We start from the raw sequence: 922746 nt of genomic DNA, 5'->3' as shown, positions 1-922746 counted from the left end.
CTTCGGCAACTTCCAGCCCTCCCCTGGTACGTCGATGGGCTTCGACGACCTGAAGGTCGTCGAGGCGTCCCAGTTCATCGGGTCGGTGCTCACCGGCCAGCAGCTGGCCCCGTCGGTCTATGACGGGCTGGCGGCCGCCGAGATCGACGAAGCCGCCATGGCGTCGGCCGCCGACGGCCGGTGGCACGACGTGCCCTCGGTCGACGGCGTGACGTACAACCGTTAACGCAGTAGGTACAGCGACGAGATGATCGTCAGCCCGATGACCAGTCGGGTGAAGAGGCGCTGATCCAGGCGCCGGATCCAGCGGCGGCCCGCGAAGGCGCCGAGGAGGACCACCGGCGCCAGGATCGCGAGCATGGGGAGTGTCTCCACCCGGAACAGGCCGAGGCCGATGGAGAACGGCAGCTTCGCCACGTTGATGGCGAAGAAGAACCAGGCCTGCGTGGCGATGAAGCGCATGACGTCGAAGCGCGCCGCCACGAAGTAGAGCGTCATCACCGGGCCGCCCGCATTGGCGGCCATGCTGGTGAACCCGCCCAGTGCGCCGTAGAGGCCGCGGACATGGGGATTGGCCAGCGTGTCATCGCTGCTCAGGACGCCGCGGCGCATCAGGTACAGGGTCAACGCGGTGAGGGTCAGCAGGATGACTCCGATGGAGCGGCGCATCACGGTGTCGTCGCTGAAGGCGAGCAGTGCTGCGCCCAGCACGAGGCCCACCACGACCGACGGCGCCAGGCGCCGCAGCGCCCGGAAGTCGACGTTGTGGCGGTAGACGTACACGGCCAGCAGGTCCCCGACGAGCAGGAGCGCCAGGAGCGCTGCCGTCGATTCCCTGGCCGGGAGGACCGCTGCGAAGACGGCCACCGAGATGATGGCTGCTCCTGGAACGGCCGTCTTCGCGACGCCGATCAACAGCGCTGCGGCCACGAGGGCGGCCCAACTCAACGGGGCCAGATCAACCATATGGGAGAGCCTACTGGCACGCAGAGCATGTGTGTACATGGTGACCACGCCCGAGGGGTGGGACGTCGCCGAAGCCGCGAATCAGTTGAATCGTACGCCACAAGGGTGAATGGGAACGTTAGCATTTACCCTTGACGTACGTTAACATTGCTCATACAATTGCTCCAGAGGGCATGCCAAGACTACCGCTGGCCTGGGCTGAACCCTCGAAACCCATTCAAAGAAGAAGGGCTTACCCAATGAACATTCGTCGAGTCACGGCAATTGCGGCCTGTGCAACTCTAGCTCTGGGCCTCGCGGCCTGTGGCGGCGATTCCGGCACCGGCACCGATGGAGCCAATGGTGAGGCGGACCCCCGCGCCAACCAGATGTACACGTGGGTCTCGAACGAGTCCGACCGTGAACAGTGGGAGACGTTCATCACCGGCGTGCAGGAGGGCGGTGACAGCGAGTTCGACATCACGCTGGACGGACCGTCGTTCCAGGAATACTGGACCCTCGTCAAGACCCGCATGGCCGCCTCTGACGCCCCGTGCATCATCACGACGCAGGCCGCGCGCGCCCAGGAGCTCGGCAGCCTCCTCTCTCCGCTGGACGACCTCGCCAAGGATGCAGGCCTCGACCTCAGCCAGTACAACGAGGCCATGATGCAGGGCCTCACAGTGGACGGCACCATCCGGGCCATCCCCTACGACGCAGAGCCCATGCTGCTGTTCTTCAACAAGGAGATGTTCGAGGCCGCCGGCCTTGAACTGCCGGGGGCGGACTACTCGCGCGAGCAGTTCCTCTCCGACGCGAAGGCCCTCACCAAGGACGACAAGTACGGCTTCGCCGTGTCCGCCGACATCGGTTACCCGCCCCTCGCCCTCAGCTTCGCCAACGGTGTCGGCCCCACCAAGGACGGCGAACTGAACCTCACGGACCCGGCGCTGATCGAGGACGTGCAGTGGACCATGGACCTGGTCAACAAGGAGCAGGTCGCGGCTGCGCCGAACCCCGGCGACACCGATGAGATCGGTCGCCAGGCGTTCATGGCAGGCAACGTCGGCATGTTCATCGACGGCCCCTGGTTCTACTCCACCTACCAGGAGGGTTCAGACTTCGAGGTCGGCATCGCCGCACCCCCGTCGGACGACGGCACCCCCGGCGGCATGATCCAGGGATCCGGCTTCGGCGTCGCTGACTCCTGCCCGGACAAGGCCGCCGCCTTTGAGAACATCGTCAAGATGACCACGCCGGACGTGGTTGGCTACGTCGGGGCCAACCGCGGCACCGTGCCGTCCATCGAGTCCGCCATCGACGGTTGGGCCGAGGGCAAGCCGGAGGCCGATGTCGAGGTCGTCAAGGCGCTCCTCGCCAGCGGCCAGCCGCTGGTGACCACCCCCACCTGGAACCAGGTCGTGACCCAGTTCGCGCAGTACTCGTCCGACGGCTACCGGGGCAACAAGACCGCTGAGGACATCCTCACCCAGATCGCCCAGGGCGTTGGCTGATCATGGCTTCCTCGGTAGCTCCGACTGAAGCTCGGCCGAGGGTGAAGGTGGAACGGACCGGCAAGCCTGGCTTCAACCAGCGCTTGCTGGCCTTCCTCCATCTCACCCCCGGGATGGCCGGCTTCTTCATCTTCATCGTGGTGCCGTTGATCGCCTCCCTGGTGATCAGCCTGTACAACTGGCCCCTGTACGGCGAACGTGAGTTCGTGGGGGTGGAGAACTACGTGCAGCTGCTATCGGGCGCCGATCCGGTGTTCTTCACGGTGCTGCGCAACACCGCGGTCTTCGCGATCGGCTACACCATCGCGAACCTCATCGTGTGCACCGGGATCGCGGTGTGGCTGCATTCGCTGCCCGAATGGGGAGGCTTCTTCCGGATCCTCTTCTTCATCCCCGTGGTCACCCCCATGGTGGCCAACGCCCTCGTGTGGCGGCTCATGCTGCAGGACAACGGCCTGGTCAACACGCTGCTGGGCAACGTCGGTATCACGGGCCCCTCGTGGCTGGGTGACGGCAACTGGGCGCTGGTGTCGCTGATCATGATGTCGCTGTGGCAGGGCATCGGCTACAACATCGTGGTGCTGGCCGCAGGCCTCAACAACATCAACCCCTCGGTGATGGAGGCCGCCAGGATTGACGGCACCACCGCGTGGAGCCGTTTCTGGCGGGTCACGTTCCCGATGCTGTCCCCGTCGCTGTTCTTCGCCTCGGTGATGACGGTCATCGGCGGCTTCAAGGTGTTCACGCAGCCCTACATGCTGACCAAGGGCGGCCCCGGCGACACCACCAACACCATCGTCCTGTACCTCTACCGTGCCGGTTTCTCCTACGACCGCCTCGGGTTCGCGTCGGCCATGGCGTGGGTGCTGTTCGTCATCATCATGCTGTTTACCGCCCTGCAGTTCCTAGGGCAGAAGAAGTGGGTGAGCTACGATGCCTGACGCCTTGACAAGGGAAGAAACCCTCCGGGTCGCCGAAGCGAGCAACAGGGCGCGCCGTGTGCGCCCCACGAAGATCATCAGCAAGGTGCTACTCGCGATGTTCGGCTTCGTGTTCTTCGTGCCGTTTCTCTGGATGTTCATCAGCTCCATCAAACCCAGCCAGGAAGTGCTGTTGGGCGGGGCCGACCTGGTGGGCTCCGAGGTGCGGTGGAGCAACTATGGGGAGGTCTTCACGGCCATCCCGTTCGCTCGAATCCTGCTCAACACGTTCTTCATCGCCGGCATGGGCGCGCTGATCGCAGTGACCGTCTCGGTGCTCAGCGCGTTCGCGTTCGCCCGCCTGCAGTTCAAGGGCCGCAACCAGTTGTTCGCCGTGTTCATCGCCACGCTGATGCTGCCCATCGAGGTGCTCGTCATCCCGCTGTTCATCGGGGCCAACGAGTTCGGTGCTGTCAACACCTATTCGATGATCATCCTGCCCTTCGCGTTCGGCGCGTTCGGCACCTTCCTGCTGCGCCAGTTCCTGCTGTCGCTGCCCCCGGATTACGAAGAGGCCGCGCGGATCGACGGCGCCAGCCAGATCCAACTGTTGTGGCACGTGATCGTGCCGCTGCTGCGCGGACCCATCGCCATCGTCGCGGCGTTCGCCTTCATCGACTACTGGAACGCCTTCCTGTGGCCGCTGATCATCATCACTGATCCGGCCAAGGCCCCGCTGCAGTTGGGTCTGTCCATGTTCTCGGGCGAGCGCGGCACCGACTGGGGTCCGCTGATGGCGGCCTGCTCCGTCGCCGTGGCGTTTTCTCTCATCATTGTTTTCCTCATGCAGCGCCAGCTGTCCCGAGGCATGAATATCGGAGGTTTCGGTGGTCGATGACCAAGAGCGCTGGGAGGCGCTGAATGACAGGGCAACGCCGGAGTGGTTCCGGCGCGCCAAGCTGGGCTTCTTCATCCACTGGGGGCCGTACTCGGTGCCAGCGTGGGCGGAACCGACGGGCGAGCTGGGCACCATCGAATCCGCCACCGAGTGGTACACGCACAACCCGTATTCGGAGTGGTACTACAACACCATCCGGCTCGAGGGCAGTGCGGCCTGGAGGCACCAGCAGGAAGTCCACGGAGGCCGCCCCTACGACGACTTCATCGACGAGTGGAAGGCTGAGAACTTCGACGCCTCCGCTCTGGTGGGGGAGCTCGCGGCGGCCGGCGCTGACTACCTGGTGCTGACGACCAAGCACCACGACGGCGTCTGCCTGTGGGATGCCCCGGGCACGGACCGAAACACGGTCGCCCGCGGTCCGAAGAAGGACCTCGTCGGGGCGTACTCCGACGCGTGCCGTGAGCACGGCGTCCGGTTCGGCGCCTATTACTCCGGTGGCCTGGACTGGCACGAGCGGCCGTTCGCGCCCATCGGCGAGGCGGACACCTGGTCCTGGGACGGGCTGCGCCCGCTGGACGAGGAGTACGCCGCCTACGCGGCCAACCACGTCCGTGATCTGGTGCAGCGTTACCAGCCGGACGTGTTGTGGGACGACATCGAGTGGCCGGATGCCGGCAAGAACTTCGGGCCGCACGGCATCGGCTCGGTCTTCGAGGAGTTCTACGCCGCCAATCCCGACGGTGTGGTCAATGACCGCTGGAACGTGCCGCACGCGGACTATGTGACCAGCGAGTACCAGCACATGCTGGACAACGAGGACGCCCGCATGTGGGAGAACTGTCGCGGCGTCGGACTGTCGTTCGCCTACAACCAGGAGGAGGACTTGTCGCACGCGCTGGCCGGCCCACTGGCGATCCGCCACCTCGTCGACGTCGTCACCCGCGGCGGCCGGCTCCTGTTCGGCGTCGGTCCGATGGCCGACGGTCGCCTGCCCGAGTGGCAGTCCGAGGTTGTCGCCTCCGTCGGCCGGTGGGTCCGCCCCGCGGGCCAGCTCCTGCAGGTCGCCCCCACCGATCGCACACTCGACCTGGGTGAAGACGTGTGGGTGCGCCTCGGCGCGGCCGAGGACGGGTCCACGTTGGCGTTCATCGACGCCGACACCCCCGTCGAGGTCGCCGGCGAGCTGCTCACGCCTGAGTGGGGGCTCCTGGTCGACGGCGTGCTCACCCTGGCCCCGGACCGCCCGGGCGCCGCAGTGGTGCGCCTCGCCTGACAGTGGGAAGCGGCCCAGCCTTCGGGCTGGGCCGCTTTTCTAGTGGCAACCAACTCAGCGGTGGGTGAGGGGCGGCGACCTGCGGTTCAGGACCCTGAACCGACGGCCTTCTTCGAGGAGTCCAACACCCGCAGCAGCGGGGCGTAATGCTGGTCGACGGCCTCACGGTAGGCGTCAAGGTCTCCGGCCAGGGCTGCGTGGAGCATGCTGTGGTGGGCGTCGACTGTGTCATCCATGTCCCGGGGCGTTGGGACGCCGAGTCGCGGCGCGATGAGCGTGTGCACATCCCAGAAGGCGCCCACGAGCTGCGCGTACAACTCGTTGCTGAGCACCTCGGCGAGTTTGAGGTGGAAGGAGCGGTCCTCGGCAGCGAAGCTCTCACCGGCCGCCTTCTTCTCCGTCATGGCATTGCACAGGTCGGCCAGTTCGGGGGCGTCGTGCCCGCTCATGCGCTCGACGATGCCGGGCGCCAGGGCGTAGTCGAGCGCCGTGCGGATCTCGACGATCTGGCGCAGGGTCTCGAAATCCTCGCCCGGCAACACCACGCCCTTGAAGGCCAGAGCCTCCACCAGGGGACGCATCGACATCCGGCCGACGAACATCCCCGTGCCGTGGCGCACTTCGAGAATGTCCAGCGTGACAAGGCTACGGATCGCCTCGCGTAGGTTTGAGCGCGAGACGCCCAGCGCTTCGACGAGCTGGATCTCCGTCGGCATGGGGTCGCCGGTCTTGAGCTTTTCGCGCAAGATATGTTCCTTCACCGCTTGTGCGGTCTGCCGGAGACGCTGCGGCTCGTGGCTGTTGGTCACAATTCAGGCTCTTTCAATCAGGCTGCGCACTTTCGGTGAGTGTGACGAGTGTATCGCCATGTATCATGCAATACTGGCAGCAGGTCAGACATCGGATGTCCGATAACTAGGAGAGTTTCAATGACGAATCCCATGGGCGCGCACCCCTCGCGCCGTTCCATCTTCAAGCTCGCTGGTTCCTTCGGCGCGGCCGCGGCACTCGCCGGGTCGCTCGCAGCGTGCAGCCCGTCGGCGTCGCAGCCCACCCCGGGCGCCAGCACGTCAGCGGGTTCGGAGAGCGCTAGCCCCTCCGCCGCGGCGGTCACCGACGGCAAGATCACCGCCGCCATCTCGTACGAGCTGGGCACCAACGGGTATGACCCGATGACCACCACCGCCGCGCTCACCGTGGCTGCCAACTGGCACACCATGGAAGGCCTGACGGAACTCCACCCCGCCACGCGTGAGGTGTTCGCCGCCCTGGGTTCCGACATGCCGTCGCAGGTCGACGACACCACGTGGGAAGTCACCCTCCGTGACGGCGCAGTGTTCCACGACGGCAGCCCGGTCACCCCCGAAGACGTGGTGTTCTCCTTCGAGCGCGTCCTGAACCCGGACAACGCCTCGCTCTACGCCGCATTCATCCCCTTCATCGAGTCGGTCACGGCCAAGGACGACAAGACGGTCACGATCAAGACGTCGTACCCCTTCTCCCTCGTCCCCGAGCGCCTGGCGGTCGTCAAGATCGTCCCCAAGGCCCTCGTCGAGGCGGACCAGAAGGCCTTCGACCTGGCCCCCATCGGCACCGGCCCCTACAAGCTCACCGACAACGGTGCGGCCTCGCAGGTGCTCAAGTTCGAGCGCTTCGACCAGTACACCGGCCCGCAGGCGGCCCGCGCGGCCGAAATGGAGTGGCAGATCATCCCCGATGACTCCACCCGTACCAACGCGCTGAGCTCCGACACGGTCCAGGCCATCGACTCCGTGCCCGCCGCCAACCTGGCCCAGCTGGCCGAGACCAAGTCGGTCGCCGCTGAGCAGGGCTTCGGTCTGCTGTTCATGATGTTCAACTGTGGCGCCGCTCCGATGAACGAGGTCAAGAACCGTCAGGCCATCCTGTACGCCCTCGACTACGACCGCATCTGCAAGGTCGGCATGTCGGACCTGGCCAGCCCGGCCAAGTCCTTCGTGCACGAGGCGCACCCCGCGTTCAAGGAAGCGTCCGTCCAGTACGCCGGCAACGTGGCGAAGGCCAAGGAACTGCTGGCCGAAACCGGTCTCACCAGCGTGCGCCTGCTGTCCTCGGACCACGGCTGGTTCGCCGCTGTGCGCCCCATCGTCAAGGAGTCGCTGGAGGCCGCCGGCCTCACGGTCGCCTACGAAGAGAAGAAGTCCTCGGACGTCTACGCCACCATCGACGGTGCCGTCGACGCCTACGACGTCGTCATGGCCCCCGGTGACCCGTCGGTGTTCGGTGACGACGCTGACCTCCTGCTGCGCTGGTGGTACGCCGGTGACACGTGGACCGACGCCCGCATGCACTGGAAGGGCCAGGACTCCTACAACCAGGTCCAGGACCTTCTGGGCAAGGCCTCCGAGTCCACCGGCGACGACCAGGTCGGGGTCTGGCACCAGGTCTTCGACGTCGTGTCCGAGAACGTCCCGCTGTACCCGATCTTCCACCGCAAGTCCCCGACCGCGTTCGACGCCGAGACCCTGCAGGACTTCAAGCCGATCCCCGTGACCGGCCTGTCCTTCGTCGGCGTCGGCTCCACCAAGTAGCACCGGTAGCGTGCCCGCCGGGCCCTGGCAATGCCGGGGCCCGGCCCCCCGCCGCAGTCTCCGCGTAAGCGGTACCCCCAGGCCTCTGCGGGGCCCCTTAACCAGAGGCCCCGTGCGAGCCGTCCCCTCTGACGCACCCCTATGGGCGGACAACCCGCCCGCAAGGAGCGACACACGTGTCCAATCTCATCCGGCTACTGGGTCGGCGCCTCATCGCGCTGCCGATCATGGTGCTGGGCGTCACGCTGCTGGTCTTCATCGTGATGTCTTTTTCCAGCGCAGACCCCGCCCGGCTGGCCCTCGGCGAGAGCGCCTCACAGCAGGCCCTCGACAACTACCGCGAAACCCTCGGCCTGAACGACCCCATGCTGGTGCGTTTCTTCAGGTACCTCGGCGGCCTGGTCCAGGGCGACCTCGGCGAGTCCTTCACCGGAGTGCCCATCTCGCAGATGGTCGCCGAGAACTTCCCCAAGACTCTGCAGCTCACCTTCATCGGTCTGGCGATCGCCGTCCTGCTCGCCCTGATCCTCGGTGTCCTTGCCGCCCTCTACCGCGACCGGTGGCCGGACCAGGCCATCCGCCTGTTCTCCATCGCGAGCCTCGCCACGCCGTCGTTCTGGCTGGCGCTGCTGCTCATCCAGGGCTTCGGCAACATCCCAGGCGGCCTGGGATGGTTCCCCGCCGTCGTCAACTGGGTCCCGTTCAGCCAGGATCCCGCGGGTTACGCGAACATGGTCTTCCTGCCCGCCTTCGCGCTGGCCGTGCCCGTCGCCGGCTCCCTGACGCGCGTCGTGCGCACCGCCATGGTCGAGGAACTCGATCGTGACTACGTGCGCACCGCCATCGGGGCCGGCATCCCGAAGAGTGTCGTCGTCAGCCGCAACGTGCTGCGCAACGCGCTCATCACCCCGCTCACCGTGCTCGGCCTCCGGGTCGGCTACCTCATGGGCGGCGCCGTCGTCATCGAGATGATCTTCAACATCCAGGGCATGGGCCAGCTCATCTTCCAGGGCATCACCCGCAACGACGTCAACATCGTCCAGGGCGTGACCATCACGGTTGCGATCGCCTTCATCGTCATCAACCTGATCGTGGATCTCCTCTACGTCATGGTCAACCCGCGGATCAGGAGCATCTGATGCTGTCACTGTCTGCCGAAGCCAAGAAGAAGCTCGCGCAGCCCGGCCTGCGGTTCCAGAGCTTGAAGGCGCTGCCCATCAGCTCGAAGATCGCGATCGCCGTGCTCGTCTTCATGGGGCTGCTCGCCCTCTTCGCGCCGCTGATCGCCCCCTACTCACCCAACGCCTCCGGCCTCGTCCCTGAGGACATGGTCGTGTTGCAGGAGATCACCATCGAGGGTGTCGGCACCCAGGTGATCCCCGACAACTCGGTGCCCCCCAACTCCACGTTCCTGTTCGGCACCGACGACGCCGGCCGTGACATCCTCTCGCGTGTCATCCACGGGACGAGGGTCTCCCTGCTCGTGGGCCTGGCCGCCACCGGCATGGCGCTGGCGGTCGCTGCGGTCCTCGGCTCGATCGCCGCCACCGCAGGCAAGGTCGTCGCGGAGGTGCTGATGCGCATCCTCGACATCATCATGAGCTTCCCCGGCATCGCGCTGGCAGCCGTGATGGTGACGGCTCTGGCGTCGCGACTCCCGATCCTGCCGGTCGTGATCATCTCCATCGCGTTCCTCTATGTGCCACAGCTCACCCGCGTCGTGCGCGCCAACGTGCTGTCCCAGTTCGGCGAGGACTACGTGTCCGCGTCCAAGGTGATGGGTGCGCGTACCTGGTGGATCCTCATCAAGCACGTCGCCCGCAACTGCCTGGCTCCGATCATGGTGTTCGCCACCGTGCTCGTCGCCGACGCCATCGTCTTCGAGGCCTCGCTGTCCTTCATTGGCACCGGTATCACGTCGGTCAACGCCGCCACCTGGGGCAACATCCTCTCCGAGGGCAAGGCGCTGCTGCTGTCGGGCCACTGGTGGGTCACGTTCTTCCCGGGCCTGTTCATCCTGGTCACCACGCTGAGCCTCAACATCCTCTCCGAGGGCCTGACCGACGCGTTGGCCTCGCCGAAGATCAAGGTCCGCGTCAACGTGCAGGCCGAAGAGGACGCGATGGCCGGCGCTTCCGTCGCCGACGGTATCGCCCACTCCAACGCCACCCAGCGTGAGTCGCTCGACGCCCGCCTGGCAGCGCTGATGCAGGCCGAGTCGGCCCGCACGGACCGCCTCGTCCTGGACAACCCGGATTCCGAGCCGCTGCTGGTCGTCGACAACCTGTCGATCTCGTTCCCCGGCGCCCACGGCGACGTCAAGATCGTCGACGGCGTGTCGTTCACCGTGCGCCCCAACGAGACCATGGGCCTCGTCGGCGAATCCGGCTGTGGCAAGTCGATCACCTCGATGGCGATCATGGGCCTGCTGCCCGAGACCGCCAAGATCGAGGGCTCCATCAAGTTCGCCGGCCAGGAACTGCTCACCATGTCGCCGAAGGAGCGCAACGCGCTGCGTGGCCACGAGATGAGCATGGTCTACCAGGACGCGCTCAGTTCCCTGAACCCGTCGATGCTGATCCGCAGCCAAATGGCGCAGCTCACCAAGCGCGGCGGTCAGCGCACTGCGGAGGAACTCCTCGAGCTGGTCGGACTCGACCCGGTCCGCACGCTGAAGTCCTACCCGCACGAACTGTCGGGAGGTCAGCGGCAGCGCGTCCTCATCGCCATGGCGCTCACCCGCAACCCGCGACTGGTGATCGCCGATGAGCCCACCACGGCGCTCGACGTCACGGTGCAGGCCCAGGTGGTGGACCTGCTCAACGACCTGCGCGAGAAGCTCGGCTTCGCCATGGTCTTCGTCTCGCACGACCTCGCACTGGTGGCCCAGGTCGCGCACCGGATCACTGTCATGTACGCCGGCCAGGTCGTCGAACAGGCCGACACCCGCGAGCTGCTCAGCAACCCCATCCACGAGTACACCCGTGGCCTGCTCGGCGCTGTGCTCTCCATCGAACAGGGCGGCGGACGGCTCCATCAGGTGCCCGGCGTCGTGCCCTCGCCGAGGGAGTTCGTCAAGGGCGACCGGTTCGCGCCGCGCTCGTCCTACCCGACGGTGGGCCTCGAACAGAAGCCCACGCTGCGTCCGGTGCCCGGCAAGGACCACCTCTACGCCCGCACCGATGAACTGGCAGATCTGCTGGAGAAGGAGGCAGTCCGATGAGCACCCCGGTCGTCGAACTGAAGGACGTGCACGTCGTCCACAAGGCCCGCACGGGCAAGCTCTTCCGCCCGGACCGCGTCCACGCGGTCAACGGGGTCAACCTCCAGGTCAGCAAGGGCGAGACCCTCGGCCTGGTCGGCGAGTCCGGCTGCGGCAAGTCCACCCTTGCCCGCGTGATGGTGGGTCTCCAGCCCATCACCGAGGGCACGGTCCGGTACTTCGGCGAAGAGATGAAGCTCAACGCAGACGGCCGCAAGAAGCTCGGCCGGGCAGTGTCGGTGGTCTTCCAGGATCCCGCCACAGCCCTCAACCCGCGCATGCTGGTGCGCGACGCGCTGCTTGACCCGTTCAAGGTCCACGGCGTGGGCAGCCCCAAGGAGCGCGAGCAGCGCGTCAAGCACCTGCTCGACGTCGTCGGCCTGCCCCAGTCGGCCCTCGACGTCCTGCCCCGGCAGATCTCGGGCGGTCAGCGGCAGCGTGTCGCCATCGCCCGGGCGCTCGCGCTCGAGCCGGACGTGATCATCGCGGACGAACCCACCTCTGCCCTGGACGTGTCGGTGCGCGCCCAGGTGCTCAACCTGCTCACCGACCTCAAGGACCAGCTCGGCCTCGGCCTCGTCTTCATCAGCCATGACATCAACACCGTGCGGTTCATCTCGGACCGCATGGCGGTGATGCTCGCCGGCCGGATCGTGGAGACCGGCCCCGCTGACGAACTGTTCCGCAACCCCCAGCACGAATACACGCGCACCCTCCTGGGTGCTGTGCCCTCGCTCCTGTAATCCCTCGCACCACCGGAAAGAAGATCCCATCATCATGCAGAAACTGCGTGGCATCGTTCCCCCCGTCATCACCCCCATGCACGACGACGGTTCCGTCGACTACGAAGGCTTGGACAAGGTCGTCGACCACCTCATCGAGGGTGGCATGCACGGCCTGTTCGTGCTCGGCTCCTCCGGCCAGGTGGCCTACCTGACCGACGCCGAGCGCGACGAGGTCATCAAGCGCACCGTCGAGCGTGCGGCCGGCCGCGTGCCGGTGCTCGTCGGCACGCCCGACCTCACCGCCCGTCGTATGGTCGAGTGCGGTCGCCGCGCCGCTGCCCTGGGTGCCGACGCCATCGTCGTCACCTCGCCGCTCTACGCGCTCAACGACATGGCCGAGATCGAGGAGCACTTCCGCATCGTGGCCGCCGGCGTCGACCTCCCCGTCTACGCCTACAACGTGCCGGTGCGCGTGCACAACTACCTCGCCGTCGACATGCTCGTGCGCCTCGGCCTCGAGGGTGTCATCGCCGGTGTGAAGGACTCCTCCGGCGACGACGTCGGCTTCCGCCGTCTGGTGCAGGCCAACAAGGCGGCCGGTTCGCCGCTGGAACTGCTCACCGGCCACGAGGTCATGGTCGACGGCATGCTGCTGCTCGGCGCCGACGGCGCGGTCCCCGGACTCGCCAACGTCGACCCCGAGGGTTACGCCCGCATGTGGGAGGCCGCCGAAGCCGGCGACTGGACCGCAGTGCGCGACGAGCAGGACCGCATCACCAAGCTGTTCGAGATCGCCTTCGTGCCCAGGGGCATGTCCGGCGACGCCGGCGGCATCGGTGCCTTCAAGCAGGCCATGGCCAGCCTCGGCGTCATCGACTCGCCCGCCATGCCCGCCCCGCTCCGCGCCCTCGACGGCGAGTGCAAGCCCGCCATCGAAGGCATCCTGCGTGAGGTCGGCCTGCTCGCATGAGCTACGCGGTAGGGGTCGATCTCGGCGGAACGAAGACCGCCGTCGCACTGGTGTCCTCTGACGGGGTCCTGGGCGATGTCGTGACCGCGCCGACCCCTGCCGCGGAAGGCGGCGAAGCGGTGCTCGACACGGTCGCCGCCCTCATCCGCCAGATCGCCACCGAGGACGTCGTGGGTCTCGGGGTCGGCACCGCCGGCGTCGTGGACTCGCGCGCCGGACGGATCATCTCGTCCACGGACACGTTCCGTCACTGGGTGGGCACAGACGTGACGGCCGGCCTCCGCGCCCGCCTCGGCTGGGCGCCGGGCCGCCGCATCCAGGTCATCAACGACGTCGACGCCCACGCCATGGGCGAATACCGCTTCGGCGCCGCGCGCGGCCTCGAGTCGCTGTTCATGGTGGCCGTGGGCACCGGCGTCGGGGGCGCACTCGTCCTCGACGGGCGGCTGCGGACCGGGGCGCACCATGTCGCGGGGGAGATGGGGCACATCCCCACCCCCGGTGCTGAATCGCTTCGGTGCCCCTGCGGCCGCCTCGGTCACCTCGAGGCCATCGCCGCAGGGCCGTCCATCGAGCGGCGCTACGCGTCGCGGGGCGGTGACCGGGCGTCGGGCCGAGAGATCATGGAGCGCGCCGCGGGCTTCGACGACGATGCGCTCACCGTCGTGCGGGAAGCAGCCGTCGCGCTGGGCAAAGCCATCGCAGGTGTCGTCACCGTGGTGGACCCGGCCGCCGTCGTGATCGGCGGGGGAGTCGCCGATGCGGGCCCCGTCTGGTGGCAGCCGTTGCGCGACACCATCCGCGGCGAGGTCGTTTCCGTCCTCGCAAAACTACCTGTACTGAAGGCCGAACTCGGATCGTCGGCCGCCCTGGTCGGCGCCGCCGCCCAGGTCTTCGCCAGCGAGGAGAAGTAAATGGACGCCATCGCCCAACTCAAGGGCAAACTGATCGTCTCGTGCCAGGCCTACCCGGGCGAGCCGATGCTGGACCCCAACACCATGGCCCAGGTCGCCGAATCCGCCGTTCGCGGCGGCGCCGCGGCCATCCGTGCCAAGGGGCTCGACGACCTGCGCGCCATCCGGCAGCGCGTCGACGTGCCGCTTATCGGCCTGGTGAAGGTGGGCACCAGCGGCGTGTACATCACCCCGACGCTGAAGGACTGCATCGAGGTCGCCGAGACGGGCTGCGAGATCATCGCGATCGACGGCACCCGTCGCGAACGCCCCGACGGCCGGACCCTGGCCGAGACGATCACCGAGTTCAAGGCCCAGTTCCCCGACGTGCTGGTCATGGCCGACTGTGGGTCCGAGGGTGACGCCATGGCCGCTGAGGCGGCGGGCGCCGACCTGATCGGCACCACTCTGGTGGGCTACAGCGGCGAACGCCCGAAGACCAAGGGTGTCGACTGGGACGCCGTGGACCAGATCGTGGCCGCAGTCGACCGCCCCGTGCTCGTCGAAGGCCGGGTGCACTCGCCGGAGGCGGCGGTGGAGGCGATCAGGCGCGGCGCCTGGAGTGTCGTCGTGGGCACCGCCATCACGCATCCCGCCACCATCACCGGCTGGTTCGCCGAGGCCGTCGACAACGCTGGCTGACCTTGCCGGCCCATTGCTCAGTCTGAGCTTGGGACGTGAAGACGCGCGGGTATCCGCGAAGGGCGGGGAAAGAAGGGTGCGAGTGTTCTCCCTACGCTGTTCGGGCGACGTTGGCTCTGCGTGTGTTGGGGTGGACTCGAAACTCGCACCCTTCAATCCCCGACCTTCGCTGTAGGTTTCGCGGTCGTTGTGCCACCGCCGATACCGTTCGTAGCCCGGGTTGCCGGAGCGTCCGAGGACGGGGTACGCCGCTTCTGATCGTCCTTGCCGGGCAACATCGACCTGAGTGGTGTCCGGTGCCGCGATCACACTTGCAACCCCCCGTCCTCGGACACTCCTTGAGCCTGGGGCGGCGGCCAGAAAGGCTAGATCCATGTTCACACTCGCGAAGACAGGCGAACCGCTCGAGGGCTCGGCTTTCGACGCGCCCTGCTACCGGATCCCCGCCCTCGCGGTGACGCCCACCGGGCGGGTCATCGCCGCCTGGGACGTTCGGGCGGACTGGCGCGATCTCCCCGGCCCCTTCGACCTCGTCTACCGCGTCTCCGACGACAACGGCGACAGCTGGTCCGACGTCCGCGTCCTCCGGGCCCGGACCACCGAGGGCGGCTTCGGTGATGCCAGCTTCGTCGTGGACCCCTCCGGCACCATCTACTGCTGGTACGTCGGGTCGACCGGGCGGTCGTTCTTCACCGCGGACGCCGGGCCGGACGGCGAGGGGCTCAGGCTCTGGCTCGCCACGTCCATCGACGACGGCGACACCTGGACGCACCGTGACCTCACCGACGAACTCAAGCCCGACGACGTCACCGGCATGTTCGCCTCCTCCGGCCACGGGGCCACCCTCAGCACCGGGCGACTCCTGCAGCCGTTCGTGCTGCGCACCCTGGACGGGCAGCACTACGTCGCGATGGCCCACTCGGACGACAGCGGCGACACCTGGCAGCTGGGCGAGCGCATCGGCCCGGACTGCGACGAGAACAAGGTGGTCGAACTGCCCGACGGCAGCGTCCTGCTCCATGCCCGCACCCGGCCCCGTCGGCGGTGGGCGACCTCCCACGACGGGGGCCACACGTTCTCGGCACCGGTGCCGCACGAACAACTCGTGGACCCGGCCTGCAACGGCGGGCTGGCCCGTTGGGGCGACGACCTCGTCTGCACCCTCCTCGACGACCCCCGCGAGCGACGACGACTCGCGCTACGCGTCAGCTCCGACGGCGGCGCCACCTGGGGCGACTCCGTGCTCCTCGACGCGGGAGCCGCGGCCTATTCCGTTGCGGCTGAACTGCCCGACGGGCGCCTCGGCGTGATCTGGGAGGCGGGCGACTACGCCGCGCTGCAATTCATGGCCCTCAGCCGCACCGAGGTGGGGCTCGACGGGGGAGCGGTCAGCGTCGTCCCCGTGGAGAGCCCCGGCGGCAGCGCGGCACCGCCAGAGGTCGCCCCCGACGGCTCCTGACCCCTGGCGGTCACCCATCAGCGCACCGAGAGGTGCACGTGGTCGTAGTGGTTCGCGGACACGGAACCGCGGTCCGACATCGGCCGCCAGCCGTCGCCGGCGCGCTGCGCCGTCCAGATCTGCTGCTCGTAGATGACCTCGATGATGCCCAACTCGCCGGCGTTGGCGCGGGCCCAGCGGGCGATGTCCCAGCCGTACTCACCGCTGACCATGACGTCGATCGCCTGACCGCTGCCGTGGTAGCTGTCGGTGTCGCCGGGGCGGTAGCCGCCGTAGGAGGTGACTCGCGGGAACTCGGCACACACCACCCGCAGCACGTTGGCGGTGCGGTTGGTGAGGTTGCGCTCCAGGCCGGAGGCCTGCTCGCACACCGCGGCGGGTGCCGCGGCCGCAGAGCTGGAACCCGAACCCGAGGCGGCCTCCTGCACGGCCTCGACGGTGGGCTTGCTGTCGGTGAGGAACGTGCCCTTGATCCAGCCGGCCTCCCCGTCGAGCGACACCTGCCGCCAGCCGTCCACCTCCCAGGCCGTCGTCGCGACCTCGGCGGCTTCAGCCAGCGAGGACCGCACATCGAACTCCGTGCCGGGGCCGGTGCGTACGTTCACGGCCGCGGTGACGAACAGCGTGCTGGACGCCTCGCCCAGGGCGGTGTAGTCGACGGCGGGCTCCTCGACGACCTCCGCCACCGGCTCTGCCGACTCGGCCGCGGCAGGGGCGGACTCGGCGACACCGGCCACCTCGCCGGAGGCCGCCTCGTCGGAGATCGCTTTGGCCGGCGCCGGGGCGGGGGCGGGGGTGCTGGGCGTCACCACGGCAGTGGGCGTCGGCAACGCGGGATTCGCGGCAGCGGCGGCAGCAGTGTCGAGCGGCTCCCGGGAGGGCGACGGCGAGGCCGACGGCGACAACTCCGGCCTGGCCTGACTCCGGGACACCCCGAGGTTGGCCACCGGGCGCGCAGACTGCACCGTCTCCGTGCTGTCAGCCGGCTGTCCCAACCAGAACACACCCGCGGCCAGCCCGCCGACCGTCAGCATGGCGAGCGGCGCCATGGCGAAGCGCACCGCCCTGCCCCGTCCCCGGGTGAGGCCGGCCGCCCTCCGGGCGTCAGTGACTGTCTGGAGCTCGCCTGCATCGTCCTGCACTGCTGCGTCGTCGGCTGCGGCCCTTCGTGGTGTTCCCATACCTTCGTCTTTCCTGAGAATGCCTTAAGATTTTCTCAGAATAGGTCGTGCTTGAGTGGAATCCAAGCTGAGAGACATCGACTCCAGTCAATGCCGGAAGGTCAGTTCTCCGGGTCCGTCACGAGGCGGCGCTCCAGCGCTACGAAGGAGCTGCAGCGGTCCCGCAGCTGCGACAACGAGCCGCCGTCGAATGCGTCGCCCAGCAACGTCTGGTCCACCCCGACGGCGGGGGAGCCGGCCTTGAACCATTCGCCCGCCGCGTACGCCCCGATCCCGCCCATGGGGATGACCCGGTCGACGACGCCCAGCTCCTTCAGCCGGGCGGCCATGGCGTGACCCACCACGTCCGCGGGGTAGAGGAGGGCGCCGTTGGACAGCTGCAGCGCAGCCCGCACCTCGCGCGGGGTCATCGCGGAGCACCAGCATTCGAGCCCGCGCTCGTCGGCCGCGTCGGCGACATCGCTGTCAGCCACGTCCGAGAACACGAAGGCGGCGCCCGCGTCGGCCGAGCGGTGCACGTCAGCGCTCGACGACACCCTCAGCGCGCCGAAGACGGCCCGCGCGCCGAAGATCGTCGTCACGTCCGTGAAGGCCGCCGCGCCGGCCGGCAGGGCGAACCGCGAGAACCCCTCCTGGATGAGCACCTCGATGACGCCGACGAAGTCGTCAAGCGACGCATCAGGCAGGCACACCACAATTCCACGCAGATTCATGGCGACCATCTTGCCGTACGCCCGTCGTCGCCCGAACCGGCGACCCTATCGCGGCGCCCCGGCTTGGGCCTAGGCTTCCGCGCATGAGCCTCAACCTCAGCCGCGCGCAGCGTCTCGACGAACTGCCCTACACCCGCAAGCACAGCAAGCTGCTCTTCGGCTCCGGCATCGGCTGGGCCCTGGACGCGATGGACATCGGGCTCATCTCCTTCATCATGGCCGCGCTGGCGTCGGAGTGGGGGCTGGGTTCCGGGCAGCTGTCCATGCTTGCCTCCATCGGCTTCGTCGGGATGGCGGTGGGCGCCTCGCTGGGCGGGCTGCTGGCAGACAGGATCGGCCGCCGCCAGGTCTTCGCGCTCACGTTGCTGATCTACGGCATCGCGACGGGGATCTCGGCCCTGTCCACCGGCCTGGTGATGCTGATCGTCCTGCGCTTCATCGTCGGAGTCGGCCTCGGCGCAGAACTTCCGGTGGCGTCCACCCTCGTCAGCGAGTTCGCGCCGCGCAGGATCCGCGGCCGCGTCGTGGTGGCGCTCGAGTCGTTCTGGGCCATCGGGTGGCTGGGCGCCGCCACCATCGGCTATTTCGTCGTGCCGTCCGAGAACGGTTGGCGGTGGGCGCTCGCGTTGGGCGCGGTGCCGGCCGCCTACGCGCTGTTCGTCCGCTTCGGGCTGCCCGAATCCGTCCGTTTCCTGGAGGCGAAGGGCCGGCACGCGGAGGCGGAGCAGGCGGTGCGCGAGTTCGAGGACGCCGCGGGCGTCACCGTCGACGAGCGTGACAAGGCCCCCGATGCCCCGGTGACCGCAGGGGCGAAGGTGACGAAGAAGGAGCTCTTCGGCGATCGCTTCCGCCGGCGCACCGTCGCGCTGTGGCTGGTGTGGTTCGGGATCAACTTCTCCTATTACGGCGCCTTCATCTGGCTGCCGACGCTGCTCTTCGAGGGCGGCATGACGCTGGTCCGCTCGTTCGAGTTCACGCTGTACATGACGCTGGCGCAGCTTCCCGGTTACCTCGTCGCGGCCATCCTGATCGAGGTGTGGGGTCGCCGCCCCACGCTGGTCACGTTCCTCGGTGGCTCCGTCGTCGGCGCCCTCGCCTTCGGCATGGCGCCCGCCATCGCAGAGTCGCTGGCGCCGGGCAACACTTCTGCCGCCTATGCCATCACGCTGGCCGCCGGCTGCACCTTGAGCTTCTTCAACCTCGGTGCCTGGGGCGCCCTCTACGCCATCACGCCGGAGGTGTATCCGACGGCGGTGCGGGCCAGCGGTGCGGGTGCGGCCACGGCGTTCGGCAGGATCGCGGCCATGGCCGCGCCGTTGCTGGTGCCCGTGATCGTGGGCGCCGCGGGCCGGCCCACCCTGTTCATGGTGCTGGGCGCCATGTTCGCCATGGCCATGGTGGCCGCGTGGTTCCTCCCGGAATACACCGACAAGGCGCTCGAAGAGGCCTGACCACGCGGACTCCGCGCCCCCACGGGGCGCCGCCACTCATTCGTCCGGGTCGACCTGTGGCAGCTTGGCGTAGGAGTCTGCTCCGTAGCTGTTGAAGTAGTGCTCCATGGTGTCGGTGGACAGCGCCTTGGCCAGCATCTCCAGGCGACTCTGGTCCACCACGTCGACCGACTGCCCGTCGATCGTCGCGAACCCGCGGATGGGTGCCTGCAGCATCCGCACCCCGTCGGCGCCGAAGATCCGCAGCTGCGTGCCCAGGTTCGTGACGTACCCGTTGGTCATCTGGTCGTCCACCGTGAGCGTGTCCGCCACCTGCCCCACCACGTCGTTGAACCGCGCCGGGTTGGTGATCGTGTCCGGCGTCGCCAGCTTGCGGATGATGGCCTTGACCACGGTGCGCTGCCGGTAGGCGCGGTCGAGGTCGCCGTTGGGCAGCGACTTGCGCTCCCGGACGTAGGTCAGTGCGCGCTCGCCCTCCAGGCTGATCTCGCCCTCCTCGAAGCGGTTCGCGCCCTGCCCCGAGGGCCACGGGTTGTGGACGGTCACGCCGCCGACGGCCTCGGTGAGGTTGACGAACCCCTCGAAGTCGATGACCACGGTGTGGTCCATCCGCACGTCCAGCAGGCTCTCGAGCGTGCGCACCGTCAGCGGCGCGCCGCCCCACGCGTAGGCGGCGTTGATCTTGGCCTCGCCCCGCTCGGGCACCTCCACCCACATGTCGCGGGGGAAGGAGATGAGGTAGACGTGCTCGCGGTCGCCCGAGACGTGGGCCACCATGAGCGAATCGGAACGGCCGGTCTCGCCCTCCCTGGAATCCGAGCCCATGAGCACGAAGTTGACCGGCGCGGTGGCCTCCGGCTTGTCCGGATTGGGGGCGGCGGGGGAGGGGCGGCCCACATACTCCGACGGCGTGAGCCCCGGGTCGCGCTCGATGCTGTCCAGTGCCACCCAGCCCCGGCCGACGTAGAACGCCACGACCAGGGCGGGGATGAGCAGCACGAGGATGCACACCATGAACAACACGAACAGCGGGCCGCGCCGCTTCTTCGCGCGGCCCGCGTCGTCGTCGGTGCCCTGGTCGGGGGTCTCGTCGCCGTACTGGTCATCCTCGAAGAGCGCTCGCTTCATGCCCCTCATTGTGGCCGGTGTCCGGCAGGGGACCAACTGCACCCCCGCGTCTGTGTGACGCCCCGGCGGGACGCCGACCGGGGGAGCGTTCTAGGCTGGGCCCATGAACACTCCGGTAGACGCCACTGCCACAGAGGCCTGGGCAGACCTTCGCATCCTCAAGGACGCTCTCGTCCCCGACCTGCGCCACTGGTTCGAAGCTGATCCGCATCGCGCCGAGGAACTCACCTTCGACCTGGCAGACCTCCGGGTGGACCTCTCCAAGAACCTCATCACCGAAGACGTCGTGGGCGCGCTGGTGCGCCTCGCTGAGCAGGTCAACCTGCCCGAGCGTCGTGACGCGATGTTCAACGGCGAGCGCATCAACGTCACCGAGAACCGCGCCGTGCTCCACACCGCCCTGCGCCTGCCGGCAGATGCCGAGCTCACCGTCGACGGGCAGGACGTCGTGGCAGACGTGCACGAGGTCCTCGGGCGCATGTACGCGTTCGCGGACCAGGTCCGCTCGGGCGAGTGGAAGGGCGTCACCGGCAAGCGGATCGAGACGGTGGTCAACATCGGCATCGGCGGCTCAGACCTGGGCCCCGTGATGGTCTATGAGGCCCTGTTGCCGTACAAGCAGGACGGCCTGGAGTGCCGCTTCATCTCCAACATCGACCCCAACGACTGCTACGAGCAGGTCAAGGACCTCGATCCCGCCACGACGCTGTTCATCGTGGCGTCGAAGACCTTCACCACCCTGGAGACCCTCACCAACGCCCGCATGGCCCGCGACTGGCTCCTGCACGCGCTCGTCGCCGACGGGGCCATCGACGATTCCGATGAGGCCCGGGCCGGCGCGATCGCCAGGCACTTCGTCGCGGTCTCGACGGCGCTGGACAAGGTGGCCGACTTCGGCATCGACCCTGCCAACGCGTTCGGCTTCTGGGACTGGGTGGGCGGCCGGTACTCGGTGGACTCCGCCGTCGGCCTGCCGGTGGCGATCGCGATCGGGCCGGACGGGTTCCGTGATTTCCTGGCCGGCTTCCACTCCGTCGACACGCACTTCCGCACCGCGCCTGCCGAGCGCAACGTGCCGCTGCTGATGGGCCTGATCAACGTCTGGTACGTCAACTTCTTCGACGCGCACAGCCACGCGGTGCTGCCCTACGCCCAGTACCTGCACAGGTTCGCGGCCTACCTGCAGCAGCTCACCATGGAATCCAACGGAAAGTCCGTGCGTTGGGACGGCAGCCCCGTCACCACGGAGACCGGGGAGATCTTCTGGGGCGAGCCGGGCACCAACGGCCAGCACGCGTTCTACCAGCTGATCCACCAGGGCACCCGCATCATCCCGGCAGATTTCATCGCGGTGGCCAACCCGGCGCACCCCGTCAAGGACGGCGAAACCGACGTCCACGGGCTCTTCCTGGCCAACTTCTTCGCGCAGACGGCCGCGCTGGCGTTCGGCAAGACCGCCGAGGAGGTCCGTGCGGAGGGCACGGCGGAGGAGATCGTGCCCGCCCGCGTGTTCGAGGGCAACAAGCCCACCACCTCGATCATGGCGCCGGCGCTCACCCCGTCGGTGGTCGGCCAGCTCATCGCCCTCTACGAGCACATCACGTTCGTCCAGGGCGTCGTGTGGGGCATCGACTCGTTCGACCAGTGGGGCGTCGAGCTCGGCAAGAAGCTCGCCCTGGAGATCGCCCCGGCGGTCTTCGGCGACGCCGAGGCGCTGGCCCAGCAGGATCCGTCAACGCAGTCCCTCGTCAGCTGGTACCTACAGAACCGTGACTGAACCGCAGCCCTCCACCCGGCCTCGACGGTGGCGCACCGCGCTGATCGCTGTCGGGGTGGTCGCCCTGCTGGGGGCGCTTCCGGTGGTGCTGAGCGCGGGGAGGGTGGCGTTCATCGCGTCCGGTCACGTGCACACGGTGCAGGACGTGCCGGAGCGGCCCGTGGGCATGGTGCTCGGCGCCAAGGCTGACCCCTCCGGGCCGTCGGCGTTCCTCGCCGCTCGGCTCGACGTGGCGCTGCGCTTGTTCCAGGAGGGCAAGATCCGCGCCGTGCTGGTCACCGGCGACGGCGGGCCGGGGTCGAACAACGAGCCGCTCATCATGCGCCGGTACCTGGAGGAGCGGGGCGTGCCGGCGGACCGGATCGTCGAGGACCCGGCAGGCTTCGATACCTACGACTCGTGCGTGCGGGCCCGCGACGTGTTCGGCGTGGCGGAGATGACCGTCATCACGCAGGACTACCACCTGGGCCGCACCATCGCGATCTGCCGCGAGGTGGGCGTCGACACCGTGGGTGTCGGCGACACCACCATGCTCGGCCGCTTCCCGTACAACTGGGTCAAGGGCTGGGTCCGCGAGTTCCCGGCGAACCTCAAGATGGAGTGGGACCTCTTCACCGGGCGGCGCCCACAGGCGGACGCGCCGGACCCGTCGCTGCTGGCCGCCGCCCAGTCCTGAATCTGGCGCCGGGCCGCGTGCCGCTGTCCGTCGGTGGCAGGGGCGGTGTTACCGTCTTAACCGCAAGCCCCCACTTCCCCGGAAGGTGCTCACCGTGAAGAGACTGTTCGCCCTGATGTTCGTCGTCGCCGTTGCGCTCGCAGGGCTGGTCGCCCCGCGTGCGGAGGCAGACGAGGCGTCGCAGAAGGCCAACGTCGCCGACATCGCCGCCATGGTCGATGCGCACAACGCCATCCGGGTGTCCAAGGGACACACACCGTTGAGGTTCGTGCCGAAGGTGGCCGCGGCCATCGCGCAGGACTGGGCCATCTCCATGCGGAAGGCCGGCAAGATCTCCCACAACGACGACTTCCGCTGGGACGGGGCCGAGGCCTGGGGCGAGAACGTCGGCTGGAACGTCGGCTATACCAATCCTGTCCAGACGATGATGGACGACTGGATGGCCTCGGACAGCCATCGCGCCAACATCCTGGAGGCGTCCTACACCCACATTGCCGTGGGCCTGGTGCGCTCCGAATCCGAGATCTTCGCCGCGGTGAACTTCTACAAGGAGCCGCTGATCGACGCCGGCACCGCCTATGACTCGGGAACGCAGTGGCTGACCGCCGTGCAGCAGAACATCACCGCGGTCAACCCGGCGAAGGCCGACGATGTCTACTCCAAGACCGGCACCTACGCCTACAACAACCGCCTGTGGAAGGTGGCCTGCGAGCCGTATTCCCAGACGCAGCGCTGCCGCACGGACATCTGGGCCACCGTCATCTCCTACAAGAGCGGCAACTACCAGCGCAGCACCGGCTGGGCCTTCAACAACCTGACCTACCAGCCGTCGGCGCGCAGCCTGTGGGCGGGCAACCCGTTGGCCACCAAGGGCGACCACGTCATCAGCGGCCGCAAGTGGCGCACCGACTGCGACTCTGCAGCCACCGGCCGCAACGGTTGCCGCTCCTACATCCAGACTCCTGTCGTCACCGCCACGGCCAAGGCCGGCGGCGGCTACACCTTCACGTCGAAGGTCGACTACGTCTTCAACAACATCGTCCGCTTCAAGTAACACTCCGCAGTGGTGCGCGGCCCCGCGGGGGTCTAGTGTGACGCCGTGCTCAACGCGCTACGTCGGCTGTCCCCGGTGCGGGCGATCTTCGTCGCCTTCACGACGGCGGCCTGGGTGGGGATCGGCCTCCTCATGCTCCCGATCTCCAAGCGGGGCGCCGGCGGCGCCTCGCTGATAGAGGCCATCTTCACCGCCACCTCCGCCATCTGCGTCACGGGCCTCACCATCGTGGACACGGCGTCCTACTGGACGCCGTTCGGGCAGGTGGTCATCCTCGCCCTGATCCAGATCGGTGGCTTCGGCGTCATGACGCTGGCCACCCTGATCGGCCTGACGGTGCTGGGCAAGCTGTCGCTGCGCTCACGCCTCACCGCCGCCGTCGAGAGCCACATGGAGGGCCCGGGTGGGGTGCCCCATGTGCTGGGCGGCATCATGAAGACCACCTTCGCGATCGAGGCGGTGACGGCCCTGCTGCTGACGCTGCGGTTCTGGCTGGGGTACGGGCACAGCCTGCCCGAGGCGGCGTGGCGCGGGCTCTTCCACTCGGTGTCGGCGTTCAACAACGCGGGCTTCGCGCTGTTCGCGGACAACCTGATGGGCTTCGTGGCCGACCCCTGGCTCCTGCTGCCGATGGCGGGCGCCACCATCCTGGGCGGCCTCGGCTTCCCCGTGCTGCAGCAGCTGTGGCGCCACCACGCGGACCTCCTCGCGTGGACGATGAACACCCGCATCGTGGTGATCATGACGCCCCTGCTGCTGGTGGGCGGCACCGTCTTCATCACAGGGCTGGAGTGGACCAACCCCGGCACGCTCGGCCCCCTGGCGTGGGACGACAAGCTGCTGGCCGGCTTCTTCCAGTCGGTGCAGACCCGCACCGCCGGCTTCAACTCGCTCGACATCGGCGCCATGCACGCCGTCACGCTGTTCGGGATGGACGTACTGATGTTCATCGGGACCGGCCCGGCCGGCACGGGCGGCGGCATCAAGGTGACCACGTTCGCCGTCCTCTTCTTCATCATCTGGACGGAGGTGCGCGGCGACACCGCCGTCCACATCTTCGGCAAACGCCTCTCGCGCGCCGTGCACCGGCAGGCCATCTCCGTCGCGCTGTTGGCGGTGGCGCTGGTGGTGCTCGCCACCATGATCGTCCTGCTGCTGAGCCCCTTCCGCCTGGACGACGTCCTCTTCGAGGTCATCTCGGCTTTCGGCACGGTGGGGCTGTCCACCGGCATCACCGCGCAGTTGGATGTCGGTTCGCAGTTGGTGCTGTGCTTCCTCATGTACGTCGGCCGCCTCGGCCCGATCACGTTCGCCTCTGCGCTCGCCCTGAGCCCCCGCAAGCGGCTCTACGAACTCCCCAAGGAAAGGCCGATCATTGGTTAATCTGCGCCCCCTCAAGAGGCCGGGCAACGTGCCCCTGGCCGACAGCATCGTCATCATCGGGCTGGGCCGGTTCGGCCAGTCGCTCGCGCTCGAACTCATGAACGACGGGGCCGACGTCCTGGCCATCGACCGCGACGAAGACCTGGTCCAGCAGTTCAACGGGAGGATCACCCACGCGGTGCTGGCGGACGCCACCCGCGAGGACGTGCTGCGGCAGCTGGGGATCCACGAGGCCACGCATGCCGTCGTCGCCATCGGCGACTCCGTCGAGGCCAGCCTGCTCACCAGCTCGCTGCTCATCGGCTTCGGCATCCCGCATGTCTGGGCCAAGGCCGTCTCGGACGCCCACGGCCGCATCCTGGAACAGATCGGCGTGCACCACGTCGTCCATCCGGAGCGGGAGAGCGGCGTGCGCGTGGCCCACCAGGTGCGCGCCCAGCTGAAGGACTACATCGATCTGGGTGGCGGCTACGCGCTGGTGCGCACCACCGCGCCCGCAGCCGTGCTGGGCAAGCCGCTGCGCGAGGTGCACGTCCGCTCCGAGTTCGGGGTGACCGTCATCGCCTCGAAGCGCGCGGACGGGCGGTGGGTGGACGTCTCAGGCGACTCCGTGTTGTCGGCCGAGGACGAGATCCTCGTCACCGGCCCCATCGAGAAGGCCGAGCGCTTCCACCTGACCTGAGCCGGTCGTCGGCTCACCAGGTGGAGACGCTGCGCCCCATGCCGTAGTAGGTCCAGCCCGCGTCGGCCCAGTCGTGTGGGTTCAGCACGTTGCGGCCGTCGATGATGTTGGGCGTCTTGACCAGGTCGATGAGCGACGCGGGGTCCAGATCCACGTACTCGCGCCACGGGGTCAGCAGCATGACGACGTCGGCTCCTGTGACGGCCTCCTCGACCGTTTCGGGGACGTTGAGCTCCGGCTGGCGCTGCCGCAGCGTGTGGGCGGCTGCGGGGTCGACGACGGCCAGTTCCGCGCCGCGGGCCCAGAGCCGGCCGGCGATGTCGAGGGCGGGGGAGTCGCGCAGGTCGTCGGTGTCCGGCTTGAAGGTGATGCCCAGCACGGCGATCTTCTTGCCGACGAGGCGGCCCCCGACGGCCTCCTCGGCCAGGTTGACGGCGTGGTCGCGGCGGCGCAGGTTGATGGTGTCCACCTCGCGCAGGAACGTGAGCGCCTCGTCGACGCCCAGCTCACCGGCGCGGGCCATGAAGGCGCGGATGTCCTTGGGCAGGCAGCCGCCGCCGAAGCCGATGCCCGCCTGGAGGAACTTCTTGCCGATGCGGTCGTCGTGCCCGATGGCCTCGGCCAGCCGCGTGACGTCGCCGCCGGTGGCGTCGCACAACTCAGCCATGGAGTTGATGAACGAGATCTTGGTGGCGAGGAAGCTGTTGGCCGCCACCTTCACCAGCTCCGCTGTGGGGTAGTTGGACAGGATGAGAGGGGTGCCCGCGGCCAGCGGGATGGCGTAGCACTCGTCGAGGAGGGCCTTGGCGCGGTGGCCGCTCTCCTTGTCCTCGGACAGGCCGTAGACGATGCGGTCCGGCGTCAGGGTGTCGCCCACCGCGTAGCCCTCGCGGAGGAACTCCGGGTTCCAGGCCAGGAGGATGTCCTTGCCTGACGCGGTGAGCTTCGCGGCGATGCCCTCGGAGGTGCCCACGGGCACCGTCGACTTGCCCGCCACCAGCACGGGTTGTCCGTCCTCGGGCACGACGGAGTGCTCGAGGATGGTGTCGACGGCCTGGTTGACGTAGGTGAGGTCCGCCCCGAGCCTGCCCTGGAGCTGCGGCGTGCCCACGCCGATGAAGTGGATCTGGGCGTCGGCGATCGCCGAGGCGTCCGTGGTGAAGCGCAGCCGGCCGGTGGACACGTGCTTGAGGAGCAGTTCCGGGAGCCCTGGCTCATGGAACGGCGCGATCCCCTGGGAGAGTTTCGCGATCCTCGCCTCGTCCACGTCCAGGCCCACCACATCGTGGCCCAACTCGGCCATGCAGGCCGCGTGGACAGCTCCCAGGTAACCGCACCCAATGACAGAAATCCGCATGCCCACAGATTAGCCATCTCCGCAGCCGCGGCCCCGCGCCGCATTCAACTTTCGAATGGTTTTGAACACGCCTTCGATTTGAACGTTTCAAAAGACGTGTTATCGAATCGTTATGACGGCATTTTGGCCCGCACTAAGCGTCAAATCTCATCTCCGAGCGAGAATCCGAAAGCAGCCCACTTTCGTCTTGTTTCGACCCCTTTCGCTTGCCCGCCCGCATGCCTACTCTGTCGTGTAGTAGAGAGGGTCCAACGGCGGGTCCTCAGCATCGATGGAGATTGCCATGGCACGACTGGACGAGGCGGAACGGCGAGAAGCCATCCACCGCGCCCTCGAGCGCCAGGGTCGCGCCTCCGTCGCAGAGCTGGCCAGGGAGTTCGGGGTCTCCACCGTCACCGTCCGCAAGGACCTTGACGCCCTCGAACTTCGGGGTCTCCTCACCCGAGTCCATGGCGGGGCCACCCGCACCGCGCTCAAGGACGAGGGCTCCTTTCCGTTCCGCCTCAGGGCAGCCGCCGACCAGAAGCGCGACATCGCCCGTCGGGCTGCGCGACTCGTCCACAGCGGTGACACGATCGCACTGGACTCATCGTCGTCGTGCCACTACCTTGCCCAGGAACTGCTGGAGCTGCGCGACCTGCGAGTGGTGACGTACTCGCTGGCCACCGCGAGTCTCCTGCTGGACCGTTCCTCGGCGGCGGTGTTTCTGCTCGGCGGCCAGTTGCGCCGCTTGTCACGGGCAACCACCGTGGCCAGTCTGGATGGGTTCCCAGGCCCCGTGGACATGGGCTTCTTCGGGACACACGGATTGAGCACAAACGAGGGGCTGGCCGAGATATCCCTCGAGGAAGCGCAGGCGAAGCGAGCCTTGGCATCCATCTGTAGCCGCACCTATGCGTTGGTGGACTCGTCGAAGTTCGACGCCACCTCGTACCACGTCTGGAGACCCGCAGCGCGGGTGACCGGTCTGATCACCGACGGTGCGGCCCCGGCCACACACGTCCAACGGTGGCGGGACCTGGGCGTCGACGTCGACGTTCCGGGCCAACCACCCCTGTCCACGTCCCACTTCTAGCCACGTATCACCCACCCACCACACCAAGGAGAAAAATGTCTAAGGTCATGCAGAGCCTGGTCGCGGTAGCCGCCGCCTCCACGCTCCTGTTCGCCAGTGCGTGCACAACCCGCACCGCCGACACCCCGGAAGACTCGGCGGCGCCCGCCGCCACCGCCACCGAAGCAACCACTGCCGCCGGGGGCGAAGAGGGCGCTGAGTTCACCGTCGCCTTCGTGCCGAAGATCCAGGGCATCCCTTACTTCGAGGCCATGAACACCGGCGGCGCGGCCGCAGAGGCAGATATCCCAGGTCTGACCTGGGAGTACCAGGGCCCCACGACGGCCGACCCTGCCGCCCAGGTCGACATCGTCCGCTCGATGATCCAGAAGAAGGTCGACGTGCTCATCGTCGCCCCGAACGATCCCGACTCCCTCGCACCCATCCTCCAGGAAGCCAAGGACGCCGGCATCAAGGTCGGCACCTCGGACACCGACGCGCCCAACTCGGTGCGTGAGGTCTTCGTGGAGCAGGCCACCGGCCAGGGCATCGGCGAATACACCGCCGACACGCTCGCAAAAGCCATGGGCGAATCCGGCAAGGCCGTCATCGTCTCCTGTGGTGAGACGGCAGAGAACCTCAACTCCTGGATCAAGGTCGAGGAAGAGACTTTCGCGTCGAAGTACCCGGACATCGAACTGCTGCCCACCGTCTTCGCAGGCGAGGATCAGAACCGTGCCGCCCAGATGGCCACGGACCTCATGAACGCCAACCCCGACCTCAAGGGCATCATCGGCCAGTGCACCACCTCTGCTCCGGGCGTTGCCCAGGCCGTGCGTGACGCAGGCAAGATCGGCGAGGTCTTCACCGTCGGTGTGGGCACGCCTCAGGCCATGCTCCCGTACCTCGAGGACGGTTCATCCTCCGGCTCCATCCTCTGGGACGTCGAGAACCTCGGCTACCTGACCGCTTGGGCCGGCGCCCAGCTGTTCAAGGGCGTGCCCTTCGAGGAGACCAACCAGGTCAGCGACGACATCACGGACGTCGAGTTCCGTGACGACACCAAGGAGCTCATCCTCGGGCCTCCGCTGGTGCTGACCAAGGACAACGCGGGTCAGTTCGACTACTGATCCGATGATCGTCGGGGGTTGGGGCGCAGTGATGTGCCCCAACCCCCGGCACAGCCAAGAGGAGGAAAAGTGGCAGTCGAGTTACCACCGCAGCGGGCGGTGGAAGGTACCCCGCGCTTCTCGTTGTCCGGAGTCTCGAAGCGGTACGGGGGCGTGCGGGCCATCCGGAATGCCGATTTCGTCCTTATGCCGGGCGAGGTCCACGCAGTCGTCGGGGAGAACGGCGCCGGCAAGTCGACGATGATCAAGATCATCGCCGGGGCAGAATTCTCGGACACCGGCACGTTCACCATGGACGGCGAACCGGTACATATCCGTTCCGCGGCCGAGGCCCTCGACAAGGGCATCGCCACCGTCTACCAGGAAGCGCAACTGTTCGGTCAGCTCACCGTCGGGGAGAACATCTTCCTCGGCCGCGAGAAGACGCAGGGATCGCGCATCGACTGGGCGGCGCAGAAGGAGGAGGTCGTCGAACTCCTTGCAGCCTTCGGCCTGCCGGAGAGCTTCGTCACCCGCAAGGTGGAGGAGTTGTCCGCTGCGGAACAGCAACAGGTCTCCATCGCCAAGGCCCTGGCCGAAGAAGCCAAGATCCTCATCCTCGACGAGCCGTCGGCCATCCTCACGGATGCCGAGATCGTCAATCTCTTCACCGCCGTGCGCCGCCTCGCGGCGCAGGGTGTCTCCATCATCTACATCACCCACCGCCTCGACGAACTGTTCGAGATCTGCGACGTCGTCACCGTCATGCGCGACGGGGAGACGCTCGGCACGTTCGACATCGAGCACCTCAGCGTCGGCGCGCTGGCAGACCTGATGGTCGGCGGCGAATTCGCCGGCTCCGAGACGACGCGCGATCCGGCGTCGATCGGCGAGGTCAAGCTCGCGCTCCGCGGCCTCGGCTCCGGCAGGCGCTTCCACGACGTGTCGTTGGAGGTGCGTGGCGGGGAGGTCGTGGTCCTTTACGGACTGGTCGGTTCCGGCGTCGCCGACATCGCCGCCGCCACCTACGGCATGCAACCCATCACCTCCGGGGAGATGGAACTGCTGGGGAAGCGCTATCACCCCCGCTCGGCGTCCGATGCCCAATCATCCGGCCTGGCGATGCTGCCCGCCAACCGCAAGAAGGAGGGAATGTTCTCCTTCCAACCCATCAACTTCAACATCTCCGTCGGATCGCTGAACCTGTTCCGCAGGATGCTCGTGATGATGAACCGGGCCAAGGAGAAGACCACCGCGGACTCCATGATCAAAGCGCTGTCGATCAAGACCCCCAGCCAGGATCAGAAGATCTCCGCCCTGTCGGGCGGCAACGCGCAGAAGGTGGTCATCGCCAGGCAACTGGTGAACCGGCCCCAGGTCCTGGTGCTCGCCGAACCCAGCCAGGGCGTCGACATCGGTGCGAAGGACGAGATCCACAAGCTGATCGACGAGGTGTGCGAGGAGGGCGCGGCCGTGCTGGTCGCCAGCTCCGACCTGATGGAGGCCCTCCGGATCGCCGACCGGCTCATCGTGATCCGTAACGGCACCACTTTCACCGAGTTCACCCGCGGGGTGAGCCAAGCGACAGTCCTCGCCGCAGCCTCGGGCGAACTCAGCGCTGAGGACGAAGCAGAACTAGCTGAGGGGACACACTCATGACAGCCACGGCTACCGCCGCTCCGGCACGGAGCCGCGAGCGGGTCCTCCCACCGGCCATCACCGGCCAGGAATTCATCCTCATGGGCGTCATCGCGCTGCTCTGGATCATCTTGGCCTTCGCGACGCCGGGCTTCCTCGAGCCGTACAGCATCCAGTCGTTGCTGTGGCGCCTCGCACCCGTCGGCATCATGGCCATCGGCATGACGATCATCATGGTCACGGCCGGTATCGACATCTCCATCGCCGCCATCCTGATGGTGTGCAGCGTCACGCTCGGCAAACTCATCACCGAGGCCGGCGTGAACTTCTGGTTGGCCCTGCTCATCTCCATGGTGCTCGGTGCCGTCCTGGGCGCGATCAACGGCCTGCTCATCAGCTACGGCAGGGTGCCGGCCATCATCATCACGTTCGGTACCGCCAACCTCTTCCAGTTTCTCGGCCTGAAGATCTTCGATTCGAAGACCGTCAACGGGCTCCCCGCCAGCCGCGCCATCCTCGGCCCCGGTGCCGACGGGCGCGTGCTGGGGGTGCCCATCGCGTTCATCATCATGCTTGTGCTGGTCGCACTCGCGTGGGTGTACCTGCGGCACTGGCCAGGTGGCCGCCACTTCTACGCCATCGGCGACGACCCCCACGCTGCGTCGCTGGCCGGCGTCAGCGTCCGATGGCGGACGTTCATGGCCTACGTCATCATGGGCGTCCTCGTCGGCCTCGCGGCCGGAATCACCATCGCCGGCGGCACCTCGACCCTCGACCAGAGCGTCGGGCGCGGCCAGGAACTCATGACGATCGCCGCCACGGTCATCGGCGGCACCTCCGTCATGGGTGGTCGAGGCTCCGTTTTCGGTGCAGTCCTCGGCGCGCTTCTGGTGCAGACGGTGGCCACCGGCGTGACGCAGCTGGGTTGGCCCTCGCAATTGTCCAACCTCTTCGTCGGCATCTTCATCATCATCGCGGTGGGCGCTGACCTGATCCGCGAACGGCGCAGGAAGGCACGGCTATGAGTACCGCCACGGCTGAAACCCCGACGAAGCCCAGAACCGACTTCGTCCGCCTACTGTTGACCAACCGCACGGTGCTCCTACTGGTGCTGCTCGTGTTGGTGGTCGGTATCTTCTCCGTGCTGAGCGCCGCAGGCGTCATCACGGAGGGGTACAACTCCGACTACCTGGCATCGTCCTTGATTAACCTGGTGCCGCTCACGATGCTCGCGCTCGCGCAGCTGCTCGTCATCGTCTCGGGCAACGGCGGCATCGACCTCAGCGTCGGCGCCATCGTCTCGCTGGCCGGGATGCTGTTCGGCTTCATGTACGGCGTCTGGGGTTGGTCCCTGCTGGTGTCGATCGTGTGCACCGTGTTGTGCGGCGCCCTGTTCGGCTTGATCAACGGCTTCTTGGTGGCGTACCTCGGCTACCCGCCGTTGATCGTCACTCTCGCCACCTACTACGCGATGTGGTCGCTCTCGCTGGTGATCAACAACCAGCAGCCCATCAACACCCCACCTCTCCAGGACCTCTACGGGCTCTCGCGCGCTGTGGAACTGCCGGTCATCGGCCAGTATCTGCCGCTCGTGCCGCTCGGAGTGTTCCTCTTCATGATCCCCACGTTGCTGATCGTGTGGTTCATCACAGCGAAGACCACCTATGGGCGCGAGCTGTACGCGATCGGTACCAACGACACAGCCGCCGGATGGGCGGGCATCAACACCCAGCTCGTGCGCATGCTGGCCTACGTCGGGGCCGGTGCCATCTCCGGCCTGGTCGCAGTGGTGACCGCATCGCAGTTCGCCTCGGCGCGCCCGGATCAGGGCGTGTCCGGCAACGGCATGGCACTGCCGGCCATCACCATGGCGGTGCTCGGCGGGGTGGCCATCACCGGCGGCATCGGAACCGTCCTGGGGGTCTTCCTCGCGGCGCTGCTGATCACTTGGCTCAACGCCGGAATCCTGATGGCCTTCAGCGGCAACGCCGGCTCCCAGCTGCAGCTGTTCGCCCTGGGCGCGGTCCTCGTCGGTGCCGCGCTGCTCAATGGCATCACCAACCGAAGATACAGCGGATCAAACAACTAGCCGGAAGGGCTACAACATGAAGATTGGCATCCATTCCATGGTGTGGGTAGGCGACTGGAACGCCGACGCCGCCCGCGAAGCGATCTCGAAGTCGGCCGAGACCGGCTACGACCTGATCGAACTGTCCGCCATCGCGCCCGAGACCTTCGACACGGACCTCACCGCCAAGCTCCTCGGGGAGTACGGCCTCGAGTGCTCTGCGTCCCTGGGGCTCGGCCCCGACACGGACATCTCGTCCGAAGACCCCGACGCGGTGGCTCGAGGACGCGAGAGGCTGCACCTGGCCCTCAACCTCGTGCGTGACTGCGGCGGCTCCATGCTGTGCGGAGTCATCTACGGCGCCCTCATGAAGTACTCCCACCCGGCCACCGAACGTGGCCTGGAGAACTCCCGCACCGTGCTGGCGGAGCTGGCCGACAAGGCCAAGGAATCCAACATCCGGCTGGGGCTCGAGTTCTGCAACCGGTACGAGACCAACGTGATCAACACCACGGCCCAGACCCTGGAGTTCATCGACTCCATCGGCCGCGACAACATCACGGCCCACCTCGACACCTATCACATGAACATCGAGGAGAACTCGATGGCCGGGGCGATCAAGCAGGCTGCGGCAGCGGGGAAGCTCGGCTACGTCCACGTCGGCGAATCGCACCGCGGCCAGCTCGGCACCGGTTCGATCAACTGGCCAGAGTTCCTGGGCGCGCTCAAGGAGGTCGATTACGACGGCATCGTGACCTTCGAATCGTTCTCCAGCAAGGTGGTGCACTCCACCTTCAGCAACGATCTGGCGATCTGGCGCAACCTGTGGGACGACAACGTGGAACTCGCCAAGGGTGCACGCCAGTTCATCCGGGAGCACCTCGGCGTCTGACAAGCCCCAAAGCCTCGCGCCTCCGGCCCCTACCGGAGGCGCGAGGTTCGCTACTTTTTTCGCGCGGTCAGCGCCGCGCACGGCATCATGGGACCCACCAACAGGAGGACATTGTGGACCAGAACATTGCATCGGCATCATTGGGCATCGAACTCGGCTCGACCAGGATCAAGGCCGTCCTGATCGGAGACGATCTTCAGCCCATCGCGACGGGCGGCCACGAGTGGCGCTCCTCGTTGGTCGATGGCATCTGGACCTACAGCCTTGACGACGTGTGGTCCGGCATCCAGGCGGCGTTCGCGGACCTGGCCACAGCCGTCCGGACCACGTTCGGCGCCGAACTGTCGGCCGTGCGCTCCCTGGGCGTCTCCGCGATGATGCACGGTTACCTGGCCTTCGACGCCGGCGGTGAGCAACTCGTCGGGTTCCGCACCTGGCAGAACACCATGACGCAGGAAGCCGCCGGACAGCTGACGCAGCTCTTCCAGCAGAACATCCCGCAACGCTGGAGCGTCGCGCACCTCTACCAGGCGATCCTCAAGGGCGAGGAGCACGTCGGACGCCTCGACTTCCTCACCACGCTCGCGGGCTACGTCCACTGGAAGCTGACGGGCGAGCGCTCACTCGGCATCGGTGACGCTGTGGGCATGTTCCCGATCGACGTGACCACGGGCACCTACCACCCCCGGATGCTGGGCCAGTTCGACGACCTCGTCGCCGACCGCGGCTATGGCTGGCGTCTCGGGGACGTCCTGCCCCGCGTATTGCGCGCCGGCGAGATAGCGGGCACCCTGACCGATGAGGGCGCGCGCCTGCTGGATCCCACCGGCACGCTGCAGCCCGGGGCGCCCATGGCGCCGCCGGAGGGCGACGCGGGCACCGGCATGGTGGCCACCAACGCCGTCGCTCAGCGCACGGGCAACGTCTCAGCGGGCACGTCGATCTTCGCGATGGTCGTGCTCGAGGGCGAACTGAAGGCCCTGCACGAGGAGATCGACCTGGTCACGACGCCTGCGGGGGACCTGGTGGCCATGGCGCACTGCAACAACGGAGCGGTGGACCTTGCGGCCTGGGTGTCGCTGTTCGGGGAGGCGCTGGCCGCCTGTGGCGCCGAGGTGGACACCAACACCCTGTTCGAGTCGCTGTACCGCGCGGCCCTCAACGGCAGCCCCGACGGCGGGGGGATGCTCGCCTACAACTACCTGGCCGGAGAGCACGTCGTCGGCATGGAGGAGGGTCGTCCGCTGTTCGTGCGGCACCCCTCCAGCGCGTTCAATCTGGCCAACTTTATGCGCACCCACCTGTTCTCCACGTTCGGCGCGCTGCGCGTCGGGATGGACGTGCTGCTGAAGGACGAGGGCGTGCGGCTCGATTCGCTGTTCGCCCACGGCGGGCTCTTCAAGACGGAGGGCGTCGCGCAGGGCTTCCTGGCCGCCGCGATGAACACTCCGGTGTCGGTGGGCGAGGTCGCCGGTGAGGGCGGCGCCTGGGGCATGGCCCTGCTTGCGGCGTTCCTCGACGCGGGCGACGTGAGCCTGGGTGACTGGCTGGCCACGAAGGTCTTCGCCGGGGCCGAGATCTCGACGATGGACCCGGACCCCCGCGACGTCGAGGGCTTCAACCAGTTCATGGAGCGCTACCGTCGGGGCCTCGCGATCGAACGAGCCGCGGTCGACGCCAGCTGACGCCAAGGGCAGATCTCCGGGGTGGGGCCCGGTTCCGCAGGGTCTGATGGGGGCCCGCCCCGCCCATGCCGAAGACCGGTCCCTGGCCGGGCGCCGCGTGCCCGGTCGAGGCGCTCTGGGCCGTCGCCGGTTGCTGTTGCGGCGCCGGTCTTCGACAACGCCCACCCAACCCGGTCGGGCCCCCATCAGCCCCCGCTCATCGCTGCGAGCCGTCCTGGGAGCAGGCCGAAGCTGTGGTCTCTGGCGCCGTGAGGCTCGGCATCGAAGCGGGCGTCTCGCGGTCTGGGCCGCAACCGAACGGCCGTCGGTTGGGACTGCTTCACGTCAGGTGAAACAATGGCCCTCATGCAGTCTCTCCCCGCGCTCCTGGACGCGCGTCTCCGTGAGGTCACCGGCGTCGACCCCGAGATGCGTCCCGCCACCAAGCCGCAGTTCGGTCACTTCCAGTCCAACGTCGCGTTGCGGCTGGCCAAGCAGCAGGGTCGGCCGCCGCGCGAGGTCGCGGCGGAGATCGTGGCCAAGCTCGACGTCGACGACCTGTGCGAGCCCCTGGAGATCGCGGGCCCCGGCTTCATCAACTTCCGGATGCGCTCCGACGTCCTCGCGGCGGCTGTGTCGTCGCTGCTGGAGGACCCCCACGGCGGCATCAACCCCGCCAACCACCCGCAGCGCGTGGTCATCGACTACTCGGCGCCCAACGTGGCCAAGACGATGCACGTGGGCCATCTGCGCACCACCATCATCGGCGACTGCTTCAACCGCGTCCTCTCCGCGCTCGGTCACACAGTGATCCCGCAGAACCACATCGGCGACTGGGGCACCCAGTTCGGCATGCTCATCGAGCAGGTCCTCGACGAGGGGCTCGACGTCTCCGCGCTGAGCCTCGACGAGGCGGATGCGCTCTACAAGCGCGCCGCCGCCCGCTTCAAGGAGGACGCGGAGTTCGCTACGCGTGCCCGCGCCCGCGTCGCCGTGTTCCAGGGGGGCGACGAGCAGTCGCTGAGCATCTGGCAGCAGCTCGTGGACATCTCCAAGCCCGCCTTCAACGAGGCCTACCGCCGTCTGGGTGTGAAGCTCACCGACGACGACCTCGCCGGCGAATCCACCTACAACGCCGACCTCCCCGTCCTCGTCAAGGAGCTCGAGGAGAGCGGGGTCGCCGTGGTCGACGACGGCGCCCTCTGCGTGTTCGTCGACGGCTTCGAAGCCCCCCTCATCGTGCGCAAGTCCGACGGCGGCTACGGCTACGCCACCACGGATCTGGCCGCCATCCGTCGCCGCGTGAATGAACTGCACGCCGACCGGATCATCTACGTCACGGACCTGCGCCAGGCGGGTCACTTCGCGCAGGTCTTCGCGGCCGCGCGCAAGGCGGGCTTCCTACCCGGCGATGTCACCGCGCAGCACGTCGGCTACGGCATGGTGCTCGGCACCGACGGGCGCCCCTTCAAGACCCGCGACGGCTCCGCCGCCACCCTGGGCTCGCTGCTCGACGCGGCCGAGGAGGTGGCGGCGCCCAACATCGCGTTGGCCGCGATCAAGTACGCCGATCTCTCCAACGGCCTGCAGAAGGACTACACCTTCGACGCCGAGCGCATGGTGCAGACCACCGGCGACACCGGCCCCTACCTGCAGTATGCCCACGCGCGGGTCAACCAGATCCTACGCAAGGCGGAGGCCGAGGACATCCACTGGGGTTCGGTCACCGTGCTCGAGGAGCCGGCCGAACAGCAGCTCGCGCTGCTGCTCAGCGGCTTCGGCGAGACGGTCGACGAGGTGGCCCACCACCTGCAGCCGCACAAGCTCTGCGCCTACCTGTACGACCTGGCCGGCGCGCTCGCGTCGTTCTACGAGGCGTGCCCGGTGCTGAAGTCCGAGGGTGACGTGCGAGCGTCGCGCCTCGCCCTGTGCGCGGCGACGAAGCAGGTGCTGGCCAAGGGCCTCGACCTGATCGGCATCGACGCGCCGGACCGGATGTGACCCACCGGGAGGTCGCGCCCCTCCCGCATACCTGACGCGGATCGCGGGTTCCGGGGGGCGTCGCTGCGTGTTAGGTTGCCTCGTGGGTTCACGAGAGGCAGCAAGACCCGGCACCTTCGGCCGCGTCCTGGGCAACACGGCGGCGGCCATGCTGGGCACCGCCTTCATCTGGTTCGGCATCACCTTCTGGGCCTACCTCGAGACCAGGTCCGTGCTCGCGACATCGTTCCTTGGCGGCGCCTACATGCTGGGCATGGCGGTCATGGGCGTTCCGTTCGGCACCCTGGTGGACCGGCACCACAAGCATAAGGTGATGGTGGCCTCCGCCGTCGGCACGGCTCTGGTGTTTCTGCTGGCCGTGGCCGTCTATCTCCTCACGCCGCCCGAGGTCCTCGTCGACCTGGGGCGGCCGTGGTTCTGGGTGTTCTGCCTCCTGGTGCTCTCCGGGGCCATGCTCGCCAGCATCCGCTCCATCGCGCTGGCCACCTGCGTGACCATCCTCGTGGAGTCTGACAGGCGCGCCAACGCCAACGGCCTGGTGGGCACCGTCAACGGCATGACCATGATGGTGACGGGGATCTTCTCCGGCCTGGCCATCGGACAACTGGGGCTGTTCTGGACGCTGATGATCTCCCTGGCCATCGTGCTGGTCTCCCTGGTGCATCTCCTGACCATCCGGATCCCGGAGCCGGAGATCGTGCACGCCGAAGGGGCGCCGAAGGCTGTGGATTTCAAGGGCGCCTGGCTCGCCGTCGTCGCCGTCCCGGGGCTGATCGGGCTGATCCTGTTCTCCACCTTCAACAACTTCCTGGGCGGCGTCTTCATGGGTCTGCTCGACCCGTACGGCCTGGAACTGGTGTCCGTGGAATGGTGGGGCATCCTGTTCGGCCTGTCGGGCGTCGGCTTCCTGATCGGCGGCGGCATCATCGCCAGGAAGGGCCTGGGCCGGCTCCCGCTGCGCACGCTGCTGTTCGCCAGCCTCGCCATGTGGGTCATCGCCGGGGCGTTCACCATCCGCGACTCCGTCGTGCTTCTGGTGGCGGGCCTGGTGGCCTACATGGCGCTCATGCCGTTCATCGAGGGTGCGGAGCAGACCCTGCTGCAGCAGGTGGTGCCGTTGGCCAAGCAGGGCCGGGTGTTCGGGTTCGCGCAGGCCGTGGAGGTGTCCGCGGCCCCGATCAGCGCCTTCGTCATCGGTCCGATGGCCCAGTTCTGGCTGATTCCCTATGCGGAGTCGCCGGCCGGGCGGCGACAGTGGGGCTGGTTGCTGGGGCACGGCGACGCGCGGGGCATCGCGTTGGTGTTCGTGATCGTCAGCATCGGCGGCCTGATCCTGACGACGCTGGTCTTCTTCACGCGCACCTACCGACGGCTCAATGCCACGTACGAGGCGGGCGACGTCAACCTCGGCGTCGCCACCCCAGGAGCATCACACCCCGTCCCCGGTCCGGACCCGCTGGGCAAGGGGCACAGCGAGTCCTGACGGCGTCAGTGCGGCTTGGCGAGGAGGTCCGGGTTCTCCACGGCGTCCTGCGCGGCGATGGCCGCACCGATGATGCCGGCGCGGTTGCGGAGCTTGGCCGGGATGATCTCCGTGGTGAGCTTGAGTTGCGGGCCGAACTTGTCCCAGTCGCGGCTCACGCCGCCGCCGACGACGAACAGATCCGGCGACAGCAACATCTCCAGGCGCGAGTAGTAGGGCTGCAGGCGCTCCTCGGTCCAGACCTGGTAGGACAGGCCCTCCTTGTCCTTGACCGACGAGGCGGCCAGCGTCTCCGCGTCCTTGCCCATCATCTCGATGTGGCCCAGCTCTGCGTTGGGGATCAGCACGCCGCGGTAGATGATCGCGGTGCCGATGCCGGTGCCGAGCGTGGTCAGGATGACGAGACCGGGGTGACCCTTGGCGGCGCCGAAGTGCACCTCGGCCAGACCGGCGGCGTCGGCGTCGTTGACCAACGTGATCTTGCGGCCGAGCTTGTCCTCGAGGAACTGGTCGGCCTGCAGGCCGGCCCACTTCTGATCGAGGTTCGCGATGAACGGGATGCGGCCGTGCACCACGGGCGCCGGGATGGTGATGCCGACTGGGCCGTCACCGATCTGCTCCTTGAACTCCTCGATGATGTCGACCATGACGGCTGCGACGTTCTTCGGGGTGGACTTCTCCGGCGTGGGGATGCGCTTGCGGTCCGTCAGGAAGTCGCCCGCTGCCAGGTCGACGGGTGCGCCTTTGATGCCGGAGCCGCCAACATCGATGCCAAGGATGATGCTCATGACGCACAAGCGTAGCGGAGCTTGGCACGATCAAATGGGGCGCACCCGGATTGCTGGGACTCAGGCGGTGGCGCGGGCCATGCGGGCGCGGGCGACCTGTTCGTCGAAGACCCGCCGGGCGTCGGCCTCGTCGAGGTGGTAGAGCTTCTGGGTGACCGGGCCGTCGGTGGTGTGGACGTGCACGTGCGCCAGTCTCAGGCGGCGCTGCAGGGGGCCCTGGTGGATACTCGCCGACTGCATCCGCCGGTGCGGCACGATGCTGATGACCCGCTCGAGCAACCCGTGCTGAGTCACGACGACGTGCTCGCCGATGCCCCAGGTGTGGCTGCTGAAGTTGAACGGCGTGAGCCAGCGGGCCCGTTCCGGCTGGGGGTGCGCCTGCACCTGGGTGAGGTCGACCTCGGGCCACAGGGCGCGCAGCACCGTGAGCACGTCGTCCCAGGTCCCGTAGGGGAGGACGACCGCGTTGGTCTGCCGGTTCTCATCGCCGGACGGGTCGCCGTAGCCCAGTACCGTGACCGTCATCTGGTAGAGCCCGGTGGCGCGCTGCAGGAGGTCCTGCTTGATCGCCACGCCCTGGATGCGGTTGGGGCGCAGGCCCTGGCTGGTGGTGCTCAGTGCACCGCGCGTGAGCCGCAGCGCGCCGTCGCTGCGCGTCATGCGGAAGTTCCAGTTGCGGCCGGTCTGGTTCCAGATCCAGCCGCCGATGCCCAGTGCGGCCGCGAGCATGGTGACCGGCGTCTGGGCGAGGAGCGCGAAGACCACCAGGATGCCGCCGCCCACCACTGCAGCCCCGGTGCCCAGCGACACGAGTGCGCCCAGCAGCAGGTTGCCCGCCGGCACCGCCACCACCAGGTCCTCCCCGGCCTGGGGGAGTTGCGCCGGGGGCCGGCCGCCCAGAGTGGGCGCGACGTCGGCCGGATACCTCGGGGCGGCGACGGGTGTGTGGGCCCGCCGCATCCGCGCGACGAGGTGCTCGCGCATCGACTCCGCGCGGCCGCGGGAGAGGAACGCCAGGTCCACACCGCCGGCGCCGCCGACGTCGATGTGCACCTTGGCGAGCCCCATGAGCCGCGCTATGAGCGGTTGGGAGACCTCGACTGACTGCACCTTGGTGTAGTCCACCTTCGTGGACGTCTCGGAGAGGAAACGTCGCTCCACGCGGAACTCGTCGTCGTCGGCGATGAAGGTGGTGGTGCGCCAGGTGAAGATCCCCGAGACGCCCGCGATCAGCGCCACGAGGAGCAGACCGCCGCCGATGAACAGGGCACTGCTGCCGAAGCCCGAGGAGCCTTCGAGGATCTCGCGCGTGAGGAAGTAGCCGCCCGCCACCAGCGCGATCCCGCCGCGGGCGAGGCCCGTGAGGGGATGGGGACGCTCGATGATCTTGGCGCGGGGGGCCTGCGGCTCGAACGGGTGGGGCGGCGGGAAGGCCGTCGGACCGGGCTGCGGGACCGGGGCGACGTCGTGGGGGACGAGCGACGGCGGATCGAGGGACGGTACCCCCACCGGCCCGGCCGCCTCGACGCGGTCCGCCGGATCCGGCGGAGGCAGAGGCGGAAGGAAATCAGGCCCGTGGGTCATCAGATCCCGGCCTGCTGCTGCTCGCCGCGGGCGATCAGCCGGTCGCGCAGAGCGGCCGCGTCAGCGGCGGGGAGACCCGGGATGGTGACGGTGCCGCTGGTGGACGACGTGATCATCTGGACGGTGGCAAGGCCGAACAGCCGGTCCAGCGGCCCGGACTGGACCTGGACGAGCTGCATCCGGCCGTAGGGCACGCACTGCAGGCTCCGGCTCCAGAGGCCCCGGGTGAGGTAGACGTCCTCGTCGCGTTCGGCGTAACCCCACCGTCGAAAGACCCGCGGTGCGCGGATCATCCGCCACGCGATCACCACGACCGCCAGGGCGAAGAAGGACCAGCGCATCCAACTGGTGCCCCACAGGAGCACGGGCACCGCGAGGAACGCGAAGAAGAACCCCCATCCCAGCGGGATGAGGATCAGTTTCTGGGTCAGGTAGTTGCGGGAGAGACGCTGCCAGGGGGTGCCGGGCGGGTCGAACAGGTCATTCATCAACGGGTGAACCTCTGGTATTTGCGGACGCGGGTCGTGTCGGGGCCCAACACGGTCACTTCGCCCATGATGAAGGTGCCGACGAGCCGCAGCCGGATACCGTCCGGGTGGGGCACGGCACCGTCCACCTTCGATTCGCCCATGATCATGTTCAACCGGGACAGGTCCACGGAAACGCCCTCAGGCACGCGGATGCTGATCTCGCCCATCAGCCCGCCGACGTTGATGGTGGTGTCGCGGCTCTCGAAGGCCGCGCCCACCAGGTCGATCCTGGCATCACCCAGCCACGAGTTGATCGTCACGTTGGACGCGATCGTGTGGAGTTGGCCGGGTTTGAACGTCGACATCACGGCGTTGCCGCCGGTGAACGCGTCGATCCCCGGCACCGCGGGCGGCCCGGCGAACTGGGCGGGCACCGGCCTGCGGTCCGGCGACCCCGCCGGGGTAGGGGCCGAATACGGTTCGACGACGGGCTGGGGCTGCGGGGCCACCAGATCGGTCGTCAGGGGGGTGAGGTCGCCGAAGGTCTTGGCGTCGTAGGCCTTGGCGATGCGGTCCGCGTGTTCGTCGAACGTCAACCGGCCGTCGGCGTAGGCGTTGTTCAGCAACTGCGCCACCAACTCACGGTCCTGGTCCGCGCACCGCAGTTCCTGCAGCCGGTTCTGTTCGATCGACATGGATCCACTGTAGGTCGTCTACCCGTCCCTCCGACAGCCGGGCGGGCCGCGTCCCGGGTCAGTTCAGGGATGCCACGGATGGCCGTTGCCCGCGGGCGCGGAACGGCACACGGGCGGGGCCCCGCCGCTCTAGGGTGGGCACATGGCAAAGCGCATCGGGATTCTGACGGCAGGCGGCGACTCGCCCGGCTTGAACGCGGCCATCCGCGGCTTCGGCAAGGCGGCGATCGGGCAGCACGGCATGGAGCTGCTCGGCTTCCGTTCCGGACTGAAGGGCCTCGTCGAGAACAACTTCCAGGTGCTCGACTCGGACGCGCTGTCGGGCATCCTCACCATCGGCGGCACCATCCTCGGCACCTCGCGGGACAAGCCGCACAAGATGGTGATCGACGGCGAGGTCCGCGACATGACGTCCACGATCGTCGAGAACTACGAGAAGAACGACCTCGACGGCCTCGTGTGCATCGGGGGCGGCGGCACGGCCAAGAACGCAAAGCGCCTCGCCGCGGCGGGGCTCAACGTCATCCACCTGCCGAAGACCATCGACAACGACATCGCGCACACCGAGACCAGCTTCGGCTTCTCCACGGCGCTGGGCATCGCGACGGAGGCCGTGGACAGGCTGCACTCCACAGCCCACTCGCACCACCGCATCATCGTCGTGGAGATCATGGGCCACAAGGCCGGCTGGCTCGCGCTGGGCGCAGGCATCGCCGGCGGGGCCGACGTCATCCTGATCCCGGAGATCCCGTACTCGGTGGAGGCCGTGGCGGAATCGGTCCACCGGCGGGCCGCCTCGGGCCGCAACTTCTCCGTCATCGCGCTGGCCGAGGGCGCCCGCGACGAGAAGGACTCGGCGGACCTGGCCGCTGCGGAGGTGCTGCGCAAGCACGCCTCCACCGCGGAGGCGAAGGCGGCCGCAGACAAGCACCGCGACGCCGTGGTGGCGAGCCACCGCAACAACGCCTTCAAGCTGGCCGAATCGCTCGAGCAGATCACCGGGCTGGAATCGCGCGTGACCATCCTGGGGTACGTGCAGCGCGGTGGCATCCCGGACGCCAACGACAGGGTGCTGGGCACCCTGCTGGGATCCGCCGGGGCGGATCTCGTGGCGGAAGGCACCTTCGGTATCACGGTCGCTTCGCAGTGCGGCGCGGCGGTGCCCGTCCCGCTGGAGGACGTCGCCGGCAACCTGAAGACCGTGCCCGTGGACCACGAGTGGGTCCGCGCCGCGCGCGGGGTCGGCACCAACCTGGGAGACTGAGTGGCCACGAGGGTGGGACGCCGCCGGCCCCGGTGGGTCGTGGTGGGCGTGGTGCTCGCCATCGTGGTGACGATGGTGCTGGCGGGCTATCTCTACGTGCGGCCGCTGCTGCGGACGGGCACGGGCTACGCGGCGCACAGCCTGTGCGCGGTCACCGAGGTCGCGGGGCGCACCGACGCGTCGGAGGACCTGCCGCCCAACCCGCTGGTGCCCTTCCTGACGCAGTTCAAGAACGGCGGCTACGCCTACGTCAACGTCCTCGGACTGTTCGCGGGCCAGACCGCCTACTACACGGAGGGCCTGGGCTGCACGCTGTCGCCGCGGCGCCCCGTCTTCCCGACCCCCGAGGCGCTGCCGCCCACCTCCCTGCTGACGGACGAGCCCTCCCTCGACGCCTCCCTGGACGAGGCGATCGGCCGCGCGTTCGGCGACGGGCTCTCCGACGATGAGGCGCGGGCGCTGGGTACCCGCGCCATCGTGGTGGTCAAGGACGGGGTGATCGTGGGTGAGCGCTACGCCGACGGTTTCACGGCCAACACGCCCCAGCTCGGTTGGTCGATGACCAAGTCCGTGACGAACCTCCTGACGGGTCGTGCGGTGATGCAGGGAGCGGTCGCCCTCGACGACGCCAACCTCCGCCCGGAGTGGACGGATGAGCGCGCTGAGATCACCGTCGACCAGTTGCTGCGGATGACCAGCGGGCTGGAATGGGACGAGGAGTACGACCTGGGCACGCCCATCACCGAGATGCTGTTCAATTCCGACGACATGGCGGCCTACGTCGCCGGTCAGCCTGCCGCGCACGAGCCGGGGACGTTCCAGCAGTACTCGTCGGGGTCGACGACCCTGGTGTGTTCGGTCTTGAACGATCGTCTGGGGGCGGGCCCGACCATGCCGCGCGAACAGTTGTTCGCCCCACTCGGGCTGGCCTCAGCGGTGCTGGAACCGGACGCGGCCGGCACGCCGGTATGCGGGTCCTACCTGTGGGCCACGCCCCGCGACTGGGCCCGGATCGGCCAGTTCGTGCTGGACGACGGCGTGGTCGACGATGTCCGGCTGCTGCCGGAGGGCTGGGTGGAGGAGTCCACCACCGTCGTGCCGCTGACCGGGGCCGACACCGGGGAGTACGCCACGGAGGAGGCGGGCTACGCGTCGTCGTGGTGGACGAACCTGCGCGGCGACGGGACCCTGGCCCACCCGGAGCTCCCCGAGGACCTGTTCTGGGCGCAGGGCCACGACGGCCAGCGGATGTATGTCGCGCCCAGCCTGGACCTGGTGGTGGTGCGGATGGGGTTCACGCCCGAGTCGCGCGACCTGGGGCTCGCCGAGCTGATCCGGGCCGCCGCCGACACCTCCTGAGGGACGCCCGGGCGAGACCGGGCGGTCAGCTCAGGGGCGGGTCGCCTGCGCGAGCAGCTCGATGATGTGGCGGTAGGTCTGCCCCGTGGCGCGGGTCATGGCGAGTTCGCAGGTGCGGTTGGTGGACGCGTACGCGGCGAACTGCCGCCCTCCGAGTTCTTCGGCCATCTCCCGCGTCGCCGACTCCGTCAGCTCGGGGTGCAACACCCCCCGGTCGCCGGCCCAGCCGCAGCAGGCCCAGCTGCCCGGCACCACCACGTCGTCGCTGATGGCGTTGGCGATGGTCAGCAGGTGCTCGTTGATCCCCATCCGGGTGGACGCGCACGTGGGGTGCAGCGCGATGGAGTCGATGGGGTGGGTGACTTTGAGGTGGGGGAGGAGGTGCTCCGCGGTGAACTGGACGAGGTCGAGGACCTCGATGTCGTGTCCCTCGGCCATCTCCTGGAGCGCGAGGGCGCAGCTGGAGGCGTCTATCACGATGGGCAGGCTGGCGCCGTCGGGGCCGTGCACGTCGATGCCCTTGAGGGTCTTCGCCGTCATGATCTCGTAGCCCTCGACAAGACCCTTGGCCTTCCAGGGGGCGCCGCAGCACAGGTCTGTGGCGTCGATCAGCGAGACGGAGACGTCCGCCCGGTTGGAGACGTCGCGGAACGCCTGGAACGTGCCCTGCCCGGCGGGGGCGAGGACAGTCTGGAGGCAGCTGGGGAAGTACGCGGCCACCCCGTAGATCCGGCCGCGGTCCTTCCTGCTCGGCCTGCGCTTCAGGCCGGCTCCGCGTGGCAGGTCCTCGTCGTAGCCGGGGACGGCCTCCTCGCCGAGCCGGCGTCGGCCGGCGCTGGTGACGGCCAGGGCGAGCGGGGTGGTGGTTTTGGCCATGGTGAGGGCCGCGGAGCCCATCCGGGTGGCCAGCCCCCAGTGTTTCGCCGCCGACGTCCAGGCGGTCTTCTCCACGCCCTGCGCGAGTTCCTGGCGCTGGTGACGCACGAGGTCGCCGACGTTGATGCCGAGGGGGCACGCCACCGAGCACATTCCGTCGACGGCGCAGGTCTCGATGGCGGCGTAGAGGTAGTCGTCGGTGATCTGGTCGAGCAGTTCGTGGTCCGACTGGCGAGCGGCCAGTTCGCGGCGCAGCACGATGCGCTGGCGGGGGGTGATCGTCAGGTCGCGCGAGGGGCACACCGATTCGCAGTAGCCGCACTCGATGCAGGAGTCCACCTCAGGCTCGATGGTGGGCATGAGCTTGAGGTTGCGCAGGTGCTCGTCCGGGTCGTCGGAGATGATGACGCCGGGGTTCATGATGCCCGCCGGGTCGAAGAGGTGCTTGATCTCGCGCATCACCTCGTACAACTCGTCGCCGTACTGGGCGTTGACGAACGGCGCCATGGCGCGCCCCGTGCCGTGCTCCGCCTTGAGGACGCCGCCGCGGCGCAACACCTCGCGCACCAGGCTGCGGGTGAACTTGCGGTAGCGCAGCAGACCGGCGGGCTGGTCGAAGCGTTCGCTGAGCAGGAAGTGGATGTTGCCGTCGCGGGCGTGGGCGAACAGGGGCACGTTGTCGATGCCGTAACCGTGCTTGTCGAACAGCACGTCGAGGGCCTTGCACATGTCTGCGAACTTCTCGAGCGGCAGGCTCAGGTCCTCCAGCATGGTGGTGGTGCCCGAGGCACGCGCGCCGGCCACCAGGGCGTAGAGGCCCCGTCGCAGTTCGATGAGCGCGTTGCGCTGGGTGGGATCTGTGGTGAGTTCGACGACGTCCACAGCGTTGAGTTCGCTGAGGGCCGTCTCGGCCAGGGCCACGCGCTCTGCGAGGTTCTCGGCGGAGGTGTCGTGGAGCTCGACGAGCAGCACCGCCTGCGTGGTGAGGTCCGCGTCGCGGATGATCGACGGCGCGGTGGGCTGCTCGCGCACGACGCGCAGCGCCGCCACGTCCATCAGCTCGATCGCTTCGAACCCGTGTTCGACGAGTCCCTGGGCGGCGGTGGCCGCCGCGTCGAGGTCTGGGAACACCGCGAGCGCCGCCGCCGAGTGGCTGTAGCGCGGCACGGTGCGGAACGTGGCCTCCGCGACGAACCCCAGAGTGCCCTCGGAGCCGACCAGCAGGTGGGGGATGATGTCGACGGGGCGGTGGAACTCCAGCAGGGCGTTGATGCCGTAACCCATGGTGTTCTTGATGCTGAAGAGGCGGTTGATCTCGGCGATGGACGTGGGGTTGGTGCGCAACCGGTTGCGCAGCATGTGGAGCCCGCCGATCAGCTTGGTCTCCTCCAGACGCAGCGTGATGTCGGCCGTGGGATCAGCCGTGTCGACGATGCGTCCGCTCGGCAGGACGAACACCATCGACTCGAGCGTGTGGTAGGCCGTCTCGTCGTTGCCGGCCAGCATCCCGCTGGAGTTGTTGGCGATGATGCCGCCGATGGTGCACGCCACCTCGCTGGTGGGGTCCGGCCCCATCCGCCGGCCGTACGGCGCGAGCCGTGCGTTGACCGCCGCGAGCGTGGCTCCCGCTCCGGCGCGGACCCGTTCCCCGCCGTCGAGGACCTCCACGTCACGGAAGTGTTTGCGAACGTCGACCAGCACTCCGTCGGTCACCGACTGCCCGCAGAGGCTGGTGCCGCCCGAGCGGAACGTGATGGGCTGACGGATGAAGGAGGCCTCCGCCATCAGGTCTGAGACGTCCTCCACGCTGGTGGGGGTGACGACGGCGGCCGGCGTCAACAGGAAATGTGACGCGTCGTGGGCCATGGCCAGGCGCGTGATGGCGCGCTCATCCCGCTTGAGGTGGGGCTGTGCGTCAGTCACGGCTCCAAGCGTACTCATGTCCTGCCAATTTCGGGGTGCTGCGGACAGGCGCTGGATGCCTGCTAGTCTTGGGTTCGCAAACGCGGGCGTAGCTCAATGGTAGAGCGTCAGCTTCCCAAGCTGAACACGCGGGTTCGATTCCCGTCGCCCGCTCCATTGCTGCCCGGAGCTACTCGTCGGCAGCTTCCACCAGGGCCTCGCGCTGATCCGTCACCCGGTCCTCCACCTTGCTGAACAGCCAGGACGCGATGCCGCCCACCACCAGGAGCACGACGGCGAAGAGCACCGCGTTGGTGAAGCTCAGGTCTGCGGCGCGCAGCCCCTCGGCGGAGAAGGCGGGGAAGACCACAGTCGGGAAGATGGCCAGCGAGGAACCGACCACCATGCCCAGGATGAAGTGGTACATGCCCGCGTAGTGGCGGTCGAAGGCCCACGCTGCGGCCTTGGCGAAGATCAGCACGCAGACGATGAGGCCCAGCGCGAGCGGGATGACCGTGCCCAGGTCCAGCGCCTTGATGCCGCTGGCCATCTTGTCGTAGAGGCCGAAGTAGATGAGGAAGTTCGAGGGGCTCATGCCGGGGACGATGAGGCCCAGGCCGATCAGGGCGCCGGAGCCGAACCAGGCGGGGATGCTGGGCTCCACGTGCAGGAGTTCGCCGGACTGGCCGCCCACCAGCATCAGCGCGAAGATCGCGGCGGCGGAGACCGCCATGATGACGAGGTGTTTGGTGCTGCGCCCGCGCTTGCCGGCCTGGTAGTAGAGCGACGGGAACGTGCCGATGACGAAGCCGATGAACAGGCACACGAACTGCGCGGCGTACTTGCCGAAGGCCGCCTCGACCACGACGGCGAAGCCGAGGATGCCCAGCCCGACGCCGATGCCGACGGGGATGAAGAACAGCACGTTGCGCAGGAAGTTGCGGCGCGGATTGGCGAGGAAGCGGATTAGCGGGTCGTAGAGCTTGAAGATCACCGCGAGCACGCCACCGGACAGGCCGGGCAGGATCGCGCCGACGCCGACGGCGATGCCTTTGAGGAGCCGGGCCATCCAGCGACCGAAGGAATCCGGCTGGAGAACGGGGGACGCGTCAGTGTCGCGGTGCTCCGACTCCACGGGGGTCTCGCTCATGCAGATCGTGCTTTCTCTCGAGGGCGCCTCCACTGTAGACCGGGCCGCACGCTGGGGTTAATTTCCGCACGGGGTCTTGCGCAGCCGTCGTCCCAGTGCCAAGGTGTTTTCCATGATGATGAGGCTCTGAGCGCGCGGGTCATCCCAGGCGTTGTCGCTGTGTGTGCCGATGTGTTTTCGCGGCCCCGGGCAACGCCGCTGCAGCCTTTCCCGACGACCTCTTCGCACCTCTTTAGGACTCATCATGAACATCTTTGAAATCCCTCTGCCCGAACTGGCCTCCGACCCCGACTGGGCGGACCACAAGCGGCTCGAAACCGAATGCAACCGCGAGATCATCGGCGGGCCCGAGTGGGACGTCGATCCGGAGGCGGATCTCGTCTCCGCCAGGGCCGAGAAGGAATGGGCCACCCGGTGGTTCCTGGCCCGCGACGCCGAAGTCGCCGTGGGGTGGGCGCGCACGGCCCGCAACATGGTGGACCAGCCGGAGCTGGCCTACGTCACGCTGTACGTCACCCCGTCCCACCGCGGGACGGGGTTGGGGCAGGCGCTGGCCGACACGGTGCGCGAGGCGCTCGTGGCGGAGGGCGTCGCCATGTTCCAGGTGTGGGTCACCACCTCCATCGTCGACCAGCCGCTGAGGCCGTCGTCGGGCTTCGGCGGAGTGGACCCCGGCCACGGGGGAGTGAAGCTGGCGCTGGCGAACGGGCTGAAGCTCAAGCAGGCGGAGCGCGTCAGCCGGTACGACTTCGCCCGGCCTCTCGTCGATCCCGCCGAGGCGCTGGCCGAGGCGCAGGGGGTGGCGGGTGCCGAGTACGAGGTGGTCACCGTCGAAGGGCAGCTGCCCGAGGGAATGTTGGCGGGCTACGCGGTTCTGATGGAGCGGATGGCGGTGGATCCCCCGCAGGGTGAGCTCACCGTCGTGGAACGCAGATGGGACGCCGAGCGAGTCCGGCAGGCCGAGGCGGTACGGCTGTTGACGGACCGGATCTACCGGGCCGTGGTGCGGCACCTGCCCACCGGCGACCTCGTGGCGTTGAGCGAGATGCACGTGGACCGGGCCAATCCGCTGGCCTTCGTGGACCAGTGGGACACGATCGTGCTGCCGGACCACCGGGGCCACCGGTTGGGCATGCTCGTGAAGGCCGCCAACCTCATCCAGGTGCGCGACAAGGAGCCCAACGCCCGGGCGATCCTGACGTGGAACGCCGAGGAGAACCGCCACATGCTGCAGGTCAACGAGGCGCTGGGCTTCTACCCGGTCTACGCCGAGGGCGGCTTCGAAGCCAGCGTGGCGGAAGCTGTGGACAACGGTGAATCGGTGGCCTGACCGGCCACAGTGCTGCCATGGAACATGGCACTGAAATTCGCAGGGAGATTCCTGCCACATCGCCCGTAAACAGCCCGATGTGGCAGAAATCTCCCTCCAGATTCCGATGACCCAACTCGTCATTTCCCGTGCCGACCTCCTGGCCAAGGAATGGACGGGCAAGAACATCGAAGCGGCCGTGTCGGCGGGCACCCTGACCAGGGTGGCCCACGGCTGGTACGCCCACCCCACTGCGGAATCCTGGCTGATCGCGGCTGTGCGGGTGGGCGGTCGGCTGGGCTGCCTGTCTGGCTGCAAGCATCACGGGCTTTGGACCCCTTCTCATTCGAAGCCGCACATCGTCGTGGGGAAGGGGGTCACGGTGGGGCGGGCAGGTTGGCACCGCCACACCGCGGCGCTTCCGGGACAGGCGGTCTTCCCCGTCAAGGACTGTCTGGCTCAGGTCATCCGGCACCACAGCCCGGAAGAGGCGCTGATGGTGCTGGAATCTGCAGCCCACAAGGAACTGATCACCCGCACCGAAGCGGAGCTGCTGATCGCCGATGCCCCGGCGCGGAAGCAGCGGGTGCTGAAGTTCTTCAGCCCGCTGGCGGAATCCGGCTCCGAGACCCGGGTGCGGCTCTGGCTGCAGCAGCAACGGATCCCGGTGCAGGCCCAGGTATGGATCGCGGGGGTGGGGAGAGTCGATCTCCTTGTGGGCAGGTCCCTCGTCCTGGAGTGCGACAGCGCGGAGTTCCACGAGTACCGCGACGAGGACTACGAGCGCTACCTCGGCCTGCGTGACCTCGGCTACACGCCCGTCGGGTTGGCCTTCAACCAGGTGCACCACTCCTGGGAGGCCACGAAGCTCTCCTTGCAGGCGGAACTGCGTTCCGGCCTGCATCTGCGACCGCCCAGCCCGAGGTGACCGGGAAACGGAGGGAGATTCCTGCCACATCGTCCGCTTATGGCCCGATGTGGCAGAAACCTCCCTCTGAATTTCAGCGGTCGGTGGTCAGCAGTGCCGTGACCTCAGCGGCGGAGTCCACAACGACCTCGGCCCCGCCGGCGAGCAGTTCTTCGCGGGTCGCGGCGCCGGTGGTGATGCCCAGCGGCCGCATCCCGGCCGCGATGGCCATGGTCATGTCGCTCACGGCGTCGCCCACGTACCAAGTGCCCTCAGCCTGGACCTCGAGGCGCTCGAGGCCCAGCAGCGCCGAATCCGGCGCGGGCTTGCCGTGCTCGACGTCCTCGGTGGTGACCAGGGCGTCGATGAGGTGGCTCAACTCCGTGATGTCGAGCAGGTGGATGGCCGAGCCGGTGCCCTTCGCCGTCACCACGCCGATGCGGTAGCCCGCCAGACGCAGGTCCTCCAACATCTCCCGCACGCCGGGGAGGACCAGCTTCGAACCGGCTGCGTTGACCGCGAGGTGGAGGGCGTCGCGGTACTCCACGATGATGCGGTTCATGCGCTCCGGGTCGTCGGCGAACGTGTGCAACTCGCCCATCGCGAACTCGATGGGGCGGCCGATCAGCGGGTAGACGTCGCGCGGGACGCACTCGATGCCGTGGGCATTGAGCGCCCCGGCGATGTACTCGGCGATGAGCGGCACGGTGTCGGCGAGCGTGCCGTCGAGGTCGAAGAGAACAGCGCGGGTCATGAGGACAACCCTAGCCACCGCAGCCGCCGGACTGGCGCACGCCCAATCTCACGGGTACCGGATGCCGCTGTGGCCACGACCCGTGGCCATGACACAGCCACCGCATCGGTTGGGCACCTGCGCGCTGGTCGAGCTTGTGGCCCGGCGGGGATCGCGTGACGAGGTGACCTTGCCGGTCAGGAGGAGTGGTGGTGCTCCATGCCGGAGAATCCCTGGTGCATGCCGGGGTTGTGGGTGCCGTCGAGGCCCATGTCTGACTGGGCCATCATGCGGACGTGGTCGGCGAACTCGCGGCCGGTGGGTTCGACTGCTCCGGCGGAGGTGGTGGTCATAGCGACGACTGCCGCGGCTGCGGTGGCGATGGCGGCGATCCTGCGCTTGGAGATCATGGTGGTCTCCCTCATTCAGCCCTCATTCAGGGTGCCGGTCCTTCCGGTTGATATGACCACTGCTCCTCGACAACGTATGGATCTGTTCAGCTTTCTCCTCGGCTTCGATCAAGAAGCGCGGCCGGCCGCTGGACACCTCGTGTGGCTCAGCAGGCGAGGCCGGCGGGCTTCGCCACGACAGGGCCGCGGTTGACGCACACTCCGATGCCGCGGGCCTTCAGCCCGTCGCGCATCGCCCTCAGCGTGGGCCCGTTGAACGCGTGCCACTTCATGTGCATCAGCACGCTGTCGCCGGGGCGGGCCGAGGTGACGACCGTGTTGATCAGCTGCTGGCTGGTGCGGCCCCGGTAGTCCAAGGTGTCGAGGTTCCACAGCCAGATCTTCATCCCGACGGCGGCGTAGGCCCGCTTCACGGTGTCGGTGTTGTAGGCGCCACCGGGCGGCCGGCCGTAGGTGGTCACCACGCCCGGCGCCCCCAGCTCGTGGACGACCTGCGAATAGGTCAGCGTCGTCAGGTCCGGGTGGGTGATGGAGTGGTTGAACACGTAGTGGCCCTTGGAGCGGGCGTAGGCGGCGTCGAACCTTCCGGCGCTGATGCAGTTCCCCGTCGGGAACAGCACCAGGGCGATCCCCAGGTCCGTGGCCGCGTTGACGGTGGTCTTGAAGGCCGAGAGCGAGGTGGGACAGTCGTCGAACGTGAGCGTCACCCGGTTCGTCGCGTTGGGGCCCTTGTTGATGTTGTAGGTGCTGGGTGCCGGCACGGACGGCGCCTGCGTGGCGGGCGGCCGGTACCAGTAGAGCGACGCGAGATCCGGGCGGATCGTGCCGAACTGCACGATGTTGTTGAACACGAACTGCCGCCCGTTCCACAGGTAGGAGCGGCAGCCGTTGCGGCCGGTGGTCGCCGTTTCACATTCGGTCCACCACGTGCGTCCGTTGATGTGGTGCTCGCCCGGGGTAGCCAGGGGATTGCCGGTCCACAGGCTCCTCGGCGACGGCAGGTACGTGAGGTTGTTGAACGTCCACACGCCCCCCACCTTGAGTTGCGACGTGCAGCGCGCGGTCTGCGAGTAGGGCTCGCACCAGGTGCGCCATTCGCGTCCGGCGCTGATGTGTTCCCCCGGCGTCGTGTAGACGTCGAAGGCCTGGGCCGGGGGTGCCGCCACCCAGCCCGCCGCGACCAACGCAAGCGTCAGCGCAGTCATGATCCACCTCGTGATGTGCCGCATCAGAATCCCCCTGTTTCCAACCGGCTCGGGCGGTGTCGCCCGGGTCTTGAAAACAATGTACGCCCGGGTGCGCCCGGGGAGAAGAGTCCGAGAAACCGAATGTCACAAGGGGAAAGACGGCGACGGGGCCACGCGGATCAACCGCGTGGCCCCGTCGCCAAAGGGATGTGATCAGCCGGGGAACACGTCACCTGCGGGCCACTCCTGCTTGATGAACTGGGCCACTTCGTCCGAGTGCAGCAGCTCGTCGAGCTTGGCGACACCCGGGTTGGTGTTGTCCGTGCGCCACGCGAGGATGTTGGCGTACGGGTTGCCCTCGACCGCTTCGATGGCGATCGCGTCATCGGCGTTCAGGCCCGCGTTGAGGATGAAGTTGCCGTTGATCAGCGCCGCGTCGACCTTCGGGTCTTCAAGCTGTTGCACGACGACCTCGGGCTGCGCCTCCTCGAACTTCAGTCCCTTCGGGTTCTGCTCGTCGGAAATGGTGAGCGCGGTGGTGTCCTCGGCGATGTCCTGCAGCAGACCGGCCTCTTCGAGGAGCTTCAGGCCGCGGTACTGGTTCGACGGGTCGTTGGTCAGTGCGATGACGCCGCCGTCGGGCACCTGGTCCGCCGATTCGTGCTTGTCCGAGAACAGGGCGAAGGGCTCGATGTGGACGCCCTCGCCGTGCTCGAACTCGAAGCCCTTCTCCGCCACCTGGTTGTCGAAGTACGGCACGTGCTGGAAGTAGTTGGCGTCGAGTTCACCCGAGGCGAGCGCCTCGTTGGGCAGCACGTAGTCGTCGAACTCCCGGATCTCCAGTTCGATGCCTGCCTCGGCAGCCAGGTTCTCCTTGACGAATTCGAGGATCTTGGCGTGCGGCACGGGGCTGGCGCCGACGACGACCTTGGTGGGGTTCGCCGAGTCGAGCGAGGCGTCGGCTCCGGGCGTGGCGGCGTCAGAGCCACAGGCCGTCATGGCCATGACGGTTGCCAACGAGGCAGCGACGGCGGTGAGAATCTTGCGCATAGGTCTTTCTCCTTAGCTACTGGGCCGACAACAAGTCGGCCATCTTCCTTACTGTGGCCCCGAAGGGCCGCCCGCCTCGACGGCGGGAGTCTGTGGAGTGGGTCAGCGGTGGTCGATCTTCTTGGTGACGGCCTCGCCGGCCATCTGGATCACCTGTACGAGTACCACCAGGATGACGACGGTGACGATCATCACGTCGGCCTGGTAGCGCTGGAACCCGTAGTTGTAGGCCAACCTGCCCAGGCCGCCGCCCCCGATGAGGCCGGCCATGGCCGAGTAGCCGACAATGGTGACCACCGTGGTGGTGACCGACGCGACGAGCGCCGGCATGGCCTCAGGGATCAGCACCTTGGCCACCGACTGCAGCTTCGTGGAGCCCATGGCGTGGGCGGCGTCGAGTTTGCCGACGTGCACGTCGCGCAGCGACGTTTCAACCAGCCGCGCGAAGAACGGGATGGCGGCGATGGCCAGCGACACGGATGCGGCGATGGGGCCCAGCGAGGTGCCCACGAGCCAGCGCGTGAACGGGATGAGCGCCACCATCAGGATGGCGTAGGGCAGCGACCGGGTGATGTTGACCAGGATGGGCGACAGTGCGAAGTTGAGCGCCCGGTTCTCCGCGAGCCCGCCGCGCTGGGTGACGAACAGCACCACGCCCAGGGGGAGGCCGATGAGGACGGTGGCGATGCTGGAGATGCCCACCATCTGGATGGTCTCGACGAACGCGGGGAGCAGCGCCTTCTGCAGCGCGGGGTTGTTGAACCAGGTGTCGAGGAGGATCATGCGATGGGTTCCTCCTGACGGATCTCGGTGGTGAGGCGGGCGTCGGCACCCAGCAGTTTCAGCTCGTCGACGACGCGGTTGGCGTCGGCGCCGTGGGGCACCGCGAGCCGGAGATGGGAGAACGTGGTGCCGGCGAGCTGCTCCACCGAGCCGGCGACGATCGCGAGGTCCGCGCCGACGGCGCCGGAGGTGTGGGCGATCATCGGCAGGGCGGCGCGGTCACCGCTGGCCAGCACGTCGACGAGAGTCGCGTCGCTGGCCTCGACGGGGGAGTGCGGCGGGATGCCGAGCAGCGCCTGGCTGAGCCTGCCGCTGAGGCGCTGGACGACGTGCGTGAGCGGCCCGGATTCGACGATCCGGCCGGCTTCGAGGAGCGAGACGGAGTCACAGATCTTCTTGACGACGTGCATCTCGTGCGTGATCACGAGGACGGCCAGGTCCTGGGGGCTGCGGTCGCGCAGCGACACGATGAGGTCGAGGATCTCGTCCGTCGTGCGCGGATCCAGCGCCGAGGTGGGCTCGTCGAAGAGCAGCACGTCGGGATCTGTGGCCAGGGCCCGGGCGATGCCGACCCGCTGCCGCATGCCGCCGGAGAGTTGTGCCGGGTAGGCGTTGCCCGCGTCGGAGAGGCCGACGAGCCGCAGCAGCTCCTGGGCCTTCTCGCGACGCTGCTCGCGGCCCACGCCGATGAGCTCGAGCGGGTAGGCGACGTTGGCCAGGATGGTGCGCGAATCGAAGAGGTTGGCCTGCTGGAAGACGAGCCCGATGCGACGACGGGCGGTGCGCAGCGCGTCGGAGCGGGCAGCGGTGAGGTCCACGCCGTTGATCTCCACGGTGCCGGACGACGGCCGGTCCAGCAGGGTGAGGCAACGCACCAGGGTGGACTTGCCTGCGCCCGAGTGCCCGATCACGCCGTGGATGGACCCGGCGGGGACGGTGAGCGACACTCCGTCGAGGGCGCGCACTTCACGCTTGCCCTGGTGGTAGACCTTCCGCAGGTCTGTGACGGTGATCATGGACTCTCCTGTGCTTCAGCACAGTCATTCAACCACTCGCCGGCCCGGCGCTCCGAATCGGCCGGCCCCTTGTTCACCACCGGCGTACCGGCTGCCTAAGCTGGACAGATGAGCCGCACGGTGGTCCTAGTCCATGGCCTTCGCACCTCGTCGACCATGTGGGACCCCCAGGTGGAGCGGCTCCGCGAACGCGGCTGGACCTGCATCAGCCCGGATCTGCCGGGGCACGGAAGCCGTCGCGACGAGACCTTCACCTCTCAGAGCGCCCTCGACACCATCAGGGCCGCCCTGCTCGAAGCGTCGACGGCGGGGCCGGCGCACCTGGTGGGCTGTTCGCTGGGCGGCATGCTGGCCATCCACGCCGCCGCCCGCTTCCCTGAAGTGGTCCGCTCGCTCGTGGCTTCCGGGTGCTCCACCCAGCCGGGACGGCGCAGCGCCGCGTTTTACGGCCGGCTGATCGGCTGGACGGACCGGGCTGGCGAGGCGCCACTGCGCCGCGTGCTGGGCCCGGCGGGCGCGGAGGCGTATCTGCGGCGGGGCCGTGCCGATCTGGCTACGGTGGCGGCCGGGGTGCGGGCGGTGGCGCAGTTCGACCTGCTCGCCGACCTGGCCTCCATCGACGCCCCCGTGACCATCCTCAACGGCCGGTTCGACCAGTTCCGGGGGCAGGAGCGGCGTTTCGCGCGCGCGGCCCGGCGTGGTCGGCTGGTGGTGTTGGGCTACGGCACCCACATGGTGAACCTGACGCACCCCGGCCCGTACACGGACAGGCTTGAGCGCCTGCTGCTGGAGGCTGAGGCGGCGTCCTGATGGCCGCTCAGTAGTGGTTGCCCACCTCGCGCCCGACGGTGCGGAAGGTGGACTCGTCGAGGATGGCGCCCACACGGCGCACGGTATCCGGATCGATGCGGATGATCCGGTTGACCCGCACCTCGCTGGGACGGCGCTGCGAATCCCAGGCGCCGGCGCCGATGTCGACCCAGTACCGGCCGGCGCGCGCCTCCTGCTCCTCATCGCGGTCGTGGTCCTGGCTGGTGATCTGCAACCCCAGGAGCCAGGGGCCGTCGTGCCCGATCAGCAGCACGGGGCGGTCCTTGCCGCGGCTGTGGTCCTCCTCGTAGGGCACCCAGGTCCAGACGATCTCGCCCGGGTCCGGACGTCCGTCCAGATGGGGGGCGTAGCTGATCTTCGGCATCTGCGTGAAGTCCCCCGGGTAGTCGCCCGAGGGTTCCTCCCTGCGCCGCTCCTGCAGCGATACGTTCTGCTTGAAGCGCGCGCGGGTGCGGGGTCCACCGCCGGGGGCGTCCTGCGGGCGTCGGAGCGAGCGGGTGGCCGCGTCGCGGAGCACGCGGAAGAGACCGTTGAGGAGCGAGTTGGCCATGGTGGGGAGTCTATAAGTCAGCGGAACCGGGCGAGCCGGCCGTAGTGGATCTCACCGGGCCGGCGGTACGGGGCTGGCCGGGTGGCGCGCACCTGGGTCCAGTGCCGGAAGTAGCGGGTGACGGGCGGCAGGAACAGCAGACCCGCGCCGAGCGCCGTCAGGCCGACGGGCACCGCGGCGTACCAGTGGGTGATGGCCATGAAGCCGCCCATCAGCGCAGCCGCGACGAGGCCGGCCCAGCGCGCCCAGCGCCACCCGTTCCAGGCCTGAAAACCGGCGATGCCAGCGGCCCCCGCGGCCAGGGCGAGAGCGGCGGCCAGCGCGACCTCCAGCGTCAGCGACAACCACGTGCCCGGTGCCGGATCCGTCCACGAGATGAGCCACGCGGAGTTGGCGTAGCTGGCCGGGTGCGCCGCCATCCACCAGTGCCAGGCGTAGGCGCCCACGGCCGAGGCGACGGCGAGGTACAGCAGCACCGACGCCAGCGCGAGCACGACGGGGCGCCGGGGCTCGCCCGTGCGCCTGCTGAGTGGCACGCCGCCCTGCAGTTCCTCCAGCGGCGGGAGGGTCGCGATCTGCTTGGTGGTGTCCATCGCCGCCAAGACTACAAGCCATTCAGCCCCAGCGGCAGAGGCATACTTGAGCCATGCACGACCACGACTGGGACGAGACGTACAGCGAATCCGAGGCCATGTGGTCCGGTAACCCGAATGCGGCACTCGTGGCGGAGGCCTCGAAGCTCTCTCCCGGGCTCGCCCTCGACGTCGGCTCGGGCGAGGGCGCGGACGCCATCTGGCTCGAGCAGCAGGGGTGGGAGGTCGTCGGGCTGGAGCCGTCGTCGGTGGCCATCGAGCGTGCCACCAGGGCCATGAAGGCCGCAGGCGTCGAGGTGGAGTGGGTGCACGGTGAACTCGGGTCCGCCTTCCTGCCGCACGCCGAGTACGACCTTGTCACCGCCAGCTATGTCCCGCTGTTCACTGATGCGCACACGGCCGGTCTCCTCACGAGCCTGGTGGCGCCCGGCGGGCACCTCCTGGTCGTGCACCACGCAGATTTCGACACCCATGTGCACGCGGACCATCCGGCCTACGGACGCGAACTCCTCAGCCCGGAGCTGATCTCGGAACAGCTGCCCGACGGGTGGAGCGTCATCACCCTCGACAACCGCGAGCGTTCGGTCACCCATGGGGCCGGTGCGCAGCACCGCGACGACGTGGTGCTGGTGGCGCAGCGGCTCAACTGAGCGGCGCCCGGCTCAACGGATCTCGGCGACGGCCGCCTCGGCCGGCGACACGTCCGGGCGCAGCCGCATCATCACCGGCTGCCGCAGCACCCCGCCGGGCGTGACGTTGAGGTAGCGCACCTGGACGCACAGCATGGGTTCCACCCAGTGCGTGCGACGGACTGCCGGGTCTGAGGGGACGGGATCGAAGGGCGGGGTGGGGCGTTCGGTCGTGCGGAGGACCTCGAGCAACATGTCCTTTTCCGCGTGGCTCAGCCCCGAGCCCACGCGGCCGAGCGAGTACAGCACCGCTTGGGTCTCGAACGTCGCCTCGTCAGCCGGGTGGCCGATCCACACCGCGCCCAGCCGTGCCGGGTTGGTGGTCTCCGGTAGCCAACCGCCGATCACGCCCACCAGTTCGGTGCGGTGCGGAGTCTTCACCCAGTCCGTGGTCCGTGCCCCGGGAAGGTAGACGGAATCGGCCCGTTTGCTGATCACGCCCTCGAGCCCGGCGTCGCGGGTGGCCCGGGCGAGCGCCTCGCCGTCGTCGTGCTGGTCCGACAACTGCCAGTGCGGCCGGGCGAAGTCGAGCGCCTCCAGCCGTGCGCGCCGTTCTGCCAGGGGCAGCCGGGTCAGGTCCTCGTCGGCGAGCTTCAGTAGGTCGAACGCGACGAACGTGACGGGCCGCTCGGCGGACCACCTGGCCGCCCGCGCCGCGTTGCGCACGTGCATCCGCGGTTGGATGGCGTGGAACGACGGCACGCCGTCGCTGTTCAGCGCGATGAGTTCGCCGTCGAGGATGAGTCCGTCCGGCAGGCCGCGGGCGCCCGCTACCACCTCGGGGTAGGCGACGCTGATCTGCCCCTCGGTGCGGTTGTACAGGATCAGTTCCCCGCCACGGGTCTCGGCGATCGAGCGCACGCCGTCCCACTTGATCTCATGGACCCAGCCCGGCCCGACGGGTGGGACCCCGGGCGTGGCGGTGGGGGTGGCGAGCATGGGACGCATCGGCCCATTGTCCCCTCTTGTCAGGCGCGGGCGCCCCACTGGACGCGATTCTGATCGAGCGCGCGGCGGTCCTCGTCCGTGGGTGGCTTGACGAGCAGCCGGGGCGGGAAGGTGCCCTCGTGCAGGGAGAAGAGATGCGGGCACAGCACCAGTGCGTCGCCGAGGCTCACGCCGAGCGGCTCCTGGTCTCCTTCGCGGAAGAAGACCACCAGGTCCGTGCGCGGGATGCTGGTCACGTCGTCGGCGGTCACCGCGAGGGTCTCCCAGCGGCCGGAGCGCTCGATCTGCAGCATCGACGACGGGAACGGCCCGCCGGCCTGGAGCCGCTCGCGTTGCTCGGCGTGCTGCTGGGCGTGGATGTCGGCGCGCAGCCGGGTCAGTCTCTGCTCCGCTGGGTGCCCCGCTGGTGGCAGCCACTCGCGCCACGCGTGGTCCGCCTGCACGTGGGGCAGTGGGCACACCTCCTTGTGGCTGCCGTGCACCGACTCCAGCACGTCCAGGAACTCCGGCCAGTGCAGGGTGTCGGTGTCCAGCAGGAAGAGGTCCTCGCGGGACGCGGGCACCGCTGCCCATTCGGAGCCGGTGACGCTCTCCATCTGGGTGAGCGCCGCCTCCATGGTCTGGAGGTCCGCGAACCAGGCGGAGTCGTTGCCCTCGGTGGCGTGCACGACGAGGATGGAATTGTCCTCGACGACGGGGGCGAGACCGAACTGCTCAGCCATGTCGCGCAGGTTCAGCACCGCGCGGGCCGCGCGGTTCACGGCCTCCTCCGCGGTGTCGCCGGCGAGTTGGTCCTCGCTGATGGGCATGACGGCCGTGGGTAGGTCGAAGGCGAGCCCGACGCCGATGTAGTCGGTGAGGGGGAAGGTCAGGGCCGGGCTGGCCTCCGGCCTGGTGAAGTAGTCGGCGCTGCGCACCAGGGGGATGGCGTCGTCGAGGCTGTGTTCCTCGTCGAGCGTGGTCTGGACGGTGACGAGGAGCTTGTCCAGTGACGCATGGAAGCGCATGAGGGCGTCCTCGTCCGATTCGCCGGGATCAGGCTCGGCGAGTTGCGGGTTGCAGATGATGTCTTCACCAGTGAGCAGCGTGAGCGTGATCATTCCCGGATGCTCGCTGCTGGGCGCGGCGGCGACCACCAGTGGGTGGGCCAGTGCCGCCGCAACGGCGTCGTCGAGTTCCATCCTTCGACAGTACCCGTGACCCGCCCCCTCACCGCCACACCCGTATGGTGGCGATGCGCCTTCTCAGGCGATTTTGCGCAGGGTCAGTTCGGCGAAGAGCCGGGCGCCGTCCGCCAGCACGGCGTCGTCGAAGAGGGCGTAGGCGGAGTGGTTGAACGGTGCGGTGGCGGGGTCCAGTTCCGGCGGGCAGGCCGACAGGCCGATGAAGCAGCCGGGCGCCTCCTCCAGCAGGCGCGAGAAGTCCTCCGCGCCGGCGAGCGGCTTCTCCCAGCGCGCGTGGCGCTCCGAGCCGAAGAGGTCTGTCACCGCTGCGGCCACGACGTCGGCCTCCGCGTCGTCGTTGACCGTGACGGGGTACTGCTCGAGCAGGGAGAACTCGCCCGTGACGCCGTGCGCAGCGGCGATGCCCTCCACCACCTGGGGGATGATCTCGATGAGCTTGGCCCGCACTCCGGTGTCGAAGGTGCGCAGCGTCGCTTCGAGGCGGCCGTCCTCCGGGATGACGTTGGCGATGGTGCCGGCCTGCAGCAACCCGACGGTGACCACGACGGGGTTCTGCACGTCGAAGCGGCGGGTGACCATGGTGTTCAGCGCGGTGGTGATCTCCGCCAGCGCGGGCACCGGGTCTGCCGCGAGCTGCGGGGTGGACCCGTGACCCCCGCGGCCCACCACCCGAACGCGGGCGACGTCCGAGCTGGCCATGACGGTGCCGGGCTTGGTGCTGAAGGTGCCATGGGGGTCCAGGGCGGACCACACGTGGATGGCGTAGACCCAGTCCGGCCGCGACCCTGCCACGTCGAGGAGGCCCTCCTCCAGCATGTAGCGGCAGCCGTCGACGCCCTCCTCGCCCGGCTGGAACATGAAGACCACGTCGCCGGCGAGGTCCGCCCGGCGGGCGGAGAGTTCGTGGGCGGCGCCGACTAGCATCGCCATGTGCAGGTCGTGCCCGCAGGCGTGCATGTTGCCGTTGGCCGACGCGTACTCCAGGCCGGTCAGCTCCTCGACGGGCAGCGCGTCCATGTCCGCCCGCAGCAGCACGACGGGGCGCTTGCCCTCCGTCGGTTTCCCGCCGCGCAGCACGCCCACGACGCTGGTCACGGACTCGCCCAGGGTGATCTCCAGCGGCAGCCCCTCCAACGCGCTGAGGACGCGGGCCTGGGTCTGGGGGAGCTGCAGGCCCACCTCGGGGATCTGATGGAATTCGCGGCGTAGGGCAACCAGGTCGATCATGGCCCTATTCATACCAGTCGCGGCGGACGGCCGCCCCGCGTCAGCCCGTGAAGAAGGCCTTGATGCCGCCCAGCATCATCTGGACCGCGAGGATCACCAGGATCATTCCCATCAACCGCTCGATGGCGATGAGGGTCTTGTCGCCGACGACCCGACGCAGGAAGCCCGAGAGGTAGAGGATCCCGGCGGTCACCGACCACGCCAGGATCAGCGCGCCCAGGAAGATCGGCCAGTCTGCCGGGTTCTGCGAGATGAGCACGACCTCGACGGCCAGCAGCGACGGCCCGGCGACATAGGGCACGGCCAGCGGGACGATGAACGGCTCGTCGTCGGTGTGGGGCTCTCGCAGGTTGCGCTCGGCGGTGGGGAACACCATCCGGATGGCGATGAGCAATAGGATCACTCCACCGGCTGTTTCGAGCGCGGCGTTGCCGATGTTGAGCAGGTCCAGCAGGCCCCGCCCCGCGAACAGGAAGGCCACCATGACGGCCAGGGCGATGAGGAGTTCGCGCAGGATCACCCACTGTCGCCGTTCCTCCGGGGTGTTGCGCAGTGCGGTCAGGAAGAGGGGCACGTTGCCCAACGGGTCCATGACCAGGAAGAACGTCAAGGCGGCGGAAAGCACGGGGTGTGGGCTCCTTTCAGGGCGCGGCGGTGCTCAGCCTGCCAGAGTCCGGCCGCCCGCGTGGGGGCGGGGTGGCGACGCAGGCTCAAAGCCCGGCAACAGAGCCCAGCCACAGATCCCCGTCGCAGGCCCACAGAAAAGGGCACCGGGGGTGGAAACCCACCCCCGGTGCCCGTGTGGCTGTCAGCTCACTGAGCCATGGTGCCCGTCTCGAGGAAGCGCACGTGCCAGCCCAGCGCGGTGGCCAGGTCGTGCGGCGTGTGCATGCCGTTGGCCTTCTTCTCCGCGAGCTTCACGTATTCACGCAGCGGCTCCTTGAAATCCGGGTGCGCGCAGTTGTCGATGATCGCCTTGGCGCGCAGCCGCGGGGCGAGCCCACGCAGATCCGCCAGGCCCTGCTCGGTGATGATCACCTGGACGTCGTGCTCGGTGTGGTCCACGTGGTTGACCATCGGCACGATGCACGAGATGGCGCCGCCCTTGGCTGTCGAGGGGGTGACGAACGACGAGATCCAACCGTTGCGGGTGAAGTCGCCGGAGCCGCCGATGCCGTTCTGCATGCGCGAGCCCATCACGTGGGTGGAGTTCACGTTGCCGTAGATGTCGGCCTCGATCATGCCGTTGCAGGCGATGACGCCCATGCGACGGATGGCTTCGGGGTGGTTCGACACGTCCTGCGGGCGCAGCACGATCTTCTTGGCGTAGTGCGCGGCGTTGTCGTTCATCTTCTCCGCGGCCTTCGGCGACAGCGAGAAGGCCGTCGCGGAGGCGACGCTGAGCTTGCCTGAATCCAGCAGATCCACCATGCCGTCCTGGATCACCTCGGTGTACGAGGTGAGGTTCTCGAACGGGCCTTCGAGCAGGCCCTGGAGCACGGCGTTGGCGATGTTGCCGACGCCGGACTGCAGCGGGAGCAGGTTCTCCGGCAGACGGCCGACCTTGACCTCGTGGCCGAGGAAATCCAAGAAGTTGCCGGCGATGGCGCGGGAGTCGTCGTCGAGGTGCTTGAACGGCGTGTTGCGGTCCGGCGAGTTCGTCACGATGATCGCGATGACCTTCTCCGGGTCCACCGTGAGGTACTTGCCGCCGATGCGGTCGCCCGGGTTTTGGATGGGCAGCGGGACGCGGTTCGGGGGAAGGGCGCCGATGGGGTAATAGATGTCGTGCATGCCGAAGAGGCCCTCGGACTGCCACTCGTTGACCTCGATGATGACCTTGTCGGCGTGCTCGAGGTAGGTGCGGTTCATGCCCACCGAGGACGACGGGATGAGGTCGCCGCTCTCCGTGATGGCGGTCACCTCGATGACTGCCGCGTTGAGCTTGCCCAGGAAGCCCTGGGAGACCTGGGGGCCCATGTGGGACAGGTGGATGTCCTGGTAGTAGGACACGCCGGAGTTGATGGTGTTACGCATGTCGGGATCCGACTGGTACGGGGCGCGGTAGGAAATGCCGCCTGTGCGGGCGAGGGCGCCGTCGAGCTCAGGGGCCGTGGACGCACCGGTCCAGACGCCGATCTTGAACTCTTCGCCGCGGTTGTGCGCGGCGTCGATGATGGCGGCGAGCGCCTCGGGGAACGCCTTCGGGTAACCGGAACCGGTGAACCCTGAGAAGCCTATGTTCCATCCGTTTTCGACGAGGGCGGCGGCGTCGTGGGCCGACATCACCTTGTTCTTGAACGCCTCGTATCGGATGCGACCTGACATCTGTCCTCCTTGAAGAATTTCGGTGGCGTGGCCCACCATACCGGCTGGCGTTTTGCCGGGGCTGTCGGGGCGAAATTGGACGGTGCAGCGGTGGCCGTTCCGGCTGTGCATGGCGTGCTACTACGACGTGTCCGAATCGTTATCGCATCAGCTTGACTCTGCGGCCCGATCCTCTTTAGTCTCAGCACAAAACAAAAGTGGCGGCGCCTCGATGATGAAAAGTCGCCCCGGAGACCCCGGCCCAAGAGAGTGAAGAGCATGAACCGCACACCAACCCCTGAAGACAAGTTCTCCTTCGGCCTCTGGACCGTCGGTTGGACCGGCACGGACCCCTTCGGCGGCAACACCCGCCCCGCCTTCGACTCGTGGGAATACGCCGAGAAGCTCGCCGAACTCGGCGCGTGGGGCATCACGTTCCACGACGACGACGTCTTCCCGTTCGGCTCCACCGACGAGGAGCGCGCCTCCCGCGTCGGCCGCCTCAAGGACGCCGCCGACAAGGCCGGGCTGGTCATCGAAATGGTCACCACCAACACCTTCTCGCACCCCGTCTTCAAGGACGGAGGGCTGACCGCCAACGACCGGTCCGTGCGTCGCTTCGGCCTGCGCAAGGTGCTGAAGAACGTGGACCTGGCCGCCGAGCTCGGCGCCAGCACGTTCGTCATGTGGGGCGGCCGTGAGGGCACCGAGTACGAGTCCTCGAAGGACCTCTACGCGGCCCATGCCCGCTACGCCGAGGGCCTCGATACCGTCGCCGGCTACATCAAGCAGCAGGGTTACGACCTGCGCATTGCGCTCGAGCCCAAGCCGAACGAGCCCCGCGGCGACATCTTCCTACCCACCATCGGGCACGCGCTGGCGCTCATCGCGACGCTCGACAACGGCGACATCGTGGGCCTCAACCCGGAGGTCGGCCACGAGCAGATGGCCAACCTCAACTACACCCACGGGCTGGCCCAGGCACTGCACTCGAACAAGCTGTTCCACATCGACCTCAACGGCCAGCGCGGCCTCAAGTACGACCAGGACCTCGTGTTCGGCCACGGAGACCTCATCAGCGCGTTCTTCACCGTCGACCTCCTGGTCAACGGCTTCCCGTTCTCGCCGGAGGCGCCCCGCTACGAAGGGCCTGTCCACTTCGACTACAAGCCGTCGCGTACCGAGGGTGTCCAGGGCATCTGGGATTCCGCCAAGGCGAACATGGAGATGTACCTCATGCTGGCCGAGAAGGCCAAGGCCTTCCGCGCCGATCCCGCCGTGCAGGCCCTCATGAAGGAAGCCAGCATCGACGAGCTGGGCCAGCCCACGTTGGCCGAGGGGGAGTCGATCGCCGACTTCCTGGCGGCCGAGGAGAAGTTCGACGCCGACGAGAAGGGCGCCCGCGAGTACCGTTTCGTGGAGCTCTACCAGGCGGCGCTGCGCCACCTCGTGAGCTGAACCTGACGGGAACCGTCAATGGCAGCGCCTGAGCCGTGGAGGCTCAGGCGCTGTTCTGTGTCCAGGGGCGCGCCTGTGGCCGTCTCTGCGACGGTGCCGCTCAGCGGTTGAATGCGAAGGCGGCCACCGCGTCGAGCCTGGCGAACGGGATGGCGACATCCGCGGCCGCGGCCGTGATGGGCTTGGCGCAGTAAGCGACGGAGAGGCCGGCCGCGTCGAACATGTCGATGTCGTTGGCGCCGTCGCCCACGGCCACCGTCATCTCGGGGTCGATGGAGTGGGCGTGGGCGAAGCGCAGGAGGTCGCGGGCCTTCTGTTCGCGGTTGACGACGGTGCCGATCACGCGGCCGGTGAGCCGCTCCACGCCGTCGACGGTCTCGGTCTCGAGTTCGTTGGCGTGGAAGAAGTCCAACCGGAGCCGCTCAGCGAGGGGGCCGACGAGCTGCGTGAACCCGCCGGAGGTGACGCCCACCTTCGCCCCGACGGCGCGCGCGGCGCGGATGAGGTCCTCGGCGCCCGGCGACAGCGTCATGGCCGGCGCCACGTCTTCGAACACCGAGACGGGCAATCCCCCCAGGGTGGCGACGCGCTCGCGGAGGGACGCGGTGAAGTCGAGTTCGCCGCGCATGGCCCGCTCGGTGATCTCCGCCACCTTCTCGCCCGCGCCCGCATGGTGGGCCAGCAGGTCCACGGCCTCCGTCGTCGTGAGCGTGGAATCCACGTCCATCAGCAGCAGCTGTGCCGGCTGCGCGGCAAGCGGCCTGGTGAGTACCCCGACGGCGACCTTGCCCGCGACGGCGCGGAGCGCCTGGCGCAACTGCTCCGGCTCGTCATGGCGGGCGTAGACGTTGATCCGCTGCCCGTAAGCCGTGCGGTCCACGGTCCTGGAGATCGGGTCGGGGATGCAGGCGAGGAGCGACTCAGGGATGGGGCCCACGGCCGCCAGCGTCACGCGGATGTCCATGGACCCCAACTTTAGAGGGGGTTTGCACCGCCGTCGTCCGGCGCCCAGCGGCCAGCCGGCCCCCCAAGCAGAATGAAGTTATGCAGCGGAGTAGCTGCACAACTTCACTCGGCCTCGGCTGGGATGCCCGAGCGGGCCGGGGCGTCAGTTGGGTGCGGCGATGGGGGTCACCGCCACCTTTGTCTCCTTGCCGCCACGCAGCAAGGTGATCTCCATCTCCTCACCCACGCGTCCGGCCCGCACCAGGGCGACGAGCGACTCGGTCGAGCTGACGGGCTGGCCGTCCACCTGGGTGATCTGGTCGCCCACGGCGATGCCGGCCTGCTCAGCGGGGGAGCCCGGCACGACCTGGACGATCTCGGCGCCCATCGGGCCGTAGCTCTGCACGTCGCTCGCGCTCACGCCGAGCTGCGGGTGCTCCGCCCGGCCGGTGGCGATCAGTTGCTCGGCCACGTACTGCACCTGGTCCGAGCCGATGGCGAACCCGATGCCGATGTTGCCGGCCTGGTTCTGCCCGGGCGACGGGATGGAGGCGATCGACGACGTGATCCCCACCAGTTCGCCGGCGCTGTTGACCAGCGCGCCACCCGAGTTTCCCGGATTGATGGCGGCGTTGGTCTGGATGGCGGCGGTCACCACCACGCTGTCGGAGGTCTGCTGCGACACGGTCTCGTTCGACACGGCGCGCGTGGTCACCGGGCGGTTCAGCGCGGAGACGATACCGGTGGTCACGGTGTCTGCCAGCCCCAGCGGGTTGCCGATGGCCATCACGGGGTCGCCCACGACGAGTTCCCGGGAGTCGCCGTAGCCCATCACGGCGAGATCTGCGGGCGGGTCGATCATCTTGATCACGGCGAGGTCCGTCGACGGGTCGAAGCCCACGGCCTCAGCCTGGTAGGCGGTGTTGCCGAGCAGCACGGTGATCTGCGCGCCGGATCCTGCGCTGGCGACCACGTGGTTGTTCGTAGCGATGTGGCCGTCGCCGTCGATCACGACGCCCGAGCCCTGGCTGCCCCCGTCGCCACCGGCCACCTGGATAGCCACGACCGATTTCGACGCCACCTCCGCCACGGCGCTCCAGTCGGGGTTCGTGGGGTCGCCCTGTACCACCGTGGTCTGCTGGCCGCCCGACGCGTCCTCGGTGGTCTCCGTCGAGGGGCCGGCGCTCGGCGTCGTCGACGTGATGCCGGGGGCCGCGGCGTCCTCAGCGGCGTAGCGCGAGGCGACGAATCCCGTGCCGCCGCCGACGCCGGCCGCGAGCATCGCGATGGCGAGCACGCCCGCCACCTGGGCGCCGCCGCGCTTCTGCGGGGGCCGCGTCGAGGTGCTGGTGGCCCCCGACTGCTGGTAGCTGGGGTACGCGGGCCTGGGCGGGTAGGCCGACTGCTGGAAGGAGGGACCCGACTGCTGGTAGGTGGGCCGCGGCGGGTACTGCTGCTGGGGCTGGACGGGCTGCTGCTGAGAAGGCTGCGGGTGCGCCGGGGGCTGCCACTGCTGAGGAGGGCGGTTTATCGGATCCGGCTGCTGGTTCTGCTCGTTGCTCATCTGGGCTCCTTGGTGGGTACGCGCCTAGATAACCCGTCCAGTCTATGTGATTCCTGTGAGGTTTCTTTGTGTCAGCTTCGGACCTATGCGGGTCACCGACCCGACGAGGTGACCGTGACGGTGTAGTGCCTGTCCTGCGCGACGACCCGGGTGCGCCCGAGCGTCTCGTTGAGGGCCCGGCGGTACGGCAGGTGCGAGTTGTACACGCACCACAGCTGGCCGCCGGGCTTCAGCACCCGTCGGGCGTCCACGAACATGTCGAGCGTGTCGCTGGAGTCCTTCGCCACGCCCTGGTGGAACGGCGGATTGGTGACCAGCGCGTCGACGCTCTGGTCGGCGTAGCCGTCGAGCCCGTCGCCCCAGGTGGCGTCCACCTGGAAGCCGTTGACCTCCGCGGCGACGGAGGTGCCGGCCACGGCGGACCAGCTCACGTCGCGGGCCAGCACCGTGTCGACGCCCTCCTTGGCCAGCCACATGGCCACGGACCCGTTGCCGCAGCCCCAGTCCAGGACGGTGTCGGCCTCGAGGGGGGCGTGGTCGCCGCCGCCGGCCAGCGCCATGAGCAACAGGCGGGTGCCGGGGTCCACCTTCGTGCCGCCGAACGTCGCCCCGTAGGCGGCGACTGCGTAGCCCAGGTCTTCATGCTGGCGCACCTTCGGCCAGTCGGATTCCAGGCCCTGCGGCCCCCAGGCGCGCAGCACCCGCGACTTCGAGCGGCCCAGCGAGGCCGCCACGGCCACGAAGTGCTTGGCGAGCACCTCGTTCATCGTGTGGTTCATGTGCCGGATGCGCGCACCGCCCAGGTACGTCACGTCCGGGGCGCCCTGCACCACGGCCGCGTGGTGGTCCAGCGCCGAGAGGCTCTTGGGGAGGCGGGCGAGCGCCAGGTCGACGCCGCCGAGGTCGTCGGGGTTGGCCACCAGATACTCCGGGGCCACCGACGCGGCGTCGCGCCAGTCGTCGCAGAAGACCCGCACGTCATCGGCGATGGTGAGCGCGTCCTCCACGAGCGCGGGCGCGTCCAGGATGGCTATCGCTCCGGCCTCCTTGGGGGCCTCGTCCCAGATCAGGTCGTCCACGGCGTCTCTCATGCGTTCACCCTAGACTCACCGGCGTGATTCTTCATCTGGTGCGGCACGGGCAGTCCGCCTGGAACCTGGAGCGCCGGCTCCAGGGCCAGACCCCCGACGTGCCGCTGACCGAGCAGGGCCATGCCGAGGCCGCGTCGGTCGCCGAGCTGCTCGCCGGCAGGCCGGTCTCCGCCATCTGGTCCTCGGACCAGGTGCGCGCGCTGCAGACCGCCGACGCCGTGTCCCGCGCGCTGGGCGTGCCCGTCCAGGCGACACCGGCGCTCCGCGAGCAGGGCCTCGGCCGACTCGAGGGGCTCAGCTACGACGACCTCATCGAGGAGCCGGTGCCCGACGGCGTCCACATCTCGGAGGTGCGCTGGGGCGGCGGCGAATCGGTGCGCGACGTGCATGAGCGCCTCACGCTGTTCGTGGCGGGGCTGCCGGAGGTCGACGGCGAGGTGGTGCTCGTCTCGCACGGTGACACCCTCCGCATCCTGCTGGCAGTGCTCGACGGCCGGGACCACCGCAGCGTCGAATGGCTGGAGTTCGGCAACGGCGAGGTCCGCACCCACAACCCGGCCCGATAGCCTTCCCCCGTGATCTCCAGAGCTCTCGGCCTCGCACTCGGCGTGCTCGCCGACCAGATCGTCGGCGACCCCCGGCGTCACCACCCGGTGGCCTGGTTCGGCTCGTTCGCCGCCCGGGCCGAAGCCCCCCTCTACGGCGACAACGTCGCCGCCGGGGCGGTTTACACGACGGCGACGGTGGCGCCCGTCGCGGCGCTGGGGGTCGCTGCCGAGCGGCTCACCCGTCGGCACCCGGTGCTCCACACCGCCGCCACGGCGCTCGCCACCTGGGCCGTGCTCGGCGCCCGCAGCCTCGCCCGGGAGGGCGACACGATGGCCGACAGCCTGGAGATCGGCGACCTCGCCCGCGCCCGCGCGCAGCTGCCCAACCTCTGCGGCCGCGACGCCGCCCAGCTCGACGAGCCGGAACTGGCCCGTGCCACCGTCGAATCCATGGCGGAGAACACCGCGGATTCGGCCGTGGCCTCGCTGTTCTGGGGTGCGCTGCTGGGCATCCCCGGCCTGCTGGGGCACCGGGCCGTCAACACGCTCGACGCCATGGTGGGCCGCCGCGATGAGCGCTACGGCCGCTTCGGCACGGCGTCGGCGAAGCTGGACGACGCCTTGGACCTCCTGCCGGCACGCCTCACCGGGGTGCTGGGTGCGGCGCTCGCTCCCGCGGTCGGCGGCTCGGCCCGGCGCGCCTGGGCCATCACGCTGCGCGACGCGGGCAACCACCCCTCGCCCAACGGCGGTTGGTGCGAGGCCGCCTGGGCCGGCGCCATCGGCGTGCAGTTGGGCGGGCGCAACGTGTACGCCAATCGCGTGGAGGAGCGGGGGCGGCTCGGCGACGGGCCCCGACCGGGCGCGTGTGAGGTGCGCAAGGCGGCGCAGCTGGTCACGCTCGTGACCGGCGCGGCGACGGCTCTGGCGGCGGGGTTCGCCCTGCTGAGGAGGGGGCGGCGATGAGTTTCCTGGTGGCGGGCACGTCGTCGGATGCGGGGAAGTCGCTGATCACCGCCGGGCTGTGCCGAGCGGCGCGGCGGCGGGGCATCGACGTGGTGCCGTTCAAGGCCCAGAACATGAGCAACAACTCCATGGTGGTGGCCGACGGCGAGATCGGCCGCGCGCAATACCTGCAGGCCATCGCGGCCGGGGTCACGCCGTCGACCGCGATGAATCCAGTGCTGCTGAAGCCGGGCAGCGACCGGCGCGCGCACGTCATCCTCCGCGGCCAACCAGCGGGCGAACTGCGGGCGGGGGAGTACGCCACCGGACGGCGGCTCTTGGCGCAAGCCGCGCATGACGCGTACCGCGAGCTCGCGGCCCGGCACGACCTGGTGATCTGCGAGGGCGCCGGTTCCCCGGCCGAGATCAACCTCCGCGCGGGCGACTACACCAACATGGGCCTGGCCAGGGCCTTCACCCTGCCCGTGCTGCTCGTCGGCGACATCGACCGCGGCGGCGTCCTCGCCTCCATCTACGGCACCTGGGCCCTGCTCGACACCGAGGACCGGGCGCTCCTGGCCGGCTACCTCATCAACAAGTTCCGCGGCGACCAGGCCGTCCTGGACCCGGGGCTGGACGAACTCACCCGCCGGTGCGGCCTGCCCAACTTCGGCGTGGTGCCGTGGCTGCCTGGCATGTGGGTCGACGGCGAGGACGCCTTGGAGGTGGCCCGGTGGCGCGGCGAGGAGAAGGCCGACGGCGGGCTCACCGTCGCCGTGATCCGGATGCCGCGCATCTCCAACGCGACGGACGTGGACGCCCTGGCTGCGGAACCGGGGGTGCACGTGAGCGTGACGACGAATCCCGCAGAGGTGGCCGCGGCGGACCTGGCGGTGCTGCCGGGGTCGCGGGCCACGCTGCACGACCTGGCGTGGCTGCGCGAGACCGGCCTGGCCGAGGCGGTGACCGCGAGGGCGGCGGCCGGGCGGCCGGTGCTGGGGATCTGCGGCGGGTTCCAGATGCTGGCCCGCGCCATCGTCGACCCGGTGGAGAGCGGCGACGACACCCCCGTGCCGGGTCTGGGGCTCCTCCCGGTGGACGTGCGGTTCGAGGCGGAGAAGGTGTTGGGCCGGCCGAAGGGTCAGTGGCGCGGGATTCCAGTGGAGGGCTACGAGATCCACCACGGCCGCATGCGCCCCTCGCCCGGGGGCGAGGAGTTCCTCGGCGGCGTCCGCGTCGGGCAGACGTGGGGCACCATGTGGCACGGCGCGCTGGAGTCAGACGACTTCCGCCGGGCCTGGCTCGCCGTCGTGGCCCAGGCCGCGGGGCGTGACTGGACGCCGTCGGCCGCGCCCGGGTTCGCGCAGCGGCGCGAAATGATGCTCGAAGCGGTGGCCGACGCGCTGGAGGAACACGCGGACGTGGAGCGCATCCTGTCGCTCGGCTGACCCCGCCGTCGGCGCCGGAAGGGGGTCTGCGAGGATGACTGCCAACGCGCAGAGCGTCAGAGGAACCCGGTGTGAATCCGGGGCGGTCCCGCCACTGTGAGCCCTAACGGGTGAGTCAGGAACTCTGTCTGCGCGGCCACTTTGTCCGGGCGAGCGAACCCACAGGAGGCCACGGTGTCCACCGTCCCCGCCCCTGCCCCACGACGTCTGATCGGCGTCGGTGTCGGCCCAGGAGATCCCACTCTCACCACCATCAAAGCTGCGCTGGCGCTGAGGGCGGCCGACGTCGTCCTCGTCCCCGCGACGGAGGCCTCCGGCGACGGTCCGGGCCGCGCTGAGCTGATCGTCGCGGACGTCGCGCCCGACGCGCGGATCCGGCGCATCCCGTTCTCCATGGCGGACCGAAGCGGCGTCTCGGACAGGCGGAAGGAGGCGTGGCTCACCTCCGCGTCGGCCGCGCTGGAGGAATTCGACGGCGGGGCCCAGCGCGTGGCCTTCGCCACCGTCGGCGATCCGTCGGTGTACTCGACGTTCTCGTACCTGGCGGCGCACGTCGTGGAGTCGCGGCAGGGCGTCGAGGTGGAGGTGATTCCCGGGATCACAGCGATGCAGGCGCTGGCCGCGGAGTCGAAGACGCCGCTCGTGGAGGGGCAGGAGATCCTGGCGCTGGTTCCGGTCACCGTCGGCCTCGACCGGGTGCGGGAGTTGTTGGGAGCCGCCGACACCGTGGTCGCCTACAAGGGTGGCCGGAAGCTACCCGAACTGGTGCGCGTGCTCCGGGAGGAGGGGCGCGACGCCGTGCTGGGCGTCAACGTGTCCCTCGAGGGGCAGCGGCTCGTGGCGCTGGACGACCTGACCGACGACGAACGGGCGCCCTACTTCTCCACCGTGCTGAGCGCCCCGCGCCGCACGGGGACGGGCGGTGCGCTGTGAGCGGCAAGGTGGTGTTCGTCGGTGCCGGTCCGGGCGCCGCTGATCTCATCACGCTGCGCGGGGCGCGCGTGATCGGGGAGGCCGACATCGTCATCTGGGCGTCCTCGCTGGTGCATCCCGACATCGTCGCAGGCGTGAAACCGGGGGCCGAGGTCATCGATTCCGCGTCCGCCTCGCTGGAGGACATCGCGCCCCTCTACGAGCGGGCCCGCGACGAGGGGCTCACCGTCGCCAGGGTGCACACCGGCGACCCCTCCATCTACGGCGCCACCGCGGAGCAGCGCGACCTTATCCGCGAACTGGGGCTCGACTTCGAATCGGTGCCCGGCATCTCCGCCTTCTCGGCCGCGGCGGCGCGCATGGAGGTGGAGATCACGGTGCCGGAGGTGTCGCAGTCGCTGATCCTCACCAGGCTGGAGGGCGGCCGCACGCCGATGCCCCCGAAGGAGACCGTGCGCTCGTTCGCCGCGCACGGCGCCACCATGGCGCTGTACCTGTCCGCGGCGCGCAACAAGGTGCTGCAGGACGAGCTCCTGGCGGGCGGCTACCCGCCGGAGACCCCGTGCATCGTCGGGTACCGCGTGACCTGGCCCGACGAGATGATGCTGCGCTGCGCACTCGACGAACTCTCGGCGACGATGCGCGAGCACAAGCTGTGGAAGCACACCGTCGTCCTGGTGGGTCCGGCGCTGGCTGAAGGACCGCTCAGTACCCGCTCGCATCTCTACCATCCCGGGTTCCGGCACGAGTACCGCGCGGCCGAACCCCAGGCGCAGGCAGACCTGCGCGCCCACGGCACGCGGGGCGTCACGGAGGAACTGTCATGATCCACGTCCACGGTTACCTGGGGCAGCTCGCCCCGGAGACGGTTGCGCTGGCCGAGCGGGCGGCGCTGGTGGTCGGCGGCCGGCGGCACCTGGAGGCTTTGGGGGTGGAGGAGCCGCGCCGGGTGGTGCTCGGCGCGCTGACCCCGGCGCTGGAGCGGCTGCGCTCCCTGCCGGACGGCGCCGACGCGCTGGTGATCGCCAGCGGCGACCCCGGCTTCCACGGCATCGTGCGCCGGCTCCGTGCCGACGGCTTCGAGCTGTCGGTGCGGCCGGCGGTGAGTTCCGTGGCGGCCGCCTTCGCTGCCGTCGCGCTGCCCTGGGATGACGCCGTCGTGGTCTCCGCCCACGGGCGCCCCATCGACGACGCCGTGGCCGCGGCGCGCAGGCACCCGAAGGTCGCGGTGCTCACCGGGCCGGGTACCGGCCTGCGCGAGATCGCGGCTGCGCTCGCCCCTGCCGAGGGGTTGCGCTTCGTCGTCGCCGAACGGCTGGGGGAAGCCGACGAACAGGTGCGCTGGTTCTCGCCCGAGGAGGCGCTGACGGCAGACGTGGCGGAGCCCAACGTCGTGATCATCCTCGACGGCCTGGGCGTCCGCCGTTCGACCGGTCCGGGGCTCAGCGCTGGGGCTGGCTCAGGGCGCGTCGAGGGCTCAGGGAACGTGATCGGTCAGGTCACCAACTCGGCGGCGGCTCGGCGGCACGCCGACGCCATCGACGGCGTCGTCGGAGCCACGCTCCGCTTCGACGGCCCGGCCTGCGAAGGGCTGGCGGCCGCCTGGCAGCGGTGCGATCTCATCGTCAGCCACCTCGCCCTGGGAGCGACCTCGCGCATCATCGCGCCGTTGCTGCGGGACAAGAAGACCGACCCCGCCGTGGTCGTCGTCGACGAGGCCGGCCGGTTCGCCGTCCCGCTGGTGGGCGGGCATGCGGGCGGCGCCAACGACCTCGCCCGGCGGATCGCCGAGGCCACAGGCGCCACGCCGGTGCTGACCACCGCCACCGACGCGCTGAACATCCCCGCCCTGGACACCCTGGGCTGGGCCTACTCCGGCGACGTCGCGGCCGTCACCCGGGCCATCATCGACGGCGGGCCGGTGCTCGTGCAGAAGTGGCAGCCGTGGCCGCTGCCGCCGCTGCCGGCCAACGTGTCAGAGAACGCCGAGCGCCCCGTCGCCCGGATCCTCGTCACTGACCACACGCTGGTTGAGACTGAAAGAGTCCCCACCGTCGTGTTGCATCCCCCCAGCCTCGTGGTGGGCATGGGCTGCAACAAGGGCACCTCCGCCGAGCACCTCCGCGGACTCCTCGAGGCGACCCTCGCTGAGCACAACCTGGCCCTCGAGTCGGTGACCGCGCTCACCACCATAGACGCCAAGGCCGGCGAGCTCGGGCTGATCCAGCTAGCCCATCAGTTGGGGGTCAAACTCCTCGACTACCCGGCCGCGGAACTGGCCGTCTTCGACGTGCCGACGCCCAGCCAGTACGCGCTGGAGCACGTCGGCACGCCGTCGGTCTCGGAGGCCTCTGTGATGGCGCGCGGCGCCCGCCTCATCGTGCCCAAGCAGAAGACCCAGGACGCCACGTGCGCCGTCGGCCGTATCCCCGCGCGGGGGCGGCTCAGCGTCGTGGGGCTCGGCCCCGGGGTCCGCGACCTCCTCACGCCCCGCGCGAAGCAGCGTCTCCAGCAGGCCACCTACGTCGTCGGGTACGCCCCGTACGTCAAGCAGATCCGCGACCTCATCCGCCCCGGCGCCCGCATCATGGCCACGAAGATGGGCACCGAGGAGGAGCGCACGGCCTCGGCGATCGACGCGGCCCGGGCCGGCGAGAACGTCGCCCTGGTCTGCGGCGGCGACCCGGCGATCTACGCGATGGCCAGCCCCGTGCTGGAGCAGGGCACCGACGGCGTGGACGTCGACGTCGTGCCCGGCGTGACCGCCTCGCTCGCGGTTTCCGCCATCCTTGGCGCGCCGCTGGGCCACGACCATGCCACCATCTCGTTGTCCGACCTGCACACCCCCTGGGAGTCCATTGAGCGGCGCCTCCACGGCGCCTCCGTCGGCGACTTCGTCACGGTCCTCTACAACCCGCGCTCCCGCAAGCGGGTGGCGCATCTCCCGCGGGCCCTGGAGATCCTCGGCGAGCACCGCCCACCCGACACCCCTGTGGCGGTGGTCCAGCAGGCGGAGCGCCCTCGACAGAAGGTCATCCTGAGTACGCTGGCGGAGTTCCGGCCCGAGTGGGTGGACATGAATTCCCTTGTCGTGGTGGGCTCGTCGTCGACGAAGTACGTCACGTCCGGCGGGGGGCGCCAGCTGATGGTCACCCCGCGGGATTACACCTGGATGGATCCGGCGGTTCCAGAGGGGCAGGGAATACACCGGACAGGGTCGGTGGTTCTGGAAGAGCAGGGCGCCGCGAACGAGCTGCAGGCTCACCAAGGACCGGCGCCCGAACTACACCCCAAGGACAACGCATGAGGACCCCCCTGTTGATCGCGGCCCACGGCACGCGGCTCGAAGCGGGAGTGGAGGCGTGCCTGGAACTCGCCCAGTTGGTGCGCGAGAGGGTGCCTGGCGTGCCGGTCAACGTGGGGTTCGTCGAACTCACTGAGCCGTCCATCACCGCAGCCCTCACCCAGGCACTGGAGCAGCATGGGCCGCGCGCGGTCGTCGTCCCGCTGATGCTGGGCACCGGCGGGCACGTGCGCTCCGATATCCCGGAGTTCATTGCGGAGGCTCGCTCGGCGGTGCCCGGGGCGCACGTGGACTACGCGGCGCATCTGGGCCCGCATCCGCGCCTGATGGAGGCCGTCGAGGGCCGGCTCCACGCGGCCCGCGGCGATTGGGCACCTGCCGAGACCAGCGTGGTGTTCGTGGGCCGTGGCGCCCTGGTGCCGGACGCGAACGCCGATCACGTGCGCCTGGCCCGCATGCTGCTGGAGCGGGGGGAGTGGGCCGACGTCGAACCGGCGTTCATCCAGGTCACCCGCCCGTCGCTGCCCACCGCCCTGGATCGTTCGTACGCGGCGGGGGCACGCCGCATCGTGGTGATGGGGCACTGGCTGTTCCCCGGCATGCTCAGCACCTGGACGCAGCGGCAGACCGACGAATGGGCCGCCGCCCACCCAGATGCCGAGGTGCGGGTGGCCGATGTGATCGGGGCGTGCGCGGAACTGGCCGACGTGGTGGTGGAGCGCTACCTGGAGATGCTGCCGGAGGCGCCGCCGCATGGGTCGCCCACCTATCTGGCGGGGCTGTTGCTGCGCAACCGAGACGTGCTGGTGCTGGGCGGCGGCAAGGTCGCGGAGCGCCGCGTGCCACGGCTGCTGGAGGCCGGGGCGCGGCTGAGGGTGGTGGCGCCCCATCTGACGCCCGCGCTGCGGATGCTCGCTGAGGAGGGCCGGTTTGAATGGATCCGGCGGGCGTTCCTCGATTCCGACCTGGGTGACGCCTGGTACATCCTCGCCGCCACCGATGACCCGACGGCGAACCGCGCCGCCTCCCAGATGGCCGAGGCGCACCACCGGTTCTGCGTGCGGGCCGACGACGCACGGGCCGGCACCGCGTGGACGCCGGCAACGGCGGACGCACACGGGCTGACGGTCGCGGTGATCGGCAACCGGGACCCGCGCCTGTCCCGCGCGGTCCGCGACGCGGTGGTGGCGGTGGTCGCGGACCCCGACTCCTGAGCGTCGTGTCCTGAGCCAGCCCTAGCTCAGCTGGCGGGTTGCCAGACTACGGCGGTGCGGGCGATGAGTTCCTCGAGCCGGCTGAAGTCAGGGGGCTCGGATTCGTCCGGGCGGGGTGGTGCCTTGGCTGACGGGGTGAGTTCGCGCATCAGGTGTCGTGGGTGTTGCCTGGGTCTGCGCGCCGGATCGACATGTCGGGGTGGGGTGAACCACGGCATCCCGGTGACCTGGTCCAGGTGGACCTGCCATTGTGATTCGGGTGACTGTTGTGGGTCTGGCTCGACCAGCCGGTGATGGTGCGGGCAGAGGAGAACGCCGTTGGCGAGTGAGGATCCTCCGCCTGCCCACCAGGGGACGATGTGGTGCGCGTCACACGAGGCCGGTGTGGCGGTGCAGTGGGGGAACGCGCAGCCCCCGTCCCGCAGCATCAGGGCAGCGCGGATGGCGGGGGTGAACAACCGATGCTCGCGGCCGACGTCGAGGGGCTGGGAGTCGCTGCCGAGCACCATGGGGATCACGCCCGCGTCGCACGCCATTCTGCGGGCCGCTCCTGGGGCGAGGCCGTCGACGTCGAGGCCCGGCAACCCGACCGCTCCCAGCCCGGTGGTGAGGGTGTCGAGGTGCATGGTGATGTGGACCCGGGGCCGGTCCCCGCCATGAGCAGGCAGGTCACCGGCAGCGGCCGCGGCCTGAGCCAGCAGCACCAGGGCGTCGGCGCGTCGTACGTCCGGCCCCGGAGTTTCGCCCGCGTCCGCGTAGGAGGAGGCCGACGGCAGCAACGCCTCCAGTTGCGCGGCCAACAACGCGGCATCTGCCACCGGTAGCAGGCCGGTGATCCGGATCGAGCCGTGATGGTCCGGTGACAGACGCAGGAACCTTCCCCTGCGCGCGGCCCGCTCTTCGGCTGCCAGACGCTTCGCGTCGTCAGCCTCCGCCAGGTCAGGATCGATCACCTCGGCCAGCCGCGACGCCAACTCCCGCAACTCCGAAGGCCCCAGGGTGTCCACGTGTTCAAGGACCGACTTCTGGCACTCCACCAGATCTGCGCGGGTCAACCGGCCGGGCAGCTTCCGCAGCCCGGAGATGATCGCCTCGGCCTGCGCCAGCGAGATCTCCCCGTCGTTCAACGCCGCGGCGATCAGCGGGAAGCGTTCCCCGAGATCCAGCGCCAGTTTCAACGACGCGGTGGCCTGGGCTGTGGTGGTGCGCACGGACTGACGGACCTCGTCGACGACACTGTCTGCGGCGGAGAGGCGGGCCTCGTGCAGGAGGTGGAGACGCAGGCCGGCCAGTTGGGCCTCGGCCTCGGTGACGGTGTGCACCATGGTGGCCAACCGTTCTGCGGCCGGTGAATCAGTGCGGAGTGAGCCTACGGCGTCCCAGAGCGCAGCGATACCCTGCTGCATCAGTTCCCGCGCTTCGCTCATGTGAACTATTCTAAAGGAACGCACGGTCTAAAACAAGGGAAAAGGCCCTTGTCAAAGGCAACTTGCGCTAGCACTGACCTCTGACAATTTCCGTCGCTACGTGGCCGATCACGGGCGGTGGGCATCGCGGTCGGCGTCGGGATCCTTCGACCAGTTGCAGGCGGCAGGCTCAGGATCACGTTCCCTCAAAGTTCGGTAGCCCGAAATTGACGAAACCGGGATAGTCAGGAAACAGAACGCGCGCGCTGCGGTTGTACGAATTCTCCAGATAAGCAAGGAGACGTTTCTTCAAACCCGCATTGATAATCACAGCCACCAGAGGGAGGTGCATCGGATTGCCACGGCTGCGTTCTGCGGTGAGTCGACTCTGCAATCTCTCGCTATCCCCGGGTGGAACCTCGATGTCGAGGCTGGCGAAAGGACCGGAAAGATCCCGCGCCAAGTCCTGTTTAGGCAATGCGCCAGCGACGAAGAAGCCCTCTTGTGCACGGAGTCGAGGATTCGGGTTTGACTGCTCGACCAAGAATGGCCCAGTCGTTTCGAGCGCCTGCTCAAGGGTCCAACCGACGGGGTTGCCAATGGAGCCATACGTAGGCGGCTCGTAGGCATCGCCGACCGTCATGTGCTTCGGCCATCTCGTCACGTTAAGAGCCAAGAGGAGCCCCGTCTTAGAAGGTCTGCTGCCCTGTCCATTTGTTTCAGGTTGCTGGCTGACATGCGAACCATAGGGCAGTCATCGGATTACTAGTAAAATCCAGAAGTCTGGTGGGCGCCCCGAAGTGTTGAAGGTCAGCCAATAGTTGGAGGTCATCAACGTGACCGTTTTCCGTGATCCCGAAGCCCCAATTTCGCGCCTCAGCCAGTGACGCGAGTTCCGCCCGGCGCATCTGGTCTTCGGTCACTTTGTGCCCCAAGCGCCGATGAAGCGATGAACGCAGATCGAAGTCGATGCTGCTCATCCCGCGCCACGCGAACTTCTGACCCCGGCTGTACACGCCAATAGACCCTAAGACCTGCATCACGTCTCTGGCGCTTTTGGGCTCAACGTACCAGCCGGTCATCTTCCACATAAAGCCGTTACTCAAGTCTCTGCCCCGCCATACGCGCGACCCTACCGGAACGGTAGTAAACGGTTGGTGGCGCAAAGGCCCGCCATCTTCGATGCCCGACTCGTGGAACCCGTGCGCCGGGGCAAACCTGTGACAGGTGGGACCAGATTGGTAACTAGCCAGGTTGTTGATCGACGATTCTCCGCCTGCCCACCAGGGGATGATGTGGTGCGCCTCACACGAGGCCGGTGTGGCGGCGCAGTGGGGGAACGCGCAGCCCGCGTCACGGAAGATCAGGGCGGCGCGGATGGCGGGGGTGAACAGCCGATGCTCTCTGCCGACGTTGAGGGGCTGGGAGTCGCTGCCGAGCACCATGGGGATCACGCCCGCGTCGCACGCCATTCTGCGGGCCGCTCCTGGGGTGAGGCCGTCGACGTCGAGGCCCGGCAACCCCACCGCTCCCAGCCCGGTGGTGAGGGTGTCGAGGTGCATGGTGATGTGGACCCGTGGCCGGTCTCCGCCATGGGCCGGAAGCTCGCCGGACGCGGCCGCGGCCTGGACCAGCAGCACCAGCGCGTCGGCGCGGCGAACGTCCGGCCCCGGCGTCTCGCCCGCATTCGCGTACGAGGAGGCCGACGGCAGCAACGCCTCCAGCTGCGCCGCCAGCAAGGCGGCATCCGCCACGGGCAGTTGCCCGGTGATCCGGATCGAGTCGTGACGGTCCGGCGAAAGGCGCCAGGAACCTGCCTCGCCGCGCGGCCCGCTCTTCGGCCGCCAGGCGTTTCGCCTCGTCGGCGTCCGCCAGGTCAGGATCAATCACCTCGACCAGCCGCGACGCCAACTCCCGCAACTCCGAAGGCCCCAGCGTGTCCACATGCTCAAGCGCCGACCTCTGGCACTCCACCAGATCGGCGCGGGTCAACCGGCCGGGCAGCTTCCGCAACCCCGAGACGATCGCCTCGGCCTGCGCCAGGGAGATCTCCCCGTTGTTCAACGCCGCAGCGATGAGCGGGAACCGCTCCCCGAGATCCAGCGCCAGTTTCAGGCAGGCGGTGGCCTGACCGGTGGTGGTGCGCACGGATTGGCGGTCCACGTCGACGACACTGTCTGCGGCGGAGAGGCGGGCCTCATGGAGGAGGTGGAGGCGCAGGCCGGGCGGGTGGGCATCGCGGTCGGCGTCGGGATCCTTCGACCAGTTGCAGGCGGCAGGCTCAGGCGTCGAGCCCCACCCGCCGCAACAGGTAGGTGTCGAACATCCATCCCTTACGGGCCGCGGCGTCGGCCCGCACCCGGGTGATCTCCTCCCGGACGTCGGACAGTCGGCCGCTGAGGAGGATCTCATCCGGCGTGCCCAGGTACGCGCCCCAGTAGATCTCGATGCCGGCGGGATCGATCGTCGCGAAGGTCTGCTTACCGTCGAGCATCACGACGACGTCGTCCACGCCGTCGGGCAGCCCGTCGGCCAGGAGCCGCGCTGGGCTGATCTGCACGGCCCTGCCCTGCCGGTTGAGCGGGATGCGGTGCCGCGCCGCCAGCGCCAGCACGCAACTGATCCCTGGGAGCACGCGGACCGAGAACGGTTCGACGGCGGCCTCCGCGATGCGCTCGACGATGGCCAGCGTCGACTCGTACAGGCTGGGGTCGCCCCACACCAGGAAGCCGCCGGTCTCGCCGGCGCCGAGCGCCCCGTCGATGGCGGCGCCCCACTGCTCGAAGCGCTGCTGCCGCCACCGGGTCACAGCGGCGGGATAGTCGGGCGTGCTGCGCCAGGGCCGGGGCGGGTCTGTCAACTCCACCACGCGCACACCGGGAAGATCAGATCCCCGGTGCCGGGCCACCAGATCACGCCGGAACGCGACGGGCTCCTCGTACTCGTCCTCCTTGACCACCACGAACAGGACGTCGAGCTCGCGGATCGCCGCGACCGCTTCGAGCGTGAGCCAGTTCGGGTCGCCCGCGCCGATGCCGATCAGCGCTACCTCGCGGCCCATCAGCCCTCCTGCCGGGACGTGTTGGTCAGCTCGTCCACGCTGGCGATCGCGTTGACCGCGGCCACCGTCAACGCCGAGCCGCCGCGTCGGCCGTGCACCACCAGGTACTCCAGGCCGAGGCTGTTGGCGGCCAACGCCGCCTTCGATTCCGCGGCGCCGACGAAGCCCACCGGGATGCCCACCACGGCGGCGGGCCGGAGCCCGGTTTCTGCCACCACTTCGAGCAGCCGGAAGAGCGCGGTGGGGGCGTTTCCGATGGCGACGACTGCGCCGTCGAGGCGGGGCAGCCACAGGTCGATGGCGGCCATCGTCTTGGTCATGCCCTTGTCAGCAGCCAATTGGGCCAGCGCCGGGTCCTTGATGTGGCAGATCACCTCGTTGTCGCGCGGGAGACGCGAGCGGATGATGCCGGTTGCGACCATCGACGAGTCGCAGAAGATGGGCGCCCCGGCCCGCAGCGCGGCGTTGGCCGCTGCGACGACCCCCGGCGTGAAGTCCACGTCGTCGGCGAGGTTGGTGGCCGCGCTGGCGTGCACCATGCGCACCACGACGCGGCTGATGTCCTCTGGGAAGCGCTCCAGGTTGGTCTCCTCCCGGATGATGCGGAAGCTCTCGCGGTAGATCTCGGAGCCGTCGGTGAGGTAGTCGTAGGTCACGCCGACACCGTAGTGCACCCCCCGGCGGTCCTCGCGAGGGGTGTCTGGTTGGATGGGGACACAACACAAAACCCCCCGTGAGGAGACCAGGAAGCCGGAACGAGCCGGCACGGTCGCGCCACTGTGAACCGCCCAGCCGGGCGGAGAGTCAGGAACTGGATCCCCACCACCCGATCGCCGGGACGCGACATCCCGGCCGAAAGGAATCCCCATGCACATCGCAGAGGGGATGCTGCCACCGCTGCATTGCGCAGCCTGGTTCGCAGCGTCCGCACCGTTCGTGATCCACGGCGCCGTCGCCGTGGTGCGGAGCTCACGCGAGCGCCCAGAGAACAAACTGCTCATCGCCGCCGTCGGTGCCTTCACGTTGGTGCTGAGCGCGCTTAAGCTGCCATCGGTGACCGGTTCGTCGTCGCATCCCACCGGTACCGGGTTGGGGGCCGCGGTGTTCGGCCCGCCCGTGATGGCGCTCATCGGCACGCTGGTGCTGCTCTTCCAGGCGCTGCTGTTGGCGCACGGGGGCCTCACGACACTCGGCGCCAACGTCTTCTCCTTCGCGGTGGCCGGCCCGTGGGCCGCCTACGGCGCCTTCCGCCTCGTCCGGGCCCTGCGCCCGCCGGCATGGCTGCCGGTGTGCTGCGCCATGTTCGTGGCCAACCTCACCACGTACCTGGTCACCTCCGCGCAGTTGGCGCTGGCGTACCCCGACGCTGCGGGCGGCTTCGCTGCAGCCTTCGCCAAGTTCGCCACGGTGTTCGCGCTCACGCAGATCCCCCTCGCCGCGGCAGAGGGAGTGCTGGGCGTCCTGGTTTTCGGGTTTCTGGCGCGCGCCGCGCGCCCCGAACTGGTGCGCCTGGGCCTGCTCAGCGAGGGCGCCCATGTCTAGGGGTAGGTTCCGCACCTGGGAGCTGGTCACCGTCATCGCCATCATCGCCGCGCTGGTGGTGGGCTACCTCCTCGCGGTGGTCCTCGCTCCCGACGGCGCCACTTTCGAGGGAACGGATGCGACGGTGGGGGCGATGCTCCCCGCCGAGCCCTGGGCAGAGCCCCTCTTCTCGCCCGCCAGCTACGGGCCGGAGGTGGAGGCCGGCCTCTTCGCCATCCAGGCGGCTGTCGGGGGAGTCGTTCTCGGCTTCCTGCTGGGCCGCCTGACCCGTCGCGTCTCTCCCGACGCTACGGAGGAGTAGGGCCATGGCGCACTTGGCGACGGTCGACGACGCGGCCTGGGGGTCGCCGTGGCGCGCGCGTCCCGTCGGCATCAGGGTGGCGTTGTCGCTCGCCCTGGTCCTCACGGCACTGGTGACCCCGGCGTGGCCAGGGTCCGCGCTGGTGGCTGCGGTCGCCGTCGCGCTGATGCTGGGTTCCGCACGGATCCGGGCCTCCCTCGTGGCGCTCGTCACGGTGCCGCCGGTGGTCTTCATCGCCGTGGGGGTCCTTCCGCTCGCCGTGCAGGTGGGCGGCGCTGCCGTGCTCTCGTGGGCGCCCGACGGCGGGGCCAGGGCGCTGGATGTGCTGGCACACGGCGTCGCGGGCACGCTCGCCCTGCTGCTGCTGGTCACCACCACGACCATGGTGGACCTGCTCGCCTGGTGTCGCGGGTTGCGCATCCCGGCACCGCTGCTGGAGATCGCCGAGCTGATGTACCGGCTGGTGTTCGTGCTGCTGAGCACCGCCGTCGCTCTTCAGCAGGCGCAGCAGGCCAGACTGTCCGCCGACGCCCCGTTCACCCGCCGGCTGCGCTACGCCGCCGACGCCACCGGCACCGTCCTGCTGCGCACCTGGGACCGCGCCACGCGCCTGCAGCACGGCCTGGCGCTGCGCGGCTACGAGGAGGACCTGCCGACCCTGCGGCCCGCCCCGGGTGCTGCCGGGCTGAGCGTGCTGCGCGACGCCGCGCTCGTCGTCGGCATCTGGCTCGCCGTCTGGGCGGTGGCGTGATGCTGGTTGCCGAGGAGATCACGGTCGCCTACCCGGACCGGCCCGTGCTGTCCGGCGCGTCCATCCAGGTGGGGCGCGGGAAGGTGGCGCTGCTCGGCGCCAACGGGTCCGGGAAGACCACGCTCTTGCACGCGTTGGCCGGGGCCCTGGAACTGCGCTCCGGCAGGGTGCTCCTCGACGATCAGCAGCTGCAGCGGTCGCGCGCCGGGTTGCGCGCCCACCGTCGCCGCGTGCAGCTCGTGCTGCAGGACCCCGACGACCAGTTGTTCTCCGCCGACGTGCGCCAGGACGTGTCGTTCGGGCCGCTGAACCTGGGGCTGTCCGAGACCGACGCCGCAGTGCGGGTGGACGAGACGCTGCGGCAACTGGGCATCGCGCACCTCGCGGCGCGGCCGACGCATCGCCTCAGCTACGGCGAGCGGAAGCGGGTGGCGCTCGCGGGCGCCGTCGCGATGCGTCCCGACTACCTGTTGCTGGACGAACCCACCGCGGGCCTCGACCCCGAGGGTGTCCACGAACTGCTGGCCGCCCTGGACGGCCTGGACGCCGGGATCCTGCTGGCCACGCACCATGTGGCGTTCGCGCTGGCCTGGGCCGACGAGGTCGCCGTGGTGGTGGACGGTAACGTGCGGCAGGGGCCGGTGTCGCTGCTGAACGACGCGGCGCTGCTGACCGCCGCCCGGCTCCACCGTCCGTGGCCGCTCGAGCTCGCGGGTCGCCTCGGGTTGGCGGGCACCCCGAGACACCTCGACGACGTCACCGCACTGCTGGAGGCACGATGATCAACGACCCGCACTGCACCGTCCTCGGCCGCACCCCCGGCCTGCCGGAGGAGGTCTTCGAGCACGATGGGTTGATCACGAAGCGGACGCTGCGCGCAGGCGCCCTGGCGCACCTGCGGCCGATGCCGGGTGAGTTGCTGTGGGATCTGGGGGCCGGCGCTGGTTCGGTGGGCATCGAGTGGTGCCGCGCGGCGGAAGGTTGTCGCTGCGTCGGTGTGGAGCGGGTCGATCAGCGGGCTGACCGGGCGGAGGCCAACGCCAGGCGGTTGGCGCCGGCCGGAAGCTACACACTGGTCCGGGGCGCCGTCGAGGACGCGCTCGCCGAGCTGCCGGACCCCGACGCCGTGTTCATCGGCGGCGGCGCGACACCCGCCCTGGTGGAGCTGGCCATCGGCCGGCTGCCGGAGGGCGGCCGGATCGTCGTGCACGGCGTGACGGTCGAGGCCGAAGAGGTGTGTGTCGCGGCCCATCGACGGTGGGGTGGCGCGCTGGCGAGGGTCGGCGTCGAGCACGCCGAGCCGATCGGTCGCCTGCTGGGCTGGACCCCGGCGCGCACCGTCGTGACGTGGGCGCTGCAGCGATGAGCACGAAGGAACTGCGCAACCGGCCCGTCCTGGCCGTCCACACGGGCGACGGGAAGGGCAAGACCACCGCCGCCGTCGGCATGGCACTGCGCGCCTGGGCCCAGGGCTGGAGCGTGGGCGTCTACCAGTTCGTGAAGTCGGCCAAGTGGCGTACCGGGGAGCAGGCGGCGTTCGCGGCGCTGGCCGGCGACGTCACATGGGAGAAGATGGGCACCGGCTGGAGCTGGTCGCGGGCCCACACCGCCTCTGACCCGGAGACCGGGGCGCGCGAAGGATGGGCACGGATCCGCGAGGGCCTCGCCGAGGAGCGGCACCGCTTCTGGTTGCTGGACGAGTTCACCTACCCCATCGCCTGGGGCTGGGTGGATCTCGACGAGGTGCTCACCGTGCTCCACGAGCGCCCAGGCACGCAGCACGTGGTCATCACCGGTCGACGGTGCCCACAGCCGCTCATCGAGGCTGCGGATCTCGTCACCGAGATGGTGCCCGTGAAGCATCCCTTCACGCAGGGCCAGCGCGGGCAGGCGGGCATCGAATGGTGAGCCGGATCGTGGTGGCCGCACCGTCGTCGGGCAGCGGGAAGACCACCGTCGCGACGGGCCTGATGGCGGCCCTCCGGGCGCGCGGGCTGACGGTGTCGCCGTTCAAGGTGGGCCCGGACTACATCGACCCCGGCTACCATGGCCTCGCCACCGGGCGGCCCGGGCGCAACCTGGATCCGGTGCTGTGCGGCGAGGAGTTGATCGCGCCGCTGTTCAGGCACGGGGCCGAGGGGGCCGATGTCGCCGTGGTGGAGGGCGTGATGGGCCTCTTCGACGGTCGCCTGGGCACGAGGGGGGAGGGGTCGACGGCCCATGTCGCGAGGCTGCTCGACGCCCCCGTCGTGCTGGTGGTCGACGCCCGGCACACCTCGCGCACCGTCGGCGCGGTGGCGTTGGGGATGGCGCGCTTCGACCCCGCAATCCGCGTGGCGGGGGTGATCCTCAACCAGGTGGGCAGTGACCGCCACGCGACGGAGGCCCGGGCCGCCGTCGAGGAGGTGGGCCTGCCGGTGCTCGGCGTGCTGCCGCGCAACCTCGAGATCGAGGCGCCGTCGCGGCACCTCGGCCTGGTGCCGGCGGCGGAGCGCGACGACGCGAAGATCGCCGCCATGGGCGAGGCCGTGGCCGCGCACGTCGACCTCGACGCGGTGCTGGCGGTGGCCAGGACCGCAGCACCCCTGGGCGTGGTGCCGTGGCGCCCGGATCCGGGCTGCGTAGTGGAGGGCACGCCCACCATCGCCGTGGCGGGGGGCCGGGCCTTCACCTTCCGCTATCCCGAGACCGACGAGCTGCTCGCCGCCGCGGGTTGCCGCGTCGTCGAGTTCGACCCCCTCCTCGACGACTCCCTCCCTGCAGGGACCCGCGGGCTCTGGCTGGGCGGCGGTTTTCCCGAGATGTATGCCGCCGAGTTGGCGGCCAATGCCACCCTGATGGGGGAGATCCGCGACTCCGTCCGCTCAGGCCTCCCCACGGTCGCCGAATGTGCCGGGTTGCTGTACCTCTGCCGAAGCCTCGACGGCGTCCCCATGGCAGGTGCGATCGGCGCCGACGCCGCGATGGCGCCCCGGCTCACCCTCGGGTACCGCACCGCCACCACGGAGCGGGCCTCGCTGCTGGGCCGCCCGGGGGAGGAGATCACCGGCCACGAGTTCCACCGCACGCGGCTCCTCAACCGTCCAGCCGCCGGCCCCGCCTGGCTGCTCCCGGACCCCGACGGCGTTGCCACCGCCACGCTGCACGCGTCCTACCTCCACGTCCACTGGGCCGGCCACCCGCAACTCGCGGCCCGCTTCGCCGAGGCAGTGGGCGCATGACGGACCTGTGGCACCACGGCGACAAGGATCTCGCGCCGGGGCTCATCGACTTCGCCGTCAACGTCCGTCAGCCCCGCACCCCGGCGTGGCTGGTGGAGGCCATCATGCGCGACGCCGACTGGGCCGCCTACCCGGACCCGGAACCCGCCAGGCTGGCCATCGCGGAGCACCACGGCGTCGACCCCGCGATGGTGCTCCCGACGGCAGGCTCCGCCGAGGCCTTCACCCTCATCGCCCGCGCCGTCACCGGCTCGTCCCTGATCGTGCATCCGCAGTTCACCGAACCCGAGGCCGCTCTGCTGGCCGCCGGCCGCACACCCCAGCGCCACGTACTGACCCCCGAGAGCGACTTTCAACTCGACCCCGGCGTCGTGCCGCCGGCCGACCTGATCGTGGTGGGCAACCCCACCAACCCGACGGCGGTGCTGCACTCCGCGGCTGACCTGGCCGCGCTGCGCGCCGGGGTGCTGGTGGTGGACGAGGCCTTCCTCGACGCCGTGCCCGGCGAACCCGAGACGCTCATCGCGCCCAGCATGCCCGGGCGGCTGGTGCTGCGGTCGCTCACCAAGACCTGGGCGCTGGCCGGTCTCCGCGCGGGCTACGTCGTCGGAGACCCCGCCCTCATCGAGGCGCTCGAGCGCCAGCAGCCGCCGTGGTCCGTCTCCACCCCGGCCATCCGGGCCACCCTCGCGTGCCTGACGGCGCGCGCCCGGGCGGAGGCGGCCGGGCTCGCGCGGGACGCCGCTGCCCATCGTCGCGACCTCGTCATGCGCCTCACGGACCTCGGCCTGCGTACAGTCCCGGGTGCCGCCCCGTTCGTGCTGGTCGACACCGTGAGCAATTGGATGGGGTCACGGTGCGACACGCCGAGGAAAACACCCCAAACCACCGACGACCCCACCCAATTGCTCACGGAAGGACCACGTCGAGCGCTGGCTCAGCGAGGCTTCGCCGTGCGGCGCGGGGAGACCTTCCCCGGGCTCGGCCCCACCTGGCTGCGGCTCGCGGTGCGCACGCCGGACGTCCACGAACACCTGGTCGAGGCGCTGCGTCAGCTGGGGGTGGGCCGGTGACTCACCCACGCCAGGGCGTCCTCGACGCTCGCCACCTCGTCGGCCGCCGGCAGCTCGGGGCGCCGCAGCATGATCACCTCGGCCCCGTACTCCTCGGCGACGGTCAGCTTGGCCTCAGTGGCCGCGCCTCCCGAGTCCTTGGTCACCACCACACCGACCCCGTACCGGCGGAACAACTCCCGCTCGCCGTCGACCGTGAGCGGCCCGCGGACAGTCAGCACCTCCCAGCCCGCAGGAAGGATCTGGGAGGGAGCCTCCGCCACCCGCGCGACCACGCGATGCCCCGCCAGCGCCGGCACATAGTCGACGGTGTGCTGCCGCCCCACGGTGAGCAGCACCGTCCGCTCGCCCTCGGCAGCCGCAGCCGCGGCCTCGGGGTGCGAATCCACCCAGCGCCACGTCGCTGCGAGGGGGTGCCCGCCCCAGCCGGGCCGCACCACGCGCAGCAGCGGCACCCCTGCCCGGGCGCAGGCGGCCACGGCGTTGGCCGACATGGTGGCGGCGAACGGATGCGTCGCATCCAGCACCGCCTCGACGCGGTGCTCCCGCAGGTACGACACCAAGCCCTCGGCGCCGCCGAAGCCGCCGCGCCGGGTGTCGCCCACTGTCAAGGGGTCCTCCGTCCGCCCGGCCAGGGAGAGCACGGCCCCGCTCCCTAGCGCGGCCGCCAACCGGCGCCCCTCCGCGGTGCCGCCCAGAATCAAGATCACCCCACCATCCAACCCGAAGGAAACCCATGTCGCTGCTCGACACCACGCTCGCCGCCATCCAGCCCGTCTCCGCGGAGGCGTTGGCCGCCGCTGAGGAACGCCAGAACCAGCTGACCAAGCCGCCCGGCAGCCTCGGCCACCTGGAGACGGTGGGCAACCGGCTGGCGGCCATCGCCGGTGTCTGCCCGCCCCCCATCCCGGAGCCCGCCGTGATCGGCCTCTTCGCCGGCGACCACGGTGTCTGCGCGCAGGGTGTCAGCCCCTGGCCGCAGGAGGTCACGGTGCAGATGATGCTCAACATAGGAGCCGGCGGCGCGGCCATCAACGCCCTCGCCCGCCAGGCCGGGGCCACCGTCTGGGTCACCAACGTCGGCGTCGCCAACGACGCGCCCGAGCACCCCGCCATCCGGAACCGCCGCGTGCGCTCCGGCACCGCCGACTTCACGGAGGGGCCCGCCATGACGCTCGACGAGGCCCGCGCCGCCGTCGAGGTGGGCATCGAGACAGCCCTCGAGGCCATCGACGGCGGGGCGAAGTGCCTGCTCACCGGCGAGATGGGCATCGGCAACACCACGCCCTCGAGCGCCCTGATCTCCGTGTTCACCGGCACCGGCGCCGCCACTGTCACCGGCCGCGGTGCAGGCGCCGACGACGAGATGCTGAACCGCAAGGTGGACGTCATCGAGCGCGGCATCGCGCTCCACCGGCCCGACTCCACAGACGCGCTGGGCACCGTCGCCGCCATCGGCGGGCTCGAGCAGGCCGCCATCGCAGGGTTCATCCTGGGCGCCGCCTCGCGCCGGGTGCCGGTCATCCTCGACGGCGTCATCGCGTGCTCCGCGGCGTGCGTCGCGGTCGCCTTCAACGACGACGTGCGCGGCTACCTCGTCTCCGGCCACGCCGGTGCCGAGCCGGGCATCCAGGCCGCCGTCACGCACCTCGGCCTGCGCCCGCTCGTCGACCTAGGCCTCCGCCTCGGCGAAGGCTCCGGCGCAGCCGTCGCCCTGCCCATGGTCCAGGCGGCCGCCCGTATCCTGAGCGAGATGGCGACCTTCGCCAGCGCAGGCGTCTCGGAGGGCTGATGCAGTTCACAGGTGGTGGCACCGCGTTGGTGCTGGGTGGGGCCCGGTCGGGCAAGTCGACGTGGGCCGAGGCCCAGTTCGCGGGAGTCGCCGACGTGGAGTACGTGGCCACCTCCGAACTGCGCGACGGCGACACCGAGTGGGCGCACCGCGTGACCCTCCACCGTGAGCGGAGGCCCGGTACCTGGCGCACCACGGAGACGCTCGACATCCCCTCGGTCCTCGGGGCCGACGACGACGCGCCGGTCCTGGTGGACTGCGTCGCCGTCTGGTTCGACCGCGTCCTCTTCGAGGCCGGAGCCTGGGACGACGCGCCCGGCTGGCGCGACGCCGTCGCGGCCCGGACGCTGTCGCTGGTCGAGGCGGTGCGCGCCACCCGCCGCACCGTGATCCTCGTCAGCAACGAGGTGGGCCTGGGAGTGGTGCCCGCAACCGCCTCCGGGCGCCTCTACCGCGACGAGCTGGGCCGCCTGAACGCCAGCCTCGCCGCAGCCGTTGACGAGGTCTGGTTCTGCGTGGCCGGCATCGCGAAGCGGTGGGCATGAATCCGCTCGGCGCGGCCACCGGGCTGTTCACCATCATCCCCGTGCGCGCGTTCGAGGTGGACCGCAGGCTCGCTGCCCGCGCCATGGCCGCCTTCCCCTGGCTGGGGCTGCTGATCGGCGCCGCCGGGGGAGCGGTCGTGTTCGGCGCCTGGCACCTCGCCGGCCCGTTCCTGGGGGCCATGCTCGGCCTTGCGCTCCTCGCCGGGGTCACCGGCGCGATGCACCTCGACGGGGTGGCTGACACCGCCGACGGCCTCGGCTCCCGCCGCCCACCGGCGGAGGCGCTGGTGATCATGCGCCGCTCCGACATCGGCCCCATGGGGGTGGCCACCCTCGTCCTCGTGCTGCTCATCGACGCCGCCGCCCTCGCCTCCATGCCCACCCCCTTGTTGGGCGGGGTCGCGCTGGCGGCCGCGGCCGCCTCGGGTCGGCTGGGCATCACCGTGGCGAGCGTCTCGAAACTCACGGCCCGGCAGCAGGGTTTCGGGGCGCTCTTCGTCGGTGTCACCCGGTTCAGCACCGCGGCGATCACCCTGGTCGGCGTCGCCGGCGTCGTCCTCGGTGGCGCCTGGTGGGCCGGCGGCTACCAGACGCTGCTCGCCGCAGCCATTGGCCTGACGGCCGCCGCGCTCGTCGGGGCGCTGTGGAGCCGGCACCTCCTGACCCGGCTCGGGGGCTGGACCGGCGACACCTTCGGCTCGCTGATCGAGGTCATCCAGACGGTGTTCCTCGTGGCGTTCGCACTGGCCGCGTGAGGTCGATCGCGTCCACCTCCGTCAGCGGTCCGGCCACGTCCGCCGCGTCGTAGCGCAGCAGGCTGAGCCTGGTCACGGGCAGCGTGATCGACGGCGACTCCCACCCGGCGGCCCGCCCCGCCAACCCGCTCAGCGGCGCAGACACCGCGTACATCCCGATGGTCACGTGCGGCACGTACGGCCGCCGCCGGTCTTCCCGGAGCGCCCGGGCCACGGCCTGCAACTCGGGGGCCTCCGCACGCAGGTACGGCACCATCTGAAACGTGTCCCAGCCGCCGATCCGCACGTCGAACGGCGACAGGCCCAACGCCTCGACGGCGGCCCGGTCCGCGGCGATCCGCTCGGGCGTGTACGGCTCATCCTCCGGGGTGGCGCCCGGTTTCGGGACCGGCCCGCCGTAGCCGACGGTGATGTGCGGCTGGCGGTCATAGCGCGGCAGCAGCACATCGGCCCAGTGGGCGCGGGCGGAGTCGACGGCGGCGCGCACGTCGTCGACATCGGCCAGCACGGCCCAGATCAGGGCGTGGTCCGCGCCGCCGCGCCACTGGGTGAAGTCGCGGTCGTGGCACGCGATGGAATGCAGGGTCACTTCGGCGGTTCGCCGCCCTGCGGCCAGTTGCCCTTGAGGATCTCGGCGCCCTGCACCAGGTCCTCTAGGCCCCTGGCGAGATCCAGGGCCGGGGTGCCCTGCAGGGCCCCGTCGAGGTCGCGGCCCAGTTGGGAGGTGGCCCGGTGCACCTGCGCGATGGCCCGGCGCGTGCGGGCGAACAGGTGCCCCGCATCCCCGGCGACCAGCACGTCGACCTGGGCGGCGGCGGCCTTCAGGGACTCCGCGCAGAGGAAGAAGGTGGCGCGGTGCAGGAGCGCGGCCTGCCCGAGGTACTCCGCCGACGCGCGTGTGACCGCCGCGTACTCCTGCAGCGCGCCTGTCTGCGTGTCCGCCGACGTGCGGTACGCCTGGGCGGCCTCGCCCTGCCAGGTGCCGCAATCCTGCAGCTCCCGGGCGGTGCGGAGGGCCCCGTCGAGGTGGTCCGCCTGCGCCAGCACCTCACCCTGCTGCGTCTCCAGCCGGGTGGGGACGGGGGAATGGGGGTTCAGCCGGCTGTTCACTGCGCTGCGCAGCTCGCCCACCGCCTCCTCGAGATCCGCCCTGGCGGCTCGTTCGCCGTCTGCCACGAGGTAGCCGATGATCGTCTGCATCTCAGGGTGCTGACGGGCGATCTCCGCGACGGCCTCGCGGCTCTGCCTCAGATCCGCGTCCAGCACCCGTTGAGCCGAGCGTTGCAGCCCCCAGGTGGCGTCGCGCACGGCGTCGAAGTCCGCCTTCGGGGCGGTGGCGTTGGCTTCCTGCTGGCGCAGCAGGCTTGCCTGCACCTGCGCCAGCCTCATCACGAGCGTCCGGGTGGTCATGCGTCCAGCCCTCCAGTGCGGCGCAGTTCGGCGACTCCCTCGTCGTCGACGCGGCCGTACTGGGCCGCCGTCACGTGCAGCCGCTCCGCCATCGCCTCGAACTCGTCCACGGCGCCGGTGCGCCATGAATCCAGCTGTTGGCTGAGGGAGTGCTGCGCCTGCTGGGCGTCCTCGAACAGCCCCATCCCGGCCTCAGGGTGCCGCGACAATCCGGCGACCTGCTCGGCGAGCCCTGACCACCGCTCTCCCAGGCCGTGCAACTCCGTGGGGTCTGCCTCGAACCCGTCGAGCGGCTCCGACGCCGGCGCCACCGCCCGCCCGAGAGCTGCGGTCTCGCCGGCCACCATCGCCAACCCCGCCACCTCGCTGGCCTGCTCGACGGGGGGCGCAACCTCCGCGGCCGCCGCGGGTTCGACACCGGGGCCGCCGCCGCTTGCGAGGGGAGCAGGCTCTGCGCCGCCGCTGATGCCGCTGGCGCCGGTGCCGCCGCCCGCTCCGCCGCTCTGACGGGGCAGGGCCGTGGCGTCGCCGGGGACGCCCGCTGCCGCCGGTGCTGAGGCGGGGACCGACAGCGGGCCGGCAGCCGGGTCCGCCAGCCGCCCGCCGGCGCCGAGGCCGCCTGCGGGGGCGGTGGCACCACCGGCCGTGCCGCCGGCGCCGCCCATCATCATGGGAGGCATCATCCCGGGGGAGCCGCCGCCGGCCATGCCGGCCTGGGCCCCGCGGTGGGGGTTGATGCTGGCCTCGAGGAGGTCTGCGGCGGCGAGGAGGTCGTCGTCCTCAGCACGAACGCCGCCCACCTGGGAGCGGGTCACGCGGAACGCGAGCTGATCCCAGAGTTCTTCGTCGCTGCTCATGCTGGGTCCCTTCCCGTCAGCATCCGGCGCAGGCCGGCCATCAGAATCTCGTGCTCGCGCGTGATGGCGGCCAGTTCGCCGGCGGTATCGGCGGGGGGAGCGTAGCGGGCGTAGGCCTGCTGCGCGAGCCTCAGCACACCGTCGTTGATCTCGCGGACGTCCGCCTCGTCCAGCCAGTCCTCGTCGAACTCGACGGTCACCAGGTGGCCCTGTTCGTCAAGCCGCACCCCCAGGGCGCCCTCCTGGACCACGCTCACCGGTTCCGACGCAGCGGGCGGGTGCTCGAGGTGCCGCTGGGCCGCCGCCTGCCAACGCCGGTTGACGTTCTCCAACGCCAACTGGAACGTGGTGAAAGGATCCGGGCCGAAGCGCCAGAGGCCGGAGAAGTCCACGCCGTCGAGATCCGGCTCCGGCAGCTCCTCCGGCTCCGCGATGCGGATCCGCGCGGCGGCCAGCACCGCCGCGAACGCGCTGCCGAGGGTGCGGTGTTCGCCCAGTTTGCGGTGCCAGATGGGGGAGACCGAAACCCTGGTCAGGCGGCCGTCCTCGAACCACAGCCGCACGATCCGCTGGGGGTCTGCGATGGAGTTGGCGGCGTCCTCCTCCGCCACCTCGTCTGAAGGGTCGGCGACGTGGACCGGCGCGAGCGGGTCGAAGTCGTCATCCAGGAGGCCGTCCATGGGCCCAGCTTGCCAAACTTCGAGGTCACTCGGTGATCTGCTCGTGGGCGGGAACTCAAGACCCCCGCCCGGGAAGCCCGGACGGGGGTGTGACGGCGGAGGATACGAGATTCGAACTCGTGAGGGCGTTAACCCAACCCGCTTTCCAAGCGAGCGCCATAGGCCTCTAGGCGAATCCTCCAGGGAGAAACTTACCGGAGTTGCGCGCCCTGCCTCAAATCCGGCCGAAAAGCAGCGACGGCGCGCCCTGGGGGCGCGCCGTCGAAGTGCCTGGGGAAGGGTGGATCAGTTGTAGACGATCACCTTGTCGCCCACGCGGGCGATGTCGAAGAAGCGCTCCATCTGAGCGTAGTCACGCACGTTGACGCACCCACCGGAGCCGCCGCTGTAGCCCACGCGGGCGAAGTTGGCGGAGTAGTGGATGGCGATGCCGCCGTCGAAGAAGAGCGCGAACGGCATGTCCACCTTGTAGATGCTGGAGAAGTGGTCACGCGACTTCCAGCCGATCTTGAAGGCGCCGTTGCGGGTGGGCGTGGCGGTCCTGCCGAAGCGCACGTCGACGATGGTCTGCACCTTGCCGTTGATCACCCAGGCCATCTTGTCCTGGCCCTTCGAGACGCAGAACGCACGGCCGGTCATGCAGCGCTGATCCAGCCGGAATCCGGACTGCACGAGCGGGTGCGTGACGACGGGCACCGGGGCGGTGGGGTACGGCACACCTGCCGGGCGGGGGTTGGTGGCCGGGATGCTCTTCACCCACGGGCTGTACTGGCTGTCGAACTTGACGATGCCGTTGAACACCCAGTCTGTCTTCTGCGTCACCTGGCCGGTGGCCACCGACGCGGTGGTGGCGACGGCGTAGCTGCGGCAGGCGCCGCGGCCGGTGGCTGCGGTGTCGCACTCGGAGCGCCACTTGCGGCCGTCCGTGGCGGTCCACTCGCCGGTGCTACCCAACGGGTTGTTGGCCCACACGGAGCGCGGGGACGGCAGGTAGGTCAGGTTGTTGAACACCCACGCGTTCTGCGTGAACCACTGGCCGTCCTTCTGGAAGACCGTGGAAGCGTAGATGCTGGTGCGGCACCGCACGGTCGTCGAGGAGTACATCTCGCACGAGGTGTACCAGTAGCGCCCGGCCACCAGGTGGTAGCCCGGGGTGACGTAGACGGCCTGCTCGGGTGTCAGCTTCGGCTGTACCGCGGGCGTGGGCGTCGGGGTGGGTGTGGGGGAGGCCGCCAGCGGTGGCAGTTCCCCCGGCGGGGTGGGGTTGATTTCTTCGGCAGTCGCGAACGGCGCGACCAGTGTCATCGCCAAGGCAGCGACTGCGACCCCCAACAGCTTCTTACGCATTTCGAGCTTCCTCCCAGGCAAACATCGTTGCCAATCGTAAACGGCGCCGCGGTCATTTCCTAACCCCGGGCAGCCAGGGCTTTCATCGACTGATACGCAGTGGCGGGCCGGAAGGTTGCAGAGGGACGGGAGTTTTTCCGTCGGGAGCGTCAGAGCACCATCGCCGCGACCCAGCCGGCGGCCAGGAGGGGGAGGTTGAAGTGCAGGAAGGTGGGGATGACGGTGTCGCGGATGTGGTCGTGCTGGCCGTCGGCGTTGAGGCCGGCCGTGGGGCCAAGCGTCGAGTCCGACGCTGGGGAGCCGGCGTCGCCGAGGGCACCCGCGGTGCCGATGATCGAGACGGTCGCCAGCGGGGAGAAGCCCAACGCGAGGCAGAGCGGCACGTAGATGGCGGTGATGATCGGCAGCGTCGAGAACGAGCTGCCGATGCCCATGGTCACGAGCAGGCCGACGAGCAGCATGGCGAACGCGGCCATGCCGCGGTTGTCGCCGAAGAGCTCCGAAGTGCCCTCGACGAGCGGGCCGATCTCGCCCGTGGCCTGCATGACGGCCGCGAATCCCTGCGCCGAGATCATGATGAAGCCGATGAGTGCCATCATCTTCATGCCGCCGGTGAAGACGTGCTCGGCGTCGGTGAACTTCACGGCGCCGGTGACCACGAAGATGCAGAGGCCCACCAGTGCGCCCACGAGTAGTGAGTCCGCGGCGGAGTCGATGATGGTCAGCCAGGTCTGGATGGCGAAGCAGGCGACGATCGCCACCAGCGCGATGAAGACCTTCTTCCTGTCGATCACCTTCGGCGCCTCCACGTCCACGACGGCGGTCGTGTCGTAGCCGCGGGGCCTGCGGTAGGTGACCCCGACGGCCAGGGCCAGGCCGATGACCATGCCCAACGCCGGGATCCACATGGCCTGCATGACCGGCACGTCGCTCACGTCGAGGCCGGACTTGATGATGTTGCCGTAGAGGATGTCGTACAGGAAGATCTTGCCGAAGCCGATGGGCAGGAACATGTAGGTGGTGACCAGGCCGAACGTCAGGACACACGCCAGGGCGCGGCGGTCGAGCCGCAGCCGGTTCATGACCACCAGGAGCGGCGGGATCAGCAGCGGGATGAACGCGATGTGCACGGGGATCAGGTTCTGGCTCATGATCGCCATCGCAAGCACGCCGCCGAGCATGCCCCACTTGGCCCAGGCCACCACCTTCTGTGAGGTGGACATGTCGGCGCTGTCGAGCTTGGCGATGAACCAGTTCGCGAGCAGCTGCGGCAGGCCGGAGTGCGCCACGGCCATGGCGAAGGCGCCCAGCAGTGCGTAGCTCAGCGCGATCTTCGCGCCCCCGGCGAGGCCGTCCTGGAAGGCCACCATCGTCGCTTCGAGGCCCAACCCGGCGGTCAGGCCGCCGACGAGGGCGCCGAGGAACAGCGCCAAGACCACATGGACGCGCAGTACCGACAGGATCAGCATCACGAGGACGGACAGCACGACGGCGTTCATGGGCAGCCTTCGGGGGCTAGGTGACAGGGGCCGGGGAGCATCCTAAGTGCCAGGTGCCTCCGGCGCCGCACCGGGTCAGGCGTCGAGTTCCGCCAGCGCTGTCAGCAGTTGCTGCGACGACGCGAGGTGGCCCACCTTCGTGCCGTGGCCCAGCACCGGCTCGGGATCGAGCGCTTCGAGGGCCGCCGACGTGTGGCCGAGCGCCTTCAGGACCGCCACCGCCACGGGCACGGTGCCGCGGTGGCGACCGTCGGTGATCTTGATGGCGATTCCCGTGCCGTCGGGCAGGCCGAGCGCCAGGGTTCCCTCGGCACCGGCCTTGCAGATGAGGCCGGGGACCTCGCGGTGGTAGACGACCTCGTCGCGCCGGGTGCCCGACGCGAACTCGGGGTGGGCGCGGAACGCGTCTGCCAGCCGCCGCTCGGGGCCGTCCGTCGCGCCGGCGATCTTTCCGAAGGCGCGCGCGAGCCCGGTGAGGCTGGTGGGGAAGGCGGGGGCGCCGCAACCGTCGACGACGGGGTCGCCCACGGGCTCACCGGTCTGGGCGGCCAACTCCTCGCGGATGGCCACCTGCAGGGGGTGGTCCGGGCTCAGGTACGTGTCGGTGGGCCAGCCGGCGCGCACGCAGGTGCGCAGCATCGCCGAGTGTTTCCCAGAGCAGTTGTGCGCGATCGCCTCCGCGCCCCGGCCCTGCGCCAGCCAGGCGTCGAGGGGGACGCGGGAGGGGAAGGCGAGCGTGGTCTGCAGGTGCGCGGGGGAGAGGCCGGCGCCCTCGAGGACGCGGTGGGCGCCGTCGACATGGATCGGCTCGCCGTCGTGGGAGGCTCCGGCGAGCGCGAGCTCGGTGCCCTCGACGTCGAGCCCGTGGCGCAGCATGGCCACCGCCTGGATGGGTTTGACGGCTGAGCGGGCGAGGAACGGGGTGGAGGCGTCCCCCAGCGCGAGGCGCACGCCGTCGGGGCCGGTGACGGCCACCGCGCCGTGGTGGATCGCTTCGAGGTACGGGCCGCGCCACACCTCGGCGAGCGCGGGATCGAGACTGCTGACCATTCCGCCACCCTGCCACCGCCGCCGGAAAGACCCCAAATCCAGATTCGGGGTGCCGGACGGGACCGAATCCAGATCCGGGGCGTCGGGCCGCCGCGCGGGGAAGGCCCCAAATCTAGATCCGGGGTGCCGGACCGGACCGAATCCAGATCCGGGGCGAAATCCGCCGAAGTGAAGCGCCGATCAGGATGGGGTAGAGTGATCCAAGGTTCCTCGCGCGGCGGTAACTCGCCCAACTCCCCCAGGGTCGGAAGGCAGCAAGGGTAAGTGAGCTCTTCCGGGTGCGCGAGGGGCCCTTTTTCTTTGCCCGGTGAATGTCCGGAGGCTGCAATAGGGTGGGAATCGTGGACGACGAGTACATCGAAGAAGACGAGTACGCCCCCATCGCTGATGAGGGTCCCGGCTTCGAGCCCATGGACGGGCCCAGCCTGTTCGACGATGAGCCGGCGCCCGGTGCCATCCCTGAGCAGACGGGCCCCAGCCTCTTCGCGGAGGTGGAGCCGGACGAGGAGCCTGAGCTGCCGGCCGTGACGCACGTGCCGCCGTCGAAGCTCGACCACAGCCCGCGCATCGAGGCCCCCGCGGCACCGCTGGCGCTCTACCGCCGCTACCGTCCGGATTCGTTCGCTGACGTGATCGGCCAGGAGCACGTCACCGTCCCCCTGCAACGCGCCCTGAAGAACAACCGTGTCAACCACGCCTACCTGTTCTCCGGCCCGCGCGGGTGCGGCAAGACCACCTCGGCGCGCATCTTGGCGCGCTGCCTCAACTGTGTGGAAGGCCCTACGGACACCCCGTGCGGGATCTGCCGGTCCTGCGTGGACCTCGCCCGCGGCGGCCCCGGGTCCATCGACGTGATCGAGATCGATGCGGCCTCGCACGGTGGCGTCGACGACGCACGTGACCTGCGCGAGCGCGCCTACTTCGCGCCTGTGGCCAGCCGCTACAAGATCTACATCGTCGACGAGGCCCACATGGTCACGACGGCGGGCTTCAACGCGCTGCTCAAGCTCGTGGAGGAGCCGCCGCCGCACGCCAAGTTCATCTTCGCCACGACGGAGCCGGAGAAGGTCATCGGCACCATCCGCTCCCGCACGCACCACTACCCGTTCCGGCTGGTGCCGCCGAAGGTGCTGAGTGACTACCTGGCCAGCATCTGTGACGCCGAGGGCGTGGCGGTGGACCGCACCGCGCTCCCGCTCGTGGTGCGCGCCGGGGCCGGCTCGGTGCGCGATTCGCTGTCGGTGCTGGACCAGCTGCTCGGCGGGGCCAACGAGGAGGGCGTCAGCTACTCGCAGGCCGCCGCGCTCCTGGGCTACACGCCGGATGCGCTGCTCGACGACATCATGGACGCCTTCGCCGCCGGCGATTCCGCAGGTGTCTTCCACACCATCGACAAGGTCATCGAGGTGGGCCAGGACCCCCGGCGCTTCGCCGAAGACCTGCTGCGCCGGCTCCGTGACCTGGTGATCCTGGCCGCCGTGCCGGAAGCCGCCACCAACGGCCTGCTCGAAGTTGCGGCAGATCAGGCGCAGCGCCTCGCCACGCAGGTGGCGGGGATGGGCTCGGGCGAGCTGACGCGCGCCGCAGAGGTGATCGCCACCGGCCTCACGGAGATGCGCGGCACGACGGCGCCCCGGCTCCACCTGGAGTTGATGTGCGCCCGCGTCCTCCTGCCGGGTTCGGACGCCGACGAGCGCGGCCTGCACGCCCGGATGGACAGGCTCGAGCGCCGCGTCGGCATGATGGGCAGCGGCGAGGCCGCCCCCGTCGAAGACTGGCAGGACACCGGTGCGGCCCGCCCGCGCCAGCCCGAGCGGCCGCGCGCGGCGGAGCACGAGCGCCAGCGTCCGGCGCCCGCAGCCGCCGAGACGGCAGCGGTCGCAGAACAGCAGCGGCCCACGCCCGAGCAGCCCGCCCAGCGTCCCGCTGCAGCCCAACGTCCCGCGGCCGAGCAGCCCGCCGCGGCCGAGCAGCGCCCGGCCCCCGAGCAGCGTCCCGCCGGTGAACAGCGCCCCGCGCCGGCGCAGCGCCCGGCTCCTGAGCAGCGGCCCGCCCCGCAGCCGGAGGCCGCCCCGGAGCCTGCCGTGCAGCAGCGGCGCCCCGCTTCCCAGGGCCAGCTCACCGCCGCCGAGCTGCGGCGGGTCTGGCCCAACGTGCTCGACGAGGTCAAACGCCGCCGTCGGTTCACGTTCATGCTGCTCAGCAACCACGCCCAGGTGGTCGACATCACCGACGGCGCCCTCGTGCTCGGCTTCGATGCGCCCGGCCCCCGGGAGAACTTCGGTTCCGGCGGCAGCTCCGATGTGCTGGCGGACGCCCTCATCGAGGTGATCGGCGTCGAGTTGCGCATCCAGTCGGTGCTGGCCAGCGGCGAGCATGACGCACGTCCGGCGCAGCGGCCCCAGGGCGCACCCGTCGCCCCGGACGAGCCTGATCCCCATCCCGAGCAGCAGCAGCGCGACCGCATGGAGCCGCCCCCGCCGTCGGAGCAGGTGTCAGCGGACGACGCGGTGCTCGATGCGGGCCACAACGCCGAGGAACTGCTCAGCACTGCGTTCGGCGCCGAGGTCATCTCGGTGCGGGATGCCGACGACGACTGATGCCGGCCATCCGGCAGGGCTTCTATGCTTGTAACCGACCCCCACTCAGGAGTGAGAAATGTTTGGCGACTTTGACATCAACGCGCTGATGCAGCAGGCGCAGAAGCTGCAGACAGACCTGCAGGCGGCGCAGGAGGAACTGGGCAACCAGTCGTTCACCGGCACCGCCGGCGGCGGGCTCGTCAGTGTCACCCTGAGCGGCAAGGGCGACATGCAGGAGGTCGAGATCCAGCCCGCCGCGGTGGATCCCGACGACATCGAGACGCTGCAGGCCCTCGTCGTGGCCGCGTTCCGTTCCGCCAGGGCAGAGGTGGACGCCGCCACGGCCGCCACGCTCCCCGAGCTCCCCACCATGCCCGGCATGCCGGGCTTCGGGGGCTGAGTGTACGAAGGCGCAATCCAGGAACTGATCGATGAGCTGAGCCGCCTGCCGGGCATCGGTCCGCGCAGCGCGCAGCGCATCGCGTTCCACCTCCTCGATGCACCTGAGGAGGACGTCTACGCGCTTGCCGACACGCTCCGGAGGGTCAAGCAGCTCGCCCGCTTCTGCGAGGTGTGTTTCAACGTTTCGCAGGAGGAGCGCTGCCGCATCTGCCGCGATCCCCGGCGCGACCGCTCGCAGTTGTGCGTCGTGGAGGAATCCAAGGACGTGGTGGCCATCGAGCGCACCAACGAGTTCCGCGGGCTCTACCACGTGCTGGGCGGATCCATCTCGCCCATCGAGGGCCGCGGCCCGGCAGACCTGCACACCCGCGAACTGTTCCAGCGTCTTGCCGACGGGGAGGTGCAGGAGGTGATCCTGGCCACGGATCCCGACACGCAGGGCGAGGCCACTGCGTCGTACCTGAGCCGCATGCTCAATGATTTCGGTGTCCGCGTGACCAGGCCGGCGTCGGGCCTGCCCGTCGGCGGAGACCTGGAATACGCGGACCAGGCAACGCTGAGCAGGGCGTTCGAGGGTCGCCGCATCCTCATCGAACGGCACGCCCCAGCCGGGTGACGAAGGCTATGGACCTGCCCCACCCGTCGGCTTAGGCTGCTCAGTGAGCCACCGTGCTCACGATGGGAAGGGGCAACGATGACCGGCACCACTCTCAAGGGCGCGCCCATCTGGGTTGAGCTCTACGCGCAGGACCTCCCCAGGGCGCAGGCCTTCTACGGCAGCCTGTTCGGCTGGCGGTTCGACAACTCCGGCGAGGAGTACGGCAACTACCACATGATCGTGCGCGGTGACGAGGTCGTCGGCGGCGCCATGGTGCAGCAGCCCGAGATGGGCATCCCCACCTGGTGCGTCTACCTCAGCTCAGACGACATCCGCGCCATGACGGAGCGGGCCAGGCAGGCGGGCGGCGAGATCCACGTCGAGCCCATGGAGATCCCCGGGCAGGGCACGATGGCGTTCCTCAGCGACTCCACCGGGGCCGCCCTCGGTGCCTGGCAGAGCGACACCGTCGCCATCCAGGCGAAGGACAAGCCGGGCGCCCCCGTCTGGTTCGAACTCATGACCGGCAACTACGACGAGGCGCTGACGTTCTACCGCGACGTCTTCCAGTGGGACGTGCAGCCCGTGGGCGACCAGGGGATGGAGTGGCGGTACGCCACCAACGGCAAGGGCGACGACGCGGTGGCCGGCCTGTGCGACGCCTCGGAGTTCGTCCCCTCCAAGGTGCCCGTGTCCTACTGGCGCGTCTACTTCTCGGTGGCGGACACCGACGAGGCGATCGGCAGGATCCAGGAACTGGGTGGCCGGCTCGTCGACGGGCCGATGGATTCTCCCAACGGGCGGGTGGCCACCGTGGAGGACGACCAGGGCGTCCAGTTCCAGATCGTCGACTGAGCGCGGCCTTCAGCGGAACGTGAGTTCGCGGTTCGTGGAGGAGGCGCGACGGCGGGCCCGTGCCAGGCGCCGGCGCAGGCCGCCGTCGGCCAGGTAGGAGGCGACGGCGCGTTGCAGCAACAGTGGGGGAGCGGCGCCCGTCGCGTCGGCCGCGCCGACGATCTCGGCATGCCACGACGCCGGCGCCACCAGGTAACCGGTGCCCACGCCCCGTCCGATCACCGCCGCGAACGTGCCCAGGTGGGCCACGACGGTGGGGTCCAGGCTCCACAGCGTGGGCAGCGGCGGGCCCAGGTGGCGGCGTTCGGAGTCGAAGTCGTCCTCCACCAGCACCACGCCCTCGTCGCGCGCCCAGGCGATCATGGCCTGCCGGTGGCGGGCGGACAGCGCCCCGCCGTCGGGGTACTGGTGATTGGGTGTGACGATGGCCAGGTCGATGGGGGAGCGGCGGTGGGCGCGGTTCAGTGCCTCCAGGTGCGGACCCGCCGCGCCGACGGGCAGCGCCGCGGTGTCCACGGCCGAATGTTCCAGCAGTCGCCGCAGGCCCGGGAAGCCGGGCGACTCGACGGCGACCCGCGGGCGCCTGCCCGCCCTCCTCGCCGCCACCGCGAGCAGCAACGACAGCCCGGAGCGCGCACCGGACGTCACAGTGATGCGGTCCGCCTCCACCACCACGCCGCGCATGTGGCGCAGGTGTTCGGCCACCGCTTCCGCCAATGCGGGGACCGGCTCGTCCGTCACGGCTCGCCGCCAGGCACTGCGCCAGGCGGCGTCGTCGGGCCAGGCCCCGCCGTCGGAGCCCGTGAGCAATTGGATGGGGTCACGGTTGGTTTCGGGCCGTTTTCCGGCGTGTCGGGGCGATGACCCCATCCACTTGCTCACGGTGGGGGCCGAAACCGAGCGCAGGTCAGGGTTGACGACGGTGCCGGAGCGGTCGCGGGCCACGAGATATTCCTCGGCGACGAGTTGGTCGTAGGCAGCCGCGACGGTGCCGCGCGAGACGCCCAGGGCGACGGCGGCCGCGCGCGTCGACGGCACCGCCTCGCCCGGGAGCAGGGAGCCAAGGGCGACGAAGTCGCGGATGCCGGCCGCCACCTGCACGGGCAGCGGTGCGGCCCCGGGGGAGCGATCCAGCAGGAGCTCCCGGAACGCGTCGATGTGCATGGCCGCAGCCTACCCACTGGCCCATCGTTTCGTTCGCCGCAACGAGCTCCGTCGGTCCAGACCGCTGGGCCGCCGACGCAGGCTCGGCGCGCCCGGACGGTTGGCCCAGTCGTCCACAACTGTTCACTCACCGGTCACCTTGGACGACCGGATTCTGCCCACCTGGTCCGATGGGATTGCTGTGCCCGATCGCCTACCACCCAAGGGGTTTCGAATGAAGCGTTTGCTTCCCATGCTCGGCCACACCCGCGGCAACCGCTCGCCCATCACCTGCGAACTGAAGTGCGGCAACGCCTGTTCGCACCCCGAGCCGAACACCACTGGGAACGAGTCGTTCCGCGACATCGTTTCGGCCGTGTTCTCCCGCCGTGCCGCACTGGGCAGCGCCGCAGGCATCACCGGCGCCCTCGTCGTGTCGCACGTCACCGGCGGTACCGCCGCCGCGGACAACGGCGTCCTTCCGCAGGGTGGCGGGAAGCTCCCCTTCGAGGCCATCGCCCCGGTGCCGCGCTCCGTCGACACCGTCACCGTCCCCCGCGGCTACCGCTGGGACCCTATCATCCGGTGGGGCGACCCGATCTTCGCCGACGCCCCGGATTTCGACATCGAGAACCAGACCGGCGTCGCGCAGGCCCAGCAGTTCGGCTACAACTGCGACTATCTCAACGTCATCTCTGACGGCGGCAACGACCGCTCGGGCTACCTCGTGTGCAACCACGAATACACCAACGAAGGCATCATGTTCTCCGACGCCTTCCGCACCGGAAACGCCAAGGAGGTCGTCGATATCGCCCTGGCCGCCCACGGATTCTCGGTGGTCGACCTGCGGCGCGACAAGCAGGGTCAGCCCTGGACGTACGTGCGAGCCGGCCGTCGCAACCGGCGCATCACCGGCTTCACGACGTTCTCGGTCTCCGGCCCCGCCGCCGGCTCAGACTTGCTGAAGACCGCCGACGACCCCACCGGCACCCTCGTCGAGGGCACCCTCAACAACTGCGCCGGCGGCACGACCCCGTGGGGCACCGTCCTCTCCGGCGAGGAGAACTTCAACCAGTACTTCCGCGGCAACGGCTCGGCCGAGCACGCGCGCTACGGCATCGGCTCGGGCGCCACCAGCCGCGGCTGGGAGACGGTCTACCCCCGCTTCGACCTCCGCAACGAGGAGTACGCGAACGAGGGCAACCGCTTCGGCTGGATCGTCGAGATCGACCCGGAGGATCCCTCCTCCACCCCGGTCAAGCACACCGCTCTGGGCCGCTTCAAGCACGAGGCCGGCACCTGCGTCATCGCGCCGTCGGGCCAGGCCGTCGTCTACTCCGGCGACGACGAGCGCCACGACTACGTCTACAAGTTCGTGTCGTCGCGCACCTTCATCGAGGGCGACAAGCAGCACAACATGCGCCTGCTCGAGGACGGCACGCTCTACGTGGCGCGCTACCACGGCAACTCGCTCGAGGCGGAGATCACCGGCGACGGCGACCTCCCGGCCGACGGCGCCTTCGACGGCTACGGCGAGTGGGTCCCGCTGGTACGCGGCACCGAGTCGCTGGTGCCCGGTATGACCACGGAGCAGGTGCTCGTCTTCACCCGCCTCGCCGCGGACCGCGTCGGCGCCACCAAGATGGACCGGCCCGAGGACCTCGAGACCAACCCGGTTTCCGGCACGGTCTACCTGGCGCTCACCAACAACTCGCGCCGCACCGCCGTCGACGAGGCCAACCCGCTGACCGCGAACCGCGACGGCCACATCGTCGAGATGGTCGAGGACGGCAACGACCACGCTGCCGAGAAGTTCAGCTGGAACATCCTGATGCTCTGCGGGGACCCCCGCACCTCGACCCGCACCTACTTCTCGGGCTACCCGGCCGACAAGGTGTCGCCGATCTCGTGCCCCGACAACATCGCCTTCGACTCCCTGGGTAACCTCTGGATCTCCACTGACGGTCAGCCCGGCACGTTGGGCCTCTGCGATGCCCTGCACAAGGTCACCGTCGACGGCCCGAACCGCGGCCGCGTCGAGCAGTTCCTCGCCGTGCCATCGGCCTCCGAGACCTGCGGCCCCGTCATCCATGACCGCGACGATTCGGTCTTCGTCGCCGTGCAGCATCCGGGTGAGGACGGCAGGTGGGGCGCCCACACCTCGCTGTGGCCGGACCAGCTCTCGGCCGGCGGCCCCGTCCAGGTGGGCGACAAGGTGGCGGCACCCCGCCCCTCCGTCGTCCAGGTGACCCGCACCTCGGGCAACCGTTCCGCCAAGATCAAGTGACACCCACCTGAGGGGGCGGGCCGCTCCGGCGGCCCGCCCCTTTCGCATCCCCACTAGCGTGGGGTCCGTGATCCCAGCTCCGTTCCGCGCACTGGTCGCCGGTCGCCCGGCCGACGTGCTCGGTGCGCGCCCCGTCGACGGCGACACCTGGCTGGCCCGGCTCCCCAAGCTGATCGACGAGCACCTGGCCCGCTGGGACCTCACGCCCGACGGCGACCCGTGGCACGGCGAGAACGCGCTGGTGCTGCCGGTGCTCCACGACGGGCAGCCCGCCGTCGTGAAGGTGGGCTGGCCGCACCACGAGGCCGATCTCGAGCACCTGGCCCTGCGGCTCTGGGCCGGCCACGGCGCCGTCCGGCTCATCGCCGCCAACCCGGCGGCCGACGCGCTGCTGCTGGAACGCCTCGACGCCTCCCGTCCGCTCACCTCAGCCTCCGTCCTGGATTCCTGCGAGACCATCGGAGGACTCTTCCGCAGCCTCGACCGCGAGGGTTCGCCGCAGTTCCCGAGGGTCGCCGACAAGGCCAGACGGTGGCGCGGCCAGCTGGCCGAGGCCGACCGCGCCCTTCCCCGACGCCTCGCGGAGCAGGCACTCAGCACGCTCGACGACCTCCTCGCCGCCCCCCTCCCCGGCCGGCTGGTGCACGAGGACCTCCACGACGCCAACGTGCTCGCGCCCCTGGACCCGGCACGCGGCGACTGGCTCGCGATCGACCCCAAGCCCGTCGTCGGGGAGTGGGCCTATGCCGTGGCCCCGGTGGTGTGGAACCGCGCCGACGTGGCGGCCCGCGCGCACAACCTGCGGGCCCATGTGCGGCTGCGCGCCGACGTCGTGGCCGATGCCACGGGGCTCGACCTCGACCGCGCCTACGCCTGGACCTTCGTCCGGCTCGTGCTCAACGCCGTCTGGGCGGCCGGGTACGCGCCGGCCTCCGACGACTTCCGCGGCCGGATGATCACCCTGGCCAAAGCCTTCGCCGATCCGCCCGACTGACCCCCCGGTTTGTCCGGGGCAGGTTGTAGGTTTCTGGGGTGCCTACTCCAGTGATCTCCGCCCGCGGGCTGACGAAGCGCTACGGCAGTTTCACGGCCGTGGACGGTATCGACTTCGACATCGCGCCCGGTGAGTCGTTCGGGTTCCTCGGGCCCAACGGCGCCGGCAAGTCCACCACCATGCGCATGATCGCGGCCACATCCACCCGCTCCGACGGCGAACTCAGCGTGCTGGGCCTGGACACCAACCGGCACGGCCCGGAGATCCGCGCGCAGTTGGGCATCGTGCCCCAAGGTGACCTCCTCGATGAGGAACTGCGCGTCATCGACAACCTCTACGTCTACGGCCGCTATTTCGGGCTGCCTCGCGCCTACGTCAGGGCACGGGCCGAGGAGCTCCTCGACTTCGCGCAGCTCCGCGAGAAGCGCACCGCAAGGGTCGACGGGCTCTCCGGCGGCATGAAGCGCCGCCTCACCATCGCCCGCGGCCTGATCAACAACCCCAAGGTGATGCTGCTCGACGAGCCCACCACCGGCCTGGACCCGCAGGCCCGCCACGTGCTCTGGGACCGTCTCTTCCGGCTGAAGGAGGAGGGCGTCACGCTGGTGGTGACCACACACTTCATGGACGAGGCGGAGCAGTTGTGTGACCGGCTCGTCGTGATCGACAAGGGCAGGATCGTCGCCGAGGGTTCGCCGCAGCAGCTCATCAGGCAGTACTCCACCCGCGAGGTGCTGGAGGTCCGCTTCGGTTCGGCGCGCAACCAGGCGGCCGCGGGACAGCTCGACGGGATCGGCGAGCGGCAGGAACTCCTCCCGGACAGGGTGCTGATCTACGCCGACAACGGAGAACACGCGCTGCAGTCCGTCGTCGAGCGGGGGCTGGAGCCCGTCACCTCGCTGGTGCGCAGGTCGTCGCTGGAGGACGTGTTCCTCCGCCTCACAGGCAGGAGCCTGATCGAATGAGCCTCACCACGGACAAGCCTGTGATCGACACCCGGCTCACGGCAGACCACCGCGTCGTCGCCCGCATGGGTTGGTGGGCGGTGGTGGAGCAGTGGGTGATGCACATGCGCGCCTACCTGGCCACGCTGCTGCTGACCGGGATCGGGTCACCGTTCATCTACCTCCTGGGCCTCGGCGCCGGGCTGGGGGTCCTCGTCGACGACGGCAAGGGCATCGAGGGCGTGCCGTACCTGACGTTCGTCGCGCCGGCGCTGGTGCTGGCCAGCGCGATGCAGGTGGCCTCGCAGGAGAACACCTTCGGCGTGTTCGGCGGCTTCAAGTGGACCAACCTGTTCAACGCCATGCGGTTGACCCCCATCACGCCTGGCCAGATGGCGGGCGGCTTCCAGGCTGCGGTCATGGTGCGCGTCCTCCCCATGATCGGGTTCTACCTGGTGGCGCTGCTCGTGTTCGGCATCGGCCGGTGGTGGGGCGTGCTGCTGCTGTTGCCCATCGGGCTGCTGCTCGCCGTGGCGGTGGGCTTCAGCGTGATGGCGTGGGTCTCGACGCAGAAGGATGAACGCGGCCAGTTGAGCTTCATCGAGCGGTTCATCATCGTGCCGCTCACCCTGTTCTCCGGCACCTACTTCCCACTGGAGACGCTGCCCGGCTACCTGCAACCCATCGGCTGGGTGTCGCCGCTGTGGCACGCCGCGGAACTGGGCCGAACCGCCCTCTACGGCGCGCCCCTGACGGTGGGCATGGGCCTGATCCACGTCGGCTTCCTGGCCGTCATGGCCGTCGTCGGCGGGCTGCTGTCCGTGCGCCACTTCCGCAGGAGGTTGGATCAGTGAGCACAGATTCCCTCGCCCGGCAGGCGCGGGTGCCGAGGGCGCTGCGCGGCATCTACCGCGGCAACACCCGCTCGGTGGTCGCCCGCGGCATGAAGGTGATCGCCCGCAACAACTACCTTGTCGTGCTGTCGGGGTTCTTCGAGCCGGTGTTCTACCTGCTGTCCATGGGCCTCGGCCTCGGAGCACTGATCGGTGGCGTCGAGTTCTACGGCCGCGAGGTGCCCTACGCGGCCTACATCGCACCGTCGCTGATGGCGGTCTCGGCCATGAACGGCGCGCTGTACGACTCCACCACCAACGTGTTCTTCCGGATGCGCTACGGCAAGTTGTACGAGCAGATGCTCTCGACGTCGCTGGGCCCCATGGACGTGGCGCTCGGCGAGATATTCATGGCGCTGTTCCGCGGGCTGCTCTACGCCAGCGGGTTCATGGTAGTCACCACGCTGCTCGGCCTCAACCTCTCGTGGACGGCGCTGCTGGCCATCCCCGCGGCGCTGGTCGTGGCCTGCGGTTTCGCCTCCGTGGGCCTCGCGGCGACCAGCTACATGACGTCGTTTCAGCACCTGGATCTGGTGTTCTTCGTGATGCTGCCGATGTTCCTGCTCTCGGCCACGTTCTTCCCCATCACGGTCTACCCGGAGGCGGTGCAGTGGGTGATCATGGCCCTGCCGCTGTGGCACGGGGTGGACATGATCCGCCAGTTGACGACGGGCCTGATCCAGCCGTCGATGTGGGCGCACCTCGGCTACTTCGCGGTGATGATCCTCATCGGGGTCATCGTCGCCACCAAGAGGCTCAGGGCCCTTTTCCTCCGCTGACCTCAGGGCCTCCCGGGCAGCAACTGATCGATGCGTTCGACGATGTAGGTGGGGCGGTTGTGTTCCGGCTGCTTCAGCACGTCGTCGACGGTCGACTCACCGGTGAGCACCAGGGCCGAGGGCATGCCGCAGTCGATCGCCATCTGGATGTCCGTCATCAACCGGTCGCCGATCATCAGGCACCGGCTCAGGTCCACGTCGTCGGCCCCCAGCGCCGCCTCCACCATCAACGCCGACGGCTTGCCCAGCGTTACCTGGCACTGCACCCCGGTGCACGCCTCGATGGCGGCGGTGATGGCCGCGCAGTCCGGCTCGCCGCGCCCCCCGGGGAACGGGCAGAACCGGTCCGGGTTGGTCTGGATCAGGAACGCCCGCTTGTGGAACCAGATGGCGTCGAAGGCGATCTGCAGCTTGCGGTAGTCGAAGCCCCGGTCGTAGGACGCCACCACGATGTCGACCTCCGCCGGGTCCTCCGTCAGGCGGAATCCGGCTTCCCGCAGCGCGCGCTGCAGCGGCTCCTCGCCGATCACGAACAGCGCCGCGTCGGGATGGTGGTCGAGCAGCCACCGGGTGGTGGTGACGACGGTGTTGGCGATGTCCTCCAGCGGGGTGGGGAGGCCCAGCCGTTCCAGCTTCGCCTGGTACTGCTGGGGGTCCTTCGTCGGGTTGTTGGACAGGAACTTCACCACCCGTCCCGCCGCCCTCAGCTCCTCGATGAGCCGTTTCGCGCCGGGCAGCAGGTCGTCGCCCAGGTAGATGGTGCCGTCGAGGTCGAAGACGTAGGCGTCGTACCACCCGGTGGGGGAGCTGAGCGTCATGGCGGGGTCCTTCTGATCGGTGTGCCTCCACAGTGCCAGCCCGGCGCTGTCCCACGCACCGGAATCACCCGGCCGTCTGCACGACGATGGGAGAAGCCCGTCCTCACCTCGCAATGACGACCCGGCCACGCTAGCGTCAGGGGCATCGACAAGGTCACGCATCCGAGGCGTGCCAGCATCGCCTGTGTGCACGGCCACCTCGTAGAACCAGAGAAGGAACGAACATGGCATACACCTCCCGAGTACCCGAGGCCGGTGTTCGGCCATGACGAGTGAGACCCTCCGCGCGGCGCTCAGCCGGGCCACCGACACGGTGGGCGCGGCCGTCGAGCGCGGGGCGCTCGCCGAGAGTGGTCGGCTCGTCGCCGCCCACCTCGGGGCCGGGCCGTTCCTCATCGTGGCCGACGAGAACACGTGGGCCGTGGCGGGGGAAGGGCTGACCGCCTCCCTGCGTGGGGCCGGGTGCGAGGTGGCTGAGCCGCTGGTCTTCCCCGGCCAACCGGCGCTGTACGCGTCCTACGACAACTGCCGGGAGATCCAGCGTGCGTTGACGTCCCGGGATGCGGCCACCGGTTCCCCGGGAACGCCGGGGACGCACCTGCCCATCGCGCTCGGCTCGGGCACGATCAACGACCTGGTCAAGCTGGCGGCGTTCGAACTCGGCCGCGACTACGCCGTCGTCGGCACCGCCGCCTCCATGGACGGCTACACCGGCGCAGGAGCCCCCATGACGGAGAACGGCGTCAAAGCCACCCGAAACTGCAAGGCCCCAGTCGTGGTCATCATGGACCTCGACGTGGTGGCCGCCGCGCCGCCCGCCATGACCGCCTCGGGCTACGGCGACCTCGTCGCCAAGATCCCCGGGGGCGCCGACTGGATCCTGGCGCACCACACCGGGGTGGAGCCCATCGACCGGGCCGTGTGGGACATGGTCCAGTCGGGCGTGGCGACGGCGTTGTCGCGCCCGGCGGAGTTGGCGGCCGGCAACGTCGAGGCCTTCTCCGGCCTGGTCGAGGGGCTCTGCCTCTCCGGCCTGGCCATGCAGGCCTACGACGGCACCCGCCCCGCCTCCGGCGCCGAGCACTACTTCGCCCACCTGTGGGAGATCGAGGGGCTGGGCGCCCACCTCAATCCGCCACTGTCGCACGGCTTCAAGGTGGCCGTCGGCTCCCTGGCCATGTGCGCCTTCTACGAGGCCCTGCTGGCCCGCGACCTCACCGCGATCGACCTGCCCGCAGCGGCCGCCGGCCGCGCCCCGTGGAGCGAGATCGAGGCTGACATCCGCAGCCGCTTCAGCGGTGCGCTGGCGGACCACGCCGCCCGCGAGACCCGTGCCAAGTACGCGGCCGGCGACGAACTCGTCGCACGCCTACAGCCCCTGCTCGACCGATGGCCCGCCGTCGTGGACGAGTTGCGCGCCCAACTGGTCACCACCGCGGAACTCAGCACCATGCTGCGTGAGGCGGGTGCCCCGTTCCGGCCTGAGGACATCGGCGTGACGCGCGACGACGTGCGCACCATGTTCCCCAAGGCCATGTTCTACCGCTCCCGCTACACCGCCCTGGACGTGGCCTGGGAACTCGGCATCTTCGACGACCTGGTCGCCGACGTCTTCGATTCCATCTGGAGTAAGTGAGCGCTGGCGGTCCTCTCCGCCTCCTCCCCGGAGGCCCCGCCGCCGTATTCGCGCTGGCCGACGAGGAGACCCGCAGCCTGGTCGCCTGAGCTTTCGACGATAGGGGACGCGCGTATGGTGGAAGAAAGGCACCTGTGAAAGCGAGTTTGCGCCCATGACCGCACCGGCATACACGAAATCCGCAGACGACGTGGCCGCAGAGATCACGGTCGATCCACGCAACGGCCTCACCTCGCAGGAGGCCGCCGAACGCCTCGAACAGTTCGGGCCCAACGAGCTGCGCGGTGCCGAAGCCGAACCCGCCTGGCGCCGCTTCCTGCGCCAGTTCGCAGACCCGCTCATCTACCTGTTGCTGGTGGCGATCGTCATCTCCCTCTTCGCCTGGTTCGCCGAGGGAGCCTCGGGGTTGCCCGTCGACGCGCTCGTCATCGCGATCATCGTGGTGGCCAACGCGGTGCTCGGCTTCGTTCAGGAGAACAAGGCCGAGAACGCCGTCGCGGCACTGTCGGACATGACGGCCACGCACTCCACCGTGCTGCGCGACGGCAAACTCACCGATGTCCCGTCGTCGGTCATCGTCCCCGGGGACATCCTGGTGCTCTCGGAGGGAGACGCGGTGGGCGCCGACGGCAGGCTGCTCACGTCGTCGTCACTGAAGGTGCAGGAGGCCTCGCTCACCGGCGAGTCCGAACCCGTGGAGAAGGACCCCGGCACGTTGTCGGGCGAGGCGGCGCTGGGGGACCGGGTCAACATGGTCTTCAAGGGCACCGCTGTTTCGCGGGGCGTCGGCCGCGCCGTCGTCACCGGCACCGGCATGGACACCGAGATGGGCCGCATCGCCACGCTGCTCGACGAGACGCAGCGCGACCCGTCGCCGCTGCAGCAGGAGATCGCGAAGATCTCGAAGATGTTGGGGCTGCTGGTCGTCGTGATCGCCATCGTCGTGATGGGGGCCGTCGCGCTCGTCAACGGCGTGCGCAGCCTCGACGAGGCCGTCGACATCCTGCTGATGGGGGTGTCCCTCGCCGTCGCCGCCGTGCCGGAGGGCCTGCCCGCCATCCTGTCCCTGGTGCTGGCCATCGGCGTCCAGGTGATGGCGCGGCGCAACGCGGTGATGAAGGACCTCCACTCCGTCGAGACGCTCGGTTCCGTGTCGGTCATCTGTTCCGACAAGACCGGCACCCTCACGCGCAACGAGATGACGCTGCGCGAGATCGTCACCGCCTCGGGCAGGGTCAGGCTCGGCGGCACCGGCTACGCCCCGGAGGGAGGGGTCGAGATCGACGGTGGGGACGAGGCCGCCGCTGAGGCCCGCCGGCTCCTGGCCTCCGGCGTGCTGGCCAACAACGCCCAACTGACCCAGGACGACGACGGCACCTGGAGCATCCAGGGAGATCCCACAGAGGCTGCGTTCGTCGTGGCCCAGCACAAACTCGAGGGTGTCACCGAGCGCGTCGGCTGGTACGAGCGCGACGCGGAGGCCCCGTTCGATTCCGAGCGCAAACTCATGTCCGTGCTCGGGCACCGCGAGGACCAACAACGGCTGTTCGCAAAGGGCGCGCCCGACGTGCTGTTGGAGCGCTGCGTCGAGGAACAGGTGGGCCGCACCCAGCGGCCGCTCACGGACGAGCGTCGCGAGGAACTCGGCCAGGCCGTCGTCGGTCTGTCCGAGCAGGGCTACCGGACGCTCGGTGTCGCCTGGCGGGAGGCGGGCGAGGCGGACCCCGAGGGCTTCGACGAGACCGCCGAGCACGACCTGGTGTGGGTGGGCGTCGTCGGCATCATCGACCCTCCGCGCGACGAGGCCGCCCAGGCCATCGCCGAGGCGCACCGCGCCGGCATCAAGACCGTCATGATCACCGGCGACCATCCCGTCACCGCCTCCCGGATCGCCCAGGACCTGGGCATCACCGACAACGGTTCAGGCGCGCCCAGGGCCGTCACCGGCCGCGACCTCGAGGGCCTCTCCGACGACGAACTCACTGAGTTGGTGCGCCGCACGTCGGTCTATGCCCGGGTGTCGCCGGAGCACAAGCTACGCATCGTGGACGCGTTGCAGGCGGACCGCCAGATCGTGTCGATGACCGGCGACGGCGTCAACGACGCCCCGGCGCTGAAATCTGCCGACATCGGCATTGCGATGGGGATCACCGGCACCGAGGTGACCAAGGAGGCCGGGGAGATGATCCTCGGCGACGACAACTACGCCACGATCGTGGCCGCGGTCCGTCAGGGCCGGGTCATCTTCGACAACATCAAGAAGTTCATCCGCTACCTGCTCAGCTCCAACATGGGCGAGGTCGCCACGGTGTTCCTCGGCGTGGTGCTGGGCTCGTTCATCGGCCTGGCGGATCCCGCCAACCCCGGGGCCACCGTCGTGCCCCTGCTGGCCACCCAGATCCTCTGGATCAACCTGGTCACCGATTCCGGGCCGGCGCTGGCCATGGGCGTGGACCCGGAGATCGACGACGTGATGAGCCGCAAACCGCGCGCCTACGACGACCGGATCATCGACGGCCACATGTGGGCGCGCATCATCGGCACCGGCCTGGTGATGGGCCTCATCAGCCTGGTCATCTACGACCTGAGCCTGCCCGGTGGCTTCCTCGGCGGGCTCGAGCACCTCGTCGGGACTGAGCAGCAGTTGGATGTCGCGCGCACCACGGTGTTCACCGCACTGGTGATGATGCAGCTGTTCAACGCGCTGAACTCCCGCTCCGACATGGGCAGCGCCTTCAGCCACCTGTTCACCAACACGTGGCTGTGGGTGTCGCTGCTCGGGGCCGCGCTGGCGCAGGTCGCCGTCGTGCAGGTGCCGTTCCTGCAGCACGCGTTCGGCACCACGTCGCTCGACCTGGCCCACTGGGCGGTGGCCGTGGGCGCAGGCGTCGCTGTCCTGGTCTACGAGGAGATCGTCAAGGTCATCAGGCGCGCGGCAGCGAGGTGATCAGCGCCTCCATCGTGTCCATCACCGCGAGGGTCTCGTCCCACGACATCCACTCGGATTCGACGCGGCCCTCGGCCACCATGGTGGCGAAATGGGCGGCCTCGTAGGCCAGCCCCTCGTGCTCGAGCAGCGTGGGCTGCTCGCTCAGCTGGGTCTCGCCGTCGACGGTGCGCAGGGTGAACTGCTGCGGGCCGTAGAAGAAGGTGGGCACGTCGACGGTGGCCTTCGTGCCCGCAATGAAGGCGCGGGTGGGCGTGAGCGCCTTGCATGTGGTGTTGATGAGCGCGTTCGCGTTCGGGCTAGCCTCGAAGCCGTCGAAGACGGCGGAGATCTGCCGGTCGACGCCGGTGAAGGCCCGCGTGCCGAGTGACAGCGCACGGCCCGGGGAGCCGAGCGCGAAGTGCATGAAGGAGACGGGGTAGACGCCGAGATCGAGCATCGCGCCGCCGGCTTTGGAAGGGTCGAACAGCCGCGACTCCGGGTCGTCGGCGAACCACTGGCCGTGGTCGGCGAAGACGGTCTCGATCTCGCCGAGCGCGCCGTCGGCCAACAGCTGGCGGATGACATCCATGTGGGGGATGAACCGCGTCCACATGGCTTCCATCACGGCGACGCCGGCGTCGCGGGCTGCGTCGATGAGCTCGCGGGCCTGGGCTGCGGTCTCGGTGAAGGCCTTCTCCACCAGCACGTGCTTGCCTGCCTCGATGGCCAGCTTCGCGTTGGCCAGGTGCTCGCTGTGGGGCGTGGCGACGTAGACGATGTCGACATCAGGGTCTGCTACCAGGGCCTCGTAGGTGTCGTGCGCGCAGGGCGCCTGGAACCGGGCCGCGAACTCGTCGGCCCTGCTCTGGGTTCTGGAGCCGACGGCGGTCAGCCGCTGCTGCGTGTGCGTGTGCGCGGCGTCGAAGAACCGTTCGGCGATCCAGCCGGTGCCCAGCACCCCCCAGCGCAGCGGGGGAGCGGTCATTGGGTCCGGGACACGGGAAGTGGGCAGCGTGATCATGGGCCCCATTATGGCTGGGAGGTGAGGGCCCCGTCGCAGATGGTGGCGACGACCTCCATGGCACGCAGGGCAGCGGCAGTGGCAACAGGCGACCCATGGTCCGCCAGCGGATCCGTGCGGAGGAGCACCACGTCGCCCGGACCGCCGACGCTGATGCGCCGGCCGTCGACGGACGCGGCAAGGGCCTCGCGCGCGGTCAGCGACTCCTCCGGCTGCACCGCCGGCCGGTCGTCGCCGCTTCGGTGCACCGCCGAGGCGATGCCGAGCCACGGATCCGGCGGCGACACCGGCGCGTCGGAACCCAAGGCGAGAGTGGCGCCCGCATCGAGCAGCGACTTCACCAGGAACGTCCGGTCCGCGCGGTCGCCCCACCAGCGCTCGGTCATGGCGCGGTCGTCGACGAGGTGGTGCGGCTGCATGCTGGCCGTCAACCCCAGTCGCGAGAACCGCGGCACGTCCTCACGGCGCAGCAACTGCGCGTGCTCGATGGAGCCGGCCGCGCCGGTGGCCTCGAAGGCGTCGAGGGCCGCCTGGTTCGCGCGGTCGCCGATGGCGTGCACGGCCAGGGCCAGGCCGGCGGCGCGGGCCCGTCCGAGGAGCCCCTCCAACTCGTCGCCCGCCACGTTGACCACCCCGCAGGCGTGGGGGTCGTCGGCGGCCAGGCCCAGGTACGGCTCGCAGCACCACGCAGTACGCGTGCCCAGCGACCCGTCGGTGATGATCTTCAACGGCCCCATCGTGATCAATCCGTCGCCACCAGGCAGCGTGTCGCCGGTCCGCCAGCCGGCTGCGAGGACCTCGTCCAGTTGCGGAGGATAGACGCCGGCGCGCACGCGCAGCCGGCGGATCCCGGCGGCCACGCGGCGGGGCCAGTGGCGGAAGGCGTCGGCGAACTCCAGGTCCACGATGCCCACCAGCCCGCGCGACGCCAGGTACCCGACGGCGGCGCCCTCCTCCTCAACGGTTGCGGCCTGCTCCGGCATCGCCGTCAGCCGGGCCAGCGTGGCGAACCATTCGTTCTCCTTCATGGGGTCCGGGCGGGCTGCGACCCCCAGGCGCTCCAGTGCAGCCGAGTTCAGCCAGCCGTTGTGCGCGTCGCCGGAGATCAGGACCACGGGCTGGGATCCGGACACCGCGTCCAGTTCCGCGACGGTGCCCACGCGTTCCCACGCCGCGGACCGGTAGCCGAACCCAACCGCGATGCGGCCGTCGTCGCGACGCATCTCCAGGGCCTGCGCCACCCTGGCGCAGACCTCCTCCGGGCCCGCGGTGCCGGCGAGGCCGATCCACGTGGTGGAGCGGGCCCACTGGCCGAAGTGCACGTGCTTGTCCCACAGCCCGGGGATCAGCCAGCAGCCCGAGGCGTCGACGACCTCCTCGCCCCGGACGGGCAGATCCGGCCCCACCTCGATGACCACGCCGTCGCGGATCCGCACGTCGACGGCCCGCTCGCCCTCCCCGTCGAGACCGACTACCAGGCCACCACTCACCAGCACAGAACCGCTCACCCATGCACCGTCTCACTCAAGATAATGCGTTGTCAACGGCGGTTCAGAGGGCCTCGCGAACCGTCCTCGGATCAGGGTTGACCAGCACCTCGCCGTCGACCACGACGGTGGGGACGGTCTCATCACCGTTGTTGACGCTGCGGACGAATGCCGCCGCGTCCGGGTCCTGCCAGATGTTGATCCACGTCACCTTCTTCGCATCGCTCCCGAGGCCGCCCCGGAGTCTCTGGCAGAAGATGCAGCCTGGCCGCCAGTAGGCCACGACGCGGCGCTGCTCGGCGGGCAGCGCCATGACGTCGGCGTGCCGCTTGGTGCGGCCGCCGGAGAACGGGCTCATCCACCAGGCGAGGAGAATCACGCACACCGCCAGCAGCGCGCTGACGGCGGTCACCTTCCAGCCCTCGATGGAGAAGGCGAACGCCAGACCGGCGATGAGGACGATGAGCCACGTGAACCGCTGCATGGCCCCAGGTTAGGCGAGGTCGCGCCCGGCCGAGGCGGCGGCTCTGTTAGGGTCGCCCTCAGCGCCGATGACGGCACGGTGATGGGGGCAATGATGAGTTCTTGGTTCAAGCTCCTTCTCGCGGCAGTGCTGGTGGTCGTGCCGGCACTCCTCGGGCCAGCCGGGCCTGCGCATGCAGAGGTCGATGTTTACACCACCGAGGGCATCCACGTGGTCAACGGGCGGGAATGGCGCACCGCTTGCGAACCGTATTCCCGGACCACCCGGTGCCGCACGGAGATCAAGGCCACCGTGATCACCTACGCGCACCTCGACGACGGTGCGAAGCGCACGTTCACGCGCACTACAGGCTGGGCCTTCAACAACCTCACCTACCTCCCCGCATCACGGAAGCTCTGGGGCTCCAACCCGCTCGCCAACCCGGGCAACTGGACGGCCCCGGACGGCCGCGAGTGGTGGACCGAGTGCGACAACGAGCGAACCGGGCGCCGTGGGTGCCGCTCCTACGCCATGGCAACCGTCGTCACCCAGACCGCGGGGGAGCGTGCCGCCGGCGTCTACGGCTGGCAGGACCAGTGGGTCTTCAACAACATCGTCCGCTTCACCGACGACCGCACGGTGGCTGAGGTGCCGATCGGGATCCCCACCGTCACCGCGTCGCCCGAGCCGACCCAGCCCGTGGACGAGGTCACCTTCGCTGACCGCTCCCTGACCAACTGCGTCCGGGCGCAGACGGGGCACGACCGGATCCTGCGCTCGGAGGTGGAGGGGCTGATCACCCTGAAATGCGCCACGGCCAACGGATATACCGTCCAGGACCTCGGAGGCATCGAGGTGGCCAGGGATCTCGCGGAACTCGACATCCAGGGACGGCGCTACACCGCCGGGGCCCTCTCGTTGGATCCCCTGACCTCGCTGTCGAAGTTGACGAGCCTCAATCTGTACCAGGTCCCGCTGGCCGACCTGTCCGACCTGAACGCGCTCCGCGGGCTCGAGCATCTACTCATCGGCGGCCCCGACGCCCCGGTGACCGGCTTGAAGGCCTCCGACGTGACCGACCTCGATCGCCTTGAGACGTTCATGGCCATGAACGCGGGCCTGACCGGCGCCTCGTTCGTCACGGAGCTGCCGCTGCTGGTGGCAATCAACCTGGACGACAACGAGATCACCGACGTCTCCCCGTTCGCGGCTCTGGAGAACCTGACGTTCCTGTCCCTGAAGAACAACCCGGTCACCGACTGGTCGCCGCTGGACCAGAAGGTGGCAGACGGGCTCGAGATCGTCCGCTGATCCCCCGCACGACGATCGCCGGCACCGCCCGAACGGGGCGATGCCGGCGATCGTTGCTCAGCGGGCAGGTCGGTGCAGGTTCATCACCACATCGAGCTGGGCGCGCGCCCGACGGCGACCTCCAGGTGACGCAGTTCGTCGACCAGTTCGCGCGGGAGACGCCAGCCGAAGCTGTCGAACCAGCGTCCGATGCGCGGGACCTCGTCGTGCCATTCCTGCGGGCGGTAGCTGATCACGGCCTCCAGGTCCTCGTCGGAGATGTCGAGTCCGTCGACGTCGAGCGACTCCTTCGTGGGGACGAAGCCGGTGGGGGTCTCCACGGCGTCGGCCTTGCCGTCGACGCGCTCGGCGATCCACTTCAGCACGCGGGAGTTCTCGCCGAACCCGGGCCACATGAAGCGGCCGTCCCCGTCGCGGCGGAACCAGTTGACGTAGAACACCTTCGGCAGCTTGGCCTCGTCGGCCTTCTTGCCGATGTTGATCCAGTGCTGCACGTAATCGGCCACGTGGTAGCCGATGAACGGCAGCATCGCCATGGGGTCGCGGCGCAGCACGCCGACCGCACCCTTCGCCGCAGCGGTGGTCTCCGAGGAACAGGTGGCGCCCATGAAGACGCCGTGCTTCCAGTTGCGCGACTGCGTCACCAGCGGGATGGTGTTCTCCCGACGGCCGCCGAAGACGATCGCGTCGATCGGCACACCCTGCGGGTTGTGGTAGTCGTCCGCCAGGATGGGGCACTGCTCAATAGGCGTGCAGAAGCGGCTGTTGGGGTGCGCCGCCTTCTCGTCCTTGCGGCCACCCTCCGGACCGGTCGAGCCGCTCCAGGGGCGACCCTTCCAGTCAGTGATGTTCTCGGGCTTGTCCTTGGTCATGCCCTCCCACCACACGTCGCCGTCGGCGGTGAGGCCGACGTTGGTGAAGATCGAGTTGCCCTTGGCGATGGTGCGCATCGCGTTGGGGTTGGTCTCGTAGCTGGTGCCGGGAGCCACGCCGAAGAAGCCGGTCTCCGGGTTGGTGGCGTACAGCCGGCCGTCCTCACCGAAGCGGAGCCAGGCGATGTCGTCGCCCAGGGTCTCGACCTTCCAGCCGGGGACCGTCGGTTCGAGCATGGCCAGGTTGGTCTTGCCACAGGCCGACGGGAACGCGGCCGCGATGTGGTACTTGCGTCCCTCGGGGGAGATGAGCCGCAGGATCAGCATGTGCTCGGCCATCCAGCCCTCGTCGCGCGCCATGACGGAGGCGATGCGCAGCGAGTAGCACTTCTTGCCCAGCAGCGAGTTGCCGCCGTAGCCGGAGCCGTAGGACCAGATCATCCGCTCGTCGGGGAAGTGGATGATGTACTTGGTCTCCGAGCAGGGCCATGGCACGTCCTGCTCGCCCTCCTCGAGGGGCAGGCCAACCGAGTGAAGGCAGGGGACGAAGTCGGCCTGGGTGTCCGTCATCGCCTTGAGCGGCTCGGCGCCCATCCGGGTCATGATCCGCATCGACAACGCCACGTAGGCGGAGTCGGAGACCTCAACGCCGAACTTCGGGTCATCGGCCTCGATGTGGCCCATGCAGAACGGGATGACGTACAGGGTGCGCCCGCGCATGCAGCCGTCGTAGAGGCCCTTCATCACGCGCTTCATCTCGGCCGGGGCCATCCAGTTGTTGGTGGGACCGGCGTTGCGCTCGTCCTCGGAGCAGATGAACGTCTGGTCCTCAACGCGGGCCACGTCGTCCGGGTCCGTGCGAGCGTAGATCGAGTTGGGTAGCTTCTCGTCGTTGAGGCGGATGACAGTGCCCGCCTCTTCGAGGACGCGGACCAGATGGTCGTACTCCGCGTCGGAACCATCGCAGTAATGGATGGCGTCGGGCTGGCACAGCTCGACAACTTCATCGAGCCATGCCACCAGCTTCGGGTGGGTGGGTGCCTCGCCCGTGGCGGGGAGGTCGGCTCGTGTTTTCCGGTGAACTTGGGTGGCGGTTGTCATGGGACCCCTTCGTTGCGGTGGAATCACGCATCTCCGTTGAGCGCTTCCATTTCCACCATAGCCAGACATTTTCATTCATTGCTACTTGATGGGACTTTGTCTCACGCTGCTACAGTGCTGGGGTGCGAACGGCAGTTATCCTGACGGGCGTGCTCGCGTGTGCAGCTGCACTGGGCGGGTGTTCCCCCGAACCGGCCGCGCCGTCCCCCACGGCGCCGGCGGTTGACATGACCACGCCCGGCGCCACTGAACCACCGCCCACGGCGGAGACGGAGATCGTGGCGTCGGAGTCAGCTTCGCCCAGTGAATCCGCGTCGGCCAGCGAGTCCGCCCCGCCTCCCACCGCAGAGTCGACGACCAGCCTGTCCCCGGTCGAACAGCCCCCGCAGGAGGGCGGCCCCTGGACGAAGCTGGACCTGACGCTGCGCTCGGGCGCCGACATCATCAAGGCCACCGAACTGCCGGAGTCGCTGCGCGCGTTCCTCACCAGCCGCGTCGGCGTCGAGGACGAGACCGGTTGCGTCACCGAGGAGGTCATCCTCCACGGCATTCACTCCGACGGCTTCGCCTATGGCACTGAGGAGTCGAACTGCGCGGGCGGCGAAGTGGTGTGGGGCATCACCGACAACCAGTGGCACTACATCGTTCAGTTCGGCGACCCCGTGCCCTGCGCGGACCTCGCCTACAACGGCATCCCCGCAGGCGCCCCGGGCCTGCGTTGTCTGGGCGACGACGGTTCGGCCCGGGACTTCTGATGAGGGCCACCTGGTTCGCGGCCCCGGCCGCGGCGCTGCTGCTGTTGCCCGCGTGCGCCCCGGATTCCATGGTGTCGTCGGCCGTGTCGGCCAGGCAGTTGGCTCCGTCGTTCGGTGTCCCCAAGGACGCCGCCGATGAAGAGCTCCCGGAGGAGGTCGTTGCCGCGGAGAAGCAGGCCGAGGCCGCCGCCGAGGTGGACGAGGTCATGTCGAGGGCGGCTGCGCGCTCCAGCGAGCTCACCTCGATGCAGTCGGCTGGGGCGGGTCCGGACTTCCAACCCACCAACGGGTGGGAGGACCGCCACATCCACAATGTCGCCTACTCGCAGCTCCACCTGCTTGAGGAGGCGTCACCGGCGTTCCGCGACTACGCGGAGAACGCGATGACGTCCGCCGGTACGGACGGCTGCACCGTGCTGGGCCTCAGCGTGATGAGCAAGCACCAGGACGGCTTCATCCTCGGCACGATCAGCACGGACTGTGGTGGTGGCCAGGCGATCTGGGGAGAGGACGGCGAGACGCGCCAGTGGCATCTCCTGACGGTGCTCCAGGCGACGCCGGACTGCGCGGAGCTCACCGGGTTGGAACTGCCCACCGGAGTGGGCCTCGTCTGCAACGACGATCAGGGCAAGCTCGCAGTCTACTGAGCCGCTCCGCGGGCCGCGGCGGACCACCAGCCCCGGGAACCATAAAAGCCTGAACCCAGAGGGTTCAGGCTAGTCCGATGTCCTGAGACATCACATGGTCGGGGTGACAGGATTTGAACCTGCGGCCTCGTCGTCCCGAACGACGCGCGCTACCAAGCTGCGCCACACCCCGATGGCTTTTTGAGCCAAGGGAAAGATTAGCGCACGGCGGCCTCAGGTGCGAATTCACGGTTCCGGATGGGGCCGTGGGCGATGGTCCGCTCCGGCCCGGGAACCAGGGTGAGCAGCGTCACCTCAGGGCGGCATGCGAACCGGTACGGCGCGAACGGGGAGGTGCCCAAACCCGCAGACACGTGGAGGTGCGCGGTGCGTCCCCCGGAGGTGTGGGTGGACAGGCCCTTGACGCGTGCCGTGTCGAGGTCGCAGTTGGTGATCAGCGCCCCATGGCCCGGCACACAGACCTGACCGCCGTGGGTATGGCCCCCGAAGATCAGATCCACGCCGTCCGCAGTCATGGCGTTCAGCAACCGCAGGTACGGCGCGTGGGTCACGCCGATGTTGAGCGCTGCGCCCGGCTCCGGCGGCCCGCCGACGGCGGCGTAGTCGTCGCGGCCGAGGTGGGCGTCGTCGGTGCCCCGGAAGGCCAGCCGATGCCCGGCCACCTCGAGCACGGTGCGGCCCTGGGTGAGGTTCGCCCAACCCAGTCCCTCGAGATGCGCGGCGAGCTCCGCCGTGGGGAGTTGGCGCGGCTCCGGCTGCTTGTGACCGTTGGACGACCCGCGTGTGAGGTACCTCAGCGGGTTGCGGAACTGCGGCGCGAAGTAGTCGTTGGACCCGAACACGAACACTCCGGGTATGCCACGCAGGGGCTCCAGCGACGCCATCAGGGCCGGGATGGCCTTGGCCTGAGAGATGTGGTCGCCGGTGCTGACCACGAGGTCCGGCTCCAGCCCTGCCAGGGCGGCGATGAATTCCTGCTTCCCGCGCTGGGATTCCATGAGATGGAAGTCTGACACGTGTAGCACGCGGAGCTCTGCGGAACTCTGCGGCAGCACGTCGAGTTGCACCCGGCGCACGGTGTACAGGCTGCGTTCGACGAGGCCCCAGCCGAAGCAGGCGGCGCCCAGGGCGGCCAGGCCGCCGAGGGTCTTGGTGGCGGCGCGCATCAGTCGCCGTCGTCCCCGCCCTGGCCCGGAGGGCCACCCGGCTGCTGGCCGGGAGGTGCTGCCGGAGGAGCGGCGGGCGGCGCGGGGGCAGCGGGGGCCGTCGCTGGGGGCTCAGGGACCACTGGCTTCGGCGCAGGCTTCGGCGCGGGCTCCGGACCGGCTGAGACCCGCAGCGTGATGCTGGAGAACTTCACGGCCTGGTCCGAGGGGGTGATGCCGAGGAAGGCGCCCTTGCGGCGGCTCGAGTACTCCCGCTGTGTGCGGGTTGTGAACCCGGCCGCCTCGATGGTCTCCTTGGCCTCGTTGTACCCCATCCCCTTGACGTCCGGCACCGGCACCAGTTCGCCCTCGAGGATGGTCTTGCTGGGCTCGGTGAACTTCGTCTTGGGCTTGTCGGCGAGCGCCGAGGTCATGGCAGCCTTCCAGATCTGGCCCGCGTCGCCGCCGCCGGATCCCTCCAGATACGTGCCGCTGGCGGGCATGGTGCCCTTGACGGTCTGGGTGTGGGTCTTCCACCAGGTGTTGGCGGTATCGACGCCGATCATGGCGACGCCCGCCATCTCGGGGGTGTAACCGGCGTACCAGACGGCTTTGTTCTCGTTGGTGGTACCGGTCTTGCCGGCCTCGTCGCGGCCGTCGCGCAGCGCCGCCCGCCGACCGGTGCCGTTCATGGCCACGCCCTGGAGCAGGTAGTTGACGCCGTCGGCCACCTCAGGCCGGATGACCTGCTCACAGTTGGCCGGCGGCACCTCGAGCTTCTTGCCGTCCTTCGTCGTGACGGACTGCAGGATGATCGGGGTGCAGTGGATGCCGCGGTTGGCGAACGTGGCGTAGGCCTCGGCCATGGACAGCGGCGTGATGTAGGCGGTGCCCAGCGTGAACGACGGGTACGAGGCCTGGGAGTTCATGGGATCGCCGTTGGCGAGCTTCACGCCCACCTTCTCGGCCATCGTGGTGGTGTTACAGATCCCCACCGCCTGGATGAGCTGCATGAAGTACGTGTTGACCGACGACTCGGCTGCCTTGCGCATGTCGATGGTGCCGTAGCCCCTGTCGTAGTTGCTGACCGGACGGTCCGCACGGGTCTTGAACGGACCCTCACAGTTGGTGAAGGTCTCGCCGTCGATCTCGAGTTCCTTGGGGGCGTCGTACTTCTGGTCCGGAGTCATGCCCAGGTCCAGCGCGGCCGCCATGGTGAAGGCCTTGAATGTGGAGCCCGCCTGGAAGCCTTCGATGCCGCCCATGGAGCCTTCGACGTTGATGTTCTTGAACGTCTCGCCCACGGCCTCGTCCGGTCCCATCTTGGGGCGCGACTGGGCCATCGCCACGATCAGGCCGGTGCTGGGCTGCACTAGCACGGAGGAGCCCCACACTGGGTCGAGCGGCGCGATCAGGGAGGCGACAGCCGCCTCAGCGGCGAGCTGGGCCTCGGCGTCGATCAGCGTGTGGATGGTGAGCCCACCGCGGTTGAGCATGTTGCGGCGCTCTTCCTCCGTCTCGCCCATGCTCGGCATCGTCATCAGCGTGCGCTGCACGTAGTCACACAGGAAAGGGAACTGGGAGGCGACGCAGCCGTTGGGGAGGCGCTTGATCTTCGACGGATCGAACGTCGTCTCCTTGGCGGCGGCGGCCTCCGCCTTGGTGACGAGCTTGAGCTCGGCCATGCGGTTCAGCACGGTGTCGCGCCGGTTGATGGCGCGCTGCGTGTACTTGGTGGGGTTGGTCTGCACGGGGTTCTGGACCAGGCCGGCCAACATCGCCGACTGCGCCAGGTCCAGGTCCTTGGCTGAGACCTGGAAGTAGTGCTGGGCCGCGGCCTCCACGCCGTAGGCGCCGTCGCCGTAGTAGGCGATGTTGAGGTAGCGCTCGAGGATCTCGTCCTTGGTGAGCTTCTCCTCGACGGCCATGGCGTAGCGCATCTCGACGATCTTGCGCTCGAGGGACACCTCGGTGGCCTTGCGGACACCTTCCTGGTCGTTGTTCATCGACGCGGTCTCGACGCGCACGAGCTTCACGTACTGCTGGGTCAGCGTCGACGCGCCCTGGGTGTCGCCGGTCAGCGTCTTCACGGCCGCACGGCCGAAGCCCTGGAAGTCGATAGCGCCGTGCTCGTAGAAGCGGTGGTCCTCGATGGCGATCTGCGCCTGCTGCATGAACAGCGAGATGTCCTCGAGCGGCACGTAGATGCGGTTCTCGTCGAAGAACGTGGCCAACACCTTGCCGTCGCCCATCAGGACGCGCGATCGCTCGGACTGCGGCGGGGTCTCGAACTCGGCCGGCAACTGCTCCAGCGATTCGGCAGCCATCTTCACGCCGTTGCCGGCGAGAGCGGTCATCGGCACGGCCAGCCCTGCGAGCAGGAGGCCCGACAGGAGTGATACCGCGAAGAACATCAGGAGGGAATAGCCCTTCTGGCCCAGGGAGGCAGACTTCATACGGCGCATTCTACGTGAGAGGGTCCAAAACCCCTTTGTCAGACGTTTCAATGGCCGCTGGCATGGGCGGTAACCCGAACCCCCCTGTTGCAAACGCCATGACATGCGCTACGGTCGATGCATAGGACGAAACTGCGCAAGGGAGGGCAGCTGATGTCGCTCGCCGAGGTTAGTGAATGGACGCTCCAGGCCAAATGCCGGGACATGGCGGACGCACTCTTTCCAGAAGGTAAAGATCAGAAACGGGCTCGTTCAGTCTGCGTCGGATGCCCGGTCCGATCTGAGTGTCTCGCGGAGGCGCTCGACAACCGGATTGAATGGGGTGTCTGGGGGGGAATGACCGAACGTGAGCGTCGAGCACTGCTGAGACAGCGACCCGACATCGACTCGTGGTTCGACGTGCTCGTCAACTACACCAACGGCACGGGCTTCACGGTCGTGCCGGTGGACCACCTCTGAAGCACTAGAGAGAGGCGGCGGGTGGATCACTCCACCCGCCGCTTCCACACCCATCAGTCAGTCCCGCAGGAAACGCGCGGGCACGTCTGCCACCCGGCCCCGGTCCCACGGAAGTGCCCATCCGGCCAGGTCCAGAACCCAGTCAACGAGGTGCCCGGTGAGGCCCCAGATGAACTGGTCGCCCACCACGAACGACGGGCCCATGAACCCGCTGGGGTGGCGTCCCATCACGCGTGTCTCCGGGGCCGCCAGTTCCGAAACCCGGTAGTGGTGCACCTCAGCCACCTCGCGTGGGTCCACGACGCTGAGCTCGTCCCCACCCGGCCACGCGCCCACCACGGTGGTGACGTCGTAGCGCGATGCCGGCACCCACAGCGCCGGCAATTGTCCTAACACCGTGACCTGCGTGGGGTCGAGTCCGATCTCCTCGCGCGCCTCCCTGAGCGCGGTGTCCGCACGGTCGACGTCCGTGTCGTCGACGGCGCCCCCCGGCAGCGCGATCTGCCCGGCGTGCCGGCGCATGGTGGTGGCCCGGGTGATGAAGGTCAGCGACGGGTCGCCGTCGTCCGTGAACAGGGCCAGAACGGCTGCTGAGCGTTCGCCGCGCGGCGTGCGGTCGATCCCGATGTGGCGGGCCTCCTGGGGTTGCGCCAGCGCGCCGCGGAGGCGGCCGAAGACGCGCTCGATGCTCATGAGACCCCCAGGTACCGGGCGGCCAGGTCCTGCAACTGTTGGGTGGATTCGATGGGCCCGGCGTGGACCCCGGCGATCTTCCCGTCGGCGTCGATGAAGTATGTCGACGGGATGCCAGGGATCTTGAGAGGCACCTGCAGCGTCTTGTCCTGGTCCGTCACGTGGGGGTAGAACCAGCCGACGAGGCCGGCGAACTCGATGGCCCAATCGGGGAGGGGGTCGTTGTAGTCGACTCCGAGGAAGGCGACGCCGTCGAGTTCGGCAAGGCCCTCACGAAGGAAGGGCGCCTCCTCGCGGCAGGGGCCGCACCACTGGGCCCACACGTTGATGATGGTGGGCGTGCGCTCCAGGCCGGCCAGGTTGACGGTCTTGTCGCTGCCCAGGCAGGTCAGTTGGGTGTGGGGGAGCCCGCCGTCGACCTGCCCGGCGGCCGGATCCGTGTCCGGGCAGTCAGGCAGCCCGTACTCGACGCGCAGCGCCGCGAGATCCGGCGGCGGCGTGGCGGGCGCGGTGGGGGTGGTGCTCTGGCCGGGCGTGCACGCGGCGAGCAACAGAGCCGCGCCGAGCGCGGCGATGGCAGACCTGATCCTCATCGTGCTGCGAGATTACCCCACGGCGGCAGGGCCTCAGCCCGTCGCCGCCAACGGTGCGACGTCAGTTCCTCGGCTCGCGGATGAGCTTGGCGGCCTTGGCCGGATCCTGTTCGCCGATGTCGCGGCTGGGGCACCATTCGGCGACGGGGCAGGCTCCGCAGGCCGGGCGCCGGGCGTGGCAACACCGTCGACCGTGCCAGATGACGCGGTGACAGAGCATCACCCATTCCTCCGGAGGGAACAGGGCCCCGACCGAGCGCTCCACAACGTCCGGCTTGGTGTTGTCCACCCAGCCGAAGCGGTTGGCCAGGCGGATGAGGTGGGTGTCGGGGGTGACACCGGGCACGGCGAACGCGTTGCCCAGCACCACATTGGCGGTCTTGCGCCCCACTCCCGGCAGCGAGACGAGTTCCTCGAGTGTGCCCGGCACCTCGCCGTCGAATTCATCGACGATGCGCCGGCTCAGCCCGATGATGGCGGTGGTCTTGTTCCGGTAGAACCCGACAGGTCCGATGATGACCTCAACCTCTTCCCTGTCCGCCTCCGCGAGCGCCGTGGCGTCGGGGAAGCGTCGGAAGAGGTCTGCGGTCACCGCGTTGACCCGGCGGTCCGTCGACTGCGCCGACAACACCGTGGCGACGAGCAGCTCGAACGGGGTGCGGAAATCCAGCTCGCACCGAGCGTCGGGGTAGGCCTCGGCGAGCGTCTCGTTGATGATCGCCGGCTGGTCCACCTCAGACCTCGACGACGAGTTCGACCTCCACGGCCGAATCCAGCGGGAGCACCGCCACGCCCACCGCGCTGCGCACGTGGACGCCGGACTCGCCGAAGATGTCACCGAGCAGGTTCGAGGCGCCGTTGGCGACGGCGGGCTGCGCCGTGAAGCCGGGCTCGCTGGCCACGAAGACCACCACCTTCAGCACGCGGCGGATGTTGTCGACACCACCGGCGAGATCTGCGGCGGCCGCCACGGCGTTGAGCGCCGCGGTGCGGGCTGCCGCCGCGGCGTCGTCGGGCGACACCGCGCCCCCCGCCTTGCCTACGGCGACGAGTTCACCGGCGACGAACGGCAGTTGGCCGGAGGTCCAGATCTGGTTGCCCACCAGGGTGGCCGGTACGTAGGCAGCGACGGGAGCGGCTACCGGCGGCAGTTCGATGCCGAGTGCGGTCAGGCGCTCGGAGGCGGGCATCAGGCCTCCTGGATGGGCCGCTTGAAGTAACCGACCAGCGTGTCCGGGTTGGGGCCGGGGGCGAGCTGGATCAGTTCCCAGCCATCCGAGCCGAAGTTGTTGAGCAGCTGCTGAGCGACGTGCGACAGGACGGGCGCGACGAAGTATTCCCACTTGATCATGGGAGACAAGGTACTACGGACGGCCGAACGACTTCTCGAGGTCTGCGTCGCGGAATTGGGGGAGGTCCTCGGAGCGGATCACGACGTCGGTGTCCTTCGTGCGGGAGGCGACGGCGTCGACCACCGCGTCGAGCGTCATCCGGGCCTCGGAGATGGTGGCCTCCGGCATTTTCACGTCCCGGAACTTGCCGCGGCCCAGCGTGAACAGGACGGCGGCCACGAGCAGTGAGAACAGGACGCTGACCAGGAAACCCAGCGTGATCGCGGGGAACGGCCCCATGGAGGTGAGTGCGTTGAGAAGCAGGCCGACACCCAGGGCGATCAGGATGACCAGCATCCAGATGGCGTGCAGGGCGAAGACGGCGGCACCGGCGAAGAACCCGGCGCCCACGCCTGCGGCTTTGGCGGCGGGCTTGATCTCGGCGGAGGCGAGCTCGGACGTCTTCGAGACGAACTCGGAGAGCGAGTCCTTGATGTCGACCAACGGGTGGCGGGGCTCAGCGGGCATTGGATGCTCCTTTCGCAGCTCACAGCCTAGTACCGCATAGATCACAGTGGGATGGCCAGGCCGCTATCGGGTAATTCGACGGGGCTGGTCAGTTCCTCGTGGCTGACCCAGGCGCGCCAGCACAGCAGTTGGTAGGGCAGCCGCAGGTTCTCGCCGGGGCGTACCGCCCCGTCGAACAGGTCGACGACCTGGCCGATGAGGGTGTCGAGCTGGCTCTGGTCGAGGTTGCCGGCCAGCGGCTGCCTGCGCACCATGGCGATGAGGTCGTCGCGGCTGACGGCCTGCCAGATCCGGAACGCGCGGCGCTCCACCTCTGGGAAGTACTTGGAGCGGCCCAGGACGTCGAGGCTCTGGTGGCCGTAGTCGCCCTTCATGGCCATGGGGTCGTAGCGGCGCAGCAGCGCCGCGAGGCGCCGCACCCAGGGCACCGAGTCGTCGCGCACGAGGTAGGAGGCGCTGACGCACCCGCCACTGCGCAGCACGCGGGCCAGTTGGGGGAGGGCTTGGTCAAGGTTGTAGCGGTGCAGGCTCTGGTGCGCGAAGACCACTTCGAACTGCAGCGGATCCGTTGGCACCGCCTCCGGCCGCGCCAGCAGCGGCGTGACCCGCGTGAGCTCGGCAAGCCGCACGTGGACGGCGGGGCTGTCGGTCAGCGCGAACAGGGTGTGCCCGGCGGCCGAGAGCCGGCGCGTGAGATGCGTGTCGCCGGCCAGGACCAGCCCGCGCACGTCCTGCCACACGGAGAGCCAGGTGAGGGCCTCGTCGGGCAGGGTGATGCTCATGCCGTCCTTCCGCGTAGCTGATGTGGTGGGGCCAGCCTAGCTGGCGGGTTGTGCGTCACGACGGAGGACGCCGCGCCGGGGAAGGTTATCCACAACGGGGCACATCCGTCGAAATTCGGGCCGCCCGTTGACCACAGTGGTGGGCATGGAACCCTACGTTCTGCTCTGCTCCCGGGACCCGGCCGTCATCGAGGCGGTGGAGGTCTCGGCGGCCGCTTTCGAGGTCCCGCTGCGCGTGGCCCACCACCCTGACGAGGTGCGGTTGGCCTGGCCGGAGGCGGCCCTGCGGCTGGTGTCCACAGAGGTCGCCACGCGCTGGACGGGCGTCGCGCCCGGGCAGGCCCACCTCGTCGGCGACTCGCCGCGGGAGTTGGCGCGCTGCTCCGCCGCGCTCGCGTTGCCGGTGCTGCCGCTGCCTGACCACGGTGGTCACCTGGCGGAGGCCATCTCGACGGCGGTGCGCGCGGACGCGGTGCGGGCCACGGTCGTGGCGCTGGTGGGCGCCTCCGGCGGTCTGGGCGTGAGCACGCTGGCGGCCTCGCTGGCGCTGGTGGCGGCGGCACAGCGGATGCGCGCGGCGTGCGTGGACCTGGCGCAGGCGGGCGGCGGGCTGGACCTCATCGTCGGAGCGGAGACCGTCGACGGCGTGCGGTGGCCAGACCTGAGTCACGCGCGGGGCGAATTGGGAGATCTCATCGGCGGGTTGCCCATGGCCGAGGGGGCAGCGTTCCTGGCGCAGGGCCGGGAGTCGCCCTCCGCGCCACCGGCGGCGGCGGTGGCGGCCGCCGTCGGCTCGCTGGCCCGCTCCGCAGACCTCGTGGTCATCGATGCCGGCCGTGAGGCGCCGCAGGTGGAGCCGGACCGGACGCTGCTCGTCGTCGGCGCGGACGTGAGGTCCGTCGCCTCAGCGCGGATGCTGGTCGAGGGCCGGTCCGTGCAGCCCGCTGCGGTGGTGGTCCGGCGTGGGCCCGGCCGGTCCATCCCCGCGGAGGTCGTCTCGCGCGCGCTGGGCCTTCCGTGCCTGGCGGCCATCCCACACGACAAGGCGGTGGTCCGGTTGGTTGAGCTGGGGGTGTCGCCTGTCAGCACGGCTGCGCGCCGGTACCGCAGAGCGGTTGCGGCCCTGCTGGCGGAGGTGCGCGGTGGCTGAGGTGCAACTCGATGTGCTCCAGACCCGCCTGGCCGGGCTGGGCCGCACCCACACCCCGGTGGACGTGGCGACCGCGCTGCGCGGGATGGGCGTCATCGTGACCGATGCGGTGGTGCACGACGTGCTCGCCCAGCTGCGGCGCAACAGCGTCGGGGCCGGCCCGCTCGACGACCTGCTGGCCGAGCCCGGGGTCTCTGATGTGGTGGTCAACGGCCCCCGCGAGGTGTTCGTGGACCGCGGCCGGGGGTTGGAGCGCGCTGAGGTGCGCTTCGTGGACGACGAACAGGTGCGCAGGCTCGCCATCCGGTTGGCGGCCGCCGCCGGGCGACGACTCGATGACTCGTCGCCCTTCGTCGACGGGCGGCTGCCGGGCGGGGTGCGGCTGCATGCGGTGCTCGCGCCGGTGGCGGCTCCGGGCACCTGCCTGTCGCTGCGGGTGCCGGCCCGCCGGAGCTTCTCGGTGGCAGACCTCGTGGCCGCCGGTTCGTTGCCGCCGGAGGGCGAGCGCCTGCTGCAGGCCGTGGTGGCGGCACGGTTGCCCTTCCTGATCTCCGGTGGCACCGGCACAGGGAAAACCACGCTGCTCTCCGCCCTGCTGGCGTTGGTGCCCGGTGAGGAGCGCCTGGTCGTGGTGGAGGATGCGCGGGAACTGGTGCCGGATCATCCGCACTGTGTGCGACTCGAGGGCAGGCCGGCGAACGCCGAGGGGACAGGTGCCCTCACGCTCACCACGCTTGTGCGGCAGGCGCTGCGGATGCGCCCGGACCGCGTCGTGCTGGGCGAGGTGCGCGGTGCCGAACTGACGGACCTGCTGACCGCGTTGAACACCGGGCATGAAGGGGGCTGCGGCACGGTGCACGCCAACTCGGTGCAGGACGTGCCCGCCCGGTTGGAAGCCCTCGCGGCACTGGGTGGGCTGGGGCGCGAGGCGTGTCACGCCCAGGTGGCCGCGGCGCTACGGCTGGTGATCCATCTCCGGCGGAGCCGCTCAGGTGCCCGGGCGGTGGATCAGATCGGGCTGTTCAGGCGGGGCGCCGACGGCCGGGTCGAGATCGCGCCGGCGGCGTCCTTCGCCGGGGGACGGGTGCGCTACGAGGGGGAGGCCGGCGCCGAACTGACCAGGCTGGTGGGATGGTGACCGGCGCTGCGCTGGTGGCCGCCCTCTCCGCGGCGGCGCTGATCGGGCCGGCCCCCGGGTTGCGTCGCCTGGCGCCGCGCCGCCGTCGCCTAACCACGCGGGTGTCGCCGTGGGTGGTGCTCGGGGTGCTCGCCGTGGTCGGGGCGGCGGGGGCGCTGGGGTTCCGGGCGGTCGGCTGGATGGCGGTGGGCGCCATCGCGTTCGGCACCAGCGGCTGGCTGGTGGCGAGCGCGCGGCGTCGACGCAGCGCCTCCCGGCGGGCCGGCGAGTGCGCCGCGGCCGCCCGCGTGTTGAGTTCCCTGCTGCGCTCCGGCCAGATCCCCACCGTGGCGCTTGCCGAGGCGGCTCGGGACTCGCCTGTCCTCGCCCCTGCTGCCGCGGCCGCCGCGTTGGGCTCGGATGTCGGGGCGGAGTTGGAGCGGGTTGCCTCCGTCCCCGGTCAGGGCGGGATGCGGTCCGTCGCCTCCGCGTGGCGGGTGAGCGAGAGGAGTGGGGCCCCGGTGGCGGACGTCCTGTCGTCGGTGTCAGAGAATCTGCGGCGCCAACGGCAACTGCAGGCCGTGATCGAGGCCGAGCTGGCTGCAGCGCGCGCGAGTGGCCACATCATGGCCGCGCTGCCCTTCCTGGCCGTCGGCCTGGGCTTCGCAGCCGGCGCAGACCCACTGGAATTCCTGTTCGGCGGCGTCATCGGTCAGGTGCTGGTGCTCACGGCGGTGACCTTGACGGCCGCCGGGGTGTTGTGGATCGACAAGCTCGCGCAGGGAAGGAGGGAGGTCAGATGAACCAGTTACTCATGGCCGCCCTGGCTGCGTTCCTGGCGGTGCTGGTGGCGATGCCCGCGCCGGCTGCGGCGCTGGAGCGGCTCCGGGCACGGCCCGAACGGAGGGTCCCTGCGTGGCTGGAGGGCAGGGAGGGGGCCCTGCCGCTGCGTCAACGGGCGCTCCTGGGCCTGCCCATGGGCGCTCTCCTGATGCTGGCCCTCGACGGGATGCTCGCAATGGCGGGTGGCTTGGTGGTCGGTCTGGGGTCGGTGGTGTTGCTGGGGTACCGCGCGCCACGGCCGGACACGGGGGAACTGGCGGCGGAGCTCCCGGACGCCCTGGGGTTCCTCCGCGTCTGCCTGGAAGCGGGCCAACCCATGTCGGCCGCAGTGGAGGCGGTCGCGGACGTGTCACCACCCGCCACGCAGAAGCTGTTGCGGGAGGTGGCGGCGCAGCTGGCGCTCGGCCGGGCAGGGCCTGAGGCGTGGGCACGGCTGCGGCAGCACCCGGTCTGGGGGCAGCCGGCGGCGGACATCGCCCGGGCCGAGCGATCCGGGGCGTCCCTCTCCGGCGTGCTCAGGGTGCACGCCGAGGACGCCCGGCAGGACTTCCGTGATCGGTCGCTCAAGGCTGCCCGGACGGTGGGGGTCCGGTCGGTCGTGCCCCTGATGGCGTGCTTCCTGCCCGCCTTCATGCTGGTCGGAGTGGTTCCCATCATCGCCGGGCTGATCCAGAACTTCTTCTCGGGTTGAATCGACACGGCGGTCGATTCAGAAATTGTGGGTGGCGGCTGGCACAGTTGAGGGGTGACGTTTTCCTGGGTGCTGGGCCGCGACGAGGTGACCGCTGTTTCGCAGCGCGACGCCTCCTCTGGCGTGCCCACGGCGTGGCCCAGTTGGCTGCCGGTCAAGGCCGCAGAACAGATCGCCGCAGCGGGCATCGACGCACCCTGGCGGCACCAGGTGGAATTCGCGGACGCCCTGTTCCACGGCGAGCACAGCATCGTGTGCACGCCCACCGGCTCCGGCAAGTCGCTCGGCTACCTCATGCCCATCATCACCGGCGCCGTGCACGGCAAGGTGGGCGCCAGCGTGGATTCGATGCGTGCCCGGCTCACCGGCCCTCGGCACACCGCGCTGTACATCTCGCCCACCAAAGCGCTGGCGCACGACCAGGCCCGGGCGGCGGCGGCACTCGGGCCCCAGACCTGGCGCATCACCCCGCTCGACGGTGACTCGGACGAGGCCGAGCGGCGCTTCGCCAGAGACCACGCCAGCTTCATCCTGACCAATCCGGACATGCTGCACTTCTCCATGCTGCCCAACCACCAGCGGTGGTCGAGGTTCCTGGGCTCGCTGCGCTACATCGTCGTCGACGAGGCCCATCGCTATCAGGGCATCTTCGGGGCGCACGTGGCGCAAGTGCTGCGCAGGTTGCGGCGGATCGCGGCGCAGTACGGGGCAGACCCCGTCGTCGCGCTGTCGTCGGCCACGGCGCCCAACGCCGGGGAGTTCGCGGAGACCCTCATCGGGTCCGGCCCGGTGAAGGTGGTCGACGAGGACTCGTCGCCGTCGGGCCGGCGCACGGTGGCGCTGTGGCGGCCGGAGAAGTCGCTGCGCGACGACACCGCCCGCCTGTTGGCGGGGCTGACGGACGAGGGCAGGCAGGTGATCGCGTTCGTGCCCTCCCGCCAGGGTGCCGAACTGGTCTCCCTGGCTGCGCAGGAGGTGGCGCGCGAGCCCACCAGGGTCGCCTCCTACCGCGGCGGCTACCTTGCCTACGACCGGCGCGAACTCGAGGCAGCCCTGCACAGCGGCGAGCTGCGGGGGTTGGCCTCCACCAATGCGCTGGAACTCGGCGTCGACGTCGCCGGGATGGATGCGGTGCTGGTGTCCGGCTATCCGGGCAAACTCGCGTCTTTCTGGCAGCAGGCGGGCCGCGCGGGGCGCCGCGGCCAGGACGCCCTCGTGGTGCTCCTCGCCCGGGAGAACCCGCTGGACGTCTACCTCCTCGAGCATCCGGAACTGATCTTCGACGCGCCCGTCGAGCGGGCGGTGCTGCACCCCGAGAACCCCCGGGTGCTCGGGCCCCACCTCGCCGCAGCCGCCCAGGAACTGCCGCTGTCAGCAGACGACGAGCGGTGGTTCGGCCCCACCACCTCCATGGTGGCTGACGCGCTGGCGCAGCAGGGGGTGCTGCGCAACCGCGCCGGCCGCTACTTCTGGACGAGGCCGGACCGGGCTGTGGACTTCATCGACCTGCGCGCCATCGGGGAGCGCCCCGTCGACATCATCGAGCGCGACACGGGCCGGGTGGTCGGCGTGGTGGACATGGCGGCCGCAGACCGCACCGTCCACCCCGGGGCGGTGTACCTCCACCAAGGCGAAACGTTCCTCGTCGATGAACTGGACCGCGAGGAGCACCAGGCGTTCGTCGTCCAGGGCAGGCCGAGGTACTACACGCAACCGCAGTCGTCGTTCGACATCGAGATCCTCCGCGAGATGGACCGCAAGCGGCTGGGCGTCACTGAGGTCTGCCGCGGTGACGTGCTGCTGGATTCCCAGGTGCTCGCCTACCTCCGGCGCGACGAGGTGACCCATGAGGTGTGGGACACCACCGCCCTGGAGATGCCGCGGCACCGGATGACCACGCAGGCGGTGTGGTGGACGGTCCCGGCGCACCTCGCCGGCCGCCTGGGCTGGGCTGAACTCCAGATGGGCGCAGCCGCCCACGCCATGGAGCACACCGCCATCGGGCTCCTGCCGGCGTTCGCACCGTGCGACCGGTGGGACATCGGTGGCGTCAGCACCGCCCTGCACCCGGACACCGGCCTCTGCACGATCTTCGTGCACGACGGAATGACGGGTGGCTCCGGCTTCGCGTACCGGGGCTACGAGGTCATCGGGGAGTGGCTGGCAGCCACCTTCGAGCGCCTCACCCGGTGCGGCTGCGCCGAGGGCTGCCCTGCCTGCGTGGTGTCGCCCAAGTGTGGCAACGCCAACCAGGTGCTGAACAAGCCGGATGCGGCCGAGCTGCTCGGGCTGCTGCTCGACGCGGAGTCTAGGGCGATCACCCGTTGTCCACAGCCCGCGGTGTTGTCCGCCTGACTAATCCACACACGCGGGTTCACGCGGTGATTCAGGGTGCCCTTTTCCGATCAATGGGGGTGAGACCGGCCGAAAGGCGGCCGACCTCGGGAAAGGAACCTCCATGTCCAACCTCGTGCTCCACCCCCAGCGCAGGGCACAGCTGCGCCGCCTCACTGAGCGGGGCCTCACCACCGTCGAGTACGCCATCGGCCTGCTCGCCGCCGCCACCGTCGCCATCCTCTTGGTCCGGGTCTTCTCCGACAACGCGTTCTTCCAGGTGCTCTTCGACTGGGTCACCGGCGTCTTCGGCAAGGTGCTGCAGGGCGACTTCAACATCTCCGATCTGCTCAAGGTCGGAGGGTGATCCGAGGAGGGAGGACCCGGCGGGGTGAACAGGGGATGGTCGCCGTCGAGCTCTGCGTCGGGTTGCTGCTCGCCGTGGTCCTCACCGTTGGCCTGGTCGGGGCCTCCCTCCTCGGAGTGGCCCAGGCAACGGCCGCCGAGGCCAGCGCCCAGCTGGCCCGGCAGGCCGCCCGGGGTGACGACGAAGCCTTCGCCGAAGCCAGGGCCCGGGCGCCGAAAGGCGCACGCATAGAGGTGGTCAGGGAGCACCTCGGGGTCCAGGCCAGCGTGACGCTGCCGGTGCCCGTTCTGAGGCTGGGCGTCGTCGACGTCTCGGCCCGGGCCTGGGCCGCCTACGAACCGGGGATCGGGCCGTGAGCCGCCACACCGAGCGCGGTTCGGCAGGGGTGCTGCTGACGATGGGGATGAGCCTGGCGCTCCTGGCGTCGTTCACCGTGGCTGGGGTCCTGATCGCGTGGTTCTCGGCGGCCAGGCACGCCGAACAGGCGGCCGAGCTCGCCGCCCTCGCAGCGGTGTCGGCGTCGGTCCAGGGCGCTGACCCCTGCTCCGCGGCGGGCGAGGCCGCGGTCCGCAACGGGGTCTCGGTCGCGGAGTGCGCCGTGCGGGGCGGCGGCCGGCACGTCGTCGTCGAGATCGCGGTCCGTGCCCCCTTGGAGCCGGCCCTGCCCGGTGCGCCACGGACCTTTCTGCGCAGCGCCACCGCGGGAACGTGACCGCCTCCAGCACCGCCTCCGGCGTGCCAATAGGCTGACGGCATGACTTATGTTGCAGCGGAAGACCGTTATGACTCCATGCCGTACCGGCGGCTCGGCACCTCCGGCCTGAAACTGCCCGCGATCTCGCTGGGCCTGTGGCACAACTTCGGAGACGACAAGCCGCTCCAGACGCAGCGCGACATCCTGAGGCGCGCCTTCGACCGCGGCGTGACGCACTTCGACCTCGCGAACAACTACGGCCCGCCCTACGGCTCCTCGGAGACGAACTTCGGCCGCCACTTCGCCGAGGACTTCAAGCGGTACCGCGGTGAACTGGTCATCTCCTCGAAGGCCGGCTGGGACATGTGGCCCGGCCCCTACGGCTTCGGCGGCTCGCGCAAGTACCTCGTCGCGTCCTGCGACGACTCGCTGGTGCGCATGGGTCTCGATTACGTCGACATCTTCTACCACCACCGCCCTGACCCGGACACCCCCGTCGAGGAGACGATGCAGGCCCTGGACTTCATCGTCCGCTCCGGCCGCGCCCTGTACGCCGGGATCTCTTCCTACTCGGCGGAGTTGACGGCCAAGGCCCAGCAGATCGCGCGCGAGCTCGGCACGCCGCTGGTCATCCATCAGCCGTCGTACTCCATCCTCAACCGCTGGGTTGAGGACGGCGAGCCCAGCCTCCTGCAGTCCGCGGCCGCCAACGGCATGGGCGTCATCGCCTTCTCGCCGCTGGCGCAGGGGATGCTCACCGACCGTTACCTCGACGGCATCCCGGCTGATTCCCGCGCGGCCGCGGGGAAGTCGCTCGACGAGGGGCTGCTGAACGAGAAGAACCTCGAACACCTCCGCGCGCTGAATGGGATCGCCGAGGGCCGCGGGCAGTCGTTGGCCCAGATGGCCATCGCCTGGGTGCTCCGCGACCAGGGCGAAGCGTCCGTCACCTCCGCGCTGCTGGGCGCTTCGTCGGTGCGCCAGCTCGACGCGAATCTCGACGCCCTCACCAACCTGGCCTTCACCGAGGACGAGCTCTCGGCGATCGACGAGCACTCCGGAGTGGGAGGCATCAACCTCTGGCAGGGAGCCACCGACTCCGTGTGACGGAACAAGGCAGCGCTCGTCTTCGCCCAGTGCAGAAGCGCCCGCGGCAGGGATCCGTCCCCGTCGCGGGCGCTCCAGTTCAGGCCTACGGCACCTGCGGGATGTCCACCGGCTGGTTGAACTCGGAGTACTCCGTGATGACCGTCGCCTCCATGATCGTCATTTCCTGCTTCACCAGGCGCAGTTGGTCATCGAGCCACCAGGTGGTGGGGATCCCTTCCGTCCCGGGCGCCGCGGAGGGCACCAGCGCCCCCAGATCCAGCACCACTGTGAACTTCCGCTCGCCCTTGTCCACGAGTTCGATGGATTCGACGAGGCCACGGAGGGTCTCGGCATCGAGGGTGGGCTTGGTCCCCTCAGCCGTGTCGGGGATCTGCTGCTCCTGCCAGGCCCCGCCGTCGGTCCGCGTATAGGCGGTGGTGCCCTCGGTGACCGACTCCACCTTCTTCCCGGCGGCCTCGAGCACCGTGTAGGTGCGGGGATTGGTCGGGTCCGTGCTGTCGACGTACGTGACGGTTTCGGAGCCTGGGACCGACGTCGAGGTGGTCATCTTCATCGTCGTGATCGACTCCTGCACCGGGCGGTACAGGTCGAGGAAGGCCTCCGTGTCCACGGGGCCTTCGTCCCAGGGGAGCTCGCCGGACGCCTCTTCGGGGGGCGACTCCTCCTCGCTCGGCTCGGCAGCGGGCGAATCCTCCTGCGTCGGCGTCGCCTCGGCGGAGGTCTCGACCGCAGCGCTCTTCGAGCCGCCTGCTCCGGTCTCCTGGGCCGTTGCGGTGGAGCTGGCCGGGGCCTGCGTCTGGGGGGTCTCCGCGGTTCCGCTGCAGGCGCTGACCCCCAATGCTGCCGCCGCGATGGCGGCGATCACTACGTTCCTTTTCAGTGCCATGCGCCCATGGTCGCAACCGGGAGGGTCAGGCCGACAGGCCTCGTCGATGGCGATTCGTCCGACGCCGCCCTGCCTAAGATGTCGCCATGGCCATCGACACCGCCGCGCTCCGCGACCAGCTCACCGCCGCCCGCTACACCTCAGATGCGGTGGTCGACCGGATCGGTGAGGATGGCCAGGCGGGGCTGGGGCGCAACTGCACCGTGCCGGCCGACGTGGCGCTCCGCGCCGCCGCAGACCCGCAGGCCGCGCTGATCAGGCTCTTCATCCTCCAACAGGCGGTGCCGCGCGAGGCGGTGGCCGTTGCGGTCGATGTGGACGCCCTGCTGGAGGAGGGTTTCGTGCGGGCGGACGGGGATTCGGTCCGCGCCGTCGTGGACATCCGCCCCTACGGCTCGCCCGACGACGGAGCGTCCGGATGGGTGGTGGCGGACCCCACCCCGGGCCTCGACCACGGGATGTCGCCCATCCGCCCTGACTACGTGCTGGGAGTGTCGCCCGCGTCCACCACGCTCGCACAGCTGACCATGCGCACGCCTGTGGACACCGCGTTGGACCTCGGCACCGGCTGTGGGGTGCAGTCGCTGCATCTCAGCCGGCACGCCGGCCGGGTGGTCGCCACGGACGTCAACGAGCGCGCCCTTGAACTGGCGAGGGTGACCGCCGGGCTGGGCGGTGTCGAGGTGGACTACCGCAACGGATCCCTCTACGAGCCGGTGGCGGGGGAGCGGTTCGACCTCATCGTGTCGAACCCGCCCTTCGTCATGAGTCCGCCCACCGACGAGGCCGACACCCTCACCTACCGGGAGGCGAACTTCGAGGGCGACTCCCTCGTCGAGACCCTGATCCGCGGTGCCGCGGACCACCTCACCCCCGGGGGGTCGCTGCAACTGCTGACCAACTGGGCCGTGACGGACCAGCCGTGGGAGGAGCGGCTCGGCGCCTGGATCCCGGACTCCTGTGACGCCTGGATCATCGAGCGGGAGCGCCTGGACGTGTTCTCCTACATCGAGATGTGGCTCACCGACGCCGGGCTGGCGGGTACGGACCGGTGGAGGGCGGCCTACGACGAGTGGCTGGCCTACTTCGAGCGCCTGGGCGTGCGCAGCATCGGGATGGGATGGGTGCTCGTCACCAGGGCGGAGCGGGCCGAGCCCCACTGCCGTTTTGAGAGCTGGCCGCACGCTGTCGCCCAGCCGGTGGGAGACGTCTTCGCCCGGCATCTTGCCGCCGTGGATGCGTTCCAGCTACCGACCGCGGAGCTGTTGGGCGCCCGGCCCCGGCTCGTCGACGTCGAGCAGGAGACCATCGGCCGGCCCGGCGCGGAGGATCCGGAGCACGTGGTGTTCCGCCAGCGGGTGGGGCTCCTGCGTGCCATCAAGGCCGACACCGCCCTGGCCGCCGCCCTCGGCGCGCTCGACGGCGAGTTGACCGTTGGCCAGGTGGTGGCCGCCGTCGCGCAGGTCCTCGACCTCGACGCTGCGGAGCTGGCCGCCGCGCTGCTTCCAGAGATCCGTCAGGCCCTCCTCGACCAGATGCTGATCCTCGCCGGCGACGGTTCCCACGCGATATAGGTTGCATCGCTGACTAGATAGATATACGATCTAGTCATGGTACCTGCAACTCCCTGGCCGTCGAGTTGGCTCAAGGGCTTCCTCGAAGTGGCCGTTCTTGCGATCATCGCCGAGGGCGAGACCTATGGCTACGAGATCACCAGCCGCCTGAACGACGCCGGCTTCGGCACCGTCAAGGGCGGCACCCTCTATCCCATCCTCGGCCGCCTCGAAGAGGCCGGGTTCGTCGACACCGACTGGCGCGCCGGTGATTCCGGCCCCGGCCGCAAGTACTACCGGCTCACCGCCGACGGCGCGGCGGACCTCCGCAACCGCGCGGACACCTGGCGTGCCTTCTCCCATAACCTCTCCGCCCTCCTGAAGGAGCACTCATGAACGCCACCGACTACATCGACGACCTCGCTCTCGAACTGCGCCTCCTCGACGTGCCCGGCGACCGGATCGGGGAGGTCCTGGCCGAAGTGGAGTCCCACGTCGCCGAGACGGGGGAGGATCCCGTCGAGGCCTTCGGCCCCGTCAAGGCGTATGCGGCCGAACGGGCGAGCGCCACCGGGGTCGCCGTCGCGGATCAATCCGCTCCCTTCCTGATGCGCCTCTTCCGGGGACAGGTCCTGTTCGCCCTCGCCGGTTTCGGGTACACCGCGGTGGCCGGCTGGTTCCTCGTCAGCGGCGTCCTGGCGCTCTTCTCCGACGGGACGGAGCTGCCGTTCGGCATGCCCGTCTGGGCGTCGCTGACGCTGGGCGTGGTCCTGCTGGCGGCCTGGGGTGGCTGGTTCCTGCGACTCTCCAAAAAGGAGCGCATCATCGACCCGCGCACCGGTGCCGAAGTGCAGTGGGACGCCAAGGGCCGACGTCGCCGCGGCTAGGGGTTCGAGTGCCCGAAGCGGGCAAGCTTGACAGCTCAGGCTATTGTTCCTCACGAGTTTCCCCGTTGTTAAAGGACAGATCTGCATGTCAAGCAAGCGTCTCGTGATTGTCGAGTCGCCGACCAAGGCGACCAAGATCGCCGGTTACCTCGGCGGCGACTACATCGTGGAGTCGAGCCGTGGTCACGTGCGCGATCTCCCCACGAAGGCCGCCGAGGTGCCCGCCAAGTACAAGGGCGAGGCCTGGGCGCGCACCGGGGTCAACGTCGACGACGACTTCCACGCCATCTACGTCGTCTCGCCGGACAAGAAGGCGACCATCCGGGACCTGAAGGCCAAGCTCAAGGACGTCGACGAACTCTTCCTGGCAACGGATGGTGATCGCGAGGGCGAGGCCATCGCGTGGCACCTCATGGAGGAGCTCAAGCCCAAGGTGCCGGTCAAGCGGATGGTGTTCCACGAGATCACCAAGTCCGCCATCGAGGAGGCCGTCCGCAACCCCCGCGAGATCGATGTCGACCTCGTGGACGCGCAGGAAACCCGCCGCATCCTCGACCGCCTGTACGGCTACGAGGTGTCGCCGGTGCTGTGGAAGAAGGTCATGCCGAAGCTGTCGGCCGGACGCGTGCAGTCGGTCGCCACCCGCCTCATCGTCAACCGCGAACGCGAGCGCATCGCGTTCGTCCCCGCGTCCTACTGGGACCTCGACCTCACGCTCGACGGCGGCCCGGACACGGACCCCCGCAACTTCCCCGCCCGCCTCGTCGAGGTGGGTGGCGCGAAGGTGGCGCAGGGCCGCGACTTCAACGCCGACGGCGAACTCACCGCCGGCAACGCGCTGGTGCTCGACGAGGCCTCGGCCAAGGCGCTGGCTGGGGCGCTGTCCGACGGTGACCTCCGCGTCGCCTCCGTCGAGGCCAAGCCCTACACCCGCCGCCCCTACGAGCCCTTCCGCACCACCACGCTGCAGCAGGAGGCCGGCCGCAAGCTGGGCTTCTCGTCGCAGCGCGCTATGTCGGTGGCGCAGGAACTCTACGAAAAGGGCTTCATCACCTACATGCGAACCGATTCGGTGTCGCTCTCGGGTGAGGCCATCACCGCCGCCCGCAAGGCGGTGCGCGCGCTGTTCGGCGAGCGGTTCCTCCCCGACAAGCCCCGCGTCTACGCCTCGAAGGTCAAGAATGCGCAGGAGGCGCACGAGGCGATCCGTCCCGCCGGTGATTCGTTCCGCCACCCGGACGACACCGGTCTCTCGGGCGACGCCTACCGCCTCTACCAGTTGGTCTGGCGGCGCACCCTGGCCTCGCAGATGGCCGACGCACGCGGCGAGTCCGTCTCGATCAGGATCGACGCCACCATCGGCGCCACCACGGTCGCCGACGCCGAGACCACCTCGGCCGGCATCGTCGCCTCGGGCCGCACCATCACCTTCCCCGGCTTCCTCAAGGCCTACGTGCAGGGCGTCGACGATGAGTCGACTTCCGACGACGCGCAGTCGCGCCTCCCGGTGCTCACCGAGGGGCAGGAGCTGGCCGTCGCCAAGGCCGAGCCCGCGGGCCACGAGACCCGCCCCCCGTCGCGCTACACCGAGCCGTCGCTGGTGGCCAAGCTGGAGGAACTGGAGATCGGCCGCCCGTCGACCTACGCCTCCATCATCCGCACCATCACCGCGCGTGACTACGTCTTCAAGAAGGGCTCGGCCCTGGTGCCGACGTGGTTGGCGTTCGCCGTCACCCGGCTGCTCGAGGAACACTTCACCGAACTGGTGGACTACGCCTTCACCGCCGAGCTGGAGGACCAGCTCGACGAGATCGCCTCCGGCAAGGCGCAGCGACTCCAGGTGCTCACGGATTTCTACCGCGGCGCCGAAGGCGACACCCATCACGGCCTCGAATCCCTCGTGAGCGAGCTCGGCGACATCGACGCCCGCGCCCTGTCCACCTTCCCGCTGAAGGATTCCGGCATCGACGTACGGGTCGGCCGCTACGGCACCTACGTGGAGGCCTCTGACGGCCGCCGCGCCAACGTGCCGGAGGAGCTGGCGCCGGACGAGCTCACCGTCGCCGTCGCCGAGGAGCTGCTCACCCAGCCACTCGACGAGGAGCGCGAGCTCGGCGTCGACGAGGCGTCCGGCCTCATGATCGTGGCGAAGAACGGCCGCTTCGGCCCGTACGTCACCGAGGTGCTGCCCGAGGACGCCCCGAAGTCCAAGAAGCCGCGCACCGGCTCGCTGTTCAAGTCGATGTCGCTGGACTCGCTCGACCTGCCCACCGCCCTCAAGCTCCTCAGCCTGCCCCGCACCGTCGGCAAGGACGAGGAGGGCAACGAGATCACCGCCCAGAACGGACGCTACGGCCCGTACCTGAAGCGCGGCACGGATTCGCGGTCGCTGACCACCGAGGACCAGATCTTCGAGATCACGCTCGAGGAGGCGCTGGCCATCTATGCCCAGCCGAAGACGCGCGGACGCGCCGCCGCGGCCGCCCCGCTGGCGGAGCTCGGCGCAGACCCGGTCTCCGGCAAGCCTGTGGTGCTGAAGTCCGGCCGGTTCGGGCCCTACGTCACCGACGGCGAGACCAACGCCACCCTGCGCCGTGACGACGCGCCCGAGGCCATCACCCCGGAACGCGCCTTCGAACTGATCGCTGAGAAGCGGGCCAAGGGCCCGTCGACCCGTCCTGCGCGCAAGACGACCACGCGCAAGACGACCACCCGCAAGGCAGCCCCCAAGAAGTAGTTAGGCTGACAGCCATGGCGAAGAAGGGCACGCCCAAGGGCGCGATCCGGTTCGAGGTCCCGTTCACCTCGGAACCACCACAATTCACCTCCACCGCGGTCGGGTTGGAGCGCCTCGTGCGCAGGCCCTCGGCGAGTTTCGTTATGGACAGCACCATCATCGACGCGCCGGACGGTCGCCTGCTGAGGGCCGGCGTCGTCGTCGCCCACCGCGTGGTGGCCGGGGCCGGCCAGTGGTACCTCGCCGCCCCCGCGTGGGAACCGCACCTGCCCAGCGAGCAGGCGGAGCCCGTGTCCGGCAGCGGCGACCTCCCGGAACGGTTCGCCCGCCTCGTGAAGCCGTTCGTGCGCGGCGCGACGCTCGGGCCCATCGCGGCCATGACGTGCGAGCGCGACGAGTGGTTCCTCCGCGACGCGGACAACGCGACCGCCGCCATCGTCCGCGACGACAAGGTCCAGGTGCGCCGCGACGGTGTGCTCAGCTCCGAATACCGCGAGGTCACGTTCACGCCCAGCGAGGCCCTGACCGGTCAGCAGCGCGAGTTCCTGCTCAGCGCCGCCCAGGCCGGGGGGTCCACGCTGGTGACGGACTTCCCCCACCTCCAGCAGCGGCTGGGCGCCCCCGCCACCGGCCTCACCGGGTTCCCCAAGCCCCGCGAACTGTGGCGCGACGCGTCCCTCGAGGAGTTCGTCGCCGCGCTCTTCGCCGGGCACCTGGGCCACATCGTGCGGGCAGACCTCGACAGACGCACCGGCGACCCCGACGAGGTGGGCGCGCTGAACCACCGGTTGTGGGAGTTCGGACGTGACCTCCGGGGCCTCGCGACCGTGCTCGAACCCGCTTGGCGGGAGAGCGTCGAGAGCGGGCTCACCGGCCTGCCCTTCGCCTCGGCCAGGGACATCGAGCAGCCCACGTTGCACGCGATCGACGCGCTGGTCACCGGGGCCCGGGCGCCCAGGCTGGGCGACCTGTCGCATCAGCCGGCCGCGAAACTGCTGTTCGAGCGTGCCGAGCAGGCCACGTTCATCCTGGCCGACCGTTGCCGCAGCCTCACGCCCGCGTCGCCGGACGAGGCCTGGCAGGCGGCCCTGCGGGCGGCCGAGCAGCTGGAGGTGGCCGCCAACGTGCTGGCCCCGATGATGCCCAAGATGATGGGCAAGATGCTGCGTTCGCTCGACGAGGTGCTTGACGAACTGCGGAGGGCGTCCAAGGGCCTCCGCAGCGGAACCCCCGAACTCGACGGGCTGTCGCCGTCTCAGGCCTACCAGTTGGGCCTCGACTACGAGCGGACCCGGGGCGGGGCGGCGCTGCGTCGACGCGACTTCATCCAGCGCTGGCCCGAGCGGGTGGCCGAGGCGCGGAAGCTGCTGGCGAAGGCCAAGAAGAAGCAGGCGAAGCAGTTGAAGAAGCCCACCTCATGAGCGGACTGTTCATCGTGTTCGAGGGCGGCGACCGGGTGGGCAAGTCCACGCAGGTTCGGCGCCTGCAGTCGTGGTTGATGACCCGGGGCCTGCCGCACGTCGTGACGCGCGAACCGGGGGGCACCGAACTCGGCGCCACCCTGCGCCGACTGGTGCTGGACCCCGCATCCGGCGACGTCGACCACCGCGCTGAGGCGCTGATCTACGCGGCCGACAAGGCCCAGCACGTGCACGAGGTGATCCGCCCGGCGCTGGAGCGCGGCGAGGTGGTGGTCTGCGACCGCTACGTGGACTCGATGATCGCGTACCAGGGTGCGGGCCGGGACCTCGCGCTGGGCGAGGTCGCCGATATCGCCTGGTGGGCCGTGGGCGGTCTACGGCCGGACCTCACGATCCTCCTCGACGCCGATCCCGACGACGCGGTGTCGATCAAGCAGGACAAGGACCGCCTCGAGAGCGCGGGCCTGGAGTTCCATCGCAGGGTGCGCCGGCACCTCCTCGCGCTGGCCGCCGAGCGGCCCGAGGAGTACTTCGTGATGAAGGCGTTGGAGGGCAGGGACCTCATGGCCGCCAAGATCGCGGGCCGCGTCGAGTCGCTCCTCGCCGGCTGAGACCTTTCCCGGCCGCGCATGCGGCTGACAGCGAGATATTCCGCGTTCCGCGTGCAGCGAAACCGGGGGATTCGATGTTAACAAGCGCCGATGTAGCTGCTTGACTCTCCGCATGTTCGACTCCGCCGCCGAGAGCGCACCGACGTCTCCCACGCCTGTCGTCCTGATGCGCATCACCAGCGCCATGTGTCTGGGCTAGCCGCTCCCGCACGCCCACACCACCCCAGACACAACAAAGGCACCTCATGCTCAACTTCGTCCTGCTCGCCCTCGTCGGCCTGGCCGCCCAACTCGTCGACGGCTCCCTCGGTATGGCCTACGGGGTCACGTCGACCACGCTCCTGCTGGCCATCGGCACCAACCCGGCCATGGCCTCGGCCACCGTCCACCTCGCCGAGATCGGCACCACCCTCGCCTCAGGCATCTCGCACCACCGCTTCGGCAACGTCGACTGGCAGGTGGTGCTGCGCATCGGTGTCCCGGGCGCCATCGGCGCGTTCGCGGGTGCGACGTTCCTCTCCCGGCTCTCGACGGAGGCCGCAGCGCCGCTGATGGCCATCATCCTGCTGGTGCTCGGCGCCTACGTCCTGGTGCGCTTCACGTTCTTCGGGATCTCCACCCGCAAGCTCGGCCAGCGGCTGCCGACGAAGTTCCTCGCGCCGCTGGGCCTGTTCGCAGGGTTCGTCGACGCGACCGGCGGCGGTGGCTGGGGTCCCGTCGGGACCCCGGCGCTGCTGGCGTCGGGGCACATGGAGCCGCGCAAGGTGATCGGCACCATCGACGCCTCGGAGTTCCTGATCGCGATCGCCGCCTCGGTCGGATTCTTCCTCGGCCTGGGCGGCGGCGCGATCGTGCCGTGGATGGCGGGGGCGCTGCTCCTCGGAGGGCTGATCGCCGCGCCGATCGCCGCCTGGCTCGTCCGGCACCTGCCGCCCCGCGTGCTGGGCGCGGCGGCCGGCGCGACCATCGTGCTGGTCAACGCCCGCTCGCTCGTCCGAAGCTTCGGTGTGCCGGAGGGCCTACATTTGCCGGCCTACCTCCTGGTGTTCGCGTTGGGTGCGGCCGCCGTCGGCTGGTCGTTGCGGGCGCACCTGCGGGCCCGGCGCGTCGAGCAGTCCCGCGTGGCCGATGAGGTCGCTGAGGGTGATGCTGTCACCGCCTGATGGCAGGATGAACCCCATGGGTGATGTGTTCTCTGAGCTGATCGGGCAGGAGCGGGCGGTGGCCACGCTGCGCCGCGCCGTCGACGGGCACCGGCACGCCATGACGCACGCCTGGCTGTTCGTCGGTCCTCCCGGGTCCGGTCGGTCCAACGCGGCAAAGGCCTTCGCCGCCGCCCTGCAGTGCCCGCGGGGTGGCTGCGGTGAGTGTCAGGAGTGCCGCACCACGCTCTCGGGCGCCCACCCGGATGTCACGCTGTTGCGCACGGAGCAGTTGTCCATCGGTGTCGACGAGGTGCGGGCGCTCGTGGGCCGCGCCAACATGGCTCCGGTCAAGCGGCGCCACCAGATCGTCGTGGTGGAGGACGCAGACAGGGTCACCGAGCGCGGCGCGGATGCGTTGCTCAAGGGCCTGGAGGAACCGGCTCCCCGCACGGTGTTCCTGCTGTGCGCGCCCAACCCGGACGACGTGATCGTGACCATCCGCTCCCGCTGCCGCACCATCAAGCTGGCCACCCCCAGCGACGAGGCGGTCACCCGGCTCCTGGTGGAGCGCGACGGCATTTCGCCGGCGCTCGCCGCCCACGCCGCCCGCGCGGCCCAGGGCCACGTCGGCCGGGCGCGCATGCTGGCGCGCTCAGAGACCGCCCGCATCCGTCGTCATGAGATCCTCACGCTGCCCGGCAAGCTCACCTCCGTCTCGGCCTGCCTGACGGCCGCGGAGAACCTCGTGGCCGCCGCGAAGGAGGAGGCTGAGCAGACCACCACGGAACTCGACGCCAAGGAGATGGCGGCGCTGCAGGAGGCCCTCGGCATCGGGGGGCGGGGGAGCGCCAAGCCGCGCAACGCCCAGGCCGCCATCCGGGAACTGGAGGACCAGCAGAAGATGCGGGGCAAGCGTCTGCAGCGCGACTCGTTCGACCGGGTGTTGACGGAACTGACCGGCTACTACCGCGACGTGCTGGCCGCCCAGACCGCGCCGGGGGTGCCGCTGGTCAACGCGGACCTGGCAGACGAGATCGAGCCCGTCGCACGTCGCTCCACGCCCGAACAGACGGTGCATGCCTTGGACGCCATCCTGCAGGCGCGCACCGCGCTGGAGGGCAACGTCGCCCCGCTGCTCGCGCTGGAGTCGCTCCTGATCAGCTTGTCGCTCGCGCGCCGGAGTTGAGCCGGACGGGCGTGTCACCCCGGGCAGGGGCTCCAGTCGGTGCCAAGATGAAAAGCAAGACTGCCCAGGGATAGGAACAGCCGATGTCCAACAATGATTGGGTCCAGGAAGGCACGCCGCACGACAGTGCGGAGTGGACGGAAGAGGCCGACGACTACGGTGTGCCCGTCGAGCCCACCGAGTGGGACGACTATTCGTCGGAGCAGGCCATGCCGGCGCCCAATCCTCCCGCGCAGCCGGAGACACCAGAGCAGCCGGTGCTTCCGGAAACGCCGCAGGACGGGGCGAGCGACGAGTCGGTCGCGGAGCGCTCCAGCCTGCCCACCGCCCCGGATCCGGACGACGCGGTAGCCGGTGAGGACCAGCCTGTGTCCACCGTCGAACTGGGGGAGACGCCCGAGGAGATCACCGGCGCCGCCGCCCAGGACGACGACGTGCCGGGCACCGCCACGGTGTTCGAGGACGACCGCCCGGTCGACACCGCCGACGAAGACCTCACGCGTGAGGTGTCGGAGTGGATCGACGATGAGCGCCTCGGCGACACCGGCGCCACCATCGTCGACGACAACGAACTGCCCGAGGCGCAGACCGGCACCGAGACCCACGACGACGAGTACCTGGACGACGAGCGCCCCGGCGACACCGGCGCCACCAGGGTCGACGACGACGAGCCCACCACCGTCCGTGGCCCGGAGGAGTCGAGCTTCGGCCGCCCCTCGGGCGACGCTGACGCCACGACGTCGCTGGCCGCCGTCGCGGCTGCCACGGGCGGCGCCGCGGGTGCGAGCGCCGGTGGCCTCGCCGCGCCCGGGATGGCGGGCCTGTACCGCACGGACGCCGACGAGACCCAGGTGCTCGACACGACAGCGGAGCGCCGCAGCCTCGCGGACGAGGCCGCGGAGGAAGAAGCCCGCGCCGCAGCACTGCGCGCCGAGAAGGAGGAGCGCGACCGCCGCCTCGGCATGGTGCAGACCTCCCAGGCGAACGCGGAGCGCGAAATGCGTCCCCGCCGCAGGGGCGTCGGCGGCTTCGGCAGCTTCGGCCTGTTCGTGCTGCGCCTCATCACGGCCGGCGTCCTCGGCATCCTGGCGTACCAGGTGCTGTACAGCATCGACGACACCGCGGACTTTCTCGCCGGCCAGCCCCTGATTCCCGAGCCCCGTCTGGTGGCCTGGATCGTCGGGTTCACCCTCGCGGCGATGGCCGTGATGCTCGTGATCGGGCTGGGCGTGCGGGTCGTGGGCGTCCTCCTGACGGCGCTCGCCGTCGCCACCCTCGTACTGGTCCGGTGGGGCAGCTTCAGCCCGTTCGTCGAGGGCATGGAAGGGTTCCTCGGCGACAAGGACCTGCTGCTAGCGGGCATCGGCGTGCTGTTCCTGTCGCTCGGCGGCGGCCGGTTCGGCATCGACGGCGCCATCCACCGCAGCCGTGAGGATGCACGCGAGGCGCGCAGGAGCTGACGCACTGACCGCCTGACACTGTCAGCGTCCCCGCGAGGTCCTCCTCGCGGGGACGCCCCCGTTCCGGCGGATTGAGCCGTTGGTTAGGCTATGCGCATGACACGGGTGATGGCGGTGGCGTTCGAGCGCCACGGCCAACTGCATTACCTGGACCCAGGAGAGCGCGACTACACGGTCGGCGACTGGGTCCGGTACCCCACTGCCGACGGTGTGGAGGTGGCCCAGTGCGTGTGGGCACCTGAAGACGTGGAGTTCGCCGACGGTGACCTCCCGCGCTGCGCAGGCCCGGCGTCGAAAGCGGACATGGAGCGCGACGAGCGCAACCGACTGCTCCGCGCCAACGCGAACACGGTGGCCCGTGAGTTGATCGCCAAGCGGCGGCTGCCGATGAAGGTGGTCGGCATCGACTTCCTCGACCGTTCGGCCGAGTATGACCGCGTCGTCGCGATCTACTACACCGCCCCGCACCGGGTGGATTTCCGCCAACTGCTGGGCGACCTCGCCCGGGCGCTGGACGCCCGGATAGATCTGCGGCAGATCGGCTCACGCGACGCCGCCAGGGTGTTGGGCGGCATCGGCCAGTGCGGCCGCGACCTCTGCTGCGCCACCTTCCTGGAGGACTTCGAGCCGGTCTCGATGCGGCTGGCGAAGCTGCAGGGGCTGCCGGCGAACCCGCTGCAGATCTCCGGCGCGTGCGGGCGGCTGCTGTGCTGTTTGAAGTATGAGCATCCGCTGTACGTGGATTTCCTGCGGAAGGCCCCGTCGATCGGCGACCAGGTGACCACGGACGACGGAGCAGGCGGCGTCGTGGTGGGACACGACGTGCCGTCCAACGCCGTGACGGTGCGTCGGCCCACGGGCGAGGTCGTGCGCTGTCCGCTGGAGTCGGTATGTTCGACGGCGCGGGCGCGTAGGGAACGCGTGGCGGGAAAGGTTGTTGATGAGTAGGTCGGTCAAGGTCGCCCAGATGATCCTGGCGATGATCGCGCTGGCCCTCGTCGGTGCCCTGTTCCTCGGCGGCATGGTCGGCGGCCGCAGCCGCGACACGCCCGCCTCACCCACCAGGCCAGGCACCGTGACGCCGTCGCCGGTGCCCTCCGGTTCCCGGATGCCGGGAGTTCCGGAGAAGGCCATCTCCGAGCAGCCCACGATGCCCCCGGTGGACAACGCGAACGCGGATCGGCAACTCGACTACCAGGCCGAGGGCCAGCCCAGCGTCGACTTCCTGGACGGGCTGGGCGGCTACGGCGAGTACGCCACCCAGACGGTCGAGTGGGAGGAATGCGGCGAGGGCGGCCGCGCCCAGTGCGCCACCGTGCTGGCCCCCCTCGACTGGGAGGACCCCGAAGGCGACGCGATCGAACTCGCGATGACGAGGGTGCCCGGCGGGGACTCCTCGCGTGGCCCGCTGTTCGTCAACCCGGGCGGGCCGGGGTTCGGTGGCCAGGACATGGCGATCGGGCTGGCCGGCCGCTGGCAGAACTTCGACACCTACGGCTGGGATCCGCGCGGCACCGGCGGGTCGACGCACGTGGTGTGCGGCACGTTCAAGGAGACCGAGCAGATGGTGCTGCTCGACGGCAGCCCCGATGACACCGCGGAGGACAAGGCGCTGCGCCAGGGCTCCATCGACTTCGCGCAGCAGTGCCGCGACGGTTCCGGGAAGTTGCTCGACCACCTCACCACCATCGACGTGGTGCGCGACCTCGACCTGCTCCGCCACCTCTCCGGCGCGCCCAAGCTGAACTACCTGGGCGTGTCCTACGGCACCTACGTGGGAGCCATGTACGCCCAGTTGTTCCCGGACACCACCGGTCGGCTGGTGCTCGACGCCGCCGTCGAGATCACGGATCGCGAACCCACGCCCCAGGTGGCCGGGTTCGAACTTGCCCTGAACAACTTCATCGACTGGTGCGCCGGCTCAGACCTCTGTGATCTGGGCGACGACGCCGGCGCCATCCGGGCCGACATCGAGAGCATGTTGACCCGTCTGGACCAGAGGCCCCTGGAGGTCAACGGGAGGCAGTTGACGCAGACGCTGGCGGCGCTGGGCATCGCGGTGCTGCTGTACGAGGACGACCAGGCCTACCGCTCCCTGGCGCAGTACATCGGAGAGGCCATCGCCGGCGATGGCGAGTCGCTGCTCATGTTGGCGGACCTGTACAACGGCCGCGCGCCGGACAGCTACGGCACCCCGCTGTACGCCTTCCCCGCGATGGGCTGCGTCGACGGGGTGGATGAGGGCGCCGCCGCAGTGCTCCCCGCGTGGAAGGAGACCTTCTCCGTCGCGCCGGTGATGGCGCCGAACATGGGCACGTCGTACGCCTGCGAGTTCTGGACGGCGGGCTCGGCTCCGCAACTGGAGATCACCGGCCCGGGCGCGCCCCCCATTCTCGTGGTGGGCACGACGGGCGACTCGGCCACGCCGTATGAACAGGCCGTGTCCATGGCCGAGCAACTGGAGTCGGGCGCGCTGCTCACGCTCGAGGGTGCCGGTCACGGTGCGGTCACCGGCGACAACACCTGCATCCGCGATGCGGTCAACGAGTTCCTGTACGACGGGGTGGTCCCGGACGAGGGGACGCGCTGCTCCTAGCCGGTTGGCACAAGGTGCCCGTGGTTCTGTATAGTTCCGTCTTGCTGCCGCCCTAGCTCAGTCGGTAGAGCGACGCTCTCGTAAAGCGTAGGTCACGGGTTCGATTCCCGTGGGCGGCTCCAACCAGGCCCCCGGTCCCCGACCGGGGGCCTGAGCCTTTGTGGCGCGACGCGTCGGTGGGGGTGAGCGAAGTCCCATGGCCGACCCAGGAGGATCGGGCCACCGGTCGCCTTGTAGTCTGGTGTCTGCGTTTCGGGAACGAGCCCGAGACGTCCGGTAGAGGAGGAAACTCGTGTTCGACTGCGCCATCATCGGGGCTGGCCTTGCAGGGCTGGTGGCCGCACAGCATCTTGTGGATCGAGGGCTGAGTGTCACCGTGCTCGAGGCTCGCAACCGCGTCGGCGGGCGCGTGGAGAACAAGACCCTCCCCGATGGGAGCTACGTCGAACTGGGTGGCCAGTGGATCGGCCCCGGATTCGACTCGCTCCTCGAGATCATCGACGACCTCGGCCTCGAGGTCATCGGGCTGCCCGCCGAGGGCAATCTCATCATCCGTCTCCGCGGGCAGGCGCTGGCCGTGCCGTCGTCGGAGGACGAACCGGCCCTCACTCCGTTCGAGGTCTCAGACCTGGGGCAGGGCCTGCTGCGCCTGCGCCGCCTCGCCGAGCGTTTCCGTTCCGACAACGCCTGGCGCAAGGCCAACGACGCCTGGCTGAACCAGGCCCTCCGTCGCTGGATCACCACCAACCTGCGCACGCAGGGAGCGCAGCGTCGCTTCTCGGAGGTCTACTCCGCCGCGTTCGGCCCCATGCCGAAGGACTGCACGCTGCTGGAGGGCCTCATCCAGGTCAACTCCGGCCCGGACCTCGAAACCATGCTCGCCAGCAACGGTGGCCTCCACCAGCGTCGCGTCCAGGGCGGCATGGCGACGGTGGCTGAGGCCCTCGCCGCCAGGCTCGGTGACGTCGTCCGGCTGGGCGCCGAAGTGGTGAAGGTGGAGCACGGCCCCCTCTCCGCCACCCTCCACCTCGCCGACGGTGAGGTCATCGAGGCCAAGCAGGTCATCTCCACCCTGCCTCCCCGTCTCGCGATGTCGCTCGAGCATGAGCCGCCGCTGCCGGCGTGGCGCGGCGAAGCGGCCGACAAGGTCGCTCCGGGCAACGTGATCAAGGCCTTCCTGATCTACGACACCCCCTTCTGGCGCGAACGCGGCCTCAGCGGGCAGTCCTCCGCCGATGAGGGCGCCGTCCGCGTCACCTTCGACACGACGGCCGTGGGCGCCTCCAAGGGGCATCTCATGGGCTTCTTCGAGGGCGCAGACGCGGATTCGCTGTCGCGTCGTTCCATCACCCTGCGTGAGCGCGCCTTCACGGAGTCCGTGGTGCGCAGCTTTGGGCAGGAGGCGGCAGAGCCGCTCACCTACATCGAGCGCGACTGGGCCACAGAGAAGTTCACCGGCGGTTGCCACGGTGCCCACTTCTCGCCCGGCGTCTGGACCACCAACGGGCCGGTGCTGGCAGAACCCGACGGCGTGCTGCACTGGGCGGGCGCGGAGTACTCCACCCGCTTCAACGGCTACATGGAGGGTGCGGTGCGCAGCGGCCGCGAGGTCGCCGCTGTGGTGGCACGCAACCTGGCCTGACTGTCCCCGCCACCGGGAATACTGGTGCGCATGGCATCCACGCTCGGCAGAAGCCGCCTTGTCGCCCAGGGGCTGATCACCCGTCCCTACCCGTCCCCGGTTGATGCCCTCACCGCGTTCGGCGCCATGCAGGGCCAGGACCTGCCGGGCGTGCTGGCGTCGGCGGCGCTGCGCACCCCGTCGAACTCGGTCGACGACGTGCTAACAGCCCTCAACGAGGCCCGGATCGTGCGGGGTTACCCCATGCGCGGCACGGTGTTCCTGATGCCCGCGGCGGACGCGGCCTGGATCACTCAACTGTGCTCGTGGCCCTCCATCCGGGCGGCGGACAGGCGCAAGCAGCAGCTCGAACTGGACCAGCAGCAGCTGGGCCGTGCGCGCGACCTCGCCGTCGGGTTGCTGGGGGAGCCCTTCTCCCGGGCGGAGTTGTTCGAGCTCTGGGATGAGCACGGCCTGCGCACCAAAGGGGGGCGCGGGTACCACCTGTTGTTCCACCTCATCGCCGAGGGGACAGTCGTCTACGGGCCGTGGAACGGCACGGAGCAGGACGTGGTGTTGGCCGACGCCTGGCTGCCGCGGGGCACAGATCTGGAGGGCCGCTTCAACGGCGACCACGACGCGGCCACCGCAGAATTCCTGCGCCGCTACCTCACCACCCACGGGCCGGCCACGGTGCGCGACTTCGCGTGGTGGACCAAGTTGACGCTGGCCCAGATCCGGCGGGGCCTGGCGCTCATCGTCGGCGAGTTCGAGACCGACGGGGCGGAGGAGCCCAGCTACTGGCGTCCTGGGCTCCTGGAGGAGTCGCGGGAACTGGGCCGGGCCACGTCAGCGCCGCTGCTGCTGCCCGGTTTCGATGAGTTCGTCCTCGGCTACCAGGACCGCCTGTTCGCCATGACCGCCGACCACCACCAGCGGCTGGTCCCCGGCAACAACGGGGTGTTCAGGCGTTCGGTGGTGATCGGCGGCACGGTGGTGGGCGTGTGGACGAGGAGCGGTCGTCCGGGGAAGCGGCAGTTCGAGATCGATGCGTTCACCGACATCACGCCGGCGACGGCCTCCAGGCTCGAGAAGCAGTTCGCCGCGTTCCCCTTCGTGACCGGCTAGACGGCGGCCGCGCCGCTCTCGCCGGTGCGGATGCGGACCACCTCGTCGACCATGGTGGACCACACCTTTCCGTCGCCGACGGAGCCGGTGCGGGCGGATTCGGTGATCACCCCGATCACCGCCTCGGCCTCGGCGTCCTCGACGAGCACCTCGATCTTCACCTTGGTGATGAAGTCGATCGTGTACTCCGCGCCGCGGTAGAACTCTTTGTGCCCACGCTGCCGGGCGTAGCCCGAGCATTCGGTGACGGTCATCCCGGCGACGCCGTGGTGCGCCAGGGCGATCTGGACGGCGGTGAGCATGGTGGGCTGGACGATGGCGGTGACGAGCCTCATGAACGGGCATCCTCTCGGACAGGAACGATCAGCGTCTGCTTGACGCCGTAGGTGGAGTAGCCGACGTGGCTGAGGTCGTAGCCGGTCTCCGCGTGCACGGCGGTGTCGATGCCGTGGGTCTCGGCGGACTCCGGGACGCGCAGCCCCATCACCCGGTCCAGGACCTTGGCGATGGCGTACGTCACGGCGAAGGAGTAGACCAGCACCACGGTGGCGCCCAGCGTCTGCCGCCACAGTTGGTCGACCCCTCCGCCGTAGAGCAGGCCGGCCGTTTCGGCCGGGGAGGCCGGGTCTGCCAGCAGACCGATGGCCAGGGTGCCCACGAGGCCGCCGACGAGGTGGACGCCCACCACATCGAGCGAGTCGTCGTAGCCCAGGCGGTTCTTCAGGCTGATGGCGTAGGCGCAGGCCACGCCGGCCAGCAGGCCGATGATGAGCGCGCCCAGCGGGCTGACCGAATCCGCGGCCGGCGTGATGCCGACCAGCCCGGCCACGATGCCCGACGCGGCGCCGAGCGAGGTGGCGTGGCCGTCGCGGAGCCGCTCCACCAGGAGCCAGCCCAGCATCGCCGCCGCAGCGCCCGCCAGGGTGTTGACCCAGGCGACGCCGGCCAGCGTGCCGGCGCTCAGCGCCGAGCCTGCGTTGAACCCGAACCAGCCGAACCACAGCAGCCCCGCGCCCAGCATCACCAGGGTGAGGTTGTGTGGGCGCATCGGCACGCTGCCGAAGCCCAGTCGCGGCCCCAGCACGAGGGCCAGCGCCAGCGCGGCCGCGCCGGCGTTGATGTGGATGGCGGTGCCGCCGGCGAAGTCCATGGCCTGGATGGAGTTGGCGATGAACCCACCCTCGGCGCTGACGCTCTCGTCGAAGCTGAAGACCCAGTGCGCTGCGGGGAAGTAGACCAGCAGCGCCCACACAGCCGAGAACACGAGCCAGGCGGAGAACTTCATCCGGTCGGCCACCGCGCCCGAGATCAGTGCCACCGCGATGATCGCGAACGCGCCCTGGAAGCCGGCGAAGACGGCCGTCGGGATGGTGCCGACGACAGCATCAGGCGACATCAGCCCGTTCAGGAAGGCGTACTCGAACGGGTTGCCGAGCAGGCCGCCGCCGATGTCGTTGCCGAACGACATCGAGAAGCCGACGACGATCCACAGGACCCCGACGACCCCCATGGTGGCGATCGACATCATGAGCATGTTGAGGACGGACTTGGCTCTGACCATGCCGCCGTAGAAGAACGCCAGGGCAGGCGTCATGAGGAGCACCAGCGCTGCGCTGATGAGGACCCAGGCTGTGTCGCCGGTATCAATTTCGAGGAGTTCCATGTCAACGAATCCTCGTGGCGGCACATTTCGGCTGTGGGCACCGCAGGGTAACGAACGCGTTAGCGATCCGGGCCCAGGGTTTCAACCTGGGGTCGCGGCTATTGCGACCGCGTTAACGCCGTCGCAACAGGGCGCACCTGAGGTGCCCGCGCCCTCCGATCGTTCGCGGATTCATCCGTGCCAGTGGGGTGCCAACGAAAGCTAGATGCGGAGTATCCATCCCTCTGTCAAGACGTCCGATGCTACGCTCGAGCCGACCGCTCGATCGGGTGGTCCTGAGTCCGCGGCCGTGGGGGGCGCAACATGAAGAGACTTGTCCTACTGGCAGTTGCACTGGCTACAGGCATGAGTGCTACGGCGCCACTTTCAGCGCAGGCGCTCACCGAATGCCGTGGATCTATCCGTGAGAACATCGCGGGCGACGTCGTTGTTCCGCGAGGCGCTGAATGCGCCATTGCGGGCAGGGTTGATGGGAATATCCACGTCATGGACAGCGGATCGCTCCTGTTAGATGGAGGGTTTGTCACAGGTGACGTGACTTCCGAGCGTGCCAAAAGGATGGAATTTCGCAGCGTTCGTATCGGCGGGGACGTCGTAGATACCGAGAACCGAATGATGTTCACTCTTTATGACTCCACCGTCGAGGGTGGGGTGAGCGTCACTGGCAGCCGTGGACAGTTTCTGATCGTCGGGGCTTCGCTGATAACGGGGTCCGTCGCTGTTGCAGACAGTGTGGCCCAAGAAACTGGCGTCCCAGGGAATGTAATTGGCGGCAACTTAGTTTGTGAACGTAACGCGCCGGCGCCGGAAGCGGCTGAGATGAATATCGTATCGGGAAAGGCGATAGGACAATGCGCCTCCCTCGCAACGCCTCCATCTGTCGGCGACGGGCCCACTGACGTCTATGTGATCGAGGGGTTCCACGCGATCAACGGTCGGATGTGGCGAACCGCGTGTCAGCCGTACTCGAACACGCAGCGATGCCGAACTGAAATCCAGGCAACGGTCGTGGAGTATGAGAATGGTCAGTTCCGACAAGTGAACGGTTGGGCCTTCAACAACCTCACCTACAGGGCCACCGACCGGGCGATCTGGACCAGCAATCCGCTTGGTGGCTATGGAGTATTCCAAGGCGCCGCCACCTGGTACGGCACCGATGGGCGTAAGTGGCGTACTGAGTGCGATACCCCCGCTACAGGTCGCGGGGGATGCAGGACGTATGTCACTGCGTCAGTTGTTGAACGGCGTGACGGTGGCTACGTGTGGGTCAGCAAAGAGCTCCTGAATAACATGGTCCGTTTCAAGTAGCTGGCTCAAACTGCTCACCCAGGGCCAGCATCTGAGATCCTGCTGCGTCCGGTGCGGGGAGCTCAGCGCGGCCAGTTGGGACCAATTCTTCGCGCTCTCGTCATTCCATCAGCGGCGCTCGAGGTGATCGAGCCGCACGTGGCCGAAGTCGCCGTCGGCGAGCTCCGCCCAGCTCCCGTCGAAGGAGAACGCGGAGTAGGAGGAGGTGGGGAAGTGGCACTGGGCGTCGTCGGCGGCCGCCCGGTTGCTGGCATAGGCCAGCTCGGCCACGAGGCTGGGGATGGTGGGGGCGTGGCCGACCACCAGGAGCGCCTGCACGTCGTCGTCGGTCTCGGAGATCCGTTGGATGATCGTCTCGGTGCCCTGGTGGTAGAGGGCGTCCTGGAACTCGGCCGGGACGTCCAGGCCGAGTGCCGCGAAGGTCTGACGGGTGCGCTCCGCGGCCGAGACCAGCGCGTGGTCGACGCCGAGGGCACGCAGTTCGACGCCCGCCTCCTGCGCCTGTTGGATGCCGCGCGGGGTCAGGCGCCTGGCCTTGTCGCCGTGGACGTTGGTGGGCTCGGTGTGGGCGTGCCGCATCAGGACCAGTCGTCTCATCCGGCCACTCTACGCCCGGAAGAACGAGGGAGATTCCTGCCACATCGGCCCTGAACGGCGCGATGTGGCAGAAACCTCCCGGCGGAGGTCAGCGCTTGACGGCGACGATCAGGTCGCGCTTGATGGCGGAGTCGACGCGGTGCGCGAAGCGCTCCCAGGCGCCACCGGCCTGCACCGTGAGGCCGTTGGAGGTGAGCAGGTGCGCGAGGTCCTCCCGGGAGAGGCCGAAGGTGTTCCAGGACAGCCCCAGCGCGCCGCCGTGCATCAACTGCCCGGCCCACACCGGGATGGCCTCCTTCAGGAGCCCGGCGGGGGAGCGGTCGCGCTTGCCGGACACGCCGCGGACGTCTGTGGTCGAGCCGTGCGCGATGCCGTAGGGGGCGTCGGCCACGATCGCGTCGAAGCGCTTCTTGCCGAACAGGGCGGCCGAATCCCTGGTGTCGCCGGTGAAGGCCGTGAGAATACTCTTGCCCTCGGGGGTGGTGATCTCCGCGTCGAAGCGCTTGCCCACGTTCTTGCCCTCGCGCCGCACCGGGGTGGTGTCGGCGACGTGCTTGATCCGGCTGCGGCGAAGATACGTCTTGTAGAAGGACGCCATCATCTCGAAGGCCTTGGCGTCGCCCTCCACGCCGAACGCGTCGTGACCCAGCAGCAGGGCCATGGAGAGGGTGGTGCCGCGCCCCGCCAGGGGGTCGAGGACCTGCCGGGGCCCCGTCGGTTCGCGGGTGATCGCGGCCAGCGTCACGCTCAGCAGCAGCTGGGTGAACTGCTCGTTGGTCTTGCCCTGGTACTTCGGGATGGTGACGAGGTCGTCGTCGAACAGGAACGGCCGGGGCATCGCCACGGGACGGAGGAGACCCTCGGGCGTGGCGTCCTCGAAGAGGGCGAACGCCGCCGACTGCCGTGCGACGGTGGCCAACTGCCCCTCGTTCAGCTCAGGCGCCTGGAACGCCAGGTAGCCGACGCCCGCGATGTCCTGCTCTTCGATCTCCGTGGCGAACGGCGCGGTGATCTCGAGCTCCGCGGCGGTCAGCGGCCCGGATTCGCCGGCGTAGACACGGTTGGCAGACGGGGTGCGCAGCATCAGATAACGGGGCATCTGGTCAGTTTCCCACAAACCCCAGGCGTTATCCTTGCCAGCTATGGCTGCAGGAATGGTGGACACATGGTGGGCGAGGGCTGCGGCGGTCTTCGCGGGCGGCGCGCTCGGCACGGGGCTGCGTCTGGGCCTCCCCAACCTCATCGGGCATGAGGTGATCGCCCTGGCCGCCATCAACCTGCTCGGTTGTTTCGCGCTGGGCCTCATCTCGGGCCTCTACCGCCGCAAGGTCACCCTGGTGCGGCTGTTCCTCGCCGTCGGCGGGGTGGCGTCGTTCACGTCCTGGTCCACGCTGGCCGTGCAGTCGCTGTCCGTGGGTGGCGTGCTCACCGCGGTGCTGGAGACGGCCTTCGGCGTGTTCGCGGCGGGGACGGGCCACCTCGCCGGGTGGCGGAGCACGGTGCGGGAGCACAGGTGATCTGGTTCATCTGCCTGGCCGGAGGCTTCGGTGCTGTGGCCCGGGGCGGCGTCGACGTCATCGTGGCCCGGCGCTGGGCAGCCTGGAAGGCGACGCTGGGGGTAAACCTCGTCGGGTCCTTCATCCTGGGCGCCGCGTCCGTGCACCTCTCGGGAAGTTGGCTGGCGGTGGTGGGCACCGGGTTCTGCGGTGCCTTCACGACGTTCTCGTCAGCCTGCTGGCAGGCCGCCCGCGAGTTCGGCCGCAGGCGGCCCGAGATCGCCGTCGGTTACTCGCTGGTCACCATCGCAGGCTGTCTCTTGGCCGCCTGGACGGGGACGCTGACCGGCTGACTAGGCCAGGTTGACGTGGTGGTGCTCGTAGGGCGTGCCCTTGGCGCGCTCGAACGACGCGTGCACCTCGGCTTCGGCCTCTGCGCGGCTGGTCCAGGTGGCGCCTTCGACCGACTTGCCGGGCTCCAGGTCCTTGTACACCGAGAAGAAGTGCTCGATCTCGAGCAGCATGTGCTCCGGCACTGAAGCGAGGTCCGTGATGTTGGCGCGGCGGGTGTCCGCCGTGGCCACGCACAGCACCTTGTCGTCGCCGCCCATCTCATCCGTCATGCGGAACATCGCCACGGCGTAGCACTCGATGAGGCAACCGGGGAAGGTGGGATCAGCACCGATGACCATGGCGTCGAGCGGGTCCCCGTCGAGGCCCAGCGTGCCCTCCACGAAACCGTAGTCATAGGGGTACTGCGTCGAGGTGAACAGCACGCGGTCCAGACGCAGCCGGCCGGTGTTGTGGTCCATCTCGTACTTGTTCTTGGTGCCCTTGGGGATCTCCACCGTGACGTCGAACAGGACCCGACGGCCGGGATCGATCGGCCTCAGACCAACAGGCGCGTCTTCGCTCACTTGGGCACTCCTATGATTGGTGTCGACGACCCGCGCATCGTTGCGGGTCCCCTGCAGGATACCCCTTTGGAGGTCGGTGTGCGGAGCCGTGGACGCGTCGCGGAGTGGGTGATCACCTGGCTCGTGGTTGGTGTACTGCTCGCCGGCGGCTTCCTGGTCTCCGTGTTCCACAGGGAAGCGTTGGCCGTCACCGGCCTCACCCGCGACGGGGCCCCGGCCACGGTCAGCCCCACCCTCTTCGCCCCATCCAGCACCCCGGAGGCGACGCCTGCTGAGTCCCCGACGCCTCCCCCGGCCGGCACCGGGTTGGTGGCGGCGGTCGAACTGCCCGCGCCCGGCGTGCTGCCGGACCGCGCTGCGCTCGAGGCGAAGATCGCCGCGCTGGACACCTCGAAGCTGGTCCCGGCCGAGGGCGGTGAGCCCGTGGTCATCGGCTACGAGGTGATCGACGTCGCCAGCGGTGAAGTGGTGGCGGCGGCGCAGGAGAAGACCCCGCTGATCCCCGCGTCGAACACCAAGACGCTCACCGCGCTGGCCGTGATGAACGCGTTCGAGGGGTCTGAGACCTTCGCGACGCGGGTCGTCCAGCCGGCCCCCGGTCAGCTGGTGCTGGTCGGCGGGGGCGACCCCATGCTGCGCAGCATCGCCAACGCGGAGGGCGCCTACCCCCAGCTGCCCACCACCGAGGAACTGGCCAAGCGCACCGTCGCGGCCCTGCGCGCCGCCGGGGTGACGTCGGTCACGCTCGGCTACGACGAATCGCACTTCGCCGGCCCGGGCTGGAACGAGACCTGGCCCGAGAGCTACCGCGACCAGGTGACGGGCATCTCGGCGCTGTGGATCGACGAGGGGCGCGGCCCCAGGGGCGGCCCGCGCAGCCTCACCCCGGCCCTGACAGCGGCCACCACGTTCGCCGCTCAGCTGAGCGCCCTCGGGGTCGCCGTGACCGGCGCCCCGGCCGCAGCGCCCGGCTCGGGCGACGCGGAGGAGATCGCCCGCATCGAATCCCTGCCGGTGCACATCCTCGTGGAGCAGTTCATGCAGCGCTCCAACAACTCCTTCACCGAGGTGATGGGTCACCAGTTGGCGGTCCGGACCGGGCACCCGGCCACGTTCGCCGGCTCGGTGGCAGCCATCCAGGAGCAACTCTCCCAACTGGGGATCTGGGACGAGGGCACCGTCCTCCACGACGCCTCAGGGCTCTCGCGGGGCAACCGCTTCACCCCGAACATGCTCGCGGCGGCCCTCGCCACGCTCGCGTCGGAGCCCCAGCTCTCCGTCACCCTCGACGGGCTGCCCACCGCCGGGGTCACCGGCACCCTCGCCGAGAGGTTCGCCGACCCCGTCTCGCGCCCGGCCCGCGGTATCGCCCGGGCCAAGACCGGCTCCCTGTCGCTGGTGGCCACTCTCGGCGGCACCACTCTCACCGCGGACGACCGGCTCCTGGCCTTCGCCTTCTTCATCAACGGCACGCCGGACGGGTTCGCCGCGCGGGTCTGGACGGACCAGGCCACCGGCACCCTGGCGTCGTGCGGCTGCTGATGGAACACGCCCCCAGCATCAACTGGCGCCTGGCCCACAGGGTCGCGGCGCTGCGTCCCGACGACCTGCCGGACCTGACCTCCCGGGAACTCACCCGCCTCGTGGCGGACCTCCGCGTGACCGCTCGTCGCGCGGGGGAGATCGCGGCGAAGCACCTGGGTCTCCAAGCGGTGGGCGCCACCCGCGTCCGCGTCGTCGACTGGGACGGTTGGGGGAGGGCGGTGCGTGGCATGGCGGACGGTGCCGTCGCCGAACTGGGCCTGGGTCCGGCAGACACCGGGACCGCCGCACTGGGCTCCGCCGCGCGCAACGGCCTGCTGATCGGCGTGGGGATGCGGGCGGTCAGCCGCCGGCTGCTGGGGCAGTACGACGCCTTCACCGGCTCGGACACCCTCTACCTGGTGGCCCCCACGATCGTCGCCCACGAACGCTCGCACCGCTTCACCCCCGCCCACTTCCGGATGTGGGTGGCGCTCCATGAGCAGACCCACGCACTGCAGTTCCGGCTGGCGCCGTGGCTACGCGACCACGTGGCCGAGCGGATGCGACTGGTGGTCCACGACGAGGTGCCGCTCGGGGAGGGCCTGCTCCGATGGGCCAGAACTCGGGACGTTTCCGCCCTCCTGACCTCGGCAGACGCGGCCACCGCGATGGCGGAGCTCACCGCGACGATGACGTTCCTCGAGGGTCACGCGGACTACACCTCGGACTACGCCGGGCGCCGCCATGCGCCCACGATCCCCGGCATGCGCCGGGCCTTCGCGCGGCCGGAGCGGGCGGGGCTGCTCGCACGGCTGTCGAAGTCCCTGGACAAGAACGCCCAGTACCGCGACGGGCTGGAGTTCTGTCTGCGCGTGCAGCGGCTGAAGAACCGCGCCGCCCTGAAGCGGGCCTTCGAGCGGCCCGACAACCTGCCCACCGCGGAGGAAATCTCCGATCCGGCGCTCTGGCTGAAGCGGGTCCATGGCTAGGCGCGAGCTCGGCCAGGCCGCGCTGCGCGTCGCGCGCGCCGTCCACGCCGTGCTGCCGGAGGCTGCGGTCGTCGGGTGCTCCGGTGGGGCGGACTCGCTGGCCTTGGCGCTCGGTGCCCATTGGGCGGCGCGGCAGCGGGGCAGCAGCGTCAGGGCAGTGGTCGTGGACCACGGTCTCCAGGCGGGGTCCTCCGAGGTCGCGGCCAGGGTGGCTTCGCTGCTCGACGATCGGGGGATCGCGGCAGAGGCGGTGCGCGTCAACGTGGACGGTTCCGCCGGTGGGCTGGAGGCCGCAGCACGGGAGGCCCGGCTCGCGGCGCTCACCGCCCCCGGCCTGCCGGTGCTGCTGGGCCACACGCTCGACGACCAGGCCGAGACGGTGCTGCTGGGCCTCCTGCGCGGCTCGGGTACGCGGTCGCTCTCGGGGATGGCGGCCTCCGCCTCTTTCGCCGCAGTCCCGTCCGCCCTGGGGGGCGACGCCCGGGTCGTGACCCTCCTGCGGCCGCTGCTCGGGCTCCGGCGCGCGGACACGGAAGCCGCCTGTCGCGACTGGGGAGTGACGCCCTGGGAGGACCCCATGAACGACGACCCGAGGTTCGCCAGGGTCGCCTTCCGGCAGCACCTCACGGAGTTGGGACGGGCCGTCGGCCGCGACCTCGCGCCGTCCTTGGCGCGCACTGCGCAGCTCGCCCGCGCGGATGCCGACCTGCTCGACGAACTTGCGGCCCGGGCGGTGCCGGTCGACGGCGACCTCACCGTCGACGACCTCGACCCCTTGCCAAACGCGCTGCGCTGGCGGGTACTGCACCGCTGGCTGGCCCGGGTGTCGCCCACGGTGGAATTCCAGCACGTGCTAGCCGTCGACGCGCTCGTCACGGACTGGCGCGGTCAGGGGGCCCTCGCCGTCCCGGGTGGCCAGGTGCTGAGGGTCGGCCACCTGCTCACCGTGCGATAGGCTCGTCCTCGTGGATGCTGCAGACGTTTCAGGCGACCTCGAGAAGGTCCTCTTCACCAACGACGAGATCCAGGCCCGCGTGGCTGAGATCGCCGCCCAGATCGACGCCGACTACGTGGGTCGCAACCTGCTGTTGGTGGGGGTGCTGAACGGCGCGGTGATGGTCATGAGTGATCTGCAGCGCGCGATGCGCAGCCACGTGGAGATGGACTGGATGGCCGTGTCCAGCTACGGCGCAGGCACACAGTCCTCCGGTGTGGTGCGCATCCTGAAGGACCTCAACGCCGACCTCGAGGGCCGCGACGTCATCGTGGTGGAGGACATCATCGACACCGGCCTGACCCTCAGCTACCTGATGAGCAACCTGGCCACCCGTAACCCCGCGAGCCTCGAGATCATGACGATGTTCCGCAAGCCCGACGCCGCCCAGATGGACGTCGACGTCAAGTACGTGGGCTTCGAGATCCCCAATGAATTCGTCGTCGGCTACGGCCTCGACTACGCCGGCCGCTACCGCAACCTGCGTGACGTCGGCACGCTCGCGCCCCACATCTACGCCTGAGCCGGCACCCCGTCCGCTCTCAGCGGAGCCGGAGGTCTTGCGGCCGCTGGTAATGTGACCGTGCGCCCGCGTCAACTCAGGGCGCGTCCTTAACGCCGCCAGAGAGCTGACCCTAAGTTGCAGAGATTTTTCAAGAGCCCGTTCGCCTGGATTCTCATCAGCATCGTGTTCCTCATGCTGGGGATGCAGATGATCAGTTCAGTCACCGGCTACCAGACGGTCCCCACCTCGGAGACCCTGGAACTGCTCGCCGGCGACAGGAAGCTGACCGAAGTCATCCTGGTGGACGGCGAACAGCAGATCCAGGTCACAGACCACACCGGTAAGAAGACGCAGTCCCAGTGGGTGGGCAACCAGGTCGACGACGTGGTGCCGCTGCTCGAGAAGCGTGCCGAGGACGGCACCATCGACAAGTGGACCGGCCGCAACCCCACGCCCGGCCTGCTGCAGATGTTCCTCTACACGGGCCTGCCGTTCCTCATCATCATCCTGGTCTTCTTCTGGCTGATGCGCTCCATGTCCGGCGGCGGCGCAGGCGGACCGCTGTCCTTCGGCAAGTCGAAGGCGAAGCTGGTGTCCAAGGACACGCCCAAGACCACGTTCGGCGATGTCGCCGGCGCTGACGAGGCCGTCGAGGAACTGGAAGAGATCAAGGAGTTCCTGGCGGAGCCCGCGAAGTTCCAGAAGCTGGGCGCCAAGATCCCCAAGGGCGTGCTGCTCTACGGCCCGCCCGGCACCGGCAAGACCCTCCTCGCGCGAGCGGTCGCGGGGGAGGCGAACGTGCCCTTCTTCTCCATCTCCGGCTCTGATTTCGTCGAGATGTTCGTCGGCGTGGGCGCCTCCCGCGTGCGTGACCTGTTCAACCAGGCCAAGGAGAACGCCCCTGCCATCATCTTCATCGACGAGATCGACGCCGTCGGCCGGCACCGCGGTGCCGGCATGGGCGGCGGCCACGACGAGCGCGAGCAGACGCTCAACCAGCTGCTGGTCGAGATGGACGGCTTCGACGTGCGCGGCGGCGTGATCCTCATCGCCGCCACCAACCGCCCTGACGTCCTCGACCCGGCGCTCCTGCGCCCCGGCCGTTTCGACCGCCAGATCGGCGTCGATGCCCCGGACGCGGACGGACGCGCCAAGATCCTCCAGGTGCACGCCAAGGGCAAGCCGCTGGCCAGCGACGTGGACCTCGTGTCCATCGCCCGCCGCACCCCCGGCTTCTCCGGCGCGGACCTGGCCAACGTGCTCAACGAGGCGGCGCTGCTGGCTGCCCGCATGAATGAGGAGATGATCCGCCAGCCCATGCTGGACGAGGCCATCGACCGCGTGATCGCAGGCCCCCAGAAGCGCACCCGCCTCATGGACGACCGCGAACGCCTCATCACGGCCTACCACGAGGGCGGCCACGCCCTGGTCGCCGCGGCCATGCCGGGCAACGACCCGGTGCAGAAGGTCACCATCCTTCCCCGCGGCCGCGCGCTGGGCTACACGATGGTCATGCCGGACGAGGACAAGTACTCCCGCACCCGCGGCGAACTGCTCGACCAGATGGCCTACATGATGGGTGGCCGCGCCGCGGAGGAACTCATCTTCCACGACCCGACGACGGGCGCCGCCAACGACATCGAGAAGGCCACCAAGGTGGCCCGCGCGATGGTGATGCAGTACGGCATGAGCGAGCGCGTCGGCTCCGTCAAGCTGGGCGGCGGCGACTCGGAGCCGTTCATGGGCATGCGCGGCACGGATTCCAGCCAGGAGTTCTCGCAGCACATGGCCGCGATCGTCGACGAGGAGGTGGCCAAGCTGATCCACACCGCGCACCAGGAGGCGTTCGACGTGCTCGTGGAGAACCGAGCGGTCCTCGACGAACTCGTGCGTCAACTGTTCGCCAAGGAGACGCTGAACCGCAAGGAGGTCGACGAGGTGTTCAAGGGCCTCGCCAGGCGCGACAAGCGTCCCGCCTGGACTGGCTCCGATCTCCGCGTCCCGTCCACCGAACCCCCGGTCGAGGTGCCCCCCGCACCGGAACCGCTCCCCGAACAGCCCACGAAGCTGCCGCTGCCCGAGACAGGTCCCTCCCCGTGGGGGCCCCCCACCGCACCCCCGAGCCACTGATGGCCGTGGACCAGCCGCGCGCCGCGGCCGCCATCCGGGAACTGCTCATCGCCCTCGGCGAGGATCCCGACAGGGAGGGGCTGCTGGAGACCCCTGACCGGGTCGCCCGCGCCTGGGGGGAGCTGAGCGCCGGATACCGCGCTGACGTGACCGAGATCCTCGGCACCACGTTCGACATCTCCCACGACGAGATGATCCTGGTGAAGGACATCGAGCTCGTGAGCCTCTGTGAACACCACCTCCTGCCGTTCACCGGCGTGGCGCACGTGGGCTACATCCCGTCGACCGACGGCCGGGTGACGGGCCTGTCCAAGATCGCCCGCCTCGTCGAGATGTACGGCCGTCGCCTCCAGGTGCAGGAACGCCTCACGTCGCAGATCGCCGAGGCCCTCGTCGAGCACCTCGGTGTGCGGGGCGTCATCGTCGTGATCGAGGCCGAGCACACCTGTATGACCATGCGGGGCGTGCGCAAGCCGGGCTCGCGCACGGTGACTTCGGCGGTGCGCGGCCTGTTGCGCGACCCTGCCACCAGGGCGGAGGCCATGAGCCTGATCATCGGGCGGTGACCTGATGACACTCGTGATGGGCATCCTCAACGTGACGCCCGATTCGTTCTCCGACGGCGGCGCCTACCTGGACGCGGATGTCGCCATCACCCACGCCCGGGCCATGCTGGCCGCCGGGGCGTCCATGATCGACGTCGGCGGCGAGTCCACGCGCCCGGGCTCGGCCCGGGTGGGTCTGCGGGAAGAACTGGGCAGGGTGGTGCCGATCGTGGCCGCGCTCGCAGCGGACGGCATCACCGTCTCCGTCGACACCATGCGCGCCAAGGTGGCCTCGGCCGCCATCGACGCCGGTGCCCGCATCATCAACGACGTCTCCGGTGGCTTGGCGGACCCGGACATGCTCGGGGTGGTGGCCCAGTCGTCGGCGGATTTCGTGCTCATGCACTGGCGCGACCATTCCGCCCGGTTCCAGTCCACCGCGCAGTACGGCGACGTGGTCGCCGATGTGCTGGGCGAACTGCTCGGGCAGCGCGACAAGGCCCTCGAGGCGGGCATCCCCGAAGGCCGGATCATCCTGGATCCTGGCCTGGGATTCTCGAAGACGTGGGACCACAACTGGACGCTGCTGCGCCACCTCGACCGGTTCCAGGGACTGGGGCACCGGGTGCTGGTAGGCGCCTCCCGCAAAGCCTTCCTCGGTGAACTGCTCGGCGGCCGCGAACCGTTGGGCCGCGACGGCGCGACGGCGGCCGTGTCGTTCTGGTCCGCGCTCCACGGGGTGTGGGCGGTGCGCACCCATGACGTCGGTGGGCAGGCCGACGCCATCGCCGTCGCCCGTCGACTGGACCGCGAAGCTCCCCTCGGGAAAGAGGTCCGGTAAGGTGCCAGTGGAAGCTAAGGGGGACCCCGTCATCGACCGAATCACGCTCACCGGGCTCACGGCCACCGGCTTTCACGGTGTCTTCCCGCAGGAACGCCGCGAGGGTCAACCCTTCGTCGTCGACGTCGAACTGGAGTTGACCGTTGACACCGTCAGCGACCAACTGGCCAACACCGTGAACTACGCCGAGATCGCCGCAGATATCGAAGCCGTCGTCACCGGCGAACCGCGAAATCTCATTGAGACCGTCGCAGGCGAGATTGCGGACAGGTGCCTCAGCCATGGGAGAGTGGACCGGGTCACGGTTACGGTGCACAAGCCCAAGGCCCCCATCAACCAGACCTTCACGGACGTATCCGTCACGATCAGCAGGAGCAGACATGTCTAACGGCCCCTTCGAAATCGATGTCGACACCCTCGGCAACCTGCGCCCCATCTCCAAGGTGGTGCTCAGCCTGGGTTCGAACCTCGGTGACTCGGCCGCAATCCTCCAGGAAGCAGTTGATTTCCTCGCGGAGACGCCTGACCTGATCCTCGTCGATGTGTCACCCGTCTACCAGAGCGAACTGGTGGGGGAAGGCCCGGACCAGAGCGATTTCCTCAACATGGTGGTGGTGGCCGAGTCCACCCTCGAGCCGCTCACCATCCTGGACCGCTGCCTGGCGATCGAGGAGAACTTCGGCCGCAGCCGCGAGGTCCGCAACGGCCCCCGCACGCTCGACATCGACATCATCATGGTGGGCAAGCGCATCTCCGAGGGAGACATCGAGCTGCCCCACCCCCGCGCCCACGAGCGCGCCTTCGTCCTCGTTCCGTGGCACGACGTGGACCCGAACGGCGAGATCGCAGGTCACGGCCCCATCGCTGAGCTGCTGGACGACATCGATGTCAGCGTGCTCACGCCACGCCGCGACATCACGATCCAAGCCAACACTGGCTTTTGAGCAGCAGGGAACCCAGGCCGAAGCTGGGGTTGACCACACCTCGCCAGGCCGTCGTGTCTGTCCTGTCCGGGGCGGTGATCTTCGCCCTGGTCATCCTCGGGTTCGAGGCCGCCGGCCATTTCCCACCTGTGGTGCCCTGGTCCGTGCCCATCATGCTGGTCGGCCTGGCCCTGGCCGTGGCCATCTACAGCGGGGCCCTGCCCAAGCGGATCGAGGAGAAGCGCCTCGCGCCGCAGGAGGGCCTGGCCGCCCTCGCCGTCGGCAAGTCGATGATCATGACCGGTGCGTTGTTCGCCGGTGGGCACATCGTCTACGTGATGCGCTACCTCTCCCAGCTGGACGCGGCATTGCCGTCGGCCCGCGTGATCCAGGGCAGCGCCACCATCGCCGCCGCCCTCCTCCTGGCCGGCGCCGGCGCGCTGTTGGAGCGGGCGTGCGTCATCCACGACGACGACGATGACGAGGACAAGCCCGACGGCTCCTCGCCCTCGCCGGCCTGAAATAGCAGCCCGCGGCGCGACGCACTGGGAACACCGCAACATGCCCGTTTCAATACACGGGTGTTTGTTCGAGCGTACCTACAATGGGCGCCATGGTTGGTCGTCGCGCAGCTCACAAGTCCTCAGAGCGCACTATTGCACTCACAATTCTCGCCGTCGGCACCGCTGTCTCGCTCGCCTCGATGGCGGGCAACGTCTGGCTCGTGCGTGCGGGGGTCATCGTCGCTGTCCTCATGGCGGTCGCTGCGGTCTACGTGGTGTGGCGTCAGCTCAGCTTCGAGCGGGTGCTGCACTCAGAGGAACTCAAGCATGAGGTGGATCTGCGCTCGCAACAGGCGGACCGGCACCACGCCGAATCCGTCGCGATGATCGAGCGGTACAACGCCCGTGCAGACAACCTCAAGGCGGTCATCGCGAAGCTGCGTGGCCAGCTGGGAGCCGCCAAGTCGGAGCTCAGCTCCATGCGCGGCAACAGCGTCTGGCTGCGTGCCGAGGTGGCGGAGCGGCAGGCCCGCATCGTCGCCCTGGAGAAGCGCATCGCGGATCTGGAGGCGGAGCGCGCCGAGCGTCAGGCCGAGAACACCGCCAACATCGTCGAACTCCCCAGCCGCGCGCTGCACCCCAGCATCGACGACATCTGGGGCGAGGACGAGCACCCCACCATGGTGGACATCGCCAAGCTCAACCTCGACGTACTGCCGGACCTGCGCAGGCACGCCTGAGAGGCGCAGCCCCGCCCTACTTGTCCAGATCCCCGATGGAGTAGCCCAATGAGGCTATGACGTCGGGGATCTGTGCTGTGGTGGCGCCCTCGAGGGCCTTTCCCAGCGCCGAGACGTTGGCGAACGACGGTGTGCGCAGCGCCACCCGCCAGGGCGTCTGCCCGCCCCGCGAGTTCATCAGGCACGAGGCGATTCCCCACGGTGCCTCGATGTCAGTGCTGTGCTGACCCTCCGGCACCCGGAGGCGACGAGAGAGTTTGATGTTGACCTCTCCAGGCGTCTGGGCGGCCAGGGCGAGGGCCACGCGGATCATGTCGACGGAGGTCCCCACCTCGTCGATCAGCACCCCGAGGCGGGCCTCGGCGTCGCCGGCGGTGCGGGTGTGGACGGGGCGGAAGACGCTCCCGTAAGCGAGGTAGCCGTCGGCTCGCCGATCCGGGTCGAATCCGGCGGCCCGTGCCACCGGGCCGGTCAACCCGAATCCGAGGCACGCGGACTGGTCGAGAATGCCCAGGCCGGAGAACCGGCTGGTCCGGTCGAGGATCGCGCGGAGGTCTGCAGAGAGCCGCGCCACGTCGTCCAACAGTTCGTCCAGGGTGGCGAGCCATCCGTCGGGGGCATCTGTGGCGAGGCCGCCCACCCGGTTCAGCATGGGGTGGACCCGGTTGCCGGTCCAGGCGAGGAAGCGGCTGCGGATCTCCTCGACCACCCGCCACAGACGCTCATTCGGCTCCGTGCCGGATGACAAATAGCTGAGAAATGAAAGGTGGGAGTGAATGCGGGCCAATTCCGCGAGGAGGGTGCGGAGAATGATTGCCCGCGGCGGCGCGCTGAGGCGCATCGCATTCTCCAGCGTGAGGGTCAGCGACAATTCACCGCTGAATGCCGCGAGCCAATCGTGCCTGTCCCCGAGCATGATCATGGCCCGGTAATCCCGTACCTCGAAGAGCTTCTCCGCGCCCCGGTGGCCGTAACCGCTGGTCACATCTGCGGCGACGATACGATCGGCCTCCGTATCCACGGCGAGCGTGATCAGGCCGGCACTCGTGGGGTGGCGTGGACCCAGGGTGATCGGTTGGTGGTCAGGGAATGCGAGCCCGCCAACGCTGTATCTCGTGGAATTCACGGTGGCACCCTCTATTCATAGACCCGACCGAAGCGCTAATCTGCTGGCTATCCTAGCTTTCACCGGATACATCTAATAAGGAGATTTCAATGGCCCGACTGGTCCGCGTGGTTCACATCGACGACTTCGACGGCGCCGAGGGGGCTAAGCCGGTGGAATTCTCCATCGGTGGAGACGCTTACACGATCGATCTCACGCCTGAAAACGAAGAGGCGCTGCGGGAACTGCTCGCCCCCTACATCGCCAAGGCGGACAAGGTCGGCCGTCGGCGTGCCTCCTCCGGTCGCGGTGGTGCCAAGAAGGTGACCAACTCGGACGTGCGCGACTGGGCTCGCGCCAACGGGTACAAGGTCTCCGACCGTGGCCGGATCGCAGCCGACATCGTCGCCGCGTACGAAGCCGCCAACTGATCTCCCGGCGGTGTACCACCGCCGGGCACCCTGGTCCATCCGCGGCTCTGTTCGCCGCGGGAGAAGCGTAGGACCTTTGTTCCTCTCCAAGCGTTAGTAAGCTTGAGACTCAAGTTGCCTCCGTGCGCGTCGCGCGGCAACGGGAAGGGAAGAAGTTCTTATGTTCGAACGGTTCACGGACCGAGCCCGCCGCGTGATAGTGCTGGCGCAGGACGAGGCTAAGCTGCTCAACCACAACTTCATCGGCACGGAGCACATTCTGCTCGGCCTCATCCACGAGGGCGAGGGCGTGGCTGCCAAGGCTCTGGAATCGCTGGGCATCGCCCTCGAGGCCGTGCGTGACCAGGTCGAGGAGATCATCGGCCAGGGTCAGCAGGTGCCGACGGGGCACATCCCGTTCACGCCGCGCGCCAAGAAGGTGCTCGAGCTCTCGCTTCGCGAGGCTCTGCAGATGAACCACAACTACATCGGTACCGAGCACATCCTGCTCGGCCTCATCCGCGAAGGCGAAGGTGTGGCCGCCCAGGTGCTGATCAAGCTCGGTGCTGATCTCAGCCGCGTGCGCAACACCGTGCTGCAGCTCATCACCGGCTACCAGGGACGCGAGTCCTCCATGTCCGGTGCGCCCGAGACCGGCGCGGAGAAGTCCAGCTCGCAGGTGCTGGACCAGTTCGGCCGCAACCTCACGCAGGCTGCGCGCGAGAACCAGCTGGACCCGGTGATCGGCCGCGTGCACGAGATCGAGCGCGTCATGACGGTGCTCAGCCGCCGCACCAAGAACAACCCGGTGCTGATCGGTGAGCCCGGCGTCGGCAAGACTGCCGTCGTCGAGGGCCTGGCCCAGGCAATCGTCCGTGGTGACGTGCCCGAGACGCTGCGCGACAAGCAGATCTACACGCTGGATCTGGGTGCGCTGGTCGCCGGCTCCCGCTACCGCGGTGACTTCGAGGAACGCCTGAAGAAGGTGCTCAAGGAGATCAAGACCCGCGGCGACATCATGCTGTTCATCGACGAGATCCACACGCTCGTCGGCGCCGGCGCGGCCGAGGGTGCCATCGACGCAGCGTCGATCCTGAAGCCCATGCTGGCGCGCGGTGAGCTGCAGACCATCGGTGCCACCACACTCGACGAGTACCGCAAGCACATCGAGAAGGACGCCGCGCTGGAGCGCCGGTTCCAGCCCATCCAGGTTGCCGAGCCCTCCGTCGCGCTGACCATCGACATCCTCAAGGGTCTGCGCGACCGCTACGAGGCCCACCACCGCATCACGATCACCGACGAGGCCCTGGCGGCCGCGGCCACCATGGCGGACCGCTACATCCAGGACAGGTTCCTGCCGGACAAGGCCATCGACCTGATCGACGAGGCCGGCGCGCGCCTGCGCATCCAGCGGATGACCGCCCCACCGGACCTGCGTGAGTTCGACGAGATGATAGCTGCCAACAAGAGGGAGAAGGACTCCGCGATCGACGCGCAGGACTTCGAGAAGGCAGCCCGTCTCCGCGACGAGGAGCAGAAGCTCCGGGCGCAGCGTGCGGAGAAGGAGGAGGCCTGGAAGCAGGGCGATTCGGACATCCCCGCCGTCGTCGGTGAGGAGGAGATCGCGGTGGTGCTCTCCGGCTCCACCGGCATCCCGGTGTTCAAGCTGACGGAGGAGGAGTCCCAGCGGCTGCTTCGCATGGAGGACGAGATCGGCAAGCGGATCATCGGCCAGAGCGACGCGGTGCACGCACTGTCGCGCTCCATCCGACGCACCCGCGCAGGCCTCAAGGACCCGAAGCGTCCCAGCGGCTCGTTCATCTTCGCCGGCCCCTCGGGCGTCGGCAAGACCGAGCTGACCAAGGCGCTCACGGAGTTCCTGTTCGGCGACGAGGACGCGCTCATCACGCTCGACATGTCTGAATACTCCGAGAAGCACACCGCCTCCCGGATGTTCGGCTCGCCCCCCGGCTACGTCGGCTACGAGGAGGGCGGCCAGCTCACGGAGAAGGTGCGCCGCAAGCCGTTCTCCGTCGTGCTGTTCGACGAGATCGAGAAGGCCCACCCGGACATCTTCAACTCGCTCCTGCAGATCCTCGACGAGGGTCGCCTCACGGACGCGCAGGGCAGGGTCGTGGACTTCAAGAACACGGTCATCGTGATGACGACGAACCTCGGTTCGCGCGACATCTCGAAGTCGGTCAACCTGGGATTCTCCCGGGCCGACGACCATGGCTCGAGCTACGAGAAGATGAAGAACAAGGTGTCGGACGAGCTCAAGCAGCACTTCCGCCCCGAGTTCCTCAACCGCGTGGACGAGATCGTCGTGTTCCACCAGCTTCCGCAGGAGGACATCGAGCGGATCGTCGACCTGATGGTCGCCCAGATCGAGGGCCGCCTGAAGGACAAGGACATGGGCATCGAGCTCACGTCCGCGGCCAAGACGCTGATCGCCAAGCGGGGCTTCGACCCCGTGCTGGGTGCCCGCCCGCTGCGTCGTGCCCTGCAGCGCGACATGGAGGACATCCTCGCCGAGAAGATTCTCTTCGGTGACCTGACCGCCGGTCAGATCGTCCTGGTGGATGTCGCGGAAGAGGGATCGGAACTGCCGTTCTCGTTCACCGGCGTCGCCAAGTCCGCCGTCGAGGAACTGGAACCGGCGAAGACCGCGGAGTAAGCGTCCGCACAGACGACGTGGGGTGGGTCCGAAAGGGCCCACCCCACGCTGCGTTCCGGCCCGCCTCACGGGGGCGGGATGATGCCCACCCGCACGGCGGCGACGGCGGCCTCGGCCCGCCCGCGTACCCCGAGCTTGCGGTAGATGGCACTGGTGTGGTGCATCACGGTCTTCGGCGAGAGGACCAGCCGCTCGGCGATCTCCTTGTTGCGGTGACCGCTCACCAGGAGGCGTAGCACGTCGCGCTCGCGGGCGGTCAGCTCGCTCGGCGGTGAGAAGGCGGGTGCCTCCGCGGCACCGGGGTTCGCGATCCGCAGCACGTAATCGACCGCCTCCGCCGCGGCGCTCTCCAGTGAGAGGTACGTGCCCTCCTCGGCGCATCGGTCGAACTCGTTCTCGCCCAACGAGGCACTGGCCATCGCCACGGCCTCGTAGTACTGGGTCTGCAGCACCGAGGGGAGCGCGCCGAGGATGAGTTCGTTCCACTGGAGCAGCGAGCCGTGCAACCGGGCCGCAACCCTGGGGTGCCCCATCCGGGCGGCCAGCCGCAGCGTCAGCAGCACGTGGGGTACCAGGGCGTTGCCGTTGCGGTTACGGGCGACGAGCCGGTAGCGCGCGATGAGCCAGGGCGCGGAGCTGGCCGGGTCTGCCGTAGAGAGCGCCTGAACCGCCAGGAGGACCAGAGTGAAGGACTCCAGGCGCCGGTCTCCCAGGTCGCGGGCGAGCGCCAGGGCCCGTCGCAGCGCCGGCAGGCCGCCGGGAGAATCAGGTGTGGTCGAGGGCAGCCGCCCGAGCAGCAGGGCGCTGTAGATCATCGCCTTCTGGTCCCCGGCCTGTTCGGCCCGCTGCCAGGCGGACATGGCGATGTCGGTGGCACCCTTGTGGTCGCCGAGCACGTGGCGGATGGTGGCGACACCGAACTCGAAGCGGGCCCGCCAGCCGTCCAGTCCGAGGCGCGTCGCGATCTCGAGACCGTCAGCGGCGGCCTTGCCGGCGCGGTCGTAGTCGCGCAGCACCCCCAGGGTCAGGACTTCGGCCAGGCGCGGGAACAGCAGGTCCTCAGGACGCCCCAGGGCCTCCGCTATCGCCACTCCCGTGTTGAGGTTCTTCTGGATGCGTGGCACCCGTTGGACCGCGTCGGAGGTGAACGACTCGATGAGGGCCAGCCACGTAAAACCGTCGAGCTTCACCTCCAGGGGAGTGTCGGCCCTCTTCAGGAGGCGGTACAGGACGTCGCCGATGATGTCCTCGTCGCCCCGGCGGTCCGCCTCCGGCAGGAGGTCGACGGCGAGCCGCGCCGCCATCGGCGGGTTGACCGCCTCCAGCTCGTGGACGGCCCCCCTGGCGGCATCGTAGGTGGAGGCCAGCAGAGCGATGGCCGACAGGTCGTCGCCGCCTGAACGGTGGAGGGCCGCCTGCCGGGCGATGGCTGCGTACTGCTCGGGGCCCACCGGCGCGCCGTCCTCCGACGACGCCCGGGGCGGTTGTCGGTGGTCCACGGGGCCGAGGGAGAGGGACGCGAGAAGGGCGCCGCCGAGGCGGTGCTGGGACACAGCGAGCACGGTCACGCCTTCGCGTTCCGCGGCGGCCGCGGTCTGGGCCTCGCGGCCCGCGAGGTTCTCGGCGTGGTGTGCGACGAGGAGTTCCGGCTCCCACATGGAGGACCGCCCTGGTGCCGAGGTTCGGCGGGCCGGGAGCCTGCGCATCGCGGTGAGGACCCGAGCCAGTGCCTGATCGGCGTCGAGCGTGGTCAGGTCGACGTGGGAGGGCTCGCGGTACTGGCTGGTCAACCGCTGCAGGGCCCCCAGGATGAGGGTGGAACGGTCAGCTGCTGCGCCTCCGCTGACGCACACCACCCCCGGCGACAGCCGCGCGAGGACGGCGACCAGCCGATCTGCCATCTGTGGTGACATGCCCCCGCACCTTCCGCGCCCATCCGGCACCGTTCGGGCCAATCTTATCCCCGGGTACCGCTGCGGGGGCAGGGGCCCGAAACTAATTTACGCGTGCGGCGGTGCCGGTTGCGGCGTCCACCATCGCCCGAGCGGCGTCCACCACGGAGGGAATCAGCTTCTCAGGCGGAAATCCCTGATCAATCTGCACGAACGCCGCCTGGAGGATGCCTCGGGTCAGCGCGACGTTGAGCCGGACCAGGTCAGGGTCTTTCAGCAGCGCGCGCCAGGCGCTGATGAGCGAGGCGCGCAGCACGGTGTGGGCCTGGTCCGCGATGGCGGAGGTGACCTTGGAGGCGCCCGGCTGCTGGGCCATCTGCATGAGCCACCCGTGACCGCTGCTGGCGGCCTCCTCGAGGTTGGCCCGCACCCAGGCGACAACCTGGTCCCCGGGGTCCGTCACTTCGGCGACGGCATCACCGACCGTCTTGGACCACAGGGGGAGGTAGCGGGCCACGACCATGCCGCGCAGGTCGTCGATGCTGTCCACGTAGCGGTAGATGCTGTTGCGCGCGATGCCCGCGTCCTGCGTCACCTTCCCAGCGGTGAGGGGTAGCCCGGCGCGGAGCAGCGCCTCGGCTGCGTCGAGGAGTTTGACCTCAACCTGCGCGCGGTGCTCCGCGACGGAGGCAGCGGCGATCTTCGGCATGGCGACATTGTGTCACGCCGGAACGATGGCGCCCCCGACCAGGGTCACCCGAACTGAGAGCGTGTCGAGTTTCGACGGCGAGGCCACCGTCGCGGTCTGGCCGTCGGGCAACAGCACCTTCACCTCGACGTCGTCGATGGTGAGCGTCTGGTCGACGACCGCCAGCTCGAGACCGTGCGGATCCAACTGGAGCGAGGCGGGGCCGATGCCCAGCAGCTCGCCCGTGGCCAGGCTGCCCGTCCAGCCCAGGCGGCGCGCCTCGGCCTCGACGACGAACGCGCGGTAGCCCAGGAAGGCGGCGACCTGCCTGCTGTGCGGCCGCTCCCGCAGGATCTCGGGGGAGGCCAGCTGGAGCAGCCGCCCCTCGTCGAGCACGGCCACGAAGTCCGCGATGGTGTACGCCTCCTGGTGGTCGTGGGTGACGTAGACGGCGGTGGTGTGGGTCTCGCGCAGGATCCTGGCGAGGTCGTCGGCCAGCCGGCGGCGCAGACCGGTGTCGAGCGCGGAGAGGGGCTCGTCGAGGAGTAGGGCCCGTGGCGACGGGGCCAACGAGCGGGCCAGCGCCACCCGCTGGGCCTGGCCTCCGGACAGTTCGGTGGTCCGGCGGCTGCCGTAGCCTGCCAGGCCGACGAGTTCGAGCATCTCCTCCACGCGCTCGTACTGCTCCGGCTTGGGGAGTCTGCCCAGGCCGTAGGCGATGTTGCGGGCCACGTTCATCGTCGGGAACAGTTGGCCGTCCTGGAACACCAGGCCGAAGTTGCGCTTGTGCACCTTCACGGGGGCGAGGTCCTCGCCGTCCCAGAGGATGGCCCCCGACGAGAGGGGTTGCAGGCCGGCGATGGCCCGCAGCAGCGTCGACTTGCCGGATCCGGACGCGCCCAGCAGCGCCACGATCGTGCCCGGCTCCACCCGGAGCGACACGTCGTCGACGGCGACCGTGCGGCCGTAACGGACCGACACATCGCGTACTTCCAGACCGGTCACCACGCGGCCACCTCCTTCGGCCGCAGGCGTTCGGCGGCGGCCATCGTGATCCCTGCCAATCCTGCCAGCACCACGGAGGCGGCCAGCGCCACGCCGTAGTTCTCTGCGCCCGGGCGGCCGAACAGCCGGAAGATCAACACAGGCAGCGTCGGGTTGTCCGGCCGGGCCAGGAAACTCGTGGCACCGAACTCACCCAGCGAGGTGGCGAAGGCGAACCCCACCGCCAGGCCCACCGCCCGGCCGAGATGGGGCAGCTCGATGCGGCGCACCACCTGCCAGGGCGTGGAGCCCAGCGTGGCCGCGGCCTCGAGTTGGCGGGGGTCGATGGCGCGCAGGGTGGGCAGCAGTGTGCGGACCACGAGCGGCAGGGCGACGACGGCCTGGGCCACGGGGATGAGCACGATGCTGGAGCGGAGGTCCAGCGGCGGCCGGTTCAGCGTGATCAGATAGCCGAAGCCCACGGTGACGGCGGACACGCCCAGCGGCAGCAGGAACAGCGACTCCACCACGGCCAGTGCGGATCTGCCCGCCGCGCGTCGGGGTCGCCTGGAGGCGACGAGCGCCACGAGCAGCCCGAGGGTCACGGCGATGGCCGTCGCTGCGATGGCTGTGACCAGTGAGGTGCGGAGTGCTGCCCACACGCTCACTCCGGCGCCGCCCTCGGCGGCGAGTTGCAGGTAGTTGACGACGGTGAACCCACCGTCGCGGTGCAGTGAGCGCCACGCGAGGTTGGCGAGGGGGAGGCCGAGCAGCGCCACGGCCACGGCCAGCGTCAGGCCGAGCGCCGGACCGTCGCGGCGCAGGGAGAGGCCGCGCTCCGAGTCGACGTCGGGTTGCAGCCTCAGGGCGCGGGTCATGCGGGCCTGGGCGCGGCCGCTCAGCCAGAGAGCGGCGGACACGATGACGAGCTGGGTGATCGACAGGGCGGCGGCCGACGGCAGGTCGAGGAGTTGCGTGGTGAGGAACCAGATCTCGGTCTCGATGGTGCGGTAGCGGGTCTGGCCCAGCACCATCACAATGCCGTAGCTGGAGGCGCTGAACAGGAACACCAGGGATGCGCCGGAGACGATCGCCGGCGTCAGCGCCGGCAGCGTCACGGTGCGCAGTGTGCGGAGGGGAGAGGCGCCCAGCGTGCCGGCGGCCTGGGCCAGGCGCGGGTCGAGGCGCGCCCAGAGGGTGCCCACCGTGCGCACGATCACGGAGTAGTTGAAGAACACCATCGCGGCGAGGATGGCGGCCGGGGTGCCGGCCAGGCCGAGCCAGCCGAGCAGCCCGTCGGGGCGCAGCAATGAGCCGAATGCGACGCCCACCACCACCGTGGGCAGCACGAAGGGGATGGTGATGAGGGCGCGCAAGGTGTCGCGGCCGCGGAACCGGCAGCGGTAGAGGAGGTAGGCGCCCGGCAACCCGAGCACCAGACACAGCAGCGTGGAGGCGGTGGCCGTGCCGAGGGTGAACCAGATGGCCCCCCAGGTGCGGCGGGAGCCGAAGACTGAGCTGAAACCCTCGAGCGTCCATGAGGTGTCGTCGTGGAAGCCCCGCAGCACGAGCGCGGCGGCGGGCCACGCGAAGAAGAGCGTCAGGAAGGCGGCCGGAACGAGCGCCGTCAGCGCCCATCCCAGCCGCCAACCCAGGGTCGATCTCACCCCATGGCCTCGGTCCAGTCACGGATCCACTGGTCGCGGTTCGCGTCGATCTCTTCGGGGGAGACCTCCACCGGCGACGGTGCCAGCGGCGCGAAGCGGGCCCACTCCTCGGGCAGTTCGGTGTCGGTCACCGCGGGGTACATGTACATCTCGGTGGGGAACACGCTCTGCACCTCGGGGCTGAGCAGGAAGTCGACGAAGGCGCGGGCGCCTTCCTCGTTCTGGGCGCCCGCGAGGACGCCGGCGTACTCGACCTGGCGGAAGCACGTGTCCAGCAGCGCTTCGGTGGTGGATTCGTCCCCGTCCACTGTGTACGCGGGGGAGGTGGCGTAGCTCAGCACCAGCGGGCGGGGCCCTGCGCCGTCGGCGCCCGAGAAGTCCGTGTAGTAGGCCTCGGTCCAACCCGAGGCGACCTTCAGGCCGTTGTCCGCCAGGGCGGACCAGTAGTCGAGCCAGCCGTCGCCCTTCTCGCCGATGGTGGCGAGCAGGAAGGCCAGGCCCGGCGAGGAGGACGCCGGGTGGGTCACGACGAGGAGGTCCTTGTATTCGGGTTTGAGGAGGTCGTCGAGGGTGGCCGGGATGGTCAGGTCGTGCTCGGCGAACCAGCGCTTGTCGGCGTTGATGCACACGTCGCCGAAGTCGATGGGCGTGAGGCCCTCGGTGGCCATGGCCCTGGCCTCCTCCGGGAGGGCCTCTGACTCGTAACCGGAGAGGACACCCTCCTCCGCGGCGCGCGAGGCGTAGGTGTTGTCGATGCCGAACACCACGTCGCCGAGCGGCGAGTCCTTCGTGAGGATGAGCTGGTTGACCAGGGTGCCGCTGTCGCCGGGCTGGACGTAGGTCACGTCCAGGCCGGATTCCTCGGCGAACCGGGCCTTGAGGTCGTCCGGCAGGCTGAACGAATCGTGGGTCACCACCGTCAAGGTCGACGACGAGGTGAGCGCCTCGGACGTCTCGCGCGCGGGGCCTTCCGTGCCCCCCGGGGTGGCCGCTCCGCCGCAGGCCGCCAGCGCCAGCACGGCGGCGGCCGCGATGGCAGAGTGTACGAAGAACTTCATGTCCGCTCCTTCAAGAGGAGGGCTCGGCGGATGCCGAGGAGAATTCCCAACTCCCTACGCCGGTGCTAACCGGATCAGGTTTGAGGGTCTGCGGCCTCCCGCACTCTCAGCGCCCCGGTGGCGCTCCCCTGTGTTCGGCGTCCACCTTAGCGCAGTCCGGGAAGTGCTCTCCAGGGGGTTCGCGGCTGACGGGCGTCTGTCAGGAACCGCTGGATTCCGTGATCCGCAGCAGGGCGTCGCGGATCTGGCGCGCACGGCGCGGGCCGATCCCGTCGATCTCCATCAACTGCGACACGGAGGCGCCGAACATCTCCTGCAGGGTGTACCTGCCCACCAGCTTCGACACCATCGGCGCCGGTAACCGGCCCACCCGGGAGAGGAGTCGCACGCCGCGCGTCTCCAGGCTCTGTTCCAGGTTGGCGTTCGCCCCGAACCCCAGCCGCTCCGCCACCAGGCCGCCGCTGAAGAGTTCCTCGGGAGAGAAGTTGTGCAGGGCCAGCAGGTCGAATTCCGAGGGGTCCGACAGGTTGTGCGCGTAGTCCTCCGTCAGCAGATCCGCGACCCCCTCGAAGTGGCTGGCCAGTTCCGTGTGCTGCAGCGCGACCATCCTCCCCTCGACCCCGAGGATGTCCACATGGAACTGCATCTCCGTGGACAACCTGCGGGTGAGTTCCAGGCGGTGCGCGACGTGGGTGAGGTCGCGCAGGGTGACCTGCTCGCCGATCTCGAGCAGCGTGAACTGCTCCATCTGGTCTGTGAGCCGCGTGACGACGCGCGACAGAGTGGCCAGCGTCTGGTTCGCCCGGCTGATCACCTGGGGCACGGTCTCGACGGGATGGCGCCGGCCCCCCAGGAAGAGGGAGACGGTGCTCATAGAGGCCGATACGGTGACCACCGGCACGCCGGCAGACTGGGCCGTGCGGTCCGCCGACCGGTGCCTGGTGCCCGTCTCGGCCGTGGGAAGATCGCCCTCCGGCACGAGGTGCACGCCGGCGGCCACGATGCGGCTGAGGTCGTTGGAGAGGATGATCGCCCCGTCGAGCTTCGCGAGTTCGCGGAGATTCTGCTCGGTGCAGTCGACGCCGAGTTGGAAGCCGCCCGAGCACACCTGCTGGACCCTCGTGTTGTTGCCGAGCACGATGAGGGCGCCGGTGCGGCCGAGCAGGATGCGATCCAGGCCCCCGCGCAGCTGGGTGCCCGGCGCGAGCAACCGCAGATAGCGGCGGATGGCGGACCTTGGCACCTGGACTCCTTACGTCGGGGTCAGTCTACGGGGCGTCGTCGTACAGCTTGCGGCGCCTGTCACGGCGCTTGACGCGTCGGACCGGGGGCCGGTCCTCGAAGAGGATCCCGACCACCATGACGAGGCCCCCGATGGCGGCGATGAGGAAGAAGATCGCGCCCAGCGCGGGGTAGCCCAGTAGGGGGGGCCCGACGTCGGCGACCATCAGCAGGGCGGCCGCCACCGTGATCGCGGCCAGGATCAGCGCGACCGACAGCCGGTTCGCCACCTGGTGCAGCACCATGTGGAGCCGATCCTCGTCGACGGCGTTGATGTTGAAGCTCAACTCGCCCTCGGCGAGGGAGTCGAGGATGCGGTTCGCGCGGCGGGGGAGCCGTTCGATGAACTCCTTGCCCTCCAGCCCGCTCAGCAGCGTCTGGCCGGCGCTCGGGCTGAAGCCGGCGCGGAGGATGGTGGAGACGTTGGCCCGGATGGCCTCGATGGGCGTGAAGCCGGGATCCAGGTGCTGCGTCGCCTGATCCAGGTTCAGCAGCGATTTGGCCACCATCGTCATCTCGGCAGGAGGACGGAGGCCGTGTTCCCCGGAGAGCCGGGCCAGTTCCATCAGCACGGTGCCCGCCTGGAGATCCGGACCCATGGCGAGCGTGGTGGACACGAGGTGGGTGACGGAGTCACGGAAGGCCGCCGCGTCGTAGTCCTCCAGCGGGTGGCCCATCCCGGCCAGCACCATGGCCGCGGCCTCGCCGTCGGCGTCGCCGATGGCCACGAGCAGCTTCACCAGCGACGCCCGGACCCGCGCGGGCAGGCGCACCACCATGCCCACGTCGAGGATGGCGATGCGGTGGTCCGGCGTGAGGAACAGGTTGCCGGGGTGGGGGTCCGCGTGGAGGATGCCGTCCACCAGCATGGCCTTCAGCATGAAGTGGAACAGCGAACCCGCCAGAGCCGGGCCGTCGACGTCGAGCAGTTCGATCTTGCCGACGTCGGTGATCTTCTTCCCGGGCATCAACTCGAGCGTGAGCACCTCGTCTGTGGAGTAGTCGTCGATGGGGGTGGGCACCACGAGGTCGCGCTCGTCCTCGGCGAGGTCCGCGAACAGGCGCAGGTTCGCCGCCTCCTTGCGGTAGTCCAGTTCGTCGGCCATGGAGCGCCGGAACTGCGCCAGCATCCGCGCGGCACCGAGGCGGGGGCCGACGGGTGTGTTGTGGTCCGCGAAATCTGCCAGGCCTGCGAGCGAATCGAGGTCGTTGCGCACCCGGTCGCGCACGCCGGGGCGCAACACCTTCACGACGACGTCGCGGCCGGACTTCGTCACCGCGCGGTGCACCTGCGCGAGGGAGGCCGCGGCGATCGGCACGTCGTCGAACTCCGAGAACATCGCGTTCAGGGAGGCGCCCAGCGACTCTTCGATGCGCGCGCGGATCTGTTCGACGGGCACGACTTCGACGTCGTCCTGCAGCCGGCTGAGCTCGTCGGTGTAGACGGCGGGCAGCAGGTCGCGCCGCGTGGAGAGGAGTTGCCCGAACTTGATGAAGGTGGGGCCCATCTCCTCGAGTGACCGCGTGAAGTTGCGCGCGTCCTCTGCCGTCTTGTTGCCGTCCGGCGAGTCACCCGGGATCTCTGAGCTCTGCGTGCTGAAGGCGCCCATGTGGCGCACCAGCAGCGTGCCCAACCTGGTGATCATGGCCATGTCCGGCATCGTTGCTCCCTGTCCCTGGTTCTGCCCACAGCGTAGTCGACCTCGGTTTCGCCGGTTGACCTTCACGCGACGTGAGGCTTTACGTTCTGAGGCATGACACGAAATGCCCAGACCCTCATCAACCAGCTCGATTCCCCCGTTGGCACCGACCGTCGCATGGCCGCGCTGGCTCTCGGGTCCATCAAGGACCCGGCCGTCGTCCCGGCGCTGCTGGCGCACCTGAAGACGGAGACCGACGGACGCGTGCGGGAGGACCTCACGTGGGCCGTGGTGCAGCACGCCGATGAGGCTAACGACGAGATCCTCGCCATGCTGCAGAGCGACTCCGAGCACGTCCGTTTCACCGGGGCCCACGTGGTGAGCAAGGTGGGCAACCCGGAGCACTTCGAGCACGTCCGTGGGCTGGTGGCGGACCCGCACAAGGACGTCGCGCTCAAGGCGTACCGGGCCGCTGCCAACACGGGCGGCCATTTGGCCGCCGGTGACCTGGCCGCCCGCTTGGGCGACGGCGACGACTGGCAACGCGACGCGCTGAGTGACGCCTTCCGCAAGCTCGGCCAGGGCGGTGTGGCCGCACTGGTGGCACGGCTGACCGACGAGTCGACGGCCGTTCGGGAGCACGCCGCCGAGGCGCTCGGCTACGTCGGCGGACCCGAGGCGGACGGTGCGGCTGAGGCGCTGGAGCAGGCCACGGCCGACGAGGACGCCGATGTGCGGCTCGCCGCCGTCTCCGCGCTCGGGCAACTGGGCTACGCCTCTGACGAAGCCTTGGCCCGCGTGGCTGAGGGTGACGACCGCTCGCTCGCGGCCGTCGCGGGTCGGTTCCTCGAGGAGCGGGTGCACAACCCCTCCTGAGCTCTCGCCGCTCGCCGGGGCCCGTTGGCCAACCAACGGGCCCCGGTCAGCCGCCGAAATGCTTGGGCTGGACGGGTGTGAACGGCACCGCGCCGAGGTCGTCGGTGCCGTCCTCGTCGATGTCGCCGTCAAGGTCGTCGTCGTCCCCGTCAAAGATGGTGCCGGTGTCGGAATCGATCCCAGGATCGTCTTCGAGTTCGTCGGCGATCTCCTCGTCCGAACGGCGGGGATCCTCCGCTCCCGTGTCCGGGTCCTGCGCCTTCACGCCGGGGAGGGGAGTGATGTCCTCTGGGAGCTGGCCGCTGCTGGGGTACTGGTCGCTGTTCATTGCCGTCCTCCTGTTTCGGGTGATCGACGCTACCAGCCGGGGCGCTCAATCCGCAGTCAGTGGGGACGCGACGTGGTACAGCGGACTAGGACGACCGGAGCAACCGCCGCGCCACCAACCGGGTGCGATCGTCTGTCGACGAGGCCTCCGCGCGGATGGCGGCGGCCGCCTCCGGTTCGGGTCGTTCGCCCAGCGCCAGTAGGGCGGCCAGGCGCACCTCGGGGTCCGCGTCGTGCAGCGCGGCGATGAGCACCGGCACGTCGGCCGGATCCGAGTGACCTGCGAGGGCCTCCATGGCGTGCAACCGCGCGACGGCCGACGCGTCCGCGGCTGCGTCCCTGAGCAACCAGCCTGCTTCGGGGATGCGCCCGAGGCTCCGGGACGCCTCCTCACGCACCGCGCCGCGCTCGTCGCAGAGCAGCGGCACCAACAGCTTCGCTGCGGCCTCGCCACCGACCTGCCCCAGCCCGAACGCAGCCTTGGCGGCGACCTCCTCGGAGTCGTCGTGCGCGAGCTCTCCCAGCGTGGCGATCCCCATCGGGTCGCGGAGTTTGCCCAGGACGTGTGCCAGTGACCGGCGTGCCCGCTCGTCGCCGTCCCCGAGCGACGCGATGGCGTTCATCACGACGGCGCCGCGGTGCACCAACGCCCAGGTGGCCGCTTCCCGGACGCCCGGCTCCGGATCTGAGCGCAGCCTCTCCACGAGGTCTTCGACGGCGGCCGCCCCCTGCTCGGTGAGCGCGGCCCGGAACCGCACACTGGGGTCCTCGTGCTGGAGTTGTTCGCCCAGCGACAGCACGTCGAGCACGTCGTCCCACCCGGTCTGCGCGGCTGCCCGCAGCCGTTGGAGCCGGGCCAGCCGTTCCTGCTCCTCGCCGATGCGCGCCTCGACGGCCACGATGTGCCGGCCGATCAGTTCAGCCGCGTCCGTTCCCGGGTCGTCCAGCACCTGCCGCACCTCGTCCAGGCTGAGGCCCAGTGACTTGAGGTGTTGGACTGCCAGCAGCCGCTCCATGTCTTCCGGCGAGTAGAGCCGGTAATCAGCGTACGAACGGCCGCTTGGCACCAGCAGGCCGAGTTCGTCGTAGTGCCGCAACGTGCGGTGCGTGAGGCCGGTGAGGCGGGACACCTCGCCGATGCGGAGCCACTCAGTCACGGCCGGCCAGCTCCGTAAGAGCCCCGAGGATGATGTCGAGGTGGGCGTCGATGCTGTCGGCTGCCGACCTGGCGGCTGCGTCGCCGCGGCCGTACGGGTCCGGCACGTCGTCAGAGGTGTCCGAGGTGCGGTGCCTCCAGAGATGCTCCGTGACGCCCGCGAGCGTGGCCGACTCCGGCAGGGACGCGAGTTCGCGGGCGATGTGCCCGATGACGAACACCTTGCGGCCGAGCGCCGGCCAGCTGTCGAGGATGTAGCGGCGGTGGTCTGCGGCCATGGCGACCACCAGGTCCGCCTCTTCGAGCATGGCCCGGGTCAGTTGCCGGGCCCGGTGGGTGGAGGAGTCGCCGTCCACGACACGTGCCGCCATGGGTGGGTCGATCTCGTGACCGACGAGGGCCTGGATCCCTGCCGAGAGGAAGCGGAGACCCGGCACCCTGCGCGCCCGGGCGACGACATCTGCATAGGCCGAGCGGCAGATGTTGGCCGTGCAGACGAACATGACCGTGTAGGGCCTGCCAGGCATTCTTGTCGCTGCGGTACCGGCCGCCGGGGTGGCCGGCAGCGGTGCGGGCTTGGCCCCGGGCACCTTGTCGATGAGGCCCAGCCACGCGTTGTCCGGTCTGAAGCCGGTGGCCTTGATCTTGTCGAGCCGCAGCAGGGCGGGGGATGGGGCATCGGCAACAGCCGAACTGTGCACCAGAGCCGGATCTGCGCCGACGATCTGGAACACCCGCTGCGCCGCCTGCGCCCAGCTCACCGACCGGCCGTCACCGGTCAGGTTGTAGACGCCGGGAGCGGCCCCCGTCCGGACGAGGTGGATGATTCCCGCCGCGAGGCTGTCCGTGAAGGTCAACCGGCCGAAGTAATCTCCCAGCACGGTGACGGGCTGGTGGTGCCGGGCCCGGGCGGTCATGTCGCGGAGGAACCCCTCATCCGGGTCCATCACCCAGCCGGTCCGGATGATCAGGTGGCGGGGGACCGTCGCGGCGATCAGTTCGCCGGCCGCCAGCGCCTGCCCGTGCGGATGACCGAGGTCCAGCGCGTCGGTTTCACCGTGCTCGGGACCCGGGCCTTGCAGTGCCCCGTCGGCCGAGAGGTGTACGTAGCGCAGCCGGTGCGTGCGGGCGATCTCCGCGAGCCGGTGTGCCCGGACGGCGGCGGACGACCACGTCTCTTCGCGCTCGAACTGGTCCGGGAGCCCGGTGGGGAGTCTGCCGGCTGCCCCGATGATGGTGTCGAACGCCCAGAGGTCGATGGGGGCAGCTCCAGCATCGAAGGCGGAGGAGGGCAGGCCCACGGCTTGAGGGAGTTGGCGGGCCAGGGCCCTGCCCAACGAGGTGTCGGTGCCGACGACCAGCGTGCGTCGTGGGGGCATCGGCGGGGCGTCCTGCAGTAGCGGCAGCGACGCGTCGCGCTGGGCGACGAGCGCGCGGTCCCGTGAGATCGGCCACGGGATGTTCAGCGCCGGGTCGAAGAGGTTCGCGGTGGCGGACTGCTTGCGCGCATCGGGGGTCCAGTGGTGCTCCAACAGGTAGGAGAACGTGGTGCCGTCCTCCAGGACCTGGTGGGCGTTGGCCACCCCGCGCGGCACGAACACGGCCACCGAGGTGTCCAGGTCACAGTAGAAGGTGCGGCCGAAGGACTCGCCGGGCCGGAGATCCACCCAGGCGCCCATGGCGCGTCCGCTGGTGAGCGTGATGAGCCTGTCCCATGGCTCGGCGTGGAAGCCGCGCGTGACGCCGCGGTCCACGGTGTGCGTGACGTTCTGCTGCACCGGCCCGAAATCCGGCAACCCGGCCGCACCGAAGGACGCCCGGTGCCAGTTCTCCTTGAACCACCCGTCGTCGTTGTACTGCACGTTCAGGTGCAGTACCAACAGCCCCGGGATGGAGGTGGTGGTCTTCACGTGTTGCTGCCCTCCGTCTGCTGTCTGCGCCCTCGTATCCTAAGCCGCGCCGCGCGGTGGCGGCGTGCGCATCCTGTCACCGCGGCAAAATCGCCCAACGGGGCCGGGCGAGGTCAGGGCCGCCGGAGATCCAGTACCCCCAGGGCGTCTGCCAGAGTGGGAACCTCGACCACGCGCAGGTTCCCGAGCTTGGGGACCCGGGCCGTGACGTCGCGCGAGCCGGTGGGGATGATGGCCAATTCGAAGCCGAGCCGGCCCGCCTCTGCCAGGCGACGCTCGGCACCCGGCACCCTGCGGAGGTCTCCGGCCAGGCCCACCTCGCCCAGGGCCAGGAGCCGTTTGGGGTAGTGCCTGTCCAGGGCGGCTGATGCGATGGCCACTGCCGCGGCGAGGTCTGCCGAAGGGTCTGTGACCCGGGCTCCGCCCACCGTCGAGGCGTAGACGTCGAGCGCCGACAGCGGCAGCTTGACCTTGCGCTCGAGGACGGCCAGCACCATGGCGATGCGGGAGCCGTCGAGCCCGTGCGTGGTGCGGCGCGCCGACGACTGCGGCGAGGGGGCGATGAGCGCCTGGATCTCCGCCAGCAACGGACGCCGGCCTTCGAGCGTGACGGTGACGCAGGTGCCCGGCACCGGCTCGTTGTGGGCGGTGGTGAACAGCCCGGACGGGTCCGGCACCTCGACGATGCCGTTCTCGCTCATCTCGAAGCAGCCCACCTCATCTGCGGGGCCGTAGCGGTTCTTCGTGGCCCGCACCATGCGGAAACCTGAATGGCGGTCCCCCTCGAAGGTGAGCACCACGTCCACCAGGTGCTCCAGCGTGCGGGGACCGGCGATGCCGCCGTCCTTCGTGACGTGCCCGACGATGATCGCCGCCATGTTCTCGCGCTTGGCGACGCGGGCGATGGCGGCGGTGATCTCGCGGACCTGGCTGGGGCCGCCCGGCGCGCCGTCCGCGTCCGCGGCAGAGATGGTCTGCACCGAGTCCAGCACCAGCAGGGAGGGGCGCACCTGTTCCATGTGGCCCAGCACCGTGCCGAGGTCTGTCTCCGAGGCGAGGTACAGCTCGTCGTCGACGGCGCCTGTGCGCTCAGCGCGCAGCCGCACCTGGGACGCGGACTCCTCGCCGGAGATGTACAGCGTCTTCTCCCCGGAGCGGGCCCACTTGGCGGCGACGTCGAGCAGGAGCGTGGATTTGCCGACACCGGGCTCGCCGGCCAACAGGACGACCGCACCGGGAACGAGGCCGTCACCCAGCACGCGGTCCAGTTCGGCGATGGTGGTCAGCTTGCGCTGGGCCGAATCCGTGGGCACCTGCGAGATGGGCACCGCCTGCTGCATGGGCACGGAGGAGGCCACCGCGCGCAGCCGTGGCGCCCCCCGCTCGACCACCGTGCCCCAGGCCTGGCATTCGCCGCAGCGGCCGACCCAGCGCACGGACGTCCAGCCGCACTCGGTGCAGTTGTAGGTGTCCTGTTTCTTCGCCACGCGCTTGAGCCTAGGTCACGGCGCAGACAAAGTCGGACGAGCCGTCGTCGATGGCGCCACGAATTAGATGGTGACGGTGCCCTTGGAGGGGGTGTCGAACGTGACGGAGTTGAGGCCGGGGGTGCCGTTGGGCGACACCAGGTCCAGCTTGATGCCGTCGATCTGGTCCGCGACGTCCACGCCCAGCCATTCGGAGAGGCGGTCCGCCGAGCCGGAGATCTGCAGTTCCTTCAACGCGCAGTCGCCGTGGAGGGCGGCGGGGCGGAGCGAATCGTCCGACTTCCATTCGAGGAAGTAGGGGAGCTGCGGATCGGCGATGAGCCCGCGGATGCCGATCTGGACCCACTCGAGCCGGCGGCCGTCGGGGAACAGGCGTGAGCCGGGCACTGCGGAGCGGTCGAGGCGCTTCTCGTAGGGGGAGATGTCGTTGACGCTCAGTACCCAGCCGAGCCAGCCGCCGCCCATTTCGGAGCGGGCGCGGACGGCTTGGCCGAAGGCGGCCTTGTCCGCTGCGGGGTGGTCGAGTACCTCGACCACCTCGATGTAGCGGGCGTCCGCCAAGGGGATGATGTGGTTGCGCGTACCGAAGCGGGGGTGGAAACCGCCGTCCTTGTATTCGGTGCCCAGTGCGTCAGCCAGTCGTTCAGCCTCACCCTTGAGACCTGCGGGACCGGTTGCGAAGATCAAATGGTCGACGTGCATACCGACATTCTTCCCCTCGTGGGGGCGAAACGACTAATCGGGGCTTGCCGGGCGGCTATCAGCGTGGTGTCGGCGATCGCGATCCCACGGGTCAACCGGCGGGATCTGTGTGCGCGGTAGGGTGGCGATGTGACCCAGTCGAAGGTTCTTTTGTCGACCACTTCCGTGTATCCGGAAGCCTCCGCCAGCGCATTCGAGTTGGCGGCTGCGCTCGGGTACGACGGCATCGAACTGATGGTCGGCGTCGACGCCCTGTCCACAGACATCGCGGCTGTGGAGAAACTGGCGAACTACCACGGCGTGCCGGTGCTGTCGGTGCACGCGCCCACCCTGCTGATCACCCAGGGCACCTGGGGCTCCGACGCGTGGGGCAAACTCAAGCGATCCGGCGAGGCCGTGCAGCACCTGGGCGGCGACGTCGTCGTGGTGCACCCCCCCTTCCGCTGGCAGCGTGAGTACGGTGCCGGCTTCGTGGAGGGCATCAAGCGGCTCAACGCCGAGGGGGACGTGAAGTTCTGCGTGGAGAACATGTTCCCCTGGCGTACGCCTGCAGGTCCGATGCAGACCTACCTGCCCGGCTGGGATCCCACGCCCTATGACTATGACCACCTGACCTTGGACCTGTCCCATGCCTCCACCTCGCAGCGTCAGTCGATGGACTTCGTGCACGCCTGGGGAGACAGGCTGGCCAACGTGCACTTCACGGACGGTCGCGGGTCCTTCAAGGACGAACACCTGCTTCCCGGCGAGGGGGACCAGAACGCCTGGGGCGTCCTGGCTGAGATCGTGCGTACCGGGTACACGGGGCACATCGTGCTCGAGGTGTCGACGCGCCGGGCCCGCTCGCGCCACGAACGCGAGGACCTCTTGGGCGGGGCCCTGCAGACCGTGCGCGACACGCTCGCCAAGGCGCAGGCCGGGGCCCACTGATATGTCGCGGCTCCACAGCGCAGTGCGCTCCGTCATCCGGTCGCGGTGGGTTCAGGGCGCCGCCCTCAGTAGCGGCGTGGCCGAGGAATTCGCCAGCGCGTACGTGGTGCCCGCCGAGGCCGACGCCATCGCGGTGGCCCGTAAGCTGAAGAAGCAGGGCCTCGAGATCTCGTTGGCCTACCTGCCCACCAGCGACGACGAGTCGGAGTCGCCGGGCCGGATCCTCGAGACACTCGAGCATCTGGGGGACCTCGCCCGGGGCGCTGAACTGTCGGTCAAGCCCTCGTCCCTCGGCCTCCGCGACGACCGCGTGGCAGCAGCAGCGGTGCTGGACGGGTTGTGCCGGGCCGCAGATGACGCCGGGGCCCTGATCACGCTGGAGATGCAGGGGGCAGACGAGTACCAGCCCACGCTGGACCTCTGGCAGCGGGCCCGGTTGGACCACCCCCTCCTCGGCATCACGTTGCCGGCCGACATCCGACGCGCCGAGCGTGACCTGGCCACAGCTGCCGGTGCCGGTGCCCGCGTGCGGCTGTGCGTCGGCTCCTACCCCGTGCCGCCGTCGATGGGCTACCGCAGGGAGCGCGACAAGCAGCTTGCCCTGGTGCGCTGCCTCCGCGTCGCCATGGAATCGGGTGCCTACGCCATGCTGGCCTCGCATGACCCCACGCTGATCGCCATCGCCCAGGACCTTGCGCGCCGCAACGCCATCCCCCGCGACGGGTTCGAGTTCCAGATGTTCTACGGCGTGCGGCCGCTGGAGCAGCGTCGCCTGACGGACATCGGCTTCACGTCGCGCACCTATGTCCCCTTCGGGCCGGGCTGGTTCGAGTACCTGACCACCCGCATCGCCGCCCGCCCCCGCACAGCGTTCAGCTACCTGCGCGCGGTGGCCGACAAGAGTTGAGGCCATGACAGTCACGTCCGTTCCCCGCCCGGGGCTCCAGCGCCTGCGCACCGAGATCGTGGTGGTGCTGCTCATCTCGCTCGGCCAGTCCGCGGTCTACGCACTGCTGTCGATCATCAACAAGCTCACCCGCCCGGAGCCGCTGGCGCAGCAGGTGACGCGGATGAACACGTCCACCACACCGGACCGGCCCTGGCTCGACCTCGCGTACCAGTTGGCCGGCCTCATCTTCCCGCTGATGCCCGTGGTGCTCGTCCTGTTCCTGCTGGCCGTGCACCACCGTCCGGCCGAGGGGCCCTGGCGCGTGATGGGTTTCGACCTCCGCAGACCCGGCTTCGACCTGGCGTGGGGTCTCGGCGTGTTCGCCGTCATCGGCGTGGCCGGCCTGGCCTTCTTCATCTTCGCCTTCCAGATCGGCATCAACACCCAGGTCCAACCGGCGAACCTGGCGGACAACTGGTGGACGGTGCCCATGCTGCTGGCCAGGGCGGTGATGAACGGCGTGCTCGAAGAGGTCGTGATGGTGGGCTACCTGTTCACCCGATGGGCCCAGCGAGGCGGCCAGATGTGGGTCATCCTCGTGGTGAGCGCCGTGATCAGGGGCGGGTACCACCTCTACCAGGGCTTCGGCGGCTTCATCGGCAACCTGGTCATGGGCCTGGTCTTCGGCTGGCTCTACCTGAAGATCAAGCGGGTCATGCCGCTGGTGGTCGTGCACACGTTGCTGGACATCGTCGCCTTCCTCGGTGCACCGCTGCTGCCCGTGGTGATGGGGTGGGTCGGCCTCTGAGGTCAGCCTTCCGGTTTGACGGTGCCCATCGTCAAGGGCGCCACATCCAGCAGCGAAATCGGGTTGGCTGTTCACTGCTGGCTTTGATGCCAAGGACGGCGCCAAACCCAGCACTGAGTCTGGAACCTGAAGGCCGCCATTTCCAGCTTGTGCCCGTGCGGACGAGCGCGTTCTGCCCGGCCGTCCACAGCCACTCGCCGACCATGGCGACCTCGGCATCGGCGGTTACAATGCGCCCATGCGTGTTGGAATTTTTGGTGCCACGGGGCAGGTCGGCGGAGTTCTTCGTACCCTGCTCGAGGAGCGCAACTATCCCGTCGATGAGATCCGTTACTTCGCCTCCGAGCGGTCCGCGGGCCGGACGCTGCCCTGGAAGGGCGAGGAGATCATCGTGGAGGACATGGCGAAGGCAGACTTCGCCGGTCTCGATGTTGCCCTGTTCTCCGCGGGAGGCTCCACCTCCAAGGCGTACGCCGAGAAGGTCGCCGCAGCAGGCGCCACCGTCGTCGACAACTCGAGCGCCTGGCGCCTCGACGAGCGCGTGCCGCTGATCGTCTCCGAGGTCAACCCGGAGGACGTCGACAAGGCAGAACTCGGCATCATCGCCAACCCCAACTGCACCACCATGGCGGCCATGCCGGTGCTCAAGGCCCTCCACGACGCGGCGGGCCTCGTCGCGCTGCAGGTGACCACGTTCCAGGCCGTGTCCGGCTCCGGCGTCGCCGGGGTGGAGGCCCTCGCGGGCCAACTCGGCCAGATCGAGGACCCCACCGTGCTCGCGCACGACGGCTCCCAGTTCCAGCCCACCAGCACCGGCCCGTACGTCGCCCCCATCGCGTTCAACGTGGTGGCGTTGGCCGGCAACCTCGTCGACGACGGTGAGGGCGAGACGGATGAGGAGAAGAAGCTGCGCAACGAGTCGCGCAAGATCCTCCATCTTCCTGACCTGCTCGTCGCCGGCACCTGCGTGCGGGTGCCTGTGTTCACCGGTCACTCGCTCAGCGTCCACGCCCGTTTCGACCGCGACATCACCCCGGACGAGGCGCGCGCCGTGCTGGCGGAAGCCGCCGGCGTCGAACTCTCCGACGTGCCCACGCCGCTGGCCGCCGCGGGCGGCGACACCTCGCTGGTGGGCCGCATCCGTCAGGACCGCAGCATCGAGGGCGGCAAGGGGCTCGTGTTGTTCATCAGCAACGACAACCTGCGCAAGGGCGCCGCACTGAACACCATCCAGATCGCAGAACTGCTCGTCAAATGATCGGGGTCATCGGCGCCGGGGCGATGGGGGAGGCCCTCATCGCCGGCTGGCTGGCTTCCGGCATCCCCAGCACCGACGTCGTGATCGTCGACGCCTACGAGCCCCGCGTGCAGGAACTCGAGGAGCGCCACGGCGTCACCGGGGTGTCACTCGCGGAGGCGGCCCAGGCAGACACCGTCATCCTGGCGGTCAAGCCGCACCAGATCGACGGCATCCTGAAGGTGCTGAAGGACGACCTGGCGGGGGAGACCCTGGTGGTCTCCATCGCCGCCGGCGTGACCCTCGCAGCGCTCGAGAGCGCCGTGCCGGGGCGCGCGGTCATCCGCGTCATGCCGAACACGCCGGCCCTGGTCGGCAAGGGTATGGCCGGTGTCGTCCGCGGCACCCACGCCACGGCGGAGCATGTTCAGCGGGTCCGCGGGCTCCTCGACGCCGTGGGCCGCGCGGTCGTGATCGATGAGAAGCAGTTGGACGCGTTGACCGCGCTCTCCGGCTCCGGCCCGGCTTACCTCTTCTACGTCGCCGAGGCCATGATCGAAGGCGGCGTGCATCAGGGGCTCACCCGGGCGGAGGCCACGGAGCTGGTGACGCAGACGTTCGTCGGATCGGCCGCGATGCTGGCTGAGACCGGGAAGTCGGCCACCCAACTGCGCGAGATGGTCACGTCGCCGGCAGGCACCACAGCAGCCGCCCTGCGCTCGCTCGACGACCACGGTGTGCGCGCCGCGTTCCTCGACGCCATCGAGGCGTGCCGCAACCGTGGCATCGAGATGGGCAAGAGCTAGTCGCCGACCATGTCCGCGGCGGAGCGGGATTGGTTGAACCTGCCCGGTGCAGGTTAAGATTGAGAGTCTGACCGTCCGCAGGACAGTCGATACGTCCGTAGTACAACCCCGGCTAGAAAGGCACACAGTGGGTTCTGTCATCAAGAAGCGCCGTAAGCGCATGTCGAAGAAGAAGCACCGCAAACTGCTGAAGCGCACTCGTATTCAGCGTCGCCGCGCCGGTAAGTAGTGACTCCACCCTCCCGGGTACTGCTGTTGACCCGCGACGGTTGCCACCTCTGTGTGGAAGCCGAAGCTGTCATCCGCAGAACCTGTGAGGATATGGGAGTGGGCTGGCGCGTCATTGATGTCGACACCCACGAACATCTTCGGGCGCGGTTCACAGACCACGTCCCGGTGACCTTCGTGGATCAGGAGCTGCATGGCTACTGGTTCGTCGACGAGACGACGTTGCGTGCGGCGCTGGCTACCAGCGCGCCCCAGTTCATCTCCGCAGACTGGACCCCCTGAAGGCCTAAGAACGGAAAATCCTCGACGTGACCAGCTCCATGGAACCAACTTCCCCGGCCTCCCCGCCGGAGTTTGAACCAACTGGAGGTTCTGTGACCTTCGTCGGCTCCGGCCCTGGAGACCTGGGCCTGTTGACGATGAGCGGGTCCCGCGCTCTCCGGATGGCGGATCTGGTCATCATCGACGAGGACGACGACGAGGAAACGGTCAGCCATCTCGTCCCGGCGCACGCCGAACTCAGGTTCGCCGGCGGAGACGACGAGGTCACGGCCATTCTCAGCGCGGTCGCCAAGGGGCGAAAGGTCGTCCGTCTCCACGGAGGAGACTTCTTCACAGATGCCGACGCCGGTGGTGTACTTCCGGAGGTGCTCCAGGCCGCCGGCCTACGGGTCAACGTCGTGCCCGGCATCAACCGGTGGAGCGCGGCCCTGTCGTTCGGTGCCGTTGCGGCGACGTCGTCGTTCGCGGCCCTCGACGCAACGCTCGAGGTGCCGGACATCGACAGATGGCCCGCCGCCGAGACGCTGATCTTGCGTGCCACCGGCGAATCCGCCGGCCGGCTGGCAGGGCAGGCCATCCAGCGTTACGGCGCCGACGGCGCCTGCCTCTCGCTCACGGGCGTGGGCAGCACCGGCCAGGTCAGCGAACTGCTCACGTGGGCCGAGGTGGAAAGCTCGGACGCAGACGAGTGTTTCTTCATCGTCGGCCCCGGCATCGAGGAATCCCGCCGCCAGCGCTACGCCTGGTTCGAGGGCAAACCCCTGTTCGACTGGCGGGTGGTGGCTCCCAGCACCAAGGACCCGCTGGACCCCCTCGTCGAGGAACTCGCGCACTACGGCGCCTCCACGGAGATCGTGGCCACCATGACGATTGAGCCGCCCCGCACCGAGCAGGCCATGGAACGCGCCGTGCGCGGCCTCGTCGACGGCCGCTACCTGTGGGTCGTGTTCACCTCGCCCCACGCCGTGGGCGCCATCGCTGAGCGGCTCGACGAGTACGGCCTGGACTCCCGCGCGCTCTCCGGAATCAACCTCGCCGCCGTGGGCCGCGGCACCGTCGAGGCGCTCGCCCGGCTGGGCATCAAGGCGGACCTTGTCCCCGTGGTGGAGAACACCACCGGCGCCCTCGCACACGAGTTCCCCGCCTACGACGACCTCATCGACCCACTGGACCGGGTACTCGTGCCCAGTGCCGATGTCGCCGTGGAGCCCCTCCTCGTGGGGCTGAGCAAGCTCGGCTGGGAAGTGGAAGAGGTGACCGCCTACCGCACCGTCCGTGCAGCGCCCCCCGCGCCGGAGGTGCGCGAGGACATCAAGACCGGCAACTTCGACGCCGTCGTCTTCACCTCCGCCACCGCGGTGCGCAACATGATCGGCATCGCGGGCAAGCCCCACGCCGCCACCGTCGTGGCCGCCATCGGGCCGGCAACGGCAGCCGCCTGCGAGATCCACGGGCTCCGCGTCGACGTGACCGCCGACGCCCCCACTTTCGAGTCGCTGGCTGAGTCCCTCGCCCGTTTCGCAGACCGCCGCAGGCAGGACCAGCTCGACGCCGGGCTTCCGCTCACCAAGCCCTCGCAGCGGAAGCGTCGTCGCCGGCGCAAGCCCGTTGAAGCCACTGCGTAGGCTCTCACCATGACCACAGCTACGGTGCACGTCATGCGGCACGGCCAGGTACACAACCCGGACGGGTTGCTCTACGGCCGGCTCCCGGGCTTCGGGCTCTCGGAACTCGGCCACCAGATGGCCGCTCGCATGGCCGAGCACTGGCGCGACGTGCCGCTGACGCACCTGCGCACCTCGCCGTTGCAGCGAGCCAAGGAAACCCTGGCCCCCACGGCGGCGCTCTTCCCGCAGCTCGAGGTGGTCGAGGACGAGCGGGTCATCGAGGCGGACAACAAGTTCGAGGGCAAGTCGTTCGGCCGCGACAACCGCGCCCTGCGCGACCCCAGGATGTTCTGGCACATGCGCAACCCTCTCCTCCCCAGCTGGGGTGAGCCGTACACCGAGATCGCCAAGCGGATGGCCGCCGCCATCCAGGACGCCGCCGTCGCCGCCGGTGACGGCGGCCAGGCCCTCGTCGTGAGCCACCAGCTGTCGATCTGGATCGCCCGCATGGCCGCTGAGGGCCGCCGCTTCGCCCACGACCCGCGGAAGCGGCAGTGCACCCTCTGCTCGGTCACCAGCTTCACCCTCCGCGACGGTCGGGTGACCGCCGTCGACTACGCGGAGCCCGCCGCAGACCTCCTGCCGGTCAAGGCCGGCCGCAGGTGGAGGGTGGGCACGTGACCCGACTGGTCGCCGGGCTCGCCGCTGCGGCCCTCCTGCTGACCGCCTGCTCCACTGCAGAAGACGAGGGCGCCGGCGGCACGGCCGGCTTCGTCGGCGGCGACGGCAGCGTGACGATCATCGCGCCGGAGGAACGCTCCGCGGCCCCGGTGCTGGAAGGAGAGACGCTCGACGGCGAGACGCTCTCGACGGCAGACCTGGCCGGGCAGCCGCTCATCATCAACGTGTGGGGATCCTGGTGCGCGCCGTGCCGAGCGGAGGCCCCCGAACTGGTGAAGAGTGCCGCGGAACTCGAGGGCTCGGCCAACTTCCTCGGCATCAACACCCGCGACACGCTTGCGGCTGCCCAGGCGTTCGAGCGCTCGTTCGGCATCGAGTACCCGTCGCTCCATGATCCCGACGGCGTCCTGCTGCTGGAATTCGCCCAGCTCCCGCCCAAGGCCATCCCCAGCACGGTCGTCATCGATGCAGAGGGCCGCGTCGCCGCACGCGTCCTCGGCGAGGTCAGCGCATCGACTTTGAAGGGCATCGTGGAGGACGTGAACGCGTCGTGATCCTGCTGGAGAGTTGGGTGCAGACGGCCCTCGGGTCGTCGATGCTGCTCGCCATCCCCGTCGCGGTGCTCGCCGGCCTGGTGTCCTTCGCCTCCCCGTGCGTGCTCCCGTTGCTGCCCGGCTACCTCAGTTACGCGTCGGGGTTGGGGGCCAGCGAAATCGCCGACGGCACGGCGAAGAAGCGGTTGCTGCTGTTGGGCACCCTCGGCTTCATCCTCGGTTTCTCGGTGGTCTTCGTGCTGACGGGGGCGTTGATCGGCGGCATCGGCGGCGCGCTCCTGAGCAACTCCTCGCTCATCACGATCGTGCTCGGCTTCATCATCCTGGTGCTGGGCGCCGCGTTCGCCGGCTTCCTCCCCATGCCGCGCATGTGGACACCCAGCGTGACGCCGAAGATGGGGGTGTGGGCCTCGCCGCTCCTCGGCATGGTGTTCGGCCTGGGCTGGACGCCCTGCATCGGGCCTGCGCTGTCGGTGGTGCTCACCATGGCGCTCAATGAGGGCTCCGCCACGCGCGGCGGTCTTCTGGCCTTCTTCTACGCCCTGGGCCTCGGCCTGCCGTTCGTCGCCTTCGCGCTGGCCTTCACGGCCCTGGCGCCGCGGCTGAACTGGATGAAGCGCAACCAGCGCCTGATGCAGCGCATCGGCGGCATCGTCATGATGCTGGTGGGCGTCGCAATGATCACGGGTCTGTGGGACATGCTCATGGTGGTGCTCCGACAGTGGGCCGCCAACTTCGGGACGATTCTGTGAACCGGCGGCGCACCCCCGTCACGGAGACACTGAGGTGGGCCTGGGGCCAGCTCACCAGCATGCGCACGGCGCTGCTGCTGTTGTTCCTCCTTGCCGTGGCCGCGATCCCGGGCTCGATCATCCCGCAGCGCAACACCGAACCCATCGAGGTCATCGACTTCAAGGCCGCCAACCCAGGCTGGGACCGCATCTTCGAGCCGCTGGGCTTCTACGACATCTACACCTCGGCGGTGTTCTCGGCGGTCTACCTGCTGCTGTTCGCCTCTCTCATCGGCTGCATCATCCCGCGCGTGACGAAATACTGGCGCGCGGTGCGCAAGCCCCCGCCGAACGTGCCGGCTCGCATCGAGCGGCTGCCGGTGACGGCCCGCGCCGCCCTTGCCCCGGCGGCGTTCCCAGGCCATGCGCCCGAGGCTCGCGCGGAGGCGTGGCTGAAGTCCAAGCGGTACCGCACCAAGGTGACCGACGCCGGGGTCAGCGCCGAGCGCGGCTACCTGCGCGAGTTCGGGAACCTCACCTTCCACCTCTCCCTCCTGGCCGTGCTCGTGGGGCTGGCCTGGTCCAGCCTGTGGGGCTTCTCCGGCAGCGCGATCGTCGTCGAGGGCCGGGGCTTCTCCAACGTCATCACGCAGTACGACGACTTCACCTCCGGTGGTTTCCTCGACACAGACCACCTGGAGCGCTTCAGCGTCACCATCGACGAGTTCCGTGCCGAGTTCGAGACGGGCGACGTGCAGCGCGGCGCCGCACGGGTCTTCGACGCCGACGTCACCCTCTCGGATTCCCAGGGCACGCGCCCCGTGCAGATGACGGTCAACGAACCGCTCATCACGGCCGACGGCACGCAGGTCAACCTGCAGGCCCACGGCTACGCCCCCATCTTCACCGTCACGGACGGCAACGGCGACGTGGCCTTCAGCGGCCCCGTCGTGTTCCTGCCCCAGGATGGCAACTTCTCCTCCGCCGGCGTCATCAAGGTGCCGGACGCGCGTCCCCAGCGACTGGCGTTCGAGGCCTGGTTCCTCCCCACTGCGGTGCTGGACGAGACCGGTCCCCATTCGGTGTTCCCGGATGCGCTCAACCCGGAGGTCTTCCTCAACGCCTGGTTCGGTGAGCCCGCAGTCGAGACCGGCGCGCCGGAGAACGTGTACGTCCTCAACAGCGAGGGCATGGAGCAGGTGCCGGGTGATGACGGACAGGTGCTCAGCGCCCGGATGTTGCCCGGCGCGCACATGTCGTTGCCGGACGACCTCGGCTCCGTGAGCTTCGACGGCTACAAGCGGTGGGTGCGCCTCCAGGTCAGTGAGACCCCAGGCAACCTGCTCACCCTCCTCGCCATCTCCGTCGGTGTCATCGGGCTCACCCTGAGCTTGTACATCCGGCCCCGGCGGCTGTTCGTGCGCATCGCCGACGGTGAGGTCGTCGTCGGCGGCCTCGACCGTACAGACACGGCAACAGGCCTCGACGACGAGGTGGCCGCCCTGCTGGGGGCGGTGACCGGAGAACCGGGGCACAATGGTGGGGCCGCGCCCCACCCCGACAACGAGGAGCCCGTTGCATGACGACCCTGTCCGAGTGGTCCTACACCCTGATGGTCTATGCCGCGGTGGTGTACCTCATCGCGTTCGCCGCGCACACCGTCGAATGGTCCTCCGCGCGCGGACAGTCCCCGGTGCGTCCACTCGACGGTTCTGAGGATGGTGCCCGCACCCGCGTGGACCTGTTCGGCCGGCTCGGTCTGATCTTCACCGTGGTGGCCGCACTGATGCAGGTGTCGGCCGTGGTACTGCGGGGCGTGGCGGCCGGGCGTCCGCCGTGGGGCAACATGTACGAGTTCATCACCTCGACGATGGCCTTCGCCGCGGTCCTGTACCTCGTGGTGGCCCTCAGGTTGGGGATGCGCTGGCTCGGGTTGGGCATGACGCTGCTGTTCACCGTCGGGGTCGGCCTGGCCGTCACGCAGTGGTACGTCGAGGTCGCGCCGCTCGTGCCGGCGCTGCACAGCGTCTGGTTCGTCATCCACATCGTGGCCGCGGCCATCGCCGGCGCAGCCTTCAACGTGGGCGCGCTCGCCTCGATCCTCTACCTGCTCCGGGAACGCGCCGAGCGCCGGGCCCAGGCGGGGCAGGGTGAGATCCGGGGCTACCTGGCGAAGGTGCCGTCGTCCGCGAAGCTCGACCTGTTCTCCTACCGGCTGCACGCGTTCGCCGTGCCCCTCTGGACGTTCACCATCGTGGCCGGCTCCATCTGGGCGCAGTACGCCTGGGGACGGTTCTGGAACTGGGATCCCAAGGAGACTTGGTCGTTCATCACCTGGGTGGTCTACGTTGCCTACCTGCACGCCCGCGCGACGGCGGGTTGGCGTGGCCGCCCGGTCGCGATCATCGCGGTCATCGGCGTGTTCGCCTTCTGGTTCAACTTCGTGGGCGTCAACCTGCTGTTCAGTGGGTTGCACTCGTACGCCGGTATCTGACCCGTGGCGGGCGACGAGGCGGAAGACTGGCTCCCCAGGCTGTACGAGGAGGAAGGGCCGACCCTGCACCGGCTCTGCGTCCTCCTCGGTGCCGAGGACCGGTCCGCCACCATCGTGCGCAGCGCGCTGCTGGCGCTGCAGCGCCGGTCCAACCGGCTCATCGACCCCGTCGAGCGGGTCTACTTCGTGCAGGAATACGTCGTGCATCTGGCGCGCGCCACGCGGCCTGCGCTGCAGCCCCTGCACCTGCCGCAGGTGGATGAGCCCCGGCAGGACGAGATCCTCCGCGCCGTGTCGGCCATGGCTCCGCGCACCGCGGAGCTCCTCATCGTCAGCCATTACCTCTCGGTGTTCGGCCCGGACCTGGCCGGCATCATGCGGCTCTCGGTGCGCGGCGCGAACGTCAAGCTCGAGGGGGCGCTCGAACAACTGCGTGCCAGGGTCGGTGCGCCGACGCTCGGCAGCCAGCCCGGTGTGATCGAGTCACTCTCCCAGGAGTTGACGGCCGCGCTGCGCTCCGCGGCCCGCGTCACCGCGGTGCCGGAGACGGACATGCTCGAGGGCGAACTGGAGCACATCTCCGAAGACCGCGGCACCAGGTTCCGGCCGCGTGCCGTGGTGGTGTTGACAGTGCTCGCCGTCCTCGTCGGGATCGTGCTGGCCGCGTTGATGCGCGACGACATCGGCACCACCGTCGAACCCGCCCCTGAACCGGTGGTCACACCGACGGCGGTGGAGTCGCGGTCGATCAACGCCACGGTGCGCAACACGCCGCTGTACTACGTGGCCAGCGACTGGCGGCTCTACCGGGAGCTGCGCGATCTGCCCTCCACCGGGAACCTGGTGCGGGCGGCGCTCAACTCGCTGCTGGGCCTCGTGCCGATGGACCCGGACTACCGCACCGTCTGGAGTGCCGGGAACCTGCTCAGCGCCGAGATCGATGGCGACGAGCTGATCGTGGACCTGTCGGCGGAGGCCTATGAGGGCCTGACCTCACCCGTGGCCATCGCCCGCGCGCGTGACCAGGTGATCTACACGGCCTCCGAACTGGTGGGCAACCCGCGGCTGAAGGTGGTCTTCCGCTCCGACGGGGGCACCCCGCCCGAGGGATTCAACGATCCCGAGGGGTACGGGCGCACCGGTCTGGACCCGATGCCGGCGGTGTGGATCAGCTCACCGCGCAACCAGGCGACGCTGAGCGCCGGGCAGGCCTCGATCATCGGCACCGTGAAGGAGGGCGTTGGCGTTCCCGTCGTCCGGATCACGGATCAGGACTCTGGCGAGGTCATCCTCGAGACCACTGCCCAGACCACGGCCGGCGTCAACGTCGAGGGCTGGCGGGTGTGGACGGTGACCACCTCGCTGCCGAAGGGCAGCCTCGACATCACCGTGACCGTCCTCGACGGTGATCCGCCGGTCGAGGTCAAGGAGAACAAGGCCGTCACGGTCTCCTAACGCGAGGCCGTGATGACGCCGGCGATCTGCGTCTGCAGGTCCATCGGGACCAGGCGGGTGGCGAAGGCCATCACGCGGTTCATGGTGCCGTCCACCACGAACGGGCGGTGCTTCCGCAGCGCGTCGAAGGTCACCGTAGCGACCTGTTCGGGGGCGCGGCGGGTGCGCATCATGTTGTCGTCGCCGCCCCTGACCCAGAACTCGGTCTTCGTCGCTCCGGGGCAGCTGGCGATGACCCGCACGCCGGTGGGCTTGAGCTCGCGCCACAGTGCGACGCTGAACTGCAGGACGTAAGCCTTGCTCGCTGCATAGGCGGCCATGTTCGGCGTCGGCTGGAACGCCGCGGTGGAGGCGACGTTGACGATGGCGCCCCGGCCCCGCTCCAGCATCCCGGGCAGGACGGCGTGCGTGAGGTCCGTGAGCGCGACGATGTTGAGTTCCACCATGTCGGTGGTGCCCTCGGGATCCGAGGCGGCGAACTGGCCGAGTTGGGCGAAGCCGGCGTTGTTCACCAGATGACCGACCTTGGCCGCCCGGACCTCCTCGATGAACGCGCGGCGGGCCTCGCGGTGGGTCAGATCCACCGTCGAGATGCGGGTCGCGACGCCGTACTCGGACTCCAGCCGGCGGGCGACTGCCTGCATCTGGTCCCCGCTGCGGGCAGCGAGCCAGACGTCGCTGCCCTCGGCGGCGAGCCGTTCGGCGAAGGCCACGCCCAGCCCTGTCGATCCTCCGGTAACCACAGACCACGTGTTGCTCATGGCCTTTACCTTACGCATGGAACAATGGGCGCCATGCAGCATTTCGATCTCGTGGTCATCGGTTCCGGCTCTGGAAACTCCCTCATCGATGAACGGTTCGACAAGTGGAACATCGCACTCATCGACCGGGACGAGACGTTCGGCGGCACCTGCCTCAACCGCGGCTGCATCCCCACCAAGATGTTCGTGCTGCCGGCAGACCTGGCGGCGTCGCCCCCTGAGGCGGCCCGCCTCGGGGTGGACCTCGAGTACAAGGGTTCAGATTGGGCGGCCATCCGCGACCGCATCTTCGGCCGCATCGACCCCATCTCGGCCGGTGGGCTCGACTGGCGGATGCGGTCCCCGAACGTGACCGTCTTCCGCGACGAGGCGCGCTTCATCGGCGAGCGCACCCTCCAGGTGGGCGATGTCCAGATCAGCGCGGACCGCATCGTGCTGGCCACGGGTTCCCGGCCGCGCATGGTGGATGTGCCGGGCATCGCCGACATCCGCAGCAGCCTCTACACCTCAGACACCATCATGCGCGTCGACGAGCGCCCCAGGCGTCTCGTGATCCTCGGCGGTGGCTTCATCGCGGCGGAGTTCGCGCACGTGTTCGCCTCGCTCGGCACGAAGGTCACCTTGATCAACCGCTCAGAGGTCCTGTTGCGCGGGGCCGACCGTGAGATCTCGGAGCAGTTCGCCCACAAGCTGGGCCGGCGCGTGCAGCTGCGCCTCAACCAGGCGCTGTCGTCCTTCGAGCGGAGCGCCGACGGCGGGGTCACCGTCGTCACGACGGACCGCAACGGCATCGAGTACGAGTACTACGCCGACGCGGTACTGATGGCCGTCGGACGGGAGCGCAACTCCGATGTCCTGGACCCGGCCGCAGGGGGAGTCGAGACGCGCGCCTTCGGTCAGATCCGGGTGGACGCGCAGCAGCGCACCAGCGCCGATGGCGTGTGGGCGCTGGGCGATGTCTCCTCGGACTACCTGCTCAAGCACGTGGCCAACGCTGAGATGCGTACCGTGCAGCACAACCTCCTGCACCCGGAGCGCCCCATCGAGACGGACCACCGCTACGTCCCCTATGCCGTCTTCAGCGACCCGCAGGTAGCGGCCGTCGGCGCCACCGAGGAGCAGCTCAAGAACTGGGGGACCCCGTATGTCGCCGCCCGTCAGCGCTACGGCGACGTGGCCTACGGCTGGGCGCTCGAGGATGAGGGGCACTTCGTCAAGTTGCTCGCAGATCCGGGGAGCCTGCGGCTGCTCGGCGCCCACATCATCGGCCCTCAGGCGCCCACGCTGATCCAGCCCCTCATCCAGGCGATGAGCTTCGGGCTGCGCGTCGACGAGATGGCCCGCGGCCAGTACTGGATCCACCCCGCGCTGCCGGAGGTGGTCGAGAACGCGCTGCTGGGCCTGCTCTCCGCCCAGCGGCACGCGGAGCAGCACAAGTGAGGCGCATCCTGGCAGCGGCGGGGGTGGCGGCGCTCGGACTGACCGGTTGCGCCACCGAACCGCTGATCCCGCCGCAGTACCGCACGGCTGAGCCTGCCCTCAGAGCGTCCCAACCGACCTCTGCTGCGGACGCTGAAACGACACCCAAGGAACTGATCTCACCTGAGGCCGCGCCGGTCGACGAGTGCCGTGCACTGGCGGAGGAGCTGTCGCTGGAGCAGCAGGTGGGCCAGCTCTTCATGGTCGGCGTCGACACCGGCGGGCTGGACCCGACGACGCGCTCGGCCATCTCGGATTCCCGGATCGGTTCGGTGGTCCTGCTGGGTAACACCACGGCGGGCACCAGCCAACTGCGGAAGCTGACGGCTGAGCTCGGCAGCCTCGGCACCGCGCAGCTGCCCCTCCTCGTCGCGGTCGACCAGGAGGGCGGCGCCGTCCAGCGGCTCAAGGGAGCGGGCTTCGACGCCATCCCGCCGGCGCGCGACCAGGGAGCCCTGCCCCCGTCCGAACTGCGGGAAGCCGCGGCCGGCTGGGCCGAGGAACTCCATGCGGCAGGGATCCGCTACGACCTGGCCCCCGTCGCCGATGTGGTGCCCGAAGACAAACGCTTGTCGAACGAGCCGATCGGCAAGTTGAAGCGCGATTTCGGTGCCGAGCCTGAAGCTGTCTCGGATTCCGTGGTGGGGTTCATCGAGGGAATGCGGTCGGCCGGGATCGCCACCTCCGTCAAGCACTTCCCGGGGCTGGGTGAGGTCACCACCAACACGGATTACGGCGCCGCGCAGGACACCGACACGACGCGGGATTCCCGGAACCTCGAGCCGTTCCGCGCCGCCGTCGAGGCCGGGGTGGATTCGGTCATGGTGTCGTCGGCCGTGTTCGAGGAGATCGACCCGGACAACGAGGGTGTGTTCTCGCAGACGGTCATCACGGACCTCCTGCGCGGGGAACTGGGCTTCGACGGCGTGGTGATCGCCGACGACCTCGGCGCCGCCGCCGCGGTGAAGGCCATCAAGCCGGGGGAGCGCGCCGTCCGGTTCTTCGACGCCGGTGGGGACCTCGTGATCAACGCCAACCCCTCGATCATGCGCGCCATGGTGACCGCCACCCTGGAGGCGGCGGGCGACGACGAGTCGTTCGCGGCTCAGGTGCTGGATTCCACCAGCCGCGTGCTGCGGCTCAAGGCGGCCGTCGGGCTGGTGGACTGCGCCTGAGTGTCGGGCTTTCCTCCCGTCAACGCGCGCAGTGCGTAGAGGATGGCCGCGAGGTCGACCACCTCCTGCGTGAGCGCCCCCGCCACGGGCGGGATGTACCCGAACGCGGCCACGAGCATCAGGCCCAGCGACAGGACGATGCCGATCCAGATCGCGGTCAGCGCCACGCGGTAGGTGTGCCGGCCGATCTCAACGGCCCGCACCACCCGGTGCACGTCGTCACGCACGATGACGGCGTCCGCGGATTCGCTGGCGGCCGTGGAACCCCGGGCACCCATGGCGATGCCGACGTCCGCCATCGCGAGCACGGGGGCGTCGTTGACGCCGTCGCCCACCATGATCACAGGGCCGGGCATTGCGCGGATCCGCTCCACCTTCTCCGCAGGCAGGAGTTCGGCGTGCACATGCCCGATCCCGGCCTGATCGGCGAGGGTCCCGGCGGTGTCCTGGTTGTCGCCGGTGAGCATCGCGATGTTCTCGAAGCCGAGACCCCGCAGCTGCTCGACGGTCTGAGCCGCGTTCTCCCGGAGCCTGTCGGCCAGCAGGAGGGTGCCGACGAAGCGGCCGTCGACGGCGACCGCGACGGAGGTCTGGCCGGCACCCAGCTGCACCGGGTGCGCGGCCTGGTCCTCGGCGCGCACGAACGCGAGCTTGCCGATGACGACGCGCCGGCCGTCGATGCGCGCCCGCACGCCGTTGGTGGCGATCTCCTCGGCGTCGTGGGTGCTGCTGAGGGCCAGGCCACGCTCCAGTGCGGCGCGGATGACTCCCTTGGCCAGAACGTGCGATGAGTACTGCTCTGCGGACGCAGCCAGCCTCAGCAGTTCGTCGGGGGAGATGCCGTTGGCGGTGATCACGTCGACGAGTTCAGGTTCGCCGTGCGAGAGGGTGCCGGTCTTGTCGAAGGCGATCGACTTCGCCCTTGCGAGGGCCTCGAGCGTGGCGCCGCCCTTGACGATGATGCCGGAGCGCGCGGAGGCGCTCATGCCGCCCATGAAGGCGACGGGAGCGGCGATGAGCAGCGGGCACGGGGTGGCGAGGACGAGGACGGAGGCGAAGCGGACGGGGTCGCCGGAGAGCCACCAGGCGAGGCCGGCTATCACCAGCGAGATGAGCGTGAACGGGATGGCGTAGCGGTCGGCCAGACGCACGGTGGGGGCCTTGGCGTCCTCCGCCTGTTGCACGAGCGCGATGATCTGCTGGTACTGCGACGACGCCGCGTCGGCGGTGGCCCGGATGCGGACCGCGCGCTGGGTGTTGACCGAGCCGGAGAGGACGGGGTCGCCGAGGGTCTTCGCGACGGGCAGCGATTCGCCGGTGAGCGATGACTCGTCGAAGGTCGCCTCGTCGGTCAGGAGGTTGCCGTCGACGGGCACCACCTGGGAGGGCTTGACGAGCAGCAGGTCGCCGGGGCGGACGTCGTCGACCGGGATATCGGTGACCGCGGCCGTCGGCTCCTCGGAAGCCATGCGGTGGGCGGTCACGGGGGCGCGCTTGAGCAGCGCGTCGAGGTCGCGGGTGGCCCGCGCCGCGGCGAAGTCCTCCAGCGCCTCGCCGCCGGTCAGCATCAGCACCACGATCATCGCCGCGATGTACTCCCCCACGCCGATGGCCGCGGCCATGGCCACGACGGCGAGGATGTCGAGGCCGTAATGCCCCCGCGCGATGTCCCTGGCCATGCCCACGGCGGTGAGGGCGACGATGAAGACGACGTAGCCGGTGCCGATCCACTGGGCGGCGATGGACTGCCCGGCGAAGTGGAGCGCGAGCACCGTAACCAGGGCGGTCAGGGTGGCCGCCACGAGTGGGTACCGCCTGATGAAGCCAGCCATGACGCCAGTCTTCGCCATTCGAACGGCTTCTTCAATCAAGGTGAGGCTTACCTACCGGGGGTACCGGCCCGTGGCGTCACCCGGTGTCCAGGTGCCGAACGAGTAGTCTCGACCCCATGCTGCGTTGCTCGATGGAGTGGTCGCGCGCCGACCTCCCCGCCTGGGGCACCGCCGCGCGCGCCACCTTCTATGTCTGCCTGGAGATCCCCGGCCCCTGGGGCCCGCTCGCCGCGACGGGCGCCCGCCTGCTGGATCCCGCGGTGGGCGCGGAACTGGAGGACACCATCACAGGGCTGGGCGGCCGCTTCATCTTGATCCGGCACCCGGAGCGCCGCACGATCGGGACGGATCCCCTCGCCGTGCTCCTGTCCGGAGGATTCGACGACGGTGGCTGGCTTCGTCGCATGGAGGTCTCGGATCCCACCGAGCTGCTCGAAATGATCCGAGCCTGGGGTGGCGCCGGTGTGCCGGAAGGCCGCGACGGCGGTGCCGCCATGCTGGTGTGCAGCCACGCCCGGCGCGACCAGTGCTGCGCCCTGGCCGGCCGCCCCATCCTGGCGGCGCTCACCAGGGAGGTGGGTCCGGAATCGATCTGGGAAGCCTCCCACCTCGGTGGGCACCGCTTCGCCCCCACCATGCTGCTGCTGCCCACCGGTCAGGTCCTCGGACGGCTCAACGCGGTGGCGGCGCTGAGTGCCTACCGCGCGGCCGAGGAGCATGCCCTGTGGCCGGGCGGCGCCCGCAAGGACCGGGGTCGCTCGCACCTCCCGCCTGAGCAGCAGGCCGCTGAGGCCTGGGCGCTGGCCGAGTTCGGACGCCGCGATGAGACCGCCCACCCGGACACGGCGGGCATCTCGCTCACGCCCGTCCCCGCCGTCGACCTCTCCAGCGAACTGCTGGACGGGGGTCCCGGCGTGCGCGTGCGGCTGAGGGGCTGGGAGATCACGGTGGATGTGCAGCGCGTCACGACGGACGGCGCCGCTCCTGCCAGTTGCGGCAAACCTGCCGAGCCGCTCTACTACTGGCGCGTCGAGCCCCGCCTCCCGGCATGAGTTCCCGCCGGTCGATCACCGCTCTGCTGCTGAGCAACACCTTCGGGGGGATCGGGGTGGCGTCAGGCATCGCCGTCGGGGCCCTGCTGGTCGCCTCCATGGGCGGCGATCACCTGGCCGGCACCGGTCAGGCGGTCAGCATCTTCGGCGCGGCGGTGCTGGCGGTGCCGTTGGCCAATCTGGCGGTGCGACGGGGCCGTCGGCTCGCGCTGGTCCTGGGCTACGTGATCGCGGCGGCGGGTGCTGTGGTCGTCCTGATCGGCGCCTGGCTGGGTTCGCTGTTGCTCGTCCTCGCGGGGCTCGTGGCGTTCGGCGCTGCGCAGGCGACAAACCTGCAGTCGCGCTACGCGGCGGCAGACCTGGCAAGCCCGGACCGTCGGGCCACCCTGATGTCCATCGTGCTGTGGGCGACGACGATCGGCTCAGTGGTGGGGCCGAATTTGAGCGGCGCCGGTGCGGCGCTCGGGTCGGGCATCCGGCTACCGGAACTCGCGGGGCCTTACCTGTTCAGCGTCGCCGGCTTCGCCCTGGCGGGGGTGGCCATCGTGGCGCTCTACCGTAGCAACCGGCCCTCCGTCGCGCCGGCGGTGACGACGGTGACGGCGGCAGTGGCGGTTCCGGCCTCCAAGACTGGCGCCGTGGCGGCACTGAGGTGGGCCGCCACGCACCCCGTGGCGCGGTTCGCGGTGCTGCTCATCGTCGTGGGGCACGCCGTGATGGTGGGCGTCATGTCGATGACCCCCGTGCATCTCGGGCACGAGGGGCACGGGCTGTCCGCCATCGGCCTGGTGATCAGCCTCCACATCATGGGGATGTACGCGCTGAGCCCCGGCGTCGGCTGGCTCGCCGACCGCTTCGGCGCCATGAGCACCGCTGCCGTCGGCCTGCTGCTCCTGGCGTCGACGGCCGGGATCATCCTCGTCGCCCCGAAGTCCTTCCCGCTGGTCACGGTGGCGCTGGTCCTGTTGGGCGTCGGCTGGTCGTTCACGATGATCTCCGGTTCCGCGCTGCTGGCGCGCACGAACTCCGGCGACATGCGCGTGCCCCTCCAGGGCGCCACCGATGCCTTGATGAACTACGCGGGCGCGGCTGCCGCGCTCATCGGCGGCCCCCTTCTGGCCTGGCTGGGGTATGGGGGCCTCGCGCTGGTCGCTGCGGCGCTGATCCTGCCGGCCGGCGGCATGGGCTGGGTGGCGCGTCGCTCCCGGACCCGGGTCGCGCCGTCCGCTGCCGCGGCGAAGCGCTGACGCACGGGGGAGACGCCAAATCTTGATTCGGGGTCGCGGACGGACCCACATCAAGATTCGGTCCAATCTGGCTCCGGTGGGCGATGGACCCCGAATCAAGATTCGAGGTCGCGGACCGCACCAGATCCAGATTCGGGGACTCCCCGACGGCGGGTTCAGGCTGCGCGAAGCGTATGCAGGTCGCACACCGCCCTGCAGGGGCGGGCTCGCCCCGGCCAGCCCAGCTTCCGCAGACCGTCCTCGAGCTGCGCTGCCGTGCGGCACGCCTGCTTCGTGGACGAGTTCCAGCCATAGTGAAGGGTGTCTTCGTCGTTGTGGATCTTGTGAGCGTTGTCCCTGTACCAGTCTCTACTAGCGTCTGTATGGTCGCGGCGACCATCCAGTTCGAACCGAAGCCTGAACTCTGGCCAATGGCCATCTGAGCGACCGTGCTCGCTCTTCGGCTGGAGTATCGGTTCCGGCAGCCCGTGCGCCGCGATCACCGAGCGACTGAAGTGCCATTCGAGGGCCGATTCGATGCCTCGGGCGGCATGCTGGCAAAGATCGTGCAGGTGCCGACGATGCGCGTTGCGACCCCGCGCCGTCAGGGCTTCGAGAAGACGACTGGCCGTGGTTCTCCCATTGGTGAAACTCCGTACGACGGCGTCAGTCAGGTCATCCTGGGCAGCGTGGTCCGCCATATCCAGCAGGCTTTCCTCCACACGCGTCCGGGGGACGGTTCCGGTCGTGGTGCGTTCTCCGCGCCTGAGCAGGATCGACCACTCGCCCAAGGCGAGGTTGGCCCGGCTTTCGGCGCTCCACACGGTAACCAGCTCTGGGGGATCACGGAGGATCTCGTCCAGGTAGAGCGCCGCTGCGCCGCCCACGGAGGCGGAGTCTCCACCAGCCAGGAGGCCGGCCCAGACGGCCGACTTCCAGGTGGGTCGCTCCGTGCAGTACAAGCCGTACATGAGACGGGTCCATGGTCCGGTCAAGCGACGAATGACAGTACGGCTGAGGCCACCGTCGAGCATTTGCCTCGTGCTGAGCATGCCGGCCTGTTGCCTGGCGAGGGAGACCAGGTTGATGGGCAGAGACTGACGCGGGTACATGTGCCGACGCTCGCATGCAGGGTGGCTCGTTGTCTGTGCCTGGGCTGCAACGGACAACACCAGGAGGTGGAGGGACAACACCTGGCGCCCGTTGGACAACACCGTGGCCCACTCGGACAACACTGCAGCACACTGCCGCGCACCTACGTGGCGTCCGTCGTCGGCTCCCCGGGGGTGATGGCGTAACCATCGCGAGCGACCGGCGGGTGGTCCCGGAGGACCTGGATCTGGATCTGGGGTGCCGGACGACCCCGAATCTAGATTTGGGGTGTGCGGCGTCGCTCCCGGCCGAAGGCAGGAAGCAACTGCATCTGGATCTGGGGTGCCGGACGACCCCGAATCTAGATTTGGCGGCACCGACGCCGACCCCAGACGGGAAACGGCGCCGCCAGAGGCGACGCCGTCACTCGGTGGTTCCCAGGCTCAGCCGAAGCGGCCGGTGATGTAGTCCTCCGTGGCCTTCTGCTCCGGGTTGTGGAAGATCTTCTCCGTCGGGCCCATCTCGATGAGCTCGCCCGGCTGGCCGTGGGCCTTCAGGTTGAAGAAGGCCGTCCGGTCGGACACCCGAGCAGCCTGCTGCATGTTGTGCGTGACGATGACGACGGTGTAGTCCTCCTTGAGGTCCTTGATCAGGTCCTCGATGGCCAGGGTCGAGATGGGGTCGAGCGCGGAGCAGGGTTCGTCCATCAGCAGCACGTCAGGCTCGACGGCGATGGCGCGGGCGATGCACAGACGCTGCTGCTGGCCACCGGAGAGGCTCGAGCCGGGACGCTCAAGGCGGTCCTTGACCTCGTTCCACAGGTTGGCGCCGCGCAGCGACTTCTCGACGAGTTCGTCGGCGTCCTTGCGGGAGATGCGCGCGTTGTTCAGGCGGACGCCGGCCAGGATGTTCTCCTTGATCGACATCGTGGGGAACGGGTTGGGGCGCTGGAACACCATGCCCACCTGGCGACGCACGCGCACCGGGTCCACATTGGCGGCGTACAGGTCCACGCCGTCGAGGAGTACCTGGCCGTCGACGTAGGCGCCGGGGATGACCTCGTGCATGCGGTTCAGCGAGCGCAGCACGGTGGACTTGCCGCAGCCGGACGACCCGATGAACGCCGTGACCGCGCGGGGCTCGATGGTCATGTTGACCGACTTCACGGCATGGAACTTGCCGTAATAGATGTCAAGGTCTTTGATCTCAATACGCTTGGACATTTCCAGGTTCCTTAACTCAGCGTCCGGCCTTGGGGGCGAACTTCCAGGCGATGAATCGCCCGATGGCGTTCAGTCCCATAACGATCAGAATGAGGGTGAGCGCGCCGGCCCATGCACGTGCATGGTACGCCGCCGTATCGATGCCGGGCGCGTACATGTACTGGTTGTACACGAACACCGGCAGGGTGGCCATGGGGTTGTCGAAGGGGTCGAGGTTCATCGACGACGTGATGGAGGCCGTGACCAGCAGCGGCGCGGTCTCGCCGATGACGCGGGCGATGGCCAGCACGACACCGGTGACGATGCCCGCGATCGAGGTGGGCAGGACCACCTTCAGGATGGTGCGCCACTTCGGCACACCCAAGGCGTAGGAGGCTTCGCGCAGCTCATTGGGCACGATCCGCAGCATCTCCTCGGTGGAACGAACCACCGTCGGGATCATGAGGACCGACAATGCGACGGCACCCGACATGCCGGACTTATGGCCGGCGCCGAAGACCATGGAGAACAACGTGTAGGCGAACAGGCCCGCGACGATGGAAGGAATGCCCGTCATCACGTCGACGAAGAATCGGATCGCCGCTCCGAGCTTGCCGTTGCCGGCATATTCGACGAGGAAGATCGCCGTCATCAGGCCCACGGGCACCGAGATCAGCGTCGCGATGCCGGTGACGATCAGCGTTCCCCAGATGGCGTGGACGGCGCCGCCGCCCTCACCGAGGACGTTGCGCATCGACCAGGAGAAGAAGACGCCGTCGAAACGGGCGAGACCGTTGGCCACCGTGCCCCAGACCAGGGAGACGAGGGGGGTCAGCGCGATCAGGAAGAACCCCGTGACGACGTACTTCGCGAGGCGGTCCTTCGCACGGCGGCCGCCCTCGACGGCGCTGGAGAGGATGAACATCGCCAGGAGGAACAGCACGGTGGCCGCCGCGACGACGCTGGCGATGTTGGCCGACTTCAGGAGCGCCAACAGGCCCGCCGCGACGGCCACGGAGACCACGAAGGCCGCGACGCTCGTGTACGGGGGGAGGTTGCCGTGCGTCAGTGTGGTGGGTTTCGGGGTCAGGCTCGTCTTCGGGGACGGTGCGGTCTGCGTCGTGCTCATCAGTTGGCTCCCGAGAAGTCCTTGCGGCGGTTGATGATCCACCGCGCGGTCATGTTGACGATCAGCGTGATGATGAACAGCACCAGGCCGGTTGCGATGAGCTCGTTGCGGCCGATGTCATGCGCCTCGGGGAAGGACTGCGCGATATTGGCCGCGATGGTGTTGGGGTTCTGGCTGGTGAGGAGCTTGAAGCTGATGATGCCCGAGCCGGACAGCACCATGGCCACGGCCATCGTCTCGCCGAGCGCACGGCCGAGGCCGAGCATGCAGGCCGACACGATGCCCGGCATGCCGAACGGGATCACGGCCTGCTTGATCATCTCCCAGCGCGTGGCGCCGAGCGCCAACGAAGCCTCTTCATGGAGCTTCGGCGTCTGGAGGAACACCTCACGGGAGATGGCGGTGATGATCGGCAGGATCATGACGGCCAGCACGACGGAGGCGGTGAAGATGGTGCGGCCGGTGCCGGACACCTGGCCGCTGAACAGCGGGATCCAGCCGGCGTTCTCGTTGAGCCAGAGGAACAGCGGGCGCATGGCCGGCGCCAGCACGGCGATGCCCCACAGGCCGAAGACGACGGACGGCACGGCGGCCAGCAGGTCGATGATGTAGCCGAACGACGAGGCCACCCGCCTGGGTGCGTAGTGCGTGAGGAACAGCGCGATACCGACGGCGACAGGGACGGCCATCACCATGGCCAGCAGGGCGGACCACATCGTGCCGAAGGCGTACGGGGCGACGTAGGACCAGAAGCTCTGACCGCGCCCGAACTGGAACGTCTCAGGGTCTGCCAGGAGTGCCGGCAGCGCCAGGCCCACGAGGAAGGCGGCCACCGCGGCCAGGATGACGAGGATCAGGACGCCCGACCCGGTGGACAGACCCCGGAAGAAGGAATCGCCGAAACGCTTCTTGCTGCGGGTGAGCGAATGGGACTCGGACTCGGGTCCGGTGTCTGTCTGCGGGGCTTCGGGGGCTTCCGTTGCCGACATGGGCGCTCCTGAATCGAAACGAGAGTAGCGGTTTGCAGATTACACGCCCCTCATCGTGCAAAGTCGCGTCACCCGTTTCGGGCGACGCGACTCTGCATCGATCAGAGGCTGATGATCACTGGATGGAGTCGATCGCGGCGGTGACCTGCTCGGACAGCGCGGCGGAGAGCGCCGCGGAACCGGCGCGCTCGGCGGAGGCCGACTGGCCCTCTTCCGAAGCGATGTAGCTGGCGTAGGCCTTCACGAGCTCAGCCTTGGCGTCGTCCTGGTAATCCTGGCAGGCGATCAGGTACGACACGAGCACGATCGGGTAGCCCTCGGCCTCGCGGTCGACCTTGATGGCCATGTCGTTCTCGGCGCGGCCATCTTCCACCGGCGAGTTCTCGACGATGGCTGCGGCTGCCTCAGTGGTGGGGCCGTGGAACGAGCCTTCCTTGCCGAGCTTGGCGGTGGAGAAGTCGCCGGCCTGCGAAGCATCGACGTAACCGATGGTGCCGACACCGCCGGAGACGGCGGAGACAACGCCCTGGGTCTGAGCGGCGGCCTCGCCACCCTCGTACGGCCAGTCACCGGACTTCTCGGCGTCCCACACGCTGGGAGCAGCGGCGGCGAGGTAGTCCGTGAAGTTCTCGGTGGTGCCCGAGGTGTCGGAGCGGTGCACGGCTGTGATGTCGAGGTCGGGGAGTTCGACGCCCTCGTTCAGCGCGGCGATCTTCTCGTCGTTCCACTTGGTGATGTCGCCCTTGAAGATGGCAGCCAGCGTGTCGGCGTCCAGGTTCAGGTCCGTGACACCCTCGACGTTGAAGACAACGGCGATGGGGGAGATGTAGACGGGCAGGTTGATCGGCTTGTCAACGCACTGCGAGAAGGTGTTCTCGTCGATCTCTTCCTGCTTGAAGGCCCGGTCGGAGCCAGCGAAGTCCGCGCCGCCGCCGATGAAGGCTTCGCGCCCGGCGCCGGAGCCCTCGGGGGAGTAGTTGATGGTGACGCCTTCGTTAGCGGTCTGGAAGCCGGCGATCCAGGTCTGCTGGGCGACTTCCTGCGCCGAGGCGCCGATGCCGGAGAGGGTGCCCTCGAGGTTCGAGGCGGGGGCGGCCGCTTCCGTGCTGGCGGTTTCTTCGGTGCCAGCCGATTCCCCGGCGCTGGAGGCGGGGGTGTTCTCCGCGGGAGCGTTGGTGGCGCTCTCGTTGGCGGCGCAGGCCGACAGGAGGAGGGCGGCCGAGAGGCCGGCAGCGGCGGTCAGGCGGATCTTCATTTCGGGATACCTTCCGAGACGGGAATGGGCCGCGAGTTGGCCCTGGAACTGAACGAACTGTGTGTTCCTGCTGTGAACGTAGGACGACCAGGTAACCGAATGGTCCGGGTTTGGTTAACAGATGATGAACGGGGGGCGAGTTCTGGCCCGGCCGGGGGTTTCTCGGGTGTTTGTGACGGGACCGGTACCCCCTGGGAACTCCCAGAGCCCGAGATCCGGCTCAGGCCGTCGGCTTGTGCACCTCGACGGCGACGAGGTCACCGTCGTCGTCCCGGTGCACGACGACCACTTCGCCCACCACCATGGGCTTGGCCTTGATCCCCAGGCCCTCGAACATCGCCGGCAGCACGGGGCGGTGCCCACAGAGCGCGGTGGGGGCCGTGGTGCGCTTGAACAGGCGGGCGACGAAGCGGCGGACCTCCCTCGGATGCACCGTGCCCTCCTCTTCGGTGAGCACGTCCTCCGTGACGATCTCCAGCCCGCGCTGTTCCGCGTACGGGCGCAACGTCTCCACGCACCTGGTGGAGGAGGAACTCACCAGGTGTTCGACGCCGTAGGCGCCGAACAACTGGGCCAGTTCCCGGGCCTGGCGCCGGCCGCGCCCCGTGAGGCGACGCTCCTGGTCCGGCCCGCTCCAGTCCTTGCGGAGCATGGCCTTGCCGTGGCGCACGAGCAGCAGGGGGGTGGTGCGCGGCTTCAGCAGTGCCGTCGACAGCAGGCGCCGCTCGTCGGCGTAGGTGAGGGTCCTCATGGCCCGGTCGATCCGGGCCCAGCGGATCTTGTCGACCTCGCGGTTGGGCTCGAAGGGATGCTCCGCCAACACCTCGGCGCGCCAGTACTGGACGGCCTTGAGCCCCTTGGAGAGCTTGTACTCGATGGGGGGCAGCCGCAGCCCCAACCGGACGGCGACCCCGGCCTCTTCGAACACCTCCCGCACCGCGGTCTGGGGTGGCAGTTCGTCGACGGTGCCCTTGCCCTTCGGCAGCGACCAGTCGTCGTAGGCCGGGCGGTGGATCATCAGCACCTCGACGTCGTCTCCGGTGCCCCGCAGCACGACGGCCCCCGCCGCGCGGATGGCGACGCGGCGGCTCATCGGGTCGAGCGCCGGGCCGCGGTCTGCTGGATGAGCCATTCCTGGATGTCTCTCAACGGGGAGCCGTCCGGCCCGGTGGTGTGCGCCGTCCACGTCGAATCGTTGAGTTCCCAGTGCACGGTGCCGGGGTCGAACGCCATCGCGAAGAGTTCGTCGATGTGGCGCAGATGCGCCGGGTTGCTGAGCCCCACGATGGCCTCCACACGGCGGTCCAGGTTGCGGTGCATGAGGTCTGCCGAGCCGATGCCCACGATGGGCTGGCCGCCCCCCACGAACGAATAGATGCGGGAGTGCTCGAGGAACCTGCCCAGGATGGACCGGACCCTGATGTTCTCGCTCAGGCCGGGGACTCCCGGCCTGATGGTGCAGATGCCGCGCACCCACATGTCCACCGGCACGCCTGCCTGCGACGCGCGGTAGAGGCCGTCGATGATGGCCTCGTCGACGATGGAGTTGACTTTGATCTTGATGCCCGACGGCAGGCCGCGTCGCTGATTGGCGATCTCGCCGTCGATGTAGTCCAGCAACCCGCGCCGAATGCCGTCCGGGGCCACCAGCAGGCGGCGGTAGTGCGTCTCCTGCGTCATGCCCGAGAGGTGGTTGAAGAGCCGCGCCAGGTCGTCGGTGATGATGGGGTGCGCCGTCAGCAGACCCATGTCCTCATAGAGGCGGGCGGTCTTCGGGTTGTAGTTGCCGGTGCCGATGTGGGCGTAGCGGCGCAGGCCGTCTGCCTCCTCCCGCACCACCAGCGACAGCTTGCAGTGGGTCTTCAGCCCGAGCATGCCGTAGACCACATGGACACCGGCCTTCTCCAGCTTCCGCGCCCAGCCGATGTTGTTCTGCTCGTCGAAGCGGGCCTTGATCTCGACGATGGCCAGGACCTGCTTGCCCATCTCGGCCGCCTCGATGAGGGCGTCGACGATGGGGGAGTCGCCGGAGGTGCGGTACAGCGTCTGCTTGATGGCGAGCACCGCGGGATCAGCCGCCGCCTGCTCGATGAAGCGCTGCACCGAGGTGGCGAACGAGTCGTACGGATGCTGCACCAGCACGTCGCGCAGCTTCAGCGCCTTGAACATGTCCGCGGGGCTTGCGCTCTCCACCTCCGCCAGGTCCGGGTGCGTGATGGGCAGGAAGTTGGGGTACTTGAGGTCTTCCCGGTTGGAGTCGTCCAGCGAGAAAAGGCCCGTGAGGTCCAGCGGCGCCTGCAGCCGGTAGACCTCGTTGGCGTTGATGTCGAGCTCGCTGATGAGCATGTCGAGCATCTTCTCGTCGATGTCGTCCTCGACCTCGAGGCGGACCGGAGGGCGACCGACCTTGCGTCGCAGCAGTTCCTTCTCCAGGGCGAACAGGAGGTTCTCGGCGTCGTCCTCCTCCACCTCGATGTCCTCGTTCCGGGTGACCCGGAAGGTGGTGTGGGACAGCACCTGCATGCCGCTGAACAACTGCCCGAGATGGCGGGAGATGATCTCCTCCAGCGGCAGGTAGCGGCCCTCCGCGAGGCGGACGAAGCGCGACAGCACCGGCGGCACCTTCACGCGGGCGAACTGCCTGGTGCCCGTGACGGGGTTGCGCAGCAGCACCGCCAGGTTCAGCGAGAGGCCCGAGATGTAGGGGAAGGGGTGCGACGGGTCCACGGCGAGGGGGGTGAGCACGGGGAAGATCCGCTCGGCGAACAGCGCCCGCATCGCGTCCTTCTCGTTGGCCGTGAGTTCCTCCCACTTGAGGATCTCCACGCCCTCGGCGCGCAGCGCGGGGCGGACGTCCTTCTGGAACACCAACGACTGCTCGTTCACCAGGCGACCCACCTTGGCGAGCAGTTCGGCGTGCAGTTCGCCGGGCATCTTGCCAAGCACTGTGGGGACGGCCACGCCGGCCGCGATGCGGCGCTTCAGGCCCGCGACGCGCACCATGAAGAACTCGTCCAGGTTCGACGAGAAGATCGCCAGGAACTTGGCGCGCTCGATCAGCGGGACGCGGAGCGCGTCCTTGGCCTGGTCCAGGACGCGGTTGTTGAAAGCCAGCCAGCTCAGTTCACGGTCGAGGTAGCGGTCTGCCGGCAACCGTGCGTCGTCGGTGGCGTCGATGGCGGGATCGCTCATGCAGGGGTCCTCTCGGCGTGGAAGCTCGTGTCGGTCTGGACGATCTCGAAGCCCGCCTTGCGGTACATGTCCACCACGCGCTCCTGGCTGCCCTCGACATAGAGCTGGATGCGGTCGTCGCCCTGCTGTGAGAGGTGGTGGAGACCGGCGGCCAGCAGGACGCGACCCAGGCCCCTGCCCTCGTGCTCCGGCGCGACGGCCATCACGTAGACCTCCCCGAGGCCGCCGCCATGGCGCTTGGTCCAGTGGAAGCCCACCACGTCGCCGTCCTGACGGGCGACGAACAGGCCGTGGGGATCGAACCACGGCTGGCGGGTGAGGTCGTCGAACTCCGCGACGGTGAGCCGGCCCTGCTCGGGATGGTGGGCGAACGCGGCGGCGTTGACGGCGACCAGTTGTTCCCGGTCTGCGGGGGTGAAGGTGTCGAGGGTGTAGCCCTCAGGTAGGGAGCCGGTGACCGGCTGCGAGTAGTCGGCGCGGGATTCCATGCGGAGCAGGGACCGGACCGGCTGCATGCCGACGCGGGTGGCGAGTTGGGGCGCGCCGGGCAGCGTCCCGAAGGCCCATGCCGACGACTCGGGGTGGGCCCGCAGCGCCTCCGTCAGGAGCTCGGTGCCGATGCCCTCACGACGGTGGTCCGGATGGACGCCCACGAGCAGCGTGCCGTCGCGCTCGTCGCAGACGACGAAGCCGTACGGGTCCTTGCGCTTGCCCATGAAGAAGAAGTCGGCCTCGCGCACGCCGTCGATGCCGAGCGAGCCCGACTCGTTGACCGGGGAGATGCCGTCATGCTCAGTGATCGCGTCGACGAGGCCGCGCAGGGCGTCGCGCATCGTCGGTGTCAGCGTCGTCAAGCTAACCAGCACGGTGAGCCTCCCTCGCACTGGCGAAGCGGTAACCAACGTTGCGCACAGTGCCGATGTAGTAGTCGAATTGGCCGAGCTTAGCCCGAAGCCGGCGCACGTGGACATCCACGGTGCGGGTGCCGCCGTAGTAGTCGTACCCCCACACCTGGCTGACCAGGGTCTCCCTCGACAGCACGCGGCCGGGGTGCTGCATCAGGTAGCGCAACAGTTCGAACTCCGTGTAGGTGAGGTCGAGCGGTGCCCCGTCGAGAGTGGCGGTGTAGGCGGCACCGTCCACGCGGATGGGCCCGGCCACCAGCAGATCGGGGTCTGCGCTGGAGCGGGTGAGCACCCGGATGCGCGCGTCGATCTCGGCCGGCTCGCTGCCCGCGGCCACGAAGTCGTTGAAGCCCCAGTCCGGCGACAGCACGGCAAGGCCGGACAGCGCCACGATCAGCAGCACCGGGGCGTTGCCGCCGCGCGACAGCGCCTGGCAGGTGGAGCGGGCGCCCGCGAGGTCCACGGTGCCGTCCACCACGACGACATCAGCGCCCTCCGCGTCGATCAACGCCTGGGCGGCCGACGTTACGGTGGTGATCTGGTGGCTCAGCAGTGCCAGTTCCGGAGGCGTTTCCTTGGAGGAGACGAACACGATGTTGCTCATGGCTGCCCTCCTTCCGCGCTCCGCGGGACGACCTCATCCTAGTGGTACGTCGCCCCCCGCGATACGCACGTTCCGGGGGCAGCCTGAGCTCCACCGCTACCATGTTGCCCATGACGCAGGACCTTCCGGACGATCTGTTCCGGCAAGGGGCCGAGGAAGGGCCCGAGGAGGCGCGCGGGGAACCGGAGCCTTCCCACGCGCCCGAGCGGTCGTCGGTCAAGACGGTGCCGCTGGGGCAGGACGGGATTTCGCTGCGCATGCTGGCCGGCATCCTGGTGCTCGCAGTGCTGCTGGCCTTCGCCGTCGGGCGACTGTTCTTCTTCCGCGGCAACCAGGATCCGATGGTGACCGTGAGCCCTGCGCCGCTGCCCACCGCGACGGCCTCCGCCCCACCCAGCACCGCGGGGGTGCCGTATTCGGACGCCGTCGTGGTCGCCAACGTGTTGGCGGCCGAGGGGCAGTGCCTGGAGGGAGGCACGCGGGACACGCCGGCGATGCTGATCGACGACGACTCGGGCACCCTGTGGCGCTGCCACGGCGAGGGTGTGGGGGAGCAGGTGACGTTCACGTTCAGCGGGCGCCGGCCCCTCGTCGGCGTGCGCGTGGTCAACGGCAACACCGCCTGGTCCGACCGCTACCTGACGGAGCGGCGCATCCTCAGCATCAGGTGGGAGTTCGACGACGGATCCTTCTTCGTGCAGGGCCTGGCGGCGAACAACCGCAACCCGCAGGAGGTGCGCTTCCCGCCGTTGGCCGCCACGGGCGTGACCATGACGGTGCTGGACGCCACGGCTCCCGGAGACGGCGAGGCCAACGCCGACGCCGTGTCGCTCAGCTCGGTGGAGTTCCTCACCCCGGCCTGAACCGGCTCACTCCCAGTTCTTCGTGTCCATCGTGATGGTCACCGGGCCGTCGTTGACGGAGCTGACGAGCATGTGGGCGCCGAAGCGGCCCCGCGCCACCGTCGCGCCCAACGACTCCAACTGCCGGCAGAGCTCCTCGACGAGCGGCTCGCTCACGCCGCCGCCTGCCGCGCGGCTCCAGGACGGCCGGCGCCCCTTCCGCGTCGAGGCGTAGAGGGTGAACTGGCTGACGACCAACAGGGGTGCGTCGATGTCGCTGGCCGACTGTTCGTCGGCGAGGATCCGCAGCGACCAGATCTTGCGGGCAAGCGCTGCCGCGTCGTCGGAGGTGTCGTCGTGGCCGACGCCAGCCAGGACGAGCAGACCGGGGCGCTCGAGCGCGCCGACCAACTCGCCGTCGACCTTCACGGAGGCCTCGAGCACCCTGGTCACCACAACACGCATGGTGCCCATTGTGGCTGCTTCGTATACTGGCCCGCATGTCGACCGAACCGCAGATGAATATTGACATCGAGGTCCCTGAGGGGCTCAATCCCGCACTGACGGCGCTGGGCTGGATGGTCGGTCGCTGGGAAGGCACCGGCCACGGCACGGACCATGAGGGCAACGGCTTCCAGTTCGAACAGCGCATGGAGTTCCAGCACAACGGGGACGACTACCTCTACTACATCTCACAGACTTTCCTGCTCGACGCAGACCCCGCCGAGCAGCAGGAGGCCGTGGAGGGTATCGGCCGGGCCACCAAGGTGCTCGGCATGGAGACCGGGTTCTGGCGCCCGAAGCCCGACGCCTCCGTCGAGGTGGAACTGGCCAACTCCGAGGGCTGGACCGAGATCCTGATCGGCAAGATCCAGGTGACCCGCATCGACATGACCACAGACGCGGTGGTGCGCGGCGAGTCCGCCGCCGTCGAGCACATGTCCGGGCAGCGGCTGTATGGCAAGGTTGAGGGCGACCTCATGTACGCGCTCGACCGCTCCACCACCGCCCACGACCTGCGTCCGCACATGTGGGCCCGCCTGAAGAGGGTCTGATGGCCGCCGTCGCCATGGACAAGGGCCTCGACGCGGGGCTCATCTGGCACTTCGGGAACCCCGTCGCCGAGGCCCGCTCGCTCGCCTCGGGCGAGGGTGTAGTGGACCTGCCCAACCGCGAGATCGTCGAGATTTCCGGCCCGGACCGCCTCACCTGGCTGCATTCGATCACCACGCAACACCTGTCCGGCCTGGGGGCGGGGCAGTCCACGACGGCGCTGATCCTGTCACCCACGGGGCACATCGAGCACGTGCTCCACGGCACCGACGACGGCACCAGCTTTCTCGCCTGGACCGAACCGGGCAGGGCTGAGGCGCTGGTGGAGTTCCTCGACTCCATGCGGTTCGTGATGCGCGTGGAGGTCACCCCACGGACCGACCTGCGCCTCGCGTGGGTCGGGCACAAGGTGCCCCTGGATCCCCAGTGGCGCGTCCGCGACTCCGATGTCGGCGGGCTGGACGTCTTCGTTCCGGTGGACGCCGAGCTGGAGTCCACCGTGGGCACCTGGGCGTTCGACGCCCTGCGCGTGGCCGCCGGTGTGCCGCGCTTCTTCGTCGACACGGACCACAAGACCATCCCGAACGAGATCGGCCTGGTCGGCACGCACCTCAACAAGGGCTGTTACCGCGGGCAGGAGACGGTCGCCCGCGTGCACACGCTGGGCCGGCCGCCCCGGCGGCTGGTGCAGCTGCACCTGGACGGTTCACTGTCGCAGCTGCCGGAACAGGGCTCCCCTGTTGAACACGGCGGCCGCACCGTCGGCTTCGTGGGCTCGTCGGCCCGCCACCACGAACTGGGCCCCATCGCCCTTGCGCTGGTGAAGCGCAACGTTCCTGTCGACGCGGAACTGCTGGCCGACGGAATCGCCGCGGCCCAGGAGGTGCTGGTGGACCCGGAGGTCGGCCTGCACATCCGGCCCGTGCTCGGCTGACGCCGCCGCCAACGACACACCCCCATGCTCAGCATCAGCCGAGCGTGGGGGTGTCGCGTTCGGGTCAGTTCAGCGCGGCCAGCGCGGCCTGGTAATCCGGCTCCTGGCCGATCTCCGGCACCTGCTCGGTGTAGACGACCTTCCCGTGCTCGTCGATCACGATGACGGAGCGCGAGAGCAGGCCCTTGAGCGCGCCGGTCTCCAGCGTGACGCCGTAGTTCTCGCCGAAGTCGGTGCGGAAATCGGAGGCGACCACGACGTTGTCGATGCCCTCAGACTCGCAGAACCGGGCGTGCGCGAACGGTAGGTCGCGCGAGACGTTCAGGACGGTGGCGCCCTCGAGGCCGGCTGCGCTCTCGTTGAAGGTGCGAAGCGAGGTGGCGCACACTCCGGTGTCGAGCGACGGGAAGATGCTGATGAGCAGCTTCCTGCCGGCGAAGTCGGACAGCCGGACCTCGGCGAGGTCCGTGCCGGTGACCACGAAATCCGGGGCGGTGGAGCCGACTGCGGGCAGTTCGCCTACGGTACGGACGGGGTTTCCTTTGTGGGTGATATCAGCCATGCCCCGATCCTTGCCCATGGACCCAAACGGCGACCGGCGCGTCTCGTCCCCTGTCGGCGAACAGGGGTGGTCGCGCGTGTGTTCGCCCTCTGTTCACCCGGACGTGGTTGGATCCTGATATGAGTCAATCGAGCCTGCGCGAATACATCGACCAACTCCTCGCGGAGGGCTTCGCCGTCACCGATGTGCACGGTGAGGACCCGTATCTCGTCGACCCGCTCGGACAGGCTGTGGAGACCTGGCGCGACCGCTACCCGTATGACGTCCTCATGGGGCGCAACGAGTACGAGATCGAGAAGCGGCAGCTGCAGATCGAACTCTTGAAGTTCCAGTATTCGGCGCAGGACCGCGGCACCAAGCACGTCATCCTGTTCGAAGGCCGCGACGCGGCGGGCAAGGGTGGTGCCATCAAGCGCTTCACCGAGCACCTCAATCCCCGCTACGCCCGCACCGTGGCACTGGGCGTGCCCACGGAACGGGAGAGGGGCCAGTGGTACTTCCAGCGCTACATCCAGCATCTCCCGACGGCGGGCGAGATCGTGATGTTCGACCGCTCCTGGTACAACCGGGCGGGCGTGGAGCGCGTGATGGGGTTCTGCTCGGACCAGGAGTACGACACCTTCGTGCGGCAGGCGCCGTTGTTCGAGGAGATGCTCATCGAGGCCGGCACCACGGTGACGAAACTGTGGTTCTCCGTCACGCAGCGCGAGCAGCGCACGCGCTTCGCCATCCGTCAGATCGATCCCGTGCGGCAGTGGAAGTTGTCGCCGATGGACCTGGAGTCGCTGGGCCGGTGGGACGACTACACGGCCGCGAAGAACGCGATGCTGAAGCACACCGACACGGCGATCGCCCCCTGGTACCGCATCAAGTCCAACGACAAGAAGCGCGCCCGGCTCAACGCCATGCGCCTGTTCCTCGGCCTGCACGACTATGACGGCAAGGACCCCTCGGTCATCAAGCCGGTCGACCCGCTGATCGTGACCATGGGCCGCAAGAACCGGATGGCCGAGGACCCAGCGGAGCACGAGGACTGAGCCTCGGGCTAGCAGCCCGTGACCGCCCGGATGGCGTCGGCGAGTGGCCGGAGGTCGTTGTTGATCACCCGCTGGGAGTTCGCGGACTCCGAGATGGCCTCCCGCTCCGCGATCTCCGCGTTGCTCAGCCCGTCGAGCAGGCCCAGCAGGGACCCGACGGTGGCCCCCCGGAGCCGGGCGAGGTGCGCGTCGATGAGCCCCACCGTCGAGGGCAGGACCGACGGGGGCTCAAGGCCCACGATGGCCGTCCGGGTTCCCCGGTAGCCGGCGTCAGAAGCCTGGGCGCGCACGGCGTCGACCGCCTCCCGGGCGCGCCACCAGGCGCTGCCGTCCTGGATGCCCCGCTCCTCGTCGATCACCTTCACCTCTCCCACGCCGATGCCCACGCGCAGGTCCACCTCCGGCGCCAGTGTCAGGCGCAGGAAGTAGGCCGCCCGTAGCGCCTCCTCCACCGAGGCGTAGATGCCCTGCAGTTCGTCACCGACGGTGAACCGCAGGGCGTCCAGCGGCGGCACCCGGCGGTTGGTGTCGTCGACGGCGGCCAGCAGGGCGCGGTGGCGTTGCGCGCGGGACTCACCGCGGGAGCCGACCACGTCGAAGAGAGCGCCGGCGACGTTAGGACAATCCTTCATTCGTGCCATATGAAGACATTAGCTTAAGAACCGCGCAGTGAAGGTTCGGACCCGTCACCGCAACGCGCCCGGTTCAACCACAGCGGTGACCGCGGCTGCGTACGCCCGCTGACCCTGGGATGTCGGGTGCAGGGGGGCCGCGGCGGAGGCCCCCGTGATCCAAGCGGACGGAGCATTCACGCCGTGGCCGATGAAGCGCTGAGTGACATCGACGTAGCGCGTGCCCGGCACGGCGAGCGCGGCTTGGGCGATCGAGGTGTTGAGGGCATCGATCACGCTGTTGAGACCTGTCTGGTCTTCTGCCGGCAAGGTGAAGGGCATCCCCATGTAGACGCCGCTGTAGTCGCCGTATTCCGGGGAGAAGAGCCTCGGGTAGCCGGTCACGACCAACTGCGCGTTGGGCGCCATCGCCCGCGCTGCCGCATAGATGGGCACCAGAGCCGTCGGCAGCAGGGCGGCGGTCTGCCGGCCCTGCTCGGCGATGAGGGCGCAGGAGCCCGGGAACGTGGCGCAGGTCTGGATGGCGGTGATCCAGTCGAGTTCGTTGCCCCCGAGCGAGAGCGTGACCAGCCGCGTCTCCGCATCGAGCGCGGTCTGGATCTGCATGGCCACGTGGTCCAGCCCGGCGCCGGCGCAGGCGGCGAAGTCGTCGAGTTGCAGCTGCATGCGACCACTCAGGATCTGGGGGTGGGGGGCTGCTGTCCTGGCGCAGGGGTCCAGCGGGTCGCCGGCGCCGGTGCCGGCGGCGAAGGAGTCGCCCAGGGCGTCGTAGCGGATGCGGGTGGGGGCGGCCTGTGCCGGGATGGCGGTCGCGAGTGCGAGGATCGCGGCGAATACGGCTGCCGCTGCGGGTCTTACCCGGGTCGAGATACTCATGGCCAGAAGCTAGGGACCTTCTTCGCCCCGGCGCATCGGGCGAATGCCCCATCTTTACCGCCCCGGCTGTCGGTGTCGCCGTGTAGCGTCTGAGGCGTGCTGGATCTGCTGACGAGAGGTGCCGTCCTGGTGGCGGGCGGAGCGTTCGCGCTGCTCGGCAACGGAGTGATCCGGTGGCTGCTGCGCCGCATCGATCGGGTTGCCGCCCAGGCGGAAGACGAACTGCAACAAACCCGGAGGAATCTGGGCCTGGGCCTGGTCGCGGCCCAGCAGGAACTGCCCGGCGGGCGGTGGGTGGGCATCCTTGAGCGCATCGCCGTCTACTGCTGCCTCGTGGCGGGGTTCCCGGAGGGCATCGCCATCGTGCTCGCCGTCAAGGGGCTCGGGCGTTACGCGGACCTGAAGACCACGTCGGCGTCCGGCGCCTCCCGCAAAGGCGAGCTGTTCATCATCGGCACCTTCGCCAGCGTGCTGTGGGCCGCATTGTGGGCGGGCATCGCCCACGGGGTGGTGCGCCTGTGGTGACGGACCCGCTCCCGGAGGAGGTGGCGGCGGAACTGCTGGCCCGGTGGCGCGAACCCCACCGTCGCTACCACGGCGTCTCGCACCTGACCGACGGGCTGGAGGCCCTCGACCTTCTGGGTGCCGGTGACCTCGAGCGCCTGGCCTACTGGTGCCACGACGCGGTGCACACCAACACCTCTCCGCAGGATGAACTGGCCTCGGCGGAGGAGGCCCGCGCTCTCCTCGCGCCGCACCTGCCCCCCACCGAGGTGGACGAGGTGTGCCGGCTGGTGTTGATCACGATCTCGCACGCGCCCATGGACGGCGACCAGCGGGCCGCGCGCGTCGCGGATGCAGATCTGCACGGTCTGGGGCTGACCTGGGAACGGTACCTGGCCAACGTGCAGGCGATCAGGGCGGAGCTCCCGGGGCTGACCCCCGAGGAGTGGTGGGCCCGCCGTCGGGCGTTCGCTGAGCGCATGCTGGCACGGCCCCGCATCTTCGCCACAGAGCTCGGACGGGAGCGGTGGGAGCGCTCGGCGCGGGCCAACCTCGAGCGCGAATTGGCTGAAGGATCCTTGTAATGACCCTCCTCCCGTCGTACGGTAGGCGTACACGGTTTTCCACCGTCGGCGGAATGTTTGCCCAGCGGCAACGTGGCCGCAACATGGACGCCGGGCGTGCAGATCCCCCCAAGGCACGCCCGGCGTTCTACATGTCCGGCTAGTTCTTCTTCTGGCGGTTGCGCTCCCGCTGACGCTCGTTGCCGTTGAGGATCACCTTGCGGATGCGCACGACGGCCGGGGTGACCTCGAGGCACTCGTCGGCCGCGCAGAACTCCAGTTGCTGTTCCATCGACATCTGCCTGGCCGGGATCAGCCGCTCAAGCTCGTCACCGGTGGAAGAGCGCACGTTGGTGAGCTTCTTCTCCTTGGTGGGGTTGACGTCCATGTCTTCGGGACGCGGGTTCTCGCCCACGATCATGCCCTCGTAGACCTCGGCGCCGGGGGAGACGAACAACGTGCCGCGCTCCTGCAGGTTGAACAGCGCGTACGACGTGACCGAGCCGGTGCGGTCCGCAACCAGCGAGCCGGTGGGACGGGTGCGGAAGTCGCCGGCCCAGGGCTCGTAGCCCTCCGCGACATGGTTCATGATGCCGGTGCCGCGCGTCTCTGTGAGGAACTCGGTACGGAAGCCGATCAGGCCGCGTGCCGGAACGATGAACTCGAGGCGGACCCAGCCGGTGCCGTGGTTGACCAGCTGTTCCATGCGGCCGCGGCGCAGCCCCATGAGCTGGGACACGGTGCCGACGAACTCTTCGGGGATGTCGACTGTGAGGCGCTCGATCGGCTCGTGGACCTTGCCGTTGATGACCTGGGTGACCACCTGCGGCTTGCCCACGGTGAGCTCGAAGTTCTCGCGGCGCATCATCTCGACCAGGATGGCGAGCTGCAGTTCACCTCGGCCCTGGACCTCCCAGGTGTCTGGACGCTCGGTGGGCGAGACGCGGATGGAGACGTTGCCGATGAGTTCCTGGTCCAGGCGGGCCTTGAGGAGGCGGGCCGTCAGGTTCTTGCCGGACTTGCCGGCGAGCGGCGACGTGTTGATGCCGATGGTCATGGAGATCGACGGCTGGTCGACCGCGATGAGCGGCAGCGGCTTGGGGTTCTCCGGATCCGAGAGGGTCTCGCCGATCATGATGTCGGGGATGCCGGCGATCGCGACGATGTCGCCGGGGCCGGCGCTCTCCGCGGGCACCCGGTCGAGGGCCTCGGTGCGCAGCAGTTCGGTGAGCTTGACGTTCTGGATGGTGCCGTCGGTCTTGCACCAGGCCACCTGCTGGCCGCGCTTCAGTTCACCGGCGACGACGCGCAGCAGCGCGAGGCGACCCAGGTACGGAGAGGCGTCGAGGTTGGTGACGTGCGCCTGCAGCGTGGCGCCCTCTTCGTATTCGGGGGCGGGGATGGTGTCGAACAGGGTGTCGAACAGCGGTTCCAGGTTGGGGCTGTCGGGCATGGTGCCGTCCGCCGGCTGGGTCGTCGACGCGCGGCCCGCTTTGGCGGAGGCGAAGACGATGGGGAAGTCGAGGCCATCGGCCGCGTCGTCGTCGAGCAGGTCGATGAAGAGGTCGTAGGTCTCCTCGACGACGGCGGAGATGCGGGCGTCCGCGCGGTCGACCTTGTTGACCACCACGATGATCGGGAGCTTCTTCGCGAGCGCCTTGCGCAGGACGAAGCGGGTCTGGGGGAGCGGTCCCTCAGAGGCATCCACCAGGAGGATCACACCGTCGACCATCTCGAGGCCGCGCTCGACCTCACCGCCGAAGTCGGCGTGGCCGGGCGTGTCGATGATGTTGATGATGGTGTCTTCGCCGTTGGGGCGGCGGTGGTGCACGGCGGTGTTCTTCGCGAGGATGGTGATGCCCTTCTCGCGTTCGAGGTCCATCGAGTCCATCACCCGGTTGTTGACGTCCGAGCCTTCCCGGAAAGCACCCGACTGCCACAGCATGGCATCGACGAGGGTGGTCTTTCCGTGGTCGACGTGGGCGATGATCGCCACGTTACGCAGATCGGAACGTTGGGGCATGGGGGTCTCCCAGAGATAGAAGGCGGAGGGCCGCGGGAAAGTGTACGGCCCGCAAGCGGCCACGGAGAAAAAGGCCCACACTGGTGGCATGCCGCGACGCTTCGACTTTCAGGTTACCTTCGACTGTGCGGACCCCCTGGCGCTCGGCCAATTCTGGTGCGAGGTGCTGGGCTACGTTCGTGAGGCGCCGCCGGAGTTCGACACCTGGGAGGAACAGCTCGTCGCCTGGGGTGTGCCCAGCGACCAGTGGAACTCGATCAACGCGATCATCGATCCCGACGGTGTCCGCCCGAGGGTCTTCTTCCAGCGGGTGCCGGAGGGCAAGGTGGTCAAGAACCGGCTCCATCTCGACGTTCGGGCGGCGCCCGGGCAGGTGGGGGCCGACCGGATGGAGGTGCTCGAAGCGGAGTGCGGGCGGCTCGTCGGCCTCGGCGCCAAGCGGGTGCGGCGCGAGGAGCCGGCGCCCGACAACGGCGACGCGGGCTGGATCGTGATGCAGGACCCGGAGGGCAACGAGTTCTGCCTCGACTGACGTGTCCGCCCGCTTACGCGTCGTAGCTCCATGGTGTCGCCGGTCGGTGGGGAGCACGCTGGAGGTACCAGTGAGATGCATGAGCACCGCTGAGCACCGGTGCTGGACGCCGGGGATCGCCGCGGAGCGCCTTCAGGTTGCTGTGACGCGCGCTGTGTAGGCTGTCGCCATGAGCGAGACGCACCCCAATCTCATGGCATCCGACGTCGTGGTCCACCTGCCCGAGGACCCCGCTCTCGAAGCGATCGTCGAGCGGGGCAGCGGGGGGTTCCTCGACGTCGTAGCGTCGCATCCTGAGAGCTCGCTCTGCTGGGCACTGCTCGCCGAGACCTGTCTGGCCGAAAGCGACCTCGGCAACGACATCGCCGCCTATGCCTACGCCCGCACCGGCTACCACCGCGGGCTTGACCTGCTGCGCCGCAACGGCTGGAAGGGCAGCGGCCAGATCCCCTGGGCACACGAGCCCAACCGGGGCTTCCTCCGGGCGTTGTACGCGCTGAGCGTCGCCGCGGGTCGGATCGGTGAGGCCGAGGAGCAGGACCGTTGCGCGCAGTTCCTGCGCGATTCGTCCGAAGAGGCGTACCAGGCGCTCGCCGCCGACGCCGACTGAAGGCTCAGCCGGCGAAGTCGGACTCGATGAGACGCACCAGCGCGTCGACGGCTTCCTGCGCCTCAGCGCCCGTGGCCTCGATGAAGAGGGAGTCGCCCATCCGGGCGTCCAGCGTGGCGAGCCCGATGCTGCTCGTGGCGGGAACCGGGCCGATGACGCCCTTGCTGACCAGGACCTGGGCGTCGAACTGGCGGGCCTTGGCGACGAACATCGCAGCCGGCCGGGCGTGGAGCCCAGCCTCGTTGACCAACCGCGCCTCACCGCGCGCCTGCGCCGAGCGGTTCGATTCGGGGGCCGCGCGCACCTGTTCCGGGGTGCCGAGATGGGCCTGCTTCGGGCCCATCGCTGCCACGCACTCGGCCTCGACCTCGTCGATGCCGGCGCCACTGGCGACCTTGATCACCCCGGCCATGATGCCCTCGACGAAAGGGGCGGCCAGCACGCGGATGTCGTGGCCCCTGGAGCCGTAGAGTTCGATCCCCAACTCCGCGCTCATCACGGCGGAGCCGATGTCGACGAAGATCACCACGCCGTCGCCCCGGTCCACCTCTGAGATCGCCGACGTCACCGCCGTCGCGTCCGTGCCGATGCCACCGTCGATGGTGCCGGCGGCCAGCGCGATGGGCGGCGGGTCGTCGTGGACCATCTGCAGCGCGAGGTCGACGGCCGCCTCCGCGAGCCGTCGTGAGTGGGAGACGACGACGATGCCGACCGCCATCAGGCCTGCACCACGTGCGACAACGCATCCCACAGGTAGGTGGCCGAGGCTGCTCCCGGGTCCATGTGGCCCGCCGAGCGTTCTCCGAGGTAGCTGGCCCTGCCCTTGCGGGCGATCAGCGGGACGGTCGCGTCACGACCGGCGGCCGAGGCCTCCTGTGCCGATTCGATGGCGTCCTTCAGGGTGGCGCCCTCGTCCAGCGCGGCGTCGAGGGCGTCGATGGCCGGCAGCAGCGCGTCCACCATCGTCTTGTCCTCGAGCTCCGTCTTCCCGCGGGCGATCAGGCCGTCGATACCGGAGCGCAGGGCACCCGCGAAGTCTGCCGCGCTCAGCGTGACGACCTGGCCCGTGGCCATGCCCATCTTCATGAACAGGGTGCCGTAGAGCGGGCCCGCGGTGCCGCCGACCGTGCTGACCAGCGTCATCCCCGCCTTCTTCAACAGCGCATCGATGCTGTTGGCCTGGTCCAGCGTGGTCACGACGGCCGCGGTGCCGCGGGCCATGTTGGCACCGTGGTCTGCGTCACCGATGGCCGAATCCAGATCGGTCAGGTAGATCTTGTTCTCGTCGACGATCTGCGCGAACCGGCGCAGCCACTCCGCGAGGTCGTCGAGGGTCAGTTCGTTCTCGCTCACAGGCCCCACCGTAGCCCGGCGGTGCGCACCGGCGCGTCCCACAGGCCGATGATGTCGTCATCTGCACGCAGCAGAGTGAGCGAACAGCCGGCCATGTCCAGGCTGGTGATGTAGTTGCCCACCAGGTTGCGCTCGACGCGGACGCCGGCCTCGCCCAGCAGCTCGATGACTTCGCCGTACATCAGGTACAGCTCGATGAGAGGGGTGCCGCCCATGCCGTTGAGCATGGCGATGACCGGGGCGCCGGTGAAGTCGAGGTCGTGCAGGATGGGCTCCACCAGTTGCCTGGCCACGGACTTCGCGTCGCCGATGGGCTCGCGGTGCCGTCCGGGCTCACCGTGGATGCCGATGCCGATCTCCATCTGGTCTTCTGGGAGGTCGAACGTGGGCCGGCCAGCGGCGGGGACGGTGCAGGACGTGAGCGCCATGCCCATGGAGCGGCCGTTGTCGGCGACCTTCTGCGCCAGGTCCTTCACTGCCGCCAGGTCGCGGCCCTCCTCGGCTGCGGCGCCGACGATCTTCTCGAGCAGCACCGTCGTGCCGACACCGCGGCGACCCGCCGTGTAGAGGGAGTCCTGCACGGCCACGTCGTCGGCCACGATGACTGTCTCGACGGTGATCCCCGCGTCGGCGGCGAGTTCTGCCGCCATCTCGAAGTTCATGATGTCGCCGGTGTAGTTCTTCACGATGTGCAGCACGCCCGCCCCGCCGTCGACAGTGGTGGTCGCCTCGAGCATCTGGTCCGGGGTGGGGGAGGTGAAGATCTCACCGGCGCACGCGGCGTCGAGCATGCCGAGCCCGACGAAGCCGCCGTGCATGGGCTCGTGGCCGGAACCGCCGCCGGAAATGAGGGCGACCTTGCCCTGGTCCTTCTGCTGGGCGCGGTAGACGATGCGGTTGTCGTGATCCACGCGGACTTCGGGATCTGAGGCCTCGACGCCCTTCAGAGCATTCCGGACGACGTCGTCAGGGGAATTGATCAATTTCTTCATCACGCTACTCCTGCGTCTTTGCGCGGCGCGCGTGCGCGCGTCAGAACCCATTCTTCCATCCGTGCGCAATCGGTGGGCGCTCTGTGCCCAACCTTTCGCCGCCCTTTGAGGAGCGCCGCGTGGGGTCCACCCCGGCGGGGTAGACTGCGGTGGCACGGCCCCAAGCGACGCGCGGGGCCATCTCTATGTACGAATGGGAGTAGCCAGATGCCGAGTGTGGTGGTTGTCGGAGCGCAATGGGGCGACGAGGGCAAGGGCAAGGCGACGGACCAGTTGGGCGACAGGGTGGATCTCTGTGTGCGCTACTCCGGCGGTAACAACGCAGGTCACACGCTGGTGGTGGGCGGCGAGAAGTTCGTCCTGCACCTGCTGCCGTCCGGCATCCTGAACCCCGGCACCACGACGGTGATCGGCAACGGTGTAGTCGTCGACCTCGACGTTCTGGCAGGTGAACTGCGCGTGCTGAAGGACCGCGGTGTCGACGTGCCCCACCCCTATGTGTCGGCCAACGCGCACATCATCACCGAGTACCACAAGGTCATCGACAAGGTGACCGAGCGCTTCCTCGGCAAGCGCCGCATCGGCACCACCGGCCGCGGCGTCGGCCCCTGCTACTCCGACAAGGTCAACCGCCTCGGCATCCGCATCCAGGACATCCTGGACGAGTCCATCCTGCGGCAGAAGATCGAAGCCTCGCTCGACCAGAAGAACCAGTTGCTGGTCAAGGTGTACAACCGCCGCCCGATCATGCCGGAGGAGATCGTCGAGTCGCTGCTCGCGCACGCCGACACCATCCGGCCCTACATCATCGACTCCGGCCGCTTCGTCAACGATGCGCTCGACGAGGGCAAGGTGGTGCTGTTCGAGGGCGCCCAGGCGCACCACCTCGACGTCGACCAGGGCACCTACCCGTACGTGACGTCGTCGAACCCCACGGCGGCCGGTGCCACCACGGGCGGCGGCGTCGGCCCCACGCGGATCGATCGGACCATCGGCATCGCGAAGGCCTACACCACCCGTGTCGGCGAGGGCCCGTTCCCCACCGAACTGTTCGACGAGGACGGGGAGAAGCTGCGCGAGGTCGGCGGCGAGTTCGGCGCCACCACCGGGCGCCCCCGTCGCTGTGGCTGGTTCGACGCGCTGCTGGTGGAGCAGGCCTGCAAGATCAACGGCTTCACCGACGTGTTCCTCACCAAGCTCGACATCCTCAGCGGCTGGGACAAGATCCCCGTGTGTGTCGCCTACGAGGTCGACGGCGTGCGCCACGACGTCATGCCGATGACGCAGTCCGAGTTCCACCATGCCAAGCCCGTCTACGAATACCTCGACGGCTGGCACGAGGACATCTCAGGCGCCCGCACCTTCGAGGACCTGCCCGTCAAGGCACAGGACTACGTCAAGCGGCTCGAGCACCTCATCGGCGTGCGCATCAGCGGCATCGGGGTGGGCCCCGGCCGCGAGCAGTCGGTCGCCATCCACAACCTGATCTGACGTGCGGGTCCGTCCCATCGTCGTGGCGCTCGTCGCGATGATCACCGTGTTCATGATCGGCACGGTGGTCATCGCCGTGACCCAGGAGAGCATCGGCTGGGGCTGGTGGTGGGCCGTGCCCCTCGGCGGCGCGTTCATCGCGGTGATCGTCGGGTTCCGCCTGATGATCCAGCGCTCCCAGGAAGCTGCCGACCGTGCGGACGCCGAGTACGACGCCCAGCACCCTGGAGACGCCCCCTAGCCGTCGCCAGAAATTGTCCGAGTGTCCTAATAGCGTCGTTCCCAACCGGATGAGGGGGAACGCATGCATCAGCGGATCAGCGCCGAGCGGGGCACGTGGAAGGCCATCGAGGCAGGGCTCTACGCCACCCATCTGCTGGAGCAGGGGGATCGACGGTGGCCCCAGACGGAACTGGAATGGGTTGCCGAGGCGGGGGCCGAGGCCAGGAGGCGGGCGGTCGAGGATCACCTGCCCTTGGTGCTGCGGGTGGCTGGCGCGTCGGGGAGCGGCCGGCTGCCGTCGGAGGACCGGGCCCAGGAAGCCGCCGCAGCGCTGGTCCGCGCCGTCGAGAAGTTCGACCACACACTGGGCACCACGTTCGCCTCGTATGCCCTCTGGTGGCTGGCGCAGACGGTGAGGCGCGCCGAAGCCGACCAGGGGGGCCTCATCCGCATCCCCGTCCACACGGATGCGGTGTACCGACGCGCGGCGGGCCTCTTCACTGCCCAGGGCAGCGGCTCCTGGCGCCGGTTCACCGACGACAACCGGGAGGTCCTGCAATCGGAGGGGATCAACCCGGACATGATCCGGTGGCTGGCGGAGCTGCGCACCCCCGTCGGCCTGGAGTTCTGCGAGGACGGGCTGGGCGCAGACTGGCTCGGCGGGGTACTCGTAGACGAGGCGGCCGGGGTCGGCGAGGCGCTCGAGGGGGAGTGGCTGTGTCGCGTGCTGCTGGACCCGCTCGTCTTCAGCGATGCGCGCGCCGTGGACGTGCTGGGCCGCCGGTTCGGGTTCTGCGGGGAGCCGCAGACCCTGGACGAGATCGGCCGGGCGTATGGCGTGGGCCGCGAGCGGATCCGGCAGATCGAGAAGGTCGCCATCGGCGAGCTGCGGGCCTGCGTGAGCCTGCGGGACGGGTGCGTCCATGTCGCCTGGCCGGTGGTGGACTCCGCCGGTGGCACCTCTCGGGGTGGTGATCGTGACCCGTCAGATGCGTAGGGTCGGACAATCAACCATCCGAGGAGGGGCCGTGCAGCCGAGAATGAAATGGATCGTGATCGCACTGGCGGTCGGGGCCGCCCTGTTCGGCCTCGGGTTCATCATCGCCGCCACCAGCGAGGGCGGCTTCCCGTGGAGCTGGTGGTGGGTCATCCCGGTGGGAGCCACGGCTCTGGTGGCCTGGTTCGGCATGCGGATCGGCACCCAGAAGCACATCGAAGAGGACGTCGAGCACGAGCCCATCGCCGACGACGAACATCCGCCTGCGCTCTGATCTCACGGTGGCCCACTAGGCTGTCGCGGGTGAAGATCCTCCTGCTGGGCTCGGGCGGCCGCGAACATGCGCTCGGCCGCGCCCTCGTCGCTGATCCCTCCGTCACCGAGCTGCACGCCGTGCCAGGCAACCCCGGGCTCGCCGCCATCGCCACGCTCCACTCCGCGGACCCCGCGGATCCCGAAGCGGTGCTGGACCTCGCGCGACGGCTCGCCATCGACCTCGTCGTGATCGGCCCAGAGGCGCCGCTGGTGGCCGGAGTCGCGGATGCGTTGCGCGCCGAAGGCATCGACGCGTTCGGCCCCGGGAGAGAGGCGGCGGTCCTCGAAGGCTCCAAGGCGTTCGCGAAGGAGGTCATGCGCGCAGCAGGCGTGCCGACGGCCGATGCGCGCGTCTGCACCACCCGCGAGGAGTATGAAGCGGCGCTTGATGAGTTCGGCGCCCCCTACGTCGTGAAGAACGACGGGCTCGCGGCCGGGAAGGGCGTCGTCGTCACCAGCAACCGCGACGAGGCGCTCGCCCACGCGGAGAGCTGCGGCCGTGTCGTGATCGAGGACTTCCTCGACGGCCCGGAGGCCTCCCTGTTCGCCATCTGCGACGGTGAACGGGCGCTGCCCTTGCTGCCCGCCCAGGACTACAAGCGGGTGGGCGACAACGACGCCGGCCCCAACACCGGCGGAATGGGCGCATACTGTCCGCTGCCGTGGGCCCAGCCGGGCCTCACCCAGCAGGTGATGGACGAGGTCATCAACCCCACCCTCGCCGAGATGCGTCGACGCGGTACGCCCTTCGTCGGGCTGCTCTACGCGGGCCTGGCCCTCACGTCGAAGGGGCTGCGCATCGTCGAATTCAACGTCCGCTTCGGTGACCCGGAGACCCAGGCGGTTCTGGCCCTGCTGAAGACCCCGCTGGCCGGGGTGCTCCGGGCCGCGGCCCGCGGTGAGCTCGACACCGTGGGAGAGCTCGAGTGGCGCGACGGTGCCGCGTTGGTCGTCGTGCAGGCCGCGGCCGGGTATCCGGGTGTCCCGGCTCCCGGCGGTGCGATCAACCTGCCTTACGACGAGACGGATGCCTACGTGCTGCACGCCGGAACCCGCCTCGACGGCGACCAGTTGGTCGCGGCCGGCGGGCGCGTGCTGGGCGTGGTGGGCAGGGGTGCCGACGTGGACGAGGCCCGCGCCAACGCCTACGGGCTCCTGGGTCGCATCGACTACGCCGACGGGTTCAACCGCACAGACATCGGCATCCCGCACTGATCACTTCTGGCGCTGATCCTCTCCCGCGCTGATCGGCCGCGTCCGCCTCCGCTAGCATGAGGCGATTTTGTAAGCGACCAAGGGGGACGTCAGTGACGACGCGTCGGCACCTACTTCTCGGCATGCTCGGCGGCACCGCTGCACTGGCGGGCTGCGCCACGGATCAACAGCCCACCGTCGAGTCGCCGACCCCCAGCCCCTCGCCGTCGAAGAAGGCGTCGCCGAAGCCGTCGCCCTCGCCCAGCCCGTCGCCTGCCCCGGTGACACGCGCGCCCCTCACCTGGCTGCCGGTGGAGGACGCCGCGACGCTGCTCGGCCCCGCCGTCGCGGTCAAGGTGCCCAACCTCAAGCAGGAGAACCCCCAGACCGCCGGCTTCGCCGACGCGGACATGTGGTTCTGCCAGCCCAACGGCGATTCCTACACGCGCCTGGTGCCGGTGTTCCACAGCAGGTACCCCGCGGCCGTCGGCCCCATCCGCTCCATGCGCCCGGTCGACGTCCCGCTGCTGAGCCCCATGGGCCCGGTGCTGGGCAACACCGGGGCGGCGGAATGGGTGATGAACTACGTCAAGGCCCACGACGAGCACCTCGAGCGGATGACCTACCTCGAGTGGCGCGACAAGGGCGCCTACAGCGTGGACCGGTCACGGATCTACAAGGCCAACGGCAAGAGCCAGTTCGACCGGGCGATCATGGCCCACCCCGCGGAGATGGCCCGGCTCGCCGAACGCATGACGGCGCCGCCCCCGGCCGACTACCTCCCCTTCGTGGCAGACCCCGCGCAGTCGTCAGCGACCGCGGGCAGCGCCGGTCACAGGGTGGAGGTGCCCTACGGCCGCGACTTCGCCATGAGCTACGAGTACGACCCCGGCAGCCGGCAGTACGCCCGCACGCAGCCCTGGGGACCGCACATCGTCGAGGGTGACATCCAATTGGTCTGCGACAACGTGCTCATCATCCAGGCCGCCTGGCGGATGGACAAGATCTGGAAGGGCGGCGGCGCGGCCGACCCCGTCGTCGACATCGTCGACAACAGCGGTCCGTTCTTCTATCTCCAAGGCGGCAAGGCCGTCACGGGAACCTGGGCGAAGGGCGCCATCGCGGAGAAGTTCACCTTCACGGTCGCCGGCGGCAGACCACTGGCGATGGCGCCCGGACGCACCTGGGTGGAGTTGCCCCACACTCGGTCCGAGATCGCGATCAGCTGACTTTGCGCAACTCCTCCGCTTCGGCGACGGGAGCCTCAGCCTGCATCATCGGCGGCACGGCCCTGCGCGGATGGACGAGCCATTCCTCCGGCACGCCCAGACCCTCCGCCAGCGCCAGCGACTGCGGGCGCAACTCACCGCACAACGCATCGACGGTGGACGTGATCGTCTTGCTGCGCCTGGCGTCGAACACCTCGTGCTCGAGGAACCAGGCCCGGTTCGTCTCGATGGTGGCGAGCGCATACAGGTCACACACCTTGATCAGCAACGCCTTGACGTAGTCGTCGCCGCACTCCTCGATGCCCGCGATGAAGGCCTCCAGGACCACGCGGTCGACGTGGGCCTTGGCCGCCTCGATCATGTGCGGCTGGCAGGCGTTGATCGCGTCGAACGACTTGGCCCTGCCCGCCGCGCGCATGCGCTGGGCGAGGCCCTCGACCATGTGGCGCTCGCGGTACTCGAACATCTCGACGTGCCAACCTCGGGCCCGCAGTTGCTCTGCCTCCGGCTTGCGCTTCGCCGTCGCCACCAGCCTGTCGATGGCCGAACGGGCTGTGGTCCGCTCCAGGAAGCGGCCGCCCAGGAGCTTGGCCGTCTTTTGCGCGGTGCCGGCCAGGTCCATGTCGCCCCAGGTGGACTTGTAGTCCAGCAGCAGCGCCTTGGCCACCAGTTGCAGGAGCACGGTGTTGTCACCCTCGAACGTGGCGAAGATGTCGGCGTCCTGGCGGGCGAGCGTGATGCCGTTGTCCGACATGTAACCGGCGCCGCCGCTGGCCTCGCGGCACTCCTGCAGCGTGTCGTTGGCCCAGCGGGTCAGCACGGCCTTCATGCCGGCTGCGCGCGTCTCGAGTTCGCGCGCGGACTGCGGATCCGAGCCGTCGGCCTCCATGATCCGCTGAAGCTGCAGCGACACCTCGTTCTGGGCGAAGCCGTAGGCGTAGGCGCGTGCCACGTCAGGCAGCAGCCTGCGCTGGTGCTGTAGGTAGTCCATCAGCAGGATCTCCTCGCCCAGCCCCGGCTGGCGGAACTGGCGGCGGCCGTTGGCGTAGCGCACGGCTATGCTCAGCGCCTTGCGGGTGGCCGACGCAGCACCGCCCCCCACGCAGATCCGGCCGCGCACCAGGGTGCCCAGCATCGTGAAGAAGCGCGCGTTCTGCGACGCGATGGGCGAGTAGTACTCGCCGTTCTCGTCCACGCCGCCGTAGCGGTCCAGCAGCATCCGGCGCGGCACGCGCACGTGCTCGAACGCGATGGTGCCGTTGTCGACGCCCAAGAGGCCGCCCTTGTGGCCGTGGTCGCCGATGGTGACGCCCGGCATGGGGTCGCCCTGCTCGTCGCGGATGGGCACGAGCGCGACGTGGACGCCATGGTGCACGTCGTTGACCCACAACTGGCCGAACACTGCGGCCATGCGGCCGTCCCGGGCGGCATTGCCGATGTAGGCCTTCGCCGCCGTCGGGCTGGGGGAGTGGACGACCAGCTCGCCGGTCTCCGCGTCCCAGGTGATGGAGGTCTCGATGGACTGCACGTCCGAGCCATGGCCCAGCTCCGTCATGGCGAAGCAACCGGGAAGGGACGCGTCGATCGCGCCCGGCAGGAACGTCTCGTGGTGCCACTGGGTGCCGAGGTTGGTGATGGCGCCGCCGAACAGGCCGTGCTGGACGCCGGACTTGATGGTGAGGGAGAGGTCTCCCATGGCCATCATCTCGAAGTTGGCCACTGATTCGGCCGAGGTGCCGGTGCCGCCCTGCGCGGCGGGGAATCCGGCGGTCACGAACTCGCGCTGGGTCAGCCGCTTGAGCCTGTCCAACGTCCACTCGCGGGCCTCTTCGATGCTGAGGTCAGTGTCGCGGACCACGTCGTCTGCGCTCACCTCGTTACGCCAACGCTGCTTCAGCGCATGGAACGGACCGTCCAGGGCACGTCGCAGGCCTTCGCCGGTGGGGGTGATGGTCATGGGGTGTCACTCCTTTGTGTCTTTTGTGCTTCGAAAGCCGGGGTGAAGAACTGGTTGATGTAGGCCACGACGTCGGCTCTGGGGCGGCGCAGATTGGTGACGATCCACCGGTCTGCCACGGCCCAGATGTAACCGACGGCGCCGTGGGCCCAGATGTTGGCGGGGTCCTCGTCGAGCTCCTCGCGCCGTAACCAGGCACGCATCGCCTCCGCGACCTGGTCGCCGATCCGGGCGGTGATGGAGCCCACCGGGTCTGACGTGGGCGTGTCGCCCGTGGGTCGCGAGGTCACGAACAGGTACAGGTTGCGGTCGCGTTCCACCACGGCGAGGTAGGCGTCGGCCACCTGCGAGACGAGCTCTGCCGGGTGCATATGCTCGCCCTTCTCGAGCGGCAACTTCCGCAGGATGAACGTGTGCACCGACGCGACGACGGCCTGGTACAGCCCGGCCTTGTCGCCGAAGTGCCGGTACAACACCGTCTTGGAGGTCTGCGCCATGGCGGCGATCTCATCCATGCCGACGCCCGGGCCGTGCTTGCGGATCGCCTTTACGGTGCCCTCCACCAGCGTCTGCCGACGCTCGGTGTTGTGCTGCTCCCAGCGGGCGGCGCGACCGTCGACGATCTGCTCAACCTTGTTCATGTAACTCACGGTACCCGAAACTCCGCGTACCTGCTACCCTCGGTCACAGATAATGTTTCCGCGCTCCGGAGGATCCCTCATGAACTCACGCACTGCGGTGGTGGTCGGCGGTAACCGCACCCCGTTCGTCAAGGCCGGCGGCAAGTACGCCGCGGCGTCCGCTCAGGACCTGCTCACGGCCGCCCTCGACGGCCTGGTCGCCCGCTTCGGGCTGGCCGGGCAGAAGGTCGACGAGGTGGTGGCCGGGGCCGTCCTGAAGCACACCCGCGACTTCAACCTCACCCGCGAGGCGGTGCTCGGCTCGGCACTGTCGCCGTTGACGCCGGCGTGCGACCTCCAGCAGGCCTGCGCAACGGGCCTGGAGGCCGTCGTCTACGCCTCGAACAAGATCCGGCTCGGCCAGGCCGACGTGGCGATCGCCGGCGGTGTCGACTCCGCCTCGGATGCGCCCATCGTCGTCACTGAACCGCTGCGTCGGGCTCTGCTCGCCCTGAACCGGGCGAGGAACGTGCCCGAGAAACTGGCCGCGCTGAGTAAGCTGCGCCCGGGGGACCTGATGCCGGTGCCGCCCGCCGTCGTGGAGCCCCGCACCGGGCTCAGCATGGGCGAGTCCCAGGCGATGACCACCACCAAGTGGGGCGTCAGTCGCGAAGAGCAGGACGAACTGGCCTACCAGTCGCACCAGCGGCTCGCCGGGGCCTGGGACGAGGGCTTCTTCGACGACCTCGTCACCCCCTATCTGAAGGTCGCGAAGGACGGCATCCTGCGACCCGAGACCACCGTCGAGGCGCTGGGCAAACTGCGCACCGTGTTCGGCAGGGACAACGCCACCATGACGGCCGGCAACTCCACGGCACTCACCGATGGCGCCGCACTGGTGCTGCTCGCGGAGGAGGAACACGCCCGGGCCCAGGGGTGGCCGGTGCTGGCCAAGGTCGTCGATGCGCAGGTCGCCGCGTCGGATTACGTGACCGGCTCCGAGGACCTCCTGATGGCTCCCGCTCGGGCCATCCCGGAACTGCTGAAGCGCAACGGGCTCACGCTGCAGGACTTCGATCTCTACGAGTTCCACGAGGCGTTCGCCTCCACCGTGGTGGCCACCCTGAAGTCACTCGAGGAGCAGGGGCTGGGTGAAGTGGACCGCGCCAAGCTGAACGTGAAGGGGTCGTCGTTGGCCACGGGACATCCGTTCGCCGCCACCGGCGGCCGGATCGCCGCCTCGCTTGCCAAGATGCTGGCCGCCAAGGGACCCGGCTCGCGCGGGCTGATCTCGATCTGCGCGGCCGGTGGCCAGGGCATCGTCGCCATTTTGGAGGCCTGACATGGACGTTCTCGAAATGATCTACGGGACGCCCGCCGGAAAGTTCGTCGCCGGCAAGCTGGGCGTGTCAGAACCACCCACCCTGCGTCGTGGCCGCACCATGCCCACGGGCGAGGTGCTGCTGGGTGAACTCGACGGGGGCGGCATCGCCCGCGAAACGCTCGCCCGGCTGGGCGTGACTCCCGGGGAGCCGCTCCTGGACGTGGCCGACAAGCGGACCAAGGACGAGAAGGGGCGCGCGCAGGCGCCGCGTTACCCCCAGCGCCCGGGAGCGCTCGTCGTCGACGCGACGGGACTGCGGGAGATCGCCCAACTGGAAGGGCTACGCCAACTGCTGCGCCCGGTCATGCGCGGGCTGGAACCCTCCGGGCGCGTCATCCTGCTCGCCACCGACGCCTCGGAGGTCGAGGGCCTCGAGGCGAAGACGGTGGCGCAGGCCATCGACGGCATCAACCGCACCGTCGGCAAGGAACTGCGGGGCGGCGCCACGTCGAACCTGGTCTTCCTGCGCGGTGGGGCGTCTGCGTCGGACCTCGCGTCGACGATGTCATTCCTGCTGGAGGGCCGCTCTGCGTTCGTCTCCGGTCAGGCGTGGCGCGTCGGGCCGGCGGAGATCGCTCATGACGTGACCGACCAGCCGTTCGCGGACCGCCTCGTCGTGGTGACCGGCGCCGCCCGCGGTATCGGCGCGGCCATCGCCCGCACGTTCGCGCGCGACGGGGCCCTGGTGGTCGCCGTCGACATCCCCGGCGCCGGGGACGCGCTGGCCAAGGTCGCCAACGAGGTGCAGGGCTCCGCGCTGCAGCTCGACATCACGGTCCCCGACGCGGGTGCACGCATTGCTGCGCATGTCGCCTCCCGGTACCCCGGCCGTCACATCTGGGCCGTCGTCCACAACGCGGGCATCACCCGCGACAGGATGCTCGCCAACCTCGACGAGAAACTGTGGGGCTCCGTCCTCGACGTGAACCTCGCCGCCGAGATGCGTATCAACGAGTACCTCCTGAACAACGACGTCCCTGGCGGGCTCGGCGAGGAGGCCCGCATCGTCGGGATCGCCTCGACCTCCGGTGTCGCCGGTAACAAGGGCCAGACCAACTACGCGGCGTCGAAGGCGGGGGTCATGGGCCTGGTCTGGGCGATGCGCGACGAACTCCGGGACCGGCCCATCACGACCAACGCTGTGGCCCCCGGCTTCATCGAAACGGAGATGACCGCGGCCATCCCGTTCCTGCAGCGCGAGATCTTCCGCCGCACGAACTCGCTGAGCCAGGGTGGTCAGCCAGTCGATGTCGCCGAGACCCTCGCCTACCTCTGCGGCCCCGCCTCCGGCGGAGTCGACGGTCAGGTCATCCGGGTGTGTGGCCAGAACCTCGTGGGGGCCTGAGCCATGGGACGCGATGTGATCGAGTTGCGGGAACTGCCCGACGTCAACAAGTTGCTGCTCAAGGCCCTGACCGGTGCGGTGACCAAGAAGGGCCGACGCGCCCAACTGCCGGAGCGTTCCTTCCTGGTGATGGACCAGGGGCAGGACGTGGCGCGCCTCGCAGAGTACTGCCGCGTCACCGGGTTCTCCCTCCGCGACGAGGTGCCCGCCACGTGGCTGCACGTGCAGACGTTCCCGCTCCAGGCGGCGCTGATGGCGCAGGACGACTTCCCGTTCTCGCTGGCCGGGCTCGTGCACGTGACCAACACGATGCGGCTCCACCGGGCGGTCCGGGTGGGCGAACGCCTGAGGATGTCGGTGCGGACGGAGAACTTGGCACCGCATGCGAAGGGCGCGGCGTTCGACATGGTCGGCGAGATCCATGCGGGCGACGAACTGGTGTGGAGCGGCACCTCCAACTATCTGGCCACCGGCGCGAAGGTCGACGGCGAACCAGGGAAGTCGGTGCGCCTGGCTGCGCCCACGACGGCGCCGTCGCAACTGTGGCGGCTGCCTGCGGATCTCGGCCGGCAGTACGCCAAGGTCTCCGGCGACTCGAACCCCATCCACCTGTACCCGCTCACGGCGAGGCTCTTCGGCTTCCCGCGCCCGATCATCCACGGCATGTGGACGCACGCGCGGGCGGTGGCCGCACTGGGTGGTCGGCTGCCGGAGGCGTACGAGGTGCAGGTGCAGTTCGCCAAACCCATTCTGCTGCCCGGCAAGGTGGGCTTCACCGCCATCGAGCAGGACGGGAGCCGGCGTTTCGCCGTCGTGAGCAAGGAGGGCAAGCCGCACCTGGTCGGCGAGTTGAGCCCCGCGAGAAGCTGACCGCCGCCCGTCCGCGCGTCCCCCTGGGACATATCATGATCACAGGGCGTGACGGGAGGGCGGTGATGAGTATCCAGACTGGTGTTGTGGGTCGGCCGAGCATCTACGACGTGGCTGCGCAGGCCGGGGTCTCCCACACGACGGTGTCGCGGGTCCTGAACGGGCACCCCAACATCCGCGAGGCTACGCGCCTCCGCGTGCTGGCGGCCATCGACGAACTCGGCTTCACGCGTAGCTCGATCGCCAGGGCGCTGAAGACCAACCGGACGATGCGCATCGGCGCTTTCGTCGATTCGCCCTCCGAATACGGACCCAACACGACGCTGCGTGCAGTCGAGAGCGCCGCCCGTCGGCACGGGTATGCGGTCACCGCGTATGCGGCCACCGGTGACGACGACGGACACGTCGACGCAGGCCTGGCGGACTTCCGTAAGCAGGGGGTGGACGCCCTATGCGTCATCGCGCCCAGGGCCTCCTCTCTGGACAGGCTCCGCGAGGGCCCAATCGCGGTGCCCATGCTGGTGATCAAGGAGGAGCCGGACGCCGACCTTCACACCGCCTCCGTGGACCAGCGGGCCGGGGCGTCGATGGCCATGGCCCACCTCCTGGAGCTCGGCCACCGCAACATCCTCCATCTGGCCGGCCCCCTGGATTGGTTCGACGCCCGCGCCCGGGCCGATGCGTGGCGCGCGGCGTTGGGGGAGGCAGGGCTGCCGATCGTCGAGCCGGCCAAGGGCGACTGGTCGTCGGATTCGGGATACGCCTTCGCGAGCGCAGTCGAGCTTCGTGGGGCCACCGCCATCTTCGCGGCCAACGACCAGATGGCGCTGGGCATGATCCATGGCTTCATGGACCGGGGCATCAGAGTCCCTGAGGACGTCAGCGTCGTCGGGTTCGACGACATACCGGATGCGCGCCACTTCCTCCCACCCTTGACCACCGTGCGGCAGGACTTCGCGGCGCTGGGGCGCCTCGTCCTCCTCGAACTGATCGCGGCGATCGAGGGGCGCACAGTGGAGGACAGGGAGCTGATCGAGCCCGAGCTCCTGGTCAGATCCTCGACCGCCCTCCCGCGCATAGTAACGAAGGGGTAACACCCAGTGGTTCCCATGGCGCGATTGTTGCCGCTAGTGCAAGAATGTTCTCGGTAACAACGCCAATTTGGCGACCAGCCGGCTCGAGGAGGAGACCATGGCATTTACCAAAGGGGCACGCGCTCTCATCACTTTCTTCGCTGCGGGGGCGTTAGCCCTCACGATGGCCGGGTGTGCGGGTGACGCAGATCCCGAGCCCACAACCGATGCCACCGCCGGAGCCACCTCCGGCACTACCACAGATCCCGCTACCGATGCCGGCAGCGACGCCATTACCGTCGGCTACGTGGCCGTAGGTCCCGAAGGCGGATGGCGCGATGCACACGAGAAGGCCGTCCGCGACGCATTCGGAGCAGACGCCAGCTTCGACCTCAAGTACGCGCCGGCGTCGAGCCCGACAGACCAGAACTCGCAGATCAACGCGTTCAACACCTTCGTCAACGACGAGGTCGACGTGATCCTGCTCACCGCCACCGAAGCGTCCGGCTGGGGCGATTCGCTCGCGCTGGCCCAGGAGGCGGAGATCCCGGTCATCCTGCTGGACCGCGGCGTCGAAGGCAACGAAGACCTTTACGTCACCCGCATCGCCCCCGACAACGTCGCAGTAGCGGCGCAGGTGGGGGAGTGGGCACTGACGGCCTTCCCCGACGGAGCCAACTACTACGTGCTCGAAGGCGTGCCCGGCCTGTCCGTGGTCAACGAGCGCAACGAGGGCTTCGAAGGCGCCATCGCCGGCGCTGAGGGCTGGAACAAGGTGGGCTCCCAGACGGCGAACTGGAGTGCCGATGAAGGCAAGTCGGTCACCGAGACCGTGCTACGCGCCAACAACAACGACATCCAGTTCATCTTCGCGCAGAACGACGAGATGGGCATCGGCGCGGCGCAGGCCGTGAAGGATGCGGGCCTGACCCCTGGCACCGACGTCAAGATCGCCACCATCGACGGCACCTCCGGCGCGCTTGAGGCGTTGGCGGCAGGCGATCTGAGCTTCGTGGCTCAGTACAACCCGTTCTTCGGCGATCTGGCCATCGACGCGGTGAACAAGGCGCTGGCGGGCGAGTCGGTCGAGAAGACCATCATCGTCCCGGGCGAGGCCTTCGACTCCGCCGAGGCGGGCCAGAAGGCGCTGGACGACGGCATGGGCTTCTAGCCTGAGGCTAGGCAGTTCCGAAACCGCGCGGGGCCGCCGGTGATCCGGCGGCCCCACGCTCACACGAGAGGTGCGTGCACGATGACCGAGCCCGTCGTCGAGGTCCAGCGGGTGTCCATCACGTTTCCCGGCGTCAAGGCGCTAGATGACGTGAGCTTCCGCCTGCTTCCGGGCGAGGTGCACTCCCTGATGGGGGAGAACGGGGCCGGCAAGTCCACGCTCATCAAGGCGCTCACGGGCGTCTACCAGATTGACTCCGGCAAGATCCTCGTCGGCGGGGTTGAGCGGCACCTCACCGGCACGGCCTCGGCCCAGGCGGCTGGCATCTCCACCGTCTACCAAGAGGTCAACCTCTGCGCCAACCTGAGCATCGGCGAGAACGTCATGCTCGGCCATGAGGTCAGCGGACCGGTTGGCATCAACTGGCGCAAGACGCACGAGGAGGCCCGCAGGGCGCTGTCGCGGTTGGGTCTGGGACACCTCGACCCGCGGGCGCCCCTGTCGTCGATCTCGATCGCCCTGCAGCAGTTGGTGGCGATCTCGCGGGCGATGGCCACGGATTCCACCGTGCTGATCCTCGACGAGCCGACGTCGAGCCTCGACGCCAACGAGGTCGAGGTGCTTTTCACCGTGATCCGCCACCTGCGCGATCAGGGCGTCGCCATCCTGTTCGTCTCCCACTTCCTCGATCAGGTGTATGAGATCAGCGACCGGATCACCGTGTTGCGGAACGGGCAGTTCGTGGGCGAGTACCTCGTCGACGAACTCAACCGCACCGAGTTGATCTCGAAGATGATCGGCAAGGACTTCGAGTCGCTCAAGGCGCTGGGCTCGAACCGCCAGAGGGAGGCGCGGGACCGCACCGGAACGCCGCTGCTCTCCGCGAAGGCCCTGGGGCGCAAGGGCGCCATCAACCCCACGGACGTGGAGATCCACCCCGGTGAAGTGGTGGGCTTCGCCGGCCTGCTCGGTTCCGGACGAACCGAGTTCGCGAGGCTGATCGCGGGCGCGGACAAGGCGGATTCCGGCACGATCGAGGTCAAGGGCCGCAAGGTGACCATCGGGTCGCCGGTGGCGGGCCTCGCGCACGGAATCGCCTACTCCACCGAGAACCGGCGCGAGGACGGCGTCGTCGGCGACCTCAGCGTGCGCGAGAACATCATGCTGGCCGTCCAGGCCCGCCGCGGCTGGATGCGCAGGGTCCGAGCCAGGGAGGTCGACAAGCTCGTCGACACCTACATGGAGCGATTCGACGTGCGGCCACGGGACCCTGACCGCCCCATCCGGCTGCTGTCCGGCGGCAACCAGCAGAAGGTGCTGCTCGGCCGCTGGCTCGCCACCAACCCCGAGCTGCTTCTGCTCGACGAGCCCACCCGAGGTATCGACGTCGGGGCCAAGGCGGACATCCAGGAGACTGTCGCCGAACTTGCGCACGGCGGCATGAGCGTCGTGTTCATCTCCTCCGAGCTGGAGGAGGTGGTGCGTCTGTCCGAGCGCATCGTCATCCTGAAGGACCGCGAGAAGGTGGGCGAAGTGGTCAACGGCCCGGGCGTGAGCGCCGAGTCCATCGTCTCGATCATCGCGGCGGAATCCGAGCCCGGGGCCGAGGAGCGCGCCAGCGCCGGGACGGGGGCCGGGGCATGAGCCGGGTCAAGACGGTCCTTCGGGCCTCGTGGTTCTGGGCCATCGTCGGCATCGCGGTGCTGCTGCTGGTCAACACGTTCAAGGATCCGCGCTACCTGTCCGTCGGCCTGAACCCGACGACTGGGATGATGACGGGCAACGTCCTCGACATCCTGCGCGTCTCCGCGCCGATCATCATGATCTCCCTGGGGATGACGTTCGTGATCGCCACCGAGGGCATCGACCTGTCGGTGGGTTCGATGATGGCGGTCGGCGGCGCCGTCGCGATGCAGACGCTCAGCAACCTGAGCGACCCGACGTCGGTCGCCGCGATGCTGCAGGCGATCGGCCTTGCGGTGCTCCTGGCCGTCGTGCTCGGCGCCGTCAACGGCGTATTGGTCGCCGTCGTGGGGCTGCAGCCGTTCATCACCACGTTGGTGATGATGATGGCCGCCCGCGGGATCGCCCGGGTGGTCACGGGCGGGCAGAACACCAACGCGCGCAACGAGCCCTTCCGGCTGCTGGCCAACGGCCAGATTCTGGGCATCCCCACCAGCTTCGTGCTTGCGCTCGTCATCGTCGTGCTCGTCGCGCTGTTGATGCGGCGCACTGCGCTGGGGTTGATGATCGAATCCATCGGGATCAACCCGCACGCCAGCCGCCTGGCGGGCATCCGGCCGCGGCCCATCCTCATCGCCGTCTATGCGCTGGCGGCCGTCCTGGCCGCGGTCGCCGGGATGTTCAACGTCTCCGAGGTGATGACGGTCAACCCGTCGAGCACCGGCAACCTGATGGAGATGGACGCGATCTTGGCGGTCGTGATCGGTGGCACCTCCCTGGCGGGGGGCAAGTTCTCCGTCCTAGGCTCGACGATGGGCGCACTGCTGATCGCGACCCTCAACAAGACCGTGGTGTTCCTGGGAGTGCCGTCAGCCGCCACGCCCGCGTTCAAGGCATTGGTGATCATCGTCCTCGTGCTGCTGCAGTCCGAGCGGATCCGTAATCTGCTGTTCCGCCGGAAGACGCCCGGGGCGCCCGCGGCGCCGTCGGGCAGAAGATCCGGGTCTGAACCGAAGGAGGTCGTGTCGTGAACGCGCCGAACACGCTCGTCGACGAGGTGCGGCCTGCACCCGATCTGCCTCGCGCCCAGGAATCCCGCGCGAGTGGCGTGGCCGGGTGGTGGCATCGCGCCCAGCGCCTGCTGCCCACCCTGATCGCGTTGGCGCTGCTGCTGGGCATGCTCATCTACGCGCAGGTCGCCTACGGTCGGGTGTTCCACCCCGGCACGATGTCGGACCTGCTGGGAGGAGCGGCACCCATGCTCATCCTCGCGGTGGGCATGACGCTGGTGATCATCTCGGCCGGCATCGACCTGTCCGTCGGGGCCGTGGTCGCCTTCAGCTCCGTGGCCGGGGTGATGCTGATGGGCCAGGGCCTCAACGGGTGGCTGGGCGTGTTGGCGATGATCGTCCTCGCGTCGCTGTTCGGGCTGTTCGCCGGGGTCATGGTGCAGTTCTTCAACGTTCAGCCCTTCATCGCGACCTTGGCGATGATGTTCCTGGCGCGCGGGCTCGCGTCGATGCTCACCACTGACGTGGTCCGGGCGCCCGAGGGCTCTCCGTTCGAGTGGCTGTCGACGAGGTGGAAGCTGTACGACGGGCCCAAGGTCAACGACTTCACGGTCACTCCTGGGGTGATGATCGCGCTCCTCGTCGTGCTCGGCGCCGTGTTCTTCATGCACCGCACTCGGATGGGGCGCACGGTGTACGGCATTGGGGGGTCGGAGAACTCGGCCGAGTTGATGGGGCTGCCCGTGGCGCGGACGCGGCTGCTGATCTACGTGATCTCGGGCGCATGCTCGGGCTTGGCGGCGGTGGTGTACACCGCCAGCGTGCAGGGCTCGGCGCGCAACGTGACGGGCTTGGGCTGGGAGCTCGACGCGATCGCGGCCGTCGTCATCGGGGGCTCCCTGCTGACGGGAGGGGCGGGCTACGTGCTGGGGTCGGTCATCGGGGTTCTGGTGTTGCAGGTGTTGCGGTTGATCATCACGAAGGACGGCTCGATCGACCCGCAGTACCTGACGATCATCACGGGCGCAGTGCTGTTGGTGTTCGTCCTGCTCCAGCGGTTGTTGGCCAAGAGGCGAAGCGGGCGTTGACAGGACGCCCAGCGAGCGCAGGGCCAGAAGGGGGAGGCTAGGATTTGGCCATGAGCGTCCCCAATGTGCTGGCCAACCGTTACGCGTCGACGCAGATGCGCCAGATATGGGCCCCCAAGGCCAAGATCATCTCCGAGCGGAAGCTGTGGCTCGCAGTGCTCCGGGCCCAACGCGACCTCGGCGTCGACTTCGGGGGCGCTGACGCCGACGAGGTGATCGCGGCCTACGAGAGCGTCGTCGACCAGGTGGATCTGGCTTCCATCGATGAGCGCGAGCGCGTCACCCGCCACGATGTGAAGGCTCGCATCGAGGAATTCAACGCGCTCGCCGGGTTCGAGCACATCCACAAGGGCATGACCTCGCGCGACCTCACCGAGAACATCGAGCAACTGCAGGTGCTCGAATCGCTGCGGGTGGTACGCGTCCGCGTCGTCGCCACGCTCTCCGAGCTCGCCCGCCTGGCCACGCAGTACGCCGACCAGCCGCTCACAGGCCGCTCGCACAACGTCGCCGCGCAACTCACCACGCTCGGCAAGCGGTTCGCCACCGCCGCCGACGAACTGCTCGTCTCGCTCGACCGGCTCGACAACCTGATCACCCGCTACCCTGCCCGCGGTATCAAGGGCCCCGTCGGGACGGCGCAGGACATGCTGGACCTTCTCGGGGGCGACGCTGACAAGCTGGCCGAGCTGGAACGCCGCATCGCTGAGGAACTCGGCTTCGGCGCGGTGTTCACCTCCACCGGTCAGGTCTACCCGCGCTCCCTGGACTACGACGCGGTGACCGCCCTCGCGCAGATCGCCGCCGCTCCCTCGAATGTAGCCACGACCATCCGCCTGATGGCAGGCATCGAACTGGTCACCGAGGGGTTCAAGGAGGGCCAGGTCGGCTCGTCGGCCATGCCCCACAAGATGAACACCCGCTCCTGCGAGCGCGTCAACGGCCTCGCGGTCATCCTGCGCGGCTACGTCTCGATGCTGGGTGAGCTCGCCGGCGACCAGTGGAACGAGGGCGACGTGTCCTGCTCCGTGGTGCGCCGCGTCGCGCTGCCCGACGCGTTCTTCGCCCTCGACGGGCTGTTCGAGACCTTCCTCACAGTGCTGGCAGACTTCGGCGCCTTCCCGGCTGTCATCGAGGCCGAACTCGAGCGCTACCTGCCCTTCCTCACCACCACCAAGGTGCTGATGGCGGCGGTGCGCAAGGGCGTCGGCCGCGAGGTGGCGCACGAGGCGATCAAGGAGCACGCCGTCGCCGTGGCGCTGGATCTGCGCGAGGGCGCGCGCACCAACGACCTGCTCGACAGGCTGGCCTCCGACGACAGGCTCGGCCTCACGCGCGACGAACTGGGCGGGCTCGTGGGCAGCCCCCTCGAGTTGGCCGGCACGGCCCAGGCGCAGGTGGCGCGCGTCGTCGCCCGGGTGGCGGAGATCGTCGAGGCTGATCCCGAGGCCGCGGCCTACCGCCCGGGATCCGTGCTCTGAGTTGTCCACAGCCTGACCGCAGCACCGGACACGGTGACCCGGGAGACCTGTTCAATGGCGGCATGCGTCGCAGAAACGAGAGAGGGTTGTCGCTGTCCGTCTGGACAGCGGTGGCCCTCCCCGCGTTCATCGTCACCGTCGGCCTCGGGGTGGACTTCGCCGGACACGCCGCGGCCGAGCAGGAGGCCCGGGAGATCGCGGCCCAGGCAGCCCGCGCCGCCACGCACCAGGTGTCGCTGACGGACGCCGGCGTCGGGCTGGACATCGCGGCAGGCAAGCGGGCGGCCCTCGGTTTCGCACAGGGAGCCGGCTACACCGCCGACGTGCGGCTCACGCAGGCCTCGGGTGCGCACGTCACGGTGCGGGGCACCTATGACACCGTGTTCCTCGGTCTCATCGGCATCCACGGCATCGCGGTCGAGGGTGAGGGTGCCGCACGCGGCGTACCCGTGACGCGTAGTTGAAGAATTGACATGTTCGCTGCAGGAGATGAGGGGAATGAGGTGGGCCATCTGGCTGGTTGTGGGCGGGTGACAAGGCCCTAGAGAAGGACCCCCCATGACTGATGTGGCAGCGCGGCCCAAGCGCGTACAGGTGACCGGCGCGTGGGCGGACGGCGACAAGACCCCGCTCAACCCGAACGAGGAACTCAAGCAGGCCGACGACGGCCTGAACGTCCGCCAGCGGATCATCGACGTGTACTCGAAGCAGGGTTTCGCGTCGATCCCCGGCGACGACCTCCGGGGCCGCATGCGGTGGTGGGGCCTCTACACGCAGCGCAAGGAGGGCATCGACGGTGGCCAGACGGCCACGCTGGCGCCCGAGGAGCTCGACGCTGAATTCTTCATGATGCGCGTGCGCTCCGACGGCGGCGCCCTGTCCAACGAACAGCTGCGGGTGATCGCCGGCATCTCCTCCGAGTTCGCGCGCGACACCGCGGACATCTCGGACCGCCAGAACATCCAGCTCCACTGGATCCGCATCGAGGACGTCCCTGAAATCTGGGAGCGTCTCGAAGCGGTGGGGCTCTCCACCACCGAGGCCTGCGGCGACGTGCCCCGGGTGATTCTCGGCTCCCCGGTGGCGGGGATCGCGGCGAACGAACTGGTCGACGGCACCCCCGCCGTGCGGGAGATCCTGGAGCGCTACATCGGCAACCCGGAGTTCTCCAACCTGCCGCGCAAGTTCAAGACCGCCATCTCCGGCAACACCACGCTCGACATCGTGCATGAGGCCAACGACATCTCGTTCGTCGGCGTGGTGCACCCGCAGCACGGGCCGGGCTTCGACCTGTGGGTGGGCGGCGGACTGTCCGTCAACCCGATCTTCGCGCAGCGGCTGGGCGCATGGGTGCCGCTGCACGAGATCCCCGACGTGTGGGCCGGCGTCACGTCGATCTTCCGCGACTACGGCTATCGCCGCCTCCGCAACAAGGCACGCCTCAAGTTCCTCATGGCGGACTGGGGCCCGGAGAAGTTCCGGCAGGTGCTGGAGGACGAGTACCTCCACCGCCGCCTCGTGGACGGTCCGGCCCCGGACGTGTCGCAGGCACGCCGTGACCACATCGGCATCCACCCGCAGAACGACGGGCTGTTCTGGGTGGGCGTGGCCCCCATCGCCGGCCGCGTCTCCGGCACGCGCCTCAAGCGCATCGCCGACCTGGCGTCGCAGTACGGGTCCGGGCGCGTCCGCCTCACCCCGCACCAGAAGTTGCTGGTGCTCGACGTCCCCCTGGAGAACACGGAGGCCCTCGTCGCGGCGCTCAACCCACTCGACCTGCAGGCGCGCCCCTCTGAGTTCCGCCGGGGTGTGATGGCCTGCACCGGGATCGAGTTCTGCAAGCTGGCGCTCGTCGAGACCAAGGCCCGGGCACGCACCGTCGTCGAGGAACTCGAGGCTCGGCTGCCGGACTTCGACGTGCCGTTCACCATCCACGTCAACGGGTGCCCGAACGCCTGCGCCCGCACTCAGGTGGCGGACGTCGGCCTCAAGGGCATGGTGCAGCAGGACGCCGACGGCAACCTGACGGAGATCTTCCAGGTGCACCTGGGCGGCGGCCTGGGCTTCGAACCCCAGCTCGCGCGCAAGACGCGGGCGCTGAAGGTCGCCGCCGAAGACCTGCCGGAGTACATCGAGCGGCTCGCTCGCACCTTCCTCGCGCAGCGGATCGACGGGGAATCCTTCCGTCAGTGGGCGCACCGCGCGGAGGAGGACGACCTCCGATGACCCTCCGCGAGACCGCGGCAGAGGCGCAGGCGCGTTTCACGGGGCTGGAGGCCGACGAGCGCTATCAGGGGCACCTCGGGCGGGTGGCGCTCACCCGCGAGGTGCTCACCTGGGCGGCCGACACGTTCGGCTCCGACGTGACGGCCGCCTCGTCCATGGGTGACGAGGTGCTCGTCGAGCTCATCGCCCAGAGCGCCCCATTTCTCGACGTGTTCTTCCTCGACACCGGCTTCCACTTCCCGGAAACCCTCGAGACGCGCGACCACTACGCCGGCCGGGTCCGGCTGCGCACGGTCCTGCCGCTGCTCACCGTCGACGAGCAGGCTGCGCAGCACGGGCCACGGCTCTTCGAGTCCAACCCCGATCGCTGCTGCGCGATCCGCAAGGTCGAGCCCCTGGAGCGCGCCATCAGCGGGCACAGTGCCTGGGTGACGGGCATGCGCCGCGTCGACGCGCCCACCCGTACCGACATCACGCTCGTCGGTTGGGATGCCAAGCGCGCCATGATCAAGATCAACCCCATCGCGGCGTGGACGGACGACGACGTCGACCGGTTCGCCTTCGAGGAGGACGTCCACCTCAACCCGCTGCGCCAGAAGGGCTACCCGTCCATCGGTTGTCAGCCCTGCACCCGGCCGGTCGCGGCCGGCGAGGATCCCAGGGCCGGCCGATGGTCGGGCAAGAACAAGACGGAATGCGGACTACACACATGAGCTACATCCTGAGCCACCTGGAACACCTCGAATCAGAGGCCATCCACATCTTCCGCGAGGTCGCGGGCGAGTTCGAACGCCCCGTGATCCTCTTCAGCGGCGGCAAAGATTCCGTCGTCATGCTGCACCTGGCGCTCAAGGCGTTCGCGCCCGCCCCGCTGCCGTTCTCGCTGCTGCACGTCGACACCGGGCACAACTTCCCGGAGGTGCTTGACTACCGTGACCGCACCGTCGAGCGCGTCGGCGCCAGGCTCCACGTGGCCAGCGTGCAGGACTACATCGACGACGGCAGGCTCCGTGAGCGCGCCGACGGTACCCGCAACCCGCTGCAGACAGTGCCGCTGCTCGACGCCATTGAGAAGGGCCGGTTCGACGCCGTCTTCGGGGGCGGCCGCCGCGACGAGGAGAAGGCCCGGGCCAAGGAGCGCGTCTTCTCGCTGCGCGACTCGTTCGGCGCCTGGGACCCGCGTCGGCAGCGGCCCGAACTCTGGGACCTGTACAACGGCCGGCATGCGCCGGGCGAACACGTGCGGGTGTTCCCGCTGTCCAACTGGACGGAGCTGGACGTCTGGCGCTACATCGAGCGGGAGCAGATCGAGCTGCCCAGCCTGTACTACGCCCACCGACGAGAACTGTTCCAGCGTGACGGCATGTGGCTCGCGCCAGGCGATTGGGGCGGCCCGACCAACGGGGAGACGCTCGAGACCCGCACGGTGCGCTACCGCACCGTCGGCGACATGAGTTGCACCGGCGCCGTCGAATCCGATGCCCGCGAGGTGTCGGACGTCATCCTCGAGGTGGCTGCCTCGCGGATCACGGAACGCGGCGCCACGCGTGCCGACGACCGCCTCTCCGAGGCTGCGATGGAAGACCGTAAGAAGCAGGGGTATTTCTGATGAGCACGCACGACCTTCTCCGTCTGGCCACCGCGGGCTCCGTCGACGACGGTAAGTCCACGCTCGTGGGCCGGCTGTTGTACGACACCAAATCCGTGCTGGCGGACCAGCTCGACGCCGTGGACCGGGTGTCCCGCGAGCGCGGGCTCGAGGGCCCGGACCTGGCGCTGCTGACCGACGGTCTGCGCGCCGAGCGCGAACAGGGCATCACCATAGACGTGGCGTACCGCTATTTCTCGACGGCCAATCGCTCCTACGTACTCGCCGACACCCCCGGCCACGTGCAGTACACGCGCAACATGGTCACCGGCGCCTCGACGGCAGAGCTGGCGCTGATCCTGGTGGACGCGCGGCACGGCGTCGTCGAACAGACGCGTCGGCACCTCGCAGTGACGGGGCTGCTGGGAGTGCGGCACGTCGCGATCGCGGTGAACAAAATGGACCTCGTCGACTGGGATGAATCCCGCTTCACCGAGATCGTCGCTGATGCCCGCACGGTGGCCGCGCGCTTCGACATCCAGAACGTGCTCGCGGTGCCGCTCTCGGCGCTGCGGGGCGACAACGTGGTGGAGCGCTCCGCCAACACACCCTGGTACTCGGGCCCGACGTTGCTCGAGCACCTCGAAGCGGTGCCCGTGGGCACAAACCCGGCCACCCAGCCGCTGCGGCTGCCCGTGCAGGCCGTGCTACGCCCGCAATCGGACGGGCATCGCGATTACCGCGGCTACGCGGGACGCATCTCCGCAGGCATCGTCCGGGTGGGCGAAGAGATCGCTGTGCTGCCCTCTGGCCGCCGCTCGCGCGTCGTCGGCATCGACCAGGGTCAGGCCGACGGCACGGTGCGCGAGCTCACTGAGGCCTTCGCGCCGCAGTCGGTGACGGTCAGGTTGGCAGATGACATCGACATCTCCCGCGGCGACCTGCTCGCCTCTGCGGAAGAGCCCGGGCACGTCACCCGCACCGTCAGCGGCATGGTGTGCGTGCTCTCGGAGCGCCCGGTGCGCCCCCGCGACCGCGTGCTGCTGCGGGCCGGCACCCGCACCGTCCGGGCGTTGGTGGAGGAGATCCTGGACCAGCTCGACATCGAGGCCGTCGAATACATCCGCGCCCCTCAGCAGTTGGAGCTCAACGACATCGGCCGCGTCCGCATCCGGCTGGCCGACGACCTGCCCATCGACGACTACCACGAGCTGCGGCGCACCGGGGCGTTCCTGTTGATCGACGAAGCCGACGGTGCCACCATGGCCGCGGGCATGGCCGACGCTCCGGACCGCTACGCGGGGGCGGAGATCTGATGGACATCGTGCTGATCGCGCACGGCTCGGCGGACCCGCGCCACGCGGCCGCCATCGAGCGGATCGCCGACGCCGTGCGGCTGCGCCAGCCGGGCCGCGAGGTGCACACGTCGTACCTGGACCACCACGGCCCGACGATCGACGACGTGGCCCACGCACTGCAGGGCCGGCCCGCCGTCGCGGCCCCCGTGCTGCTGACCAAGGCCTACCACGCGAGGGTCGACATCCCGGCCGCCGTGGCGGCGCTCGAGGCGCACGGTTCCGCGGTGACGCCGACGCCGCCCCTCGGCCCGGATTCTCGCCTGCTCGCGGCCTGCGAGGAGGCGCTCACCGCGGCCGGTGTGCCGCCGGAACCGGACACCGCGGTGCTGGTGTTCGTGGCAGGATCCTCCGACCGCCCCGCCGTGACGGCAGTGGCCGACACGATCACCGCCTCTCCACGGCTGGGGTGGGGCCGATGGGCCGTTGCCGCGCTCGACGGCGGGGACGCCGTCGAAGAGGTCGTCCCGCGCCTGCGCGGCGAGGCGTCGCGGGTGGTCGCGGTGAGCTTCATGGTGGCGGAGGGCATCCTGCGCGACCGCATGGTCGACCGGTGCGCAGCGCTCGGCATCGACATGGTGCCCGGTGCCCTCGGCGACACCGGGGCCTTCGCGGATCTCCTGGTGGCGCGCGTGAACGGCGATCACACCGCCACTGTGCTGCGGCACGCGGATCCGGCGGCGCCAGCGCTGGTCGCCTGAGGGTTTCGGTGCCGCGGCCCCCGGCGGATTCTGCAGAATGCCTTGCAGATCCGGCGCCGGGACAGTGCACTAGAGCAATGAACGAATACGACGTGATCGTGGTGGGCGGCGGCGTTGCGGGTCTCCAGGCGGCGCTGATGCTGGGCCGAGCCTGTCGTCGGGTGCTCGTGGTGGACAGCGGCAGCCCCCGCAACCGCTATTCGGAGCACATGCACGGCGTATTGGGCAACGAGGGTGTTGACCCCGCCGAGTTGCTTGCCAGAGGCAGGGAGGAAGTGGGCCGCTACGGGGTGGAGATCCGCCGCGGTGCGGTGGACCGCGTGGACCTGACCGATGCGGGGGTCCGCGTCAGCCTTCCCAACGGTGAAGCGGTCGCCGCGCGCGCCCTCGTCGTCGCCTCGGGCATGACGGACGAACTTCCCGAGGTGCCGGGGCTGGCCGCGCGCTGGGGCCGGAGCGTCCTGCACTGCCCCTACTGCCACGGATGGGAGGTGCGGGGTCAGCGGCTGGGTGTCCTGGCCACGTCCGCCACGGACGGGCACCGGGCGCAGCTGATCAGGCAGTGGAGTGACCACGTGGTGTTCTTCGCCGCGGCCACGCACCCCGTCGAGGAAGATGAGGAGGCGCGGCTGCGGGCACGTGGGGTCGAGTTCGTCACCAGCGCCGTGGCGGAGGTGCTGGGCGAGGGGGACGAAATCAGCGGTGTTCGGACCGACGACGGTCGCGTTGTGGAGATCGATGCGCTGTTCACCGGCGGCGAGTCCTTACCCCACGACACGTTCCTGCGCCACCTCGACCTGGCGCGCACGAACGGACCGATGGGCAGTCTCCTGGAGGTCGACGAGGTGGGCGCCACCAGTTCAGGGCGTATCTGGGCCGTCGGGAACGTGGTCAACCCGGCCGCCACCGTCCCCATGGCCATGGGTGCCGGGGCGCTGACGGGCGGTGCGGTGAACATGGCGCTGATCCAGGAGGACTTCGACCGGGCGCAGGGCGACGGCGCCGGGATTGGTACGCTCACCCGGTGAGTCAGTACGGGCACCTCCTCAACCTCCCCCTCCTGCACGCGGGCAAGGTCCGCGAGTTGTACGCAGCGGACGGGCGCATCCTGATGGTCGCCACCGACAACATCTCGGCCTACGACCACGTGCTGAGCACGCTCATCCCCGACAAGGGTGCGATCCTGACCCAGCTGTCGTTGTGGTGGTTCGACCAGCTCACGGACATCATCGAGAACCACGTCGTTTCCACGGAGGTGCCGGAGGCGGTCGCTGGCCGCGCCACGCTGGTGGAGTCGCTGGATATGGTGGAGGTGGAGTGCGTCGCGCGCGGCTACCTGACCGGGTCCGGTTGGACGGAGTACCAGGAGTCGCGCACCGTGTGCGGGGTGCCGCTGCCCGAGGGCCTGCGCGACGGTGACAAGCTGCCCGAGCCCATCTTCACGCCGGCCATCAAGGCGCCGATGGGGGAGCACGACATGAACGTCGACTACGCCACCATCGCCGGCATCCACGGCGAAGCGCTCGCTGCACAGTTGCGGGACCTCACGCTGCAGATCTACTCGCGGGCCGCCGAGCTCGCCGCGGACCGCGGCATCATCCTGGCCGATACGAAGTTCGAGTTCGGCCGCCGCCCGGACGGCACGCTCGTGCTGGCCGACGAGGTGCTCACCCCCGACTCCTCGCGTTTCTGGGACGCAGCCCTCTGGACGCCGGGCGAGTCGTTGCCCAGCTTCGACAAGCAGTATGTGCGTGACTGGCTGGCGAAGGAGTCCGGCTGGGACAGGGCCTCCGACACCCCGCCGCCGGCCCTTCCGGACGACGTGGTCGCCGCCACCCGCAGCCGTTACCTCGAGGCTTACCGCCGGTTGACGGGCGAGGACTTCACGGCAGCCTGACATGACACCTGGCCAGGACATCGACCGCTCGGACGCCGTGGACCGCGCCTGGGTTCACGAGGCCATCCGCAAGGTGGAGGCCGACGCAAACCGCTCCGCCGATACGCACCTGCTCCGGCTCCCGCAGCGGGCTTACCCCGGAGTCGACATCTACCTCAAGGACGAGTCGACGCACCCGACCGGTTCCCTCAAGCACCGGTTGGCACGCTCGCTGTTCCTCTTCGCGCTGTGCAACGGGCAGATCCATGAGCACACCACCGTCATCGAGTCCTCCAGTGGCTCCACGGCCGTCAGCGAGGCCTACTTCGCGCGGTTGCTGGGGTTGAAGTTCATCGCCGTCATCCCGCGCTCCACCAGCGAGGAGAAGATCGGCCTCATCGAACGCGCCGGCGGCACCTGCCACCTCGTGAACGACCCGACGGCGATCTCCGACGAGGCCGCCCGCCTCGCCAGCGAGACAGGGGGGCACTACCTCGACCAGTTCACGCACGCCGAGCGGGTCACGGACTGGCGGGGCAACAACAACATCGCGGAATCGATCTTCTGCCAGTTGGAACTCGAGCGTCACCCCATCCCGACGTGGGTCGTCGTGAGCGCCGGCACGGGCGGCACGGCCGCCACCATCGGGCGGTACGTGCGCTATCGACGTCACGCCACGCGCCTCGCGGTGGCAGACCCGGACTTCTCCGCGTTCCTGCCCGGTTGGCGCGACGGCGACCCGGGCGTGCACACGGACCGCGGCTCGCGCATCGAGGGCATCGGCCGCAGCCGGGTGGAACCGAGCTTCGTGCCAGGGGTCGTCGACCGCATGATCGCCGTGCCGGACGGAGCCTCCGTGGCGATGGCCCAGGCCGTCGCCGGTGTGCTGGGCCGCACCGTCGGGCCCTCCACCGGCACCAACCTGTGGGCCGCGCTGCAGATCGCGCGCCAGATGCACGAGGCGGGGGAGAACGGCAGCATCGTGTCGCTGATCTGTGACTCCGGCGAGCGCTACGCGGCCACCTACGGTCACGATTCATGGCTGGCCGAGCACGGAATCGACCCGGCGCCCCACCGGCAGCAGGCCGAGGATCTCCTCGGTCAGTCAGGCCCCGCCTGAGCGCCGGCCGCGTAGAGTCCAGCCATGGCTATCCGCATGGTTGCACTCCTCGACGGCACGATCATCGACCCCTCCCAACCCATTGTCCGCGCCGACGACCAGGGCGTCGTCCGGGGCGACGGGGTGTTTGACGCCCTGCTTGCGGTCGACGGGGCCGCGCTCCATGTCGAGGAGCACCTCGCGCGGCTGGCGAGGTCCGCCGAGATCCTGCACCTGCCTGCGCCGGATGCCGCCGGTTACCGGCGGGCGATCGAGACGGTCGTGCGGGCCTGGGACTGGCAGGCCGACCGGGAAGCGGTGCTGCGCCTCATCATGACCCGCGGGGCCGAGGGCATCGAGGAGCCCAACGGCTGGGTGATGGCAGCACCCATGGACGAGCGCACGTTGCGCGAGCGCCGCGACGGCGTGCGCGTCCTGATGCTCGACCGGGGCTTCGAGGGCTCCGGCATCGTCGACCTGCCATGGCTGCTGCCCGGCGCCAAGTCCCTGAGTTACGGCATCAACATGGCCGCGCGCCGCTACGCCATCGCCAACGGCGCCGACGACGTCATCTTCATCACCCCGTCGGGCACCATCCTCGAGGGCCCAACCTCCAGCGTCGTGCTGGACCTCGACGGGGTGCTGACCACTCCGCCGCTCGAGGGCATCCTGCGCTCCATCACAATCGCCGAACTCCTCGACGAGGCACCCGCCGCAGGGCTCGGTGTGGAAGTGAAGCCCATCACCGTCGACGACCTGTTCCGCGCCCGCGGCGCCTGGCTGTTGTCCAGCGGCCGGCTGGTCGCGCGCGTGACGCGGGCCGACGATCGTGAGCTGCCCGTCTCGCCGCTCCACGACGACGTGTGCCGCCTGCTGAAGATGCCCGGCTACTCCTCGTAGCAGCCCGACGACCGGCGGACCACCAGCGCGGGTTCCAGCACCACCCTTTGGTGCTCGTGCCCGGGATGGGTCACGTGGTCGATCAGCAGTCGCGCGGCGGTCTCGCCCATGTCGCGGGTGGGCTGACGCACCGAGGTGAGCGGCACGATCCAGTTCGCGGCGAAGGGCGGCAGCAGCCGGGTGTTGGCGCCGACGTCGGAGAGGATCACCACGTCGTAGGCGTCGAGTTCCTCCAAGGTGAGGGGGAAATCCGTGGCGACGTCGTGGGAGCGCAGGTGGGTCACCTCGTGCCCCGCCTGCGCCAGCGCCACGAGCAGTTCAGCGCAGCCCGATGTGGACCTGCGTATGGGGGAAGCGTCGTAGCGCTTGTGGTCGTCCACGGCGCTGACCCAGGACTCGCCCGCCAGTAACACCCTGCTCTTGTTGCCTCCGCTCGTCATTGAACTGGCTCTCAGGCTAGCGGAGACACGTAGAGTCGGAGGGGTGCTGGTTCCCCGCGACATCCTCTTCACCCACCTCGGTGCCGACGCCCTGGCGGCCCTCGACCTCGTGGCCCGGGAGGCCCGGGGGCTGCTGGGCGCCCACCTCACGGTCGACCGCGAACCGGGGCCGGTGACCCTGCGGATCACGGAGGTGGAGGCGTACGCGGGGCCGCACGACCCGGCCTCGCACGCCTACCGCGGCCCCAACCCGCGCAACGCGGCGATGTTCGGTCCGCCCTGGCACGCCTACGTCTACCGGCACATGGGGCTCCACACCTGCTTCAACATCAAGGTGGGACCGGAGGGCACGGCCACCGGTGTGCTGGTGCGCGCCGGGGAGGTCGTCGAGGGAGTGGACATAGCGCGTGCCCGCCGCTCCGCGAAGGGGCGGACCCGCACCGATCACGACCTCGCCGCGGGCCCGGCCAGGCTCACCGTGGCCATGGGCATCACCCTCGCAGATACCGGGGCGCCGCTCGACGGCTCCACCGGCCTGCTCCTCAGCCCTCGCACCGGCCCTGCGCCCGTGACAGTGTCCGGTCCGCGCGTGGGCATCAGCGTGGCCACGGATTACCCGCTGCGGTTCTCCATCGCCGATGACCCCACCGTCTCCCGCGGGCGCGCCTAGTCCGGCCCCCTGGCCGATCCTGATCCCCTACGGGTGAACACCGAATGCCTGTCGGGTGGGACGACTCTGGGTCTTTGGATGAGGGGGTCCATGATGACCTTCCACTGATCGGATCGCCGGTACCTGTCCGGTTCGACCTGGGAGTGGTGGAAGGGACACAACAACGCCAGGTTTCGGAGCGAGGTGGCACCGCCGGCCCACCAGGGGATCACGTGGTGGGCCTCGCATGAGGCGTCGGGTTTGCAGCAACCGGGGAAGATGCAGCCCTTGTCGCGGATTGTCAACGCCCGTCGCATCGCGGGGGTCACCAGCCGCTGCGCCTGGCCCACGTCCAGCACCTCGGAGCGGCCGCCCAGGACGGCGGGCATCACGTCGGCGTCACACAGCAGCCGCCGCAGGTCCCCTGCCGTGACCTGCTTCCCCTCAGGCAGGAGCCGGGCTTCCTCCGCGTGCCCCCGCAGTTCCTGGAGCGTCATCTCAACGACAACTCGTGGCCGGTCTCCGGAGGTGACCGGCCCCTCTCTGTGGTCGGCGATCAGGGCGAGGAGTGCGTCGGCGCGACGCTGCCCGGGGGTCCGGTTCAGGTCCAGCACCCGCTGGGACCGGATTGCCGAGGCGCTGGCCCTGGCCCCTGCCAGCCCGGCCAACCGGCGGCGCTGGGCGCGGCGATCACGCTCGACGTAGCCCTCCACCAGTTTCAACAGTGGCACGGCCTCGAGTTCTGGTAGGCAGCCGTGGAACTTCACCGCACCCGCACCGTCGTCCGCATAGTCGAAATACCGCCTGGCCCTGGCACGCTCCGCCTGGGCGGCCAAGTGCTCCTGCGCCGACTCCCGTGAGGGGAGCAGTTCCGGTGCCACCTCCGCCAGCACCAAGGGCGCGATGTCCCTCAATTTGCGTGGTGTGGCGCCGATCTCCAGAGCCCTGCCGACGTAGGCCTCTTCGACCTTGCGCTGAATCTCCACCGGCAACTCGGGGAGTGTGGCCATGCCCTTGGCCACCGCGGCGGCCTGCTTCGGTGAGATATCGCCGGCCAGGGCGGCGTCGCGCACGGGTTCGTGTCTGCTGATCTCCGCCGCCTGAAACACCTGACCCGCTGCATCCCGCGAATCCAGGCCCTCCGTCGTGGAGATCAACGCGGTCAGTTCCGTGCCGGTTGCCTCCCGCGCAGACCTGCGGCGGTCCACCTCGCTGGTCACGGTCGATGCCAAGGCGGAGAACCGGTCCGCCAGGTTCCGGGCCAATTGCATCAGCCCCACCAACTCCGCCGCGGTCAGCCCCTCGCGCTCGCTGTGATCGATCGACGACAACGCCTCCCGGGCGACCTCCAGGGCCCCCTGAGTGCTGCGTCGATTAACATGCATGTTCTAAAAGATAGAGCCCCGGGGGATCTTCACAAGGGCTACCGATGCAGCTGTGGATAACTCCAGGAGCGGCTAGGACTGGAAGGCCACGATCCGTTCGATCGCCTCAGCGATGGCCGGGGCCCCGGCCGCGAACGACAGCCGGACGGTGCGGTCTCCGAGCACGGTGTCGAAATCCCGGCCGGGCGTCACTGCGACCCCGGCCGCCTCGAGCAGCGCCGAGGCGTACGCCCCAGAGTCGGCCCAATGCTCCAATTGGGAACCCAGGTCCGCGTAGTAGTAGAAGGCGCCGTCCGCCGGCGCGGCCACCCCCCAGTTCAGCCGGCTCTCCGCGGCCAGCAACAGGCCGCGGGCCTCTGCGAAACCGGCAACGGCGACGTCGCACTGCGCATAGGACTCGTCGGTGAACGCCTCGAGCGCCGCGTACTGCGCCGGCGCCGGCGGGCACAGGGCGAGGTTGCCGGCCAGCGCGTCAACCGCGTCGGCCAGGTCGGCAGGCAGCAACAACCATCCGATGCGCCAGCCCGTCATGCCCCAGTACTTCGAGAATGAACTCACCACGACGGCGTCCTCGCTCAGTTCCCAGGCGGAGGTGCCGCGGTGGCCGCCGACGGGGTACGTCACGCCGTGGTAGATCTCATCGCTGATCAACCGCACATCTTCCGACCGGCACCAGTCCACCAGGGCCCCCAGTTCGTCGCGGTTGACCATGGTCCCGGTGGGGTTGGCCGGGGAGGCGAGGATCAGTCCCTGCAGCCGCCGCTCAGCGTGCGTGGCGGCGAGTTGCTCGACAGTCGGCTGGAACCGGACGTCGGCGCCGCACTCGATGTCGACCACCTCGCATCCGAGCGACGTGAGGATGTTGCGGTAAGCCGGATAGCCCGGGCGCGCCAGCGCCACCCGGTCGCCGGCCTCGAACGCGGCGAGGAAGGTCAGGAGGAAGCCTCCCGACGAACCCGTGGTGACTGCCACCTGGGCAGGGTCGATATCCAGCCCGTACCAGCGTCGGTAGTGCTCCGCGAGGGCAACGCGCAGCGGCCAGATGCCCAGCGCCGAGGTGTACCCGAACACCCGCCCAGAAGCATGGAGCGATGCCGCGGCGCGGGTGACGCCCGCCGGCGCCCCGCCCGCAGGTTCGCCGGCGCAGAGGGAGATCACATCGCGGCCGCCGGCGCGCATCGTGGCGACCCGGTCCAGGACGGTCATCACCTCGAAGGGCGGCACTGCGGAGCGACGGGACGGCATGCAGAAGAGCGTATCGCGCGGGCATCTTAGGCTGTTATCGTTGATACTCGGTGGATTTCCACGCGTGTCGATTCTTGGGGGGCAAGATGACCACATCCGAAGGTGCAGTTGTATTGGCGTTGCCGCAGTTCCTGGAACTGCTGGCCTCGGGGGAAGAGGGCCGGCTCGCGCTCAGCCTGCTGGGCATGACGCCGGAGGAACTCCCGCTATCACCGGCCCTCTCCACGAACAGCGCCCGAGGCCTGGAACGCCAGTTGGCCTCAACGGTGGCTGCCGCCACCGAGCACCTACAGGTCATCGCGCCGCTGGGCGAGACCCAGTCGATCTTCGCCTTCCGGTACGAGGACTCCTGCGCCGTGTTCCTCATGGGTCAGGACGAGACGCTCGGGCTGAACTGTTCGGTGACCGAGGCGGGAGACCTGGTGGACCGTACCATCGAGAAGCTCCTGACGGCCCGTGTGGACTGGAGCGTCTGTTGGCACTCGGACGACGCGCTGCACCAGGTCGACGTCAACCCGGACGGCACCGTCGCGGGCGAGCCCTCGGTGAGCCTCGAAGAGCTGGTGGCGGCCTTCGCCGCCTGACCGCCGGCGCCGGACACGGCACCGAAGAGGACACCTAGTTCTCCGACTGGTGGAATCAGCCGGTGGCTCCGAGAGACACATCGGGCCGCCCAGCCCCTTTCCGGTACGATTACCCCCATGCCACGCGTCGTTGTCAACGTCATGCCCAAGCCGGAGATCCTGGATCCTCAGGGAAAGGCCGTCACGGGTGCCCTCCAGCGTCTGGGCTTCCACGGGATGTCCGTGCGCCAGGGTAAGCGCTTCGAGATCGAGGTCGAAGGCGACGTCACGCCCGACATGCTTGACCAGATCGGCAAGGCCGCAGAGACCCTGCTGGCCAACACCGTCATCGAATCGTTCGATGTGGTGACCGACTGATGACCCGCATCGGCGTCGTCACCTTCCCGGGGTCGCTCGACGACCACGACGCGCTGCGCGCTGTGCAACTCACCGGCGCCGAGGCCGTCCCGCTGTGGCACGGCTCGGATTCGATCGACGGCGTGGACGCGATCATCCTGCCCGGCGGCTTCTCCTACGGCGACTACCTGCGCTGTGGCGCCATCGCCCGCTTCAGCCCGATCATGGACACCATCATCGACGCCGCGAACAAGGGCATGCCCGTTCTCGGCATCTGCAACGGTTTCCAGCTCCTCTGCGAGGCGCACCTGCTCGAGGGCGCCATGATCCGCAACGCCGGCCAGCAGTTCATCTGCCGCGACGAGCGTCTGCGCGTCGAGACCATCGACACCGTCTGGACCGCCGCCTTCACCAAGGGCGACGAGATCACCATCGTGCTGAAGAACGGCGAGGGCAACTACCAGGCCACGCCCGAAACGCTGCGCAAGCTCGAGGACAACGACCAGGTCGTCTTCCGGTACCTGGACAACCCCAACTGCTCCGCCAATGACATCGCCGGCATCACCAACGAGCGCGGCAACGTCGTCGGTCTCATGCCGCACCCGGAGCACAACGTCGAGCCGCTCACGTCGCCCACCACGGACGGCGCGAGGTTCTTCGAGTCGGTCATCGGGTTCCTCGGCGCCCGCGTCTGACGCTTTCGGCTGCATAGCCCCACCCCGGGGATGGCGCCCAGTTCCGGCTGTGTCAGACTGCTCGGAACCGGGCGGGGGTCCCGGTGATTGGGGAAATGACATGTCCATGCGCAAAATTCTCGCGGGGATCGCCGCAGCCGTCATAGCGACGGCGGGGCTACTGGTCCCGACGCCCGCACAGGCCACCACGGGCGACGTGTACTCAACGCCCGGTGTGCAACTCATCAACGACCGCTACTGGCAGACGTCGTGCTCCAACTACTCGGCGACCATCATCCGGTGCACCACGGACATCTTCGCCACCAAGGTCTTCATGGAGAACGGCCAGTGGTACAAGCAGAACACCTGGGCCTTCAACAACCTCGCCTACCTCCCCTCGGCACGCCAGGCGTGGGCATCGAACCCGCTGGGCAACACCGGCTCCTGGACCTCGACGGACGGCCGCACGTGGCGCACCGAGTGTGACACCGCGGCCACCGGCCGGGGCGCGTGCCGCAACTACATCGTCGCCACCGTCGCCTCGGAGGCCGGGGGAGTCGTGAAGCAGGAGACCAAGGAGGTCTTCAACTCGATGGTGCGCTTCTCCACCTCCACGGTACCCGCCGTGACGACGATCCCGGCCCCGGCACCGTACCTGGCGCCGCCGGCTCCGGGCCCCAAGCAACTCCTCAGCGCAGCTGCCGCGCCCAGGCCAGCGGCGATCGCGGCTCCCGTCACGGTGGCCCCGGCGCCGACGTCGGGGTCCGCCTCGCCGAATGGCTGGAACTGCCCGTCGGCATATCCCATCAAGGGCAACGCGAACTCGATGATCTACCACATGCCCGATCAGCGCTACTACAGCCGCACGCAGCCCGAGGAGTGCTTCGCAACGCGTAGCGCGGCAGAGGCGGCCGGGTACCGGGCAGCCAAGGTGTGAGCGGCACCCTGTCGGATAGCTCTGACTGACCCTACTCGCCGCGGGTCAACAACCGCCCGGCCGGGCGCCGCGCGGCATACGGCGCTGACGCAGCGCCTCTTCCGCGTCGGCACGTTGCAGGTGCCGACGGCGCCCTGGGGCTGGTAGTTCGTCAGGCGTGGCCTTTTCGCTGGGGGAGCGGCGTCAACATCGACATCGCGATCTCTCGTCCGACCTCGCGCAGGAGCCTCGCCGCCTCGCGCATGCTCTCCTCCGGGCTGGTGGCCCGATCGGTGAGCGCGTAGAGAGCGGTGAATCCTGCTTGCTGCCATTGGTCGTCGTCGAGCAGGGACCTGCCGCACACGATCACGGCGGGCACCCCGACCTTCCTGGCGGCGGCGAGCACGCCCATCGGGGCCTTGCCTCCCAGGGACTGCTCGTCCAGGCTGCCCTCGCCGGTGATGGCGAGATCCGCCCCGACCAATGCCTGAGGCACGCCCACGAGCTCGGCCACGAGTTCGGCCCCCGGCCGGGATTCAGCCCCGAGCCCAGCGAGGGCCGCGAAGCCGACCCCGCCGGCCGCGCCAGCGCCCGGGAGCAGATCCGCTCCTGGCGGGAGCCCGATGGCCTCGCCGAGGAGGTTCGCCCAGCGCCCCAAGGCGTCGTCGATGACGGGGATGGCGTCCGGGGTCAGGCCCTTCTGGGGCCCGAAGACGGCAGCGGCGCCTCTGGGTCCGCAGAGCGGGTTGTCCACGTCGTTGGCCAGCACGAAACGCGTGGCGGCCAGCCGCGGGTCGAGCCCTGAGGCGTCGACCAGCGCGAGGTCGGCCAACGGGCCGCCACCGGGACCCACGGGGGAGCCATCGGCGGCAAGGAGCCGGACCCCGAGGGCTTCCAGCATGCCCGCGCCACCGTCGGTGGAGGCGGAGCCGCCCACGCCGAGGACGATGGTGCTGGCCCCGGCATCCAGTGCTGCGCGCACCAGTTCTCCGGTGCCGAACGACGACGCCCGGAGACCGTCGCGTTCAGCTGCGGGGATGAGTTCGAGGCCGGAGGCCGCCGCCATTTCGATGACAGCCTCCGAGTCGCGAAGTGCCCAGTGGGCGTTGACTCCGTGGCCGAGTGGGCCGCGCACCGTGGCGGTGCGCCGCTCGTACCCGGCCGAGATGGCCGCCTCGACCGTGCCCTCCCCGCCGTCAGCGACGGGGAGGGACACGATCTCTGCGCCTTCACCCATCACGTCGCGGATACCCGCGGCGATGGCCTCGACGACCTCATGCGCAGCCAGGGAACCCTTGAATTTGTCGGGGGCGATGACGACCAACACGAAGGCCTCCTCAGTCGCCGGCGGGCGACGGTCCGCGGGTCTCGATGTCGAACTCGATCTCCGTCATCTGGACGTCGATACGCAGGTGGATGAGGACCGGGTCATGAGCGGTCTCCTTAGTGGGTGCGACTGTCGTCGTCGGGGATGGTCCGGTTGGGGGGGAGTGGCTCAGCTCTTGCCGGCCAGGTCCTGCGCGAGCTTCAGCAGAGCCGAGTGGTCCAGCGATCCGTACCCGCGCTGGCGGGCGGAGTTCATGAGCTGGGCGACGATCGTGCCGACGGGGAGGATGACCCCCGCCTCACGGGCCGCAGAGGTGACGATTCCGAGGTCCTTGTGGTGCAGGTCGATGCGGAACCCGGGAGCGAACTCGCCCTTGATCATCGAGGCGGCCTTGCGGTCGAGGATGCGGTTCCCGGCGAGGCCGCCGGCGAGTACCTGGACGGCGGCTTCGAGGTCGACGCCGTGGGCCTCGAGGAACACGAGCGACTCGGCCACGAGCTGGATGGTGCCGGCCACGATGAGCTGGTTGGCAGCCTTCACCGTCTGGCCGCTACCGGCCGGGCCGACGTGCACGATGGTGGTACCGACGTCCTCGAGCACGGGGCGGGCCTCCTCCACCACGCCCGCGTCGCCGCCAACCATGATCGACAGGTTGCCCTCGACCGCGCCGGCCTCGCCGCCCGACACGGGGGCGTCGATCGCGCGGATGCCGGCTTCGGTGGCCTGTTGCGCGAGGCGCTGGGCGACGTCTGGGCGGATGGTGGATGTGTCGATCCAGATGGCGCCCCGCTTCGCGTTGGCGAACACTCCCTCGTCACCGGTCACCACGGCCTCGACGTCGGGGGAATCCGGCACCATCGTGATGATGACGTCGGCGTCCTTCACTGCCTCGGCGACGGACGTGGCGCCCCGGCCGCCTTCGGCGGCGAACTGCTGCACCTTCCCGGGGCTGCGGTTGAAGGCGACGACGGTGTGGCCCGCCTTGACGAGGTTCCTCGCCATGGGGAGCCCCATGATGCCCAGGCCGATGAATGCGATGTTGGTCATGAGAACGCCTTTCGACGAATGGGTAGGAGCGGGTCAGATGCCGGGGAGGACGCCCTGGCCGACGAAGGCGAAGGGCGCGTCGGGCTGCTTGTACTCCAGGCCGATGTGGCCGTCGTAGCCGAGTTCCTGCGAGCGTTCGAGCCAGGTGGCCAGCGGGAGGATGCCCGTGCCGGGGGCGCCCCGGCCGGGGAAGTCGGCGATCTGGATGTGGCCGAAGTCGGCTGCGTGGTCCTCGATCACGGCGGCGACGTCGTCATCGTTGGCGGCGAGGTGGAAGAAGTCGGCGAGCAGCTTGACGTTGTCACGACCCACTTCGGCGATGACGGCGAGCACATCGGCGGCGGTCTTCAGGCGGTAGCCCTCGGCACCCGACACGGGCTCAACGAGCACGGTGCCACCGATCCGGTCGACGGCGTCCGCAGCTTTGCGGAGCATCGCTACGGCGTGCGCGTCCTGTTCGTCCGGGGTGTAGGCGTCGTCGCGCAGGCCGTAGAGCGCATTGAAGGCGCGGCAGCCGGTGCGCTCCCCGATGCCGGCGACCACGTCCAGGTTGGCGACGAACTCATCCTCTCGGCCCAGGAGCGACACGAGGCCACGCTCACCCCCCGCCATGTCCCCGGCGTTGAAGTTGAGGCCGGTGAGCTGCACGCCCGCGTTGCGCAGCGAGGCCTCGAAGGCCGCGATCTCGGCTGCATGCGGGATGGAGGTGGCGAATGGCCACCAGAACTCGACCGCATCGAATCCCGCGTCCCGTGCTGCCTGCGCGCGCTCGAGCAGCGGCAGCCCGGTCAGGAGGATGGAGCAGTTCACGGTGTAGGACATGAGACATCCTCGTCTTTCGCCATGGAAGTATCCCTTCTTCTAGGGAAACCCTAACCGCACCCCCCGAACCCGAAGTACGGAGGCGCACGCCGAGGTGTGCGATGCTCACGTCTAGACTCAGGCTCCATGTCGTCTGCGAACCTCAGCCAGCAGGAAACCGCCCACCGTGCCGCCACCGTCGAGGTGCACGCCTACCATGTCGAGGTCGACGTGCGGGACGCGGTCGATCCGGCGCACCATGACTTCCCCGTCGTGGCGCGCCTCACCCTCACCGCGGCCGAGGGCGAGACGTGGCTCGATTTCCTCGGCGAAGTGGACAGTCTGCTCATCGACGGCGAGCCGCAACCCGTGCAGTATGACGGCGCCCGGCTCCGTCTCACCGACCTGCCGGTGGGTCGTCGCTGCGAGGTGCTGGTCGGGGCGCGCGCCCGTTATTCCCGCACGGGGGAGGGCCTGCACCGCTTCGTGGACCCGGTGGACGGCGAGACCTACCTGTACACGCAGTACGAACCCGCCGACGCACGGCGCGTCTTCCCCACCATGGAGCAGCCCGATGTGCGGGCGCCCTTCACCTTCTCGGTCACCGGTCCGGCTGGCTGGTGGTTCGGCTCCAACCAGCCCGAGGCGAACCGGACGCCGGTCTCCGACGGCGTGGTGCGGGTCGATTTCGAGCCCACGGCCACGCTGTCGACGTACATCACCTGCCTCTGCGCGGGTCCGTACCACCGGGTGACCGCGGCGTGGACCGACGCTCCGCTGGGCGCTCGCCAACCGACGGGCCCATCAGAAACCCGGGAACTCGAACTCGGGCTGCTCTGCCGCAGGAGCCTCGTGCAGCACCTGGATGCCGACGAACTGTTCCGCGTCACCAGGGCCGGCCTCGACTGGTTCACCGAGAACTTCAGCCCTTACCCGTGGGGCGCCAAGTACGACCAGATCTTCGTGCCCGAGTACAACCTCGGGGCCATGGAGAACCCGGGGCTGGTCACGTTCACCGAGCAGTACCTCTTCCGCTCCACTCCCACGCCGGCGCAGTTGCAGGGGCGCGCCAACACCGTTCTCCACGAGATGAGCCACATGTGGTTCGGCGACCTCGTCACCCCGCGCTGGTGGGGAGACCTGTGGCTGAAGGAATCCTTCGCCGAGTTCATGGGCACCCACGTCTCCGTCGAAGCCGCGGGCTTCGACGAGGGCTGGGTCAACTTCGCCACCCAGCGCAAGGTGGGCGCCTACCTCGCTGATTCCATGCCGACCACCCATCCCGTGGTCGCCGACATCCCGGACCTCGAGGCGGCCAAGACCAACTTCGACCGCATCACCTATTCCAAGGGCGCCTCCGCTCTCACGCAGCTGGTGCACTTCGTCGGCCTCCCCGCGTTCCTCGCGGGCTCGCGTCGCTACTTCACGGCGCATGCCTTCTCCTCCGCCACGCTGGCGGACTTCATCGACGCGTTGGCCGCAGAGACCGACCGGAACCTGAGCACCTGGAGCGCGGCCTGGTTGCAGACCGCCGGCCACGACACGCTGAGCGCCACGGTCCTCGCCGAGCCGGGCGATGGCACCGTGCGCGAATTGGTTGTGCACCGCGACTTCTTCGGCGCGGGCGACGCAGACGCAGGCCGGCCGCACGCCACGACGGTGGGTCTCTACCGTCTGGTGGGGGACCGGCTGGAACTCGACAGCCGCCACGACGTGGTGCTCGCCGCGGGCGAAACCCCCGTCGTCGCCGCCGCAGGCCGGCCGCTGCCGGACGCCGTCCTCCTCAACGACCTCGATCACACGTTCGCCAAGGTCGCGCTCGACGAGACGTCGCGCGGTTTCCTCCTGGGACACGTCGGCGACCTGGACCCACTGCCCCGTGCCGTCGCCTGGACGGCCCTGTGGCACGACGTCCGCGCCGGCTACCTCCAGCCGGGTGCCTTCGTCGCGTCCGTGGTGGGGTCGGGCGAGCGGCAGACCGGCGTACTCGCCTCACTGATCGAGCGCGCCTTCATCGCGGTGTCGCGCTACAGCACCGACCACCTCCTGGCCGTGCAGTGGCGCGACGGTGCCCGCGCGGCCACGGGGGCCGCCGAGGCCGGCTCCCCGGAGCAGTTGCTGTGGGCCCGCGCGTACCTCCGCGCGGCCGCGCTGGCCGCGCAGGACGTGCGGTGGGTGCTCGACGGTGGGGTCGACGGGCTCGAACTCTCGCCGGATCTCACCTGGCTGGCGTGGCAGAGCCTCTCGACTCAGGGGGCCGCCACCGACGCCGAACTGGATGCCGCGTTGGCGGCCGACGACACCGCGGCGGGGCGCACGGCGCGCCTGCGGGCCTGGGCTTCGCGCCCGGAGGCGGCGGTGAAGGAGGAGGCGTGGCGCCGGGCGCACACCGTCGACGGTGAGACCAACGACGCCGTCGATGCGCTGCTGGCGGGCTTCACCGCACCCGGCCAGCGGGAACTGAGGGAACCGTACGCTGGACGGTACTTCGCCTCTCTCGAGCAGGTGTGGCGCGACCACCCGATTGAGATCGCCATGCGGCTCGTGCGGGGCGGGTTCCCGGAGGGCGGGCACGCGGCGGGCCGTGACTGGCTCGCCGCGCACCCCGCCGCCCCGGCGACCTTGGTGCGACTCGTGCGCGAGGAGATCCACGAGGACGAGATCGCCACCTCGGTCAGGGGTCAGCGCTTACCGCGGCCCTTGCTGGGACCGTTGTAGTCGCGGGGATCGTCGATGCCTTGCGCACGATCGATCGTGAGCGGGGCGGAATCCCACGTCTCCCAGTGGTCCGGGTTCGAGGGATCGCCCAGCGCCTTGAGCACGCGGACCTGGAGGACGTAGCTGCCGTCGGCGACGGTGCGCAGCTTGCCGTTGCCGCTCTGGTTGCCCTGATAGGTGCCGTCCCACGCGATGGTGGCGAGGTCGCCGAAGCGGCCGAGGTCCACCTCAGTGGCGTAGTTGAGGTAGTTCGCGTGCACCTTCTCACCGCGGGTGCCGTCCGGGTTCGCCCGGTAGACGTCGACGTACAGCCCCGATACGGGGTACGCGAGGTACAGCGCGATGCGCGGGATGTCGCCGTCGGCGAGCGTGAACGTCTGCCACGGCTCGGCCACGGAGAGAACGCCCTCGTCGTCGATGTAGGTGAGCGCCGCGAACTCCAGTGAGGTGAGCGACTGGTAGTCACCGGCCAGACCCGCGAACGGGATCACGAGGTCTTCGCTCCCGGACGTGAGCGTGATCCAGCCGCCGTAGATAGCGCCGTCGAGCTCCGCCTCGAAGCTCTCGTCGATGGTCACTGTGGCGGTGGCGCTCTGACCGGCCGGCACCATGAGGCTGTCGGCGGAGAATGTGACGTCGGCCTCGAGGATGTAGAACCCGAGAGAGTCGGTCGACTCGCCCCAGGTGCCCACGCCGTGTTCCACACCGAGGTCGTAGGTCAGGTCACGGTCGGAGGTGTTGGTCACCTTGATCGTGGTCGTGACCGGTCCGGCCGCGCTCTCGCCCAGCGAGATCTTTTGCGGCTCCACGAATGTCGCCGTGGTGATGGCGTGCGGGATGTCCACGAGGCCGCCGCCCTGGCGGTGCACCGGTTCGGCCAACCCGTATTGGGGCAAGAGGCCCCAGATGAAGGGGTCAGCAGTGGTGGTGAGCAGCGTCCGGACCTCGTACGGATCCACCTGGGGGCGGGCCTCCAGCACGAGCGCCGCGGCGCCGGCGACGTGCGGGGCCGCCATCGACGTGCCACCCAGCGTGGCGTAGCCGCCCTCTTCCAACGGGTAGGTGGAGTAGATGCTGCCGCCGGGGGCCGACACATCGGGCTTCAGGGTCAGGTCCGCGGCCAGGCCGTAGGAACTGAAGTCCGACTGGGAGCCGCCCGTGGGGTTGTCGAAGCGCTTCTGGTCCTTGGAGAACGTGATACTGGTGGCGCCGGCAGCGGCTTCGGCTGCCAGGACCGTGCCGTCGGCCTGGAGGAGGCTGATGGCGGGGATCGTGATGGGTGTGGTGCCCTCCACCGTCATGTTGATGATGCCCGAGGCGTTGTTGTAGATCAGCACGGCGTCGTAGCCGGCGTTCTGGGCGTTGAGCGCCTTCTCGTGGAAGGTGCAGCCGCCGCGCTGGATGAGCAGCGCCTGGCCGTCCGCGCCGGCCGCCTCGATCTCGGCGGGCACGCAGGCGGTGACCGGGTCGGCGTTGACCAGCGCGAACGTGGTGCCGGGCTCCGGGGCGGGAGAGCCTGTCGCCGTCATGTAGGCGAGCTCGGTGCCTGCGGTGGAGGTCAGGTAGTTCGCCATGTACTGCTCGTTGTCTACCGAGCCGACGGAGATCACGTTGTGCGCGACGGAGGGCGCGCCGCCGGAGAAGGTGCCGCTGGCGCCGGAGTTGCCCTGGGAGATGACCATGACCACGCCGGCGTCGACGAGGCGGTCCGCAGCCTGCGCAGTGGGGTAGCTGGGCCAGGTCTGCAGCGACGCGCCGAGGCTCATGTTGATGACGTCCATGCCGTCTGCGTACGCGCGGTCCATGGCCTCGATGATGATTTCGGAGCTGGAGGAACCGTCGCAGCCGAAGACGCGGTAGGAGCCGAAGTCGACGTCAGGGGCGACGCCGGTGACCTCACCGTCGGCGCCCACGATGCCCGCCACGTGCGTGCCGTGCCCGCCGCAGTCGTCGGGCCAGCGGTCACCGACGGGGGTGTTGATGGCCGGGTCGTCGCTATTCGCGTCGTAGGCGTCGCCGACGAAGTCCCAGCCCCACTTGACGCGCTCACCGGGGAAGTCCCTGGTCTCGGCGTTGGTGCCGGACCCCCCGAAGTCCGGGTGGTTGTAGTCGATGCCGGAGTCGATGATGCCGACCTTGATCCCGGCGCCGGTGTAACCCAACTCCTGGTTGGCGACGTCTGCGCCGGTCATGGTGCGCGCGTAATTGATGTCGGGGCTGGCGGCCGCGTCTTGGACGGGCTGGTCCACCTGGACGACGGCGTAGACCCCGCGTACCCCGGCCAGCGCGTCGAGCTTGCTGGCGTCGGCGGCGCTCGCGGTGACGGCGACGCCGTTCCACGTGGCCGTGAAGCGCTTCGGCTGCTTCAGCGCGATGCCCTCGGCCTTGGCTGCCGCCATGACCTTGTCCTGGGCCTGTTTGGCGGCGCCGGCGGTGCCGCCGGCGATCTCGGGGGCCCCGTCGACCTCGACGAACCAGCGGCCGCTGACGACCTCGTCGCCGAGAGCTGCCAGCTGTTCCTCGATGGGGGGTGCGGGAGTGGTGGGGGTGGTGGCGATGGGTGCCTGCCCGGGTGCGGCCATGGCAGTCCCGGCGCTGAGCGCGACGGTGGCTGACAGGAGACCCACACCGAAGGCCCGCGCGCAGCGGGCGGCGAATGGATGCGACATCCAGTTCTCCTCCTGGTAAGGCTCCACGACTACTTCGTCGTGGAGAAGGGAATGGGTCATCATGCAGGACGAGGGGGTCAGTCTCTCCCCTTGCCGATCGGCGCAGGCGGGTATTCCACCCCTGGGGGTTAGGGGCGTCGCCGCTGAGCACGCGCGACGGTTCCGAGCGCGGCGCGGTAGATTGTCCCCGTGGTAGACACCGTTGAGCATGCCTTCCAGAGCCCCGACGTCGAGCAGCCGTACGCTGCGCTCGGCGTCAAGGACGACGAATACCAGATGATCCGCGACATCCTCGGACGCCGCCCCACGTCGGCGGAACTGGCGATGTATTCGGTCATGTGGTCCGAGCACTGCTCGTACAAGTCGTCGAAGGTGCACCTGAAAAAGTTCGGCACCCTGTCCCAGGAGACCCCGCGGGGACCGCTCCTGGCGGGCATCGGGGAGAATGCCGGGGTCGTCGACATCGGTCAGGGCTACGCCGTCACGTTCAAGGCGGAGTCCCACAACCACCCGTCCTTCGTCGAGCCGTACCAGGGCGCCGCCACCGGCGTCGGCGGCATCGTCCGCGACATCCTGGCCATGGGCGCGCGTCCCATCGGCGTGATGGATTCGCTGCGCTTCGGCCCCCTCGACGCCGACGACACCCGCCGGGTGCTGCCCGGCGTCGTCTCGGGCGTCGGCGGCTACGGCAACTGCCTCGGCCTGCCCAACATCGGCGGCGAGGTCCAGTTCGACACCTCCTACCTCGGCAACCCCCTGGTCAACGCCCTCTGCGTAGGCGTCCTGCGCCACGAGGACCTCCATCTGGCGCACGCCTCCGGTGTCGGCAACCAGGTGATCCTGTTCGGTGCGGCCACGGGCGGCGACGGCATCGGCGGCGCGTCCATCCTCGCCTCGGAGACGTTCGACGAGGACGGCCCGGCGAAGCGCCCCAGCGTCCAGGTGGGCGACCCGTTCATGGAGAAGCTGCTGATCGAGTGCACGCTGGAGCTGTTCCAGGCGGGCATCATCAACGGCATCCAGGACTTCGGCGCCGCAGGCATCTCCTGCGCCACCTCGGAACTGGCCTCGGCCGGCGACGGCGGCATGTTCGTCAACCTCAACCTGGTGCCGCTGCGTGACCCCAATCTCGCTCCTGAGGAGATCCTCATGAGCGAGTCGCAGGAGCGCATGATGGCCGTGGTCGAGCCCCGCAACGTCGAGCGGTTCATGGAGATCTGCCGCAAGTGGGACGTCCAGGCCACCGTCGTGGGCGAGGTCATCGAGGGCGACCGCCTGGTGATCGAATGGAACGGCGAGACCATCGTCGACGTCGATCCCAAGACCGTCGCGCACGAGGGCCCGGTCTACGAGCGTCCGTACCACCGCCCCGAGTGGCTGGACGACGTGCAGGCGGACCGCGCCGAGGACCTCCCGCGCGACAACACCGCCGAGGGCCTGCGCGCCGCACTGCTCCGGGTGCTGGCGCACGGCAACGTGGCCGACAAGACGTGGGTCACGCAGCAGTACGACCGCTACGTGCGCGGCAACACCGTCCTGGCGCAGCCGGAGAACTCGGGAATGCTGCGCATCGACGAGGAAACCGGTCTGGGCATCGCGCTCGCGCTGGACGCCAACTCGCGTTTCACCTACCTCAACCCGTACCTGGGCGCCCAGCATTCGCTGGCCGAGGCCTACCGCAACGTGGCGGTCACCGGCGCGGAGCCGGTGGCCATCACGGACTGCCTGAACTTCGGCTCCCCGGAGGATCCGGAGGTCATGTGGACCTTCGCGGAGGCCATCCTGGGTCTGGTCGACGCCTGTCGCGAGCTGGGCATCCCGGTCACCGGCGGCAACGTGTCGCTGTACAACCAGACGGCGGAGGAGCCCATCCTCCCCACGCCCACCGTCGGCGTGCTCGGTGTGATCGACGACGTGGCCACCCGCATCCGCGCCTCGTTCACGCATCCCGGTGACTCCATCCTGCTGCTGGGCGAGACCGGCGAGGAACTCTCCGGTTCCATCTGGGAGGCGGCCGTGCACGACGGCCACCTCGGCGGGCTCCCACCGGTGGTCAAGCTGGACGCCGAGATGGCTCTGGCCAGGGTCATGGGAGAGGCCGCCAGGCGCAGCCTGCTGTCGTCGGCGCATGACCTGAGCGAGGGTGGCCTGGGGGTGGCGCTCGCTGAGTCGGCGTTCAAGGGTGGCACCGGTTTCGCGGTGACGCTGCCCGAGGGCGACCCCACCGTCGAGTTGTTCGCGGAGTCCGCGGCGCGCGTGATCGTGTCGCTGGCCGGCGGCGACGTCGCCGACTTCGAGGCCCTCTGCGCCGAGCATGGTGTGCCGGTGCAGCGTCTGGGAGAGGTCACGGAGGGCGACGAGTTCGAGTTCGTCGGTCAGTTCACGGTGTCGGCGGAGGAGGCGAGGAGCGTCTGGCTCTCGCCGATTCCCGCTGCGATGGCCTAAGTCTCAGCTCGCCGAGTTCGCGCGCGAACTCCCACGCCTCTTCCACGTCCTCCATGGTGGCGCCGGGGCGCTTCGTCGATCCGTACTCGGTTGCGTTGCGCACTAGGCGCAACCACTCGAAACCGAAGGTGTCGAACCCCTCGAGGAGGATGCCCGCGGCCTGACCGGTGGCCGCGTGCGAGCCGGCGGATTTCGCGCGGAGCCCGTGTTCGAGCAGCAGCGCCGTGAGTTCCTTGCGGATGGCGTCATAGGCCAGCGAGAAGGCGCCGGCCACGTCCGTGTGCCCGATCATCCGGGAACTGGCCAGGTGAGCTCGCGCCTGCTCGCGCAGGGTGGCCACCTGTTGGGGGTCCCGCGCGACGGACTCGACGCGGCGCTCCTTGATGAGGTCTGCCAGGGCCGAGCGCGACATGCTGCCAGCTTAGGACAGCGTCAGTGGCACGAGTGGGCCGGAGCGGACGGTCTTGGCGAAGCCCGTGGTGGGCTGGCGCCATTCCTCCGCGGGGAGCACCGTCAGGTTGACGTCGCGGCGCAGGAGCCCAGTCGCCTCGGCCTGCACTCGGCTCGCCGAGCGGCGGGACACGGCGCCGATCAAGAGCACATCGACGTCCTCGGGGTACGGCCCGGGGTCGCCCAGCCGGCGCGCGGCCCAGGACCCGTAGAGGTAGGCCTCCTCCACGCCCTTCAGCCGCGACAACAGGGACGGCAGCACCGCGGGGGGTCCGTAGGTGAGCGTCAGCATTTCGGTGAGCGACGGCGTGAGCGGATGGGAGGGATCCGCCCGGACCATCCGGGCCCGTCCGATGCGGCGCTCGCGGATGATGCCGGCCTCGGCCAGCCGCTCCACCTCCGTGTGGACCGTGCTGAGTCCCGCGTCGAGGAGGCGCGAGAGGTCCGTGAGGGTGTACTCCTCGTCCGGGTGCAGGAACAGCGCGGCCAGCAGTTCCCCTTGGAGGTCCGTGCGCAGGAGCGGCGCGATCGTCGGAGGCCGTTGTTTCATATAGGCAGAATACATCTTCGGTTCACGCGAAAGTAGTAGTCTAGGTCCATGAGCCTGCATGACCGCGTCAACGTCGTACTGCCGTCCGTCCTCACCGACCTCGAGCGTCTCATCGCCATCCCTTCAATCTCGTCGGTGCCCCAGCACGATGACGACGTGCTGACAGCCGCGGAGGCGGTGGCCGAACTGCTGCGCGAGGCGGGGTGCCCCCAGGTGGAGTTCCTCGAGGCCGGCGGCAAGCCGGCCGTTTACGGTCATTTCCCGGCGCCCGAGGGGCAGCCCACGGTGCTGCTGTACGCCCATTACGACGTCCAGCCCATCGGGGATCCCGAGGCGTGGACCACGCCCGCGTTCAGCGCGTCCGAGCGCAACGGCCGCCTGTACGCGCGCGGCTCCGCGGACGACAAGGCGGGCGTCGCGCTCCATCTGGCCGCGCTGCGCGCCTTCGAGGGCAAGCCTCCGGTGGGCGTGAAGGTCTTCATCGAGGGCGAGGAGGAGATCGGCTCCCCGTCGATGCAGCAACTCCTGGACACCTTCGGCGCGCAACTGGCCGCCGACGTCTTCATCATCGCGGACTCCATGAACTGGACGGTGGGCCGGCCCGCGCTCACCACCACGCTGCGCGGCCTCATCGACGCGGTGGTCACCGTCTCCACGCTCGAATCCGGCGTGCACTCCGGCCAATGGGGCGGCCTGGCGCCAGACGCGCTGACCACCCTGTGCCGTGTGCTGGCCACCCTGCACGACGACAAGGGCAACGTCGCGATCGAGGGGCTGGCCGTCGATCCCGAGCCCACCATCGACTACGAGGACGACGCCCAGCTCCGCGCGGAGGCGGGCATCCTCGACGGCGTGCAGTGGATCGGCGAGGGCAAGGCCTCGGCGCGCATGTGGACGAAGCCGGCCTGCTCCGTGCTGGCCATCGACGCCACGTCCGTCAAGGACGCGTCGAACACCCTCATCGCGTCGGCCCGCGCCAAGGTGAGCGTCCGCCTCGCCCCGGGCGACGACCCCGTCGCCGCGGACCGGGCGCTGCGCGAGCACCTGATCAGGCACACCCCCTGGGGGGCCCAGATCGACATCCAGTCGGAGCGCGGGGGAGCGGGCAGCCGCACCTCGCTCGACGACGAGCGAGCCCGCTCCGCCGTTGCCGCCATCCGCGAGGCGTTCGGCGTCGAGCCCGTGGAGATGGGCATCGGCGGCTCCATCCCGATCGTCGGTGAGTTCGCCAGCCGCAACGAGGGCGCGCTGGTGCTGGTCACCGCCGTGGTGGATCCCACCTCGCGGATGCACGGCATCGACGAGTCCCTGGACCTGGGCGACTTCGCCAAAGCTGCGCTGGCGGAAACCCTCCTCCTGCAGAAGCTCTCAACCGGCGATCTTGGCTAGTTCCTCGTCCATCTGGGCGCGGTTCAGGGTGCCGGCGCGGACAGACCGCACGCTGCCGTCCGCGTCGATGAAGAAGTGCATGGGCACGCCGCGCACCTGGTACTGGGCCGAGACCTGCGTGGTGGGGTCCACGAGGTGCGTGTACGACAGCCCGAGTTTCTCGGCGTAGGGCGCGACGTCGCGCGTGGTCTCGCCCAGGTACACGGCCAGCACCTCGACGTCGTCGTGGGCCAGATGGGCTGCCTGGACGTCGGGGTTCTCCGCCCGGCAGGAGGCGCACCACGTCGCGTTGAACATCAGCCACACCGGCCTGCCCTCGTAATCGGAGAGCCGCACGGCAGCTTCGTCGATGGTGAGGGCGGCGAAGTCGGCGGCGCTCTCGCCGACCCTCGGGGCGCGGCCGCCACCTTCGGCGACTGTCACCTCGCTCACGGCACCCTCGGGGGTGCCGCCGCGAAGCAGCCAGACCCCGCCCAGGATCAGAGCGGTGGTGAGCACGAGCACCACGACGGAGACGATGCGGTTGTTACCCATACGAGTGCAGCCCCCCGAAGAAGTGGTTGCCGAAGTAGGCGAACAGCACCATGGCGAAGCCGATGACCAGCAACCACGCGGCCTTCTTCCCGCGCCAGTTCCGCACCACACGGGCGTGCAGGTAGCCGCCGTAGATCAGCCACGTCACGAACGCTGCGGTCTCCTTCGGGTCCCAGCCCCAGTAACGACCCCAGGCGGTGTCGGCCCAGATCGCGCCCAGCACGATCATGATCGTGATGAGCGGGAACGTGAGCGCCGCGGCGCGGTAGCCGATGTCGTCCAGGGTGTCCTGGCCGGGCAGCCAGCGCGCCTTGACCTTCGGGCGCACCAGCCAGAGGACGGCGGCGGCGAACGACACGCAGGCGGTGCCGTAGGAAATCACCGCGAACCCGACGTGCAGCGTCAGCATCACCGAGTTCTGCAGTGCCGGCACCAGCGGATTGACGGTCGCGTCGAGGTTCATCGCGTAGACCATCATCCCGAGCGACACCGGCAGCACCGCCAGCGACAGGGCGCGGAGCCGGTACAGCCACTCGAACACCAGATAGGCCAGCAGGATGCCCCAGGCGAAGGCCACGGCGAACTCGTGCTGGTTGGAGAACGGGCCGTGGCCCGTCACCGACATGCGGATGCCGATGTAGGCCGTCAGCAGCAGCAGCGACATGACCGTGAACGCGGTGCCGTACCACGCCAGGCCGTGGCTGCCCGTGCGGGCGGTGTCGGCCTGCGGCGTGACCCCGTAGTCCGCGTAATCGGGCGCTGGCAGGCCACCGACGGTGGGCCCGGCGCTACCCACGAGTTCCCGCGCCGTGGCAGCCTCGGCCCGCTCGAGGGCACGTTTCTTCGAGGTGACGGCGCCGATGTTCAGCAGGAGCGCCAACCCGGCCACGATGACCGCGCCCGTCAGGCAGTACTCAGCGAGTTCCATCATGGCTTCGGTGCCCTTCCGGTGGTGATCTCAGAGACGACGCGCGTGAATTCGCGCTCGAACAGGACGTCGACCTTCTCCGACGACGCGACGCGCACGCGGCTGCCGTCGCCGTCGGGGGTGATGCGCACCCAGATGCGCCGGTGCCGCAGCATGAAGGTCAGGAACATGCCGAACACCATCAGCGCCGATCCTGCCCAGACCCACGCGGTGCCCGGGTCGGAGCGCACCGTGATACCGGTGAACTGGATCTCGCGCTCGAACGTGAATGTGAGCCCACCAGCCTCCACCGGCGCACCTTGCGCGGCGGGCAGGACGGCCAGCGGCTCGTCGGCGCCCTCGGGGTAGACCTCGAAGACGGCCTCGCCGGCGGGGATCGTCGACCCCGAGCGGCCCGACGCGGGGGTGACGACGATGACTTCGAGGCCCTTGTCGGGGATCTCGAAGCGGCCGAGCGCCTTGCTGCCGTCGCGGCTGGTCCACTGCAGCGGCACGCCGCCGATGAACAGGGTGGTGTCGCCTTCGGCCACGAGGACCATCGTCGCGATGCCGAAGCTGGCCTGGTGGTACTTGACGCCGTCGAAGCGCAGCGGCTCGTTGACCCGCACCTCGCGCTGCTCTGCGACCGGGACGCCGTCCTCGTGCACCACGAGGTGCGAGACGTAGTCGACGGGGCGGCCGTCCTCGCTGTAGGCGTCATGGAAGGAGACGGCCTCCACCTCGTAGCCGGTGCCGTTGCCGACGGCGACCTTCGTCCCGACGGGGACGTTGAGGTGGGTGTCGAGTCCCCAGAACGCGCTCACGACGAAACCCATCAGGATGATGACGAAGCTCGCATGGGCGATCGCGGTGCCGAAGGGCCCCCAGCGGAACCGGTCGGCGTAGAGGTTCAGGCCGGGGCCGCGGTCGTCGTCGAGCACCCGGAAGCGCCGGCCCCGTAGTGCCCTGCGGGCCACCGCCTCCACCCGCTCCGGCGCGACGGGGATGGTGCGCCCGGCGCGGTAGCGGGCGTGGCTGAAGAAGCCCTCGGTCACGTGCAGGTGGGGACGCGTGGCGCGCTTCCACAGCATGGGGACCCGGTGGGTGGTGCAGGCGATGATCGACAGGGCCAGCAGGGCCACGACGGCGAGGAAGGGCACCGACCGGTACATGTTGAAGAAGCCGAGGAAGTGGAGGACATCGGTCCAGCCCCCGAAGCGTGGGCGGACGGAGTCGAGCCACTGCTGCGCCGAGGCAGGGTCATCCAGCACGCTGCCTGGCGCCTGCGCGACCAGGGTGCCGAGGAGGGTGAGGAAGGCCATGGCCAGGATGATGGCGAGGCCGACGACCTTGTTGTGCAGGAACCGGTAGACGGAGCGGAACGGCCCTTCGCGGCGCCCCCTCGGCGCGTCCTCGGGCTCATCACCGAGCACGAGCGGGTCCTCGGGGGCGCTCAGGGGTCGGTCGTCGAGCTGGCTCATGGGCTATCCCTGCGGCAGGTGGTTTCGGATGACGTCGGCCTGCGGGAAATCTGGTTCGATCTCGAGCACCCGCTCCCAGGCGTCGCGGGCCTTCTGTTCGTCGGCCGGCTCCTTCGACATGTAGAGGAAGCCGAGGTTGTAGAGCGCCTCGACCCGCTCGGCGTCGAGGTCGGCGGCCGCCAGCCACTGTTCCTCGGCGCCCACCGGGTCGCCGGATTCCAGCAGGAGGACGCCCAGCTCGAGCCGGGCGTCGATGTCCGACGGGGTGGCCCGCACCTGGGCAGTCAACTCCGCCACCCGCTGCACATCGACCGAACGCGAGGCCGCCTCGCCCAGCTGCGTCTGTTGCGGGGCGGTTGCGGGCTCTGCGGGGGGCCGACCGAGGAACCAGACGCCGAAGATGATGGCGAAGACGGTCGCCGCCATCAGTAGCGGCTTGGCCCACGTGTCGATCAGGCGTCGAAAGCGGGAGCGCGGCACCCCCTTCGCTGCAGCGGCCGGTTCCCCGCCGGCCCGCAGGACCCTTTGTTGTTCCTCCGCCCACGGGCGGATCTCGTCCGGGGCGGTGTCGAGGAACTCGAGGATGTCAGTTGTCTTCACCGGCGATCAGCTCCTCGTACTGCCTGGTGACGTCGCTCGGACCCAAGTCGGCCACCGGCACGCCGGTCAGGACGATCTGGCCCTTGCGGGACGCGTCGAGCGAGTCGCCCAGGATGCGGTGGATGTAGGCGGGGGCGTGGAACCCGTTGGAGTTCTCCGAGTAGACGTAGTCGAGGTAGAAGCTGGCCTTCTTCTGCAGTTCCTGGGCCTCGGCTATCCGCGCGGCGTCCACGCCGTCGCTCTGCGCCCGCTTGATCCCGTCGATGAGGTCGACGAGCGCGTCGAAGGCTTGGTTGCGGGAATGGAGGTAGCGGTCCTGGATGTTCTCCACCCGCGTCGTCATCTCCTCGCCGCTCTCGTTGTGGCAGGTGCCGCAGGAGGCGTTGGCGTCGAACAGGGGGCTCTGCAGGTGGTGGTCCGACACCTTTTGCGCACCGTTGCGCACGTAGGGCATGTGGCAGTCAGCGCAGCTGACGCCGGACGCGGCGTGGATGCCGTTGGACCAGATGTCGAACTCGGGGTGCTGGGCCTTCAGCATTTCGGCGTCGGTCTCCTTGTGCACCCAGTCGACGTGGCCGTCCTCCTCGTAGTACTCCCAGATGTCGTCGATGTCAATGCCCTTGGTCCAGGGGAAGACGAGCTCCTTGGTGTCCTTCTCGAAGTAGTACTCGACGTGGCACTGGGCGCAGGTGTAGCTGCGCATCTCCTGTGCCGTGGCGTCCCTGTTGACGTCGTAGTCCTCGATGCCCTCGGAGGCCTTGAGTGCCTTGATGCCCTCCTCGAAGGCGGGGCGGGTGATGCGCAGCTGCATGGTGTCGGGGTCGTGGCAGTCGAGGCAGGCGACCGGGTGGTCCACCATGTCGCTCGCCTCGGCGTAGGACATGGAGTTCATCTTCGCGAAGCCGGCGTTTCGGTCGCCGTCGCCCAGCTCGTCCATGAGCGCGACGGTGGATGCGTGGCAGTTGAGGCAGGTCCCCGGCTGGTCGAAGTCCTGGACGCGCAGCGTGTGGCGCTGGTCCTCGAGCATGTAGGCGTGGCCCCGCGCGTGGCGGTAGTCGGTCGCGAACGCGTAGCCGGCCCACATGGTGACCAGACGGGGGTCCTCTTCGAGGCGGCTCGAGGAGATCTCCGTGCGCGGGTCGCCGTCGACGTCCTGGGCGACGGGGTGGCTGCCGCCCCACTTCGTCGGGCCCATCTCCGCCGTCTTCAGGTAATCCTGGTACTGCACCGGGAAGTTCTGGCCCCAGACCGCAGGATCGACGGTGGTCTCCTCCAGTTCCACCACCTTGGTGAACGGCGCCTGGGCTTCGGTCTGGCGCTCCATGATGGTGATCAGCAGTGCGGTCAGCCCGAACGTGGCCACCGCCACCACGGCGATGGCGACGATCCACTTGCCGGAGTCCGCCCACAGTCTCTTCTGGCGAGGTTGGTGTGCACTGGTGCTCATGATCCCTACTTGTGTCCGACGTCGGAATGGCACTGGGTGCAGGTGACCTGCTGTCCCTCGGCCCTGGTGAGGTGGATCTCGTCCACGTAATCGGCGTGGCAGTACAGGCACGCGTTGTTCGTGACCTTCAGGTTCGACTCACGGATCTCGATGTTCTCCGGATACCACCCAGTGGTGAACTTCAGCGCGTGCCAGAAGCCGTTCTCGCCCTTGACCAGCCACTTGTGCACCTGGTTGTCGTGGGGGGCGTGGCAGTCGTTGCAGCCCGCCACAGCGCTGTGGCTACTGGCTTTCCACCCGTCCCACTGACTCTCCATCGCGTGGCAGTTGATGCAGGTCTCGGGGTTGTTGCTCAGGTAGGAGGCGCCCTTCGCGTAGCCGAAGGTGAAGAGGCCCACTCCGAACAGGGATCCGATGACGAAGATGATGAGGGCGCGCAGGATGTTGGGGGCGGTCAACCAGGTGCTGATGCCGGGCCGGGCCACGCTGCTCGCCTCCTCGACGACGGTGGGTGGAGTTACGGGGACTCTACTACGTTATGTAGTGCAAGGGTCCGGCGGGCAAAAATACCTGTCAGCCGACATCCTCGACGTAGAAGCGGCCCTCGACCAGATGCGTGTGGAGGGCCGCGGGAAGCCACGGAAGCGAGTCCTTCGGCAGGTCGTCGACGGCGAACCATCCCACCTCGGACGTCGCCTCGCCGGGTGCCAGCTCGCCGTGCCACACGTTTGACTCGAAGAAGAAGTTGAAGCCCTGCGCCCGGGTGGTGCCGTAGGGCACGTCGAAGCGTTGCAGGCCGACGTGGGACAGGTCCCCGGCGTCGACGGTGGCCCCGATCTCCTCGCCAGCCTCGCGTGCCGCGGCGACGACGGCGGGCTCACCGTCCTCGATGTGACCGCCGGGCAGGTTCCACAGCCCGTCGGCCAGCACGGTGCCGCTGCGCCGTGCCAGCAGCACGCGGCCCACGTCGTCCCTCAGAATCACCCAGGCGATCAGATCCATGGTGGTAACTCAACCATGTCGGGTAGCGTGACGGTGTTGTTCTTCAGCGAGGAGGAATCGTGGTCCGCATCGAGCGTGATTCATTGGGGGAGCGTGAGATCCCGGATGACGTCTACTGGGGCATCAACACGCTGCGGGCAGTGGAGAACTTCTACATCAGCCGCCGCCAGATCATGGTGTACCCGGACCTGATCGTTGCCTACGCCCAGGTGAAGCAGGCCGCGGCGCGAGCCAACCGCGACATCGGGGTGCTCGACGCGGAGCGCGCCGACCTCATCGACAGGGCGGCCCAGGACATCGTCGACGGCGAACTCCACGACCAGTTCGTCGTCGGCGTCATCCAGGGCGGGGCCGGCACCTCGACCAACATGAACTTCAACGAGGTGATCGCCAACCGCGCGCTGGAACTGGCTGGGAGGCCGTTCGGCGACTACGACTACATCTCGCCCAACGACCACGTGAACCGCTCGCAGTCAACCAACGACACCTACCCGACGGCGGTGAAGCTCAGCCTCGTCTACGCCATGGAGCGGCTCAGCCAGGAGATGAGGCTGCTGCGCAACTCTTTCGCCTCCAAGGGCCGCGAGTTCAAGGACGTGCTGAAGGTGGGGCGCACCCAGCTGCAGGACGCGGTGCCCATGACGGTGGGTCAGGAGTTCCGGGGGTTCTCAACCACCCTGGGCGAGGACGTCGACCGCATCCAGGACGTCCTGCCGCTGCTGGAGGAGATGAACCTGGGCGCCACGGCCATCGGCACTGGCATCACCGCACCCGACGGCTACGCCAAAGCGGTCATCGGGCACCTGCGCGTGATTACGGGACATCCCGAACTCCACAACGGCCCGGACCTGATCGAGGCCACCAGTGACACCGGCGTGTTCATCTCCGCGTCCTCGGTGATGAAGCGCGCCGCGATGAAGCTCAGCAAGATCTGCAGCGATCTCCGCCTGCTCAGCTCTGGGCCGCAGGCGGGCTTCGGGGAGATCAACCTCCCCCCCGTGCAGGCCGGCAGCTCGATCATGCCCGGCAAGGTGAACCCGGTGATCCCGGAGGCGGTCAACCAGGTGGCGTTCGTGATCGCGGGCGCCGACATCACCGTGTCCTTCGCGGCCGAGGCCGGGCAGCTCCAGCTCAACGCGTTCGAGCCCGTCATGGCGCACGTTCTGTTGCAGAACTGCACCTGGCTGCGCCGGGCGGTGCGCACGCTGCGGATCAACTGCGTCGACGGCATCACCGTCAACCGCGAGAGCCTGGACAAGCAGGTGTCGACCTCCGTCGGCGTGGTCACTGCGTTGATGCCGAAGCTGGGCTACCTGCATGCCAGCAAGATCGCCAAGGAGGCCCTCGCGAGCGGCCGTTCGATCCGGGAACTGGTGCTGGAGGAGGGCAACCTCACCGCGGAGGAGATCGACGACGCCTTGGACCCGGCGGACCTCTCCGGCGGGCTCTTCGACACGGGCCGCCTGCCGGCGATGACGCCGGAGCTCATCGCGCAGATGGAGGAGAAGCTCGACGCGGCGGACCGCCGCGACCAGTCCTAACCCACCCGCGCCCGGGCCTCGTCGTACTCGACCGCCAGGCGGCGGACCAGTTCGTCGACCGTCGGGATGTCGTGGATGCCTGCCACCCCGTGGCCGGCGGACCAGATGTCGCGCCACGCCGTGTACTCGTCACGGGTCTGGTCGCCGGCCGCAGCCAGGCTCGCGGCGAGGAAGTTCGCCGGAATGGAGCTGACCTCGGGCGTGTACACGATGTCTGCGGCTCCAGCTTCGACGATCTGCCTGCGGTAGTCGTCTGAGGCGCGCGACTCCGCCGTGGCGACGAAACGGGTGCCCATGTAAGCGAGGTCCGCCCCGAGCGCCTGCGCGGCGAGCACGTCGGCCCCGCTGGTGATGCCCCCGGCCAGGGCGACGATGCCGTCGAACCACGGCCGCACGGATGCCATGAGCGCGAACGGATTGGTGGTGCCCGCGTGGCCGCCGGCCCCGGCCGAGACGAGGATCAGGCCATCCACCCGGGCGTCGGCCGCCTTCTGTGCGTGCCGGAGTGTGGTCACGTCGTGCAGCACGAGCCCGCCGTAGGAGTGCACCGCCTCCACGACGTCGGGCACGGCGCCCAGCGAAGTGATGACGACCGGCACCTTGCGGGCGACGACAGCCTCGAGGTCAGCGGCCAGCCGGGTGTTGGTGGCATGGACGATGAGGTTCACGGCGTATGGCGCGTCCGAGGCGCTGAGAGCGCCGTCGATCTGTTCGAGCCAGCTGATGAGCCCCTCCGTGGTGCGCTGGTTGAGGGCCGGGAAGGCGCCGAGCACGCCCGCGCGGCAGGCCGCGATGACCAGTTCCGGGCCGGAGACCAGGAACAGCGGAGCGGCCACCACGGGCAGGCGGAGTCTGCTGGCGAGGGGTTCGGGGAGCGGCATGGGGCCTCCTAGCGACGTTGCCGGGGTGCCCCACCCTAGCCGTCTCCCGTGTCGTCCGTACGGACGACTGTACGGACGTCGCGGACAGTGGTGAAGTATGAGAAGAGTCGGGCGCATATGGGGGGTCCTTCTCGTGAAGGGTGATGTCCCTGGCCATTTGGGGGAGACCAGGGGCATCATCCTCCTTTTGACGTTATTGTGAACCCGTGGCGCTGGAGACGACAGAGCCGCCGGACGTTCACCGCCGGCAGGGTCGGCCGCAGGAGGTACTGCGGCCTTGGCCGCGCGGGGGCGGGGCGTCACGTGAGAGGCCGGTCGAAGTCGCCGTCGCGGTCATCGCGATCCTCGGGATGCCCAAGCTCGTCGGAGGCATCTCCCAGGACGACCCCACGTACCTCCTCACCGGCCTCGGCGTCCTCTTCGTCGCCCATGTCCTCGTCGCCATCGACTGCCTCTGGATCCGCAGGCTGGGCTGGCTGATCGTCGGCCTGACCGTTGTCGCCACCGGCATCATCGTTGTGGGTCAACTGCTCGAGGGGCCCGCCGTGCCGGGTCACTGGCGGACCGACGCGTGGTTCGGCACGTTGCTCACCTACGGCATCCTGTTGCGCGGCCGCAAGCCCCAACTCCTGGTGCTCTCCGGGTCCTTCGTGATCGGCCTGGCCGTCGTCGTGACCACCCAGCAGCTCGAGTGGGTGCCGCAGATCCGCAGCCTCGCCTACACGCTCAGCGGACTGGGCGTCCTGGTGGTGGCCCGCCTGATCACGATCGCCATCACCGAGGAATACCTCGCCAGCCGGCAGTTGCGCGCCGAACAGGAGCAGGATGCTGGGGAGTCGGCCGCCCGCGCTGAGGCCCTCGCCGGGCTGCGGCGCGAGATGCACGACTCGCTGTTGCACGCCCTGCAGCGGATGGGCGCCAGCTGGAGTGCGGCAAACGCCGACGAGGTGCGAGCGTCCTGCGAGGAGGCTCGTCAACGGCTCGCCCAGATGCCGGAGCCGCTCACCGACGACAAGCCCGTCGACGTATGTGCAATGCTCCACCGCTCGCTGAAGCCCCGCCGCCAGGTCATCACGTGCGAACCGGAGACCCTCCTCGTCCCGCTCTCCGTGGCACAGGCGCTCGTGGGCGCCGCGAGGGAGGCCGTACGCAACGCCTTGGAGCATACCTCCGGCATCCCGGAGGTGCACTTGGTCCAGCGCGGCGGCACGGTGCGTGTAACCGTGAGCGACGAGGGGCCGGGCTTCGACGTGACGGCACCGCGCGGGCAGTCCCTGGGGCTCGAAGGCTCTGTCGTGCAGCGCATGGCGGCCATCGGGGGCGAAGCGCACGTGCAGTCCGCCGCCGGCGGCACCACGGTGGAGATGCAGTGGCCGGCATCGCCCCCCGAGCCGGGCGGCCTGGGTGAGCGCGCCCGCCGCCTGATCTCCTGGTGCCCCATTCCGCTGGTCGCGGCAAGCGCCCTGCACATCCTGACCCTGGAGTGGCCAGGGGCGGCCTTTCCGATGGCGATCACGCTCATCGTCGCCGCACTGATCGCGGTGGGCGCCGTCGCGGTGCGCGGCGGCGGCCTGGCGCCGTGGCAGTCGGCGGTGCTGTGCGGCGTCGGGATGATCACGTTCATCGTCAATTACGCCGCTGTCCAGGGCGCGCCCAGTATCGACTGGGACCTGTGGGCACCGTCGCTGGTGTCGGCGCTGCTGATCATCGGCCTGCCCGGCCAGCCCGTCAGAGTGGCGGTGCCGCTGGCGGGCGTCGTGGTGGTCGGCGCGGTCACCACCAGTTGGCTCACCCTCGGTTGGCAGGCCACGATCGGATCGCACTTCGGTGGCCTCCTGGCGGTGCTGCTCTACACGATCGTGACGCTGGTGTTGGTGTTCGGAGCGCAGACGGTGTCGCGACACCTCCACGTCACCCGGCGTCTCGCCGCCGCCGCGGAACTCCGGGCCCACGCTGCGCAGGTGCGCGACGGGGTGTGGCACGCCTGGCTCGCGCGAGCCGAGAGACTCACCGGGGCCTTCCTCGGCGAGGTCGCCGACGGCAGCCGCGACCCCTTCGCGCCGGAGACGCGGGCGCAGGCGGCCCGCCTCGGAGCCCGGATGCGCGACGAACTGCGCCTGTGGCCCGGTCCGCTCCGCCTCGCCTCCGAACTCGACCGGCTCCGCGGCGCCGGCTGGGACGCCCGCCTGCTGACCGGCGACGTCGGGTCGACGTCGGACGATCTCGCCGAGTTGCTCGGGCACCTGGGGCGACCGGGCGAGGAACACGCCCAGTTGCTCGTTTCCGCCGAGGACGGAACCGCGACCGTGACCGCGACCCCCGCCGTCGCCATGGCAGAGCATTCCCCACTGCGACGCTGGGTCAGCATTGCTGACCCGGATTTCACCCAGTTCAGAACCGGCAAGGAGAGTTGACGTGACGCAGGCTGTACCCATCCGGGTTGTCGCCCTCGATGACCACGAGTTCATCCTGCGTTCGCTGGGCGACCTGCCTCAGCTCGCAGGGGGCGACCTCGAGATGGTGGGCTCCTACACGGAGCCATCGGCCATGCTCGCCGACCTGGACAGCATCAGCCCTGATGTCGCCGTCGTGGATCTCTTCCTCGACGGCCGCATCTCCGGGCACGAAACCATCGGGGCACTCACCGCGCGCAAGGTGTGGAGCATCGCCTTCACCGCGGAGCACCGCAGGGTGCCGGTCATGCTGGCCATGCAGGCGGGTGCCCGGGGGCTGGTGCTGAAGTCGGACCCCGCCCAGGTGCTGGTGCAGGCGATCCGCGATGTCGCCGACGGAGGGTGGTCGCAGAGCAGCGTCATGGCCGCCACGCTCCTCCAGGAGGCCGAGAGCGTCCCCAGCCTCTCGCCGCAGGAACTGCAGTGCCTCCGGCTGGCGGGGGAGGGCGTGCCGGTGAAGGCCATCGGCCGGCAGTTCGACCCGCCGATCTCCCTCAGTTCGGTGAAGACCTACCTGGCGCGGGCCTACGAGAAATACGCCGCCGTCGGTCGTGAGGTGGTCAACACCACGCAGGCGGCGCTGGAGACGGCCGGCGACGGTTGGTTCGATGTGTGAGGCGCTACGCGTCCAGGTCCTGCTCGATCATCGTCGCGATCTGCTCGACCGCAGCGACGTTGTCTGAGGTGACCGTCACCTGGTGGCCCTTCTCGGCGCCCAACGTCATGATCAGCAATGAGGATGCGGCATCGACCGATTCGCCCCCCGTGGAGAGGGTGATGTCGTCGTCGAACTCCCCGGCGGCGGCGGCGATGAGGGCTGCGGGGCGGGCATGCAGGCCCACCGTCGACCCCACGGTCACAGTCTTGCTCGGCACGAGCGGCTCCTTTCACGGCCCAGGCGCGACTTTGCGCGGACTCCGGCCCCAGCATAGCCATGTCGCCGAAGGCGAAGTACATTGACAACGTCGACCCTGGAGGTGGGAGGACCATGACCGACGTCGTGCGCGGCACTGGAGTCGTTGCCGGAGTGGTGAAGGCGCCCGTGGTGTGGAAGCGGCCGAACCTGACGCCTCCCGCGCCGCTCTACGCGCTTGCCGCGGACCACCGCGAGGCGGCCGCCGAGGAACTCATGCAGGCTGTGCAGAGCGTCTCTGCCGGATACGAGGAGCGGGCTCGTCGGGCCGATGGAGCCGCGGCGAAGGTGCTCACGGCCACCGCTCAGTTGGCCAGCGACCGCGGCTGGGTGCGGCCCGCGCTGAAGGCCATCGCCGCCGGGGTGCCGGCCTCCACCGCGGCCATCAACGCCATCGAATCCATCGCCGCGACGTTCCGGCGCCTGGGCGGGGTGATGGCGGAGCGGGTCTCTGATCTCGGCGACATCCGCGACCGGGTGGTGTCGAGGCTGTCCGGCCAGCCGGAGCCCGGTGTGCCGATGCCGGAGCGGCCCTCCATCCTGCTCGCCGACGACCTGTCACCGGCCGACACCGCAGATCTCGACCTCGATCTCATCATCGCCATCGCCACCCGTCTCGGCGGGCCCACGAGCCACACCGCCATCATCGCCAGGCAGCGGGGCCTGCCCTGTGTCGTGGGCGTGACGGACTTGGAGTCCATCGCCGACGGTGACGTGGTGCTGCTCGACGGTGCCGCCGGCACCCTCTCCAGGAGGCTCTCGGAGCTCGACGCCGACGCGCTCGTCGCGGCCGACCTGCGCCGGCGCGCCGTCATCGACGGGTGGACGGGCCCGGCGGCCACTGCCGACGGCACCGCCGTCCAGTTGCTGGCCAACGTCGCTGACGGGGCCGCCGCCCGCGCCGCGGCGACCGGCCCGGTGAGCGGAGTCGGCCTCTACCGGACGGAACTGGGGTTCCTCAACTCCGTCACCGAGCCACCGGTTGAGCAGCAGGCAGACACGTACGCCCAGGTGCTCGACGCGTTCCCGGGGCGCAAGGTCGTCGTGCGCACCCTCGACGCCGGCACGGACAAACCCGTGCCCTTCGCCTCGTTGCCCCACGAGCCGAACCCCGCCCTCGGCATCCGCGGGCACCGGCTCGCGATGTCGCAACCGGGCCTGGTCCGACGGCAGCTGGACGCCATCGCACTCGCCGCCCGGGGCCGCGAGCCGAGGCCCTGGGTGATGGCACCGATGATCGCCACCGTCGACGAGGCGCGCGGATTCGCCCGCGAATGCCGGCAGCGGGACCTCGTCGCCGGGATCATGGTCGAAGTGCCCGCCGTCGCGCTGCTGGCTGAGGAGATCCTGCGCGAAGTGGATTTCGTGTCGATCGGCACCAACGACCTCGCCCAGTACGTGATGGCGGCGGACCGCCTCGCACCGGAGTTGGCCCATCTGACCAACCCCTGGCAGCCGGGTGTCCTGCGGTTGGTGAAGATGACCGCCGATGCCGGCCAGCGGGTGGGGAAGCCGGTGGGGGTGTGTGGCGAGGCGGCGGCGGATCCCGCCCTGGCCTGTGTGCTGGTGGGGATGGGCATCACCAGCCTGTCGATGGCGGCGGCAGCCGTGCCAGGAGTGGGTGTGCAGTTGGCGAAGGTCTCCGTCGAGAAGTGCCGCCGCGCAGCCCAAGCGGCACTCACAGCACCGACCGCCACTGACGCGAGGTCAGCGGCGGTCGGGGAGCTTCAACTGGTCTGACGGGTTGACGTCACTCGGCGGTGAACCAGGCGGACGCGTCCGTCGGCAGCACGCCGTCGTCGAGGGGAGTGCTGGAGAGCAGCACGCGATATCCCTCGGGCAGCGGCACCGCCTCGCCCAGTACGTTGGTCATGACCCTGACGCGCCCGTTGTCGAAGGCGACGATGTGCTCGCCCGCGTGCACCCAGTCGAGCGAACCGGAACCGAGGCCCAGCTCCTTCCGCAGTGCCAGGGCGGAGTGGTAGAGCTCCCAGGTCGACCCCTCCACCCCCACCTGCTGGTCGACCGCGAGGCTGCGGTACTCCGGCGGCTGGGGCAGCCAGCGCGCGCCGTTGGGCGAGAAGCCCAGCGCCGCCCTGTCCGCTTCCCAGGCCATGGGGATGCGGCAGCCGTCGCGGCCCACCCGGGTGAACTCCGAGCGGAACCACGTGGGGTCCTGACGCAGTTCGTCGGGGAGCGTGGTGTGCTCGGGCAGGCCGAGCTCCTCGCCCTGGTAGAGGTAGGCGGAGCCCGGCAGGCCCAACATCAGCAGCGCGGCGGCCCGGGCTCGCCGGAGGCCCACCTCGTTGTCGGGCTGTTCGTCCTCAGAGCCGAGGCCCTCATGACTGGAGCCGGGGTCCGCCAGGCCGAACCGGCTGACGCTGCGCACCACGTCGTGGTTGTTCAGCACCCAGGTGGTGGGTGCACCCACCTCCGCGTCGGCCGCGCGGGTCCGCGGGATCTTGGTGCGGTACTCCTCGGCATCCCAGCGGCTGTCAAGGAACTGGAAGTTGAAGGCCGTATGCATCTCGTCGGGGCGCAGGTACAGCGCGAGCCTGTCCGGGTCTGAGACCCAGGCCTCGGCGACCAGGCTGCGGTCGCCGTCGTACTCGTCGAGGATCCGGCGCCAGCGCCGGTAGATGTCGTGCACGCCGTCCTGGTCCCACATGGGGCCGCTGAGGCCGTCGAGCATGGCCTGATCCTCGTCCCAGTCCGGCAGGCCGTGCGCCTTGACGAGGGCATGGGCGACGTCGACGCGGAAACCGTCGGCGCCCTTGTCCAGCCAGAACCGCAGGATCTCGTCGAAGCCCTTGCGGACCTCCTCGTTGCTCCAGTTGAGGTCCGGCTGCTTCACGTCGAAGAGGTGGAGGTACCACTGGGTGCGTTCGCCATTGCCTGCCGCGTCGTCCACCCGGGTCCAGGCGGGGCCGCCGAAGACGGACTTCCAGTTGTTCGGGGGAAGTTCGCCGTTCTCGCCGAGCCCGTCGACGAAGTGGTAGCGGCCGCGTTCCAGCGAGCCGGGCTCGCTGGAACGCGCCTGGCGGAACCACTTGTGTTCATCCGAGGTGTGGTTCGGGACGAGGTCGACGAGCACCCGGATGTCGAGCTCGTGTGAACGCTCGATCAGCCGTTCGGCGTCCGTGATATCGCCGAAGAGCGGATCGACGCTGAAGTAGTCGGCCACGTCGTAGCCGGCATCCGACATGGGCGAGGTGTAGAACGGCGACAACCACACGGCGTCGACGCCCAGTTGGCGCAGGTACGGCAACCGGTCGATGATGCCGGGTAGGTCTCCGTAACCGTCGCCGGTGGAGTCTGCGAACGAGCGGGGATAGATCTGGTAAATGACGGCGTCGCGCCACCACTCAGTTGCCATGGTGAGGTCCTGTTGATTGTCGGATGATGAGATCGGGATGGAAGAACATCTCGGTTGAATCTGTGGGGAGACCCCGGATCGCGCTCATCAATGCGCCGACGGCGGCCTGGCAGAGAGCGGCCACCGGCTGGCGCACCGTGGTGAGCCCGGGAGACGTGAAAGCCATCACGGGCGAGTCATCGTAGCCGACCACCGAAACGTGGCCGGGGACGTCAAGGCCCCGGGCGTGCGCCTCGCGGATGGCGCCCAGCGCCATGAGGTCCGAGCCGCAGATGATGGCGGTGTGGCCGGCCTCCAGGAGGCGCGCGGCGGCGGACTGCCCGCCCTCGACGCTGAAGATGGTGGACACGATGCTGCCGCGCGACAGACCGTGGGCGAGGAACGCGTCGATCTTGCGCTGGGCCGGAAGGTACCGCTGTTGACCGACGGCCAGCCCGATCTTCTCGTGCCCGAACTGGCGCAGGTGGGCCAGGGACATGGCCACGGCCTCCGCGTCGGAGGTGGAGAAGAACGATCCGTCGATGTTCGGGTCATGGGCGTTGATGAAGACCGCGGGCACTCCCGCGGAGATGAGCCGCTGGTAATGGTCGTGCCCGACGAGCTTGTCGGCGAGCGTTCCGGACACCGAGATGATGCCGGAGATCTCCACGCCCAGCAGGGCGTCGAGGTAGGCGACCTCCGTGGTGGCTCCGGGGCCGGCGGTGCAGAGGATCATGTGGCGGCCGGCCGCCGATAGTTGCAGGGAGAGTTCGGCGGCGAAGGCAGCGAACCCGGGGTTGCCGAGCTCGGGGACCATCACCGCGATGAACCCGTCGTCCGCACCGGCGCGCTGGTCGTCGACGAAGTAGCCGAGCGCCTCGATGGACGAGAGCACCGTCCGGCGGGTGGTCTCTGCCACCCCTGGTTTCCCGTTCAGGACCCGGGACACCGTGGCGGTCGACACTCCGGCGGCCCGCGCGAGGTCCGCGAGTTTTGCGCCCTGGGGGATCACGTTGCCTCCTCTCCATTGAAAAGACGTGCTCGTTGCAACTGATCAGTTGCAGCCTATCCTGCAACACTTTGCAACCCGTTGCAAGCCCTTTGCAGGAACTCGTCCGGCGCGCGCAATTACCGCCACGAGCGTCGAAGACAGCGTCCGGCGTTTGGGACGTCGGTAACGTGGCCGTCTTCGCGCCGTTCGTTATCGACTTGTTACGCAAGGGGGTTGCAAGCTTTGCAAAAACCGTTACTATCGTATTAACGGGTCAGCACCGAGGCGACCCGACCCAAACCAAGGAGAACCCACATGCGCAAGAGCCTCCTCGCCGTTGCCGCGGCCGGGCTTTCGCTGACGCTCGTCGCCTGTGGCGGCGGCAACGGCGCCACGACGACCACTGAGCCCACTGCCGAAGAGACCGCCGGCAGCGCCAGCCCCTCGACCGAGGCTTCGGCCTCGGCGGACGCGAGCACCGAATCCACTCCCGCCGAAGCAACCGGCACGCTGACCGTCTGGGTCGACGAGACCCGCATCGAAGGCTTCAAGGCCCTCGGCGAGACGTTCCAGACCTCGACCGGCGTCACCCTGGACGTCGTCCAGAAGCCGTCGCAGGACATCAAGACCGACTTCATCGCCCAGGCCCCCACGGGCCAGGGTCCCGACCTCATCGTCGGCGCACACGACTGGACCGGCGACCTCGTCAAGAACGGCGTCATCTCTCCCGTCGAACTCGGTGACAAGGCCGACGCCTTCTCCGACGTCTCGCTCCGCGCGTTCACCAACGCCGGCCAGACCTACGGCGTCCCCTACGCGGTCGAGAACATCGCGCTCGTGCGCAACAACGCCATGGTGCAGGACACCCCCGCCACGTTCGACGAGCTGATCGCCCAGGGCAAGACCGCCGAAGGCGCCGAGTTCCCCGTCGTGATCCAGCAGGGCCCGGACGGCGACGCGTACCACCTGTACCCGATCCAGACCTCGTTCGGCGCACCGGTCTTCAAGACCGACGAGAACGGTGACTACACCGCTGAGCTCGGCATGGAAGGCCCCGAGGGCCTCGCCTTCGCCGAGTACCTGAAGAAGCTGGCGGACGAGGGCGTCGTCTCCGTCTCCATGGGCGGCGACCAGGCCAAGCAGGCCTTCCTCGACAGCAAGACCCCGTACATGATCACCGGCCCCTGGTGGACCACGGAGTTCGCAGCCGCTGACATGGACATCTCCGTCCTCCCCGTCCCCTCGGCCGGCGGCCAGCCCGCCGCTCCGTTCGTGGGCGTGCAGGGCGTGTTCCTCTCCTCGCAGTCTGAGAACGCCATCCTCGCCGGTCAGTTCATCGACTACATGGCCACCAAGGAAGCCCAGGACGTGCTCTTCGAGAAGGGCGGTCGTCTGCCGGCACTGACCGAGTCCGCCGACGCCGTCTCCGACGAACTGCTCGCCGGCTTCGGTGAGGCGGGCAAGGACGGCCAGCCCATGCCGGCCATCCCGGAGATGGGCGCCGTGTGGCAGTTCTGGGGCGGTGCTGAGGTCAGCATCATCAACGGCCAGGCCGCTCCGGCCGAAGCCTGGAACGCCATGAACGCCAACATCAAGGAAGCTTTCGGCGCCGTCGAAGGCTGATAACACCTGATCGGGGGGGCCGCACCGTACGCCGGTGCGGCCCCTTTCCACGTCCGGGGCAACCCGTTCCCCTAGAGTCAATATCAATCCCGCAACGAAGCGAAGGTGGATCAACTGTGAGCAGCTCGACAGACCCGTCGCCGCGGCTCTCCCACGCGCGCGACATCTCGCGCCCGGGCTTCTATGTGAAGCTCGTCCTGATGATGCTGGTCAACGCCCTTGGCCTGTACGGCATCCTGGCCAGTTACGGCCAGCAGGAATGGGGAGTCCTCATTTTCCTGGCACTGGCCCTCATCGTCGTCGACTACGTGTACTTCACGAAGCGGGCAGTCCCCGCGAAGTACCTCGTGCCGGGCCTGTTGTTCCTGATCGTGTTCCAGATCTATGTGATGGCCAACACGGCCTACGTGGCCTTCACCAACTACGGCGATGGCCACAACGACGCCAAGGCCCCCGCGATCACGCAGATCATGAAGACGGCCGACCGCCGCGTCGAGGGCACCCAGACCTATCCCGTCACCGTGCTGGAGCGCGAAGGCGAGGTGGCGTTCGCCGTCGTGCAGGACGGCGTGGCCAAGGTGGGCGACACCGATACCCCGCTCGAGGAGATTGCCGACGCGGTGGTGGACGGTGACAGGGTCACCGAGGTGCCGGGCGCCGACGTGCTCACGCTCGCCGAGATCCAGCAACGCCAACGCGACGTGCTCGACCTGCGCGTGTCGATGACGGACAACCCCGACGACGGGTGGTTGCGCACCGACAACGCCGCCATGGCCTATGTAGCGAAGTCGTTGCTGACCTATGACGAGGCGGCCGACACGTTCACGGATCCCGACGGCAAGGTCTACACGGCTGACGAGAGCCAAGGCCTGTTCGTCGCCGAGGACGGCTCGACGCTGACGCCCGGCTGGCGGGTCACCGTCGGCTTCGACAACTTCACCACGATGTTCACCGACGGCCGCCTGGCCGGCCCGTTCTTCGCAGCGCTGGGCTGGACGTTCGCCTTCGCCATGCTGTCGGTGCTCACCACCTTCGCCTTCGGCCTGATGCTGGCAGTGGTCTTCAACGATCCCCGGATCAAGGGCCGCACCCTCTACCGGGCCCTGTTCATCCTTCCCTACGCCTTCCCCGGCTTCCTCGCGGCGCTGGTCTGGCGCGGCATGTTGAACCGCGACTTCGGCTTCATCAACGAGGTGCTGCTGGGAGGGGCGGCCATCCCGTGGTTGACGGACGGCACCATGGCGAAGCTGGCCATCCTGGGCGTGAACCTCTGGTTGGGCTTCCCGTACATGTTCCTGGTGGCCACCGGAGCGCTGCAGTCCATTCCCGGTGAGCTCACCGAGGCCGCGGTGGTGGACGGCGCGGGTCCGCTGCGGCGGTTCTGGTCGATCACCCTGCCCCTGCTGCTGGTGTCGGTCGCTCCGCTGCTGATCGCGAGCTTCGCGTTCAACTTCAACAACTTCTCGCTGATCTTCATGTTGACCGGCGGTGGGCCCAACTATGCGGGCGCACCGTGGCCGATCGGTGAGACCGACATCCTCATCTCGATGGTCTACGCCATCGCGTTCGAGGGCGGCAACCGGATGTTCGGCCTGGCCAGCGCGATGTCGATCCTCATCTTCGTGGTGGTCGGCTTCATCTCGTGGCTGGGCTTCCGCCAGACCCGCAAGCTTGAGGAGATCATGTGATGGCCAGGAAGCTAGCCAACGGTGACAACGACACCCGCCTGCGCGGCGGCCGCTGGTGGGGCCAAGTGGGGTGGAAGCACATCCTCGCCCTGGTGGTGATCGCCTACTGCCTGTTCCCGATCCTCTACGTACTGTCGGCCTCGCTCAACCCGGGCGGCACCCTGACGGGCTCCAACCGGCTGTTCCGAGCGTTCAGCAGCGTGCACTACGAGCGCCTGTTCACCACGGACTTCACGAAGTGGATGATCAACTCGTTCTTCGTCAGTTCGGTGACCGCCATCGGCACCGTGCTGATGGGCGCGGCCGCGGCCTACGCCTTCAGTCGCTTCCGGTTCAGAGGTCGCCGTGGCGGGCTGACGGCGCTGCTGATCATCCAGATGTTCCCGCAGATGCTGGCCTTCATCGCCATCTTTCTGCTGGCGCTGACCCTCGGCGAGATCTTCCCGATCCTCGGCATCGGCTCGCACCTGCAGCTCATCGCCATCTACCTGGGCGGCGCGCTGGGCGCCAACACCTTCCTGATGTACGGCTTCTTCAACACCATCCCGATGGACATCGACGAGGCCGCCAAGATCGACGGAGCCACGCATGCCCAGGTGTTCTGGGGCATCATCATGCGGCTGGTGACGCCCATCCTCGCGGTGGTGGGCCTGCTCAGCTTCGTCGGCTCCTACGGTGAGTTCATCCTGGCCAAGGTCATCCTGGCCCGCCCGGAGAACTACACGCTGGCGGTGGGCCTGTACGTCTGGGGTTCCGATGAGCGAAACGCCCCGTGGGGGTTGTTCGCGGCGGGCGCGGTCATCGCCGCCATCCCGATCATCCTGCTGTTCATGTACCTCCAGAAGTACATCGTCTCCGGCCTGACGGCTGGTGGCGTGAAGGGCTGACGCCACAGGTCCCCGTCGGCCTCTCGCCCAGAAGGGCGAGGCGCAGAAGGCCTAGGCGTCGACGCTGAGCGCTGCCCGGCAGACCCGTGGGCCCACCTCGAGGTGGCCCACGGTGAACCGGGAGCCCTCGGTGATGCCGTCCAGCAGGCCCTGGTGTACGGAGCAGACCAGCGGCAGCTGGTCGACATCGATGACCTCGCGGAACGGGCAGCGGGTGAACGTCAGCGAGTCCTCCGTGGTCAGCACGCCGAAGCCTCGCTGGCTGAGGTGGGCTTTGAGGCCCTCGACATCCAGCGCCTCGGGGTCGCGGGACCGTGCGCCCCAACTCTTGCCGGCGTGCCGGGCCCTTTCGGGGCCGTCGCTCTCCGGGGCGACGAACTCGCCCAGCAGAGCGTTGGCCAGTTCCAGGAGGTGCGTGTTGCCGATGGTGGGGGACTCGCTGGTGGCGGAGTAGAGCAGCGGCGGGCGGCCGGTGCGGCCGCTGGGCTGCGTGGAGCGCTCCGCGAAACCGGAGTCGACCAGGGCGTCGAGGTGGAACCTGGCCGAGTTCTTGTGCAGGTCCAGTTGCTGGGCCACGGCGCCCACGGTCAATGGCCCGCTGGCCGACTGCAGGAGTGACAGAACGCGGGTACGAGTGGGACCTAGGCCGTGCATCAATCCATTTAAACACAGCGTTGCAGGGCATTTGCACGAGGGGTGTGGTGAAAGTCCGGGTAGCATGCGGACATGCTGGTTGACGGATATGGACGCACGGCGCGTGATCTGCGCGTCTCGCTCACTGACCGTTGCAACCTGCGCTGTACCTACTGCATGCCCGCAGAGGGCCTGCTCTGGCAGCCCGTCGAGGAGACCCTCACCGACGACGAGGTGTCGCGGGTCATCAAGGTCGCCGTCGAGCGGCTCGGAGTGACCCGCATCCGGTTCACGGGAGGTGAGCCCCTGTTGCGTGCCGGCCTCGAGCGCATCGTCGCGGTGGCCGCCACGCTGACACCCAGACCGGAACTGGCGCTGACCACCAACGGCCTCGGCCTCGACAAGCGCGTCGACGGGCTCGTCTCTGCAGGGCTGGACCGGGTCAACATCTCCCTGGACTCACTGGATCGGGAACGCTACGCGCAGCTCGCGCGGCGCGACCGGCTCCCAGACGTGCTCGCCGGCATCGAAGCCGCGCAACGCGCCGGTCTGGAGCCGGTGAAGATCAACGCCGTCATCATGCGCGGGGCGAACGAGCCCGACATCGTGCCGCTCGCCCAGTTCTGCCTGGAGCGCGGCTACCAGTTGCGCTTCATCGAGCAGATGCCGCTCGGCCCCAAGGGGGAGTGGGACCGCGACGCCATGGTCACCGCCGCCCAGATCCTCGGTGCCTTGGAGGAGCAGTTCGACCTCAGCCCCGCGGAAGAGCCGCGCGGTGCGGCGCCGGCGCAGCTGTGGCGGGTCGCGGCCGACGACGCGCAGCCCGGTGGGCTCGTCGGCGTGATCGCCTCGGTCACGCACCCCTTCTGCGGCGACTGCGACCGCACCCGCATCACCTCGGACGGCCACGTACGCACCTGTCTGTTCTCCCGCACGGAGACGGACCTGCGCGCCATCCTGCGCGATGGCGGCTCCGACGACGACCTCGTCGCCGCCTGGACCGGCGCCCACCGCACCAAGCCGAAGGCCCACGGGATCGACGAGGTGGATTTTGTCCAGCCAGACCGCACGATGAGCGCCATCGGCGGTTGACAGTAGGGAGATGAATCTGTGGAGGTCCGGTTCTTCGCCGGCGCTGCCGAAGCGGCAGGCGCCGACAGCCGAATCATCGAGGCCCGCGGCCTGACCGCGGACCAGGTGGTGAGCCAACTCGCCGAGGGCAATGAACGCCTGGCCAAGGTGCTCAACGTGAGCGCCCTGCTGGCAGACGGCACCCGCATCACGGACCGCAGCACGGACCTCTCAGAGGTCCAGTCGCTGGACGTGCTGCCGCCCTTCGCCGGGGGATGAGCCGGTGATCGCCGCCATCGTGCTGGGCGGTGGCCGATCGGCCCGCATGGGCACGGACAAACTGGCCCTGGAGCTCGACGGCGCCACCTTGCTGGCGCGCACCTGCTCGGCCGCAGCCGGCGTCGCCGCGCGCGTGGTGGTGGCGGGTCACGAGCAGCCCGGGCTCGACGTCGAGTTCGCGCTGGAGGACCCGCCCTACGGGGGTCCGGTGGCGGGCATCGTGGCCGGGCTGCTGGCCCTGGACACGCCACCCGGGAACGACCCGGTGGACTCGGTGGTCATCTTGGCGGGGGACCTGGCCAACCCCGACGCGGTCGTCGACCTCCTGGCCGTGGCACAGCTGGGAAAGGACGGTGTGGTGCTGGTCGATGCCGAGGGGTGGCGCCAGTACCTCGCGGGCCGCTACCGCCTCGACGCGCTGCGTCGGGCGGTCGACGACGTGGGAGAGGTGCGTGACCTCTCCGTGCGGCGTTTCCTGGGCGGCCTGGACGTCGCCGAGTTGCCCGCGCCGCCGTCGGTCACGGCAGACCTGGACACCCCGGATCAGTTCGCTCAAGCAGGCCGGTTGCTCTACGACACGCCGTAAGACATAATTTCGAAAATGTCGAACAAACGGGCCCCGATGCAGGCAGACTGTGGCGCATGAGTACAGATTCCGCGCGCCTTGACGGCCCCGCCTCTGACGCCCTCCTCAAACTCGGGCGGTACTTCACTCAATGGGAGACCACAGACGATGATCGGGCCGTGTTCCGCGAGGGCGGACGCCAAGGCGACGTGTTCTACCGCGACAGGTGGAGCCATGACAAGGTGGTGCGCTCGACGCACGGCGTGAACTGCACCGGATCCTGCTCGTGGAAGGTCTACGTCAAGGACGGCATCATCACGTGGGAGGCCCAGCAGACCGACTATCCCACCACGGGTCCTGACCGCCCCGAGTACGAGCCGCGCGGCTGCCCCCGCGGCGCCGCGTTCTCCTGGTACACCTACTCCCCGACGCGGGTGCGCTACCCGTACGGCCGCGGCGTCCTCATCGAGATGTACCGCGAGGCCAAGAAGCGGCTCGGCGACCCGGTGGAGGCGTTCCGCGAGATCTCGACGGACCCCGCCAAGCGCCGCCGCTACCAGCAGGCCCGCGGCAAGGGTGGCCTCGTGCGGATCAGCTGGGACGAGGCGCTCGAGATCGCCGCCGCCAGCTACGTCAACACCATCAAGAACTACGGCCCTGACCGGGTGGTGTCGTTCTCACCCATCCCGGCGATGAGCCAGGTCAGCCACGCCATCGGCACGCGCTTCACGCACCTCATCGGCGGCGCCATGACGAGCTTCTACGACTGGTACGCCGACCTCCCCGTCGCGTCGCCCCAGGTCTTTGGCGACCAGACGGACGTGCCGGAATCCGGCGACTGGTGGGACGCCACCTACCTCATGATGTGGGGCTCCAACGTGCCGGTCACCCGCACGCCGGACGCGCACTGGATGGCCGAGGTCCGCTACCGCGGCACGAAGGTGGTCACCGTCGCCCCGGACTACGCGGACAACGTGAAGTTCGCCGACGAGTGGCTCCCCGCCCAGGCGGGCACCGACGCCGCCCTGGCGATGGCGATGGGCCACGTGATGCTCAAGGAGAACTTCGTCGACCGCCAGGTGCCCTACTTCCAGGACTACGTGAAGCAGTACACGGACCTGGGCATGCTGATCACGCTGGTGGAGCACCCGAACGGCCACGGCCTGACCGCCGGTAAGTTCCTCACCGCGGCAGACCTGCCCGAGCACGCCGACAAGCCGGACGCGGCCTTCAAAACCGTCATGTGGGACCAGGCCGCCGCCGGGCCGGCCGTGCCGAACGGCTCGATGGGCTTCCGCTACAACGAGGACGGCGCCGGCCAGTGGAACCTGGAACTGGGCAGCATCGACCCCGCCCTGTCGCTTCTCGGCCAGGCCGACACGCAGGGCGTCGAGGTGGCCCTGCCCGTCTTCGAGGACCCGAAGGGTGTGGGCTCCATCATCCGCCGGGGCGTCCCCGCGCGGAAGGTCGGTGACCACCTGGTCACCACCGTCTTCGACCTGATGCTCGCCCAGTACGGCGTCGGCCGCGACGGCCTGCCCGGCACCTGGGCGAAGGGTTACGACGACGTCGACTCGCCCTACACCCCGGCGTGGCAGGCCGAGATCACCAGCGTGCCCGCCGAGGCCTGCATCCGCACGGCCCGCGAGTTCGCGCAAAACTCCGAGGAATCCAAGGGCCGCACGATGATCATCATCGGCGCCGGCATCTGTCATTGGTTCCACGCCGACACCACCTACCGCTCGATCATGGCGCTGCTCATGCTCACCGGGTGTATCGGCAAGAACGGCGGCGGCTGGGCCCACTACGTCGGCCAGGAGAAGTGCCGCCCCATGACGGGCTGGTTCAACATGGCCAACGCCATGGACTGGTCGCGCCCGCCGCGCACCATGATCGGCACCGCCTACTGGTACATGCACACCGACCAGTGGCGCACCGACGGCTTCTCCGCAGACCGGATCAAGTCGCCGCTGTCCACCGGCAGCCTCGACGGCGTGCACACCGCTGATGCGGTGGCGCTGTCGCACCGGCTGGGCTGGATGCCGTTCTACCCGCAGTTCGACGCGAACCCGCTGGACCTGGCGGACGAGGCGCAGGCCGCCGTCGACCGGGGTGAGGCCGCCAGCGTGCAGGACTACGTGGCCGCGAAACTGAAGTCCGGTGAGATCAAGAGCTCCGTGGAGGACATCGACGCGCCCCAGAACTGGCCGCGCACCATGATCCTGTGGCGCTCGAACCTGTTCGGCTCCTCCGCCAAGGGCAACGAGTACTTCCTCAAGCACCTGCTCGGCACCCACAACAACGTGATGGAGAACCAGCACGGGGCAGACCTCCGTCCCGAGGTGGTGAAGTGGCACGACGAGGCCCCGGAGGGCAAGCTCGACCTGCTCATCACCGCTGACTTCCGCATGACCAGCTCCACCCTGTTGAGCGACATCGTGTTCCCGGCCGCCACCTGGTACGAGAAGTACGACCTGTCCAGCACCGACATGCATCCCTACGTGCACGCGTTCACCCCGGCGATCGACCCGCCGTGGGAGACGAAATCGGACTTCGACGTGTTCGCTGAGCTCGCCATCAAGTTCTCCGAGATGGCCAAGGGGCGCCTCGACACACGCAGGGACCTGGTCGCGGTGGCGATGCAGCACGACACCCCCGGCCAGCTGGCCCAGCCGGGCGGCACGGTGCCGGACTGGCGGGGCACGGATCTTCCGGCCGTGCCCGGCAGGAACCTGCCCATCCTGCAGGTGGTGGAGCGCGACTACACGGCGATCGCCGACAAGCTGCTCACAGTCGGCCCCTTGGCCGAGGAGCTGGGCTTCACGGTCAAGAACATCACCTACGACGTCTCGCACCAGGTGGGCGAGCTCGGCAAGCTGCACGGTGTCTACCCCTCGGGCCCGGCCGCCGGTCGCCCGGCGATCAACACCGACAAGCGCCTGGCAGAAGCCATCCTGATGTTCTCCGGCACCACCAACGGCGAACTGGCGACGCAGGGCTTCCGCACCTTGGAGAAGAAGACCGGCCGCCGCCTGGCAGACCTGTCGGAGGGCCTCGAAGAGCGCCGGATCACCTTCGCCCAGACCCAGCAGGCCCCGCAGCCCGTCATCACCTCCCCGGAGTGGTCCGGCTCGGAGACCGGTGGCCGCCGCTACGCCGCGTTCACCATCAACGTGGAGCGGCTCAAGCCGTGGCACACCCTCTCGGGCCGCATGCACTTCTTCCTCGACCACGACTGGATGACGGACGCGGGCGAGAACCTGCCGACCTTCCGGCCCCCGCTCGACATGACGGCCGCCTATGGCGAGCCTGAACTTGGCCCCACCGGGGAGAAGCAGATCACTCTGCGCTACCTCACGGTGCACAACAAGTGGTCCATCCACTCCGAGTACCAGGACAACCTCCTGATGCTGAGCCTGGGCAGAGGCGGTCCACAGGCCTGGTTGAGCGTGGCCGACGCGGCGTCGATCGGCGTCCGGGACAACGACTGGATCGAGCTCACCAACGCCAACGGCGTGTTCGTGGCCCGCGCCGTCGTCACCCCGAAACTGCCCGACGGCGTGGCCTATGTGCAGCACGCGCAGGAACGCACCATCGACGTGCCGAAGTCGGAGGCCACCGGCCGCCGCGGCGGCATCCACAACTCGGTGACCCGCATCCTGCTCAAGGCGACGCACCTCATCGGCGGATACGCGCACCAGGCGTACGCCTTCAACTACATCGGCCCCACCGGCGTCCAGCGCGACATCGTGTCGACGGTGCGCCGCCGCTCGCAGGAGGTTCAGTACTGATGGCAAAGCAGCGACGTGTCATGGCCCAGGTGGCCATGGTGATGAACCTGGACAAGTGCATCGGGTGCCACACGTGTTCCGTGACGTGCAAGCAGGCGTGGACCAACCGCGCCGGCACCGAGTACGTCTGGTTCAACAACGTGGAGACCCGCCCGGGCCTCGGCTACCCCAGGCAGTACGAGGACCAGGAGAAGTGGCAGGGCGGCTGGGTCCGCACCAAGTCGGGCCGGCTGAAGCTGCGCTCGGGGGGCAGGTTCAAGAAGCTCCTGAGCATCTTCGCCTCGCCCGTACAGCCTGAACTGGGCGACTACTACGAGCCGTGGACCTACGACTACGAGAACCTCATCCAGGCCCCGCTCGGCGACGACTTCCCGGTTGCGCGCCCCAAGTCGCTGATCACCGGCGACAACATGGCGATCTCGGCCTCGGCCAACTGGGACGACTCGCTGGGCGGCATCAGCGAGACGATCGACCAGGACCCCATCGTGCGCAAACTGCGCGAAGAGGCGAACCAGGAGATCAAGGCGGAGTACGAGAAGACCTTCATGTTCTTCGTGCCCCGCATCTGCGAGCACTGCCTCAACCCGTCCTGCATGGCCGCTTGCCCGTCTGGCGCCATCTACAAGCGTGCGGAAGACGGCATCGTGCTGGTGGACCAGGACAAGTGCCGCGGCTGGCGCCAGTGCATCACCGGTTGCCCGTACAAGAAGATCTACTTCAACCACCGCTCCGGCAAGGCCGAGAAGTGCACCATGTGCTATCCCCGCCTGGAAGTGGGGCTGCCGACGGTGTGCTCCGAGACCTGCGTGGGGCGCCTGCGCTACATCGGCATCATCCTCTACGACCCGGACATGGTCACCAAGGCCGCGCTCGCCGATGACAAGGACCTCTACGAGGCCCAGCTCGACCTGATGCTGGACCCGAAGGACCCCGAGGTCATCCGCGACGCCAAGGCCAACGGCATCCCGTCGGACTGGCTGGAGGCCGCCCAGCGTTCCCCTGTCTACGCGCTGATCAAGCACTTCAAGGTCGCGCTGCCGCTGCACCCGGAGTACCGGACCATGCCGATGGTCTGGTACGTGCCGCCGCTGTCGCCGGTGGTGGACCTGCTGAAGGCGCAGGGCCACGACTCCGAGGCGGGCGGCAACCTGTTCGGTGCCATCGACACGCTGCGCATCCCCGTGGAGTACCTGGCGGAGCTGTTCACCGCGGGCGACGCCGACGTGGTCACCCTGGTGCTGCAGAAGCTGGCGGCCATGCGCTCGTACATGCGTGACGTGACGCTCGGCCGCGAGCGGCAGCCGGAGTTGGCGCACGCCGTCGGCATGGAGCCCAAGGCGCTGGAGCAGATGTACCGGTTGCTGGCCATCGCGAAGTACGACGAGCGCTACGTCATCCCCAAGGCGCACCGGGAGGACGCCCACAACCTGGAGGAGATGGGCTGCTCGCTCGACTTCGACGGCGGACCGGGCGCGGGTGGCGAGGGGCCGTTCGGCTCGTCGTCCGGGCGCCCCATACCTGTGGCCATCGAGAGCTTCGCCTCGGCGAAGGCCCGCCAGACGGACCCGGGGGCGGTGTGATGAGCGCCGTCATCTTCCAGGCCGCCGGCCTGCTGCTGACGTACCCCGATGAGGAGCTCCTGGGCCGCCTCGACCTCGTGGAGGAGGCGGTGGGGCAGAGCCGCGCCGCCGCAGACTTCGCGCCGACGATCGCCCACCTGCGCTCCAAGCCGCTGATGGAATTGCAGTCCTGGCACGTTCAGGAGTTCGACCTGTCCCGCCGCCACGCGCTCCACCTGACGTACTGGACCGACGGCGACACCCGCCGTCGCGGGGAGGTGCTGGCCGCGATCAAGCAGACCTACCGCGACTCCGGCCTGCTCGTCGACCTCGACGGCGAACTGCCGGATTTCCTGCCGATGGTGCTCGAATTCGCCGCGGTCGGGAATCCCGAGCTGGGCGTCGCACTGCTCAACAAGTTCCGGGCTTCGCTCGAACTGCTGCGCATCGGCCTGGCTGAGGACAAGCTGCCCCAGACAGGGCTGCTGGCCGCCATCTGCGCCGAGTTGGGCGGCGCCTCGCCGCAGTCGCGCGCCGAGGTGCGCGACCTCATGGCCGGACCGCCTGCTGAAACCGTCGGCCTGGAGCAGACCCTCCTGCCATATCCCACGATGCAAGGAGCCGCACGATGAAATTCCTGCTCTGGGGCGTGCTGCCCTACGTCGTTCTCTTCGTCCTGGTGGGCGGCCTGATCTGGCGCTACAAGTTCGACCAGTTCGGCTGGACCACCCGATCGTCGCAGATGTACGAGTCCAAGCTCCTCAAGGTCGCCTCCCCGCTGTTCCACTTCGCGCTGATCGCCGTGCTCATGGGCCACCTCGTGGGCCTGTTGATCCCCAAGGTGTTCACGGACTGGGTCGGCCTCGACCAGCACTCGTACCACCTGGGTGCCTACTACGGCGGCGGTCTCGCCGGCCTGGCGCTCGTCGTCGGCCTGGCCCTGCTGATCTGGCGTCGTCGGCGCACCGGCTCGGTGTTCGCGGCCACCACCTGGAACGACAAGATCATGTATCTGGTCCTCGCCACGGTCATCGGCCTGGGCATGGTCGCCACCCTCACCGGCGACCGGTTCGCCGACGGCACCGAACACAACTACCGCGAGACCGTCTCCATCTGGTTCCGCTCACTGTTCGTCCTCCAGCCCGACGTGGACGCGATGGCCGCTTCCACCTGGCAGTTCCAGACGCACGTGGTCATCGGCCTGCTGCTGTTCGCCATCACGCCGTTCACCCGGTTGGTGCACGCCTTCTCAGCACCGTTCCACTACCTGTTCCGTCCCTACATCGTGTACCGCACCCGCGACACCTCGCCGCGCCACTCCGCCACCCGCACGGGTCGCGGATGGGATCCGGTGGGGACCCGTGACAACGAGAAAACCCGCCGCTAGGACCCCCGTTGACCAAACACCTCATCGAGGTCGCGCCCATCCACGACACCGGCAAGGGCGCAGGCCGGGTACTCACGATGTCCACCATCGCATTCACCCTGATGTTCGCCGTGTGGCTCATGTTCGGCATCCTCGGCATCCCCATCCAGAAGGAACTGGGGATCTCGGACGAAGAACTCAGCTGGATCGCCGCCTTGGCCGTCCTCAACGGGTCGATGTGGCGGCTGCCCGCAGGCATCATCGCCGACCGCATCGGCGGCCGTAAGGTCACGCTCTTCCTGCTGTTCGCCTGTGCCGTCCCCGCCTATCTGGTCTCGCTCGCGGACAACTACACGATGCTCCTGGTCCTGGCGTTCCTCGTGGGCTTCGCGGGCAACCTCTTCTCCGTGGGCACCACCTGGAACTCCGCGTGGCACTCGAAGAGCCGCCAGGGTCTCGCGCTGGGCGTGTTCGGGGCCGGCAACGTCGGCGCGTCGGTCACCAAATTCATCGGCCCCGTCCTGATCACCACCACAGCCGGCTCCACCTTCTTCCTGGGCATCCAGGGTGGGTGGCGGCTCATCCCCGTGATCTACGCGGTGCTGCTTGTCATCACGGGCGTCGCCACGTGGCTGATCGTGCCGCGCGTGGATCGCGCCCCCGGCACCGCGAAGCCCGTCTCCGAGATGCTCAAGCCGCTCAGTAACGTGCGCGTGTGGCGCTTCAGCGTCTACTACGTGGCCGTGTTCGGCGCCTACGTGGCGTTGTCGGCGTGGCTGCCGAAGTACTACGTGGACAACTTCGACGTCGACCTCGCCGTCGCGGGCCTGCTGACGGCCACCTTCATCTTCCCGGCGTCGCTGCTGCGGCCCGTCGGCGGCTGGATGAGCGACCGGTGGGGCGCCCGCAAGGTCATGTACTGGACGTTCGCCCTGATGCTGGTCACCAGCGGCATCCTCATGATGCCCAACGGCCACATCACCATCGTGCATCCCGACGGTGCCCAGACCCAGCACCTGCACTACTCCATGCAACTGCCCTGGTTCGTCCTCGTGGTGTTCCTGCTGGGCTGTGCCATGGGCTTCGGCAAGGCGGCGGTGTTCAAGCACATCCCCGAGTACTTCCCGGAGAACGTCGGCTCGGTCGGCGGGCTCGTCGGCACGCTCGGCGGCCTGGGCGGCTTCATCCTGCCGCCCCTGTTCGCCTACTCGAAGACATGGTCCGGGTTCCCGAGCAGCACGTTCTTCGTCATCTTCGTCCTCACGGTGATCTGCGCCGCGTGGATGCACATCACCATCGTCCGGATGCTCCATGAGGAGACCCCGCAACTCGCCGGCACGATCGAACGCCCCATGGAGGAGGCCACGCAATGAGTACAAAGCTGGAGACGAAGGGCGACTGGCTCGTCTCGTGGGACCCCGAGGACGAGTCCAAGTGGGACAAGAAGCTCGCCTGGAACACGTTGACGGTGTCGACGTTCACGCTCACCCTGTGTTTCGTGGCGTGGTTCCTGCCGAGCGCCATCATCCCCAAGCTGAACGCGCTGGGCTTCACCTTCACCAAGGCGCAGCTGTACTGGATGGCCTCGATGCCGGGCCTCTCCGGTGGCCTCCTGCGTCTGGTCTGGATGGTGCTCCCGCCCAAGATCGGCACCCGCAAGATGGTGGTGCTCACCACCCTGCTGCTGATCCTGCCGGTCCTCGGCTGGGGCTTCGAAGTGACCAACCCCGACGTGCCCTATTGGCGCCTCATGGGGCTGGCGTTCCTGGCCGGTATCGGCGGCGGCGCCTTCTCCGGCTTCATGCCGTCAACCTCCTACTTCTTCCCCAAGCGCATGCAGGGCACCGCGCTGGGCCTGCAGGCCGGGATCGGCAACTTCGGTGTCTCGCTCGTGCAGCTGCTGACGCCCTGGCTCATTTCGTTCGGCATGTTCACGTTCCTGGGTTCGCAGCAGATGGCGGTCTCCGGTGAGCAGCCGGTCACCATCTGGTACCAGAACTCGGCGCTGGTCTACCTCCCCTTCATCATCGCGGGCGCCATCTGGGCCTACATCGTCCTGAAGTCCGTGCCGGTCAAGGCCAACATCAAGCAGCAGTTCGACATCTTCAACAACCCGGACACCTGGCTGATGACGCTGCTCTACATCATGACCTTCGGCACGTTCTCGGGCCTGTCGGCGCAGTTCGGCCTGCTGATGGCCAACCTCTACGGTGCCGCGAACCCGCAGATCGTGGAGGGCGCCGGTGCCGCTGCGCAGGTGCTCATCGAGGGCTATTCGGTGCCGGATCCGGTGAAGTTCGTCTTCCTCGGCCCGCTGGTGGGGGCCGGTGCGCGCATCCTGTTCTCACCGCTCACGGACCGCATGGGCGGTGCGGTCTGGACCCTCGTGTCCGGCATCGGCATCTTCGTGTCCATCCTCATCACCATCCCGTCGTTGACGCCGGACTACTCCAGCGCGGAGGCCCTTCAGGGCTCGTTCAACCTGTTCCTCTGGGGCATGCTGGCGATCTTCCTGTTCTCCGGGATCGGCAACGCGTCCACGTTCAAGCAGATGCCGATGATCTTCGAGCGACGCCAGGCGGGCGGTGTGATCGGCTGGACGGGCGCCATCGCCGCGTTCGGGCCGTTCCTGTTCGGCGTGGGCCTCACCATCATGTCGCCCACGACGTTCTACATCATCGGCGCCGTCTTCGCGGTGATGTGCATCGGCATCGCCTGGGTTCGTTACGCGCGGCCCGGTGCCCCGAAGCCCAGCTGAGCCGGCACGGTGACCCTGCGAGGGGAGCGAGGGAAACGATCGAAGGACATACCATGGCAGCCATGATCCGAACCGCTGGCGTGACCTCCACAGACGTCGACACCGGCGCGCTCCTCTCGGCCGTGAACGACGACCGGGCCGGCGCCGTGGTCTCGTTCGCCGGGGTGGTCCGCGACCACGATCACGGCAAGGCCGTCACGGGCATCGAGTACGTCGGGCACCCGTCGGCGGACCAGGTGATGCGTCAGGTGGTGGAGGAGTTCGTGGGTCGCGACGGCGTGCACGCCATCGCCGCCCAGCACCGCGTCGGTCACCTCGACATCGGGGGAGTGGCGCTGTTCGTCGCCGTCGCGGCCTCGCACCGCAAGCAGGCGTTCGAGTGCGCGTCGGACCTCGTGGACCGGGTCAAGGAGAGCCTCCCCATCTGGAAGAAGCAGTTCCTCGCGGACGGCACGCACGAGTGGTCCGAATGCCCGTGACGCCGGCACCGCTCACGGAGGAACAACTCGAGCGCTACGTCCGCAACATCGACGTGGTGGGCATGGGCGTTCAAGGGCAGCAGAGGCTCCTGTCGTCGTCGGTGCTGGTGATCGGCGCCGGGGGCCTGGGGTCCGCGGCGCTGCCGTACCTGGCCGCCGCCGGCGTCGGCCGGATCGGAGTCGTCGACGGCGACCACGTGGAACTCAAGAACATGCAGCGCCAGGTGCTGCACACCGAACTGGGCCGCAACAAGGCCGCCTCGGGCGCCGAGCGGCTGCGGGCGCTGAACCCGGACGTCACCGTCGAGGAGTTCCCCGAGTACATCGATCTCGAGCGGGCCAAGGAACTGTTCACCGGGTTCGACCTGGTGATGGACTGCTGTGACACCTTCGGCGCCAAGTTCCTCATCTCCGACGCCGCGGAGGCCGTGGGCGCACGCCTCGTGTGGGCCACCGCGGTGGGCATGCAGGGCCAGTGTTCCGTCTTCGGCGTCCCTGATGCGCACGGCGACAGGCTGTACCTGCGCGACCTCATCCCCGTCGAGCCGGCCGAGGGCGACTATCCCAAGGCCACCGACATCGGCGTGCTCGGGGCCATGGTGGGCCAGATCGGCGCCCTACAGGCCACCGAGGCCGTGAAGCTGTTGGCCGGCTACGGCGAACCGCTGGTCGGGCGGGTGATGGTGCTCGACGCGGCCCGCGGCCGTTGGGCTGTGCTCCCGCTGAGAAGGGCCGCCTGATGTTGAGCGTTGAGGACTACCTCGCGCGCGTCGTCAGCCTGGCCACCGTGGTGCCTGCGGAGGACGTGGCGGTGTCCGACGGCGTCGGCCGCGTGCTGGCCGAGGGACTCTCCGCGCGGTTCGCCGTGCCGCCCTTCGACAACTCGGCGATGGACGGTTTCGCTGTCCGGGCCGCAGACCTCTCGGCCGGCGTGCGGCTGAGGGTGATCGGCGACGTGCCCGCCGGCGCCTCGTGGGCCCCCACCGTCGGCGCGGCGGAGTGCGCGCGGACCATGACGGGGGCGCCACTGCCGCCCGGGGCCGATTCCGTGGTGCCGGTGGAACTGACGGACCAGCCCATGGGCGACGCGCCCCTGCCGGAGTGGGTCGTCGTGCACGAGACCGTCGACGCGGGGAGGCACGTGCGCCACAGGGGCGAGGACGTGCCGGTCGGCCAGTTGGTGCTGCCCGCGGGAACTGTGTGGAGTGCGGAGGCCACGGCGGCCGCCGCGTCGATCGGTTACGGGAGCGTGCCGCTGCGTCGTCGCCCCCGGGTGGCGGTGCTGGCCACGGGAGACGAACTCGTCGCGCCGGGTGAAGAACTGGGCTTCGGCCAGATCCCGGATTCCAATTCCTATCTGCTCGAGGCGCTGGTGTCGCGCTTCGGCGGCGACGTCGTCCTGAGGCGCGCCGTCGGCGACGACGCCGCCCAGTTCCGCGCGGTGCTCGACGAGGCGCTCGCCGCGGATGTCGTGGTCACGACAGGCGGCGTCTCCGTGGGGGCCTTCGAGGTGGTGCGCCAGGTGGTGGAAGGCGACATCGAGTTCGTCCGGGTGAACATGCAGCCGGGGAAACCGCAGGCCAGCGGGCTGTTGCGAGCCGCGGACGGCAGGGGCGTGCCCTTCCTGGGGCTCCCAGGCAACCCCGTCAGTACCTGGGTCTCCGCCTGGCTGTTCCTCCGTCCGCTCCTGGCCGAGCTCACCGGAGCGGCGAAGAAGCCCCTCACCCTCCAGTTGCCGGTGCGCGAGACCTGGCGCAAATCCTCCAGCCGCCGCCAGTACATCCCGGTGCGGCTCGTCGACGGGGGAGTCGCCCCCTCCCACGGGCTGGGCTCCGGCTCGCACCTGATCGCGTCACTGCACCGTGCCGACGGCATGGCGATGGTGCCTGAGGACCGGGAGTCGCCTGGGGAGACCGTTGAGGTGCTGATCACCCGCTGAAGTCATCTCCGGACGGGGGGTCCTCGGCAGGGTAGGTGACGGTCGCGCCGTCGGTTTGAGCCCCGGGGGTCAGGGTGGCGGGGTCTGCCTTGGTGGGCGACATGATGTGCCGCACGTCGTCGCCGAGCGCCAGGAGGTGGTCCGCGATGATCCGGCGGTGGCACCGCCACCAGACCGCCTCGGAACACATCACGGTGGGTCGGCGGGGCCCGAGCGCCCGGAACTGCTGCAACGCCCGCCCGAAATCCTCGCCCATGGCCCAGTCCGCGTAGTTGTGGAAGCTCTGGTTGCGCCACATCCCGTTGGCCGAGGGGTCCACCGTCTTCGACTTGTTCCGGCGCCCACCCAGGTCCTCGATCCGCAGGTACTCGATGCCGCGCTCCGGGAGGGAGGTGGCGAGCGCCTCGCTGTTGAAGTGCGGGAACTTGCGCGACCCGGGCAGGCTGCGCACATCGGCCAGCACGCCCACCTCGTGGGCGGCGAGCAGGTCGATGAACTCCTCGATACTGCGGTCTGAATGTCCGACGGTGAACAACGGCATCCACCAAGGCTAGGCGCTCGGGCCCCCATCCGGTCCGCAGCCCGCACGGTAGGTTTGCCGCATGGAGTTCACGCACCTCGATGCCCAGGGCCAGGCCCGCATGGTCGACGTCACCGCCAAGCAGCCGACGGTCCGCTCGGCCACCGCGGTCGCCACCGTGCGCACCTCGCCCGAGGTCGTGGAGGCGCTGCGGTCCGGTACGGTGCCGAAGGGCGACGTGCTCGCCGTCGCCCGCGTCGCCGGCATCGCCGCGGCGAAGAAGACGCCCGACCTGCTGCCGCTGGCGCACGTCATCGGGGTGCACGGCTGCACGGTGGAGCTCGAGATCACCGACGGCGGCGTGGACATCACCGCCACCGTGCGCACGGCTGACCGCACCGGCGTCGAGATGGAGGCCCTCACCTCGGTCACCGTCGCGGCCCTGGCGATCGTCGACATGGTGAAGGGCGTGGACCGCAGCGCGGAGATCGTCTCGGCGAAGATCACAGCCAAGAGCGGTGGCCGCTCAGGCGACTGGGTGCGCCCCTAGGGCTGCGACGGGGGCGCGCTCATGTCGTGGTCCGCGCCGTCGAGCTGGTCGACGATATGACCCAACAGGGGGCCCACCACGGCCATGGTGTCGCGAACGCCGCCGCGTGACCCCGGCGCGTTGATGATCAACGCCCGCTTCGCGTCGGGGAGGGCCAGCACGCCCGCCACGCCGCGGCTCAAGAGCGCCAGGGGCTGCCTCTCGGCGCCCCGGCGGCGGACCTCCTCCATCAGCCCGGGCACCTCGTAGGCGATGAGGTCGCGGGTGATCTCGACGGTGATGTCCGTGGGGCTGACCCCGGTACCCCCGCTGGTGACGACCACGCGGGCACCCGCGTCCACCGCACTGGCGACGGCGAGCCGGATCTGCTCAGGATCGTCAGGCACGATCACCGGATCCGGCGTGTCGAACCCCGCTTCCCTCAGGGCGAGGACGGCCACGGGGCCGGAGCGGTCCTCGTAGACATCGGCGAAGGCGCGGTCCGAGCAGGTGATCACGGCGGCGGGATGGCTCATGGATTCCAGCCTAGGCGATAGGTTGTGGAGGACGGCGTTGGCGACGAGGCGAGGAGGGGTGCCATGCGTTGGGTGCTCGGCCTCGCACTGGCCGCCTCGGCCCTGACCGGGTGCGCGCCCACCTCCGGGGGCCCGCTGCGGGTCTTCGCCGCAGCCTCGCTCCATCAGGTGCTCCCGCAACTCGAGCCGGATGCCGACTACTCATTCGACGGGTCCTCCGGCCTCGTCGACCAGATCGCCGGTGGCGCACGGGCCGATGTGTTCGCCTCTGCGGACAGGAACACCATGGACCGCGCGGTCAGGGAGGGACTCATCGACGGCGAGCCCGTGATGTTCGCGACGAACCACCTCGTCCTGGTGGTGCCAACCGGCAACCCTGGCGGCGTGACGGGGTTCGACGCCTCGCTCGACGGTGTGAAGCTGGTGGTCTGTGCCGAGGAGGTGCCCTGCGGCGCCGCCAGCCGGCGGTTGGCCGATTCGAATGGCGTGGCGCTGAGCCCCGTGTCGGAAGAGACCAAGGTCACCGACGTGCTCGGCAAGGTGGCTTCGGGCGAAGCCGACGCAGGGCTGGTCTACGCCACCGATGCGGCCACCTCCGAGGCCGTCGAGATCCTCCCGGTGCCCGGGGCGGAGCAGGATCCCACCACGTACTGGGTGGCCGTGCTGAAGGGCGCCGCCCGCCCCGAAGCTGCGCGTGCCTACGCGGAAAGGCTCGCGGGTCAGTGGGGCGCACAACTGCAGGGCTTCGGGTTCGGTTCGCCGTCATGAACGTCCCACGGTGGGCCTGGCTGCCGTTCGGCGTCGCGGTGGCCCTCCTGGCCGTCCCGCTCCTGGCGCTCGTCATCCGCGCTCCCTGGGGGCGCCTCCCCGAACTCCTGGCCTCGGAACGCGCGATGGACGCGCTCACGCTGAGCCTCGCCACGTGCGTCGTCTCGACCCTGATCGTGCTGGTCATCGGCACCCCCACGGCGCTGGTGCTCGCCCGCTCCAGGGCCGCCTGGGCGCGGTGGGTGCGCACCCTGGTGACGGTGCCCATGGTGCTGCCGCCCGTGGTGGCCGGCCTGGCGCTGCTGATCACGCTCGGGCGCCGGGGGCTGATCGGTCAGCACCTGTCGGTGCTCGGGATCGAGATCGGCTTCACCACGGCGGCCGTGATCGTGGCGCAGACCTTCGTGGCGCTGCCGTTCCTGGTGGTCTCCCTGGAGGGCGCCTTCCGCGCCGCTGGCGGCGACTACGAACGGGCCGCGTTCTACCTCGGCGCCAGCCCCTCCCGCTCCTTCTTCACCGTGACGCTGCCCATGCTGGCGCCGGCCGTCGGCTCCGGCACCGCGCTCGCCTTCGCCAGGGCGCTGGGGGAGTTCGGCGCCACGCTGACCTTCGCAGGCTCCCTGCAGGGCGTCACCCGCACGCTGCCGCTCGAGATCTACCTCCTCCGCGAGGGCGACACTGACCTGGCGCTCGCGCTCGCCGTCGTGCTGCTGGCCGTCGCCGCGCTGGTGGTGGGCCTCTCGCACGGGCTGAGGAGCATGCATGACTGACGCGGTGCGCATCGAGGCGACGGTGGCCGCACGCGGCCTGGACCTCGCCGTCGGCATCCCTGAGGGCGGGACCGTCGCAGTGGTCGGGCCCAACGGCGCCGGCAAATCGAGCCTCATCCACCTCATCGCCGGGAGCCTGGCCCCGGATACCGGCTCCGTGACGATGCTCGGCCGCACGGTGTCGGCACCCGGCCGAATGCTGCCCGCGCACCGTCGCAGGCTGGGGTACCTGGAGCAGCGCGCCCTGCTGTTCCCGCACCTGACGGTGCTCGAGAACGTCGCCTATGGGCCGCGCTCCCGTGGCGCGTCGAAGGTTGAGGCGCAGGAGCGCGCGGCGCGGGAACTGGCGGAGATCGGGCTGGGGGAACTCGGGCAGCGGCGGCCGGCGCAACTGTCCGGGGGCCAGGCGCAGCGCGTGGCGCTGGCCCGGGCCCTGGCCATCGATCCCGACGTGATGCTGCTCGACGAACCCTTCGCGGCGCTCGACGCCACGGTCACTCCCGAACTCCGGCGACTGTTGCGCGCCCGGCTGCGCGGGCTGACCACCGTGCTGGTGACCCACGACTTCCTCGACGTGGTGTCGCTGGCGGACCACGTCATCGAGCTGGGAAAGGGTTCCGTCGTGGGGGGCGGCGCCGTCGAGGACGTGGCGCAGGGGCCGTCGTCGGAGTTTCTGGCCCACTTCGTGGGGCTCAACCTGCTGCGCGGGGTCATCGACGACGACGGGGCCCTGGCGCTGGGCGAGGGGGTCGCCGTGGCTGGGCTCGCGGAGCACGGGTTGACCCGCGGCGAGGCGCGGGCCGTCTTCCCTCCCACGGCGGTGTCCGTCTTCCGTACCGCTCCGCACGGGAGCCCGCGCAACGTGCTGCCAGCGGTGGTGGAACTGGTGGAGGACCGGTGGCCGGTGCAGCGCGTGATCCTGCGCGTGGCGGGGCACCGCCTGGCCGCTGACCTCACCCCGGAAGCCGTCCGGGAGATGGCGCTGGCGCCGGGGGACCGGGTGTTGGCGGTCCTCAAGGCGACCCAGGTTGCGTTGTATCAGGGCTGATCGCGATGACAGCGCCCAGGCGCTCGGGCGGTAGTCTTGGCGGGTGATCAGCAATGACGATCCCCGCGACTACGAGGGTCCAAAGGAAGAGTGCGGCGTCTTCGGCGTCTTCGCGCCAGAGGAAGATGTCGCCCAGCTGACCTTCTACGGGCTGTTCGCCCTGCAGCACCGCGGACAGGAATCGGCGGGCATCGCGGCCAGCACCGGCAACCGCATCATGGTGTTCAAGGACATGGGGCTGGTGTCCCAGGTGTTCGACGAATCCACCCTGAAATCGCTGCCGGGCCGCCTCGCCATCGGCCACACCCGTTACTCGACGCACGGCGCCAGCGAGTGGAACAACGCCCAGCCCACGTTTCGCGCCACGCCCCACGGCGGCCTCGCTCTGGCCCACAACGGCAACCTCACCAACACCGAGGAACTCGAGGAGTGGCTGCACGAGATCGCGCCCGCGGAATCCGTGCCGCACAAGAACCGCGTCATGGACTCCACCAGCGACACCGCGCTGATCTCGGCACTGATCGCCAGTTTCGACGAGGGCGGCCTGGAAGCGGCCGCGCTCAAGGTGCTGCCGCGCCTCCGAGGCGCCTACTGCCTGTCGTTCATGAACGAGACCACCCTGTACGCGGCGCGTGACCCGCACGGCATGCGGCCGCTGGTCATCGGTCGGCTGCAGGGCGGCTGGGTGATCGCCTCGGAGACCGCGGCGCTGGACATCGTCGGCGCCACCTTCGTACGCGAGGTGGATCCTGGCGAGTTCATCTCCATCGACGAGCGTGGCCTGCGGTCGCAGCGGTTCGCCGCGCCGGATCCGAAGGGCTGCATCTTCGAGTACGTCTACCTGGCCCGCCCGGACACGACCATCGCCGGCCGCAACGTGCACTCGGTGCGCGTCAACATCGGCCGCAAGCTGGCCGAGGAACACCCCGTGGACGCTGACCTCGTGATCCCGGTGCCGGATTCGGGTACCCCGTCGGCCATCGGCTATGCGCAGGGCTCAGGCATCCCCTACGGGCAGGGCCTGGTCAAGAACGCCTACGTGGGCCGCACGTTCATCCAGCCGACGCAGACCATCCGGCAACTGGGCATCCGCCTCAAGCTCAACCCGTTGCGCGACGTCATCGCCGGCAAGCGCCTCGTCGTGGTGGACGATTCCATCGTGCGCGGTAACACGCAGCGCGCCCTGGTGCGGATGCTCCGCGAAGCCGGCGCCGCAGAGGTGCACGTGCGCATCTCGTCGCCGCCGGTGGAGTGGCCGTGCTTCTTCGGCATCGACTTCGCCACCCGTGCAGAACTGCTGGCCCCCGGCCTTTCGCTGGAAGAGATCCGCCGCTCCATCGGCGCCGATACGCTCGGCTACATCTCGCTCGAGGGGCTCACGGACGCCACCACCGTGCCGGCGGACAACCTGTGTCGCGCCTGCTTCGACGGCAAGTACCCCGTGGCCATCCCACGCGCACAGGCCAAGCTGCTGAACCTGGAGGAAATGTGAACCAGAGTGCCTACGCCGCCGCCGGCGTCGACATCGAGGCCGGAGACCGCGCCGTCGAACTCATGAAGGCCCACGTGGCCCGCACCAACCGGCACGAGGTGCTGGGTGGCCTCGGCGGGTTCGCCGGCTTCTTCGACGCCGCCGCGTTCAAGAAGTACGACCACCCGGTGCTGGCCACGTCCACGGACGGTGTGGGCACCAAGGTCGCCATCGCGCAGGCCATGGACAAGCACGACACCATCGGGTTCGACCTGATCGGCATGCTCGTCGACGACCTGGTGGTCGCCGGCGCCGAGCCGCTGTTCGTGACCGACTACATCGCCTGCGGTCAGGTGGTGCCGGAGCGCATCGCCGCCATCGTGCAGGGCATCGCCGACGCGTGCGTCGCCGCCGGCTGCGCCCTCATCGGCGGCGAGACCGCCGAACACCCCGGCCTGCTCAGCGCCCACGAGTACGACATCGCGGGTGCCACCACCGGCGTCGTGGAGAAGTCCAAGATCCTCGGCGCGCACCGCGTGCGCGTGGGCGACGCGGTCATTGCCATGGCCTCCTCCGGTCTCCACTCCAACGGCTACTCGCTGGTGCGCCACGTCCTGCTGGAGCAGGCGGGCTGGAACCTGGACCGCCACGTCGACGACCTCGGCCGCACGCTCGGCGAGGAACTGCTCGAGCCCACCAAGGTGTACGCGCTCGACGTGCTGGACCTCATCCGCAACGTCGAGGTGCACGCCATGAGCCACGTCACCGGCGGCGGCCTGGCCAACAATCTGGCCCGCGTGATGCCCACGGACATGACGGCCGTGCTGCAGCGCTCCAGCTGGACCCCGCCGTCGATCTTCCGCCTCGTGCAGGAGGTGGGGGAGATCTCGCAGCCGGACATCGACGCCACGCTGAACATGGGCGTGGGCATGGTCGCGATGCTGCCGCAGAGTGAGGTCGACGCCGCGCTGAGGCTGCTGAACGGCCGTGGGGTCCCGTCCTGGGTGCTGGGCGAGGTCGAAGCCGTGGAAGGCCCCGGCGCCGCCGTCCTCGTCTGACCCCCGCGGCGTATCTGACCGACGCGCGACGAGGTGGGCCCCCTCCCGCGGGGGCATAAGCCCCACCGGGGTCAGGGGCCGGTAGCCGCCCTGCGATCATCGGAGCATGAGCTCAGCCCTCGGCCCCACTCTGGCCAGCATCGTGCCCATCCTCCTGCTGATCGCGCTGGGCGTCCTGCTGCGCCGGCTCAACGTCCTCGACGCCACCACCGTCGAGGGTCTCAAGCGGTTCGTGCTGAACGTCGTTCTGCCGGCCGTGCTGTTCCTCGCCTTCCTGGGCCTGGAGTTCCAGCGCGAGTACGTCGCCCTGATCATCCTGGTGCCGCTGTTGTGCATGCTGCTGCTCGGGGCCGGGAAGCTTGTCACCGGCTGGCTGAAGGTGCCGCCGGTCGGCACCTTCCTGTTCACCGGGTTCGAGTTCGGCATGGTGGGCCTCGCGCTGTTCACCGCCGCCTACGGCCTGGAGCGGGCGCCGGTGGCCGCCATCGTCGGCCTTGGGCACGAGTTCTTCATCTGGTTCGTCTTCGTCACGCTGCTGAAGCGGCAGAGCGACGGGGCCTCGTCGCTGGCGGAGACCGTGCGTTCCTTCGCCACGTCGCCCGTCATCCTCGCGATCGCGCTCGGCCTGGCGCTCAACGCGCTCGGACTCAGGCCCACCCTGGAGGCGAACCCGTTCTCCGGCGCGCTGCTGGCGGCGGCCGGCTACCTGGCCGCCATGATCGTGCCGTTGATCCTGGTCATCGTCGGCTTCGGGGCCCGGCTCACCCTCGGCGGAGTGCGGGAGGCGGCGGGGTTCGTGGCCGTCCGCTTCCTGGTCTGCCTGGTCCTGGCCGTCGTGGTCTCGCTGTTCGTGGTGGGGCGGTGGCTCGGGCTGGGGGTGCCGGTGCAGGCCGCGGTGTTCATGCTGCTGATCCTGCCGCCGCCGTTCATCGTGCCCCTGTACCTGCCGCCGCGGCGGTCGGCGGAGATCACGTTCGCCAACAACGTGTTGAGCCTGTACACGCTGGTCAGCGTGGCGGCCTTCGTGGCCTACGTGGTGGTCGTCGGCTGACCGGCGAGCACCCCGTCGAGCAGTTCGACGACCCTGTCGGCCCGCTGCCGCAGCAACGGGTCATGGGTGGACACCACCGTCGCGATGCCCAACTCGTGGGTGAGTTCCACGATGAGGTCCATGATGGTGGCTGCGGTGTCTGAATCGAGCTGACCGGTGGGTTCGTCGGCGATCAGGATGTGAGGGCCGGCGACGAGGGCGCGGGCGACGCCCACGCGCTGCTGCTGACCGCCACTGAGCTCGTGGGGCCGCTGCTTGGCGTGCCGGGCGAGGCCCACCCGCTCCAACATCGCCGCGACCCGCTCGGTGCGCTGCGCCGCCGGGACGTTGGCCAGCCGCAGCGGCACCTCGACGTTCTCCGCCGCAGACAACACGGGGATCAGCCCGAAGGTCTGGAAGACGTACCCGATCCGCTCCCGGCGGGTGGCCAGCACCTCGCTCTCCGGCAGCTCCGACAGGACCCGCCCGTCGTCGAGCACCACGCGGCCGCCGGTAGGCTGGTCCAGGCCGCCCAGCAGGTTCAACAGCGTGGTCTTGCCGGAGCCGGACGGGCCGGTGACGACGGTGAGTTCGCCGGCGTGCACCTCGATGCTGACGCCGTCGAGGGCGTGCACCTCCGTGTCGCCCGCGCCGAAGGTGCGGCGCAGGTCAACGCCAGCGATCCTTGCTGTGGTGGTCATGCGTCCTCCTCAGGGGCCGAACGGCGGGCGCGCGAGCCATTGGGCCAGACCCCGACGTGGCCGGTCTCGCGGGTAATGCGCACCCTGTCGTGCAGCCCGAGTTCCTCGACGTGTGCCGGCGGCAGCTGCAGCCGGCCGGAACGGTCGATCACGGTGTACTCCTCGGCGACCTCGCGGGCCACCCCGTCGGGGCCGATCTCCGTGCGGCGCAGCACCTCGGTGGAGGTGCGGCCGTCGCGGATCTGGACGGTGCGCGCCACGTGGTCGCTGACCATCGGGTCGTGGGTCACGATCAGCACCGTGGTGCCCAGCTCCGTGGCCGCCGCGCGCATCAGGTCGAGGACCTCGGCTGAATTCACCTCGTCCAGCTCGCCGGTGGGCTCGTCCGCCAGCAGCACGTCGGGGGAGTTGGCCAGTGCGGTGGCGATGGCCACGCGCTGCTGTTGGCCGCCCGACAGCTGCCGGGGGACGCGGTTGGCGCAGTCGGCCACGCCCAGCAGCTCGAGCAGTTGCAGCGCCCGCCCCCGCCGCTGGGAGCGCCCGGCGATCACCATGGGCATCGTCACGTTCTCCGCGCCAGTGAGGAACGGCAGCAGGTTGCGGGAGGTCTGCTGGAAGACGAAGCCCACGCTGTGCCGACGGAAGTCGATGCGTTGCCGCCTGCCCATCGCGGTGAGGTCATGCCCGGCGACCCGGGCCCGGCCGCCGGTGGGCCGGTCGAGACCGGAGAGGATGTTGAGCAGCGTGGACTTGCCGGAGCCGGAGGCGCCGACCACCGCGACCACCTCGCCGGGGTCCACGGTGAGGCTGAGCCCCTGCAGGGCCTGGACCTCGACGCCCTCCGTCGTGTGGATGCGAACGAGGTCCTCGCACCAGATGTCTGGGCCGTGGTGACTGCGGGTGATGGTGTCGTTCATCGTTCCTCTCCGATGCGGAGTTCCTGTGCGAGATTGGTTCGGCCCACGAGCCAGGCGGTGGCGGCGATGGTCACGGCCACGGTGAGGGTCAACAGGGCGCCGACGCCGCCGAGCAGCGCCGGGTCGAGGTGCAGCGGGGGCGGCTGGGAGCCGCCGGTGAGGCTGCGGAAGTCCAGGGTGGCGAGCAGCAGCGCCGCCAGGGCGATGCCGACCCCCACACCCAGGAGGAGGCCGAGCAGAGCGCTGGGCGCGATCTCCCAGGCCGTCAGCGCCCGGAGTTCCCGTCGCCCCATGCCGAGCGTCCGCAGGACGGCGCCGAGCCGGGTGCGCGCCCGGGTGGCCATCAGCTGCGAACCCAGCAGGGTGAGCGTCAGCAGGGTGGCGGTGGCTGCCGTGAGGGCGGCGAAGGTGGTGGTGAGCCCGGACACGGTGGGCGTCTCACGGATGGCGCGGAGTTCCTCGTCGGCGACGGTGATGCGCGCGTTGCCCACCACCTCGCCGATCCGTGCGCGGGCGGCCCGGGAATCGGTGCCGGGCGCCAAGGACACCAACGCCAGGGTGGCGGGCGGCAGGGGTTGGCCCTCGGCCCAGCGCTCTGCACTCATCATCGCCCAGGCGGCTCCGGTCCGGACGCCCGGCGGCGCCGGCAACGTGTCGAGCACCGTCACGTCCCCGATGCCCTCCAGCCGAGCGACGCCGGCCTTCACCGGCACGGAGTCGCCGAGCACGATCCCCGGCGCACCCTCCCAGGCGAACATCCCCGCAGGGAGGGCAGACCCGAACGGTGACGCCGCGTAGGCGTCCTCGATGGCCGGCACCGCCAGCCACAGCCGCACCCGGGTCTCGCCGCCCTGGCTGAGGCGGTGGTTGGAGCCGGCGTCGTGGATGCGGGCGACGGCGAGCACACCGTCGACGCGCTGCAGTTCCGCGAGCATCTCGTCGGTGATCCGGGGGCCGCTGATGTGCACCGACGAGCCGTTGGCCTCCCACGTGGCGCGCTCGGTGCCGGCGATGACGGAGCCGAGCAGGGTGGCGCTGAGAACCGCGATGGTGGTGCCCATGACAACCGTGAACACCGGCGTCAGGCCGCCCGCCGGATCCCGGTGGGCGCGCACCGAGCCGAGGAACCCGGCGACCCCCCGCCCCGGCCGGAGCCATCGGGCCGCCACCCGCAGAGGGAGGGGATAGAGCCGGAGCGCGAGCAGGCAGGCTGCCACGGTGAGGAGGACCGGTGTGGCGGTGGCGAGGAGGTCCAGGCCCCCGGTGGGGGTGTCGCCGCGGCTGAGCAGGGCCCAGAGGCCGGCGGCGCCGGAGATGACGGTCAGGACCTCCGCGACGACGCGCCACCGGCCGGGCCGCAGGGCGAGGTCGGCACGGATGCTGGCGGGACCGATGTGCCTGGCAGCCCAGGACAGGGTGAGGGCGGCTGCCGCCCCGATGAGCAGCGTGGCGGCCCACCCCCAGGGTGAGTTGCCACCCGGCGTCACGGCCTCCCCCAGCAGGTGACCGAGCACCGCCGCGGGCACGCCCAGCAGCAGCCCTTCGAGGCTGAGCAACGAGCGCAACTGGTGCCAGGACAGGCCGCGTGCCGTGACGAGTTCGACGGTGCCCCGCCGTCGTTCGATGACCAGTTGGGCGGCCAGCACCAGGAGGGCGAGCCCCACTGCGAGCGGCCCGACCGCGGCCACGGCTACGGCCGCACGGGTGACGTCCTGCTGGGCGGCGACCGAGGTCAGCGCCCCACCCAGTTCGGACTCCAGCCGGAACTGGGTGGGGGACGGGCCGTCGGACTCCGGGTCCGCGGGCAGCACCGGGTGGCGCTGCGCCAGCAGGCCGGTCAGTTGCGCTCGCAGCTCGCGGACGTCCACGTCGGCCAGGCCGGCGGTATCGACGCCGAACCAGGCGTGCATCGTGAGCGTCTCCGTGACGCCGGGGCCCAGCTTCTCGACCGGGATGCCGCTGGAGAGGTAGGACGGCGGGAGGAAGAGGCCGGTGACCAGGCGGGTACCGAGATTCGCGTCCTGCTGCTCGACGATGGTGCGGGCGTAGGGGATGTGCTCCCAGCGGGTGTCCCCCTCATCGAGTGGGCGGAACGTGCCGCTCAGGGTCACCGACTCGTTGATCTGCTCACCGATCTCCCAGCCCAGGCGCTCAGCCACTTCCGCCAGCGCCGCGACCTTCTGGGGGCCCGTGGGTGTGGCACCCTCCGGGCCCTCGGTGGTTGGCCGCGGGGAGGGCCAGGAACCGGCCACCAGTTGTGCGTGCTCGGCCAGGTCAGGGTCGACGAAGAACAGGAAGCGCGCCTCGAAGTAGCCCGTGGCCGTGGGCGGCGCCACGGTCAGGTCGGACGGCACCTCCGCCATGAACTGGGGCGCCGCCAGGAGCGAGCGCAGGGGCTCCGGCTGGGCACCCCTGAGGGTCTCGAGCGACTCCCGATGCGGTTCCCATGGGTCCTGGAGGCCCGCAACCGGGGAGTTCATGGTGTCCTGTGCCCAAGTGCCGGCGACATCGCCTTGGAGGGCAGAGAGGCCGGAGAGCGTCTGGGCGAGTTGACGGTCGTCGAGGTTCGCCATCAGGCGTGGGGTGGCGGTGGTGAGTGCCGCGATGATCAGCACGCTCAGCGCGAGCAGCAGAGCGGGCCAGCGCTCCGAGGAGAACTGCCGCCACAGGAGTTTCAGCGCGGTCACCGGACCTCCTCCCGGTACTCCGGGTCCAGCGCCTGACGCTGCACAGTGCGTCCCACTAGCCAGAGGATGAGCAGCAACGCCACGGCGCCCGCGCCGAGCAGGGCGGCCCAGGGGAGGACCTCTGCGGTCAGGGGGCTGCGGTAGCCGGGGCCGGCCGGCTGGGCGGCCTGCACGAGGGGGTCGACGACGAGCCACGCCACCGCGACGCCCGAGGCGATGCCGGCCAGCGTGGCGATGACGAGCAGCCCGCCGGACTCAAGCGTGCGGCTGCGCCGCTGCGCGCGGGGCGTCATGCCGAGCGCCCGGAGCACCGCCACCTCGGAGCGCCTGGCCGCCAGCTGGGTGGCGGCCGCGGCCGCGAGGCCGGTGAGGGACAGGAGGAGCGCGCACCCGGCGGCGATCCAGAGCGAGCGGGCCGCCGTCGCCGTGCGGCTGGGCGTCTCGTCCGGCGTGCGGAGGGCCGAGATGCCGGGGAACTGCGCCGCGGCGGCCCGGACCGCGCTGGGGTCACCATCGAGAGTGGCCCAGAGCTCCGAGGGCCAGCGAAACGCGTTGGCGGTGGTGGCGAGGTGGGCCGACACCGCGCCGGAATCTGCAAGGACACCGAGCTCGGTGGTGAGGCCCGGCAGGGCCGGTGTCACGGCCGCGACGATGGCGGGAATGCGACGGCCGAACGCGGCGAGGTCGAGGGCGTCTCCGGGGCCGAGCGTGGTGGCGTCGCCGAGTTCCGTGGTGATGGCGACAGGCACGGGTGCGGGCTGGGCGGGAGCCGCCCCCGCCATCACGCCCTGGGGGTCGTGCCCCTCGAAGGAGACGTTGGCCCCGAAGGTGATCAGTGGCAGCGCCGGACTGGTCTCGACGCGCCAGACCTCGCCACGGGCGTCGACGGTGGCCTGGGGCACGGGTGGCTTGTTGCTGACGGGGTTGTGGAAGGTCTGCGTCGTGCCGTCCTCGAAGGTCACGGTGTCGGTGCGCGGTTCCCAGGCGGGTGCCACGGCCGCCAGGGCCTCCCGGTAGGGCCCGGCCAACTCCTCGGTGACGGCCAGGTCCGAGGTCCAGTCCCCCACCCCGCCGAGGGGCACGCCGTCGGCACTGAGCGTGATCTCCAGCCGCGTGCTGCGGTCCGCGTGGTCATCGGGCGGGCCGACGAGTTGGACGCTGTCCACCACGACCGCACCGTCCTGCGGGAGGGCGATGTCGGCGGCGGCGGTGCCCACGAGGTCGTTCCAGAAGGGCCGGTCCCCCGGAGGGGTGGCGCCTTCGGGGTCCGACTGGTTGATCGAGACGGACGGCCCGTTGACGGTGCGGCTCACCCCGGTGGTCACGTCCCGCAGCGTGAGGCGCAGGGAGTAGGACGAGGTCCCGGAGACGCGGTCCAGGTAGTCCTCCGTCCACACCTGGGCGAGGAACTCGGCCTCCTGGGGCGGGAGGTCCGCGGCGCTGGCGCGGTTGAACTCGTCCACCCGGTCGAAGTACTCCTGCTGCCACTCGTCGAGGTACACCCGGCCGTCCAACTGAACGTGGAGGGTGGTGGCGCCGTCGGGGACGGTGAGGGGGGCGACGCCCTCGACGCGCTCCGGGAGCCGGGGGAACGCCAGGCCGGCCGGTAGCGTGGCCGCCTCCGCCAGGCGGTCCAGGGGCCCGGCGAGGACAGTGACGGGGGTGTCGCCGACCCTGCCGGAGTCGTCGAGCCAGACGGGTACCGAGGCCGACACCCCGTCGACGGCCGCGAGGTCCGGCAGCTGCAGGCCCTGGGTGCCGGTGTCGAGGCTGGAGAGCGTGGCGCGCAGGGGGGCGCCCGTGACGAGCATGGTCAGGTCGCGGTGGGTGGTGGCGGCGGTGCCGGCGTAGAGCGACGCGAAGGTCGCCGTGCCGGTGGCCAGGATGGTGAGTGTCACCGGCACCGCGTGCACCAGCAGGCCGCGGGCCAGTTGCGCGGCGGCGAGCCAGGCAGAGGTCTCGGCCAACCTGCCCGCCGCCTCGACGAGCCTCGTGATGGGGCCGAGGGCTGCGAGGCCCAGGACGGCCGCCGCAGCCAGGAGGAAGGCGGGGGCCAGTGCCGCTACGAACTGCAGGCTGTCCGCTCCGCGGAGTTGCCACGTGGTGAGGGCGGCGGCCGCGAACACCACCACCAGCGCCGCTGCGCCCGCCACGGCCCGCACCCTGTCTGCCTGCGGCCGTCCGGAGGACGTGGCGCGGATGGTCACGGTCCAGAGCGCCACGACGGTGAGCAGGAGACTGCCCGCTCCGCCCAGCAACACGATGTCGAACTGCGCCGTGCTGCGCGATGTCAGCCACAGCAGCCCCAGCGCGATGGCGGAGCCGAGTGCTACCCCCACCACGGCCACCAGGGTGGACTCGGCCAGCCCTGTGAGGAGGAGTTGGCGGCGGGCAGCGCCGCGGGCGGCGAGCAGTTCATGCTCCCGCTGCCGGGTGGCGGCGAGCAGCCCCGAGACCTGCACCAGGCCAACGGCGGCCACCAGCAGCAGCACGCTCACCGGAACGATGCCGAAGGCGCGGCCCACCTCCCAGTCGCGGGAGGCCCGCTCGGCCGTCGACGCGAGGTCGCCGTCGACGACGATGCCCCGCCCCGTGACGTCGGCCTCGGCCACCAGCGCCTTGGCGCGGTCGGCCCCGGCGGCCAACACGTCGAGTGCCTCGGGCGTCATGCGCTGCGCATCCGGGACCACGGACCACCGGATGAACGGGTTGCCGCCCGTCAGAACCGAGCGGTCCACGATGAGCGGACCCACCGAAGCTGGGTCTGCGCCGTCCATGACGAGGGGGTCGCCGAACCAGAGCGGCGAGGACGGTTCCGAGGCCTCCCAGAGGGCGGTGATCCTGAGGGTGTGGCCGTCGACTGTCAGCGTGTCTCCACTGGAGAGCCCCAGCTCGGCGGCCGCCCCGGAATGGAGCGCGGCCTCGTCCGCAGCAGAGGGCCAGGCGCCCCTGTTGACACTCAGCAGGCCGGGGGAGAGGTGTTCTCCGGCCCACAGCGTCACCCGCTGGGTGGCCTCGCCGCCGTTCACGGTGGGGCGACGCGGTTCGGACACGTAGGTGGTGTGGACAGTGACGGGCGCGGGGGAGAAGCCTTCGGTGAGCGCGCTGCGCGCCACCCCGTCCTGGGCCGTGGGATCCGGGCCGAGGCGGGTCTGGGCCTGGACGGCCCCGGCGCCCGGTGCGGCGGTGGAGAGGGCGGCGCGCGCCGCGTCGGTGGCCAGCGTGCCGGCCTGCCCGACGACGAAGGCGAGGATCGCCGTGGTGACGGTGACCAGGGCCAATAGCGTCACCAACAGGAGCGAGGAGGCGCGGGCACGGCGTGCAGCCCAGCCCCACCACGTCGTCATTCGGTGAGCCTAGTCCCGAGCGCTCGGGCGTGAATCAGTGACCGTCAATTCGCCAGTAGTTGACGTTTCAAGTAAGTGTCGCTAGAGTAGTAGCATCTTCAACAACCGGTGAGTGACGAGCTCGCCCCAATCCCGGGAGAACCCCATGACTGCACTCACCCTCCTGTCCGGCAACTACGTCATCGACCCCAGCCACACCGAGATCGGTTGGACCGCCCGTCACGCCATGGTCACCAAGGTGCGCGGCTCGTTCACCGACTTCGAGGGCACGGCCGCCACCGGTGCCAACCTGGAAGACGCCAAGATCAACGTGGTCATCCAGGCCTCGTCCATCGACACCGGCAACGCGGACCGCGACGGTCACCTCCGCTCCGGCGACTTCTTCGACGTCGAGACCTACCCCACCATCCGCTTCACCTCCACCAAGGTGACCGCGGCCGGCGAGGGCCTGGACGTGGAGGGCAACCTCACCATCAAGGACGTCACCCGCGAGGTGAGCATCCCCTTCGAGTACGACGGTGTCGCCGTGGACCCCTTCGGCAACGAGCGCGTGGGCCTCAGCGGCTCCGTCCAGGTCAACCGCAAGGACTTCGGCCTCGTCTGGAATGCGGCCCTCGAGACCGGCGGCGTGCTGGTCTCCGAGAACGTGAACCTTGTCTTCGAGGTCTCCGCCATCAAGCAGGCCGACGAGACCGTTGAGGCCGAGGCCGTGGCCGAGCCCGTCGTCGTGGCCGAGCCCGTTGTCGAGGCCAAGCCGCTCGTCGAGACCCCCGCGCCGGCCCGCGCCGCCCAGCCGCAGGCCACCGCCTCCGCGACCGCCCAGCAGGGTGGGTTCATGGGCTGGCTGAAGCGCGTCTTCGGCTGAATCACTTCACCACTGGGGTGGTGAACACAGGGGCGGGTCCGTGAGGGCCCGCCCCTTTCAGCAATCCTGTGCCGACGGAGTACCGCCGCCGCTGACCCCACACTTTCAGGTATTGGATGGGCCAGCATTGGCGACTAGCGTGGAGGACCCCGAACATAGGAGATGAACATGTCCGAACTGTCCGGCAAGAAGGTCGCCTTCCTCCTCACCGATGGGTACGAGGATTCGGAGCTGACCAGCCCCTGGGAGGCCCTCGCCAGCGCGGGCGCCGAACTGACCCTCGTCGCCCCGGAAAGCGGCGAAGTCAAGGGCAAGAAGGGGCACACCCAGAAGGTGGACGCCACTGTCGCCGAGGTCAACGCCTCAGACTTCCACGCCTTGGTGCTGCCCGGTGGCGTCGTGAATGCGGACCACCTGAGGATGGAGGAGGCGGCCGTGAAGTTCACGCGCGACTTCTTCGACCAGCACAAGCCGGTGGGCGTCATCTGCCACGGCGGCTGGATCCTGACCGACGCAGACGTGGTCAAGGGCCGCAGGCTCACCTCCTACGGCAGCTTGAAGACGGACCTGCGCAATGCGGGCGCCGACTGGGTCGACGAGGAGGTGGTGGTGGACGAGGGTCTGGTCTCCAGCCGGACGCCCGACGACCTACCGGCGTTCAACGCCAAGTTGGTCGAGGAATTCGCCGAGGGCCGCCATCAGGGTCAGACGACCTGACGCCGCGTCGCCGCGCACGCGAAGCGCCCCGCAGCACGAGGCTGCGGGGCGCTTGTCGTCGTCGGCTACTTCGGTTGGAGGGCGGTGATGGCGGCGACCAGTGCCTCGGTGGCGGCATTCACCTCACCCTGGGTCCGGTTGCTGCGGAGCACCGCGTTGGCCTTGCCGCGGGTGCTGTTGACGGCCCCGAGCGTGGCGCCCTTGTAGTTCTTGCCGCGCAGGTCCAGGCTGTCGGCCCAGACGATGGCGTCGGTCAGCCTCGACTCGTCGATGATGGGCTTCTTGACGCTCAGCCAGCCTTCCGGATCCGCAACCGCGTCAGCGGAGAGCTTCTCGGACCAGTCCCTGTTGAACAACTGCGGGTTGTGGGTGGCGCGCCAGTTCAGGTGGTCGGTCAGACCCCAGAACGTCACGCGGTCCATGTCCTGCGAGTACTTCTTGTAGACGGCGAAGTACTCCGCGTAGCGCTGCGCCTGGATGGCTTCCAGTTCCATCCGGTTCTCGATCTTGCCCACCCAGTAGGTGAAGCCGTCCTTGTAGAAGCGGTCTGCCACGCTCGGGTCGTTCAGGTCTGCGTAGTTGGCCGGGTCGGAGCCCTCGGGCTCGGCGTTCCACGCCTCCCAGACCTGGAGGTCCAGTTCGCTCACGTTGGCCGTGAAGCCGGCCTCGATGATCATTTGCAGGGAGCGTTCCACGGAGGCGTGGTTCGAGCAGGCGCCCGGCTGCCATTCCTCGGCTGCCTCGTCCACCAGCTCAGGGAGCCGGGTCAGGTCGGAGCAGGCGAACGCCGGGGTCTGGCTGATGTAGTTGTGCGACTGCAGGCCGATGGTCTCGATCAGCTGGCGCGGGTCGTCGGGGTACTCGGCCGCGTAGCGCTGGTTGAGTTCCGTGGCCATGGCGATGATGGCCTTGCCCTTGCCCTCGGACTGGAAGACGTTGAAGTCGTTGTACTCCAGCTTGGTCTCGGGGCCGTACTTGCGGGCGAACACGAAGGCGTCGTAGATGAAGTCGCCGGGTGACTCACCTGCCGCCGCGTCCATGTCTTTGGTGTAGGCGGTGTACCAGCCGGAGGAGGCGTAGTCACCCGGGCCGCCGCGGAGGAAGTCCTCCCAGTTCTGCGTCTTCGGGTCGAAGGTGTCGAGTCCATCCCTGAAGGCCTCGTTGACGACGTCCCACGACACCACGCGGCCCTTGAAGTGGGTCAGGACGGTCTCGATGTAGCGCTCCATGTTGGCGCGGGCCTGGTCTCGGGTGCCCTGGAAGAGCTTGCTGGGGGACTGGCTGTGCCACACCAGCACGTGGCCGTGCACCTTGATGTCCCTCGCGAGGGACTCGTTCACGAAGTAGTCGGCCTCGTCGAACGTGAAGTCCCATGTGCCCTCATCCAGGTTGATGTTCGCGTCGGGGAGCAGTTGGTCCGGCTTCATGATGTTCTCGGCCGTCATGACGTTGTAGTGCCGATCCACCTGGGCCCAGTTCGGGGTGCCCTCCTGGTAGGTCTGGCGGCCGGAGTAGATGTTGCCCACGTTGAAGTAGTCCGCGTAGGTCTCCTTCAGCGATGGGATGGGGGTATCAGCGACGTCGGCGGGGGCCCCTTGGGCGGGCACGGCGTAGCTGACGGTGGCGAGTGCTGCTGCGAGACCCGCGCCGATCCAGCGGGCCGCGACTCGGCGGCGATGACGAGACAACATTGCTTCCTCTCGTGGGTGGCGGGGCGACATCGTGGGGGCATCATCCGTGATGCCCGGTCGCCCCGCCTATTTTGGTGCGTCACCAAACTTAATAAGACCCTAAGTTGGTCCTCGGATCAGCGTCAAGGGCGCCGGGAGTTTTCGATAACGTTTTTTCCAGGGGCTTTGCCCTCCGGTAGCAGCAACAGTGCCCCGCAGCCTGGGGCTGCGGGGCACTGTGTGCCCGATGCGTGGGCGGGCATCAGAGCGAGTCGATGACCTCGTTCATGGTGGCGCTGGGGCGCATCACCGCCGTTGTCTTCGCCGGATCGGGACGGTAGTAGCCGCCGATGTCGGCCGGCTTGCCCTGCACCCCGAGCAGGTCGGAGATGATCTGCTCCTCCTTCGACGCCAGCGCCTCGGCGACCGGCTTGAAGGTCTGCGCCAGCTCCGCGTCGTCGGTCTGGGTGGCGAGTTCCTCGGCCCAGTAGCGGGCCAGCCAGTAGTGCGAGCCGCGGTTGTCGATCCCGCCGATGCGACGCGTGGGGGACTTGTCGTTGTCCAGGAACGTGCCGGTGGCCCTGTCGAGCGTGGCGGCCAGGACGGCCGCGCGGGCATTGTCCTCGGTCTGGGCCAGGTGCTCGAACGAGGCGGCCAGCGCCAGGAACTCACCCAGCGAATCCCAGCGGAGGTAGTCCTCAGCCACGAGCTGCTGCACGTGCTTGGGGGCAGAACCGCCGGCGCCCGTTTCGAACAGGCCGCCGCCCGCCATCAGCGGCACGACCGAGAGCATCTTGGCCGAGGTGCCCAGCTCCAGGATGGGGAACAGGTCCGTCAGGTAGTCGCGCAGCACATTGCCGGTGACCGAGATGGTGTTCTCGCCACGGCGGATCCGCTCGATGGTGTACTTCGTCGCCTCGACGGGGCTCATGATCTCGATGGTCAGCCCGTCCGTGTCGTGGTCTGCCAGGTAGGTGCGGACCTTCTCGATGAGGTTGCGGTCGTGGGCCCGCTCCGGGTCGAGCCAGAACACGGCCGGCCAGCCGGTGATCCGCGCGCGGTTCACGGCCAGCTTCACCCAGTCCTGGATGGGGGCGTCCTTGGCCTGGCAGGCGCGCCAGATGTCGCCCGCGGCCACGTCGTGGCTCATCAGGACGTCGCCGGCCGAGTTCACCACCTCGACGACGCCGTCGGACTCGATCTCGAAGGTCTTGTCGTGCGAGCCGTACTCCTCTGCCTTCTGCGCCATCAGCCCCACGTTGGGCACGGTCCCCATGGTGGAGGGGTCGAAGGCGCCGTTCTCGCGGCAGTCCTCGATCACGGCCTGGTAGACGCCGGCGTAGGACGAATCAGGCAGGACGGCGAGCGTGTCGCCCTCGCCGCCGTCGGGGCCCCACATGTGGCCGGAGGTGCGGATCATCGCGGGCATCGAGGCGTCGACGATGACGTCCGAGGGGACGTGCAGGTTGGTGATGCCCTTGTCGGAGTTCACCATCGCCAGCGTCGGGCCGTCCGCGATGCCCTGCTCGAAGGCCGCCTTGATCTCGGCGCCGTTGGGCAGGTTGTCCAGGCCGGCGTAGATCGCGCCCAGCCCGTCGTTGGCCGAGAGGCCCGCGGCCGCGAGGTCTGCGCCGTACTTCTCGAAGACCTCGGGGAAGAACGCCTTGATGACGTGGCCGAAGATGATCGGGTCCGACACCTTCATCATGGTGGCCTTCAGGTGGACGGAGAAGAGCACGTCCTGCTCCTTGGCGCGGGCGACCTGCTCCGTGAGGAACGCGTCGAGGGCGGCGGCGCGCAGCACCGTGGCGTCGACCACTTCACCCTCCAGCACCTTCAGGCCGTCCTTCAGGACGGTCTCGGTGCCGTCGGCGGCGCGGTGACGGATGGTCAGGGTGTCTGCGGAGGGCAGCACGACGGACTGCTCGTTGTGGCGGAAGTCGTCGGCGTCCATGGTGGCCACGGAGGTCTTGGAGTCGCGGCTCCACGCGCCCATGCGGTGCGGGTTCTTCTTGGCGTAGTTCTTCACGGACTCCGGGGCGCGGCGGTCCGAGTTGCCCTCGCGGAGCACGGGGTTGACGGCCGAGCCCATGACCTTGCCGTAGCGGGCGCGGATGTCGCGCTCCTCGTCGGTCTGGGGGTCCTCCGGGAAGTCCGGGATGGCGTAGCCCAGGCCCTGCAGTTCGGCGATGGCCGCCTTCAACTGGGGGAGCGAGGCGGAGACGTTGGGCAGCTTGATGATGTTGGCATCCGGGGTCTTCGCGAGCTCTCCGAGCTCTGCCAGCGAATCATCCACCTTCTCCTCGAGGCGATCCGGGAACTGTGCCAGGATCCGGCCCGCCAACGAGATGTCCCGGGTCTCGATGTCGACGCCGGCCTGGCCGGCGAAAGCGTTGACGATCGGGAGGAACGAGTACGTGGCGAGGAGGGGGGCCTCATCAGTGAGGGTGTAAATGATCTTGCCCATGCGAAGGAACTCCTTGAGTCGGGATGCGCCTCCTCAGCTTAGCCATCGGGCGAGTTGTTCGTCGGCCGCGAACAGGGGATGAGCGAGACGACGCCTTCTTTGGAGTAAATCGAACGATTAGGTAGCCTGTACCCACGAGTTAGTGACCAGATCCGCGGCAAGCACGCGATGAACAAAGCAAGGGGGTCGACCCGATATGGGGCGCGGCCGTGCAAAGGCGAAGCAGACCAAGGTCGCCCGTGAGCTGAAGTACCGTTCAATCCAGACGGATTTCTCGTCTCTGGAACGGGAGCTGCGCGGGGATGTTGTCGACGAAGTTTACGAGGACGATGACACCAGCGAGACCGAGGACCCTGACCCCTACGCCGAGTTGGCAGCCGAATATGAGGCTTTCAACGACGATGAGGATTACGACGGCCTCGACGAGCGTCGTTCTTCCTGACAGACACTGACGTGTTCGACTGGGTGCCCGACACCGAGTTGCCGGGCTACGAGCAGCGCTCGATAGCCCTCAGTGATGAACCAACGTACGCCCTGGAACCGAAAGGTTCCCTGGTGGCAACAATTGTGCGCCGCGGCGCGCCCGTCTCCGGGCGCGCCGTGTTGTACGTCCACGGCTGGAACGACTACTTCTTCCAGACCCATCTCGCGGACGCGATGCACGACCTGGGCCATGACTTCTATGCCCTCGACCTGCGTCGGTACGGGCGATCGCTGCGTCCGGGCCTGCTGGCCGGCTACATCGCGGACCTCGCCGACTACTTCGTGGATCTCGACGCCGCCGTCGACATCGTGCGGGCCGAGGGGCACGACGAGATCGTATTGATGGGGCACTCCACCGGGGGCCTGACCTCCGCCCTGTTCGCCCATGAGCGGCCCGGCACATTCACTGGCCTGATCCTGAACGCCCCCTGGCTGGAGACCTACGGCAACACGCTGCTGAGGCCCGCAGTGACGGCGGCGCGCGCCGTCGCCCCCACGACGGTGCTGCCGCTGGGGGACTCGGGCTTCTACCGCCGCTCGGTGGCCGCCTCCGAGGACGGCGAGTGGACCTACAACCTCAACCTCAAGGGCGATCCGGCGTTCCGGGCCCGCTTCGGGTGGCTGGCCGCCATCACCAACGGCCACGCCCGCGTCGCGGAGGGCCTGCACGTCGACTGTCCGGTGCTGGTGGCCATCTCGGAGCGGTCGTTCTTCAGCAGGGTGTGGGGCGAGGAGCAGCAGCTGGCCGACATCGTGCTCGACGTCGAACTCATCGCGGCGCGCGCTCCGAAATTGGGCAACAGCGTGACCATCATCCGCGTGCCCGACGCCATGCACGACCTGACGCTGTCGTCTGAGCGGGTCCGTGCCGTCGTCTTCGAGGAATTCGGCCGCTTCATCCGCTGCTACGCGCAGCGCTGAGGAACCAGGGAAAGCAGAAACCCCCACGCTGGGCGAGGGGGTTTGTGGCCAGGGCCGGGATCGAACCGGCGACCTTCCACTTTTCAGGCGGACGCTCGTACCAACTGAGCTACCTGGCCGGCTTGGCCTGGCGTTTCCGCCATACCAGCGACCCCGACGGGACTCGAACCCGCGACCTCCGCCGTGACAGGGCGGCGCGCTAACCAACTGCGCTACGGGGCCAATTTCTTGACCTTGGACCGGTTTCCCGGCCCTGCTGGCTTGCACCAGCCCGGTAACTATAGCGTGACATCCTCGCGGTTGTCACATCGGGCGAACCCGTTGTCATTACCTGTTTGCAGCCGAACCGAAGCTCAACTGCATCGCATCCCCAACGGGATTCGAACCCGTGCTACCGCCGTGAAAGGGCGGGGTCCTAGGCCGCTAGACGATGGGGACCTAGCTCGAAGAAGTTTAGAGACTCCGAGCCGTTCAGGCAAACCGCGGGCGAACGCCGGCGGTTCCCACTCACCCGTACGTGTTGATGTGCACGTGGTCGTAGTGGTTGGCCGTGTCGCTGCCGCGGGAGGCCATGGCGCGCCAGCCCTCGCTGTTGCGGGCCACGGACCAGATCTTCTGGCCGAAGATGATGTAGTTGATGTTGAACTTCTTCGCGTTGGCGCGGTAGTAGTTCGCGATCTCCCAGCCGAGGGCCTGGTTGCTCTTGTAGCTCGGGATCATCACGTCCACGGCGCGGCCGGCCGGGTGGTCCGGCGTCACGTCGCGACGCCAGCCGTACTGCGTCTTGATCTGCGGGAAGCGTGCCCAGACGTCCCAGGCGATGGCCTGGACGTTGGCGTTGGTCTTGTCGAGGCCGGAGGAGTAGCCCTTGTTGATGTCGCCGCTGTTGCCGCCCGAGGCGCCGCCTGTGGCCGGAGGGGTGTTGGCGACGTAGCGGGCCGTGACCCAGCGCAGCTCGCCGTTGTGCACGATCTGCGCGCGGCCGTTCTCGACGATGCCGGTGACCTGCAGTTCCGCGCCGCGCTGGATCTCGCCGTTGTACTTGGCGCCCGTGCTCGCCGCCCAGATGTTCAGCAGGGTGGTGGCGTACCGGGTCGACGTCTTCGGCAGGTCTGGCGCTGAAGGCGACGCTGCCTTCAGCGGGATCTGGGTGAGGTACTGGGCGTTGACCCAGCGCACTGCGCCGTTGTGGATGACCTGGGCCATGCCGTTGGAAATCTTGCCGGTGGTGTCGAAGATCGTGCCGACGGGCGCGTCGCCGTAGTTGATGTACTCGGTCTTGGGGGAGGAGCGCACCATCAGCGCCGCGGTGCCGCGGGCCTTGCCGGTGGCCATGGGGAGGGAGGAGAGGGCTGAGGCGGCGGTGTCGCTCAGGTAACGCGCGGCCGCCCAGTAGGTGGTGCCCTTGTAGGTGACCTGGGCGAACTCGCCGCTGACGGTGCCGGTCAGCTCCAGGCGCACGGCGCGTTCGACGCGGGCGCCGATGGGGTCGTCGGTGGAGGGACCCTTGCGCAGGTTGAGGGCGGTGGTCGAGTAGACCGTGCCCTTGCTGCCCTGGCTGGTGCCGTTCGCGATGGCGGAGGTGGGAGCGCCGGCGAGGACGCTGCTGCCCTGGATGTAGGCGGTGGCGATGTAGGCCGTCGTGCCGTTGAAGGAGACCTCGGTCCAGCCGTCCTTCGATCCCTGCGCGGGCAGGCTGTCGCCCTTGTTCAGCACTGCGAGGCTCGCGCTGGAGGCGCTGGGCTCCGTGCGCACGTGGACGCGTGTCTTCGCGGTCACCTCGCCATTGGCGGTGGCTGCGGGGCCGAGCGCCAATCCGCCGAGTCCCTGCGCCAGGACGGCGATTCCGACCGCGGCCGCGCTGAGCCTCAGGCTCTTCAGTGCCTTGTTCACGTCTCTCCTCGTCGTCGCTGGGGGCGGGAGGACGTGCCGCTTCCCCGGACCGGAAATTGGTCCCGGCACGTCCGCCGGTGCGATGGACATTAGGAAGGAAACGCGTTGTCAGACAACGGAACTTGAGAGTTTCCTTAGAGGCGGCAAGGCGACACGCCGGGTGCATGATGAGAAACACACCGACGTAGTTTTCATGGGCTTTCATGTCCCGACTCAGGGTTGGCTACGGGTTCCGCCGGAGACGGTGCCAGATCTGGTAACTGAGGGTTTGGTGAGAAGTGTCAGAAGCTTCAGGAAGAACCTGACTCAAGTGCAGCTTGAGGTTCGACCATGAGGTTGAGGCTTGAGGTTGAGGTTCGGATCAGGGCCGCGCCGAGCCGGGCTCCACCCACGCCCTGCTCGCGGTGCTCGACCAGTGCCGGGCAGCGCCCAGGGCGGACTCTGGCACGTAGCCGGCCTGGAGATCCGCCCTGCCGAGTTCCTCAGCGCCGGTGAGTTCGGCCAGCCGCCGACGGTCCCGCCTGTCGGCCACCGCGGCCACCACCGGCATGCTGAGGGCGCGGCGGTTCGCGGCGAGCGTGGCCAGGACCTCCGGATGGAAGCCGGCGGCCACCACGACGAGGGGGTCGCCCTCGCGCGCCCACTTCAGCGGCGCCAGGAGTTCCCGCATGGAGCTGAGTTCACCGTCGACGATCAGCAGCCGGGGGTCATCGTAGGAGGCGCCCTCGGGGTTGGTGGCGAAATCCGGATGGGCGTGGCCGAAACCGAAGCCCTCGCCCTGCCGGGGGAGGTCGCGGGTGTGCCCGGCGGCGGGCGACGGGAGGTCGTCGATCTCGTCCTGCGTGATGTAGCGCGGCACGTGGGTGTCCACCTGGGGATGTCCGCGTCGGGGTGCGGGTTCGCCGGCGCCGGTGAGGCGTCGACTCTGCCTGCGGTCGAGCAGCACGGCTCCGGCGAGGATGAGGACACCCACGCCGACGACAACGACGAACCAGAGCCAGGAAGGCATGTCCCCAAGCGTGCCATGCCGAAGTGGCGCTATTCTGTCTAGGCCCCTATAGCTCAGTTGGCAGAGCAGTGGACTTTTAATCCATGGGTCGCGGGTTCGAGCCCCGCTGGGGGCACCATCACGTGGGAACACCAGCGCGGCTCCCGGCCGGTTGTCGCGTAGCTTAGGTGGCATGGCTGGACACCTTGAAACTGAGATCAAGTTCGAGCTTGAGAAGCACGGTTCGGTCCCCCCGCTGGAGGGGCTCGTTCCCCTCGGCGCCGTCCACGACTTCCGGCAGCGGTCCGTCTACTACGACACGGTCGACCTCCTCCTGACCAGGCACTCCATCACCCTGCGCCGGAGAACCGGCGGCAGCGACGACGGTTGGCACCTCAAGCTTCCCGTCGGCCCCCGGTCGCGCAAAGAGGTCCACGCGGATCTCGAGGATGCGCCCGGCCACCTGCGGGTGCCCACCGTACTGCGCGCCGCGGTCGCGGCGGCCCTCGGCGCCGGCCGGCCCGCTGACCCCGACGACGCGCTGGTCCCGCTGTCCTTCCTCGCCACCCATCGCACCGAGACAGAGCTGCTCGGCCCGGAAGGCGCCGTCCTCGCCGGCCTGTCCGACGACCGCGTCAGCGCCCTGCCCTCTGGGCTGTCGATGCGGGAGGTCGAGGTCGAGCTCCTCGACGGCGACGAGGAACTGCTCGCCGCGGTGGAGGAGCGGTTCGCCGAGCACGGCGTCCAGCGCTCCAGCTCCCCGTCCAAGGTGGTGTGGTCCCTCGGCAGCCTGCCCCGCCGCGTCGAAAAGGGCCGGGGGCCTCGTCGTTCGGGGCCAGCGGCGGTGCTGGTGCACTCCTACCTGCGCCGGGAGGTGGCCGCCGTCGTCGGGCGCGAGGAGGCGATGCGGGCCGATGAGGAGGACGCTGTGCACCAGGGCAGGCTCGCGGTGCGGCGCCTGCGGGGCGCGCTGCGCACGTTCCGGCGGCTGTTCCGGCGCGAGCTTTCGGACCCCCTGCGCGACGAGCTGTCCTGGCTCGGCGACATCCTCGGCGCACCCCGCGACGCGGAGGTCATGCTCGAGCGCCTCGGCGGTGAGTTGGACGAGCTGCCCGCCGATCTGGTCAGGGGCCCGGTGCACGAACGGCTGCGGCACGAGGTGGGCACCCGGCACGACTCCGGTCACGACGCGCTGGTGGCGGCGCTGAACTCGGAGCGTTATCTGGCGCTGGTGGACTCGCTCCTGGATTTCCTGGGCGACACTCCGTGGCGGGGGCGGGCCGCGAAGCCGGCGCGCAGGGTCTTGCCGCCGCTCATCCGCACGGCGGTGCGCCGGGCCGGGCGTGGTAGGGACGCGGCGGCGCACGCCGAGGGCGACGCCCAGCTGCACCTGCTGCACGAGGCACGCAAGCGCGCCAAGGCAGTGCGCTATGCCTATGAGGCCGTGGCTCCCTCGTTCGGCGACCGCGCAGGCGAGTCAGCCGCGGAGTGGGAGGCCGCCACGGATGCGCTGGGCCTGCTGCAGGACTCCTCCGTGGCCACCCGGTGGCTGACGGAAGTAGCTGCGGCGGCGGAGGCCGCGGGCGAGCCGAGCTTCACCTACGGCGTGCTCGCCGGCATCGAGTACGCCCGCCAGAGCGGCGACCTCGGGGAGGAAGGCGAACGGGCCCTCGACCGGGCGCTCCGCCGTTAGGGTGTGCCCATGCCGGATCCCCTGGGTGCCTACCGACGAAGCGGCGCGGACCTCCCCTTCGGGTTCCCGGAGCGGGCCCATGGCGTCGCCATGGAGGGCCACTTCTGGCGGTTCACGCACGCCGAGTCCGGCCGCGTGCTCATCGCGCTGATCGGCGTCCAGCAGACTGCGGCCGGGCCATGGGCCCTGTGCGGGATCGGCACCTCCGGCGGCTTCTGGCGCCAGGCAGTGGTCGAGGGTGCCGAATGCCGACGGCTCGGGCCGGGCGCCCGCACCCTGGACGGCCGCTTCTTCGGCGACGACACCAGGGTCGCCGTCGATCTCGGCCCGGATGCCCGGCTCGACGTCACGATCAGCGGGCAGCGGCGCTGGCCGCACCGCCTCTTCGGGGGCTCCAGCTACTTCCAGAGCGTGCCCGCGCTCAACCAGTACTGGCACCCCTGGCTCCTGGGCGGGACGGCCGACGGAGGGGCCGTCGTGGATGGCGAACGCTGGGACCTCTCGGGCGCCGCCGTGTACGGGGAGAAGAACTGGGGACGGGCGGGCTTCCCCGGTTCGTGGTGGTGGGGGCAGGCGCACGGTTTCGCCGAAGAGGAGGTCTGCGTGGCCTTCGCCGGAGGCGAGGTGCGCGCCGGCCCGCTGCGCACGGAGGTCACGGGACTGGTGGTCCGCCTGCCCGACGGCGCGGTGCTGCGGCTCGGCAACCCGGTGACGTCCCCCGTCCGGGCCACCACCAGCGACTCCCGCTGGCGACTCCGGGCCCGTTCGGCCCGCTGGCAGGTGAACCTTGAGGCCGAGGCCGAACCCGCCCAGGCGTTGGTGCTTCCCGTCCCCCTCGTCGAGGAGCGCCGCGGCACCCCGGGGGCCCTCGAACAGCTGGCCAGGCGGATGGCCGTCACGGTCCGACGCGACGGCCGCGTCGTGTGGGCCGGCGAGTCAGGCGTGGCCGGCCTCGAGCACGGCGGGCTGGCGCGGGCAGAGGCGGAGGCCGCGCGCAGGCGAGGCTAGAGGCTGAGCCAGGGTGGATCGATCGACGGCGGTACGACCCGCCGCTCCCACTCAAGCCACCAGCTGTCCGCGCCCGCCGGCATGGGGGTGGAGTGGGCTGAGCGGACCAGGTCGCGCAGCTCCACCTTGGCGCTGCGCAGCCGCTGGACGTCGCGCTTCAAGGGCAGTTCAAGGCTGAGGAAGTGGTCCTCCAACTGCACGATCCGCATCCGCAGCTCGATGATGCGCCGGTGCCGGGCCTCTTCGTCCGGGCCGAGCCTCAGGTGCATCTCTGCGGCCCGCAACCAGCCGTAGGCCTCGTTGATCGCGATCAGCCCCGGATGCACGGTCATGGCGTCGTGCACGCTCAGCTCCGGATGGACCACCTCGGCGCCGGTGGAGTGGGCGTAGGCGAGCTCGTCGCGGCCGGCCTCGTCGATGAGGATCTCGGTGGAGCGCATCACCACGGCGAACAGGTCCACGTCGGTCATCGCGGGGCGCCGTTGGACGCCCTGGCTCTGGGAACTCAGCACGTAGTTGCGCGCCCCGCCCAGGTGGCCGATGGCGAGCTCGGCGGGCAGGTTCTCCCGGGCCCCGCCGTCGACGTAGGTCTCGCCGCCGATCGGCACCGGCCGGAAGACCGCCGGGATGGAGCAGGAGGCCAGCACGCCCACACCCAGGTCGTGGTGCGTGTCGTCGTACGGCTCGTTCCAGCGGCTCACCAACTGGCCGTCCTCCGTCATGAACCGGAGCTCACCGGATTCCAGCCCCACCATCGCGATGCGCAGCGTCATGCCGGACCCGGCCACCCGGTCGGGGACGAACATCTCGTCGTGCAGGAGCTGGGCGAGCACCGGGCCGGGCCGGTACATCGAACGGGTGCGCTCCAGCCCGGACGCGACGGCATTGAGGTCGCTGAGCCTCAGCCGGCTCAGGGCGCCGGCCATGGCGCCGAGCGTGGCCAACGACCAGTCGGAACGGAGTTCCTCGTCGGGCTGGAGCGCCAGCTCGAGCGGGTCAGGTCCCTCGATCGGCGACGGGGGAGTCACCGGGGTCTGGTGCTGGGGGCGCAGGAAGGGGAACTGCAGCAGCGGTTGGCGCGGCTTCGGGGGTTCAGGCCGCGGCGGCTTCATCAGGTCCAACAGGGTGGGCGCCTGGCGCTCCGCCGTCGACAACCACGGACGGGGCGTGAACATGTCGCTCTGCTCCCGCATCCCGTTCCAGATGGACCGCAGCCGGGTGAGGTAGCCGTACTGCTCGTCCCTGTCGCGGCCCTGTGCCAGCGAGCTGGCGATGATCGACCCGGCGGAGGTGCCGACGAAGATCGTCGGCGTGAACCGTTCGTCGTGCTGGTACAGGTAGTCGAGCGCGCCCAATTGGAAGCTGGCCCTGGAGCCGCCCCCCGAGAGCGTGCACGTCACGACCTCCGGTTGCGGATCCTTCGCGAAGAACGGAAGCCCGAACCAGCCTTTAACTGCCATGGCCCCAGGTTACTGGCCTCAGTTCAGCGCGATGTCGAGGGCCTTCCAATCGATGCCCTCCGGCGACAACGCCAGCACCGACGCCAGGAGACCCTGGCGGGCGGCGCGGACTGCGAGGTCCTCCGCGTTGACGAGGATGTCGTCGAAGAACGTCCCCGCGGCCCGCACCACCGGGGCGGTGTGCGTCACCACCTCGGCGATGGGCTGCTCGGCGATGCCCGCCCCGACCGCCTCGACGGCCTCCTTGAGGGCCACCTCAGCGGGTTCGGTCAGGCGCGCCGCGTCGTAGCCGGCCGCAACACCGTCGGGCAGGATGCGGGTGATGCGCACGTTGGTGGACACGAGGTCACGCAGCGCCTGGTCCGACTGCGCCCCGGCGAGTTCGCCCAGCAGGCGGGCGGCGCGCCCGGGCGCGTCCGCCGCGGGCAGGATCGCCGTCACGAGGTCTGCGGAGGTGCCCTCGTCGCGCAGCAGCTGCGCGAAGCGGCCGATGGTGAACTCCAGGGCGGATTCGACGGCGTCCGGGGCCACGTCGACGCCCTGCTCAGCCAGCCGTGCGACGGCGTCCTCGAGCCCGGCCCGCACGGTGAGGCGTTCCAGCGGGGTGCCGGCCGATTCGCGCAGGATGCGCACGACGCCGAGGGCGGCGCGACGCAGGCCGAACGGGTCTGAGGAGCCGGTGGGCTTGGCGCCGAGCGCGAACATGGCGGCGAGTAGGTCGAAGCGGTCGCCCAGCGCCAGCAGCGCACCGGGGACGGAGGCGGGCACGGCGTCGGCGGAGGTGTGCGGCTGCTCCATCTCGAACAGCGCGTCCGCCACCGCCTGGGTCTCGCCCTTGCGGACGGCGTACTCGCGGGCGATGAAGCCGGCCAGCGAGCTCATCTCGACCACCATCTGGGTGGCCAGGTCGAACTTGGCGAGCTGCCCGGCGCGCGTCAGGGTCTCGCGGTCCGTGCCGTCGATGCCGAGCCGGTCTGCCAGCCTGCCGGCGACATCGGCGATGCGGCGCGCGCGCATGCCCACCGAGCCGAGGCGATCTTCGAACGTGAGCTTGTCCAAGCCGGGCACGAAGCCGTCCACGCCCTCTGCGGCGAGGTCGGCGTTCCAGAAGAACAGCGCATCCTCGTAGCGGGCGCGGATGACGGATTCGTTGCCGGCGCGCACCACGTCGTCGTCGCACAGGCCGTTGGCCATGGTGACGAAGTGCGCAGCGAGCCTGCCATCGCGGTAGATGGGGAGGTACCGCTGATGCTTGCGCATGACGGCGGTCAGGATCTGCTCGGGCAGGTCGAGGTAGCGCTCGTCGAAGTTGCCCAGCACACCCCGGGGGTCCTCCACGAGGTTGGTGATCTCGTCGATGACGGAGGACTCGGCGTCGACGTCGATGGTGCCGCCCACGCCCCGGGCGAGGGCCTCGGCCTGGCTGACGACGGAGGCGCGGCGGTCCTCGGAGCTGAGCAGGATGGAGCCCTGCTGGATGGTGGGCAGCAGGTCTGCGGCGGTGGCCACCTCGACGAACCCGACGAGGGCACCGTCGGAACGCCTGCCGCTGTCCTGGCCCTGGACCGCGCGCTGGAGGTAGGTGGTGCGGCCCGCCGTCAGCCCCGAGACGTTGACCGGGACGACGGTGTCGCCCCAGAGCACGACGAGCCAGCGGATGGCGCGGGAGAACGACAGGTTGGCGTCGTTCCAGCGCATGTTCTTCTCGGCGCGAAGACCACCGATGATGGAGGAGATGGCCTCGGCGGCCACATCCACGACGTGGCGGCCGTCGACCTTCACCGACACCGCGGCGTGCTCGTTGCCGCCGATCTCGGCGCGCACGATCTGATCCGCCGTGACGCCCTGGCCGCGCATGAAGCCCTCGAGCGGCTGGGTGGGGTTGCCGTCGGCGTCGAACGCGGCGCTCCACTTGGGGCCCTTGCGCAACTGCTCGGCGTCGGGTTCGCGGGCGGCCACGCCGTCGACCACTGCGACGATGCGGCGGGGGGTGCCCTCCACCGTGATGTCGCCGTAGCTGAGGCGCGTGGCGGCGAGCTTCTCGGTGAGTGCGGTGCGCACGGCCTCGATGGTCTGCGGCACGACGTGCGGAGGGAGTTCCTCGACACCGATCTCCAAGGCGAGCGTCTGCGGGTCGTCGCTCAGCGTGCCGGCGTCGACGGCGGGCGCAGCCTGCTCCCCGACGGCAGCCTCGTGCAGCAGCGGGAAGCCGAGCTCCTCACGGCGCTCGATCCAGAGGGCGGCGGTGTCGCGCATGAGTCTGCGCATGGTCGCGAAGGCCTTGGCGCGCTCGGTGGTGGAGATCGCGCCGCGGGCGTCCATGACGTTGAACGCGTGGCTCGACTTCAGGATGTAGCCGTGCGCCGGCACGGGGAGGCGGGCCTCCACCATCCGGGTGGCCTCGGCCACGTAGGTCTCGTACAGGCGACGGTTGGCATCGACGTCAGCGTCGTCCAGGTAGTAGCGGCTCATCTCGTACTCCTGCTGGCCGAAGGCCTCGCCGTACGTGACGGGGCGGCCGTCCGCGGCGATCGAGTAGACGATGTCCTTGAAGTGCGTCACGCCCTGCTGTGCCATCAGGATGCGTTCGACGCCGTAGGTGAGCTCCACCGGGATGGGGTCGAGGTTCTGCCCGCCCACCTGCTGGAAGTACGTGAACTGCGTGATCTCCATCCCGTCGAGCCAGACCTCCCAGCCGAGTCCCCACGCGCCGATGGCGGGCTGCTGCCAGTTGTCCTCGACGAAGCGCACGTCGTGGGCGGACAGGTCGATGCCGAGCGCCTCGAGCGAGCCGAGGTACAGCTCCTGCGGGTTGCCGGGCTCCGGCTTCAGGATCACCTGGAACTGGGTGTGCATCTGCAGGCGGTTGGGGTTCTCGCCGTAGCGGGAATCATCCGGGCGCACCGAAGGCTCCACGTACGCCACGTCCCACGGCTCAGGCCCGAGCACGCGCAGCACGGTGGCGGGGTTCATCGTTCCGGCACCGACCTCACTGTTGAACGGTTGCCAGGTCAGGCACCCCTTCGAGGTCCAGTAGTCGGAAAGACGGCGGAGGGCATCTTGCATGGTCAGCACCCCGTCATGCTATCGACTTCGCGCCTGGGAATCCCATCCGGGTTTCGCCCGGTGGTCGTGCTCCGCACCCTGGGCCGTGAGCAATGGGATGGGGTCAGCGCCGCGACACGCCGAGAAACGTCGTTACCGAAGCCGTGACCACATCCAATTGCTCATGGGGAATCAGCGCAACCACGGCTAGCCTGCAGGCATGAAGGTTGTGATTCCCAGCACTTTTCCCGGCGGAGCGCCGCAGTTCGAGGGCGCGGAGGTCGTCGTCGTGCCGCCCGACCAGGCGGTGCCCGAAGCGCACCTCGACGCCGACGTGCTCGTCGTGTGGGGGCAGCCCCAGACGGTGATCGACGACGCCGCCCGGCGGATGATCGGCCTCCGGCTGGTGCAGGGCCTGGCGGCCGGTGCGGACAGCGTGCTGGCGGCGGGGTTCGACGATGACGTGGTGCTCGCCAACGGCGTCGGGCTGCACGACGACAATGTCGCTGAACACATCCTGGCCCTGACGCTGGCGCTGGTGCGTTTCCTGCCGTTGGCGCTGGTCAGGAAGAGTGAGCGCCACTGGGACCACCACCTGGGCGGTGCGGTGTCTGCCCGCGGGGACGACGGCCGCGTCGTGAGCCTGCGCGGGGCGAAGGTGACGGTCTGGGGCTTCGGGTCGATCGGGGCCACCGTCGCGCCGTTGCTGAAGTCGTTGGGCGCGGAGGTGACCGGTGTCGCCAGGAGCGCGGGTGAGCGGCACGGGTTCCCGGTGGTCGCCGATGAGGGACTCGACGAGGTGCTCGCGGACACCGACGTGCTGGTCATGATCCTGCCCAGCCTGGAATCGACGGCGAAGGCGCTGGGCGCAGAGCGATTGGCGGCCCTCAAGGACGGCGCGCTGCTGGTCAACGTGGGGCGTGGCACCACCGTCGACGAGGAGGCGCTCGTGGCGGCGCTGCGCTCGGGTCGCCTGGCCGCTGCAGCGCTCGATGTGACGGCGGTGGAGCCGTTGCCCGCGGAGTCGCCGTTGTGGGACGAGCCGAACGTGCTGATCACCCCCCACATCGCCAGCGACCGGCCCACCGGTGCCTCGGAGTTCGTGGCGCGGCAGGTGAGCGCGCTGGCGACGGGCGGTCAGCTGCGCAACGTCCTGCGTTGAGTGCGGGGCTTTTTGGGTTTGACCCGCCAGAAGGGCCACCATTGACTCGTGCTTTCCTCTCCCACGCAGCGCGTTGACCTGACCAGGTTCGCGTGGCTGTCCATCGCCGCCGCCCTGCTCACCATCGTGTTGAAGATGGGGGCGTGGTGGGTCACCGGCTCGGTGGGCCTGCTGTCCGACGCGGCCGAATCCGTGGTGAACCTGGTGGCGGCGTTCGTCGCGTTGTACGTGCTGAAGCTCGCGGCCCGGCCCGCGGACAAGAACCACCACTTCGGCCACACGAAGGCGGAGTACTTCTCGTCGGGCGTCGAGGGCGTCCTGATCTTCATCGCCGCCGCGGCGATCCTGGTGTTCGGCATCCAGCGGCTGATGGACCCGCGGCCCATCGAGGAGGTGGGCCTCGGCCTGGGTATCTCCGCGGTGGCGGCCCTCGTCAACGGGGGCGTCGCGTTCGTCCTGATGCGCGCCGGGAAGAAGCACAACTCGATCACCTTGCGCGCCGACGCCAAGCACCTGTACACCGACCTCATCACCACGGCCGGCGTCATCGTCGGCATCCTGCTTGTGGGCCTCACCGGCTGGGACTGGCTCGACCCGGTGATCGCCATCCTCGTGGGCCTCAACATCCTGTGGACCGGTTGGCGGCTGGTCATGGAGTCGTCCTCCGGGCTCATGGACGAGTCGCTGCCCAAGGAGACCAACACCAGGCTGCGCGCCATCCTGGACGAGCACACCAACGAGCACGTGCAGTTCCACGCCTTCCGCACCCGCGTGTCGGGGGCCCGTGCCTTCATGGAGATGCACATGCTCGTCCCTGGGAGTTGGACGGTGCAGGAGGGCCACGACGCCATGGAGGACCTGGTCGACCTCCTCCAGGACGAGTTCCCGGACCTCCGCGTGCTGGGCCACCTTGAGCCCATCGAGGACCCGCGCAGCTACCAGGACGAATTCCTCATCTGATCCGAGGGGCGGCCGAGCTGCCGCCGCGAGGTGCCGTCGGCGGTCGGTGAAAAAAGCTCCCTGCGAAGGGGGCCCTGCGGGCGGCCCCGCCGGGAGCCCCCCGCGAGGGAGCCTTTTTCTCTTGCCGTCGGCTAGAGGCGACGGGCCGGGCCGCCGGGGCGCGTGACGATCGTCGAGGCGGTCTCGGCGACCTCGGGGTACTCGGCCACATAGGCAGCCAGCCACCTGTCGGCGAAGGCCTCAGCCTCGTCGGTCTTGACCAGGGCCCAGACGGAGCCGCCGAAGCCGGCGCCGAAGCCTGCCGAGGCGGCCGCGCCCAGCTCGCGGGCGAGCCGCTGGAGGCGGTTGGTCTCGGGGATCTGGTTGCCCAACTGCTCGTCAGCGTTGCGCTGCGAGAGGTCGGCGGCGCGGCCGAAGGCCTCCAGGTCGCCGGCCTGCAGGGCCTTCAGCGCCTGGGGGATGGCGACCTCGGATTCGGTGACGAAGGCCGTCAGGCGCCTGGTGAGGCCCTCGTCCGAGGCCGCGATCGCGCGCAGCCCCTCGAGGGCGTCGTCGTCGGACGCCAGCGCGTCTGCGAGGACGGCGTCCTCGCGGCCGGTGGCGTCGTTCCACGCCTCAGCCAGTTCGCGCGCCCGCAACGAGGCGTTGTTGTACGACTCCAGCGCCGCCCCGGTCTTCTCGGCCAGCACGCCCGAGACCGCCACGACGAACGACCACTCCTCGGGAAGCGCGACCGAGGCGCCCTCCTCGATGGGGCAGAACGTGAACTCGGTCAGGCTGCCCTCGTGGCAGCAGAGCATCGCCGTGTGGTCTTCCGAACCGCCGAAGGTGCCCACGCCGCGCGTGCCGGCGAGGGTGCCGAAGGTCAGCCCGTTCTCCATCGTGGCCATGTAGCCGGCCAGGTCGATGTCGGAGTGGATGTTGGCCTTCCACTCCTCGCGCTCCCGGATGTCGTTGTGGTCCACCACGGCCAGCGCCACCGCCACTACGAGCGCCGACGACGAACTCATGCCCGAGGCCAGCGGCAGGTTGGAGTCGATCACGACGCGGGCGGGCTTCAGCTCGCCGAAGTTCAGGAACAGCCTGTCGAGCGTCGCCTGGACGTAGTTGCCCCAGTGGCCCTTCGGCAGGCCCGACGGCGACCCGGGCGTGAGCGTCAGTTCACCGGGGACGGCCGTCGTCGAGGCGTAGAAGCCTTCGTCCGCGTCCTCCAGTGTGATGGTGATGCCGCGGTCCACGGCAGCCAGCAGCGACCGGCCGCCGGCGTAGTCGGTGTGCTTGCCGAGGACCTCGAGGCGGCCGGGGACGAACCACTTCACAGACGGGCCTCGCGGTCACCCAGGGCTTCGACGACGGAGGCGATGTCGCCGCGGTTGCTCATGTCGAGCACGCCGGCGTCGGCCTTCACGACGGCGTACGGGTCGCCGTCCTCGATGGCGCGGCGCACCGCGTCGGTGATCTCGTACTCGCCGCGCGCCGACAGCGGGATGGCCTTGGCCGCCGCAAAGATGGCCGGAGTGCACAGCCAGCAGTTCATGGAGATGACCGCATCGTCGCCGAGGCGCTCGATGGTCTCCTGGTCCGGCTTCTCCACCAACTCGGCCAGGTTCCCCTCGTCATCGGCGGTGGCCAGCGCGAAGGCGGCGATGCGCTCCGGTGCGATGTTGGACTTGGTGAGCATCCCGTTGCGGGTGAAGCCCACGAGGGCGGAGCCGGGGACGTCCTTCAGCAGGGTGAGGGCCTCTGCGGGGTAGTAGTTGTCCGAATTGATCACCAGCACGCGGTCGTCGCCGGCGAACTCCTCCGCGGCGAGCACGGCGTTGGCGGTGCCGAGCGGCTCCTCCTGGACGGCGTAGGAGACGGTGATGCGCTCCTTGGCCACGTTGTCGTAGTACTCGCGGATCATGTCGTGCTCCGGGCCGATCACCAGACAGATGTCGGTGAAGTCGGCGTCGGCCAGCGCGGAGATCACATGGTCGAGGAACGGACGCCCGACGGAGATCATCGCCTTGACGCCCGCGTCGGCCGCCTTGGACTGCTCTTCGCTGAGGTCGACACCCTCAGCTTCCTTGCGCATGCGCGAACCCAGCCCGCGGGCCAGAATGACTGCCTTGTGAGGTGCCTCATAGCTCATGGCACCACCCTATTGCCCGCCGCGGGTGGGACGCGAAGTGGTCAGCCGATGTGGTGAACCGCCGTGCGCAGAATCAGGGCCATCGACACGGCTCCCGGGTCGATGATGCCCACCGACCGGTCTGCGTTCAGCGCGGCCCTGCCGCGGCGGGCCACCATGTCGACGGTGGCGTCGCGCCCGGCCTCGGCGGCCGCGGCCGCCTTCTCCAGGGCATCCGCGACATTCTCGCCTTCGGCGGCCGACGCGTCGAGGGAGGCGGACGCGGGGGCCAGCGCGTCGATCATCGTCTTGTCGCCCGGTTCTGCCTTGCCGCGCGCCTGCACTCCGCGGAGCGCCTCCCGCAGCGCGAGGGCGAGGCCGGGGGTGGTCAGCGACGGGTCCCAGTGGGCGCCGGCACGGAGGAAGAACGTGCCGAACAACGGCCCGGAGGCGCCGCCCACGTTCTGCACCAGCGCCATGCCGACCTGGCGCAGCGCCTCGGCGGCATGGAGTTGGGCGCTGAGGTCGAGGTTCTCGGCCGCCGCGAAACCGCGCACCATGTTCGTGCCGTGATCGCCATCGCCCAGGGCGCGGTCGAGTTCATCCAGCTCATCGATGCGGGCAACGAATTCGCGCGAGCATTCCAGCAGCCACTCGGCCACCACCATCACTCCGGCTCCCACGTGCGTCCTCCTCAGACGAGACAACGGGCGAGATTGTACGCCCACAAGGTGAACGCGCGATGTCAGCGCAGGCCGCGCAGGAAATCTTCGTCGTCATCGGGGGCCCGATGATCGCGGACCTGCGGGTGATTCTTCAGCGGCCTGCCCAGGACGAGCCACGACACCGGCCCCACGATGGGCAGCGCTATGACGGCGAAGGCCCAGAGCCAGCGGGGCATGGCCCGGACCTGGTAACCGCGGGATTGCGCGACCTCGACCACGCAGTAGATGGTGAGCATCACCACCGCGATGATGAGGAGGATCCTGGGCATGCGCCTAAGTCTACGTCGTCCAGGCCGGAGCGCGGTTTAGGGTGACGGGATGCACACCATCAGCGCCCGGGTCCGCGACCTCCTTGACGGCGGCCCCGGCCTGTGGCTCGCCCCCGGCAGCGGCACCGCGCCGGACGGGTGCGCCGTCGTGGCGACCTCCGGCTCGACCGGCGACGCGAAACTCGTGGTGCTGCACCGCGCCGCGCTCCTGGCAGCGGCGCGCGCCGCCGAGGAGCGCCTCGGATTCCCCGCCACCTGGCACCTGACGCTCGCGCCGCACTACGTGGCCGGGCTCATGGTGCTCGTGCGCGGCCACCTGGGCGACGGGGTGCGCACCGCGTCCGCCGACCTCACGGACCTCGATCCGGCGCCCGGACGCAACTGCCTCTCGATCGTGGCCACCCAGCTGTACCGCGCCCTCGAGTCGCCCGCGCTGAGCGCGATGCTGGGCCGGTTCGACGCCGTCCTCGTCGGGGGCGCCGCGCTGCGTCCCGAACTGCGCGCCAGGGCCGAGGCGGCCGGCATCCGGGTGATCGAGACCTACGGGATGAGCGAGACCTGCGGCGGAGTGGTGTGGGACGGCGTCCCGCTGCCCGGCGTCAGGGTCACTGTGGGGGAGCGCGGCCGGATCGAGATCGGCGGACCCACCGTGTTTGAGGGCTACCTCGGCCACCCCGCCGGACGGGGGACCGTGCTGACCAACGACCGTGGCCACTGGGCCGACGGGAAACTGGTCGTCGACGGCCGCTTCGACGATGTCGTCATCAGCGGCGGCGTCAACGTCGACCTCGCAGCGGTGCGCCGCGCCGTCGCGGCCCTGGACCCGGAGACCGACGTGCTCGCCGTCGACGACCCCGAATGGGGCGCGCGCATCGTGCTGTTCGCCACCCGGGGCACGCTGGAAACCTGGCGGGACACCCTGCGCGGCTCGCTCCCGCCCGCGGCGCTGCCCCGGCAACTGGTCACCGTCGAGACGTTGCCGCGCACCGGCGGCGGTAAACCGGACCGGCGAATCCTCCTAGGATTGGTCAAATCATGAACGACTCCCTCTCCGTCTGGGTGGCCGGTGCGCGCCCCCGCACCCTCCCCGCCGCCGTCGCCCCCATCCTGGCGGGATCCGCCTCCGCCGCCGCCCTCGGCAGGTACCACTGGGGCATCGCGGCCCTCTGCCTCGTGGTGGCCCTGGCGCTGCAGGTGGGCGTCAACTACGCCAACGACTACTCCGACGGCGTGCGTGGCACCGACGACGACCGGGTGGGCCCCACGCGCATCACCGCCTCCGGCCTGGCGGCGCCCGCCGCAGTGAAGCGGGCCGCGTTCCTCTCGTTCGGAGTGGCTGCCCTGGCCGGGTTGGGCGTCGTGGCGTGGAGCGGTCACTGGTGGCTGCTGGTCGTGGGGGCTCTCGCCATCGTCGCCGCCTGGTTCTACACCGGCGGCCAGCGGCCCTACGGCTACCTGGGGCTGGGCGAGCTCATGGTGTTCGTGTTCTTCGGCCTGGTGGCCACCGTGGGTACCGCCTACGTGATCTCCGACGCCGCGCCGTGGCACGCGTGGCTGGCAGGCGCAGCGGTGGGCGCGCTCGCCGCCGGCATCCTGGTGGCCAACAACCTGCGCGACATCCCCACGGACCGGATCGCCGGCAAGATGACGCTGCCCGCGCGGTTGGGCGACCGCAACAGCCGCCTCTTCTACGCCGCCCTTGTCGGGCTCACCGTCGCCGCCGTCGTCGGCTTCGCTGCGCTGACCACGTGGTGGGCCCTGGTGGCGCTCCTGGCCGTGGGCCTGCTCGTCGAGCCCCTGCGCCGCATCCTCGGGGGAGCCAACGGCCGGGGACTCATCCCCGTGATCCAGTCCACCGGCTTCGCCGAGATCGGCATCGGCCTGGGGCTGCTCGTCGGGACCTACCTGGCATGAGGCTCTTCGTCTACGACATCCCCCTCACCGTCCGGTTCCGCGGCATCAGCCACCGCAGCGGGGTCCTGTTCGAGGGTCCGGCGGGCTGGGCCGAGTGGAGTCCCTTCCCGGAGTACGACGACGCGGAGGCCGCCGCCTGGCTCCGCGCGGCCATGGAGATGGCCGAGGAGGGGTACCCGGCGCCGGTGCGCGACACCGTGCCCGTCAACGGCATCGTCCCGGGCCTCCCGCCGGAGCAGGCCGCGGCCCGCGCGGTGGCGTCCGGCTGCAGCACGATCAAGATCAAGGTGGCGGCCTCGGGGGAGCGGATCGACGACGACATCGCCCGGGTCGCCGCGGTGCACGCCGCACTGCCGGGGGCCAAGCTCCGCGTGGACGCCAACGGCGGCTGGAGCCTCGAGGAGGCGGCCGCCGCCCTCAGGGAACTGGACCCGTTCGGGCTCGAGTACGCGGAACAGCCCTGCGCCACCGTCGAGGAACTGGCCGCGCTGCGGCGGCTCGACCTGGGCACGCCCATCGCCGCCGACGAATCCATCCGCCGCGCAGGCGACCCGCTCAGGGTGAAGCGGGCCGGGGCGGCCGACATCGCCATGCTCAAGGTGCAGCCGCTGGGCGGCGTGCGCGCCTGCCTGCGGCTCGCCGAGGAACTGGCCATGCCCGTGGTGGTGTCCAGCGCCGTGGAGACCTCCGTCGGCCTCCGGGCGGGGCTGGCCCTGGCTGCCGCGCTGCCCGAGCTGCCCCACGCCTGCGGTTTGGAGACCGCCCGCCTCCTCGACGGCGACGTCACGGCGAGCCCGCTCCACCCGGTCGACGGCGTGCTCCCGGTGCGGCCGGTGGTCGTGGACCCCGCGTTGCTCGAGCGGTACGCGGCCGGCCCGGAACTCACCCGCTTCTGGTTGGATCGGTGGAGGAGGGTCTCATGAGCAGCATCCGGTTGGGCAGCACGATCGTCGACGCCCTCCTCAGCATGGGGGTGCGCGACGTCGTGCTCGCGCCCGGCTCCCGCAGCGCGGCCCTGGCGCTCGCCGTCGAGCGCGCCGACCGCGCCGGGGTGCTCCGGCTGCACGTCCGCATCGACGAGCGGGTGGCCTCGTTCACCGCGTTGGGCCTGGCCAAGGCCGGTCAGCGCCCCGTCGTTGTCATGACCACGTCCGGCACCGCCGTCGCGAACCTGGCCCCCGCGGCCATGGAGGCGCGGGCCGCCGGCATCCCGCTGGTCTTCATCACGGCAGACCGACCCGCGCATTTCGTGGGCACCGGCGCGAGCCAGACGGCAGACCAGGCGGGGGCCCTCGGGCCGGCCGCGCTGGGCGTCGTCCGGTTGTCGTCCGAATCCGGTGACGAGGCGGCCTGGGCCGCCGGCGTGCACCGCGCCGTCGTGCTCGCGGCCGGCTACCGCACCCGCCGGCCGGGGCCCGTGCAGCTGAACGTCGAGTTCGCCGCCCCGGTGGTGGGCCCGTTGCCGGCACCAGGGCAGTGGCCGCTGTTGGTGAGCCCCAGCCTGCCCGGGCAGGTCTACCGGGTTGAGGCCGGTCTGCGCACCGTCGTGCTGGCCGGCGACGCCCCGCCCGACGTCGGTGCCGAGGCCAGGAGGGTGGCCGAAGCGGCTGGGGCGCCGCTCTTCGCCGAACCCAGCTCCAACGCCCGGGGAGGTGGCTGCGCCATCGCCGGCTACCGCGACCTCCTGGGCACGCTGGGCGCCGAGATCGAACGGGTGGTGGTGTTCGGTCACCCCACCCTGTCGCGGCCGGTGGTCGCCCTGATGGCCCGCGCCGACGTCGAACTCATCGTGGTGACCTCCGCCGCCGACTGGACGGATCCCGGGCATCGCGCGGTCGTCATCGCGGACTCGGTCGAGATCCCGGAACAGGAGGAGTCCTGGCTGGCTCGCTGGCGCGCGGCCGACGCGGCGGGCGTCGGCGAGGGCTTCACCCAGCGCCACGTCGCCAGCGCCGTGCTCGCGGCGCTGGACGGTGGGCACGACCTCATGCTCGGTTCCAGCTCGATCATCCGCGCCGCAGACGTGCTCCCGGTGGGTGACGACGCCCCGCGGGTCTACGCCAACCGCGGCGTGGCGGGCATCGACGGGACCATCGCCACCGCCACGGGCATCGCGCTGGCGGACCACCGCCCCACCACTGTGCTGGTCGGTGACCTCACGGTGCAGCACGACCTGGGGGCCCTCGTCCGACCCACCCTCGAACCGTGGCCGGGCCTTCGCGTCGTGGTCGCCGATGACGACGGCGGCTCGATCTTCCACACGCTCGAGCAGGGCGCGCCGGACTACGCCGACAGCTTCGAACGGGTGTTCGGCACGCCCCAGGGGGTGGATCTGGTGGCCGTGGCCACTGCCATGGGGTGGCGGGCGGTGCGCGTGGCCGATCAGCCCTCGCTGGAGGAGGCGCTCGCCTCGGACGCCGAGTTCATCGTGGCGGGGGTCCCGAGGCCCTGACCGCCGTCGTGGGCGGTGAGCCAGTTGCGCACGGCCAACGTGGCGCGCACGTCGTCCTCGTTGTAGTCGAGCACCCGCCGCCGCGCAGAGCTGCGGGCCTCCACGGTGCCGCCCTTGACCGCCTGCGCGAACCACGTCTGCGACGCGAGGCCGCCGGGCTCATCGTCGCGCCAGTGGAAGCCGACGCCGCGGCTGGCGACGACCTTCAACCCGAGCCCGTCGACGCCCACGAAGTTGTCGCGGACGAAGCCGAACAGGTCTGTGAAGTGGTCCTTGATGAGTTCCACGGCCGCGAGCAGCGCGGGGTTTGCGCTGCGTTCCGCGAGCCGTCGCAGGTGCACGGTCTCGTAGTCGCTGTAATGGAACACCCTGAGCCCCGGATGACGCGCCACCATGTCCAGCAGCCACTGGGCGAACTCCGCCGCCACGGCCGTCTCCGCGTCCTGGGTGAGTTGCTCGAAGCGGCTGAAGTGCTGGAACCGCGAGCCCTCAGCGTCGGTCACCAGGACACCCCAGAGGTACACGGTGCCGTCGTCGGCGGTCTCGATGTCGAGGTCCACCTCGACGGGGGCGCGCGGCACCCCGATGGCCTCGGTGCTCACGCGCTCCAGCTCCACGCCGCTGGCCAGCATCCTGGCACGGCGGGCCGCCTGGCGCAGGCGGTGTTCGGAGCGGTCGCGGTGACCTGTGAGCGGCAGGTACCGGGGGAGGATGGCGTCGATGTCCGCCTCCGCCAGTTCCGCGACGGTCTTGATGCCCAGCCCCAGCAGCGTCTGGAGTTCGCGCACGTCGAGCGGCGCCTTGGAGATGCGCAGCGAGAGGTCGTCGTCGTCGATCAGCGGGCGGCACACCTGCCACCAGGCGCACCACTCGCACTCCTTGATGCGGATGGGCCGCACCACCGGCGCGGGGTCATCCACGCCCGTACGCTCACGCGCATGCTCGGCCACGTAGACGCGGAAGCCGTGCTCGTGGTCGTAGCGCTCGAGCGCCGAGCGCAGCTTGTGGCCCGCGGTCTTCGAATAGGTCCGGATGAACTTGGTGGTGAGGTCCACCCAGGTGGCCGACGGCTCCGAACCGGCGGCCCGGTCGTCGCCCACGACGGCTGCCAGCGGGGAGGAGGATGCGAAGCCGCAGGATTCCAGCAGCCGCCAGTGGTGTGCCAGTTCCAGCAGCACACCTTCTCGGTAGCCGCGATAGCGCAGGTCAGGGAGGGCCTGCAGGGTGCCGATGGCGTCGATGGTGGAGACCTGCAGCTGCGTGGCGCCCACCTGCTTTTCGCGCACCCGGTACGGCTTGACCTTCAGCGGCCAGTAGCCGGGCGTCCCCGCCTCGGTGTCCCTGCCGCGCACCAGCGCGTCCGGCCGGCCGCTGCGGTGGCCGTCGAGATCCATGGGTAGCACGCCGCCGAGGATCAGCGGCGCCCCTGCGCCCATCGCCTCGAGCGCGGCCTTGAGCCGCTCCTCCCACGAGGCGCCCTCCGCGTGGAGCCTGCGGAGGTCCACGACGCCCTGGGTGCGGGCGGCCAGCCGATTGAGCACCCCGTCGCGGAAATCCGAGCCGCCCTGGAACGATTCGCGCAGCGACTCGTCATGCGGCTGTGCCGGCTGGGGGACCGTGGGGTCGAACGTGTGGAACGTCTTCACCGGGCAACTGCGGGCGGCGTAGGCGTCCAGCACGAAACTGTTCATCAACGCTTCCAGCCCCGGTGCAGCGCCACGATGCCGGCGGCATGGTCCTGCCATTCCACGCTCTGCCAGCCGGCCTCGCGCATGAGGTCTGCCAGCCCCTGCTGATCCGGCCAGGCGAGGATGGACTCCGCCAGGTAGCCGTAGGCCACCGGATTGCTGGACAGCTTGGCGATGCGGGGCAGCGCGGCCACGAGGTAGTTGGTGTAGACGTGCCGGAAGGCCCGGTTGGTGGGGGTGGAGAACTCCGCGATGACCACGCGGCCGCCGGGCTTGGTAACCCGGTACATCTCCTTCAGCGCGTCCAGCGTGCGTTCGACGTTGCGCAGCCCGTAGGAGATGGTGACGGCGTCGAACGTGTCGTCCGGGAACGGCAGGGCCACCGCGTCGCCCGCCACGAAGTCGAGGCCGGGCTGCTGCCGTCTGCCCTGGGCCAGCATGCCCAGAGAGATGTCGCTGGGCACCACGTAGGCGCCGTGCGCCGCGAGGACGGCCGACGACGTGCCGGTGCCCGCCGCGAGGTCCAGGATGCGCTGCCCGGGCTGCGGGTCCACCGCCTCCACCGTGGCGCGGCGCCACCTCCTCACCTGACCCATGCTCAGCACGTCGTTGAACAGGTCATAGCGTTTGGCGACACCGTCGAACATGGCGGCGACGTCACCGCGCCGCTTGTCAAGGGTTGCTCGGCTGCCGGGCTCACTCTGCATTGGTTCACCTTATCGCTGCCCACCGACGGATGCAGGGACGCCGGTTCGCCCCGGTTGCGGCGATGGTGGACAATGGCGGACGTGGCTAAGAATGACGTCGTACTCCAGGTGGACAACCTCAAGAAGGGCTACGGCCCGGTAACCATCGTGGAGGGCTTCTCCATGAAGGTGCGGGCCGGTGAAGCCGTCGCGCTCACGGGGCGCAACGGCGCCGGCAAGTCGACGGTGCTGCGCTGCCTCGTCGGCGCGGACAGGCCGGATGAGGGCACCGTCATGGTCAACGGGATCAAGGTGTCGGAGACCAACCCGATCATCCGCCGCGATGTGGCCACCGTCATCGACGACCTCGACTTCTTCCCGGACCTCTCCGTCGTGGAACACCTCGACCTGCTCGCCCGTGCGCACGGGCTCGAGCACCCTGACGACCTCGTCGACGAGGTGCTCGAGGAGGTGCAGCTCGTGCCGCAGGCCGGCCAGCTCCCCTCCACCCTGTCGTCGGGCCAGCGGCGTCGCCTGGCGCTGGCCACCGCCTTCGTCCGCCCGAGGCAGCTGCTGGTGCTCGACGAGCCAGAGCAGCGCCTCGACGTGGAAGGTGTCGCCTGGCTGGGCCAGCGGCTGAAGGCCGACATCGCCGGCGGCCTGGCGATCGTGCTGGCGAGCCATGAGCCCTCGCTCCTCGAGGCCATCGGCGCGCGCACCATCCGGCTGGGGGTCTGAGCCTTGAGCACCGCGCACGACCACTTCGACGGCCTGGGGGTCGTCGACGAGAAGCAGCTCAAGCTGCTGATGAAGGACTGGCGACGCGGGCGCGCCGACCGCAGCCTCTGGCAGGCGCTGTCCGACGGCTACGTCATGGTGTTCTCCATCGTGCTGATCGGCGCCATGGTGATCTCCTCGATCGTCCGCGCCCAGCAGGTGGTGGCGATCTGTGACACCGCCGGCTGTCTCGCCGCCCGCGGCCTGCTGCCCTGGGCCTCGGTCGCCGGCATCCTGGCGTCGACGCTGGTGTTGTCGCGCATGTTCGGCCCCGTCGTCGCCTCCGCCGCTGAAGGTTTCTGGCTCATGGACGGCCCCACGGACCGACGGCGGCTGCTGGCCGGCCGCCTGGTCGCGGCCATCGTCCTGGCGCTCGTCGTCGGCGGGCTGCTGGGGGCGTTGATCGCCGCGCTGACGGGATCACCGCTGCCGGAAGTGGGCATCTGGGCGCTGGCCGGGGGCTTCGGCTCCGCAGGCCTGCTCGCGTTCGCCGCGGCCGAGCAGGGGCTCGACCGTCGCTGGGTCGTGACCGTGCTGCAGTGGATGATCGGCGCCATCGCCATCGGCACCCTCGTCCTGCTGGTCTTCGGCGCCGCCGGCTGGATCGACCTGGGCGGGGCCCATCTCATCGCCGTCGAACTCGCCTACATCGTGGCGGGCGTCGGCCTCCTCCTGGTCCTCGTGGCCGGCTTCGTGGCCTACCGCAGGCTCCGCGGGGTCCGTCGTAACCGCCTCACCGCCGGCGGGTCGCTGCTGAGCGGGCTGCAGGGTGCGGCGTTCGCGCTCGAATTCGCCCTGATCCGAGACATCCTCATCGAGGCCAAGGCCCGCGAAAAGGGTCACGTGAAGCCCACCCGCGGCGCCGGCTCCGGCATGACCGCCCTGGTCATGCGCGACGTGCAGCGCCTCTGGCGCCAGCCCATGCGGCTGGTCACGCTGGCGGCCACCGTCGTGGTGCCCTATGCGGTGCAGGCGTTGGGCCTGGCCACCCTGAACCCGCCGTTGTCGGCGCTGGTGCTGGTGGCGGCGCTGATCCCGTTCATGAACTCGCTGCGCGTGCTGACCCGCACCAGGGGCCTGCAGCGCTGCTTCCCGTTCGACCCGGGCAAGGTCAAGCAGGCCGCGATGGTCGTCCCTGGAGTCCTCGCCCTGCTGTGGGCCGTCGCCACGCTGCCTGCGTTCATGGGCGTGGGCGGCGGCGTCACCGTCGAGCCCGTCGCCGCGGCCTCCGCCGCCGTGGTCACCGGCATCGCCGGCTTCCTCGGCGCGGTGCGGTGGGTCTCGGCCCGCCCGCCGGACTACTCCGGCCCCATCATGTCCACCGGTTTCGGCGCCATGCCGCCCGGCCTGATGTTCTCGCTGCTGCGCGGCCTCGACATGGTGGCGCTCGTCACCCTGCCCATCGTGCTGGGCTGGCCCGTGTGGATCTCGCTGGTCGTCGGCCTCATCGCGTTCATGATCCTGCGCAGCGGTCTTGACCGCGAGCAGCTCATGGAGCAGCAGGAGGAGCAGAAGCGCGAACTCGCCGAGGAGCGCCGTCGCCGCGAGGGAACGGCCGCACCGAAGGCGAAGATCAAGGTCCAGCGCAACCGCTGACCGCGCCAGGGGGAGTGCGCGCGCCGTGGCTCAGGCCGCGGCGCGCTTCGCCGTTCAGGAGCCGTTGAGACCGAGGGCCTGCAACATCGGCACGAACTTCGCGCCGGTCTCGGCCAGTTCGGATTCGGGCGAGGAATCTGCCACGATGCCCGCCCCGGCGAACAACTGGATCTCGTTGGGGGTCTCGGGCCGCACCTGGCCGCCGCGCAACGCGATGGCCCATTCCCCGTCGCCGTGGGTGTCCACCCACCCGACGGGCCCGGCGTACCGGCCGCGGTCCAGGGATTCGAGCTCTGAGATCACGTCGAGCGCCAGGTGCGTCGGGGTCCCGCACACTGCGGCACTCGGGTGCAGCGCGGCGGCCAGTGTCATGGCGCTGGCCGCCCCGTCGACCACCCCGGTGATGTCGGTGGCCAAGTGCATCACGTTGGGGAGCTTCAGCACTGAGGGGGCTTCGGGCACGTTCATCGCGTTGCAGTAGGGCGCCAGCGCCCTCGCCACGGATTCGACGGCGAACTCGTGCTCGGAGATGTCCTTGCTGGATTTCGCGAGGCGTGCGGCGAGCCTGATCGGGTCCGCATCCTCGTCGTCGCCCCAGACGGTGCCGGCCAGCACGCGCGACGTGACGAGTCCACCTTCACGGCGGACGAGCAGTTCCGGGGTGGCGCCGATCATGCCGTCCACCAGGTACGCCCAGGTCATGGGGTAGGTGGCCATCAGTTCGCGCAGCACGAACCGCAGGTCGAGCGGGTTGTCGGCACGGGCGATGAGGTCGCGGGCGAGCACCACCTTGTGAACCTCGCCCTTGCGGATCAGCGACACCACCGCTGCCACGATGTCGGTCCACTCGTGGTCGGCCATGGAACCGCCCAACGAGGTCACGCCTGCCGGGGGCCGGACGGGCTCACCGGGGGAGGGGAGGGTGGCGTTGCCGCGGGCTGGGCCGAGCTTGGTGATCCAGCTGAGCCCGCCGCGCCTGCCGATGATCACCTCGGGGACGGTGAGGACCGAGCGCTCCTCGGACCTGTCGGGGTCGAAGGAGAAGGTGCCCACCGCGACGGGACCGGTGCCGAATTCGCCGAGCACCTCGGAGTCGTGGTCGATCTGGCCGGAGATCTCCTCCCACCAGACGTCGGCGGCGTCCAGCCGGTCGGTTTCGAACCGGGCCACTTCGCCCAGTGCAACAAAGCCGTCGCCGCGGCGCAGGAACGCCGTCGACGGCCCGGTCTCCGGGAGGAATCTCTCCAGGGCCCCGGGGTCGTCGATCGCGACAGTGGTCGCACGCATCCGAGCGCTCCCGAAGTCCAGAATCACCCTCGCGAGCATAGCCGCGACGCTCGCCTGAGGCCATTCAGGCGCCGATATTGGGACCGCCGTCCACAGGCCGGGGAAGGGTGTCTGCGACGCACGGCCGGTTCCGTAATTTAGCAAGCCCGTCGTGACCAAATACCCAAGTCAGCAGGCGGTTCGCAGTGTAGGCCGCAGTCGGGGCCTTGGTTGGCCGAAATGTCCCGGCACCCCTAGACTGACTCGGTAATCACCGTCGTAGTCGACAGGAGTGTGTATGTCGTTCGCCAACTCTGGCACGGCCCGCCCCACCCACGAATCGGACGTCATCGTCGTCGGAGCCGGACCGGGCGGATCAGCGACAGCCACCTACCTCGCACGGCACGGGCTCTCCGTCACGCTGCTCGAGAAGTCTCATTTCCCCCGGGAGAAGGTGTGTGGCGACGGCCTCACGCCCCGCGCCACCCGCGCGCTCACCCGGCTGGGGATCGACACCTCTGAAGAGGCCGGCTGGATCCACAACAAGGGTCTTCGGGTGCACGGCGGCCATGTCAAGCCGTTCGAGTTGCTGTGGCCTGAACTGACCGACTTCCCGCCCTACGGCGTGCAGCGTCCCCGCTCGGATTTCGACGACCTCCTGGCCCGCCACGCCGTGGCCGCGGGGGCCGAACTCATCGAGGGCGCCAACGTGACCAACGCCGTGCTGGACGACCGCACCGGTCGCATCACCGGCGTCGAGACCAAGGACGGCCGCGTCTTCAAGGCCCCCTACGTCGTCGCCGCTGACGGCAACTCCGCGCGGCTGGCCATCTCGATGGGCATCAACAAGATCGACAGCCGCCCCATGGGTGTCGCTGTGCGCACGTACTACACGAGCCCGCAGAGCAACGACGAGTTCCTCGAGTCGCACCTGCAGCTCTGGGACGGCGAGCCCGGTAAGTCCACGCTGCTCCCCGGCTACGGCTGGATCTTCCCGATGGGCGACGGCACCTGCAACGTCGGCCTCGGGGTGCTCAGCACGTCGAAGGGCTTCGGGCAGACCAACTACCGCGACCTGCTGAAGCGGTGGCTGGCCGGCACCCCGGAGGAGTGGGGCTACCGCGACGAGAACATGGTGGGCAAGGTGAGCAGCGCTGCGCTGCCGATGGCGTTCAACCGTCAGCCGCACTACGGCCGCGGGCTCGTGCTCGTCGGCGACGCCGGCGGCATGGTCAGCCCCTTCAACGGTGAAGGCATCGCCTACGCCATGGAGGCCGGCGAACTGGCGGCCCAGGCCTTGGCCGAAGCGAAGTCGCGCGGTGTCGGCACCGCCTCCGCGGAGCGGGCCATGCAGGCCTACCCCGCCGCGCTGAAGGACAGCCTGGGTGGTTACTATCGCCTGGGAATGATCTTCACCAAGCTCATCGGTGACCCGCGGATCATGTACATCTGCACCCGATACGGTCTACCCCGGCCCATGCTCATGCGCTTCGTGATGAAGCTCCTGGCCAACCTGACCGATTCCCGTGACGGGGACGCGATGGACCGGATCATTAACACCTTGTGCAAGGTCGCTCCGTCGGCCTGATCGGAAGGAAACAACGATGAACCCCTATATCCCCATCGTCGGCATGGTGCTGCTCGCCACCGTGTTCGTCGTGGTATCCATGGGGCTGAGCCTGGTCGTCGGACCGGCTCGGTACAACCGTGCAAAGTACGACAGCTACGAGTGCGGCATCCAGCCCACCCCGCAGCCGATCGGCGGCGGCCGGTTCCCGGTCAAGTACTACATCACGGCGATGATGTTCATCGTGTTCGACATCGAAGTGGTGTTCCTGCTCCCGTGGGCGGTCGCCTACAACCAGCTCAGCATGTTCGCGATCATCGCCATGATCGTGTTCATCGTGCTGTTCTTCATCCCTTACATCTACGTCCTGCGCCGCAACGGCCTCGACTGGGAATGATCGGAGATAAACATGGGTATCGAAGACAAGATTCCTAGCGGCATCCTGCTGACCACGTTCGAGGGCGTCTTCGGCTGGGTCCGGAAGGCCTCGTTCTGGCCCGCGACGATGGGCCTCGCCTGCTGCGCGATCGAGATGATGGCCTTCGGCACGCCGCGCTACGACTCCGGTCGGTGGGGTCAGGAAGTCTTCCGCGCCTCGCCGCGCCAGGCTGACCTGATGATCGTCTCCGGCCGCGTGTCGCAGAAGATGGCCCCGGTCATCCGCCAGGTGTACGACCAGATGCCCAACCCCAAGTGGGTCATCTCCATGGGCGCCTGCGCCTCCTCCGGCGGCATGTTCAACAACTACTCGATCGTCCAGGGCTGTGACCACTTCCTGCCCGTCGACATGTACGTGCCCGGCTGCCCGCCGCGCCCAGACATGCTGATCGAGGCGATGTTCAAGCTGCGCGAGAAGGTGCAGAAGCACCCGATCGGCGCCAACATGGACCGTTGGGTCGAGGACACCGAGCAGGCCGCGCTGGCCGCGCCCGCGAAGGTCGAGATGAAGGGTCTCATGCGATGAGCGACGACCAGACTCCTGAGGAGAACCTTCCCGCCACCTCGGGCCTCCCCGCCCAGCAGCCCATCTTCACCAGCAAGGCGGGCATGTGGTCCCGCGGTGCCGGCGACACCTCCGGCTACGGCGGCCTCACCCGCGGCCTCAGCATGCCGGGCCGCACCGAGCCGCCGTTCGACGACCCGTCGGACGCCGTCTACGGCCGGGCCCTGGAACTGCTGCCCGAGGAACTCGGCGGCGCCCGTGTGCTGTTCGACCGCGGTGAGCTCACGATCTACGTTCCGCGCGAGCACCTCGCCGCCGTCGCCCGGACCTTCCGCGACGACGCGTTCCTGCGCTTCGAGGTCTGCGTGTCCGTCTCGGGCGTGCACTACCCGAACGAAAAGGGCGCGGAACTGCATTCCGTGTACCACCTGCTGAGCTACACCCACAACCGTCGGGTCCGGCTCGAGGTCACCTGTCCGGACGAAGATCCCCACATCCCGTCGGTCGTGGCCACCTACCCCATGGTGGATTACCACGAGCGTGAGACCTGGGACATGTTCGGCATCATCTTCGACGGCCACCCGTCGCTCACCCGCATCCTCATGCCGGACGACTGGAAGGGCCACCCGCAGCGCAAGGATTACCCGCTGGGTGGCGTCGACGTCGAGTACAAGGGCGCCAAGGTGCCCGCTCCCGACAACAGGAGGACCTACTCGTGACCCACACCCACGCAACCACCGAAGACGTCTTCGCCGGCACCAGCGAGGAGAAGGTCGATCGCGTCTACCTGGCTCAGGGCGGCGACTGGACCGACATCGCGGCCGAGCAGGCCGAACGTGGTGACGAGACCATCGTCGTCAACATGGGCCCGCAGCACCCGTCGACGCACGGCGTGCTGCGCCTGATCCTCGAGATGGACGGCGAGACCGTCAAGTCCATCCGCCCCGGCATCGGCTTCCTACACACGGGCATCGAGAAGAACGCGGAGTACAAGACGTGGGTCCAGGGCGTGACCTACGTGACGCGCATGGACTATGTCGCGCCGCTGTTCAACGAGGCCGTCTACTGCCTGGCCGTCGAGAAGCTGCTCGGTATCACCGACGACATCCCGGAGCGCGCCAGCGTCATCCGCGTGCTCATGATGGAGCTCAACCGCATCGCCTCGCACCTGGTCGCCATGGGCACCGGCGGCATGGAGATCGGCGCGCTGACGGTCATGACCATCGCGTTCCGTGAGCGCGAGATGATCCTGGACTTCTTCGAGGCCATTTCGGGCCTGCGCATGAACCACGCGTTCATCCGCCCCGGAGGCGTGGCCAACGACCTGCCCGAGGATGGCATCAGCCAGCTGCGCACCATCGTGGACTGGCTCAAGAAGCACCTGCCGGAGTACGCCGCCTTCTGCAACGAGAACCCCATCTTCATCGGCCGCCAGTCCGGCGTCGGCGTGATGGACCTCACCGCGGCCACGATGATGGGCATGTCCGGCCCGCCGCTGCGCGCCACCGGCTACGCCTGGGACCTGCGCAAGACGCAGCCCTACTGCGGCTACGAGACCTACGACTTCGACGTCGTGACCTGGGATTCGGACGACGCCTACGGCCGTTTCCGGATCCGGCTGCAGGAGTGCTGGGAGTCCCTCAAGATCGTCGAGCAGTGCATCGACCGCCTCGAGCGCACGCACGGCCAGCCGGTCATGGTGGCAGACCCGAAGATCGCCTGGCCCGCTCAGCTGTCGCTGGGCGCCGACGGTCAGGGCAACAGCAACGAGCACATCAAGCACATCATGGGCGAGTCCATGGAAGCGCTCATCCACCACTTCAAGATCGTCACCGAGGGCTTCCGGGTCCCGGTGGGGCAGGTCTACCAGGCCATCGAATCCCCCAAGGGCGAACTCGCGTGCCACGTCGTCTCCGACGGCGGCACACGCCCCTACCGGGTGCACTTCCGCGATCCCGGTTTCAACCATCTGCAGTCGATCCCGATGATGTGCGAGGGCGGAATGATGTCCGACGTCGTCGTCTCGCTCGCCAGCCTTGACCCTGTACTTGGAGGTGTGGACCGATGAGCGGCCACTTTGCCAGCCACTTCCCAGATTCCGGTTCGGTGGACTACACCGACCAGTCGTCCCAGATCGACGACGGCACCATCGCCGAACTGCGCGAACTGGCGGCCCGCTACCCGCAGCCTCGTTCCGCACTCCTGCCGATGCTCCACCTCGTCCAGTCGGTCGACGGCCGGATCAGCCCCCGGGGCATCGAAGTGTGCGCCGACGTGCTGGGCATCAGCACGGCCCAGGTCTCCGGCGTCGCGACGTTCTACACCATGTACAAGCGCCGCCCCGCCGGCAAGCAGCACGTCGGCGTCTGCACCACCGCTCTCTGCGCGGTGATGGGCGGCGACATCCTGCTCGACCGGGCCAAGAAGCGCCTCGGCATCGACGAGGGTGAGACCACCCCGGACGGCCAGATCTCGCTGGAGCGCCTCGAGTGCAACGCGGCGTGCGACTTCGCCCCCGTGATGATGGTCAACTGGGAGTTCTTCGACAACATGACCCCGGAGAAGGCCGACGACCTGCTGGAGAAGCTGCAGAAGGACGAGGAGGTCGTCTCCTCCCGTGGCGCGACCATCACGTCCTGGCGCGAAGCCGAGCGCGTCCTCGCCGGGTTCCCCGACGGCCGGGCCGACGAAGGGCCCTCCGCAGGTCACGCCTCGCTGGCCGGTGTCGACATCGCCCGTGAGAACGACTGGAAGGCCCCGGCCGCTGACGCGAAGCCGGCCGCCGCCGAGCAGGAGGCCGCACAGTGACCGACCTGCTCACCCCCGTCCTCAGCGAACAGTGGGGCGCACCCAACTCCTGGAAGCTCGCCCGCTACGAGGCCACAGGTGGCTACCGCGCGATGCGCAAGGCCCTGGCCATGCAGCCCGCAGACCTCATCTCGCTCGTCAAGGACGCCAACCTCCGCGGTCGCGGCGGCGCAGGCTTCCCGACGGGCATGAAGTGGTCCTTCGTCCCGCAGGACAACCCCAACCCGAAGTACCTCGTGGTCAACGCCGACGAGTCGGAGCCGGGCACCTGCAAGGACATCCCGCTCATGATGGCCACGCCGCACACGCTGGTCGAAGGCGTCATCATCTCGTCGTACGCGATCAACTGCCACACCGCGTTCATCTACTGCCGCGGTGAGGTCCTGCACGTCATCCGCCGCCTTCAGCAGGCCGTCCGCGAGGCCTACGCGGCCGGCTACCTGGGCAAGAACATCATGGGCACCGGCTACGACCTCGACGTGATCGTGCACGCCGGCGCCGGTGCCTACATCTGCGGCGAGGAGACGGCGCTGCTGGACTCCCTCGAGGGTCGACGCGGCCAGCCCCGCCTCCGCCCGCCGTTCCCCGCCGTCGCGGGTCTGTACGCCTCCCCGACGGTGGTCAACAACGTGGAGTCCATCGCCTCGGTGCCGGCCATCGTCAACAACGGCGCAGACTGGTTCCAGTCCATGGGCACGGAGAAGTCCAAGGGCTTCACGCTGTACTCGCTGTCGGGCCACATCAAGACTCCCGGCCAGTTCGAGGCCCCGATGGGCATCACGCTGCGCGAGCTCATCGAGCTCGGCGGCGGCATGCGCGACGGCCACGAACTGAAGTTCTTCACCCCCGGCGGCTCCTCGACGCCCATCCTCACGCCGGAGCACCTCGACCTCCCCATGGACTACGAATCCATGGCGGCGGCCGGTTCGATGCTCGGCACCAAGGCACTGCAGATCTTCGACGACACCACCTCCGTGGTGCGCACCACGCTGCGCTTCGTCGAGTTCTACAAGCACGAGAGCTGCGGCAAGTGCACCCCGTGTCGTGAAGGCACCTGGTGGCTCGTGCAGCTCCTGATGAAGTTCGAAGCCGGCACCGCCCGCGAGGGCGACGTCGACAAGCTCCTCGACATCTGCGACAACATCGGTGGCCGCTCGTTCTGCGCGCTGGCCGACGGTGCGGTCGCCGCGGTGACCAGTGCCGTGCGGCACTTCCGCTCCGAGTTCGAGCAGGGCTACCACACTCCCGCCTGGGAAGTGTTCCCGTACGAGAAGAGCGCACTGTTCGCCGCGGAAGGAGACGTGCGATGACCGTCGACGCCAAGACGACCTCGGGTGAGGTGGCTCCGAAGCCCGACCTGGTCACCCTGACCATCGACGGCACGGAGGTGAGCGTCCCCAAGGGCACGCTGATCATCCGGGCCGCCGAGATGATCGGCACCGCCATCCCGCGCTTCTGCGACCACCCGCTGCTGGACCCGGTGGGCGCCTGCCGCCAGTGCATGGTCGACATCCCCGACGCCGGCAACGGCCGCGGTTTCCCCAAGCCCCAGGCCTCCTGCACCATGCCGGTGGCGGAGGGCATGAAGGTCAACACCCAGCGCACCTCGCCCGTCGCCGAGAAGGCGCAGCGCGGCATGCTGGAGTTCCTGCTGATCAACCACCCGCTCGACTGCCCCGTCTGCGACAAGGGCGGCGAATGCCCCCTGCAGAACCAGGCGCTGGCCAACGGCCCCGGTGAGAGCCGCTTCGAAGGCTTGAAGCGCACCTTCCCCAAGCCCGTGGCCATCTCCGCGCAGATCCTGCTGGACCGCGAACGCTGCGTGCTGTGCGCGCGCTGCACGCGCTTCTCCGAACAGATCTCCGGTGACCCCTTCATCGCCCTGGTGGAGCGCGGTGCGCTGCAGCAGGTCGGTACCTACGAGCAGGACCCGTACGACTCGTACTTCTCCGGCAACGTGGTGCAGATCTGCCCCGTGGGCGCCCTCACCTCCGCCGCCTACCGCTTCCAGGCGCGTCCCTTCGACCTCGTGTCGCGGGTCACCACCTGTGAGCACTGCGCGTCCGGCTGTGAACTGCGCACGGACCAGCGGCACCACCAGGTCAAGCGTCGCCTCGCCGGCGACAAGCCTGAGGTCAACGAGGAGTGGAGCTGCGACAAGGGCCGCTTCGGCTTCATGTACGGCCGGGGCGACGACCGCATCACCCGCCCGCTGGTGCGCCGCGGTGGAGTGCTGGAGCCCGCGTCGTGGCCCGAGGCCATCGACGCCGCGGTCCAGGGTCTCCGCGCCGCCGGCTCCGCCGTCGGTGTCCAGACCGGTGGTCGCCTGAGCGTCGAGGCGTCCTACGCCTACGGCAAGTTCGCCCGTGCGGTGCTGGGCACCAACAACGTCGACTTCCGCTCGCGTCCCGCCTCTGCCGAAGAGGCAGACTTCCTCGCCGCCCGCGTGGCCGGCAGGGGGGTCGACGAAGCCGTCACGTATGCGGATCTGGAGGCAGCCAAGCACGTGGTGCTGGTGAGCTTCGAGCCTGAGGACGAGTCGCCGATCGTGTTCCTCCGCCTCCGCAAGGCGGTCCGCAAGGGGCACCTGAAGGTCACCACCCTCGCGCCGTTCCTCTCCCGCGGCTCCGACAAGCTGTCCGCCACCCTCGTGCCCACGGCCCCCGGCCGCGAAGCCGAGGCGCTGGACGCCCTGACGGACCTCGACGCCGGCTCGGTCATCCTCGTCGGCGAGCGCGCCGCAGTCCTCCCCGGCGTGCTGAGCGCCGCTGCCGCGAAGGCGGACGCCACGGGCGCCCGCCTGGCCTGGATCCCGCGTCGCGCAGGTGACGTCGGGGCCATCGAGGCCGGCTGCCTGCCGGGGCTGCTGCCCGGCGGTCGCCCGGTGGCGGACCCCGCCGCCCGCGTCGATGTCGCCTCCCACTGGGGCGTCGGCTCGCTGCCCGCTGAGGCCGGTCTGTCGGCCGAGGAGCAGTTCGCCGCGCTGGCAGACGGCACGCTCAAGGCGCTGGTCGTCGCCGGTGTGGACCCGCACGACCTCGGTGACCCGGCCACCGCGCTGGCCGGCCTCGAGGCCGCCCAGTTCGTGGTCAGCATCGAGCAGCGCGCCAGCGCCGTCACCGCCCGCGCGGACGTGGTCTTCCCGGCCGCACTCCTCGAGGAGCAGTCGGGTCACTTCGTCAACTGGGAGCACCGCCACGGCCGCGTCAACGTGATCGTCAAGCAGCCCGTGTCGCCGATGACCGACATCCGCATCCTGGCCGCGCTGGCAGATGCCCTCGGGTCGACGCTCGGCTTCCGCGCGCCGAAGCAGGCCTACACGGACCTCACGGAACTCGGTGCCTGGGACGGCGACCGGCCGGCGGCCCCCGCCGTCGCGGCTGCTCCCGCCCAGGCCGGCCCGGTCGTCGCCGGATGGCGCGAACTGCTCGACGCCTCCCAGGGCAACGACTACGAACTGGCGCTGCGGGCCACCGCACGTCCGCCGGTCGCCCGGGTCTCCGCCGCCACTGCGGAGCGGCTCGGTCTGTCCGAGGTCGCCACCGTGGAGGCAGCGGGCAGCAGCCTGGTGCTGCCGGTCGACATCGTCCCCGGCATGGTCGACGACGTCGTCTGGGTGCCCGTCAACCCCGGCCAGGGGGAGCGCCTCGTCGCCGCCCCCGGTTCGCCGGTCCGCGTCACGGCCGTCACCGTCGTCGAAGGAGCAACGGCATGAACATCTTCATGAACGATCCCTGGTGGTTGATCCTGATCAAGGTGGTGGCGCTCTTCGTCGTCCTCCTCGTCTGGACGATCTTCAACGTGTGGTACGAGCGTCGCCTCGTCGGCAAGATGCAGCACCGCCTCGGCCCCATCATGAACGGCCCCTTCGGCCTCGGCCAGGCGCTCGCAGACGGTATGAAGGCCCTCATCAAGGAGGACTTCCGCCCGAAGAACGCCGACAAGTGGCTGTTCAACATCGCCCCCGTGCTCACCGCGGTGGCCGCCTTCACCTGCTGGACGGTCATCCCGTTCGGCGGGCAGGTCACGATGTTCGGCGTCGAGACCCGCCTCCAGCTCACCGACCTGCCGGTCGCCGCGGTGTTCATCCTGGCCTCGGCCTCGATCGGCATCTACGGCATCGTGCTCGCGGGCTGGGCCGGCAACTCCACCTACTCCTTCCTCGGCTCCATCCGTTCGACGGCGCAGATGATCTCCTACGAGATCTCCATGGGGCTGTCCATGGTCGCCGTGTTCCTGATGGCCGGCTCGATGTCCACCTCGGAGATCGTCGAGTCGCAGCGCATCCCGCTGCAACTCGTCGTGCCCTTCACCGACATCGCGCTGCCGCTCGGGCTGCAGACCTGGTACTTCCTGCTGCTGATCCCGTCGTTCATCATCTACGCCATCGCCATGGTGGGCGAGACCAACCGTGCACCGTTCGACCTGCCCGAGTGCGAGTCGGAGCTGGTCTCCGGTTACCTGACGGAGTACTCCGGCTTCCGCTACGCGCTGTACTTCCTCGCGGAGTACATCAACATGGCGACCGTGTCGGCCGTCTGCACGACGCTGTTCCTCGGCGGCTACCTGCCGATCTGGCCGCTGAACAACATCGAGTTCTTCAACAACCCGTGGTTCGGCCCGATCTTCTTCATGCTGAAGGTCCAGTTCCTGATCTCGGTGTTCGTGTGGCTGCGTGGCACGCTGCCGCGCCTGCGCTACGACCAGTTCATGGGTCTCGGTTGGAAGGTGCTGATCGAGATCTCGCTGATCTGGATCATCGTGGTCGCGCTGGTCGCCAACACGCAGTTCCGCAACGCCACTCTCGGCCTCGGCCTCGCGCTGCTCATCGTCCTGTGGTGGCTGTTCGGCGGCAAGGACCCCGTGGCCGAACTGCCGGAGGAGCGCCCGGTCGTCGAGGAGGTCTACGACCCGTTCGCCGGCGGCTACCCGGTGCCCCCGATGCCCGGGCAGATGCTGCCCGAGCTCGCAGGCGTCGTGCGCGGACCCGCGCAGGACCAGACCATGGCCGAGGTCACCGCAGAAGGGAAGGAAGCCTGATGGGCATCTTCGATCCGTGGGCCGGCTTCGGCATCACGCTCAACACCATCTTCCGCAAGACGTTCACGCAGTCGTACCCGCACAAGAAGGGCGCGGAGAAGGTCACCATGCCGCGCTTCCACGGCCGGCACCAGCTCAACCGCTGGCCTGACGGCCTGGAGAAGTGCGTCGGTTGTGAACTGTGCGCCTGGGCCTGCCCGGCGGACGCCATCTACGTGGAGGGCGCCGACAACACAGACGACGCCCGCTACTCGCCGGGCGAACGCTACGGCCACGTCTACCAGATCAACTACCTGCGCTGCATCTTCTGCGGCCTCTGCATCGAAGCCTGCCCCACCCGGGCGCTGACGATGACCAACGAGTTCAAGATCTCCGACGACACGCGGCTGAGCCTGATCTACGAAAAGGAAGACCTGCTCGCGCCGCTGCTGACCGGCATGGAACAACCGCCGCACCCCCGTCGCCTCGGCGCGGACGAGCGCGACTACTTCCTGGGGCTGCCCGCGACGGGCACCCCCGACACCCGCACCGGCTCGACGACCACAGGAGCGGCCAAATGATCCCCATGATCCCGCTGGTGACAGCCGGTGAGGTCGCCTTCTGGGTGTGCGCGCCCATCGCGGTGATCTGCGCCCTGATCTTCCTGCTGTCGCGCAAGCCCATCCACTCGGCCATCGCGATGGCCGGCGTGATGGTGGCCATCGCGGTCCTCTACGCAGCCCAGGACGCGCCCTTCCTGTTCGTCATCCAGATCGTCGTGTACACCGGCGCCATCCTGATGATGTTCCTGTTCGTCGTCATGCTGATCGGCGTGGATTCGCTCGACTCGGTCGTCGAGACGCTGAAGGGCCATCGCATCGCCGCCTCGCTGGTGGCGCTGGGCATCGGCATCCTGATGATCTCCGCCGTCGGCCAGTTCACCGTCGGCGGGCAGCCCGCCGGCCTGGCGGAGGCCAACGCCGAGTACGGCGGCAACATCCCGTCGCTGGCCAACAAGCTGTTCGGCGAGTACGTGTTCCTCTTCGAGGCGAGCGCGGCCCTCCTGATCACGGCCGCGGTCGGCGCGATGGTGCTGGCCCACGGCGAGCTCCTCAGCAAGAAGGTCAACCAGGTGGAGTCCGCTGAACTCCGCAAGCGCGCCTACGCCGAGCTCGGCGAGCACCCCGGCCCGCTGCCCAACTCGGGTGTGTTCGCCCGGCACAACGCCATCTCCATCCCGGCGCTGCTCCCGGACGGGTCCATCGCCGAGAAGTCCGTCTCGCGCACCCTCACCATGCGTGGCGTGGTGGTCGACGTGGACGAACTGCGCGCACCCACCTCCTCCGCCTACCAGGCGCTCGAGGGTCGCACGCTTGAGATCGAAGGAGACGACGAATGAGCCCCGAGGGTTACCTGATCCTCTCGGCGATCCTGTTCGCCATCGGCATCGCAGGGTTCCTGCTGCGCCGCAACGCGATCATCGCCTTTCTGAGCATCGAACTGATGCTCAATGCCACGAACCTCGCATTCGTCGCATTCGCCCGATTCCACGGGAACCTCGACGGACTCGTCGCGGCGTTCTTCGTGATGGTCGTGGCAGCCGCTGAAGTTGTGGTCGGCCTGGCGATCATCGTCGCCGTGTACCGGTCCCGTCGCTCGGCCTCCGTCGACAACGCCAACCTGATGAAGCTGTAAGGGGACTACGAGCGTGCAACTTCTTGAATCCGTCTCCGCCCTGTCGAGCACCGGCCTGATGGTCTGGCTGCTGGTGGCCATCCCGCTGGCTTCGGCCGCCTTCCTGCTGCTGGCAGGCCGGGCGACCAACGCCTGGGGCCACTGGCTCGGAACCCTGGCACCCATCGCGTCGTTCGCCATCGGCCTGGTGCTGTTCCTGCAACTCCTCGGGGCGTCCCCCGACGACCGCGCCGTCAACGTCCAGCTGTACGAGTGGATCGCCACCGGCAACTGGTCGGTCGGCGTCGGCTTCCTGGCAGACCAGCTGTCGATCCTGTTCGTCCTGCTGGTCACCGGCGTCGGCTCGCTGATCCACATCTACTCGATCGGGTACATGGAGCACGACGAGCGTCGCCGTCGCTTCTTCGCCTACCTGAACCTGTTCATCGCCGCCATGTTGCTCCTGGTGCTCGCGGACAACTACCTGGTGCTGTTCGTCGGTTGGGAAGGCGTGGGCCTCGCGTCCTACCTCCTGATCAGCTTCTGGGCCCACCGCCCCTCGGCGTCGGCCGCCGGCAACAAGGCCTTCATCGTCAACCGCGTCGGCGACCTCGGGTTGTCGATGGCGATCTTCACGATGCTGGCAATGTTCGGCTCGGTGCGCTTCGAGGACGTCAACGCGGGGGTCGCGAACCTGACGCCCGTCTGGGTCACGCTCATCGGTTTCTTCCTGCTGCTCGGCGCGTGCGGTAAATCCGCCCAGGTGCCACTGCAGTCCTGGCTGCTGGACGCGATGGAGGGCCCCACTCCGGTGTCGGCCCTCATCCATGCTGCGACCATGGTCACCGCCGGCGTCTACCTGGTCGTGCGCTCGCACGTCATCTACGAGGCGGCGCCGATCGCCACGACGGCGGTCGCCATCGTCGGCACGGTCACGCTGCTCTTCGGTGCCTGGATCGGTACGTCGAAGGACGACATCAAGAAGGTCCTCGCGGGCTCGACGATGTCGCAGATCGGCTACATGATGCTCGCCGCGGGCCTCGGCCCCATCGGCGCCTCGTTCGCGATCTTCCACCTGATCACGCACGGCTTCTTCAAGGCCAACATGTTCCTGGGCGCCGGCTCCGTCATGCACGGCATGCACGACGACGTGAACATGCGTCACTTCGGTGCCCTGGCCCGCCCCATGCGGATCACCTTCCTGACCTTCGGGATCGGCTACCTCGCCATCATCGGCTTCCCGTTCCTCTCGGGCTTCTACTCGAAGGACCACATCATCGAGGCCGCCTTCGAGCAGAACGTGATCTACGGCGTGCTGGCCCTGCTCGGCGCCGGCATCACGGCGTACTACATGACACGCCTGATGATGATGACGTTCTTCGGCAAGAAGCGCTGGGAGGACGGCGTCGAGCCGCATGAGTCGCCGCTCGTCATGACGGTGCCCCTCATCGTGCTGGCGCTGCTGTCCATCGTGGCCGGCGTCCTCATGAACGGCTGGATCCAGGACTGGCTGGCCCCGGCCACCGGCCAGGAGCCGCACAACACCCCGCTGATCCACTTCACCACCATCGGCGTCCTGACGCTGGCGGTGGTCGTCGTCGGTGTCGCGATCGGTTGGTTCCTGCACAAGGGGGACATCCCGCGCGAAGCGCCGGAGACGAAGAACCCGCTCGTGCACGCGGGCCGCCACGACCTGTACGGCGACGCCTTCAACGAGCACGCCATCATCCGCCCCACCAAGGGTCTGGCAGCCGGCATCGGCGCCTTCGACCACGGTGTCGCGGACGGCGCGGTCATGGGTTCCGCCGCGGTCGCGACCGGAGCGGGTGAATGGTTCCGCAAACTGCAGAACGGCTACGTCCGCAGCTACGGGCTGACCGCAGGGGTGGGCCTCCTGGCCCTCGCCGTCGTCGTTGTCATCGGGCAGCTGGGCTAAGGAGTAACTGAGAAATGACAATGGCATTCCCTCTTCTGACGGTCCTCGGCCTGGTGCCCATCGTCGGCGCGATCGTGCTGTTCTTCGTGAAGGGTCACGTCGGCAAGCTCGTCGGCTACGGCTTCGCGGTCACCACTCTGGTGCTCGGTGTCCTGGCGTTCATCCTGCACACGCAGGACGCCGTGTTGGCCGAGGACGTCTCCTGGATCTCCTCGATCGGCGCGCGCTACGCGCTGGACCTGGACGGGATGGGCGCCATCCTGGTGCTGATGACCGTCCTCATCGTGCCGGTGGTGCTGCTCGCCGAATGGCACACGGGCGATGAGCCCACCTCCCGCTGGGGCGGCTCCACGTTCTTCGCCCTCGCGCTGCTGCTGCAGGGCTTCGCGCTGTTCGTGTTCATGGCCTCGGACATCCTGCTGTTCTACGTGGCCTTCGAGGCGACGCTGATCCCGACGTACTTCCTCATCGGTGGCTACGGCGGCCCCCGTCGCAGCGCCGCCGCGGTCAAGTTCCTGATCTACTCCCTGGCCGGTGGCCTGGTCATGCTGGTCGCGGTGGCGGGCGTCTACGCCGTCACGGCGGCGGCCGGCTCGCCGAGCTTCCTGATCGGCGACCTCGTCGGGCTCGACATCGACACGTCCATGGGGCGCTGGCTCTTCGCGGGCTTCTTCTTCGCCTTCGCGGTGAAGGCGCCGCTGGCCGGGCTGCACACGTGGTTGCCTGATTCGGCCGAGCAGGCCACGCCGGGCACCTCGACGCTGCTCGTGGGCATCCTGGACAAGATCGGCACCTTCGGGATGATCAAGATCTGCCTCCAGGCGTTCCCCGAGGCCAGCCAGTGGGCCACCCCGGTGATCCTGGTCTGGGCGATCGTGTCCATGTTCTACGGCGCTCTCATGGCGTTCGGCGCCAAGGACCTGCTGCGACTGGTGTCCTACACCTCGATCAGCCACTTCGGCCTGATGGTGTTCGGCATCTTCGCGCTGACCAGCCAGTCCATGAGCGGCTCGATCTACTACATGCTCAACCACGGTCTGTCGACCGCCGCGTTGTTCCTCGTCGTCGGGTTCATGATCCGACGCCGCGGTTCCGCAGACATCGACGCCTACGGCGGCGTGCAGAAGGTGGCACCGGTGCTCTCCGGAGTCCTGCTGCTCGCGGGTCTCTCCGCCCTGTCGCTGCCGGGCTTCGGCAACTTCGTCGCCGAGTTCCTGGTGCTCGCCGGTTCCTGGCAGCGTTACCCCATCCACATCGCGTTCCTGGTGCTGGCCATGGTGCTGGCCGCCGTGTACGTGCTGCGGATGTACAAGACCACGATGACCGGCCCGGTGACCGAGCAGGTCGCCAGCCATGTCACCACCGATCTCACGCTCCGCGAGAAGGCCGTCGTTGCGCCGCTCATCGCCCTGCTGCTGCTGTTCGGCTTCTTCCCGAAGCCCGTGCTGTCAGTGGCGGACGACGCTGCTCAGGGCACGATGGCGACCGTCGGCGTGACCGATCCCGCCCCGCAGGCTGAGGAAGGCAACTGATGATCAACCTCTTGGAGACGCCGATCCCCGCTCCCACGCTGGAGTGGATGCTGCTGACGCCGCTGTTCATCCTGCTCGGTGTGGGTGCCCTGGGCGTCCTGCTCGAGGGCTTCGTGCCCCGGCACCTCCGCCAGCCGGTGCAGGCGGGTCTGGCCGCGATCGGCATCCTCGCGTCGCTCGGGGTGACCATCCTCAACTGGGTCCAGGAAACACCTTCGCTGGCCGCCATGGGGCTGCTCGCGATCGACGGCCCGACCTACGTCTTCTGGACGCTGCTGCTGCTCGTCGGGCTGGCCGGGGTGGCGCTCTTCGCCGAGCGCCGCGTCGGTGGGGGAGTGTCGGCGTTCGCGTCGTCGGCCGCCACCGTGCCCGGCTCGCCGCTCGAGCGGGAGGCGGACCGCCTCCGTCGTGAGCACACCGAGGTCTTCCCGCTGCTGGTGTTCGCGCTGTTCGGCATGCTGCTGTTCTCGTCCACCAACAACCTGCTGGTGCTGTTCGTGGCCGTGGAGATCCTGTCGCTGCCGCTGTACCTGCTCACCGGCATGGCCCGCCGCCGTCGCCTGCTGAGCCAGGAAGCTGCCCTCAAGTACTTCCTCCTCGGCTCCATCGCCTCGGCGATCATGCTCTACGGCATCTCGTTGCTGTACGGCTACTCCGGCGCCCTGACGCTGGCCGGGATCGCAGATGCGGTCACCGCCGGGACCGGCTCGAAGTGGCTGCTGCTCGGCGGCATGCTGCTGGCATCGGTGGGCCTGCTGTTCAAGATGGGCGCAGTGCCGTTCCACTCGTGGACCCCGGACGCCTACATGGGCGCGCCCACCCCGGTGACGGGCTTCATGGCGGTGGCCACCAAGACCGCAGCCGTGGCCGCTCTGCTGCGCGTGTACTACGTCGCACTCGGCGGACTCGCCTGGGACTGGCAGCTGCTGTTCTCCGTCGTCGCGGTCGTCACGATGCTGGTGGGTGCCACCGCGGCACTCGCGCAGACCGACATCAAGCGCCTGCTTGCCTACTCCTCGATCGCACACGCCGGCTTCATCCTGGTGGGCGTCGTCGGGGCGGTGCAGGCCGGCGACAACGTGTCGGTGGCGTCCGTGGCCGCCGTCGCGTTCTACCTGCTGACCTACGGCGTGGCCACGCTGGGTGCCTTCGCCATCGTCATGATGGTGCGCCGCGCGGGCGGTGAGGCCAACGGCCTCGAGTCCTGGAAGGGCCTCGGGAGGCGCAGCCCGCTCATCGCAGCCCTCATGACCCTGTTCATGCTGAGCTTCGCCGGCATCCCGCTGACCGCGGGCTTCGTCGGCAAGCTGACCGTGTTCGCGTCTGCGTGGGAGGGCGGCTACGGCTGGCTCGTCCTGGTCGCCGTGGTGATGAGCGTCATCGCCGCGTTCTTCTACCTCAAGGTCGTTGTGGCCATGTGGTTCCAGGACGCCGACGAGGCGACCGTGGGCGTGGTCGAGTCCCCGTCTGCCGGGACGTGGGTTGTGCTCGTGGTCACAGGTCTGGCTACGCTGGTCCTCGGCCTCGTGCCGGGCGGCGTGCTCAGCCTGGTTGCCGGTGCCGCACAGTTCATTCGCTGACCCTAGGAGACCCACAGTGGGCAACGACCTGCTCGACGCACGCTTGACCGTGCTCCTCGACGAGTTCGAGGGCAACCTGGTCGAGAGCGCCGTGGCCAGTTCGCCGTTCGTGACCGAGGCTGCCCGCCACATCATCGCGGCGGGCGGCAAGCGGTTCCGTCCGCTGTTGGTCTTCCTCTCCTCCCACTTCGGTGGGGAGTCCGACCATGACGACCTCATGCGGGCCGCCATGGTCATGGAGCTCACCCACGTGGCGAGCCTCTACCACGACGACGTCATGGACGTCGCGGACCTGCGCCGCGGCGCCCCGTCGGCCAACCGGCTGTGGGGCAACTCCGTGGCCATCCTCGTGGGCGACTTCCTGTTCGCCCGCGCCTCCACCACGGTTGCCGAGCTCGGTGTCGACTACGTCATGCTGCAGGCAGAGACGTTCTCGCGACTGGTGCAGGGCCAGATCGCCGAGACCAAGGGCCCTGGCGAGGGCGAGGACCCGCTGGCCCACTACATCCAGGTCATCGCGGACAAGACCGGCTCGCTGATCGCCGCGTCGGCCCGCTTCGGCGGCATGGTGTCCGGCGCCTCCGACGAGGTGCTCACCGCGCTGACGAACTTCGGCGAGGAGATCGGGCTGGTGTTCCAGCTCTCGGACGACCTCATCGACATCACCTCGACCAGCACCGGCAAGACGCCCGGTACGGACCTGCGCGAGGGTGTCCCCACGCTGCCGGTCCTCATGCTGCGGGCGGAGAAGGATGCGGCCGACGCGGACCTGCTCGCCCTGATCGACGGCGACCTCAGCTCCGACGAGGACCTGGAGGCCGCGCTCGAGGGGCTCAAGGCCCACCCCGTCATGGCCCGCGCGAAGGCCGAGGTCGAGCGTCACGCCGCCATCGCCCGCGCCCATCTCGCGCCACTGCCCGAGGGCGAGGCGAAGGACGCGCTGCTGCAGGTGTGCACGGACCTCGTCGAGCGCACCTCCTAGGCCACCCGGCCGGGCGTCCGACGAGGCGGCGCCCACCGTTCGTGCGGGTAGAGTGAGGCGGTTGATTCCCCCTAGCTCTTGGAGTGATGCCTCGTGGTGCTGCGCGCGCCGGGTATGCCGCTGATCCTGCTGACCGCCTCCGTGGCGTTCGCCGGGTTCGCGCTGTTGCTGCCCATCTCCCCGCTGTGGGCCGCCCGGGGCGGCGCGGCGGAGTTCGGCTCCGGCATGGCCACCACGGTGCTCATGGCCACCACCGTCCTCACCCAGCTACAGGTCAACCGGTGGCTGGCGAAATGGGGCTGGACCCGCACGCTCTCGCTCGGTCTCCTGGCGCTGGGGATCCCCGCCGCGCTGCAGGCCATCAGCCCGGACCTCTGGGTGGTACTCGGCACCAACGCCATGCGGGGCGTCGGCTTCGGCATCATCACGGTCTGCGGTGCCACCGCGGTGGCGCTCCTGACCCCGCCAGAAGCACGCGGTCGAGGCGTCGGTCTCTACGGCCTCGCCGTCTCCATTCCGCAGCTGGTGCTGATGTCGGTGGCGCCCTTGCTGGCTGACCTCATCGGCGTGCGCTGGACGCTCGTCCTCGGTCTGCTTCCGCTGGTCGCGCTCCTCTGGGTGGCGGAACTCGGGCGGCAGATCTCCCGGCAGACGGCCGGCGACCCCGGGGCGTCCTCGGCCGGCGCGCCGCTGCTGCGCGTCCTCCCGTTGATCTGGATGCCCGTGGCCGCCCTGCTGTTGGTGACGGCCTCCGGGGGTGCGGTGCTGACGTTCGCGCCGCAGCTGGTCAGCGACCCCCTCGTGGCAATGACGGTCCTGCTCGCCGTGACCGGGTTGGCCGCCGTGGGGCGCTACCTGGTCGGGGGGCTGAGCGACCGCTACGGCACCAGGCCGTTCATCTGGTCGCTGCTCGGGGTGGCCGCGCTGGGCGTGGCGGGCATCGCGGCTTCGCTCCGGTGGGGGCAGCCCGCGTGGATGATCGTCGGCGCCGCCCTGCTGGGCTTGGCCTACGGTGCGCTGCAGACGGTGACGCTGGTGCGCTCGTTCGTGGAGGCGGGGGAGGAGAACCGTGCCTCCACCTCGGTGATCTGGAACGTGGGCTTCGACGTCGGCACCGGCGTCGGCGCCATGGCGATCGGTGCGCTGGCCGGCGGGTTCGGCTTCGCCCAGGCCTTCGTCGTCACCGCTGCCGCAGTGGCGCTGGCGGCGGTCGCCATCGCATTGCGCGAGCGCCTCCCCTGACTGCCCGGATCAGATGAGCGCTCAGGCCGATTCGCGGACGATGAGATCGGGATGCAGGATCCTGGGTTCCGGGATCACCCCGGTCTGGAGCTGCTGGATCAGCAGCTCGGCGGCGGCGGCGGCAAGCGCGAAACCGGAGTTCGTGACAGTCGTGAGGGAGGGCCTCGCATAGGCGGCCAGGCTGATGTCGTCAAAGCCCACCACGCGCAGGTCGTCCGGAACCCGTACGCCGTGCTCCGCGAGCGATTCCAGCACCCCCAGCGCCATGAGGTCTGAGGAGACGAAGAGCCCGTCGAGCTTCACCGCACCGGTGGCGATCTCGTGCCCTGCGGAGAGGCCGGAGTCACGGTCGAAGTCGCCATGCCAGATGCCGCCGGCCGCCTTGCCGTGCTCGGCGAGCTCGGTGCGCCAACCCTGGAACCTGTCGCGGGCGCCCACCATGTCCAGCGGGCCGGTGACGATGCCGATGGTCGAGCAGCCCTGCTCGATCAGGTGCCGGGTGGCGAGCCGGCCGCCCAGCACGTTGTCCAGGTCGCTGTAGGCGACATTGACGGCGCCGCTGAACGGACGCCCCACCAGCACGGTGGGCACGCCCGCAGCCACGGCGGTCTCCACCACGCCGTCGGACCCGTGGTGGGACACCACGACGATGCCGTCGGCCAGGCGGGAGCGCAGGTAATGGCGCACCCGCTGCGTCTGCCCCTGCGGGTCTCCCATCAGGAGGACCAGCTGGTAGTCGGCGCCGGTGAGCACGGAGTTGATGCCGCCGATGGCGGCCTGGAAGAAGGGGTCCTCGAACACCGTGCGCGTGGGTTCGGGCACGACGACGGCGATCGACATGGTTCGGCGCGTCACCAGGCTGCGGGCCGCGGCGTTGGGGACGTAGCCCAGGCGGGCCATCGCCTCCTCGACGGCGGAGCGGCGCTCCTCCGACACCTTGGCGGGTTCGATGATGGCGCGGGAAGCGGTCGCCCGCGACACACCGGCGAGGCGTGCCACGTCTTCGAGTGTCGGCGGGCGACCGTTGAGAGTCATCTCATCCTTCTTACGGCTTGGCCAGTTCGCGTGAACGGATCACATCAGCGTACCAACGGGCAGAAGCCTTGGGCGTGCGCACCTGGGTGTCATAATCCACGTGGACGATGCCGAAGCGCTTCTCGTAGCCCCAGGCCCATTCGAAGTTGTCCAGCAACGACCAGGCGAGGTAGCCCCTGACGTCGGCGCCGGCCTCGATGGCGTCGTGGACGGCACCGATGTGCTGGTAGAGGTAGTCGCTGCGGTCGGCGTCGGCCACGAAGCCCTCGGCGTCCGGCACGTCGTTGAAGGCGGCCCCGTTCTCGGTCACGACGAGGTAGGCCCCGTGCGGGGCGGCCCAGTCGCGGCTCAGGCGCACCAGCACGTCGGTGAAGTCCGGCGCGTAGACCTCCCAGCCCATGGCGGTCAGGGGGACGTCGCGGCCGACGCCCGTGGTGTCGCCGGTGCGCGGGTGCGGCGAGCCGGGGGAGTCGACGTCGGCGCCCGGGACAGCGGCGGTGGTCTCACCGTTGTAGAAGTTGATGCCGAGCACGTCGATGGGCTGGGAGATGATCTCCAGGTCCCCGTCGAGGATCAGTTCCGCGGGCCAGAGGTCGCCCATGTCGGCGATGAGGTCTGCCGGGTACTCCGCCGTGAAGAGGGGGTCCAGCCAGATGCGGTTGCGCAGGGCGTCGTGCCGCCGGGCGGCGTCGCGGTCGGCGGCGCTGTCCGGGTCTGCCGGGTGGTGGATGCTGGGGTTGATGGTGATCCCCACCTGCTTCGGCTGTGCGAGACCGAGCTCACGCAGCCGCGTCACGGCCAGCCCGTGCCCCAGGAGGAGGTGGTGGGCCGCGGCCAGTGCCTCGCGTCCGTCCTGGTGGCCCGGGGCGTGCTCGCCGTTCGCGTAGCCCAGGAACGCGGAGCACCAGGGCTCGTTGAGCGTGGTCCAGATGTCGACCCGGTCGCCCAAGGCGCGGTACATCACCTCGGCGTAGTCGGCGAACCGGTGGGCGGTGTCGCGGTTGGTCCAGCCGCCCCTGTCCTGCTCGTACTGGGGCAGGTCCCAGTGGTACAGGGTCAGCCACGGCTTGATGCCATCGGCCAGGAGCTCGTCCACGAGCCGCGAGTAGAAGTCGAGACCCTTCTGGTTGACCTCACCGGGGGCGGGCACCACGCGGGGCCAGGCCGTCGAGAACCGGTAGGCCTGGAGCCCCAGTTCCTTCATGAGGGCGACGTCCTGCGGCATGCGGTGGTAGTGGTCGCACGCCACCTCACCGGTGTCGCCGCCGACGACCTTGCCCGGGGTGGCACAGAACGTGTCCCAGATGGACGGCACGCGGCCGTCCTCGGTGCTGGCGCCCTCGATCTGGAAGGCGGCCGTGGCTGCGCCGAAGATGAAGTCGGGGGTAAAGGTGACGGGGGTCATCCCTTCACTGCTCCTTCCATGACGCCGGCGACGAGCCGACGTCCTGTGATGATGAAAACGATGATGAGCGGCACGGTGGAGATGATTACGCCGGCCATGATGAGGGAGTAGTCCTTGAAGTAGCTGGACTGCAGCAGCTGCAACGCCACGGGGAGCGTGGGGTTGCTGGCATCGAGGACGATGAACGGCCAGAAGAAGTTGGTCCATTGGGCCACGAAGGTGAACAGGGCGAGCATCGCGGCCGCCGGCATCGCGGCAGGGAGCGCGACGTGGCGGAACGTGCTGATCATGGAGCAGCCGTCGACGCGGGCCGCTTCGATCAGCTCGTAGGGCAGCGCCTGGCTCAGGTACTGGGTCATCCAGAACACGCCGAAAGCGGTGACGATGTTGGGGATGATGACGGCGGCGAGGCTGCCCGTGAGCCCCAGTTCACTCATGACGATGAACAGCGGGACGATGCCCAGCTGCATCGGCACGGCCATGGTGGCGATGACGAAGATCAGCAGCGGCCCCCTGCCGCGGAAGCGCAGTTTGGCGAACGCGTAGCCCGCCAGCGTCGAGAAGATCACGAGGAACACCGACGTGACCGTCGAGACGATGACGCTGTTGGTGAAGGCCCGCCAGAAGTTGATGTCGGAGTTGAGTACCCGGTTGAGGTTCTCGATGAGGTTGCCCTGCGGCAGCAGGGGCGGGATGGGGTTGCGGGCGATGGTGGCCGCGTCGGAACTCGCCAGCTGGATGGCGTAGTACAGGGGGTAGATGGAGATGAGCAGCACCAGCGTCAGGGTCGCGTACGTGCCCCACCCGGCCCGGCGCCTGCCGGAGACCAGCCCCAGCTTGCGGCGTGCGTAGCGGGCCGCGCCCTTGCCCGCGGTCTGTTCGATCATGGGTGTCGAATGCATCACACGGCCTCCTTGGTGCGCTGCCTGGCCTTGCGGCCCTCGGAACTGGAGATGCGGCTGGTCAGCCAGAAGTTGATCACGCCGATGACGATGATGATGAGGAACAGCAGCCACGCCACCGCGGAGGCCCGGCCGAAGCTGCGTTGCGGCCCCCAGCCCAGTTCGTAGAGGTACATGGTCAGCGTCTGCCACTGCCGGTCCGCGCCGCCCTGACCCAGCTGGTCGAACATGCGCGGCTCGTCGAAGATCTGCAGGCCACCGATGGTGGAGGTGATGATGACGAAGATCATCGTGGGACGCAGCGACGGCAGCGTCACGGAGAAGAACTGCTGGACCCGGTTGGCCCCGTCGACGACGGCGGCCTCATAGAGCTCGCGCGGCACGGCCTGCATGGCGGCCAGGAAGATCAGCGTGTTGTAGCCGGTCCACCGGAAGTTCACCATCGTCGCGATCGCCACGTGGGCGGCGAAGCTGTCGGAGTGCCAGCCCACGGGGTTCATCCCGATCTGGCCGAGCAGGGTGTTGATCAGGCCGGAGCTGTCCGCGAAGAGCTTGGAGAAGATCAGGGAGACCGCCACCGGCGCCACCACGTAGGGCAGGAGGACGCCCATGCGCCACAGGGTCTTGGACCGCAGGTTGGCGTCGAGCATCCACGCGATGAAGATCGCCGCGATGAGCTGGGGCACGGACGACAGCAGGAAGATCGAGAACGTGTTGCGCAGCGCGTTGTAGAAGCGCGGTTGCTGCAGGACGTCGATGAAGTTCTGCAGCCCGACGAAGTCTCCCTGGCCGCCGATCAGGTGCCAGTCGTGCACGGAGACCCAGGCGGTGTAGATGAGGGGGTAGAGCCCCACGATCGCGAAGAGGATGAAGAAGGGGCTGATGTACAGGTAGGGCGAGTACTTGACGTCCCAGCGGTTCGCCCGCTGCCGCCAGGTGGTCATGGATGGCATTCGCAGTTCCTTGGGTGTGTGGTGGGCCCGGCGGAGCGCCGGGCCCACCCAGTCGGGGATCAGTTGAGGCCGAGGGCCTCGTAGGCTTCGATGGCCTTGTCCCACGACGACGCCGCGTCGTCGGTGCCGGACTCGACGCGGTTCAGCGCATCGGTGACGGTGGCGCGGATCGAGAAGTAGTTCGGTCCCTTGAAGGGGGTGACGTCGACGGCGGCCGCACGGTTGGCGAGGATCTCGCCGGTGGGGGCGCCGTTGAAGAACTCGTTGGTCTGGCCGAGGAGCTCTTCACTGTCCAGGGCGTCGACCTGCGAGGGGAAGGTGCCCTTCGACATGAAAGCCTTGATCTGCTGCTCGGGGGCCGTCAGCCACGCCGCGAGCTCGCGGGCGGCCTCGGGGTTGGCCGACTGCTCGGGAACGGTCAGGAACGAGCCGCCCCAGTTGCCGCCGCCGCCGGGGAACACGTCAGCCACGTCCCAGCCGGTCACGCCGGCCGCGTTGCCCTCGATGACGCCCATCATCCAGCCGGGGCACAGCATCGTGGCGAAGCCGTCGTTCTGGAAGGCCGCGGTCCAGTCCTCACTCCACTGGGCGTACCCGGCGGAGAGGTCGTCGGCCTTGGCCTGCATGATCTGGTCGTAGATGGCCTTGATCTCGGTGTTCTCGCCCAGCGGGATGGGCGTGCCGTCCTCGTTCTCGAAGGGGGTGGCGACCTGGTTGACCATGCCCTGGAAGGTGGCGTCGGAGGAGTCGTACCAGGCGGCGTCGGACTTGGCGACGAAGTCCTTGCCGACGTTGAAGTAGGTGTCCCAGTCGCCCTCGAGGAGGTCGGCGACCGCTTCCCGGTCCGACGGCAGGCCGGCGGCCTCGAAGAGGTCCGAGCGGTAGCACACGGCCTCGGGGCCGATGTCGGTGCCGTAGCCGATCAGCTGGCCGTCGGCGGTGGTGGCGGAGGCTTCCTTCCAGTCGAGCCAGCGGCCCTCGACGTCGTCGTTCTTGAGATCGACGAACTTATCGGCGTACTGCATCAGTTCGGGCAGCCAGTCGACCTCGACGGCTTCGATGTCGGAGAGGCCGGAGCCGGCGGCCAGGCGGGTGTTGAGGTTGTCGCGGGCCTCATCGGTGGTGGCGGCCTTCTTGTGCTCGATCTTCACGTTGGGGTGCTCATCCATGTAGTCCTGGAAGAGATCCTCGTAGCCGAATTCATTGAACGTGGCCACGCGCAGGGTGATCTGCTCGTCGCTGCTGGCTCCGGTCTCGTTGTCGGCAGGCTCCGCGCTGGCGGAACAGGCGGTGAGCCCGATGGCCAGCGCACTGACCAGGGCGATGGAACGCTTCTTCACTATGACTCCTTCGTCAATGTCCGTGCGCTCCGTGGGAGCGCTCTCATGGAGCAACTGTCATCGTTCGCGCGCCGTACGTCAAGCTGAAGCGGGGTTCTGTTATCAAATCGAGACATGAGAGCGATCTCAAACTGCGCGAAATGGCATTGACAAGGGTAAACGCAAAAAGGGCTGGAGCGCCATGATCAGCGCTCCAGCCCTCTCCTCCGAGATCACCAGATGGTGACGCGGTCCTCAGGGGCGAGCCAGAGAGCGTCGTCGTCGCTGACCTCGAAGGCGCCGTAGAAAGCGTCGAGGTTGCGCACGATCTGATTGCAGCGGAACTCGTTGGGGGAGTGCGGGTCTGTCGCCAACAGGACCTTCATGGCTTCGGGGCGCCGCTTGCCGCGCCAGGCCTGCGCCCAGCCGGTGAAGAAGCGCTGGGCCGGGGTCAGGCCGTCGACCGCCTCGCCATGGGGGTCGCCGCCGGCCAGCAGCCAGGCGTCGTAGGCGATACCCAGGCCGCCGAGGTCGCCGATGTTCTCCCCGACGGTGAGCCTGCCGTTGACGCCGGCGCCCTCGATGCCTTCCGGGATGAGGCCCTCATACTGACCGATCAGCCGCTCGGCGAGCGCCTCGAAGGCCTCCCGGTCTGCGGGCTGCCACCAGTCACGCAGGCGGCCGTCGCCGTCGCAGGTGCTGCCCTTGTCGTCGAAGCCGTGCCCGATCTCGTGGCCGATGACCGCGCCGATGGCGCCGTAGTTGACCGCGTCGTCCGCGTCGGCGTTGAAGAAGGGCGGCTGCAGGATTGCGGCCGGGAACACGATCTCGTTGCGGAGCGGGTGGTAGTAGGCGTTGACCGTCTGCGGGAACATCTGCCACTCGTCGCGGTCCACCGGCCCACCGATGCGCTCCAGGGTGTAGTCCAGCTCGAAGGAGTTGGCGGCGAGCACGTTGGCGACCAGGTCGTCGGCGGTGACCGGCAGCGCCGAGTAGTCGCGCCACTTCACCGGGTAACCGATCTTGGGAGTGAACTTGCTGAGTTTGCGCAGCGCCTCGGCCCGCGTCTCCTCGGTCATCCAGGTCAGCTTCGTGATGGAGTTCTCGTAGGCCCTCATCAGGTTGCCCACGAGCTCGTCCATGGCGGCTTTCGCCTCGGGCTTGAAGTGGCGCTCCACGTAGAGGCGGCCGACGGCTTCACCGAGCACGCCCTCCACCAGGGCGAGGCCGCGCTTCCAGCGGGGGCGCTGCTCCTCGTTGCCCGCCAGCGTCTTCTCGTAGAAGTCGAAGCGGGCCTCGACGAGGTCCTCGGACAGGTAGGCCGACAGCCCCGAAAGCGCCTTCCACCGTGCCCACGACCGCCACGTGTCGAGGGGCGCCGACACCAGCACCGGGGCCACCCCCTCGAGGAACGACGGCTGACTGACGATCAGTTCAGCCAGCTTCCCGCGAGGGATCTCGGCGCCTTCGAGGAACGCGTCCCAGTCGAACCCCGGCGTGGCGGAGATGACGTCCTCCAGCGACGTGGGGTTGTACATCGCCCGCAGGTCGCGGCACCGGACCCTGTCCCAGTGGTGTGACGCGATCTCGGTCTCGACGGCGAGGACGGCCTGGGCCTGCTGCTCGGGCAGCTCGAAGCCGGCCAGTTCGAAGACCCGCGTCAGGTGCGCCAGGTACTTCTCCCGGATTTCGCCGTGCTCCTCCAGGCGGTAGTAGGCCTCGTCGGGCAGCCCCAGGCCACCCTGGGAGGCGAACACGGCGTAGCGGCTGGGGTCTCCCGGGTCTGATTCCTCGTAGAGGTGCACCAAGGGGCTCAACCCATGGCGCAGCGACCAGCCGAGGTGCCGGGCCAGGGCGACGGGCGAGTCGATCGCGTCGATCGTGTCCAGGATGGGGCGCACCGGCTCGATGCCGAGCGCCTCGATGCGGTCCGTGTCCATGAAGGAGGCGTAGAGCGCGGCGATGCGGCCCTCGTCGCTGGTGGGGTCGCTCTGCTGCTGCTCCTCCACGATCGCGCGCACGTCCAGTTCTGCGGCGTTGCGCAGGTCCACGAAACCGCCGGCTGAGGATTGGTCAGGCTCGATGGTGGCCGTCCGCAGCCAGGTTCCGTTGACATGGCGGAAGAGATCGTCCTGTGGACGCACGGCGGGGTCGGAATGTTCGAAGTCGATCGCAGGGGTCATGGCGGCCACCCTACCGTCGCTATCCGGTGCTCCAGGTCACCTCGATGGCCGACGGATCGCGGCCCAGCATGGAGGCGCGCACGTCGGCGGAGATCGTCGGTGTGGGGTGCGAGGCGGACCCGTTGCTGTAGGTGATGTCGAGCGCGGTGGCCAGCCGCAGCCGGATCAGGGCCACGCTCTGGTCGTCTGCCACCAGGGTGGGGGAAACATCGGACCAGGGGTTGTTGGTCAGGCGCCATCTCGCAGAGGAGACCGTCGCGCCACCGGCTGCTTCCGCCTGGTTGGGACACCCGGCCGGAGCGATGCTCGGAGTGCTGAAGCAGGCGTTGAGGGAGGCCCTGGCGGCCCCGATCAGCGCGTCCCGGCCCGCCTCTGTGAGCTCGGGCGTGATGTTGACCTTCACGGCGTCGGCCCGGGACGGGGAGGCCACCTGCAGCACGCTGGTCTCGGTGAAATCGAGGAAGGGCAGCCCAGTGGAGACCTCGTAGGTGCCGGGCACCACCTCGTAGGTGAGCGACGGGTCGATCCGCTGATCGTTGACCAGCACCGGGAGGTTCTGGCCGCCGGCGAGCACGAACTCTGCAGTGACGGTGGTCTGCGCCAAGCGGTACCTGCCGTTGTCCAGCAGGTTGAGCGAGATGGTGGTCTCGAACGGCTGGCCCGCGATGAGGTAGCGCACCGGGACGTCGGTGGCCGTCAGGCTGTCCGACAGGATCTCGACATCGGTGATGGGGCTCAGTTCGCGGGAGCGGGCGTAGACGTCCGCGTTCAGCAGCGCCTGCGAGCCGTTGCCGCCGGTGTCGCCCATCGCCAGCGCGCGGCCGAGGTCGCCGGTGGAGAGTGCCTCGAAATACTCCGAGACGATCTCCTGCGGCGTCTGTGCCGTGACCTCCGAGATGCTCGCCGTCGGGCTGGGCAGGGAGACGATCGTGTCAGGATCATCGGCGACCGGCCTGAAGTGGTTCACGTAGAGGAAACCGGTGAGTACACCGACGGCGAGGATCAGCGCCATCCCCCACACGAACGCCCGCACGGGGAAGGGTCGCCGGACGGCGGCGTCCCCAGGGGGAGGCGCGACGAAGCGGCTGTGGTTCCGGGCGCGGGTGAGCACGGACTGCATGCCGACGGCGTCGAACGTGTCCGGAGCGGGGGGCGGCGCCTCGTCGCCGGTCATGGGGCGGGTGGGCGTCGTGGGTGACGTGGGGCCGTCGGGAGGCATCGGCTGATGCCAACCCGGCTGCCGGTCTGTCATCGCGTCTCTGCCTCCCAGGTATCTGGCCCGGCGAGTACCGCGGCCAGCGCTGCCTCGGTGTCTTCGGCCTTGGCGGTACCGATCTGGTCCCGGACGAGGTCATCATAACTGGGGCGCTCAACGCGCCTGAAGATGCCGATGGGGGCCTGCCGGAGCACGCCCGGTTCCGTGAGGCGCGACAGTGCGAACGCCAGCGTGGGGTCCTGGCGCGTCTCGTCGTGCACGACGATGCTGGCCTGGTCCACCTCCGCGGTGCGGACCACCTTGAGGTCGCCGTCGACTCCCCGGGCAACCGCCAGTTCCCCGTTGCCGAACGTGATGGGCTCGCCGTGCACCAGCTTGATCAGCAGACCGTCCGGGCCCTTCAACGTGGAGAAGGCGTCGTCGTTGAAGATGGGGCAGTTCTGGTAGATCTCCACCAGCGACGTGCCGCGGTGGTTGGCCGCCGCCGTCAGCACCTCGGACAGGTGCGCGCGGTCCGAATCGATGGTGCGGGCCACGAAGGTCGCCTCGGCGCCGAGCGCGAGCGTGACGGGGTTGAACGGCGTGTCCACCGAGCCGTACGGTGTCGACTTGGTGAGCTTGCCGATCTCCGAGGTGGGGGAGTACTGGCCCTTGGTGAGGCCGTAGATCCGGTTGTTGAACAGCAGGATGGTGAGGTTCACGTTGCGGCGCAGCGTGTGGATCAGGTGGTTGCCGCCGATGGAGAGGGCGTCACCGTCTCCCGTCACGACCCAGACGTTGAGATCCGGCCGCGTCATGGCGACGCCCGTGGCGATGGCCGGTGCGCGCCCGTGGATGGAGTGCATGCCGTAGGAGTCCACGTAGTACGGGAACCGCGACGAACAGCCGATGCCCGAGATGATGACGGTGTTCTCCCGCTTGATGCCGAGCGTGGCCATCATGGACTGGAAGGTCGACAGCACGGCGTAGTCGCCACAGCCGGGGCACCAGCGCACCTCCTGATCGGAGGTGAAGTCCTTCTTGCTGAGCGGTTCGACGCTCAGCGGAACTCCGACGAGACCCGACATCAGTTGTCCTCCTTGGTGGTGGCGTCGATCTCCGCGCACAGGTCGACTTCGAGCTCGGTGAGCGAGATCGGGAGCCCGCGGACGCGCGAGTAACGGGTGATGGCCTTGGCATACCGGGCCTGCAACACGACGGCGAGTTGACCGAGGTTCATCTCGGGCACCACGACCTTGTCGTAGCGGTGCAGGATGTCGCCCAGGTTGTCCGGCATGGGGTTGAGGTGGCGCAGGTGGGCGAGCGCGACCTTGCGGCCGGAGAGGCGGACGCGCCGCGCGGCCGCGGTGATGGGGCCGTAGGTCGAACCCCAGCCCAGCACGAGCACGCGGGCGTCGCCGGTGGGGTCGTCGACGACGAGGTCCGGGATGTCGCGGGCGATGCCCCGCAACTTCGCCCGGCGCGTCAGCGTCATGGCCTCGTGGTTGTCCGGGTCGTAGGAGATGTTGCCCGTGCCCTCGGACTTCTCGAGGCCACCGATGCGGTGCTCCAGGCCGGGGGTGCCTGGCACGGCCCACGCGCGGGCGAGGGTTTCGGGATCACGCGCGTAGGGCAGGAACGCATCCTTGCCCGAGGCGTCGGTGCCGTTGAGTTCGGTGGCGAAGCCCGGTTCGATGGGCTCGATCTCGCTGAGGTCCGGCAGCCTCCAGGGTTCCGCGCCGTTGGCGAGGTATCCGTCGGACAGCATGATGACCGGTGTGCGGTACTTCACCGCGATGCGGCAGGCCTCCAGCGCCGTGTCGAAGCAGTCCGTCGAGGACTTTGCGGCCAGCACGGGCAGCGGCGACTCGCCGTTGCGGCCGTACATCGCCTGCAGCAGGTCCGCCTGCTCGGTCTTGGTGGGCATGCCCGTGGACGGGCCGGAGCGCTGCACGTTGACGACGACGAGCGGGAGCTCGGTCATCACCGCCAGACCGATGGTTTCAGCCTTCAGCGCCATGCCGGGGCCCGACGTCGTGGTGACGCCCAGGGAGCCGGCGAACGACGCGCCCAGCGCGGCGCCGACGGCGGCGATCTCGTCCTCCGCCTGGAAGGTCATGACGCCCAGGTCCTTGCGGCGCGACAGTTCGTGCAGGATGTCCGACGCGGGGGTGATGGGGTAGGACCCCAGGAAGAGCTGCAGGCCCGCCTTGTGGGCGCCCGTGATGAGGCCGTAGGCCGTGGCCATGTTGCCCGACACCTGGCGGTAGCGACCGGCGGCGACCGGTGCCGGCGCGATGGTGTAGTTGACCTCGAACGCCTCCGTGGTCTCGCCGTAGGCGTGACCGGCCTTGAAGGCCGCGATGTTGGCGTCGCGGATGTCCGGTTTGGAGGCGAACTTCTCGCTGAGGAACCGGAGGGTGCCGTCGACGGGGCGCGAGTAGAGCCAGCTCAGCAGGCCCAGGGCGAACATGTTCTTGGTGCGCGAGGCGTCCTTGCGGGTCAGCCCGAATCCCTCAACGGCGCCGGTGGCCAGGCCGGTGAGGTCCAGCGAGTGCACGGAATAATTGGTGAGGCTGCCGTCCTCGAGCGGGTTGGTCTGCCACCCGATTTTCTTGAGGTTGCGGGCCGTGAAGTCTGCCGTGTCGACGATGATGACGCCGCCCGTGGGCAGGTCCTTCAGGTTCGCCTTCAAGGCCGCAGGGTTCATCGCGACGAGCACGTCCGGCCGGTCACCCGGGGTGACGATGTCGAAGTTGGCGAAGTGCAGCTGGAAGCTGGACACCCCGTGCAGCGTGCCCTGCGGCGCGCGGATCTCCGCCGGGAAGTTGGGCAGCGTCGCGATGTCGTTGCCGAACGCGGCCGTTTCGGCCGTGAAGCGGTCTCCGGTGAGCTGCATGCCGTCGCCGGAGTCACCGGCGAAACGGATGACCACCCGGTCGAGCGAGAGCTGGTCTGCCACTGTCTGTTCCCTCTTGTCGTGTCGCAGGAGACGAATCGTCTCCGGTCAGAGTTTAGACCCGGTATTTCGCGGGTCCCTCAGCGCATAACACCGGGCGGCACCCGATTAGTCCCGATCGCTCGGGAGAATCCCCGTTCAGCTGTCAGGGGACACGGCGGCGAACAGTGCCATGGCCGACTGCGAACTGGCCTTGTGGTTGTACATGCTCGTCTCCAGGCCGACGATCGCGGCCAGCTCGTTGTCGTCGTCGATCAGCTGCAGCCCGGCGTAGACGTGGCCGCCGGCCCGTGCGGGGAGCCCGTACCGGACGGTCTGAGGGCTGGCGGCGGCGCACTTGCTCCAGTCTCCGATCCCGCAGAGGCCGTGACCTTCCGCCACGAGCGACGCGGCCATGTGGTGCCAGACCAGCTTGCCGTTGTCGGCCAGGGGGCAGAAGTAGGAGTGCCAGCCCGACGGCGAGACCCGCCCCCGGAACTCCGGCTTCGTCACGATGCAGCCGCGTCCGGCGTCCTGGTAATCGCGGAACTGGAAGGACTGCCGCACCGGGAGAAGGGCGGGGGTGGCCAGGTTCTGCACCCAGAGGGTCTTGTCGGCGCCCCCGGCCGGGCTCGGGAAGAGCGACTGTGACACGACGGCCGGATTGACCGAGCGCGGCGGCAGCCACGGCGGCTGCTTCTGGGTCTCGGGGACCATCGAGCGGCCGGCCGCCGGGGCCTTCGTCGAACCGAACATGAACCCGAGCGCGTTGACGCTGCCCTGGTGCGTGTGGGCGGCGAGGCGCAGTTCGCTGTGGGCGGCGCCGGGGGCGCTGGTGTCGAGGTAGGTCTCCGTGGTGAACGAGTTGTTCCAGAACAACCGGAGGCGGTTGCCGCCCGAGTGGTCGTAGGTGCCGTAGCGCACGGTGGGCTTCGCCGTGAAGGACCGGGCCGCCCGCACGTCGCAGGTGCCGGCGGGCAACGCGGGCAGCCCCATGCGGGTGCGGTCCGCGTTGTCCGGGGCGCTGACAGTGCAGCCGGTGGGGCGGTTGCCGATGGAGGTGCGGAAGGCGCCGTAATCGGACTCGCGCGCCATGTCCCAGGTGAACGACCAGTGGCTCTCTCTGAACGTGCCCACTTGGCCGCCCGGGTCGAGCTCGACCTGGCTGAGCCGGCCGGTGCCGCGTGCCTGGCCGCCCTCGTTCGGGTCGGTGATGATCGTGCCGAGCGTGAAGAACCGCCGGCCGTGCAGGAAGGCCGGCGCCTGCCGGATCTGGTCCGCCTCCAGGCCCACCTTCATCGACCCCGGCGTGACGCGGACGATGTTGTTGAACATCCACTGGTTGACGGCCTCGACCCGGCCGCCCACGGAGGTGTAGGCGGTGCCGTGGATGTAGCTGCGGCAGCCGTCCTTGCCGGTGGCCGCGGTGCCGCACTCGGTGCGCCACCTGCGGCCGCCCTCCGTCCACTCGCCGGGGTTGGCCAGGGGGTTGGCGCCCCACAGCTTGTGCGCAACGGGCTTGTAGGTGAGGTTGTTGAAGGCCCAGCCGTTGGCCTGGCTGAAGCGCCCCGCCGCGTCGCGGGTGATCTGCGTGGCGAAGATCTCCGTACGGCAGCGGTCGATCGTCGGTGAGTACGCGGCACACGTCGTCTTCCACTGGCGACCGTTGAGCGTGTGGGTGCCGGGAGTGGTGTACACATCGAGCGCGGCCGCTTCGGGGGCTTGCGTGACGGTGGGGAGCAGCACGCCGCCCACTGCCATGAGCGTGACCAGCACGGCGGTCTTCAGGCGGTTCATCAGGTTCTTCTCCCCAGGGGCTCTCGCGACGCTTTCCCCGATCACGGAGCCTAACCCAAGGCCCTTGTCAGTCTTGAATCAGCCCCAGGATGTCTGCCGCGCTCATGGGGGCCGCCGTGTCTGAACCGGAGCCCACCACGTCGTCGAACAGGGCGCGCTTGCGTTCCTGCAGCGCCACCACCTTCTCCTCGATGGTGCCCTCCGCGACGAGCCGGTAGACGTTGACGGGCTTGTCCTGCCCGATGCGGTGCGTCCGGTCGATGGCCTGCGCCTCCGCGGCGGGGTTCCACCACGGGTCCAGGATGAAGACGTAGTCCGCCTCCGTCAGCGTGAGGCCGAAGCCGCCGGCCTTCAGGCTGATCAGGAACAGGGAGGCTTCACCGCCGCGGAAGGCGGAGATCCGCTCCGCCCGGTTTCGGGTGCTGCCGTCGAGGTACTCGTAGCTGATCTTCTCGGCGTCGAGTCTCTCCCGCACCAACCCCAGGAACCCGGTGAACTGCGAGAAAACCAAGGCCCGGTGACCCTCGGAGAGGGCCTCGTCGAGCAGGTCGAGCAGGGCGTCGATCTTGGCGGAGACGGCCGGGTAGTCGCCGTCGACCAGGACGGGCGAGAGGCTCAGCTGGCGCAGCATGGTGAGCGAGCGCAGGATGGTGATGCGGTTGCGCTGCAGGTCTCCCACCAGGCCGAGGATCTTCTGTCGTTCGCGGGCCAGGTGCTTGTCGTAGATCCGTCGGTGCGCCGGGGCGAGTTGCACCGGCACCAACTGCTCCTGCTTGTCCGGCAGTTCCTCCGCGACGGCGGCCTTGGTGCGCCGCAGGATCAGCGGGCGCGTCCGGCGGTGGAGCCGGGCCAGGGTGTCGCGGTTCCCGTTCTCGATGGGCTTGCGGTAGGCGATGGTGAACGCCTTCGGATCCGGGAACAGCCCGGGGGCGGCGATCGACAGCAGCGACCACAGGTCCATCAGGTTGTTCTCCAGCGGCGTGCCGGTGAGGGCGACCTTCAGGCGTGCCCGTAGCCGGCGGACGGCCTTGTACGCCTTCGACGTGTGGTTCTTCACGAACTGCGCCTCGTCGAGCAGCACCGCAGACCACTCCAGGTCCCGGTAGGCCTCCTCCTCGAGCCGCAACAGTGTGTAGGACGTCACGACGAGGTCTGCCCCCTCGATGGCCTCCGACAGCTGGGTGCCACGTCGGGCGTGGGTCTCCGTGATGGGCACCACTGTGAGGCCGGGGGCGAACCGCTCCGCCTCCGCCACCCAGGTGCCGATGACGGAGGTGGGGGCCACGACGAGCGCGGGGTGCGTCAGCTCTCCCCGCTCGTGCACCGACTGCAGGAAGGCGAGCGACTGGAGGGTCTTGCCCAGGCCCATCTCGTCGGCGAGGATGCCGCCCAGCCGCGTCTGCCACAGGAACGTGAGCCAGCGGAAACCGGTGTCCTGGTAGGGGCGCAGCTCCGCGTCGAGGCCCCTCGGGAGATCCACGGGGGGAAGCGATTCGGGGTCCAGCAGACCCTGCACCGACTGCCGCCACGCGGCGGACTGCTCTGCGACGACGCCGAGTGAGACCAGCTCGTCCCAGAGGCCGGCGTGTTCGGGCCGCAGGCGGATGGTGTCGCCGTCGTGCTCGACGAGCAGCCTCGCCTCGTCGAGGAGTTCGCGGAGCTGGACCAGCTCCGGCACGTCCAACGAGAACCAGACGCCCGAATCGAGGACGAGGTGGTCGTCGCCGGCCGTGAGGGCCGCCAGCAGTTCGGCCAGCGGCACGGGCTCGCCGCCGACGGTGACGTTGACACCCAGGTCGAACCAGTCGCCCTTCTCCGACTCGGTGACGTTGAGCTCGATGTCCGGTTGGTCGTCGGCCTCGCGGTAGGTGCGGGCGCTGCCCGTGGACTCAACTTCGACGTCCGGGTGCGCCTGCAGGTCCGGGAGGGTGTCGCTGGCGAACCCGATGAGCGGCCGCCCGGTGAGGGTGGTGGGTTCAGGGCGCCGCTGGGAGAGCGGCTGCAACCAGGGACTCGCCGCCAGCGGGAGCAGCTTCGCCTCGGCCGCGTAGTCGCGGGGGTGCGCCTCCGACGCGCGGGCCTGCAGCGGCACGTCGACGACGGTGGTGCCGATGCGGTATCGGAAGCCCCACTGCAGGGTGGCAGCGTCCGGGGAGAACTCGGCACGGAGGAGCAGCTTCGGCGGTTCAGGCTCAGGGAGTTGCACGTCCTCGGCGAGCTTCACCCGGAGCCGGCGGCGCAACTGCGGCAGGAAGCCGGCGGAGAACGCCGCCTCCTCTGCTTCGGGGACGGTGATGGAGCCGTGCGCGAACACCCGCTGCTCCGACTGGTCCAGCGGGCGCGACAGCGCGCCCAGGACCAATTCGCCCTCACGCGGGAACGACACGCCGTGCGCCGGGCGACCCAGCAGCGCCCGGCCGGTCACCTCGACGGTGTCCTCGCCGTCGTGCACGGCCGGGACCAGCCTCAGGCCGCCGTCGTCGCGGCGCAGCAGCAGCGTTGGCTCGAAGGGCTGGGCCGAGACCACCGGCGGCGCCATCGTGCGGCCCGAGGCCGCCGTACCCGGGATGAACTCGATGCCGGCGGCGGAGGCGCGGCGCAGGGCCTCCCAGACGCCCGGGTTGAGGTCGTTGAACGCGAGCACCTGCGGCACCCAGTTGCCGCCGCCCCTGGACAGGTCGCGTGATTCGAGGACGGCCCGGACGGCCTCGAGGTGGGACGGTTCCAGGTTCCCCGGGTCCCTGATGATCTCGGCCCAGCCGACACCGGAGCGGACCCAGTTGCCGCGGGCGCCCAACCGGGCGGGGGCGATGCCGAGCTCCGCGCCGTCCTCGCTGAAGACCAACGCCATCGGCGAGCCGTCCGCCACGGTTGGCTGATCCATCAGCGGCTGTAGCAGCGCCCGCCAGGACACCTGGGGGCGGGTGAGCGCCGGGGTGCGCATGCTGAGGATGAGAGCCACCGCGTGTTTGCAGTTGGCGCGCATGGGGCAGCTGCACGTGGCGGTGAGCACGCCGCGGTTGAGCGCGACGCTCGTCTGGTACTGCCGGAAGTTGCTACCGCGCACCTGCGCAGTGGCCAGCACACCGGCCGTCTGGATGTTGGAGACCCGCCCCAGGTTGGCATAGTGCGCCCCGCGCGCCACCGTCGGTGCGCCGAAGTGAAGAGTGAGGTCCGCGTCGGTCAGTCGCGGGACCCAGTCCGGGTAGGTCGTCGTCATTGCTCGGGCGAGTCTAGCTGCCCGAGCCGACAGTGCCGTATCGCACTAGACTCTCGGCATGCTCATGGCGCGCGACTGGTTCGGGGACGGCGACATCTTCGTCGTCGACGTCCCGCTGGCCTGCTGCGCGCTCGAATCGCAGTCAGCGGCCGGTTCGCGCCCCGTCGTCGACACCGCGTCCATCCCCGACGGGGCCAGGATCGTGGTCACGCTCTCCGGCACGATCACCGCGCCGATGGTCCCGGCCATCCGGCACGCGCTCGACCAGGTGCCGGGCGCCACGGTGGTCGCCTTCGGCGCCTGCGCCTGCGTCGGGGGGCCCTACTGGGATTCGTACGCCGTCGTGAAGGGCGGTGAGGAGCTGGTGCCCGTGGACCACTTCATCGCCGGCTGCCCACCGCCGCCGTCCGCGCTCGACGAGTACCTGGCGGGCCTGCGTGGCTGAGTACCAGATCCCGGTGGAGGAGTGGGCCGACGAGGCGGCGGCCGCCCGCCGCGCCGGGTTCAGCCTGCTGATCAACCTCACCGCCGTCGATGAACTGGGCCGCTCGGACGAGATCCGGGTCATCCTCACGCTCGAGAACCCGGTCACCCGCGCCCGCGCGGACCTGGTGACGCGCACCCCCCGCACGGATGCGCACCTCCCGGACGTGGCGACGGTCTTCCCCGGCGCCGCCTGGCTGCAGCGCCAGGTGCACGACTTCTTCGGCGTCACCTTCGACGGCGGCGACAACCGCCCCCTGATCCACCACGCGGGCGGCGCCCCCCTGCGCAAGGACGTCCTGCTGGCGCCGCGCCAGGCAAAGCCCTGGCCCGGTGCCGTCGAGCCGGGCTCCTCCGAGCCGGGCCGCCGCAAACTGCTGCCACCCGGAGTGGAGGGCGCCCGATGATCCACGGCTCCATCGACCTCATCGAGGACCGCTGCACCTCCTGCATGATCTGCGCCCGGGAGTGCCCCACGTGGTGCATCACGCTCACCTCGCACCAGGAGCAGACGCTGCCCGCGCCCGGCGCCCGCCCACGCACCCACAACGTTCTCGACACCTTCGCCATCGACTGGTCCCTGTGCATGTACTGCGGCGTGTGCATAGAGCAGTGCCCCACCGACGCGCTCGTGTGGGGCGGGGCGCACGTGCCTTCGGCAGACCGCCTGGTGGACCTGCTGCACCACCGCGAGCAACTGGCCCCCGGTGCGACGCACGGGTGAGATTGCCCGGGGCGCGTGGTCAGATCTGAGGCAGGCCGCCGCCACGCGTGGCGTCTGGTTCGGTTTCCTCGGCAGCCTCGGCATCCTCATCGGCTCGCTGAGCCCCGCGTACCTCCCGCAGGCCTCGCCCATCTGGGACGTGCTGCGGGCCTGGCGCATCGACGGGCCCACCACCCGCTGGTTCGGCACCATCGCCACGCTGCTGGGCCTCATGCTGATGCTCGAGGCGTGGTTCAGGCTCCGGCCGGCCCGCCGTCGGGCCATGGGGCAGCCGCAACTGCGGCACTGGGCGGTGCTGGCCATCGTGTCGCTGCCGCTGCTGTTCGGCCCACCGGTCTTCTCGCACGACGCCTACTCCTACGCCGCCCACGGCTGGCTGCTCCACAACCAGCTGAACCCCTACGCCGTCGGCCCCGGCATCCTGCCCGGCTACTACGCAGACCAGGTGGCGTGGGTGTGGCGCGGCACGACGGCGCCGTACGGCCCGCTGTCGCTGTGGATGAGCCAGGGGCTCGTCAACCTGGCGGCGTTCGACCCGTACCTCTCGGCCGTGCTGATGCGGATCCCCGCGCTGGTGGGCGTGGTGCTGATCGGCCTGATGGTGCCGCGGATCGCGGAGCGGGTGGGCGTCGATCCCGCCATGGCCAGCTGGTTCGCCGTGCTCAACCCGATCCTGGTCATCGACTTCATCGGCGGGGCGCACAACGACTCCCACATGACAGGCCTGATGCTGCTGGGCATTTGGGTCACCCTGAAATGGCGACACTGGTGGCTCGGCGCCCTCATCATGGGCCTGGCCGCGGCCATCAAGCAGCCCGCGTTCCTCGTCTCGGTCGCGCTGCCCTTCCTGGTGCACCCCTGGGCGTCGTGGCGGTGGCGGCCGACGGTGTGGGCGGCCCTGAAGGCGACGGCCTCGCTCGCCATCTCAGTGGCGGTCTTCGCGGGAATCTCGCTGGTGTCGGGGCTCGGCTTCGGCTGGGTCAACGCCATCAACGTGCCCGGCATGGTGGACACGGTGTCTCCCTTCACCGTCGCCGGTTTCATCGTGCAGTACCCGGTGACCTGGGCGGGCCTGGACCCCACCGGCCGCGCCGTCATCACGGTGTTCCGCGGCATCGGCGCCGTGGCGGCCGTGGCGGGCATCGGCTGGTTCGCGTGGCGGCACCTGGGCAAGCGGCCGCTGCACTTCATCAGCTATTCGTTCCTGTGGTTCGCCTTCTGCGCCCCGGCCATCCACTCCTGGTACCTGCTGTGGGGAGCCGTGCTCCTGCCGGTGACCCGCCCGTCCTCACGGGCGCTGCGCTGGGCGATCGTCGCCACCGTGATCCTGCTGGGGTTCAACGCGATGAACTTCGGCATCCGCAACGGGCTGTGGATGATGGTGCTGATCCTGTTCGGGGCATCCTACTGGGCGGTGCACACCCACGAGCTGCGCCAACCCATCACAAAGAGTAGTCAGCCAGCACCGGAGAGTGGTCGCTGATCCGCTCCTCGTAGGTGGCCTCCCGGCCCACCCAGGCCCGGGTCGCCCGCGCGGCCAGGCCGGGGGAGGCCAGGTGGTAGTCGATGCGCCAGCCGGCGTCGGTGGTCCAGGACTGGCCGCGCCACGACCACCAGCTGTAGGGGCCGTCGGTGTCCGGGTGCAGGCGTCGCACGACGTCGACGAGGCTGCGCGGGCTCAGCAGGGCGTCGAGCCACTCGCGCTCCTCTGGGAGGAAGCCCTCGGACTTCTGATTGGTGCGCCAGGTCTTCAGGTCGTGGCGCGTGTGGGCGATGTTGAAGTCACCCATCACCAGGAACTCGCGGCCCTGCCCCGCCGCTTCCCGCCGCGACGTGGTCAGCACCCGGGCGAGCCCGCGCATGAAGCGCATCTTGCGCTGGTACTTCTCCTCGCCGTCCTCCTCGTAGGGCCACGCCGAGCCCTTCGGGAGGTACAGCGACGCCACCCGCAGCGGGGCGTCGGACAGGTCGACCTCGACGTAGCGGCCCTCGCCGGCGAACGACGCCAGATCGCGGCTGATGATCCGCTCCACGTCGATCTCCTCCGGCTCGCCGTCCGGGGCCACCGTCGTGGCCGACTCCGAGAGGGCCCGCACGTGGGCAGGCTTCTCCCGGGTGAGCACCGCCACGCCGTTGCGCCCGGCGAGTTGCCCCGCGTCGAGCGTCACGTGGTAGCCGGCGAACGCCTCCAAGGGGAGGTCGCCGACGCGGCAGCGCACCTCCTGCAGGGCGATGACGTCGGCCCCGGCACCGTCCCAGTAGGTTCGGAAGCCGCGGCGCAGCGCCGCACGGATGCCGTTGACGTTGTGGGTGCCGATGCGCATGGTGCCGAAGCTTAGCCTCAGCGGTAGTTGACGAACTGCACGGCGAAGTCGAAGTCCGCTTCCTTGATCAGCTGCTGCACGGCCTGCAGGTCGTCGCGACTCTTGGACGAGACGCGCAGTTCCTCGCCCTGGATCTGGGTCTTGACGCCGCGCGGCCCTTCGTCCCGGATGAGCTTGGAGACCTTCTTGGCGTCCTCCTGTTTGATGCCCTCGCGGGTGGTGGCGGTGATCTTCCACAGCTTGCCGGAGACGCGCGGGTCGCCGGTCTCCAGCGCCTTGAGGCTGACGCCGCGCCGCAACAGCTTGGTCTGGAACACGTCGAGGATGGCCTTGACCCGTTCCTCGGAGTTCGCCTCCATCTCGATGGCCTCGCCGGACCAGGCGATCTTCGCCTCGACGTTCTTGAAGTCGAAGCGCTGGCCAACCTCCTTGGCCGCCTGGTTGAGGGCGTTGTCCACCTCCTGGCGGTCCACCTTGCTGACGACGTCGAATGAGCTGTCCGCAGCCATGTCTCTCCTGGGTTCGGTCGGTGATCGGTCCTCACATTGTGCCAGCACGGACTCCCCCGGAGGCGCTTTGTACCTGCCGGATTCCTCCTGCTAGAGTTGTGCGTCGCCGGGTCAAACCGGTGAATGGCAAGTTGCCCGAGCGGCCAAAGGGAGCGGTCTGTAAAACCGTCGGCGTAGCCTACGTTGGTTCGAATCCAACACTTGCCACCAGGCCCCGAATCGGATTGATTCGGGGCCTTATTCGTGTTTTCGCACCTAGTGTGTGATGCGCAAGCCCCACTGAGAAAGGTGCCCACGATGGCCACTCCCCACATCGCCTGCGAACCCGGCGACATCGCCCCCCTGGTGATCATGCCCGGTGACCCGAAGCGCGCCGAGCGGATCGCCCGCGACCACATGGAGGACGTCCGGCTGGTCTCCGACGTGCGCGGCATCGGGGCCTGGACCGGAACGTTCGACGGCGTGCCCGTCACCGCCATGGCCTCCGGCATGGGTGTGCCCTCGCTCTCGATCTACGCCAACGAGCTGTACTCGCAGTTCGGGGTGGAGCGCATCTGCCGGGTGGGCACCTGCGGCGGTATCTCGTCGAAGGTGAAGGTGAAGGACGTCATCGTGGCGGTCTCCGCCCACACCAACTCGAGCGTTGCCACCATCGACGTGCCAGGCGTGAGCCTGTCGCTGGCCGCCAGCTACGACATGCTGCGCGGTGCCGTGGACCAGGCCCGGGGCGCCGGCCGGACGGTGCACGTCGGATCGGTCTACACCAGCGACTTCTTCTACTCCTCGCGGATGGACATCATCCCCACGCTCGACAAGCTGGGAACTCTCGGCGTCGAGATGGAGGCGGCCGGCCTGTACGCCTGCGCCGCGGCGCACGGCAAGGAGGCGCTCGCCGTGCTCACAGTGTCGGACCATCTCAAGGACGGCTCGGGGGACCTCACGGCCGAAGAGCGCGAGACCATGTTCACGGACTCGCTGCAGGCCGCCGTCGCGGCGCTGCGCGCCTGAGTCAGGCCTTCGACGCTGCGACGGCCTCCTCGACCACTCGGAAGCCGGGGGCGATCTCGTAGCGCGTGCCGCTGAGTGTTTCCGTCCGGCCCAGACGAGGGCGACGAGCACCCTCAGGCAGGGGGAACCCCCGATTTGTGCTCTCCGAATTGGGTGATGTACTGTTGGTCGTCGGCTGGCCCCTATAGCTCAGTAGGCAGAGCGTCTCCATGGTAAGGAGAAGGTCTGCGGTTCGATTCCGCATGGGGGCTCTGTTCTTTCCCTGCTCCACCAGGGAAAGAACTCCTGACGGGGTAGCTCAGTCGGTAGAGCAAGCGGCTCATAATCGCTGTGTCGCGGGTTCGATTCCCGCCCTCGTCACCACATTGTCAGCAGAGAACACGCGCTACGCGCCGCAAGCTAAGGAAGATCATGGCTAAGAAGTCCGGGGATGTCCGCCCGATCATCACGCTCGCCTGCACCGAATGCAAGGAGCGCAACTACGTGACGAAGAAGAACCGTCGTAACACGCCGGACCGTCTCGAACTCAAGAAGTTCTGCCCGCGCTGCCGCACCCACCAGGCACACCGCGAAACCCGCTGAACCCCACCGCTCACCACAACGGCCGCTCCCGTCCAGGGAGCGGCCGTTGTCGTTGGTGGGCGGTAACCTTACGCGCATGCCGATTTCCGCCGAACACGTGGGCCGCCGTTACCCGGCCGCTCCGCCGTACGTGGTCAGCCGCGCCAAGATCGCCGAATTCGCTTCAGCCGTGCGCGATGACAACCCCGCCTACGCGGGCGAGGAACCCATCGCCCCACCCACCTTCGCCGCGGTCATCGCGGCCCAGGCCTGGGGCGCGTTGTTCGGCGACGAGGAGCTCGGCCTGGCGCTCAACCGCACCATGCACACGGACCAGAGTTTCGCCTTCCACCGCCCGCTGCGCCCCGGTGACGCCGTGGTGGCCGAACTGAGCATCGAGAAGGTGCGTAACCGGGGCAACCTGGAGATGATCACCGTGCTGGTGGACCTCACCGTCGACGGTGAAGCTGTCTGCGAGGCGCGCTCCACCCTGATGCACACGCGCCCCCGGGAGGACAGCGATGAGTGAGGTCACCGTCGGCACCGAGCTGCCCGAACTCAGGGTCGGGGTCTCCCGCTCCACCGTGGTGCGCTACTCAGGCGCCTCCACGGATTTCAACGAGATCCACTTCTCCGACCGCCATGCGCGGGCCATCGGGCTGCCGGGCGTCGTCGCCCACGGCATGTGGACCATGGGCGCCGGCCTGAAGATCGTCACGGACTGGGTGGGGGACCCGGCAAGAGTCCTCAGCTACTTCGTCCGCTTCACCCGTCCGGTCGTCGTCCCGGACACCGACGAGGGCACCGAGGTGGTCTACGCGGCCAAGGTCACCGAGGTGGCAGACGGGGTGGCGAAGCTCGCCATCACCGCCACCTGTGCCGACGACGCGGTGCTGGGCGCCGCGCGCGCCGAGGTGCGTCTTGACTGAGCCCGGGGGAGAGGCCGCGTCCTGCAGCCTGGACCGCGTCGCGATCGACACCCACGCCCCGCCCATCCCGGATTCCCCGCTGCTGGCCCGCCACACGACGCTGCGCGTCGGTGGCCCGGCCCAGCGGTTCCTCGTGGCCCGCACCGAACGCGAACTCATTGACATCGTGACGGACTGCGACCACCGTGATGAGCCGGTCCTTGTCCTCGGCGGCGGCTCCAACCTGCTCGTCAGCGACGCCGGCTTCCCCGGCACCGTCGTGCGGGTGGGCACCACCGGCATCACCGCCGACGTCTCAGACTGCGGGGGAGCGGCGGTCCGCGTCGCGGCGGGCGAGAACTGGGACACCTTCGTGGCCCACGCCGTCGCCAACGACTGGAGCGGCATCGAGATGCTGTCCGGCATCCCCGGCAGCGTGGGCGCCACCCCCATCCAGAACGTCGGCGCCTACGGCTCCGACGTCGCGGAGACCATCACCTCCGTGCGCACCTGGGACAGGAAGGAACGCGCGCAGCGCACCTTCCCCCTCACGGACTGCGGCTTCGGCTACCGCACCTCCCGCTTCAAGCGTGAGCCCGGCCGCTACCTTGTCCTGGAGGTGGGGTTCCAGTTCCGGTTGGGCTCGCTCGGGGCACCCATCCGCTACGCGGAGCTCGCGGGCCGCCTCGACACCGCGCCGGGCGGTCGCGTCGACGCCACCCGCGTCCGCGAGACCGTACTGGCAATCCGCCGCTCCAAGGGCATGGTGCTCGACGAGGCGGATCACGATTCCTGGAGCGCGGGCTCCTTCTTCACCAACCCCGTCCTCGGCGAGGACGAAGCGGCGGCGCTGCCTCCTGAGGCCCCGCGGTTCCCGGACGCGGACGGCCGGGTCAAGACCAGCGCTGCGTGGCTGATCCAGCACGCCGGCTTCGCGAAGGGCCATGGCGACGGCCAGGCCAGGCTCTCAGGCAAACACGTGCTGGCGCTGACGAACCGTGGCTCGGCCACCGCCGCAGACCTGGTGGCGCTCGCGGCCGAGGTCCGCGACGGCGTGGCGGAGCGTTTCGGGATCCGTCTGGTGCCGGAGGTCAACCTCGTGGGAACGGCGTTGCCCGACCTCAAGTGACGCTTGAGATATTTCCGGGCGACGTGTCCCTGCCATTAGCCTCCTCCCCGGAGGGTGATTGCAGATGAAACGATGGCTCAAGCTGGCGGCGGTGGCAGTGGTGCTCGCCGTCGTGGCCGTCCCGATGCTCCAGCGGCAGCAGGAAGCGGCGGGCAGCACGGCCAGCGACTTCATCGCGAAGCTGGTCAAGGACGCCCAGCAGACCGAACGTGAATTCGGTATCCCCACCTCCGTGACGATCGGCATGGCAGCCCTGGAGACGGGCTGGGGCCGCTCGTCGATGACCGGGCAGGTCACCGCCGACGGCCTGGTGTACAGCGTCAACACCCTGTTCAACATCAAGTGCACGTCTACGGTGTCGCCGTACCAGACCGGTTGCGTGCCCATCCGCACCGCGGAATACCGCTCCGACGGCACCAAGTACTACATCGTCGACGAGTTCCGCACCTATGCGAGCTGGCTCGACTCGACGCGTGACTTCGCCCGCCTGCTGACGACGCTGACGCGCTACGCGCCGGCCTTCCAGTACGTCGACTACCCGGACCAGTTCGTCACCGAGGTCCGCAAGGGCGGCTACGCCACAGACCCGAAGTACTCGGAACTGGTCATCGGCATCATGCGCTCGAACAACCTGTACCAGTACAACCTGCGTGGCCAGGGCCCCGGCTACCCGGAGGGCATGGACCCCGACGGCCCCACGCCGCCGGTCACCGCCGTGGACCCGTACACGATGTTCCCCCAACTTCTCGTCGGCAGCCGCGGCGACGCCGTGCGCTCGCTGCAGCGGCTGCTCAACACGCTCGAGGCCGGCATCGGTGTCGATGGCATCTACGGCTCGCAGACGACGGCCGCCGTCAGCGCGTTCCAGCGGGCCCAGAAGCTCACCGTGACCGGCAAGATGGACGACGCCACGTGGCAGGCGCTGCTGCCCGAGCTCGCATCCGGGGCGAAGGGGGAGGGCGTCCGCGTCCTCCAGACCCAGCTGCAGCTCAAGGGCGGCAGCGTCGCCGTCACGGGCACCTTCGACGCCGCCACGGACAAGGCGCTGCGCTCCTTCCAGCAGCTGCACCGCATCGAGGGCAGCGGCCACTCGGGCTACGCCACGTGGGCCCGCCTCCTCGGCTGAGCGCCCCGCGTCACGCCGCGATCAGGGCGGCGGCCGCGACGTAGCCGGCCGCGAACGCGTGCGCGGCCAACTGCAGTGCCTCGCGCCCCGGCAGGAACGCCCCGTGGTGGAGGCCGACGCCGTCCACGTGGCCGGTGCCGATGAAGCACATGACGGAGGCGGCCTCGCGGCCGTACTCCGCGAAGTCGTCCGAGCCGCAGGATCTGAACGGCGTCTCCGCGACCGTCAGCCCCAGGCCGCGCAGCAGCGGATCGATGCGTTTCACCAGCCCGGGGTCGTTGAGCAGCGCCGGGCCGCCCCGCACGAAGCGCGTCGTCGCCTGCCCACCGCGCGATTCCGCGATCGCCGACGCCAGCCGTGCCACGGCCTCGTGCAGCAGCGCGCGGTCCGCCTCCGAATAGGTGCGGATGGAGCCCTGGCAGCTGGCCTGGTCCGCGATGACGTTGTGCGCGGTGCCGCCCGCGATCTGGCCCACCGAGATCACGGTGGGGTGCGTGGGATTGATGATGCGTCCGGGTAGGCTCTGGAGTTCGCCGATGATGGTGGCCAGCGCGCTGATGGGGTCCACGGCGACATGGGGGTACGCGCCGTGCCCGGGGCGGCCCCGCACCACGATCTCGAAGGAGTCGTAGGCGGCGTTGACGGCGCCGGCCCCCGTCGAGACCACGCCCCGGTCCACCTGCGGCTGAAGATGCACACCGATCATCGCCTCGATCTCCTGCTCGTCCAGCAGGCCGGAGCGCACGACGTCCCCGGCGCCGGGCGGGGTCACCTCCTCGCGCGGCTGCAGCACGGGCACGAGGCCGACAGGCAGGTCGAGGCTGCGGGCGGCGGTCGTCACTGCCCAGAGCGCCGCCATGTGCACGTCGTGGCCGCAGGCGTGCGCCACGCCGGGGCGCCGCGATTCCCACTCCACGCCGGTGGCCTCCATGACCGGGAGGGCGTCCAACTCGGCGCGCAGCCCGACGGCGGGGCCGGCCGGGCCCAGCCGGGCCCAGGCTCCTGTCCCAGCGACCGGCGTCCAGTCGAGCCAGCCCATGGCCCGAACCAGCCGGTCACGGGTGGGTCCCTCCTCGCCGCTGACGTAGGGCTCGGCGTGGATGGCGCGCCTGAGGGCGGCCGCATCGGGCAGTATGCCGTCGACGGCGGCAGTCAGCTCCTCGAGCAGGCTCATAGCTGCCTAGGCTACCGAAGAAGACATTGTGCTGGGAGTGCCAGCGAACCCGTGCGGGCGCCCGGCGCGGTCAGCCCGTGACGTCGGACGCGGGGCGGCCTGAGGCTACGGCGCGGGCCATCAGTTCGATGGTGGGGGCGGCGTGGGAGAAGAAGCCGTAGTACCCCTCGCACAGATAGTTCTGGCCGGGCTCGCCGTCGGCCGAGGTGGCGAAGCGGTCCTTGGGGCAGCCTCCGTGGCAGGCCCAGCGCACCGGGCAACGGCGACACTGCTCAGTCAGCGAGGTCCTCTTCGACCGCCCGAATTCGCGCTGCTCCGGGAGCTGGAGGTACTGCTGGAACCCGCAGTCGGCGACGTTGCCCAGCTTGTAACCCGGCTCGACGTAGTGGTCGCAGCTGTAGACGTCGCCGTTGTGTTCGACGGCCAGCGCGGTGCCGCACTCAGGGGAGTGGACGCACAGCGAATACTGCCCGAAGCGGGCGGCGAGCATCACGTCGAAGTGCTGGACGAAGACCCTGCCGACGTCGGCCTTGAGCCACTCGTCAAAGACCTCGCTCAGGAACCGGCCCCACTGGCCGGGGCCGACCGAGCGGTCCGTGACGTCGTCGCCCTGCTGGAGGTACAGCAACCTCTTGCCGTCGGGGGCCTCGTAGCCGGCCCGCTCGACGATGGGGATGAACTGCAGGAAGGTCGCGCCCAGCACGTCGCGGAAGTAGCGGTAGACCTCGGCCCCGTGGTCGCCGTTGGCGGAGTTCACCGTGCACAGGATGTTGGTCTCGACGCCGTGCTTGCGGAGGAACTCCCATCCGCGGATGACCTGGGCGTGGGTGCCGCGACCGGCCTTGTTGACGCGGTGCGCGTCGTGGAGGTGCTGCGGGCCGTCGACGGACAGACCTACCAGGAAGTTCTCCTCGGCCAGGAAACTGCACCATTCGTCGTCCAGCAGCGTGCCGTTGGTCTGGATGGACTGCTGTACCCGCTGGCCCGGGCGCTGGTAGCGCCGGGTGAGGTCGACGGCCGTCCGGTAGAAGTCGAGGCCCCGCAGAGTGGGTTCGCCGCCCTGCCAGGCCAGCGTGACCTCGCCGTCAGGCTGGCCCCCCAGGAATTCCCGGATGAAGGTGTCCAGTTGCTCCGGCGACATCCACTGCCGTTTGTCCTCGTCGTACAGCAGGTCCTTGGACAGGAAGAAGCAGTACGTGCAGTCGAGGTTGCAGGCAGCCCCCGTCGGTTTGCTGACGACGGAGAACGGGATCGGGATCACCCGGCCACCCTACAAGGGGGAGCATGTCAACGGGCGCCGAGACCGTTGCCCGCAACCGGGTAGTGTGGCCCGGTGCTTCCTGCTGAGTCCCCCCGCCGATATGCGCTGGCAGCGGCACACCCGAAGCGCGCAGACGTGTTGCGCTTCCTCCCGTACATCCGCCCGTTCGCGCCGCAGTTCATCACATCCTTCGCGCTGGCCCCGCTCCAGGTGCTGGCCAGCGTCGCCATCCCGTTGCTGCTCGGCGCCGTCGTCGACGGGCCCATCCGCCGCGGCGACGTCGTCGGGGTGCTCTGGTACTCGTTGGCGCTGCTGGGAGTGGGGGCCTTCGAGGCGCTCATGAGCTTCGTGCGCCGGTGGATCATGTCGCGCGCCACCTCGCACATCGAGGCCAACATCCGCCTCGACCTCTTCGACCAGTTGCAGCGCCTCCCACTGGGCTTCCACAAGGCGTGGGAATCCGGCCAACTGCTCAGCCGCATCATGAGCGACCTCGGCCTGCTGCGCCGCTTCATGTCGTTCGGCCTGGTGATGCTGGCGATGAGCTCGCTGCACATCGTCGTGGTGGTCGGGATCATGGTGGTCACGCTCTGGCAGGTGGGTGTGGCGGTGCTGATCTCGGTCATCCCCGTCGTCATCGCCGTGTTCGCGCTCATGGGCCGCTTCGGCCGCATCTCGCGGCGGGTGCAGGACCAGACGGGCGACGTGGCCTCGGCAGCCGAGGAGTCGCTTCACGGGGTGCGCGTCATCCGTTCGTTCGGCCGCACCCATCATTCGTTCGAGGCCTTCGACAAGCGCGCCGCCGCGCTCGCCGAGAGCGGGGTGCAGCGCATGAACCTGGCCTCCGTGCTCTGGACGCTGCTGGAGATCTTCCCCTCGGTCCTGTTGTTGATCGTCCTGTTCGGCGTGAGCTACGGGGTGTCCGAGGGCGGGCTCAGCCTCGGCGCGGCCGTCACGTTCGTGACGCTGCTGCTGTCCCTGGCGTGGCCGGTGGGCAGCCTCGGCTTCCTGCTCTCGTTCGCCCGTGAGGCGGCGACGGCGGCCAACCGCGTCGCGGAGGTGTTCGACGCGCCGGTCACGATCGTCAGCGGCGACAAGACGATCGCGGAGCCGCGCGGGCACCTGCAGTTGCGCGGAGTCACCTTCCAGTTCCCCGACGCCGAGGAACCCACCCTGCGTGACCTGGACCTGGACATCGCGCCGGGGGAGACCGTGGCGCTGGTGGGCGGCACCGGCTCCGGCAAGTCCACCCTCGTCTCGCTGATCCCGCGCCTCGTCGACGTCACCGGCGGCCAGATCCTGCTCGACGGCGTGGACCTGCGCGACCTGGACCTGCGGCAGTTGCGCAGCCTCATCGGCACCGCCTTCGAGGACCCCATCCTGTTCTCCATGTCTGCCCGCGAGAACCTCACGCTCGGCCGTCCCGACGCCACTGAGGAGGAGATCACCGAAGCAGTGCGCGTGGCCCGCGCGGAGTTCGTCCAGGACCTTCCCTGGGGCCTCGACACGCGTCTGGGCGAGCAGGGGCTCAGCCTCTCCGGGGGCCAGCGACAACGGCTGGCGCTGGCCCGTGCCATCCTCGTCCAGCCCCGCGTGCTCGTGCTCGACGACACCCTCAGCGCCCTCGATATCCACACCGAGGCAGAGGTGGAGGAGGCCCTCAGGTCCACCCTGGTCGGGGTCACCGGTGTCGTCGTGGCGCACCGCGCGTCCACCGTCCTCCTGGCGGACCGGGTGGCGATGCTGGTCGAGGGGCGCATCGCCCACACCGGCACGCACAGCGAACTGCTGGCCACCGTGCCGGAGTACCGCGAACTGCTCTCGGCCGATTACGCCATCTCGATGGAAGGCGACAACGGTGAGCACTGAGCCGCAGCACCCCGATGACCCGAACGTCGCGTGGCGCGGGGTCAAGCAGGAGATCGACGAGGAACGTGACTCGTCCGCCGGCCTGCGCGCCCCGTCGCGTCGGCTGCTCGCCACCCTCGTGCGCCCATGGCGCACCTGGCTGCTGCTCCTCGTCGGCGTCGTGGTCGTCGAGGCGGCCGCCCGTCTGGTCGTGCCGGTGCTCGTGCGCGACGTGCTCGACGACGGGCTCACCGACGACAGCGTCCTGCTCCCCACCCTGGGCCTGATGGCGGTCGCCATAGTCGTCCAGGTGGCAGCGCGCGTCACCTTCCTGCGCAGCTCCGGCCGGATCGGCAACGCCATCCTGCTGGACCTGCGCCGCCGCCTCTACAAGAAGTTCCAGCGGCTCAGCATCCGCTTCCATGACCGCTACACCTCCGGACGCGCCGTGTCGCGCATGACCAGCGACGTCGAGGCCGTGCAGGAACTCGTGCTGCAGGGCCTCGACGTGGTGATCATCGCCGCGCTGACCATCCTCGGTTCCAGCGTCATCATGCTGAGCCTCGACTGGCGCCTGGCCCTCGTCGCCTTCCTCAGCTACCCGCCGCTCCTACTCCTCATGCGGTGGTTCGCCGGCGCCTCCACCCGCGCGTTCCGCGCCGTACGCACGCAGTCGGCCATCGTCATCGTGCAGTTCATCGAGACCATGACCGGCATCAAGGCCGTCCAGGCGTTCCGCCGCGAGCCCCGCGCCGGCGAGATCTTCGAGGACGTCGCGCTGACCTACCGCGACTCCAACGTGCGCGCCATGCGTATCTTCGCCCGCGCCATGCCTGGGATCCAGTTCATCGGCAACCTCGGCATCGTGCTCGTGGTGCTCGCCGGCGGCTACCTCGCGGTCGGGGGAAGCGTCTCCATCGGCACCATGGCCGCCTTCGTGCTGTACCTGCGCATGTTCTTCGACCCCATGCAGGACCTCAGCCAGTTCATCTCCACCCTGCAGTCGGCGCTCACCGCGCTGGAGAAGATCTCCAGCGTGATGGACGAGGATGACGACGTGGCAGACCCCGAGCACCCGGTCGCGCTGCCGGACGTCAGGGGAGCGGTGAGCCTCCACGGCGTGGACTTCTCCTACGTGGAGGACGCCCCGGTGCTGCCGGGCCTCGACCTGGACATCCCGGCCGGGCAGACCGTCGCCCTCGTGGGCACCACCGGCGCGGGCAAGACCACCATCGCCAAGCTCATCGCCAGGTTCTACGACCCGCAGGAGGGGGCCGTGCGGCTCGACGGCGTCGACGTGCGTGACCTCGACGACGCCACCCTGCGCCGGCACGTCACGCTGCTGACCCAGGAGAACTTCATCTTCGCCGGCACCATCGCCGACAACATCGCCTTCGGCCGCCCCGGAACCACGCGCGACGAGGTGGTCGCGGCGGCCCGCGCAGTCGGTGCCCACACGTTCATCGAGGCCATGCCGAACGGGTTCGCCACCGACACCGGCAAGCGCGGCTCGCGGTTGTCCGCCGGCCAGCGCCAGCTCGTCGCCTTCGCCCGCGTCGTCCTGGCAGACCCGCGGGTGCTGATCCTCGACGAGGCCACCAGCTCGCTGGACATCCCCACCGAACGCCTCGTCCAGGCGGCGCTGTCCACGATCCTGGCCGACCGGACCGCCATCATCATCGCCCACCGGCTGTCGACGGTGGAGATCGCCGACAGGGTGCTGGTGCTCAGCCACGGCCGCATCGTCGAGGACGGCACGCCGGTGGAACTGATCGCCGGCGGGGGCCGCTACGCCGACCTCCACGCCGCCTGGTTGGCGTCGCTGGCCTAGCCGCCGGGTCGCCGATGCGGGGGTTTGGGGCTGAGCGCGCTACTGTGGACACAGCACCCGGATGTTCTGCTCCGGGTAAACTCTGATCTTTTTCTTTGATGCCATCGCGCTGCGGATGAGATTTCCGCGCCGGGCAGAACCGCTGCATCGCCCTATCGGGAGAACCCCTTTGACTTCTCAGTCCTTCGGCGCGCTTGGCGTGCCCGCACAGCTTGCTGCCGTCCTCGAGGATCGCGGCATCACCGTCCCCACCCCCATCCAGGCCGCCACGCTGCCGGACTCGCTCCTGGGCCGCGACGTCCTCGGCCGCGGCCGCACCGGCTCCGGCAAGACGTACGCGTTCCTGCTCCCCATGGTCGCCCGGCTGATGGCGAGCGGCACCCGCCCCACGCCCAAGCGCCCCCGCGCCCTCATCCTGGCGCCCACCCGCGAACTGGCCAACCAGATCGACGAGGCCCTCGCCCCGCTGGCAGCCGTCGCCGGGCTCACCTCGCGCACGGTCTTCGGCGGCGTGAAGGAGCGGCCCCAGGTCGTCGCGCTGACGAAGGGCGTCGACGTGGTCGTCGCCTGCCCCGGACGCCTGGAGAGCCTCATCGAGATGGGCCACGTGAGCCTCGGCTCCGTCGAGGTCACCATCCTCGACGAGGCAGATCACATGGCGGACCTCGGTTTCCTGCCGTCGGTGCGCCGTCTGCTGTCGGCCACCCCGTCGAACGGCCAGCGGATGCTGTTCTCCGCGACCCTCGACAAGGCCGTGGACACGCTCGTGAAGCAGTTCCTGCACCAGCCCAAGACCCACGAGGCCGATTCCGCGGATTCGCCCGTCCCGACCCTGCACCACCACGTGCTGCACGTCAGCGACCAGCAGCACCTCCCGGTCCTGGTGAACCTCACCGCGGCGCCCGGCCGCACGGTGGTGTTCACCCGCACCAAGCGCCGCGCGACGAAGCTCGCCCGCCAACTCAATGCCGCCGGCGTACCCGCCGTCGAGATGCAGGGCAACATGAGCCAGAACGACCGTGAGCGCTCCATGCACGCGTTCCAGTCCGGGACCGCCCAGACCCTGGTCGCCACCGACGTGGCCGCCCGCGGCATCCACGTCGACGACGTTGCCCTGGTCATCCACGCCGACCCCCCGGTCGAGCACAAGGCCTACACCCACCGCTCCGGCCGCACGGCGCGCGCCGGGGCCGAGGGCACCGTCGTGACCCTCATGCTGGACGCACAGCGCGGCGACGTGCGTGACCTGACCCGCAAGGCAGGGGTCAAGCCCACTCTCACGCGCGCCGACGAGCGGCACCCCGTGCTGCTGGAGATCGCGCCCGGGGAGCGCGAGTACCCCGGCGGCATCATCAAGGCCAAGCCCCAGCAACAACAGCAGCGCGGCGGCAACGGCGGCGGGCGTCGCCGTGCCGCGAGCGGCGACCAGCAGCCGTCCGGCCAGAGTTCCCGCAGCGGGGAGCAGCCTCGTTCCCAGCGCGAGCGCAGCGGGGAACAGCCCCGTGCGCAGCGCAGGCGCAGCGGGGAACAGCCGCGCTCGCAGCGTGACGGGGATGGCCGTCGCACCGAGGGCCAGCCGCGCGCGGGTGGCGCCGCAGCATTCTCCGCCGCCGGCGGCGGGCGTCGTCGCGGCCGCTGATCCGGCCCACCCCGCCGGGAAGTACCAGAGCCTCTGACCTCGAGTCGGATGTCGTCGGCGGGCGTGGCACCGTATGTTGGCCTCATGCCAGCAGCCCACGCCCGTCCCGACAGTGTCGCGTGGGGACTCCTCGCAGACCGGATCGCGCTCGGCGTCGCGGTGGTCCTCGGGGCGCCCACCGTCCTCCTGTACGCGTTCGCCAGCCCCGCCCCTGACCGGGCCATCGGGGCGCTGTTCATGGTCGCTGTGCTCGTCATCGCCCGTCGCCAGCCGGGCACCTCGCTCGGCATCTTCTGGGCGGGCAGCCTCTTCCTGCTGATGGTGGGTAACGAACCCCTGCCGCTGCTCGTCCAGATGGTCGCCGGCGCATGGCTGGCCTACACCGCCACGCGGTTCGGGTCCCGCGCCACCGTCATCGTCGCCGGCGTCTCGTTGGCGCTCGGGGCGCTCATCGCGGGCACCCTCCTCGGGCAGGAGTTCTTCTGGGGCCACCAGTACTTCGGGCTGGGTGGCACCGCGTTCGCCTTCGGGCTCGTGGCGTCCTTCCTCGGTGCGCCGTGGTTGCTGGGTCTGCGGCAACGCTCCACGGCGCAGGTCCGGGCGCAACAGACCCGGGCAGAGGACGCCGAGTGGCAGCGCACCCGGGCCATCGAGGCGCAACAGCACGCCGTCCTGGAAGAGCGGCGCCTCACCAGGGTCGCCGCGGCCGAGGCAGCCAACGCCAGGCTCGCTCGCGACGTCCACGACGTCGTCGGCCATTCCCTGGCCGTGATCCTGATGCAGGCCGAATCAGCGCAATACCTGACCAACACCCAGGACCTGCACGAATCCATGAACAACATCGCCGTGTGCGCCCGCCGCTCCCTCGGGGAGATCCGCGAGGTGCTGCACGCGGCCCGCGGCGACCACCCGTCGGTGCCCGCCCCTCCCGGTGGCCTGGGCGCCCTGCTGGACAGCGTGCGGGCCTCGGGCGTAGACCTCGAGGTCACCCAACTGGGGCAGAGCCGGGCGTTGCCGCCCGACGCCGAGACAGTCGCCTACCGGGTGCTGCAGGAGATGCTCACCAACGCCATCAAGCACGGCGAACACGGCAGGCCCATCGCCGTCGCGTTGACGTGGGCGGACCGGCTCACCATGGAGGTGCGCAACCTCGACGGCGGGCACACCCTCTCCAGGGCGCTCCACGGCGGGGGGATCGCCGGGATGAGCGCGCGGCTCGGCGCCGTGGGCGGTAGTTTCGAACTCAACCGGCACCAGAGCGCCGACGGTGAGGTCATCACCGCCACCGCCTGGCTGCCACTGCGAACCAACTAGGAGTACCGCGTGCCCATCCGCGTCATGCTGGTCGACGACCAGGAACTGTTCCGCTCGGCCATTCGGGTCATCGTCAACGCGCAGGATGACCTCGAGGTGGTTGGGGAGGCCACCGACGGTGAGGAGGCCGTGGCGCTGGCGGCACAGCTCGATCCCGATGTGATCCTGATGGACATCCGCATGCCCGGGGTCGACGGCGTGGAGGCCACCCGCCGCATCCTGGGCGACGCCGTCGCCTCCGGCTCCGGCGTCAAGGTGCTGGTGCTCACCACGTTCAACCTCGACGACCGCGCGGCCACCGCCATCAGGTACGGCGCCAGCGGGTTCCTGCTCAAGGACATCACCCCGCAGATGCTCACGGACTCCATCCGCACGGTGCACAGCGGCAACGGCGTCATCGCGCCGGAGGACCTCGCCGCGCTGCTCGACTCGTCCTTCCAGGAGAAGCCGGCCCCGCCGGCCGGCTTCACACAGCTGTCTGAGAAGGAACACGAGGTCTTCGCCCTGGTGGCCCAGGGTCTCAGCAACGTTGAGATCGGTCAGACGATCTTCGCCTCCGAGTCCACGATCAAGTCCCACGTCGGCGCGATCCTGCGCAAGATGGGGTTGCGTGACCGGGTGCAGGTGGTCGTGTCGGCGTATCAGCACGGACTGGTCGATCACTGAGACTGCGCGGGTCGAGGTTGGTTCGACTCAGGCACGGAAAACCCCTATAGTGGACGAGCACCGGTTCAATTTGCCAAGGTCGGAGCGTGTCCACTCGACACGGTCCATCCGGTAATCCAACCGCCAAAGGGTAGTAGCTCAATTGGCAGAGCAGCGGTCTCCAAAACCGCAGGTTGGGGGTTCGAGTCCCTCCTGCCCTGCTAGATGGTCAGCAATGGCTGTCTCGCCCCGCCTACGGCTTCCGAGCCGGAGGCATTTTGTTTGTCAAGCGAAGGGATCACGGCGTGAGCGACAAGTCGCACGACGCAGTACCGGAGAACGAAGATTTCGTCCCCGGGGAGCCCGACGCGCCCGAAGACGACGCCGTCGAGATCGAGGATCCCGAAGCGCTGGCTGCCGCCGAAGAGGAAGTCGCCGAAGCCGACGAGGACATCACCCTCGGCGAGCTGGAGAAGGACTTCACCCCGGAGGAGCAGGAAGCCGCCGCTGCGCTGGCACCGGTCCGTCGTACCGTCAAGGCCCCTGTCCGCAAGAAGGACACCGTCACCCGCAAGCGCTCCGAAGCGCTCGCTGAGCACGATGACCCCTACCGGGCTTCCAACCCGGTCGAATTCGCCAAGCAGTCTGGCTCCGAGCTGAAGAAGGTCGTGTGGCCCACCTGGCCGCAGACGATCTCGATGTTCAGCGCCGTCCTGGTGTTCGTGTTGATCATGATCGCCATCGTCGGCTCGCTGGATCTCTTCTTCGGCTGGTCGCTGCTGCAGTTGTTTGGGAGCTGAATCCATGACTGACAACTCTGATTTTGAGGTCGACCTCGGCCCGATCGAAGAGACCTCCACCGACGACCTGGAGATCGACCTCGGCTCGCTGGGCGTCGCCGAGGACGACGACACCACCATCGAACTCGCCGAACTGGCTGAGGAAGAGCCGGACGAGGCCGCCGACAAGGCCTCCCAGGACCGCGACGAGGCCCTCGAGGCAGCCATCAACGAGCTGCGCGAGGAACTCGAATCCAAGTTCGGTGACTGGTACGTCATCCACACCTACTCCGGCATGGAGAACCGCGTCAAGCAGAACGTCGACGCTCGTGTCACCACGCTGAACATGGAGGACTACATCTTCGAGACGGTCGTCCCCACCGAGGACGTCGTCGAGGTACGCAACAACGGCCGCAAGACCGTCACGCGTTGCGTCCTCCCCGGATACGTTCTCATCCGGATGGAACTGACCGACGACTCCTGGAGCGCCGTCCGCCAGACCCCCTCCGTCACCGGCTTCGTCGGCCAGGGGCAGCAGCCCGTGCCGCTGTCGATCGACGAGGTCCTCCACATGCTGACTCCTTCCGTCGTCGCCAAGGTCAACGCCGCTCACGCGGGTTCCGAGGCCGCACGGAAGAAGAAGGTCGAAGTCGTCGACTTGGCGGTCGGCGATTCCGTCATGGTGACGGACGGCCCCTTTGCCGGGGTGCACGCCACGATCACCGAACTCAACGCCAACAATCAGCGGCTCATCGCTCTCGTCGAGATCCTCGGCCGCGAGACCCCTGTCGACCTGGATTTCAAGCAGGTCGAGAAGGTCGTCTAAGATTGTGCGTCGCGCCTGTTCCGGGCGCGCCATCCATCCGTATAGGTAAAGGACCCACCCATGCCTCCCAAGAAGAAGGTTGCGGCGCTCGTCAAGGTCGCCCTGCAGGCCGGCGCAGCCACGCCTGCCCCGCCGGTCGGTACCGCTCTCGGCCCCCACGGCGTCAACATCATGGAATTCGTGAAGGCGTACAACGCCCAGACCGAATCCCAGCGCGGCAACATCATCCCCGTCGAGATCACGATCTACGAGGACCGCACGTTCACCTTCATCACGAAGACGCCCCCGGCGTCCGAGCTGATCAAGAAGGCGGCGGGTCTCAAGTCCGGTTCGGCCAACCCGTTGGCTGACAAGGTCGGCAAGATCACCAAGGACCAGATCCGCGAGATCGCCACCACCAAGCTGCCGGACCTCAACGCCAATGACGTCGAGGCCGCCATGAAGATCGTCGAAGGCACCGCCCGCTCCATGGGCGTCACCGTCTCCAAGTGATCTGAACCCCGAACACACACATCCCTGGTAGGGGAGTGCTCCCCACACCAGAACTGGTGGACCGGGTCATGAGCCCGGCACAAACACAAGGAACCAGCATGAAGCACAGCAAGGCATACAAGGCGGCCGCCGAGAAGCGCGCCGAAGGCCAGGCCTACAGCCCTGAAGAGGCCATCCGCCTCGTCAAGGAGATGGCAACGGCCAAGTTCGACGAGTCGATCGACGTGGCCATGCGCCTCGGCGTCGACCCCCGCAAGGCGGACCAGTTGGTCCGCGGCACCATCAACCTTCCGCACGGCACTGGCAAGACGGCACGGGTCCTCGTCTTCGCCGCCGGTGACAAGGCTGACGCCGCACGCGCGGCGGGTGCTGACGAGGTCGGCACCGACGAACTGATCGAGAAGGTGGCCGGCGGCTACCTCGACTTCGACGCAGTCGTCGCCACCCCTGACCTCATGGGCAAGGTCGGCCGTCTGGGCCGCGTCCTCGGTCCCCGTGGCCTGATGCCGAACCCCAAGACCGGCACCGTCACCATGGACACCGGCAAGGCCGTCGCCGACATCAAGGGCGGCAAGATCGAGTTCCGCGTGGACCGTCACGCGAACCTCCAGTTCATCATCGGCCGCGCCTCCTTCACGGAGCAGCAGCTCGCTGAGAACTACTTCGCCGTCCTCGACGAGGTCCTGCGCCTGAAGCCGGCCGCGGCCAAGGGTCGCTACCTCCGCAAGGTCGCCGTCTCGGCCACCATGAGCCCGTCCGTCAGCATCGACGGCTCGGCCCTCAAGCCCGCCGAGGCCTGATCGGTCCCCCCAACCAGCCGCTCGCGGCCGGTTGACAGACCTCCGACTCACGAAGAATGCGCATGGGTGTCACACTGACACCCATGCGCATTCTTGTCTCCGGGTTCGAACCGTTCGGCGGAGACACGGGCAACGCGAGCGGCGACGCCGTCCGGGAACTCGGGGCCACCTGGTCGGATCCCTCGGTCGAGTTGCACACGGCGATCCTTCCGGTGTCCTTCGACCGGGCTCCCGAGGCGCTGGCAGCCTCGATCGAGGCGGTGCGGCCGGATGCCGTGATCTGCGTCGGCGAGGCCGGCGGCCGCCCCCTCGTCACGCCGGAGCGCTGGGCCGTCAACGAGCGGCGGGCCCGCATCCCTGACAACGACGGAGCACAGCCCTCCGGGCCCATCGATGACCTCGCGCCGCGTCTGCCGTCACGGCTGGACGTGGACGGGATCGTCCGGGCCGTGCGCGCCGCAGGCGTGGCGGCCGAGGTCAGCGACGACGCCGGCCGCTATGTCTGCAACGCCACGTTCCGGGCTGCGCTGACCTGCTTCGACGGTCCTGCGGGCTTCATCCACGTGCCCGCGGTCCGGGCAGCGGGGACGGCACTGGTGGGATCCGAGACGGACGGGCCGGTGCTGGGCCGTGCAGTCGAGGAACCTCTCTCCCTCCAGGAAGTCATTGCGGCATTGCGCGCCGCCGTTGCGGTCGTCAGCCTCTCCGCGACCCCCGGGTAGCCTGCAGCGCTCCAGCCGACCCGCCTGCGCATTTCACCGTCGGGCTTGACAGTGCTGCTGCGCACGGTGAATCGTCTAGCCAGCAGCATCGAGTGCACAGGAGCACAGCGCATGACCCCTCTTCTCGTCACCGGTCCGCCTTCACAGCCTCGTTCCGGGGCGGTGGGGGGATGACCGAGCGGACCAACATCATCCTGGTCTGCGTCGACCAGATGCGCGGTGACGCGATGTCCGGCGCCGGTCACCCCGTTGTCCAGACGCCCTACCTGGACACCCTGGCGGCCGAAGGAACGACGTTCCCGCACGCCTACTCGGCGGTGCCGACCTGCGTGCCGGCTCGGGTGGGGCTCATGACCGGCCTGAACCAGGAGTCGCACGGCCGGTACGGGTACCGCGAGGGGGTGGCCTTCAGCGACCTGTATGAGACCACGCTGCCCCGTGAACTCGGTCGGGCGGGATACCAGACGCAGGCCATCGGCAAGATGCACGTCTACCCCGAACGCGACCGCATCGGCTTCGACGATGTCAGGCTGCATGATGGCTTCCTGCACTTCGCCCGCCAGATGGCCGGGCGCAACCTGCAACTCATCGACGACTACAGCACCTGGTTGCGCAGGCAGCCGGGCATGGCGGCGGCCGCGGAAACCGATCACGGGGTGGGGTGCAACTCGATGATGGCCAGGCCGTGGGACAAGGATGAGGCCTACCACCCCACGTCGTGGATCATGTCTGAAGCCGTTGACTGGCTCCACCGCCGAGATCCTACGATGCCCTTCTTCCTGTATCTGTCCTTCCACCGCCCCCACGCACCCTACGACCCGCCTGCCTGGGCATTGGATCAGTACCTGGACGCTGACCTGGGGGAAGCGCCGGTAGGGGACTGGGTCGACCGGTTCGCCGACTACCGGCGTGACCATCTGGCAGACGCCTCCTTGGGGAAACAGCGACCTGAGGTGCGCCGTCGGGCCCTCGCCGGTTATTTCGGGCTCATCACCCAGATTGACCACCAACTCAACCGGATGGTCGAGGCGCTGAGCGACTTCGACCTCCTTCGCAACACCGCGATCATGTTCGTCTCCGATCACGGCGACATGCTGGGTGATCACCACTTCCACCGGAAGTCGGTCGGGTATGAGGGCAGCGCGCGCATCCCGTTCATCCTGCGCCTCCCCGGTGGCGAGAAGGTGGTGCCGAGCGTCGACGAGGTGGTGGAACTGCGCGACGTCATGCCGACGATCCTCGACATCGCCGGTGCCGAGATCCCCGAGTCGCTCGACGGCGCCAGTGTCCTGCCCCTGATCCGGGGCGAAGAGGTGTCATGGCGCGAGGAGATCCACGGCGAGCACACCTACAGCATGCAGGGGTGGGAGTCGATGCACTGGGTGACGGATGGCCACCGCAAGTTCGTATGGTGGTCCGGATCAGGCATCCAACAGTTCTTCGACCTCGACGCCGATCCCACCGAGCTGCAGGACCTCTCCCATGACGCAGCACGAGCGGACGAGTTGGGGCACTGGCGGCAGCGTCTGATCCGCTATCTCTCCGAGCGCGAGGAGGGGTTTGTCGTCGACGGTGAACTGGTCGTCGGGCGAGAGGTCCGCAGCGAGGCATCGTGGGTGGAGGAACGTGTGAGGCTCTGAGAGCCCACGTCGGGTACCGCAAATTACACCGGGGCAACTCACCCATTTGGATGTGTTGCCCCGCTCTGCAACACCGGAAAGCTAGTTGGGAAGAGCGGTACCCCGCTTGGAAAGACCATCAACCGAAGGGGTTGGCCATCATGGTAGTACTCGGAATCATCCTCCTCATCATTGGCCTGATCGCGAACATCTCGATCCTCACCTGGATCGGAATCATCCTGATCGTGGTTGGCCTGATCCTCAACTTCGTCCCCATGCGCGGCGGTAAGGGCACCAGGGTCTGGTAACCACCCCTGGTCCTACTCCGAGGCCCCGGCGATCTACGGATCGACCGGGGCCTTGTTGCGTGACGGCGGGTGAAGAATTCTCGCCGTGAGCGTCCGCAGTGACCAGGGGAGGGGGCCTCAGAGGACCTTGGCGAAGAACTCCGCGGTGCGCTGCTGTTGTGGGTTGTCGATGACATCGCGGGGGGTGCCGCGTTCGACGATCACGCCGTCGTCCATGAACACCACCTGGTCCGCGACCTCACGGGCGAAGCCGACCTCGTGCGTCACCACGACCATCGTCATGCCGCTGGCGGCAAGTTCTTTCATCACGCTGAGCACTTCGCCCACCAGCTCCGGGTCGAGCGCGGAGGTGGGCTCGTCGAACAGCATCAGGTCCGGCTGCATCGCGAGGGCGCGGGCTATGGCCACGCGCTGCTGCTGGCCACCGGAGAGCTGGGCGGGGTAGTGGTCGGCTCGGTCCGAGAGCCCGACGCGGGCCAGTTGCTCGTCGGCCAGCGTGGCGGCTTCGGCCTTCCCGAGGCCGCGGACCTGGCGCGGCGCTTCCATCACGTTCTCGCGCGCGGTCATGTGGGGGAAGAGGTTGAACCGCTGGAACACCATGCCGACGCGCTCGCGCTGCTTGGCGATCTGCTTGTCGCTGAGCCTGTGCAGCACCCCGTCGACCTCGCGGAGACCCATGAGGTCGCCGTCGACGTAGAGGCGGCCGGCGCTGATCTGTTCCAGTTCGTTGATGCAGCGGATGAGGGTGGATTTGCCGGAGCCTGAGGGCCCCAGCACGACGCACACCTCGCCCCTCTGCACCTGGAGGTCGATGCCCTTGAGGACGTGCAGTTCACCGAAGAACTTGTGCACGCCCTGGATGTCGACCATGGGGGTCGTGGTGGTCACGGGGTCACCTCCAGATTGGGGTCTTCATGGACGGTACCGGAGGCGAGGATGGCCTGCTGCTTCTTCGAGACGCCCTTGGCCTTGCCTCCGCCGGCGGTCTCCGAGTTGTCGAAGCCCCGGCCGTAGTAGCGCTCCAGGCGTGCCTGCCCCACCATCAGCACCGAGGTGATGCTCAGGTACCAGATGGCGGCGACGATCAGCAGCGGCACGGGCAGGAAGCTCTTGTTACCGATGGCGTTGGTGACGAACGTCAGCTCCAGCGAGAACGGCACTGCCAGCACGAGCGAGGTGGTCTTCAGCATGGAGATGGTCTCGTTGCCCGTGGGCGGCACGATCACCCGCATGGCCTGCGGGATGACGATGCGACGAAGCGTCGTCGAGCGCTTCATGCCCAGCGCTGTCGACGCCTCCCACTGACCCTTGTCGACGGAGCTGAGCCCGCCGCGCACGATCTCAGAGAGGTAGGCGCCCTCGTTGAGGCCCAGACCGAGCACGGCTGCGACGGTGGCGTTGATCACGTCCTGCGTGTCGAACTGCAACCATTCGGGGCCGAACGGCACCCCCATCCGGGGGTACAGCACCGCGATGAGGCCCCAGAACACCAGCTGGGTGTAGATGGGGGTCCCGCGGAAGAACCAGATGTAGACGTAGGCCACGGCGCGCAGGATGGGATTGGTGCCCATCCGCATGATGGCGGTGGTGACCGCCAGCAGGATGCCGAGCGCCATGGCCAGCACCGTCAGGATGAGGGTCCAGCCCACACCGGAGATGACCCGCGCGTCGAACAGGTACTGGCCGACCACGTCCCAGCGGTAGTTGGGGTTCGTGAACAGGCTGTAGACCAGAAGGGCGAACAGCACCAGGACGATGGCCGCCCAGATCCAGACGCTGGGTCTGGGCACAGGGCGCGCGCGGATCAACTCCGGTCGGGTGGGCACGGGGATCAGCCCTCCGGGTTCAGTTCAGCAGTGTCCAGCGCGGCCTCGTCGACACCCCAGGAGTCGAGGATGGCCTGCCAGGTGCCGTCGTCCATGAGGTGCTGCATGGCCTTCTGCACGGCTTCGGTGAGGGCCGCATCGTCCTGCGGCACGACGATGCCCTGCGGGGCCGCGTCGCGGACGTCACCGACGACCTCGAGCTGGTCACCGGTGATGGCCACGGAGTAGCTGGCCACGGTGGAGTCGGCGTAGAAAGCGTCGGCCTTGCCGCCCACCACATTGGTGGTCACGTCGCTCTGCCGGGGGTAGGAGAGGACCTCGATGGCGTCCTTGCCGGCGGCGGCGCACTCCTCGTTGAACATGCCGAGCTCCTCCTCCTGCCATGTGCCGGTCTGGACCCCGATGGCCTTGCCGCACACGTCGTCGGGGTTGAGGCCGTCGGGGTTTCCCTTCTTGACGGCGAAGCTGGACCCGACCGTGATGTAGCTGATCATGTTGTAGCTGGCGGTGCGCTCGGGGGTGATGGTGAACGACGAGATGCCGATGTCGTACTTCGAGCCCATGCCGGCCAGCAGCGAGGCGAACTCGCCGTCGACGACCTCGGCCTTGAGGCCCAGCACGTTGCCGAGCGCCTTGCTGAGGTCGACGTCGTAGCCGATGGCGGTCTGCAGGTCATCGGCGCGGAACTCGGCCGGGGCGTAGTCCACGGCGGCACCGACGACCAGGGTGCCCTTGTCGGCGACGGCGGCGGGCAGCAGGGCCGCGATCTCGTCCACCTTCTGGACGCCGGACACGTCGTGGCTGCGGTCCGTGGAGTCGGCGGCGTCGGCCGGCCCGGAGGCGTCCTGCCCGCCACAGGCGGTCAGCGTGAGTGCGGCCAGCAGGCTGGCGGCGAGGATTCGGCGCATGTCAGTTCTTCTCTCAAGGCGGAGACGGGATGATTCAACTGCCAAATCTTAATGGACGAGGCCTCTGGGACTGCATTGGGTGCGGCCCCAGGGGTGGCCGGCGCCGACGATTTGGCGCCCGGGTGGGCATCCGGTATCGTTTCGGGAGCCGAAGACCGCAGGTGGCTCAACAGCCATAAAGCCACATGGCACCCGCGCAGGTGAACGTGAGAAGAATAGGTTATACCTGTCCGCCCCGCGCCGCCTGAGCGCCGGGGCGTTTTTGTGTCTTGCGTCACTTCGGCCCTCGGGCCGCCCGTCACGGCGGGCAGAGGTGTTAGACCGGAAGGAGACTCATATGGCGAGGCCGGATAAGGCTGCCAAGGTTTCGGAACTGGCTGAGGCTTTCAGCAAGTCCGAAGCGGCAGTGCTGACCGAGTACCGCGGTCTCACCGTGGCGCAGCTCAAGCAGCTGCGCCGTTCGCTCGGTGAGAACGCCACCTACGCCGTTGCGAAGAACACCCTGACGGCGATCGCTGCCAAGGAAGCCGGAATCGAAGGGCTCGACGAGACCCTCACCGGCCCCACGGCTATCGCTTTCGTCACGGGTGACATCGCAGCCGCCACCAAGGGGCTGCGTGACTTCGCGAAGGCAAATCCGTCTCTGGCAATCAAGGGTGGTGTCCTGGAAGGCAAGTTCCTCGACGCCCAGGCTGTTCTGAAGCTGGCCGACCTCGAATCCCGCGAGGTTCTGCTGGCCAAGATGGCAGGCGCGCTCCAGGCCAACCTGGCCAAGGCCGCCTACATGCTGGCTGCCCCGCTGTCGCAGGGCGCTCGCGTGCTCGGCGCGCTGCGCGACGCCGCACAGGCTGACCCCTCCTTGATCGGTGGTGCTGGCTCCGCGCCGGCCACCGAAGCCACGGACGAGACCCCCGCCGCGGAAGCGGCACCTGAAGCAGCGGAAGCTGCGGAATAACAACACTGTTCCGCACGCTGCGGACCAATCTGAAAGGAAAGCCTCATGGCTAAGCTCAACAACGAAGAGCTCCTTGACGCCTTCAAGGAGATGACCCTCATCGAGCTCTCCGAGTTCGTGAAGCTGTTCGAAGACACCTTCGGCGTGACCGCCGCTGCTCCGGTGGCCGTTGCGGCCGCTCCGGCTGCCGCTGCCGGCGACGCCGCTGGCGACGGCGACGAGGAAGCTGCCTCCGACAAGGTCGACGTCATCCTGACCTCGGGCGGCGAGAAGAAGATCGCCGTCATCAAGGAGGTGCGCGCTCTGACCTCCCTCGGCCTGAAGGAGGCCAAGGACCTCGTCGAGGGTGCTCCGAAGCCGGTGCTCGAGGGCGTCGACAAGGACACCGCTGCCAAGGCCAAGGAGGCCCTCGAGGCCGCCGGCGGTACCGTCGAGTTCAAGTGATCTAGAGTCACCAACTCTTCCGACGGCCCGTCCCCGCGAGGGGGCGGGCCGTTTTCACTTGCCACCGCCAGCCGGAGCGGTATCATCGGTCCCGCGAGGTCGACGTCGACCCTTCCACCGCAGGCCGAAATCCGGGGGCCGGCGGTTGTTGCCGTCCGCGGCTATTTGATCTATAGTGGTTCTTTGCCCCGCTATGCGTTGCGCCCGTGATTTGACACGGGCAGTTCGCCATGCACGGATATTTGCTTCAAGCGTTCTTGGAAGGACCCAATCTTGGCCGCCTCGCGCTCTGCGTTGAAGAACACCAATGTCGTCTCGTCCACCGGTCGTATCTCGTTCGCGAAGATTCACGAGCCTCTGGAGGTTCCCAACCTCCTGGACCTGCAGATCGACGCATACAACTGGCTGATCGGGAATGAGACCTGGCGGGCGAAGGTCGAAGAGCAGCTCGCTGCCGGCCGCACCGACGTCAACACCCGCTCCGGCCTGGAAGAGATCTTCGCCGAGATCTCACCCATCTCCGATTTCCAGGACTCGATGCAGCTGTCGTTCCGCGACCACCGCTTCGAGGAGCCCAAGTGGACGATCGAGGAGTGCAAGGACCGCGACACCACCTACGCGGCACCGCTCTTCGTCACCGCTGAGTTCACCAACAATGAGACCGGTGAAATCAAGTCCCAGACCGTCTTCATCGGCGATTTCCCCCTGATGACGGACCGTGGCACCTTCATCATCAACGGCACCGAGCGTGTCGTCGTCTCGCAGCTCGTGCGCTCGCCCGGCGTCTACTTCGAGCAGACCCCCGACAAGACCTCGGACAAGGACATCTTCTCCTGCAAGGTCATCCCGTCGCGTGGCGCGTGGCTCGAGTTCGAGATCGACAAGCGCGACATGGTCTTCGTGCGCCTGGACCGCAAGCGCAAGCAGAACGTCACCGTCCTGCTCAAGGCGCTCGGCTGGACAGAAGACCGCATCCTCTCTGAGTTCGGCGACGCGGAGTCCATGCGGCTGACGCTCGAGAAAGACACCGTCAAGACGCAGGACGAGGCACTCCTCGACATCTACCGCAAGCTCCGTCCGGGCGAACCCCCGGCACGTGACGCTGCGCAGCAGCTGCTCGAGAACTACTACTTCAACGACAAGCGCTACGACCTGGCGAAGGTCGGCCGCTACAAGATCAACAAGAAGCTCGGCCTCGAGCTCCCGTTCGATCAGCAGGTGCTCACCGAGGACGACATCTCCGCAGCCATCGGCTACATCGTCGCCCTGCACGAGCACAAGGAATTCCTGGGTGACCTCCCCGTCGAGGCCGACGACATCGACCACTTCGGCAACCGTCGTCTCCGCACCGTGGGCGAGCTGATCCAGAACCAGCTCCGCACCGGCCTGGGCCGCATGGAGCGCGTCGTGCGCGACCGGATGACCACGCAGGACATCGAGGCCATCACGCCGCAGACGCTGATCAACATCCGCCCGGTGACCGCGGCGCTGAAGGAGTTCTTCGGAACCTCGCAGCTGTCGCAGTTCATGGACCAGAACAACCCGCTCGCCGGCCTGACGCACAAGCGTCGTCTGTCCGCGCTGGGCCCCGGTGGTCTCTCCCGTGACCGCGCAGGCATGGAAGTCCGAGACGTCCACCCGTCGCACTACGGCCGCATGTGCCCCATCGAGACCCCTGAAGGCCCGAACATCGGCCTCATCGGCTCGCTGGCCTCGTTCGCCCGAGTCAACGCGTTCGGCTTCATCGAGACCCCGTACCGCAAGGTCGTCGACGGTCACGTGACGGATCAGATCGACTACCTCACCGCTGATGAGGAGGACCGCTACTCGATCGCGCAGGCCAACGCCGCAGTGAACGAGGACGGCCGCCTGACGGAGGAGCGCGTGCTCGTCCGCCTGAAGCACGGCGACGCCGACGAGGTCCCCGTCGCCGAGGTCGAGTACATGGACGTGTCCCCGCGCCAGATGGTCTCCATCGCCACGGCGCTGATCCCGTTCCTCGAGCACGACGACGCCTCGCGTGCCCTCATGGGCGCCAACATGCAGCGCCAGGCGGTGCCCCTGCTCCGCAACGAGTCACCCGTGGTGGGTACCGGTATGGAATACCGCGCCGCCGTCGACGTCGGTGACGTCACCCTGGCCCGCAAGCCCGGCGTCGTGAGCTCCGTCTCGGCAGATCTCCTGGAGATCGCCAACGACGACGGTACGTACTCCAGCTTCAAGCTGGACAAGTTCGTCCGCTCCAACGCGGGCACCTGCATCAACCAGCGTCCGCTGGTCGGCCCGGGCGACCGGGTCGAGATCGGCACCCCGCTGGCAGACGGCCCCTGCACGGACCAGGGTGAACTGGCACTCGGCAAGAACCTCCTCGTGGCCTTCATGCCGTGGGAGGGCCTCAACTACGAGGACGCCATCATCCTGTCGCAGCGCATCGTGCAGGACGACGTCCTCACCTCGATCCACATCGAGGAGCATGAGGTCGACGCCCGCGACACCAAGCTGGGCGCCGAGGAGATCACCCGCGAGATCCCCAACGTTTCCGACGAGATGCTGGCTGATCTCGACGAGCGTGGCATCGTGCGCATCGGCGCCGAGGTCTCCGCCGGCGACATCCTGGTGGGCAAGGTCACGCCCAAGGGCGAGACCGAGCTCACGCCGGAGGAGCGCCTGCTGCGCGCCATCTTCGGCGAGAAGGCCCGCGAGGTGCGCGACACGTCGCTCAAGGTTCCCCACGGCGAATCCGGCACCGTCATCGGCGTGCGCGTGTTCAACCGCGAGGACGACGACGAACTGCCCCCCGGCGTGAACCAGCTGGTTCGCGTGCACGTGGCCCAGAAGCGCAAGATCTCCGACGGCGACAAGCTCGCCGGCCGCCACGGCAACAAGGGCGTCATCTCGAAGATCCTTCCGGTGGAGGACATGCCGTTCCTCGAGGACGGCACCCCCGTCGACATCGTGCTGAACCCGCTGGGTGTGCCCTCGCGAATGAACGTGGGCCAGGTCCTCGAGAACCACCTCGGCTGGATCGCCAAGACCGGGTGGGACATCACCGGGGTCCAGGAGGAATGGGCCCAGCGCCTCCGTGACGTCGGCCTCGGCCACGTCGACGGCGACGCCAAGGTCGCCAGCCCCGTGTTCGACGGTGCCAACGAGGAGGAGATCGCTGGTCTCCTCGCCAACTCGCTGACCACCCGCGACGGAGACCGCCTGGTGGACTCCACTGGCAAGGCCCGCCTCTTCGACGGCCGCTCCGGCGAGCCGTACCCGGAGAAGATCGGCGTGGGCTACATGTACATGCTGAAGCTCCACCACCTGGTCGACGACAAGATCCACGCGCGTTCGACCGGCCCGTACTCGATGATCACCCAGCAGCCGCTCGGCGGTAAGGCCCAGTTCGGCGGCCAGCGCTTCGGTGAGATGGAAGTGTGGGCCCTCGAGGCCTATGGTGCCGCCTGGGCGCTGCAGGAACTGCTCACCATCAAGTCCGATGACGTGCCTGGCCGCGTCAAGGTCTACGAGGCGATCGTCAAGGGGGAGAACATCCCCGAGCCGGGCATCCCTGAGTCCTTCAAGGTGCTCGTCAAGGAAATGAAGTCCCTCTGCCTGAACGTAGAGGTGCTCTCCGACGACGGAACCGTCATCGACCTGACCGATTCGGAGGACGACATGCGTTCGGCCGAAGACTTCGGTATCGATCTCGGTCGCCGTCCCGGTAGCGACAACTTCATGGACGTCGGCGAAGTCTGATCCGCGGGGGGCTGCGCCCCACGTGAGCCCACCAGCGGAGCTTGCTTCGCTCGCACACACTTGAAATCCGAGACTGGCGAGATCGCCGTTGTCTCACAGGCGCCTACTGCCGAAGTAGGGGAAAGAGAAGCCAAACGTGCTGGACGTGAACTTCTACGATGAACTCCGGATCGGTCTCGCGAGCACCGAGCAGATCCAGAAGTGGTCCGAGGGCGAGGTCAAGAAGCCCGAGACCATCAACTACCGAACCCTCAAGCCGGAGCGTGACGGCCTCTTCTGCGAGAAGATCTTCGGCCCCACCCGTGACTGGGAGTGCTACTGCGGCAAGTACAAGCGCGTCCGCTTCAAGGGCATCGTCTGCGAGCGCTGTGGCGTCCAGGTGAGCCGGAGCAACGTGCGTCGCGAGCGCATGGGGCACATCGAGCTGGCCGCGCCCGTGACCCACATCTGGTACTTCAAGGGTGTCCCCAGCCGTCTCGGCTACCTGCTGGACATCGCTCCGAAGGACCTCGAGAAGGTCATCTACTTCGCCGCGCACATGATCACCTCCGTCGACGAGGAGGGCCGCCACCGCGACCTCTCCTCGCTGCAGGCGAAGGTCGAGGCTGAGTCCAAGCAGGTCGCCGGCAAGCGTGACGCGGACATCGAAACCCGCATGCGCAAGCTGGAAGAGGACCTGGCCGCTCTTGAGGAAGAGGGCGCCAAGGCCGACGTCAAGCGCAAGGTGCGCGAGGCCGGCGAGAAGGAAGCCAACCTCATCCGCACCCGTGCGCAGCGTCAGCTGGACCGCATCGACGAGGTGTGGCAGCGGTTCAAGGGCCTGAAGGTCCAGGACCTCGAGGGCGACGAGATCCTCTACCGCGAGATGAAGAAGCGCTTCGGCAAGTACTTCGAGGGTTCCATGGGCGCCGAGGCGATCCAGCGGCGCCTGCAGGACTTCGACCTGAAGGCCGAGTCCATCTCGCTGCGCGAGACCATCGCCACGGGCAAGGGCCAGCGCAAGACGCGTGCCCTGAAGCGCCTCAAGGTGGTCAGCGCCTTCCTCAACGGCCAGAACGCGCCGTCGTCGATGGTGCTGGACGTCGTCCCGGTCATCCCCCCGGACCTGCGCCCCATGGTGCAGCTCGACGGTGGCCGCTTCGCCACCTCGGACCTCAACGACCTGTACCGCCGCGTCATCAACCGCAACAACCGTCTCAAGAGGCTGATCGACCTCGGTGCACCCGAGATCATCGTCAACAACGAGAAGCGGATGCTGCAGGAGGCCGTCGACTCGCTGTTCGACAACGGCCGTCGTGGCCGTCCCGTCACCGGGCCGGGCAACCGCCCGCTGAAGTCGATCTCCGACATGCTCAAGGGCAAGCAGGGTCGCTTCCGTCAGAACCTCCTGGGCAAGCGCGTCGACTACTCGGGCCGCTCGGTCATCGTGGTCGGTCCTCAGCTGAAGCTGCACCAGTGCGGTCTGCCGAAGGCCATGGCGTTGGAGCTGTTCAAGCCGTTCGTGATGAAGCGTCTCGACGACCTGAACCACGCCCAGAACATCAAGGCCGCCAAGCGCATGGTGGAGCGTCAGCGCCCCGTCGTGTGGGACGTCCTCGAAGAGGTCATCACCGAACACCCCGTGCTGCTGAACCGTGCACCAACCCTGCACCGCCTCGGCATCCAGGCGTTCGAGCCCCAGCTCATCGAGGGCAAGGCCATCCAGATCCACCCGCTCGTCTGCACGGCGTTCAACGCCGACTTCGACGGTGACCAGATGGCCGTGCACCTCCCGCTGTCGGCCGAGGCCCAGGCTGAGGCACGCGTGCTGATGCTCTCGACCAACAACATCCTGAAGCCGGCAGACGGCCGCCCCGTGACCATGCCCACGCAGGACATGATCATCGGTCACTACTTCCTCACCTCCGAACGTGAGGGCAAGGGACAGGGCCGGCTCTTCTCGTCGCTGGCCGAGGCCATCATGGCCTTCGACCGCGGCGACCTGTCGATCGGCGCCAGGTGCCGCATCGTGCTGCGTGACGTCGTCGTGGACGGCGTCGAGCCCCGCCCCGACGGTTCGGTGCTGGTGGAAACCACGCTCGGTCGCGCCCTCTTCAACGAGGCGCTGCCGGAGGACTTCCACTACGTCAACACCGTCGTCGGCAAGCGTGTCTTGGGCCCGATCATCAACGAGTTGGCGGAGACGTACCCGAAGGTCAAGGTCGCGGCTGCGCTCGACAACCTGAAGGACGTGGGCTTCAAGTGGGCGTCGCGCTCCGGCGTGACGGTGTCCATCTCGGATGTCCAGACCCCGCCGCAGAAGGCCGAGATCCTTGACGTCTACGAGCGTCGCGCGACCAAGATCGACACGCTCTACGACCGCGGTCAGCTGACCGAGGACGAGCGTCGGTCCGAGCTGATCGGCATCTGGGGTGACGCCACCACGGAACTCACGGAGGCCATGAAGGCGAACTTCACGACCGAGAACCCCATCTTCATGATGGTGGACTCGGGCGCTCGAGGAAACATGACGCAGATGCGCCAGATCGCCGCCATGCGAGGACTCGTGGCCAACCCGAAGGGCGAGATCATCGCCCGCCCGATCAAGTCCAACTTCCGCGAAGGCCTGTCGGTGCTCGAGTACTTCATCTCGACGCACGGTGGCCGAAAGGGCCAGGCCGACACCGCTCTGCGCACCGCAGACTCCGGTTACCTCACCCGTCGTCTGGTCGACGTCTCGCAGGACGTGATCATCCGCGAGGAAGACTGCGGCACCGAGCGTGGCCTCTCCAAGGTCATCGCCAAGTGGACCACCGCAGGTGCGGACGAGACGGGCCGCCCGATCGAGATCCCCGCCGAGCCGTTCGCCAAGGGCGCCTCCGTGGAGACCCCGGTCGACGTGGAGACCGCCGTCTACGCACGCTCGCTGGCCGTCGACGCCGTCGACGCCAAGGGCAACGTGCTGGTCCAGGCCGGAACCGACCTGGGCGACGCCGAGATCCTCAAGCTGGTCGAGGCCGGGGTCACCACGGTCAAGGTCCGCTCCGTGCTCACCTGTGAGTCGGCTGCCGGCACCTGTGCCATGTGTTACGGCCGTTCGCTGGCCTCCGGCAAGCTCGTGGATGTCGGCGAGGCCGTCGGTATCGTCGCTGCCCAGTCCATCGGCGAGCCCGGTACCCAGCTGACGATGCGTACCTTCCACACCGGTGGTGTGGCTGGCGACGACATCACGCAGGGTCTGCCGCGTGTCACGGAGCTCTTCGAGGCCCGCCAGCCCAAGGGCAAGGCACCGATCGCAGAGGCCGACGGCGTCGTGCGGATCGAGGACGGTGACCGTTCGCGCAAGATCGTCATCGTGCGTGACGACGGTGGTGAGGACCTGGAGTACCCGGTCGGCCGCCGCACCCGCCTCGAGTTCGAGGACAACACGGGTCAGCGCATCCACATCCAGGACGGCGTCCGCGTGTCGATCGGTCAGCAGTTGACCGCCGGCCAGGTGGACCCGCAGGACGTGCTTCGCGTGCGTGGTCTCCGCAAGGTGCAGGAGCACCTCGTGGAGGAGGTCCAGCGTGTGTACCGCACGCAGGGCGCCCCCATCCACGACAAGCACATCGAGATCATCATCCGGCAGATGCTGCGTCGCGTGACCGTCATCGACTCGGGTGAGACCGACATGATGCCGGGCGAGCTCGTGGACCGTCCCAGCTACGAGGCCTCGAACCGTCGGGCGCTCTCCGAGGGTGGCAAGCCCGCCGAGGGTCGTCCGGTGCTGATGGGTATCACCAAGGCGTCGCTCGCGACGGAGTCGTGGCTGTCGGCCGCGTCCTTCCAGGAGACGACCAAGGTCCTCACGGATGCCGCCATCCAGGGCAAGAGCGACAAGCTCCTGGGCCTGAAGGAGAACGTCATCCTCGGCAAGCTGATCCCGGCCGGCACCGGTCTCGAGCGTTACCGCAACATCCGGGTTGAGCCCACCGAAGAGGCCCGCGCCACCGCCTACACGATGAGCTACGACCCGTATGACTACGCGTTCGGCTCTGACGTGGTCGGCCCGGCCGTGCCTCTCGACGAGATGGACTTCGGCGAGATTCGCTGAACCTGATCCGAGGCGGTAGGCAACCAACCGCGGTTCTCACGGTCCTCGCAACACCCAACGTTTTGGGAGTTGCGGGGACCGTGTTCTTTTGTGGAGTTGCACGGCCGAGTCCTTCGGTTGCGCAGCGCCGCGTGTCGCGGCTGAGGCTGCTCGCCGGAACGGTTCGAGCGCTGACCACGCACAACGCCCGGCTGGGACGAGCCAGCCGGGCGTGTGCATGATGTGCATCGGATCACCTACAGCAGGTGTTGTGAGGGCCACGAGGATCCGCTTACCGGTCTCCCGCCCTGCTGCAGTGTCCGGGCAGTTACCCCTTGGACACTGCGCGCCGCTTGTTCACGAGGTCGAACGCAACGGCGAGGAGGAGCACGAGGCCCTTGACGACCTGCTGAGTGGGTGCCTCCACGCCGAGCAGCTGCATGCCATTGGTCATGACTGCCATGATCGTGCCACCGATGATGGCGCCGACGACCCGGCCGACGCCGCCGGTGACGGCTGCGCCACCGATGAAGCAGGCGGCGATCGCATCGAGTTCGATGCCGTTGCCGGCGGCGGGCTGCGCACCGTTCGCGCGCGAGGAGTAGATGATGCCCGCAATGGCCGACAACAGACCCATGTGCACGTACACGAGCATGATGGTGCGCTTCACGTTGACGCCCGAAAGGCGGGCCGCATGGATGTTGCCGCCGATGGCGTAGGTGTGGCGACCGTAGACCGTGTTCTGCGACAGGTAGGCGTAGAGCAGGATCAGGGCGGCCAGGATGAACAACACGATCGGGAAGCCCCGGCTCACCGAGAGCTGGAAGGCGAAGAAGAGCACCGCTACGGCGATCGCGGCGAACTTCGCGACCATCAGGCCTGCTTTCTCCACGGGCTGCTCATACTGGATGCGGGCCGCGCGGGTACGCAGCGCGCTGAAGATGAACCCGGCCACCGCCAAGATGCCGACAAGCAGCGTGAAGACGTCCACGTTCTTGCCGAAGATGGGGACTGTACCGAAGAGTCCTTGGAGGAACCCCGTGGCGATCTGCTTGTACTCGTTGCTCATGGGGGACAGCGAAATGGACCCCAGCACCATGAACGTCGCGCCACGGAACAGCAGCATGGAGGCCAGCGTCACAATGAAGCCGGGGATGCCGACGTAAGCCACCCAGAAGCCGTGCCAGAGGCCGATCAGCAGGCCGACGGCGAGCCCGGCGATCACCGCGACCCACCACGCCTGCCCCATCTTGATCACGAGGGTTGCCGCGATGGCACCCACGAGCGCGATCACGGATCCCACGGACAGGTCGATGTGACCCACGACGATGACGAACAGCATGCCGATCGCCAACACCAGGATGTAGGAGTACTGCAGCACCAAGTTGGTCACGTTGGGAGGGCTGAGCAGGAGGCCCTTCGTCCAGACTTGGAAGAGGATGACTATGGCCACCAGGGCCAGGAAGATGCCGCTCTGGCGGAGGTTCACCGCCCCCAGCATGTTCTTGACGCTTGCCATGTCAGACAGCCTCCCTTTCCTTGGTCATGAGTGTCATGAGGTTCTCCTGGTTTGCTTCGCCGCGATCCAGGACGCCGGTGATGCGCCCGAAGGCCAGCGTGTAGATGCGGTCGCAGATGCCTAGCAGTTCGGGCAACTCGGACGAGATCACGATGACAGCCTTGCCTGCGTCGGCGAGTGAGTTGATGATGGTGTAAATCTCATATTTCGCGCCGACGTCGATTCCTCGGGTCGGCTCGTCGAGGATGAGCACCTCGGGTTCGGTCATCATCCACTTGGAGAGGACGACCTTCTGCTGGTTACCGCCGGACAGTTGCCCTGCGATCGTCATCACCGACGGCGCCTTGATGCGCATGCTGCCCCGGAATTGCTCGGCGCGCTTGATCTCCTCGTTGGCATTGACCGACCCGAGAGGAGTCTTGAGCCGGTCGAGGGAGGCGGCGGAGATGTTGCGGCGGATGTCGTCGATCAGGTTGAGGCCGAACCGTTTGCGGTCCTCTGTGGCGTATGCCAAGCCGGCGTTGATCGCCTGGTGTACGGAGGAGAGGTCAACCTCCTTGCCCTGCAGGTACGCCTTTCCGCTGACCTTGTGGCCCCACGCCTCGCCGAAGACGCTCATGGCGAGTTCGGTGCGGCCCGCGCCCATGAGGCCGGCGATGCCGACGATCTCGCCGGCGCGGACGTTGAGGCTGGCGTCGTCGATGGTCTTGCGCCCCGGGATGGTGGGGTGCATGACGGACCAGTCCTCGATGCGGAAAAGTTCCTCGCCGATCTTTGGCTCGTGGGCGGGGTAGAGATGCTCGAGGTCGCGACCGACCATGCCCTTGATGATGCGGCTCTGCTGCATCTCCGGGCCCTTCTGGATGGTCTCGATCGTCATTCCGTCACGGATGATCGTGTTGGCGTCGGCAATGGAGATGATCTCGTTGAGCTTGTGCGAGATCATGATCGACGTGATGCCCTCATCGCGCAGTTGCCGCAGCAGGCCGAGGAGGTGCGCCGAGTCCGTGTCGTTGAGGGCGGCGGTGGGCTCGTCGAGGATCAGTAGCTTGACCTTCTTGGAGAGCGCCTTCGAGATCTCCACCAACTGCTGCTTGCCCACTCCGATGTCCTGGATGAGGGTGGTGGGGTTCTCGTCGAGGCCCACCTGGCGCAGCAGTTGGGCGGCGCGCTGGTTGGTCTTGTGCCAGTTGATGCGGCCGCTCTCCGCCTGCTCGTTGCCGAGGAAGATGTTTTCCGCAATGGACAGTTGGGGGACCAGCGCCAACTCCTGGTGGATGATGACGATGCCCTTGGCTTCGGACTGGTTGATCGAGTTGAACTTGACCTCTTCGTCATCGAAGAAGATCTGGCCATCGTAGGTACCGTGCGGGTAGACGCCGGACAGCACCTTCATGAGGGTGGACTTGCCGGCTCCGTTCTCACCGCAGATGGCGTGGATGTCGCCCCGCCGCACGCTGAGATTCACGTCTGACAGCGCCTTCACACCGGGGAATTCCTTGGTGATGTTGCGCATCTCGAGAATGATGTCGCTCAAGGTATGCCTGCTTTCAATTGGGATGGGGCCGGCGGTTGTATTCAACCACCGGCCCCATCGCGTCAGTTACCGGGGATCAGGCAACGCCGGAGTCGACCTGCTCCTGGGTCCAGTAGCCGGTGTCCACAAGGGCCTCGGTGACGTTGTCCTTGGTGACGGTGGTGACGTCGAGGAGGTACGAGGGCACGACCTTCACGCCGTTGTCGTAGGTCTCGGTGTCGTTGGCCTCGGGCTCGTTGCCCTGGAGCAGCGCGACGGCGGCCTTGACGGCCTGCTCGGCCAGGAGACGGGTGTCCTTAAAGATCGTCGAGTACTGGATGCCGTCGTTGATGAGCTTGACCGAGGCGATCTCGGCGTCCTGACCGGTGACGATCGGGAAGGTGTCACCGCTGTAGCCGTTGTTCTCCAGGGCGGTGATGATGCCGCGCGAGAGACCGTCGTAGGCGGACAGCGCGCCGTGGAGCTTCTTGTCGCTGTAGTTGGCGGTGAGGAGGTCCTCCATGCGCTTCTGCGCGGTCTCCTGCTGCCAACGGAGGATGGCGGCCTGCTCGATGGAGGTCTGGCCCGACGGGACGACGTACTCGCCCGCATCGATCTTCGGCTGCAGGACCGACATGGCGCCGTCGAAGAAGAAGTGGGCGTTGTTGTCGTCCAGCGATCCGGCGAACAGCTCGATGTTGGCGGGCTTCTCGGCGCTGAAGCGCTCAGCGAGGCCGTCGATGAGGGACTGGCCCTGAGCGACGCCCACCTTGAAGTTGTCGAAGGAGACGTAGAAGTCGACGTTCTCCGAGTCGCGGATCAGACGGTCGTACGAGATCACCTTGATCCCGGCTGCGGCCGCCGCATCCAGCTGCGGTGCGAGCGCGGTGCCGTCAATGGCGGCGATGATGAGGACCTTGACGCCCTGGGTGATCATCTGGTCGACCTGCTGCGACTGGGTCGGGATGTCATCGTTGGCGAACTGCAGGTCGACCTCGAAGCCGGCCTCCTCGAGCTGCGACTTGACGGCGTCGCCGTCGGCGATCCAGCGCTCCGAGGTCTGGGTGGGCATCGAGACGCCGACCTTGCCGCCGGCTGCCGCTTCCCCTCCGCCGGCGCTGGCGGAGGTAGTCGGATCGGTACCGGTTTCGGCGGTGTCATTTCCGCAGGCGGCCAGACCGAGGACGGCAACGCTGGCAGCGCCCAGCCCGATGAACCCGCGACGATTGAGCTTCATTATCGTTTCCTCCTAGAAACGGTTCAGTGGAGGCCAACTCTGGCCATCCCTGGGTGGGGCTCTGATGCCCTCTCCGACGAATCGGCATGGTGTGACACGGGGCGGCATACGAGGACCCGTGAAACGGTTTTCTTTGTCACATGGTGCTCAACTCAGAGGCCCCCGTCAACGTGAATCGCGCAATCGATCAGTCTCGGTTTCATAACGAATCCCTGGCCCACCCCGACTGCTGATCGAGGTGGCGCTGCGGTACCATCCGCGCCCTGCGCAGACGCGTTCGAGCCGATCGGTCCCGCCCCGAACCCGGTGCTGAAGGCCGAGCTGCCGTTGGCTGTGTTGCTCAAGGTGGGTGAGCACATCGCCCCGACCTGCAGACACGAGGAACCCCGGGATGGTGTCTTGGGGCGTCGAAAGGATTCATGGTGAAATCACTGGCTCGGTGTTTTGTGAGACGCGCGCCGGGCAGAGGCCGAGGAGTACCGGGACTCCTTCAATGAGACGGCTGAGTACATCCGCAGCCACGGTGAGTGGCCGGCCGCGTGGGGCTCCATGACGGTGATGCACGGTTCAGCTGATGGCTATGACAGGGACGTGCTGATCGGCGCCTGGAACAACGGTTGGTACGGGACGGACAGTGCAGAGGCAGACGGCTACCAACACATCAACATGAACGGCTCCACCCTCTATGTGGTTGCCGTTCACGAACTACCACGGCGAAGGCCTCAACAACCAGCGTCTCTATGACGTGTGCCTGCCCAACCGGCTCGACGCCACCGACATCGTGCCGGCGGGTGGCCCAACGGCGCCTGGTTCGCGGTGTGGAACGACCTGGTGGACGCCGACTCCACCGAACTCGACGTCGACGGTCTGATCGAGGATTCCTTCCCTGTCATCTCCCAGAAGACGTGGAATGCACAGACCCCGACGCGCACCTACGCCGACGTTCACCGCGGGGATCCGCGGGATCGGGCGGGGCCCCGGTCTGACCAGCATCGGTGCGGTGTCGCAGCCCGGTACCGTAGAGCGGAGCCGCAATGCCAGTGTCACCGCTTCGTCCAGCACTCCAGAGGGTCCCGCTGCGGCGCTCACCGACGGCAGCCGCACGGTCGTCAGGGATGACCACGTGCGAGCTGTATTCGCAGACGGAGCGGTGCGGCACCGAGGTCTGGGCGACGGTGGTCACGGTTGAGAACGGCGAGTTCGTCCCGGAGTCGGGGTGGGCGTTCAACAACGTGAGTATCTGCGGTGAGCAGGCCTTCCCTACGGGAGGGTGGCCGGCCTGTGTGACGGGGAGCTGGCGGCACCTCACTGGGGGGTGCCATGGTGGTACGCGGGATTTTTGACCCTCAGGCACCGGTGGAGTAATCTTGGCAAGCGTGCCCGGACTAGGGCGCGATTGTGCGTGCCCTGGCATGACGGTCAGTTCCTAAACGTTGCGAGGAACCCTGACGCGTGCGGAGTTCGCACGGCAGCCAACTGTGTTTCTGCCCGGAACGGTGACCCGGAAAGATGACACGGAGACCTGCGCCAGGGAAACCCCCGCCAATATCCAGACAACGAAAGTGAAACCAAACAGGTGCCAACTATTCAGCAGCTGGTCCGGAAGGGCCGCAGGGACAAACCGTCCAAGAGCAATACGCCCGCGCTGAAGGGCTCGCCCCAGCGTCGCGGCGTGTGCACTCGCGTGTACACCACCACGCCGAAGAAGCCGAACTCCGCGCTCCGTAAGGTCGCGCGTGTGCGTTTGAGCTCCGGCATCGAAGTCACCGCCTACATCCCGGGCGTCGGCCATAACCTCCAGGAGCACTCGATGGTGCTCGTCCGCGGTGGTCGTGTGAAGGACCTCCCCGGTGTGCGCTACAAGATCGTCCGCGGCTCGCTCGACACCCAGGGTGTCAAGGGCCGCAAGCAGGCCCGCAGCCGCTACGGCGCCAAGAAGGAGAAGTAATGCCTCGCAAGGGTCCCGCCCCGAAGCGTCCCGTGGTCATCGACCCCGTCTACGGTTCGCCGCTCGTTTCGCAGCTCGTCTCCAAGATCCTGCTCGACGGCAAGAAGTCCGTCGCCCAGGGCATCGTCTACGACGCCCTCGAGGGCACCCGCGCCAAGACCGGTACCGATCCGGTCCAGACGCTGAAGAAGGCTCTCGACAACGTCAAGCCTTCGATCGAAGTCAAGTCCCGTCGCGTCGGCGGCGCCACCTACCAGGTGCCGATCGAGGTCAAGCCCGGCCGTCAGAACACTCTGGCGATGCGTTGGCTCGTCAGCTTCTCCCGCGCTCGTCGCGAGAAGACGATGACCGAGCGTCTCATGAACGAGATTCTCGACGCCTCGAACGGTCTGGGTGCTTCCGTGAAGCGCCGCGAGGACACGCACAAGATGGCCGAGGCCAACCGCGCCTTCGCCCACTACCGCTGGTGATTCAACTGCCCCCGTACCGCAGGGTACGGGGGCTCTCACCGTCTAACGACCTGACTCTTCGATACTCGAGAAGGACCGAACTGTGACCGACCTGAACAAGGTTCGCAACATCGGCATCATGGCGCACATTGATGCCGGCAAGACCACCACGACCGAGCGCATCCTGTTCTACACCGGCAAGAACCACAAGATCGGTGAGACCCATGACGGCGCGGCCACCATGGACTGGATGGAGCAGGAGCAGGAGCGCGGCATCACGATCACGTCCGCCGCGACGACCTGTTTCTGGCACGACCACCTGATCAACATCATCGACACCCCCGGCCACGTGGACTTCACGGTCGAGGTCGAGCGTTCGCTCCGCGTCCTCGACGGCGCCGTTGCGGTGTTCGACGGCGTGGCCGGCGTCGAGCCGCAGTCGATGACCGTGTGGCGCCAGGCCACCAAGTACGGCGTGCCGCGCATCTGCTACATCAACAAGCTCGACCGCACCGGCGCCTCGTTCAGCCACGTCGTCAAGACGATCCGCGAGCGCCTCAACACCGATCCGGTGCTGCTGCAGCTGCCCATCGGCTCCGAGGGTGACTTCCTGGGCGTCGTCGACCTCGTGGAGATGCGCGCGCTGACGTGGCGCGGCGAGACCGCCATGGGCGAGGACTACGACGTCGAGGAGATCCCCGCCCAGCTCCGGGCCGAGGCCGAGGCTGCCCACGCCACGCTCATCGAGCGGGTGGCGGACGTGGACGACGACATCATGGAGTTGTACCTGGAAGGCGAGGAGCCCTCGGTCGCGCAGGTCAAGGCGGCCATCCGTAAGGGCGTCATCACCAACGCGTTCACCGCCGTGGTCTGTGGCACCTCGTTCAAGAACAAGGGCGTGCAGCCCCTGCTCGACGCGGTCGTCGCCTACCTGCCGTCGCCGCTCGACGTGCCCGCCATCGACGGCTTCAAGCCCGGCCACGAGGACGTCAAGCTCGAGCGTCACCCCTCCGACGACGAGCCGCTGTCGACCCTCGCCTTCAAGGTCGCCGCCGATCCGCACCTGGGTCGCCTGACCTTCGTGCGCGTCTACTCCGGCGTCCTGCAGTCTGGTTCGCAGGTCCTCAACTCGACCAAGGGCCGCAAGGAGCGCATCGGCAAGATCTACCAGATGCACGCCAACAAGCGTGAGGAGATCCCCTCCATCGGTGCCGGCATGATCTGCGCGGTCATGGGGCTCAAGGACACCACCACCGGCGAGACCCTGTGCGACCCGGTCAACCCCATCGTGCTGGAGTCGATGACCTTCCCGAACCCCGTCATCGAGCAGGCGATCGAGCCGAAGACGAAGTCGGACCAGGAGAAGCTGTCGCACGCCATCCAGCGTCTCGCGGAGGAGGACCCCACCTTCCGGGTCCACACCGACGAGGAGACCGGGCAGACCATCATCGCCGGTATGGGTGAGCTGCACCTCGACGTCCTGATCGACCGCATGAAGCGGGAGTTCAAGGTCGAGGCGAACATCGGCAAGCCGCAGGTCGCGTACCGCGAGACCCTGCGCCGCAAGGTGCAGAAGGTCGAGTACACGCACAAGAAGCAGACCGGTGGCTCCGGCCAGTTCGCGCGCGTCATCATCGACCTCGAGCCCACCGAGCCCGGCTCCGGCTACGAGTTCGTCAACGCCGTCACCGGCGGCCGCATCCCCCGCGAGTACATTCCCGCGGTGGACGCCGGCGTCAAGGAGGCCCTGCAGTTCGGCGTGCTCGCCGGCTACCCGGTCGACAACATCAAGGTGACGCTGACCGACGGCGCCTACCACGACGTCGACTCCTCGGAACTGGCGTTCAAGCTCGCCGGCTCCATGGCGTTCAAGGAAGCCGCCCGCAAGGCGGACCCGGCGATCCTGGAGCCCATCATGGCCGTCGAGGTCACCACGCCCGAGGATTACCTGGGCACCGTCATCGGTGACCTGAACTCGCGTCGTGGCTCGATCCAGTCCATGGATGAACTGCACGGCAACCGCGTCGTCAAGGCACTCGTGCCGCTGTCGGAGATGTTCGGCTACGTGGGTGACCTGCGCTCGAAGACCTCGGGCCAGGCCAACTACTCGATGGAATTCGATTCCTACGCTGAGACCCCGAAGAACATCATGGAAGAGATCGTCGCCAAGGCGAAGGGCGAGTAACACTCGGCCCCACGATGTGTGAGACCGGCCGGGAGCGAGAGCTCCCGGCCGGTTTTCTATACAGTGACGCTGTGGACATGCGGATCAGGACCTGGAGCGAACTGGGCAAGGACGAGTTTTTCGACATCGCCGTGCTGCGCTCGGTGGTGTTCTACGTGGAGCAGCGTGCCGACGTCCAGGATTTCGACGCGCACGACCGCGCACCGCAGACGCTGCACTACGCCATCCACGACGACGGGGGAGCGGCGGCCTACCTGCGCACGCTGCGGCTGGCCACGCCGGAACACGGCGCCTCCTGGGCCCTGGGCCGGGTGGCGGTGCGGAGCGACCGGCGAGGTGAGGGCCTGGCCCGCGTGCTCCTCCGGGAGGCCGTGGACCGCCGGGGTGCCGAGCCGATCGTGTTGCACTCCCAGACCTACGTCCAGGCCCTGTATGCGGGCTTCGGGTTCGAGCCGGTGGGGGAGCCGTTCGACGAGGCCGGGATCGCACACATCACGATGGTGCGGCCCTCACCCTGGGGCCACCAGGGCCAGATATGAGCCCCGCCGCGCCGCTGCTTGAGCATGTTCGCTAGACTGACCGATCAGTGTGGGCACCGCTGGTTTGACTATCGGCGCTCACTGGACAAAAATGAATGAGTCCCTTGTGCCCTACCGGCATCGGGAACCCCAAAAATCTAGAGCTGCGCAGAGTGCGTGGCGAGATCCAAGAAGGAGCCCTCGTGGCAAAGGCCAAGTTTGAGCGGACCAAGCCGCACTGCAACATCGGCACCATCGGACACGTCGACCACGGCAAGACCACTCTCACCGCGGCGATCACGAAGGTGCTGCACGACGCGTACCCGCAGTGGAACTCTGCCTCGGCGTTCGACCAGATCGACAAGGCGCCCGAAGAGCGCCAGCGTGGTATCACCATTTCGATCTCGCACGTCGAGTACCAGACCGAGAAGCGTCACTACGCGCACGTCGACTGCCCCGGACACGCTGACTACGTCAAGAACATGATCACCGGTGCGGCTCAGATGGACGGCGCCATTCTCGTGGTCGCCGCCACCGACGGCCCGATGGCTCAGACCCACGAGCACATTCTCCTGGCTCGCCAGGTTGGCGTGCCGGCGATCGTCGTCGCGCTCAACAAGTGCGACATGATCGACGATGACGACGCTGACCTCATCGACCTGGTCGAGATGGAACTCGACGAGATCCTGAGCGCTCAGGGCTTCGAAGACACCAAGATCGTCCGCGTTGCCGCGTTCCCCGCCCTGAACGGCGACGAGAAGTGGGGCAAGTCGGTTCTCGAGCTCATGGAGGCCGTGGATGAGTACATCCCGCAGCCCGAGCGCGACACCGACAAGCCGTTCCTGATGCCCGTTGAGGACGTCTTCACGATCACCGGTCGTGGCACCGTCATCACCGGCCGCATCGAGCGCGGCATCGTCAACACCGGCGACACCGTCGACATCATCGGCATCCGCGAGCAGAAGCAGACCAGCACCGTCACCGGTGTTGAGATGTTCCGCAAGATCCTCGACGAGGGTCGCGCTGGCGAGAACGTCGGCCTGCTGCTCCGCGGCACCAAGAAGGAAGACGTCGAGCGCGGCATGGTCGTCATCAAGCCGGGCTCGACCACCCCGCACACCGACTTCGAGGCGAACGTCTACGTGCTGAACAAGGAAGAGGGCGGCCGTCACAAGCCGTTCTTCTCGAACTACTCCCCGCAGTTCTACTTCCGCACCACCGACGTGACCGGCGTCGTCCAGCTCCCCGCTGGCACCGAGATGGTCATGCCCGGCGACAACACGGAGATGACCGTGCACCTCAACAAGCCGATCGCCATGGAGGAGAACCTCAAGTTCGCCATCCGTGAAGGCGGCCGTACCGTCGGTGCAGGCAACGTCACCAAGATCCTCAAGTGATCTGATCTACTGATCCCGCGAAGGGGCCGCACAGGTTGGCTGTGCGGCCCCTTCGCCGTTCCCGCCTCCTCTGCTGGCTCCGCCCCGAAGCGGCATGACGCCGAACCCGTGGGTGGGCTTCGTCCTCGCCGGAGAAAATGAGGGCGGCCGGGGACGCCGTCGGACGGGGAACGCCATGCGATCTCACTGCATCACCGTCACACGGGCGCCCAGACCACCGTCGACCTCATGCTCGACGGGGTCGCCATGCCCCCGGTCACGGGCCCGCAACCCCTCGTGATCGCCAGCAGCTTTCCGTGCACTTCAGCGTCACCTCTGCGCGACGTCAACTTCCGCCAGCCCGGCGACTCCTGGCGCTCGACCTCGGCCTTCGCCTACCTCATCCAGGTGTCCGACGACAAAGGTGAGGTCCTCATCGAGAACTCCAGCTCGGCTTCGCCCACGACGACCCGATCAACGTGCACGGCACCTACGCGCAGGTGGAGGCGGTCGTCGGCCCCGGCGGACATCTGCGTCGGTTGGCCGCAACTCCGTCCTGCTGCTGAACGTGCCCCCGACGATGGAGGGTCGATTGTCGCATTCCAACGTCGACGCGATCATGGACTTTGCACAGCTGCGTCGCAAGGCGTTCGGCAACGACCTCGCGCGCGGACGCGCGGTCACCGTCGGTGGTGGGAGCACCCAGGACATCACCGACGGCAACAGCCGCTCGTCGTGGGTCTCCGACGGCGGCGATGACATCACGCCGATGCTGATCGACCTTGGCTCGCCAGAGCGTCAACCGTATCAGCCTCAGCGAGGACGCCGCGGACCACGGCCAGCAGATCCGCGAGGTCAAGGTCGAGACGAAGGTGGCCGGCAACTGGCAGCAGATCGCACCGGACGTGCCGTCGGTGTCAACCGCATCTGGCGCCTTGACACCCCCGTGACCGCCCACCGAGTTCTGCGGCACCGTACCCTCGGCATGCGGCACCTACGGCATCGTGAGCCTTTCGCTCTACCAGACCCTGGAGCAGGACCCCGGTCGGTCGTACCTGGTGATCACGACGGGATCGTCCGCGGTGCCGTAGGCCCGCAGACGGGGGCTGATGTCGTCGCACGACGTGCCCGACGTGAAGATGGCAATGATGTCTTCGCGGCAGTCGTCCGCGCTGACCCCGACGAAGTTTCCAGTCTCGAAGGGGCCACCTTCGCAGGTGGCGACCGGATCCTGACGAACGCAGCCGAAGTGACCGATAAGGCCCCCCGGCCGTGGCGCAGCCTGAGCCCCTCGTCGACGTGCCGCTCCCGGCCCTCGTGGAGGTCACCCCGGCGGTGGTCGACCCCGGACAGGAGGTGACGGTGACCGGCGTCGGCTTCGAGGCGGACACCACCGTGACCCTCACCCTGGGATCGCACTCGGCGACCACCACGGCCGACGCCCTGGGCCGCATCTCGGCGGTCCTGCAGGTGCCTGCCACGGCGGGGGAGGCGGTGCTCAGCGCCAGCGACGGCACCACCGTCGGCTCCGCCACGCTCACTGTGCGTGAGCCCGGCGGCGCAGGACACCTCGGCGCCACGGACCAGTCGCTGCCGCTGAGCTACGTGCTCGACGGCGCACCCGCCTGGCTGTCCTCAACAGCAACGGTCTCATCAGCGGCACGGCGGCGGGCAGGGACAGCTTCCAGGTCGAGGTCGTGGTGACCGAGGCCGCCGGCAACCCTGCCGAGGCCGTCTTGACGCTGACGGTCAACGCCCGGGCAAGCACACGCTCAACGGCCGGCAGTGGGTGACGGCCTCTGAGGACTACTCGCAGACGGAGCGGTGCCGCACGGAGATCTGGGCCACCGTGATGGAGGACGGGCCGTTCGTCCGCGAATCGGGCTGGGCCTTCAACAACCTCACCTACTTGCCGTACATGTCGCGTCAGGCGTGGAAGGGCAACCCGCTGGGTGACCTCGGCTCGACCACCGACGGTGCGTTCACCTCTGCCGGTCGGCAGTGGAAGACCGAGTGCGACACCGCCGCCGCCAGCCGTGGCGCGTGCCGTTCCTACACGTGGACGACGGTGTACGCCGCCACCGCGAAGCCTGCGGGTGGCTACGCCTTCAGTCAGAGCAACCAGTGGGTGTTCAACAACATTGTGATGTTCGCAGGCCCCGAGAAGCGCGGCTGACTCGAACTGGTCCGCAGCTCAATAGCGGAAGGCCTCGGAGCACAAGCTCCTTGGCCTTCTTCGCGTCTTCTTGGAAACCTGCGAGTCTCCGCACCTGCGCACTGCGGGTCAGTCGTGAATGCGGGCCCAGGATTACTCCTGGGCCCGCGTCAGTACGGGTGTCAGCCGCGCTTCTGGATGGCGGCCCACTCGTCGCGGAGGCCGACGGTGCGGTGGAACAGCATGTCCTCGTCGAGGTCGGCTGCGAAGTAGCCGAGGCGTTCGAACTGGACCACTTCGCCAGGCGCCGCGTCTGCCAGCGCCTCCTCGGCCCAACCGTCGACCATCTGGCGCGAGTTCGGGTTGAGGTCGTCCAGCGCCTCGCCCGTCGCCTCGCCGGGGGCCTCGGTGGTGAACAGCCGTTCGTACAGCGCGGCCCGCACCGGCACCGCATGCTCGGCCGAGACCCAGTGCATCGTGGACTTCACCCTGCGGCCGTCGGGCGAATTGCCGCCCCTCGACGCGGGGTCGTAGGTGGCCAGCACTTCGATGACCTCGCCGTTCTCGTCCTTCACCACGTCGGTGGCGGTCACGAAGTAGGCGCCGCGCAAACGCACCTCGCGGCCGGGGGAGAGGCGGAAGTACTTCGGCGGGGGGACCTCGCGGAAGTCGTCCTGCTCGATCCACAGCTCGCCGGTGAACTCCACCTGGCGGGTGCCGTCCTCAGGGCGCTCCGGGTTGTTGGACACCTCGAAGTGCTCCACCGCCGGCTGCCCGTTGTCGTCGAGGGGCCAGTTGGTGATGCGCAGCTTCAACGGGTTGAGCACCACCATGCGGCGCTGCGCCGTGGTGTTGAGTTCGCGGCGCACGTAGGACTCGAGCGCCTCAATGGACTGACGCGAGTTCGTGCGGGTGGTGCCCACCTCGAGCATGAACTGCCGGATGGCCGCCGCCGGGTAGCCGCGGCGCCGCAGGCCGCGGAGCGTCGGCATCCGGGCGTCGTCCCAGCCGTCGACGACGCCGTCCATCACCAGCCGCGCCAGGCGGCGCTTCGAGGTGATGGTGTGCGTCAGCTCCAGGCGGGCGAACTCGTACTGGCGGGGGCCGTCCTCAACGCCGAGCTGCTCCAGGAACCAGTCGTAGAGCGGGCGGTGCGATTCGAACTCGAGCGTGCACAGCGAATGCGTGGTGCCCTCGATCGCGTCAGACTGGCCATGGGCCCAGTCGTAGTTGGGGTAGATCGGCCAGTCGTCGCCGGTGCGGTGATGGGCAACCTTGCGGATGCGGTACATCACGGGATCACGCAGCTGCATGTTCTCGTGCGACATGTCGATCTTGGCGCGCAGCACCCGCGAACCGTCGGCGTAGTGGCCGGCGCGCATCTTGCGGAGCAGCTCCAGGTTCTCCTCGACGCTGCGGTCGCGGTACGGGGAGTTGACCCCCGGCTTGCCGAAGCCGCCGCGTCCCGCGGAGATCGCGTCGCCGTCCTGGTCGTCGACGTAGGCCAGGCCCTTCTCGACGAGCTGCTCGGCCCAGTCGTAGAGCTTCTGGAAGTAATCCGACGCGTAGCGCACGTCGGCGGGCTCGTAGCCCAGCCACTCGATGTCCTCAATGATGGAGTCGACGAAGCTGGTCTCCTCGGTCTCCGGGTTGGTGTCGTCCAGACGCAGGAGGCAGATGCCGCCGAAGTCGGTGGCGACGCCGAAATCAACCACGATGGCCTTGGCGTGCCCGATGTGCAGGTAGCCGTTCGGCTCGGGTGGGAAGCGGGTCTGGACCCGGCCGCCGCGCTTGCCCTGCTCGACGTCGGCTCGCACCGCGTCGTAGATGAAGTTCGAGGGCTTGGCTGATGACTCCGTCATGACGGGTAAGTTAGCACGCTCCGGCTACCGCGCGGCGGCAAGGTCTGCGAGCCCCAGGATCAGCAGGATGGGGATGGTGATCACGACGAGCAGCAGCACCGCCACGAGTGCCCCCACCGCGATCCAGTACCGGACGGACGACTGCTTGACCAGCTCGCGGTTCTCGATGGCTCCGTTGAGGAGCTTGAGGTTCTTCTTGTTGGAGCGGTAGGCCGCGTCGAAGATGGCGCCGACGAACGGGATCATGCCGAGCAGCCAGTCGAGCAGCGAGTTGAAGGCCATGCGGCCGATGACCGGGATGGGGGCACGCAGCCGGATCGCGTCGACGAGGATGCTGCCGCCGAACACGGCTCCCACGGCGGTGCCGGCCCACGGCACGATAGAAAGCACCGGGTCCACGCCGATGCGGATCTTGGTACCGGGCACCTGGACCAGGTCGTCGAGCACGTACGAGAGGGCGCGGGTCAGCTTTGCCGGCGATTCCTTCGGCACGTTGCCCAGGTCCCGCTTCGTCCTGTCCCGGGCGGCCTTCAGCTTCGGGTCTGTGGTTGAACCGGACAGCGCCTCCTCCGCCACCTTGCGCGCGCGCTCGATGGCGCTGGCCGGCGTGGGGGGCGGTTCCTGAGTCATACGCTCCAGTGTTGCGCGAGTTGGGGGGCAAGACCAGTAGCCCCACGGGTGAGGCCCGATAGGCTGGGGCCACTATGAGCGAAACAGTGATCCCCGCCCGCACCCGCGTCGCCCCCTCGCCCACCGGAGACCCCCACGTCGGAACCGCCTTCATGGCGCTGTTCGACCTGGCCTGGGCCCGCAAGACGGGGGGACAGTTCGTCCTGCGGATCGAGGACACGGACCAGGCCCGCCTCGTGGCGGGCTCTGAGGACCAGATCTACGAGTCGCTTGCCTGGCTCGGCCTGCAGCCCGACGAGGGCCCGCACGTCGGCGGCGAGCACGGCCCCTACCGCCAGTCGGAGCGGCTGACCACCTACCGGCCGTTCGTCGAGCAGCTGGTCGAGGCCGGGCATGCCTATTACTGCTGGTGCTCGTCCGAGCGGCTCGCCGAACTGCGCCGCGAGCAGGAGCAGTCCAAGGCCTCGGTCACGGGCTACGACCGCCTGTGCCACGGGATGACCCGCGACGAGCGCGCCCAGCTGGCCGGCTTCTCCGAGACCCCCGTCGTGCGGATGCTCATCCCCGACGACGTTCCGCTGACGTTCCAGGACATCGTGCGCGGCGAGGTCAAGGCGCCCCGCCCCGACGACCAGGTGATCCTGAAGGCCGACGGTTTCCCGACCTACCACATGGCCGTCGTTGTCGACGACCACCTCATGGGCATCAACACGGTGGTGCGCGGCGAGGAATGGATCTCCTCGACGCCGAAGCACGTCCTGCTGTACCAGTGGTTGGGCTGGGAACTGCCGCAGTTCGCCCACATGCCGCTGCTGCGCAACACGGACAAGTCGAAGATCTCCAAGCGGAAGAACCCTGCCGCCCGTCTCATGTGGTTCAAGGAGGAGGGCTACCTCCCGGAGGCGGTGCGCAACTTCCTGCAGCTGCTGGGCTACGCCGGCGACGACGAGCAGGAGGTCAAGACCTTCGAGCAGTTCGTCGAGGAGTTCGACTGGGCCAAGGTGAACCCTGTCGGCCCCATCTTCGACCTGAAGAAGCTCGACTGGCTCAACGGCCACTACCTCCGTTCGTTGTCCGCCGAAGAACTGGCAGACCGGATCATGAGGTTCGAGGAGGCCAACTGGACGCCGTCGGCCGACCAGGTGGAGGTGCTGCGCAAGGCGGTGCCGATCATCCAGGAACGGCTCGTGCTGCTGAAGGACGCCCTGCCGCAGCTGGACTACCTCTTCATCGCCGACGGTGAACTCACCGTCGACGACGACGCTGCGGCCGCGTTGGCGGACAACGCCGCCGAGGTGCTGGACGCCGCCATCGCGGTGGCCGAGCAGGTGCCCTTCGACACCGATTCCATCCAGGCGGCGCTGAAGGAGCGCCTCGTTGAGGGCATGGGCATCAAGCCGAAGTTCGCCTTCGCGCCGATCCGCGTCGCGATCTCGGGCCGCCGGGTGTCGCCGCCGCTGTTCGAATCGATGGAGATCCTGGGCCGCGAGTCATCGCTCACCCGCCTGAAGGCGTTGCGCGCGACTCTCTGATCCTCCGCATTGGTCAGTGGTCCGTCCACGCCGAGGCGGGAGGAAAGGTCAGTCGAAGACCAGCTCCGGGTAGTTCGGCATCCACATGGACTCGAACACCTGCTCCACCGGGTTGGTGAGCGGCGTCCTAGCCACACCGTCGGCCTCCGCAGCCTTCGCGACGGCGATGGCCACCGTCGCGGAGACGCGCCGCAGGTCGTTGATGCTGGGCAGCAGCGACTGCCCGGGTCGCCGGGCCTCTGCCAGCGAGGCCACGGCCTCCGCCGAGGCCGCGATCATCGAGTCGGTCACCCGTTCCGCGTTGCAGACCGCGACGCCCAGGCCCAGGCCGGGGAACACCAAGGCGTTGTTCGCCTGCGCGATGGTGTAGGTCGTCTCGTCGCGGAGCACCGGCTGGAAGGGTGAGCCGGTGGCGATGAGGGCCCGGCCGTGTGTCCACTCCAACAAGTTCTCCGGGAGGGCCTCGGCGAGCGTCGTGGGGTTGGACAGCGGCAGGATGAGCGGGCGCTCCACGTGGGCGGCCATGTCGCGGATGATGTCCTCGGAGAAGGAATCAGGCTGCCCCGAGGTGCCGATCAGGACGGTGGGGTGCACGTTGCGCACGATGTCGGCCAGCTTGTAGAGACCGGGGTGGTTGAGGTCCCACTCACCCAGTTCGCCGATGCCCCTCGCGTACGGGCGCTGGAAGTCGCGGAAGCGCTGGGTGGCGTCGTCCGTGACGAGACCGCGGCTGCTGGTCACCCAGAACAGCCTGCGTGCCTCGTCCCCGGTGAGCCCCTCCTTGACGAGCAGGTCGACGAGCAGGTCGGCGATCCCGACGCCTGCCGTGCCGCCGCCGTGGATGACGAAGCGCTGCTGGCCGAGCTTCTCCCGCTTGGCCTGGACGCCCGCCAGGATCGCGCTCGCCACGACGGCCGCGGTGCCCTGGATGTCGTCGTTGAAGGTGCAGATGTCGCCGCGGTAGGCGTCCAGGAGACGGTGGGCGTTGCTGGCGCCGAAATCCTCCCAGTGGATCATGGCGTTGGGGAAGACGGTCTGGGCCGCCGCGACGAACGAGGCGACGAAGGCGTCGTAGCGCTCACCACGAACGCGCGCGTGCCGCTCGCCCAGGTACAACTCGTCGTTGAGCAGCTTGAGGTTGTCCGTGCCCACGTCGAGGACCACCGAGAGCATCCGGTCGGGGTCGATGCCCGCGGCGGCCGTGTACAGCGACTTCTTGCCGTTGCAGATCTGGATGCCGCCCACACCCTGGTCGCCGATGCCGAGGATGCCCTCGGAGTCCGTCACGATGAGGATGTCGACGTCGTCGCCGCCCAGTTCCGTGGCGCGGAGGGAGGCCTCCACCAGCTCCGGTCGGTCGATCGATAGGAAGACGCCGTCCATGGTCTGGAACCAGAAGCTGAACTCCTTGATCGCCTCGCCGATGGTGGGGGTGTAGACCACCGGCATCACCTCTTCCAGGTGTTCGCTGAGGAGCCGGTAGAACAGCACGGAATTGCGCTCCCGCAGGCCCTGGAGATACGAGAACTTCGACAGGGGGGTGGTCGCGTTCTTGAAGCGCATGTAGGAGCGGTGCAGCTGGGCCTCGAGTGGCGTCACGTGGCTGGGCAGCAGGCCGGTCAGGCCGAGCTTCTCCCGCTCATCGTGGGTGAATGCCGTGCCCCGGTTGATCCGCGGATCGCGCAGTACCGCCCCGCCGCGGGCCTTGATGCGGACGCGGGATCCGTGGCTGCCGGGGAGGGACTCGTATTGGCGCTTGGGCATACGCCCACCCTAATGGTGACGACGTTGCGGCGTGCGGCCTGCAGGACCGAACTAGAGTCGCCCCATGCACCCGTCGCCTGAGCTGCCGCACCCGATCACCGGGCAGTTGTTCGCCTCCCCGGTGCCGCCGGGCACCGGCTGGCCCGGCGACCCGGCCACGCCGTCGACGCCCGTGGCCCATACCCCCGACGATGTCGCCCGGCTGGCGCGCGGCATTGCGCCGGAGGAGTTGGACGCGCGGGTCTCGGTGTGCCGCGCCTGTCCACGCCTCGTTGAGTGGCGCGAGCTGGTGGCGGTGCAGAAGCGGGCGTCGTTCGCGGACCAGCCGTACTGGGGTCGCCCCGCTCCGGCGCTGGGGCCCACCGACGCCCCGGTCCTGATCGTCGGCTTGGCGCCGGCGGCCAACGGCGCGAACCGGACGGGGCGCAACTTCACCGGCGACCGGTCGGGGGACTGGCTCTACGCCGCGCTGTACCGGGCCGGCATGGCGACGCAGCCCACCTCGCAGCACGCCGGCGACGGGTTGGAACTGATCGGGGTGCGGATCGTGGCGACGGTGCGGTGCGCTCCGCCGCAGAACAAGCCGACCACCGAGGAGAAGCGGACCTGTGCGCCGTGGCTCGATGCGGATCTGGGGATCTCCGCCCCGCATGTGCGCTCCATCATGTGCCTGGGCGGCATCGGGTGGGACGCCACGCTGGCTGCCGTGCGGCACGCCGGGTGGGAGGTGCCGAAACCCAAACCCAGGTTCGGGCACGGGGCCCGCGCCCCGCTCCGCACTCCGGACGGGCGGGAGGTGGCGCTGGTGGGCTGCTACCACGTGAGCCAGCAGAACACGTTCACGGGCAGGCTCACCGAGGAGATGCTGGACGCGGTGCTGCGGAGCCTGTGAGCCCGCCGACCCTCCGGTGGGGCCGTGCGGGTCCGGGTCAGCGGGCGGTACCCAGCAGGTGGGGCACCTCGGTGGGCGACGGCAGGTAGTACAGCGACAGAGCGTCGAGCAGGCCGGCCACGTGGGCGACGGCCTCCTCGCGCTCCTGCTCGGTGGTCGCGCGCTCTGCCAGGCGCGCTGCCCGGATCGCGCGGTCTGCCTTGGCGCGGGAGCCGGCCGGCAGGTGCGTGAGCCCGACGGTCTCCGCGTGCGACCTCGCCGTGCGGAACGAGAACTCCACCTCCGACGCGGCGCGCTGCAGCAATTCGTCGTCGTCGCTGCCCTGCGCTTCCTCCCAGCGCCTCAGCGCCAGGTGGAACTCGCGGGTCAGCAACGCCGCGTCGTCGAACAGGGCGGCGTGTTCGATGCGGTAGATGAGGTTGGAGCGGAGTGCTGCGAACTCCTCCTTGACGGACTGCACGCGCGCCGACGGGCCGGTGGCCGCACCCGGGGCCCCGGCCCTGGATGCGACGACGGCTGCGAACCACTCGGCGAGCCGCCGGCGGCCGTCGGGACGGCGCACCGCATCGTTGCTTGTCATCACGCGTTTAAGTCTACTTGGGTCAGCCCCGGCCGTGCGGGGTGTCCCAGCCGCTCAGGTCCGGGCCCTTCGGCACGATGCCCAGGGGGTTGAGGTCCGTGTGGACGATGTAGTAGTGGTCCTTGATCTGGTCGAACTTCACGTTGTTGCCGAAGCCGGGCGTCTGGAACAGGTCGCGGGCGTAACCCCACAGGTTTGGCATCTCGCTGAGCTTGTTGCGGTTGGTCTTGAAGTGGCCGTGGTAGACAGCATCGAAGCGCACCAGGGTGGTGAAGAGGCGCACGTCGGCCTCGGTGATGTGGTCGCCCATGAGGTACCGGCGGCTGCCGAGGCGCTCCTCGAGCCAGTCCATGGCCGTCCAGAGCCCGTCGTAGGCCGCGTCGTAGGCCTCCTGTGAGCCCGCGAAGCCGCACCGGTACACGCCGTTGTTGACCTCGGTGTAGACGCGCTGCATGACCTCCTCCATCTCCTCGCGGACGTCGTCCGGCCAGAGGTTGGGGGCTCCCTCCTTGTGGAACTGCTTCCACTCGAAGTAGAGGTCCTCGGTGATCTGCGGGAAGTTGTTGGTCACCACCTCCCCGGTGGTCTCGTCCACGATGGCGGGCACGGTGATGCCGCGCGGATAGCCGGGGAAGCGCTTCTCGTAGGCCTCCTTGAGCTTGGCGATGCCCAGCACCGGGTCGACGCCGTCGGGGTCCAGGTCGAACGTCCAGGAATCCGCGTCGTGGGTGGGGCCGGGATTCCCCATCGAGATGACGTCCTCGAGGCCCAGCAGCTCCCGCACGATGATGGCGCGGTTGGCCCAGGGGCACGCGTAGGCGGCGATCAGGCGGTAGCGGTTCGGCACGACGGGGTAGTCGTCGGTGCCCTCACGGGGCTCGGCGACGATCCGGGTCTCGATGTAGCGGGTGTCGCGGCTGAATTCACGGCCCTTGGTGGAGTACACACCTGCCTTGGAATGCTCTTCGTGTTCGGTCATGAGGATAGTTTAGCATTCAACCTTAGCCCGCGTGATGATCGAGCGGGTTCGCCCAAAAACCGCCGGCCACCCTGGGCTGTCGACGGCGCAGGTCATGAGGGGCAGGTCACGCGATGGGCCCGTCAGGGTCGCCCGACCGCTCCAACATCCTGGGCACCTCACGAGGGCTCGGCAGGTAGTACAGGGCCAGCCCGCCGAGGAGGTGGCTCGCTCGGCTGAGGGCAGCCTCTCTCTCGCCTGGAGTGGCCGCGCGCTGGGAGAGTCTCGCTGCCTTGGCCGCACGGGCCGCGTCAGCACGGGCCGTGCGGGGCAGATGGCTCAGCCCCACCGTCTCCGCGTGCCGGCGTGCGGCGTGGAACGCCAGTTCTAGCCGTCGGGCCAGGGTGGCGCGTTCGTCGTCGTCGAGCAGAGCATGCTCGTCGTCCCAGCGCATCATCAGGAGCTGAAACTCCCTGGTGAGGGGGACGGAGTTGTCGAACAGGGAGGAGTTCTCGATGCGGTAGACGACGTCGGAGAGGAGTTTCCCGTATTCCGACTTGAGCTCCCGCACCCGGGGCAGCGCCGAAGGATCGGGGCGGCCGGTGATGCTCTGGGGACGGGTTGCGTTCAGCGCGCGCGACAACGCGGCGTGGGATGCCTCCGCTGACAGCACGCCGGCGCGGCTGGAGTCCTCGATGGCCGTGCGAGTGACCTGCCGTTGCTTGAGGCCCCAGGCAACAGCCCAGACCCCACCGAGCAACCCGGCGACCAGAGCGGCCCCGCCCGTTCCGGCCCCCAGCCACGCAACGGCCGAAGTGATGATGATCGGGACGAGGAGAACCGCGAGTCCCAGCGGCGTGGGGGCCCGTGGCACCCGGGACGCCCACCGCACGCCAGCGACCGCGACCGCCACCCGACCGGAGAAGTCCAGGACCCTCATGAGGGCGTCGGCCACCGTCTCGTCGGAGCCGGCGGTGGTGGTGCGCGGTAGCGCCTCACCGTCGAGGAAGGCGTAGGTCACTGCGACGTCAGTGCCCGAAGCTGCCTTCACCGAGACCGCGACCGCGTCGCCGAACCTCAGCCCGTCGGCGACCACCAGCGACGTGCCCACCAGATCCCCCAACCTGGTGCCGAGGGTTAGGGGCCGCCAGCGGTCGTCGGGGTCGCGGGGCATGCGCACAGGGTAGCTCCAGCGCGGGTCTGCTCAGGGGAGCCAGGACGGGACGGGCGGGTTCATGATCGGCCCTGCGTGAGTTGGCGCGGCACGTGCTCCGGGTCTGGCAGGTAGTAGAGCGCGAGCGAGCGCAGGATCCGCACGACCTGCCCCTGCGCGGCGGCGCGTTCGCCGTCGGTCTTCGCTCCGGCGGCCAGCCGCGCCGCGCTTGCTGCCCGGCGGGCATCCGCCTTGGCGGTGGCCGGGAGGTGGTCGATGCCCACCGTCTCGGCATGGGCGCGGGCGGTCTGGAATGCCAGCTTGAGGGTGCCCGCGAGGCGTACCACGTCGTCCTCGCTGGCCGATGTGGCGTCGAGCTCGTCCCACACGGCCAGGGCGTTGTCGAAGGACCGGGTGGTAGGGACGGCGGGATCGAAGAGCGCCGCCTGCTCGATGCGGTAGGCCACGTCCATGAGCATGCGGCCGAAGGTGGTCTTGACATCGTCGGCCATCGCCAGCGCGCCCTGCAGCCGGGCTGAGGCGGGTGGGCCGTGGCGCACCAGTTCCTTGAAGGGGAGCGCCGCGCCGTCCGGGATGGGGATCCGCGGGGCTCCGCGCAGCGGCCAGTCCGGGGCGGGCACCGCGACGATCCGACGAGGCACCAGGCCGCGCGGGATGCACACCCCCGCGACGGGCAGGTAGTCGGGCAGCAGCTCATCGCGCTGGCGGGGGAGGCCGAAGCTGGCGTGCGTTCTCACCCAGATTCGTTCGTCGCGACGACGGGGGGTCGTGGGGTCGACCCGGCGCGCGTGCGCCGGTGGCGCCGGTGGGAGGGAGATGGTCATGAGGATCGCCCTGCCGTCGGCGGCGTCCGCGAAGCAGCTCCGGCCCCAGAGATCGCTCAGGGGGATGTCCGGCTGGATCGGGGCCCAGGGGATCATCTCGGCTCGATCTGCTTGCGCTGGCCGATGAGGCTGGGCGTCGACGGGTCTACTGGCGGGAGGTAGTAGAGGGTCAGGGAGGAAAGGATGTCCGCGACCCGACGGCGGGCCGTCTCGCGCTCGCCCTCGGTGTCGCCGTGCAGGGCGGCGTGCGCCGCCCGGGCCGCGCGCCGGCCGGAGTCGCGGGCGGTCTCGGGCAGGTGATCGAGGCCGAGCTCCTCGGCGTGGCGGCGGGCGTCGTCGAACGCGGCCTCCACCTCAGTGGCGAGCGCGGCGACGTCCGGCGACATCTCGTCCCACGCCATCAGCGCCAGCTCCAGGCGTTGCGTCTGCGGCACCGCTGCGTCGAACAGTGCGGAGTTCTCGATGCGGTAGACGATGTCGCCCCGCAGGGCGCCGAGGCGCTCCTTCACCAGGTCCACGCGGCTGCGGGGGCTCAGCCGCGCAGGGTCCGCCGCGGTCTCGTCGACGGTGAGCTGGGCGTAGACCCCGGACGCGAACACCTCGCGCGACCCGTCGATGACCCGCGGCTTGATGCCCGTCTGCCAGGACTTGGGCAGCATGAGCGTGACGCCGCCGGCCATCACGTTGATGGCGGCGACCATGTACAACTCGGGCAGCTGGAGGACCATGGCCAAGACGATGACGACGCCGGTCACCGCGCCGAGGGCCTGAATGCCGCGACGCTTCGTCCGCTCCCCGAGGCCCTTCACCCTGGGCGGCAGGGCCGCGCGGTCCGGGCGCACGTGGGCCAGGCCGAGGACGGCCTCGCTGATCGTGAGGTCGGCGGGGAGGAACACCTCGTCGGGCGGATCGAGCTTCTGGTGCGCCATGTCGACGTAGGCCACGCGCACCTGCCCGTCGCGCCGGACCGTGCCGATCTGCAGGAGCGCAGTGGTGGGGGTGTTCAGGTCGCCCTTGCCGCCGATGGCGATGGTCCTGCCGGCCCAATCGCCCAGCGTCGCGCGCAGGGGGACGGCCGGCCATGACATGCACGCAAGCTTAGCGGGGGCGGGTTTCGGCACGCCCCGGCAAGTGGGTGGGCGGGGGGCGCCGGTCAACCAGTCAGCCGCGGAGCCAGGCGCGGATGGAGCGGACGCGTTCCTCCACCTCCGCCTGCGAGGCCTTGGCCAGCGGCGGGCCCCCGCACTCCCGACGGAGGTCCGCATGCACGTGGCTGTGGGGGACCCCCTTGAGCCGGGCGTACTGGCTGACCAGCGAGTTGAGTTCCTTGCGCTTCGAGGCCATGGCCCGGTGGAGCGCAACCTCCGGCTCCGCCTTGGTGTCCTCGCGTTCGCGGCGGCGCATCTGGCGGCGCTGCCGTTCCGCGAGGAGTTGGCTGACCTGGCCCGCGTCGAGCAGGCCGGGCAGGCCCAGGTAATCGGCCTCGTCCTGGCTGGTGGGCTCCACATGCATGCCGAAGGCCTGGGAATCGAAGAGGACGTGGTCGAAGGTCGCCTTGGATTCGAGCGCCTCGAACTCGCCGAACAGGTCGTCGGAGGCCGACTCCGAGCGGTTCGCGGCCTCCATGAGCGCCTCGGTCTCCGCCCAGATGTCCGTCTCGTCGGTCTTGGGGCGCCCCAGCACGTGGTCGCGCTGCTTCTCCAACGTGGCGGCGTGCGCCAAGAGCACGGGGACGGTGGGAAGGAAGACGGTGGCCACCTCGCCCTTGCGGCGTGAACGCACGAAGCGCCCCACGGCCTGCGCGAAGAACAGGGGGGTGGAGGTGGCCGTGGCGTAAACGCCGACGGCGAGCCGCGGCACGTCGACGCCCTCGGACACCATCCGGACCGCCACCATCCAGCGGTCCTCGGAGGCCGAGAAGTCGTCGATCTTGCCGCTGGCCTTGGTGTCGTCGGAGAGCACGACCGTCGGTTTGGCCCCGGTGATCTCGGTGAGCAGCCGAGCGTAGGCCCGGGCTGTGGTCTGGTTGGTGGCGATCACGAGGCCGCCCGCATCAGGCAGATGCCGCCGCACCTCGGTGAGCCGCTTGTCTGCAGCGCGCAGCACCGCGGAGATCCACTCGCCGGTGGGCGACAGCGCGGTGCGCCACGCGTGGGCGGTGAGGTCCTTGGTGGTGGGCACGCCCAGGTCGAGCTCGAGTTCGTCGCCGGACTTGGTCCGCCACCGCATGGGCCCGCCGTAATTCATGAAGATGACGGGGCGCACCACGGAATCCGCCAGCGCCTCGGCGTATCCGTAGGTGTAATCCGCCCGCGACTGCTTCACACCCGGGGCGAGCTCGTCGTAGGCCACGAACGGAATCGGGTTCTCGTCTGAGCGGAACGGGGTACCGGTCAGCGACAGGCGGCGGGCTGCGGCCTTGAAGGCGTAGACGATGGCCTCGCCCCAGCTCCTGGAGTCGCCGGCGTGGTGGATCTCGTCGAAGATCACCAACGTCTCCTGCGAGTGGCAGAGCGCCTCGTAGACGTAGGAGCGGGCGGCCACGCCGGCGTAGGTGACCGCGGAGCCGTGGAACTCGCGCGAGCGTCCCCGCTTCGAGGAGCCACCGAGCCCCGGGTCGAGCTGGATGCCGACGCGGGCCGCGGCGTCGGCCCACTGGACCTTCAGGTGCTCAGTGGGTGTCACCACGACGATCCGCCGGACCCGCCGGGTCTGCAGCAGCGTGAGGGCGACGCGCAGGGCGAAGGTGGTCTTGCCTGCGCCGGGCGTGGCGACACAGAGGAAGTCCCTCGGCTGGTCCCGCTCGTACTGGTCCAGTGCCTCCTGCTGCCAGGCGCGCAGGGACGACGCAGTGCCCCAGGCGGCGCGCTGGGGGAAGGCGGGGGAGAGGTGGTCGAGAGCCGAGGAGGACATACGGGGCCCGACTTTAACCCCCCAACCCCACCTTGCAAAGCACCCGCGTGTCCGCTTGACCCGCCGTCGGCGTCAGGAGAGGCGCAGGGCCGCGCCCAGATCCCGGAGCTGCAACTCCTGGGCCAGCGCCAGGTACAACTCAGCGCAGGCGAGGGCGTCCACGACAGCGTCATGGCCCTTGTAGCTCGGCAGTCCGGCCCTTCGGCGGAGCTTCCAGAGGCGCAGCGCGTCGCGCGGATGGTCTTCGTCCATGCCGAGCGCCCGCAGCCCGAGCCCGAGGGTGTCGACGGCGCGCAGGGTGATACTCACGTCGTAAACGCGCTTGACCGCTGCGGCGATGAACCCCACCTCGATCGTCGCGTGGTGCGCGAGCAGCACCCGCCCGGCGAGGCGGTGGAACAGCCGGTCGAGGGCCTCCTCGGTGGTCACGCCGTGCGCGAGCACCTCGTCGTCGGTGAGCTGGTGGATGATCGCGGACTGACCCACGCCCTCCCCGGGGTTGACGAGGTAGTTGGTGGCGCTGCCCATGGGGATGCGCAGGCCGTCCACGTCGACCATGCCCACCGAGATGACCTTGTCGGTGCCCGGAACCAGACCCGTGGTCTCGAAGTCCACCGCGAGGAGGGGCACCTGGTCGATGGGCGTGTCCCGCGGCGGCGGCTCGGTCTGCAGGTAGCGCCTGAGCCCGCCGTCGGGGACCTTGTCGGACAGCCCGGCGTTGCCACGCCTGAGGGACCACCACCTCATGAGATGAACTGCGTCTGGAACGCCACGTTGAGCGCCGCCTGCGCCTTGCCGACGATCACGAACGCCTCGCGCAGCGATCTGCGTTCGAAGTCGGACAGGTCCTCGGGGTTGACGTGGTTGTCGGGTTCGCTGCCGGCGGCCACCTGTCGGCCCTGGTGCTGCAGCCGGATGTAGCCGAGGAACTCGTGGGCATCGAGCAGGTTCTCCACCTCTGCGCCGTGCTCGGCAGCGGCGGCGAGCCGGGCGCGGGTGCTGACCTGCGGCAACCCCCAGCGCAACGCGTAGATCCGGGCCACGTCGACGATGGGGTTGATGCCGCCCAGCTTGATGTCGAGCCGGTCGCGGTGCTGGCCACGCTTCTCCACGACGAAACCGCGGAGGAACCCGACGGGGACCTCGGCCGCGTTGGCGTGCTTGGCCAGGTGGCCGAGGAAGCGGGTGGATTCCGGGGCGGCCCGCAGCACGCGCTGCTGGAGCGCGGTGTAGAGCGTGTGGTCGCCGTGGAGGGGCCGCATGTCGAAGAAGATGGACGAGTTCAGCACCGCTTCCGACGTCGGGGCGGCCAGCCAGTTCGAGAAGGTGCGCTGCCACTCGCGCAGCGGCATCCGCCACCGCGGGTTGGTGGCCATCGCCTCTCCCCGGCAGCGCGGGAAACCGCACTCCACCAGGGCGGCGGTGCAGTACTCGGCCAGCGCCGCGAAGTACTCGTCGTGCTCCGGTAGCGCGTCGTCGCTGAGGATGAAGGCGTGGTCCTGGTCCGAGCCCAACGCCTGCTCCTGCCGGGCCAACGAGCCGAGCGCCACCCAGGCGTAGGGCACCGGGGGCGCGCCCAGCTCGGCCTCGCCCATCTCGGCGATGCGCTGGGCCAGCGCCTCGGTGGTGCGGCTGATGATGCGCGTGATGTCCTCGGCGGTGGCGTCCTGGCGCAGCAGTCTGCCCACCAGGTTCGGGATCCTGCCCATCACCTTCACCAACCCGGCGACATCGTGCTGTCTGGCCAGGTCGCCCACCATGTACAGGGGGCTGGAGCGCTCCAGACGCATGAGGTCGCCGGAGGTCACCATCCCCAGCACCTTGTCGTCCTCGAGCACGGGGAGGTGGTGGATCTTGTGCTGGACGAGGGACAGCAGCACGTCGAGCGCCAGCGCATCCGCGCCGATCGTGAACGGGGTGTGGCTCATCACCGCAGACAAAGGGCTGTCCACCTCGATCCCGTCGGCCACCACGCGACGCAGGTCGCGGTCGGTGAGGATGCCGGCCAGGTCGCCGTCGCCGCTGGTCACGATGATGGCGCTCACGCGGTGTTCGGTCATGGCGAGGGCGGCCTGCCGGACGGTGTGGCCCAGGTCGATGGTGATGGGGGAGCGGGTGAGCATCTCGCGCACCGGCACCTGCAGCACCGGCCCACCCTCCGGCACATGGCGCGTCGCGTCACCCAGCCTGGCCTCGGTGAAGAAGCGCCTCACCTCAGGAAAGGCCACCAGTTCCCGCACCACCTCCGGGGCGAACGACCACAGCAGCGAATCCTCGATGGCCGTGAACGTGAACCGGGAGGGCCGCTCCTCGAGGATCGACGACTGGCCGAAGCAGTCGCCCTGTTCGTCATGGTCGATCAGCACACCGTTGGCGTCGATGATCTCGACGGCTCCCGACCGCACCACGAACATCGCCAGGGGCGCCTGCCCCGCCGCGAGCACCACGTCTCCGCGTCGGACGTACTGCCCCACGGCGCGGCGCGCGAAGGACTCGATCTGTTGGGCGCTCAGCAGCGACCAGGGCTCGCGGGCCGCGAGGAACTGGATGGTTTCGGCCAACTCGGACACGATGATCCCCCTTGATCAGAAGCGTCGCGCCCAGCCTAGCTTCTGCGTCGCGACGGGGGGTTCAGCCCGCTGTGCCGATTGCCCGCGCCGCAGCGGCGATGTGCGCGGGGCGATTGCGCACTTGGGTTCCGTTTGCGGAGAAGACCCGGAACCGGGTGCTTTGATGGCCCGAGTTTGCGCAGTCGGATCGATGCAGGGTCACACAGGGCGGCAAGGGCTTGCTTCACTGCCGGGTTTGTTGCCGTCCTCGGCGCCACATCCAGCACTGAAATCGGGCCTTTCCCAACGCAGGCATCCGGCACCCAAGCCTTCAGCGCTCGGCCCAGGGTCGCCCGGGCCTTTCTCTGGGCCTTGTCCGGTCGCGCCTCACAAAGTGAGCCCACACGCTGAGCATTTGTCCGCGCCTCCCGGTGTCCACTGGTCCTTCCCGAGCCGGGCACTAAGGTGGATTTGCCCCCTCCCACCCGGCACCGAGAGGTCCTGCATGTCCGAGATCACGTCGTATTCCCCCGGATCAGGCGAGCGCGTACAGCCGCGCGCGCGCATCGCGTCGACGGCGGCTGAGCTCGACCTCAGCGGCACCTGGAAGTTCCACTTCGCCGCCCGCCAGGACCTGGCGCCGGAGGGTGCCGCGGCGGTCGACTTCGACGACTCGGGCTGGGACAGCATCGCGGTGCCCTCGCACTGGGTGCTGCAGGGGCGTGAGGAGTGGGGCAGGCCGGCCTACACGAATATCAACTACCCCTTCCCGGTGGACCCGCCGTTCGTGCCCGACGAGAACCCCACCGGCGACTACCGCACCACGTTCGAGCTCGAGGAGGTCTTCGGCGAACGGGTTTACCTCCGCTTCGATGGCGTCGAGTCGCTGGCGATCGTGTCGCTGAACGGGGTAGAGGTAGGCGTCGTCCGCGGCAGCCGCCTCACCCAGGAACTCGACGTCACGCAACAGGCCCGGCCCGGCGTCAACGTGCTGCACGTGCGTGTGCACCAGTGGTCCGCAGCCAGCTACCTGGAGGACCAGGACCAGTGGTGGCTGCCGGGCATCTTCCGCCCGGTCGCCGTGCTGGCGCGTCCTGCGGCGGGGATCGACGACGTGTGGCTCCGGGCCGACTACGACCCTGCCTCCGGTCATGGCCGTCTCCTCCCCGAACTGCGGTGCGCCGACGCCGCCTACCCGATCACCGTGCGTGTCGCGGAGCTGGGGGTGGAGACCACCTTCGCCTCGGCCCGGGACGTGGCCGTCATCGAGGTGGGGGAGGTGTCCCCCTGGAGTGCCGACCGCCCCGCCCTGTACGACGCCGAGGTCACCAACGACGCCGAGACCCGCAGCCTCCGCGTCGGCTTCCGCCGCATCGAGATCGTCGGGCACGAGTGGCGCGTCAACGGCCGCAAGCTCCGGCTGCGCGGCGTCAACCGCCACGACTACGACCCGGACCACGGCCGCGTCTTCGACGAGGACGTCGTACGCGAGCAGTTCCGCCTCATGAAGAGGCACAACATCAACGCGCTGCGCACCGCGCACTACCCACCGCACCCGCGGCTGCTGGACCTGGCCGACGAGATCGGCCTGTGGGTGATCGCGGAGAACGACCTGGAGACGCACGGCTTCGAAATGGACGGGTGGGTCGACAACCCCACGGACGACCCACGGTGGCGTGCTGCACTCCTCGACCGCATCGAGCGGTTCTTCGAGCGCGACAAGAACCACCCGTCGATCATCGCCTGGTCGTTGGGCAACGAGTCCTGGACCGGCCAGAACGCCGCGGCGATGGCGTCGTGGCTCCGCCGTCGGGATCCCGAACGCCCCGTGCACTATGAGCCCGACTTCGAGGGCCGCTACACCGATGTCGTCTCTCGGATGTACCCCTCGCTCGAAGAGATGGAGGACCTGTCCGCGGGCCTCGGACACAACCGGTTCGGCTCGCCGGGGCGAGCCGCGGCGCTCGCCGCGAGGCCGATGATCCTGTGCGAATACGCGCACGCCATGGGCAACGGGGCGGGCGGGCTGGCGGATTACGAGGAACTGTTCGACAAGCTCCCGCAGTGGCACGGTGGCTTCGTCTGGGAGTGGCGCGACCACGGTCTGCGCACCCGCACCGCTGACGGGCAGGAGTTCTTCGGCTACGGCGGCGACTTCGGCGAGCCCCTCCACGACGGCTCGTTCGTGACCGACGGCATGTTGCTCTCCGACGGCACCCCCAGCCCGATGCTCGCCGAGTACGCGGCCGTCATCACACCCATCAAGCTGCACGTCACCGCGGGCGAGGTGTGGATCGAGAACCGCCGCCACGACGGCGACACAGCGGACCTGCGGTTCGTCTGGCGCGACGAACTCGACGGGCGCCAGATCGGCTCCGGCGAGCTGAAGGTAGACGCGCTTGCCCCGGGCGCCCTCGCGGTCGTCTCGTTGCCCGGCTTCGAGCCGCGCGACGGGGAACTCTGGCGCACCATCGAGGCCGTGCTGGTCGGCGACAACGGGTGGGCGGGGGAGGGCCACGTGGTGAGCCGCGGCCAGGTCCTGCTCGCCGACGCGCCGGCTACCCTGCGCCCGCTCGTCTCGGCAGATCTCCCCTCGGAGGAGGACGGCGTGCTGACGCTGGGCCCCGGGCGCTTCGACGCGCGCACCGGAGACCTCCTGTCCATCCGTGGCCACGACGTGGCGGGCCCACGCCTCGAGCTGTGGCGCGCCCCCACCGAGAACGACCGGTTGGACGGCTTCCACTCCTACTCGGAGGAGGAGCCCGCCGTCGCCCGCCATGGCGTCACGGACGGGCCCGCCTGGGAGAAGCAGTGGCGCGCCGCCGGTCTCGACAGGCTGCAGCGGCGCGTCGTCGCCGTGCGCACCGCGCCCGGGTCCGTGACCGTGCTGCACCGCTACGCCCCGGCCGCCACTCAACAGGCGGTCACCGTCGAACTGGTCTGGACGTTGGACGACCACGGCCTCCGTTTGGATGCCTCCGCCCTGCCGACGGCGGGGTGGACGGGCGCTTGGCCCCGCGTGGGCCTGCACCTCACCCTTCCAGAGGGGCTGCAGCGAGCCGAGTGGTTCGGTACCGGCCCGGCGGAGAACTATGCCGATTCCCGCGCGGCGGCCTATGTCGGCCGGTTCGACTCGGCGATCGAGGACCTCGTCGTCGACTACGCGGTCCCGCAGGAGAGCGGCCATCGCAGCGACCTGCGGGAACTGACGCTGCCGGAGCTGGGGATGTCCGTCTCCGCGGAACCGGTGGCCGGCGAACTGCCCGGCTTCACCCTGCGGGCGCACGACGTCCACCAGGTCACGGCTGCCACGCATCCCCACGAGCTGCCCCCGTCGTCGGGTACCCATCTGTACCTGGACGCCCAGCAGCAGGGCCTCGGCGGCCGGTCCTGTGGGCCCGACGTCCGGCCTGAGTACCAACTGCGTCCGCGCGCCGCGCAGTGGGCGTTGCGCTTCCACCTCTGACGCTCCGCGGGGCGTCACCGGGTCTGTGCGGGGAGCGCCGCACAGACCCGGAGCGTTTCGGACACCCCGATTTGGACGTGTCCCGGAGGCGTGCTTAAATAGTCAGGTTGCTCCGCGAGGAGTTCGGTGGCGTGTCTGCGCTGCGGGACATCTCTGGAACGGAGTCGGGCAGCTGGATCCATCACTGGGTCCGGGCGGCGCAAATCAATGAGGTTCACCCTCCTGGGAGGGCCCCTTGAGTTGAGACGAAATGGCCGACACTCCCGGCCGCGTGGTACGGAGTGACAAGGGGTTTTACCCCGCAGGAACTTGAAATTTCCAAAGGGCAAGAGAAGTTAGGAACGACTGTGGCTGGACAAAAGATCCGCATCAGGCTGCGGGCGTATGACCATGAGGTCATCGACAGCTCGGCGCGCAAAATCGTCGACACCGTGACTCGCACGGGTGCGAAGGTGGCCGGCCCGGTGCCGCTGCCGACGGAGAAGAACGTGTACTGCGTCATCCGTTCGCCCCACAAGTACAAGGACAGCCGTGAGCATTTCGAAATGCGCACGCATAAGCGTCTGATCGACATCCTCGATCCCACGCCGAAGACAGTCGATTCGCTGATGCGTCTTGACCTGCCTGCGGGTGTCGACATCGAGATCAAGCTTCCGTGAGGTCTGCTGAAATGAGTGAACGAATCGTGAAGGGCATCCTGGGCACCAAGCTCGGCATGACCCAGCTGTGGGACGAGAACAACAAGGTCGTCCCCGTGACCGTGATCCAGGCCGGCCCTTGCGTCGTGACCCAGGTTCGCACCCCCGAGGTTGACGGCTACAACGCCGTGCAGCTCGGCTTCGGCGCCATCAAGGCCAAGCACGTGACCAAGCCTGCCGCTGGCCACTTCGCCAAGGCTGATGTGACGCCCCGCAAGCATCTGCTGGAGATCCGCACCGCCGACGCGTCGGAGTTCGAGCTCGGTCAGGAACTGACCGCTGAACTCTTCGCCGACGGCGAGTTCATCGATGTCACCGGCACCACCAAGGGCAAGGGCACCGCGGGCGTCATGAAGCGCCACGGCTTCTCCGGCCTCAAGGCCTCTCACGGTGTGCACCGCAAGCACCGTGCCCCCGGCTCCATCGGTGGCTGCGCCACCCCCGGCCGTGTCTTCAAGGGCACCCGCATGATGGGCCGCATGGGCAACGCCAAGGTGACCGTGCAGAACCTGAAGATCCACGCCGTCGACGCGGAACGTGGCCTGCTCATCGTGCGCGGCGCCATTCCCGGTAACAACGGGTCCCTCGTCGTCGTCCGCACCGCAGCTAGGAAGGGTGACGCAGCATGAGCGATCTGACCATCGACGTCATGGACGCCAAGGGCAAGAAGGCCGGTAAGGCTGACCTCCCCGCCGCGCTGTTCGACGCGAACACCAACATCCCCCTGATCCACCAGGTCGTCGTGGCCCAGCTGGCCGCGGCCCGTCAGGGCACGCACGACACCAAGACCCGCGGCGAGGTTCGCGGCGGTGGCGCAAAGCCCTGGCGTCAGAAGGGCACCGGTCGTGCCCGCCACGGCTCGCGTCGCTCCCCGATCTGGACCGGCGGTGGCGTTGTCCACGGCCCCACGCCGCGCAGCTACGCCCAGCGCACCAACAAGAAGATGATTGCGGCCGCCCTCCGTGGCGCCCTGTCGGACCGCGCCCGTGACGGCGAGGTCTACGTCATCTCCGAGATCGCCGGTGACAAGCCGTCGACGAAGGTGGCACTCGCAGGCCTGACCAAGGTCGCCGGCGACATCCGCAAGGCGCTCGTCGTCCTGGACCGTTTCGAGGACAACGCCTGGCTGAGCCTGCGCAACGTCCCGTCGCTGCACCTGATCGCGGTTGACCAGCTCAACACCTACGACGTGCTGGCCAACGACAAGATCGTGTTCACCTCCGCCGCTCTCGCCGCGTTCGTCGCGGACAAGAACGAGGACTACGCGGTGGCAGAGCCCGTCGCTGAGGAAGCCGCTGTCGAAGAGGCACCCAAGGCGAAGAAGGCCAAGAAGGCCGACAACACTGAGGAGAAGGACAAGTGACGACAGCGCTGAAGATCCGTGATCACCGCGACGTCATCCTGCGTCCCGTGGTGAGCGAGAAGAGCTACAACCTGCTCGACGACGGCAAGTACACCTTTGTCGTCTCGCCCGACGCGAACAAGACCGAGATCAAGATCGCCATTGAGGCCATCTTCGGTGTCAAGGTCGTGTCCGTGAACACCCTCAACCGTCAGGGCAAGCGTCGTCGCACCCGCTACGGCACCGGAAAGCTCGCCGACACCAAGCGCGCGATCGTCACCGTTGCCGAGGGTCAGAGCATCGACATCTTCGCCGGGCCGGTTGGCTGACCGGAACTAGAGAAGGAACAGAAACTTCATGGGTATCCGTAAGTACAAGCCGACTACGCCGGGCCGTCGCGGCTCGAGTGTGTCCGATTTCGTCGAGCTCACCCGCTCCACGCCGGAGAAGTCGCTCCTCGTCGCCAAGCCGAAGACCGGTGGTCGTAACAACTCCGGTCGTATCACCACCCGTCACATCGGTGGTGGACACAAGCAGGCCTACCGCCTGATCGACTTCAAGCGCTACGACAAGGACGGCGTACCGGCCAAGGTCGCTCACATCGAGTACGACCCCAACCGCACCGCTCGCATCGCGCTGCTGCACTACGCCGACGGCGAGAAGCGCTACATCATCGCGCCGGCCGGCCTCAAGCAGGGCGTCGTCATCTCCGCTGGTGATGGCTCCGACATCAAGCCGGGCAACAACCTGGAGCTGCGTCAGATCCCCGTCGGCACCACGGTGCACGCGGTGGAGATGCGTCCGGGTGGCGGCGCCAAGCTGGGCCGTTCCGCCGGTTCCGCCATTCAGTTGGTCGCCCGTGAAGGCAAGTACGCCACGCTGCGTATGCCGTCGGGTGAAATGCGCATGGTCGACGTCCGCTGCCGCGCCACCATCGGTGCGGTCGGCAACGCCGAGCAGTCCAACATCGACTGGGGCAAGGCAGGCCGCAAGCGTTGGAAGGGCGTCCGCCCGACCGTCCGCGGTGTTGTCATGAACCCGCACGACCACCCGCACGGTGGCGGCGAAGGCCGCACGTCCGGTGGCCGTCACCCGGTTTCGCCGTGGGGCAAGCCTGAAGGCCGCACCCGCAGCAAGAACAAGGCGAGCAACCGCCTGATCGTCCGCCGTCGCAAGACCGGTAAGAAGCGCTGATAGGGAGCCTGAAGAAATATGCCACGCAGCCTGAAGAAGGGCCCCTTCGTCGACGACCACCTGCAGAAGAAGGTGGACGTTCAGAACGAAAAGGGCACCAAGAACGTCATCAAGACCTGGTCGCGCCGTTCGATGATCATTCCCGACATGCTCGGGCACACCATCGCGGTGCACGACGGCCGTAAGCACGTCCCGGTGTTCGTCACCGAGTCCATGATCGGTCACAAGCTGGGCGAGTTCGCACCGACGCGTACCTTCAGGGGTCACGTGAAGGACGACAAGAAGGCCCGTCGCCGCTGAGGCGCGAGATAAGGAACTGATTCAACAATGAGCAACGAAAACGGCAACAGCCGTCGTCGCGAGAACCTGCTCGGGGATCGTCCTGGCTCGTTCGCCATCGCGCGGCACGTCCGGATGAGCCCCACGAAGGTCCGTCGCGTCGTCAACCTGGTACGCGGCATGGACGTCAAGGACGCCCTCGTCGCCCTCAAGTTCGCCCCGCAGGCCGCTTCCGAGCCGGTCTTCAAGGTTGTGGCTTCGGCCGTGGCCAACGCGGAGTCGGCTGAGGCCCTGCGGTCTGACGACCTGTACATCTCCAAAGCATTCGTCGACGAGGGCGTCACCCTCCGACGGATCCGCCCCCGCGCCAAGGGTTCGGCCAGCCGCATCCTCAAGCGTGGATCGCATATCACCGTGGTTGTCGAACCCCGCGAGACGAAGGGAGCCTGAGTCATGGGCCAGAAGATCAACCCGCATGGCTTCCGCCTGGGCATCACCACCGACCACAAGACCCGTTGGTACAGCGACAAGCAGTACGCGGAGCTCGTGGGCGAGGATGTCAAGATCCGCGAGTTTCTGACGAAGAACCTCGAGCGCGCCGGCATCTCGTCGATCGAGATCGAGCGTCGTTCCGAGCGCGTGACCATCTTCCTGCACGCCGCACGTCCGGGCATCGTCATCGGCCGTAACGGCGCCGAGGCGGAGAAGACGCGCGCTGAGCTCGAGAAGATGACCGGCAAGCAGATCCAGCTGAACATCCTCGAGGTCAAGAACCCCGAGATCGATGCGCAGCTCGTCGCCCAGGGTGTCGCCGAACAGCTCGGCGCCCGTGTCGCCTTCCGTCGCGCCATGCGTCGTGCCCAGCAGACCGCCATGCGTGCGGGCGCCAAGGGTATCCGCATCAAGTGCTCCGGTCGTCTCGGTGGCGCTGAAATGTCCCGCTCCGAGGGTTACCGCGACGGCCAGGTGCCGCTGCACACCCTCCGCGCCGACATCGACTACGGCTTCTACGAGGCCCGCACCCAGTTCGGCCGTATCGGCGTGAAGGTGTGGATCTACAAGGGCGACGTCGCCGGCACCCGCGCCGAGCGCGCCGCTCAGAAGGCTGCCCGTCAGGCCGCCCCCGCTGGCCGTCAGCAGCGTCCGGGCCGTCGCCCGGCACGCGGCGAAGGTCGCGGTGACCGTCCCGAGCGCGGCGGTCGCCGTCGCGCCGACGCAGCCCAGGCTGAGGCTGCGCCCGCAACTGAGAACGCAGGAGCCTGAGCATGCTGATTCCTCGTCGCGTCAAGTTCCGTAAGCAGCACCACCCCAAGCGGAGTGGTGCATCCAAGGGCGGCACCAAGCTCGCCTTCGGTGACTTCGGCATTCAGGCGCTCGAACCCTCGTACCTGACCAACCGTCAGATTGAGGCCGCTCGTATCGCCATGACCCGTCACATCAAGCGTGGCGGTAAGGTCTGGATCAATGTGTACCCGGACCGCCCCCTGACCAAGAAGCCGGCCGAAACCCGCATGGGTTCCGGCAAGGGTTCCCCCGAGTGGTGGATCGCCAACATCAAGCCCGGTCGGGTCATCTTCGAACTCTCCGGTGTTACTGAAGATGTCGCCCGCGAGGCCATGCGTCTGGCCATCCACAAGCTGCCCTTCAAGGCACGCTTCATCAAGCGCGAAGCAGGTGACAACTGATGAGTAAGTCTCTCGCCGCACACGACCTGCGTGGTCTGTCGCGTGACCAGCTCAACGCCAAGGTAGTTGAGCTCAAGGAGGAACTGTTCGGTCTTCGGTTCCAGGCGGCCACCGGCCAGCTGGAGTCGAGCAGCCGGCTGCGCAACGTCCGCAAGGACATCGCCCGCATCTACACCGTGCTGCAGGAACGCAACCTCGGCATCGTGGACGAGCCCGCTGAGGAGAAGTGACCATGACTGATTCCACCATCCCCTCCGAGACCCCCGTGGTCGAGGACCGTAACCGCCGCAAGGTGCTCACCGGCATCGTCGCCTCCGACAAGATGGACAAGACCATCGTCGTCGTCGTCGAGGATCGCGTGAAGCACCCGCTGTACGGCAAGGTCATGAACAAGACCTCCCGTCTGAAGGCCCATGACGAGAACAACGAAGCCGGCATCGGCGACCGCGTCCGCGTCATGGAGACCCGCCCGTTGTCGGCGCAGAAGCGCTGGCGTCTGGTTGAGATCATCGAGCGCGCCAAGTAAGGCACCGTTCACATACGTTGGCCCGCCCCCTCACGGGGGGGCCAACGTGTTGTTCGGGGTCAGTGGGTGGGGAACTTCCAGGATGTGCCGGCGTTGGGACCGCGCCTGATGGCACGGACCTCCGCGATGGTCTTGATCACCAGAAGTGCGCTGAGCGCCAGGAGCGGGAGAGGGGGAAGCCCCGAAGGCAGTCCGTTGAGCTGCTCCTGGACCGTGCCGAACACCATGACCATCCAGCACACGATGATGGCGAAGTGCAGCATGACCACCCGGCGCACCGCGAAGCCATGGGCCTGCGACAGAGTGGTGGGGCGCTCGTCGCGCACGTACCAGGTGACGGTCTCTACGGCGTAGCGCACCACCAGCAGCACGAACGGCGCCGCGAACATGGCGAGCGTGAGTTCGACGCCGCTCCAGACGGCCAGGATGCCGCTGAACACGCCGTGGACGAAGGTGCCCAACAGGAGCCGGGTGGCGATGTTCGTCTTCGCCCTGCCGTCGCCGTCCGGCGCCCCGTTAACGCCGGCCATGCGGACGATCGCGACCAGCGTGATGATCAGGTTCTCAATCCAGAGCAGCAGGAAGATGTTGCCGGCCGGCCAGCCGAAGGCGAGTACCCCGACGAGTTGCACAGCCGAGTTGATGACCGCCAGCCCGATCGCGGGCAGATACCGTGAATTCACCGGCTCCACTATGCCGGGGAACGGGCTCAGTCCTTGTTGCGGCTGCCGAGGAGCCCGCCGAACAGGGCGCCGACGATGGCGATCACGATCGCTCCCCAGAAGGCGGGCCAGAAGCCGTCGACCTGGAATCCCAGGCCGAGGAGGCGCGCCAGCCACGAGGTGAGCATCAGCATGAGGGCGTTGATGACGAGCAGGGCGAGGCCGAGGGTCAGCACGATGAAACAGGTGCCCAGCCCCTTCACGAGTGGCGCGACGATGCCGTTGACCAGGCCGAAGACGATCGCAACTCCCAGCAGCGTGAGCACCTTGTCCGTGAGGGTGGGTGAAGACAGCGTGATTCCGGGCACCAGCCAGACCGCGATGGCGGTGGCGAGTGCGGTGACGATGAGCCTGCCGATGAACTGCATGTCTCAAGCCTGCCACGGCGCGTGGTGCGCGTCTGGAGTTCGGACCCTGATCAACCCCTGATCTGCGCGCATCCGTCAGCGTCCGGTGGAGGGGAGACCCGGCCGGGTGCGGGTGACTGCAGGGAACGGGCTGTGGGTGGTCTGCGTGGCAGATCCCGACGGCGGGGCTGCGTGCGGCTTGGGCTCCGGGGACGGCGGCGCCGACGGTGTGGGCGAGGGGGACGGGGTCGGCGACGGTGTCGGTGACGGGGTGGGGGAGGGCAGTCCGGGGGTGGGCCCGGGCGAAGGGGTGACGAGGATGGTCTGTTCCGGGACGCCCAACGGATGCCGGGTGGTGCTCACAGTGGCGGTGCCGTGCCTGATGGTCACCGTCGCCTCTGCCGAGTAACAGCCCGGCTCCGCCGGAGAAGAGCGCGCCAACCCGCGGAGCGAATCCCCTGTCCACGCCGTGTCTTCGTACTCGACGAGGGTGGCGGCATCCGTCCAGTCGGCAGCCTCGCAGGAGGCCCCGGACGCCGTCGGCACAGCGGGCACCGGGCCGGCGATCCTCCCGGAGACGCTGACGCTGAGGGGCTCATCGCTGCCGGGTACCTCCAGGCCGGGGGGGACCCCGCCGATGTCGATCCGGTCCGCCAGTTCCGCGCCGACCTCCGCGGGGCCACGTGCCCCGTCGGCGGTCAGCTCTGACGTGACGCCGGGATACAGCACCACGCTGGTCTCCGGCAGCTGTGGCCAGGCAGGGGGAGCGGGCGGCACCACCGTCGGCCGCGCGTCCAGGGATTCCGCCCAGGTGTAGTAGCCGGCCTCCGGGAAGCGGAGCTCGCTGGTGGCAACCTCCGCGTTGCCATGGGCGTCGTACCTGCCGGAGAACGTCGCGGTGTCCACCAGGGGCGCGTCTGCGCGCGAGGACGACGTCAGTTCCGCCATGGAGGCGAACGGCCCGTACAGCGCACTCGTGCCGGTGAACTCCGCGCCGGGCCGGCCCTTCGTCAGGGTGACGATGTCGACCGCCGGTGCCCCGCTGTGCGCGATGACGTCTCTGGTCCTGGTGGTGAGCGTGGGGCGGAAGACCTCGGGCTTCAATTCCACGCTCACGGAGTCGTTCAGTTTGACCAGGTCCGGAGCGGCGAGCAGGCGCTGCACGGTGGCCGGTTGGGGGAGGTACAGCTTCGGTCGGGTGCCGGGCAGACCCCGCACCTGGACCGACAAGGTGCCCCGCACCGCGGACTCCTCCGGGGACGGGAGGGAAACCCGCACGTGGGCGCCGCCGCCCTCCCCTGTGGACGTGGGGGCCTCGACGATCTGAAGGTTGCCGCTTCCCGCGACGCTGAACGCACGATGCGGGACCGCCACCCCAGCCGCGCTCCGGACCGCCACGATCACGTGCCCCGTGGGGGACGTGCGCGATGGCCGGACCTGCCAGTTGAACTCCAGAGTGTAGGGGCCGGCATAGAGCCGTGCCTCTCTCTCGAGCCGGTCGAACTGGGCCCGCGCACCCGGATGCGCCGTGACGACGGCGCCCCAGCGCTGCTCCTCGCGGGCCTGCTGGTGTGCGCCGTCGATGGTCCGTAGCCGCACGAAGTGCTCCACCGCGGCACCGATATCGGGCGCCGGTTGCTGTCCGGTGGCCATGAGGACCCAGGCCAGTTCGGCCAACTCACGGTCGGTGGCCGCGGCGCTGCCGTTGCCGTGAGTGCCGTGGCTGGCCCGGTTCTGCTTGCGGAGGACGTAGCCTGCCGGGGCCTGTACCCAGGACGAGGCATTGCGGGGACCGTCCGCCATGAGGTCCGCGCAGTAGGCCGTCTGCCTGTCCACGTGGTAGGCGCCGTACCAGTTGGTGCCGGTGCCCGGAAGGGCCACCATGTGACCCGAATCGGTGAGGGGACCGTCCTGCGGACGGGCGGAGGCGGTGGGGATCATGAGCGCGAAGGTGAACAGCGCGATCAGGGCGGTACAGAGCGGACGCCACGTCATTGTTTCTCCAAGGGGGATGGGGGCTGGCACCACCACTGTGGTCAAACCGTCCACGGGATCACCACGCGTTGCCGACCCTGTGGACAACCCGTTTTCGGTCAGTGGGAAACTGGAACGGGATCACACGCCATCAGGAGAGGCCGACATGCTCGAGTTGAGGGATGTGCGCAAGTCGTACACCACAGGCGACTTCAGTCAGGTCGCCCTCGACGACGTCTCCATCGCCTTCCGCGACAGTGAGTTCGTCGCGGTCCTCGGCCCCTCCGGTTCCGGCAAGACCACCATGCTCAACCTCATCGGTGGGCTCGACCAGTACGACTCCGGGGACCTGGTCATCGACGGCGTCTCCACCGAGCGGTACCGCGACCGCGACTGGGACACCTACCGCAACAACCGCGTCGGCTTCGTCTTCCAGAGCTACAACCTCATCCCGCACCAGAGCGTGCTGGCCAACGTGGAACTCGCGCTCACGCTGGCGGGTGTCACGCGCTCGGAGCGCCGCCGCCGCGCGCGGGCGGCGCTTGAGGACGTGGGGCTGGGGGAGCACATCCACAAGCGGCCCAACCAGCTCTCCGGCGGGCAGATGCAGCGCGTCGCCATCGCCCGGGCGCTGATCAACGATCCGGAGATCCTGCTGGCCGACGAGCCCACCGGCGCCCTGGATTCGGCCACCAGTGTCCAGATCATGGCCCTGTTGACGAGCATCGCGATGGACCGGCTCGTCGTCATGGTCACCCACAACCCCGAGCTCGCCCAGCAGTACGCCACGCGCACGGTGCACCTCAGCGACGGCCGGGTGGTGGAGGACACGGATCCCTTCCTCCCCGCAGCGCTCGCCCCGGCCGGCCACGGCTGGGCCCGTCGCACGAGCATGGGCTTCCTCACCGCCATCGCGTTGTCCTTCAACAACCTGATGACGAAGAAGGGGCGCACGCTCATGACGTCGTTCGCCGGCAGCATCGGGATCATCGGCATCGCCGCCATCCTGGCGCTGGCCAACGGCGTCCAGGGCTACATCAAGGGCGTCGAGGAGGACACGCTCTCGCAGTACCCCCTCACCATCCAGTCGCAGGGTTTCGACATGACCGCGATGCTGGTGTCCGGCGGGCTGGGGGACGACAGGCCGGGCGGCGCGGACGACGCGCAGGTGCGTGAGGTGCCGCTCATGGCCAAGATGTTCTCGAGCGTGGGCACCAACGACCTGGGCTCACTCAAGGCCTACCTCGACGACAACGGCGGCGGGATCGACTCGCTGGTCAACGCCGTCGAGTACACCTACGACGTCACCCCCCAGCTGTACGCCGACGACGGGAGCAGCGAGCCCCGCCAGGTCAACCCCGACGCGGCCATGGTGGCGCTCGGCTTCGCGCGCTCCCCGGCGGCGGGCGGGGTGACCGCCGGGTTGCGGAGCAGCGCCTTCGACGAGTTGGTGGGTGACCTGGGTCTGGTCGAGGAGCAGTACGACGTGGTCTCCGGGCGCTGGCCCGCCGCGCACGACGAGATGCTCGTGGTGCTGACGGACACCGGAGGCATCAGCGACCTCGCGCTCTACGCCATGGGACTGCTCGATCCCGCCCAGCTCGACGAGATGGTCCGGCAGATGATGGCTGAAGAAGACGTCGTCACACCCACCACCACCCGGGACTTCTCCTACGACGAGGTGATGGACGTCTCGTTCAAGCTGGTGAACGCGGCGGATTACTACGTGCACGACGACGACTTCGACGTGTGGACCGACCGTAGCCAGGACCAGAGCCACGTCGCGCAGTTGGTGGCGGAGGGCACGCCGGTGAAGGTGGTCGGGATCGCGCGGCCCACCGGCGACGGGAACGCCACCCTGAGCCCCGGCATCTACTACACGCCGGCCATGACCGAGTACCTGATGGCGGAGGCGGCGGAGGCGCCCATCGTCCGCGAGCAGCTCGCCGAGCCGTCGGTCAATGTGTTCACCGGCCGGGGATTCACAGATGAGGCCCCCGCCGAGGAGCTGGACCTGACCTCACTGTTCACCATCGACGAGGAGGCCGTCACGGCCGCGTTCACCGTCGACGAATCGAAGCTGCAGCCCGATCTGAGCGGCCTCGAGCTGGACCTCGACATGTCGTCGCTCAGCATCGACCCGGCGAAGCTGCCCCCGCTGGACCTCACCTCGGTGCTGGAGGGTCTCGATCCGGCCAGCCTCATCCGGTTGCCCGAGATGCCCGCGGTGCCGATGCCGGAGCTGCCCGCCGTCAGCACCGAACAGATCCTGGCCCAGCTGCCGGTCTTCCTGCAGACGTACACCATCTACGCCAATGAGAACGGTCTGGACCCGGCTGATCCGACCGTCGCCATGCCCGCCTTCCTGGCCTCACCCGAGGCGGACTCGACGCTGACGGCGATCGCGCTGGAACTGGGGATCGACCGCACCGCCGTCGAGACCCAGCTGGGTGCCTACCTCGCCTGGGCCGCCGAGCAGGGCCTGGATCCCGCTGACGTGAGCGGCAACGCCCAGGTGTTCCTCGCGGACCAGCAGGAGACGCTGCTCGACACCGCCCTGGACGTGGTGGACACCGACGCGCTGGAGCGGCAACTCCAGGCGGAGCTCGGCTCCTACCTCGAACAGGTGATGCAGGTCTACATGGGTGATGTCGCTGCGCAACTGGCCGACGAGATCACCGCACAGCTGGGGAGTGCGGTCGAATCCTCGATGGCCGGGTTGGCCGACGACCTGCGGGAGGCGGTGAGCATCGACCAGGACGCGTTCATGGCCTCGTTCCAGATGGACAAGAGCCAGGAGGAGCTCACGCAGTTGCTGATGTCGGCCGCCTCCACCCGGGCGGCGACCTACGAGTCCACCATGAGGACCCTGGGCTACGCGTCGCCCGACGAGCCGTCGGCGGTCAACATCTATCCCATCGACTTCGAGTCCAAAGCGCAGATCACCGACCTGCTCGATTCCTACAACGAGCGGATGCGTGACACCGGTCGCGAAGGACAGGTCATCACGTACTCCGACCTGGTGGGTGCGTTGATGAGTTCGGTCACCGACATCATCAACACCATCAGCTACGTGCTGATCGCGTTCGTGGCGATCTCCCTGGTGGTGTCGTCGATCATGATCGGCGTGATCACCTACATCTCGGTCCTGGAGCGGCGCAAGGAGATCGGCATCCTGCGCGCCGTCGGCGCCAGCAAGCGCGACATCCGTCGGGTTTTCAACGCCGAAACCCTCATCGTCGGCTTCGTCGCCGGCGTGTTGGGCGTGGCGATCACCGCGCTGCTCACCATCCCGGCCAACGCCATCGTCTATGCCCGGTTCGACGTCCCGAATGTGGCGGTCCTCCCGTGGCAGGCGGCGGTCGGCCTGGTCCTGATCAGCATGGCGCTCACCGCCGTCGCGGGTCTGCTGCCCGCCTCGTCCGCCTCGCGCAAGGACCCCGTCGAGGCGCTGCGGAGCGAGTGACGCCGCCGGCGTCGGCCACCGGGTCAGGGGAGAGGCGCTAAGGTCCGGGCGGCCGGTGTGGGGTAGGGTGAACCGCTCAGTGGGGGCGATTTCGCGCGTTGGTGCCGCTGGGCTAGACTAATCAGGTTGCCTTGGGTCTGTGCCCCTTCGGGGGGACCTTTCCCAGGCTTCGCCACAACCTCCTCTCCCTCGAGCTGGGGGTTCCCTCCTGGCAAAATCCAGGGGGTTCGTTTCTAGTTTCACAAGGCCTTTCACGAGGAACCGGTGGAGCAAGGAGTAGTAATGATCCAGCAGGAGTCGCGACTTAAGGTCGCCGACAACACTGGTGCAAAGGAAATTCTCTGCATCCGTGTGCTCGGCGGTTCCGGACGTCGCTACGCATTCCTCGGCGACACCATCGTCGCCACCGTCAAGGACGCGATCCCTGGCGGCAACGTGAAGAAGGGCGACGTGGTCAAGGCCGTCGTCGTCCGCACCACCAAGGAACGCCGTCGTCCCGACGGTTCCTACATCAAGTTCGACGAGAACGCCGCCGTGATCCTCAACGCCAACGGTGAACCCCGCGGCACGCGCATCTTCGGGCCTGTGGCCCGCGAGCTGCGTGACAAGAAGTTCATGCGCATCATCTCGCTCGCCCCGGAGGTGATCTGACATGTCGCTCCACGTCAAGAAGGGTGACCGCGTCAAGGTCCTGTCCGGTAAGGACAAGGGCGTTGTCGCCGAGGTCATCGCTGTCGATCCCGCCAACGAGCGTGTGACGGTCCAGGGTGTCAACCTCGTCAAGAAGCACCGTCGTGAGTCCCAGACCGCGACCGGTCGCAAGGTCGAAGGCGGCATCATCAACGTCGAGGCCCCCATCCACGTCAGCAATGTGCAGCTCGTGGTGAAGGTCGACGGCAAGGAGGTCCCGACGCGCGTCGGTTACAAGCGCGTCGAGGTGTCCAAGCGTCGTCCCGACGGTTCCGAGTACAAGGCGGAGCGCTCCGTGCGCATCGCGCGCAAGACGGGGGAGGAGATCTGATGACCGCCACCGCTACCACCAACGCGATGCCGCGCCTGAAGACCAGGTACCGCGAAGAGATCGTGCCCGCACTCCAGCAGGAGTTCGACTACGCCAACGTCATGCAGATCCCCGGTCTTGTGAAGATCGTGGTGAACATGGGTGTCGGTGAGGCTGCACGTGACTCGAAGATCATCGAAGGGGCCCTCAAGGACCTCACGGCGATCACCGGTCAGAAGCCCACCGTCACGAAGGCCCGCAAGTCGATCGCCCAGTTCAAGCTGCGCGAAGGCATGCCGATCGGCGCCCACGTCACCCTCCGTGGTGACCGCATGTGGGAATTCGCCGACCGTCTCCTGACCCTGGCGCTGCCCCGTATCCGTGACTTCCGTGGCCTGAACGGCAACCAGTTCGACGGCAACGGCAACTTCACCTTCGGTCTGTCTGAGCAGGTCATGTTCCTCGAAATCGACCAGGACAAGATCGACCGCGTCCGTGGCATGGACATCACTTTTGTGACGTCGGCCGCCAACGATGAGGAAGGTCGCGCTCTGCTCAAGCACCTCGGCTTCCCCTTCAAGGCGCAGGACGACCCGAAGAAGCAGAAGACCAAGCGCGGTCCTGCGTTCTACGCCAAGAAGAAGAAGTGAGTAACTAATGGCTAAGACAGCACTCAAGGTCAAGGCAGCCCGCAAGCCCAAGTTCGCGGTGCGCGCCTACACCCGTTGCCAGAAGTGTGGCCGGCCGAAGTCGGTCTACCGCAAGTTCGGCCTGTGCCGCGTCTGCGTGCGCGAGATGGCCCACGCGGGTCAGCTCCCGGGCGTGACCAAGTCGTCCTGGTGACGAGACCCACTACGTCAGAATCAACTAACACCAGGTCCGGGCAGCCGGAAACCGGTGTGAGAAAGAGGCAATAGTCATGACGATGACTGATCCGATCGCAGACATGTTGACACGTCTGCGTAACGCCAACCAGGCGTACCAGGACTCCACGTCCATGCCGTCGTCGAAGATCAAGGTGGGCATCGCCGAGATCCTCAAGAAGAACGGTTACATCACCGATTACGAGCTCACCGAGGTCGAAGGCCAGGTCGGCAAGGTCCTGAAGGTGACCCTGAAGTACGGCGACTCGCGCGAGCGCTCCATTGTGGGCCTCAAGCGCGTGAGTAAGCCCGGCCTTCGCGTTTACGCGAAGGCCACCGATCTCCCCAAGGTCCTCGGCGGCCTGGGTATCGCCATCATCTCGACGTCGCAGGGTCTTCTGACCGATCGTGACGCCAAGGCCAAGTCCGTCGGTGGCGAAGTACTCGCCTACGTCTGGTGACCGGGCGAAGGAAGAGGAGAAACTGATATGTCGCGAATTGGCAGGATGCCCATCACCATCCCGTCCGGTGTCGACGTCAAGCTCGATGGCCGACAGGTCGACGTCAAGGGGCCCAAGGGCTCGCTGTCGCTGACCATTTCTGAGCCGCTGAGCGTTGACAAGACCGACGAGGGCCAGCTGGAAATCACCCGTCCCAACGACGAGCGTGAGTCCCGCTCCCTCCACGGCCTGACGCGCACCCTGGTCAACAACATGATCGTGGGCGTCACCGAGGGCTACGAGAAGAAACTCGAAATCGTCGGCGTTGGCTACCGTGTCATCTCCAAGGGTCCGAAGCAGCTCGAGTTCGCGCTCGGCTTCTCGCACCCGGTGATCATCGACGCCCCTGAGGGCATCGATTTCATCGTGGAGACCCCCACGAAGCTGACGATCCAGGGCATCGACAAGCAGGTCGTCGGAGAGACTGCGGCAAACATCCGCAAGCTCCGCAAGCCTGAGCCCTACAAGGGCAAGGGCGTCCGCTATGCGGGCGAGCACGTCCGCCGCAAGGCTGGAAAGGCTGGTAAGTAATCCATGGCGATTTCGATCAGGACCAACAAGACGTTGGCCGCCAAGAGCGCTGCGCGTTCGCGTCGCCAGCTCCGTGCCCGTAAGAAGATCAGCGGTTCGCCTGAGCGCCCCCGCCTGGTTGTCACCCGCTCCGCTCGTCACCTGTTCGTTCAGGTGATCGACGACCGGGCCGGCAAGACGCTCGCTTCGGCCTCCACCATGGAAGCCGACCTGCGTACCGTTGAGGCCGACAAGTCCGAGAAGGCCCGCAAGGTGGGTGCTCTCATCGCTGAGCGTGCGAAGGCAGCCGGCGTTGAGAACGTCGTCTTCGACCGTGCCGGCAACAAGTACCACGGGCGGATTGCGGCACTCGCCGACGCCGCCCGCGAGGCCGGGCTCGGCTTCTAACGACGAAAGGAAAGGGATATCACGATGAGTGAAACCCAGCAGCGCCGTAGCGGTGCTCAGGGGGAGCGTCGTGGCCGTGACGATCGTCGTGGCCAGCAGGCTTCCAAGGAAGAGAACAAGTACCTCGAGAAGGTCGTGGCGATCAACCGTGTCGCCAAGGTCGTCCAGGGCGGTCGGCGCTTCAGCTTCACCGCACTGGTCGTCGTCGGTGACGGCGAGGGAATGGTCGGTGTCGGTTACGGCAAGGCGAAGGAGGTTCCGGCCGCCATCGCCAAGGGCGTTGAAGAGGCCAAGAAGAACTTCTTCCGCGTGCCGCTGATCCAGCGCACCATCCCGCACTCGGTTCAGGGCGAGAAGGCCGGTGGCGTCGTGCTGCTGCGCCCCGCGTCCCCCGGTACCGGTGTGATCGCCGGTGGCGCCACCCGTGCGGTGCTCGAGTGCGCCGGCGTGCACGATGTGCTCGCCAAGTCGCTCGGCTCGGCCAACGCCATCAACGTCGTCCACTCCACTGTGGTGGCGCTCAAGCAGCTCGAGATGCCGGAAGCCGTGGCCAAGCGCCGCGGTCTGCCGGTTGAGGATGTCGCCCCGGCGGCTCTCCTCCGCGCTGCCCGCGAGACCAAAGAAGGGGTGGCCTCCTGATGGCAGACCTCAAGATCACGCAGGCCAAGTCTTCGGCCGGCGGCAAGCAGTACCAGCGTGACACGCTGCGTACGCTCGGACTCAAGCGCATCGGTGACTCGGTGGTGCGGGAGGATCGTCCCGAGGTTCTCGGCATGATCCGTACCGTGGCCCACCTGGTCACCGTGGAAGAGGTGAAGTGAGATGGCGCTGAAACTGCATCATCTGCAGCCCGCCCCGGGCGCCAAGACGGCTAAGACCCGTGTTGGCCGTGGTGAGGGCTCGAAGGGTAAGACCGCAGGTCGCGGCACCAAGGGCACCGGCGCGCGTAAGAACACCCCTGCGAACTTCGAGGGCGGGCAGATGCCTCTGCACATGCGCCTCCCGAAGCTCAAGGGCTTCAAGAACCCGTTCCGTGTCGAATACCAGGTCGTCAACGTCGGCCGCCTCGCTGAGCTCTTCCCTGAGGGCGGCGAAGTGGGCGTCGAGGATCTGGTCGCGGCCGGCGCGGTGCGCGCAGGCAACCTGGTCAAGGTGCTGGGCAACGGGGATGTCTCCATTGCCCTCAACGTGACCGCCAACGCGTTCTCGAACTCCGCCAAGGCGAAGCTCGAGGGTGCCGGTGGCACCGTGACCGAACTCTGATTCGGTCACCAGAGACAGAGACGGCGGGGTGGCTCCGGTTCCGGAGCCGCCCCGCTTTCCTGTCCCGCTCACTCACACTGTGAGTTGAGTTTCAGCAGGGACTATCAGCTTGATAGGCTGCCCTGGTTGCCGTGCAGCGATTGCGCGGTCGAAAGTATCTGCTACCTGGAAAGTAGGGGTCGGATGATCTCCGCCTTGGCTAATGCGTTGAGGACGCCGGACCTTCGTAAGAAGCTCCTCTTCACGCTGGGCATCATCGCCGTGTTCCGCCTGGGGTCGACGATCCCTTCCCCGAACGTGAACATGGCACGCATCGATGAGTGTCTGGCCATCGCCACTCAGGGGCCATCCGCCGGCATCTACAACATCATCAACCTGTTCTCGGGCGGGGCGCTGTTGCAGTTGACGATCTTCGCGCTGGGCATCATGCCTTATATCACCGCGTCGATCATCCTCCAGCTCCTCACCGTCGTGATCCCGCGTCTGGAGGCCCTCAAGAAAGAGGGCGCCTCCGGCACGGCGAAGATCACCGAATACACCCGCTACCTGACGCTGGTCCTGGCCATCCTGAACGCCACCGCGTTCGTGACTCTGGCCCGCACGGGACAGCTGCTCCCGGGCTGTGAGGGCATCCTCTACTCCGATGAACTGTTCCCGCTGGTCACCATGGTCATGGTCATGACTGCCGGAACCGGCATCATCATGTGGATGGGCGAGCTCATCACCGAGCGCGGCGTCGGCAACGGCATGTCGATCATGATCTTCACCCAGATCATCGCCAGCTTCCCGACGGGCCTGTGGTCCATCAAGCAGTCGCACCAGGGCGCCACCGGCTGGATCCTCTTCTTCCTCGTGATCGGCATCGGTCTTCTCGTCATGCTCGGCATCATCTGGGTGGAGCAGGGCCAGCGCCGCATCCCGGTGCAGTACGCCAAGCGCATGGTCGGTCGTCGCCTCGTCGGCGGCTCCACCACCTACATCCCGCTGAAGGTCAACCAGTCCGGCGTCATCCCGGTCATCTTCGCCTCGTCGATCATGTACCTGCCCGTCCTCTACGCCACCTTCCGGCCGGAGAGCGGCGTCTCCCAGTGGATCCAGGCCAACTTCACCGGCACGGGCATGTACTCGTGGGTCTACAACCTGGTCCAGTTCGTGCTCATCGTCGCGTTCTGCTACTTCTACGTGTCGATCACCTTCAACCCTGAAGAGGTCTCGGACAACATGAAGAAGTACGGCGGCTTCATCCCGGGCATCCGCGCCGGCAAGCCGACGGAGCGCTACCTGGCCTACGTGCTCTCGCGTCTGACGGCGCCCGGCTCGCTCTACTTGGCCACCATCGCCCTCATCCCCACCATCGCCTTCATGGCAGTGGGCGCCCAGCAGAACTTCCCCTTCGGCGGTACCTCCATCCTGATCATCGTCGGCGTAGCCTTGGACACGGTCAAGAAGATCGAGAGCCAGCTCCAGCAGCGCAACTATGAGGGCTTCCTGCGGTGAAACTGCTGATCATGGGTGCCCCAGGCGCGGGGAAAGGCACGCAGGCAACAGCGCTGGCCGACCGCTACGGTGTCCCTGCGATCTCCACCGGCGACATCTTCCGGTTCAACATCAAGAACCAGACGCCGCTCGGCATCAAGGTCAAGGAGATCATCGACGCGGGCGAGTACGTACCCGACGACATGACTGAGCAGATCGTCGCCGATCGGCTCGCGCAGCCGGATTGCGAGCCCGGCTTCCTGCTGGACGGGTTCCCCCGCACCATGCATCAGGTGTACTTCCTGGACCGCTACCTCTCGGAGCAGGGCCAGCAACTCGACGCGGTGGTATCGCTACACGTCGAGCCTGAGGCGCTCGTCGAACGGCTCTTGGCCCGGGCGGCCAAGGAGGGCCGGGCGGACGACAACGCCGACACCATCCGTCGCCGCATGGAGGTCTACGCCGGCCAGACGGCTCCGCTGTTGTTCCACTACGAGTCGAAGGGCCTCCTCGTGGACATCGAGGGCACCGGCACTGTCGAGGAAGTGCAGCAGCGCATGTTTGACGAACTCGACCTGCACCTCAGCCGCCGGTGAGCATGATCGAACTGAAGTCGGCCGACGAGCTGCGCCTCATGCGCAGGGCCGGTCTGGTGGTCGCCGAAGGCCTCGACGCCATGGTGGCGGCCGCCACCGTCGGGGTCACGACGGCCGAGGTCGACGCGGTGGGCCGCGAGGTGCTGGCCCGCCATGGGGCGGAGTCCTCCTTCCTGGGCTACGGCGATTACGGCACCCCGTTCCCGGGCGTGGCGTGCATCTCCACCAACAACGAACTGGTCCACGGCATCCCCGGTGACAGGGTGCTGCAGGACGGCGACGTGGTCTCCATCGACTTCGGCGCCATCGTGGAGGGCTGGCACGGCGACGCGGCTCGCACCATCATCGTCGGGTCCGGCACGGCGGAGGACGAAGCCCTCATCGACGCCACCCGCGAGGCCTTCTGGGCCGGCGCCAGGGCGATGCGCGACGGCGGCCGGGTGGGCGACGTCTCCAAGGCCATCGAGGGCTACGTCAAGAGCCTCCCCACGCACTACGGCACGCTACGGGAGTACACCGGCCACGGCATCGGCTCGGAGATGCACATGGACCCGGACGTGCCCAACTGGCACCGCCGTAGGCCCACTCCCAGGTTGTCGGTGGGTATGGCGCTGGCCATCGAACCCATGCTGACCACCGGCACGCACCAGACCCTCGAGCTCGACGACGACTGGACTGTCGTCAGCCGCGACGGCTCGAACGGCTCCCACTGGGAGAACACCGTGGCGCTCACAGAGCACGGCATCTGGGTGCTTACAGAGCATGACGGCGGGGCCTCCCGGCTCGGCGATCTGTTCGGCCCGCTGTCCGACTGAGCCGCTCCTTCAGCGGCCTATGATTGTCCTCATGCCGCTGCCACCGAGCTCGAAGTACCTGCAACGCCCAGGCGACCCCATCGACGAGACGGAGCGCGCCTCCATCACCCAGCGGCTCAACGATGCGTTCGCCGACGGACGTCTCACCCACGACGAGTACTCGACCGCCATGGACGTGGTCTACGACGCGCGCACCCTCGGCGACCTGGTCCCGGTGATGGAGAAGCTGCCCGCAGCCGCTGCCCAAGTGCCCGCCATCGTGGAGCAGGGCGGGGTTCCGGCAGGACAGATCGCGCAGTCGCGCAGCCTGGTGCCCGCCGCGATGATGGTGGGCGTCGTGGGCGTGGCCCTGGTAGCGGTGTTGATCATCCTGCTCGTGCTGATCTTCTGAGATACTTCCTGCACGTGCAGTGCAGCCGACGGGGGGAGTGACGGATGCGCACTTCATCCCACACCGTCCGCCCCCGGCGGCCCAGGCCTCGATTCCGGTTGGGGCGCACCACGCTCGTCGCTGTGGTCACCACGCTCGTGCTGTCGCTGTCCCTCGTCATCGTCAGCATGAACCTGGAGGGCGCTCCCGATGCCGGACCAGCCCCTGCCGGGGGCGAGCAGGTCCCAGCGCCGGGGGCCGGGCCGGGGGAGTGGGAGCTGCCCGAGCAGACCTGGGAGCCGTTGCCGGGCCCAGACCCGTTGTCGCCGCTCTACGACGCGCAGGTCACCACCCTGAACGCGCTGGCGCCGGCCACGCTGGAACACTGCGCCACCCCGAAGACCGTCCGCGACGAGGCGGAGTGGGAGGCTGCGGTTCGCGACCAGTGGTTCTGCGTGCATCGCTCCTGGGTGCCCACCTTCCAGCAGTTGGGCTGGCTGACGACGGCGCCGGGCGTCCAGTTCTTCGCCGGCGAGGGTGACGACAGCGCCTGCGGCTACCTGGAGGCGCCCGCGTTCTACTGTTCGGCCGGGGGCGGCAGCGTCCACTTCGGTGCCCGGCACTTCGACATGGCGCGCACCTGGGACCTGTCGGTCAACGAGATGGTCAACCACGAGTACGGACACCACCTGCAGAGCCTGGCAGGCATCACCCGGGCCAAGACTGCGTTGGCCAACACCCCCGTGCTGGAGCGGCGCGCGGAGCTGCAGGCCACCTGTTGGTCCGCCGCGATGACCCGGCACAACAGCGCGTTCAGCTTCGGGCAGGAACAGTACGAGTCCTGGATGGAGCGCCTCGAGACGATGCGTGCCGACGGGGTGCACGGCTCACGAGAGTCGCTGCTGTACTGGGGCACCCGGGGCCTCTACGCGGCCACCATGAACGACTGCAACACCTGGGCCGTGCCGGACGACCAGGTCGCCTAGGAGTTCCTGCTGGGGAGAGTTGGCCTGCGAGCATCGCGACCCCCGCGGCGTTCTGCGTCAACTGACCACTCAGTTGTCCGCGAACACGCCGATGATGGGATTCCATTCCTCGACGAGGCGCTCGGCGATGAGGCCGGCCTCCCAGAAGGGGTCGGCGTCGAGGGCCGACGCCACCTCGTCCGCGGATCCGGCCTTGAGGAGGAGCATTGCGCTGGGGTGCGCGGCACCGACGAACGGGCCACTGGCCTCCAGTGGGCCGGCAGCCAGGGAGGTCAGGAACTCCCGGTGGCTGGGGCGCACCCTGTCGAGCTCGGCTGCGTCGTCGGAGTAGCTGTAACGGACTGCGAAATATGCCATGGGGACAGGCTAGTGGGGCGGCGGGTGTGGCCCGCCGTTTGGCGAGCGGCCACTGTGGGCGTAAACTTGCCGATTGCAGTATCATCCGGCGCGCGCTCAGAGCGCCCGGTGCGAACAGAAGAGAGTTTATGGCGAAGAAAGAGGGAGCTCTCGAACTCGAGGGCACCGTGGTCGAGGCCCTGCCCAACGCGATGTTCCGCGTCGAACTGGCCAACGGCCACAAGGTGTTGACCACGATCAGTGGCAAGATGCGGCAGCACTACATCCGCATCCTGCCGTCGGACCGCGTCGTCGTGGAGTTGTCGCCCTACGACCTCACCCGCGGCCGCATCGTCTACCGACACAAGTGAGACCTGCGGCTAGTGCCGCACCCTCTCGAGCGCTGCCTGGTCCCCCGTGGGCCGGCGGCGCTTTCTATTTTGGATACCGGCGAGTTGCTCAGCTGCCCGCACCGAGGTGGGCCGTGGGCGTGCTTTTGCCTTCCACGCACGCCTAGCGTAAAGTTGCTCCTCGGTCGTCAATGCCCGTGCGCGCCCGCGTGCCCGTGGCCACTTCGACCAAGCTCATCCACCGCAAGATTGGGCGCGCCCTGCGCTCCCAGTCGCCGATTGAAAAGGTTGCTCGAATGAAGGTTCAGCCGAGCGTCAAGAAGATCTGCGACAAGTGCAAGGTCATCCGCCGGCACGGTCGTGTGATGGTGATCTGCGACAACCCGCGCCATAAGCAGCGCCAGGGCTGATCACAGGCCACCGCGGACGAGGGCCCAGGCCTGGTTCCGCCTGACAACTGAAACAACGTGATAGCTAGATCCCCCAGCGGGATCGACCACCCTTGGACGAAGGCCAAGGCCCCGTCGGTGCTCGAGCCGAGCGCCATAGGCGGCGGGGACGCGTCACGCCCACACCTTCGCATAGGAAAGGAAACCGCCTGATGGCACGCCTAGTTGGTGTTGACCTGCCGCGCGAAAAGCGCCTCGAGGTCGCACTCACCTACATCTTCGGCATCGGCCGTACCCGCGCCGCCGAAACCCTCGCCGCGACTGGGGTCTCCGGCGATCTCCGCGTCCACCAGCTGACCGACGACCAGCTCGTCGCGCTGCGCGACCACATCGAAGGCAGCTACGAGATCGAGGGTGACCTCCGTCGTAGCACTGCCGCCGACATCCGCCGCAAGGTCGAGATCGGTAACTACCAGGGCCGTCGCCACCGCAGCGGCCTTCCGGTTCGTGGTCAGCGCACCCGCACCAATGCCCGCACCCGCAAGGGCAAGAAGAAGGCCGTCGCTGGCAAGAAGAAGGCACGCTGACCTCCGGGTCGAGCGCCTCCTCTCAAGGACTCAAGGAGACTTAAGAACATATGGCTACTGCAAGCCGCAAGGCCGGCGCCAAGACCAAGGGCCGCCGCAAGGAAAAGAAGAACGTGCTCGCCGGTCAGGCGCACATCAAGAGCACCTTCAACAACACCATCATCTCGATCACCGACCCCACGGGCAATGTGATTTCGTGGGCCTCCGCCGGCACCGTCGGCTTCAAGGGCTCGCGTAAGTCGACCCCGTTCGCCGCTCAGATGGCCGCCGAGGCCGCTGGTCGTCGTGCCATGGAGCACGGCATGAAGCGCGTCGACGTGTTCGTCAAGGGCCCGGGCTCGGGCCGCGAGACCGCTATCCGTTCGCTCGGTGCCGTCGGCCTGGAGGTCGGCGCCATTTCCGACGTGACCCCCACACCGCACAACGGCTGCCGTCCGCCGAAGCGCCGTCGCGTCTGATCCGGCCCGAGAGAGAATAGGACTAATACATTATGGCTCGTTATACCGGCCCGATCACCAAGAAGTCCCGTCGACTCGGGACTGACCTTGTCGGCAACGACAAGGCCTTCGAGCGTCGTCCGTACCCTCCGGGTCAGCACGGCCGCGGTCGCACGAAGGACTCCGAATACTCGCTGCAGCTTCGTGAGAAGCAGAAGGCGCGCTTCGCTTACGGCGTCCTCGAGAAGCAGTTCCGTCGCTACTACGAAGAAGCCGACCGTCACCCCGGCAAGACCGGTGACCGCCTGCTGCAGATCCTGGAGTCGCGTCTCGACAACGTCGTGTACCGCTCCGGCTTCGCTTCGACGCGTCGTCAGGCCCGTCAGCTCGTCGTCCACGGCCACTTCCTGGTCAACGGTGGGCGCGTCAACATCCCGTCGTACCGTGTCCGCGCCAAGGACATCATCGACGTGGCTGAGAAGTCGCTGAACCTGACCCCGTTCGTCATCGCCCGTGAGACGCACGGCGAGCGTTCGGTTCCCGCATGGCTGGAGGCTCGTCCCAACCGGATGCGCATCCTCGTGCACCAGCTCCCCGTCCGCGAGCAGATCGTGGTCGATGTCCAGGAGCAGATGATCGTCGAGCTCTACTCGAAGTGATCCGTCGGGGCCTTGTGCCCCACCACCGCCCCGTCCGGCTCGCTCCGGGCGGGGCGCTGGGCCCGACGGTCGGGCTCAGCACTATTTCGCGCCCTCATATAGCGGTCGGCGCGGGGAGGAAACACCATGCTCATCGCACAGCGCCCGGGCCTCACGGAAGAGGTTGTCTCGGACCACCGGTCCCGGTTCGTCATCGAGCCCCTCGAGCCCGGCTTCGGCTACACGCTCGGCAACTCGCTGCGTCGCACCCTGTTGTCGTCCATCCCGGGTGCCTCGGTCACCAGCATCAAGATCGAAGGCAACCAGCACGAGTTCTCCACGGTGGAGGGCGTCGTCGAGGACGTCACCGAGATCATCCTGAACCTCAAGGGCCTCGTGATCTCCTCGGAGGAGGACGAGCCCGTCGTCATGTACCTCCGCAAGGCAGGTGCCGGGTCCGTCACCGCCGGTGACATCCAGCCCCCGGCAGGCGTCGAGATCCACAACCCCGAGCTGCACATCGCCACTCTCAACGAGACCGGCAAGCTCGAGATGGAACTCGTTGTCGAACGCGGCCGTGGCTACGTCAGCGCAGTGCTGAACAAGGATCCCGATTCAGAGATCGGCCGCATCCCGGTCGACTCCATCTACTCGCCGGTGCTCAAGGTCACCTACAAGGTCGAGGCCACCCGCGTCGCCCAGCGCACCGACTTCGACCGTCTCATCGTCGACGTCGAGACCAAGCCGTCGATGACGCCGCGTGACGCCGTCGCTTCGGCCGGCACCACCCTCGTCGAGCTGTTCGGCCTTGCCCGCGAGCTGAACGTGGACGCCGAAGGCATCGAGATCGGCCCGTCGCCCGTCGACGAGCAGATCGCCGAGTCGTTGAACCTCCCTGTCGAGGATCTGGAACTGTCGGTCCGCTCCTACAACTGCCTCAAGCGCGAGGGCATCCACACCGTGGGTGAGCTCGTGGCCCGCAGCGAAGAGGATCTGCTCGACATCCGCAACTTCGGCAGCAAGTCGATCGACGAGGTTCGCGAGACCCTCGCCAACCTCGGCCTGTCGCTGCGTGACTCGCACCCGGGCTTCGACCCGCTGCAGGCCATCGAGCGCTACGACGAGGACAACGACGAAGACGCTGACTTCGCCGAAACCGAGCAGTACTGACCGCCCACACCGCTACTCACACTGGAGAATTGATCAATGCCTAAGCCGACCAAGGGTGCCCGTCTGGGCGGTAGCCCGACCCATCAGCGCCACATCCTGCGCAACCTGGCCACCCAGCTCTTCGAGCACGGCCGAATCACCACCACCGAGACCCGTGCCCGGCTGCTGCAGCCGGTTGCCGAGCGTCTGATCAGCAAGGCCAAGCGCGGTGACCTGCACAACCGTCGCCTGGTGCTGCAGTCGGTCACCGACGTCGACGTCGTGCGTCGTCTCTTCGACGAGATCGCCCCCACCTTCGAGGGCCGCAACGGTGGCTACACCCGCATCACCAAGATCGGCCCCCGCAAGGGCGACAACGCCCCCATGGCAGTGATCGAACTGATCACCGAGGCCGTGGCCCCGAAGGCCAAGGCGCCCAAGGCCGCACCGGCCGAGGAGCCCAAGGCCGAGGAGACCGCAGAGGTTGAGGAGACTGAAGAGGTCGCCGAAACCGACGAGGTCGCCGAGACCGAGGAGTCGCCCGCCGCGGCCGACGAGACGGCTGCTGACGAGGACGCTGCAGAGTCCAAGTGACACCATCCGGAAGGGGCCCCCGTCGTGGGGCCCCTTCTGTTTCACCGCTAGGGTTTCGTTAGTTTTGGCCGTTCAGAGGAGAGACCAGATGCTGCGACGAGTTCTTGCAGGTGCGGCTGTCGCCGCCCTGCTGCTCACTGGCTGCGGCGCGCAACAGAGCGCCCCGGACGAGGTGTCGATCGGTGGAGTGACCATCGTTTCCCACCCGTCGCTGGACCTCATCTGGGAGGGCGTGAAGGAGGGCCTCGCCGAGGCAGGTTACGTCGAGGGGGAGAACCTCACCCTCGAGTTCCAGAATCCCCAGGGCGACCAGGCCACTCTGACCAACATCGCCAACACCTACGCCGCCTCCAAGCACGACCTGTTCGTGGCGATCGCCACGCCGCCGGCCCAGGCCATGGCGCAGGTGATCCAGGACCGGCCCATCGTGTTCGCGTCCGTGACGGATCCGGTCGCCGCGGGCCTGGTGGATTCGATGGAGAAGCCGGGCGGCAACGTCACGGGCACTTCCGACCAGTTGCCCACCGACCAGCAGTTGAAGCTGATCCTCGACATCGACCCCACCGTCGAATCCGTGGGGATCGTCTACTCGGCCTCCGAGGTCAACGCCCAGGTGCAGGCCGAGAAGGCCATGGAGGCGGGCAGGGAACTCGGGGTCGAGGTCAAGACCGTCACCATCCAGAACTCCTCCGAGGTGCAGCAGGCCGCTGAGTCGCTGGACGTCGACGCCTATTTCACGCTCGTCGACAACACCGTCGTCTCGGCGATGGAGTCCATGGTGCAGGTGGCCGAACAGAAGCAGTCCCTGCTGGTCAGCTCGGATCCTGATTCGGTGGAGCGCGGCGCGGCCGCGGCACTCTCGACCGACTACAAGGCGCAGGGTCTGCAGACAGCCAAGATGATCGTCGAACTCCTCAAGGGAGGGGAGCCGGGCGACACCAGCGTCCAGCTGCAGGAATCCCTGGAGACCGTGGTCAACCCCGCCGCCGCTGAGCGGATGGGCGTGACCATCCCCAAGGCAGTCATCGACGAAGCCGCCACCACGTACTGAGGGGTGGACGCCGGCGCCCAGCGGCGCCGCGGAAGCCTACGCTTTACAGGCACTCACCCTTTCGCGCAAGGAGAAACATGAAACTCAAGGTTGTCGCGCTCGGCACCATCGCCGCGCTCGCACTGACCGGCTGTGGCGCCGCAGAGGAGGGCTCCACGGAGTCCTACAAGATCGGCATCGCCACCATCGTCTCCCACCCGGCGCTCGACGCCGTCGCAGACGGCTTCAAGGAAGCCATGGCGGAGGCCGGTTACACGGAGGGCGAGAACCTCACCATCGACCTGCAGAACGCCCAGGGCGACCAGTCGACGCTCACGAGCATCGCCAACACGTTCGCCAGCTCGGACTTCAACGGCTACCTCGCCATCGCGACCCCCACCGCCCAGGCACTGGCCAACGTGATCACGGACAAGCCGATCGCCTTCGCCGCCGTCACTGATCCGGTCGCCGCCGGCCTCATGCAGGACTGGGACGCCCCGGACGCCAACATCACCGGCGTCTCGGACCTCAACCCCATGGACGCGCAGCTCGACCTCATCAAGGAGATCCTGCCCGAGGCCGTCACCGTCGGTATCGTGTACTCCTCCGGTGAGGTCAACTCGGAGGTCCAGGTGGCTGAGGCCGAGAAGGCCGCCGAATCCCGTGGCATGGAGATCAAGACGGCCACCGTCACCAACTCCGCCGAGGTGCAGCAGGCCGCCGAATCCCTCGACGTCGACGCCTACCTGATCCCCACCGACAACACCGTCGTCTCCGCCGCCGAGTCCCTCGTGCAGGTGGCCGAACAGAAGTCCGTCCCCGTCTTCGCCTCGGACGAGTCGACGATGGAGCGTGGCGCCACCGCCGGGCTCTCGGTGAACTACATCCAGCAGGGCAAGGACGCCGCCGCCGTGCTGATCAAGATGCTCGAGGGCACTCCCGCCTCCGACATCCCGGTCGAGACGCAGAAGCAGTTCGACCTGTTCGTCAACGAAGAGGCGGCCGCAGCCCAGGGCATCGAACTGCCCCAGGCGGTCGTCGACCGCGCAACCAAGAAGTTCTGAGTACCTAGATGATCATCGCGCTCGAGATCGGCCTGCTCTACGCCATCATGGCGTTGGGCGTCTACCTCACCTACCGGGTCCTGGATTTCCCTGACCTGACGGTGGACGGTTCGTTCACGACAGGTGCCGCCACGTGCGCCATCCTGCTCGTGAACGGGGTGCCGGTCTGGGCCGCGATGATCGCCGGGATGGTCGCCGGCATGCTCGCCGGCGCCATCACCGGGCTGCTCCACGTCTGGGGCAACATCAACCCCCTGCTGGCAGGAATCCTGACCCAGATCGCGCTCTACTCCATCAACCTGCGCATCATGGGCAACCGGGCCAACGTGCCGCTGCTGCGCACCGACACGCTGTTCAGCTGGTTCCGGGGCGAACGGCTGCTCGGCACCTGGATGTCGGTGGCGGCGTTCAGCGTCGTCGTGCTCCTCGTCGGGCTGGTGGTCTACTGGTTCCTCGGCACCAGCTTCGGTGTGTCCATCCGCGCCACCGGCGACAACGAGATGATGGCCCGTTCGCAGGGCATCAACACCGGCGTCACCAAGATCGTCGGCCTGATGATCTCCAACGGCATGGTGGCCCTCTGTGGCGCGCTCGTGGCGCAGTACCAGGGCTTCTCGGACATCTCCATGGGTATCGGCCTCATCGTCGCAGGCCTGGCCTCGGTCATCGTCGGCCAGGCCATCTTCGGGATGACCGCAGTGTGGCAGGCCGTGCTGGCCGCAGCCCTCGGCTCGGTCATCTACCGTGGCGTCATCCAGATCGCCCTCAACAACGGCTTCAACCCCAACGACATGAAGCTCATCTCGGCGGTGCTCGTCGTGCTCGCCCTGGTGCTGCCGCAGTGGGGTCCCCTCAAGAAACTGCGCCGCCAACGCCGTCGTCGTCAGGCCGCAGAGGCAGGAGTCGCCTGATGCTCGAACTCGCCTCAGTCACGAAGCGCTTCTTCCCCGGCACCGTCAACGAGCGGGTCGCGCTGGACGCCATCAACCTCACCCTCCACGAGGGAGACTTCGTCACCGTCATCGGCTCCAACGGCGCCGGTAAGTCCACCATGCTCAACGTGGTCTCCGGGCGGTACCCCGTGGACGGCGGCACGGTGACGATCGACGGCAAGAACGTCAGCCGCACCCCGGAACACCAGAGGGCCAAGTGGGTCGCGCGCGTCTTCCAGGACCCCATGGCCGGCACCTCGCCCCACCTCACCATCGAGGAGAACCTGGCCATCGCGTTCGAGCGTGGCCGCAAGCGCGGTCTGCGGATGGCCGTCACCAGCCCCAAGCGCGCGGTCTTCAAGGAGGCCCTCACCACGCTGGAACTCGGGTTGGAGAACCGCCTCGACATGCGCGTGGGCATGCTGTCGGGCGGCCAGCGCCAGGCACTCAGCCTGCTGATGGCCACCTATGCGCAACCGGCCATCCTTCTCCTCGACGAACACACGGCCGCGCTGGATCCGGCGCGCGCCGCCCTGATCACCCGCCTGACAGGCGAGGCCGTGGAGCGCCATCGGCTGACCACCCTGATGGTCACCCACAACATGCACCAGGCCATCGAGCTGGGCAACAGGTTGATCATGATGCACGAGGGCCGCATCGTCCTCGAGGTCGATGACGAGGCAAAGAAGTCGATCACGGCCGAGCAGCTCACGCAGGAGTTCGCCAAGATCAAGGGCGCCAGCCTGTCGGACCGCACGCTGCTCGACTGACGCTCAGGCTCAGTCCCTCGTCCACTGGGAGCTCTCGCCCCACAGAATGGGTACGGTAGGGCAATGCGCATCGCCCAGCTGGCCAACTTCGTCGGCCCCACGTCTGGGGGTATGAAGGTGGTCATCGAAACCCTGGGCCAGGGCTACGTCGACGCCGGGCACACGCGTATCTTCGTCGCGCCGGGGGAGAAGGACCAGATCCTCGAGACCGAGGCCGGCATCCTCGTGCAGGTCCGCGCCCCCAAGGTCACCGAGCAGTACCGCATGATCTTCCAACCCTGGCGGGTGCTCGACGTGCTGGACAGGTTCCGGCCCACCTCCATCGAGGTGTCGGACAAGTGGACCCTCTCGCCGGCGGCGAACTGGGCCGCCAAGCGCAGCGTCGGCTCCGTGCTCTTCAGCCATGAGCGGCTGTCCGACATGCTCGCGATGTTCGTGCGCTCCAGCTTCGGCGTCGAGACCATCGTCGGTGGGCTGAACCGCCGGCTGTCCCGCAACTTCGACTCCGTCGTGGTCACCAGCCGCTTCGCCGAGGAGGAGTTCGCCGACACCGGCGCCAACCTGGCGCTCGTGCCGCTTGGCGTGGACCTGGAGACGTTCCACCCCGACAAGGGCGAACCGGCCGACGACGGCGTGCTCAAGTTCTGTTACGTGGGCAGGCTCTCCCACGAGAAGAGCCCCCAGCTGGCCGTGGCCACCGTCGTCGAACTGCACCGGAGGGGCCATCCGGTGCGGCTGGACCTGTACGGGACCGGCCCCGACCAGGCCGAACTGGAGGCGGTCGCCGGCAACGCGCCGGTGTTCTTCCACGGCTTCGTGCCCGGCCGCGACGAGGTGGCCAGGCGCATCGCGCAGCACGACGTGTCGCTGTCCGTGTGTCCCGCGGAGACCTTCGGACTCGCCGTGCTCGAGGCGCTGGCGTGCGGCACCCCCGTCGTCAGTTCCACCAGCGGGGGAGCCAGCGAACTGGTCGACGCCACGTCCGGCGAGCGCGGCGACGCCAACCCACTGTCCCTGGCCGACGCCGTGGAACGCCTGATCCCGCGCCTCGGCCCAGAGCTGCGGCGTGCGGCACGGGCGCGCGCCGAGCGGTATCCCTGGCAGCGCACCACTGACGCGATGTTGGCGCTGCACAGACAACTGGCAGACGAGGTGCCGTACCGGAAGCTGCGGGGCTTCGCGCACAATCCGAAGGGAAGACGGCTGTGAGAAAGAAGCGGCTCAAGATCGGTTGGTCGCCGCTGGTGGCGCTGATCGGCGCGCTGGTCCCCGTGGCGGCCCTGGCGCCGCGCAGACCTTTGGTGTCCGGGCCCCACACCGTCGCCGCCCTGGCCCAGCAGTGCCGCGAGACGGGAGCCACCGGGCGGGCGCTGGCCGACGAGGCGGTGAAGGCTGTCGCGCGGGCCTTTCCCTACTATTCGCTGTGGCACCTGTGGGAGCCGCCGGAGCGCGCGCTCAGTTCGCACCGGGGATGGTCGCACCAGTACAACACGGTGCTCCTCCTCGTGCTGCGCGAACTGGGCTTCAAGACCCGCCTGGTGCACGCGGCCATGGTCCGCGGCTTCCAGAACCCCTGGTGGCTGCGCGGGCACACCTGGGCCAAGGTGACCGTCGGCGGTTACGAGCTCGACGCCTGCGCCTCGGACGAGACGAACCGCGTGGGGGCCGTGAACTTCGTCCCGCTGACCAGGGAACTCCCGCTGCGCCGCGTGACCCGGTGGGCGCTGGGCGCCTGGATGGGCTCCTTCGTCGCGATCGCGGTCTGGCACGCCTGGCTGACGGGTCGTGAGGTGGCGCCCTGGGTGTACGGCCGCAAGGGGCGCCGGGGAAGGGCTTCCGCGGGCTGACGCGTTAGACTCCCGGGGTGCAGCCGGCAGACAACATCACCTATGTGCCCAGCCTTGATGGCCTCCGCACCATCGCTGTGGGCCTGGTCATCGCGTTCCACCTCAGCGTTCCCAACCTGGAACTGGGGTTCGCCGGCGTCGACGTGTTCTTCGTGCTGTCCGGGTACCTGATCACCTCCGGCCTGCTGCGCGACACCGTGCGCCACGGGAGGCCGCAGTACGGGAAGTTCTGGCAGCGCCGATTCCGCCGCCTGCTGCCCGCCGCCACGCTGATCCTGCTGCTGGTACTCCTCTACGCCACGTTCCTGATGCCGTTGTTCCGCAAGGCCAACGCCAGTTGGGACATCTTCTGGACGGTGCTGTACCTCGGAAACTGGCGGTTCATGGGCGCCAACAGCTACTTCGCCTCCGACGGCACGCCGTCGTTGCTGCTGCACATGTGGTCCCTGGCCGTCGAGGAGCAGTTCTACTTCTTCTGGCCGGTGCTGATCGGCATCGTCGCGTTCGTCGCCGCGAAGTTGGGTGGCAGCAAGCGGGTCACCACCATCATCGGAGTGGTGGCGGCAGTGCTCATCGTCGTCTCGGCAGCACTGCTGATGGTGCTGTACGACCCGGCGTCCCCTGACCGCGCCTACATGGGCACCGACACCAAGGCGTTCGAGCCGCTGCTCGGTGCCCTGTTGGCCATCGTGATGAGCAACCACGCGGTGCGCACCGTCTTCTACCGCCACCACCGTCTCATCGCGGCGGTCGGCGTGGTGACGGCCGTGGCCGTGCTGCCGTTCCTGGCCGGACCCAGCGCCTTCTACTTCCAGGGCGGGGCGGTGATCCTCAGCGTGGGCGTCACGCTCCTGATCGGCGCGCTGGTGGTCTCTCCGCCGACGATGCTGTCGGGTTTCCTGTCCTGGCGGCCGATGACCTACCTCGGGCAGATCTCCTACGGGCTGTACCTGTGGCACTGGCCGTGGAGCGTGTGGCTGGACGTGGCCCACAAGGAGGAGTTCCGGATGCTGCGGGCTCCGGTGGCGCTGGCGGCGACGCTGATCTGTGCGGTGCTGAGCTACCACTTCGTGGAGGAGCCCATCCGTCGCGGCCGCTTCACCACGTGGCTCACCTTCAAGCGCACGATGCTCACCGTCGCAGTGATCATGGTGATCATCATGACCTGGGCTACCGCGCTGCGCGGGCTGCCCGTGCCCAGTACGCGCCCGCCCGCGACACCCGTCAGCCCCGGCGGCTCGCCGGTGCCGCAGACCAACCCGGACCTCCTCATCGTGGTGGGCGACTCCGTGCCGTTCCGCCTCATGGAATCGCTCGACCAGGTGGCCAGCGACAACGACTTCGTCGTCGACAACGCCTCCCGTGGTGGCTGCCCGCCCCTCTCGATCGAGTTGCAGGAGTACCTCAAGCCCGACCACGAGGGTGCAGGCGACTGCACCATGGTCGCCGACATCCAGACAGAGAAGATCGACTCCGAGCGTCCGGCGACGGTGTTCTGGTGGTCGCGCTACGAGGTGCACCAGCGCTGGCTCGACGGACGGATCGTCGGACCGGACGAAGAAATCTTCTGGGAGGCGCTCGAAGAGGACCTGGCGGCCAGCGTCGATCGGCTCACCTCTCAGGGCGCCACTCTGGTGATCGCGCAGACCGAGCGCCCCGGCACCGGCATGCTCAGCCGCTGCACCGAGGACGAGTGCCACCCGCTGCTGGATCTCATGGTCAACCACGACGAGTACCGCCGCCGGTGGAACGACATCGTCGTCGACCTGGCCCAGCGCGACGACAGGGTGGAGACCTTCCGGATGGATCCGTTGCTGTGCAAGGACCCCGAGCCTGAGAGTGCCGACGGCCCGGCGCTGTGCGACGACTCCCGGCCCGGTGGGCAGCTGTTGCGGCCCGACGGCAGCCACATCCTGGTGGACCCCTTCGGCTACGAGACCGCAGAGAAGGTGCTCGAGAATGTGTTGACGGCCGCCAGCAGCTGATCTGCGGCTCAGCCGAAACGAGAAGACCCCGGGCCTGGGCCCGGGGTCTTCGTGTTACGCGGTGGCTCAGTAGGTGAGCTGGACGTTCTTGGCGGCGGAGAGGCGCTGCGCCACGTCGTCCCAGTTGATGACGTTCCACCAGGCGTTGACGTAGTCGCCCTTGACGTTCTTGTACTGGAGGTAGAAGGCGTGCTCCCACATGTCCAGCTGCAGCACGGGCAGCTGGCCGACCGGCACGTTCGACTGCTGGTCGAACAGCTGGTTGATGTTGAGGCGCTGGCCGAGGGTGTCCCACACGAGCATGGCCCAGCCGGAGCCCTGCAGGCCGTTGGCGGCGGCGTTGAACTGCTTCTTGAAGCCGTCGAACGAACCGAAGAACTCGCCGATCGCCTCAGCCACGTCGCCGGTGGGCTCGCCGCCGCCGTTGGGCGACATGTTCTTCCAGAAGACGGAGTGGTTGATGTGGCCGCCCAAGTGGAAGGCGAGGTCCTTCTCGAGCTTGTTCACGGCGCCGAAGTCACCCTTGTCGCGCGCGGCCGCGAGCTGCTCGAGGGCGGTGTTGGCACCGGCCACGTAGGCGGCGTGGTGCTTGCTGTGGTGCAGCTCCATGATCTCCGGGGCGATGTGCGGGGCGAGTGCCCCGTAGTCGTAGTCGAGGTCGGGAAGGGTGTAGGTCATGGTGTCTCCTGATCGTTGACTCGCGCCGTTGCGCGCTGACGGTCCCCATCCTATGCCGCCCATTTGGTCACCGCTTCAACTTCTCAGCGGGTTCCGCTGGCGGGGAAATCAGGCCCCTGAGGCGGCGACCCTGAGCACACGGAAGCCCTTGGCCGACGCCACGCGCTCCGTCGGATGCCCCTGGTCCGTCAGCCAGCGCTGCAGCGAATCACCGCCGAGGTTCTTCCCGACGACCAACCAGGCGACACCGTCAGGCTGGAGCCGCGGCAACCACGTCAGGAGCAACTCGTGTAACGCCTGCTTGCCGATCCTGATCGGAGGATTCGACCAGATCTCGTCGTAGCGCACGTCCGCGGGCACCTCGTCGGGGGCGACGGCGTGCACCCGCTCGGCGACACCGTGCCGCTGCGCGTTCATCCGGGTCAGCTCGACGGCGCGGCCGTTCACGTCGACCGCGTCGACGGTGACGCCGGGCGCCGCCACGGCCAGCCCGACGGCGATGGTGCCGACTCCGCACCCGAGGTCCAGCAGATGGCCCCGCTCGGGTGGGCTCACCTCGCGCAGTAGGACGGAGGTGCCGAGGTCGAGGCGGCCCCCGGAGAACACGCCACCGGCTGTCGTGAACGTCAGGTCGTTGCCGAAGACGGTGGCGGTGAACTCGTGCGTGACCAGCGGCTGGTCAGGGGTGTCGAAGTAGTGGCTCATGATGTCTCCAGGGTGCGCATGGCGCGCGCCGCGGTGGCGCGGGCGGCCAGTTCATCGTCGGGCGGATAGCCCACCTCTTCCAGCGTGAGGCCACGGGCCGGCATGACCTGCACCTCGCCATGGCGCACGCTGCTGGCGGCCACCTCCTCCAACCAGGAGAGGCTGCGCCGCCCCGCCGCCACGGCGGTCAGCGCGCCCATCAGGGAGCGCACCATCGAGTGGCAGAACGCGTCCGCCAGCAGGTGCACCTCGATCACGCCGTCGGGGCGGCGGGTGGCGCTGAGCTCCCGGAGGTCGCGGATGGTGGTGGCACCCTGGCGCGGCCGGCAGAAGGCGGCGAAGTCCCGCAGCCCGATCAGCAGTTCCGCGGCGGCGTTGAGCGCGCCGACGTCGATCGGTTCGCGCGACGGTGTGATGTGCCCGCGCAGCAGCGGATCGGCGACCCCGTCGGTCAGGCGATAGCAGTAGCGCCGCCAGATGGCCGAGAACCGCGCGTCGAAACCTTCGGGGGCCGGGGTGACGTCGCGGATGGCGATGTCGTCCGGGAGGACGCGGCGGAGACGGCGCAGCAGGGTGGCCGACGGGTCCTCGTCGAGGTCCAGGTCGGCGTGGCAGGTCTGGCGTCGGGCGTGCACGCCCGCGTCGGTGCGGCCCGCGACCACCAGTGTGGGCGGCCCGGCGAGGCGCAGCACCTTGCCGATCCATTCTTCGAGGGTCGCCTGCACCGTGCGTAGCCCGGGCTGGGTGGCCCAGCCGTGGAACTCGGTGCCGTCGTAGGCCAAATCAATCCTGAGTCGCATCGGCCCTCCGGTAGGTGAGGTCGAAGACGGTGCGGCCCGCGGCCAACCCGCGTGCCTCGTACTTGGTGACGGGGCGCTCCTCGAGTCTGGGGGCCCAACCGTCGTGCACGTTGACCAGGCCGGGGTGGTCGTCGAGGTGCTCCCGCATCCAGAGCGCGTAGTCCTCCCAGTCGGTGGCCAGTCGCCACACCCCGGACGGCGCCAGTTTGGCGGCCACGACATCGGCGAACCCCGTGCTGACGAGGCGACGCTTGTGGTGGCGCTTCTTGTGCCAGGGGTCAGCGAAGAACGTCCACAGTTCGGTGACCGAGCCGTCGTCGAACAGGCGGGGGAGCGCCTGCGCCCCGTCCACCAGGGCCAGACGCACGTTGGTGGCTCCGATGCGGCCCAGCCGGCCGAGCGTGGACGCGACGGCGGGCTCGAACACCTCGAACGCCACCACGTTGCATTCGGGACGGCCGGCGGCCATGGGGACGAGGGAGTCGCCGGCGCCGGAGCCGATCTCCACGATCAGCGGCGCCTCACGCCCGAACTCCGCGGCCCAGTCGACGTGGGCCTCAGGCGCCACGGAGGTGTCCAACTCGCCACGCGGGATGTCCACGAGGTATTCGGCGGCATGCCGCTCCCAGGCCTTGGTCTGCGACTCGTTCATCCGCGTGCTGCGGCGCACGAAACTGACGATGTCGCGGCGGGGGCGTGGGGGTCGGGAAATCACCGGCCCAGCCTACCGGTGACCGCGCGAACTAGACTGTGAGGTGCTGATCGGCAACCACGAGGAGTCATCGATGCGCACCATTCTCAACGTCATCTGGGTCATCCTGGGCGGCTTCTGGCTGGCCCTGGGCTACATGCTGGCGGGCGTGATCGCCTGCATCTTCATCGTGACGATCCCGGCCGGGCTCGCGTCGTTCCGCATGGCCAACTACGTGCTCTGGCCGTTCGGCCGCACCGTCGAACCGAAGCCGGGGGCCGGTTGGGGATCAGGGCTCATGAACGTCATCTGGTTCGTGGTGGCGGGGTGGTGGCTGGCGCTCCTGCACATCACCTCGGCGCTCGCGCAGTCGCTGACCGTCATCGGTATCGCCAATGCGTGGGTGTCGCTGAAGATGATCCCGGTGACCTGCTTCCCGTTCGGCAAGCGGATCGTGCCGAGCGGCGGGATCCTCTGAGCCGACGGTTCAGGGACTGGTGAGGAGGGGAGCGACCGGCTCCCAGACCCCGGGTTCCCCGAGCACACCCATCCCGCTGGTGACGTTGCCGGGGCCGATCGACGCCACGACGGCCAGCAGCGACAGCGTCGGGAAGCCGTGGGCGCGGTTGTCGCGGATGAGCGCGCGGTCGTCTGTCGGGTCCAGGTTCCGGCCGCCCTCGTCGAGCACCTTGGCCCACTGCGTCCACCAGCGCACCCCCTCGGTGGGGGCGTCGGCGAAGCGGTGCAGCCAGTGCGCGATGCGCTCCGCCCCGAAGTCGTCGACGTCCGAGTGCGCGATCATGTGCGTGCCCGGCTCGAGGTCGACGGTGCGCGTCGCGCCTCCCTCCCAGGAGGTGACGCGCACGCTGTCGAAGGTGGCCTCCACCAGGTTGAACCCCAGGGTGGTGGGCGTCGCCGGGACCTGGCGTCCCGTGAGGGAGCCGATGACGAGGTCGCCCCGGGTCGTCGGGATGATGCCCTCGGGTGGACCGCCCGCGCGGTTCAGGAGGACGCTGAGCTGCAGGTGGTTGTGCGCGAGCCATGCTCCGCCGGCGGACAGGTCCTGGATACCGGTGATCTCCGGGTGCTGGGGCCACCACTGGCCCACCGGCCGCCACGGCCGGCCCGGGTCCTCGTCCCGGATGGCCAGCAGCCTGACGCGGCCCGGCCCGGGCTCGGGAACGCGAATCACCACGGTGCACATGGTCAGTCAGCGTACCCGGATGAAAGAATCACGGACATGAACATTGTGGTTGGGGTCAGCGGCGGCATCGCGGCGTACAAGGTGGTGCACCTGGTGCGGCTGCTGATCGGCGACGGGCATGAGGTGCATGTCGTGCCGACAGAGGACGCGCTGCGGTTCGTGGGACGTCCCACCTGGGAGTCGCTGAGCCGCAACCCGGTCACCACCTCCGTGCACGACGACGTCCCCCGGGTGCGCCACGTGGCGCTCGGGCAGAACGCAGACCTGGTCATCGTCGCGCCCGCCACGGCCAACACCCTCGCCGCGATGGCCGCCGGCCTGGCGTCGGACCTGCTGGGCACCACGCTGCTGGCCACGAAGGCGCCGGTGCTGGTCGCCCCGGCCATGCACACGGAGATGTGGCTGCATGCCGCCACGCAGGCGAACATGGCGACGCTGCGGAGCCGCGGCGTGCACGTCGTGGGCCCCGACGACGGGCCGCTGACCGGCGGCGATTCCGGCCCGGGCAGGATGAGTGAACCCGAGGCCATCTACGAGGCCGCCCTGGCGCTGGCCGGCCGTCGACGGGATCTGGAGGGCGTCACCCTGGCGGTCTCGGCCGGCGGTACCCGAGAGCCCATCGACCCGGTGCGTTTCATCGGCAACCGCTCCAGCGGCAGGCAGGGCGTGGCGATCGCCGTCGCCGCCGCCGAACGCGGCGCGCGCGTGCTGCTGGCCGCAACCAACGTCGAGGCGGACGTGCTGCGCCCTGCCCAGCGTCCCGGCGTCGAGATCACGACGGCGGGTTCCGCTGCGGAACTCGCCGGAGTGATGCGCTCACTGGCCGCCGAGGCCGACGTCGTGATCATGGCCGCGGCCGTGGCGGATTTCCGCGTGGCGGAGGTCTCCGAGGGCAAACTCACCAAGGAGGTCGGGGGAGTGCCGTCGCTCACCCTCGTCGAGAACGAGGACATCGTTGCGGGGCTGGCCGCTGGGCGCCGCGACGGGCAGACCATCGTGGCCTTCGCGGCGGAAACCGGGGACGACTACCTCGAGCGCGGGCGTCGGAAACGGCAGAAGAAGGGCGTCGACCTCCTGGCGGTGAACCAGGTGGGCTGGGACAAGGGCTTCGAGACGTCGCACAACACGTTGTACGTGCTGGATGCGCGGGACGAGGTCGTGAAGGAGGCGTCGGGCTCCAAACGAGAAGTCGCCGACGCCCTCCTGGACGTGCTCACCGATCAGGCGGTGGGCCAGGCCTCCTGAGGCATGAGTTCGTAGCCCACGAACTCGCGGGTGAAGGTGCCCGTGCCCTGGGCGACGCCGCGCAGGTCGATCGGGTAGCTCACCAACTCGATCGCAGGCACCAGCGCCTCGACCACGGCGTGGCCGTTGCCGTCCATCTCCGTGCCCTGCACTTGCGCGCGTCGTGCGCCGAGGTCGGTCAGCGCGGCGCCGAGATACTGGTCGCCCACTCGCACCCGGACCCGCTCGATGGGTTCCAGGAGCCCCACCTGACCCTTCTCCGACGCGTCGCGCAGCGCGTACTGCCCGGCGACCTGGAAGGCCATGTCGGAGGAGTCGACAGAGTGGGACTTGCCGTCGTAGAGCGTGACCCGCACGTCGACCATCGGCACGCCGAACTTGGTGCCCAGCGCCAACTGCTGCTCAATGCCCTTCTCGACCGATCCGATGTAGGCGCGCGGCACAGACCCTCCGACGACCTTGTCGACGAACTCGAAGCCGGCGCCGCGCTCGAGCGGCTCCAGTTGGATGTTGCAGATGGCGTACTGGCCGTGGCCACCGGACTGCTTCACGTTGCGGCCGATCCCCTTCGACGGCGTCAGTACGGTTTCGCGGAGCGCGACGCGCACCTCCTCCTCGACGACGTTGAGCCCGAAGCGGTCCTTCAACTTGCTCAGCGCCAGGTCCTTCTGCGCCTGGCCCATGACCCAGAGCAGCTGCTGCTCGGTCTCGGAGTTGCGTTCGAGCCGCACGGTGGTGTCCTCCATCGAGATGCGGTGGAGGGCGCCGGCGAGCTTGTCCTCGTCGCCGCGGGTGGTCGCCTTGATGGCCACCGGCAGGAGCGGCCTGGGGAGTTCCCACGGCTCGATCAACGCAGGGCGCTCCGTGGCTGACAGGGTGTCGCCCGTCTCCGCCCTCGACAGCTTGCTGACGAGCACGATCTCACCGGCGATCGCCTGGTTCAGCGGGGTGAACTCGGTGCCGTAGGGCGCCGACATGGGGCCCATCCGCTCCTCTTCGTCCTGGTCCGGGCGCATCGGGTCCGGGTCCCAGCCGAACAGTTCGCGGTTGCGGGAGACGTGGACCACCTGGTCGCCGCGGAGCGTGCCGCTGAAGACGCGCACGAGGGAGGAACGGCCGAAGTTGTCCGACGTGGTGCGCACCACCTGGGCCACCAGCGGGCCGTCGGGGTCACACGTGGCGTCGGGCAGACGCGCGCCGTTGGGCGTGGTCACTGGGGGCACGGGCAGCATCGACGGCGGCGGGAAGCCCTGTTCGATCCAGCGCAGCAGTTCCTCGGTGCCCTTGTCGGAGGTGGTGTGGGCGGGCAGGACGGGGAAGAAGCGGGCGCCGACGACCGCGCGCAGCAGCGCGCCGTTGGCTTCCTCCACCGCGATCTCCTCGCCCTCGAGGTAGCGCTCCATCAGGTCGTCGTCCTGCACCTCGGTGATGATCGCCTCGAGCAGGTCTGCGCGGGCCGCGTCGATCAGAGCGAGTTCCTCAGGAGTGGAGTCGCGGGAGACCCGCTTGCCGGTGGAGTAGTCATGGGCGCGTTTGTTCAGCAGAGAGAGGTTGCCGACGTTGGTGCCGTCCTTCTCCAGCGGGATCAGCGCCGGGATCACTCCCGCGCCGAAGGTTGTCTGGCAGGCCGCGACCATGTCGGAGAACGACGCGCGGCCCTGGTCCAGCTTGGTGATCGCGATGATGCGTGGGGTGTTGGATTCCGTGCACTCCTCCCACAACGCGACTGTCGTGGGATCGATGTCGTCACCGGCAGGGACCACGAAGACCGCGGCGTCGGCGGCACGCAGACCTGCGCGCAGCTCACCCACGAAATCCGGGTGCCCGGGAGCGTCGAGGAGGTTGATCTGGACGTCGATCGCCGGGATGGACGCCAGCCACAGCGTGGCGGCGCGCTCCTGGGTTTCCTTCTCGCCGCGATATCCATCCACCCGCGCACGCAGGAGGTGTTCGAACAGGGTTGTCTTGCCCGATCCGCTCGCGCCGACGAGGACGACGTTGCGTACATCGTCCGGGGACGTGATCGTGATCTGGGAACTCGTCTTTGAGGCCATGCACATACGTTAGTGTGCGCGATCGGGCCGTGGGCCCCGACCCCCTCAAATGGCCTGCCAAAGGGTCAATCGGTGCGGTCGGCGAACCTCGGGGACGCGACGACGGCCCCGCCGTCGAGGGCATCTGCGCCAGCGTCGGGTTCCCACCGCAGCAGGTCGCCCGGCTGACATTGGAGGGCCTCGCACAGCGCGTCGAGTGTCGTCAGGCGCACGGCCTTGGCCCGGCCGTTCTTGAGCACCGCCAGGTTCGCCGGCGTGATGCCCACGAGGTCTGCGAGGGTGCCGACGGCCATCTTGCGGCGCGCCAACATGACGTCGATGTCGACGACGATGGCCACTCAGACCACCTCGTCGAGTTCGGAGCGGAGCGCCCGGACCTCGGACTCGCGCGCGGTGGCCTGGATGAGCAGGCGGCGCATCACCACGACGAGCAGGGCGATACCGGCCAGCACCAGCGACGCGCCGCAGATGAGGCCGACGAGCCCCGGCGCGACACCGCCCGGCGCGAGGACGACGGCGAGTACGAGGCAGATCACGGAGGCGACGGCGAACGTGGCGATGATGACGTTGACGTACCCGAACGCGGCCTCCGAGAACACCGAACCTCTGCGTACCAGCGTCAGCAGGCGCCAGACGCACACGGCGAAGACCTGCATGCTCAGTATCCCCAGCGCGGCGATGCCCACCAGAGTCACGCGGGCCCACAGCGGGGCACCGCCGTCGACCATGTCGCGCCACACTGCCGGCAGGATCATGACCTGCACCACCACCGAACCGACCAGCGACAGCGCGATCACCGCCTTCAACGCCCAGATTGTCGCATTGCCCATGAGAGCTCCCCTCGTAGGCTCGAAACCTATCGCAACTCGATAGATAGATCAAGTGTGGCGATAGGTATCGGCCGCTGCGCGGTTGGTGCCGATGTGGGGCGTGACGGGGGAGGGGGCGCGCTCCTGAACGGTGGTGATCGGCTGCGGGTGTCGCCGGAGCGGTCATTTTGCAGATGGGGCGCACGGCACTTAGGATGGGTAGCTGTTGTACGCCATCTTTTCGGGGCCTAACGGGGCGCTGTCCCGGTGTGCAACCCCCATCAGTTAAGTATGAATGGAAGTGGGACTGTGTCTACGTACACCCCAAAGCCGGGCGAGATCGTCCGCAACTGGCACGTCATCGATGCCGAAAACATCATTCTGGGTCGCCTCGCTGCCCAGATCGCCAACCTGCTGCGTGGCAAGCACAAGCCGCAGTTCGCGCCCCACGTCGACATGGGTGACTTCGTCGTCGTGATCAACGCATCGAAGATCGCGCTCTCCGGCAACAAGCGCTCGGACGATTACCGCTACTCGCACTCCGGTCGTCCCGGTGGTCTGAAGGCCGTCTCCATTGGTGAACTGCTTGACAGGGATCCGCGCCGCGCCGTCGAGAAGGCTGTCTGGGGCATGCTCCCCAAGAACAAGCTCTCCCGTCAGATGCTGAGCAAGCTCAAGGTCTACGCGGGCCCCGAGCACCCCCACGCTGCCCAGAAGCCGCAGCCGTTCGAGATCATTCAGATCGCCCAGTGAGCCGAGGACCGAAGAACATGACTGAGACCAACGAGATCGACGAGACCGTCGTCGAGGAGATCACTCCCTTCGTCGACGAAGAGAACCGCGAAATCGCGTACCGTTCCGACGCCGACCCGGTCGCTGCCTCGGGCATCGACACCCGTCCGGCCATCGTCGCCCCCGGCGGCGGCACCGGCCGTCGCAAGGAAGCCGTCGCCCGCGTGCGTATCGTGCCCGGCTCCGGCACCTGGAAGATCAACGGCCGCAGCCTCGAGGAGTACTTCCCGAACAAGCTGCACCAGCAGCACGTCAACGAGCCGTTCGTGATCGCGAACGTCGAAGGCTCCTACGACGTGATCGCCCGCATCGACGGTGGCGGCACCTCCGGCCAGGCCGGCGCCCTGCGCCTCGGTGTGGCCCGCGCCCTGAACCAGGTCGATGCCGAGGCTTCGCGCCCGGCTCTGAAGAAGGCCGGCATGCTGACCCGCGACTCGCGCATCATCGAGCGCAAGAAGGCCGGTCTGAAGAAGGCCCGTAAGGCTCCGCAGTACAGCAAGCGCTGATCTCTGCACGTCGAACGCCCATCCTGCTCCGGCAGGGTGGGCGTTCGCCTTTCCCTGGATCGGGGTGGGGCGTGGCGATTCGCTCAGCCTCTATGCGCGACTGTAGAGTCTCCAGACGTGGCACGACTCTTTGGAACCGACGGCGTCCGCGGCGTCGCAAACGTTGAACTGACCGCTGAACTGGCGCTGGACCTGTCGGTCGCCGCGGCGCACATCCTCGGGGAGGCCGGAGCGTTCCGCGACAACCGGCCCTTGGCCCTCGTGGGCCGCGACCCCCGGGCCAGTGGTGAATTCCTGGAGGCGGCGGTGATCGCCGGGCTCGCGTCGGCAGGTGTCGACGTGGTGCGGCTCGGTGTGGTGCCCACGCCCGCCGTCGCGTACCTCGTCAACGATATGGACGCCGACCTGGGCGTCATGATCTCCGCCTCGCACAATCCCATGCCGGACAACGGCATCAAATTCTTCTCCCGCGGCGGTGTGAAGCTCGACGACTTCCTCGAAGACGCCATCGAGGCCCGGATGGGGGAGGACTGGAAGCGCCCCACCGGCTCGTCCGTGGGCCGCATCCGCAGCGACCTCGGCGCTGTGGAGGCTTACGTGGCCCACCTGGTCGCTTCGTTGGGGGACCCCTCCCTGGAGGGGCTGAAGGTCGTCATCGACTGCGCCAACGGCGCGGCCTCCCAGACCGCCCCCGAGGCATTCGCGGCCCAGGGTGCCCACATCGTCCCGATCCACGCCGAGCCGGACGGCATCAACATCAACGACGACTGCGGCTCCACCCACATCGGCGACCTCGTGAAGCGCGTCGTGGACGAGGGCGCGGATCTGGGCATCGCGCTCGACGGCGACGCCGACCGCTGCCTCGCGGTGGACCACGAGGGCAACCTCGTGGACGGCGACCGCATCCTCGCGATCCTGGCCATCGCCATGAAAGAGGAGCACCGCCTGCACTCCGACACCGTCGTGGCGACGGTGATGAGCAACTTGGGCCTCGTCAATGCCATGCGTGAGCATGGGATCCGCGTGGACCAGACGAAGGTGGGGGACCGCTACGTCCTGGAATCCATGAACGCCAACGGCTTCGCGCTGGGCGGCGAGCAGTCCGGTCACGTGATCATCTCCGAGTTCGCCAACACCGGCGACGGCACGCTCACCGGCCTGCACCTCGCGTCCCGGATGAAGTCCACCGGCAGGTCGCTCAAGGACCTCGGATCCGTGATGACGGTGTTGCCACAGGTGGTCATCAACGTGCGCAACGTCGACAAGTTGCGCGCGGGTATCGACCCCGACGTCCAGGCTGCCGTCACGGCCGCCGCGCGAGAACTCGGCGACACCGGCCGCGTCCTGCTGCGCCCCTCCGGCACCGAACCGGTGGTGAGGGTCATGTGTGAGGCGCCCACCGTCGAGCAGGCCCAGCGGATCACGGAGCAGCTCGCGGCGAAGGTGACTGAGCGTCTGAGTCTCTGACGGACGCCCCCGTCCTAGTAGAGTGAACCCCACCCAACTGGACAAAGGATTCGCGATGCTCGCTGACCCCGCTGATCAACGCACTCTGCTTACCCTGGCGGAGCTCGACTCGGAGGTGGCGCGCGTGCAACACGCTGCGCGCTCGCTCCCGCAGCACAAGACCATCGCTGAGCTGATGAGTGCGCGCAAGAGTGTCGCTGATGAGCTGGTTGCCTCCAGCACCCGCGTCGACGACCTGCAGATCTGGGTCCGCAAGGCAGAGACCGACCTGACGCCGGTGAAGGCGCGGCTGGAGCGCACCGAGCAGCGGTTGGCCGACGGTTCGATCGGCGATCCGAAGACGCTGCGCTCGCTCACCGAGGAGGTCGAGCACCTCAAGAAGCGCATCATCGAGCTCGAGGACGACCAGCTCGAGGTGATGAGTCGTCTGGAGGACGCCGTCGCCCATCGCGACCGGGTCGCCGCGCGCAAGGTGGAGATCGAGAACCAGCTGCACGCGGAGGTGGCTGCCCGCGATGAGGCGGTGGCGAAGCTGAGCCGGGAGGCCAAGGATCTGGCCGCTGATCGTGGCCCGGTGGCGGCGAGGCTGGCACCGCCGCTGATGTCGCTCTACGAGAAGCTGCGGGCCTCCACCGGGCTGGGGGCCGCGACGCTGAAGGCCGGGCGCTGCACCGGCTGCCAGTTGCAGTTGACCCTGTCTGATCTGGACACCTACAAGAAGGCCCCCGCGAACCAGGTCTTGCGCTGCGTCGAGTGCGACCGCATCCTGGTGCGTACGGCTGAGTCTGGTCTCTGATGCCTTCGCTGCATCTCCGGGTCCACGAGATCCCCGAGTCCCTCCGGGAGGCCATCCAACTCCTGCAGGAGCGGCTGGAGATGCCGCTCCACTTCACTGACGAGGTGGTGGCCGACGCGGAACTCGCCGCTCGGCAATCGACGGACGACCATGCGGATTTCACCCACGTCGAGTTCGTCACGATCGACCCGCCCACGTCCAAGGACCTCGACCAGGCCATCCAGATCGAGCGTGAGGGCGCCGGGTACCTGGTCCGCTACGCCATCTCCGATGTGCCGCATTTCGTGCGGCCGGGCACGGCGTTGGAGGCCGAGACCCATCGTCGCGGGATGACGAAGTACGCGCCCAGCGCGCGTATTCCGCTGCACCCGGCGGTGATCTCCGAGGACGCGGGGTCCCTGTTGGCCGACGGGAAGCCTCGGCCGGCCTTCGTGTGGGAACTCCATCTGGACGCGGGCGGCGAGGTGGTCGACGTCGGCCTGACGCGCGCCCTGGTGGAGAGCCGGGCCAAGCTGAACTACGAGGGCGTCCAGGCAGATTTCGACGGCGGTACCCCTCATGCGAGCATCGCACTGCTGCCTGAGGTGGGGAAGCTCCGTCAGCAGTTGGAGATCGAGCGCGGTGGCGTGTCGTTGAACCTGCCCGACCAGGAGATCGTCGAGCGCGACGGCACCTGGGAACTGGAGTTCCGAGCGCTCGTGCCGGTGGAGAACTGGAACGCGCAGATTTCGCTGATGACGGGTTTCGCGGCGGCGCAGACCATGCTCACGGGCAAGGTGGGCGTCCTGCGGACGTTGCCGCCGGCTGAGGAGTGGTCGCTGCAGAAGCTGCGGCGGGCCGTGCGCTCGTTGGGTGTGCCGTGGCCGAAGGAGATGCCGTATCCGGAGTTCGTGCGGTCGCTGTCCCCCAAGGACCCGAGGCAGCTGGCGGCGTTGACGAAGTGCACCATGCTGTTCCGCGGGGCCGGGTACCTGGCCTTCGACGGCGAGGTTCCGGACGAGAACCTGCTGCACGCGGCGCTGGCCGCGCCCTACGCGCACACGACCGCGCCGTTGCGGAGGCTGGTGGACCGCTACGTCCTGGCCATTTGTCATGCGCTGATCAACGGCCTCGAGGTACCGCAGTGGGCCCGTGACGGGCTGGCCGCTCTGCCGGAGGAGATGGCCGAGACCGGCCGGTCTGCTCGTGCCTACGAGCGTGGCGTCATCGACCTCACAGAGGGCCTCGTGCTCAGTAACCGGGTGGGTGCGATCTTCACCGGCGTCGTCACGGACGTCGACCCCAAGACGCATGTGGGGACGGTGCAGATTGCTGAACCCGCCGTCGAACTCCGGGTGCCGGCCAAGGCGAGCGAAGTTGGCTCCGAGGTGCGGGTGCGTGTGGACAAGGTGGACGTCCGGAAGGGACAGGTCACCCTGTCCCGTCCGAACTGATCAGGCTCTAGCCGCCGGACTTGCGGCGGAACTCGCGGCGCCCGACGGCGGGCCCATGGGCCTGGCCGCCCTGCTTGCGGTCCCCGTGGGTTCCGGCGTTGGCGGAGAGGTGCTCAGCCTGCTTCTTGCGTTCAAGGGCCTGCCGCATGGCCTCTTTTGGGTCCAGCGGGGCGTCGGTCTGCTCAGCGTCACTCATGGCGCAACTGTACCCGGCTGCGGGGTAGCGCTGCGGCGACGTTGCGCCAGGAGCCACCCCAGGTGAACGGCGCGGCCGGCGAAGGCCGTGACGAGCAGCCACCAGACGGGGCTGTGGACAATTGCCAGCACCATACCGACGACAACAACGCCGATGGGAGTGAGCAGGTGTGCTGCCTGGGGATACTCCCTGTTCTCGCCGTACATGTCTGTTGCTTCCCTTCTCTGGCCCGACGCCCACCCTACGAGAGCGCTGCGACCGCGCGAGCTTCGGGCTCCCCGAGACGCGCGGGCGCGGAGTCAACGTCGAGAGGTGGCGCGGCGGAAGCCCCGCGCAGCGGGACTCGCAGAGCGAACCGGGGCCATCACATGCGCCTCGGGCCGTTGAAGCGCTCGGGTGGTAGTACCTCCGGAGTGTCGGTCACTGGATCGAAGTGAATCTTCCATTGGTCTCGGCGGCCGTTGACGTCGGGCTCCACGATGTTGTGGTGGTGCCCGCAGAGCAGCACCAACTCCTTGAGGTTGGTCTTCCCGCCGAGGTTCCAGGGATTGACGTGATGGGCGTCGCATTCCTCTGGAGTCTTCGTGCAGGTGGGAAAGACGCAGCCTCCGTCGCGGAGTTCGAGTGCCCTGCGCTGTGCGGGCGTCACAAGCCTGGAGGCGCTGCCCATGTCCAGGATCTCCGAGCTGCCACCGAGGACGAAGGGGATGATCTCCGCCTCTGCAGCCAGACGGCGCAGCTGGCCGGGCGTCAGTTCGGTGCCCGAATCCAGGACCCCGCCGGCGCCGGCGCGGTCGAGGAGATCTGCCAAAGAGATCGTCACGCGGATCTGCGCCCTGGGGGAGCGGCTCCCCCTGTCACGTGGGCGCGCGACTCCCTCGGCCCTGACGGCGTCGCCGTGGGCGGATAGCTGAACGATGGGCGCGTCACCCACGGGAGTGCGAGTGGCGGGTTCTCTGAAGAGGGTGATGAGTGCGTCCGCGTTGCGCTGCGCCGGGGTGCGCTGCGTGTCGGGGCGGGTCAGGGCACGGCGGGTGCGGGCATTGATCTGCCCGTGGCGTGCCGCCTGCTCCCTGTCCCGCTCCGCCCGCTTGTCCGCCGCGACCATGGCCGACAAGGTCCGGATCCACGGCTCTGCTTCGAGTTCGGGGAGTTGGCCGGTGAACCAGATGGATCCCTCGCCGTCGTTGCCCCACGTGAAGCGGCGGTTCTTGACTGCGTTGGCACGCTGGCGCTCGACACGCTGGAGAGAGTCTTCGTCGCGGAGCGCGTGCTGCGGAGCGACTGCGGCCAACACGTCCGGAGCGAGTCTCGCGAGCTTCCTCGCGGGTACCCCTGCGGCCCTGGCCACGAAGGTTTCAGCGACTCTGGCCACGACCTCTGCGGGTAGGTCCGGAAGGTCCGCGATTCCCTTGGAGATGGCGGCTGCCTGCTGCGCCGAGATGGTTCCGTCGAGTGCCGCCTGCTTGGGCGCCTCGTGTCGGACCATGTCCCCGGCGAGGGCGATCTGACCCGCGGCCTGCCGGTTGTCGAGGTTCTCGTCCAGCGCGATCAACGAGGTGGTGGGGGTGCCGACGGCCTTCATCGAAGCCTGGCGCCGGTTGACATGGTCAGTCACCACGCAGGCCAGCGCGTCGATGCGGCTCCGGAGCCTCCGGGCGCTGCGCATCACATTGACCAGCTCAACCTCGGGACAGGACGCCAGAGCTTCCACGTCGATTCCGGAGAGCAACGCGTCGACGGCGCTGAGCGCCTCGACTGCTGGATGCTGACCGATCTCCATGACCCCCACAATATTCGCGCACAGTGACAATTCGCGGCGTGGTTTCCCGGCTGTGGATAAGTACGGCCTGCGGATCGCAGGCGTCGCGGCTCAGCGCTGATCGGCCCCGCGCTGTGCGACGAGCAGGTAGTCGCCCGCGAGGTCGTGCCAGGACCGGTCCCAGCAGACGAAGACGTCCTGGGCCAGGCGTCCGAGCTCGCCGAGCATCCTCCCCACATCCCAGGCGAGAGGGGTGAAGTGTGTGCCCGTGTCGATGTTGGCGACGTTCACGACGAGGCGGCCCTCCGGCGTCAACAGCTCGAGACACTGCGCCAGGACTCCGCGGAGCTCGGCCAGGTAGCGCTCGTAGGTGCTGGCGCCGGTGTAACCGGACAGCGGATCCTCCGGGCCGTCATCTGCGGCCATGTAGGGCGGGGATGTCAGGATCAGATCGAAGGGGCCCTCGACCAGCTGTGCCAGCCGGCGGGCGTCGCCCTGCACGATCAAGGCGTCCGGGGCCACCGCGGCGGCGACGGCGCAGCGTTCGGGCAGGAGTTCGACGCCCACCGCGCGTCTTCCCATGGCCGTCGCGACCTGGAGCGTGGTGCCGAAGCCGGCGAACGGATCGAGCACCCGGTCGTCCGGCCGGGACAGGTCCTCCAGCACCGCGGCCACCAGCGAACGGGAGAAGTGCACGTTCTCGTCCGCCAGTGGATGACGCTCTGCCACCACCTGATCGTGCTCGACAAAGAGGTGGGGACGCAGGCGCATGTCTGCATCGTAGGCCGCCGGGGTGCAGGCGGGTCGAGTCGCTGCCCCAGCCGGCGCTGCGCGCGGCAACACGGCCTTCGGAAGGGTGGGGACGAGACGGCCGGTAAGCCGGGTTCTGTCGACGGATGATCATCTATCTGAGGCCCACCGTTGCCGGTGCGCTCATGCAACCTACCCGGACACCTCGCGCGAGCAGCGCTCGAACGGTGTCCGCAGACGGCCCGGAGGCCGGCCTTCTTGGTCTTGCTCCGAGTGGGGTTTACCTAGCCGCTCCGGTCACCCGGAGCGCTGGTGGTCTCTTACACCACCGTTTCACCCTTACCCATTGCTGGGCGGTCTGTTTTCTGTGGCACTGTCCCGCGGGTCACCCCGGGTGGGCGTTACCCACCACCCTGCTCTGTGGAGCCCGGACTTTCCTCAGCTGTTTCCAGCCGCGATCATCTGGCCGTCTCGTCCAACCAACGATTCTACCGTGGATCGGGCCTTCGGCACACCGTCGCCAGTTCGCAGCGACGGGAGGCGGGGACTCGTCAGGGAAGCGTCAGGATCTCCGCGCCGGTCGCGGTCACGACGAGGGAGTGCTCGTACTGGGCCACGCGCGAACGGTCGGCGGTGACGACGGTCCAGTCGTCGTCCCACACCTCAGTGTCGTACCCGCCCAGCGTGAGCATGGGTTCGATGGTGAACGTCATGCCCGGCACCATCACGGTGTCGACGCGCGGCTCGTCGTAGTGCAGGACGACCAGGCCGGAGTGGAAGGCGGTGTGCACACCGTGACCGGTGTAGTCGCGGATCACGCCGTAGTTGAAGCGCTTCGCGTAGCTCTCGATGACCCGACCGATGACAGAGATGGGGCGCCCCGGCCGCACGGCCTTGATCGCCCGGTTTAGCGACTCCAACGTGCGCTCCGCCAGCAGCCTCGACTCCTCGTCGACATCGCCACAGAAGAACGTGGCGCAGTTGTCGCCGTGCACGCCGTCCTTGAACGCGGTGCAGTCGATCTTGACCAGGTCGCCGTCCTCGAGCGGCCGCGTGTCCGGGATGCCGTGGCAGACGACCTCGTTCACGGAGGTGCAGATCGACTTGGGGAATCCGCGGTAGCCCAGCGACGACGGGTAGGCGCCGTGGTCGAGCATGTACTCGTGCGCGATGCGGTCCAGTTCGTCGGTGGTCACGCCCGGCGCGATCGCCTTGGCCGCTTCATGCATGGCCCGGGAAGCGATCCGCCCCGCCACCCGCATCTTCTCAATCACGTCGTCGCTCTGGACATCGGAGCCGGTGTAGCGCTTCGGTGCCTTCTTCCCGACGTACTCCGGGCGCAGGATGCTGCGGGGGACGTCGCGAACGGGGGTGATGGTGTGCGGAGTAACGGGATTCACAGTCGACGAGTCTATCCCCGCTCCCGCCGGGCCGTCTGTAGGCGTCAGCCCTCGTACGCAAGCGACTCCAACACCGGCTCGACCTCGCTGATGTTCTCCTCGTGTCCGATGGTCACGCAACAGACGTACACCGCCAACCGGTCCTTGTCGTCGGTGGGCACGATGATGATGTCGACGGTGTCGCCCTCGATGCCTTCGTGGCTCCAGTCGCCGACGTAGACGTTCGACGTGAGCCGCCACGCCGGCCTGCCGGAGACGTCCCACTCCTCGTTCCACAGGACGGTGCGCCTGGTGAAGCCGAGGAACATGCCCGACGACGCCATGCAGTTGACGAACTGCTCGGCCGCGGCGCGGGGATTGGCCGAGAAACCGTCCGAGACCTTGATGTAGCCGACGTTGACGTTGCTGATCCAGCCGAAGACGATCTCGCGCAGCATTGAGTTGCCGTCGTACATCCAGTCGATGTGGGCGGGGCTCATCCGCCACTTCTCGCCCTGGGGTGCTTCGACGCTCAGCCCGCCACCTTCGAGGCGCCCGTCCGTCAGTTCGCTGCGCGGCCAGTCCCCACTGGAGGGGCAGTCGATGGACTCGCCGAACTGCGACTCGACCTCGGTGGGAGTGGGCGTCTCCGACGGGACCCGTTCGTTCCACTGTTTGCCGGTGGGGCGAGCCGTGCGGGTGTCCTCGGGGGTGGGGGCGAAGGGGTTGGCCCGGCTGGGGAAGATGAGGAGCGCGGCCACCAGGGCTGCGACCACGACCAGGGCGACCGACAGCCACACCCAGCCCGCGCGGCCCCTGCGCGGCGGCGTGGGGTCCACCCATCGCTGACCATCCCAGTAACGGCGCCCATCGGGCGCCGTGGGATCCGCATACCAACCGGGCTGAGCCATGGGCCCAGTCTAGGGGCGGTCCGGAGCGCGCCCAGAACGCAGAATGTCACGCGGCTGTAACATCTTCGCGGCAAACTTGCGCGCATGGATAGGCAAACGGAGTTCGTTCTCCGCTCCATGGAGGAGCGCGGGATCCGGTTCGTCAGGCTGTGGTTCACCGATGTGCTCGGCTCACTGAAATCTGTGGCGATCGCTCCGGCTGAGGTCGAGGGCGCCATCGCGGAGGGCGTCGGTTTCGACGGCTCCGCGATCGAAGGCTTCGCCCGGGTCTACGAGTCCGACATGGTGGCGCACCCGGACGCGTCGACGTATCAGGTGCTGCCGTGGCGGCAGGCCGGCCGCTCGACGGCGCGGATGTTCTGCGACATCAAACTGCCCGACGGCTCACCGAGCTTCGCGGACCCCCGTTTCGTGCTGAAGCGCGCCCTCGGCAAGGCGGCCGATCTCGGCTACACCTTCTACATCCACCCCGAGATCGAGTTCTTCCTGCTGCGCTCGCTCAACCCCCTCGTCCCGCTGGACCAGGGCGGCTACTTCGACCACACCACGCTGGGCGACGGCACCGACTTCCGCCGCGACGTCATCACCATCCTCGAACAGATGGGCATCTCCGTCGAGTTCAGCCACCACGAGGCTGCCCCGGGGCAGCACGAGATCGACCTGCGCTACGCCGACGCCCTCACCATGGCCGACAACATCATGACGTTCCGCGTCGTGGTGCGGGAGGTGGCCGTCAGCCAGGACATCCACGCAACGTTCATGCCCAAGCCGTTCTCCGAGCACCCGGGCTCCGGCATGCACACGCACATGTCGCTGTTCGAGGGCGACACCAACGTCTTCTACGACGCGGCGGACCAGTACAACCTCTCCAAGACGGCCAAGCAGTTCATCGCCGGCCTGCTGCACCACGCGCCGGAGATCACCGCCGTCACCAACCAGTGGGTCAACTCCTACAAGCGCCTCGTCGGTGGGGGAGAAGCCCCGTCGTACGCGTGCTGGGGACGCGCCAACCGCTCGGCCCTCGTGAGGGTTCCCCAGTTCACGCCGGGGAAGACTTCCTCCGCGCGCATCGAGTACCGCGCCATCGACTCGGCGGTCAACCCGTACCTCGCCTACGCCGTGATGCTCAACGCGGGCCTCAAGGGGATCGAGGGCGAATACCAGCTGCCCGAGGAGACCGAGGACGAGGTGTGGCGCCTCTCGGACCGCGAGCGCAAGGCGATCGGCATCCAGGAACTGCCCCGCAACCTCGACGAGGCCATCCGCATCATGGACGAGAGCGAACTCGTGGCCGAGACACTCGGCGAGCACGTCTACGAGTACTTCATGCGCAACAAGCGCAAGGAATTCGCGGCCTACCGCCAGCAGGTCACGCCCTGGGAACTGGACCGCCACATCCGCGTGATGTGACCGTTCAGATCAACTCGAGCGGTGCATCATCGCCGGGCTTGGGGAACGCCGCGTCCAGCTCGGCGTGATCCTCAGCGGTGAGTTGGATGCTGACGGCTGCGGCGTTCTCCCGCACGTGGGCCGTTGATCCGGCCTTCGGGATGGCGAACACGCCCGGCTGCGAGATGACCCACGCCAGCGCGATCTGGGCCTCCGTGGCGCCGTGGCGACGGGCGACGGTGGTGAGCGCGGCCCCGCGCCTGCCTCCTGCGGCCAGGGCGCCCTGCTCGATCGGTGAGTAGGCCATCAGCGGGATGTGCGACGCGCGGAGTTCCTCCAGCAGCCCGCCTTCGGGCCAACGGCGCTGCAGGTTGAACAGCACCTGGTTGGTCGCCGGCCGGTCCTGAGGCCGGCTGCCCGCGGCCCCGGCTGCGGAGCGGGCCGCCACCGCAGCTTCGGCCATGAGCGTGCGGTCGAAGTTCGACACTCCCCAGGCGCCGATCTTGCCCTGCGCGCGCAGTTCCTCGAAGGCCCCGAAGGTCTCCTCCAGCGGGTACGAACCCTCCCAGTGCAGGAGGTAGAGGTCGAGGTGATCGGTGCCCAGACGGCGCAGACTCTGCTCGCAGGCGGCGAGCGTGCCGTCGTGACTGGCGTTGCCGGGCAGCACCTTGGACACCAGGAACACCTCGTCGCGGCGGCCCTTGATAGCTTCACCCACCAACTGTTCGGACCGGCCCGAGCCGTACATCTCCGCCGTGTCGATGAGCGTCATGCCGAGGTCCAGGCCGGTGCGCAACGCTGCGATCTCGCGCTCCCTGCGCGACGACTCGTCGCCCATGTGCCACGTGCCCTGGCCCAGCACCGGGACGCTTCGCCCGGCGACCTGAAGGGTGCGGATCGGATGGTGTGACGCGGAGACATCGGGGCTCATGTGTCCAGTCTGTCCGTTGCCGGGCCCATGGGCGGGGCTTCTCGGCAGTTGTCCGTGTGCCGGCTGCTGAACGCCAGCTGAACGCTCAGCAGAGGGGGAAGGCCGCTGAGGCCTCATGGGCATGGACGCCCGAGGCCCGCAGGTCGGCCTCTGCCCAGGGCTGGCGTCCGGTGGCCAGGGCCGCGAATGTCTCGCCGCTCATCTCCACCACGTTCGGCGGAGTGCCGCGGGTATGCCTCGGCCCGGTCTCGAAGCCGATCTGCACCGCCGCGAACGGCGGCACCCGCACCTCGATGGTGGCACCCGGATGCCGCTCGCCCAACAGGGCACATCCCGCGCGGCAGACGGCGGCCAGGAGGTCTCGGCCCAGCGGGGCCGGATCGGAGGCGGCGCGCAGCAGCACCCGCGTGAGATCCGGGCGGCGCAACCTGAGCTCCACCTCGAGCGCGGTCAGGCCCTCGTCGTCGAGGCGCTCACGCAGCGCGGCGACGACCTTCGGGGTGGGTTTGAACATCGATTCAGCTTAACGGCTGGCGCTCAGCGCCAGTCGCGGAGGTCGGAACGTCGCGCCCCTGGGGGAGGGCCGCCCACTAGTCTGAGCCAATGGGTAGATACCAGTCGCCGATGGGGGAGTTCGCCCGTCGCGGGTTTGATTCCGCGAGCGGTGCCGCCCGCGTCTGGGAGCGCTGGACGGACAGGCTCGGCGGTGAGCCCCCGGTCGATCTGGCGCTGTTCGAACCCGTGGCAGACCGGGACCTCGCGCTCGATTCGCTCGAGCGGCTCGAGGCCGCGTCGCCGGAGGTTTTCCGCGAGATCGCGTCGGACGAGGCGTGGCTCCGACGGCTGCTGCTCGTCATGGGCGGATCCAGCGTGCTGGCCCACACGCTCGTGAGGCACCCGGCCGAGGCGCGCATCCTCGCCGTCGAACCCGTGCACCGTGGGTTGTCCGGGTGGCGCGCCTTCTTCGACGCCCGGATCCACCTGGACGACGGGGTGGCCACAGGCAGCGCCGACCAGCTCCGGCTGGCCAACCGCGCCGCGCTGATCGAAATCGCCGCGCGCGATCTCTCCGCTCCGCAGCCGGACGCCCTGGTCCATGAGATCGCAGCAGAGCTGTCGCACGTCGCGGACGTGGTGCTGGACATGTCGCTGGCCTTCGCCCGCGCGGAGGTGCCAGGCTGGCGGCAGGCCCGCGTCGCCGTGCTGGCCATGGGCAAGACGGGCGCACAGGAACTCAACTACATCTCCGACGTCGACGTGATCTATGTGGCCGAACCGGCGGAGGGCGCAACGGCCGACGAAGCGGTCGCCGTCGCCGGTAAGCTCGCCGCCGCGCAGGCCCGGATCTGTTCCTCGCACACCTCCGAGGGCAGCATCTGGCAGCTCGACGCGGCGCTGCGTCCTGAGGGGAAAGCCGGCCCCCTCGTCAGGACGCTGGCCAGCTACCGCGCCTACTACGCGAAATGGGCCAAGAACTGGGAGTTCCAGGCCATGCTCAAGGCCCGCCCCGCAGCGGGCGACCTCGACCTGGGCCGGGAGTTCGTCGACGCCGTGTGGCCCCTGGTCTGGCAGGCGGGGGAGCGGCCCGAGTTCCTGCCGGAGGTGCGCGCCATGCGGGAGCGGGTGATCTCCCTGATCCCCGCTAAGCAGGAGGACCGCGAGATCAAGCTCGGCTCCGGCGGTCTGCGCGACACCGAGTTCTCCGTCCAGCTGCTGCAGTTGGTGCACGGCCGCGCCGATGAGCGGATCCGCACCCGCGGCACGTTCGACGGGCTCATGGCACTGATCGGCAACGGCTACATCGGCAGGGCCGACGGCGCCGAGATGGCGCGCGCCTACCGGTTCCAGCGGGTCCTGGAGCACCGCATCCAACTGCGCCGCCTCCGCAGGACCCACCTCATGCCGGACGACGAGCTGGCCCTCAGCCATGTCGCCCGCTCGATGGGCTCCTCGGCCGAGGACCTGCAGAAGCGGTGGCGCGATTCCGCGCGCCGGGTCCGGCAGCTGCAGCAGCGACTGTTCTTCTCGCCTCTGCTCGATGTCGTCAGCCAGGTGCGCACGGACGAGTTGCAACTGAGCACCGAAGCCGCCAAGACCCGGATGCGGGCCCTCGGCTTCGCCGACCCGCAGGCCGGCCTGGGCCACATCCGCGCGTTGACCACCGGCCGCGACCGCGGCACCGAGATCCAGCGCCAGCTCCTCCCCGCCATGCTGCAGTGGTTCGCCGACGGGCCCAACCCCGACTTCGGGCTCCTCGCGTTCCGCCAGCTGTCGGAGTCGCTCGGCAAGACCTCCTGGTACCTGCGGGCACTGCGCGACGAGGGCTACATGGCCCAACGCCTGGCCAGGGTCGCGTCGTCGAGCCGCTACGTGGTCGACCTCCTGAAGCGCGCGCCCGAGCACATCAAGATGCTCGCCAGCACCGACGACCTGCGGCCACGCTCGGTCGACGAGCTCACCGCCTCCCTCACCCGGGCCGCCAACCGCTACGACGACCCGGACCAGTCGGTCGCCTCTGTCAGGGCGCTGCGCCGCGCCGAGCTGTGCCGCATCGCGCTGAGCGACGTGCTGGGGCACGCCGACCTCGCCGCGGTGGGCGGCGCGCTGAGCGACCTCGCGTCCGCCACCGTCGAGGCCGGACTGCAGTTGGCGCGCCGCACCATCGACGCCCCGCCGGTGGGCGTCATCGCGCTCGGGCGGTGGGGCGGCTATGAGGTGAGCTACTCCTCCGACGCCGACTGCATGTTCGTCGTTCCCGACGGCACGGAGGGCGAGGAGCTCACGAGGGCGACCGACCTGGTCCGGCGCGCCGCCGAGATCATCGGCAAACCGGGCCCGGATCCTGCGCTGGTGATCGACACCGACCTCCGCCCCGAGGGCAAGGGCGGCCCCCAGGTGCGCACGGTGTCGTCGTACCTGACCTATTACACGAAGTGGGCCTCCACCTGGGAGGCCCAGATGCTGCTGCGCGCCCGCCATGGTGCGGGGGAGCGGGCGCTCTCGGAGGCGGTGCTCACCGGGATCGACTGGTTCCGGTACCCCGACGGCGGCCTGACCCGCGCGCAGATCTCTGAGATCCGCAAGCTGAAGTCGCGGATGGAGAACGAGCGCATCCCCAAGGGCGTGCCGCGCGACCGGCACCTCAAGCTCGGGCCCGGCGGCCTGTCGGATGTCGAGTGGACGGTGCAGTTGCTGCAACTGCAGCACGGCCACGAGCATGCGGTGCTGCGCACCACGTCCACCATGGACGCCCTGGCGGCGCTGGCCGCGTTGGAGATCATGCCGGAGAGCCAGGCGGTCCGGCTGCAGGAGGCCTGGCACCGGGCCAGCATGCTGCGCGACGCCATCATGCTGGTGCGTGGTCGGGCCAGCGACGCGTTGCCCTCGGACACGCGCGAACTGGCGGCCATCGCCCTGCTGCTCGGCTACCGGGCAGGTGAGGCGTCCAGACTGGTGGAGGACACCCGTCGGTTGTTGCGACGAGCGGCAGACGCCGTCGACGCCATTTTCTGGGCCGCCTGATCCCGCCAGACCTCCGGAGGGCAGGACTAGGTTTGCTCCAGTGGGCAGCTACCAGAGGCCCTGGAGAAAGGACTGCACCCATGGCACGCATCGTGATCATCGGCGGCACCGGCTACGCCGGCAGCAACATCGTCCGCGAGGCCTCGTCCCGCGGACACGAGGTCACTGCGGTCTCCCGCCATGTCCCGGACGAGAAGACCGACGCGGTGACGTACCGCACCTGTGACGTGTCCGACCCCGACGCCGTCCGCGAGATGGTCGCCGGCGCCGACGTGGTCGCGACGGCCCTGTCCCCCGCGGTGAACTCGAGGGCCGCCTGCGGGAGGTCATGCGGACGATCGCCGAGGAGGCCCGGGCAGCGGGCGCCCGGCTGGCCGTCGTCGGTGGCGCCGCGTCGTTGGAGGTCGCCCCGGGTGGCCCCCGCCTCGTCGACACGGACGGCTTCCCGGACTGGCTCAAGCCGGAGGCCACCGAGATGGCCGGGCTGCTGGAGGACCTGCGAGGCAGCGACGAGTCGCTCGACTGGTTCTTCCTCAGCCCCGCCGGTGGCTTCGGTGCGTTCGCGCCGGGCGAGCGGCTGGGCAGTTTCCGCCTCGGCGGGGACGTGCTGCTGACCGATGACGAGGGCAATTCGTTCATTTCGGGCGAGGACTACGCACAGGCCTTCGTCGACGAGATCGAGCGCCCGGCGCACCGTCGCCAGCGGTTCACGGTCGCCTACTGAGACGGCGGAAACGCGCACTCCGGCGCCGCGGTGCTAATGTTGACGGCAAACGTGTTCCGGGGTCGGTGTAAGTCCGAACCGGCGGTGATAGTCCGCGACCTCTTCTGGATCTCCAGAAGGGCTGACTCGGTGAAATTCCGAGACCGACAGTTAAAGTCTGGATGGGAGGAACTCGTCGCCGACGGCGTGCCTGACGCGCCCTGACGCTTCGCGACCCAGCGAGGTGTCGAGGGTCCGCTCCAGGCTCACACCGTCGACGCGTGCCCCGGGCCTGGACAAGGAGTGACGGGGCAGATGACCACCGATGAGCGACGTAGGGCGCGCAGGCTTGCGCACCTCGGGCTCTGGTCCGCCTACCCCGCACGCACCAGGCCCACCGCCGGCCGCTGGATCCCTGCCACCATTGCGCTCATCCTCGCGGTGGGCGTGTGGTGGGCGGTGACCGGCGCCGGCCTGATCGAACCGCTCTACCTGCCCGGCCCTGGCGACGTCGTCGCCCGCATGGTCTCGCAGGCGCAGCTGGGGATCGCGTGGCGCTATCTGTCGCCGACGCTGAGCGCGGCCCTCCTGGGTGTCGCCTTCGCCGTCCTTGTCGCGATCCCCCTGGGAATCGTCATCACCCATTCCCGGCTGCTCGCAGCGGTGATGGAGCCCGTCGTCGCCATCACGCAGACAGTGCCGCTAGTAGCGACGGCGCCGCTGCTGGTGCTCTGGATCGGCTACGGGACCATCCCGATTGCGGTGCTCTGTGCGATCGTCGCCTTCTTCCCCATGGTGACCACCACCATCGTCGGATTCCGGTCCCTCGACATGCGTGTGGTGGAGAACGCCCTTCTCGACGGTGCCAGCGCCTGGCAACGCCTGATCCACATCGAGGGGCCCATGGCGGCCCCGTCGGTGCTGGCCGGCGTGCGCGGCGGTGTGGTGCTCGCGATGACCGGTGCGGTCGTCGGCGAACTCGTCATGGGCGGCGCCGGTCTGGGCACCCTGCTCACGTTGTCCCGCGAGGCTGCAGACACCGCCGGCGTCTTCGCCGTGGTCGCCTGGATCAGCCTCTCAGCCATGGCCCTGTACGCGTTCGTCCAGCTTCTGGAGCGAGCGGCAGTGGCGCGCCTACAAGGAGAAACAACATGATCAGTCGACGCAGCATGCTGCTGGGTGGCCTCGCCGTGGGAGCGGGGGCCACCCTCACCGCCTGTGGCAGCAGGCAACCGGAGGCGGTGGGGGACGGGAAGCTCACCGTCGGGCTCACCTACATCCCGAACGTGCAGTTCAGCGCGTTCTACCTCGGCGTGAGGGAGGGTGTATTCAAGAAGCACGGCCTGGACGTGACGCTGCGCCACCACGGCCAGCAGGAAGACCTCTGGGGTGCCGTGCTGGGCGGCAAGGAGGACATCGTCTTCGCGTCCGCCGATGAGGCGATGGTGGCCAACGCCGGCGGCAACGACCTGCGGACCTTCGCCACCTCGTACCAGACCTACCCGCTGCGGGTGATGGGCGGCGACCCCGCCACGCTCGGGGCCGACCCGGGCCTGGACGTACTGAACGGGGCCACGCTGGGCATCCCGGGTCACTTCGGCTCCAGCTACTACGCGGCGCTCTGCGCGATCCACCGGGCCGGCCTCACGGAGAACGAGGTCACGCTCGTCGACATCGGCTTCACGACGCTCTCTGCGCTGGCCGCCAAGCAGGTGGACTTCGCCATGGGTTTCATCAACAACGAGGGCGTCCAACTGGAGAACCAGAACATCGCGTCGGTCTCCATCCCCATCTTCGAACCCGGCGAGGCGCTGCTGGTCGGGCCCAGCCTGATCGCGCCCGGCACGAAGGTGTCCGAGGACATCCTGCGTGCCGTGGCGCTCGGCATGAAGGAGGCCGAAGAGGCCGTCGTGGCAGACCCGCAGGCCGCACTGGATGCCACCGCGGAGCACGTCCCGGCGATGGCTGAGCCGGAGCAGCGGGCCACCGCCGAGAAGGTGCTGGCCGCCACCGCCGAGTTGTGGAAGCGTGACGGTCAGGTCAGCGTCGCCGTCGACACCGCGGCCTTCGGCCGGATGGCCGAGTTCTTCGCCCAGGCCGGCGTGATCGAGGCGGCTCCGGCCGAGGCGTACCTCGACGTCCTCTGAGCGGTTCGTCCACTGGGTCGCGCAGAAGCGGCAGCAAGGTGGCAAGGAAAGAGGGGCGGGCCGCCCGCCAGCAGCCCGCCCCTTCAGTGGCCTGAATCAGGCAACTGAATCCTCGTCCTCGATGGTGGAGAGGCCGCGGACCTTGTTCTCGATGCGCTGGCCGATGTTCTCGTCGACCTGCTTCCAGTACCAGAAGCCGCGCTCCTGGACCTGCTGCTCGCACTGGGAGAGGCCGCCGGCGACGGTCTCCACGAAGCGCTCACGCTGGGCGTCGTCGTAGACCTCGCGGACCAGCGTGCCCGCCTGACCGAAGTCGTCGTCCTCGGCGTGCCGGCTGATGGCGGCACGCACGAGCGAGCCGTCAGCCTCCCAGCCCGCCTCATCCACAACCTCGGCGTCCGAGTACGCACGCCCGTAGCTGTTGAAGGTGTGGACCGGGGCCGCGCCCGTGTGCAGGTACTGCATGTGGCCCTGCTCGGCGAAGTTGTTCGTCTGCGTGATGGGCTGGTTCACCGGGAGCTGGTGGAAGTTCGAGCCGATGCGGGCGCGCTGGGCGTCCGGGTAGGCGAACACGCGGGCGGTGAGCATCTTGTCCGGCGAGATGCCGGTGCCCGGGATGAAGTTCGACGGCGAGAACGCTGCCTGCTCGATCTGCGCGTAGAAGTTGACCGGGTTCTCGTTGAGTTCCATGACGCCGACCTCGATCAGCGGGTAGTCCTTGTGGGACCAGATCTTGGTGAGGTCGAACGGGTTGAAGCGGTAGGTCTTCGCCTCCTCGTACGGCATGACCTGCATGTGCAGCGTCCACGACGGGAACTCGCCGCGCCCGATGGCGTCGAACAGGTCGGCGCGGTGGAAGTCGGCGTTTTCGCCGGCCAGCCGCTGGGCCTCGGCGTTGGTGAGGTTCTTCTCACCCTGGTTGCTGCGCCAGTGGTACTTCACCCAGAACTTCTCGCCCTGGGCGTTGACCCACATGTAGGTGTGGGACGAAAAACCGTGCATGTGGCGCCAGGTGGCCGGCAGGCCCCGGTCGCCCATGAGGTAGGTGACCTGGTGGGCGGTCTCCGGCGAGTTGGTCCAGAAGTCCCACTGCATGTTCGTGTTGCGCAGGCCGGTGGCGGGGTGGCGCTTCTGCGAACGGATGAAGTTGGGGAACTTCAGCGGATCCTTGACGAAGAACACCGGCGTGTTGTTGCCCACGATGTCGAGGTTGCCGGCGGTGGAGTAGAAGCGCACGGAGAAGCCACGCACGTCGCGCCAGGTGTCGGGGGAGCCCTGCTCGCCGGCGACGGTGGAGAAGCGCGTCAGCATGCGGGTCTCGGCGCCGGGCTGGAACGGGGCCGCCTTGGTGTACTTCGTGACGTCCTGGGTGACCGTGAAGGTGCCGAAGGCGCCCGAGCCCTTGGCGTGGGGGCTGCGCTCCGCCACCCGCTCGCGGTTGAAGTGGGCGAGCTGCTCGACCAGGTGGACGTCGTGCAGGACGATCGGGCCGTCGTTGCCGACGGTCAGGGAGTGGGCATCCGACTCTGCGGGGGCGCCGTTCAAGCGGGTCGAAGGGCCGGTGGGCTGGTACTCGCCGGAGAACTGGGTCATTTTTACCTTTCGTTGCAATTTGCACAGGTTCCCCAGTAGATGACCTCGGCCTCGTCGATGACGAAGCCGTGGTCATCCGCTGCGGAAAGACAGGGGGCGGCGCCGACGGCGCACGGGACATCACGCATGTCTCCGCAGCTGCGGCACATCAGGTGATGGTGGTTGTCGCCGTTCTCCAACTCGTAGCGCGGCGGTTGTCCGGCGGGTTCCACGCGTCTGATGAGGCCGTGGGAGTGGAGGGCGGCGAGGTTGTCGTAGACCGCCTGGACGGACGCGCTGCCGGTGCGTTCCCGCACCGCCTCCGTCACGTCGCCGACCCGCATGTGCGGGTGGTCTGCCAGGACTGTCAGGACGGCAACGCGGCCCGCAGTGACGCGCATGCCGGCGTCCTTGAGTGCGGTGGGCCAATCGTGCATGACAGGAACCTTAGCGCCTTTTCTGGAAACAATCCAAAGAAGGAAAAAGCCCGATGAACAGTCCGGTCAGATGGTGACGAGCGTGCGGCCGTGGCGCTGGCCGGCCATCATCTCTTCCGCGGCTGCGCGCACGCCGTCGAGGTCCACCCGCTCCGTGATCGCGTCGAGCATGTCCAGCTGGAGCCCGCGGGCGAGGATGCGCCAGGCGTCGGCCCGGTCGTCGAGGTTGGCCCACACGGAATCGATGCCCGCGAGGGTGACGCCCCGCAGGATGAACGGCATGACGGTGGTGGGCAGATCGTGGGAGCCGGCCAGGCCGCAGGCGGCCACCAGACCACCCTTGTTGGTCTGGGCGATGGCGTTGGCCAGCGTCTGTCCGCCCACGGAGTCCACCACGGCGGAGTAGGTGGCCTTCTGGAGCGGCCGGCCGGGCTCGCTGAGGTTGGCGCGGTTTATGACCTCGTCGGCGCCGATGCTGCGCAGGTAGTCGCCCAGCTGCTCCGCCCTGCCGGTGGTCGCGTAGACGACATAACCGGCGTTGGAGAGCAGTTGGGTGGCGATGGAGCCGACGCCGCCGGTGGCGCCGGTGACCAGCACCGGGCCGTCGTCCGGCATGATGTTCTCGCTCAGGATCCGCAGCACGGCCAGGGCGGCGGTGTAGCCGGCGGTGCCGAGCGCCGCAGCCTGTTCGGGGGAGAGGCCCTCGGGGAGGCCGACGGCGTACTCGCCGCTGATCCTCGCCCGCGTGGCGTAGCCACCGTGCTCGGTCTCGGAGAGGCCGGCGCCGTTGAGCATGATCCAGTCGCCGGGGGAGAACCTCTCATCGTCTGACTCGGCGACGCGGCCGACCAGATCGATGCCCGCGACCAGGGGGTGCTTGCGCACCACGCCGGGACGGCCGGTGACCGCGAGCGCATCCTTGTAGTTTAGATCCGAGAACTTCACGTCGACGACGATCCCGCCGTCACCGTCGAGGAACTCCTCGCCGACCTCTTCTATCGCAGAGCCTGCCTCACGAACCACAATTGCACGAACCATGCGGGTCAGCCTACGCGGTGGACGCTCCGCCGAAGAGGCGGGTAGGGCGTCCACGATGGTGCCGGCGCGGGAAACTTGCCGAGTTGAGTTGTTTGGGCTATGGCAATACAATTTGTCGCTGATCGCCGCAGAGCGTCGGACCCGAGAGTCCTACGACCCGATGCACCACGACGCGGTCCCATTCATCCCAACTTCCCAGAAGGTCCTGCATGGCCAAAAACCTCACCGTCGGATCGCCCCTCCGGCTCATCGTGCTCTTCACGCTCCCGCTGCTGATCGGCAACCTGTTCCAGCAGGCCTATGCCGTCTCCGACGCCATCGTCGTCGGACGCCTGCTGGGTGTCGATGCCTTGGCCGCGGTCGGAGCGTCCGGCAGCCTTCAGTTCCTGCTGTTCGGTTTCGCGATCGGCTGCTCCGCGGGTCTGGCGATCCCGGTGGCCCGCGCTTTCGGGGCCCAGGACCTGCCGGGGATGCGCCGCGCCGTGGCGCGGGGTGTCCTGATCAGCGCCGTGGTGGCGCTGGTGATCACGTTGATCGGCACGCTGGGGGCCCGCACGCTGCTGACGTGGCTCGGCACGCCCGAGGAACTGATGCCCCAGTCGACCACGTTCCTCGTCGTGCTGTTCAGCGGCTCGTTCGCCACGGTGGCGTTCAACTACCTCAGCTCCGTCATCCGCGCCCTGGGCGACAGCCGGACCCCGCTGGTGTTCCTCATCATCTCCACCGTCCTCAACGTGGTGCTGGTGGTCGTGTTCATCGCGGTGCTGGGCACGGGAGTGGGGGGCGCCGCGCTGGCCACGCTGATCGCCCAGACGGTGTCGGTGTTGCTGTGCCTCATCCTCATCTGGCGCCGGATGCCCAACCTGCACCTGCACCGGGCCGACTGGCGGCTGGAGATGCCCAAGCTGAGGGAGTCGACCAAGCTCGGCCTCACCCTCGGGTTCCAGATGTCGATCATCGCCATCGGCGCCGCGCTGCTGCAGTTCGGCATCAACGGGCTGGGTACCGACGCGGTGGCCGCCTTCACCGCGGCCATGCGCGTGGATCAGGTGGCGGTGATCCCGCTGGCCACCGTCGGCGTTGCGATGACCACCTACGTCGCCCAGAACGCCGGCGGCCGGCAGTGGCGCAGGATCCTCACCGGCGTGCGGCAGGCGCTCCTGTTGGCCATGGGCATGGCGCTTGTGCTCGGGGTGGCGATCTTCTTCGGGGGCACGCTGATGGTCCGGATGTTCCTGGGCGAGGGGGAACCGCAGGTTGTGGACATGGCCCACCGGTACCTGGTCATCAACGCGGCCCTGTACGCGATCCTTGCTGTCCTGTTCGTGATCCGCCACGTGATCCAGGGCCTCGGCTCGACGATGGCCCCGACGATGGCCGGCGTGCTCGAGCTCGTGGCCCGTGGCGTCATCGGCCTCTTCGTGGTCCCTCACGTCGGGTTCATCGCCGTGATCCTGGCGGCACCGGCTGCCTGGGTGGCCGCACTGATCCCGCTGCTCATCGCCTGGCGCTACCAGCACCGGCGCCTCGTCGTGGCAGACAGGGAAGCTGCCGCCCGCGCCCTCCGGGACGCCGAGCAGGCAGATCCGCACCTGCAGGTGTGCCCCGCCTGAATCAGCCCTTCTTGCGGAGCTTCGACGGCCACCAGATGGCCGAGCCGATGTCGTAGGTGAGCGCCGGCACCAGCAGGGTGCGCACCAGGAACGTGTCGAGCAGAACGCCGAACGCGACGATGAAGGCCAGTTGCACCAGGAACAGGATGGGCAGCACCGCCAGGGCCGCGAAGGTCGCCGCGAGCACGAGGCCGGCAGAGGTGATCACACCACCGGTGACGGCCAGACCTCGCAGGATTCCCCGTCGGGTGCCGTGCTTCACGGTCTCCTCGCGTACGCGGGTCATCAGGAAGATGTTGTAGTCGATACCCAGCGCGACGAGGAAGACGAACCCGTAGAGCGGCACCGAGGGGTCCGCGCCCGGGAAGTCGAGGATGTGGTTGAACACGATTGCGGCGGTACCCATGGCCGTGCCGAAGCTGAGCGCTGTGGTGGCGATGAGGAGCACGGGCGCCAGGATGCTGCGGAGCAGGAAGATGAGGATCAGCAGGATCACCACCAGGACGATGGGGATGATCAGGGCCAGGTCCTTCGCGGAGGTGTCGCGGGTGTCCATGTCGACAGCGGTTCGACCGCCGACTCCGGCAGTACCCCCGAATTCGGTGCGGAGGGAACGTACGACGTCGATGGCGGCGTCGCTGTCGGGAGCATCCGCCAGCGTGGCGAGCAGCATGACCTCGCCGTCGTTCACTGTGGGTGCAGGTGCCGGGGTGCCGGGAGGCCCGAAAGCCTGGATGCCATCCTCAGTGACGAGCGCGGTGCCTGCCGGCGAATCGGCCGCCACCACGGACACCGAATCGACGCCGTCCGTGGCGAGAAGCGCCGCGGCTACAGAGTCGAAATTGGCCTCCTCAGTCAACACCCGCACCGGGGTGCCCGAGCCGCCGGGGAAGTGCTCACCCAGCTTCTCCTGACCATCCCTGGCGTCAGAGGCGCCCAGCACGAAGTCGCTCGGCGGGACGCCGTCGGCCTTCAAGGTGGGCACGAAGGCCGCGCCTGCGGCCAGCAGGAGCACGCAGACGATCCACACCGTGCGCGGCTTGCGGGAGACGAACCGCGCCGTCTTGGCGTAGACGCCCTGGTTCATCTCGTCCTCGTCGGTGCGATCGGGGAGGAACCGTGGCCGGCGCGGCCAGTACGAGGCGCGGCCCATCAGGTAGAGGAGGGCGGGCAGCAGGGTGAGCGCGGCCAGCATGGCGAATGCGATGCCGATGGACGCGACGGGCCCCAGTGACCGGTTTGAACCCAGGTCGCTCAGCAACAGGCACAACAGGCCAGCGATGACTGTGCCGCCCGAGGCCAGGACAGGTTCCACGACGCCCCTGATGGCTCGCCATGTGGCTGTGGCCTTGGATTGATGGCGCTTGAGTTCCTCGGCGTACCTGGCGGTGTAGAGCAGTGAGTAGTCTGTGGCCGCGCCGATGACGAGGATGAACAAGATGCCCTGCGTCTGACCCGTGAGCACCAGAACGTCTGCCTTGGCCAACCACCAGTTCACGAGCAACGCCACGCACAGCGCGAAGAGGCTGGTGGAGAGCACGGCGAAGGGCAGGATCAGGGATCGGTAGACGATCAGCAGGATGACCAGCACGACCCCCAGCGCCACGAGCAACAGCAGGCCGTCGATGCCCGAGAATGCGTCGGCGATGTCCGCGGTGAAGCCGGCAGGACCCGTGACATGCTGCTCGACGCCCGCGGGCGTCTCTGCCCTCAGGGTCTCGCGAAGCTCGGACACCGCCTCGCCCTGCTCAAGGTCTGGATCCACGCCCAGGAAGAGCTGTGCCGCCTTACCATCCTCAGAGGGCAGCAAGGGAGAGGTGCTCAGCACGCTCCGCTCGTCGCCGAGCTTCTGGGCCAGTGCGCCCAGATCGCCCAACTGGGCCTCTGTGAGGGGATCCTCTGCGGTGAAGATCACGATGGCGGGAAGAGTGTCGCTGTCGACGAAATCGAGGTAGCGCTCGTCGACCCGCGTCGACTCAGCCCCTGCAGGGAGGAACTGTGCGGAATCGTTCTGCGCCACTTCGGAGATCCTGCCGAAGTAGGGTCCACCGATGCCGGCGCCCACCAGCCAGACGAGGGTGATGACAACGGCGATGACGACGCGCAGGGCACGGGAGGTTTTCACGGTTGCAGCCTAGATGTAAACATCGCTCTGTCGCGACGACCGAGGCTCTATCGAAGGATGGATCAGACAGTACGAGGGAGATTCCCGCCACATCGCGCCCTGTGGCGTCGATGTGGCAGCAATCTCCCTCGAAATACCGGCGACCGGCTCAGAGTGCGTAGTACAGCTCGAACTCGTGGGGGTGCGGGCGCATCGCGATGGCCTGGATCTCAGCGCGCTTCAGTTCGATCCACGTCTCGATGAGGTCCGGAGTGAACACGTCACCGGCGTAGAGGAACTCGTGGTCAGCCTCGAGCTCCTCGAGCACCGCACCCAGCGAACCGGGCACCGTGGGCACCTGGTCATGCTCGTCCGGCGGCAGTTCGTAGAGGTCCTTGTCGATGGGGGCCAGCGGTTCGATGCGGTTCTGGATTCCATCGACGCCGGCCAGCAGCATTGCCGCGAACGCCAGGTACGGGTTCGACGACGGGTCCGGGCAGCGGAACTCGATGCGCTTGGCCTTCGGGTTCGAACCGGTGATCGGGATGCGGATGCACGCCGAGCGGTTGCGCTGCGAGTAGACCAGGTTGACCGGGGCCTCGAAGCCGGGCACCAGGCGGTGGAACGAGTTCACCGACGGGTTGGTGAAGGCCAGCAGGGCGGGCGCGTGCTTCAGCAGGCCACCGATGTACCAGCGGGCCATGTCGGACAGACCGGCGTAACCGTTCTCGTCGTAGAACAGCGGCTTGCCGTTCTCCCAGATGGACTGGTGGACGTGCATGCCGGAGCCGTTGTCGCCGAAGATGGGCTTCGGCATGAACGTGGCGGTCTTGCCCGCCTCCCACGCCGTGTTCTTCACGAGGTACTTGAACTTCATGACGTCGTCGGCGGCCTTGAGCAGCGTGTCGAAGCGCCAGTTGATCTCGGCCTGGCCGGCGGTGCCGACCTCGTGGTGCGCACGCTCGACCTCGAGGCCGGCGTTGCCCATGTGGCGCACGATGTCGTCGCGCAGGTCCCCGAAGTGGTCCACGGGCGCGACGGGGAAGTAGCCGCCCTTGTAGCTCACCTTGTAGCCGCGGTTGCCGCCGTCCTCGATCCGCCCCGTGTTCCATGCGCCCGCCTCGGAGTCGATGTGGTAGTACGACGAGTTCGCCGACGTCTCGAACCTGATGTCGTCGAAGACGTAGAACTCCGCTTCGGGGGCGAAGAAGGCGGTGTCGCCGATGCCGGTGGACCCCAGGAACGCCTCCGCCTTGCGCGCGATGTTGCGCGGGTCACGGGAGTAGGGCTCCTTGGTCAGCGGGTCGTGCACGAAGAAGTTGACGTTCATCGTCTTCGACTTGCGGAACGGGTCCAGGTAGGCCGTGGTGGGATCCGGCAGCAGGGCCATGTCGGACTCATGGATCTTCTGGAAGCCGGTGATGGAGGAACCATCGAACCCCAGGCCATCTTCGAAGACCTCGGGCCCGAAGGCGGTCGCTGGGACGGTGAAGTGCTGCATGACCCCGGGCAGGTCGCAGAAGCGCACGTCGATCGTCTCGACATTCTCTTCCTTGATGTAAGCCAGTAGGTCGTCTGCGCCTTGGAACATGTGGATAGCCTTTACGTCTCGGTTGACGAGTCCAAACGATATGAGCCTATCTTTGCCCGGCAGTTGCCGGTGGGTAACGGCCCTGTTACAGCTTTCCCGGTATCGAAGGCCCCTCAGCACAACGACAGAGGGGCCCGGGCGTGGCCCGGACCCCTCTCAGCTTGCGTGTGTCAGGCGGCGAACTGCGGACGCGCGTCGTAGATCTCCTGATCCAGCACGCCTTCGCGTTTGCCCACGACCGCCGCGACCAGCGCCTGGCCGGTGACGTTGAGGGCCGTGCGGCCCATGTCGACGATGGGCTCAACCGCGAGCAGCAGGCCGACGCCCTCGAGCGGGAGGCCCAGCGTGGACAGCGTGAGGGTCAGCATGACGGTCGCGCCGGTGGTGCCGGCGGTGGCCGAGGAGCCGAGGACGGCGACGAACGCGATCAGCAGGTAGTGCGTGAGGTTCAGGTCGATGCCGTAGAACTGGGCGATGAAGATCGCGGCGATGGCCGGGAAGACCGCGGCGCAGCCGTCCATCTTCGTGGTCGCGCCCAGCGGCACGGCGAAGCTGGCGTACTGGCGCTGCACGCCCAGGTTGCGCTCGACGACCTGCTCGGTGACGGGCATGGTGCCCATCGAGGAGCGGGTCACGAAGCCCAGCGAGATGGCGGGCCACACGTTGCGGTAGAACTGCGCCACGTCGAGGCCGTTGAACTTCAGCACGGCGGGGTACACGACCACCCAGATCACGGCCAGGCCCACGTAGAGGGCCAGAACGAAGGAGCCGAGCGACGCCAGCGAGGTCCAGCCGTAGGTGGCGACGGCGCGGCCGACGAGGGCAGCGGTGCCGATGGGGGCCAGGCGGATGATCCACCACAGGACCTTCTGGATGACGGACAGCGCCGACTCCATGAAGCCGACGAACGGCGCGGCCTTGTCGCCCACCTTGACCGCGGCGATGCCGAAGAGGATCGAGATGAGGAGGATCTGCAGCACCGAGAAGCTCGGGGAAGCGGTCACGGCGCCCTCTGCGGTGGTGCTGGCGCTGACGCTGAGGCCGAAGATGTTGCTGGGTACCAGACCGAGCAGGAACGCGGCCCAGTCGCCCTGGCGGCTGGGGAGTTCGGCGGCGTCGCCGGAGACCCCGGCGGTCAGCCACGGCTTGGACAGCAGGCCGACGACGATGCCGACGATGACGCTGGCCAGGGCGGTGATGGCGAACCACACGAGCGTCTGGACGGCGAGCCGGGCGGCGTTCCTGACCTGCTGCAGGCGGGCGATCGAGGAGATCACGGCGGTGACCACGAGCGGCACGACGAGCAGCATGAGGAGCTTGACGTAGGCCGAGCCCACTTCGTAGAGAAGGCCGGTGAGCCAGTTGCGCTCGCCCTCGGCGGGCGCACCGATGCCGAGCGCGATGAATCCCAGGATCAGGCCGACGACGAGGCCTGCGGCGATCTGGAAGCCGAGGCCGGTGTAGAAGGGTTTGCGGGGTTCGCGGGTGGGCGCGTCAGAGCGCGCCTCGATGATGGTGGACATGAGGATTCCTTGAAAGCTGGGGTGGGATGAACGTCGGGAGGGGTCCGCGTCAGCGCAGACAGGTGCCGGCAGGAACGCGGCAGAGATCGACCCACAGTCGACCGACGAGCATCAGCATGGACAGATCATGGCACGTCCCCGAAGACTCCGCGAAACCTGTTCACCGACGGCGTGCAGGGGAGCCGCTGGTAGGCTGCGCCGCGTGACTGACACCACCACCTATCCGGGCCAGACCATCGGTCTGCCCGAGCGTGGCCGTGGCTCGCTCGCGTCGTGGCGCGCGCGTATCGCCGCCATGATCGGCGACTGGGCCGCCAGCATGCTGGTGGCGATAGCGGTCTTCGGCATCGAGGTGATGACGGGCACCGGGTGGAGGTCGTTCATGATCCTGGCGGTGTACTTCGTGGAGGCGAGCATCCTCACAGCGCTCACCGGTGGCTCGTTCGGTCAGCTCATCGCCCGGATCGGGATCGCGCGGCTCGACGGCCGGCACGTCGGCTGGTGGCGCGCCGTCGTGCGCACCGCGCTGAAGTGCCTCGTCATCCCGGCGGTCGTGATCGGCGCCGAGCGGCGTGCCATGACAGATCTGTTGCTCGGAACTGTTGTCATCAATCGTAAATAGCACGCTCGGCGTGGCAGGATTTCGCCATGGCCACCAAGAAACGCACCGACGCTGCTGCAGACACCTTCTCCGCCGAGGAGAAGGCCGCCATGAAGGAACGCGCCTCTGAGCTGAAGCGGGCGCGCTCCACCAAGGACCCCGAAGCCGATGTGCTGGCGAAGATCGCCGAGATGGAGGGCGACGACAAGGCGATCGCCGAGTCCCTCCACGCGCTGGTGAAGGAGGTCGCGCCCGACATGGGGTGCAAGACCTGGTACGGGTTCCCTGCCTACATGGTGGGCAAGGAGATCGTCTTCTTCTTCCAACCGGCGAAGAAGTTCGGCACCCGCTACGGCACCCTCGGCTTCAACGACAGCGCCAAGCTCGACGACGGCGACATCTGGCCCTCCGCGTTCGCGATCCCGGCGTGGACGGCGCAGGTGGAGAAGAGGGTCTCCGACCTGATCAAGCGCGCTGTCGGCGCGTAACGGAGGCGGGGTCCAGGTCCAGGCGGCGCAGCAGCTGCGCGTTCAGGGCCACCACCACCGTCGAGAGGGACATCAGGATGGCGCCCACCGACATCGGCAGGGTGACGCCCGCTGCGGCGAGCGTGCCCGCGGCGAGCGGTACGGCCACCAGGTTGTACCCGGCCGCCCACCACAGGTTCTGCTTCATCTTGCGGTAGGCGCCGCGCGACAACTCGATGACGGAGACGACGGCCCGGGGGTCGTCTCCGGCGAGGATCACGCCGGCGGACCCGATCGCGACGTCGGTGCCCGCGCCGATCGCGATGCCGACGTCGGCCTGGGCAAGGGCAGGTGCGTCGTTGACGCCGTCGCCGACCATCGCCACCGTCCGCCCCTCCCGCTGCAGTTCCTGCACCTTCCCTGCCTTGTCCTCCGGGCGGACCCCCGCGAAGACCCGCTCGATGCCGAGGTCTGCGGCCACCGATTCCGCCACCGCCCGGGCGTCGCCGGTGATCATCACGACGGTGACCCCGCGCTGGCGGAGCGCCTCGACGGCCGCCCGGGACTCGGGGCGGATCTCATCGGCGACCTGCAGTGCACCGATGGGCTCACCGTCGACCAGCACGTGCAGGATGGTGGCTCCCGAGGACGCCCAGGTCTCGCTGACCGGAAGTGCCGTTGCGGTCTCCTGGGACAAGAGGTGGGGGCCGCCCACCTGGACGCGTCGTCCCTCAACCAGGGCGCTGACGCCGACGGCGGGGGAGGACGAGAAGTCATGTGCCTGCTGCACCTGAATGCCGCGCTCTGCCGCGCGCCGGAGGATCGCCTTGGCAAGGGGGTGTTCGGAGTCGGTCTCCGCGGCTGCGGCCAGGGCGAGGACCTCGTCGTCGGAGCGTCCGACGGCGTGCACCGCCGCGACAACCGGGGCGCCCACCGTCAACGTGCCGGTCTTGTCGAACAGGACCGCGTCGACGGTGCGCATCGCCTCAAGGGCGAGCCGGTCCTTGACCAGGACGCCCGCCTTGGCGGCGCGCTCGGTGGCGATCGACACCACCAGCGGGATGGCCAGGCCCAGGGCGTGGGGCAGGCGATCACGAGCACCGTGATGGTGCGGACGATCGCCTGGTCAGGCACGCCGAGCACGGTCCACGCGATGGCGGTGATCACGGCGGCACCGAGGGCGAACCAGAACAGCCAGGCCGCCGCCCGGTCCGCGATCCGCTGTGCCTTCGACGAGGAGTTCTGGGCGTCGAGGACCATCTTCTGGATGCCGGCGAGGGCGGTGTCGTCGCCGACAGCGGTGACCTGGAGGCGGATGCCCGAGTCTGTGGCGATGGTGCCTGCGACGACCTGGTCGCCCTCGCTGCGGGCCACTGGCTTGGACTCGCCGGTGATCATCGACTCGTCCATGCTCGCTGAGCCCTGGGTGATCCTGCCGTCGGCGGGCACCTGGCCACCGGGCCGCACGATCACGATGTCGCCTGTTGCCAGGGCAGAGGGGGAGACCTTCTCCACGCCGCCGTCGAGGACGCGTTCGGCCTCGTCCGGCAGCAGTGCGGCGAGCGAATCGAGCGCTGAGGTGGTCTGCGCCAGCGAGCGCATCTCCACCCAGTGGCCGAGCAGCATGATGACGATCAGCAGCGCCAGTTCCCACCAGAACTCCAGTTCGTGGTGGAGGATGCCCAGCGTCGCGCTCCATGAGGCCAGAAATGCGACGGTGATGGCGAGCCCGATCAGCAGCATCATGCCGGGCTTCCGCAGCCTGATCTCGCTGACGGCTCCCGTCAGGAACGGCTGACCGCCCCAGACGTACATCACCGTGCCGAGGAGCGCCGCCACCCAGATGGCCCAGCCAGGGAGGTCGTAGCCGATCAGGTGGGCGAACATCGGCGACAGCGCGACGACCGGGACGCCCAGGGCGAGCATGATCCAGAACAGACGGCCGAAGTGGGCTGCGTGGCCGGCGTGACCGCCACGGCCCCCGTGGCCTTCGGGGCCGGTGCTCTCGGGGGGCGCCCCGTGGGTCATGCCGGAATGATCCGTGTGATCGTCGTGACCCCGCGCTTCTGGCGCAGTGGGGGCGGGGTGCCCGTGATGCTGGTGAGCAGTCATGCCACCGACGTTACCATACCCCCAGGGGGTATGGAAGGACCGCCCGTGCGGAGCTCACCGACGGCCCCATTCCCAGCTCGGGCGCGACAGTAGGCCCTGATCTGCAACGACCGTTTCACCTGTGTCTTTGACCAGCTCCACCAACTCCAGGTCCTCCTCGGGCACCGCGCGGGTGAGCGCCTGGATGACCGCCTGTGAATGGGTCACCACGACGACCTGTGTCTCTGCCGCCGAGCGTGCGATGAGGCGCCCGAGCGGCGCGATGAGGGTGGGGTGGAGGCTGTTCTCGGGTTCGTTCAGGGCCATCAGAGGAGGGCGGGCCGGGGCCAGTAGCGCTGCCAACCACATGAGATAGCGCAGCGTGCCGTCCGACAGTTCGGCGGCCCGCAAGGGCCGCAGCATGCCGGGCTGGTGGAGCGCCAGTTCGAAGATCCCGTCGGCGACGGGGACCTCCAGACTGCTGCCGGGGAAGGCGTCCTCGATGAACTGGCCGATGGGTTCGCGCCCATGTTCGCGGATCGTCTGCAGGGCCGCAGCCACATCGGCGCCGTCGCCGGCCAGCGCCCAGGTGCGGGTGCCCACCCGCGGCTGCCTGGCGGGGGCCCCGGCATCCGTGCGCAGGGTGTCGTAGAAGCGCCAGGCCGCGAGCTCGTCCCGCAGCGCCCGGAGTTCGGGAAGGTCGAGGAGCATGGACTGGTGGGGCGCCAGTTGGAAGGGCAGTTCCTCCCAGGGGCCCTCGTCGCGGACCTCCACCAGACCGCGCCTCCGGCGGGCGGCGAGGGTGGAGGCGCGCATGAGGGGGCCGCCCCAGACGACCTCGCGCTTGATCTCCGGATCTCGGTCGAAGGCGCTCAGGCCCTGCTGGGGCAGCCCGAGATCGATGAGGTAGCTGAGCGCATCGGCGCCGATGCCCAACTTGAGTGACACCGGCCCGCTCCTGACGGTGCCCTGCACCAGCCCGGTGCGCCGGGCGCCCTGGAGCGACTCGGGGCCGGCCCACAGCACCGATGACAGACCGCCCTCGCGCGCCAGCGAGGCCACCGCGTCGCCCAACGCGCAGCCGGCGAGGAGCCGCATGGCCTTGTAGAGGCTCGACTTTCCCGATCCGTTGGGGCCCGTGACGACGGTGACCCTGCCGAGCCGGATGGAGACGTCGCGCAGCGACCGGTATCCGGAGACGGCCAGTGTCCTGTACATGTCGGCGAGCTTAGACCGACGGTATGACAGTCGGCTTTGTCAGTAGTGGACGTTAGGCTGCGACCAGTTGCCGACAGCAGGGGGAAGCATGGAATCGGTGTGGAGGCCTCCGGCCGACATGGATGCGGATGAGTGGCTCGACTGGACACAGAGTCTGTCCGGTGTGCACTTGGAACGCCACCGCGACGCGATCATGATCGAAGGGCTCAAGGCGGGCTGCACGCTCCAAGCGGTCGGGGATGTCTTCGGTGTCAGCCGGGAGCGCGTGCGTCAGATTGCCGCGGTGGCTGGCGTCAACATGGGAGACCTGCGTGCTGAGCAGCGCGCCGCTCGCGAGCGGCGGGAGCGTCGTGTGGCGCGCCACGTTATCGGCGCGTCGCTGGCTCATCCGGAAATGACGGTGGACGAACTGGCAGAGTGGCTGGATCTGGACACAGCCGTGGTTCGGCGCCATCTCGCTCATCGCCGCCCGGTTCACGAACCTCAACAACGTGACGGCTCGACACGGGTCAGCCCAGAGGAACTGCTCAGCGCTCTGGCCGAGTGGGGAGCCCAGACGCACCAGCACACGGGTGACGATTACTCGGAGTGGGCCAAGGCGCGCGGTCTACCCGGTAAACAGACCGTGGCCATACGGTTGGGGAGTTGGAACGAGGCCATGGCCTTGGCGGGTCTTGGGCAGTACGTGGGGGAGAGGGGAGGCACTCGTCCCGTTATTTCCGACGAAGAACTGTGGGCCTCCCTCGTCGAATTCCTGACGGCGGATCTCGAGAGCTACTCCTTTCTCGGGTATGAGAACTACGCACGCAGCAGTGGTCTGGGGAGTGGCGCCCTGGTCAGGCAGCGACTGGGTGGATGGTCCGATGTGTTGCTCAAGGTCCGCGACATCATGCGTTACGCGGCAGACAGGGACGCGTCCTGGGCATGGGCGGAGTCGATTCTGGACGTCGTCCCAGGGGATGCCCCGCGCAATGTGGTGACCCACGACGACGCACTCGCCTCCCTGGGCCGCGTCGCTTCCCTGTTCACGGGTCCGGTGACAGTACAGGCCTATGAGACCCATCGCCAGACCGACGACGCACCAGCGCCCCTGATCCAGCGGCGCTGCGGATCCTGGATCGCGGCGCTCGTCGAGGCCGGCCTGTCGCATCGGATGTCGGCGAAGGCCCGCGGGAAACTCGAGCGGGGGGAGATGAGCCTCCCGCTGGCCGGTATGGGTGGAACGGCTCCCACGCCGCCCGCTGGCGCGACCGTGCCTGCGCCAACGCCGTCCCCTGGTGGCCTTGCGCCTGCGGCGCGGGAGCGACTCGCCACGCTGTTGGAGGGTGCGCGGACGGGCACCTGCTAGTGGTCTCGCCCAGGGGCGTCGTGCGGCGGGTGGGTGCAGTGCCGAGCCGCTACCTGGTTCTTGTCAGTTCAGAGGTCAGGTGACGCTGCAGGGGGTATTCCCCGGCGGCCATGTCGAAGCTGGTGGCCAGTTCGTCGTCGATGAGGGAGTAGCGGCGGGCGGACGCGTTGACGGTCTTCGCCGTCGAGGAGTTGAGGATCCTGCCCTCCAGGTAGAGCTGCACGACACCGTCCGCCACCGTGAGATGTCCTTCGGCGAGCTCCACCTGGCCGGTGGGCAGCGCCAACACGAACTCCACCCTGTCAGGGGAGGGGAGGCGCAGGTAGCCCGTCTCCACGTGCATCAGCGCGTTGTCCGAATTCCAGGTCCGCTGCCGGTACTCGAGGAACGGTTTGCCGATGTTGCTGAACGTGATCTCTTCGATGTAGCCGTAGGGCCGGATGCTCGGGTATTCCCCGTGCCCAGCGCCCTCCCAGGTGCCGACGAGCGTTGCCAGGGGCTGCAGTGCGGGATGGAGATCCATGCCCCGAGTCTAAGCCGGGCGCCGGCCGGGGGTGGCAGAATCGGGCCCATGACAGACGACCTGCAACTCCTCGACGGTTTCCGCATGCCTGCGCTCGGCTTCGGCCTCTACAAGGTTCCGCCGGAGCAGACGGAGGAGGTGGTGGTCGCCGGTGTCGCCGCCGGCTACCGGCTGGTCGACGGTGCCGAGTTCTATGGCAACGAGGTCGAACTGGGCAACGCGCTGCGCCGCGTCGACATCGACCGCTCGCTCCTCACCGTCACCAGCAAGTTCTGGGGCGAGGAGAGCCAGGACCGCGCCGCGGTGCTCGCCTCCTTCGAGGCGACGGAGAAGGCGCTGGGCACGGCCGTCGACGTTTACATGATCCACTGGCCCCGCCCCAACCGGAACCAGTTCGTCGACGTGTGGCGCACCCTCATCGAGCTGCGGGAGGCGGGGCGCGTCCGCTCCATCGGGGTGTCCAACTTCACGGAGGAGCACATCGAAAGGATCATCGCGGAGACGGGGGTGGCCCCCGTCGTGAATCAGGTGGAGCTCCACCCCTACCTACAACAGGAGGGCCTCCGGAACTACCACCGGGAGCACGGCATCGTCACGCAGGCGTGGAGCCCGCTGGGCCGCGGCCATGTGCTGGAAGACCCGCTGATCCGCGCCATCGCGGCCAGGCACGGCGTCACCCCGGCGCAGGCCATCATCCGGTGGCACCTGCAGTTGGGCAACGCGGTCATCCCGAAGTCGACGAACCCCGAGCGGCTGCGCAGCAACCTGGAGGTGGAGCACTTCACGCTGACCGACGACGACATGGCTGCCGTCGCCACACTCGACAGGGGTCAGCGGTTCGGCACTTCGCCCGACGAACGGCAGTGACGGGGACGGGGCCGTAGACTCCGGGAATGGAAGAGCATCCGGACATCAAGCCCCGCTCCCGCCAGGTCACCGACGGTTTGGAAGCCACCGCCGCCCGCGGCATGTTGCGTGCCGTCGGCCTCGGTGACGACGATTTCGCCAAGCCCCAGATCGGCGTGGGATCCAGTTGGAACGAGATCACCCCCTGCAACCTCTCCCTCGACAGGCTCGCGAAGAAGGCCAAGGAGGGTGTGTTCGCCGCGGGTGGTTTCCCGCTCGAATTCGGCACCATCTCCGTCTCCGACGGCATCTCGATGGGCCACGACGGCATGCACTACTCACTCGTCTCCCGCGACACGATTGCAGACTCCGTCGAAATCGTGATGCAGGCGGAACGCCTCGACGGATCCGTGCTGCTGGCCGGCTGCGACAAGTCCGAGCCGGGCATGATGATGGCCGCCGCCCGCCTCGGCCTGGCCTCCGTCTACGTCTACGCCGGTTCCATCATGCCCGGCCTGGCGCGGCTCTCCTCAGGGGAGGAACGCGAGGTCACGATCATCGACGCCTATGAGGCGGTGGGAGCCTGCGCCAGAGGGCTGATGTCGCGCGAGGACGTGACCGTGATCGAGAAGGCGATCTGCCCTGGCGAGGGTGCCTGCGGCGGGATGTACACGGCCAACACCATGGCCTGCGTGGCAGAGGCCATGGGCCTGTCGATCCCCGGTTCAGCCGCGCCGCCGGCCGTCGACCCAAGGCGCGACATCGCTGCGTTCAAGGCCGGCGAGGCCGTCGTCGAGATGCTGCGTCAGGGCATCACCACCAGGGACATCATGACCAAGGAGGCGTTCGAGAACGCCATCGCCGTCGTGATGGCGTTCGGAGGGTCCACCAACGCCGTGCTTCACCTGTTGGCCATCGCCCACGAGGCCGACGTGGACCTCACGCTGGCAGACTTCACCCGCATGCAGGCCAAGGTGCCGCACCTGGGCGACCTCAAGCCCTACGGGCGCTACGTCATGAACGACGTCGACCGGGTGGGCGGCGTGCCCGTCATCATGCGGCTGCTCGACGAGGCGGGGCTCATCAACCGCGACTGCATGACCGTCACGGGCAAGACCATCGCTGAGAACCTTGAGGAGTCGGCGCCCCGCCGCCCCGACGGCAAGGTGCTGCGGTCCTTGGACAACGCCATCGCCCCGCGCGGCGGCATCACCATCCTGCACGGATCGCTCGCCCCGGAGGGCGCCGTGGTCAAGACCGCCGGCTTCCAGACCGATGTGTTCGAAGGCACCGCCAGGGTGTTCGAACGTGAGCGTGCCGCCCTCGATGCGCTGGAGAACGGCACCATCACCGACGGCGACGTGGTGGTCATCCGCTATGAGGGGCCCAAGGGTGGCCCGGGCATGCGCGAGATGCTGGCCATCACCGGGGCTATCAAGGGTGCCAACCTCGGCAAGACCGTCCTGCTGCTCACCGACGGCCGGTTCTCCGGCGGCACCACCGGGTTGTGCGTCGGCCACGTCGCGCCGGAAGCGGTCGACGGGGGGCCCATCGCGTTCGTCCGTGACGGCGACCAGATCCGTCTCGACGTCGGCACCATGACGCTCGACCTCGAGGTTGACGAGGAGGAGCTCGCGCGCCGCAGGGAGGGCTGGCGCCCCATCAAGCCCAAGTTCACCACCGGCGTCCTGGGCAAGTACCAGAAGCTCGTGGGTTCGGCCAGCAAGGGTGCGGTGCTGGGCTGAGGGCGGAGCCTGGAGCAGTTGCGGGCCGAAACCGGGGGACAACCTCAGGTCACGGCCCGCCTTGCGGTCACTCAGCGGCGGTGAGCCACGCCTCTTCGAGGTCGTCCTTGCGGGCCTCGGCGGCCTGCAGGTCAGCCGTGAGCTTCGCCAGCCGCGGGTAGTCGCTGGCCGCCTCCGTCATCGCCGTGTGCAGCTTGACGATCTCCGCTTCGACCTTGCCGAGCTGGCTCTCGAGCCGCGCGAGGTCCTTCTTCCGCTGACGCTCCGCAGCGGCGTCGGACTTGGTGGCGGGCCCGCTCGGGCCAGGCGCGGCAGCCGCGTCGGCGGCCTGGGCGCGCCGTCGCCTGTCCAGGTACTCCTCGACGCCACCCGGCAGCAGCACGCAGGTGCCGTCGCCCAGCAGCGCGTAGGTCACGTCGGTGACGCGCTCCAGGAAGTACCGGTCGTGGCTGACCACGATCAGCGTGCCCGGCCAGGTGTCGAGGTAGTCCTCGATGACGGTCAGGGTGTCGATGTCCAGGTCGTTGGTGGGCTCGTCGAGCAGCAGGACGTTGGGTTCGGTCAGCAGCAGACGCAGGAACTGCAGCCTCCTGCGCTCGCCGCCCGACAGGTCACCGATCCGGGCCACCAACTTGTCGCCGGTGAACCCGAACTCCTCCAGCAGCGACGACGCGGAGGCGTCGCGACCGGTGGCCAGCTTCGTCTCCTCCCGCAACCGCTTCACCGACGACAACACGCGGTCGTCCTCATCGAGTTCGGCCACGGCCTGCGACAGGTAGGCCAACCGGAGGGTCTTGCCGCGCTTGATCTTGCCGCTGTCCGGGTCACGTTCATCGGCCAGGAGGTCGAGGAGGGTGGTCTTGCCCGCGCCGTTGATGCCCACCAGTCCGATCCGGTCTCCCGGACCGATCGACCAGGTCAACCTGTCGAGCAGCGTGCGGTCCGGCACCGTGTAGTCGACGTTGATGAGGTCGAACACGTCCTTGCCCAGACGGGTCACCGCGAACTGTTCGAGCGCCAGCTTGTCGCGTGGCGGCGGCTCGTCGGCGATCAGGACGTTGGCGGCCTCGATGCGGAACTTGGACTTCGACGTGCGGGCAGGGGCGCCGCGGCGCAGCCAGGCGAGTTCCTTGCGCGCGAGGTTCTTCCGACGCGCCTCGTTCGTCGCGGCGACCCGCTGGCGCTCCACGCGGGCGAGCACGTAGGCGGCGTAACCGCCGTCGTAGGCGTCGATCACGCCGTCGTGCACCTCCCAGATGCGGGTGCACACGGCGTCGAGGAACCAGCGGTCGTGGCTGACCAACAGCATGGCGAGGCCGGCCTGCGTGCGGGCCCGGAGATACTCCGCCAGGAAAGCGATGGCCTCCACGTCGAGGTGGTTGGTGGGCTCGTCGAGCACGATGAGGTCGTGGTGGCCGAGCAGGACCGCGACGAGCTCCACCCGCCGTCGCTCACCACCGGACAACTTCTCCAGGGGCCGTTCCAGGCCGATGTCGGTCAGGAGCGCCTCCACGACGCCGCGCTTGCCGGCGTCGGCCGCCCAGACATGGTCCGGTTCACCGCCGACGATCCGGTCGCGCACCGTTTCGCCGGGACGGGGGTCGCTCTGCTGCTGCAGGACGCCGATGGAGGAGTTGGTGGCGCGGATGGCGCGCCCCGAATCTGGCTCCAGTTCCCCGGTCATGATCCGCAGCAGGGTGGTCTTGCCGTCGCCGTTGCGGCCGACGACGCCGATCACCTCGCGCTCCGAGATGCCGCAGGAGACGTTGTCGAGCAGGGTGCGGGTACCGAAGCCGTGCGTGATGGCTTCGAGATTGACGATGTTGGCCACAGGTCAGCGGCCGCGCATGGCGGCTCGGGAGCCCTTCATCGAGATGGGACCCTTCGGGATGGGTGCCTTGGGGCGCATGGCGTCCAGGGCACGGAGGCGCTGGCGCACCTCGCCGATCTTTGCGGGGGTGAGCACCTTGGGCATCTTCTTGATGTGGCTGGCCAGCTGGTCCAGCGGGACCTGGCCGGCGGCCTTGCCCATCTGGATGGTCTTGACCTCGACGCCGTAGGCGACCTGCTCATGCTTGCGCTTCTCACCCTGCAGCAGCGGCTTCAGACGGCCGGCTTCACCCTCACCGATCAGGATGAGGCCGCCGGGGCCGAGTGTGCGGTGCACGACGTCCATGTTCTTGGTCACGGCGATGACGGGATCAGACACCCACTGCTTCGGCAGCATCTGCAGCGCCACCTCACCTGAGCCGGCCTGGCCCTCGTAGCGGCTGTACACGGCGCGGCGGGCCCGCCAGGCGAAGATCGCCATGGCACCGAGGAAGCCGGCCGACACACCGACGAGGCCCCAGATGAGGGGCTGGTTCAGGATGAAGCCCACGACCAGGAGCAGCGCGAACGGCACGACGAACCCTGCGAGCATCAGCCAGGGCAGCGCCTTGTCGTACTTGGCGCTCATCTTGTAGGTCTCTACAAGCTGGCGCCAACGACCCCAGTCTGCGGGGTCTGTGGAACTGCGCTTGCGCTCCTTCTCGGCGCGGGCCTCAGCCTTCTGCTTCGCCTCGAAGGCTTTCGCGCGTTCGCTCTTCGCCATGACAGCCTCTCGTGTCAGTTCTTGTTACGTGCGTCCATCGCTGTGCGGTACAGCCTGCCTGCTCGGTACGAAGAACGAACGAGCGGCCCGGACAACACGCCAGAATATCCGATCTCGCGGGCCTCCTGATCCAGCTCCTCGAACTCCTCCGGAGTGACCCACCTGTCGATGGGGTGCAGCGTCGCGTTGGGGCGCAGGTACTGGGTGATGGTGATCAGCTCGGCACCGGCGTCGTGCAGGTCCTGCAGCGCCTCCGAGATCTCCTCGCGGGTCTCGCCCATGCCCAGGATGAGGTTGGACTTGGTGACCAGCCCGCGATCGCGCGACATCCTCAGCACCTCGAGCGAGCGCTCGTAGCGGAAGCCCGGACGGATCCGCTTGAAGATGCGCGGCACGGTCTCGACGTTGTGGGCGAACACCTCCGGCTGTGCGTCGAAGAGTTGCGCGAGGAGTTCCTCCTTGCCGGAGAAGTCCGGCGCGAGCATCTCGACGCCGACGCCGGGGTTGACCCCGTGGACCTGCCGGATGGTCTCCGCGTACAACCAGGCGCCCTCGTCGGGCAGGTCATCGCGGCATACGCCGGTGATGGTGGCGTAGCGCAGCCCCATCTTCTTGACGGAAGCGGCGACGCGCAGCGGCTCGGCCGGGTCGTAACCCTCCGGCTTGGCGGATTCGATCTGGCAGAAGTCACAGCGACGGGTGCACCTGTCCCCACCGATGAGGAACGTGGATTCCCGGTCTTCCCAGCACTCGTAGATGTTGGGACAACCCGCCTCCTGGCACACGGTGTGGAGATCACCCGAACGCACGATCTGCTGGAGATCCTGGTAGTTCGGGCCCATCTTCGCGGTGGTCTTGATCCACGCGGGCTTTCGCTCGATCGGTGTCTCGGCGTTCTTCGCTTCGACTCTGAGGAGTCTGCGTCCGTCTGGCTGCACTGCTGTCACCCCCCCAGAGTAATACCCCCGGGAGACGGCGTGAGTAGGGTGTCAGCGTGCTTCCACTGGTTGCCTCACATCCGGGATTGTGCTCCTGGTCCGTGCCGGGGTGGCATGGGGCACGGCGCTGCTCGAGCCGGTCACCGGCTCCGCGCTGGCCTTCCTGGTTCCGGGGGAGCGGCTGGGTCCGGCGGGGCTGCTCGGCGCGCTTCCGCTGATCGGCGCGGTGCTGTTGTCGACTCGGCGACCTGCGGCGGAAGTTCAGGAACTGGTTCTCCGCTGAAGACGCCGGAGCGTTCCCAGCGCTGCCAGTCGAGTCCCTGCCGTCGGGAGATGCGTAGGAGACTGCGGGTGAGCGCCTGGAACTCGATCGCGTCGACGAAGTAGATCAGCAGCCAGGCGATCGGCGCCACCAGCAGCAGGTTGAGGCTCTGACGCCGGCGCACGTCGGTCAGCACCTGGAAGACGAGGACCACCGCGAGCAGGGCGATGTAGACGATGATCGGCAGGAAGTCGTGGCTCACCCACGTGTACGCCACGATGAGCGCCAGCAGCAACGGCTCGAGGAGAAGCAGCAGATCGGCGATCACGGTCACCGGCATCACCAGCCAGGACAGCCACATGTTGTGCCGGGGCGCGATGCTGAGGAACATCCAGCGGTAGCGCCAGAACGTGATGAGGCGGCCGTACTTCCAGTGCAGGCGCTGCCCGGCCAGGCCCGCCACGTCCGAGGCGCCCTCCGTCCAGATCACGGCCCTCGGCGTGTACTGCACCTTTCCGCCGGCGTCCTGGATCCTGGTGGACATCTCGATGTCCTCGGTGATGATCGTCTCGTCGAAGCCGCCCAGCTCGTCGATGATGCTGCGCCGGTAGGAGGCTGCGGCCCCACCGACGATGTACACGGCGTTGAGCAGTGAGTCCGCCTTCTTGAAGAAGAACGCGTAGAGGTACTCGAACTGCTGGATGAGGCCGATGGGGGACTTGTGGTTGCCGATCTTGACGTTGCCCGCCACAGACATCACCCGGGGGTCGTCGTAGAGCCGCACGATCTCCCTGACGGCGTCGGGTTCGACGACGCTGTCGGCATCGACGGTGATGATCAGGTCGCCGCTGGACAGGGACAGCGCCGTGTTCATGGCGCGGGATTTGCCGGCGTTGGGGAGGGAACGGAACACCAGCCGTCCGGGGCGGCGTGATTCCTCGTGCTCACGCACCAGACGCCGCATCACCTCCCCGGTGCCGTCGGTTGAACCGTCGTCGACGACGACGAGTTCGAGATCCGGATAGTCGCTGGCGAGAACGGAGCGCACGGTGGCCTCGATGCCCACCTCTTCGTTCCGGGCCGGCACCAGCACGCTGACCGACGGCCGCCGCACGACGCACCGGGCACCCTGGCGTCGGCGTCGGCGCGCCATGATCAGCTCGTACAGCGGGGCGAGCACGAGTTGTACCGAATACCGGAACAGCGAGGGCCCCATCGCGAGCAGCACCACCCAGCGCAGCCAGGCGCCAGGGGGTTGTGGATGTGTCTGCAGGGTGAGGAACGCCCACACGAGCGCTGCCGTGGCGGCGTATCCGAACAGATAAAGCGCGATTCGACCCATGTGGCGGCCCCTCTCGATGGAGGTGGTCAGCACATCACTCCGGCTCGCCGGAGCGCGGCTAGGTGTGGCGGAGGCGCCCACGGAGGAAAGGCTCCAGATCGTGCGCCACAGCGCTGACGGACCAGGTCCCCGGCGCTTCCTCGACGATCGAGGTGACGCCGGCGTCGGCGATGCCGCAGGGGACGATGTTGCCGAACCGCTCGGCTGAACTCAGCACGTTCAACGCGAAGCCGTGGAGGGCGGTGCGCTGCGAGACCCGCACGCCGATGGCGCAGATCTTGCGCTGCGGCCTGTCTTCGGAGGCTGCCAGCCACACCCCGGTGCGGCCCTCGACGCGTCCCGAGGGGATGCCATAGGTGTCGAGCAGGTCGATCACGGCGCCCTCGACGGCGCGCACGTGGTCCACGACCCCGACGCCGTCCGGCAGGTGCACGATGGGGTAGCCGACGAGCTGGCCGGGGCCGTGGTAGGTGATCTCGCCGCCGCGGTCCACGGGGACGACCGGCGTGCCGTCCTTCGGGTAGTCCGTGAGCTTGGTGCGCCGGCCGGCCGTGTAGACCGGCGGATGCTCGACGTAGATGACGTGGCCGGGCCGCGCGGCTGAGGCCACTTCGGCGTGCACGGCACGTTGGTAGTCCCAGGTCTCTTGGTAATCGCTGAGCCCGGGATCGTCCCCGAGGCCGCGGTACTCGAACGTCAACACGCAGCGATACTACGCCTCAGAGAAGACCCGCAGCCCAGGTGAACACGGGCGCGAGCAGCAACGCGGGGAGGAGATCACCCACGGGGATCTGCTTCAGGCCGAGCAGCCGCAGGCCCAGACCCAGCAGGATCACGCCGCCCGCCGCGGTCAGGGCGTCGACCTGCGCGGCGGTGAGGATGTCGCCGGCGAAGTAGCCCAGCACCGTGAGGGAGCCCTGGAGGACGCCCACCGCGGCAGCGGAGGCGAGGACGCCCCATCCCAGCGTCGAGGCGAACGCCATGGCGGCGAAACCGTCCAGGGTGGCCTTGACCAGCAGTTGATCGGCCCCGCGGCCCAGACCGTCGGAGATCGAGCCCAGAATGGTCAGCGGCCCCACGCAGAAGACGAGGGTGGACACGACCAGTCCGTCGACGAAGCGGTTCTCGTCACCTGCGCCCCTGAACCTGGAGCGGATCCAGTGCGCGCCCTGCTCCAGCCGGTCCTCCACCCGCAACCACGACCCGAGCAGGGTGCCCAGCAGCAGCGCGGCCAGCACCACGATCATCGCTGACCTGCCGACGGCGGAGGTGAGCGCGTCGCTGTTCATCGCCACGACGGAGAACCCGCCGAGCACCATGGTGAACAGGCCCAGCACGGAGGTGACGGTGTCCTTCGTGCGCTCAGGGATGCGGTTTCCGAGGGCCAGCCCGATCAGAGAGCCGACCACCACAGTGGCGACGTTGACGACCGTACCGATCCCGATGAACACGAGCGTCATCCAACCAGACGCAGAGACCCCCGGCCAAGGCCGGGGGTCTCTGTCTCAGGGGAACGGTCAGATGCCGAATTCGCCGCCGAAGTCGCCGTCTTCCAGGCGCTCCTTCACTGCGGAGAGGAATCGCGCGGCCACGGCCCCGTCGATGAGGCGGTGGTCGTAGCTGAGCGACAGGTACATCATGTGGCGGATGGCGATGGACTCGGCGCCGAAGCGGTCCTCGACCACGACTGGACGCTTCACCAGCGCGCCGGTGCCGAGGATGGCGACCTGGGGCTGGTTCACGATCGGCGTGTCGAAGAGCGTGCCTGCGGAACCGTAGTTCGTGATGGTGAAAGATCCACCGGACAGCTCATCCGGGCCGACCTGGCCGGTGCGGGTGCGGGCGGCGAGGTCGCCGATCTTCTTCGCCAGGCCCGTGAGGTTCAGGTTGCCGGCCTCCTTGATGACGGGGACCAGCAGACCGCGCTCGGTGTCGACGGCGATGCCTACGTGTTCGCCGTCCGCGTAGGTCATGGTACCCGCCTCCACATCGATGGTGGCGTTGACGATCGGGAACTGCTTGAGCGCCTCCACCGCGGCCATGGTGATGAACGGCAGGTAGGACAGCGAAGCGCCTTCACGACGCTTGAAGTCTGCCTTGACCTGGTTGCGCAGGTGGCTGATCGCGGTGAGGTCCACCTCGACGGTGGCCGTGAGCTGCGCGGAGGTCTGCAGCGATTCCACCATCCGGGCGGCGATCACCTTGCGCAGGCGCGACAGCTTCTCCGTGGTGCCCCGGACCTGCTCAGTGGAAGCGGGGGCTGCCTTGGCGGCGGGAGCAGCAGCGGCCTTCGGGGCCTCTGCAGCGGGTGTCGGCGCGGCCTTTGCCGCCTGGGCGGCGTCGATGACGTCCTGCTTGCGGATGCGACCGCCGACGCCGGTGCCCTTCACGGAACTGAGCTCCACGCCGTGTTCCTTCGCCAGCTTGCGCACGAGCGGGGTCACATAGGTACCGTCTCCCGATGCCTCGGCGGCGCGACGCGCGACCGCGGCCTCAACAGCAGCGGAGTGCTCCTGCTTCGGTTCTTCCTTGGCCGGCTGGGCCTGGGGAGCGGGCTTGGCCTGGGGTTCGGGCTTGGCCTGGGGCTCGGGCTCGGGCTTCGGCTCGGGCTCCGGCTGGGCCTGCGGCGCGGGAGCAGCCTCCGGTGCCGGAGCGGCCGCCTGGGCCGAGGCGTCGCCCACGATGGCGAGCACGTCGCCGACGTTGGCCGTCTCGTCCTCCTGGAAGCGGATCTCGAGCAGGGTGCCCGCCACAGGGCTGGGGATCTCGGTGTCGACCTTGTCCGTGGAGACCTCGAGGAGTGCCTCATCCGCCTCCACCGCGTCGCCCACGGCCTTGAGCCAGCGGGAGATGGTGCCCTCGGTGACGGACTCGCCCAAGGCCGGGAGGGTCACCTCGGTGCCGGAGGCGGGGCCGCCAGCGGCAGGGGCTTGGGACGCGGCCGGGGACTGCTGGTCGTCGGCCGGAACGGCGGCTTCGAGGGGCTCCTCTTCGGCCGCCTGTGGTTCGGGTTCGGGCTGCGGCTCGGGTTCGGGCTGTGACTCGGGTGCGGTTTCGGCAGCGGGTGCTTCGTCGCTTGATGCGGGCGCTTCGCCGGCCTCGCCGATGACGGCCAGCACGGCGCCGACCTCAGCCACGTCGTCTTCCTCGAACCGGATCTCGAGCAGGGTGCCCCCAACCGGGCTGGGAATCTCGGTGTCGACCTTGTCGGTGGAGACTTCGAGCAACGGCTCGTCGGCCTCGACAGTGTCTCCGACCGCCTTCAACCAGCGAGAAATGGTGCCTTCCGTGACGGATTCGCCCAGTGCGGGGAGGGTGACTTCGGTTGACATGTGGTTGTGGCTCCTTTGCGTACCGTGAGTGTTTCCACCCTATATGGCAATTCAGACATGCATGTGCAGTGGCCGACCTGCGAGTGCCCAGTTGGCCTCCGCGATGGACTCGCCCAGGGTGGGGTGTGCATGGACGATCCCGGCGACATCCTCGGGCGTGGCCTGCCAGCCGACGAGCAGCGCGCCCTCGCCGATCAGTTCACCGACATCGTCGCCGATGAGGTGCACGCCGACGATGGCGCCGTCGGGCTCGCGCACCAGCCGGACCCTGCCACTGTCGCGGACACCGGGCGCGCGCAGGATGCGGCTGCGGCCGTTGCCGGACAGGGGGTAGTCGACGACCTGCGCGTCAGGCCCCGCCTGCTCGGCGGTCAGGCCGACCGAGGCGACCTGTGGGGTGGAGTAGGTGATGCGGGGGATGTCACGGTCCCGCGGGGGCGTCGGCCGGCTGGCATGCCTGCCCTGTAACTGCGCGATCCGTTCCGCGAGGAACAGGCCGTGCGCATAACCGCGATGGGCCAGTTGGGGGCCGGCCACCAGGTCGCCGGCGGCGAAGATCCCGCGGGTGGAGGTCTGGAAGAACTGATCGACGGCGACGTGCCCGGTGTCCTCGATCCGGACGCCGGCCTCGGCGAGGCGCAGCCCGGCGGTGGCCGGCCTGCGTCCCGCGGCGACCAGCAGGACGTCGGCCCGGACCTGGTCGTCGCGGACCCGGCCACTGACTGTCTCGCCCACTTCGACGTCGGTGAGGGGCGCGCCGAGCCGAACGTCGATCCCGCGGCTCATCAGTTCTGCCTTGAGGATGCTCGAGTGCGCCGGCTCCTCGCCGGGGAGCAGCCGGTCCAGCGCCTCGACGAGCGTGACCTTGACGCCCAGATCCGTCCACAACGACGCGAATTCGACGCCGATGACGCCGCCGCCCAGCACGATGGCCGAGCCGGGCAGCGAAGTGAGGCGGAGGGCGTGGTCGCTGGTGAGGATGCGCTCGCCGTCGACGGGCAGCCCGAGGGTGATGGGGGCCGCGCCGGTGGCCACGACGACCGCCCGTGCCCGATAGTGGGCGTCGCCGACGTCGATGCCAGGGCCCTCGTCGTCCCTCGTGACGACGCCGCGTTCCTGGATGAGGGTGATGCCGCGCGCAGCGATGAGGCCGGCCAGGCCCTTGTGCAGCGGCTTGATGACGCCGTCGACGTAGCGGCGGAGCGCGGGGACGTCGGTGTCGCCGAGGGTGGCGCCGATACCGAAGGCGTCAGCCTTGGCCACGGTGCTGCGCACCTTGGCCGCCTGCAGCCAGGCCTTCGCCGGGATGCAGCCGCGGTGGAGGCAGGTGCCGCCGACCGGGGTGTCGTCGAACAGCGCGACCCTCAGCCCGAGTTGGGCGGCCCGCAGGGCGCAGGCGTAACCGGCGGAGCCGGCACCGAGGATGGCGAGATCGAACGGATGCGTCATGGGGCCAGTCTTCCACGTCCCTGCCGGGTGTTGCCCTGCCGTTACCGCCCACTGGGCATAATGGCAGGCGTGGGATGGTTCGGACGCAAGAAGAAGCAGGCTGAGGTTGCGCGCGACTCGAAGAAGGTCGCTGACGCGCTCTTCGAGCACCTGAGCGCCTTCGTCATCAGCCGCCGCGGCGTCGAGGCGTGGGTGGAGCAACCCACCTCGTTCAACAAGCCGTCGATCCTGCTGGTGGCCGCAGACGGGGAGTCCACCCGTCGCGGCGTGCCCAGCGCGGAGTACGGCTACGCGTTCGCAGAGCAGCACCACATCCCGTGCTACGACGCCGGGGTGGTGCCGTACCCCAAACGGATGCGCGAGTACGGTCTGCGAGCCAAGCAGGCCCGGCGGGCCGCCGACGGTCTGCGCTGAGACCAGCCGGCGCCCGTCACCGGGCGGGGCTGATCAGCCCGCCAACTGCCTGGCGAGCGCCACCAGCGTGCGCACCCCGACGCCCGTGCCGCCCTTCGGCGTGCAGCCGTAGGCCTCTTCCGGGTTCTCGGCCGGACCGGCGATGTCGAGGTGGGCCCACCCCATGCCTTCCGGCACGAAGCGCTCGAGGAAGGCGCCGGCCACCAGCGCCCCGCCCCACCGGTTGGAGGCGCCGGAACGCAGGTCCGCGACGTTGCTCTTCAGCAGTCCGCGCACATACTCGTTCAGAGGCAGCTCCCAGAAGTCCTCGCCGGCGGACTCGGCAGCGTCCAGCACCACGTCGGAGGTCGGCTCACCGTTGGTGATGAGGCCGCCGGTGCGCAGTCCCAGGGCCACCATGCAGGCCCCGGTCAGCGTCGCGACGTCGACGATGAGGTCCGGGGCGTCCTGTGCCGCGCGCCCGATCGCGTCGGCCATCACGAGGCGGCCTTCGGCGTCGGTGTTGTAGTTCTCGACCGTCTGGCCGTCGAACATGGTGATCACGTCGCTGGCGCGGTAGGAGCTGCCCGACGGGAGGTTCTCCGCCAGCGCGGCGTAGGCCGTGACCTTGATCTTCAGCTCCGAGGCGGCGATGGCGTGGAAGGCGGCGATGACGGCCGCAGCGCCGGACATGTCGTACTTCATGCCGGCCATCTGACCGGCCGGCTTGATGTCGAGGCCACCGGAGTCGAACGTGATGCCCTTGCCGACGAGCGCCAGGTGGGCGGTCGCGCCGCGGGGCGCGTAGGACATGCGGACGAGCCGCGGCTTGCGCACCGAACCGCCGCCGACGGCCAGAATGCCGCCGTAGCCGCCCCTTTCCAGGGCCTTCTCGTCGAGGACCTCGACGGCGACCTTCTGGTCCTTCAGGTAGCCGCGCGCCGCCTCCGCGAACGTCTCCGGGTACAGCAGGTTCGGGGGAGTGTTGGTCCAGGTGCGCGCCTGGCACACGGCCTCCGACACGATGGCGGCAGTGGCGACGGCAGCCTTGGCCCCGGCGCTCGTCACAGCCGACACCAGCGTCACCGACTGCACTGCCGATGCTGCAGGCTCCGCGGTGATGGCCCTGAAGCGGTAGGCGCCGAGCAGTGCCCCCTCGCCGGCGGCCTGGATGAGTTCCGGATCCGACAGTTCGAGGGACACGGCGACGGAGAGGTCTGCCACGTCCGGCAGCGCGGCGATGGCGCGCAGGCCGGTGCCGACGGCGTTGCGGACCCCGTCGGGCGTCACGTCGGCGCTGCCGAGGCCCACCACGAAGACCCGGGTACGGTCGACGGCGGGCAGAGCGACGACGCAGCCCTCCTTGGCCGAGGCGCCGAGCGCGCCGGCCATGCCCGTGACCGTGCTGCCGTAGGCCTTCTGATAGGCCTTGTCCAGGGCGGGGAGCAGGCCGACGAGGGCCGGTTCGTCCTGGTTGATGGTCGCCATGCCCAGGAGCACCGCGTCGGTGTGCTTGGGCAGAGAGGTGGACAGGGAGAGATCAGGGCACAGTTCAGTCACGCCCGTCAGCCTAGCCAACGAGCTTGTCGGGTTTGCAGGCTGCTACCTTGTCCCGCATGAAACGTGTCGGGCTCTGGGCCTTCATCGCTGCGGGGGTCATCATCGTGGCGTGGGGGGTCTCCTCCTGGGTGTCGCCGACGATGCTGTGCCGCGGCGTCGAGATGGGGCCGGGGGACGTGTGCCACTACTCCAGCCGGACCGACGAGCGCACGAGCCGGGTGCAGACCTACGAGGACAGGGTTGCCGAGGCGCGCAGCCAGGTGCCGTTCGCCGTCGCCACGGGGTTGGGGATGGCCGTTTTCGGTGGCTGGCTGCTGCGCCAGGACCTGAAAGCCGCCACCGACAAGAATGCCGTCAGGGATTGAGCGACATGGGGCCGTACACGAGGCGGTCCTCCTCGTAGAGGCTCACCCCTGACACGCCCTGCTCCAGCAGGTCGTCGAAGAACAGGGTCAGCCACGCCTCTGCCGCCGCCTGGTCCTCGAAGGTCTTGGCCAGGTCTGCGGCTGCGAGGTCTGATTCGGCATAGGTGCCGGACGTGGGTTGCCAGCGGTAGCTCATCTGGGCACCGGCTCAGATGGCGTCGCCGCGCTTGACGCGCGGGCCTGGCTGGCGGAAGCGGCGGATCATCAGCGACCGGTTGAACATGTAGACCAGCAGGCCGCGCTTCGGCTCGCCCGGGTGGCGCTCCGCCAACAGCTTCTTGAAGCCGCGCCACATGATGGCCACGTTGATGATGGTGATGGCGAGCAGCACCCAGAGGCCCATCGCGATGTAGCTGGACAGCACCGGGTTCTGCATCGTGATCATCACACCGGCCATCACCAGGATCATGGCTGGCAGCATGAACTCGGCCACGGTCCAGCGGGTGTCGACGTAGTCGCGGACCAACTGGCGCGCGGGCGAATTCTCCGTCCGCTCCCACGCCTCCATCCGGCTCTCCTGGCGGGCGCGGGCATCCGCCTTGCGCTGCTGCTTGGGGGAGAGAGTGGGGTGGAGCCGCTCCATGCGGGCCGCCTCGGCCTGACGGCGGCTGAGGGTGGCACCCTCCTTCTTGCGCGTGACCCTGATCTTCTCGGCCGGGGTCTCGACGGCGGGCGCGGCCTGCGTCGTCTGCGGCGCCTTCGCGGACTTCTCGGCCTTCGCCGCGGCCTTGGCGCCCTTCGGGGTCAGCGTCGCCATGCGGTCCGTCGACGTCGATTGCTTGCGCTCGTAGGGGCGGAAGAGGGCCACGGTGGGGAGTCCTTCTGATCGGAGGGGTCGGCAGCCATCATACCGGGCCGCGCGCGGGGTTCAGGGTCAGCTCAGGGGGCCGTAGGGCTGTCCTGCCACCGGATGCGCGCTAACCTCAAGGTTGAACACCGCACGTTCCTGGAAGGACACCTCGTGGCCAGCATTTTTGAACGCATCGCTCTGGTCTTCAAATCGAAGGCCAATAAGGCGCTCGACAAGTACGAAGACCCTCGCGAGACGCTCGACTACTCGTACCAGAAGCAACTCGAACTCCTGCAGAACGTGCGCCGTGGCGTCGCTGATGTGGCCACCAGCCGCAAGCGGGTCGAGCTGCAGGCCGCGAAGATGAACTCCGAGGTGGAGCGGCTCCAGTCGGCCGCCCAGCGTGCGCTCGAGGCGAACCGCGAGGACCTGGCCCGCGAGGCGCTGACCCGCAAGGCCGGTCTCCAGTCGCAGCTCGAAGACCTCCAGGCGCAGCACGCGCAGCTGCAGGGTGAAGAGGAGAAGCTGGTGCGCGCCAGCTCCCGCCTGCAGGCCAAGGTCGACGCGTTCCGCACGCGCAAGGAGACCATCAAGGCCACCTACTCGGCCGCCGAGGCGCAGACCCGCATCAACGAGGCCTTCACCGGCATCTCGGAGGAGATGAGCGACATCGGCCTGGCCATCCAGCGCGCCGAGGACAAGACCCTCCAGCTGCAGGCCCGTGCGTCCGCCGTCGACGAACTGCTGGCCACCGGTGCGCTCGACGACCCCACCGGCACCGTGCGCGACGACATCACCCGCGAGCTCGATGCCCTGGCCGCGGATTCGTCGGTCGAGGGTGAGCTGGCCCGGATGAAGGCCGAACTCACCGGCGGTCCCGCCGCGCGGCCGGAGCTGAACTCCGGCCCCCAGGGAGCAACCCCGCAGGCCACGCCGGACGTGTACGAGACCGGCCAGGGAGGGGACCGGGCATGATCGTGCGCATCATGGGTCAGGGCCAGTGGGTGTTGGAACCTGAGCACCTCATTGAACTCAACGAACTCGACCGTCAACTGGAGGATGCCGTCGCCGCCGGAGACCAGGCTGCGCTCGAGGCCGCGCTCATTGAACTCAGCGAGGGCGTGCGCAGGCTCGGTGTCGAGGTGCCCGACGACGTGATCGTCGAATCAGACCTCGTGCTGCCGGACACAGATTCCAGCCTCGAAGAAGTGCGGGCGTTGCTCGATTCCACCAGCGAGTACTACGGCATCCTCCCGGACGCCGAAGGCGAGCTGGTGGAGGGCGACGAGGAGTCCTCCGTCCTGTGAGGGTGGTCGTCGCCGCGGACTCGATCGCCGGGCTCACGCCGCGCGTCGCGTCGGAAACCATCGCGGGCGGTTTCGCGGCCAAGGGGGCCCAGGTCGCAGTCGTTCCTCTCGGGGTCGACGGCGAGGCCCTCGCCGAGGCGGCCGCTATCGCGGCTCCCGAGGCACTGTTCATCAGCGCCTCCACCACGGCCGACGTCGCGGACGCGCTGTCGCGCCCGGGCGCGGAGGCCGACGTGGTGCTGGACCTCACCGGCTGCCAGGTCGACGGCCTCGGCGCCGCCATCCTGGCGCGCTTCGCCGACGACCCGGTGCAGGGGCTCATCGCGGCCCGGGCCGCCTGGGCAGGCAGGCAACTGGTCGCGCTGGTGCCCGCAGACCAGGTGAGCCGGCCGCTGACCGGCCTCGAAGGCCACGCATCCACCGCCCTGCGTTCTGCCGGCGCCACGCTGCAGGAGGTCCTCACCTTCGACGCGCGCGCCGAGAGGTGGCTGGCTGAGCTCGGCCTGGAACAGGGCCCGGGTGCCGGCGCGGCCGGGGGCGTGGGGCTCATCGTCACCGCCCTCGGGGGCCGCGTCCTGGACCCGCTCTTCTGGCTGGCCGAACGCTACGGTCTAGCGGGCACGGTGGCGCAGGCAGACCTGGTGGTCACCGGGGCCGAATTGATGGAGTTCCACGCCGTCGGTGGTCCTGTCGTGAAGAAGGTCGTCAGCTGGGCGGAGGAGCAGTTGCGCCCGGCCATCGCCATTGCGGGCCGCAACTACGTCTCGTCGCGTGAACTGCGGATCGCCGGGCTCGAAACCGCCCATGCGCTGCGCGAAGGTGCGGCCGAGGACGAGTCGACGCCGGACGAGCTCGCGGCCGCCGCGAGCCGGCTCGCCGCCTCCTGGGCCTGGTAGTTCGCCGGAGGCGAATCCCGGGGGCGGACGGTCCTCTGGGGTTTCCGGCAAGTCCGGCGTAGAATCGGCGAGGACTCACTTAACCCAACCACTTGGAGAAACAGCCGTGACCGATACTCAGACCACTCAGGGCGTTGTCCTCACCGATGTCGCCGTGCAGAAGGTCCGCGCCCTACTCGACGCTGAGGGCCGCGATGACCTCTCGCTGCGGATCGCCGTGCAGCCCGGTGGCTGCTCCGGCCTCCGCTACCAGCTCTACTTCGACGACCGCTCGCTCGACGGCGACGTGGCCACCGACTACGACGGCGTCACCGTCGTCACCGACAAGATGAGCGCCCCCTACCTGGGCGGTGCGAGCATCGACTTCATGGACTCGATCGAGAAGCAGGGCTTCACGATCGACAACCCCAACGCCGGCGGCTCGTGCGCCTGCGGCGACTCGTTCCACTGAGCCTCGCATATACCAGTCGCGCGCGAGTCGCGCGATTCTACGCCACCCCGCTGGAGACGCATCACCCGGGGTGGCTTTTATGCGTTAAGGTGGCTGCAGCAGTGCAGGTCCCGGCTCTCCCGACGGGGGACAGGGGCCCGAAAAGGTAGAACGGAAGGGCAACTTGTGAGTGGCAAAACTGCGCCGTCGAGACGATGGGTCCGAGGGGCCCTGGCAGCTGGGCTTCCCGTGGCGCTGGTCGCCCTGACCGCATGCTCTGAAGGCGCCGCGCGCCTGGGCCTGCCGGAGGCCGCAACGGAGCAGGCCCCCCACGTCGGCAACCTGTGGCTCGGAGCGTGGATCGCGTCGTTCGCCGTCGGCGGCATCGTCTGGGGCCTGATCATCTGGGCGATCATCCGGTACCGCCGCCGTGAGGGCGACGCCCCGGCTCCCCGCCAGACCACCTACCACCTGCCGCTGGAACTGCTGTACACGTTGGTGCCGTTCCTGATCGTCGGCGTGCTGTTCTTCTACACGATCAAGGCGCAGGACGCGATGGTCGAGCAGGAGACCGAGCCGGACGTCGTGATCAACGTCATCGGGCAGAAATGGTCCTGGACCTTCAACTACATGGAGGAGGGTAACCCCGACGTCGGCGTTGCCCACGAGATCGGCACCCTGGAGAGAATCCCGGACCTGTACCTCCCCGTCAACAAGCGGGTGCGGTTCAACCTCAACTCGGCAGACGTCATCCACTCGTTCTGGGTCCCCTCGTTCTATTTCAAGTTGGACGTCATCCCCGGCCATCTCAACTCTTTCGACGCCACGCCGAACAAGCTCGGCACCTACGACGGCAAGTGCGCCGAGCTGTGCGGCGAGTTCCACTCGCTGATGTTGTTCAAGGTGCACGTTGTCTCCGAAGAGGAGTACGAAGCCAAGATTCGTGAACTGGCGGAGAGCGGTAACGCCGGTGAGCGCAAGCTCGAACCAGCCAAGCAGGCGGTCCTCCAGACCACCGCACCTGAGGAGCAGAAGTGAGTAGCTTCACAGTCACCCAACGCACCACCGTCACCGACGCGGCGCAGGCGCCCGTCGGGGTGGAGTCGCACCGCCTCGGTGCTCGCGTCATGAAGTACCTGACCACGACCGATCACAAGGTCATCGGCAACATGTACTTCGTCACGGCGTTCATCTTCTTCATGATCGGCGGCGTGCTCGCCCTCGGCATCCGTGCCGAGTTGGCCAGCCCCGGCATGGACTACATGAACTACGAGACCTTCAACCAGTTCTTCACCATGCACGGCACGATCATGCTGCTGATGTTCGCCACCCCCATGTTCTCCGGGTTCGCCAACGCCATCCTGCCGCTGCAACTCGGGGCCCCCGACGTGGCCTTCCCTCGCATGAACGGTTACGCCTTCTGGCTGTACGTGTTCGGCGCCGTGATGGCCTGCACGGGCTTCGTGATGCCCGGTGGCGCGGCCAGCTTCGGTTGGTTCGCCTACGCGCCGTTGTCGAACTCGATCCACTCGCCCGGCATGGGCCACGACCTCTGGATCATGGGCCTCTACCTGCTGGGTCTCTCGTCGATCCTGGGCGCGGTGAACTTCATCACCACCGTCATCACCATGCGCGCGCCCGGTCTCACCATGTTCCGCATGCCGATCTTCTCCTGGAACATCCTGGTCACCTCCATCATGGTGCTGATCGCGTTCCCGGTGCTCGCCGTCGGCCTCCTCGTGCTCGAGTCGGACCGTGTGCTGGGCTCGCACGTGCTCGACCCGTCGTCGGGTGGACCCATCCTGTGGCAGCACCTGTTCTGGTTCTTCGGTCACCCAGAGGTCTACATCATCGCCCTGCCGTTCTTCGGCGTGATCACGGAGGTGCTCAGCGCCTTCAGCCGCAAGCCGGTCTTCGGCTACTACGGGCTCGTGTTCGCCACGCTGGCGATCGGCGCGCTCTCGGTGTCCGTCTGGGCCCACCACATGTTCGCCACCGGCGCGGTGAACCTCCCGTTCTTCGCCTTCATGACGTTCCTCATCGCCGTGCCCACGGGCGTGAAGTTCTTCAACTGGGTGGGCACGATCTGGCGAGGATCGTTGACATTGAACACGTCGATGTCCTTCGCCATCGGGTTCCTCGTCACGTTCCTCTTCGGCGGCCTGACCGGCATCATCCTGGCTTCTCCCGCACTGGACTTCCAGGTCACGGACACCTATTTCGTCGTGGCCCACTTCCACTACGTGCTGTTCGGCACCGTCGTGTTCGCGATGTTCGCCGGCTTCTACTACTGGTGGCCGAAGTTCACCGGCAGAATTCTCAACGAGACCTGGGGCAAGATCCACTTCTGGACCCTCTTCGTCGGCTTCCACACCACGTTCCTCGTGCAGCACTGGCTGGGTGTCGGCGGCATGCAGCGGCGCATCGCGGACTACGGCGCCTGGGAGGGCTTCACCTTCCTGAACCAGCTGTCGACGTTCGGCGCGTTCCTGCTCGGTGTCTCGATGCTGCCGTTCCTCTGGAATGTGTGGATCACGCGCAAGGCGCCGCTGGTCAACGTCAACGACCCGTGGGGCTGGGGCCGCTCGCTCGAGTGGGCCACCTCCTGCCCGCCGCCCCGTCACAACTTCGACTCGCTGCCCCGCGTGCGGTCCAACAGCCCCGCGCTGGATGCGGCCCGTCCGGAGCTGGCAGCGCGCCACCACGATGACCCGGGCGAACTGCTCGACGACGACACGCACGATCCCGAGCTGGAAGGTTCCGCCAAGTGAAGCCCGAGAAGTACTCTTTCTGGTTCATCTTCGTCTTCTTCGCGATCGTCACGCCCATCTACTGGTTCGTGTCGGGTGAGATCGCGGGCACGTTCGTGCTGGGGGCCACCGGGTTCCTCGGCGGCTTCATCGCCGCCTTCCTGACGCTCCAGGCGCGCAACTTCGACGCCCGCCCGGAGGACCGTGAGGATGCCGACGTCATCGAGGGCGCCGGCGACATGGGCTTCTTCGCCCCCAAGTCGATCTGGCCCTTCTGGGCCGCGGTCGTCACGGCCGGCATCTGCCTCGGCCCCGCACTGCACCAGGCCTGGATCACGATCCTGTTCCTCGGGCTGGGTATCTGGGCCACGTCCGGTTGGGTTCTCGAGTTCTACCGCGGCGACTACAAGCACTGAGCCCCGCGCCCCTGAAACGACGAGAAAGCCCGCCCCCTGCTGGGGGCGGGCTTCGTGCTTGTGCCCGGGGAAGAGCCTCAGGCGGCTTGGCGCCGGAGGGCGTCCTTCCAGGACAGGACGGAGCCGGTCTGCATCAGGGCCCGGCGGTAGATCTTCGAGCCGAGCCAGATGCACAGCGCCATGAACGCCACGGCCACGACCATCGCCAGACCAGCGTCGAGCCAGGTGGACTCCCCGCTGAGGAGGCGGCCGGGCATCGATACGGTGGAGGCGATCGGCACGTAGCTGAGGACGTGCGCCACGTCGCCACGTGCGAGGAAGCCGGCCATGTAGACCAGCATCACGATCGTCATCAGGGGCGTGGTGGTCTGGTTGAGGTCCTGATGGCGGGTCGCCATGGCGCCGGCAGCGGCCCACAGGCACGCCAACGACGCGAAGCCAACCAGGAAGAACAGGACGAACCAGCCGACGACGGGCGTGACGAGGCCCACCATGCTGCTCCATTCGGACAGCGAGAGGCCGACGAGGGCCGTGGCGGCGATCAACACCACCTGGGCCAGCGCCATGATCGTGCTGCCCACCACCTTGCCGAGGAGCAGCTGCCGGGTGGGGATGGCGGCGGCGAGGATCTCGACAATGCGCGACTCTTTCTCCGTGACCACCGAGTTGGCGATCTGCATGCCGAACGTCATTGCCGACATCATGAAGAGCAGGGCGAAGGCGATGGTGGAGATGATGACGGCCATCCCCTGGCCCTCCTCGTCTTCCATCGTCACGAGTTCGAGCTCGGTGCCCGCGCTGATCGCGGCCAGATCCAGGTTGTGCTCGGCGGCGTTGACGCCCATCTGGTAGTCAGCGACGGCGGCGCGGAGATCCGGTGCCTCGAAGAGGTCCTTGACGGTGAGCTGCCAGCCGTCGGCCTCCGAATGGGTCAGCGCGGCCGAGGCATCGCCCTCCTCGACGGTGGCCATGACATCGGCCTCCGGCACGCGCAGGGCGGTGTAGTTGCCGCTTCCCTCCTCCTGCGCCATCGCCACGACGGTGGCAGCGGCGTCGGAGGACACGGCCACCTTGGTCTCGGAGGAATCGCCCCCGAGCAACCCGCCGAAGATGAAGCCGAGTGCGATGAGGGCGATGGTGGTGAGCGTGCCGATCCAGAAGGCGCGGTCCGTCAGCTGCACCAGGATCTCGCGCTTGGCGACGATGATCCAGGGTGAGGTGCGGGTGCGGGGGGTGTCGGTCATCGGGAAACCTCTCGGTAGTACTCGCTGAGGGGCCGCACGATCGGCCCGAAGGAATGGACGCTCCCCCTGCTGATGGCCTCAGCGAGCACGCGCTGGGCCACGCTGTCGTCGGCGAAGGCAACCTCCGCCTGCGGGCCGTCGAGGTCGATGACGGTGACGCCGCCCTCGTGGCGGAGCCAGCCCAGGTCCGCGCCGGCCAGGATCCGATGGTGCTTCGGCCCGGCCGAACGCAGCGCCTCCACGCTGCCGGAGGCGATCACCTCTCCCTTGCGCAGGATCACGATCTGGTGGCACAACCGCTCCACCAGTTCGAGCTGGTGCGACGAGAACAGCACCGGCACGCCGCGCTTGGTGAACTCAGTGAGGAGCGCGAACATCTCGTCGACCGCCTCAGGGTCCAGGCCGCTGAACGGCTCGTCCAGCACGAGGGCCTTGGGTGAGGCGATCACGGCGCCCGCGATCTGGACCCGCTGCTGATTGCCCAGCGACAGCTTCTCCAGCTTGTCGCCGGTCCTCTCGCCGAGGTTGAACCGCTCCAGCAGTTGCCGGGCGGCGGCCTTTGCGTCGGCGGCCGTCATGCCGTGGAGCTCCCCGAGGTAGGCGAGCTGCCCGAGGATGGGTTGCTTGGGGTAGAGCCCACGCTCTTCGGGCATGTAGCCGAACTGCGCGCGGTCGTCGGCGGTGATGGGGTGGCCATCCCACATGACCTCGCCGGAGGTGGGGGATAGCACCCCCATGATGATGCGCATGGTGGTGGTCTTGCCGGCGCCGTTGCCCCCGACGAAGCCGGTGAACCGGCCGTCGGGGACGCTGAACGACACGTCGTTCAGGGCCGTGAGATCACCGAATGTTCGGGTGACAGAGTGGATTTCGAGCATGGCACCAGCCTGCCGGATGTCCGTTTGTCAGGACATCGCCCGCGCGGCCACATCTTCGTCGGCAGCCCTCATCCCTTCGGATGAGATCGGGTCAGGCCATGCTCGAACGCGAAGATGACGGCCTGCACCCGGTCCCGCACGCCGAGCTTGGCGAGGCAGCTGGAGACGTGGCTCTTCACGGTGGCCTCGCTCACATACAGGTCGCGCGCGATCTCCGCGTTGCTCAGCCCCTGCGCCAAGGCGGCCAGCACATCCAGCTCCCGTTGGGTCAACCGCGCGACGGCAGGATGGGGTTCGGTGAGGTGGTGCACGACCTGCACGGCCTGCTCGATGACGCGGCGGGTGACCTCCGGCGCGAGCAGCGCCCCGCCGTCGGCGACGGTGCGGATGGCCTCCAGCAGGCGCTCAGGTTCGCAGTTCTTGAGCAGGAACCCGGCGGCCCCCGCGTCGAGGGCCTCGAACAGGTAGTCGTCGCGGTCGAAGGTGGTCAGGATGATCACCTGGGTGTCGCCCGCGGCGCGCACGGCGCGGGTGGCCTCGAGCCCGTTCATCCGCGGCATCTCGATGTCCATCAACATGACATGTGGGGAGGTGGCGGTGGCCAGCTCGACGGCGGCCTGCCCATCGGCCGCCTGCCCGACGAGTTCGAGGTCGTCCTCCACGCTCAGCATCAGGGAGAAGGCGCGGCGCACGAGCGCCTGGTCGTCGACGAGTGCGACTCGGATCATGGTGGTGATCAAACCCTTCGTGGGAGGACGGCGTGGACGCGGTAGCCACGGGTGGCCCGGGGGCCGATGTCGATCGTGCCGCCCAGGGCGGCGATCCGCTCGCGCATGCCGACGTGGCCGAGGCCCGAGCCGGCGGTGCAGTGCACGGGCATCCCGTCGTCGGTGATCTCGACTTCAGTGGTGTCGCCGAGCCGGACCACCACGCGGGCGTGGTCCGCCGTCGAATGCCGACGGACGTTGGTGAGGGCCTCCTGTGCGATGCGCAGGAGGGCGCCGCTCTGGGTGGTGGTGAGCTCGGCGGCCCCCGAGGGGTCGCCGACGAGTTCGTAGCTCACGTCGAGACCCTCGCCCGAGGCCTCCTCACACAGCGCCTCGAGGGCCTCCAGGGAGCTGCCGGCCCCCGCGGTGGGAGAGACGTCGCGGAGCGAGCCCAGCAGGGTGCGCAGCTCCGAGACGGCGCTGCGGGACATCTCCTCGACCTCGACGAGCGCCTCGGCGGCCAACTCCGGCTGGGCGTCCATCGCCCGGCGGGCAGCGGCGGTCTGGATACCGATCAGCGAGATGTGGTGCACGACCGAATCGTGCAGGTCACGGGCGATCCGCAGCCGTTCCGCCAGCACCGCCTGGTCGGCGAGTTGATGTGCCTGCTGCGTGACCAGCGCCTTGGACTCATCCAGGTCGTGGGCGTCGCGGGCCTGCCGCCAGGCATTGCGGCCCAACCACATGGCGCCGCCGAAGTACGCAGCGTTGATCAGCAGGGTGGCCGCGTAATACCACGCCGTCGGATGGAACTCGGCTGGACTGATGGAGCGGTTGTAGCTGTCGTCCACGATCAGCCACACCGTCATGGCCAAGACCACGGCGCCGGCGGCGAGCGCGAGGGTGTCGCGGCGCTTCGCATAGGCCAGCGCGGTGTAGATGCCGAGGAAGTAGACGATCTGCATGCTCGGGGTGCTGGACACGACCGGCCACAGGCTGCCCACGACGATGAAATGCACGCCGGTGAGCAGCAGCATGACCGTGATCGGGAAGACCCGCCGGTACGCGAGCAACACCCCCGCCAGCGCGATGGCGCCCAGCGACGGCCACACGTCGACGTGGTCCTTGATGTCGTCGATCTCTGAGTACACCATCACCGTGGCCATCGAGATGATGCAGAGCAGCGAGGCCACGGCTATGTCGCCGAACGCGGGCCGCGTGGGGGAGGGCCTGACGTAGTCCTCATCCATGCCGAAGAATGCCCGGATCGCGTCAACCATGTCCAGCAGTCTAGGGCTGGGGCCCGGGGGCGACGGGTAACGTGGCTTCATGAGCAACACCGAGACCTCTCCCCAACTGCTGGGCTGCGGGCACGAGGACCACGGACCCACCGAGATCCAGCAACTCCAGCCCCGGATGGTGAGCCTGGGCGAGGGCCCCAGCGCCATGACGGTGCGACGCACCATCCCTCAACTCGAACGCTCGTTCGTCGGCGCGTGGTGTTTCGCGGACCACTACGGCCCCAACCTGGTGGAGGCCACCTGCGGCATGGACGTGGCCCCCCATCCGCACACCTCGCTGCAGACGGTGAGCTGGCTGTTCGACGGCGAGATCGAGCATCGCGACTCGGGCGGCGTCCATGACCTGGTGCGGCCCGGCGAGGTGAACCTGATGACGTCCGGGCACGGCATCTCGCACTCCGAGGTGTCGACCCCCCAAACGGAGTTCCTGCACGGTGTGCAGTTGTGGGTGGTTCTTCCGGAGCACGCCAAGGACACGCACCGTGGTTTCCAGCACCACCGCCCGGAACTCCTCGACATCCCCGGCGGCACGGCCAAGGTGATGGTGGGTTCGCTGGTGGGCGACGCGTCGCCCATCTCCACGGAGACGCCGCTGCTCGGTGCGGAGATCATCCTGCGTCCGGGCGCCGACTGGGAGTTCGAGGTGGACCGCTCGTTCGAGCACGGTGTGCTGGTGGATTCGGGCGTGGTGGAGATGGACGGCGTGGAGATCAACAAGGACGTCATGGGCGTCCGCGACGCCGGCCTGAACCACCTCCGGCTGTCGAACCCGAGCGACAAGCCGGCGCGCGTGATGCTGCTGGGTGGCACCCCCTTCGAGGAGGGGATCGTCATGTGGTGGAACTTCATCGGGCGCAGCCACGAGGAGATCGTCGAGTTGCGCGACGCCTGGCAGCGCGACGACGACCGCTTCGGCGGGGTCTGCGGTTACCGCGGCGCCCTACGGAAGTTGGAGGCACCGCCCCTGCCGGACATCCGCCTCAAGCCGCGCTTCCGCCGTCGTCAGCGCTGACGCCCCGTCAAGGTCACCAGCTCCGGTCGAGCGGGCGGCCTTCCTCGTAGCCGCTCCCGCTCTGGACGCCGACGACGGCGCGCTCGGCGAACTCGTGCAGGCTGCGGGCACCCGCGTACGTGCACGACGAGCGCACGCCGCTCGTGATCCAGTCGATGAGGTCCTCGACGCCCGGACGGCGGGGGTCGAGGTACATGCGCGAGGCCGAGATGCCCTCCTCGAACATCGCCGCGCGGGCCCGCTGGTAGGCGGACTGCTCACGGGTGCGGTTGCGCACCGCGCGGGCCGAGGCCATGCCGAAAGACTCCTTGAACATCTTGCCCTCGGAGTCGACGAGGTGGTCGCCGGTGGACTCGTGCGTGCCGGCGAACCAGGAGCCGATCATCACCGAACCGGCGTCGGCCGCCAGCGCCAGTGCGACGTCGCGCGGGTGGCGGACCCCGCCGTCGGCCCAGATGGACTTCCCGTGCTCGCGCGCGGCGGCTGCGCACTCCAGGACGGCGGAGAACTGCGGGCGGCCCACGCCCGTCTGCATGCGGGTGGTGCACATGGCGCCGGGCCCGACGCCCACCTTGAGGATGTCGGCGCCAGCCTCGATGAGGTCGTGGCAGCCGTCCGTGGTGACCACGTTGCCGGCCACGATCAGGATGCGTCGGCCCGTCTCCGCCTCGAAGCGGTCGCGCTCTCCGCGGGCGGTGCTCAGGGCGCTGATCATCTTCTCCTGATGGCCGTGCGCGGTGTCCATGACGAGCACGTCCGCGCGGGCGTCCAGCGCGGCACGGACCTTGGCGGCGATGTCGCCGTTGATGCCGACGGCGACGCCGGCGCGGAGCCTGCCCTCGTGGTCCACGGCGGGGGAGTAGATGCCGGAACGCAGCGCGCCCTCGGGGGTCATCACGCCGACGAGGCGCTCCTCCGAGTCGACGGCGATCGCGACCTTCTGGTGGTGCTCGGAGAGGGTGGCGAACACGTCCGACGCAGCGGTGTCCGCCGACAGGACAGTCACGTCGGTGGTCATCACGTCGCGGGCCTGCGCGAAGCGGTCTGAGCCCTCAGCCGCCCGCGGGTGCACCACACCGAGCACCTTGCGGTTGGAGTCGACGACGACCGCGACACCGTGGGACCGCTTGGGGATGAGCTGAAGAATCATGCCGACGGTGGTGGAGAGCGACACGGTAACTGCAGTGTCGAACACCAGGTGGGAATCCTTCACCTTGGTGATGGACTCGGCCACCACGTCGGTGGGGATGTCCTGCGGGAAGATCGCGAGGCCGCCGCGGCGGGCCATCGTCTCTGCCATGCGGCGACCGGAGACCGCCGTCATGTTGGCGGCCACCAGCGGGGTGGGGGTGGCGAGGCCGTCTGAGGAGGTGAGGTCCACGTCGAGGCGGGAACTCACGCCGGAGCGGCTCGGGACCATGAAGACGTCGCTGTAAGTCAGGTCATACGAGGGGTCGCCATGGAGAAATCGCACGCCTGGATTCTACCTTCGCGGCAGGGGAGAACAGAATCGGCGCCGCCCTGTGGGCGGCGCCGATTCTGTGGGTGGTGCGGTCAGTGACGCGTCGAGCCTTCGAGCACCGGGGTGTCGCGGTCGTCGTCATCGTCGTGCGCCGGGAGCTCCCCGTGGCGCCCGACCTCGAGTTCGCCGTGGTGGCCGTCCGTGAGTTCAACGGCCGTGGGCTTGGCGATCTCATGGCCGAGGTACCAGCGGGACAACCGCGCGCGCAGCCTGCTGATACCGCCCTTGCGGGCGACCCCCGACGCATCCGTGTCGCCGCCGGGCGCGAGCACCGGGTGCTGCAGGTGCTGCGTGAGCGCGAACTGCTCATGCGTGCCGACGGGGACGTGCGACTCCGAGTAGCCGCCGTCCGGGCTCCGGACGATGACGCCGTCCTCAGAGCCGTGGAGGGCCCGTTCGCGGTCAGCGCGCTGGAGACCCAGGCAGATGCGCTTGGTGATGATGAACGCGATGATCGGCCCGAGGAACACGGCGACGCGCAGGAAGATCGTGATCGCGTTGAGGCTCAGGGAGAACCGGGTGGCGATGATGTCGTTGGCGCCGCCGATCCAGAACAGCCCGTAGGCCGCCATGCCTGCCACACCGAGCGCGGTCCGCGTCGGCGCGTTGCGCGGGCGGTCCAGCAGGTGGTGTTCGCGGTCGTCTCCCGTGAGCCAGCGTTCGACGAACGGCCAGACTCCGAGCAGCGTGAACAGGATGCCCATCATGCCCACCCCGGGGAGGAACACGCCCCAGGTCCAGGTGGTGCCGCCCCAGTGTGATTCCCAGAAGGGCGGGATGAGGCGCAGCGCGCCCTCGACGAAGCCCATGTACCAGTCAGGCTGCGAACCCGCGGTGACCTTGGCCGGGTCGTACGGGCCGTAGGCCCACACCGGGTTGATCTGGAACAGGCCGCCCATGAGCACGAGGAACCCGAACACGATGAAGAAGAAGCCGCCGGCCTTGGCCATGTAGACCGGGAACAGCGGGTAGCCGACGACGTTGTTCTCCGTGCGGCCGGGGCCGGGGTACTGGGTGTGCTTGTGGTAGACCACGAGCGCCAGGTGCGCGGAGATGAGGCCGAGCAGCAGGCCGGGGATCAGCAGGATGTGCGCCATGTACAGGCGGGGGATGATGAGGCTGCCGGGGAACTCGCCGCCGAAGACGAAGAACTCCGCCCACGTACCGATGACCGGGATCGAGCGGATCAGGCCGTCGACGAAGCGCAGGCCGGTGCCCGAGAGGAGGTCATCGGGCAGCGAGTAACCGGTGAAGCCTGCCATCAGGCCCATGGACAGCAGGCCGACGCCGATGAGCCAGTTGATCTCACGCGGCTTGCGGAACGCGCCCGTGAAGAACACGCGCAGCATGTGCACCGTCGAGGCCGCCACGAACAGCAGTGCTGCCCAGTGGTGGATCTGACGGACCAGGAGGCCGCCGCGCACGTCGAACGAGATGTTCAGCGTTGAGGCGAAGGCCTCCGAGATCGGCATGCCCTTCATCAGCTGGTAGGAGCCGTCGTAGTGGATCTCCGCCATCGAGGGCTTGAACCAGATGGTCAGGAAGACACCGGTCAGCAGCAGCACGATGAACGAGTACAGGGCGATCTCGCCCAGCAGGAACGACCAGTGGTCCGGGAAGACCTTGCGCAGGCCGGTGCGGCCCAGCTTGCCCAGCCCCAGCCGGTCGTCGGCCCAGCCGAGGACGCCAGGGGTGCTGTTGGTCTTCTGGGTGGGGGCCTCGTGGGCCTCGACCGAGGACGACGTGTCGACGACGCTCGTTGGCTTGGCCATTACTGGTCTCCGTCCTGGAAGTCATTGCGCGAGTCGCGCTCGAAGTAGCTCGGCCCGACAGGCACCGTGAAGTCGCTCGTCGCGATGAGGTAGCCCTCGTCGTCCACGGAGATGGGCAGCTGGGGGAGCGAGCGGGCCGCGGGGCCGAACACGACGGTGCCGCTGTTGCCGAGGTCGAAGGTCGACTGGTGGCAGGGGCACAGCAGATGGTGGGTCTGGCGCTCCCACAGCGAGATGGGGCAGCCGACGTGGGTGCAGATCTTCGAGTACGCCAGGATGCCCGACACCTGCCAGTCCTGCCGCGACGGCGGGATGGTGATCGACTGGGGATCCATGCGCACCACGATGATCGCGGCCTTGGCCTTCGCCTGGTGGGCCTCGACGCCCTCCAGCTCGCGCAGCGTGGCGGGCTGGGCGTTGACCAGTTGGCCGACCTCGAGGTGCTCCGGGCGCAGCTCCACCCAGTTCTCGTCGTTGACGAGGCGCACCTGGTTGGCCCAGATGGTCTTCTCGATGGTCTGCTCGCGGACGCGGCGGGTGGGGTGCGGCCCCATGTCGGCCAGCAACACGACGGCCGGCACCACGGCGATGCCGAGGGCACCGCCCAGGGCGCCGAGGATGAGCGGGCGACGCTTGATGGCCGACTGCTCCACGCCGTCGCGCCAGTTCTGGGCGACGATCGCGCGGTCCTCCGGGGAGGTGGCGGCGCTGTGCCGGGGATCCACGGACTCGTGGTCGCCCATCAGGACGCGGGACCACTGGATGACGGCCAGGCCGATGAGCAGCACGGCGAGGCCGGCGGTGACGCCCAGGCCGACGTTCATCGCGCTGGCCTTCAGCCAGCCGAAGTCGATGTAGGCCCGGCGCGGGACGGCGAAGTAGATCACCACGAAGGCGATCGCCAGCACGGGGACGAGGCCGAGCATGGCGAGGATGGCCAGGTAGGCACGGTTACCGGCGCCCTTGTCGGCGTCGGTGAAGCGCTCGATGTGCTCCTCCATGCCGGGATCAGTGACGCTGTGACCCCGGTCAGGATCCTGGACGGGCAGATTCTTCCAGCTCATCGGGCGCGAGCCCCCTTCCGTGCAATCCACAGGGCAACAATCGAGAGGCCGCCGATGCCGATGATGAAGATCCACCAGCCCTCGGAGACAGGGCCGGCGTCGCCCATGGTCAGACCGCCGTAGTTGGGCTGCTCGTCGGCAGCCTCGAGGTAAGCGATGATCTCACTCACGCTCTCGTCCGTGAGGACGTCCTTGGAGAACGACGGCATCTGCTGCGGGCCGGTGCGGACCGCTTCGTAGATGTGCACGGGTGCCGTTTCCGTCAGGTTGGGGGCGAACTTGCCTTCGGGCATGGCGCCGCCGCCGCCGACGACACCGTGGCAGGCAGAGCAGTTCGCGCGGAACAGGGCGCCGCCGCGAGCCACTGCCAGCGCCTTCTCGTCGTCGCCCTGGTTCAGCGCGTCGAGGGAGTACTGCGACTCCTCGGGAATGGCCGGGCCTGCGCCGAGCGAGGCGACATAGGCCGCCACCGCTTCGATCTGCTCCTGCGTGTAGTTGACCTTGCGCGCGCGGATCTGTGCTTCGAGGCGGGAGGCCGGCATGCGGCCGGTCCCCATCTGGAAGTCGACCGAGGCCGCGCCCACGCCGATGAGGCTGGGGCCCTGCGTCGTGCCCTCGCCGCCCAGACCGTGGCAGGAGGAGCAAGTGGTCATGTAGATGTCCTTGCCCTGCTCGATCTGCAGGGTGGTCTCCGTCTCCGCCGAGGAGCGTGGCGGGCTCACGACCGAGTAGCTGAGGCCGACGACGAGGAGGGCCAAGATCAGCAGCAGTGGCCGCGCTGCAGCATGCCGCCTGAGGTTGGTTGATTTCTTCACTGAAATGAAACTCCCGGTCTCGGTCTTAGCGGAGGAAGTAGAGGACGCCGAACAGGGCGATCCAGATGACGTCGACGAAGTGCCAGTAGTAGGACACGACGTGGGCGTGGACCGTCTGCTCGTGGGTGTGGATGCGGGTCATGTAGGAGCGGGCCAGCACGTACCACATGGCCACGACGCCACCGAACACGTGGATGCCGTGGATACCGGTTGCGATGAAGAACAGCGACCAGTACTGGTTGGTGGAGATGCTGATGCCCTCGTTGAAGAGGGTGAAGTACTCCCAGACCTGGCCGGCGACGAAGATCGAGCCGAGGATGGCCGAGATGATGAAGCCTTGGCGCACGCCCCACTTCAGCGGGTTCACCCAGGAACCGTTGACCCGGCCTGCCTCGGCGGCGTTGGCGCCCAGCTGGATGGTCACCGAGCTCAGCACCAGGATGGTGGTGTTGATGCTGGCGAACAGCAGGTCGAGGTGCGCACTCTCCGTGGCCCACATGGACGGGACGCCGGCGGCTGCGGCGGCGTCCGCCGCCATGGAGCGGGTCCAGAAGTAGGCGGCGAAGATGGCGCCGAAGAACATCAGTTCGCTCGCCAGCCACACGATCACGCCGATGGCGGTCACGTCGGGACGTCCGTAGGGCTTGTTCAGCCGGGCAGGCGGCACCTGATGGATGGCGCCGGTCGGCAGCTCCGATGGTGCTTGGATGAGTTCATGATTCGTGGCCACGGGGTCATTATTGCCTCAAAAGCCCCATAGGTCACGCCAGGCACGAACATTGGGACCACCCCCACCGAATCCTCGAAAGCGGCTATGCGATAATGCGCCACATGTTTACCGGCTCCTTGGCACTCCTGCCGATGCACGCCAAGCCCGACGACGACATCATTCCCCTCGTCGGAGCCCGGTTCTTCACCGCCTGGGAATTCCCCCTCGGCGCCGTCATCGGACTGCTCGTCGCGGGCGGCCTGTACCTGTGGGGAGTGCAGCGGCTGAGGCGGCGCGGCGACAAGTGGCCCCTGATGCGCACCATCAGCTTCGTCGTGCTGGGCCTGGGGTCCATCGCGGTGGGCACCTTCTCTTTCCTCGGGGTATACGACACCGTCCTGTTCTGGTCGCACATGGTGCAGCACATGTTGTTCAGCATGATCGCGCCGGTCTTCATCGTCTTCGGGGCGCCCGTGACGCTTGCGCTGCGCGCCCTGCCCAAGGGGTCGCGGGCGCTGTTGCTGAAGGTGCTGCATTCCTGGTTCGGGAAGGTCGTGATGTTCCCCCCGCTCACCACGGGCCTGATGGTCATCTACCCCTTCGGCCTCTACATGAGCGGCCTCTACGAGATCACCCTCACCAACGACGTCGCGCACGACCTACTCCACCTGTTCCTGGTGACCATGGGGGTGCTGTTCTTCTTCCCGCTCCTGGGCGTGGACCCGGTGCCCATCAAGATGCCGTACCCCATCCGGATCCTGTTGTTCTTCATCACCATGCCGTTCCACGCCTTCCTCGGGGTGACGATCATGGGTTCGAGCCGGCTCATCGCGGAGGAGTGGTACCTCTCCTTTGATCGGACCTGGGGGCTGTCGCCCATGCAGGACCAGGAGTGGGCCGGCGCGCTGATGTGGGCCACGGGGGATCTCACGATGTTCGCGGCGATGATCACGATCTTCATCCAATGGATCAAGGACTCCAACAGGGAGGCCCGGCGGGTGGACCGGGCGCTGGACCGCGAGGAGGCCCGGCGCGCCCGGGCGCAAGGACTTGGCTACCATGACCCCCAGAAACAATCTCAACCCACCGTCGACAGCGACAACGCGAAGGAAGACCGATAATGAGCGATGCGACCGTGAAGGTGCTGGTGTTCTCCGATGACCGACTGGTGCGTGAGCAGATCCGCCTGACGCTGGGGCGCCGCGTGGCCATGGACCTGCCGCAGATCGAGGTCTTCGAGGTCGCGACGCAGGGCGCACTGCTGCGCACCCTGGACGCAGGCACCGATTACGCTCTGATGATCTTCGACGGCGACGCGCAGCCGTCGGGCGGCTTCGGGCTGGCCCACCAGGTCAAGGAGGAGTACGCCGACAGCGCCCCCATCATGCTGCTGGTCAAGCGTGAGGCTGACGCCTGGCTGGCCTCCTGGTCCCGCGCCGAGGCGGTGACCCCCTTCCCGATCGATCCGGTCACCATGCCTGAGCAGGCCGCCCACCTCATCCGTGCGCGCCTGGCGCAGGTCGCTTGATGTCGACGAGCTACACCTGGCCGGACATCCTGACCGGTCTCGTCCGGAGGGAGGGTCTTGAGGCGACCGCGGCCACATGGGCCCTCAACGAGATCCTCGCCGGGCGTGCCTCGGAGGTGCAGATCGCGGCGATGCTGACCGCGCTGCGCGCCAAGGGGGAGAGCGAGGACGAGATCTCCGGACTGGCCGACGCCATGCTGGCCAACTCAACGCCGATCTCGCTCGACCCCGACGCGGTGGACGTCGTCGGTACCGGCGGCGACCGTGCCAACACGGTCAACATCTCGACGATGGCCGCGATCGTCGCTGCGGGCGCCGGCGCCAAGGTGATCAAGCACGGGTCCCGCGCGGCATCGTCCCAGGCCGGCACCGCCGACACGCTGGAGGCGCTGGGCGTCAAACTCGACGTCGAGCCCGCCAAACAGGCCGGCATCCTGGCAGAGACCGGCATCGCCTTCCTTTTCGCGCAGCTCTACCACCCCGCCATGAAGAACGTGGCCGGCGTGCGCAAGGCGCTGGGCATCCAGACCACGTTCAACTTCCTCGGCCCGCTGGCCAACCCGGCCCGGCCCCGGGCCATGGCGCTGGGCGTGGCGAACGACGACATCGCGCCGGTGATCGCCCGAGTGCTGGCGGAGCGCGGCACCCGTGGCATGGTCTTCCGCGGCTACGACGGCCTCGACGAGCTCACCACGACGTCGGAATCCGATGTGTGGCTCATCTCCGAGGGCCGGGTCTTCCGCACCGTGCTCGACCCGCGGGACCTCGGCCTTGAGCCGGCCTCCTCCTTCGAGCTGCAGGGCGGGCCGCCAGCGCACAACGCCCAGGTGGTGCGCGATCTGGTGGCCGGTAAGCCGGGCCCGGTACGCGACATCGTCGCCCTGAACGCCGCGGCGGCCCTGCTGGCCTACCGGGGCATCTCGACGGTCACCGAGCTCATCGACCAGCTGCGCCCCACGCTGGCCGCAGCCCAAGAGGCGATCGATTCGGGGAACGCCGCGCAGACGCTGGAGAAGTGGGTCGCCGCTACCCAGCGGTGACCTGCAGCGTGGCCGCCGCCAACGGGCCCAGCCACAGGGCCGGGCCGAAGGGGAAGTGCCTTGGGCGGCCGGCGTCGCGCCGGGCCCACAGCGCATGGCCGATGCCGTGCACGGCGCCCAGGGCCGTGCCCGTCAGCAGCGCCGTCGTCCACGTACCCACACCGGCCAGTCCGCTGACGGCGCCGATCAGCAGCGCGAGCCGCACGTCGCCGAAGCCCAGGCTCGCCGAGAGCCGCCAGGCCAGGTAGAAGAACACGAACGCGGCCGCCGCGCCCAGAGCTGCGGCCGCTGCCCCGCGCCAGTCGGTGATCGCCGTGGCGGCCAGCCCCGCCGCCATCAGCGCGGCGGCGAGGGCGTTGAGCCGTTTCGGCAGGAACGTACTGAGCAGGTCGATGGCGACCAGCGGTACACCCACGGCCAGGTAGGGCACCCACAGCCAGTGGTGGTGCGTGGGCACCAGCCACAGCACGCCCGACGCCGCACCGGCCGTGCCGAGCACGCCCAGCATGGTGCGCCAAGACACGAGGGCGGCGAAATCCGGCGCGTCGGGATCGTCGACGCGCAGCCGCGGAACGATCAGCCACCAGACGGCGCCTGCTGAGGCCGCTGTGGCAAGGGCCATGAACCAGGTCATGGCCTGAGACTAGGGAGCGCACAGGGTCAGGCCGGCGGCTCCTGTGGACAACTCAGAAGTGGGGCTTCAGCGCAGCGACCCAGGTGCCGGGGCCCGTGAACGACACGGAGCCCAGACCCTGCCATTCGGCGGCCTCTGCCAGCAGCGGCGCCACCCGGGCGGCCAGTTCCTCTCGCCGGTGGGCGCTGGCCGGCTCCACATGCGCATGCTGGACCCGCAGGACGCCGGCCTGCCTGTCGGCCTTGAGATCGACGCGGCCGACGAGTTCGTCGTCGACCAGCACGGGCAGCACGTAGTAGCCGTGCTCGCGCTGCTCTGCCGGCGTGTAGATGGAGATGCGGTAGCGGAAACCGAACACCCGCTCGGCGCGCGGGCGGAACCACACCAGGGGGTCGAACGGCGACAGCAACGCGGCCGCTGTCACGGAGCGTGGTACCCGTTGACCCGTGGCCAACCACGCCGTGCGGGCCCAGCCGTCGACCTCGACCGGCTCGAGCTCTCCGCGCGCCACCAGCACATCGACCGCCCTCTGTGCAGGAGCCCGCTTGATCCGCGGATAATCCGCCAGGTCCTCGAGGGTGGCCACACCGTGGGCGACGGAGGCCCTGCGGACGAGTTCGATGACGGCCTCGTCCTCCGGCACCGCGACCCGCGCTTCTGGCGGGAGCACGTCGCCGGCGACCCCATAGACCCGTTCGAACCGGTCACGCCCCACGACGACGATGTCGCCCTTGCGGAAGAGCCTGGACGCTGCCCAGTAGACGTCGTTCTTGTTCCACCAGCCCCCGCTGGTGGGGGCGTTCAGCGGGTGGTGGAGGTCTCGGACCCTCATGGGGCCGGACAGGTGGAACTCGGCCAGCACCTCGTCGATGAGGCGCCCGTTCTCCTGCGCCCAGCGCTCCCAGCCGGGCCGCTCGGGTCGCGCCCGGTGCCACGCCCACAGGGGCCAGTCTGCCACGGGCATGATGGCCGCCTCATGGGAGAGGTATTCGGTGAAGCTGCCCAGCCGGGTGGCGCGCTGGTCGTGGTGGACGAGCCGGTCCAGCACCGCGCGGTCATACGGGCCGAGGCGGGAGAGGAGCGGCAGATAGTGGCTGCGCTCGAAGACGTTGACGGTGTCCAGTTGCAGCACCCCGAGCCGCGCGACGACCGCCCGTAGCGCGGCCGGACCCACCGCTGCCTTCCGGGGCCGTCCCAGGCCCTGGGCGTCGACGGCGATGCGCCGTGCGGCGGCGGGACTCAGACGGCGGGGCATGGGCTACACAATAGAACCGGGCGCCGACAATGCGTCGGCGCCCGGCGGGATCAGAGCAGTGCCGTCAGCGCTGCGCCCTCGTGAAGCCGGCAGCCTCAGCCGCCTCCTCCGAGTTGAACCAGACCTCGGCGATGGTGCGGTCGTAGCCGCCGCTGCCTTCGACGTGGTACTTCTTCGAGCGCTCGTTGCCCTTGATGGTGAACCCTGCGGGGGGCTCGGTGCCGACGTAGGAGCCGTCGCCGTAGCCGGCAGCGGCAGTGCCGGGCGCCGCGGCGTCCTCTACCACCGACGCCGGAGGCGTGGTCTCGGTGGTCACGTCCTGGGCCTGCACCTCGTCCTCAGCCGGCTCGGCGACCTCGTCGGTGGGTTCGACGGTGTCCGAGGCGAACTTGGCCGCGTTGGAGAACGTGTCGTTGTTGTTCACGTAGGCCTTGGAGGGTTCATGGGCCGTCCAGCCATCGTCCTTCGGGGACAGGAAGTGGCGCACCGCCGCGGCTGCACCGGCCACGATGGCGCCGATGGCGAGGACCTTGCCGAACGTGCGCCAGCCGCTCTTCTTGGGAGCGGGCTCCAACTCACCCTTCAGCGCCTTCAGGGCTGCCTTGCCCCGCTTGCCGCCCTCGACGACGACGGGGAGCTCAGCGGCATGGTGCAGGAACCCCTGGACCTTGGGCAGCAGATCGTCCTCGACCCGCTCCCGCGCGACTTCGATGGCCGGGGCCACCTTGCTCATGGCGTCCTTCAGGTGCGGCTCGAAATCGTCGAGACGCTTGGCCGCGTAATCCGCGGTCCGGATCTTGGCGTCGTGCAGGACGGGTGCGGCCTGCTTCTGAAGATCCGCCAGCATGATCTGGGCGCGGTCCAGGCCCTCCTTCAGAGCGGCGGTTGAATACACGGCGGCGGCAGAAGCTGTCTCTGCGGCGGCCTTCTTCAGTTCTTGTGACCTTCTCACAAGTTCCTCCCATGGTTGTGGCTCGTGATCGAGCAGATTCCACGCTACCTGCTTGTAGGGTCCACTCAAGACGATTGGCCCAACTTCACCCGGCGCTTCGCAGTCGTTTCGGCCCTTCTGACAGACTGGGCCTCCAGTGAATCCTCAGAAAGGACAGCGCGTGACCACCGCTACCCTCAAGACCAACCACGGTGACATCGTCATCGAACTCTTCGACAACCACGCCCCCAAGACCGTCGAGAACTTCGTCGGCCTCGCCAACGGCACCAAGGAATACGCCGACGCCAAGACCGGTGAGACCACCACGGGCAAGTACTATGACGGGCTGACCTTCCACCGCGTGATCGACGGCTTCATGATCCAGGGTGGCTGCCCCCGCGGTGACGGCCGTGGCGGCCCCGGCTACACGTTCGCCGACGAGTTCCACCCCGAGCTGCAGTTCAACCGCCCCTACCTCCTGGCCATGGCCAACGCGGGCCCCGGCACCAACGGCTCCCAATTCTTCATCACGGCCGGCCCCACTCCGCACCTGAACAACCGCCACACCATCTTCGGTGAGGTCAAGGACCCGGCCAGCCAGAAGGTGGTCGACTCCATCTCCAGAACGCGCACCGGCTCCGGCGACCGTCCGGCCGAGCCCGTCGTGATCGAGACCGTCGAGATCTCCTGACCCCTCGCCGGTTCAACCAGCGATCACGAGGCGAGCAGTTCCGAGAGGGGCTGCTCGCCGAGTAGTTCCCGGGGGAGGGCGCCCTCGGGGAGGCCCGCGTTCAGCGGCCATTCCCAGCTCCCGTCCGTCTCGATGAGGCGGACCCCGGGCAGCTCAAGCCAGGAAGCGACCCGCTCCGCCTCCTCGATGCTGGCGGCGGGCCAGCCCCCCGTAACGGGCAGCACCGTCTCCGCCAGCGCGACGGCTTCCTCCGCCGCGATGCGCGCCCGGGGCGAGGGCGCCGTGGTGGCCGCGGCCAGCCGTCCGTAGCGGATGACGTGGATGTCCCAGCCCTCCGCCGAGGGGACGGCGGCCACCAACTGGCGGCACCTGGCCAGCGACCGCACGCGGTGGAACCGCAGGGAGGTGCGGTAGTACGCGGTGAGCCGCTCCGCCACCTCGCCGGCCTCCTCGTAGCGTTCCTGCCCGACGAGCTTGCTCAGACGGCCCCGCACGCTGCGGAGCACGGGGCGCACGTCGGTCTCCCAACTGCTGCGCACCTCCTCCACCACGGCGCCGTAGCCCTCAGCGCCTGCCCCGAGTTCGCAGGGGGCAAGGCAGCGGCCCATCTCCGCGAGGGCGCACGATGCCGACGCCGTCTTCCTGGAGAGGCGCGGCGTGCAGCGCCGCAACTTGAAGGCGTCGTACAGCGTGAGCGCTGCTTCGTTGGCGGCGTCGCGGCTGCGGAACGGCCCGAAGTGCGGCGCGCCGTCGCGCACCGAGGTGACGACGGACAGCCGGGGGAACGCCTCGTCGGTGAGCTTCAGCCAGGTGAGCTTGCGCTGGTTCTTCGACCGCCGGTTGTACCGGGGCGCCAGCGACTCGATCATGCGCAGCTCCCGCACCTCCGCCTCCAGGTCCGTGGCGCAGGAGATGAACTCGACGCCGGTGGCCACCCGGACCATCTCGTGGATGCGGCCGCGCTTCTCAGCCGCCGAGAAGTAGGACCGCACCCTCCGCTTGAGGTTGTTGGACTTACCCACGTAGAGCACTTCGCGCTTCGGGCTGCCGTCTGCCGCCGTCGAATCCGTCACGAAGAAGTAGACGCCGGCCGTCTCCGGGGCGTCCTGGGCCCAGACCCGCTTGGCCCGCCTGTCCGGCGAGACCTGGAGGGCGAACTCCGTGAGGTCCTCCAGAGTGTGCACGCCGAGGTTGCCCACGCGGGCCAGCAGCCCGTGCAGCACGTCGACGGTGGCCCGGGCATCGCTGAGCGCCCGGTGGTTGGGCTCGGTGGTGGCGCGGAAGTAGCGCGCCAACGTGGCGAGCTTGCAGTTGGGCACCTCGTCGCGCATGAGCGCCGTGCGGGCCACCGCGACCGTGTCGATCACGGTGGGGCGTGGCCAGGTCATGCCCAGTTGCTCGTAGCCGCGGCGCAGGAAGCCGGTGTCGAAACGCGCGTTGTGGGCCACCAGTGCCGCGCCGGCGGCGAACTCCGCGAAGGCCGGCAGCACCTGGGACAGGGGAGGGGCGCCCGCCACCATCTGATTGGTGATGCCGGTGAGCACCTGGATCATGGGCGGGATGGGTGCCGAGGGGCGCACGAGCGTCTGGAACTCCCCGAGCACCTCGCCGCCACGGACCTTGACCGCGCCGAACTCGGTGATCTCGGAATCTGCCGCCCCGCCGGTGGTCTCCAGGTCCACCACGACGAAGGTGACGTCCGGGAGCGGTACGCCGAGGTCCTCGAAGGACGGCTGGGAGAAGGCGGTGGCAGACATGAGGGAGACGATAATCGCCGGTGCCGACAAATCCCGCACCCCATTAAGCGAGTCCGTGGACAGGACTTTGAGAAAGCCTGAAAAGAGCTTAGGATTCTCTCAGATATGCTGTCCGCCACCACTGGAGCTTCCGTGAACCGAGTTCGTGCCGCCGTCGCCGCTGTACTCACCTCAGCTGTCATCCTCACCGGAACCGTCGTGGCCAGCGCGGACCCCCAAGCCGTCGAACAGGCCCGGGCGGAGCTGGAGCGCATCCAGCAGGAGTCCTCGGCCATCGACCAGCAGATCATCGAGTCCCATGACCGCGCTGCGCAGGCGGAGAAGAAGCTGGCGCGGCTGAAGACCGACGTGCAGACGCAGGAGGAGAAGGTCGGGAAGCTGTCCTCGGAACTCGGCGACGTGGCCGCATTCCAACTGCAGCACGATTCGGTCTCCCTCACGGCGCAGCTGCTGCTCAGCAGCTCCTCAGACAATTTCCTCAGCGGCCTGGCCACCCTGCACAGCGAAGTGGACCGCAGCAACGCCGGGATCCAGCAGCTGCAACTCGTCCAGGCGAAGCTCACCACCCTGCGCGAGGACGCCGCCACCACCGAGGCCGCCCTGAAGAAGGAACACGCCGCCAAGGTGGAGCTGGCCGAAGACTACGACGCCAAGGAGGCTGAGGCGGAGGCTGTCTACAAGCGCCTCTCCGCTGAGGAGCGCGAGCGCCTCGCCAGGCTGGAGGCCGAGCGGGTCCGCCAGGCGGAAGAAGCGCAGCGCCGCGCCGAACTGCGCGCGGCCCGTGCGCAGACAGCCGCGGCGGCTCCCGCGGCGCCAGGTGCAGCGCCGGCCGCACCCGCAGCAGCGGCGCCCGCCGAGCCGGCCGCCCCCGCACCTGCCGCCTCCGGTCGTGCACAGGACGTCGTCAACGCGGCGCTCAGCAAGGTCGGCAAGCGTTACGTGTGGGGCACCTCGGGTGAAAACACGTTCGACTGCTCCGGCCTCACCAGCTGGGCCTACCGCCAGGTGGGCGTCAACCTGTCGCGCTCCTCGCGCACGCAGTGGAGTTCGGCCGGCTACAAGGTGTCGAAGTCGGAACTCCAGCCGGGAGACCTCGTCTTCTACTACAGCCCCGTGAGCCACGTGGGCATCTACATCGGCAACGGCAAGATCGTCGACGCCGCCAACCCGCGCTCCGGCGTACGGGTGGCCGGCCTCAACTCGATGCCCTTCACCGGCGCCCGCCGGGTCATCGGCTGACCCTCAGCGCACTGAGGGCGCTGCACTGCGCCCCGTGATGAAGCGGCGGGATTCGGCGACGATCCGGCCGGCGTCGTGGTCGAGGGTGGCGACGTGGTAGCTGCGCGTCAGTTCGACATCCACGACCTCCGCCATGTCCCGGCGGATCACCTCGCGGCTGAGGCCGTCCACGACGTGGTCCACCGTCGAGGCCATCAGGAGCACGGGGCCGGGGATCCGGTGCAGCTTCGCCCGGGTGTCTGCCCACAGCTCGGCCATCGTGGCGAGGCTGGTCACGGAGAAGCGCGAGTAGGCCGGCTCCTCCACCCCGGCCAGCGCGATGTCGGAGGCGATGCCGCGCTGAGGCGGCAGCAGCCGGTGGATCTTCACCGCTGGGGCGACGCGGCGGTCCCTGGTGCCGAGGGAGGGGTTCACCAGCAGGGTGCCACCCACAGGGTGGGCTGCGGCCAGCTGCAGCGCCAGCGCGCCGCCCATCGAGAGGCCGGCGACGAACACCGTGCTGCAGGTGGAGGCCAGGTCGACGTACGCGTCCTCGACGGCGTTGTACCAGTCCCACCACCTGGTGCGTGCCAGGTCGCGCCAATGTGTCCCGTGGCCAGGGAGCCGCGGGGCCAGGACCCGGACCCCGGGCCAGTCGCCGTCGGGCTCAGCCAGCCCTTCGGCCCAGGGTCGCAGGCTTCCGACGGTCCCGGTGAATCCGTGGCACATGACGACACCGATGTCGCCCTGTCCACCCCGGAACGGGCGCGCCTCATTCCGGACGCTGTAGGAGGTAGTCATCTTCCTACGATGACAGAGATTAGACTGCCGCCCATGTGGTACCAGTTCTTCAAGTACGTCATCTTCACGCCCATGGTGAAGTACGGCTATGGCACGAAGGTGATCGGGAAGGAGAACTTCCCCAGGCAGGGCGGCGCGATCCTGGCCAGCAACCACATCGCCGCCTTCGATTCCCTGGTGCTGCCCGCCAGCATGCCGCGCCGGATCATCTTCCCCGCCAAGGCGGAACTGTTCTCCGGCGAGGGCGGGCTGGGCAGCAAGATCGTGGCCTGGTTCCTGAAGAACGTGGGCATGGTGCCCATGGACCGCAGCGGAGGCCGCGCCAGCGCGCAGGCGCTCGGCAGCATCACCTCCGTGCTCGCCGAGGGCAACGTGGTGGGCATCTACCCCGAGGGCACGCGCTCGCCCGACGGCCGCCTGTACAAGGGAAAGACGGGCATGGCCCGCATGGCGCTCAGCAACAATGTGCCCGTGATCCCGGTGGGCGTCACCGGCACCAAGTCCTTCAAGGGTCCCTTCGGCCTGCCGTGGGTGCGCCGCCCCGTCGTGATCATCGGCAAGCCCCTCGACTTCTCCGCCCACGCCACCGCGAAGCCCAACACGGCGCTGCTGCGCTGGGTGACGGACGAGACCCTGGCCGCGATCCAGCAACTCACCGGCCAGGAATACGCAGACGTGTACGCCACGCGGGTGAAGCACGGCGATCTCAGGGACATCGGTTCCGACGAGTTCGTGCGGCCCCGCCCCGGTGGGGAGGGGCCCCCGGTGGAGCAGGCCGCCTCTGATGCCTGACACACAGTGGAACGAGGCGCAGGCAGCACGGGGCCTGCGCCCGTTCACCCTCTGGTACCGCGACCGGCACGACGTGCTGAGCAGGGTCTACACCGTCGTGGAGGTGGCCCGGGGTCTGTTGGGCCTCCACGTGGTGCTGGTGAACTTCCTGCTCGTGTTGCCCCGCGCCGACAACCGGCTGGGCGTGATCGTGGCCACGATGGCGCTCGTGTTCTGGCACATCTTCATCTCGCTGCGGATGCGCAAGCCGTCGAAGCGCACCCGCGCCGCGCATCTGGCAGATCTGGGCGTCACCGTGACGATCGTGCTCTTCACCTCCCTGGTCCTACCGCCCGGAGGGGCGCCGCTGACGCTGGCGGGCTACTGGGCGGGCGGCGCGGCTGCCTATGCCGCCCTGTTCAACAGCGTCCGTTACGGCGTGGTGTTTTCCGTCGTCATCGCCGGTTCGACGTTGATGGTGCCCTCGCACTTCAGCCTCGAACGGCTCGGGAGCAGCTTCGTCATGATCCTGTTCACGGCCTGCCTGGGCGTGTTGATCTCCCAGTTCCGGGCCACGATCGTGGAGCAGGAGCAGGAGCGCGTCCGCTCGGCGGCCCTCGGCGAACGGGAGCGGCTCTCCAGGCTCGTGCACGACGGCGCCCTCCAGGTGCTGGCCCTCGTCGAGCGGGAAGGCCCGTCGCTCGGGCCCCGCGGCATCCGGCTCGCGGCGCTGGCGCGTGAGTCCGAGATGCAGCTGCGCTCGCACCTGCAGGACCGCGACGTGCTCGACGTCGAGCCCACCACCACCGTCGACCTGGCGGCCGTCCTCGACAAGTACGAATCATCCAAGGTCACCGTCGCCACCATGGCCAGCCTCGTGGAGATCCCGCGGCCCCTGGCGGACGAGATCGAGGCCGCGCTGGCGGAGATCCTCAACAACGTGGAGGAACACGCCGGCCCGGACGCCCGGGTCTGGATCCTGCTGGACCAGGAGATGTGCGACGAGGTGATCCTCTGGGTCCGCGACAATGGCGTCGGCATGAGCGCCCAGCAGGTGGAGGCCGCCGCAGCCAATGGCCGGATGGGCATCCGCGACTCGATCGTGGGCCGCATGGCGGCCCTGGGCGGTTCGGCGATCCTGAAATCCTCGCCCGGTGCTGGGGCAGAATGGGAACTCAGGTTCCCGATCGACGTCGACGCGATGGAGAGTTGAGTGGTTGCGAAGTTGGAGCGGAAGCGGGTCATGCTGGTCGACGACCACCCCATGTGGATCGACGCGCTGAGCGAGGACCTCACCGAGGTGGGTTTCGAGATCGTGGCCGTGGCCAAGAACGGCCGGGAGTGCCTGGACAGGGCGCGCGCGGCCCGTCCGGAGGTCATGGTGATGGACCTGCAGATTCCCGAGCCGGACGGCGCCACCTGCATCGAGATCCTGCTGCAGGAGTTCCCGGACATGCACGTCCTCGTGATGTCGGCCTCCGGTGAACGCGACGACGTGCTCCGCGCCATGAAGGCCGGTGCGAAGGGCTACCTGGTGAAGTCGGCGTCCAAGGAGGAACTCATCGACGGCGTGCGCCGCACGGCTGTCGGCGATGCCGTGTTCACGCCGGGTCTGGCCGGGCTGGTGCTGGGCGAGTTCCGCCGGATGGTGAACGTGGCCCGCTCCCACAACGAAGAGGGCCCGGTGCTGACCAGCCGGGAGATCGAAGTGCTCCGCCGCGTCGCGAAGGGCATGGCCTACAAGGAGATCGCCGACGAACTGTTCGTGTCCCACCGCACCGTGCAGAACCATGTGCAGAACGTGCTGCGCAAGCTGCAACTCCACAACCGGGTGGAACTGACGCTCTACGCGATCGACAAGGGCCTGCACGATCCCAACGAGTGAGGCCGTCCACCGGCTCGTCGACCGGTGAGGGCGCTGTGCGGGGTGGGGTAACCTAACGCGCATGTCGAGCATCATTTCCCGGGAAGAACTACGCGCGCTGCCCTACGTCCAGCAGCCGTCGTACCCGGATCCCGCGGCCCTCGATCGGACCATCGACGCGCTGGAGAAGCTGCCCCCGCTGGTTTTCGCTGGGGAGTGTGACGACCTGCGTCTCAAGATGGCCGATGTCGCCGACGGCCGGGCGTTCCTCCTGCAGGGCGGCGACTGCGCGGAGACGTTCTCCGGGGTCACCGCCCAGGCCATCAAGAGCAAGCTGCTCGTGCAGCTCTCGATGGCGGTGGTCATGACCTACGCCGCGCAGGTCCCGGTGGTCAAGGTCGGCCGCATCGCGGGTCAGTACGCCAAGCCGCGCTCGAACGGTGTGGAGACCCGGGGCGACCTGTCGTTGCCCTCCTACCGCGGCGACGCCATCAACGGCTTCGACTTCACGCAGGAGTCGCGGGAACACGATCCCCAGCGCCTCCTCCGCGTCTACAACGCTTCCGCGGCCACGCTGAACCTCGTGCGCGCCTTCGTCAAGGGCGGCTTCGCCGACCTGCGTGGAGTGCACAGCTGGAACGCCGAATTCGTCCGCGACTCGCAGGTCGAGGCGGAGTACGAGGAGCTCGCCTCCGAGATCGACCGCGCGCTGGCCTTCATGGTCGCCTGCGGCGTGAAGGACGACTCGCTCAGCACCGTCGACTTCTACGCCAGCCACGAGGCGCTGCTGCTCGAGTACGAGCGCGCCCTCACCCGCGTCGACTCCCGCTCGCAGGAGCTGTACGGTTGCTCCGGCCACATGCTCTGGATCGGGGAGCGCACCCGCCAGCTCGACGGCGCCCACGTGGAGCTGTTCAGCCGCGTGCAGAACCCGCTCGGGGTCAAGCTCGGCCCCTCCACCAGCGTCGCCGATGCGCTCGCGCTGGCAGACAAGCTTGATCCCCACAACGTCCCGGGGCGCCTGACGTTCATCACCCGGATGGGCGCCAAGAAGGTCCGCGACGTGCTGCCCGCCGTCATCGAGGCCGTCGAGGCCAGCGGCCGCAAGGTCGCCTGGGTGTGTGACCCCATGCACGGCAACACCTTCGAGGCGAAGAACGGCTACAAGACCCGTTCGTTCGCGGATGTCGCGGACGAGGTCAACGGCTTCTTTGACGTCCACGAGCAGCTCGGCACCTGGCCCGGCGGCCTGCACGTCGAGATGACCGGCGACGACGTCACCGAATGCGTGGGCGGCGTCTACAACCTCGACGAGAACGACCTGGCCAACCGCTACGAGACGGTCTGCGACCCGCGCCTGAACCGCAACCAGTCGCTCGAGCTGGCGTTCCTCGTGGCCCGCCGGCTGCGCTCTGGCCGGCTCAACCGGGAGAATCCGGTTCAGTGGTTCCAGGCCAAGGACCTGTGATCGATCTTCGCAGCGACACGGTGACCCGGCCGTCGGCCGGGATGCTCGCTGCGATGATCGCGGCCTCCGTCGGTGACGATGTCTACGGCGAGGACCCCACCGTCGCGGCGCTGGAGCGGCGGGTGGCCGGGATGTTCGGCAAGGAGGACGCGCTCTTCTGCGCGACCGGGTCCCTGGCCAATCAGCTCGGCGTCTGGCTGCACACCCCGCCCGGCACCGAAGTGCTCTGCGACGCGCAGGCGCACATCGCCCGGGCGGAGATGGGCGCCCACGGCGCCGTCGGCGGAGTGACCATGCGCACCTGGGCCTCGGACCGAGGCCGCCTCGTGGCCGACGACGCGCTGGCGATGGTGGCGGTCGACTGCGGCCCCTACCTCGTGGAGACGGCCTGCATCGAGGTGGAGGACAGCCACAACTTCGGTGGCGGGACCGTGCAGGACTTCGACGAACTGGGCAAGGTCTCCGAGGGCGCCCGTGCGCTCGGCATCGCCACGCATCTCGACGGCGCCCGGCTCGCCAACGCCGCTGCTGTGACCGGTCGCTCGTTCGCCCAGTACGGCTCGCTGTTCGACACCGTCAGCATCTGCCTGTCCAAGGGGCTCGGCGCTCCGGTGGGCAGCGTGCTGGTCGGCAGCGCGGAGCAGATGGCCCGCGCGCGGGTGCAGCGCAAGCGGTTGGGTGCCGGCTGGCGCCAGGCCGGCGTCCTCGCCGCCGCGGGGCTCTATGCCCTGGAACACAACCTCGCGCGCATCGCGGAGGACCACACCGCGGCGCGCGTCCTGGCCGAGACCATCGACGCGGCCCGGCCCGGCGTCGTCACCGTCGAGTCGGTGGTGACCAACATCGTGCTGATCTCCACCCCGGATGCGCCGGGAGTCGCCGCACGGCTGAAGGACAAGGGTGTGTTGGTCAGCGTCCTGGGCCCGCGGGCGCTGCGCGCCGTGACGCACCTCGATGTCACTGGGGAGCAGTGTGCCGAAGCGGGCCAACGTGTCGCCTGGGCACTGCGCTGACGCGGCTCGATTTCTGCCGTCGAGCGCGGCCATGAACCAAGGGCTCTCGTTCGCGGCGGGTTGGCGAACAGTCACGCGGTGCTCGATTCGGCGAGGATCTCGTGACGATGGCGGTGGGTGCCTTGCCTTCGAGTCGCGCCCGGTGTGCTCGCCCGCCGGGCAAGGCGGCTCCTCACCACAAGGGGTTTCACTCCGCTAAAAGGGACAATTACCCCCGGCCCGTGGGGAGAGTCCCTCCCGTATAGACAGCACCAAAAGGGTGCAGACCTGGCACATCAGGAATCATGATGTCTTCCAGCTGGTGAACGACTTCTCCATCAGTGACCGAGCGATGTTCCAACGACCAGCCCAGACCAGCAGGTCGAACTCCTACCACTCCCGATGGCCCCAGGAACCAGCTGCTTTCCCTTGACAAGCTCACAACTTCGCGAGAAACCCCGGTCTGGGGATCCGCTGTCCACAGACTTCCAGTAGCTAACCAGTAGAGGGACCTGCCGAGCGCTGTGAGCGTGGTCGGTCCGCCCTCGGACTGCCACTGGGCTACGCTGGCGCCGGGGCCAGTGAGAGGGAGGGGGGTGACTGAGCGTGCCTCCGGATCTATCCGCCAAATGTCTATTGTTGACTGGGCATCAGGTGACCTCGCCACGAAGGCGTAACTGAACCGATCCAAAGTAGCCATTCGCTCGCCCCACACCGAAGACACCTCTGCAGCGGGTCCAAAGCTCGAGACTGCGTCGGATGTCAGGTCGGTGAGGTGGACTTCGGGAGACAATCCTGATGCGGAGAAGGCGAACGTGCGTCCCCCGTTCCAACCGCTCCCCGCTCCGAGGAATCCATGATGGTCCCAATAATGATGATCGGTCCCATTGAACAACAGGAGCGCGGAGTCGTATCTACTCAGGTCTTGAGTGCCGTAGTTGATGACCGCGAGCACATGGTCTCCCGCCTGCGAAAGAGTGTCGATTGCTCCGCCGCGTACAGGGAGTTCCCATGTGCGGTGTTGTTGATCCCAATAGTGGGCCCGGTCGTTCGAGAGCCATGCGACGGCACCGTTGCAGCCGATCAAGCGGGCATTATCGATCGGGGTGAACTCCGTCACATCACGACTGCGGCCGTCGTCGCTGAGACGAAGCACCACTCCTTTACGGGTCGAAGGTTCATCACCAGCGCCGTAGTTGGAGAACCCCAGCGCGTAACCGCTGGCAGTGGGATCGAACTCGCCCTCCGACTCTGCAGGGCTTTCAATCCACGGATCTGCGCTGCAACCGCTGGCAGACGCGGCGCAGAGCGCCAAGCCTCCCGCTAGGAATGACCTCCGTCGCACTTAGGCTCGCTCAAGGTAGCGACTCAGGACGGTCAGCGGCGACTTCCAGAGGTCCTCCGGATATACACCAGGCCCGCCATTGCGATCCAGGTCGACGTTGTAGGTCGATGCATACATCCAAGCTGCCCAAACCAGACTCGAGCAGTTGTATGTCGACTTCCACACCTGGTCGTCGAGGGAAGCGAAAGGCCAAAGAGGATGTTTGTTGAATGAGAAATCGGACTCGTACTGGACGTTAGCGCTCAACCGATTGATGCCGAACTGCCCTGCGCGGTCGTTCATGTTGATGGACGCACCGTCGACTCGACGAAGATGAGCAGGATAACTTGCATGCGTTCGAAGCCCGGTGTAGGTACTAGTGATGCGCCGGATGCTCGGGATGTCTCTGCCCGGCATGTGCACTGCCTCACACTGGCCTGTGAAGAGAGTGTTGTGCCCATGGGCCACGGTGAGGGTCTTAGAGTAAGAGTACGTGAAGTATCCAGCGGCTGCGCAACCTAGCTTGACAGCGGTGCCTTCACCTGTGCTGTTCGTGGACAGTTCTGTTGCTTTCGGAATGTGCGCTGCTCTAGCCTCGCTCGAATCTTCATACAGCATCGCGACTACATCTTCCTCGCTGATTCCTCGGTTGATCGCGTGATCTGCAATGGACTCGGCGAGTTCCTTCGAACTAACGCTGGGATTCACAGACAGTATCTCGTCGATCCGAGGATCGGAAACACCGGGGCCAACCGATGCGCCGTGCGTAGGATCGTCCGCCACAGCCACTCCCGAAAAGAGGCTTATCCCGATCGCGAGGAGAATGCTTAAGCTCCATTTGTGCGAAATCATAGGTGTCTCCATCGACTGAAGCGCGCGGTGCTAGACGAGCGCTAATGGGGGTGGCGCGATGCCGAGAGTACTACGAACCGTAGTGAACAGAGAGGGGCTCTATACTGGCCGAGCGTGAACTGGGCACGTCAGGTGAGCGACGCCGATCCGCAGCGCGGAGATGCAGTTCGAGCCGTCATATGTCGATCAGATCTTCCCGCTGGACTCAGCATGGCGGCTCTCCGTTTTGCAGCCTGTGGCTAACGGGGTTCCAGCTCCGCGATCGGGCGCGGCCATGCGCCCAGTTCCTGCCAGACGAAGTTGGGCACCCGCGCGAAGAACCCGTGGAGGAACCGCGACGTGCGGTCCAGGTCTGCCGGCAGCCAGTCGTCGCCGTCGCCCACCCGGATGACCCCTGCCGAGATCTCGAACTTCGGCGCATCGGCCAGCATCAGGTACTCCATCTGGCGCTGGTGCATGACGTCAGAGCCGAACCTGGCGTTGCCGGTGCGCACGGTGAAGCGCCGGTTGAAGTCCTCCCACTCGAACTTCTGCGACCGCCCGAACAGGCCCCAGTTCACGGACAGGTCCTCGAACGGGAATGTGGTGCGGAACTCACAGAGGATCTCGTCGTGGTTGCGGATCTCTGTGTGGGTCCTGCCCTCGGAGTCCCTGCGGGTGTGCCTGGTCTTCCAGGTGTGCTTCAGGCGGACGAAGGGCAGCCCGTCGTTGGACGAGGTGATGATGTCGTGGGCCTGGTGGTCGAAGCCGCCGCCGGTGCTGCTCACGGCGCCCAGGTAGGCGTCGTCGCGGGGGAGGTAGGCCCAGCCCGGGCGGCCGTGGAAACTCAGGCCCGCAGGGGCGGGGGGCCCGCTGTACTGGGTGATGGCCGTGGTGAGCAGCGCGGCGCGCACGGCGGCCAACTGCTCGATGGCGTCCTCGAGCAGGTCCGCCTCGCGGGGTGCATCGACCAGGACCAGGTTGTCGTGGTCGACGCTGATCCGGTACGGCCCGCGGAGGTGGGCGCCCACCGCCGTGAGCAACTCCTCGGCATAGCGGCGGGACGGGGCGGCTGCGCGCAGCGTGCCGAGTTCGACGGGCTCGCCCAGCCTGGGCAGCCGGTCGTCGGTGACATGGAGGACCTCAGCCGCCGGGAGCGACTTCGGCAGGGGCATGGTCACCACGTACCCGGCGCTGCGCCAGGCGTCGCACGAGTAGCGGAAGGCCGTGAACGGCGTCGAGTCCCGCGCGGTGCCGAGCAGTTGGTCGTCCACGCGCCGGTCGAACCCCAGGCCGAACGGCGGCACGTTCAGGCCGTAGGTGATGGACAGCGGGGGAGACGTGATGAACTCCCAGCCCTTGGCCCGCAGCGACTGCACATAGCGGTGCCGCAGCAGCCCCCAGATGCCGAAGCCGACGGCGGCCACCGCCAGCACAATGAGCACGACCACCATGAAATCGGGCACGATCCCCCACCTCCGGCCACCAGTGTGCCAGCGATCGCGATCAGGCGACGTAGAGAGTGATCTTCGTCCCCACGGCGACCTCGGTACCCGCCGCGGGGTCTGTGCTGTTGGCGATGTCCAGCGGGATCGGGAAGTTCGAACTGCGCTCCACCTTGACCACCAGGTCGAGGTCCTCGAGCAGCTTGGTGGCCTCGTCGGTGCTCTTCATCCAGACGTCGGGAACCGTCACCATCACGGGGCCGAGGGATTTAACCAGGGTGACGGTGTCGCCGCGGTGGCCGCTGCCGTCGCGCGGGTCCTGCCTGATGACGCGTTCGGCCCCGACGTCCGCGGAGTTCTCCTCCTCGATCGCCACGGTGAAGCCGAGCTTCTCCAGATCCTTCACGGCCTTGTCCGCGCTCCCGCCCACATGGTTCGGGATGCGGATGGGTTCGCGGCCCTTGGAGACGCTCAGGTCGACGGGGGTGTCCGGCTTCAACTGCGCACCCTCCTCCTGCGAGGCGGTCAGCACGATGCCCTCGGCCACCGTCTCCGAGAACTGCTCCGTGACGGTGCCGACGGCGAGCCGTCCGGCGGTCAGCGCCTGGGATGCGGCCTCCAGCGGGATCCCGACCACCGCGGGCATGGGGTAGCGCTCCGGCCCCTTCGAGAGCACCAACGTCACGTCGGAGCCCCGGAAGAGGCGCTCGCCCGCTGTGGGGTCGGTGGTGATCACCACGCCGGCCGGTACGGTCTCCGAGTACTGCTCGGTGCGGTTGACCTTGAGGGCGTTGGCCGCGGCGGCCTCCCGGGCCTTGGTCTCGTTGAGCGTGCTCATCGCGGGCACGGTGGTGAAGCGCCCGTCGAGCCACCACCATGAGCCGACGCCCGCGGCGCCGGCCAGGAGGAGCACCACCAGGACGAGCGCGACGATGCGACGGCGCCGGTGGACCGGGTCGTCGGAGATGTGCAGGTGCGGGAACACGGGCGTGCGCTGACTGCGCGGCTGCGTGGTGGTGGCCACGGGCCGTGGCGACACGGGTTCGGCGACGGGGACCGGGTCCGGGCGTGGTTTCTTCTGCGCCGGGCGCCATTCGTCGCGGCGGAGCACGACGGTGGGGGGCGAGCCCGAGGACAGCGGGCGCGGCCGTTCGGAGGAACGTGTGCGCAGGTGTTCGGTCTCATCCTCCGCGGGGCTCTCGGGAAGCAGGGCGGCTGCGAGGGTGGGGTTGTCATGGCCGCCGGTGCGCGCGAGTTCGCGTCGCGCGCGGCGCACCGCGCTGAGCAGTTCCCGGCCGTCGGAGATGCGGGCCCGAGGGTCGCGGCGGGTGGCGGCGAGGACGAGGGTGTCGAGGTAGTCCGGGATCTCCCAGTCTGCGCTGTGCCCGATCTCCGCGAGCCGTTCGGAGGGTCGCTCGATGTCGACGTTCACGTGGCGGTAGGCGATCTGGTAGTTGTTCTCGCCCGTGTGCGGTTTCTTGCCGGTGAGCAGCTCGAAGAGCACCACGCCCGCGGAGTACACGTCGCTGCGGCCGTCCGGGCGCGAGTGCGTCACGAGTTCCGGCGGGAGGTAGCTGGCGGTGCCCACCAGGATGCCCGTGGCGGTCATCTGGGGGGAGCCCACCTGGCGGGCGAGCCCGAAATCCGCGACCTTGACCTGGCCACGGCGGGTGATCATCACGTTCTCGGGTTTGATGTCGCGGTGCACCACGCCCGCCTCGTGGGCGGCGGCCAGCGCGGCCGCGACCTGCTCGAACAGCTCGAGCGCCCTGTCCGGCGGCATGGGGGAGTCGCGGCTGATCATCCGGCGCATCGTCTCGCCCTCGATGAACTCCATGACGATGTACGGCTTGCCCTGGGAGGAGCCCTGGTCGAAGATCGACACCACGCTCGGGTGGGAGAGGAGGGCCGCGGACCTGGCCTCGCGGTCGAACTTGGCGGCGAATTCGTCGTCCTCGCCGAGGTCGCTGCGCATGACCTTGACCGCGACGACGCGCGACAGACGTCGATCACGCGCGCGATACACCGTGGCCATGCCACCGCGGGCGACTTTCGCCACGATTTCGTAGCGACCGTCGAGCACTTGGCCGACCAACGGGTCGAAAGTGCTGTTCATGCCACTCCAAGCACGGTCGGGGAAGGAGGCCGTGGGCCCGTTTGCTCTCCTGATTGTAGGCTGCCCGGCCGAAGCGTCCGCGACCGGCGCGCGGGCACCTCGCCGAACTCCTTCCGGTGGACTCCCCGACGAAGTAGATTGCCCTTGTGACCGCACCCTTGTCTCTTCACACCAGACTGCGCCTGGCCCGTCTCGCCCTGGTGGTGCCACCGGAGCGTTCCGGCCCAGAGGCCGCAGACTTTGCCGCCCACGGGGCCGACCTGCTGGTGCTGACCAGGGGCGAGCGCTCGGTCGAGGAAGCGGCGGAGGGGATCCGGGTGGCCCGCAACCGGCTGTTCGGCCTGCAGACGCTCATCGCGGCGGACAATCTCGACGTCGCTGAGGCCAGCGGCGCTGACGTGGTTTTCCTCAAGCGGCCCGGGTGGCGTCCGTTCGGGGTCAAGCGGCCCCATGAGTTCGCCCTGCTCGGGCGCTCCATCGACGGTGCCGGCGACGCCGACAAGATCGACGGTGACCCGTGGAACTTCGCCTTCGTCGGCCCGGCCGTGGACGGGGAGAACGCCGGCAACGCCGTCGCAGACATGGCGGTCCAGTACCCGCCCCTGGCGCTCCCAGCCGGCCCGGTGTGGTTCGCGGCCGGCGGCATCTCGTCGGGCAACGTCGACGCCGTGCTCGCCGCCGGCGCGCGCCGCGCCGTCGTCTCGACGGCCGTGTTCACGGCGGCAGACCCGTTCGCGGAGTCGCAGGCCATCGCAGACGCGCTGAAGGACGCCTGGACTGCGGACCCCGGCTCCGCCGGTTACGGGAGCGCCGCCTTCGGCTGACCCCAGACGTCGGCACGCTCCCGGCGGACGATCCTGGTGACCCACCAGGAGACCTCTACGAGCGCCATCCCGATCAGCCCGGCGACGACGCCGAAGGTGATCTCCGCCGTGTTCGTGATGTCCAGCCCCAGCGCGCGGCGGGCGGAGGGCAACGCGAACACCAGGAAGTAGAACGCGTACGCGAACCCCACCAGGCCCACCCGCCACCAGTAGTAGGGCCGCGCCACCACGGCCAGCACCCAGGTGGCCGTCAGGATGAGCGCGATGAGGGTCGCGGTGGAGGCCTGCTCCTGGTGTGGATCCGGAACCACGCCGAAGCCGCGGGCGGTGACGTAGGTGGCGATGGTCACGCCGGCCACGATGAGGCCACAGGGGATGGCCACGGAGAGGGTCCGCCAGACGAACCCGGGGCGCGCCCGCTCGCGGTTCGGCGCGAGGCTCAACAGGAATGCCGGGATGCCGATCGTGAACCACCCCACCACCGTCATCTGCAGCGGCAGGAACGGGTTGGGAAGGCCCATCAGCCCGAGGACCAGGGCGAGCGCGATGGCGTAGACAGTCTTCGTGAGGAAGAGTTTGGCCACGCGTTCCACGTTGCCGATCACCCGGCGCCCTTCGGCGACGACGTGGGGAAGGGTGGCGAACTTGTCGTCGAGCAGCACGATCTGGGCGACGGCGCGGGTGGCCGGCGCGCCGGAGCCCATCGCCACGCCGAGATCGGCATCCTTGAGCGCCAGCACGTCGTTGACGCCGTCGCCGGTCATGGCGACGGTGTGGCCGCGGCCCTGCAGCGCACCCACCATCTGGCGCTTCTGCTCGGGCGTCACGCGGCCGAACACGTCGACGGCGTCGACGGCGTCGTCGAACTGCTCGCCCGCCCCGGGCAGCGTCCGGGCGTCGATGACGTCGCCGATGGCCACGCCCAGCGAGCGCGTGACGGCGGCCACCGACGCGGCGTTGTCGCCCGAGATGACCTTGAGCGCCACGCCTTGCTCCTGGAAGTAGGTGAGCGTCTCCGCAGCGTCCGGCCGGATGAGTTGGTCGAGGACCAGGAGCGCGACGGGGCTCAGTTCGCCGGGCGCCTGAGGGGAGTCGACGGGCTGCTTCGCCCGGGCGAGCAGCAGGACCCGCCGGCCGGTGGCACCGATCTGCTCGGCGCGTCGGGCGACTTCGTCATGGCCTGCGAGCACCTCCGGCGCTCCCAGCACCCAGTGCCCACGGTCGCCGGCGAAGCTGACGCCGGACCACTTCCTGGCGGAGGTGAACGGGGCCCGGGTCTCGACGGCCCAGGGCTCGTCGGCGGCCTCGATCGCCGCGGCGATGGCCTGCATGGAGGCGTTCGGAGCGTCGTCGGCAGCCACCAGTTGCGACAGGACCAGACGGGTGTGGGCGGGGTCGTCGGTGAGGTCCAGGAGCTCGCCCAGTGTCATGGCGTGCTGGGTGAGCGTGCCGGTCTTGTCGGCGCACACGACGTCGACGCGGGCCAGGCCCTCGATCGCGGGGAGTTCGTTGACCAGGCACTGGCGCCGGCCGAGCCTGATCACGCCCAGCGCGAAGGCCATCGAGGTGAGCAGCACGAGGCCCTCGGGCACCATCGGCACCAGCACGGCCACCATCCGCAGCACCGACTCCTGCCAGGTGGTGTCCGGCTGGTTGAACTGGACGAAGATGGACAGCGCGGCGACGGGGACCAACAGGTAGGTGACCCAGCGGAGGATCCGGTTGATGCCCTGGCGCAGCTCCGAGGAGACGAGGGTGAACTTGGCCGCCTGGGCGGTCAGTTGCGCCGCGTAGGCGTCGGCCCCCACCCTCTCCGCGCGGTACAGCCCGGTGCCGGAGATGACGTAGGCCCCCGAGAGCACCTCGTCGCCCGGCTGCTTGGCCACCAGGTCGGCCTCGCCGGTGAGCAGCGATTCGTCGACCTCCAGGTAGTCGGCCGCCACCACGGAGCCGTCGACGACGATCTGTTCGCCGGGCCCGACCGCGATGAGGTCGTCGAGGACCACCTCGTCCCTGGCGACCCTGGTGCGTTCGCCGTCGCGCACGACGACGGGGTGGGCCTCGCCCACCACGGCCAGGTTGTCCAGCGTGCGCTTGGCGCGCAGTTCCTGCACGATGCCCACGACGGAGTTGGCGATGATGAGCAGGCCGAACGCTCCCTGGAGCAGGTTGCCCGTGACCAGGACCAGACAGAACAGCACGAAGAGGATGGCGTTGACCCGGGTGAGCACGTTGGCGCGCACGATGTCTGCGGTGCTGCGCCCGGACCGTGATGGCAGGTGGTTGACCCGGCCGGAGGAGACGCGTTCAGCGACCTGGGTGGAGGTGAGCCCGGAGAGCTCAGTGGGCACGTCTGACGCTCCGCTCGGCGAGCCCCGCCAGAGCGGTGCGGCCGTCCGCGGTCATCTGGGTGTCGTCGAGGACGGCCAGGGCGTGGCGCATGTTCTCCTCGATCACGGCCTCCACGTGGGCCAGGGCGCCTGAGGCTTCGATGAGCTCTGCGGCCCGGTCGACGTCGGTGTCCGTGAGGCCCTCGGCGCCCAGCAGCCCGCCCAGTTCGCGGGCCTCGTCGGGTGAGGCGTGGGACAGCGCCGTGAGCACCAGGACCGTGCGCTTGCCCTCGTGGATGTCGCCTCCGTAGGGCTTGCCCGTGACCTCCGGCCTGCCGTAGACGCCGAGCACGTCGTCGCGCAGTTGGAAGGCGCGGCCGATCACGGAACCGAACTCCGCCAGGGCGCCCTGGAGCTGGGCGTCGGCGCCACCGAGCGCAGCGCCGATCTGGGAGGGACGCCGGATGGAGTAGCTGGCCGTCTTGTATTCGAGCACGCGGCGGGCCACGTCGAGTTCGTCGGCCACCGACGTGGCGCCGGTGACGCGGTACTGCGCGCTCACGTCGAGGAACTGCCCGGCGGTGACCTCGGCCCGCATGGCGCTGAGGAGCGGCCGGGCGCGATCGAGGCCCGGGGCGCCGGAGCCGTCCGCGAGCTCGATGCTCCACATGAGGAGGAGGTCGCCCAGCAGGATGGCTGACGACACCCCGAAGTCGGTGACCGACCCCCGGCCGCCGCGCGCCGCGTGCAGCGACTCGAACTGCTTGTGGGCGGACGGGAGGCCGCGACGGGTGTCGGCGGCGTCGATGAGGTCGTCGTGCACCAGCGCCGACACGTGGAGCAGGTCCAGCGAGCTCGCGACGTCGAGGAGTGACCGGGCCTGCGTCGGCTGCCCGGCGGCGGCCACGTAGCTCCAGTAGCAGTAGGCGGGACGCAGCCGCTTGCCACCGGCGGTTGCGGCACGGGCGACGGGGAGTAGATCCGAGGAGCCGATGGTGTCCAGCAACTCCTCCTGCCCATCGAGGAACCGGTCGATGGTTTCGCCGATGGCGGACAGCAACGGCGCGCTCAGCGGGGAGCTCGGATCAAACGGGGTGCTCACGTGGGCAGCTTAGTCGAGGCGTTGCGGCGTTCCCTATGGTGGGTACATGCCGTCGACGATCTCACGGCCCACGACGGTGGGGGAGCTGCTCTCCGCCGCACAGGGTCCCCTTTTCTCCTTCGAGTTCTACCCTCCCCGCTCCGAGGAGGAGGAGCCCATCCTGTGGCGCGCCGTCGAGGCCCTGACGCCACTGGAGCCTGATTTCGTGTCGGTCACGTACGGGGCCACGGGCTCGCGTCGCGACCGCACCATCCACGCCACCCGCCGCATCGCCACGGAGAACGGCCCGCTGACCGTGGGGCACCTGACGTGCGTGGACCAGTCGAAGGCCGACATCGCCGAGGCGCTGGCCGCCTACCGCGACGTCGGCGTCACCAACATCCTGGCCATCCGCGGCGACATGCCGGGCGGCGGCGAGTGGGTGCGGCACGCAGACGGCCTGGCCAACGCCACCGAGCTGGTGCGCTTCATCAAGGAACAGGGCGATTTCTGCGTGGGCGTCGCGGCCTTCGCGAACCCCCACGAGACCACCGAGGACCCCGAACTCGACGACCGCATCCTGCTGGCCAAGGTGGAGGCGGGGGCGGAGTTCGCCATCACCCAGCTGTTCTTCGACGCGCAGAGCTACATCGACCTGGTGCGTCGGGTGCGGGCGCTGGGCTGCAGCATCCCGATCATCCCGGGCATCATGCCGCTGACGGTGATCTCGCAGATCGAGCGTTTCGCCGGCCTGTCGGGCCGCGCGCTGCCGGACAAGTTCGTCGCAGCACTCCGCTCGGCCGCCTCCAAGGAGGAGGTGCGCGAGATCGGGATGGCCACGTGCCTCGAGTTGTGCCGCACGCTGCTGGACGCCGGCGCGCCCGGGCTGCAGTTCTTTACGCAGAACCGCAGCAAGGCCACGCGCGAGATCCTGGCCGAGCTGAAGCACCTCTCCTGAGCTGGAGACCTAGTCCAGCAGCGCCCGCCACTGGGAAGTGTCGACGTCGAGGGTGATCATCTTCTGCGTCGCCCTGGTCAGCGCCACGTAGAGGACGCGGGCGCCGCCCGGTGACTCCGCGATGATCTCGTCCGGCGAGACCACCAGCACTCCGTCGTATTCGAGGCCCTTGGCCTGGAGCGCCGTCACCACGATGAGGCGGTCCTCAAACGCCGCGAGGCGGGGATCCTGGAACACGCCCAGCTGCACGGCACGCAACCGCGACGGGGGGACGATCACGCCGATGGTTCCGTTGACCTTCGCCGCGACCGACAGGAGGTGCTCGCGCAGCGCCCGTGGCAGGGCCTCCGTGGTTGTCGCCTCGACGCTGGGCTCCACGCCGGTGGAGCGCACCGCCTTGGGCAGGTCTGCGTCCGGGAAGACCTTCGTGATGACCTTGGCGGCGAACTCGAACACCTCGCTGGGGGAGCGGTAGTTCGTCGAGAGCGTGAAGGTGCGGCTGGCCGCCCGCCCCACGACCTCGTTGAGGGCCCGGCTGGTCTCCTCCTGGTTGGGGTAGGAGCTCTGGGCGGGGTCGCCGACGATGGTCCACGACGACTGGGGCCCCCGTCTGCGCAGCATCCGCCACTGCATGGGCGTCACGTCCTGGCCTTCGTCGACGAGGATGTGGGCGTAGGTGTTGTGCGGGTCCTCATCCGGATCCACGTGCCTCTCGTGCCGCAACAGGTCCGCCGTCGTGAGCACCTCGGCGACAGCGCCGCCCTCGAGGAAGACGTCGGGTTCCTTGTCGACGTCCTCGGGCGGCACGCCCAGGATGTGGATCAGCTCGTCCAGCAGTGCGATGTCGGCCACGGACCAACCGCGCACGATTTCGTCGCCCTCGTCAGCGGCCTCGAGCCAACGATAGGAGGAGACGAGGCAGGCGCGCTGGTCCTCGTCGAGCTCGCCGGCGGCGACCTCTGCCACGACGGCGGGGTCGGCCAGTCGGGCCAGTACCCGCGTCGCGCTGAGCAGTGGCCACCACCGGGGCATGAAGGCGTGGAGGCTGGGGTGTTCGCGCACCTGTGCCTCCAGTTCCTGTGGCTCGATCTCCACATCGCCCGGGAACTTGCGGATGAGTGCCGCCGCGACCAGGTCGGTCGCCATGCGGCGGCCCTTGTTGAGCTTGACGCTGGAGAGCACCTGTTCGCGGATCCGGTGCAGTTCCCTCGCGCCCAGCCCGAGCACTTCACCCTTGACCGTGACCCGCACGGAGTCCACGTCGTGTTCCGGCAGCGGGGCGCGCACGAGGTGCTTGAGGACCTTCTGCATCGCGAGCGACCCCTTGATGGTGGCGGCTGCCGCCTGGTCGACGCGTTCCGTGCTGAAGCCCAACACGTCGGAGGCCACCGAACCGATGGCCTTCAGCGTCACGGAGTCCTCACCGAGGCTGGGCAGCACCCGCTCGATGTAGTTCATGAAGACGCTGGAGGGGCCGACGACGAGCACGCCGCCCTTCTCGAGCCGCGCCCTGTTGGTGTAGAGGAGGTAGGCGGCGCGGTGCAGTGCGACCACGGTCTTGCCGGTGCCGGGGCCGCCGGCGATGATCGTGACCCCCTGGTACGGCGCGCGGATCGCCTCGTCCTGTTCGGCCTGGATGGTGGCCACGATGTCGCGCATGGTGCGGCCCCGGGCCCGGCTGAGGGCCGCCATCAGGGCGCCTTCACCGAGGATGGGCAGGTCGGTCGCGGCAGACGAATCCAGCAGGTCGTCCTCGAGGCCGACCACCTTGTCGTCGCGGCAGCGCAGCACGCGCCGGCGGATGACCTTCATGGGTTCGGCCGGCGTGGCGCGGTAGAACGGTTCGGCCGCGGGCGCGCGCCAGTCGATCACCAGCGGTTCGTAGTCCTCGTCGCGCACGCCGATGCGGCCGATGTAGCGGACCTCGTCGGTGGTGAGGTCGATGCGTCCGAAGACGAGGCCTTCGTGTTCCGCGTCGAGGATCGCCAGCCGCTTGGCGGCCTGGTAGGCGAACGCGTCGCGCTCGAACAACGCCGTGCCGTCCTCCTCGCGGAGGAAATCGGTGCGGTCGGAGATGAAGATCTCCCTGCCCTGCTGGGCCAGGTTCTTGGCGCTCGCCGTCGCGGTGGTCAGATTGGCGTAGACCCTGTCGACGTGAGCCTGTTCCAGGGCGATTTCGCGTTCCAGGTCAGCGCGCGATGTGGTGGTCAAATCAGACCTTCCTCCGTGAAAGACAGACAGTCAACCCTACTACCCCCGTATGAACGCCACCTGAACCGTCCGGACAGCGGCGGGCCGCCCGCGGAGCCGACCCTGGATTGGATGCCTTCCGGGGGATGGGGCAGAGTGGGGGCGAACACAGTGATGCCAGAGTGATTTGAGTGAGCCATGAACAGCCCCCCGCAGACCGGACGCATGACCATGACGAAGGACAAGTGGATCGTGCTGAGCTTGTTCCTGGTGCTGGTGGTCGCGCTGATCGCGTTCTCGCAGACTCGGCCGCTCGAGCAGAGCGCGGCTCCCGCGGCGGTCCCCGGCGCTGAGGCGCCGGCGGCCGGCACTCCCACCACGGAGGCTCCGGTGGCGGAACTGCCGGCCACGGAGGCTCCCGCCCAGGAGGATCCGGCCGCCGCCCCGCCGCCGGAGGAGGGCACCGACGCCGGTGCCGACCAGGCCGGGTACGAGCAGTGGGTGCGCGATGAGTTCCCCCGCCGCCTGGAGGGTGACCCCATGGCAATGGGCGCACTGGACGCCCCCGTCGTGTTGACCGAGTGGGCCGATTACCGCTGCCCGTTCTGCTCCGTCTTCGCCGAGGAGACGCTGCCCCTGCTGCAGAAGTACATCGACGACGGCACGCTCCGCATCGAGTTCCGCGACCTGGCGCTGTTCGGCGACGAGTCGGTCAAGGCCGCCACGGCGGCGCGCGCTGCCGGCCTGCAGGGGAAGTACTTTGAGTTTCAGCACGCCATCTTCGCCGCCACCCCGAACCAGGGACACCCCGACATCCCCGACGATCTGGTGATGGGCATCGTCGCAGACCTGGGCCTCGACGCGGCCCAGTTCGAGGCCGACTGGGCGCAGCCCGCACTGCGCCAGGCCGTGCTCACGGATTCGCAGGAGGCGCAGGGCATGGGTGTGTCGGCCACGCCGGCCTTCGTCGTCGGCACCCAGTTCTTCACCGGCGCGCAGCCGATCGCCGAATTCGAGCGCGTCATCGAGGCCGAGGCCGCCAAGCTCGGATGACGATCGGCTATGCGGGGGCGTTCCTCGGCGGCATCGCGGCGATCCTCAGCCCCTGCGCGGCGTTGGTGCTGCCCGCCTTCTTCGCCTATGCCTTCGGGGATCAGCGGGCCCGGCTCATCGGGCGCACCGCGCTGTTCTACGTGGGCCTGCTGCTGACGCTCGTCCCGCTGGGGCTGGCTGCCGGGGCGCTGGGCGGCCTGCTCACCAGGCACCGCGACACCCTCGCACTCGTCGGTGGCATCGTGCTCATCCTCTTCGGCCTCATCATGGCGCTGGGCATCCGGCTGCCGATCCCCGGGCTCGCGCAGCGTGGCGACCCCAAGGGCCCCATCGGGGCGGTGCTGCTCGGTATGACCTATGGCTTGGCCGGCGCCTGCACCGGGCCGCTGCTGGGCGCGGTGCTCACCGTCGCGGCGGTGGGCGGCAACGCCGTGCGGGGCGGCCTGCTGCTCGCGCTGTTCGGCGCGGGGATGGTGGTGCCGCTGGTGATCCTGGCGCTGCTGTGGGACCGGCTGCGGCTGGGGGAGCGGCTCAGGCCCCGCCCGGTCAGGATCGGCCCGTTCACCACCTCTTCGCTGGGTCTCGTTTCCGGCCTGCTGTTCATCGGCGTCGGGGTGCTGTTCATCACCACGGACGCGACCGCGGGCATCGGCGGCATCCTCGACGCGACGCAGCAGTTCCACCTCGAGTCCTGGCTGCGCGAGGTGGGTCTCCGGATCCCCGACCTCGCCGTCGTCGGGGCCGTGGTGGTGGTGGCGGGTCTGCTGCTGTGGGGTTGGCTGCGCCGGCCGACGCGGCCCTAGCCCCGGCGCCCCAGCCGGGGCGGCGTGAACGCCTTGTTGGTCGGGCGCGGGTCCTCGCCGGTGAGGCGCTCATGCAGCGCGTAGACGGCCAGGGCTGCGCTCGCCAACTGCCCCCAGGGGGCCGCACCTGCGGGTGAGGTGGCGGAGGCGCGAAGTTGCCGGCCGTCGTCGATCGGGGTGCCGAGAGTTGCTCGGCGCTGCCACCAATGAGGCCTCAGCATGTGGGGCCGACAGTCGATGTCGGCCGGCCCGTCGTGCGAGTCGACGGTGCGTACCCCCCGTTCGGCCACCCGCTGGCGCAGCAGGTCGACGAGGCGCTCGGCGGGCTGCGGGGCCCCGGCGTCGTCGGTGACCTGCCAGCGGCCGAACATCCGTTCCAGCAGCAGCGGGAGCGCGGCCGTGCCCGGCTTCTCCGGGCCCAGGGAGAGCACCACCTCTGACAGCGGCGTCCGGAGCCTCTTGGCCAGGTCTACCACGTTGCGGTCGAGCCACAGCGTGGCCCGTTGTTGCTTCGTGCGCACCGGCTCCGTGCCCTCCAGGGCGTGCCGGCGGAAGGCCTCCCACACCGGCAGCAGGTCGTCGAGCAGGTCGCGCCAGCGCGCCGCCTCCTCCGGGTCGAAAGTGGCGGCCAAGGCGTGGTACTGCGCACCCCGCTCCGCCGGGAGGTCGAGCGTGGTGCCGTCGCTGAGGTGGTAGCGGCGCGCTGGCGCCTCCGTGAGGGCCAGCCCCGCGCCGTTGAGCGCGGTGACCAGGTGGGCGCCGGATTTCTTGAACAGGTCGCGCCAGGTGGCGGGCAGCACGATGGTCTGCGGCAGCGGGTCGACGGTGTGCCCGGCCGCGTCCAGGGTCACCTCATGCCCGAGCCTGGCGAGCCGCGCGGCGGCAGCCAGACCGGCCAGCGTGGCGCCTCTGACGATGAGCATAAGACTGATCGTAGGGCTTCGCGCCAGGGCTGTCGGCGCCCCTCCGACCGGGCGCCGGGGGGAGCTGCGCACGAATCACCGGCGCCCTTTTCTTTTGTCGGACGGTCGATCTATAGTGAAGATCACCGCACGCTTGTTCGATTAGTTCGGGGAAGCTCTGGTCCGTATCAAGCGTGAGGTGAGGGGCCACCCCGGCCCGGCGCGGCTTCGACCCCTGCGCCGGGCCGGGGTTCCCGGGTCGAAAAGCATGATGTGTTCTATTCGAGTGTTCCCCGGGAGGTGGCCCCATGCGCAGGTACGACGACCCCATTTTCGTGTTGTTCAGAGAAGAGCCCAGACAGTTCATCTGGCGCGACAGGCTGTTGCTGGTCAAAGAGGTGCAGGCCCGGTGGAGCCGCGCCACGCCGTGGTGGGCGGGGCAGCAGGCTCGCGCCGCCCGCGGCGAGAGCGTCGACCGGGCGGTGGGGTCGGATCTCCTCGGAGAGTTGGAGGTCTGGCGCGTCGAAGCGGGCAACGGACGCCACCGGGGCGTCTACGAACTGGCCCGTACCGTCGGCGCGGAGAACTGGGTGCTCCAGGCGGTGCTCGACTGATGTTCCCCCATCTCAGGGTGGCCTCCGGCTACTCCTTCCAGTACGGCGCCTCCCACCCCAGCGCGCTGGTGGCGGAGGCCGTCGCCCACGGCATGGACGCGCTCGCCATCACAGACCGCGGTGGCCTCTACGGGGCCGTCCGCTTCGCCAAGGCGTGCCTGTCCGCGGGCATCGCGCCCATCGTCGGCGTTGATCTCGCGGTGCGACCCGACGGCTGGCTGGCCCGCCGCCGGCCCACTGCGGTACGGGGTGGCCAACTGCGCGACGAGAGACTCCCGCGCGCCGTAGTGCTGGCCACCTCCCGCTCGGGGTGGGGCACGCTGTGTCAGCTCATCACCGCGGCCCAGCAGGCCGGGGAACGGGCAGACCCGGTGGTGACCCGTGAGATCATCGCGCAACACTGCGCCGGCCACGACGTGGTGGTGCTCCTGGGCGCGGATTCGCAACCGGGTGAGCTGCTCGTCGCCGGCCGGCCCGCCCAGGCCGCCGACGAGGTGCGGAAGTGGCGCACGGAGCTGGGGGATGGGCTGTTCCTCGCCGCCACCAACCACCAGACCGGGGGCCGCGGAGTCGCCTCGGCGCACCAGGCCGCCGGCCTCATCAGGCTGGGGGACGGCTTGGGAGTCCCCGTGGTGCTGACCAACATGGTGCGGATGGCCCGGCGGGAGCAGGCCGCCACCGTCGATGTGCTCGACTCCGCACGCCGCCTCGTCCCACTGGACGTGCGCAACATCGACCGCCGCAACGCGGAGGGCCACCTCAAGGGCACCGACGCCATGACGCTGGCCGCAGGGGAGGCCGCGCTGCTGGCCGGGCGCCCTGATGCGTCGGCGTTGTTGGCAGCCACCCGCGGCTTGGCGGAGCGGTGCATGCTGGACCCCATCGGCGACATCGGCCTGGGCGAGATCCGGTTGCCGGAGTTCGAGACCCTCGGCACCACCGCGGAGGAGGCGGCCGGCGTGTTGCGCGCCCGCTGCGAGGCCGGCCTCACCGAGCGCTACGGCACGCTGGACGGGCAGGCCCTGGAACGCCTCGACGACGAACTCACCGTCATCGGCAAGCTGGGGTTCGAGTCGTACTTCCTCACAGTGGCAGACGTGGTGGGCCTCATCCGGGACCTGGGTATCCGCTGCGCCGCGCGCGGGTCCGGAGCGGGGAGCCTCGTCAACTACGCGCTGGGCGTCTCCGGGGTGGACCCCATCAAGTACGGGCTCATCATGGAGAGGTTCCTGTCGCCGCTGCGCGTGGCGCTGCCCGACATCGACCTCGACGTCGAATCGGCGCGCCGCACGGAGGTCTACGACAAGATCCTGGCCACCTTCGGCGAGCAGCGCGTGGCGTGCGTGGCGATGATCGAGACCTACCGCGTGCGCCACGCCGTGCGCGATGTCGGCGCTGCGCTCAGCCTCCCACCGGCGGAGATCGACGCCATGGCGAAGGCCTTCCCGCACATCCGTGCCCGCGACGCCCGCGCGGCGCTGCGCGACCTCCCGGAACTCCGGGCCGCGGGGCTGGGGGAGGAGCGTCTCGACATGCTGTTCTCCCTGGTCGAATCGCTCGACGGGTTGCCCCGGCACATCGCGCTGCACCCCTGCGGCGTGATCCTCAGCGACTCCTCGCTCGGCCAGCGCACCCCGCTGGAGCGCAGCTTCGGTGGCTACCCCATGAGCCAGTTCGACAAGGACGACGTCGAAGACCTCGGCCTGCTCAAACTCGACGTGCTCGGCATCCGCATGCAGTCGGCCATGGCCCACGCGCTCACGGAGATCAGCCGCACCGCCGGCCCGGCGCCGGACATCGACGCGCTCGCCCCGTTCGACGACGGGGAGGTGTACGACATGATCGCCCACCGCGCCACGCTGGGCTGCTTCCAGATCGAATCGCCCGGCCAGCGGGAACTGGTGGGCAAGTTCGGGCCGGAGACGTTCCACGACATCATCGTCGACATCTCCCTGTTCCGGCCCGGCCCCGTGAAGTCGGACATGGTCACCCCGTTCCTCGAGGCCCGGCAGGGCTGGACGGAACCGGAGTACCTCCACCCCAGCCTCATCCCCGCCCTCGAGCAGACCTTCGGGGTGGTGGTCTTCCACGAACAGATCATCCAGATCATCTCCATCGTCACCGGCTGTTCGCTGGCCCAGGGCGACGAGGTGCGCCGCGCGCTGGGAGATCGTGAGGGCCAGGTGAAGGTCAAGGAATGGTTCGTGCCGAAGGCGCTGGCCAACGGCTACCCGGAGCCGCTGTGTGAGGAGATCTGGGCCATCCTCGAGGCGTTCGCCTCGTTCGGGTTCTGCAAGGCGCACGCGGCGGCCTTCGCGCTGCCCACGTACCAGTCGGCATGGTTGAAGCGGCACTATCCCGCGCACTTCCTGGCAGGGATCCTCACGCATGACCCGGGGATGTACCCCAAGCGGTTGCTGCTGGAGGAGGCACGCCGGATGAACATCGCCGTGCTGGGCCTCGACGTCAACCGCAGCGTGCAGGACTACCGGGCGGAACCGCTCGACGACGTGGCCGGAACCGATGAGACGGTGCGGCTCCCGGAGAACCTGGCGATGGAGCATCCCTCAGCACAGTCGCTCAGTGCCCACGGGCACCCCGGTCCAGACGGGGACGGACTGCCCCGCGTGGAGGGCTGGGGAATCAGGCTGTCGCTGTCTGATGTGAAGGGCATCTCGGAGGAGGAGATGCGCCAGATCGTGGGCGCCCGGCCCTACACGTCGCTCACGGATTTCTGGTCCCGTGCGAACGTCTCGGAACCCGTCGTGGAGCGGCTCATCCTGGCCGGCGCGTTCGACCGCCTCTACGGCATCGGACGGCGCGCCCCCGTTCAGCGGCGCACCCAGGTGACCCGGCGCGACCTCCTGCTGGCGCTGGCAGACCTCCACCGCGAACGCCGCGCCGACAGCCGGGTGGGGGCGCTGCAGGGCGCGTTCAGCTTCGGCGACGAGGAGGCCGAACCCACCGCGGACGTGGTGCCCACCGGCTTGGCGGAGATGGACGACGAGCAGCGGCTCAAGGCCGAACTCGAGATCCTCGGGCTGGATGCCAGCCACCACATCATGGAGCGCTACCTTCCGTTGCTGCGCGCCATCGGTGCGGCCAGCTCCCGCACGCTGCTGCAGCGCCGTAACCGCGACGAGGTGCTCGTCGCGGGGGTGAAGGTGGCCACCCAGACCCCTCCGGTGCGCTCGGGCCGGCGGGTGATCTTCCTCACCCTCGACGACTCCACCGGCCCGGTGGACACCACCTTCTTCGAGGACGTCCAAGGCCCGTACGCGGCCACGGTGTTCGCGTCGTGGATCCTGTTGGTGCGGGGACTCATCCGGCGCACCGGCACCCGCGGCCTCTCCATCCGAGCCACCGGCGCCTGGGACCTGAGCACCCTGGACGCGGCCTGGCGTGCTGCGCTGGACCAGGGGGCGACAGAGGCTGAGGCAGTCGCCGCTGTGACGGCCATCCTCGACGAGGTGCCCGAGGGCTACTCGTTGGTGGGGGAGTGGAAGCCTGCTGAGAAACCCCAAGCCGCGCCAGAGCCCCCGCTCCCGGCCGACGGCGAGGAACCGCCGCCGGATCCGCAGAACCACACCCGTGCCGGCGGGATGGGTCGGAGACGGGTGCTGGTGCATGCCAGCGGGTTCAAGCAGTCCCCCTACTCAGACATCAAACCGGCGGGCACCGGTGCCGCGGATGCCCCGCGCAAACTGTGGCACTCCAGCCCCGGAAGCTCAGGAAGGTGATCCCCATGCCTACCGCCCGCAGCCAAGCCTCCACGGGCGGCCTCCCGCAGGTCGTCGTGCACGTGGACATGGACGCGTTCTACGCCTCGGTCGAGATGGCGCGCCACCCCGAGCTGCGCGACGTGCCCATGTTCGTCGGCGGCTCCACCCGGGGCGTGGTGTTGTCGGCCAACTACCCGGCACGCCGCTACGGCATCACCGCCGGCATGCCGTCGAGCAGGGCCCGGCGGCTCTGCCCCCAGGTGGCCGTCGTGCACCCTGACCACGACCACTACGGTGCGGTCTCCACCGGCATCGGGGAGATCTTCGACACGTTCACGGACAAGGTGGAAATGGCCTCCATCGATGAGGCGTTCATGGACCTCACCACCGCCATGCGCCGCCTTGGCGAGGACCCGGTCGCCGTCGGGGAGCAGTTGCGCGCGCAGGTGATGGACGAGCAGGGCGTGGCGTGCTCCGTCGGCATCGGCCCCAACAAGTTCATTGCCAAACTCGCCTCGAAGCAGGCAAAGCCGGACGGTTTGCGCCTGGTTCAGGCCCAGGACGTGATCGCGTTCCTGCACCCGCTGCCCGTCGATGCCATCTGGGGAGTGGGGGAGGTCACTGCCGGCAAACTGCGCAAGCTGGGGCTGGAGACCGTACGGGACCTGGCGAACACGCCCCGGGCCACACTGCAGCGCGCCATGGGCGACAACCTCGGTGCCATGCTGTTCGACCTCTCCTGGGGCCGCGACGAGCGCTCGGTGCTGGCCCGTCAACCGGCGGAGCACAGCGTCGGCTCGCAGGAGACGTTCGCCCGAGACACCGACGACGCCGCCATCGTCGCCACGGAGATCCTGCGGATGGCGGAGCGTACCGCCGCCCGCATGCGGGCGCAGGAGATGGTGAGCCGCACGGTGACGTTGTCGGTCCGGTTCGCAGACTTCACCACCATCACCCGTACCGGCACGCTCAAGGCGTTCACAGACCGCACCAACGACGTCTACGCGGAGGCCATGCGGCTCTACGGCAAACTCAACCTGCAGCGCGCCCGTATCCGGCGGGTGGGCGTGCGGATGGAGAAACTCGTGCCGAAGGCCACCACCTACGAGCAGCCCGCCCTCGACGAGCCGGCGCACGGGTGGAGCGAAGCGGAACAGGCGGTGGACAGGGCGGTGCTGCGCTTCGGCCCGAAGGCGGTGCAGCGGGCCAGACTCACCCGTCGGCCCGCGCTCCACGCCTCGTGACCACTAACGCACCCCAGACAGTCCCGGTACCCCGCCCCGGTATAGCGTTGGCGACACCATCAGACGTGAGGACCCTAAGTGAAGAAGACCCTGATCGCCCTGGCCACAGTCGCACTGCTGCCCGTCGTCGCGGCCTGCTCCGGCGCCCCGGAACCTGTAGGCACCACCGCGACGTCGGCGTCCGCCGAGTCGGACTTCCTTGCGCAGCACAACCTCGACGGCAGGTCGGTACGCGAGATCGTCGCCAGCCTCGACGCCACCAACGATGACCGGGAGGCCGGCCCCTACGGCTCCGTCCGCCCGGGAGAGCTCGTTCTGAGTGACGACACCGGCGCTGAGGTCACGCTGCCCGTCGACGAGGGCTTTTATCTCTCCGTGGCGCCCTACCTGACGCAGACCCACGAGTGCTACAACCACAACCTGGCCTCGTGCCAGGGTGAGCTGGCCGGTGAGGAGATCGAGGTCTCCATCGTCACGGCAGAGGGTGAGCAACTCGTCGATGAGACGGTCACCACCTACGACAACGGGTTCGTCGGTTTCTGGCTACCCGCGGGTATCCAGGCCACCATCACGGTGGGCCAGGACGGGAAGTCCGCCACGCAGGAGATCTCCACCGGCATCGAAGACCCCACCTGCATCACCACGATGCAGCTGGTCTGAGGCTCAGAGGTCGCCCTGTTGACGTCGACGCCAGCGCTCCTCGAGCTTGTCCATGAAGTCCTGGCTGGATCCCGCACCGGGGGAGGTGCGGGGGCCGCCTGAACGGGGCCGACTGGGCTGCGCGTCGTCAGACACGCGACGCCAGGAACTGATTCCCACGAGAGCGCCGCCGAGCATCAACAGGAAGCCGCCGATACTGACGGCCGGATGGACCTGCACACCCACGAGAAGCACCACGACGCCCACGATGAACACGAGCCCTGCGATGGCGGCGCGACGACGGTGCAACTTGATCTGCGTGGTGCCGCTGAGTGCGTCGGCAAGCTTCGGGTCCTCAGCCTTCAACGACGCCTCAAGCTGTTCTAGCAGCCTCTGTTCCTGTTCAGACAGCGCCATGGCCTTCTCCCTTACTACCGGTGGCGACCATTCTATGCCGGGGAATCCCCAACCCCAAGAGCAATCTGGCTACCGGCCCAGCCGCCACAGCGACGCGGGCAGCAGCACGGCACGCAGGTGCGCTCCCCGGGTGGCCCGGCCGACGAGGGCATTGCGCAGCGTGCCCACCTCCGCGGGAAGGTCGGTGACGGGCGCCCCGTCGCGGGCGTACCGGCTGCGTTCCACCGTCGCGGCGATGGCGGCCAGAGCCTCGGCGCCCCGGGGTGACAACTGTTCCGCCGCCTCGCGGCCGGCCGGTCCGGGGGAGCCCTCGGGCCAGCGCAGGCCGTAGTCGGCGAACATCGCCTGCACCTCCCGCCACGCACCGTCGGCCGCCTGACCGGGGTCGCCGTCGGACCGCAGACGCGAGGCGCGCAGACCCAGGCGGATCAGGGCGGGCAGAGCGAGTGCCAGCAGCACCAGCAGGGCGATCAGCAGCGCGCGGACCACCGGCCCCGGGCCCTCGTCGACAGTGGTCGGCGCCGTCGGCACCGGCTGCATGGTGGGCGGCACCGTGGTGGGCTGCGGGGTGGGCGCCGCGCTGGGCGTCGGCGACGGCGAGGGGCTCGTGGCCGGCTGCATCGCCGAGGGGTCCACGTACTCCGGATCGCCCTGGTAGGCGGGGGTGGGCTCGAACGGCACCCAGCCCAGGCCTTCGAAGTACAACTCGGGCCACGAGTGGGCGTCGTGCGAGGTCACCAGGTAGCTGCCGTCCGCCTGTTGCTCACCGGGGACGAACCCGACGGCCATCCGGGCGTCGATGCCTTCTATCCTGGCCATGGTGATCATCGCGGCGGCGAAGTGGATGCAGTAACCCGAGCGGGCCTCCAGCAGGAAGCTCGAGATCGTGTCCGTCCCCGCGGTGTTGGGGGCCTCGAGCGTGTAGCGGAAGGCGTCCGAGCGCAGGAACCGCTGAATGGCCAGGGCCTTCTCGCCCGCGGTGGTCGCGCCGGCGACCACGTCGCTGGTCAGGGTGGTGACGGCGGGGCTGAGCCCGGCGGGGACCTCGCGCGTGACGGCGCTCGGCAGGCTGCCGGGGTTCGCCTGCGACACCTCCTCGCGCGTGGGGGAGGGCAGCGTGGACTCGACGCGGTAGCCGAGGTTGACCGTCTGCTGCGTGCGGTTCGGGCCCGAGGCGACGATCGCGAGCGTGTCCGGGTCGTGGCTCCACGCTCCCTCCGCCTCGTAGGAGGCCGCCGCGAACGGGGCCGGCAGGTACTCGGACGGCACCGCGTCCATCTGGACGTCGACCGTCACCTGCTCGCCGGGGAAGTCGTGGTCTCCGTCCAGCCCCGAGCGGCTGAGCGACATCGGCACCAGTCCGGCGCCGGAGGAACTGAGGTTGGGAAGCGCCACGGTGCGCATGTACACCGGCCCACCGGTGCTCGTGCGGTACGTCAGCACAGGGCTGTCCGTGGGGCGGCGCAGGTCCTGGTCGAGCCGCACGGTAGGGTCGCTGAGCTGGATGGGGCCGTCCTGGCCGCCCTCCGTCCAGGGACGCTTGTCTCCCAGGGGCACCATGGCCGACACCAGGATCGCCACCACCAGCGCGGCAGCGCCGAACGCCAACCCGACGGAGACCCGCGACAGGTGGTGGGAGCTCGCACGGGAGGCCGTGCCCGCCGCTTCGCCCGCGCCCGTGGAGCTCAACAGGATGGCGATGAAGCCGGCGACGACGGGCACGAGCAGCAGCCAGTCGAGGTCGTCGATGCGCACGAGCGCCGCGACGCCGTAGGTCAACGCGAGGGGCGCGATCGTCCAGGCGGGCTGCTCGAGGCCGTTGACCAGCAGTTCGACGATGATCACCAACAGGGCCGCGAGGATGAGGCAGAGCCACACCAACCCGGGTTCCGGCTCCAGCGGCGGCACGCCGGTGCGGATCACCTCGACACCGTCTGCGGTGAGCGCCCGAAGCGAGGCCAGGGGATCCCCCCGCGGTGCCAGCGACAACCCGCGCCAGGCGAGCACGCCGAGGATCACGAGCAGCTGGATGAAGAGGACCAGCGCCCGCGGCGCCCGCAGCAGCCCCATGACGAGCCCGACTGTGCCGGCCGCACCCAGGATGAACCAGGCGTGCGCCCACACCTGCTGGGTGTCGGAGACCAGCGTGGACAGCGGCAGCATCGACAACCACACGGCAGCGGCCACGATCACGTGCGAGAACGGGTGGTGGGTGAACCTCATGCCGTCACCCGCTGCCACACCTGTGGAACCGGCTCACCCGGGCGGAACGTCTCGACGCGCCAACCCCGGCCGAGCAGAAACCTGATCGCCTCGCGGTGCTCGTCGTGCTCGGCGTCCCAGGCCGAGGCGTCCGGCGCCAGGGCGATCAGGCTGCGCGCCCGTCCGCCAGCGGCGGCGAGGGCGGCCGCGTCCGCGTTCGACAGGAGGCCGGTCACGGCCACGAGCGAGGCCACCGAGGTCAGCAGCTCAGGGTCGTCGACGGCGGAGCCGAGCCACGTCTCCTCCGAGGTGGGAAGGTCCGTCATCGCCTCGATCATCAACTGGCGCGAGGCCTCGCCCACGCTGTGCCCCGTCTCGAAGACGCGGCCGGAGGGGGCGATGATGGCCAGCTTGTGGCGGCCCTCGCTCAGGAGGGCGGCCACGGAGGTGACGGCGGAGACGGCCCACTCGAGGGAGCCGTCCGCGCCGTCGCCCAGGTGCGCGCTGCGGCGCGTGTCGACGATCAGGGTGCTTGACGGGTCCCACGGGTGCTCCTCGAGCCGCACCATGAGGTCGTCCTTCTTGGCCGTCATCTTCCAGTGCACCCGGCGCATGTCGTCGCCGTGCCGGTGTTCGCGCACGAGGACGTCGTCGGCGCCTGCCGAGCCGATCCGTTGGGGGGTGGCGTCGCCGGCGCTCCCGAGCCCGGCGCCCCCGGCCAGGTCGTCGAGCCGCCAGATGCGCGGCGTCACGCGGAGCACGGAATCGCGTCCCTGAGCGACGAAGCCGCGCAGCGCCAGGCCGAGCGGGTCGCCGGCCTGGGCCCACAGGGGGCCGACGCTGAACCGGCCGCGGCGCAGCGCCTCGACGGTGTAGCCCACCGCCTGGCTCCATTCGCCGAAGCCGCGCGCGATGACGAACGACGCGCCGCCGCCCAGCGAATCGTCTGCGGCATCGTGGAACCGCAGCGCCGACGCCTGGGCCGGTGACTGGTTCAGCACGTGGAGCACCACCCTGGTGGACGTGCCGACGGGGATGGTGGGTGGGGTCAGGGAGCGTTCATGGGTCACGAGGGGACGCGCGAGGACGAGGTAGCCCAGCGCCAGCAGCGGCAGCGCAGCCATCACCAGGCCGACCCACAACACGTCGACCTCACCGATGTAGGCGGCGCCGCCGATGACCAGCGCCCCGCTCAGCAGCAGCGTGATGCCGCGTCCGGTCAGCCGGGTGCCTCGACGCACTGGTCAGCTCCTGGCAGGGGTGGGCACCGAGGCCAGCACGGACGTGATGATGTCTGCCGGGTCGCGGCGCGCCACCTGGGCCTCGACGGTGGGCAGCACCCGGTGGGAGAGCACCTCGACGGCGAGGGAGCGCACGTCCTCGGGGATGACGTAGTCACGCCCACCGAGAGCTGCCTCGACGCGCGCCGCGCGCATGAGGTGCAGGGAGGCGCGGGGGCTGGCGCCGAGCCGGAGATCAGGGTGCTGGCGCGTGGCCTCGACGATGCTGACGATGTAGTCGTTGATCACCGGGGCCACGAACACGCCCCGGATGGCGTCGATGGCGGCGGCGACGGAGGCGGCGTCCGTGACGGCGCTGACCGTGGCGAGCTGGTCACCGCTGGCGTGGTGGGTGAGCATAGCCACCTCGGCGGTGCGGGCCGGATACCCCATGGTGATGCGGGCCATGAAGCGGTCCCGCTGGGCCTCGGGGAGGGGATAGGTGCCCTCCATCTCGATGGGATTCTGGGTGGCGATGACCATGAACGGCTGACGCAGCTGGTAGGTCTTACCGTCTGCCGAGACCTGGCTTTCCGCCATCGCCTCGAGCAGGGCCGACTGCGTCTTGGGCGACGCGCGGTTGATCTCGTCCCCCAGCACGATGTGGGCGAAGATCCCGCCGGGCTTGAACTCGAACTCGCGCGTCGACTGGTTGAACACCGACACGCCGGTGACGTCGCTGGGCAACAGGTCCGGCGTGAACTGGATGCGCTTGACGTCACCGGAGATGGCGCGCCCGAGCGACTTCGCCAGGACCGTCTTCCCCACGCCCGGGACGTCCTCTATAAGAAGGTGTCCCTCCGCCAGGAGCACGATCACGGCCATGCGGATCTGGTGGGGCTTGCCCTCGATCACGCGCGCCATCTCCGCGGCGATGCGGCTGGCGAGTTGGGACACCTCATGCAGTGACGGTGTGGCGGGCTGGTTCACCAGAGGCTCCTCGATGTTCGTGCGGCAAGCAACCCAAGACTAACCGCGCCGGGAAGCGGACACGAGTATCGGCTCGACAACCTACCCACTTCCCGCCAGATGGAGGAACAGGTGTACCCCCAGACCCCTCTCGAGCGGAAAACGGCGAACGAGCACAACCCACCGACAAAAAGTGGTGGGCCGGTGGGGGAAAGTGGGGTACCGTGGTGCGCAGTGGGGCAAAGTGGATGACAAGTGGGGGAAGGAGGCCTGGCATCGCATGTTCTTCATGGGGACGTACACACCGAAACTCGACGAGAAGGGCCGGCTGATCCTTCCCGCCAAGTTCCGCGACGCGCTCGAGGATGGCCTGGTCGTCACCAGGGCGCAGGACAGGTCGCTCGCGGTGTACCCCAGGGCCACCTTCCAGGCCAAGATGTCCGCCCTCATGAGCGCTCCCAGCACCGTGAAGCAGGTCCGTGACTACCAGCGCATGTTGATGGCCGGGGCCAGCGATGAAGTTCCAGACAAGCAGGGGCGCATCACCATCCCGCCCCCGCTGCGCGAGTACGCGAATCTGGATCGCGAGGTCGTGGTGATCGGCGCCGGAGAACGCGCCGAGATCTGGGACGCCCAGGCATGGCACGAGTACTCCCAGGCCAGCGAGGAGGGTTTCTCCGAGATGGATGACGAATTCGTCGCACTCACCGGCTTGTGACCCAACCGGTGGCTCCCGGCCGGTCAGGCCCTGATCTCACTTCCCCGATGTCAGGTCCGGCCCGGAAGGGAACCACTGGAGGGGTCACCCACCAGGACAACAGCTTTTGAAGAAGGGTCGAAACAGCATCATGCAGGGCTTCACAGACGTGCACGATCCGGTCATGCGTGACCGCATCGTCGATCTGCTGCGCCCGGCACTGTCACGGCCGGGCGCCATCTACGTCGACGGCACCCTCGGCCTCGCCGGGCACGCCATCGCGATCCTCGAGGCCTGCCCCGAGGCCCGGTTGATCGGCATCGACCGCGACCTCGACGCGCACGCCGTCGCCCGCGAACGACTCGGTGACCTGGCGGAGCGCGCCACGCTGGTGCACGCCGTCTACGACGAACTGCCCGAGGTGCTCGACGACCTCGGGATCGGGAGCGTCGACGCCATCCTCCTGGACCTCGGCCTCAGCTCACTCCAGATCGACCGCACCGAGCGAGGCTTCGCCTACCGGGTGGACGCACCCCTCGACATGCGGATGAACCCGACGGAGGGCCCAACCGCCGCCGACGTGCTCAACACCTATTCCGCCCGCGACCTCTCCCGGATCCTGTCGCGCTACGGCGAGGAACGCTTCGCGGACCGCATCGCCCGTGCCATCGTCGAGCACCGCCCGTTCGAGACCTCCGCCAGGCTGGTGGAGACCATCTCTGGTGCCATCCCCGCCGCGGCCCGCCACACCGGCGGCCACCCGGCCAAGCGCACCTTCCAGGCGTTGCGCATCGAGGTCAACCGTGAACTCGAGGCCCTCAACGGCGTGTTGCCGGCGGCCATCGACGCGCTCGCCCTGGGCGGCCGGATGGCGGTGCTGAGCTACCACTCGCTCGAGGACCGCGCCGTCAAGCGGGCCTTCGCCGCCAAGGCCACGGACCGCGGCCCCCGCGACATGCCGCTGGTCCCTGACCACCTCAAGGCAGAACTGGCCCTGCTCACCCGCGGCGCCGAGAAGCCCACCCCCGAAGAGACGGCCGCCAACCCCAGGGCGGCCTCCGCGCGACTCCGCGTGGCCGAACGAATCAAGGAGGCAGCATGAGCGCCGAGCCCATCACCACCGACGATCCGGTCGCGGCCGCGCCCGCCCGGCCCAGGCTGGGGGTGGTTCCACAGTCCGTCGGGGCCACCGTCTCGACGGTGGGCTTCGTCAGCATCCTCCTCGGCCTGATCGCCGTCGGTCTGGCGGGCGTGACGATCGTGACCACCAATGTGGGTGCGCAGTCGCGTGAGCTCTCGAGCCTGCGCCGCGATGCGACGGAGCTCAGCTACACGGCGGCCGCGCTCGAGTCGCACATCCAGCGGATGTCCAGCGCCAATGCGCTCGCCCTGCGCGCCAGCGAACTCGGCATGGTGCCCAATCCGTATCCCGCCTTCATCAACCTGGCCGACGGGACCGTGACCGGCGTGCCCACCCCGGCCACCGAGGACGAGATGCCCTTCCTGCGTGGCATCGCCACCAAGCCCGTCCCGGCTCCTGCGCTGCCCACCCCGACCCCGTCGGCGCAACCGGCCGACCCCGGTGCGGACAGCGAACTGGTGGCAGTCGGAGCGACTGGAGGCCAGCAGTGAGTGGGGAGAAGCGGCCCCGCCAGAAGCGGCCGGCCGACCAGCCTCCCGCCCAGAAGCGGCCATCCCAGAAGCGGCCGTCCCAGAAGCGCCCGTCACAGCAGGGGACCACGCAGAAGCAGTCAGCCAGGAAGCAGCCGGCCGGGAAGCAGGCGTCCAGCCGCACGAGCGCGGCGAAGCCCGCCGCCAAGCCGAAGCTGCGCACCTCCAGGCCCGCCGGAGCACCCCGGACCTACCGCAAGACGGTCCGCCTGCCCGTGGGGCGGTCCTCCGTGCGGATCCGCGTGTTCATGCTCGTGTTCGCCCTCCTGCTCGGCGTGGCGGGGGTGCGGGCCGTCCAGCTCCAGGGCCTCGACTCCCAGGCGTTCGCGGCCGAGGCCGCCGCCAAGATGCAGTCGAAGCGGGAGCTGCCAGCCACGCGGGGAGAGATCCTCGACCGCAACGGTGTGGTGCTGGCCAGCACCGAGCCGGCCATGCTCGTGTCCATCGACCCCGACATGGTGCGCACCAACGGGGCGGACAAGCGCTACGCCATGAGCAAGCGGAAGCTGGAGGAAACCGAGCTGGCGCCCAACGCAGTGGCCGAGATCCTCGCCAAGCACCTGGGCGGCCGCAAGGAGAAGTACCTCACGCTGATCGACACGCCGGACTCCCGCTACGAGATCGTTGCCCGACGGGTCCCCGCGGCCACCTTCAGCGCCATCGAGGCGGACATGAAGGCCGGGCTGGACGGTGAAGGGAAGCGTCGTTGGTACGGCGTCTTCGGCACCCCTGATCCCATCCGCGTCTACCCCAACCGCTCGGTCGCCTCCAACGTGGTGGGCTTCGTCAACGCCGAGGGCGACGGCGCGGCCGGCCTGGAATACGCGCTCGACGAACACCTCGAGGGCACCCCCGGTGAGCAGGTCTACGACGCCTCCACCTACGGCCGCATCCCGCTGGGCACCAACATCATGACCCCACCGGTGGACGGCGCCTCGTACGAGTTGACGCTGGATTCGGACCTGCAGTGGATGACGGAACAGGCCCTGGCCGACGGCATGCGGCAGGCGCAGGCCAAGACCGGCACCGCCGTCGTGATGAACATCCACACCGGTGAGATCCTCGCGCTGGCCAACGGCCCCAGCTTCGACTCCGCCAACCCCAGCGCCGCAGACGGCGACAACCTCGGCAACCGCGCGGTGACCGAGGTCTACGAGCCCGGCTCGGTGCAGAAGGTCCTGACGATGGCCGCCCTGGCGGATCAGGGTCTGGTGACCCCCGACACCAAGCGGGTCGTGCCCGGGAGCATCGCCTCCGGCGGCGGCGTGGTCCGCGACTCCTTCTCGCACGGCGACCTCAAGCTGACGGCCCGCGGGATCGTCGCGCAGTCGTCGAACGTCGGCATGATCATGCTCACGCGTGACCTCGAGAAGCAGACCATCAGCGACTACCTGTCGTCGTTCGGGCTCGGCGCCAAGCCCGGCACCGGCCTGCCCGGCGAGTCCACCGGCCAGATCCCCACCAAGGACATGCCGGACTACACGCGCGACCAGATCTCGTTCGGCCAGGGCCTCAGCGTCAACGCCGTGCAGATGGCCGCGGCGGTCGCCGCCGTGACCAACGGCGGCACCTACCACCAGCCGGTGATCATCAAGTCCGCGAAGGCGGCCGACGGCACCGAGATCGAACTGCCGCAGCCCGAGAGCCGCCGCGTCATCTCGGACGAGGCCTCCGCCTCCGTGGTCGAGATGATGGAATCGGTGATCACGCTCAACGACAACCGCCGGATCCCCGGGTACCGGACCGCAGGCAAGTCCGGCACCGCCCAGCGCTTCGACCCGCAGTGCAAGTGCTACAACGGCTACACCGCCTCGTTCGTGAACGTGGCGCCCGCCGAGGACCCGCAGCTGCTCGTCTACGTGGTCCTCGACCGGCCGCGCAACGGCAACCTCGGTAGCCGGCTGGCCCTGCCCGTGACGAACAACATCCTCTCGCTGGCGCTGCCACGCTATAACGTGGCACCCTCAACCACGGAGGCACCCGATCTGCCCACCACTTTTGACTGACATGACATCGATCCGGCCCACCGAGACCACGGCGGCCCCGCTCACCGAACTGGTGGCGGGGCTCGACCTCGTCGGCGACATCGGCAGCTCGGCGCCCATCACCGGCATCAGCCTCAGTTCGCAGGAGATCCTGCCCGGCTGGTTGTACGTGGCGTTGCCCGGCAGGCAGCGGCACGGCGCGGACTTCGCCCGGGCCGCCGTCGACGCCGGCGCCGCCGCAGTGCTCACCGACGACGAGGGGGCCGCCCGGCTGACCGGGCTCGAGGTGCCGGTGCTCGTGGCAGGCGACGTGCGTGCGGCCATGGCGGTCGTCTCAGCGCGGATCTTCGGTGAGCCCGCGCGGCGCCTCACGACGCTGGGCGTGACCGGCACGAATGGGAAGACGACCACCGTCGCGCTCATCAAAGCCGGCCTGATGGCCGCTGGGCGGGTGGCTGGCACGATCGGCACCATCGGCTTCCGCCTGGGCGGCGAGGAGTTGAACTCGAGCAGGTCGACGGTGACCACCCCGGAGTCGCCGGACCTGCAGGCGCTGCTGGCGGTGATGGAGGAGCGCGGAGCCGATTCGGTGGCCGTGGAGGTGAGCTCGCACGCGATGGCCCTCAGCCGGGTCGACGCCATCGAGTTCGACGTGGCCGCGTTCCTCAACCTGGGCCGTGACCACCTCGACTTCCACCACACCCTGGAGGAGTACTTCGCGGCCAAGTCCAGGCTTTTCGAGCCGGGCCGCGCCCGCACCAGCGTGGTCTGGACCGACGACAGCGCCGGGGTCGAGATCGCGGGCCGGGTCGCCGGACACGGACAGAGCCGGCTGATCACCGCCGGTACCGGACCAGAGGTCGACTACCGGATGAGCGACTACCGCCCCGTCCATCCCCTCGGCGGCATCGCCACGGTGACCCGTGGGGGCGAGGACCTGACGCTGGAGCTGAGCCTGCCGGGCGTCTACAACATGATCGACGCCGTGGTGGCGCTTGCCATGCTGGAAGCGGTCGGCGTGCCCGTGGACGCCGCGCTGCGTGGCCTGGCCACCGCCCAGATCCCCGGGCGGATGCAGCGTGTCCACCTGGGCCCCGATGCGCCGTTGACGGTGGTGGACTTCGCCCACACCCCGCAGGCGGTCGAGGCTGCCCTCCGGTCCCTCCAGGGAATCGGCACGCTCGTGTGCGTGCTGGGCTGCGGCGGCGACCGGGATGTCGAGAAGCGTCCGGAGATGGGCGCGGTGGCGGCCAGCCTGAGCGATGTGACGATCATCACCGACGACAACCCCCGCTCCGAGGACCCGGCCGCGATCCGCGCCGAGGTCATGGCGGGGGCGCGCCGGACCCAGCGGCCCGGTGCCGAGCTCCTCGAGGTGCCTGGGCGGCGCGCCGCCATAGAGACCGCCTTGGGGCGGGCCGGTGGCGATACTGTGGTGGCGATCCTCGGCAAGGGACACGAACGCGGCCAGATCCTGGCAGACCGCACCATCGACTTCGACGATGTCGAGGAGGCGGCCGGTGCCTGGGGCCGCGGCGGTGAGGAAGGAGACCCGCATGCGCGTGCGCACGATGTTTGAGTTGGTGGAGTTGATCCAACCGGCACCCGTCGAGCTGTTCGGCGACGACACCGACGTGCAGGTGGGCCCTGACGTCGTCATCGACAACCGTGAAGCCACCGAGGGGTCGCTCTTTGTCGCCATCCCCGGCGAGCGTGCAGACGGACATGACTATGCAGCGGCCGCCGTCGAGGCGGGCGCGCGCGGCATCATCGGGATGTACGGCACGGCCGCAGAGGTGCCGCACATCCTCGCCGAAGACTCCATCACCGCCATGAGCTGGCTCGCCCGCGGCATCGTCCGCGAGGAACGCGCCCGCGGCATGGTCTCCATCGGCATCACCGGCAGCTCCGGCAAGACCAGCACCAAGGACCTGATGGCGCAGGTCTTCGAGGCCGCCGGCCCCACGGTGGCCCCCGTCGGCTCCCAGAACAACGAGGTCGGCGTGCCGCTGACCGCGTGCCGCGTCGATGCCGACACCCGGTACCTCATCTCGGAGATGGGCGCCCGCGGCAAGGGGCACATCGCCTGGCTCACCTCGATCGTCCGGCTCGACGTCGGCGTGTGCCTCAACGTGGGCCGCGCCCACGTCGGCGAGTTCGGGGGAGTGGAGGCCACCGCCGTCGCCAAGTCCGAGATCGTGGCGGATCTGGCGGAGGACGGCTGGGCCGTGCTCAACGCCGACGACCCCGCCGTCGCGGGCATGGCCGCCGTCACCAAGGCTCGCATCGCCTGGTTCGGCGAGGGCCAGTTGGACGGCGGCGACCTCCGGGTCAGCGCCCGCAACGTCACCATGAACGCCCTGAGCCAGCCCAGCTTCGAACTCGTCGCGATGGACTCCGACGGTGAACGCACCGCGCAGGTCTCGCTCGGCGTGATCGGCCGGCACCAGGTGCCCAACGCGCTCGCCGCCGCCGCCGCCGCCCTCGCGGTGGGCCTCGACATCGATCTGGTGGCGCGGGCCCTCTCCGGGGCCGTGCAGCGCTCGAGTTGGCGGATGGAACTCATCCCGCGTCCCGACGGCGTGCTCGTGCTGAACGACTCCTACAACGCCAACCCGGATTCCATGGCCGCCGCGCTCGCGACCGCCGTCGAACTGGTGCACGGCACACGCGGCGAACATCCCGACGCGCGGGTCGTGGCGGTGCTCGGCGACATGCTCGAGCTCGGCCCGCTGGCGGACGACCTCCACGAGGAGGTGGGCAGGCTCGCCGCGGACCTCGGTGTCGCCGAGGTGGTCGCTGTCGGTGACCTGGCCGACAGGATCGTGGCCGGCGCCACCGGTGAGGGCATCACCGCGCGGACGGCGAATCGCGATGAGGTCGTGGACTCCCTTACGCTGAATCCCGGCGACGTCGTGCTCATCAAGGGATCCCGCGGCGTGGGTCTCGAAACGGTGGCGGCCGCACTGGCCGGTAAGGACGGAGCGGCGAAGTGATCAACATCCTCACGGCAGGTTCGCTGTCGTTGCTGTTCTCCCTGATCGGCACTCCTCTGCTGATCAAGTTCCTGACCAGGCGACAGTACGGTCAGTTCATCCGCGAGGACGGCCCCACCACGCACCACGTCAAGCGTGGCACCCCCACCATGGGCGGCCTGGTGATCATCGTCGCGGTCGTCCTCGCCTACACCGTCACGCACCTGGTGCGCTGGCAGGCGCCGACGGTGTCGGGCCTGCTGCTCATCGGGCTGGCGGTCGGCATGGGCTTCCTGGGCTTCCTCGACGACTGGTCGAAGATCTCCAAGGAGCGCAGCCTGGGGCTCACCCCGCGCGGCAAGCTCATCGGCCAGGCGCTCATCGGCGGCGGGTTCGCCGTCGCCGCACTGACGCTGCCGAATCACCGCGGCATCACACCGGCGTCGCCGGCCATCTCCTTCCTGCGCGACATCCCGTGGCTCACGATGCCCCTGGTGCTGGCGGTGCTGTTCATCGTCTTCCTGATCGCTGCCTGGTCCAATGCCGTCAACATCACCGACGGCCTCGACGGGCTCGCCGCCGGCTCCGCCACCCTGGTCTTCGCCGCGTACACCATCGTCAACATCTGGCAGTTCAACCAGTGGTGCTCGCGGCCCTCGGTGGCCCGATCAATGGCGGCACGCTGCTACGAGGTGCGCGACCCCAACGACCTCGCGGTACTGGCCATCGCCTTCGCCGGAGCCACCTTCGGCTTCCTGTGGTGGAACGCCAAGCCCGCCAAGATCTTCATGGGTGACACCGGGTCCATGGCGATCGGCGCCACACTCGCCGGTCTGTCGGTGATGACCCGCACCGAACTGCTGCTCGTCGTGCTCGGTCTGCTGTTCGTCCTCGAGGTCGGCTCGGTGGCGCTGCAGGTGAGCTACTTCAAGGCGACCAAGGGCAAGCGCATCTTCAAGATGTCGCCCATCCACCACCACTTCGAGCTGAAGGGCTGGGATGAGGTCACCGTCGTCATCCGCTTCTGGATCATCTGCGGCCTGTGCGTGGCCGCCGGCATGGGCGTGTTCTACGCGGAGTGGGTGACGGGCTCGTGACCCTGGATTGGATCCCCACCGCCACCCGGCTTTCCGAATGGCCCTCCGCGCAGGTCGTCGTCGCCGGCCTCGGTGTGTCTGGCTTCGCCGCGGCCGACGGCCTGATGTCGCTCGGCGCGAAGATCATCGTCCTCGACGAGTCCACCGCGCATGCTGACAAGGCCGAACTCCTCGAGAAGCTCGACGTGACCGTGCGGCTCGGCCCAGGGTCGACGGCGGAGCTGCCGCCCGGCACGGACCTCGTCGTCACCTCACCCGGATGGCGCCCCTCCGCGCCGCTGCTGCGCCAGGCGGCAGCCGCCGGCGTGCCCATCTGGGGCGAGACGGAACTGGCCTGGCGCATGATGCAGCCCGACAGGGTCATCCCGTGGTTGGGCGTCACCGGCACCAACGGCAAGACCACCACCACCCAGATGGTCGAGTCGATGCTGATCGCCGACGGCCGGAAGGCCGCAGCGGTGGGCAACATCGGCCGGCCCATCATCGAGGCCATCCTCGACGACGTCGAGTACGACGTGTTCGCCGTCGAGCTCAGCAGCTTCCAACTCCACTGGATGAACAACATCAACCTGCACGCCGCTGTGGTGCTCAACGTGCACCCCGACCACCTCGAGTGGTACGAGGGCGTGCCCGACGCCATGGAGCGCTACTCCGCGGAGAAGGCCAAGATCTACGAGGGCGTGACACACGCGTGCGTGTACAACGTCGATGAGCCCGTGACGGAGCGGATGGTCGAGGAGGCGGAGGTCGTCGAGGGCGCCCGCGCCATCGGCTTCACGCTCGGCACCCCCGCCATCTCCATGCTCGGCGTCGTCGACGACCTCCTCGTCGACCGGGCCTTCGTCGAACAGCGCCGCGATTCGGCCCTCGAGCTGGCCAAAGTCTCGGACGTGCAGCCGGCCGCTCCGCACAACGTCGCCAACGCCTTGGCGGCTGCGGCGCTGGCGCGCAGCTACGGCGTGCACCACACCTCCGTCGCCAAGGGTCTCCAGCGGCTCCAGTTGGGCGGTCACCGCATCCAGCAGATCGCCCAGGCCGACGGCATCCGGTGGATCGACGACTCCAAGGCCACCAACCCCCACGCCGCCAACTCCGCCATGCAGGCCTTCGACTCCTTCGTATGGATCGCCGGCGGCCAGGCCAAGGGCACCACCTTCGACGAGCTGATCGAACGGCACCGCGGCAAGCTGCGGGCCGCCGTCGTCATCGGCGTGGACCGGCACCTCATCGCCGACACGCTTGCCCGACACGCGCCCGACGTCCCCGTCCGGGTGCTGGACAGCAGCGACACTGGGGTGATGGACGAGGTCGTCGCTCTGGCTGGGCAGTTCGCCCGCCCCGGCGACGCGGTGCTGCTCTCCCCGGGCTGTGCCAGCCTGGACATGTTCGACAGCTACTCGGCACGCGGGGACGCGTTCGCCGAGGCGGCACAGCGGTATCTCGGGTAGGTACAGGACAGGAGGGATCACGACCATGGCGTCCGACGCAGCCACTTCCCCCACCGCGCGGTTCACCATCTGGTCCCAGGTGCGGGCCCTCGCGGCCTCGCCGATGGCCCCGTACTATTTCGTCGCCGCGAGCGTCACCGTGCTGATCGGCATCGGCCCGTTGATGGTGCTCAGCTCCTCGGCAGCGCTGGCCCAGTCCACGCAGGATGGCCCCTACCACTACGCCCTCAGGCAGCTCGCCTTCCTCGCCGTCGGTCTGGTGTTCCTCGTGATCCTCAGCCGCCTGCCGTCCTCCCTGCTGCGAAGGTTCGGCTGGCTGTTCTGGGTGATCGCCGTCGGCCTCCTCATCGCCGTCCAGATCCCAGGCCTCGGCGTGCTCGTCAACGGCAACCGCAACTGGCTCCTCATCGGAGGCAGCCAGTTCCAGCCCTCGGAGTTCGCCAAGCTGGCCCTCGTCGTGTGGTGCGGCACGATCTTCCACGTGAAGCGCGGCCGGCTGCACGAACCGTGGCAGTTGGCCGTCCCGTTCGTGCCGCTCGGCGGGCTCATCCTGGCCCTCGTGCTGGCCGGCCGTGACCTGGGCACCGGCCTCATCATCGGCCTCATCCTGGTTGCGGTGATGTGGTTCATCGGCACGTCGCTGCGGGTGCTGCTGCCCCTGGGGGCGGCAGTGACCGGGCTGGCGCTGCTGCTGGTCTACGGCTCGGGCAACCGCATGAGCCGCATCAGCGTCTTCCTCGACCCGCAGTCCAACACGGATCTCTCGTCGCAGCCCATGGCCGCGCTGTATGCGCTGGCCTCGGGCGGCTGGTGGGGGCTCGGCCTCGGCGCCTCGAAGCAGAAGTGGGGCGGGCTCAAGGACGGCGCGCACACAGACTTCATCTTCGCCGTCATCGGCGAGGAGCTCGGGCTGTTCGGGGTGCTGTTGATCATCGCGATGTTCGCCCTGCTCGGCTGGGCGGGGCTGGAGATCGCCATCCGGTCGGACAAGATGTTCAACCGGGTCGTCGCGGCCGGCATCACCGCCTGGTTCCTCGGCCAGGCCACCATCAACATCTTCGTCGTGATGCACCTCCTTCCGGTCCTCGGCGTGCCGCTGCCGTTCGTGTCCTCCGGCGGCTCGGCGCTCATCGCCAGCCTCATGGGCGTCGGCGTCCTGCTCTGCCTGGGCCGCGACACTCCGGGGGCGCGGGCGTACCTGGCATCGCGTAAGGTCCCTGCGAGGCCGCGGATGACGAGCGTCATGGCGGCAGGCAGGGAGGACTCGTGACCAGTGTGGTGCTCGCCGGCGGTGGTACCGCCGGCCACACGTCGCCGCTCATCGCCACCGCCAAAGCGCTCCTCGCGGCCCGGCCCGACACCGCCATCGTGTGCGTCGGCACGGCCAGGGGGCTGGAGACCCGCGTGATCCCTGAGGCGGGTCTCGATCTGGAGCTGATCACCCCGGTGCCGCTTCCGCGCACGCTGAACCTCGATCTGGTGAAGCTGCCCTACACGCTGACCCGGTCGGTGCTGGAGGCACGCAGCGTCATCCGCCGGGCGCGGGCCGATGTGGTCGTCGGTTTCGGCGGCTACGTCTCCATCCCGGTGTACCTGGCGGCCAGGCTCGCGCGGGTGCCCGTGGTGGTGCACGAGGCCAACAAGCTCCCCGGTATCGCCAACAAGATCGGTGCTCGTTCAGCGAAGTTCGTCGGCACGACGTTCCGCGAGACCCAACTGCCCGGAGGCGTGCTCGTCGGCATGCCGATGAGCCGCTCGATCACCCACCCGTCGGTGGGCGCCCAAGAGGCGCGGTCCCGGTTCGGGCTCGACCCGGAGCGCCCCACGCTCCTGGTCAGCGGCGGCTCGCAGGGAGCGGTGCGCATCAACGACGCCGTCGCGGAGGCGCGCGACGAGTTGCTCGCCGCCGGGATCCAGATCCTGCATGTGCTGGGGCCGAAGAACTTCGACGACACCGTGCACACCGTTGTCACGGGCGCCTCGGGCGCGGAATACCGACCGGTGGCGTTCGTCTCGGACATGGCCGTGGCCTACGCCGCCGCAGACCTCATGGTCGGCCGGGCGGGCGCCGGCACCGTGATGGAGACCGCCGTCAGCGGCCTCCCCGTCGTGTTCGTGCCGCTGCCCTGGGGCAACGGGGAGCAGGGGAGGAACGCGGCGGAACTGGTCGCCTCCGGCGGCGGCGTTCTGGTGCCCGACGGTGAGATCAGCCGGACTAGACTGGTCGATGTCGTGACCGAGATCCTCGGAGATCGGCAGCGCCTCGCGCAGATGTCGGCCACGTGCCGCGACATGTATCCGGCCGATGCGGCCGAGGTCCTCGCAGCCGCCATCATCGACGCCGTCTGAGAAAGGTCGATCACAACCCATGCTCCTCAATCCCATCGAGGTGGTGCCCGCCGACGAGGTGGGGCCGGTCCATTTCATCGCAGCAGGCGGCTCCGGCATGAGCGGCATCGCCCGCCTCTACGCCGAACTCGGCATCAAGACCTCCGGTTCGGACCAGTCTGATTCGACGGCGCTCCGTGGCCTCCAACGAGCCGGAGTGACCACCTATGTGGGACACGACGCCTCCCAGGTCGGCGACGCGAAGACCGTCGTGATCTCCTCGGCCATCCGCGCCGACAACGTGGAACTCGTGGAGGCCCGCAGACGCGGCCTGCGCATCTGGCACCGCTCGGCGGCCCTCGCCGCCCTGATGAAGGGCAAGCGCGGCGTCTCCGTCGCGGGCACACACGGCAAGACGACCACGACGGCCATGACGGCCGTCATGCTCAGCGAGGCCGGCAGGGATCCCAGCTACGTCATCGGCGGCCCGCTGTCGACGACGGGGGCGAGCTCCGCCGTCGGCGCCGGTGAGTCGTTCGTCGTCGAGGCCGACGAATCAGATGCCTCGTTCCTGCAGTACCCCACGGAGATCGCCGTCATCACCAACGTGGAGGCGGACCACCTGGTCAACTGGGGCACCGCTGAGGCCTACGCCGACGGCTTCCGCGCCTTCGCCACCAGGCCGCACGTCCAGCACGTGGTCATCAATGTCGACGATGCCGGCTCCCGCACGCTGGCGGAGGAGTTGGTGGGGGAGACCCCGCACATCATCCGCTACGGCGAATCCGAGGACGCCGACGTACGCATCACAGAGGTGGAGGCCCACGGCAACGGGGTCGCCGCCACCATCACCTACGGGGATGATTCCGGCCGGATCGTGCTCCAGGTGCCGGGCAACCACAATCTGGCCAACGCGTCAGCCGCCTACGCCGTGGGCCGCGTGCTCGGGCTCGGCCACAACGAGGCTGTGGACGCGCTCGGCCGGTTCGAGGGCACGCTGCGGCGTTTCCAGCTCATCACGGACACCGCCGGTATCCGCGTCTTCGACGACTACGCGCACCACCCCACGGAGATCCGCGCCGCGCTGACTGCGGCCCGGCGCGCCACGTCGGCCGGCAACGAGGCCACGGGGCTCACCGGCCGGTTGATCGCCTGCTTCCAGCCCCATCTCTACAGCCGGACACTGGACTTCGCCGACGAGTTCGGTGAGGTGATGACGCTGGCGGACATCGCGGTCATCAACGACATCTGCGGCGCCCGGGAAGACCCGGTGCCCGGCGTCACCGGCGAACTCGTCGTGGACGCGGCACGGAGGCACGGCCAGGAGAACCTGGTCTACGTCAAGGAGAAGTACGACCTTCCCGCAGCCCTCAACGACATCGCAGAACCGGGTGACCTCATCATCACCCTGGGCTGTGGCGACGTCACCATCGTCGGCCCGCTACTTGCTGATCTCCTGAAGCAGCGGCCCACCGCGAAGTGAGCGAAGCGCTGACCCCGGGCGAGTTCGCCAGGGCCCTCCAGGACAAACGCAACGCGGAGCGCCGCCGCAGGTGGTGGTTCCGAGGCGGTCTCGCAGCTGCTGTGCTGCTGGTGGCCCTCGGCGTGTGGCTGGCCTTCTTCTCGACGGTCTTCGCGGCCCAGCGGGTGTCGGTCACCGGCGTGTCGCTGTTGACGACGGACCAGATCATCACCGCCGCCGAGGTGCCGATGGGCGAGCCGCTGCTCACGCAGGACCTGGGCGCCGTGACCCAACGGGTCAACGACCTGCCCGCGGTTCGCTCGGTCGAGGTGTCGCGGCAACTGCCGGACACCGTCGTGATCGAGGTCACCGAGCGCACCGCCGCCTTCCTGCGGGAACGCGACGGCCAGTACGACTGGATCGATGAGGAGGGCGTGGCCTTCCACCGCACCGCCGCGCTCGGCCCGCGGGACCTGCCGGCCACAGTGGCCACCGTGGAGGACCAGCAACGGTTGCTGGCGGATGTCGCCACCGTCGCCAACCACATCCCGGCGGACCTCAGGCCGGCCGTCGTCGCGATCTCGGCGGAGGCCGTGGACCGGATCTCCCTCTCCCTCGAGGGCGGGCGCACCGTCGTGTGGGGAAGTGCGGACGAATCCGAGTTGAAGGCCGACGTGGTGAGTGCTCTACTGAGCGTCGAGGCCACCGTTTACGACGTGTCGGCACCGGGACATCCCACGACGAAGTAGGTGGACGGGCCGAGGCTCAACCAAACCCTGAAGTAGCACTTGAGGTGATTATTGAGGGTTTGGGCCGTGCCGTTGGACTGGCCTTGGCCGCCCCCATAGTCTCTAGCCCATGGCAAGCGCATCTCAGAACTACCTCGCGGTGATCAAAGTCGTCGGTGTCGGCGGCGGCGGCGTCAACGCCGTCAACCGCATGATCGAAGCGGGGCTCCGCGGCGTGGAGTTCATCGCCGTCAACACAGATGCGCAGGCATTGCTGATGAGCGACGCGGACGTCAAGCTCGACATCGGCCGCGAACTGACCCGCGGTCTCGGCGCGGGAGCTGACCCCGCGAAGGGCCGGCAGGCCGCGGACGACCACTCCGACGAGATCGAGGAGGCCCTCAAGGGGGCCGACATGGTCTTCGTCACCGCGGGTGAGGGAGGCGGCACCGGTACCGGCGCCGCTCCCATCGTCGCGAAGATCGCCCGCTCGCTGGGCGCCCTGACCATCGGCGTCGTGACGCGTCCGTTCTCCTTCGAGGGCAAGCGCCGCGCCTCCCAGGCGGAGGTGGGCATCGAGCAGCTCCGCGAAGAGGTTGACACCCTCATCGTCATCCCCAACGACAAGCTGCTCCAGATGACGGACCACCAGGTGGCCATCCTCGATGCGTTCAAGCAGGCGGACCAGGTGCTGATGCAGGGCGTGTCCGGCATCACGGACCTCATCACCACCCCGGGTCTCATCAACCTCGACTTCGCCGACGTGAAGTCCATCATGAGCCAGGCCGGCTCCGCCCTCATGGGTATCGGTTCGGCCCGCGGCGAGGACCGTGCACGCGCCGCAGCGGAGATGGCCATCTCGTCGCCGCTGCTGGAAGCCAGCATCGACGGCGCCCACGGCGTCCTGCTCTCCATCGCCGGTGGTTCAGACCTGGGCCTGTTCGAGGTCTCCGCCGCGGCCCAGCTCATCGAGCAGGCCGCGCACGACGAGGCCAACATCATCTTCGGTACCGTCATCGACGACGCCCTGGGCGACGAGGTGCGCATCACCGTCATCGCCGCCGGCTTCGACGGTGGCATGCCGCAGCGCCGGCCGCAGGCCCGCGTCGCCCCCAAGCCGCAGACGCAGCAGCAGCCCGCCCCCCAGCCGCGGCCGCAGCAGCAGCCGCAGTTCGAGGCGGAGCCCACCAACCCGGGCCGCCAGCAGTACCGCGCCCAGCAGGCCAGCCCCATGCCGACGCAGCGTCCCGCCGCGCCCCAGCCCGGGCCGGACTACGACGACGACCTGGATGTCCCCGACTTCATGAAGTGATCACGGCGCGTCGGTGCGTCGGATCCGGTAACCCTGGTGCGGCGCGCTAGCCTTCGTGTATTAACCAGAAGGAGACTCTCGTGGGCGTTCGGAAGCTTGCCGCGTGGATGGGACTCGTCGAAGACGGTCGCTATCGGGATGACGACATCGACGACGCAGACGAACTCACGGACGACGTCTACGTTGAGGAAGACGAGCCCAGCGCGGAAGTCAGCCGCGTGCAGGCCCTGCCGCAGCGCCGCCCCAAGCCGGTGACGCCCGTGGCGCAGCCGCAGAAGGAGGTGGCCGACTTGAGCAGAATCGTCAGCGTCCGTCCCCGCTCGTACAACGAGGCGCGGGTCATCGGTGAGAACTTCCGGGACCAGATCCCCGTGATCATGAACCTGTCGGACATGGAGGACGGCGACGAGAAGCGCCTGGTCGACTTCGCTGCCGGCCTCGTCTTCGGGCTCCAGGGCAACATCGAGCGAGTCTCCAGCAAGGTGTTCCTGCTCTGCCCGCAGAACCTGGTCGTGGGCCCCGAAGACAAGGAGCGCATCGTTTCTGGTGGCTTCTTCAACCAGAGTTGAGCACAGTGGTCGCATATATCCTCTGGTGGCTGATCAACCTCTACATCTGGGTTCTCCTCGCCCGCGTCATTCTCTCGTGGGTGCCCATGTTCGCTCCCGGCTGGCACCCGAAGGGTTTCGTGCTGGTGATAGTGGAGACCATCTACAGCCTGACTGATCCGCCGGTGCGTTTCCTCCGCCGGTGGATCAAGCCCGTGCGGCTGGGCAACGCCTCGCTGGACCTCAGCGTGCTGGTGCTGTTCATCCTGCTGCAGATCATCGGGCAACTGGTGCTGGTCTACCTGCCCTTTTGAACCCTTCACCCCCGCTTGAGGTGTTGGCAGGTCCCCATGGGGCTACGCTAGCCTCAGATAATCCGGTTCCGGCCGGTTGATTGATCATCTTTCGATATGGAGCCAACATGAGTCTGACACTCGACGAGGTGCGCCAGATCCGATTCCGCATGTCCCGGCGTGGCGAGACGGGTTACCAGGTCGGTGACGTCGACACCTTCATCGACAAGGTCGAGCTGACGTTCGACGAGTTCGACAAGGAGCGCGAACGCCTCCGCCGCGAGCTTGACTCAGTGCAGTCCACCAGCGTGCAGCCCGCGGTCGTGGACGACTCGGAACTGCGTTCCGCACTCCAGGACAAGGACCACGAGATCTCCGCGCTCCGTGGCGAGGTCGACCGGCTCAAGTCGGCGCTGAACAGCAGTGGCGATTCCAGCGCCGCGCACCAGGCGGCCGCCGAGGAGCGCGTGCGCGAGTTGTCCGCCGAGAACGAGCAGTTGCGCAACCAGCTCGAGAAGGTGCGCGCCGAGTACGACCGCGCCCGTTCCGAGCGTGTGACGCAGGTCGGCGGCACAGAGAACATCGTCGTGACCAGCTCCGAAGAGGCCGCCCCCGCCGTCACCCGGCTCCTGCAGATGGCCACGGACCAGGCCACCACCCTCGTCAACGAGGCGCAGGCTGAGGCCCAGCGCAAGATCGCCGAGGCCGAGCAGCGCGCCACCGAGATCAAGACCGACGCCCGCACCAAGGCCGAACGTGTCGAATCCGAGGCCCGGGTGAACGCGGAGCAGATGACCAAGGAAGCTGAGTCGCGCGCCAGCGACATCGACCGTCAGGCCACCGAGCGTCGCCACGAGCTGTTCTCCTCCCTCGAGCGCGAGCAGGCGGACCTCACCGTCAAGGTGGATGCCCTGCGTTCGTTCGAGACGAGCTACCGCGAGAACATGACCGGTTCGCTGCAGCGTCTCCTGGCCTCCATCAAGGAGGACCGCCCGGAGCCGCACGACGTTCCTGAACTGGCCCAGCAGCGCCACTCCGAGACCCCCCGTCTCGATGCGCTGGCCGGTGGGGATCAGCAGTAGTCAACAACCTTTCTGAGCGCAGGCCGATCCGTGAGTGGGTCGGCCTGTTGCGTTGCCCCCATCCTGGTGTAGCCTTCCCCAACCAGAACACCACTGCGAGAAAGAGCAGCCATGCCGACGACGAAAAAGACCCCTGAGACCCAGGTGGTCCTCCCCGTGCTTGAGGGCGAGGAGCCGTGGACTCCCGAAGAGGTGGCGGAGCAACGCGCCGAGCTCGTCGATGAGATCCAGCGCATGGAACGCCGCATCGAGCAGACCGAGGCCGAACTGGACTCCCTGATGCGGGGCGGTATCGACGGAGCCGGTCGTGACCCGGTCGACGTGGGTTCCAGCAACTTCGAACGCGACCAGGAACTCTCGCTCGTGCAGAACGTCCGTGAGATGGCAGAGCAGGCCCGCCTCGCGCTCCACCTGTTCGACAACGGCGAGTACGGCTTCTGTGAGGTCTGCGGCCAGCCGATCGGCAAGGGCCGCCTCCAGGTGTTCCCCCGTGCCACGATGTGTGTGACCTGCAAGCAGCGCGAGGAACGGCGCTGAACAAGCAGCGCTGGGGGGTGGGTCTGCTCGCCGCGGGCCTCGGCCTGACGATGCTCGCCGCGGACCAACTGATCAAGATCGCCTCTGTCACGCATCTGACCCCTGGCGAGCGTGTGCCCGTCGTGGGGGAACTGCTGAGCCTCAACCTCATCCGTAACCCCGGGGCGGCCTTCGGCATGGGTTCGGGGGTCACGATCGTCTTCAGCGTGTTCGCCATCCTCGCCACCGTCGGCTGCCTCGTGGCGCTCACGCGGATCACAGCGCTCTGGCACGCCGTCGCCCTGGGCCTGCTCTTCGGCGGCATCACCGGCAACCTGGTGGACCGGATCACCCAGCCGCCCGCGGCGCTGCACGGCCACGTGATCGACATGTTCCAGGTGCCGAACTTCGCCATCTTCAACTGGGCCGACGTCTGCATCACGGTGGCCGCGGGTCTCATCATCGTGGCCGGCATCCTGGCCGAGCTGCGGGAGCGGAGTCCCCGGAAGGTGCCCGCATGAGCGTCTTCCTGATCCCGGACGCGCTCGCCGGCGAGCGCCTCGACGCCGCGGCCGCCCGCATCTCCGGCTACTCGAGGTCGCGCATCGAGACGATGATCGCCGACGGCCACCTCCGGCTGGGCGGGGCTGTCGTGACGAAGGGCTCCCAGAAGGTCCGCGGCGGTGAACTGCTCGACCTCGACGACTCCGCCCCCGTGGGCGTGCAGGTCCGGGCGCAGTTGGCAGACGGTGTGCGTATCGTGTTCGAGGACGCAGACCTCGTCGTCGTCGACAAGCCCGTCGGTGTGGCGGCGCATCCCAGCCTCGGCTGGGAGGGGCCCTCCGTCGTGGAGCACCTGGCTGCCGCCGGCGTGCAGGTGGCCACCTCCGGTGCCGCCGAGCGCCAGGGCATCGTGCAGCGCCTCGACGTCGGCACCAGCGGCCTGATGGTGGTGGCCAAGTCGGAGGTCGCCTACAGCGTGCTGAAGCAGGCCTTCCGCGACCGCACCGTCGACAAGATCTACCACGCGCTGGTGCAGGGTCACCCGGACCCGTTCACGGGCACGATCGAGGCGCCCATCGCGCGGCACCCGGGCGCCGACTGGAAGATGGCCATCATCGAGGGTGGCCGTCATTCGATCACGCATTACGAGACGTTGGAGGCGCACCGCGCCGCAACCCTCCTCGAGGTCCACCTTGAGACCGGCCGCACCCACCAGATCCGGGTCCACATGGCGGCCATCGGCCACCCCTGTGTGGGCGACCCTCTCTACGGGGCGGACCCCACCATGGCGGAGCGCCTCGGCCTGATCAGGCAGTGGCTGCACGCCGTCGAGTTGGGCTTCACGCATCCCACCAAGGGTGACGAGGTGCGCTTCACCTCCCCGTACCCAGAGGATCTGGCGCGGGCGCTGGAGCTGGTGCGCGACGGGATCGCCCAGCCACGATGATCCATCGGGGCACCCCGATGTGCCTGAGGCGGCCCTTGCAGTAGTCTTGGCCCGTGCGTAGAGCAAAGATCGTATGTACCCTCGGCCCGTCTGCTGAATCCGTCGAGCGCCTTGTGGAGCTCCTTAATGCCGGCATGAACGTCGCCCGTCTCAATATGAGCCATGGCGACTACAACGAGCACGGCAACCGAATCAAGAACGTCCGGGAAGCAGCTGAGCTGACCGGCAAGACCGTTGGCGTTTTCGCCGACCTGCAGGGCCCCAAGATCCGTCTGGGGCGCTTCGAGAACGACGAGAAGCAGTACCTCGAGGTGGGTGACCGGTTCACCATCACCATCGACGACATTCTCGGCAACAAGGAGCGCTGCTCCACGACCTACAAGGGCCTGACCGGCGACGTCAACGTGGGGGACCCCATCCTCATCGACGACGGCAAGGTCGGCCTCCGCGCCATCGAGGTCACCGAGCGTGACGTCGTGTGCGAGGTGACCGTCCCCGGTCCCGTGTCGAACAACAAGGGCATCAACCTGCCCGGTGTCGCCGTGTCCGTCCCCGCGCTGTCCGAGAAGGACGAGAACGACCTGCGCTGGGCGCTGCACCAGGACGTCGACATGATCGCCCTGTCCTTCGTGCGCTCGGCCGACGACATCAAGCGCGTCCACGAGATCATGGACGAGGAGGGTCGCCACCTGCCCGTCATCGCCAAGCTTGAGAAGCCCCAGGCGATCGCCAACCTGCAGGACATCATCGACGCGTTCGACGCGTTCATGGTCGCCCGCGGTGACCTGGGCGTCGAACTGCCGCTCGAAGAGGTCCCGCTGGTCCAGAAGAAGATCATCCGCGCGGCCCGCAAGTGGGCCAAGCCGGTGATCGTCGCCACGCAGATGCTCGAGTCGATGATCTCGAACCCGCGCCCCACGCGCGCCGAGACCTCCGACGTCGCCAACGCCATCCTCGATGGCGCCGACGCGGTCATGCTCTCGGGCGAGACCTCCGTCGGTGACTTCCCTGTCGAGACCGTGGCCACCATGGCCCGCATCGTCGAGAAGACCGAGCGCGAAGGCCACGCCGAGATCCACATCATCGACTGGGACCCGCACACCACGGGTGGCATCCTGGCGAAGGCCGCCGCCGAGGTCGCCGAGCGTATCGGCGCCCGCTACCTGGTCGCCTTCACCAAGTCCGGTGACACCGGCCGGCGCATCTCGCGTCTGCGTTCCCCCATCCCGATGCTGGTGTTCTCCCCGGAGAAGGCCACCCGCCAGACCATGACCCTGTCGTGGGGCGTCGACACCCAGGTGACCCCTGAGTTCAACTCCCAGGAAGAGGTCGTGGAGGCCGTTGACCGTCACCTGCGTGACCGCGGCATGATCGAGGTCGGCGAGCGCATCGTCATCGTCTCGGGTTCGCCCATGGGCATCCCCGGCAAGACCAACAACCTGCGCGTCCACAAGATCAAGGAACTCGGCGAGTCCCACTGACCCGCCGGCGGCCCTGACCGCAAGTGAAACACCCCGCCGGGAGCGATCCTGGCGGGGTGTTTGCTGTGTGTGCCCGGGAGGGGACTCGAACCCCTACGGCCTTTCGACCAGACGGGTTTGAGCCGTCCGCGTATACCATTCCGCCACCCGGGCGGGCCTCACTTATTGTGCCATAGACCGCCCGCATCATGCGTTGCGGGCGTGAGTGGGCACTTTGCCCGCTACGGGAGTAGTATCTGGGCAGGTTGACCGACGAAGCTCGCCTCCCGCGGCGAGGGAAAAGTGCCACTAGATATGACGAAGAAGAAGCCCACTGTGATTGTCGCCGAGGACGAGGCGCTGATCCGCCTCGACCTGGTCGAGCTCCTCACCGAGGAGGGATACGACGTGGTCGGCGAAGCCGGCGACGGTGAAGAAGCCGTCAAGCTCGCCCGCGAGCTCGTACCCGACCTCGTGATCATGGACGTGAAGATGCCCAAGATGGACGGCATCACGGCCGCAGAGATCATCGCGGAGGAGCGGATCGCGCCCATCGTCATGCTCACCGCGTTCAGCCAGCGCGACCTCGTGGAGCGCGCGCGTGACGCCGGCGCCATGGCCTATGTCGTGAAACCGTTCGGCGCCTCCGACGTGGTTCCGGCCATAGAGATCGCCATGGGTCGCTTCCAGGAGATCGCCGCCATCGAGGATGAGCTCGCCAGCCTCGAGGACCGCCTCGAGTCGCGCAAGATCATCGACCAGGCCAAGGGCATCCTGCAGCAGGACCTGGGCCTCACGGAGCCGGAGGCGTTCCGCTGGATCCAGAAGACCGCCATGGACATGCGTAAGTCCATGCGCGACGTCGCCGAGGGCGTCATCTCCCACAAGAAGAAGTAGCGCCCGCCCTGAGCCTGCCGGCGATCCCTGCCGGGCAGGCTCAGCGGCGGTTGATCATGTGGCAGGTCAACCGCCCGGTAGCGGTGAGCCTGCCCTGTTCGTCGATGATGTCGACGGAGTAGGTCACCATGTTGCGGCCGAGGTGCAGGGCGGTGGCGGTACCGGTCACCCGGCCCCTGGTCGCCGCCCTCAGGTGGGTGACGTTGAGATCGACGCCCACGCCCACCCGGTCCGGCCAGCCGTGTGCCATGGCCCCCATCGACGCGAGGGTCTCGACCACGACCCCGCTGGCGCCGCCGTGGAGGAGCCCGAACGGCTGTTCGTTGCCCTCCACCGGGATCCATCCCACGACGCGTTCCGGCGTCAGTTCGGTGATGGTCAGGCCCAGTTTGTCGTCGAGCGGGGAGAACTGGTCAGCGAGCCAGGCAGGGATGGAGTTCATGGGGCCTCACTCTGCCACGGTAGGCTCTTGAGCTGTGACTGACGTGAAGAAACTGCTGCTGATCGACGGACATTCCGTGGCCTATCGGGCGTTCTTCGCCCTGCCGGTGGAGAGTTTCGCCACCCGTACCGGCCAGCACACCAACGCGGTCTTCGGCTTCACGTCCATGCTGATCAACGTGCTGCGCGACGAGCAGCCCACGCACGTCGCCGTCGCCTTCGACGTGGCGCGTGAATCCTTCCGTACCGAGCAGTACCCGGAGTACAAGGCGAACCGCTCGAAGTCCCCAGACGAGTTCAAGGGCCAGGTGGCACTCGTCAAGGACGTGCTCGACGCGCTGCGGATCCCGTTCGTCGAGATGGCCGGCTACGAGGCCGATGACCTGATCGCGACGCTCTCCACCCGTGCCGCGAGTGAGGGCTTCGACACCTACATCGTCTCCGGCGACCGCGACGCCATGCAGCTCGTGAACGAGCACGTCACCCTGCTCTACCCCCGCCGGGGCGTCTCGGACCTGGCCCGCATGACGCCAGCCGCGGTGGAGGAGAAGTACCTGGTGCCGCCCGCCCGGTACCCCGAGATCGCCGCCCTGGTGGGGGAGACGAGCGACAACCTCCCGGGCGTGCCCGGCGTGGGCCCCAAGACCGCCGCGAAGTGGATCGCCCAGTTCGACGGGCTGGACAACATCGTCGCCCGCGCCGAGCAGATCCCCGGCAAGGCCGGCGAGTCGCTGCGCGCACACCTGGACGACGTGGTGCGCAACCGCCGCCTCAACGCGCTCGTCTGCGACCTCGACATCGACCTGGCGCTGCCGGACACCGTCCGCGTGGACTGGGACCGGGAGCGCGTACACGAACTGTTCGACGCCCTCGAGTTCAGGGTCCTCCGCGAGCGGCTGCTGGAGTTGGCCGCCTCCGCTGAGCCGGTGGCGACCGAGAGCTTCGCGGTGGAAGGCGCGCGCCTCGAGCAGGGCGAGGTGGCCGCCTGGCTCGCAGCGCACGCCCAGCAGGCAACCGCCGTCCACTTCGTCGGCACCTGGGGTGCCGGTGAGGGCGACCTGACCGCCCTGGCGCTGGCCGCGGCGGACAACTCGGGGGCGTACGTCGACACGGCGGACCTCACCCCGGAGGACGACAAGGCCCTCGCGGAGTGGCTGGCGGACCGCTCTCGGCCCAAACTGATCCACGAGGCCAAGGGCCCCACCCTGGCGTGCTGGAGCAGGGGCTGGGACCTGGACGGCGTGCAGCTCGACACGTTACTGGCCGCGTACCTGCTGCGCCCGGACCAGCGCACCTACGACCTCTCTGACCTGGTGGTGCGCTACCTGCACCGCGACCTCGCCGTGCAGCAGCAGACCGACGACGACGCGCAACTGGCGCTGGACTTCGGCGACGAGGACGACTCCGCCGTCGAATCCGCCCTGCTGCACGCGCGGGCCGTGCACGACCTGGCAGAGGTGCTGTCCGAGCAACTCGCCGAACGCAACGCGGCCGCCCTCATGACGGGGGTCGAACTGCCCCTGCAGCGGACGCTGGCCACCATGGAGAAGCTCGGCATCGCGGTCGACGTGGACCGGCTGCACACCCTGCGCGACGAGTTCGACCGCGCCGTGCAGGACGCCCAGCAGGCCGCTTTCGACGTGCTCGGGCACGAGGTCAACCTCGGTTCGCCCACGCAGCTGCAGGGGGTCCTGTTCGACGAACTGGGGATGCCGAAGACCAAGCGCACCAAATCCGGCTACACGACCAACGCCGAGGCCCTCGAACAGCTCTTCGAGAAGACGGAGCACCCGTTCCTCGGCCACCTGCTGGCCCACCGCGACCGGATCAGGTTGCGCCAGACCGTCGACGGGCTGCTGGCCACGGTGCGGCCGGACGGCCGCATCCACACCAGCTACATGCAGGCGATCGCGGCGACGGGGCGCCTCTCGTCGACAGACCCGAACCTGCAGAACATCCCCATCCGCACGTCGGTGGGTCGCCAGATCAGGGCCGCGTTCGTGCCTGGGGACGGGTACGAGTCGCTGATGTCGGCGGACTACTCGCAGATCGAGATGCGCATCATGGCGCACGGCAGCAAGGACCCGGGGCTGATCGAGGCCTTCGAGTCCGGCCGCGACTTCCACGGCGAGATGGCGTCCCTGGTGTTCGGCGTCGAACCTGGCGGCGTCACGCAGGAGATGCGGGCGAAGATCAAGGCGATGAACTACGGCTTGGCCTACGGGCTGAGCGCCTTCGGCCTGTCCAACCAGCTCAAGATCTCGGTCGGTGAGGCGCGCGACCTCATGGACGACTACTTCTCCCGCGTCGGTGGCGTGCGCCAGTACCTCGCCGCCATCGTCGAGGAGGCCCGACGCGTCGGGTACACCGAGACCATGCTGGGCCGTCGCCGTTACCTGCCGGACCTCACCACCACCAACAGGCAGCGCCGGGAGATGGCGGAGCGGGCAGCTCTCAATTCGCCCATCCAGGGGTCCGCCGCAGACGTGATCAAGGTCGCCATGATCAACGTCGGTCGCGCGCTGGACGACGCGGGACTCGCCAGCCGGATGCTGCTTCAGGTGCACGACGAACTGGTCCTTGAGATCGCCCCGGGCGAGCGAGAGACCGTCACCGAACTGGTGGCGCGCGAGATGGGCGGCGCCGCGAAGCTGCTGGTGCCGCTCGAGGTGTCGATCGGCGTGGGCGACAGCTGGCAGTCTGCCGCCCATTAGGCCTCAGGCGGCGAGGACCACCGGGTCCGCGTAGAACAGGATCCGGGAGTCCCACGCCTTGGTGCTCGCCTCGTAGTCCCAGCAGATCACGATGGCCAGCTGAGGCGCGCCCTCGAAGTCGACCATCACGTCGGAATCAGGGTCATAGTCCTCGACCCACACCTTCACCGCCTCCGTGTATTGGTAGCACTGCACCTGGCCGTCGCTGCCGTACAGCTTGATCACGTCGCCGGGTTCCAACTGGGACCTGCCGCCTTCGTACATCTCGTTGCCGAGTGCGGGCGGCAGGCTGGGGTTGTAGGTGTGGATGGACAGCACGGCCTTGCCGTGGGCCGCGCCGGGCTTGGGGCCGCCGCTCCACCAGGCGGCGGTACGGGGCTGGTCGAACGGGGGAGCGGCGATGTTGCCGTCCCTGTCCAGGTTCAGCGCGATGACCCGCTCGTCGGCGCCCAACGACTCGATCGTGAACCGCTGCGGCACGAAGCCGTCCGAGACCGCCGTGCACTCTGCGAGGGCCGGGTTGCCCGACGGCGGGGCCTGGCCGGCAGGTGACAGGGAGGTCGTCGCCGGAGCCGGTGACGGCGACGGCGACGGGAGCGCGGTGGTGGAGGCCGGGGCGGGGGACGAACTGGCTGGAGCCGACGGTCCGGCCGCGGGTGCACCGCCGCGGGTGAGCGCGAAGACCAGCAGCGCGATCACCCCGACAACGGCGGCCAACAGGACCAGGAGGCGCGCGGAGCGCCGGCTCTGGGGTTCAGGGTTCTGCGACACGTGGGCAAGCATAGGCATTGGCCGGATCGGACCATAACCGCTAGTGTTCTCCGGTTGGCCCCGATTTCGACTTCAGGTTGCCCTTGCTCGAGGAAGAGCGGTAGGCTGAGCGGGCACTGTGGCCTGCGTTCTCTCGGACGGAGTAGAGAGCGGTGATTCGTCACGGGCGCAGTGCATCCATTTTCATCCACTATTTCGGAGCCCTACTACATGACCTCCTCCACTGAGGCCTCGACTGTCGCAGTCGATGACATTGGCACCCGCGAAGATTTCCTCGCTGCGGTTGACGCCACCATCATTTCTTTCAACGACGGGGACATCGTCTCCGGCACCGTCGTCAAGGTTGACCGGGACGAGGTCCTGCTCGACATCGGTTACAAGACCGAAGGCGTCATCCCCTCGAAGGAGCTCTCCATCAAGCACGACGTCGATCCTTTCGACGTCGTCCAGGTGGGTGATGTGATCGAGGCCCTCGTCCAGACCAAGGAGGACAAGGAAGGCCGCCTCATCCTGTCCAAGAAGCGCGCACAGTACGAGCGCGCCTGGGGCACGATCGAGAAGATCAAGGAAGAGGACGGCGTTGTCACCGGTTCCGTCATCGAGGTTGTCAAGGGCGGCCTGATCGTCGACATCGGCCTGCGCGGCTTCCTGCCTGCGTCGCTGGTCGAGATGCGTCGCGTCCGCGACCTCCAGCCCTACGTGGGCATGGAGCTCGAGGCCAAGATCATCGAACTCGACAAGAACCGCAACAACGTGGTCCTGTCGCGTCGCGCCTACCTCGAGCAGACCCAGTCGGAGGTCCGCCAGACCTTCCTCACGCAGCTCCAGAAGGGCCAGATCCGCAAGGGTGTCGTGTCCTCCATCGTCAACTTCGGCGCGTTCGTCGATCTCGGCGGCGTGGACGGCCTCGTGCACGTCTCGGAGCTCAGCTGGAAGCACATCGACCACCCGAACGAGGTTGTCGAGGTCGGCATGGCCGTCACCGTCGAGGTGCTCGAGGTGGACATGGACCGCGAGCGCGTCTCCCTGTCGCTCAAGGCCACCCAGGAAGACCCGTGGCAGACCTTCGCGCGTCTGCACCAGATCGGTCAGATCGTGCCCGGCAAGGTCACCAAGCTGGTTCCGTTCGGTGCGTTCGTCCGCGTCGGTGAGGGCATCGAGGGCCTGGTCCACGTGTCCGAGCTCGCTGAGCGTCACGTCGAGATCCCGGAGCAGGTTGTCGCCGTCGGTGACGACCGCATGGTCAAGGTCATCGACATCGACCTCGAGCGTCGCCGCGTCTCGCTGTCGCTGAAGCAGGCCAACGAGGGCATCGACGTCGCCGCAATCGACTTCGACCCGGCCCTCTACGGCATGCAGGCGTCCTACGACGAGCAGGGCAACTACATCTACCCCGAGGGCTTCGACCCCGAGACGAACGACTGGAAGGAAGGCTTCGACGAGCAGCGCGCTGCTTGGGAGGCCCAGTACGCCCAGGCGCACGCTCTGTGGGAGGCCCACAAGGCTCAGGTGGAGTCCGCCGAGACTGCCGAACGCGATGCCACCGTCGAGGCGGCCGCCGGTTACACCTCGACGGACGTCGAGACGGACGGGGCCGGCTCGCTGGCTTCCGACGAGTCGCTGCAGGCTCTGCGCGACAAGCTCGCCGGTAACTGATCCCGCGTCACCAACAAGGCCCGCCCCCGAATGGGGGCGGGCCTTGTTGGTTCCGGTGTCAGGCGGCTCAGACGCCGCGGCGCCCGGTCACGAGGTTGACGATCAGGACGATGAGCGCGATCACCAGCAGAATGTGGATGAAGGCGCCGCCCACCTTCAGGAGGAAGCCGAGCAGCCATAGAATGACCACCACGACGAGAACGATCCACAGGATGCGTGCCATGAGGTTTCCTTTCATGCCGTTGTCAGGTTCGGGTTCGTTTCAGCCTACAGGGAGGTGGGGGCGGTGGTAAGGGTTGGCCTGACAGGGGGTATCGCCTCCGGGAAGTCGTTCGTCGCGGACGAACTCCAAGCCCGCGGCGCGGTGCTCATCGATTCGGATCTGCTCGCACGGGAAGTGGTGCAGCCGGGCACCCCGGGTCTGGCAGCCGTCGTCGAGCGGTTCGGCGAAGACATCCTGACGCCGGAGGGGATGCTCGACCGGCCACGGCTCGGCCGGCTCGTCTTCGCCGACGACGCTGCGCGCGCGGACCTCAACGCCATCGTCCACCCGCTCGTGCGCGCCAGGAGCGCGGAACTGGAGCAGAAGGCGCCTGTGGACGCCGTCGTCGTCCACGTGATCCCGTTGCTGGTGGAGACCGGCCAGCAGGACCTGTTCGACGAGGTGGTCGTCGTGGACGTGCCGGTCAACACCCAGGTGCTGCGCCTCATGCACCGCAACAACCTGAGCCGCGACGAGGCCTGCCAGCGGATCATGGCACAGGCCTCCCGCGTGGAGCGGTGCGCGGCAGCCACCCATGTCATCGACAACGACGGTGACCAGGCGTCTACCGTCCGCCAGGTCGAGCAGTTGTGGGAGAAACTCAGCAACTCTGCGACCTGAGCGCCGCTCCTACTCCTCGCCCCAGGGCGGGCAGCTGCAGACGAGATTGCGGTCGCCGTAGGCGTTGTCGATGCGTCCCACCGCTGGCCAGTACTTGTCGACGCGGAACGCGCCCGCCGGGAAGCAGCCCTGCTCACGCGAGTAGGAGCGCTCCCAGTCGGCCACGAGGTCCTCGACGGTGTGTGGGGCGTGCCGGAGCGGCGACTCGGCGGCGCTGACCTCCCCGTCGATCACCTGCCGGGCCTCGCGGGCGATGTCCAGCATGGCGGCGACGAAGCGATCCAGCTCCGCAAGGGGCTCCGACTCCGTCGGCTCGATCATCAACGTGCCGGCCACCGGGAAGCTCATGGTGGGCGCGTGGAAGCCGTGGTCGATGAGCCGCTTGGCGATGTCGTCGACGGTCACGCCGGACTTCGACCAGCCGCGCGGATCCACGATGCACTCATGGGCCACGCGGCCGCGGGCGCCGGTGTACAGGATGGGGTACGCCTCGGCGAGCCTGCTCGCGAGGTAGTTGGCCGAGAGGATGGCCACCTTGGTGGCCTGGGTGAGACCGGCGCCGCCCATGAGCAGCACGTAGGCCCACGAAACCAGCAGGATCGACGCGGACCCGTGGTTGGCGCCGGAGACGGCACCGGGGGCGCCCGCCTGCGGGTCGGACGGGAGGAACGGGGCCAGGTGGCGCTGCACGCCGATCGGCCCCATGCCGGGCCCGCCGCCGCCGTGCGGGATGGCGAAGGTCTTGTGCAGATTGAGGTGGCTGACATCGCCGCCGATCTCGCCCGGCCTGACCAGACCCACCATGGCGTTGAGGTTGGCGCCGTCGATGTAGACCTGGCCGCCGTGCTCGTGGGTGATGTCGCAGACCTGGCGCACCGTCTCCTCGAAGACGCCGTGCGTGGACGGGTAGGTGATCATCACCGCCGCGAGCCTGCCGCCCGCCTCGGCGGCCTTGGCGCGGAAGTCGTCGAGGTCGATCTCACCGTCGGCCGTCGCCTTCACCGCCGTCACCTTCATGCCGGCCATCTGGGCGGAGGCCGGGTTGGTGCCATGGGCGGAGGTGGGGATCAGGCACACGTCCCGGTCGTCGCCGTTGGCCCTGTGGTAGGCCGCGATGGTGAGCAGGCCCGCATACTCGCCCTGCGCGCCGGAGTTGGGCTGCATGGAGAACGCGTCGTAGCCCGTGATCTCGCAGAGCTTGGCCTCGAGGTCGGCGATCAGTTCGGCGTAGCCCTGCGTCTGGTGGGCCGGTGCGTAGGGGTGCAGTTCGGCGAACCCGGGCCAGCTCAGGGGCCGCATCTCGACGGCCGCGTTGAGCTTCATGGTGCACGAGCCCAGCGGGATCATGGCGCGGTCGAGCGCCAGGTCGCGGTCCGACAGGCGGCGCATGTAGCGCATCATCTCCGACTCGGCCCGGTTGAGGTGGAACACCGGGTGGGTGAGGTAGTCGGTGGTGCGGAGCAGGTCGTCCGGCAGCGCGGGGACGACGGTCAGCCCGGGGCGCTCGTCGATCCCGAACGCGTCGAGCACGCGGGCGACGATGTCCAGGTCCGTGGTCTCGTCGACGGAGATGCCGACGCGGTGCCGGCCGATGCGGCGCAGGTTGATCCCGCGGTGCTCGGCGGCGGCGATGATCCCCGCCTGGCCCACGCCGACGTCGACGGTGATGGTGTCGAAGAAGACCTCGGGTTCGACGGCGGCGCCGCCGTCGCGGAGGGCGGCGGCAAGCGTGGCGGCAGTGAGGTGGGTGCGCTGGGCGATGGAGCGCAGGCCCTTGGGCCCGTGAAAGACGGCGTAGAACGAGGCCATCACCGCCAACAGGGCCTGGGCGGTGCAGACGTTGGACGTGGCCTTCTCGCGGCGGATGTGTTGCTCGCGGGTCTGGAGCGCGAGCCGGTAGGCGCGGTTGCCCCGGGCGTCCTTGGAGACCCCGACCAGACGGCCGGGCAGCGCGCGCTTGAGCTCGTCGCGACACGACATGAACGCCGCGTGCGGCCCGCCGAAGCCCATGGGCACGCCGAAGCGCTGCGAGGAGCCGATGGCGATGTCGGCGCCCATCGAGCCGGGGTCCTTGATCAGGCACAGGGCGAGCAGGTCCGTGGCGATGACCGCGATGCCGCCGCTGTCCTTGACGGCGCGACACTGGTCCGTGAGGTCGCGGACGTGCCCGTAGGTGCCGGGGTGGGCGAAGATGGCGCCGAAGAAGTCGTCTGCGAGGAAGTCGCCCACGGGGCCGACCACGAGGTCGATGCCGAGCGGCTCGGCGCGCGTGGCCAGCACTGCGAGCGTCTGGGGGTGGAGGTCGTCGGCGGCGAAGAACCGGTGCGAGGTGGCTTTGGCGGTGCGTTTCGCCATGGCCATCGCCTCCGCGGCGGCGGTGGGCTCGTCGAGGAGGCTGGCGTTGGCGAGGGGGAGCCCGGTGAGGTCCGCCACCATCGTCTGGAAGTTCAGCAGCGCCTCCAGCCGGCCCTGCGAGATCTCCGGCTGGTACGGCGTGTAGGCCGTGTACCAGGCGGGGTTCTCGAACACGTTGCGCTGGATGACCGGTGGGGTGACCGTGCCGTAGTAGCCCTGGCCGATGAGCGAGGTCAGCACGGTGTTCTTGGCGGCCACTTCGCGGAGCTTCTGCGTGACCTGGTGTTCCGTGAGCGGCTCCCAGCGCAGCGGCTGCGCCTGGTGGAGACCACGGGGGACGGTCTGCTCGATGAGCTCGTCGAGAGAGCCGACGCCCACGGCCTGCAGCATCGAGGCCATCTCGATGCGGCTGGGGCCGATGTGGCGCAGCGTCGCGAAGTCGTCCGGCTGCACGTCCGGGCGGTCCCACGTGGTCATCGGTGTCCCTAGCCGATCATCGAGCGGTAGGCGTCCTCGTCCATCAGCGATTCCGCCGCGGCGGGATCCGACGGGCGGATCTTGATGAACCAGGTCTGCATCGCCGAATCGGGCGTCACCGATTCGGGGGAGTCCGCCAGGGACTCGTTGACCTCGGTGATCTCACCGTCGTAGGGGGCGTTGATGCCGGAGACGGCCTTGGCGGAGTCGATGCCCACGATCTCCTCACCCGCGGTGACCGTGGTGCCGGCCTCGGGCAGGTCGATGAAGACGATGTCGCCGAGTTCCGAGGCGGCGTGGTCGGTGATCCCGACTTCGAACGACTCGGTGTCGACCCACTCGTGTTCTTCGGTGAACTTGATCATGGTGCTCCTCTAGCGCTTGTACTGGTGGGGGACGAACGGCAGTTCCGTGACGGTCAGCGGCAGGGCCTTGCCCCGGACCTGGGTGTAGAAGGTTGCTCCGGCCGTGGCGCCGGTGCGCACCAAACCCATGGCGACGGGGCCGCCGACGGTCGCGCCGAAGCCGCCCGAGGTGATGACGCCGACCTGTTCGGTGCCCTGCTCGTCGACGAACAGGGGAGCACCCTCGCGGGCCACGGCCCTGCCCTCGGGGCGCAGGCCCACGCGCTCGCGTGCGGCGCCCTCGTCGAGTTGCCGGAGGATGACCTCCGCGCCGGGGAAGCCGCCGGCCCTGGAGCCACCGGAGCGGCGGACCTTCGGGATGGCCCAGGCGATGCCGGCCTCGACCGGGGTGATGTCCTCCGCGAGCTCGTGGCCGTAGAGGCACATGCCGGCCTCCAGGCGGAGGGAGTCGCGGGCCGCCAGACCGGCCGGGGCCACGTTCTCCAGCGCCAACAGCGCGCGGGCGAAGGCCTCCACCTGCTCGTTGGGGAGGGAGATCTCGAAGCCGTCCTCACCGGTGTACCCGGAGCGCGAGATCCACAGCTCGGCCCGCAGGCGTCCCGGGCCAGGCAGCACGAGGGAGTCCATGAAACGCATGGCGGGGACTTCGGGCACCAGGGTGGCGAGCGCCTCCTCGGCCTTCGGCCCCTGCAGCGCCAGCAGCGACCTGTCCGTCAGGTGCTCGACGGTGACGTCCTCCAGCGTCCGCAGCAGCGCCAGGTCCGCGTCGGTGCGCGACGCGTTGAGGACCAGGAAGAACCGGTCTCCGTGGTGCGCGAACATCAGGTCGTCCACCACGCCGCCGGCCTCGTTGGTCAGCAGGCCGTAGCGCTGCCGGCCCTCCTCGAGCCCCGCGACGCTCGCCGGGATAAGGGTCTCCAGCGCTGCCGCCGCGTCCGCCATGTCGCCTGAGCGGGGGCGGATGAGCACCTGCCCCATGTGGGACACGTCGAACAGCGACGCGGCCCCGCGGGTGTGCTGGTGTTCCTTCAGGCCGCCCTCGAACTGGACGGGCATGTCCCAGCCTGCGAAGTCGACGAGCTTGGCGCCCAACTGGGTATGGAGTTCATGCAGCGCCGTGGTCTTCATCGACGTCGGGCCCCTTCCCGGCACGCGTGCCGACGGTTGGACAACGCATCCAGGCTAGCTGCGCACCAGTGCCGCGGTGCGCGGAACGGGGGAATCCGCGCAGCCTCAGCGCGTGGCCTCGATCATGCCGCGCAGGTCCCGCTTCAGGTCCACGATCTCGTCGCGGTGGCGGGCGGCCACCTCGAACTGCAACTCCGCCGCCGCCTGGTGCATCTGGGCGGTGAGGTCCTCGATGAGCTTCGCGAGTTCCTCCTGGGCCATGGCGGTGGCATCCAGGCCGCGGCCCTTGCGTCGGCCACCGGAGGCGGCCTCCTCAAGCAGTTCGGTGGTGTCCGCGTCCTCGCGGGCGAGCATCTCCGAGACGTCGCCGATGCGCTTGCGCAGCGGTTGCGGGTCTATGCCGTGCTCGGTGTTGTACGCCACCTGGACGGCGCGTCGACGGTTGGTCTCGCCGATGGCGGCCTCCATCGACGGCGTGATCTTGTCTGCGTACATGTGCACCTGGCCGGCGACGTTTCGGGCGGCACGGCCGATGGTCTGGATCAGGGACCGCTCGGAGCGTAGGAAGCCCTCCTTGTCGGCGTCCAGGATGGCCACCAGCGACACCTCCGGGAGGTCGAGACCCTCGCGGAGCAGGTTGATGCCCACCAGCACGTCGTACTCGCCGAGGCGCAGCTCGCGCAGCAGCTCGATGCGGCGGATGGTGTCGATGTCGGAGTGCAGGTAGCGGGTGCGGATGCCGTGGTCCATCAGGTAGTCCGTGAGGTCCTCGGCCATCTTCTTGGTGAGCGTCGTGACGAGCACCCGCTCGTTGCGCTCCACGCGGAGCTTCACCTCGCCCATGAGGTCGTCGATCTGCCCACGCGTGGGCTTGAGGATGACCTCCGGATCCACCAGACCGGTGGGGCGGATGATCTGCTCCACCACGCCGTCGGCCCGTTCCATCTCGTACGGGCCGGGCGTGGCCGACAGGTAGACGGACTGCCCGATGCGCTCCACGAACTCGTCGAACTTCAGCGGCCGGTTGTCGATGGCGCTGGGCAACCGGAACCCGTGCTCGACGAGGGTGCGCTTCCGGGAGGCGTCGCCCTCGTACATGCCGCCGATCTGGGGGATGGTGACGTGCGACTCGTCGACCACCAGCAGGAAGTCTTCGGGGAAGTAGTCCAGCAGGCAGGACGGTGCGGACCCGGGGGCGCGGCCGTCGACGTGGCGCGAGTAGTTCTCGATGCCGGAGCAGGTGCCGATCTGGCGCATCATCTCGATGTCGTAGTGGGTGCGCATCCGGAGGCGCTGCGCTTCGAGCAGCTTGCCCTGCGCCTCGAACTCGGCGAGCCGCAGCTCCAGCTCACGCTCGATCCCCGCGATGGCGCGCTCCATGCGGTCTGCGCCTGCGGAGTAGTGGGTGGCGGGGAAGATGTAGGCCTCGCTCTCCTCGTGGATCACGTTGCCCGTCAACGGGTGCATGGTGACGATGCGCTCCACCTCGTCGCCGAAGAACTCCACGCGCAGCGCGTTCTCCTCGTACATGGGGAACACCTCGAGGGTGTCGCCCTTCACCCGGAAGGTGCCGCGTCCGCCGCCGATGTCGTTGCGGGCGTACTGGATGTCCACCAGATGGCGCAGGAGGGTGTCGCGTTCGTACTCGTCGCCGACGCGCAGCGTGACCCGCTGCTTCAGGTACTCCTCCGGCGTGCCCAGGCCGTAGATGGCCGACACGGTGGCCACGACGATGCAGTCCCGGCGGGTGAGGAGCGACGACGTGGCTGCGTGCCGCATCCGCTCGACCTCCTCGTTGAGCGAGGAGTCCTTCTCGATGTAGGTGTCCGTCTGGGGGAGGTAGGCCTCGGGCTGGTAGTAGTCGTAGTACGAGACGAAGTATTCGATGGCGTTGTTGGGCATCAGGTCGCGCAGCTCGTTGGCGAACTGCGCGGCCAGGGTCTTGTTGGGCTGCATCACGAGGATGGGGCGCTGGAGGCGCTCTGCCAGCCACGCCACCGTCGCCGTCTTGCCGGTACCGGTGGCGCCCAGCAGCACGACGTCCTGCTGGCCGGCGTTGATCCGCTGTTCGAGGTCCGCGATGGCTCTGGGCTGGTCACCCGACGGCGAGAACTCCGAGACGACCTCCAACGGGGCCACCTGGCGCTGCAGTTCTTCGATGGGACGCATGACTCACAGCGTAGTCGCGGCGTCTGACAGACAGCGCGTCAGTTCTGCGAGCCCCCACCAGACACAACTCAGCGCTGCGTGAGCAGCAGCTAGTCGTCGGCGCGGTAGATGCGGCTCGACTCGACGCCCCGCATAAGCCAGGCGAGCAGATCGGCGGCCGGGCCGTGGAAGGTGGCCGGTTCTACCGTGCGGCCCACGGTGCCCTCGTAGCCCTCATCCGCCACGAGGCGCAGCGGAGGGTAATCGTCGCGGTGCCCGATGCGCTCCACCTGGAACGCCAGGAGCGCGAGCGCGACGTCGGGGGCCAGCACGGACGGCGTGAAGTGGGCGTCGAGGTCGAGATGGTGGAGCACCACCTCGCTGAGCCGGGCGAGCGGGACGTGGCGGGCAGGGATGTGGTGGCCGTCGCGCAGCCTGATCTCCCGCTGGTCGCCCTCCAGTTCCGGGAGCAGCTCCTGGAGTTCGCTGGCGCTGGTGTCGAGGTCGATCTGCAGCGCGAGGCCGCCGGAGATCGCGCCGAGCTCGATGGCCTGGTGGTCTTCGCCGCGCGAGCCGTACATCTCGCTCTGCACGCCCTCCTGGAGTTCGCCGATCACCCGGACCATCGCACGGGCCCCCTCGGCGAGGTGCGCGGCCACGTGGCTGCGTGACCAGCCGCTCAACTTCGTGGGGCCGGCCCAGTCCTCGTCCGTGAAGCCGATGGTCGTCCCGAGGAGCAGCGACGTGTGCTCGCGCACGGCGCTCACCACGTCGCCGAACGGCAGGCGGTTCATCGGCATGTGCCCCAAACTAGCAAAGACGTACCATTACGGGCGTGAATGATCGGCTCATTGTGCGTGGCGCACGCGTACACAACCTCAAGAATGTCTCCGTCGACCTGCCCCGCGACTCACTCATCGTGTTCACCGGACTCAGCGGATCGGGTAAATCGTCGTTGGCGTTCGACACGATCTTCGCTGAGGGGCAGCGGCGCTACGTCGAGTCGCTGTCGGCCTATGCCCGCATGTTCCTGGGCCAGATGGACAAGCCGGACGTCGACTTCATCGAGGGGCTCTCGCCGGCGGTGTCGATCGACCAGAAGTCGACGTCGCGCAACCCCCGCTCCACGGTGGGCACCATCACGGAGGTCTACGACTACCTGCGCCTGCTCTACGCGCGCATCGGCGTCCCGCACTGCGAGGTGTGCGGCGCCGTCATCGGTAAGCAGACCCCGCAGCAGATCGTGGACCGCATGATGGGCGAGGAGGAGGGCACCCGCTTCCAGATCCTGGCTCCGCTGGTGCGCGGTCGCAAGGGCGAGCACGCCGACCTGTTCCGCCAATTGATCGGCGACGGGTATGCCCGCGTCCGCATCGACGGCGAGACCTATTCGCTCACGGAACTGCCAGCCGTGGCCAAGACCTACAAGCACGACATCGACGTGGTGGTGGACCGCGCGGTGGTGCGGCCCAACGCCAAGCAGCGGATCACCGAATCCATTGAGACGGCCCTCAACCTCGCCGGTGGCGTGGTCACGATCGACTTCGTGGACCGCCCCGAGGGAGACCCGGAGCGCGAGCGTCGCTTCTCAGAGAAGATGGGCTGCCCCAACGAGCACGACGTCAACATCGACGAACTCGAGCCGCGGCAGTTCTCGTTCAACGGCCCGTGGGGGGCCTGCCCCGAGTGCTCGGGCCTCGGCACGCTGCTGGACCCGGACCCCGAGCTGATCATCCCCAACGACGACCTCTCGGTGGAGGACGGCGCCATCGCGCCCTGGACCACGCCGACGATCAAGCAGCACTACGCCCGCGTCCTCGAGTCGCTGGGCGAGGAACACGACTTCTCGTTGACCACACCCTGGAAGGACCTGTCCGCCGCCACCCGCAAGCTGCTGCTGCACGGCGCCAAGGGCAACGTGGTGGTCAAGTACCGCAACCGGTTCGGCCGGGTGCGGGCGTTCTCTCAGAAGTATGAGGGCGTCATCCCCTTCATTCGGCGGCGGTTCGACGAGGCCGAGACGGACGCGGCCCGGGACCGGTGGGGCGGCTACATGCGCGAGATCGACTGCGCGCGCTGCGAGGGCGCGAGGCTCAAGGCCGCGTCGCTCGCGGTCACCGTGGCGGAGCGCAACATCTCCCAGTTGGCCAACCTGTCGATCGGCGAGGCCGCGGAGTTCCTCGGCGCGCTGCAACTGTCGGAGCGGGAGGCCGCCATCGCCGAGCGGCTCATCAAGGAGATCAACCTGCGGCTGCGCTTCCTGCTCGACGTGGGCCTCGACTACCTCTCGCTCTCGCGCGCCGCCGGCACGCTGTCGGGCGGGGAGGCGCAGCGGATCCGTCTCGCCACCCAGATCGGGTCCGGCCTCGTGGGCGTCCTGTACGTGCTCGACGAGCCGAGCATCGGCCTCCACCAGCGCGACAACCTGCGGCTCATCGAGACACTGCACCGGCTCCGCGACCTGGGCAACACGCTGATCGTCGTCGAGCACGACGAGGACACCATCCGGGCCGCGGACTGGGCCGTCGACATCGGGCCGGGGGCCGGCGAGGGTGGCGGCGAGGTCGTCATCAGCGGCACCGTGGAGGAACTGCTCAACCACCCCGAGTCCAAGACCGGCGCCTACCTGTCCGGCCGGCTCGAGATCCCGGTGCCGGCCGTGCGGCGCCCGGGCAACGGGCTGCAACTCGTCGTCAAGGGGGCGCGCGAGCACAACCTGCGCAACATCGACGTGACCTTCAACCTGGGCCAGTTCATCGCCGTGACCGGGGTCTCCGGTTCGGGCAAGTCGTCGCTGGTCAACTCCATCCTGTACACCGCCGCGGCGAAGGCCATCTACGGCGCGAAGGCCGTGCCCGGGCGGCACAAGTCGCTCGATGGGCTTGAACACCTCGACAAGGTGATCTCGGTGGACCAGTCGCCGATCGGCCGCACCCCCCGGTCGAACCCGGCCACCTACACCGGCGTGTTCGACAAGGTGCGGGCGCTGTTCGCCAAAACGCCGGAGGCGAAGGTTCGCGGCTACATGCCGGGCCGCTTCTCCTTCAACGTGAAGGGCGGCCGGTGCGAGAACTGCATGGGCGACGGCACCATCAAGATCGAGATGAACTTCCTGCCGGACGTCTACGTGCCGTGCGAGGTCTGCCACGGGGCCCGGTACAACCGCGAGACGCTGGAGGTGCACTACAAGGGCAAGACCATCGCCGAGGTGCTCGACATGCCCATCAGCGAGGCGGCCGTCTTTTTCGAGTCGATCTCGTCCATCGCCCGGTACCTCAAGACGCTGGAGGAGGTTGGCCTCGGCTACGTCCGCCTGGGCCAGCCGGCCACGACCCTGTCGGGCGGCGAGGCGCAGCGCGTGAAGCTCGCGGCTGAGTTGCAGAAGCGCTCCACCGGCCGCACCCTCTACGTCCTCGACGAGCCGACCACCGGTCTCCACTTCGAGGACATCCGCCGCCTGCTGGCCGTGCTGCAGCGCCTCGTCGACCAGGGCAACACCGTCGTGACCATCGAGCACAACCTCGACGTGATCAAGAGCACGGACTGGGTGATCGACATGGGGCCAGACGGAGGGACGCGCGGTGGCACCGTCATCGCCACCGGTACTCCCGAGGAGGTCGCGGCGACGGCGGACTCAGCCACCGGCGAGTTCCTGAAGAAGCTGCTGTGACCGGAAGTCCCGCGGCGCCCCGGCGGGACCGCCCGGATCACGCGGGGTAGAGCGGGCGCAGCGACTCCGGCGCGATGCGCCCGGCAGACCATCTACCGGCGAAGTAGATGAACAGCGCCGCGCCGAACAGCGGCAGGGCGGGCTTGCGGGGGTCCCACGGACCCCGCAGCGAGTTGATGTACTGGTCGCGGTTCAGGGCCACCACGCCGTCCTGGCCGCCTTCACAGGCGACCTGATAGCGGCCGGGCTCGGCGTAGAACGAGGTACCGACGGTGGGCGGGTCTGACGCGTAGCGCCACGGCTCCTGCAGGAGTTCGTAGCCCTCCGCGTCCGTGATGGTGCAGGGAGGAAGCTCGGCCTCGTGGCGGATCAGCACGTAGGAATCCGCTGACGTGATCGAGATGGATCCGTCAGTGCCCGGCACGTGCCGCTGCGGCACGTAGTCGTCGCGCATGCCGGTGAACTGGCCGAGCAGCAGCGCCGCGGCGGGGGCCGCCAAAGCGAGCGCCGCGATGATGGTGACCACCTGCACGACGAAGGCGATGCGACGGCGCTTGCGCCAGGCGCGCATCTGCGCGACGAGCTCCTCGCGGGCCGTCATGGGGCGCGCTGTCTGCCTCGTGCTCATCACCCAAGGATAAGCCCGGATTCCGCGGCTGAGTAGGCTGCAGACATGGCCGATCCCGCGAGCTACCGCCCCCGTCCGGGCAGCATCCCCACAGACCCCGGGGTCTACCGCTTCTTCGACGCGTTCGGCCATGTCCTGTACGTCGGCAAGGCGAAGAATCTGCGCCAACGCCTCAACTCCTACTTCGCGGACCCCGCCGCGCTGCACTTCCGCACCCAGACGATGGTGCGCACCGCAGCGAAGGTGGAGTGGACGGTGGTGGCCAACGAGTTGGAGGCACTCCAGCTCGAGTACACCTGGATTCAGCAGTTCGACCCGCGGTTCAACGTCAAGTACCGCGACGACAAGTCCTACCCCTGGCTGGCCGTCACCATGAACGAGGAGTACCCGCGCGTGTTCGTCGGGCGCGGCGCCAAGAAGCGCGGGGTGCGGTACTTCGGCCCGTTCGGGCAGGCGTGGGCCATCCGCGAAACCGTCGACCTGCTGCTTCGGGTGTTCCCCATGCGCTCCTGCACGCAGGGGGTCTTCAACCGGGCGCGTTCCTCCGGCAGGCCGTGCCTCCTCGGCGACATCGGCAAGTGCAGCGCGCCCTGTGTCGGCCGGGTGAGCCCGGAGGAGCACCGTGCGATCGCCGAGGACTTCTGTTCCTTCATGGCCGGCAACACCGGCGGGATCATCGGCCGCATCGAGCGCGCGATGTACGACGCCTCGACGGAGCTGAATTTCGAGCGCGCGGCCGTCCTCCGGGACTCGCTGACCGCGCTGCGCAAGGTGCAGGAGAAGAACTCTGTGGTGCTCAGCGACGGCCTGCGCGCCGACATCGTGGGCCTCTCGGACAACGGCCACCAGGTGGCCGTCCAGGTGTTCCACATCGTCGACGGGCGCATCCGGGGCGAACGTGGCTGGATCGCCGACCGGGCCGACGACCGTTCGCTGACGGAACTGCTCGAGGCCTTCCTCGAGCAGTTGTACACCGACGACCTGGAGATCCCGCCGTACATCCTCAGCTCCGTGGAGGCGGAGGACACGCTCATCGCGCACCTGTCGACGCGCCGCGGCAGCAAGGTGGACATCCGGGTGCCGCTGAGGGGTGAGAAGCGGGCGCTGCTCGACACCGTCGTCCGCAACGCCGACATGGCGCTCGACCAGGCCAAGCTGCGTCGCTCCACGGACCTCACAGCCCGTTCGCAGGCGCTGGACGAGATATCCGAGGCGCTCGGCCTGGAGGAACCGCCGCTGCGGATCGAGTGCTACGACATCTCGCACACCATGGGCACCGAGACCGTCGGCTCCATGGTGGTGTTCGAGGACGGGATCCCGCGCAAGAGCGAGTACCGCCGTTTCATCATCAAGAGCTTCGAGGGGTCCAACGACATCGCCGCCATGACAGAGGTGCTCAGCCGGCGCCTGCGGAGGCTGGCGGACGAACGCCAATCCGACGTCAAGGTGGACGCCACGACGGGGGAGGCGGCCCGCTTCTCCTACGCTCCGGCGCTGATCGTGGTCGACGGCGGTCTGCCGCAGGTGAACGCCGCGGCGGCGGTGCTGAAGGAGTTCGGCTTCGACGGCGAGATCGCGCTCTGCGGCCTGGCCAAACGGCTCGAGGAGGTGTGGATCCCCGGCGAGGAGTACCCGCTGATCCTGCCGCGGGCCTCCGAGGGGCTGTACCTGCTGCAGCGGTTGCGTGACGAGGCCCACAGGTTCGCGATCACGCACCACCGGTCCCGGCGTGCGAAGACGGTCGTGGAATCCGTGCTCGACGGCGTCCCTGGGCTGGGTGAGCTGCGCAGGAAGGCGCTGTTGAAGTACTTCGGTTCCCTGCGGAAGCTGCGCCAGGCCAGCGTGGAGGAGATCGCGCAGGTGCCCGGCTTCGGCCCTCGTCTGGCCGCCTCGGTCAAGGCCGCCGTCGCAGACACCGGGGGAGAGGCGATCAACCTCACCACCGGCGAAGTCATCGACACCTGAGACACGCCGCGAGTTGAACAGTGTTCAAACAAGGTGCTTAAATTGTGCTCAGTCATCAACCTAGGAGTGACCGATGTCCACCAGCACCGCTGTCGACGCGCCGCGCACGAAGGCCTTCGCGCCCGCCGACCTCGCGTACATCGCCGTGTTCGCCGCCTTGCTCTCGGCGCTGTCCCAGATCACCGTGTCCCTCGGGCCGGTGCCCTTCACGCTGCAGACCCTCGGCGTCGCCCTGACGGCGCTCGTCCTCGGCCCTTGGCGCGGCTCGGCAGCCGTCGTGCTGTACATCGTGGTCGGCGTGGCCGGGCTCCCCGTGTTCGCGGGCGGCAAGGCGGGCCTCTCCGCGTTCCTCGGCGCCACGGGTGGCTACCTCATCTCCTTCGTGGTCGCCGCGGTCCTCATCGGGTTCGTCGCGAAGTGGGCGCTGCGCAAGGGTCTGTCGCCCATGACGCCCGTGTGGTTCTTCGTCGGGTGCCTCGCCGCGCGGTACCTCGTGATCCTCCCGATCGGCGTGGGCTGGCTCTCGGGCTACCTCGACAAGCCCTTCTTCGACGCCATGGTCACCATCGACATGCCGTTCTGGATCTGGGACGCAGCCAAGAGCCTCTTCGCCGTGCTGATCGCCGTCGCGGTGCACAAGGCCTTCCCGAGGCTGCTCGGCCGATGATCCAGCTCCGCGACGCCCGCGTGGTCGTCCCCGCCTCACGGCAGGGCGACCCGGACCGGGTATTGCTCGCGGGGGTCACACTGGACCTCGCCGAGCGGCGCGTCGCCGTCATCGGCGCCAACGGCTCCGGAAAGTCGACCCTGCTCCGACTGCTCAACGGCCTGCGCACCGTCACCTCGGGCCAGGTGCTCGTGGACGGCCTCGACGCAGACCGCGACGGCAAGGCGGTGCGGCAGAAGGTGGGTTTCATCTTCACGGACCCGCTGGCGCAACTGCTGATGTCGACGCCCGTGGAGGACGTCGAACTCAGCCTGCGCAGCCTGATCAGCAACCGCGCCGAACGCACCGCCCGGGCCCACGCCCTCCTTGAGGAGCGCGGCATCGGGCACGTCGCGCACCAGTCGATCTACGACCTCAGCGGCGGTGAGCGTCAACTCGTGGCGCTCACCAGCGTGCTGGCCGTCGAGCCCGCCATCCTCGTGGCCGACGAACCCACCACGCTGCTGGACCTGCGCAACAAACTGATGCTCCGCCGCGTCTTCGCCGAGCTGGACCAGCAGATCGTCTTCTCCAGCCACGACCTCGACGTCGCACTGGACGCCGAGCGGGTCATCGTCGTCGACGGTGGCCGCATCGTCGCCGACGGCGAGCCGCGCGAAACGGTCGACTTCTACACGCGGATCATGGCGGACAGGGTGGGGGCGTGAACGCCCACACCAGTGTGCTGGGCATCTTCGAGCCCGGCGACGGGTGGCTCTTCAGGGTGCGCGTGGGGACGAAGTACCTCCTCCTGCTGGCGTTGGCGGTGCCGCCCATCTTCATCTTCCAGTGGTGGGCCACCGCCGCCGGCGTCGTGCTGGTGCTGGCCGCCCTGCTGACGGCCGGGCTCGGGCTCCGCAAGATCTTCGGCTTCGGCTGGTACATCTGGTTCTTCCTCGCGCTGCTCGCCGCGTACCAGCTCGTGGGGTTGCGCTGGGAGCCCGCGTTCGTGACGCCGGGCAACATGCTGCTGGGCGTGCTCGCGGCGCGGATGCTCACCCTGACCACCTCGACGGCGGACCTGCTCGACGCCCTCACCCGCGGCCTCGGGGTCCTGCGGTACGTGCGGATCAACCCCGATGCAGTGGCCCTCATGGTGGCGCTGATGCTGCGCTCCATCCCGTTCCTCGCCGGGTCCATCGAGGACGCGCGCGCGGCGGCCCGCGCCCGCGGGAAGGAACGCAACCTGGCTCTGCTGCTGACCCCCGCCGTCGTTAACGCGGTCTCGTATGCGCAGCGGACAGGCGAGGCGCTCCATGCGCGGGGGCTGCCGGAAGAGCACTAGGGTGGGCGCCATGACCGACGTCGCGCACCAGGAGTTCGCCATCATCACCGGCCTGTCCGGTGCGGGGCGACGCACGGCGGCGCACGCCATGGAGGACCTCGGCTGGTTCACCGTCGACAACCTGCCTCCCGTCATGTTGCCCGGGCTGGCGCAGACGCTGCTCAACGATGGCGTGTACAAGGTGGCGGTCGTGGCGGACGTGCGTAGCCGCGAACAGTTCGAGCAGTTGCCGGCCGCGTTGGCCACGCTGGAGGCCGCGGGTGGCCGGGTCACGACGGTCTTCCTCGAGGCGGACGACGACATCATCGTGCAGCGCCAGGAATCCAACCGACGCCCGCTGCCGCTCCAGGGCGGTGACCGGCTGATCGAGGGCATCGCCCGTGAGCGCCGCCTGCTCGCAGACATCCGGGCCACCGCCGACATCGTGGTCGACACGACGCGCCTCTCCGCGCGCCAACTCGTCCAGCGCGTGGCCAACCACTTCGGGGACGAGGCCACCGACAAGCTGAAGATCGCGCTGATCTCCTTCGGCTTCAAGAACGGCGTGCCGGTCGACGCCGACATGGTGTTCGACGTGCGCTTCCTGCCCAACCCGTACTGGATCCCGGAACTGAGGCCGAAATCCGGGCTCAGCAAGGACGTGGCGCAGTACGTGCTCAAGCAGCAGGCGGCACAGCGGTTCCAGGATCACATGGTGGAGCTGCTGGCCACGGTCGCGCCCGGCTACCTCAACGAGGGCAAGCGCCAGGTCACCGTCGCGATCGGCTGCACCGGCGGCAAGCACCGCTCCACCAGCATGAGCGAAGAACTCTCCATGAGGCTGCGTGAGCACGGCTTCCCGACCACGGTGCTGCACCGGGATCTGGGGAAGGAATGACCATCGACTCCCTGCCCAAGGTGGTCGCCCTCGGCGGCGGCCACGGCCTCGCCGCGTCCCTGACGGCGCTGCGCCGCGTCACGGACCAGCTCACCGCCGTCGTGACCGTCGCGGACGACGGGGGCTCCTCCGGCCGGCTGCGCCAGGAGTTCAACTGCCTCCCGCCCGGAGACCTGCGCATGGCGCTGGCGGCGCTCTGCTCCGACGACCACGCCGGCCGCACCTGGGCGAACGTGTTGCAGTCACGGTTCACGGGCGACGGCCCGCTCGGCGGGCACGCGATCGGCAACCTGCTGATCGCCGGGCTCTGGCAGCAGTTCGAGGATCCGGTCCAGGGCCTCGACATGGTCGGCGACCTGCTGCGCACCCGGGGTCGCGTGCTGCCCATGAGCTCCGTGCCGCTCGAGATCGAGGCAGACGTGCTGGGCCTGGACCCGTTCGCGCCCGACGAGGTGTGCACCCTGAGCGGCCAGGCCACCGTCGCCAAGACCAGGGCGGAAGTGCAGCGCGTCAGGCTCGTGCCGGACCAGCCCCCAGCGAGACCCGAGGCGGTGGCGGCGATCATGGCGGCCGACGCCGTCGTGCTCGGCCCGGGTTCGTGGTTCACCTCAGTGCTCCCGCACCTCCTTGTGCCGGAGCTCGCCGAGGCGATCGTCACGACGAAGGCGCAGCGCATCCTCGTCCTCAACATCACCGCCGCGGCGGAGACCGACGGCTTCTCCGCCGCCCGTCACATCGAGACGCTTGCGGAGCATGCTCCGAACCTCCGCCTCGACGCGGTCATCGCCGACAGCCGCTTCACCGCGGACGACGAGCACATCGAGGGTTACGTGCAGTCGATGGGGGGACGCCTCGTCCGGGCCGACGTCGCATCCCGCGACGGCTCGTCCACCCATGACCGGCACCGCCTCGCCTCGGTGTTCAGCGAAGTGATCACCGGGTGAGGATCCTGACCCCGGTGCATGGCCGTCCCCGTATGGCAGACTTCGGCCCATGGCTCTGACGCAGAAGGTGAAGGCCGAACTGGCCTCCGTCGTCGCGCCCCATCCGTCTGTGCGACGGGCCGAGGTGGCGGCGATGTTGCGCTTCGCCGGAGGCCTCCACCTGGTGGGTGGCCGCATCGTCGTGGAGGCGGAACTCGACACCGGTGGAGCGGCTCGACGCCTGCGCAGTTTCATCAGCGACCTCTACACCATCGACACAGACCTGCTCGTGATCAATGCCTCCGGCGTGCGCCGCGGCCCCCGGTACTCCGTGCGCGCAGTGCAGGGCGGGGAGCAACTGGCCCGCATGACGGGGCTGGTGGACCAGCAGCGCAGGCCCGTGCGCGGCCTGCCCCCCATCGTCGTCGGCGGTTCCGTGGCGGACGCCGTGGCTGTGTGGCGCGGCGCGTTCCTGGCACGCGGCTCGTTGACGGAGCCCGGCCGCTCGATGTCGCTGGAGATCACCTGCCCCGGCTCTGAAGCGGCCCTCGCCCTCGTCGGCGCGGCCCGCCGCCTGGGCATCGCCGTGAAGTCCCGCGAGGTGCGCGGGGTGGAGCGGGTGGTCATCCGCGACGGCGACTCCATCGCGGAACTGCTGACCCGCATGGGGGCTCCTGAGACGCGGATCCTCTGGGAGGAACGCCGCCGCCGCCGCGAGGTGCGCGCCTCGGTGAACCGGCTGGCCAACTTCGACGACGCCAACCTGCGCCGCTCGGCCCGGGCCGCCGTCGCCGCCAGCGCCCGCGTGGAGCGAGCCATGGAGATCCTCGGCGACGAGGTGCCCGAGCACCTGCGCGAAGCCGGGAACCTGCGGCTCCAGCACCGCCAGGCCAGCCTCGAGGAACTGGGTCAGCTGCACGAGCCGCCGCTGACCAAGGACGCCATCGCTGGACGGATCCGACGCCTCCTCGCCACAGCGGACAAGGTGGCGGAAGAACGTGGGATTCCCACGACGGAGGCCAGCCTCCCGGCAGACCTCCAGGACGGCTGAGGTTACGCTCACTAAAACGACCCCACTCTTGCTCGAGGTGCTCAAGTCGTTAGGATGAGGATGTCCATCCGCGCATCCGTGCGCTCGGTAGCTCGAAAGGGATCGAATTCCTCATGACCGTAAAGGTTGCAATCAACGGCTTTGGCCGCATCGGCCGTAACTTCTACCGCGCGCTCGTCGCTGCGGGGGCCGACCTCGACGTGGTTGCCGTCAACGACCTGACCGATAACAAGACCCTGGCCCACCTGCTGAAGTACGACTCGATCCTGGGCCGTTTCCCGGGCGAGATCAGCTACGACGACGACGCACTGACCGTCGACGGCAAGGAGATCAAGGCGTTCGCGGAGAAGGATCCCGCCGCGCTGCCGTGGAAGGACCTCGGCGTCGACATCGTCATCGAGTCCACCGGCTTCTTCACCGACGCCACCAAGGCCCAGGCCCACATCCAGGCCGGCGCCAAGAAGGTGCTCATCTCGGCTCCCGCCAAGAATGAGGACATCACCATCGTCATGGGCGTCAACGACGAGCTGTACGACACCGAGAAGCACAACATCATCTCGAACGCGTCGTGCACCACCAACTGCCTCGCCCCCATGGCCAAGGCGCTCAACGACGGCATCGGCATCGTCAAGGGCCTGATGACCACCATCCACGCCTACACCGCGGACCAGAACCTGCAGGACGGCCCCCACAAGGACCTGCGTCGCTCGCGCGCCGCTGCCCTGAACATGGTTCCCACCACCACCGGTGCCGCCAAGGCCGTGTCGCTCGTGCTGCCCGAACTCAAGGGCAAGCTCGACGGATACGCCATGCGCGTCCCCACCCCCACCGGTTCCGCCACCGACCTCACCTTCGAGGCGTCCCGTGAGACCTCCGTCGAGGAGATCAACGAGATCATCAAGAAGGCCGCCGACGGCAAGGTCCTCGTCTACACCGAAGACGAGATCGTCTCCAAGGACATCGAGACCGATCCGGCTTCCTGCATCTTCGACGCCAAGCTCACCAAGGTGATCGGCAACCAGGTGAAGGTTCTCGGCTGGTACGACAACGAGTGGGGCTACTCCAACCGTCTCGTCGACCTGACCGTCCTGGTCGGCTCGAAGCTCTGATCAACACCACCACCTACGTGGTCTGAGACAACGGCCCTGTGGCCCCGCCTGGGGCCGCAGGGCCGTTGTCGCCCGAAGAAATCTGAGAAGAAAGAGGACCGAAGTGAAGTCCGTTGCTGAGCTGGGCGATCTGTCCGGCAAGCGGGTACTCATCCGCTGCGATTTCAACGTCCCGCTGGACGCAGACAAGAACATCACCGACGACGGCCGCATCCGCGCCGCGCTGCCCACGCTGACCGCACTGCGCGACGCCGGCGCCCGCGTCGTCATCATGGCCCACCTCGGCCGCCCGAAGGGTGAGGCCAACCCCAAGTACTCCCTGGCCCCCGTCGCGGTCCGCCTCGCCGAACTGCTCGGTTCCGAGGTCAAGCTGGCCACCGACGTGGTGGGCGAATCCGCCCAGGCCACCGTCGCCTCGCTGGCAGACGGCGACGTCGCCCTGCTGGAGAACGTCCGCTACGAGCCCGCCGAGGAGTCCAAGGACGAGGCCGCGCGCAAGGCGCTGGCCGAGAAGTACGCCGCGTTCGGCGACCTCTTCGTCTCCGACGGCTTCGGCGTCGTGCACCGCAAGCAGGCCTCCGTCTACGACGTGGCCTCGCTGCTGCCCAACGCCGCCGGTTCGCTGGTCGCCAAGGAGGTCGGCGTCCTCAAGCAACTGACCGAGAGCCCCGAGCGGCCCTATGTCGTCGTGCTGGGTGGCGCCAAGGTCGCCGACAAGCTGCAGGTCATCGACAACCTGCTGAAGGTTGCCGACACCCTGGTCATCGGCGGCGGCATGTTGTTCACCTTCCTCAAGGCGCAGGGCATGAACATCGGCTCCTCGCTGCTCGACGAGGACAACCTGCAGACCTGCCGCGACTACCTCGCGCAGGCTGAGGCCGCCGGCAAGACGATCCTGCTGCCGGTCGATGTCCGCATCGCCGACGGCATGGATTTCGACGCCCGCGAAGCCAAGGGCGAGGTGGAGGTCGTCGCTGCCGACGCCATCCCCGCAGGCAAGATGGGCCTCGACATCGGCCCCGAGAGCGAGGTGCTGTTCGCCGAGGCGATCAAGGGCGCCAAGACGGTGTTCTGGAACGGCCCCATGGGCGTGTTCGAGATCCCGGCATTCGCCCAGGGCACCGCTGCGGTCGCCAAGGCCCTCACCGAAGTCGACGGCCTCTCCGTCGTCGGCGGCGGTGACTCCGCGGCCGCCGTGCGCGTCCTCGGCCACGCTGACGACGAGTTCGGCCACATCTCGACGGGCGGCGGCGCCTCCCTCGAGTTCCTCGAGGGCAAGGAACTGCCCGGTATCGCTGTTCTGGAAGGGGACAACTGATGACACGCAAGCCCATCATGGCCGGCAACTGGAAGATGAACGTCGACCACATCGAGGCCACCGGCCTGGTTGAGAAGCTGCACTACACGCTCGTCGACAAGGAATGGGATCCGGCGAAGTCCGACGCGGTGCTCTGCGTCCCCTTCACGGACCTGCGCACGGTGCGCACCCTCATCGACGGTGACCGCCTGAAGTTCGGCCTCGGTGCCCAGAACGTCTCGCAGCACGACAACGGCGCCTACACCGGTGAGATCTCGACGGCCATGCTGTCGAAGCTCGGCGTCCAGTACGTCATCGTCGGCCACTCCGAGCGCCGCGAGTACTACGGCGAGGACGACGCCCTCATCAACGCCAAGGCCGCCAAGGTCCTGGCCGCGGGCATGACCCCCATCGTCTGCGTGGGCGAAGGCCTCGACATCCGCAAGGCGGGGGAGCACGTCGAGTACACCCTCAACCAGGTGCGCGGCACGCTGGCCGGCCTGACGGCCGAGCAGGTCGCCGGCCTCGTGATCGCCTATGAGCCCGTCTGGGCCATCGGCACCGGCGAGGTCGCCACCCCGGAGAACGCCCAGGAGGTGTGTGGCGCCATCCGCAAGGAGGTCGCCGAGCTGTACGACGGTCCCACCGCCGAGTCGGTGCGCATCCAGTACGGCGGTTCCGTCAAGTCCGGCAACGTGGCCCAGATCATGAGCCAGCCGGACATCGACGGCGCCCTGGTCGGCGGCGCGAGCCTCCAGCCCGAGGAGTTTGCGGCCATCGTCCGCTTCTACCAGTTCTGATCGCTGGCCGGGCGCTCTCCTGACCCCGTCAGGAGGGCATGCCCACCTGAGACCCCCATCGTCCGGGCATGCTGCCCGGGCTTTGGGGGTTTCTCATTTTAGGAGCAACCATGCGGGGCGAAAGTGCTCACCACAGGGGTACCGGATGTGGATTATCCGGCGCTGTCGGTTAGGCTGTACCGCGTGATTGTCCCCTTGGTTTCATGGCCCATTACCACGCTGTCTGTGATCGTCGTGATCCTCAGCATCCTCCTTGCGGCCACCGTTCTGCTCCACAAAGGCCGTGGCGGCGGAATGTCAGATCTGTTCGGCGGCGGCATGTCGACCTCCATGGGTGGCGTGTCCACCGCTGAGCGTCGTCTTGACCGGATCACGGTGGTGCTCGCCGTCGTGTGGCTGCTGACGATCGTCGGCCTCCTGGTGCTGTATCGCATCGGCGCCTGATCACTCATCCTCATACCCTTTTCAATCCATCACTTCTCGTAGTAGGAGAACAGCAAAGTGGCAGGTGGCAACGCCATTCGCGGCAGCCGTGTAGGCGCCGGTCCCATGGGCGAGGCAGAACGGGGCGAAGCAGCACCCCGTATGCACGTTTCGTACTTCTGCGCCAGTGGTCACGTGACCACGCCGGCGTTTGCAGCCGAAGCCCAGATTCCTGAGTCGTGGGACTGCCCGCGCTGCGGCCTCCCGGCCAACATGGATGCGGAGAATCCTCCTCCGCCGCCGAAGATCATTCCCTACAAGACCCACCTCGCGTATGTGAAGGAGCGTCGCACCGACGCCGAAGCAGCGCAGATCCTCGAAGAGGCGATCTCCGCACTGCGGGCCCGCCGCGCCGCGGGTGAGGTCATCTACTGAGCGGACACCGCTGAGGAGGTGGCCTCAGAAGGTGCAGGTGTACTGGGCCGGGAGACCGGCCGAGGCGCCCGCATCGAGGAACCACAGAGTTGCATTCCGGCCGCGCACATGCGCGGCCGGAATGCTTTCATCGCCGTCGAGCGAACGCTGCACCGCGTCCGCCTTGGCCTCGCCAGTGGCCATGATCCACATCTCCGCGCCCCGGTTGAGGGTGGGGATGGTGAGGGAGATGCGTTCCGACGGCGCCATGGGGCTGTCCTCAACCCCGATCACGGCGCGGCTCGTCGTGGGGTCGAAACTGGGGTGGCCGGGGAAGATCGACGCCACGTGGCCGTCGTTGCCGATGCCGAGCAGTGTGATGTCGAAGCGGGTGTCACCCAACTCCTCCTCGTACTCCGCCGCTGACTCCTGGCTGTCCTTGCGGCCGTCCTTGGCCGCCATCATGTGGGTGTCGGCGGAAGTGATCGAGACGGTGCGGGCCAGCCTGCTGATGGCCTGGAGCGAGTTGCGGGCCGGGTCTGTGGTGGGCACGAAGTGCTCGTTGCCCCACCACAACTGGAGTTTCGCGGCATCCAGGGCTGAACCGTCGGCCAGTTCGGCGAACTGCTCATACATGGCGTTGGCCGCGTTGCCTCCCGTCAGGCAGAGGTGCACCGTGTCCTGCGTGCGCTGCAGCTCGATGATCTTGGCAAGCAACTGTGCCGCGACCACCCGGCTCACGTCCGCCGCCGTCTCCAGCCGGACCACCCGCGTGTACATCTAGCTCGCCTCCGAATCCTTGACCACCCGTTGGACCGCTGCCTCGAAGATGTCGTCGGCGTCCATCCGCTGGAGTTCCTCAGTGATGAGGTCCGTCAGCGGACGACGGCGCAGCGCGACGGTACGGTCCGGCTCGCCGGGCACGCGGTAGTGGGCGGCGCCCTCGCGGACGCGGCTGAGGACGATGTCGCCCTGCTCCGTGTTGAGCACGACCTCGTTGACGCCCGGGTGGTCACCGTCGACGCGGTGCACGTCGACGCCGAGGCGCTCGCTCAGCCAGGCCGCGAGCAGCGTGGCGGGTGCGTTGTCCGGCGCGGAACGGACGCAGGCGCCGGTCACGACGGACCGGGTCTGGTCCAGGGATGCGGTCAGGAGCGCGCGCCACCGGGTGAGGCGCGTCCAGGTGAGGTCCGTGTCCCCGTCGGCGTGGTTGCGCGCGCGACGTACCAGGGCCTGCTGCGGATCAGGATCTCCGGCGGCGTCGGTGATGCGGCGGTCTGCCAGGGAACCGATGGGGTCCTCCGCCAGGTGGTCCGGCGCCGTGTTGGGCCACCACACGATGGTGGGGGAGTCCGGCAAGAGCAGCGGCAGGCAGATGGAGTCGCCGTGTTCGCGGAGCGAGCCGTGCAGGCGCAGGATCAGAAGGTCGCCGGGGTGCCCCTCACCCACCTGGATCTCGGCGTCCAGGAACGGCTCGTCACCGTCGACGTAGGTCACGACGATGACCCGCGAGGGGTGCGCGGTGGCCGAGGCCTGTGCGGCGCGGAGAACCTCGTCGAAGTGGTCGTCGTCTGTGACCACGATCAGGGTCAGCACGAGGCCGGAGGCGCTGCCCACTGTGCGGCGCGCGTTGATCAGGGCGGCCGCGATGTCGCGGGCCGAGGTATCAGTCAGGTCGATGATCATGAGTTCTCTGTCTCCCTTACGGCCGACGCCACTTGAAGCCGTCGCGGGCCAGCATCTCGTGCCCCGACTCGGGGCCCCAGGTGCCGGACTCGTACTGTTCGGGCTGCCCGTCCAGGGACGCCCAGTATTCGATGACCGGATCCAGGATCTGCCAGCTCAGCTCCACTTCCTCCTGTTGCGGGAAGAGGGGCGGGTCGCCCAGGAGGACGTCGAGGATGAGGCGCTCGTAGGCCTCCGGGGATGATTCGGTGAAGGAGCCGCCGTAGCCGAAGTCCATCGAGACCTCACGGATCTCCATCTGGGTGCCCGGCACCTTGGCGCCGAAGCGCAGGGTGACGCCCTCGTCGGGCTGGATCCGCATGACCAGCGCGTTGGTGCCCAGCTCCTCGGTGTCCGTGGCGGTGAACGGCAGGTGCGGCGCACGCTTGAAGCTGAGCGCCACCTCGGTCACGCGGCGGGGCATCCGCTTGGCGGTGCGCAGGTAGAACGGCACCCCGGCCCACCGTCGGTTGTCGATGTCGACCCGGATGGCCGCGTAGGTCTCCGTGGCGGAGCCCTCCGCCACGCCGTCCTCCTGCAGGTAACCGATGACCTGCTTGCCGCCCTGCCAGCCGGCCGCGTACTGGCCGCGGGCGGTGTGGAGGTCGTAGCGCTGCGGCACGCGGGCGGCGGCGAGCACCTTCTTCTTCTCGGTGCGCAACTGCGAGGCCTCGAAGCTGGTGGGCTCCTCCATGGCGGTGAGCGCCAGGAGCTGGAGAAGGTGGTTCTGCATGACGTCGCGGGCGATGCCGATGCCGTCGAAGTAGCCGGCGCGGCCACCGATGCCGATGTCCTCGGCCATCGTGATCTCCACATGGCTGACGTAGTGGTTGTTCCAGATGGGTTCGAACATCTGGTTCGCGAAGCGCAGCGCCAACATGTTCTGGACGGTCTCCTTGCCCAGGTAGTGGTCGATGCGGAAGACCTCGTGCGGCTGGAACAGCGAACTGACCACCGCGTCGAGTTCCTTGGCTGAGGCCAAGTCGTGGCCGAAGGGTTTCTCGATGACCACGCGGTTCCAGTTGTCGTCCGCCACGCGCTCCGTCAGGCCGTGCTTGCGCAGCATCGTCATGACCGGCTCGAAGCCCGACGGTGGGATGGACAGGTAGAACGCGTGGTTGCCACCGGTGCCCCGGGTGGTGTCCAGTTCGCGGATGGTTGCCCCGAGGCGCTCGAACGAGGCGTCGTCGGTGAAGGAGCCGGAGACGAACCGGATGCCCTCCAGGAGCTGTTCCCAGACCTCTTCGCGGAACGGGGTGCGGGCATTCTCCTTCACCGCGTCGTGCACCACCTGGGCGAAATCCTGGTTCGCCCAGTCACGGCGCGCGAAGCCCACCAGCGCGAAACCGGGCGGCAACAGGCCGCGGTTGGCCAGGTCGTAGACGGCGGGCATCAGCTTCTTGCGCGACAGGTCACCCGTCACACCGAAGATGACCAGGACGCAGGGTCCGGCGATGCGAGGCAGGCGGCGGTCCTGGGGATCGCGCAGGGGATTGGTGTAGGCGTTCATCGGGACCAACACTAGACGTACCCGGCGGGGCGGGGAAGCAATCGCTCGTCCGCTGGCCGGGCACCGGGAGTCGCCGCTTAGGTGCCCGGCGGGCGGGCGGGTAGACTGCTTCGGAAATCGCGGAGACGAGAATCGGGGTGCGTGTGGCGGTCCAGGCTCAGGCCCAGCCTACGGAGGCTCGCTTCGGCGACGTCATACGGGCCTATGTGGCGCTGACCAAACCCCGGATCATCGAGTTGCTGCTCGTGACCACCGTGCCCGCCATGTTCCTGGCAGCCGGCGGGCTGCCCCCGTGGCAGCTGATCATCTGGACGATGATCGGCGGTATGTTCGCCGCCGCCTCGGCCAACACCTTCAACTGTGTGATCGACGCCGACATCGACGAGATCATGCGCCGCACCCGCCGTCGCCCCGTGCCCCGCCACCAGATCTCCGCGCGCAACGCTCTTGTCTTCGGCATCGTGCTGGGCGTGCTGGCCACGCTGGTGCTGGGCTTCGGCGCCAACTGGCTCTCCGCCATCCTCGCGCTGGTGGCGAACGCCTTCTATGTCTTCGTCTACACCATGTGGCTCAAGCGTCGCACCTCCCAGAACATCGTCTGGGGCGGTATCGCCGGATGCTTCCCGCCGCTCATCGGCTGGACCGCCGTGACCGGTTCCATCGCCTGGGCACCGTTCATCCTGTTCGGCGTGGTGTTCCTCTGGACACCGCCCCACACGTGGGCGTTGGCGTTCCGGTACAAAGACGACTACGCCGCCGCCGACGTGCCCATGCTCCCCGTGGTACGCACCGCACCGCAGGTGGGGGCCCAGATCTTCTGGTACTCCGTGGCCACCGTCGTGATGTCGCTGCTTCTGTGGCCCGTGGCCCCCACGGGATGGCTGTACCCGGGCGTCGCGCTCGTCACCGGCCTGATCTTCCTGTGGGAGGCGCTCCAGCTCTGGCGCCGCGCCCGTGCGGGCATGGAGGGCGCGCAGCTCAAGGCGATGAAGCTCTTCCACTACTCCAACACCTATCTCGCGCTCCTCTTCCTCGCCGTCGCGATCGACCCGCTGCTCTTCTGACGGCGTGCCGAGGGACCCTCACAGGTTCTCCACGGCCCCCATCGCGCGCCCCTCGCGTCGTGCGGCCACGAACTCCAGCACCGTGTCGTACCAGACCTTGGCGTGCTGGGGCGTGAGGATCCAGTGGTTCTCGTTCGGGAAGTACAGGAACCGGTGGGGCAGGTCCGCGGGGTCGCCGTCGAAGGCGCTCGCCAGGGCCCACCAGAGCGCGAGCCCTTCGCCGATCGGGACGCGGTAGTCCTTGTCCCCGTGGATGACCAGCATGGGCGTCGTGATCTGCGCGGCGAACTGGTGGGGCGAGAACTTCGCCTGCATCTCCGGCGTCATCTCACGCTTCCAGTACCAGGCCGCGTCGGTGGTGGGCCCGAAGTTGCCGAGGTTCCAGAGCGACGCATGACTGACGATCGCCGTGAACCGGTCCGTCTGGGTGGCGATCCAGTTGGCCATGTAGCCACCGAAGGAGCCGCCCATCATCACCGAGGCATCGCTGCGGATGTCGTCGCGGGCCTCGGCCGCGTCGGTCAGCGCCATCACGTCGGTGAAGGGTTCGGCGCCCCACCGGCCCCAGCCTCGCTGGATGTAGCTCTGGCCGTAGCCGGTCGACAGGGCGGGGTCCGGCAGCAACACCGCCTGCCCCCTCGAGACGAGCAGCCAGGGGCACCAGCGCCAGGACCACGAGTTCCACGAATTCAGCGGGCCGCCGTGCACCCACAGCGTGAGGGGGGCGGGCTGGGCCGGGGAAGCGCCTTCGGGGAGGATGAGCCAGCCGGGGACGCGGGTGCCGTCGGACGCCTCCGTCTCGACGCGCTCGAGGCGGCCGGGGAGCGGTGGGTACTCGACGGGGGCACGCAGCACTGTGGCGGCGCCGGAGACGGCATCGACCGCGACGATCTCACCCGGGCTCGCGTACGAGGCGCGGAGGGCGTACAGCGTGGTGCCGTCAGGGCTGCGCAACACTGAGGAGTGGGAGCCGTCGCCGGTGAGCCGGCGCACCTCGCCGGAGGCGACGTCGATGGCGAAGACCGGGCAGGCGCCGTCGTCGTCCGCGGTCGCGTACATTGTGCGGCCGTCAGGCGAGAAGGCGACGGGGGTGGCCCACCGGTCCCAGCCGCCGGCGACCTCGTGTCCCTCGCCCGAAGCGACGTCGATCAGCCACAGGGTGGGCCGCGGAGCGCGCTCAGCGGTGGAGCGGGCCGTGCGAACGCAGGCGACGTGGGCGCCGTCGTCGGTGAAGACGGGGCTGCCGTACTCGTGCTCGTCGTCGGCGGCCAGGGTGCGGCGCTGGCCGCGGGCCACGTCGATCAGCTCGAGCTGCGACATGGTCTCGCCCGCACGGCGGGGCACGCCCCAGACGACGGCGAGCGCTGCGCCGTCGCGGGAGAGCACGGCCTCGCGCACCGAGCGGCCGACGTCACCGGTCAGATCGCGCAGGCCCTCCAAGGAGCGGTCTCCGTCGCCGCCGACGGTGGCGGCCCTCAGCCGCGTCGTCTCGGGGCCGAGGTCCTTGTCCCAGAAGCGCACGGGGTAGCCGTCGTGCAGGATCGCTGAGATCTTCCTCTTGCTGCGGGCCTCACGCTTGGCCGCGTCGGCCTCCTCGTCCTCGACTCCTGCGTGCATCAGCACGCCGAGCACGACGGTGTCGGACAGCGGGCTGGTGAGGACGTCGCCCCAGCCGCCGTCGCGGCGGGCGAGCACGTAGGCCTCGCCACCGTTGGCAGGCAGGCACCACAGGGCGGTCGTCGACTTCTTCGGCTCGTCCTCGCCGACGGCCGGTACGTCGCGCTTGGAGGTGAACAGCAGGGAACCGTCGGGCAGGAATCCTGCGGCGGACTCGCCCTGCACGGAGCGTGTGTAGCGGGTGGCGGCCCGCTCGCCGTGCGGGTCCACGCGCCACAGGGCGCTGGCGTATTCCGTCCTGTCTGCGGTGACTCCCTGGACCGAGCACACCAGGGTCTCGCCGTCGGGGCTGAGACTGAGGGCGCCGAGGCGGGGCAGCGACACGTAGGCGTCGAGATCGAACCAGGGGGAAGCGTGCTCCTCGGTGGCGGGATGCGAGAGGTCTGTCATGACTTCCACCTTGCCACGCCTGCCGCGGCTAATGTCGGAACATGGCACCGCTCGTGCGCGAACCCGAGTACATCACCGAACTGCGCGACGGGACGGTCAAGCAGCTCAACCCGTTCACGGGCACCGAGGTGTGGACCGTACCCGGCCGGGGGGACCGGCCGCTCGGCCTCATCGCTCCCCATCCGCTGCCCATCCGCGACGACGAGCGCGGCCGCCACTGCCCCTTCTGCGAGCAGCGCTACATGGAGACCCCGCCCGAGAAGTCCCGGGTCGTCCGTCGCGACGACGGTTCCTGGGCGACCCTCTACCGCACGCCGGCTGAAGAGCTGTTCACCACCGTCGCGGAGTTCCGGAGGGTGCCGAACCTCTTCGAGATCCTGAGCTACGACTACTGGCACAAGAACTACGGGTTCGAGTTGCCGGCCCCGGTGGCCGAGCGGAGGGAGGCATATCTTGCATCGCCGGCGGGGCTCGACCACGTGATGCGGGTGGCGGAGGCGAAGCTCTACGCCCGTGGCCTGACCGACGCGGAGGTGGCCGCCCTCAGCCACGAGGAGAAGCTGCAGACGGCGTCAGGCTTCTTCGGTGGGGGCCACGACCTGGTCATCGCCCGGCGACACTTCGTCGATGCGGCCACCGACGACTCGGAGTTGGCCGCCTCAGGCACGCTCACCCCGGAGGAGCATGCACAGTTCATCGCCTACACCGTCGAGTGCACCAGGATGGCGTTCGAGGTGAACAGGTACGCCCGCTACGTGGCGGTGTTCCAGAACTGGCTGAGGCCTGCCGGCGCGTCGTTCGACCATCTCCACAAGCAGTTGGTCTCCATCGACGACCGGGGCCACCAGCAGGAGGCGGAACTGGTCAGGCTGCGCGCAAACCCCAACATCTTCAACGACGCGGCCGCCAACTACGCCACGCGGCGCAACCTGATCATCGCGGAGAACGAGCACGCCGTCGCGTTCGCCGGGTTCGGCCACCGGTACCCGACGGTTGAGATCTATTCCCGGTCACAGCACTCGGACCCCTGGGAACAGCACCCGGACGAGATCAGGGGGATGTCCGACCTGATCCACGCCATGCATGCGGCCACCGGGGCGCGGGTGCCCTCGAACGAGGAGTGGCACTACCGGCCCATCGACGTGAACCTGGCCATGCCGTGGCGGGTCATGCTGAAGTGGCGCGTGTCGACGCTTGCCGGGTTCGAGGGCGCCACGAAGATCTACCTGAACACCCTCAGCCCCGCCACGATCCGCGACCGCGTGGTCTCGGAGCTCTACCCGCTACGGGAGAGGGGACTGATCTCGACGGACCTGAGGATCGCCACGGAGGCCTCCTGCTTCCCGAACCCGCTGCGCTATTCCCGGTGACAGGGGTGTCGCGGCCACGGGCTGGCTGATTGTCCGCGGCCATGCTGCAGGGAGCGCACGGGGCGTTCCTGGGGGCGGGCGCGGTGTGGACGGCGGCGGTGATCGCCGGCTTCTTCCGCAAACCGGAGGAAGAAACCCACGAGGTCACTGCGGGCTGAAGCCCTCGGCGATGCCGGTGAGCCGCAGGACGTGGGTGTCCCAGCCCCCGTCCGGCTCCCACATGTTGGAGTTGTCCACCGTGACGCCGAGCCGGCCGTCGATCCCCTCACGGAGGATGTCGGCGTGGCCGGCGTGGCGTGCGATGTCGCCGAGCACGTGCGCGAGCAGGAAGCCCAGCGTGGTCGCGCCGCGCTCGCCCCACCATTCGACCGTGCCGGGCGCGTCGAGCTCCAACTCGTCGATCGCCTGGTCGACCTCGACCGCCACGGCCCGGTACAGCTCGATGAGTTCGTCGGCGCGCTCATCCTCGGTGGCGTAGAAGTCGCCGTTCGGATCCTGCTCGAAGTCGATCTCGGGCAGCTTGAGCTGGGAGGCTCGCCCCATGCTGGTCAGGAAATAGCCGTGCTCGACGCCCAGACAGTGCTTGATCAGCCCCAACAGGTTGGTGCCGGTGGGGGTGCGGGGCAGGCGCAGGTCGCGCTCGTCCAGTCCCTCCGCCTTCCACAGGAGCGCTTCACGCTGCAGCCGGAGCTGCCGGTGCAGGGCGGCTTTGATATCCATGTCGGCTCCTCTCAGATGGTCAGGCCGAGACGCTCGAGCAGGGGCGCGAGTTCCGGGTCGCGCCCGCGGAAGCTCCGGTAGGTCTCCATCGGATCGACGGAGCCGCCGGGCGCCAGCAGCGTGCGGCGGAAGTGTTCGCCGGCCTGGCGCAGCGTCATGGCCGGGGAGTGGCCCTCGGTGTTCTCCTTGAACCAGGCCACCGCGTCGGCGTCCATCACCTTCGCCCACGCGTAGCCGTAGTAGCTGGCCGCGTAGCCGCCGCCCCAGATGTGGGCGAAGTACTGCGTGCGGTAGCGCGGCGGGACCAGTTCGTTGGCGAGGCCGTACTTCTCGAGGGCGCGGTGCTCGAAGCCCTCCACCTCGTCTGCCAACGTGGGGAGTTCCTCCAGCGGAGTGGTGTGCCACACCAGGTCGAGCAGCGAGGCGAGCTCTGTCTCAGCGGTGGCGTAGCCCTGGCCGAACGTGGAGGCCTCTTCGAGCTTGGTGATCCACTCGGCCGGCAGCACCCGGCCAGGGGTCCAGGCCCAGTGTTCGTTGACCTGGCTGGGGAACTCGACGAAGTCGCGCGGGGTGTTGGCGCCGGAGCGTCCCGCGTAGCGGGAACTGGCCAACAGGCCGTGCAGCGCGTGGCCGAACTCGTGGAACATCGTGATCACGTCGTCCCAGGAGATGGCCGTGGTCGTCGGGGTGTAGTTGCAGTTGTTCGTCACCACCGGCAGATCACCGGTGCGGTCCGACTGGTCGACGAGGTTGCTCATCCAGGCGCCGCCGTTCTTCGTGGGGCGGGCCCAGAAGTCCATCACGAACAGGCCGACGATGCCCTCGTCGTCGTGCACCTCGTAGGTCTGGGTGCCGGGAACGTGCCCACCCAGGTCCTCGCGCAGGGCGAAGGTGAGTCCGTAGAGTTCCTCGGCCGCCGCGTAGACGGCCTTCAGCACCCTGTCCACCTGCAGGTATTCGCCCAGTTCGGCCTCGTCGAAGGCGAAGCGCTCCCGACGCACGATCGCCTCCACGAAGGACCAGTCCGCGGCCGTGAACTCCGCGCCCGGATTCAGCTGGGCGTACCGCTCGCGGAGGTCCCTGCTCTCCTCGACGGCCTTGGCCAGAGCGGCCTGGGCCAGGGGCACGAGCATCCCCAGGATGGCGTCGACCGTCTTGGCGGTACCGGCCTCGGCGACGATCGCCGCGTGGTTCGGGTACCCGAGGAGGGTGGCGCGCTCGGCGCGGAGGCGGGCGATCTCGACGACGACCCCGCGGGTGTCGAACTCCCCGGACAGGGCGCGCGTGGTGGAGGCCTCCAGCAGTCGACGGCGCACGCCGGCGTCGGCGAGCTTGGCCGCCAGCGGCTGTTGGGTCGTGTTCACCAACTCGATCCGGTATCCGTCGTCGGTTTTCAGCGCTGACTTCTCGTCGTCGGTGAGCCCCGTGAGTTCCGCTTCGGTCACGGCGAAACCGCCGGCGACGCGGGCCTCGCGGTTCAGCGTCTCGAAGCGGCTGGACAACTCCGCGAGCCGCTTGTTCATCGCGCGGAGGCGCGTCTGCTCGTCGTCGGTGAGCGCGACACCGGCGCGGCGGAACGAACGGAGCAGTTCGTCGAGCGCGTAGCGGTCCTGGGCGTCCGCCTCGGTTTCACCGTCGGCGATCCGGGCCTCGAGGGACTGCAGGCGGGCGTAGAGGTCACGATCGAGGTAGATGGCGTCGCTGTGCTCGGCGAGGCGCGGCGCGATCTCCTCCTCGATGGCGATCATCTCGTCGGTGGCGTCCGACGCGTAGACCGCGAAGAAGGCGTTCATCGCCCTGAGCAGCACGTCCTGGGCCGCGTCCCACTCGGCCAGCACGTTGGCCACGGTGGCGGGTGAACCGTCACCGCGCAACTTGGCCAGGGCACCCAGTTGGGTGCGCATGCCCTCCTCGATGGCCACGTGGTAGTCACGGGGGGTGGCGTTGGCGAAATCGGGCAGCGAGAAGGGCAGTTCGGTGGTGAGCACGGGGTTGATCGACATGGCCTACAGCCTAGGCGCCTCCCCGCGCGCTAGGCGGCCGGATGCCCTGAGCGGGTGGAGAACAACAGCCAAGAGGCAGCGACGGTCAGCAGGGTGAGGCCCACCATGTGCAAAGCGACGACGCCGATGGGCAGGCCGAAGAAGTACTGGACGTAGCCGATGACACCCTGCAGCGCCACGGTGACCAACAGCAGGCGGGCGCTCTTGCGTGGCTGCTCCAGGCGGGAGCGGGTGAACACCGCCAGACACACGATGGCCAGGCCGACGACGAGCCAGGCCGACAGCGCATGGAGGCGCGAGACGAACTCGAGGTCGAACCCCGTGCGCGGGGCCGTGGAGTCGCCGGCGTGCGGGCCGGAGCCCGTCACGACCGTGCCGAGCCAGATCGACGCCATGGTGGCGGTGAACGTCACGACCACCAGCCACCTGGCTCCCGGGGCGAGGGGAGTGGGGTGGACCCGGTAGCCGAGCGTGAGCGCCCACACACAGAGGACGATCAGCAGCACGGACAGCAGCAGATGGAGGGCCACGACGAAGGGGTTGAGGCCGCTCCACACCGTGAAGCCTCCGATGACGCCCTGGAAAGGGATGCCGATGCCCACCCCGAGCGTCAACCACCACAGACGGCTCAGGCGGCCGCGGTTGCGCCAGGCGGCGATGAACGCGCCGAGCGCAGCGGCGGCGAGCACGAACGTGAGCAATCGGTTGCCGAACTCGATGAAGCCGTGGATGCCGGCCTCAGGGGTGTTCGTCCAGGTGTCCGGTGTGCACCGGGGCCACTCGGAGCAGCCCAGCCCGGAGGCGGTCAGGCGCACCACTGCGCCGGTGACGATGATGCCCATGTTGCAGACCAGCGAGATCCACAACCAGGTGCGCAGCGCGCGGTCGCCGTCGAACAGCTTCTTCACGAGGTCCACGTGAACACCTTTCGTGCCAGCAGCAGGGTGGCCGCGCACCAGAGAGCTGCCACCAACAGCGGCCAGCCCGGAACCACGCCTTGGGAGCCGTGTCGCAGGGCCTCCCCTAGAGCGCCGGTGGGAAGGAACGCGATGGCGGTGGCGGCCCATTCGGGGAAGCGGTCCAACGGCAGCAGGATGCCCAACGGCATGCCCACCAGGTAGAGCAGGTTGGCGACGGCCAGCGTCGCCTCCGGGCGCAGTGCGCCGGAGATGGCGAGCGCCAGCCCCGTGAACGCGCCCATCGACAGGAAGGCGACCAGCCCTGTCAGCAGGAACGACGCGACGGTGAACGACGGGCGCCAGCCCACGGCGAGCGCGATCACCGCCAGGACGGCGATCTGGCCCACCGTGATCAGTGTGATGCCGAGGCCCTTGCCCAGCAGGATGCCGGGTTTGCCCAGGGGCGTGGCGGCGATGCGCTCAAGGACGTTGTAGCGACGCTCGAAGCCGGTGGCGATGGCGAGCGTGGTGAGGCAGGAGCTCCAGATCACCAGGCCGATGACCGAGGGGGCCATCTGCTGGAGTTCCAGGCCCAGCGCGGCCCCGAAGATCCGGCTACCGATGAGCACGGTGACCGGGATGACGATGGCGAGGATGGCCTGCTCCCCGTTGCGGAGGATGAGGCTCGCCTCGGTGGTGGCCTGCGCCCACACCCGGGCTCCGAACGGAGCGGCGCCGGCGTCGGGCGCGAAGTTCAGGGCGGTCATGCCAGGTCTCCGGTCGTGTGGGTCAGGAACGCGTCCTCGAGGGAGCCGTTCACAGTCAGCTCCGCCACGGTGCCTTCGGCGGCGACCCGGCCGCGGTCGACGATGAAGACGTGGTCCGCCAGGGCTTCCGCCTCGTGCATGTCGTGCGTGGTGAGCAGGATGCCCACGCCGTCGGCGCGGATGCGGGCGAGGAGGTCCCAGATGGAACGGCGACTCCGCGGGTCCAGCCCAGCGGACGGTTCGTCCAGGAACACGAGATCCGGCCTGCCCACGAGGGCGCCGGCCAGGTTGACCGCCTGCTGTTGGCCTCCGGACAGCCGACGGTACGGCGTGGTCGCGTAGTCATCGATCCCGAGCAGTGCCATCAACGGGTCAACCGGCTGCGGGTTTGCGTACAGGCGCGCCAGGTAGGTCAGCAGCCGGGCCGCCGTGATGCCGGACCAGGCTCCGGTGGTCTGCGGCATGAGGCCGATGCGGGGCAGCACCTCGGCGGAGCCGGGCGCGCCGCCGAACAGCGACAGCGTGCCCCCGTCCGGGACCGCCAGGCCGGTGCAACAGCGGATGAAGCTTGTTTTGCCTGCGCCGTTGGGGCCGAGCAGGGCAGTGATCCTGCCGGCCTCGGCGTTCAGGGAGAGCCCGGCGAGGGCCTGTTTCTCACCGAAGGACAGGCGGAGCTCGCGGGCGGTCAGGACGGACACGTCCGACAGCCTATAGGAGAGCGGCCAGGGCGCCCCGACCGGCCTTTGCGACCGGCTGTCTCATCATCTGGATGGTTAGGCAAGCCTTGCTTGAATCCCGAACGAGATTGGGATTGACTTTGGAAACATATCTGTAAGCTAATTCGAGGCGCTGGGTCAGGGAGGTGGACGTGATGCAAGCAGAAGTCGTCGAAACGCCGACCCGCCAGAGAGTGGTGGACCTGATCCTGGCGGAAGGGCCGCAGACCGCCAAGCAACTCGCCGACAGGCTCGCGCTCACCCCTGCGGCCGTGCGGCGCCATCTGGCCTCGCTGCTGGACGACGGGACCCTCGCGTCCCGCGAGGAGCGCGTCTACGGCCCGAGGGGCCGCGGGCGTCCCTCGAAGGTGTTCGTCCTGACAGACGCGGGCAGGGCCGAGTTCACCCAGGCCTACGACGACCTGGCCATCGCCGCACTGCGCCGCCTCCAAGCCGTCGCAGGGCCCAACGCCGTGCGCGACCTGGCCAACGACCGCGTGGCGGAGATCGAGCAGCGCTACCTGCAACTGCACGCGGAGAACCCTGGGGTGAGGCCACTGGATGCGCTCGTCGAAGTGCTCGGCCTCGACGGTTACGCCGCCTCCGCGCGCCCCCTCCGGACGGGCGAGCAACTCCTTCAGCACCACTGCCCGGTCGCCCACGTGGCCGCTGAGTTCCCCATCCTCTGTGAGATCGAGACCCAGCTGTTCTCGCGGCTGCTGGACAGCCATGTCCAACGGCTCGCCACCATCGCCCACGGCGACGGCGTGTGCACGACGCACGTCCCCCACCGACTACCCACCCCGCAGATCCCGAAAAGAAAGTGACGGAGACGATCGATATGACGCAGACCGCACCCAAGGCACCAGGACTGGGAGCCACTCAGGACGAGCACCTCGAGGCGCTCTCGACGTACGAGTACGGCTGGCACGACTCGGACCTCGCCGGCGCCACCGCCGCGCGCGGCCTCAGCGAGGCCGTTGTCCGCAACATCTCCGGCCTGAAGAGCGAGCCCGAGTGGATGCTCGACCTCCGCCTCAAGGGCCTCAAGTTGTTCGACAAGAAGCCCATGCCCACGTGGGGCGCGGACCTCTCCGGCATCGACTTCGACAACATCAAGTACTTCGTGCGCTCCACCGAGCGTCAGGCGCAGACCTGGGAAGACCTGCCCGAAGACATCAAGAACACCTATGACCGCCTCGGTATCCCGGAGGCTGAGAAGGCCCGCCTCGTCGCCGGCGTCGCCGCGCAATACGAGTCCGAGGTCGTCTACCACAAGATCAACGAGGAACTCGAGCGCCAGGGTGTCATCTTCCTCGACACCGACACCGCGCTGAAGGAGCACCCGGAGCTCTTCCAGGAGTACTTCGGCACGGTCATCCCCGTCGGCGACAACAAGTTCGCATCGCTCAACACCGCCGTGTGGTCGGGTGGCTCGTTCATCTACGTTCCCAAGGGCGTCGAGGTGACCATCCCGCTGCAGGCCTACTTCCGCATCAACACGGAGAACATGGGCCAGTTCGAGCGCACGCTGATCATCGTCGACGAGGGTGCCTCCGTGCACTACGTCGAGGGTTGCACCGCCCCGATCTACTCGTCGGATTCGCTGCACAGCGCCGTCGTCGAGATCATCGTGAAGAAGAACGCGCGCTGCCGCTACACCACCATCCAGAACTGGTCGACCAACGTCTACAACCTGGTCACCAAGCGCGCCATCTGTGAAGAGGGCGCCCTGATGGAGTGGATCGACGGCAACATCGGTTCCAAGGTCACCATGAAGTACCCCGCCGTCTACCTGATGGGCGAGCACGCCCGCGGTGAGACGCTGTCGATCGCCTTCGCGGGCGAGGGCCAGCACCAGGACGCCGGTTCCAAGATGGTGCACTGCGCGCCCAACACGCAGAGCTCCATCGTGTCGAAGTCGGTGGCCCGTGGCGGCGGCCGTTCCTCGTACCGCGGCCTCGTCCAGGTGGATCCGGGTGCCCATCACTCCGCGTCGTCGGTCATGTGTGACGCGCTGCTGGTGGACACCATCTCGCGTTCCGACACCTACCCCTACGTCGACGTGCGTGAAGAGGACGTCTCGATGGCCCACGAGGCCACCGTGTCGAAGGTCTCCGAGGACCAGCTCTTCTATCTCATGAGCCGTGGCATGGGTGAGATCGAGGCCATGGCGATGATCGTGCGCGGCTTCGTGGAGCCCATCGCGCGTGAGCTGCCCATGGAATACGCCCTCGAGCTGAACCGCCTCATCGAGCTGCAGATGGAGGGCGCGGTCGGCTGATGCCGTCCCAGCCCGCCCGCCCACACCATTTGAAGGAAGAAGAATTGACCACCATCACTGAGGCCCCCAACGTGGCCGCAGCCATCGAAACCGTCGAGTCGCACCTCCACCCCACCCCGTCGTGGGCCGTCGAGGATCACCCGCTGCCCACCGGCCGCGAGGAGATCTGGCGGTTCACCCCGCTCAAGCGGTTCAAGACCCTCCTCAACCCTGTGGCTGAGGGCCTGGGTTCGCTGGAGTGGAGCGGCGAGTTCCCCGAGAGCGTGACCGTCGAGTCGATCACCGCTGAGCAGGCCCAGGAACTGGCCAACGAGGCGCCCACGGACCGGATCTCGGCCCTAGCTGCCTTCCAGTCCATCCACCGCACGCACATCCGGATCGCGGCCAACACGGAGCTCACAGAGCCCATCGTGTTCACCGGCCAGGGCAACGGCGGCGAGGCCCGCGACCACGTCGTGGTCAGCGTCGGCGCCAACTCCCGCGCCACCATCGTGTTCCGGTATGTCGGCTCGGCCAACTACGCCGAGAAGACCGACGTCATCGTCGGCGACGGGGCCAAAGTGAACTTCGTCACCCTGCAGGACTGGGACACCGGTTCGGTGCACGGCGGTCAGCGCACCGTCGCCATCGGCCGCGACGCCCACGTCAAGACGGTCACCGCCTCCCTGGGCGGTAACGTCCGGCTCCAGGAGAACTCGACCTACAACGGCCCGGGCGGGGAACTGGAGGCCTACGGCCTCTACTTCGCCGACGAGAACCAGCACATCCAGCACCGGCTCTTCGTGGACCACAACGCGCCGCACACCAAGTCCAACGTGGACTACCGCGGTGCGCTGCGCGGCAAGGGCGCGCACTCGGTGTGGATCGGCGACGTGCTGATCCGCAAGATCGCCGAGGGCATCGACACCTACGAGTCGAACAAGAACCTCGTCCTGACCGACGGCTGCCAGGCTGATTCGGTCCCCAACCTGGAGATCGAGACCGGCGAGATCGCCGGCGCCGGCCACTCGTCGTCCACCGGCCGGTTCGACGACGAGCAGCTGTTCTACCTGATGGCCCGCGGCATCACGGAGGTGGAGGCCCGTCGCCTGGTGGCGCACGGCTTCTTCGCCGACATCATCCGCAGGGTCGGCATCCCGGAGATCGAGGCGCGTCTGCTCACCACCATCGAGCGCGAGCTCGACCTGGTGCACGGCTCGACCACCACGAAGGCCGACGAGCAGTGAGCCCCCAGGCGGTCTGCAAGGTCACGGACCTGACGACGGACGTCCCTTTCGCCGTGGAGGTGGATGATGAGCTCACCGTCGCCATCGTCCGCCACGGCGGGAAGATCTACGCGATCGAGGACGAGTGCAGCCACGGCAAGGTGGCTCTCTCCGAGGGAGACGTCGTCGACGACACGATCGAGTGCTACCTGCACGGATCGGTCTTCGACCTGGCCACCGGCCGCCCGCTCAACCTGCCCGCCACGGAGCCGGTGCGCGTCTTCGCGTGCCACATCGAAGGCGACGACGTCCTGATCGACGTCCATGCCACCGTCACCCAGTACTGACACACGGGGGTACGCCCCCGCACCCCCCAATAGATTCACTCAGGAGAAACAGCAACCATGTCAACCCTCGTCATCTCCGACCTACACGTCGACATCCAGACCGAGGACGGCCCGAAGCGGATCCTCAAGGGCGTCAACCTCACCATCAACCCCGGTGAGATCCACGCCCTCATGGGCCCCAACGGCTCGGGCAAGTCGACGCTGGCCTACGCCATCGCCGGTCACCCCAAGTACACGATCACCCAGGGCACCGTCACCCTCGACGGTGAGGACCTCACCGCTCTGTCGGTCGACGAGCGCGCCCGCGCCGGCCTCTTCCTCGCCATGCAGTACCCGGTCGAAGTGCCCGGCGTGTCCGTCGCCAACTTCCTCCGCACCGCCAAGACCGCCATCGACGGTGAGGCTCCCAAGGTCCGCACCTGGGTCAAGGAGGTCGAGCAGACGCTCACCGAGCTGCAGCTCGACAAGTCCTTCTCCGGCCGCTCCGTGAACGAGGGCTTCTCCGGCGGTGAGAAGAAGCGTCACGAGATCGCCCAGCTCCAGCTGCTCAACCCCAAGGCGGCCATCCTCGACGAGACCGATTCGGGCCTCGACATCGATGCGCTGCGCATCGTCTCCGAGGGCGTGAACAAGTACTCGGCGCAGGGTGACCGCGCCGTCGTCCTCATCACCCACTACACCCGCATCCTGCGCTACATCGAGCCCACGTTCGTGCACGTCTTCGTCGACGGCCGCATCGTGGCCGAGGGGGGCAAGGAACTGGCCGAGAACCTCGAGGCCGAGGGCTACGAGAAGTACATCAAGGAAGCTGCCAACGCCTGATGCTGGACACCAACCTGATCCGGGCCGACTTCCCCATCCTGCGGCGCAGGGTGGGGGAGTCCCCGTTGGCCTACCTCGACTCGGCGAACACCTCGCAGAAGCCGCGCCAGGTGGTCGACGCCGTGGCCGAGCACTACCTGCAGCACAACGCGAACGTGGCGCGCGCCATGCACCTCCTGGGTGCTGAGGCGACCGAGGCGTTCGAGAATGCGCGGGGGAAGGTGGCCCGGTTCATCGGTGCGTCCCGTGGCGAGGAGATCGTCTTCACCAAGAACGCCTCCGAGGCGCTCAACCTGGTGGCCAACTCCCTGGGCGCCGGGCTCAAGCCCGGCGATGAGGTGGTCATCTCCGTCATGGAGCACCACTCCAACATCGTGCCCTGGCAGATGGCCTGCCAGCGTTCCGGCGCCACGCTGCGCTGGTTCGACATCACGGAGGAGGGCCGCCTCGACCTCGAGGCCGCCGCACGCGACAATCTCATCAACGAGCGCACCAGGATCGTGTCGATCACGGCCGTGAGCAACGTGTTGGGCACGCACAACCCGGTGACGCTCCTCGCTGAGAAGGCGCACGCCGTCGGGGCGCTGCTGGTGGTCGACGGTTCGCAGTCGGTTCCGCACCAGGTCACCGACGTGTCGACCATGGGCGCCGACCTGTTGGCCTTCACGGCGCACAAGATGCTCGGCCCGACGGGCGTCGGCGTGCTGTGGGGCCGCTACGAGCTGCTCGCCAACATGCCGCCGTTCCTGGGTGGCGGCGAGATGATCGAGATCGTCGAGATGGAACGCTCGACCTACGCGGCGCCGCCGCACCGGTTCGAGGCCGGCACCCCGCCGATCGCTCAGGCCGTGGGTCTGGGAGCTGCCGTCGACTACCTGACGCGCGTCGGCATGGATGCCATCGCCGAGCATGAGCACGAGATCACCAAGTACGCTCTCGCCAAGCTGACGGCCATCGAGGGTCTGAGGATCCTCGGCCCGACTGTCGCCGAGGATCGCGGCAGCGCCATCTCGTTCAACATCGCCAACGTGCATCCGCACGACGTGATGCAGGTGCTGGACTCGCGCGGGGTCGCCATCCGGGGTGGCCACCACTGCGCCCGCCCGTTGCACAAGCGCCTGGGACACCAGAGCTCGACACGTGCGTCGTCGTACCTGTACACCACCCCTGCGGAGATCGACGCGTTGGCTGACGCGCTGGTCTTCACCAGCAACTACTTCGCCCCGAAGCTGAAGGGCTGAGACATGAACATCGACGAGCTGTACCAGACGATCATCCTCGATCACTACCGCGAGAAGCACCACGCGGGGCTGCGCGAGCCGTTCCAGGCGGAGGTCCACCACGTGAACCCCTCCTGTGGCGACGAACTGACGCTCCGCGTGCAGATCGACGACGGCAAGGTGACCGACATCTCGTACGACGCCGAAGGTTGCTCGATCTCACAGGCGTCCGTGTCGATCATGACGGACCTGCTGATCGGCACCCCCGTCGAGCACGCGATGGAGATGCACGACCAGTTCCTGGCGGTCATGCACAGCCAGGGCGCCATCGTCCCCGACGAGGACGTCTTCGAGGACGCCATCGCCTTCGCGGGCGTGTCCAAGTTCCCCGCCCGCGTCAAGTGTGCGCTGCTCGGCTGGTCGGCCATGCGCGACGCTGCCCTCCAGGCCACGGCCTGATCATCGTTTCAACAAAGGATCCCGATATGACTGAACCCCGACCCAGCGACCTGGTGAAGGACACCTTGCCCGACGTCGACATCGAGAAGCCGGCCGGCGGCACCGCGGTGCCCTCGGTCGACGAGGTGCTCGAGGCCATGAAGGACGTCGTCGACCCCGAACTGATGGTCAACGTGGTGGACCTCGGCCTGGTGTACGGCGCCCAGGTCGACGACGAGGCCAACGTCACCATCGACATGACGCTGACGTCGCCCACCTGCCCGCTGACCGACAAGATCGAATACGACACGAAGTACGTGCTCGACGGCCTGGCGAACTCCGTGGCCATCAACTGGGTGTGGCTGCCGCCGTGGACGCTCGAGATGATCACCGAGGACGGCCGCGAGCAGTTGCGGGCCATCGGTTACAACCTCTGACGGTCTCTGCGCCCACGGATAGACTGGGGAGGGACCCCGATCCCGGAGGTGGTCCGCCATGATCCAAGTCGACCTCACCAGTATGGCTATCGATGCTCGTGGGCTTCCGGTGGTGCTGTTGAAGCCCAGCGTGCCACGCGAAGACCTCAAGGTGTTCCTGCCCATCTGGATCGGTGGGCAGGAGGCCACGGCCATCATGGTCGCGCTCGAGGGAGCCGTCCTGGCCCGGCCCATGTCCTACGACCTGATGTCCCGGCTCCTGGAGGCGATGGATGCCACGGTGGACAGGGTGGCGGTCACGCGGCTCGAGGCGGGAACCTTCTATGCGGAGATCACCCTCGGCACGGCTGAGGGTCCCAAGGTGATCGACGCCAGGCCGTCGGACTCCATCGCGCTCGCGCTGCGGGTGGGTGCGCCCATCTTCGTCGCGGAGGAAGTGCTGCGCGAGGCCGGCATCCACGAGGGCGAACTGTCTGAGGCCGAGGAAGAGGCACAGGTCGAGCAGTTCAGCGAGTTCCTGGACACCGTCGACCCGGATGACTTCCGCGGCTGACCGTCCGGCAACCCGTTCGCGGACTAGCCTGGGCGGCAGGACACACCACAGCCCAAGGAGGCGAGACATGCCCACTGTCACCACTGCCGACGGCGTCACCCTCAACTACACCGACACCGGCGGCGCAGGCCGGCCGCTGGTGCTGATCCACGGCTGGCCCCTCTCCGGGGAGGCCTTCGCCCGCAACATTCCGCGCTTCGAAGAGGCGGGTCACCGCGTCATCACCTACGACCGACGTGGCTTCGGCAAATCCGACAAGCCTGCGGACGGCTACGACTACGACACCCTGGCCGACGACCTCAAGTCGCTGCTCGATGAACTCGACCTCCACGGCGCCGTGCTCCTCGGCTTCTCGATGGGCGGGGGAGAGGTCGCCCGCTACGTGGGCAGGTACGGCTCCGACAGGGTGGCCGGCACCATCTTCTCCGGCTCGGTCACCCCCGCGCTGTGCATCACGGACGACAACCCGGACGGTGCCATGCCGATGGAGGGCTTCAGGGGGATGGCGGACCAGTGCCGCGACGACCGCGACGGCTTCCTGGAGAAGTTCATCGGCTGGTTCTACTCGACCGAGGAACGTGGCCTGCAGGTCGACGACGACGTCCGGCTGGGCGCTCTGGAGATCGCCAGGCAGTCCGATCCCCACGCCGCGGTGGAGACCATCCTGATCTGGGCGGCCGACCTGCGCGACGACTGCCGCGCCATCGACGTCCCCACCCTCGTGATCCATGGCGACGGTGACCTCAACGTGCCGATCAGCAAGTCGAGCGAGCGGATGCACCAGTACATCCCCCAGGCACAGCTCGCGGTCATCGAGGGCGGCCCGCACGGGCTCAACGATTCGCATGCCCGCGAATGGAACATGGATGTCCTCGACTTCTTGGAGACGCTGGACTAGCGGTACGGTTCCCTGGCCGGCGGCGTGCGACGATGCGCACGCGGCCGGTTGAAGGACAGGTGAGATGACGGACTCCAACAAGGGGCTGGGCTATGGTCTGGCCGCCTACGGTTTGTGGGGCCTGTTCCCGCTCTACTTCGTGTTGTTCGAGCGCTCAGGGGCGCTGGAGGTGGTGGCCCACCGGGCAGTTTGGTCGCTGGTCTTCTGCGCCGTGTTGCTGACCGTCCTCGGGCAGTGGCGCCATCTGAAGAAAGCCTTCGCTGATCGTCGCACCGTCCTGTCGCTGGCCGTCGCCGGCGTGTTGATCGTCGTCAACTGGTCCACCTACGTCTTCGCGGTGCTCACGGGCCACACCCTCGAGACGGCGCTGGGCTACTTCATCAACCCGCTGGCCGTGGCGGGCCTCGGCATCCTGGTGCTGGGCGAGCGGCTGCGTCCGCTCCAGTGGACGGCAATGTGCTTCGGCCTGGCCTCCGTCATCGTCATGGTGGTCGCCTACGGCCAGGTGCCGTGGGCGGCCCTCACACTCGCCGCCTCCTTCGGCACCTACTCGCTGGTCAAGAAGCTCGCCGGGCGCTCCGTCGGCGCTCTGCCCGGCCTCGCCATCGAGACGGGCGCCGTGGCACCCATCGCCATCGGCTTCCTCATCTATCTCGCCGTCACCGGCCAGTCGACGGCCACCGGCGGCTACAGCGCGCTCTTGACCACCACCGGCATCGTGACGGCGATCCCGCTGCTGCTCTTCGCTGCCGCGGCGCGCCGCGTCTCCATGGTGACCATCGCGATCCTTCAGTACATCGCGCCGATCGGGCAGTTCCTCCTGGGCTGGCTGTACTTCGGCGAGCCGATGCCACCCAGCCGCTGGGCGGGTTTCGCCCTGATCTGGGTCGCTGTCCTGTTGTTCGTCACGGACGCCATCGTGGTCACGCGTCGCAGGGCTCCGCGGCCCTAGCCGTCGCCGACACGGCTAAAGTTGCGGCATGTCCCACCGCTGGTTGCCTCCCGCATTTCTCGGGCTCGCCGTCCCGGCACGCAGGGTGACGCCGTGAGCACGCTCGAGCGCCGCCGCAAACCGTGGCGGCTCCCGCTGAGCGAGGTCAACCGCGAGCACGGTCCGTGGGTCTACCGGCATCTCGTGCTGGGGTTCGTCCGGCTCGTGATCCCGCTGGTGGCCAGGCGACATTGGGCGGGTCAGCACCACGTCCCCCAGGACGGCGGCCTGCTCGTGGTGGCGAACCACCTCTCCAACTTCGATCCCATCGTGTTGGGCGAGTACCTCATCTACAGCGGCCGCTGGCCCCGTTTCCTCGGCAAGTCCGAGATCTGGAAGGTACCCGTGCTGGGCTGGATCGCCCGCAAGTGTGAGCAGATCCCCGTGTACCGGAACACGGAACAGGCCCGCGACTCCCTCATCCATGCGCGCCGCGCGCTCGAGCGCGGCAAGTGCGTGATCATCTACCCGGAGGGCACCATCACCGCGGACCCCGACGGGTGGCCGATGACCGGGCGCCGCGGAGCCGCTCAACTCGCCCTGGAGACAGGGGTCACCGTGATGCCCGTCGCCCAGGTCGGGGCGGACCAGATCCTCGGTCGCAAACACCTCGAATGGAGGAAACTCTTCGGTGGTCGCCGGGACGTGCACATCCAGGCCGGTACACCCCTTGATCTCAGCGCCTTCGCCGCTCAGAACCCCGACGGCGGGGAGGCCCCGAAGGAACTCCTCGACCAGGTCACGGACCACTTCCTGGACGTGCTGACCGCGATGGTCGCGGACCTGCGAGGCGAGGAGCCGCCCGAGGGGCGTTGGGACATGCGAGCGGGAAGACGCGTAGACTCCTCGACGCACTAGGAGGACATGTGAGTGAACGCACCCGGGTCGCACTGATCTTCGGCGGCCAGTCGTCGGAGCACGGCATTTCGTGCCTGACGGCCGCCTCGGTACTGAAGGCCATCGACAAGGGGCGCTACGACGTCCACGGCATCGGCATTTCCCGCACCGGGCGCTGGACCCAGGTGCCGCTCGAGGTCATCGAGGCCTATCGCATCGTCGACGGCCAGGCGCCCCAGGTCGCCGAGCCGCAGCACGACGCGGTGTGGATGGTGGGGGAGGACGGCTGTGAGGTCGCCACCCGGTCCGGTGAGAAGCTCGTCGACATCCACCGCATCGATGTCGCCTTCGCGCTCCTGCACGGTCCCTTCGGCGAGGACGGCACGCTCCAGGGCATGTTCGAGATGATGGGGATCCGCTACGTCGGTTCAGGCGTCACGGCCTCGGCCGTCGGCATGGACAAGCACTTCATGAAGGTGGCCTTCGAGGCTGCAGGGCTGCCCGTGTGGCCCTACGTCGTCGCCTCCGCCCACCGCCTCACCCACGACAGAGCGGCCGTGCTCGAGGAGATCAACCGCCTCGAGTACCCCCTGTTCATCAAGCCGGCCCGCGGTGGTTCCTCCATCGGCATCGTCCGCATCACGGATCCCGCCGAGCTCGACGACGCCATCGCCGAGGCCCAGAAGTGGGATCCGAAGATCGTCGTGGAGCAGGGCTTCGTCGGCGCACGCGAACTCGAGGTCGCGGTCCTCGGCGACCCCGACGGCACGGACGGCTGCCGCACCTCCGTGGTCGGCGAGATCCGCGTGCAGGCCGAGGACGGCTTCTACGACTACGAGGCTAAGTACTTCGACGAGGACGGCGCCGCTCTCGACGCCCCCGCCCAGCTCGACGACGACCTCGCCGCCCGGCTTCGCGCCCTCGCCGTGCGGGCCTACCACGCCGTCGACGCCGAGGGCCTGGTCCGCGCCGATTTCTTCGTCACGGATGACGGCGCCTGGATCAATGAGGTCAACACGATGCCCGGTTTCACCGAGATCTCCATGTACCCCACACTGTGGCAGGAGAGCGGGATGACGTACCCCGAACTCGTGGACCAACTCATCAGCCTGGCGATGTCCCGGCCGGTGGGGCTGCGATGATCGGCGAATTCGAACTCATCGCCCGCGTCACCCAGGGCCTCGAGGTCAACTCCGACGTCGAACTGTCCGTCGGCGACGACGCCGCCGTCGTCTCCCTCCAGGGCGACACCGTCGTCTGCACCGACATCCTCATCGAGAACGTCCACTTCAAGCAGCAGTGGAGTCCGGCGCACGCCGTCGGGCGCAAATCCGTGGCGGTCAACGTCTCGGATCTCGAGGCCATGGGCTGCCGCCCGTCGGCCATCGTGGTGGCCCTCGCGTTCCCGAAGGACCTCGACCCCAAGTGGGTCGACGACTTCGAGGCAGGCGTGCGTGCCGAGTGCCGCACCGCCGGGGTGAGCCTCATCGGCGGTGACATGTCCAGCTCTGAGCACATCGTCGCCTGTGTCACGGCGATCGGCGACACCATGGGCCGCGCTCCCGTCACCCGTAACGGCGCCCAGCCGGGCGACATCGTCGCCGTCCGCGGCAACCTCGGCCTCTCCGCGGCGGGCCTGATCGCGTTGCAGCGCGGTTTCGGGTCCCCGAAGGACGCCGTCCTGGAGCACCAGACACCCCACGTCCCGTACGGCCAGGGCAGGGTCGCCGCTGAGGCGGGGGCCACCGCCATGATCGACATCTCCGACGGGCTGCTCGCAGACCTCGGGCACATCTCGGAAGGCTCCGGGGTCTCGATCGACGTCGTGACCGGTCTGCTGAGCATCCCGGACCCGGTGGCCCGCGTGGCCGCCGCCACCGGCAAGCCCGCCCTCGGCATGATCCTGGCAGGGGGAGAGGATCATGCGCTCGCGGCGACCTTCCCGTTCGGTACGACCCTTCCAGAGGGTTGGGTACGCGTCGGCGAGGTCAGCGCCGGCACCGGGATCACCGTCGACGGCGAGCCGTACGAGGGCTCCATGGGCTGGGACCACTTCGGCTGAAACCGGCGGGAAACCCGCCGCGCGTGGGAGTGGGATGACGGCGACGTCCGCCTCGTCAGCTAGGGTGACGACCATGGCGACTCGCGGATCTTCCCCTTCGCGAAGCACCACCAAGGCGCGCGCGTCTTCTTCCGGTGGTGCCAAGCAACGTACCTCCAGCTCGGGCTCCACACGGTCCCGGGCCACCACCTCGACGGCGAAAACCCGCAGGCCGGCAGCCAGCAAGGCCGCTCCCGCGAAGCCGCAGCAGCAGGGCCCGGGCATCGGTGTGACCATCGTCGGCGGGATCGGCAGGGGCATCGCCGCGATCTTCCGCGGTATCGCGGGCAGCGTCGGCTGGATGGCCCGCAGCGTCGGGGGCAATTCCGACGACGTGGCCCCCGAGCTCCGCCGCGACGGCTGGGGGCTGGTGCTCCTCACGCTCGGCGCCGCGGTGGCCGCCCGCTTCTGGTTCTACCTCGACGGCCCAGTCGGCCAGTGGCTCCAGACGGGCGTCAGTACCGTCTTCGGCTCGCTGTCGGTGGTCGTCCCCGCGGTGCTGCTCTATGGCGCGTGGCGCGTCCTGCGGCACCCGCACGACGTCGACGCCGCCCCCCGCACCGGCCTGGGTTGGTTCCTCATCACGCTCGGTTCGCTCGGCCTCGTGCACATCGGGGCAGGACTGCCGCGCCCCAACACCGACGGCATGCAGGCGGTCCGCGCGGCCGGCGGCGTGCTCGGCTACGTCTCCTCCTCCATCCCCTCGGACCTGCTCACGGTCTGGGCGTCCGTGCCGCTGCTCATCGTCATGACGCTGCTCGGAGCGCTGCTGGTCATCGGCCGCCCCATCCGCGAACTGGGCGCCGGCGTCTCGCGTCTCTTCGGCGCGCTCGTCGAACACGACGGCGACCCCACGCCGAAGGACAAGCTCAAGCTCGGCGTGGCCGTGCCCTACGACAGCCCCCTCATCGACGACCCGGTCGAGGATCCCGAGGTCGAGGATTCCTACGATGCCGAGGTCTTCGACTATCTCGGCGACTCCTACGCCGAGCCTGACCCGGTCCCGGCCGTGCCGGCGGAACCCCGGCAGGTGCCGGGCCGTCCGAAGAACGCCGAGGCCCGCGAACCGGAGCCGCCGCAGCATTCCACGCCCCCCGGCCCGGCCGAGCAACTCCAGCTGAGCGGCGACGTCATGTACCAGCTCCCGGACGACCAGACGCTCGCGCCGGGCTCCAAGCCCAAGGCGCGCACGGAGGCGTCCGACAAGGTGGTGCGTCAACTGGGTGCCGTGCTGCGCGAGTTCGAGATCGACGCCCGGGTCACCGGCTACACCCGCGGCCCCACGGTCACCCGGTACGAGGTCGAGCTGGGTTCCGCGATCAAGGTCAGCAAGGTCACCGGCCTGGCTGACAACATCGCCTACGCGGTCGGCTCCAACGAGATCCGCATCCTCACGCCCATCCCCGGCAAGTCCGCCATCGGCATCGAGATCCCCAACCTGGACAAGGAGGTCGTCTCGCTCGGCGACGTCCTGCGCTCCAACCGCGCCAAGAACGACCACCACCCCATGACGGTCGGGCTCGGCAAGGACGTCGAGGGCGGGTTCGTGGTCGCCAACATGGCGAAGATGCCCCACCTTCTGGTGGCGGGCGCCACCGGCTCCGGCAAGTCCAGCTTCATCAACTCGCTGATCACCTCGGTGATGATGCGCGCCACGCCGGACGAGGTTCGCCTGCTCCTGGTCGACCCCAAGCGCGTGGAACTCAACCAGTACGAGGGCATCCCGCACCTGGTCACCCCCATCATCACCAGCCCGAAGAAGGCCGCCGAGGCGCTCGCCTGGGTGGTGCGCGAGATGGACATGCGCTACGACGACCTTGCCGCCTTCGGGTTCCGCCACGTCGACGACTTCAACAAGGCCGTCCGCGCCGGGCAGGTGAAGGTCCCCGACGGTTCGGAGCGCAAGCTCACGCCCTACCCGTACCTCCTGGTGGTGGTCGACGAGCTCGCCGACCTCATGATGGTGGCCCCGCGCGACGTGGAAGACTCCGTCGTGCGCATCACCCAGCTGGCCCGCGCCGCAGGCATCCACCTGGTGTTGGCAACACAGCGCCCGTCCACAGACGTCGTGACCGGCCTGATCAAGGCCAACGTGCCCTCCAGGCTCGCGTTCGCCACGTCGTCGATGACGGACTCCCGCGTCATCCTCGACCAGCCCGGCGCCGAAAAACTCGTCGGCAAGGGCGACGGGCTCTTCCTGCCCATGGGCTCCTCCAAGCCCATCCGCGTCCAGGGTGCCTGGGTCAACGAGTCCGAGATCCGCGACGTCGTGGCCTTCATCAGCCAGCAGCTCCAGCCCAACTACCGCGAGGACGTCGCGGTCGCGGCGGGGAGCGACAAGAAGGTCGTCGACGACATCGGCGACGACCTGGACCTCGTCCTCGACGCCTGCCGCCTGGTGGTCGAACTGCAGCTCGGCTCCACGTCGATGCTGCAACGCAAGCTCCGCGTCGGCTTCGCGAAGGCCGGCCGCCTGATGGACATCCTGGAGAGCAGGGGCGTGGTGGGACCGTCCGAAGGTTCCAAGGCCCGCGAGGTGCTGGTCAAGCCCGACGACCTGGACGAGGTCCTCGCCAACCTCGCCGCCGGCTGATGGTGGGATACTAGGCCCACCATGACTACCCACTCGGTCCACATCGCCTCCCTCGGCTGCGCCCGCAACGACGTCGACTCCGAGGAACTTGCCGCCCGCCTCGAACACGGCGGGTTCACCCTCGTCGACGATCCGGAGGCGGCGGAGACGGTGGTGGTCAACACCTGCGGCTTCGTGGCCCAGGCGAAGAAGGACTCGATCGACACGCTGCTCGCCGCCGCAGACCTCAAGGACGGCGGCACGGTCAAGTCTGTCGTCGCGGTGGGCTGCATGGCGGAGCGCTACGGCGTCGAGTTGGCCGCTGAGCTGCCCGAGGCGGACGCCGTCCTGGGCTTCGACGCCTACGCCGACATCGCGGAGCGGCTGCGGGGCATCCTCGACGGCGAACAGGCCATCTCGCACGTGCCCCGCGACCGGCGCAGGCTGCTCCCGCTCACCCCGTCTGCCCGCCCTGCGGCAGCACCCGAGGTCGCCGTGCCGGGCCACGTCTGGTTGCCCGGCGCCCGCCGGCGCTTGATGGGCGGCCCCAGCGCGTCGCTGAAGATCGCCTCCGGCTGTGACCGACGCTGCGCCTTCTGCGCTATTCCCGCCTTCCGCGGGTCCTACCTCTCCCGGCCCATCGACGAACTCGAGGCGGAGGCCCGCTGGCTGGTGCAGGAGGGGGCCAAGGAACTCTTCCTGGTCTCCGAGAACACCTCCAGCTACGGCAAGGACATGAGCGCCGACGTGCGGCTCGAGCAGTTGCTCGACAGGCTCTCGCAGCTCGACGGCCTCGACTGGATCCGCGTCAGCTACCTTCAGCCCGCCGAGATCCGCCCTGGCTTCGTCGAGTCGATGCTGAGCATCGACAAAGTGGTGCCCTACTTCGACCTGAGCTTCCAACACGCGTCGCGCACCGTGCTGCGCCGCATGCGCCGCTTCGGTGACCCCGACAGCTTCCTGGACCTCATCGGCCGGATCCGCGCGATCGCCCCAGAGGCGGGCATCCGCAGCAACGTCATCGCCGGCTTCCCCGGCGAGACCGACGAGGACGTGCAGACGCTGCGCGACTTCATCATCGCCGCCCAACTCGACGTGCTGGGCGTCTTCGGCTACTCCGACGAGGAGGGGACCGAGGGCGTGTCGCTGCCGGACCACCTTCCTGACGACGTCATCGAGGAACGGCGCGCCATGCTCGCCGATCTGGCGGTGGATGTTGCCGAGGCCCGCGCGGCCGACCGCATCGGTGACACCGTCGTCGTGCTGGTCGAGAGCAACGAGGACGGCGACACAACCGGCCGGGCCGAACACCAGGCACCTGAGACGGACGGTGCGGTGACTTTGGACCGTGAGGCACCCGTCGGTAGCCTCGTGACCGCCCGGGTCGTGGACTCTGAGGGCATCGATCTGATTGCGGAGGCACTGTGAGTGAGAGCGTGAGCGGCCGGCCCCGCCGTGCGGCGTCGGACGGGGCGGCCAGCAACTGGAACATCCCGAACATTCTCACGGTCATCCGGATCCTCCTGGTGCCGGTGTACGTGGCCTTCCTCTTCATCGGTCCCCAGGACTTCACGTGGCGGCTCTGGGCCACCATCGTGTTCGTCGTGGCGATGCTCACGGACCTGGCCGACGGGCACATCGCCCGCAAGTACAACCTGGTGACAGACTTCGGCAAGCTCTGGGACCCGGTGGCGGACAAGGCGCTGACAGGAGCGGCGTTCGTCTCGCTGAGCATCCTGGGCGAGTTGCCGTGGTACTTCACCATCATCATCCTCGTGCGTGAATGGGGCATCACCTGGGTGCGCGCGGCCATCGCCAAGTACGGCATCATGGCCGCGAACAAGGGCGGGAAACTCAAGACGCTCACCCAGACGTTCGCGCTGATCATCTTCAGCCTCGGTTTGGAGATGCTTCCCGGTCCGGTCGCCGTCCTCGGCTGGGTGCTGATGATTGCGGCGCTCCTCCTCACCGTCGTCACCGGCTTCGACTACCTGCGCCACGCCTGGGTCATCCGCCGGAAGGGCCGCGCCCAGCAGGCGTGAGCAGGTAGCCTTGCGGGCATGACGCTGGCCGCCGAACTGATCAAGAAGCTCACCCACCGCTCGGTCACCCTGGCCACGTGTGAATCGGTGACCGGTGGCGGCATCGGGGCCGAACTGACGTCAGTGCCCGGGGCCTCCCAGGCGTACCGGGGCGGGCTGATCACCTATGCGCGGGACCTGAAGCACCGCCTGGCCGGCGTCGATGAGCAGTTGATCGAGCGCGAGGGCGTGGTCAACGAACTGACCGCTCTGCAGATGGCGCTCGGTGCGCAACGCCGCTGCGACTCGGATTGGGCCGTCGCCACCACCGGGGTCGCCGGCCCCACGGAGACGGACGGCGTCAAGGTCGGCACCGTCTGGTTCGCCGTGGTGGGCCCACGGGTGGGCATGTCGTCCCCGCCGCAGTACACCGAACTTCGTACCTTCGACGGCGACCGGGAGGCCGTCCGACGTGCGGCCACGGAGCACGCGTTCGAGATGCTGCTGAGGGTTCTCTAGAGAAACCAGGAGAAACTTTTCGCTGATCGGGAACAAACCGCCCACCTTCACGGTTGGACGTATCGACAGCGGGCACTCGGCCCGTGGTCAGATAGGAAACAGCCGTGAAGACGATTCTGATTCGTAAGGTGATGGGCGAGACACTCCGGGAACTCCGGATGCGCGCCGGCATGACCCTGCGAGAGGTCTCCATGGCCAGCATGGTTTCGCTCGGCTACCTCTCGGAGATTGAGCGCGGTCACAAGGAAGCCTCCAGCGAAGTGCTCTTCGCCATCGCATCCGCGCTCGATGTGTCCCTGTCAGATCTGATGATTTCCATCAGTGGCAAGCTCGCCACCCTCGAGGCCCAGCGCATGCCCCGGGTGGCGGTCGCCGCCTGACCCGTCAGTGGTGACGCGGCCCCTCCACAACGTGCACCTCGACGCCGGCGTCCCGGATCCGCTGAAGTTCAGCCTCCGGGGCCCCGGCGTCTGTCACAAGCACGTGGATGTCCTTGATGTCCGCCACCTTGGCCAGGGTGGTGTGACCGATCTTCGTCGAGTCGATCGCGACGATGACGCGCTGGGCCCGTTCGATCATGGCCAGGTTGGTGCGGGCCTCGATCTCATCGTGCGTCGTCAGGCCCCCGGTGGCGCTGACGCCGTCGGCGCCCACCACCGCTGTGCCGACGTTGACCAGCTTCATGGTTGATTCAGCCAGCGAACCGACCAGTTCCAGCGAGCTCGAGCGCAGCACGCCCCCGGCGATCAGGACGCGGGCCTGGCCCTGCTCCGCCGCCTCGAGGCCGATGCTCAGTGAGTTCGTGATGATCGTCAGGTCGTCGCGGTGCCTGAGGGCGCGGAGTACCTCGGCTGTTGTGGTTCCGCCTGTCAGGCCGATGGCGTGCTTGCCGACGGGGATGATGCCGGCCACCGTCCGGGCGATCCGGCGCTTGGCGTCATGGTTCCGGCCGTCGCGCAACCGCACCGGAAGTTCCCTGTTGCCCTTCATGGGGCGCGCTCCGCCATGGGTCCGCTCGAGGAGGCCCTGTGTCGCCAGGAGTGCCACATCGCGACGGATCGTTGCGGCCGACGCCCCCAGTTGGTCCGCCAGATAGGACAGTGGCAACTGGCCCTGCTCCGTCAGGAGTGCCAAGAGCGCGACCATCCGGTCCGATCGCTTATGGGAGGGCGTGCCGGGTGCATTCATCCGTGGGGACTCCTTTGCGCCGAAGTGGCCTGTGCAACATACGCACAAGTGTTGAGCGAGATTCTAGCCCTTGCTCACTTCGAGTGCGCAGGGGGCCCAGTTTTGACGCAAGAACCTGCGCGAATGCCCATCATCGCGCGGCGTGTACCGTGGGCGCGTGCGCGAAGCTGAACTCTGGGAACGAATGAACGAGGCTCTGCCCGCTGGATATGCCGCGAGTTGGGCGGAATCCGTCGTTCTCGAGGACCTGGGGGGTCGCACGGTCCGCGAAGCGCTCGGTGCAGGGATCCCGTGCAAGACCATCTGGCGCGCTGTCTGGAGACAACTGGAACTGCCCACGAGACTGCGCTGAAACGGCGGCGTGTCGGTTCGCATTAGAACGTCTGTTCGCCTATGTTGAATTCGGCGGTTGTCCACAGCGGAACCGGCTCATCGAAAATTGTCGGGCCCGCTACCTACAGTGACAGTGACATCGAAACCTCCGGCGTCAGCCGGTTCCTGGAAGGAAATCCTGATGGCCTCATCGGACCGTAACAAGGCGCTGGAGGCGGCGCTCGCCCAGATCGAGAAGGCCCACGGCAAGGGCTCCGTCATGAAGTTGGGCGAGGACAATCGCCAGCCCATCGACGTGATCCCCACGGGCTCCGTGGCGCTGGATGTGGCGCTCGGCATCGGCGGGCTGCCGCGTGGTCGCGTCGTCGAGATCTACGGCCCGGAGTCGAGCGGCAAGACCACCGTCGCGCTGCACGCCATCGCCAACGCCCAGCGCGACGGCGGGATCTGCGCCTTCATCGACGCCGAGCACGCGCTGGACCCGGATTACGCCCAGAAGCTCGGGGTCGACACCGACGAGCTGCTGGTCTCGCAGCCGGACAACGGCGAACAGGCCCTGGAGATCGCAGACACGCTGGTGCGCTCGGGCGCCCTCTCCCTCGTTGTCATCGACTCCGTCGCCGCGCTGACGCCCCGGGCCGAGATCGAGGGCGAGATGGGCGATTCGCACGTCGGTCTCCAGGCCCGCCTCATGTCGCAGGCGCTGCGAAAGATGACGGGTGCGCTCAAAACCTCCAACACCACGGCCATCTTCATCAACCAGCTCCGCGAGAAGATCGGCGTGATGTTCGGCAGCCCCGAAACCACCACCGGTGGCCGCGCGCTGAAGTTCTACTCCTCGGTCCGCCTGGACGTGCGCCGCATCGAGACGCTGAAGGACGGCACGGAGATGGTGGGCAACCGCACCCGCGTCAAGGTGGTCAAGAACAAGGTGGCCCCGCCCTTCAAGCAGGCCGAGTTCGACATCATCTACGGCCAGGGCATCTCCCGCGAGGGCTCGCTGATCGACATGGGCGTTGACGCCGGCATCGTGCGCAAGGCCGGCGCCTGGTTCACCTACGAGTCGGATCAGCTGGGCCAGGGCAAGGAGAACGCCCGCACCTTCCTGAAGAACAACCCCGAGGTCGCCAACGACATCGAGCGTCGCATCCGCGTCCACCTCGGTATCGACAAGGAGGCCGTGCCGGAGGGCGTGAACCCGGAGACCGGAGAAGTTGACTTCTGATCGGAGCGCGGAGGAGCGGGTCACCCAGGTGGAGGTGGCTCGCAAGATCGCGCTGGACCAGTTGGCCACGCGGGCACGCTCGGAGCAGGAGTTGCGCACCGTCATGAAGCGGCGCAACGTCCCTGCAGACGTCGCAGACGAGATCATCGAGCGCTTCACCGAGGTGGGGCTCATCGACGACGCGGCCTTCGCTCAGTCGCTCACCTCGACGCGCGCAGAGTTCGGGCTGCGGGGGAGGGTCCGCATCCGGCAGGAACTCCAGGCCAAGGGCATTGACCGCGAGATCGCCGACGAGGTACTGGCCCAACTGGATCCGGAGGACGAGCGAGAGGCTGCGCTGACGTTGGCCCGCCGTCGCGTGCGCTCGCTCACAGGCCTTGAAACGCACGTCGCGCGCCGTCGGCTTGCCGGTGTGCTGGCCCGCAGGGGTTTCTCGGGTGGCATCGTCAGCGGCGTGCTCGAAGAGGTGCTGGGCAACGGGTGGGACGATGAACCGGTTGAGTTTTCCACAGGTGAGCAATAGGCTCGTCGGCAAGGCCCTTGGCCCCGCATGAACCGCCCCGGCTTCGGTTGGGGCATTGAAACCTGAAACTTCACTGACAACACCTAGACAGAAGACATTCACCTGTGCCGCTGCGGCCTTCTGGCCGCAGGGGCTTGTCGTCCCTATCGACATTGTTGCCAACCACCTTGTGCGGTGCTTGTGGCCGGACTGTCCGGATATGAGGAGGCGCCGTGCCCGAGCTCGGTTGGATCATTGCAGTGGCCGCGTTGGTCGGGCTCATCGTGTTGGGCCTCCTCCTGCGGCGCCGGACGGCAGAAGGCATCGCGGAGCGCCTCACCTGGGAACGCCGGTCCAAGGATGATGTGGCCTCTGCGCGGGCCACCGCCCAGGCGGCTGCCAGCGCCGTCGAGGAACGCGCCCGCGAAGCGTTGGAGGACGCCGAGCGACGTCGAGGCGAGATGGAAGCCGTGCTCGCCGGGCAACGCCAGGAGTTGCGCGAGGCGAGGGCGGCACAGGAACGTCGTGAATCCCGCCTCCACGAACGCGAGGACCGCCTCTCCGCTGAGGCCGAGGGACTCGTCGCCCGCGCTGAGAGGCTCGATGCCCAGCGCATCCAACTGCGGGAGCAGCGGGAGGAACTCCAGGCGCAGGAGGAGCGGCTGGCCCTCGAACTCGAACGCGTCGCCCGGTTGTCGGTCGAGGAGGCCCGCAAGGAGGTCCTTGCAGCAGCAGAGAAGCAGGCCAAACTGACCGCCACCTCCATCGCCCGCGACATCGAGGCGACGGCGAAGCGCGAAGCGGACCAGATCGCCCGCCGCGTCATCACCACCGCCATCCAGCGGGTCGCCTCAGAACAGACGTCGGAGTCCGTGGTGAGCACGGTGGACCTGCCCAGCGACGACATGAAGGGCCGCATCATCGGCCGCGAAGGGCGCAACATCCGTGCCTTCGAGCAGATCACGGGGGTCAACGTCCTCATCGACGACACCCCCGAATCCGTCCTGCTCAGCAGCTTCGACCCGGTGCGCCGCGAAACCGCGCGCCTCACGCTCGTCGACCTCATCGCCGATGGGCGGATCCATCCGGCCCGCATCGAAGAGGTGCACGAGCGCAGCCTGCGCCGCATCAATGACCGCGTGCTGCGCGCTGGCGAGGACGCGTTGGCGGAGGTGGGCATCGTGGACCTGCACCCTGACCTGGTGCCCATCGTCGGGGCGCTGGCGTTCCGCACCTCCTATGGGCAGAACGTCTTGCGCCACCTCGTCGAGTGCGCGCACCTCGCCGGCGTGATGGCAGCGGAGCTGGGCCTCAACGTGACGGTGTGCAAGCGGGCCGCCTTCCTGCACGACATCGGCAAGGCGCTCACCCATGAGGTGGAGGGTCCGCACGCCATCATCGGGGCGGAGTTGCTGCGCAAGTACGGTGAGCACGAGGACATCGCTCATGCGGTGGAGGCGCACCACAACGAGGTCGAGCCGCGCACCGTTGAAGCGGTGCTCACACAGGCAGCAGACGCCATCTCCGGCTCCCGCCCGGGTGCCCGGCGTGAATCGCTCGAGGCGTACGTGGAGCGGATGGAGAACCTCGAGCACATCGCCACGAAGCACGAAGGTGTGGTGCGCGCCTACGCCATGCAGGCCGGGCGCGAGGTTCGCGTCATGGTCTCACCGGACCATGTCGACGACGCGGGGGCGCACGCGCTGGCCCGCGACATCGCCGCAGAGGTCGAGAAGACGCTGAGCTACCCGGGACAGATCCGGATCACCGTGGTGCGCGAGTCCCGCGCCACGGAGACCGCCCACTGATCAGTTCTCGACGGCGTCCACCCGGATGCCCCAGCGCGACGACGTCTCGGCGCCGGGCTGCAACACGATGAGCGATTCGTGGGTGGGGCCTTCGTTGAACGCGTCGGCGGCGCAGGTCATGGGCTCCACGGCGATCGCATTGCGCGTCGGCGGCACGTAGATCTGGCACCACGGAAGCGTCGCGTCGGCCCACATGGCAATCGTGCGGGTGCCGTCGGCCACCGTCAGTTCCCACGGGCCGTCGTCGATTCGGAACGCGCTGTCGAACTCCGTGCTGCCGATCTCCCGGGGCTCCCGGAAGTCGTGCTCAGCGGTCACGTCGGTCAGTTCCACGGGGAGCAGCCGGTCGTCGACGGCCAGTTCATAGGGGAACGGCGAGGTGAGCACGGCGGTGGTGTCGACGGCCAGGTACGGGTGGGTGCCGTAGCCGTAGGGGAGCGCCTTCTGCCCGGCATTGCGCGCCGTCACAGTGACGGTGAGCCCCCCGTCGTCCAGCGCGTGACTGATCTCGACTTCCAGCACGCCGTCCCATCCGGCCTGCGGGTAGATGACGGTGGTCAGCACCACCTCGTCGGGGTCGTGGCTCAGGAGCCGCCACGCGTGGTCAGAGCCGAGGCCGTGGATGGCGTTGTTCCGCGGCACCTCGCTGATCGGGAGCTGCTGCTCCACCCCGTTGAACGTGTAGCGGCCGTCGCGGATGCGGTTGGGCCACGGCACCAGCTGGCGGCCCATGGAGGAACTCGGCGACCCGTCCTCAAGGAACGTGTGCAGCAACTCCACGCCGTCGCGGGTGAGGCTGCGCAGCGTCGAGCCCACCTCGGTCACGACCGCGGTGTACGGCCCGGACTCGATGAGGAATTGTTGGCCGGTAGGCAGGATGTTCATGTCTCGAACCCTAATGGGTAACATGGTCGGGCTATGACTGATCCGCGCACATATCACGTCATCACCTACGGGTGTCAGATGAACGTCCACGACTCCGAACGCATCAGCGGCCTGCTCGAAGAGGCCGGGATGCACCGCGCCGCGCCGGGCAACGACGCGCTGGGAGCCGGTGCCGACGTCGTGGTGTTCAACACGTGCGCCGTGCGCGAGAACGCAGACAACCGCCTCTACGGCAACCTCGGCCACATGGCCAGCATCAAGGCCGTCCATCCGGGGCTGCAGATCGCCGTGGGCGGCTGCATGGCGCAGAAGGACCGCGACACCATCCTGAAGAAGGCTCCGTGGGTGGACGTCGTCTTCGGTACGCACAACGTCGGTTCCCTCCCCAGGCTGCTGGAGCGGGCCCGGGTGGAGCGCGAGGCTCAGATCGAGATCAAGGAAGCCCTCGAGACGTTCCCCAGCAACCTCCCGACGCGCCGCGAATCGCCCTACTCGGCCTGGGTGTCGGTCTCCGTGGGCTGTAACAACACCTGCACCTTCTGCATCGTGCCGGCCCTGCGGGGCAAGGAGACCGACCGCCGCCCGGGCGACATCCTCGCGGAGATCGAGATGCTGGTCAGTCAGGGCGTCCAGGAGATCACCCTGCTCGGCCAGAACGTCAACGCCTACGGCGTGGAATTCGGCGACAGGCAGGCCTTCGCGAAGTTGCTGCGGGCCTGCGGCACCGTCGACGGTCTGGAGCGCGTGCGCTTCACCTCGCCCCACCCCAAGGACTTCACCGACGACGTGATCGAGGCCATGGCCGAGACCCACAACGTGATGCCCCAGCTCCACATGCCGCTGCAGTCCGGCTCGGACCGGATCCTCAAGTCGATGCGTCGCTCCTACCGGGCGGAGCGCTACCTGGGCATCCTCGACAGGGTCAGGACGGCCATGCCGCACGCCGCCATCACCACCGACATCATCGTGGGATTCCCCGGCGAGACCGAAGAGGACTTCCAGGCGACGATGGACGTCGTGCGTCGCTCGCGGTTCTCCGCCGCCTTCACCTTCCAGTACTCGATCCGCCCCGGCACGCCTGCGGCCACCATGCCTGACCAGGTGCCGAAGGAGATCGTGCAGGAGCGCTACCTGCGCCTCGTCGACCTGGTCAATGACCTGGCCTGGGAGGAGAACAAGACGTTCGCCGGCCAGGAGATCGAGGTCATGTTCGCCACCGGTGAGGGCCGCAAGGATGCCGAGACCCACCGCATGAGCGGCCGGGCGCGGGACAACCGCCTGGTCCACGTGGCGGTTCCGGAGGACCCGGCGCTGCGGCCCCGGCCGGGCGACATCGCCACGGTGTCGATCACACATGCGGCGCCGCACCACCTGAACTCGGACCTCCTGCCCACCAACCTCAGGCGTACCCGCGGAGGGGACGCGTGGGAGGCGGCGCAGGGAGGCGCCAGGCCGGCGGGCGTCGGGCTGGGCATGCCCACGTTGGAGAAGCCCGCGCCGCTGCCCGCCGCCACCGGCTGCAACTGATCAGGGCTGGTCGGCTGGGCGCCTGGGCTGATCGGCCGGGCGCTCGGGCTGGTCGCCCGTGAGCTTGTCGAGCTGGTCGTTGCCGAAGTCCTGCGCCTTGTCCACATGACCGGCGTACCTGCCGTCGGTCTTGTCGTCGACGAAGTCGCCGGCCCGCTCGATGCCCTCCTCGATCTGCGTCTCGTGCTGCTTGGCCAGGTCATCGAGGTTGTCGAAGAGTCCCATGTCATGTCCTTCGGGTGGTGGGGTGAGGTCCCCATCATGCCCACCCCGGAGACCCGCGCGTCAGGCTTTTGGCAGACTGGGGGCGTGTCCCTTCCCTTGATCGTTCTCGTCGGCCCCACGGCCACAGGCAAATCGGGCCTCGCCGTCGATCTCGCGCTGGCGTTGGCAGAGCGCGGCCACCCCGCCGAAGTGGTGAACGCAGACTCGATGCTCGTCTACCGGGGGATGGACATCGGCACGGCCAAGCCCACCGTCGAGGAGCGGCGCGGGGTGCCCCACCACCTGATCGACATCGCAGAGGTCACCGAGCGGGCGTCGGTGGCAGACTTCCAGCGGCTCGCCCGCGCCACCATCGCCAGCCTGCGGGCTAGGGGGGTCATCCCGATCCTGGTGGGCGGCTCGGCCCTCTACACCCGAGCGATCACCGACCGCTTCGAGTTCCCGGCCTCTGACGCGGCCGTCCGGGCGCGTTGGGAGCAGGAACTCGACCAGGGCGGGCCGCATGCGCTGCACCGTCGGCTCGCCGAACTGGCGCCTGAGTCGGCGGCCGCCATCGAGCCCGCCAACGGCCGCCGGATCGTCCGGGCCCTCGAGGTGCTCGAGCTGACAGGGGGCCACGCCCCCGTCATCCCCGAGTGGACCTACGAACTGGAAGACGTGCACCAGTTCGGGCTGAACCTGGACCGGGCGGAACTGGACCGGCGGATCGACCTGCGCGTCGAACAGATGTGGGAACAGGGCCTCGTTGAGGAGGTCACGGCCCTCCTGGCGCGGGGCCTGCGTGAGGGCGTCACCGCGATCCGGGCGATCGGCTACCGGCAGGTGGTCGGCTTCCTCGACGGCGAACTCACCGAAGCGGAGGCCCGCGGTGAGGTGCAGCGAGCCACCCGGCGGTTCTTCCGTCGCCAACTCGGTTGGTACCGGCGCGACCCCCGCATCACATGGCTGGACGCAACCTCCCCGACGGCGGTCCAAAGCGTGCTCACAGGGATAGACTTGTGAAACTCAGGAGGGCGTGATGCGTCGGTTCAGCTTCCACAAGGGTCACGGCACCCGCAACGACTTCATCATCCTGGATGACTCCTACGGCATGCATGAGATGCATCCCGACTTCATCCAGATGGTCTGTGACCGGCACAGCGGCATCGGCGCCGACGGCGTGATCCGCGTGGTCCGGGCCTCCAGCATCCGCGGCTGGGAGGGCGACAGCTCGCTCTGGTTCATGGACTACTACAACGCCGACGGATCCATCGCCGAGATGTGCGGCAACGGGTTGCGGGTGTTCGCCCGCCACCTGATCAACGAGCAGCTGGTCGACAACGGGGAGTTCGACGTGGCAACCCGGGCGGGCCTCCGCCGCGTCGAAGTGGCCAGGCACGGGCTGATCCGCACCACCATGGGGGACGCGACCGTGTCCGATGAGGACGTCACCGTCCGGCTCGGCGGGCGGGAGTGGCCGGCGACGAAGGTGGATGTCGGCAACCCCCACGCCGTGGTGTTCCTTCAGGACGAGGACCTCGACTCCCTCAATCTGTACGACGCCCCCACCTGGGAACCTGTGAGTGCCTTCCCCGAGGGCGTCAATGTCGAGTTCGTCCGGGTCGACGAGCCAGGCAAGCTGTCCATGCGGGTCTTCGAGCGCGGCGTGGGGGAGACCCAGAGCTGCGGCACTGGCGTGGTGGCCACCGCGGCGGCCTATCGCCGGCGCGCTCAGCATGACGGCAGCGTCGACGTGACCGTTCCCGGTGGCGACCTCACGGTCGATTTCGACGGTGACGCGGCCCGCCTGACCGGGCCTGCGGTGATCATCGGGCGTGGGGAATTCTGGATCTGACGCGATTATCCACAGCCCGTGCCCGTCCCTTGGATGTCAGGGGCTGGGCTGGAAGAATGAGCAGACGATGACTAATTCTGACGAAGACCTGCTCGACTACGACGACGAGCTGGAGCCTGACTACGACGGCGACCAGGAAGACCTGGCGGCGCGCCATTCGTTGCGCCGCGTCGCCGGCCTGCGCACCGAACTCGAGGACGTCACAGAGGTCGAGTACCGCGAACTGCGGCTCGAGCGCGTGGTGCTGGTCAGTGTCTGGACCACAGGCTCACAGGAAGACGCCGACAACGCGATGGACGAGCTCAAGCTGCTGGCGGAGACCGCCGGCTCAGAGGTGCTCGACGCGCTGGTCCAGCGTCGCTCCCACCCGGACCCGGCAACCTACATCGGCCGCGGCAAGGTGCTGGAAGTCGCGGAGGTGGTGCGCGCCACGGGCGCAGACACCGTCATCTGCGACGGTGAACTCGAACCCGCGCAGTTGCGAAACCTCGAAGACCGGATCAAGGTCAAGGTGGTGGACCGCACAGCACTGATCCTCGACATCTTCGCCCAGCACGCCAAGAGCGCGGAGGGCAAGGCCCAGGTCGAACTGGCCCAACTGCAGTACCTCAAGCAGCGCCTCCGCGGCTGGGGCGGCAACCTGTCGCGCCAGGCGGGTGGCCGCGTCGCTGGCGGTGCAGGTATCGGTGGCCGAGGCCCCGGTGAGACCCGCATCGAGACAGACCGCCGCCGCATCCACACCCGGATCTCGCAGTTGCGCCGGAAGCTGCGCGAGATGGACGCCACCCGCGAATCCAAGCGGGCGGAGCGGCGTCGTCACCAGGTGCCTTCCGTCGCCATCGTCGGGTACACCAACGCGGGTAAGTCGTCGTTGCTCAACCGGCTCACGGGCGCCGGGGTGCTGGTGGAGGACGCGCTGTTCGCCACCCTGGACCCCACCACCCGCCGCTCGGAGACCGACGACGGCCGCGTGTTCACGCTCACAGACACCGTCGGCTTCGTGCGGCATCTCCCCCACGACCTCGTCGAGGCGTTCCGCTCCACCTTGGAGGAGTCGGCCCAGGCAGACCTGCTGCTCCACGTGGTGGACGCCGCAGATCCGGATCCTGAGGGGCAGATCAGGGCCGTCCGCACCGTGTTGTCAGAGATCGGCGCAGCCTCTGTGCCGGAACTGCTGGTCCTCAACAAGGCGGACGTCGCGGATGCCGCCAGCATCATGGCGTTGCGTGCAAAGCACCCGGATGCCGTCGTCATCTCCGCGCGGACGGGCCGCGGCCTCGAGGCGCTGCGTGAGGCCCTCGAGCAGAGGCTCCCGCGCCCCGAGGTCGCGCTCACCGCTCTGGTGCCGTACAACCGCGGGGATCTGGTGGACAAGGTCCACAAGACGGCCGTGATCGATTCGCTCGAGCACACCGGCGACGGCACGCTGATCAGCGCGCGGGTGCGCCCTGATCTCGCCGATGAGCTGGCCGAGTTCGTACGTGACTGATCACGGAGCCATTCTGGCGGCCGCGGTCGGTGACATCGGGGGCGAGGCACGCCCCGGTCAGCAGGCCATGGCAGACGCCGTGGCCGCGGCATTCGAGGATGACACCCACCTCCTGGTGCAGGCGGGTACGGGCACCGGCAAGTCGCTCGGCTACCTCGCACCCGCGCTCGCCCGGAGCGTGAGCACCGGCGAGGTCGTGGTCGTGGCCACGGCCACCCTGGCGCTCCAGGCCCAGTTGGCGACCAAGGACATCCCCACGGCGCTCGACGCAGTGGAGGAGGTCACCGGCCAGCGGCCCAAGGCGGCCATCCTGAAGGGCCGCACCAACTACGCCTGCCTCTACCGGGCCCGCCAGGGCTCAGACCTGGACCAGGATTCCCTGATCGGCGCCTCCGCCATGGCGGAGACGGCGGCCAAGTCGAAGGCCGACGACGTCAGCAGGCTCGGCGCCGAGGTACTGGCGCTGCGCGAATGGATCGAGGGCCAGGCGCAGAGCGGCGGCCTGGCAGACCGCGACGATGCCCCCACGCACACCGCCCGCGGCTGGTCGCAGGTGTCGATCCCCACGAGGGAGTGTCTGGGGGTGTCGGCCTGCCCCTTCGGGGCGGAGTGCTTCGTCGAGAAGTCCCGCGAGGTTGCACGCGACGCGGATCTCATCGTCACCAACCATGCGCTGCTGGCCATCAACGCCATGCACGGTGGCACCGCGCTGCCGGAACACGCAGCGCTCGTCGTGGATGAGGCGCACGAACTGGTCAGCCGCATCACGACCGCGGCAACGGATGAACTGACCCCGGGCATCGTGGATCGCGCCGCCCGGCGGGCACTCACCTGGCTCGACGACGACCTCGGCGTGGATTTCCTCGACCAGGTGGACACGTTGCGCGAGGCCCTGGACGAATCAGAACTCACCCGCATCACGGAGTCCTCCGCGCCACTGCCGTACGCTGCGGCAGCGCTGCGCGACGTTTCTCGTCGTGTGGTGAGCGCGCTGGGCAAGGTGACCGACGACCCGGACCGTCAGCAGGCCACCTCGTCGGTCAGGGAGATCTTCGACATCGCGGAGCGGATCGCCGCTCTGAAACCCCAGGACGTGGTCTGGGTGACAGAGTCCGACATCATGGGGCGCGCCGCGTACGTGGCGCCGCTCAACGTGTCGGGCCTCCTCAGGGACCAGGTCTTCGGCCAAGGGCCAACCGTGCTGACCTCTGCCACGCTCACGTTGGGCGGGGCGTTCGAACCGGCTGCGGGCGCCGTCGGGCTGCGCGCGGCAGACCGGCTTGAGGCCGAGGAAGAGGGGGACAACGAGTTCGCGTGGCGCGGCATCGACGTCGGCTCGCCGTTCGACTACCGCAAGCAGGGCATCCTGTACGTGGCCCGCCGGCTGCCGCCACCGGGCCGCGACGGGATGCACGACAAGACCCTCGCGGAGATCGCGCAGCTGGTCTGGGCGGCGGAGGGCAGGGCGCTGGGGCTGTTCGCTTCGCGCAGGGCGGCTGACCAGGCCGCCGACTACTGCAGGCGGGAACTGCCGGACCTGACCATCCTGGCGCAGGGCGACGCCCAACTGTCAGAGCTCACCAGACGCTTCCTCGACGAGCCCACCACCGCCCTGTTCGGCACCATGTCGCTGTGGCAGGGTGTCGACGTCCCGGGCGAATCGTGCCAGCTCGTCATCATCGACAAGATCCCGTTCCCGAGGCCGGACGACCCACTGATGCAGGCCAGGAAGAAGGCGGTCGACGACGCGGGGGGCAACGGTTTCATGAGTGTGGCCGCCACCCATGCCGCACTGCTCCTGGCCCAGGGGGCCGGAAGGCTGATCCGGCGCTCCGAGGACAGAGGAGTGGTGGCCATGCTCGACCCACGGTTGGCCACCGCGCGGTACGGATCCTTCCTCACTGCGTCGCTACCTGATTTCTGGGCCACCACGGATGGCGACGTGGCCGTGTCGGCACTCCGCCGCCTCCGCGGCGACCTTGAGTGACCTACCGGGGCTCACACCTTGCGGAGCAGCGCCACGACCTTGCCCATGATGCTGGCGTGGGTGCCGTCGATGGGGGAGTAGCGCTCGTTGTGCGGCAGCAGCCACACCTTGCCCTGCTGCAGCTTGTAGGTCTTGACGGTGGCCTCGTCGTCGAGCAGCGCGGCGACGATGTCGCCGTTGGTGGCGTCCTTCTGTTGGCGTACCACTACCCAGTCACCGTCGCAGATGGCCGCATCGATCATGGAATCGCCCTTGACCTCCAGGAGGAAGAGCTGGCCGTCGCCGACGATCTGCTTCGGCAGCGCGAACACGTCCTCGATGTGCTCCTCGGCCAGAATCGGCCCGCCGGCCGCGATCCGGCCCAACACGGGGGCGGCAACCGCTGAGGGACGCGCATCCCATCCCTGCGCCGAATCCAGTTCCTCGGGGAGCTTGGGCACGTCCGGCAGGGTCAGCACGACGGCACGCGGCCGGTTCGGGTCGCGGCGGATGAAGCCCTTCTGCTCCAGCATGCGCAGTTGGTAGGTCACTGAGGACGTCGACGCCAGCCCGGCCCTGTCCGCCACCTCGCGGATGCTGGGCGGGTAGCCGAGGTCCTCGATGGCGTCCTTGATCACGTGCACCAGCGCCAGTTGCCTGCGGGAGAGCCCGTAATCCGGTCCGTCGGGGATGGGGAAGCCTGCGAGCTGTGCCTCGATCTCTGCGTTGCTCGGGCGGCCACGGCGCGGGCGGTTCGTCTTGTCAGCCATGGCCCCCATGGTAGCCATTAGCTGGAACAGGTGTTCGAAATGCGCAGGCGTGTCGATGGTCGACGAATTTTGTCAGAGGGGACGTGTTGAATGGTTCACGTCGCGAAATCCCGTGGCGCACACCACGCTTCGAACGAATGTTTGAATCTGATCCGCACATGGGGTACCGTTTCAATCGAACACTTGTTCTAGGAATGAAAGAGGTCAGTCATGACCACGTCGAGCGCAGTTCGCTTCCAGATCGTCGGCACGCCCGGTCGTCGGGTCGTCACCGTGTCCCCGGCCGGCCGCCCTGATCTCCATCTGCCCCGCCTCAGTCCTGCCCGCCCGGTGGGCCCCGGCCGCACGGGCGCCGCTGCCTCGTGCCGTGTCGTGAGCCCGGAGCGCCGTTCCGCGTGGCTCGCGGTCAAGGTCGCGGTGGTGTCGCTGTTGGCACTGGCTGGCGGCGCCGTCTCCGCCGCTCAGTTGGTGGACGGCTTCGTGTCGCCGGATCCGGCGGTGGCATACGTCCCCGGTGACCCCGCATGGGCCCACGTCACACAGCCCTGATTCCTCTACTGGGACACGCCGAATTCCCCTCGGCGTGTCTCTTGCCTTCGTGATGGGCCGCGCCTAGTGTGATCCCTACATCTAGTGGTTGCACTGATGTGATTCCCCTACAAGTTGTGATTCGAACGTGATTCGCCACTTGTGAGGAACCGCTCCGGTGTGGCACTGTTGTCCACTCGCTCCATCGCTTGAGGAAGGCCCGCACAGTGCACTGCCCGTTCTGCCGCCACTGCGACACCAAGGTGTCGGATTCGCGCGCGACAGACGACGGTTCCGCCATCCGGCGCCGTCGCATGTGCCCCATGTGCGAGCGCAAGTTCACCACGATCGAACAGATCATCCTGACGGTGGTGAAGCGGTCCGGCGTCGTCGAATCGTTCAGCCGCGAGAAGGTCATGCGCGGCGTGTCGAAGGCCTGTAAGGGCCGTCCCGTCACACCGGCGCAGTTGGCCGCTCTCGCCCAGCGTGTGGAGGAGTCCCTCCGGGCCTCCGGCCAGGCGGAGATCCCTTCGGAACAGATCGGCGTGGCCATCCTCGGCCCACTGGAGGAGCTCGACTCCGTCGCGTACCTCCGCTTCGCCAGCGTCTACAAGAACTACGAGTCGGTCGACGATTTCCAACGCGAGATCGACGCCCTGCGCCTCAGCGCAACCACCAGGAAGCCGGCACCCGAGGGCGGAGCTGCCTTCCAGCAGCTCACCGCCCAAGAGCCGCTCCTCGGCTGAGCAACACATCAGCTTCACATCGAATCAAACGCAGCAAGAGAATCAGAGGGGTTTTGACCATGACAGCGACCGCAGCGCGGGCCTCCCGCCGCAAGTCCTCGGACACAGAGGCCAAGGGTCTCGTCATCGACCGCGTCTTCACCAAGCCGGGCGTGCATCCGTACGACGAAGTTGAGTGGGACCGCCGCGACGTGGTGCAGACGAACTGGCGAACCGGTGAGACCGTCTTCGAGCAGCACGGCGTGGAGTTCCCGTCGTCCTGGAGCGTCAACGCCTCCACCATCGTCACCACGAAGTACTTCCGTGGCGCCGTCGGCACCCCCGAGCGGGAAGACTCGCTGCGCACCCTCATCGACCGGGTGGTGACGAGCTACGTCAAGGCCGGCGCCGACTACGGCTACTTCGCCACGGACTCCGACGCGGAGATGTTCGGCCACGAACTCACGTGGATGCTGCTCAACCAGTACTTCTCCTTCAACTCGCCCGTCTGGTTCAACGTCGGCACCCCCTCGCCGCAGCAGGTCAGCGCCTGCTTCATCCTCTCGGTCGACGACTCCATGGAGTCCATCCTCAACTGGTACCGGGAAGAGGGCTTCATCTTCAAGGGCGGCTCCGGCGCCGGCCTCAACCTCTCCCGCATCCGTTCGTCCAAGGAACTCCTGAGCTCCGGCGGCACCGCCTCCGGCCCGGTGTCCTTCATGCGGGGCGCCGACGCGTCGGCCGGCACCATCAAGTCCGGCGGCGCCACCCGTAGGGCCGCCAAGATGGTGGTGCTCGACGTGGACCACCCGGACATCGTGGAGTTCATCGAGACCAAGGCGCGCGAAGAGGACAAGATCCGCGCCCTGCGTGACGCCGGGTTCGACATGGACCTGGGCGGCAAGGACATCACCTCGGTGCAGTACCAGAACGCCAACAACTCCGTTCGCGTCAGCGACGAGTTCATGACCGCCGTCGAGGACGGTGCCTCCTTCGGGCTGCGGTCCCGCAGCGACGGCTCGGTGATCGAGGAGGTCGACGCAAACGACCTGTTCCAGAAGATGGCCAAGGCGGCCTGGGAATGTGCGGATCCCGGCATCCAGTACAACGACACCATCAACGACTGGCACACCAACCCGGTGACCGGCCCCATCACGGCGTCCAACCCCTGCTCCGAGTACATGAGCCTCGACAACTCGTCGTGCAACCTGGCCTCGCTCAACCTGCTGAAGTTCCTCAAGCCCGACGGCACCTTCGACGCGGAGACGTTCGTCAAGGCTGTCGAGTTGATCATCACCGCGATGGACATCTCGATCTGTTTCGCGGATTTCCCCACCGAGTCCATCGGGGAGACCACCCGCAACTTCCGCCAGCTGGGCATCGGCTACGCCAACCTCGGCGCACTGCTGATGGCCATGGGCAAGGGTTATGACACGGATGGTGGCCGCTCCACCGCCGCCGCCATCACGTCGGTCATGACGGGCGCCTCGTACCGCCGCTCGGCTGAGCTCGCCGCCATCGTCGGCCCGTACAACGGCTACGCCGTCAACGCGGAGGCCCACCAGCGCGTGATGCGCAAGCACCAGGCGGCCAACGACGACCTGCGCGTGCTGGCAGACGACCGGCAGCTGCATGCCGTCGCCACCCGCGAGTGGGACCACGTGGTCTCGCTGGGCGCCAAGAACGGCTTCCGCAACGCGCAGGCCTCCGTGCTGGCGCCCACCGGCACCATCGGCTTCATGATGGACTGCGACACCACCGGCGTCGAGCCGGACTTCTCGCTCGTGAAGTTCAAGAAGCTCGTCGGCGGCGGTTCGATGCAGATCGTCAACCAGACGGTCCCGCGCGCGCTCAAGCGTCTCGGCTACAAGTCGGAGGACATCGACGCCATCGTCGAGTTCATCGGCACCCACGGTCACGTGATCGGGGCTCCAGGTCTGGCCGCCGAGCACTACGAGGTCTTCGACACCGCCATGGGGACCCGGGCCATCAAGCCCATGGGTCACGTGCGCATGATGGCGGCCGTGCAGCCCTTCCTCTCCGGCGCCATCTCCAAGACGGTCAACCTCCCGGAGGACGCCACGGTCGAGGAGATCGCGGACGTCTACCTGCAGGGCTGGAAGCTCGGTCTCAAGGCGCTCGCCGTCTACCGCGACAACTGCAAGGTCGGCCAGCCCCTCTCCGACGGCAAGAAGAAGACCGCCGTCGAGGCGAAGGAAGCCCCGCAGCCCGAGGTGCGCATCGAGTACCGTCCCAAGCGCCGCCGCCTGCCCAAGTCGCGTGCTTCGCGCACCACGAGCTTCTCTGTGAGCGGTGCCGAGGGCTACATGACGTCGGGTGCCTACGACGACGGCCGCCTCGGCGAGGTGTTCCTCAAGCTCGGCAAGCAGGGTTCCACGCTGTCCGGCGTGATGGACGCGTTCTCCATCGCAGTGTCGATCGGCCTGCAGTACGGCGTGCCGCTGGAGAGTTTCGTGCAGAAGTTCACCAACCTGAAGTTTGAACCCGCCGGTATGACGGACGACCCCGACATCCGGATCGCGCAGTCCTTCATGGACTACATCTTCCGCCGCCTGGCCCTGGACTACCTCACGTTCGACGACCGCGCCGAACTCGGCATCTACACCGCCGGTGAGCGCGCCCGCTACGTCGAGACCGGCAGCTACCTGTCGGAGGAGGACGAGGCCCGGATGCCCGAGGCCGAGCAACTCCGCAACGACGAGTTCGACGACTTCAACGTGGACGGCGCCCGTCAGCCTTCGCTGATCGACGCGCACACGACGGCGGAGTTGATGGAGGCCATGGGTGTCGCCGCGATCGACGCGCCGCTCTGCATGACCTGCGGCACCAAGATGCGCCCGTCGGGCAGCTGCTACGTCTGCGAGGGCTGCGGCTCCACCAGCGGTTGCAGCTGATGTCAGTTCTCATCGAAATGTCAGCGGATTCGCACTGATTTATCAGTGGATTCACACCCGATGTCAGTGGATTCGCACAGGCATGTCAGTGACGTGAGACGGTCACGGGTGTGACTTTCACCGGGAACGTACAACGGCAACGCGAAGAGGCCCGGAACCGATGTGGTTCCGGGCCTCTTGTGTGCCGCCAGATATCGAGGCAGTACCTAAAGTCCCTTGAGGTGGCGTTCCGTCGATCCGCTCCGCAGCCCGCAGATGTATGCAAAGCGTGCACATGGACCGTCCGATTTCTCGGATGATGAACAATCATGGGGCAACCCCGGCTAATCTCTCGAAAAGGAGACTGCGTGGTTTCCACCGAAGGAGTCTCAAGTATGAGACGTTCAGCCATCGTGATTGTAAGTGCCCTAGCGTTGGCGAGCTTAGGTCCCTGGGCTGCTGCCGAGAAGAGCGAAGTGCCCATCCCGGGTCCGCCAGGGACAGTCAGCACCGAGCAGATATATTCGCAGGATGACCCGAGGACAGGGGTCTTGGTAGATGAGCAGATCGCCCTACAGCGCCGACTCGAAACCGCGCTCGCCGATCTACCAGGTTTCGACGGTGTCAGCGTGGATTTCGACCTATCCGTCACGATTGATATTTTGCAGGGGTCGAGATTGGCCAAGTCGGGGAGCGCCGCCTTGGACGAGGAACTAGCTTTGGCTGGGGTGGAACTCGCTAGCGAGCCCGCAACCCGAATTGTTACGACCTCGCGCGATCAGATCGCCGATGACGTACTGACTGTCCAGTCCATCGTTGACGCGCTGAAGCCAGTGTACGCGTGGGTTGGACCCGGCACGCACGACGATAACCCAGTCGTTCGCGTACTGATTGATCAGGACCTTGCGGTCGCTGCGAGGGAGGCGATCGGCGATGCTGACCTTGTCTCAGAGGTACACGTCACCGGCGATATTGATGCTGGACCCTCCGAGGAGGGCTGGGCTAGGAACGACACAGTTGCTCCATATCGAGCAGGCTCGACCATGACGGCGCCCGGCGTCCCCTCAAACTACTCTCACTCATGCACCATGGGGCCCTGGATGGAACCCCGCCACGGGTTATTGGCAGGATAGTTGCGTTGCGTACTCCCCGATGTGGAGCCTCGAGAGCAAGCTGGGCGTCCAGCTGATCACGGTGGCACCTTGACGGACGGAGTCAACGATCGCGCCGCTTGATCCGATCGTATCGCTCCACTGCGGCTGGGGGCGGAGCTGAGTCACTGGGTGAACGGCACCTTGCGCTGAGTCAGTGCGAGAACCGGAGCGACAACTGCCTGAGAACTGACAGCTGACCAGCACGATGTGGAACCGCAGGGCCGCCCCGGGCACAACCGGGGCGGCCCTGTCCGCGTTGCGCCGGGCTTAGGCTGTCCCCGTGAGGGAAGTGAACGAGCCTGCGTCGACCGGTCTGTCGACGGCGCGAGCCGCACTGCTCGCCGCAGCCGCCGGCTACGCGGTGCTCGTGGTCTACCAGGCGTCCACACTGCCGCACCGGGTGCCGGGACAGATCGGGCCCGGAGGGGAGGTCACCGGATGGTCCGACCGCCCCACCCACGTGCTGATGGCCTGCCTGGCCGGCCTGGGGCTGTTCCTGGTGATGTGGTTCGTCCCCAGACTGATCGGCCGGCTGCCGGTCGAAGCCATCAACCTCCCGCACCGTGACTACTGGCTGAGGGCGGAGAACCTCCCTCGGACGCGTCGGATGATCGCTGACGACATGGGGTGGTTCGGGGCCGCGACCATCACCTTCGTCGGCTTCGCCCTGGATCAGGTGGGCAGGGTGGCCAGGGGGCAGCCGGGTTTCTCAGGGGCCTTCTGGGTCGTCCTCGTCACCTATCTCGCAGGCGCTCTCGGATGGGCCCTGTGGAGCACCTTCGGCCGGCGCTGGAAACCCCCACCCCACCCTTTGAGATGAGACTAAAACGCTAGTCAGGGTGAGTTTGTCGGCGTTTACCGCCTTTTGCACAGGTTGCTGCGTATATTGACTCTCGTGACTGACAAACGACTGCGTATCGCAATCCTCAACGACTATGAAGTGGTCGTGCATGGGCTACGTAGCATGCTCGCGCCCTACGAGGATCGGGTCGAGGTCGTCGACATGGGTTCCCGTCAACACGTGGAGGAACCCGTGGATGTCACCCTCTACGACACGTTCAGCCAGAACCACGAAGATGACCCGGACATTCAGGCCCTGATCGGCGGCAGGGGGACGGGGGCGCTGGTGATCTACACCTGGACCATGCATCCGGACCTCGCGGCGCAGGCCGTCGCCAGAGGGTGCCGGGGGTACCTCGACAAGTCGATGTCCGCAGCCCAGTTGGTGGAGTCGCTCGAGGCCATCGCCCGCGGCGAAGTGGTGATCTCGGAGCCGAACCCGGACCACGACGGGCACACGCTCACCTCGCCCGAGGACCTCGCCTGGCCGGGGGCCCACTTCGGCCTCACGGCGCGGGAATCGGAAGTCCTGGCGCTCATCACCCGCGGCCTGACCAACCAGGACATCGCGAGCCGCAGTTACCTGAGCATCAACTCGGTGAAGTCCTATATCCGCTCGGCGTACCGCAAGATCGGCGTCGAACGGCGCTCCCAGGCGGTGAGGTGGGGGCTGGAGAACGGAATGTTGCCAGACTTCAGCCACGTTACGCTGGACGCGTGATTCCTCCAGTCGTCGACGTGGCCTGGCTCCAGGCCCATCCCCACGTGGTGCTCGCGGATGTGCGGCACTACCTCGACGGTCGCTCCGGCGCCCTGGCCTATGAGCACGGCCATCTTCCCGGCGCCGTCCATGTTCCGATGGACGAGGTGCTGGCGGATCCCCCCACGGCTGAGTTGGGCCGGCATCCGTTGCCCACCCCGCAGCGCTTCGCCGATGGGCTCGCCGCCGTCGGGATCGGCGACGACTCCATCGTCGTGGCCTATGACGACGCGGGGGGGTCGATGGCCGGACGCCTGGTGTGGCTCCTGCGCATGCTGGGCCGCGACGCAGCCCTGCTCGACGGCGGAATGGCCGCCTATGACGGGGAACTCACCACGGTGGTCCCCGACCCGGCTCATGCCACCTTCACCGTCAGGCCGTGGCCGGACGAGGCGCTGGCCACCATCGAGGAGGCCGCGCGCGGGTCCATCGTCATCGATGCCCGTGGTGCTGAGCGTTTCCGTGGCGAGACCGAGCCGATCGACGCGAAGGCCGGACACATTCCCGGTGCACGTAGCTTTCCGCTCACGGACAACCTCACGGAGGATGGCCATTTCCTCAGCCCGGAGGAGTTGCGCGAACGCTTCCGCGGGATCGACGATGCGGCGAAGACCATCTCCTATTGCGGGTCCGGTATCACCGCCTGTCACAACCTCATTGCGATGGAGTACGCGGGACTCGGACGGGGCCGCCTGTACCCGGGTTCATGGTCGCAGTACAGCGGCACCGAGAGGCCCGTCGCCGTCGGGGAGTGAGCAATCGCGCAGAGTGGACGGCGCGTCTGCACGCAACGTGCGGAACCGCTCACGTCGGTGCCAGACTCGTCTCCGACCTACACCGCTTTACCAACACATCTGCGAAGGACTCTGCATGAACGCAAAGGGGCGAGTGACCCTCCCGATCGAACAGGGCATGGACGACCAGTTGCCCGGCATTCTGGCACGGCTCGGCGCCGACGCCGTGCGCAACTCGGACGGGACCTGGCTGCCTGAGATCACACCCCAGTTGGGGGTGAAGGTCTACGAGACGTATTTCCCGGCACGCGGTCAGCAGGCGTTTGCCGAAGCCAACCTCGACGCCCGCCCACGCTTCTATCTGATGAGTGAGCGCGTGGCCGCTCCGGCCGAGGGTCCGCTGTCCATCGACATCATGAAGGGCTACTACGAGCTCCAGGTCGAGCCGGACCAGGGAAATGTGCAGCGCTGGTGGGAGGTCATCGACCGCACCACCGGCGAGGTCGTGCCGGTGGACGGCTGGACTGTCGAGGGGCAGGGAACCGACGTGTCCGTCACCGTCGCTGAGCCTGTGCCCTTCCACGTGTACACGGTGAACTTCCTGGCCTGGCAGGTCTGGGACTCCACGCAGATGTACAACTACATCACCAACAACTGGTGGGACGACGATTCACGCGTGCGGGAGGTCGGCTACGACGCCCGGCACCCCGCCGCGTGGGAGTTCATGAAGTCGTCCCTGCGCCAGTGGTGTGAGGAGCGCACGGAGGTCGACGTGGTGCGCTTCACCACGTTCTTCTATCACTTCACGCTCGTCTTCAACGACCTCGGCAAGGAGAAGTACGTCGACTGGTTCGGCTACTCCACCTCCGTCAATCCCATGGCGATGGAGGCCTTCGAGGAGGAGTACGGCTACCGGTTGCGCGCCGAGGACTTCATCGACCAGGGCTACTACAACTCGCCCTTCCGGGTGCCGTCGAAGGTGTTCCGCGATTGGATCGAGTTCACCACCCGCTTCGTCTGCTCCCGCGTCAAGGAACTCGTCGACATCGTGCACGAGTACGGCAAGGAAGCCCTCATGTTCCTCGGCGACAACTGGATGGGCACCGAACCGTACGGTGAGCTGTTCTCCGGCACCGGGATCGACGGTGTCGTGGGCTCGGTCGGATCCTCTGTCACGTGCCGCATGATCTCGGACATCCCGGGCGTGAAGTTCACCGAGGGCAGGTTCCTCCCGTACTTCTTCCCCGACGTGTTCCGCCCGGGCGGCGACCCCCTCGGGGAGGCCAACGACAGCTGGCTGCTGGCCCGACGCGCCATCGCGCGCACGCCGCTGGACCGCATCGGATACGGCGGCTACCTGTCGCTGGCGGTGCAGTTCCCGGACTTCATGGCGCGGATCGAACAGATCTGCAACGAGTTCCGCTCCATCCACGACGAGGGACAGGGCAAGCGTCCCCAGAACGCGCCCATCCGCATCGGCGTGCTCAACGCCTGGGGGAGCCTGCGCACCTGGCAGACGCACATGGTGGCGCACGCGCTCTGGTACAAGCAGATCTACTCCTACCTCGGCGTCATGGAGGCCCTCGCCGGGCTCCCGTTCGACCTGAAGTTCGTCAGCTTCGATGAGGCCCGCGACGGCAAGCTGGCCGACCTCGACGTGGTGCTGAACGTCGGCGCCGCGGAGACGGCGTTCTCGGGCGGCAGCGAATGGCTCGACGAGTCGCTGGCCGTGGCGCTGCGCCGGTTCGTCCACCAGGGCGGCGGCCTCATCGGTGTGGGTGAACCGACCGCGGTGCTGGCCAACGGGGCCTTCTTCCAGCTGTCCGACGTTTTCGGCGTCGACAAGGAACTGGGGCTCAGCCAGTCGACGGACCGGTACCCGGTGGAGAAGCCCCAGCACTTCATCACGGCCCACCTCGACGACTCCACCAAGGTCGACGTGGGCGAAGGGGCCGGCGACATCTTCGCCCTGAACGACGACACCCGGATCCTGCGCCTCACCGATAAGTCCGTCGACCTGGCGGCCAAGGAGACCGGCAACGGCCGGGCCGTCTACGCCGCTGGGCTGCCCTACAGCCACGACAACGCCCGGTTGCTGCACCGCGCCATCTACTGGGCCGCCGGCCGCGAGGACGACTTCGACGCCCACTGGATCCCGTCGAACCCCGGGGTCGAGATTGCGGTGTTCCCCGACGCAGGCAGGGCCTTCGTCATGAACAACCTCACCGTCGCGACGTCGACAGCGGTGTCCGGCCGCGTGGGTGGCCTTGTCTCCGACGGCGACGTCACTGCGCTGCAGTTGGACCTCGAGCCGATGGAGTCGCGCTGGATCGACCTCGCCTGAGTGGGTCATGAGCAATTGGGTGGGGTCACGTGTGGTTCCGAGCCGTTTTCCCGGCGTGTCGCCCGACGACCCCATCCAATTGCTCACGGTACGTACAGCGAGCTGAGCCCGCGGAGCGGGCCGCTATTGTGTTGTGAGCACAAATCCCTTGGAGGTATCCACACCATGCCGGCGCTCCGCTCCCGCACCACCACCCACGGCCGCAACATGGCAGGCGCCCGCGCGCTCTGGCGTGCTACCGGCGTCACGGACAACGACTGGGGCAAGCCGATCATCGCGGTGGTCAACTCGTTCACCCAGTTCGTGCCGGGCCACGTGCACCTGCGGGACATGGGCAAGCTCGTCTCCGAGTCCATCGCGGAAGCGGGCGGCGTGGGCCGCGAGTTCAACACCATCGCCGTCGACGACGGCATCGCCATGGGCCACGACGGCATGCTCTACTCGCTGCCGAGCCGCGAGCTGATCGCCGACTCCGTCGAGTACATGGTCAATGCGCACTGCGCCGACGCCATGGTGTGCATCTCCAACTGCGACAAGATCACACCCGGCATGTTCCTGGCCGCCCTGCGGTTGAACATCCCCACAGTGTTCGTCTCCGGCGGCCCCATGGAGGCTGGCAAGGCCGTCATCAAGGACGGCGGTACCGTCGAGAGCTCGCTGGACCTGGTCAACGCCATGGTCGCTGCGGTGGACCCCAACGTCAGCGACGCCGAACTGGGCCGGATCGAAGAGAACGCCTGCCCCACATGTGGCTCCTGCTCCGGCATGTTCACGGCCAACTCGATGAACTGCCTGCTCGAGGCCATCGGCCTCGCACTGCCGGGCAACGGCTCCACGCTGGCCACCGCGGCGGCGCGCAAGGGCCTGTTCCAGGAGGCCGGGCGCCTCATCGTCGACCTGTGCAAGCGGTACTACGGGGACGACGACGACTCGGTGCTGCCCAGGTCCATCGCCCAGAAGCCCGCGTTCGAGAACGCCATCAAGCTCGACGTCGCCATGGGCGGCTCCACCAACACCGTGCTGCACCTGCTCGCCGCGGCCCAGGAGGGCGACGTCGACTTCACCATGGCCGACATCGACGCGATCTCGCGGGTCACCCCGTGCCTGGCCAAGGTGGCGCCCAACTCCGAGCGTTACTACATGGAGGACGTGCACCGCGCCGGCGGCGTGCCGGCGATCCTGGGCGAACTGCACCGCGGCGGCAAGCTCAACGAAGCGGTCACCTCCGTGCACACCCCGACGCTCCAGCAGTGGCTCGACGACTGGGACATCCGCAGCGGCAAGACGAAGCCGGAGGCCATCGAGCTGTTCCACGCGGCTCCCGGCGGGGTCCGCACCACCGAGGCGTTCTCCAGCACCAACCGGTGGGAGAGCCTGGACACCGATTCCGACAACGGGTGCATCCGCTCCACCGCCAACCCCTACACGGTCGACGGCGGACTGGCGGTGCTCACCGGCAACCTCGCGCCCGACGGCGCCATCGTCAAGACCGCCGGCGTGCCGGAATCGCAGTGGCACTTCACCGGCACCGCGGTGGTCACGGAGTCGCAGGACGCGGCTGTGGAGGCCATCCTGGGCAAGGTGGTCAAGCCCGGCGACATCGTCATCGTCCGCTACGAAGGACCCAAGGGCGGTCCCGGCATGCAGGAGATGCTGTACCCCACGTCCTACCTCAAGGCGCTCGGCCTCGGCCAGCAGTGTGCGCTGATCACCGACGGCCGCTTCTCCGGCGGCTCCTCGGGCCTCTCGATCGGGCACGTGTCGCCGGAGGCCGCCAGCGGCGGCGCCATCGGGCTGATCGAGGACGGCGACAAGATCACCATCTCGATCCCGGACCGCTCGCTGCACCTCGAGGTCGACGACGAGACCCTCGCCGCCCGGCGCGCCGCGCGTGACGCGAAGGGGTGGCAGCCGACGCAACAGCGCCGGCGTGCGGTGTCGACGGCCTTGAAGATCTACGGGATGCTCGCGCAGTCGGCCGACAAGGGCGCAGCGCGCAAGCTCAACCAGGCCTTATAACCACTTCTTGGACTTGAAGACCAGGTACATCGCGACGCCCGTGCCCACCATGAGGAGCAGGGCGAAGGGGTAGCCGAACGGCCAGTCCAGTTCGGGCATGTTGTGGAAGTTCATCCCGTAGGTGCCCGTCACCAGGCTGGGTACGAACAGCACACCGGCCCATGCCGCGATGCGTCGTGAGTCCTCTGTCTGCTTCAGGCTGGCCGAGGTCATGTTCCTGGCCTCCTCGTTCTGCCGCTGCGTCTGCAGCGATATGTTGAGGTCCAGGGTGCCCTTCAGCGTCTCGCGGAGCACCTCGACGTGCTCGGTGATGTGGATGGCGTGATCCTCGATGTCGCGCAGTTCCTGCCGACGGTGCTCGCCGGCCATCAGGAACACCCTGTCGCGGCGCACGGAGTCGAGGATGGGTTTCAGGGGGCGTACCGCGCGCTGGAGGACCATCACCTCGCGTGACAACTGGTAGATGCGGCGCGACACCCGGGCCGACCCGCTGAACACCTGGGTTTCGATCTCATCGATGTCGTTCTCGATGCCGAGCACCACCGGACCGTAATCGTCGACGATGTTGTCGAGGAGCTGCTCCAGCACCACGCTGGGCCCGATCCCCAGGGTCTCCGGCGCCGATTCGAGGTCGCGCCGGACAACTGTGAGGTCAGGTGTCTCTGAGTGGCGCACCGTGATGACGAAACGGTCGCCGGCGATGGCGTGCACCTCGCCGAAATCCACCGTCTCGGTGCGGTCCACGTACCTCGCGGCGTGGAGCACGAGGAACAGTGTGTCGCCGTATCGCTCGAACTTGGGCCGCTGATGTGCGGTGATGGTGTCTTCGACCAGCAGGGGGCTCAGCTTGAACTCTTCGGCCAACAGGGCCATCTCAGCGTGGGTGGGCCGGTACAGGCCGATCCACACGAAACCGTCGGCGTGCTCGTCGAGCAGGTTGAAGCTCTGGTCGAACGTGGTGGGCGACGCGATCCGCCGCCCGTCGACGTAGAAGCCGGCATCGACGATCGAGGTGGGGCGCGGCTGGGTCATGGCCCCTAGTGTGTCGCAGCGTCGGGGGCGACGTCGCGTCGACGCACGATCCAGATGACCAGCGCGGCGGCCACGAGAGCCACGGCCAGCACGAGCCAGGGGGAACGGGTCCAGAGGATCCCGATCGCCTTGAAGCCGATCATGCCGATGGTGCCGTACAGGAAGGCCCACATGATGCAGCCGATGGTGACGGCGGGCAGGTAGCGACGCAACGGCATCCGCGTGACACCCGCGGCCAGGTTGACCATGGTCTGGATCCCGATGGTCAGGAACGAGATGGACACCGCGGGAGCGCCCCACCGGTTCAGCCAGAGGGCCCCCGTGGCGTAGTGCCGCGACTCCATCAGCTTGGCGAGCCGCGTCCGCCGGGCCCCTGCGGCGACGCCGCGCCCCAACCAGTAGGTGGCGTTGGCCCGCAGCATCACGATCCCGAAGAGCGCCATCACCACGACCGCTAAGGGGGCGTCCCAGGTGGTGGGATCAAACACGGCTCTCCTGGTGCTGCGAGGGGGATGAGGCTCCGCCAGTGTATCTGTTCAGTTGAGGAAGGCACCGGCGGCCACGATCACCGGCACGCTCAGCAGAGTGGTCCACAGGGTTGTCGCCTGCACCAGCGGGAGGGCGGTGCGGTAACGCATGGCGTGCACGAAGACGACCTGGGCCGTGGGTAGCGCAGCCAGGACGACGGCGGCGCGTAGCGGCGTGCCGGTGAGGCCGAACAGCAGGGACAGGCCGAGCGCCACCCCCGGCACCACGAAAGACTTCGTCGCGATGGCGGCCACGGTCAGCCGGGGAAGCCTGTTCAGGGCGGGCAGGGGAGTGGAGTGGAACGACATGCCGAAGGCCAGCAGCATGGCCGGAATACCCAGCTCTGCCATCAGCACCAGGGGATCCCAGAGAACGATGGGTGGTTGCCCAGCACTGAGGTTCAGCGCCAGGCCGATGACTCCCCCCAGTACCAGGGGATGGGTGAGGAAGCTGCGGACCACCGAACGGCCACGGCCCGCCGGCGTCGACTCGAGCACCGCCACCGCAGTGGGTTGCAGGATCAGCACCTGGAGCAGCATCGCGGGAGCCGCCCACGCTGCGTCGCCCAGCACGTAGGCGGCGATGGAGATGCCCAGGTTGCCGGCGTTGACGTAGCTCGTGGCCAGATATGCGAGGGCACCCTCCGCACGGGTGGCGCCCCACCGTCGCACCATCGTGACGGAGAACGCCAGGCCGGTGAGGACACAGGCCAGCCCGAAGGCCAGCACGTGGGGGCCGATCAGCAGGTCGAGATCCGCCCCCGCCACGGCCACCAACACCAGGGCGGGCTGGCCCACGTAGAACGCCACGTCGCCCAGCACCTTCTGCGCCGAGCGGCCGGTGACCCGGGTGCGGGCGAGCAGATATCCGACGGCGACGACGATGCCGATCGTCGTGAATCCCTGCAGCGCCGCCCACATGCGCAGAAGACTACGCCCAGGCTTCGCCGTGGTTTCAGAGGTCCTGTCGGGGTCGGCTACGATTCCCCCGTGACTTTCTCCGCCAAAACGCTGCGTCGCATGCTGGCCGCCGTCGGTATCGCCTCGCTGATCACCCTGTCCGCCTGTGGCTCCGACGACCCCACCACTGAGCCGGAGGTGTCGCCATCGGCGTCGGTCTCCGCTGAGCCGAATGCGGAGGCGTCGCCGAGCGTCGAGGCATCACCGAGCGCCGAAGAGAGCCCCAAGCCCACCATCACCCCCTCCGCGGACCTGAGCGCCGTCGAGGTCGTCGACGGCGAGGTCCCCGAGGTCAAGGTCCCCGCGCCGTGGGGCATCGAGAAGACCCAGGCGGACGTGCTGAAGGAGGGTGAGAGCGCGCAGACGCTCACCGACACGTCGGTGGTCACCATCAACTACATGGGCGTCAACGGCACCACCGGTGAGGTGTTCGACAGCTCCTACGAGCGCGGCGAGCCCGCCACCTTCTCGCTCGAGCAGGTCGTGCCCGGGTTCCAGAAGGGGCTGTCCGGCCAGAAGGTCGGCTCCCGCGTGCTGATCGGCATGGTCCCCGAGGACGGCTACGGCGAGGGCAACCCCGGCGCCGGCATCGAAGCAGGCACGTCGTTGGTCTTCCTCGTCGACATCATCTCGTCGAACTTCTCCGAGGCCGTGGGCGAAGAGGTTCCCCCGGCCGAGGGCATGCCCACCGTCACGATGAAGGACGGCAAGCCCGAGATCGCCGTCCCGGCCGGAGTTGCGGCTCCCACAGAGCTGCGCGCCCAGGCGCTGATCACGGGCCCGGGTGCCGCCATCACCGCAGAGTCCACCGTCCAGGTCCAGTACCGCGCGTTCAACTATGCCGACGGCACCATCTGGCAGGACGCCTGGGCGCCGCAGTCGGGCAAGCTCTCCAGCCTCATCGAGGGCTGGAAGCAGGGCCTCGTCGGCAAGACGGCCGGCTCCCGCGTGCTGCTCGTCGTGCCGCCCGCGCTGGCGTTCCCCGACGGCCTCCCGGAGGCCACCCCGCCGCTCGAGGCCGGCCAGACGCTGGTCTACGTGATCGACATCCTGGACGTGCAGAACTAGTCCGCCACGGCCTCGCCGGGCGCCAAGGCCCGGTCGGAGGACCGCAACACGGCACCCGAGAAGAAGCGCTGATCGCCCGGCATGGCGGCCAGCGCTTCTTCTGTTGTCCGGCAGGGACCGAGCCCGAGCGAGCTGCTGAGCCGCGCCAGAACGTCTGCGGGTTTGAGCGGGGCCAGGTCGGCGAGGGTGACCGCACCGTCGCGCTTGGCGAGCCGTCGCCCCTCCTCGTTGACCACCAGCCCGATATGCGCGTACGTGGCCGGCGTGCCGCCGAGTTGGCGGGTGAGCCACGCCTGCCGGGGCGCCGAGCTGAGGAGGTCGTCGCCCCTGGTGATGTGGGTGACCCCCATCCCGAGGTCGTCGACCACCACCGCCAGGTTGTAGGCGAAGGCGCCGTCACCGCGCACCAGCACGAAGTCGTCGACGACGCCCTCCACCCGGCCTGCGTGCACATCCTCGACGGTGAACGTGGCGCCCCCGGAATCCACCCGCAGGGCGGGCCTGCGGGTGGCGCGGCGCTCGGCGCGTTCCCAGGCGGTCAGCCGCCGGCAGGTGCCGGGGTAGGCGCGGTACCCGTCGTGCGGTGCGGAGGCAGCCTCGGCGATCTCCCGGCGACTGCAGAAACATTCGTAGGTGGGCAGGCTGTGCACGGCATCGCGGTACAGGTCCACCCGCTCGGACTGGCGTACCACCTCGCCGTCCCATTCCAACCCCAGGGCCAGCAGGTCTGCCAGGTTCCGCGACTCCACGCCGTCGGCGGCCCGCACCCGTTCCGCATCCAGGTCCTCGACGCGCATCAGCCACCGGCCGCCCACGGAACGGGTGAGCAGCCAACCGGCCAGGGCGGTGCGCAGGTTCCCCAGGTGGAGGTCCGAGGTCGGGCTCGGCGCGTATCGGTCGATATGTGGCATGGGGTCCATGATGCCGCCTCCGCACCCGGTACCCTGAGCCGCATGTCAGCGAGGAAATCGGAGCGGCTTGTCAACCTGCTCATAGCGCTGCTCAGCACCCGTCGGTTCCTGACCAAACAGGAACTGCGTGAGACGGTTGAGGGCTACCGGCTCTCCGCGAGCGACAGCGCCTTTGAACGCCAGTTCGAGCGTGACAAGGAAGAACTGCGCAACATCGGGGTGCTGATCGAAACCGGCTCCAACGATCCGTTCTTCGACGACGAGGAGGGGTACCGGATCAACCGGTCCGAGTTCGAACTCCCGCCGCTGGATTTCACGCCCGAGGAACTCTCCGCGCTCGGCCTCGCCGGTCAGGTCTGGCAGGACACGGTGGCGGCGGACCACACGGCCCAGGCCTTCGAGGCGCTGCGTGCCGGCGGCGCTGCACCGGACCCCACCCTGGTGCCCCGGATGCGCCCGCTCCTGGCCGTGGCAGAGCCGAGCTTCGACGTGCTCTACGACGCCATCCTGCGTCGCGTCGAGGTGACGTTCAGCTATGCAGGGGAGGAGCGTCGGCTGCAGCCCTGGAAGATGCTGCAGCGCCGCGGCCACTGGTATGTGTTCGGGTTCGATCCGGACCGCCAGGCGGACCGCTTCTTCAAATTGTCGCGCTTCACCGGCGAGGCCGTGGCCCACGGCAAGGCGGGAGCCTACAGCGTGCCTGATGACGTGGGGGAGCGCGCCCAACGGCTCGCGCCGCCCGGCGCCAGCACCGCAGTCGTGGCAGTGCGCGAAGGCGCCCCGCACGACTTCCCCCACCCGGAGGCCGTGGCCCACGCGGGAGTCCCCGAGGGCTACACCGCCTACCGGGTCAGCCTCTCCACCGACGACGCGATCGTCGGCGAGGTGGCCGCGGCGGGGCCAGACATGATCCTCCTCGACCCGCCGGAGCTCCGCGCCGCCGTGATCGAGCGACTGCGGGCGGTGGCATCGTGAGGTCCGAGGAACAGCTCGCGCGGCTCCTGCGGTTGGTGCCGTACCTGTCCGCCCACCCCGGTATCGAGGTGGCGAAGGTGGCTGAGGAGTTCGGCGTGACGCCGCGTCAGGTGATCAGGGACCTCGAGGTGCTGCAGTTCTGCGGCCTTCCGGGCGGGTACTTCGACGACCTCTTCGACGTCGACATCGACGTGGTGCGCGAGGAGGGACACATCGACTTCCGCAACGCTGACGTCCTGGCCCGGCCGCTGCGGTTGCGCCCGGCGGAGGCCGCGGGCCTGTTGGCCGCACTGCGGCTCGTCGTCGACGTCGCGGGCAGGTCCGACGCGGCAGCGAGCGCGCTGAAGAAGCTGGAGGCGGCCGTGGGGGAGGCCGACGCCCACGTCAGCGTGGCCGTGGAGTCGACGGATCCGCAGCGGCGCGCGGCGCTGAGCCGAGCCGTCGAACAGCGACGCGCAGTGCAGCTGGAGTACCGCACCACCGGCAGGCAGGGGACCACCACTGCCGTGGTCGAGCCCGCCAGGCTGAACCTGGTGGACGGCTACACCTATCTCGACGCGTGGAGCAGGTCACGCGAGGCCTGGCGCAGCTACCGGTTGGACCGGGTCGTCGCCGTCGAGGTGCTCGACGAGGCGGCCGGCGACCACGGGGCACCCCCGGACGGCTGGTTCGACGACGTGCCCGACCGGCTGACGCTGACGGTGCAGCCCTCGGCCCGCTGGATCGCCGAGTACTTCCCGACGGTGGGCGTCGAGGATCTGGGTGACAGGGTGGCCGTCACGTTCCCCGTCGCCTCGCACGACTGGGCCGTTTCGCTCATCCTGCGCCTCGGCGGCGCGGTGCTGGACGTGTCCGACGACAGGGTCGCCCAGGCGGCCAAGGTGAAGGCAGGCAGGGCCCTTGCTGGATATCCCGAGGTCGTCCGGTAGCATTTCGCCCGTGATCTGGGTTGTTGTTGTCGGCGCGCTCGCCGTTGCAGGTGTGGTGGCGCTGGTCATCCACGCCGTGTCGCTGGGGCACAAGGCCTCAGACGTCAAGGCCGAGATCACCGTGTTGAACGAGCGGCGCGCCGAACTGCGCACGCTGCTCGGTCAGCTTGAGAGAACCCCTGCGCAGCGCGACTAGACTGTGAGGGCAGAACAGGCGACGCCTCCCGTCGCCTAAGAAAGGGACCAATGCCTACGTTGTTGTTCATGGGCGGCTGGGAATGGGTGATCATTCTCGTTGTCGCGCTGCTGCTTTTCGGCGGCTCGCGTCTTGCCGGTGTCGGTAAGGGCATGGGACGCTCCATCCGCGAATTCAAGGAAGAGGTCAAGGGTGTCGAGGGCGAGGGTGGTGCAACGCGTCACGACGAGGTCGTCGACGCCGAGATCGTCCAGCCTGAGATCGATCACGACCGGAAGCCGCGCGAAAGCTGATCATGTCGGCCGCAACTGCTGAGCCAGCCACCGAGGGCCGGTTCGCCTGGCTGCGGCCACCGAAGGGTGGCCCCGGCGGGACGATGTCAATCTGGGACCACCTGCGGGAACTCCGCTACCGGGTCACCATTGCCGCCATCGCGATCGTCCTCGCCGGTTCCTTCTCGATCATCTTCTACAAGCAGCTGGTGCTGCTGATCATGGCGCCCTGGAACCGGGCCCGCACCGCCCTCGAAGAGGCCCGGCCCGGAGCCAGCCTCATGGTGGTCAACAACGGCGTGACCAGTTCCTTCACCTTCGCCGTGGTGCTGTGCGTGGTGGCCGGCATCATCCTGTCCACCCCCATCTGGGTCTACCAGCTGTGGGCCTTCGTAGCCCCCGGCCTGGTGGCCAAGGAGAAGAAGTACGCGATCGGGTTCATCGGCGCTGCCACTCCGCTGTTCCTCGGCGGGTGCGCACTCGGTTACTACATCTGGCCCAAGGGCATTGAGGTGCTGTTGAGCTTCACGCCACAGGACATGGGCATCACCAACATGCAGGACATGGCGGAGTTCCTCAAGATGGAGATCCAGATCATTCTGGTCTTCGGCCTGAGCTTCCTGCTGCCCGTGGTCGTCGTGGCGCTGAACATGGCCAACGTCGTGCGCGGCTACCAGCTCAAGAGAGCCCGCAAGTTCGTGATGTTCGGCAGCGTCGTACTCGCGGCAGTGGCCACGCCCACCACAGATCCCTTCTCGATGCTGTCACTGGCGCTGCCGGTGTCCGGCATGTTCCTGATCGCGGAGCTGATCTGCCGGATTTCAGACAAGCGCAAGGGCATCACCGAGGAAACGGTCGCCGAATACGCGATCGACCTGGAAGACGGCAAGTGACCGGTGAGATTGCCAAACGCCGCCTCGTCAGCGTCGTGTGCAACGAAGCCTCCGGCGGCGGTCGTGCCGGCCGTGCCCTTCCCGGCGTCGCCCGCCAGTTGCGCGACGGCCTCACCGGCGCAGACCTGCACATCGTCACCTCCACGTCTTACGACCAGGCCCGGGACCTGACGCGTTCGCTCGCCCTGCAGGCCCGTCCCGGCGACGTGGTTGCGGTCATGGGTGGCGACGGCATGGCCCATCTGGGCCTCAACGCCTGCGCGGAAACCGATGCGACGCTCGCGGTCATCCCCGCCGGCACCGGCAACGATTTCGCCCGCGGCGCGGGTATCCCCAAATCCATCCGGCAGTCCGTGGAGGCCGTCGTGGCCGGCGTCGTCCGCGTGATGGACCTCAGCAAGCTCACCAACGACTCCGGCGCGCGTTTCGTCGGCGCGGTCGTCTCCAGCGGCTACGACGCGCGGGTCAACCGTGCCACCAACGACATCCGGCTGCGCTTCGGGGCGCTGAGCTACGGCTGGATCGCGCTGCGGGAGCTGGCCTCCTTCGCGCCCCTGGAGTACCGCCTGGTCATCGACGGCCAGCCCCGCGAACTGCGGGCCATGATGGTGGCGGTCGCGAACACCGCGGTGTTCGGCGGCGGCATGCAGATCGCGCCGGACGCGGACGTCGCCGACGGCATGCTCGATGTCACGATCATCCATGAGGCGTCACGCGGCAAGCTGTTGCGCCTCCTGCCCTCGGTCTACACGGGTGGTTTCGTCACGGACCCGGTGGTGGAGCGCCTCCGTGCGCACACCGTCGAGGTGGACGGTGACGGTCTGTTCCTGATGGGCGACGGCGAGGAGATGGGCGACGTGCCCGCCACCGTGACCTGCGTCCCTGGCTGCCTGAAGGTCATCGTCGGGGACGCGGGCTGAGGCTCCGCGCCCCCGAGGTCCCCATCCTGCCCAAACGTGTGCGGTAACGTGATCCGCAAATGACGGACAACGTTCTCGACCAACTCTCCGAGTTCAGTGCGCTCTACCCGTACCAGCTCGACGACTACCAACTCGACGGATGCCGCGAGCTGGCGGAGGGCCGCGGCGTCCTCGTGGCCGCCCCCACCGGCGCCGGCAAGACCGTCGTGGGCGAGTTCGCGGTCTTCCTCGCGGTTGAGACCTCCCGCAAGTGCTTCTACACCACGCCCATCAAGGCGCTCTCGAACCAGAAGTACCACGACCTGGTGGAGCGCTACGGGTCAGACCGGGTGGGTCTGCTGACGGGCGACACCTCCATCAACTCTGAGGCGCAGATCGTGGTGATGACCACAGAGGTGCTGCGCAACATGATCTACGCGGGCTCCCCGACCTTGGCCAACCTCGGCTTCGTCGTGATGGACGAGGTGCACTACCTGGCGGACCGGTTCCGCGGCGCGGTGTGGGAAGAGGTCATCCTCGGCCTGTCGGATTCGGTGCAGATCGTGGCGCTGTCGGCCACGGTGAGCAACGTGGAGGACTTCGGCGAGTGGCTCCGCACCGTGCGCGGTGAGTTCTCCATCGTCGTGTCCGAGCGGCGGCCGGTCCCGCTGTTCCAGCACGTGTTGGTGGGCCGCAAGCTGATGGACCTGTTCGAAGGGGTGGCCCCCACTGCACAGGAACTGCCGGAGGCGCGCGCGTCGAAGGTCAACCGTGAGCTGCTGAGGGTCTCGAAGGGTGAGGCCACCAAGGTGCGCGACGACGCCCGCAGGCCGCGCGGCAGGTCCGGGCGGGGCAAGCGTGAGGTGACGCAGGGTTCGGGCAGGTACGGTGGCGCCGCACACGAGCGCTTCCGCGAGCACCGCACGAGCCGCGGCGAGGTCGCCGTCGTGCTGGACAGGGCGCAGCTGCTGCCGGGCATCTGTTTCATCTTCTCCAGGGTCGGCTGCGACGCGGCGGTCGGCCAGGTCTTCGACGCCGGCATCACGCTGACGAACCGGTCCGAGGCTGCGCTGCTCGGCGACATCGCCGACAAGCACGTCAAGGGGCTGTCGTGGGCGGACCTGGACGCGCTGGGCTACGACCGGTTCCGGGAGGCGTTGATGGCGGGGGTGGCCGCGCACCATGCCGGCCAGTTGCCCGCCTACAAGGCGATCGTCGAAGAGGGTTTCGCCACGGGTGCCCTCAAGCTGGTCTTCGCCACGGAGACGCTCGCGCTGGGCATCAACATGCCGGCGCGCACCGTGATCATCGAGAAGCTGGTGAAGTACAACGGCGAGTCGCACGTCGACATCACGCCGGGGGAGTACACCCAGCTGACCGGGCGTGCCGGCCGACGCGGCATCGACGTCGAGGGCCACGCCGTCGTGCTGTGGCAGTCCGGCATGGACCCGCGTGCGGTCGCCGGCCTCGCCTCGCGACGCACGTATCCGCTGGTGTCCAGCTTCGCCCCCACTTACAACATGGCCGTGAACCTCATGGCCACGCTGGGCCGTGAACGGGCCAGCGACCTGCTCAACCAGTCGTTCGCGCAGTTCCAGACGGACAAGTCGGTGGTGAAGGCCACCCGCACCTCCCGCTCGACGCGGGCCGATCTCGTCGTCGCACGCGAGGCGGTGGAGTGTCACCTGGGCGACTTCATGAGCTACGCGCGGCTGCGCGACGAGATCTCCCGGCTGGAGGCGGTGTCGTCGAAGGCGCGCAAGGCTGAGCAGTCGGAGCTCGTCGGGCACTCGCTGACCACGCTGATGCCCGGGGACATCGTGCACGTACCCCGCCAGGGGTGGTCCGTGGTGTTGCGAGTGGGGCAGCAGGGTCGGCAGGCCGAGCCCTGGGCGCAGATCATCTCCGGCGATCACACGGTCCTCAAGCTGCAGGCCCACGACCTCCGCGGCCCGGTCCAGCCGGTCGGCCGGGTGCGCGTGCCACGCAACTTCTCGGTGCGTGACCGCGCGGACAGGCGTTCTCTGCTGTCGGCCATGAGCAGCAAGATCGCCTCCGCAGACCCTGAGATCCCAGACACCGCGCCGCCGTCCGACGACCAGGTGCAGCGCGAGATCCGGCAGCTGCGCGGCGAACTCAAGGCCCATCCCTGCCACGAGTGCCCGGATCGGGAGATCCATGCCGTCGAGGCTGCGCGCGTCATCCGGCTGGAGCGTGAGGCGGAGCGGATCGAGTCACAGATCACCGGCCGCGCGAATTCGTTGGCGGTGCAGTTCGAGCGCGTGCTGGCGGTGCTCGAGGAACTGGGCTATCTCGACGACGACTCGCTCACGGATGCCGGACGCATGCTGCGCCGCATCTACAACGAACTCGATCTCGTCGCGGCCGAATGCATCCGCCGTGACGTCTTCGCCGGGCTCACCCCTCCCCAGTTGGCCGCGGTGCTGTCAACGCTGGTCTACGAGTCGCGGCCCACGCGCGACGCCGTGCTGCCGCGCATGCCGGACGCCGAGTCGGAGCGCGCGCAGTCCGCGCTGCGTGACGTGTGGCGAGAGGTGGGCAGGCTGGAGCGCCAGCACAAGCGTGACCGGGGCAGGGAGCCGGACATCGGGTTCGCCGAGGCCGCGTGGCGTTGGTCGTCCGGCCAGGACCTCTCGAAGGTGCTCGCCACCACCAGCCTGTCGGCCGGTGACTTCGTGCGCTGGGTGCGCCAGGTCGTGGACCTTGCGGGCCAGTTGGCCACCGCCGTCGGTCCCGGTGACCTGCGTCGTACCTGCCACGCAGTGGCGGATTCGATGAGACGCGGGGTGGTCGCCACGGACCTGACGGAGGACTGACCGCGTCCCCCTGCGTCCGTGGGAGCGAGCGTGTGTCCGGCGAGAGAACAGTAGGATTTCCCCGTGTCAGTAGCTCTGCGTGTCATTCCCTGCCTCGACGTCCACGACGGCCGGGTGGTCAAGGGGGTCAACTTCCAGAACCTCCGCGACGCGGGCGACCCCGTCGAGCTGGCCGCGAAGTACTCCGCCCAGGGGGCGGACGAACTCACCTTCCTGGACATCTCCGCCTCTGTCGAGGGCCGGGCGACCACCCGTGAGATGGTCGCCCGCTGCGCCGAGACGGTGTTCATCCCGCTGACGGTGGGCGGGGGAGTGCGCTCGGTCGCCGACGTCGACGCGTTGTTGCGCTCAGGTGCCGACAAGGTGGGCATCAACACCGGTGCGCTGGCCCGCCCCGGGGTGATCGACGAGATCGCCAGAGCCTTCGGCAACCAGGTGCTCGTGCTCTCAGTGGACGCCCGCCGCGAAGAGGGGATGCCGTCGGGCTACGGGGTCACCACCCACGGGGGGAAGAAGTCGGCGGGGGTCGACGCGCTGGCGTGGGCCAGGGAGGCCTGCAACCGCGGCGTGGGAGAGATCCTGCTCAACTCGATGGACGCCGACGGCACCACGGACGGTTTCGACCTCGAGATGTTGCGCGCCGTGCGAGAGACCGTCGACGTGCCCCTCATCGCCTCCGGTGGGGCGGGCACGGTGCAGCATTTCGTCGACGCGGCCCGTGCCGGCGCCGACGCGGTGCTCGCGGCGAGCGTGTTCCACTACGGTGCCCTCACCGTCGACCAAGTGAAGGCCGGCCTCCGCGAGGCCGGGCTCGAAGTCCGCTGACAACCGAAGGAGCTCTTCATGGACTGCCTGTTCTGCAAGATCATCAACGGCGACATCCCCTCGAAGAAGATTTATGAGGACGACGTGGCCTTCGCGTTCCTCGACATCTCGCCCTGGCAGAAGGGTCACAGCCTCGTGGTGCCCAAGCGGCACACCGTCGACATCCTGGAGGACGACGACGTGCTCGCCGAGATCGGGCACGCCGTGGCTCGGGTCGGCCGGCTCCTCAAGGAGCGCCTGGGGTCGGACGGTTTCAACGTGCTCGTCAACGTCGGGGGCGTGTCTGGCCAGGAGGTGTTCCACACCCACGTGCACGTGATTCCGCGCTATGCCGACAACCCCGGAATCAGTAACATGCGCGGCGTGATCGACGTTGATCTGGACGATGTCCACTCGGCACTGAAGCCTTGAGCGACCCCCGATTAGGACAGGCTAACCACAGGGGTGCATACTACCAATTGTCGTAAATACCGAACCCCCGTAAGGTAACGGCCGGAGCCCTCCCTCCAGTGGGTCCCGAGACAACAGTCCCAGGGTGCAAGCGCACCCAGACAGATAGAAAGAGGGCTTCCATGAAGGCCACCAAAATTGTCGGCATCCTGTCGATCATCGCCGGCGTTGTCCTCATCGTCGCCGGCGCCGTCACCTGGACCCAGGTGTCGTCGCAGCTCAAGGCTGAGAACATCACCGTGCCGGGCGATTCGACGTTCATGAACGGCGCCTACGCGGGCAAGGAAGTCACCGGCCCGCTGAGCGCGTTCGCCCAGGCAGACACGATCAACATGCACGCCCTGGCCGGTTCCGAGGGCAAGACCTACGCCGAGCTCGGCTCGCTCGCCCGTGAGGCCGAGGCCGCCGGCGACACCGCCGCCGCTGAGGAGTTCAACAAGCAGCGCAACACCGTCATGAACGGTTCCTTCCTCCGTGCCTCGCTGTTCACCTCGGTCGTCGCCTTCGGCGTCGCCGCTCTGGTGATCGGTCTCGGCATCCTGTTCGCCCTCATCGGTTGGGCACTCACCACCATCCGCCCGTCGGTGGTTGGCCGCGTCGAGGCGTGATCACGCACCTCTGAACGCTCGTGAGACGGCGGGTCGGGTTTTCCCGGCCCGCCGTCCCACATTTCGGAACGTGCAGCTGTATCGCTTGACAGTGACGCCGCCAAACGGGAGGGTTGACCCATGCCCAACGCCAGCTGGCTCGTAATTGACTTTTAGCGCTGACAGATCTCAGATCTGAAGCGCTCCCTCGTGTGCCCCAGTGGCAGCGGGGGTTTTTTCTTGGAAGACGAAGTCCACGAGCCACTGCACATGAGAAGGGAGAGGCAATGGCGCAGACAGACGGTCAGCTCATGACGGGGGCCCAGGCTCTCGTTGAGTCACTCGAACGAATGGGTGTCGATGTAGCTTTCGGTATTCCCGGCGGCGCCATTCTGCCTGCGTACGACCCGCTCTACGACTCCAAGATCCGCCACATCCTGGTGCGGCACGAGCAGGGCGCCGGCCACGCGGCCGAGGGCTACGCGATGTCGTCCGGCCGCGTCGGCGTCTGTATCGCGACGTCCGGACCTGGCGCCACGAACCTCGTGACCCCCATCGCCAACGCGTACATGGATTCGACGCCGATCGTGGCGATCACCGGACAGGTCAACAGCCACTCCATCGGCACCGACGCCTTCCAGGAAGCTGACATCCGCGGCATCACGATGCCGATCACGAAGCACAGCTACCTCGTCAAAGAGGTCGGCGGGATCCCGCGCGCGATCCAGGAGGCCTTCCACATCGCCGCCACGGGCCGTCCCGGCCCGGTGCTCGTCGACATCGCCAAGGACGCGCTGACCAACTCGGCGCCGTTCATCTGGCCGGAGACGCTCGACCTGCCCGGCTACAAGCCCACGATCCGTCCGCATTCGCGGCAGATCCGGGCGGCGGCGAAGATGATCTCCGAGGCCAAGCGCCCCGTGCTCTACATCGGTGGCGGCGTCACCCTCGCCCGGGCGCACGAGGAACTGGCCGAGTTCGTCGAGAAGACCCGCATCCCCGTGGTGACCACGTTGATGGCGCGCGGTGCGTTGCCGGATTCGCACGAGCTCAACATGGGGATGCCCGGCATGCACGGCACCGTCGCAGCCGTGGGCGCGCTGCAGAAGGCCGATCTCCTCATCGCGCTGGGGACCCGGTTCGACGACCGCGTCACCGGCAAGCTGGACAGCTTCGCCATGGGGGCCAAGATCATCCACGCAGACGTGGACCCGGCAGAGATCGGCAAGAACAAGCCGGTCGACATCCCGATCGTGGGCGACGTCAAGCAGACGCTCGTCCAGCTCAACGAGGCCATCGAGGCCTATGAGATGCCCCAGATCGACGCGTGGCGCCGTCAGCTGGGCACGATGAAGGCGCGTTACCAGCCACGGTGGGATGCCGCTCCTGACGGGCAGCTCTCCCCGCAGGAGGTCATCCAACGCATCGGCCAGCTGAGCCCCGCAGACAGCATCTACGCGGTCGGCGTCGGCCAGCACCAGATGTGGGCAGCGCACTTCCTGCCGCACGAGAAGCCGAACTCGTGGCTCAACTCCGGCGGCGCCGGCACCATGGGTTTCTGTGTCCCTGCGGCGATGGGAGCCAAGGTCGCCAACCCGGACGCCACGGTGTGGGGGATCGACGGCGACGGCTGCTTCCAGATGACCAACCAGGAGCTCGTCACCTGCGCGCTCAACAACATCCCGATCAAGATCGCGATCATCAACAACCACGCCCTCGGCATGGTGCGCCAGTGGCAGTCCCTGTTCTACGAGGGCCGCTACTCCAACACCGACCTGATGACCGAGTCGCTGCCCAATTTCCCGATGCTCGCGGAATCGATGGGCTGCGTCGGGCTGCGCGCCACCAACGAGGTGGAGGCGGAGGCCGCCATCCAGCAGGCCCTGGAGATCAACGACCGCCCCGTGGTCATCGAATTCGTCGTGCACAAGGACGCCATGGTGTGGCCGATGGTGCCCGCCGGTGTCAGCAACGATGAGATCCGCGTCGCCCGCGACATGGCTCCCGAGTGGGAAGAGGAAGTCCTGTGAAGACCCAGACCCTGTCCATCCTGGTCGACAACCGTCCCGGCGTCCTGACGCGCGTCGCCGCGTTGTTCTCGCGCCGTGGCTTCAACATCCAGTCCCTGGCCGTCGGTCCCACCGAGTCCGAGGACCTGTCGCGCATGACTGTCGTGGCGCAGGTCGACGACGAGGCCGCGCTCGAGCAGATCGTCAAGCAGCTCAACAAGCTGATCGAGGTGCGCAAGGTGCTCGAACTCAGTGTCTCGGCGGTGCGTCGCGAAATGATGCTGGTGAAGGTGCGTGCAGACGTGAACACCCGCAGCCAGGTCATCGACGTGGTCAGCCTGTTCCGCGGCAAGGCGGTGGACGTGTCGGCCGAATCGATCACGGTCGAGGCCACCGGCAGCGACGAGAAGCTCGCCGCCCTGCTGGAGATGCTGACTCCGCACGGCATCATCGAGCTGGTCCAGTCGGGCCAGGTCGCGCTGGGCCGCGGTGCTAAGACGCTCTCGCAGAGCAAAGCCAAGTAACCAATAGACTCACCCCCACATCGCTACATCAAAGAAGGATTCCCATGGCAGAGATGTTCTACGACAAAGACGCCGACCTGTCGATCATCCAGGGTCGCCACGTCGCCGTCATCGGCTACGGCTCGCAGGGCCACGCGCACGCCCTTTCGCTGCGTGACTCCGGCGTCGACGTGCGGGTCGGCCTGCGCCACGGCTCGCCGTCGCGTGCGAAGGCGGAGGCCGAGGGCCTGCGCGTCGTGTCCGTGGCCGAGGCTGTCGAAGAGGCTGACCTCATCATGATCCTGGCGCCGGACCAGGCGCAGCGCACCCTCTACAAGGAGGAGATCGAGCCGCACCTCGCCGAGGGCGACGCGCTGTTCTTCGCGCACGGCTTCAACATCCGCTACGGCTACATCACGCCGCCGCAGGGCGTCGACGTGTGCATGGTGGCCCCCAAGGGTCCAGGGCACCTCGTGCGTCGCGAATACGCGGACGGCCGCGGCGTGCCCGCGATCATCGCCGTGGAGAAGGACGAGTCCGGCAAGGCCTGGGAACTCGCGCTCAGCTACGCCAAGGGCATCGGCTCGCTGCGCGCCGGCGGCATCAAGACCACCTTCACCGAGGAGACCGAGACTGATCTGTTCGGCGAGCAGGCCGTGCTCTGCGGCGGCGCGTCGGCGCTGGTGCAGGCCGGCTTCGAGGTGCTGACCGAGGCCGGCTACCAGCCTGAGGTCGCCTACTTCGAGTGCCTCCACGAGCTGAAGCTCATCGTCGACCTCATGTACGAGGGCGGCATCGCCAAGCAGCGTTGGAGCGTCTCCGACACCGCCGAGTACGGCGACTACGTGTCGGGCCCCCGCGTCATCGACGAGCGCGTCAAGGAGAACATGAAGGGCGTCCTCGCAGACATCCAGAACGGCAACTTCGCCCAGCGCTTCATCGACGACCAGGACGCCGGCGCGCCGGAGTTCAAGGAACTGCGCGCCAAGGGCGAGGCGCACCCCATCGAGGCCACCGGCCGTGAGCTGCGCAAGCTCATGAGCTGGGTTGCCTCGGACGATGCCGACTACACCGAAGGCACCGCCGCCCGCTGATCAGGGCCGGCCTGAGAAGCCCCCAGTGACCGCACCGGTCACTGGGGGCTTTTTCGTCTCACCCGGGCTGGTCGTCGCGTTCGAGCAACGTGGGGGCCTGCTTCAGCCAGAGCTCCTCGAGCTCGCTCTCGTGCTGCCGGGCACGGGAGAAGAGATCGGTGAGCTGCCGACGGTCGAGGCGGGAGTCGTCGAGCTGCAGCAGGATCTGCCACATCCTGGACTGTGCGTGCACGGCGTCCAGCAACGCCTCGAGCTCCACCAGGTCTGAGAGCGGGGAGCGGCGCACCACCTCGCGGTTGAGCTTCAGCCTGCTCGCCTTCTCGGCCATCTTCGCGACGAAATCCTTCGCGCTGTTGGGCCGCGCCCCGAAGCGCTCCATGATCTGCTGCAGTTCCTGGTGGGCCGCCTCGATGTCGACGGCGATGCGGGCGACGGCGTCCCGCACGCCCTGGTCGCCGTGGCCCTCCGCGACGCGGTGAAAGGCGTCCACGCCGGCAGCGGCTCCGCCGTGATGGTCCCGGAGATAGGTCTTGATGTAGGTCATGGTCACAGCCTTCCTGTGGGTCATCACGCTCGACGCTACCCGTTGTCGCCACAGCCCGTGACAGATGCCCGGCTAGACTTCGGTCGGCTACGAAGGGGGAAGGGTGAGATGGCGCGCGATGACGGGACGGCGACCCAGGACTACGCCCGGGAACTGACCAAGCTGATCGACGAGATGCGGTTGCCTGAGGCCGCCAGGTTGCTGGGCGACCAACCGGACCATGTCATCGCCGGGGAACTGGCCCGGCTCGACGACGTGCCGATGGCAATCGCGTTCCGCCTGCTCCCCAAGGACACGGGCATCGAGGTGTTCGAGGAGCTCGAGCCGTTCGACCAACAGCGGCTGCTCGAGTCGCTGCGTGATGAGGCCTTCCAGGAGGTCGTCGAGGGGATGGACCCGGACGACCGCGCCCGGATGCTGAACGAGGCCCCGGCCAAGGTTGTGCGGCGCGTCCTGGGCGGCCTGAGCCCCACTGAGCGCGCCATGACCGCCACCCTGCTCGGCTACCCCAAGGGCTCCGTCGGACGCGTGATGACACCCGAGGTGCTCACGGTGCCGGCCGGTGCGACGGCGGGGGAGGCGCTCCTGACCGTGCAGCGGAAGGGGCAGCAGGCGGAGAACGTCTACACCCTGGCCGCAGTGGACGCGACGCGTCATCTCGTGGGTGTCCTGGAGCTCGGAACGCTGGTGCTCTCAGAGCCCGGGACCCGCGTCGGGGAACTGCTGGACCCGGACGCCGTCGTCGTGCCGGCCACCGAGAGCGCCGAGGACGCCTCACGGTTGATGCGCGAGACCAACGCGTACAACATGCTGGTGGTCGACAGCGAGGGTCGCCTGGTGGGCATGCTCTCGCTCGACGACGCCATCGAGGTCATCGAGGAGGCCGACAACGAGGACACGGCCCTCCAGTCCGGCTCGGCGCCGTGGGCCGGCCACTACATGGCGGTCGGAGTGTTCCGGCTGGCCCGCTACCGGGCGATGTGGCTGTCTCTGCTGCTGGTGGCCGCCACGCTGACGGTATCGGTGACCCAGGCGTTCGAGGCGACGCTGGAGCAGGTGGCCGCCCTCGCGCTGTTCATCCCCATGCTGATCGGCGCCGGTGGCAACGCCGGGGCCCAGGCCGCGACCGCCTCTGTGCGGGCGTTGGCGATCGGTGAGTTGAGGTTCCGCGACCTGCCAACGGTCGCGTGGCGCGAGTTGCGCGTGGGGCTGCTGCTGGGCCTGATGCTGGCGATCCTCGGGCTCGTCGTCGGCACCTTCTTCGTCGGCCCCGGCATCGCTCTGGTGGTGGCCATCTCGCTCGTGCTGATCTGTGCGTGGGCGGCCACGATCGGCGGCGCCATGCCGTTGCTGGCACGGAAGATGGGGATCGACCCGGCCGTGGTGTCGGCGCCGCTGGTCACGACCCTGGTGGATGCCACGGGCCTGGTCATCTACTTCCTGATCGCCAAGGCAGTCCTCGGCGTGTGATCCGCGGTGGGCGTGACCCCGGCGGCGGTGCCGGGGTCACGGGTTCCTGCGTTGTGCCTGGTCAGGCGAGCTTGGCCGCGATCCGGTCGCCGATCTCGGTGGTGGAGAACTTCTCCGCGCCGCGGGCGCCGATGTCTGCGGTGACCGCGTCGTCGATCTTCTGCGCCAGTTCCGGCCTGCCCAGGTGGTCGAGCAGCAGCGCCATCGACGAGATGGCCGCCGTCGGGTCCGCGATGCCCTTGCCGGCGATGTCGGGGGCGGAGCCGTGTACGGGCTCGAACATCGACGGGAATTCGCCGGTGGGGTTGATGTTGGCCGAGGCCGCCAGCCCGATGCCGCCGGTGACCGCCGCGGCGAGATCCGTGACGATGTCGCCGAAGAGGTTGTCGGTGACGATCACGTCGAACTGCGCGGGGTCCACGACCATGGCGATCATCGCCGCGTCGATGTGCAGGTACTTCGTCTCGACGTCCGGGAACTCCCGGCCGACTTCCGTGAAGACGCGGTTCCAGAGGCTGCCGGCGTTGACCAGCACGTTGTGCTTGTGCAGCAGCGTGAGGTGGCCACGACGCGCCTGGGCGCGACGGTAGGCGTCACGCACGACCCGCTCCACGCCGTAGGCGGTGTTGACGGAGACCTCGGTGGCCAGTTCATGTGGGGTGCCGGTGCGGACTGAGCCGCCGTTGCCGCAGTAGAGGCCCTCGGTGCCTTCGCGCACCACGACGAAGTCGACGGTGCGCCCCTCGACGATGTGCGGCGCCAGGGGGGTGGGGACGCCCGGGTAGAGCTTGGAGGGGCGGAGGTTGACGGCGTGGTCGAAGGCGAAGCGCAGCTTCAACAGGAGGCCCCGCTCCAGGAGGCCGCTGGGGATGGCCTTCGAACCGGGGGCCGCACCGACGGCGCCGAGCACGATGGCGTCGACGGACTTCAGTTCTTCGAGGACGGAGTCCGGCAGGACCTCGCCGGTGCGCTGCCAGCGCTCGGCGCCCAGGTCGTAGTCGACGAACTCGAAAGTGTCCGGTCCGGCCGCGGCGGTCAGCGCCTTGAGCGCCTCCCTGGTCACCTCGGGGCCGATACCGTCTCCGCCGATCACGGCGATCTTCGCTGAAGTCATGGCGGAAACCCTACGCGAGGCGTCTCCGGTGGCGGTGCGCGTCTCAGGTGTCCGTCCACTGGCTGAGACGTCCGGGCAGGCGCTGGACAGCGTATTGTTCCCCCAGATCCCCAACCGACTGGAGAGACCATGCCGACCGTGCCGGTGCAGCCCGCCGAGTTCCACGTCTTCGACACCTCCCTGCGCGACGGAGCGCAGCAGGAGGGCATGCACCTGTCCGTCAACGACAAGTTGAAGATCGCGGGTTACCTCGACGAACTGGGGGTGCACTTCATCGAGGGCGGTTGGCCGGGGGCCAACCCCAACGACACGGAGTTCTTCCAGCGCGCCGCCAGGGAACTCGACCTGCAGCGCTCCCGGCTGGTCGCCTTTGGTGCCACCCGCAAGGCCGGCGCCACCGCCTCTGAGGACGCGCTGACGAAGGCCCTCGTCGACGCCGGCACTGATGACATCTGCATCGTGGCCAAGTCTCATGACGAGCACGTCTTCCGTGCGCTGCGCACCACGCTCGAGGAGAACCTCGAGATGGTCCGCGACACCGTCGAGTACCTCTGCAGCCAGGGCAAGCGCGTCTTCGTCGACTGCGAGCACTTCTTCGACGGTTACCGCGCCAATCCCGAGTACGCGCTGCAGGTGGTACGCACCGCCCACGAGGCCGGCGCCGACGTCGTGGTCCTGTGCGACACCAACGGCGGCATGCTGCCCAGCTGGATGGCGGAGGTGGTCCAGGCGGCCGCGTCGACCGGCGCGAGGCTGGGCATCCACTGCCACAACGACACGGCCTGTGCCGTCGCCAACACCATGGCGGCCGTCGAGGCGGGCGTGATGCACGTGCAGGGCACGTTCAACGGTTACGGGGAGCGCACCGGCAACGCAGATCTGTCCGCCCTCATCCCCAACCTCCAGCTCAAGTACGGCTGGGACGTGCTGCCGGCTGAAAACCTGGCGGAGCTCACCAGGGTCGCGCACGCCATCGCGCTGGTGGCGCATCAGCCTCTGGTGGGTCGCCAGCCCTACGTCGGTCAGTCGTCGTTCGCGCACAAGGCTGGTCTCCACGCCTCGGCCATCAAGGTGGACGAGAACCTCTATCAGCACATCGACCCCAGCCTGGTGGGCAACGACATGCGCATGCTGGTCTCGGACATGGCTGGCCGCGCCAACATCCAGATCAAGGGTGAGCAGCTCGGCTTCGACCTGAACGACCGCGAACTGGCCGCGCGGGTCACGGAGCGCGTCAAGAAGCGCGAGGCCGAGGGCTACTCCTATGAGTCGGCCGACGCCAGCTTCGAGATGCTGCTGCGCGACGAACTCGGCATCCTCGAACTGCCGTTCCAGGTGCAGAGCTGGCGCGTCTTCACCGAGGAGCGCGCCGGCGAGGACCTCTCCGAGGCCACCGTGAAGCTCACGACCAACGGCGGCCGTTTCATGGTCGTCGGCGAGGGCAACGGGCCCGTCAACGCCCTGGACCACGCGTTGCGCTCGGCGCTGCAGCCGACGTTCCCGCAGGTGGCCCAGTTCGAGCTCACGGACTACCGCGTCCGCATCCTCGACGAGGGTCACGGCACCGACGCCATCGTCCGCACGCTGATCGACACCGCGTACAACGGCTACGCCTGGACGACGGTGGGCGTGGGCACCAACGTCATCGAGGCCTCGTGGGAGGCGCTGCGCGACGCGCTGGCCTACGGACTCATGACCTACGCGCAGTAGCGCCGAGCCGGGGTCCACTACTCTGTGCCTCATGCGCATCGCACGTTTCGCCACCGCCGGACAGGATCCCGCCTACGGGGTCATCGAACTCGCTGTCGACGGGGGTGACTACCCCGACACCATCGCCACGCTGACCGGAGATCCGCTGGCCGGCGTCCCCGTCAACTACACGGGGGAGCGGCACGAGCTCGACGACGTGCGGCTGCTGTCGCCGGTCATCCCGCGCTCCAAGGTGGTCGGCGTCGGGAAGAACTACGCGGACCACGCCAAGGAGATGGGCGGGGAGGTACCGCCGGCGCCGCTGCTGTTCCTGAAGCCGAACACCTCGGTGATCGGACCCAACGAGTCGATCATCCGGCCCGCCGGGGTGGAGTCGCTGCATTTCGAGGGCGAGCTCGCCGTCGTGATCGGCCGGATCTGCAAGCAGGTGCCCGTCGAGCGGGTGCCCGAGGTGATCTTCGGCTACACCATCGCCAATGACGTCACCGCGCGTGACTGGCAGGCATCGGACGGCCAGTGGGCCCGCGCCAAGGGCGCGGACACGTTCCTCCCGCTGGGGCCGTGGATGAACACGCATCTCACCCTCGACGAGGCAGGCCACCTGCCCATCGAGACCCGGCTCGGCGAGGAGGTACGCCAGAGCGGCAACACCTCCCAGATGGTGCGCGGCATCGCTGAGCTGGTGAGCTACATCTCGCAGTCCATCACCCTGCTCCCGGGCGACCTCATCCTCACCGGCACCCCCGCCGGAGTGGGCGAGATGCAGCCCGGCGACGAGGTGCACGTCAGCATCGACGGCCTCGGCACGCTCAGCAACCCCGTCGTCGACGCGTGACCCAGCCTCCTACGCCGCTCGCGCTGTTGCATCCAGGGGAGGCGGTGGATCCGCCGCCGGACATGCCGTACCCGAGGGTGCTGCCGAAGGTCCCGTTCCTGGGCATGACGGTGACCCTCGGCGTTCTGCTGGGCTTCTCGGCCTATGCGCTGCTGATCCCGCTGGCGAACCAGGCCTTCCTGGGCCTCGGGTTCCTGGTGCGCGGGGGCAGCGACTGGTCGGCCTACCTGGCGGACGCGGCCAGCTACCGGCTCCCCGACGGCCCCGTGTCGGGGCAGTTGGCGCTCGCGCTGCTCATCCCCATCTCGCTACTGCTGATGCGCTATGTGCACGGCGTGAAACCCCGCTGGCTCGCCTCCGTCCAACCGGGGATGCGGTGGCGCTATCTGCTGATGACGCTGGTGGTGGCCGCCGTGCTCCTCAACGCCGTCGTGTGGGCGCAGTGGGCGCTCGGGCAGTTGCCCCCGTTCACGGAGGGGCAGCCGGGGTGGCAGGGCTTCCTGGTGCTGATCGTCCTCTCCTCGCCGTTGCAGGCCGCTGCGGAGGAGTTCTTCTTCCGGGGCTACCTGCTGCAGGCCATCGGCTCGGCGACGGGTCGCGCCTGGGTGGGCGTCCTCGGCTCAGCGCTGCTGTTCGCGCTCATGCACGGGCTGCAGAACCCGGCGCTGTTCGCGCACCGCCTGGTGTTCGGCCTGGTGGCCGGTTCGCTCGTGCTGGTGACCGGGGGCCTCGAGGCCGCCATCGGGGCGCACATCGTGAACAACATCCTGAGCTATGTCTACGCGCTCTTCAGCATCGGGCTCGAGGAACTGCGGGCAACCACGGGTATCACGTGGGCGGAGGCCGGCTGGAACATCCTGGCGTTCGTCCTCTTCGGGCTCGCGGCCTGGTCGCTGGCCCGGCGCCTCAATCTCGCGACCACCACGCCCTGAACCGGCGCGCGCGCTGAATTTGTGGAGCCGGCTGAGGGTGGTGTAGTGTTTCTTCTCGTGCTCGGGTAGCCGAGTAACTAGGGGTATGGGGTAATTGGCAGCCCGACGGTTTCTGGTTCCGTTAGTCTAGGTTCGAGTCCTGGTACCCCTGCGGATGGCGATTAGCCATCCAGCAGGAGAGAGTGTTAAGCTCTCCCACGCGTTAGGGGCCCCGTTGTGTAGCGGCCTAGCACGTCGCCCTCTCAAGGCGGTAGCGCGGGTTCGAATCCCGTCGGGGCTACCAAGCGAGCAGCCTGGTCAACATCTGTTGACCAGGCTGCTTTTTTGTGTGCCCAGGGCTGCGCGACGGGCGGTCAGCTGAGGATGCGGACGGACGCCGGGTAGTCGTAGGGACGGCCGTCGGACGCGCGAACCGCTCCGTGGATGTGGCACCAGAGGGTCATGATGCCGGCGATCGCCCAGAGCACGATCGACACCGGGATCAGGACGACCGTGAACAGGCAGACCCAGGCGATGGCGTTCATCAGCCAGGCCCAGATGTTGAAGTTGAACGAACCGGCGGCCGCACGGCGGACGTAGCCGCTGCGGTCCTTGTAGAGGAACCAGACGATCAGGGGACCGGCGAAGCTCAGCCAGCCGGCGCTGAGCACCATGGCGATGATCGCGGAGAGGTGGGCGAGGACCGCCATGGAGCGTTCGTCGCTCCGCGCGGCCGGGGCGTCGGAATAGTGGTAGGTCATGTTTCGAGGGTAGGGGGGCAGCGGCGGCGAGGGTATCCGGATCAGCCCGGACCCGACCCCTGCCGGTGCCCGGGTCCCGGCCTCCCGAGCCACCCCCGGGGAGCTATGTTGATGCCCATGTACGTCTTCCAGGTAGTCGTGACCATCCATCCAGAAGCCGAGGAGGAGTTCGCCGCCGTGACGGTGGCCAACAGCGCCGCCTCACTCCAGGAACCGGGCTGCCTCCGGTTCGACGTTCTCCAGCACGACGACGACCCCACGAGGTTCACACTCGCCGAGGCCTACGTCGATGAGGGTGCGCTGGACGCCCACAAGCAGACCGACCACTACAGGGCGTGGGCCGAGGTGACCAACCGGGTACAGACCGAACCGCGCGTCAAGCAGGTCTTCAGGGCGTTGGCCGGCCTTTAGGCGACAAAAAACATCCCCCGGCGGTGTGCCGAGGGATGTTTCTGGTTGTCTCATTCGGGGGCGCCGCTCCTACGGAGAACCTCGCTCAGGCGCTCGGCCGCCGCCAGCACCGCAGGCGCGTGGAGACGACCGGGGGAGCGGGTCAGCCGCTCGATGGGCCCAGAGACCGACACTGCCGCGATGAGTTTGCCGGACGGTGCCAGCACCGGGGCAGAGACGGACGCGACGCCGGCCTCGCGCTCCGCCACGGACTGGGACCAGCCACGACGGCGCACGGTCTGCAGCGTGGCCATGGTGAACGACGCCGCGTCGAGCAGCTTGTCCAGCTTGTCCGGCTCCTCCCAGGCCAGCAGCACCTGGGCCGCAGAGCCGGCGGACATCGACACTTGCGCGCCGACGGGGACGGTGTCGCGCAGACCGGTGGGGCGTTCCACTGAGGCCACGCACACGCGGACGTCGCCCTGGCGGCGGAACAACTGGACGGATTCGCCCGTGATGTCGCGGAGGCGCTGCAGGATGGGACCGGCCGTGGCCAGGAGGGGGTCTTCGCCGGCGGACTCGGCGAGCTCGATCAGGCGGGGGCCCAGCACGAAGCGGCCCTGGAGGTCGCGCCCCACGAACCGGTGGTGCTCCAATGCCACCGCGAGGCGGTGGGCGGTGGGTCGGGCCAGTCCGGTGGCCGTGACCAGGCCCGCGAGGGTGAGGGGGTTGCGCTCGAGAGCGGCCAGCACGAGGCTCGCTTTGTCGAGTACTCCAACGCCAGATGTGTCGTCCATATGGTGAGATTATCAATCCACATGCTGGACAAGCAAACGGGGAAGTTGCGCCAATTCCTGCATACTTACGGGGAGTTCACACACGAACGATCCAATGTTTGCGAAGCGAGGAGCCATGGGTAAGACCCTGAGCGAAAAGGTATGGGACGCACACGTCGTCCGCGCCGCCGAGGGAGAGCCGGACCTGCTCTACATTGACCTCCATCTCGTCCACGAGGTGACCAGCCCCCAGGCCTTCGAGGGCCTGCGCCTCGCCGGCCGTCCCGTCCGTCGCCCGGACCTCACGCTCGCGACAGAGGACCACAACACCCCCACCCTGAACATCCTTGCGCCGATCGCTGATCCGGTCTCGCGCAAGCAGGTCGACACCCTGCGCGAGAACGCGGCGGCCTTCGGGATCCGCATCCACTCGCTGGGCGACAAGGACCAGGGCGTCGTGCACATCATCGGCCCCCAGTTGGGTGTCACCCAGCCGGGCATGACGATCGTCTGCGGCGACTCCCACACCTCCACGCACGGCGCCTTCGGCGCCCTCGCGTTCGGTATCGGCACCTCCGAGGTCGAACACGTGCTCGCCACGCAGACGCTGAACCAGGCCAAGCCCAAGACCATGGCCGTCAACATCAACGGCGAACTGCCTGACGGCGTCACCGCCAAGGACGTCGTCCTGGCGCTGATCGCCAAGGTCGGCACCGGCGGCGGCCAGGGCCACATCGTCGAGTACCGCGGCTCCACCATCGAGAACCTCTCGATGGAAGGCCGGATGACGATCTGCAACATGTCCATCGAGTGGGGCGCCAAGGCCGGCATGATGGCGCCGGACGAGACCACGTTCGCCTACCTGAAGGGTCGCCCGCACGCGCCCGAGGGCGAGGAGTGGGACGCCGCCGTCGAGTACTGGAAGACCCTCCGCACCGACGACGACGCCACGTTCGACGTCGAGGTGGACATCGACGCCACGCAGCTGACCCCGTTCGTCACCTGGGGCACCAACCCGGGGCATGGCGTCCCGCTGGGCGGCGTCGTGCCGGCCCCCGAAGACTTCGAGTCCGAGGTCGAGCAGGCCACCGCCAAGCGTGCCCTCGAATACATGGACCTGGTGCCCGGGACACCCATGCGCGACATCACCGTCGACACCGTCTTCCTGGGCTCCTGCACGAACGGCCGCATCGAGGACCTGCGCCTCGCCGCCTCCGTGCTGCAGGGTCAGCACATCGCCGACGGCGTCCGCATGCTGGTCGTGCCGGGCTCGGCGCGCGTCCGCATCCAGGCCGAGACCGAGGGCCTGCACCAGGTCTTCCTCGACTTCGGCGCCGAGTGGCGCGCCGCCGGCTGCTCGATGTGCCTCGGCATGAACCCGGACCAGCTGGCCCCGGGGGAGCGCGCCGCGTCCACCTCGAACCGCAACTTCGAAGGACGCCAGGGCAAGGGTGGGCGCACCCACCTGGTGTCGCCGGCCGTCGCTGCCGCCACCGCCATCGTCGGCCACCTGGCCGCCCCTGCAGACCTGATTGGAGCCTGACCAATGGAACCCTTCAAGAGCCACACCGGCATCGCCGTTCCGCTGCAGCGCTCGAACGTCGACACCGACCAGATCATCCCTGCGGTGTACCTCAAGCGCATCACCCGCACCGGTTTCGAGGACGGCCTGTTCTCCGCATGGCGCAACGATCCGGAGTTCGTCCTGAACAAGGAGCCGTTCACCTCCGGCACCATCCTGATCCCCGGCCCCGACTTCGGCACCGGCTCCTCGCGTGAACATGCTGTGTGGGCCCTGCAGAACTACGGCTTCCGCGTGGTCATCGGTACCCGCTTCGGCGACATCTTCCGCTCGAACTCCGGCAAGGCAGGCCTGCTCGTGGCGCTCGTCTCCGACGCGGACCGCGACCTGCTGTGGGCCGCCATCGAGGCGGACCCCAACGTCGAGACGACGGTGGACCTCGAGTCGCAGACGATCGTGCGCGGTGACCTCACCGTGAGGTTCGACATCGACGAGTACACGAAGCACCGGCTGCTCAACGGCCTCGACGACATCTCGTTGACCCTGCAGGACGCGGACACCATCTCGGCCTACGAGGCGACCCGTCCGTCGTTCAAGCCGAAGACCCTCCCGGTGCGCACCGCCGGCTGAGTTCGCACCACTCATCGCACGAAGGGGACCTGCCCAGGGGCAGGTCCCCTTCTGCTGTCCCCGGGATCGGTGAGCCCGGTGGGGTTGTTCGCCGCCGCAGGTGCCCGCGGTACACAGTCCTTCCGTGGGAATATCTCGCCGATGCGCAGCGTTACACAGCACATGACCACGATGCCAGCCATGACACGCAGCGCCACCGCGTTGCCGGTGGGCTCAGTGCGAGCTATCGTGCTTCTCGCGCTATTCTCTGTCGTGATGGACAAGGAACTGCTCGATGCGTCAACTGACGCCGAACTCGACGCCGCGGCAGCCGCGGCGTTCGAGGAGGAAGCGCTGAGCCATCTCGACCGCCTCTACGCCGCGGCGCTGCGCATGACGCGCAACCCGGCAGACGCCGAGGATGTCGTCCAGGACGCCTACGCGCGGGCCTTCGCCTCGCGGCACACGTTCCAGCCCGGTACCAACCTCAAGGCCTGGCTGTACCGCATCCTCACCAACACCTACATCAACGCCTACCGCAAGGCGCAGCGCTCCCCGCAGACCAGCGGCGACGAGGACGTCACGGACTGGCAGCTGGCCCGCGCCGCCTCACACGACTCCACCGGCCTGCGCAGCGCAGAGATGGAAGCGCTCGATCAGACGCCGGATGCAGCCGTCGCCAACGCGATTGCGGCACTCCCGGAGAACTTCCGCATGGCCGTTCTCCTCGCAGATGTCGAAGGGTTCTCCTACAAGGAGATCGCAGAGATCATGGACACCCCGCTGGGCACCGTGATGAGCAGACTGAACCGCGGCCGCGCCCAGCTGCGCGAGCTGCTCGCCGACTACGCCCTCGAGCGGGGCATCGGCCGGAAGGCGGGGGGCCGGTGATGAGTGAAAGCGACATGTTCTCCCATGCGCACGACGAGATGGACGAATGCGTCCAGGCCCTCGCCAGGGTGCACGCGTTCCTGCACAACGAGCTCCTCGACGCCGACGCGGACATGATCCGTCACCACCTCCACGCCTGTGAACGATGTATGGAGAACTTCGAAATCGAATCCACCATCACCGAGATGATCCAGCGCAGCCTGCCGCAGAAGACGGCACCGTCGACGTTGACGGCCCGCATCCAGACCATGCGCATCTCCCGGACCGGCTGACGACCAGCCGAAAAGTCAGACAAACAACAAGCCCCCGCACCAGGCGGGGGCTTTGTGGTTTCTCCGGTCAGGCGTTGGGACGCTTACCGTGGTTGGCGCCGTTCTTACGACGAGCCTTACGCTTACGGCCACGCTTACCCATGTTGGGCCTCCTTAGGTCTGTTTATGTCTATTCAGGTGACGCCCCATTGTGCCAGAAGGACCCGGCTGCACGGAAAAGGGTGTCCGTGGCAGAGTGGAGCCTGTGACCCGTGACGTAGACCTGATGAGCGACGACGAGTGGCTGGACGCGTTCGTGTCCGGCTGGCAGATGCTGGCAGACCTGAGTTTCTCTGACCTGGTCCTCTGGAAGCCCCTCACCGAAGAAGGCGACATCTTCGCCTGTACCGCCCAGGTGAGGCCGGTGACGGGCCCCACAGCCCTCGAGGAGGACATCGTGGGCGAGCTCATCGAGTACGAGCCGGACCACCAGGTCACTGTCGCCTTCATGACGCACGAAATCGCGGAAACCACGGACAACGCGATCTCCGCGGGCATCCCCGTCGACGTCTGGGCCATCCCGGTGCTGAGGCACGACCGCCCGGTCGCGGTGATCGAGCGCCACACCAACCAGATGGGCATGCGAGCCACCGGTGCCCTCGAAGAGAACTACCTCGAAGCCGCAGAGATCCTCACCCAGATGCTGATGCGCGGCGAGTTCCCTCTGGTGCCCCCGTCGGACAAGGCGCTCATGCCGCGAGTCGCCGACGGCGTGCTGAGGGTGCAGCCGGACGGTGTCATCTCGTACGCCAGCCCCAACGCCATCACCGGCTACCGCAGGCTGGGCGCCATCGGCGACATCGAGGGGGAGCGGTTCCGGGAACTCACCCGCCACCTCCGGCAGGGCGTCGAGTCCATGGGGCAGACGGTCAGCGCGGACATCGACGGCAGGCTCACCCTGGAGTTCGACGTCGAGGCCCGGGGCGCGTCCATGCGCTTCGTGGTGCTGCCGCTGTGGCTGGAGTTCACCACCGCCGGCATGCTCGTGCTGTGCCGCGACACCACAGACCTGCGGCGCCGCGACCGGATGCTCGTCACCAAGGACGCCACGATCCGGGAGATCCACCACCGGGTGAAGAACAACCTGCAGACGGTGGCCGCGCTGCTGCGCATGCAGTCGCGGCGGTTGAAGTCGGAGGAGGGAAGGGAAGCCCTGCGCGACGCCATGCGCCGCGTGTCGTCGATCGCCATGGTTCACGAGACCCTCAGCTACTCGCTGGTGGAGGAGGTGGCCTTCGACGGCGTCTGCGACAAGATCCTCGAGATGGTGGGCGACCTCGCCGCCTCAGCCGGCACGGTACGGGCCACGCGGCACGGCACGTTCGGAGTGATCCCGGCGGAGATGGCCACGTCGCTCTCGATGGTCATCACCGAGCTCTGTCAGAACGCCGTCGAGCACGGCCTGGACAGCGCCTCAGGGCTCGTGGAGGTGCTGCCCCACCGCGACGGTGGCACGCTGACGATCGACATCCTCGACGGCGGCAACGGTCTTCCCGACGGATTCCGGATGGGATCCCAGAAGTCGTTGGGGCTGTCGATCATCTCGACGCTGATCCACGACCTCGACGGCACCTTCACGCTGAGGAACAGGGAGGACGGCGAGGGCGCCGTGGCCCACATCGTGCTGCCCGTTCCGTGAGGTGCTGAACGGGCGGCGTGTCAGAGGCTCAGGACGCGCAGAGCCCGCCCCCGAGAGAAGTCGCGAGGGGGGTCGGGTCAGTTGTTGCGGAGGCGGGAGCGGGCGGCGCGGCGCTTGATCGCGCGACGCTCGTCTTCGCTCAGACCGCCCCAGACGCCGTGGTCCTGACCGGCTTCGAGTGCCCACGAGAGGCACTGGTCCTTGACGACACAACGGGCGCAGATCTTCTTGGCCTCTTCGATTTGAGCCAAGGCCGGCCCCGTGTTACCGACGGGAAAGAACAACTCCGGATCCTCAGTGAGGCAGGCAGCCCGGTGGCGCCAATCCATAGTTGTACTCCTTCTGTCGGGGGGAAAATCCGCTGCGGAATTCTCCGCAAGCTCATGCAGATTACCCCTGCGGGCAACGATAAGCAATAGCAGTGGCTGCGTGTTGTATACCGCGCCGATCGGCTGCAAACTTGCTGAGAATTGCTGGCTGCGGCACGCTGATCGGGTGACTGCTGTGCTGCGACGCCCCCTGCTGGCGATCCCTGTGATCCTGACCGCCCTGACCGGTCTGGCCATCCTGGGCGTCGCCGTCGGCACGCTGGTGGCCAACAGCAGGATGTTCGGCATCGGGGTGGCGGCGATGCTCTCGGTCTACGGCATCGCCCTGATCGCCTTCGCCTGGCTGGTCGTGCGCGGCCAGCGGTGGGCCCTGGGCCTGATCGTCGCGTCGTCCCTGCTGCACGCCATGGTCGTCTACAGCCTGTTGGGCACCGATGACCGCGCGCAGTTCATCGGTGCCCTCGCCGTGGCCCCCTTCATCCTCGCGACGGTCGTCACCTCTGTGGTGGCGGTGGGCCGCGGCGAGCTGGAGAAGCTCTAGACGAGCCGCCCTGCTCCGGCGGCCGGCGTGGCGGTGAACCACTCCGGGGCACCGAAGCCCGCGTCGGCGAAAGCGGTGGCGATGGCCTGGCCGATCGTGTCCGCCTCGCCCGCCTTCGTGAGCGCGATGATGCAGCCGCCGAAACCGCCTCCAGTCATGCGCGCACCCAGGGCGCCGGCCCGCTTGGCCGTGTCCACGGCGAGGTCGACGGTGGGCACCGTGATCTCGTAGTCGTCGCGCATCGAGGCGTGCGACGCATCCAGCAGCGGTGCCAACTCCGCGAGATCTGCGGATCGCGCCAGCTCGAAAGCCTTCAGGACTCGCTCATTCTCCGTGACCACGTGCCGCACCCGCTTCACCATGGTGGGGTCCTCGAGCTTCTCGACGGCCTCGTCCAGGTCAGTGACGTCGCGCAGCGCAGGGATGCCCAGGATGGCGGCCGCCTGCTCGCAGGAGGCCCGGCGGGTGCCGTATTCGCCGTCGACGTGGCTGTGCGGGGTCTTCGTGTCGAGCACCAGCATCTCGTAGCCCTGCTCGGCCATCGGCAGGGGAACCTGCTCTGTCTCCAGCGTGCGGCAGTCCATGAACAGGCCGTGCGCGGCCTCGCACAGGGTGCTGGCGGCCTGGTCCAGCAGGCCCGTGGGCGCTCCCACATAGGCGTTCTCGGCCACGCGGGCGAGCTTGGCGCGGTCGATGGGCTCGATGTCGAGCCCGTACAGGTCTGTGAGTACCGCGACGGTGGCGCACTCGATGGCGGCGGAGCTCGACAGGCCCGCACCGAGGGGCACGTCCGAGCTCATCACCAGGTTGGCCCCGCCCACGGCGTGGCCGGCCTCGCGCAGCGCCCAGACGACACCGGCGAGGTAGGAGGACCAGCCCTCGGTGCCGGGGGCCAGGTCCTCGATCCCCAGGCGCACCTCGTCGTCGAGTTCGAGCGAGACCATCACGAGCTCGTCGTCGTCGCGGCGACCGCCCGCGATGACCGCCTTCTTGTCGAGGGCGAACGGCAGGACGAACCCATCGTTGTAGTCGGTGTGCTCACCGATGAGATTCACCCGACCCGGAGCGAACCACAGGCCCTCGGGCGCACTGCCCACCACAGCACGGTAACGGTCTCTCAGCGCATCGAGATCCAGCATCAGTCCTCCTCGTCGTCGAGACGCGCGAGCCACGAGGCCAGACGCTCCACGGGGGTTTCGAATTCGGGGTTGAGGTCGACGAAGGTGCGCAGTTGTTCGGCGAGCCACTCGAAGGAGACCTCCTCGTGGCCGCGCCGATCAACCAGCTCTTCCAGCCCGCGGTCAGTGAAATACATGACCGAGAGTTTAGGGCCTCAGCCCAGGGCGGCGCGCAGCAGGTCCTCCTCCTGCTGCTTATGCACCGCCATCGAGCCCACCGACGGCGCCGAGGACCACGGACGGGTCACCGGGGTCATCTTCAGGTCGAATTCGGGGAACAGTTCCTTGACGGCTCCGGGCAGGTGCACCGACATGAATGCCCACGCTCCCTGGTTCTCCGGCTCGTCCTGCACGAAGCGGATGTCGCTGACGTGCGAGTAGCGGCGCAGGATGGCCACGAGTTCTTCGGCCGGGAGCGGGTAGAGGCGCTCCAGAGCGATGATCGCGATCTTTCCGTCGTGACCGTTCTTCTGGCGGCGGGCCACCAGGTCCCAACGGACCTTGCCGGAGCACAGGACGATGCGCTCCACCTTCGACGGGTCCTCGATGGTGGGATCGTCGAGGGCGGGGTGCCAACGACCCGAGGTGAACTCCTCCGGCGTCGACGTCGCCAGCTTGTTGCGCAGCATCGACTTCGGGGTGGCGATCACGACCGGGCGGTGCCAGTTGACGTAGGCGTGCTGGCGCAGCAGGTGGAAGTGGTTCGCGGGAGTCGACGGCTGGCACACCGCGAGCGCGCCTTCGGCGCAGAGTTGCAGCCAGCGTTCGATGCGGGCCGACGAGTGGTCCGGCCCCTGGCCCTCGTAGCCGTGGGGGAGCAGCAGGCACACGCCCGACTTCTGGCCCCACTTGGCGTTGCCCGAGGCGACGAACTCGTCCGAGATGATCTGAGCGCCGTTGACGAAGTCGCCGAACTGCGCCTCCCACAGCACCAACGCGTCGGGACGGGCCACCGAGTAGCCGTACTCGAATCCGAGGGCGGCGTATTCGCTCAGCAGCGAATCCCACACCTCGAAGGTGGCCTGGTCCTCGGTGAGGTGCTTCAGCGGCACCCACGCCTCGTTGGTGACCCGGTCCACGATGGCGGCGAAGCGCTGCGAGAACGTGCCCCGCCTCGAATCCTGGCCGGCCATGCGCACCGGGCGACCCTCGATGAGCAGCGAACCGATGGCGATCATCTCAGCGGTGGCCCAGTCGATGGGGCCGTTCATGATCGCCTCGGCGCGGCGCTCAAGCTGCGGCTGGACCTTGGGATGCACGGCGAACCCCTCCGGGAACTGCGTGTGCACATTGGCGATCCGCTGGAGCATCTCCGTGGTGATCTCCGTGAGCCGCTCTTCCGGCTTGGTGGGGTAGTACGGCACCTTGCGGTACTCGTCCGGCGCGCCCTTGGAGTCGCGCACCTCGCGGAACACGTTCTCGAGGCGGGCTCGGAAGCGGTTCATGACGTCCTCGGCGTCGGCCATGGAGATGTCACCACGGCCGATCAGCGACTCGGTGTAGAGCCGGCGCGTGGAGCGCTTCTGCTCGATGAGGTCGTACATGTTCGGCTGCGTGAAGCTCGGGTCGTCGCCCTCGTTGTGGCCACGACGCCGGTAGCAGACCATGTCGATGACGACGTCCTTGTGGAACGTCTGCCGGTACTCGAACGCGATGCGGGCCGCGCGGATGCAGGAATCCGGGTCATCGCCGTTGACGTGCAGCACGGGGGCGGAGATGGACTTCGCCACGTCGGTGGAGTACGTCGAGGAACGCGACTCGGTGGGGGCCGTGGTGAAGCCCACCTGGTTGTTGACCACGACGTGGATCGTGCCACCGGTCTTGTAGCCGCGCAGCTGCGACATCTGCAGCGTCTCGAAGACCACGCCCTGGCCGGCGAACGACGCGTCGCCGTGCATGGTGAGGGGGAGCACCGGGTAGTCGCTCTGGCGCAGCATGTCCTGCTTGGCGCGGGCGATGCCCTGGAGCACCGGGTTCACCGCCTCAAGGTGCGACGGGTTGGCGGCCACGGACGTCTTGACGGTGGCACCGTTCGAGGCGACGAAGGTACCCTCCGCGCCCAGGTGGTACTTCACGTCACCCGTGCCCGACCTGTCGACCTGGCCGTCGAACTCGCGGAAGATCTGGCCGTAGCTCTTGCCGACGATGTTGGCCAGCACGTTGAGCCGGCCACGGTGCGGCATGCCGATGCAGACCTCGTCGACGGAGTCGTTGGCCGCCTGCTGCGCGATCTCGTCGAGCAGCACGATGACGGACTCGCCTCCCTCGAGGGAGAAGCGCTTCTGCCCGACGAACTTCGTCTGGAGGAACGTCTCGAAGATCTCCGCCTCGTTGAGCTTGTCCAGCGCGTGCATGTGCTCGTCGTGCGTCAGCGCCTGGTGCGGCTTCTCCATGCGCTGCTGGAACCAGCGGCGCTGCCGCGGATCCGGGATGTGCATGTACTCGATGCCCACGGTACGGCAGTACGAATCCTGCAACGTGGAGATGATGTCGCGCAGCGTCAGGTAGGTGCGCTCGGAGCCACCGAAGGTGCCCACCGCGAACTGACGGTCCAGGTCCCAGATGGAGAGCCCGTGCGTCTCAAGGCGCAGGTCCTCATGGGAACGCTGGCGGTACTCCAAGGGGTCCGTGTCGGCGACCAGGTGGCCGAACGCGCGGTAGGAGTTGATCAGCTCCAGTACCCGGGCGGTCTTGGAGACCTGGTTGTCGCGGTGCGCGGAGATGTCGCCGGCCCAGCGGAGCGGCTCGTAGGGGATGCGCAGCGCTTCGAAGATCTCGTCGTAGAAGCCGTTCTCGCCGAGCAGCAGCCCGTGCATCGTCTTCAGGAACTCGCCGGAGGTGGCGCCCTGGATCACGCGGTGGTCATAGGTGGAGGTCAGGGTGGTGACCTTGGATACGGCGAGGTCTGTCATCTTGGACTCGCTCATGCCCTGGAACTCGGCCGGGTAGTCGATGTTGCCGACGCCCAGGATCATGCCCTGACCGGTCATCAGTCGGGGCACCGAGTGGTTGGTGCCGATGCCGCCCGGGTTGGTGAGCGACGCCGTCGTGCCGGCGAAGTCCGACACCTGCAGGTCACCGGCGCGGGTCTTGCGCACCACCTGCTCGTAGGCCGACCAGAACTGGAAGAAGTTGAAGTTCTCGCAGCCCTTGATGTTGGGCACCAGGAGCTGGCGGGTGTCGCCCTTCTGGATGTCGATGGCGATGCCGAGGTTGATCGAGGGGTTCTCGATCAGGTTGGGCTTGCCGTCCACCATGTCGTAGGCGTTGTTCATCTCCGGCATGGCCTTGAGAGCCTGCACCATGGCGTAGCCGATGAGGTGGGTGAACGAGACCTTGCCGCCCTTTGACTGGCGCAGGAAGTTGTTGATCAGCACGCGCTGGTCGATGACCAGCTTCATCGGCACCGAGCGCACGGACGTGGCCGTGGGCACGGTGAGGGAGGTGTCCATGTTCTTGGCCGTGCGCATGGGGGCACCGCGCAGAACCGTGTACTTGGGCTGGGCACCCGAGGGCTCGGGACGCACGTTCGGGTTGGGTGTGTTGGCGCTGAGGCCGGCACCGGTGCCGGGGTTGTGCGGCGCGTTGCGGCCCGTGGTCACCTTTTCGACGGTGGGCTTGCTCTCCGTCTTGGCCGTAGCAGGCTTGGGGGCGGGCGCGTCAGACAGGCCGGAGGCCGCTTCGCGCTGCTTCGCCTCAGGCGACTTCGGGCGCTCCGACTTGGCTTCCGGCTTCGTCTCGGCCTTCGGGGCGGGCTTCGTCTCGGCCCGGGGCGTGGCCTGCGGTTTCTCGGGGGCACGACTCGTCGGCGGAGCGGCGGACTCCACCGCTGCGGGCTGCGGAGGTGCACCCTCGGCAGCGAAGAACTCACGCCAGGTGGCGTCCACTGACTGCGGGTCTGCGTCATACGCCTCCCGCTTTTCGTCGATCAGCCAGGAGTTGGCACCGAAAAGGTCATTCGAGTCAGGTGCTGACATGTTCCGTGGCAGAAGCCACTTTCCCCTCTATTTGGACGGAGGCCGCAGACGTCTGCGGCTGCTTCACTGAGCTTACCCAATAATGGGCAGCCGTCCCGACCACTCTCAGGACGTGGAGCGACGGGTCGCCTTCAGAGTCAGCACGACGGAGTAGGCCGTCAGTGCCACGAGCGCGAGGTTGCGCAGGATGAGCACGGAGGTCTCCGGGCCGGCGCCCTGGGGGATCGCCATGATCCCGTACGCGCCCCACGGATAGGTGAACTGGGTGAGGCCGCCGACGATCACCAGCGCCACCGCGATCACCGTGGTGTGGCGCCGCAACCACTCGCTGCGCTGCACCACCAGGAGTGCGGCGACGGGGCCGCCGAGCCACACGATGTACTGCGGCGACAGCGTCTTGTTGGCGATCACCGTGGCCAGCACGATCGCCAGCACAGCCAGCAGCATGGCCTCGTGGAGACGGTGGTCCTGTTCGCGGAAGAGCTGGATGAGGCGGTAGCTCAGCCAGATGGTCAGCAGCACCGACGCGGCGGTCAGCACCGTCGACACCGTCAGCAGCTGGTTGATGCCCGGGCCGGTGACGATCTCGAGCGCGTTGTACTGCGACAACTCGATGAGCCAGCTCTCGTTGTGGGTGAACGTGCGCAGGAACATCAGGGGGGTGGCGGGCACGGATTCGATCTGTAGGCCGCGGTCGCTCTGCCACGTCAGCGGGGAGGCCGAACGGGTCCAGCCGCTCGTGATGAGCGACGCGGCAGCCAGGCCGAAACCCACCACGATGAAGCCGATGAGCCGCGAACGTGCGCCCCCTCTGCGCAGCGGGTTGGGCGCCAACAGGGGCCCGATCAGCAGCGCCGGCCACAGCTTCACGGCCGCGCCCAGCCCGATGGCGCCGCCGGCGATCTTCGGGAACCTCAGCGCGTACACGCAGGCGACGGCGACCAGGGCCGCAGGAATGAGGTCGAAGCGGTACCAGAGCACCGCCCCCTGCGCGCCGGTGAACAGGATCCAGAAGAGCGTCCCCGCAGCATTGCCGCGTCGGTACATGAGGATCGCCACCAGGGCGTCGAGCGCGAGGAAGCAGCCGACGTACACCGGGGTCCAGGTTTCCCAGCCGCCGCCCAGGGCGTAGATGATCTGCAGGAGCCACACGGCGGGGACGGGGTACTCGAGCATGATGCCCGTCTCGCCCATGTCCAGCTTGTTGAGGTAGAAGGCGTAGTAGCTCACGTCGTTGGCGATGAACGCCACCTGCTCGAGCTTGAGCGATAGCAGGATGAGGAACCGGGTGGCGGCGAACAGTGCCACCAACAGCACAGGTACGAGGATGTCTCGGAAAGTCAGGCCACGAGGCGCGCGCCCGGCTCCGGTCATCTTCTGGCCTCCCCTGTGAACGGCTTGCGCCCCCGCGAGGATTCGAACCTCGGCTCCCGCCTCCGGAGGGCGGTGCTCTATCCCCTGAGCTACGGGGGCCAGTTACCCGAAGGCGACCGGTGAAAGGTTAGCACCTCGAAACGGTCGTCAACACCACCACCGCCTGCCGTTATGGTTGCGGCGTGCGTAGGTTGCTCGTTTTGGTGGTCAGTGCGGCGCTGCTCGTGGGGTGCGTCTCGCGCCCGGAGCCCGCTCCTGCGGTGCTGCGCGACACCGCTCCGCCCTGGGATGCTCCTCGTGACGCCGTCTCCTACATCCGTGCGGCCGGACTGCGCGAACTGGCCCTCGGCGACGACGCGGACCCGTGGATCCTGGACCTGGCGATCACGGTCGACGGCGCACCCGTCGAGATTCCGGCCTACATCGGGATCGACAGGCCGCGAGCCATCCAGGCGCCGGTGCACACCCACGATGCCGGCGGTGAAGTGTGGCTGGAGGGAGGGGCGAACAGGGAATCCACTCTGGGCCACTTCTTTGCGCTGTGGGGTGTGAGGTTCGGCGCCGGCTGCCTCGGTGCCGCCTGCGGCTCGCTCGAGGTCAGGGTCGACGGCGAGGTCGTGGACGGCGAGCCTGCCCAGGTGTTCCTGCGTGATGCCAGGGAGATCCAGGTCGTGGCCACCAGCTGAGCGAAATACCGATTGCCAACCGCGCTCTGGCAGGCTTGACCCCATGACGCACATGCACATCGCCGGCTCGATCCACGCGGACGCCGTGCAGGGCGGGCCCCAGTGGCTCACCGTGCCGGACGACCTCAACGAGCTCGACCTCAAGCTCTGGCCACGCGGCACCCACCGCGACGACCAGGGCCGCATCGTCGTGGCAGGTGTGGCGCTGCCCGACGCCGTCGCTGAGCACGGGACGCCCGTCTACCTGATCGATGAGGACGACTTCCGCTCGAGGGCCCATGACTTCATCACGGCCTTCCCCGGCTGGTCGGTCTACTACGCGGGCAAGGCGCTGCTGACGCGGCGCGTCGCACGGTGGGCGGCCGAGGAGGGGCTCAACCTCGACGTCACCACCATGGGCGAGATGCGCATCGCGCTGGCCGGCGGGATGCCGGCCGAGCGGCTCGGTCTGCACGGCAACAACAAGTCCGACGACGAGATCGCGTTCGCCCTCGAGCAGGGCGTGGGGCGGATCATCGTCGACTCCTTCGACGAGATCAACCGCCTGGAGCGGGCGTGCGCCGACGGCGGTCACACCGCCAATGTCCTGATCCGCGTCACCACCGGCGTCGAGGCGCACACCCACGAGTACATCGCCACCGCGCACGAGGACCAGAAGTTCGGCCTCAGCATCATGGGTGGCGCGGCGCTGACCGCGTTGGTGCGCTGCCATTCCTCGAGGTTCCTCGAGCTGCGCGGCATCCACAGCCATATCGGCTCTCAGATCTTCGATACCCACGGCTTCGAGGTGGCGATCCGCCGCACGCTGAAGCTGGCCTCGCAGTTCCGTCAGGCCACCGGTGTCGAACTGCCGGAGCTGGACCTCGGCGGCGGCTTCGGTATCGCCTACACCGCGGCCGACACGCCGTCGACGACCACGGAACTCGCGTCCTCGTTCGAGGAGATGATCGACCACGAATGCCGCGCGTTCGGCATCAACCGCCCGCACCTGAGCATCGAGCCCGGCCGCGCCATCTGTGGCCCGTCCGGTGTGGCCGTCTATGAGGTCGGCACCGTCAAGCAGGTCGAACTCGAGGGAGGCCGCTCGCGGATGTACGTCAGTGTCGACGGCGGCATGAGCGACAACATCCGCCCGGCCCTGTACGCCGCCGAGTATTCCGGCGCACTCGCCAACCGTACCTCCGATGCGCAGCCGGTCCTGTGCCGCGTCGTGGGCAAGCACTGCGAGGGTGGCGACATCCTCATCCGCGACGTCTTCCTCCCCGCGGACGTGCGCATCGGGGACCTCATCGCCGTCCCGGGATCCGGCGCCTACGCACGCAGCATGGCCAATAACTACAATCAGATCCCGAAGCCCCCTGTCGTCAGCGCGAAGGACGGTGTCACCGACGTGATGCTGCGCCGCGAAACGCTGGATGACCTCATGAGATTGGACGTGGGTAAGTGAGCAAGCCGCTGAAGGTTGTGCTGTTGGGGGCCGGCGTCGTCGGTAGCCAGGTGGCACGCATCATCCTCAACGAGGGCGACACCCTCGAGGCCCGCATCGGCCGTCGCCTCGAACTCGTGGGCATCGGCGTCCGGCGCATGGACGTCGAGCGGCCCGGCATCGACCCGGCGCTGCTGACCACAGACCTCGAGTCCCTCGTCGCCCGCGACGACCTCGACATCGTCATCGAACTCATCGGCGGCCTCGAGCCCGCCCGTGAACTGGTGCGCACGGCCCTCCAGAAGGGCGCCTCGGTGATCTCCGCCAACAAGGCCCTCCTGGCGGAGGATCTGGGTGAACTGTCCCGCATCGCGGAGGAGAAGGGCGTCGACCTCTACTACGAGGCTGCTGTCGCGGGCGCCATCCCGATCATCCGGCCATTGCGCGAGTCGTTGGTGGGCGACGACATCACCGAGGTGATGGGCATCGTCAACGGCACCACCAACTTCATCCTCGACAAGATGGTCACAGACGGCGTCAGCTTCGACTCGGCGCTCGCTGAAGCCCAGCAACTGGGCTACGCCGAGGCTGATCCCACCGCCGACGTGGGCGGCCACGACGCGGCGGCGAAGGCCGCCATCCTCGCCGGGCTGGCGTTCCACACCGAGGTCAAGGGCCAGGAGGTCTTCACCGAGGGCATCACAGGCGTGACCGAGGCCGACATCGCCGCGGCCGAGTCCATGGACTGCACCGTCAAGCTCCTCGCGGTGGCCAAGCTGACCGACGACGACCGCATCATCGTCAAGGTGCACCCGGCCATGGTGGCCAACAAACACCCGTTGGCGGCGGTGCGCGGCGCCTACAACGCCATCTTCGTGAACTCGCGTGAGGCCGGCGAACTGATGTTCCTCGGCGCCGGCGCGGGCGGTGCCCCGACGGCCAGCGCAGTGATGGGCGACGTCGTCACCGTGGGCCGCAACCGCCACCGCGGCACCGCCGCCCACATCGGCTCGGGCTACACCCGCCGCCAGGTGGCGCCCGTCGGAGAGTCCTGGACGCAGTTCTACGTCAGCTTCGAGGTGGAGGACCGCCCGGGCGTGCTCGCCAGGTGTGCCGCGGTGTTCGGCGACCATAACGTGTCGCTGCGCGTGGTGCAGCAGTCCTATCTCGAGGACGAGGCGCACGTGGAGGGCTTCCCCGCACGCCTCGGCGTCATGACGCACATCACGCAGGAGTCGTCGCTGGCGGCCGTCGTCAAGCAACTGTGCGAATCTGATTTCGTGGGCTCCCAGGTGCGCGTCATGCGCGTCGTAGGCTTCTGAGGTGGCCCGACGCCTGACTGTGCGGGTGCCGGCCACGACGGCGAACCTGGGTTCCGGGTTCGACTGCGTCGGCATGGCCTTCGACTGGTACGACGAACTGACGCTGGACTTGTGGGAGGAGCCCGGCCTCGAGGTTGCGGTGACGGGGGAGGGCGCCCACCAGGTGCCGACGGACGAGAGCCATCTCGTGGTGCGGTCCATCCACAGTGGCCTGGCCGCCTGGGGCGCTGAGGCGCCCGGGTTCCGCCTCACGGCGCACAACACCATTCCGCACTCGCGGGGACTCGGCTCCTCGGCGGCTGCCATCGTGGCCGGCCTGACGCTGGCGTGGGGCATCGCCCGCCCCGGCGAACCCATCGACCGTTCCGCCATCACGCGGCTGGCCCACGAAGCCGAGGGCCATCCCGACAACGCCGGTGCCGCGGTCTGGGGAGGCGCGATCCTTGCGTGGGCCCGCGATGAGAGGGTTTCGCTGGTGCAGTTGCCGCTGCCGGAGGATTTCCGCGCGGTGGCGTTCGTGCCGGATTTCGAGTCGAAGACCGACGACGCGCGCGCCGTGCTGCCGGACACCGTGACGCGTGCCGACGCCGTCGCGCAGGCCATCGCCGCGGCCGCCCTGCCGCTGGCTCTCACGAAACGACCCGATCTCCTCTTCGACGCGACGTCGGACCGGCTGCACCAGCAGTACCGCGCGCCGATGATGCCCTCGAGCCACGACCTGATGCTGCGCCTTCGTGAGGCAGGGGCGCCGGCCGCGATCTCCGGTGCCGGGCCCACGGTGATCGCCGTCGGCCTCGACGAGCAACTGGCGGGTGTCGACGCCGTCGATGTCACGGGTTTCACCGTGCGCCACCTTCGTCCCGCCGGGGGCGTGGAACTGTTTTAGCCCGAAACTTTGGTATCTGGGCCGGGTCATTGCTAACCTGATGAGTGGCCCACCGAAGAAGGCGCTGTTCGCGGCGAGTCTGCCGCAGTTCTTCAGCTGCTGAGTGGGTCCCATCATTCTGACGCCGACGGCGCCTCCTGAATCCATTTTCGGCGCGTCGGCTCTTGGGAAGGAATCTCGTTGAGCGAATCCGCTGACCTGTCCAGCATGAAACTGGTCGACCTGAAGCAGGTGGCCACAGGGCTGGGCATCAAGGGCATCTCCGCCATGCGGAAGGCCGATCTGGTCTCCGCCATCCAGAACCAGGGGGGCGGCAGGCCGGCGCGCCAGCGCAGCGCCGAGCGCCCCGCGCAGGCGGAGCTCCTCACCGAGGCGCAGCCGAAGAACGGATCCTCCGCCCCGGAGCAGCCGCGCGATGGCGAGTCGTCCCGCGACCAGCAGCCCCGCGAACAGCGTGACCAGCAGCCCCGCGAACAGCGTGACCAGCAGCCCCGCGAACAGCGCCAGCAGCGCGATCAGCAGTCGCGTGGCGACCAGCAGCGTGGCGACCAGCAGCAGGGCGACGGCACCCGCACCCGGCGTCGCCGCGGCCGTGACCGCGAGCGTCAGCCCAACCCGGAGACCATCGAAGTGGTGGGCGAACTCCTGGAGGCCGCCATGGGCGGCGCGCAGCCGGCAGCCGGCGGCCAGCAGCAGCCGCAGCAGCAGCCGCAGCAACAGCAGCGCGAGCAGCAGCCGGCGCAGTCCCGCTCCGTGAACGTCGAGCCGGCCAGCTACGACGACGACCAGGGTGGTTCCCGCCGTGGCCGCCGCCGCCGCAGCCGCGACCGTGACCGCAACCAGCGCCGCCCAACCCGTGGCGGCCAGGGCATGGACCGCATGGACGCCGAGGTCACCGTCGCAGACGACGACGAGCTGGCCAACATCTCCGGCATCGTCGACATCAACGACAACTACGCCTTCGTCCGGACGACGGGCTACCTGCCCGGCCCGGCGGACGCCTACCTGTCCATGGCCACCGTCCGCCGCTACGGCCTGCGTCGCGGCGACGTGATCAGCGGCGCCGTGCGCGTCGCCCGCGAGGGGGAGCGCAAGGACAAGTTCCAGCCGCTCGTGCGCATCGACTCCGTGAACGGCGACGACCCGGAGAAGGCCAAGGGCCGTCCCGAGTTCCAGAAGCTCACCCCGCTGTACCCGCAGGAGCGCCTGCGCCTCGAGACGGTGCAGAACAACCTCACCGGCCGCATCATCGACCTGGTCTCGCCCATCGGAAAGGGGCAGCGCGGCCTCATCGTGTCGCCGCCGAAGGCCGGCAAGACGATGATCATGCAGTCCATCGCCAACGCGATCGCCGCGAACAACCCTGAGGTGCACCTCATGGTCGTCCTGGTCGACGAGCGTCCCGAAGAGGTCACCGACTTCCAGCGCACGGTGTCCGGCGAGGTCATCGCCTCGACGTTCGACCGCCCCGCCGAGGACCACACCATGATCTCGGAGCTGGCCATCGAGCGCGCCAAGCGTCTCGTGGAGTTGGGCCACGACGTCGTCGTGCTGCTGGACGGCATCACCCGCCTGGGTCGTGCCTACAACCTGGCCGCCCCCGCGTCGGGCCGCATCCTGTCCGGTGGCGTGGACTCGGCGGCGCTGTACCCGCCGAAGAAGTTCTTCGGCGCCGCCCGCAACATCGAGAACGGTGGCTCGCTGACCATCCTGGCCACCGCTCTCATCGAGACCGGTTCCAAGATGGACGAGGTCATCTTCGAGGAGTTCAAGGGCACGGGCAACATGGAACTGCGCCTGCGTCGCGAGCTCGCGGACAAGCGCATCTTCCCGGCCATCGACGTCGACGCCTCGGGTACCCGTCGCGAAGATCTCCTCCTCAACCGCGACGAACTGCAGATCATCTGGAAGCTGCGTCGTGCGCTCTCCGGTCTGGACAACCAGGCCGCGCTGGAGACGCTGAAGTCGCGGATGACGAAGACCCCCAGCAACCACGACTTCCTGCTCAGCGTGCTCAAGACCACCCCGGCCCAGGACGGTTAGGCCGCAACGCTCACGCGTGGCATAATACGTAGATGTGCCGGTTCACGCCGCCTCCAGGCGACCCGGCCGAAACCCACACCCCTAGGAGTCCATCATGAAGCAGGGAATTCACCCTGATTACGTCGAGGCCCAGGTCACCTGCACCTGCGGCAACACGTACACCACCCACAGCACCAAGGCAACGCTGAACGCCGACGTGTGCGCCGAATGCCACCCGTTCTACACCGGCAAGCAGAAGATTCTTGACACCGGTGGCCGCGTGGCGCGCTTCGCGAAGCGTTACGCCAAGAAGTAGCCAAGCAGACGAACGCCGTGATCCGGGCAGTGCCCGGACCGGCGTTCGTTTCTTTTTGCCCTCGATCCACCGCGCCCAGGAGCCAGCCATGTTCGACAACGCACAGCCTCTGATCGACGAGTTCCGCGATCTGGAGAAGCAGCTATCAGACCCCGAACTGCACTCCGACATGGCCCGCTCCCGCAGGGTCGGGCGCCGCTACGCCGCGCTGCGTCCCGTCGTCGAGGGCATCGAGGAGTACCGCCGGCTGACCGGTGACCGCGGGGCGGCTGCTGAGTTGGCGGCCGACGATCCGGCGTTCGCAGACGAGGTCGCGGAACTGGACGCCGAGATCGAGACGGCCACGGCCAAGCTCACCCGGCTGCTCGCCCCGCGCGACCCCAACGACGACGCCGACGCCCTCGTCGAGATCAAATCCGGCGAAGGCGGCGACGAGTCCGCCCTGTTCGCGGGCGACCTGTTGCGCATGTACACCCGCTACGCCGAAGACCTCGGTTGGAAGATCGAGATCCTCGATGCGCAGGACACAGACCTGGGCGGGTACAAGTCGGTCACCGTCGCGGTCAAGGGCGGCAGCAGCCTGGGGTTCGGGCCCTACGGCCGGCTCAAGTTCGAGGGTGGCGTGCACCGCGTCCAGCGGGTGCCGGTCACGGAATCGCAGGGGCGCATCCACACCTCGGCCGCAGGCGTCCTGGTGATGCCGGACGTGGAGGCCGATGAGGTGGAGATCAACGACGACGACCTCCGCATCGACGTGTACCGCTCATCCGGCCCCGGCGGCCAGGGCGTCAACACCACAGACTCCGCCGTGCGCATCACGCACCTCCCGACGGGCGTGGTGGTGAGCTGCCAGAACGAACGCTCCCAGCTGCAGAACCGCGAATCCGCCATGCGGATGCTGCGCGCCCGCCTCACCCAACGCGCGGAGGCGGAGGCCGCCGCGGCGGCCTCCGACGCCCGCAAGTCGCAGGTGCGCACCGTGGACCGTTCGGAGCGCATCCGCACCTACAACTTCCCGGAGAACCGGATCACTGACCACCGGATCGGGTTCAAGGCCCACAACCTCGATGCCGTGCTCGAGGGGGCGCTCGCCCCGCTGCTCGACGCGCTGGCGGAGCAGGATCTGGCCGAGCGCCTCGCCGGAGTGGGCGGGTGAGGGCCAGCGACGTCGCCCACGAGGTCGCCGAACGCCTGACCCGCTGCGGCTCGCCCAGCCCCGGCCCTGAGGCGCGCACCCTGGTGGCGCATGTGCTCGGCATCGAGCCGGCACAGTTGCTGGTGGCGACAGTCTCGCCCGGGCAGCGCGCCGTCGTCGACCAGCTCGTCGACCTCCGCGCCGGGGGTGCGCCGCTGCAGCACCTGACCGGAGTGGCCCACTTCCGGTACGAGACCCTCGAGGTCGGCCCCGGCGTGTTCGTCCCGCGTCCGGAGACCGAGGAGATGGTCACCTGGGCCCTGCAGCGACTGGCCGTGCGGCCCGTCGGTCGGCGCCGTGTCGTGGAGCTGTGCGCCGGCTCGGGTGCCATCACAGCGGCCATCGGCCACGAGTTGGGGCAGGTGGAGCTCCACGCCGTCGAACTCTCGCCCGAGGCGCACGCGTATCTCGTGCGCAACCTCCAAGGGCTGGCCGTCGACGTCGTGCTCGGCGACATGGCGGAGGCGTTCCACGAACTCGACGGCACCGTTGACCTCGTGATCGTCAACCCCCCGTACATCCCGGAGCCGCACAGGCAACTGCTGCCCGCTGACGTGCTGCAGGACCCCGAGATGGCGCTGTTCTCAGGCCAGGACGGCCTCGACGCGCTGCGGGTGGTTTCAGAGGTCGCCACCCGGCTGTTGCGCCCCGGCGGGCTGCTCGCGACGGAGCATGACGACTCCCATGCTCCCGCCGTCGTGCGCCTGTGTGAGGAGGCCGGGTTCGCCGACGTGGTCTCACACAACGATCTGACGGGCCGCCCACGGTTCGTCACTGCCGCCGCACCGGCGGATGATGGCAGGATTGGGCTGTGACTCAATCCCCACGCGTCTTCGACCTCGACGCCGACGGCGACACCGGCCTCCGCGAGGCCGCCGCAGCCGTCCGCGAGGGCCAGTGCATCGTGCTGCCCACAGACACCGTCTACGGCATCGGGGCAGACGCCTTCGACGCGGACGCCGTACAGCGGCTGCTCAACGCCAAGGAGCGCGGCCGCGACATGCCCCCGCCCGTGCTGGTGGCGGAGCCGTCCATGCTGCGCGCGGTCGCCGACGAGGTGCCCGAGGGTGCGGCTGCGCTGGCGAAGGCCTTCTGGCCCGGTGCGCTCACCCTGATCCTGCGCGCCCAGCCCCGCTCCGGCATGCAACTGGGGGACACCGGCGGCACGGTCGCCGTGCGGGTCCCGGACCATGAGGGCGCGCGAGCCCTGCTGCGCCACACCGGCCCGCTCGCTGTGAGCTCCGCCAACGTCCACGGCCGGCCCGCCGCGGTGACGGCCCAGGAGGCGGTCGACCAGCTGGGCGACCGCGTCGCCGTCTACCTCGACGCGGGGCCCGCCGCCGAGGGAGTGGCGTCCACCATCGTCGACTTCGCCTCCTCGCCCGAGGGTCGTGTCCTCAGGGAAGGCGCGCTGAGCCTGGCGCAGCTGCACGAGTTCGCACCCCAGGTCGTCGGCCTACCGACGGAGCCCGAACCGGAACCTGATCCGGAGCCCGAACTCGAACCCGAGTCTGCGCCGGAGCCCGAGCCGCAGTCCGACGTCTCGGCCGAGGGTGAACCCGAGGAACCGGGTCACTAGTGCGCGAATACCTCCTGGTGCTGTTCGTCGCAGCCGGTGCCACCTACCTCCTGTCGGGGTTGGCCCGGACCATCGCGGTGCGCACGGGAGCCCTCGCCACGGTCCGCAACCGGGACGTCCACACCCATCCCATCCCGTACTTCGGCGGCATGGCGATGTTCGGTGGCCTGGTCATCGCCATGCTGCTCGCCGTCCAGATGCCGTTCCTCGGCCGGTACACCACCGTGGAGCACGATGCCTCCGCCGTGCTGTGGGCGGGCCTGGTCATCTGCATCGTCGGCGTGCTCGACGACAAGTACGACATGCCGGCGTTGGTGAAGCTGGGCGGCCAGGTGCTGGCCGCCGGCGTCGCCGTCATGCAGGGCGTGCGCATCTACTGGATCCCGCTGCCGGACCGGATCGTCGGGCTCGACGACACCACCAGCATCATGGTGACCGTCCTGATCATCGCCATCTGTGTCAACGCCGTGAACTTCGTCGACGGCCTCGACGGCCTGGCCGCCGGGGTGGTCGCGATCGGGTCCGGCGCCTTCTTCAGCTACACCTACGTGTTGGCCTACGAACAGGAACTCGCCCGCGCCACGACGGCGAGCCTCATCACGGTGGCCACCTGTGGCATCGCCGTGGGGTTCCTGTTCCACAACTGGCACCCCGCGAAGATGTTCATGGGCGACTCGGGCGCGATGCTGCTCGGGCTGCTGATGGCCATGAGCGCCATCTCCTTCACGGGCCAGCTGGACCCCAGCGCGCTCGCGCAGGGCAGCGATGTGTTGCCCGCCATCCTGCCCATCCTGCTGCCCGTGGCGGCGCTTGCGCTGCCGCTCCTCGACCTGATGCTCGCCTGGGTGCGGCGGGCCTGGAACGGCCAACACCCGTTCCAAGCGGACAAGCAGCACCTGCATCACCGACTGCTGGCCCGGGGACACTCCCATTGGGGGGCCGTGCTGCTCATGTACGGCTGGTCCGCTGTCGTCTCGGTGGGGCTGGTGCTGATCGCCCTCACGAACCGCTCGACCGCGGTGTGGCTGGTGGCGGGCAGCCTGGTGACCGTGCTGGTGCTCACCCTCTGGCCGGTGCGCACAGCCCCGAGCTTCATCGGCGGCCGCGAGGCCGAGGTCGTCGACACGAAGAGCGTCGATGACTGAACCACGCCGTCGGGTGACCGGAGCCACCCGACGGGCCAAGGAGATGATGATCGGCGGCGTGATCGCAGGTCACGTCGTGGGTCTCACCATCCTCGGCCTCGCCCTGGCCGTCGACGGCCCGAGCGCCGCACTGACGGCCGCCCTCGGTTTCGCCGCCGTCGTCATCTTCTATTCGATCGGGCAGGCGCTCGAGGTGGTCGCCTCAGAACTCGAACCCTTCCAGGGGCTCAGCCTGGTGCTGGTGAGTTACGGCGTCCGGGTCGTGGGCATCGCGGCCGGCCTGTGGGCCCTGCTGAGCCTGCCCACCGTCGCGCCGCACGTCTCCAAGGGATGGCTGCTCCTGAGCGTGGCGGGCACAGTGCTGGCCTGGGTGTTCGGCGTCGTGTTCGTGGCCTCGCGGCAGCGTGTGCCGGTCTACGACCACGAGTACGAGCCGCCGTCCTCCGGCTGAGGCGCAGGTTTTTGGGACAGGGAGTTGCCGATGTGTAACAACCTGCTCTTTCCGCTAGGCTCAACCACGTTATGGGCACTTCACCTACGCCAGGCGACGGGTCAGAGCGTTCTGGCCCCACCGGGCATGAGGACGGCATGGCCGTTCTCGCCTACATCCTCGCAGGGTTGATCTTCTACGGGGGCCTCGGGTGGGTCGGTGATCATTTCCTCGAGACAACATGGTTACTGCCACTCGGACTCATCGTAGGACTTGTCAGTAGCTTGTATCTGATCATCAAACGATATGGGAGTGGTACGTGACTCTGGGCCTTCTTCCGCTGGAGACCGGCGGCGACTACGAGCCACCTGGCACCGGGGACTTCCTCTGGGGATCCATCATGCCGGGCGTCCTCCCCGACTGGGTCAACAAGCCCCTCATCCAGGCGGTCATCGGCGCCCTCCTGGTCATCACTCTGTGGGTGATTGCGTCCCGCAAGCTGAAGGTGCGGCCCACGAAGGGTCAGTTCTTCGCGGAGTACCTCTACGAGTTCGTCCGCAACGGCATCGCGCGCGACATCCTGCACTCTGACTTCCGCAGGTTCCTGCCGTACCTGCTCGGCCTCTTCACCTTCCTGCTGGTGAACAACTGGTTCGGCCAGTTCTTCTTCTTCATGTACCCGGCGTTCTCCAACGTCGGCTACGCCTATGGCCTGGCCATCCTCTCCTGGCTGGTCTACGTCGGCGCAGGCTTCGCCAAGTGGGGCTTCGGCGGCTTCCTCAAGAAGGCGCTCGTCCCCGACGGCGTGCCGGTGTACCTGTTGCCGCTGGTCATTCCGCTGGAGTTCCTGGCCACGTTCATCACGCGCCCCATCACGCTGGCCCTGCGTCTCTTCGCCAACCTGTTCGCCGGCCACCTCGTGGTCATGGTGTTCGTGGTCGGCGGCGGCTGGCTCCTCACGCAGCAGGACAACCTGTTCTACAACATCTCCGGCGGCGTCTCGATCCTCTTCAGCCTCATCATCATGCTGCTGGAACTGTTCATCGGCGCCCTGCAGGCCTACATCTTCACCGTCCTCACCGCCCAGTACGTGTCGACCTCGATCGCCGAGGCGCACTAAAGCACCGAAAACCCTCCCCAGGTCGACCGCCTGGGTAGTCATCCGAAAGGAAACACATGTCCCTCCTCGAAATCACCGGCAACCTGAACATGATCGGTTACGCGATCGCCACGATCGCTCCCGCCCTCGGCGTTGCCTGGATCTTCGCGTCGGTCATCAACGGCACTGCCCGTCAGCCGGAGGCCCGTGGGGCCATGATGAGCACCGCCTTCATCGGCTTCGCCGTTGTTGAGGCTCTCGCCATCATCGCCATCGCTCTCGCGTTCGTTCTCTGAGGCATCCTGTGGTCCCCTTGGAAGGGGCGCAAGACATCCTTGGGCCCCTTGCACCCCACCACTGGTCGGAGGTGTTCGCGGGCATCGGCTTGATGCTGATCATCTTCCTCATCATGTGGAAGGTCGTCGTTCCGGCATTCGAGAAGATGTACGAAGAGCGCTCGAACAAGATCGAAGGTGGCATGCAACGCGCTGCAGCGGCTGAGGCGAAGGCCGAAGCTGCGCTCGCTGAGTACAACGATCAGCTCAATGCTGCCCGTGAGGAAGCCGCCCGTATCCGTGAGGATGCGAAGAACCAGTCCGCCACGATCCTCGCCGAGGCTCGCGACAAGGCCGGCAAGGAATCCCAGCGGATTCTGCAGTCGGGCCGTGCGCAGCTCGAGGCGGAGCGTTCGCAGCTGGTTCAGGATCTTCGCGGTGAGGTCGGCGGCCTGGCCACCGTTCTCGCCGGCAAGATCGTCGGTGAGTCCCTCACGGACGACGAGCGTGCCATGCGCACCATCGATCGTTTCCTGGCTGAGCTCGAGACGGCAGGATCGGATCGATGACGGTCCGCGACGTTGCTTACGCTGCGCTCGACTCCGAGGTGGCCGGCATCAGCACTGATGCCGGCACCGCGGAAGAGTTGTTCGCCGTCGTCGATCTGCTCGACGGTCAGCCGACGCTGCGTCGAAGCCTTTCGGATCCTTCGGCCTCCGAGGCCAACCGTGCGCACCTCGCCGAGCGGTTGCTCGGCGGGAAGATCTCGCAGGCGGCGCTCGACGTCGTCGTGGCGATCGTCAAGCACTCGTGGAACAGCGGTAACAGGCTGGTCGGCGCTCTCGAGCGGCAGGGCATTCGCCTGGTGCTGCGCAGTGCGCACCGCGAGGGTCGCATCGACGAGGTCACGGGTGATCTCTACCAGTTGTCCGTGACCGTGGACGCGAACCGCGAACTGGCCGGAGCGCTGCGCAACGCGCAGTATCCACTGGAAGGCAAACGCCACCTCATCAACCGGCTCGTCTCCGGCAAGGTCCACCCCGCAACCGCGATGCTCGCATCGCGCGCGGCGAAGGCCCGCAAGCGCACCTTCGCCCTCACGGCGAAGTCGTACGTGGAGATGGGTGCGGACATCGCAGGCGAAGAGATGGCCCTGGTCACGGTCGCACGGCCGCTCGACCCCCAACGTGTCGCCCGCCTGAAGTCAGCTCTGGAGAGGCAGGTGGGCGGTCCCGTCAACCTGCAGATCGAGGTCGACCCCGCTGTGCTCGGCGGCATGAGCGTGGTCATCGGCGATGACGTAATCGAATCAACCGTTGCTGCACGGCTCGAAGATGCCCGCAGGCAGCTCACCACCTTCTGAATCCTAAGAAAGAGTAGGACGACATGGCTGAACTCACCATCAGTCCGGACGAGATCCGCAACGCCCTGGACGATTTCGTGCAGGCGTACGAGCCCAAGGCCGCCGGCCGCACCGAGGTCGGCACTGTCGTCTCCTCGGGCGACGGCATCGCCCGCGTCGAGGGCCTGCCCTCGGCCATGGCCAATGAACTGCTGCGCTTCGAGAACGGCACCCTCGGCATCGCCCTCAACCTGGACGAGCGTGAGATCGGCGTCGTCGTCCTGGGCAATTCCGAAGGCATCAACGAAGGCTCGACCGTGCACGGCACGGGCGACGTCCTCTCGGTCCCTGTCGGCGACGGCTACCTCGGCCGCGTCGTGGACGCCATGGGTAACCCCATCGATGGTCTCGGCGAGATCAGCGGCATCGAGGGACGCCGCGCTCTCGAACTGCAGGCCGCAGGCGTCATGGACCGTCAGGAGGTGCGTGAGCCGCTGCAGACCGGTCTGAAGTCGATCGACGCGATGATCCCGATCGGCCGTGGCCAGCGTCAGCTGATCATCGGCGACCGCAAGACGGGCAAGACCGCCATCGCGATCGACACGATCATCAACCAGAAGGCCAACTGGGAATCCGGTGACAAGAAGAAGCAGGTCCGCTGCATCTACGTCGCCATCGGCCAGAAGGGCTCGACGATCGCCGAGGTCAGGGGCACGCTCGAGGCAGCCGGCGCGATGGAGTACACGACCATCGTGCACGCACCGGCGTCAGATCCCGCGGGCTTCAAGTACATCGCCCCCTACGCAGGTTCCGCCATCGGCCAGCACTGGATGTACCAGGGCGCCCACGTGCTGATCGTGTTCGACGACCTCACCAAGCAGGCCGAGGCCTACCGTGCGATGTCGCTGCTGCTGCGTCGTCCCCCGGGCCGCGAGGCCTACCCCGGTGACGTCTTCTACCTCCACTCCCGTCTGCTGGAGCGTTGCGCGAAGCTGTCGAACGAGCTCGGTGGCGGCTCGATGACCGGTCTGCCGATCATCGAGACGAAGGCCAACGACGTGTCGGCCTACATCCCGACCAACGTGATCTCCATCACCGACGGCCAGATCTTCCTCCAGTCGGACCTCTTCAACGCCAACCAGCGCCCGGCGGTCGACGTCGGCGTGTCCGTGTCGCGAGTCGGCGGAGCCGCACAGGTGAAGGCCATGAAGCAGGTGTCCGGCTCGCTGAAGCTGAGCCTGGCCCAGTACCGCGACATGCAGGCGTTCGCCATGTTCGCCTCGGACCTCGACGCGACCACCCGCCGCCAGCTCGACCGGGGCGCCCGCCTCACCGAGCTGCTGCGCCAGGGCCAGTATGCGCCGTACCCGGTGGAGGACCAGATCATCTCCGTGTGGTCCGGCATCGAGGGTCACTTCGACGACGTACCGGTCGATGATGTGCTGCGGTTCGAGCAGGAACTGCTCGACTACCTGCGTCACAACTCGTCGGTGCTGACCGACATCGCCGGCGACTTCCAGTTCGGCGACGACCGCAAGGCAGCCACCGTCCAGGCGATCGGTGAGTTCAAGAAGGTTTTCCGCACGTCCGAGGGCAAGCTGCTCGTCGGCCGTGAGGAGCACAAGCCGCTCGAGGACGAGGACATCGCCCAGACGACGATCGTGCGCCAGAAGCGGGGCTGATAGAGCATGGCATCCAGTCTGCGTGAGCTTCGCCAGCGTCGTCGATCCGTATCGACGACCAAGAAGATCACCCGAGCCATGGAGCTCATCGCCGCCTCCCGCGTCGTCAAGGCGCAGCAGGCGGCGAGAGCCGCGGCCCCGTACACCCGCGAACTGACCCAGGCCGTCTCGGCCCTGGCCAGCGTGGAGGATCTCGATCACCCGCTGCTGCGCGATGTGGAGAAGCCGCGTCGTTCGGCGATGCTGCTGATCACCTCTGACCGTGGTCTCGCAGGCGCCTACTCGACCAATGCCATCAAGGCGGCCGAGCAGTTGCACGCGAAGATCATCCAGGAGGGGCAGGAGAACGTCCAGTACATCACGGGCAGCAAGGGCGTGGCGTACTTCGATTTCCGCAACCGTCACATCGAGCAGTCGTGGACGGGCTTCTCGGATCGTCCCACGTATGCCAACGCCAAGGAGATCGCCGATGTCCTCATCGAGCGTTTCCTGCGCCCCTACGAGGAGGGCGGCGTCGACCAACTGCACATCGTCGGTACGCGCTTCGTCTCGATGATGACGCAGACCGCCGTTGCGGTTCGACTGCTTCCGTTGGTCGTCGAGGACGCCCCGAGCGGCTACGTCGACAGCGCGGAGGAGACCCACCCGTTCTACGAGTTCGAGCCCGATGCACGCACAGTGCTCGACAGGCTCCTGCCGCTGTTCGTCGCGAACCGTATCCACACGGCGCTCCTACAGTCGGCCGCATCCGAGCTGGCGAACCGCCAGCGCGCCATGAAGTCGGCCACCGACAATGCGCAGGAGCTCATCGAGAAGCTGACCCGCGCCGAGAACCAGGCTCGCCAGGCGGGCATCACACAGGAAATCACTGAGATCGTCGGCGGCGCTTCGGCGCTGGCGGAATCAGCCGGAAACGAATGAGGTAACAAATGACTGCCACTGTGAGCGACACGCAGCCCGCCACCACCGGTGGTGTCGGCCGCGTTACCCGCGTCATCGGCCCCGTCGTGGACGTCGAGTTCGCGGCTGACCAGATCCCGCCCATCGGCAATGCACTGACCGTTGAGACCGAGGTCATGGGCGAGAAGCGCACCATGACCATGGAGACCGCCCTCCACGTCGGCGACAACGTGGTGCGCGCCATCGCCCTGAAGCCCACCGACGGCATGCGCCGTGGGGCCGAGGTCACCGACACCGGCGACGCCATCACGGTGCCCGTGGGCGACGTGACCAAGGGCCACGTCTGGAACGTGACCGGTGACGTGCTCAACGTCGACCCCTCGTCGATCGAGATCACCGAGCGCTGGCCCATCCACCGCGCGGCCCCCGCGTTCGATGCGCTGGAGTCCCGCACCGAGATGCTCGAGACGGGCATCAAGGTCCTCGACCTCCTCACCCCGTACGTGAAGGGCGGCAAGATCGGCCTCTTCGGTGGTGCGGGTGTCGGCAAGACGGTCCTCATCCAGGAGATGATCTACCGCATCGCCCACAACTTCGGTGGCACCTCGGTGTTCGCCGGTGTGGGGGAGCGCACCCGTGAGGGCAACGACCTGATCAATGAAATGGAAGAGGCGGGCGTCCTCAAGGACACCGCGCTCGTCTTCGGCCAGATGGACGAGCCGCCGGGCACCCGCCTGCGCGTCGCCCTGTCGGCTCTGACCATGGCGGAGTACTTCCGCGATGTGCAGAACCAGGACGTGCTGTTGTTCATCGACAACATCTTCCGCTTCACGCAGGCCGGTTCTGAGGTCTCCACGCTGCTGGGGCGCATGCCCTCCGCGGTGGGTTACCAGCCGAACCTCGCCGACGAGATGGGGCAGCTCCAGGAGCGCATCACCTCGACGAAGGGTCACTCCATCACGTCGATGCAGGCCATCTACGTGCCGGCCGATGACTACACCGACCCCGCCCCGGCCACCACGTTCGCCCACCTGGACGCCACCACGGAACTTTCCCGTGAGATCGCCTCGCGTGGTCTGTACCCTGCCGTGGACCCGCTCACCTCGTCGTCGCGCATCCTGGACCCGCAGTACATCGGCCAGGAGCACTACGACACCGCGGTGCGCGTGAAGCAGATCCTGCAGCGCAACAAGGAACTGCAGGACATCATCGCCATCCTCGGTATCGACGAGCTGTCCGAAGAGGACAAGATCATCGTGAACCGCGCGCGTCGCATCCAGCAGTTCCTGTCGCAGAACACCTACATGGCCGAGAAGTTCACGAACATCCCGGGTTCCTCGGTGCCGCTGGCCGACACGATCGAGTCGTTCCAGATGATCTGCAACGGTGACGTCGACCACATCGCTGAGCAGGCGTTCTTCAATGTCGGCGGCATGGACGACGTCATGGCCAACTGGGACCGCATGCAGAAGGAAAGCTGAGTCCATGGAGCACGCACCGCTGCATGTCGAGGTTGTCTCGGCCGACCGCGTGGTCTGGTCCGGCGACGCCGTCAACATCATCGCGCGCACGGTCGAGGGCGATATCGGCATCCTGCCCGGTCACGAACCGCTGCTGGCGGTCCTCGAGCCGTCCATGGTCGAGATCGTGACCGCTGAGGGCGCCAGCGAGTCGCTCATGGTCGACGGCGGGTTCATCTCGGTGGCCCACGGCCACGTGTCGGTGCTGGCGCAGTTCGCCACGCTCGGTCACGAGGTGAGTCTGGAGGAGGCCCGTAAGGAACTCGCGCCGCTCGTCCTGAAGGCCCAGCAGGGTCAGGCCGACGACGCCGAGATCCACCGGCTCAAGATGCTCAAGGCCCAGGTTCGCGCAGGCGAACGAGCGGCCAGCAACTAGAAGCACCCACCACTCAGGGCGGTCCTCCATCGGGGGGCTGCCCTGAGTGCATACTTGGGAAGTCCCGCAGCGAAAGGAGACCGGCAGATGTGGGAGATCGTCTGGACAACGTTGATGGTGATTGCCATTGTCCTGCTCCCTTTCGCGCTGCTGTACCTCCGCCGCCGCTGGCTCACTGGCCAGGGCGGTCTTTTTGATTGCGCGTATCAGATCAACGAGAAGACCCCCGGCTCCGGGTGGGTGCTCGGCATGGGCAGGTACCGGGGCGAGAACCTTGAATGGTTCCGGGCCTTCTCACTGAACCTGCGCCCCAAGCGGGTCTTCCCCCGCGTCGCCACCGCGTACGTGCACCAGCGTCAGCCGGCGGGCCTGGAGGCCATCGCGCTGTTCGAGGACTCCATGATCGTCACGGTGCGCGACCGTTTCACCGGGTCGACGTCGTCGCTCTCCATGGCACGCGATGAGGTGCTGGCACTGATGAGCTGGCTCGAGTCAGCCCCGCCCGGCTCCAACTACCTGCCGACCTCGGCGGATTCGCCCCCCTGATCTTCCGGGGCTCGCCAAAACCGGGCGCAGTCAGGCTCGCGCCGGCTTCTCGCGGTCAGTTCCCGGTACCCAGAGGACTTCATGCTCCGTGCCGTTGGCGGCGCGGCTCATGATGAACAGCAGATCCGAGAGGCGGTTGAGGTACTTGATCGCCAGCGAGTTCACCCCGCCGTCGACGTCCAGGCCGTGTTCCTCGGCGCAGGCCCACGCCGCCCGCTCTGCGCGGCGGGCCACCGTGCGGGCCACATGGAGCTGCGCGCCCGAGGGGCTCCCACCGGGGAGGATGAAGCTGCGCAGGACCGGCAGGTCCTCTTGGAGCTCGTCGCAGTACGCCTCGAGACGGTCGATCGAGGGCTGCTCGATGCGCAGCGGGGGCCACTTGGGGTCCGGGTCCAGCGGGTTGGAGATGTCCGCGCCCACGTCGAACAGCTCGTTGCGGACGAGGGCCAGCATCTCGACCACCCGATCCGGCAACCCTCCGAGGGCGACGGCCACACCGATGACGGAGTTCGCCTCGTCGGTGTGCCCGTAGGCCTCGACGCGCAGATCGGTCTTGCGGACTTCGGAGTTGTCTGACAGGCGGGTGGTGCCCGCGTCGCCGGTGCGGGTATAGATCTTCGAGAGTGTGACCATGGTCCCAATCTATGCCAGAGTGAAGCCGTGCGTATTCGAGCCCTTGCCATGTTGAGCGCGGCCGCGCTCGTTTCCTTCTCCGCCTGTACCGACGCGAACCAGACCAACACAGGTCCGGTCTCGGGCGAGAACACCACCACCTGCGAGTACCCCAGCGCGGGGGAGCCCGCGAAGGCCGTCGATGCGCCAGCCACCACAGGGGTGCCGACGCAGGGCGAGGTGACCGCCACACTCGAGCTGACGGCAGGTGACGTCACCATCACGATGGACCGGGCCAAGGCCCCGTGCACCGTCAACTCGTTCGTCTCGCTCGCGGAGCAGGGATACTTCGACGACACCGTGTGCCACCGCCTCACGGACTACGGCATCTTCGTGCTGCAGTGCGGCGACCCATCGGCCACGGGCATGGGTGGGCCGGGCTACAGCTACGCCGACGAGCTCGAGCCCATCAAGGACCTGGGGCAGGCGGCCTACCCGACGGGGACCGTCGCTATGGCCAATGCGGGCCCGGACACCAACGGCTCGCAGTTCTTCCTGGTCTATGCGGATTCGCAGCTGGCGCCGGATTACACGGTCTTCGGCACCATGGACCAGGCCGGCATCGATGTGGTGGGCGGCATCGCGGCCCAGGGCGTGGACGCGGGGGACCAGACCTCGCCCATCGCGGAGGCGAAGATCACCGCCGTCACGCTCGGCTGATTCACTGTTCAGTGACCTGACAACGGACTTCGTCGGTGTTATGGATACCCCCGGGGGTATCTGTTAGGGTGGTGTCATTACAGACCCACGAGGAGAAGATCACCATGCTGCTGCATCGCTTCTACGACGAAGATCTCGCTCAGGCCAGCTACCTGATCGGATGCCAGGCGGAGAACACCGCCGTCGTCGTCGACCCCCGACGCGACATCGACGAGTACCTCGAGCTGGCCGCCCGGCACGACATGAAGATCGTGGCCGTCACCGAGACCCACATCCACGCCGACTACCTGTCCGGCACCCGCGAACTTGCCGCCGCCACGGGCGCCACGATCTACGTCTCAGGTGAGGGCGGCGAGGACTGGCAATACGACTTCGAGGGTGAGCGCCTCTACGACCGCAACACCATCACCATCGGCAACATCACCATCGAGGCCCGTCACACCCCGGGCCACACCCCCGAACACCTGTCATTCCTCGTCACAGACGGCGCCTTCGCCAGCGACCCCGGCTACCTGCTGTCAGGGGACTTCGTCTTCTCCGGCGACCTCGGCCGCCCCGACCTGCTCGACGAGGCCGCCGGCGGAGTCGACACCCGCTTCGGTGGCGCCAGGCAGCTCTTCGCCAGCCTCAAGAACGTCTTCCTCCAGCTCCCCGACCACGTGCAGGTCTACCCGGCCCACGGCGCGGGCAGCGCCTGCGGCAAGGCGCTCGGCGCGCTGCCGTCCACCACGGTGGGCTACGAGCGCACCTACGCCTGGTGGGCACCCTTCCTGGCCTCCGACGACGAGCAGGGCTTCGTCTATGAGCTCCTCGACGGCCAGCCCGACGCGCACGCCTACTTCGGGCGGATGAAGCGTCAGAACCGGAGCGGACCGGCCGTGCTGGGCCACCCGCTCGCCGAACTCCCCGAACTGGACAAAGCGTCCCTGGCGGCGCAGATCGGCGACGGCGAGGTCATCCTCGTCGACACGCGTCCGCACGACGAGGTCCATGGCGGGACGGTGAAGGGCTCCGTGAACGTGCCCGGCCTGGACAAGTCCGCCACCTACGGCTCCTGGGTCTACGATCCCGAGACCGACACAGCGTCCCTGGTCCTCCTTGCGTCGGACCGCGACGAGGCCAACGCCTACCGGCAGCACCTCATGCGCGTCGGGATCGACCAGGTCGCTGGCTACACCACGAGCCTCGATGGGCTGCCCATGTACACCCCGACGGTGGTCCAGCCGGCCGAGCTCGCGTCCTACGAGCGCGACATGCTGCTGGATGTCCGCAACAAGACCGAGCACGCCGAGGGCGCCATCGACGGTTCGTACCAGCTGAGCGGCGGCCGCGTCCTGTGGCATCTGGACGAGCTGCCCCGCGACGGCAGGATCGTCTCCTACTGCCGCAGCGGGGTCCGCAACTCCGTGGCCGCCTCGGCCCTGCGTCGGAAGGGCTATGACGTGGCCGAGTTGGACGGTAGTTGGCTGGGGTGGGTGGCCTACCAGGAAGCCGCCAAGTAGGTGGTCACCACAGTCCTGGTACTGGTCCTCGCCGTCGCCGTCGGGCTCTCATTGGGCCTCCTCGGCGGCGGCGGGTCCATCCTCACCGTGCCCCTGCTGACCTATGTCGCCGGCATGGGGCCCAAGGAGGCGATCGCCTCCTCGCTGTTCATCGTGGGTGCCACCTCGATGCTGAGCCTCTTCGCGCACGCGCGCGCCGGCAACGTGCAGTGGCGCACCGGCCTGGTCTTCGGCGCGGCCAGCATGGCCGGTGCGTTCGCCGGTGGTCTGGCCGGGGGCCGCATCCCGGGCTTCGTGCTGATGCTGCTCTTCGCGTTGATGATGATCGCCACCTCGGTGGCCATGATCCGCGGCCGAAAAGCAGGGACGACGAAGAAGCGCGACCATCTCCCGGTGGCGAAGATCGTGCTCGAGGGCCTCGTCGTCGGCGCCGTGACCGGTCTGGTGGGCGCCGGGGGCGGGTTCCTGGTCGTTCCTGCGCTGGCGCTGCTCGGGGGCCTGCGCATGTCCGTGGCCGTGGGCACGTCGCTGCTGGTGATTTCGATGAAGTCGTTCGCGGGCCTCGCCGGCTACCTGACGACGGTGAGCATCGACTGGCCGCTCGTGCTGGGAGTGACCGCCACGGCCATGGTCGGGGCGCTCATCGGTGCCCGCCTGACCCGGATGGTTCCGGAGAAGGCGCTGCGCAAGGGGTTCGGCATCTTCGTGTTGGCGATGGGCATCTTCGTGCTCAGCCAGGAAGTGCCGCCGCTCCTCAGTTCTGGGTCAGGAACATCCGGGTGATGCTGGTGAAGGTCTCCGGGTCATCGGCGTGCACCCAATGCCCGGCGTTCCTCACCGTCACCTGACGCACCCTCGGGAAGAGCGCCTGCATGGGCGCCTCATGCTCAGGCAGGCAGTAGGGGGAGCGGCCTCCGGTCACCCACAACACCGGCCCGTCGAACTCGCCCTCGATGTGGGGCCAGCCGCCCACCGCGTGGAGTGAATCTGCCAGCAGGTCCAGGTTCGCCAGCCAGAACCACACGTGGTCCTTGTGGTGCAGGTTCTGCAGCAGGAAGCGGCGCACCGTCCGGTCCGGGATGAGTTCCTCGAGGGCCTCCTCGGCCTGGGTCCGGCTGTGCACCTCAGCCAGGTCGAGTGAGCGTAGCGCCGCCACCAGGTTGACGAACTGGGCCGCCTCCACGTTGCGGGCGGGCGAGATGTCCACCACCATCAGCTTCTCGACCAGTTCCGGCGCCTGGAGGGCGACGCGCATGGCGATCTTGCCGCCCAGCGAGTGTCCGATGAGTGCGACGGGCTCGTCGAACGACTGGTGGAGCCATTCGGCGACCTCTGCGGCCTGGTTGTCCAGCGAGAACGTCTCCGTCCACGGCGAGCGGCCGTGGTTGGGGAGATCCACCAGGTAGCTGGTGGCGACACCCGTCAGCCCGGTGGCGATGGAGCCGAAGTTCTTGCCTTGACCGAAGAGCCCGTGCAGGAACACTGCTGTGTGTTCCCCGGAACCGATGGTGAGGTGGTGCAGTTGGTTCGTCATGCCTGTCCCCAGCAGTGTGTGTGCCAATGTCGTCGGGCCTCGATGCCCGTGTCGAGGCCGTAGGCGCCGTTCTCAGGCCAGGCGACGACGTGCGCGGTGCCGGAGGCGACCGTCTGCTGGCAGCCGGGACAGCGGTACTCCTTCTCCGCCCGCTGTGCGGGGACGTCGCGCACGATGTAGCTGACGCCCCCCTTCCTCACCCTGCGCTGCGAGCCGCCGGAGAGCAGCGGGCGCGGCGCCCGCAGGTGCTTGGAGGGGCGCCGACCCATCAGAAGAGCCGCTCGTCGACGTTGTCGAGACCCCGCAGTGCGTCGTAGTCGATCAGGCGGCACTCGATGCCCCTGTCGGTGGCGAGCGTCCGGGCCTGCGGCTTGATCTGCTGGGCGGCGAAGATGCCGCGCACGGGGGAGAGTTGGGGGTCGCGGTTCATCAGTTCGAGGTAGCGGGTGAGCTGTTCCACGCCGTCGATCTCGCCGCGGCGCTTCACCTCGACGGCGACGTAGCCGGTGCCTTCCCGCAGGAGGAGGTCCACCGGGCCGATGGGCGTGAGGTATTCGCGCTGCACGAGCTTGAGGCCTTCGCCCAGCGTGCCGGGGTGCTCAGCGAGTAGGGCCTGGAGGTTCTCCTCCACACCGTCCTTCTGCAGGCCGGGGTCGATTCCGAGTTCGTGCGCCGAATCGTGCAGGACGTCCGCGATGGAGATGTGCAGGGTGTCGCCGTCCTTGGCGCGCACCTGCCACACTTCCGTGATCCCGAGCCGTTCGGAGGCCTCCGGATCCGGCTGCGTGATCTGCATGGTGCACGGCGGGCTCATCCAATTGAGCGGCTTGTAGGCGCGGTCGTCCGCGTGGATCGAGACCGACCCGTCAGCCTTGACCAGGATGAGCCGGGTGGCCAGGGGGAGGTGGGCGGTCAGCCTGCCCACGTAATCAACCTGGCACCTCGCAATGACCAAACGCACCCGTCCAACCTAGCAGGCTTGCTCCGTGGATCAGGAGGCGTCGAGCGCGGGCTGGACGATCTCGCGGTACAGCAGCAGCACCGCGGCGGTGGTGGGAATGGCGATGACGGCCCCGATCACACCGAACAGCATGCCGCCGATGATCGCCGAGAGCACCACCAATGCGCCCGGCACCTTCACGGTGCGCTTCATCACGTTCGGGTAGAGGATGTAGGCGTCGAACTGCTGGTAGATCACGAAGTAGATGATGGTGGCGATGCCGATGGCCGGGTCCACCGCGAAACCGACGATGGCGACCGTGATCATGGCCAAGCTGGAGCCGACCAACGGGATGAAGCAGAAGATCGCGACGACGAAGGCCAGCGCCAGCGAGTAGTCGCCCAGCCCGGCGATGTTCATGAAGATCAACGCAGACACCGACGCGATGCTGACGATCACGAACATGCCGGTGATGTAGCCGGAGACGCCGCCGAAGATGCCGTCGGCCAGGTAGCGCGCACGGGGGCGCCGGCTGGCCGGGGCGAGGGCGTAGATGGTCTCCTTGATGGTGGGGAGTGAGGCCAGGAAGTACACCGTGAGCACCAACGTGACGATCACGGAGAAGACGAGGTTGGCCACCAGCCGGCCCGCGCCCATCAGCCCACCGAAGAGGTTCTGGAGCAGCGCGCCGGAGGTGATGAACTCCTGCACCCGCGCCAGTACTTCGTCGCGTTGTTCCCACTGCGCCAGGAGCGGATGGTTGAGGAGGGTCTGCAGCATCTCCGGCAACTGCGTGGTGAGCGCGGTGGTCTGCTCGGTGAAGATGGGCACCAGTGCGACCACGCCCAGGGCCAGCACGCCGAGAAGCAGGAGGGTCACCAGCGCCACCCCGATGCCGCGGGGTACGCGCAGTCGGGTCAGGAATTCGACGGCCGGGTTGAGCCCCAGCGCCAGGAAGAGCGCGAGGACGGCGAGGATGAGCACGCTCTGCACGGTGAGGACGGCCTGGGCCAGCGCAAGGGCTACGAGGACGCCGATGGCGCCCATGAAGCCCATGCCGAAGGCCGAGTAGCGGCGCTCCTCGACGGCGTGCGGAGTGGGGGGCACCGGCTCGATGACTGCCTCGGGCAGCGGCGTGAGCATCTTGCGGGCCCCACGCGCCGTCGTGCCGAAGAAGCGGCCGACGACGCGGGGCAGCCGTGCGTGGCCGGCCCCGACGTGCCTGGGCGTGGCTGCCATGCCGGGGGTGGGACCGGGTGCCTCGGAAGCGGGGATGGCCCCAGGGACACCGGTCTCCGGCGACGCCTCGTCGGGGTGGCTCACGGCTGCTCGTTGCTGTTTCGGATGATGGTGGTCTCACTGTCCGGATCTGCGGTCGGGATGACCGCGGTGGTCTCCGCGTACTGCTCGCCGGATTCCTCTGCCAGGGCACGCAGGTTGCTCAGTTGCCCGAGCGCGTTGGCGCGGCGGGCTTCCAGCGAGGCGATCTCGCGCTCCAACTGTTCCTTGCGCCAGGCGACCTTCTCCTCAAGTTCCGCCTCCGCGCGGGAAACGCGCTCGCGGAGGACGGTGAGCGTCTCCTCGCTCTGGCGGGTGGCGGTCAGCCGAATGTCCTCAGCAGCCTTGACAGCCTCGGCGCGGATGGCCTGGGCCTCGTCGCGGGCCTTCCTGGCCCGGTCCGTCGCGGCAGCAGCGTCCTTGTCCGCCTGGGCGAGGCGCTCAGCGATGGCGTCGTCCGTGGCCTTCGCATGGGCCGCGAGTTCCGTGGCCGACTTCTCCGCGGCGCGCTCGGTTTCAAGTTTGAGCTCGATGGCCCGGCGCTCCGCCTCCTTCAGCACCCGGTTCGCTTCTGCCCGGCCGGCTTCGAGGAGGCTCTCGGAGCGCGCGGTGGCGCCGTCGAGCACTGCCTTGGCCCGGATGCGGGCGTCTTCGAGGATGAGGTCCGCGTCGCGGCGCGCGGTTTCGAGCGTGGCCTTGCCCGCCTGTGCCTGCTCCTGGCGGAGTTGGCGCAGCCCCGCGAGGCCGGTGAGGCGCACGTCGTCTGCTTCCTGCTGCGCGGACTCGCGCAGCGCTGCCGCGGTGCGCCGCGCTTCCGTCTTGATCCGTTCCGCTTCATGCTGGGCGCGGTCGATGAGGTCGCCCGCCTGCGCCTCGGCAGACCGGAGAAGGCCGGCGGCGTGGGCGCCCAGCCGGCTGAAATCCGTGTCGCCGACGGTGTCGCGGACGTAGCGGGTTTCGCGGGCCTGCTCACGCACCTGCATCTTGAGTTCGGCGACGCGGTTCTCCAGTTCCCGCACGTAACTGTCGACGGAATGCTTGTCATAGCCGAGCATCGAATTGGGGAAGCTGCCCACAGCCGAGGCCCTGTCGTCGAACAGGTTGAGTCCGGTCTCCTCGGTTTCGAGGTCCTGGGGTTCAGTCACCGTGCAGTCCTTCCATCTCGCTCTTCCAGAGCCTAGTCGGTGCCCGCGCCAGATCACCGGAACCGACACGAAGGGGGCGGGGCGGATGACCGCCCCGCCCCCTCTGCGCCGGGAAAGCATGCAGCGTCAGTGCGCTGCGGGCTCCTTGGGGAGTTCAACGAGCTCGAGGAGCACACCACGTGCGTCCTTGGGGTGCACGAAGTTGATGCGGGAGCCGCCGGTGCCGCGCTTGGCCTCCGGGAACAGGAGGCGCATGCCGCGCTCCTTGAGGGTTTCGCTGACCTTGTCGAGGTCCGCCACGCGGTAGGCGAGCTGTTGCATGCCGGCACCGTTGCGGTCGATGAACTTGGCGATGGTCGAGTTCTCGTTCAGCGGGGCCAGGAGCTGGATCTTGGCGTTCTCCTCGCCCTGCTCGCCGGTGCCCATCATGGCCTCGGCGACGCCCTGCTCCTCGTTGACCTCGCGGTGCAGTTCGCGCCAGCCGAAGACCTCCGTGTGGAACTTGACGGCCTCATCGAGGTCCGGGACGGCCAGGCCGACGTGATCGATGCAGATGAACAGATCAGAGTTTTCCATGGGTCCTAGTTTTCCATAGGGGGTTCGGCCGCCGGCGGCGGGGTGGCCCTCGGACTCAGTTCTCGAGGGCGGCGTCGACGAGCGCCTTGGCGGCCACCTGCACCTCCGCGAGATGCTCCTCGGAGCGCAGCGATTCGGCATAGATCTTGTACTTGTCCTCGGTACCGGACGGGCGCGCCGCGAACCAGGCGCTGTCCGTGGTCACCTTGATGCCGCCGATGGGCGCGTCGTTGCCGGGGGCGTGCGACAGCACCGTGCGGATGGGCTCCCCGGCCAACTCGTCGACGGTCACGTCGGCGCGGCCGAGGCTGCCGAGGCGCGCCTTCTGCTCGCGGTTGGCGTCGGCGTCCACGCGTGCGTAGTAGGACCTGCCGAATTCGGCCTCGAGTTCCGCGTAGTGCTCGCTGGGGGTCTTGCCGGTGACGGCGATGATCTCGGACGCCAGCAGCGCCAGGAGGATGCCGTCCTTGTCCGTGGTCCACGTACGGCCGTCCAGCGTCAGGAAGGACGCGCCCGCTGATTCCTCACCGCCGAAGCCGATGGAGCCGTCCATCAGGCCCGGCACGAACCACTTGAAGCCGACCGGGACCTCCACGAGGCGCCGGCCGAGCTTGGTGGCCACCTTGTCGATCAGCGAACTCGACACCAGCGTCTTGCCGATGCCGGCGGCGGACGACCAGCGGGAACGGTGGGCGAACAGGTAGTTGATAGCCACCGCCAGGTAGGCGTTGGGGTTCATCAGGCCGGCGTCCGGCGTGACGATGCCGTGGCGGTCCGAATCCGCATCGTTGCCGGTGGCGACGGTGTACCTGTCGCGCTGGGCGACGAGCGAGGCCATGGCGTTGGGGGAGGAGCAGTCCATGCGGATCTTGCCGTCGGTGTCGAGCGTCATGAACCGCCAGGTGGGGTCCACCTCAGGGTTGACGACCTCGATGGGGAGGCCCTGCTCGGCGAGGTACTGCCAGTACTGGACGGACGCGCCGCCCATGGGATCAGCACCGTGCGTGAGGCCGGCCGACATGATGGCGGGGAAGTTGAGCGCCTGGGCCAGCTCCGCGCAGTAGGGGGAGCGGTAGTCGTAGCGCTCGATGTCCGTGGCGATCCTCTCGTAGGGTGTGCGCCTGACGGCGCCCATGTCCGAGAGCAGTTCGTTGGCGCGGGCGGCGATCACCTCGGTGGCGTCGCTGTCTGCAGGACCCCCCGTCGGGGGGTTGTACTTGAAGCCGCCGTCGCGCGGCGGGTTGTGCGACGGGGTCACGACGATGCCGTCCGCCTGCGCCGCGCCGCCGGTGTTGTTGTACCGGATGATGGCGCGCGAGACGGCGGGCGTGGGGGTGTACTCGTCCTCGCGCTCGGCCAGCACCTTCACGCCGTTGGCGTGCAGCACCTCGAGCGCCGTCTTCCAGGCGGGCAGCGACAGGGCGTGGGTGTCCTTGCCGATGAACAGCGGCCCGGTGGTGCCCTGCGCGGCGCGGTACTCGACGATCGCCTGGGTGGTGGCGGCGATGTGCGCCTCATTGAAGGCGGTGTCGAGGGAGGAACCACGGTGCCCCGACGTGCCGAAGACGACCATCTCGTCCGGGTTGGACGGATCCGGCGTGCGGTCGTAGTAGGCGGCGAGGAGTTCGTCGACGTTGATGAGATCTGATTCCTGGGCCGGCAGGCCGGCGCGCTCATGTGCCATGCCAGTCATCCTATTCAGAACAGGACGGACGCGAGCCGGCGGCGTGCCTTGAGGACGACCTTCTCAGTGCGGCCGACGACCTCGAAGAGCTCCAGCAGGCGCACGCGGATGGCGTCGCGCTGCTCCTCGTCGCTCTCGGCGGCGAGGCCGAGCAGCCTGTCGAACGCCTCCTCGTAGCGGCCGTTGATGATCTCGAGGTCTGCCGCGTCGAGCTGGGCGGCGACATCGTCGGGCTGGGCGGCGGCCCGCGCCACGATCTCCGCGGGGTTGAAGGTGGCGGAGCGCTCCAGCAGAGCGCTCTGGGCGCGGCCGGCGACGACCTCGGCGTCGTGCGGGGTCTCCTTGAGCAGTTCGTCGAATTCCCGGACGGCCTGTGCGAAGTCGCCCGCCTGCAGGGCGGCGTCGGCCTTCGCGAAGCGCGGGTTGGCAACGGGCTGCTGCTCGGCGTCGCCGTTGCCGGCGGGGGCCCCGCCCACGGGCTGGGCCCGGCCGGTCATGCCGTTGCCGACGGCGAGCTGCGCGATCTGGTCGAGTACTGCCGAGATCTCCTCGCGGGACTTGGTGCCCTGGAACAGGGGGGCCATCTGGCCCCCGATGAGGGCGACGACTGTGGGCACGGCCTGAACGCCCAGCGCCTGGGCCAGCCGCGGTTCGGCATCGACGTCGACGCGCCCCAGCAGGAAGCGACCCTGGGCGGCGTTGATCAGCTCGGCCAGCGCTGCGGAGACCTGCTGGCCGTTGGGGTCCCGGGGGGAGAAGAACTCGACGACCACCGGGTGCTGCATCGATGTGCCGGCGAGGTCGTTGAAGCTGGCCTCGGTCACCGAGGTGACGTAGCTGCCACCCGTCGGCGCGGCATCCGTCAGTGAGGACAGGTCAACGGCGCCCGGGCGCGTGAAGTTCGCATCAGTCATGGGTTCCATCTTGCCAGGCTCACCCGCGCCGCACGACGATGCAGCCGCCGGTCGATGCGAGCACCTCGCCGCGGGGGGCCCTCACCCGGTCCGGCACGCGGGAGGCGAGGATCGTGAACGGTCCCCGGTGCAGCGCCACGGTGTCTGCGTCGAGCACCTCGGCACCGACGGCGGCGAGGTCCGGGCTGCGGAACTCGGGGTGTTCGCGGCGCAGGCGGAGCAGGGTGCGGTACCACTCGAGCATCTCGGCGTGGTTCCCCTCGGAACGCTCCTCCCAGTGCAGCTTCGCGCTGAGGAAGGTTTCCTCAGCCTGGGGGTCAGGGGTCTGTTGCTGCCATCCCATGGCGGCGAATTCCCGGGCCCGGCCCTCGGTCACCAACGGCCCGAGCTCCGGGCCGAGCTGGCTGAAGTAGGGGAATGGGCTGGAGGCGGCCCACTCCTCTCCCATGAAGAGCATCGGCGTGAAGGGCCCCAGGAGGTACAGCGCCGCGGCGGCCGACTGAGCGGCGTGACCGGCATGCATGTGGAAGCGGTCGCCCACGGCCCGGTTGCCCACCTGGTCGTGGTTCTGCAGCGAGGCCACGAACGAGTGCCCGTCGTAGTGGGGGCTCGTCGGGTCCACTGGCGCCCCCCACGGCGTGCCCCGGAAGGCGGAGATGCCCCCGTCACGCACGAACACCCTGGTGAGGGCCTTGACGAGGATCTCGGGGGTGCCGTAGTCGACGTAGTAGCCCTGCGTCTCTCTGCCGAAGAATGAGTGCAGCGCGTGGTGGATGTCGTCGGCCCACTGCCCGTCCATGCCCCTGGCTCCGGGGGACGTGCCGACGGGGGAGACCATCTCGGCTCGGTTCAGGTCTGACTCCGCGAACAGGGTGAGCGGTCGGCCGGTCTCGGCCTCCCAGCCGGCCACCTCGTCGGAGAGTTCCGCGACGAAATGCCGCGGCGAGTCGTCCCGGAGAGCGTGCACGGCGTCGAGGCGCAGCCCGTCCATCCCGATGTCGACGAGGAAATGGCGGGCCGACCCGATCAGATAGCGGCGCACCTCCGCGGCCCCCGCATCGTCCAGGTTGACGGCCGGTCCCCAGGGCGTGGTGTGGCGCTCGGTGAAGTACGGGCCGAACTTCGACAGGTAGTTCCCCTCGGGGCCGAGGTGGTTGTGCACCACGTCGAGGAGCACGGCCAACCCGTGGTCATGGGCCGCGTCGACGAAGCGCACGAGGGCCTCCTGATCGCCGTAGGGCGCGTGCACGGACCAGGGCGCGACGCCGTCGTAGCCCCACCCCCGGACGCCGGCGAAAGCGCTCAGCGGCATCAGTTCGACGGCCTCGACCCCGAGCTCGAGGAGGTCGGCGAGACGACCGGCGGCGGCATCGAGGGTGCCCTCGTCCGTGAACGTGCCGACGTGCAGTTCGTAGAGGACCTTGCCGCGGAGGGGCGTCCCGCCATATCGCGTTGGGCGTTGCCCAGTCAGAGCCACAGCGCGGCTGAGGCCGTGTACCCCGTCCGGGAGGCTGAGAGAACGCGGGTCCGGGAAGGGGCCCTCGCCGTCCAGGACGAAGCCATAGCGGCTTCCGGGTTCGAGCTCACGGTCCGAGACCCACCAGCCTGACCTGTGGGGGTCCGGCCGCATGGGGTGGCGGCTGGTGGCCACCTGCAGTTCGACGACGGTGGGCAGGGGCGCCCAGACCTCTGGGCGCATCAGGCGTCCACCGCCATCAGCAGCGAGACGGGGAGGTCTGTCAGGAGGCTCGCCAGTGGTTGCGCGCCGCCCTCGATCTCCAGACCGGTGAACATGCAGCGGTACCGGCCCTCGGGGAGGATGATCAGGTGCTCGCCCCAGCCGCCACGCTCAGCCAGTGCAGAGGGCAGCCGGGTGGCGACGGCGACGGCGGTTACGCCGCCGCCTTCGGTGCCCCGTGCGAAGGCCACTGCGTGACCGGAGGTGGTGGGGACCGGCGCGTAGGTGGCCCCCGGGCCGCGGAAGGCGTCGGCGTTCTGGCGCCGCAGCCGCAGGGCGCGGCTGGTGACCAGGAGCTTCTCGGCGTCCAGGGAGCCCGGTGCGGTGATGGCGTCGAGCTCGGCGAGCAGCTTGGCGCGCCTGACGAAATCCACCGGCCGGCGGTTGTCGGGGTCGACGAGCGAGACGTTGACGATCTCGCAGCCCTGGTACACGTCCGGCACCCCGGGCATGGTCAGTTGGATCAGCTTCGCGCCCAGCACGTTGCAGCGGACGGTGTCCGCGGTCACATCGTCGAACTCCGCCAGTGCCGCGGCGCACCGGTCGTTCCTCAGCCCCGCGTGCGCGAGGTCCAGCACCGCCGACTCGTAGGCGGCTTCCGGGGCGGTCCAGGTGGTGTGCCGCTTCGCCTCGCGCATCGCCTTGGTGAGGTACCTGTCGAGCCGTTCCTCGGTGATGGGACGCACGGCCGCCAGGGTCTGCCACACGAGCAGTTCGGTGGCGCCGTCGACCAGCGGCGAGCGGATCTCCTCTGTGGCGGCGCGCAGTTCGGCCAGGCACGCCTCCCAGGCCTTGGCGTGCTCCAGCAGCGCGGACAGCCGGGCCCGGACGTCCTCGGAGCGCTTGGTGTCGTGCGTGGACAGGGTGGTCATGGTGGCCGGCCACTGCTGATTGAGCTGCTCGCAGAAGTCATGGAAGGCATCCGGCGAGATCCCGACGATGGTGGGTTCGCTGCCCACCTCGTTGACGCCGACGAAGCGGTTCCAGCGGTAGAAGGCGGTGTCCTCCTTGGCCTTGGCCATCACCGGCCCGCAGGTCTGGGCGAATCGGATCATGAACTCCGCGCGGAGGGCACCCACATCAGGCGGTGAGTCCGGCAGTTCGGTGGTGACGGGGTGCGCCGTCACCGAGGGCAGGGTCTCGGGGCCGCCATCCTCACCAGTGGGGTCTTCGCCCGAGACGAGGGCCGCTATGAAGTCGAGCGTGGCCTGCTCGTCGTCGTCGAGCTCCGGGCGCGCGCGGTCTGCCGCCTCCCGAACGACGGCGAGCTCGGCGTCGTTGGCGGGCAGCCCGGGTTCGAGGTAGGCCCTGTAGCGGTCCATCTGGACGAGCAGGCTCCGGATCGCCCGCTCGAGGTCGCGACGGGTGTGGTCGCGCAGTCTCAGGTCTGAGCCGCAGACGGCCACGGCGATGGAGGTGAGCCGATTGACCTCCGTGAACAGCATCGTCCTGACCAGTTCCTCCTTGGCCTGCTGCAGCACCTGGCCGAACCAACCCTCGGAGGTGTCCGCGGTGCGCTCCCAGAGGTCGTTCAGCCTGGCCAACTGGCTGGGATCGTGGAAGAGGCCGTTGACGCGCAGCAGGGCGTCGTAGCCCGTGGTGCCCGCGCACCGGGAGCCCTCCGGCAACTGCTCGTGCGGCTCGAGGATCTTCTCCACCACCACCCAGCAGCCCCCGGTGGCGCGCTGCAGCATCTGGAGGTAGCCGCGCGGGGTGGCCAGGCCGTCGGGGTGGTCGATGCGGAAGCCGTCGATCAGCCCCTCGTCGAACAGTTCGATGAGCTTGGCGTGGCTCGTCTCGAAGACCTCCGGGTCCTCCACGCGGATGGCCGCGAGCGTGTCGACGTCGAAGAAGCGCCGGTAGTTGAGTTCCTCGTTGCCGACCTTCCAGTAGGCCAGGCGGTACCACTGCTGCTCGAGGAGTTCGATGAGCGGCAGGTGCTCAGTGCCCGGGCGGACCGGGAAGACATGGTCGTGGTAGACGATGACCGGCTCGCCGCCGCCGGGGAACATCCGGTTCTCCAGCCGGATCGTGTTGTCTGCCAGTTCGTCTCCGATGCGCCTGCCGAGCACCGGCATGAGGATGGCGCGGGAACGGGTGAGGTCGATGTCGAACCAGCCGGCGAACTCCGAGTCAGCGCCCGAGCGCAGCACGTCCCACAGCGCGTGGTTGAGCCACAGTGGGGTGGGAACCGCCATGTGGTTGGGTACGACGTCGACGACGATGCCGAGCTCCAGTTCCCGGGCGGCCGCCACCATTCTGCGGAACCCGTCCTCGCCGCCGCACTCCACGGAGACCCGCGAGTGGTCCACCACGTCGTAGCCGTGCATGGAGCCCGGGGCGGCCTGGAGGATGGGGGAGCAGAAGATGTGGGTGACGCCCAGGGAGGCCAGATAGGGCAGCTGCCTGGTGGCGTCCTCGAAGGTGAATTCGGCGTTCAGCTGAAGGCGGTAAGTGGACGTGGGAAGGGCGGAAGCGGACCGTGCCATACGTTCCAGCATAGGCGGGCTAGGGTTCCATCCATGAGTGTGATTCCTGACGGTTCGGACCCTGCGGCGCTGGCCGACTGGCTCTGCGATCGTGCACGGCGGGGCGAGACCCAGCGGTTGAGCGCCTACATCGAGGCGGGCGCACCGGTCGACCTCACGGATGCCGACGGCAACACACTGCTCATGTTGGCCGCCTACCACGGCCATGCCGGAACCGTGCGCGCGCTGGCGGCGCTGGGCGCCGATCCGGACGCCCTGAACAACCGGGGCCAGTCCCCATTGGCCGGGGCCGTGTTCAAACAGGAACAGGCCGTGATAGCGGCGCTGCTGGAGGCGGGGGCAGATCCCGATGCGGGTCAGCCCTCAGCGCGCGCCACCGCACAGATGTTCGGCCTCACCCTCTGACGCCTCGCGTGGAAAGCGGGCTCAACCGGCGTCGGGGACCGGGTAGCCGTTCTCGGTGAGCCCGGTGTAGCCGTCGAGCATCAGACGGATGCGGCGGGCGGACAGGTCCATGACGTGGGGTTCGACGTCCTCCGGGGCCACCCAGTGGATGGCGACGATCTCGGGGTCGTCGGTGCCGAGCCGCGAGATGGTGTCGTCGTCCAGCACCCCGCCGTCGAAGATGAGCTCCAGCGCATCCGACCAGCCGAGGTACGGCGGCATCCAGTCGACGAGCAGTGGCTGGCCGAACCGGACCTCGATGCCGAGCTCCTCCAGGCACTCGCGTTCGCCCCCCACGCGAGGTGACTCCCCGGGCTCGACGACACCGCCGGGCAGCTCCCAGTCGTCCTTGTAGGACGTCTCCAGCAGCAGCACCCGGCCCTCCGCGTCGCGGAAGAGCGCATGGGCGATCAGGCGCTTGGTGGGCAGGATCGAATCCAGCACGCCCGAGAACCCCACCTCGCCGTAGACGGGATCGACGGCGAGGCGCGAGTACACGAGGATGTCGCGGAAGACGCCCGGTTGGGGCTCCAGCACGGAGCGCAGGCGCCCCTCGAGCCGGAAGCCGGCGCGGTGCAGGGAGACCCGGGCCGCCTTGTCCCACTCCGGCAGCTCCACCTGGAGCCTGCGCAGGTTGTGGGCGAGGATGGCGTCGTCAGCGGCGAGCGAGATGGCCCGCTTCAGCGTGTCGACGTCGACCTGTTGCTCCTCCCACCGGAGCGTGCCGACGCCGCCGGTGATGTCGACGGAGACGTGGAACTCGCTCACTGACCTGCTGCCCTGCGCAACCAGACCGATCCGAGCGGGGGCACCGTGACGTTGGCGCGCGCCGGCCAGTGGCCCCACGGCTCGTCGATCGCGTGCACCTCGCCGAGGTTGCCGAACTCGCCGGAACCGTCGTAGATGGGCGCGTCGGTGTTGAGGATCTCCTCCCAGGGGCCGTCGACGGGCAGGCCGATCTCGTAGTCCTGGAGTGGGACGGGGGAGAAGTTGACGATGCAGGCGACATGGTTGCCCTGCGAGTCGTGGCGGACCCAGGACAGCGCGTTGTGCCCGGGGTCGTCCGCGTTGATCCAGCTGAAGCCCTCAGGCGAACTGTCCAGCTCGTAGAGCGCGGGGTTGGCGCGATAGATGAGGTTCAGGTCGCGGAAGAGGCGCTGCAGGCCGCCGTGGCCCCACAGCTCGCTGACCCACCACTCGAGCGAGACGGACTCGTTGAACTCCGGGCGCTGGCCGAACTCGCAACCCATGAAGACCAGCTGTTTGCCGGGGAAGCTCCACATGAAGGAGTAGTAGGCCCGCAGCGTCGCGAACTGGCGCCAGTCGTCCTGCGGGACCTTGTTGATCATGGAGCCCTTGCCGTGCACGACCTCGTCGTGGCTGATCGGCAGGATGAAGTTCTCCGAGTACTGGTAGACCATCGCGAAGGTGAGCAGGTTGTGCTCGTGCTGGCGGTAGACCGGGTCGAGCTGCAGGTAGCGCAGCGTGTCGTTCATCCAGCCCATGTTCCACTTGAAGCCGAAGCCCAGACCGCCCTCGTGCACCGGCTTGGTGACGCCGGCGAAGCTCGTCGACTCCTCAGCGATCATCAGGACGCCGGGTTCGCGCTCGTAGAGGTGCCGGTTGACGTAACGCAGGAAGTCGATCGCCTCGAGGTTCTCGCGGCCGCCGTGCTGGTTCGGTACCCACTGGCCCTCCTCGCGCGAGTAGTCCAGGTAGAGCATCGATGCCACCGCGTCGACGCGGAGCCCGTCGACGTGGAACTCCTGGATCCAGTACAGCGCGTTGGACACGAGGAAGCTCTTCACCTCGTTGCGGCCGTAGTTGAAGATGTAGGTGCCCCAGTCCTGGTGCTCGCCCTGCCGGGGATCAGCGTGCTCGTAGAGGGCGGTGCCGTCGAAGCGGCCCAGCGCCCAGGCGTCCTTCGGGAAGTGGCCGGGCACCCAGTCCAGGATCACGCCGATGCCCGCCTGGTGCAGGCGGTCGATGAGGTGACGCAGGTCATCCGGCTTACCGAAGCGTGACGTGGGGGAGAAGTAGCCGGTGACCTGGTATCCCCAGCTGGGCTCGAAGGGGTGCTCCGCCACGGGCATCAGCTCGACGTGCGTGTAGCCCTGCCACTTGACGTAGCTGACCAGTTCCTCGGCCAGATCCAGGTAGCTCTTGCCCTTGCGCCAGCCGCCGAGGTGCACCTCGTAGATGCTCATCGGCTCCGCGTGGGCCTGCGCGGCGCGCCGCTTGGCGATCCACTCGTCGTCGGACCAGAGGTACTTCGACTCGTAGACGATCGACGCGTTGGCCGGTGCCTGCTCGGAGAACCGGGCCATGGGGTCGACCTTCTCGAGCCACTGGCCGTCGGCCGTCTCGATCCGGAACTTGTAGAGCGTGCCCTCGTCGAGGCCGGGGATGAAGGTGGCCCACACGCCGGTGCCGGGGACGAGGTGGAGTTGGTCGCCGGTCCACCAGTTGAAGTCGCCGATCACCTGGACCGAGCGCGCGTTGGGCGCCCAGACGGCGAAGCGGACGCCGGTGACCTCCCGGCCGTCGTCGTTGACGCTGACCACCTTGCTACCGAGGCGCCGCCACAGTTCTGTGTCGCCGCCGCTGTGGAAACCCTCGAAGTCCCACCCGGTCAGTCCGCCGAACTGGTCATGCGCCATGTCTTGCTCCCATCGTGCAGGTCTGCGCGCCAATCTAGCGTGCCCAGGGGTGCGCCGCTGGCGGACCCCGTGGCTACGTGCCTGGTTTCAGGCGTTGGCGACGGCTGCCAGCCAGCGCTGGACCACACCGTCGGGATCGGATCGGCCGATGAGACGGTTCTCCGCGAATTCGGGGGCCGCCCGCAGCGCGGCCAGCGTCGGTTCGAACAACAGCGCCCACGGTTCCTCGGGATGCCGGCCGGCGCGGTGGGCCACCTCGTCGGCGGCGCCCAGGAAGCGGGCCCCGAGGCCGGGCCGGCCGAGTTGCGTGTGGGCGAGGGCGATGCAGCGCAGCGCCACCACCTCGTGGCGCGTGCGGCACCCCACTTCGTCGAGTTTGGCCAACACCGTGGTGGCCATTCCGATCGAGGCGGCGGCCCCGCCCTCCGCGAGCTCGACGACGGCCGCCTCGGCCGAGACCGCCACAGCTCCCATCCCCATGGGGTGCCGGGCCGACAGCTCCAACATCTCGTCGACGTTGACCCGCGCCTGTGCCACCCGGCCCAGGCGGACGAGGGGCTCCACCAGCCGCCCCAGCGCCGCGACCAGATCCTGGGGGTCCCCGTGGCGTCGGAGCTCGGCGACGCTCCGGAAGCCGAGGTCCACGGCGTGCTCAGTGTCACCTGCGGCGTCCGCGGCGGCCGCGGAGCAGCCCAGCGCCAGGGCGCGCAGCACCGGGTCGTGGCCGGCCGCCGTGGTCGCCTCCTGCGCGCACCGCGTCACCTCCTCCGGCCGGAGGGCGGCTGCGTGGAGGCCCCCGACGCTGCACCAGCCCTCGACGACGAGCCGGCTGTGGTGCCAGGGCGTGGTTTCCGCCGCACGGAGGGACGCCTCCAGGGCGTCGGGGTCGCCTTCACCGGTCAGGACCACCAACAGCCCCAGCGCGACCTGCAGGGCCACCCTGTCGTCGGGATGCGCGTTCTCCAGCGCACCGTTCAGGACGCGGATGCCCTCGCGCACGCGGGCGGTGGCGAGCCAGAACGGTTCGAGCCACGGCAACAGGACCCCCGGGTGGCCCGCCTCGCAGGAGAGCGTCACGGCCCGCAACACGGCGGACTGGTCGTCCAGGAGCGCCCGGACCGAGGGCTGTGACCCGTCCGGGGGCCGCACCAGGTCCGTCACGGCGTCGAGCAGCGCGTCCCGGGTGGGGCCGTCGGAGTCGCCGAGGGCCTGCGCCACCGGGGGCAGGACGAGGAAGTGGTCAGAGTCCGTGGGTCCGGTGACGAGGCCGGCGTCCACGAGTTCCATCAGCGCCTGGGGGCTGCGACTCAGCGAGTCGACGAGGTGCCCACTGACGAGTCCTGCCGCCTCGGCCATGGCGCGCAGCAGCATCCGCGCCTCCGGCGAGCAACCGTTGGCCGCCCACTCGACGACGGCGGGGATGCTGCGCCGGGGATCGCGGTCCGTCGTCAGGGCTGCGAGCGCCTCAGGGGACCGGTGCAACTGCTCGACCAGCCGCGCGGGGGACGACACCCTGATCCGCGCGGCGAGGAGCTCGATCGCCAGCGGCAGGCCACCGCTCAGCCGGCACAATTCTCGGATGTCGGCCGCGGAATCCTCCAGATCGATGCCGGGCCTGGCGCGGCGGCAATGCCGGACGAACAACTCCTCGGCGGCCGACGGGCCGCTGGGATCCGACGGGAGCGGGGGCACGACGATCGCCGCCTCCGGGCCGATGCCGACCGGCTGACGGGCGGTCACGAGCACCGTGGCCTCAGGCGCGGCAGACAGCAGGGCGAGCGCGAGGTCCGCGAAACCGTCGAACTGCTCCGCGTTGTCGGCAACGAGGACGCACGGCCCGGCCCTCGCGATCGTCTGCGTCGGATCCCCGTCCCCGACCGGCAACTGGAGGGCTCGGCACCAGGATTCCAGCGCGTCCCTGGGCGTGGACACCTGCATGAACTCCGTCGTGGCCACCCGGCGGCCCGCCGCCTTCAGCCTGTCCACCACGGCGATGCAGAGGGCGGACTTGCCCACCCCTCCGAGGCCGTGGAGCGTCACGAGCCGGTGCGAGCCCACCGCCGAAAGCACTCGCTCGACGAGGTCGTCGCGCCCGATGAGGTCCGCCGTCGGCAGCGAGGCTCCCTGCAACGTCGGCGGAGTGACCGGGGACGGCAGCTTGTGGTTGAGGATGTCGCGCTGCAGCGCCGTGAGCTCGGGCGACGGCTCCACGCCGAGCTCGTCGAGCAGCGTGCGGCGGGCCTGGTGGAACGTCTCCAGGGCGGCACCGGGCTGGCCCGCGTGGTACTGGGCGGCCATCAGTCGCGACCAGGACGCCTCGTCGAGGGGATCGTCGGCCACCAGCGACCGCGCTTCCTCCACCGCGCGCTCCGCACGGCCGCTGCGGAAGAGGGCGATGATGTGGTCGCGGCGAGCGGCGGCGTGCCGCTCGGCGATCGCCCGGCGGGCCTGCTCCAACCAGGCCGTCAGGTCCAGCCCCGCCAGCAGCGGGCCCGAGGCGAGCGTGAAGGCCCGTTCCAACACCTCCAGCGCCTGATCCGGGGCGGCGCTACGGAGGAGGGACTGCGCGCGGGTGACGAGAGCCTCGAACATGGCCACGTCGACGTCGGAGATCCCGCAGGACAGGGTGTAGGTGGCGCCGTCGCGGACGATGGGGAAACCGAGCGGTTCGACAACCTTGCGTAGCCCTGAGACGTGAACCTGGAGGGCGTTGTGCACGCTGTCCGGCGGTTCGTCCCCCCAGAGCGCGGAAACGAGGTCCGGCACGGGGACGGGGCGGCCGGGCCTCAGGGCGAGCGCAGCCAGCAGGACCCGCTGCCGCGTTCCGCTCATCATCACAGGGCCGGCGCCGTCGGCCCCCAGCACCCGGGCGGGGCCGAGAAGGCGAATCCGGCAAGCCTTCTCCATCGACACATGATTTCACGACGGACGCGTTCCCAAAGTCCATCCGGTAAGGAAGTTTAAGAATCCCTTAAGCCGCCGGACGAGGATATGGCTCAGGTCACCGTTGATTTCAGGGGGGACAACATGACGATCACGTCGGTGGGCGACATAGCGGCAAGGACCTTTGCCATCGACGCGGCACGCGCGGGGGATGAGCGTGCGTTCGGGGCGCTGCTCGAGCCCCACCGTCACACGCTGTGGTCCGTCTGTCTGAGGATCACCAACGACCCGCGCGACGCGATGGATGCTCTGGCGCACACGTTCGGCAACGCGAGGAGGGCGATCACTGATTACAGCGGGGCGGTGGCGTTCGGCCAGTGGCTGAGCTTGGTGGCGGCGGGGACGTCCCGGGCGGTCGCCTGGCATCGGCAACGGAGCCCTGAGCCGCTCAGGCAGGCGGCGCTTCCCGTGCCCGTGTGCACGGATCCGGTCGAACTGCGGCTGCGGGGGGTGGTGGAGTCTCTGCCGGTGGTCATCAGGGAGGCGTTGGTGCTGCGCGACATGTGTGGATTGACCTACGAGCAGATCGCGGTGCATCAGGTGGTGGGCATCCACACGGTCAAGGCTCGGCTGAGTAGGGGCGGCGGGATTCGCCCGCTCCAGGGGGCGCCGGCTCTGGACCGGACGCGCTTCGACCAGTTGCTGCGAGCAGTGCTGGTGAGGCACCGGCTGGCAGTGGCCGGGGCGCTTCAGCCGAGCGTGTCGAGGTAGCCCAGGGGGACGCCGAGCAGGTGGGGGCGGTAGCGCGACTCGTAGGTCGCCTCGTACCCCGCCTTGTCGATCTCGTAGGCCGCCAGCAGCGGCGCGTCGATGTGGTCCTGCCCGTAGCCGCGCAGGAAGGCATCGCGGGCCTCGGTGAGCCAGGCATCGTCGGCTTCGCCGGCCGCTGCGGCGTAGGCGAAGGAACGCAGCATGCCGGCGACATCGCGCAACGGTGAATCCGGCAGGCTGCGCTCCTCGATCGACTTCAGGGGCTCGCCCTCGAAGTCGACGTAGATCCACCGGCCCTCGCTGAGGAGGACCTGGCCGAGGTGGCAGTCGCCGTGCACGCGTTGCGTGGGCACCTGGTGGTCCGCGACCTGGGCGAACACGGCCTCGGCGGCGGGCTGATACGGCTCGACGGCGCCCACCTCTGCCACGACGGTGCGGAAACGCCGCCTGAAGTCGTCCGCCAGCCGGGTGCCGTCGGTGGTCGACATCGGGAAATGGGCCGCGAGGCGGTGGTGCACCGTGGCGAGCGCGACGCCCAGCGCCTGCGCATGGTCTGCGAAACTGCGGCCCTCGGAAGCGAATTCGCAGGCGAGCAGGTAGCCGTCCTGCGGGGCCTTCAGCGCCTCCAGGAAAACGGCGTAGTCAGTGCCGTCGACCCGCCACGCGCCATAGAGCTCGGCCACCACGCCGCTGCCGGCCAGCGCCCTGTGCACCTCCACATCCGCGTTGACGCCAGGCTCGAGGCGGCGGAACACCTTCGCCAGCAGCTGCGTGCCGTAGAAGATGCTCGTATTGGACTGCTCGCCCGTGTAGCGGCGGGCGGGTAGGCCCTCCGGCACGTCGCGCAACCGTTCAAAGCCAGGGGCCTCGGCGCGGAGCAGGTCCAGCAGGACCGCGCCGTCGTCGCAGGCGTCAACGGGGTCCTCCCTGCCGCGGTACAGCAGCGGAATGAGGAAGCGCTCCCGGCGTCCGCCGGCGAACTCGACGACGAGCACCGCCGGCCGGAGACGGACCTCGGCGTCTTCCGAGGGGAGCCAATCGCCGTACTCGACGTCGACGGGGCGCCCCTCGCGCCCGGAGAACCACCGCTGCGTGAGCGCGAGGTTCCAGAGATCATCGGTGCCGGTCATTCGGCCGTCACGTGGAAGATGTGGGCGGGCTTGCCGGGGTAGAGCCGGACGAAGGACTCGCGGCCCCACTGGTATTCCTCGCCGGTCAGCAGGTCGTGCACCTTGACCGTGGCGCGGTTCGGGAAACCGAGCGCGTCGAAGTCGAGCATGACGGGCGACTCCACGGTGGCGTCCTGGTCCAGGGAACACACGACGACGACCAGGTCGTCGGCGTCGCGCTTGGAGTAGACGATGACCTGGTCGTGCGCTGCATGGTGGAGGTGGATGTCGCGCAGCTGCTGCAGCGACGGGTGCTGCTCGCGGATCTCGTTGAGCCTCCCCAACAGGAGGTTGAGGTTGGGCTGCGCGTTGTAGTCACGCGGCCGGTACTCGTACTTCTCCGAGTTGAGGTATTCCTCACCGCCTTCGGCCAGCGGTTCGTGCTCGAAGAGTTCGAAGCCGGAGTAGACGCCCCAGGTGGGGGACATGGTGGCGGCCAGGATAGCCCGGATCGAGAAGGCGGCCGGGTTGCCCGACTGCAGGTAGAGCGGGTTGATGTCCGGGGTGTTGACGAAGAAGTTGGGCCGGTAGAAGGAGGCCATCTCCGAGGACAGCTCGGTGAGGTACTCCTCGAGTTCCCACTTCGCGTTGCGCCAGGTGAAGTAGGTGTAGCTCTGGTGGAAGCCCACCTTGCCGAGCGCGGCCATCATCTGCGGCTTCGTGAACGCCTCCGCGAGGAAGATCACCTCTGGGTTTGTCTCGTAGACCCGGCTCATGAGCCAGTCCCAGAACTCGACGGGCTTGGTGTGGGGGTTGTCGACGCGGAAGATGCTCACGCCGCGGTCGATCCAGAACCGCACGATGCGCAGCACCTCGTGGTAGATGCCCACCGGGTCGAGGTCGAAGTTGACGGGGTAGATGTCCTGGTACTTCTTCGGGGGGTTCTCGGCGTAGGCGATGGTGCCGTCCATCCGGGTGGTGAACCATTCAGGGTGGTCCTGTACCCAGGGGTGGTCCGGCGAGGCCTGCAGCGCCAGATCGAGCGCCACCTCCAGGCCCAGCGAACGGGCCTTCGCGACGAACCTGTCGAAGTCCTCGAAGTTGCCGAGATCCGGGTGGATCGCGTCGTGCCCGCCGTCCGGGGAGCCGATCGCCCACGGGGAACCGGGATCCTGCGGACTGGGGTCCAGGGAGTTGTTCTTCCCCTTGCGGAAGGCGGTGCCGATGGGGTGGATGGGCGGTAGGTAGACCACGTGGAAGCCCATGGCGGCGGCAGCCTCCAGACGCTCGTGCGAAGAATCGAACGTGCCCGAGTGCCAGGTGCCGTGCTCGTCCACATGGGCGCCCTGGGAACGGGGGAAGAACTCGTACCAGGAGGAGTACAGCGCGCGCCGACGCTCGACCCTGATGGGGTAGTCGGGGGTGGGGGAGACCATTTCGCGCGGGCCGAAGCGGGCCATGGCCCGGTGGATGGGGCCGGAGGTGACCAGCTCGAGGATCTCCTCGATGTCCGTCTCCGGCGTGATCGTCTCGGACGCGCCGCGCAGGAGGTGGGCGGCGCCGGCTACCCGCAGCTGGTCCGCGTGCTGGGCGGCCCGCTCCAGGAGGTCACGGCCCTCCATGCAGACCAGTTCGACGTCGACCCCGACCGGGAGCTTCTTCTCCGCGGCGTGGCGCCAGGTGCCCCAGGGATCTGACCAGCCCTCGATGCGGTAGGTCCAGTCGCCCTCTGCGGCCATGCGCACGTGCGCCTGCCAGATGTCGAGGCCCATCGGCTCGACCTGTTTCATGTCGACGCGGCGCTGGGTGCCGCCGGGGGAGGTGAGGATGACCGATGCGTTGACCGCGTCATGGCCCTCCCGGAAGACGCAGGCCTGGATCAGGATGCGTTCATGGACCACGGCCTTGACGGGGTAGGCCCCTCCCTCGATGACGGGAGTGACGCCGGTGACGGGGATGCGGCCGAAGCCTCCGTCTGTCCGGACGATGCGCTTGCTGATACGGGGCGAGATGTCCTCAGTCACGCCGCCAGCCTAGCTGTTGGACGTGCCGCCCGGAACGAGGTCGTACGACGAGGGCTCCGACTCGGCCTGGAGCGCGAGCAGCTCCTTGGAGTTGAGCGGCACGCTGACCCGCATGAGCGCGACGGTGCGGCCGGGGATGTCGAATTCGCCGAGCGCGGGCAGCTCGCCCTCCGGCAGTTCGCCCTCGTCGCCGGAATGCCAGATGACCTCGTAGGCCTGCCCCCAGGGCATGGTGGGCAACACGATGCGCTGCGGTTCCGGGTCCGAGTTGAACCAGGTGAGGAAGCCCTCGTGGTCGTTGGAGACGTACATCCCCAGTAGGCGGCGGGCGCCGTCGTGCCAGGCGTCCTGGCTCATCTCGCCGTAGCGGCCGTCCATCCAGGTGAGGTCGACGCGCTGCAGGTTCTCGCCGTGCTGGTTGATGATCTCGGTGTGGTAGGCGTAGTCAACCGGCCGGAACGCGCAGTGCCGCTGCCGGATGGCGATGAGGTCACGGATGCGGTCGCGCACGGCCTGCCATTCGGGGGCGATGTCCCAGTTCACCCAGGACGTGGGCGAGTCCTGGCAGTAGGCGTTGTTGTTGCCCTTCTGCGTGCGGCCGAATTCGTCTCCGGCCGTCAGCATGGGCGTGCCGGCGGCCAGCAGCTGGGTGGCCATCATGTTGAGCACCTGGCGGCGACGCAGCGCGTTGATCTCGGGGTCTGGCGTCTCGCCCTCCCAGCCATGGTTCCAGGAGCGGTTGTTGTCACTGCCGTCGCGGTTGGCCTCGCCGTTGTCCCAGTTGTGCTTGACGTCGTAGCTGACCAGATCCAGCATCGTGAAGCCGTCGTGCGCGGTGACGAAGTTGATGCTCGCCTGGGGGTTGCGGCCGGGCTGGTCGAAGATGTCAGGCGAACCGGCCAGCCGGGTGGCCAGCTCCTGGACCCCGTGTACGCCGCCGCGCCAGTAGTCGCGCACGTGGTCGCGGAACCGGTCGTTCCACTCGTACCAGCCGGGCCCGTAGGCGCCCACCTGGTAGCCGTAGGGGCCGACGTCCCACGGTTCGGCGATCATCTTGATGCCGTCGAAGGTGGGGTCCGCCGCCACGAGCTGCTTGAAGGCGTGGTTCTGGTCGACGTGGTGCTGGGCGTCGCGGATCATGGTGGTGGCCAGGTCGAAGCGGAAGCCGTCGACGCCCATCTCCGTGACCCAGTACCGCAGCGAATCCATCACCAGTTGCAGGGCCATGGGGTGGGCGGTGTTGACGGAGTTGCCGGTGCCGGTGACGTCGTAGTCGTTGCGGCGGTCGTTGGTGAGGCGGTAGTACGCGTCGTGGTCGATGCCCCGCATGGACAGGGTGGGGCCCTGGTGGCCACCCTCGCCGGTGTGGTTGTAGACCACGTCGAGCAGCACCTCGATGTCGGCCTCATGCAGGGCGGAGACCATGGCCTTGAACTGGGACACCTGGTCACCGACGGTGCCGCGGGGCGCGTAGAAGGCGTGCGGGGCGAAGAAGCCGAGCGTGTTGTAGCCCCAGTAGTTGCGCAGGCCCTTGGCCACGATGAACGGCTCGGAGACGAAGTGGTGCAGTGGGAGGAACTCGACCGCCGTGACGCCCAGGTCCTTGAGGTAGGCGATGACCGCCGGGTCCGCCATGCCGAGGTAGGAACCGCGCAGGTGCTCCGGCACGCTCGGGTGCATCTTGGTGAAGCCGCGCAGGTGCGTCTCGTAGATGATCGTCTCCGACATCGGCCGGCGCTTCTCGATGGCCTTGGGCGGCGGGGTGTCGCGCACCACCACCGACAGCGGCACGGCTCCGAAGGAATCCCAGGTGGAGATGGTGAAGGGGTCGCCCGGCACGTGGTCGAGGATGGGGCCACGGAAGTCGACGCCGCCGCTGATGGCGCGGGCGTAGGGGTCCAGCAGGAGGCGGGCCGGATTGAAGCGGCTGCCCGCACTCGGGTCCCACGGGCCGTGCACCCGGTAGCCGTAAGCCTGGCCGGCGCCGATGCCCGGGATCTCGACCGTCCAGAGCCCTCGGTCGTCGGCGGTCATGTGGTGGTTGAACTGATGGTTGGTCTGGTCCACCAGCACCAGCTCGACTGCCGTCGCGCGAGGTGCCCACAATCCGAAGCGGACTCCGGCATCAGTGATGTGGGCGCCTAGGGAGCGGCTGTCAGGGGCCGATTGGGGGATCATGCTGTCTTTCATCAGAGGGGTGGAACGGCGCTTCATTCTGCCACTGGGGCTGCGTTGGGACTAATTGGTCTGCGCGCCGCGCCTCTAGGCTGAGGTTATGTCGGTCTACCTCGATCACGCCGCGTCGTCCCCCATGCGCGGAGACAGCATAACGGTGTTCACGGAGCTCGCTTCCCTCGTGGGGAATCCCTCCTCGCTGCACCGGCCCGGCCAGCGTGCACGCGCCGTCCTGGAGGAGGCACGGGAGGAACTGGCCGCGGCGGTGGGGGCGCACCCGACCGAGGTCGTCTTCACGTCAGGGGGATCCGAGGCGGACAGCATCGCCGTGCTGGGGGGCTGGGCGAAGCGACGCGACGAGGGCCGGGACCGGTGCCTCGTGTCCGCCGTGGAGCATCCCGCCGTCCTGGGCGCCGTCCACCGGGGCGCGGAAACCATCCCGGTCACGGCGGAGGGATGGGTGGACGTCGCGGAGGCTGCGCAGTTGATCGACGAGCGGGTCGGCGTCGTCTCGGTGATGGCGGTCAACAACGAGACGGGGATCGTGCAGCCGGTCGACGACATCCGTGACCTGGCCACGCGGGCGGGTGCGTGGCTGCACGTGGACGCGGTGCAGGCGCTCGGGCACCTGCCCGTCGACTTCGCGGCCAGCGGCGCGGACCTGATGGCGTTGTCCGCGCACAAGATCGGCGGCCCCGTGGGCGTCGGCGCGCTCCTCGCCAGGCGCGAGGTGGTGCCGCGGGCCACCGGCCTGGGCGGCGGCCAGGAGCGGGAGGTGCGCTCAGGGACGGTGCCGGTGATCCTGGCGGCGGCCTTCGCGCGGGCCGCGAGCACCGCCGTCGGGTCGCTGTCTGAGGAGGCTGGACGGCTGCGCGGCCTCAGCCGACGGATCGCAGCGGCGGCGGTCGGCGCCGGTGGCCGGCTCAACAGCCGCGACGACGGCGCACCGCACATCGTCAACGTGACCTTCGACGGCATCAGGGCCGACGACCTCCTGTTCCTGCTGGACCAGCGAGGTGTGTACGCGTCCGTCGGGTCTGCCTGCAGGGCCGGGGTGCATCAGCCCAGCGACGTGTTGCTGGCGATGGGCCGTACCCCCGACGAGGCGACCCAGTCGCTGCGGTTCTCGGTGGGCTGGTCGACGACGGATGCCGACATCGACGGCTTGTGCCAGGTGCTCCCCGAGGCGCTGCAGCAGGCGCGGGCGGCGTTCTAGGCCAGGACCAGGGCGCCGGCGAGCCCGATCGAGGTGATGATGCCGGTGGCGATGGTGGCAAGGATGAACGGCTTGCCGCCCACCGTCAGCATGGACTTCACGTGCACCCCCAGCCCGAGCGCGAACATCGCGGCGGCGAGGAGCAGCTTCTGCCCCACCGTGATCGCGCCCAGCGCGTCCCCCGGCAGGATGCCGACGGTGCGCACGAGCATGGCGACCACGAAGCCGGCGATGAACAGCGGCACGATCTGCGGCAGCGCGGAGGTGTCGGCGGTCGCGCGGCGGCGGCGCCCCAGGGCCAGCAGTGCGACCATGGGTGCGAGGCACAGGACGCGGGCCAGCTTCACCGTGACCGCCACCGTCAGCGCCTCTGGGCCGATCAGGCCGGCGGCGGCCACCACCTGCGCCACCTCGTGCGTCGAGGCGCCCACCCACATGCCGCCCGCCTGGGCGCCGAGGTTCAGGGCAGCCACCGCGAGGGGCAGCAGCGGGATCAGGAGGGTGCCGAACACCACCACCAGGGCGACGGCGCTGGCAGTGTCGTTCTCGTCGGCGTCGGTGACCGGCTCGACCCCCACCACGGCGGCGGCACCGCAGATCGAGAAGCCGGCGGCGATCAGGGTGCTCTGCGCCATGGACAACCCGAGCCGCCTGCCCAGGAGTCGCGTCGTGAAGAAGGTGACGCCGACGGCGGCCACCACCAGCAGGAGCGTGCCGGCGCCGAGCCCGAGCACTTCGACGAGCGACACCTGGAAGCCCAGCAGCACGATGCCGATCCGCAGCACGCGCTTGCCCGCGACGGCGACACCCGGTGCCCATGAGGCCGGTTGCCCCGCGAGGTTCCGCCAGAGGACGCCGAGGATGATCGCCACCAGCAGCGGGCTGAGGGTGGGGACCACCTGGCCGATGGCGACGGCGAGCAGGGCTGCGGCGAAGGCTGCGGCGAGCCCCGGGAGAACGGACGTGCTCGTTCTGGCGGCTGTTGCTGTGGTCACAGGAAGAGTGTGGAGAATCTCTGGCCGGAGGCGGTAACCCGCATCGGACATGAGGGCATATGCTCCCGATATGTCTCTGACCCACGAGCCCGGCGTCGCGGCCCTGCGCCTGTTGGTTGCCGTCGCCGACGAAGGCGGCCTGGGTGCCGGAGCCCGGGCTGTCGGGATGGCCCAGTCGAACGCGAGCCGGACCCTGGCCGGCCTGGAGCAGCGGCTCGGGCTCACGCTGGTCACCCGGAGCGCCGCAGGCTCCACTCTGACCGCCGACGGGGAGCTCCTCGTCGAATGGGCGCGCAGCGTGGTGATGGCGATGGACCGCCTGCTGCAGGGGGTCGCCGCGCTGCAGCACGAGGGTCGCGACCTGGTGGTCTCCGCCAGCATGACGATCGCCGAATACCTCGCGCCCAGTTGGCTGGCCGCCATGCGGCGCGACCACCCCGGCGTCGCGGCCAGCATGGTGATCCACAACTCGGCCGACGTCATCGAGGACGTGCGCCGCGGGCGGGTGGGCCTCGGGTTCGTGGAGGGCCCGGAAGTGCCGGGCGACCTGCAGCGGGTCCGCGTCGGCGCCGACCGGCTCGTCGTGGTGGTCGCTCCGGAGCATCCCTGGGCGGACAGGCGTGGGGGCGTCACCGTCGAGGAGCTGGCCGTCACCGCACTGGTGGAACGGGAACGCGGCTCGGGCACCAGGTCATTCCTCGACCAGGCGGTGCCCGGCCGCCGGGTCGCCCCCCTCGTGGAGCTCTCGAGCAACGGCGCGGTGGTCGCTGCCGTGGCGGCGGGGCTGGGGCCCGCCGTCCTCTCCATCCACGCGGTCCTCAGCGGGTTGGTCGCCGGCAGGCTGTTGGCGGTGCCGATCGTCGGCGGCAGCATCGAGCGTGACCTGCACGCCGTCTGGCTGGGGCCGTCCGAACCCACGGGCCCCGCCGCCCTTTTTCTGGCCACGGCGATGGGCGCCTAGACTTGGGTGCCGATCATCCAAGGAGGGCCATGCGGGTTCTGGTTGCCATGTCAGGCGGAGTGGACTCCGCCGTCGCCGCCGCGCGCCTCGTGGCAGAGGGCCACGATGTGACGGGCGTGCACCTGGCGCTCTCGAAGAACCCAGCGTCGTACCGCTCCGGAGCCCGCGGCTGTTGCTCGCTGGAGGACTCGCACGACGCCCGCCGCGTGGCGGACAAGCTGGACATCCCCTTCTACGTGTGGGACTTCGCCGAGGAGTTCCATGAGGCGGTCGTCGAGGACTTCATCGCCGAGTACCAGGCCGGCCGCACCCCCAACCCCTGTCTGCGGTGCAACGAGAAGATCAAGTTCGCCGCCGTGCTCGACAGGGGTGTCGCGCTCGGTTTCGAGGCCGTCGCCACCGGGCACTACGCAGACCTGCAGCGCCACGACGACGGCTCGGTGTCGCTTCACCGCGCTGCGGACGCCGCCAAGGACCAGTCCTACGTGCTGGGCATGTTGAACCAGGCGCAGCTGAGCCGCTGCCTGTTCCCGCTGCACGACGTGGAGAAGCCCGTGGTGCGGCAGGAGGCGGCCGCGCTCGGTTTCGGCGTGGCGAAGAAGCCCGACAGCCACGACATCTGTTTCATCGCAGACGGCGACACCCAGGGCTTCCTGTCGTGCTACCTCGACGACAAGCCGGGCCCCATCATCGACGCCGACGGGCAGGTGCTCGGCGAGCACCAGGGGCACCACCGCTTCACCGTCGGCCAGCGCAAGGGGCTCGACCTGCGCGTCCCCGCACCCACGGGCGAACCCCGCTACGTGCTGAGCATCGAGCCGGTGAGCAACACGGTCGTCGTCGGTGCCCGCGAGGACCTCGCCGTGCGTTCGCTGCGCGGCATCCGTCCCACCTGGACGGAGTCGCCCATCGAGGGCCCCTGGCGCGGGCACGCCCAGTACCGGGCGCACGGCATCCCACAGGACGCCACGATCTCCCTTCTCGACGGCGACCTGGTGGTGGCGCTCGACGAACCCGCCTCCGGAGTGGCCCCCGGCCAGACCGTCGTCGTCTACGACGGCAGCCGCGTGGTGGGCTCGGCCGTCATCGCCGAGGCGCGGTGATGCGGATCACCGCTGCCGGGTCGCTGCCCGGCACGGATTTCCGTGGCGCCCTCTCCGCGATGGCAGAGGCGCTGCCCGACGTGCTGCCGCTGCCGGAGTTGCCCGCCAGGGGAGTGGCCTCGGCGATGATCGGGCGCACGCTGGGCCTCGTCGATGGGCTCGCGTTCGACCTGCAGCCCGCCGGGTGGCGGCTCACCCACCACCCGGACGCCGAACACCGGCGCGCCAGGGCACAGTGGCGCCACGACCTGGACGACGCGGAAGAATTGCTGCAGGAGTTCGCGGGCACGCTCAAGGTCGCCGTTGCGGGGCCGTGGACGTTGGCCTCGGCGGTAGAGCGTCCCACCGGCGACCGGCTGCTGGCAGATCACGGGGCGCGTCGGGAGTTGGCTGAGGCCCTCGTCGAGGCGGTGGCCGTGCTCCGCGGTGAGTTCAGCCGGCGCCTGCCCGACTCCACCGTGCTGGTGCAGGTGGACGAACCGGCGCTCGCCGCCGTCGTCGGGGGCGACATCCCCACCGCCAGCGGTTTCAGCAGGCACCGGAGTGTCTCGGAGGCCGCTGCCGTCGAGGCCCTGAAGCCCTTCGCCGACGGTGCCCTCCTGCACAACTGCGCCCCCGGCCGCTGGCTGGAACTGGCCCGGCGCGCCGGGTTCGCAGGGGCCGCCGTCGATTCCCGCCTGGCGGATCTGGATGAGCTGGCGCAGTGGGCCGACGAACGCCGCACCCTGGTGCTGGGCGTCGTCGACACGGGTCCGGGCCGGCCGCAGGGGGTGGATGCCCTGGTGAACGAGGCCCTGCGCGTGCTCCGGGCGATCCAGGCAGAGGCCGGCGACCACCTGCTGCTCGGCACGGCCTGCGGGCTGGCCGGGTGGCGGCAGCAGGACGTCGTGCCGCAGTTCGACGCCCTCGCCCGCGCTGCCTCCCTCACCGAGGAACTCCTCGGCCAGGGCTGAGGGGATGGGCAGTGCGCCGCCAGCGCCTAAGCTGGGCACGTGCGCATGTTCTCCAACCTGAACCTCGACGGCCAGACGCCCACCCGGGTGCAGCCGGCCCGTGGCTCGTGGGGCCCCCGTGGCGTCCCCGGCACGCGGTGGAAGAAGTTCCAGCGCATCATCGTGCCCATCATCACCGTGGCCATCGCCACCGGGCTGTTCTTCCTGGGGCGCATGTTCTACCTGATCCTCACCGGGGGATGACCCCCGCCGTCTACCCCTAAGATGGGGCAGGCCGCATTCTGCGGCACCGCACCAACCGAGGGAGTATCGACGTGGGTCTCACCGCCGACGACGTGGCCCGGCTGGGCGCTCTGGCCCGCATCCAGCTCACCGAGCAGGAGTGCGCGGAGCTTGCCCCCGAGCTGGACGTCATCCTGGAATCCGTCCGCAGCGTGTCGGAGGTCGCAGGCCCCGATGTGCCGACGGCGACCCACGCCCTCCCTGTCAGCAACGTCTTCCGCGACGACGTGGTCACCCCCGGCCTCACGCAGGAGCAGGCACTCTCCGGCGCGCCGGACCACGAGGACGGCCGCTTCCGCGTGCCCCAGATCCTGAGTGAGGACTGAGCCAGATGATCACGAAGTCCGCCGCCGAACTGGGCCGGCTGATGGCCGCCCGGGAACTCACCTCCGAGGAACTCACCCGCGCCTGCCTCGAGCAGATCGAGGCCGTGAACCCCGCCCTGAACGCGTTCCTGGCCGTCGACGGTGAGCACGCGCTCGAGCAGGCACGCGCCGTGGACCAGCGCCGCGCAGCCGGCGAGGAACTGGGTCCGCTGGCCGGCGTGCCCGTGGGCGTCAAGGACAACTACTGCACCACCGACTTTCCGACGACGTGCGGTTCCCGCATGCTCGAAGGCTGGGTGCCGCCCTACGACGCCACCGTCGTGGCTCGCCTGCGCGATGCCGGCCTGGTCATCATCGGCAAGACCAACATGGACGAATTCGCGATGGGCTCCTCGACTGAGACCTCCGCGTTCGGCCCCAGCCGCAACCCGTGGGACACCGACAGGGTGCCCGGCGGCTCCGGCGGCGGTTCGGCAGCGGCCGTTGCGGCGTTCATGGTGCCGTTGGCGATCGGGTCCGACACCGGCGGCTCGATCCGCCAGCCGGGTGCCGTCACCGGCACCGTCGGCGTGAAGGCCACCTACGGCGGCTCGTCGCGCTTCGGCCTGGTGGCCATGGCCTCCAGTCTGGACCAGCCCGGCCCGTGCGCCCGCACCGCCGAGGACGCGGCCCTGCTGCAGGAGATCATCAGCGGCCACGACCCGAAGGACTCCGCGTCGCTCGACCAGCCCGTACCCCAACTCGTGGCGGCGGCGCAGGCCACCGACCTCAAAGGCATGAAGGTCGGCATCGTCACCGAGTTCAGGGGCGACGGCTACGAGGAGGGCGTGCTCGAGCGCTTCCACGAGGCGGTGGAACTGCTGCGTCAGGCCGGGGCCGAGGTCGTCGAGGTGTCCTGCCCGGCATTCACCTACGCGCTGCCCGCGTACTACCTGATCCAGCCTGCGGAGCTCAGCTCGAACCTGGCCCGCTTCGACGGCATGCGCTACGGCCTGCGCGCCGGCGACGACGGCTCCCGCTCGGCGGAAGAGGTCATGAACCTCACCCGCGAGGCCGGCTTCGGCCGCGAAGGCAAGCGCCGCATCATCATCGGCACCTACGCCCTCTCCGCGGGCTACTACGACGCCTACTACGGCTCGGCGCAGAAGGTCCGCTCGCTCATCCAGGCGGATTTCGACCGCGCCTTCGAGGTGGTCGACGTGCTGGTCTCGCCCACCACGCCCACCACGGCGTTCAAGGTGGGGGAGCGGATGACAGACCCCATGAGCATGTACATGGCAGACCTCTGCACAATCCCGTCGAACATGGCGGGCAACGCCTCCGGCTCGTTCCCGTCGGGCCTCAGCGACGGTTTGCCCACCGGCCTGCAGGTCATGGCCCCGCCCATGGAGGACGCCCGCGTCTACCGGGTCGGCGCGGTGCTGGAGCGGGCGCTGGAAGCGCAGTGGGGCGGCCCGATGTGGCGCGAAATGACTCAGCTCGAGGGATCGAAGGCGGTTTACTGATGACTGAACTGGTCGATTACGACGATCTCCTCACGAGGTATCAGCCTGCACTGGGTCTCGAGACCCACGTCGAACTCAACACCAACACCAAGATGTTCTGCGGTTGCGCCAACGAATTCGGCGGCGACCCGAACACGCACGTGTGCCCTGTGTGCCTGGGCCTGCCCGGCTCGCTCCCGGTGATCAACGGCAAGGCCGTCGAGTCCGCCATCCGCATCGGTCTGGCCCTCAACTGCCAGATCGCCGAGTGGTGCCGCATGGCCCGGAAGAACTACTTCTACCCGGACATGACCAAGAACTTCCAGACCTCCCAGTACGACGAACCCATCGCCTTCGACGGCTGGGTCGAGGTTGAGGTCGACGGCGAGACCTTCCGCGTCGAGATCGAGCGCGCGCACATGGAGGAGGACGCGGGCAAGGCGACCCACGTGGGCGGCTCCGGCCGGATCCAGGGGGCGGACTACTCGCTCATCGACTACAACCGTGCCGGCGTGCCCCTCATCGAGATCGTCACCCGGCCCATCCTGGGCGCCGGTGACAAGGCGCCCCAGGTGGCGCGCGCCTACGTGGCGCAGCTGCGCGACCTGCTCAAGGCCCTCGGCGTGTCCGACGTACGGATGGAGCAGGGCTCCCTGCGCTGCGACGCGAACGTGTCCATCGCACCCATCGGGAGCGACAAGCTCGGCACCCGCACAGAGACCAAGAACGTCAACTCCCTTCGCTCCATCGAGCGCGCCGTCCGCTACGAGATGACGCGGCAGGCGGCCATCCTCGACGCTGGCGGCTCCATCGTGCAGGAGACCCGCCACTGGCATGAGGCAGACGGCACCACCTCGGCCGGCCGCGTGAAGTCCGACGCGGAGGACTACCGCTACTTCGCGGAGCCGGACCTGATGCCGATCGCGCCGTCGCGCGAGTGGGTGGAGGAACTGCGCGCCACGCTGCCGGAGCCGCCGACGGAGCACCGGCGCCGCCTCCAGCGCGAGTGGGGCTTCAACGACATCGACTTCAGCGGCATCGTCAACGCCGGTGCCCTGGGGCTGGTGGAGGACACCGTCACCGCAGGCGCCTCCCCGGCGGCCGCCCGAAAGTGGTGGGTTTCAGACCTCTCCCGCCGGGCCAACGAGGCCGGCATCGAGTTGGAGGACCTCGCCATCACCCCCGTCCAGGTGGCTGCGGTGCAGGCGCTGGTGGACGAGGGCAAGGTCAACGACCAGCTCGCCCGCCAGGTCATCGACGGCGTGCTCGCCGGCGAAGGGGAACCCGCCGTGGTCCTCGAGAAGCGTGGCCTCGCCGTCGTTTCCGATGAAGGCGCCCTGGGTGCCGCCGTCGACGAGGCGATCGCCGCCAACCCGGACATCGCCGAGCGTATCCGCGGCGGCAAGGTCCAGGCGGCCGGTGCGCTGATCGGTCAGATCATGAAGGCCATGCGCGGCCAGGCCGATGCGGCCAAGGTGCGCGAACTGATCCTCGCGAAGCTCACAACGGACTGATCGCGGTACGCCACGCGTCGATGGCGGCCGTCTCGCCCGTGAGCGTGACGTCGCCCTCGCGTTGGCTCAGGTGCAGGAGCAGTTCCGACGGCAGCCCGGCGAGGTGCACGGTGCGGTCTCCCTGACCGATCTGGCGTTCGTGGCCGGTGTCCGTGCGGGTCATGAGCAGCCGGCCGCCGAACCGTATCTGGGCACGTCTGGCCAGGACCTTCGCCAACGGCCACAGGTGCTCCTGGTCCTCCGCGGTGAGCGTCTGCGAGCGACCGTTGGCGCGCAGGACGTCCTCGTGGTGGATGAAGAGCTCCGAGGAGTTCACCAGCTGATCCAGCGGCCGCATGATCCAGCCGGGCCTGCGGACGGCCTCCACCAGCGGCAGGAACCCGCGGCGGTGCAGCTCGAGGTTCTGGACCCGCTCGGTGTGTCCGGCGAAGCGCTCGGAGCCGATGCCGGGCAGGGCGTCTAGGCGGTGTTCACGTACGTACAGGTGGGCGGCAAGGTCCTGGGTCTGCCAACCCTCACACTTGGTGGGGGCGAACGGCCCCAGTTCTTCGAGCAGGTCTGCAAGGGCGGCGCGCTGGCGGTGGACGAACTTCATGTGGGCAGTCTAGGAGGGGGTTCGGACACGTGCGGCACAATGATGCTCATGCCGACTGTGACCTACAACTCCGACGGGCTGGTGCCCGCCATCGCCCAGGACGCAGAGACCCGCGAGGTCCTGATGATGGCCTGGATGAACGAGGAGGCGCTGCGCCGCACCCTCACCACCGGCAGGGCCACCTACTGGTCGAGGTCCAGGCAGGAATTCTGGGTCAAGGGGGAGACTTCCGGCCACCACCAGGCCGTCGAGAGCGTGGCCGTCGACTGCGATGGCGACACCGTCCTGCTCACCGTGCGCCAGACCGGCGCCGCCTGCCACACCGGCAACCGCACCTGCTTCTTCACCCCTCTGACCGCTCAGGACACCGCACAGTGATCGTCTCTCCCACGCTCGATGAGTTCGTCGAACTCGCCAACCATCGTCGCGTCATCAGCGTGCACGCCAAGCTGCTCGCGGACGATCTCACCCCCGTCGCGCTCTACCAGGCGCTGTGCGGCGCCCGGGAGGGGACGTTCCTGTTCGAATCCGCAGACGCGGGTGTCTGGTCGCGCTACTCCTTCGTGGGCGTGCGCTCTGCCGCCATGCTCACCGAACGCGACGGCCAGGCCGCCTGGATCGGCCGCGAGCTGGTGGGCATCCCCGCCGACGGCGACCCGCTCGTCGTCCTCCGCGAAACCCTGGCGGAGCTGGCCACCCCGGCGACCCCCGGCCTGCCGCCGTTCCACGCGGGCATGGTGGGCTACCTGGGCTACGACGTGGTGCGCCGGCTCGAGAAGCTGCCTGAGACCACCGTCGACGAGCTTGAACTGCCGGAGCTGGTCATGATGCTCAGCTCCGAACTGGCCGTGCTGGACCACCACCGCGGCGAACTCTGGCTCATTGCCAACGCCATCAACTACGACGGCACCCCGGAGGGTGCGGAGCGCGCCTACTACGACGCGGTGGCCGCCGTCGAGACCATGGCGGAGCAGGTGCGCCAGCCCCGCGTCGCGCTGGTGTGCCAGGAGGGCGAACCGCGCACACCCGAGGTCCAGCGGCAACGCTCGTCGGAGGAGTTCCGCGCGATGGTGGACGAGGTGAAGGACGAGATCCGCGCGGGCGAGGCCTTCCAGATCGTCGTGTCGCAGCGCTTCGACATCCCCACCAGCGCGGACGCGTTCGAGGTGTACCGCGCCCTGCGCCTCACCAACCCCAGCCCCTACCTGTACCTGATGCGTCTGCCGGGCTTCGACATCGTCGGCTCCAGCCCGGAGGCGCTCGTCACGGTGCAGGACGGCGTGGCCACCACGCGGCCCATCGCCGGTTCGCGGCCCCGGGGCCGGACGCCGGAGGAGGACCGCCAGATGGCGGAGGAGCTGCTGGCAGACCCCAAGGAGAAGGCGGAGCACCTGATGCTCGTGGACCTGGGCCGCAACGACCTGGGCCGCATCTGCGAAGCCGGTTCGGTCACCGTCCACGAGTTCATGAACGTGCGCCGCTACAGCCACATCATGCACCTGGAGGCCGCGGTCTCCGGCCGGGTGGAGGCGGGCCGCACCGCCCTCGACGCGACGCTGGCCTGCTTCCCGGCCGGCACGTTGTCGGGCGCGCCCAAGGTGCGGGCCATGGAGATCATCGACCGGCTGGAGGTCTCGCGGCGGGGCCTGTACGGGGGAGTGGTGGGCTACTTCGACTTCGCCGGCAACTCGGACGTGGCCATCGCCATCCGTACCGCGGTGCTGGCCGACGGTGTCGCCTATGTCCAGGCCGGCGCCGGCGTCGTGGCGGATTCGGTACCGGAGACGGAGGACGCCGAGTGCTCCCACAAGGCGCGCGCCGTCATCGCGGCGATCGGGCGAGCAGAGGCCATGGCGACGGCATGACCGAGGTCATCTGGCCCATCCTCGGGGTGCTGGCCTCGGGCGCGTTGCTCTTCTGGTTCTGGAAGCCCCGGCGCCGCCCGAAAGTGCAGTCGCCGGAGCAGCCGGAGGACCTCTGGAAGGCGATGGACGACGGTGCCGACCCTACTGATAGAGGGTAGGCTCTGGGGCTGAACCCCCTCGTTCAGAGAAAGGTCGCGCTCATGGCTCGTACCCCGAAGTACTACCACCACGGCCGGAGTCCTGCCGCCTGGACCGGATCGGTGCTGACCGCTGTCGGTTTCACCATCGCCTGCGTGGCCGCCATGCTGGGCCCGGCGTGGCTCTGGGTCATCGTCGGCGCAGCCGTGATTCTCGTCGGGGCACTGACCACCATGATCATGAAGGCCATGGGTCTGGGTCAGCCGTGACCGTCCTCGACGACATCATCGCCGGAGTCCGGCGAGACCTAGAGGAACGCAAGGCCCGCACCTCCATCAACGAGGTCATTCGCGCCGCCCAGCAGGCAACGCCGGCACTCGACCCGATGCCCCGGTTCCGCGCGCCCGAACTCGCCGTGATCTCGGAGGTCAAGCGCAAGTCGCCGTCGAAGGGCGACCTCGCCATGATCACGGATCCTGCCGGGCTCGCCGCCTCCTACGAGGCGGGCGGCGCCGCAGCCATCTCTGTTCTCACGGAGAAGCACCGGTTCAACGGTTCGCTGGCGGATCTCGACGCCGTACGTGAGCGCGTCCGCATCCCGGTGCTGCGCAAGGACTTCATGGTGGAGGAGTACCAGTTCCACGAGGCCCGCGCCCACGGTGCGGACCTGGTGCTGCTGATCGTCGCGTCGCTCACCGACGACGAACTCACCCGCTTCCTGGGGCTGACCGCAGAGCTCGGCATGACCGCGCTGGTCGAGACCCACACCGCTGAGGAGGTGGACCGGGCGCTCGCCGCCGGGGCCGGCCTCATCGGCGTCAACAACCGGAACCTGAAGACCCTCGACGTCGACCTGGCCACCTTCGGCCGCCTGGCTGAGCGCATCGGCGATGCCGCCGTGAAGGTGGCGGAGTCGGGGATCCAGTCCGCCGACGACGTGGCGCGTGTCGCGGCCGAGGGGGCAGACGTCATCCTCGTGGGGGAGGCGCTCGTCAAACACGGCGACCCCACCCACGCCATCGGCAGCTTCATGGCTGCCGCAGAAAGGGCAAAGCACTGATGAGCCTTCCCGATTCCCGGGGACACTTCGGCCGCTTCGGCGGCCGTTTCGTGCCCGAGGCACTCCAAGCGGCGCTGAACGAACTGATCGTCGCGTTCGACGAGGCCTGGGCGGACCCGACGTTCCACGCGGAGCTGGCCAGGTTGCAGCGCGACTACGCCGGCCGGCCTACGCCGATCACGGTCGCCGATGAGTTCTCCAAGCATGCGGGTAACGCCCGCATCCTGCTCAAGCGCGAGGACCTCAACCACACCGGCGCCCACAAGATCAACAACGTCCTGGGCCAGGCCCTGTTGACCAAGCGCATGGGCAAGACCCGCGTGATCGCGGAGACCGGCGCAGGACAGCACGGGGTGGCCACAGCCACTGCGGCTGCGCTGCTGGGCCTTGAGTGCCGCGTCTACATGGGGGAGGTGGACACCCAGCGTCAGGCGCTGAACGTCGCCCGCATGCAGCTGCTCGGCGCCGAGGTGTACGCGGTCGCCGCGGGCTCGCGCACCCTCAAGGACGCGATGAACGAGGCCATGCGCGACTGGGTGACGACGGTGGACCACACGCACTACCTCATCGGCACCGTGGGCGGTCCACACCCGTTCCCGTACCTGGTCCGCGAACTGCAGCGCGTCATCTCCGTCGAGGCCCGCCAGCAGATGCTCGACGACCACGGCAGCCTGCCGGACTACGTGGCGGCCTGCGTCGGCGGCGGCTCCAACGCCATCGGCATGTTCTACGAGTTCATCGGCGACGAGGGTGTCGGCCTGTACGGCTTCGAGGCAGAGGGCGACGGCATCGAGACCCGCCGTCACGCGGCGACCATCACGGCCGGGACCCCCGGCGTGCTGCACGGTGCGCGCACCTTCCTGCTGCAGGACGCGGACGGGCAGACCATCGAGTCGCACTCCATCTCCGCCGGCCTCGACTACCCGGGTGTCGGGCCGGAGCACGCCTACCTGGCGGACACGGGCCGTGCCGTCTACGAGCCGGTCACCGACGCGGAGGCCATGGAGGCCTTCAAGTTGCTGACCCGCACCGAGGGCATCATCCCTGCCATCGAGTCGGCTCACGCCCTGGCCGGTGCGCTGCGGCTCGGCCGACAACTGGCGCAGCAGGATCCCTCGGCGACGCCGTCGATCCTCGTGTGCCTCTCCGGGCGGGGCGACAAGGATGTGGCCACCGCGTTCGAGTATTTCGGCCTGTCAGGCCAGCCTGACGTGACGGTGGGAGCGTTCGAATGAGCCAGTTCACAGATCCCAAGCGCCTCGGTAACTCGGGTGCCGCTGTCGCCCGCTGCCTCGACGAGGGGCGCCCTGCGCTGGTGGGCTACTACCCGGTGGGCTACCCCACGGTGCCGGATTCGCTGTCCGTGGTGAAGGCCCTCGTCGAGGGGACGCAGGGCCGTGGCGCCGACATCGTCGAGATCGGCATCCCGTACTCGGATCCGTTGATGGATGGGCTGGTCATCCAGCACGCCACCACCAAGGCCCGCGCGCGCGGCGTCCGCACCAGGGACGCCTTCCTCGCCGTCGAGGCCGTGGCATCGGCCGGTGCCACGCCGATGGTCATGACCTACTGGAACCTCGTGGAGGCCTACGGGGTCGACGCGTTCGCCCGGGACCTGTCGGCGGCCGGGGGAGCGGGCGTCATCACGCCCGACCTGCCGCCGGACGACTGCCCGGAGTGGTTCGAGGCCTCGGACGCGCACGATGTGGACCGGGTCTTCCTGATCGCCCCGTCATCCACCGACGAGCGGATCGCACTCACCATGGAGTCCTGCCGCGGCTGGGTCTACGCCTCGTCCGTCATGGGCGTGACCGGTGTGCGGAGCCAGACCTCCGACGCGGCCCCCGTGATCGTGGAGCGCGCCCGCGCCGTTGATCCGTCGCTGCCCATCGGCATCGGCCTGGGCGTCAGCGACGGGGACCAGGCGGCCGAGATCGGTAGCTTCGCGGATCTGGTGATCGTCGGCTCGGCGCTGGTGAAGTGTATGTCGTCGGACGGGCTGGACATGCACGGCGACCTGCAGAAGCTCCGGGCGCTGGCCGACGACCTTGCGGCGGGCGTCGAGCGGGCTCGCCGGTGATAGGACGACGCCTCTTTCTCGGCGCCGGTGCCACCGCGCTGCTGGCTGCCTGCAGCCCCGCCGCCGACGAGCCTCCTGCCGACATCGAGGGCGCGGGTGAGTGGCACGGCACGCACCTGTCCGGCGGCGGCAACCCCGTTCCGGACGTGACCCTGACGGACCAGGACGGCAACCCGTTCAACCTGGCCACGGACGTCACCACCAAGGCCCTGGCCCTCTTCTTCGGGTACACCAACTGCCCAGACGTGTGCCCCGGCATCATGGCGGACATGGCCACGGCCAAGCGCCGCCTCCCGCCTGAGATCGTTGATGACATCACGCTCATCGTCGTCACGACGGACCCGGCCCGTGACACCCCCGAGGCGCTGAAGGAGTACCTGCGTCGGGTCGACGAGTCCTTCATCGGGCTCACCGGCAGCCTCGACCTGATCAAGCCCGCCGCGCTGAGCCTCGGCATCGACATCGCCGAGGGCAAGCAGTTGCCGTCCGGTGGCTATGAGGTGGACCACGGCAGCTACATCCTGGGCTTCGGCGAGGACCGCAAGCTGGCCGTCGTGTGGAACGAGGTTCCGCCCGGCGAGATGCGCGAGGACTACGAACGCCTCATCGCGGGCTGACCCAGGAGATGCCGAGGAATCGGCGCAGGGCCTGGCCGCCGTCGTAGCTGATCGGCTCCTCCGGCCTGGTCAGCTGCTCCCGGGTGAGCTTGTGGCGCACCTCGGTCGCGGCCTCGCCCAGGCGGTTGACGCGGGCGCGGTCGAACTCCCGGTAGCCGGTCTTCTGGCTCACCCTGTTCGATGCCGGGTTGTCGGCATAGGCCTCGGTGCGCATCTCGATGGCGCCCAGTTCGTCGAAGGCGAAGGCGCAGATCATCTGACGCATGCGGGTGCCGATGCCGCTGCCATGGAACTCCCGGCCCAGCCAGGACCCGGTGAAGCCCGTTCGGCGCACCGCGAAGTCGGCCGCCCGAAGGTCCTGGGCGCCCAGCACCCTGTCTCCCTGACGCGCCACCATGAGGAGTTCGAACCGTCCGGGGTGGGCGGTGCTCCACCTCGAGAAGTAGAACTGCGTGGAACTCAGCTCCCGCTGGTCCTTCGGGAGCAGTGCCCAGTCGGTGAGGAACGGGTAGCCGGAACCGTCCGGCACGATGCCGCGGCCCGCGACGGCGAGCAGCGCCGGCACGTCGTCGGGCGTCATCGCGCTGAGCGTGAGGTCACCGCAGCGGATGGACACGCCCATGAAGGGGAAGATGTCTGACCAGGCCATGGTGGACAGGCTAGCGGCCGGGCCCGGTGGCTCACCTGGCGATGGCAGCGAAGGTGGCCCCGGTGAGGCGCGCCAGGTCAGCAGGGGCGAGTTCGACGTCCAGGCCGCGTCGTCCGCCGCTGACCAGCACTGTGGCCCTGCCCTGCATCGACGCGTCGAGCACCGTGGGCAGTGCCTTGCGCTGACCGATGGGGGAGATGCCCCCGACCACCATCCCGCTGGAGCGTTCGGCCGCGGGAGGAGCGGCCATGGTGAGGCGCTTGACCCCCAGGGCGCCCGCGAGCGCCTTCAGGTCCAGTTGCAGATGGACCGGGACCACCCCGACGGCGAGCCCCGCGCCGGTATCGACGAGCAGCGTCTTGAACACTTCCTCGGCCGGCCTGCCCAGCGCCTCCGCTGCTTCGAGACCGTAGGAGGGTGAGGCGGGATCGTGGTCGTAGGTGTGGATGGTGTAGGGCACTTTCGATTGGTCCAGGGCGCTGGTGGCGGGCGTGCCCGTGCCGCCGTGCTGCTTCTTGGCCATGGGCGAAGCCTACTGTCGTAGCCCACAAGGGTGTGATTCGAAGCACCTGTCCGGGACTACTGTCGGCTTTCTCGGACGGGTTCACCCGGATATGGGCCCCGCTGTCTCGAGGAGGTTGAACTCGTGGCAAGAAACTGGATGGCCGCTGTGGTGATCGCCGGTCTGGCAGTGGCCGGCTGCTCGGCCGACGCCCGCGAGGGCGAGGTGGAAGACGCCGCCCGCGCCTTCGTGGGAGCCACTCCGGCGGAGGCGTGCGAGATGCTCGCGCCGGAGACCCGCAAGAGCGTGGAGAAGGACTCGGGCACCGATTGCGCCGCAGTCCTTGAGGAACTGGGGCTGCCCTCGGCCTCTGACGTGGAGGGCGGGGAGGTCGCGGGTGAGAGCGCCCAGGTGCGACTCGCGGATGACGTCGTGTTCCTGGCGCGGTTCCCTGAGGGCTGGCTGGTGACCGCAGCGGGATGCGTCCGTGAAGAGGCGGATCCCGCCCGGCCGTACGAGTGTGAGGTGAAGGCATGATTCTCGCGAGGGTTGTGTTCTGGACGTACCTGCTGTTCATCCTGCTGGGGCTGCTCGCCGTCTTCATCATTGCGGCGGTGGCGCGGTGAAGGATCCACGAGTCCCGTCCGCGCTGCGCGACAACTCCCTGTCCATCGGCTTCGGCATCCTGCTGCTGCTCGCGCTGATCGGCCAGGCCTTCGCCGGTCAGGCCCACTACAACCTGGAGGCCCGCACGGCGGGCCTGGCCGAGATCGACATGTGGCGCTACCTGACGTCCTCTTCGTTCGCCGTCGACGTGGCGGAGAACTGGCAGTCCGAGTACCTCCAGTTCACGCTCTTCATCCTGCTCACCGTCTGGTTGGTCCAGCGGGGTTCGTCGGAGTCCAAGCCGCCCCAGGAGATGGGGCCGCACGACGACTCGGAGGAGATGGTGGGGGAGTTCGCCCGGCCTGACTCGCCGCAGCTTGCCCGGGTCGGCGGGTGGCGTACCAGCGTGTTCTCGATGTCGCTGACCATCGTGATGTTCGCCATCTTCGTGTTGTCCTGGGCTGCTCAGGCGGTGGCTGGTCGTGTCGCCTACAACGAGGAACGCCTGCGCGACCTGCTCGATCCGCTCAGCCTGGGTGACTACCTCCTCCAACCGGAGTTCTGGAGCAGGACGTTCCAGAACTGGCAGTCCGAGTTCCTTGCAGTGGGGTCCATGGCGATCTTCGCGGTGTTCCTCCGGCAGCGGAACTCCCCGGAATCCAAGCCGGTGGGCATGCCGCACCACGAGAACCCCTAGAGGAGTCGCGAGGTTGGCTAAAAAAGAACGGCCCCTCCAATGGAGCTTGGAAGGGCCGTTCAGCTTGTCAGAGCGTGTTTGCTCTAGCTCCCCGGACTGGACTCGAACCAGTAACCCTCTGATTAACAGTCAGATGCTCTGCCAATTGAGCTACCAGGGACCGGTGGTCAGTGGATGACCACGCGATGAAGAACGTTAGCAGATGATTCTGCCGGATGGCGAATCGGAGGGGCTGGGGGTAGCTTTAGCCAGTCGATTTTTCGTGACAGGAGCAGCCCATGTCCGCCGCCACGCTGGAGCGCCGCGTCCACCCCGTTGACCAGGTTCCACCGGGGCCCAAGCTGGCCGTCCTCGGCCTGCAGCACGTCCTGGCGTTCTACGCCGGCGCGGTGATCGTCCCCATCGTGATCGCCGGCGCGCTGGACCTGTCCACCCAGGACCTCATCCACCTGATCAACGCCGATCTGTTCACCTGCGGCATCGCGACGATCATCCAATCCGTCGGCTTCTGGAAGGTGGGCGTGCGGCTCCCGCTCATCCAAGGCGTGACGTTCACGGCCGTGTCGCCGATCATCGCCATCGGCCTGGCCGCCGGCGGTGGCAGGGAGGGCCTGCCGGAGATCTACGGCTCCATCATCGTCGCCGGTCTGGCCACGTTCTTCGTCGCCCCCTACTTCTCCAAGCTCATCCGCTTCTTCCCGCCGGTGGTCACCGGCACCCTCCTGACCGTGATGGGCACCACCCTGATCGGCGTGGCGGCCAGCGACATCGTCCGCGGTGCCGGCGGCGGGAACGCCGCAGGGGCGGAATTGACACGCAACCTGGCCTACGCGCTGGCCACGCTCGGCGTGATCGTGCTGATGCAGCGCTTCTTCAAGGGCTTCATGGCCACCGTCGCCGTCCTCATGGGTCTGGTCCTGGGTACGGTTGTCGCCGTCATCCTGGGCGACACCTCGTTCACCCACGTGGCCGACGCCTCCTGGGTGGGCGTGACCACCCCGTTCTGGTTCGGGATGCCCAAGTTCACCTTCGCCGCGATCGTCTCCATGCTGATCGTGATGGCCATCACGGCCGTCGAGACCACCGGTGACGTGTTCGCCACCGGTGAGGTCGTCGGCAAGCGCATCACCCCGAAGCACATCGCCGCCGCGTTGCGCGCCGACGGCCTGTCCACCGCGCTGGGCGGTGTCCTCAACTCGTTCCCCTACACCTGCTTCGCGCAGAACGTCGGCCTCGTGCGCCTCACCCGCGTGAAGTCGCGCTGGGTTGTCGCCGTGGCCGGCGTGTTCATGATCATCCTGGGCCTCCTCCCGAAGGCCGGCGCCATCGTCGCGGCCATCCCCGGACCGGTTCTGGGCGGTGCCTCCCTGGCCATGTTCGCCAACGTGGCCTTCGTCGGCATCCAGACGCTGGGCAAGGCCGACCTGCACGACAACCGCAACCAGGTCATCGTCTCGACCTCGCTGGCGTTGGCGATGCTGGTCACCCTGCAGCCCTCCGTCGCCCAGGCTGTGCCCGGGTGGCTCCACATCTTCTTCGGTTCCGGCGTCACGATCGGCGCGATCACCGCGATCGTGCTCAACCTGCTGTTCTTCCACATCGGCCGCCGCCGGGGCCCGGACGTCGCGACCTCAGGCAGGAGCCCGCTCAACCTGGAGCAGATCAACGCCATGGACGAGGAACGTTTCGTCGAGACCTTCCGCAGCCTCTATCCGGAAGAGACCTGGCCCATCCGTGCCGCGTACCAGTCGCGTCCGTTCAACTCGACGGCCGACCTGCGGGCAGCCTTCCAGAACTCGCTGATGAGCGGCACCCCCGACCAACAGCGGAGCCTGATCCTCAGGTACCGCGACATCGCCGACCTCCTCCTCGACGAGGACCCTGGTCACACGCCGTCGGACATCGCCGCGCTCACCGAGACCGGATCGCTGGCCGCCGACAGGATGGACGACCACGACCGGCAGAGTCTCATGGCCGTGTCGCACGCGTACCAGGACAAGTTCGGCCTCCCGCTCGTGGTGTCGCTCAACGCAACCACCACGCTCGACTCCGTCGTGGAGCAGAGTTGGGTGCGCGTGGAGGCCTCGCCGGAACGCGAACTGCACAAGACCGTGGGGGAGGTGGCCAACATCGCTGACCGCCGCTTCGATGCCCTCGTGGCTGACGCGAACCCGATCCGCTCCGCCTGGTCACGCAAGTTCGAGGCGCTGAACTGACCCGCTTCAGCCGTCGGTGTTCTGGAGGTCACCCAGGAAATTGTCGGCCCAGTGCTCGATGGTGTTGCCGTGCACCTGCTTCTTCAACGCCCGCATGCGCCGCTGGCGTTCCCGGGCCGGGTCCGTCGCGGCCTGCATGACGACCTCTTTCATGCCGTTGAGGTCGTAGGGATTGACCAGGTAGGCCTGCTTGAGTTCCTGCGCCGCGCCGGCGAACTCGCTGAGGACCAGCGCGCCATTGGTGTCGGGGCGGCACGCCACGTACTCCTTGGCCACGAGGTTCATGCCGTCGCGCAGCGGAGTGACGACCATGACGTCGGCGATGCGGTACATGGCCGCCATCGTCGTGCGCGGGAAGCCGGCGTGGAGATAGGAGATGGCCGGGCGACCGACGCCGCCAACCTCGGAGTTGATCCGCCCCACCAGGAGATCGATATCGTCGCGCAGCCGCCTGTACTCGTCGACGCGCTCGCGCGACGGGGTGGCCACTTGCAGGAAGACCGTGTCCGCCGGGTCGAGTCTGCCCTCCTCGAAGAGTTCGCCCATGGCGCGGATGCGCTGCCGCAGGCCCTTCGTGTAGTCCAGCCGGTCCACGCCCAGGAAGATCCGCTTGGGATGCCCCAGTTCCTCCAGCAGGGCCTCGGCTTCGGCGATGACCTCGGGCGTCTGGGCCAGGGCCGCGAAGCCCTCCGTGTCGATGGAGATCGGGTAGGCGCGGGCGGTGCACACGCGCGATCCCGAGACGCGCACCCGGTCGCGCTCCACACGGTGGGTGGTGCGCTGACGCACGAGGCGCAGGAAATTCTGGGCGCCGCCCGGCACCTGGAAGCCCACCAGATCAGCACCGAGGAGACCCTCGAGGATCTCTCTGCGCCACGGCAGCTGCTGAAACAGTTCGGTGGGAGGGAACGGGATGTGGAGGAAGAAGCCGATCCGCAGATCCGGACGCAGCTCGCGCAGCATCTTGGGGACCAGTTGAAGCTGGTAATCCTGGACCCACACGGTGGCGCCCTCGTCGGCCACCTCCGCGGTCGCCTCCGCGAATCGACGGTTGACGGTGACGTAGGCGTCCCACCACTCGCGGTGGTACTCAGGAAAGGCGACGGTGTCGTGATACAGCGGCCACAGGGTGGCGTTGGAGAAGCCCTCGTAGTACTCCTCGTACTCCTCTGCGCTCAGGGGTACCGGCACGACGGAGTAGCCCTCGTGTTCGAAGGGCGCGACGCGCTCACCCGACGCGCCGTGCCAGCCCACCCATGCGCCGCCCATGCGGCGCATCACGGGCTCGAGAGCGGTGACCAGGCCACCTGGTGACGTGCGCCAGTCGACGCTCCCGTCATCTGCGGTGATGCGGTCGACAGGGAGCCGGTTGGCGACAACGACGAAGCGTGCGCGCTCGGACATTTTTCCTCCTAGGTCGTCTATCACCTTACCGAGTGCGGTTGTCACACGAGTCGGGCGACCCGAGAACGCCGACGTGGCAAGGTAGGTGCCATGACCTGGAATGCCGTGACCGATCATGCCCAGAGCTTCTTCTCCGCCGCCGCCGCAGACCCGTCCCGGGTGCTGCTCGCCCTCGACTTCGACGGCACCCTTGCCCCCATCGTCGATGACCCGGAGGACTCCCGGATGCACGACGGCGCGGCCCAGGCCCTCGCCCGGCTGGGCGGCGTGCTCGGGCACGTGGCGATCATCACCGGACGGGGGGTCGCGGTGGTCCGACGCCTTGGGCGCCTGGCGGAGCGCGAAGGGCTGGGCAACCTGGTGGTCCTGGGCCAGTACGGCGCGGAGCGCTGGGATGCGGCCACGGGCGAGGAGACGCCGCCGTCGGTGCCCGAGAACGTCGCCGCGGCGCGCCCAGAGGTGGAGCGGATCATCGCGGGCTGCACCATCGACGGTGTGGTGCTGGAGGACAAGGGCCGCGCGCTCGGCGTGCACACGCGGCGCAGCGCAGACCCTGACGCGGCGTTCCGGCTCCTGGAGCCGCAGCTGGCTGTCGTGGCTGCGCGGCACGGGCTCGTTCTGGAGCCCGGCCGCAACGTCCTTGAGTTGCGTGCTTCAGCGCTGACCAAGGGTGACGCGCTCCTGGCCCTCGTCGACGAGACCGGGGCCACCGTCGTGGCGATGTGCGGCGACGACCTGGGGGACCTGCCGGCCTTTGAAGTGCTTCGCGAACTGCGCGACGGGGGTCTCAGCACCTGCGCCGTCATCAGCGGGTCTGCGGAACAGCCGGCGATGGCCGCCCAGGCCGACGTGCTGGCGGAGGGGCCCGACGGTGTCGCTGCCTGGCTGCGGGACCTGGCTGCAGCGCTGGCCTGAGGGTGGGGCATGCGGGGCTTGAACCCGCGACGGGCGGATTATGAGTCCGCTGCTCTAACCGGCTGAGCTAATGCCCCTCGGGGAAGAAGGATACTCAGTTACGCCTGTCCCTGCCCAACACGTGGCCGTCCCGGCCGCGCCCTCGGCAGGAGCACCATCACCACGTTGCGCATCATGGCGACGAAGACGACCGCCCACACCGCCAGCGCGACGTACAGGAACACGGTGCCGATGGCCTCCACCAACGGCAGTCGGTCGACCCTGCCCACGTTGATCGAGGCGACGGCGAACATGCCGACGGGGAAGACGATCGACCAGAAGGTGGGCACGTAGACCAGCGGCACCCGGTGCACGAAGTGGCGCCACACGCCTGCGCCGACCAGGATCGGGATGAGCCACAGGCAGAAGCTCCAGAAGATGGCGATGGTGCCCGCGATCAGCGTCCGGGTCGCGTCGACCATGGGCGTTGAATCCATGGCGACGATGTTGCTGCCCGCGACGACCGCGATCGCCATCGCGCCCATGGCCACCCAGTAGGGCGGCTCGAACTCGCGCGGTGTGATGCCGAAGTGGACGATGCGCAGGAGCACGAGGATGGAGACGCCCGCGTACAGCGCCACGCCCACCGACCACGACAGCACGGCGAGGATCCCGATCCACGCCTGCCCATCTGGGAAGAAGGGCACTATGCGGGTCATGCCGATCGCCAGGGACTGGCTGGCGACCGCCCAGATGAACCAGGTGCCGTTGGTCCTGGCCAGGATGGGCTTGCCGTCGCGGGTCATCAGCACCTGCCACGGCAACACGTACCCGAACACGAACCAGAGCACCGCGCCTAGGAAGATCAGCGGCAGCGCGATGGTGACATACCCGGCGGCCATGAGCCGGACGGCGAGCACGTCGGTGCCCGCGACCACGGTGAAGTAGGCGAACGCCATCTCAGGGCCGCGCAGGTCGCGCAGCATCGCGGCACGGTGGGACACGGCGCGCCACACGTAGAGCACCCAGAGCGCGGCGTAGGAGAGGGCGGCGATCACGAGCAGCGCGAGCGACAGCGCCTCCAGGCCGATCTCGTGCAGGCCGATGGAGACGATGCCGGTCCCCATCACGAGCGCGAAGTAGCCCGGCGACAGGCGTTCGAGGGCCTCTGAGAAGGCGGAGGGCTGGCTCATGGCCGGCGCATCAGAGCTTCGGGTTGACGCTCGGGCCGCCGGGGCCGGAGTCGCCGTCGCTGGGTACCTCCATAGAGGGCGAGTCGCTGTACGGCCCACCGTCGCTGCCGGGTGAAGGGCTGGACGGCTCCCTGCTCTGCGGCTCCCCGGACTGGGGGGAGGCTGACGCCGGATCAGGCGAGCCCGACCCCTCGCCGGAGCCCTCCGCGGGCGAAGGGATGGGCGGGGGAGCGTCGACGGGGGGCTGGTTCTGGAAGGCGAGGATGGCCATCAGCAGCGCGAGCGCCGACAACAGGGCCATCACCAGGAAGGACACCAGGATGGTGATCCAGGAGGCACGGTCCCGACGCCCCGGCCAGGCCAGCGGCCAGAGCCGGGTGGCGCCGTGGCCGGTCTTGTCGATCCAGTGCAACCGGTAGTCGGGGCCCGCCGGCTGGCTCAGCGGCGGCGCCATCGACAGATCGACGGCGCGCAGCACCCTGTCCGCCTCCTCGACGGCCGCGAGCGTTCCGTCGAACGCCAGCGCAGCCCAGGGCGCCAGGGGGAGCAGATGGGCGAGGTGTGGATCGTCGTCTTCGCTGCGGTACCGGACGGCGGTGCGGCCGTCGTCCTGGTCCTCGCCGCCACGGGCGACGACGGTGTCGATATGCATGGCGTTGATCTCGCCGGAGAACCGGGCCCGGGCCGCGGCGTCGCGCGCCGCGCCCTCTGAGAGCAGGAGGAGCATGACGGAGTCGCCGCCGTCCTCGTGCGCGACGAAGGTGGTGCCCGCCGGGGTGGCGGTCAGCCTGGCGTCGAGCCAGAAGTCCCCCACCTTGGGCGGGTCTTCCTCCCGGAGGGGATGGTGCGCGGCGAGCACCATCTCATCCTCCGCGCGTTCCTCGGGCGGAGGGGGAGGGGGACCCTGCACCGGGCCGGCGTCGTCGTGCTCGCTCATCGTGACCATCGAACCACATTCAGACAAGCAACAGCGTCGACGGCCGTGCGTGGTCTGCGTAGAGTTGGTGCTTCCCCCGGAGCGCTATCGTTGAGCGCGGATCCCCGTCCAGAAGGAGTCACGCGTGAGCGAGCCGACCGCAGTCACCCAGTTGCCCGAGACGGTCGCTGACGCGGCCAGGGTGCTGGGCCAGGCGATCAGTCAGGTGCAGCGGGTCATCGTCGGCCAGGAGCACATGGTGCAGCAGCTGATGGTCGCCCTGTTGGCCAAGGGACACTGTCTGCTGGAGGGCGTGCCGGGCGTGGCCAAGACCCTGGCGGTGCGCTCGTTCGCCACGGTCGTGGGCGGCGACTTCGCCCGCGTGCAGTTCACGCCGGATCTGGTGCCGTCCGACATCGTCGGTACGCGCATCTACTCGGCCAAGGCGGAGAGCTTCGAGATCGAACTCGGCCCCGTCTTCGTCAACTTCGTCCTCGCCGACGAGATCAACCGCGCGCCGGCCAAGGTGCAGTCGGCGATGCTCGAGCTCATGGCCGAGAAGCAGGTCTCGATCGGCGGCGTCACCTACCCGGCCCCGAAGCCGTTCATCGTGATCGCCACGCAGAACCCCATCGAATCCGAAGGTGTCTACCCGCTGCCCGAAGCGCAGCGCGACCGCTTCCTGGTCAAGGTCGACGTGCCCTACCCGCGCGGCAATGAGGAACTCGAGATTCTGCGCCGGATGAGCGTCAGCCCACCCGTCGCGGAGCGGGTCCTCAACCCTGACCTGGTGCGTCATCTCCAGGACATGGCCTCCAACGTGTTCGTGCACAACCTCGTCGCCGAGTACATCGTGCGGCTGGTGCTGGCCTCGCGTACCCCGGCAGATTTCAACATGCCGGACCTTGAGGGGGTCATCCAGATCGGTTGCTCGCCGCGCGCCACGCTGGGCCTGGTCGCCGCCGCCCGCGCGCTGGCCCTCATCAACGGCCGCGACTACGTGCTGCCCACCGACGTCCAGGCAGTGGCCAGGGACGTCATGGCCCACCGCATCGTGCTGGGCTTCGACGCAGTGGCGGACAACGTCAGCACCGCAGAGGTGGTGGACCGCATCCTCGCCATGGTGCCGGCGCCCACCCCCGTGTGGAACGAACAGCAGCGGCAGGCCAGCCACCAGGCGCACGCCCACCAGCCCGGCCGGAGCTGATCCTTGACGCAACCGGGCTTCACCTACGACGGCCCCCAGAAGGGGCCGTCACTGGCTGTGCCCAGCACTGAGGCGGCCGAATATTCGGTGCTGCGCGCGCCCACCGGGCCGACGGTGCCCCTCAACAAGTTGGCCCCCGAGGCAGCCCTGCGACGCCTCGAACTGACGATCGTGCGCCGCCTCGAGGGCTTCCTCCAGGGGGACCACCTGGGTCTCCTCCCCGGGCCGGGCACCGACACCAACGACGCCCGGGTCTACCATCCCGGGCAGGACGACGTGCGCAAGATGGACTGGGCCGTGACCGCCCGCACCACGGTGCCGCACGTGCGCGACACGATGGCGGACCGCGAGCTGGAGGTCTGGGCCCTGCTGGACGCCACGCCGTCGATGAACTGGGGCACCGAGGGGATCACCAAGCGCGACCTCGGCATCGCGGCCATCGCGACCATCGGGTTCCTCTCGCAGAAGATGGGCGACCGCTTCGGCGGGATGATGATGCTGCCGGACCAGGTCAAGCGGCTGCCCGCCCGCTCCGGGCGCACCGCGCTCTACGGGCTGCTGCGCAAGCTCCTCACGGAGCCGATCGTGCCGGACAACACGCCGGGCACCATCGAGCTGGAGGACGGCATCGAGCAGCTCACCCGCTCGCAGCGCCGCCGCGGCATGCGCGTGGTGGTCTCGGACTTCCTCACGCCGGGGGACTCCGAGCTCGACCCGAACGTGCCGCCCCCGTGGGAGCGCGCCATCCGTCGGCTGGCGGTGCGCAACCAGGTGCTCTGCATCGAGGTCATCGACAGGCACGAGCTGGAGTTCCCGGACGTGGGCGAGATGCTCATCCGTGACCCGGAGACCTCGTTCGCGCGCTACGTCAACACCTCCGACGACGCGGCCAAGCGCCGGATGGACGCCGCGACGCGCGCCCAGCGCGAGCGCATCAAGATCGCGCTGCGCCGGGCCGGCGCCGGCCACATCCAGCTGCGCACGGACCGCGACTGGGTCACCGACATCGCGCGCTTCGTGCTGCACTACCGCAAGGTGGCCGGCATGCTGCACCAGCCCCCGCAGGGGGTGAGCAAGTGAGCTGGCTCTGGTCCTGGCTCCCGGAGTTCGCGAACCCCGGACGACTCTGGACCCTGGCGCTGCTGCCGGTGCTGGTCCTCGTGTACCTGGTCCTGCTGCGGCTGAAGGGCCGGGTTGCGCTGCGCTTCACGAACACGGGCATGCTGGGCCGCGTCGTCGGCTCACAGCGTCGGTGGACGCGGCACGTGTTCGTGGCCATGTCGCTGTGCTCCCTGGTGGCCCTCGGTCTGGCGTACGCCAACCCCCTGGGTACGGAGAAGGTGCCGCGCGAGCGCGCCACCGTCGTGATGATCGTCGACGTGTCTCTCTCCATGTCGGCTGAGGACGTGGAGCCGAACAGGCTGGACGCTGCCAAGCAGGCCGCCGTGGAATTCGTCCGCGATCTGCCGGACTCCTTCAATGTCGCCGTGGTGGCCATGTCGGGTAGGCCCACCATCGCCATCCCGCCGACGACGGACCGGGGCGCCACCGAGCGTGCCATCACCGCACTGGAACTGGCCGACGGCACCGCCATCGGCGATTCGATCACCACCGCCCTGCGCGCGGTGGACCTCGCCCCACCCGGCGGCGACGGCGAAGAGCCGGCCCCGGCCATGATCGTGATGCTGTCAGATGGCACAAACACCGAGGGCCCAACGCCTGACGAGCCGGCCAAGCGCGCCAAGAACGAGGAGATCCCGATCTTCACCATCGCGTACGGCACCCAGAACGGGTTCGTCGACATCGACGGCCAGCGCGAGAACGTCGCGCCGGACACGGCCACGCTCGAACAGATCGCAGACATCACCGGCGCCCGTTCCGTGGGCGCCGACGACAGGGAGGCGCTGGCCACGGCCTATCGCGACGTCGGCTCGGTCATCGGGTACGAGGACGTGGCCAAACCCATCACCGCCACCTATGCGTTCATCGCGCTCGGCTTCGCCGTCGTGGCGGCGCTTGGTGCGGTCTTCATGGCCGCGAGGTGGCCGCGATGATGCCGTTGATGATGGAGTTCATGGCCCCGTACCGGTTGTGGGCGCTCGTGATCATCCCCCTGATCGCCGTCCTGTACGTGGTCCTGTCGGCCCGCACGTCGAAGCCGCGCCCGATGAGTTCCCGGCTGCGCTTCGTGGTGCCGAAGGACGCCGCCTGGAAGCGGCACGGCGCCGTGCTCCTCGGGCTGCTGTCGCTCGCCGCGTTGATCGTGGCCTGGGCGATCCCGAAGGACTATGTCGACAAGCCGCGCGACCGCGCCACCGTCGTGGTCTCCATCGACGTGTCCTGGTCCATGGAGGCGCAGGACGTCGAGCCGGACAGGCTGCAGGCGGCGCAGGATTCGGCCAAGGCCTTCGTGGATTCCCTGCCGGAACGCTTCAACGTGGCCCTCGTCTCGTTCGCGGGGACAGCAGACCTCATCGTGCCGCCCACCATCGACCGGGGAGTGGTGCAACGCGCCATCGACTCGCTGATGCTCGCGCCCTCGACGGCGGTGGGCGAGGGTGTCTACAAGAGCCTCGACGCGCTGAAGCTCGTGCCGCCGGACCCGTCGGATCCTGACGCGGTGGCCCCCGCCGCCGTCGTGCTGCTCTCCGACGGCGCCACCAACATCGGACGCAGCTCAGCCGGCGCCGCCGAGAAGGCCAAGGAACAGAACGTGCCGGTCTACACCATCGCGTTCGGCACCGACAACGGCTTCGTCGAGCAGGACGGGCAGCGCCAGCGCGTGGCCGTCGACCACTGGGAGCTCAGTGAGATCGCCAGGCTCTCGGGCGGCAAGAAGTACGCGGCAGAATCCGCCGGACAGTTGGACGAGGTCTACGACGCCATCCGGCAGTCCGTCGGCACCGAGCGGGTGCCCGCTGAGGTGACGGACCGCTACGCCGGCCTCGCGATCTTCTTCGCGGTGCTCGCGGCGATGGGTGTCATCTCGCTGGGAGCCAGGTGGCCGTGACGATCGCGGAGAACCTGCAGCGGATCCGCGCCGAGGTCGACGAGGCGGCCAGGGCCGCTGGCCGCGACCCGGCGTCCGTGCGGATCATGCCCGTGTCGAAGTACCACAGCGCGGACCAGATCCGCGAGGCGCACGCCGCCGGCTACACCCTGTTCGGGGAGAACCGGGTGCAGGAGATGGTGGGCAAGCACGCCGAGCTCGCAGACGAGGGCGTCGGGTTCGCCATCATCGGGAACGTGCAGTCCAACAAGGCCAAGCCGGTGGCGGAGCTCGCCGCAGAACTCCAGTCTCTCGACTCGCTGAGCCTCGCGGAGAACCTCAACCGCCGCTGCGCCGCGCTCGGCAGGCGGCTCCCGGTGCTGGTGCAGGTCAACACTTCCGGGGAGGCGCAGAAGTCCGGCATCGCGCCTGAGGACGCCGTCGGGTTCGCGCGGAAGTTGCAGCCCCTCGAGGCGCTGGACGTCCGCGGGCTGATGACGATGGCGGTCTTCAGCGACGACGACGCAGAGGTCGCCGCCTGCTTCCGCGACCTCCTCGACGTGCAGGCCAGGATCCGTGACGCCCTGGGCGGTGGCTACGACGAACTCAGCATGGGCATGTCGGGCGACTTCAAGCTTGCAGTCGCCCACGGCTCGACGTGCGTGCGCATCGGCACGGCCGTCTTCGGGCCGCGCTTGACGGCCTGAGCCGGCGGATCACCCCTCGGCCACGTCCTCAGTGAGGTCGAGCCCCGACGCGGTGCCGTCGTCCGGCACAAGCCTCAGTTGCGGCGCGGGGCGCGGTGCAGTGGAGGCACCGGCGTCGCTGTTCTTCCACTTGTCGGCCAACGCCACCATCCCGGCGGCCCGGTCGTTGATGACCTCCCGCTCGGCGACGCTCGGCCGGTAGGACGGCAGCGGAGCCGTCGCGCCCGGCCCGGCCAACTCGCTGTACGGGGTGCCTCCGGAGGAGGTGTCGTGGTAGTTGCGCTCCAGCGCGACCAGCCATCGACCGAGCCCGCCCGCAGCCGTCCGGAACCGGATCCACCGGTGGTTGTCCCAGCCCTTGGCCGGCACGACGCCCGGCTGCGGCCCGGCGAAGGTGCGCACCAGTTTCTCGGCACCGAGCCGTCCCCGTTCGGCGAGGCCGGACACCACCTGGGGCGGCATCGACAGGTTCATGCCGCCCTCGGACTCGTCGTGGTGCACGGTGACGATGCGGTCGCGGTAACCAGGCATCACCATCTGGGCCCCGTCCACCCATTCGCGGGCGGTGTGGATCATGAGCGCGCCGAAGGACCGCCACGCCCCCATCCCGGCGGTGGGCAGCGGGAACCAGGGCCTCTGCAGCCCGCCGACGTTGCTCGTCGGCAGGTAGCTGTTGTGCTCCTGCTCTGGTGATTTCTCGCGGCCCGGTGGGAACGGGCCCAGGTTGAAGGCGAACGTGGGGTGCCGCGGCAGCGGCGTGTCGAAGAAGTGGACGGGGAGGTTGGCGCAGAGACCCCCGTCGGTGAACCAGACGCTCGACGCGGTCCTCTGCTCGCGGGGAGCCTCCTGGTTCGCGGGCTCCGTGTAGTCCACGGCCCAGAGCCGTACCGCGGTGATCAGCACCGGGAAGCTCAGCGACATCCTGGTTGCGACGATCACGGGGAGGTCGTCCTCGGCCGGCCACGGCCGGAGATGCTCCTGGGCGACGGGGGTGACCCCCGGCGCGGGGTGCGCGACCATCCAGTCGACGACCTCAGCAGGAAAGAGGCCGCGGAACTCCTCGGGGTCGAAGAAGAACTCCCTGGTGCTCCAGGGCATCGCCATGGGCTGGTGTCTGGTGAGGTTCGTGGTCATCGTGCGGAGCGTCACCCCGGCGCGTCGCAGGTCACCGAAGGTCACCGGGGGAGCGGCGGGGTCGCGGCCGGCCAACGACTGGATCTTGGCGTGCAGCCAGGGGGTGAGCGCGGCGCCCTGACCCGCGTTGTCACCGGGCATCCCGGTGCACATCCCGTAGCCGTCCGCGGCCACGCGCCCGAACCGTCGCAGCACCGCCCAGCCGACGGCGGCCGCCACACCGACGAGCAGGACGAGCACGCCACCGACGATCGCGGCCCCGGCGCCGACGCCGTCGCCCAACCATCCCAGGGCGATGAGCACCAGCCCGGGCAGCGCCCCCAGGATGGCCGCAGCGGGGAAGTGGCGCAGGAGCCCGTTGATGATGGCCCACGTCTTGTTGCCGGTGGCCTCCGCGGCCCCGAAGAGGACGTGGAACAGCGGCGCGGCGGTGCGCGTCGGCTGGAAGAAGGTCGCCAACGTGGACCTTCCCCCCGGGCCCGGTTCCGCGAGCTCGGCGGGCATCCGGTCGAGCTCCTCGAAGCCGCCGGTGTGCCGCCCCAGCTCGGCGGCCGCTGCGGCCGCGGCGGCGATGGCGCCGGCGGAGGCGCCGCCCACCTGGCTCAGGCGATAGGTGCGGGCGAGTTCAGCCACCGCGCGGGGATAGATCACGCCGCTGGTGATGCCGCCTTTCATCACGATGTCGCACGTGAGGCGGGGGTTCCCGTAGCCGTTGGTCATGGTGCTCCTGTCGTCACATGCCGAGTTGATGCTCGAAGAAGTCGTCGACCACTTCACGGCACATGGCCGCATACGGTGCGTCGTCGTTGGTGAACTGCCTGATGTCGCTGATCCGTCGGCGCAACTGTTCCACGAGGGCCTCGTCGTCTGGGTGGCGTTGGACGTTTCGCTGGGCGTCCAGTGCGCTGCGCAGATGCGCCTGGAGCAGGTCCAGCCGCTCGCGCCGGGCACGACGGAGGCCGCGACGCTGCAGGGCGCAGACCTCGATGGTCGCGGCGCCCTTCCTGCTTCCCCGCCGTGGCCCGACCCAGCCGTCCTCGACGGTGCCGGTGCCCCAGGTGAACGTCAGGTGCCTCTCCGGAAAGTCGAGGTAGGGGTGCAGTACCAGCCGCTTCTCGCGGCGCTCCTCGCCGGGGGCGGTGGCACGGGTGGTCTCCGACGCGAGCGGGAACGCGTTGGCCTTCCCCACGGTGCGCGTTTCGGCACCGGGGAGTTCCTGCCTGCGGCCGCTGTTGCAGTCGGTGCACGACGGCAGCAGGTTGGTCCATTCGCTGGCGAGCCAGTAGTAGCCGGGCGGCACCAGGGTGCCGTTGATGGTGACGGCCCCCTTGGGCCGGTAGTGCTCGATGGCCATCTGCTGGCTGGAGGCGTAGTAGGTCTCGCAGTAGGCGCACTTCCCGAAGAACGCTTCGGTCAGCGTGGGCCTGATGTCGTCGGCCTTGTAGGCGCGGAACCCGGTGGTCGCGTAGGGCGTCCTGCCGTCCCACCGCTGGTAATACTCCAGGACCTGCTCGCGCTCCCGGAGCGTCTCCACGCTCGACGAACTCTTGGGCGGCTTCGGACGTTTGACCCGCCTCATCGCCAACTCCGGGGGAGGTGTTCATCCCAGAGCGCCGTCATGCGGGCGGTGACCTCAGCCGTGGTGGGTGCCTCCGCGTCGCCGCTCTGGCGGCGGGAGGCGATGTAGTCGTCCGCCGAGGCCAGGAGCAGCCGTTCACGCTCGGTGGTGCCCAGCTGCTCCAGGGTGTCGAGCCGGGAGCGGACGCGCTCGAGCCGCGCCGCCTCCTCGTCGGTGGGCTTCGTCAGGGCCTTCAGCCTGTAATACTGCTCCCACAGTTCCGCGACCTCGGGGTCGTCGGTGCTGCCAAGGCCGAAGTGTTCCGAGGTGAGCAACTGTTCGATGCTCATGCCGGTCACCGGCGGCAGGTCGGTCAGTGTGATGACGTCGCCGTCGTTGTTGCGCCGCACCACGACCACCTCCCCGTCGACGATGCCGCGGAGGCAGAGGGGGTCGTGCGTGGTCACGACGAACTGCACGCGCGGCAGCAGGTCACGGAGGGCGCCGACGATGCGCAGTCGCCAGCGGGGGTGCAGGTGCGCGCCGATCTCGTCGAGCAGGACGATGCCCTCTGCCAGCGAGGCGTGGCTCCACAGCCGCAGGACGCTGCGGAGGATGTCGCAGGCCATCACCACCATGGACTGGTAGCCGTCGCTGAGGGAGGCGAGGTCGGAGATCGAACTACCCTGCCGCAGGATGACCCGCCCACGCCGACGCTCCAGGCCGGAGGAGGGGTCCAGCGCGAGCATTCCGTGGATGCCACGGGAGACATCACCGAACGTCGCGTCGTCGAGCGTCAGGAGCCAGGCCGTGGGGTCCGTGAGGGGGAGCAGTGGGTCGAAGAGGTTGTCGACCCGCACCACCCGGTTGTCCGGGCCCTGTGGCGTTCCCCGCGGCAGGAGCCTCGTGGCGCCGTACCCCAACAGCAGGGCGGGGACGGGTTCGGGGCCGGTGAACTCCGTGTCACCTTTCGCCCAGGCGAGTTCGAGCGGTTCGGTGCGGCCGGAGAGGTAGACCTGCACCAAGCCCTTGCGCGCCCCGTGCCGCAGGTACGCTCGGGCGTCGATGCTCAGGGCGCGTCGCTGGTCGCCGCCCATCAGCGTGAGAGCGAGGGCGTGGAGCACCGAACTCTTCCCGGAACCGTTCTCGCCGAGCAGCACCGTCCAGGGCCCCCGGCCGCTGGTGGACCTGGAGAAGTCGAGGTCCAGGTCGCGGATGGGCCGGAAGTTCCTGATGACCACGCGCTCGATCCACTGCGCCGTTCCGAAGTACTGCTCCTGCCCCGCGACGGCGGAGCTCAGGTCGTATCCCTGGCTCGGCGTCGGTGGCAACTCGGGGCCGACGGGCGGCGCTTCCGCCATCGCGAGCCGCATCGTGCTCCGGCCCGTCTGTCGACGCAGCGTGCGGAACGACTCGTCGTCGGCGTCCCACTCTCCTTCGCCCACCGCGCGCCTGGCGCGGACGAGCGCCTCTCGGTTGAGCGCCAGGAGGTCGATGGAGACCCGGCCCCGCTCCGTGAGGGGCTGCACGGTGCCGTCCGGTGCGTGCCGCAGATGCATGACCGGATCGTCGAGGAGCGGATCCAGCAGGAGGGCGTCCTCGTCGACCAGTTCTTCGGGCGTCCTGGCACGGGCCCCCACCACCGGGAAGCGGGTGCCGCGGGTGCGGATGCAGTCCGGGCAGGCGGGGAACAGGTTCTCCCAGCTGTAGGCGAGCCAGCCGTAGGCAGCGAGGTCGGCCGAACCGTCCAGACCGACGGCGCCCCATGCCGGGCGGTGCTGCGTGGTGGTCGCCGCATCGCTGCCGTGCGCCTCGACGGGCCGTTCGCAGTAGGCGCAGGTTCCCCGGGTCATCTCCAGCAGCGTGGCCAGGACCTCAGGGTCCCGCAGCACCTCGTGCAGTGGGGGCGCGCCGCCCGCCTGCTGCGCGACGACGGCGTCGTGCGTGCCGGCGAGCTCCTGCCTGACTGCCGCCAGGACGCGTGGTTCCTCCGGACGTTGCAGCATGTTCCCCCCTGCCCCTTGTGGGGATTATCCACGCCCCACGGGGAGAAGGGAAGGCACTGCCGAACCGACAAGGACAGGGTCAGTCGAGGTTCTCGATCTCCAGCACCGGCACGTCGCTACTGTGGCGCATGCCGAAGACCTGCTCCAGGAAGGAGACCTGAGCTTCGAGAGCCGCACGCCGCGCGGCCATGCCCCGGAAGCCGTGGCCCTCGCCGTCGAACATCACGAGCGCCAGCGGAAGGCCCTTGGCACGCACGGCGTCGGCGAGCTGCTCCGCCTGGGCGGGCGGCACCACCTTGTCGTCGCGGCCCTGGAGCACCAGCATGGGGGTGCTCAGGTTGTCGAGGTGGTTGATGGGGGAGCGTTCCTCGTAGAGGTCGCGGCCCTCCGGCCACGGGGCGATCAAGCCGTCGAGGTAGCGCGACTCCGCCTTGTGGGTGTCGGTGGCCAGCGTGGGCAGGTACCCGATGCCGTACCGGCTGACGCCCGCGGCGTAGACGTCGGTGGTGGTGAGCGAGCGCAGCGTCGTGAAGCCGCCGGCGCTGCCGCCGGTGATCGCGACGCGGGCGGGGTCTGCCAGCCCTTGGCCGGTGACCTCGCGGACGGCGGCGGCCACGTCGTCGACGTCGAGATCGCCCCAGCGCCCGCGCAGGCGGTTGCGGTACTCCCGGCCGAACCCCGTGGAGCCGGAGTAGTTCACATCCAGCACCGCGAACCCGCGCGACACCCAGAACTGGGTGGCGGCGTTGTAAGAGGCGGTGGCCATCGACGTCGGGCCGCCATGTGTGAGCACGATCAGGGGCGGGTTGGTGAGCTCGGGGCGGTACAGCCAGGAGTGCACCGGACCGGCGGGGCCCTCCGCCCAGATAGCGGAAGGGGCGGCCACGAACTCCTCCGCGATGCCTGACGGCCCTGCGAGCGCGAGGTTGCCGCCACCGGAGCGCAACTCGACGAGCGTGGCCGGCCGATCAGCCCATTCGGCCACGACATAGAGGCAGTCGCCGTACGCGGCGATGGATTCGATGTCGGTGGTGCCCACCAGCGGCTCGGTCACCTCGCCGGTCTCGACGTTCCAGAGGGCAAGAGTGCCCTTGCCGTCGATGTACTGGACCGTTGCCAGCGTGTTGTCGCGCGTGACGGCCGCGACGGGCCGGTTGAGCACCCAGGTGGGGCCGGCGCAGTCGCGGTCCACCCGCCACTCGTTGCCGTGGTGCACGCGCCAGTTCCAGAATCCGGACTCGTCGGTGACGTAGGCGCACGCCTCCAGCTCGGGGAGACCGACGGGGTGCTGGGCGGACACGTCCTCGCGCCCGTAGAGCAGGTCGGCGTCCCACCAGTCGCCGATGGGCGCCCGCCACACCTCCGCGGTGTCCCAGCTCATGGCCGGGTGGTTCCACTGGTACCAGGCGACGAAGTGCCCCGCCACCGTCGGCCCCGCGTAGAAGTCGGCGCCCGTGGCGATGACCCGCCCGGCGTCCGGCTCGTCGTCGACCAGGCTGAGGGTGACGATCTCGGTGCGGGGCTCGGGTTCAGCAGAGTGGTCCTCGCGTACGGCGAGGACGAAACCGTCGGCCACGCGGAGGTGCAGGCCCCCGTAGACGTACTGGGAATCCGCCGGGGTGAGGGGCCGCCGGGTGCCGTCGGCGTCGAGCAGCCAGACGCGGCGGGTGCGATCGTCGCAGTAGACGAGGAGTTCGCGGTTGGCCGAGTAGGCACCGCCGCCGTACTCCATGGTGCGGGAGCGGACGTTGGCCTCCGGGGTCAGATCGCTGACCGCGCCGTCGTGGCTGCGCTGCCGCACGGTGACGCGGCCGTCCTCAGCGGCGATCGTGGCGAGCCACAGCACACCGTTCCTGGTGGCCTGCACCTGGGAGATGGCGTCCGGGTAGTTCAGTACGGATTCGAGGCTCGCACGCATGGGTCTTGTCTATCGCATTGCGTGTCGCTTGGAAACCTGGGCACAATGGGGGCACACCGCCTGGCTGGGCTCGATCGCAGGGGAAGGCAATCCAGCCCAACCAGGAGGTACAACCGAGATGAACGCTCGTCACACGGGTAGCCAGGCGCAGGGGATGATCCTCATCCATTCCGCGTCTGCCGCGCTGTGCCCGCACATCGAATGGGCCCTCGGGTCGGCGCTCGGCCGCCGCATTGAACTCTCCTGGACGCAGCAGCCCGCAGAGGCGGGCGCGCGTCGCTCCGAATACTCCTGGGCGGGCAACGTCGGCTCCGGCGCCGTGCTGTCGTCGACCCTGGCGCAGATCGGACACCTGCGCTTCGAGGTGACCGAGGAACCGACGGCGGGCTCGGACGGCCAGCGATACTGCTTCACCCCCTCGCTCGGAGCCTTCACGGCCCAGGTGGGTGTGCACGGCGACATCCTCGTGCCCGAGGACCGCCTGCGCCACGCCTTGGCGAACGACGCCCTGGGCGGCGAGCCCCTCCACCACGCGCTCGACAGGCTGCTCGGCGTTCCCTGGGACGAGGAACTCGACGTCTTCCGCTACGCCGCCGAGGATTCCCCCGTGCGCTGGCTGCACCAGGTCGTCTGACCCTGGACAGCGAACAGTTCGGGCCTGTGCAGCTTTCGCCGCACAGGCCCGAACTGGTTCAGCAGGAGGTCAGTCGGTGATGTTCTCGTTGCTCACCACGACGGCCACGTTGTGGCCGCCGAAGCCGAACGAGTTGTTCACGGCGGCGAGGTCACCCTCGGGCAGCGTGCGGTTCTCCGTGGCCACGTCGATCCCCAGATCGGGCTCGATGTTGTCGACGTTGATGGTGCCCGGCACGATGCGGTTCTTCAGCGACAGCACCGTGGCCAGGGTCTCGAGCGCACCGGCGCCACCGAGCAGGTGGCCGGTCATCGACTTGGTGGAGTTCACCACGACATGGTCGACGTGGCTGCCCAGCGCCTTGCGGATCGAGCCCGCCTCCGTCACGTCGCCCTGAGGGGTCGAGGTGCCGTGGGCGTTGATGTGCACGATCTCGGCCGGCGTCAGGCCGGCTTCCTGGAGGCCACGGGTCATAGCGAGGGACTGGCCGTAGCCGTCCGGGTCCGGCTGCACCAGGTCGTGGCCGTCGGCGGACATGCCCGCGCCGCGCACGGTGCCATAGATCTTCGCCCCGCGGGCCTTGGCCGCATCGAGGCGCTCCAGCACCATGATGGCGGCACCTTCGGCGAGCACGAAGCCGTCGCGGTCCACGTCCCAGGGACGCGAGGCGCGCGTGGGCTCGTCGTTGCGGCGTGAGAGCGCCTGCATCTTGGCGAACGCGCCCAGCGGCAGCGGATGGATGACGGCCTCGCCGCCGCCCACCACGACGATGTCCGCCCGGCCCAGCCGGAGCATGTCCATGCCCCAGGCGATCGCCTCGTTGGACGACGCGCAGGCGGACACGGGGGTGTGGATGCCGGCGCGGGCGCCGAGCTTCAGGCCGAGGTTGGCGGCCGGGGCGTTGGCCATCAGCATGGGGATGGTGAAGGGGGACACGCCGCGCAGGCCCTTGTCGCGCATGCCGTCCCAGTTGCCGAGCAGCGACTGGAGACCGCCGATGCCGGTGGCGCAGACGACGCCCAACCGGTCGCGGTCCACCGGGTTGTCCTCGCCCAGACCGAAGCCGGCGTCGGCCCAGGCCGCGAGGCCGGCGACGAGCACGAGCTGCGTGGAGCGGTCAAGCTTGCGCGCCTCGACCCGCTCGATGACCTCGCTCGGGTCGACGGCGACCTTGGCTGCGATGCGGGAGGGGAGGTCCTGCGCCCATTCCTCATCGAGGGCGGTGACGCCCGACCGGCCTGCCAGGAGGCCTTCCCAGGTGCTGGCGACGTCGCCGCCCAGCGGCGTGGTGGCGCCGATGCCAGTGATCACAATCGCGTCGGACATGTTTCTCCTCAGAGGCGGGGGATGAGTTGGGGTGAGAGGGGAGCGGGGTCAGAGCCGGCGTCTCACGGGACACCCAGCACCCGGTTGGTGCACCCCGTGAGAAACCGGGAACCGGCCTCTCACGGGGTTCTACGTCGTCAGTTGGCGCCGCGCTCGATGTAGGCGACAGCGTCGCCCACGGTCTTGAGGTTCTTGGCGTCCTCGTCGGGGATCTCCATGTCGAACTTGTCCTGGAGGTCGTTGATGATCTCGAGCATCGAGAGGGAGTCGACACCGAGGTCGTCGACGAACGACTTGTCCTGGGTCACGTCCTCGACCGCGTTGCCGTTGATGTCGTTGACGACCTCGGCGATACCGGCGCGGATCTCTTCAGTGCTGGCCATGATGGCTCCTTACTTTCTGGTGGTGGGAATGGGTTGAGTGTAGGGGTCAGGGCAGGATGACGGTCTGGCCCGCGAACACGAGGCCCGCGCCGAAACCGATGATCAGTGCGCTGTCCCCACTCTTGGCCTGCCCGGACTCGAGCAGGGCCTCCATCGCCAGCGGAACCGAAGCCGCAGACGAATTGCCCATGCGGATGATGTCGCGGCCGACCACGACGTCCTCGGGCAGCTTGAGGTGACGCAACATCGAATCGGTGATCCGGTTGTTGGCCTGGTGGGGGATGAAGCAGTCGAGCTCTTCGGGCGTCAGGCCCGAGGCTTCGAGGGTCTCCACGGCCTTCTCGACGATGGAGCCGGTCGCCCACTTGAAGACCTCACGGCCGTCCATGTGGATGTGGGGTGTGGTGCCGGCCTCGATGGTGCGCCAGTCGTCGATCTCGATGACGTCGTGCGCCTCGGGCTTGGATCCCCACACGGTGGGGCCGATGGCCGGTTCGTCGGAGGGCCCGATGACAACCGCGCCGGCGCCGTCGGAGAACAGGAACGCGGTGGAGCGGTCCTCGATGTTGGTGTAGCGAGAGAGGACCTCGACGCCCAGGACGAGGACGTTCTTCGCGGAGCCGGAGCGGACGAGCCCTTCAGCGATGCCGACGCCGTAGCAGAAGCCCGCGCAGGCGGCCGAGATGTCGAACGCGGCGGGGGCGGGCATGCCTAGCTTCGCGGCCATGATGGCGGCCAGCGAAGGGGTCTGCATGAAATGGGACACCGTCGACACGATGATGGCGTCGATGTCGGCCGGCTGGAGCCCGGCGCGCTCGATGGCCTTGGCTGCGGCCTCCACGCCCAGCGTCTCGGCGTCCTCACCGTCGGCGGCCCAGCGACGCTCGGTCATGCCGGTGCGCTGCTGGATCCACTCCGGGGTGGAGTCGATCATCGTGCACATTTCTTCGTTGGTCACGACGCGGCTGCCACGTGCGCCGCCCACTGCCAGGATTCGCGCGTACTGCGCGCCGGTTGCGGTCTTCAGTGCCACTGGGTCACTCCGATTCGGTGTGGTTCTGGACGAAGCTGCGTGCCTCGTCGAGTTGGTCTGGGGTGTTGAGGTTGAACAGTTCGACGCCCTTGAGGTTGCGCTTGGCGATGCCTGTGAGGGTGCCGGCGGGGGTGAGTTCGAGCAGCCCGGTGACGCCGCGCCCGGCCATGGCATCCATGCAGAGGTCCCAGCGCACGGGGTTGGCCACCTGGTTGACCATCCGCTGCAGCGCGTCGGCGCCCGAGCCGACGACGGCCCCGTCCCGGTTCGACAGCAGGGCTGTCACCGGCTCGCCGGGGGTCACGCCCGCGGCCACGGAGGTGAGGTGGGCGACGGCGGGCTCCATGTGCACGGTGTGGAAGGCGCCCGCCACGCTCAGGGGGAACAGCCGGGCTCGCTTCGGGGCGTTGGCGGCGAGTTCTTCGAGTTGTTCGACGGTGCCCGCGGCCACGATCTGGCCCGAACCGTTGTTGTTCGCCGGGGTGAGACCTGCGGTCTCGATGGCGGCCAGCACCTCGTCGCGGTCGCCGCCGATGACGGCGGTCATGGAGGTGGGCCGCGCGGCGGAGGCCTCCGCCATGGCCCTGCCCCGCTCGCGCACCAGCACGAGCGCGTCCTCGTCGGTGATGGCACCGGCCAGCGCCATGGCGGCCAGTTCGCCGACGGAGTGCCCGGCGAGCATGCCCACCGTGGCCGCGTCGTCGCCGAGCAGCGCCCGGCCGCTCAGCAGCGCCGAGGCCACCAGGAGGGGCTGGGCAATGGCGGTGTCGCGGATGGTGTCGGCGTCGGCCTCTGTCCCGTAGTGGGCGAGGTCGATGCCGCTCACCTCGGACAGCCGCGCCAACTGCTCAGCGAGCGCGGGGTCGGCAATCCAGGGGGCGAGGAATCCGGGGGTCTGGGCACCCTGTCCGGGCGCGACGATCACAAGCACATGACAACCCTGCCTGCTCGCCGTCCGGGAGGCGGGATCGAATGTCACGAAAATCCCCCTGCCGCCGTTGTCACTTCCCGACAACATCGGGTCAGCGCCCACGCGCGGTGGCTCGTGGAGGCGTTGTCGGTAGCGGTGAATTGCGCGGTGGTGATTCAGCCGTGGAGGCGGCCGAGGGTGATGGCCAGCCGCAGCACGTAGGCCTCGCGCGGATCCGCCGGGTTGTAGCCGGTCACGTCCTGGATGCGCTTGAGGCGGTACCGCACGGTGTTGGGGTGCACGAAGAGCGCACGGGCCGTGGCCTCCATCGATGAGCCGCAGTCGAGGAACCCGACGCACGTCTCGAGGAGTTCCTTGCTGGCGGCCAACGAGGGGTAGATCTCGCCGGACAGGATGCGGCGGGCGTGGCCGTCGCCGGCCAGCGCACGCTCGGGGAGCAGGTCCTCGGACAGCAGTGTGGTGGGGCCCTCCGGCCAGGCCTTGGCGGCGCGGTACCCGGAGGCTGCTGCGCGGGCAGACTTGGGCGCACCGGCGAGGTTCTCGACGGTGGGGCCGACGACGACGGGGCCCGGCGCGAAATGCTCCTCCAGCTGGCTGATCCGCTCGCAGGCCTCCACCGGGTCACTGACCCGGTCGCCGCCGAAGATGCACACAAGGCGGTCGCCCTGCGGCGCGGCCAGCACTTCCAACGAGAGTTTCGCCGCGGCGCGGCGCAGGCCCTCGAGCACGTCGGTCTCCGGCGCGCCACCGATGGCGACGGCGACCTTCGAATCCGTGTCCCAGCCCAGCGTCGAGGCCCGCGACATGACGGATTCGTCGGTCTCGGCCCGTACTACGGCGTCGACGATGGTGGCCTCGATGCGGGAATCCCAGGCGCCGCGGGCCTCGGCGGCGCGCGCGTAGATGGCGGCGGCCGCGAAGGCGATCTCCCGCGAGTAGTGGACGATGCCGAATTGGAGCGGCTGGCGGTCACCGCGGGGGAGGAGGTGCTGGATCTGCTCCTCCACCACCTCCGTCGTCGTGCGGACGAGGTCCACCGTCTGCTGCAGCGAGATGCGACGGGCCATGGCGCGGGGGGCGGCGTCGAAGACGGATTCGGGCACGAAGGGTTCGCCCGAGAACCAGGTCACGAACCCGTCGATGCCGGAGCGGGCGAGGACACCGATCCAGGAGCGCGACTCCGCGTCCAGCTGTCCGAACCACTCGTGGCGTGCCACCAGGGCGGTCAGCGTCGCCGTGTTCATCTCGGACGTGGCGCCGGCGAGCCGTTTCAGCAACCCTGAGCGTGCACGTGCAGACGAGATGAGCGCAGGGGCGGTGCCGGGACGGGGATCCATCCGGCCAGCCTAGTGGTGTCGCTAGGGTGGTCCCCGTGAGTCACGAGGTATTGGTCATCGGCATGGGTCCCGGCGGTTTCGGCCAGCTGACGCTGGACGCCGTCGAGGCGATGAACCGCGTCGATGCCTTCGTGGTGGCGGATCACCGGGAGGACCGCTCGGATCTCGTCTGGCGCCGCAGCGAACTGATCCGCAGGCACGTGCGGCACGCGCACCGCATCATCACGGTGCTCGACCCCGCCCACCAGCACCCCGACGACGACCTCGACGCCGCGCGGCTGGCCACCTACGTGCAGATCCTCAGCGGCCTGCCGGACGGCACGGTCGTCGGTTTCCTCGCCTGGGGGGACCCGGCGCTGTACGACTCGATCCTGCGCGTGATCGACGCACTGCGCGCCTCCATGTCCCTGCAGGTGAAGGTCATCCCGGGGGTGAGCGCCCTCCAGGTGCTCGCCGCGGCCCACCAACTGGCGCTGCACGGTGCGCCCGTGCATCTCACCACCGGTGAGCGACTGTTGGCCGAATACCGCCCGGACCTGGGTGACGTCGTGGTGTTCGAGGACCCGGCGCTGGCCTGTCGTGGGCTCGTCGCGGAGTTCCCGGACCTGGAGATCTACTGGGGGGCCTACCTCGGCTCGGATGACGAAGTGCTCGCCAACGGGCCATTGGCGAAGGTCATCGACGAGATCTCGGCGCTGCGCGCCCAACTCCAGCAGCATCACGGGTGGGTGCACGACACCTACCTCCTCCGCCTGCCTGCCTGAAACGCTGCGCGACACGACGGTGAATTCGCCCCCGGGCGGGCCCGCAGGTTGCTAGCTTTTGTCCGTCAACGGTGAAACGCACACGGAGGGACCCACAATGGATCGTCTGCAGGAGATTCTGGACGCAGTCGCGGGGTTCGTATGGGGACCCTGGCTCCTCATCCCGTTGCTGCTGCTCACCGGCCTCTGGCTGACGATCAAGCTGCGCGGCATCCAGTTCCGCACGCTGGGCTCCGCCCTGCGGCTCGCACTGCTGGAGCGGCACGACAAGGACGCCGAGGACGGCGACATCTCGCAATACCAGGCGCTCACCACGGCGCTGGCCGCCACGGTCGGCGTCGGCAACATCGTGGGCGTCGCCACGGCCATCGCGATCGGCGGCCCCGGCGCCCTGTTCTGGATGTGGGTCACCGGCCTGGTCGGGATGGCGTCGAAGTACTCCGAAGCGTTCCTCGCGGTGCGTTTCCGCACGGTGGACGCGAAGGGCGAGTCGTCGGGCGGCCCGCAGTACTACCTCAAGAAGGCGCTGCCCGGTGGCTGGGGTGTGGCGCTCAGCATCATCTTCGCCGTCTTCGCGGTGCTGGCCAGCTTCGGCATCGGCAACATGACCCAGGGCAACGCGGTCGCCGCCAACCTGCACGACGCGTTCGGCGTGCCCGTCACCATCTCCGCCATCGTGATGGCGGTCCTCGTGGGGCTCGTGATCCTCGGCGGCATCCGTGTCATCGGCACCGTCACAGCGGCGCTGGTCCCGGTCATGATCGTGTTCTACGTGCTCGGGGCCCTCTACATCCTGGTGGTGAACTTCGCGGAGCTCCCCACCGCGCTCGGCCTCATCTTCGGGCAGGCGTTCACCGGCAGCGGCATCGCCGGTGGAACGTTCGGCTCGCTGATGCTGGCGGTCCAGATGGGTGTGGCCCGCGGCATCTTCTCCAATGAGTCCGGCATGGGATCGGCGGCCATCGCCGCGGCCGCGGCCAAGACCACGCACCCGGTGCGCCAGGGCCTCGTCTCGATGACGCAGACCTTCATCGACACGCTCATCGTCGTGTCCTGCACCGGCCTGGTCCTGGTCACCACCGGTGTGTGGGACGCCGACGCGAGCCCCGCCGTCCTCACCTCCATGGCCTTCAGCCACGGGCTTCCCGGCCAGTGGGGCGGCTACGTCGTGGCCATCGGCGTGATCCTGTTCGCGTTCTCCACCATCATCGGCTGGTCCTACTACGGCGACCGCTGCGTCGAGCGCCTCTTCGGGGCGAGGATGACGATCGTCTACCGCATCGCGTTCACCGTCGTGGTCTACATCGGCGCCACCGTCCCGCTGGGCATCGTCTGGTCGTTCTCCGACATCATGAACGGCCTCATGGCGCTGCCGAACCTGATCGGCCTGCTCGTCCTCTCGGGCCTGATCGCCCGGGAGACGGCCCACTACCTGAAGCACGACCCCAAGCTGCGGGCCACGAAGGCCGACGTGGACGCCTTCATGGGAGACCAGGTCAAAGCCTGAGGCGTCGCCGCACTAGGCTGTGCGCCCATGAACGAAACGAGCACCGGCCACGTCACACTGCTCGGCGGTGGCCCCGGCGATCCTGACCTGATCACCGTCGCAGGGCTGAAGGCCCTCCAGCGGGCCGACGTGATCGTCTACGACCGCCTCGTCCCGCTACAACTGCTCGATGAGGCCAAGGCAGGCGCCGAACTCATCGAGGTGGGGAAGGTGCCGCGCGGTCCGTTCACGCCGCAGGAGCGGATCAACGAGATCCTGATCGAACAGGCATCCGCGGGGCGCGACGTGGTGCGGTTCAAGGGTGGCGACTCCTTCGTGTTCGGCCGCGGGGGAGAGGAGTGGCTGGCGCTCCAGGATGCTGGTATCACCGTCTCGATCATCCCCGGCATCTCCTCGTCCATCGCCGCCGCGGAACTGGCCGGCATCCCCGTGACCCACCGCGGCGTCGCAACCGGCTTCACCGTCGTGGCGGGCCACGTCGGCCCGAACGACGAACGCAACGACGTGGCGTGGGAGAAGCTCGCCACGGCGGGCAACACCATCGTCATCCTCATGGGCGTGAAGAACCTGCCGGAGATCACCACCGCCCTCATCGCGGCCGGCCTGCCCGCAGACACCCCCGCCGCCGTGGTCGCGGATGCGGGCCTGCCCACCATGCAGGTGGTGCGCGGCGACGCGTCCGGCATCGCAGCGTTGGCAGCGGAGGCGGGCATCCGGCCCCCGGCCGTCACCGTGCTCGGTAGCGTCGCGGGCCTCGGCATCGGCGTGTGAGCGGGATGGAACTGCGCGGCGACCTCCACACCCACACCACCTGGTCCGACGGTGGGGCCGGCCTCGCGGAGATGACCGCCGTTGCTGAGGCCCTGGGCCATGAGTATCTGGCCATCACGGACCATTCGCCGCGGCTCAAGGTGGCCCGCGGGCTGAGCCGCGAGCGCCTGCTGGCACAGTGGGACGAGATCGACGAGATCCAAGAGCAGCGCGAGATCCGGATCCTCAAGGGCATCGAGGTCGACGTGCTCTCTGACGGCGCCCTGGACCAGGGGCCGGACCTCCTCGCCCGGCTGGACGTGGTCGTCGCCTCCGTCCACTCCAGGCTGGACGACGACGAAGCCACGATGACCAGGCGCATGATCGCCGCCGTCGCCAATCCGCACACCACAGTGCTGGGCCACTGCACCGGCCGGAAACGCCGCTCCGACGGTTCCTGGCGGGGCGAGTCACGCTTCGACGCAGACCTGGTGTTCGCTGCCTGCGAAATGTTCGGCGTCGCCATCGAGATCAACTCGCGGCCGGACCGGGCCGATCCCCGGCTCGAACTACTGGAGCTCGCCAACGACATCGGCTGCCTGTTCGCGATCAGTACCGACGCGCACGCGCCGGACCAGTTGGGCTACCTGCCCCTGGGGGCCAGCCGGGCAACCGAAGCCGGCATCCACCCGGACCGCATCATCACCACCTGGCCTGCGGAGGAACTCCTGAGGCACGCCGACCGGCACCGTTGACGCAGGTCGGCAGCGGCAGGGTCAACCCATGGATAGGGTGAATATCACAACCGCCGCTGCGCGGTAATGTGGAGCCATCGCGCCTCTGGCGCTTGACCTGCCGACATCGAGAGGAATACTTCGTGAGTCAGAACGAGGCCGGACCCATTCTCAATGGGCTGCCCACCAATCTGCCCGATATCGACCCCGCGGAGACCGCCGAATGGCTGGAGTCCCTCGACGGTGTGATCGACGCAGGCGGCCGCAACCGCGCCCGCTACGTGATGCTGAAATTGTTGGAACGCGCGCGTGAGCGCCACATCGGCGTGCCGTCGTTGACCGGTACGGATTACGTCAACACCATCCCCGCCAGCCGCGAGCCCGCCTTCCCCGGCGACGAGAAGCTCGAGCGCGGCATCCGTCGTCTGCTCCGCTGGAACGCCGCCATCATGGTGCACCGCGCCCAGCGCCCGGGCGTGGGCGTCGGCGGCCACATCGCGTCCTACGCCTCGTCCGCCACCCTCTACGAAGTGGGCTTCAACCACTTCTTCCGCGGCAAGGACCACCCCGGCGGCGGCGACCAGATCTTCTTCCAGGGCCACGCATCGCCGGGCATGTACGCCCGGGCGTTCCTCGAGGGCCGTCTCGACGAGGACGACCTCGACGGCTTCCGCCAGGAGAAGAGCCACTTCGTCGACGGCGACCTGCGCGCCCTCCCCAGCTACCCGCACCCGCACCAGCTGCCTGACTTCTGGGAGTTCCCGACGGTGTCGATGGGCATCGGGCCCATCAACGCCATCTACCAGGCGCAGTTCAACCGCTACCTGCACAACCGCGGCATCAAGGACACCTCGGACCAGCGGGTCTGGGCGTTCCTCGGCGACGGCGAGATGGACGAGCCCGAATCGCGTGGCGCCCTTCAGATCGCTGCCAACGAGGAGCTCGACAACCTCACGTTCGTGGTCAACTGCAACCTGCAGCGACTCGACGGCCCGGTGCGCGGCAACGGCAAGATCGTCCAGGAACTCGAGGCCTTCTTCCGCGGCGCCGGCTGGAACGTCATCAAGCTCGTGTGGGGTCGCGGCTGGGACCCGCTGCTGGCCAACGACTCCGAGGGTGCGCTAGTCAACCTGATGAACGCCACCACCGACGGTGACTTCCAGACCTTCAAGGCCAACGACGGAGCCTACGTCCGCAAGCACTTCTTCGAGCGTGACCCGCGCACCGCGGCCATGGTCAAGGACTGGAGCGACGACGAGATCTGGCGCCTCTCGCGCGGTGGCCACGATTACACCAAGGTGTACTCCGCCTACAAGGCCGCCACCGAGTTCACCGGGGCACCGACGGTCATCCTCGCCCACACCATCAAGGGCTACTTCCTCGGCAAGCACTTCGCCGGCCGCAACGCGACGCACCAGATGAAGAAGCTCGCGCTCGACGACCTCAAGGGCTTCCGCGACCGCGTCGACGCCCCCATCACCGACGCCCAGCTCGAGGAGGACCCGTACCGTCCTCCGTACCTGCACCCCGGTCAGGACGACCCGCGCATCCAGTACCTCCAGGCCCGCCGTCGGGAACTGGGCGGGTACCTGCCCGAGCGTCGTGGCGACCGCAAGTTCATCTCGCTGCCGCCGGAGAAGAGCTACGAATCGTCCCGCAAGGGGTCCGGCAACCAGCAGGTGGCCACCACCATGGCGTTCGTGCGTCTGCTGAAGGACCTCATGCGCGACAAGGAGTTCGCTCCCCGCGTCGTCCCGATCATCCCTGACGAGGCGCGCACCTTCGGCATGGACGCGTTCTTCCCGACCATCAAGATCTACAACCCGCACGGCCAGAACTACACGCCGGTCGACAACGAGCTGTTCCTGAGCTACCGCGAGGCCAAGAACGGCCAGATCCTGCACACGGGCATCAACGAGGCCGGCTCGGTCGCCGCGTTCACCGCCGCAGGGTCGTCCTACTCGACCCACGGCGAGCCCATGGTCCCGATCTACGTCTTCTACTCGATGTTCGGCTTCCAGCGCACCGGCGACGCCATCTGGGCAGCCGCTGACCAGCTGGCGCGCGGCTTCATGATCGGCGCCACCGCAGGGCGCACCACGCTGACCGGCGAGGGCACCCAGCACATGGACGGTCACTCCCCGGTCCTCGCCTCCACCAACACCTCGGTGGTCAGCTACGACCCGGCCTACGGCTACGAGATCGCCCACATCGTCAAGGACGGCCTGCGTCGCATGTACGGCGAGCAGCCGGAAGACGTCATGTACTACCTCACGGTGTACAACGAGCCCCTCGTGCAGCCCGCCGAGCCTGAGGGCGTCGAGGTGGAGGGCATCCTCCGCGGTATGTACCTCCTCAAGCCCGGCGACTTCGACGGCGTGGGCGAAGACGCACGTCGCGCTCAGATCCTCGCCTCGGGCGTGGGCGTGCCGTGGGCCCTCGAGGCCCAGGAACTGCTCAAGAAGGACTACGGGATCGTCGCCGACGTCTGGTCGGTCACGTCCTGGGGTGAGCTGCGTCGCGAGGGCCTCGAGTTGGAGGCGAAGAAGTTCACGGAGCCGTTCGCCGAGCACGAGAAGATCTGGGTCGAGCAGAAACTCGAGGGCCGCCCCGGCCCTGTCGTGGCGGTCAGCGACTACATGCGCGCCGTGCCGGACCAGATCCGCCAGTGGGTACCGGGCAGCTACACCACGCTGGGCGCCGACGGGTTCGGGTTCTCCGACACGCGCGCGGCCGCCCGTCGTTTCTTCCACATCGACGGTCCGTCTGTCGCTGTGGCCGTCCTGCAGCAACTCGCCCACCAGGGTGACATCCCGCAGGAGTGGGCGAGCGAGGCGTACGCCAAGTACCGCCTGAACGACGTCACCGCGGGCACCTCCGGCAACGCTGGTGGCGACGCCTGAGACTGCCTGAACAACCGCGGAACAGGCGGGGCCGGTCGATGAGACCGGTCCCGCCTTTGCATCGCAACTGAGCCCCGAGTGAAATCCCGCGCCGCATCTGGCAGGCTTGGGGCGTGGATATCGCACAAGACAAGGACCCCACGCACGAAGGGATGGCTGGAGCAGACCTACTCGGGCTCGAACCCGGGATGGTCGTTCAGGAACTCGGCTGGGACGAGGACGTCGACGCCGACCTGCGTGACGACATCATGGACAGCATTGATGCGGAGATGGTCGAAGACCCCTTGGAGGCAGTGGACGTCGCCATTCTGTGGTGGCGGGACGAGGACGGAGACGTGGCTGACGGCCTCGTCGACGCCATGACGGACCTCGGCGACGAGGGCTACATCTGGTTGCTCACCCCCAAGGTCGGACGCTCCGGCTTCATCGACGCGGCCTCCGTGGCCGAAGGAGTCACCATCGCCGGGCTCTCCCTCACCCGTACGGCGAACGTCGCCTCTGATTGGCAGGCCACCAAGGTCGTGCGCCCCAAGGGCGGACGTCGATGACGGCCCGCATCGGCGTCATGACATCTGGCGGCGATGCGCAGGGAATGAATGCAGCAGTCCGCGCCATTGTGCGGGCGGGCATCCACGAAGACGCTGAAGTTTTCGCCATCAAGGAGGGCTGGCAGGGCGCCATCGCAGGTGGCGCTCACATCACCCAGATGGGTTGGAGCGACGTCTCCGGCATCCTCCCGAAGGGCGGCACCGTCATCGGCACCGCCCGCTCGATGGAGTTCAAGACCCGCGAGGGCCAGTTGAAGGCCGTCGAGAACCTGATCGGGCGCGGCATCGACAGGCTCATCGTCATCGGCGGCGACGGGTCGCTGACCGGCAGCCGGGCGCTGTGCCTGGCCTGGCCCGAATACGTCGAGGAGTTGCGGGCCGCCGGGCGCATCAGCGCCGAACAGGCGATGTCCCACCCACGGTTGCGGATCGCCGGTCTCGTCGGCTCGATCGACAACGACATGGTGGGCACCGACATGACGATCGGCACGGACTCGGCGATGCACCGCATCACCGAGGCGATCGACGCCATCAGCTCCACCGCTGAGTCCCACCGTCGCACCTTCGTCGTGGAGGTGATGGGCAGGCACTGCGGCTATCTGGCGCTCATGACCGCCATCGCGGGCGGCGCCGATTACACGTTCCTCCCCGAATCCCCGCCGCGTGCCGGGTGGGAGGACCGGATGACGGAGGTGCTCGCCCGGGGCCGCGAAGCCGGCCGGCGCGACTCGATCATCGTCGTCGCAGAGGGCGCCGCAGACCGCGACGGTGTACGGATCACCGCGGAACGCGTCCAGCAGGTACTGCGCGAGCGCACCGGCGAGGAGGCCCGGATCACCATCCTGGGCCACGTCCAGCGCGGCGGCACGCCGTCCGCATATGACCGCTGGATGGCCACCGCGTGCGGCGTCGAGGCGGTCCGCCAGGTACTGCAGGCCGACGAGGACACCGAGCCGGTGCTCGTGGGTGTGCACCGTGACAAGGTGATCGCCGTACCGCTGCTCAAGGCGGTGGAAGACACCCACCGGATCGGGGAGTTCATCGAGGCCGGGGAGTACGACGCAGCGGTACGTTCCCGCGGCGTCGGGTTCACCACGATGATCGAGATCTACCGGGTGCTGACAGAGGCCCGGCCCACCGTCGAGATGGCGCCCGACGCCAAGCGCATCGCCATCATGCACGCCGGCGCGCTCGCGCCAGGCATGAACCAGTTGGCGAGGGTGGCGGTGCGCTCCGGGCTGGACCGTGGCTACCACATGCTCGCCGTCCAAGGCGGCGTCCCCGGCTTGGTGTCCGGAGACCTGCACGAGGTCTACTGGCACGACGTGGAGGGGATGGCCAACACGGGGGGCGCGGCCTTCGGAACGCGCCGCTACGTGCCCACCGAGACGGACCTGTACGCCATGGCCCGTTCCCTGGAGGAGTTCCGCGTCGACGCCCTGCTGGTCATGGGCGGTTTCCACGCCTACGCCACCGTCGACATGATGGAACGCGAACGCAAGCGCTATCCGGCGTTCAACATCCCGATTGCGCTGTTGCCGGCCAGCATCGACAACAACCTGCCCTCCTGGCCCATGGCGGTGGGCGCCGATACCGCGCTCAACACCGTGGTCGACTCCATCGACATGGTGCGCATGTCGGCCTCTGCCAGCAAGCGCGCGTTCGTCGTCGAGACGATGGGCCGGGGTTGCGGCTTCCTGCCCCTCGTGGGCGGCATCGCCGGGGGCGCTGAGAAGGCATACCTGCCCGAAACGGGCCTGACGTTGGAGCAGTTGGCCACCGACGTGGAGGCCCTCGTCGACGCGTTCGAGTCCGGACGCTCGTTCTACCTCGCCGTGATGGGCGAGGAAACCAGCGAGCACTACACCTCAGATGTCGTGGCTCGGCTCTTCGAGGCCGAGGGCAAGGGGCTTTATTCCGTGCGGCAGGCGGTCATCGGGCACGTGCAGCAGGGCGGTAGCCCGACGCCCTTCGACAGGATCAACGCCACGCGGCTGGCCGATACCGCGGTGTCCAACGTCGACGAGCAACTCAGGGCCGGCCAGGCGAATTATGTCGCTGCGTCGAGCTCGGCCCCGGGGCTGTTGGCACCGCTGCGCACCGTGACGGACGGGATGGACTGGGACGCCCAGCGCCCGCGGGAGCAGTGGTGGATGGCGTTGCGGCCGGTCTTCGACCAACTCAGCCGTCGGCCTGGCCAGGAGTGAGCGCGCACTGATTCACCGAGATCCCGAAGCTCTCAGCGGCCGCACACTCCATGGTGACCAGCTGGGCGAGCGCGGGGGACTCCTCCGGGACGGTGGTGGGGATGGTGTCGCGGAACACGAGCGTGGTGCCGTCGAGCTGCAGCATGGTGAACTCCACCCGGTTCGGCACCTCGTCGCTGGCGCGGGTGCCGGTGAAGTTGCAGGAGACGCCCTGGCCCTCGCCGGTCAGGGGGACGGTGACCGGTAGGCCCTCGGCGACGCCGGTGAACAGCTGGCGGTGGTCGCTGACGAGTTCCAGACAGGCCTCGTCAAGCGCTCCCGTGACATTGGTGAGGCTGACCGCCTGGATCCGCACGTCGGTGGCCAGTTCACGGATGCGGACGAGCCGCCGCTCGTCCTGCACCACTTCGTCCGCGTAGAGCTGCCAACCGGGGGGCATGTCGAGGACGGTGCCGTTGAGTTCGAGCCGGACGCCCCCTGGGGTCGACGATACCGGGCTGGGCTCCTCCTCCGGTCCCGTGGGGAGCTGCGGGCTCTCCGCAGGCGTGGGGGCGACGGTGGTAGTGGCAGCGGCCGGTGTGGGGCTGGGATCGCCCTCAGCGGGCGTCTGCGGTGCTTCGTTCGGCGCCACCGAAGGTTCCTCGGACTGCGTGGCGCTGGGTGTGCGCTGCTCGGAGTTCTGCGTGACCGGGGCGGGCACAGCGGTGGTGCCGCCGTCGCCACGCTCGCCGAAGACGAGCCACAACACGCCGACGACCGCGGCGATCACCAGCGGGAGGACGGCGACGGTGAACCACGCCCGTCGCGTGTCGCCGTCGTGGCCGTCATCCGGGGGCGCGATCCCGCGGCGGGGGCTGCCCGGCCTGGGGGACGGCCGTGGGGGCGGCGACGGTTGCTGTTGTGGTGCGGGGACCGCCTCTTCGGGAGGAAGGCCACGACGTCCATACGGGTTGGCCATGCCACCTCCTCAAGTCCAGCGCGGGCTCCAATGTACTTCGTTGACCGCGTCCGCCCTACAACTGGCCCACTCCAACTGGTGAGAACTGGATCTGGACTGGTCCAGCTCCGGAGCGCGACGATTGCCTCCATGACTGGAAACCTCACCACCGAAGACCGCGCCGTCGTCAACACGGGCCTCGCCGAAATGCTGAAGGGCGGCGTCATCATGGATGTCGTCACCCCGGAGCAGGCCCGCATCGCCGAAGACGCCGGCGCAGTTGCCGTCATGGCGCTGGAGCGCGTACCCGCCGACATCCGCGCGCAGGGCGGCGTGGCCCGCATGAGCGACCCGGACCTGATCTCCGCCATCATCGACGCCGTGTCCATCCCCGTGATGGCCAAGGCCCGCATCGGACACTTCGTGGAGGCCCAGGTGCTGCAGAGTCTCGGCGTCGACTACATCGACGAGTCAGAGGTGCTCTCGCCGGCCGACTACGTGCACCACATCGACAAGTCGCGCTTCGCCGTGCCGTTCGTCTGCGGCGCCACCAACCTGGGGGAGGCGCTGCGTCGGATCACCGAGGGCGCCTCGATGATCCGTAGCAAGGGCGAGGCCGGCACCGGCGACGTCTCGGAGGCCATGAAGCACCTGCGCACCATCAAGGGCCAGATCCGGGAGCTCGGTGCCAAGTCCGAGGACGAGCTGTTCGTCGCCGCCAAGGAACTGGCCGCACCGTTCGAGCTGGTCCGAAGCGTCGGGCGCGCCGGCCAGCTGCCCGTCGTGCTGTTCGTCGCCGGTGGCGTGGCCACTCCGGCGGACGCCGCCATGATGATGCAGCTGGGCGCCGACGGCGTGTTCGTCGGCTCCGGCATCTTCAAGTCCGGCAACCCGGAGAAGCGGGCCCAGGCCATCGTCGCCGCCACGGCGAACTTCGACGATCCCGCGGCCATCGCGGAAGCCTCCCGGGGGCTGGGTGAGGCCATGGTCGGCATCAACGTCTCCGACCTCGCCGCGCCGCACCGCCTCGCGGAGCGCGGCTGGTGATCGTCGGCGTCGTCGCCTTTCAGGGCGCAGTGCGGGAGCACGTCGAGCTGATCGAACGGCTCGGGGCCTCCGCCGTGCGCGTGCGCACGCCGTCGGATCTGGACACCGTCGGGGCGCTGGTCCTGCCCGGGGGAGAGTCGACAGCCATGGCGCGGCTGGCCCGCCCCTCAGGGCTGTTCAGCGCCATCAGGCGACGCGTCGACGAAGGCCTGCCCGTCCTCGGAACGTGCGCCGGGCTGATCCTCCTGGCGGACCGGGTGGCAGATCCCGAAGCCCTGGCAGGGTTGCCGACGGTGGGTGGCCTGGACGTGACGGTCCGCCGCAACGGCTACGGTGCCCAAATTGCCTCAGGCGTGGCTGACCTGGATCTCCGGGGCGGTGCCACGGCGCGCGGGGTGTTCATCCGCGCGCCGCGCATCGAGGAGACCGGGCCCGACGTGGAGGTGGTCGCCGCCAGGGACGGCGAGCCGGTCGCGGTGCGTCAAGGCACCATCATCGGCGCGACCTATCACCCGGAACTGGCGGGGGACACCTTCCTCCACGCCCTGCTCCTCGGCGCGATGGCCACCCCGAGCAGCCACAGGACGGCCAATGAGGTCACCGCGAGGTCGAGCGGACCGGCCAGCCACGAGGCCGGGGTGGTCCCCCTGCGCACGGGGAGGCTCTCCACCCCGTAGGCGGCGCCCGGGCCGGTCTCCCGTGATGTGGCCCGGCCGTAGGGGTCTATCACCCCTGAGACGCCACTGGTGGTGACCACCAGCACTTCGCGCCTCAACTCAGCAGCCCGGGCCCGCGTGATCGCGAACTGCTGCTCGATCTGGGCCGTGCCCTGGTACATGGCGTTGCTGCTCTGAACCACGAGGAGATCTGCCCCGGCAAGGTCGTGGGCCACGTCGTCGAACGCGACGTCGTAGCACACGAGCACCCCCACGGACACCGGCGTGCCGTCCGCGAGGCGGACGTCCAGCAACCCTGGTTCCGCCCCCGCCACGGACTGTCTACCCACATAGCGGAGGTCGGGGATGAGGGGGAGGAGCACGTCGCGGAAGGGGATCCATTCACCGAACGGGACGATGGACCGCTTGACGTAGATGGGGCCGACCTCCCCGTCGGGGGTCGTCCAGAGGCTCGCGGTGCGCCGCTGATCAGGGCCCGGCCCATCGAGGATCGCGCCCACGAGGATGGGCGTCCCGACGGTGGCGAGCGCCGTCTCGACCAGCTTCCCGGTCTCGGGGTCGGTGCCCGGATCGAGGTCTGTGGAGTTCTCGGGCCACACGATGAAATCCGGCCGGTTCTCGCTGCCGGCCGCGATCTCGGCGGCGAGGTCGGCTGTGGCCTCGACATGGTTGCTGGTGGTGCTCCGCAGCGGACCCAGCCCGTACACCCCGCCGCCAGGGGCGCCGCCCTGCACCCAACCGACCTCGGCCATGCGATCGACCGGGGCCGGGGGCACCGCGCCGCCGAGGGCCGCCGCGGTGGTGATCAGCGCGGCTCCCACCACGACGGGGATGAGGCGACGCCAGGATCGTCCGACCACAAGCCAGGCGACGAGGTTGGCGAGCAGCGCGGCAGCGAGGCTCGTTCCCGCGACGCCGACGACGGGGAGCAGATCCGCCAGTGGTGAGTCGATCATCGCGTAACCCAGTCGCAGCCAGCCGAAGCCGCCGAACGGGAAATGCGCTGCACCGTACTCGACGGCGAGCCATGCCCCGGAGGCGAGCAGCGGCCACCACCGGGTGCGGTGGGCGACGTGGAGCAGGGCGCCGAGGACGCTGTACCAGGAGGTCATGAGGAGGACCAGCCCGATGGCGGCCGCATCGCTGATGACAGACATCCAGGAGAGGGTCGGCCCGGCGAGGCCGAGCCCGAAGGCGGACCCCACCACGATGGCCTGCGGGAAGGTGCGGGCCCGACGCACCGTGACACCGAGCACGAACACTCCCAGGATGGACAGCGGCCACCACCCGAGCGGCTCGAAGCCTGCTCCGGTGGCGACGCCCGCCACCCCCGCGATGGCGGCGGCGAGGGCGGCCCGGCCTGGGAATCTCCGCGCCATCAGGTGATGTCTTCAGGTCCCGTTTGGTAGACGTCGGGCACGCCGTCGCGGTCCGCGTCCCTCTGGTCGCGGGCCTGGATCCTCTTGTACCGGCCGTTGCGCACGCTGAGAAGGATAGAGGCCAGAATCGCGGCGATGACGGAGGCGCCGAGGATGGCCACCTTGGCGGTGTCATGTTCGACGGTGCCCGCCTCGAAACTCAGCTCCGCGACCAACAGGGACACGGTGAAACCGATGCCGGCCAGCAACCCCACCCCGGTCAGGTCGGTCCATCGGAGCGCCGGGTCCAGGCTGGTCCGCGTGGCCCGCGTGATGAGCCAGGTCGTCGTCACGATGCCGATGGGCTTGCCCAGCACCAGGGCGGCCGCGACACCGAGCGTCAGCGGGTGCATGGCGGCCTCCCTGACGCCGTCCCAGCCGCCGAGCGCCACCCCTGCCGAGAAGAACGCGAACACGGGCACCGCGAAGCCTGCGGACAGGGGGCGGAAGCGGTGTTCGAACTCCTCGGCCAAGCCGGCGCGCGACTGCACCTCGGGGGGCGCGCTGCTGCGGTGCAGCACCGGGGTGGTGAAGCCGAGCAGTACGCCCGCGATGGTCGCGTGGATGCCCGAGGCATGCATCAGCGCCCAGGCGACGGCTCCGATGGGCAGCAGGACGAACCATGCAGCGGCTGGTCGCAGCCCGAAGAACCCCCGGTAGCGCTGCGCGACCAACCCGTAGACGGCGATGGCGAGCAGCGCGAGCAGCAGCGGCACGAAGTGGACGCTGTCGGTGTAGAAGATCGCGATGATGCTGATGGCCAGGAGGTCGTCGACCACAGCGAGCGTCAGGAGGAAGATGCGCAGGGCAGAGGGCAGGTGCGATCCGATGATCGCCAGCACCGCCACAGCGAACGCGATGTCCGTTGCCGTGGGGATGGCCCAACCGAGGTGGAGCCCCGGATAAGGACGCACGATCGCCGCGTAGATGAGTGCCGGCACAACCACGCCACCGGCAGCCGCCGCGATCGGCACCATGGCCGTACGGACGCTGCGCAGGTCGCCGGCCACGAACTCGCGTTTCAACTCGAGCCCTACCAGGAAGAAGAAGATGGCCAGCAGCCCGTCGGCGGCCCACGCGCCGATGCTGAGGCGCAGGTGCCAGGGTTCGTAGCCGATCTCCAAGTCACGCAGCGCGAAGTAGTACTCCGCGGCGGGCGAGTTGGCCCAGATGATGGCAAGGGCGGCGCCCGCAACGAGCAGGATGCCGCCGACGGTCTCCCTGCGGAGGACCGCGCCGATGCGCAGCGCCTCGGTGAAGGAGCCGTAACGGGGGAAGAAGCGTCGGGTGTTGTCCATGGGGGTGTCTCTCGGTCGGATCGCCAGGGAAAACATCGCCCGACCGGCCCGTAGGGGCGATCGGGACTAGGGGGCGGCCACCGGAGTCACGCCGGAGAGCATGGGTCCCCAGGACGAGACGTAGCCGTTCGTGCCGGAATGCCGCATCGTCCACCCGGTGATGGAGAAGTCTGTGGCATTCATCGCTCAACCTCGTCTCGGTGTCGGGGATGGTGGGCGCAGAGGGACTCGAACCCCCGACTCCCTGCTTGTAAGGCAGGTGCTCTAACCAACTGAGCTATGCGCCCGAAACGCCGAACGGCGACCCCTATTGTGACAGGCGATCGCGTTCGGCGCACACCGGGTTCACCGCGCGCAGAACGCGAGGTGCTTGGTGACCAGGTCCTGCGGGGCGCCGTTGTCGCGGGCCCACTGGCAGATCTGCCAGTTCGCGCTGCTGCGCACGGCCAGCCGCCAGGTGCTGCCGGAGAGCCGGTAGAACGCGGTGGACATGAAGCGGTAGCCGTCGGGCAGCACCACGGGGAAGTCCACGGCCGCCCAGGTGGCGTTCTGTGCAGACTTCGTGCAGCCCTGCAGCACGGTGGTGGGGATCTTCACATCGGCCCGCAGCTGGGCCTGGGACACCACGCACGGCACCGGGGTGACGTGCACGATGTTGTTGAACACATACTTGTTGACCGTCTGGTACTGCCCGGTGGAGCCCTTCTCGATCACGGTGGCCATGAGCTGGGAGCGGCAGCCCCCGGAACCCGTCCAGGCGGTGTCGCACTCGGTGCGCCACCGTCGGCCGTTGACCGTGTGGTCACCGGGGGTGACCAGTGGGTTCATGAAGGACCACGAGGCCCGCGGGCTGGATTTGTAGGTGAGGTTGTTGAACACCCATCCCCGCTGCTCGACGTAGCGGCTCCCGCTGAACGTCACGGTCGTCGCCTGGATCTCCGTGCGGCACCGCTCGACGGTGGTGGAGTACATGGAGCAGTCCGTGCGCCACAGGCGGCCGTTGACGTTGTGCGTCCCCTCCGTCGTGTACACGTCGACGTCGGCCGCGGCGGGCGTGGAGACCACCACGCCCAGCAACGCGACGACGGCGGCCACCAGGACGGTGCCGAGGCGCCGGATCACTTCGCCGGCTTCGCGAGTTCGTCGAGCATCTCGAGTTCCTCGTAGGGCAGACCGGTGAACTGGTCGACCAGCGGGTACTCGTAGGCCTCGTCGATGCCGCTCTCGATGCTCATGGTGCTCGTGCCCACCCTGGAAGTGGTGGTGGGCTTGGGCACCGTGTGGTGCACGGAGGGAGCCATGGGCGCCCAGCGCTGGGCGTACTCGAGCAGATACCCGTGCTGCGGGAAGGCGCGGTAGAGCGCCATCAGTTCACTGACGTGGGTCTCGTGGTAGCCGAGGTGGATGTTGCGGCCCGTGAACCGCTCCGGGATCACGATGTCGACGCGCTCCGAGGTCAGGTCGACCGTGGTGAAATCCTGCCAGCGACCGTTGTAGTGGGCCTGAACCGTGGCCTTGCCCGAACCCGTCAACGACAGAATGTTCTCCGGCGTGCGGTAGACCTTCAGGTCGTAGGCGGGCTTCAGGGACGAGCCGATGGTCTGCTGCGAGCTGAGCTGCACGTCGTCGAGGAGGAAGACGGTGTCGTCGCGGTTGTAGGGGCTCACCATGAACTGAACCCGCAGGTCACACCCGGGCTTCGGGGCGTCGAAGCCGAAGGTGTAGTCGGTCCACTGCCCGCTGCCGCGCAGCACGTTCTCGTAGTGGAGCTTCACGTCCGCGCCGCACTGCTCGTACAGCGCGACGCGACCCGAGGCCCCGGCCCTGCCGCTGGGGTAGGAGATGGAGGCGCGCAGGGTGAGCGTCATGGGCTTGCCGGCTATGTCCTGCAGCCAGCTCGACGGAATGCCCTTGTTCGGGTTCTCCGCCCAGCCGAACTCCAGCCCCTGCCAGGCGTTTCCTCCCGAGCGGATGCGGTAGTGGCCGCCCGTGGGCCCTGAGTAGGCGGAACTGCCGAGTCGGGTCCAGCCCTCGGGCATGCCGTCCTTCACGGTGGCGAAGGTGCCGTTGACGAGGTAGGCGTCGCGGTCCCAGGTCTCCGAGGTGCGGGGGAGCGTGACATTCTTGTTGTTCAGGGCGGCGGAGGTCACCTTCAACGTCGACGGGCCATTGACCCGCAGCGGTGCGGCGGGGTAGCCGCGCACCGCGTCGTAGCTGGTCAGCGTGCCGCCGTCGATGTCCACCTCGTGCACGTCGAGCATGGGCTCCAACGTGCTGAGGGCCTCGTCGACGAGGGCCTTGATCTCAGCCGGCTGGCTGACGGGGGTGCGGCCGGCGGACTGCTCGGCGACCATGCGCCGGTGCCACAGGTTGAGCCCGATGAGGGCCTCCAGATGGCCGTTGAGCACCGTGGTGGGCAGCGGCTGGCCGTTCTTGGTGGTGGGGTATTCCTCGAACCAGAGGAAACCGTGCTCGGTGTCGCGGTTGAGGATGCCGCCGGGTTCCGAGACCGGCACCTCGAAGCTGCGGAACGTCTCCGCGCCGCGGGTGAGCCACGAGCGGTCACCGGTCAGGTCGGTCAGCAGGGTGAACGTGGTGAGGACGCCACCCTGCGCGAGGCCGGAATGCCACGGCGCCGTCAGGTCGTCCGTCGTCGGGTTGGCGCTGAAGCGGAACATGTACGGGAACCAGCGCACGATCTCGCCGGCGGCGTTACGGGTGGTTTCCGATCCGTTCATGAGGTGCCCAGCGGCGAGCAGGGCCAGGCACTTCTGGCCCTCCCGGGCATTGGCAGTGGTCGCCTCCTTACTGGCTTTAGCCGTCGCCTTGATGAAGTTGCTGATCGACGTCGGGTTGTACAACGTGTTCGGGGAATAGGGGGTCTTGATCGCGTGCGGACGTCCTGCCTCGGTGAGGGCGAAGCCGGCCGGCAGCGGGGCGGCGTTGCAGAAGGTCGGCAGGGCTGCGACGCTGAAACGCACGATGTTGTTGAACACCCATTGATTGGACTGCTCGTAGGTGCGCGGGGTCATGGTCTTGACCCCGTAGACGGTGGTCAGGATGTAGCTGCGGCACGCGTTGTTGCCGGTCTGTGCGTTGTCGCACTCCGTGCGCCACTGCCGCCCGTCGATGACGTAGTCGCCGGCTTCCCCGAGCGGGTTGCCCTTCCAATTGGAGCGGGGGCTGGGCTTGTACGTGAGGTTGTTGAAGGCCCAGTCGGTGACCTCCACGAACTGGCCGGCCTCGACCTTCACCACGGTCGCCTTGATCTCGGCTCGGCAGCGGTCAACCGTCGAGGAGTAGGGCTCACAGTCGGTGCGCCATTCGCGTCCGTTGAGGAGGTGGATGCCGGGCGTGGTGTAGACATCCACCTCTGCCGCCGCCTCGGTCTGTGGCAGTGCCACGATGCCCAACGTCGCCGTCAGCAACGCCGCAAGTCCTGCGCCGATCCGTTTCATCAAGTCTCGTCCTTCATCGTGTTGTCACTGTCAGGCCGTCGGCTGTGACAATAACCGCTGGTCAGGGGCGTGCCCAAACATTGCCTCCAGTCTTACCTGAGCTTGGGCAGGCTCCCCGTAAACACGCTGGACAGCGCGAAACCAGCGCCGCGGGGTAGAATGATCGATTGTGGCTAATGATGATCTCTCCTCCCGCCTGACCGACCTCGGCCATTCCCTCGATTCGATCGAGGCCGTCGCGGACCTTGACAAGGTCCGCGCCGAGATCGCCGAACTCGAGGAGCAGGTGGCGGCCCCGGACCTCTGGGACAACCAGGAGAACGCCCAGCGCGTGACCAGCCAGCTGTCCGCGAAGCAGGGCGAGGTGGACCGGCTCGTCGGTCTCCGCTCGCGTCTCGACGACGCGGAACTGATGCTCGAGCTGGCCGAGGCGGAGAACGACGCCGACACCACCGCGGAGGTCCTCCGTGAGCTGGACAAGCTCGGCAAGGACATCGAGGCGCTCGAGGTCCGCACGTTGCTCTCGGGTGACTACGACCCGCGTGACGCCCTGATCACCATCCGTGCCGAGGCCGGTGGCGTCGACGCCGCAGACTTCGCCGAGATGCTCATGCGGATGTACCTGCGCTGGGCGGACCGCCACGGGTACCCCACCGAGATCTACGACACGTCCTACGCCGAGGAGGCGGGGCTCAAGTCGGCCACCTTCGCCATCAAGGCGCCCTTCGCCTACGGCACGCTGTCGGTCGAACAGGGTACCCACCGGCTCGTGCGCATCTCGCCCTTCGACAACCAGGGCCGCCGCCAGACCTCCTTCGCCGGCGTCGAGGTTCTCCCCGTCACGGAGGAGACCGACTCGATCGACATCCCGGAGTCGGACCTGCGCATCGACGTCTTCCGCTCCTCGGGCCCCGGTGGTCAGTCGGTCAACACCACTGACTCCGCCGTCCGCATCACGCATCTGCCCACCGGCATCGTCGTGAGCTGTCAGAACGAGAAGTCGCAGTTGCAGAACAAGGCCGCGGCGCTGCGCGTCCTCCAGTCCCGGCTCCTGGAGCGGGTGCGTCAGGAGCGCGAGAAGGAGATGAACGCGCTCAAGAGCGACGGGGGCAACTCGTGGGGTGCGCAGATGCGCTCCTACGTCATGAACCCCTACCAGATGGTCAAGGACCTGCGCACGGAGCACGAAGTGGGCAACCCCGATGCCGTGTTCGACGGCGACATCGACGGCTTCATCGACGCCGGCATCCGCTGGCGCAAGAAGGCCGAGACGGGCGCCTGACCCACGGCGTGTCGCTGGGCAGTGGGGAGCCCAGCTCACCTAAACTCGTTCGCGCTGAGAGTTTCTCAGCTTCTTCCCCAACCGCCGGAGTGCCCCTGTGATCACGTTCGAGGACGTCACGAAGTTCTATCCAGGACAGCAACGGGCTGCCCTGAGGAACGTCAACCTCGAGATCGCCCGGGGAGAGTTCGTCTTCCTCGTCGGGCAGTCGGGTTCGGGCAAGTCGACCTTCCTGCGACTCATCCTCCGCGAGTACCGCCCGACAAAGGGCACTCTGTACGTCGCGGGGAAGAACCTCAGCACGCTCGCCGAGTGGAAGGTCCCCGGGCTCCGTCGCCAGATCGGCACGGTCTTCCAGGACTTCCGGCTGCTCCCCGGCAAGACCGTCTATGAGAACGTGGCGTTCGCGCTGCAGGTCATCGGGCGCCCCGGCCGGGAGATCCGCCGCGTCGTCCCGGACACCCTCGAGATGGTCGGCCTCGCCGGCAAGGAGGACCGGCCCTGCGAGGAGCTCTCCGGTGGTGAGCAGCAGCGCGTCGCCATCGCCCGCGCCTTTGTGAACCGCCCCAAGATCCTCATCGCCGACGAACCCACGGGCAACCTCGATCCCGAAACCTCGGTGGGCATCATGAAGCTGCTCGACCGGATCAACCGCGTCGATACCACCGTCATCATGGCCACCCACGATTCGTCCATCGTCGACCAGATGCGTCGCCGGGTCCTGGAACTGCGCGACGGGGAACTCGTCCGCGATCAGGCCAAGGGCATCTACGGCTCGGCGTAGGGGAGAGTTCACACATCATGCGGCATTCACTTCGCGAAACCTGGTCCGGTCTCAAGCGCAACATCGCCATGACGATCGCGGTCGTCGTCACCATGTCCGTCTCGCTGGCACTCCTGGGGGCGGGCCTCCTGACGTCGATGGAAGTCGACCTCACCAAGCGCACTCTGTACGACAAGATCACCGTCCAGGTGTTCCTCTGCACTCCTGACACCCAGGGCGGCCGCTGCGAGCCCGGCAAGGGCGCCACCGACGCGCAGCGCGACTCCATCCAGCAGACCCTGGAGGCCAACCCGGAGGTTTCCGAGGTGGTCTACGAGTCCAAGGAAGTGGCCCTTGCTGAGTTCCAGCGCGTCTTCAGGGACTCGCCGGCCGTCAACTCCCGCACCGTGGAAGACATGCAGGACTCCTTCCGCGTGAAGCTCAACAACCCGGAGAACTATGCAGGCGTGTCCAGCGAGGCCCGCGGGCTCCAGGGCGTGCAGGCGGTGCAGGACCAGAACTCCATCCTGGAGCCCATCTTCAAGTGGTTCGGCGCCCTGCAGTGGGCCACGATCACCATGAGCCTGCTGCTCCTGCTGGCGGCTGCGTTGCAGATCGTCAACACCATCCGGATGGCCGCGTTCTCGCGGCGGCGAGAGATGGGCATCATGCGGCTGGTCGGCGCGTCGAACATCTACATCCTCCTGCCGTTCCTGCTGGAGGCACTGGTCGCCGCCCTCATCGGCGTCGTCATCGCCGCGGCAACCCTCACGCTGGGCTTCTGGTTCATCATCGACCAGAACGCTCGAACCTCAATCGCCGCTTTACCCTGGATTGGCTGGGGAGAGCTGGCGGCTGCCATTGTGTCCATTGCAGCGGTAGGTGTTGGCCTCGCCATCATCCCGACGCTGCTCGCAACCAGAAGATATCTGCGTATCTGATAAGGAGACGAGCGTGAACCGGGACCTTCCCCCCCCGCCCGCAGTTCGCACATGGATCTCAGGTCTGCCCCGTGGCATCGTCGCCGGCGTGCTGGCAGTCCTCCTGGGATTCGCGAGTTGGACACCAGCCCAGGCTGATGATCTGACCGATCGCAAAGCAGATCTCCAGCGCGAGATCGCGCGCCAGGCCTCCGTCATCGACGACGCTGAAGCCGCGCGGGATTCCGCCGTCGAGGACGCCCGAGTGGCCCGCGCGCAGCTGGCCGACGCCGGCGCCAAGCTGGCCAAGGCAGAATCGGAACTCCGCGCCGCGGAGGATCTCGACAAGCAGCGCGCCGACGAGCTCGCCGTCGCCGAACAGGAACTGGACATCGCCACCGAGAAGCTCGAAGTGGCCAACCATGAACTCGACCAGGCCAGGGCGGACGTCGCCGCAGCCCAGGCCGCCCTCGACTCGGTCAATCGCCGGCTGAACGAAGAGATCCTGGTCACCACCCAGCACAGCACCGGCCTGGTCACCCTCGCCATGATCTTCACCGACGTCAACGCGTCGAACCTCAACCAGCGTGCGCAGCTGGCCCAGAACCTCATGACCTCCTCGGCGGTGCAACTCGACGAGTTGGAGATGCGCCGCCTTTCCCTGGAGGACGCGGAGTCCCGGGCCGACGCTGCCCAGCAGGCTGCTGACGAGGCCCGCCAGGCCGCCGACGCCGCCCGCGATGTCGCCGACGAGGCCCGGCAGGCCGCCGCTCGTCAGCTCGACGAGAAGCAGTCGGTGCAGGAGCAGGCCGAGGCGCTGCGGGCCCAGGTCGCCAACCTGGTGGCCGCAAGGGACAAGGCCGAAGAGAGCGCCCGTCAGCAGGTCGTCGCCGAGGAGACGCGTCAGCGTGAACTCGTGGCCGAGAACGCCGACGTCGAGAAGCGCATCCAGCAGCGGATCGAAGCTCAGAAGAAGGCAGCTGCAGAGAAGGCAGCTGCAGAGAAGGCTGCCCGAGACAAGGCCGCCCGCGACAAGGCGGCCCGTGACGCTGCCGCACAGGCCGCCGCAGCCAACGCGGCGGCCGCCAAGAAGCCGGCCCCGAAACCGCAGGCCGCGGCAGCCGTTTCAGCGCCGAAGAAATCATCCAGCTCCTCGCGCAACAATTCCGTCTTCATCCGCCCCGTCGAGGGTCGCCTGACCTCCAGGTACGGCATGCGCCTGCACCCCGTGCTGGGCTACCGCAAGCTGCACGACGGTACCGACTTCGGCGCCGCGTGCGGGGCCCCCCTCCGCGCGCCCGCGGATGGCGTCGTGACGGAGCGCTACTTCAACCGTGGCTATGGAAACCGCCTGATGATCGACCACGGCTATGTCCGCGGGGCCTACGTCACGACCGGCTTCAATCACGCCACCCACTACATCGTGGGCGTGGGCACCCGGGTGAAGCAGGGCCAGGTCATCGGCTACGTCGGCTCCACCGGCTACTCCACCGGTTGCCACCTGCACCTGATGGTGTGGGAGAACGGCCGGGTCGTGAACCCGCTGTCCGGCTGGTTCAACTGAGGCGTGGTTTAATTACCGGATGCCCAGGGAGACCGGAAAGAAGCTCGTCGCACAGAACAGGAAGGCCAGGCACGATTACCACATCGGTGACGTGTTCGAGGCCGGCCTAGTTCTGACGGGTACCGAGGTCAAGACGCTGCGCGCCGGCCGCGCCACCATCGCGGAGGCGTACGCCACCGTCGATGAGCAGGGTGAGGCCTGGCTGATCAACGCCAACATCCCGGAGTACGAGTTCGGCACCTGGCGCAACCATTCGGCCCGGCGTACGCGGAAACTGCTGTTGCACCGCAAGGAGATCGACAAGCTCTCCCGCGCCACCGACGACTCCGGCCGCACGCTCATCCCGTTGTCCCTGTACTTCAAGGACGGCTACGCGAAGGTCGAGATCGCCGTCGCCACCGGTAAGAAGGACTGGGACAAGCGCCACGCCATCGCCGAGCGCGATGCCCAGCGCGAGATGCAGCGGGCCCTGGCGCACCGCAACAAGTACAACAACCGCTGAGACCCTCACCCGGGCCCGTCCAGGGTCGTTTTCAGGGTGCTTCCCGGTACTGCCGAGGCGACCCTCCGACGACAATGGATACATGAGCGAGTACCAGCAGTTCCCCGGAGTGACCGACCAGCAGCGAGACCGTGCAGTGGACCACCTGCAGGCCTGTTACGCGGACCGCTCCATCGACGAGGCTGAGTTGGATCGACGCCTCGACCTCGCGTTGAACGCCCGCGACCGCGTGGAGTTGAACCGGTCCCTGATGGGGCTGGCCCGCATCGCCCCTGCTGTGCTCACCCGTCCGAGGCCGGGTCAACCGTCTCCTGCCGAGAACCTCGGGGCGGGCCTGACCCAGTTGTCGGGCCTCTTCACCTGGTTCCTCGGGCCTGTCGTCGTGAAGGCGGTGGCCACGCCGGGCAGCCGCGTCTGGTGGGAGGCGAGCCGGGCCCTCAGTCTGCAACTGACGGCGGCTGCCGTGGCAGCCGCAGCGTTCCTGTTGGGGATCGTGTTCGGGGCGGAGGGCCTCATGTTCCTGGCGTGGCTGGCCTGGTTCGGCGGCACGATCTGGGCGTCCGTGCGTGCATTCAACGGACAGTCCGGTACCGGACGGCTCGAGCCGTTCCTGCTCGCGAGGTCGAATCGGCCGAAGCAGGCAATCCGCTGACGTGCGCTAGAATGGTGTGAACAACTCAACAGGGGGTGACTGGTTTCGACTCGGGACGGTAGTCCCAGGAGAAGCGGGCCGAGGATCCACGTTTATCTCGTAAACGCTGCGTGGAAACCAATAAGTGCCAACAACAACAGCACTGACTTCGCTCTCGCTGCCTGATCAGCGACCGAAGGGTCAGCCCGGACGAGCCTTCGGTCCGGTACCTGGCCTCATTTAGAAGGCTTGCTGAGTAGCTTGCGTATCAGGGGCTACTCGGGACTTTACTGATACTGGGTCTGTCTGCGACTTGCCGACGAAGAGTGCAGGGACCGAGAAGACGACAATGTCGGCTGCGCCCGGAGAAGTCCTGGAACATCTCTTGAGGACGCGGGTTCAATTCCCGCCACCTCCACCCCTGTGCCTCGTGCCCATCCGCTGACCAGCGGGTGGGCACGAGGTTTTTTGCTGCCCTCGTGACGCGCGCCCGTTAGGGTGGTGGGCATGCATACCGGTGCGATCGCCGTGGGTCAGTTGCTCGTCGCCACCCAACCTGGGCGCGGCGGCTACTTCGACCGCTCGGTCGTCCTGATCGTCGAGCACCACCTTGAGGGCACCGTCGGCGTCTGTCTCAACGTGGTCTCGGACATGCCGCCGGAGGCCGCCGCGGCTCACTTCGCACCGCTTCTCAGCCCACCTGGCATCCTCTTCGAAGGAGGCCCGGTCAACAGCGACGTGGTGCTGGCCCTGGGTAAGCCGGCCGCAGAGGGCGTGGAACCGCCCGGCTGGGAGAGGCTCGCGGGCGATGTCGGGCTCGTGGACCTCCGGTTCCCGAGCGAACTGCTCGAATCCTCCTTCATCGGTCTGCGGCTCTTCGTCGGTTTCTCCTCGTGGTCGCCCGGCCAACTCGAGGGCGAACTGATCCGCGGCTCCTGGTTCCGCACGGAGGTGCGCGCCGACGACGTGTTCGGCAATCCGGACGGCCTGTGGCGCCGCGTGCTGCGACGCATGGGCGGCCTCCCCGGAAGATGGTCCACCTGGACGGAAGAACCCGCTCTGAACTGACCATCGCGGGTCACCGAGATGACCCCTGCGCATGTAAGACTTCGGGGGTATGCCGCTACCGAGGAGGGCCGTTCGTGACCGACGACAACTTCGACGACGAGATCCTGGCTCCTCCCGCAGACGTTGTCGCTGAGGCAGCCGCCGTCGCCGACGACTCGGACGAATGGCACCCCTCGCACGGTTTCGCCGATGCCCGGCTGGCGGTACGGATCTGGATCGACGAGGATGTCCGGCAACTCACGAAGGTGCACGTCTCACCGCGCTGGCGTGAGATCCTCGGACCCAACCGCACGCTGGAGGACGCCTTCGAAGAGGCCTTCTTCGCCGCTTCGGTTCGATCCGCCGGTGCTTCTGATCCGCTGGACTTCGCCGTTCTACCGGAGCCAACTCCGGATCCCGAGTCGCCCCTCACGTGGGATGACTTCGACGCCGTGCAGGAGCGCATCGTGGCCCTGGGCGAGCGACAGGCGGCACTCAGGGACAGGCCGGACCACGAGATCAGGTGGGCGGACATCGAGGGTGAGAAGACGGTGGCCCAGCGTGGTCCCGTCTCCGTGTCGCTCACCTGGTCGGGCCTGGCCGAGGCCGTCCGGTTCGACCGGAACTGGTTGCGCACCGCCACCCCCGACCACATCTCAGCCGCTGTGCTGCAGACAGCACGCAGCGCGTATGCCAACTACCACCCGCCCCATTTCGTGCCCGGCGAACACGAGGAACTGGCCGGCGAGTTCTTCCAGGCACAGCGAGACCTGCTCACCATCATGGCGAAGGGAACCCGATGACGGACCACAACAAGGGCGACGAAGTACGCTTCGATTCACCCCAACTGCATGCCCGGATCGACGGACCCCTGGCGGCGGATCCCTGGGGAGCGCTGGACGAGGACGAATACGCCGTGCCCGGCGAAGTCACGGGCGCCGAGACGGACAAGAACCGCGAGGACCGTCGACGGAGGAAGGCCGCCGCGATGGCACTGCACGGTTCCGGCACCCGTGGGAGGAAGGGTGGCGGGGCAGGAGCGATGCCCCCCGCGATGATGCCTCCCAACGCCACCGTGGGTGGCGTGGGCGCCGCCCCGGGTGGGGCGGGCGCCATGCAGCCCATGATGTCGGCCGGCCCCGGCGCCGCGGGTGGTGGCATCCCCACCATGCTGCAGGGGGCGCAGGCCGGCAGGCTCGCCGGCCCGTCGCTGTTCGGACCTTCGGGTTCCGGTGCGTCCGGGGCAATGTTCGGCCCTGGCGGTTTCCCGGCGCCCGGTGGGGGCCTGATGGCAGCCGGCACGGAGGACTCTCTGGACGCGGAACAGCTCCGGGAGGCCCTCCGTCGCAGCGGTCTCGATCAGCTGGTCGCAGTGGACAGTGACGGTCGCATCATCGAGGACCCGCTCGTCGACACGGACGGAGACGGCGTCCCGGACACCCCACTGAGCAAGGTCCGCCAGCGGGATGGCAAGAACAACGCTCCCACCGCAGGCGTCCAGTCCACCGGCCTGCAGTCGGTCTACCAGCAGGGACCCGGCAGCGGCTCCTACGCCCCGGGCGCCATGGCGCCCGGCACCACGGCACCCGGCACCACGGCACCCGGCACCACCGTTCCAGGCACGACGTTGCCCGGCAGCAGCGGGCCGGGTGGCACCCAGGCCCCGTCGACCAGCCACTACCCGGGCGGTCCGGTGGCCGCCGGGGATGCCAGCGGTTCGGAGACCGATCCCAGCACCAACTCGCCGGGCTCGCAGTCTGGCGGTGGTTTCGAGTACGACGGGGGCCACCAGACGGGCGTGCGTCCCCAGGACGGCACCACGTACACCTCGACGAGCCCCACGTACACCAGCACGGGCAGCCAGACGGGCACCCGCCCATCGGGCAGCACCTCCTTCGCGCAGCCCACCTCCACGTACAGTTCCACCGGTGGTTCCGACTACTCGGTGAACACAGATCAACTGCGCAGGGAATCCACCAACTGGAGCGACCTCGCGGACCGGTCGAAGCCCATGCAGGACACGATCATGTCCACGCCGGAGCCCGGAGCCATGTTCGGCGTGATGACTGAGGCGGTGCCGCCCTACCGCACCGCGGTGGAGAGCAGCGTGCAGGCCGCCTCTGACGCTGGGCTCGAGGCCGAAGCTCAGGCGATGGCGCTGGACGCCGCCTCCAACAACTACGACCAGAACGAAACGCAGGCCACTGACAGCCTCGGAGGGATGAACTCGTGAGCAGCCCACGCTATGACGCGATCAGCAACTCGTTGTCCTCCGCGCGCAGCCTCGCCTGGACGGCGATGCGCAACGACGTGGTGGAGAACTTCCTCGTCCTCAGCCGCCTCGAGAACCTGGGCCAGACCATCCGGGCACCCTGGATCGCAGCGGAGGCGGTGGGTCTCTGGATCAGCATCAACTCCCGGTTGACGGCCATCAGCGCCCACCACGCCTGGCTGGGGGCCAGCAGGCGTTCCCCTGATCTCCTCGGGGAGGCGGCGGGCCAGTGGGGCAACGTCGTGCAGCAGCAGGACCAGATCGTGGCAACCGTCCGCGCGAACAAGGGCCGGATCCGGAACAGCGAATGGACCGGCGACGGGCAGGACAGCCACGTGGCGGATGTGACGCGTAAGGAGCGCAAGGAACTGGCCTTCGCGGAGAGCGTCGAACGCATCGTCACGGGTTGCAAGCAGGCCAGGATGGTGACCAACATGCTGCTGGAGCGCGCGGTGACCATGTGCGCCACCACCGAGTTGCAGTGCGCCGTCGCCAGGACAGGGCCCTCGGCCACGTCGCCGCGTGCCCGCAACTGGCGGATGCGTAAGGTCGAGGCCATTCTGGGCCAGCTGGAAACCCGCTACGCTGCGTTGCACCGCGGTGATGGGTGGAAAGACGCTTCGCTGAGGATCGCGACCATTTTCGACGAGAACGCCGAGACGTTGCGGATGCTGCACACCATGCCGGGAGGCCCGCTGCGGATGACCGCAGTGTGACGGCTACGGCCTCTCGCTACCATTGACGGCAGAGCAAGGAGGCTGGGGTGACCGAGGCCAAGGGCAAAGCCCGGATACTGGTGGTGGACGATGACGCGGCGCTCTCAGAGATGCTGCAGATCGTCCTGCGCCAGGAGGGGTTCGAGACCGTCCGGTGCGGGACGGGCAACGAGGCGTTGCAGGAGTTCCGCCAGTCCCGTCCTGACCTCGTGCTTCTCGACCTCATGCTGCCGGGGCGCGACGGAGTCTCCGTCTGCCGCGACATCCGCGCCGAATCCGGCGTACCGATCGTCATGTTGACCGCCAAGTCCGACACCTCGGACGTGGTGGCCGGTCTCGAGGCGGGGGCCGACGACTACGTGGCCAAACCGTTCAAGGCGAAGGAACTCATCGCCCGGATCCGTACCCGCTTGCGCCGCACCAGCGGGGAAGTGGGCTCGGACATCCTGACCATCGGAGACCTGGCGATCTCGGTCTCGTCCCACCTCGTGAAGCGGGGTGAGGAACACCTGCCCCTCACCCCGCTGGAGTTCGAACTGTTGCTGGCCCTGGCACGCCGCCCGGCCCACGTCTTCACTCGCGAGGCCCTCCTCGACGAGGTGTGGGGCTATCGCAACTCGGCAGACACCCGCCTGGTCAACGTGCATGTACAGCGGCTGCGGGCCAAGATCGAGAAGGACCCGGAACACCCCGAAATCGTGATCACGGTCCGCGGCATTGGATACCGCGCCGGTGAAACGCAGAACTGACAGCACCCGGGCACGTCCCGCGCGAGGGCTCAAGGCACTGTGGTGGGGTTCCCTGCCGCTGCGGGTGCTGATCTCGACGCTCGGCCTGTCAATGGTCTTGATGACGCTGGCCGGGGTCGTCCTGATGCGTCAGGCCACGGCGGGCGTCGTCGAGACGAAGCGACAGGCGGCGCTGAACGAGGCGTCGGGCGTCTACGCGTTCATGCAGGAGCAGTTGCGCACGCCAGAGGCGCGGGGCGCCGCCATCCATGAATCGCTCAGCCGGCTGGCGGACCTCGCCGACGCCCAAGCGGCGCAGTACCGGGTGGTGATCCAGGGGCCGGTCTCCAGCCTCACCTCCACCGGCATCCGCGCGGAGTCTGTACCGGTCGGGTTGCGTGACCGGGTGGAGCAGGACCAGGGCATGTTCATCACCCCGACGCGGGTGGTCTTCACCGACCCCACGATGCAGCCGGAGCCCGGCTGGGCCATCGGTGCCGCACTGATCGGCGAGACCGGGGAGCGCTACCCGGTGTTCTACATCTTTCCCATGACCACCGAGCTGCAGACCCTGAGCGCCCTGCAGGGAGCCGTCATCGCGGCCGGCGTGGCGCTGGTGGCAGCACTCGGGTTGATCTCCTACCTCGTCACGGTGCAGGTGGTGAGGCCGGTGCGGAAGGCCAGCACCACCGCGCTGCAGCTGGCGTCCGGTCAGCTGGGGGAGCGCATGCTGGTGCGTGGTACCGACGATCTGGCGCTGCTGGCCACCTCCATGAACCGGATGGCCGCTGAGCTCCAGCAGCGGATCCGTGAGCTGGAGACGCTGTCCACGCTGCAGCAACGCTTCGTCAGCGACGTGTCCCACGAGCTGCGCACCCCGATGACCACCATCAAGATGGCCGCGGATGTGTTGCACGATGCGCGTAGCAACTTCGACCCCATCACTGCGCGTTCGGCGGAACTGATGAGCCTCGAGATCGACCGGTTCGACCTCATGCTGGCGGATCTCCTGGAGATCTCGCGGTTCGACGCGGGTGCGGCAGTCCTGGCCCTCGACGAGACCGACGTCGCGTCGCTGGCCGCCGCAGAGGTGGCAGGGAGCCGGTCGATGGCCGGGGCCCTGGGTGTCGAGCTCCGGTTCGAACAGGTGGACGAGGACACCACCGCCGAGGTCGACACCCGTCGGGTCAGGCGGATCCTGCGCAACCTGATCACCAATGCCATCGAGCACAGCGAGGGCAGGCCGGTGGTGATCAGGGTGGCTTCGGACCACGACGCGGTGGCGGTGACCGTGCGCGACTACGGCGTCGGCTTCAAGGCGGAGGACGCGGCCCGCGTCTTCGACCGGTTCTGGCGCGCAGATCCCAGTCGCACCCGGCTGGTGGGTGGCACGGGATTGGGGCTTGCGATCGCGATGGAGGACGCCCGGTTGCACCGCGGGTGGTTGACGGCCTGGGGCCGGCCGGGGCGCGGTGCCCAATTCCGGTTGACGCTGCCGCGGGAGTCAGGGCACGAGTTGACGAGCTCGCCGCTGGCCGTCGTACCGGCTGATGACAAGGAGGTGAGCGCATGAGACGCGCTGTGGCCGCTCTCACGGCACTCCTGCTGTCGCTGACCGGTTGCACCACCATTGCGACGTCCGGGCCCGTCGAGCAGGTGCCTCTGGCCGCGCAGCCGCGGGGCATCGACATCGCCCCGGAGCCGCCGAGCGAGGATATGACGCCGGTGCGTCTCGTCGAGGGCTTCCTTCAGGCCATGGCAGACCCCGACGGCGAGTACGCCATCGCCCGGCAGTACCTCACGAGCGAGGCGGCCTCGGGCTGGGCCCCCGTCGACGCGGTCGTGTTCGATGGCGAAGTCACCGGCGGAATGGATGCCGCGGCGGCCACCGGCACGGCCATCGGACACCTGGACGAGACCCATCGCTACACCGCGCACACCGAACCGTTCGAGCATGATTTCGGCCTCGTCGAGCAGGAGGGCCAGTGGCGGATCAGCGCCCCGCCGGACGGGCTCCTGCTGACCCGGTACAACTTCGAGCGCTACTACTCGCGTGTCACGCTCTATTTCATGAGCCGCGTCGGCGCGCACGTGGTGCCAGACCCCATCCACCTGCCCGAATCGCTCCTCACCCCCAGCAACGTGCTACAGGCCCTGTTCAGGGGCCCGGCCGAGGAGATCAGCCGCTCGGTCATCGACGCGCTGCCCCGAGGGGTCAGGCTCGGGGATGGCGGCGCCACCATCGACCAGAGCGGCGTGGTGACCGTGGACCTCGCCCGCCTTCCCGTGGTCCTGGGCGACGACGACCTGCGCCGGCTGGGCGCCCAATTGCTGTGGACGCTCACGTCCATCCCACGCGTCACGGGCATGATCGTCACGAGGGAGGGTGGGCGGACGGTACCCATCCCGGGCGCTTCGGCCAACGGCGTGCTCGAACTGGCCACACAGCAGGGCTACCAGGTGCTGTCCCGGGCAGCGGCCACGGACCTGTTCGGCGTGCGTCGCTCACGGGTGGGTCGCATCACCGGCCAGGACGAATTCGAGATCATGCCCGAGATCGGCTTCCGGGTGGCGGACGTGGCTGTCTCCGTCGACGGGGGCAGCATGGCCGTCATCAACGAGGACCGCACGGAGCTGTCCACCGGCGGACTGGGTGGCCCCGTCTCGAAGGTGGACCTGCCGCTGAGCAATCTGCGCTCCCCTCAGTTTGTGCTGGGCACCTTGTGGCTTCTGGGCAACGACATGACCGGGACTCCCCGCATGGCCACCATCGACCGGGACGGTCAGGCGCAACTGGTCAGCGCCGATCTGGGAGTGGGCCGGATCAGCGACTTCTCCGTGTCTCCCTCCCGCGCCCGGGTCCTGATCGTTGCCGACGTCGGAGGGGTGCCGACGCTCGGCGTGGCCTCACTCTTGGGGGCAAACCCCATCTCCGCGACCCAATGGCGGCCCTTGGAGATCGTCGCGCCTGCCGGTGACGCATTGACAGACCCGGTGGCGCCCACCTGGCAGGCGGAGACGTCCCTGGCGGTGGCCGCCACCAGCGCCGGGGTGCGCTCGATCTTCACCGCGCAGCTGGACGGCTCGGTGGTGCAGGACCTGGGCGCGATCACCGGCGCAATCGTCGACATCGCGTCGAACGTGCGTCTGGGCGGCGGACCGATAGCGGTCACGACCGACCTGGACGTGACCTGGCGCTACGAGGCCCGCACCCGGTGGACCCGCCTGGCGGACGAGGTGACCGCGGTGGCCTATCCCGGCTGATCTGTGGACAACGGTGGAGAGGCCCACCCGTTGGCCACAGTGGGGGTGTGTCGACCTTCTTCCACGCCGCCGCTGACCTGCTCCTCGGAGCATCGTGCCCGGGCTGTCAGGCCCCAGGCTGGGGACTGTGTGCCGGTTGCCGCGCATTGCTCTCGGATCCGCCGCAACTGATCGACCGCGGGCTCGACGTGCCGCTGGTGGCGGCATGTCAGTACCGCCCTGTGCTCGAACACGTGATCCCCCGGTACAAGGATGATGGCGCGCTGCATCTGGGCGCAGCGCTGGGGGACCTCCTCGCCCGTGCCGTGGCGGGGCTCAGGCCCCCGCCGGACGCGGTTCTGGTGCCCGTGCCGTCGCGACCCTCTGCAGTGCGGGACCGGGGATTCGACCATGCACGGCGGCTCGCCGCCCGGGCCGCCGGGCGCTGTGGGCTGCAGTGGAGGCCGCTGCTGTCGCGGTCACGCTCGGGGAAGGACCAGTCAGGGTTGGGGAAGCTCCAGCGCAGCAGCAACCTGGCGCACTCCATGGTGGCGCAGGCAGACGGGGCGCCGGTCGTCGTGGTCGACGACGTCGCCACCTCGGGTGCCTCGCTCCGGGAATCGGTCCGCGCGCTGCGGGCGGCGGGCGTGCCGGTGTGGGGAGGTGCCGTCATCGCCCAGGCGGAGAAACTTCCGGGACACACCAGCAAACGAGTGACGCACCCTTGAGGGTGAGGGTAGCGTTGGTGCATGGACACGCCGCAGGCCCACCTCGCTGGGCGACCTGCGGCGTTGTGCATACCGACCGGGATCCCTCCCGGTCGTGTAGCAAGTCGTCAGTGGGCATAAGCCCTGATAGACGGAGGATAAAATGGACATCGTCGTCACAGGTCGTCAGTGCACGATCAGCCCCGAAGTCAAGGAGCTCGTCAGCGAGCGCTTGGCCACCATCGAACGGTTGCGTGACCGGGTCATTCGGGTTGAAGTCGAATTCCAGGCATCCGAGGGGACGAAGAACCCGTCCGACGCGACCACGGTCCAGTTGACTCTGCGGAGCAGGGGACCCGTGATCCGTGCCGAAGCCAATGCCGAAGACAAGACCGCTGCATTTGAGATAGCCCTCGACCGACTGAAGTCCCAGCTTCGTCGGGCGGCAGACCGGCGCAAGACCCACCGTGGCCTGCGCGCCGGCGCCGTTCCCGAGTTCGCTCCCGCACCGGAGCCGACCGAGGAGGAGGAGCAGGGCGTGCCCGTCACGAACGTCGCCGGCCTTGTGGTGACCGGCGACGGCCCGCTCGTCGTGCGCGAGAAGGTCTTCGAAACTGCGCCCCTGACGTTGGCGCAGGCGCTGGATGAGATGGAACTGGTCGGCCACGACTTCTTCCTGTACCAGGATGCGGAATCCGGCCGTCCCTCCGTGGTCTACCGCCGCAAGGCCTACAACTACGGCGTGATCCAGCTCGATGTGAGCTGAGCCACGGCCCCACAGCGCTCGCCCCGACCGAAAAGTCGGGGCGAGCGCTGTTCTGCGCCCCTTGGCGAGTGGGGTTAGGATGGCTGGCGGTAGTCGGCACCGGCCCGGCACGCAACGCGACACGAAGGATGCGCCCCGTGGGAATCATGGACTTTCTGAGCGGCCTCGGCTCGGGAGCACAGCTCCGAAAGCTGCGGAAGGTGGCCGACCAAGTCAATTCCATCGAAGAAGAGTTCCAGGCGATGTCTGACGCGGAGCTTCGCGAAGAGACGCAGAAGTTCCGTGACCGGATCGCGGACGGAGAGTCCCTGGACCGCATCATGCCGGAAGCCTTCGCTGCCGTCCGCGAGGCGTCGGTCCGCGTGTTCGACAAGCGTCACTTCGACGTGCAAATCATGGGCGGCGCCGCCCTCCACTGGGGAAACATCGCAGAGATGAAGACCGGTGAGGGCAAGACACTCGTCGGCACCCTCCCGTCCTACCTGAATGCCCTCAGCGGCAGGGGCGTGCACGTCGTCACCACGAACGACTACCTCGCCAAGTACCAGTCCGAACAGATGGGCCGCCTCCACCACTTCCTCGGCCTGGAGGTGGGCGCCATCCTGACGTCGATGACCCCCGAACAGCGCCGTGCCGCCTACAACTGCGACATCACCTACGGCACCAACAACGAGTTCGGCTTCGACTACCTCCGCGACAACATGGCACTTCGCAAGGCCGACATGGTCCAGCGCGGCCACCACTACGCCGTCGTGGATGAGGTCGACTCCATCCTGATCGACGAGGCCCGCACGCCGCTGATCATCTCCGGCCCCGCCGAGGACAACCACGAGTGGTACCCCGTGTTCGCCAAGATGGCGCTGACGCTGCGCCGTGACGTCGACTACGAGGTGGACGAGAAGAAGCGCACCATCGCCGTCCTGGCCCCGGGCATCGAGAAGGTCGAGGACCGACTCGGCATCGAGAACCTCTACGAGTCGGCCAACACACCGCTCATCTCCTACCTGAACAACTCCATCAAGGCCAAGGAACTGTTCAAGCGTGACAAGGACTACGTCCTCGCGGGCGACGAGGTCCTCATCGTCGACGAGCACACCGGCCGCACGCTGGCCGGCCGTCGCTACAACGAGGGTCTGCACCAGGCGCTGGAGGCGAAGGAGGGCGTCAAGATCAAGGACGAGTACCAGACGCTGGCCACCATCACACTGCAGAACTACTTCCGCATGTACGAGAAGCTGGCCGGCATGACCGGTACCGCGAAGACGGAAGAGGGCGAGTTCCAGAAGATCTACGGTCTGGGCGTCATCACGATCCCGACCAACCGACCCATGGTCCGCGTCGATCAGGCGGATCTGATCTACCGCACGCAGGAGGCCAAGTACGAGGCCATCGTCCGCGACATCGCGGAGCGGCACGCGAAGGGCCAGCCGGTCCTCATCGGTACGGCATCCGTCGAGAAGTCCGAGGTGCTCTCGGCGCTGCTGAAGAAGGCCAACGTCCCGCACAAGGTCCTCAACGCCAAGCACCATGAGAGCGAAGCCGCCATCGTCGCGGAGGCCGGCCGCAAGGGTGCTGTCACGGTCTCGACGAACATGGCCGGCCGAGGCACCGACATCATGCTGGGCGGCAACCCCGAGTTCCTCGCGGACCTCCAGCTGCGCAAGGAGGGCCTGGACCCCCAGGAGACGCCCGAGGAGTACGAAGCCAGGTGGAACGAGACGCTCAAGGCGCTCGAGGACCAGGTGAAGGTGGAGCACGAAGAGGTCGTTGAGCTCGGCGGTCTGTACGTCGTCGGCTCAGAGCGTCACGAGTCGCGGCGCATCGACAATCAGCTGCGTGGCCGTTCCGGTCGCCAGGGGGACCCGGGCGAATCGCGGTTCTACCTGTCGCTCAGCGACGACCTCATGCGCCTGTTCCGTCCCGAACTGCTCGAGCGCGCGCTGCTCATGATGAAGGTCCCCGACGACGTGCCGATCGACATGAAGTCGGTGTCGAAGTCCATCGAGGGGGCGCAGAAGCAGGTCGAGGGTCAGAACTTCGAAATGCGCAAGAACGTCCTCAAGTACGACGACGTGATGAACCGCCAGCGCCACGCCATCTACGGTGATCGCCGCCAGGTGTTGGACGGCGCCGACGTCTCGGCCCAGCTGAAGGCCGCCACCGAGCGTGTCGTCAGCGACGTGGTGCGTCAGCACACCGTCGGCATCCCGGAGGATTGGGACATCGAGACGATGTTCACCGAACTCAAGACGCTGTATCCGGTGACCATCGACATGGACGACATCGCCGACGACCTGCCCGAGCAGGGCGAACTGGTCGAGATGTTCCTCGAGGACGCGGATGCCGCCTACAAGAAGCGCGAAGAGCAGTTGGGTGAGGACACCATGCGCGAGTTGGAGCGCCAGGTCCTGCTGACGGTGCTCGACCGCAAGTGGCGTGAGCACCTCTACGAGATGGACTACCTCCGCGAGGGCATCGGTCTGCGTGCCATGGCACAGCGTGACCCGCTGGTCGAGTACCAGCGCGAGGGTGGCGACATGTTCAACGCCATGATGGACGCCTTCATGGAAGAGGTCGTGGGTTACCTCTTCAACCTCGAAGTGGCTGCACCGGCGGCCGAGCCCCAGTTGAACGTGGGGCTGGTGACCGACGGCGACGGGTCTGCGGTCGGTGTCGATTCCCTCACCGAGAGCCTGCCCTCCAAGACGGACCACAAGGTCAAGACCCCGAAGATCCAGGCTCCAGTTGAGGAGCCACGCCAGGAGCTCCCGGCCGCATTGGCCCGGGGCCTCGAGCGCAAGACCGACAGGAACCTCTCCTACTCGGCGCCGGACGAGACCGGTGAGGCCACGCGCACCGGGGTGACCGTGACGAAGTCGGAGCCGAAGGTGGGCCGCAATCAGCCGTGCCCCTGCGGTTCCGGTAAGAAATACAAGGTCTGCCACGGCCGGCCCGCCGGAGCGGTCTGAGGCATCCTCAGGCCGCCATCATGGCGGCCGGGCGCAGCACGGCGAGTTCCGTGCAGACCCACCGGTCCCGGTGCACGTCGAGGCGGATCGCGCAGCTGATGACGCGCGAGGCGCAGAGGAGTGACACCGTCGCCTCCACCGCGCGGGGCGTGGGCATCTGCGTCTTGAGCGGCCCGATGGCCATCCGGCGGAAGAGCCCCGCGTCGGCGTAGGACGCCAGCCGGATGAACGACGTGGGCGACAGCAACGGCCGCACCTGATGGAGGGCCCTCCGGCCTGCCATCGCTTCGAGGAGCACGTGGATCAGGCGGACGGCCTGGGGCGGAGCCTGCTGGGGGGCGGGGGACGGACGCAGGGGCGTGATGCTGGAGGGGTTCATGCCGGAGACGCTAGATGGCCGCCCTCTCCCGGGTCACGCCTTTCAGGGCAACGGACAACACCGCACTGGCAACGGACAACACCTGGCCGGATCCGGACAACACCTCGACCCCGTCGGACAACACCCTGTGAAGCTCAGCCTCCGAACATCAGCAGCAGCCCGCCCATGGTGAAGACCACCATCATGGTGAGCAGGGGCAGATGGATCATCAACTGGGCCGGGGCGCTCCGGAGAGCGATGTCGTGCGTCACCAGCACGCCGAGAGCGTGGCCGCCCACGATGAGCAGCACCTGCGCCACGGCGATGAACGTCGGGTACATGAACAGCGCAGTGTCCGGTGCGGCTTCGATGGTGCCGAAGAGGTTCCAGCCACGACCCAACGGGTCACTGAACCGGATGAGGGTGCGCTGGCCCTCGAGGTAGAGCATGGTGCCGTAATGCGAGAGCGCGTAGCCCACCACCAGCGGAACGAGCCCGGGAGCGAGCGCATCCATCGAGAGCCCGCGGTACGGCCGGGTACCCAACCAGAACAGCCCGTAGATGAGCGTTACGGCGGCCAGGAGCGCCAGAGTGCTGACGGGCCAGAGCCATCCGTCCAGCTCCTGGGTGCCGCGGACCCAGACGCCGGTGTTGGAGAGGGCATCGAAAAGGGTGCCGCCCAGCAGCACGGAGGCCAACAGCGCCAGGTGCCGAGGGGCGCGCCAGGACGCCAGATTCCGCACCGGATTGGTCCAGAGGATGACGCCGCGAGCGTTGCGGGCCCACGGCGACATGTGGGCCACCGTCGTCGCATAGGCCTCAAAGGGTTCTGCCTGCTGGATCCAGCGCGGGCCCCGCAGCAGCACGCCCGCAGTGACCCAGAGGAGCCAGCCGACGGCGAACCAACGGAGCACAGGCACGGTGGCGCCGCCGGGTTGGACCAGTTCGAGGTAGAGGAAGGCCAACAGCGCGAGGGCCGCGGGAAGCACCGATGCCGTCGACTGGAAGGGCGCCGGGGCCGTGGCGCCCCTGAAGCGGAGGAGGAGACGCAGCGGGTTCGTGCGACGGTGGACGTCGCCGAACAGCAGCGCCAGCGGGACCAGCCCCACCCACACCAGGACGTAGACGAAGCCCAGTACGGGGTTGTCGATGCGGTCGACCCCGAAGAACAGCGCCGCAGCCATCAGCAGCCAGATGAGGGCGACGATGACCCTCAGCGTGCGGGAGACCACGGGGGAGTCGACGAAGCGCGTGAGCCGCGGCATGTCGCGCCCCTGCTGTTGCTGGAAACGGGGCCGCTTCCACGCGAAGATCGCCACCCAGAATGTGATGATCAGCACGACGGCCCCGCCGGCCACCACCAGAGGGAATGGGAGGGGCAAGTCTGAGCGTGAGGCGATCCCGTGCAGCGGAATCACGACACCACCAAGTCTGCCCAGATGCTGTCGGACGTGTGGGACTCGAGTTCGTAACTGCCCGCCATGTCGGCGGTGAAGGTCCACTCGATGGTCTGTCCCGGCTCCGTGAACTCCTCCAGCTCATAGCCGTGCAGATGGGCGTGGTCCGCGATGGCCGTGGTGATGCGCATCGTGACCTCCGCCCCGAGCGCCACCTCGATCCGTTGGGTCGCGCCGGGCGGGTCCGTGATCTCCAGCTCGATGGTCTGCGGGGGAGCGGAGGCCGGCGCGCCGCAGGCGACCAGCGTGACGGCGGTGAGGAACACGACGACGAGGCGTGACAAGAGCTTCATGGCAGCTCGAACCTACCCCGAATTCCGGGGCCCGCGCAGCAGACCCCTCCTCTGTGTCACAGTGCGGGACTAGGGTGGGGTCCGTGAAGCGTCAACTGGTGTTCATCCCCATCGCGTCGGACGAGCTCGGCATGCTCCGGGGCGAGCCCGCCGTCGAGAACCGGACGGCCTACACCGTCACGCCCGAACTGTTGGCGGAGCTGGAGTACGGCGAGGATGAGTCCGAAGCGGCCGAACACGCCGCCATGGTGCTCGCCTCGGTGGCAGGTCTGGCCCACCACGGGGAGCGCACCATCGTCGTGGCAGAGGTTGATGAGGCAGCGGTGCTGCCCGGCGAGGACCCGGCCAACGGCCAGATCGTGCTCGCGCAGTGCCCGCCACGCGCCATGATCGCCTGGTTCAGCGAGGAGCCAGGGGTGGACGTCGCAGACGCCGCAGCCATCTCAAAAGGGCTCACCATCGACCAGGCCTGGGGACAGCCGCAGGTGCAGGCGCTGCTCGAGAACCACGAACTACTCTGGAATGACAAGGTCGAATACCAGGGAGGTAGCTGACATGCCGCGCTCAATCTGGAAAGGCTCGGTGTCCTTCGGGTTGGTCTCCATCCCGGTGAAGCTCTACGGGGCCACGGAGGACAAGGACATCAGCTTCCGGCAGGTGCATTCCACCGACGGGGGCCGCATCCGCTACCAGCGCGTGTGTGAGAAGTGCGGCGAGGTGGTCCAGTTCGCGGACATCGCCAAAGGGTATGAGGCTGCAGACGGGCGCCTTGCCATCCTGACGGATGAAGATTTCGAGAACCTCCCCCTGAGCACGCTCAAGAGCGTCGACGTGGTGCAGTTCGTGGACGAGCACGAGGTGGATCCCACGTTCTTCCAGCGCACGTACTTCCTCGAGGCGGAGGCAGCAGGCCAGAAGCCTTACGTGCTGCTGCGCGAGGCGCTCGCCAAGGAGAACAAGGTTGCCGTGGTCAAGGTAGCGTTGCGCAGCCGCGAATCCCTGGCGCTGATCCGCGCGCAGGGCGACCTCCTGCTGATGCACACCATGTACTGGCCGGATGAACTGCGTAACGGCGAGTTCGCCGCTCCGTCGCAGGAGGTCAAGATCTCTGACGCGGAGATCGAGATGGCCAAGCTCCTCATCGCGCAGCTGGAGGGCGAGTTCGACCCGGAGGCCTACACGGACTCCTACCGCGCCGCGCTCCTCGAGGTCGTCGAGGCGAAGCTTGCGGGCGCCGAGTTGCCTGAGCAGACCGACCGGTCCGCACCGACGGGCGACGTCATCGACCTCATGTCCGCACTCAAGGCCTCCGTCGAGGCCGCGAAGAAGCGGCGTGAGGAGGCCTCATCTAGCAAGGCCGGCTGAGGCCGCCGTCTCACGTCAGCGGCTGAGCCAATCTGCCGCGCGGCGCTCCAGGCCGGCGAAGGCATCACGGATGTACGGCTCGACCTGGGCCTCGACCTTCTTGCCCACCAGCGGGATCTTCACCTTCAGGTCACCGGTGTAGCGGCCCTGCGTGGTGCCGTCGCCCTGGGGCAGCATCTCGGCGTCGGCCGTCACGTCCACGGGCATTCCGGGGACGTCCACGTCCACGGTGCCGCGGACGCTGCCGTCTGCGGCCACATCGCCGAAGCGGAACACCTGCTTGAGCTTCATGGAGGAACCGATGAACTTGGCGATGGAGGCAGGGACCGGCAGCGACATGATCAGCGTCGTCGCGTCCGGGGTGATGTCGACGCTGTGCTCGGTGGCACCGGCGTGCACAGCGACATCGGCGATGAAGTCCTCATTGCGGAGGAGACCGACGACGCGCTCGGGGTCTGCGGCATAAGTGTGGGTGTAGTCCAGATCCATGACCCCAGACTACTTGCCCGTGAGACTTATCCACGGCCAGCCAAAAGCGGGTTCGCCAGTCCCTAGGATGAGGGCCATGAGAATCGACCTGCACACTCATTCGCGCGTCTCGGACGGCACCGACACGCCGACAACGCTGGTGATGAAGGCGTTCCAGGCGGGGCTCGACGCCATCGCGCTGACAGACCACGACACGTTCGGCGGAGTTCTCGAGGCGCAGGAGGCAGGCAAGCGCATCGGTTTGAAGGTCCTGTGCGGGATCGAGATGTCCACAGAGGTGGAGGGTCGCGCGGTCCATCTGCTGGGGTACGGCTGCGACATCTACGACCGTGACCTGGGCGAGGAACTGGCGCGGATCCGGCACGGCCGCAGCCACCGCCTGCCGATGATGATCGAGAAGCTCAACGCCGCAGGTCTGGAGCTGACCATCGACGACGTCAACCGGGTGGCGATGGGCGCGCCGGCCGTCGGCCGTCCCCACGTGGCGGATGCGATGGTGGCCAAGGGCTACATCGCAGACCGTGACGAGGCCTTCAGGGTGTGGCTCGACGAGGACCGGCCCGGTTACGTGAAGCGGTATGCGGCGTCGCTCGAGCGGGCGATCGAACTGATCCACGGCGCCAAGGGTGTCGCCGTCATCGCCCATCCGTGGGCGCGCAAGGGACGTGAGGTCATCGACGCGCCCTACCTCGAGCAACTCGTGCGGGACTACGGGTTGGAGGGCATCGAGGTGGACCACCCGGACCACGACGACGACGCCCGCTCACTCCTGTTCGAGATGGGTGGCCGCCTCGGGCTGCTGCGCACGGGCTCGAGCGACTACCACGGCCTGGGCAAGAAGAACAACCCACTCGGCGCCAACCTGACGCGCACGTCCGCCTTCCGCGACCTGCTCGCCCGGGTCAGGCGCAGGGGCGGCCAGATCGTCTGAGCCTGCACGGTTGGCTAAGCTTGGGCCACACCCACTCACCCCAGGCAGGTTAACCCTATGTCCACCGAAGAGATCTCCCTCGACATCGACGCGTCGCTCGCACGGTCAACCGCGCGCAGCAAGGAGATCGAAGCGGCCCTCGCCAAGGATCCGTCGCAGTTCCGTATCCTCACCGGCGACCGCCCCACCGGGCACCTGCACATCGGCCACTTCTTCGGTTCGCTGCAGAACCGCGTCCGGCTGGCACGGCGGGGCGTGGAGACCTTCGTCATCATCGCCGACTACCAGGTGATCACGGACCGCGATGGCGTGGGCCCCCTGCGCGAGCGGGTCTACTCGTTGCTCACCGATTACCTGGCCATCGGCCTGGACCCGGCCGATGTGACGATCTTCACCCACTCGTCGGTGCCCGCCCTCAACCAGCTGATGCTGCCCTTCCTCTCCGTCGTGACCGACGCCGAGCTGCGGCGCAACCCCACCGTGAAGTCTGAACTCGACGACACGGGCGAGCGCCCCATGTCGGGCCTCATGCTCACCTACCCGGTGCACCAGGCGGCCGACATCCTCTTCTGCAGGGCCAACCTGGTGCCCGTGGGCAAGGACCAGTTGCCGCACATCGAGCAGGCGCGCGTGATCGCCCGTCGCTTCGACGAGCGGTACGGCCGGGCGGACGCGTCGAGGCCGGTGTTCCCGGAGCCGGAGGCGTTGCTCTCGAAGTCCGGCACGGTGCTCGGCCTGGACGGCACGAAGATGTCGAAGTCCAAGGGCAACACCATCGAGCTGCGGATGAGCGCCGACGAGACCGCCAAGCTGCTGAAGCGCGCCGTCACGGACTCGGACCGCCACATCGCCTATGATCCGGCGAACCGTCCTGAGGTGTCCAACCTGGTGAACCTCGCAGCGCTGTGCCTCGGCAGGGAGCCGGAGGACGTTGCGGCCGAGGTCGGCGACGGTGGTGGCGGCGGGCTCAAGAAGCTCGTCACGGAAGCAGTCAACGAGTACTTCGCCCCCATCCGTGCCCGCCGCGCGGAGCTCGAGGCTGACCCCGGCCACCTGCAGGCCGTGCTCGCCGCGGGCAATGAGAGGGCCAACGCAATCGCCGACCAGACCCTCGATGAGGTCCGGTCGGCGATGCAGATGTCCTACTGAGCTGAGACTCAGCTCTCGGGCTTGACCTCAACCCCGGCGCGGGTGCGGCGGCGGCGACGTCGCGGCTTGCGCTCCGCCGCGGGCTGGGCCGCCGGCTGGTCGCCCTCGGCCTCCGTCGCGCGGTGGCGGCGACGACGCGGGGCGCCGGCCTCGGCTGCGGTGCGCTGGCTGCCCCGACGTTCGCCGGTACCGCGAAGGCTGGTCTCAGCCCGTTCCTTGGCCGCGATCGTGCCGGGCACTCGGCCCTTGGTGCCCTCGGGGATGTCGAGGTCCGTGTAGAAGTGCGGTGATGACGAGTAGGTCTCGGCCGGCTCCGCGAGCTCGAGGTCCAGCATCTGGGCGATCATCTTCCAGCGGTGCAGATCCTGCCAGTCCACGAGGGTCACGGATACGCCGTTGTTGCCCGCGCGGCCGGTACGGCCGATGCGGTGCACGTAGGTGGCGTCCGTGTCGGGGCATTCGTAGTTCACGACGTGGCTCACGTCGGGGATGTCGATACCGCGGGCCGCGACGTCGGTGGCCACCAGCACCTGGATGGTGCCGGAGCGGAACTTCTTCAACGCACGCTCGCGGGCCTGCTGGTTGAGGTCACCGTGGATGGACGCGGCGGCGAAGCCGCGATCGACCAGTTCGTCGGTCAGTCGCTGCGCGGCACGCTTGGTGCGGCAGAAGACCATCACCTTCGTGGTCTCGCGGCCCTGGAGCAGGCGGGCGACCATTTCCGGCTTGTCGAGGTCATGGGCCTGGTACACGAACTGCTCGATGTCCGGGACCGTCATCTTTGCGTCGTGGCCCTCGGCGCGGATGTTGATGGGCTTGTTCAGCGTGGCGCGGGCCAGCGCCAGGATGGGCGCTGGCATGGTCGCGGAGAACAGCAGGGTCTGGCGGTTCTTGGGCGTCTTGCGCAGGAGCCGCTCGATGTCGGGCAGGAAGCCCAGATCGAGCATCTCGTCGGCCTCGTCGAGGACGAGCACCTGCACGTTGCCCAAGTCGAGCGCCCCGCGGTCTGCGAGGTCCAGGAGGCGGCCAGGGGTGCCGACTGCGATGTCGATGCCCGTGGCGAGAGTGTCGAGTTGCTCGTCGTAGCCGGTGCCGCCGTAGATGGTGAGGACGCGCATCTTGAGATGCTTGCCTGCCATGTCCATGTCGCGGCCGACCTGCAGCGCGAGTTCACGGGTGGGACACACGACGAGGGCACGGGGCTTGCCGTGCGCGGGCTTCTCGCCGTCCGACAGGGTGACCATGCGGTGCAACAGGCTGACGCCGAAGGCGAGGGTCTTGCCCGTGCCGGTGCGCGCCTGGCCGATCACGTCTGCGCCCTGCAGGGCGAGCGGGATGGCGAGCGTCTGGATGGCGAAGGGATGGACGATGCCCGTCTCTGCCAACGCCGAGGTGATGGATTCGTGGATGCCGAGGTCAGCGAACGTGTCGCTGCCTGCAATCTCGTTGTCGCTCAGGGTACTGACCTTTTCGAGTGAGCTCACGGCGCGGGAGCCGCGACCGGAGACGGGCAGAGTGCGCCCGCGAGGGCCCACTCTACCGCAGGCGGTGACTCAGACCGCTCCGAAGCCTACGGTTCGCGTGCTGGCGCTGCCGATGTCGATGTAGCCGACGCGCGAGGCGGGGATCACGACCCGGCGACCCTTCACGTCCGTCAGTTCCAGGAGCCCCGAGTTCTCCATTGCTTCCCGCAACTGCTGAACGATCTCGTCGGACGAGGAAGTGGTCTCGATGCTGACTTCGCGGGCGACGTCGGTGATGCCGATCTTGATCTCCATGCGGCCAACTCTAGCGGCGCCGCCAAGGGCCGGGCGTCACTGCTCGATGCGTGCGACCACCACGGTGATGTTGTCCTTGCCGCCCTGCTCGTTGGCCCACGCGACGAGCGACTCGGCCAGCGCGGGAGGGTTCGGGCAGCGGCTGACGCAGGCGCTGAAAAGCGCCGACATGTCCTCCGGGGAACTCGCGTAGTTCCACAGCCCGTCGGTACAGAGCATGAGCCAGCCGTTGCTCTGGGGCTGGAGCGTGACGACCGACGGCGTGACGTTGGTCGCCTGGCGGCCCAGCCACTTGGTGATGGCGTGCGCCTGGTTGGACTGCTCGGCGTCGGCGCGGGACATGCCCAGCATGATGCGTGCCTGCGCCATGGAGTCGTCGACTGAGAGGAGGTCTGTTGAGCCGTCGTCGCTGAACCAGTAGGCACGGGAGTCGCCGATGTTGCCGACGGCGATCATGCCGGGCAGGATCGCGGCCGCGATGAGCGTGCACGCCGAGGGGTCTTCAGCCGCGGCGAGCACCTCGTCGTTGGCGGCGGCGAAGGCCTGCACGAAGGCCACGTTGGCTGCTGTCCCGGCGCCCAGCGCGGTGATCAGCGTCTCGACCGTCGCCTCCGTGGCCACCAAGGAGGCCAGTTCGGAACCATGGGCGGTGGTGACACCGTCGGCGACCGCGAGCACCGCCTCGGAGCGGGGTTCTGTCCGAACCGCCAGGCACATGGCGTCCTGGTTGGAGCGGTGCCGCCGGCCCGCGTCGCTGCACCCGGCCACCCAGGGGGCGGGCTCACGCACGTAATGCGCGCGCTCGGAGCGGGGGTGCGGTGTCGACTGGTCCGTCATGAACACCATCCTGTCAGGCGAGGGGGCCGGGCAGCGCCGGGCTCGTGGCTGTTGGCAGCGTGGACTGCCAGAGGTCGCCTAGATTCTGCACCCGCTCCAGCATGGCGGTGGGATGTGTCCGGACCGGCGTGTCGGGGCCCAGGGCCGCCACCTCTTCCCAGGTGAGGGGAGTCGCCACTGAGGGCACCTCGAGGCCGCGGACCGAATAGGCGACCACCGTGTTGCGGGCTGCGAGGTTCTGGGCGAAGTCGACGAAGACCAACCCGGCCCGGGCGTTCTTGGCCATGGTGGCCACGAAGCGCTTGGGATGCCGCCGGGCGAGGTGCCGGGCCAACGACTGGGCGAACTGGTACACCTGCGAGGCAGGGGTGGGCGCGATGGGCACCGTCAGCTGGAGCCCCTTGTTCCCTGAGCTCTTGGGGTGCGACTCGAGCCCCACCTCCGCCAACGTCGTGGCGGCGATGATGGCGCCCTTGGCGATCTCGTCCGGCGTGACGCCGGGACCGGGGTCGAGGTCGACAACCAGTGACGTCGCCCGGGGTTCGTCCTCGCCGTCGATCACGATTCCCTCCTCGTGGGCGGTCGCCTCCGTCGTGCGCCACTGCGGCGTGTGCAACTCGATCGACGCGATGTTCGCCAACCAGGCGAGATCCGCCCGCTGGGTGGCCGTCACGTAGCTGACCGTGCCGGCGCTGGTGGCGACGTCCACGGTCTGAACGAAGTCCGGTGTGCCGGCGGGGGCGTTCTTCTCGTAGAACGAGTCGCCGGTGGTGCCGTCGGGGAAGCGCACCCGGGTCAGGGCCCGGTCCCGCAGGTGCGGGAGGAGGACCTCGGAGATCTCAACGTAGTAGTTGATGAGTTCGCCCTTGGTGAACCCGCTGGGGAACAGCGGCTTGTGCAGATTGCTCAGGTTCAGCGTCAACCCGTCGATCTCAGTGGTGATCCGCTCGTTCATGCCCGACCTCCTGATCCCAGCATGGCATGGGTCCGGTGTGAATTTGTCGCCCCAGGATGGTTGCATGGTGCCCATGAGTTTCCGAGTGGTGCCGCCCCGCCATGTCGTCATGCCGGCCCTCACGGCCGAACAGGCGGAGTTGGCGAGGCCCACCAACGGTGTGACGGTGGTGCTCGGCGGGCCCGGTTCGGGCAAGACCACCCTCATCACGGAGGCGGCTGCGGCCAGGGTCGCGGCGGGGTCCGCTCTGGAGCGGCTGGTCGTGTTGGCCCACTCCCGTGCCGCGGCGCAGACGCTTCGCCGTGACATCACCCGCAGGCTCGACAGGGCACAGACCGAGGCGCACGTCACCACCATCCACGGCCTGTCCCTCGGCCTGCTGCGCCGGTTCTGGCCCCACGAGGACAGCCCCTGGCGCCTGCTCCGGGCGCCGGAGCAGGAAGCCCGGATTCGCGAACTTCTGGAGGGGATGGGCCCGGAGGCCTGGCCGGACGAGTTCAGGGCCGCGGTCGGCACCCGGGCGTTCGCCCGGCAACTGCGAGAGGTGCTGGCGCGGGCGCGCCAGCTGTCACTCGACGCGGAGTCCATCGCGGCCATGGCCACCGCGGGCGGCGACGAACTGTTCCGGGCGGCCGCCGGTTTCATCGAGGAATACCTCACCGTCGCAGATTTCGCGGGCACGCTGGATTACGCCGAGCTCGTCTACCGTACGCGGCTGCTGCTCACCGAGCAGTCGGTCGCCGGGGGAGTGCGCGCCGCGTTCGACGCCGTCCTCGTCGACGACGCGCACGAGTCGGACCACGCACAGGTCGGTCTCGTCGGAGACCTCGCCCAGTTGGGCCTGCCAGTGTTGGCGGTGGGGGATCCGCACTCACGGATCGGCGGCTACCGTGGCGCCAGCCCCACCGCGATGGCAGACCTGGCGGCCCTCCCGGGGGCCCGCCGGGCCCAGCTGACGGGCGGCTTCCGGAGCCGGGCCGCGCTGGCGGAGTCGCTGGAGGTCCTGCGGCAACGCCTCGATCAGCGTCTGGCCTCGCCTCCCCTCGGGGCCGTGCTCGGCGGCGGCGACATCACGGTGTCGGTCTACGACAACGAATCGGCGGAACTGGCGCACGTCGCCGCGCAGTTGAGATCCGCCGTGGCGCAGGAGGGTCTGTCCTGGGCAGACCTGGCGGTGGTGACCCGGGCCGGGCGCGCTCAGCTGAGCGCCGTGGCCAAGGAACTCGTCCGGCTGGGCGTCCCCGTCGATGTCTCCGGCGATGAGATCGCGCTGGCCGAGCAACCGGCTGTGTCCGTGTTGCTGCTCGCCCTGCGGATCTGCGCCGACGGTGGCGCTCCGGAGGCGGACGAAACCCGCCTGCTGTTGTCTTCGCCGCTCTGCGGCCTCGACGGCGTGGGCCAGCGACGGCTGGGCCGCGCGCTCCTCGCCAGGCACCGGGCTGATGGCACCTCGGCGGTGCTCCTCAGCCGGTCTCTCTCCGAGCCGTCGCTCCTGGAGGGCATCGACCTCCCAGAAGCGGCCCAGGCCGCTGCGCTGGCCGGGTTGCTGGCCGAGGGGACGGCCCTGGCGGAGCGGGGCGCAGAGGTGCAGGAGGTGCTGTGGCACCTGTGGTCGGCAACGGGGTGGCCGGAGCAGCTGCGGGAGCGGGCGCTGCGCGGATCCCGTCGGGCAGACGCGGATCTGGACGCCATGGTCGAGTTGTTCGAACAGGCCTCCCGTGCAGATGAACTGCGCGGTGCCGCCGGTGCGCGCACCTTCATCGCTGAGCTGTCCGGCCAGGAAATCCCGGCAGACACCGGCCGCGAACTCGACATCGGCGGCCGTGGCGTGCGGGTGGTGACGGCGCACCGCACGCGCGGCCTCGAATGGGAGCGCGTCTGGGTGATCGGCGTCCAAGAGGGGCTGTGGCCCCGCCTGACCCGCGCCGGGCTGCTCGTGGACCCGGATCGGCTCGGCCCTGATGGGCTCGCCGCCCCGGGGCAGGCATCACACCTCTCCGTTGAGCGGCAACTCTTCTACGTCGCCTGTAGCCGTGCCCGCGCCGGCCTGCACGTCTCGGCGGTGCAGGGCGTCGACGGCGAGGGTGGGCGCCCCTCCCGGTTCCTCGGTGAGCTCGGAGTGGAGGTCCACCGCGTCACCGGTCGGCCGGGCCAACTCCTGTCCGCTTCAGCCCTGGTGGGCGAACTGCGGCGGGTCATGACGGATGAGACAGCGGCACCGGGCCTCCGGCGCGCCGCGGCGCTGCGGCTCGCGGCCATGGCCACGGTGCAGAACCCCGACGGGGCGTCGGCCTTCCCGGGTGCCTCGCCCGGCACCTGGTGGGGGATGCGCGACACGAGCGGAACGGCGCACGAACACCGTGGCCCCATCCACCTCAACGGGTCCTCGCTGGCGCAGTTGCTCAGTTGCCCGCGCATGTGGTTCCTCTCGCGGCGAGCGCAGGCGGAGCCGTCCCGGCAGTCGCGCGCTTCGGTGGGTGACGTCGTCCACGTCGTGGCCAAGCACGCCGCCACCGAGGGGCTCACCGCCGCACAGATGCATGCCAGGCTGGATGAGGTCTGGGAGAAGATCCCGTTCGAGACCGAGTGGTTGTCGGCCACTGAACGCTCGGAGATCTTTGCCGCCGTTGAGCGGTTCGCGAACTACCAGACCACCAACCCGCACGAGCTCCTGGCCGTCGAGAAGTCCTTCGAAGTGGGGCTGGACGTGGCAGGGGAACGGGTGGTGCTCAGGGGCACCGTCGACAGGCTCGAGCGCACCGCCGACGGCAGGCTCCGCGTCGTGGACCTCAAGACGGCCAGGAAGGTGCAGCGGCCACCGGAGGTGGTGGACAACCCGCAGCTCGGCATCTACCAGCTGGCGGCCAGCCTGGGCGCCTTCAACGACGTTGCGGGCCGGGGTGCCGGCGTCGCGCCGCCCGCACTGATGTTCCTGCGGGGCGGTGAGACGCTCCCGTCGATGGTGGAACAGCCATCCATCGACGACGTGCCGGCCATCGAGGGGGAGGAACTCACAGTGGGGCCCACCTGGGTGCACGACAGGATCGCCAGGGCCGTGGACATCCTGCGCAGCGGCCGGTTCGAGGCGGCCGAGTGCACCGCGTGTCGCTACTGCCCGTTCAAGGCTTCGTGCCCGGCACTCGCCGCGCCGGGGAAGGCAGGCCACCGATGACCATCCACCCCATCCGTTCCCGGCTGTTCACAGATCCTCAGCAACTCTGTGACGCGCTGGACATTCCGTTCTCGGACGAGCAGCTGGCGTGCATCACCGCGCCGCTCGAGCCGGCTGTGATCATCGCCGGCGCAGGCAGTGGGAAGACCACCGTCATGGCCGCGCGGGTGGTCTGGTTGGTGGGCACCGGTCAGGTCCGTCCGGAACAGGTGTTGGGACTCACCTTCACCCGCAAGGCGGCGGCAGAATTGGCCGGACGGGTGGCTGATGCGCTCGCGCGCGCGAGGGTGCTGACCGGCGCGGAGGGCGAGGGCGCCGAACTGGTGATGACCTACGATTCCTTCGCCGCCCGCCTGGTGAGCGAGTTCGGCCTGCGCATCGGCATCGACAGGGACCCGGTCATGATCACCGGAGCCAGCCGGTTCCGCCTCGCCACGAGGGTGGTGGCGGATGCACCGGGGCCCTTCCGGAGCATCAGCCGCCTCAGCCACCACTCCATCCCGGAACGGGTCCTCTCCCTGGACGCGGAGATGGCCTCCCACCTGGTGACCCCCCGCCAGATCCTCGAGCAGTCGGCGCGGAGCGAGAAGGCCTTCCTCGAAGCGCCGCTCTTCCGGGGAAAGGTCATGCGCGACGTGGCGAAGGCGCTGGACGCGACCGAGGAGCGTCGCGAGCTCCTCTCGCTGGTCATGCGCTACCAGGAACTCAAGCGCCGTCTCGGCGTCGTCGAGTTCGCGGACCAGTTGCGCGAATCCGTCCGGCTCGTCACGGAGGTCCCGGATGTGGGCCGCGAACTGCGCCACCGGTTCCGGGTGGTGCTCCTGGACGAGTACCAGGACACGTCCTCCGCCCAGGCCGAACTGCTGCGGCGTCTCTTCACCGGGCCGGTGCACTCGGATGCGATGGGCTTCCCCGTCACCGCTGTCGGAGACCCCTACCAGGCCATCTACGGGTGGCGGGGCGCCGCCTCAGGCAACATCCTCGAGTTCCCCCACCAGTTCCGTCGCTCAGACGGTGCCCCCGCCGAACGTCAGACGCTCAGCATCAACCGGCGCAGCGGCCACCGCATCCTGGAGGTGGGCAACTCGCTGGCTTCCGGGCTGCATGCCGCTCCGGGCGAGGAGGGTGTGTCGCTCGTGGCTCCTGAGGGGGCGCCGGCCGGCGCGGTGGCAGCCGCCATGTTCGACACCTTCCGCGACGAGGTCGACTGGATGGCGGAGACCGTCATCGCGCAGCATGACGACGGCCGGTCCTGGAAGGACCAGGCCGTGTTGGTCAGGCGCAACGCGGCGCTGGCGCCCATCTTCGAGGCGTTGCGTGACCGCGACGTGCCCGTCGAGATCGTCGGCCTCGGTGGGCTGTTGGGCCTTCCCGAAGTGGCCCCCATCGTCGCCACCCTCCGCGTGCTGGACGACGTGACGGCCAACCCGGAGGTTGCCATGCTGCTCACCGGGCCGCGGTGGAACCTCGGGCTGACCGACATGGAGGTGCTGGGGGCGCGGGCACGCGAACTGGCCACGCAATCCGCCGTCGACCCCCTGGAGAGCGACGACCTCATCAGGGCCGTCACGCAGGCAGACCCGGGCGAGGTGGTGTGTCTGCTCGACGCAGTGGCGGACCCCGGGGACGCGCCGCTGAGCGCGGAGGGACGCCGACGGCTCGGCCGCTTCCACCACGAGATCACCACCCTCCGCCGGCATGCCTCGGAGCCGGTGGCAGACCTCGTCACGAGAGTGATCGCCACCCTCGGGTTGGAGGCCGAACTCATCGCCACCGGAGGCGACACCACCCAGGTCGCCAGGTTCGTCGCAGAGGTGGCCAGCTATGTCGACGTGGATGGCGACGGCAGCCTCACCGGTCTGATCGCCTACCTCGATGCCGAATCCGAACACGGCGAAGGCCTCATGCAGGCCGTGCCCAGCGAGGAGGATTCGGTCAAGCTCATGACCGTCCACCGCGCCAAGGGCCTGGAGTGGGACACGGTGTTCCTGCCCAGCCTGGTGGACAAGGTCTTCCCCTCGGAGTCGAGGTCCGGGGTGTGGCCCCAGCGGGCCGACGTGCTGCCCGCGCCGCTGCGCGGCGACGCGGGCTCGATTCCGCAACTGGGGGAGCACACCAAGAAGGGCATCGACGCGTACCGCGACGCACTGAAGGACGAACACCGCCTCTCGGAGGACCGGCTGGCGTACGTCGCGGCCACCCGCGCCAAACGCCTGTTGCTGGCCTCGGCCCACCTCTGGACGCCCGGCAACATCCGTCCCCGGGCAGAGTCCGCGTACTTCACCGTGATCCGCGAACTCTGCGAGGCGGCCGGCACGTATCTCGACAACGCCTCCCGCTCGTCGGATACCAACCCCATTCCGGCAGAGCCGGTCCGGGCCGTCTGGCCCGTCGAACTCGACGAGGCCGGTCTCGCGCGGCGCGCGTCGGCCGCTGAGCTCATCACCCGGGCCACCGAACTGGCCGATGCCACCGAACAGGAGCAGCTGAGATGGACGTGGGAGTCGGGTGTCGTAGCGGACGAGGACGCCGCCACTGTCGCCGCCTGGGACGAGAGCATCAGGCACCTCACCGAACTGGCCCAGCGCCGCGGAGACCGCTCGGTGGCGCTGCCGGACGGGCTGTCAGCCACCGCGCTGATCGCCCTGCAGACGGACCAGAGCGCGTTCGCGGCCGGACTGCTGCGGCGCATGCCCCGCAGACCTTCGACGGCCGCCCGCGTGGGTTCCAGGTTCCATGAATGGCTTCAGGAACGCTTCCTGCTCCCCGCCTCGCTGGAGGAACTGGAGGCTCAACCCACGGTGGCCACGGGGGAACTCACCAGGCTCATCGAGGCTTTCGAGGCCGGTCAGTTCGCGCACCGGATGCCGATGGGCGTCGAGGTGCCGTTCCTCATGCGCCGCGGCCCTCACGTGCTGCGCGGTCGCATCGACGCTGTCTACGCCTGGCCCCGGGACGGGCTCGAGTACCTGGTCGTGGACTGGAAGACCTCCAACCAGGCAGCAGATCCCCTACAACTCGCGGTGTACCGGCAGGCCTGGGCGGAGGCCCGTGGAGTGGACCCGGCTGTCGTGGGTGCGGCGTTCTACCATGTGCTGACGGACCAGTTGCGGTTCGTGGAGGCCCCCGTCGGCCTCGTCGACGGGGCGCTGGAGGTTGCTGATTCATGAGCAGGTGGCTGGGTCGCTCCCCGCTGGACCGGCTGCCGATCGGGCGCGGTGCAGCTGAAGTGGAGGCCCTGTGGAGGGGCGCCGTGGTCGTCGAGGTGGACGCCCAGGGCGCCATCGCGTCGGAGCAGGGACGCCCGCGCGCACTCCGGTCACCGGGGGAGCGGCAGCCTGAAGACATCCTGTTGGGCATCGTCGACGGTGTGGCCTGGTTCGCCCGCGGCGTCGACGCCGTCTCTGGCGAGGCCATGAGTTGGCGTGACACCCATCCGGATTCACTGGACCCGTTGGCCACCGGCGTCGCGCTCGCCCGGTGGCACGCCGGGCAACCGCCGTGCGAGAACTGTGGTTCGGGCACCAGGCCGGATCAGGCCGGTGCCCGGCGCATCTGCACCGGCTGCGGAGCACTCCAGTTCCCCCGCATCGACCCGTGCGTCATCGTGGCGGTCACAGATCCCGACGACAGGCTGCTGCTGGCCAGGCAGGCGCAGTGGGCGCACGGACGTATCTCGGTCATCGCAGGGTTCATCGAAGCGGGTGAGTCTGTCGAACAGGCGGTGCACCGCGAGGTGCACGAAGAGGTGGGGGCACGGCTGACGTCCCTGACGTACTTCGGTTCCGAGCCGTGGCCGATGCCTCGTTCATTGATGCTCGGGTTCCAGGCCCGTGCCGAAGATGCGCAGATAACAGTGGACGGCGACGAGATCTCTGAGGGTGCGTATTACACCCGGTCAGATCTCGCCGCCGCCTTGGCTGCGGGTGAGGTGATCCTCCCTGCTGGGGCCTCGCTTGCGCGGGCCCTCATCCAGCGCTGGCTCAGTTCCGGTTGAGCCTGCTGGTTTCGTCCTGGATCCGGCTGGCCACCTCAAGGAGCTTCTCCTTGTGGGCAGCGGCGTGGTGGGCGCAGAACAGCAGCTCACCGCCGGACTGGAGGAATACGCGCAGGTAGGCCTGGGCGCCGCAGCGATCGCAGCGATCGACAGCGGTCAGGGTGGGATCCGTTGCGAGTTCGGTCATCATGGCCTCCTGCCTTATCTTTCTTACCTTCTCATGAATCAACGTACCCGGGGGGCGGAATGTTCCCTGGACGTCGCGGCCGCGTTTCACTGACCCGGTCAGTCGGTGCGCACGGGTAACCTGTCTGGGTGCAGACCCCGAAGACCCCACCGCTGTCCCGTGATTATGAGGCGAAGAACCTTCTCGTCCTCGAAGGGCTCGAGGCCGTGCGCAAGCGGCCGGCCATGTACATCGGCTCGACGGACACCCGCGGCCTCATGCACTGCCTCTGGGAGATCATCGACAACGCCGTGGACGAGGCGCTGGCTGGCTTCGGCGAGGAGATCGAGGTGACCCTGGGCGCCGACGGTTCCGTGAGCGTGCACGACCACGCCCGCGGTGTGCCGGTGGACAAGGAGCCCCGCACCGGGCTCAGCGGCGTCGAAGTGGTCTTCACCAAGCTGCATGCCGGCGGCAAGTTCGGCAACTCGTCCTACACGGCAACCGGCGGCCTGCACGGTGTCGGCGCCTCCGTCGTCAACGCGCTGTCGTCGCGCCTGGATGTCCAGGTGGACCGCGACGGAAGCACCTGGGAGATGAGCTTCCGCCGCGGTGTCCCCGGCATCTTCGACGGCGAAGGCCCCGATGCGAACTTCACCCCCACCAGCGGCATCCGCAAGATCAAGAAAGTGGCCAAGGCCACATCGGGCACCCGGGTGCGGTACTGGCCGGACCGGCAGATCTTCCTCGCAGACGCGGAACTGTCCCTCCGCCACCTTCACGACCGCGCGCGTCAGACGTCCTTCCTGGTGCCTGGCCTCAAGATCGAGGTCACGGATGCGCGCGGCGGCGAACCCGTCGTCGAAACGTTCCTGCACGTGGGCGGGATCACCGAGTTCGCTGATTTCCTCGCGCCGGACGCCGCGCTCACCGAAATCATCCGGCTGGAGGGCAGGGACTCCTTCGTGGAGACCGTGCCCATGCTCGACGCCAGTGGCGCGATGACACCCACCGACGTGGAACGCGACCTCGACGTGAACATCGCGCTGCGCTGGGGCACCGGCTACGACACGGTGCTGAAGTCGTTCGTGAACATCATCGCCACCCCGAAGGGGGGCACCCATGTGCAGGGCTTCGAGCGGGGCCTGACCCGAGCGCTGGTCAAGTCCTACGAGGGGACCCGCGGGCTCCTGAAGGCCGGCGAAGAGGTGGTCAAGGAAGACTGCGTCGAGGGCATGACCGCCGTGGTGACGGTGCGTCTGGCCGAGCCGCAGTTCGAGGGGCAGACCAAGGAGGTGCTGGGCACGCCCGCCGTCAACCGGCTGGTGGCCCGCGTCGTGGAGTCGGAGATGGGCAAGTTCCTCACCGCCCCCAAGACGCGCCAGATGGCCCGCGCCCTACAGGAGAAGGTGGTCTCGGCCGCGCGCACGCGCGTGCAGGCCCGCGCGCACCGGGAGACCCAGCGGCGCAAGAATGCCCTCGAATCCTCTACGTTGCCGCCCAAGCTGAAGGACTGCCGCTCCACCGGAGTTGACAGCACGGAGCTGTTCATCGTGGAGGGCGACTCCGCACTGGGCACCGCGAACGTGGCCCGCAATTCGGAGTTCCAGGCGCTGCTGCCCATCCGGGGCAAGATCCTCAACGTGCAGAAGGCCTCCATCGGCGACATGCTCAAGAACGCCGAATGCGCCTCGATCATCCAGGTGGTGGGCGCCGGTTCCGGCCGCTCCTTCGATGTGGATTCGGCCCGCTACGGCAAGGTCATCTTCATGGCGGACGCGGATTCCGACGGCGCCCACATCCGCTGCCTGCTCGCCACGCTCTTCTTCCGCTACATGCGCCCCCTCGTGGAGGCCGGCCGCGTGTTCTCAGCCGTTCCGCCCCTGCACCGGTTCGAGCTGATCAACCCCAAGAAGGGCTACGACAAGTACATCTACACGTACTCAGATGCCGAGTACCAGCGCAAGTCGCTCGAACTCACCAAGCGGGGACAGAAGTTCAAGGAGCCGCAGCGCTACAAGGGCCTGGGCGAAATGGACGCGGACCAGCTGGCAGACACCACGATGAGCCCGAAGCACCGGATGCTGCGCAGGCTCACCGTCGACGATGCGGAAGCGGCTGAGCGCGTCTTCGAGGTCCTCATGGGCAACGAAGTGGCCCCCCGTAAGGAGTTCATCATCGAGGGTGCTTACGCGCTCGAAGCGGATCGCATCGACGCCTGACGCTGGTCCCCGCCCCCTGGGCCATCGTCAGTCAGCGACGAGGACGACCGAGAGGTGGCGCGGGCCGTGGACGCCCTCGACCCGGCTCAACTCGATGTCGCTCGTCGCGGAACCGCCGCTCAACCACGTGACCGGGCGACGGTCGCGGATCGCCGGAGCCAGCCGGGCGATGCCCTCGGGAACGTCGCTGACCACTTGGTACTCGTGCACCACGCAGATGTGGCGGTCCGGAAGCAGTGTCAGGGCGCGGCGGCCCTGACCCTCGCTGTGGTCGAGGGCGATCGTCCCCGAATCCGCCATGCCGACCGCCGCCGTCGTCACCACCGCGTCGATGGCGTTCAGCTCGGCGTGTGTCAACTGCGGGTCGTCGCGGTGCAGCGCGAAGCCGGCATGTTGGAGCGCCGTGACCCACGGCTCGGGGAACCCCGCCGGCACCACGATGCTCTTCGTGTCCAACGACTCCAGGGCTTCGACGATCATCGCCGCCGCCCCGTCGGGTGCGCAGCGGCGGACCGCGGCCTTGTAGTCCTCGACCTTCTCGACGAAGTCCGCGATCACGTCCTTGGTGCCCAGGGGGCGGCCGTAGGTCCAGTCCACGGGCACGTCGATCAGCGGATCCGTCTCGGTGACGTCCTTGGTGGCTCGGCGGATGCGTTGAAGCACCTCTTCACGTGCGCTCATTCTGCGTCTCCTTCGTGTTCGTCCTTCCACCACTGGCGGAAGGTCTGCGTGGGTGGGGCTTCGACGTCGCGGGCCTGCAGCCAGCGCGAGGCCAGTGGAATGGGCATGGGGCCGAGCCACTTGCCGCGGAAAATGCGGCCGGCGAAGCGGCTGCCGAGTTGGACCGACGCCAGGTTCCGGCCGTCCTTCATCACCCAGCCGGCGCCCTTCATCAGCAGTTGCTCACCGGTGGGGTGCTTGGCCGTCTTGTGTTCGACGGCCTTGTGGCGCAGGTGCACCAGGATGTCGGTGAACGGGATCCGCACCGGGCAGACCTCGTTGCAGGCGCCGCACAGCGTCGAAGCGAACGGCAGCGCGCGAGTGTTCGCGTCGTCCATGCCGCGCAGCTGCGGGCCGAGGATGGCGCCGATGGGGCCGGGGTACGGCGACCCGTAGGCGTGGCCACCCACCCGCTCGTACACGGGGCAGATGTTGAGGCAGGCGGAGCAGCGGATGCAGCGCAGAGCAGCGCGGCCCTCGGGATCGGCCAGGACATCGGTGCGCCCGTTGTCGAGCAGCACCACGTGGAGGTCCTGCGGTCCTTCGCCGGGCGTCACACCCGTCCACATCGAGGTGTACGGGTTCATGCGCTCGCCGGTGGACGAGCGGGGGAGCAACTTGAGGAACACCTCGAGGTCCTCCAGCGTCGGGAGTACCTTCTCGATGCCGACGACGGAGACCAGCGTCTCGGGGAGGGTCAGGCACATGCGGCCGTTGCCCTCGGATTCGACGATGACGAGGGTGCCGGTGTCGGCCACGATGAAGTTGCCGCCGGAGACCGCCATCTTCGCCCGCAGGAACTTCTCGCGCAGGTGAAGGCGGGCGGCCTCGGCGAGTTCGGCCGGGTCGTCGGAGATCGGCTCGGGGGCGGGTCTCCCGTAGCGGCCCATCTCCTCCTTGAAGATCTCGCGCACCTCGGATCGGTTGCGGTGGATGGCGGGCACGAGAATGTGGCTGGGCAGGTCATGGCCCAACTGCACGATGAGTTCGGCCAGGTCCGTCTCCCAGGCTGCGATGCCCTCTGCCTCCAGGTGCTCGTTGAGATCGATCTCCTGGGTGACCATCGACTTGATCTTGACCACCTCGTCGACGCCCTTGGCCTTGGCGATGTCCGTGACGATGCGGTTGGCGTCAGCTGCGTCACGTGCCCAGTGCACGGTGATGCCGGCTGCTGTCATGGCCTCCTCGGCCTGCAGGAGATAGCGCTCGAGGTGGCGTGCCACGCGGTCCTTGATCTGGGCCGCCGCGGTGCGCAGCTCCTCCCATTCGGGTACCTCCGAGGCGCGGACGATGCGCTTGGCCCGGATGGTCGACGTCGCGTGGGTGAGGTTCTTGCGTTGCTCCGCGTTCTGCAGGCTCGCCTTCGCTGCCTGCGGGAACTCGGGGATGCCCAGCCACGAGCCGGGCTCAGGGGTGCGGCGGTTCATCGCGCGTCCTCCTCGGTGGCGGCCAGGATCTCGGCCAGATGGATGGTCTTGACGCCGGAGCGGCCGCGGTGCAGCACGCCACCGATGTTCATCAGGCACGCGTGGTCACCGGCCACCAGGTACTCGGCGCCGGTGGTGCGCACATGGCGGGCCTTGTCGGAGGCCATGGCGATGGACACGTCAGGGTTCTTGACAGAGAAGGTGCCGCCGAAGCCGCAGCACTCCTCGGCCTTCGGCAGGTCGATCAGGTCGATGCCGCGCACGTCCCTCAACAGCCTCAGGGGGCGGTCGCCCACCTTGGTGATCCGCACCGAGTGGCAGGTGGGGTGGTAGGTCACGCGGTGCGGGAAGTAGGCGCCCACGTCGGTGACGCCGAGCACGTCGACGATGAACTCGCTCAACTCGTAGGTGCGGGCCGCAGCCGCCGTAGCGTCGCGTTCGAGGCCGGCGTCGCCGGCGTGCCGGGCGAGCATCGGGTGCTGCTCCCGCACGGAACCGACGCAGGAACCCGAGGGGGCGACGATGTAGTCGTAGTCCCCGAACGAGCGCACGTAATTGCGCACGGTGGGCACCGCCTCGTCCCAGTAGCCGGTGTTGGTCATGATCTGCCCGCAGCAGGTCTGGCGTTCCGGGTACGAGACGCGGCACCCGAGGCGCTCGAGGAGTCGCACTGTGGCGATGGGCACCGACGGTTTCATGGTGTCGGTGATGCACGTAGCGAACAACGCGACGTGGGGGTTGACGTTCATGGCAGTGGCCTTTCGGGGATCAGGGGAGCAGCCAGGAGAGCACGGGGGTGGACATGAGCCCGGAGAGCAGGCACAGCAGGGCGAGCAGCACGAAGCTCCACCCGATGATGCGGCGCAGGATCGTGGACTCGGCGCCGGCGATGCCGATGGCGGTGGCGGCGATCGTCAGCGACTGCGGCGAGATCATCTTGCCCACCACGCCGCCGGCCGCATTGGAGCCGACGAGCAGAGCGCGCATCGATTCGGTGCCGAGGTGCGAGCCAGGGCCGATCTCGGCGCCCACTCCGGATTGGAGGCTGGAGAACAGGATGTTGGCCGACGTGTCGGAGCCGGTCACGTAGGTGCCGATCCAGCCGAGGACCGGAGCCACGTAGGGGTAGAGGGCGCCGGCGCCTGCGAAGAAGAGGCCGAGCGCCAGGGTCTGGCCCGAGTCGCCCATCACGTAGGCCAGCGCCACGACGCTGCCGATGGTGAGCATCGCGAAGCGCAGTTTCTTCGCGTTGGTCCACAGCACGCCGAAGATCTCTCCGATGCCCATCCGGTAGATGAGGCCGGTGACGATGGCCACGAAGGCGAGCAGGATGCCCGGCGTCGACGCCCAGGCGAGCGTGTAGGACTGGTGGGCGGCCGGGTTGCCGGCGACGTCCAGCAGCCCGCCCAGGCCGGGCCAGGCGAACTTCACGTCGGTGGCGGCCAGCGCGGCCTTCACCGGCGGCAGCGCCGCGACTCCGAACACCACGATGACGAGCAGGTAGGGCACCAGTGCCATCATGATCCGGCCTCCGGTCAGTGCCTCGCCCGAGGTACGGCCGGCATCGACCGGAGCGCCCTTCTCGACGGCGGGGTCGATCTTGATGCCGATCCGTTCGGCCGCCTCCGCGCCACCCCTCGGGTGCCACACCTTGAGGAAGGCGATGGCCACGATGACGCTGCTCACGGCAGCGAACACCTCGGTGAGGTTGTAGAGGGGCGTGGCGGACACGATCCACTTGGCGATGCCGAAGGTGACGCCGACGACCAGGCCGAAGGGCCAGCCTTCACGTAGGCCGCGCTTTCCGTCCATCACCGCGAGGAGCAGGAAGGGCACCACGAGGCACAGCAGTGCGGTGAGCCGGCCAGTGATGGGGGAGATGGCCAGCACGTCGTCGAACCCGCCCGTCTTGGCGGCCATCAGCACCGGGAGGCCGACGGCGCCGAACGCGACGGGGACGGTGTTGGCGAGCAGCGCGATGAGCGCAGAGCGCAGGGGCGAAAAGCCGATCGCGATCAGCATGGCCGCGGTGATGGCGACGGGGGCGCCGAAGCCGGCGAGGGCCTCGAGGAGGCCGCCGAAGCTGAACGCAATGAGGAGGCCGAGGACCCGGGGGTCATCGGAGATGAGGAAGAAGGTGCGCCGCAGGTCGTCGAAGCGGCCGGAGGCCACCGTGACCTCGTACATCCAGATGGCGGTCAGCAGGATCCAGATGATGGGGAACAGGCCGTAGACGAAGCCGTGCACGCTGGTGGCCAGCGCGGTGGTCAGCGGCATGCCGAAGGCCGTGACGGCGACCAGCACGGCCGTCGCCCAGGAGAAGGGGCCGGCGAGGTGGGCCTTCCAGCGCAGCGCACCGAGGGTGATGAGCATCGCGATGACAGGGACTGCCGCCACGAGCGCGGACAGCCATTGGGCCCCCAGGGGGTTTGTGACCGGTTGGAAAACTTCCAGCAACATCGGTGAACTCCGTCGTTCATATGGTCAGACCATTATGTAATGGTCAGACCATAAGCTCTGGAGAGGCGGCTGTCAACTGGATGGGACACAATGGGGTGCTATGACCACCGGTGGCTTTGAGAACGCGCTCGACTACCTGACGGGCGAGATCCTCTCCGGGCGCCTCGCTGCCGGTGACAGGCTGCCAAACGAGCGCGAGCTCTCCAGTCAGCTCGGGGCCAGCCGCAGCGCGGTCCGCGAGGCCATCAAGGTGCTCCAGGCCCAGGGCGTGCTGAGTTCGGCCACCGGGCGGGCCGGCGGCACCACCGTCGGGACGGGGCAGGGAGTCGCCTTCGGGCGGATGCTCAAACTGCACGTCGCGCTGGAGGCAGTCTCCTTCGCCGAGATCACCGAGACGCGCGTGGCGCTGGAGCGCGCTGCCGCGCTGGCTGCCGTGGGCCGGCCGATGGGAGAGGTCAGGCGCCTCGCGGAGGAGATGGTCGGCGTGACCCGGCCAGCCGCGTTCAACGACTTGGACACCGCGTTCCACGTGGCCATCGCGGCTGCCGGCGAGAACCGGCTCATCCGCGACATGACCATTGCGATCCGCGAGGCGGTGGCAGAGAGGATCCTCAGCGCTGAAGAGCGCCTGGCGCAGTGGGAGGAGCTGCGCGCCAGGCTGGTCCACGAGCACCTACACATCGTCGACGCCCTGGAGGCCGGCGACGGGGAGCGCGCCGCCCAACTGAGCGAGGAGCACGTGCGCAACGCGCTCGCCGCGCTCAGCTAGACAGCAGCCCCCGAGGTGGCGAGCAGCGAGCTAGAGGACCTGGGTCAGGAGGCCGGTGTCAACGTCGTAGATGAAGCCGCCGACCTCCGCGTGACCCTTGATCAGCGGGTGGTTGGCGATCATGTCCACGTCTGAGCGCAGCCGCGCAGCCTGATCGGGGTTGGCCCCGAACGAGAGCCAGGACGTGTCCGTGCCGGTCTTGGCGGAGATGACCCTGCGGAGGTCCTCATCGGTGCCGGAGGCCATGGCGCAGCGCGTGTGCGGCACCACCATGATCCGGTCCACCTGGAGGAGCTGCACGCTCAGCACGCAGCCGGTGACCACCGACGTGGTGACCCGTCCGCCGGGGGAGCGCAGGATCTTCGCGTCGCCGATCCGCAACCCGACCATGTCGAGTGGCTCGATGCGCGAATCCATGCAGGTCACGATGCAGACGCCCGCCTTGGCGATGCCGTCGAAGTAACCATCAGTGAAATCCGCTGCGTAGGCTTTGTTGGCCGCCATCAGGTCGTCAAAGTCGCTCATGCGAGGTGCATCCCTTCGTCGCGGAAATGTTACTCCCCGAAGAGGGTGTCGCCGGGCTCTGTCCGGGGAGCGACGCCTGCATCACGGCCCGCCAGCATGGTCACCGGCTGAGACAGCGGAGTGCCGGAGCCGTCGCGTCGGCCCTGTTCGCGCGGCAGTTCCACCGGCGAACCGCTCGACGCCGCGGCGACCACGGGGCGTGGGCCGATGGCCGCGATGAGGAGGGTGTCCTCGCCCTTCAGGAAGCGGTGCGCGCGCACCCCGCCCGTGGCCCGGCCCTTGGCCGGGAACTCGGACAACGCCGTGACCTTCGCCAAGCCGGTCTCGGTACCGGGCAGGGAGGTCGACGAGCCGGAGATGGTGACCACGTCGTCCGTGGCGGGGTCGACCACTCCGAACCAGACGGCAGTGGCGCCGGCCGACAGCTTCATGCCGGCCATCCCGCCACCGGTGCGGCCTTGGGGCCTGACGCTGGACGCCGGGAAATGCAGCAGCTGGGCGTCGGTACTGAGGAAGGCCAGATGCTTCGACTCGTCGTGCAGCTCGACGGCGCCGACCACCTCGTCGCCGTCCTTGAGGGCGATGACCTCCCACGAGTCGCGCACCAGGAGATCCGGGCGGACCCGCTTGACGATGCCCTGACGGGTACCGATGGCCAGCCCCGGCGACTCAGTGTCGAAGGTGGTCAGGCCCAGTGCCCGCTCACCGGGCTCGAGGGGCCACAGTTCGTGGGCGAGGCTGCCGCCCTGGAGGCTGGTTCCCGAAGCCGTCAGCGGGACGGTGGGCAACTCTATGGCGCGGCAGCGGATGACGCGGCCGCGGTTGGTCAACACCCCGAATTCGCCGTGGGCGCTCGTCTTCACCCGGGCGATGACCACATCGTGCGCGGCCCGGCCCTCGGTGGGGAGCGGGCCGAAGTCGCTGGTGCGCGCCACCAGCCCCGTGCCGCTCAGGAGCACCCAGCAGGGATGGTCCGGCACCTCGAGGGGCCCGGCCTTCACAGTGGTGGGCACGCCGGAGGAGGCCAGCAGGATGGTGCGACGCGGGGTGCCGAACTCCTTGGCCATCGCGGCCAGCTCCGTGCTGACGAGACGGCGGAGCACCGCCGGATCCTCGATGATCTCGCGCAGGCCGGCGATGGTGGTGGCCAGTTCGTCGGCCTCCTTCTCCAGCTCGATGGTCGAGAACCGGGTGAGGCGGCGCAACTGCATGTCGAGGATGTAGGTGGCCTGCGCGTCGTCCAGGTCGAAGGCGCCCATGAGGCGTTCCTTCGCTTGGGCGCCGTCGTCGGAGGAACGGATGATGGCGATCACGTCGTCGATGTCGGCGATGGCGATGATGAGACCACGCACCAGGTGCATGCGTTCTTCGGCCTTGGCGAGGCGGTGGTTCGTGCGGCGCAGGGTGACGTCGAGGCGGTGGTCGAGGTAGACCTCCAGCATCTCCTTCAGCGTGAGCGTGCGCGGCTGGCCTTCGACGAGGGCCACTGCGTTGATTGCGAAGGTGTCCTCGAGCTTGGTGGCCTTGAAGAGCTGCTCGAGCAGGGCCTCGGGGTTGATGCCGTTCTTCACCTCGATGACCAGGCGGGTGCCGTGGGCGAGGTCCGTGAGGTCCTTGACGTCGGCGATGCCGGTGAGCTTCTTGTCCTGGACGCCCTTCTTGATCTGCTCGATGATGCGCTCGGGGCCGATCATGTAGGGCAGTTCGGTCACCACGATGCCCATGCGCCGGGGGCTGACCTTCTCGATGCGGGTGGTGGCGCGCAGCTTGAGGGAACCGCGGCCGGTGGCGTAGGCGTCGCGGATACCGTCGAGCCCGACGATCTTGCCGCCCGTGGGGAAATCCGGGCCGGGGATGTGGCGCATCAGCTCGTCGAGTTCGATGCCCGGGTTCTTCAGGAGTTGCTGGAGGCCGGCGATCACCTCGACGAGGTTGTGGGGCGCGATGTTGGTGGCCATGCCCACCGCGATGCCTGCGGCGCCGTTGACCAGCAGGTTGGGGAACGCGGCCGGCAGGACGACGGGCTCGGTCTCCTTGCCGTCGTAATTGGGTTTGAAGTCGACGGTGTTCTCGTCGATGCCCCGGGTCATGGCCTGCGCGGGCAGCGCCATCCGGCATTCGGTGTAGCGCATGGCGGCCGGGCCGGCGTCGAGGGAGCCGAAGTTGCCGTGTCCGTCGATCAGGGGGAGACGGACGGACCACGTCTGCCCCATGCGCACCAGTGCGTCGTAGATGGCGGTATCGCCGTGGGGGTGCAGGAGGCCCATGACCTGGCCTACGACACGGGCGCACTTGACGTGGCTGACGTTGGGGCGGACCCCCATCTGGTCCATCGAGTAGAGGATGCGACGCTGGACGGGCTTGAGGCCGTCGCGCGCGTCTGGCAGTGCCCTGGAGTAGATGACCGAGTAGGCGTATTCCAGGAAGCTGGTCTCCATCTCCTGGGTGACGTCGACGTCGAGGATGTGTTCTTCCTCATTGAGTTCGTCGTCGATCGTCCGCTTGGTCATCGGGCGCTCTCCTCAGGTTGTGGGACTACAGCAACCTGGAGAGCTTATCGCCCAAACCGTCGCCGTCAGGCGCACGCACCTCCGGCGCCGTGTCGGGTTCCCACCTTTCGTCGCTCTGCGGCACCTCCATGGGCAGGCCGTGGGCCAACGTGTGCTCGCCGGGCGTCAGCTGGCGGATGGCGCGGGCGCGGACATGCTCGGGCTGGAGGCTGGCGAACTCGGCGTACAGGTCCGGATCGTGCTGGCCGTCGTCGCCGACGAGGAGCCAGCGGATGTTGGGGAGGTCGCGGGCCAGTTCACGCAGGCAGCGGCGCTTATGGTCTGGGCCACTGCGGAACCAGCCGGTGTTGGTAGGGCCCCAGTCCGTCAGCAGCATCGCGCCCTGCGGGATACCGTGCCGGGAGATGAACCGCTTGATCATGGGGAACGTGTTCCAGGCCCCCGTCGAGATGAAGATGATGGGTGCGCCGGGGTGCTGGGCGAGCAACTGCTGGTACAGCCGCGCCATCCCGGGAACGGCCTGGCGGGCCTGCTCCGTCACTACGAACGAGTTCCAGGCGGCGAGCATCGGCCGGGGGAGCGAGGTGCTGAGGATGGTGTCGTCGATGTCGCTGACGATGCCGAAGTCCACGTCGTCACCGATCACCTGGACGCTGGCCAGCGCGGAGGCGCCACCTTCGCCCTCGAGGGTCACCGAATGCCAGCCCGGCGCCAGCCCTGGATTCCGGACGCGCACGTCGATGAAGCCGCCCCTGTCTGCCTGGACGGGGATACGGACATCGCCGATCACCACGGTGACCATGGCGTTGACCTTGGCCGCGGCCATGAAGTTGCGCCAGCCCCGGCGGTAGATGAGGGCCGAGGCTGCCTGCACGATACCCAGCGTGTCCGAGGGTCGCAGCACGACCCTGGCGAGGATGCGCAACTGCTCGCTGGTGCCGTAGCCGGTGTAGGAGATGATCGACTCCTGCCAGCCCCTGCGGTCGAGCGCGCTGTTCAGCAGTGAGTTGAGACGGTCTTCCATGCGGGCTGCGATGAAGGGGCGAGAGGCCATGAACCAAACCTATCCGGCTCCGTGACAGAATGGCCCGGTGACCGCCGACAACCAGACTCTCCCCACCGGCCTCATTGACGAGATCGCCGAATGCGGGTTCTATCCCAGCCTTGTTGCAGAGACGGTGCTGATGGGATTGCAGGGGCGACCGGTGCTGCACTACCTGGTGCAACACGAGGCGACCTTCGCGGGGCACGAACTGCACCGGCACATGACGGTGCTGGTGCTCACGGAGCAGCAGCTGCAGATCTGCCACATCGACGAGGGGGAGGGCGGCCGCGCAGAGGCGCTCGCCACTTCTGAGGTCGTCGCCCTGCGGGCCATCGATTCGGTCGTGGTGACGCGGGCCATGGCCAATCCCGAGACGCGCTCCGGGCTGAACGAAGCGTGGCTGACGATCGTCTGGGGGGCCGCTCGTCGGCTCGACCTGGGCCCGGCCACGTGCGAGGACCCCACCTGCGAGGCGGACCATGGCTACACGGGTGTGTTGCAGCCCGACGACATCACCGTGCGCATGAGCCCCGCGGCGGACGGTGAGAACGCCAAGCGACTCGTGGATTTCGGGGCCGCCCTCCAGCTGGTGGTCGCCTGATGTCCACGTTCGTGGATCCGCGCTACGGGGACCTGTCGCTCGCCAACCTCCTGCCCAGCGTCGTGGCTCGGCTTGATGGTGAGATCCCCCTGATCGAGATCCCCGAGGCCCGGCAGTACGTCGTGCTGCTGATCGACGGGCTCGGCTGGCACCAGCTCAGGGAGCACGCCGCGCACGCGGAGACCATGGCCGGCCTCCTGGACCGGGGCCACCGCCTCACCTGTTCCGTGCCGTCCACCACGGCCACCTCGCTGACGTCGCTGGGCTGCGGCGCCACGCCTGGTGAGCACGGGGTGGTGGGCTACAGCTTCTATGAGCCGACGGTGGGCCGGGTCATCAATTCGCTCACCTGGGAGGGCGGCCCCGACGACATCGAGGGCTTCGCTCAGAAGCCCACCGTGTTCCAGCGCCTGGCCTCCCAGGGGCGGCCCAGCGCGGCCGTGACGCTGGGGCGGTTCGCCGGCAGCGCACTCACCAGGGTCGCCTTCGCGGGTACCCGGCTGTTCCCGGTGGCCAATGAGGGCGATGTGGACGAGATCACCGGCCACGTGACCGAGGCGCTTCGCGAATCGGACGTCGTCTACCTCTACGAACGGCTCCTGGACTCGGACGGTCACTCGCACGGTACGGGCAGCTGGCAATGGCTTGACCGGTTGGCCGTCATCGACGACCACGTCGCCCACCTCGTGGAGACCCTGCCGCCGTCGGTGTGTCTGCTCATCACCGGCGACCACGGCATGCTGAACGTCCCTGAGGACACCCGCGTCGTAGTCGAGGATGAACCGCGGCTCGCCGGCTACTCGCACCTGGGCGGCGAGCCCCGATTCCGCCACATCTACGGCGAGGACCCCCGGGCCCTGGCCTGGGCCTGGGAATCGGTGTTCGGTGAGCGGGCGCTGGTGCTCCGCCGTGAAGAGGCCATCGAGGCGGGCTGGTTCGGACCCAACGTGTCCAACATGAGCTCCGCGCGCATCGGGGACGTGGTGGCGGCGATGACCGGTACCTGGGCGGCGATGACGTACGCCACGCCCGGCGAGTTCTCCCTGGTGGGCATGCACGGCTCCCTCACTGCGGCCGAGATGGAGGTCCCCCTGCTGATGCACGGGGGTGGCCGGTGAGCCTGCGCATCGCGATCCTGATCGACGACTTCTTCCCCGCCTCGGGGGGCATCTCCAGATCCGTGCAGACGCAACTGGAGGAGCTCACCCGCCTCGGTCACGACGTCACCCTCATCGCGCCGGACCGGCACCTGGTGCCGCCACCCGGGGCACGGACCATCGCCTGCCCCGTGCTGTACAAAGAGGGCCTGCCCTCGCACCTGAGTGTGCTGCAGCCCACGGAGCGCCGGGCCCGCAGGATCTCCGCGCGGGCCGCGTTCGACGTCGTGCACTCCCAGACGGAGCGGGGCGCGGTGGTGCTGGCCGCCCGCCTCGCGCGCCTGCAGAACATCCCGCACGTGCACACCTTCCACGCCAACATCGCCGGCACCCACAGCACGCTGCCGGTGCAGGCCGTGTTCGGGTCGCTCGGCTACGAGGTGCTGGTCACCCGCGCGCTGGCGCTGGCCTCCAAACGGCCGCCGCGCTTCACTTCGGCGTTGCCGCCCCGCACCGCGGAGCCGGACAACAACGGCTTCTTCACGCGGATGGATTGGCGGTCCCTGGGGTGGATCGCGGCCCACGTCGATCTTGTGACCAGTCCCGCCCAGTACATGCTGGACAACATCGAGGCCGCCGTCGCGCAGCCCATCGCCGGCCGGGAGATCCGCAACGCGTCGGCCGACACCTTCGTCGGCGTCGAGGCCCCGCGTAGGACCGACAGCAGCGCGGTGCGCTTCCTGAGCATCGGCAGACTCGCCAAGGAGAAACGCCTCGACGTGGCCATCCGGGCCTTCAACCGGGCCGCGATCCCCGGCGCCGAACTGGTCATTGTCGGCGACGGCGACCAGCGAGCCCGTCTGGAAGCCCTCGCAGGGCCGGGCGTGCGGTTCCTCGGGGCGCTCTCCGAGCGTGAGTCCGTGGCGGAGCAGTACCTGACGGCGGACGCGATGGTGCTCAGTTCGTACCGCTTCGACGTGCAGCCCATGGTCATCCTCGAGGCCGGTGCCGCGGAGTTGCCGGTGCTGTACTGCGACGACCGGCTGACCGCCGGACTGAGCCCGGCCACCAGCCGCCTGGTGGCCCCGGACATGCAGGCGCTGGCCGTCGGGCTACGGGAGATGGCGGAACCCGGCCGGCTTGCGGCGCTGCGCCGCGGTTACCGCGAGGTGGACGTGCGGCTGCGGCCACGCGACATGGCCGACGCCTACGTTGAGGTCTACGAAGAAGCGATCAGGATGCCGAGGAGACATGGCTGAACTTGTGTTCCACAGCGGACCGATGGACTGTGGCAAGTCCACGATGGCCCTGCAACTGGACCACGTCCATTCCACCCATGGACGGCGGGGACGGGTCTTCAGCTCTCAGGACCGGGCGGGGCATAGCGTGATCACCTCCAGACTGGGGCTGAGCGCCCGCGCCATCGAGGTCTCAGCGGAGTTCGACTTCTGGCGCTACGTCATCACCGAACTGACCAGCGGCCGCATCGTCGACTACCTGGTGTGTGACGAGGTCCAGTTCTACACGGCGGAACAGATCGATCAGCTGGGGCGGATCGTCGACGAACTCCAACTCGACGTCTACGCGTTCGGGATCCTCGCCGATTTCCGCACGGAGCTGTTCCCGGGCTCCAAGCGGCTGGTGGAACTGGCAGACAGGCTCGAGATGCTGTCGCTGGGGCCGCTGTGCTGGTGGGGCGCCCGCGGAACCCACAACGCGCGCACCGTCGACGGGTTGATGGTCACCGAGGGTTCGCAGGTTGTGGTGGGTGACACCGCGGCGGGCGAAGAGGTGCGCTACGAGGTGCTGTGCCGCATGCACCACCGTCGGCGGATGACGGCGACGAGGGCACGGGCGACGCTGTCGCCGGACCCGTTGCCTTTCGACGACACCGCGCTGTGACAAGCCACTGACCCCTCCGCGCAATCGCGCACTCGCTCTTCGCAATACCGCGTCCGCGGTTCCCAATGCCCCGGGGGGCGTGTCGCTCTACGAGTTCGAAGTCTAGAACGGTCTCGAGCCGTCCCGCCGACCCCGCCGTCGGGCGCAGTGAACCGTTCGTGCGCCAAGTGAGACTCCTACTTCTGCGACAGCCCCAAGGTTGCGTGGGACGTTGAAGCCGCCGCTGTGAACGCCAAGGCGGCCCCCGG

The 922746-nt window shown here is 68.7% G+C and carries 851 protein-coding genes, 19 tRNA genes, 3 other RNA genes, 8 pseudogenes and 3 riboswitches (1 of these 884 running past the window's edge); of the genes and pseudogenes, 547 read left to right on the top strand and 334 right to left on the bottom strand.

The window, feature by feature from the left end; all coding sequences use genetic code 11:
• On the top strand, positions 1-226 hold the final stretch of the coding sequence (locus tag J7D54_RS12315; RefSeq protein WP_182764141.1) for a Gfo/Idh/MocA family protein. Its footprint begins 962 nt before the window's first position; 226 of the gene's 1188 nt are visible here — the last part of the coding sequence; its start codon lies off the left edge, out of view; it ends in the stop codon at positions 224-226.
• On the opposite strand, the gene J7D54_RS12310 is transcribed toward J7D54_RS12315, so the two are convergent.
• Positions 223-966, bottom strand: coding sequence for a sulfite exporter TauE/SafE family protein (locus J7D54_RS12310; protein WP_182764140.1), 744 nt, complete (start codon positions 964-966; stop codon positions 223-225). The genes J7D54_RS12315 and J7D54_RS12310 overlap by 4 nt on opposite strands.
• 239 nt (positions 967-1205) lie before the next feature.
• Here J7D54_RS12310 and J7D54_RS12305 point away from each other — a divergent pair, with 239 nt between their 5' ends.
• From J7D54_RS12305 to J7D54_RS12290, 4 genes are read left to right on the top strand one after another with little or no spacing between them, the layout of a single operon-like run.
• Positions 1206-2459 (top strand): ABC transporter substrate-binding protein, encoded by a 1254-nt coding sequence (locus tag J7D54_RS12305; RefSeq protein ID WP_182764139.1) that lies wholly within the window; start codon positions 1206-1208, stop codon positions 2457-2459.
• A 47-nt stretch (positions 2460-2506) separates the two neighbouring features.
• On the top strand, positions 2507-3400 hold the full coding sequence (locus J7D54_RS12300) for a carbohydrate ABC transporter permease (protein WP_245244001.1): 894 nt from the start codon (positions 2507-2509) through the stop codon (positions 3398-3400).
• A 4-nt stretch (positions 3401-3404) separates the two neighbouring features.
• Positions 3405-4277, top strand: coding sequence for a carbohydrate ABC transporter permease (locus tag J7D54_RS12295; RefSeq protein ID WP_233120755.1), 873 nt, complete (start codon positions 3405-3407; stop codon positions 4275-4277).
• Positions 4267-5553: an alpha-L-fucosidase gene (locus J7D54_RS12290; RefSeq protein ID WP_182764138.1), complete on the top strand. Its 1287-nt coding sequence runs from the start codon at positions 4267-4269 to the stop codon at positions 5551-5553. Before J7D54_RS12295 ends, J7D54_RS12290 begins: the two co-directional genes overlap by 11 nt.
• An 86-nt stretch (positions 5554-5639) precedes the next feature.
• On the opposite strand, the gene J7D54_RS12285 is transcribed toward J7D54_RS12290, so the two are convergent.
• Entirely contained in the window at positions 5640-6362 is a 723-nt protein-coding gene (locus tag J7D54_RS12285) for a FadR/GntR family transcriptional regulator (RefSeq protein ID WP_256437881.1), read from the bottom strand.
• A gap of 120 nt (positions 6363-6482) precedes the next feature.
• Here J7D54_RS12285 and J7D54_RS12280 point away from each other — a divergent pair, with 120 nt between their 5' ends.
• From J7D54_RS12280 to J7D54_RS12245, 8 genes are all read left to right on the top strand, one after another.
• Positions 6483-8123 carry an ABC transporter substrate-binding protein gene (locus J7D54_RS12280; RefSeq protein ID WP_182764137.1) on the top strand — a complete coding sequence of 547 codons (1641 nt, stop codon included), beginning with the start codon at positions 6483-6485 and terminating at the stop codon, positions 8121-8123.
• A gap of 176 nt (positions 8124-8299) precedes the next feature.
• Entirely contained in the window at positions 8300-9262 is a 963-nt protein-coding gene (locus J7D54_RS12275; RefSeq protein ID WP_182764136.1) for an ABC transporter permease, read from the top strand.
• Positions 9262-11346, top strand: coding sequence for a dipeptide/oligopeptide/nickel ABC transporter permease/ATP-binding protein (locus J7D54_RS12270; RefSeq protein ID WP_182764135.1), 2085 nt, complete (start codon positions 9262-9264; stop codon positions 11344-11346). The genes J7D54_RS12275 and J7D54_RS12270 overlap by 1 nt, the downstream gene beginning before the upstream one ends.
• Positions 11343-12128, top strand: coding sequence for an ATP-binding cassette domain-containing protein (locus J7D54_RS12265; protein ID WP_182764134.1), 786 nt, complete (start codon positions 11343-11345; stop codon positions 12126-12128). Before J7D54_RS12270 ends, J7D54_RS12265 begins: the two co-directional genes overlap by 4 nt.
• 34 nt (positions 12129-12162) lie before the next feature.
• Positions 12163-13080 (top strand): dihydrodipicolinate synthase family protein, encoded by a 918-nt coding sequence (locus J7D54_RS12260; protein ID WP_182764133.1) that lies wholly within the window; start codon positions 12163-12165, stop codon positions 13078-13080.
• The gene (locus tag J7D54_RS12255) at positions 13077-13994 is read left to right on the top strand and encodes an ROK family protein (RefSeq protein ID WP_182764132.1); all 918 of its coding nucleotides are present in this window, start codon (positions 13077-13079) and stop codon (positions 13992-13994) included. Before J7D54_RS12260 ends, J7D54_RS12255 begins: the two co-directional genes overlap by 4 nt.
• Positions 13995-14675, top strand: a complete 681-nt coding sequence (locus tag J7D54_RS12250; protein ID WP_182764131.1) for an N-acetylmannosamine-6-phosphate 2-epimerase — start codon at positions 13995-13997, stop codon at positions 14673-14675.
• A gap of 373 nt (positions 14676-15048) precedes the next feature.
• Positions 15049-16134: an exo-alpha-sialidase gene (locus tag J7D54_RS12245; RefSeq protein WP_182764130.1), complete on the top strand. Its 1086-nt coding sequence runs from the start codon at positions 15049-15051 to the stop codon at positions 16132-16134.
• A 17-nt stretch (positions 16135-16151) separates the two neighbouring features.
• On the opposite strand, the gene J7D54_RS12240 is transcribed toward J7D54_RS12245, so the two are convergent.
• Positions 16152-17315 (bottom strand): SH3 domain-containing protein, encoded by a 1164-nt coding sequence (locus J7D54_RS12240; protein WP_182764129.1) that lies wholly within the window; start codon positions 17313-17315, stop codon positions 16152-16154.
• A 101-nt stretch (positions 17316-17416) separates the two neighbouring features.
• Positions 17417-18028 (bottom strand): hypothetical protein, encoded by a 612-nt coding sequence (locus J7D54_RS12235; protein ID WP_182764128.1) that lies wholly within the window; start codon positions 18026-18028, stop codon positions 17417-17419.
• Between the two features lie 83 nt (positions 18029-18111).
• On the opposite strand from J7D54_RS12235, the gene J7D54_RS12230 reads away from it, so the two are divergent.
• A complete protein-coding gene (locus J7D54_RS12230; RefSeq protein ID WP_182764127.1) occupies positions 18112-19479 on the top strand; it encodes an MFS transporter in 1368 nt (455 codons plus the stop codon).
• Between the two features lie 36 nt (positions 19480-19515).
• Here J7D54_RS12230 and J7D54_RS12225 read toward each other — a convergent pair whose 3' ends face one another.
• Positions 19516-20607, bottom strand: a complete 1092-nt coding sequence (locus tag J7D54_RS12225; protein WP_182764126.1) for an LCP family protein — start codon at positions 20605-20607, stop codon at positions 19516-19518.
• Positions 20608-20710: 103 nt separating this feature from the next.
• On the opposite strand from J7D54_RS12225, the gene pgi reads away from it, so the two are divergent.
• From pgi to J7D54_RS12200, 5 genes are all read left to right on the top strand, one after another.
• Positions 20711-22384 carry a glucose-6-phosphate isomerase gene (pgi, locus tag J7D54_RS12220; RefSeq protein ID WP_182764125.1) on the top strand — a complete coding sequence of 558 codons (1674 nt, stop codon included), beginning with the start codon at positions 20711-20713 and terminating at the stop codon, positions 22382-22384.
• Positions 22377-23060: an ElyC/SanA/YdcF family protein gene (locus tag J7D54_RS12215; RefSeq protein WP_182764124.1), complete on the top strand. Its 684-nt coding sequence runs from the start codon at positions 22377-22379 to the stop codon at positions 23058-23060. The genes pgi and J7D54_RS12215 overlap by 8 nt, the downstream gene beginning before the upstream one ends.
• A gap of 94 nt (positions 23061-23154) precedes the next feature.
• Entirely contained in the window at positions 23155-24114 is a 960-nt protein-coding gene (locus J7D54_RS12210) for a CAP domain-containing protein (protein ID WP_182764123.1), read from the top strand.
• 45 nt (positions 24115-24159) lie between these two features.
• A complete protein-coding gene (locus J7D54_RS12205; protein WP_245243999.1) occupies positions 24160-25497 on the top strand; it encodes a TrkH family potassium uptake protein in 1338 nt (445 codons plus the stop codon).
• Positions 25490-26179: a TrkA family potassium uptake protein gene (locus J7D54_RS12200; RefSeq protein WP_209455128.1), complete on the top strand. Its 690-nt coding sequence runs from the start codon at positions 25490-25492 to the stop codon at positions 26177-26179. Before J7D54_RS12205 ends, J7D54_RS12200 begins: the two co-directional genes overlap by 8 nt.
• Positions 26180-26192: 13 nt before the next feature.
• Here the strand turns inward: J7D54_RS12200 and J7D54_RS12195 are convergent, their stop codons facing one another.
• Positions 26193-27536, bottom strand: coding sequence for a UDP-glucose/GDP-mannose dehydrogenase family protein (locus J7D54_RS12195; RefSeq protein WP_182764122.1), 1344 nt, complete (start codon positions 27534-27536; stop codon positions 26193-26195).
• 283 nt (positions 27537-27819) lie between these two features.
• Between J7D54_RS12195 and J7D54_RS12190 the strand changes: the two genes are divergently transcribed.
• From J7D54_RS12190 to J7D54_RS12150, 9 genes are all read left to right on the top strand, one after another.
• Positions 27820-28611, top strand: a complete 792-nt coding sequence (locus J7D54_RS12190) for a DeoR/GlpR family DNA-binding transcription regulator (protein WP_182764121.1) — start codon at positions 27820-27822, stop codon at positions 28609-28611.
• A 35-nt stretch (positions 28612-28646) separates the two neighbouring features.
• Complete coding sequence (locus tag J7D54_RS12185; protein WP_209455126.1) at positions 28647-29720, top strand: autoinducer 2 ABC transporter substrate-binding protein; 1074 nt, start codon at positions 28647-28649, stop codon at positions 29718-29720.
• A 69-nt stretch (positions 29721-29789) separates the two neighbouring features.
• A complete protein-coding gene (locus J7D54_RS12180; RefSeq protein WP_209455125.1) occupies positions 29790-31358 on the top strand; it encodes a sugar ABC transporter ATP-binding protein in 1569 nt (522 codons plus the stop codon).
• The gene (locus tag J7D54_RS12175; protein ID WP_182764120.1) at positions 31355-32362 is read left to right on the top strand and encodes an ABC transporter permease; all 1008 of its coding nucleotides are present in this window, start codon (positions 31355-31357) and stop codon (positions 32360-32362) included. Before J7D54_RS12180 ends, J7D54_RS12175 begins: the two co-directional genes overlap by 4 nt.
• Positions 32359-33426 (top strand): ABC transporter permease, encoded by a 1068-nt coding sequence (locus J7D54_RS12170; protein WP_182764119.1) that lies wholly within the window; start codon positions 32359-32361, stop codon positions 33424-33426. Before J7D54_RS12175 ends, J7D54_RS12170 begins: the two co-directional genes overlap by 4 nt.
• A 16-nt stretch (positions 33427-33442) precedes the next feature.
• On the top strand, positions 33443-34297 hold the full coding sequence (locus J7D54_RS12165; RefSeq protein WP_182764118.1) for a sugar phosphate isomerase/epimerase: 855 nt from the start codon (positions 33443-33445) through the stop codon (positions 34295-34297).
• 113 nt (positions 34298-34410) lie between these two features.
• A complete protein-coding gene (locus J7D54_RS12160) occupies positions 34411-35982 on the top strand; it encodes a xylulokinase (protein ID WP_245243997.1) in 1572 nt (523 codons plus the stop codon).
• Between the two features lie 345 nt (positions 35983-36327).
• Positions 36328-37962 carry an arginine--tRNA ligase gene (gene argS / locus J7D54_RS12155; protein WP_182764117.1) on the top strand — a complete coding sequence of 545 codons (1635 nt, stop codon included), beginning with the start codon at positions 36328-36330 and terminating at the stop codon, positions 37960-37962.
• A gap of 82 nt (positions 37963-38044) precedes the next feature.
• Positions 38045-39445: an MFS transporter gene (locus tag J7D54_RS12150; RefSeq protein WP_209455124.1), complete on the top strand. Its 1401-nt coding sequence runs from the start codon at positions 38045-38047 to the stop codon at positions 39443-39445.
• Between the two features lie 5 nt (positions 39446-39450).
• On the opposite strand, the gene ppgK is transcribed toward J7D54_RS12150, so the two are convergent.
• Genes ppgK through J7D54_RS12130 form a run of 4 tightly spaced genes read right to left on the bottom strand, consistent with a single transcriptional unit; the run spans position 39451 to position 42982 of the window.
• A complete protein-coding gene (gene ppgK, locus J7D54_RS12145; RefSeq protein WP_182764116.1) occupies positions 39451-40233 on the bottom strand; it encodes a polyphosphate--glucose phosphotransferase in 783 nt (260 codons plus the stop codon).
• Between the two features lie 60 nt (positions 40234-40293).
• Entirely contained in the window at positions 40294-41817 is a 1524-nt protein-coding gene (locus tag J7D54_RS12140; protein WP_182764115.1) for a PH domain-containing protein, read from the bottom strand.
• Complete coding sequence (locus tag J7D54_RS12135) at positions 41817-42305, bottom strand: PH domain-containing protein (protein ID WP_182764114.1); 489 nt, start codon at positions 42303-42305, stop codon at positions 41817-41819. Before J7D54_RS12135 ends, J7D54_RS12140 begins: the two co-directional genes overlap by 1 nt.
• Positions 42305-42982 carry a DUF1707 domain-containing protein gene (locus J7D54_RS12130; RefSeq protein WP_182764113.1) on the bottom strand — a complete coding sequence of 226 codons (678 nt, stop codon included), beginning with the start codon at positions 42980-42982 and terminating at the stop codon, positions 42305-42307. The genes J7D54_RS12135 and J7D54_RS12130 overlap by 1 nt, the downstream gene beginning before the upstream one ends.
• 142 nt (positions 42983-43124) lie before the next feature.
• Here J7D54_RS12130 and J7D54_RS12125 point away from each other — a divergent pair, with 142 nt between their 5' ends.
• Positions 43125-44246 carry a 6-phosphofructokinase gene (locus tag J7D54_RS12125; RefSeq protein WP_076061132.1) on the top strand — a complete coding sequence of 374 codons (1122 nt, stop codon included), beginning with the start codon at positions 43125-43127 and terminating at the stop codon, positions 44244-44246.
• Positions 44247-45605 (top strand): serine hydrolase, encoded by a 1359-nt coding sequence (locus J7D54_RS12120; RefSeq protein WP_209455123.1) that lies wholly within the window; start codon positions 44247-44249, stop codon positions 45603-45605.
• A gap of 30 nt (positions 45606-45635) precedes the next feature.
• Here J7D54_RS12120 and J7D54_RS12115 read toward each other — a convergent pair whose 3' ends face one another.
• The gene (locus J7D54_RS12115) at positions 45636-48404 is read right to left on the bottom strand and encodes an FAD-binding and (Fe-S)-binding domain-containing protein (protein ID WP_209455122.1); all 2769 of its coding nucleotides are present in this window, start codon (positions 48402-48404) and stop codon (positions 45636-45638) included.
• Between the two features lie 82 nt (positions 48405-48486).
• Between J7D54_RS12115 and J7D54_RS12110 the strand changes: the two genes are divergently transcribed.
• Positions 48487-48560 (top strand) — tRNA-Gly (locus tag J7D54_RS12110).
• A gap of 13 nt (positions 48561-48573) precedes the next feature.
• On the opposite strand, the gene J7D54_RS12105 is transcribed toward J7D54_RS12110, so the two are convergent.
• Positions 48574-49533 (bottom strand): DUF368 domain-containing protein, encoded by a 960-nt coding sequence (locus tag J7D54_RS12105; RefSeq protein ID WP_182764111.1) that lies wholly within the window; start codon positions 49531-49533, stop codon positions 48574-48576.
• Between the two features lie 244 nt (positions 49534-49777).
• Between J7D54_RS12105 and J7D54_RS12100 the strand changes: the two genes are divergently transcribed.
• Both J7D54_RS12100 and J7D54_RS12095 read left to right on the top strand, forming a co-directional pair.
• Positions 49778-50863, top strand: coding sequence for a GNAT family N-acetyltransferase (locus tag J7D54_RS12100; RefSeq protein WP_209455121.1), 1086 nt, complete (start codon positions 49778-49780; stop codon positions 50861-50863).
• A 79-nt stretch (positions 50864-50942) separates the two neighbouring features.
• Positions 50943-51770, top strand: a complete 828-nt coding sequence (locus J7D54_RS12095) for a hypothetical protein (protein ID WP_182764110.1) — start codon at positions 50943-50945, stop codon at positions 51768-51770.
• 73 nt (positions 51771-51843) lie between these two features.
• Here the strand turns inward: J7D54_RS12095 and J7D54_RS12090 are convergent, their stop codons facing one another.
• The 6 genes from J7D54_RS12090 to J7D54_RS12065 form a co-directional block, all read right to left on the bottom strand.
• The gene (locus tag J7D54_RS12090; RefSeq protein WP_182764109.1) at positions 51844-52503 is read right to left on the bottom strand and encodes an HAD family hydrolase; all 660 of its coding nucleotides are present in this window, start codon (positions 52501-52503) and stop codon (positions 51844-51846) included.
• Between the two features lie 176 nt (positions 52504-52679).
• Entirely contained in the window at positions 52680-52907 is a 228-nt protein-coding gene (locus J7D54_RS12085; protein WP_182764108.1) for a hypothetical protein, read from the bottom strand.
• Positions 52908-53038: 131 nt separating this feature from the next.
• A complete protein-coding gene (locus tag J7D54_RS12080) occupies positions 53039-54121 on the bottom strand; it encodes a polysaccharide deacetylase family protein (protein WP_182764107.1) in 1083 nt (360 codons plus the stop codon).
• 171 nt (positions 54122-54292) lie between these two features.
• A complete protein-coding gene (locus J7D54_RS12075) occupies positions 54293-55129 on the bottom strand; it encodes a MetQ/NlpA family ABC transporter substrate-binding protein (RefSeq protein WP_182764106.1) in 837 nt (278 codons plus the stop codon).
• A 102-nt stretch (positions 55130-55231) separates the two neighbouring features.
• Complete coding sequence (locus tag J7D54_RS12070) at positions 55232-55912, bottom strand: methionine ABC transporter permease (RefSeq protein ID WP_182764105.1); 681 nt, start codon at positions 55910-55912, stop codon at positions 55232-55234.
• Positions 55909-56928, bottom strand: a complete 1020-nt coding sequence (locus J7D54_RS12065) for a methionine ABC transporter ATP-binding protein (protein ID WP_182764104.1) — start codon at positions 56926-56928, stop codon at positions 55909-55911. Before J7D54_RS12065 ends, J7D54_RS12070 begins: the two co-directional genes overlap by 4 nt.
• 108 nt (positions 56929-57036) lie before the next feature.
• Here J7D54_RS12065 and J7D54_RS12060 point away from each other — a divergent pair, with 108 nt between their 5' ends.
• Complete coding sequence (locus J7D54_RS12060; RefSeq protein WP_182764103.1) at positions 57037-57738, top strand: alpha/beta fold hydrolase; 702 nt, start codon at positions 57037-57039, stop codon at positions 57736-57738.
• 7 nt (positions 57739-57745) lie between these two features.
• Here J7D54_RS12060 and J7D54_RS12055 read toward each other — a convergent pair whose 3' ends face one another.
• Both J7D54_RS12055 and J7D54_RS12050 read right to left on the bottom strand, forming a co-directional pair.
• Positions 57746-58309 carry a type II toxin-antitoxin system PemK/MazF family toxin gene (locus tag J7D54_RS12055; protein ID WP_182764102.1) on the bottom strand — a complete coding sequence of 188 codons (564 nt, stop codon included), beginning with the start codon at positions 58307-58309 and terminating at the stop codon, positions 57746-57748.
• 17 nt (positions 58310-58326) lie between these two features.
• Positions 58327-58902, bottom strand: a complete 576-nt coding sequence (locus J7D54_RS12050) for a hypothetical protein (RefSeq protein ID WP_182764101.1) — start codon at positions 58900-58902, stop codon at positions 58327-58329.
• A gap of 53 nt (positions 58903-58955) precedes the next feature.
• On the opposite strand from J7D54_RS12050, the gene J7D54_RS12045 reads away from it, so the two are divergent.
• Positions 58956-59552, top strand: a complete 597-nt coding sequence (locus J7D54_RS12045; RefSeq protein ID WP_182764100.1) for a bifunctional 2-polyprenyl-6-hydroxyphenol methylase/3-demethylubiquinol 3-O-methyltransferase UbiG — start codon at positions 58956-58958, stop codon at positions 59550-59552.
• 12 nt (positions 59553-59564) lie between these two features.
• On the opposite strand, the gene J7D54_RS12040 is transcribed toward J7D54_RS12045, so the two are convergent.
• The 5 genes from J7D54_RS12040 to J7D54_RS12020 all read right to left on the bottom strand — a co-directional run bounded on the left by J7D54_RS12040 (position 59565) and on the right by J7D54_RS12020 (position 65278).
• Positions 59565-60539 carry a DNA ligase gene (locus J7D54_RS12040; protein ID WP_182764099.1) on the bottom strand — a complete coding sequence of 325 codons (975 nt, stop codon included), beginning with the start codon at positions 60537-60539 and terminating at the stop codon, positions 59565-59567.
• A gap of 20 nt (positions 60540-60559) precedes the next feature.
• Positions 60560-61720, bottom strand: coding sequence for a hypothetical protein (locus tag J7D54_RS12035; protein ID WP_182764098.1), 1161 nt, complete (start codon positions 61718-61720; stop codon positions 60560-60562).
• Between the two features lie 63 nt (positions 61721-61783).
• Positions 61784-62950, bottom strand: a complete 1167-nt coding sequence (locus J7D54_RS12030) for a M20 family metallopeptidase (RefSeq protein WP_245243995.1) — start codon at positions 62948-62950, stop codon at positions 61784-61786.
• A gap of 40 nt (positions 62951-62990) precedes the next feature.
• Entirely contained in the window at positions 62991-63575 is a 585-nt protein-coding gene (locus tag J7D54_RS12025) for a MarC family protein (RefSeq protein WP_182764096.1), read from the bottom strand.
• A gap of 188 nt (positions 63576-63763) precedes the next feature.
• Positions 63764-65278, bottom strand: a complete 1515-nt coding sequence (locus tag J7D54_RS12020) for an acetyl-CoA hydrolase/transferase family protein (RefSeq protein WP_182764095.1) — start codon at positions 65276-65278, stop codon at positions 63764-63766.
• A 258-nt stretch (positions 65279-65536) separates the two neighbouring features.
• Between J7D54_RS12020 and xylA the strand changes: the two genes are divergently transcribed.
• Complete coding sequence (gene xylA / locus J7D54_RS12015; protein ID WP_182764094.1) at positions 65537-66715, top strand: xylose isomerase; 1179 nt, start codon at positions 65537-65539, stop codon at positions 66713-66715.
• Positions 66716-66815: 100 nt separating this feature from the next.
• Here xylA and serB read toward each other — a convergent pair whose 3' ends face one another.
• The 3 genes from serB to J7D54_RS12000 form a co-directional block, all read right to left on the bottom strand.
• Positions 66816-67679, bottom strand: coding sequence for a phosphoserine phosphatase SerB (gene serB / locus J7D54_RS12010; protein ID WP_182764093.1), 864 nt, complete (start codon positions 67677-67679; stop codon positions 66816-66818).
• Positions 67680-67823: 144 nt separating this feature from the next.
• The gene (locus J7D54_RS12005) at positions 67824-69224 is read right to left on the bottom strand and encodes a S1C family serine protease (protein WP_245243993.1); all 1401 of its coding nucleotides are present in this window, start codon (positions 69222-69224) and stop codon (positions 67824-67826) included.
• A gap of 92 nt (positions 69225-69316) precedes the next feature.
• The gene (locus J7D54_RS12000; protein ID WP_182764092.1) at positions 69317-70315 is read right to left on the bottom strand and encodes a class I SAM-dependent methyltransferase; all 999 of its coding nucleotides are present in this window, start codon (positions 70313-70315) and stop codon (positions 69317-69319) included.
• A 23-nt stretch (positions 70316-70338) separates the two neighbouring features.
• On the opposite strand from J7D54_RS12000, the gene J7D54_RS11995 reads away from it, so the two are divergent.
• From J7D54_RS11995 to J7D54_RS11965, 7 genes are all read left to right on the top strand, one after another.
• Positions 70339-70881, top strand: coding sequence for a histidine phosphatase family protein (locus J7D54_RS11995; RefSeq protein ID WP_182764091.1), 543 nt, complete (start codon positions 70339-70341; stop codon positions 70879-70881).
• 9 nt (positions 70882-70890) lie between these two features.
• The gene (locus J7D54_RS11990; protein WP_182764090.1) at positions 70891-71829 is read left to right on the top strand and encodes a cobalamin biosynthesis protein; all 939 of its coding nucleotides are present in this window, start codon (positions 70891-70893) and stop codon (positions 71827-71829) included.
• On the top strand, positions 71826-73256 hold the full coding sequence (locus J7D54_RS11985) for a cobyric acid synthase (RefSeq protein ID WP_182764089.1): 1431 nt from the start codon (positions 71826-71828) through the stop codon (positions 73254-73256). The genes J7D54_RS11990 and J7D54_RS11985 overlap by 4 nt, the downstream gene beginning before the upstream one ends.
• A 15-nt stretch (positions 73257-73271) precedes the next feature.
• Positions 73272-73403, top strand: a riboswitch (cobalamin riboswitch).
• 27 nt (positions 73404-73430) lie between these two features.
• Positions 73431-74189: a precorrin-2 C(20)-methyltransferase gene (gene cobI, locus J7D54_RS11980; RefSeq protein WP_182764088.1), complete on the top strand. Its 759-nt coding sequence runs from the start codon at positions 73431-73433 to the stop codon at positions 74187-74189.
• Positions 74186-75016 (top strand): precorrin-4 C(11)-methyltransferase, encoded by an 831-nt coding sequence (gene cobM, locus J7D54_RS11975; protein WP_182764087.1) that lies wholly within the window; start codon positions 74186-74188, stop codon positions 75014-75016. The genes cobI and cobM overlap by 4 nt, the downstream gene beginning before the upstream one ends.
• Positions 75013-77496: a precorrin-3B C(17)-methyltransferase gene (cobJ, locus tag J7D54_RS11970; RefSeq protein ID WP_182764086.1), complete on the top strand. Its 2484-nt coding sequence runs from the start codon at positions 75013-75015 to the stop codon at positions 77494-77496. Before cobM ends, cobJ begins: the two co-directional genes overlap by 4 nt.
• Positions 77493-78707: a CbiX/SirB N-terminal domain-containing protein gene (locus J7D54_RS11965; RefSeq protein ID WP_182764085.1), complete on the top strand. Its 1215-nt coding sequence runs from the start codon at positions 77493-77495 to the stop codon at positions 78705-78707. Before cobJ ends, J7D54_RS11965 begins: the two co-directional genes overlap by 4 nt.
• 26 nt (positions 78708-78733) lie before the next feature.
• On the opposite strand, the gene J7D54_RS11960 is transcribed toward J7D54_RS11965, so the two are convergent.
• The 6 genes and pseudogenes from J7D54_RS11960 to J7D54_RS11935 form a co-directional block, all read right to left on the bottom strand.
• Positions 78734-80134, bottom strand: coding sequence for an HNH endonuclease signature motif containing protein (locus tag J7D54_RS11960; protein WP_182764084.1), 1401 nt, complete (start codon positions 80132-80134; stop codon positions 78734-78736).
• Positions 80135-80309: 175 nt separating this feature from the next.
• Positions 80310-80756, bottom strand: coding sequence for a hypothetical protein (locus J7D54_RS11955; protein ID WP_182764083.1), 447 nt, complete (start codon positions 80754-80756; stop codon positions 80310-80312).
• Positions 80757-80832: 76 nt separating this feature from the next.
• Positions 80833-81993 (bottom strand): FRG domain-containing protein, encoded by a 1161-nt coding sequence (locus J7D54_RS11950; protein WP_371811094.1) that lies wholly within the window; start codon positions 81991-81993, stop codon positions 80833-80835.
• 1 nt (position 81994) lies between these two features.
• Positions 81995-82261: pseudogene (locus J7D54_RS14470) on the bottom strand (DUF222 domain-containing protein); the annotation flags it as partial.
• Between the two features lie 133 nt (positions 82262-82394).
• The gene (cobF, locus tag J7D54_RS11940; RefSeq protein WP_182764080.1) at positions 82395-83174 is read right to left on the bottom strand and encodes a precorrin-6A synthase (deacetylating); all 780 of its coding nucleotides are present in this window, start codon (positions 83172-83174) and stop codon (positions 82395-82397) included.
• Positions 83174-83830: a precorrin-8X methylmutase gene (locus tag J7D54_RS11935; protein WP_245243990.1), complete on the bottom strand. Its 657-nt coding sequence runs from the start codon at positions 83828-83830 to the stop codon at positions 83174-83176. Before J7D54_RS11935 ends, cobF (J7D54_RS11940) begins: the two co-directional genes overlap by 1 nt.
• Positions 83831-84041: 211 nt before the next feature.
• Between J7D54_RS11935 and J7D54_RS11930 the strand changes: the two genes are divergently transcribed.
• From J7D54_RS11930 to J7D54_RS11900, 7 genes and pseudogenes are all read left to right on the top strand, one after another.
• On the top strand, positions 84042-84716 hold the full coding sequence (locus J7D54_RS11930) for an energy-coupling factor ABC transporter permease (protein WP_182764078.1): 675 nt from the start codon (positions 84042-84044) through the stop codon (positions 84714-84716).
• Positions 84709-85017, top strand: a complete 309-nt coding sequence (locus J7D54_RS11925) for an energy-coupling factor ABC transporter substrate-binding protein (protein WP_182764077.1) — start codon at positions 84709-84711, stop codon at positions 85015-85017. Before J7D54_RS11930 ends, J7D54_RS11925 begins: the two co-directional genes overlap by 8 nt.
• 4 nt (positions 85018-85021) lie before the next feature.
• Positions 85022-85768 (top strand): cobalt ECF transporter T component CbiQ, encoded by a 747-nt coding sequence (cbiQ, locus tag J7D54_RS11920; RefSeq protein ID WP_182764076.1) that lies wholly within the window; start codon positions 85022-85024, stop codon positions 85766-85768.
• Positions 85753-86550, top strand: a complete 798-nt coding sequence (locus J7D54_RS11915) for an energy-coupling factor ABC transporter ATP-binding protein (RefSeq protein ID WP_370585861.1) — start codon at positions 85753-85755, stop codon at positions 86548-86550. Before cbiQ ends, J7D54_RS11915 begins: the two co-directional genes overlap by 16 nt.
• Positions 86547-87134 (top strand): precorrin-6Y C5,15-methyltransferase (decarboxylating) subunit CbiT, encoded by a 588-nt coding sequence (gene cbiT / locus J7D54_RS11910; RefSeq protein WP_182764075.1) that lies wholly within the window; start codon positions 86547-86549, stop codon positions 87132-87134. The genes J7D54_RS11915 and cbiT overlap by 4 nt, the downstream gene beginning before the upstream one ends.
• Positions 87131-87676, top strand: coding sequence for a cob(I)yrinic acid a,c-diamide adenosyltransferase (gene cobO, locus J7D54_RS11905; RefSeq protein WP_182764074.1), 546 nt, complete (start codon positions 87131-87133; stop codon positions 87674-87676). The genes cbiT and cobO overlap by 4 nt, the downstream gene beginning before the upstream one ends.
• Positions 87670-90062, top strand: a pseudogene (locus J7D54_RS11900) (cobyrinate a,c-diamide synthase). Before cobO ends, J7D54_RS11900 begins: the two are co-directional and overlap by 7 nt.
• On the opposite strand, the gene J7D54_RS11895 reads toward J7D54_RS11900, so the two are convergent.
• Positions 90041-90772 (bottom strand): cobalt-precorrin-6A reductase, encoded by a 732-nt coding sequence (locus J7D54_RS11895; RefSeq protein ID WP_182764073.1) that lies wholly within the window; start codon positions 90770-90772, stop codon positions 90041-90043. The pseudogene J7D54_RS11900 and the gene J7D54_RS11895 sit on opposite strands and share 22 nt — an antisense overlap.
• A gap of 26 nt (positions 90773-90798) precedes the next feature.
• Between J7D54_RS11895 and cobT the strand changes: the two are divergent.
• Together cobT and J7D54_RS11885 are read left to right on the top strand one after the other, a co-directional pair.
• A pseudogene (gene cobT / locus J7D54_RS11890) lies at positions 90799-92399 on the top strand (nicotinate-nucleotide--dimethylbenzimidazole phosphoribosyltransferase).
• Entirely contained in the window at positions 92396-93154 is a 759-nt protein-coding gene (locus J7D54_RS11885; RefSeq protein ID WP_182764070.1) for an adenosylcobinamide-GDP ribazoletransferase, read from the top strand. Before cobT ends, J7D54_RS11885 begins: the two are co-directional and overlap by 4 nt.
• Here the strand turns inward: J7D54_RS11885 and J7D54_RS11880 are convergent.
• From J7D54_RS11880 to J7D54_RS11845, 8 genes are all read right to left on the bottom strand, one after another.
• Complete coding sequence (locus J7D54_RS11880) at positions 93111-93743, bottom strand: 2'-5' RNA ligase family protein (protein ID WP_182764069.1); 633 nt, start codon at positions 93741-93743, stop codon at positions 93111-93113. The genes J7D54_RS11885 and J7D54_RS11880 overlap by 44 nt on opposite strands.
• Positions 93740-94564, bottom strand: a complete 825-nt coding sequence (locus J7D54_RS11875) for a hypothetical protein (protein ID WP_182764068.1) — start codon at positions 94562-94564, stop codon at positions 93740-93742. The genes J7D54_RS11880 and J7D54_RS11875 overlap by 4 nt, the downstream gene beginning before the upstream one ends.
• Positions 94561-95421, bottom strand: a complete 861-nt coding sequence (locus J7D54_RS11870) for a hypothetical protein (protein ID WP_182764067.1) — start codon at positions 95419-95421, stop codon at positions 94561-94563. The genes J7D54_RS11875 and J7D54_RS11870 overlap by 4 nt, the downstream gene beginning before the upstream one ends.
• Complete coding sequence (locus J7D54_RS11865; protein WP_182764066.1) at positions 95418-96101, bottom strand: hypothetical protein; 684 nt, start codon at positions 96099-96101, stop codon at positions 95418-95420. The genes J7D54_RS11870 and J7D54_RS11865 overlap by 4 nt, the downstream gene beginning before the upstream one ends.
• Before the next feature lie 96 nt (positions 96102-96197).
• Positions 96198-96282: transfer RNA gene (locus tag J7D54_RS11860), tRNA-Ser, on the bottom strand.
• 104 nt (positions 96283-96386) lie between these two features.
• The gene (locus J7D54_RS11855) at positions 96387-97448 is read right to left on the bottom strand and encodes a L,D-transpeptidase (protein ID WP_209455120.1); all 1062 of its coding nucleotides are present in this window, start codon (positions 97446-97448) and stop codon (positions 96387-96389) included.
• 149 nt (positions 97449-97597) lie between these two features.
• Positions 97598-98947 carry a Na+/H+ antiporter family protein gene (locus J7D54_RS11850; RefSeq protein WP_182764065.1) on the bottom strand — a complete coding sequence of 450 codons (1350 nt, stop codon included), beginning with the start codon at positions 98945-98947 and terminating at the stop codon, positions 97598-97600.
• A 75-nt stretch (positions 98948-99022) separates the two neighbouring features.
• Positions 99023-99997 (bottom strand): asparaginase, encoded by a 975-nt coding sequence (locus tag J7D54_RS11845; RefSeq protein ID WP_182764064.1) that lies wholly within the window; start codon positions 99995-99997, stop codon positions 99023-99025.
• A gap of 201 nt (positions 99998-100198) precedes the next feature.
• On the opposite strand from J7D54_RS11845, the gene ffs reads away from it, so the two are divergent.
• The 5 genes from ffs (at position 100199) to J7D54_RS11820 (ending at position 104434) form a co-directional block, all read left to right on the top strand.
• Positions 100199-100295: signal recognition particle sRNA small type (gene ffs / locus J7D54_RS11840), an RNA gene on the top strand.
• 112 nt (positions 100296-100407) lie between these two features.
• The gene (locus J7D54_RS11835; RefSeq protein WP_182764260.1) at positions 100408-102597 is read left to right on the top strand and encodes a DNA polymerase III subunit gamma and tau; all 2190 of its coding nucleotides are present in this window, start codon (positions 100408-100410) and stop codon (positions 102595-102597) included.
• Between the two features lie 58 nt (positions 102598-102655).
• Positions 102656-102979, top strand: a complete 324-nt coding sequence (locus J7D54_RS11830) for a YbaB/EbfC family nucleoid-associated protein (protein WP_182764063.1) — start codon at positions 102656-102658, stop codon at positions 102977-102979.
• Entirely contained in the window at positions 102980-103597 is a 618-nt protein-coding gene (gene recR / locus J7D54_RS11825) for a recombination mediator RecR (protein ID WP_076062914.1), read from the top strand. It begins immediately after the preceding gene.
• Between the two features lie 78 nt (positions 103598-103675).
• Positions 103676-104434, top strand: a complete 759-nt coding sequence (locus J7D54_RS11820) for a VOC family protein (protein ID WP_182764062.1) — start codon at positions 103676-103678, stop codon at positions 104432-104434.
• 9 nt (positions 104435-104443) lie between these two features.
• Here J7D54_RS11820 and J7D54_RS11815 read toward each other — a convergent pair whose 3' ends face one another.
• Positions 104444-105598: a PLP-dependent aminotransferase family protein gene (locus tag J7D54_RS11815; protein ID WP_182764061.1), complete on the bottom strand. Its 1155-nt coding sequence runs from the start codon at positions 105596-105598 to the stop codon at positions 104444-104446.
• Positions 105599-105812: 214 nt separating this feature from the next.
• Between J7D54_RS11815 and J7D54_RS11810 the strand changes: the two genes are divergently transcribed.
• From J7D54_RS11810 to J7D54_RS11790, 5 genes are all read left to right on the top strand, one after another.
• Positions 105813-107864, top strand: coding sequence for a PhoX family phosphatase (locus J7D54_RS11810; protein WP_182764060.1), 2052 nt, complete (start codon positions 105813-105815; stop codon positions 107862-107864).
• Positions 107865-107931: 67 nt separating this feature from the next.
• Positions 107932-108858, top strand: coding sequence for an aminoglycoside phosphotransferase family protein (locus J7D54_RS11805; protein ID WP_209455119.1), 927 nt, complete (start codon positions 107932-107934; stop codon positions 108856-108858).
• A gap of 38 nt (positions 108859-108896) precedes the next feature.
• Complete coding sequence (locus J7D54_RS11800; RefSeq protein WP_076062922.1) at positions 108897-109823, top strand: ABC transporter ATP-binding protein; 927 nt, start codon at positions 108897-108899, stop codon at positions 109821-109823.
• On the top strand, positions 109820-110656 hold the full coding sequence (locus J7D54_RS11795; protein WP_182764059.1) for an ABC transporter permease: 837 nt from the start codon (positions 109820-109822) through the stop codon (positions 110654-110656). The genes J7D54_RS11800 and J7D54_RS11795 overlap by 4 nt, the downstream gene beginning before the upstream one ends.
• Positions 110653-111474 carry an ABC transporter permease gene (locus tag J7D54_RS11790; RefSeq protein ID WP_182764058.1) on the top strand — a complete coding sequence of 274 codons (822 nt, stop codon included), beginning with the start codon at positions 110653-110655 and terminating at the stop codon, positions 111472-111474. The genes J7D54_RS11795 and J7D54_RS11790 overlap by 4 nt, the downstream gene beginning before the upstream one ends.
• Before the next feature lie 2 nt (positions 111475-111476).
• On the opposite strand, the gene J7D54_RS11785 is transcribed toward J7D54_RS11790, so the two are convergent.
• Positions 111477-112292, bottom strand: coding sequence for an HAD-IIA family hydrolase (locus J7D54_RS11785; protein WP_182764057.1), 816 nt, complete (start codon positions 112290-112292; stop codon positions 111477-111479).
• A 265-nt stretch (positions 112293-112557) separates the two neighbouring features.
• Here J7D54_RS11785 and J7D54_RS11780 point away from each other — a divergent pair, with 265 nt between their 5' ends.
• Positions 112558-113928, top strand: a complete 1371-nt coding sequence (locus tag J7D54_RS11780) for a sn-glycerol-1-phosphate dehydrogenase (protein WP_182764056.1) — start codon at positions 112558-112560, stop codon at positions 113926-113928.
• Positions 113929-114082: 154 nt separating this feature from the next.
• Positions 114083-116875 carry a cation-translocating P-type ATPase gene (locus J7D54_RS11775; protein WP_182764055.1) on the top strand — a complete coding sequence of 931 codons (2793 nt, stop codon included), beginning with the start codon at positions 114083-114085 and terminating at the stop codon, positions 116873-116875.
• On the opposite strand, the gene J7D54_RS11770 is transcribed toward J7D54_RS11775, so the two are convergent.
• The 3 genes from J7D54_RS11770 to J7D54_RS11760 are packed head-to-tail and all read right to left on the bottom strand — an operon-like array spanning position 116853 to position 119849.
• The gene (locus J7D54_RS11770) at positions 116853-117878 is read right to left on the bottom strand and encodes a Gfo/Idh/MocA family protein (protein WP_182764054.1); all 1026 of its coding nucleotides are present in this window, start codon (positions 117876-117878) and stop codon (positions 116853-116855) included. The two genes, J7D54_RS11775 and J7D54_RS11770, sit on opposite strands and share 23 nt — an antisense overlap.
• A gap of 8 nt (positions 117879-117886) precedes the next feature.
• Complete coding sequence (locus tag J7D54_RS11765) at positions 117887-119386, bottom strand: amidohydrolase (RefSeq protein WP_182764053.1); 1500 nt, start codon at positions 119384-119386, stop codon at positions 117887-117889.
• Between the two features lie 43 nt (positions 119387-119429).
• On the bottom strand, positions 119430-119849 hold the full coding sequence (locus J7D54_RS11760; RefSeq protein ID WP_182764052.1) for a glutaredoxin domain-containing protein: 420 nt from the start codon (positions 119847-119849) through the stop codon (positions 119430-119432).
• Between the two features lie 93 nt (positions 119850-119942).
• Here J7D54_RS11760 and J7D54_RS11755 point away from each other — a divergent pair, with 93 nt between their 5' ends.
• Positions 119943-121139, top strand: a complete 1197-nt coding sequence (locus J7D54_RS11755) for a leucine-rich repeat domain-containing protein (protein ID WP_182764051.1) — start codon at positions 119943-119945, stop codon at positions 121137-121139.
• 83 nt (positions 121140-121222) lie between these two features.
• Here J7D54_RS11755 and J7D54_RS11750 read toward each other — a convergent pair whose 3' ends face one another.
• Positions 121223-123112 (bottom strand): phosphoenolpyruvate carboxykinase (GTP), encoded by a 1890-nt coding sequence (locus tag J7D54_RS11750; protein WP_182764050.1) that lies wholly within the window; start codon positions 123110-123112, stop codon positions 121223-121225.
• 122 nt (positions 123113-123234) lie between these two features.
• On the opposite strand from J7D54_RS11750, the gene J7D54_RS11745 reads away from it, so the two are divergent.
• Positions 123235-123867: a hypothetical protein gene (locus J7D54_RS11745; protein ID WP_182764049.1), complete on the top strand. Its 633-nt coding sequence runs from the start codon at positions 123235-123237 to the stop codon at positions 123865-123867.
• The gene (locus J7D54_RS11740; protein ID WP_182764048.1) at positions 123867-124514 is read left to right on the top strand and encodes a hypothetical protein; all 648 of its coding nucleotides are present in this window, start codon (positions 123867-123869) and stop codon (positions 124512-124514) included. The genes J7D54_RS11745 and J7D54_RS11740 overlap by 1 nt, the downstream gene beginning before the upstream one ends.
• A gap of 95 nt (positions 124515-124609) precedes the next feature.
• Here the strand turns inward: J7D54_RS11740 and J7D54_RS11735 are convergent.
• The 3 genes from J7D54_RS11735 to J7D54_RS11725 all read right to left on the bottom strand — a co-directional run bounded on the left by J7D54_RS11735 (position 124610) and on the right by J7D54_RS11725 (position 128115).
• Positions 124610-124686: transfer RNA gene (locus J7D54_RS11735), tRNA-Pro, on the bottom strand.
• 25 nt (positions 124687-124711) lie between these two features.
• A complete protein-coding gene (locus J7D54_RS11730; protein WP_182764047.1) occupies positions 124712-125680 on the bottom strand; it encodes a metallophosphoesterase in 969 nt (322 codons plus the stop codon).
• Positions 125680-128115 (bottom strand): transglycosylase domain-containing protein, encoded by a 2436-nt coding sequence (locus tag J7D54_RS11725; protein ID WP_245243988.1) that lies wholly within the window; start codon positions 128113-128115, stop codon positions 125680-125682. The genes J7D54_RS11730 and J7D54_RS11725 overlap by 1 nt, the downstream gene beginning before the upstream one ends.
• Positions 128116-128268: 153 nt before the next feature.
• Between J7D54_RS11725 and J7D54_RS11720 the strand changes: the two genes are divergently transcribed.
• Positions 128269-128574, top strand: a complete 306-nt coding sequence (locus J7D54_RS11720; protein WP_209455118.1) for a WhiB family transcriptional regulator — start codon at positions 128269-128271, stop codon at positions 128572-128574.
• A gap of 57 nt (positions 128575-128631) precedes the next feature.
• On the opposite strand, the gene J7D54_RS11715 is transcribed toward J7D54_RS11720, so the two are convergent.
• From J7D54_RS11715 to J7D54_RS11685, 7 genes are all read right to left on the bottom strand, one after another.
• Positions 128632-129267, bottom strand: a complete 636-nt coding sequence (locus J7D54_RS11715; protein WP_182764045.1) for a CoA pyrophosphatase — start codon at positions 129265-129267, stop codon at positions 128632-128634.
• Positions 129264-129860, bottom strand: coding sequence for a TlpA disulfide reductase family protein (locus J7D54_RS11710; protein WP_182764044.1), 597 nt, complete (start codon positions 129858-129860; stop codon positions 129264-129266). The genes J7D54_RS11715 and J7D54_RS11710 overlap by 4 nt, the downstream gene beginning before the upstream one ends.
• Before the next feature lie 61 nt (positions 129861-129921).
• Positions 129922-130593: an endonuclease III gene (gene nth / locus J7D54_RS11705; RefSeq protein WP_245243986.1), complete on the bottom strand. Its 672-nt coding sequence runs from the start codon at positions 130591-130593 to the stop codon at positions 129922-129924.
• A gap of 1 nt (position 130594) precedes the next feature.
• Positions 130595-131050 (bottom strand): RidA family protein, encoded by a 456-nt coding sequence (locus tag J7D54_RS11700; RefSeq protein ID WP_182764043.1) that lies wholly within the window; start codon positions 131048-131050, stop codon positions 130595-130597.
• On the bottom strand, positions 131050-131211 hold the full coding sequence (locus tag J7D54_RS11695) for a hypothetical protein (RefSeq protein WP_182764042.1): 162 nt from the start codon (positions 131209-131211) through the stop codon (positions 131050-131052). Before J7D54_RS11695 ends, J7D54_RS11700 begins: the two co-directional genes overlap by 1 nt.
• Before the next feature lie 13 nt (positions 131212-131224).
• Positions 131225-131719 (bottom strand): phage holin family protein, encoded by a 495-nt coding sequence (locus tag J7D54_RS11690; protein ID WP_182764041.1) that lies wholly within the window; start codon positions 131717-131719, stop codon positions 131225-131227.
• A 41-nt stretch (positions 131720-131760) separates the two neighbouring features.
• Complete coding sequence (locus J7D54_RS11685; protein ID WP_182764040.1) at positions 131761-132501, bottom strand: class I SAM-dependent methyltransferase; 741 nt, start codon at positions 132499-132501, stop codon at positions 131761-131763.
• A 145-nt stretch (positions 132502-132646) separates the two neighbouring features.
• On the opposite strand from J7D54_RS11685, the gene ssd reads away from it, so the two are divergent.
• The 9 genes from ssd (at position 132647) to mgrA (ending at position 140804) form a co-directional block, all read left to right on the top strand.
• Positions 132647-133651, top strand: a complete 1005-nt coding sequence (gene ssd, locus J7D54_RS11680; protein ID WP_182764039.1) for a septum site-determining protein Ssd — start codon at positions 132647-132649, stop codon at positions 133649-133651.
• Positions 133644-134789: a TadA family conjugal transfer-associated ATPase gene (locus J7D54_RS11675; protein WP_182764038.1), complete on the top strand. Its 1146-nt coding sequence runs from the start codon at positions 133644-133646 to the stop codon at positions 134787-134789. The genes ssd and J7D54_RS11675 overlap by 8 nt, the downstream gene beginning before the upstream one ends.
• Positions 134783-135571: a type II secretion system F family protein gene (locus tag J7D54_RS11670; RefSeq protein WP_182764037.1), complete on the top strand. Its 789-nt coding sequence runs from the start codon at positions 134783-134785 to the stop codon at positions 135569-135571. The genes J7D54_RS11675 and J7D54_RS11670 overlap by 7 nt, the downstream gene beginning before the upstream one ends.
• A complete protein-coding gene (locus J7D54_RS11665) occupies positions 135568-136302 on the top strand; it encodes a type II secretion system F family protein (protein ID WP_182764036.1) in 735 nt (244 codons plus the stop codon). Before J7D54_RS11670 ends, J7D54_RS11665 begins: the two co-directional genes overlap by 4 nt.
• Before the next feature lie 54 nt (positions 136303-136356).
• Positions 136357-138657, top strand: a complete 2301-nt coding sequence (locus J7D54_RS11660) for a DEAD/DEAH box helicase (protein WP_182764035.1) — start codon at positions 136357-136359, stop codon at positions 138655-138657.
• A gap of 103 nt (positions 138658-138760) precedes the next feature.
• Complete coding sequence (locus J7D54_RS11655) at positions 138761-139003, top strand: DUF4244 domain-containing protein (RefSeq protein WP_182764034.1); 243 nt, start codon at positions 138761-138763, stop codon at positions 139001-139003.
• 35 nt (positions 139004-139038) lie between these two features.
• Positions 139039-139359 carry a TadE family type IV pilus minor pilin gene (locus J7D54_RS11650; RefSeq protein ID WP_182764033.1) on the top strand — a complete coding sequence of 107 codons (321 nt, stop codon included), beginning with the start codon at positions 139039-139041 and terminating at the stop codon, positions 139357-139359.
• Complete coding sequence (locus tag J7D54_RS11645) at positions 139356-139715, top strand: Rv3654c family TadE-like protein (RefSeq protein WP_182764032.1); 360 nt, start codon at positions 139356-139358, stop codon at positions 139713-139715. Before J7D54_RS11650 ends, J7D54_RS11645 begins: the two co-directional genes overlap by 4 nt.
• A 42-nt stretch (positions 139716-139757) precedes the next feature.
• Positions 139758-140804: an L-glyceraldehyde 3-phosphate reductase gene (gene mgrA, locus J7D54_RS11640; protein ID WP_182764031.1), complete on the top strand. Its 1047-nt coding sequence runs from the start codon at positions 139758-139760 to the stop codon at positions 140802-140804.
• Positions 140805-140889: 85 nt separating this feature from the next.
• Here the strand turns inward: mgrA and J7D54_RS11635 are convergent, their stop codons facing one another.
• Positions 140890-141693, bottom strand: coding sequence for a hypothetical protein (locus tag J7D54_RS11635; protein WP_182764030.1), 804 nt, complete (start codon positions 141691-141693; stop codon positions 140890-140892).
• Between the two features lie 86 nt (positions 141694-141779).
• Here J7D54_RS11635 and J7D54_RS11630 point away from each other — a divergent pair, with 86 nt between their 5' ends.
• From J7D54_RS11630 to J7D54_RS11565, 14 genes are all read left to right on the top strand, one after another.
• The gene (locus J7D54_RS11630) at positions 141780-143267 is read left to right on the top strand and encodes a methyltransferase (protein WP_182764029.1); all 1488 of its coding nucleotides are present in this window, start codon (positions 141780-141782) and stop codon (positions 143265-143267) included.
• 36 nt (positions 143268-143303) lie between these two features.
• A complete protein-coding gene (locus tag J7D54_RS11625; protein WP_076063020.1) occupies positions 143304-143642 on the top strand; it encodes a PadR family transcriptional regulator in 339 nt (112 codons plus the stop codon).
• Complete coding sequence (locus J7D54_RS11620) at positions 143639-144133, top strand: hypothetical protein (RefSeq protein WP_182764028.1); 495 nt, start codon at positions 143639-143641, stop codon at positions 144131-144133. The genes J7D54_RS11625 and J7D54_RS11620 overlap by 4 nt, the downstream gene beginning before the upstream one ends.
• 85 nt (positions 144134-144218) lie before the next feature.
• Complete coding sequence (topA, locus tag J7D54_RS11615) at positions 144219-146870, top strand: type I DNA topoisomerase (RefSeq protein ID WP_182764027.1); 2652 nt, start codon at positions 144219-144221, stop codon at positions 146868-146870.
• Positions 146871-146884: 14 nt separating this feature from the next.
• The gene (locus J7D54_RS11610; RefSeq protein WP_182764026.1) at positions 146885-148291 is read left to right on the top strand and encodes a hypothetical protein; all 1407 of its coding nucleotides are present in this window, start codon (positions 146885-146887) and stop codon (positions 148289-148291) included.
• Positions 148288-148902 (top strand): dTMP kinase, encoded by a 615-nt coding sequence (gene tmk, locus J7D54_RS11605; RefSeq protein WP_182764025.1) that lies wholly within the window; start codon positions 148288-148290, stop codon positions 148900-148902. The genes J7D54_RS11610 and tmk overlap by 4 nt, the downstream gene beginning before the upstream one ends.
• 245 nt (positions 148903-149147) lie before the next feature.
• The gene (locus J7D54_RS11600; RefSeq protein ID WP_182764024.1) at positions 149148-150065 is read left to right on the top strand and encodes a sulfite exporter TauE/SafE family protein; all 918 of its coding nucleotides are present in this window, start codon (positions 149148-149150) and stop codon (positions 150063-150065) included.
• A 16-nt stretch (positions 150066-150081) separates the two neighbouring features.
• On the top strand, positions 150082-151233 hold the full coding sequence (locus J7D54_RS11595; protein WP_370585855.1) for a DNA polymerase III subunit delta': 1152 nt from the start codon (positions 150082-150084) through the stop codon (positions 151231-151233).
• Between the two features lie 83 nt (positions 151234-151316).
• Complete coding sequence (locus J7D54_RS11590; protein ID WP_182764023.1) at positions 151317-152693, top strand: DoxX family protein; 1377 nt, start codon at positions 151317-151319, stop codon at positions 152691-152693.
• A gap of 96 nt (positions 152694-152789) precedes the next feature.
• Positions 152790-153641, top strand: a complete 852-nt coding sequence (locus J7D54_RS11585) for a regulatory iron-sulfur-containing complex subunit RicT (RefSeq protein WP_182764022.1) — start codon at positions 152790-152792, stop codon at positions 153639-153641.
• On the top strand, positions 153634-155289 hold the full coding sequence (locus J7D54_RS11580) for an alpha/beta hydrolase (RefSeq protein WP_182764021.1): 1656 nt from the start codon (positions 153634-153636) through the stop codon (positions 155287-155289). Before J7D54_RS11585 ends, J7D54_RS11580 begins: the two co-directional genes overlap by 8 nt.
• A gap of 46 nt (positions 155290-155335) precedes the next feature.
• Positions 155336-155411, top strand: a tRNA-Thr gene (locus J7D54_RS11575).
• A gap of 170 nt (positions 155412-155581) precedes the next feature.
• Positions 155582-156931 (top strand): FAD-dependent oxidoreductase, encoded by a 1350-nt coding sequence (locus J7D54_RS11570; protein WP_182764020.1) that lies wholly within the window; start codon positions 155582-155584, stop codon positions 156929-156931.
• A gap of 30 nt (positions 156932-156961) precedes the next feature.
• Positions 156962-158038 carry a winged helix DNA-binding domain-containing protein gene (locus tag J7D54_RS11565; RefSeq protein WP_182764019.1) on the top strand — a complete coding sequence of 359 codons (1077 nt, stop codon included), beginning with the start codon at positions 156962-156964 and terminating at the stop codon, positions 158036-158038.
• Here J7D54_RS11565 and J7D54_RS11560 read toward each other — a convergent pair.
• Positions 158035-158373, bottom strand: a complete 339-nt coding sequence (locus J7D54_RS11560; protein ID WP_076063044.1) for a P-II family nitrogen regulator — start codon at positions 158371-158373, stop codon at positions 158035-158037. The two genes, J7D54_RS11565 and J7D54_RS11560, sit on opposite strands and share 4 nt — an antisense overlap.
• A complete protein-coding gene (locus J7D54_RS11555) occupies positions 158370-159701 on the bottom strand; it encodes an ammonium transporter (RefSeq protein WP_182764018.1) in 1332 nt (443 codons plus the stop codon). The genes J7D54_RS11560 and J7D54_RS11555 overlap by 4 nt, the downstream gene beginning before the upstream one ends.
• A gap of 303 nt (positions 159702-160004) precedes the next feature.
• Here J7D54_RS11555 and J7D54_RS11550 point away from each other — a divergent pair, with 303 nt between their 5' ends.
• Positions 160005-161009, top strand: a complete 1005-nt coding sequence (locus tag J7D54_RS11550; RefSeq protein ID WP_182764017.1) for a hypothetical protein — start codon at positions 160005-160007, stop codon at positions 161007-161009.
• Positions 161010-161117: 108 nt separating this feature from the next.
• Here the strand turns inward: J7D54_RS11550 and J7D54_RS11545 are convergent, their stop codons facing one another.
• Positions 161118-161606 (bottom strand): histidine phosphatase family protein, encoded by a 489-nt coding sequence (locus tag J7D54_RS11545; RefSeq protein ID WP_182764016.1) that lies wholly within the window; start codon positions 161604-161606, stop codon positions 161118-161120.
• A gap of 88 nt (positions 161607-161694) precedes the next feature.
• Positions 161695-162705, bottom strand: a complete 1011-nt coding sequence (locus tag J7D54_RS11540; RefSeq protein WP_182764015.1) for a TRM11 family methyltransferase — start codon at positions 162703-162705, stop codon at positions 161695-161697.
• Positions 162706-162748: 43 nt separating this feature from the next.
• Between J7D54_RS11540 and J7D54_RS11535 the strand changes: the two genes are divergently transcribed.
• Both J7D54_RS11535 and J7D54_RS11530 read left to right on the top strand, forming a co-directional pair.
• Positions 162749-163123: a CrcB family protein gene (locus J7D54_RS11535; protein ID WP_182764014.1), complete on the top strand. Its 375-nt coding sequence runs from the start codon at positions 162749-162751 to the stop codon at positions 163121-163123.
• Positions 163120-163455 carry a CrcB family protein gene (locus J7D54_RS11530; RefSeq protein WP_182764013.1) on the top strand — a complete coding sequence of 112 codons (336 nt, stop codon included), beginning with the start codon at positions 163120-163122 and terminating at the stop codon, positions 163453-163455. Before J7D54_RS11535 ends, J7D54_RS11530 begins: the two co-directional genes overlap by 4 nt.
• On the opposite strand, the gene J7D54_RS11525 is transcribed toward J7D54_RS11530, so the two are convergent.
• A complete protein-coding gene (locus J7D54_RS11525) occupies positions 163456-163995 on the bottom strand; it encodes an inorganic diphosphatase (protein WP_255433719.1) in 540 nt (179 codons plus the stop codon).
• A 102-nt stretch (positions 163996-164097) separates the two neighbouring features.
• Between J7D54_RS11525 and dacB the strand changes: the two genes are divergently transcribed.
• The 11 genes and pseudogenes from dacB (at position 164098) to J7D54_RS11470 (ending at position 173713) form a co-directional block, all read left to right on the top strand.
• Positions 164098-165561 (top strand): D-alanyl-D-alanine carboxypeptidase/D-alanyl-D-alanine-endopeptidase, encoded by a 1464-nt coding sequence (dacB, locus tag J7D54_RS11520; protein WP_182764012.1) that lies wholly within the window; start codon positions 164098-164100, stop codon positions 165559-165561.
• Positions 165549-166532: a zinc-dependent metalloprotease gene (locus J7D54_RS11515; protein ID WP_182764011.1), complete on the top strand. Its 984-nt coding sequence runs from the start codon at positions 165549-165551 to the stop codon at positions 166530-166532. The genes dacB and J7D54_RS11515 overlap by 13 nt, the downstream gene beginning before the upstream one ends.
• Positions 166525-167487: a tRNA lysidine(34) synthetase TilS gene (gene tilS, locus J7D54_RS11510; RefSeq protein ID WP_182764010.1), complete on the top strand. Its 963-nt coding sequence runs from the start codon at positions 166525-166527 to the stop codon at positions 167485-167487. The genes J7D54_RS11515 and tilS overlap by 8 nt, the downstream gene beginning before the upstream one ends.
• A gap of 10 nt (positions 167488-167497) precedes the next feature.
• Entirely contained in the window at positions 167498-168049 is a 552-nt protein-coding gene (gene hpt, locus J7D54_RS11505) for a hypoxanthine phosphoribosyltransferase (protein ID WP_182764009.1), read from the top strand.
• 117 nt (positions 168050-168166) lie between these two features.
• A pseudogene (ftsH, locus tag J7D54_RS11500) lies at positions 168167-170258 on the top strand (ATP-dependent zinc metalloprotease FtsH).
• Positions 170161-170727: a GTP cyclohydrolase I FolE gene (gene folE, locus J7D54_RS11495; RefSeq protein ID WP_182764254.1), complete on the top strand. Its 567-nt coding sequence runs from the start codon at positions 170161-170163 to the stop codon at positions 170725-170727. Before ftsH ends, folE begins: the two are co-directional and overlap by 98 nt.
• Before the next feature lie 4 nt (positions 170728-170731).
• A complete protein-coding gene (gene folP, locus J7D54_RS11490; RefSeq protein ID WP_245243983.1) occupies positions 170732-171547 on the top strand; it encodes a dihydropteroate synthase in 816 nt (271 codons plus the stop codon).
• 1 nt (position 171548) lies between these two features.
• Complete coding sequence (folB, locus tag J7D54_RS11485) at positions 171549-171935, top strand: dihydroneopterin aldolase (protein ID WP_245243981.1); 387 nt, start codon at positions 171549-171551, stop codon at positions 171933-171935.
• Complete coding sequence (gene folK, locus J7D54_RS11480) at positions 171928-172491, top strand: 2-amino-4-hydroxy-6-hydroxymethyldihydropteridine diphosphokinase (RefSeq protein ID WP_182764007.1); 564 nt, start codon at positions 171928-171930, stop codon at positions 172489-172491. The genes folB and folK overlap by 8 nt, the downstream gene beginning before the upstream one ends.
• Before the next feature lie 29 nt (positions 172492-172520).
• A complete protein-coding gene (locus J7D54_RS11475; protein ID WP_182764006.1) occupies positions 172521-172991 on the top strand; it encodes a DUF3180 family protein in 471 nt (156 codons plus the stop codon).
• Positions 172992-173083: 92 nt separating this feature from the next.
• Positions 173084-173713 carry a hypothetical protein gene (locus tag J7D54_RS11470; RefSeq protein WP_182764005.1) on the top strand — a complete coding sequence of 210 codons (630 nt, stop codon included), beginning with the start codon at positions 173084-173086 and terminating at the stop codon, positions 173711-173713.
• Positions 173714-173729: 16 nt separating this feature from the next.
• On the opposite strand, the gene J7D54_RS11465 is transcribed toward J7D54_RS11470, so the two are convergent.
• Positions 173730-174839, bottom strand: a complete 1110-nt coding sequence (locus J7D54_RS11465; protein WP_182764004.1) for an NADH-quinone oxidoreductase subunit D — start codon at positions 174837-174839, stop codon at positions 173730-173732.
• 89 nt (positions 174840-174928) lie between these two features.
• Here J7D54_RS11465 and J7D54_RS11460 point away from each other — a divergent pair, with 89 nt between their 5' ends.
• The gene (locus J7D54_RS11460) at positions 174929-175249 is read left to right on the top strand and encodes an Lsr2 family protein (RefSeq protein ID WP_182764003.1); all 321 of its coding nucleotides are present in this window, start codon (positions 174929-174931) and stop codon (positions 175247-175249) included.
• 160 nt (positions 175250-175409) lie between these two features.
• The gene (locus tag J7D54_RS11455; RefSeq protein ID WP_182764002.1) at positions 175410-177905 is read left to right on the top strand and encodes an ATP-dependent Clp protease ATP-binding subunit; all 2496 of its coding nucleotides are present in this window, start codon (positions 175410-175412) and stop codon (positions 177903-177905) included.
• 65 nt (positions 177906-177970) lie between these two features.
• Here the strand turns inward: J7D54_RS11455 and J7D54_RS11450 are convergent, their stop codons facing one another.
• From J7D54_RS11450 to J7D54_RS11420, 7 genes are all read right to left on the bottom strand, one after another.
• Entirely contained in the window at positions 177971-179818 is a 1848-nt protein-coding gene (locus tag J7D54_RS11450) for a LuxR C-terminal-related transcriptional regulator (RefSeq protein ID WP_182764001.1), read from the bottom strand.
• Between the two features lie 82 nt (positions 179819-179900).
• Positions 179901-180506 carry a TetR/AcrR family transcriptional regulator gene (locus J7D54_RS11445; RefSeq protein WP_182764000.1) on the bottom strand — a complete coding sequence of 202 codons (606 nt, stop codon included), beginning with the start codon at positions 180504-180506 and terminating at the stop codon, positions 179901-179903.
• Positions 180507-180518: 12 nt separating this feature from the next.
• Positions 180519-181493 carry an ABC transporter ATP-binding protein gene (locus J7D54_RS11440; protein WP_245243979.1) on the bottom strand — a complete coding sequence of 325 codons (975 nt, stop codon included), beginning with the start codon at positions 181491-181493 and terminating at the stop codon, positions 180519-180521.
• Positions 181487-183136, bottom strand: coding sequence for an iron ABC transporter permease (locus J7D54_RS11435; RefSeq protein ID WP_182763999.1), 1650 nt, complete (start codon positions 183134-183136; stop codon positions 181487-181489). The genes J7D54_RS11440 and J7D54_RS11435 overlap by 7 nt, the downstream gene beginning before the upstream one ends.
• Complete coding sequence (locus J7D54_RS11430; RefSeq protein WP_182763998.1) at positions 183133-184194, bottom strand: thiamine ABC transporter substrate binding subunit; 1062 nt, start codon at positions 184192-184194, stop codon at positions 183133-183135. Before J7D54_RS11430 ends, J7D54_RS11435 begins: the two co-directional genes overlap by 4 nt.
• A 33-nt stretch (positions 184195-184227) precedes the next feature.
• Positions 184228-184334, bottom strand: a riboswitch (TPP riboswitch).
• Positions 184335-184393: 59 nt separating this feature from the next.
• Positions 184394-185437, bottom strand: coding sequence for a DNA integrity scanning diadenylate cyclase DisA (disA, locus tag J7D54_RS11425; RefSeq protein WP_182763997.1), 1044 nt, complete (start codon positions 185435-185437; stop codon positions 184394-184396).
• A gap of 25 nt (positions 185438-185462) precedes the next feature.
• Positions 185463-187127, bottom strand: a complete 1665-nt coding sequence (locus tag J7D54_RS11420) for an AarF/ABC1/UbiB kinase family protein (RefSeq protein WP_209455117.1) — start codon at positions 187125-187127, stop codon at positions 185463-185465.
• 102 nt (positions 187128-187229) lie between these two features.
• On the opposite strand from J7D54_RS11420, the gene J7D54_RS11415 reads away from it, so the two are divergent.
• Positions 187230-187991, top strand: coding sequence for a HEAT repeat domain-containing protein (locus J7D54_RS11415; RefSeq protein ID WP_182763996.1), 762 nt, complete (start codon positions 187230-187232; stop codon positions 187989-187991).
• A gap of 46 nt (positions 187992-188037) precedes the next feature.
• On the opposite strand, the gene J7D54_RS11410 is transcribed toward J7D54_RS11415, so the two are convergent.
• The 5 genes from J7D54_RS11410 to J7D54_RS11390 form a co-directional block, all read right to left on the bottom strand.
• Positions 188038-188319 carry a hypothetical protein gene (locus tag J7D54_RS11410; RefSeq protein ID WP_182763995.1) on the bottom strand — a complete coding sequence of 94 codons (282 nt, stop codon included), beginning with the start codon at positions 188317-188319 and terminating at the stop codon, positions 188038-188040.
• An 85-nt stretch (positions 188320-188404) separates the two neighbouring features.
• On the bottom strand, positions 188405-189475 hold the full coding sequence (locus J7D54_RS11405) for a HEAT repeat domain-containing protein (RefSeq protein WP_182763994.1): 1071 nt from the start codon (positions 189473-189475) through the stop codon (positions 188405-188407).
• The gene (locus J7D54_RS11400; RefSeq protein WP_182763993.1) at positions 189468-191384 is read right to left on the bottom strand and encodes a dTDP-4-dehydrorhamnose 3,5-epimerase family protein; all 1917 of its coding nucleotides are present in this window, start codon (positions 191382-191384) and stop codon (positions 189468-189470) included. The genes J7D54_RS11405 and J7D54_RS11400 overlap by 8 nt, the downstream gene beginning before the upstream one ends.
• Positions 191385-191497: 113 nt before the next feature.
• Complete coding sequence (gene radA, locus J7D54_RS11395; RefSeq protein WP_182763992.1) at positions 191498-192871, bottom strand: DNA repair protein RadA; 1374 nt, start codon at positions 192869-192871, stop codon at positions 191498-191500.
• A gap of 63 nt (positions 192872-192934) precedes the next feature.
• A complete protein-coding gene (locus J7D54_RS11390) occupies positions 192935-193573 on the bottom strand; it encodes a VOC family protein (RefSeq protein ID WP_182763991.1) in 639 nt (212 codons plus the stop codon).
• A gap of 129 nt (positions 193574-193702) precedes the next feature.
• Between J7D54_RS11390 and J7D54_RS11385 the strand changes: the two genes are divergently transcribed.
• The 14 genes from J7D54_RS11385 to J7D54_RS11320 all read left to right on the top strand — a co-directional run bounded on the left by J7D54_RS11385 (position 193703) and on the right by J7D54_RS11320 (position 206275).
• Positions 193703-194503, top strand: coding sequence for a sugar phosphate isomerase/epimerase (locus J7D54_RS11385; RefSeq protein ID WP_182763990.1), 801 nt, complete (start codon positions 193703-193705; stop codon positions 194501-194503).
• Positions 194504-194579: 76 nt separating this feature from the next.
• Positions 194580-195410 (top strand): proline dehydrogenase, encoded by an 831-nt coding sequence (locus J7D54_RS11380; protein ID WP_182763989.1) that lies wholly within the window; start codon positions 194580-194582, stop codon positions 195408-195410.
• A gap of 4 nt (positions 195411-195414) precedes the next feature.
• Positions 195415-196200 carry a CPBP family intramembrane glutamic endopeptidase gene (locus J7D54_RS11375; RefSeq protein WP_182763988.1) on the top strand — a complete coding sequence of 262 codons (786 nt, stop codon included), beginning with the start codon at positions 195415-195417 and terminating at the stop codon, positions 196198-196200.
• Positions 196201-196438: 238 nt separating this feature from the next.
• On the top strand, positions 196439-197458 hold the full coding sequence (locus J7D54_RS11370; protein ID WP_182763987.1) for an aspartate-semialdehyde dehydrogenase: 1020 nt from the start codon (positions 196439-196441) through the stop codon (positions 197456-197458).
• Complete coding sequence (proC, locus tag J7D54_RS11365) at positions 197455-198243, top strand: pyrroline-5-carboxylate reductase (protein WP_182763986.1); 789 nt, start codon at positions 197455-197457, stop codon at positions 198241-198243. Before J7D54_RS11370 ends, proC begins: the two co-directional genes overlap by 4 nt.
• Before the next feature lie 127 nt (positions 198244-198370).
• The gene (locus J7D54_RS11360; RefSeq protein ID WP_074436903.1) at positions 198371-198472 is read left to right on the top strand and encodes a 30S ribosomal protein bS22; all 102 of its coding nucleotides are present in this window, start codon (positions 198371-198373) and stop codon (positions 198470-198472) included.
• Positions 198472-198753: a glutaredoxin family protein gene (locus J7D54_RS11355; RefSeq protein WP_182763985.1), complete on the top strand. Its 282-nt coding sequence runs from the start codon at positions 198472-198474 to the stop codon at positions 198751-198753. Before J7D54_RS11360 ends, J7D54_RS11355 begins: the two co-directional genes overlap by 1 nt.
• A 92-nt stretch (positions 198754-198845) precedes the next feature.
• Positions 198846-200378, top strand: a complete 1533-nt coding sequence (locus J7D54_RS11350) for a uroporphyrinogen-III synthase (protein ID WP_209455116.1) — start codon at positions 198846-198848, stop codon at positions 200376-200378.
• 9 nt (positions 200379-200387) lie between these two features.
• Positions 200388-201041, top strand: coding sequence for a histidine phosphatase family protein (locus tag J7D54_RS11345; protein ID WP_076061901.1), 654 nt, complete (start codon positions 200388-200390; stop codon positions 201039-201041).
• Positions 201038-201595 (top strand): TlpA disulfide reductase family protein, encoded by a 558-nt coding sequence (locus J7D54_RS11340; protein WP_182763983.1) that lies wholly within the window; start codon positions 201038-201040, stop codon positions 201593-201595. Before J7D54_RS11345 ends, J7D54_RS11340 begins: the two co-directional genes overlap by 4 nt.
• A gap of 41 nt (positions 201596-201636) precedes the next feature.
• The gene (locus J7D54_RS11335) at positions 201637-202347 is read left to right on the top strand and encodes a cytochrome c biogenesis CcdA family protein (protein ID WP_182764250.1); all 711 of its coding nucleotides are present in this window, start codon (positions 201637-201639) and stop codon (positions 202345-202347) included.
• Entirely contained in the window at positions 202344-203909 is a 1566-nt protein-coding gene (locus J7D54_RS11330; protein WP_245243974.1) for a cytochrome c biogenesis protein ResB, read from the top strand. Before J7D54_RS11335 ends, J7D54_RS11330 begins: the two co-directional genes overlap by 4 nt.
• Positions 203906-204820 (top strand): c-type cytochrome biogenesis protein CcsB, encoded by a 915-nt coding sequence (gene ccsB, locus J7D54_RS11325; RefSeq protein WP_182763982.1) that lies wholly within the window; start codon positions 203906-203908, stop codon positions 204818-204820. The genes J7D54_RS11330 and ccsB (J7D54_RS11325) overlap by 4 nt, the downstream gene beginning before the upstream one ends.
• 3 nt (positions 204821-204823) lie before the next feature.
• A complete protein-coding gene (locus J7D54_RS11320) occupies positions 204824-206275 on the top strand; it encodes a GerMN domain-containing protein (protein ID WP_182763981.1) in 1452 nt (483 codons plus the stop codon).
• Here the strand turns inward: J7D54_RS11320 and J7D54_RS11315 are convergent.
• Entirely contained in the window at positions 206272-207036 is a 765-nt protein-coding gene (locus tag J7D54_RS11315) for an SDR family oxidoreductase (protein WP_182763980.1), read from the bottom strand. The two genes, J7D54_RS11320 and J7D54_RS11315, sit on opposite strands and share 4 nt — an antisense overlap.
• A gap of 33 nt (positions 207037-207069) precedes the next feature.
• Between J7D54_RS11315 and J7D54_RS11310 the strand changes: the two genes are divergently transcribed.
• Together J7D54_RS11310 and J7D54_RS11305 are read left to right on the top strand one after the other, a co-directional pair.
• Positions 207070-208476: a mycothione reductase gene (locus J7D54_RS11310; RefSeq protein WP_182763979.1), complete on the top strand. Its 1407-nt coding sequence runs from the start codon at positions 207070-207072 to the stop codon at positions 208474-208476.
• A complete protein-coding gene (locus J7D54_RS11305; protein WP_182763978.1) occupies positions 208473-209690 on the top strand; it encodes a glycoside hydrolase family 3 protein in 1218 nt (405 codons plus the stop codon). Before J7D54_RS11310 ends, J7D54_RS11305 begins: the two co-directional genes overlap by 4 nt.
• Here the strand turns inward: J7D54_RS11305 and J7D54_RS11300 are convergent.
• Complete coding sequence (locus J7D54_RS11300) at positions 209621-211522, bottom strand: heavy metal translocating P-type ATPase (RefSeq protein WP_182763977.1); 1902 nt, start codon at positions 211520-211522, stop codon at positions 209621-209623. The two genes, J7D54_RS11305 and J7D54_RS11300, sit on opposite strands and share 70 nt — an antisense overlap.
• Before the next feature lie 116 nt (positions 211523-211638).
• Between J7D54_RS11300 and J7D54_RS11295 the strand changes: the two genes are divergently transcribed.
• On the top strand, positions 211639-212574 hold the full coding sequence (locus tag J7D54_RS11295) for a sucrase ferredoxin (protein WP_182763976.1): 936 nt from the start codon (positions 211639-211641) through the stop codon (positions 212572-212574).
• Positions 212571-213821, top strand: a complete 1251-nt coding sequence (locus tag J7D54_RS11290; RefSeq protein ID WP_182763975.1) for an MFS transporter — start codon at positions 212571-212573, stop codon at positions 213819-213821. The genes J7D54_RS11295 and J7D54_RS11290 overlap by 4 nt, the downstream gene beginning before the upstream one ends.
• A 155-nt stretch (positions 213822-213976) precedes the next feature.
• On the opposite strand, the gene J7D54_RS11285 is transcribed toward J7D54_RS11290, so the two are convergent.
• The 9 genes from J7D54_RS11285 to J7D54_RS11245 all read right to left on the bottom strand — a co-directional run bounded on the left by J7D54_RS11285 (position 213977) and on the right by J7D54_RS11245 (position 224168).
• Positions 213977-214687 carry a nucleotidyl transferase AbiEii/AbiGii toxin family protein gene (locus tag J7D54_RS11285; protein WP_209455115.1) on the bottom strand — a complete coding sequence of 237 codons (711 nt, stop codon included), beginning with the start codon at positions 214685-214687 and terminating at the stop codon, positions 213977-213979.
• 648 nt (positions 214688-215335) lie between these two features.
• Positions 215336-216115, bottom strand: coding sequence for a phosphate ABC transporter ATP-binding protein PstB (pstB, locus tag J7D54_RS11280; protein WP_076061919.1), 780 nt, complete (start codon positions 216113-216115; stop codon positions 215336-215338).
• 16 nt (positions 216116-216131) lie between these two features.
• Entirely contained in the window at positions 216132-217223 is a 1092-nt protein-coding gene (gene pstA / locus J7D54_RS11275; protein WP_182763973.1) for a phosphate ABC transporter permease PstA, read from the bottom strand.
• Positions 217223-218212 (bottom strand): phosphate ABC transporter permease subunit PstC, encoded by a 990-nt coding sequence (pstC, locus tag J7D54_RS11270; RefSeq protein ID WP_182763972.1) that lies wholly within the window; start codon positions 218210-218212, stop codon positions 217223-217225. The genes pstA and pstC overlap by 1 nt, the downstream gene beginning before the upstream one ends.
• 115 nt (positions 218213-218327) lie before the next feature.
• Positions 218328-219467 carry a phosphate ABC transporter substrate-binding protein PstS gene (gene pstS, locus J7D54_RS11265; RefSeq protein ID WP_182763971.1) on the bottom strand — a complete coding sequence of 380 codons (1140 nt, stop codon included), beginning with the start codon at positions 219465-219467 and terminating at the stop codon, positions 218328-218330.
• Positions 219468-219687: 220 nt separating this feature from the next.
• Positions 219688-220599, bottom strand: a complete 912-nt coding sequence (locus J7D54_RS11260; protein ID WP_182763970.1) for an NUDIX hydrolase — start codon at positions 220597-220599, stop codon at positions 219688-219690.
• Complete coding sequence (locus J7D54_RS11255) at positions 220557-222659, bottom strand: RNA degradosome polyphosphate kinase (protein WP_182763969.1); 2103 nt, start codon at positions 222657-222659, stop codon at positions 220557-220559. Before J7D54_RS11255 ends, J7D54_RS11260 begins: the two co-directional genes overlap by 43 nt.
• Positions 222656-223525 carry a mycothiol synthase gene (gene mshD / locus J7D54_RS11250; protein ID WP_182763968.1) on the bottom strand — a complete coding sequence of 290 codons (870 nt, stop codon included), beginning with the start codon at positions 223523-223525 and terminating at the stop codon, positions 222656-222658. Before mshD ends, J7D54_RS11255 begins: the two co-directional genes overlap by 4 nt.
• Positions 223515-224168, bottom strand: coding sequence for a response regulator transcription factor (locus tag J7D54_RS11245; RefSeq protein ID WP_076061934.1), 654 nt, complete (start codon positions 224166-224168; stop codon positions 223515-223517). The genes mshD and J7D54_RS11245 overlap by 11 nt, the downstream gene beginning before the upstream one ends.
• 110 nt (positions 224169-224278) lie before the next feature.
• Here J7D54_RS11245 and J7D54_RS11240 point away from each other — a divergent pair, with 110 nt between their 5' ends.
• Positions 224279-225031, top strand: a complete 753-nt coding sequence (locus J7D54_RS11240; protein WP_182763967.1) for a hypothetical protein — start codon at positions 224279-224281, stop codon at positions 225029-225031.
• A 6-nt stretch (positions 225032-225037) separates the two neighbouring features.
• Here the strand turns inward: J7D54_RS11240 and dtd are convergent, their stop codons facing one another.
• Entirely contained in the window at positions 225038-225475 is a 438-nt protein-coding gene (dtd, locus tag J7D54_RS11235; RefSeq protein WP_182763966.1) for a D-aminoacyl-tRNA deacylase, read from the bottom strand.
• Between the two features lie 35 nt (positions 225476-225510).
• Between dtd and J7D54_RS11230 the strand changes: the two genes are divergently transcribed.
• Both J7D54_RS11230 and J7D54_RS11225 read left to right on the top strand, forming a co-directional pair.
• On the top strand, positions 225511-226065 hold the full coding sequence (locus tag J7D54_RS11230) for an FABP family protein (RefSeq protein ID WP_245243973.1): 555 nt from the start codon (positions 225511-225513) through the stop codon (positions 226063-226065).
• Positions 226062-226997 (top strand): folate-binding protein YgfZ, encoded by a 936-nt coding sequence (locus J7D54_RS11225; protein WP_370585860.1) that lies wholly within the window; start codon positions 226062-226064, stop codon positions 226995-226997. Before J7D54_RS11230 ends, J7D54_RS11225 begins: the two co-directional genes overlap by 4 nt.
• Before the next feature lie 64 nt (positions 226998-227061).
• On the opposite strand, the gene tpx is transcribed toward J7D54_RS11225, so the two are convergent.
• Complete coding sequence (gene tpx, locus J7D54_RS11220; protein ID WP_182763964.1) at positions 227062-227559, bottom strand: thiol peroxidase; 498 nt, start codon at positions 227557-227559, stop codon at positions 227062-227064.
• Positions 227560-227678: 119 nt separating this feature from the next.
• Here tpx and ppk2 point away from each other — a divergent pair, with 119 nt between their 5' ends.
• Positions 227679-228596 carry a polyphosphate kinase 2 gene (gene ppk2 / locus J7D54_RS11215; RefSeq protein WP_182763963.1) on the top strand — a complete coding sequence of 306 codons (918 nt, stop codon included), beginning with the start codon at positions 227679-227681 and terminating at the stop codon, positions 228594-228596.
• A gap of 8 nt (positions 228597-228604) precedes the next feature.
• Here the strand turns inward: ppk2 and J7D54_RS11210 are convergent, their stop codons facing one another.
• Both J7D54_RS11210 and J7D54_RS11205 read right to left on the bottom strand, forming a co-directional pair.
• Positions 228605-229228 carry a SatD family protein gene (locus J7D54_RS11210; RefSeq protein WP_182763962.1) on the bottom strand — a complete coding sequence of 208 codons (624 nt, stop codon included), beginning with the start codon at positions 229226-229228 and terminating at the stop codon, positions 228605-228607.
• A 54-nt stretch (positions 229229-229282) separates the two neighbouring features.
• Positions 229283-230104, bottom strand: coding sequence for an SGNH/GDSL hydrolase family protein (locus J7D54_RS11205; RefSeq protein ID WP_182763961.1), 822 nt, complete (start codon positions 230102-230104; stop codon positions 229283-229285).
• Between the two features lie 96 nt (positions 230105-230200).
• Here J7D54_RS11205 and J7D54_RS11200 point away from each other — a divergent pair, with 96 nt between their 5' ends.
• Positions 230201-230629 (top strand): hypothetical protein, encoded by a 429-nt coding sequence (locus J7D54_RS11200; protein WP_209455114.1) that lies wholly within the window; start codon positions 230201-230203, stop codon positions 230627-230629.
• A complete protein-coding gene (locus J7D54_RS11195) occupies positions 230626-231192 on the top strand; it encodes a metal-dependent phosphohydrolase (RefSeq protein ID WP_182763960.1) in 567 nt (188 codons plus the stop codon). Before J7D54_RS11200 ends, J7D54_RS11195 begins: the two co-directional genes overlap by 4 nt.
• A 139-nt stretch (positions 231193-231331) precedes the next feature.
• Here J7D54_RS11195 and typA read toward each other — a convergent pair whose 3' ends face one another.
• Positions 231332-233194: a translational GTPase TypA gene (gene typA, locus J7D54_RS11190; RefSeq protein ID WP_182763959.1), complete on the bottom strand. Its 1863-nt coding sequence runs from the start codon at positions 233192-233194 to the stop codon at positions 231332-231334.
• Between the two features lie 88 nt (positions 233195-233282).
• On the opposite strand from typA, the gene J7D54_RS11185 reads away from it, so the two are divergent.
• Positions 233283-233726 carry a VOC family protein gene (locus J7D54_RS11185; protein WP_182763958.1) on the top strand — a complete coding sequence of 148 codons (444 nt, stop codon included), beginning with the start codon at positions 233283-233285 and terminating at the stop codon, positions 233724-233726.
• Between the two features lie 169 nt (positions 233727-233895).
• A complete protein-coding gene (locus J7D54_RS11180; RefSeq protein WP_209455113.1) occupies positions 233896-234336 on the top strand; it encodes a DUF3151 domain-containing protein in 441 nt (146 codons plus the stop codon).
• A gap of 4 nt (positions 234337-234340) precedes the next feature.
• Here J7D54_RS11180 and dhaM read toward each other — a convergent pair whose 3' ends face one another.
• The 3 genes from dhaM to dhaK are packed head-to-tail and all read right to left on the bottom strand — an operon-like array spanning position 234341 to position 236681.
• On the bottom strand, positions 234341-235054 hold the full coding sequence (dhaM, locus tag J7D54_RS11175; RefSeq protein WP_182763957.1) for a dihydroxyacetone kinase phosphoryl donor subunit DhaM: 714 nt from the start codon (positions 235052-235054) through the stop codon (positions 234341-234343).
• Positions 235054-235689, bottom strand: a complete 636-nt coding sequence (gene dhaL / locus J7D54_RS11170; RefSeq protein ID WP_370585854.1) for a dihydroxyacetone kinase subunit DhaL — start codon at positions 235687-235689, stop codon at positions 235054-235056. The genes dhaM and dhaL (J7D54_RS11170) overlap by 1 nt, the downstream gene beginning before the upstream one ends.
• Positions 235686-236681 carry a dihydroxyacetone kinase subunit DhaK gene (gene dhaK, locus J7D54_RS11165; RefSeq protein ID WP_182763955.1) on the bottom strand — a complete coding sequence of 332 codons (996 nt, stop codon included), beginning with the start codon at positions 236679-236681 and terminating at the stop codon, positions 235686-235688. The genes dhaL (J7D54_RS11170) and dhaK overlap by 4 nt, the downstream gene beginning before the upstream one ends.
• 207 nt (positions 236682-236888) lie before the next feature.
• Between dhaK and J7D54_RS11160 the strand changes: the two genes are divergently transcribed.
• From J7D54_RS11160 to J7D54_RS11135, 6 genes are all read left to right on the top strand, one after another.
• Positions 236889-238172 carry an adenylosuccinate synthase gene (locus J7D54_RS11160; RefSeq protein ID WP_182763954.1) on the top strand — a complete coding sequence of 428 codons (1284 nt, stop codon included), beginning with the start codon at positions 236889-236891 and terminating at the stop codon, positions 238170-238172.
• 1 nt (position 238173) lies between these two features.
• Positions 238174-238413: a hypothetical protein gene (locus tag J7D54_RS11155; RefSeq protein WP_182763953.1), complete on the top strand. Its 240-nt coding sequence runs from the start codon at positions 238174-238176 to the stop codon at positions 238411-238413.
• 63 nt (positions 238414-238476) lie between these two features.
• Positions 238477-239391, top strand: coding sequence for a sigma-70 family RNA polymerase sigma factor (locus J7D54_RS11150; protein WP_182763952.1), 915 nt, complete (start codon positions 238477-238479; stop codon positions 239389-239391).
• Positions 239392-239434: 43 nt separating this feature from the next.
• Complete coding sequence (locus J7D54_RS11145) at positions 239435-239665, top strand: hypothetical protein (RefSeq protein WP_182763951.1); 231 nt, start codon at positions 239435-239437, stop codon at positions 239663-239665.
• A gap of 29 nt (positions 239666-239694) precedes the next feature.
• Positions 239695-240921, top strand: a complete 1227-nt coding sequence (purD, locus tag J7D54_RS11140; protein ID WP_182763950.1) for a phosphoribosylamine--glycine ligase — start codon at positions 239695-239697, stop codon at positions 240919-240921.
• 92 nt (positions 240922-241013) lie between these two features.
• Positions 241014-242129 (top strand): DUF3048 domain-containing protein, encoded by a 1116-nt coding sequence (locus J7D54_RS11135; protein ID WP_182763949.1) that lies wholly within the window; start codon positions 241014-241016, stop codon positions 242127-242129.
• Here J7D54_RS11135 and J7D54_RS11130 read toward each other — a convergent pair.
• Entirely contained in the window at positions 242122-244086 is a 1965-nt protein-coding gene (locus J7D54_RS11130) for an acyl-CoA dehydrogenase (RefSeq protein ID WP_182763948.1), read from the bottom strand. The two genes, J7D54_RS11135 and J7D54_RS11130, sit on opposite strands and share 8 nt — an antisense overlap.
• Positions 244083-244727 carry a TetR/AcrR family transcriptional regulator gene (locus tag J7D54_RS11125; protein ID WP_182763947.1) on the bottom strand — a complete coding sequence of 215 codons (645 nt, stop codon included), beginning with the start codon at positions 244725-244727 and terminating at the stop codon, positions 244083-244085. The genes J7D54_RS11130 and J7D54_RS11125 overlap by 4 nt, the downstream gene beginning before the upstream one ends.
• 79 nt (positions 244728-244806) lie before the next feature.
• On the opposite strand from J7D54_RS11125, the gene J7D54_RS11120 reads away from it, so the two are divergent.
• The 19 genes and pseudogenes from J7D54_RS11120 to J7D54_RS11030 all read left to right on the top strand — a co-directional run bounded on the left by J7D54_RS11120 (position 244807) and on the right by J7D54_RS11030 (position 265556).
• Complete coding sequence (locus tag J7D54_RS11120) at positions 244807-246048, top strand: acetyl-CoA C-acetyltransferase (RefSeq protein ID WP_182763946.1); 1242 nt, start codon at positions 244807-244809, stop codon at positions 246046-246048.
• Position 246049: 1 nt separating this feature from the next.
• Complete coding sequence (locus J7D54_RS11115; RefSeq protein ID WP_182763945.1) at positions 246050-247435, top strand: 3-oxoacyl-ACP reductase; 1386 nt, start codon at positions 246050-246052, stop codon at positions 247433-247435.
• Between the two features lie 3 nt (positions 247436-247438).
• Positions 247439-248305 (top strand): MaoC family dehydratase, encoded by an 867-nt coding sequence (locus tag J7D54_RS11110; RefSeq protein ID WP_182763944.1) that lies wholly within the window; start codon positions 247439-247441, stop codon positions 248303-248305.
• A 65-nt stretch (positions 248306-248370) separates the two neighbouring features.
• Positions 248371-249399, top strand: coding sequence for a LacI family DNA-binding transcriptional regulator (locus J7D54_RS11105; protein WP_182763943.1), 1029 nt, complete (start codon positions 248371-248373; stop codon positions 249397-249399).
• Between the two features lie 97 nt (positions 249400-249496).
• Entirely contained in the window at positions 249497-250549 is a 1053-nt protein-coding gene (locus J7D54_RS11100; protein WP_182763942.1) for a substrate-binding domain-containing protein, read from the top strand.
• 81 nt (positions 250550-250630) lie between these two features.
• Positions 250631-252193 carry a sugar ABC transporter ATP-binding protein gene (locus J7D54_RS11095; protein WP_182763941.1) on the top strand — a complete coding sequence of 521 codons (1563 nt, stop codon included), beginning with the start codon at positions 250631-250633 and terminating at the stop codon, positions 252191-252193.
• Complete coding sequence (locus tag J7D54_RS11090; protein WP_182763940.1) at positions 252190-253263, top strand: ABC transporter permease; 1074 nt, start codon at positions 252190-252192, stop codon at positions 253261-253263. Before J7D54_RS11095 ends, J7D54_RS11090 begins: the two co-directional genes overlap by 4 nt.
• Positions 253260-254330, top strand: coding sequence for an ABC transporter permease (locus J7D54_RS11085; RefSeq protein ID WP_182763939.1), 1071 nt, complete (start codon positions 253260-253262; stop codon positions 254328-254330). Before J7D54_RS11090 ends, J7D54_RS11085 begins: the two co-directional genes overlap by 4 nt.
• 50 nt (positions 254331-254380) lie before the next feature.
• Positions 254381-255811, top strand: coding sequence for an adenylosuccinate lyase (gene purB, locus J7D54_RS11080; protein WP_182763938.1), 1431 nt, complete (start codon positions 254381-254383; stop codon positions 255809-255811).
• Between the two features lie 62 nt (positions 255812-255873).
• Positions 255874-256275, top strand: a complete 402-nt coding sequence (locus J7D54_RS11075; RefSeq protein WP_182763937.1) for a pilus assembly protein — start codon at positions 255874-255876, stop codon at positions 256273-256275.
• 94 nt (positions 256276-256369) lie between these two features.
• Entirely contained in the window at positions 256370-258037 is a 1668-nt protein-coding gene (locus J7D54_RS11070; RefSeq protein ID WP_182763936.1) for a nitrite/sulfite reductase, read from the top strand.
• Positions 258034-258750 (top strand): phosphoadenylyl-sulfate reductase, encoded by a 717-nt coding sequence (locus J7D54_RS11065; protein WP_182763935.1) that lies wholly within the window; start codon positions 258034-258036, stop codon positions 258748-258750. Before J7D54_RS11070 ends, J7D54_RS11065 begins: the two co-directional genes overlap by 4 nt.
• A complete protein-coding gene (gene cysD, locus J7D54_RS11060; protein ID WP_198928267.1) occupies positions 258747-259646 on the top strand; it encodes a sulfate adenylyltransferase subunit CysD in 900 nt (299 codons plus the stop codon). Before J7D54_RS11065 ends, cysD begins: the two co-directional genes overlap by 4 nt.
• Positions 259646-260941: a sulfate adenylyltransferase subunit 1 gene (locus J7D54_RS11055; protein ID WP_182763933.1), complete on the top strand. Its 1296-nt coding sequence runs from the start codon at positions 259646-259648 to the stop codon at positions 260939-260941. Before cysD ends, J7D54_RS11055 begins: the two co-directional genes overlap by 1 nt.
• On the top strand, positions 260941-261681 hold the full coding sequence (locus J7D54_RS11050) for a sirohydrochlorin chelatase (protein WP_182763932.1): 741 nt from the start codon (positions 260941-260943) through the stop codon (positions 261679-261681). Before J7D54_RS11055 ends, J7D54_RS11050 begins: the two co-directional genes overlap by 1 nt.
• A 77-nt stretch (positions 261682-261758) precedes the next feature.
• The gene (locus J7D54_RS11045) at positions 261759-262709 is read left to right on the top strand and encodes an NAD(P)/FAD-dependent oxidoreductase (protein ID WP_182763931.1); all 951 of its coding nucleotides are present in this window, start codon (positions 261759-261761) and stop codon (positions 262707-262709) included.
• A pseudogene (locus J7D54_RS11040) lies at positions 262706-263557 on the top strand (phosphoribosylaminoimidazolesuccinocarboxamide synthase); the annotation flags it as partial. The gene J7D54_RS11045 and the pseudogene J7D54_RS11040, both read left to right, overlap by 4 nt.
• Positions 263558-263579: 22 nt before the next feature.
• Positions 263580-264677, top strand: a complete 1098-nt coding sequence (locus J7D54_RS11035) for a PLP-dependent cysteine synthase family protein (protein ID WP_182763929.1) — start codon at positions 263580-263582, stop codon at positions 264675-264677.
• A 24-nt stretch (positions 264678-264701) separates the two neighbouring features.
• Positions 264702-265556, top strand: coding sequence for an aminotransferase class IV (locus J7D54_RS11030; RefSeq protein ID WP_182763928.1), 855 nt, complete (start codon positions 264702-264704; stop codon positions 265554-265556).
• Here J7D54_RS11030 and J7D54_RS11025 read toward each other — a convergent pair.
• Positions 265544-265996, bottom strand: coding sequence for a glutamine amidotransferase (locus J7D54_RS11025; RefSeq protein ID WP_182763927.1), 453 nt, complete (start codon positions 265994-265996; stop codon positions 265544-265546). The two genes, J7D54_RS11030 and J7D54_RS11025, sit on opposite strands and share 13 nt — an antisense overlap.
• A gap of 43 nt (positions 265997-266039) precedes the next feature.
• On the opposite strand from J7D54_RS11025, the gene J7D54_RS11020 reads away from it, so the two are divergent.
• Positions 266040-266666: a DNA-3-methyladenine glycosylase gene (locus tag J7D54_RS11020; RefSeq protein WP_245243971.1), complete on the top strand. Its 627-nt coding sequence runs from the start codon at positions 266040-266042 to the stop codon at positions 266664-266666.
• On the opposite strand, the gene J7D54_RS11015 is transcribed toward J7D54_RS11020, so the two are convergent.
• Both J7D54_RS11015 and J7D54_RS11010 read right to left on the bottom strand, forming a co-directional pair.
• Positions 266663-268030 (bottom strand): HNH endonuclease signature motif containing protein, encoded by a 1368-nt coding sequence (locus tag J7D54_RS11015; protein WP_182763926.1) that lies wholly within the window; start codon positions 268028-268030, stop codon positions 266663-266665. The genes J7D54_RS11020 and J7D54_RS11015 overlap by 4 nt on opposite strands.
• 72 nt (positions 268031-268102) lie before the next feature.
• Positions 268103-269275 carry a pyridoxal phosphate-dependent aminotransferase gene (locus tag J7D54_RS11010; protein WP_182763925.1) on the bottom strand — a complete coding sequence of 391 codons (1173 nt, stop codon included), beginning with the start codon at positions 269273-269275 and terminating at the stop codon, positions 268103-268105.
• An 86-nt stretch (positions 269276-269361) separates the two neighbouring features.
• Between J7D54_RS11010 and J7D54_RS11005 the strand changes: the two genes are divergently transcribed.
• The 4 genes from J7D54_RS11005 (at position 269362) to J7D54_RS10990 (ending at position 271806) form a co-directional block, all read left to right on the top strand.
• The gene (locus tag J7D54_RS11005) at positions 269362-269859 is read left to right on the top strand and encodes a hypothetical protein (RefSeq protein WP_182763924.1); all 498 of its coding nucleotides are present in this window, start codon (positions 269362-269364) and stop codon (positions 269857-269859) included.
• Positions 269860-269976: 117 nt separating this feature from the next.
• Positions 269977-270216, top strand: a complete 240-nt coding sequence (gene purS, locus J7D54_RS11000) for a phosphoribosylformylglycinamidine synthase subunit PurS (RefSeq protein ID WP_182763923.1) — start codon at positions 269977-269979, stop codon at positions 270214-270216.
• Complete coding sequence (gene purQ / locus J7D54_RS10995) at positions 270216-270890, top strand: phosphoribosylformylglycinamidine synthase subunit PurQ (protein WP_182763922.1); 675 nt, start codon at positions 270216-270218, stop codon at positions 270888-270890. Before purS ends, purQ begins: the two co-directional genes overlap by 1 nt.
• A gap of 106 nt (positions 270891-270996) precedes the next feature.
• Positions 270997-271806, top strand: coding sequence for a hypothetical protein (locus J7D54_RS10990; RefSeq protein WP_182763921.1), 810 nt, complete (start codon positions 270997-270999; stop codon positions 271804-271806).
• Positions 271807-271957: 151 nt separating this feature from the next.
• Here J7D54_RS10990 and J7D54_RS10985 read toward each other — a convergent pair whose 3' ends face one another.
• The 3 genes from J7D54_RS10985 to J7D54_RS10975 all read right to left on the bottom strand — a co-directional run bounded on the left by J7D54_RS10985 (position 271958) and on the right by J7D54_RS10975 (position 274981).
• The gene (locus J7D54_RS10985) at positions 271958-273112 is read right to left on the bottom strand and encodes a glycerate kinase (RefSeq protein ID WP_182763920.1); all 1155 of its coding nucleotides are present in this window, start codon (positions 273110-273112) and stop codon (positions 271958-271960) included.
• A gap of 168 nt (positions 273113-273280) precedes the next feature.
• Positions 273281-274159, bottom strand: a complete 879-nt coding sequence (locus J7D54_RS10980) for a 2-hydroxy-3-oxopropionate reductase (protein WP_182763919.1) — start codon at positions 274157-274159, stop codon at positions 273281-273283.
• A 33-nt stretch (positions 274160-274192) separates the two neighbouring features.
• Entirely contained in the window at positions 274193-274981 is a 789-nt protein-coding gene (locus J7D54_RS10975; RefSeq protein WP_182763918.1) for a hydroxypyruvate isomerase family protein, read from the bottom strand.
• 126 nt (positions 274982-275107) lie between these two features.
• On the opposite strand from J7D54_RS10975, the gene pepN reads away from it, so the two are divergent.
• Positions 275108-277678 (top strand): aminopeptidase N, encoded by a 2571-nt coding sequence (gene pepN, locus J7D54_RS10970; RefSeq protein WP_182763917.1) that lies wholly within the window; start codon positions 275108-275110, stop codon positions 277676-277678.
• On the opposite strand, the gene J7D54_RS14375 is transcribed toward pepN, so the two are convergent.
• Entirely contained in the window at positions 277642-280347 is a 2706-nt protein-coding gene (locus tag J7D54_RS14375; protein ID WP_182763916.1) for a S8 family serine peptidase, read from the bottom strand. The genes pepN and J7D54_RS14375 overlap by 37 nt on opposite strands.
• A gap of 189 nt (positions 280348-280536) precedes the next feature.
• On the opposite strand from J7D54_RS14375, the gene purL reads away from it, so the two are divergent.
• The gene (gene purL, locus J7D54_RS10960) at positions 280537-282792 is read left to right on the top strand and encodes a phosphoribosylformylglycinamidine synthase subunit PurL (protein ID WP_182763915.1); all 2256 of its coding nucleotides are present in this window, start codon (positions 280537-280539) and stop codon (positions 282790-282792) included.
• Here the strand turns inward: purL and J7D54_RS10955 are convergent.
• Together J7D54_RS10955 and J7D54_RS10950 are read right to left on the bottom strand one after the other, a co-directional pair.
• Complete coding sequence (locus J7D54_RS10955; protein WP_182763914.1) at positions 282728-283204, bottom strand: hypothetical protein; 477 nt, start codon at positions 283202-283204, stop codon at positions 282728-282730. The genes purL and J7D54_RS10955 overlap by 65 nt on opposite strands.
• A 9-nt stretch (positions 283205-283213) precedes the next feature.
• A complete protein-coding gene (locus J7D54_RS10950; protein WP_182763913.1) occupies positions 283214-283792 on the bottom strand; it encodes an ArsR family transcriptional regulator in 579 nt (192 codons plus the stop codon).
• 48 nt (positions 283793-283840) lie between these two features.
• Here J7D54_RS10950 and J7D54_RS10945 point away from each other — a divergent pair, with 48 nt between their 5' ends.
• The gene (locus tag J7D54_RS10945) at positions 283841-285181 is read left to right on the top strand and encodes a dipeptidase (RefSeq protein ID WP_182763912.1); all 1341 of its coding nucleotides are present in this window, start codon (positions 283841-283843) and stop codon (positions 285179-285181) included.
• On the opposite strand, the gene J7D54_RS10940 is transcribed toward J7D54_RS10945, so the two are convergent.
• The 7 genes from J7D54_RS10940 to J7D54_RS10910 form a co-directional block, all read right to left on the bottom strand.
• Positions 285161-285715 carry a TlpA disulfide reductase family protein gene (locus J7D54_RS10940; protein ID WP_182763911.1) on the bottom strand — a complete coding sequence of 185 codons (555 nt, stop codon included), beginning with the start codon at positions 285713-285715 and terminating at the stop codon, positions 285161-285163. The two genes, J7D54_RS10945 and J7D54_RS10940, sit on opposite strands and share 21 nt — an antisense overlap.
• Positions 285708-286646 (bottom strand): c-type cytochrome biogenesis protein CcsB, encoded by a 939-nt coding sequence (ccsB, locus tag J7D54_RS10935; RefSeq protein WP_182763910.1) that lies wholly within the window; start codon positions 286644-286646, stop codon positions 285708-285710. The genes J7D54_RS10940 and ccsB (J7D54_RS10935) overlap by 8 nt, the downstream gene beginning before the upstream one ends.
• The gene (locus J7D54_RS10930) at positions 286643-288103 is read right to left on the bottom strand and encodes a cytochrome c biogenesis protein ResB (protein ID WP_182763909.1); all 1461 of its coding nucleotides are present in this window, start codon (positions 288101-288103) and stop codon (positions 286643-286645) included. The genes ccsB (J7D54_RS10935) and J7D54_RS10930 overlap by 4 nt, the downstream gene beginning before the upstream one ends.
• A gap of 3 nt (positions 288104-288106) precedes the next feature.
• Positions 288107-288703, bottom strand: coding sequence for a hypothetical protein (locus J7D54_RS10925; RefSeq protein WP_182763908.1), 597 nt, complete (start codon positions 288701-288703; stop codon positions 288107-288109).
• Complete coding sequence (locus tag J7D54_RS10920) at positions 288690-290150, bottom strand: ammonia-forming cytochrome c nitrite reductase subunit c552 (RefSeq protein ID WP_182763907.1); 1461 nt, start codon at positions 290148-290150, stop codon at positions 288690-288692. The genes J7D54_RS10925 and J7D54_RS10920 overlap by 14 nt, the downstream gene beginning before the upstream one ends.
• 5 nt (positions 290151-290155) lie before the next feature.
• Positions 290156-290635, bottom strand: coding sequence for a cytochrome c nitrite reductase small subunit (gene nrfH / locus J7D54_RS10915; RefSeq protein ID WP_182763906.1), 480 nt, complete (start codon positions 290633-290635; stop codon positions 290156-290158).
• An 88-nt stretch (positions 290636-290723) separates the two neighbouring features.
• The gene (locus J7D54_RS10910; RefSeq protein WP_182763905.1) at positions 290724-291152 is read right to left on the bottom strand and encodes an NUDIX domain-containing protein; all 429 of its coding nucleotides are present in this window, start codon (positions 291150-291152) and stop codon (positions 290724-290726) included.
• Positions 291153-291211: 59 nt separating this feature from the next.
• Between J7D54_RS10910 and J7D54_RS10905 the strand changes: the two genes are divergently transcribed.
• Positions 291212-292693, top strand: a complete 1482-nt coding sequence (locus J7D54_RS10905) for an aspartate ammonia-lyase (protein WP_245243969.1) — start codon at positions 291212-291214, stop codon at positions 292691-292693.
• Here J7D54_RS10905 and J7D54_RS10900 read toward each other — a convergent pair.
• Positions 292690-293574, bottom strand: a complete 885-nt coding sequence (locus J7D54_RS10900) for a nitronate monooxygenase family protein (protein ID WP_182763904.1) — start codon at positions 293572-293574, stop codon at positions 292690-292692. The two genes, J7D54_RS10905 and J7D54_RS10900, sit on opposite strands and share 4 nt — an antisense overlap.
• 350 nt (positions 293575-293924) lie before the next feature.
• On the opposite strand from J7D54_RS10900, the gene J7D54_RS10895 reads away from it, so the two are divergent.
• Both J7D54_RS10895 and J7D54_RS10890 read left to right on the top strand, forming a co-directional pair.
• Complete coding sequence (locus J7D54_RS10895) at positions 293925-295988, top strand: ATP-binding protein (RefSeq protein ID WP_209455112.1); 2064 nt, start codon at positions 293925-293927, stop codon at positions 295986-295988.
• 1 nt (position 295989) lies between these two features.
• Complete coding sequence (locus J7D54_RS10890) at positions 295990-296643, top strand: response regulator transcription factor (protein WP_182763902.1); 654 nt, start codon at positions 295990-295992, stop codon at positions 296641-296643.
• 4 nt (positions 296644-296647) lie between these two features.
• Here the strand turns inward: J7D54_RS10890 and J7D54_RS10885 are convergent, their stop codons facing one another.
• Positions 296648-296902 (bottom strand): HPr family phosphocarrier protein, encoded by a 255-nt coding sequence (locus J7D54_RS10885; RefSeq protein ID WP_182763901.1) that lies wholly within the window; start codon positions 296900-296902, stop codon positions 296648-296650.
• 113 nt (positions 296903-297015) lie between these two features.
• Between J7D54_RS10885 and J7D54_RS10880 the strand changes: the two genes are divergently transcribed.
• A complete protein-coding gene (locus J7D54_RS10880) occupies positions 297016-298680 on the top strand; it encodes a phosphoenolpyruvate--protein phosphotransferase (protein WP_182763900.1) in 1665 nt (554 codons plus the stop codon).
• A 10-nt stretch (positions 298681-298690) separates the two neighbouring features.
• Here the strand turns inward: J7D54_RS10880 and J7D54_RS10875 are convergent, their stop codons facing one another.
• Positions 298691-300316: a glycoside hydrolase family 13 protein gene (locus tag J7D54_RS10875; protein WP_182763899.1), complete on the bottom strand. Its 1626-nt coding sequence runs from the start codon at positions 300314-300316 to the stop codon at positions 298691-298693.
• Positions 300306-301307 carry a LacI family DNA-binding transcriptional regulator gene (locus J7D54_RS10870; protein WP_245243967.1) on the bottom strand — a complete coding sequence of 334 codons (1002 nt, stop codon included), beginning with the start codon at positions 301305-301307 and terminating at the stop codon, positions 300306-300308. Before J7D54_RS10870 ends, J7D54_RS10875 begins: the two co-directional genes overlap by 11 nt.
• Before the next feature lie 294 nt (positions 301308-301601).
• Here J7D54_RS10870 and J7D54_RS10865 point away from each other — a divergent pair, with 294 nt between their 5' ends.
• The 3 genes from J7D54_RS10865 to J7D54_RS10855 all read left to right on the top strand — a co-directional run bounded on the left by J7D54_RS10865 (position 301602) and on the right by J7D54_RS10855 (position 305484).
• A complete protein-coding gene (locus J7D54_RS10865; RefSeq protein WP_182763898.1) occupies positions 301602-302909 on the top strand; it encodes a maltose ABC transporter substrate-binding protein in 1308 nt (435 codons plus the stop codon).
• A 116-nt stretch (positions 302910-303025) separates the two neighbouring features.
• On the top strand, positions 303026-304597 hold the full coding sequence (locus tag J7D54_RS10860; RefSeq protein WP_209455111.1) for an ABC transporter permease subunit: 1572 nt from the start codon (positions 303026-303028) through the stop codon (positions 304595-304597).
• Positions 304597-305484, top strand: coding sequence for a sugar ABC transporter permease (locus J7D54_RS10855; protein WP_076060974.1), 888 nt, complete (start codon positions 304597-304599; stop codon positions 305482-305484). Before J7D54_RS10860 ends, J7D54_RS10855 begins: the two co-directional genes overlap by 1 nt.
• Before the next feature lie 51 nt (positions 305485-305535).
• Here J7D54_RS10855 and J7D54_RS10850 read toward each other — a convergent pair whose 3' ends face one another.
• Positions 305536-306138, bottom strand: coding sequence for a metalloregulator ArsR/SmtB family transcription factor (locus J7D54_RS10850; protein WP_182763897.1), 603 nt, complete (start codon positions 306136-306138; stop codon positions 305536-305538).
• A gap of 72 nt (positions 306139-306210) precedes the next feature.
• On the opposite strand from J7D54_RS10850, the gene moaA reads away from it, so the two are divergent.
• The 12 genes from moaA (at position 306211) to glp (ending at position 319924) form a co-directional block, all read left to right on the top strand.
• Positions 306211-307209, top strand: a complete 999-nt coding sequence (moaA, locus tag J7D54_RS10845) for a GTP 3',8-cyclase MoaA (protein WP_182763896.1) — start codon at positions 306211-306213, stop codon at positions 307207-307209.
• Between the two features lie 18 nt (positions 307210-307227).
• On the top strand, positions 307228-307467 hold the full coding sequence (locus tag J7D54_RS10840) for a MoaD/ThiS family protein (protein ID WP_182763895.1): 240 nt from the start codon (positions 307228-307230) through the stop codon (positions 307465-307467).
• Between the two features lie 4 nt (positions 307468-307471).
• Positions 307472-308053, top strand: a complete 582-nt coding sequence (locus J7D54_RS10835) for a molybdenum cofactor guanylyltransferase (RefSeq protein WP_182763894.1) — start codon at positions 307472-307474, stop codon at positions 308051-308053.
• A gap of 56 nt (positions 308054-308109) precedes the next feature.
• Complete coding sequence (locus J7D54_RS10830; RefSeq protein WP_182763893.1) at positions 308110-311823, top strand: nitrate reductase subunit alpha; 3714 nt, start codon at positions 308110-308112, stop codon at positions 311821-311823.
• Positions 311823-313403, top strand: coding sequence for a nitrate reductase subunit beta (narH, locus tag J7D54_RS10825; protein WP_182763892.1), 1581 nt, complete (start codon positions 311823-311825; stop codon positions 313401-313403). The genes J7D54_RS10830 and narH overlap by 1 nt, the downstream gene beginning before the upstream one ends.
• The gene (narJ, locus tag J7D54_RS10820; RefSeq protein ID WP_182763891.1) at positions 313403-314014 is read left to right on the top strand and encodes a nitrate reductase molybdenum cofactor assembly chaperone; all 612 of its coding nucleotides are present in this window, start codon (positions 313403-313405) and stop codon (positions 314012-314014) included. The genes narH and narJ overlap by 1 nt, the downstream gene beginning before the upstream one ends.
• Positions 314011-314769: a respiratory nitrate reductase subunit gamma gene (gene narI, locus J7D54_RS10815; protein ID WP_182763890.1), complete on the top strand. Its 759-nt coding sequence runs from the start codon at positions 314011-314013 to the stop codon at positions 314767-314769. Before narJ ends, narI begins: the two co-directional genes overlap by 4 nt.
• An 8-nt stretch (positions 314770-314777) precedes the next feature.
• Positions 314778-316121 (top strand): nitrate/nitrite transporter, encoded by a 1344-nt coding sequence (locus tag J7D54_RS10810; RefSeq protein WP_245243965.1) that lies wholly within the window; start codon positions 314778-314780, stop codon positions 316119-316121.
• Positions 316118-317506, top strand: coding sequence for an MFS transporter (locus J7D54_RS10805; RefSeq protein ID WP_182763889.1), 1389 nt, complete (start codon positions 316118-316120; stop codon positions 317504-317506). The genes J7D54_RS10810 and J7D54_RS10805 overlap by 4 nt, the downstream gene beginning before the upstream one ends.
• 62 nt (positions 317507-317568) lie before the next feature.
• Complete coding sequence (locus tag J7D54_RS10800; protein ID WP_370585853.1) at positions 317569-317985, top strand: molybdenum cofactor biosynthesis protein MoaE; 417 nt, start codon at positions 317569-317571, stop codon at positions 317983-317985.
• Complete coding sequence (locus J7D54_RS10795; protein ID WP_182763887.1) at positions 317976-318725, top strand: HesA/MoeB/ThiF family protein; 750 nt, start codon at positions 317976-317978, stop codon at positions 318723-318725. Before J7D54_RS10800 ends, J7D54_RS10795 begins: the two co-directional genes overlap by 10 nt.
• On the top strand, positions 318725-319924 hold the full coding sequence (gene glp / locus J7D54_RS10790; RefSeq protein WP_182763886.1) for a gephyrin-like molybdotransferase Glp: 1200 nt from the start codon (positions 318725-318727) through the stop codon (positions 319922-319924). The genes J7D54_RS10795 and glp overlap by 1 nt, the downstream gene beginning before the upstream one ends.
• Here glp and J7D54_RS10785 read toward each other — a convergent pair.
• The gene (locus tag J7D54_RS10785) at positions 319914-320465 is read right to left on the bottom strand and encodes a DUF488 family protein (protein WP_182763885.1); all 552 of its coding nucleotides are present in this window, start codon (positions 320463-320465) and stop codon (positions 319914-319916) included. The genes glp and J7D54_RS10785 overlap by 11 nt on opposite strands.
• A 61-nt stretch (positions 320466-320526) precedes the next feature.
• Between J7D54_RS10785 and moaC the strand changes: the two genes are divergently transcribed.
• Complete coding sequence (gene moaC, locus J7D54_RS10780) at positions 320527-320994, top strand: cyclic pyranopterin monophosphate synthase MoaC (RefSeq protein ID WP_182763884.1); 468 nt, start codon at positions 320527-320529, stop codon at positions 320992-320994.
• Here moaC and J7D54_RS10775 read toward each other — a convergent pair.
• On the bottom strand, positions 320991-321509 hold the full coding sequence (locus J7D54_RS10775) for a molybdenum cofactor biosynthesis protein B (protein ID WP_182763883.1): 519 nt from the start codon (positions 321507-321509) through the stop codon (positions 320991-320993). The genes moaC and J7D54_RS10775 overlap by 4 nt on opposite strands.
• Positions 321510-321572: 63 nt before the next feature.
• On the opposite strand from J7D54_RS10775, the gene modA reads away from it, so the two are divergent.
• The 6 genes from modA (at position 321573) to J7D54_RS10745 (ending at position 327675) form a co-directional block, all read left to right on the top strand.
• Complete coding sequence (gene modA, locus J7D54_RS10770) at positions 321573-322277, top strand: molybdate ABC transporter substrate-binding protein (protein WP_182763882.1); 705 nt, start codon at positions 321573-321575, stop codon at positions 322275-322277.
• A complete protein-coding gene (locus J7D54_RS10765; protein WP_182763881.1) occupies positions 322274-323047 on the top strand; it encodes an ABC transporter permease in 774 nt (257 codons plus the stop codon). Before modA ends, J7D54_RS10765 begins: the two co-directional genes overlap by 4 nt.
• Positions 323040-324095: a sulfate/molybdate ABC transporter ATP-binding protein gene (locus tag J7D54_RS10760; RefSeq protein WP_182763880.1), complete on the top strand. Its 1056-nt coding sequence runs from the start codon at positions 323040-323042 to the stop codon at positions 324093-324095. The genes J7D54_RS10765 and J7D54_RS10760 overlap by 8 nt, the downstream gene beginning before the upstream one ends.
• Before the next feature lie 43 nt (positions 324096-324138).
• Positions 324139-325587 carry an amidophosphoribosyltransferase gene (purF, locus tag J7D54_RS10755; protein ID WP_182763879.1) on the top strand — a complete coding sequence of 483 codons (1449 nt, stop codon included), beginning with the start codon at positions 324139-324141 and terminating at the stop codon, positions 325585-325587.
• Positions 325584-326624, top strand: a complete 1041-nt coding sequence (purM, locus tag J7D54_RS10750) for a phosphoribosylformylglycinamidine cyclo-ligase (protein WP_182763878.1) — start codon at positions 325584-325586, stop codon at positions 326622-326624. The genes purF and purM overlap by 4 nt, the downstream gene beginning before the upstream one ends.
• 106 nt (positions 326625-326730) lie before the next feature.
• A complete protein-coding gene (locus tag J7D54_RS10745) occupies positions 326731-327675 on the top strand; it encodes a transporter (RefSeq protein ID WP_182763877.1) in 945 nt (314 codons plus the stop codon).
• Here the strand turns inward: J7D54_RS10745 and J7D54_RS10740 are convergent.
• Genes J7D54_RS10740 through J7D54_RS10725 form a run of 4 tightly spaced genes read right to left on the bottom strand, consistent with a single transcriptional unit; the run spans position 327654 to position 335306 of the window.
• A complete protein-coding gene (locus J7D54_RS10740; RefSeq protein ID WP_182763876.1) occupies positions 327654-328355 on the bottom strand; it encodes an ABC transporter ATP-binding protein in 702 nt (233 codons plus the stop codon). The genes J7D54_RS10745 and J7D54_RS10740 overlap by 22 nt on opposite strands.
• A complete protein-coding gene (locus tag J7D54_RS10735) occupies positions 328352-329272 on the bottom strand; it encodes an ABC transporter ATP-binding protein (protein WP_182763875.1) in 921 nt (306 codons plus the stop codon). Before J7D54_RS10735 ends, J7D54_RS10740 begins: the two co-directional genes overlap by 4 nt.
• A complete protein-coding gene (locus J7D54_RS10730; protein WP_182763874.1) occupies positions 329269-331959 on the bottom strand; it encodes an FtsX-like permease family protein in 2691 nt (896 codons plus the stop codon). The genes J7D54_RS10735 and J7D54_RS10730 overlap by 4 nt, the downstream gene beginning before the upstream one ends.
• Positions 331956-335306: an FtsX-like permease family protein gene (locus J7D54_RS10725; protein ID WP_182763873.1), complete on the bottom strand. Its 3351-nt coding sequence runs from the start codon at positions 335304-335306 to the stop codon at positions 331956-331958. Before J7D54_RS10725 ends, J7D54_RS10730 begins: the two co-directional genes overlap by 4 nt.
• A gap of 145 nt (positions 335307-335451) precedes the next feature.
• Here J7D54_RS10725 and J7D54_RS10720 point away from each other — a divergent pair, with 145 nt between their 5' ends.
• Together J7D54_RS10720 and J7D54_RS10715 are read left to right on the top strand one after the other, a co-directional pair.
• Positions 335452-336171, top strand: a complete 720-nt coding sequence (locus J7D54_RS10720) for a YceI family protein (protein WP_182763872.1) — start codon at positions 335452-335454, stop codon at positions 336169-336171.
• Positions 336172-336339: 168 nt separating this feature from the next.
• Positions 336340-336888 carry a type 1 glutamine amidotransferase domain-containing protein gene (locus J7D54_RS10715; RefSeq protein WP_182763871.1) on the top strand — a complete coding sequence of 183 codons (549 nt, stop codon included), beginning with the start codon at positions 336340-336342 and terminating at the stop codon, positions 336886-336888.
• A 65-nt stretch (positions 336889-336953) separates the two neighbouring features.
• On the opposite strand, the gene J7D54_RS10710 is transcribed toward J7D54_RS10715, so the two are convergent.
• Together J7D54_RS10710 and J7D54_RS10705 are read right to left on the bottom strand one after the other, a co-directional pair.
• Positions 336954-338579 (bottom strand): endo-1,4-beta-xylanase, encoded by a 1626-nt coding sequence (locus tag J7D54_RS10710; protein ID WP_182763870.1) that lies wholly within the window; start codon positions 338577-338579, stop codon positions 336954-336956.
• A gap of 241 nt (positions 338580-338820) precedes the next feature.
• Positions 338821-341025, bottom strand: a complete 2205-nt coding sequence (locus J7D54_RS10705) for an NADP-dependent isocitrate dehydrogenase (RefSeq protein WP_182763869.1) — start codon at positions 341023-341025, stop codon at positions 338821-338823.
• A 196-nt stretch (positions 341026-341221) separates the two neighbouring features.
• Here J7D54_RS10705 and J7D54_RS10700 point away from each other — a divergent pair, with 196 nt between their 5' ends.
• On the top strand, positions 341222-341467 hold the full coding sequence (locus J7D54_RS10700; RefSeq protein WP_182763868.1) for a DUF3073 domain-containing protein: 246 nt from the start codon (positions 341222-341224) through the stop codon (positions 341465-341467).
• Positions 341468-341580: 113 nt separating this feature from the next.
• Positions 341581-342429 (top strand): alpha/beta hydrolase, encoded by an 849-nt coding sequence (locus J7D54_RS10695; protein WP_182763867.1) that lies wholly within the window; start codon positions 341581-341583, stop codon positions 342427-342429.
• A gap of 45 nt (positions 342430-342474) precedes the next feature.
• Here J7D54_RS10695 and J7D54_RS10690 read toward each other — a convergent pair.
• The 5 genes from J7D54_RS10690 to J7D54_RS10670 all read right to left on the bottom strand — a co-directional run bounded on the left by J7D54_RS10690 (position 342475) and on the right by J7D54_RS10670 (position 345331).
• Positions 342475-342548: transfer RNA gene (locus J7D54_RS10690), tRNA-Phe, on the bottom strand.
• Between the two features lie 29 nt (positions 342549-342577).
• A tRNA-Asp gene (locus J7D54_RS10685) sits at positions 342578-342651 on the bottom strand.
• 143 nt (positions 342652-342794) lie between these two features.
• Positions 342795-342867 (bottom strand) — tRNA-Glu (locus J7D54_RS10680).
• 69 nt (positions 342868-342936) lie between these two features.
• A complete protein-coding gene (locus tag J7D54_RS10675; RefSeq protein ID WP_182763866.1) occupies positions 342937-344322 on the bottom strand; it encodes an SH3 domain-containing protein in 1386 nt (461 codons plus the stop codon).
• Positions 344323-344683: 361 nt separating this feature from the next.
• On the bottom strand, positions 344684-345331 hold the full coding sequence (locus J7D54_RS10670) for a hypothetical protein (RefSeq protein WP_182763865.1): 648 nt from the start codon (positions 345329-345331) through the stop codon (positions 344684-344686).
• A gap of 42 nt (positions 345332-345373) precedes the next feature.
• Between J7D54_RS10670 and J7D54_RS10665 the strand changes: the two genes are divergently transcribed.
• From J7D54_RS10665 to J7D54_RS10655, 3 genes are all read left to right on the top strand, one after another.
• Positions 345374-345449: transfer RNA gene (locus J7D54_RS10665), tRNA-Lys, on the top strand.
• A gap of 54 nt (positions 345450-345503) precedes the next feature.
• Positions 345504-347003: a CYTH and CHAD domain-containing protein gene (locus J7D54_RS10660; protein WP_182763864.1), complete on the top strand. Its 1500-nt coding sequence runs from the start codon at positions 345504-345506 to the stop codon at positions 347001-347003.
• Between the two features lie 9 nt (positions 347004-347012).
• The gene (locus J7D54_RS10655; protein ID WP_182763863.1) at positions 347013-348011 is read left to right on the top strand and encodes a tocopherol cyclase family protein; all 999 of its coding nucleotides are present in this window, start codon (positions 347013-347015) and stop codon (positions 348009-348011) included.
• Here the strand turns inward: J7D54_RS10655 and J7D54_RS10650 are convergent.
• Positions 348008-349471 (bottom strand): patatin-like phospholipase family protein, encoded by a 1464-nt coding sequence (locus J7D54_RS10650; protein ID WP_182763862.1) that lies wholly within the window; start codon positions 349469-349471, stop codon positions 348008-348010. The genes J7D54_RS10655 and J7D54_RS10650 overlap by 4 nt on opposite strands.
• An 18-nt stretch (positions 349472-349489) precedes the next feature.
• Positions 349490-352537, bottom strand: coding sequence for a glycine--tRNA ligase (locus J7D54_RS10645; RefSeq protein WP_182764240.1), 3048 nt, complete (start codon positions 352535-352537; stop codon positions 349490-349492).
• Positions 352538-352736: 199 nt separating this feature from the next.
• On the opposite strand from J7D54_RS10645, the gene J7D54_RS10640 reads away from it, so the two are divergent.
• Both J7D54_RS10640 and J7D54_RS10635 read left to right on the top strand, forming a co-directional pair.
• The gene (locus tag J7D54_RS10640; protein ID WP_182763861.1) at positions 352737-353678 is read left to right on the top strand and encodes an NAD(P)-dependent oxidoreductase; all 942 of its coding nucleotides are present in this window, start codon (positions 352737-352739) and stop codon (positions 353676-353678) included.
• A gap of 48 nt (positions 353679-353726) precedes the next feature.
• Positions 353727-354638 (top strand): cation diffusion facilitator family transporter, encoded by a 912-nt coding sequence (locus tag J7D54_RS10635; protein WP_182763860.1) that lies wholly within the window; start codon positions 353727-353729, stop codon positions 354636-354638.
• A gap of 131 nt (positions 354639-354769) precedes the next feature.
• Here J7D54_RS10635 and J7D54_RS10630 read toward each other — a convergent pair whose 3' ends face one another.
• From J7D54_RS10630 to J7D54_RS10615, 4 genes are all read right to left on the bottom strand, one after another.
• The gene (locus J7D54_RS10630) at positions 354770-355957 is read right to left on the bottom strand and encodes a galactokinase family protein (RefSeq protein ID WP_182763859.1); all 1188 of its coding nucleotides are present in this window, start codon (positions 355955-355957) and stop codon (positions 354770-354772) included.
• On the bottom strand, positions 355954-356772 hold the full coding sequence (locus J7D54_RS10625) for a nucleotidyltransferase family protein (protein WP_182763858.1): 819 nt from the start codon (positions 356770-356772) through the stop codon (positions 355954-355956). Before J7D54_RS10625 ends, J7D54_RS10630 begins: the two co-directional genes overlap by 4 nt.
• 41 nt (positions 356773-356813) lie before the next feature.
• Positions 356814-357419 carry a dihydroxyacetone kinase subunit DhaL gene (gene dhaL / locus J7D54_RS10620; protein WP_182764239.1) on the bottom strand — a complete coding sequence of 202 codons (606 nt, stop codon included), beginning with the start codon at positions 357417-357419 and terminating at the stop codon, positions 356814-356816.
• A 77-nt stretch (positions 357420-357496) separates the two neighbouring features.
• Positions 357497-357745, bottom strand: a complete 249-nt coding sequence (locus J7D54_RS10615; protein WP_182763857.1) for a PLD nuclease N-terminal domain-containing protein — start codon at positions 357743-357745, stop codon at positions 357497-357499.
• 49 nt (positions 357746-357794) lie between these two features.
• Here J7D54_RS10615 and J7D54_RS10610 point away from each other — a divergent pair, with 49 nt between their 5' ends.
• The 4 genes from J7D54_RS10610 to menD are packed head-to-tail and all read left to right on the top strand — an operon-like array spanning position 357795 to position 362111.
• A complete protein-coding gene (locus tag J7D54_RS10610; RefSeq protein ID WP_182763856.1) occupies positions 357795-358784 on the top strand; it encodes an AMP-binding protein in 990 nt (329 codons plus the stop codon).
• Positions 358781-359659: a 1,4-dihydroxy-2-naphthoate polyprenyltransferase gene (locus J7D54_RS10605; RefSeq protein WP_182763855.1), complete on the top strand. Its 879-nt coding sequence runs from the start codon at positions 358781-358783 to the stop codon at positions 359657-359659. The genes J7D54_RS10610 and J7D54_RS10605 overlap by 4 nt, the downstream gene beginning before the upstream one ends.
• Positions 359656-360582, top strand: a complete 927-nt coding sequence (locus J7D54_RS10600) for an o-succinylbenzoate synthase (RefSeq protein WP_182763854.1) — start codon at positions 359656-359658, stop codon at positions 360580-360582. The genes J7D54_RS10605 and J7D54_RS10600 overlap by 4 nt, the downstream gene beginning before the upstream one ends.
• Positions 360579-362111, top strand: coding sequence for a 2-succinyl-5-enolpyruvyl-6-hydroxy-3-cyclohexene-1-carboxylic-acid synthase (menD, locus tag J7D54_RS10595; protein WP_182763853.1), 1533 nt, complete (start codon positions 360579-360581; stop codon positions 362109-362111). Before J7D54_RS10600 ends, menD begins: the two co-directional genes overlap by 4 nt.
• On the opposite strand, the gene J7D54_RS10590 is transcribed toward menD, so the two are convergent.
• Both J7D54_RS10590 and J7D54_RS10585 read right to left on the bottom strand, forming a co-directional pair.
• The gene (locus J7D54_RS10590) at positions 362042-363802 is read right to left on the bottom strand and encodes a TM0106 family RecB-like putative nuclease (protein WP_182763852.1); all 1761 of its coding nucleotides are present in this window, start codon (positions 363800-363802) and stop codon (positions 362042-362044) included. The genes menD and J7D54_RS10590 overlap by 70 nt on opposite strands.
• Positions 363802-364506: a demethylmenaquinone methyltransferase gene (locus tag J7D54_RS10585; protein WP_182763851.1), complete on the bottom strand. Its 705-nt coding sequence runs from the start codon at positions 364504-364506 to the stop codon at positions 363802-363804. Before J7D54_RS10585 ends, J7D54_RS10590 begins: the two co-directional genes overlap by 1 nt.
• Positions 364507-364578: 72 nt before the next feature.
• Here J7D54_RS10585 and J7D54_RS10580 point away from each other — a divergent pair, with 72 nt between their 5' ends.
• Positions 364579-365223, top strand: coding sequence for an ABC transporter ATP-binding protein (locus J7D54_RS10580; RefSeq protein ID WP_076060865.1), 645 nt, complete (start codon positions 364579-364581; stop codon positions 365221-365223).
• 3 nt (positions 365224-365226) lie between these two features.
• On the top strand, positions 365227-366858 hold the full coding sequence (locus J7D54_RS10575; protein ID WP_182763850.1) for a DUF6297 family protein: 1632 nt from the start codon (positions 365227-365229) through the stop codon (positions 366856-366858).
• A 54-nt stretch (positions 366859-366912) separates the two neighbouring features.
• Here J7D54_RS10575 and J7D54_RS10570 read toward each other — a convergent pair whose 3' ends face one another.
• Positions 366913-368145, bottom strand: coding sequence for an isochorismate synthase MenF (locus J7D54_RS10570; protein ID WP_245243963.1), 1233 nt, complete (start codon positions 368143-368145; stop codon positions 366913-366915).
• Positions 368146-368422: 277 nt separating this feature from the next.
• Between J7D54_RS10570 and J7D54_RS10565 the strand changes: the two genes are divergently transcribed.
• From J7D54_RS10565 to J7D54_RS10485, 17 genes are all read left to right on the top strand, one after another.
• Positions 368423-369712 (top strand): geranylgeranyl reductase family protein, encoded by a 1290-nt coding sequence (locus tag J7D54_RS10565; protein ID WP_182763848.1) that lies wholly within the window; start codon positions 368423-368425, stop codon positions 369710-369712.
• A 16-nt stretch (positions 369713-369728) separates the two neighbouring features.
• On the top strand, positions 369729-370088 hold the full coding sequence (locus J7D54_RS10560; RefSeq protein ID WP_076060858.1) for an NADH-quinone oxidoreductase subunit A: 360 nt from the start codon (positions 369729-369731) through the stop codon (positions 370086-370088).
• Positions 370089-370100: 12 nt separating this feature from the next.
• A complete protein-coding gene (locus J7D54_RS10555) occupies positions 370101-370655 on the top strand; it encodes an NADH-quinone oxidoreductase subunit B (RefSeq protein WP_182763847.1) in 555 nt (184 codons plus the stop codon).
• Entirely contained in the window at positions 370652-371353 is a 702-nt protein-coding gene (locus J7D54_RS10550; protein ID WP_182763846.1) for an NADH-quinone oxidoreductase subunit C, read from the top strand. Before J7D54_RS10555 ends, J7D54_RS10550 begins: the two co-directional genes overlap by 4 nt.
• Before the next feature lie 68 nt (positions 371354-371421).
• Positions 371422-372702 carry an NADH-quinone oxidoreductase subunit D gene (locus tag J7D54_RS10545; RefSeq protein ID WP_076061023.1) on the top strand — a complete coding sequence of 427 codons (1281 nt, stop codon included), beginning with the start codon at positions 371422-371424 and terminating at the stop codon, positions 372700-372702.
• Positions 372699-373442 (top strand): NADH-quinone oxidoreductase subunit NuoE, encoded by a 744-nt coding sequence (gene nuoE / locus J7D54_RS10540; RefSeq protein WP_182763845.1) that lies wholly within the window; start codon positions 372699-372701, stop codon positions 373440-373442. The genes J7D54_RS10545 and nuoE overlap by 4 nt, the downstream gene beginning before the upstream one ends.
• Positions 373439-374752 carry an NADH-quinone oxidoreductase subunit NuoF gene (gene nuoF, locus J7D54_RS10535; RefSeq protein WP_182763844.1) on the top strand — a complete coding sequence of 438 codons (1314 nt, stop codon included), beginning with the start codon at positions 373439-373441 and terminating at the stop codon, positions 374750-374752. Before nuoE ends, nuoF begins: the two co-directional genes overlap by 4 nt.
• Positions 374749-377157, top strand: a complete 2409-nt coding sequence (locus J7D54_RS10530) for an NADH-quinone oxidoreductase subunit G (RefSeq protein WP_182763843.1) — start codon at positions 374749-374751, stop codon at positions 377155-377157. Before nuoF ends, J7D54_RS10530 begins: the two co-directional genes overlap by 4 nt.
• Positions 377154-378482 carry an NADH-quinone oxidoreductase subunit NuoH gene (nuoH, locus tag J7D54_RS10525; RefSeq protein ID WP_182763842.1) on the top strand — a complete coding sequence of 443 codons (1329 nt, stop codon included), beginning with the start codon at positions 377154-377156 and terminating at the stop codon, positions 378480-378482. The genes J7D54_RS10530 and nuoH overlap by 4 nt, the downstream gene beginning before the upstream one ends.
• On the top strand, positions 378482-379042 hold the full coding sequence (gene nuoI / locus J7D54_RS10520) for an NADH-quinone oxidoreductase subunit NuoI (RefSeq protein WP_076060839.1): 561 nt from the start codon (positions 378482-378484) through the stop codon (positions 379040-379042). The genes nuoH and nuoI overlap by 1 nt, the downstream gene beginning before the upstream one ends.
• A complete protein-coding gene (locus J7D54_RS10515; RefSeq protein WP_245243961.1) occupies positions 379039-379860 on the top strand; it encodes an NADH-quinone oxidoreductase subunit J in 822 nt (273 codons plus the stop codon). The genes nuoI and J7D54_RS10515 overlap by 4 nt, the downstream gene beginning before the upstream one ends.
• The gene (gene nuoK, locus J7D54_RS10510) at positions 379857-380156 is read left to right on the top strand and encodes an NADH-quinone oxidoreductase subunit NuoK (RefSeq protein WP_076060835.1); all 300 of its coding nucleotides are present in this window, start codon (positions 379857-379859) and stop codon (positions 380154-380156) included. The genes J7D54_RS10515 and nuoK overlap by 4 nt, the downstream gene beginning before the upstream one ends.
• Positions 380157-380214: 58 nt before the next feature.
• Positions 380215-382071 (top strand): NADH-quinone oxidoreductase subunit L, encoded by a 1857-nt coding sequence (gene nuoL / locus J7D54_RS10505; protein ID WP_182764237.1) that lies wholly within the window; start codon positions 380215-380217, stop codon positions 382069-382071.
• A 20-nt stretch (positions 382072-382091) separates the two neighbouring features.
• A complete protein-coding gene (locus tag J7D54_RS10500; protein WP_182763841.1) occupies positions 382092-383603 on the top strand; it encodes an NADH-quinone oxidoreductase subunit M in 1512 nt (503 codons plus the stop codon).
• Positions 383603-385183 (top strand): NADH-quinone oxidoreductase subunit NuoN, encoded by a 1581-nt coding sequence (gene nuoN, locus J7D54_RS10495; RefSeq protein WP_182763840.1) that lies wholly within the window; start codon positions 383603-383605, stop codon positions 385181-385183. Before J7D54_RS10500 ends, nuoN begins: the two co-directional genes overlap by 1 nt.
• A gap of 16 nt (positions 385184-385199) precedes the next feature.
• Positions 385200-386165, top strand: a complete 966-nt coding sequence (locus tag J7D54_RS10490; protein WP_182763839.1) for a polyprenyl synthetase family protein — start codon at positions 385200-385202, stop codon at positions 386163-386165.
• 93 nt (positions 386166-386258) lie between these two features.
• Complete coding sequence (locus J7D54_RS10485) at positions 386259-387407, top strand: MFS transporter (protein WP_182763838.1); 1149 nt, start codon at positions 386259-386261, stop codon at positions 387405-387407.
• A 21-nt stretch (positions 387408-387428) separates the two neighbouring features.
• On the opposite strand, the gene J7D54_RS10480 is transcribed toward J7D54_RS10485, so the two are convergent.
• The 11 genes from J7D54_RS10480 to J7D54_RS10430 form a co-directional block, all read right to left on the bottom strand.
• Entirely contained in the window at positions 387429-388442 is a 1014-nt protein-coding gene (locus J7D54_RS10480; protein ID WP_182763837.1) for a LacI family DNA-binding transcriptional regulator, read from the bottom strand.
• A gap of 10 nt (positions 388443-388452) precedes the next feature.
• Entirely contained in the window at positions 388453-389847 is a 1395-nt protein-coding gene (locus tag J7D54_RS10475; RefSeq protein WP_182763836.1) for a GH1 family beta-glucosidase, read from the bottom strand.
• Positions 389844-390749 (bottom strand): carbohydrate ABC transporter permease, encoded by a 906-nt coding sequence (locus J7D54_RS10470; protein WP_182763835.1) that lies wholly within the window; start codon positions 390747-390749, stop codon positions 389844-389846. The genes J7D54_RS10475 and J7D54_RS10470 overlap by 4 nt, the downstream gene beginning before the upstream one ends.
• Positions 390749-391702: a carbohydrate ABC transporter permease gene (locus tag J7D54_RS10465; RefSeq protein ID WP_076060815.1), complete on the bottom strand. Its 954-nt coding sequence runs from the start codon at positions 391700-391702 to the stop codon at positions 390749-390751. Before J7D54_RS10465 ends, J7D54_RS10470 begins: the two co-directional genes overlap by 1 nt.
• A 59-nt stretch (positions 391703-391761) precedes the next feature.
• A complete protein-coding gene (locus J7D54_RS10460; RefSeq protein ID WP_245243959.1) occupies positions 391762-393042 on the bottom strand; it encodes an ABC transporter substrate-binding protein in 1281 nt (426 codons plus the stop codon).
• A gap of 212 nt (positions 393043-393254) precedes the next feature.
• Positions 393255-395204, bottom strand: coding sequence for a M13 family metallopeptidase (locus J7D54_RS10455; protein WP_182763834.1), 1950 nt, complete (start codon positions 395202-395204; stop codon positions 393255-393257).
• Between the two features lie 19 nt (positions 395205-395223).
• Complete coding sequence (locus J7D54_RS10450; RefSeq protein ID WP_182763833.1) at positions 395224-396423, bottom strand: hypothetical protein; 1200 nt, start codon at positions 396421-396423, stop codon at positions 395224-395226.
• 29 nt (positions 396424-396452) lie between these two features.
• The gene (locus tag J7D54_RS10445; RefSeq protein WP_182763832.1) at positions 396453-397487 is read right to left on the bottom strand and encodes a 2-oxoacid:ferredoxin oxidoreductase subunit beta; all 1035 of its coding nucleotides are present in this window, start codon (positions 397485-397487) and stop codon (positions 396453-396455) included.
• Entirely contained in the window at positions 397487-399361 is a 1875-nt protein-coding gene (locus tag J7D54_RS10440) for a 2-oxoacid:acceptor oxidoreductase subunit alpha (RefSeq protein WP_245243958.1), read from the bottom strand. Before J7D54_RS10440 ends, J7D54_RS10445 begins: the two co-directional genes overlap by 1 nt.
• Before the next feature lie 135 nt (positions 399362-399496).
• Positions 399497-401134, bottom strand: coding sequence for a hypothetical protein (locus J7D54_RS10435; protein ID WP_182763831.1), 1638 nt, complete (start codon positions 401132-401134; stop codon positions 399497-399499).
• A 67-nt stretch (positions 401135-401201) separates the two neighbouring features.
• Positions 401202-404354, bottom strand: coding sequence for a DEAD/DEAH box helicase (locus tag J7D54_RS10430; protein ID WP_182763830.1), 3153 nt, complete (start codon positions 404352-404354; stop codon positions 401202-401204).
• 58 nt (positions 404355-404412) lie between these two features.
• Here J7D54_RS10430 and J7D54_RS10425 point away from each other — a divergent pair, with 58 nt between their 5' ends.
• From J7D54_RS10425 to mptB, 4 genes are read left to right on the top strand one after another with little or no spacing between them, the layout of a single operon-like run.
• Entirely contained in the window at positions 404413-404799 is a 387-nt protein-coding gene (locus J7D54_RS10425) for an NADH-quinone oxidoreductase subunit B (protein WP_182763829.1), read from the top strand.
• Positions 404792-405244, top strand: a complete 453-nt coding sequence (locus J7D54_RS10420) for an NADH-quinone oxidoreductase subunit C (protein ID WP_182763828.1) — start codon at positions 404792-404794, stop codon at positions 405242-405244. The genes J7D54_RS10425 and J7D54_RS10420 overlap by 8 nt, the downstream gene beginning before the upstream one ends.
• A complete protein-coding gene (locus J7D54_RS10415; protein ID WP_182763827.1) occupies positions 405241-405561 on the top strand; it encodes a 4Fe-4S binding protein in 321 nt (106 codons plus the stop codon). The genes J7D54_RS10420 and J7D54_RS10415 overlap by 4 nt, the downstream gene beginning before the upstream one ends.
• On the top strand, positions 405545-407044 hold the full coding sequence (gene mptB / locus J7D54_RS10410) for a polyprenol phosphomannose-dependent alpha 1,6 mannosyltransferase MptB (protein WP_182763826.1): 1500 nt from the start codon (positions 405545-405547) through the stop codon (positions 407042-407044). The genes J7D54_RS10415 and mptB overlap by 17 nt, the downstream gene beginning before the upstream one ends.
• On the opposite strand, the gene J7D54_RS10405 is transcribed toward mptB, so the two are convergent.
• Together J7D54_RS10405 and J7D54_RS10400 are read right to left on the bottom strand one after the other, a co-directional pair.
• Positions 407004-407885, bottom strand: coding sequence for an exodeoxyribonuclease III (locus J7D54_RS10405; protein WP_182763825.1), 882 nt, complete (start codon positions 407883-407885; stop codon positions 407004-407006). The genes mptB and J7D54_RS10405 overlap by 41 nt on opposite strands.
• A 17-nt stretch (positions 407886-407902) precedes the next feature.
• On the bottom strand, positions 407903-408394 hold the full coding sequence (locus J7D54_RS10400; protein ID WP_182763824.1) for a YajQ family cyclic di-GMP-binding protein: 492 nt from the start codon (positions 408392-408394) through the stop codon (positions 407903-407905).
• A gap of 125 nt (positions 408395-408519) precedes the next feature.
• Here J7D54_RS10400 and J7D54_RS10395 point away from each other — a divergent pair.
• The 9 genes from J7D54_RS10395 to J7D54_RS10355 all read left to right on the top strand — a co-directional run bounded on the left by J7D54_RS10395 (position 408520) and on the right by J7D54_RS10355 (position 413126).
• A tRNA-Tyr gene (locus J7D54_RS10395) sits at positions 408520-408604 on the top strand.
• A gap of 87 nt (positions 408605-408691) precedes the next feature.
• Positions 408692-409402 (top strand): purine-nucleoside phosphorylase, encoded by a 711-nt coding sequence (gene deoD, locus J7D54_RS10390; RefSeq protein ID WP_182763823.1) that lies wholly within the window; start codon positions 408692-408694, stop codon positions 409400-409402.
• Positions 409403-409580: 178 nt separating this feature from the next.
• A tRNA-Thr gene (locus J7D54_RS10385) sits at positions 409581-409653 on the top strand.
• A 36-nt stretch (positions 409654-409689) separates the two neighbouring features.
• Positions 409690-409765 (top strand) — tRNA-Met (locus J7D54_RS10380).
• A 48-nt stretch (positions 409766-409813) separates the two neighbouring features.
• Complete coding sequence (gene rpmG / locus J7D54_RS10375) at positions 409814-409984, top strand: 50S ribosomal protein L33 (protein WP_076060775.1); 171 nt, start codon at positions 409814-409816, stop codon at positions 409982-409984.
• Between the two features lie 76 nt (positions 409985-410060).
• Positions 410061-410492, top strand: a complete 432-nt coding sequence (locus J7D54_RS10370; protein WP_182763822.1) for a MaoC family dehydratase N-terminal domain-containing protein — start codon at positions 410061-410063, stop codon at positions 410490-410492.
• Positions 410485-410892, top strand: a complete 408-nt coding sequence (locus J7D54_RS10365; protein ID WP_182763821.1) for a MaoC/PaaZ C-terminal domain-containing protein — start codon at positions 410485-410487, stop codon at positions 410890-410892. The genes J7D54_RS10370 and J7D54_RS10365 overlap by 8 nt, the downstream gene beginning before the upstream one ends.
• 43 nt (positions 410893-410935) lie before the next feature.
• A complete protein-coding gene (locus J7D54_RS10360) occupies positions 410936-412000 on the top strand; it encodes a UDP-N-acetylmuramate dehydrogenase (protein WP_245244238.1) in 1065 nt (354 codons plus the stop codon).
• Between the two features lie 64 nt (positions 412001-412064).
• Complete coding sequence (locus tag J7D54_RS10355) at positions 412065-413126, top strand: peptidoglycan-binding protein (protein ID WP_182763819.1); 1062 nt, start codon at positions 412065-412067, stop codon at positions 413124-413126.
• Between the two features lie 10 nt (positions 413127-413136).
• Here the strand turns inward: J7D54_RS10355 and J7D54_RS10350 are convergent, their stop codons facing one another.
• Positions 413137-414300, bottom strand: coding sequence for a M20 family metallopeptidase (locus tag J7D54_RS10350; protein WP_182763818.1), 1164 nt, complete (start codon positions 414298-414300; stop codon positions 413137-413139).
• Positions 414301-414370: 70 nt separating this feature from the next.
• Positions 414371-415561, bottom strand: coding sequence for an anaerobic sulfatase maturase (locus J7D54_RS10345; protein ID WP_182763817.1), 1191 nt, complete (start codon positions 415559-415561; stop codon positions 414371-414373).
• Between the two features lie 72 nt (positions 415562-415633).
• Between J7D54_RS10345 and J7D54_RS10340 the strand changes: the two genes are divergently transcribed.
• From J7D54_RS10340 to J7D54_RS10280, 13 genes are all read left to right on the top strand, one after another.
• Positions 415634-417430, top strand: a complete 1797-nt coding sequence (locus tag J7D54_RS10340; RefSeq protein ID WP_245243956.1) for an ABC transporter ATP-binding protein — start codon at positions 415634-415636, stop codon at positions 417428-417430.
• Positions 417420-419240, top strand: a complete 1821-nt coding sequence (locus tag J7D54_RS10335) for an ABC transporter ATP-binding protein (RefSeq protein ID WP_209455108.1) — start codon at positions 417420-417422, stop codon at positions 419238-419240. Before J7D54_RS10340 ends, J7D54_RS10335 begins: the two co-directional genes overlap by 11 nt.
• A 199-nt stretch (positions 419241-419439) precedes the next feature.
• The gene (locus J7D54_RS10330; RefSeq protein WP_245243954.1) at positions 419440-420879 is read left to right on the top strand and encodes a DEAD/DEAH box helicase; all 1440 of its coding nucleotides are present in this window, start codon (positions 419440-419442) and stop codon (positions 420877-420879) included.
• 84 nt (positions 420880-420963) lie between these two features.
• Entirely contained in the window at positions 420964-422193 is a 1230-nt protein-coding gene (locus J7D54_RS10325; RefSeq protein WP_182763815.1) for a histidine kinase, read from the top strand.
• A gap of 9 nt (positions 422194-422202) precedes the next feature.
• Entirely contained in the window at positions 422203-422859 is a 657-nt protein-coding gene (locus tag J7D54_RS10320; protein WP_245243953.1) for a response regulator transcription factor, read from the top strand.
• Positions 422860-422986: 127 nt separating this feature from the next.
• Positions 422987-423059 (top strand) — tRNA-Trp (locus tag J7D54_RS10315).
• A gap of 84 nt (positions 423060-423143) precedes the next feature.
• Positions 423144-423638: a preprotein translocase subunit SecE gene (gene secE / locus J7D54_RS14300; protein ID WP_245243951.1), complete on the top strand. Its 495-nt coding sequence runs from the start codon at positions 423144-423146 to the stop codon at positions 423636-423638.
• A gap of 4 nt (positions 423639-423642) precedes the next feature.
• Complete coding sequence (gene nusG, locus J7D54_RS10305; RefSeq protein WP_182763814.1) at positions 423643-424443, top strand: transcription termination/antitermination protein NusG; 801 nt, start codon at positions 423643-423645, stop codon at positions 424441-424443.
• Between the two features lie 60 nt (positions 424444-424503).
• The gene (gene rplK / locus J7D54_RS10300; RefSeq protein WP_182763813.1) at positions 424504-424935 is read left to right on the top strand and encodes a 50S ribosomal protein L11; all 432 of its coding nucleotides are present in this window, start codon (positions 424504-424506) and stop codon (positions 424933-424935) included.
• Positions 424936-425033: 98 nt separating this feature from the next.
• Positions 425034-425735, top strand: a complete 702-nt coding sequence (gene rplA / locus J7D54_RS10295) for a 50S ribosomal protein L1 (protein ID WP_076060747.1) — start codon at positions 425034-425036, stop codon at positions 425733-425735.
• A gap of 83 nt (positions 425736-425818) precedes the next feature.
• A complete protein-coding gene (locus J7D54_RS10290; RefSeq protein WP_182763812.1) occupies positions 425819-426457 on the top strand; it encodes a pyroglutamyl-peptidase I in 639 nt (212 codons plus the stop codon).
• A gap of 170 nt (positions 426458-426627) precedes the next feature.
• On the top strand, positions 426628-428097 hold the full coding sequence (locus J7D54_RS10285; protein WP_182763811.1) for an arylsulfatase: 1470 nt from the start codon (positions 426628-426630) through the stop codon (positions 428095-428097).
• A 140-nt stretch (positions 428098-428237) separates the two neighbouring features.
• Positions 428238-428384 carry a hypothetical protein gene (locus tag J7D54_RS10280; protein ID WP_182763810.1) on the top strand — a complete coding sequence of 49 codons (147 nt, stop codon included), beginning with the start codon at positions 428238-428240 and terminating at the stop codon, positions 428382-428384.
• Positions 428385-428501: 117 nt separating this feature from the next.
• On the opposite strand, the gene J7D54_RS10275 is transcribed toward J7D54_RS10280, so the two are convergent.
• From J7D54_RS10275 to J7D54_RS10265, 3 genes are read right to left on the bottom strand one after another with little or no spacing between them, the layout of a single operon-like run.
• On the bottom strand, positions 428502-429254 hold the full coding sequence (locus J7D54_RS10275; protein ID WP_182764231.1) for an amino acid ABC transporter ATP-binding protein: 753 nt from the start codon (positions 429252-429254) through the stop codon (positions 428502-428504).
• A gap of 14 nt (positions 429255-429268) precedes the next feature.
• Positions 429269-430210, bottom strand: coding sequence for an amino acid ABC transporter permease (locus J7D54_RS10270; RefSeq protein ID WP_256437877.1), 942 nt, complete (start codon positions 430208-430210; stop codon positions 429269-429271).
• A 5-nt stretch (positions 430211-430215) separates the two neighbouring features.
• The gene (locus J7D54_RS10265) at positions 430216-431118 is read right to left on the bottom strand and encodes an ABC transporter substrate-binding protein (RefSeq protein WP_182763809.1); all 903 of its coding nucleotides are present in this window, start codon (positions 431116-431118) and stop codon (positions 430216-430218) included.
• Between the two features lie 337 nt (positions 431119-431455).
• On the opposite strand from J7D54_RS10265, the gene rplJ reads away from it, so the two are divergent.
• From rplJ to rpoC, 4 genes are all read left to right on the top strand, one after another.
• Entirely contained in the window at positions 431456-432073 is a 618-nt protein-coding gene (rplJ, locus tag J7D54_RS10260; protein ID WP_182763808.1) for a 50S ribosomal protein L10, read from the top strand.
• 45 nt (positions 432074-432118) lie between these two features.
• On the top strand, positions 432119-432517 hold the full coding sequence (gene rplL, locus J7D54_RS10255) for a 50S ribosomal protein L7/L12 (protein ID WP_182763807.1): 399 nt from the start codon (positions 432119-432121) through the stop codon (positions 432515-432517).
• Between the two features lie 273 nt (positions 432518-432790).
• Positions 432791-436264, top strand: coding sequence for a DNA-directed RNA polymerase subunit beta (gene rpoB, locus J7D54_RS10250; RefSeq protein WP_182763806.1), 3474 nt, complete (start codon positions 432791-432793; stop codon positions 436262-436264).
• Between the two features lie 136 nt (positions 436265-436400).
• Entirely contained in the window at positions 436401-440339 is a 3939-nt protein-coding gene (gene rpoC, locus J7D54_RS10245) for a DNA-directed RNA polymerase subunit beta' (protein WP_182763805.1), read from the top strand.
• A 307-nt stretch (positions 440340-440646) separates the two neighbouring features.
• Here rpoC and mmsB read toward each other — a convergent pair whose 3' ends face one another.
• The 3 genes from mmsB to chvE form a co-directional block, all read right to left on the bottom strand.
• Entirely contained in the window at positions 440647-441837 is a 1191-nt protein-coding gene (gene mmsB / locus J7D54_RS10240) for a multiple monosaccharide ABC transporter permease (RefSeq protein WP_182763804.1), read from the bottom strand.
• Position 441838: 1 nt separating this feature from the next.
• Positions 441839-443374 carry a multiple monosaccharide ABC transporter ATP-binding protein gene (gene mmsA / locus J7D54_RS10235; protein WP_209455107.1) on the bottom strand — a complete coding sequence of 512 codons (1536 nt, stop codon included), beginning with the start codon at positions 443372-443374 and terminating at the stop codon, positions 441839-441841.
• 76 nt (positions 443375-443450) lie between these two features.
• On the bottom strand, positions 443451-444590 hold the full coding sequence (gene chvE / locus J7D54_RS10230) for a multiple monosaccharide ABC transporter substrate-binding protein (protein WP_182763803.1): 1140 nt from the start codon (positions 444588-444590) through the stop codon (positions 443451-443453).
• A gap of 1576 nt (positions 444591-446166) precedes the next feature.
• On the opposite strand from chvE, the gene rpsL reads away from it, so the two are divergent.
• The 8 genes from rpsL to J7D54_RS10190 all read left to right on the top strand — a co-directional run bounded on the left by rpsL (position 446167) and on the right by J7D54_RS10190 (position 453242).
• Positions 446167-446538: a 30S ribosomal protein S12 gene (rpsL, locus tag J7D54_RS10225; RefSeq protein WP_076060716.1), complete on the top strand. Its 372-nt coding sequence runs from the start codon at positions 446167-446169 to the stop codon at positions 446536-446538.
• A complete protein-coding gene (gene rpsG, locus J7D54_RS10220) occupies positions 446538-447008 on the top strand; it encodes a 30S ribosomal protein S7 (RefSeq protein WP_182763802.1) in 471 nt (156 codons plus the stop codon). Before rpsL ends, rpsG begins: the two co-directional genes overlap by 1 nt.
• Positions 447009-447126: 118 nt before the next feature.
• Positions 447127-449172 (top strand): elongation factor G, encoded by a 2046-nt coding sequence (gene fusA, locus J7D54_RS10215; protein WP_182764228.1) that lies wholly within the window; start codon positions 447127-447129, stop codon positions 449170-449172.
• 77 nt (positions 449173-449249) lie between these two features.
• On the top strand, positions 449250-449711 hold the full coding sequence (locus J7D54_RS10210) for a GNAT family N-acetyltransferase (protein ID WP_182763801.1): 462 nt from the start codon (positions 449250-449252) through the stop codon (positions 449709-449711).
• A gap of 182 nt (positions 449712-449893) precedes the next feature.
• Complete coding sequence (tuf, locus tag J7D54_RS10205) at positions 449894-451087, top strand: elongation factor Tu (RefSeq protein ID WP_182763800.1); 1194 nt, start codon at positions 449894-449896, stop codon at positions 451085-451087.
• A 761-nt stretch (positions 451088-451848) separates the two neighbouring features.
• A complete protein-coding gene (locus J7D54_RS10200; protein WP_182763799.1) occupies positions 451849-452016 on the top strand; it encodes a hypothetical protein in 168 nt (55 codons plus the stop codon).
• 322 nt (positions 452017-452338) lie between these two features.
• Positions 452339-452770 carry a hypothetical protein gene (locus J7D54_RS10195; RefSeq protein WP_182763798.1) on the top strand — a complete coding sequence of 144 codons (432 nt, stop codon included), beginning with the start codon at positions 452339-452341 and terminating at the stop codon, positions 452768-452770.
• A gap of 85 nt (positions 452771-452855) precedes the next feature.
• The gene (locus J7D54_RS10190) at positions 452856-453242 is read left to right on the top strand and encodes a hypothetical protein (RefSeq protein ID WP_182763797.1); all 387 of its coding nucleotides are present in this window, start codon (positions 452856-452858) and stop codon (positions 453240-453242) included.
• A gap of 161 nt (positions 453243-453403) precedes the next feature.
• Here J7D54_RS10190 and J7D54_RS10185 read toward each other — a convergent pair whose 3' ends face one another.
• A complete protein-coding gene (locus J7D54_RS10185; RefSeq protein WP_182763796.1) occupies positions 453404-455083 on the bottom strand; it encodes a glutamine--tRNA ligase/YqeY domain fusion protein in 1680 nt (559 codons plus the stop codon).
• A 24-nt stretch (positions 455084-455107) separates the two neighbouring features.
• Positions 455108-455713, bottom strand: a complete 606-nt coding sequence (locus J7D54_RS10180) for a DUF4112 domain-containing protein (protein WP_182763795.1) — start codon at positions 455711-455713, stop codon at positions 455108-455110.
• A gap of 74 nt (positions 455714-455787) precedes the next feature.
• Here J7D54_RS10180 and gltX point away from each other — a divergent pair, with 74 nt between their 5' ends.
• Complete coding sequence (gene gltX, locus J7D54_RS10175; protein ID WP_182763794.1) at positions 455788-457245, top strand: glutamate--tRNA ligase; 1458 nt, start codon at positions 455788-455790, stop codon at positions 457243-457245.
• Between the two features lie 48 nt (positions 457246-457293).
• Here gltX and J7D54_RS10170 read toward each other — a convergent pair whose 3' ends face one another.
• Entirely contained in the window at positions 457294-459009 is a 1716-nt protein-coding gene (locus tag J7D54_RS10170) for an NAD-dependent malic enzyme (RefSeq protein ID WP_182763793.1), read from the bottom strand.
• 64 nt (positions 459010-459073) lie between these two features.
• Between J7D54_RS10170 and J7D54_RS10165 the strand changes: the two genes are divergently transcribed.
• Positions 459074-459901 carry a uracil-DNA glycosylase gene (locus J7D54_RS10165; RefSeq protein WP_182763792.1) on the top strand — a complete coding sequence of 276 codons (828 nt, stop codon included), beginning with the start codon at positions 459074-459076 and terminating at the stop codon, positions 459899-459901.
• Positions 459902-459938: 37 nt separating this feature from the next.
• On the opposite strand, the gene J7D54_RS10160 is transcribed toward J7D54_RS10165, so the two are convergent.
• The 8 genes from J7D54_RS10160 to J7D54_RS10125 form a co-directional block, all read right to left on the bottom strand.
• Positions 459939-460484 (bottom strand): hypothetical protein, encoded by a 546-nt coding sequence (locus J7D54_RS10160; protein ID WP_182763791.1) that lies wholly within the window; start codon positions 460482-460484, stop codon positions 459939-459941.
• Positions 460485-460503: 19 nt separating this feature from the next.
• A complete protein-coding gene (locus J7D54_RS10155; RefSeq protein ID WP_182763790.1) occupies positions 460504-461460 on the bottom strand; it encodes a glutathione S-transferase family protein in 957 nt (318 codons plus the stop codon).
• A 106-nt stretch (positions 461461-461566) separates the two neighbouring features.
• The gene (locus J7D54_RS10150) at positions 461567-462613 is read right to left on the bottom strand and encodes a hypothetical protein (RefSeq protein WP_143570921.1); all 1047 of its coding nucleotides are present in this window, start codon (positions 462611-462613) and stop codon (positions 461567-461569) included.
• Positions 462614-462672: 59 nt separating this feature from the next.
• A complete protein-coding gene (locus J7D54_RS10145; RefSeq protein WP_182763789.1) occupies positions 462673-463533 on the bottom strand; it encodes a hypothetical protein in 861 nt (286 codons plus the stop codon).
• On the bottom strand, positions 463530-464525 hold the full coding sequence (locus J7D54_RS10140; protein ID WP_076060688.1) for a hypothetical protein: 996 nt from the start codon (positions 464523-464525) through the stop codon (positions 463530-463532). The genes J7D54_RS10145 and J7D54_RS10140 overlap by 4 nt, the downstream gene beginning before the upstream one ends.
• A 73-nt stretch (positions 464526-464598) precedes the next feature.
• Complete coding sequence (locus J7D54_RS10135; protein ID WP_182763788.1) at positions 464599-466350, bottom strand: DEAD/DEAH box helicase; 1752 nt, start codon at positions 466348-466350, stop codon at positions 464599-464601.
• 72 nt (positions 466351-466422) lie between these two features.
• On the bottom strand, positions 466423-467097 hold the full coding sequence (locus tag J7D54_RS10130; protein ID WP_182763787.1) for an exonuclease domain-containing protein: 675 nt from the start codon (positions 467095-467097) through the stop codon (positions 466423-466425).
• Entirely contained in the window at positions 467094-468920 is a 1827-nt protein-coding gene (locus J7D54_RS10125) for a DUF294 nucleotidyltransferase-like domain-containing protein (RefSeq protein WP_182763786.1), read from the bottom strand. The genes J7D54_RS10130 and J7D54_RS10125 overlap by 4 nt, the downstream gene beginning before the upstream one ends.
• Before the next feature lie 484 nt (positions 468921-469404).
• On the opposite strand from J7D54_RS10125, the gene J7D54_RS10120 reads away from it, so the two are divergent.
• From J7D54_RS10120 to rpsQ, 12 genes are all read left to right on the top strand, one after another.
• Positions 469405-472365, top strand: a complete 2961-nt coding sequence (locus tag J7D54_RS10120) for a glycoside hydrolase family 2 TIM barrel-domain containing protein (RefSeq protein ID WP_182763785.1) — start codon at positions 469405-469407, stop codon at positions 472363-472365.
• A 347-nt stretch (positions 472366-472712) separates the two neighbouring features.
• Positions 472713-473024 carry a 30S ribosomal protein S10 gene (gene rpsJ / locus J7D54_RS10115; protein ID WP_040284687.1) on the top strand — a complete coding sequence of 104 codons (312 nt, stop codon included), beginning with the start codon at positions 472713-472715 and terminating at the stop codon, positions 473022-473024.
• A gap of 11 nt (positions 473025-473035) precedes the next feature.
• Positions 473036-473692, top strand: a complete 657-nt coding sequence (gene rplC / locus J7D54_RS10110; RefSeq protein WP_076060674.1) for a 50S ribosomal protein L3 — start codon at positions 473036-473038, stop codon at positions 473690-473692.
• A complete protein-coding gene (gene rplD, locus J7D54_RS10105) occupies positions 473689-474426 on the top strand; it encodes a 50S ribosomal protein L4 (protein ID WP_076060672.1) in 738 nt (245 codons plus the stop codon). The genes rplC and rplD overlap by 4 nt, the downstream gene beginning before the upstream one ends.
• Positions 474423-474734 carry a 50S ribosomal protein L23 gene (gene rplW, locus J7D54_RS10100; protein ID WP_182763784.1) on the top strand — a complete coding sequence of 104 codons (312 nt, stop codon included), beginning with the start codon at positions 474423-474425 and terminating at the stop codon, positions 474732-474734. The genes rplD and rplW overlap by 4 nt, the downstream gene beginning before the upstream one ends.
• Before the next feature lie 28 nt (positions 474735-474762).
• Complete coding sequence (gene rplB / locus J7D54_RS10095; RefSeq protein ID WP_182763783.1) at positions 474763-475599, top strand: 50S ribosomal protein L2; 837 nt, start codon at positions 474763-474765, stop codon at positions 475597-475599.
• 18 nt (positions 475600-475617) lie between these two features.
• A complete protein-coding gene (gene rpsS, locus J7D54_RS10090) occupies positions 475618-475899 on the top strand; it encodes a 30S ribosomal protein S19 (RefSeq protein WP_076060668.1) in 282 nt (93 codons plus the stop codon).
• 27 nt (positions 475900-475926) lie between these two features.
• Positions 475927-476328 carry a 50S ribosomal protein L22 gene (rplV, locus tag J7D54_RS10085; protein ID WP_076060665.1) on the top strand — a complete coding sequence of 134 codons (402 nt, stop codon included), beginning with the start codon at positions 475927-475929 and terminating at the stop codon, positions 476326-476328.
• 3 nt (positions 476329-476331) lie between these two features.
• A complete protein-coding gene (gene rpsC / locus J7D54_RS10080) occupies positions 476332-477141 on the top strand; it encodes a 30S ribosomal protein S3 (RefSeq protein WP_076060663.1) in 810 nt (269 codons plus the stop codon).
• A 2-nt stretch (positions 477142-477143) separates the two neighbouring features.
• A complete protein-coding gene (gene rplP / locus J7D54_RS10075) occupies positions 477144-477563 on the top strand; it encodes a 50S ribosomal protein L16 (RefSeq protein ID WP_076060661.1) in 420 nt (139 codons plus the stop codon).
• Positions 477563-477793 (top strand): 50S ribosomal protein L29, encoded by a 231-nt coding sequence (gene rpmC / locus J7D54_RS10070; protein WP_076060659.1) that lies wholly within the window; start codon positions 477563-477565, stop codon positions 477791-477793. The genes rplP and rpmC overlap by 1 nt, the downstream gene beginning before the upstream one ends.
• 2 nt (positions 477794-477795) lie before the next feature.
• The gene (gene rpsQ / locus J7D54_RS10065; protein ID WP_182763782.1) at positions 477796-478089 is read left to right on the top strand and encodes a 30S ribosomal protein S17; all 294 of its coding nucleotides are present in this window, start codon (positions 477796-477798) and stop codon (positions 478087-478089) included.
• A gap of 59 nt (positions 478090-478148) precedes the next feature.
• On the opposite strand, the gene J7D54_RS10060 is transcribed toward rpsQ, so the two are convergent.
• The 3 genes from J7D54_RS10060 to J7D54_RS10050 all read right to left on the bottom strand — a co-directional run bounded on the left by J7D54_RS10060 (position 478149) and on the right by J7D54_RS10050 (position 481153).
• Complete coding sequence (locus J7D54_RS10060) at positions 478149-478772, bottom strand: DUF6498-containing protein (protein ID WP_182763781.1); 624 nt, start codon at positions 478770-478772, stop codon at positions 478149-478151.
• Positions 478773-478798: 26 nt separating this feature from the next.
• Positions 478799-479179 (bottom strand): phage holin family protein, encoded by a 381-nt coding sequence (locus J7D54_RS10055; RefSeq protein ID WP_076060654.1) that lies wholly within the window; start codon positions 479177-479179, stop codon positions 478799-478801.
• A gap of 75 nt (positions 479180-479254) precedes the next feature.
• On the bottom strand, positions 479255-481153 hold the full coding sequence (locus tag J7D54_RS10050; RefSeq protein ID WP_182763780.1) for a hypothetical protein: 1899 nt from the start codon (positions 481151-481153) through the stop codon (positions 479255-479257).
• Between the two features lie 145 nt (positions 481154-481298).
• Between J7D54_RS10050 and J7D54_RS10045 the strand changes: the two genes are divergently transcribed.
• The 16 genes from J7D54_RS10045 to J7D54_RS09970 all read left to right on the top strand — a co-directional run bounded on the left by J7D54_RS10045 (position 481299) and on the right by J7D54_RS09970 (position 493385).
• Positions 481299-484598 carry an ABC transporter ATP-binding protein/permease gene (locus J7D54_RS10045; protein ID WP_182763779.1) on the top strand — a complete coding sequence of 1100 codons (3300 nt, stop codon included), beginning with the start codon at positions 481299-481301 and terminating at the stop codon, positions 484596-484598.
• Between the two features lie 282 nt (positions 484599-484880).
• Positions 484881-485249, top strand: coding sequence for a 50S ribosomal protein L14 (rplN, locus tag J7D54_RS10040; protein WP_076058004.1), 369 nt, complete (start codon positions 484881-484883; stop codon positions 485247-485249).
• Position 485250: 1 nt separating this feature from the next.
• Positions 485251-485619: a 50S ribosomal protein L24 gene (rplX, locus tag J7D54_RS10035; RefSeq protein ID WP_076058006.1), complete on the top strand. Its 369-nt coding sequence runs from the start codon at positions 485251-485253 to the stop codon at positions 485617-485619.
• Positions 485619-486248, top strand: a complete 630-nt coding sequence (gene rplE / locus J7D54_RS10030) for a 50S ribosomal protein L5 (protein ID WP_076058008.1) — start codon at positions 485619-485621, stop codon at positions 486246-486248. The genes rplX and rplE overlap by 1 nt, the downstream gene beginning before the upstream one ends.
• A 7-nt stretch (positions 486249-486255) precedes the next feature.
• Positions 486256-486441 carry a type Z 30S ribosomal protein S14 gene (locus J7D54_RS10025; protein ID WP_076058010.1) on the top strand — a complete coding sequence of 62 codons (186 nt, stop codon included), beginning with the start codon at positions 486256-486258 and terminating at the stop codon, positions 486439-486441.
• 76 nt (positions 486442-486517) lie between these two features.
• Positions 486518-486922, top strand: a complete 405-nt coding sequence (rpsH, locus tag J7D54_RS10020; RefSeq protein WP_182763778.1) for a 30S ribosomal protein S8 — start codon at positions 486518-486520, stop codon at positions 486920-486922.
• Between the two features lie 27 nt (positions 486923-486949).
• On the top strand, positions 486950-487492 hold the full coding sequence (rplF, locus tag J7D54_RS10015) for a 50S ribosomal protein L6 (protein WP_076058013.1): 543 nt from the start codon (positions 486950-486952) through the stop codon (positions 487490-487492).
• A 3-nt stretch (positions 487493-487495) separates the two neighbouring features.
• On the top strand, positions 487496-487879 hold the full coding sequence (gene rplR, locus J7D54_RS10010; RefSeq protein WP_076058016.1) for a 50S ribosomal protein L18: 384 nt from the start codon (positions 487496-487498) through the stop codon (positions 487877-487879).
• A 24-nt stretch (positions 487880-487903) separates the two neighbouring features.
• Entirely contained in the window at positions 487904-488518 is a 615-nt protein-coding gene (gene rpsE / locus J7D54_RS10005; protein ID WP_076058018.1) for a 30S ribosomal protein S5, read from the top strand.
• Positions 488518-488700, top strand: coding sequence for a 50S ribosomal protein L30 (rpmD, locus tag J7D54_RS10000; RefSeq protein WP_076058020.1), 183 nt, complete (start codon positions 488518-488520; stop codon positions 488698-488700). The genes rpsE and rpmD overlap by 1 nt, the downstream gene beginning before the upstream one ends.
• Position 488701: 1 nt before the next feature.
• Positions 488702-489142, top strand: a complete 441-nt coding sequence (gene rplO / locus J7D54_RS09995; protein WP_182763777.1) for a 50S ribosomal protein L15 — start codon at positions 488702-488704, stop codon at positions 489140-489142.
• Between the two features lie 183 nt (positions 489143-489325).
• Positions 489326-490639 (top strand): preprotein translocase subunit SecY, encoded by a 1314-nt coding sequence (secY, locus tag J7D54_RS09990; protein ID WP_182763776.1) that lies wholly within the window; start codon positions 489326-489328, stop codon positions 490637-490639.
• Entirely contained in the window at positions 490636-491214 is a 579-nt protein-coding gene (locus J7D54_RS09985) for an adenylate kinase (protein ID WP_182763775.1), read from the top strand. Before secY ends, J7D54_RS09985 begins: the two co-directional genes overlap by 4 nt.
• Before the next feature lie 2 nt (positions 491215-491216).
• Positions 491217-492029, top strand: coding sequence for a type I methionyl aminopeptidase (gene map, locus J7D54_RS09980; RefSeq protein WP_182763774.1), 813 nt, complete (start codon positions 491217-491219; stop codon positions 492027-492029).
• Positions 492030-492060: 31 nt separating this feature from the next.
• Positions 492061-492420: a DUF1707 domain-containing protein gene (locus J7D54_RS09975; RefSeq protein WP_182763773.1), complete on the top strand. Its 360-nt coding sequence runs from the start codon at positions 492061-492063 to the stop codon at positions 492418-492420.
• A gap of 44 nt (positions 492421-492464) precedes the next feature.
• The gene (locus J7D54_RS09970) at positions 492465-493385 is read left to right on the top strand and encodes a neutral zinc metallopeptidase (RefSeq protein ID WP_182763772.1); all 921 of its coding nucleotides are present in this window, start codon (positions 492465-492467) and stop codon (positions 493383-493385) included.
• A 69-nt stretch (positions 493386-493454) separates the two neighbouring features.
• Here the strand turns inward: J7D54_RS09970 and J7D54_RS09965 are convergent, their stop codons facing one another.
• Positions 493455-493742 carry a YciI family protein gene (locus J7D54_RS09965; protein ID WP_182763771.1) on the bottom strand — a complete coding sequence of 96 codons (288 nt, stop codon included), beginning with the start codon at positions 493740-493742 and terminating at the stop codon, positions 493455-493457.
• Between the two features lie 128 nt (positions 493743-493870).
• Here J7D54_RS09965 and infA point away from each other — a divergent pair, with 128 nt between their 5' ends.
• The 14 genes from infA (at position 493871) to J7D54_RS09895 (ending at position 505493) form a co-directional block, all read left to right on the top strand.
• On the top strand, positions 493871-494092 hold the full coding sequence (gene infA, locus J7D54_RS09960) for a translation initiation factor IF-1 (protein WP_040284660.1): 222 nt from the start codon (positions 493871-493873) through the stop codon (positions 494090-494092).
• 275 nt (positions 494093-494367) lie between these two features.
• Positions 494368-494481, top strand: a complete 114-nt coding sequence (gene rpmJ / locus J7D54_RS09955; protein WP_002514836.1) for a 50S ribosomal protein L36 — start codon at positions 494368-494370, stop codon at positions 494479-494481.
• Positions 494482-494672: 191 nt separating this feature from the next.
• On the top strand, positions 494673-495047 hold the full coding sequence (gene rpsM / locus J7D54_RS09950) for a 30S ribosomal protein S13 (protein WP_076058038.1): 375 nt from the start codon (positions 494673-494675) through the stop codon (positions 495045-495047).
• A gap of 50 nt (positions 495048-495097) precedes the next feature.
• Complete coding sequence (gene rpsK / locus J7D54_RS09945; RefSeq protein WP_182763770.1) at positions 495098-495505, top strand: 30S ribosomal protein S11; 408 nt, start codon at positions 495098-495100, stop codon at positions 495503-495505.
• 32 nt (positions 495506-495537) lie between these two features.
• On the top strand, positions 495538-496143 hold the full coding sequence (rpsD, locus tag J7D54_RS09940) for a 30S ribosomal protein S4 (protein WP_076058042.1): 606 nt from the start codon (positions 495538-495540) through the stop codon (positions 496141-496143).
• A gap of 126 nt (positions 496144-496269) precedes the next feature.
• Positions 496270-497292, top strand: a complete 1023-nt coding sequence (locus J7D54_RS09935) for a DNA-directed RNA polymerase subunit alpha (protein WP_182763769.1) — start codon at positions 496270-496272, stop codon at positions 497290-497292.
• Positions 497293-497328: 36 nt separating this feature from the next.
• Entirely contained in the window at positions 497329-497865 is a 537-nt protein-coding gene (gene rplQ / locus J7D54_RS09930) for a 50S ribosomal protein L17 (protein WP_182763768.1), read from the top strand.
• Between the two features lie 88 nt (positions 497866-497953).
• Entirely contained in the window at positions 497954-498916 is a 963-nt protein-coding gene (locus tag J7D54_RS09925) for an ABC transporter substrate-binding protein (RefSeq protein ID WP_182763767.1), read from the top strand.
• 77 nt (positions 498917-498993) lie between these two features.
• Entirely contained in the window at positions 498994-499959 is a 966-nt protein-coding gene (locus tag J7D54_RS09920; RefSeq protein WP_182763766.1) for an ABC transporter substrate-binding protein, read from the top strand.
• Between the two features lie 8 nt (positions 499960-499967).
• A complete protein-coding gene (locus J7D54_RS09915) occupies positions 499968-500870 on the top strand; it encodes an ABC transporter permease (protein WP_076058055.1) in 903 nt (300 codons plus the stop codon).
• A complete protein-coding gene (locus tag J7D54_RS09910; protein ID WP_076058057.1) occupies positions 500870-501661 on the top strand; it encodes an ABC transporter ATP-binding protein in 792 nt (263 codons plus the stop codon). The genes J7D54_RS09915 and J7D54_RS09910 overlap by 1 nt, the downstream gene beginning before the upstream one ends.
• Before the next feature lie 63 nt (positions 501662-501724).
• Complete coding sequence (locus tag J7D54_RS09905) at positions 501725-502870, top strand: glycosyltransferase (protein ID WP_182763765.1); 1146 nt, start codon at positions 501725-501727, stop codon at positions 502868-502870.
• On the top strand, positions 502867-503508 hold the full coding sequence (locus J7D54_RS09900) for a hypothetical protein (protein ID WP_182763764.1): 642 nt from the start codon (positions 502867-502869) through the stop codon (positions 503506-503508). Before J7D54_RS09905 ends, J7D54_RS09900 begins: the two co-directional genes overlap by 4 nt.
• Before the next feature lie 17 nt (positions 503509-503525).
• A complete protein-coding gene (locus J7D54_RS09895; RefSeq protein ID WP_182763763.1) occupies positions 503526-505493 on the top strand; it encodes an acyltransferase family protein in 1968 nt (655 codons plus the stop codon).
• 66 nt (positions 505494-505559) lie between these two features.
• Here the strand turns inward: J7D54_RS09895 and J7D54_RS09890 are convergent, their stop codons facing one another.
• The 4 genes from J7D54_RS09890 to trmB form a co-directional block, all read right to left on the bottom strand.
• Positions 505560-506171: a superoxide dismutase gene (locus J7D54_RS09890; RefSeq protein WP_182763762.1), complete on the bottom strand. Its 612-nt coding sequence runs from the start codon at positions 506169-506171 to the stop codon at positions 505560-505562.
• Between the two features lie 108 nt (positions 506172-506279).
• Positions 506280-506876 carry a class I SAM-dependent methyltransferase gene (locus J7D54_RS09885; protein WP_182763761.1) on the bottom strand — a complete coding sequence of 199 codons (597 nt, stop codon included), beginning with the start codon at positions 506874-506876 and terminating at the stop codon, positions 506280-506282.
• Positions 506873-507676, bottom strand: a complete 804-nt coding sequence (truA, locus tag J7D54_RS09880; RefSeq protein WP_182763760.1) for a tRNA pseudouridine(38-40) synthase TruA — start codon at positions 507674-507676, stop codon at positions 506873-506875. Before truA ends, J7D54_RS09885 begins: the two co-directional genes overlap by 4 nt.
• Positions 507660-508391 carry a tRNA (guanosine(46)-N7)-methyltransferase TrmB gene (gene trmB / locus J7D54_RS09875; RefSeq protein ID WP_245243950.1) on the bottom strand — a complete coding sequence of 244 codons (732 nt, stop codon included), beginning with the start codon at positions 508389-508391 and terminating at the stop codon, positions 507660-507662. The genes truA and trmB overlap by 17 nt, the downstream gene beginning before the upstream one ends.
• A gap of 70 nt (positions 508392-508461) precedes the next feature.
• On the opposite strand from trmB, the gene J7D54_RS09870 reads away from it, so the two are divergent.
• The gene (locus tag J7D54_RS09870; protein ID WP_182763759.1) at positions 508462-508845 is read left to right on the top strand and encodes a YccF domain-containing protein; all 384 of its coding nucleotides are present in this window, start codon (positions 508462-508464) and stop codon (positions 508843-508845) included.
• Between the two features lie 9 nt (positions 508846-508854).
• Here the strand turns inward: J7D54_RS09870 and J7D54_RS09865 are convergent, their stop codons facing one another.
• Positions 508855-509562, bottom strand: coding sequence for an NRDE family protein (locus J7D54_RS09865; protein WP_209455106.1), 708 nt, complete (start codon positions 509560-509562; stop codon positions 508855-508857).
• A 45-nt stretch (positions 509563-509607) separates the two neighbouring features.
• Between J7D54_RS09865 and coaBC the strand changes: the two genes are divergently transcribed.
• A complete protein-coding gene (coaBC, locus tag J7D54_RS09860) occupies positions 509608-510816 on the top strand; it encodes a bifunctional phosphopantothenoylcysteine decarboxylase/phosphopantothenate--cysteine ligase CoaBC (RefSeq protein WP_182763757.1) in 1209 nt (402 codons plus the stop codon).
• Here the strand turns inward: coaBC and J7D54_RS09855 are convergent.
• The 3 genes from J7D54_RS09855 to J7D54_RS09845 all read right to left on the bottom strand — a co-directional run bounded on the left by J7D54_RS09855 (position 510792) and on the right by J7D54_RS09845 (position 513700).
• The gene (locus tag J7D54_RS09855; protein WP_182763756.1) at positions 510792-512870 is read right to left on the bottom strand and encodes an elongation factor G-like protein EF-G2; all 2079 of its coding nucleotides are present in this window, start codon (positions 512868-512870) and stop codon (positions 510792-510794) included. The genes coaBC and J7D54_RS09855 overlap by 25 nt on opposite strands.
• A 65-nt stretch (positions 512871-512935) precedes the next feature.
• The gene (locus tag J7D54_RS09850; protein ID WP_182763755.1) at positions 512936-513208 is read right to left on the bottom strand and encodes a helix-turn-helix transcriptional regulator; all 273 of its coding nucleotides are present in this window, start codon (positions 513206-513208) and stop codon (positions 512936-512938) included.
• On the bottom strand, positions 513209-513700 hold the full coding sequence (locus J7D54_RS09845) for a DUF2975 domain-containing protein (protein WP_182763754.1): 492 nt from the start codon (positions 513698-513700) through the stop codon (positions 513209-513211). It abuts the gene before it with no gap.
• A gap of 288 nt (positions 513701-513988) precedes the next feature.
• On the opposite strand from J7D54_RS09845, the gene rplM reads away from it, so the two are divergent.
• From rplM to J7D54_RS09820, 5 genes are all read left to right on the top strand, one after another.
• Positions 513989-514432: a 50S ribosomal protein L13 gene (rplM, locus tag J7D54_RS09840; protein WP_076058081.1), complete on the top strand. Its 444-nt coding sequence runs from the start codon at positions 513989-513991 to the stop codon at positions 514430-514432.
• A gap of 17 nt (positions 514433-514449) precedes the next feature.
• A complete protein-coding gene (gene rpsI, locus J7D54_RS09835; protein WP_182763753.1) occupies positions 514450-514977 on the top strand; it encodes a 30S ribosomal protein S9 in 528 nt (175 codons plus the stop codon).
• A 117-nt stretch (positions 514978-515094) separates the two neighbouring features.
• Positions 515095-516444 (top strand): phosphoglucosamine mutase, encoded by a 1350-nt coding sequence (glmM, locus tag J7D54_RS09830; protein ID WP_182763752.1) that lies wholly within the window; start codon positions 515095-515097, stop codon positions 516442-516444.
• 55 nt (positions 516445-516499) lie between these two features.
• Positions 516500-517240, top strand: a complete 741-nt coding sequence (locus tag J7D54_RS09825) for a zinc ribbon domain-containing protein (protein WP_182763751.1) — start codon at positions 516500-516502, stop codon at positions 517238-517240.
• On the top strand, positions 517240-518673 hold the full coding sequence (locus tag J7D54_RS09820; RefSeq protein WP_182763750.1) for an RNB domain-containing ribonuclease: 1434 nt from the start codon (positions 517240-517242) through the stop codon (positions 518671-518673). The genes J7D54_RS09825 and J7D54_RS09820 overlap by 1 nt, the downstream gene beginning before the upstream one ends.
• A gap of 7 nt (positions 518674-518680) precedes the next feature.
• Here the strand turns inward: J7D54_RS09820 and J7D54_RS09815 are convergent, their stop codons facing one another.
• The 6 genes from J7D54_RS09815 to J7D54_RS14290 form a co-directional block, all read right to left on the bottom strand.
• Positions 518681-518869, bottom strand: a complete 189-nt coding sequence (locus J7D54_RS09815) for a DUF5302 domain-containing protein (protein ID WP_076058089.1) — start codon at positions 518867-518869, stop codon at positions 518681-518683.
• Positions 518870-519233: 364 nt separating this feature from the next.
• Positions 519234-520652 carry an HNH endonuclease signature motif containing protein gene (locus J7D54_RS09810; RefSeq protein ID WP_182763749.1) on the bottom strand — a complete coding sequence of 473 codons (1419 nt, stop codon included), beginning with the start codon at positions 520650-520652 and terminating at the stop codon, positions 519234-519236.
• 90 nt (positions 520653-520742) lie between these two features.
• A complete protein-coding gene (locus J7D54_RS09805; protein WP_182763748.1) occupies positions 520743-521402 on the bottom strand; it encodes a TRM11 family methyltransferase in 660 nt (219 codons plus the stop codon).
• 88 nt (positions 521403-521490) lie between these two features.
• Positions 521491-521855: RNase P RNA component class A (rnpB, locus tag J7D54_RS09800), an RNA gene on the bottom strand.
• A gap of 77 nt (positions 521856-521932) precedes the next feature.
• A complete protein-coding gene (gene map / locus J7D54_RS14295; protein WP_182764282.1) occupies positions 521933-522781 on the bottom strand; it encodes a type I methionyl aminopeptidase in 849 nt (282 codons plus the stop codon).
• A 44-nt stretch (positions 522782-522825) separates the two neighbouring features.
• On the bottom strand, positions 522826-523671 hold the full coding sequence (locus tag J7D54_RS14290) for a DUF2510 domain-containing protein (RefSeq protein ID WP_182763747.1): 846 nt from the start codon (positions 523669-523671) through the stop codon (positions 522826-522828).
• Positions 523672-523788: 117 nt separating this feature from the next.
• Between J7D54_RS14290 and J7D54_RS09790 the strand changes: the two genes are divergently transcribed.
• Entirely contained in the window at positions 523789-525081 is a 1293-nt protein-coding gene (locus J7D54_RS09790) for a glutamine synthetase family protein (protein WP_076058101.1), read from the top strand.
• Between the two features lie 4 nt (positions 525082-525085).
• Here J7D54_RS09790 and J7D54_RS09785 read toward each other — a convergent pair whose 3' ends face one another.
• Complete coding sequence (locus J7D54_RS09785) at positions 525086-525991, bottom strand: aldo/keto reductase (protein ID WP_182763746.1); 906 nt, start codon at positions 525989-525991, stop codon at positions 525086-525088.
• 85 nt (positions 525992-526076) lie between these two features.
• Positions 526077-526505 (bottom strand): sterol carrier family protein, encoded by a 429-nt coding sequence (locus J7D54_RS09780; RefSeq protein ID WP_182763745.1) that lies wholly within the window; start codon positions 526503-526505, stop codon positions 526077-526079.
• Between the two features lie 89 nt (positions 526506-526594).
• Here J7D54_RS09780 and J7D54_RS09775 point away from each other — a divergent pair, with 89 nt between their 5' ends.
• From J7D54_RS09775 to J7D54_RS09760, 5 genes and pseudogenes are all read left to right on the top strand, one after another.
• Positions 526595-529513, top strand: a complete 2919-nt coding sequence (locus J7D54_RS09775; RefSeq protein WP_182763744.1) for a bifunctional [glutamine synthetase] adenylyltransferase/[glutamine synthetase]-adenylyl-L-tyrosine phosphorylase — start codon at positions 526595-526597, stop codon at positions 529511-529513.
• 80 nt (positions 529514-529593) lie between these two features.
• Positions 529594-529800 (top strand): annotated as a pseudogene (locus J7D54_RS14465) (NAD-dependent epimerase/dehydratase family protein); the annotation flags it as partial.
• Between the two features lie 41 nt (positions 529801-529841).
• The gene (locus J7D54_RS14285; protein ID WP_245243949.1) at positions 529842-530237 is read left to right on the top strand and encodes an NAD(P)-dependent oxidoreductase; all 396 of its coding nucleotides are present in this window, start codon (positions 529842-529844) and stop codon (positions 530235-530237) included.
• A gap of 48 nt (positions 530238-530285) precedes the next feature.
• Positions 530286-530414: riboswitch (FMN riboswitch) on the top strand.
• Between the two features lie 117 nt (positions 530415-530531).
• Positions 530532-531371, top strand: coding sequence for an ABC transporter permease (locus J7D54_RS09765; protein WP_182763743.1), 840 nt, complete (start codon positions 530532-530534; stop codon positions 531369-531371).
• Positions 531368-532363, top strand: coding sequence for an ABC transporter substrate-binding protein (locus J7D54_RS09760; RefSeq protein ID WP_182763742.1), 996 nt, complete (start codon positions 531368-531370; stop codon positions 532361-532363). Before J7D54_RS09765 ends, J7D54_RS09760 begins: the two co-directional genes overlap by 4 nt.
• A 96-nt stretch (positions 532364-532459) precedes the next feature.
• On the opposite strand, the gene J7D54_RS09755 is transcribed toward J7D54_RS09760, so the two are convergent.
• The 3 genes from J7D54_RS09755 to J7D54_RS09745 all read right to left on the bottom strand — a co-directional run bounded on the left by J7D54_RS09755 (position 532460) and on the right by J7D54_RS09745 (position 535410).
• Positions 532460-533956, bottom strand: a complete 1497-nt coding sequence (locus J7D54_RS09755) for a catalase (protein WP_182763741.1) — start codon at positions 533954-533956, stop codon at positions 532460-532462.
• Positions 533957-533958: 2 nt separating this feature from the next.
• Positions 533959-534372 (bottom strand): Fur family transcriptional regulator, encoded by a 414-nt coding sequence (locus J7D54_RS09750; RefSeq protein WP_182763740.1) that lies wholly within the window; start codon positions 534370-534372, stop codon positions 533959-533961.
• A gap of 66 nt (positions 534373-534438) precedes the next feature.
• Positions 534439-535410 (bottom strand): MDR family oxidoreductase, encoded by a 972-nt coding sequence (locus J7D54_RS09745; RefSeq protein ID WP_182763739.1) that lies wholly within the window; start codon positions 535408-535410, stop codon positions 534439-534441.
• A gap of 209 nt (positions 535411-535619) precedes the next feature.
• Between J7D54_RS09745 and J7D54_RS09740 the strand changes: the two genes are divergently transcribed.
• Positions 535620-537023 carry an MATE family efflux transporter gene (locus tag J7D54_RS09740; protein WP_182763738.1) on the top strand — a complete coding sequence of 468 codons (1404 nt, stop codon included), beginning with the start codon at positions 535620-535622 and terminating at the stop codon, positions 537021-537023.
• Position 537024: 1 nt separating this feature from the next.
• On the opposite strand, the gene J7D54_RS09735 is transcribed toward J7D54_RS09740, so the two are convergent.
• From J7D54_RS09735 to J7D54_RS09725, 3 genes are all read right to left on the bottom strand, one after another.
• Complete coding sequence (locus J7D54_RS09735) at positions 537025-539148, bottom strand: MMPL family transporter (RefSeq protein WP_209455104.1); 2124 nt, start codon at positions 539146-539148, stop codon at positions 537025-537027.
• 148 nt (positions 539149-539296) lie between these two features.
• Complete coding sequence (gene glnA, locus J7D54_RS09730; protein ID WP_182763737.1) at positions 539297-540718, bottom strand: type I glutamate--ammonia ligase; 1422 nt, start codon at positions 540716-540718, stop codon at positions 539297-539299.
• 170 nt (positions 540719-540888) lie between these two features.
• Positions 540889-542241, bottom strand: a complete 1353-nt coding sequence (locus J7D54_RS09725) for a dicarboxylate/amino acid:cation symporter (RefSeq protein WP_182763736.1) — start codon at positions 542239-542241, stop codon at positions 540889-540891.
• 202 nt (positions 542242-542443) lie between these two features.
• On the opposite strand from J7D54_RS09725, the gene J7D54_RS09720 reads away from it, so the two are divergent.
• Together J7D54_RS09720 and J7D54_RS09715 are read left to right on the top strand one after the other, a co-directional pair.
• Complete coding sequence (locus J7D54_RS09720; RefSeq protein WP_245243947.1) at positions 542444-542863, top strand: RDD family protein; 420 nt, start codon at positions 542444-542446, stop codon at positions 542861-542863.
• A 26-nt stretch (positions 542864-542889) separates the two neighbouring features.
• Entirely contained in the window at positions 542890-543330 is a 441-nt protein-coding gene (locus tag J7D54_RS09715; RefSeq protein ID WP_182763734.1) for an iron chaperone, read from the top strand.
• Here J7D54_RS09715 and J7D54_RS09710 read toward each other — a convergent pair.
• Together J7D54_RS09710 and J7D54_RS09705 are read right to left on the bottom strand one after the other, a co-directional pair.
• Positions 543308-544911 (bottom strand): annotated as a pseudogene (locus J7D54_RS09710) (heavy metal translocating P-type ATPase). The gene J7D54_RS09715 and the pseudogene J7D54_RS09710 overlap by 23 nt on opposite strands.
• Positions 544912-545475: 564 nt before the next feature.
• Positions 545476-546618 (bottom strand): AAA family ATPase, encoded by a 1143-nt coding sequence (locus tag J7D54_RS09705; RefSeq protein WP_182763733.1) that lies wholly within the window; start codon positions 546616-546618, stop codon positions 545476-545478.
• 88 nt (positions 546619-546706) lie between these two features.
• On the opposite strand from J7D54_RS09705, the gene J7D54_RS09700 reads away from it, so the two are divergent.
• On the top strand, positions 546707-547966 hold the full coding sequence (locus J7D54_RS09700) for a hypothetical protein (RefSeq protein WP_182763732.1): 1260 nt from the start codon (positions 546707-546709) through the stop codon (positions 547964-547966).
• A gap of 49 nt (positions 547967-548015) precedes the next feature.
• On the opposite strand, the gene J7D54_RS09695 is transcribed toward J7D54_RS09700, so the two are convergent.
• Positions 548016-548489 (bottom strand): FABP family protein, encoded by a 474-nt coding sequence (locus tag J7D54_RS09695; RefSeq protein ID WP_182763731.1) that lies wholly within the window; start codon positions 548487-548489, stop codon positions 548016-548018.
• A 48-nt stretch (positions 548490-548537) separates the two neighbouring features.
• Between J7D54_RS09695 and J7D54_RS09690 the strand changes: the two genes are divergently transcribed.
• Positions 548538-549356: an aldo/keto reductase gene (locus tag J7D54_RS09690; protein WP_182763730.1), complete on the top strand. Its 819-nt coding sequence runs from the start codon at positions 548538-548540 to the stop codon at positions 549354-549356.
• Positions 549357-549382: 26 nt separating this feature from the next.
• On the top strand, positions 549383-551080 hold the full coding sequence (gene ilvD / locus J7D54_RS09685) for a dihydroxy-acid dehydratase (RefSeq protein ID WP_182763729.1): 1698 nt from the start codon (positions 549383-549385) through the stop codon (positions 551078-551080).
• 67 nt (positions 551081-551147) lie between these two features.
• Here the strand turns inward: ilvD (J7D54_RS09685) and J7D54_RS09680 are convergent, their stop codons facing one another.
• The 8 genes from J7D54_RS09680 to J7D54_RS09645 all read right to left on the bottom strand — a co-directional run bounded on the left by J7D54_RS09680 (position 551148) and on the right by J7D54_RS09645 (position 560996).
• Positions 551148-552911 (bottom strand): ABC-F family ATP-binding cassette domain-containing protein, encoded by a 1764-nt coding sequence (locus J7D54_RS09680; RefSeq protein ID WP_182763728.1) that lies wholly within the window; start codon positions 552909-552911, stop codon positions 551148-551150.
• Between the two features lie 3 nt (positions 552912-552914).
• Positions 552915-553673: a DUF4191 domain-containing protein gene (locus J7D54_RS09675; RefSeq protein ID WP_182763727.1), complete on the bottom strand. Its 759-nt coding sequence runs from the start codon at positions 553671-553673 to the stop codon at positions 552915-552917.
• 14 nt (positions 553674-553687) lie between these two features.
• Positions 553688-554620 carry a lipoyl synthase gene (lipA, locus tag J7D54_RS09670; protein WP_182763726.1) on the bottom strand — a complete coding sequence of 311 codons (933 nt, stop codon included), beginning with the start codon at positions 554618-554620 and terminating at the stop codon, positions 553688-553690.
• Between the two features lie 131 nt (positions 554621-554751).
• Positions 554752-556215, bottom strand: coding sequence for a glycosyltransferase (locus J7D54_RS09665; RefSeq protein ID WP_182763725.1), 1464 nt, complete (start codon positions 556213-556215; stop codon positions 554752-554754).
• 58 nt (positions 556216-556273) lie between these two features.
• Positions 556274-556918: a lipoyl(octanoyl) transferase LipB gene (gene lipB / locus J7D54_RS09660; protein WP_182763724.1), complete on the bottom strand. Its 645-nt coding sequence runs from the start codon at positions 556916-556918 to the stop codon at positions 556274-556276.
• A 16-nt stretch (positions 556919-556934) separates the two neighbouring features.
• The gene (locus J7D54_RS09655) at positions 556935-557675 is read right to left on the bottom strand and encodes a DUF554 domain-containing protein (RefSeq protein ID WP_182763723.1); all 741 of its coding nucleotides are present in this window, start codon (positions 557673-557675) and stop codon (positions 556935-556937) included.
• Positions 557676-557732: 57 nt separating this feature from the next.
• A complete protein-coding gene (sucB, locus tag J7D54_RS09650; RefSeq protein ID WP_182763722.1) occupies positions 557733-559547 on the bottom strand; it encodes a 2-oxoglutarate dehydrogenase, E2 component, dihydrolipoamide succinyltransferase in 1815 nt (604 codons plus the stop codon).
• Positions 559548-559598: 51 nt separating this feature from the next.
• A complete protein-coding gene (locus J7D54_RS09645; RefSeq protein ID WP_182763721.1) occupies positions 559599-560996 on the bottom strand; it encodes a dihydrolipoyl dehydrogenase in 1398 nt (465 codons plus the stop codon).
• Between the two features lie 69 nt (positions 560997-561065).
• Here J7D54_RS09645 and J7D54_RS09640 point away from each other — a divergent pair, with 69 nt between their 5' ends.
• The gene (locus tag J7D54_RS09640; RefSeq protein ID WP_076058160.1) at positions 561066-561410 is read left to right on the top strand and encodes a hypothetical protein; all 345 of its coding nucleotides are present in this window, start codon (positions 561066-561068) and stop codon (positions 561408-561410) included.
• A gap of 33 nt (positions 561411-561443) precedes the next feature.
• Here the strand turns inward: J7D54_RS09640 and J7D54_RS09635 are convergent, their stop codons facing one another.
• Positions 561444-562949, bottom strand: a complete 1506-nt coding sequence (locus J7D54_RS09635) for a leucyl aminopeptidase (RefSeq protein WP_245243945.1) — start codon at positions 562947-562949, stop codon at positions 561444-561446.
• A 56-nt stretch (positions 562950-563005) separates the two neighbouring features.
• Between J7D54_RS09635 and J7D54_RS09630 the strand changes: the two genes are divergently transcribed.
• Positions 563006-563314, top strand: coding sequence for a hypothetical protein (locus tag J7D54_RS09630; RefSeq protein ID WP_182763720.1), 309 nt, complete (start codon positions 563006-563008; stop codon positions 563312-563314).
• On the opposite strand, the gene J7D54_RS09625 is transcribed toward J7D54_RS09630, so the two are convergent.
• Both J7D54_RS09625 and J7D54_RS09620 read right to left on the bottom strand, forming a co-directional pair.
• The gene (locus J7D54_RS09625; protein ID WP_182763719.1) at positions 563304-563510 is read right to left on the bottom strand and encodes a hypothetical protein; all 207 of its coding nucleotides are present in this window, start codon (positions 563508-563510) and stop codon (positions 563304-563306) included. The genes J7D54_RS09630 and J7D54_RS09625 overlap by 11 nt on opposite strands.
• A gap of 12 nt (positions 563511-563522) precedes the next feature.
• Positions 563523-564182 carry a DUF3043 domain-containing protein gene (locus J7D54_RS09620; protein WP_182763718.1) on the bottom strand — a complete coding sequence of 220 codons (660 nt, stop codon included), beginning with the start codon at positions 564180-564182 and terminating at the stop codon, positions 563523-563525.
• A 153-nt stretch (positions 564183-564335) separates the two neighbouring features.
• Between J7D54_RS09620 and J7D54_RS09615 the strand changes: the two genes are divergently transcribed.
• The 7 genes from J7D54_RS09615 (at position 564336) to J7D54_RS09585 (ending at position 569963) form a co-directional block, all read left to right on the top strand.
• Positions 564336-565139: a PspA/IM30 family protein gene (locus J7D54_RS09615; protein ID WP_182763717.1), complete on the top strand. Its 804-nt coding sequence runs from the start codon at positions 564336-564338 to the stop codon at positions 565137-565139.
• On the top strand, positions 565136-565471 hold the full coding sequence (locus tag J7D54_RS09610; RefSeq protein WP_182763716.1) for a hypothetical protein: 336 nt from the start codon (positions 565136-565138) through the stop codon (positions 565469-565471). The genes J7D54_RS09615 and J7D54_RS09610 overlap by 4 nt, the downstream gene beginning before the upstream one ends.
• Positions 565468-566367 carry a glycerate kinase gene (locus J7D54_RS09605; RefSeq protein WP_182763715.1) on the top strand — a complete coding sequence of 300 codons (900 nt, stop codon included), beginning with the start codon at positions 565468-565470 and terminating at the stop codon, positions 566365-566367. Before J7D54_RS09610 ends, J7D54_RS09605 begins: the two co-directional genes overlap by 4 nt.
• 106 nt (positions 566368-566473) lie before the next feature.
• Entirely contained in the window at positions 566474-566818 is a 345-nt protein-coding gene (locus J7D54_RS09600) for an iron-sulfur cluster assembly accessory protein (RefSeq protein ID WP_076058174.1), read from the top strand.
• A 279-nt stretch (positions 566819-567097) separates the two neighbouring features.
• Positions 567098-567835, top strand: coding sequence for a cytochrome c oxidase subunit II (gene coxB, locus J7D54_RS09595; RefSeq protein WP_182764224.1), 738 nt, complete (start codon positions 567098-567100; stop codon positions 567833-567835).
• Between the two features lie 89 nt (positions 567836-567924).
• Positions 567925-569568 (top strand): cytochrome c oxidase subunit I, encoded by a 1644-nt coding sequence (gene ctaD / locus J7D54_RS09590; RefSeq protein WP_182764223.1) that lies wholly within the window; start codon positions 567925-567927, stop codon positions 569566-569568.
• Complete coding sequence (locus J7D54_RS09585; protein WP_182763714.1) at positions 569565-569963, top strand: cytochrome c oxidase subunit 4; 399 nt, start codon at positions 569565-569567, stop codon at positions 569961-569963. Before ctaD ends, J7D54_RS09585 begins: the two co-directional genes overlap by 4 nt.
• A gap of 77 nt (positions 569964-570040) precedes the next feature.
• On the opposite strand, the gene J7D54_RS09580 is transcribed toward J7D54_RS09585, so the two are convergent.
• From J7D54_RS09580 to J7D54_RS09565, 4 genes are all read right to left on the bottom strand, one after another.
• Entirely contained in the window at positions 570041-571207 is a 1167-nt protein-coding gene (locus J7D54_RS09580) for an ABC transporter permease (RefSeq protein ID WP_182763713.1), read from the bottom strand.
• Entirely contained in the window at positions 571204-572085 is an 882-nt protein-coding gene (locus tag J7D54_RS09575) for an ABC transporter ATP-binding protein (RefSeq protein WP_182763712.1), read from the bottom strand. The genes J7D54_RS09580 and J7D54_RS09575 overlap by 4 nt, the downstream gene beginning before the upstream one ends.
• A 68-nt stretch (positions 572086-572153) precedes the next feature.
• Positions 572154-572813, bottom strand: a complete 660-nt coding sequence (locus J7D54_RS09570; RefSeq protein ID WP_182763711.1) for a response regulator transcription factor — start codon at positions 572811-572813, stop codon at positions 572154-572156.
• 8 nt (positions 572814-572821) lie between these two features.
• Entirely contained in the window at positions 572822-574072 is a 1251-nt protein-coding gene (locus tag J7D54_RS09565; protein ID WP_182763710.1) for a sensor histidine kinase, read from the bottom strand.
• A 49-nt stretch (positions 574073-574121) separates the two neighbouring features.
• On the opposite strand from J7D54_RS09565, the gene J7D54_RS09560 reads away from it, so the two are divergent.
• On the top strand, positions 574122-575105 hold the full coding sequence (locus J7D54_RS09560) for a pirin family protein (RefSeq protein ID WP_182763709.1): 984 nt from the start codon (positions 574122-574124) through the stop codon (positions 575103-575105).
• 13 nt (positions 575106-575118) lie between these two features.
• Here the strand turns inward: J7D54_RS09560 and J7D54_RS09555 are convergent, their stop codons facing one another.
• From J7D54_RS09555 to J7D54_RS09535, 5 genes are all read right to left on the bottom strand, one after another.
• The gene (locus tag J7D54_RS09555; protein ID WP_182763708.1) at positions 575119-576579 is read right to left on the bottom strand and encodes a GuaB1 family IMP dehydrogenase-related protein; all 1461 of its coding nucleotides are present in this window, start codon (positions 576577-576579) and stop codon (positions 575119-575121) included.
• 80 nt (positions 576580-576659) lie between these two features.
• Positions 576660-578399 carry a ubiquinol-cytochrome c reductase cytochrome b subunit gene (locus J7D54_RS09550; protein ID WP_083665289.1) on the bottom strand — a complete coding sequence of 580 codons (1740 nt, stop codon included), beginning with the start codon at positions 578397-578399 and terminating at the stop codon, positions 576660-576662.
• The gene (locus tag J7D54_RS09545) at positions 578399-579463 is read right to left on the bottom strand and encodes a ubiquinol-cytochrome c reductase iron-sulfur subunit (protein ID WP_182763665.1); all 1065 of its coding nucleotides are present in this window, start codon (positions 579461-579463) and stop codon (positions 578399-578401) included. The genes J7D54_RS09550 and J7D54_RS09545 overlap by 1 nt, the downstream gene beginning before the upstream one ends.
• Positions 579460-580278, bottom strand: coding sequence for a c-type cytochrome (locus tag J7D54_RS09540; RefSeq protein WP_076058189.1), 819 nt, complete (start codon positions 580276-580278; stop codon positions 579460-579462). Before J7D54_RS09540 ends, J7D54_RS09545 begins: the two co-directional genes overlap by 4 nt.
• A 25-nt stretch (positions 580279-580303) precedes the next feature.
• Positions 580304-580894: a cytochrome c oxidase subunit 3 gene (locus tag J7D54_RS09535; RefSeq protein WP_182763707.1), complete on the bottom strand. Its 591-nt coding sequence runs from the start codon at positions 580892-580894 to the stop codon at positions 580304-580306.
• A 215-nt stretch (positions 580895-581109) separates the two neighbouring features.
• On the opposite strand from J7D54_RS09535, the gene J7D54_RS09530 reads away from it, so the two are divergent.
• Genes J7D54_RS09530 through trpD form a run of 3 tightly spaced genes read left to right on the top strand, consistent with a single transcriptional unit; the run spans position 581110 to position 583555 of the window.
• The gene (locus J7D54_RS09530; RefSeq protein ID WP_182763664.1) at positions 581110-582108 is read left to right on the top strand and encodes a cytochrome c oxidase assembly protein; all 999 of its coding nucleotides are present in this window, start codon (positions 581110-581112) and stop codon (positions 582106-582108) included.
• Entirely contained in the window at positions 582108-582515 is a 408-nt protein-coding gene (locus J7D54_RS09525) for a response regulator (RefSeq protein WP_182763663.1), read from the top strand. The genes J7D54_RS09530 and J7D54_RS09525 overlap by 1 nt, the downstream gene beginning before the upstream one ends.
• Positions 582515-583555, top strand: a complete 1041-nt coding sequence (gene trpD / locus J7D54_RS09520; protein ID WP_076058197.1) for an anthranilate phosphoribosyltransferase — start codon at positions 582515-582517, stop codon at positions 583553-583555. The genes J7D54_RS09525 and trpD overlap by 1 nt, the downstream gene beginning before the upstream one ends.
• Here trpD and J7D54_RS09515 read toward each other — a convergent pair.
• The 3 genes from J7D54_RS09515 to J7D54_RS14460 all read right to left on the bottom strand — a co-directional run bounded on the left by J7D54_RS09515 (position 583542) and on the right by J7D54_RS14460 (position 586396).
• Positions 583542-584189, bottom strand: a complete 648-nt coding sequence (locus J7D54_RS09515; protein WP_182763662.1) for a prepilin peptidase — start codon at positions 584187-584189, stop codon at positions 583542-583544. The genes trpD and J7D54_RS09515 overlap by 14 nt on opposite strands.
• Before the next feature lie 52 nt (positions 584190-584241).
• A complete protein-coding gene (locus J7D54_RS09510; protein WP_182763661.1) occupies positions 584242-585444 on the bottom strand; it encodes a winged helix-turn-helix domain-containing protein in 1203 nt (400 codons plus the stop codon).
• 64 nt (positions 585445-585508) lie between these two features.
• Entirely contained in the window at positions 585509-586396 is an 888-nt protein-coding gene (locus tag J7D54_RS14460) for a hypothetical protein (RefSeq protein ID WP_182763660.1), read from the bottom strand.
• A gap of 160 nt (positions 586397-586556) precedes the next feature.
• Here J7D54_RS14460 and J7D54_RS09500 point away from each other — a divergent pair, with 160 nt between their 5' ends.
• Entirely contained in the window at positions 586557-587066 is a 510-nt protein-coding gene (locus J7D54_RS09500) for a peptidylprolyl isomerase (RefSeq protein WP_182763659.1), read from the top strand.
• Between the two features lie 23 nt (positions 587067-587089).
• Here the strand turns inward: J7D54_RS09500 and J7D54_RS09495 are convergent, their stop codons facing one another.
• Positions 587090-588823, bottom strand: a complete 1734-nt coding sequence (locus J7D54_RS09495; RefSeq protein WP_182763658.1) for a DEDD exonuclease domain-containing protein — start codon at positions 588821-588823, stop codon at positions 587090-587092.
• A gap of 132 nt (positions 588824-588955) precedes the next feature.
• Here J7D54_RS09495 and J7D54_RS09490 point away from each other — a divergent pair, with 132 nt between their 5' ends.
• Complete coding sequence (locus J7D54_RS09490) at positions 588956-590062, top strand: C40 family peptidase (protein ID WP_182763657.1); 1107 nt, start codon at positions 588956-588958, stop codon at positions 590060-590062.
• 3 nt (positions 590063-590065) lie between these two features.
• On the opposite strand, the gene J7D54_RS09485 is transcribed toward J7D54_RS09490, so the two are convergent.
• Entirely contained in the window at positions 590066-590842 is a 777-nt protein-coding gene (locus J7D54_RS09485; protein ID WP_182763656.1) for a carboxylesterase, read from the bottom strand.
• 33 nt (positions 590843-590875) lie between these two features.
• On the opposite strand from J7D54_RS09485, the gene J7D54_RS09480 reads away from it, so the two are divergent.
• The 5 genes from J7D54_RS09480 to J7D54_RS09460 all read left to right on the top strand — a co-directional run bounded on the left by J7D54_RS09480 (position 590876) and on the right by J7D54_RS09460 (position 595958).
• Positions 590876-591634, top strand: a complete 759-nt coding sequence (locus J7D54_RS09480) for a 1-acyl-sn-glycerol-3-phosphate acyltransferase (RefSeq protein ID WP_182763706.1) — start codon at positions 590876-590878, stop codon at positions 591632-591634.
• On the top strand, positions 591627-592826 hold the full coding sequence (locus J7D54_RS09475) for a sensor histidine kinase (RefSeq protein WP_182763655.1): 1200 nt from the start codon (positions 591627-591629) through the stop codon (positions 592824-592826). The genes J7D54_RS09480 and J7D54_RS09475 overlap by 8 nt, the downstream gene beginning before the upstream one ends.
• Before the next feature lie 30 nt (positions 592827-592856).
• Positions 592857-593498, top strand: a complete 642-nt coding sequence (locus tag J7D54_RS09470; RefSeq protein ID WP_076059384.1) for a response regulator transcription factor — start codon at positions 592857-592859, stop codon at positions 593496-593498.
• Between the two features lie 61 nt (positions 593499-593559).
• Positions 593560-594945: a class II 3-deoxy-7-phosphoheptulonate synthase gene (locus tag J7D54_RS09465; RefSeq protein ID WP_182763654.1), complete on the top strand. Its 1386-nt coding sequence runs from the start codon at positions 593560-593562 to the stop codon at positions 594943-594945.
• A complete protein-coding gene (locus J7D54_RS09460; RefSeq protein WP_182763653.1) occupies positions 594942-595958 on the top strand; it encodes a low specificity L-threonine aldolase in 1017 nt (338 codons plus the stop codon). The genes J7D54_RS09465 and J7D54_RS09460 overlap by 4 nt, the downstream gene beginning before the upstream one ends.
• Positions 595959-597282: 1324 nt before the next feature.
• On the opposite strand, the gene J7D54_RS09455 is transcribed toward J7D54_RS09460, so the two are convergent.
• The 3 genes from J7D54_RS09455 to pknB form a co-directional block, all read right to left on the bottom strand.
• Complete coding sequence (locus tag J7D54_RS09455; RefSeq protein WP_182763652.1) at positions 597283-598113, bottom strand: hypothetical protein; 831 nt, start codon at positions 598111-598113, stop codon at positions 597283-597285.
• A 239-nt stretch (positions 598114-598352) separates the two neighbouring features.
• A complete protein-coding gene (locus J7D54_RS09450; protein ID WP_182763651.1) occupies positions 598353-599558 on the bottom strand; it encodes a hypothetical protein in 1206 nt (401 codons plus the stop codon).
• A gap of 40 nt (positions 599559-599598) precedes the next feature.
• Positions 599599-601653 (bottom strand): Stk1 family PASTA domain-containing Ser/Thr kinase, encoded by a 2055-nt coding sequence (gene pknB / locus J7D54_RS09445; RefSeq protein ID WP_182763650.1) that lies wholly within the window; start codon positions 601651-601653, stop codon positions 599599-599601.
• A gap of 146 nt (positions 601654-601799) precedes the next feature.
• Here pknB and J7D54_RS09440 point away from each other — a divergent pair, with 146 nt between their 5' ends.
• Positions 601800-602477: a thiamine phosphate synthase gene (locus J7D54_RS09440; RefSeq protein WP_182763649.1), complete on the top strand. Its 678-nt coding sequence runs from the start codon at positions 601800-601802 to the stop codon at positions 602475-602477.
• Here J7D54_RS09440 and J7D54_RS09435 read toward each other — a convergent pair.
• Positions 602453-604828, bottom strand: a complete 2376-nt coding sequence (locus J7D54_RS09435) for an HAD-IC family P-type ATPase (protein ID WP_182763648.1) — start codon at positions 604826-604828, stop codon at positions 602453-602455. The genes J7D54_RS09440 and J7D54_RS09435 overlap by 25 nt on opposite strands.
• Entirely contained in the window at positions 604818-605909 is a 1092-nt protein-coding gene (locus tag J7D54_RS09430) for a polyprenyl synthetase family protein (protein WP_182763647.1), read from the bottom strand. Before J7D54_RS09430 ends, J7D54_RS09435 begins: the two co-directional genes overlap by 11 nt.
• Positions 605910-605955: 46 nt before the next feature.
• Between J7D54_RS09430 and J7D54_RS09425 the strand changes: the two genes are divergently transcribed.
• On the top strand, positions 605956-606846 hold the full coding sequence (locus tag J7D54_RS09425; protein WP_182763646.1) for a methylenetetrahydrofolate reductase: 891 nt from the start codon (positions 605956-605958) through the stop codon (positions 606844-606846).
• A gap of 9 nt (positions 606847-606855) precedes the next feature.
• Here J7D54_RS09425 and J7D54_RS09420 read toward each other — a convergent pair whose 3' ends face one another.
• Positions 606856-609057, bottom strand: coding sequence for a UvrD-helicase domain-containing protein (locus tag J7D54_RS09420; protein WP_182763645.1), 2202 nt, complete (start codon positions 609055-609057; stop codon positions 606856-606858).
• 177 nt (positions 609058-609234) lie between these two features.
• On the opposite strand from J7D54_RS09420, the gene J7D54_RS09415 reads away from it, so the two are divergent.
• On the top strand, positions 609235-610089 hold the full coding sequence (locus J7D54_RS09415) for a thioredoxin domain-containing protein (protein ID WP_182763644.1): 855 nt from the start codon (positions 609235-609237) through the stop codon (positions 610087-610089).
• Entirely contained in the window at positions 610086-610892 is an 807-nt protein-coding gene (locus J7D54_RS09410) for a cytochrome c biogenesis CcdA family protein (protein ID WP_182763643.1), read from the top strand. The genes J7D54_RS09415 and J7D54_RS09410 overlap by 4 nt, the downstream gene beginning before the upstream one ends.
• On the opposite strand, the gene J7D54_RS09405 is transcribed toward J7D54_RS09410, so the two are convergent.
• Entirely contained in the window at positions 610889-611815 is a 927-nt protein-coding gene (locus J7D54_RS09405) for a hypothetical protein (protein ID WP_182763642.1), read from the bottom strand. The two genes, J7D54_RS09410 and J7D54_RS09405, sit on opposite strands and share 4 nt — an antisense overlap.
• A 287-nt stretch (positions 611816-612102) precedes the next feature.
• On the opposite strand from J7D54_RS09405, the gene J7D54_RS09400 reads away from it, so the two are divergent.
• From J7D54_RS09400 to J7D54_RS09385, 4 genes are all read left to right on the top strand, one after another.
• Complete coding sequence (locus tag J7D54_RS09400) at positions 612103-612408, top strand: DUF6504 family protein (protein ID WP_182763641.1); 306 nt, start codon at positions 612103-612105, stop codon at positions 612406-612408.
• Positions 612408-616148 (top strand): DNA polymerase III subunit alpha, encoded by a 3741-nt coding sequence (locus tag J7D54_RS09395; protein ID WP_182763640.1) that lies wholly within the window; start codon positions 612408-612410, stop codon positions 616146-616148. Before J7D54_RS09400 ends, J7D54_RS09395 begins: the two co-directional genes overlap by 1 nt.
• A 5-nt stretch (positions 616149-616153) precedes the next feature.
• Positions 616154-617374 carry a DNA polymerase IV gene (gene dinB / locus J7D54_RS09390; RefSeq protein ID WP_182763639.1) on the top strand — a complete coding sequence of 407 codons (1221 nt, stop codon included), beginning with the start codon at positions 616154-616156 and terminating at the stop codon, positions 617372-617374.
• Between the two features lie 78 nt (positions 617375-617452).
• The gene (locus tag J7D54_RS09385) at positions 617453-618034 is read left to right on the top strand and encodes a CueP family metal-binding protein (protein ID WP_182763638.1); all 582 of its coding nucleotides are present in this window, start codon (positions 617453-617455) and stop codon (positions 618032-618034) included.
• A gap of 3 nt (positions 618035-618037) precedes the next feature.
• Here the strand turns inward: J7D54_RS09385 and J7D54_RS09380 are convergent, their stop codons facing one another.
• From J7D54_RS09380 to J7D54_RS09365, 4 genes are all read right to left on the bottom strand, one after another.
• On the bottom strand, positions 618038-618430 hold the full coding sequence (locus J7D54_RS09380; protein ID WP_182763637.1) for a DUF3040 domain-containing protein: 393 nt from the start codon (positions 618428-618430) through the stop codon (positions 618038-618040).
• A 69-nt stretch (positions 618431-618499) separates the two neighbouring features.
• A complete protein-coding gene (locus tag J7D54_RS09375; RefSeq protein WP_182763636.1) occupies positions 618500-620653 on the bottom strand; it encodes a transglutaminase family protein in 2154 nt (717 codons plus the stop codon).
• A complete protein-coding gene (locus tag J7D54_RS09370; protein ID WP_182763635.1) occupies positions 620650-621873 on the bottom strand; it encodes a DUF58 domain-containing protein in 1224 nt (407 codons plus the stop codon). Before J7D54_RS09370 ends, J7D54_RS09375 begins: the two co-directional genes overlap by 4 nt.
• Before the next feature lie 3 nt (positions 621874-621876).
• A complete protein-coding gene (locus J7D54_RS09365; RefSeq protein ID WP_370585851.1) occupies positions 621877-622845 on the bottom strand; it encodes an AAA family ATPase in 969 nt (322 codons plus the stop codon).
• Positions 622846-623101: 256 nt separating this feature from the next.
• Here J7D54_RS09365 and mraZ point away from each other — a divergent pair, with 256 nt between their 5' ends.
• The 20 genes from mraZ (at position 623102) to pyk (ending at position 643894) form a co-directional block, all read left to right on the top strand.
• Complete coding sequence (mraZ, locus tag J7D54_RS09360; RefSeq protein WP_182763704.1) at positions 623102-623539, top strand: division/cell wall cluster transcriptional repressor MraZ; 438 nt, start codon at positions 623102-623104, stop codon at positions 623537-623539.
• Positions 623540-623669: 130 nt separating this feature from the next.
• Positions 623670-624620, top strand: coding sequence for a 16S rRNA (cytosine(1402)-N(4))-methyltransferase RsmH (gene rsmH / locus J7D54_RS09355; protein WP_182763634.1), 951 nt, complete (start codon positions 623670-623672; stop codon positions 624618-624620).
• Positions 624617-625150: a hypothetical protein gene (locus J7D54_RS09350; RefSeq protein ID WP_182763633.1), complete on the top strand. Its 534-nt coding sequence runs from the start codon at positions 624617-624619 to the stop codon at positions 625148-625150. The genes rsmH and J7D54_RS09350 overlap by 4 nt, the downstream gene beginning before the upstream one ends.
• Positions 625151-625437: 287 nt before the next feature.
• Positions 625438-627195, top strand: a complete 1758-nt coding sequence (locus J7D54_RS09345; RefSeq protein ID WP_182763703.1) for a penicillin-binding protein 2 — start codon at positions 625438-625440, stop codon at positions 627193-627195.
• 52 nt (positions 627196-627247) lie between these two features.
• Entirely contained in the window at positions 627248-628753 is a 1506-nt protein-coding gene (locus J7D54_RS09340) for a UDP-N-acetylmuramoyl-L-alanyl-D-glutamate--2,6-diaminopimelate ligase (RefSeq protein WP_370585850.1), read from the top strand.
• The gene (gene murF, locus J7D54_RS09335) at positions 628731-630170 is read left to right on the top strand and encodes a UDP-N-acetylmuramoyl-tripeptide--D-alanyl-D-alanine ligase (RefSeq protein WP_182763631.1); all 1440 of its coding nucleotides are present in this window, start codon (positions 628731-628733) and stop codon (positions 630168-630170) included. The genes J7D54_RS09340 and murF overlap by 23 nt, the downstream gene beginning before the upstream one ends.
• A complete protein-coding gene (gene mraY / locus J7D54_RS09330; RefSeq protein ID WP_182763630.1) occupies positions 630167-631246 on the top strand; it encodes a phospho-N-acetylmuramoyl-pentapeptide-transferase in 1080 nt (359 codons plus the stop codon). Before murF ends, mraY begins: the two co-directional genes overlap by 4 nt.
• Positions 631228-632694 carry a UDP-N-acetylmuramoyl-L-alanine--D-glutamate ligase gene (gene murD, locus J7D54_RS09325; RefSeq protein WP_182763629.1) on the top strand — a complete coding sequence of 489 codons (1467 nt, stop codon included), beginning with the start codon at positions 631228-631230 and terminating at the stop codon, positions 632692-632694. The genes mraY and murD overlap by 19 nt, the downstream gene beginning before the upstream one ends.
• 25 nt (positions 632695-632719) lie before the next feature.
• Positions 632720-633964, top strand: coding sequence for a putative lipid II flippase FtsW (ftsW, locus tag J7D54_RS09320; RefSeq protein ID WP_182763628.1), 1245 nt, complete (start codon positions 632720-632722; stop codon positions 633962-633964).
• The gene (gene murG, locus J7D54_RS09315; protein WP_182763627.1) at positions 633961-635043 is read left to right on the top strand and encodes an undecaprenyldiphospho-muramoylpentapeptide beta-N-acetylglucosaminyltransferase; all 1083 of its coding nucleotides are present in this window, start codon (positions 633961-633963) and stop codon (positions 635041-635043) included. The genes ftsW and murG overlap by 4 nt, the downstream gene beginning before the upstream one ends.
• A gap of 19 nt (positions 635044-635062) precedes the next feature.
• Positions 635063-636505 (top strand): UDP-N-acetylmuramate--L-alanine ligase, encoded by a 1443-nt coding sequence (murC, locus tag J7D54_RS09310; RefSeq protein ID WP_182763626.1) that lies wholly within the window; start codon positions 635063-635065, stop codon positions 636503-636505.
• A complete protein-coding gene (locus J7D54_RS09305; protein WP_182763625.1) occupies positions 636502-637233 on the top strand; it encodes a cell division protein FtsQ/DivIB in 732 nt (243 codons plus the stop codon). Before murC ends, J7D54_RS09305 begins: the two co-directional genes overlap by 4 nt.
• Before the next feature lie 109 nt (positions 637234-637342).
• Positions 637343-638524 carry a cell division protein FtsZ gene (gene ftsZ / locus J7D54_RS09300; protein ID WP_182763624.1) on the top strand — a complete coding sequence of 394 codons (1182 nt, stop codon included), beginning with the start codon at positions 637343-637345 and terminating at the stop codon, positions 638522-638524.
• 107 nt (positions 638525-638631) lie between these two features.
• The gene (locus J7D54_RS09295) at positions 638632-639093 is read left to right on the top strand and encodes a cell division protein SepF (protein ID WP_076058311.1); all 462 of its coding nucleotides are present in this window, start codon (positions 638632-638634) and stop codon (positions 639091-639093) included.
• 5 nt (positions 639094-639098) lie between these two features.
• Entirely contained in the window at positions 639099-639386 is a 288-nt protein-coding gene (locus J7D54_RS09290; protein ID WP_209455103.1) for a YggT family protein, read from the top strand.
• A 107-nt stretch (positions 639387-639493) separates the two neighbouring features.
• On the top strand, positions 639494-640447 hold the full coding sequence (locus J7D54_RS09285; RefSeq protein ID WP_182763622.1) for a DivIVA domain-containing protein: 954 nt from the start codon (positions 639494-639496) through the stop codon (positions 640445-640447).
• A 111-nt stretch (positions 640448-640558) separates the two neighbouring features.
• On the top strand, positions 640559-640984 hold the full coding sequence (locus tag J7D54_RS09280) for a TraR/DksA family transcriptional regulator (RefSeq protein WP_182763621.1): 426 nt from the start codon (positions 640559-640561) through the stop codon (positions 640982-640984).
• Between the two features lie 17 nt (positions 640985-641001).
• The gene (gene lspA / locus J7D54_RS09275) at positions 641002-641484 is read left to right on the top strand and encodes a signal peptidase II (protein ID WP_182763620.1); all 483 of its coding nucleotides are present in this window, start codon (positions 641002-641004) and stop codon (positions 641482-641484) included.
• Positions 641481-642413 (top strand): RluA family pseudouridine synthase, encoded by a 933-nt coding sequence (locus J7D54_RS09270; protein WP_182763619.1) that lies wholly within the window; start codon positions 641481-641483, stop codon positions 642411-642413. Before lspA ends, J7D54_RS09270 begins: the two co-directional genes overlap by 4 nt.
• A gap of 53 nt (positions 642414-642466) precedes the next feature.
• Positions 642467-643894 (top strand): pyruvate kinase, encoded by a 1428-nt coding sequence (gene pyk / locus J7D54_RS09265; protein WP_182763618.1) that lies wholly within the window; start codon positions 642467-642469, stop codon positions 643892-643894.
• Between the two features lie 70 nt (positions 643895-643964).
• Here the strand turns inward: pyk and J7D54_RS09260 are convergent.
• Positions 643965-644047 (bottom strand) — tRNA-Leu (locus J7D54_RS09260).
• A 141-nt stretch (positions 644048-644188) separates the two neighbouring features.
• Between J7D54_RS09260 and J7D54_RS09255 the strand changes: the two genes are divergently transcribed.
• Entirely contained in the window at positions 644189-644770 is a 582-nt protein-coding gene (locus tag J7D54_RS09255; RefSeq protein ID WP_076058321.1) for an ANTAR domain-containing response regulator, read from the top strand.
• Positions 644771-644810: 40 nt separating this feature from the next.
• On the opposite strand, the gene J7D54_RS09250 is transcribed toward J7D54_RS09255, so the two are convergent.
• A complete protein-coding gene (locus J7D54_RS09250; RefSeq protein WP_182763617.1) occupies positions 644811-645212 on the bottom strand; it encodes a PaaI family thioesterase in 402 nt (133 codons plus the stop codon).
• A 43-nt stretch (positions 645213-645255) separates the two neighbouring features.
• On the opposite strand from J7D54_RS09250, the gene polA reads away from it, so the two are divergent.
• Positions 645256-647925 (top strand): DNA polymerase I, encoded by a 2670-nt coding sequence (gene polA / locus J7D54_RS09245; protein ID WP_182763702.1) that lies wholly within the window; start codon positions 645256-645258, stop codon positions 647923-647925.
• 3 nt (positions 647926-647928) lie between these two features.
• On the opposite strand, the gene J7D54_RS09240 is transcribed toward polA, so the two are convergent.
• On the bottom strand, positions 647929-648696 hold the full coding sequence (locus J7D54_RS09240) for a class F sortase (RefSeq protein ID WP_182763616.1): 768 nt from the start codon (positions 648694-648696) through the stop codon (positions 647929-647931).
• Between the two features lie 210 nt (positions 648697-648906).
• Between J7D54_RS09240 and rpsA the strand changes: the two genes are divergently transcribed.
• Complete coding sequence (gene rpsA, locus J7D54_RS09235; protein WP_076058328.1) at positions 648907-650352, top strand: 30S ribosomal protein S1; 1446 nt, start codon at positions 648907-648909, stop codon at positions 650350-650352.
• A gap of 67 nt (positions 650353-650419) precedes the next feature.
• Here rpsA and J7D54_RS09230 read toward each other — a convergent pair whose 3' ends face one another.
• Positions 650420-650575: a lmo0937 family membrane protein gene (locus tag J7D54_RS09230; protein ID WP_143570834.1), complete on the bottom strand. Its 156-nt coding sequence runs from the start codon at positions 650573-650575 to the stop codon at positions 650420-650422.
• Between the two features lie 63 nt (positions 650576-650638).
• Between J7D54_RS09230 and coaE the strand changes: the two genes are divergently transcribed.
• Entirely contained in the window at positions 650639-651235 is a 597-nt protein-coding gene (coaE, locus tag J7D54_RS09225; RefSeq protein WP_182763615.1) for a dephospho-CoA kinase, read from the top strand.
• 9 nt (positions 651236-651244) lie between these two features.
• Here the strand turns inward: coaE and gcvP are convergent, their stop codons facing one another.
• The 5 genes from gcvP to J7D54_RS09200 all read right to left on the bottom strand — a co-directional run bounded on the left by gcvP (position 651245) and on the right by J7D54_RS09200 (position 658508).
• Complete coding sequence (gcvP, locus tag J7D54_RS09220; protein WP_182763614.1) at positions 651245-654067, bottom strand: aminomethyl-transferring glycine dehydrogenase; 2823 nt, start codon at positions 654065-654067, stop codon at positions 651245-651247.
• 8 nt (positions 654068-654075) lie between these two features.
• Positions 654076-654432 (bottom strand): glycine cleavage system protein GcvH, encoded by a 357-nt coding sequence (gene gcvH / locus J7D54_RS09215; protein ID WP_209455102.1) that lies wholly within the window; start codon positions 654430-654432, stop codon positions 654076-654078.
• Positions 654433-654441: 9 nt separating this feature from the next.
• Entirely contained in the window at positions 654442-655560 is a 1119-nt protein-coding gene (gene gcvT, locus J7D54_RS09210; RefSeq protein ID WP_182763613.1) for a glycine cleavage system aminomethyltransferase GcvT, read from the bottom strand.
• 105 nt (positions 655561-655665) lie between these two features.
• On the bottom strand, positions 655666-657729 hold the full coding sequence (gene uvrB / locus J7D54_RS09205; RefSeq protein WP_182763612.1) for an excinuclease ABC subunit UvrB: 2064 nt from the start codon (positions 657727-657729) through the stop codon (positions 655666-655668).
• 89 nt (positions 657730-657818) lie between these two features.
• Positions 657819-658508: a maleylpyruvate isomerase family mycothiol-dependent enzyme gene (locus tag J7D54_RS09200; RefSeq protein ID WP_182763611.1), complete on the bottom strand. Its 690-nt coding sequence runs from the start codon at positions 658506-658508 to the stop codon at positions 657819-657821.
• A 26-nt stretch (positions 658509-658534) separates the two neighbouring features.
• On the opposite strand from J7D54_RS09200, the gene uvrA reads away from it, so the two are divergent.
• Complete coding sequence (uvrA, locus tag J7D54_RS09195) at positions 658535-661378, top strand: excinuclease ABC subunit UvrA (protein WP_182763700.1); 2844 nt, start codon at positions 658535-658537, stop codon at positions 661376-661378.
• Between the two features lie 37 nt (positions 661379-661415).
• Here the strand turns inward: uvrA and J7D54_RS09190 are convergent, their stop codons facing one another.
• Positions 661416-662006 (bottom strand): hypothetical protein, encoded by a 591-nt coding sequence (locus J7D54_RS09190; protein ID WP_182763610.1) that lies wholly within the window; start codon positions 662004-662006, stop codon positions 661416-661418.
• Between the two features lie 45 nt (positions 662007-662051).
• On the opposite strand from J7D54_RS09190, the gene uvrC reads away from it, so the two are divergent.
• The 12 genes from uvrC to J7D54_RS09130 all read left to right on the top strand — a co-directional run bounded on the left by uvrC (position 662052) and on the right by J7D54_RS09130 (position 672877).
• Positions 662052-663971, top strand: a complete 1920-nt coding sequence (gene uvrC / locus J7D54_RS09185; RefSeq protein WP_182763609.1) for an excinuclease ABC subunit UvrC — start codon at positions 662052-662054, stop codon at positions 663969-663971.
• Positions 663972-664044: 73 nt separating this feature from the next.
• On the top strand, positions 664045-664638 hold the full coding sequence (locus tag J7D54_RS09180) for a biotin transporter BioY (protein ID WP_182763608.1): 594 nt from the start codon (positions 664045-664047) through the stop codon (positions 664636-664638).
• Positions 664635-665345 (top strand): energy-coupling factor ABC transporter ATP-binding protein, encoded by a 711-nt coding sequence (locus tag J7D54_RS09175; RefSeq protein ID WP_182763607.1) that lies wholly within the window; start codon positions 664635-664637, stop codon positions 665343-665345. Before J7D54_RS09180 ends, J7D54_RS09175 begins: the two co-directional genes overlap by 4 nt.
• On the top strand, positions 665342-665962 hold the full coding sequence (locus J7D54_RS09170; RefSeq protein WP_182763606.1) for an energy-coupling factor transporter transmembrane protein EcfT: 621 nt from the start codon (positions 665342-665344) through the stop codon (positions 665960-665962). Before J7D54_RS09175 ends, J7D54_RS09170 begins: the two co-directional genes overlap by 4 nt.
• Positions 665963-665972: 10 nt before the next feature.
• Complete coding sequence (gene rapZ / locus J7D54_RS09165) at positions 665973-666839, top strand: RNase adapter RapZ (RefSeq protein WP_182763605.1); 867 nt, start codon at positions 665973-665975, stop codon at positions 666837-666839.
• On the top strand, positions 666836-667783 hold the full coding sequence (yvcK, locus tag J7D54_RS09160) for a uridine diphosphate-N-acetylglucosamine-binding protein YvcK (protein ID WP_182763604.1): 948 nt from the start codon (positions 666836-666838) through the stop codon (positions 667781-667783). Before rapZ ends, yvcK begins: the two co-directional genes overlap by 4 nt.
• Before the next feature lie 49 nt (positions 667784-667832).
• Complete coding sequence (whiA, locus tag J7D54_RS09155) at positions 667833-668813, top strand: DNA-binding protein WhiA (RefSeq protein ID WP_209455101.1); 981 nt, start codon at positions 667833-667835, stop codon at positions 668811-668813.
• 113 nt (positions 668814-668926) lie between these two features.
• Entirely contained in the window at positions 668927-669922 is a 996-nt protein-coding gene (gap, locus tag J7D54_RS09150) for a type I glyceraldehyde-3-phosphate dehydrogenase (RefSeq protein ID WP_182763603.1), read from the top strand.
• A gap of 103 nt (positions 669923-670025) precedes the next feature.
• On the top strand, positions 670026-671240 hold the full coding sequence (pgk, locus tag J7D54_RS09145) for a phosphoglycerate kinase (RefSeq protein WP_182763602.1): 1215 nt from the start codon (positions 670026-670028) through the stop codon (positions 671238-671240).
• Positions 671240-672019: a triose-phosphate isomerase gene (tpiA, locus tag J7D54_RS09140; RefSeq protein WP_182763601.1), complete on the top strand. Its 780-nt coding sequence runs from the start codon at positions 671240-671242 to the stop codon at positions 672017-672019. The genes pgk and tpiA overlap by 1 nt, the downstream gene beginning before the upstream one ends.
• Before the next feature lie 183 nt (positions 672020-672202).
• On the top strand, positions 672203-672463 hold the full coding sequence (secG, locus tag J7D54_RS09135) for a preprotein translocase subunit SecG (protein WP_245243940.1): 261 nt from the start codon (positions 672203-672205) through the stop codon (positions 672461-672463).
• Between the two features lie 57 nt (positions 672464-672520).
• Positions 672521-672877 carry an RNA polymerase-binding protein RbpA gene (locus J7D54_RS09130; protein ID WP_076058374.1) on the top strand — a complete coding sequence of 119 codons (357 nt, stop codon included), beginning with the start codon at positions 672521-672523 and terminating at the stop codon, positions 672875-672877.
• Positions 672878-672901: 24 nt separating this feature from the next.
• On the opposite strand, the gene pgl is transcribed toward J7D54_RS09130, so the two are convergent.
• From pgl to zwf, 3 genes are read right to left on the bottom strand one after another with little or no spacing between them, the layout of a single operon-like run.
• Positions 672902-673636, bottom strand: a complete 735-nt coding sequence (gene pgl / locus J7D54_RS09125; RefSeq protein ID WP_182763600.1) for a 6-phosphogluconolactonase — start codon at positions 673634-673636, stop codon at positions 672902-672904.
• Entirely contained in the window at positions 673637-674542 is a 906-nt protein-coding gene (locus J7D54_RS09120) for a glucose-6-phosphate dehydrogenase assembly protein OpcA (protein WP_182763599.1), read from the bottom strand.
• A 16-nt stretch (positions 674543-674558) separates the two neighbouring features.
• Positions 674559-676091: a glucose-6-phosphate dehydrogenase gene (gene zwf, locus J7D54_RS09115; RefSeq protein WP_182763598.1), complete on the bottom strand. Its 1533-nt coding sequence runs from the start codon at positions 676089-676091 to the stop codon at positions 674559-674561.
• A 131-nt stretch (positions 676092-676222) separates the two neighbouring features.
• Between zwf and J7D54_RS09110 the strand changes: the two genes are divergently transcribed.
• Complete coding sequence (locus J7D54_RS09110) at positions 676223-677155, top strand: heme o synthase (RefSeq protein WP_256437898.1); 933 nt, start codon at positions 676223-676225, stop codon at positions 677153-677155.
• A gap of 18 nt (positions 677156-677173) precedes the next feature.
• Here the strand turns inward: J7D54_RS09110 and J7D54_RS09105 are convergent, their stop codons facing one another.
• Positions 677174-679222, bottom strand: a complete 2049-nt coding sequence (locus J7D54_RS09105) for a prolyl oligopeptidase family serine peptidase (RefSeq protein WP_182763597.1) — start codon at positions 679220-679222, stop codon at positions 677174-677176.
• Between the two features lie 41 nt (positions 679223-679263).
• Between J7D54_RS09105 and J7D54_RS09100 the strand changes: the two genes are divergently transcribed.
• Positions 679264-680592 carry a DUF4921 family protein gene (locus J7D54_RS09100; protein WP_182763596.1) on the top strand — a complete coding sequence of 443 codons (1329 nt, stop codon included), beginning with the start codon at positions 679264-679266 and terminating at the stop codon, positions 680590-680592.
• Between the two features lie 144 nt (positions 680593-680736).
• Here J7D54_RS09100 and J7D54_RS09095 read toward each other — a convergent pair whose 3' ends face one another.
• The 5 genes from J7D54_RS09095 to J7D54_RS09075 are packed head-to-tail and all read right to left on the bottom strand — an operon-like array spanning position 680737 to position 685688.
• A complete protein-coding gene (locus tag J7D54_RS09095; protein WP_182763595.1) occupies positions 680737-681312 on the bottom strand; it encodes a DinB family protein in 576 nt (191 codons plus the stop codon).
• Positions 681313-681323: 11 nt separating this feature from the next.
• Positions 681324-683315, bottom strand: a complete 1992-nt coding sequence (locus J7D54_RS09090; protein WP_182763594.1) for a M3 family metallopeptidase — start codon at positions 683313-683315, stop codon at positions 681324-681326.
• Between the two features lie 29 nt (positions 683316-683344).
• Complete coding sequence (locus J7D54_RS09085) at positions 683345-684232, bottom strand: heme A synthase (RefSeq protein WP_245243938.1); 888 nt, start codon at positions 684230-684232, stop codon at positions 683345-683347.
• Positions 684220-684981, bottom strand: coding sequence for an ABC transporter permease (locus J7D54_RS09080; protein WP_182763593.1), 762 nt, complete (start codon positions 684979-684981; stop codon positions 684220-684222). The genes J7D54_RS09085 and J7D54_RS09080 overlap by 13 nt, the downstream gene beginning before the upstream one ends.
• On the bottom strand, positions 684978-685688 hold the full coding sequence (locus J7D54_RS09075) for an ABC transporter ATP-binding protein (protein ID WP_370585849.1): 711 nt from the start codon (positions 685686-685688) through the stop codon (positions 684978-684980). The genes J7D54_RS09080 and J7D54_RS09075 overlap by 4 nt, the downstream gene beginning before the upstream one ends.
• 164 nt (positions 685689-685852) lie before the next feature.
• Here J7D54_RS09075 and J7D54_RS09070 point away from each other — a divergent pair, with 164 nt between their 5' ends.
• From J7D54_RS09070 to J7D54_RS08980, 19 genes are all read left to right on the top strand, one after another.
• Positions 685853-686524 (top strand): metalloregulator ArsR/SmtB family transcription factor, encoded by a 672-nt coding sequence (locus J7D54_RS09070; protein ID WP_182763694.1) that lies wholly within the window; start codon positions 685853-685855, stop codon positions 686522-686524.
• Positions 686525-686538: 14 nt separating this feature from the next.
• Positions 686539-687981 carry a Fe-S cluster assembly protein SufB gene (gene sufB / locus J7D54_RS09065; RefSeq protein WP_182763592.1) on the top strand — a complete coding sequence of 481 codons (1443 nt, stop codon included), beginning with the start codon at positions 686539-686541 and terminating at the stop codon, positions 687979-687981.
• Positions 687982-688025: 44 nt separating this feature from the next.
• The gene (gene sufD / locus J7D54_RS09060) at positions 688026-689207 is read left to right on the top strand and encodes a Fe-S cluster assembly protein SufD (RefSeq protein ID WP_245243936.1); all 1182 of its coding nucleotides are present in this window, start codon (positions 688026-688028) and stop codon (positions 689205-689207) included.
• Positions 689204-689533: a non-heme iron oxygenase ferredoxin subunit gene (locus J7D54_RS09055; protein ID WP_182763590.1), complete on the top strand. Its 330-nt coding sequence runs from the start codon at positions 689204-689206 to the stop codon at positions 689531-689533. The genes sufD and J7D54_RS09055 overlap by 4 nt, the downstream gene beginning before the upstream one ends.
• 57 nt (positions 689534-689590) lie before the next feature.
• Entirely contained in the window at positions 689591-690355 is a 765-nt protein-coding gene (gene sufC, locus J7D54_RS09050; protein ID WP_182763589.1) for a Fe-S cluster assembly ATPase SufC, read from the top strand.
• Positions 690352-691596, top strand: a complete 1245-nt coding sequence (locus tag J7D54_RS09045) for a cysteine desulfurase (RefSeq protein ID WP_370585848.1) — start codon at positions 690352-690354, stop codon at positions 691594-691596. The genes sufC and J7D54_RS09045 overlap by 4 nt, the downstream gene beginning before the upstream one ends.
• Before the next feature lie 3 nt (positions 691597-691599).
• Positions 691600-692034 carry a Fe-S cluster assembly sulfur transfer protein SufU gene (gene sufU / locus J7D54_RS09040; RefSeq protein ID WP_182763588.1) on the top strand — a complete coding sequence of 145 codons (435 nt, stop codon included), beginning with the start codon at positions 691600-691602 and terminating at the stop codon, positions 692032-692034.
• A gap of 26 nt (positions 692035-692060) precedes the next feature.
• Entirely contained in the window at positions 692061-692450 is a 390-nt protein-coding gene (locus tag J7D54_RS09035; RefSeq protein ID WP_182763587.1) for a metal-sulfur cluster assembly factor, read from the top strand.
• Between the two features lie 58 nt (positions 692451-692508).
• The gene (locus J7D54_RS09030) at positions 692509-693003 is read left to right on the top strand and encodes a bifunctional nuclease family protein (protein WP_182763586.1); all 495 of its coding nucleotides are present in this window, start codon (positions 692509-692511) and stop codon (positions 693001-693003) included.
• A 67-nt stretch (positions 693004-693070) separates the two neighbouring features.
• The gene (locus J7D54_RS09025) at positions 693071-693901 is read left to right on the top strand and encodes an alpha/beta fold hydrolase (protein WP_182763585.1); all 831 of its coding nucleotides are present in this window, start codon (positions 693071-693073) and stop codon (positions 693899-693901) included.
• A 64-nt stretch (positions 693902-693965) separates the two neighbouring features.
• The gene (gene rarD, locus J7D54_RS09020; protein WP_182763584.1) at positions 693966-694853 is read left to right on the top strand and encodes an EamA family transporter RarD; all 888 of its coding nucleotides are present in this window, start codon (positions 693966-693968) and stop codon (positions 694851-694853) included.
• A gap of 93 nt (positions 694854-694946) precedes the next feature.
• On the top strand, positions 694947-695750 hold the full coding sequence (locus J7D54_RS09015) for a 1-acyl-sn-glycerol-3-phosphate acyltransferase (RefSeq protein WP_182763583.1): 804 nt from the start codon (positions 694947-694949) through the stop codon (positions 695748-695750).
• Between the two features lie 8 nt (positions 695751-695758).
• Positions 695759-696871 carry a D-alanine--D-alanine ligase family protein gene (locus J7D54_RS09010; protein WP_182763582.1) on the top strand — a complete coding sequence of 371 codons (1113 nt, stop codon included), beginning with the start codon at positions 695759-695761 and terminating at the stop codon, positions 696869-696871.
• Entirely contained in the window at positions 696868-697791 is a 924-nt protein-coding gene (locus tag J7D54_RS09005) for a thiamine-phosphate kinase (protein ID WP_182763581.1), read from the top strand. The genes J7D54_RS09010 and J7D54_RS09005 overlap by 4 nt, the downstream gene beginning before the upstream one ends.
• A gap of 340 nt (positions 697792-698131) precedes the next feature.
• Positions 698132-700423: a DNA translocase FtsK gene (locus J7D54_RS09000; RefSeq protein WP_182763692.1), complete on the top strand. Its 2292-nt coding sequence runs from the start codon at positions 698132-698134 to the stop codon at positions 700421-700423.
• A 21-nt stretch (positions 700424-700444) separates the two neighbouring features.
• Positions 700445-701830, top strand: a complete 1386-nt coding sequence (gene rimO / locus J7D54_RS08995; protein WP_182763580.1) for a 30S ribosomal protein S12 methylthiotransferase RimO — start codon at positions 700445-700447, stop codon at positions 701828-701830.
• Positions 701827-702444: a CDP-diacylglycerol--glycerol-3-phosphate 3-phosphatidyltransferase gene (gene pgsA / locus J7D54_RS08990; RefSeq protein WP_245243935.1), complete on the top strand. Its 618-nt coding sequence runs from the start codon at positions 701827-701829 to the stop codon at positions 702442-702444. Before rimO ends, pgsA begins: the two co-directional genes overlap by 4 nt.
• A gap of 18 nt (positions 702445-702462) precedes the next feature.
• Entirely contained in the window at positions 702463-702942 is a 480-nt protein-coding gene (locus tag J7D54_RS08985; protein WP_182763579.1) for a CinA family protein, read from the top strand.
• Between the two features lie 104 nt (positions 702943-703046).
• The gene (locus J7D54_RS08980; protein WP_245243933.1) at positions 703047-703322 is read left to right on the top strand and encodes a helix-turn-helix domain-containing protein; all 276 of its coding nucleotides are present in this window, start codon (positions 703047-703049) and stop codon (positions 703320-703322) included.
• 4 nt (positions 703323-703326) lie between these two features.
• Here the strand turns inward: J7D54_RS08980 and J7D54_RS08975 are convergent, their stop codons facing one another.
• Positions 703327-704088, bottom strand: coding sequence for a DeoR/GlpR family DNA-binding transcription regulator (locus tag J7D54_RS08975; protein WP_182763578.1), 762 nt, complete (start codon positions 704086-704088; stop codon positions 703327-703329).
• A 184-nt stretch (positions 704089-704272) separates the two neighbouring features.
• Between J7D54_RS08975 and J7D54_RS08970 the strand changes: the two genes are divergently transcribed.
• The 4 genes from J7D54_RS08970 to rny all read left to right on the top strand — a co-directional run bounded on the left by J7D54_RS08970 (position 704273) and on the right by rny (position 707998).
• Positions 704273-704482 carry a DUF3046 domain-containing protein gene (locus J7D54_RS08970; protein WP_370585846.1) on the top strand — a complete coding sequence of 70 codons (210 nt, stop codon included), beginning with the start codon at positions 704273-704275 and terminating at the stop codon, positions 704480-704482.
• A 159-nt stretch (positions 704483-704641) separates the two neighbouring features.
• Entirely contained in the window at positions 704642-705688 is a 1047-nt protein-coding gene (gene recA, locus J7D54_RS08965) for a recombinase RecA (RefSeq protein ID WP_076059417.1), read from the top strand.
• Entirely contained in the window at positions 705678-706211 is a 534-nt protein-coding gene (locus J7D54_RS08960; RefSeq protein ID WP_182763576.1) for a regulatory protein RecX, read from the top strand. The genes recA and J7D54_RS08960 overlap by 11 nt, the downstream gene beginning before the upstream one ends.
• Positions 706212-706423: 212 nt before the next feature.
• Positions 706424-707998 (top strand): ribonuclease Y, encoded by a 1575-nt coding sequence (gene rny, locus J7D54_RS08955; RefSeq protein ID WP_182763575.1) that lies wholly within the window; start codon positions 706424-706426, stop codon positions 707996-707998.
• Here rny and J7D54_RS08950 read toward each other — a convergent pair whose 3' ends face one another.
• Positions 707999-708883, bottom strand: a complete 885-nt coding sequence (locus J7D54_RS08950; RefSeq protein WP_182763574.1) for an aldose 1-epimerase family protein — start codon at positions 708881-708883, stop codon at positions 707999-708001. It abuts the gene before it with no gap.
• Positions 708884-708916: 33 nt separating this feature from the next.
• Between J7D54_RS08950 and miaB the strand changes: the two genes are divergently transcribed.
• Positions 708917-710410, top strand: coding sequence for a tRNA (N6-isopentenyl adenosine(37)-C2)-methylthiotransferase MiaB (miaB, locus tag J7D54_RS08945; protein ID WP_182763573.1), 1494 nt, complete (start codon positions 708917-708919; stop codon positions 710408-710410).
• Here miaB and J7D54_RS08940 read toward each other — a convergent pair whose 3' ends face one another.
• Positions 710411-710635, bottom strand: a complete 225-nt coding sequence (locus J7D54_RS08940) for an antitoxin (protein ID WP_182763572.1) — start codon at positions 710633-710635, stop codon at positions 710411-710413.
• A gap of 84 nt (positions 710636-710719) precedes the next feature.
• Here J7D54_RS08940 and miaA point away from each other — a divergent pair, with 84 nt between their 5' ends.
• The 4 genes from miaA to J7D54_RS08920 all read left to right on the top strand — a co-directional run bounded on the left by miaA (position 710720) and on the right by J7D54_RS08920 (position 715945).
• Positions 710720-711637 carry a tRNA (adenosine(37)-N6)-dimethylallyltransferase MiaA gene (miaA, locus tag J7D54_RS08935; protein ID WP_245243931.1) on the top strand — a complete coding sequence of 306 codons (918 nt, stop codon included), beginning with the start codon at positions 710720-710722 and terminating at the stop codon, positions 711635-711637.
• A gap of 16 nt (positions 711638-711653) precedes the next feature.
• Positions 711654-712469 (top strand): diaminopimelate epimerase, encoded by an 816-nt coding sequence (gene dapF / locus J7D54_RS08930; RefSeq protein ID WP_182763571.1) that lies wholly within the window; start codon positions 711654-711656, stop codon positions 712467-712469.
• Between the two features lie 67 nt (positions 712470-712536).
• The gene (hflX, locus tag J7D54_RS08925; RefSeq protein WP_182763570.1) at positions 712537-713958 is read left to right on the top strand and encodes a GTPase HflX; all 1422 of its coding nucleotides are present in this window, start codon (positions 712537-712539) and stop codon (positions 713956-713958) included.
• 67 nt (positions 713959-714025) lie between these two features.
• Positions 714026-715945, top strand: a complete 1920-nt coding sequence (locus J7D54_RS08920) for an ATP-dependent DNA helicase (protein WP_245244232.1) — start codon at positions 714026-714028, stop codon at positions 715943-715945.
• Between the two features lie 11 nt (positions 715946-715956).
• On the opposite strand, the gene lexA is transcribed toward J7D54_RS08920, so the two are convergent.
• Entirely contained in the window at positions 715957-716694 is a 738-nt protein-coding gene (gene lexA, locus J7D54_RS08915; RefSeq protein ID WP_083665371.1) for a transcriptional repressor LexA, read from the bottom strand.
• 210 nt (positions 716695-716904) lie between these two features.
• Between lexA and J7D54_RS08910 the strand changes: the two genes are divergently transcribed.
• The 9 genes from J7D54_RS08910 to ilvD (J7D54_RS08870) all read left to right on the top strand — a co-directional run bounded on the left by J7D54_RS08910 (position 716905) and on the right by ilvD (J7D54_RS08870) (position 728692).
• Positions 716905-717243: a hypothetical protein gene (locus J7D54_RS08910; protein WP_182763568.1), complete on the top strand. Its 339-nt coding sequence runs from the start codon at positions 716905-716907 to the stop codon at positions 717241-717243.
• Positions 717244-717449: 206 nt separating this feature from the next.
• Positions 717450-717968 carry a transcriptional regulator NrdR gene (gene nrdR, locus J7D54_RS08905; RefSeq protein ID WP_076058428.1) on the top strand — a complete coding sequence of 173 codons (519 nt, stop codon included), beginning with the start codon at positions 717450-717452 and terminating at the stop codon, positions 717966-717968.
• A 59-nt stretch (positions 717969-718027) separates the two neighbouring features.
• Positions 718028-720862 carry a vitamin B12-dependent ribonucleotide reductase gene (locus J7D54_RS08900; protein ID WP_182763567.1) on the top strand — a complete coding sequence of 945 codons (2835 nt, stop codon included), beginning with the start codon at positions 718028-718030 and terminating at the stop codon, positions 720860-720862.
• A gap of 347 nt (positions 720863-721209) precedes the next feature.
• Positions 721210-721974 (top strand): hypothetical protein, encoded by a 765-nt coding sequence (locus J7D54_RS08895; RefSeq protein ID WP_182763566.1) that lies wholly within the window; start codon positions 721210-721212, stop codon positions 721972-721974.
• 301 nt (positions 721975-722275) lie between these two features.
• Positions 722276-722815: a hypothetical protein gene (locus J7D54_RS08890; RefSeq protein ID WP_182763565.1), complete on the top strand. Its 540-nt coding sequence runs from the start codon at positions 722276-722278 to the stop codon at positions 722813-722815.
• 75 nt (positions 722816-722890) lie between these two features.
• The gene (locus J7D54_RS08885; RefSeq protein WP_245243930.1) at positions 722891-723556 is read left to right on the top strand and encodes a response regulator transcription factor; all 666 of its coding nucleotides are present in this window, start codon (positions 722891-722893) and stop codon (positions 723554-723556) included.
• Positions 723553-724350 (top strand): sulfurtransferase, encoded by a 798-nt coding sequence (locus J7D54_RS08880; protein WP_182763564.1) that lies wholly within the window; start codon positions 723553-723555, stop codon positions 724348-724350. Before J7D54_RS08885 ends, J7D54_RS08880 begins: the two co-directional genes overlap by 4 nt.
• A 115-nt stretch (positions 724351-724465) precedes the next feature.
• A complete protein-coding gene (gene gnpA / locus J7D54_RS08875) occupies positions 724466-726673 on the top strand; it encodes a 1,3-beta-galactosyl-N-acetylhexosamine phosphorylase (protein WP_182763563.1) in 2208 nt (735 codons plus the stop codon).
• A 165-nt stretch (positions 726674-726838) separates the two neighbouring features.
• Complete coding sequence (gene ilvD, locus J7D54_RS08870) at positions 726839-728692, top strand: dihydroxy-acid dehydratase (protein WP_182763562.1); 1854 nt, start codon at positions 726839-726841, stop codon at positions 728690-728692.
• On the opposite strand, the gene J7D54_RS08865 is transcribed toward ilvD (J7D54_RS08870), so the two are convergent.
• Genes J7D54_RS08865 through J7D54_RS08855 form a run of 3 tightly spaced genes read right to left on the bottom strand, consistent with a single transcriptional unit; the run spans position 728687 to position 731172 of the window.
• On the bottom strand, positions 728687-729724 hold the full coding sequence (locus J7D54_RS08865; protein WP_182763561.1) for a magnesium and cobalt transport protein CorA: 1038 nt from the start codon (positions 729722-729724) through the stop codon (positions 728687-728689). The genes ilvD (J7D54_RS08870) and J7D54_RS08865 overlap by 6 nt on opposite strands.
• Before the next feature lie 5 nt (positions 729725-729729).
• Positions 729730-730212, bottom strand: coding sequence for a DedA family protein (locus J7D54_RS08860; RefSeq protein ID WP_245243928.1), 483 nt, complete (start codon positions 730210-730212; stop codon positions 729730-729732).
• A 48-nt stretch (positions 730213-730260) separates the two neighbouring features.
• The gene (locus J7D54_RS08855; RefSeq protein WP_182763560.1) at positions 730261-731172 is read right to left on the bottom strand and encodes an AEC family transporter; all 912 of its coding nucleotides are present in this window, start codon (positions 731170-731172) and stop codon (positions 730261-730263) included.
• A 69-nt stretch (positions 731173-731241) separates the two neighbouring features.
• On the opposite strand from J7D54_RS08855, the gene J7D54_RS08850 reads away from it, so the two are divergent.
• The gene (locus tag J7D54_RS08850; protein WP_182763559.1) at positions 731242-732279 is read left to right on the top strand and encodes an FKBP-type peptidyl-prolyl cis-trans isomerase; all 1038 of its coding nucleotides are present in this window, start codon (positions 731242-731244) and stop codon (positions 732277-732279) included.
• Here the strand turns inward: J7D54_RS08850 and gluQRS are convergent.
• Complete coding sequence (gene gluQRS / locus J7D54_RS08845) at positions 732276-733190, bottom strand: tRNA glutamyl-Q(34) synthetase GluQRS (protein ID WP_182763558.1); 915 nt, start codon at positions 733188-733190, stop codon at positions 732276-732278. The two genes, J7D54_RS08850 and gluQRS, sit on opposite strands and share 4 nt — an antisense overlap.
• Before the next feature lie 42 nt (positions 733191-733232).
• On the opposite strand from gluQRS, the gene J7D54_RS08840 reads away from it, so the two are divergent.
• The 13 genes from J7D54_RS08840 (at position 733233) to ilvC (ending at position 745659) form a co-directional block, all read left to right on the top strand.
• Complete coding sequence (locus J7D54_RS08840) at positions 733233-734165, top strand: YafY family protein (protein ID WP_182763557.1); 933 nt, start codon at positions 733233-733235, stop codon at positions 734163-734165.
• Positions 734162-735094: a YafY family protein gene (locus tag J7D54_RS08835; RefSeq protein ID WP_182763556.1), complete on the top strand. Its 933-nt coding sequence runs from the start codon at positions 734162-734164 to the stop codon at positions 735092-735094. Before J7D54_RS08840 ends, J7D54_RS08835 begins: the two co-directional genes overlap by 4 nt.
• Positions 735095-735104: 10 nt before the next feature.
• Positions 735105-735290, top strand: a complete 186-nt coding sequence (locus J7D54_RS08830; RefSeq protein ID WP_182763555.1) for a hypothetical protein — start codon at positions 735105-735107, stop codon at positions 735288-735290.
• A gap of 50 nt (positions 735291-735340) precedes the next feature.
• Complete coding sequence (locus J7D54_RS08825) at positions 735341-735583, top strand: twin-arginine translocase TatA/TatE family subunit (protein ID WP_076058441.1); 243 nt, start codon at positions 735341-735343, stop codon at positions 735581-735583.
• Positions 735584-735585: 2 nt separating this feature from the next.
• Positions 735586-736455 carry a twin-arginine translocase subunit TatC gene (gene tatC / locus J7D54_RS08820; RefSeq protein WP_182763554.1) on the top strand — a complete coding sequence of 290 codons (870 nt, stop codon included), beginning with the start codon at positions 735586-735588 and terminating at the stop codon, positions 736453-736455.
• Positions 736452-737375: a diacylglycerol kinase family protein gene (locus tag J7D54_RS08815; RefSeq protein ID WP_182763553.1), complete on the top strand. Its 924-nt coding sequence runs from the start codon at positions 736452-736454 to the stop codon at positions 737373-737375. The genes tatC and J7D54_RS08815 overlap by 4 nt, the downstream gene beginning before the upstream one ends.
• A gap of 59 nt (positions 737376-737434) precedes the next feature.
• Entirely contained in the window at positions 737435-740191 is a 2757-nt protein-coding gene (locus J7D54_RS08810; protein ID WP_182763552.1) for an RNA helicase, read from the top strand.
• 63 nt (positions 740192-740254) lie between these two features.
• Positions 740255-741016, top strand: a complete 762-nt coding sequence (gene hisF, locus J7D54_RS08805) for an imidazole glycerol phosphate synthase subunit HisF (protein WP_182763551.1) — start codon at positions 740255-740257, stop codon at positions 741014-741016.
• A gap of 18 nt (positions 741017-741034) precedes the next feature.
• On the top strand, positions 741035-741427 hold the full coding sequence (locus J7D54_RS08800; protein WP_182763550.1) for an HIT family protein: 393 nt from the start codon (positions 741035-741037) through the stop codon (positions 741425-741427).
• A gap of 161 nt (positions 741428-741588) precedes the next feature.
• Positions 741589-742074: a hypothetical protein gene (locus J7D54_RS08795; protein ID WP_076058447.1), complete on the top strand. Its 486-nt coding sequence runs from the start codon at positions 741589-741591 to the stop codon at positions 742072-742074.
• Positions 742075-742340: 266 nt separating this feature from the next.
• A complete protein-coding gene (locus J7D54_RS08790; RefSeq protein WP_182763549.1) occupies positions 742341-744083 on the top strand; it encodes an acetolactate synthase large subunit in 1743 nt (580 codons plus the stop codon).
• Positions 744080-744586: an acetolactate synthase small subunit gene (ilvN, locus tag J7D54_RS08785; protein WP_076058449.1), complete on the top strand. Its 507-nt coding sequence runs from the start codon at positions 744080-744082 to the stop codon at positions 744584-744586. The genes J7D54_RS08790 and ilvN overlap by 4 nt, the downstream gene beginning before the upstream one ends.
• Before the next feature lie 44 nt (positions 744587-744630).
• On the top strand, positions 744631-745659 hold the full coding sequence (ilvC, locus tag J7D54_RS08780) for a ketol-acid reductoisomerase (RefSeq protein ID WP_182763548.1): 1029 nt from the start codon (positions 744631-744633) through the stop codon (positions 745657-745659).
• A gap of 58 nt (positions 745660-745717) precedes the next feature.
• Here ilvC and J7D54_RS08775 read toward each other — a convergent pair whose 3' ends face one another.
• Positions 745718-746203 carry a hypothetical protein gene (locus J7D54_RS08775; RefSeq protein WP_209455099.1) on the bottom strand — a complete coding sequence of 162 codons (486 nt, stop codon included), beginning with the start codon at positions 746201-746203 and terminating at the stop codon, positions 745718-745720.
• A 108-nt stretch (positions 746204-746311) separates the two neighbouring features.
• Here J7D54_RS08775 and mgtE point away from each other — a divergent pair, with 108 nt between their 5' ends.
• A complete protein-coding gene (gene mgtE / locus J7D54_RS08770; protein ID WP_182763546.1) occupies positions 746312-747673 on the top strand; it encodes a magnesium transporter in 1362 nt (453 codons plus the stop codon).
• Between the two features lie 61 nt (positions 747674-747734).
• On the opposite strand, the gene J7D54_RS08765 is transcribed toward mgtE, so the two are convergent.
• Positions 747735-748787 (bottom strand): 3-isopropylmalate dehydrogenase, encoded by a 1053-nt coding sequence (locus J7D54_RS08765; protein WP_182763545.1) that lies wholly within the window; start codon positions 748785-748787, stop codon positions 747735-747737.
• Between the two features lie 129 nt (positions 748788-748916).
• On the opposite strand from J7D54_RS08765, the gene cimA reads away from it, so the two are divergent.
• From cimA to J7D54_RS08740, 5 genes are all read left to right on the top strand, one after another.
• A complete protein-coding gene (gene cimA, locus J7D54_RS08760) occupies positions 748917-750497 on the top strand; it encodes a citramalate synthase (protein WP_182763544.1) in 1581 nt (526 codons plus the stop codon).
• A 31-nt stretch (positions 750498-750528) separates the two neighbouring features.
• Positions 750529-751332: a fumarylacetoacetate hydrolase family protein gene (locus J7D54_RS08755; RefSeq protein WP_182763543.1), complete on the top strand. Its 804-nt coding sequence runs from the start codon at positions 750529-750531 to the stop codon at positions 751330-751332.
• Positions 751329-752264, top strand: a complete 936-nt coding sequence (locus tag J7D54_RS08750) for a CPBP family intramembrane glutamic endopeptidase (protein ID WP_182763542.1) — start codon at positions 751329-751331, stop codon at positions 752262-752264. The genes J7D54_RS08755 and J7D54_RS08750 overlap by 4 nt, the downstream gene beginning before the upstream one ends.
• Positions 752265-752343: 79 nt before the next feature.
• Positions 752344-752415, top strand: a tRNA-Gln gene (locus J7D54_RS08745).
• 56 nt (positions 752416-752471) lie between these two features.
• A tRNA-Glu gene (locus tag J7D54_RS08740) sits at positions 752472-752547 on the top strand.
• Between the two features lie 70 nt (positions 752548-752617).
• Here J7D54_RS08740 and J7D54_RS08735 read toward each other — a convergent pair.
• Positions 752618-753004: a DUF4870 domain-containing protein gene (locus J7D54_RS08735; RefSeq protein ID WP_182763541.1), complete on the bottom strand. Its 387-nt coding sequence runs from the start codon at positions 753002-753004 to the stop codon at positions 752618-752620.
• Positions 753005-753121: 117 nt separating this feature from the next.
• Here J7D54_RS08735 and J7D54_RS08730 point away from each other — a divergent pair, with 117 nt between their 5' ends.
• Positions 753122-753415, top strand: coding sequence for an antibiotic biosynthesis monooxygenase (locus J7D54_RS08730; RefSeq protein WP_076058464.1), 294 nt, complete (start codon positions 753122-753124; stop codon positions 753413-753415).
• Positions 753416-753465: 50 nt separating this feature from the next.
• On the opposite strand, the gene J7D54_RS08725 is transcribed toward J7D54_RS08730, so the two are convergent.
• Positions 753466-754191 carry an IclR family transcriptional regulator gene (locus J7D54_RS08725; RefSeq protein ID WP_182763540.1) on the bottom strand — a complete coding sequence of 242 codons (726 nt, stop codon included), beginning with the start codon at positions 754189-754191 and terminating at the stop codon, positions 753466-753468.
• A gap of 115 nt (positions 754192-754306) precedes the next feature.
• On the opposite strand from J7D54_RS08725, the gene leuC reads away from it, so the two are divergent.
• The 4 genes from leuC to J7D54_RS08705 all read left to right on the top strand — a co-directional run bounded on the left by leuC (position 754307) and on the right by J7D54_RS08705 (position 757464).
• A complete protein-coding gene (gene leuC, locus J7D54_RS08720; RefSeq protein WP_182763539.1) occupies positions 754307-755713 on the top strand; it encodes a 3-isopropylmalate dehydratase large subunit in 1407 nt (468 codons plus the stop codon).
• Positions 755714-755716: 3 nt separating this feature from the next.
• Positions 755717-756322 (top strand): 3-isopropylmalate dehydratase small subunit, encoded by a 606-nt coding sequence (gene leuD, locus J7D54_RS08715; protein WP_182763538.1) that lies wholly within the window; start codon positions 755717-755719, stop codon positions 756320-756322.
• Positions 756323-756577: 255 nt separating this feature from the next.
• Positions 756578-757192, top strand: a complete 615-nt coding sequence (locus J7D54_RS08710; protein WP_182763686.1) for a sigma-70 family RNA polymerase sigma factor — start codon at positions 756578-756580, stop codon at positions 757190-757192.
• Positions 757192-757464, top strand: a complete 273-nt coding sequence (locus tag J7D54_RS08705; protein ID WP_076058476.1) for a zf-HC2 domain-containing protein — start codon at positions 757192-757194, stop codon at positions 757462-757464. Before J7D54_RS08710 ends, J7D54_RS08705 begins: the two co-directional genes overlap by 1 nt.
• Positions 757465-757531: 67 nt before the next feature.
• Here J7D54_RS08705 and J7D54_RS14455 read toward each other — a convergent pair whose 3' ends face one another.
• Positions 757532-757606 carry a 50S ribosomal protein bL37 gene (locus J7D54_RS14455; protein ID WP_369819251.1) on the bottom strand — a complete coding sequence of 25 codons (75 nt, stop codon included), beginning with the start codon at positions 757604-757606 and terminating at the stop codon, positions 757532-757534.
• A gap of 123 nt (positions 757607-757729) precedes the next feature.
• On the opposite strand from J7D54_RS14455, the gene J7D54_RS08700 reads away from it, so the two are divergent.
• Positions 757730-759142 carry a sensor histidine kinase gene (locus J7D54_RS08700; protein WP_182763685.1) on the top strand — a complete coding sequence of 471 codons (1413 nt, stop codon included), beginning with the start codon at positions 757730-757732 and terminating at the stop codon, positions 759140-759142.
• Between the two features lie 77 nt (positions 759143-759219).
• On the opposite strand, the gene J7D54_RS08695 is transcribed toward J7D54_RS08700, so the two are convergent.
• Positions 759220-759471: a WhiB family transcriptional regulator gene (locus J7D54_RS08695; protein ID WP_076058478.1), complete on the bottom strand. Its 252-nt coding sequence runs from the start codon at positions 759469-759471 to the stop codon at positions 759220-759222.
• Positions 759472-759637: 166 nt separating this feature from the next.
• Between J7D54_RS08695 and J7D54_RS08690 the strand changes: the two genes are divergently transcribed.
• Positions 759638-760012 carry a hypothetical protein gene (locus J7D54_RS08690; RefSeq protein WP_182763537.1) on the top strand — a complete coding sequence of 125 codons (375 nt, stop codon included), beginning with the start codon at positions 759638-759640 and terminating at the stop codon, positions 760010-760012.
• Here the strand turns inward: J7D54_RS08690 and galK are convergent.
• From galK to J7D54_RS08665, 5 genes are all read right to left on the bottom strand, one after another.
• The gene (gene galK, locus J7D54_RS08685) at positions 760009-761151 is read right to left on the bottom strand and encodes a galactokinase (RefSeq protein WP_182763536.1); all 1143 of its coding nucleotides are present in this window, start codon (positions 761149-761151) and stop codon (positions 760009-760011) included. The genes J7D54_RS08690 and galK overlap by 4 nt on opposite strands.
• Complete coding sequence (locus J7D54_RS08680) at positions 761151-761327, bottom strand: DUF6104 family protein (RefSeq protein ID WP_182763535.1); 177 nt, start codon at positions 761325-761327, stop codon at positions 761151-761153. Before J7D54_RS08680 ends, galK begins: the two co-directional genes overlap by 1 nt.
• A gap of 18 nt (positions 761328-761345) precedes the next feature.
• Positions 761346-765167, bottom strand: coding sequence for a multifunctional oxoglutarate decarboxylase/oxoglutarate dehydrogenase thiamine pyrophosphate-binding subunit/dihydrolipoyllysine-residue succinyltransferase subunit (locus J7D54_RS08675; RefSeq protein WP_182763534.1), 3822 nt, complete (start codon positions 765165-765167; stop codon positions 761346-761348).
• A 105-nt stretch (positions 765168-765272) separates the two neighbouring features.
• Positions 765273-766484, bottom strand: coding sequence for a glycosyltransferase 87 family protein (locus tag J7D54_RS08670; protein ID WP_182763533.1), 1212 nt, complete (start codon positions 766482-766484; stop codon positions 765273-765275).
• A gap of 84 nt (positions 766485-766568) precedes the next feature.
• Positions 766569-766640, bottom strand: a tRNA-Arg gene (locus tag J7D54_RS08665).
• Positions 766641-766723: 83 nt separating this feature from the next.
• Between J7D54_RS08665 and J7D54_RS08660 the strand changes: the two genes are divergently transcribed.
• The 20 genes from J7D54_RS08660 (at position 766724) to J7D54_RS08565 (ending at position 785288) form a co-directional block, all read left to right on the top strand.
• Complete coding sequence (locus J7D54_RS08660; RefSeq protein WP_182763532.1) at positions 766724-767227, top strand: hypothetical protein; 504 nt, start codon at positions 766724-766726, stop codon at positions 767225-767227.
• Positions 767228-767270: 43 nt separating this feature from the next.
• Complete coding sequence (gene lysA / locus J7D54_RS08655) at positions 767271-768674, top strand: diaminopimelate decarboxylase (RefSeq protein WP_182763531.1); 1404 nt, start codon at positions 767271-767273, stop codon at positions 768672-768674.
• Complete coding sequence (locus tag J7D54_RS08650) at positions 768671-769975, top strand: homoserine dehydrogenase (protein ID WP_182763530.1); 1305 nt, start codon at positions 768671-768673, stop codon at positions 769973-769975. Before lysA ends, J7D54_RS08650 begins: the two co-directional genes overlap by 4 nt.
• A 1-nt stretch (position 769976) precedes the next feature.
• Positions 769977-770861, top strand: coding sequence for a homoserine kinase (gene thrB / locus J7D54_RS08645; RefSeq protein WP_182763529.1), 885 nt, complete (start codon positions 769977-769979; stop codon positions 770859-770861).
• A 180-nt stretch (positions 770862-771041) separates the two neighbouring features.
• Positions 771042-772904, top strand: a complete 1863-nt coding sequence (gene rho, locus J7D54_RS08640; RefSeq protein ID WP_182763528.1) for a transcription termination factor Rho — start codon at positions 771042-771044, stop codon at positions 772902-772904.
• A gap of 94 nt (positions 772905-772998) precedes the next feature.
• Complete coding sequence (gene rpmE / locus J7D54_RS08635) at positions 772999-773199, top strand: 50S ribosomal protein L31 (protein ID WP_076058500.1); 201 nt, start codon at positions 772999-773001, stop codon at positions 773197-773199.
• Positions 773200-773287: 88 nt separating this feature from the next.
• Positions 773288-774355 carry a peptide chain release factor 1 gene (gene prfA, locus J7D54_RS08630; RefSeq protein ID WP_182763527.1) on the top strand — a complete coding sequence of 356 codons (1068 nt, stop codon included), beginning with the start codon at positions 773288-773290 and terminating at the stop codon, positions 774353-774355.
• Positions 774352-775209: a peptide chain release factor N(5)-glutamine methyltransferase gene (gene prmC / locus J7D54_RS08625; RefSeq protein WP_182763526.1), complete on the top strand. Its 858-nt coding sequence runs from the start codon at positions 774352-774354 to the stop codon at positions 775207-775209. The genes prfA and prmC overlap by 4 nt, the downstream gene beginning before the upstream one ends.
• Entirely contained in the window at positions 775206-775973 is a 768-nt protein-coding gene (locus tag J7D54_RS08620; protein WP_182763525.1) for an L-threonylcarbamoyladenylate synthase, read from the top strand. Before prmC ends, J7D54_RS08620 begins: the two co-directional genes overlap by 4 nt.
• Positions 775973-777118: an MraY family glycosyltransferase gene (locus J7D54_RS08615; protein ID WP_182763524.1), complete on the top strand. Its 1146-nt coding sequence runs from the start codon at positions 775973-775975 to the stop codon at positions 777116-777118. Before J7D54_RS08620 ends, J7D54_RS08615 begins: the two co-directional genes overlap by 1 nt.
• Positions 777111-777569: a hypothetical protein gene (locus J7D54_RS08610; RefSeq protein WP_182763523.1), complete on the top strand. Its 459-nt coding sequence runs from the start codon at positions 777111-777113 to the stop codon at positions 777567-777569. The genes J7D54_RS08615 and J7D54_RS08610 overlap by 8 nt, the downstream gene beginning before the upstream one ends.
• Positions 777570-777867: 298 nt before the next feature.
• Positions 777868-778668: a F0F1 ATP synthase subunit A gene (atpB, locus tag J7D54_RS08605; protein ID WP_182763522.1), complete on the top strand. Its 801-nt coding sequence runs from the start codon at positions 777868-777870 to the stop codon at positions 778666-778668.
• A 56-nt stretch (positions 778669-778724) separates the two neighbouring features.
• Positions 778725-778943, top strand: a complete 219-nt coding sequence (gene atpE / locus J7D54_RS08600) for an ATP synthase F0 subunit C (protein ID WP_076058514.1) — start codon at positions 778725-778727, stop codon at positions 778941-778943.
• 17 nt (positions 778944-778960) lie between these two features.
• The gene (locus J7D54_RS08595) at positions 778961-779491 is read left to right on the top strand and encodes a F0F1 ATP synthase subunit B (protein WP_076059433.1); all 531 of its coding nucleotides are present in this window, start codon (positions 778961-778963) and stop codon (positions 779489-779491) included.
• Positions 779488-780285, top strand: a complete 798-nt coding sequence (locus J7D54_RS08590; RefSeq protein WP_182763521.1) for a F0F1 ATP synthase subunit delta — start codon at positions 779488-779490, stop codon at positions 780283-780285. The genes J7D54_RS08595 and J7D54_RS08590 overlap by 4 nt, the downstream gene beginning before the upstream one ends.
• A 23-nt stretch (positions 780286-780308) precedes the next feature.
• A complete protein-coding gene (atpA, locus tag J7D54_RS08585) occupies positions 780309-781946 on the top strand; it encodes a F0F1 ATP synthase subunit alpha (RefSeq protein WP_182763520.1) in 1638 nt (545 codons plus the stop codon).
• 6 nt (positions 781947-781952) lie between these two features.
• Positions 781953-782867, top strand: coding sequence for a F0F1 ATP synthase subunit gamma (locus tag J7D54_RS08580; protein WP_182763519.1), 915 nt, complete (start codon positions 781953-781955; stop codon positions 782865-782867).
• A gap of 8 nt (positions 782868-782875) precedes the next feature.
• A complete protein-coding gene (atpD, locus tag J7D54_RS08575) occupies positions 782876-784327 on the top strand; it encodes a F0F1 ATP synthase subunit beta (protein ID WP_182763518.1) in 1452 nt (483 codons plus the stop codon).
• A 4-nt stretch (positions 784328-784331) separates the two neighbouring features.
• Positions 784332-784742 carry a F0F1 ATP synthase subunit epsilon gene (locus tag J7D54_RS08570; protein WP_076058527.1) on the top strand — a complete coding sequence of 137 codons (411 nt, stop codon included), beginning with the start codon at positions 784332-784334 and terminating at the stop codon, positions 784740-784742.
• Positions 784743-784829: 87 nt separating this feature from the next.
• Positions 784830-785288 carry a DUF2550 domain-containing protein gene (locus tag J7D54_RS08565; RefSeq protein WP_182763517.1) on the top strand — a complete coding sequence of 153 codons (459 nt, stop codon included), beginning with the start codon at positions 784830-784832 and terminating at the stop codon, positions 785286-785288.
• A gap of 30 nt (positions 785289-785318) precedes the next feature.
• Here J7D54_RS08565 and J7D54_RS08560 read toward each other — a convergent pair whose 3' ends face one another.
• Entirely contained in the window at positions 785319-785921 is a 603-nt protein-coding gene (locus J7D54_RS08560) for a cob(I)yrinic acid a,c-diamide adenosyltransferase (protein WP_182763516.1), read from the bottom strand.
• A 27-nt stretch (positions 785922-785948) separates the two neighbouring features.
• On the opposite strand from J7D54_RS08560, the gene J7D54_RS08555 reads away from it, so the two are divergent.
• From J7D54_RS08555 to J7D54_RS08545, 3 genes are all read left to right on the top strand, one after another.
• Positions 785949-786620, top strand: a complete 672-nt coding sequence (locus J7D54_RS08555) for a peptidylprolyl isomerase (RefSeq protein ID WP_245243926.1) — start codon at positions 785949-785951, stop codon at positions 786618-786620.
• 104 nt (positions 786621-786724) lie between these two features.
• Positions 786725-788122: an MBL fold metallo-hydrolase gene (locus J7D54_RS08550; RefSeq protein ID WP_182763683.1), complete on the top strand. Its 1398-nt coding sequence runs from the start codon at positions 786725-786727 to the stop codon at positions 788120-788122.
• Positions 788123-788905 (top strand): sulfite exporter TauE/SafE family protein, encoded by a 783-nt coding sequence (locus tag J7D54_RS08545; protein WP_182763515.1) that lies wholly within the window; start codon positions 788123-788125, stop codon positions 788903-788905.
• Here J7D54_RS08545 and J7D54_RS08540 read toward each other — a convergent pair.
• From J7D54_RS08540 to treY, 10 genes are all read right to left on the bottom strand, one after another.
• Complete coding sequence (locus tag J7D54_RS08540) at positions 788877-789656, bottom strand: alpha/beta fold hydrolase (RefSeq protein ID WP_182763514.1); 780 nt, start codon at positions 789654-789656, stop codon at positions 788877-788879. The two genes, J7D54_RS08545 and J7D54_RS08540, sit on opposite strands and share 29 nt — an antisense overlap.
• Complete coding sequence (locus J7D54_RS08535; protein ID WP_182763513.1) at positions 789653-789925, bottom strand: hypothetical protein; 273 nt, start codon at positions 789923-789925, stop codon at positions 789653-789655. The genes J7D54_RS08540 and J7D54_RS08535 overlap by 4 nt, the downstream gene beginning before the upstream one ends.
• Entirely contained in the window at positions 789925-790617 is a 693-nt protein-coding gene (nucS, locus tag J7D54_RS08530; RefSeq protein ID WP_182763512.1) for an endonuclease NucS, read from the bottom strand. The genes J7D54_RS08535 and nucS overlap by 1 nt, the downstream gene beginning before the upstream one ends.
• Positions 790618-790647: 30 nt before the next feature.
• Positions 790648-791919: an AI-2E family transporter gene (locus J7D54_RS08525; protein WP_245243923.1), complete on the bottom strand. Its 1272-nt coding sequence runs from the start codon at positions 791917-791919 to the stop codon at positions 790648-790650.
• The gene (locus J7D54_RS08520; protein WP_182763511.1) at positions 791916-793019 is read right to left on the bottom strand and encodes a DivIVA domain-containing protein; all 1104 of its coding nucleotides are present in this window, start codon (positions 793017-793019) and stop codon (positions 791916-791918) included. The genes J7D54_RS08525 and J7D54_RS08520 overlap by 4 nt, the downstream gene beginning before the upstream one ends.
• Before the next feature lie 126 nt (positions 793020-793145).
• Positions 793146-793595: a methylmalonyl-CoA epimerase gene (mce, locus tag J7D54_RS08515; RefSeq protein ID WP_076058548.1), complete on the bottom strand. Its 450-nt coding sequence runs from the start codon at positions 793593-793595 to the stop codon at positions 793146-793148.
• A 55-nt stretch (positions 793596-793650) separates the two neighbouring features.
• A complete protein-coding gene (pgm, locus tag J7D54_RS08510) occupies positions 793651-795279 on the bottom strand; it encodes a phosphoglucomutase (alpha-D-glucose-1,6-bisphosphate-dependent) (protein ID WP_182763510.1) in 1629 nt (542 codons plus the stop codon).
• Between the two features lie 14 nt (positions 795280-795293).
• The gene (locus J7D54_RS08505) at positions 795294-796193 is read right to left on the bottom strand and encodes a tetratricopeptide repeat protein (protein WP_182763509.1); all 900 of its coding nucleotides are present in this window, start codon (positions 796191-796193) and stop codon (positions 795294-795296) included.
• A gap of 19 nt (positions 796194-796212) precedes the next feature.
• Positions 796213-797892: a malto-oligosyltrehalose trehalohydrolase gene (gene treZ, locus J7D54_RS08500; protein WP_182763508.1), complete on the bottom strand. Its 1680-nt coding sequence runs from the start codon at positions 797890-797892 to the stop codon at positions 796213-796215.
• On the bottom strand, positions 797892-800420 hold the full coding sequence (treY, locus tag J7D54_RS08495) for a malto-oligosyltrehalose synthase (protein WP_182763507.1): 2529 nt from the start codon (positions 800418-800420) through the stop codon (positions 797892-797894). The genes treZ and treY overlap by 1 nt, the downstream gene beginning before the upstream one ends.
• Positions 800421-800453: 33 nt before the next feature.
• On the opposite strand from treY, the gene J7D54_RS08490 reads away from it, so the two are divergent.
• Positions 800454-800825, top strand: a complete 372-nt coding sequence (locus J7D54_RS08490; protein ID WP_182763506.1) for an ankyrin repeat domain-containing protein — start codon at positions 800454-800456, stop codon at positions 800823-800825.
• A gap of 21 nt (positions 800826-800846) precedes the next feature.
• On the opposite strand, the gene J7D54_RS08485 is transcribed toward J7D54_RS08490, so the two are convergent.
• The 3 genes from J7D54_RS08485 to J7D54_RS08475 all read right to left on the bottom strand — a co-directional run bounded on the left by J7D54_RS08485 (position 800847) and on the right by J7D54_RS08475 (position 806431).
• Complete coding sequence (locus J7D54_RS08485) at positions 800847-801632, bottom strand: NUDIX hydrolase (protein ID WP_182763505.1); 786 nt, start codon at positions 801630-801632, stop codon at positions 800847-800849.
• Complete coding sequence (gene glgB, locus J7D54_RS08480) at positions 801629-803524, bottom strand: 1,4-alpha-glucan branching protein GlgB (RefSeq protein ID WP_182763504.1); 1896 nt, start codon at positions 803522-803524, stop codon at positions 801629-801631. The genes J7D54_RS08485 and glgB overlap by 4 nt, the downstream gene beginning before the upstream one ends.
• Before the next feature lie 87 nt (positions 803525-803611).
• The gene (locus J7D54_RS08475; RefSeq protein WP_182763503.1) at positions 803612-806431 is read right to left on the bottom strand and encodes a BTAD domain-containing putative transcriptional regulator; all 2820 of its coding nucleotides are present in this window, start codon (positions 806429-806431) and stop codon (positions 803612-803614) included.
• 84 nt (positions 806432-806515) lie between these two features.
• On the opposite strand from J7D54_RS08475, the gene J7D54_RS08470 reads away from it, so the two are divergent.
• On the top strand, positions 806516-807178 hold the full coding sequence (locus J7D54_RS08470) for an RNA polymerase sigma factor (protein WP_182763502.1): 663 nt from the start codon (positions 806516-806518) through the stop codon (positions 807176-807178).
• Here the strand turns inward: J7D54_RS08470 and J7D54_RS08465 are convergent.
• The 3 genes from J7D54_RS08465 to glgX are packed head-to-tail and all read right to left on the bottom strand — an operon-like array spanning position 807157 to position 812489.
• On the bottom strand, positions 807157-808308 hold the full coding sequence (locus J7D54_RS08465) for a phosphotransferase (protein WP_182763501.1): 1152 nt from the start codon (positions 808306-808308) through the stop codon (positions 807157-807159). The genes J7D54_RS08470 and J7D54_RS08465 overlap by 22 nt on opposite strands.
• Positions 808305-810311 (bottom strand): maltotransferase domain-containing protein, encoded by a 2007-nt coding sequence (locus tag J7D54_RS08460; RefSeq protein ID WP_245243921.1) that lies wholly within the window; start codon positions 810309-810311, stop codon positions 808305-808307. The genes J7D54_RS08465 and J7D54_RS08460 overlap by 4 nt, the downstream gene beginning before the upstream one ends.
• Before the next feature lie 9 nt (positions 810312-810320).
• Positions 810321-812489 carry a glycogen debranching protein GlgX gene (gene glgX / locus J7D54_RS08455; RefSeq protein WP_370585845.1) on the bottom strand — a complete coding sequence of 723 codons (2169 nt, stop codon included), beginning with the start codon at positions 812487-812489 and terminating at the stop codon, positions 810321-810323.
• Between the two features lie 97 nt (positions 812490-812586).
• On the opposite strand from glgX, the gene J7D54_RS08450 reads away from it, so the two are divergent.
• Positions 812587-813702: a cysteine desulfurase family protein gene (locus J7D54_RS08450; RefSeq protein WP_182763499.1), complete on the top strand. Its 1116-nt coding sequence runs from the start codon at positions 812587-812589 to the stop codon at positions 813700-813702.
• Here the strand turns inward: J7D54_RS08450 and J7D54_RS08445 are convergent.
• Positions 813699-814697 carry a YeiH family protein gene (locus tag J7D54_RS08445; protein ID WP_209455098.1) on the bottom strand — a complete coding sequence of 333 codons (999 nt, stop codon included), beginning with the start codon at positions 814695-814697 and terminating at the stop codon, positions 813699-813701. The two genes, J7D54_RS08450 and J7D54_RS08445, sit on opposite strands and share 4 nt — an antisense overlap.
• A gap of 70 nt (positions 814698-814767) precedes the next feature.
• Between J7D54_RS08445 and J7D54_RS08440 the strand changes: the two genes are divergently transcribed.
• The 7 genes from J7D54_RS08440 to gatB all read left to right on the top strand — a co-directional run bounded on the left by J7D54_RS08440 (position 814768) and on the right by gatB (position 821320).
• Positions 814768-815658 (top strand): LysR family transcriptional regulator, encoded by an 891-nt coding sequence (locus J7D54_RS08440; RefSeq protein WP_182763497.1) that lies wholly within the window; start codon positions 814768-814770, stop codon positions 815656-815658.
• A gap of 29 nt (positions 815659-815687) precedes the next feature.
• Positions 815688-816761: a tRNA 2-thiouridine(34) synthase MnmA gene (gene mnmA, locus J7D54_RS08435; protein ID WP_182763496.1), complete on the top strand. Its 1074-nt coding sequence runs from the start codon at positions 815688-815690 to the stop codon at positions 816759-816761.
• Positions 816761-817714 carry a uroporphyrinogen decarboxylase family protein gene (locus tag J7D54_RS08430; RefSeq protein WP_182763495.1) on the top strand — a complete coding sequence of 318 codons (954 nt, stop codon included), beginning with the start codon at positions 816761-816763 and terminating at the stop codon, positions 817712-817714. Before mnmA ends, J7D54_RS08430 begins: the two co-directional genes overlap by 1 nt.
• 45 nt (positions 817715-817759) lie before the next feature.
• Entirely contained in the window at positions 817760-817957 is a 198-nt protein-coding gene (locus J7D54_RS08425; protein ID WP_245244228.1) for a hypothetical protein, read from the top strand.
• Between the two features lie 71 nt (positions 817958-818028).
• Complete coding sequence (gene gatC, locus J7D54_RS08420) at positions 818029-818322, top strand: Asp-tRNA(Asn)/Glu-tRNA(Gln) amidotransferase subunit GatC (RefSeq protein WP_076058586.1); 294 nt, start codon at positions 818029-818031, stop codon at positions 818320-818322.
• A complete protein-coding gene (gatA, locus tag J7D54_RS08415; protein WP_209455266.1) occupies positions 818319-819827 on the top strand; it encodes an Asp-tRNA(Asn)/Glu-tRNA(Gln) amidotransferase subunit GatA in 1509 nt (502 codons plus the stop codon). Before gatC ends, gatA begins: the two co-directional genes overlap by 4 nt.
• The gene (gene gatB, locus J7D54_RS08410; RefSeq protein WP_182763680.1) at positions 819824-821320 is read left to right on the top strand and encodes an Asp-tRNA(Asn)/Glu-tRNA(Gln) amidotransferase subunit GatB; all 1497 of its coding nucleotides are present in this window, start codon (positions 819824-819826) and stop codon (positions 821318-821320) included. Before gatA ends, gatB begins: the two co-directional genes overlap by 4 nt.
• Here the strand turns inward: gatB and J7D54_RS08405 are convergent.
• On the bottom strand, positions 821307-821915 hold the full coding sequence (locus J7D54_RS08405; protein WP_182763492.1) for a maleylpyruvate isomerase family mycothiol-dependent enzyme: 609 nt from the start codon (positions 821913-821915) through the stop codon (positions 821307-821309). The genes gatB and J7D54_RS08405 overlap by 14 nt on opposite strands.
• 48 nt (positions 821916-821963) lie before the next feature.
• Here J7D54_RS08405 and hisI point away from each other — a divergent pair, with 48 nt between their 5' ends.
• The 8 genes from hisI to J7D54_RS08365 are packed head-to-tail and all read left to right on the top strand — an operon-like array spanning position 821964 to position 827675.
• Positions 821964-822293 (top strand): phosphoribosyl-AMP cyclohydrolase, encoded by a 330-nt coding sequence (gene hisI / locus J7D54_RS08400; protein ID WP_370585844.1) that lies wholly within the window; start codon positions 821964-821966, stop codon positions 822291-822293.
• A complete protein-coding gene (locus J7D54_RS08395) occupies positions 822290-823780 on the top strand; it encodes an anthranilate synthase component I (RefSeq protein WP_245243920.1) in 1491 nt (496 codons plus the stop codon). Before hisI ends, J7D54_RS08395 begins: the two co-directional genes overlap by 4 nt.
• Positions 823777-823938, top strand: a complete 162-nt coding sequence (locus tag J7D54_RS08390) for a hypothetical protein (RefSeq protein ID WP_158069024.1) — start codon at positions 823777-823779, stop codon at positions 823936-823938. The genes J7D54_RS08395 and J7D54_RS08390 overlap by 4 nt, the downstream gene beginning before the upstream one ends.
• A gap of 42 nt (positions 823939-823980) precedes the next feature.
• Entirely contained in the window at positions 823981-824187 is a 207-nt protein-coding gene (locus tag J7D54_RS08385; protein WP_076058596.1) for an HGxxPAAW family protein, read from the top strand.
• Positions 824184-824978, top strand: a complete 795-nt coding sequence (gene trpC / locus J7D54_RS08380) for an indole-3-glycerol phosphate synthase TrpC (RefSeq protein WP_182763491.1) — start codon at positions 824184-824186, stop codon at positions 824976-824978. Before J7D54_RS08385 ends, trpC begins: the two co-directional genes overlap by 4 nt.
• Complete coding sequence (gene trpB / locus J7D54_RS08375) at positions 824978-826213, top strand: tryptophan synthase subunit beta (RefSeq protein WP_182763490.1); 1236 nt, start codon at positions 824978-824980, stop codon at positions 826211-826213. The genes trpC and trpB overlap by 1 nt, the downstream gene beginning before the upstream one ends.
• Positions 826210-827058: a tryptophan synthase subunit alpha gene (gene trpA, locus J7D54_RS08370; RefSeq protein ID WP_182763489.1), complete on the top strand. Its 849-nt coding sequence runs from the start codon at positions 826210-826212 to the stop codon at positions 827056-827058. The genes trpB and trpA overlap by 4 nt, the downstream gene beginning before the upstream one ends.
• Complete coding sequence (locus J7D54_RS08365) at positions 827055-827675, top strand: SCO family protein (protein WP_182763488.1); 621 nt, start codon at positions 827055-827057, stop codon at positions 827673-827675. The genes trpA and J7D54_RS08365 overlap by 4 nt, the downstream gene beginning before the upstream one ends.
• Here J7D54_RS08365 and J7D54_RS08360 read toward each other — a convergent pair.
• Together J7D54_RS08360 and ybaK are read right to left on the bottom strand one after the other, a co-directional pair.
• A complete protein-coding gene (locus tag J7D54_RS08360) occupies positions 827662-828324 on the bottom strand; it encodes a GNAT family N-acetyltransferase (RefSeq protein ID WP_182763487.1) in 663 nt (220 codons plus the stop codon). The genes J7D54_RS08365 and J7D54_RS08360 overlap by 14 nt on opposite strands.
• 31 nt (positions 828325-828355) lie before the next feature.
• Positions 828356-828847, bottom strand: a complete 492-nt coding sequence (gene ybaK, locus J7D54_RS08355; RefSeq protein ID WP_182763486.1) for a Cys-tRNA(Pro) deacylase — start codon at positions 828845-828847, stop codon at positions 828356-828358.
• A gap of 123 nt (positions 828848-828970) precedes the next feature.
• On the opposite strand from ybaK, the gene J7D54_RS08350 reads away from it, so the two are divergent.
• Positions 828971-829363, top strand: a complete 393-nt coding sequence (locus tag J7D54_RS08350) for a hypothetical protein (protein WP_182763485.1) — start codon at positions 828971-828973, stop codon at positions 829361-829363.
• Positions 829364-829448: 85 nt separating this feature from the next.
• Positions 829449-830129 (top strand): DUF6766 family protein, encoded by a 681-nt coding sequence (locus tag J7D54_RS08345; protein WP_182763484.1) that lies wholly within the window; start codon positions 829449-829451, stop codon positions 830127-830129.
• Between the two features lie 87 nt (positions 830130-830216).
• Here J7D54_RS08345 and J7D54_RS08340 read toward each other — a convergent pair.
• A tRNA-Asn gene (locus J7D54_RS08340) sits at positions 830217-830289 on the bottom strand.
• Positions 830290-830407: 118 nt separating this feature from the next.
• Here J7D54_RS08340 and J7D54_RS08335 point away from each other — a divergent pair.
• Complete coding sequence (locus J7D54_RS08335; RefSeq protein ID WP_182763483.1) at positions 830408-832345, top strand: solute carrier family 23 protein; 1938 nt, start codon at positions 830408-830410, stop codon at positions 832343-832345.
• A 6-nt stretch (positions 832346-832351) separates the two neighbouring features.
• Here J7D54_RS08335 and J7D54_RS08330 read toward each other — a convergent pair whose 3' ends face one another.
• Positions 832352-833749, bottom strand: a complete 1398-nt coding sequence (locus J7D54_RS08330) for a trehalose-6-phosphate synthase (RefSeq protein WP_182763482.1) — start codon at positions 833747-833749, stop codon at positions 832352-832354.
• Between the two features lie 90 nt (positions 833750-833839).
• On the opposite strand from J7D54_RS08330, the gene otsB reads away from it, so the two are divergent.
• A complete protein-coding gene (gene otsB / locus J7D54_RS08325; protein WP_182763481.1) occupies positions 833840-834664 on the top strand; it encodes a trehalose-phosphatase in 825 nt (274 codons plus the stop codon).
• Positions 834665-834667: 3 nt separating this feature from the next.
• Here the strand turns inward: otsB and J7D54_RS08320 are convergent.
• The 3 genes from J7D54_RS08320 to J7D54_RS08310 form a co-directional block, all read right to left on the bottom strand.
• Positions 834668-834741, bottom strand: a tRNA-Ile gene (locus J7D54_RS08320).
• A gap of 21 nt (positions 834742-834762) precedes the next feature.
• Positions 834763-835836, bottom strand: a complete 1074-nt coding sequence (locus tag J7D54_RS08315; protein WP_182763480.1) for a tellurite resistance/C4-dicarboxylate transporter family protein — start codon at positions 835834-835836, stop codon at positions 834763-834765.
• A 10-nt stretch (positions 835837-835846) separates the two neighbouring features.
• Positions 835847-836773 (bottom strand): hypothetical protein, encoded by a 927-nt coding sequence (locus J7D54_RS08310; RefSeq protein WP_182763479.1) that lies wholly within the window; start codon positions 836771-836773, stop codon positions 835847-835849.
• A gap of 124 nt (positions 836774-836897) precedes the next feature.
• Here J7D54_RS08310 and J7D54_RS08305 point away from each other — a divergent pair, with 124 nt between their 5' ends.
• The 5 genes from J7D54_RS08305 to J7D54_RS08285 all read left to right on the top strand — a co-directional run bounded on the left by J7D54_RS08305 (position 836898) and on the right by J7D54_RS08285 (position 841655).
• A complete protein-coding gene (locus J7D54_RS08305; protein WP_182763478.1) occupies positions 836898-837959 on the top strand; it encodes a MoxR family ATPase in 1062 nt (353 codons plus the stop codon).
• A gap of 90 nt (positions 837960-838049) precedes the next feature.
• Positions 838050-839039: a DUF58 domain-containing protein gene (locus tag J7D54_RS08300; RefSeq protein ID WP_370585847.1), complete on the top strand. Its 990-nt coding sequence runs from the start codon at positions 838050-838052 to the stop codon at positions 839037-839039.
• Positions 839036-840013 carry a VWA domain-containing protein gene (locus tag J7D54_RS08295; RefSeq protein ID WP_182763477.1) on the top strand — a complete coding sequence of 326 codons (978 nt, stop codon included), beginning with the start codon at positions 839036-839038 and terminating at the stop codon, positions 840011-840013. The genes J7D54_RS08300 and J7D54_RS08295 overlap by 4 nt, the downstream gene beginning before the upstream one ends.
• Positions 840013-840969: a VWA domain-containing protein gene (locus tag J7D54_RS08290; RefSeq protein ID WP_182763675.1), complete on the top strand. Its 957-nt coding sequence runs from the start codon at positions 840013-840015 to the stop codon at positions 840967-840969. Before J7D54_RS08295 ends, J7D54_RS08290 begins: the two co-directional genes overlap by 1 nt.
• Positions 840966-841655, top strand: coding sequence for a YggS family pyridoxal phosphate-dependent enzyme (locus tag J7D54_RS08285; protein ID WP_182763676.1), 690 nt, complete (start codon positions 840966-840968; stop codon positions 841653-841655). Before J7D54_RS08290 ends, J7D54_RS08285 begins: the two co-directional genes overlap by 4 nt.
• Positions 841656-841664: 9 nt before the next feature.
• Here the strand turns inward: J7D54_RS08285 and J7D54_RS08280 are convergent, their stop codons facing one another.
• The 4 genes from J7D54_RS08280 to J7D54_RS08265 all read right to left on the bottom strand — a co-directional run bounded on the left by J7D54_RS08280 (position 841665) and on the right by J7D54_RS08265 (position 848271).
• Positions 841665-843509, bottom strand: a complete 1845-nt coding sequence (locus J7D54_RS08280; protein WP_182763476.1) for a patatin-like phospholipase family protein — start codon at positions 843507-843509, stop codon at positions 841665-841667.
• A gap of 13 nt (positions 843510-843522) precedes the next feature.
• Entirely contained in the window at positions 843523-844323 is an 801-nt protein-coding gene (locus tag J7D54_RS08275) for a hypothetical protein (protein ID WP_182763475.1), read from the bottom strand.
• Between the two features lie 41 nt (positions 844324-844364).
• The gene (locus J7D54_RS08270) at positions 844365-846353 is read right to left on the bottom strand and encodes an AAA family ATPase (protein ID WP_182763474.1); all 1989 of its coding nucleotides are present in this window, start codon (positions 846351-846353) and stop codon (positions 844365-844367) included.
• A 79-nt stretch (positions 846354-846432) separates the two neighbouring features.
• A complete protein-coding gene (locus tag J7D54_RS08265) occupies positions 846433-848271 on the bottom strand; it encodes a S9 family peptidase (protein WP_182763473.1) in 1839 nt (612 codons plus the stop codon).
• A gap of 118 nt (positions 848272-848389) precedes the next feature.
• On the opposite strand from J7D54_RS08265, the gene J7D54_RS08260 reads away from it, so the two are divergent.
• Positions 848390-848905: a DUF3145 domain-containing protein gene (locus J7D54_RS08260; RefSeq protein ID WP_245243917.1), complete on the top strand. Its 516-nt coding sequence runs from the start codon at positions 848390-848392 to the stop codon at positions 848903-848905.
• Between the two features lie 69 nt (positions 848906-848974).
• On the opposite strand, the gene J7D54_RS08255 is transcribed toward J7D54_RS08260, so the two are convergent.
• The 5 genes from J7D54_RS08255 to J7D54_RS08235 all read right to left on the bottom strand — a co-directional run bounded on the left by J7D54_RS08255 (position 848975) and on the right by J7D54_RS08235 (position 853822).
• Positions 848975-850231 (bottom strand): beta-ketoacyl synthase, encoded by a 1257-nt coding sequence (locus J7D54_RS08255; protein WP_182763472.1) that lies wholly within the window; start codon positions 850229-850231, stop codon positions 848975-848977.
• Between the two features lie 137 nt (positions 850232-850368).
• Positions 850369-850614: an acyl carrier protein gene (locus J7D54_RS08250; protein WP_143570849.1), complete on the bottom strand. Its 246-nt coding sequence runs from the start codon at positions 850612-850614 to the stop codon at positions 850369-850371.
• A gap of 46 nt (positions 850615-850660) precedes the next feature.
• Positions 850661-851647, bottom strand: a complete 987-nt coding sequence (locus tag J7D54_RS08245; protein WP_182763471.1) for a beta-ketoacyl-ACP synthase III — start codon at positions 851645-851647, stop codon at positions 850661-850663.
• Positions 851648-851651: 4 nt separating this feature from the next.
• A complete protein-coding gene (locus J7D54_RS08240) occupies positions 851652-852578 on the bottom strand; it encodes an ACP S-malonyltransferase (RefSeq protein WP_182763470.1) in 927 nt (308 codons plus the stop codon).
• 155 nt (positions 852579-852733) lie between these two features.
• Positions 852734-853822: a CdaR family transcriptional regulator gene (locus tag J7D54_RS08235; RefSeq protein ID WP_245244227.1), complete on the bottom strand. Its 1089-nt coding sequence runs from the start codon at positions 853820-853822 to the stop codon at positions 852734-852736.
• Positions 853823-853950: 128 nt separating this feature from the next.
• On the opposite strand from J7D54_RS08235, the gene cobF (J7D54_RS08230) reads away from it, so the two are divergent.
• The 7 genes from cobF (J7D54_RS08230) to J7D54_RS08200 all read left to right on the top strand — a co-directional run bounded on the left by cobF (J7D54_RS08230) (position 853951) and on the right by J7D54_RS08200 (position 863328).
• Positions 853951-854679, top strand: coding sequence for a precorrin-6A synthase (deacetylating) (cobF, locus tag J7D54_RS08230; RefSeq protein WP_182763468.1), 729 nt, complete (start codon positions 853951-853953; stop codon positions 854677-854679).
• A 97-nt stretch (positions 854680-854776) separates the two neighbouring features.
• Positions 854777-856186, top strand: coding sequence for a sodium:alanine symporter family protein (locus J7D54_RS08225; protein ID WP_182763467.1), 1410 nt, complete (start codon positions 854777-854779; stop codon positions 856184-856186).
• 27 nt (positions 856187-856213) lie between these two features.
• On the top strand, positions 856214-856957 hold the full coding sequence (gene cobA, locus J7D54_RS08220; RefSeq protein ID WP_182763466.1) for a uroporphyrinogen-III C-methyltransferase: 744 nt from the start codon (positions 856214-856216) through the stop codon (positions 856955-856957).
• Between the two features lie 5 nt (positions 856958-856962).
• The gene (locus J7D54_RS08215) at positions 856963-857691 is read left to right on the top strand and encodes a PHP domain-containing protein (protein WP_182763673.1); all 729 of its coding nucleotides are present in this window, start codon (positions 856963-856965) and stop codon (positions 857689-857691) included.
• Positions 857692-857813: 122 nt separating this feature from the next.
• Positions 857814-860573 (top strand): pyruvate dehydrogenase (acetyl-transferring), homodimeric type, encoded by a 2760-nt coding sequence (gene aceE / locus J7D54_RS08210; protein ID WP_182763465.1) that lies wholly within the window; start codon positions 857814-857816, stop codon positions 860571-860573.
• Between the two features lie 152 nt (positions 860574-860725).
• Positions 860726-861121 carry a DUF3052 domain-containing protein gene (locus tag J7D54_RS08205; protein ID WP_182763672.1) on the top strand — a complete coding sequence of 132 codons (396 nt, stop codon included), beginning with the start codon at positions 860726-860728 and terminating at the stop codon, positions 861119-861121.
• Positions 861118-863328, top strand: coding sequence for a 6-phosphofructokinase (locus tag J7D54_RS08200; RefSeq protein WP_182763464.1), 2211 nt, complete (start codon positions 861118-861120; stop codon positions 863326-863328). Before J7D54_RS08205 ends, J7D54_RS08200 begins: the two co-directional genes overlap by 4 nt.
• Here J7D54_RS08200 and J7D54_RS08195 read toward each other — a convergent pair.
• On the bottom strand, positions 863303-864286 hold the full coding sequence (locus J7D54_RS08195) for a hypothetical protein (protein WP_182763463.1): 984 nt from the start codon (positions 864284-864286) through the stop codon (positions 863303-863305). The two genes, J7D54_RS08200 and J7D54_RS08195, sit on opposite strands and share 26 nt — an antisense overlap.
• A 129-nt stretch (positions 864287-864415) precedes the next feature.
• On the opposite strand from J7D54_RS08195, the gene pdxS reads away from it, so the two are divergent.
• On the top strand, positions 864416-865312 hold the full coding sequence (gene pdxS, locus J7D54_RS08190; RefSeq protein WP_182763462.1) for a pyridoxal 5'-phosphate synthase lyase subunit PdxS: 897 nt from the start codon (positions 864416-864418) through the stop codon (positions 865310-865312).
• Positions 865309-865803 (top strand): annotated as a pseudogene (pdxT, locus tag J7D54_RS08185) (pyridoxal 5'-phosphate synthase glutaminase subunit PdxT); the annotation flags it as partial. The gene pdxS and the pseudogene pdxT, both read left to right, overlap by 4 nt.
• Positions 865804-865820: 17 nt before the next feature.
• Here the strand turns inward: pdxT and lnt are convergent.
• The 5 genes from lnt to J7D54_RS08165 all read right to left on the bottom strand — a co-directional run bounded on the left by lnt (position 865821) and on the right by J7D54_RS08165 (position 872163).
• Entirely contained in the window at positions 865821-867368 is a 1548-nt protein-coding gene (lnt, locus tag J7D54_RS14270) for an apolipoprotein N-acyltransferase (RefSeq protein ID WP_370585841.1), read from the bottom strand.
• Positions 867368-868705, bottom strand: a complete 1338-nt coding sequence (gene nhaA, locus J7D54_RS08180; RefSeq protein WP_182763461.1) for a Na+/H+ antiporter NhaA — start codon at positions 868703-868705, stop codon at positions 867368-867370. Before nhaA ends, lnt begins: the two co-directional genes overlap by 1 nt.
• Before the next feature lie 210 nt (positions 868706-868915).
• A tRNA-Val gene (locus J7D54_RS08175) sits at positions 868916-868992 on the bottom strand.
• Positions 868993-869050: 58 nt separating this feature from the next.
• Positions 869051-869827: a hypothetical protein gene (locus tag J7D54_RS08170; RefSeq protein WP_182763460.1), complete on the bottom strand. Its 777-nt coding sequence runs from the start codon at positions 869825-869827 to the stop codon at positions 869051-869053.
• Positions 869824-872163, bottom strand: coding sequence for a D-glucuronyl C5-epimerase family protein (locus J7D54_RS08165; RefSeq protein WP_182763459.1), 2340 nt, complete (start codon positions 872161-872163; stop codon positions 869824-869826). Before J7D54_RS08165 ends, J7D54_RS08170 begins: the two co-directional genes overlap by 4 nt.
• 169 nt (positions 872164-872332) lie before the next feature.
• Here J7D54_RS08165 and prfB point away from each other — a divergent pair, with 169 nt between their 5' ends.
• The 17 genes from prfB to secA all read left to right on the top strand — a co-directional run bounded on the left by prfB (position 872333) and on the right by secA (position 890273).
• Complete coding sequence (prfB, locus tag J7D54_RS08160) at positions 872333-873445, top strand: peptide chain release factor 2 (RefSeq protein WP_182763458.1); 1113 nt, start codon at positions 872333-872335, stop codon at positions 873443-873445.
• A gap of 97 nt (positions 873446-873542) precedes the next feature.
• On the top strand, positions 873543-874229 hold the full coding sequence (gene ftsE, locus J7D54_RS08155; RefSeq protein WP_182763457.1) for a cell division ATP-binding protein FtsE: 687 nt from the start codon (positions 873543-873545) through the stop codon (positions 874227-874229).
• Positions 874230-874246: 17 nt separating this feature from the next.
• Positions 874247-875149, top strand: a complete 903-nt coding sequence (gene ftsX / locus J7D54_RS08150; RefSeq protein ID WP_209455094.1) for a permease-like cell division protein FtsX — start codon at positions 874247-874249, stop codon at positions 875147-875149.
• A gap of 88 nt (positions 875150-875237) precedes the next feature.
• Entirely contained in the window at positions 875238-876692 is a 1455-nt protein-coding gene (locus J7D54_RS08145) for a M23 family metallopeptidase (protein ID WP_182763456.1), read from the top strand.
• 19 nt (positions 876693-876711) lie between these two features.
• Positions 876712-877194: an SsrA-binding protein SmpB gene (gene smpB / locus J7D54_RS08140; RefSeq protein WP_182763455.1), complete on the top strand. Its 483-nt coding sequence runs from the start codon at positions 876712-876714 to the stop codon at positions 877192-877194.
• Between the two features lie 82 nt (positions 877195-877276).
• Entirely contained in the window at positions 877277-877846 is a 570-nt protein-coding gene (locus J7D54_RS08135; RefSeq protein ID WP_182763454.1) for a DUF1707 domain-containing protein, read from the top strand.
• A gap of 31 nt (positions 877847-877877) precedes the next feature.
• Positions 877878-878246, top strand: a transfer-messenger RNA (tmRNA) gene (ssrA, locus tag J7D54_RS08130).
• An 86-nt stretch (positions 878247-878332) separates the two neighbouring features.
• On the top strand, positions 878333-878893 hold the full coding sequence (locus J7D54_RS08125) for a YqgE/AlgH family protein (RefSeq protein WP_182763453.1): 561 nt from the start codon (positions 878333-878335) through the stop codon (positions 878891-878893).
• 74 nt (positions 878894-878967) lie between these two features.
• Positions 878968-879675 carry a hypothetical protein gene (locus J7D54_RS08120; protein ID WP_182763452.1) on the top strand — a complete coding sequence of 236 codons (708 nt, stop codon included), beginning with the start codon at positions 878968-878970 and terminating at the stop codon, positions 879673-879675.
• Entirely contained in the window at positions 879672-881105 is a 1434-nt protein-coding gene (locus J7D54_RS08115) for a hypothetical protein (RefSeq protein ID WP_182763451.1), read from the top strand. The genes J7D54_RS08120 and J7D54_RS08115 overlap by 4 nt, the downstream gene beginning before the upstream one ends.
• A complete protein-coding gene (locus J7D54_RS08110; RefSeq protein WP_182763450.1) occupies positions 881102-881860 on the top strand; it encodes a hypothetical protein in 759 nt (252 codons plus the stop codon). Before J7D54_RS08115 ends, J7D54_RS08110 begins: the two co-directional genes overlap by 4 nt.
• A 47-nt stretch (positions 881861-881907) precedes the next feature.
• Complete coding sequence (gene mtrA / locus J7D54_RS08105) at positions 881908-882609, top strand: MtrAB system response regulator MtrA (protein ID WP_076058703.1); 702 nt, start codon at positions 881908-881910, stop codon at positions 882607-882609.
• 52 nt (positions 882610-882661) lie between these two features.
• A complete protein-coding gene (mtrB, locus tag J7D54_RS08100) occupies positions 882662-884161 on the top strand; it encodes an MtrAB system histidine kinase MtrB (protein WP_255433619.1) in 1500 nt (499 codons plus the stop codon).
• Complete coding sequence (locus tag J7D54_RS08095; RefSeq protein ID WP_182763449.1) at positions 884158-885852, top strand: GerMN domain-containing protein; 1695 nt, start codon at positions 884158-884160, stop codon at positions 885850-885852. The genes mtrB and J7D54_RS08095 overlap by 4 nt, the downstream gene beginning before the upstream one ends.
• A gap of 47 nt (positions 885853-885899) precedes the next feature.
• On the top strand, positions 885900-886559 hold the full coding sequence (locus tag J7D54_RS08090; RefSeq protein WP_182763448.1) for a ComF family protein: 660 nt from the start codon (positions 885900-885902) through the stop codon (positions 886557-886559).
• 142 nt (positions 886560-886701) lie between these two features.
• On the top strand, positions 886702-887304 hold the full coding sequence (gene hpf, locus J7D54_RS08085; protein WP_182763447.1) for a ribosome hibernation-promoting factor, HPF/YfiA family: 603 nt from the start codon (positions 886702-886704) through the stop codon (positions 887302-887304).
• Positions 887305-887450: 146 nt separating this feature from the next.
• Positions 887451-890273, top strand: coding sequence for a preprotein translocase subunit SecA (secA, locus tag J7D54_RS08080; RefSeq protein WP_182763668.1), 2823 nt, complete (start codon positions 887451-887453; stop codon positions 890271-890273).
• 7 nt (positions 890274-890280) lie between these two features.
• On the opposite strand, the gene J7D54_RS08075 is transcribed toward secA, so the two are convergent.
• From J7D54_RS08075 to J7D54_RS08065, 3 genes are all read right to left on the bottom strand, one after another.
• Positions 890281-890652 carry an Rv3235 family protein gene (locus J7D54_RS08075; protein WP_182763446.1) on the bottom strand — a complete coding sequence of 124 codons (372 nt, stop codon included), beginning with the start codon at positions 890650-890652 and terminating at the stop codon, positions 890281-890283.
• 134 nt (positions 890653-890786) lie between these two features.
• Complete coding sequence (locus tag J7D54_RS08070; protein ID WP_182763445.1) at positions 890787-892013, bottom strand: hypothetical protein; 1227 nt, start codon at positions 892011-892013, stop codon at positions 890787-890789.
• Between the two features lie 32 nt (positions 892014-892045).
• Positions 892046-892381 (bottom strand): hypothetical protein, encoded by a 336-nt coding sequence (locus tag J7D54_RS08065; protein WP_182763444.1) that lies wholly within the window; start codon positions 892379-892381, stop codon positions 892046-892048.
• Positions 892382-892464: 83 nt separating this feature from the next.
• On the opposite strand from J7D54_RS08065, the gene J7D54_RS08060 reads away from it, so the two are divergent.
• Positions 892465-892935 carry a hypothetical protein gene (locus J7D54_RS08060; RefSeq protein ID WP_182763443.1) on the top strand — a complete coding sequence of 157 codons (471 nt, stop codon included), beginning with the start codon at positions 892465-892467 and terminating at the stop codon, positions 892933-892935.
• Between the two features lies 1 nt (position 892936).
• Positions 892937-893746: a Ku protein gene (locus tag J7D54_RS08055; protein WP_182763442.1), complete on the top strand. Its 810-nt coding sequence runs from the start codon at positions 892937-892939 to the stop codon at positions 893744-893746.
• 15 nt (positions 893747-893761) lie between these two features.
• Here J7D54_RS08055 and J7D54_RS08050 read toward each other — a convergent pair whose 3' ends face one another.
• Positions 893762-894235, bottom strand: coding sequence for a DUF2505 domain-containing protein (locus tag J7D54_RS08050; protein ID WP_076058715.1), 474 nt, complete (start codon positions 894233-894235; stop codon positions 893762-893764).
• Between the two features lie 76 nt (positions 894236-894311).
• On the opposite strand from J7D54_RS08050, the gene J7D54_RS08045 reads away from it, so the two are divergent.
• Complete coding sequence (locus tag J7D54_RS08045; RefSeq protein WP_182763441.1) at positions 894312-895166, top strand: PHP domain-containing protein; 855 nt, start codon at positions 894312-894314, stop codon at positions 895164-895166.
• Between the two features lie 57 nt (positions 895167-895223).
• Complete coding sequence (gene trpS / locus J7D54_RS08040) at positions 895224-896315, top strand: tryptophan--tRNA ligase (protein WP_182763440.1); 1092 nt, start codon at positions 895224-895226, stop codon at positions 896313-896315.
• An 8-nt stretch (positions 896316-896323) separates the two neighbouring features.
• Here trpS and J7D54_RS08035 read toward each other — a convergent pair whose 3' ends face one another.
• From J7D54_RS08035 to ligD, 4 genes are all read right to left on the bottom strand, one after another.
• Positions 896324-897799 (bottom strand): DEAD/DEAH box helicase, encoded by a 1476-nt coding sequence (locus J7D54_RS08035; protein ID WP_245243913.1) that lies wholly within the window; start codon positions 897797-897799, stop codon positions 896324-896326.
• 69 nt (positions 897800-897868) lie between these two features.
• Positions 897869-898093 carry a DUF3107 domain-containing protein gene (locus tag J7D54_RS08030; RefSeq protein ID WP_182763438.1) on the bottom strand — a complete coding sequence of 75 codons (225 nt, stop codon included), beginning with the start codon at positions 898091-898093 and terminating at the stop codon, positions 897869-897871.
• 36 nt (positions 898094-898129) lie between these two features.
• Positions 898130-898930 carry a PP2C family serine/threonine-protein phosphatase gene (locus J7D54_RS08025; RefSeq protein WP_182763437.1) on the bottom strand — a complete coding sequence of 267 codons (801 nt, stop codon included), beginning with the start codon at positions 898928-898930 and terminating at the stop codon, positions 898130-898132.
• Positions 898931-898943: 13 nt separating this feature from the next.
• The gene (gene ligD / locus J7D54_RS08020; RefSeq protein ID WP_182763436.1) at positions 898944-899885 is read right to left on the bottom strand and encodes a non-homologous end-joining DNA ligase; all 942 of its coding nucleotides are present in this window, start codon (positions 899883-899885) and stop codon (positions 898944-898946) included.
• A gap of 73 nt (positions 899886-899958) precedes the next feature.
• Between ligD and J7D54_RS08015 the strand changes: the two genes are divergently transcribed.
• The 3 genes from J7D54_RS08015 to nudC are packed head-to-tail and all read left to right on the top strand — an operon-like array spanning position 899959 to position 907054.
• Positions 899959-903057: an ATP-dependent DNA helicase gene (locus J7D54_RS08015; RefSeq protein ID WP_182763435.1), complete on the top strand. Its 3099-nt coding sequence runs from the start codon at positions 899959-899961 to the stop codon at positions 903055-903057.
• Positions 903054-906227 (top strand): ATP-dependent DNA helicase, encoded by a 3174-nt coding sequence (locus J7D54_RS08010; RefSeq protein ID WP_182763434.1) that lies wholly within the window; start codon positions 903054-903056, stop codon positions 906225-906227. Before J7D54_RS08015 ends, J7D54_RS08010 begins: the two co-directional genes overlap by 4 nt.
• Positions 906224-907054, top strand: a complete 831-nt coding sequence (nudC, locus tag J7D54_RS08005) for an NAD(+) diphosphatase (protein ID WP_182763433.1) — start codon at positions 906224-906226, stop codon at positions 907052-907054. The genes J7D54_RS08010 and nudC overlap by 4 nt, the downstream gene beginning before the upstream one ends.
• On the opposite strand, the gene J7D54_RS08000 is transcribed toward nudC, so the two are convergent.
• Complete coding sequence (locus J7D54_RS08000) at positions 907041-907241, bottom strand: hypothetical protein (protein ID WP_182763432.1); 201 nt, start codon at positions 907239-907241, stop codon at positions 907041-907043. The two genes, nudC and J7D54_RS08000, sit on opposite strands and share 14 nt — an antisense overlap.
• Positions 907242-907369: 128 nt before the next feature.
• Here J7D54_RS08000 and J7D54_RS07995 point away from each other — a divergent pair, with 128 nt between their 5' ends.
• Positions 907370-909442 (top strand): type IIA DNA topoisomerase subunit B, encoded by a 2073-nt coding sequence (locus J7D54_RS07995; RefSeq protein WP_182763431.1) that lies wholly within the window; start codon positions 907370-907372, stop codon positions 909440-909442.
• Positions 909443-909469: 27 nt separating this feature from the next.
• On the opposite strand, the gene J7D54_RS07990 is transcribed toward J7D54_RS07995, so the two are convergent.
• From J7D54_RS07990 to J7D54_RS07975, 4 genes are read right to left on the bottom strand one after another with little or no spacing between them, the layout of a single operon-like run.
• Entirely contained in the window at positions 909470-910123 is a 654-nt protein-coding gene (locus tag J7D54_RS07990) for an LUD domain-containing protein (protein ID WP_182763430.1), read from the bottom strand.
• Positions 910120-911589 (bottom strand): LutB/LldF family L-lactate oxidation iron-sulfur protein, encoded by a 1470-nt coding sequence (locus J7D54_RS07985; protein ID WP_182763429.1) that lies wholly within the window; start codon positions 911587-911589, stop codon positions 910120-910122. The genes J7D54_RS07990 and J7D54_RS07985 overlap by 4 nt, the downstream gene beginning before the upstream one ends.
• The gene (locus tag J7D54_RS07980; RefSeq protein ID WP_182763428.1) at positions 911586-912338 is read right to left on the bottom strand and encodes a (Fe-S)-binding protein; all 753 of its coding nucleotides are present in this window, start codon (positions 912336-912338) and stop codon (positions 911586-911588) included. Before J7D54_RS07980 ends, J7D54_RS07985 begins: the two co-directional genes overlap by 4 nt.
• Positions 912339-912357: 19 nt before the next feature.
• Positions 912358-914049 carry an L-lactate permease gene (locus J7D54_RS07975; RefSeq protein ID WP_182763427.1) on the bottom strand — a complete coding sequence of 564 codons (1692 nt, stop codon included), beginning with the start codon at positions 914047-914049 and terminating at the stop codon, positions 912358-912360.
• Positions 914050-914149: 100 nt separating this feature from the next.
• Between J7D54_RS07975 and J7D54_RS07970 the strand changes: the two genes are divergently transcribed.
• Positions 914150-914818: a FadR/GntR family transcriptional regulator gene (locus J7D54_RS07970; RefSeq protein ID WP_182763426.1), complete on the top strand. Its 669-nt coding sequence runs from the start codon at positions 914150-914152 to the stop codon at positions 914816-914818.
• 30 nt (positions 914819-914848) lie between these two features.
• Here J7D54_RS07970 and J7D54_RS07965 read toward each other — a convergent pair whose 3' ends face one another.
• Genes J7D54_RS07965 through J7D54_RS07955 form a run of 3 tightly spaced genes read right to left on the bottom strand, consistent with a single transcriptional unit; the run spans position 914849 to position 918907 of the window.
• A complete protein-coding gene (locus tag J7D54_RS07965; RefSeq protein WP_182763425.1) occupies positions 914849-915343 on the bottom strand; it encodes a carbonic anhydrase in 495 nt (164 codons plus the stop codon).
• Between the two features lie 29 nt (positions 915344-915372).
• The gene (locus J7D54_RS07960) at positions 915373-917853 is read right to left on the bottom strand and encodes a DNA topoisomerase (ATP-hydrolyzing) subunit A (protein WP_182763424.1); all 2481 of its coding nucleotides are present in this window, start codon (positions 917851-917853) and stop codon (positions 915373-915375) included.
• 25 nt (positions 917854-917878) lie between these two features.
• The gene (locus tag J7D54_RS07955; RefSeq protein ID WP_182763423.1) at positions 917879-918907 is read right to left on the bottom strand and encodes an App1 family protein; all 1029 of its coding nucleotides are present in this window, start codon (positions 918905-918907) and stop codon (positions 917879-917881) included.
• A gap of 37 nt (positions 918908-918944) precedes the next feature.
• Between J7D54_RS07955 and J7D54_RS07950 the strand changes: the two genes are divergently transcribed.
• From J7D54_RS07950 to J7D54_RS07935, 4 genes are read left to right on the top strand one after another with little or no spacing between them, the layout of a single operon-like run.
• On the top strand, positions 918945-919499 hold the full coding sequence (locus tag J7D54_RS07950; protein WP_076058754.1) for a DUF5998 family protein: 555 nt from the start codon (positions 918945-918947) through the stop codon (positions 919497-919499).
• On the top strand, positions 919499-920617 hold the full coding sequence (locus tag J7D54_RS07945; protein WP_182763422.1) for an alkaline phosphatase family protein: 1119 nt from the start codon (positions 919499-919501) through the stop codon (positions 920615-920617). Before J7D54_RS07950 ends, J7D54_RS07945 begins: the two co-directional genes overlap by 1 nt.
• Positions 920614-921855 carry a glycosyltransferase gene (locus J7D54_RS07940; RefSeq protein ID WP_182763421.1) on the top strand — a complete coding sequence of 414 codons (1242 nt, stop codon included), beginning with the start codon at positions 920614-920616 and terminating at the stop codon, positions 921853-921855. Before J7D54_RS07945 ends, J7D54_RS07940 begins: the two co-directional genes overlap by 4 nt.
• The gene (locus J7D54_RS07935; RefSeq protein ID WP_182763420.1) at positions 921848-922498 is read left to right on the top strand and encodes a thymidine kinase; all 651 of its coding nucleotides are present in this window, start codon (positions 921848-921850) and stop codon (positions 922496-922498) included. The genes J7D54_RS07940 and J7D54_RS07935 overlap by 8 nt, the downstream gene beginning before the upstream one ends.
• Positions 922499-922746 lie beyond the last annotated feature (248 nt).

It is taken from the genome of Tessaracoccus sp. MC1865, assembly GCF_017815535.1.
GTDB lineage: Bacteria > Actinomycetota > Actinomycetes > Propionibacteriales > Propionibacteriaceae > Arachnia.
This window is presented reverse-complemented; position numbering and strand designations above follow the sequence as displayed.

Coding starts and splice junctions, on each gene's coding strand:
- J7D54_RS08900 (WP_182763567.1), top strand. CDS start 718,028: ATGACAGCGACCGCAGCGCGGGCCTCCCGCCGCAAGTCCTCGGACACA.
- J7D54_RS08125 (WP_182763453.1), top strand. CDS start 878,333: ATGCATACCGGTGCGATCGCCGTGGGTCAGTTGCTCGTCGCCACCCAA.
- J7D54_RS09095 (WP_182763595.1), bottom strand. CDS start 681,312: ATGGATATCAAAGCCGCCCTGCACCGGCAGCTCCGGCTGCAGCGTGAA.
- J7D54_RS09470 (WP_076059384.1), top strand. CDS start 592,857: ATGCTGGTCGACGACCACCCCATGTGGATCGACGCGCTGAGCGAGGAC.
- J7D54_RS09785 (WP_182763746.1), bottom strand. CDS start 525,991: ATGAGCCCCGATGTCTCCGCGTCACACCATCCGATCCGCACCCTTCAG.
- J7D54_RS10325 (WP_182763815.1), top strand. CDS start 420,964: ATGCCAGCAGCCCACGCCCGTCCCGACAGTGTCGCGTGGGGACTCCTC.
- J7D54_RS09270 (WP_182763619.1), top strand. CDS start 641,481: ATGAGCGTCTTCCTGATCCCGGACGCGCTCGCCGGCGAGCGCCTCGAC.
- J7D54_RS10140 (WP_076060688.1), bottom strand. CDS start 464,525: ATGTCATGGCCGGCCGTCCCCCTGCGCGCGACGCTGGGCGATTGGGCC.
- J7D54_RS12070 (WP_182764105.1), bottom strand. CDS start 55,912: ATGATCCTCCTCGACACCTGGTTCAACAACCCCGCGCTGCAGAAGGCG.
- J7D54_RS09975 (WP_182763773.1), top strand. CDS start 492,061: ATGCCGCTGCCACCGAGCTCGAAGTACCTGCAACGCCCAGGCGACCCC.
- rpmD (WP_076058020.1), top strand. CDS start 488,518: ATGGCAGACCTCAAGATCACGCAGGCCAAGTCTTCGGCCGGCGGCAAG.
- J7D54_RS08565 (WP_182763517.1), top strand. CDS start 784,830: ATGTGGGAGATCGTCTGGACAACGTTGATGGTGATTGCCATTGTCCTG.
- leuC (WP_182763539.1), top strand. CDS start 754,307: ATGGGTAAGACCCTGAGCGAAAAGGTATGGGACGCACACGTCGTCCGC.
- J7D54_RS11245 (WP_076061934.1), bottom strand. CDS start 224,168: ATGAGCAACATCGTGTTCGTCTCCTCCAAGGAAACGCCTCCGGAACTG.
- rimO (WP_182763580.1), top strand. CDS start 700,445: ATGACTACCCACTCGGTCCACATCGCCTCCCTCGGCTGCGCCCGCAAC.
- rplR (WP_076058016.1), top strand. CDS start 487,496: ATGGCGATTTCGATCAGGACCAACAAGACGTTGGCCGCCAAGAGCGCT.
- J7D54_RS12055 (WP_182764102.1), bottom strand. CDS start 58,309: ATGGCCAACTCGCTCCTCAACGGTCTCTTCCGCGTGCTCCGCGACGCG.
- rpsQ (WP_182763782.1), top strand. CDS start 477,796: ATGACTGATTCCACCATCCCCTCCGAGACCCCCGTGGTCGAGGACCGT.
- J7D54_RS08710 (WP_182763686.1), top strand. CDS start 756,578: ATGGACAAGGAACTGCTCGATGCGTCAACTGACGCCGAACTCGACGCC.
- J7D54_RS11610 (WP_182764026.1), top strand. CDS start 146,885: ATGGCGAAGAAGGGCACGCCCAAGGGCGCGATCCGGTTCGAGGTCCCG.
- pgl (WP_182763600.1), bottom strand. CDS start 673,636: ATGTACACGCGGGTGGTCCGGCTGGAGACGGCGGCGGACGTGAGCCGG.
- J7D54_RS11370 (WP_182763987.1), top strand. CDS start 196,439: ATGCGTGTTGGAATTTTTGGTGCCACGGGGCAGGTCGGCGGAGTTCTT.
- rplP (WP_076060661.1), top strand. CDS start 477,144: ATGCTGATTCCTCGTCGCGTCAAGTTCCGTAAGCAGCACCACCCCAAG.
- J7D54_RS10150 (WP_143570921.1), bottom strand. CDS start 462,613: ATGCCCCGCGACCCCGACGACCGCTGGCGGCCCCTAACCCTCGGCACC.
- J7D54_RS10855 (WP_076060974.1), top strand. CDS start 304,597: ATGGCCAGGAAGCTAGCCAACGGTGACAACGACACCCGCCTGCGCGGC.
- J7D54_RS09455 (WP_182763652.1), bottom strand. CDS start 598,113: ATGATTTCGCACAAATGGAGCTTAAGCATTCTCCTCGCGATCGGGATA.
- pstS (WP_182763971.1), bottom strand. CDS start 219,467: ATGAAGATCCGCCTGACCGCCGCTGCCGGCCTCTCGGCCGCCCTCCTC.
- J7D54_RS10650 (WP_182763862.1), bottom strand. CDS start 349,471: ATGGCAGTTAAAGGCTGGTTCGGGCTTCCGTTCTTCGCGAAGGATCCG.
- J7D54_RS10500 (WP_182763841.1), top strand. CDS start 382,092: ATGGCATTCCCTCTTCTGACGGTCCTCGGCCTGGTGCCCATCGTCGGC.
- ccsB (WP_182763982.1), top strand. CDS start 203,906: ATGACGACCCTGTCCGAGTGGTCCTACACCCTGATGGTCTATGCCGCG.
- nuoL (WP_182764237.1), top strand. CDS start 380,215: ATGGTCTGGCTGCTGGTGGCCATCCCGCTGGCTTCGGCCGCCTTCCTG.
- dinB (WP_182763639.1), top strand. CDS start 616,154: ATGCCTACCGCCCGCAGCCAAGCCTCCACGGGCGGCCTCCCGCAGGTC.
- rplV (WP_076060665.1), top strand. CDS start 475,927: ATGAGCAACGAAAACGGCAACAGCCGTCGTCGCGAGAACCTGCTCGGG.
- J7D54_RS11595 (WP_370585855.1), top strand. CDS start 150,082: ATGGGTGATGTGTTCTCTGAGCTGATCGGGCAGGAGCGGGCGGTGGCC.
- J7D54_RS08985 (WP_182763579.1), top strand. CDS start 702,463: ATGACGCTGGCCGCCGAACTGATCAAGAAGCTCACCCACCGCTCGGTC.
- J7D54_RS08795 (WP_076058447.1), top strand. CDS start 741,589: ATGAAGGCCACCAAAATTGTCGGCATCCTGTCGATCATCGCCGGCGTT.
- J7D54_RS08045 (WP_182763441.1), top strand. CDS start 894,312: ATGAGAATCGACCTGCACACTCATTCGCGCGTCTCGGACGGCACCGAC.
- rpmC (WP_076060659.1), top strand. CDS start 477,563: ATGAGTAAGTCTCTCGCCGCACACGACCTGCGTGGTCTGTCGCGTGAC.
- treZ (WP_182763508.1), bottom strand. CDS start 797,892: ATGCGCCCAGAGGTCTGGGCGCCCCTGCCCACCGTCGTCGAACTGCAG.
- J7D54_RS11845 (WP_182764064.1), bottom strand. CDS start 99,997: ATGGTCAGCAGTCTCGATCCCGCGCTCGCCGAGGTGTGGCGCGGCCCG.
- nuoI (WP_076060839.1), top strand. CDS start 378,482: ATGGGCATCTTCGATCCGTGGGCCGGCTTCGGCATCACGCTCAACACC.
- J7D54_RS08810 (WP_182763552.1), top strand. CDS start 737,435: ATGACGGACAACGTTCTCGACCAACTCTCCGAGTTCAGTGCGCTCTAC.
- J7D54_RS08610 (WP_182763523.1), top strand. CDS start 777,111: ATGACTGAACCACGCCGTCGGGTGACCGGAGCCACCCGACGGGCCAAG.
- dhaM (WP_182763957.1), bottom strand. CDS start 235,054: ATGGCGGTCGGCATCGTCGTCGTCTCCCACTCACGACGGCTCGCGGAG.
- J7D54_RS09480 (WP_182763706.1), top strand. CDS start 590,876: ATGTGGTACCAGTTCTTCAAGTACGTCATCTTCACGCCCATGGTGAAG.
- pstC (WP_182763972.1), bottom strand. CDS start 218,212: ATGTCGGCAACGGAAGCCCCCGAAGCCCCGCAGACAGACACCGGACCC.
- J7D54_RS10455 (WP_182763834.1), bottom strand. CDS start 395,204: ATGACCCCTGCGATCGACTTCGAACATTCCGACCCCGCCGTGCGTCCA.
- J7D54_RS11695 (WP_182764042.1), bottom strand. CDS start 131,211: ATGATCAAGTGGGAATACTTCGTCGCGCCCGTCCTGTCGCACGTCGCT.
- lexA (WP_083665371.1), bottom strand. CDS start 716,694: ATGGCTGACAAGACGAACCGCCCGCGCCGTGGCCGCCCGAGCAACGCA.
- J7D54_RS12130 (WP_182764113.1), bottom strand. CDS start 42,982: ATGTCGATCGAACAGAACCGGCTGCAGGAACTGCGGTGCGCGGACCAG.
- ybaK (WP_182763486.1), bottom strand. CDS start 828,847: ATGGCCAAGAAGCAGCACGGCGGCACGGGCACGCCCGCCACCAGCGCC.
- J7D54_RS08050 (WP_076058715.1), bottom strand. CDS start 894,235: ATGGATCTGGACTACACCCACACTTATGCCGCAGACCCCGAGCGCGTC.
- J7D54_RS08165 (WP_182763459.1), bottom strand. CDS start 872,163: ATGAAACGGATCGGCGCAGGACTTGCGGCGTTGCTGACGGCGACGTTG.
- rpsH (WP_182763778.1), top strand. CDS start 486,518: ATGACGATGACTGATCCGATCGCAGACATGTTGACACGTCTGCGTAAC.
- gcvP (WP_182763614.1), bottom strand. CDS start 654,067: ATGACCACGTGGGACCGCCCGGACGTGCAGCCGGACGACTTCGCGACG.
- J7D54_RS09525 (WP_182763663.1), top strand. CDS start 582,108: ATGAGCGATGCGACCGTGAAGGTGCTGGTGTTCTCCGATGACCGACTG.
- J7D54_RS11580 (WP_182764021.1), top strand. CDS start 153,634: ATGAGTAGGTCGGTCAAGGTCGCCCAGATGATCCTGGCGATGATCGCG.
- J7D54_RS08330 (WP_182763482.1), bottom strand. CDS start 833,749: ATGTCCGAGCGCGCACGCTTCGTCGTTGTCGCCAACCGGCTCCCTGTC.
- rplA (WP_076060747.1), top strand. CDS start 425,034: ATGAAGCACAGCAAGGCATACAAGGCGGCCGCCGAGAAGCGCGCCGAA.
- J7D54_RS09780 (WP_182763745.1), bottom strand. CDS start 526,505: ATGTTCAAACCCACCCCGAAGGTCGTCGCCGCGCTGCGTGAGCGCCTC.
- J7D54_RS09760 (WP_182763742.1), top strand. CDS start 531,368: ATGATCAGTCGACGCAGCATGCTGCTGGGTGGCCTCGCCGTGGGAGCG.
- J7D54_RS08475 (WP_182763503.1), bottom strand. CDS start 806,431: ATGGAGAAGGCTTGCCGGATTCGCCTTCTCGGCCCCGCCCGGGTGCTG.
- J7D54_RS10600 (WP_182763854.1), top strand. CDS start 359,656: ATGAGGCTCTTCGTCTACGACATCCCCCTCACCGTCCGGTTCCGCGGC.
- J7D54_RS09425 (WP_182763646.1), top strand. CDS start 605,956: ATGCCGTCGACGATCTCACGGCCCACGACGGTGGGGGAGCTGCTCTCC.
- J7D54_RS09755 (WP_182763741.1), bottom strand. CDS start 533,956: ATGACCCAGTTCTCCGGCGAGTACCAGCCCACCGGCCCTTCGACCCGC.
- J7D54_RS11855 (WP_209455120.1), bottom strand. CDS start 97,448: ATGCGTAAGAAGCTGTTGGGGGTCGCAGTCGCTGCCTTGGCGATGACA.
- sufU (WP_182763588.1), top strand. CDS start 691,600: ATGAACATCGACGAGCTGTACCAGACGATCATCCTCGATCACTACCGC.
- ligD (WP_182763436.1), bottom strand. CDS start 899,885: ATGAACGAGCGGATCACCACTGAGATCGACGGGTTGACGCTGAACCTG.
- J7D54_RS09655 (WP_182763723.1), bottom strand. CDS start 557,675: ATGACGCTCGTGTTCATCGGGATCGGTACGGTCGTCAACGTCGCCACT.
- J7D54_RS08265 (WP_182763473.1), bottom strand. CDS start 848,271: ATGCGTGCGAGCCTCGAATCCGTACTGAACTACCCGGACGCCATCTCC.
- trpB (WP_182763490.1), top strand. CDS start 824,978: ATGAGCCTTCCCGATTCCCGGGGACACTTCGGCCGCTTCGGCGGCCGT.
- J7D54_RS11775 (WP_182764055.1), top strand. CDS start 114,083: ATGACCGCACCGGCATACACGAAATCCGCAGACGACGTGGCCGCAGAG.
- otsB (WP_182763481.1), top strand. CDS start 833,840: ATGACCTGGAATGCCGTGACCGATCATGCCCAGAGCTTCTTCTCCGCC.
- J7D54_RS08450 (WP_182763499.1), top strand. CDS start 812,587: ATGTCGGTCTACCTCGATCACGCCGCGTCGTCCCCCATGCGCGGAGAC.
- J7D54_RS10720 (WP_182763872.1), top strand. CDS start 335,452: ATGACTGCACTCACCCTCCTGTCCGGCAACTACGTCATCGACCCCAGC.
- J7D54_RS11665 (WP_182764036.1), top strand. CDS start 135,568: ATGAACCAGTTACTCATGGCCGCCCTGGCTGCGTTCCTGGCGGTGCTG.
- J7D54_RS09920 (WP_182763766.1), top strand. CDS start 498,994: ATGAAACTCAAGGTTGTCGCGCTCGGCACCATCGCCGCGCTCGCACTG.
- J7D54_RS09255 (WP_076058321.1), top strand. CDS start 644,189: ATGACGAAGAAGAAGCCCACTGTGATTGTCGCCGAGGACGAGGCGCTG.
- purB (WP_182763938.1), top strand. CDS start 254,381: ATGAGCGTCCCCAATGTGCTGGCCAACCGTTACGCGTCGACGCAGATG.
- J7D54_RS09855 (WP_182763756.1), bottom strand. CDS start 512,870: ATGGCCTCAAAGACGAGTTCCCAGATCACGATCACGTCCCCGGACGAT.
- J7D54_RS10565 (WP_182763848.1), top strand. CDS start 368,423: ATGTCGTTCGCCAACTCTGGCACGGCCCGCCCCACCCACGAATCGGAC.
- J7D54_RS12060 (WP_182764103.1), top strand. CDS start 57,037: ATGAGCCGCACGGTGGTCCTAGTCCATGGCCTTCGCACCTCGTCGACC.
- J7D54_RS08775 (WP_209455099.1), bottom strand. CDS start 746,203: ATGACCTACATCAAGACCTATCTCCGGGACCATCACGGCGGAGCCGCT.
- ssd (WP_182764039.1), top strand. CDS start 132,647: ATGGAACCCTACGTTCTGCTCTGCTCCCGGGACCCGGCCGTCATCGAG.
- J7D54_RS10940 (WP_182763911.1), bottom strand. CDS start 285,715: ATGGGTAACAACCGCATCGTCTCCGTCGTGGTGCTCGTGCTCACCACC.
- J7D54_RS10920 (WP_182763907.1), bottom strand. CDS start 290,150: ATGAGCACCAGTGCACACCAACCTCGCCAGAAGAGACTGTGGGCGGAC.
- J7D54_RS10625 (WP_182763858.1), bottom strand. CDS start 356,772: ATGAGCTATGAGGCACCTCACAAGGCAGTCATTCTGGCCCGCGGGCTG.
- J7D54_RS09970 (WP_182763772.1), top strand. CDS start 492,465: ATGCGCACTTCATCCCACACCGTCCGCCCCCGGCGGCCCAGGCCTCGA.
- J7D54_RS09565 (WP_182763710.1), bottom strand. CDS start 574,072: ATGGTTGACGCGATCCGGGCATTCTTCGGCATGGATGAGGACTACGTC.
- J7D54_RS11295 (WP_182763976.1), top strand. CDS start 211,639: ATGCTGCGTTGCTCGATGGAGTGGTCGCGCGCCGACCTCCCCGCCTGG.
- J7D54_RS11310 (WP_182763979.1), top strand. CDS start 207,070: ATGCAGCATTTCGATCTCGTGGTCATCGGTTCCGGCTCTGGAAACTCC.
- leuD (WP_182763538.1), top strand. CDS start 755,717: ATGGAACCCTTCAAGAGCCACACCGGCATCGCCGTTCCGCTGCAGCGC.
- J7D54_RS10445 (WP_182763832.1), bottom strand. CDS start 397,487: ATGTCGGGTCTCGTCGGAGTTCCGCTGAGCGTCGAACCGCTCAGCAAG.
- sucB (WP_182763722.1), bottom strand. CDS start 559,547: ATGTCAACCGAAGTCACCCTCCCCGCACTGGGCGAATCCGTCACGGAA.
- J7D54_RS09630 (WP_182763720.1), top strand. CDS start 563,006: ATGAAACGTGTCGGGCTCTGGGCCTTCATCGCTGCGGGGGTCATCATC.
- J7D54_RS10615 (WP_182763857.1), bottom strand. CDS start 357,745: ATGCCCAGGATCCTCCTCATCATCGCGGTGGTGATGCTCACCATCTAC.
- J7D54_RS10725 (WP_182763873.1), bottom strand. CDS start 335,306: ATGACGACGTGGTGGGGCTGGGCTGCACGCCGTGCCCGCGCCTCCTCG.
- J7D54_RS11630 (WP_182764029.1), top strand. CDS start 141,780: ATGGCCATCGACACCGCCGCGCTCCGCGACCAGCTCACCGCCGCCCGC.
- J7D54_RS08335 (WP_182763483.1), top strand. CDS start 830,408: ATGTCCGCCGCCACGCTGGAGCGCCGCGTCCACCCCGTTGACCAGGTT.
- rpsM (WP_076058038.1), top strand. CDS start 494,673: ATGGCACGCCTAGTTGGTGTTGACCTGCCGCGCGAAAAGCGCCTCGAG.
- J7D54_RS08315 (WP_182763480.1), bottom strand. CDS start 835,836: ATGAGCCAGCCCTCCGCCTTCTCAGAGGCCCTCGAACGCCTGTCGCCG.
- J7D54_RS08680 (WP_182763535.1), bottom strand. CDS start 761,327: ATGTATTTCACTGACCGCGGGCTGGAAGAGCTGGTTGATCGGCGCGGC.
- rplC (WP_076060674.1), top strand. CDS start 473,036: ATGAGTGAACGAATCGTGAAGGGCATCCTGGGCACCAAGCTCGGCATG.
- rpmG (WP_076060775.1), top strand. CDS start 409,814: ATGGCTAAGAAGTCCGGGGATGTCCGCCCGATCATCACGCTCGCCTGC.
- J7D54_RS08700 (WP_182763685.1), top strand. CDS start 757,730: ATGAGCGACGACGAGTGGCTGGACGCGTTCGTGTCCGGCTGGCAGATG.
- J7D54_RS12305 (WP_182764139.1), top strand. CDS start 1,206: ATGAACATTCGTCGAGTCACGGCAATTGCGGCCTGTGCAACTCTAGCT.
- J7D54_RS11050 (WP_182763932.1), top strand. CDS start 260,941: ATGGACATCGTGCTGATCGCGCACGGCTCGGCGGACCCGCGCCACGCG.
- J7D54_RS08855 (WP_182763560.1), bottom strand. CDS start 731,172: ATGTGGGCGGCGCTGCAGGGATTCACGACGATCGGCATCGTCGTCGCC.
- J7D54_RS08225 (WP_182763467.1), top strand. CDS start 854,777: ATGGATCGTCTGCAGGAGATTCTGGACGCAGTCGCGGGGTTCGTATGG.
- mgrA (WP_182764031.1), top strand. CDS start 139,758: ATGACTTATGTTGCAGCGGAAGACCGTTATGACTCCATGCCGTACCGG.
- J7D54_RS10475 (WP_182763836.1), bottom strand. CDS start 389,847: ATGACCCCCGTCACCTTTACCCCCGACTTCATCTTCGGCGCAGCCACG.
- J7D54_RS11835 (WP_182764260.1), top strand. CDS start 100,408: ATGGACGGGCCCAGCCTGTTCGACGATGAGCCGGCGCCCGGTGCCATC.
- J7D54_RS09465 (WP_182763654.1), top strand. CDS start 593,560: ATGTCGAGCATCATTTCCCGGGAAGAACTACGCGCGCTGCCCTACGTC.
- map (WP_182763774.1), top strand. CDS start 491,217: ATGATCGAACTGAAGTCGGCCGACGAGCTGCGCCTCATGCGCAGGGCC.
- J7D54_RS09200 (WP_182763611.1), bottom strand. CDS start 658,508: ATGCCGATGAACCGCCTGCCGTTCGGCGACGTGGTGAGCGCCGTGCGC.
- J7D54_RS11635 (WP_182764030.1), bottom strand. CDS start 141,693: ATGGCACTGAAAAGGAACGTAGTGATCGCCGCCATCGCGGCGGCAGCA.
- J7D54_RS11785 (WP_182764057.1), bottom strand. CDS start 112,292: ATGACGCTCAGCTCCCCCACCGGGTGGTACGACGCCTACGTCTTCGAC.
- rplO (WP_182763777.1), top strand. CDS start 488,702: ATGGCGCTGAAACTGCATCATCTGCAGCCCGCCCCGGGCGCCAAGACG.
- J7D54_RS09690 (WP_182763730.1), top strand. CDS start 548,538: ATGACAGACGACCTGCAACTCCTCGACGGTTTCCGCATGCCTGCGCTC.
- J7D54_RS12065 (WP_182764104.1), bottom strand. CDS start 56,928: ATGATCACCGTCACAGACCTGCGGAAGGTCTACCACCAGGGCAAGCGT.
- J7D54_RS11710 (WP_182764044.1), bottom strand. CDS start 129,860: ATGAGGATCAGGTCTGCCATCGCCGCGCTCGGCGCGGCTCTGTTGCTC.
- J7D54_RS07965 (WP_182763425.1), bottom strand. CDS start 915,343: ATGAGCGACTTTGACGACCTGATGGCGGCCAACAAAGCCTACGCAGCG.
- J7D54_RS08025 (WP_182763437.1), bottom strand. CDS start 898,930: ATGACGGACCAGTCGACACCGCACCCCCGCTCCGAGCGCGCGCATTAC.
- J7D54_RS11035 (WP_182763929.1), top strand. CDS start 263,580: ATGACACCTGGCCAGGACATCGACCGCTCGGACGCCGTGGACCGCGCC.
- J7D54_RS11700 (WP_182764043.1), bottom strand. CDS start 131,050: ATGCCCGCCTCCGAGCGCCTGACCGCACTCGGCATCGAACTGCCGCCG.
- secY (WP_182763776.1), top strand. CDS start 489,326: ATGATCTCCGCCTTGGCTAATGCGTTGAGGACGCCGGACCTTCGTAAG.
- J7D54_RS08405 (WP_182763492.1), bottom strand. CDS start 821,915: ATGAAGTTCGTCCACCGCCAGCGCGCCGCCCTTGCAGACCTGCTCGAA.
- lysA (WP_182763531.1), top strand. CDS start 767,271: ATGACGCACATGCACATCGCCGGCTCGATCCACGCGGACGCCGTGCAG.
- J7D54_RS12125 (WP_076061132.1), top strand. CDS start 43,125: ATGGCAAAGCGCATCGGGATTCTGACGGCAGGCGGCGACTCGCCCGGC.
- J7D54_RS11150 (WP_182763952.1), top strand. CDS start 238,477: ATGCATCAGCGGATCAGCGCCGAGCGGGGCACGTGGAAGGCCATCGAG.
- ftsZ (WP_182763624.1), top strand. CDS start 637,343: ATGGCAAGCGCATCTCAGAACTACCTCGCGGTGATCAAAGTCGTCGGT.
- tilS (WP_182764010.1), top strand. CDS start 166,525: ATGGCTAGGCGCGAGCTCGGCCAGGCCGCGCTGCGCGTCGCGCGCGCC.
- J7D54_RS10910 (WP_182763905.1), bottom strand. CDS start 291,152: ATGGATCTGATCGCCTGGGTGATTCTGAGGGACGACGTGGGCCGCGTG.
- J7D54_RS09180 (WP_182763608.1), top strand. CDS start 664,045: ATGTCCACCAGCACCGCTGTCGACGCGCCGCGCACGAAGGCCTTCGCG.
- J7D54_RS10400 (WP_182763824.1), bottom strand. CDS start 408,394: ATGGCTGCGGACAGCTCATTCGACGTCGTCAGCAAGGTGGACCGCCAG.
- J7D54_RS09175 (WP_182763607.1), top strand. CDS start 664,635: ATGATCCAGCTCCGCGACGCCCGCGTGGTCGTCCCCGCCTCACGGCAG.
- J7D54_RS09025 (WP_182763585.1), top strand. CDS start 693,071: ATGCCCACTGTCACCACTGCCGACGGCGTCACCCTCAACTACACCGAC.
- J7D54_RS08920 (WP_245244232.1), top strand. CDS start 714,026: ATGGCAGACGCCGTGGCCGCGGCATTCGAGGATGACACCCACCTCCTG.
- J7D54_RS08425 (WP_245244228.1), top strand. CDS start 817,760: ATGTTCTCCAACCTGAACCTCGACGGCCAGACGCCCACCCGGGTGCAG.
- J7D54_RS11445 (WP_182764000.1), bottom strand. CDS start 180,506: ATGCCGAAGATCGCCGCTGCCTCCGTCGCGGAGCACCGCGCGCAGGTT.
- rpsI (WP_182763753.1), top strand. CDS start 514,450: ATGACTGAGACCAACGAGATCGACGAGACCGTCGTCGAGGAGATCACT.
- J7D54_RS11410 (WP_182763995.1), bottom strand. CDS start 188,319: ATGAACAGCGACCAGTACCCCAGCAGCGGCCAGCTCCCAGAGGACATC.
- J7D54_RS10465 (WP_076060815.1), bottom strand. CDS start 391,702: ATGCCATCCATGACCACCTGGCGGCAGCGGGCGAACCGCTGGGACGTC.
- J7D54_RS12175 (WP_182764120.1), top strand. CDS start 31,355: ATGACAGCCACGGCTACCGCCGCTCCGGCACGGAGCCGCGAGCGGGTC.
- J7D54_RS12165 (WP_182764118.1), top strand. CDS start 33,443: ATGAAGATTGGCATCCATTCCATGGTGTGGGTAGGCGACTGGAACGCC.
- J7D54_RS09965 (WP_182763771.1), bottom strand. CDS start 493,742: ATGGCATATTTCGCAGTCCGTTACAGCTACTCCGACGACGCAGCCGAG.
- whiA (WP_209455101.1), top strand. CDS start 667,833: ATGGCTCTGACGCAGAAGGTGAAGGCCGAACTGGCCTCCGTCGTCGCG.
- prfA (WP_182763527.1), top strand. CDS start 773,288: ATGTTCGACAACGCACAGCCTCTGATCGACGAGTTCCGCGATCTGGAG.
- J7D54_RS09295 (WP_076058311.1), top strand. CDS start 638,632: ATGGGACTCGTCGAAGACGGTCGCTATCGGGATGACGACATCGACGAC.
- J7D54_RS08235 (WP_245244227.1), bottom strand. CDS start 853,822: ATGAACACGGCGACGCTGACCGCCCTGGTGGCACGCCACGAGTGGTTC.
- J7D54_RS11260 (WP_182763970.1), bottom strand. CDS start 220,599: ATGGCTCATCCAGCAGACCGCGGCCCGGCGCTCGACCCGATGAGCCGC.
- mce (WP_076058548.1), bottom strand. CDS start 793,595: ATGGAAAACTCTGATCTGTTCATCTGCATCGATCACGTCGGCCTGGCC.
- J7D54_RS12310 (WP_182764140.1), bottom strand. CDS start 966: ATGGTTGATCTGGCCCCGTTGAGTTGGGCCGCCCTCGTGGCCGCAGCG.
- J7D54_RS11290 (WP_182763975.1), top strand. CDS start 212,571: ATGAGTTCCCGCCGGTCGATCACCGCTCTGCTGCTGAGCAACACCTTC.
- pdxS (WP_182763462.1), top strand. CDS start 864,416: ATGACTGGAAACCTCACCACCGAAGACCGCGCCGTCGTCAACACGGGC.
- J7D54_RS11335 (WP_182764250.1), top strand. CDS start 201,637: ATGCTGCTCGCCATCCCCGTCGCGGTGCTCGCCGGCCTGGTGTCCTTC.
- J7D54_RS11415 (WP_182763996.1), top strand. CDS start 187,230: ATGACACGAAATGCCCAGACCCTCATCAACCAGCTCGATTCCCCCGTT.
- J7D54_RS09280 (WP_182763621.1), top strand. CDS start 640,559: ATGCCGACGACGAAAAAGACCCCTGAGACCCAGGTGGTCCTCCCCGTG.
- J7D54_RS09625 (WP_182763719.1), bottom strand. CDS start 563,510: ATGAGCTACCGCTGGCAACCCACGTCCGGCACCTATGCCGAATCAGAC.
- J7D54_RS09675 (WP_182763727.1), bottom strand. CDS start 553,673: ATGGCGAAGAGCGAACGCGCGAAAGCCTTCGAGGCGAAGCAGAAGGCT.
- J7D54_RS11070 (WP_182763936.1), top strand. CDS start 256,370: ATGACTGATGTGGCAGCGCGGCCCAAGCGCGTACAGGTGACCGGCGCG.
- J7D54_RS08270 (WP_182763474.1), bottom strand. CDS start 846,353: ATGCTGCAACGTCCGGAGGAACCACGCGTCCTGGCGGCAGTCAGGCAG.
- J7D54_RS08910 (WP_182763568.1), top strand. CDS start 716,905: ATGACCACGTCGAGCGCAGTTCGCTTCCAGATCGTCGGCACGCCCGGT.
- coaBC (WP_182763757.1), top strand. CDS start 509,608: ATGAACATTGTGGTTGGGGTCAGCGGCGGCATCGCGGCGTACAAGGTG.
- J7D54_RS09845 (WP_182763754.1), bottom strand. CDS start 513,700: ATGGGCAATGCGACAATCTGGGCGTTGAAGGCGGTGATCGCGCTGTCG.
- J7D54_RS12260 (WP_182764133.1), top strand. CDS start 12,163: ATGCAGAAACTGCGTGGCATCGTTCCCCCCGTCATCACCCCCATGCAC.
- J7D54_RS11625 (WP_076063020.1), top strand. CDS start 143,304: ATGGTACCTGCAACTCCCTGGCCGTCGAGTTGGCTCAAGGGCTTCCTC.
- J7D54_RS10290 (WP_182763812.1), top strand. CDS start 425,819: ATGCGCATTCTTGTCTCCGGGTTCGAACCGTTCGGCGGAGACACGGGC.
- gap (WP_182763603.1), top strand. CDS start 668,927: ATGACCGTAAAGGTTGCAATCAACGGCTTTGGCCGCATCGGCCGTAAC.
- gnpA (WP_182763563.1), top strand. CDS start 724,466: ATGAACGCAAAGGGGCGAGTGACCCTCCCGATCGAACAGGGCATGGAC.
- J7D54_RS11965 (WP_182764085.1), top strand. CDS start 77,493: ATGAGGACCCCCCTGTTGATCGCGGCCCACGGCACGCGGCTCGAAGCG.
- J7D54_RS11875 (WP_182764068.1), bottom strand. CDS start 94,564: ATGACCACCCGGACGCTCGTGATGAGGCTGGCGCAGGTGCAGGCAAGC.
- narJ (WP_182763891.1), top strand. CDS start 313,403: ATGAGCGCCGTCATCTTCCAGGCCGCCGGCCTGCTGCTGACGTACCCC.
- J7D54_RS12240 (WP_182764129.1), bottom strand. CDS start 17,315: ATGGGAACACCACGAAGGGCCGCAGCCGACGACGCAGCAGTGCAGGAC.
- J7D54_RS10275 (WP_182764231.1), bottom strand. CDS start 429,254: ATGGTCGACATCCAGGGCGTGCACAAGTTCTTCGGTGAACTGCACGTC.
- ppk2 (WP_182763963.1), top strand. CDS start 227,679: ATGAGTCAATCGAGCCTGCGCGAATACATCGACCAACTCCTCGCGGAG.
- zwf (WP_182763598.1), bottom strand. CDS start 676,091: ATGAACGCCTACACCAATCCCCTGCGCGATCCCCAGGACCGCCGCCTG.
- J7D54_RS10590 (WP_182763852.1), bottom strand. CDS start 363,802: ATGAACAGTTTCGTGCTGGACGCCTACGCCGCCCGCAGTTGCCCGGTG.
- J7D54_RS09090 (WP_182763594.1), bottom strand. CDS start 683,315: ATGTCGATCAACCCCGTGCTCACCACCGAACTGCCCTTCTCGCTGCCC.
- J7D54_RS09915 (WP_076058055.1), top strand. CDS start 499,968: ATGATCATCGCGCTCGAGATCGGCCTGCTCTACGCCATCATGGCGTTG.
- J7D54_RS11240 (WP_182763967.1), top strand. CDS start 224,279: ATGACGCAGGACCTTCCGGACGATCTGTTCCGGCAAGGGGCCGAGGAA.
- menD (WP_182763853.1), top strand. CDS start 360,579: ATGAGCAGCATCCGGTTGGGCAGCACGATCGTCGACGCCCTCCTCAGC.
- J7D54_RS07975 (WP_182763427.1), bottom strand. CDS start 914,049: ATGTTGCTGGAAGTTTTCCAACCGGTCACAAACCCCCTGGGGGCCCAA.
- J7D54_RS11685 (WP_182764040.1), bottom strand. CDS start 132,501: ATGAGCATCACCCTGCCCGACGAGGCCCTCACCTGGCTCTCCGTGTGG.
- J7D54_RS11885 (WP_182764070.1), top strand. CDS start 92,396: ATGAATCCGCTCGGCGCGGCCACCGGGCTGTTCACCATCATCCCCGTG.
- cimA (WP_182763544.1), top strand. CDS start 748,917: ATGCCGACCGTGCCGGTGCAGCCCGCCGAGTTCCACGTCTTCGACACC.
- J7D54_RS11185 (WP_182763958.1), top strand. CDS start 233,283: ATGCCGCGACGCTTCGACTTTCAGGTTACCTTCGACTGTGCGGACCCC.
- J7D54_RS09765 (WP_182763743.1), top strand. CDS start 530,532: ATGACCACCGATGAGCGACGTAGGGCGCGCAGGCTTGCGCACCTCGGG.
- J7D54_RS08260 (WP_245243917.1), top strand. CDS start 848,390: ATGAACGCTCGTCACACGGGTAGCCAGGCGCAGGGGATGATCCTCATC.
- infA (WP_040284660.1), top strand. CDS start 493,871: ATGGCGAAGAAAGAGGGAGCTCTCGAACTCGAGGGCACCGTGGTCGAG.
- J7D54_RS09935 (WP_182763769.1), top strand. CDS start 496,270: ATGCTCATCGCACAGCGCCCGGGCCTCACGGAAGAGGTTGTCTCGGAC.
- J7D54_RS09120 (WP_182763599.1), bottom strand. CDS start 674,542: ATGATCATCGACCTGACTGATACCTCGGCCCGCGACATCGCGGCCGCC.
- J7D54_RS12230 (WP_182764127.1), top strand. CDS start 18,112: ATGAGCCTCAACCTCAGCCGCGCGCAGCGTCTCGACGAACTGCCCTAC.
- J7D54_RS11850 (WP_182764065.1), bottom strand. CDS start 98,947: ATGAACGCCGTCGTGCTGTCCGTCCTCGTGATGCTGATCCTGTCGGTA.
- J7D54_RS10130 (WP_182763787.1), bottom strand. CDS start 467,097: ATGAGGTGGTGGTCCCTCAGGCGTGGCAACGCCGGGCTGTCCGACAAG.
- J7D54_RS10155 (WP_182763790.1), bottom strand. CDS start 461,460: ATGACCGAACACGAAGAGCATTCCAAGGCAGGTGTGTACTCCACCAAG.
- rpmJ (WP_002514836.1), top strand. CDS start 494,368: ATGAAGGTTCAGCCGAGCGTCAAGAAGATCTGCGACAAGTGCAAGGTC.
- J7D54_RS11960 (WP_182764084.1), bottom strand. CDS start 80,134: ATGAGCGAAGCGCGGGAACTGATGCAGCAGGGTATCGCTGCGCTCTGG.
- sufB (WP_182763592.1), top strand. CDS start 686,539: ATGACGCAGACCGCACCCAAGGCACCAGGACTGGGAGCCACTCAGGAC.
- ftsW (WP_182763628.1), top strand. CDS start 632,720: ATGGCGTCCGACGCAGCCACTTCCCCCACCGCGCGGTTCACCATCTGG.
- J7D54_RS08725 (WP_182763540.1), bottom strand. CDS start 754,191: ATGGACGACACATCTGGCGTTGGAGTACTCGACAAAGCGAGCCTCGTG.
- J7D54_RS11105 (WP_182763943.1), top strand. CDS start 248,371: ATGAGTATCCAGACTGGTGTTGTGGGTCGGCCGAGCATCTACGACGTG.
- J7D54_RS10470 (WP_182763835.1), bottom strand. CDS start 390,749: ATGCATTCGACACCCATGATCGAACAGACCGCGGGCAAGGGCGCGGCC.
- J7D54_RS08550 (WP_182763683.1), top strand. CDS start 786,725: ATGCTGCTGCATCGCTTCTACGACGAAGATCTCGCTCAGGCCAGCTAC.
- J7D54_RS11005 (WP_182763924.1), top strand. CDS start 269,362: ATGACCACATCCGAAGGTGCAGTTGTATTGGCGTTGCCGCAGTTCCTG.
- J7D54_RS11730 (WP_182764047.1), bottom strand. CDS start 125,680: ATGCGCGCCGCCACCAAGACCCTCGGCGGCCTGGCCGCCCTGGGCGCC.
- atpA (WP_182763520.1), top strand. CDS start 780,309: ATGGCTGAACTCACCATCAGTCCGGACGAGATCCGCAACGCCCTGGAC.
- J7D54_RS11755 (WP_182764051.1), top strand. CDS start 119,943: ATGAGTTCTTGGTTCAAGCTCCTTCTCGCGGCAGTGCTGGTGGTCGTG.
- rplD (WP_076060672.1), top strand. CDS start 473,689: ATGAGCGATCTGACCATCGACGTCATGGACGCCAAGGGCAAGAAGGCC.
- J7D54_RS09515 (WP_182763662.1), bottom strand. CDS start 584,189: ATGACCTGGTTCATGGCCCTTGCCACAGCGGCCTCAGCAGGCGCCGTC.
- folE (WP_182764254.1), top strand. CDS start 170,161: ATGGCCGTGGACCAGCCGCGCGCCGCGGCCGCCATCCGGGAACTGCTC.
- J7D54_RS10740 (WP_182763876.1), bottom strand. CDS start 328,355: ATGACCACCACAGCAAGGATCGCTGGCGTTGACCTGCGCCGCACCTTC.
- J7D54_RS10950 (WP_182763913.1), bottom strand. CDS start 283,792: ATGAAACAACGGCCTCCGACGATCGCGCCGCTCCTGCGCACGGACCTC.
- J7D54_RS11670 (WP_182764037.1), top strand. CDS start 134,783: ATGGTGACCGGCGCTGCGCTGGTGGCCGCCCTCTCCGCGGCGGCGCTG.
- J7D54_RS11740 (WP_182764048.1), top strand. CDS start 123,867: ATGAGGGCCACCTGGTTCGCGGCCCCGGCCGCGGCGCTGCTGCTGTTG.
- J7D54_RS08505 (WP_182763509.1), bottom strand. CDS start 796,193: ATGACTGATGCGAACTTCACGCGCCCGGGCGCCGTTGACCTGTCCTCA.
- J7D54_RS08535 (WP_182763513.1), bottom strand. CDS start 789,925: ATGGGTCGGCGCCCCTCCAAGCACCTGCGGGCGCCGCGCCCGCTGCTC.
- J7D54_RS10350 (WP_182763818.1), bottom strand. CDS start 414,300: ATGAGCCTGCTCGAGGAGCTGACTGCCGCCGTCGACGGCATACTGCCC.
- rpsC (WP_076060663.1), top strand. CDS start 476,332: ATGGGCCAGAAGATCAACCCGCATGGCTTCCGCCTGGGCATCACCACC.
- J7D54_RS11030 (WP_182763928.1), top strand. CDS start 264,702: ATGGCTATCCGCATGGTTGCACTCCTCGACGGCACGATCATCGACCCC.
- J7D54_RS11160 (WP_182763954.1), top strand. CDS start 236,889: ATGCCGAGTGTGGTGGTTGTCGGAGCGCAATGGGGCGACGAGGGCAAG.
- J7D54_RS10640 (WP_182763861.1), top strand. CDS start 352,737: ATGAAGGTTGTGATTCCCAGCACTTTTCCCGGCGGAGCGCCGCAGTTC.
- J7D54_RS10135 (WP_182763788.1), bottom strand. CDS start 466,350: ATGTCCTCCTCGGCTCTCGACCACCTCTCCCCCGCCTTCCCCCAGCGC.
- J7D54_RS09395 (WP_182763640.1), top strand. CDS start 612,408: ATGTTCCCCCATCTCAGGGTGGCCTCCGGCTACTCCTTCCAGTACGGC.
- J7D54_RS10050 (WP_182763780.1), bottom strand. CDS start 481,153: ATGACGTGGCGTCCGCTCTGTACCGCCCTGATCGCGCTGTTCACCTTC.
- J7D54_RS11795 (WP_182764059.1), top strand. CDS start 109,820: ATGAGCCTCACCACGGACAAGCCTGTGATCGACACCCGGCTCACGGCA.
- lnt (WP_370585841.1), bottom strand. CDS start 867,368: ATGGCGCGGAGATTCCCAGGCCGGGCCGCCCTCGCCGCCGCCATCGCG.
- J7D54_RS12040 (WP_182764099.1), bottom strand. CDS start 60,539: ATGCGTCCCATGCTCGCCACCCCCACCGCCACGCCCGGGGTCCCACCC.
- rpsS (WP_076060668.1), top strand. CDS start 475,618: ATGCCACGCAGCCTGAAGAAGGGCCCCTTCGTCGACGACCACCTGCAG.
- topA (WP_182764027.1), top strand. CDS start 144,219: ATGTCAAGCAAGCGTCTCGTGATTGTCGAGTCGCCGACCAAGGCGACC.
- tpiA (WP_182763601.1), top strand. CDS start 671,240: ATGACACGCAAGCCCATCATGGCCGGCAACTGGAAGATGAACGTCGAC.
- gcvH (WP_209455102.1), bottom strand. CDS start 654,432: ATGATCAAGTTCACCGAAGAACACGAGTGGGTCGACACCGAGTCGTTC.
- mmsB (WP_182763804.1), bottom strand. CDS start 441,837: ATGGCAAGCGTCAAGAACATGCTGGGGGCGGTGAACCTCCGCCAGAGC.
- J7D54_RS08950 (WP_182763574.1), bottom strand. CDS start 708,883: ATGAACATCCTGCCTACCGGCCAACAATTCCTCATCGAGTCCGGGCCG.
- J7D54_RS08825 (WP_076058441.1), top strand. CDS start 735,341: ATGCCTACGTTGTTGTTCATGGGCGGCTGGGAATGGGTGATCATTCTC.
- J7D54_RS11450 (WP_182764001.1), bottom strand. CDS start 179,818: ATGTCACCACAGATGGCAGATCGGCTGGTCGCCGTCCTCGCGCGGCTG.
- J7D54_RS09715 (WP_182763734.1), top strand. CDS start 542,890: ATGGCCACCAAGAAACGCACCGACGCTGCTGCAGACACCTTCTCCGCC.
- J7D54_RS09890 (WP_182763762.1), bottom strand. CDS start 506,171: ATGACCTACACCCTTCCCGACCTCGACTACGACTACGGGGCACTCGCC.
- J7D54_RS11115 (WP_182763945.1), top strand. CDS start 246,050: ATGGACGTTCTCGAAATGATCTACGGGACGCCCGCCGGAAAGTTCGTC.
- J7D54_RS09380 (WP_182763637.1), bottom strand. CDS start 618,430: ATGGCGCTGTCTGAACAGGAACAGAGGCTGCTAGAACAGCTTGAGGCG.
- J7D54_RS10900 (WP_182763904.1), bottom strand. CDS start 293,574: ATGCCGCTCCCCGAACCCCTCGCCAGCAGACTCCGCCTGCCCGTGGTG.
- J7D54_RS09495 (WP_182763658.1), bottom strand. CDS start 588,823: ATGTCTGCCACCGCCTTCTCCCAGCCGTCCTTCGAGGACCTCGGCGTA.
- nusG (WP_182763814.1), top strand. CDS start 423,643: ATGACTGACAACTCTGATTTTGAGGTCGACCTCGGCCCGATCGAAGAG.
- J7D54_RS09610 (WP_182763716.1), top strand. CDS start 565,136: ATGATCGTGCGCATCATGGGTCAGGGCCAGTGGGTGTTGGAACCTGAG.
- murF (WP_182763631.1), top strand. CDS start 628,731: ATGCGCGTGCGCACGATGTTTGAGTTGGTGGAGTTGATCCAACCGGCA.
- J7D54_RS08430 (WP_182763495.1), top strand. CDS start 816,761: ATGCGGATCACCGCTGCCGGGTCGCTGCCCGGCACGGATTTCCGTGGC.
- J7D54_RS11210 (WP_182763962.1), bottom strand. CDS start 229,228: ATGAAGGATTGTCCTAACGTCGCCGGCGCTCTCTTCGACGTGGTCGGC.
- J7D54_RS10745 (WP_182763877.1), top strand. CDS start 326,731: ATGAGCTCAGCCCTCGGCCCCACTCTGGCCAGCATCGTGCCCATCCTC.
- J7D54_RS12185 (WP_209455126.1), top strand. CDS start 28,647: ATGTCTAAGGTCATGCAGAGCCTGGTCGCGGTAGCCGCCGCCTCCACG.
- J7D54_RS10560 (WP_076060858.1), top strand. CDS start 369,729: ATGAACCCCTATATCCCCATCGTCGGCATGGTGCTGCTCGCCACCGTG.
- gltX (WP_182763794.1), top strand. CDS start 455,788: ATGAGCGAAACAGTGATCCCCGCCCGCACCCGCGTCGCCCCCTCGCCC.
- J7D54_RS11815 (WP_182764061.1), bottom strand. CDS start 105,598: ATGCACATCGACGCGTTCCGGGAGCTCCTGCTGGATCGCTCCCCCGGG.
- J7D54_RS08790 (WP_182763549.1), top strand. CDS start 742,341: ATGGCGCAGACAGACGGTCAGCTCATGACGGGGGCCCAGGCTCTCGTT.
- J7D54_RS11420 (WP_209455117.1), bottom strand. CDS start 187,127: ATGGCCATGATCACCAGGTTGGGCACGCTGCTGGTGCGCCACATGGGC.
- J7D54_RS12170 (WP_182764119.1), top strand. CDS start 32,359: ATGAGTACCGCCACGGCTGAAACCCCGACGAAGCCCAGAACCGACTTC.
- J7D54_RS08215 (WP_182763673.1), top strand. CDS start 856,963: ATGGAACTGCGCGGCGACCTCCACACCCACACCACCTGGTCCGACGGT.
- J7D54_RS12100 (WP_209455121.1), top strand. CDS start 49,778: ATGAACATCTTTGAAATCCCTCTGCCCGAACTGGCCTCCGACCCCGAC.
- cobJ (WP_182764086.1), top strand. CDS start 75,013: ATGATCCACGTCCACGGTTACCTGGGGCAGCTCGCCCCGGAGACGGTT.
- J7D54_RS11770 (WP_182764054.1), bottom strand. CDS start 117,878: ATGATCACGCTGCCCACTTCCCGTGTCCCGGACCCAATGACCGCTCCC.
- J7D54_RS10605 (WP_182763855.1), top strand. CDS start 358,781: ATGAACGACTCCCTCTCCGTCTGGGTGGCCGGTGCGCGCCCCCGCACC.
- tmk (WP_182764025.1), top strand. CDS start 148,288: ATGAGCGGACTGTTCATCGTGTTCGAGGGCGGCGACCGGGTGGGCAAG.
- J7D54_RS12030 (WP_245243995.1), bottom strand. CDS start 62,950: ATGATCGACCTGGTTGCCCTACGCCGCGAATTCCATCAGATCCCCGAG.
- J7D54_RS08250 (WP_143570849.1), bottom strand. CDS start 850,614: ATGGCCAGCACTGAAGAGATCCGCGCCGGTATCGCCGAGGTCGTCAAC.
- J7D54_RS12035 (WP_182764098.1), bottom strand. CDS start 61,720: ATGGAACTCGACGACGCCGTTGCGGCGGCACTGGCCCACCCACTGGTG.
- J7D54_RS10990 (WP_182763921.1), top strand. CDS start 270,997: ATGCGCAAAATTCTCGCGGGGATCGCCGCAGCCGTCATAGCGACGGCG.
- J7D54_RS11865 (WP_182764066.1), bottom strand. CDS start 96,101: ATGGACGGCCTCCTGGATGACGACTTCGACCCGCTCGCGCCGGTCCAC.
- J7D54_RS08975 (WP_182763578.1), bottom strand. CDS start 704,088: ATGGTCGCGCTCTTGGCACTCCTGACGGAGCAGGGCCAGTTGCCACTG.
- J7D54_RS11725 (WP_245243988.1), bottom strand. CDS start 128,115: ATGAAGTCTGCCTCCCTGGGCCAGAAGGGCTATTCCCTCCTGATGTTC.
- J7D54_RS10980 (WP_182763919.1), bottom strand. CDS start 274,159: ATGACCAACATCGCATTCATCGGCCTGGGCATCATGGGGCTCCCCATG.
- rapZ (WP_182763605.1), top strand. CDS start 665,973: ATGACCGACGTCGCGCACCAGGAGTTCGCCATCATCACCGGCCTGTCC.
- argS (WP_182764117.1), top strand. CDS start 36,328: ATGCAGTCTCTCCCCGCGCTCCTGGACGCGCGTCTCCGTGAGGTCACC.
- J7D54_RS08695 (WP_076058478.1), bottom strand. CDS start 759,471: ATGGATTGGCGCCACCGGGCTGCCTGCCTCACTGAGGATCCGGAGTTG.
- J7D54_RS08010 (WP_182763434.1), top strand. CDS start 903,054: ATGACCATCCACCCCATCCGTTCCCGGCTGTTCACAGATCCTCAGCAA.
- J7D54_RS09725 (WP_182763736.1), bottom strand. CDS start 542,241: ATGTCCACCATCATCGAGGCGCGCTCTGACGCGCCCACCCGCGAACCC.
- J7D54_RS09750 (WP_182763740.1), bottom strand. CDS start 534,372: ATGCACGATTGGCCCACCGCACTCAAGGACGCCGGCATGCGCGTCACT.
- J7D54_RS08705 (WP_076058476.1), top strand. CDS start 757,192: ATGAGTGAAAGCGACATGTTCTCCCATGCGCACGACGAGATGGACGAA.
- J7D54_RS10265 (WP_182763809.1), bottom strand. CDS start 431,118: ATGCGCCGAATCCTCGCCGCCAGCCTGCTGGCCGCACTCACGCTGACC.
- fusA (WP_182764228.1), top strand. CDS start 447,127: ATGGCGCACATTGATGCCGGCAAGACCACCACGACCGAGCGCATCCTG.
- moaC (WP_182763884.1), top strand. CDS start 320,527: ATGGAGTTCACGCACCTCGATGCCCAGGGCCAGGCCCGCATGGTCGAC.
- nuoN (WP_182763840.1), top strand. CDS start 383,603: ATGATCAACCTCTTGGAGACGCCGATCCCCGCTCCCACGCTGGAGTGG.
- J7D54_RS09080 (WP_182763593.1), bottom strand. CDS start 684,981: ATGACCGCCCTGAACTTCGCGCCCGACGCCGGCGCCGCTCCGTTCGGA.
- uvrB (WP_182763612.1), bottom strand. CDS start 657,729: ATGCGTCCCATCGAAGAACTGCAGCGCCAGGTGGCCCCGTTGGAGGTC.
- J7D54_RS11145 (WP_182763951.1), top strand. CDS start 239,435: ATGAAATGGATCGTGATCGCACTGGCGGTCGGGGCCGCCCTGTTCGGC.
- J7D54_RS09705 (WP_182763733.1), bottom strand. CDS start 546,618: ATGTACAGGACACTGGCCGTCTCCGGATACCGGTCGCTGCGCGACGTC.
- J7D54_RS12235 (WP_182764128.1), bottom strand. CDS start 18,028: ATGAATCTGCGTGGAATTGTGGTGTGCCTGCCTGATGCGTCGCTTGAC.
- pepN (WP_182763917.1), top strand. CDS start 275,108: ATGTCGTCTGCGAACCTCAGCCAGCAGGAAACCGCCCACCGTGCCGCC.
- J7D54_RS09530 (WP_182763664.1), top strand. CDS start 581,110: ATGTTTACCGGCTCCTTGGCACTCCTGCCGATGCACGCCAAGCCCGAC.
- mnmA (WP_182763496.1), top strand. CDS start 815,688: ATGCGGGTTCTGGTTGCCATGTCAGGCGGAGTGGACTCCGCCGTCGCC.
- atpD (WP_182763518.1), top strand. CDS start 782,876: ATGACTGCCACTGTGAGCGACACGCAGCCCGCCACCACCGGTGGTGTC.
- J7D54_RS10975 (WP_182763918.1), bottom strand. CDS start 274,981: ATGTCCTACACCGTGAACTGCTCCATCCTCCTGACCGGGCTGCCGCTG.
- J7D54_RS08540 (WP_182763514.1), bottom strand. CDS start 789,656: ATGACGAACCAACTGCACCACCTCACCATCGGTTCCGGGGAACACACA.
- J7D54_RS07935 (WP_182763420.1), top strand. CDS start 921,848: ATGGCTGAACTTGTGTTCCACAGCGGACCGATGGACTGTGGCAAGTCC.
- J7D54_RS08095 (WP_182763449.1), top strand. CDS start 884,158: ATGAGACGCGCTGTGGCCGCTCTCACGGCACTCCTGCTGTCGCTGACC.
- J7D54_RS09815 (WP_076058089.1), bottom strand. CDS start 518,869: ATGAGTGACGCTGAGCAGACCGACGCCCCGCTGGACCCAAAAGAGGCC.
- J7D54_RS11075 (WP_182763937.1), top strand. CDS start 255,874: ATGCGTCGCAGAAACGAGAGAGGGTTGTCGCTGTCCGTCTGGACAGCG.
- J7D54_RS12105 (WP_182764111.1), bottom strand. CDS start 49,533: ATGAGCGAGACCCCCGTGGAGTCGGAGCACCGCGACACTGACGCGTCC.
- J7D54_RS11555 (WP_182764018.1), bottom strand. CDS start 159,701: ATGGAACTCCTCGAAATTGATACCGGCGACACAGCCTGGGTCCTCATC.
- J7D54_RS11690 (WP_182764041.1), bottom strand. CDS start 131,719: ATGCCCGCTGAGCCCCGCCACCCGTTGGTCGACATCAAGGACTCGCTC.
- J7D54_RS09415 (WP_182763644.1), top strand. CDS start 609,235: ATGAACAGCCCCCCGCAGACCGGACGCATGACCATGACGAAGGACAAG.
- secA (WP_182763668.1), top strand. CDS start 887,451: ATGGACTTTCTGAGCGGCCTCGGCTCGGGAGCACAGCTCCGAAAGCTG.
- J7D54_RS10055 (WP_076060654.1), bottom strand. CDS start 479,179: ATGCAGTTCATCGGCAGGCTCATCGTCACCGCACTCGCCACCGCCATC.
- J7D54_RS08205 (WP_182763672.1), top strand. CDS start 860,726: ATGGCTGGAGCAGACCTACTCGGGCTCGAACCCGGGATGGTCGTTCAG.
- J7D54_RS10435 (WP_182763831.1), bottom strand. CDS start 401,134: ATGAACCGCCTGAAGACCGCCGTGCTGGTCACGCTCATGGCAGTGGGC.
- mraZ (WP_182763704.1), top strand. CDS start 623,102: ATGTTCTTCATGGGGACGTACACACCGAAACTCGACGAGAAGGGCCGG.
- J7D54_RS10555 (WP_182763847.1), top strand. CDS start 370,101: ATGGGTATCGAAGACAAGATTCCTAGCGGCATCCTGCTGACCACGTTC.
- J7D54_RS12190 (WP_182764121.1), top strand. CDS start 27,820: ATGGCACGACTGGACGAGGCGGAACGGCGAGAAGCCATCCACCGCGCC.
- J7D54_RS10760 (WP_182763880.1), top strand. CDS start 323,040: ATGACTGACGCGGTGCGCATCGAGGCGACGGTGGCCGCACGCGGCCTG.
- xylA (WP_182764094.1), top strand. CDS start 65,537: ATGAACCGCACACCAACCCCTGAAGACAAGTTCTCCTTCGGCCTCTGG.
- J7D54_RS10850 (WP_182763897.1), bottom strand. CDS start 306,138: ATGCACGGCCTAGGTCCCACTCGTACCCGCGTTCTGTCACTCCTGCAG.
- J7D54_RS09695 (WP_182763731.1), bottom strand. CDS start 548,489: ATGGATCTCCATCCCGCACTGCAGCCCCTGGCAACGCTCGTCGGCACC.
- J7D54_RS09230 (WP_143570834.1), bottom strand. CDS start 650,575: ATGGCACGCATCCTGTGGATCGTTCTCGTCGTGGTGGTCATTCTATGG.
- dapF (WP_182763571.1), top strand. CDS start 711,654: ATGCGTCGGTTCAGCTTCCACAAGGGTCACGGCACCCGCAACGACTTC.
- J7D54_RS11010 (WP_182763925.1), bottom strand. CDS start 269,275: ATGCCGTCCCGTCGCTCCGCAGTGCCGCCCTTCGAGGTGATGACCGTC.
- J7D54_RS10775 (WP_182763883.1), bottom strand. CDS start 321,509: ATGAGCCATCCCGCCGCCGTGATCACCTGCTCGGACCGCGCCTTCGCC.
- J7D54_RS09100 (WP_182763596.1), top strand. CDS start 679,264: ATGGCACCGCTCGTGCGCGAACCCGAGTACATCACCGAACTGCGCGAC.
- sufC (WP_182763589.1), top strand. CDS start 689,591: ATGTCAACCCTCGTCATCTCCGACCTACACGTCGACATCCAGACCGAG.
- J7D54_RS12245 (WP_182764130.1), top strand. CDS start 15,049: ATGTTCACACTCGCGAAGACAGGCGAACCGCTCGAGGGCTCGGCTTTC.
- J7D54_RS10945 (WP_182763912.1), top strand. CDS start 283,841: ATGAGCCTGCATGACCGCGTCAACGTCGTACTGCCGTCCGTCCTCACC.
- J7D54_RS11715 (WP_182764045.1), bottom strand. CDS start 129,267: ATGAGCATCGAGCGCGTCTTCGGCCGCCTCCGCGGCGCGCTGGCGCAA.
- cbiT (WP_182764075.1), top strand. CDS start 86,547: ATGATCAACGACCCGCACTGCACCGTCCTCGGCCGCACCCCCGGCCTG.
- J7D54_RS10165 (WP_182763792.1), top strand. CDS start 459,074: ATGCACCCGTCGCCTGAGCTGCCGCACCCGATCACCGGGCAGTTGTTC.
- J7D54_RS11110 (WP_182763944.1), top strand. CDS start 247,439: ATGGGACGCGATGTGATCGAGTTGCGGGAACTGCCCGACGTCAACAAG.
- J7D54_RS12135 (WP_182764114.1), bottom strand. CDS start 42,305: ATGAATGACCTGTTCGACCCGCCCGGCACCCCCTGGCAGCGTCTCTCC.
- J7D54_RS07985 (WP_182763429.1), bottom strand. CDS start 911,589: ATGAACCGCCGCACCCCTGAGCCCGGCTCGTGGCTGGGCATCCCCGAG.
- J7D54_RS09030 (WP_182763586.1), top strand. CDS start 692,509: ATGATCCAAGTCGACCTCACCAGTATGGCTATCGATGCTCGTGGGCTT.
- J7D54_RS10830 (WP_182763893.1), top strand. CDS start 308,110: ATGAGTACAGATTCCGCGCGCCTTGACGGCCCCGCCTCTGACGCCCTC.
- J7D54_RS10715 (WP_182763871.1), top strand. CDS start 336,340: ATGTCCGAACTGTCCGGCAAGAAGGTCGCCTTCCTCCTCACCGATGGG.
- J7D54_RS11535 (WP_182764014.1), top strand. CDS start 162,749: ATGGCTGCAGGAATGGTGGACACATGGTGGGCGAGGGCTGCGGCGGTC.
- J7D54_RS08280 (WP_182763476.1), bottom strand. CDS start 843,509: ATGACCAACGGCTACGGGAACCCCCGCCTCACGTGCGACATCGTGATG.
- J7D54_RS10800 (WP_370585853.1), top strand. CDS start 317,569: ATGATCCGAACCGCTGGCGTGACCTCCACAGACGTCGACACCGGCGCG.
- J7D54_RS09035 (WP_182763587.1), top strand. CDS start 692,061: ATGACTGAACCCCGACCCAGCGACCTGGTGAAGGACACCTTGCCCGAC.
- J7D54_RS10180 (WP_182763795.1), bottom strand. CDS start 455,713: ATGACTCAGGAACCGCCCCCCACGCCGGCCAGCGCCATCGAGCGCGCG.
- J7D54_RS08310 (WP_182763479.1), bottom strand. CDS start 836,773: ATGAGCGAGCACGACGACGCCGGCCCGGTGCAGGGTCCCCCTCCCCCT.
- J7D54_RS07955 (WP_182763423.1), bottom strand. CDS start 918,907: ATGGCCTCTCGCCCCTTCATCGCAGCCCGCATGGAAGACCGTCTCAAC.
- treY (WP_182763507.1), bottom strand. CDS start 800,420: ATGGCACGGTCCGCTTCCGCCCTTCCCACGTCCACTTACCGCCTTCAG.
- J7D54_RS10785 (WP_182763885.1), bottom strand. CDS start 320,465: ATGCCGTTGTTCACCGTCGGACATTCAGACCGCAGTATCGAGGAGTTC.
- proC (WP_182763986.1), top strand. CDS start 197,455: ATGATCGGGGTCATCGGCGCCGGGGCGATGGGGGAGGCCCTCATCGCC.
- tatC (WP_182763554.1), top strand. CDS start 735,586: ATGTCGGCCGCAACTGCTGAGCCAGCCACCGAGGGCCGGTTCGCCTGG.
- J7D54_RS10955 (WP_182763914.1), bottom strand. CDS start 283,204: ATGTCGCGCTCGGCCCTGGCAGACCTCATCAAGGAGCGCCGCGTCGAG.
- J7D54_RS08675 (WP_182763534.1), bottom strand. CDS start 765,167: ATGTCAGCACCTGACTCGAATGACCTTTTCGGTGCCAACTCCTGGCTG.
- J7D54_RS08940 (WP_182763572.1), bottom strand. CDS start 710,635: ATGGGACTCTTCGACAACCTCGATGACCTGGCCAAGCAGCACGAGACG.
- J7D54_RS09545 (WP_182763665.1), bottom strand. CDS start 579,463: ATGAGCTGGAAGAATCTGCCCGTCCAGGATCCTGACCGGGGTCACAGC.
- J7D54_RS08075 (WP_182763446.1), bottom strand. CDS start 890,652: ATGAACCCCTCCAGCATCACGCCCCTGCGTCCGTCCCCCGCCCCCCAG.
- rplK (WP_182763813.1), top strand. CDS start 424,504: ATGCCTCCCAAGAAGAAGGTTGCGGCGCTCGTCAAGGTCGCCCTGCAG.
- smpB (WP_182763455.1), top strand. CDS start 876,712: ATGCCCAGGGAGACCGGAAAGAAGCTCGTCGCACAGAACAGGAAGGCC.
- ftsX (WP_209455094.1), top strand. CDS start 874,247: ATGCGGCATTCACTTCGCGAAACCTGGTCCGGTCTCAAGCGCAACATC.
- J7D54_RS11120 (WP_182763946.1), top strand. CDS start 244,807: ATGAACTCACGCACTGCGGTGGTGGTCGGCGGTAACCGCACCCCGTTC.
- pstA (WP_182763973.1), bottom strand. CDS start 217,223: ATGAGCACGACGCAGACCGCACCGTCCCCGAAGACGAGCCTGACCCCG.
- J7D54_RS10895 (WP_209455112.1), top strand. CDS start 293,925: ATGCCCAAGCTCGTCGGAGGCATCTCCCAGGACGACCCCACGTACCTC.
- J7D54_RS09070 (WP_182763694.1), top strand. CDS start 685,853: ATGCAAGCAGAAGTCGTCGAAACGCCGACCCGCCAGAGAGTGGTGGAC.
- J7D54_RS10705 (WP_182763869.1), bottom strand. CDS start 341,025: ATGGGCAAGATCATTTACACCCTCACTGATGAGGCCCCCCTCCTCGCC.
- purQ (WP_182763922.1), top strand. CDS start 270,216: ATGACCCGCATCGGCGTCGTCACCTTCCCGGGGTCGCTCGACGACCAC.
- cobO (WP_182764074.1), top strand. CDS start 87,131: ATGAGCACGAAGGAACTGCGCAACCGGCCCGTCCTGGCCGTCCACACG.
- rplX (WP_076058006.1), top strand. CDS start 485,251: ATGTCGCTCCACGTCAAGAAGGGTGACCGCGTCAAGGTCCTGTCCGGT.
- J7D54_RS11095 (WP_182763941.1), top strand. CDS start 250,631: ATGACCGAGCCCGTCGTCGAGGTCCAGCGGGTGTCCATCACGTTTCCC.
- J7D54_RS11720 (WP_209455118.1), top strand. CDS start 128,269: ATGTCGCTCGCCGAGGTTAGTGAATGGACGCTCCAGGCCAAATGCCGG.
- J7D54_RS10795 (WP_182763887.1), top strand. CDS start 317,976: ATGCCCGTGACGCCGGCACCGCTCACGGAGGAACAACTCGAGCGCTAC.
- J7D54_RS09790 (WP_076058101.1), top strand. CDS start 523,789: ATGGAGGAGCGCGGGATCCGGTTCGTCAGGCTGTGGTTCACCGATGTG.
- J7D54_RS10120 (WP_182763785.1), top strand. CDS start 469,405: ATGTCCGAGATCACGTCGTATTCCCCCGGATCAGGCGAGCGCGTACAG.
- J7D54_RS11650 (WP_182764033.1), top strand. CDS start 139,039: ATGGTCGCCGTCGAGCTCTGCGTCGGGTTGCTGCTCGCCGTGGTCCTC.
- glgB (WP_182763504.1), bottom strand. CDS start 803,524: ATGGCGCATGACCAGTTCGGCGGACTGACCGGGTGGGACTTCGAGGGT.
- J7D54_RS10370 (WP_182763822.1), top strand. CDS start 410,061: ATGCCGATTTCCGCCGAACACGTGGGCCGCCGTTACCCGGCCGCTCCG.
- J7D54_RS11045 (WP_182763931.1), top strand. CDS start 261,759: ATGAACGAATACGACGTGATCGTGGTGGGCGGCGGCGTTGCGGGTCTC.
- J7D54_RS14285 (WP_245243949.1), top strand. CDS start 529,842: ATGCGGACGATCGCCGAGGAGGCCCGGGCAGCGGGCGCCCGGCTGGCC.
- J7D54_RS09925 (WP_182763767.1), top strand. CDS start 497,954: ATGCTGCGACGAGTTCTTGCAGGTGCGGCTGTCGCCGCCCTGCTGCTC.
- J7D54_RS07990 (WP_182763430.1), bottom strand. CDS start 910,123: ATGAGCGCACGTGAAGAGGTGCTTCAACGCATCCGCCGAGCCACCAAG.
- cobF (WP_182764080.1), bottom strand. CDS start 83,174: ATGGGCCGCGAGGTAGCGCTGATCGGCATCGGCGCGGGCGACCCGAAC.
- J7D54_RS10585 (WP_182763851.1), bottom strand. CDS start 364,506: ATGCAGAGTGAGCCCGGCAGCCGAGCAACCCTTGACAAGCGGCGCGGT.
- J7D54_RS12225 (WP_182764126.1), bottom strand. CDS start 20,607: ATGAAGCGAGCGCTCTTCGAGGATGACCAGTACGGCGACGAGACCCCC.
- J7D54_RS09345 (WP_182763703.1), top strand. CDS start 625,438: ATGCTCGTGTTCGCCCTCCTGCTCGGCGTGGCGGGGGTGCGGGCCGTC.
- pgi (WP_182764125.1), top strand. CDS start 20,711: ATGAACACTCCGGTAGACGCCACTGCCACAGAGGCCTGGGCAGACCTT.
- hisI (WP_370585844.1), top strand. CDS start 821,964: ATGCCGACTGTGACCTACAACTCCGACGGGCTGGTGCCCGCCATCGCC.
- J7D54_RS11125 (WP_182763947.1), bottom strand. CDS start 244,727: ATGAACAAGGTTGAGCAGATCGTCGACGGTCGCGCCGCCCGCTGGGAG.
- rpsE (WP_076058018.1), top strand. CDS start 487,904: ATGAGTGAAACCCAGCAGCGCCGTAGCGGTGCTCAGGGGGAGCGTCGT.
- cysD (WP_198928267.1), top strand. CDS start 258,747: ATGAGCTACATCCTGAGCCACCTGGAACACCTCGAATCAGAGGCCATC.
- J7D54_RS08390 (WP_158069024.1), top strand. CDS start 823,777: ATGACCGAGGTCATCTGGCCCATCCTCGGGGTGCTGGCCTCGGGCGCG.
- rplF (WP_076058013.1), top strand. CDS start 486,950: ATGTCGCGAATTGGCAGGATGCCCATCACCATCCCGTCCGGTGTCGAC.
- J7D54_RS09700 (WP_182763732.1), top strand. CDS start 546,707: ATGGAATCGGTGTGGAGGCCTCCGGCCGACATGGATGCGGATGAGTGG.
- murC (WP_182763626.1), top strand. CDS start 635,063: ATGCTCCTCAATCCCATCGAGGTGGTGCCCGCCGACGAGGTGGGGCCG.
- J7D54_RS11565 (WP_182764019.1), top strand. CDS start 156,962: ATGGCATCCACGCTCGGCAGAAGCCGCCTTGTCGCCCAGGGGCTGATC.
- J7D54_RS12005 (WP_245243993.1), bottom strand. CDS start 69,224: ATGAGCAACGAGCAGAACCAGCAGCCGGATCCGATAAACCGCCCTCCT.
- J7D54_RS10415 (WP_182763827.1), top strand. CDS start 405,241: ATGATCCACGGCTCCATCGACCTCATCGAGGACCGCTGCACCTCCTGC.
- J7D54_RS10735 (WP_182763875.1), bottom strand. CDS start 329,272: ATGAACGACACCATCACCCGCAGTCACCACGGCCCAGACATCTGGTGC.
- J7D54_RS10645 (WP_182764240.1), bottom strand. CDS start 352,537: ATGCAAGATGCCCTCCGCCGTCTTTCCGACTACTGGACCTCGAAGGGG.
- J7D54_RS10530 (WP_182763843.1), top strand. CDS start 374,749: ATGACCGTCGACGCCAAGACGACCTCGGGTGAGGTGGCTCCGAAGCCC.
- J7D54_RS08440 (WP_182763497.1), top strand. CDS start 814,768: ATGTCTCTGACCCACGAGCCCGGCGTCGCGGCCCTGCGCCTGTTGGTT.
- J7D54_RS09745 (WP_182763739.1), bottom strand. CDS start 535,410: ATGGTTCGTGCAATTGTGGTTCGTGAGGCAGGCTCTGCGATAGAAGAG.
- J7D54_RS09400 (WP_182763641.1), top strand. CDS start 612,103: ATGCGCAGGTACGACGACCCCATTTTCGTGTTGTTCAGAGAAGAGCCC.
- rpsK (WP_182763770.1), top strand. CDS start 495,098: ATGGCTACTGCAAGCCGCAAGGCCGGCGCCAAGACCAAGGGCCGCCGC.
- J7D54_RS09105 (WP_182763597.1), bottom strand. CDS start 679,222: ATGACAGACCTCTCGCATCCCGCCACCGAGGAGCACGCTTCCCCCTGG.
- J7D54_RS10550 (WP_182763846.1), top strand. CDS start 370,652: ATGAGCGACGACCAGACTCCTGAGGAGAACCTTCCCGCCACCTCGGGC.
- nuoH (WP_182763842.1), top strand. CDS start 377,154: ATGAACATCTTCATGAACGATCCCTGGTGGTTGATCCTGATCAAGGTG.
- J7D54_RS08360 (WP_182763487.1), bottom strand. CDS start 828,324: ATGGCCTGGTCAGACATCTTCCCCTTCATGGGCGTGTCCATCCGCTGC.
- J7D54_RS08195 (WP_182763463.1), bottom strand. CDS start 864,286: ATGGCCAACCCGTATGGACGTCGTGGCCTTCCTCCCGAAGAGGCGGTC.
- J7D54_RS11760 (WP_182764052.1), bottom strand. CDS start 119,849: ATGCAGCGGTTCACGTGGCTCATCGTCCTCATCGCCGGTCTGGCGTTC.
- J7D54_RS10355 (WP_182763819.1), top strand. CDS start 412,065: ATGAAACGATGGCTCAAGCTGGCGGCGGTGGCAGTGGTGCTCGCCGTC.
- trpA (WP_182763489.1), top strand. CDS start 826,210: ATGAGCCAGTTCACAGATCCCAAGCGCCTCGGTAACTCGGGTGCCGCT.
- J7D54_RS11255 (WP_182763969.1), bottom strand. CDS start 222,659: ATGAGCGATCCCGCCATCGACGCCACCGACGACGCACGGTTGCCGGCA.
- J7D54_RS12075 (WP_182764106.1), bottom strand. CDS start 55,129: ATGCGCAAGATTCTCACCGCCGTCGCTGCCTCGTTGGCAACCGTCATG.
- truA (WP_182763760.1), bottom strand. CDS start 507,676: ATGCGACTCAGGATTGATTTGGCCTACGACGGCACCGAGTTCCACGGC.
- rpmE (WP_076058500.1), top strand. CDS start 772,999: ATGAAGCAGGGAATTCACCCTGATTACGTCGAGGCCCAGGTCACCTGC.
- J7D54_RS10515 (WP_245243961.1), top strand. CDS start 379,039: ATGATCCCCATGATCCCGCTGGTGACAGCCGGTGAGGTCGCCTTCTGG.
- ilvD (WP_182763729.1), top strand. CDS start 549,383: ATGGAAGAGCATCCGGACATCAAGCCCCGCTCCCGCCAGGTCACCGAC.
- J7D54_RS11090 (WP_182763940.1), top strand. CDS start 252,190: ATGAGCCGGGTCAAGACGGTCCTTCGGGCCTCGTGGTTCTGGGCCATC.
- nhaA (WP_182763461.1), bottom strand. CDS start 868,705: ATGGACAACACCCGACGCTTCTTCCCCCGTTACGGCTCCTTCACCGAG.
- J7D54_RS14375 (WP_182763916.1), bottom strand. CDS start 280,347: ATGTCGCATCCATTCGCCGCCCGCTGCGCGCGGGCCTTCGGTGTGGGT.
- J7D54_RS11870 (WP_182764067.1), bottom strand. CDS start 95,421: ATGAGCAGCGACGAAGAACTCTGGGATCAGCTCGCGTTCCGCGTGACC.
- dtd (WP_182763966.1), bottom strand. CDS start 225,475: ATGCGTGTTGTGGTGACCAGGGTGCTCGAGGCCTCCGTGAAGGTCGAC.
- J7D54_RS09740 (WP_182763738.1), top strand. CDS start 535,620: ATGGCCAAAAACCTCACCGTCGGATCGCCCCTCCGGCTCATCGTGCTC.
- J7D54_RS12085 (WP_182764108.1), bottom strand. CDS start 52,907: ATGAGGGAGACCACCATGATCTCCAAGCGCAGGATCGCCGCCATCGCC.
- J7D54_RS10865 (WP_182763898.1), top strand. CDS start 301,602: ATGCGCAAGAGCCTCCTCGCCGTTGCCGCGGCCGGGCTTTCGCTGACG.
- J7D54_RS08865 (WP_182763561.1), bottom strand. CDS start 729,724: ATGACCCAGCCGCGCCCCACCTCGATCGTCGATGCCGGCTTCTACGTC.
- J7D54_RS09805 (WP_182763748.1), bottom strand. CDS start 521,402: ATGCGCCTGCGTCCCCACCTCTTTGTCGAGCACGATCAGGTGGTGGCA.
- J7D54_RS11390 (WP_182763991.1), bottom strand. CDS start 193,573: ATGCACGTCGACCATTTGATCTTCGCAACCGGTCCCGCAGGTCTCAAG.
- J7D54_RS08470 (WP_182763502.1), top strand. CDS start 806,516: ATGGCTCAGGTCACCGTTGATTTCAGGGGGGACAACATGACGATCACG.
- dhaL (WP_182764239.1), bottom strand. CDS start 357,419: ATGGTGGTGGCCGAGTGGCTGCTGGAATGCTCGCGCGAATTCGTTGCC.
- folK (WP_182764007.1), top strand. CDS start 171,928: ATGTCTAACGGCCCCTTCGAAATCGATGTCGACACCCTCGGCAACCTG.
- J7D54_RS12050 (WP_182764101.1), bottom strand. CDS start 58,902: ATGGACACCACCAAGCAGATCGCGACCCTCCCGCCGCTGGAGGAACTG.
- J7D54_RS11560 (WP_076063044.1), bottom strand. CDS start 158,373: ATGAGGCTCGTCACCGCCATCGTCCAGCCCACCATGCTCACCGCCGTC.
- J7D54_RS11315 (WP_182763980.1), bottom strand. CDS start 207,036: ATGAGCAACACGTGGTCTGTGGTTACCGGAGGATCGACAGGGCTGGGC.
- galK (WP_182763536.1), bottom strand. CDS start 761,151: ATGCTGGATCTCGATGCGCTGAGAGACCGTTACCGTGCTGTGGTGGGC.
- J7D54_RS09580 (WP_182763713.1), bottom strand. CDS start 571,207: ATGACCGACACCCCCCGCACCCGCACCTCACCCTGGATCATCGTCGCC.
- J7D54_RS09910 (WP_076058057.1), top strand. CDS start 500,870: ATGCTCGAACTCGCCTCAGTCACGAAGCGCTTCTTCCCCGGCACCGTC.
- J7D54_RS09285 (WP_182763622.1), top strand. CDS start 639,494: ATGAGTCTGACACTCGACGAGGTGCGCCAGATCCGATTCCGCATGTCC.
- J7D54_RS10405 (WP_182763825.1), bottom strand. CDS start 407,885: ATGCGCATCGGCACCCACAACGTCAACGGCATCCGTGCGGCGCTGCGC.
- J7D54_RS10875 (WP_182763899.1), bottom strand. CDS start 300,316: ATGGCAACTGAGTGGTGGCGCGACGCCGTCATTTACCAGATCTATCCC.
- J7D54_RS11925 (WP_182764077.1), top strand. CDS start 84,709: ATGTCTAGGGGTAGGTTCCGCACCTGGGAGCTGGTCACCGTCATCGCC.
- J7D54_RS12255 (WP_182764132.1), top strand. CDS start 13,077: ATGAGCTACGCGGTAGGGGTCGATCTCGGCGGAACGAAGACCGCCGTC.
- purS (WP_182763923.1), top strand. CDS start 269,977: ATGCCACGCGTCGTTGTCAACGTCATGCCCAAGCCGGAGATCCTGGAT.
- J7D54_RS10765 (WP_182763881.1), top strand. CDS start 322,274: ATGAACGTCCCACGGTGGGCCTGGCTGCCGTTCGGCGTCGCGGTGGCC.
- J7D54_RS08580 (WP_182763519.1), top strand. CDS start 781,953: ATGGCATCCAGTCTGCGTGAGCTTCGCCAGCGTCGTCGATCCGTATCG.
- J7D54_RS12045 (WP_182764100.1), top strand. CDS start 58,956: ATGCACGACCACGACTGGGACGAGACGTACAGCGAATCCGAGGCCATG.
- J7D54_RS11830 (WP_182764063.1), top strand. CDS start 102,656: ATGTTTGGCGACTTTGACATCAACGCGCTGATGCAGCAGGCGCAGAAG.
- J7D54_RS08465 (WP_182763501.1), bottom strand. CDS start 808,308: ATGACCGGCACCGATGATCTCTGGAACCTCGCGCTCACGCAGCGGTGG.
- J7D54_RS07980 (WP_182763428.1), bottom strand. CDS start 912,338: ATGAACGTCAACCCCCACGTCGCGTTGTTCGCTACGTGCATCACCGAC.
- cobA (WP_182763466.1), top strand. CDS start 856,214: ATGAACGAAACGAGCACCGGCCACGTCACACTGCTCGGCGGTGGCCCC.
- J7D54_RS09905 (WP_182763765.1), top strand. CDS start 501,725: ATGCGCATCGCCCAGCTGGCCAACTTCGTCGGCCCCACGTCTGGGGGT.
- J7D54_RS08755 (WP_182763543.1), top strand. CDS start 750,529: ATGCGCATCGCACGTTTCGCCACCGCCGGACAGGATCCCGCCTACGGG.
- J7D54_RS08730 (WP_076058464.1), top strand. CDS start 753,122: ATGTACGTCTTCCAGGTAGTCGTGACCATCCATCCAGAAGCCGAGGAG.
- J7D54_RS11180 (WP_209455113.1), top strand. CDS start 233,896: ATGAGCGAGACGCACCCCAATCTCATGGCATCCGACGTCGTGGTCCAC.
- ilvD (WP_182763562.1), top strand. CDS start 726,839: ATGCCGGCGCTCCGCTCCCGCACCACCACCCACGGCCGCAACATGGCA.
- J7D54_RS11955 (WP_182764083.1), bottom strand. CDS start 80,756: ATGACGGTCGGCGATGCCTACGAGCCGCCTACGTATGGCTCCATTGGC.
- J7D54_RS10610 (WP_182763856.1), top strand. CDS start 357,795: ATGCACACCATCAGCGCCCGGGTCCGCGACCTCCTTGACGGCGGCCCC.
- J7D54_RS09375 (WP_182763636.1), bottom strand. CDS start 620,653: ATGAGGTTCACCCACCACCCGTTCTCGCACGTGATCGTGGCCGCTGCC.
- J7D54_RS10045 (WP_182763779.1), top strand. CDS start 481,299: ATGCTCGAGTTGAGGGATGTGCGCAAGTCGTACACCACAGGCGACTTC.
- J7D54_RS10580 (WP_076060865.1), top strand. CDS start 364,579: ATGGCGGACGTGGCTAAGAATGACGTCGTACTCCAGGTGGACAACCTC.
- nudC (WP_182763433.1), top strand. CDS start 906,224: ATGAGCAGGTGGCTGGGTCGCTCCCCGCTGGACCGGCTGCCGATCGGG.
- hflX (WP_182763570.1), top strand. CDS start 712,537: ATGACTAATTCTGACGAAGACCTGCTCGACTACGACGACGAGCTGGAG.
- J7D54_RS11300 (WP_182763977.1), bottom strand. CDS start 211,522: ATGGCTGGCTTCATCAGGCGGTACCCACTCGTGGCGGCCACCCTGACC.
- J7D54_RS10425 (WP_182763829.1), top strand. CDS start 404,413: ATGCTCATGGCGCGCGACTGGTTCGGGGACGGCGACATCTTCGTCGTC.
- J7D54_RS08385 (WP_076058596.1), top strand. CDS start 823,981: ATGGCTCGTACCCCGAAGTACTACCACCACGGCCGGAGTCCTGCCGCC.
- modA (WP_182763882.1), top strand. CDS start 321,573: ATGCGTTGGGTGCTCGGCCTCGCACTGGCCGCCTCGGCCCTGACCGGG.
- J7D54_RS08840 (WP_182763557.1), top strand. CDS start 733,233: ATGTCAGCGAGGAAATCGGAGCGGCTTGTCAACCTGCTCATAGCGCTG.
- J7D54_RS11780 (WP_182764056.1), top strand. CDS start 112,558: ATGACGAGTGAGACCCTCCGCGCGGCGCTCAGCCGGGCCACCGACACG.
- J7D54_RS11985 (WP_182764089.1), top strand. CDS start 71,826: ATGAGTTTCCTGGTGGCGGGCACGTCGTCGGATGCGGGGAAGTCGCTG.
- J7D54_RS08255 (WP_182763472.1), bottom strand. CDS start 850,231: ATGTCCGACGCGATTGTGATCACTGGCATCGGCGCCACCACGCCGCTG.
- J7D54_RS10480 (WP_182763837.1), bottom strand. CDS start 388,442: ATGACTCTCAACGGTCGCCCGCCGACACTCGAAGACGTGGCACGCCTC.
- J7D54_RS08290 (WP_182763675.1), top strand. CDS start 840,013: ATGCCGTTGATGATGGAGTTCATGGCCCCGTACCGGTTGTGGGCGCTC.
- J7D54_RS10185 (WP_182763796.1), bottom strand. CDS start 455,083: ATGACGGAGTCATCAGCCAAGCCCTCGAACTTCATCTACGACGCGGTG.
- trpS (WP_182763440.1), top strand. CDS start 895,224: ATGTCCACCGAAGAGATCTCCCTCGACATCGACGCGTCGCTCGCACGG.
- J7D54_RS08560 (WP_182763516.1), bottom strand. CDS start 785,921: ATGGTCACACTCTCGAAGATCTATACCCGCACCGGCGACGCGGGCACC.
- J7D54_RS11930 (WP_182764078.1), top strand. CDS start 84,042: ATGCACATCGCAGAGGGGATGCTGCCACCGCTGCATTGCGCAGCCTGG.
- J7D54_RS12140 (WP_182764115.1), bottom strand. CDS start 41,817: ATGACCCACGGGCCTGATTTCCTTCCGCCTCTGCCTCCGCCGGATCCG.
- J7D54_RS10280 (WP_182763810.1), top strand. CDS start 428,238: ATGGTAGTACTCGGAATCATCCTCCTCATCATTGGCCTGATCGCGAAC.
- nuoE (WP_182763845.1), top strand. CDS start 372,699: ATGAGCGGCCACTTTGCCAGCCACTTCCCAGATTCCGGTTCGGTGGAC.
- typA (WP_182763959.1), bottom strand. CDS start 233,194: ATGCCCCAACGTTCCGATCTGCGTAACGTGGCGATCATCGCCCACGTC.
- rsmH (WP_182763634.1), top strand. CDS start 623,670: ATGCAGGGCTTCACAGACGTGCACGATCCGGTCATGCGTGACCGCATC.
- J7D54_RS12265 (WP_182764134.1), top strand. CDS start 11,343: ATGAGCACCCCGGTCGTCGAACTGAAGGACGTGCACGTCGTCCACAAG.
- J7D54_RS10655 (WP_182763863.1), top strand. CDS start 347,013: ATGCCGGATCCCCTGGGTGCCTACCGACGAAGCGGCGCGGACCTCCCC.
- J7D54_RS12000 (WP_182764092.1), bottom strand. CDS start 70,315: ATGAGAGACGCCGTGGACGACCTGATCTGGGACGAGGCCCCCAAGGAG.
- J7D54_RS08570 (WP_076058527.1), top strand. CDS start 784,332: ATGGAGCACGCACCGCTGCATGTCGAGGTTGTCTCGGCCGACCGCGTG.
- narH (WP_182763892.1), top strand. CDS start 311,823: ATGGCAAAGCAGCGACGTGTCATGGCCCAGGTGGCCATGGTGATGAAC.
- J7D54_RS11550 (WP_182764017.1), top strand. CDS start 160,005: ATGAAGAGACTTGTCCTACTGGCAGTTGCACTGGCTACAGGCATGAGT.
- J7D54_RS09825 (WP_182763751.1), top strand. CDS start 516,500: ATGCTCGCTGACCCCGCTGATCAACGCACTCTGCTTACCCTGGCGGAG.
- J7D54_RS07945 (WP_182763422.1), top strand. CDS start 919,499: ATGTCCACGTTCGTGGATCCGCGCTACGGGGACCTGTCGCTCGCCAAC.
- J7D54_RS12020 (WP_182764095.1), bottom strand. CDS start 65,278: ATGTCAGGTCGCATCCGATACGAGGCGTTCAAGAACAAGGTGATGTCG.
- J7D54_RS09570 (WP_182763711.1), bottom strand. CDS start 572,813: ATGATCCGAGTCGCACTCGTCGACGACCAGGCGCTCGTGCGCCGCGCC.
- J7D54_RS11065 (WP_182763935.1), top strand. CDS start 258,034: ATGACCCTCCGCGAGACCGCGGCAGAGGCGCAGGCGCGTTTCACGGGG.
- yvcK (WP_182763604.1), top strand. CDS start 666,836: ATGACCATCGACTCCCTGCCCAAGGTGGTCGCCCTCGGCGGCGGCCAC.
- J7D54_RS09820 (WP_182763750.1), top strand. CDS start 517,240: ATGCCTTCGCTGCATCTCCGGGTCCACGAGATCCCCGAGTCCCTCCGG.
- J7D54_RS10805 (WP_182763889.1), top strand. CDS start 316,118: ATGAGTACAAAGCTGGAGACGAAGGGCGACTGGCTCGTCTCGTGGGAC.
- J7D54_RS09475 (WP_182763655.1), top strand. CDS start 591,627: ATGCCTGACACACAGTGGAACGAGGCGCAGGCAGCACGGGGCCTGCGC.
- rplN (WP_076058004.1), top strand. CDS start 484,881: ATGATCCAGCAGGAGTCGCGACTTAAGGTCGCCGACAACACTGGTGCA.
- J7D54_RS11055 (WP_182763933.1), top strand. CDS start 259,646: ATGAGCACGCACGACCTTCTCCGTCTGGCCACCGCGGGCTCCGTCGAC.
- J7D54_RS11545 (WP_182764016.1), bottom strand. CDS start 161,606: ATGAGACGACTGGTCCTGATGCGGCACGCCCACACCGAGCCCACCAAC.
- rplQ (WP_182763768.1), top strand. CDS start 497,329: ATGCCTAAGCCGACCAAGGGTGCCCGTCTGGGCGGTAGCCCGACCCAT.
- J7D54_RS10170 (WP_182763793.1), bottom strand. CDS start 459,009: ATGCCCAAGCGCCAATACGAGTCCCTCCCCGGCAGCCACGGATCCCGC.
- deoD (WP_182763823.1), top strand. CDS start 408,692: ATGGCCACTCCCCACATCGCCTGCGAACCCGGCGACATCGCCCCCCTG.
- J7D54_RS08135 (WP_182763454.1), top strand. CDS start 877,277: ATGAGCGAGTACCAGCAGTTCCCCGGAGTGACCGACCAGCAGCGAGAC.
- J7D54_RS08000 (WP_182763432.1), bottom strand. CDS start 907,241: ATGACCGAACTCGCAACGGATCCCACCCTGACCGCTGTCGATCGCTGC.
- mgtE (WP_182763546.1), top strand. CDS start 746,312: ATGGCGCGCGATGACGGGACGGCGACCCAGGACTACGCCCGGGAACTG.
- rplB (WP_182763783.1), top strand. CDS start 474,763: ATGGGTATCCGTAAGTACAAGCCGACTACGCCGGGCCGTCGCGGCTCG.
- rplJ (WP_182763808.1), top strand. CDS start 431,456: ATGGCGAGGCCGGATAAGGCTGCCAAGGTTTCGGAACTGGCTGAGGCT.
- J7D54_RS09550 (WP_083665289.1), bottom strand. CDS start 578,399: ATGGCCAAGCCAACGAGCGTCGTCGACACGTCGTCCTCGGTCGAGGCC.
- moaA (WP_182763896.1), top strand. CDS start 306,211: ATGCTGGTTGACGGATATGGACGCACGGCGCGTGATCTGCGCGTCTCG.
- J7D54_RS11230 (WP_245243973.1), top strand. CDS start 225,511: ATGTCGACCGAACCGCAGATGAATATTGACATCGAGGTCCCTGAGGGG.
- J7D54_RS10365 (WP_182763821.1), top strand. CDS start 410,485: ATGAGTGAGGTCACCGTCGGCACCGAGCTGCCCGAACTCAGGGTCGGG.
- J7D54_RS11025 (WP_182763927.1), bottom strand. CDS start 265,996: ATGACGAGCGGAGGCAACAAGAGCAGGGTGTTACTGGCGGGCGAGTCC.
- J7D54_RS08065 (WP_182763444.1), bottom strand. CDS start 892,381: ATGAAGCTCTTGTCACGCCTCGTCGTCGTGTTCCTCACCGCCGTCACG.
- J7D54_RS10570 (WP_245243963.1), bottom strand. CDS start 368,145: ATGCGTGCGACCACTGTCGCGATCGACGACCCCGGGGCCCTGGAGAGA.
- J7D54_RS09510 (WP_182763661.1), bottom strand. CDS start 585,444: ATGCCCCGCCGTCTGAGTCCCGCCGCCGCACGGCGCATCGCCGTCGAC.
- J7D54_RS09350 (WP_182763633.1), top strand. CDS start 624,617: ATGAGCGCCGAGCCCATCACCACCGACGATCCGGTCGCGGCCGCGCCC.
- J7D54_RS11015 (WP_182763926.1), bottom strand. CDS start 268,030: ATGCATGTTAATCGACGCAGCACTCAGGGGGCCCTGGAGGTCGCCCGG.
- narI (WP_182763890.1), top strand. CDS start 314,011: ATGAAATTCCTGCTCTGGGGCGTGCTGCCCTACGTCGTTCTCTTCGTC.
- J7D54_RS11820 (WP_182764062.1), top strand. CDS start 103,676: ATGACCGGCACCACTCTCAAGGGCGCGCCCATCTGGGTTGAGCTCTAC.
- J7D54_RS08030 (WP_182763438.1), bottom strand. CDS start 898,093: ATGGAGATCAAGATCGGCATCACCGACGTCGCCCGCGAAGTCAGCATC.
- J7D54_RS08115 (WP_182763451.1), top strand. CDS start 879,672: ATGACGGACCACAACAAGGGCGACGAAGTACGCTTCGATTCACCCCAA.
- J7D54_RS09560 (WP_182763709.1), top strand. CDS start 574,122: ATGAGCAACACCGAGACCTCTCCCCAACTGCTGGGCTGCGGGCACGAG.
- rarD (WP_182763584.1), top strand. CDS start 693,966: ATGACGGACTCCAACAAGGGGCTGGGCTATGGTCTGGCCGCCTACGGT.
- J7D54_RS10145 (WP_182763789.1), bottom strand. CDS start 463,533: ATGATCCCCTGGGCCCCGATCCAGCCGGACATCCCCCTGAGCGATCTC.
- miaB (WP_182763573.1), top strand. CDS start 708,917: ATGACTGATCCGCGCACATATCACGTCATCACCTACGGGTGTCAGATG.
- J7D54_RS10660 (WP_182763864.1), top strand. CDS start 345,504: ATGGCTGGACACCTTGAAACTGAGATCAAGTTCGAGCTTGAGAAGCAC.
- J7D54_RS10430 (WP_182763830.1), bottom strand. CDS start 404,354: ATGACGACGACCTACCCGGACTGGGTCCCGCGACTGACCGACGCGGAC.
- J7D54_RS12195 (WP_182764122.1), bottom strand. CDS start 27,536: ATGCGGATTTCTGTCATTGGGTGCGGTTACCTGGGAGCTGTCCACGCG.
- glnA (WP_182763737.1), bottom strand. CDS start 540,718: ATGTTCCAAGGCGCAGACGACCTACTGGCTTACATCAAGGAAGAGAAT.
- rpsG (WP_182763802.1), top strand. CDS start 446,538: ATGCCTCGCAAGGGTCCCGCCCCGAAGCGTCCCGTGGTCATCGACCCC.
- J7D54_RS09810 (WP_182763749.1), bottom strand. CDS start 520,652: ATGGAGATCGGTCAGCATCCAGCAGTCGAGGCGCTCAGCGCCGTCGAC.
- J7D54_RS09250 (WP_182763617.1), bottom strand. CDS start 645,212: ATGAACTCCATCCCTGCCTGGCTCGCTGACCAGTTCTCCCCGCTCGAC.
- J7D54_RS09190 (WP_182763610.1), bottom strand. CDS start 662,006: ATGAGCACGAGGCAGACAGCGCGCCCCATGACGGCCCGCGAGGAGCTC.
- J7D54_RS11130 (WP_182763948.1), bottom strand. CDS start 244,086: ATGACCATCACCCCCACCGGCGAAGGCCTGCGACGTGCCCTGGACGGT.
- pgm (WP_182763510.1), bottom strand. CDS start 795,279: ATGGCACATGAGCGCGCCGGCCTGCCGGCCCAGGAATCAGATCTCATC.
- rplL (WP_182763807.1), top strand. CDS start 432,119: ATGGCTAAGCTCAACAACGAAGAGCTCCTTGACGCCTTCAAGGAGATG.
- J7D54_RS11600 (WP_182764024.1), top strand. CDS start 149,148: ATGCTCAACTTCGTCCTGCTCGCCCTCGTCGGCCTGGCCGCCCAACTC.
- J7D54_RS10025 (WP_076058010.1), top strand. CDS start 486,256: ATGGCTAAGACAGCACTCAAGGTCAAGGCAGCCCGCAAGCCCAAGTTC.
- J7D54_RS12250 (WP_182764131.1), top strand. CDS start 13,995: ATGGACGCCATCGCCCAACTCAAGGGCAAACTGATCGTCTCGTGCCAG.
- J7D54_RS11205 (WP_182763961.1), bottom strand. CDS start 230,104: ATGAGTATCTCGACCCGGGTAAGACCCGCAGCGGCAGCCGTATTCGCC.
- pknB (WP_182763650.1), bottom strand. CDS start 601,653: ATGAACAGCACTTTCGACCCGTTGGTCGGCCAAGTGCTCGACGGTCGC.
- ppgK (WP_182764116.1), bottom strand. CDS start 40,233: ATGAGCATCATCCTTGGCATCGATGTTGGCGGCTCCGGCATCAAAGGC.
- chvE (WP_182763803.1), bottom strand. CDS start 444,590: ATGAAGCTCAATCGTCGCGGGTTCATCGGGCTGGGCGCTGCCAGCGTT.
- J7D54_RS10285 (WP_182763811.1), top strand. CDS start 426,628: ATGACCGAGCGGACCAACATCATCCTGGTCTGCGTCGACCAGATGCGC.
- atpE (WP_076058514.1), top strand. CDS start 778,725: ATGTCCCTCCTCGAAATCACCGGCAACCTGAACATGATCGGTTACGCG.
- glgX (WP_370585845.1), bottom strand. CDS start 812,489: ATGATCCCCCAATCGGCCCCTGACAGCCGCTCCCTAGGCGCCCACATC.
- J7D54_RS12270 (WP_182764135.1), top strand. CDS start 9,262: ATGCTGTCACTGTCTGCCGAAGCCAAGAAGAAGCTCGCGCAGCCCGGC.
- J7D54_RS09885 (WP_182763761.1), bottom strand. CDS start 506,876: ATGAGCCACTACTTCGACACCCCTGACCAGCCGCTGGTCACGCACGAG.
- J7D54_RS11470 (WP_182764005.1), top strand. CDS start 173,084: ATGGTTGGTCGTCGCGCAGCTCACAAGTCCTCAGAGCGCACTATTGCA.
- J7D54_RS11810 (WP_182764060.1), top strand. CDS start 105,813: ATGAAGCGTTTGCTTCCCATGCTCGGCCACACCCGCGGCAACCGCTCG.
- rplE (WP_076058008.1), top strand. CDS start 485,619: ATGACCGCCACCGCTACCACCAACGCGATGCCGCGCCTGAAGACCAGG.
- J7D54_RS10210 (WP_182763801.1), top strand. CDS start 449,250: ATGCGGATCAGGACCTGGAGCGAACTGGGCAAGGACGAGTTTTTCGAC.
- J7D54_RS10930 (WP_182763909.1), bottom strand. CDS start 288,103: ATGAGCCAGCTCGACGACCGACCCCTGAGCGCCCCCGAGGACCCGCTC.
- J7D54_RS11540 (WP_182764015.1), bottom strand. CDS start 162,705: ATGCCCCGTTATCTGATGCTGCGCACCCCGTCTGCCAACCGTGTCTAC.
- ctaD (WP_182764223.1), top strand. CDS start 567,925: ATGAAGTACCTGACCACGACCGATCACAAGGTCATCGGCAACATGTAC.
- J7D54_RS11590 (WP_182764023.1), top strand. CDS start 151,317: ATGTCCAACAATGATTGGGTCCAGGAAGGCACGCCGCACGACAGTGCG.
- cbiQ (WP_182764076.1), top strand. CDS start 85,022: ATGGCGCACTTGGCGACGGTCGACGACGCGGCCTGGGGGTCGCCGTGG.
- J7D54_RS11585 (WP_182764022.1), top strand. CDS start 152,790: ATGACACGGGTGATGGCGGTGGCGTTCGAGCGCCACGGCCAACTGCAT.
- J7D54_RS08765 (WP_182763545.1), bottom strand. CDS start 748,787: ATGACTTCAGCGAAGATCGCCGTGATCGGCGGAGACGGTATCGGCCCC.
- nuoK (WP_076060835.1), top strand. CDS start 379,857: ATGAGCCCCGAGGGTTACCTGATCCTCTCGGCGATCCTGTTCGCCATC.
- J7D54_RS08490 (WP_182763506.1), top strand. CDS start 800,454: ATGAGTGTGATTCCTGACGGTTCGGACCCTGCGGCGCTGGCCGACTGG.
- J7D54_RS07960 (WP_182763424.1), bottom strand. CDS start 917,853: ATGACCAAGCGGACGATCGACGACGAACTCAATGAGGAAGAACACATC.
- J7D54_RS08200 (WP_182763464.1), top strand. CDS start 861,118: ATGACGGCCCGCATCGGCGTCATGACATCTGGCGGCGATGCGCAGGGA.
- J7D54_RS09645 (WP_182763721.1), bottom strand. CDS start 560,996: ATGACGCATCCGTTCGATCTCGCCATCCTCGGTGCCGGCTCCGCCGGT.
- J7D54_RS11100 (WP_182763942.1), top strand. CDS start 249,497: ATGGCATTTACCAAAGGGGCACGCGCTCTCATCACTTTCTTCGCTGCG.
- J7D54_RS11455 (WP_182764002.1), top strand. CDS start 175,410: ATGTTCGAACGGTTCACGGACCGAGCCCGCCGCGTGATAGTGCTGGCG.
- J7D54_RS10880 (WP_182763900.1), top strand. CDS start 297,016: ATGACCGACGTCGTGCGCGGCACTGGAGTCGTTGCCGGAGTGGTGAAG.
- J7D54_RS11430 (WP_182763998.1), bottom strand. CDS start 184,194: ATGAAGTTCTTCGTACACTCTGCCATCGCGGCCGCCGCCGTGCTGGCG.
- J7D54_RS11620 (WP_182764028.1), top strand. CDS start 143,639: ATGAACGCCACCGACTACATCGACGACCTCGCTCTCGAACTGCGCCTC.
- J7D54_RS11750 (WP_182764050.1), bottom strand. CDS start 123,112: ATGACAACCGCCACCCAAGTTCACCGGAAAACACGAGCCGACCTCCCC.
- J7D54_RS14290 (WP_182763747.1), bottom strand. CDS start 523,671: ATGGCTCAGCCCGGTTGGTATGCGGATCCCACGGCGCCCGATGGGCGC.
- J7D54_RS09005 (WP_182763581.1), top strand. CDS start 696,868: ATGATCGGCGAATTCGAACTCATCGCCCGCGTCACCCAGGGCCTCGAG.
- serB (WP_182764093.1), bottom strand. CDS start 67,679: ATGGACATCCGCGTGACGCTGGCGGCCGTGGGCCCCATCCCTGAGTCG.
- pstB (WP_076061919.1), bottom strand. CDS start 216,115: ATGTCCAAGCGTATTGAGATCAAAGACCTTGACATCTATTACGGCAAG.
- J7D54_RS07970 (WP_182763426.1), top strand. CDS start 914,150: ATGACCACCGGTGGCTTTGAGAACGCGCTCGACTACCTGACGGGCGAG.
- J7D54_RS08800 (WP_182763550.1), top strand. CDS start 741,035: ATGGACTGCCTGTTCTGCAAGATCATCAACGGCGACATCCCCTCGAAG.
- J7D54_RS09775 (WP_182763744.1), top strand. CDS start 526,595: ATGGGTAGATACCAGTCGCCGATGGGGGAGTTCGCCCGTCGCGGGTTT.
- J7D54_RS08590 (WP_182763521.1), top strand. CDS start 779,488: ATGACGGTCCGCGACGTTGCTTACGCTGCGCTCGACTCCGAGGTGGCC.
- J7D54_RS09575 (WP_182763712.1), bottom strand. CDS start 572,085: ATGCTCGAAATCCACTCTGTCACCCGAACATTCGGTGATCTCACGGCC.
- gluQRS (WP_182763558.1), bottom strand. CDS start 733,190: ATGCCACATATCGACCGATACGCGCCGAGCCCGACCTCGGACCTCCAC.
- J7D54_RS08055 (WP_182763442.1), top strand. CDS start 892,937: ATGCCGCGCTCAATCTGGAAAGGCTCGGTGTCCTTCGGGTTGGTCTCC.
- folP (WP_245243983.1), top strand. CDS start 170,732: ATGACACTCGTGATGGGCATCCTCAACGTGACGCCCGATTCGTTCTCC.
- J7D54_RS10450 (WP_182763833.1), bottom strand. CDS start 396,423: ATGCCTCCCGACGGCCCCACGTCACCCACGACGCCCACCCGCCCCATG.
- J7D54_RS09870 (WP_182763759.1), top strand. CDS start 508,462: ATGCGCACCATTCTCAACGTCATCTGGGTCATCCTGGGCGGCTTCTGG.
- J7D54_RS10670 (WP_182763865.1), bottom strand. CDS start 345,331: ATGCCTTCCTGGCTCTGGTTCGTCGTTGTCGTCGGCGTGGGTGTCCTC.
- J7D54_RS08735 (WP_182763541.1), bottom strand. CDS start 753,004: ATGACCTACCACTATTCCGACGCCCCGGCCGCGCGGAGCGACGAACGC.
- J7D54_RS11655 (WP_182764034.1), top strand. CDS start 138,761: ATGTCCAACCTCGTGCTCCACCCCCAGCGCAGGGCACAGCTGCGCCGC.
- J7D54_RS12280 (WP_182764137.1), top strand. CDS start 6,483: ATGACGAATCCCATGGGCGCGCACCCCTCGCGCCGTTCCATCTTCAAG.
- J7D54_RS08015 (WP_182763435.1), top strand. CDS start 899,959: ATGAGTTTCCGAGTGGTGCCGCCCCGCCATGTCGTCATGCCGGCCCTC.
- J7D54_RS09410 (WP_182763643.1), top strand. CDS start 610,086: ATGACGATCGGCTATGCGGGGGCGTTCCTCGGCGGCATCGCGGCGATC.
- ccsB (WP_182763910.1), bottom strand. CDS start 286,646: ATGATGGAACTCGCTGAGTACTGCCTGACGGGCGCGGTCATCGTGGCC.
- uvrC (WP_182763609.1), top strand. CDS start 662,052: ATGGCCGATCCCGCGAGCTACCGCCCCCGTCCGGGCAGCATCCCCACA.
- J7D54_RS09405 (WP_182763642.1), bottom strand. CDS start 611,815: ATGCTCATCGTCAGAGGCGCCACGCTGGCCGGTCTGGCTGCCGCCGCG.
- rpsD (WP_076058042.1), top strand. CDS start 495,538: ATGGCTCGTTATACCGGCCCGATCACCAAGAAGTCCCGTCGACTCGGG.
- ilvC (WP_182763548.1), top strand. CDS start 744,631: ATGGCAGAGATGTTCTACGACAAAGACGCCGACCTGTCGATCATCCAG.
- J7D54_RS12080 (WP_182764107.1), bottom strand. CDS start 54,121: ATGCGGCACATCACGAGGTGGATCATGACTGCGCTGACGCTTGCGTTG.
- J7D54_RS11345 (WP_076061901.1), top strand. CDS start 200,388: ATGACCACAGCTACGGTGCACGTCATGCGGCACGGCCAGGTACACAAC.
- J7D54_RS09665 (WP_182763725.1), bottom strand. CDS start 556,215: ATGGGTCGAATCGCGCTTTATCTGTTCGGATACGCCGCCACGGCAGCG.
- glp (WP_182763886.1), top strand. CDS start 318,725: ATGTTGAGCGTTGAGGACTACCTCGCGCGCGTCGTCAGCCTGGCCACC.
- J7D54_RS11460 (WP_182764003.1), top strand. CDS start 174,929: ATGGCCCGACTGGTCCGCGTGGTTCACATCGACGACTTCGACGGCGCC.
- J7D54_RS12090 (WP_182764109.1), bottom strand. CDS start 52,503: ATGACCCGCGCTGTTCTCTTCGACCTCGACGGCACGCTCGCCGACACC.
- J7D54_RS09485 (WP_182763656.1), bottom strand. CDS start 590,842: ATGACTACCTCCTACAGCGTCCGGAATGAGGCGCGCCCGTTCCGGGGT.
- J7D54_RS09000 (WP_182763692.1), top strand. CDS start 698,132: ATGGCCCGCAGCGTCGGGGGCAATTCCGACGACGTGGCCCCCGAGCTC.
- J7D54_RS10700 (WP_182763868.1), top strand. CDS start 341,222: ATGGGGCGCGGCCGTGCAAAGGCGAAGCAGACCAAGGTCGCCCGTGAG.
- dhaK (WP_182763955.1), bottom strand. CDS start 236,681: ATGAAGAAATTGATCAATTCCCCTGACGACGTCGTCCGGAATGCTCTG.
- hpf (WP_182763447.1), top strand. CDS start 886,702: ATGGACATCGTCGTCACAGGTCGTCAGTGCACGATCAGCCCCGAAGTC.
- rpsA (WP_076058328.1), top strand. CDS start 648,907: ATGACCTCCTCCACTGAGGCCTCGACTGTCGCAGTCGATGACATTGGC.
- tpx (WP_182763964.1), bottom strand. CDS start 227,559: ATGGCTGATATCACCCACAAAGGAAACCCCGTCCGTACCGTAGGCGAA.
- J7D54_RS11375 (WP_182763988.1), top strand. CDS start 195,415: ATGACAGTCACGTCCGTTCCCCGCCCGGGGCTCCAGCGCCTGCGCACC.
- trpD (WP_076058197.1), top strand. CDS start 582,515: ATGTCGACGAGCTACACCTGGCCGGACATCCTGACCGGTCTCGTCCGG.
- J7D54_RS10710 (WP_182763870.1), bottom strand. CDS start 338,579: ATGTTGTCTCGTCATCGCCGCCGAGTCGCGGCCCGCTGGATCGGCGCG.
- gcvT (WP_182763613.1), bottom strand. CDS start 655,560: ATGAAGACCACGGCGCTGCATGAACTCCATACCCAGTTGGGCGCCAAG.